At 51.6% G+C, this 755767-nt stretch carries 738 protein-coding genes, 5 tRNA genes, 2 other RNA genes and 1 pseudogene (1 of these 746 running past the window's edge); 388 read left to right on the forward strand and 358 right to left on the reverse strand.

Annotated features, from left to right (window positions below):
• Together ABFZ84_RS02995 and ABFZ84_RS03000 are read right to left on the reverse strand one after the other, a co-directional pair.
• Positions 1-890: the 5' portion of a glycosyltransferase family 4 protein gene (locus ABFZ84_RS02995; protein ID WP_369312429.1), read on the reverse strand. The gene continues 232 nt to the left of window position 1, outside the view; the window shows 890 of its 1122 coding nt (coding positions 1-890); it begins with the start codon at positions 888-890; the stop codon falls past the left edge of the window.
• A 19-nt stretch (positions 891-909) separates the two neighbouring features.
• Positions 910-2277 carry an oligosaccharide flippase family protein gene (locus ABFZ84_RS03000; protein ID WP_369312430.1) on the reverse strand — a complete coding sequence of 456 codons (1368 nt, stop codon included), beginning with the start codon at positions 2275-2277 and terminating at the stop codon, positions 910-912.
• A gap of 181 nt (positions 2278-2458) precedes the next feature.
• Between ABFZ84_RS03000 and ABFZ84_RS03005 the strand changes: the two genes are divergently transcribed.
• The 9 genes from ABFZ84_RS03005 to ABFZ84_RS03045 all read left to right on the forward strand — a co-directional run bounded on the left by ABFZ84_RS03005 (position 2459) and on the right by ABFZ84_RS03045 (position 9325).
• Complete coding sequence (locus ABFZ84_RS03005) at positions 2459-4012, forward strand: O-antigen ligase family protein (protein ID WP_369312431.1); 1554 nt, start codon at positions 2459-2461, stop codon at positions 4010-4012.
• A 97-nt stretch (positions 4013-4109) separates the two neighbouring features.
• Positions 4110-4934, forward strand: a complete 825-nt coding sequence (locus ABFZ84_RS03010) for an enoyl-CoA hydratase/isomerase family protein (protein WP_369312432.1) — start codon at positions 4110-4112, stop codon at positions 4932-4934.
• Positions 4934-5767: a TIGR03084 family metal-binding protein gene (locus ABFZ84_RS03015; RefSeq protein ID WP_369312433.1), complete on the forward strand. Its 834-nt coding sequence runs from the start codon at positions 4934-4936 to the stop codon at positions 5765-5767. Before ABFZ84_RS03010 ends, ABFZ84_RS03015 begins: the two co-directional genes overlap by 1 nt.
• Before the next feature lie 90 nt (positions 5768-5857).
• Positions 5858-6100 carry a hypothetical protein gene (locus ABFZ84_RS03020; protein ID WP_369312434.1) on the forward strand — a complete coding sequence of 81 codons (243 nt, stop codon included), beginning with the start codon at positions 5858-5860 and terminating at the stop codon, positions 6098-6100.
• A gap of 106 nt (positions 6101-6206) precedes the next feature.
• Positions 6207-6752: a hypothetical protein gene (locus tag ABFZ84_RS03025; protein ID WP_369312435.1), complete on the forward strand. Its 546-nt coding sequence runs from the start codon at positions 6207-6209 to the stop codon at positions 6750-6752.
• Positions 6753-6754: 2 nt separating this feature from the next.
• Entirely contained in the window at positions 6755-7528 is a 774-nt protein-coding gene (locus tag ABFZ84_RS03030) for a hypothetical protein (RefSeq protein ID WP_369312436.1), read from the forward strand.
• A complete protein-coding gene (locus tag ABFZ84_RS03035) occupies positions 7525-8274 on the forward strand; it encodes a hypothetical protein (protein WP_369312437.1) in 750 nt (249 codons plus the stop codon). The genes ABFZ84_RS03030 and ABFZ84_RS03035 overlap by 4 nt, the downstream gene beginning before the upstream one ends.
• Positions 8271-8987 carry a hypothetical protein gene (locus ABFZ84_RS03040; protein WP_369312438.1) on the forward strand — a complete coding sequence of 239 codons (717 nt, stop codon included), beginning with the start codon at positions 8271-8273 and terminating at the stop codon, positions 8985-8987. The genes ABFZ84_RS03035 and ABFZ84_RS03040 overlap by 4 nt, the downstream gene beginning before the upstream one ends.
• The gene (locus ABFZ84_RS03045) at positions 8984-9325 is read left to right on the forward strand and encodes a hypothetical protein (RefSeq protein ID WP_369312439.1); all 342 of its coding nucleotides are present in this window, start codon (positions 8984-8986) and stop codon (positions 9323-9325) included. Before ABFZ84_RS03040 ends, ABFZ84_RS03045 begins: the two co-directional genes overlap by 4 nt.
• Here ABFZ84_RS03045 and ABFZ84_RS03050 read toward each other — a convergent pair.
• The 7 genes from ABFZ84_RS03050 to ABFZ84_RS03080 all read right to left on the reverse strand — a co-directional run bounded on the left by ABFZ84_RS03050 (position 9289) and on the right by ABFZ84_RS03080 (position 14954).
• Positions 9289-9365 (reverse strand) — tRNA-His (locus ABFZ84_RS03050). The two genes, ABFZ84_RS03045 and ABFZ84_RS03050, sit on opposite strands and share 37 nt — an antisense overlap.
• Positions 9366-9458: 93 nt before the next feature.
• The gene (locus tag ABFZ84_RS03055; protein ID WP_369312440.1) at positions 9459-10247 is read right to left on the reverse strand and encodes a M48 family metallopeptidase; all 789 of its coding nucleotides are present in this window, start codon (positions 10245-10247) and stop codon (positions 9459-9461) included.
• 103 nt (positions 10248-10350) lie between these two features.
• A complete protein-coding gene (locus tag ABFZ84_RS03060) occupies positions 10351-10917 on the reverse strand; it encodes an HNH endonuclease (RefSeq protein WP_369312441.1) in 567 nt (188 codons plus the stop codon).
• A gap of 173 nt (positions 10918-11090) precedes the next feature.
• Positions 11091-11753 carry a DNA-3-methyladenine glycosylase family protein gene (locus ABFZ84_RS03065; RefSeq protein WP_369312442.1) on the reverse strand — a complete coding sequence of 221 codons (663 nt, stop codon included), beginning with the start codon at positions 11751-11753 and terminating at the stop codon, positions 11091-11093.
• Positions 11734-12609 carry a glutathione-dependent disulfide-bond oxidoreductase gene (gene yghU / locus ABFZ84_RS03070; RefSeq protein ID WP_369312443.1) on the reverse strand — a complete coding sequence of 292 codons (876 nt, stop codon included), beginning with the start codon at positions 12607-12609 and terminating at the stop codon, positions 11734-11736. Before yghU ends, ABFZ84_RS03065 begins: the two co-directional genes overlap by 20 nt.
• A 101-nt stretch (positions 12610-12710) precedes the next feature.
• Positions 12711-14084, reverse strand: a complete 1374-nt coding sequence (locus ABFZ84_RS03075) for a glutamate--cysteine ligase (protein ID WP_407067100.1) — start codon at positions 14082-14084, stop codon at positions 12711-12713.
• Between the two features lie 99 nt (positions 14085-14183).
• Entirely contained in the window at positions 14184-14954 is a 771-nt protein-coding gene (locus ABFZ84_RS03080) for a 16S rRNA (uracil(1498)-N(3))-methyltransferase (RefSeq protein WP_369312445.1), read from the reverse strand.
• A gap of 199 nt (positions 14955-15153) precedes the next feature.
• On the opposite strand from ABFZ84_RS03080, the gene ubiA reads away from it, so the two are divergent.
• Both ubiA and msrB read left to right on the forward strand, forming a co-directional pair.
• Positions 15154-16086: a 4-hydroxybenzoate octaprenyltransferase gene (ubiA, locus tag ABFZ84_RS03085; protein ID WP_369312446.1), complete on the forward strand. Its 933-nt coding sequence runs from the start codon at positions 15154-15156 to the stop codon at positions 16084-16086.
• 136 nt (positions 16087-16222) lie between these two features.
• A complete protein-coding gene (msrB, locus tag ABFZ84_RS03090; RefSeq protein WP_369314533.1) occupies positions 16223-16648 on the forward strand; it encodes a peptide-methionine (R)-S-oxide reductase MsrB in 426 nt (141 codons plus the stop codon).
• Here the strand turns inward: msrB and ABFZ84_RS03095 are convergent.
• Positions 16635-18167, reverse strand: coding sequence for a DUF2793 domain-containing protein (locus ABFZ84_RS03095; RefSeq protein ID WP_369312447.1), 1533 nt, complete (start codon positions 18165-18167; stop codon positions 16635-16637). The two genes, msrB and ABFZ84_RS03095, sit on opposite strands and share 14 nt — an antisense overlap.
• A 200-nt stretch (positions 18168-18367) precedes the next feature.
• Between ABFZ84_RS03095 and ABFZ84_RS03100 the strand changes: the two genes are divergently transcribed.
• The 5 genes from ABFZ84_RS03100 to ABFZ84_RS03120 all read left to right on the forward strand — a co-directional run bounded on the left by ABFZ84_RS03100 (position 18368) and on the right by ABFZ84_RS03120 (position 24463).
• On the forward strand, positions 18368-19231 hold the full coding sequence (locus tag ABFZ84_RS03100) for a mechanosensitive ion channel family protein (protein WP_369312448.1): 864 nt from the start codon (positions 18368-18370) through the stop codon (positions 19229-19231).
• Between the two features lie 264 nt (positions 19232-19495).
• Positions 19496-20761, forward strand: a complete 1266-nt coding sequence (locus ABFZ84_RS03105; RefSeq protein WP_369312449.1) for a collagen-like domain-containing protein — start codon at positions 19496-19498, stop codon at positions 20759-20761.
• Positions 20762-21095: 334 nt separating this feature from the next.
• Entirely contained in the window at positions 21096-22415 is a 1320-nt protein-coding gene (locus tag ABFZ84_RS03110) for a hypothetical protein (protein WP_369312450.1), read from the forward strand.
• Positions 22416-22477: 62 nt separating this feature from the next.
• Positions 22478-24094, forward strand: a complete 1617-nt coding sequence (locus ABFZ84_RS03115; protein ID WP_369312451.1) for a ShlB/FhaC/HecB family hemolysin secretion/activation protein — start codon at positions 22478-22480, stop codon at positions 24092-24094.
• Between the two features lie 87 nt (positions 24095-24181).
• Positions 24182-24463 carry a DUF6460 domain-containing protein gene (locus ABFZ84_RS03120; protein ID WP_369312452.1) on the forward strand — a complete coding sequence of 94 codons (282 nt, stop codon included), beginning with the start codon at positions 24182-24184 and terminating at the stop codon, positions 24461-24463.
• On the opposite strand, the gene ABFZ84_RS03125 is transcribed toward ABFZ84_RS03120, so the two are convergent.
• Complete coding sequence (locus ABFZ84_RS03125; RefSeq protein WP_369312453.1) at positions 24464-24898, reverse strand: hypothetical protein; 435 nt, start codon at positions 24896-24898, stop codon at positions 24464-24466. It lies immediately after the preceding gene.
• Between the two features lie 69 nt (positions 24899-24967).
• Here ABFZ84_RS03125 and ABFZ84_RS03130 point away from each other — a divergent pair, with 69 nt between their 5' ends.
• The gene (locus ABFZ84_RS03130; RefSeq protein WP_369312454.1) at positions 24968-26035 is read left to right on the forward strand and encodes an RluA family pseudouridine synthase; all 1068 of its coding nucleotides are present in this window, start codon (positions 24968-24970) and stop codon (positions 26033-26035) included.
• Between the two features lie 6 nt (positions 26036-26041).
• On the opposite strand, the gene ABFZ84_RS03135 is transcribed toward ABFZ84_RS03130, so the two are convergent.
• The gene (locus ABFZ84_RS03135) at positions 26042-26515 is read right to left on the reverse strand and encodes a hypothetical protein (RefSeq protein ID WP_369312455.1); all 474 of its coding nucleotides are present in this window, start codon (positions 26513-26515) and stop codon (positions 26042-26044) included.
• Positions 26516-26611: 96 nt separating this feature from the next.
• On the opposite strand from ABFZ84_RS03135, the gene ABFZ84_RS03140 reads away from it, so the two are divergent.
• The 4 genes from ABFZ84_RS03140 to rpoH all read left to right on the forward strand — a co-directional run bounded on the left by ABFZ84_RS03140 (position 26612) and on the right by rpoH (position 28985).
• Positions 26612-27052 carry an Rrf2 family transcriptional regulator gene (locus tag ABFZ84_RS03140; protein ID WP_369312456.1) on the forward strand — a complete coding sequence of 147 codons (441 nt, stop codon included), beginning with the start codon at positions 26612-26614 and terminating at the stop codon, positions 27050-27052.
• Complete coding sequence (locus ABFZ84_RS03145) at positions 27049-27510, forward strand: group III truncated hemoglobin (protein ID WP_369312457.1); 462 nt, start codon at positions 27049-27051, stop codon at positions 27508-27510. Before ABFZ84_RS03140 ends, ABFZ84_RS03145 begins: the two co-directional genes overlap by 4 nt.
• Before the next feature lie 3 nt (positions 27511-27513).
• A complete protein-coding gene (locus ABFZ84_RS03150; protein ID WP_369312458.1) occupies positions 27514-27792 on the forward strand; it encodes a DUF1971 domain-containing protein in 279 nt (92 codons plus the stop codon).
• 272 nt (positions 27793-28064) lie between these two features.
• Positions 28065-28985: an RNA polymerase sigma factor RpoH gene (rpoH, locus tag ABFZ84_RS03155; RefSeq protein ID WP_369312459.1), complete on the forward strand. Its 921-nt coding sequence runs from the start codon at positions 28065-28067 to the stop codon at positions 28983-28985.
• A 54-nt stretch (positions 28986-29039) separates the two neighbouring features.
• Here rpoH and ABFZ84_RS03160 read toward each other — a convergent pair whose 3' ends face one another.
• A complete protein-coding gene (locus ABFZ84_RS03160) occupies positions 29040-30203 on the reverse strand; it encodes an efflux RND transporter periplasmic adaptor subunit (protein ID WP_369312460.1) in 1164 nt (387 codons plus the stop codon).
• A 237-nt stretch (positions 30204-30440) separates the two neighbouring features.
• On the opposite strand from ABFZ84_RS03160, the gene ABFZ84_RS03165 reads away from it, so the two are divergent.
• The 3 genes from ABFZ84_RS03165 to ABFZ84_RS03175 all read left to right on the forward strand — a co-directional run bounded on the left by ABFZ84_RS03165 (position 30441) and on the right by ABFZ84_RS03175 (position 33797).
• Positions 30441-31442, forward strand: a complete 1002-nt coding sequence (locus tag ABFZ84_RS03165) for an SDR family oxidoreductase (protein ID WP_369312461.1) — start codon at positions 30441-30443, stop codon at positions 31440-31442.
• A gap of 72 nt (positions 31443-31514) precedes the next feature.
• Positions 31515-32318: an isocitrate lyase/PEP mutase family protein gene (locus ABFZ84_RS03170; protein ID WP_369312462.1), complete on the forward strand. Its 804-nt coding sequence runs from the start codon at positions 31515-31517 to the stop codon at positions 32316-32318.
• A gap of 81 nt (positions 32319-32399) precedes the next feature.
• The gene (locus tag ABFZ84_RS03175) at positions 32400-33797 is read left to right on the forward strand and encodes an MATE family efflux transporter (protein ID WP_369312463.1); all 1398 of its coding nucleotides are present in this window, start codon (positions 32400-32402) and stop codon (positions 33795-33797) included.
• Between the two features lies 1 nt (position 33798).
• Here ABFZ84_RS03175 and ABFZ84_RS03180 read toward each other — a convergent pair whose 3' ends face one another.
• The gene (locus ABFZ84_RS03180) at positions 33799-34098 is read right to left on the reverse strand and encodes a hypothetical protein (RefSeq protein WP_369312464.1); all 300 of its coding nucleotides are present in this window, start codon (positions 34096-34098) and stop codon (positions 33799-33801) included.
• A gap of 166 nt (positions 34099-34264) precedes the next feature.
• On the opposite strand from ABFZ84_RS03180, the gene ABFZ84_RS03185 reads away from it, so the two are divergent.
• Positions 34265-35179: a PAS domain-containing protein gene (locus ABFZ84_RS03185; protein ID WP_369312465.1), complete on the forward strand. Its 915-nt coding sequence runs from the start codon at positions 34265-34267 to the stop codon at positions 35177-35179.
• 72 nt (positions 35180-35251) lie between these two features.
• On the opposite strand, the gene ABFZ84_RS03190 is transcribed toward ABFZ84_RS03185, so the two are convergent.
• Together ABFZ84_RS03190 and ABFZ84_RS03195 are read right to left on the reverse strand one after the other, a co-directional pair.
• Positions 35252-36475: an acyl-CoA dehydrogenase family protein gene (locus tag ABFZ84_RS03190; RefSeq protein WP_369312466.1), complete on the reverse strand. Its 1224-nt coding sequence runs from the start codon at positions 36473-36475 to the stop codon at positions 35252-35254.
• A gap of 63 nt (positions 36476-36538) precedes the next feature.
• The gene (locus ABFZ84_RS03195) at positions 36539-36994 is read right to left on the reverse strand and encodes a nucleoside deaminase (RefSeq protein WP_369312467.1); all 456 of its coding nucleotides are present in this window, start codon (positions 36992-36994) and stop codon (positions 36539-36541) included.
• A 101-nt stretch (positions 36995-37095) separates the two neighbouring features.
• On the opposite strand from ABFZ84_RS03195, the gene ABFZ84_RS03200 reads away from it, so the two are divergent.
• The 4 genes from ABFZ84_RS03200 to ABFZ84_RS03215 all read left to right on the forward strand — a co-directional run bounded on the left by ABFZ84_RS03200 (position 37096) and on the right by ABFZ84_RS03215 (position 39003).
• Positions 37096-37860 (forward strand): pseudouridine synthase, encoded by a 765-nt coding sequence (locus ABFZ84_RS03200; protein ID WP_369312468.1) that lies wholly within the window; start codon positions 37096-37098, stop codon positions 37858-37860.
• On the forward strand, positions 37857-38036 hold the full coding sequence (locus ABFZ84_RS03205) for a DUF4169 family protein (RefSeq protein ID WP_369312469.1): 180 nt from the start codon (positions 37857-37859) through the stop codon (positions 38034-38036). Before ABFZ84_RS03200 ends, ABFZ84_RS03205 begins: the two co-directional genes overlap by 4 nt.
• A complete protein-coding gene (rsmD, locus tag ABFZ84_RS03210; RefSeq protein ID WP_369312470.1) occupies positions 38033-38599 on the forward strand; it encodes a 16S rRNA (guanine(966)-N(2))-methyltransferase RsmD in 567 nt (188 codons plus the stop codon). The genes ABFZ84_RS03205 and rsmD overlap by 4 nt, the downstream gene beginning before the upstream one ends.
• Positions 38600-38715: 116 nt before the next feature.
• Entirely contained in the window at positions 38716-39003 is a 288-nt protein-coding gene (locus tag ABFZ84_RS03215; protein WP_369312471.1) for an XrtV sorting system accessory protein, read from the forward strand.
• A gap of 188 nt (positions 39004-39191) precedes the next feature.
• Here the strand turns inward: ABFZ84_RS03215 and ABFZ84_RS03220 are convergent, their stop codons facing one another.
• The gene (locus ABFZ84_RS03220) at positions 39192-39464 is read right to left on the reverse strand and encodes a hypothetical protein (protein WP_369312472.1); all 273 of its coding nucleotides are present in this window, start codon (positions 39462-39464) and stop codon (positions 39192-39194) included.
• 352 nt (positions 39465-39816) lie between these two features.
• Here ABFZ84_RS03220 and ssrS point away from each other — a divergent pair.
• The 3 genes from ssrS (at position 39817) to ABFZ84_RS03235 (ending at position 41428) form a co-directional block, all read left to right on the forward strand.
• Positions 39817-39974, forward strand: a non-coding RNA gene (ssrS, locus tag ABFZ84_RS03225) — 6S RNA.
• 25 nt (positions 39975-39999) lie between these two features.
• Positions 40000-40584: a 5-formyltetrahydrofolate cyclo-ligase gene (locus ABFZ84_RS03230; protein WP_369312473.1), complete on the forward strand. Its 585-nt coding sequence runs from the start codon at positions 40000-40002 to the stop codon at positions 40582-40584.
• A 25-nt stretch (positions 40585-40609) separates the two neighbouring features.
• Positions 40610-41428 carry a TIGR00282 family metallophosphoesterase gene (locus ABFZ84_RS03235; protein WP_369312474.1) on the forward strand — a complete coding sequence of 273 codons (819 nt, stop codon included), beginning with the start codon at positions 40610-40612 and terminating at the stop codon, positions 41426-41428.
• Here the strand turns inward: ABFZ84_RS03235 and ABFZ84_RS03240 are convergent.
• The 3 genes from ABFZ84_RS03240 to ABFZ84_RS03250 all read right to left on the reverse strand — a co-directional run bounded on the left by ABFZ84_RS03240 (position 41425) and on the right by ABFZ84_RS03250 (position 44700).
• Complete coding sequence (locus tag ABFZ84_RS03240; protein ID WP_369312475.1) at positions 41425-43350, reverse strand: serine hydrolase domain-containing protein; 1926 nt, start codon at positions 43348-43350, stop codon at positions 41425-41427. The genes ABFZ84_RS03235 and ABFZ84_RS03240 overlap by 4 nt on opposite strands.
• A gap of 60 nt (positions 43351-43410) precedes the next feature.
• Positions 43411-43671 carry a YjhX family toxin gene (locus ABFZ84_RS03245; RefSeq protein WP_369312476.1) on the reverse strand — a complete coding sequence of 87 codons (261 nt, stop codon included), beginning with the start codon at positions 43669-43671 and terminating at the stop codon, positions 43411-43413.
• A 180-nt stretch (positions 43672-43851) separates the two neighbouring features.
• Positions 43852-44700 carry an SDR family NAD(P)-dependent oxidoreductase gene (locus tag ABFZ84_RS03250; protein WP_369312477.1) on the reverse strand — a complete coding sequence of 283 codons (849 nt, stop codon included), beginning with the start codon at positions 44698-44700 and terminating at the stop codon, positions 43852-43854.
• A gap of 81 nt (positions 44701-44781) precedes the next feature.
• Between ABFZ84_RS03250 and ABFZ84_RS03255 the strand changes: the two genes are divergently transcribed.
• Both ABFZ84_RS03255 and efp read left to right on the forward strand, forming a co-directional pair.
• On the forward strand, positions 44782-45528 hold the full coding sequence (locus ABFZ84_RS03255) for a YebC/PmpR family DNA-binding transcriptional regulator (RefSeq protein ID WP_369312478.1): 747 nt from the start codon (positions 44782-44784) through the stop codon (positions 45526-45528).
• A gap of 69 nt (positions 45529-45597) precedes the next feature.
• Positions 45598-46161, forward strand: coding sequence for an elongation factor P (efp, locus tag ABFZ84_RS03260; protein WP_369312479.1), 564 nt, complete (start codon positions 45598-45600; stop codon positions 46159-46161).
• On the opposite strand, the gene ABFZ84_RS03265 is transcribed toward efp, so the two are convergent.
• The 5 genes from ABFZ84_RS03265 to mutL form a co-directional block, all read right to left on the reverse strand.
• A complete protein-coding gene (locus ABFZ84_RS03265; protein WP_369312480.1) occupies positions 46158-47894 on the reverse strand; it encodes an amidohydrolase in 1737 nt (578 codons plus the stop codon). The genes efp and ABFZ84_RS03265 overlap by 4 nt on opposite strands.
• A gap of 66 nt (positions 47895-47960) precedes the next feature.
• Positions 47961-49760: a translation elongation factor 4 gene (gene lepA, locus ABFZ84_RS03270; RefSeq protein WP_369312481.1), complete on the reverse strand. Its 1800-nt coding sequence runs from the start codon at positions 49758-49760 to the stop codon at positions 47961-47963.
• 231 nt (positions 49761-49991) lie between these two features.
• Positions 49992-50417, reverse strand: coding sequence for a large conductance mechanosensitive channel protein MscL (gene mscL / locus ABFZ84_RS03275; RefSeq protein ID WP_369312482.1), 426 nt, complete (start codon positions 50415-50417; stop codon positions 49992-49994).
• 180 nt (positions 50418-50597) lie between these two features.
• The gene (locus ABFZ84_RS03280) at positions 50598-51281 is read right to left on the reverse strand and encodes a nitroreductase family protein (protein WP_369312483.1); all 684 of its coding nucleotides are present in this window, start codon (positions 51279-51281) and stop codon (positions 50598-50600) included.
• Between the two features lie 39 nt (positions 51282-51320).
• Positions 51321-53228, reverse strand: coding sequence for a DNA mismatch repair endonuclease MutL (gene mutL, locus ABFZ84_RS03285; RefSeq protein ID WP_369312484.1), 1908 nt, complete (start codon positions 53226-53228; stop codon positions 51321-51323).
• Between the two features lie 227 nt (positions 53229-53455).
• Between mutL and ABFZ84_RS03290 the strand changes: the two genes are divergently transcribed.
• From ABFZ84_RS03290 to ABFZ84_RS03300, 3 genes are all read left to right on the forward strand, one after another.
• On the forward strand, positions 53456-54178 hold the full coding sequence (locus ABFZ84_RS03290) for a helix-turn-helix transcriptional regulator (RefSeq protein WP_369312485.1): 723 nt from the start codon (positions 53456-53458) through the stop codon (positions 54176-54178).
• A gap of 103 nt (positions 54179-54281) precedes the next feature.
• The gene (locus tag ABFZ84_RS03295) at positions 54282-55046 is read left to right on the forward strand and encodes a helix-turn-helix transcriptional regulator (protein WP_369312486.1); all 765 of its coding nucleotides are present in this window, start codon (positions 54282-54284) and stop codon (positions 55044-55046) included.
• Between the two features lie 239 nt (positions 55047-55285).
• Positions 55286-55690, forward strand: a complete 405-nt coding sequence (locus tag ABFZ84_RS03300) for a hypothetical protein (protein ID WP_369312487.1) — start codon at positions 55286-55288, stop codon at positions 55688-55690.
• A 117-nt stretch (positions 55691-55807) separates the two neighbouring features.
• Here the strand turns inward: ABFZ84_RS03300 and ABFZ84_RS03305 are convergent, their stop codons facing one another.
• The 8 genes from ABFZ84_RS03305 to ABFZ84_RS03340 form a co-directional block, all read right to left on the reverse strand.
• Complete coding sequence (locus tag ABFZ84_RS03305; protein WP_369312488.1) at positions 55808-56368, reverse strand: DUF3035 domain-containing protein; 561 nt, start codon at positions 56366-56368, stop codon at positions 55808-55810.
• Between the two features lie 87 nt (positions 56369-56455).
• On the reverse strand, positions 56456-57016 hold the full coding sequence (gene lspA / locus ABFZ84_RS03310) for a signal peptidase II (protein ID WP_369312489.1): 561 nt from the start codon (positions 57014-57016) through the stop codon (positions 56456-56458).
• Positions 57013-59904: an isoleucine--tRNA ligase gene (gene ileS, locus ABFZ84_RS03315; protein ID WP_369312490.1), complete on the reverse strand. Its 2892-nt coding sequence runs from the start codon at positions 59902-59904 to the stop codon at positions 57013-57015. Before ileS ends, lspA begins: the two co-directional genes overlap by 4 nt.
• Positions 59905-60198: 294 nt before the next feature.
• A complete protein-coding gene (locus ABFZ84_RS03320) occupies positions 60199-60942 on the reverse strand; it encodes a hypothetical protein (protein WP_369312491.1) in 744 nt (247 codons plus the stop codon).
• Between the two features lie 110 nt (positions 60943-61052).
• Complete coding sequence (locus tag ABFZ84_RS03325) at positions 61053-61946, reverse strand: bifunctional riboflavin kinase/FAD synthetase (RefSeq protein ID WP_369312492.1); 894 nt, start codon at positions 61944-61946, stop codon at positions 61053-61055.
• Complete coding sequence (locus ABFZ84_RS03330; RefSeq protein ID WP_369312493.1) at positions 61940-62791, reverse strand: TIGR01459 family HAD-type hydrolase; 852 nt, start codon at positions 62789-62791, stop codon at positions 61940-61942. The genes ABFZ84_RS03325 and ABFZ84_RS03330 overlap by 7 nt, the downstream gene beginning before the upstream one ends.
• Positions 62792-62872: 81 nt before the next feature.
• Complete coding sequence (locus tag ABFZ84_RS03335; protein ID WP_369312494.1) at positions 62873-63943, reverse strand: EAL domain-containing protein; 1071 nt, start codon at positions 63941-63943, stop codon at positions 62873-62875.
• A gap of 201 nt (positions 63944-64144) precedes the next feature.
• Positions 64145-64810, reverse strand: coding sequence for an OmpA family protein (locus ABFZ84_RS03340; protein ID WP_369314534.1), 666 nt, complete (start codon positions 64808-64810; stop codon positions 64145-64147).
• 372 nt (positions 64811-65182) lie between these two features.
• Between ABFZ84_RS03340 and ABFZ84_RS03345 the strand changes: the two genes are divergently transcribed.
• Positions 65183-65470 (forward strand): co-chaperone GroES, encoded by a 288-nt coding sequence (locus ABFZ84_RS03345; protein WP_369312495.1) that lies wholly within the window; start codon positions 65183-65185, stop codon positions 65468-65470.
• Between the two features lie 30 nt (positions 65471-65500).
• Positions 65501-67162: a chaperonin GroEL gene (gene groL, locus ABFZ84_RS03350; RefSeq protein ID WP_369312496.1), complete on the forward strand. Its 1662-nt coding sequence runs from the start codon at positions 65501-65503 to the stop codon at positions 67160-67162.
• Positions 67163-67254: 92 nt separating this feature from the next.
• Here groL and ABFZ84_RS03355 read toward each other — a convergent pair whose 3' ends face one another.
• Positions 67255-69162, reverse strand: coding sequence for a LysM peptidoglycan-binding domain-containing protein (locus ABFZ84_RS03355; RefSeq protein WP_369312497.1), 1908 nt, complete (start codon positions 69160-69162; stop codon positions 67255-67257).
• Positions 69163-69309: 147 nt separating this feature from the next.
• Between ABFZ84_RS03355 and ABFZ84_RS03360 the strand changes: the two genes are divergently transcribed.
• On the forward strand, positions 69310-69954 hold the full coding sequence (locus ABFZ84_RS03360; protein WP_369312498.1) for a MarC family protein: 645 nt from the start codon (positions 69310-69312) through the stop codon (positions 69952-69954).
• Here ABFZ84_RS03360 and ABFZ84_RS03365 read toward each other — a convergent pair.
• The 4 genes from ABFZ84_RS03365 to ABFZ84_RS03380 all read right to left on the reverse strand — a co-directional run bounded on the left by ABFZ84_RS03365 (position 69951) and on the right by ABFZ84_RS03380 (position 73485).
• Entirely contained in the window at positions 69951-70427 is a 477-nt protein-coding gene (locus ABFZ84_RS03365) for a hypothetical protein (protein ID WP_369312499.1), read from the reverse strand. The genes ABFZ84_RS03360 and ABFZ84_RS03365 overlap by 4 nt on opposite strands.
• Positions 70428-70489: 62 nt before the next feature.
• Positions 70490-71353: a DUF4908 domain-containing protein gene (locus ABFZ84_RS03370; protein WP_369312500.1), complete on the reverse strand. Its 864-nt coding sequence runs from the start codon at positions 71351-71353 to the stop codon at positions 70490-70492.
• 117 nt (positions 71354-71470) lie between these two features.
• A complete protein-coding gene (gene phbB / locus ABFZ84_RS03375; protein ID WP_369312501.1) occupies positions 71471-72196 on the reverse strand; it encodes an acetoacetyl-CoA reductase in 726 nt (241 codons plus the stop codon).
• 113 nt (positions 72197-72309) lie between these two features.
• Positions 72310-73485, reverse strand: a complete 1176-nt coding sequence (locus tag ABFZ84_RS03380) for an acetyl-CoA C-acetyltransferase (RefSeq protein WP_369312502.1) — start codon at positions 73483-73485, stop codon at positions 72310-72312.
• A gap of 261 nt (positions 73486-73746) precedes the next feature.
• Here ABFZ84_RS03380 and phaR point away from each other — a divergent pair, with 261 nt between their 5' ends.
• Complete coding sequence (gene phaR / locus ABFZ84_RS03385; RefSeq protein ID WP_369312503.1) at positions 73747-74355, forward strand: polyhydroxyalkanoate synthesis repressor PhaR; 609 nt, start codon at positions 73747-73749, stop codon at positions 74353-74355.
• Positions 74356-74364: 9 nt separating this feature from the next.
• On the opposite strand, the gene ABFZ84_RS03390 is transcribed toward phaR, so the two are convergent.
• Positions 74365-76128, reverse strand: a complete 1764-nt coding sequence (locus ABFZ84_RS03390) for an EAL domain-containing protein (protein ID WP_369312504.1) — start codon at positions 76126-76128, stop codon at positions 74365-74367.
• 145 nt (positions 76129-76273) lie between these two features.
• Between ABFZ84_RS03390 and ABFZ84_RS03395 the strand changes: the two genes are divergently transcribed.
• Complete coding sequence (locus ABFZ84_RS03395) at positions 76274-76519, forward strand: hypothetical protein (RefSeq protein ID WP_369312505.1); 246 nt, start codon at positions 76274-76276, stop codon at positions 76517-76519.
• 46 nt (positions 76520-76565) lie between these two features.
• On the opposite strand, the gene ABFZ84_RS03400 is transcribed toward ABFZ84_RS03395, so the two are convergent.
• Positions 76566-76976 (reverse strand): hypothetical protein, encoded by a 411-nt coding sequence (locus ABFZ84_RS03400; RefSeq protein WP_369312506.1) that lies wholly within the window; start codon positions 76974-76976, stop codon positions 76566-76568.
• 115 nt (positions 76977-77091) lie between these two features.
• The gene (locus ABFZ84_RS03405) at positions 77092-77841 is read right to left on the reverse strand and encodes a glycosyltransferase family 2 protein (protein ID WP_407067101.1); all 750 of its coding nucleotides are present in this window, start codon (positions 77839-77841) and stop codon (positions 77092-77094) included.
• A 117-nt stretch (positions 77842-77958) separates the two neighbouring features.
• Here ABFZ84_RS03405 and ABFZ84_RS03410 point away from each other — a divergent pair, with 117 nt between their 5' ends.
• Together ABFZ84_RS03410 and ABFZ84_RS03415 are read left to right on the forward strand one after the other, a co-directional pair.
• The gene (locus tag ABFZ84_RS03410) at positions 77959-79611 is read left to right on the forward strand and encodes an ArnT family glycosyltransferase (protein WP_369312508.1); all 1653 of its coding nucleotides are present in this window, start codon (positions 77959-77961) and stop codon (positions 79609-79611) included.
• 10 nt (positions 79612-79621) lie between these two features.
• Positions 79622-81106 carry an ArnT family glycosyltransferase gene (locus ABFZ84_RS03415; protein WP_369312509.1) on the forward strand — a complete coding sequence of 495 codons (1485 nt, stop codon included), beginning with the start codon at positions 79622-79624 and terminating at the stop codon, positions 81104-81106.
• A gap of 2 nt (positions 81107-81108) precedes the next feature.
• Here the strand turns inward: ABFZ84_RS03415 and ABFZ84_RS03420 are convergent, their stop codons facing one another.
• From ABFZ84_RS03420 to yidD, 4 genes are all read right to left on the reverse strand, one after another.
• Positions 81109-82083, reverse strand: a complete 975-nt coding sequence (locus tag ABFZ84_RS03420; RefSeq protein ID WP_369312510.1) for a glycosyltransferase family 2 protein — start codon at positions 82081-82083, stop codon at positions 81109-81111.
• 12 nt (positions 82084-82095) lie between these two features.
• Positions 82096-83361 carry an O-antigen ligase family protein gene (locus ABFZ84_RS03425; RefSeq protein WP_369312511.1) on the reverse strand — a complete coding sequence of 422 codons (1266 nt, stop codon included), beginning with the start codon at positions 83359-83361 and terminating at the stop codon, positions 82096-82098.
• Positions 83362-83370: 9 nt separating this feature from the next.
• On the reverse strand, positions 83371-85335 hold the full coding sequence (gene thrS, locus ABFZ84_RS03430; protein ID WP_369312512.1) for a threonine--tRNA ligase: 1965 nt from the start codon (positions 85333-85335) through the stop codon (positions 83371-83373).
• 91 nt (positions 85336-85426) lie between these two features.
• The gene (gene yidD / locus ABFZ84_RS03435) at positions 85427-85810 is read right to left on the reverse strand and encodes a membrane protein insertion efficiency factor YidD (protein ID WP_369312513.1); all 384 of its coding nucleotides are present in this window, start codon (positions 85808-85810) and stop codon (positions 85427-85429) included.
• Positions 85811-85933: 123 nt separating this feature from the next.
• Between yidD and trpA the strand changes: the two genes are divergently transcribed.
• From trpA to ABFZ84_RS03450, 3 genes are read left to right on the forward strand one after another with little or no spacing between them, the layout of a single operon-like run.
• Positions 85934-86758: a tryptophan synthase subunit alpha gene (gene trpA / locus ABFZ84_RS03440; RefSeq protein ID WP_369312514.1), complete on the forward strand. Its 825-nt coding sequence runs from the start codon at positions 85934-85936 to the stop codon at positions 86756-86758.
• Between the two features lie 48 nt (positions 86759-86806).
• Positions 86807-87796 (forward strand): acetyl-CoA carboxylase, carboxyltransferase subunit beta, encoded by a 990-nt coding sequence (gene accD, locus ABFZ84_RS03445; RefSeq protein WP_369312515.1) that lies wholly within the window; start codon positions 86807-86809, stop codon positions 87794-87796.
• A gap of 33 nt (positions 87797-87829) precedes the next feature.
• On the forward strand, positions 87830-89131 hold the full coding sequence (locus ABFZ84_RS03450; protein WP_369312516.1) for a bifunctional folylpolyglutamate synthase/dihydrofolate synthase: 1302 nt from the start codon (positions 87830-87832) through the stop codon (positions 89129-89131).
• Here ABFZ84_RS03450 and trxA (ABFZ84_RS03455) read toward each other — a convergent pair.
• From trxA (ABFZ84_RS03455) to tsaE, 6 genes are all read right to left on the reverse strand, one after another.
• Positions 89128-89463: a thioredoxin gene (gene trxA / locus ABFZ84_RS03455; RefSeq protein ID WP_369312517.1), complete on the reverse strand. Its 336-nt coding sequence runs from the start codon at positions 89461-89463 to the stop codon at positions 89128-89130. The genes ABFZ84_RS03450 and trxA (ABFZ84_RS03455) overlap by 4 nt on opposite strands.
• An 80-nt stretch (positions 89464-89543) precedes the next feature.
• A complete protein-coding gene (gene addA / locus ABFZ84_RS03460) occupies positions 89544-93026 on the reverse strand; it encodes a double-strand break repair helicase AddA (protein ID WP_369312518.1) in 3483 nt (1160 codons plus the stop codon).
• Positions 93023-96016, reverse strand: a complete 2994-nt coding sequence (addB, locus tag ABFZ84_RS03465; protein ID WP_369312519.1) for a double-strand break repair protein AddB — start codon at positions 96014-96016, stop codon at positions 93023-93025. The genes addA and addB overlap by 4 nt, the downstream gene beginning before the upstream one ends.
• Positions 96013-96723, reverse strand: a complete 711-nt coding sequence (locus tag ABFZ84_RS03470; RefSeq protein ID WP_369312520.1) for a nucleotidyltransferase family protein — start codon at positions 96721-96723, stop codon at positions 96013-96015. Before ABFZ84_RS03470 ends, addB begins: the two co-directional genes overlap by 4 nt.
• Positions 96724-96731: 8 nt before the next feature.
• Positions 96732-97808, reverse strand: a complete 1077-nt coding sequence (locus ABFZ84_RS03475; protein ID WP_369312521.1) for an aminoglycoside phosphotransferase family protein — start codon at positions 97806-97808, stop codon at positions 96732-96734.
• A gap of 1 nt (position 97809) precedes the next feature.
• Positions 97810-98274 carry a tRNA (adenosine(37)-N6)-threonylcarbamoyltransferase complex ATPase subunit type 1 TsaE gene (tsaE, locus tag ABFZ84_RS03480; RefSeq protein ID WP_369312522.1) on the reverse strand — a complete coding sequence of 155 codons (465 nt, stop codon included), beginning with the start codon at positions 98272-98274 and terminating at the stop codon, positions 97810-97812.
• Positions 98275-98437: 163 nt separating this feature from the next.
• Between tsaE and ABFZ84_RS03485 the strand changes: the two genes are divergently transcribed.
• Together ABFZ84_RS03485 and ABFZ84_RS03490 are read left to right on the forward strand one after the other, a co-directional pair.
• Positions 98438-98758, forward strand: coding sequence for a 2Fe-2S iron-sulfur cluster-binding protein (locus ABFZ84_RS03485; protein ID WP_369312523.1), 321 nt, complete (start codon positions 98438-98440; stop codon positions 98756-98758).
• Between the two features lie 75 nt (positions 98759-98833).
• Entirely contained in the window at positions 98834-99301 is a 468-nt protein-coding gene (locus ABFZ84_RS03490) for an MmcB family DNA repair protein (protein ID WP_369312524.1), read from the forward strand.
• Between the two features lie 3 nt (positions 99302-99304).
• On the opposite strand, the gene ABFZ84_RS03495 is transcribed toward ABFZ84_RS03490, so the two are convergent.
• Positions 99305-100492, reverse strand: coding sequence for a PQQ-dependent sugar dehydrogenase (locus ABFZ84_RS03495; protein ID WP_369312525.1), 1188 nt, complete (start codon positions 100490-100492; stop codon positions 99305-99307).
• A 159-nt stretch (positions 100493-100651) separates the two neighbouring features.
• Between ABFZ84_RS03495 and ABFZ84_RS03500 the strand changes: the two genes are divergently transcribed.
• The 4 genes from ABFZ84_RS03500 (at position 100652) to phoB (ending at position 104179) form a co-directional block, all read left to right on the forward strand.
• Positions 100652-101086 (forward strand): hypothetical protein, encoded by a 435-nt coding sequence (locus tag ABFZ84_RS03500; RefSeq protein ID WP_369312526.1) that lies wholly within the window; start codon positions 100652-100654, stop codon positions 101084-101086.
• A gap of 13 nt (positions 101087-101099) precedes the next feature.
• Positions 101100-102485, forward strand: a complete 1386-nt coding sequence (locus ABFZ84_RS03505; RefSeq protein WP_369312527.1) for an ATP-binding protein — start codon at positions 101100-101102, stop codon at positions 102483-102485.
• 173 nt (positions 102486-102658) lie between these two features.
• Positions 102659-103381: a phosphate signaling complex protein PhoU gene (gene phoU / locus ABFZ84_RS03510; RefSeq protein ID WP_369312528.1), complete on the forward strand. Its 723-nt coding sequence runs from the start codon at positions 102659-102661 to the stop codon at positions 103379-103381.
• A 108-nt stretch (positions 103382-103489) separates the two neighbouring features.
• Positions 103490-104179, forward strand: coding sequence for a phosphate regulon transcriptional regulator PhoB (gene phoB, locus ABFZ84_RS03515; RefSeq protein WP_369312529.1), 690 nt, complete (start codon positions 103490-103492; stop codon positions 104177-104179).
• 50 nt (positions 104180-104229) lie between these two features.
• Here the strand turns inward: phoB and ABFZ84_RS03520 are convergent, their stop codons facing one another.
• Positions 104230-104745: a GcrA family cell cycle regulator gene (locus ABFZ84_RS03520; protein WP_369312530.1), complete on the reverse strand. Its 516-nt coding sequence runs from the start codon at positions 104743-104745 to the stop codon at positions 104230-104232.
• Positions 104746-104990: 245 nt separating this feature from the next.
• Between ABFZ84_RS03520 and ABFZ84_RS03525 the strand changes: the two genes are divergently transcribed.
• The 4 genes from ABFZ84_RS03525 to ABFZ84_RS03540 all read left to right on the forward strand — a co-directional run bounded on the left by ABFZ84_RS03525 (position 104991) and on the right by ABFZ84_RS03540 (position 108133).
• Positions 104991-105851: an ABC transporter permease gene (locus ABFZ84_RS03525; protein ID WP_369312531.1), complete on the forward strand. Its 861-nt coding sequence runs from the start codon at positions 104991-104993 to the stop codon at positions 105849-105851.
• Between the two features lie 8 nt (positions 105852-105859).
• Complete coding sequence (locus ABFZ84_RS03530; protein ID WP_369312532.1) at positions 105860-106777, forward strand: Hsp33 family molecular chaperone; 918 nt, start codon at positions 105860-105862, stop codon at positions 106775-106777.
• Complete coding sequence (gene ppk2, locus ABFZ84_RS03535; protein WP_369312533.1) at positions 106774-107568, forward strand: polyphosphate kinase 2; 795 nt, start codon at positions 106774-106776, stop codon at positions 107566-107568. The genes ABFZ84_RS03530 and ppk2 overlap by 4 nt, the downstream gene beginning before the upstream one ends.
• An 85-nt stretch (positions 107569-107653) precedes the next feature.
• Positions 107654-108133, forward strand: a complete 480-nt coding sequence (locus ABFZ84_RS03540; protein WP_369312534.1) for a CC0125/CC1285 family lipoprotein — start codon at positions 107654-107656, stop codon at positions 108131-108133.
• On the opposite strand, the gene ABFZ84_RS03545 is transcribed toward ABFZ84_RS03540, so the two are convergent.
• The 3 genes from ABFZ84_RS03545 to ABFZ84_RS03555 form a co-directional block, all read right to left on the reverse strand.
• Positions 108130-108927 carry a glycosyltransferase family 2 protein gene (locus ABFZ84_RS03545; protein WP_369312535.1) on the reverse strand — a complete coding sequence of 266 codons (798 nt, stop codon included), beginning with the start codon at positions 108925-108927 and terminating at the stop codon, positions 108130-108132. The two genes, ABFZ84_RS03540 and ABFZ84_RS03545, sit on opposite strands and share 4 nt — an antisense overlap.
• A gap of 64 nt (positions 108928-108991) precedes the next feature.
• Positions 108992-110875: a DUF885 domain-containing protein gene (locus ABFZ84_RS03550; RefSeq protein WP_369312536.1), complete on the reverse strand. Its 1884-nt coding sequence runs from the start codon at positions 110873-110875 to the stop codon at positions 108992-108994.
• A gap of 119 nt (positions 110876-110994) precedes the next feature.
• Positions 110995-112407, reverse strand: a complete 1413-nt coding sequence (locus ABFZ84_RS03555) for a helix-turn-helix domain-containing protein (protein ID WP_369312537.1) — start codon at positions 112405-112407, stop codon at positions 110995-110997.
• Between the two features lie 252 nt (positions 112408-112659).
• Here ABFZ84_RS03555 and aceA point away from each other — a divergent pair, with 252 nt between their 5' ends.
• The gene (gene aceA / locus ABFZ84_RS03560; protein ID WP_369312538.1) at positions 112660-113949 is read left to right on the forward strand and encodes an isocitrate lyase; all 1290 of its coding nucleotides are present in this window, start codon (positions 112660-112662) and stop codon (positions 113947-113949) included.
• 81 nt (positions 113950-114030) lie between these two features.
• Here aceA and ABFZ84_RS03565 read toward each other — a convergent pair whose 3' ends face one another.
• The 6 genes from ABFZ84_RS03565 to ABFZ84_RS03590 form a co-directional block, all read right to left on the reverse strand.
• Complete coding sequence (locus ABFZ84_RS03565) at positions 114031-115143, reverse strand: glycerophosphodiester phosphodiesterase family protein (protein WP_369312539.1); 1113 nt, start codon at positions 115141-115143, stop codon at positions 114031-114033.
• 52 nt (positions 115144-115195) lie between these two features.
• Complete coding sequence (locus ABFZ84_RS03570) at positions 115196-115867, reverse strand: hypothetical protein (RefSeq protein WP_369312540.1); 672 nt, start codon at positions 115865-115867, stop codon at positions 115196-115198.
• A gap of 280 nt (positions 115868-116147) precedes the next feature.
• Positions 116148-116708: a hypothetical protein gene (locus ABFZ84_RS03575; RefSeq protein ID WP_369312541.1), complete on the reverse strand. Its 561-nt coding sequence runs from the start codon at positions 116706-116708 to the stop codon at positions 116148-116150.
• Positions 116709-116800: 92 nt separating this feature from the next.
• Entirely contained in the window at positions 116801-117220 is a 420-nt protein-coding gene (gene arfB / locus ABFZ84_RS03580; RefSeq protein WP_369312542.1) for an alternative ribosome rescue aminoacyl-tRNA hydrolase ArfB, read from the reverse strand.
• 1 nt (position 117221) lies between these two features.
• The gene (gene rlmN, locus ABFZ84_RS03585) at positions 117222-118394 is read right to left on the reverse strand and encodes a 23S rRNA (adenine(2503)-C(2))-methyltransferase RlmN (protein ID WP_407067102.1); all 1173 of its coding nucleotides are present in this window, start codon (positions 118392-118394) and stop codon (positions 117222-117224) included.
• A 36-nt stretch (positions 118395-118430) separates the two neighbouring features.
• Positions 118431-118925 carry a GFA family protein gene (locus tag ABFZ84_RS03590; protein WP_369312544.1) on the reverse strand — a complete coding sequence of 165 codons (495 nt, stop codon included), beginning with the start codon at positions 118923-118925 and terminating at the stop codon, positions 118431-118433.
• Between the two features lie 125 nt (positions 118926-119050).
• Here ABFZ84_RS03590 and ABFZ84_RS03595 point away from each other — a divergent pair, with 125 nt between their 5' ends.
• On the forward strand, positions 119051-120385 hold the full coding sequence (locus tag ABFZ84_RS03595) for an MFS transporter (protein ID WP_369312546.1): 1335 nt from the start codon (positions 119051-119053) through the stop codon (positions 120383-120385).
• Positions 120386-120387: 2 nt separating this feature from the next.
• On the opposite strand, the gene ABFZ84_RS03600 is transcribed toward ABFZ84_RS03595, so the two are convergent.
• The 4 genes from ABFZ84_RS03600 to ABFZ84_RS03615 all read right to left on the reverse strand — a co-directional run bounded on the left by ABFZ84_RS03600 (position 120388) and on the right by ABFZ84_RS03615 (position 122051).
• Positions 120388-120594, reverse strand: a complete 207-nt coding sequence (locus ABFZ84_RS03600) for a helix-turn-helix domain-containing protein (protein ID WP_369312548.1) — start codon at positions 120592-120594, stop codon at positions 120388-120390.
• A complete protein-coding gene (locus ABFZ84_RS03605; protein ID WP_369312549.1) occupies positions 120594-121166 on the reverse strand; it encodes a DUF2975 domain-containing protein in 573 nt (190 codons plus the stop codon). Before ABFZ84_RS03605 ends, ABFZ84_RS03600 begins: the two co-directional genes overlap by 1 nt.
• Positions 121167-121185: 19 nt before the next feature.
• The gene (locus tag ABFZ84_RS03610; protein ID WP_369312550.1) at positions 121186-121713 is read right to left on the reverse strand and encodes a DUF2975 domain-containing protein; all 528 of its coding nucleotides are present in this window, start codon (positions 121711-121713) and stop codon (positions 121186-121188) included.
• A 203-nt stretch (positions 121714-121916) separates the two neighbouring features.
• The gene (locus ABFZ84_RS03615) at positions 121917-122051 is read right to left on the reverse strand and encodes a hypothetical protein (RefSeq protein WP_369312551.1); all 135 of its coding nucleotides are present in this window, start codon (positions 122049-122051) and stop codon (positions 121917-121919) included.
• A gap of 234 nt (positions 122052-122285) precedes the next feature.
• Here ABFZ84_RS03615 and rdgB point away from each other — a divergent pair, with 234 nt between their 5' ends.
• Genes rdgB through ABFZ84_RS03640 form a run of 5 tightly spaced genes read left to right on the forward strand, consistent with a single transcriptional unit; the run spans position 122286 to position 126060 of the window.
• On the forward strand, positions 122286-122894 hold the full coding sequence (rdgB, locus tag ABFZ84_RS03620) for an RdgB/HAM1 family non-canonical purine NTP pyrophosphatase (RefSeq protein ID WP_369312552.1): 609 nt from the start codon (positions 122286-122288) through the stop codon (positions 122892-122894).
• Positions 122894-123682, forward strand: coding sequence for a subclass B1 metallo-beta-lactamase (bla, locus tag ABFZ84_RS03625; RefSeq protein ID WP_369312553.1), 789 nt, complete (start codon positions 122894-122896; stop codon positions 123680-123682). Before rdgB ends, bla begins: the two co-directional genes overlap by 1 nt.
• Positions 123679-124803, forward strand: a complete 1125-nt coding sequence (gene hemW / locus ABFZ84_RS03630; protein WP_369312554.1) for a radical SAM family heme chaperone HemW — start codon at positions 123679-123681, stop codon at positions 124801-124803. Before bla ends, hemW begins: the two co-directional genes overlap by 4 nt.
• Before the next feature lie 15 nt (positions 124804-124818).
• Positions 124819-125265 (forward strand): DUF2721 domain-containing protein, encoded by a 447-nt coding sequence (locus tag ABFZ84_RS03635; protein WP_369312555.1) that lies wholly within the window; start codon positions 124819-124821, stop codon positions 125263-125265.
• Between the two features lie 42 nt (positions 125266-125307).
• The gene (locus tag ABFZ84_RS03640; RefSeq protein WP_369312556.1) at positions 125308-126060 is read left to right on the forward strand and encodes a HesA/MoeB/ThiF family protein; all 753 of its coding nucleotides are present in this window, start codon (positions 125308-125310) and stop codon (positions 126058-126060) included.
• Here the strand turns inward: ABFZ84_RS03640 and ABFZ84_RS03645 are convergent.
• The 3 genes from ABFZ84_RS03645 to ABFZ84_RS03655 all read right to left on the reverse strand — a co-directional run bounded on the left by ABFZ84_RS03645 (position 126057) and on the right by ABFZ84_RS03655 (position 128324).
• Positions 126057-126527 (reverse strand): DUF2141 domain-containing protein, encoded by a 471-nt coding sequence (locus tag ABFZ84_RS03645; protein WP_369312557.1) that lies wholly within the window; start codon positions 126525-126527, stop codon positions 126057-126059. The genes ABFZ84_RS03640 and ABFZ84_RS03645 overlap by 4 nt on opposite strands.
• A 165-nt stretch (positions 126528-126692) precedes the next feature.
• Positions 126693-127310: a class I SAM-dependent methyltransferase gene (locus ABFZ84_RS03650; RefSeq protein ID WP_369312558.1), complete on the reverse strand. Its 618-nt coding sequence runs from the start codon at positions 127308-127310 to the stop codon at positions 126693-126695.
• A 6-nt stretch (positions 127311-127316) separates the two neighbouring features.
• Positions 127317-128324, reverse strand: coding sequence for a 2-hydroxyacid dehydrogenase (locus ABFZ84_RS03655; RefSeq protein WP_369312559.1), 1008 nt, complete (start codon positions 128322-128324; stop codon positions 127317-127319).
• Positions 128325-128444: 120 nt separating this feature from the next.
• Here ABFZ84_RS03655 and ABFZ84_RS03660 point away from each other — a divergent pair, with 120 nt between their 5' ends.
• From ABFZ84_RS03660 to ABFZ84_RS03680, 5 genes are all read left to right on the forward strand, one after another.
• Positions 128445-129044 carry an SH3 domain-containing protein gene (locus ABFZ84_RS03660; protein WP_369312560.1) on the forward strand — a complete coding sequence of 200 codons (600 nt, stop codon included), beginning with the start codon at positions 128445-128447 and terminating at the stop codon, positions 129042-129044.
• Positions 129045-129125: 81 nt separating this feature from the next.
• A complete protein-coding gene (gene fabA / locus ABFZ84_RS03665) occupies positions 129126-129659 on the forward strand; it encodes a bifunctional 3-hydroxydecanoyl-ACP dehydratase/trans-2-decenoyl-ACP isomerase (RefSeq protein WP_369312561.1) in 534 nt (177 codons plus the stop codon).
• Positions 129660-129698: 39 nt separating this feature from the next.
• Positions 129699-130913, forward strand: coding sequence for a beta-ketoacyl-ACP synthase I (gene fabB, locus ABFZ84_RS03670; RefSeq protein WP_369312562.1), 1215 nt, complete (start codon positions 129699-129701; stop codon positions 130911-130913).
• A 3-nt stretch (positions 130914-130916) separates the two neighbouring features.
• Positions 130917-131114 (forward strand): hypothetical protein, encoded by a 198-nt coding sequence (locus ABFZ84_RS03675; RefSeq protein WP_369312564.1) that lies wholly within the window; start codon positions 130917-130919, stop codon positions 131112-131114.
• 57 nt (positions 131115-131171) lie between these two features.
• Positions 131172-131993, forward strand: a complete 822-nt coding sequence (locus ABFZ84_RS03680; protein ID WP_369312565.1) for an enoyl-ACP reductase FabI — start codon at positions 131172-131174, stop codon at positions 131991-131993.
• 52 nt (positions 131994-132045) lie between these two features.
• Here ABFZ84_RS03680 and ABFZ84_RS03685 read toward each other — a convergent pair whose 3' ends face one another.
• From ABFZ84_RS03685 to rimP, 13 genes and pseudogenes are all read right to left on the reverse strand, one after another.
• Entirely contained in the window at positions 132046-133152 is a 1107-nt protein-coding gene (locus tag ABFZ84_RS03685; RefSeq protein ID WP_369312566.1) for a fatty acid desaturase family protein, read from the reverse strand.
• Between the two features lie 87 nt (positions 133153-133239).
• Positions 133240-135138: a DUF885 domain-containing protein gene (locus ABFZ84_RS03690; RefSeq protein ID WP_369312567.1), complete on the reverse strand. Its 1899-nt coding sequence runs from the start codon at positions 135136-135138 to the stop codon at positions 133240-133242.
• Positions 135139-135310: 172 nt separating this feature from the next.
• Positions 135311-137425 carry a polyribonucleotide nucleotidyltransferase gene (gene pnp, locus ABFZ84_RS03695; RefSeq protein ID WP_369312568.1) on the reverse strand — a complete coding sequence of 705 codons (2115 nt, stop codon included), beginning with the start codon at positions 137423-137425 and terminating at the stop codon, positions 135311-135313.
• A 101-nt stretch (positions 137426-137526) separates the two neighbouring features.
• Positions 137527-138288, reverse strand: a complete 762-nt coding sequence (locus ABFZ84_RS03700; protein WP_369312569.1) for a 3-hydroxyacyl-CoA dehydrogenase — start codon at positions 138286-138288, stop codon at positions 137527-137529.
• A 74-nt stretch (positions 138289-138362) separates the two neighbouring features.
• A pseudogene (gene rpsO / locus ABFZ84_RS03705) lies at positions 138363-138692 on the reverse strand (30S ribosomal protein S15); the annotation flags it as partial.
• Positions 138693-139100: 408 nt separating this feature from the next.
• Complete coding sequence (locus tag ABFZ84_RS03710; RefSeq protein ID WP_369312570.1) at positions 139101-141122, reverse strand: alpha/beta hydrolase family protein; 2022 nt, start codon at positions 141120-141122, stop codon at positions 139101-139103.
• Between the two features lie 72 nt (positions 141123-141194).
• On the reverse strand, positions 141195-142127 hold the full coding sequence (gene truB / locus ABFZ84_RS03715) for a tRNA pseudouridine(55) synthase TruB (protein WP_369312571.1): 933 nt from the start codon (positions 142125-142127) through the stop codon (positions 141195-141197).
• A 119-nt stretch (positions 142128-142246) separates the two neighbouring features.
• Positions 142247-143308, reverse strand: a complete 1062-nt coding sequence (locus ABFZ84_RS03720; RefSeq protein ID WP_369312572.1) for a glycosyltransferase 61 family protein — start codon at positions 143306-143308, stop codon at positions 142247-142249.
• A 95-nt stretch (positions 143309-143403) separates the two neighbouring features.
• Positions 143404-143799 carry a 30S ribosome-binding factor RbfA gene (gene rbfA / locus ABFZ84_RS03725; RefSeq protein WP_369312573.1) on the reverse strand — a complete coding sequence of 132 codons (396 nt, stop codon included), beginning with the start codon at positions 143797-143799 and terminating at the stop codon, positions 143404-143406.
• Positions 143800-143875: 76 nt separating this feature from the next.
• Positions 143876-146509, reverse strand: a complete 2634-nt coding sequence (infB, locus tag ABFZ84_RS03730) for a translation initiation factor IF-2 (RefSeq protein ID WP_369312574.1) — start codon at positions 146507-146509, stop codon at positions 143876-143878.
• A 147-nt stretch (positions 146510-146656) separates the two neighbouring features.
• Positions 146657-147295: an RNA-binding protein gene (locus tag ABFZ84_RS03735; RefSeq protein ID WP_369312575.1), complete on the reverse strand. Its 639-nt coding sequence runs from the start codon at positions 147293-147295 to the stop codon at positions 146657-146659.
• On the reverse strand, positions 147252-148862 hold the full coding sequence (gene nusA / locus ABFZ84_RS03740) for a transcription termination factor NusA (RefSeq protein ID WP_369312576.1): 1611 nt from the start codon (positions 148860-148862) through the stop codon (positions 147252-147254). The genes ABFZ84_RS03735 and nusA overlap by 44 nt, the downstream gene beginning before the upstream one ends.
• On the reverse strand, positions 148859-149416 hold the full coding sequence (gene rimP / locus ABFZ84_RS03745) for a ribosome maturation factor RimP (RefSeq protein ID WP_369312577.1): 558 nt from the start codon (positions 149414-149416) through the stop codon (positions 148859-148861). Before rimP ends, nusA begins: the two co-directional genes overlap by 4 nt.
• Before the next feature lie 243 nt (positions 149417-149659).
• On the opposite strand from rimP, the gene ABFZ84_RS03750 reads away from it, so the two are divergent.
• The 3 genes from ABFZ84_RS03750 to ABFZ84_RS03760 all read left to right on the forward strand — a co-directional run bounded on the left by ABFZ84_RS03750 (position 149660) and on the right by ABFZ84_RS03760 (position 151960).
• Entirely contained in the window at positions 149660-150598 is a 939-nt protein-coding gene (locus ABFZ84_RS03750; RefSeq protein WP_369312578.1) for a glycosyltransferase family 2 protein, read from the forward strand.
• 50 nt (positions 150599-150648) lie between these two features.
• Entirely contained in the window at positions 150649-151350 is a 702-nt protein-coding gene (locus ABFZ84_RS03755; protein ID WP_369312579.1) for a hypothetical protein, read from the forward strand.
• Positions 151351-151465: 115 nt separating this feature from the next.
• On the forward strand, positions 151466-151960 hold the full coding sequence (locus tag ABFZ84_RS03760; protein WP_369312581.1) for a DUF2937 family protein: 495 nt from the start codon (positions 151466-151468) through the stop codon (positions 151958-151960).
• Positions 151961-151964: 4 nt separating this feature from the next.
• Here the strand turns inward: ABFZ84_RS03760 and ABFZ84_RS03765 are convergent, their stop codons facing one another.
• Both ABFZ84_RS03765 and trmB read right to left on the reverse strand, forming a co-directional pair.
• Positions 151965-153242, reverse strand: a complete 1278-nt coding sequence (locus ABFZ84_RS03765) for a glucuronyl esterase domain-containing protein (RefSeq protein ID WP_369312582.1) — start codon at positions 153240-153242, stop codon at positions 151965-151967.
• 58 nt (positions 153243-153300) lie between these two features.
• On the reverse strand, positions 153301-153987 hold the full coding sequence (gene trmB / locus ABFZ84_RS03770; RefSeq protein WP_369312583.1) for a tRNA (guanosine(46)-N7)-methyltransferase TrmB: 687 nt from the start codon (positions 153985-153987) through the stop codon (positions 153301-153303).
• Between the two features lie 186 nt (positions 153988-154173).
• Between trmB and ABFZ84_RS03775 the strand changes: the two genes are divergently transcribed.
• Entirely contained in the window at positions 154174-154716 is a 543-nt protein-coding gene (locus ABFZ84_RS03775; protein ID WP_369312584.1) for a PAS domain-containing protein, read from the forward strand.
• A 25-nt stretch (positions 154717-154741) separates the two neighbouring features.
• On the opposite strand, the gene metK is transcribed toward ABFZ84_RS03775, so the two are convergent.
• From metK to miaB, 7 genes are all read right to left on the reverse strand, one after another.
• Positions 154742-155962 carry a methionine adenosyltransferase gene (gene metK, locus ABFZ84_RS03780; RefSeq protein WP_369312585.1) on the reverse strand — a complete coding sequence of 407 codons (1221 nt, stop codon included), beginning with the start codon at positions 155960-155962 and terminating at the stop codon, positions 154742-154744.
• Between the two features lie 131 nt (positions 155963-156093).
• Positions 156094-156537, reverse strand: a complete 444-nt coding sequence (locus tag ABFZ84_RS03785) for a helix-turn-helix domain-containing protein (RefSeq protein WP_369312586.1) — start codon at positions 156535-156537, stop codon at positions 156094-156096.
• Between the two features lie 87 nt (positions 156538-156624).
• On the reverse strand, positions 156625-158220 hold the full coding sequence (gene lnt, locus ABFZ84_RS03790) for an apolipoprotein N-acyltransferase (protein WP_369312587.1): 1596 nt from the start codon (positions 158218-158220) through the stop codon (positions 156625-156627).
• Positions 158221-158228: 8 nt separating this feature from the next.
• A complete protein-coding gene (locus ABFZ84_RS03795; protein WP_369312588.1) occupies positions 158229-159164 on the reverse strand; it encodes a hemolysin family protein in 936 nt (311 codons plus the stop codon).
• Positions 159157-159651 (reverse strand): rRNA maturation RNase YbeY, encoded by a 495-nt coding sequence (gene ybeY / locus ABFZ84_RS03800; RefSeq protein WP_369312589.1) that lies wholly within the window; start codon positions 159649-159651, stop codon positions 159157-159159. Before ybeY ends, ABFZ84_RS03795 begins: the two co-directional genes overlap by 8 nt.
• Positions 159648-160559, reverse strand: a complete 912-nt coding sequence (locus ABFZ84_RS03805) for a PhoH family protein (protein WP_407067103.1) — start codon at positions 160557-160559, stop codon at positions 159648-159650. Before ABFZ84_RS03805 ends, ybeY begins: the two co-directional genes overlap by 4 nt.
• A 62-nt stretch (positions 160560-160621) precedes the next feature.
• Positions 160622-161998, reverse strand: coding sequence for a tRNA (N6-isopentenyl adenosine(37)-C2)-methylthiotransferase MiaB (gene miaB / locus ABFZ84_RS03810; protein WP_369312591.1), 1377 nt, complete (start codon positions 161996-161998; stop codon positions 160622-160624).
• A 193-nt stretch (positions 161999-162191) separates the two neighbouring features.
• Between miaB and ABFZ84_RS03815 the strand changes: the two genes are divergently transcribed.
• Entirely contained in the window at positions 162192-162944 is a 753-nt protein-coding gene (locus ABFZ84_RS03815; protein WP_369312592.1) for a DUF1223 domain-containing protein, read from the forward strand.
• A gap of 12 nt (positions 162945-162956) precedes the next feature.
• Here the strand turns inward: ABFZ84_RS03815 and pip are convergent, their stop codons facing one another.
• Positions 162957-163919, reverse strand: coding sequence for a prolyl aminopeptidase (gene pip / locus ABFZ84_RS03820; RefSeq protein WP_369312593.1), 963 nt, complete (start codon positions 163917-163919; stop codon positions 162957-162959).
• Positions 163920-163996: 77 nt separating this feature from the next.
• Here pip and ABFZ84_RS03825 point away from each other — a divergent pair, with 77 nt between their 5' ends.
• Entirely contained in the window at positions 163997-164653 is a 657-nt protein-coding gene (locus ABFZ84_RS03825) for a hypothetical protein (protein ID WP_369312594.1), read from the forward strand.
• A gap of 18 nt (positions 164654-164671) precedes the next feature.
• On the opposite strand, the gene ABFZ84_RS03830 is transcribed toward ABFZ84_RS03825, so the two are convergent.
• From ABFZ84_RS03830 to tsaB, 4 genes are all read right to left on the reverse strand, one after another.
• Positions 164672-165781, reverse strand: a complete 1110-nt coding sequence (locus ABFZ84_RS03830) for a diiron oxygenase (RefSeq protein ID WP_369312595.1) — start codon at positions 165779-165781, stop codon at positions 164672-164674.
• A 140-nt stretch (positions 165782-165921) separates the two neighbouring features.
• Entirely contained in the window at positions 165922-166338 is a 417-nt protein-coding gene (locus ABFZ84_RS03835) for a Fur family transcriptional regulator (protein WP_369314535.1), read from the reverse strand.
• A gap of 96 nt (positions 166339-166434) precedes the next feature.
• Positions 166435-166887, reverse strand: coding sequence for a GNAT family N-acetyltransferase (locus ABFZ84_RS03840; protein WP_369312596.1), 453 nt, complete (start codon positions 166885-166887; stop codon positions 166435-166437).
• The gene (tsaB, locus tag ABFZ84_RS03845; RefSeq protein WP_369312597.1) at positions 166884-167561 is read right to left on the reverse strand and encodes a tRNA (adenosine(37)-N6)-threonylcarbamoyltransferase complex dimerization subunit type 1 TsaB; all 678 of its coding nucleotides are present in this window, start codon (positions 167559-167561) and stop codon (positions 166884-166886) included. Before tsaB ends, ABFZ84_RS03840 begins: the two co-directional genes overlap by 4 nt.
• 59 nt (positions 167562-167620) lie before the next feature.
• Here tsaB and ABFZ84_RS03850 point away from each other — a divergent pair, with 59 nt between their 5' ends.
• Entirely contained in the window at positions 167621-168208 is a 588-nt protein-coding gene (locus ABFZ84_RS03850; RefSeq protein WP_369312598.1) for an N-acetylmuramoyl-L-alanine amidase, read from the forward strand.
• Here ABFZ84_RS03850 and ABFZ84_RS03855 read toward each other — a convergent pair.
• The 3 genes from ABFZ84_RS03855 to ABFZ84_RS03865 form a co-directional block, all read right to left on the reverse strand.
• Positions 168205-168987, reverse strand: coding sequence for a class I SAM-dependent methyltransferase (locus tag ABFZ84_RS03855; RefSeq protein ID WP_369312599.1), 783 nt, complete (start codon positions 168985-168987; stop codon positions 168205-168207). The two genes, ABFZ84_RS03850 and ABFZ84_RS03855, sit on opposite strands and share 4 nt — an antisense overlap.
• A 20-nt stretch (positions 168988-169007) precedes the next feature.
• Entirely contained in the window at positions 169008-169601 is a 594-nt protein-coding gene (locus tag ABFZ84_RS03860) for a malonic semialdehyde reductase (RefSeq protein ID WP_369312600.1), read from the reverse strand.
• Positions 169602-169705: 104 nt separating this feature from the next.
• Positions 169706-170293 (reverse strand): NifU family protein, encoded by a 588-nt coding sequence (locus ABFZ84_RS03865; RefSeq protein WP_369312601.1) that lies wholly within the window; start codon positions 170291-170293, stop codon positions 169706-169708.
• A gap of 232 nt (positions 170294-170525) precedes the next feature.
• Between ABFZ84_RS03865 and ABFZ84_RS03870 the strand changes: the two genes are divergently transcribed.
• The 4 genes from ABFZ84_RS03870 (at position 170526) to ABFZ84_RS03885 (ending at position 176821) form a co-directional block, all read left to right on the forward strand.
• Positions 170526-172751, forward strand: coding sequence for a TonB-dependent receptor (locus ABFZ84_RS03870; RefSeq protein ID WP_369312602.1), 2226 nt, complete (start codon positions 170526-170528; stop codon positions 172749-172751).
• Positions 172752-172763: 12 nt separating this feature from the next.
• The gene (locus tag ABFZ84_RS03875; protein ID WP_369312603.1) at positions 172764-173447 is read left to right on the forward strand and encodes a Fe2+-dependent dioxygenase; all 684 of its coding nucleotides are present in this window, start codon (positions 172764-172766) and stop codon (positions 173445-173447) included.
• Between the two features lie 118 nt (positions 173448-173565).
• The gene (locus ABFZ84_RS03880) at positions 173566-175860 is read left to right on the forward strand and encodes an NADP-dependent malic enzyme (RefSeq protein WP_369312604.1); all 2295 of its coding nucleotides are present in this window, start codon (positions 173566-173568) and stop codon (positions 175858-175860) included.
• 94 nt (positions 175861-175954) lie between these two features.
• Positions 175955-176821: a DUF2167 domain-containing protein gene (locus tag ABFZ84_RS03885; RefSeq protein ID WP_369312605.1), complete on the forward strand. Its 867-nt coding sequence runs from the start codon at positions 175955-175957 to the stop codon at positions 176819-176821.
• A 6-nt stretch (positions 176822-176827) separates the two neighbouring features.
• On the opposite strand, the gene ABFZ84_RS03890 is transcribed toward ABFZ84_RS03885, so the two are convergent.
• Positions 176828-177640 carry an SDR family NAD(P)-dependent oxidoreductase gene (locus ABFZ84_RS03890; RefSeq protein ID WP_369312606.1) on the reverse strand — a complete coding sequence of 271 codons (813 nt, stop codon included), beginning with the start codon at positions 177638-177640 and terminating at the stop codon, positions 176828-176830.
• Between the two features lie 213 nt (positions 177641-177853).
• Between ABFZ84_RS03890 and ABFZ84_RS03895 the strand changes: the two genes are divergently transcribed.
• Positions 177854-178210: a hypothetical protein gene (locus ABFZ84_RS03895; protein ID WP_369312607.1), complete on the forward strand. Its 357-nt coding sequence runs from the start codon at positions 177854-177856 to the stop codon at positions 178208-178210.
• On the opposite strand, the gene ABFZ84_RS03900 is transcribed toward ABFZ84_RS03895, so the two are convergent.
• Complete coding sequence (locus ABFZ84_RS03900; protein WP_369312608.1) at positions 178184-179182, reverse strand: hypothetical protein; 999 nt, start codon at positions 179180-179182, stop codon at positions 178184-178186. The genes ABFZ84_RS03895 and ABFZ84_RS03900 overlap by 27 nt on opposite strands.
• A 187-nt stretch (positions 179183-179369) precedes the next feature.
• Here ABFZ84_RS03900 and hemH point away from each other — a divergent pair, with 187 nt between their 5' ends.
• Positions 179370-180428, forward strand: coding sequence for a ferrochelatase (gene hemH, locus ABFZ84_RS03905; protein ID WP_369312609.1), 1059 nt, complete (start codon positions 179370-179372; stop codon positions 180426-180428).
• Here the strand turns inward: hemH and ABFZ84_RS03910 are convergent.
• The 4 genes from ABFZ84_RS03910 to ABFZ84_RS03925 all read right to left on the reverse strand — a co-directional run bounded on the left by ABFZ84_RS03910 (position 180425) and on the right by ABFZ84_RS03925 (position 185415).
• Entirely contained in the window at positions 180425-181468 is a 1044-nt protein-coding gene (locus ABFZ84_RS03910; RefSeq protein WP_369312610.1) for a threonine aldolase family protein, read from the reverse strand. The genes hemH and ABFZ84_RS03910 overlap by 4 nt on opposite strands.
• A gap of 4 nt (positions 181469-181472) precedes the next feature.
• The gene (locus tag ABFZ84_RS03915; protein WP_369312611.1) at positions 181473-182171 is read right to left on the reverse strand and encodes an HAD family hydrolase; all 699 of its coding nucleotides are present in this window, start codon (positions 182169-182171) and stop codon (positions 181473-181475) included.
• Between the two features lie 124 nt (positions 182172-182295).
• The gene (locus ABFZ84_RS03920) at positions 182296-184422 is read right to left on the reverse strand and encodes a sodium-translocating pyrophosphatase (protein ID WP_369312612.1); all 2127 of its coding nucleotides are present in this window, start codon (positions 184420-184422) and stop codon (positions 182296-182298) included.
• A gap of 225 nt (positions 184423-184647) precedes the next feature.
• Positions 184648-185415, reverse strand: coding sequence for a sterol desaturase family protein (locus ABFZ84_RS03925; protein WP_369312613.1), 768 nt, complete (start codon positions 185413-185415; stop codon positions 184648-184650).
• Positions 185416-185938: 523 nt separating this feature from the next.
• Between ABFZ84_RS03925 and ABFZ84_RS03930 the strand changes: the two genes are divergently transcribed.
• The 6 genes from ABFZ84_RS03930 to ABFZ84_RS03955 all read left to right on the forward strand — a co-directional run bounded on the left by ABFZ84_RS03930 (position 185939) and on the right by ABFZ84_RS03955 (position 192067).
• On the forward strand, positions 185939-187738 hold the full coding sequence (locus ABFZ84_RS03930; RefSeq protein WP_369312614.1) for a fatty acyl-AMP ligase: 1800 nt from the start codon (positions 185939-185941) through the stop codon (positions 187736-187738).
• Entirely contained in the window at positions 187735-188679 is a 945-nt protein-coding gene (locus ABFZ84_RS03935; RefSeq protein ID WP_369312615.1) for an NAD-dependent epimerase/dehydratase family protein, read from the forward strand. The genes ABFZ84_RS03930 and ABFZ84_RS03935 overlap by 4 nt, the downstream gene beginning before the upstream one ends.
• Before the next feature lie 54 nt (positions 188680-188733).
• On the forward strand, positions 188734-188997 hold the full coding sequence (locus tag ABFZ84_RS03940) for an acyl carrier protein (RefSeq protein ID WP_369312616.1): 264 nt from the start codon (positions 188734-188736) through the stop codon (positions 188995-188997).
• A 2-nt stretch (positions 188998-188999) separates the two neighbouring features.
• Positions 189000-190208, forward strand: a complete 1209-nt coding sequence (spt, locus tag ABFZ84_RS03945; RefSeq protein ID WP_369312617.1) for a serine palmitoyltransferase — start codon at positions 189000-189002, stop codon at positions 190206-190208.
• 114 nt (positions 190209-190322) lie between these two features.
• A complete protein-coding gene (locus ABFZ84_RS03950; protein WP_369312618.1) occupies positions 190323-190832 on the forward strand; it encodes a DUF2141 domain-containing protein in 510 nt (169 codons plus the stop codon).
• An 83-nt stretch (positions 190833-190915) separates the two neighbouring features.
• Positions 190916-192067 (forward strand): hypothetical protein, encoded by a 1152-nt coding sequence (locus ABFZ84_RS03955; protein ID WP_369312619.1) that lies wholly within the window; start codon positions 190916-190918, stop codon positions 192065-192067.
• 121 nt (positions 192068-192188) lie between these two features.
• On the opposite strand, the gene ABFZ84_RS03960 is transcribed toward ABFZ84_RS03955, so the two are convergent.
• The 5 genes from ABFZ84_RS03960 to ABFZ84_RS03980 all read right to left on the reverse strand — a co-directional run bounded on the left by ABFZ84_RS03960 (position 192189) and on the right by ABFZ84_RS03980 (position 196207).
• Complete coding sequence (locus ABFZ84_RS03960) at positions 192189-193667, reverse strand: AMP nucleosidase (RefSeq protein ID WP_369312620.1); 1479 nt, start codon at positions 193665-193667, stop codon at positions 192189-192191.
• Positions 193668-193754: 87 nt separating this feature from the next.
• Positions 193755-193934 carry a Trm112 family protein gene (locus ABFZ84_RS03965; RefSeq protein ID WP_369314536.1) on the reverse strand — a complete coding sequence of 60 codons (180 nt, stop codon included), beginning with the start codon at positions 193932-193934 and terminating at the stop codon, positions 193755-193757.
• Between the two features lie 32 nt (positions 193935-193966).
• Entirely contained in the window at positions 193967-194605 is a 639-nt protein-coding gene (locus tag ABFZ84_RS03970; RefSeq protein ID WP_369312621.1) for an LON peptidase substrate-binding domain-containing protein, read from the reverse strand.
• A 15-nt stretch (positions 194606-194620) separates the two neighbouring features.
• On the reverse strand, positions 194621-195547 hold the full coding sequence (gene trxA, locus ABFZ84_RS03975; protein ID WP_369312622.1) for a thioredoxin: 927 nt from the start codon (positions 195545-195547) through the stop codon (positions 194621-194623).
• A gap of 90 nt (positions 195548-195637) precedes the next feature.
• Positions 195638-196207 (reverse strand): prolyl-tRNA synthetase associated domain-containing protein, encoded by a 570-nt coding sequence (locus tag ABFZ84_RS03980; RefSeq protein ID WP_369312623.1) that lies wholly within the window; start codon positions 196205-196207, stop codon positions 195638-195640.
• A 124-nt stretch (positions 196208-196331) separates the two neighbouring features.
• Between ABFZ84_RS03980 and ABFZ84_RS03985 the strand changes: the two genes are divergently transcribed.
• A tRNA-Gly gene (locus ABFZ84_RS03985) sits at positions 196332-196406 on the forward strand.
• 123 nt (positions 196407-196529) lie between these two features.
• Here the strand turns inward: ABFZ84_RS03985 and ABFZ84_RS03990 are convergent.
• The 3 genes from ABFZ84_RS03990 to ABFZ84_RS04000 all read right to left on the reverse strand — a co-directional run bounded on the left by ABFZ84_RS03990 (position 196530) and on the right by ABFZ84_RS04000 (position 198766).
• Entirely contained in the window at positions 196530-196814 is a 285-nt protein-coding gene (locus ABFZ84_RS03990) for a hypothetical protein (RefSeq protein ID WP_369312624.1), read from the reverse strand.
• Between the two features lie 87 nt (positions 196815-196901).
• Entirely contained in the window at positions 196902-197795 is an 894-nt protein-coding gene (locus ABFZ84_RS03995) for a hypothetical protein (protein ID WP_369312625.1), read from the reverse strand.
• A 116-nt stretch (positions 197796-197911) separates the two neighbouring features.
• A complete protein-coding gene (locus ABFZ84_RS04000; RefSeq protein WP_369312626.1) occupies positions 197912-198766 on the reverse strand; it encodes a fatty acid desaturase in 855 nt (284 codons plus the stop codon).
• 138 nt (positions 198767-198904) lie between these two features.
• Between ABFZ84_RS04000 and ABFZ84_RS04005 the strand changes: the two genes are divergently transcribed.
• On the forward strand, positions 198905-200374 hold the full coding sequence (locus ABFZ84_RS04005) for a sensor histidine kinase (protein ID WP_369312627.1): 1470 nt from the start codon (positions 198905-198907) through the stop codon (positions 200372-200374).
• Between the two features lie 20 nt (positions 200375-200394).
• On the opposite strand, the gene ABFZ84_RS04010 is transcribed toward ABFZ84_RS04005, so the two are convergent.
• The 3 genes from ABFZ84_RS04010 to ABFZ84_RS04020 all read right to left on the reverse strand — a co-directional run bounded on the left by ABFZ84_RS04010 (position 200395) and on the right by ABFZ84_RS04020 (position 205864).
• A complete protein-coding gene (locus tag ABFZ84_RS04010) occupies positions 200395-201843 on the reverse strand; it encodes a class I SAM-dependent methyltransferase (protein ID WP_369312628.1) in 1449 nt (482 codons plus the stop codon).
• 233 nt (positions 201844-202076) lie between these two features.
• Positions 202077-204518, reverse strand: coding sequence for an FtsK/SpoIIIE family DNA translocase (locus ABFZ84_RS04015; RefSeq protein ID WP_369312629.1), 2442 nt, complete (start codon positions 204516-204518; stop codon positions 202077-202079).
• A 77-nt stretch (positions 204519-204595) separates the two neighbouring features.
• Positions 204596-205864, reverse strand: a complete 1269-nt coding sequence (locus ABFZ84_RS04020) for an ammonium transporter family protein (protein WP_369312630.1) — start codon at positions 205862-205864, stop codon at positions 204596-204598.
• Positions 205865-206041: 177 nt separating this feature from the next.
• Between ABFZ84_RS04020 and ABFZ84_RS04025 the strand changes: the two genes are divergently transcribed.
• Complete coding sequence (locus tag ABFZ84_RS04025) at positions 206042-207283, forward strand: UbiH/UbiF/VisC/COQ6 family ubiquinone biosynthesis hydroxylase (protein WP_369312631.1); 1242 nt, start codon at positions 206042-206044, stop codon at positions 207281-207283.
• Between the two features lie 17 nt (positions 207284-207300).
• Positions 207301-208545, forward strand: coding sequence for a M24 family metallopeptidase (locus tag ABFZ84_RS04030; protein ID WP_369312632.1), 1245 nt, complete (start codon positions 207301-207303; stop codon positions 208543-208545).
• 11 nt (positions 208546-208556) lie between these two features.
• On the opposite strand, the gene ABFZ84_RS04035 is transcribed toward ABFZ84_RS04030, so the two are convergent.
• The 4 genes from ABFZ84_RS04035 to ABFZ84_RS04050 all read right to left on the reverse strand — a co-directional run bounded on the left by ABFZ84_RS04035 (position 208557) and on the right by ABFZ84_RS04050 (position 211056).
• Entirely contained in the window at positions 208557-209084 is a 528-nt protein-coding gene (locus ABFZ84_RS04035) for a retropepsin-like aspartic protease family protein (protein WP_369312633.1), read from the reverse strand.
• A gap of 85 nt (positions 209085-209169) precedes the next feature.
• Positions 209170-209979, reverse strand: a complete 810-nt coding sequence (dapB, locus tag ABFZ84_RS04040; RefSeq protein WP_369312635.1) for a 4-hydroxy-tetrahydrodipicolinate reductase — start codon at positions 209977-209979, stop codon at positions 209170-209172.
• 23 nt (positions 209980-210002) lie between these two features.
• Positions 210003-210347 carry a DUF3088 family protein gene (locus ABFZ84_RS04045; RefSeq protein ID WP_369312636.1) on the reverse strand — a complete coding sequence of 115 codons (345 nt, stop codon included), beginning with the start codon at positions 210345-210347 and terminating at the stop codon, positions 210003-210005.
• 1 nt (position 210348) lies between these two features.
• The gene (locus ABFZ84_RS04050; RefSeq protein WP_369312637.1) at positions 210349-211056 is read right to left on the reverse strand and encodes a sulfotransferase family protein; all 708 of its coding nucleotides are present in this window, start codon (positions 211054-211056) and stop codon (positions 210349-210351) included.
• Between the two features lie 94 nt (positions 211057-211150).
• Here ABFZ84_RS04050 and ABFZ84_RS04055 point away from each other — a divergent pair, with 94 nt between their 5' ends.
• Positions 211151-212440 carry an MFS transporter gene (locus ABFZ84_RS04055; RefSeq protein ID WP_369312638.1) on the forward strand — a complete coding sequence of 430 codons (1290 nt, stop codon included), beginning with the start codon at positions 211151-211153 and terminating at the stop codon, positions 212438-212440.
• Positions 212441-212563: 123 nt separating this feature from the next.
• Here the strand turns inward: ABFZ84_RS04055 and dnaJ are convergent, their stop codons facing one another.
• Together dnaJ and dnaK are read right to left on the reverse strand one after the other, a co-directional pair.
• Positions 212564-213718, reverse strand: coding sequence for a molecular chaperone DnaJ (gene dnaJ / locus ABFZ84_RS04060; RefSeq protein ID WP_369312639.1), 1155 nt, complete (start codon positions 213716-213718; stop codon positions 212564-212566).
• A 128-nt stretch (positions 213719-213846) separates the two neighbouring features.
• Positions 213847-215772, reverse strand: coding sequence for a molecular chaperone DnaK (dnaK, locus tag ABFZ84_RS04065; RefSeq protein WP_369312641.1), 1926 nt, complete (start codon positions 215770-215772; stop codon positions 213847-213849).
• A 454-nt stretch (positions 215773-216226) separates the two neighbouring features.
• Here dnaK and ABFZ84_RS04070 point away from each other — a divergent pair, with 454 nt between their 5' ends.
• Positions 216227-216937: an SAM-dependent methyltransferase gene (locus ABFZ84_RS04070; protein ID WP_369312643.1), complete on the forward strand. Its 711-nt coding sequence runs from the start codon at positions 216227-216229 to the stop codon at positions 216935-216937.
• On the opposite strand, the gene ABFZ84_RS04075 is transcribed toward ABFZ84_RS04070, so the two are convergent.
• Together ABFZ84_RS04075 and ABFZ84_RS04080 are read right to left on the reverse strand one after the other, a co-directional pair.
• Entirely contained in the window at positions 216934-218574 is a 1641-nt protein-coding gene (locus tag ABFZ84_RS04075) for a vWA domain-containing protein (protein WP_369312644.1), read from the reverse strand. The two genes, ABFZ84_RS04070 and ABFZ84_RS04075, sit on opposite strands and share 4 nt — an antisense overlap.
• 132 nt (positions 218575-218706) lie before the next feature.
• On the reverse strand, positions 218707-220452 hold the full coding sequence (locus ABFZ84_RS04080) for an SUMF1/EgtB/PvdO family nonheme iron enzyme (RefSeq protein WP_369312645.1): 1746 nt from the start codon (positions 220450-220452) through the stop codon (positions 218707-218709).
• 269 nt (positions 220453-220721) lie between these two features.
• On the opposite strand from ABFZ84_RS04080, the gene ABFZ84_RS04085 reads away from it, so the two are divergent.
• The 3 genes from ABFZ84_RS04085 (at position 220722) to ABFZ84_RS04095 (ending at position 225651) form a co-directional block, all read left to right on the forward strand.
• Positions 220722-222287 carry a YifB family Mg chelatase-like AAA ATPase gene (locus tag ABFZ84_RS04085; protein WP_369312646.1) on the forward strand — a complete coding sequence of 522 codons (1566 nt, stop codon included), beginning with the start codon at positions 220722-220724 and terminating at the stop codon, positions 222285-222287.
• 109 nt (positions 222288-222396) lie between these two features.
• Positions 222397-224262 (forward strand): response regulator, encoded by a 1866-nt coding sequence (locus ABFZ84_RS04090; RefSeq protein WP_369312647.1) that lies wholly within the window; start codon positions 222397-222399, stop codon positions 224260-224262.
• Between the two features lie 69 nt (positions 224263-224331).
• Entirely contained in the window at positions 224332-225651 is a 1320-nt protein-coding gene (locus ABFZ84_RS04095; protein ID WP_369312648.1) for an AmpG family muropeptide MFS transporter, read from the forward strand.
• Here the strand turns inward: ABFZ84_RS04095 and ABFZ84_RS04100 are convergent.
• A complete protein-coding gene (locus ABFZ84_RS04100) occupies positions 225648-226016 on the reverse strand; it encodes a hypothetical protein (protein ID WP_369312649.1) in 369 nt (122 codons plus the stop codon). The genes ABFZ84_RS04095 and ABFZ84_RS04100 overlap by 4 nt on opposite strands.
• Positions 226017-226198: 182 nt before the next feature.
• On the opposite strand from ABFZ84_RS04100, the gene ABFZ84_RS04105 reads away from it, so the two are divergent.
• Entirely contained in the window at positions 226199-227197 is a 999-nt protein-coding gene (locus ABFZ84_RS04105) for an adenosine kinase (protein ID WP_369312650.1), read from the forward strand.
• A gap of 10 nt (positions 227198-227207) precedes the next feature.
• On the forward strand, positions 227208-228062 hold the full coding sequence (locus ABFZ84_RS04110; protein WP_369312651.1) for a dienelactone hydrolase family protein: 855 nt from the start codon (positions 227208-227210) through the stop codon (positions 228060-228062).
• On the opposite strand, the gene coaE is transcribed toward ABFZ84_RS04110, so the two are convergent.
• From coaE to ABFZ84_RS04130, 4 genes are read right to left on the reverse strand one after another with little or no spacing between them, the layout of a single operon-like run.
• Positions 228059-228661, reverse strand: coding sequence for a dephospho-CoA kinase (gene coaE, locus ABFZ84_RS04115; protein WP_369312652.1), 603 nt, complete (start codon positions 228659-228661; stop codon positions 228059-228061). The genes ABFZ84_RS04110 and coaE overlap by 4 nt on opposite strands.
• Positions 228658-229494, reverse strand: coding sequence for a shikimate dehydrogenase (locus ABFZ84_RS04120; RefSeq protein WP_369312654.1), 837 nt, complete (start codon positions 229492-229494; stop codon positions 228658-228660). The genes coaE and ABFZ84_RS04120 overlap by 4 nt, the downstream gene beginning before the upstream one ends.
• Entirely contained in the window at positions 229495-230097 is a 603-nt protein-coding gene (locus ABFZ84_RS04125) for a Maf family protein (protein ID WP_369312655.1), read from the reverse strand.
• Entirely contained in the window at positions 230094-230930 is an 837-nt protein-coding gene (locus ABFZ84_RS04130; protein ID WP_369312656.1) for a pyruvate, water dikinase regulatory protein, read from the reverse strand. Before ABFZ84_RS04130 ends, ABFZ84_RS04125 begins: the two co-directional genes overlap by 4 nt.
• Positions 230931-231395: 465 nt before the next feature.
• Here ABFZ84_RS04130 and hemE point away from each other — a divergent pair, with 465 nt between their 5' ends.
• The 4 genes from hemE (at position 231396) to ABFZ84_RS04150 (ending at position 234809) form a co-directional block, all read left to right on the forward strand.
• Positions 231396-232463, forward strand: a complete 1068-nt coding sequence (gene hemE, locus ABFZ84_RS04135; RefSeq protein ID WP_369312657.1) for a uroporphyrinogen decarboxylase — start codon at positions 231396-231398, stop codon at positions 232461-232463.
• The gene (gene hemJ / locus ABFZ84_RS04140) at positions 232456-232902 is read left to right on the forward strand and encodes a protoporphyrinogen oxidase HemJ (protein ID WP_369312658.1); all 447 of its coding nucleotides are present in this window, start codon (positions 232456-232458) and stop codon (positions 232900-232902) included. The genes hemE and hemJ overlap by 8 nt, the downstream gene beginning before the upstream one ends.
• Before the next feature lie 183 nt (positions 232903-233085).
• A complete protein-coding gene (rho, locus tag ABFZ84_RS04145; protein WP_369314537.1) occupies positions 233086-234342 on the forward strand; it encodes a transcription termination factor Rho in 1257 nt (418 codons plus the stop codon).
• A gap of 92 nt (positions 234343-234434) precedes the next feature.
• Positions 234435-234809, forward strand: coding sequence for a PRC-barrel domain-containing protein (locus tag ABFZ84_RS04150; protein ID WP_369312659.1), 375 nt, complete (start codon positions 234435-234437; stop codon positions 234807-234809).
• Between the two features lie 40 nt (positions 234810-234849).
• On the opposite strand, the gene ABFZ84_RS04155 is transcribed toward ABFZ84_RS04150, so the two are convergent.
• The 3 genes from ABFZ84_RS04155 to ABFZ84_RS04165 are packed head-to-tail and all read right to left on the reverse strand — an operon-like array spanning position 234850 to position 237468.
• Positions 234850-235008: a hypothetical protein gene (locus tag ABFZ84_RS04155; RefSeq protein WP_369312660.1), complete on the reverse strand. Its 159-nt coding sequence runs from the start codon at positions 235006-235008 to the stop codon at positions 234850-234852.
• The gene (gene cydB / locus ABFZ84_RS04160; protein ID WP_369312661.1) at positions 235001-236032 is read right to left on the reverse strand and encodes a cytochrome d ubiquinol oxidase subunit II; all 1032 of its coding nucleotides are present in this window, start codon (positions 236030-236032) and stop codon (positions 235001-235003) included. The genes ABFZ84_RS04155 and cydB overlap by 8 nt, the downstream gene beginning before the upstream one ends.
• 11 nt (positions 236033-236043) lie before the next feature.
• The gene (locus tag ABFZ84_RS04165) at positions 236044-237468 is read right to left on the reverse strand and encodes a cytochrome ubiquinol oxidase subunit I (protein WP_369312662.1); all 1425 of its coding nucleotides are present in this window, start codon (positions 237466-237468) and stop codon (positions 236044-236046) included.
• A 322-nt stretch (positions 237469-237790) separates the two neighbouring features.
• Between ABFZ84_RS04165 and ABFZ84_RS04170 the strand changes: the two genes are divergently transcribed.
• On the forward strand, positions 237791-238183 hold the full coding sequence (locus tag ABFZ84_RS04170; protein ID WP_369312663.1) for a hypothetical protein: 393 nt from the start codon (positions 237791-237793) through the stop codon (positions 238181-238183).
• Positions 238184-238317: 134 nt separating this feature from the next.
• On the forward strand, positions 238318-238935 hold the full coding sequence (locus ABFZ84_RS04175; protein ID WP_369312664.1) for a glutathione S-transferase family protein: 618 nt from the start codon (positions 238318-238320) through the stop codon (positions 238933-238935).
• Between the two features lie 62 nt (positions 238936-238997).
• On the opposite strand, the gene ABFZ84_RS04180 is transcribed toward ABFZ84_RS04175, so the two are convergent.
• The 5 genes from ABFZ84_RS04180 to ABFZ84_RS04200 all read right to left on the reverse strand — a co-directional run bounded on the left by ABFZ84_RS04180 (position 238998) and on the right by ABFZ84_RS04200 (position 242633).
• Positions 238998-239447: a hypothetical protein gene (locus ABFZ84_RS04180; RefSeq protein ID WP_369312665.1), complete on the reverse strand. Its 450-nt coding sequence runs from the start codon at positions 239445-239447 to the stop codon at positions 238998-239000.
• A 115-nt stretch (positions 239448-239562) separates the two neighbouring features.
• Positions 239563-239976, reverse strand: a complete 414-nt coding sequence (locus ABFZ84_RS04185) for a VOC family protein (RefSeq protein ID WP_369312666.1) — start codon at positions 239974-239976, stop codon at positions 239563-239565.
• 27 nt (positions 239977-240003) lie between these two features.
• Positions 240004-240684, reverse strand: a complete 681-nt coding sequence (locus ABFZ84_RS04190; RefSeq protein WP_369312667.1) for a YceI family protein — start codon at positions 240682-240684, stop codon at positions 240004-240006.
• Between the two features lie 3 nt (positions 240685-240687).
• Positions 240688-241647: a glycerophosphodiester phosphodiesterase family protein gene (locus ABFZ84_RS04195; RefSeq protein WP_369312668.1), complete on the reverse strand. Its 960-nt coding sequence runs from the start codon at positions 241645-241647 to the stop codon at positions 240688-240690.
• Between the two features lie 14 nt (positions 241648-241661).
• Positions 241662-242633, reverse strand: a complete 972-nt coding sequence (locus ABFZ84_RS04200) for a quinone oxidoreductase family protein (RefSeq protein ID WP_369312669.1) — start codon at positions 242631-242633, stop codon at positions 241662-241664.
• A 106-nt stretch (positions 242634-242739) separates the two neighbouring features.
• Between ABFZ84_RS04200 and ABFZ84_RS04205 the strand changes: the two genes are divergently transcribed.
• Together ABFZ84_RS04205 and ABFZ84_RS04210 are read left to right on the forward strand one after the other, a co-directional pair.
• Positions 242740-243744 carry a DUF2799 domain-containing protein gene (locus ABFZ84_RS04205; protein ID WP_369312670.1) on the forward strand — a complete coding sequence of 335 codons (1005 nt, stop codon included), beginning with the start codon at positions 242740-242742 and terminating at the stop codon, positions 243742-243744.
• 52 nt (positions 243745-243796) lie between these two features.
• The gene (locus ABFZ84_RS04210; protein WP_369312671.1) at positions 243797-244042 is read left to right on the forward strand and encodes a DUF6489 family protein; all 246 of its coding nucleotides are present in this window, start codon (positions 243797-243799) and stop codon (positions 244040-244042) included.
• A gap of 190 nt (positions 244043-244232) precedes the next feature.
• Here the strand turns inward: ABFZ84_RS04210 and ABFZ84_RS04215 are convergent, their stop codons facing one another.
• On the reverse strand, positions 244233-244874 hold the full coding sequence (locus tag ABFZ84_RS04215) for a VPLPA-CTERM sorting domain-containing protein (protein WP_369312672.1): 642 nt from the start codon (positions 244872-244874) through the stop codon (positions 244233-244235).
• Between the two features lie 130 nt (positions 244875-245004).
• On the opposite strand from ABFZ84_RS04215, the gene mnmE reads away from it, so the two are divergent.
• From mnmE to ABFZ84_RS04240, 5 genes are all read left to right on the forward strand, one after another.
• Entirely contained in the window at positions 245005-246342 is a 1338-nt protein-coding gene (gene mnmE / locus ABFZ84_RS04220) for a tRNA uridine-5-carboxymethylaminomethyl(34) synthesis GTPase MnmE (protein WP_369312673.1), read from the forward strand.
• A gap of 131 nt (positions 246343-246473) precedes the next feature.
• Entirely contained in the window at positions 246474-248378 is a 1905-nt protein-coding gene (gene mnmG / locus ABFZ84_RS04225; protein WP_369312674.1) for a tRNA uridine-5-carboxymethylaminomethyl(34) synthesis enzyme MnmG, read from the forward strand.
• A gap of 123 nt (positions 248379-248501) precedes the next feature.
• On the forward strand, positions 248502-249140 hold the full coding sequence (rsmG, locus tag ABFZ84_RS04230) for a 16S rRNA (guanine(527)-N(7))-methyltransferase RsmG (RefSeq protein WP_369312676.1): 639 nt from the start codon (positions 248502-248504) through the stop codon (positions 249138-249140).
• Positions 249133-249936: a ParA family protein gene (locus ABFZ84_RS04235; protein ID WP_369312677.1), complete on the forward strand. Its 804-nt coding sequence runs from the start codon at positions 249133-249135 to the stop codon at positions 249934-249936. Before rsmG ends, ABFZ84_RS04235 begins: the two co-directional genes overlap by 8 nt.
• A 14-nt stretch (positions 249937-249950) precedes the next feature.
• Positions 249951-250880, forward strand: a complete 930-nt coding sequence (locus tag ABFZ84_RS04240; protein ID WP_369312678.1) for a ParB/RepB/Spo0J family partition protein — start codon at positions 249951-249953, stop codon at positions 250878-250880.
• Here the strand turns inward: ABFZ84_RS04240 and ABFZ84_RS04245 are convergent.
• The 5 genes from ABFZ84_RS04245 to ABFZ84_RS04265 form a co-directional block, all read right to left on the reverse strand.
• Positions 250877-251371 carry a hypothetical protein gene (locus ABFZ84_RS04245; protein WP_369312679.1) on the reverse strand — a complete coding sequence of 165 codons (495 nt, stop codon included), beginning with the start codon at positions 251369-251371 and terminating at the stop codon, positions 250877-250879. The genes ABFZ84_RS04240 and ABFZ84_RS04245 overlap by 4 nt on opposite strands.
• A 101-nt stretch (positions 251372-251472) precedes the next feature.
• On the reverse strand, positions 251473-252528 hold the full coding sequence (holA, locus tag ABFZ84_RS04250) for a DNA polymerase III subunit delta (protein ID WP_369312680.1): 1056 nt from the start codon (positions 252526-252528) through the stop codon (positions 251473-251475).
• A 3-nt stretch (positions 252529-252531) separates the two neighbouring features.
• A complete protein-coding gene (gene lptE / locus ABFZ84_RS04255; RefSeq protein WP_369312681.1) occupies positions 252532-253140 on the reverse strand; it encodes an LPS assembly lipoprotein LptE in 609 nt (202 codons plus the stop codon).
• A 27-nt stretch (positions 253141-253167) separates the two neighbouring features.
• The gene (gene leuS / locus ABFZ84_RS04260) at positions 253168-255747 is read right to left on the reverse strand and encodes a leucine--tRNA ligase (protein ID WP_369312682.1); all 2580 of its coding nucleotides are present in this window, start codon (positions 255745-255747) and stop codon (positions 253168-253170) included.
• 143 nt (positions 255748-255890) lie between these two features.
• The gene (locus ABFZ84_RS04265; RefSeq protein WP_369312683.1) at positions 255891-256358 is read right to left on the reverse strand and encodes a DUF3576 domain-containing protein; all 468 of its coding nucleotides are present in this window, start codon (positions 256356-256358) and stop codon (positions 255891-255893) included.
• A 569-nt stretch (positions 256359-256927) separates the two neighbouring features.
• Here ABFZ84_RS04265 and ABFZ84_RS04270 point away from each other — a divergent pair.
• Together ABFZ84_RS04270 and ABFZ84_RS04275 are read left to right on the forward strand one after the other, a co-directional pair.
• A complete protein-coding gene (locus tag ABFZ84_RS04270) occupies positions 256928-258145 on the forward strand; it encodes a porin (protein ID WP_369312685.1) in 1218 nt (405 codons plus the stop codon).
• 125 nt (positions 258146-258270) lie between these two features.
• Positions 258271-258618, forward strand: a complete 348-nt coding sequence (locus ABFZ84_RS04275) for a VOC family protein (RefSeq protein WP_369312686.1) — start codon at positions 258271-258273, stop codon at positions 258616-258618.
• Here ABFZ84_RS04275 and ABFZ84_RS04280 read toward each other — a convergent pair.
• Entirely contained in the window at positions 258615-259244 is a 630-nt protein-coding gene (locus ABFZ84_RS04280; protein ID WP_369312687.1) for a thiamine phosphate synthase, read from the reverse strand. The two genes, ABFZ84_RS04275 and ABFZ84_RS04280, sit on opposite strands and share 4 nt — an antisense overlap.
• Here ABFZ84_RS04280 and ABFZ84_RS04285 point away from each other — a divergent pair.
• From ABFZ84_RS04285 to arsC, 3 genes are all read left to right on the forward strand, one after another.
• Complete coding sequence (locus tag ABFZ84_RS04285) at positions 259227-259928, forward strand: YggS family pyridoxal phosphate-dependent enzyme (protein WP_369312688.1); 702 nt, start codon at positions 259227-259229, stop codon at positions 259926-259928. The genes ABFZ84_RS04280 and ABFZ84_RS04285 overlap by 18 nt on opposite strands.
• Positions 259929-260064: 136 nt before the next feature.
• A complete protein-coding gene (locus tag ABFZ84_RS04290; protein ID WP_369312689.1) occupies positions 260065-260754 on the forward strand; it encodes a response regulator transcription factor in 690 nt (229 codons plus the stop codon).
• Positions 260755-260762: 8 nt separating this feature from the next.
• On the forward strand, positions 260763-261110 hold the full coding sequence (arsC, locus tag ABFZ84_RS04295) for an arsenate reductase (glutaredoxin) (protein ID WP_369312690.1): 348 nt from the start codon (positions 260763-260765) through the stop codon (positions 261108-261110).
• Here the strand turns inward: arsC and ABFZ84_RS04300 are convergent.
• The gene (locus ABFZ84_RS04300; protein WP_369312691.1) at positions 261107-262033 is read right to left on the reverse strand and encodes a patatin-like phospholipase family protein; all 927 of its coding nucleotides are present in this window, start codon (positions 262031-262033) and stop codon (positions 261107-261109) included. The genes arsC and ABFZ84_RS04300 overlap by 4 nt on opposite strands.
• Positions 262034-262294: 261 nt before the next feature.
• Here ABFZ84_RS04300 and ABFZ84_RS04305 point away from each other — a divergent pair, with 261 nt between their 5' ends.
• Complete coding sequence (locus tag ABFZ84_RS04305) at positions 262295-264961, forward strand: ATP-binding protein (protein ID WP_369312692.1); 2667 nt, start codon at positions 262295-262297, stop codon at positions 264959-264961.
• A gap of 64 nt (positions 264962-265025) precedes the next feature.
• Positions 265026-265751, forward strand: a complete 726-nt coding sequence (gene dnaQ, locus ABFZ84_RS04310) for a DNA polymerase III subunit epsilon (protein ID WP_369312693.1) — start codon at positions 265026-265028, stop codon at positions 265749-265751.
• Here dnaQ and secB read toward each other — a convergent pair.
• Both secB and ABFZ84_RS04320 read right to left on the reverse strand, forming a co-directional pair.
• Positions 265748-266269, reverse strand: coding sequence for a protein-export chaperone SecB (gene secB / locus ABFZ84_RS04315; protein ID WP_369312694.1), 522 nt, complete (start codon positions 266267-266269; stop codon positions 265748-265750). The genes dnaQ and secB overlap by 4 nt on opposite strands.
• 112 nt (positions 266270-266381) lie before the next feature.
• Positions 266382-266768, reverse strand: a complete 387-nt coding sequence (locus ABFZ84_RS04320; protein ID WP_369312695.1) for an FxsA family protein — start codon at positions 266766-266768, stop codon at positions 266382-266384.
• Between the two features lie 84 nt (positions 266769-266852).
• Here ABFZ84_RS04320 and ABFZ84_RS04325 point away from each other — a divergent pair, with 84 nt between their 5' ends.
• The 3 genes from ABFZ84_RS04325 (at position 266853) to ABFZ84_RS04335 (ending at position 269542) form a co-directional block, all read left to right on the forward strand.
• A complete protein-coding gene (locus tag ABFZ84_RS04325) occupies positions 266853-267488 on the forward strand; it encodes a Tim44/TimA family putative adaptor protein (RefSeq protein WP_369312696.1) in 636 nt (211 codons plus the stop codon).
• A gap of 129 nt (positions 267489-267617) precedes the next feature.
• Positions 267618-268967 carry a murein transglycosylase A gene (gene mltA / locus ABFZ84_RS04330; RefSeq protein ID WP_369312697.1) on the forward strand — a complete coding sequence of 450 codons (1350 nt, stop codon included), beginning with the start codon at positions 267618-267620 and terminating at the stop codon, positions 268965-268967.
• Positions 268964-269542 (forward strand): Smr/MutS family protein, encoded by a 579-nt coding sequence (locus ABFZ84_RS04335; protein ID WP_369312698.1) that lies wholly within the window; start codon positions 268964-268966, stop codon positions 269540-269542. Before mltA ends, ABFZ84_RS04335 begins: the two co-directional genes overlap by 4 nt.
• On the opposite strand, the gene ABFZ84_RS04340 is transcribed toward ABFZ84_RS04335, so the two are convergent.
• The 4 genes from ABFZ84_RS04340 to hslV form a co-directional block, all read right to left on the reverse strand.
• Positions 269539-271422, reverse strand: a complete 1884-nt coding sequence (locus ABFZ84_RS04340; protein WP_369312699.1) for a hypothetical protein — start codon at positions 271420-271422, stop codon at positions 269539-269541. The two genes, ABFZ84_RS04335 and ABFZ84_RS04340, sit on opposite strands and share 4 nt — an antisense overlap.
• Before the next feature lie 201 nt (positions 271423-271623).
• The gene (gene hslU / locus ABFZ84_RS04345; RefSeq protein WP_369312701.1) at positions 271624-272931 is read right to left on the reverse strand and encodes an ATP-dependent protease ATPase subunit HslU; all 1308 of its coding nucleotides are present in this window, start codon (positions 272929-272931) and stop codon (positions 271624-271626) included.
• A 129-nt stretch (positions 272932-273060) separates the two neighbouring features.
• Positions 273061-273762 (reverse strand): VPLPA-CTERM sorting domain-containing protein, encoded by a 702-nt coding sequence (locus ABFZ84_RS04350; RefSeq protein ID WP_369312702.1) that lies wholly within the window; start codon positions 273760-273762, stop codon positions 273061-273063.
• A gap of 273 nt (positions 273763-274035) precedes the next feature.
• A complete protein-coding gene (hslV, locus tag ABFZ84_RS04355) occupies positions 274036-274581 on the reverse strand; it encodes an ATP-dependent protease subunit HslV (protein WP_369312704.1) in 546 nt (181 codons plus the stop codon).
• A 183-nt stretch (positions 274582-274764) separates the two neighbouring features.
• Between hslV and hisB the strand changes: the two genes are divergently transcribed.
• Entirely contained in the window at positions 274765-275358 is a 594-nt protein-coding gene (gene hisB, locus ABFZ84_RS04360; protein ID WP_369312705.1) for an imidazoleglycerol-phosphate dehydratase HisB, read from the forward strand.
• Here the strand turns inward: hisB and ABFZ84_RS04365 are convergent.
• A complete protein-coding gene (locus tag ABFZ84_RS04365; protein ID WP_369312706.1) occupies positions 275355-275606 on the reverse strand; it encodes a hypothetical protein in 252 nt (83 codons plus the stop codon). The genes hisB and ABFZ84_RS04365 overlap by 4 nt on opposite strands.
• 214 nt (positions 275607-275820) lie before the next feature.
• Between ABFZ84_RS04365 and ABFZ84_RS04370 the strand changes: the two genes are divergently transcribed.
• The 7 genes from ABFZ84_RS04370 to ABFZ84_RS04400 all read left to right on the forward strand — a co-directional run bounded on the left by ABFZ84_RS04370 (position 275821) and on the right by ABFZ84_RS04400 (position 280559).
• Positions 275821-276087 (forward strand): hypothetical protein, encoded by a 267-nt coding sequence (locus tag ABFZ84_RS04370; RefSeq protein ID WP_369312708.1) that lies wholly within the window; start codon positions 275821-275823, stop codon positions 276085-276087.
• A 15-nt stretch (positions 276088-276102) separates the two neighbouring features.
• Positions 276103-276360, forward strand: a complete 258-nt coding sequence (locus ABFZ84_RS04375) for a hypothetical protein (protein WP_369312709.1) — start codon at positions 276103-276105, stop codon at positions 276358-276360.
• A gap of 107 nt (positions 276361-276467) precedes the next feature.
• A complete protein-coding gene (hisH, locus tag ABFZ84_RS04380) occupies positions 276468-277112 on the forward strand; it encodes an imidazole glycerol phosphate synthase subunit HisH (RefSeq protein WP_369312711.1) in 645 nt (214 codons plus the stop codon).
• Entirely contained in the window at positions 277109-277840 is a 732-nt protein-coding gene (hisA, locus tag ABFZ84_RS04385) for a 1-(5-phosphoribosyl)-5-[(5-phosphoribosylamino)methylideneamino]imidazole-4-carboxamide isomerase (protein ID WP_369312712.1), read from the forward strand. Before hisH ends, hisA begins: the two co-directional genes overlap by 4 nt.
• Positions 277841-277912: 72 nt before the next feature.
• A complete protein-coding gene (locus ABFZ84_RS04390; protein ID WP_369312713.1) occupies positions 277913-279442 on the forward strand; it encodes a CYTH and CHAD domain-containing protein in 1530 nt (509 codons plus the stop codon).
• Positions 279443-279444: 2 nt separating this feature from the next.
• On the forward strand, positions 279445-280212 hold the full coding sequence (gene hisF / locus ABFZ84_RS04395; RefSeq protein WP_369314538.1) for an imidazole glycerol phosphate synthase subunit HisF: 768 nt from the start codon (positions 279445-279447) through the stop codon (positions 280210-280212).
• Between the two features lie 11 nt (positions 280213-280223).
• The gene (locus ABFZ84_RS04400) at positions 280224-280559 is read left to right on the forward strand and encodes a phosphoribosyl-ATP diphosphatase (protein WP_369312714.1); all 336 of its coding nucleotides are present in this window, start codon (positions 280224-280226) and stop codon (positions 280557-280559) included.
• Between the two features lie 58 nt (positions 280560-280617).
• Here the strand turns inward: ABFZ84_RS04400 and ABFZ84_RS04405 are convergent, their stop codons facing one another.
• From ABFZ84_RS04405 to ABFZ84_RS04420, 4 genes are all read right to left on the reverse strand, one after another.
• A complete protein-coding gene (locus ABFZ84_RS04405; RefSeq protein WP_369312715.1) occupies positions 280618-282513 on the reverse strand; it encodes a M2 family metallopeptidase in 1896 nt (631 codons plus the stop codon).
• A gap of 79 nt (positions 282514-282592) precedes the next feature.
• A complete protein-coding gene (locus ABFZ84_RS04410) occupies positions 282593-283141 on the reverse strand; it encodes a demethoxyubiquinone hydroxylase family protein (RefSeq protein WP_369312716.1) in 549 nt (182 codons plus the stop codon).
• 2 nt (positions 283142-283143) lie between these two features.
• Complete coding sequence (locus ABFZ84_RS04415; protein WP_369312717.1) at positions 283144-283683, reverse strand: disulfide bond formation protein B; 540 nt, start codon at positions 283681-283683, stop codon at positions 283144-283146.
• Positions 283684-283743: 60 nt separating this feature from the next.
• Positions 283744-284415, reverse strand: a complete 672-nt coding sequence (locus ABFZ84_RS04420; RefSeq protein WP_369312718.1) for an exopolysaccharide biosynthesis protein — start codon at positions 284413-284415, stop codon at positions 283744-283746.
• A 185-nt stretch (positions 284416-284600) separates the two neighbouring features.
• Between ABFZ84_RS04420 and ABFZ84_RS04425 the strand changes: the two genes are divergently transcribed.
• Positions 284601-284685 (forward strand) — tRNA-Leu (locus tag ABFZ84_RS04425).
• A gap of 65 nt (positions 284686-284750) precedes the next feature.
• Here the strand turns inward: ABFZ84_RS04425 and ABFZ84_RS04430 are convergent.
• The 6 genes from ABFZ84_RS04430 to ABFZ84_RS04455 form a co-directional block, all read right to left on the reverse strand.
• The gene (locus ABFZ84_RS04430) at positions 284751-285347 is read right to left on the reverse strand and encodes a VPLPA-CTERM sorting domain-containing protein (protein WP_369312719.1); all 597 of its coding nucleotides are present in this window, start codon (positions 285345-285347) and stop codon (positions 284751-284753) included.
• Positions 285348-285689: 342 nt separating this feature from the next.
• Entirely contained in the window at positions 285690-286781 is a 1092-nt protein-coding gene (locus ABFZ84_RS04435) for a right-handed parallel beta-helix repeat-containing protein (RefSeq protein WP_369312720.1), read from the reverse strand.
• Positions 286782-286793: 12 nt separating this feature from the next.
• Complete coding sequence (locus ABFZ84_RS04440; protein ID WP_369312721.1) at positions 286794-288101, reverse strand: peptidoglycan-binding protein; 1308 nt, start codon at positions 288099-288101, stop codon at positions 286794-286796.
• 229 nt (positions 288102-288330) lie between these two features.
• Complete coding sequence (locus tag ABFZ84_RS04445) at positions 288331-288594, reverse strand: sulfurtransferase TusA family protein (protein WP_369312722.1); 264 nt, start codon at positions 288592-288594, stop codon at positions 288331-288333.
• Entirely contained in the window at positions 288591-289274 is a 684-nt protein-coding gene (gene bioD / locus ABFZ84_RS04450) for a dethiobiotin synthase (protein ID WP_369312723.1), read from the reverse strand. The genes ABFZ84_RS04445 and bioD overlap by 4 nt, the downstream gene beginning before the upstream one ends.
• Positions 289271-290434 (reverse strand): aminotransferase class I/II-fold pyridoxal phosphate-dependent enzyme, encoded by a 1164-nt coding sequence (locus ABFZ84_RS04455; protein ID WP_369312724.1) that lies wholly within the window; start codon positions 290432-290434, stop codon positions 289271-289273. The genes bioD and ABFZ84_RS04455 overlap by 4 nt, the downstream gene beginning before the upstream one ends.
• A gap of 62 nt (positions 290435-290496) precedes the next feature.
• On the opposite strand from ABFZ84_RS04455, the gene ABFZ84_RS04460 reads away from it, so the two are divergent.
• Positions 290497-291765: an adenosylmethionine--8-amino-7-oxononanoate transaminase gene (locus ABFZ84_RS04460; protein ID WP_369312725.1), complete on the forward strand. Its 1269-nt coding sequence runs from the start codon at positions 290497-290499 to the stop codon at positions 291763-291765.
• Positions 291766-291779: 14 nt separating this feature from the next.
• Here the strand turns inward: ABFZ84_RS04460 and ABFZ84_RS04465 are convergent, their stop codons facing one another.
• The 3 genes from ABFZ84_RS04465 to ABFZ84_RS04475 are packed head-to-tail and all read right to left on the reverse strand — an operon-like array spanning position 291780 to position 294409.
• A complete protein-coding gene (locus ABFZ84_RS04465; RefSeq protein WP_369312726.1) occupies positions 291780-292532 on the reverse strand; it encodes a slipin family protein in 753 nt (250 codons plus the stop codon).
• 44 nt (positions 292533-292576) lie between these two features.
• Positions 292577-292888 carry an NfeD family protein gene (locus ABFZ84_RS04470; protein ID WP_369312727.1) on the reverse strand — a complete coding sequence of 104 codons (312 nt, stop codon included), beginning with the start codon at positions 292886-292888 and terminating at the stop codon, positions 292577-292579.
• A gap of 9 nt (positions 292889-292897) precedes the next feature.
• The gene (locus ABFZ84_RS04475) at positions 292898-294409 is read right to left on the reverse strand and encodes an NfeD family protein (RefSeq protein WP_369312728.1); all 1512 of its coding nucleotides are present in this window, start codon (positions 294407-294409) and stop codon (positions 292898-292900) included.
• A 194-nt stretch (positions 294410-294603) separates the two neighbouring features.
• On the opposite strand from ABFZ84_RS04475, the gene ABFZ84_RS04480 reads away from it, so the two are divergent.
• On the forward strand, positions 294604-294987 hold the full coding sequence (locus ABFZ84_RS04480) for a hypothetical protein (protein WP_369312729.1): 384 nt from the start codon (positions 294604-294606) through the stop codon (positions 294985-294987).
• Here the strand turns inward: ABFZ84_RS04480 and ABFZ84_RS04485 are convergent.
• On the reverse strand, positions 294984-296216 hold the full coding sequence (locus tag ABFZ84_RS04485; protein ID WP_369312730.1) for a threonine ammonia-lyase: 1233 nt from the start codon (positions 296214-296216) through the stop codon (positions 294984-294986). The genes ABFZ84_RS04480 and ABFZ84_RS04485 overlap by 4 nt on opposite strands.
• Before the next feature lie 116 nt (positions 296217-296332).
• On the opposite strand from ABFZ84_RS04485, the gene ABFZ84_RS04490 reads away from it, so the two are divergent.
• Positions 296333-297766 carry a protein adenylyltransferase SelO gene (locus tag ABFZ84_RS04490; protein WP_369312731.1) on the forward strand — a complete coding sequence of 478 codons (1434 nt, stop codon included), beginning with the start codon at positions 296333-296335 and terminating at the stop codon, positions 297764-297766.
• A 4-nt stretch (positions 297767-297770) separates the two neighbouring features.
• On the opposite strand, the gene ABFZ84_RS04495 is transcribed toward ABFZ84_RS04490, so the two are convergent.
• Complete coding sequence (locus ABFZ84_RS04495) at positions 297771-297905, reverse strand: hypothetical protein (RefSeq protein ID WP_369312732.1); 135 nt, start codon at positions 297903-297905, stop codon at positions 297771-297773.
• Between the two features lie 256 nt (positions 297906-298161).
• On the opposite strand from ABFZ84_RS04495, the gene ABFZ84_RS04500 reads away from it, so the two are divergent.
• The 3 genes from ABFZ84_RS04500 to ABFZ84_RS04510 all read left to right on the forward strand — a co-directional run bounded on the left by ABFZ84_RS04500 (position 298162) and on the right by ABFZ84_RS04510 (position 300319).
• On the forward strand, positions 298162-299445 hold the full coding sequence (locus tag ABFZ84_RS04500) for a hypothetical protein (RefSeq protein ID WP_369312733.1): 1284 nt from the start codon (positions 298162-298164) through the stop codon (positions 299443-299445).
• 9 nt (positions 299446-299454) lie between these two features.
• Positions 299455-299898, forward strand: a complete 444-nt coding sequence (locus tag ABFZ84_RS04505) for a hypothetical protein (RefSeq protein WP_369312735.1) — start codon at positions 299455-299457, stop codon at positions 299896-299898.
• 97 nt (positions 299899-299995) lie between these two features.
• On the forward strand, positions 299996-300319 hold the full coding sequence (locus tag ABFZ84_RS04510) for a YbjQ family protein (RefSeq protein ID WP_369312736.1): 324 nt from the start codon (positions 299996-299998) through the stop codon (positions 300317-300319).
• A gap of 43 nt (positions 300320-300362) precedes the next feature.
• Here ABFZ84_RS04510 and ABFZ84_RS04515 read toward each other — a convergent pair whose 3' ends face one another.
• The gene (locus tag ABFZ84_RS04515; RefSeq protein ID WP_369312737.1) at positions 300363-300977 is read right to left on the reverse strand and encodes a c-type cytochrome; all 615 of its coding nucleotides are present in this window, start codon (positions 300975-300977) and stop codon (positions 300363-300365) included.
• A gap of 270 nt (positions 300978-301247) precedes the next feature.
• Between ABFZ84_RS04515 and ABFZ84_RS04520 the strand changes: the two genes are divergently transcribed.
• A complete protein-coding gene (locus ABFZ84_RS04520) occupies positions 301248-302105 on the forward strand; it encodes a prephenate dehydratase (RefSeq protein WP_369312738.1) in 858 nt (285 codons plus the stop codon).
• Between the two features lie 9 nt (positions 302106-302114).
• On the opposite strand, the gene nudC is transcribed toward ABFZ84_RS04520, so the two are convergent.
• Positions 302115-303032 (reverse strand): NAD(+) diphosphatase, encoded by a 918-nt coding sequence (gene nudC, locus ABFZ84_RS04525; protein ID WP_369312739.1) that lies wholly within the window; start codon positions 303030-303032, stop codon positions 302115-302117.
• A 39-nt stretch (positions 303033-303071) separates the two neighbouring features.
• The gene (locus ABFZ84_RS04530; protein ID WP_369312740.1) at positions 303072-303572 is read right to left on the reverse strand and encodes a hypothetical protein; all 501 of its coding nucleotides are present in this window, start codon (positions 303570-303572) and stop codon (positions 303072-303074) included.
• Between the two features lie 133 nt (positions 303573-303705).
• On the opposite strand from ABFZ84_RS04530, the gene ffs reads away from it, so the two are divergent.
• The 4 genes from ffs (at position 303706) to recR (ending at position 306696) form a co-directional block, all read left to right on the forward strand.
• An RNA gene (gene ffs / locus ABFZ84_RS04535) (signal recognition particle sRNA small type) lies at positions 303706-303805 on the forward strand.
• A gap of 141 nt (positions 303806-303946) precedes the next feature.
• Positions 303947-305752, forward strand: a complete 1806-nt coding sequence (locus ABFZ84_RS04540; RefSeq protein WP_369312741.1) for a DNA polymerase III subunit gamma/tau — start codon at positions 303947-303949, stop codon at positions 305750-305752.
• Positions 305752-306072 carry a YbaB/EbfC family nucleoid-associated protein gene (locus ABFZ84_RS04545; protein WP_369312742.1) on the forward strand — a complete coding sequence of 107 codons (321 nt, stop codon included), beginning with the start codon at positions 305752-305754 and terminating at the stop codon, positions 306070-306072. Before ABFZ84_RS04540 ends, ABFZ84_RS04545 begins: the two co-directional genes overlap by 1 nt.
• Before the next feature lie 18 nt (positions 306073-306090).
• A complete protein-coding gene (gene recR, locus ABFZ84_RS04550; protein WP_369312743.1) occupies positions 306091-306696 on the forward strand; it encodes a recombination mediator RecR in 606 nt (201 codons plus the stop codon).
• On the opposite strand, the gene ABFZ84_RS04555 is transcribed toward recR, so the two are convergent.
• On the reverse strand, positions 306671-307870 hold the full coding sequence (locus ABFZ84_RS04555; protein WP_369312745.1) for a glycosyltransferase family 87 protein: 1200 nt from the start codon (positions 307868-307870) through the stop codon (positions 306671-306673). The two genes, recR and ABFZ84_RS04555, sit on opposite strands and share 26 nt — an antisense overlap.
• A gap of 133 nt (positions 307871-308003) precedes the next feature.
• Here ABFZ84_RS04555 and rmuC (ABFZ84_RS04560) point away from each other — a divergent pair, with 133 nt between their 5' ends.
• On the forward strand, positions 308004-309443 hold the full coding sequence (gene rmuC / locus ABFZ84_RS04560; protein WP_369312746.1) for a DNA recombination protein RmuC: 1440 nt from the start codon (positions 308004-308006) through the stop codon (positions 309441-309443).
• Positions 309444-309453: 10 nt separating this feature from the next.
• On the opposite strand, the gene rmuC (ABFZ84_RS04565) is transcribed toward rmuC (ABFZ84_RS04560), so the two are convergent.
• Positions 309454-311214, reverse strand: coding sequence for a DNA recombination protein RmuC (gene rmuC / locus ABFZ84_RS04565; RefSeq protein WP_369312747.1), 1761 nt, complete (start codon positions 311212-311214; stop codon positions 309454-309456).
• 168 nt (positions 311215-311382) lie between these two features.
• On the opposite strand from rmuC (ABFZ84_RS04565), the gene def reads away from it, so the two are divergent.
• Genes def through truA form a run of 3 tightly spaced genes read left to right on the forward strand, consistent with a single transcriptional unit; the run spans position 311383 to position 313631 of the window.
• Positions 311383-311901, forward strand: a complete 519-nt coding sequence (def, locus tag ABFZ84_RS04570; RefSeq protein WP_369312748.1) for a peptide deformylase — start codon at positions 311383-311385, stop codon at positions 311899-311901.
• A gap of 33 nt (positions 311902-311934) precedes the next feature.
• Positions 311935-312855 carry a methionyl-tRNA formyltransferase gene (gene fmt, locus ABFZ84_RS04575; protein WP_369312749.1) on the forward strand — a complete coding sequence of 307 codons (921 nt, stop codon included), beginning with the start codon at positions 311935-311937 and terminating at the stop codon, positions 312853-312855.
• A gap of 20 nt (positions 312856-312875) precedes the next feature.
• Positions 312876-313631 (forward strand): tRNA pseudouridine(38-40) synthase TruA, encoded by a 756-nt coding sequence (gene truA, locus ABFZ84_RS04580; protein WP_369312750.1) that lies wholly within the window; start codon positions 312876-312878, stop codon positions 313629-313631.
• Here the strand turns inward: truA and dapE are convergent.
• Positions 313607-314761, reverse strand: a complete 1155-nt coding sequence (gene dapE / locus ABFZ84_RS04585; protein WP_369312751.1) for a succinyl-diaminopimelate desuccinylase — start codon at positions 314759-314761, stop codon at positions 313607-313609. The two genes, truA and dapE, sit on opposite strands and share 25 nt — an antisense overlap.
• Positions 314762-314805: 44 nt before the next feature.
• On the opposite strand from dapE, the gene ABFZ84_RS04590 reads away from it, so the two are divergent.
• On the forward strand, positions 314806-315276 hold the full coding sequence (locus ABFZ84_RS04590; protein ID WP_369312752.1) for a cupin domain-containing protein: 471 nt from the start codon (positions 314806-314808) through the stop codon (positions 315274-315276).
• 41 nt (positions 315277-315317) lie between these two features.
• On the forward strand, positions 315318-316346 hold the full coding sequence (locus ABFZ84_RS04595; protein WP_369312753.1) for a polysaccharide deacetylase family protein: 1029 nt from the start codon (positions 315318-315320) through the stop codon (positions 316344-316346).
• Here the strand turns inward: ABFZ84_RS04595 and dapD are convergent.
• From dapD to ABFZ84_RS04610, 3 genes are read right to left on the reverse strand one after another with little or no spacing between them, the layout of a single operon-like run.
• The gene (gene dapD, locus ABFZ84_RS04600) at positions 316332-317156 is read right to left on the reverse strand and encodes a 2,3,4,5-tetrahydropyridine-2,6-dicarboxylate N-succinyltransferase (RefSeq protein ID WP_369312754.1); all 825 of its coding nucleotides are present in this window, start codon (positions 317154-317156) and stop codon (positions 316332-316334) included. The genes ABFZ84_RS04595 and dapD overlap by 15 nt on opposite strands.
• A 17-nt stretch (positions 317157-317173) precedes the next feature.
• Positions 317174-317899, reverse strand: a complete 726-nt coding sequence (locus ABFZ84_RS04605) for a pyrimidine 5'-nucleotidase (protein WP_369312755.1) — start codon at positions 317897-317899, stop codon at positions 317174-317176.
• A gap of 11 nt (positions 317900-317910) precedes the next feature.
• Complete coding sequence (locus ABFZ84_RS04610) at positions 317911-318933, reverse strand: DUF1036 domain-containing protein (protein ID WP_369312756.1); 1023 nt, start codon at positions 318931-318933, stop codon at positions 317911-317913.
• Here ABFZ84_RS04610 and ABFZ84_RS04615 point away from each other — a divergent pair.
• The 8 genes from ABFZ84_RS04615 to dut all read left to right on the forward strand — a co-directional run bounded on the left by ABFZ84_RS04615 (position 318933) and on the right by dut (position 327907).
• Positions 318933-321263 (forward strand): primosomal protein N', encoded by a 2331-nt coding sequence (locus tag ABFZ84_RS04615; RefSeq protein ID WP_369312757.1) that lies wholly within the window; start codon positions 318933-318935, stop codon positions 321261-321263. The two genes, ABFZ84_RS04610 and ABFZ84_RS04615, sit on opposite strands and share 1 nt — an antisense overlap.
• Positions 321264-321343: 80 nt before the next feature.
• Complete coding sequence (locus ABFZ84_RS04620; RefSeq protein ID WP_369312758.1) at positions 321344-321901, forward strand: acyloxyacyl hydrolase; 558 nt, start codon at positions 321344-321346, stop codon at positions 321899-321901.
• Positions 321902-322149: 248 nt separating this feature from the next.
• Positions 322150-322707: a F0F1 ATP synthase subunit delta gene (locus tag ABFZ84_RS04625; protein ID WP_369312759.1), complete on the forward strand. Its 558-nt coding sequence runs from the start codon at positions 322150-322152 to the stop codon at positions 322705-322707.
• 5 nt (positions 322708-322712) lie between these two features.
• Positions 322713-324242 (forward strand): F0F1 ATP synthase subunit alpha, encoded by a 1530-nt coding sequence (gene atpA, locus ABFZ84_RS04630; RefSeq protein ID WP_369312760.1) that lies wholly within the window; start codon positions 322713-322715, stop codon positions 324240-324242.
• A gap of 15 nt (positions 324243-324257) precedes the next feature.
• Positions 324258-325139 (forward strand): F0F1 ATP synthase subunit gamma, encoded by an 882-nt coding sequence (locus ABFZ84_RS04635; RefSeq protein ID WP_369312761.1) that lies wholly within the window; start codon positions 324258-324260, stop codon positions 325137-325139.
• Between the two features lie 344 nt (positions 325140-325483).
• Positions 325484-326902 (forward strand): F0F1 ATP synthase subunit beta, encoded by a 1419-nt coding sequence (gene atpD / locus ABFZ84_RS04640; RefSeq protein WP_369312762.1) that lies wholly within the window; start codon positions 325484-325486, stop codon positions 326900-326902.
• Between the two features lie 6 nt (positions 326903-326908).
• Complete coding sequence (locus ABFZ84_RS04645) at positions 326909-327304, forward strand: F0F1 ATP synthase subunit epsilon (RefSeq protein WP_369312763.1); 396 nt, start codon at positions 326909-326911, stop codon at positions 327302-327304.
• Between the two features lie 120 nt (positions 327305-327424).
• Positions 327425-327907: a dUTP diphosphatase gene (dut, locus tag ABFZ84_RS04650; protein ID WP_369312764.1), complete on the forward strand. Its 483-nt coding sequence runs from the start codon at positions 327425-327427 to the stop codon at positions 327905-327907.
• 72 nt (positions 327908-327979) lie between these two features.
• On the opposite strand, the gene ABFZ84_RS04655 is transcribed toward dut, so the two are convergent.
• On the reverse strand, positions 327980-329320 hold the full coding sequence (locus tag ABFZ84_RS04655) for a penicillin-binding protein activator (RefSeq protein ID WP_369312765.1): 1341 nt from the start codon (positions 329318-329320) through the stop codon (positions 327980-327982).
• 147 nt (positions 329321-329467) lie between these two features.
• Here ABFZ84_RS04655 and rsmI point away from each other — a divergent pair, with 147 nt between their 5' ends.
• The 12 genes from rsmI (at position 329468) to ABFZ84_RS04715 (ending at position 341190) form a co-directional block, all read left to right on the forward strand.
• Entirely contained in the window at positions 329468-330325 is an 858-nt protein-coding gene (gene rsmI, locus ABFZ84_RS04660) for a 16S rRNA (cytidine(1402)-2'-O)-methyltransferase (RefSeq protein ID WP_369312766.1), read from the forward strand.
• Complete coding sequence (locus ABFZ84_RS04665; protein ID WP_369312767.1) at positions 330318-330695, forward strand: YraN family protein; 378 nt, start codon at positions 330318-330320, stop codon at positions 330693-330695. Before rsmI ends, ABFZ84_RS04665 begins: the two co-directional genes overlap by 8 nt.
• Before the next feature lie 102 nt (positions 330696-330797).
• On the forward strand, positions 330798-331340 hold the full coding sequence (locus tag ABFZ84_RS04670; RefSeq protein ID WP_369312768.1) for a BON domain-containing protein: 543 nt from the start codon (positions 330798-330800) through the stop codon (positions 331338-331340).
• 43 nt (positions 331341-331383) lie between these two features.
• A complete protein-coding gene (gene gshB / locus ABFZ84_RS04675; protein ID WP_369312769.1) occupies positions 331384-332328 on the forward strand; it encodes a glutathione synthase in 945 nt (314 codons plus the stop codon).
• A 158-nt stretch (positions 332329-332486) separates the two neighbouring features.
• Positions 332487-333704 (forward strand): glycosyltransferase family 4 protein, encoded by a 1218-nt coding sequence (locus ABFZ84_RS04680; protein ID WP_369312771.1) that lies wholly within the window; start codon positions 332487-332489, stop codon positions 333702-333704.
• Between the two features lie 14 nt (positions 333705-333718).
• Positions 333719-334681: a hypothetical protein gene (locus ABFZ84_RS04685; RefSeq protein WP_369312772.1), complete on the forward strand. Its 963-nt coding sequence runs from the start codon at positions 333719-333721 to the stop codon at positions 334679-334681.
• Positions 334682-334805: 124 nt separating this feature from the next.
• Complete coding sequence (locus tag ABFZ84_RS04690; RefSeq protein WP_369312773.1) at positions 334806-335987, forward strand: LptF/LptG family permease; 1182 nt, start codon at positions 334806-334808, stop codon at positions 335985-335987.
• Entirely contained in the window at positions 335984-337075 is a 1092-nt protein-coding gene (locus ABFZ84_RS04695; RefSeq protein WP_369312774.1) for an LptF/LptG family permease, read from the forward strand. The genes ABFZ84_RS04690 and ABFZ84_RS04695 overlap by 4 nt, the downstream gene beginning before the upstream one ends.
• A gap of 164 nt (positions 337076-337239) precedes the next feature.
• Entirely contained in the window at positions 337240-337662 is a 423-nt protein-coding gene (locus ABFZ84_RS04700) for a flagellar biosynthesis repressor FlbT (RefSeq protein ID WP_369312775.1), read from the forward strand.
• Between the two features lie 69 nt (positions 337663-337731).
• Positions 337732-339003 carry a tRNA (N(6)-L-threonylcarbamoyladenosine(37)-C(2))-methylthiotransferase MtaB gene (gene mtaB / locus ABFZ84_RS04705; RefSeq protein WP_369312776.1) on the forward strand — a complete coding sequence of 424 codons (1272 nt, stop codon included), beginning with the start codon at positions 337732-337734 and terminating at the stop codon, positions 339001-339003.
• Between the two features lie 229 nt (positions 339004-339232).
• Positions 339233-340465, forward strand: a complete 1233-nt coding sequence (gene ftsY, locus ABFZ84_RS04710; protein ID WP_407067069.1) for a signal recognition particle-docking protein FtsY — start codon at positions 339233-339235, stop codon at positions 340463-340465.
• Positions 340466-340482: 17 nt separating this feature from the next.
• Complete coding sequence (locus tag ABFZ84_RS04715) at positions 340483-341190, forward strand: inner membrane-spanning protein YciB (protein WP_369312779.1); 708 nt, start codon at positions 340483-340485, stop codon at positions 341188-341190.
• On the opposite strand, the gene ABFZ84_RS04720 is transcribed toward ABFZ84_RS04715, so the two are convergent.
• On the reverse strand, positions 341187-341720 hold the full coding sequence (locus ABFZ84_RS04720; RefSeq protein WP_369312780.1) for an NUDIX hydrolase: 534 nt from the start codon (positions 341718-341720) through the stop codon (positions 341187-341189). The genes ABFZ84_RS04715 and ABFZ84_RS04720 overlap by 4 nt on opposite strands.
• Before the next feature lie 309 nt (positions 341721-342029).
• Here ABFZ84_RS04720 and ABFZ84_RS04725 point away from each other — a divergent pair, with 309 nt between their 5' ends.
• Positions 342030-342626 carry a MarR family winged helix-turn-helix transcriptional regulator gene (locus ABFZ84_RS04725; RefSeq protein WP_369312781.1) on the forward strand — a complete coding sequence of 199 codons (597 nt, stop codon included), beginning with the start codon at positions 342030-342032 and terminating at the stop codon, positions 342624-342626.
• 67 nt (positions 342627-342693) lie between these two features.
• Here ABFZ84_RS04725 and ABFZ84_RS04730 read toward each other — a convergent pair whose 3' ends face one another.
• On the reverse strand, positions 342694-343221 hold the full coding sequence (locus ABFZ84_RS04730) for an RNA methyltransferase (RefSeq protein WP_369312782.1): 528 nt from the start codon (positions 343219-343221) through the stop codon (positions 342694-342696).
• Between the two features lie 98 nt (positions 343222-343319).
• On the opposite strand from ABFZ84_RS04730, the gene ABFZ84_RS04735 reads away from it, so the two are divergent.
• Both ABFZ84_RS04735 and ABFZ84_RS04740 read left to right on the forward strand, forming a co-directional pair.
• Positions 343320-343820, forward strand: a complete 501-nt coding sequence (locus tag ABFZ84_RS04735; RefSeq protein ID WP_369312783.1) for a universal stress protein — start codon at positions 343320-343322, stop codon at positions 343818-343820.
• A 2-nt stretch (positions 343821-343822) separates the two neighbouring features.
• Positions 343823-344932 (forward strand): aminotransferase class V-fold PLP-dependent enzyme, encoded by a 1110-nt coding sequence (locus ABFZ84_RS04740; RefSeq protein ID WP_369312784.1) that lies wholly within the window; start codon positions 343823-343825, stop codon positions 344930-344932.
• Here the strand turns inward: ABFZ84_RS04740 and xth are convergent.
• Positions 344927-345730: an exodeoxyribonuclease III gene (xth, locus tag ABFZ84_RS04745; RefSeq protein ID WP_369312785.1), complete on the reverse strand. Its 804-nt coding sequence runs from the start codon at positions 345728-345730 to the stop codon at positions 344927-344929. The genes ABFZ84_RS04740 and xth overlap by 6 nt on opposite strands.
• On the opposite strand from xth, the gene ABFZ84_RS04750 reads away from it, so the two are divergent.
• The gene (locus tag ABFZ84_RS04750) at positions 345729-346622 is read left to right on the forward strand and encodes a sulfite exporter TauE/SafE family protein (RefSeq protein ID WP_369312786.1); all 894 of its coding nucleotides are present in this window, start codon (positions 345729-345731) and stop codon (positions 346620-346622) included. The two genes, xth and ABFZ84_RS04750, sit on opposite strands and share 2 nt — an antisense overlap.
• On the opposite strand, the gene ABFZ84_RS04755 is transcribed toward ABFZ84_RS04750, so the two are convergent.
• The 4 genes from ABFZ84_RS04755 to ABFZ84_RS04770 form a co-directional block, all read right to left on the reverse strand.
• Entirely contained in the window at positions 346609-347205 is a 597-nt protein-coding gene (locus tag ABFZ84_RS04755) for a hypothetical protein (protein ID WP_369312787.1), read from the reverse strand. The genes ABFZ84_RS04750 and ABFZ84_RS04755 overlap by 14 nt on opposite strands.
• Positions 347206-347552: 347 nt before the next feature.
• Positions 347553-348314, reverse strand: a complete 762-nt coding sequence (locus ABFZ84_RS04760; protein WP_369312788.1) for a LolA family protein — start codon at positions 348312-348314, stop codon at positions 347553-347555.
• 112 nt (positions 348315-348426) lie between these two features.
• The gene (locus ABFZ84_RS04765) at positions 348427-349098 is read right to left on the reverse strand and encodes a glutathione S-transferase family protein (protein ID WP_369312789.1); all 672 of its coding nucleotides are present in this window, start codon (positions 349096-349098) and stop codon (positions 348427-348429) included.
• Between the two features lie 9 nt (positions 349099-349107).
• Positions 349108-350211 carry an NADH:flavin oxidoreductase gene (locus tag ABFZ84_RS04770; protein WP_369312790.1) on the reverse strand — a complete coding sequence of 368 codons (1104 nt, stop codon included), beginning with the start codon at positions 350209-350211 and terminating at the stop codon, positions 349108-349110.
• Between the two features lie 177 nt (positions 350212-350388).
• Between ABFZ84_RS04770 and obgE the strand changes: the two genes are divergently transcribed.
• From obgE to ABFZ84_RS04800, 6 genes are all read left to right on the forward strand, one after another.
• Positions 350389-351447, forward strand: a complete 1059-nt coding sequence (gene obgE, locus ABFZ84_RS04775; RefSeq protein WP_369314539.1) for a GTPase ObgE — start codon at positions 350389-350391, stop codon at positions 351445-351447.
• A 70-nt stretch (positions 351448-351517) separates the two neighbouring features.
• Positions 351518-353113, forward strand: coding sequence for an L-histidine N(alpha)-methyltransferase (gene egtD, locus ABFZ84_RS04780; protein ID WP_369312791.1), 1596 nt, complete (start codon positions 351518-351520; stop codon positions 353111-353113).
• A 251-nt stretch (positions 353114-353364) separates the two neighbouring features.
• On the forward strand, positions 353365-353688 hold the full coding sequence (gene rsfS, locus ABFZ84_RS04785; protein ID WP_369314540.1) for a ribosome silencing factor: 324 nt from the start codon (positions 353365-353367) through the stop codon (positions 353686-353688).
• A gap of 18 nt (positions 353689-353706) precedes the next feature.
• Positions 353707-354189 carry a 23S rRNA (pseudouridine(1915)-N(3))-methyltransferase RlmH gene (gene rlmH, locus ABFZ84_RS04790; RefSeq protein ID WP_369312792.1) on the forward strand — a complete coding sequence of 161 codons (483 nt, stop codon included), beginning with the start codon at positions 353707-353709 and terminating at the stop codon, positions 354187-354189.
• Positions 354186-355409 carry a murein hydrolase activator EnvC family protein gene (locus ABFZ84_RS04795; protein WP_369312793.1) on the forward strand — a complete coding sequence of 408 codons (1224 nt, stop codon included), beginning with the start codon at positions 354186-354188 and terminating at the stop codon, positions 355407-355409. Before rlmH ends, ABFZ84_RS04795 begins: the two co-directional genes overlap by 4 nt.
• Positions 355410-355435: 26 nt before the next feature.
• A complete protein-coding gene (locus ABFZ84_RS04800) occupies positions 355436-356896 on the forward strand; it encodes a S41 family peptidase (protein WP_369312794.1) in 1461 nt (486 codons plus the stop codon).
• A 54-nt stretch (positions 356897-356950) separates the two neighbouring features.
• Here ABFZ84_RS04800 and ABFZ84_RS04805 read toward each other — a convergent pair whose 3' ends face one another.
• Entirely contained in the window at positions 356951-357862 is a 912-nt protein-coding gene (locus ABFZ84_RS04805) for a DMT family transporter (RefSeq protein WP_369314541.1), read from the reverse strand.
• Positions 357863-358070: 208 nt separating this feature from the next.
• Between ABFZ84_RS04805 and ABFZ84_RS04810 the strand changes: the two genes are divergently transcribed.
• From ABFZ84_RS04810 to ABFZ84_RS04820, 3 genes are read left to right on the forward strand one after another with little or no spacing between them, the layout of a single operon-like run.
• The gene (locus ABFZ84_RS04810; protein ID WP_369312795.1) at positions 358071-359438 is read left to right on the forward strand and encodes a divergent polysaccharide deacetylase family protein; all 1368 of its coding nucleotides are present in this window, start codon (positions 358071-358073) and stop codon (positions 359436-359438) included.
• Positions 359439-359493: 55 nt separating this feature from the next.
• Complete coding sequence (locus ABFZ84_RS04815; protein ID WP_369312796.1) at positions 359494-360006, forward strand: RNA pyrophosphohydrolase; 513 nt, start codon at positions 359494-359496, stop codon at positions 360004-360006.
• On the forward strand, positions 360000-360686 hold the full coding sequence (locus ABFZ84_RS04820; RefSeq protein WP_369312797.1) for an RluA family pseudouridine synthase: 687 nt from the start codon (positions 360000-360002) through the stop codon (positions 360684-360686). Before ABFZ84_RS04815 ends, ABFZ84_RS04820 begins: the two co-directional genes overlap by 7 nt.
• A 252-nt stretch (positions 360687-360938) precedes the next feature.
• Here ABFZ84_RS04820 and ABFZ84_RS04825 read toward each other — a convergent pair whose 3' ends face one another.
• The 5 genes from ABFZ84_RS04825 to ABFZ84_RS04845 form a co-directional block, all read right to left on the reverse strand.
• Positions 360939-361364, reverse strand: a complete 426-nt coding sequence (locus tag ABFZ84_RS04825) for a hypothetical protein (protein ID WP_369312798.1) — start codon at positions 361362-361364, stop codon at positions 360939-360941.
• A 45-nt stretch (positions 361365-361409) separates the two neighbouring features.
• Positions 361410-361817 carry a hypothetical protein gene (locus ABFZ84_RS04830; protein WP_369312799.1) on the reverse strand — a complete coding sequence of 136 codons (408 nt, stop codon included), beginning with the start codon at positions 361815-361817 and terminating at the stop codon, positions 361410-361412.
• Positions 361818-362169: 352 nt separating this feature from the next.
• Positions 362170-363405 carry a bifunctional phosphopantothenoylcysteine decarboxylase/phosphopantothenate--cysteine ligase CoaBC gene (coaBC, locus tag ABFZ84_RS04835; protein ID WP_369312800.1) on the reverse strand — a complete coding sequence of 412 codons (1236 nt, stop codon included), beginning with the start codon at positions 363403-363405 and terminating at the stop codon, positions 362170-362172.
• A 90-nt stretch (positions 363406-363495) separates the two neighbouring features.
• The gene (ubiB, locus tag ABFZ84_RS04840; protein ID WP_369312801.1) at positions 363496-365061 is read right to left on the reverse strand and encodes a 2-polyprenylphenol 6-hydroxylase; all 1566 of its coding nucleotides are present in this window, start codon (positions 365059-365061) and stop codon (positions 363496-363498) included.
• Positions 365062-365070: 9 nt separating this feature from the next.
• Complete coding sequence (locus ABFZ84_RS04845; RefSeq protein WP_369312802.1) at positions 365071-365850, reverse strand: class I SAM-dependent methyltransferase; 780 nt, start codon at positions 365848-365850, stop codon at positions 365071-365073.
• 202 nt (positions 365851-366052) lie between these two features.
• Here ABFZ84_RS04845 and ABFZ84_RS04850 point away from each other — a divergent pair, with 202 nt between their 5' ends.
• The 5 genes from ABFZ84_RS04850 (at position 366053) to trpB (ending at position 369492) form a co-directional block, all read left to right on the forward strand.
• The gene (locus ABFZ84_RS04850) at positions 366053-366382 is read left to right on the forward strand and encodes an integration host factor subunit beta (protein ID WP_369312803.1); all 330 of its coding nucleotides are present in this window, start codon (positions 366053-366055) and stop codon (positions 366380-366382) included.
• A 63-nt stretch (positions 366383-366445) separates the two neighbouring features.
• Entirely contained in the window at positions 366446-366817 is a 372-nt protein-coding gene (locus tag ABFZ84_RS04855) for a LapA family protein (protein ID WP_369312804.1), read from the forward strand.
• A 24-nt stretch (positions 366818-366841) separates the two neighbouring features.
• The gene (locus ABFZ84_RS04860) at positions 366842-367519 is read left to right on the forward strand and encodes a phosphoribosylanthranilate isomerase (protein ID WP_369312805.1); all 678 of its coding nucleotides are present in this window, start codon (positions 366842-366844) and stop codon (positions 367517-367519) included.
• Between the two features lie 33 nt (positions 367520-367552).
• Positions 367553-368164 carry a histidine phosphatase family protein gene (locus tag ABFZ84_RS04865; RefSeq protein ID WP_369312806.1) on the forward strand — a complete coding sequence of 204 codons (612 nt, stop codon included), beginning with the start codon at positions 367553-367555 and terminating at the stop codon, positions 368162-368164.
• 71 nt (positions 368165-368235) lie between these two features.
• A complete protein-coding gene (gene trpB / locus ABFZ84_RS04870) occupies positions 368236-369492 on the forward strand; it encodes a tryptophan synthase subunit beta (protein WP_369312807.1) in 1257 nt (418 codons plus the stop codon).
• A gap of 69 nt (positions 369493-369561) precedes the next feature.
• Here trpB and ABFZ84_RS04875 read toward each other — a convergent pair whose 3' ends face one another.
• Together ABFZ84_RS04875 and ABFZ84_RS04880 are read right to left on the reverse strand one after the other, a co-directional pair.
• Positions 369562-371322, reverse strand: a complete 1761-nt coding sequence (locus ABFZ84_RS04875; protein WP_369312808.1) for a HEAT repeat domain-containing protein — start codon at positions 371320-371322, stop codon at positions 369562-369564.
• Positions 371323-371411: 89 nt separating this feature from the next.
• Positions 371412-372515: a hypothetical protein gene (locus tag ABFZ84_RS04880; protein WP_369312809.1), complete on the reverse strand. Its 1104-nt coding sequence runs from the start codon at positions 372513-372515 to the stop codon at positions 371412-371414.
• A 105-nt stretch (positions 372516-372620) separates the two neighbouring features.
• On the opposite strand from ABFZ84_RS04880, the gene ABFZ84_RS04885 reads away from it, so the two are divergent.
• Positions 372621-372968, forward strand: a complete 348-nt coding sequence (locus ABFZ84_RS04885; RefSeq protein ID WP_369312810.1) for a hypothetical protein — start codon at positions 372621-372623, stop codon at positions 372966-372968.
• Between the two features lie 69 nt (positions 372969-373037).
• Positions 373038-375047, forward strand: coding sequence for a TonB-dependent receptor plug domain-containing protein (locus ABFZ84_RS04890; protein WP_369312811.1), 2010 nt, complete (start codon positions 373038-373040; stop codon positions 375045-375047).
• A 155-nt stretch (positions 375048-375202) separates the two neighbouring features.
• On the opposite strand, the gene ABFZ84_RS04895 is transcribed toward ABFZ84_RS04890, so the two are convergent.
• Entirely contained in the window at positions 375203-376843 is a 1641-nt protein-coding gene (locus ABFZ84_RS04895; RefSeq protein ID WP_369312813.1) for a SulP family inorganic anion transporter, read from the reverse strand.
• A 307-nt stretch (positions 376844-377150) separates the two neighbouring features.
• Between ABFZ84_RS04895 and ABFZ84_RS04900 the strand changes: the two genes are divergently transcribed.
• From ABFZ84_RS04900 to ABFZ84_RS04925, 6 genes are all read left to right on the forward strand, one after another.
• On the forward strand, positions 377151-378323 hold the full coding sequence (locus ABFZ84_RS04900; protein WP_369312814.1) for a fatty acid desaturase: 1173 nt from the start codon (positions 377151-377153) through the stop codon (positions 378321-378323).
• A gap of 94 nt (positions 378324-378417) precedes the next feature.
• A complete protein-coding gene (locus tag ABFZ84_RS04905) occupies positions 378418-379725 on the forward strand; it encodes an amidohydrolase (RefSeq protein ID WP_369312815.1) in 1308 nt (435 codons plus the stop codon).
• A gap of 129 nt (positions 379726-379854) precedes the next feature.
• On the forward strand, positions 379855-380229 hold the full coding sequence (locus ABFZ84_RS04910) for a hypothetical protein (RefSeq protein ID WP_369312816.1): 375 nt from the start codon (positions 379855-379857) through the stop codon (positions 380227-380229).
• 128 nt (positions 380230-380357) lie between these two features.
• Entirely contained in the window at positions 380358-381581 is a 1224-nt protein-coding gene (locus tag ABFZ84_RS04915) for an argininosuccinate synthase (RefSeq protein ID WP_369312817.1), read from the forward strand.
• A 3-nt stretch (positions 381582-381584) separates the two neighbouring features.
• Positions 381585-382121 (forward strand): inorganic diphosphatase, encoded by a 537-nt coding sequence (gene ppa, locus ABFZ84_RS04920; RefSeq protein WP_369312818.1) that lies wholly within the window; start codon positions 381585-381587, stop codon positions 382119-382121.
• 169 nt (positions 382122-382290) lie between these two features.
• Positions 382291-382686, forward strand: coding sequence for a hypothetical protein (locus ABFZ84_RS04925; protein WP_369312819.1), 396 nt, complete (start codon positions 382291-382293; stop codon positions 382684-382686).
• On the opposite strand, the gene ABFZ84_RS04930 is transcribed toward ABFZ84_RS04925, so the two are convergent.
• Positions 382683-382979: a YciI family protein gene (locus ABFZ84_RS04930; RefSeq protein WP_369312820.1), complete on the reverse strand. Its 297-nt coding sequence runs from the start codon at positions 382977-382979 to the stop codon at positions 382683-382685. The two genes, ABFZ84_RS04925 and ABFZ84_RS04930, sit on opposite strands and share 4 nt — an antisense overlap.
• Positions 382980-382981: 2 nt before the next feature.
• Positions 382982-383992: an NAD(P)H-dependent glycerol-3-phosphate dehydrogenase gene (locus tag ABFZ84_RS04935; protein ID WP_369312821.1), complete on the reverse strand. Its 1011-nt coding sequence runs from the start codon at positions 383990-383992 to the stop codon at positions 382982-382984.
• 65 nt (positions 383993-384057) lie between these two features.
• Between ABFZ84_RS04935 and ABFZ84_RS04940 the strand changes: the two genes are divergently transcribed.
• Positions 384058-384690, forward strand: a complete 633-nt coding sequence (locus ABFZ84_RS04940) for a TetR/AcrR family transcriptional regulator (RefSeq protein ID WP_369312822.1) — start codon at positions 384058-384060, stop codon at positions 384688-384690.
• A gap of 589 nt (positions 384691-385279) precedes the next feature.
• Positions 385280-385711, forward strand: coding sequence for an Rrf2 family transcriptional regulator (locus ABFZ84_RS04945; protein ID WP_369312823.1), 432 nt, complete (start codon positions 385280-385282; stop codon positions 385709-385711).
• Between the two features lie 52 nt (positions 385712-385763).
• Here ABFZ84_RS04945 and tsaD read toward each other — a convergent pair whose 3' ends face one another.
• Positions 385764-386867 carry a tRNA (adenosine(37)-N6)-threonylcarbamoyltransferase complex transferase subunit TsaD gene (gene tsaD, locus ABFZ84_RS04950; RefSeq protein WP_369312825.1) on the reverse strand — a complete coding sequence of 368 codons (1104 nt, stop codon included), beginning with the start codon at positions 386865-386867 and terminating at the stop codon, positions 385764-385766.
• 124 nt (positions 386868-386991) lie between these two features.
• Between tsaD and hemC the strand changes: the two genes are divergently transcribed.
• From hemC to ABFZ84_RS04970, 4 genes are all read left to right on the forward strand, one after another.
• Positions 386992-387969 (forward strand): hydroxymethylbilane synthase, encoded by a 978-nt coding sequence (hemC, locus tag ABFZ84_RS04955; protein WP_369312826.1) that lies wholly within the window; start codon positions 386992-386994, stop codon positions 387967-387969.
• Positions 387966-388688 (forward strand): uroporphyrinogen-III synthase, encoded by a 723-nt coding sequence (locus ABFZ84_RS04960; protein WP_369312827.1) that lies wholly within the window; start codon positions 387966-387968, stop codon positions 388686-388688. Before hemC ends, ABFZ84_RS04960 begins: the two co-directional genes overlap by 4 nt.
• Before the next feature lie 69 nt (positions 388689-388757).
• Entirely contained in the window at positions 388758-390260 is a 1503-nt protein-coding gene (locus ABFZ84_RS04965) for a COG4223 family protein (RefSeq protein WP_369312828.1), read from the forward strand.
• A gap of 9 nt (positions 390261-390269) precedes the next feature.
• Positions 390270-391829 (forward strand): heme biosynthesis protein HemY, encoded by a 1560-nt coding sequence (locus tag ABFZ84_RS04970; protein ID WP_369312829.1) that lies wholly within the window; start codon positions 390270-390272, stop codon positions 391827-391829.
• A 1-nt stretch (position 391830) separates the two neighbouring features.
• Here the strand turns inward: ABFZ84_RS04970 and ABFZ84_RS04975 are convergent, their stop codons facing one another.
• The 3 genes from ABFZ84_RS04975 to nth all read right to left on the reverse strand — a co-directional run bounded on the left by ABFZ84_RS04975 (position 391831) and on the right by nth (position 395103).
• On the reverse strand, positions 391831-393555 hold the full coding sequence (locus ABFZ84_RS04975) for an AMP-binding protein (protein ID WP_369312830.1): 1725 nt from the start codon (positions 393553-393555) through the stop codon (positions 391831-391833).
• 82 nt (positions 393556-393637) lie between these two features.
• Entirely contained in the window at positions 393638-394333 is a 696-nt protein-coding gene (gene pyrF / locus ABFZ84_RS04980) for an orotidine-5'-phosphate decarboxylase (RefSeq protein ID WP_369312831.1), read from the reverse strand.
• Positions 394330-395103: an endonuclease III gene (gene nth / locus ABFZ84_RS04985; RefSeq protein WP_407067070.1), complete on the reverse strand. Its 774-nt coding sequence runs from the start codon at positions 395101-395103 to the stop codon at positions 394330-394332. Before nth ends, pyrF begins: the two co-directional genes overlap by 4 nt.
• Positions 395104-395211: 108 nt before the next feature.
• Here nth and ABFZ84_RS04990 point away from each other — a divergent pair, with 108 nt between their 5' ends.
• The 5 genes from ABFZ84_RS04990 to ABFZ84_RS05010 are packed head-to-tail and all read left to right on the forward strand — an operon-like array spanning position 395212 to position 399330.
• Positions 395212-395757 (forward strand): DUF2244 domain-containing protein, encoded by a 546-nt coding sequence (locus ABFZ84_RS04990; protein WP_369312832.1) that lies wholly within the window; start codon positions 395212-395214, stop codon positions 395755-395757.
• 40 nt (positions 395758-395797) lie between these two features.
• Entirely contained in the window at positions 395798-396340 is a 543-nt protein-coding gene (locus ABFZ84_RS04995; protein WP_369312833.1) for a hypothetical protein, read from the forward strand.
• A 26-nt stretch (positions 396341-396366) separates the two neighbouring features.
• Positions 396367-396807, forward strand: coding sequence for a VOC family protein (locus ABFZ84_RS05000; protein WP_369312834.1), 441 nt, complete (start codon positions 396367-396369; stop codon positions 396805-396807).
• Positions 396808-396853: 46 nt separating this feature from the next.
• Positions 396854-397813: an ABC transporter ATP-binding protein gene (locus ABFZ84_RS05005; protein ID WP_369312835.1), complete on the forward strand. Its 960-nt coding sequence runs from the start codon at positions 396854-396856 to the stop codon at positions 397811-397813.
• Positions 397810-399330: an ABC transporter permease gene (locus ABFZ84_RS05010; RefSeq protein ID WP_369312836.1), complete on the forward strand. Its 1521-nt coding sequence runs from the start codon at positions 397810-397812 to the stop codon at positions 399328-399330. Before ABFZ84_RS05005 ends, ABFZ84_RS05010 begins: the two co-directional genes overlap by 4 nt.
• Before the next feature lies 1 nt (position 399331).
• Here the strand turns inward: ABFZ84_RS05010 and ABFZ84_RS05015 are convergent, their stop codons facing one another.
• A complete protein-coding gene (locus tag ABFZ84_RS05015) occupies positions 399332-399520 on the reverse strand; it encodes a zinc-finger domain-containing protein (protein ID WP_369312837.1) in 189 nt (62 codons plus the stop codon).
• A 160-nt stretch (positions 399521-399680) separates the two neighbouring features.
• On the opposite strand from ABFZ84_RS05015, the gene ABFZ84_RS05020 reads away from it, so the two are divergent.
• Entirely contained in the window at positions 399681-400628 is a 948-nt protein-coding gene (locus ABFZ84_RS05020) for an ABC transporter ATP-binding protein (RefSeq protein ID WP_369312838.1), read from the forward strand.
• Here the strand turns inward: ABFZ84_RS05020 and ABFZ84_RS05025 are convergent.
• A complete protein-coding gene (locus ABFZ84_RS05025; protein WP_369312839.1) occupies positions 400613-401491 on the reverse strand; it encodes a 1-acyl-sn-glycerol-3-phosphate acyltransferase in 879 nt (292 codons plus the stop codon). The two genes, ABFZ84_RS05020 and ABFZ84_RS05025, sit on opposite strands and share 16 nt — an antisense overlap.
• 70 nt (positions 401492-401561) lie before the next feature.
• Positions 401562-401816: an XrtV sorting system accessory protein gene (locus ABFZ84_RS05030; RefSeq protein ID WP_369312840.1), complete on the reverse strand. Its 255-nt coding sequence runs from the start codon at positions 401814-401816 to the stop codon at positions 401562-401564.
• A 210-nt stretch (positions 401817-402026) separates the two neighbouring features.
• Here ABFZ84_RS05030 and ABFZ84_RS05035 point away from each other — a divergent pair, with 210 nt between their 5' ends.
• The gene (locus tag ABFZ84_RS05035) at positions 402027-403637 is read left to right on the forward strand and encodes a phosphoenolpyruvate carboxykinase (RefSeq protein WP_369312841.1); all 1611 of its coding nucleotides are present in this window, start codon (positions 402027-402029) and stop codon (positions 403635-403637) included.
• A 37-nt stretch (positions 403638-403674) separates the two neighbouring features.
• On the opposite strand, the gene grpE is transcribed toward ABFZ84_RS05035, so the two are convergent.
• On the reverse strand, positions 403675-404328 hold the full coding sequence (gene grpE, locus ABFZ84_RS05040) for a nucleotide exchange factor GrpE (protein WP_369312842.1): 654 nt from the start codon (positions 404326-404328) through the stop codon (positions 403675-403677).
• A 53-nt stretch (positions 404329-404381) separates the two neighbouring features.
• Positions 404382-405407 (reverse strand): heat-inducible transcriptional repressor HrcA, encoded by a 1026-nt coding sequence (gene hrcA, locus ABFZ84_RS05045; RefSeq protein WP_369312844.1) that lies wholly within the window; start codon positions 405405-405407, stop codon positions 404382-404384.
• A 151-nt stretch (positions 405408-405558) separates the two neighbouring features.
• Between hrcA and rph the strand changes: the two genes are divergently transcribed.
• The 3 genes from rph to ABFZ84_RS05060 all read left to right on the forward strand — a co-directional run bounded on the left by rph (position 405559) and on the right by ABFZ84_RS05060 (position 408517).
• Positions 405559-406272, forward strand: a complete 714-nt coding sequence (gene rph / locus ABFZ84_RS05050; protein WP_369312845.1) for a ribonuclease PH — start codon at positions 405559-405561, stop codon at positions 406270-406272.
• Positions 406273-406339: 67 nt separating this feature from the next.
• The gene (locus ABFZ84_RS05055) at positions 406340-407857 is read left to right on the forward strand and encodes a mechanosensitive ion channel family protein (RefSeq protein WP_369312846.1); all 1518 of its coding nucleotides are present in this window, start codon (positions 406340-406342) and stop codon (positions 407855-407857) included.
• Positions 407858-407959: 102 nt separating this feature from the next.
• Positions 407960-408517 (forward strand): CC0125/CC1285 family lipoprotein, encoded by a 558-nt coding sequence (locus ABFZ84_RS05060; RefSeq protein ID WP_369312847.1) that lies wholly within the window; start codon positions 407960-407962, stop codon positions 408515-408517.
• 39 nt (positions 408518-408556) lie between these two features.
• On the opposite strand, the gene ABFZ84_RS05065 is transcribed toward ABFZ84_RS05060, so the two are convergent.
• Positions 408557-409186, reverse strand: a complete 630-nt coding sequence (locus ABFZ84_RS05065) for a PilZ domain-containing protein (RefSeq protein ID WP_369312848.1) — start codon at positions 409184-409186, stop codon at positions 408557-408559.
• A 174-nt stretch (positions 409187-409360) separates the two neighbouring features.
• Between ABFZ84_RS05065 and ABFZ84_RS05070 the strand changes: the two genes are divergently transcribed.
• Positions 409361-411487, forward strand: a complete 2127-nt coding sequence (locus tag ABFZ84_RS05070) for a prolyl oligopeptidase family serine peptidase (protein ID WP_369312849.1) — start codon at positions 409361-409363, stop codon at positions 411485-411487.
• Positions 411488-411569: 82 nt separating this feature from the next.
• Here ABFZ84_RS05070 and ABFZ84_RS05075 read toward each other — a convergent pair whose 3' ends face one another.
• Positions 411570-411764: a CsbD family protein gene (locus ABFZ84_RS05075; protein ID WP_369312850.1), complete on the reverse strand. Its 195-nt coding sequence runs from the start codon at positions 411762-411764 to the stop codon at positions 411570-411572.
• 112 nt (positions 411765-411876) lie between these two features.
• On the opposite strand from ABFZ84_RS05075, the gene ABFZ84_RS05080 reads away from it, so the two are divergent.
• The 10 genes from ABFZ84_RS05080 to ABFZ84_RS05125 all read left to right on the forward strand — a co-directional run bounded on the left by ABFZ84_RS05080 (position 411877) and on the right by ABFZ84_RS05125 (position 421318).
• On the forward strand, positions 411877-413145 hold the full coding sequence (locus ABFZ84_RS05080; protein ID WP_369312851.1) for a dicarboxylate/amino acid:cation symporter: 1269 nt from the start codon (positions 411877-411879) through the stop codon (positions 413143-413145).
• A 329-nt stretch (positions 413146-413474) separates the two neighbouring features.
• Entirely contained in the window at positions 413475-415016 is a 1542-nt protein-coding gene (ffh, locus tag ABFZ84_RS05085) for a signal recognition particle protein (RefSeq protein WP_369312852.1), read from the forward strand.
• 92 nt (positions 415017-415108) lie between these two features.
• Positions 415109-415495, forward strand: a complete 387-nt coding sequence (gene rpsP / locus ABFZ84_RS05090; protein WP_369312853.1) for a 30S ribosomal protein S16 — start codon at positions 415109-415111, stop codon at positions 415493-415495.
• A gap of 277 nt (positions 415496-415772) precedes the next feature.
• Positions 415773-417218: an alanine/glycine:cation symporter family protein gene (locus ABFZ84_RS05095; protein ID WP_369312854.1), complete on the forward strand. Its 1446-nt coding sequence runs from the start codon at positions 415773-415775 to the stop codon at positions 417216-417218.
• Positions 417219-417302: 84 nt separating this feature from the next.
• On the forward strand, positions 417303-418010 hold the full coding sequence (locus tag ABFZ84_RS05100) for an outer membrane protein (protein ID WP_369312855.1): 708 nt from the start codon (positions 417303-417305) through the stop codon (positions 418008-418010).
• Positions 418011-418022: 12 nt separating this feature from the next.
• Positions 418023-418637 carry a LysE family translocator gene (locus tag ABFZ84_RS05105; protein WP_369312856.1) on the forward strand — a complete coding sequence of 205 codons (615 nt, stop codon included), beginning with the start codon at positions 418023-418025 and terminating at the stop codon, positions 418635-418637.
• Between the two features lie 123 nt (positions 418638-418760).
• A complete protein-coding gene (mdh, locus tag ABFZ84_RS05110; RefSeq protein WP_369312857.1) occupies positions 418761-419723 on the forward strand; it encodes a malate dehydrogenase in 963 nt (320 codons plus the stop codon).
• Positions 419724-419952: 229 nt separating this feature from the next.
• Positions 419953-420453, forward strand: coding sequence for a hypothetical protein (locus ABFZ84_RS05115; protein WP_369312858.1), 501 nt, complete (start codon positions 419953-419955; stop codon positions 420451-420453).
• On the forward strand, positions 420438-420824 hold the full coding sequence (locus tag ABFZ84_RS05120; protein ID WP_369312859.1) for a hypothetical protein: 387 nt from the start codon (positions 420438-420440) through the stop codon (positions 420822-420824). Before ABFZ84_RS05115 ends, ABFZ84_RS05120 begins: the two co-directional genes overlap by 16 nt.
• Positions 420788-421318: a hypothetical protein gene (locus ABFZ84_RS05125; RefSeq protein ID WP_369312860.1), complete on the forward strand. Its 531-nt coding sequence runs from the start codon at positions 420788-420790 to the stop codon at positions 421316-421318. Before ABFZ84_RS05120 ends, ABFZ84_RS05125 begins: the two co-directional genes overlap by 37 nt.
• On the opposite strand, the gene ABFZ84_RS05130 is transcribed toward ABFZ84_RS05125, so the two are convergent.
• Complete coding sequence (locus ABFZ84_RS05130; protein WP_369312861.1) at positions 421315-421662, reverse strand: hypothetical protein; 348 nt, start codon at positions 421660-421662, stop codon at positions 421315-421317. The two genes, ABFZ84_RS05125 and ABFZ84_RS05130, sit on opposite strands and share 4 nt — an antisense overlap.
• Positions 421663-421851: 189 nt before the next feature.
• Between ABFZ84_RS05130 and ABFZ84_RS05135 the strand changes: the two genes are divergently transcribed.
• Both ABFZ84_RS05135 and ABFZ84_RS05140 read left to right on the forward strand, forming a co-directional pair.
• Entirely contained in the window at positions 421852-422988 is a 1137-nt protein-coding gene (locus ABFZ84_RS05135) for a glycosyltransferase family 4 protein (RefSeq protein WP_369312862.1), read from the forward strand.
• A gap of 1 nt (position 422989) precedes the next feature.
• Complete coding sequence (locus ABFZ84_RS05140) at positions 422990-423517, forward strand: GNAT family N-acetyltransferase (protein ID WP_369312863.1); 528 nt, start codon at positions 422990-422992, stop codon at positions 423515-423517.
• A 157-nt stretch (positions 423518-423674) separates the two neighbouring features.
• Here ABFZ84_RS05140 and ABFZ84_RS05145 read toward each other — a convergent pair whose 3' ends face one another.
• Complete coding sequence (locus tag ABFZ84_RS05145; protein WP_369312864.1) at positions 423675-424316, reverse strand: helix-turn-helix transcriptional regulator; 642 nt, start codon at positions 424314-424316, stop codon at positions 423675-423677.
• Positions 424317-424504: 188 nt separating this feature from the next.
• On the opposite strand from ABFZ84_RS05145, the gene ABFZ84_RS05150 reads away from it, so the two are divergent.
• The 3 genes from ABFZ84_RS05150 to bioB all read left to right on the forward strand — a co-directional run bounded on the left by ABFZ84_RS05150 (position 424505) and on the right by bioB (position 426408).
• Positions 424505-425032, forward strand: a complete 528-nt coding sequence (locus ABFZ84_RS05150) for a DUF4142 domain-containing protein (protein WP_369312865.1) — start codon at positions 424505-424507, stop codon at positions 425030-425032.
• Positions 425029-425370, forward strand: coding sequence for a plastocyanin/azurin family copper-binding protein (locus tag ABFZ84_RS05155; protein WP_369312866.1), 342 nt, complete (start codon positions 425029-425031; stop codon positions 425368-425370). The genes ABFZ84_RS05150 and ABFZ84_RS05155 overlap by 4 nt, the downstream gene beginning before the upstream one ends.
• A gap of 81 nt (positions 425371-425451) precedes the next feature.
• Complete coding sequence (gene bioB / locus ABFZ84_RS05160; protein WP_369312867.1) at positions 425452-426408, forward strand: biotin synthase BioB; 957 nt, start codon at positions 425452-425454, stop codon at positions 426406-426408.
• Positions 426409-426473: 65 nt separating this feature from the next.
• Here the strand turns inward: bioB and rplS are convergent, their stop codons facing one another.
• From rplS to ABFZ84_RS05180, 4 genes are read right to left on the reverse strand one after another with little or no spacing between them, the layout of a single operon-like run.
• Positions 426474-426863, reverse strand: coding sequence for a 50S ribosomal protein L19 (rplS, locus tag ABFZ84_RS05165; RefSeq protein WP_369312868.1), 390 nt, complete (start codon positions 426861-426863; stop codon positions 426474-426476).
• Positions 426860-427588 carry a tRNA (guanosine(37)-N1)-methyltransferase TrmD gene (gene trmD / locus ABFZ84_RS05170; RefSeq protein WP_369314543.1) on the reverse strand — a complete coding sequence of 243 codons (729 nt, stop codon included), beginning with the start codon at positions 427586-427588 and terminating at the stop codon, positions 426860-426862. Before trmD ends, rplS begins: the two co-directional genes overlap by 4 nt.
• Before the next feature lie 41 nt (positions 427589-427629).
• Positions 427630-428181 (reverse strand): ribosome maturation factor RimM, encoded by a 552-nt coding sequence (gene rimM, locus ABFZ84_RS05175; RefSeq protein ID WP_369312869.1) that lies wholly within the window; start codon positions 428179-428181, stop codon positions 427630-427632.
• Positions 428178-429440 (reverse strand): multidrug effflux MFS transporter, encoded by a 1263-nt coding sequence (locus ABFZ84_RS05180; RefSeq protein WP_369312870.1) that lies wholly within the window; start codon positions 429438-429440, stop codon positions 428178-428180. Before ABFZ84_RS05180 ends, rimM begins: the two co-directional genes overlap by 4 nt.
• A 102-nt stretch (positions 429441-429542) precedes the next feature.
• On the opposite strand from ABFZ84_RS05180, the gene ABFZ84_RS05185 reads away from it, so the two are divergent.
• Complete coding sequence (locus ABFZ84_RS05185; protein WP_369312871.1) at positions 429543-429818, forward strand: DUF4212 domain-containing protein; 276 nt, start codon at positions 429543-429545, stop codon at positions 429816-429818.
• Positions 429819-429826: 8 nt separating this feature from the next.
• Positions 429827-431590, forward strand: a complete 1764-nt coding sequence (locus tag ABFZ84_RS05190) for a sodium:solute symporter family protein (protein ID WP_369312873.1) — start codon at positions 429827-429829, stop codon at positions 431588-431590.
• On the opposite strand, the gene ABFZ84_RS05195 is transcribed toward ABFZ84_RS05190, so the two are convergent.
• The 7 genes from ABFZ84_RS05195 to ABFZ84_RS05225 form a co-directional block, all read right to left on the reverse strand.
• Entirely contained in the window at positions 431587-432867 is a 1281-nt protein-coding gene (locus tag ABFZ84_RS05195) for a hypothetical protein (protein WP_369312874.1), read from the reverse strand. The two genes, ABFZ84_RS05190 and ABFZ84_RS05195, sit on opposite strands and share 4 nt — an antisense overlap.
• Positions 432868-432939: 72 nt before the next feature.
• Positions 432940-434070 carry a cell division protein ZapE gene (gene zapE / locus ABFZ84_RS05200; protein WP_369312875.1) on the reverse strand — a complete coding sequence of 377 codons (1131 nt, stop codon included), beginning with the start codon at positions 434068-434070 and terminating at the stop codon, positions 432940-432942.
• A gap of 449 nt (positions 434071-434519) precedes the next feature.
• Positions 434520-434987, reverse strand: a complete 468-nt coding sequence (locus ABFZ84_RS05205) for an ArsI/CadI family heavy metal resistance metalloenzyme (protein ID WP_369312876.1) — start codon at positions 434985-434987, stop codon at positions 434520-434522.
• Positions 434984-435313 (reverse strand): ArsR/SmtB family transcription factor, encoded by a 330-nt coding sequence (locus ABFZ84_RS05210; RefSeq protein WP_369312877.1) that lies wholly within the window; start codon positions 435311-435313, stop codon positions 434984-434986. The genes ABFZ84_RS05205 and ABFZ84_RS05210 overlap by 4 nt, the downstream gene beginning before the upstream one ends.
• Before the next feature lie 327 nt (positions 435314-435640).
• Positions 435641-436468 carry a succinate dehydrogenase iron-sulfur subunit gene (locus tag ABFZ84_RS05215; RefSeq protein ID WP_369312878.1) on the reverse strand — a complete coding sequence of 276 codons (828 nt, stop codon included), beginning with the start codon at positions 436466-436468 and terminating at the stop codon, positions 435641-435643.
• Positions 436469-436515: 47 nt separating this feature from the next.
• Positions 436516-437883, reverse strand: a complete 1368-nt coding sequence (creD, locus tag ABFZ84_RS05220) for a cell envelope integrity protein CreD (protein ID WP_369312879.1) — start codon at positions 437881-437883, stop codon at positions 436516-436518.
• A 94-nt stretch (positions 437884-437977) separates the two neighbouring features.
• The gene (locus ABFZ84_RS05225; protein WP_369312880.1) at positions 437978-438814 is read right to left on the reverse strand and encodes a crotonase/enoyl-CoA hydratase family protein; all 837 of its coding nucleotides are present in this window, start codon (positions 438812-438814) and stop codon (positions 437978-437980) included.
• A gap of 218 nt (positions 438815-439032) precedes the next feature.
• On the opposite strand from ABFZ84_RS05225, the gene ABFZ84_RS05230 reads away from it, so the two are divergent.
• Positions 439033-440238 carry a TonB family protein gene (locus ABFZ84_RS05230; RefSeq protein ID WP_369312881.1) on the forward strand — a complete coding sequence of 402 codons (1206 nt, stop codon included), beginning with the start codon at positions 439033-439035 and terminating at the stop codon, positions 440236-440238.
• On the opposite strand, the gene ABFZ84_RS05235 is transcribed toward ABFZ84_RS05230, so the two are convergent.
• From ABFZ84_RS05235 to sdhC, 4 genes are all read right to left on the reverse strand, one after another.
• On the reverse strand, positions 440235-441317 hold the full coding sequence (locus ABFZ84_RS05235; RefSeq protein ID WP_369312883.1) for a dipeptidase: 1083 nt from the start codon (positions 441315-441317) through the stop codon (positions 440235-440237). The two genes, ABFZ84_RS05230 and ABFZ84_RS05235, sit on opposite strands and share 4 nt — an antisense overlap.
• A 63-nt stretch (positions 441318-441380) precedes the next feature.
• Positions 441381-443168, reverse strand: a complete 1788-nt coding sequence (gene sdhA / locus ABFZ84_RS05240; RefSeq protein ID WP_369312884.1) for a succinate dehydrogenase flavoprotein subunit — start codon at positions 443166-443168, stop codon at positions 441381-441383.
• A gap of 3 nt (positions 443169-443171) precedes the next feature.
• Positions 443172-443507, reverse strand: a complete 336-nt coding sequence (gene sdhD / locus ABFZ84_RS05245; protein WP_369312885.1) for a succinate dehydrogenase, hydrophobic membrane anchor protein — start codon at positions 443505-443507, stop codon at positions 443172-443174.
• A gap of 1 nt (position 443508) precedes the next feature.
• On the reverse strand, positions 443509-443928 hold the full coding sequence (gene sdhC / locus ABFZ84_RS05250) for a succinate dehydrogenase, cytochrome b556 subunit (RefSeq protein ID WP_369312886.1): 420 nt from the start codon (positions 443926-443928) through the stop codon (positions 443509-443511).
• A gap of 232 nt (positions 443929-444160) precedes the next feature.
• Here sdhC and ABFZ84_RS05255 point away from each other — a divergent pair, with 232 nt between their 5' ends.
• Positions 444161-444661, forward strand: a complete 501-nt coding sequence (locus tag ABFZ84_RS05255) for a type III secretion system chaperone family protein (RefSeq protein WP_369312887.1) — start codon at positions 444161-444163, stop codon at positions 444659-444661.
• Here the strand turns inward: ABFZ84_RS05255 and ABFZ84_RS05260 are convergent.
• The 3 genes from ABFZ84_RS05260 to ABFZ84_RS05270 all read right to left on the reverse strand — a co-directional run bounded on the left by ABFZ84_RS05260 (position 444658) and on the right by ABFZ84_RS05270 (position 447144).
• On the reverse strand, positions 444658-445617 hold the full coding sequence (locus ABFZ84_RS05260; RefSeq protein WP_369312888.1) for a hypothetical protein: 960 nt from the start codon (positions 445615-445617) through the stop codon (positions 444658-444660). The genes ABFZ84_RS05255 and ABFZ84_RS05260 overlap by 4 nt on opposite strands.
• A gap of 143 nt (positions 445618-445760) precedes the next feature.
• On the reverse strand, positions 445761-446813 hold the full coding sequence (locus ABFZ84_RS05265; RefSeq protein ID WP_369312889.1) for a YeiH family protein: 1053 nt from the start codon (positions 446811-446813) through the stop codon (positions 445761-445763).
• An 88-nt stretch (positions 446814-446901) separates the two neighbouring features.
• Positions 446902-447144, reverse strand: coding sequence for a DUF6356 family protein (locus tag ABFZ84_RS05270; RefSeq protein ID WP_369312890.1), 243 nt, complete (start codon positions 447142-447144; stop codon positions 446902-446904).
• 126 nt (positions 447145-447270) lie between these two features.
• Here ABFZ84_RS05270 and ABFZ84_RS05275 point away from each other — a divergent pair, with 126 nt between their 5' ends.
• Positions 447271-447729: an Lrp/AsnC family transcriptional regulator gene (locus ABFZ84_RS05275; RefSeq protein WP_369312891.1), complete on the forward strand. Its 459-nt coding sequence runs from the start codon at positions 447271-447273 to the stop codon at positions 447727-447729.
• A gap of 66 nt (positions 447730-447795) precedes the next feature.
• Here ABFZ84_RS05275 and ABFZ84_RS05280 read toward each other — a convergent pair whose 3' ends face one another.
• Together ABFZ84_RS05280 and ABFZ84_RS05285 are read right to left on the reverse strand one after the other, a co-directional pair.
• Positions 447796-449106, reverse strand: coding sequence for a metal-dependent hydrolase family protein (locus ABFZ84_RS05280; RefSeq protein WP_369312892.1), 1311 nt, complete (start codon positions 449104-449106; stop codon positions 447796-447798).
• Between the two features lie 42 nt (positions 449107-449148).
• Positions 449149-450114 carry an aspartyl protease family protein gene (locus tag ABFZ84_RS05285; RefSeq protein ID WP_369312893.1) on the reverse strand — a complete coding sequence of 322 codons (966 nt, stop codon included), beginning with the start codon at positions 450112-450114 and terminating at the stop codon, positions 449149-449151.
• A 387-nt stretch (positions 450115-450501) separates the two neighbouring features.
• Here ABFZ84_RS05285 and rpmI point away from each other — a divergent pair, with 387 nt between their 5' ends.
• The 14 genes from rpmI (at position 450502) to ABFZ84_RS05355 (ending at position 465349) form a co-directional block, all read left to right on the forward strand.
• Complete coding sequence (rpmI, locus tag ABFZ84_RS05290) at positions 450502-450702, forward strand: 50S ribosomal protein L35 (protein ID WP_369312894.1); 201 nt, start codon at positions 450502-450504, stop codon at positions 450700-450702.
• Positions 450703-450714: 12 nt separating this feature from the next.
• Positions 450715-451071, forward strand: a complete 357-nt coding sequence (gene rplT, locus ABFZ84_RS05295) for a 50S ribosomal protein L20 (protein WP_369312895.1) — start codon at positions 450715-450717, stop codon at positions 451069-451071.
• Between the two features lie 170 nt (positions 451072-451241).
• Positions 451242-452318, forward strand: a complete 1077-nt coding sequence (gene pheS, locus ABFZ84_RS05300; protein WP_369312896.1) for a phenylalanine--tRNA ligase subunit alpha — start codon at positions 451242-451244, stop codon at positions 452316-452318.
• A 7-nt stretch (positions 452319-452325) separates the two neighbouring features.
• Positions 452326-454734 carry a phenylalanine--tRNA ligase subunit beta gene (gene pheT, locus ABFZ84_RS05305; protein WP_369312897.1) on the forward strand — a complete coding sequence of 803 codons (2409 nt, stop codon included), beginning with the start codon at positions 452326-452328 and terminating at the stop codon, positions 454732-454734.
• A gap of 78 nt (positions 454735-454812) precedes the next feature.
• Positions 454813-454888 (forward strand) — tRNA-Thr (locus tag ABFZ84_RS05310).
• Between the two features lie 165 nt (positions 454889-455053).
• Positions 455054-456244: a tyrosine-type recombinase/integrase gene (locus ABFZ84_RS05315; RefSeq protein ID WP_369312898.1), complete on the forward strand. Its 1191-nt coding sequence runs from the start codon at positions 455054-455056 to the stop codon at positions 456242-456244.
• A gap of 51 nt (positions 456245-456295) precedes the next feature.
• Entirely contained in the window at positions 456296-456994 is a 699-nt protein-coding gene (locus ABFZ84_RS05320; protein ID WP_369312899.1) for a hypothetical protein, read from the forward strand.
• Between the two features lie 105 nt (positions 456995-457099).
• Positions 457100-457303 carry a helix-turn-helix transcriptional regulator gene (locus ABFZ84_RS05325; protein WP_369312900.1) on the forward strand — a complete coding sequence of 68 codons (204 nt, stop codon included), beginning with the start codon at positions 457100-457102 and terminating at the stop codon, positions 457301-457303.
• On the forward strand, positions 457303-457785 hold the full coding sequence (locus ABFZ84_RS05330) for a helix-turn-helix domain-containing protein (RefSeq protein WP_369312901.1): 483 nt from the start codon (positions 457303-457305) through the stop codon (positions 457783-457785). The genes ABFZ84_RS05325 and ABFZ84_RS05330 overlap by 1 nt, the downstream gene beginning before the upstream one ends.
• Positions 457782-458804 carry a tyrosine-type recombinase/integrase gene (locus tag ABFZ84_RS05335; RefSeq protein WP_369312902.1) on the forward strand — a complete coding sequence of 341 codons (1023 nt, stop codon included), beginning with the start codon at positions 457782-457784 and terminating at the stop codon, positions 458802-458804. Before ABFZ84_RS05330 ends, ABFZ84_RS05335 begins: the two co-directional genes overlap by 4 nt.
• A gap of 118 nt (positions 458805-458922) precedes the next feature.
• A complete protein-coding gene (locus tag ABFZ84_RS05340) occupies positions 458923-460524 on the forward strand; it encodes a type I restriction-modification system subunit M (protein ID WP_369312903.1) in 1602 nt (533 codons plus the stop codon).
• Entirely contained in the window at positions 460524-461753 is a 1230-nt protein-coding gene (locus ABFZ84_RS05345; RefSeq protein ID WP_369312904.1) for a restriction endonuclease subunit S, read from the forward strand. Before ABFZ84_RS05340 ends, ABFZ84_RS05345 begins: the two co-directional genes overlap by 1 nt.
• Before the next feature lie 38 nt (positions 461754-461791).
• Positions 461792-462460, forward strand: a complete 669-nt coding sequence (locus ABFZ84_RS05350; RefSeq protein WP_369312905.1) for a hypothetical protein — start codon at positions 461792-461794, stop codon at positions 462458-462460.
• A 3-nt stretch (positions 462461-462463) separates the two neighbouring features.
• Positions 462464-465349 (forward strand): type I restriction endonuclease subunit R, encoded by a 2886-nt coding sequence (locus ABFZ84_RS05355; RefSeq protein WP_369312906.1) that lies wholly within the window; start codon positions 462464-462466, stop codon positions 465347-465349.
• Positions 465350-465498: 149 nt separating this feature from the next.
• On the opposite strand, the gene ABFZ84_RS05360 is transcribed toward ABFZ84_RS05355, so the two are convergent.
• From ABFZ84_RS05360 to ABFZ84_RS05375, 4 genes are all read right to left on the reverse strand, one after another.
• A complete protein-coding gene (locus ABFZ84_RS05360; protein ID WP_369312907.1) occupies positions 465499-465927 on the reverse strand; it encodes a hypothetical protein in 429 nt (142 codons plus the stop codon).
• Positions 465928-466126: 199 nt separating this feature from the next.
• The gene (gene rffA / locus ABFZ84_RS05365; RefSeq protein WP_369312908.1) at positions 466127-467257 is read right to left on the reverse strand and encodes a dTDP-4-amino-4,6-dideoxygalactose transaminase; all 1131 of its coding nucleotides are present in this window, start codon (positions 467255-467257) and stop codon (positions 466127-466129) included.
• 46 nt (positions 467258-467303) lie between these two features.
• The gene (locus ABFZ84_RS05370) at positions 467304-468191 is read right to left on the reverse strand and encodes a methionyl-tRNA formyltransferase (RefSeq protein WP_369312909.1); all 888 of its coding nucleotides are present in this window, start codon (positions 468189-468191) and stop codon (positions 467304-467306) included.
• Complete coding sequence (locus tag ABFZ84_RS05375) at positions 468188-469129, reverse strand: glycosyltransferase family 2 protein (RefSeq protein ID WP_369312910.1); 942 nt, start codon at positions 469127-469129, stop codon at positions 468188-468190. The genes ABFZ84_RS05370 and ABFZ84_RS05375 overlap by 4 nt, the downstream gene beginning before the upstream one ends.
• A gap of 96 nt (positions 469130-469225) precedes the next feature.
• Between ABFZ84_RS05375 and ABFZ84_RS05380 the strand changes: the two genes are divergently transcribed.
• Positions 469226-469603: a GtrA family protein gene (locus ABFZ84_RS05380; protein WP_369312911.1), complete on the forward strand. Its 378-nt coding sequence runs from the start codon at positions 469226-469228 to the stop codon at positions 469601-469603.
• Positions 469604-469629: 26 nt separating this feature from the next.
• Here ABFZ84_RS05380 and ABFZ84_RS05385 read toward each other — a convergent pair whose 3' ends face one another.
• Positions 469630-471081 carry a glucosyltransferase domain-containing protein gene (locus ABFZ84_RS05385; protein ID WP_369312912.1) on the reverse strand — a complete coding sequence of 484 codons (1452 nt, stop codon included), beginning with the start codon at positions 471079-471081 and terminating at the stop codon, positions 469630-469632.
• A 478-nt stretch (positions 471082-471559) separates the two neighbouring features.
• Complete coding sequence (locus tag ABFZ84_RS05390; RefSeq protein ID WP_369312913.1) at positions 471560-472666, reverse strand: hypothetical protein; 1107 nt, start codon at positions 472664-472666, stop codon at positions 471560-471562.
• Positions 472667-473169: 503 nt separating this feature from the next.
• Here ABFZ84_RS05390 and ABFZ84_RS05395 point away from each other — a divergent pair.
• Positions 473170-473685, forward strand: coding sequence for a hypothetical protein (locus tag ABFZ84_RS05395; protein ID WP_369312914.1), 516 nt, complete (start codon positions 473170-473172; stop codon positions 473683-473685).
• 26 nt (positions 473686-473711) lie between these two features.
• Here the strand turns inward: ABFZ84_RS05395 and dgcA are convergent, their stop codons facing one another.
• From dgcA to ABFZ84_RS05410, 3 genes are all read right to left on the reverse strand, one after another.
• Positions 473712-474704: an N-acetyl-D-Glu racemase DgcA gene (dgcA, locus tag ABFZ84_RS05400; protein ID WP_369312915.1), complete on the reverse strand. Its 993-nt coding sequence runs from the start codon at positions 474702-474704 to the stop codon at positions 473712-473714.
• Positions 474677-475705: an N-acetyltransferase DgcN gene (gene dgcN, locus ABFZ84_RS05405; protein WP_369312916.1), complete on the reverse strand. Its 1029-nt coding sequence runs from the start codon at positions 475703-475705 to the stop codon at positions 474677-474679. Before dgcN ends, dgcA begins: the two co-directional genes overlap by 28 nt.
• A 124-nt stretch (positions 475706-475829) precedes the next feature.
• On the reverse strand, positions 475830-476720 hold the full coding sequence (locus ABFZ84_RS05410; protein ID WP_369312917.1) for a LysR family transcriptional regulator: 891 nt from the start codon (positions 476718-476720) through the stop codon (positions 475830-475832).
• Between the two features lie 259 nt (positions 476721-476979).
• Here ABFZ84_RS05410 and ABFZ84_RS05415 point away from each other — a divergent pair, with 259 nt between their 5' ends.
• Positions 476980-478602 (forward strand): N-acyl-D-amino-acid deacylase family protein, encoded by a 1623-nt coding sequence (locus tag ABFZ84_RS05415; RefSeq protein WP_369312918.1) that lies wholly within the window; start codon positions 476980-476982, stop codon positions 478600-478602.
• A 108-nt stretch (positions 478603-478710) separates the two neighbouring features.
• The gene (locus ABFZ84_RS05420) at positions 478711-480345 is read left to right on the forward strand and encodes a BCCT family transporter (protein WP_369312919.1); all 1635 of its coding nucleotides are present in this window, start codon (positions 478711-478713) and stop codon (positions 480343-480345) included.
• Here the strand turns inward: ABFZ84_RS05420 and ABFZ84_RS05425 are convergent.
• The 5 genes from ABFZ84_RS05425 to ABFZ84_RS05445 all read right to left on the reverse strand — a co-directional run bounded on the left by ABFZ84_RS05425 (position 480322) and on the right by ABFZ84_RS05445 (position 485003).
• On the reverse strand, positions 480322-481269 hold the full coding sequence (locus tag ABFZ84_RS05425) for a 5-oxoprolinase subunit C family protein (protein ID WP_369312920.1): 948 nt from the start codon (positions 481267-481269) through the stop codon (positions 480322-480324). The genes ABFZ84_RS05420 and ABFZ84_RS05425 overlap by 24 nt on opposite strands.
• Positions 481269-481958, reverse strand: a complete 690-nt coding sequence (pxpB, locus tag ABFZ84_RS05430; RefSeq protein ID WP_369312921.1) for a 5-oxoprolinase subunit PxpB — start codon at positions 481956-481958, stop codon at positions 481269-481271. The genes ABFZ84_RS05425 and pxpB overlap by 1 nt, the downstream gene beginning before the upstream one ends.
• Entirely contained in the window at positions 481955-482701 is a 747-nt protein-coding gene (pxpA, locus tag ABFZ84_RS05435; RefSeq protein WP_369312923.1) for a 5-oxoprolinase subunit PxpA, read from the reverse strand. Before pxpA ends, pxpB begins: the two co-directional genes overlap by 4 nt.
• Complete coding sequence (locus ABFZ84_RS05440; protein ID WP_369312924.1) at positions 482698-483915, reverse strand: Nramp family divalent metal transporter; 1218 nt, start codon at positions 483913-483915, stop codon at positions 482698-482700. The genes pxpA and ABFZ84_RS05440 overlap by 4 nt, the downstream gene beginning before the upstream one ends.
• 95 nt (positions 483916-484010) lie before the next feature.
• Positions 484011-485003, reverse strand: coding sequence for a tetratricopeptide repeat protein (locus tag ABFZ84_RS05445; protein ID WP_369312925.1), 993 nt, complete (start codon positions 485001-485003; stop codon positions 484011-484013).
• A gap of 128 nt (positions 485004-485131) precedes the next feature.
• Here ABFZ84_RS05445 and ABFZ84_RS05450 point away from each other — a divergent pair, with 128 nt between their 5' ends.
• Positions 485132-486502, forward strand: a complete 1371-nt coding sequence (locus ABFZ84_RS05450; RefSeq protein WP_369312926.1) for a leucyl aminopeptidase family protein — start codon at positions 485132-485134, stop codon at positions 486500-486502.
• Positions 486503-486597: 95 nt separating this feature from the next.
• The gene (locus ABFZ84_RS05455; RefSeq protein ID WP_369312927.1) at positions 486598-486951 is read left to right on the forward strand and encodes a MarR family transcriptional regulator; all 354 of its coding nucleotides are present in this window, start codon (positions 486598-486600) and stop codon (positions 486949-486951) included.
• 6 nt (positions 486952-486957) lie between these two features.
• On the opposite strand, the gene ABFZ84_RS05460 is transcribed toward ABFZ84_RS05455, so the two are convergent.
• From ABFZ84_RS05460 to ftsE, 5 genes are all read right to left on the reverse strand, one after another.
• Positions 486958-487947, reverse strand: a complete 990-nt coding sequence (locus tag ABFZ84_RS05460; RefSeq protein ID WP_369312928.1) for a DUF2125 domain-containing protein — start codon at positions 487945-487947, stop codon at positions 486958-486960.
• Positions 487940-488575 carry a lysophospholipid acyltransferase family protein gene (locus ABFZ84_RS05465; RefSeq protein WP_369312929.1) on the reverse strand — a complete coding sequence of 212 codons (636 nt, stop codon included), beginning with the start codon at positions 488573-488575 and terminating at the stop codon, positions 487940-487942. The genes ABFZ84_RS05460 and ABFZ84_RS05465 overlap by 8 nt, the downstream gene beginning before the upstream one ends.
• An 80-nt stretch (positions 488576-488655) precedes the next feature.
• Positions 488656-489240 carry a YdcF family protein gene (locus ABFZ84_RS05470; protein ID WP_369312930.1) on the reverse strand — a complete coding sequence of 195 codons (585 nt, stop codon included), beginning with the start codon at positions 489238-489240 and terminating at the stop codon, positions 488656-488658.
• 82 nt (positions 489241-489322) lie between these two features.
• Positions 489323-490267, reverse strand: a complete 945-nt coding sequence (locus tag ABFZ84_RS05475; RefSeq protein ID WP_369312932.1) for a cell division protein FtsX — start codon at positions 490265-490267, stop codon at positions 489323-489325.
• Positions 490264-490959, reverse strand: coding sequence for a cell division ATP-binding protein FtsE (ftsE, locus tag ABFZ84_RS05480; protein WP_369312933.1), 696 nt, complete (start codon positions 490957-490959; stop codon positions 490264-490266). The genes ABFZ84_RS05475 and ftsE overlap by 4 nt, the downstream gene beginning before the upstream one ends.
• A gap of 80 nt (positions 490960-491039) precedes the next feature.
• On the opposite strand from ftsE, the gene ABFZ84_RS05485 reads away from it, so the two are divergent.
• A complete protein-coding gene (locus tag ABFZ84_RS05485; protein WP_369312934.1) occupies positions 491040-492557 on the forward strand; it encodes a zinc-ribbon domain-containing protein in 1518 nt (505 codons plus the stop codon).
• An 81-nt stretch (positions 492558-492638) separates the two neighbouring features.
• Positions 492639-493151: a phosphoribosyltransferase gene (locus ABFZ84_RS05490; RefSeq protein ID WP_369312935.1), complete on the forward strand. Its 513-nt coding sequence runs from the start codon at positions 492639-492641 to the stop codon at positions 493149-493151.
• A gap of 100 nt (positions 493152-493251) precedes the next feature.
• On the opposite strand, the gene ABFZ84_RS05495 is transcribed toward ABFZ84_RS05490, so the two are convergent.
• Positions 493252-495696 (reverse strand): DUF4175 domain-containing protein, encoded by a 2445-nt coding sequence (locus ABFZ84_RS05495; RefSeq protein WP_369312936.1) that lies wholly within the window; start codon positions 495694-495696, stop codon positions 493252-493254.
• Positions 495697-495847: 151 nt separating this feature from the next.
• On the opposite strand from ABFZ84_RS05495, the gene ABFZ84_RS05500 reads away from it, so the two are divergent.
• Positions 495848-496183 (forward strand): DUF5658 family protein, encoded by a 336-nt coding sequence (locus ABFZ84_RS05500; RefSeq protein WP_369312937.1) that lies wholly within the window; start codon positions 495848-495850, stop codon positions 496181-496183.
• Here ABFZ84_RS05500 and lysA read toward each other — a convergent pair.
• From lysA to argH, 3 genes are read right to left on the reverse strand one after another with little or no spacing between them, the layout of a single operon-like run.
• Positions 496180-497442, reverse strand: coding sequence for a diaminopimelate decarboxylase (gene lysA / locus ABFZ84_RS05505; protein ID WP_369312938.1), 1263 nt, complete (start codon positions 497440-497442; stop codon positions 496180-496182). The genes ABFZ84_RS05500 and lysA overlap by 4 nt on opposite strands.
• 9 nt (positions 497443-497451) lie before the next feature.
• Positions 497452-497562: an LPS translocon maturation chaperone LptM gene (locus ABFZ84_RS14775; RefSeq protein ID WP_455429340.1), complete on the reverse strand. Its 111-nt coding sequence runs from the start codon at positions 497560-497562 to the stop codon at positions 497452-497454.
• Position 497563: 1 nt separating this feature from the next.
• A complete protein-coding gene (gene argH, locus ABFZ84_RS05510; protein WP_369312939.1) occupies positions 497564-498973 on the reverse strand; it encodes an argininosuccinate lyase in 1410 nt (469 codons plus the stop codon).
• 32 nt (positions 498974-499005) lie between these two features.
• Here argH and ABFZ84_RS05515 point away from each other — a divergent pair, with 32 nt between their 5' ends.
• Together ABFZ84_RS05515 and ABFZ84_RS05520 are read left to right on the forward strand one after the other, a co-directional pair.
• Entirely contained in the window at positions 499006-499620 is a 615-nt protein-coding gene (locus ABFZ84_RS05515) for a TlpA disulfide reductase family protein (RefSeq protein ID WP_369312940.1), read from the forward strand.
• Positions 499621-499746: 126 nt separating this feature from the next.
• Complete coding sequence (locus ABFZ84_RS05520; RefSeq protein WP_369312941.1) at positions 499747-501423, forward strand: hypothetical protein; 1677 nt, start codon at positions 499747-499749, stop codon at positions 501421-501423.
• Between the two features lie 85 nt (positions 501424-501508).
• Here the strand turns inward: ABFZ84_RS05520 and ABFZ84_RS05525 are convergent, their stop codons facing one another.
• The 6 genes from ABFZ84_RS05525 to ABFZ84_RS05550 all read right to left on the reverse strand — a co-directional run bounded on the left by ABFZ84_RS05525 (position 501509) and on the right by ABFZ84_RS05550 (position 506900).
• Positions 501509-501712, reverse strand: a complete 204-nt coding sequence (locus ABFZ84_RS05525) for a dodecin family protein (protein ID WP_369312942.1) — start codon at positions 501710-501712, stop codon at positions 501509-501511.
• A gap of 84 nt (positions 501713-501796) precedes the next feature.
• The gene (locus ABFZ84_RS05530) at positions 501797-502675 is read right to left on the reverse strand and encodes a 3-hydroxybutyryl-CoA dehydrogenase (protein ID WP_369312943.1); all 879 of its coding nucleotides are present in this window, start codon (positions 502673-502675) and stop codon (positions 501797-501799) included.
• Positions 502676-502931: 256 nt separating this feature from the next.
• Positions 502932-503861, reverse strand: coding sequence for an electron transfer flavoprotein subunit alpha/FixB family protein (locus ABFZ84_RS05535; protein WP_369312944.1), 930 nt, complete (start codon positions 503859-503861; stop codon positions 502932-502934).
• Positions 503861-504610 carry an electron transfer flavoprotein subunit beta/FixA family protein gene (locus tag ABFZ84_RS05540; RefSeq protein ID WP_369312945.1) on the reverse strand — a complete coding sequence of 250 codons (750 nt, stop codon included), beginning with the start codon at positions 504608-504610 and terminating at the stop codon, positions 503861-503863. The genes ABFZ84_RS05535 and ABFZ84_RS05540 overlap by 1 nt, the downstream gene beginning before the upstream one ends.
• 193 nt (positions 504611-504803) lie before the next feature.
• Complete coding sequence (locus ABFZ84_RS05545; protein WP_369312946.1) at positions 504804-505010, reverse strand: twin transmembrane helix small protein; 207 nt, start codon at positions 505008-505010, stop codon at positions 504804-504806.
• A gap of 141 nt (positions 505011-505151) precedes the next feature.
• Positions 505152-506900, reverse strand: coding sequence for a hypothetical protein (locus ABFZ84_RS05550; RefSeq protein WP_369312947.1), 1749 nt, complete (start codon positions 506898-506900; stop codon positions 505152-505154).
• Positions 506901-507167: 267 nt separating this feature from the next.
• Here ABFZ84_RS05550 and ABFZ84_RS05555 point away from each other — a divergent pair, with 267 nt between their 5' ends.
• A complete protein-coding gene (locus ABFZ84_RS05555; protein ID WP_369312948.1) occupies positions 507168-508118 on the forward strand; it encodes an SPFH domain-containing protein in 951 nt (316 codons plus the stop codon).
• Between the two features lie 64 nt (positions 508119-508182).
• On the forward strand, positions 508183-508656 hold the full coding sequence (locus ABFZ84_RS05560) for an NfeD family protein (protein ID WP_369312949.1): 474 nt from the start codon (positions 508183-508185) through the stop codon (positions 508654-508656).
• A gap of 19 nt (positions 508657-508675) precedes the next feature.
• On the opposite strand, the gene ABFZ84_RS05565 is transcribed toward ABFZ84_RS05560, so the two are convergent.
• Both ABFZ84_RS05565 and ABFZ84_RS05570 read right to left on the reverse strand, forming a co-directional pair.
• Positions 508676-509134 carry a YccF domain-containing protein gene (locus tag ABFZ84_RS05565; protein ID WP_407067071.1) on the reverse strand — a complete coding sequence of 153 codons (459 nt, stop codon included), beginning with the start codon at positions 509132-509134 and terminating at the stop codon, positions 508676-508678.
• A gap of 84 nt (positions 509135-509218) precedes the next feature.
• Positions 509219-509638, reverse strand: a complete 420-nt coding sequence (locus tag ABFZ84_RS05570) for a hypothetical protein (protein ID WP_369312950.1) — start codon at positions 509636-509638, stop codon at positions 509219-509221.
• Between the two features lie 135 nt (positions 509639-509773).
• Here ABFZ84_RS05570 and ABFZ84_RS05575 point away from each other — a divergent pair, with 135 nt between their 5' ends.
• Both ABFZ84_RS05575 and ABFZ84_RS05580 read left to right on the forward strand, forming a co-directional pair.
• Entirely contained in the window at positions 509774-510370 is a 597-nt protein-coding gene (locus ABFZ84_RS05575; protein WP_369312951.1) for a DUF1287 domain-containing protein, read from the forward strand.
• Between the two features lie 96 nt (positions 510371-510466).
• Positions 510467-511459, forward strand: a complete 993-nt coding sequence (locus tag ABFZ84_RS05580; protein ID WP_369312952.1) for an aldo/keto reductase — start codon at positions 510467-510469, stop codon at positions 511457-511459.
• On the opposite strand, the gene gluQRS is transcribed toward ABFZ84_RS05580, so the two are convergent.
• Positions 511442-512308, reverse strand: a complete 867-nt coding sequence (gluQRS, locus tag ABFZ84_RS05585; protein ID WP_369312953.1) for a tRNA glutamyl-Q(34) synthetase GluQRS — start codon at positions 512306-512308, stop codon at positions 511442-511444. The two genes, ABFZ84_RS05580 and gluQRS, sit on opposite strands and share 18 nt — an antisense overlap.
• A gap of 14 nt (positions 512309-512322) precedes the next feature.
• Entirely contained in the window at positions 512323-513741 is a 1419-nt protein-coding gene (tldD, locus tag ABFZ84_RS05590; protein WP_369312954.1) for a metalloprotease TldD, read from the reverse strand.
• 238 nt (positions 513742-513979) lie between these two features.
• Between tldD and ABFZ84_RS05595 the strand changes: the two genes are divergently transcribed.
• From ABFZ84_RS05595 to ABFZ84_RS05645, 11 genes are all read left to right on the forward strand, one after another.
• The gene (locus tag ABFZ84_RS05595; protein WP_369312955.1) at positions 513980-515155 is read left to right on the forward strand and encodes a cytochrome c oxidase subunit II; all 1176 of its coding nucleotides are present in this window, start codon (positions 513980-513982) and stop codon (positions 515153-515155) included.
• A gap of 17 nt (positions 515156-515172) precedes the next feature.
• The gene (gene ctaD / locus ABFZ84_RS05600; protein ID WP_369312956.1) at positions 515173-516837 is read left to right on the forward strand and encodes a cytochrome c oxidase subunit I; all 1665 of its coding nucleotides are present in this window, start codon (positions 515173-515175) and stop codon (positions 516835-516837) included.
• A 160-nt stretch (positions 516838-516997) separates the two neighbouring features.
• The gene (locus ABFZ84_RS05605; protein WP_369312957.1) at positions 516998-517366 is read left to right on the forward strand and encodes a hypothetical protein; all 369 of its coding nucleotides are present in this window, start codon (positions 516998-517000) and stop codon (positions 517364-517366) included.
• Between the two features lie 108 nt (positions 517367-517474).
• Positions 517475-518416 (forward strand): heme o synthase, encoded by a 942-nt coding sequence (locus ABFZ84_RS05610; protein WP_407067072.1) that lies wholly within the window; start codon positions 517475-517477, stop codon positions 518414-518416.
• Positions 518409-518582: a hypothetical protein gene (locus ABFZ84_RS05615; protein WP_369312958.1), complete on the forward strand. Its 174-nt coding sequence runs from the start codon at positions 518409-518411 to the stop codon at positions 518580-518582. Before ABFZ84_RS05610 ends, ABFZ84_RS05615 begins: the two co-directional genes overlap by 8 nt.
• Positions 518583-518594: 12 nt before the next feature.
• Positions 518595-519179, forward strand: coding sequence for a cytochrome c oxidase assembly protein (locus ABFZ84_RS05620; protein WP_369312959.1), 585 nt, complete (start codon positions 518595-518597; stop codon positions 519177-519179).
• A 92-nt stretch (positions 519180-519271) separates the two neighbouring features.
• Complete coding sequence (locus tag ABFZ84_RS05625) at positions 519272-520249, forward strand: cytochrome c oxidase subunit 3 (RefSeq protein ID WP_369312960.1); 978 nt, start codon at positions 519272-519274, stop codon at positions 520247-520249.
• Between the two features lie 29 nt (positions 520250-520278).
• Complete coding sequence (locus ABFZ84_RS05630) at positions 520279-520854, forward strand: hypothetical protein (protein WP_369312961.1); 576 nt, start codon at positions 520279-520281, stop codon at positions 520852-520854.
• 10 nt (positions 520855-520864) lie between these two features.
• A complete protein-coding gene (locus ABFZ84_RS05635) occupies positions 520865-521233 on the forward strand; it encodes a DUF983 domain-containing protein (RefSeq protein ID WP_369312962.1) in 369 nt (122 codons plus the stop codon).
• A 3-nt stretch (positions 521234-521236) separates the two neighbouring features.
• On the forward strand, positions 521237-521953 hold the full coding sequence (locus tag ABFZ84_RS05640; protein ID WP_369312963.1) for an SURF1 family protein: 717 nt from the start codon (positions 521237-521239) through the stop codon (positions 521951-521953).
• A gap of 45 nt (positions 521954-521998) precedes the next feature.
• On the forward strand, positions 521999-522418 hold the full coding sequence (locus ABFZ84_RS05645) for a DUF2306 domain-containing protein (RefSeq protein ID WP_369312964.1): 420 nt from the start codon (positions 521999-522001) through the stop codon (positions 522416-522418).
• Here the strand turns inward: ABFZ84_RS05645 and ABFZ84_RS05650 are convergent.
• From ABFZ84_RS05650 to ABFZ84_RS05665, 4 genes are read right to left on the reverse strand one after another with little or no spacing between them, the layout of a single operon-like run.
• Entirely contained in the window at positions 522415-523290 is an 876-nt protein-coding gene (locus ABFZ84_RS05650; protein ID WP_369312965.1) for a M23 family metallopeptidase, read from the reverse strand. The genes ABFZ84_RS05645 and ABFZ84_RS05650 overlap by 4 nt on opposite strands.
• Entirely contained in the window at positions 523287-524114 is an 828-nt protein-coding gene (locus ABFZ84_RS05655; RefSeq protein WP_369312966.1) for a hypothetical protein, read from the reverse strand. Before ABFZ84_RS05655 ends, ABFZ84_RS05650 begins: the two co-directional genes overlap by 4 nt.
• 23 nt (positions 524115-524137) lie before the next feature.
• Positions 524138-525166: a peptidoglycan -binding protein gene (locus tag ABFZ84_RS05660; protein ID WP_369312967.1), complete on the reverse strand. Its 1029-nt coding sequence runs from the start codon at positions 525164-525166 to the stop codon at positions 524138-524140.
• Between the two features lie 2 nt (positions 525167-525168).
• Entirely contained in the window at positions 525169-526110 is a 942-nt protein-coding gene (locus tag ABFZ84_RS05665) for a hypothetical protein (RefSeq protein WP_369312968.1), read from the reverse strand.
• Positions 526111-526387: 277 nt separating this feature from the next.
• Here ABFZ84_RS05665 and ABFZ84_RS05670 point away from each other — a divergent pair, with 277 nt between their 5' ends.
• Positions 526388-526741 (forward strand): hypothetical protein, encoded by a 354-nt coding sequence (locus ABFZ84_RS05670; RefSeq protein WP_369312969.1) that lies wholly within the window; start codon positions 526388-526390, stop codon positions 526739-526741.
• A gap of 99 nt (positions 526742-526840) precedes the next feature.
• On the opposite strand, the gene ABFZ84_RS05675 is transcribed toward ABFZ84_RS05670, so the two are convergent.
• The 5 genes from ABFZ84_RS05675 to ABFZ84_RS05695 form a co-directional block, all read right to left on the reverse strand.
• Positions 526841-527596 carry an SDR family oxidoreductase gene (locus ABFZ84_RS05675; protein WP_369312970.1) on the reverse strand — a complete coding sequence of 252 codons (756 nt, stop codon included), beginning with the start codon at positions 527594-527596 and terminating at the stop codon, positions 526841-526843.
• Positions 527597-527683: 87 nt separating this feature from the next.
• Entirely contained in the window at positions 527684-528310 is a 627-nt protein-coding gene (locus ABFZ84_RS05680) for a TetR/AcrR family transcriptional regulator (protein WP_369312971.1), read from the reverse strand.
• Positions 528311-528479: 169 nt separating this feature from the next.
• On the reverse strand, positions 528480-531215 hold the full coding sequence (locus ABFZ84_RS05685) for a M16 family metallopeptidase (protein WP_369312972.1): 2736 nt from the start codon (positions 531213-531215) through the stop codon (positions 528480-528482).
• 131 nt (positions 531216-531346) lie between these two features.
• Positions 531347-531916 carry an ActR/PrrA/RegA family redox response regulator transcription factor gene (locus ABFZ84_RS05690; RefSeq protein WP_369312973.1) on the reverse strand — a complete coding sequence of 190 codons (570 nt, stop codon included), beginning with the start codon at positions 531914-531916 and terminating at the stop codon, positions 531347-531349.
• A gap of 55 nt (positions 531917-531971) precedes the next feature.
• Positions 531972-533339, reverse strand: a complete 1368-nt coding sequence (locus ABFZ84_RS05695) for an ActS/PrrB/RegB family redox-sensitive histidine kinase (protein WP_369312974.1) — start codon at positions 533337-533339, stop codon at positions 531972-531974.
• 80 nt (positions 533340-533419) lie between these two features.
• Here ABFZ84_RS05695 and ABFZ84_RS05700 point away from each other — a divergent pair, with 80 nt between their 5' ends.
• Together ABFZ84_RS05700 and ABFZ84_RS05705 are read left to right on the forward strand one after the other, a co-directional pair.
• Entirely contained in the window at positions 533420-534013 is a 594-nt protein-coding gene (locus ABFZ84_RS05700) for an SCO family protein (protein WP_369312975.1), read from the forward strand.
• Positions 534014-534205: 192 nt separating this feature from the next.
• Positions 534206-535492, forward strand: a complete 1287-nt coding sequence (locus ABFZ84_RS05705) for a polyhydroxyalkanoate depolymerase (RefSeq protein WP_369312976.1) — start codon at positions 534206-534208, stop codon at positions 535490-535492.
• A 3-nt stretch (positions 535493-535495) separates the two neighbouring features.
• Here the strand turns inward: ABFZ84_RS05705 and ABFZ84_RS05710 are convergent, their stop codons facing one another.
• Positions 535496-535873, reverse strand: a complete 378-nt coding sequence (locus ABFZ84_RS05710) for a VOC family protein (RefSeq protein WP_369312977.1) — start codon at positions 535871-535873, stop codon at positions 535496-535498.
• A 51-nt stretch (positions 535874-535924) separates the two neighbouring features.
• Here ABFZ84_RS05710 and polA point away from each other — a divergent pair, with 51 nt between their 5' ends.
• Positions 535925-538717: a DNA polymerase I gene (gene polA / locus ABFZ84_RS05715; RefSeq protein ID WP_369312978.1), complete on the forward strand. Its 2793-nt coding sequence runs from the start codon at positions 535925-535927 to the stop codon at positions 538715-538717.
• Positions 538718-538728: 11 nt separating this feature from the next.
• Here polA and ABFZ84_RS05720 read toward each other — a convergent pair whose 3' ends face one another.
• Positions 538729-540750 (reverse strand): alpha/beta hydrolase family protein, encoded by a 2022-nt coding sequence (locus ABFZ84_RS05720; RefSeq protein WP_369312979.1) that lies wholly within the window; start codon positions 540748-540750, stop codon positions 538729-538731.
• A gap of 238 nt (positions 540751-540988) precedes the next feature.
• Between ABFZ84_RS05720 and ABFZ84_RS05725 the strand changes: the two genes are divergently transcribed.
• The gene (locus ABFZ84_RS05725) at positions 540989-542203 is read left to right on the forward strand and encodes a glycosyltransferase family 87 protein (RefSeq protein ID WP_369312980.1); all 1215 of its coding nucleotides are present in this window, start codon (positions 540989-540991) and stop codon (positions 542201-542203) included.
• On the opposite strand, the gene ABFZ84_RS05730 is transcribed toward ABFZ84_RS05725, so the two are convergent.
• From ABFZ84_RS05730 to ABFZ84_RS05745, 4 genes are all read right to left on the reverse strand, one after another.
• Positions 542159-544081: an ArnT family glycosyltransferase gene (locus ABFZ84_RS05730; protein WP_369312981.1), complete on the reverse strand. Its 1923-nt coding sequence runs from the start codon at positions 544079-544081 to the stop codon at positions 542159-542161. The two genes, ABFZ84_RS05725 and ABFZ84_RS05730, sit on opposite strands and share 45 nt — an antisense overlap.
• Positions 544082-544154: 73 nt before the next feature.
• Complete coding sequence (locus tag ABFZ84_RS05735) at positions 544155-545108, reverse strand: lysylphosphatidylglycerol synthase domain-containing protein (protein WP_369312983.1); 954 nt, start codon at positions 545106-545108, stop codon at positions 544155-544157.
• Positions 545057-546001 (reverse strand): hypothetical protein, encoded by a 945-nt coding sequence (locus ABFZ84_RS05740; RefSeq protein WP_369312984.1) that lies wholly within the window; start codon positions 545999-546001, stop codon positions 545057-545059. The genes ABFZ84_RS05735 and ABFZ84_RS05740 overlap by 52 nt, the downstream gene beginning before the upstream one ends.
• A gap of 40 nt (positions 546002-546041) precedes the next feature.
• Positions 546042-547181, reverse strand: coding sequence for a glycosyltransferase (locus ABFZ84_RS05745; RefSeq protein ID WP_369312985.1), 1140 nt, complete (start codon positions 547179-547181; stop codon positions 546042-546044).
• A 104-nt stretch (positions 547182-547285) separates the two neighbouring features.
• On the opposite strand from ABFZ84_RS05745, the gene ABFZ84_RS05750 reads away from it, so the two are divergent.
• Positions 547286-548317, forward strand: coding sequence for a glycosyltransferase family 2 protein (locus ABFZ84_RS05750; protein ID WP_369312986.1), 1032 nt, complete (start codon positions 547286-547288; stop codon positions 548315-548317).
• Here the strand turns inward: ABFZ84_RS05750 and htpX are convergent.
• Positions 548314-549231, reverse strand: a complete 918-nt coding sequence (gene htpX, locus ABFZ84_RS05755) for a zinc metalloprotease HtpX (protein WP_369312987.1) — start codon at positions 549229-549231, stop codon at positions 548314-548316. The genes ABFZ84_RS05750 and htpX overlap by 4 nt on opposite strands.
• 79 nt (positions 549232-549310) lie before the next feature.
• Here htpX and ABFZ84_RS05760 point away from each other — a divergent pair, with 79 nt between their 5' ends.
• From ABFZ84_RS05760 to ABFZ84_RS05775, 4 genes are all read left to right on the forward strand, one after another.
• A complete protein-coding gene (locus tag ABFZ84_RS05760; protein WP_369312988.1) occupies positions 549311-549511 on the forward strand; it encodes a DUF1674 domain-containing protein in 201 nt (66 codons plus the stop codon).
• Positions 549512-549719: 208 nt separating this feature from the next.
• On the forward strand, positions 549720-550148 hold the full coding sequence (locus ABFZ84_RS05765) for a thermonuclease family protein (RefSeq protein ID WP_369312989.1): 429 nt from the start codon (positions 549720-549722) through the stop codon (positions 550146-550148).
• A 276-nt stretch (positions 550149-550424) separates the two neighbouring features.
• Positions 550425-551861, forward strand: a complete 1437-nt coding sequence (locus ABFZ84_RS05770) for a TonB-dependent receptor (protein WP_369312990.1) — start codon at positions 550425-550427, stop codon at positions 551859-551861.
• A 12-nt stretch (positions 551862-551873) separates the two neighbouring features.
• Positions 551874-552851 carry a TonB-dependent receptor domain-containing protein gene (locus ABFZ84_RS05775; RefSeq protein ID WP_369312991.1) on the forward strand — a complete coding sequence of 326 codons (978 nt, stop codon included), beginning with the start codon at positions 551874-551876 and terminating at the stop codon, positions 552849-552851.
• A 106-nt stretch (positions 552852-552957) separates the two neighbouring features.
• Here the strand turns inward: ABFZ84_RS05775 and ABFZ84_RS05780 are convergent, their stop codons facing one another.
• Positions 552958-554304, reverse strand: coding sequence for a hypothetical protein (locus tag ABFZ84_RS05780; RefSeq protein ID WP_369312992.1), 1347 nt, complete (start codon positions 554302-554304; stop codon positions 552958-552960).
• Positions 554305-554451: 147 nt separating this feature from the next.
• On the opposite strand from ABFZ84_RS05780, the gene ypfJ reads away from it, so the two are divergent.
• Complete coding sequence (ypfJ, locus tag ABFZ84_RS05785) at positions 554452-555324, forward strand: KPN_02809 family neutral zinc metallopeptidase (protein WP_369314546.1); 873 nt, start codon at positions 554452-554454, stop codon at positions 555322-555324.
• A 4-nt stretch (positions 555325-555328) separates the two neighbouring features.
• Here the strand turns inward: ypfJ and ABFZ84_RS05790 are convergent, their stop codons facing one another.
• Together ABFZ84_RS05790 and apaG are read right to left on the reverse strand one after the other, a co-directional pair.
• Positions 555329-556804, reverse strand: a complete 1476-nt coding sequence (locus ABFZ84_RS05790; RefSeq protein ID WP_369312993.1) for a TrkH family potassium uptake protein — start codon at positions 556802-556804, stop codon at positions 555329-555331.
• Between the two features lie 70 nt (positions 556805-556874).
• A complete protein-coding gene (gene apaG, locus ABFZ84_RS05795) occupies positions 556875-557315 on the reverse strand; it encodes a Co2+/Mg2+ efflux protein ApaG (protein WP_369312994.1) in 441 nt (146 codons plus the stop codon).
• Positions 557316-557482: 167 nt separating this feature from the next.
• Here apaG and ABFZ84_RS05800 point away from each other — a divergent pair, with 167 nt between their 5' ends.
• Entirely contained in the window at positions 557483-558559 is a 1077-nt protein-coding gene (locus tag ABFZ84_RS05800; protein ID WP_369312996.1) for a 2'-deoxycytidine 5'-triphosphate deaminase, read from the forward strand.
• Positions 558560-558575: 16 nt separating this feature from the next.
• Here ABFZ84_RS05800 and ABFZ84_RS05805 read toward each other — a convergent pair whose 3' ends face one another.
• Positions 558576-559820 (reverse strand): MFS transporter, encoded by a 1245-nt coding sequence (locus tag ABFZ84_RS05805; protein WP_369312997.1) that lies wholly within the window; start codon positions 559818-559820, stop codon positions 558576-558578.
• A gap of 342 nt (positions 559821-560162) precedes the next feature.
• Between ABFZ84_RS05805 and sugE the strand changes: the two genes are divergently transcribed.
• Complete coding sequence (sugE, locus tag ABFZ84_RS05810) at positions 560163-560483, forward strand: quaternary ammonium compound efflux SMR transporter SugE (RefSeq protein WP_369312998.1); 321 nt, start codon at positions 560163-560165, stop codon at positions 560481-560483.
• A gap of 681 nt (positions 560484-561164) precedes the next feature.
• Here the strand turns inward: sugE and ABFZ84_RS05815 are convergent.
• From ABFZ84_RS05815 to ABFZ84_RS05825, 3 genes are all read right to left on the reverse strand, one after another.
• On the reverse strand, positions 561165-561827 hold the full coding sequence (locus ABFZ84_RS05815; RefSeq protein ID WP_369313000.1) for a DUF938 domain-containing protein: 663 nt from the start codon (positions 561825-561827) through the stop codon (positions 561165-561167).
• 8 nt (positions 561828-561835) lie between these two features.
• Complete coding sequence (locus ABFZ84_RS05820) at positions 561836-562771, reverse strand: radical SAM protein (protein ID WP_369313001.1); 936 nt, start codon at positions 562769-562771, stop codon at positions 561836-561838.
• 105 nt (positions 562772-562876) lie between these two features.
• Complete coding sequence (locus ABFZ84_RS05825; protein WP_369313002.1) at positions 562877-563716, reverse strand: lipid-binding SYLF domain-containing protein; 840 nt, start codon at positions 563714-563716, stop codon at positions 562877-562879.
• Positions 563717-563993: 277 nt separating this feature from the next.
• On the opposite strand from ABFZ84_RS05825, the gene ABFZ84_RS05830 reads away from it, so the two are divergent.
• From ABFZ84_RS05830 to ABFZ84_RS05845, 4 genes are all read left to right on the forward strand, one after another.
• A tRNA-Gly gene (locus tag ABFZ84_RS05830) sits at positions 563994-564067 on the forward strand.
• 283 nt (positions 564068-564350) lie between these two features.
• A complete protein-coding gene (locus ABFZ84_RS05835) occupies positions 564351-564794 on the forward strand; it encodes a TadE/TadG family type IV pilus assembly protein (RefSeq protein ID WP_369313004.1) in 444 nt (147 codons plus the stop codon).
• Positions 564791-566506: a TadG family pilus assembly protein gene (locus ABFZ84_RS05840; protein WP_369313005.1), complete on the forward strand. Its 1716-nt coding sequence runs from the start codon at positions 564791-564793 to the stop codon at positions 566504-566506. Before ABFZ84_RS05835 ends, ABFZ84_RS05840 begins: the two co-directional genes overlap by 4 nt.
• Positions 566507-566678: 172 nt before the next feature.
• Positions 566679-567488 carry an IclR family transcriptional regulator gene (locus tag ABFZ84_RS05845; protein WP_369313006.1) on the forward strand — a complete coding sequence of 270 codons (810 nt, stop codon included), beginning with the start codon at positions 566679-566681 and terminating at the stop codon, positions 567486-567488.
• A gap of 5 nt (positions 567489-567493) precedes the next feature.
• On the opposite strand, the gene gloB is transcribed toward ABFZ84_RS05845, so the two are convergent.
• On the reverse strand, positions 567494-568261 hold the full coding sequence (gloB, locus tag ABFZ84_RS05850; protein ID WP_369313007.1) for a hydroxyacylglutathione hydrolase: 768 nt from the start codon (positions 568259-568261) through the stop codon (positions 567494-567496).
• Between the two features lie 117 nt (positions 568262-568378).
• Here gloB and ABFZ84_RS05855 point away from each other — a divergent pair, with 117 nt between their 5' ends.
• Genes ABFZ84_RS05855 through ABFZ84_RS05865 form a run of 3 tightly spaced genes read left to right on the forward strand, consistent with a single transcriptional unit; the run spans position 568379 to position 571232 of the window.
• The gene (locus ABFZ84_RS05855; protein WP_369313008.1) at positions 568379-569131 is read left to right on the forward strand and encodes a class I SAM-dependent methyltransferase; all 753 of its coding nucleotides are present in this window, start codon (positions 568379-568381) and stop codon (positions 569129-569131) included.
• 60 nt (positions 569132-569191) lie between these two features.
• Complete coding sequence (hisC, locus tag ABFZ84_RS05860; protein ID WP_369313010.1) at positions 569192-570289, forward strand: histidinol-phosphate transaminase; 1098 nt, start codon at positions 569192-569194, stop codon at positions 570287-570289.
• Positions 570279-571232 (forward strand): prephenate/arogenate dehydrogenase family protein, encoded by a 954-nt coding sequence (locus ABFZ84_RS05865; protein WP_369313011.1) that lies wholly within the window; start codon positions 570279-570281, stop codon positions 571230-571232. Before hisC ends, ABFZ84_RS05865 begins: the two co-directional genes overlap by 11 nt.
• Positions 571233-571253: 21 nt before the next feature.
• Here ABFZ84_RS05865 and ABFZ84_RS05870 read toward each other — a convergent pair whose 3' ends face one another.
• The 7 genes from ABFZ84_RS05870 to ABFZ84_RS05900 all read right to left on the reverse strand — a co-directional run bounded on the left by ABFZ84_RS05870 (position 571254) and on the right by ABFZ84_RS05900 (position 580692).
• A complete protein-coding gene (locus ABFZ84_RS05870) occupies positions 571254-571931 on the reverse strand; it encodes a hypothetical protein (protein ID WP_369313013.1) in 678 nt (225 codons plus the stop codon).
• Positions 571932-572247: 316 nt separating this feature from the next.
• A complete protein-coding gene (locus ABFZ84_RS05875) occupies positions 572248-573735 on the reverse strand; it encodes a SpoVR family protein (RefSeq protein WP_369313014.1) in 1488 nt (495 codons plus the stop codon).
• The gene (locus tag ABFZ84_RS05880) at positions 573732-575054 is read right to left on the reverse strand and encodes a YeaH/YhbH family protein (RefSeq protein ID WP_369313016.1); all 1323 of its coding nucleotides are present in this window, start codon (positions 575052-575054) and stop codon (positions 573732-573734) included. Before ABFZ84_RS05880 ends, ABFZ84_RS05875 begins: the two co-directional genes overlap by 4 nt.
• 72 nt (positions 575055-575126) lie before the next feature.
• Entirely contained in the window at positions 575127-577076 is a 1950-nt protein-coding gene (locus ABFZ84_RS05885; protein ID WP_369313017.1) for a PrkA family serine protein kinase, read from the reverse strand.
• A gap of 86 nt (positions 577077-577162) precedes the next feature.
• Positions 577163-577318, reverse strand: a complete 156-nt coding sequence (locus ABFZ84_RS05890; protein WP_369313018.1) for a hypothetical protein — start codon at positions 577316-577318, stop codon at positions 577163-577165.
• A gap of 394 nt (positions 577319-577712) precedes the next feature.
• On the reverse strand, positions 577713-579074 hold the full coding sequence (locus ABFZ84_RS05895) for a mechanosensitive ion channel domain-containing protein (RefSeq protein ID WP_369313019.1): 1362 nt from the start codon (positions 579072-579074) through the stop codon (positions 577713-577715).
• 34 nt (positions 579075-579108) lie between these two features.
• Complete coding sequence (locus tag ABFZ84_RS05900; protein ID WP_369313020.1) at positions 579109-580692, reverse strand: lysine--tRNA ligase; 1584 nt, start codon at positions 580690-580692, stop codon at positions 579109-579111.
• 173 nt (positions 580693-580865) lie between these two features.
• Here ABFZ84_RS05900 and ABFZ84_RS05905 point away from each other — a divergent pair, with 173 nt between their 5' ends.
• On the forward strand, positions 580866-581303 hold the full coding sequence (locus ABFZ84_RS05905; protein WP_369313021.1) for a tellurite resistance TerB family protein: 438 nt from the start codon (positions 580866-580868) through the stop codon (positions 581301-581303).
• On the opposite strand, the gene ABFZ84_RS05910 is transcribed toward ABFZ84_RS05905, so the two are convergent.
• Complete coding sequence (locus ABFZ84_RS05910) at positions 581300-582673, reverse strand: SLC13 family permease (protein WP_407067073.1); 1374 nt, start codon at positions 582671-582673, stop codon at positions 581300-581302. The genes ABFZ84_RS05905 and ABFZ84_RS05910 overlap by 4 nt on opposite strands.
• A gap of 142 nt (positions 582674-582815) precedes the next feature.
• Between ABFZ84_RS05910 and ABFZ84_RS05915 the strand changes: the two genes are divergently transcribed.
• Positions 582816-583175 carry a DUF952 domain-containing protein gene (locus ABFZ84_RS05915; RefSeq protein WP_369313024.1) on the forward strand — a complete coding sequence of 120 codons (360 nt, stop codon included), beginning with the start codon at positions 582816-582818 and terminating at the stop codon, positions 583173-583175.
• 38 nt (positions 583176-583213) lie between these two features.
• The gene (locus tag ABFZ84_RS05920; protein ID WP_369313025.1) at positions 583214-584230 is read left to right on the forward strand and encodes a quinone-dependent dihydroorotate dehydrogenase; all 1017 of its coding nucleotides are present in this window, start codon (positions 583214-583216) and stop codon (positions 584228-584230) included.
• Here the strand turns inward: ABFZ84_RS05920 and ABFZ84_RS05925 are convergent.
• Positions 584221-585582, reverse strand: a complete 1362-nt coding sequence (locus ABFZ84_RS05925; protein WP_369313026.1) for an MATE family efflux transporter — start codon at positions 585580-585582, stop codon at positions 584221-584223. The two genes, ABFZ84_RS05920 and ABFZ84_RS05925, sit on opposite strands and share 10 nt — an antisense overlap.
• Before the next feature lie 82 nt (positions 585583-585664).
• Here ABFZ84_RS05925 and ABFZ84_RS05930 point away from each other — a divergent pair, with 82 nt between their 5' ends.
• Positions 585665-586378 carry a DUF2270 domain-containing protein gene (locus ABFZ84_RS05930; RefSeq protein WP_369313028.1) on the forward strand — a complete coding sequence of 238 codons (714 nt, stop codon included), beginning with the start codon at positions 585665-585667 and terminating at the stop codon, positions 586376-586378.
• On the opposite strand, the gene hisI is transcribed toward ABFZ84_RS05930, so the two are convergent.
• Positions 586375-586785: a phosphoribosyl-AMP cyclohydrolase gene (hisI, locus tag ABFZ84_RS05935; RefSeq protein ID WP_369313029.1), complete on the reverse strand. Its 411-nt coding sequence runs from the start codon at positions 586783-586785 to the stop codon at positions 586375-586377. The two genes, ABFZ84_RS05930 and hisI, sit on opposite strands and share 4 nt — an antisense overlap.
• Positions 586786-586900: 115 nt before the next feature.
• On the opposite strand from hisI, the gene cysS reads away from it, so the two are divergent.
• From cysS to ABFZ84_RS05955, 4 genes are all read left to right on the forward strand, one after another.
• Complete coding sequence (gene cysS, locus ABFZ84_RS05940) at positions 586901-588274, forward strand: cysteine--tRNA ligase (protein ID WP_369313030.1); 1374 nt, start codon at positions 586901-586903, stop codon at positions 588272-588274.
• A gap of 3 nt (positions 588275-588277) precedes the next feature.
• A complete protein-coding gene (locus ABFZ84_RS05945; protein WP_369313031.1) occupies positions 588278-589297 on the forward strand; it encodes a TIGR00341 family protein in 1020 nt (339 codons plus the stop codon).
• A gap of 136 nt (positions 589298-589433) precedes the next feature.
• The gene (locus ABFZ84_RS05950) at positions 589434-590132 is read left to right on the forward strand and encodes a pirin family protein (protein ID WP_369313032.1); all 699 of its coding nucleotides are present in this window, start codon (positions 589434-589436) and stop codon (positions 590130-590132) included.
• 20 nt (positions 590133-590152) lie between these two features.
• Positions 590153-590584, forward strand: coding sequence for an iron-sulfur cluster assembly scaffold protein (locus ABFZ84_RS05955; RefSeq protein WP_369313033.1), 432 nt, complete (start codon positions 590153-590155; stop codon positions 590582-590584).
• Between the two features lie 212 nt (positions 590585-590796).
• On the opposite strand, the gene gcvA is transcribed toward ABFZ84_RS05955, so the two are convergent.
• The gene (gene gcvA / locus ABFZ84_RS05960) at positions 590797-591732 is read right to left on the reverse strand and encodes a transcriptional regulator GcvA (protein WP_369313034.1); all 936 of its coding nucleotides are present in this window, start codon (positions 591730-591732) and stop codon (positions 590797-590799) included.
• A 266-nt stretch (positions 591733-591998) separates the two neighbouring features.
• Here gcvA and cysG point away from each other — a divergent pair, with 266 nt between their 5' ends.
• Genes cysG through ABFZ84_RS05985 form a run of 5 tightly spaced genes read left to right on the forward strand, consistent with a single transcriptional unit; the run spans position 591999 to position 596542 of the window.
• The gene (gene cysG, locus ABFZ84_RS05965; RefSeq protein WP_369313035.1) at positions 591999-593402 is read left to right on the forward strand and encodes a siroheme synthase CysG; all 1404 of its coding nucleotides are present in this window, start codon (positions 591999-592001) and stop codon (positions 593400-593402) included.
• Positions 593399-593680: a DUF2849 domain-containing protein gene (locus ABFZ84_RS05970; protein ID WP_369313036.1), complete on the forward strand. Its 282-nt coding sequence runs from the start codon at positions 593399-593401 to the stop codon at positions 593678-593680. Before cysG ends, ABFZ84_RS05970 begins: the two co-directional genes overlap by 4 nt.
• On the forward strand, positions 593680-595335 hold the full coding sequence (locus tag ABFZ84_RS05975) for a nitrite/sulfite reductase (protein ID WP_369313037.1): 1656 nt from the start codon (positions 593680-593682) through the stop codon (positions 595333-595335). The genes ABFZ84_RS05970 and ABFZ84_RS05975 overlap by 1 nt, the downstream gene beginning before the upstream one ends.
• Complete coding sequence (locus ABFZ84_RS05980) at positions 595322-595786, forward strand: DUF934 domain-containing protein (protein ID WP_369313038.1); 465 nt, start codon at positions 595322-595324, stop codon at positions 595784-595786. Before ABFZ84_RS05975 ends, ABFZ84_RS05980 begins: the two co-directional genes overlap by 14 nt.
• Positions 595787-595795: 9 nt before the next feature.
• On the forward strand, positions 595796-596542 hold the full coding sequence (locus tag ABFZ84_RS05985) for a phosphoadenylyl-sulfate reductase (RefSeq protein WP_369313039.1): 747 nt from the start codon (positions 595796-595798) through the stop codon (positions 596540-596542).
• Here the strand turns inward: ABFZ84_RS05985 and ABFZ84_RS05990 are convergent.
• Positions 596539-597408 carry an alpha/beta fold hydrolase gene (locus ABFZ84_RS05990; protein ID WP_369313040.1) on the reverse strand — a complete coding sequence of 290 codons (870 nt, stop codon included), beginning with the start codon at positions 597406-597408 and terminating at the stop codon, positions 596539-596541. The two genes, ABFZ84_RS05985 and ABFZ84_RS05990, sit on opposite strands and share 4 nt — an antisense overlap.
• A 352-nt stretch (positions 597409-597760) precedes the next feature.
• Between ABFZ84_RS05990 and ABFZ84_RS05995 the strand changes: the two genes are divergently transcribed.
• Complete coding sequence (locus ABFZ84_RS05995) at positions 597761-600736, forward strand: TonB-dependent receptor domain-containing protein (RefSeq protein ID WP_369313041.1); 2976 nt, start codon at positions 597761-597763, stop codon at positions 600734-600736.
• 107 nt (positions 600737-600843) lie between these two features.
• On the opposite strand, the gene ABFZ84_RS06000 is transcribed toward ABFZ84_RS05995, so the two are convergent.
• The 3 genes from ABFZ84_RS06000 to ABFZ84_RS06010 form a co-directional block, all read right to left on the reverse strand.
• Positions 600844-601377 (reverse strand): hypothetical protein, encoded by a 534-nt coding sequence (locus ABFZ84_RS06000; protein WP_369313042.1) that lies wholly within the window; start codon positions 601375-601377, stop codon positions 600844-600846.
• Between the two features lie 82 nt (positions 601378-601459).
• Positions 601460-601990 (reverse strand): carboxymuconolactone decarboxylase family protein, encoded by a 531-nt coding sequence (locus ABFZ84_RS06005; protein WP_369313043.1) that lies wholly within the window; start codon positions 601988-601990, stop codon positions 601460-601462.
• A gap of 79 nt (positions 601991-602069) precedes the next feature.
• Entirely contained in the window at positions 602070-602615 is a 546-nt protein-coding gene (locus ABFZ84_RS06010; protein WP_369313044.1) for a peroxiredoxin, read from the reverse strand.
• A gap of 141 nt (positions 602616-602756) precedes the next feature.
• On the opposite strand from ABFZ84_RS06010, the gene ABFZ84_RS06015 reads away from it, so the two are divergent.
• Positions 602757-603656, forward strand: coding sequence for a hydrogen peroxide-inducible genes activator (locus tag ABFZ84_RS06015; protein ID WP_369313045.1), 900 nt, complete (start codon positions 602757-602759; stop codon positions 603654-603656).
• 8 nt (positions 603657-603664) lie between these two features.
• Here ABFZ84_RS06015 and ABFZ84_RS06020 read toward each other — a convergent pair whose 3' ends face one another.
• Positions 603665-604777 (reverse strand): AI-2E family transporter, encoded by a 1113-nt coding sequence (locus ABFZ84_RS06020; RefSeq protein WP_369313046.1) that lies wholly within the window; start codon positions 604775-604777, stop codon positions 603665-603667.
• A gap of 102 nt (positions 604778-604879) precedes the next feature.
• Here ABFZ84_RS06020 and ABFZ84_RS06025 point away from each other — a divergent pair, with 102 nt between their 5' ends.
• Genes ABFZ84_RS06025 through ABFZ84_RS06040 form a run of 4 tightly spaced genes read left to right on the forward strand, consistent with a single transcriptional unit; the run spans position 604880 to position 608803 of the window.
• The gene (locus ABFZ84_RS06025; protein WP_369313047.1) at positions 604880-606217 is read left to right on the forward strand and encodes an anthranilate synthase component I family protein; all 1338 of its coding nucleotides are present in this window, start codon (positions 604880-604882) and stop codon (positions 606215-606217) included.
• Positions 606214-606789, forward strand: coding sequence for an anthranilate synthase component II (locus ABFZ84_RS06030; protein WP_369313048.1), 576 nt, complete (start codon positions 606214-606216; stop codon positions 606787-606789). The genes ABFZ84_RS06025 and ABFZ84_RS06030 overlap by 4 nt, the downstream gene beginning before the upstream one ends.
• A complete protein-coding gene (locus ABFZ84_RS06035; protein ID WP_369313049.1) occupies positions 606789-607652 on the forward strand; it encodes an aminotransferase class IV in 864 nt (287 codons plus the stop codon). The genes ABFZ84_RS06030 and ABFZ84_RS06035 overlap by 1 nt, the downstream gene beginning before the upstream one ends.
• Positions 607649-608803, forward strand: coding sequence for an acyl-CoA synthetase family protein (locus tag ABFZ84_RS06040; protein WP_369313050.1), 1155 nt, complete (start codon positions 607649-607651; stop codon positions 608801-608803). The genes ABFZ84_RS06035 and ABFZ84_RS06040 overlap by 4 nt, the downstream gene beginning before the upstream one ends.
• Positions 608804-608846: 43 nt before the next feature.
• Here ABFZ84_RS06040 and ABFZ84_RS06045 read toward each other — a convergent pair whose 3' ends face one another.
• Positions 608847-609302, reverse strand: coding sequence for a pilus assembly protein N-terminal domain-containing protein (locus ABFZ84_RS06045; protein ID WP_369313051.1), 456 nt, complete (start codon positions 609300-609302; stop codon positions 608847-608849).
• A 173-nt stretch (positions 609303-609475) separates the two neighbouring features.
• Here ABFZ84_RS06045 and ABFZ84_RS06050 point away from each other — a divergent pair, with 173 nt between their 5' ends.
• The 10 genes from ABFZ84_RS06050 to ABFZ84_RS06095 all read left to right on the forward strand — a co-directional run bounded on the left by ABFZ84_RS06050 (position 609476) and on the right by ABFZ84_RS06095 (position 619491).
• A complete protein-coding gene (locus tag ABFZ84_RS06050) occupies positions 609476-610198 on the forward strand; it encodes a Crp/Fnr family transcriptional regulator (protein WP_369313052.1) in 723 nt (240 codons plus the stop codon).
• A 163-nt stretch (positions 610199-610361) separates the two neighbouring features.
• A complete protein-coding gene (locus tag ABFZ84_RS06055; protein ID WP_369313053.1) occupies positions 610362-610532 on the forward strand; it encodes a Flp family type IVb pilin in 171 nt (56 codons plus the stop codon).
• Between the two features lie 147 nt (positions 610533-610679).
• Positions 610680-611186 carry an A24 family peptidase gene (locus ABFZ84_RS06060; RefSeq protein ID WP_369313054.1) on the forward strand — a complete coding sequence of 169 codons (507 nt, stop codon included), beginning with the start codon at positions 610680-610682 and terminating at the stop codon, positions 611184-611186.
• A 90-nt stretch (positions 611187-611276) separates the two neighbouring features.
• Positions 611277-612029 carry a Flp pilus assembly protein CpaB gene (gene cpaB / locus ABFZ84_RS06065; protein WP_369313055.1) on the forward strand — a complete coding sequence of 251 codons (753 nt, stop codon included), beginning with the start codon at positions 611277-611279 and terminating at the stop codon, positions 612027-612029.
• 25 nt (positions 612030-612054) lie between these two features.
• The gene (locus tag ABFZ84_RS06070; RefSeq protein WP_369313056.1) at positions 612055-613542 is read left to right on the forward strand and encodes a type II and III secretion system protein family protein; all 1488 of its coding nucleotides are present in this window, start codon (positions 612055-612057) and stop codon (positions 613540-613542) included.
• A 12-nt stretch (positions 613543-613554) separates the two neighbouring features.
• A complete protein-coding gene (locus tag ABFZ84_RS06075) occupies positions 613555-614238 on the forward strand; it encodes a CpaD family pilus assembly protein (protein WP_369313057.1) in 684 nt (227 codons plus the stop codon).
• Positions 614239-614281: 43 nt separating this feature from the next.
• Complete coding sequence (locus ABFZ84_RS06080) at positions 614282-616021, forward strand: AAA family ATPase (protein WP_369313058.1); 1740 nt, start codon at positions 614282-614284, stop codon at positions 616019-616021.
• Between the two features lie 9 nt (positions 616022-616030).
• Positions 616031-617512, forward strand: a complete 1482-nt coding sequence (locus ABFZ84_RS06085) for a CpaF family protein (RefSeq protein WP_369313059.1) — start codon at positions 616031-616033, stop codon at positions 617510-617512.
• A 4-nt stretch (positions 617513-617516) separates the two neighbouring features.
• Positions 617517-618506 (forward strand): type II secretion system F family protein, encoded by a 990-nt coding sequence (locus ABFZ84_RS06090; protein WP_369313060.1) that lies wholly within the window; start codon positions 617517-617519, stop codon positions 618504-618506.
• A 10-nt stretch (positions 618507-618516) separates the two neighbouring features.
• The gene (locus tag ABFZ84_RS06095; RefSeq protein WP_369313061.1) at positions 618517-619491 is read left to right on the forward strand and encodes a type II secretion system F family protein; all 975 of its coding nucleotides are present in this window, start codon (positions 618517-618519) and stop codon (positions 619489-619491) included.
• Between the two features lie 28 nt (positions 619492-619519).
• Here the strand turns inward: ABFZ84_RS06095 and ABFZ84_RS06100 are convergent, their stop codons facing one another.
• From ABFZ84_RS06100 to ABFZ84_RS06110, 3 genes are all read right to left on the reverse strand, one after another.
• The gene (locus ABFZ84_RS06100; RefSeq protein ID WP_369313062.1) at positions 619520-621283 is read right to left on the reverse strand and encodes a lytic transglycosylase domain-containing protein; all 1764 of its coding nucleotides are present in this window, start codon (positions 621281-621283) and stop codon (positions 619520-619522) included.
• A gap of 141 nt (positions 621284-621424) precedes the next feature.
• Positions 621425-622246, reverse strand: a complete 822-nt coding sequence (locus ABFZ84_RS06105) for a uracil-DNA glycosylase (protein ID WP_369313063.1) — start codon at positions 622244-622246, stop codon at positions 621425-621427.
• A 29-nt stretch (positions 622247-622275) separates the two neighbouring features.
• Entirely contained in the window at positions 622276-622929 is a 654-nt protein-coding gene (locus tag ABFZ84_RS06110; protein ID WP_369313064.1) for a lysoplasmalogenase, read from the reverse strand.
• A gap of 141 nt (positions 622930-623070) precedes the next feature.
• Here ABFZ84_RS06110 and ABFZ84_RS06115 point away from each other — a divergent pair, with 141 nt between their 5' ends.
• From ABFZ84_RS06115 to ABFZ84_RS06130, 4 genes are read left to right on the forward strand one after another with little or no spacing between them, the layout of a single operon-like run.
• The gene (locus ABFZ84_RS06115) at positions 623071-624750 is read left to right on the forward strand and encodes an electron transfer flavoprotein-ubiquinone oxidoreductase (RefSeq protein WP_369313065.1); all 1680 of its coding nucleotides are present in this window, start codon (positions 623071-623073) and stop codon (positions 624748-624750) included.
• A 13-nt stretch (positions 624751-624763) separates the two neighbouring features.
• Positions 624764-626485, forward strand: coding sequence for a tetratricopeptide repeat protein (locus tag ABFZ84_RS06120; protein WP_369313066.1), 1722 nt, complete (start codon positions 624764-624766; stop codon positions 626483-626485).
• The gene (locus tag ABFZ84_RS06125) at positions 626482-627348 is read left to right on the forward strand and encodes a 4-(cytidine 5'-diphospho)-2-C-methyl-D-erythritol kinase (RefSeq protein WP_369313067.1); all 867 of its coding nucleotides are present in this window, start codon (positions 626482-626484) and stop codon (positions 627346-627348) included. Before ABFZ84_RS06120 ends, ABFZ84_RS06125 begins: the two co-directional genes overlap by 4 nt.
• Before the next feature lie 35 nt (positions 627349-627383).
• Complete coding sequence (locus tag ABFZ84_RS06130) at positions 627384-628478, forward strand: MraY family glycosyltransferase (protein WP_369313068.1); 1095 nt, start codon at positions 627384-627386, stop codon at positions 628476-628478.
• A 1-nt stretch (position 628479) separates the two neighbouring features.
• Here the strand turns inward: ABFZ84_RS06130 and ABFZ84_RS06135 are convergent, their stop codons facing one another.
• Positions 628480-629577, reverse strand: coding sequence for a polyprenyl synthetase family protein (locus ABFZ84_RS06135; RefSeq protein ID WP_369313069.1), 1098 nt, complete (start codon positions 629575-629577; stop codon positions 628480-628482).
• A 103-nt stretch (positions 629578-629680) separates the two neighbouring features.
• On the opposite strand from ABFZ84_RS06135, the gene ABFZ84_RS06140 reads away from it, so the two are divergent.
• Positions 629681-630556 (forward strand): S49 family peptidase, encoded by an 876-nt coding sequence (locus tag ABFZ84_RS06140; RefSeq protein WP_369314547.1) that lies wholly within the window; start codon positions 629681-629683, stop codon positions 630554-630556.
• 15 nt (positions 630557-630571) lie between these two features.
• Positions 630572-630784: a hypothetical protein gene (locus ABFZ84_RS06145; RefSeq protein WP_369313071.1), complete on the forward strand. Its 213-nt coding sequence runs from the start codon at positions 630572-630574 to the stop codon at positions 630782-630784.
• Here the strand turns inward: ABFZ84_RS06145 and ABFZ84_RS06150 are convergent.
• Positions 630781-631191 carry a secondary thiamine-phosphate synthase enzyme YjbQ gene (locus ABFZ84_RS06150; RefSeq protein ID WP_369313073.1) on the reverse strand — a complete coding sequence of 137 codons (411 nt, stop codon included), beginning with the start codon at positions 631189-631191 and terminating at the stop codon, positions 630781-630783. The two genes, ABFZ84_RS06145 and ABFZ84_RS06150, sit on opposite strands and share 4 nt — an antisense overlap.
• A 120-nt stretch (positions 631192-631311) precedes the next feature.
• Here ABFZ84_RS06150 and ABFZ84_RS06155 point away from each other — a divergent pair, with 120 nt between their 5' ends.
• The 4 genes from ABFZ84_RS06155 to ABFZ84_RS06170 all read left to right on the forward strand — a co-directional run bounded on the left by ABFZ84_RS06155 (position 631312) and on the right by ABFZ84_RS06170 (position 635903).
• Positions 631312-631803: a hypothetical protein gene (locus ABFZ84_RS06155; protein ID WP_369313074.1), complete on the forward strand. Its 492-nt coding sequence runs from the start codon at positions 631312-631314 to the stop codon at positions 631801-631803.
• Positions 631804-631833: 30 nt separating this feature from the next.
• Complete coding sequence (locus ABFZ84_RS06160; RefSeq protein WP_369313075.1) at positions 631834-632700, forward strand: alpha/beta fold hydrolase; 867 nt, start codon at positions 631834-631836, stop codon at positions 632698-632700.
• 156 nt (positions 632701-632856) lie between these two features.
• Positions 632857-633648: a SapC family protein gene (locus ABFZ84_RS06165; protein WP_369313076.1), complete on the forward strand. Its 792-nt coding sequence runs from the start codon at positions 632857-632859 to the stop codon at positions 633646-633648.
• Positions 633649-633788: 140 nt separating this feature from the next.
• A complete protein-coding gene (locus tag ABFZ84_RS06170; protein ID WP_369313077.1) occupies positions 633789-635903 on the forward strand; it encodes a protein-disulfide reductase DsbD family protein in 2115 nt (704 codons plus the stop codon).
• Here the strand turns inward: ABFZ84_RS06170 and ABFZ84_RS06175 are convergent.
• Positions 635889-636077 carry a hypothetical protein gene (locus tag ABFZ84_RS06175; protein WP_369313078.1) on the reverse strand — a complete coding sequence of 63 codons (189 nt, stop codon included), beginning with the start codon at positions 636075-636077 and terminating at the stop codon, positions 635889-635891. The genes ABFZ84_RS06170 and ABFZ84_RS06175 overlap by 15 nt on opposite strands.
• A 107-nt stretch (positions 636078-636184) precedes the next feature.
• Between ABFZ84_RS06175 and pgi the strand changes: the two genes are divergently transcribed.
• From pgi to hisS, 3 genes are all read left to right on the forward strand, one after another.
• Positions 636185-637846, forward strand: coding sequence for a glucose-6-phosphate isomerase (pgi, locus tag ABFZ84_RS06180; protein ID WP_369313079.1), 1662 nt, complete (start codon positions 636185-636187; stop codon positions 637844-637846).
• Between the two features lie 10 nt (positions 637847-637856).
• The gene (locus tag ABFZ84_RS06185; RefSeq protein ID WP_369313080.1) at positions 637857-638450 is read left to right on the forward strand and encodes a peptidylprolyl isomerase; all 594 of its coding nucleotides are present in this window, start codon (positions 637857-637859) and stop codon (positions 638448-638450) included.
• Positions 638451-638515: 65 nt separating this feature from the next.
• A complete protein-coding gene (gene hisS, locus ABFZ84_RS06190) occupies positions 638516-639988 on the forward strand; it encodes a histidine--tRNA ligase (RefSeq protein ID WP_369313081.1) in 1473 nt (490 codons plus the stop codon).
• On the opposite strand, the gene ABFZ84_RS06195 is transcribed toward hisS, so the two are convergent.
• Positions 639985-640917, reverse strand: a complete 933-nt coding sequence (locus ABFZ84_RS06195; RefSeq protein WP_369313082.1) for an AEC family transporter — start codon at positions 640915-640917, stop codon at positions 639985-639987. The genes hisS and ABFZ84_RS06195 overlap by 4 nt on opposite strands.
• A gap of 280 nt (positions 640918-641197) precedes the next feature.
• Here ABFZ84_RS06195 and ABFZ84_RS06200 point away from each other — a divergent pair, with 280 nt between their 5' ends.
• Positions 641198-641554: a DUF2794 domain-containing protein gene (locus tag ABFZ84_RS06200; RefSeq protein WP_369314548.1), complete on the forward strand. Its 357-nt coding sequence runs from the start codon at positions 641198-641200 to the stop codon at positions 641552-641554.
• Here ABFZ84_RS06200 and ABFZ84_RS06205 read toward each other — a convergent pair.
• The 3 genes from ABFZ84_RS06205 to ABFZ84_RS06215 all read right to left on the reverse strand — a co-directional run bounded on the left by ABFZ84_RS06205 (position 641551) and on the right by ABFZ84_RS06215 (position 645335).
• Complete coding sequence (locus ABFZ84_RS06205) at positions 641551-642774, reverse strand: tetratricopeptide repeat protein (RefSeq protein ID WP_369313083.1); 1224 nt, start codon at positions 642772-642774, stop codon at positions 641551-641553. The genes ABFZ84_RS06200 and ABFZ84_RS06205 overlap by 4 nt on opposite strands.
• A gap of 124 nt (positions 642775-642898) precedes the next feature.
• Positions 642899-643627 (reverse strand): Bax inhibitor-1/YccA family protein, encoded by a 729-nt coding sequence (locus tag ABFZ84_RS06210; RefSeq protein WP_369313084.1) that lies wholly within the window; start codon positions 643625-643627, stop codon positions 642899-642901.
• A 178-nt stretch (positions 643628-643805) separates the two neighbouring features.
• Positions 643806-645335: an RsmB/NOP family class I SAM-dependent RNA methyltransferase gene (locus tag ABFZ84_RS06215; RefSeq protein ID WP_369313085.1), complete on the reverse strand. Its 1530-nt coding sequence runs from the start codon at positions 645333-645335 to the stop codon at positions 643806-643808.
• Positions 645336-645479: 144 nt separating this feature from the next.
• On the opposite strand from ABFZ84_RS06215, the gene ABFZ84_RS06220 reads away from it, so the two are divergent.
• From ABFZ84_RS06220 to ABFZ84_RS06250, 7 genes are all read left to right on the forward strand, one after another.
• Positions 645480-646202, forward strand: a complete 723-nt coding sequence (locus tag ABFZ84_RS06220; RefSeq protein WP_369313086.1) for a YbjN domain-containing protein — start codon at positions 645480-645482, stop codon at positions 646200-646202.
• 179 nt (positions 646203-646381) lie between these two features.
• Positions 646382-646936, forward strand: a complete 555-nt coding sequence (locus tag ABFZ84_RS06225; RefSeq protein ID WP_369313087.1) for a TadE/TadG family type IV pilus assembly protein — start codon at positions 646382-646384, stop codon at positions 646934-646936.
• A 2-nt stretch (positions 646937-646938) separates the two neighbouring features.
• Complete coding sequence (locus ABFZ84_RS06230) at positions 646939-647520, forward strand: TadE/TadG family type IV pilus assembly protein (RefSeq protein ID WP_369313088.1); 582 nt, start codon at positions 646939-646941, stop codon at positions 647518-647520.
• Between the two features lie 96 nt (positions 647521-647616).
• On the forward strand, positions 647617-648666 hold the full coding sequence (locus ABFZ84_RS06235) for an AraC family transcriptional regulator (protein WP_369313089.1): 1050 nt from the start codon (positions 647617-647619) through the stop codon (positions 648664-648666).
• A 141-nt stretch (positions 648667-648807) separates the two neighbouring features.
• Positions 648808-651189, forward strand: a complete 2382-nt coding sequence (locus tag ABFZ84_RS06240; RefSeq protein ID WP_369313090.1) for a TonB-dependent receptor — start codon at positions 648808-648810, stop codon at positions 651187-651189.
• A 74-nt stretch (positions 651190-651263) separates the two neighbouring features.
• Positions 651264-652214: an alpha/beta fold hydrolase gene (locus ABFZ84_RS06245; protein ID WP_369313091.1), complete on the forward strand. Its 951-nt coding sequence runs from the start codon at positions 651264-651266 to the stop codon at positions 652212-652214.
• Positions 652215-653528, forward strand: coding sequence for a spinster family MFS transporter (locus ABFZ84_RS06250; RefSeq protein ID WP_369313092.1), 1314 nt, complete (start codon positions 652215-652217; stop codon positions 653526-653528).
• Positions 653529-653606: 78 nt separating this feature from the next.
• On the opposite strand, the gene ABFZ84_RS06255 is transcribed toward ABFZ84_RS06250, so the two are convergent.
• The 3 genes from ABFZ84_RS06255 to ABFZ84_RS06265 form a co-directional block, all read right to left on the reverse strand.
• Positions 653607-653810, reverse strand: coding sequence for a cold-shock protein (locus ABFZ84_RS06255; protein ID WP_369313093.1), 204 nt, complete (start codon positions 653808-653810; stop codon positions 653607-653609).
• Positions 653811-653999: 189 nt separating this feature from the next.
• Positions 654000-657422, reverse strand: a complete 3423-nt coding sequence (locus ABFZ84_RS06260; RefSeq protein ID WP_369313094.1) for a right-handed parallel beta-helix repeat-containing protein — start codon at positions 657420-657422, stop codon at positions 654000-654002.
• 40 nt (positions 657423-657462) lie between these two features.
• On the reverse strand, positions 657463-658128 hold the full coding sequence (locus ABFZ84_RS06265) for a DsbA family oxidoreductase (protein WP_369313095.1): 666 nt from the start codon (positions 658126-658128) through the stop codon (positions 657463-657465).
• Between the two features lie 164 nt (positions 658129-658292).
• Here ABFZ84_RS06265 and ABFZ84_RS06270 point away from each other — a divergent pair, with 164 nt between their 5' ends.
• Entirely contained in the window at positions 658293-658829 is a 537-nt protein-coding gene (locus tag ABFZ84_RS06270; protein ID WP_369313096.1) for a DsrE family protein, read from the forward strand.
• Here the strand turns inward: ABFZ84_RS06270 and ABFZ84_RS06275 are convergent.
• From ABFZ84_RS06275 to ABFZ84_RS06290, 4 genes are all read right to left on the reverse strand, one after another.
• Complete coding sequence (locus tag ABFZ84_RS06275; RefSeq protein ID WP_369313098.1) at positions 658826-659908, reverse strand: DUF2855 family protein; 1083 nt, start codon at positions 659906-659908, stop codon at positions 658826-658828. The genes ABFZ84_RS06270 and ABFZ84_RS06275 overlap by 4 nt on opposite strands.
• Positions 659909-660056: 148 nt before the next feature.
• A complete protein-coding gene (rpmA, locus tag ABFZ84_RS06280; protein ID WP_369313099.1) occupies positions 660057-660314 on the reverse strand; it encodes a 50S ribosomal protein L27 in 258 nt (85 codons plus the stop codon).
• A 3-nt stretch (positions 660315-660317) separates the two neighbouring features.
• Complete coding sequence (gene rplU / locus ABFZ84_RS06285) at positions 660318-660902, reverse strand: 50S ribosomal protein L21 (protein ID WP_369313100.1); 585 nt, start codon at positions 660900-660902, stop codon at positions 660318-660320.
• Positions 660903-661226: 324 nt separating this feature from the next.
• On the reverse strand, positions 661227-661715 hold the full coding sequence (locus ABFZ84_RS06290; RefSeq protein WP_369313102.1) for a DUF2938 domain-containing protein: 489 nt from the start codon (positions 661713-661715) through the stop codon (positions 661227-661229).
• Between the two features lie 63 nt (positions 661716-661778).
• Here ABFZ84_RS06290 and ABFZ84_RS06295 point away from each other — a divergent pair, with 63 nt between their 5' ends.
• Both ABFZ84_RS06295 and ABFZ84_RS06300 read left to right on the forward strand, forming a co-directional pair.
• A complete protein-coding gene (locus tag ABFZ84_RS06295) occupies positions 661779-662204 on the forward strand; it encodes a helix-turn-helix domain-containing protein (RefSeq protein WP_369313103.1) in 426 nt (141 codons plus the stop codon).
• 76 nt (positions 662205-662280) lie between these two features.
• On the forward strand, positions 662281-662679 hold the full coding sequence (locus tag ABFZ84_RS06300) for a hypothetical protein (protein WP_369313104.1): 399 nt from the start codon (positions 662281-662283) through the stop codon (positions 662677-662679).
• 25 nt (positions 662680-662704) lie between these two features.
• Here ABFZ84_RS06300 and ABFZ84_RS06305 read toward each other — a convergent pair whose 3' ends face one another.
• Positions 662705-662887, reverse strand: a complete 183-nt coding sequence (locus tag ABFZ84_RS06305; protein ID WP_369313105.1) for a DUF3008 family protein — start codon at positions 662885-662887, stop codon at positions 662705-662707.
• A gap of 95 nt (positions 662888-662982) precedes the next feature.
• Here ABFZ84_RS06305 and ABFZ84_RS06310 point away from each other — a divergent pair, with 95 nt between their 5' ends.
• Positions 662983-663552, forward strand: coding sequence for a YqaA family protein (locus tag ABFZ84_RS06310; protein ID WP_369313106.1), 570 nt, complete (start codon positions 662983-662985; stop codon positions 663550-663552).
• A 56-nt stretch (positions 663553-663608) separates the two neighbouring features.
• Here the strand turns inward: ABFZ84_RS06310 and ABFZ84_RS06315 are convergent, their stop codons facing one another.
• Both ABFZ84_RS06315 and ABFZ84_RS06320 read right to left on the reverse strand, forming a co-directional pair.
• On the reverse strand, positions 663609-664676 hold the full coding sequence (locus ABFZ84_RS06315) for a dipeptidase (protein ID WP_369313108.1): 1068 nt from the start codon (positions 664674-664676) through the stop codon (positions 663609-663611).
• Between the two features lie 64 nt (positions 664677-664740).
• The gene (locus tag ABFZ84_RS06320) at positions 664741-665370 is read right to left on the reverse strand and encodes a helix-turn-helix domain-containing protein (RefSeq protein ID WP_369313109.1); all 630 of its coding nucleotides are present in this window, start codon (positions 665368-665370) and stop codon (positions 664741-664743) included.
• Between the two features lie 319 nt (positions 665371-665689).
• Here ABFZ84_RS06320 and ABFZ84_RS06325 point away from each other — a divergent pair, with 319 nt between their 5' ends.
• Together ABFZ84_RS06325 and ABFZ84_RS06330 are read left to right on the forward strand one after the other, a co-directional pair.
• Complete coding sequence (locus ABFZ84_RS06325) at positions 665690-668122, forward strand: TonB-dependent receptor plug domain-containing protein (RefSeq protein WP_369313110.1); 2433 nt, start codon at positions 665690-665692, stop codon at positions 668120-668122.
• 117 nt (positions 668123-668239) lie between these two features.
• A complete protein-coding gene (locus tag ABFZ84_RS06330) occupies positions 668240-669199 on the forward strand; it encodes a tetratricopeptide repeat protein (protein WP_369313111.1) in 960 nt (319 codons plus the stop codon).
• Positions 669200-669278: 79 nt separating this feature from the next.
• Here ABFZ84_RS06330 and ABFZ84_RS06335 read toward each other — a convergent pair whose 3' ends face one another.
• Positions 669279-670241 (reverse strand): tetratricopeptide repeat protein, encoded by a 963-nt coding sequence (locus tag ABFZ84_RS06335; protein WP_369313112.1) that lies wholly within the window; start codon positions 670239-670241, stop codon positions 669279-669281.
• A 22-nt stretch (positions 670242-670263) separates the two neighbouring features.
• A complete protein-coding gene (gene amaB, locus ABFZ84_RS06340; RefSeq protein ID WP_407067104.1) occupies positions 670264-671805 on the reverse strand; it encodes an L-piperidine-6-carboxylate dehydrogenase in 1542 nt (513 codons plus the stop codon).
• 318 nt (positions 671806-672123) lie between these two features.
• Between amaB and ABFZ84_RS06345 the strand changes: the two genes are divergently transcribed.
• The 6 genes from ABFZ84_RS06345 to ABFZ84_RS06370 all read left to right on the forward strand — a co-directional run bounded on the left by ABFZ84_RS06345 (position 672124) and on the right by ABFZ84_RS06370 (position 686442).
• Entirely contained in the window at positions 672124-672870 is a 747-nt protein-coding gene (locus ABFZ84_RS06345; RefSeq protein ID WP_369313114.1) for a 4'-phosphopantetheinyl transferase family protein, read from the forward strand.
• Between the two features lie 96 nt (positions 672871-672966).
• Entirely contained in the window at positions 672967-675045 is a 2079-nt protein-coding gene (locus tag ABFZ84_RS06350) for an HAD-IIIC family phosphatase (RefSeq protein ID WP_369313115.1), read from the forward strand.
• The gene (locus ABFZ84_RS06355; RefSeq protein WP_369313116.1) at positions 675042-677921 is read left to right on the forward strand and encodes a type I polyketide synthase; all 2880 of its coding nucleotides are present in this window, start codon (positions 675042-675044) and stop codon (positions 677919-677921) included. Before ABFZ84_RS06350 ends, ABFZ84_RS06355 begins: the two co-directional genes overlap by 4 nt.
• Before the next feature lie 39 nt (positions 677922-677960).
• Entirely contained in the window at positions 677961-681299 is a 3339-nt protein-coding gene (locus ABFZ84_RS06360) for an aminotransferase class III-fold pyridoxal phosphate-dependent enzyme (protein WP_369313117.1), read from the forward strand.
• 17 nt (positions 681300-681316) lie between these two features.
• A complete protein-coding gene (locus ABFZ84_RS06365; protein ID WP_369313118.1) occupies positions 681317-683104 on the forward strand; it encodes a non-ribosomal peptide synthetase in 1788 nt (595 codons plus the stop codon).
• Positions 683101-686442: a non-ribosomal peptide synthetase gene (locus ABFZ84_RS06370; RefSeq protein ID WP_369313119.1), complete on the forward strand. Its 3342-nt coding sequence runs from the start codon at positions 683101-683103 to the stop codon at positions 686440-686442. Before ABFZ84_RS06365 ends, ABFZ84_RS06370 begins: the two co-directional genes overlap by 4 nt.
• Here ABFZ84_RS06370 and ABFZ84_RS06375 read toward each other — a convergent pair.
• On the reverse strand, positions 686437-687183 hold the full coding sequence (locus ABFZ84_RS06375; RefSeq protein ID WP_369313120.1) for a thioesterase II family protein: 747 nt from the start codon (positions 687181-687183) through the stop codon (positions 686437-686439). The genes ABFZ84_RS06370 and ABFZ84_RS06375 overlap by 6 nt on opposite strands.
• A gap of 191 nt (positions 687184-687374) precedes the next feature.
• Here ABFZ84_RS06375 and ABFZ84_RS06380 point away from each other — a divergent pair, with 191 nt between their 5' ends.
• From ABFZ84_RS06380 to ABFZ84_RS06420, 9 genes are all read left to right on the forward strand, one after another.
• Positions 687375-688193: an alpha/beta fold hydrolase gene (locus ABFZ84_RS06380; RefSeq protein WP_369313121.1), complete on the forward strand. Its 819-nt coding sequence runs from the start codon at positions 687375-687377 to the stop codon at positions 688191-688193.
• Positions 688190-689026 carry an alpha/beta fold hydrolase gene (locus tag ABFZ84_RS06385; protein ID WP_369313122.1) on the forward strand — a complete coding sequence of 279 codons (837 nt, stop codon included), beginning with the start codon at positions 688190-688192 and terminating at the stop codon, positions 689024-689026. The genes ABFZ84_RS06380 and ABFZ84_RS06385 overlap by 4 nt, the downstream gene beginning before the upstream one ends.
• Entirely contained in the window at positions 689026-690531 is a 1506-nt protein-coding gene (locus tag ABFZ84_RS06390) for a lipopolysaccharide biosynthesis protein (protein ID WP_369313123.1), read from the forward strand. Before ABFZ84_RS06385 ends, ABFZ84_RS06390 begins: the two co-directional genes overlap by 1 nt.
• A 188-nt stretch (positions 690532-690719) precedes the next feature.
• Positions 690720-691583 (forward strand): methylenetetrahydrofolate reductase [NAD(P)H], encoded by an 864-nt coding sequence (gene metF / locus ABFZ84_RS06395; RefSeq protein WP_369313124.1) that lies wholly within the window; start codon positions 690720-690722, stop codon positions 691581-691583.
• A complete protein-coding gene (locus ABFZ84_RS06400) occupies positions 691583-692647 on the forward strand; it encodes a homocysteine S-methyltransferase family protein (RefSeq protein ID WP_369313125.1) in 1065 nt (354 codons plus the stop codon). The genes metF and ABFZ84_RS06400 overlap by 1 nt, the downstream gene beginning before the upstream one ends.
• A gap of 10 nt (positions 692648-692657) precedes the next feature.
• Complete coding sequence (gene metH, locus ABFZ84_RS06405; RefSeq protein WP_369313126.1) at positions 692658-695303, forward strand: methionine synthase; 2646 nt, start codon at positions 692658-692660, stop codon at positions 695301-695303.
• Positions 695304-695417: 114 nt separating this feature from the next.
• Positions 695418-696623, forward strand: coding sequence for a dipeptidase (locus tag ABFZ84_RS06410; protein ID WP_369313128.1), 1206 nt, complete (start codon positions 695418-695420; stop codon positions 696621-696623).
• A gap of 190 nt (positions 696624-696813) precedes the next feature.
• Complete coding sequence (locus tag ABFZ84_RS06415; RefSeq protein WP_369313129.1) at positions 696814-697695, forward strand: SDR family oxidoreductase; 882 nt, start codon at positions 696814-696816, stop codon at positions 697693-697695.
• Positions 697696-697700: 5 nt separating this feature from the next.
• Complete coding sequence (locus ABFZ84_RS06420) at positions 697701-698540, forward strand: MOSC domain-containing protein (RefSeq protein WP_369313131.1); 840 nt, start codon at positions 697701-697703, stop codon at positions 698538-698540.
• Here the strand turns inward: ABFZ84_RS06420 and ABFZ84_RS06425 are convergent.
• Entirely contained in the window at positions 698537-698764 is a 228-nt protein-coding gene (locus ABFZ84_RS06425; RefSeq protein ID WP_369313132.1) for a hypothetical protein, read from the reverse strand. The two genes, ABFZ84_RS06420 and ABFZ84_RS06425, sit on opposite strands and share 4 nt — an antisense overlap.
• A 92-nt stretch (positions 698765-698856) precedes the next feature.
• Here ABFZ84_RS06425 and ABFZ84_RS06430 point away from each other — a divergent pair, with 92 nt between their 5' ends.
• The gene (locus ABFZ84_RS06430; RefSeq protein WP_369313133.1) at positions 698857-699786 is read left to right on the forward strand and encodes a histone deacetylase family protein; all 930 of its coding nucleotides are present in this window, start codon (positions 698857-698859) and stop codon (positions 699784-699786) included.
• Positions 699787-699826: 40 nt separating this feature from the next.
• The gene (locus ABFZ84_RS06435; protein WP_369313134.1) at positions 699827-700441 is read left to right on the forward strand and encodes a histidine phosphatase family protein; all 615 of its coding nucleotides are present in this window, start codon (positions 699827-699829) and stop codon (positions 700439-700441) included.
• Between the two features lie 21 nt (positions 700442-700462).
• Here ABFZ84_RS06435 and ABFZ84_RS06440 read toward each other — a convergent pair whose 3' ends face one another.
• Entirely contained in the window at positions 700463-701656 is a 1194-nt protein-coding gene (locus ABFZ84_RS06440) for a BaiN/RdsA family NAD(P)/FAD-dependent oxidoreductase (protein ID WP_369313135.1), read from the reverse strand.
• A 106-nt stretch (positions 701657-701762) separates the two neighbouring features.
• Between ABFZ84_RS06440 and ABFZ84_RS06445 the strand changes: the two genes are divergently transcribed.
• Positions 701763-702008, forward strand: coding sequence for an exodeoxyribonuclease VII small subunit (locus ABFZ84_RS06445; RefSeq protein ID WP_369313136.1), 246 nt, complete (start codon positions 701763-701765; stop codon positions 702006-702008).
• A gap of 2 nt (positions 702009-702010) precedes the next feature.
• Here ABFZ84_RS06445 and ABFZ84_RS06450 read toward each other — a convergent pair whose 3' ends face one another.
• Both ABFZ84_RS06450 and ABFZ84_RS06455 read right to left on the reverse strand, forming a co-directional pair.
• The gene (locus ABFZ84_RS06450) at positions 702011-702613 is read right to left on the reverse strand and encodes a 2-hydroxychromene-2-carboxylate isomerase (protein ID WP_369313137.1); all 603 of its coding nucleotides are present in this window, start codon (positions 702611-702613) and stop codon (positions 702011-702013) included.
• An 8-nt stretch (positions 702614-702621) separates the two neighbouring features.
• Positions 702622-703362: an SDR family oxidoreductase gene (locus ABFZ84_RS06455; protein WP_369313138.1), complete on the reverse strand. Its 741-nt coding sequence runs from the start codon at positions 703360-703362 to the stop codon at positions 702622-702624.
• A 267-nt stretch (positions 703363-703629) separates the two neighbouring features.
• On the opposite strand from ABFZ84_RS06455, the gene dxs reads away from it, so the two are divergent.
• Positions 703630-705543: a 1-deoxy-D-xylulose-5-phosphate synthase gene (gene dxs, locus ABFZ84_RS06460; protein WP_369313139.1), complete on the forward strand. Its 1914-nt coding sequence runs from the start codon at positions 703630-703632 to the stop codon at positions 705541-705543.
• Between the two features lie 41 nt (positions 705544-705584).
• Here dxs and ABFZ84_RS06465 read toward each other — a convergent pair whose 3' ends face one another.
• Positions 705585-706157 (reverse strand): type 1 glutamine amidotransferase domain-containing protein, encoded by a 573-nt coding sequence (locus ABFZ84_RS06465; protein ID WP_369313140.1) that lies wholly within the window; start codon positions 706155-706157, stop codon positions 705585-705587.
• 186 nt (positions 706158-706343) lie between these two features.
• On the opposite strand from ABFZ84_RS06465, the gene ABFZ84_RS06470 reads away from it, so the two are divergent.
• From ABFZ84_RS06470 to ABFZ84_RS06480, 3 genes are read left to right on the forward strand one after another with little or no spacing between them, the layout of a single operon-like run.
• Positions 706344-707072 (forward strand): TlyA family RNA methyltransferase, encoded by a 729-nt coding sequence (locus tag ABFZ84_RS06470; protein ID WP_369313142.1) that lies wholly within the window; start codon positions 706344-706346, stop codon positions 707070-707072.
• A gap of 49 nt (positions 707073-707121) precedes the next feature.
• Complete coding sequence (locus tag ABFZ84_RS06475) at positions 707122-708342, forward strand: class I SAM-dependent RNA methyltransferase (protein ID WP_369313143.1); 1221 nt, start codon at positions 707122-707124, stop codon at positions 708340-708342.
• Positions 708343-708345: 3 nt separating this feature from the next.
• Positions 708346-709419 (forward strand): class I SAM-dependent methyltransferase, encoded by a 1074-nt coding sequence (locus ABFZ84_RS06480; RefSeq protein ID WP_369313144.1) that lies wholly within the window; start codon positions 708346-708348, stop codon positions 709417-709419.
• Here ABFZ84_RS06480 and ABFZ84_RS06485 read toward each other — a convergent pair.
• Positions 709416-710381 (reverse strand): alpha/beta fold hydrolase, encoded by a 966-nt coding sequence (locus ABFZ84_RS06485; RefSeq protein WP_369313145.1) that lies wholly within the window; start codon positions 710379-710381, stop codon positions 709416-709418. The two genes, ABFZ84_RS06480 and ABFZ84_RS06485, sit on opposite strands and share 4 nt — an antisense overlap.
• Before the next feature lie 43 nt (positions 710382-710424).
• Positions 710425-711528, reverse strand: a complete 1104-nt coding sequence (gene aroC / locus ABFZ84_RS06490; RefSeq protein ID WP_369313147.1) for a chorismate synthase — start codon at positions 711526-711528, stop codon at positions 710425-710427.
• A gap of 103 nt (positions 711529-711631) precedes the next feature.
• Here aroC and pdxH point away from each other — a divergent pair, with 103 nt between their 5' ends.
• Positions 711632-712288 (forward strand): pyridoxamine 5'-phosphate oxidase, encoded by a 657-nt coding sequence (pdxH, locus tag ABFZ84_RS06495; RefSeq protein WP_369313148.1) that lies wholly within the window; start codon positions 711632-711634, stop codon positions 712286-712288.
• Between the two features lie 73 nt (positions 712289-712361).
• Positions 712362-712700, forward strand: a complete 339-nt coding sequence (locus ABFZ84_RS06500) for a hypothetical protein (protein ID WP_369313149.1) — start codon at positions 712362-712364, stop codon at positions 712698-712700.
• 2 nt (positions 712701-712702) lie between these two features.
• On the opposite strand, the gene ABFZ84_RS06505 is transcribed toward ABFZ84_RS06500, so the two are convergent.
• Both ABFZ84_RS06505 and ABFZ84_RS06510 read right to left on the reverse strand, forming a co-directional pair.
• The gene (locus ABFZ84_RS06505; protein ID WP_369313150.1) at positions 712703-713611 is read right to left on the reverse strand and encodes an MBL fold metallo-hydrolase; all 909 of its coding nucleotides are present in this window, start codon (positions 713609-713611) and stop codon (positions 712703-712705) included.
• Between the two features lies 1 nt (position 713612).
• Positions 713613-714551, reverse strand: a complete 939-nt coding sequence (locus ABFZ84_RS06510) for a hypothetical protein (RefSeq protein WP_369313151.1) — start codon at positions 714549-714551, stop codon at positions 713613-713615.
• Positions 714552-714684: 133 nt separating this feature from the next.
• Between ABFZ84_RS06510 and ABFZ84_RS06515 the strand changes: the two genes are divergently transcribed.
• Positions 714685-715035: a hypothetical protein gene (locus ABFZ84_RS06515; protein WP_369313152.1), complete on the forward strand. Its 351-nt coding sequence runs from the start codon at positions 714685-714687 to the stop codon at positions 715033-715035.
• Between the two features lie 5 nt (positions 715036-715040).
• Here the strand turns inward: ABFZ84_RS06515 and ABFZ84_RS06520 are convergent, their stop codons facing one another.
• Entirely contained in the window at positions 715041-715412 is a 372-nt protein-coding gene (locus ABFZ84_RS06520) for a hypothetical protein (RefSeq protein ID WP_369313153.1), read from the reverse strand.
• Between the two features lie 6 nt (positions 715413-715418).
• On the reverse strand, positions 715419-715871 hold the full coding sequence (locus ABFZ84_RS06525; protein ID WP_369313154.1) for a TIGR01244 family sulfur transferase: 453 nt from the start codon (positions 715869-715871) through the stop codon (positions 715419-715421).
• Positions 715872-716003: 132 nt separating this feature from the next.
• Here ABFZ84_RS06525 and ABFZ84_RS06530 point away from each other — a divergent pair, with 132 nt between their 5' ends.
• Entirely contained in the window at positions 716004-716447 is a 444-nt protein-coding gene (locus tag ABFZ84_RS06530; protein ID WP_369313155.1) for a VOC family protein, read from the forward strand.
• Positions 716448-716462: 15 nt separating this feature from the next.
• Complete coding sequence (locus tag ABFZ84_RS06535) at positions 716463-716855, forward strand: VOC family protein (RefSeq protein ID WP_369313157.1); 393 nt, start codon at positions 716463-716465, stop codon at positions 716853-716855.
• A 220-nt stretch (positions 716856-717075) separates the two neighbouring features.
• On the opposite strand, the gene ABFZ84_RS06540 is transcribed toward ABFZ84_RS06535, so the two are convergent.
• Positions 717076-718776: an amidohydrolase gene (locus tag ABFZ84_RS06540; RefSeq protein WP_369313158.1), complete on the reverse strand. Its 1701-nt coding sequence runs from the start codon at positions 718774-718776 to the stop codon at positions 717076-717078.
• A gap of 369 nt (positions 718777-719145) precedes the next feature.
• Between ABFZ84_RS06540 and ABFZ84_RS06545 the strand changes: the two genes are divergently transcribed.
• A complete protein-coding gene (locus ABFZ84_RS06545; RefSeq protein ID WP_369313159.1) occupies positions 719146-719829 on the forward strand; it encodes a VPLPA-CTERM sorting domain-containing protein in 684 nt (227 codons plus the stop codon).
• A 112-nt stretch (positions 719830-719941) separates the two neighbouring features.
• Here the strand turns inward: ABFZ84_RS06545 and ABFZ84_RS06550 are convergent, their stop codons facing one another.
• From ABFZ84_RS06550 to purD, 4 genes are read right to left on the reverse strand one after another with little or no spacing between them, the layout of a single operon-like run.
• Positions 719942-721009: a phosphotransferase family protein gene (locus tag ABFZ84_RS06550; RefSeq protein ID WP_369313160.1), complete on the reverse strand. Its 1068-nt coding sequence runs from the start codon at positions 721007-721009 to the stop codon at positions 719942-719944.
• 13 nt (positions 721010-721022) lie between these two features.
• The gene (locus ABFZ84_RS06555; RefSeq protein ID WP_369313161.1) at positions 721023-721301 is read right to left on the reverse strand and encodes a TMEM165/GDT1 family protein; all 279 of its coding nucleotides are present in this window, start codon (positions 721299-721301) and stop codon (positions 721023-721025) included.
• A complete protein-coding gene (locus ABFZ84_RS06560) occupies positions 721298-722212 on the reverse strand; it encodes an alpha/beta fold hydrolase (RefSeq protein WP_369313162.1) in 915 nt (304 codons plus the stop codon). Before ABFZ84_RS06560 ends, ABFZ84_RS06555 begins: the two co-directional genes overlap by 4 nt.
• Entirely contained in the window at positions 722188-723459 is a 1272-nt protein-coding gene (gene purD / locus ABFZ84_RS06565) for a phosphoribosylamine--glycine ligase (RefSeq protein WP_369313163.1), read from the reverse strand. Before purD ends, ABFZ84_RS06560 begins: the two co-directional genes overlap by 25 nt.
• A 155-nt stretch (positions 723460-723614) precedes the next feature.
• On the opposite strand from purD, the gene ABFZ84_RS06570 reads away from it, so the two are divergent.
• Positions 723615-725018, forward strand: coding sequence for a hypothetical protein (locus tag ABFZ84_RS06570; protein WP_369313164.1), 1404 nt, complete (start codon positions 723615-723617; stop codon positions 725016-725018).
• A gap of 86 nt (positions 725019-725104) precedes the next feature.
• Positions 725105-725341: a hypothetical protein gene (locus ABFZ84_RS06575; RefSeq protein ID WP_369313165.1), complete on the forward strand. Its 237-nt coding sequence runs from the start codon at positions 725105-725107 to the stop codon at positions 725339-725341.
• A gap of 135 nt (positions 725342-725476) precedes the next feature.
• On the opposite strand, the gene ABFZ84_RS06580 is transcribed toward ABFZ84_RS06575, so the two are convergent.
• The 3 genes from ABFZ84_RS06580 to ABFZ84_RS06590 all read right to left on the reverse strand — a co-directional run bounded on the left by ABFZ84_RS06580 (position 725477) and on the right by ABFZ84_RS06590 (position 729081).
• Positions 725477-725953: a hypothetical protein gene (locus tag ABFZ84_RS06580; protein ID WP_369313166.1), complete on the reverse strand. Its 477-nt coding sequence runs from the start codon at positions 725951-725953 to the stop codon at positions 725477-725479.
• Between the two features lie 5 nt (positions 725954-725958).
• On the reverse strand, positions 725959-727200 hold the full coding sequence (locus ABFZ84_RS06585; protein WP_369313167.1) for a sulfite oxidase: 1242 nt from the start codon (positions 727198-727200) through the stop codon (positions 725959-725961).
• 84 nt (positions 727201-727284) lie between these two features.
• Positions 727285-729081, reverse strand: coding sequence for a tetratricopeptide repeat protein (locus tag ABFZ84_RS06590; RefSeq protein WP_369313168.1), 1797 nt, complete (start codon positions 729079-729081; stop codon positions 727285-727287).
• Between the two features lie 238 nt (positions 729082-729319).
• Here ABFZ84_RS06590 and xseA point away from each other — a divergent pair, with 238 nt between their 5' ends.
• The 6 genes from xseA (at position 729320) to ABFZ84_RS06620 (ending at position 733350) form a co-directional block, all read left to right on the forward strand.
• Positions 729320-730777, forward strand: a complete 1458-nt coding sequence (gene xseA, locus ABFZ84_RS06595) for an exodeoxyribonuclease VII large subunit (RefSeq protein WP_369313169.1) — start codon at positions 729320-729322, stop codon at positions 730775-730777.
• A gap of 72 nt (positions 730778-730849) precedes the next feature.
• Complete coding sequence (locus ABFZ84_RS06600; RefSeq protein ID WP_369313170.1) at positions 730850-731074, forward strand: DUF2093 domain-containing protein; 225 nt, start codon at positions 730850-730852, stop codon at positions 731072-731074.
• Positions 731067-732107 carry a M23 family metallopeptidase gene (locus ABFZ84_RS06605; protein WP_369313171.1) on the forward strand — a complete coding sequence of 347 codons (1041 nt, stop codon included), beginning with the start codon at positions 731067-731069 and terminating at the stop codon, positions 732105-732107. The genes ABFZ84_RS06600 and ABFZ84_RS06605 overlap by 8 nt, the downstream gene beginning before the upstream one ends.
• 99 nt (positions 732108-732206) lie before the next feature.
• Complete coding sequence (locus ABFZ84_RS06610) at positions 732207-732401, forward strand: (2Fe-2S)-binding protein (RefSeq protein ID WP_369313172.1); 195 nt, start codon at positions 732207-732209, stop codon at positions 732399-732401.
• A 132-nt stretch (positions 732402-732533) separates the two neighbouring features.
• Positions 732534-733010, forward strand: coding sequence for a bacterioferritin (gene bfr, locus ABFZ84_RS06615; RefSeq protein ID WP_369313173.1), 477 nt, complete (start codon positions 732534-732536; stop codon positions 733008-733010).
• A gap of 1 nt (position 733011) precedes the next feature.
• On the forward strand, positions 733012-733350 hold the full coding sequence (locus tag ABFZ84_RS06620; protein WP_369313174.1) for a Kazal-type serine protease inhibitor family protein: 339 nt from the start codon (positions 733012-733014) through the stop codon (positions 733348-733350).
• On the opposite strand, the gene ABFZ84_RS06625 is transcribed toward ABFZ84_RS06620, so the two are convergent.
• The 4 genes from ABFZ84_RS06625 to ABFZ84_RS06640 are packed head-to-tail and all read right to left on the reverse strand — an operon-like array spanning position 733351 to position 737306.
• Complete coding sequence (locus tag ABFZ84_RS06625; protein ID WP_369313175.1) at positions 733351-734286, reverse strand: lysophospholipid acyltransferase family protein; 936 nt, start codon at positions 734284-734286, stop codon at positions 733351-733353. It lies immediately after the preceding gene.
• Positions 734283-735281, reverse strand: a complete 999-nt coding sequence (gene lpxK, locus ABFZ84_RS06630; protein WP_369313176.1) for a tetraacyldisaccharide 4'-kinase — start codon at positions 735279-735281, stop codon at positions 734283-734285. The genes ABFZ84_RS06625 and lpxK overlap by 4 nt, the downstream gene beginning before the upstream one ends.
• Positions 735271-736596, reverse strand: coding sequence for a 3-deoxy-D-manno-octulosonic acid transferase (locus tag ABFZ84_RS06635; RefSeq protein WP_369313178.1), 1326 nt, complete (start codon positions 736594-736596; stop codon positions 735271-735273). The genes lpxK and ABFZ84_RS06635 overlap by 11 nt, the downstream gene beginning before the upstream one ends.
• Positions 736593-737306: a lysophospholipid acyltransferase family protein gene (locus tag ABFZ84_RS06640; RefSeq protein WP_369313180.1), complete on the reverse strand. Its 714-nt coding sequence runs from the start codon at positions 737304-737306 to the stop codon at positions 736593-736595. Before ABFZ84_RS06640 ends, ABFZ84_RS06635 begins: the two co-directional genes overlap by 4 nt.
• Positions 737307-737405: 99 nt before the next feature.
• Here ABFZ84_RS06640 and ABFZ84_RS06645 point away from each other — a divergent pair, with 99 nt between their 5' ends.
• A complete protein-coding gene (locus ABFZ84_RS06645; RefSeq protein WP_369313181.1) occupies positions 737406-739178 on the forward strand; it encodes an ABC transporter ATP-binding protein in 1773 nt (590 codons plus the stop codon).
• 1 nt (position 739179) lies between these two features.
• Here the strand turns inward: ABFZ84_RS06645 and ABFZ84_RS06650 are convergent, their stop codons facing one another.
• Genes ABFZ84_RS06650 through ABFZ84_RS06670 form a run of 5 tightly spaced genes read right to left on the reverse strand, consistent with a single transcriptional unit; the run spans position 739180 to position 742901 of the window.
• Entirely contained in the window at positions 739180-739875 is a 696-nt protein-coding gene (locus ABFZ84_RS06650) for a fused DSP-PTPase phosphatase/NAD kinase-like protein (protein WP_369313182.1), read from the reverse strand.
• An 8-nt stretch (positions 739876-739883) separates the two neighbouring features.
• Positions 739884-740117: a DUF4170 domain-containing protein gene (locus ABFZ84_RS06655; protein ID WP_369313183.1), complete on the reverse strand. Its 234-nt coding sequence runs from the start codon at positions 740115-740117 to the stop codon at positions 739884-739886.
• A 24-nt stretch (positions 740118-740141) separates the two neighbouring features.
• Positions 740142-741485, reverse strand: a complete 1344-nt coding sequence (locus ABFZ84_RS06660) for a TldD/PmbA family protein (protein WP_369313184.1) — start codon at positions 741483-741485, stop codon at positions 740142-740144.
• A gap of 56 nt (positions 741486-741541) precedes the next feature.
• Positions 741542-742183, reverse strand: a complete 642-nt coding sequence (locus ABFZ84_RS06665) for a glutathione S-transferase family protein (RefSeq protein ID WP_369313185.1) — start codon at positions 742181-742183, stop codon at positions 741542-741544.
• A 4-nt stretch (positions 742184-742187) separates the two neighbouring features.
• The gene (locus tag ABFZ84_RS06670; RefSeq protein ID WP_369313186.1) at positions 742188-742901 is read right to left on the reverse strand and encodes a glutamine amidotransferase-related protein; all 714 of its coding nucleotides are present in this window, start codon (positions 742899-742901) and stop codon (positions 742188-742190) included.
• Between the two features lie 89 nt (positions 742902-742990).
• On the opposite strand from ABFZ84_RS06670, the gene ABFZ84_RS06675 reads away from it, so the two are divergent.
• Entirely contained in the window at positions 742991-743770 is a 780-nt protein-coding gene (locus tag ABFZ84_RS06675) for an enoyl-CoA hydratase-related protein (RefSeq protein WP_369313187.1), read from the forward strand.
• 2 nt (positions 743771-743772) lie between these two features.
• On the opposite strand, the gene ABFZ84_RS06680 is transcribed toward ABFZ84_RS06675, so the two are convergent.
• Positions 743773-744033 (reverse strand): PGPGW domain-containing protein, encoded by a 261-nt coding sequence (locus ABFZ84_RS06680; protein WP_369313188.1) that lies wholly within the window; start codon positions 744031-744033, stop codon positions 743773-743775.
• A 200-nt stretch (positions 744034-744233) separates the two neighbouring features.
• On the opposite strand from ABFZ84_RS06680, the gene ABFZ84_RS06685 reads away from it, so the two are divergent.
• Positions 744234-745769, forward strand: a complete 1536-nt coding sequence (locus ABFZ84_RS06685; protein ID WP_369313189.1) for a UbiD family decarboxylase — start codon at positions 744234-744236, stop codon at positions 745767-745769.
• A gap of 2 nt (positions 745770-745771) precedes the next feature.
• A complete protein-coding gene (locus tag ABFZ84_RS06690; RefSeq protein WP_369313190.1) occupies positions 745772-746350 on the forward strand; it encodes a PhnA domain-containing protein in 579 nt (192 codons plus the stop codon).
• Between the two features lies 1 nt (position 746351).
• Here the strand turns inward: ABFZ84_RS06690 and ABFZ84_RS06695 are convergent, their stop codons facing one another.
• The 4 genes from ABFZ84_RS06695 to ABFZ84_RS06710 all read right to left on the reverse strand — a co-directional run bounded on the left by ABFZ84_RS06695 (position 746352) and on the right by ABFZ84_RS06710 (position 752576).
• Positions 746352-747191, reverse strand: coding sequence for an ATPase (locus ABFZ84_RS06695; RefSeq protein ID WP_369313191.1), 840 nt, complete (start codon positions 747189-747191; stop codon positions 746352-746354).
• 84 nt (positions 747192-747275) lie between these two features.
• Complete coding sequence (locus ABFZ84_RS06700) at positions 747276-748625, reverse strand: HlyD family type I secretion periplasmic adaptor subunit (RefSeq protein WP_369313192.1); 1350 nt, start codon at positions 748623-748625, stop codon at positions 747276-747278.
• A gap of 19 nt (positions 748626-748644) precedes the next feature.
• Complete coding sequence (locus ABFZ84_RS06705; protein WP_369313193.1) at positions 748645-750858, reverse strand: peptidase domain-containing ABC transporter; 2214 nt, start codon at positions 750856-750858, stop codon at positions 748645-748647.
• Entirely contained in the window at positions 750855-752576 is a 1722-nt protein-coding gene (locus ABFZ84_RS06710) for an ABC transporter transmembrane domain-containing protein (protein WP_369313194.1), read from the reverse strand. Before ABFZ84_RS06710 ends, ABFZ84_RS06705 begins: the two co-directional genes overlap by 4 nt.
• A 179-nt stretch (positions 752577-752755) precedes the next feature.
• On the opposite strand from ABFZ84_RS06710, the gene ABFZ84_RS06715 reads away from it, so the two are divergent.
• On the forward strand, positions 752756-755767 hold a 3012-nt coding region (locus ABFZ84_RS06715; protein ID WP_369313195.1), incomplete at its 3' end, for a cadherin domain-containing protein.

The raw sequence follows: 755767 nt of genomic DNA on the forward strand, positions 1-755767 counted from the left end.
GCCCCGGCCGGGGTCGCAACAACAGGTGTTCCGCTCGCCATCGCCTCTAAGATCGGCAATCCATATCCTTCGCTGTCGCTCGTAAACAGCCAAACATCACAGCTACCGTAAATTTTCGCGATATCTTTTCCCGTTGGCTTCAGGGTGAATTCTATCCAGTTAGGCATTTTGTGTTCTGGCCTCGGCGCATGGCTTCCAAACGCAATGACGCGCAGATCCGGATATATTTTCTTAAGTTTTCGGCATGTTTCAATTGCGAGTGGAGAGTTTTTTCTCTGCGCGACAGAATAGAGAAATCCCACCACTGGGTGATCCGATTTTTTGCGCGTAGAATTATTAAATTTTTCGTAGTCAATTACATTTTCTACAAAAAATGGCTCTCTAATATTATCATAATTAACCATTTCCTCTCGCAACCAATCCGACACAACAATCTTATAATACGGTAGGTTATAAACTGCTTTCACTCGTTCAATTGGTAGATACGGAAAAATTTCATGATCTTGGATTAAATGGAATTTTTTAAACCTATTGGTCGCGCTAGATATCCACTCGCCAGTTTCCCACCATGTAGCAATAAGTACATCCGCGTCAGGTAAATCAGCCGGGGCCAATTCTCGCACGCCGTTAATTATCTTTATCTCGACATTTCTGTTTTCTAAAAATGGCGGTGACGCGACTGATTTCGGTTTTTGCTTCGATCTGAATAAATTTTTGATCTTACCTTTGAGCGTTCTTGGCTTAGGTGCGCCTCCCTCTGGCGCTATCAACGTAACTTCGTGCCCACGACGCTGAAGATGATCTGCATATCCCGCAACAATTCGAAAGCCGCCGGTTTCACTAAGGGACCCCGCCGCCTGAACAAAAACAATCTTCAACTTCTCTTTCATCCGTCGCACAAATCCGAATTCAGGTTGTAAACATCAACATAGCGGCCAAAATTATCGCCGCTGCGATCATCCGTCCCTCAACCATTGGATCAATTCTCATCAATTTTTTTCCCAAAGCCCAAACTGTTGGCAAGGTGACAATGGCAATAGAGGCGTAAATTATAATTGCGGCTTTCTCATCCAAATATGTCATGGCTAATGGCAAAGCTAAAACCATCACTATTCCACCAATGACTGTTACCGCCGTAAATCCTTTACTGTTTCCGGACGCCAAAACGGCCGTGTTAATAAGGCGGTACGGCAAAAATAATAATGTCGGCGCGAGTAACTTTACGTAATATCCAACCCCGTCAAAGTCATCTGGATAGATCAACGCAAAAATTGGTTCTGCCAGAAAAAATGCCCCGAAGGCCATTGCGATTGCCGAGGCATCTATCAACAGTCGTATTTTTTTGTAGAGTGCCGCAAGGTTTTGCGGTTCATCACGCAAAACCTCACTGAATGCAGGAAAAAACACTCTTCCGATAACGGATTGAATAATGGATACTGCAGCCATAACCCAAATCGCCGCAATTGCATAAAGGCTGAATGAGTCTGCCTTCATCATCCATCCAAAAATTAATTGATCGCCACGATTCAGAATAAATCCGAAAAAAGATGCAATGATCAGCCATTTTCCAAAACTGAAAATCTCATCAAAATGAGTGCGATCAAGCTGGAGTCCCATTCGCGGGCCCGAGAAAATAACATGAGAAAGTATCGTGGCGAACATCGCCCCGGAGAGCGTCCCGATGACCAGTGCCCAAATACCAAATCCCGAATAAGCAAGGCTGATCGTCACGACCATGGCAAAAACTTGCTGCCCAATCTCCAACCCAACAACACGGTTCATTTCTAACCGACGCTCGGCCAGTGATCGATTTGTGGAACCCAAACCGCTGATTGGTAACTGAACCCCAATCACGACCATCAATAAAGGCAGCACCGGGTCTGCGAAAATGCTCTCCGCATTGACCACCCCGCCCTTGGTCAGCAAGTAAACCCCTAGCGCGGCCAACATGATGATGCCCCAAACCAACAAATTTCTTAAGATTTGGGTGGTCCATGCGGTACGCATGAAGGCCGGTTTGTCGCTGTTCTGGCTGCGGATAACGCTGGAACCAATGCCGATATCAGTCAGCATCACTGCCCAGATATTGATGGAAAGCGCCACCGCCATGAGGCCAAAGACCTCTGGCATCAAAAGACGTGTTAGAATCAAATTGGAAAACAAACGAAGTACTTGGCTAATACCAAAACCGCTCATTATGGCACCGCCGCTCGTCAAAATTCGCCGCCGCAACGAATGCGCGGGTAAATTTGATGCTGTCGTTTCGTCGCTGGTCATCTTGTTAACACTATTTTTCGACATCCGCCGTCTGATCATCGCAACTACGATAATAAAGTTGACAAATCTATGACTTCTATGGGGTTTCCCATCTGGTGCGGCTCATGCATTGTCAAACGCCGTTTACATTAACACGCCCGGCCCAGCCCATGGCCAACGATTCGAGCTGAAATAATTTCCTATGTCGACGCATTACAAAGCCTTCATCGTCGTTTTCGTGCTCTCCGTGATCGGGTTCGTCTTCTTCAGAAAGCCCTATGCGGCAGCTATCGGGGCGAAGCGTTTTGATAATTGGCGTAATTTGTGGTTGGCCATAACCGCCTGTCTGTTTTTAATTCCCAGCTTCTGGCCCTATGTCATTATATCAGCGCTTGTTGTCTTGTTCATGTCGAGACCAGACCCGCTGAAGTCAGCCCTTTTTATGTTGTTGCTTTTCGTTTCGCCAAATATTGGTGATGCGATACCGGGGTTTGCTGGGATCAACAAATTCATCATGGTTACGCCACAAGCAGTCTTTACGTTCGTGCTGCTTATTCCGGCGATGATTGCCGCACCGAAAATGAAAAAACTAACGCCTGTCGGATCAGCCGCGGACGTCTGTTTTTTACTTTTTCTGGCGCTGCAGTTAATACTCTGTCTGCGCGGCCCGACGGTAACGCACATTATCCGCACGATGATCGAGCAGTTTCTCGTTATTGCGCCGTTCTATTTTGTTTTCAGTAGAGCACCAAAGTCACTTTCAGATATTAGGATAATTTCAGCAGCTTACACGATGCCGATCCTAATTTTGTCCGTCCTGTCAATCTTAGAGTTAATCCGTACATGGCATTTTTATACCAGTGTCGGCTATAATTGGTTCGGCGCAATGCCCTTTACCTACACTATGCGCGATGGGTTTTTACGCGCATCAGCGTCAGTGATTGACCCAATTGTTTGGGGTTTTATTGCCATGACGGGCATCGGTGTGGGTTTAGCGTTCTTTACTGAGAACTTTTCTAAATTCTATAAAAGCCTTGGGTTCGGTTTACTGACAATAGGCTTATTGATGTCACTCTCACGCGGACCTTGGATGGGTGCCGTCGCGATGATTTTGGCCTTTGTTGCGATCAGTCCAAAAGCTATGACCCGCGCAGTACAGCTAGGTGCAGCCAGCGTATTGGGCGGCTTGATCGCAATGGTGACGCCATTCGGGCAAAAAATCCTGAATCTATTGCCGTTTGTTGGCACAACCGCGGGCGACACAATTTCATATCGCCAACAACTACTTAAGGCCGCACGTGAGGTAATGGCAGAAAATCCATTTTTTGGATCTTCAAATTATCTCGACCACCCGAAACTCGAAGCCTTGCGACAAGGTCAAGGCATTATCGACATCGTCAATAGCTATCTAGAGGTCGGACTCAAAAGCGGGTTTGTCGGAATAGCATTATTCGTCGGTGTCTTTTTGTTCGCACTCATGTCTCTACGCGGTGCTATGAAATCTGCGATCACGTATAACCCAACGCTAGCGCTTTATTGCCGTGCTTATTTTGCGACTATTGTCGGGATTATGATCACGATCTTCACGACAAGTAGCGTCTACCACACGCCGATCGTGTATTGGAGTATACTTGGACTAGCAATTGCGCTCGCACGAATTGAACGACATTGTCGGCTTCACCAAGGCTCCCCCAATATAAATGCGCAGCCACTCGCGCCAGAAGCCGAGGCAACGCCAGAATTCAACTGGAAATAATCACGCCGTAACATTGCAACTGCATTGCACAGTGGGAGGCAATGCCCCCTGATGTTACCTTCAGCAATCATAGTTGAGATTGCTGGAGGCGCGCCGCATGACGTCATTACCTGAAACAGAAACGCTTATTCTTGAAATTCAAGACGGATGGTTGACGATATCTCTCAACCGTCCTGAAAGTCGTAACGCGCTATCCGATGAAATGGCCACCGAATTATTCGCAGCGTTAAGCAGTGTCACCAATGACCGGACCATTCGCGGGATTACTTTGCGTGGCAAGAACGGCATTTTTTGCGCTGGCGGGGACCTAAAAGGTTTCCAAAAAAGCCTGGCGGGCAACTTTTCCTTTGATGACGCTAAAACCATGAGCCAAAAAGCGGGCGAGCTTTTTGCGCTCATTAACAGCATGCCGCAAGTTGTCATTGCTATGGTTGAAGGTGCTGCAATCGCCGGCGGGCTCGGTATGGCGTGCTGCGCCGATTTCGTCGTCGCGGTTGAAGACGCTAAATTCTCGCTAACGGAGACAATGTTAGGAATATCTCCGGCACAGATCGCGCCTTTCGTTATTCAGCGCACCGGGCAAATGGCTGCGCGCCGCCTGATGCTGACGGGTGCACGATTTGATGGCAGCGAAGCCCACAAACTTGGGATCGTCGATATTGTCGTCAAAACCGCTAAAGAGGGTAATGCGGCTGAACAAGACATTCGCAAAAATGTTATCCGGTGCGCACCCGGCGCAAACGCAATTACAAAAGAAATTGTCCGTGCCACGGCCTATATGAATACAGACGCTATGATCGATTTTGCAGCCGACGGTTTCGCTAAATGTATGCTCGGTGATGAAGGCCGGGAAGGCATCCTGTCGTTTATTGAAAAGCGCAAACCAGATTGGGCACAAACAAATAGTTTGGATGAGGAATAATGCATAACGCAGCTAAAGATTTTTTGACTGAATGTGATACCTTGTATGATCTCCTCTGCAACATTGACGAGCAAGATTTGAAATGCGTAACACAGTTCAAAAAATGGACGATCGAAGACATCGTTGCACATCTCCATATGTGGAACGTCACCGCATTATTAACGCTCAAAGACCAAGAACAATTTCGATCCTTTCTTGCCGACATACTGCCCGTGATGGGACAAGAAGGGCACATAAAGGCTCAACGATTCTGGTTAGAAAAGCATAGTAACAACGCACAGGGACGAGCCCTAATAGACACATGGCGGTCGTTTTACCCACAACTCGCAGGCGCATATCGCCAAACATCCCCAGACCAAAGGGTTGCATGGGTCGGCCCGGAGATGACCACAACCGCAAAAATAATCGCGCGACAGATGGAAAGTTGGGCCCACGGCCAAGCAATTTTCGATATTCTTGGTGCTGAGCGCGAGGATAGCGATCGTATCCGTAATATTTGCCACCTTGGTGTCACGACATATAGCTGGACATTCCGCAACCGCCAGATCACGCCGCCACAACCAAAGCCCCATGTCCGTTTAACCGCCCCATCTGGTGCGGAGTGGAGTTGGAATGACGCGCAAACCGACAACTTTGTCCGCGGCAGCGCGGTCGAGTTCGCCCAGGTTGTCACGCAAACCCGCAATATTGCAGACACAAAGCTAGAGACCTTCGGCGATGCAGCAACGCAATGGATGGCGATTGCGCAATGCTTTGCCGGACCGCCCGAAGATCCGCCAGCAATAGGCACTCGTTTCATAAATAAATGGCGCGTACAAATCAAAATCCGTTAGGCCTTACTTATACTTGCCTTTTTGCATAAGCACCCATAGATTTATCGACGGTCCGCAGCGCTATTCCCTACTGCGGCCAAGGGGGGAACTATGCAAATTCAATCTTACATCCGGACCTTTGCGTGTCTGCTTGCGGCACTTGCGTTCACTTCGCACACAAAAGCCGAAGGAATACCGACACCCGCAGAACAGAAAAACGTATTAGGCTACGAAACTGGAAATCCGGATGAATGGCAATCCAACCTTGATGTTGCCATTGCCGCACCAAATAATCACGAAATTCTGCTTGAAAATGAATCCGTTCGACTGATCCGAGTCGAAATTAAAAGTTAACATACTTTGCTTCGCCACCGCACCTTATATTCGGGTCACTCAACAGGCGGGCGTTTATCCTATTGAGCAAAAACACGCCGCAGAGAAACAAGGCACGGGGAAAGAAATGACCGCTAATAATAAGATTGACCGGGTCAACGGTTGGCTGACCCTCGGAGCGAATTTAGGTGTTGTGCTAGGCCTAATCATTCTGATCATTGAGGTTCAACAAAATGCTGCTTTGACTCGTGCGGCACTAGAGGCTGATAAAAACAATCAACTTGCCAATATTGAATTAAGTCTAGCCTCACCAGAAACAGCTGCTGCATGGACAAAATCCGTGCACGCACCTGAATCCATGACTGATACTGAAATTAGAATCGTTGATTCACATCTGGCGGCGGTCACGTTGCAATGGGACAACCTCCTTCAAATGGAGGCCGACGGATTGACGACAATGGCCCGAGTGGAAAGCCATATTCGGAATACTGCACCATTTTATTTTGGGAGCAGGTTCGGCAAGAACTGGTGGAAGAGGCAAATGCCCGGATGGGAGGGTACACCGATGTTTAACATTGCCGATCCCATTATCTTGAGTGTCGATTCCGAGTTCATCGTCACTTATCTAGACGAAACCCGCCTACGTGCGCCGGAAACAACGGGTAAGGAATAATAATGCTTCTCCGCCGCATCACCGAACACGTCAAAGCACAAAACTGGACGGCCGTTGCGCTCGACTTTGTCATTGTCGTTGTCGGGGTCTTCATCGGTATTCAGGTGTCGAACTGGAATGACGCACGAGGGTTCGCTGAGCGCGAGCGCATTTTGATTCAGGAGCTGCGCGAAGAAGTGGTCCACAATGCGGCCATGGCGCATGCGGTTGGCGAAGGCTTGACAGTCGGCGGGGATGCCGCGCGCCGCATTCTTGCACTGATTGAGCGAGAGGAACCGACCTGTACCGGTGACTGTTGGCCGATCATTGTAGATCTCATGCACGCTTCGCAATGGCAGCGCATGCTGGTGAACTGGACAACCTATGACGAATTGCGGCGCGAAGGGCTGCCCAGAGATCGGCGAATCATCGAGGCGGTGGAAACCTATAAAAATATAAGCCATCGAGGCGGTGTCGCCCTCGAGACGCCGCCGCATTACCGGGCACTCGTCCGTAACATGATGCCGATCGCATGGCAGGATGCATATTGGGACGCCTGTTTTGTGCAGTCAGGCGGCATGGAAGAATATCGGCACCCCTGCGCACCGCCACCAGGCGAACTCTATATTGATCCCGAACGGGTCGCGCAGATACTCGCTCATCCGGATATAGCGACGACATTGCGCGAATGGACGAGCGTCGCGCGCGTGGTAGGTAATACACAGACCAGCGCACTACAGGAGGCGGCTTCCGAAACTCTAGCCGCCATCGACCGCCGTGAGGGGATGACGCCATGATCCTGCGCCGCATCACCGAACACGTCAAAGCACAAAACTGGTTTGCGGTTTTTCTCGATTTTATCATCGTCGTTGTCGGCGTCTTCATCGGTATTCAGGTCGCGAATTGGAATGATGCGCAACAAAGCAATGCGCAAGTGGCTGATTTGATGACGCGGATGGTTTCTGAAGCGACCACAACGCGCAGCGAAATGGCGCGTTATAAAGAATTTCATCAAGAGATTTACAATAACGCATTTCAACTCGCCCTTGCACTAAAGGACAAAGAGACCTGCATAGCTATGGGCGACGAATTGACTATCCTAATCATTGGCATATCGGATTTTCCGCCGCCGCGATTTTCGTTGTCCAACGCCGAGCAGGCGATGGAAACAGGCAGTATGGCACACATTCAATCTGCGGGTGTGCGGACTGGCATTCAAACGATTACGGATGAAATGGAGTTTATCGATCGCCAATGGCAACGATATGTAAGCGTGAAACAAAACGCCAATCAGGAAGCGCATAGAGCGGCCGGGGTATCGTTAACAGGCCGCGGTGAAATGGATTGGGGAGCTTCAGTTGGCTACGATGCCAACAGCTATGAGTTGCTGACTCCTGAAAATATTTGCGGAGATACCGAAATAGTGGCTCTCGCGGCCAACGTAGCCGTCTTGCAAAAAATCTATGTCAACTATCTGAGAGAAGTTGAAAAGGCGCTTGATGATTATCTTGCTACACTGAGCGAAGGAATAGAAGAGCAATGATCCTTCGCCGCATCGCTACCGCTTTCCGCAGGCAGGACTGGTTCACGGTCCTGATCGAAATGCTGATCGTCATTTTTGGTGTATATCTGGGCCTTATATTTAATGATGTTCGTGAAACGCGAGATAGAGCGCACGCTGCGCAGGAATCGCTTCTGCTTTTACTGGATGATCTCGAAGGCGATATCAATCGGATCGAACTGGTCAGGTCGCGACAACAAGTGCGGATTGACGCATTTACGGTGGCTATCGCTGAATTGGCCAAACAAACGCCTTCCTATGAGCTGATCGCAGAAAAGCTGGCCGTTGGCGTAGCACACAATCAAACGCTCTACGCTCGCGACACCATCTATGATGTCATGGAAGCAGACGGGTTGCTCGTCGCAATCCCGGATGAACTGAAGGAAATGATCCGCACGATTTACGGTTCCTACCTGCCGATGCTGGCGGAGGCTGGCTTGCAACTCGACCAAAATACCTACGCGATCGATGCACAGTGCTTCGATGTCTATTGGGACCGGGAATTGAAAAGGCCCATCAGTGAGGAACCGACGGACCTACGGCGACTGAGCAACTGTTTCGTGAATATGCGCGACACGTCTCAAATCTATTCACATGGCCCCGACGGCGAACGCTTGGCGAAATTTTATCATTTACGGGATGCGCTTCGCGAAGAGCTGGGTGTCACAACCACAAACGAACAGGTGACGCAATGATCCTTCGCCGCATCGCCACCGCTTTTCGCCGACAGGACTGGTTCACGGTCCTTGTCGAGACCATGATCGTCGTCATGGGCGTGTTTCTCGGCATTCAAGTCGCGAACTGGAACGATGCGCGGGCCGACGCACGCATAGGTGCCGATTACACCGTCCACCTCATCGCTGATCTTGAACAGGATTTGGGAGCGGCTCGCGGGTTGATCAGTTATTACGACGCCGTGACTGAAAGCATAAACGCCACCGACCGCTTGCTCACCAGTCCAGATTTTGACCGCCATCGCATTTTGAAAAAGGGAAATGGTACCGCCTGGTGGTCTCGAACCACCGACCTCTAGATCCACAATCTAGCGCTCTAACCAACTGAGCTAAGGCGGCTTATGAAGGCGCGGAACCTACGCGCGGCCCCCCGCTAATTCAAGCGGGGAAGCGTCAGTTTTCATAAAGTTTCGCCCAGAAAAAGCAAATGCCCTATGAGCCAGCACCCAAGAGGGCGATTTCGCGCTTGAGCTGCGCGATCCGCGTGGCATCATTGGGGTGTGTCGCCAAAAATTCGGGAGTTGAGCCAGATTTCTTAGCGGACATCTTTTCCCAAAAACGCACGGCTTCGTTGGGGTTGTACCCAGCGCGGTGCATATAACGCAGGCCATATTTGTCGGCTTCTAGCTCGTGCTGGCGTGAAAACGGCAAAATCACACCATATTGTGCACCAAGGCCAAGCGCCTGTAGCGCGACCTGTGAGCCCTGACCACCGCCGCCTAGCGCGACCTGGGCAACACCAAGACCGGCTTGGGTCGCCGCCGTGCGGCCATAACGCTGGCCCGAATGGTTGAATTTCACATGAGCGACCTCATGCCCCATGACTGTTGCGATTTGGGCATCATTCTCCATCAGATCGAGAATACCGGTATAAAAACCAATTTTACCGCCGGGCAGCGCAAACGCATTCAATTCGTCAGAGGCGAACACCGCCACCTCCCAGCCGGCGGGACTATCACCGGCTGCCGCGATAATTTTGGGCATAACGCGATTAACGCGGGAGACATAGCGCGGGTCATTGGTCGTGGGTTGTTGTGCCTTGAGGTCGGTCCACGCTGATGAAGCAAGCTGGGCCATTTGCGCACTATCAGGCGTGAATGCCTGCGAGACGGTTTCGCAGCCCGGCGTTAGAACCACGATGCTACCGGCTGCAGCAGCCTGTACAAAGCCGCGCCGCGACATGGTCACTTTGTGATCAAGAACCTGAAATTTGTCGCTCATCAAAATCCCCTTTGTTAAAACTCATGATTAACCATAAGCCAGCAAACGCGCTGGCACAAATTCGATTTGCGGCGAAATGGTTCCGAATGTTGGGGAACTTTCTCTAAGGCTCGAGCTCGCAGTCCCAATAGAGAAAATCCTGCCAGCTTTCATGGAGATAGTGCGGCGGGAAAGCCCGGCCCCGCTCATTCAGCTCGTACATGGAAGGCCGAAGTGGCTCACGCGCCGGGAACATCTTGGCTTCGCGAGGTGTACGGCCCCCTTTGCGAATGTTGCAGGCGCTACAGGCGGCGACAATATTTTCCCATGTGGTCCGCCCCCCCTGAGAGCGCGGCACAACATGATCAAAGGTGAGCGCATCACGCTCAGTCGATGAGCAATATTGGCAGGCAAAACTATCGCGCAAGAAAACATTAAATCGCGTAAACGCCGGCGCGCGGGAATGTTTCACGAAAGTCTTTAGCGACACCACCGATGGTAGTCGCATTTCAAAGTTTTGGCTGTGCACGCTGGTATCATATTGTGCAACAACATCAACACGATCAAGGAATACTGCTTTGAGCGCGTCTTGCCACGACCATAGCGAGAGCGGAAAATAACTAAGCGGCCTAAAGTCCGCATTCAGAACAAGTGCAGGACATGCATCAGGGGAGCGTTGCGCAACGGACATCAGCAACGCCCCTCTGCGATAAGATCACCAAAACAAAAATGCCAACTCGTTACTCTGAAAGCGGGAACTCCCCTGCTGTCGGGAAAGAATAAACCAATCTTGTACAGAACATCTATAGCTGATTCTGCATGACAGAAGTTTGACAGTCTAGGGGATATTTTCGCAACACCCGTTTAAATCGGTGTGCGCCCGCGGATATGGGCGTAATAAGTCCATAAAATATGGGCTGCTACACCGCGATAGGGTGCCCATTTTCCTGCGCGCGCATCAAACTGTTTCATATCGGGGCGTGGCCCACGAAGGCGCGCAGCGTGATAAGCACCCAACAACGCCACATCGCCGCGCGGCCAGACATCAACGCGCCCTTCACAAAACAACAGATATATCGCCGCCGTCCATGGGCCTATTCCTTTAACCTGCTGCAACGCAGTGGCCGCATCTTCGTCGCTCATTTGGCTTAAAGTGCGTTCATCGATTGCGCCACTTACCCACGCCTCAGCGAGCGCCATAACATAGCGTGCCTTTGGCGTTGATAGCCCAAATTTGCGCAACTCACTCTCACCCAAACGAAGTGGCGACGCAGGGTTATGACATTCCATCCCCGCCTGACATCGCGCCCAGATCGCTTGCGCGCTCGGGACCGACACTTGTTGTTCGACGATGATCCGAAACAATGCCCCGAACCCGCCCGGACGACGGCGGATATATGGCGCACCAATCGCATCAAGCGCCCGCGCAAGGGTTTTGTCTTTTCGTGCAAGCACTGCACATGCGGCGCGCGTATCGCCGAAGGCATCAAGCGCTTCAGCAAATGGCTTATTCGGAATCGGGCACACCAATTTTATCTTGCGTGTTGGTGTTAAAATCACGAGCATCGTGACGTTCGTGTAATTGTAATTCCGGTTTGCCGAAGGTTCGATTGACCATCCGCCCACGTTTCACTGCTGGACGTTCCGAAACTTCCGTAGCCCAACGCCGTAGATTTTTATACTCTTCGACCTGTAGAAATTCGGCGGCATCGTACAACAACCCAAGCGCCATCCAACCATACCAAGGGAAAATCGCAATATCTGCGATGGTATAATCATCACCCGTCATATATCGTCGGTCAGCCAGATTCTTTTCAAGTACATCAAGCTGGCGTTTCACTTCCATCGAAAAACGGTTGATTGGATATTCAAATTTCTCTGGGGCATAAGCGTAAAAATGCCCAAAGCCACCACCAAGATAGGGCGCGCTGCCCATTTGCCAAAATAACCATGACAACATCTCTGGTCGTAAAGCAGGATCGCTCGGCAAAAATGCATCAAATTTTTCTGCTAGATAAAGAAGGATTGCACCCGATTCAAAAATGCGTACCGGTTTATCACCGGAATAATCCATCAGTGCAGGGATTTTTGAGTTCGGGTTAATGTCAACAAAATCACTACCGAATTGGTCGCCATTACCGATATTGATCAAATACGCGTCATATTCGGCCCGCGCCTCCCCCTTTTCCAAAAGCTCTTCAAATAGCGTCGTCACCTTGACGCCATTGGGTGTGCCCATGGAATAAAGCTGGAACGGGTGACGCCCCCTCGGCAGTTCTTTTTCATGAGTCGCACCGGAGGTCGGGCGATTTATGTTGGCAAACTGACCACCATTTTCTGAATCCCATGTCCAAATTTTCGGCGGCGTATAAGCATTCGGCATCGACCTCTCCTGTTCTTGCGTTGTCGCTCGTATTTAGGGCGACAAAACCAAGATGAAATTCGCATTTGCGTGAGGACGTAAGTTTTGTTCTGCGCCAGTCCTCAATATTTCTTTTCTTCAAACAACTTTTTTGCGTCTCCACCAAGATCTTCAAGAAAATACTTAGCGGTCGCCTCGCCCATTGTAATTCCGCTTTTTGCGATCTTCACCATTGGGTCTAGGTAAGTTGTCTCGTCTTCTTTAAGGTTGCCCATGCGCGCCCGTGACCGGAGACCCGACCGCGAGATATCCAATATCTCCAAGGCAACATCCTGAACCGAACGGCCATCTATTTCTGCCTTTAGGCCATATTGTGCCGCATCCAGCCGCAATTTTTCACGCATCTCTGTGGTCCAACCCTTGGCCACATCCCACGCGGCCGCTAGCGCCGCATCGTCATAAAGTAGCCCGACCCAAAATGCCGGCAGTGCGCAAATACCAGCCCAAGGAACACCATCTGCGCCGCGCATTTCCAAAAATTTCTTTAGACGGACCTCTGGAAACGCTGTGGACATATGGTCTTCCCAATCATCCATCGTTGGTTTTTCGCCCGGCAGAATCGAAAGCTCGCCTTTGAGGAAATCACGGAACGATAGCCCCGCCGCGTCAAGATATTCTCCATTGCGGCGAATAAAATACATCGGCACATCGAGCATGTAATCAACATAGCGCTCATAACCGAAGCCGTCTTCAAACACGAAGTTCAATAACCCCGTACGATCAGCGTCAGTATCGGTCCATATATGTGCACGATATGATGCGTATTCAGATGACCTTCCTTCATACAAGCCCGAATTCGCAAAAAGCGCTGTCGCTATTGGCTGTAGCGCAAGCGAGGTGCGAAATTTTTTGACCATGTCCGCTTCAGAGGAATAATCCAGATTAACCTGAACTGTGCATGTCCGGTGCATCATATCAAGACCAAGGTCGCCGACCTTTGGCATGTAGCGCCGCATGATGTCATAGCGCGACTTTGGCATTTTCGGAATTTCTGCACGCGTCGCAATGGGCGTGAAGCCCATCCCTAGAAACGCAACACCCAGCGGGTCACAAACTTTTTTCACTGCATCAAGGTGCCGATGCACCTCGTCGCAAGTTTCGTGAATGTTTTCCAGCGGCGCACCAGACAGCTCTAACTGACCGCCTGGTTCCAGTGAAACACTGGCACCATCACCTTTAAGACCAATGGGAAGGCCGCCTTCGGCGATGATTGACCAGCCCGTTTCTTCGCTCAGCTTTTCGAGAATGGCGCGAATACCGTTTTCGCCCTCATAGGGGACATGCTCAAGCGTCGTACGACAGAACACGAATTTTTCATGTTCAGTACCAATACGCCACTGATCCTTTGGCTTTTCGCCGGCTGCAATATATTGCGCCAGTTGCTCCAGCGATTCGATACGCGGCGCGGAGCCGGTTGTTTCCTTGGCGGTTGTCACTTTTCTCTCCAACTCTTCAAGGCGCAATGCCCAGTTCATGCCGCTCTATAGGGCCGAGCGCATCACGCCAAGCCTTGACCTGATCACGCTCTCGCGACGTTAACGTGTTTGCCAATCACCCATCGCCGCTTGCCAAAGGGTTAATGCGGCGATTGCCGCCGTGTCGGCTCTTAAAATTCGGGGGCCTAAAGTGGCCGGGGTTACAAAACTTTGTGCACGCAGCGTTGTACGCTCATCTGATGAAAACCCGCCTTCCGGCCCGGTCAGCACGCCCCATTCATCAGTTTTGCTATCCACTTTCTTTAGCGCTTCTAACATTGGAAGTGCGCGACCTTCGCGGCCACCCCACTCTTCTTGCGGCGTATCGCCAGCTTCGTCACAGAACAATAAGCGCTTGGCCGGCGGCCACCCTTCGATCAATTTGGCGAATTTGACTGGTTCGTCCACAGAAGGAACGCTCATTCGCTCGCATTGTTCAGCCGCCTCTGTGGCGATGGCTTGTAACCGATCAAGGTTGAGCTTCGGGGCGATGGTGCGCTCAGTTAGAACAGGCACAAATCGAGCGACCCCAATTTCTGTTCCCTTTTGTAAAATCATCTCAAGCGGACCACGCTTCACCGGTGCAAAATAAAGCGTCAGATCGGACTCGCTCATTTGCTCGCGCGACTGCTCTGCGGCAATCGCGACACCGCCGCGTTTTTTCAAATCGCCAATTTTTGCGGTAAACTCACCATCGCGCCCATTGAATAAGCACAAAGGATCGCCTTCAGCCCGGCGCAACACATTGCGCAAATAGTGGGCCTGCTCGGCCGTCAGGGGCAGGACAGCACCCGACGTGATTGGCATATCAATATATAACCGCGGAATCATGGAAAACCTTTAGAGAAATTTTGTCGCTGAGAAAATGGCATTTGCGCACAGAATATTTCTTGTATGTGCGCATAGCGGTTAAAAAGCAGACGCATTATCTCTTTCATCATTGCTGGATTCCGGATCGCCTACGAAATGACGAACGCGCAGGATGAACGGAATGCTTTATCACGCCGACATTGAGCGCTAGAGATCGGTCATGACAGATTCCGCCCCCTCGACACCCGACACTGCGCCCAATAACTGGGTCGATCACACCCCCAAAACCATCCGCCCTTATTTGCGGTTGATGCGCGCAGACCGCCCTATCGGCACATGGCTATTGCTGATCCCATGCCTATGGGGGTTGGCGCTGGCCGCCGCGGCCGGTCATGAAGGGAGCAACCTGTTTTGGTATCCGCTCCTTTTTGCCGTCGGCGCATATGTGATGCGCGGCGCGGGCTGTGCCTATAACGATATCGTCGATCGTGACTTTGACGCCAAAGTTGCCCGAACGGCCCTGCGCCCAATCCCCTCGGGGCAAATCAGCGTCAAAAAAGCATGGGCCTTTCTGGCGTTTTTGTGTCTTGTGGGTCTTGCGGTCCTTTTGCAGTTCAACGGCTTTACAGTGCTGCTCGGTCTCGGCTCTTTGGTGTTGGTCGCGGGCTATCCATTCATGAAGCGGATTACCTATTGGCCGCAGGCTTGGCTGGGCCTCACGTTTAATTGGGGCGCATTGGTCGGGTTTGCGGCAGCCGCCGGGACGCTCGCGCCAGAAGCGTTTGCGATTTATGCCGCAGGGGTTTTCTGGACGTTGTTCTACGACACCATATACGCCCATCAGGATACGGAGGATGATGCACTGATCGGTGTCAAATCCACAGCCCTGCGACTTGGCGCAGCAACGCCGAACTGGTTGGTGGGGTTCGCTGGTCTCACCTTGTTGGGTTTTGCGGTTTCGGGCATTTTCATCAATGCGCACCCATTTTATTATGTGGCGCTCTTTCCGGCAGCAGCGCATTTCATCTGGCAAATCAAAACACTCGACATCCACGACAGTCACAATTGCTTGAGATTGTTTAAATCTAACCGCGATACGGGCCTGTTGCTGCTATTCGCACCTATATGTGAACGGATCATACATTTGCTCTGAACGATTTGCGAGGCAAACTGTTGGTTGCGACGAGCGACAAAGGATGCGCACCATGACTCAACTGACCCGACGGCACCTGACACTTGGCCTTTTAGGAACGGCGGCAGGGTGCGGTGTCCAGACAAAGGAACAAGCCATGGCAAAATCACCCGATACTTCGAAGATCCCGGATTATGAAAAATGGCAGCTCTCCAATAGCGAATGGAAAGAGCGCCTGTCGCCAGAGGCCTTTGCCGTGTTGCGCAAAGAAGCGACGGAGCGCCCCCGCACCAGCCCGCTAAATGATGAAAAACGCGACGGCACATACGCCTGTGCTGGATGTGGATATGATTTGTTCAAGTCAGACACCAAGTTTGAAAGCGGCACCGGATGGCCCTCTTTTTGGGATTACATCCCCGACGCCCTTGGCACGAAAACAGACATCAAGCTGATTATCCCGCGTACCGAATATCATTGTGCGCGCTGTGGCGGCCACCAAGGGCATGTGTTCAAGGATGGACCAGAACCGACCGGTTTGCGTTATTGCAGTAATGGCGTTGCCTTAACCTTTAAACCGGCCTGATTATTCCGCTTCTTCCGGGCGAAGCCTCTTCTAGTGCTTTTATCTTTTGATTGAGCGTCTCGATCAAAACTGCGTGGATTTCTGCAGTCTCGATCAGACGCTGAACCCACGCGCCTGCGGGCAAACCCTGCTCGGGGTTAAAATTCGCCTCATCAGGCATAGCCGTTAAATGGCGCTTTTCCTTCCAATGGCGCGCATAACCATCAAGGGTCAGAGGGTCATACTCGCCGCCTATTCGCGCTTTGAATTTGCGCATGGGGTTATGCTGTCGCTTAACCTGCTGCGCCGGTTTTAACTCCGTTTCCAAATCATGTTCGGCAACGCGCATTCGATTTGGGACTTTGGCGTCCCATTTTGCTATATCGATTTGGCCCTCTAAAACTTGGTCAAAAACGTAACAACTCAACAGCACATTGTCATCATAGACGGCCTCGGCATTGATTGTTCCGACCCCTTTGCTCGCCCCGGTGGGGCTGCCTATTGTAATCCCTCCATCAGAAGAAATCCGCATACGTTCGTTTAATCCCGTGACGCCAGTATGAAAACTAAGTGCGACAGGAACACTGCTGCCGCTGACGGTCCCGTCAACGATTCCACTAATCAACCCGCGTTGTTGAAAACCGCCGTCAGCATAGCCGCGAAACGAAAATCCGCCCAACCAATCATCCTCAAGCACCGCTGTCGGAGAGGACCGCGTACCGCGTGCCCGTCGCTGGATCGAAAACGCAGAGCCCGATGGGCTGGCGCTCGAATATTCAGACAAAACAACCAACGCAAATCCGCCGTCCTTTTCCAGATGAATATCGCCATCCGCAGGATTGGTGCCCGCTTCACCTAGAATATGCAGTTTCGTCGATGGAGCGACGCCCAACCCTATATTCGCATTGGCTTTATCGATGATCATGGCATCATCCCATGTTGATCCGTCAGCGGATACTTTAACGTGGAAATCATCATCGCTCGTAAGGCCAAACTCCGCACGGCCCGAAGCGCCCACCTGAAACAAAAGCGATGCCGTGTCGCCGCTCGCATCTTTGTTGATGTTCACGCGGCAATCACCCGAACCGGGGGTCACATCATCATAATTAAAAAGTATCGCATCGGATTTTACGGACAGGCGGTTCACCAGATCCGCCGTTGCATTAACGCCAAACCGCGCGGCACTTTCGGCACCACCCCCTGACAACGCGTTCCACGCGGTCCCATCAAAAATCACAAACACATCTTCATCAGCGACCCAAGCGCGCATCCCCTCAACCGGTATAATCCGCATCCAGGCACCGTCCTGAAACCCGACAAGGTCACCCACATCATAAAGGTCCCAAGCGTCGCCGGTCGCTATTGGCAGAATATAAAAATCTCCATCATTGGGCGATACTGGCTGAACTGATACCATCCGTGAACGAACTGTCATCTGGGTCAAAGCGTCCAGCCTGCGAAAGGTTTCATTCACGGTTACATGCTTTTGCGCCTGATTTGGCTGAACATAAGAAAGCGAAAGACGCGGTGATTGCTCCATTTGAGGCTCCGATTGACGCTAAAAAATATTGTCCGGAACCTTAGAGGCGCTGTGCCGTTGGTGGATATCTATGCACCAAATGCGGAATTGCGGGCGATTTTCATCATATCCGATGTAAAGGCCGTCTGTCATTTCAACCTATTGGTTCAAGGGGCAGTTCGGTTTATGACGCCCGCGATGAGTAAAAGGAGATACTATCTATGCAAGACGGAACTGGCGGAGCGGGTGACCCCTCGGAAAAGCTGAACGTCGCGGTTACATTCATTCATGGCATGGTCGAAAAAGCTGCCGCTTATTTACCAAGCGTTGTTGGCGCATTGATTGTTTTGATCGTCGGGCTATGGCTCGCGGGAAGAATCAAGAAACTCGTGGAAGCGGGCATAACCCGATCGGGTAAAGTCGATCAAACCTTGTCGGGCTTTCTGTCGAGTCTTGTTCATTATGGACTAATTGCGCTGGTCATAATAACGACGCTTGGGGTTTTTGGCGTACCCACAACAAGTTTTGCCGCTGTTATTGGTGCCGCTGGCCTCGCCATTGGTCTGGCATTACAAGGCACGCTCGGTCATGTGGCCTCTGGCGTAATGATGCTCGGGTTTCGGCCTTTTGATGTGGGCGACTTTGTCGAAGCGGCTGGGGTTTCGGGCACAGTCAAACATATCGGCCTTTTCACCACAGAAATGTCGACCACGGACAATAAAAAGTTGATCATCCCCAATGGAATGATTTTTGACGATGTCATCACGAACTATGCCGGGTTTACGACCCGTCGTGTCGATTTTCTATTCGGTGTTTCTTATGATGACGACCTGAATAAAGCTATGGCGTTGATCAAAGAGGAAATCGAAAAAGACGGACGCGGGAAAACCGACCCGGAACCAACCATCGCTGTCGATAGCTTGGGCGATAGTTCGGTTAACATACTTACACGCGTCTGGGTCGATCGCGATGACTATTTCCCCGTAAAATGGGCCCTTACCAAAGCTGTAAAAGAACGCTTTGATGCCGAAGGGGTCTCTATCCCCTATCCTTGCCGTTCAGTTTATATGGAAAAGACCGAATAGAAGTCAGACATAATCCGTCAAAGCGCGACATTGAAAAATGTCGCGCTTTTTTTGTGCAATATTCCCCTATGCGGAAATCGTTTCACAAATCAGAATTCAGCTTCCTGCTTTGCGAAAAACATATCCCAAAGTGGAAAAGTAACGCATAATTCTGTATACGGTTTGACTTTGATTTAATTCGGTCCGTTTATCTAATTCTCTCCATCGTTCAGCAGTTTGACTTGCGGCGTTGCCGCATTTTTTGACGCATTTGGGAGAGTTACAATGCACACGGAATATAAAATAAAAACCCTGCTCGCCGCGTCAGCGGCGCTCGCACTTACCTTACCTGCGTGCACATCGCACAAAACACACCGTGTCGCCACCGTAGGTACACAAGGCATTCAAGGCGAGCCAGGCCCAGCAGGTGCCGACGGCGCACAAGGACCGCAAGGCGAAACCGGTGCAGCTGGCCCGCAAGGCGCACAAGGGCTACAGGGTTCACAGGGACCGCAGGGGCCACAAGGTGCACAGGGCGCTCAAGGACCACAGGGCAAAAACGGCAATGACGGGAATTTCAACCTTGGCGCAGCAGGTGCACTTGCGACGGGTGGACTTGTGGGGCCAAACGGCATCGCAGGCACTGGCCTTTTGGCAAACACCGGCAAAATGGGCTCTGCACCGGTCGTCCTTGCAGGCGTTCAGACCGCAAGCGGCGAAACCGTCAATATGGTTGCGCACAAAGGTATGAAGGTCGCCACTATTGCGGACAACGCTATTCCCGGAAATTTTGCGTTAGTCGGCACAGTCGTCGGCGTTATTGGGGCAACAGGTCAAACCCTTGTTCAATCGGGAAATGGTGAGACTTACCTTGTTGACGGCCTTCTCGCTGCGCCGGGTGAATTCATCACCGCGTCAATCGGCGAGGCCTATCTGGTGGGTAGCCCCGAAGCAACACCATTCCTTGGCGCAAGCATTCTGTCAGCTGATCAATTATCCGGCGATGTACTCACGGTCGGCTTGGCGAGCGGCGGTGAACTCGTGACCCTTGGCGCAAACGAAATGCCATTTTCCGGCGGCGTTGCCCATCTAACCGACGGATTAACCGGCGTTCTTGATCATGCGGGTCCTTCAGGCGGTATCATCTCGGTCAGCGCTGATGCCGAAGGCGCGCTTAGCATATCAAGTGGCGTTCTTGGCGAAGGGCAAACACCCATTCTTGACGGAGATGTCGCTGCGGCACTTGATGCGGTACTTGGCGATGACAGCCTGGTGGGCGGGGACGCTGGCCTGTTAACGGGTGCACCCATAGTTGGCGGCGAAGCCGGACTATTGGCAGACGCACCGATTATTGGTGGTGAAGGCGCGATCCTAGAGGATTTGCCACTTCTTAGCGATGTAACAGGTGATGGCGGGCTTCTTGGTGGCGACCAAAGCCTATTAGGAGACGAAGGCTTAGGCGGCGTTGTGGAGGACACGGTTGACGGACTTCTTGGTGGTGAAGAAGGCGGCTGCAACCTTGTCGGCGGTTTACTTGGTGGTGGCTGCTAAACGTCGCTCACAGTCGGAGGGGCCCATGCCCTACGCCTCTCCGACTGCTGTCTTTACGCAAAAACACTGACCCATTTTCGAGGTGAAATTGTAATCAGCACACCTAATATTTCGCCAAAATCAGCACTCATCAATATTTATAACCACAAAGTAAAGCGTACTAATTCTTTCCAATATTCGCGGATTCCTTGGGGTTTGGCGCAGAATTACCTGATTTTTATAAATAACCACATTGGATATTTTACCTTATATTCATCAGTAGGCCTCATAAATAATACCAACTTCACCGCCGCGACACCGGAGAATTTCTTACCCAAACGTAAAGAGAGCCACCATGTACAAAAACCAACGTTCCTTCATTGGATTAGCGATTACAACATCAATAGCATTGACGTTGCCTGCGTGCATGACGACAACCGGGACCGCGCGTGTTGCCTCTATTGGAATTGACAGCACACCAACAAAAGAAAATCCTGACGCTTCCGACACACCAAAATCACCCGAGCCTGAAAAAACCAATCGAGCAGACCGTAACACACAGTCGCCAGAAACATCGAGCAGTAACGCCACAGCACAAAGCGCTTCAACCACGCAAAGCAGCCGAAGCGGAAGCAGTGATGGCGGCCTCAGCCTTGGGAAGGCTGGCGCATTGGCCACCGGCGGTTTAGTCGGTGAGAACGGTATCGCCGGAATGGGACTTTTACGGAATACCGGCAAGCCTGGCGAAGCGCCCCTTATTCTTGCCAATGTTCAAACATCAAGTGGTAGGACCGTGAATATGGTCGCCAATGAGGGCATGAAAGTCGCTGCGATCGCGGACCAAATTACACCGGCCAGCCTTTCGCTCTCCGGTACGGTCATCGGCGTTATCGCCGAAACCGGACAAACCCTTGTGCAATCGGGGAAAGGCGAAGTCTATTTGATCGATGGGTTGCTCGCGACCCCGGGAACGCTTGCAACCATAACCATTGGCGAGGCCTATTTAATCGGTAGCCCAGAGGCACAGCCTTTCATCGGCGCAAGCATTCTTTCGCCTAAACATACTACCGGGCGTGGCTTGACCGTAAGCGTGCTGAGCGGCGGTAGTTTTGTGACCTTACGTCCGGAAAATGACCTGATGCGCGATAGCATCGAGCAGTCCGGCGGTGGTTTAACGGGCGTTCTAGATCACGCAACCCAAGCGGGCGGCATAATGCCCGTCAACTCCGTTGGGGGTGCCCTTACAGTATCTGAGGATATTTTACACAGCACCGACAGTACTATTCCTTATGAGGATCTTACCAATGCACTAGGCTCTGTTCTGGGCGAACAACCAACCATAAGTGCGCCTTCGCTGCCTGGCGAAAACACACCGCTGACCAATGGCGATGACGGCCTGTTGTCTGGCGCACCGATTGTTGGTGGTGATGGTGGCATCCTCGAAGATGTGCCAATCCTGAACGATGTAAATAACAATGACGGCCTTTTAGGCGGCGGTTTGGTGGGTGATGACAGCCTACTCGGTGACAGCGGCCTTATTGGCGATGATGGCGTAGCCGGCGAAGGCGGCCTGTTGGGTGAGGATGGATTGGTTGACGTCGTGGAAGACACAGCCGATGACCTCCTCGGCGGCAGCTGCTCAGCGGTGGGCGGATTGCTGGGTGGCAACTGCTAAATGCCACATCATGACGGAATTTTTTTTCGACACTATGTCGATTTCCGAAACGGAAATCGACCGTGAAAAAATCCAAAACACTCATTTCAATATTCGTTTTTATGGCAGGCTCCGCCGTCGCTGTTCAACTTCCTTCTGTCGAAGATCGCTTGCGGCCGGGTGAGGTTCGCGAGACGCCAGACCCCAGCCTAGTCAATGCGCCTTCATCAAATGTAACAGTCAGTATTGAAGCGCAGAAAATTCCATCTATATTGATCCGCAGTATCAAATTCGAGGGGACTGCCGTCCCGGCGAATGTCGCGGACGCTGCGCGCCCGTTCATTGCACGGACGATTACCCGGGATGCGCTAAATGAATTAGCTTCTGCGCTGACCAAAGCCTATGAACAGTCTCCTATTGCGCTGTTTACAATCGTCATCCCGGATCAGAATTTCAACGGCGGTATCGTTCGGATTCTTGTTGCTGAAGGCCATGTGGAATCCTTCACGCTAAGCGGCGAAACCGAAGGGCGAAATCATTACCTTATTACCGCCTATGCAGAGCGTTTATCTGCCGAACGCCCGTTAGAGCGCGCTACTCTAGAGCGATCGCTATCGCTCATGAGCGATATTCCGGGCGTTAAAGTAAAGCCAACGCTTTCTTATGGGAATGCGCCGGGCGCAGTCCGTCTCGGCCTTGCGGTTGATTACGGCAAACCCACAGTTTCGTTTGGGTTTAACAACCGTACATCGCGGCTTATCCGAGATGGGCAATTTAGCGCACAAGCGAAGCTGTATCGATTATTGCGCGATGGCGACATGACCAGCGTTCAGCTAACGGCGGCGGCCAACTTGGAAGATTCGCGTTATGCGCGCATCAATCATTCGACACCGATTGGTACAAATGGCGTTCGCGCTGATGTAAGCGCAGCGATTTTACAATCACGCCCAAACGGTAGCGTGATGGAAGGTGACGCACAATTATACTCTGGCGGCGTCAGTATACCGATTATCCGGTCCTACAAGAAAAACCTCAACATGCGCGCATCCCTTGATGCGGTGAACAGCGACAACGCCGCGTTTGGATCACTGATCGCCACAGAACGCACCCGCGCAGCCCGCCTTGGGGCAGAATTTTCCCTCGCAGGGAAGAAACGAATTGTCCGGGTCAATGGCACGCTTAGTCAAGGGATCGACATGATGGGCGCGGAAGTCTCTGCGTTGATTGGTGATGCAGTTTTCACGAAAGCGACGAGCGACCTCTATGTGCTTCAGAAAATCGGCAGTGATGTGCGCCTGACCATGACCGGTACAGGGCATTGGAGCGATGACCGCTTGCCCGCCAATGAACGCTTTTCAATTGGCGGTGCACGCTATGGCCGCGCCTTTTCCTCTGGGCTTATCAATGCGGATCGTGGTTTTGGACTATCGCTTGAACCTGCGTGGCGACCGCTCTCTGGTGATTTCGCCCGGTCAGAATTCTATGGTTTTATTGACTATGCGCAGGCGGATATTTTTTCTCGACTTACAAGCCCATCACAATCCCTAGATCTTGGCTCTTTTGGCGCGGGCGTTCGCGCTGCTTATAAAGACAAGGGCTTCATTGAATTAGAAGTGGCTCGCCCCTACGATCAGCCGGTTCCCGGATTTGATCAAGATTGGCGCTTTTCGGTGAATTGGCGGCTTGATATCCGCCCTTGATGTGGCGCTCCATTGAACCGGCTTTCGATCACGCTTATTATCAGTCGGCGCACGATGCGCATTAAAAAGTGCGTTAGGGGTAGGATCATGGCCGACAATAAATTTCTTGACCGTTTCAAAGGTAGCAGCGGCTCAAAGACGGTGGTTCAACTTGTGGTGGTCAGTATCATTGTTGGTGCCCTGTTCACGCTCATGGGGATTAGTCCACGCGATTTCTGGCGCGGCATTTTTGATAATGTCCAACGGCTTGTTGCTATGCTGGGCGAAAATGTTGGCGAAGTCGCACTGACCTTATTCACCTATCTGGCGATTGGCGCGGCTGTTGTCGTACCGATCTGGCTCATCACGCGCCTCATATCGCGTAAATAATTATTCAGCCGGAAACGGTAGCCGCGCAATTTCTTCGCCTATAGCAAGATCATAGACCACGACGACAAACCCGTCTGGGCCATCCACCCGGACGGCAAGACGATCCCCATCAAGAGCAATCGCGCCATGTCCGCCAGCGAGCGGCATCACAGCATGCGTCGCTGTTTGGTCTCCGGGCTCAGTCCATGGGATGAGCATCTCTTCTTGTTCGGCCGCCAATTTCTCGGCCATTTTTTCCTCTTCGGATTTACCAAAAAACGCGATTATCACCGCCAGCAGGACCAAAAAGAACGCCGGCATCGTCAGGATGATAATCCAGAGGTTTCGCGCGCCGATCTTTTCGGCAACATCGCCGATACCCACCAAAGCCTCACCTTCTCTCGGATTTGGGGCGTTATCTGGCGTGGGCTTCTCGTTGGCGCTGTTATTATTCACGCTAAATCAGTCCTTATTTCTCTTTGGCTCTGGCCGTAGGGCTCGCGCACAGGTAAACCGCCCCTGCTTATGACCGCAGAAAACGAAACCCTCAAGCCCGATGCGCCCCTCACCACCGATGAGGACGGCACCTATGTGTTTGACGTCATCGAAGATGACGCCGGCACCCGCGTCGATAAATGGCTTAGTTTGAAAATCGAAGAACTGACCCGCTCGCGGCTAAAAGCGCTGATCGACGAAGGGGCATTACTGCGCAATGGCGAGGCATTTTCGGATCCGTCATGGAAATTACGCGCCGGAGAACAATATCGCCTGGTTCTGCCGCCAGTGACGGAGCCGGAACCACAGGCCGAACCAATCAAACTTGATGTGATTTTTGAGGATGACGATCTGATTGTCATCAATAAGCGCGCCGGTCTGGTCGTCCATCCGGGCGCAGGAAACTGGACCGGGACACTCGTCAATGCGTTGATCCATCACTGCGGCGACAGCCTATCGGGTATAGGCGGCGTCGCGCGCCCCGGTATTGTCCACCGGATCGACAAAGATACATCTGGCCTGTTGGTCGTTGCTAAAACCGACGCGGCCCATCAAGGGCTAACCAAGGCCTTTGCCGCCCACGATATCGAACGGCTTTATGAATGTATCGCTATCGGTGCGCCCCGCCCCGGTTTTGGCACGATTGATGCCCCGATGGCGCGCAATAGTAACGATCGCAAAAAAATGGCGACAGTCCGCGACGAAGACCATCCCAATGCGCGCCGCGCGGTTACGCATTACAAAGTCGTTGAAGTGTTTGGGCGCGCGCGGGCAAAGCTAAAAGGCGATGCCTTAGCATCTCGGATTGAATGCACGCTGGAGACGGGACGAACCCATCAAATCCGTGTACATCTTTCAACCATTGGACACCCACTTGTTGGTGATCAGACCTATGGCCGTGGTCCCGGCCTTTCTGGTCTCAGACCCGGTGAGGATGTTGCCGACCACGCGATTGAAACCGTCAAGAATTTTCGTCGTCAAGCGCTTCATGCGCGGGTCTTGGGTTTTCGGCACCCAACCACCGGCGAGGATATGCGGTTTGAACAGGCACCACCGCAGGACTTCAACACACTTGCCGAAGCCCTGCGTGCGCTTTAAGTTTGTTTACTGATTTAAGCTAATGATAATGCACATACCGAGAACAGCGATTGTAATGGCTGTTGGTACCATCAAAATTTGAATCATCGCACCGCGTCCAGTGATGGTCTCGGTCCAAGTTTCAAAAGGTTCTGACAAAAATTGCCCAAAACTTTGGGTATCTTTTTGCTTTTCTTTGCCGGTCCTCATCAAAATATATGGCGTGCCCATATAGGCCACCAGATAAACGGCGCTGATGGCAACCATAAACAACGCTTCTTTGTCACCCTGAAACGTCGCCCAAAATGACAACAGAACAAACGCATTTAATCCTGCAAGAATTTTGAAGACATTACTATGGACAACCGTGTTGGGGCGCGGTGCCTTTTGTGGTGTTTCCGTCGTCGTCGCCAAGCGAAGATTTGGCCGCTTGCGGTAGTCCGATGCCAACTCAGCTTCAAGAATTGTTGTATCGAGAGGGGTTGCAGGTAAAGCGCTCATTTTTTGCTCCAATGCTAAATGATGCATTTCATATACATCTTATATGTTGCAAAAGAATTAGAATTGCAATATATAAAATGCATCTTTGGAGAATTTATGCGATTAAACGTTCAATCTGACTATGCTTTGCGGCTTTTGATGCACCTTGCAGTCAATCCAGACAATTTGTGCACCATCGCAGATACGGCCACACGCTATGGCATTTCTAAAAACCACCTGATGAAAGTCGCCCATATTCTCGGGCGCGAAGGTATTATCGAAACCGTTCGCGGCCGATCAGGTGGATTACGGTTAAAACAAACAAGCGGCGACATTCAGGTCGGTGATATTGTCCGCCTGATGGAGGCCGATCTGGCTTTGGTGGAATGTTTTCAAGGCGGTAAGGGGCAATGCCTGATTACGCCCGCATGCAAATTAAAAGGTGTTTTGCACGACGCGATGGATGCCTTTCTTGATGTTCTCGATCAATACACCATCAAAGATCTTGTGACGCGAAATCCAGAATTGAAGCTTCTGCTCGGAGCGAAAGCCGCATGACAAACCCAACCATTGCCAGCGCCGCAGAGCGCCGCGCTGAAATTCAAGCCAAAGCCGCCACAATGGGCATTACGGATGAATATATCTCCCTACTCGTAGATAGCTTTTATGACCGTATTCGCGCAGAACCCGAAATAGGGCCCGTTTTCGACAAAGCGATTGGCGACGAATGGGGGCCGCATTTGGCGAAGATGAAAGACTTTTGGGCATCAGTCGCGTTTAACGCCGGACGATATAATGGCCGCCCCGTACCGGCCCACGCACGACATAAAACCATCCGTCCACACCATTTTTCGATCTGGCTTGGGCTGTTCCGGCAAACCCTAGAGGAAACTGCGCCCTCACCCGCAGTTGTCACCTATTTCATGGAGCGCGCCGAACGGATTGCCCAAAGTTTGCAACTGGCATTATTTGGTGCACCGGAACTGAACGCAGCTTTGCGTCAAACAAAAGAATAGAAAATGCATCAATCCCTGCCCGATCATGTGACACGATATGCTGAGACTCCGGTGTTTACCGAAACCACTACGCCGTCAAAATTGACCGGCGATCACAACACCAAACCCGGCGTTTGGGGCAAGCTCGTCGTGATATCCGGCGTTCTTGATTATGTCGTCCCCGGCCCGCCGGAAGAGCGCAAAACCATCCGAGAGGGCGATTTCGGCATTATTGAGCCAGAGATTTTCCACCATGTGCAGCTTTCAGGCCCCGTCCAGTTTCAAGTGGAATTCTATCGTTAGACATCACAAAATCGTGCCCGAGGGTGAACGCAAGTTCATTGGATTTTTGCCCTAATTTCGTCGAATGTTTGTTCTAAATTATGAGAACAACCACGGTTGGCGGGAAAAATTTGACTAGTTCCTATGGGATTCGGCATTTGCCTACCTATATGCCTCATACAGCGCCCGGGAGAGGCGTTTCTTTGGGGACTTCAGAAAAAAGCCCGTAATCGACCGAACTTTATGCGCCTGTCTGCATTTGGCAAAGGCGTTCTGAAGAAAGAGATATGGCTATGAGCAAAGCACTGACCACAACCGGAACAGCCCTCACACCCGAAGGGAGCCTTTCGCGATACCTCGCGGAAATTCGCAAATTCCCCATGCTTGCAAAAGATGAGGAATATATGCTGGCAAAGCGCTTTGAGGAACACGAAGACCCCGAAGCAGCCCAACGCCTGATCACAAGCCATCTGCGGCTCGTGGCAAAAATCGCCATGGGGTATCGCGGTTATGGCCTGCCGATTGGCGAGGTTATTTCTGAGGGCAATGTAGGCCTCATGCAGGCTGTCAAGAAATTCGACGCTGACAAAGGCTTCCGCCTCGCGACCTATGCGATGTGGTGGATCCGCGCATCTATTCAGGAATATGTGTTGCGGTCATGGAGCCTGGTGAAAATCGGCACCACCGCCGCTCAGAAAAAGTTGTTCTTTAATCTGCGGAAAATCAAAGGCCAGATTGAGGCCGTTGATGATGGCGATCTGCACCCGGATCAGGTGGAACACATCGCGACGAAACTGGGCGTGACCCATGACGACGTTGTGTCTATGAACCGCAGGATGTCTGGTGGCGAAGCGTCACTCAATGCCCCAATGTCAAAAGACGCCGAAGGCGGCGGTGAATGGCAAGACTGGTTGGTCGATGACAATGCGGTCAATCCAGAAGCCAAGCTTGTGGGCGAAGACGAATATGACATGCGCATGGGCCTATTGGAAACGGCGCTTTCGACCCTAAACGAGCGTGAGCAACACATTCTGACCGAGCGTCGGTTGAAAGATAACCCATCAACACTCGAAGAGTTAAGCCAGGTTTATAATGTCAGCCGCGAACGCGTGCGCCAGATCGAAGTTCGTGCGTTTGAAAAGCTTCAAAAAGCTATGACCCGCATGGATCGCGAGTCACGGCAGCAGGCATCCGAAAACGCGGCTATCCAATAAAAAACAAAAAGATCAAATGAAGTGCAGAAAAAGCCGGCAGCAATGTCGGCTTTTTTAGTCGTTACCGGCGAAAGCTCCGGATGCTGAAACACCAGCCGCAGAAACGCCTTTATTGCGGCCCCCAGCGGGTTCTGGCAACGGCATTTGCCCGCGAACACGGTCAGCCCCTTCAGAGACGATATAGTCACCTGCCTTCAACTCGGCCTCGACCAAAACTTGCTCGTCGGTACGCTGAAGAATTGCGACATCGACCCGCTGCGCCATGCCATCCATTCCGCGTCGCCAGACAAATGGCCCGGATCGATCCCACTGAATAGCCAGACCGGGAACAGAGACAGCCTCTTGCCCCTCGCTTGTGGTCGAGACAGAAAAGATTGCGCCGGGTAATAATTGCTTATCACTATTGTCAAAAGTGGCTTCGATCTTGAGCGTGCGTGATTGCGCATCAACACGGCTATCGATTGCGGTAACCTTGCCCTCATGGGGTTTGGCATCTGCTGCCGCCAAACGGGCCGTGACCAACTGATCTAACTCAATCAAATTGGCCGCTTCTTGCGGAATTGAAAATTCGACAATGATTGATGACGTGTCATCAAGTGTGGTGACCATATCGCCCGCGCGGATATAATCACCGGGCTCTGTGGTCGTCAGGCCGATAACGCCATCGAACGGCGCTTTAATCGTCCGTTGCGAAAGTGCAAATTGCGCCGCGCGCAGATCAGCCTCAATCGCTTTATAATTGTTGAACGCTGTTTCCGCCTCTAGCGCAGAGGCCGCTTCGGTTTCTTTGAGTGATGCGTAGCGTTCAGAATTGGCTTTCGCGATTGGGTATTGCGCCCGTGCGCGATCAAGGGCGATCCGTTGTTGTACATCATCAAGCTGTAGCAACACGTCGCCCTCGGATACTCGTTTCCCCGGCGCAATATTGACCACGGTCACAAGGCCCGTCGCCTCAGAGGTGAGTGCCACACTTTTGACCGACCGGCCTTCACCAATAATGTCGAGGGTTTTACCGACGGTCGCCGCTTCCACCGCAGCGAAACTGACTGCTGGCATGAAACCACCGCGCCCACCGCCCGGGCCACCATCAGAACCGCCGCGCGCTTGCGTTTGTTCAGGTGCGGATCCGGCACCAGACGTCAGAACGAAACCGGTCATGGCCGCGCCAAAGATGACGCCTATCGCGGCACCGGCAACTAGCGAACCAGACAATTTCATTTCGTGCTTCTCCACCCAAAATTAGCAAAAACGCCCCGCAAGAATAGGGCTTAAATGATTTATACGTTGCAAGTCCGGCAATCCGTCGAACGTGGGCCATTTTTTTTCTGTCCGGACGCAACCTGAATACTCGGCTGTCATTACTGAATTATTATGACCAGGGTCCAGTCTTTTCGGGATTTTCCTGACTTTCAATCCAATCTAGCTTAAATTCTCCAAATATTAGAGGAGACAGGCATGACCAAATTTTCCCCTTCCCGCCGTCAATGGCTCGCCGCAGGGTCCGCTCTTGCCGCAGCAACCGCAATCCCAGCCCGCGCCCAGGAGATCGCCGCCGCCACGGATTTATCCGGCAAATCAGTGCTGATCACAGGCACGAGTTCAGGCTTTGGCCGGTTGACGGCGCTGCACCTTGCTCGGTTAGGGGCCACGGTTATCGCTTCGATGCGGAATTTTGATAATGGCAACCGCCCTGAAGCGGCATCGCTGTTACAGGTGGCGCGCGATGAAAAACTCGACCTTTCCGCAGTCGAGATTGATGTACTCGACGAGGCTTCGATTGCCAGCGGAACAAGCGCCGCTGAAGACATCGCCGGTGGGTCAATTGATGTGCTGGTCAATAATGCCGGGATTGGTATGGCCGGCCCTGTTGAGATCAACGACATGGAAGCCACGCGGCTGATTTTTGAAACCAATCTTTTTGGCTATTTGCGCATGGCACGTGCGGTTTTACCAAAAATGCGCGCACAAAAATCTGGTCAGATTTTTAATGTGTCATCACAATTAGGGCGCATTATCATTCCCAATCTTGGTATGTATTGCGCCACCAAGTTCGGCGTTGAAGCGATGTTTGAATCCCTCGCTTATGAAGTGTCGCCCTTTGGGGTGGATGTCACCATCATCCAACCCGGCGGTTACCCGACAAAGATATGGGAAAGTGGTACACGGAATGTTGAAACGCTTTTGACCCGCGTCAGCGATGAACGCAAAACGGCTTACGAAACACACCTTGCGTTGACCAATGGCATCATGAGTAGTGGCGGCAACACAGACCCGAACGACATTCCGCGCGCCATCGCCGAGATTATGGGCATGCCCCAAGGCAAACGACCATTGCGCCGCCCCGTGCACCCAAACACACAAGCCACTGATGCCGCCAATGCCGCTATGGCCCAAATCCAATCCGGGGTTCTTGGCGGCGGCGCTTATAAACAATGGCATGATGCGGTGACCGACTAGGATCGCAAGTTTCGGGTGGCCGAATTTGATGCGCCGTGCCCTAAGCAGCGCATGACGCAACAGGAGACGATCATGACCGCCGAGACATTCCGCACGCTCCACAAAACACCGTTCATCATCCCCAACCCATGGGATATCGGCTCAGCGCGAATGTTAGCCGGACTGGGTTTCAAAGCACTCGCGACCACAAGTTCAGGGTATGCCATGACGCTCGGGCGGCGTGATTACGGCATCAGCCGCGATGAGGCGTTGGACCATGCGCGGGTCATATCGAGCGCCGTCGATATTCCCGTTTCGGCGGATCTTGAAAACGGGTTTGGCCTTGCGCCTAGTCATGTGTTCGAAACCATAAAAGGCGCTTGCGAAACAAAACTTGCCGGCGGATCCATAGAGGACAGCACAGGCGAAACGGACACGCCAGTTATCGAAGACGACACACTTGCGACCGAACGTATTCAAGCCGCCCGGGAGGCCATTAACAAAAGCGGTCGAGACTTTGTTTTAACAGCAAGGGCGGAAGCATTTTTATATGGGCGCGGCGAAATCAATAAAATCATTGATCGCCTAAACGCCTTCGCAGATGCCGGGGCTGATGTTTTATACGCACCGGGCTTGCCGGACCTAGCGGCCATTCGCACGGTTTGTGCAAATGTTTCCAAGCCTGTGAATGTTCTGGTTCTTGGTGATCTAGCCCAACACAAGGCCGCAGAATTTTACGAAGCAGGTGCAATGCGATTGTCGATTGGCGGCGGATTGGCTTGGTCTGCCTACGGAATTCTTGCTCAATCGCGCACAATATTAAGTGACGGCTCTTTTGATATTCTGACCGCAAACCGCGATGGTGCCGCGATCATTTCACCCTTTCTTGAAAACTGATTGTCCTAATTCTCTTTCCAATCGGGATTTGCTTAGGTAAAGGACGCCCATAACATCGCATTTGCGATACTGTGAGCGACGATGACAGCGAAGATCGACAACACATCGGAAGCGATTAGGAAATCCGCTTCACCGTGGCGCAAGGAGTTTTTTGCGCTGATGACCATCGGCCTTCCGATGGCAGCGACCCAGCTTGTCCAATTTTCAATCAATATTGTTGATGTGGTGATGATTGGCCAGCTTGGCCCGACGCATCTTGCCGCAGGCGGCCTTGGCCTCGTCTTGTTCTATTTTCTATTTGTCGCGGGCATGGGGCCTGCGGTGGCGACCTCACCCATGGTTTCACAAGCGCTTGGTGCCGATGGTGATGATGTACGTGACGCGCGGCGGTCCGTCCGTATGGGTCTGTGGGTTGTGGGGATCGCCGCACCGATCTGTTCGTTAGTATATTTCTTCGCCGAAGAATTTGCGTTGATGTTGGGCCAACCTGCGGATGTGGCAGCGCTTGCAGAACCTTATGTGATCGCACTCGTGCCGGGGCTTCCGTTTGCACTTGGGGTCATTGTCTTGCGCAACTTCCTAGCAGCGATTGAACGCGCGCGCGCGCCACTGTATTTTATCATCGCGACCACAGCTCTCAATACATTGCTTAACTATCTGCTGATTTACGGGAATTGGGGCCTGCCACGGCTTGAGCTTGTGGGCGCTGGAATCGCGTCATCTATTTCTCATGCAGTCGGTTTTTTTGCGTTGGTAATTTATATCAACTGGGAAGCGCGCGCCAAACGGTTCAACCTGTTCCAACGCTTCTTCAACCCTGACTGGCCGCGCTTTATCGAAGTTGCGCGCCTTGGCTGGCCAATTTCAATCACGATCGGGTTCGAGGCGATGTTGTTTAACGCATCTCTTTTTCTGGTTGGGCGGATTGGTATCGACGAAATGGCCGCCTATCAGGTTGCCCTCAACGTTGCCGCTGCGGCCTTTATGATGCCGTTGGGGCTGTCCATGGCTGGCTCCGTCAGGGTCGGATTGATGGCCGGTGCCAAAGACCTTCAAGGCGTCCGGCGCGCGTCTGTCATGACGCTACTTTGTAGTGTTGGTGCCATTATGGCTGTTGCAATTCCGGTCATGTTGTTTCCAAACAAAATTGCCGGGTTCTATCTCGATGAAAGTTCGCCTTCGAATACAGCGGTGCTTGCCTTGGTTGTTTTGTTCCTTCCGATCGCCGCTGCGTTTGCACTTTTTGACGCCATACAAGTTGCAGCCGCACAAGCATTGCGCGGCCTAAAGGACGTTCGTGTACCGATGATTTTAACGGGCATCAGCTATTGGGTGATTGGTTTCCCAGTCGCTGCATGGCTGGGTTTGGGGACCCCACTTGGCGCTGTTGGGGTTTGGTGGGGGCTGCTTGTTGCCCTGTTGGCCGCATCGATAACATTGGGGTGGCGGTTGTGGTTGGTGACGCGGGATCCAGCCTGAGCTACCGCCCCTTCTGGCGTTGTTCAATCGCCATGCGTGATAGCTTCAGCCCCAATCCTGTTGCTTCGCGTAAGGCTTTTATGGCCGCGATTTTCTTTTTCTCTACGAGAAGCTGATCAATCTCGCCCCATTCCCGGTCGTCAACCTGAGCAATAGCGGCATTGATGTCGTCTTGTTCCGCCATCACCCGATGTGAGCGCGCAGCCGGACTTTCGGCTTTGGTGGCCTGCCCTATACGGAACGACACAAAAGCGACAAAGGCCAAAAGCAGCCAAGGCCCAAACGGGTTAAACATTTCCATATATGTCACCATGAATTAGTGGCTGAATTCATGATCATCCAAAAAAATCCCCAAAGTTTCGTGAATCTACATTAACCCCTAAGAGATTTTTAATAGGACACATGAAACAATTACGCTGAGGCTACGGCTTTTACATTATCGAAACGACGCAGGAACAGCATTTATAATGGTTAACGCAGCAACCGCCCCGAATTTTCAAGCCAGAGTTGACGCCGCGCTGGAAGAAAAATTTTCGCAACAACAACAAGCGAAAGACGCTATTTCTGCACTTTCACTCGCGCTTTCTGGTATTCCTGATAGCGATTTCCTAACCGAATACGCGCTCGCCGTTAGCAAGGTCCTCGACGCAGATTACATGGCGGTTGCGCGCCTCAACCCATATTCCAATCTCGTTCGCAGTTTGCGCTTTGTTGTAAATGGCGAAATTCAGGAAAATATTTCCTATAGCTTGGACGGCACCCCCTGCGCCCGCGCCGTGGAAGGGAATTGCTGCATCATCACCGAAAATGTTGCGCAGCTCTTTCCGCGCGACCAGTTTCTCCAAGACAACGATATCTCCGCCTATTCCGGCGTCGTCCTAAAGGGCCAGGACGGCAATGCCATCGGCGTTGTTGTTGCCATGACAAAACACAAACAGGAAAGAGGTTTTGTCTCCCGTACGGTTCTTGAACATTTCACTCCTCGCCTCGCCTATTGCATCGAGTTTACGGAAAAACTTGACCGCTATAGCTGGGCAATCGCCCACGCGACTGATGGCATTTGGGAATGGGATGTTGTGACCGGCGGTACTGTCGTTTCAGAGGGCATTGAAAAAATACTCGGCTATCCAAAAGGCAAAGCCCCCCATGACCTCGCCGAGATCGAAAAGGCCATGCACAAAGACGATCTGGAGGGGTATAAAACAGCTTTGCGCACTCATTTATGCAAAGATGAACCGTTCGACATACGCGTTCGCATTAAAAATGATAATGGCCAGTATCATTGGTATCTTGCACGGGGGCAGGCGATCCGTGATGCAAACAACAAACCCGTGCGCATGATTGGTTGTTACACCAATATCCACGACGTCGTTGAGCGCTAAAACCCGCACAAAAAAAGAGCGCTCAGACATTTGCCTGAACGCTCTTCTAGATCAGCAATCTATTTTTCGGCGTTATGCTGAATTCGAATGTTTTTTGAATTCAATGCGTGAGATTGCGCGGCAATGAACCTCGTCAGGCCCATCGGCCAAACGCAATGTGCGGATACCTGAATATAATTTAGCAAGACCCGGATCGGTCGTAACACCCGCGCCGCCGAATGCCTGAATGGCATCGTCAATCACGCGCAACGCCATGCGCGGCGCAGCCACTTTGATCATGGCGATTTCGCCCTGCGCAACCTTATTACCCACTGTGTCCATCATCCATGCGGCTTTGAGCGTCAACAAGCGTGACATTTCGATATCAATGCGCGCTTCGGCAACACGTTGTTCCCAAATGGAATGCTTATAAATCGGCTTGCCAAAGGCTTCGCGTGTCAAAATGCGCTTGACCATTTTCTCAAGCGCGACTTCGGCTGTGCCGATCGTGCGCATGCAATGGTGAATACGACCAGGGCCCAGCCGTCCCTGCGCAATTTCAAATCCGCGCCCTTCGCCAAGGATAATATTTTCCTTTGGCACGCGTACATTCTTTAGCTCAACTTCCATATGGCCATGGGGCGCATCGTCAAATCCAAAGACGGGCAAGTGCCGCAGGATTTTCACACCTTCCGCATCAGCAGGGACCAAAATTTGCGACTGCTGTTTGTGGCGGTCCGCATTTTTGTCAGTCTTGCCCATGACGATGAAAATCTTACAACGTGGATCACCCGCACCAGATGACCACCACTTGCGGCCATTGATTACATAATGATCGCCATCAAGCTTGATGTCTGTTTCGATATTGGTCGCGTCCGATGATGCGACTTGTGGCTCAGTCATCAAAAACGCTGAACGGATTTTCCCGTCGAGTAGCGGGTTAAGCCATTGCTCTTGCTGTTCTGGCGTGCCGTATTTCATCAGCACTTCCATATTGCCCGTATCCGGCGCTGCGCAGTTGAAGACCTCTGGCCCGATATGGCTACGCCCCATCTGTTCTGCGAGGGGGGCATAATCTGCGTTAGAAAGGCCGGGACCCCATTTGGGATTGGTGTGGAACAGGTTCCAAAGCCCCTCGGCTTTCGCTTTATCTTTTAGCTCTTCGATAATTGGCGGTACTTTCCAGCGCCCTTCGCCGGGGCCAAATTCCGTATGCTGACGTTCGTATATTTCTTCACCCTCATGGACATGCTTTTCCATAAAATCGGTGACACGTTTAAGATAGTCTTTGCAGCGGTCGGAATACTCGAATTGCATTTTGGGCTCCTTGTTTGGCCGCATGATAGCCAGCCAACGCTATGATGAAAGTCTGAAACGCAGTTAGCGACGTCGCATCTGGAAAAATGAACGGAGGAGTTTACTGGATTCTTCCGCCAGCGGCCCCTCTACGACCTCGGGCCGCCAATGACAGGTCGGCTGTTCGAAATAGCGCGGCCCATGAAAAACCGCGCCGCCTTTTTGGTCTTTTGCCGCGACCACAAGCCGCCCCACCCGCGCTATAGAAATTGCCCCAGCGCACATAGCGCACGGCTCCAGCGTTACAAAAAGCGACGTTCCCGTGAGGCGGTAATTTTGGGTTTTCTCTGCCGCCATACGCAGTGCCCGAATTTCGGCATGGCCCGTTGGATCATGCGTGGCGATCGGCGCATTGCCTGCCTTTGCCAAAACCGCGCCCGCACCATCAACCAATACCGCACCGATTGGCGCTTCCCCGGCCTCAGCCGCAGCGCGCGCCGCATCCATCGCGAGGGTCATATATTTTAAATCATCATTCACGCGGGAATGATTACGCCCTCCGGCACAGAGATCATAGACCGCACTTGATGCATATGCGTATAAGGCGCACCAATAAAGCCCAATTAAAGGACGCCACGACGATGACCGAAGAATCCGCCGCATTGCCCGCCGAAGGCGAACGAATTGCTAAATTTCTTGCCCGTGCCGGCGTGGCGTCGCGCCGGGAAGCGGAAAAGCTGATCGAACAGGGCATTGTCACGGTTAATGGCAAGGTACTTGATACGCCGGCATTTAAAGTCACCCCCGATATGGATATCCGCGTAGACGGCACCCGGATTGGCAAGCCAGATCAACCCCGATTGTGGCGCTATCATAAACCCGACGGCCTAGTGACGACCCACAAAGACCCGCAAGGCCGCCAGACAGTGTTTGACACGCTGGTCGGCCGCCTGCCGCGCGTGATCTCTGTTGGGCGGCTCGACCTGACGACCGAAGGCTTATTGCTGCTCACAAATTCTGGCGATCTCTCGCGACGGCTTGAGCTGCCTTCAACGGGTTGGGCGCGGCGATATCGCGTTCGGGCCCATGGCCGCGTGCGGCAGTCCGCGCTTGACCGCTTGCAAGACGGCGTCGAAATTGACGGTGTTCAATATGGTCCCGTAAAAGCAACCCTTGACCAACAACAAGGCGGCAATGCATGGATCACACTATCAATTAACGAAGGCAAAAACCGCGAAGTCAGAAATCTGATGCGATATCTTGGCCTTGATGTGAACCGGCTGATACGCACCGCCTACGGACCATTCCAGTTGGGCAAGCTGCCAAAGGATGGCATCGAAGAAATCCCCGGTAAACAGTTGAAAGAACAATTAGGCAAAGCTATTTGCCAAGAGATCGGCCTATGAACAATGTGATCAACCTCAACCAGTTTCGTAAAAAGAAAAACCGCGCTGACAAAGAAAAACAGGCGCAGGAAAACCGCGCTAAGTTTGGCCAAGACAAAGCCGAGAAAAACACAGCAAAGGCAGAAAAAAACGAGCTGGAGCGCCATTTGGACCAACACAAAAACGAAGACGAATGATGCGCATCATTGGCGGTGAATATAGCGGGCGGAAAATCATTGCGCCTAAAGGCGATACGTCACGCCCGACCACCGACCGCACACGGGAATCGCTTTTCAATATTATAGGGGCAAGGCCAGATTTTGACATTGAGGGCGCGCGGGTCATCGACCTGTTTGCCGGTTCTGGTGCACTGGGGTTTGAAGCTATGTCGCGCGGCGCGTCATGGTGTTTGTTTGTCGAAACCGATGCGAACGCACGCGGTGCGATCCGCGACAATATCGAAGCCCTATCGCTATTTGGGATCACTCGCCTCCACCGTCGTTCGGCAACGGATTTGGGGCCAAAGCCCGCCGGTGTCGGCCCGGTTTTTAATCTTGCCTTTCTTGACCCACCCTATCGCAAGGATCTTGCAGGTCCGGCGATGGCTGCGCTTCATAAAGATGGCTGGCTTGCACCCAACGCCCTTTGTGTTGTTGAGCAAGCGAAAGCCGAAACCCCGGTGAGCACCCAAGAATTTACCGAGGTTGATCGCCGCACCTATGGCGATACGCAGATCGGCATTTACTTTTACACCCCATAAGTAACGCCGTTTTTTATGGTTAACGGAATTTCAATTCGCCGGACAAATCGAAAACATTCTTTAAGCCGGATTTAACACCGAAGATTTATGCTCGATACCCTGAGAGGGGAGTCTCTATGTTTTCGATCTTCGATCTTTTTTCATTGGCTTTGTTGCTGGCCTCAATGGCGCTGTTCGTCAGTCGCTATATGGTACAGGACCCGCCTGTTTATCCGTATCTGATTATCGCAACGACCTGTCTTGTGGCGAATTGGTTGGGGAATGCTGGCGGCGGAATCTTTGCCATGGTTTTGCTGATCGCGGCTGCGTTTTCGTTCCTTGGGTGCCTGCTCTACCCAAGCTGGCGCACCATGAGTAGCGACGACCAAAACACCGGCACCACACCCCAAAGCGCCGAGAAATAGCCGCCCGCCCACATCGCCCCTTTACGGAGCGCTTTCGGGCACCTATTTACGGTGTTGCTGGCCGGCCAAGAGGTTTTTAAGTCCTTTTCTCGAGCTCAGCTCTTCTTACCGACTCCGCATAAACACATTTACAAAATTTTATGCGATCCCCAAGCGGCCATTCTGTCTTTTGGCGGCATTTAAATAACTTACTTTTTTTCTTTGGCGCGAATGGCAAGCGCTTTCAAATCGGAATATTTGCGAAGTGTCACGCCATCCGGCACCCGGACAATCTGGAATAAATTGGGAATTCGAATAACACTGTCATTTATTAGTTCAATGGCACGAGACTCCGCCTTCTCAATTTCGGCAAATTCCTCATGGGTTTCGCGCGACACAACCACCGGTTTAATTGAGTTTACGTCTCTCCGATTAATTTTTACTTCTGGCGGAATTATTAGTTGATAACTATATTTGGGCACACACTCACTCCTATTGATACCGACAAGTGTAACCTAAATAGAGTTTAAGAGCGAGGTTTCAATCATGAGTTGGAAAGACAAAATACCGGGTTGCTTTAGCGAGAAAGATCAAATTTTCGCCGGGCATCCGATTGATGCGCAACACACGATAAAACTTCGTTTAGAAGCGAAAAAGAGTTGATTTACATAGAGGGTATTGAACAGACGATTCGTGTTCGTCTAACCGAAAATGACGCAAATGGCGCGCACACAGATGAACAAACCTCGAAGGTTCGTGAAAAATTGGGTTCTTGATTCTAACCAAGATAAGCTCGCCCCCCCTTTACGGCACGAATTTGGACACCTATTTACGGTGTTGCTGCCCGGCCCGTCAGGACGACATTCCCCGGGGCCTTAATTCATCCATCGGGAGCTGTCTCTGGCGAGGGCCGTGGTCCTCATCACGCGGTGCCCACCTGTACCTTAGGGTCCAGGGCGAACAACAAGTCCAACGGCCAGGGCGGCACCTGAATTTCGCTGAGATAGCCGAGAGACGATGCTGCCGCCAATTGCCCCTTTCAATAATCCGAAAACCGTTCTGCGTGAGCGGATGAAAGGCGAACGGCGCGCCGCCGCCCGCAAACGCCCCGACGCAGCCGAACACGCCGCCAGTGCATTTATGCGGGCGATTGACCGGCGCGAAGACACGATTGTCTCGCTTTATTACCCCATCAAAGGCGAACTCGACACTGAGCCATTGGTCAGCGCCCTGATTGAGGAAGGTACACGGGTCGTTATGCCTGTGGTCACGAAAAAGAAAGCGCCGCTTATCTTTCGGGCTTATATGCCCGGCGAAGACCTCGTCACCGGCCCTTATGGCGAATTGACCCCAGCGGCAGGTGCCCCCGAAGCGACACCCGACATTCTGGTGATGCCGCTACTGGCATTTACGCGCGAGGGTGGACGGCTTGGTTATGGCGGCGGGTACTATGACCGGACACTCGAAGCATTACGGAAACAAGGCAATCCGCTTGCGGTTGGTTACGCTTATGGCGAACAGGAAGTTGACGCCATCCCCCTCTCACCCCTAGATCAAGCGCTCGATTGGATCGTGACCGAGCGCGGCGCGATCCGGTGTTAGAGCTTAGGTAGAAACGAGGCGCGTTTTGCGGATTGCGGTTTTTGGTGATGTTATGGGACGCAGTGGCCGAACGCTGCTGCTGGAACGCCTTCCCGGCCTTCGCAAAAAGTTCGCGCTCGATTTTATTGTGGTCAATGTCGAAAACGCAGCGGGCGGTTTTGGGGTGACACGCCGCATCGTCGAGGATTTCATCGACGCAGGCGCAGATGTCATGACCACCGGCAACCATGCCTATGATCAGCGTGAAGAACTCGACATCTATGATCGCGAAGACCGCATTTTGCGCCCCGTCAATTTCCCAAGCAGTAATCCCGGTCGCGGTAGCGGCGTGTTTCCCGGCCCCGATGGCACCAGCGTTCTTGTGGCCCATGCCCAAGGGCAACATGGCATGCCGTCATGCGACGACCCCTTTGCGGCGCTTGATCGCGAATTGGGCGGCGCGGTTTTAGGCCAAGACGTAGACGCCGTTATTGTTGATTTTCATGCGGAAGCGACATCAGAAAAAGGTGCGATGGGGCATCACCTTGATGGTCGAGCGAGCCTTGTGGTCGGTACCCACACCCATATTCCGACAGCGGATGATCGGATCTTACCGGGCGGTACGGGCTATATCACCGACCTTGGCATGTGCGGCGACTACGATAGCGTGATCGGCATGGACAAGGCTGAACCTCTGCGGCGGTTCACGACCAAAATGCCGGGTGGCCGTTTCATGCCGGCTTCTGGCGAGGCGACGATTTCTGGTATTATGATCGAGACGGACCCGCGATCCGGTCTTGCACGGACCATTGACCCCATCCGGATTGGTGGGCAATTACGCCGGACAGAACCTTCGCTGGACTAAGCTGTCCCCGTAAAAATCACATTCCAGATAATCAACGCCACAGCCAGCGTGCCCAGCGACAAGGCAAATGCGGAGTGATGAAGTTTGCGCCATATGCTAAACCCTGATTGTCGCCATGTGGGCCACAAGCTGCCAATCGCAATCAAAGCAATCACAAACAGCCCATACCCCAAAACCCGCAACAACGTCACGACCAATGGCGGGTAAGATGACAATATCTCTACGCTACTCAGCGCGATGCCCAATCCTGCGGCGGCACCGACAAATCCAAACACAGTGACAGCTGCCAAAAGATCGAACTTATTAATCAAGCCACCTGTGGCCGCATGGATCACCGGGCGACCCTGCCTGCGCCAGGCACCGAGCCAGGTGGTGAGGCCAAAGAACGCCGCAAGAGAGATCGTCATGTTTAAAAAACCGGGCGATCCGAACAAGCTGACCCGTTCGTTTGAGTGAACGCCGCTTTGATCAACAAAGTGCGTGACCTCTCCGCCCTCATTCCGTGCAAAGACGATGCGGTTACCATTACTGTCTTCAAACGTATCAGCAACTCCCGGCACGGGTGCATATCGCGACACGTCAGGACCGCTCGACACCGTAAGTGCCCCACCGTTAGCCGGGGCCACCACCGAGACATTGGCTGCCGCAAACAGCTTCTCAAACTGTGTAAATGACCGACGGTTTGAAAGGTAAGAACCCGCATAGGCAGCCGCAGCCTCTTCAAAGGCAGGGTCATCACTAGGCGGACGGTCAAAACTGTCACCAACCATATGATCCAGAACAAGATCCGACAGGCCCATCACCAGACCTCGTGCACCGCCGGTATTTTGCGAAACATAAATACCGATGTCTAAATCGGGCACCAACATCATGTTCGTTAAAAACTGCGCCGTCGCGCCAGCATGACCAACCGTTTGGACGCCATGATAGCTTTGGGTCATAAACCCGTTCACCATTGCTGGCTTATCTGGCACCGCTGCGAACATTTTCGCATAGGTTTCAGGTGTCATGAGTTGCACACCATTATGATTGCCGCGCCCCAACAACACCAACATCCATTGCGCCATATCATCTGCGGTCGAGGAAACCCCGCCTGCCGAGGTAAACGGGCCAAGCTCCATATATTCGCCGTTTACATAGGTACCCGCTTCATATCGGTATCCCTTGGCGAGGTTCTCCGCGAGACCCGTATCCATTTTTGACGGGCCATCCAACGTCGTGCGTTGCATCACTAATGGGTCGAAAATTTCCTGTGCGACAAAGTTCTCATACTGCATGCCCGAAACATCTTCGACGATCTTTGCCGCCAATGCTGCCCCCCAATTGGAATAGGAAACCCGCGCGCCGGGGGCGTAAACCCGCTTCGGCATTGTGTTTTTAAGCGCCTCGGTCAGGCTTTCCTCATTTCCATCAGAGAAAGTATAGACGGCAAAAGAATCCTCAAATCCGGCACTATGGGACATCAAATCGTTCAACGTCACGGGGGCGTCAAAAGCCGCCGGAATTTCTATCCCCTTGAGGTACTGATTAACATCCGTATCGAGATCAACCATGCCGCGCTCATGCAATATCATGATCGAAACCCACGTAAATGTTTTTGACACCGACCCGATGCGGAAAAGCGTTTCCTGACCACTGGCGAGTGTTTTTGTATCCTCATCCGTATAGCCATAACCCTTGGCGAACAGGATTTTACCGTCTTTGACAACGCTAAGCGACACTGCCGGAATGTGGTTGTCTCGTCGATAGGCGGCAACAACGCCGTCAATATAGGCCTCAAGGACCGCCTCTTCGCGCGTTGGCTCAAAGGCCATCATCGGCACTTCATCGACCGGCACGGATGGCGCAGCGTCTGGCACTTGCGCACTCGCACCCGCACCAAAAATCAACCATGCCAAAACGCCAAAAACGGAAAGTCGCATTCCCTGTCCTCCGAAACTCTGTCGCGAAGCTAACAGACAATGCGACTTTGCCAAATGGTGTCAGGCCCGGTTATCCAGTTGAGCCCGAACGGATATTCGCCCTAAACGTGTAGCTTGATAAGGCCCGCCATTTTTCGACGCGATAAGCCTGCGCCGTTTGAGCTTTTGAAACACGCCAAATGTACAATCTTCGAGCGTCCACCCTTCGCGGGTGACGCAATTCACACGAAAAATTTTTCCGGCTTCGTTTTTCTCAACCAGAATGCCGCCACCACGGGCGAGCGCATGGAGCGTTCTTTGCTCCGCCTTAGAAATGTTCATGGATAAGTCCGAAATATATCGCTAAATCCGAGCGCGTAAAAACACCCGCGCCATTTTTGGCAGACGGTATTTTTATCGCGCCGTTACAGTCGGCTTAGTTGGATACAATCTCAGACATAAAATTCGCACTTGCTGCGGACGGGCGTTTATACGATCCGCATGCGTATCGTGCAATAGAAATCAACGCACATAGGATGCGCCGTTAATATCAAAGGTAGACCCGGTCGCGGCGGGTACAACCCCCGACAAAAGAAACACGCTCGTGGCCGCAACTTCTTCCGGTGCGGCAACACGGCCAAGCGGTATTTCCTTGACCGCTTGCGCACGCTTTTCGATATCTTCGGGGGCCATGCGTGTTTCCACAAAACCGGGGGCGATAGCATAGAATAAAATTCCTTCACCGGCCAATGACCGGGCAAAGGTTTTGGTCATCGCCAACACAGCACCTTTTGATGCCGCATAGGCCGAATGGTCCGGCCCATCGCCGCGATGCCCGGCGCGGCTTGCAACATTAACGATGATACCGCCAGATTTACGGGCCTGAAAATGGGCAATCGCCGCGCGGCAGATATCGGCCGGGGCCTGAACATTGACTGCCATTGTCGTGGCCCAGAGGTCCTGCCAATCGCCATCATCGCTATCCAATGGCGTGGCGATATAGGCCCCCGCATTATTAAGGACGGCATCAATCTGGCCCGCTTTGGCGATTGCCTTTTCAAACAAAGCCGCACCGGCCCCCGCTTTGGTAAAATCCACGTAGAGGAAATCTTCGGCGGTCTGGCCAATCGCTTCAGCGGCCTTGGCTGAAAATTCGCTCTTTGCACTGGCATGGAGGACCACTTTTGCTCCGGCCTTATGGCAGGCAAGTGCGCTAGCAGCGCCAATCCCGCGCCCAGCACCCGTTATCAAGATGGTTTTGCCTTTTAGATCACCCATGCCTGTCTCCCGTTGATTATCCCGACAATTAGGGCCGCAATAGGCGTGAACACCGCCCAGGGTCAAGGCGCGCCACGCGCTCAACCAGCTCATTTGCCTCCCCCGCTTGAAATTTCGGCTATCCTCGGCATAAACGGGTCCGATCCACGCTAATTGACGAAGGAAGAGGTCCCCATGGCCGGGCATAGTAAATGGGCGAATATCCAGCACCGTAAAGGTCGCCAGGACGCCAAGCGGTCGAAAATGTTTTCGAAGCTGTCTAAAGAAATCACCGTTGCCGCGAAAATGGGCGCACCGGACCCGGAATTTAACCCGCGCCTGCGTCTTGCGATTATGGCCGCCAAAGCCCAATCCATGCCCAAGGACAATATCGACCGCGCCATCAAAAAATCGACCAATGCTGATGAAGCCGCGTTCGAAGAAATCCGTTACGAAGGATTTGGCCCGGCGGGCGTCGGCTTGATCGTCGAAGCGCTGACCGATAACCGCAATCGCGCCGCCAGCGAGGTTCGCACGATTTTTTCGAAAAATGGCGGCAACCTTGGTGAAACCGGATCAGTTTCCTTCATGTTTGATCTCGTGGGCTATATTGAATATGCCGCTGAGGTCGCCTCAGAAGACGGTATGCTTGAAGCAGCGATTGAGGCCGGCGCAGAAGATGTTCAATCGTCCGAAGACACCCACGAAGTCTATTGCGCCTTTGACCAGCTTAATGAAGTCAGCTCGGCGCTCGAGAAAACCTTTGGCGAGGCCAGTTCGGCCAAACCTATATGGAAACCGCAAAACACCATCGATGTTGAAGGTGACAAGGCCGCGACCTTGCTTAAGCTGATGAATGCGCTCGACGATTGTGACGACGTCCAGAACGTCTATGCAAATTTCGAGATTTCCGACGAAGAAATGGAGCGGCTGGCGGACTAAGCGCGCTTGCCACATCTTGGACCGCCTGTTAGAGCGGCAAACCTTTTGAACTCAGATCATGAGAGCCATATGAAAATTAACGGCAATGAAATCCGCCCCGGCAATGTCATCGAACACCAAGGTGGCCTGTGGGCAGCCGTCAAAATCAACGCCGTTAAACCGGGCAAAGGCCCTGCCTACGCACAGGTTGAGCTAAAAAACCTGATTGATGGCCGCAAAATGAACGAACGCTTCCGCGCATCAGAAACGGTCGAGCGGGTTCGCCTAGAGCAAAAGGATCACACCTACCTCTATAAAGAAGGTGACATGCTGGTCTTTATGGATCAGGAAAACTACGAACAAGTCTCAATCCCGACGGACATGATCGGTGATCGCGCAGCATTCCTTCAGGACGGTATGGCCGTCACCATCGAAAGCCATGAAGGCCGCCCGATCGGTGTTGCCCTGCCCGAACATGTGGCGCTTGAGATCACCGAAACCGAACCGACCGTTAAAGGTCAAACGGCTTCATCATCATACAAACCATCGACCGTCGATAATGGCCTTCGGATTATGGTGCCGCCTTATATGAGCGTTGGCGAAAAAATCATCGTCAACACCGAAACCCTAGAATACGTGAAGCGCGCGGATTAATTCTCTGCGTGATCGAGCGGCTTTTTCTTGCCGTCCAACATTACGCCCCAGACCTTGATGTCCGGCCATGCCGCACCCGGCACCTCTAGTGGATTTTCCGACAGGATCGTAAAATCCGCCCGCTTGCCCGGCGCAATCGATCCCAATTCATCCTCTAAACCCAAGGCATAAGCAGCATCAATCGTGATCGCCTCTAATGCTTCGTAGGGGGATAATTTCTCAGATGGCGTCAACACACCCCCTTCACGGGTGGCGCGGGTCATATGAACACTTGCAGCTAAAAGCGGTAATGGCGGCGCAAGCGGCGCATCGGAATGAAGCGTGACCGGAACACCGGCTGCCGATAACGACGCAAGCGGCGAAATCCACTGCCCGCGCTCAGGCCCTAACGGTTCTTGATAGGCTTCGCCAAGATAAAAAACATAGTGACTAGCCGCAGAAACCACAGCATCAAACACACCCGCTTTGGCCACGTGATCCGGCGAGAACAACCCGCCATGCTCGACCACAAATCGCAGATCTTCATCGCGTGTCCGTAATTCCGCCAGCGCATCAAGGGTCGCCGTCTGCGCTTCATCACCATTAGAATGGATCCGCACGCCAAGCCCAGCGTCCCCGTAAGGCGCGATCACAGCAGCCAGATCACCCGGTTTTATCACCCACAACCCTTGCGACCCTTCCGATTGACCCGCGAGATAGCCGGGTTCGGAAACCCGCATGGTTTGGGAATAAAATGCAGCATCTGTGAAAAACTTCACCTGCGGCAACACGGGGGCGGGTGTTCCGCGCGCACCCGTCACCATGTCTGTAATTGTTTCCACGCGCTTGTCGCCAAATTTTTTCTCAAAGGCGCGATGCTCCGGCACCAGATAAAGCCGATAGCCGCTATGTTCCGGCGATTGCCAATTCAGCTTTATATTTAAGTCTTCAAGCCTCAACCCAAACGCGCCGTAGCCCAAATCAGCGACCGTCGTTACGCCGCCTTCGCGCAGTAGATGTGAAAACCCATCAAGACCCTTTTTCACCTTGAATGGATTCATCAGAATACCACCTAACGTCTCCAACAGATGCGGCACCGCGTCTTCAAAAACGCGGCCCGTCGGCAATCCGTCATCGCCAAGTGGAACACCCTCGAATTTTTCATGTAACGATGCATCAATCTTGGCCCACTCGAGCGCCGCAGAGTTCAAGTAAAAATCGTGACTAGAATAATGCCAAACAATCAGTGGCCGGTCAGTCGTCACCGCATCAAGGTCATGACGGTCAAGCGGACCATGAACGAGATCATGAAATCCATAAATCACCAATGGTTCGCCGGCTTTCGCCTCGGCCTCAACTTCGCGCACCCGCGCAAAAAATGCCTCCCGCGTTGGATAGCCCGCTTTTATCCCGTCTGGTGTGGCCATCGGCCATGGCGGCGCTGTCGGCACCGCATATTGAATGGACGACAGAACCATATGGATATGCGGATCGATAAAACCGGGGACAATGAATTGATCCGCAAAACTCTGGTCGAGCTTTGCTTTTGGATGGGCATCCAAAAGTGCTTCGCGACTTCCCACCGCAAGAATGCGCCCGCCCTCTACGACGACCGCTTCGGCCATATGGTCCGTGCCCGTGACCGTCACCACACCCTTAGCGGGATAGAGCACGACTTCATTGCTTTCGGGCAACAACCGCCAGCCCAAGACAACCAGCAAAACAACGATAATAGCGACCGCAATCCGTTTCATGGGCGAGGCTCCTTTGCCTAACCTTAGAACACGAAACCACATTGCCTCAACAAAGCTTCGCAGCGATCAATTATCGATTTTTAGCGCTTTGATGAACGCCTCTTGCGGAATTTCGACCCGGCCAAACTGGCGCATTTTCTTTTTACCCGCTTTTTGCTTGTCGAGTAGTTTTCGCTTACGCGACGCATCACCGCCGTAACATTTCGCCGTCACGTCTTTGCGCATCGCCGAAATGGTTTCCCGCGCAATCACCCGGCCACCGATAGCGGCCTGAATCGGAATTTTAAACATGTGGCGCGGGATCAGGTCTTTTAGCTTTTCACACATCGCCCGGCCACGGTTCTGGGCCTTGTCGCTATGGACAACAATCGACAACGCATCAACCGGCTCGTCATTCACAAGAACCTGCATTTTAACGAGATTTCCGGGGCGATAGTCTGTGATCTGATAATCAAAACTCGCGTAACCCTGCGAGACGGATTTCAGCCGGTCGTAGAAATCAAACACGACCTCGTTGAGCGGCAATTCATAAACCAGCATCGCCCGTGTACCCGCATAGGTCAGGTTTTGCTGAATGCCGCGCCGCTCTTCGCATAGTTTCAAGATACCGCCGAGATATTCGTCGGGGGCCATAATCGTTGCTTTAATCCACGGCTCTTCGATGTGATCAATCCGAACCGGGTCCGGCATGTCCGCCGGATTGTGCAGCTCGACCATTGAACCATCAGTCTGGTGAATATTATAAACAACGCTCGGGGCTGTTGTAATGAGATCGAGATTAAATTCTCGTTCTAACCGCTCGCGGATAATCTCTAGGTGCAAAAGCCCCAAAAAGCCGCAACGGAAACCAAAACCAAGCGCCGCCGAGGTCTCCATCTCGAATTCGAAACTCGCATCATTAAGGCGTAGCTTGCCCATCGCCGCCCGAAGATCTTCGAAATCATTCGCGTCAACCGGGAAGATACCACAAAAAACAACGGGCACAGATGGCTTAAATCCTGAAAGAATTTCCGTTGTCGGTCGACGATCATCGGTAATGGTGTCACCGACGCTGGTATCAGCCACCTCTTTAATCGATGCCGTTAAATAACCGATTTCCCCGGGGCCGAGTTCGGCGACCGGTGTCTTTTTCGGTGTCGATACGCCGACCTGATCAATGGTGTAGACGGCTTCCGCACCCATCATTCGAATGCGCATACCTTTTTTCATCGTGCCGTCGATGACGCGAACCAAAACCACAACACCAAGATAAGCGTCATACCAACTATCAACCAACAACGCTTTAAGCGGTGCCTCCGCATCGCCCGATGGCGCAGGAAGGCGCGTAACAATCGCCTCTAGAACCTCGTCGACGCCGACGCCCGTTTTTGCGGAAATTTCAAGCGCCTCAGATGAATCGATCCCAATCACATCTTCGATTTGCGCCTTAACGCGGTCCACATCTGCCGCCGGCAAGTCGACTTTATTCAGGACAGGAACAATCTCTAGATCCACATCAATCGCCTGATACACATTGGCAAGGGTCTGGGCTTCAACACCTTGGCTGGCATCAACAACCAAAAGCGCGCCTTCGCATGCGGATAGCGAGCGCGAAACCTCATAGGTGAAGTCCACGTGACCGGGCGTGTCGATCAGATTGAGAACATAAGTCTCGCCATCTTTGGCGGTATAGTTGAGCCGCACCGTCTGCGCCTTGATCGTAATCCCGCGCTCGCGCTCAAGCTCCATCGAGTCGAGCACCTGGCTTTTCATCTCGCGCACGGTCAGACCGCCTGTGAACTGGATCAGGCGATCAGCCAAGGTGGATTTACCGTGGTCAATATGAGCAACGATAGAGAAGTTACGGATATTTTTGAGCGGCGTCATAGGACAGGACTTAACAAAGGGCCAAAGAAAACCCCAGCACGAAATGCTGGGCCAGCGAGGCATATAGACGGGGCGGCGCTTGGGGACAATGGCCCGCCGCCGACAATCGCCCTTCCATAGCGCCAGATAGGATTGAATCGAGGTTTTCCCGTGGCTCCGCCCCCAATTACCGTCATAAAAAAACCCGGCCGCATTTAGCAGCCGGGCTTCTTCTCACTGGTAGGGGTCGTTCTATGCGCGAGACTTTAGAGCATCGCGAATTTCTTCGAGCAGAACCTCTTGGCGTGGCGGTGTTGCCGGTTCTGCTGGCGCTTCTTCTTCTTTTTTCTTCAGGCTGTTAATGCCTTTGATCAACAAAAAGACTGCGAATGCAACAATCAGGAATGAAATGACGTTGTTGATAAAGCTACCATAAGCGATGACTGGTGCACCGGCCTCTTGCGCTGCGGCAAGGCTTTCATATTTGATATCCGTCAGATTGACGAAAAGATCCGAGAAATCTACGCCGCCCAGCGCAAGACCAATTGGCGGCATAATAATATCAGCAACCAACGATTTGACGATTGTGCCAAATGCGCCACCGATAATGATACCGACAGCCATGTCGACAACATTGCCCTTAACGGCAAACTCTTTGAATTCTTTAATCATACCCATAACTCAGGTCCCTTCTTTCAACGCGTGCCCATTGCTGCGATTTGCGTCCGTTTTTCGGTCTCCCCCCGCGTTTTCCGCAATCGACCATTGCATTGAACACTGGTCGACCACGAGCAGGCCGAATCATCGGCTAAAAGTGCTAGTCTGATTTGCGGTTGCCGCAAACACAGAAGGCGCACACTAGTACACTTTCATGATGTCTTTTAGCGGTTTCTTGGTCAGCGCATGTTGAGGAACTTTTGCCTCAGCAACTGGATAGCCCGCAACGATAAGAAGAAACGGTTTCTCCGTTGCCGGACGACCCAATTTTTCATTCAAGAAACCCATTGGTTTTGGCGTATGAGTCAAAACGCTTAATCCGGCCTGGTGTAAAGCGGCAATCAAGAAGCCACTGGCGATGCCAACGCTTTCATTGATGTAATAATTCTTTTTATCCATGCCGGATTCTACGCCGCCACGTCGTTGTGCAAACACCGCGATAAGCCACGGCGCTTTTTCGAGAAACGGCTTTTCAGCGTCGGTACCGATTGGCGCAAGGGCATCAAGCCATTCATCGCCCGCGCGCCCACCATAAAATGCGCGCTCTTCTTCCTCGGCTGCCAAGCGGATTTCGCGTTTTACAGCTGGATCACCGACAAGACCAAAAAACCACGGTTGATGGTTCGCCCCTGACGGTGCCAGACCTGCCGCCGCAATACAACTTTCCATAATCTCTCGCGGCACCGGATCGCTTGAAAACTCGCGTACTGTATGGCGGGTTTTCATTTTTTCCAGAAAACGAGCTGCGTGTTTCGACGAAGCCTCGTCCGTAAGCCGATCAAAATGCCCTAGTCCTTTTAGGGTAGTGAATTTCGCGTCAGACATGGGTGTTTTCTCCAGCGTTCTCACGCAATTAAAAGATCCTTATCGGCGACCAAACAGACGTTCAATATCCGCGAGCTTCAACTCGACATAGGTTGGTCGCCCGTGATTACACTGGCCCGAATGGGGCGTCGCCTCCATCTGGCGCAAAAGCGCGTTCATCTCGTCGCCGGTCAAGCGCCGCCCAGACCGAATTGACCCATGGCAGGCCATTGAAGAACAGACTTCTTCGAGACGCTCTTTAAGCGCGAGGCTCTCGCCAATCGTCGTGAGGTCATCACAAAGCGATTGCACCAGCCCTTTTATATTAACCTCGCCCAACATCGCTGGCGTTTCGCGAACCATAACCGCGTCATCGCCAAAGCGCTCCATCACCAAACCCAGCCCAGCGAATTCTTCCAGCCTCGGCCCCAATCTAGTGACTTCATCCGTTGTCAGATCAACAATCTCCGGTAACAACAATCCCTGACTAGCAACGCCGCCGTCGGCCAATGCCGATTTCATCCGCTCGTAGACAAGCCGCTCATGTGCCGCATGCTGATCGACAATGACCAAACCGTCCTGCGTCTGGGCGACGATATAAGTTTCGTGTAATTGCGCCCGCGCTGCCCCCAAAGGCTTATCAGTCAGCGGTGTTCGCGGAATTTCCGGCTCGGTGCGTGCGCTGGGCACGCTTGTCTCGTCAAAGGCCCGCTGTGGGTCGTTCAAGCCAGTGTTCGGCTCGGCGGCCATGGGTGCTTGCCGTTGAAACGGGTTTGGCGCGGAAGAGTACCCCTGTGATTGCGGCATAAAGGGCGCAATATTATCGGATGATTGCGGCGACATACGGCCCAAGGCGTAATTGCTAACCGTTGTCGATGCCCGATGCCCTGCCGCTGCCAGCGCGTGACGCAAAGCGCTTACCAACAGGCCGCGCACGCTGCCGGCGTCGCGAAACCGAACCTCGGTTTTTGCTGGGTGCACATTGACGTCTACAAGCTCAGCCGGAAGGTCGAGGAAAAGCGCCACAGCCGGGTGCCGGTCACGCGCCAGAAAATCTGCATATGCCCCGCGCACCGCCCCAACAATTAACTTATCGCGCACTGGCCGTCCGTTCACGAATAAAAATTGCTTGTCCGGCAAGCCGCGATTAAATGTCGGCAGACCGGCAAACCCCGTCACCCGTGCGCCGTCGCGTTCAGCGTTAATCGCTAACGCATTCTCAGCAAAATCACGTCCCATGATCGCTGACAGTCGCTTCAACCTGCCATCTTCATCGGGTGTCTCTGCTGCGAGGTTCAAAATTTTGCGCCCCGACGATGTCAAAGTGAACGCCACGTCATGACGCGCCATCGCAAGGCGCCGCGCGATTTCACCAATCGCTGTCGTCTCGGCTTGGTCGGACTTCAAAAACTTTAACCGCGCAGGAGTGGCATAAAACAAATCACGCACTTCGATGCGGGTTCCATATCCACCAAACGCCGCAGGCGCTGGCCCGGAAAGCGCACCACCCTCGACAGAAAGGCTCCACGCATCAACCGGCGTTTCGGATTTCGCCCTTGAGGTCATCGACAAGCGCGCCACCGCCCCAATCGATGGCAATGCCTCGCCGCGAAAGCCCATCGTTGCAATGTTCATGAGGTCGTAATCACCATCGGTGCCGGGCCGCAGTTTGGACGTCGCGTGGCGCTCTACGGCAAGCTGTAAATCAGCAGGCGACATTCCACAGCCATCATCCACGACCACAAGACGCGATTTTCCGCCATGCTCAACCTCTATGTCGATCCGACTTGCGCCAGCGTCTAAGGCGTTTTCAACCAGCTCTTTTACCGCTGCGGCCGGGCGTTCAATGACTTCACCAGCCGCAATCCGGTTTACAGCCCCTGGCGGCAAACGGTGTATTGCCCCTGCACGCCCACTATCGCTTGGCGTTGGGGAAGATTCTGAGTTTGAAACTGCGTGATTGGTCATAATCGTTTATGGCAAAGTCGGCGCACACCGCAAACACCCCAGCAGCACCAAAAATCAAAATATTTACACCCATCGGTTCATTATGGATAGCATAACTCGGCTTCGCGCCATAAGATATGTGTGACCCGCGCAGGCTTGCCGTTTTGTGCGGAACCTTTTTTACAAGAATAGTGTAAGAGTTTAAGGTCAATTCAAAAGAAAAAAGAGTTATTCAGGGAGGTGTTTCTTTGCGCGACGACATAGACGCCTTCATTCATGACACACTATACATTACTGATCGCGCGACCCTTAAGCGATACTTTATTCAATTTATGAAGCAATATGGCTTTGACATGATCAGCTATCATTATGTGGCTGACAATTTTCGAAAAATCCCGATTGAGACAGCGTTTCCGATAAATACCCTGCCCTCTTCGTGGAACCAGACCTATATCGAATCTGACTATTTCGAAATTGATCCGGTTGCCGAGGAAGCGCGCAAAAACGCTTTGCCATTTTACATCGCAGAGATCTCCGCGCGCAGCAATTTAACACCAGAGCAGCAGTCATTTTTAGAAGATCTTGATACTGCTGGTATTCATAACAGCATTGGCGTTCCTGTTTATGCTCGCCCCGGTGAAATCGCACATTTTTGCCTAGGCAAAAAAGGAGCAAAGGAGGTAAAACTCTCCCGCGCTGACCTACTTGAATTGCAAGCAATCTGTCAGCATATGCATATTAGATACAATGAAATCACAGAAAAGAAGCCTGCTCAAAAATTGTCCGTGCGGGAAGTTCAGGTCTTAGAGCTGATCGCGCGAGGCAAGAGTAATACAGCGATAAGTACCGTATTGGGCGTTTCCCCCAATACAACCGATACCATTGTCCGTCGATGTTTTGAAAAACTAGGCGTGACGTCCCGTGTCGAAGCGGCGCTCACTGGCGTCGGTCAGGGCTTAATTCTGCCATAGACTGAGGCTTAAACCTGCCAAAGAATGAGGCGTTTAGTCTCAGGCAGATACGGTTTTGTTGCGTGACTCCTCGCTGCGTTTTGCTTAAAAACCGCGGCCCGAAATGATTAACCCGGACTATATGCCAGATATTAAAACCATAAGTGGACTAAGCAGCCTGATCGCGACACGCAGTAGCGTGGCGCAACTCTTGTCCCTGTTTGATGAATTTGTTGCCGATTGCGGTGCCGTCGCGAGCTATGTTTTTGCTTTTGCGTATGGGCAGTATGACGAACCAACCTTATTGACCCCTATTCATTGCACATTTCCAGAAAGTATACTGAACTTCTATAATGAAAATGCGTGCATGGCCGTCGACCCAATTGCCCGAGCGGCCTTAGCTTCGTCTGTACCCGTGACATATAGCCAATATAAAAAGGAATATACCGAGATTCCGGTTATGAAGGAACTCCTTCAACAAATGGCCGATCACGGTATTCCCGACGGTATTTCAATGAAAGTCCTCACACGTCCGGGGCGCATTCTTTATGTTTCGATGGGCTTTCCGCATTCTACTGACCAGATTTCAGACTACGAGTTTCGTCGCATTCGAAGCGCTGTCGAAATGTTTGCACGACATGGCGCATCCCTGCCGGACAACCCGTTGGTGCAGCACATCATCAAACCGCTCTCTACCAAAGAGCTGGAAGTCATCGCCCAAGTGGCCAAGGGTTCTTCTAACAAAGAAATTGCACGGGCGCTGGATCTCTCCGTAAGTTCGATAAATACCTTAGTCAGCCGGGCCTTTGAAAAACTTGGCTCAAACTCTCGCCCCCAGGCCGCAATGTCCGCCTCTCGCCACGGGCTGATTGTCGGGGATAAAAATTAGTGCACTCGTACTAATTTAAAAATTTTTAGCCCTCTAAATATCTGTATATTCGCTGTAAGAAAACAATGAACGGCCATTCATCACAAATACTTCCAAAAAGCCGCCAATTAAGGTAGTGTTATTGTAGGGTGATACATTAGTACACTTGATCTATTTATGTGGGTTATTCACGTGACAGACAGGGGTTATTGCATTTGATAGAGAGCGGATCCCAATAACTTCAAAGTGGGGGAGCCACGATGAACGTCACATGTCTGAACCAAGAGATTGAATCGATCCAAGCCCACGCTGCGCCACTAACCGCAGAGCGGACCGATCACCACCAGCAATTATTTGCTGTGTTCAAAAAAATAGAAAACGCGCTCGCCCAGAATACGAATTCCGATGCGCCAGAAGAAACAAAGCGGATCGAAGGGCTAATTGAAGCGCAAACCGTGGTCATTCGGACTGCAGCCACGTTACCCGCACGAACTGCTAAAGACCTGATGTATAAACTCGCCCTGTGGCGCTGGGATGCGCCGGATTTGGACAAGCCAGTGCAAGACATGCATCGCGCAGACGCTATCGCCTATTCTGCCTTTAGGGATCTCGCCGATATGTTGAGCGACAATTCCACACTAAAGGACATCGACCATAGCAATTAAGAACGTTGAGGAATTATTTCTCCCCCCATTCCGACACGAACTTGATTGTCTTGCGGAGAAACGCGGCTTGAAAGAGCCGCGTTTTTTCTGTTTCAGGAGTGCAGAGAAGTGCGCCGGTTAAAATACGCCCGGAAGCTTAAGCGCTTTAGATTGGTCGATTTCGACCTTACCTTCTTCGCCAATCACTGACTTGATTGCCTTTTCACGCGCAGCCATCCACGCCTCGGGATTATCAACCTGAAGCGGTGCCGCTGAATCATCGACTTTACCGTCAATAAAATTCCAGAACATGATCTGATTTGCGAGGCTGCGATCTTTTTCGCCGCGACCGCCATTCTCAGCATCAAGCACAGTACGGATCGACGGATCTGCACCTAGCGCATTCGCCTTACGAAGCAATAACTGTTCGCCATCGGTTGGCGGTTGCGCATTCGAATCCCCAAGCAGAACCTGCTGGGCGCGTTCCGAAGGAGAAAGCTCTTGCGGGCGCGATTCACCTGGCTTTGGCGGACGCAACGCATAATCAGGCGGAACCACCAGCGGTGCTTTGGTTGCGATAGCAAACTCGTCTGGCGCGTTTTTCCCGCCGCCGACCGCTTTGCCAATTCCGCAACCACTCGTCATTATGGCGATCGCAGCAGCGGCGAATGTCAATTTTAAAACCGAATTAGATGTCATCGAATAAATACTCCACGCCTCAAAGCGCCCCATCTGGACGCGCACTATAACGAAGCGCGCGGCGCACGCAAACGTCCATTCACCGTATTAGGCGTCTTTGCTTTCATCGGATGACGACATATCGCGGGTCTTCCACGCATCAAACAACAAAAGCGCAATACCAATATTGATCGCACTATCGGCGATATTGAAAACCCACGGAAAATACAGTCCAGAAAAATCCAGAAAATCGACGACATAACCATAAGCAATGCGGTCATAGAGATTGCCGAGCGCGCCCCCAATGATAAAGCTAACCCCAACCGCAGCGACGACGCGCTTTAGCTGACCCAGCCAGAACGCCAGCGCGCCCGCCACACCGATAGAGATCAGGGATAGAATTACGCGCATTCCCGACAACATACCAAAGCTTGCGCCACGGTTTTCGACATAGGTCAGGTCAAAAATGCCGGAGATTTCGATTTTGCCAATCTCCGGCAAGCCAACCACATGAACAATCCAGTATTTCGACGCTTGGTCTAAAAGCGCGATGACGACAGCCCCGATCAATCCCCAAAGAAATAATCGGTTATGCCGCGCGACGGACCACCAGTCCGCCATGCGCTTGATCACCCCCGAAAGTCCGGTCGAAAGCTGGCGTTGGCTCATGCGTTTTCCACCACATCATCACAACGCTTGCAAAGATCAACGTCAACTTCGGGCAATATCCGCCAACAGCGCTTACACTTGATACCTGCGGCCTTTTGGGAGACCACCGCAATGTCGATGCTCTCACCCTCCAGACGGAAGGCATTGTCCGGGGCCGGGTCACCACTTAACGTCGCGCCCGAGGTTATAAAAAGCTCCGCAGGATCAAGCCCGTTATAGGCGTTCAACATTTCCGGATCCGCCACATAAGCAACAGGCGCTGCTTCTAGGCTGGCACCGATACGTTTTTCACGTCGCTCGACCTCTAATGCGCCCGTCACAACACGGCGCACATCGCGAATTTTGCGCCACTTGGCAGCCAACGCATCATCGCGCCACTCACCAGGGGTGTCGGGGAATTGCTGAAGATGAACCGAACCATCCTCAGACGGATACCGTTCCAGCCACGCCTCTTCCATGGTGAACACGCAAATCGGCGCAAGCCATGTGGTCAACCGGTCAAAAACCGCTGACATCACCGTTCGTGCTGCGCGCCGGCGTGTTGAATTGGGGCTATCGCAATACAGACTATCTTTGCGAATATCGAGATAGAACGCAGACAGCTCCAGCGAAGCGAAGTCGAGGCATTTGCGCCAAACGCCTTTGAAATCAAGCTTGTCGTAGCCCGCACGGACTTCTTCATCGAGCACAGAAAGCCGGTGTAGGATATAGCGCTCAAGCTCCGGCATTTCTGCCGGCGTTACTTTTTCGTCGTCGCTGAACTCATAAAGTGCACCGATTAGATAACGCATCGTGTTGCGCAATTTGCGATAAGCATCCACGGACGATCCGATGATTTCATCAGACACACGAAGGTCGTCGGTGTAATCAGAACTCGCCATCCATATACGGATGATTTCTGCACCATACTGCTTGATGATCTGGTCTGGAGCCATGACATTGCCGAGAGATTTCGACATTTTTCGGCCATCGCCATCAACCACAAAGCCGTTGGTCACCACATGTCCATAGGGCGCGCGACCGCGCGTACCACAACTTTCCAACAGCGAAGACTGGAACCAACCACGATGCTGATCAGACCCCTCGCAATAAATATCCGCAGGCCAACGAAGATCGGGGCGATCCTCAAGCACAAAAGCATGGGTTGAGCCAGAATCGAACCAAACATCGAGGATGTCGTCGACTTTCTCGTAATCATCGACCGCGTAATCCGCGCCCAGGAAATCGGCTGCGGGCGTATCAAACCACGCGTCCGCACCTTTTTCGGCAATGGCGCTAGTGATGCGGCCATTCACAGCATCATCGACCAAAACCTCGCCAGTCTCTTTATGTGCAAAGATCGTGATGGGCACACCCCATGCGCGCTGGCGTGAAATTAGCCAATCTGGCCGTCCCTCGACCATCGTGCGAATTCGGTTACGCCCTTGCGGCGGTGTGAATTGTGTCTCGTCGATAGCGTTGAGTGCATTCTCGCGCAGGGTTTTGCCGTTCTGTGTTGGTTTATCAAGTGCGATGAACCATTGCGGTGTATTTCGGAAAATGACCGGCGCTTTCGAGCGCCAAGAATGCGGGTAAGAGTGTTTAATCCGTCCGCGCGCCAAAAGCTTTCCGTGGGCGATCAATTGCTCGACCACTGCCTTATTCGCACCGCCGTCTTTGCCCTTTTTCTTGCCTTCGATGACAAGAACCTGCTCGCCAGTGAAGCCCGGCGCTTCATCCGTATAAGCACCGAACTCATCCACGGTGTGCGGAATCTCAACCTGCGTACCGAACGCGCTAACCCAGGCAATATAATCGTCCTGACCATGGCCCGGTGCAGTGTGCACAAACCCCGTACCCGCCTCGTCGGTCACATGATCCCCGGCCAATAACGGCACGTCAAATTCATAACCGCCGCCAAAACCTTTTAGCGGATGCGCACAATGCCGGTCTTTTAAGGCCTCTGCGGGCACATCACCCACACGTTTCCATTCTTCGATCAAGCCCGCTTCGCGTACGCTTTCCGCGAGGGCATCAGAAAGGATCAATCGATCACCCGGCGCGGACCATGGCTCAAACTCTAGGTCGCCCTTCATGGCAACAACTTCGTATAAGCCATAAGACATTTTCGGCCCGTAACAGATCGCCCGATTGCCGGGGATCGTCCACGGTGTCGTCGTCCAAATCACAACCGACGCGCCTTTAAAATCGCCGCTCTCAAGCGGGAATTTAACCCAAATCGTTGTGGATTGATGGTCGTGATATTCGATTTCAGCCTCGGCGAGCGCGGTTTGCTCAACCGGCGACCACATCACGGGTTTTGACCCACGATACAAAAGCCCGGCCTCTGCGAATTTCAGAAGCTCCGATGCGATGCGTGCTTCGGATGCGAACGCCATTGTCGTGTACGGATTATCCCAATCACCCTCACCACCGAGGCGTTTGAATTCATCACGCTGAACATCAAGCCATTTCTGGGCATAGATCCGACATGCCGCCCGGAATTCAGAAGATGGAACATCGCGCTTTGCGCGGCCATTACCCCGGAACTCTTCTTCGACCTTCCATTCGATCGGCAAACCGTGACAGTCCCACCCCGGAACGAAATTGGCATTATATCCGGTCATCTGTTTTGAGCGAATGATCAGGTCTTTAAGAATTTTGGTCAGTGCCGTACCCATATGGATATGCCCGTTGGCATAGGGAGGCCCATCATGAAGTACGAAACCTTTGCGGCCTTTCGCGTCTTCACGAAGGCGCTGATAAAGCCCCATATCCGCCCAGCGTTTTAGCCATTGTGGCTCACGCTTAGGCAAACCAGCCCGCATCGGGAACTCGGTTTTGGGGAGGAACAATGTGTCTTTGTAATCGCGGCCCTTGGTTTCATCGTCGGCCGATGCATCTGGCATCGTTTTTCTCTTCTCTAAACATATCGCCCCCAAAGGGGCCAAAAAAGGTGAGCAAACCCCGGTCCCGGCTACCTAAGCATGAATGCTAGGGCAACGCCGAGCCGGGCAAAGAATTCGCGCCCCAACCTGAATGGGAATGGTCGCGATGGAAAAGTGAAAATGAGCCATCATCACAGCCCTATAACAGGCACGCCCGCCGCCGTCACGGGGGCGGGCGCACTGAACCGCCGTAATTTCTAAAATTATCGCCAGACCAACCAACCGAGTATTGGCCGGGCTTGGGACAGCATAGGGCTAGATCAGCTCCATCCGGTAAACCCGGCTGCCGCTCGCCTCGCAGGACATGGCCCGTGCCCACCGCTCACCGCCACGCTGGGCGGTCACGGTGGCGGTCATCATCCAAGAGTCACCACGATCTTCCACGGTTTCCGGGCGGTAAGGCGCCGTGACCACAAAGCCGCGTTCCGCTAATGCGCCTCGGGCCTGATTAAGACAGGTTTGATAAGCCGCAGCAGACGAACCACCGTAAGCGTTACTGTAACGCGCATTATCACCGCCAGCGAGTTCATCATCATATGGATCATCAACCGGTGCATCGTCATATCGCCGATCCGCATAACGGTCATCATAATAACCGTCGTCATAATACCGGTCATCACGATAGGCATTACGGTGATAACGGTCTTCGTAATAACGATCGCGGGCGCGATCTTCGGCTCTGTTCTCGGCAAGCTCGTTCAAAATGATCGCACCGCCAATTACGCCAAGGGCAATCGCAGCGCCTTTTCCACCACCACCGCCTCGGTGATGACGCCGATGGTGGCGTCGATGATGGCGGTGGCCGCGATAATGACCACGGTTATAATGGCTGTACCCGGCATTGTAATATCCACCGCCACCGTAATAACCGCTTGAATACCCGATGCTGACATTGCTACCCGCCATCGAGGTTGCGCCGGCGCCAAACACCATTGTGACCGCAGCCACCGCCAGCGTTAATTTCCGCGCCTTTTTATTTTTGGATTTGCCAATCGTCATTACACAACCTCCGCCACCCGCGTGCGAAAAGCACGGGGTATTCGTTTGAATTTTCATTTTATCACGAAAATTGTCGAGAATGTGGCGGTACAACGCACATTTGTGCGAGCTTAACGGCTCAAAATTTCTTTAGCCTGCTTACAATCTTGGGCGATTTGCGCACTTAACTCATCAAGACCATTGAACTTTTTCTCTTCACGCAAAAAGGCGATAAATTCGACTTCAATTTCCTTGCCGTAAAGATCACCGTCAAAATCAAAAAAGTTTGTTTCAAGCAAAGGTGACTCTGCCCCAACGGTTGGGCGGCGCCCAAAATTTGAAACTGCTTCATAGGTTTTCCCGCCAACAGATGCGCGGCATGCATAGACACCCTGACGCGGCGCAATGATCTCTCCCAAGCTCATATTCGCCGTCGGAAACCCGATTGTCCGGCCTAGCTTGCGACCTTCCTCAACGGTTGCGACAACCGACCAAGGGCGCCCTAAAATCTCCGCCGCGCGCGCAACGTCACCATCGAGCAATGCCTTGCGCACTGCACTGGATCCAAATTTATCTGTACTCGAATCTTTTGAAATTGTTTCAACCAACTTGACCGCAAGACCGATGTCCTCGCCGCGGTTTTCAAGCATCGCACCATCACCGGCCCGCCCGGCGCCAAACCGAAAATCAGCCCCCGCAACAACGCCCGCGAGCCCTAACTTATCTTTCAATACACCTTCTATGAACTGTTTTGGCGGCATCGCCGCCAACGCTTCGTCAAAAGCCAGAGAATAGATTTCTTTTGCACCATACTGACGTAGCAATGCGTTTCGTTGTTCGGGCAGGGTCAGCAAGAATGGTGGATCATTTGGGCGGAAATATCGACGCGGATGTGGATCGAAACAAACCACGCCTGGTGCCGCATCATGTTCATGGGCGAATTTTGCTGTCTCAGCCAAAAGATATTGGTGCCCACGATGGACACCATCAAAATTCCCAACGGCTGCAATGATCGGTTTTACCACGTTAACGCCTCAGCTGCTGCCACTGCGGTTACACCTGCTACGTCGAGCTGAGCTGCAATCGACGCACTATCGGTCGCGCCATCATGTATGCCGCCGTCACCCGCAATCAACAACACATCTATATCCTGTTTATTTGCACCAAGAATATCTGTTTTAAGGCCATCGCCCACAGCAAGGATACGGTTTTTTGCAGTCTTTTGACCGCGTAATTCATCAACCTTTTCCAACGCCAAATCATAAATTGGCGCATGGGGCTTGCCGCCGAAAATCACCTCGCCACCAAATTCCGCATAGATTTCAGCAAGCGCGCCAGCGCACCAGATCATCCGCCCACCCCAGTTCACGACAATATCCGGGTTAGCGCAAATCATCGGCAAGCGCCGTTGCGCAGCTTTTGAAAGCAACTCCCGATAATCCTCAGGCTGGTCATTTTGGTCGTCGATCATGCCAGTACAGATGACAAACTCGGCTTCTTCAACGGGCCGAAAATCAATATCCAGCCCCTGGAAAAGCGCATCATCCTTTGATGGACCCAACCGAAATGCAGGCGCAGGAAGCCTGGCCACGATGGCCGCGCGCGTCGCGTCGCCAGAGGTCACAATCCCGTCAACCGCCGCTTTCGGCAGGCCCAATCGGGCAAGTTGCGGCGGAATAACCGACGAAGGGCGCGGGGCATTGGTCAGAATGATCACCGGACCGCAATTTTCGTGAAAGCGCGTCAAAGCGTCTGCAACGCCCGGGAAAAGCGTCACCCCATCATGGATAACACCCCACGCGTCACACAGGAGGGCGTCATAGCGCTCAGCGAGCGCGCCGAAGGATGAAATGATCGGTATCTGTTTCACAGGGCATGGGCGATAAGGCCGTAGGCCTCGACGGTCAAGCGTCGGAAGCGGATTGACCGTTGCCCGATTGACGCGCGCGGCCTAGGCCACCGCGCGTACAGGTTCTTTTACCGTAAATTGCGTCGCAATCTGCGGAACACCAAACAGTGTCCCCTGACCATAATCTATGCCGAGTTCAAGAATATGAGGCATTTTTGATTCATATTCGATTTTCTCGACAATCAGGTCGATTCCATTGTCAAAGAGCGCCTGTTTGAACTGATGAACACACTTGCGCCCTTCATCGCCCTTGCTGCTTTCGGCCAGCAACATAGCGCTCGATGCTTTTACATAACGGAAATTCTTTGCGCGCAGCGCCGCCCAGTCGAGATCAAAACGACGAATATGGTCCACAGAAAACGCATAACCACGCTTTGCGATGGCTTCGAGATTCGTGCGTACCCGGTCATGCATCATCTCAACCGCAGGATAGGTAAATTCAAAAACCAACCGATGCGCCAAATCTTCGTTCGCATCGAGATAATCGGTAAAGCGCGTGAAAAAGTCATTGTCGAAAATTGTTGCAGGAGACAGGTTGCAGAAAATCCGATGTTGACTGTTCATTGGGTCGAACTGGCGCAGCGCCTGTACGGCCCGCAATAAAATCATATTGTCGATAACGCCAATGCGGTTCGCCCGCTCCGCCGCATCAATATAATCTGCGGGGCGTAAAACATCTCCGTCGGCTTTGCGAAGACGCGAAAAGGCTTCGTAGTAACGCAGCTTGCGCTGAGGCAGGCTAACGATCGGCTGAAGATATAAATCAATGCGGTCATTTTCGATCGCGTTTTGCACTTCTTTCAGCACATCCGCATCGTTTTCACTGACGTCGCTCGCAGGTTCAAACGCCAAATCCGGTTGCGCCTTGCGCCGCGCTGGTTGGAATTTGTCCACCAACCCCCGCAGCATTTCTAATTCTTGCTGGGCGCGGCTGAGCGCAAATCCGGCACGCGCATGTAGGATGATTGACACGACCAATGCGGTCGCTAACCAAATTTCGATCTCCGGTCGAAACCCGGAGGAAATACTAGCAACAACCAAAATTGCACCGGCGATGCCTGCGGTAAACAGGACGGCCCCGCTATATCGTGAGCTCTTCTGCCGAAAATTCATGTCCGCGCCTCGTTTCTGACGATCCATCTGAACGCGCTCTCCCTTACGCATTTCAACCCGAACATTTTTAAGAAAAGTCTCTTTAAAAGCGCTTAATTCTCCGCAACGAAATCAGCTTCAATTAAAAAAAACGCCGGACACACAATGATGTCCGGCGTTACTAAAATATTAACGCCGCGAAAAGCGGCAAGGCACATCCGATTAGAACTGCGCCTCTATCGGATCGATAATGATTTCCACCCGGCGGTTCGCTGTCCGTCCATAATCAGTGTTGTTATCCGCGATAGGGCGAGATTCACCAAAACCAACCGCGCGCAAGCGCCCGGGCATTACACCCTGCGCCGCCAGATAATTTGAAACCGACAATGCACGACGTTCCGATAGTGTCTGGTTATAGGCTTCAGGCCCCGTTGAATCGGCGTGACCATAAACACTGACGGCGGTCTTGTTGTATTCCTTGAGCACCAACGCCACAGAATTCAACGTCTCATAGAACCCAGGCGTAATATCTGACTGATTAGTCCCGAACGTGATGTCTGAGGGCATGTTTAGGCGGATATTGTCGCCGTCACGGGTCACCGAAACACCTGAATTCGCTAGACGTTCGCGCAATTTGGCCTGTTGACGGTCCTGATAGACGCCAATACCGACGCCCGCTGCTGCACCAACACCCGCGCCGATCAACGCACCTTTTCCGGCATCACCCGCAATCGCACCAATAATTGCGCCCGCCGCTGCGCCCGCTGCGGCACCGCCGGCACCTGAAGTTACTGTACGGCTGGCGCGTTGTTCGCCCGTGTAAGGGTTTGTAGTACAACCAACCGCGAAAACCGCGATGGCTCCGATAATGAGTGCTTTCCGCATAATTCTTCCTTTCGCGCCTTGCGCAGACAAATTCGTAACGCATGTGTCTAGTGAAAGACCCCCACGTCAGCCGAGACCCGGCGAATTACCACCAGGTCGTGTCGGCAATATGGCGTTATTGTCGTTCGGCGAGAATTAAAAACACGTAATTGCGGCAAAAGTTGCACAATCTGACGCTTCCGAGAATTTTCCACCGAGATTAGTCGAAAAATTCTGAAAAAGGACGCCATTAGGGGCCTTGACGGTTGGCCGCTGCCTCCCTAAATCCGCGCTAGCACTCGCCGAAGGTGACTGCTAACAGGCGGCGTCGCCGTTCTGTTTTTTGTTTTTAATCGGTTGTTTTTATTAACATATCAACCTAGGGAGACGTTTGTTATGGCTTTTCGGCCTCTCCATGACCGCGTGCTGGTCCGTCGTATCGAAGAAGACGCGAAAACACCAGGCGGCATCATTATCCCCGACACCGTAAAAGAGAAACCACAGCAAGGCGAAGTCGTTGCTTGTGGCACAGGTGCTCGTGGCGACGATAACGAAATCGTTCCGCTCGACGTTAAAGCTGGGGATAAAATCCTTTTCGGCAAATGGTCGGGTTCTGAAGTCAAAATCGACGGCGAAGACCTGTTGATTATGAAAGAGTCGGACATCCTCGGGATCATCGACTAACCCATTCAATTTAATTTAGGAGACGCATAAATGGCTGCTAAAGAAGTCAAATTCGACGTCGATGCGCGCAACAAAATGCTACGCGGCGTTGATGTCCTCGCAAACGCTGTAAAAGTGACGCTCGGCCCTAAAGGTCGTAACGTCGTCATCGAAAAATCTTTTGGTGCCCCACGCATCACCAAAGACGGTGTATCGGTCGCAAAAGAAATCGAACTTGAAGATAAGTTTGAAAACATGGGCGCACAGATGGTGCGCGAAGTTGCTTCTCGCACGAATGACGAAGCTGGCGACGGTACCACAACTGCGACCGTTCTTGCTCAAGCTATCGTTAAAGAAGGCGCAAAAGCTGTTGCTGCTGGCATGAACCCGATGGACCTTAAGCGCGGTATCGATCTCGCCGTGACTAAAGTTGTCGCAGACATCAAAGCACACGCAACAAAGATTGCTTCATCTGACGAGATTTCTCAGGTCGGTACGATCTCTGCGAATGGCGAAAAAGAAATTGGCGAAATGATTGCCAAAGCCATGGACAAAGTCGGCAATGAAGGCGTCATCACGGTTGAAGAAGCAAAATCGCTTGAAACCGAACTTGAAGTCGTTGAAGGCATGCAGTTCGACCGCGGTTACCTTTCACCATACTTCATCACCAATGCTGACAAGATGGTTGCTGATCTCGAAGATCCGTACATCCTTCTTCACGAGAAAAAACTCAGCAATCTTCAGTCAATGCTTCCGCTTCTCGAAGCTGCTGTTCAGTCAAGCCGTCCACTGCTTATCATTGCAGAAGACGTCGAAGGCGAAGCCCTCGCAACTTTGGTCGTCAACAAACTCCGTGGCGGTCTGAAAATCGCTGCTGTAAAAGCTCCAGGCTTTGGCGATCGTCGTAAAGCAATGCTCGAAGACATTGCTGTTCTTACTGGTGGTCAGGTTATCTCCGAAGACCTCGGCATCAAACTAGAGAACGTAACGCTCGACATGCTCGGCACTGCGAAAAAAGTATCCATCAACAAAGATGATACAACAATCGTTGACGGCGCTGGCAACAAAGCTGACATCGAAGCACGTACCGGTCAAATCCGTCGTCAAATTGAAGAAACAACTTCAGATTACGACCGTGAAAAACTGCAAGAACGTCTAGCAAAACTCGCTGGCGGTGTTGCTGTAATCAAAGTCGGTGGCGCAAGCGAAGTAGAAGTGAAAGAACGCAAAGACCGCGTTGATGACGCTCTAAACGCAACACGCGCTGCTGTTGAAGAAGGCATCGTCCCAGGTGGTGGTTCTGCACTACTGTTCGCTGTTCGCTCACTCGCGGATACAAAAGGCGAAAACCCTGACCAGACTGCTGGTATCAACATCATCCGCAAAGCGCTTGAAGCGCCGATCCGCCAGATCGTTAAAAACGCTGGCGGCGAAGGTTCGATTGTCGTTGGCAAGCTCAACGAGCAAGACAACAACAAGTTCGGCTTCAATGCGCAGACTGACGAATATTGCGATCTCATCGCAGCTGGTATTGTTGATCCAGCCAAAGTTGTTCGTCATGCCCTTCAGGACGCAGCGTCTGTTGCTGGTCTGTTGATCACAACCGAAGCCATGGTTGCTGAAGCGCCGAAGAAAGATGGCGCACCTGCTGGCGGCGGCATGCCTGACATGGGCGGCATGGGCGGAATGGGCGGAATGGGCGGCATGATGTAAGCCACCCGCGCTCTATAAGTTTAGTTGCGTAAAAAGAAACGGCGGCTCTTTTGAGCCGCCGTTTTTTTGTTCGCAAAAACGTGAGGCTATAATTACCAAGGCGCAGATTCTATTGCGAAGACTTGGATAGTTTCGGCCTGGCCACAAATCCGGTCATCTGCCTGAACGGACCCGCGAACCAATATGCGATCACCATCGTCGAAACCTTCCATGTCACCAAGCAGCGTGAACAGGTTTCCTGCATCATCGCGCATCGCCGGACATTTTTTTCCTTCGTCCGTCAAAATTCCAACAACTGCCGCCTGTCCGGCGCTATCAACGCCGCCCGTAGGACTAGGTGTCACGCCGCCAACATAATCATCGTTTCTGGTTTTGCGAAAACGAGAAAACCAATTCCGGTTATTTTCTCGGCCCCGCTCAATTTTTTGAGGAGAATTAGCACGGACATAGCCTGCGTCTTGCGGCTCTATCGCGCGCTGTGAAACACGATTGGCATCACGTGTCACAACGCGTACGCGCTCACTAAATATTGTACGTGGCCCATCTTCGATAGCCGCTACGAATAATGCTGTCTGGCCTGAAACATTGTCCGGAACATCGACATCAGCAACAAACTTTCCGCGCGGGCCACTGCGAACTTCAGACACCTTTTCAAGGCTATTGCGATTGTCGCCCCCATAAATGGTGACCGGTGTACTGGCCGGAAACCCTTCTGCGGCAAGGGTAATTTGATCATCGTAGTAGACGCTGGTCTGAACCGCAGACATCACCGGATCATCGCCACCAAACACGCCGTCATGTGCCGATTGCGGCAAGCGCACCCGTTGGCCTCGACGTAAATCCGCAAAGTTTATGTTGGGGTTTACGTCTCTAAGCTCCCACATACTGACGTCGTAACGCTGCGCCAACCACGCGAGGCTTTCTCCATCACGAACGACATGCGTACGCGCGCGGGCATAATTTTTTCGGCTGTCACTCGCGTCAATGGCGTATGCCTCGGTCATGAAATAACCGTCATAATTATTAGGTCGCAGACCGAAATAGGCTCGTTCATTTTGGTACTCGTCAGGCAGACGAATATATTCGTCTATCCGTCCGTCCCCATCAGATTCCACCATTTTCAGCTTGGTTAGATTGTTCTTGTCCTTACCGAAAAACACGGTGACTTGCTCACCTTGTCGGAAATTCTCACCGATCACCCTGATCTTCCCATCGCGCGGCCCAAGGGCCGGCGAAATTGAGACCAATGGCGGTTCATTTTTATAATGAACGTAGTCACGCCGCTCGCGTTGACGCGGGTCTATTTGGGCATACCGAGGCAGATAAATTCGCTCCCCGACTTGCAACGCATAGGGATCAATATTTCCGTTTAAACGCCGAATCTCGCGTAGAGAAATATCAAACTGGCTCGCAATTTCACCAAGCGTGTCGCCACGGCGAACCACATAATAATTCCGGTCGTCTCGGTCAGTTTCGATCACGCTTGCCTGAATGTAATCGTCTGAATAGCGTATGTTTTGGCGGGACGAGCCTTCGTAAACAGTTCCTCGCACGTTGGGCACCCGAATTAATTCACCCGCTGATACGGCCCGTGGATTCCTAATTTGCGGGTTTACGTCGATTAATGCTGCGACCGGGACGTCACAATATTCAGCAATATCGGAAATCGTCTCGCCGCGCTCAATGTTGACACGGGCTTCACAATCCCCGTCAACGCGTTCCGCGCGCGCATCACCATAAAGCCGGTGGGCGACACGCGCACCATTAATGCCGTTAAAACTTCGCCTATCAGTCCGGTTACTTTCGTCATACCGGACATTTTCATAGCCACTTCCATAAGGCTCATATTGGTCGCTATACCGATAATCGTTACTGCTTGCACACGCGACCGCGCTCATGGCGACTACGCTCGCACCAAAAAATTTAGCACTCAAGGTCAAAACTTTGCGCGGGTCCTTGCCGCACACGAGCGCTTTGGTTGGGTGTTCCATCGTCATCATTCCCTCTCCACAGCGTCAACATGGTTAACTTCTTGATAACCAAACACAGTGGGTTGGCATTTGTTCCGACCTGTGAAACGTCTTAGGCTTCGATTTGCGCTTGCGTCCGGCCATGCCGTTAGGCAAAAGGCCGCTAAGGAAAAGCTTATGATTGCTGAATTATTGCCGACTTTTGTGGCGTCATTCGTCACATTGTTCATCGTGATTGATCCAATCCTCGTGACGCCTATTTTTGCGTCTCTGACGAAGGATGAACTTCCGCGCGAACGGCTTCGCATCGCGTTGATGGCCGCGTTCTATTCAATTCTAATTTTAGTGTTTTTTGGCTTCGCCGGGAATGCGTTACTACATCATCTTGGAGTCTCGCTGGATGCATTTCGCGCCGCTATGGGCATCATCTTGTTTATTATGGGCTTTCGGATGTTCTTTGATCCCGACAGCGAAACCCAAGCCAAAACCCCCGGCCCCAAGGCATCAGCACGGGACAATATCGCCTTCTTCCCTCTTTCCATTCCGATGCTTGCCGGCCCCGGCGCAATCGCAACCATCATGCTGGTCATGGGTCCCGATACAGCAATGATCGAAAAGGGTGCCGCCATGGTGGCCGTTGTAATCGTTTTGGGTATTGCCGTTTTGATGATGTCTTTTGCCAGCCGTATTGGTGACGCACTAGGCCGCACCGGCATGAACGCGATCACCCGATTACTCGGCATGTTGTTGATGGCGTTATCTACACAATATGTATTTGACGGAATTCGGGTTGGTATTCTCGAACAAATCAGCGCCGCTTAGTTCGCGCTATCCAGAACAGCTTTAGTGTCTGAAAACCCGTTGTCGCCGGGGCTTGCGCCATATCGCAACGTACCGCCGCGATAAGAAGCACCGGCACCATCCCCTGCACACACGAACCGACTCACACGCGGGGCATTGCCTTTGCGGCAAGCCGCTTCGAGCGCGCCCAGCGCACCATCACATGAAGACGCGATACTCACACCCTCAGGCCAGTTCGCCGCAGAGCGCCACTCAATCACAGTTTGAAATTTCATACCGCATACGGATTGTGTAAAGGCAGCTTCCCGGTCTAGAGCTTTTTCTTCCTGCTCTTGCTCACGGATCTCGCGCAGAGATTGCGCCTCGGCAACCGAAGACACAGCCAGCACACAACCACCCGACAGAAGGGCCGCCAAAATAGCGGCGGCTGTCCGGGAGGCGAGAAATCGATATGCTACAGCTGATAGTTGCATGAGAAAATAATGTTGCTCCAATGCGGCTCTTTTAAGACATAATCCTGTCTAAATCCTAACCGGCATCGGAATTTTAGGCTACGTCACAAACTTTCTTCGAGGAAATATGCAATTTCTGATGATGACGGCCGCCCATCGATGTCTAAATTTGGGACATAAACGATCACCAACACAGCCCCATCAAGCCGCACATTGGCGGTCTTGCCCGGCGCAAACGCGACTTTCTTGATCCGAGCCGCAATCACTCGCGCACCCGTGGGGTCCTTCGCCACACGCGCGATACCTTTAGCGGCCGTTAGAACCGCATCGGCCAGCACAGCCGAGTTGCTGCCCGACGCTCGCGGTGCGGCGCTAATATCAAACAAAATTGGAGCACCAGTTTTTGCGCTAATATGCGCTGCTGCGCTTTGGGCGCGCATTGTGGCTACTTGTCGATCTTCGAACACAAGTGACAAGGTATGGTCGTCACCAAAAGATTTTGAGGCTGCCGTTCCTTGAATCTCGCCCGGCCAAAACACCGTCGCACCGCCATAAGCTGCGATCCGCAGCAACGTCTCCCCTTGAGCATTTTTATAAATCACATCGCCCCGCGGCCCGCGAATAGCATTGAGCTGATAAATCTCTGGCGAGGGTGCCGTATCATCTAGCGCACAATCGATCCGCTGGTCATCGGCTTCGCAAAGGAATCGCACCCTTGCGGTTGCGCCGCGCTCCTCAAACAGAAAAATTCGACCGTCACCTGCCAACACATAGCGCTCGACCGCACCGGCTTGCTGGCGGCGTTCTTTTGATTTTTCCCGGCGCTTACCCACCAGACTGTTAAACGGATTGTCCGCCTGCGCTAAAAAGGTCGAGCGCTCCGCCGCGCGCGCATCAACACTGATCCCGCCCGCCGTGAGCAGAGCAAGCGATGCGATCAGAAAATGGCGAGGCAACAAAGGGGGCAAATTAGATCCTACGGGTTTATGTTCCAATGGGAATATAGGAGTTGAATTTGGTGAAAAAATGGCTTCGCTCCAGCCTAAACCGGTCACGAAGCCATATAAAATCAGGCTTTTTTGCCGTTAGGCAGCAAAGTACTGGCCACCATTCGCCGTCAAAACCGCGCCCGTAATGAAACCGGCGTTTTCGTCGGCCAAAAAGGCAACGCTCGCCCCGATTTCTTCTGGCGTACCAAGGCGCCCCACAGGAACCTGCGCGACGATGCTCTGAAGAACTTTTTCGTCAAGCGCGGCCACCATTTCAGTGGCGATATAGCCGGGGGCAACGGCGTTCACTGTCACGCCCTTGCGTGCGCCTTCTTGCGCCAAAGCACGGGTAAACCCGAGCATACCTGCTTTTGCCGCAGAGTAATTTGTTTGGCCCATCTGGCCCTTTTGGCCGTTGATCGACGATATGTTGACAATGCGCCCATAACCGCGCTCGCGCATACCGGGAAAAACCTGATGGCTCATATTGAAAACAGAATCGAGGTCTGCGCGGATCACTTCGGACCATTGGCCCGGTGTCATTTTATGAAAAAATCCGTCGCGCGTGATGCCCGCATTATTCACGAGAACATCTGTGTTGCCTTGCGCTGCTTCCACCTCCGCAACACCGGCTTTACACGCCTCGTAATCACCCACATCCCATTTATAAACGCCTATGCCGGTTTCTGCTTTAAACGCTGCAGCGGCATCATCATTGCCTGCATAACTGGCGGCAACTGTGAACCCTTTGTCTTTCAGCGCCAATGAAATTGCGCGCCCAATGCCGCGTGTTCCGCCGGTCACAATAGCTGTCTTACCCATTTGCCTTCTCCCAATGGCTAGCTCTGTTTGAGCCTTTTTATTCCGTATCGAGATCTAATGTTCATCAGATCCTTTAAGGGTGCCGAAGACCAATATCTTCGGCACCAAGATTTTTATCGCTCGACGCAAAGAGCAACACCCATTCCGCCACCGATGCAAAGCGTCGCAAGTCCTTTTGACTTACCGGATCGCTTTAACTCATAGAGCAACGTCGTCAGGATCCGCGCGCCAGAGGCACCAATAGGATGACCGATCGCAATTGCGCCGCCATTCACATTAACCTTAGACGCATCCCAACCAAGCTCTTTCCCAACAGAAAGCGCCTGCGCCGCGAAGGCTTCATTGGCCTCTATTAGGTCAAGATCGTCAAGCGACCAGCCTGCTTTTTCAAGAGCAATACGCGTAGCCGGTGCTGGGCCGATGCCCATAAACGCAGGATCGACGCCGCAATGCGCCCAAGATGCAATCCGCGCTAATGGCTCTAGGCCGCGCTTTTCTGCTTCTTTTTCTGACATAACGATTAATGCTGCGGCGCCGTCATTAAGGCCCGATGCGTTGGCTGCCGTGACCGAACCACCGTCGCGTTTGAACGCTGGCTTTAAGCCAGAGATACCGTCAATGGTGACACCATCACGAATATATTCGTCTTGATCGAAAACAATCTCGCCTTTGCGGGTCTTGATAACCACAGGCGTAATTTCATCTGCGAACTTACCGGCCTTTTTTGCCGCTTCCGCTTTGTTCTGACTACCGACCGCAAAAGCATCCTGATCTTCACGGCTGATTTGGTATTTCTCCGCGAGGTTTTCCGCTGTCTGCCCCATGTGAAAATCGTTAAATGCATCCCAAAGACCATCAACGATCATTGAGTCCACAAAACTTTTCGGACCCATTTTTACGCCATCGCGCAAATGCGCCACATGCGGAGCAAGTGACATATTTTCGTGACCGCCGGCGGCAACAATATTTGCATCACCAAGGCGTACCGCCTGTGCAGCCATAGCCACAGCCCGCAAGCCTGAACCACAAACTTGATTAATCGTGATTGCCGGACGTTCCTGAGCAATACCAGCGTTGACACTCGCCTGCCGTGCCGTGTTCTGACCCTGGCCCGCCTGAAGCACGTGACCCATGATTGTTTCTTCGACATCATTGCCCGCCAGGCCTGCACGTTCCATGGCCGCCGCGATGACGGTTTGACCAAGCTTAGCGGCTGGCACCGTACTTAATCCGCCACCAAAAGAACCGACACCTGTTCGCGCTGCCGAAACGATTACTGCTCCGCTCATAGAGCCTCCTGATTTGATGTTGCGTGCCGCCGAAGGACTTTGGGCCTTAACCATAAATTGCCCCGTCAGCACTAAGGGTAAACTATCTCAATGGCTTACGCAGCCGCAAAAGATATTGCGAACGCGTAGTCAAATCTTAATTTCATGCTATAGCAGTATTAGCAAGCGCACAAAAATCTTTGCGCCGCGGTGCCGCATGAATATTGCAGCGCCGCAGCCCCGGAAGCCGGGGTCGAAAATGGGGCATCGGAGGAAATAACAATGACAGAAAAAAGCAGTAAAGGCCGCTCAAAGGCCGATGGCGATGCAATCGTAATTAAAAAATATGCGAACCGCCGCCTATATAACACCGCCACGTCATCATATGTGACGCTCGATTTTTTGGCTGAGATGGTCAAGGAGGGCGAAGATTTTGTGGTCTATGACGCAAAATCTGGCGAAGACATTACCCGGTCTGTACTGACCCAAATCATTTTCGAAGAAGAGAGCAAAGGCCAAAATTTACTGCCAGTGCAGTTTTTACGGCAACTCATCAAATTCTACGGCGACAGCCTACAGTCCTTTGTGCCGTCCTATCTCGAAATGAGCATGGACAGCTTTACCAAGAACCAAGACGAAATGCGTGACCGTATGCGCGATACTTTTGGTGCGGCGCCGGGTTTTTCAATGTTCGAGGATAGTGTTCGCAAAAACATGGAACTCTACGAGCAAGCCATGAAAATGTTTTCGCCATTAGGGCCAGCCTATACACCACAAAAAAGCCCTGCGCCCACTCCTTCTGCGAAGGAAAACGATTCCGATATCGATGCGTTGAAATCTCAGGTCGAAGCTTTGCAGAAAAAACTCGACCGACTTGAAAACGACGACTAAGCGAACGATTTAACCGCGATCCATACTACGCTGAGGCGCATCATTTGGTGCGCCCTCAGGTAGCCAGTTTGGCGTAATTTCCGGCTTGCCAATCATGAAGCCCTGAAGAAAATCCACGCCAAGCCCTTTTAGCAACATTGCGTCGGCTTCGTTATCGACCCATTCAGCAACTGTTTTCATGCCAAAATTTCTCGCTAGATCGAGAAGTGTACGGACGAAAAGTTGATTCTCCCGAGACGCCGAAACACCCGTCACGAATGATCCGTCGATCTTGAGGATATCAATATCCATCGCTTTCAGATTACGGAATGACGTATAACCAGCGCCGAAATCATCAATCCCAAATGAACACCCAAGGCGTTTAATCTCGGACACGAATTCGATTGTTGCATCAATCGAGTCGATAATCTGTGTTTCTGTCAGTTCAACTGTGATGCGATTTGTAAATTCCTGATGGGCGCGCAAAAGCGCAATATAGCCTTCTGCCCAAACAAAATCTTTTACAGTCTCCATGGAAATATTCACATTGAGATGAATATTAGGACAAATCGCAAGTGTGTTCAGCGCCAATTCCAGAACCCGGCGATCAAGCAAATGCACCAATCCAAGACGTTCCGCAGCAGGAATAAATTCAGGCGCAGGAACCAATTGCCCGTCCTCACCATGCATGCGGATCAGACATTCGAATTTCGTAGGGACCTCGTCAAGGTCATTCACTATTGGCTGGAATGCCAAGCGAATTCGACGCTCATTGAGCGCAGTCAGGATAACATCTGACATATGCGTGTTACGTCGACGCATACTGACGACGTCAGTTTTATCAGTAAATGAAGACCAGCTTGACTTACCAATTCGCTTTGCCGCATCAAGTGCGGCTTCAGCCCGCGTCATGGTTTCATTCGTCGTTGTCGCTTGCTCTGGCAGGCTGACAGCACCCAATGAAACCGAAGCCGCGACAGCACCACTTTTTGTTTCAACGACACTTTCGCGTACAACATTCAACAAACGCACGCATGTCTGACGCAGCTGTTCGTCATCGCAATCATTGATCATGATACCGAATTTCGTACCCGCCACACGGCCAATTCGATCTTTCGGGCCAAGCAACCCTGCAAGGCGCTTTGAGGTTTCTACGATAACCGTATCTGCAGCTTCGAACCCAAAATCAGCGTTGATCGCGCCGACATCATCAATGCCTGCGAGTATATAGGCGCCTGTTTGGCCCTCGCTTGTCAGACGGGCAATGTGTGTTTCGAGCGTTTTGCGCAAATGTGCGCGATTCAAAAGGCCCGTAAGCTCATCATTGAGCGCAAGCCATGAAAGCTGTTCTTCGCGGCGTTTGCGCCCTTCGATGGAGCGAATAACGCTAATCAGGCGCCGGCCAGCACCCGACCCGATCCAACCGCCGCGCTCCTCTACCCAATGCCCTGCGCCATCGGCACGGCGGAGTTGATACTCACATGAATAGCTTGGCTTTTGCCCCAAAAATGCGGCCACCCGTATTTCGTCTTCTTCTTCGATGATACACGCGGAAAATGCATCACCGGTCGCAGCAACCTTTTCCCGCTCAACGCCAAAAATGCGCGAGGCCGCGTCAGCATCCGACCAACTCAAAGTGCCATCACTAGGGTCAAATTCAAACATGGTCTGAAGACCGCGATCACTTGCCCCGTTTGAGGCTTCGGTCGCGGCTACAACATGCTCGTTCGCTCCGGCCCGAGATGGCTGATCACCATCGGGTTTCTGGGCAGAATCATCTTGAATATTGTTCAAAGGGAACGCCTCAGCGTTTTTTACCATTAATCCACTCGCGCTTTTACGTTCGTACTATAATCGCAAAGCCGTAAATAAAATTTGAAGCGATCCACTTCGTTGTTATATTATCTTTCGGCACCGTTTTTGCCTTGTAAGGCACGGTATGAAAGAAATACTTAACCAACCCGCTTCTTGGAGCCGCACACCATCACAACAACGACTTACAAAAGTCGCTGAGCCAGTGCCCGCGCGCGCTTTGACGGTTCATTCCACCCTAATGTTTTATGCAAATTGCCAATCGAGTTGGCAAAAAGCCAAGCCTTTCGACAACAAAGCAGCGCGCGCCTATCAACAAACAGAAACGCGTGCTTCCCAAGTTGGGCCGCACGCGCTTGATGTTTATCTATAATGTGTCTCTTGTTGGGACAGATACGTCAATCAAGACGTGACATCAGCTAAGCACCACCGCCACCCACAGCAAGATCGCGGCGCGCCGTAACGGTGGTCACAATGAATCCGGCCATGAAATCAAGAAATGTCATCGACATAAACAAGAAGAAAATCGAATTTCCGAAGCCTTTGACGATGATGAAAAGCAAAAGCGCCACCACAAAAACAACAACTGAAAGCGCGTGATTCATAATTGAATCTGACCCGGTTTTGGTTGCTCTTAGCAATTCCACAAACAATAGACCCATGCTGCCGAGCAAAAATACGTCACCCCAGCTGACGCTCCATAGCTCCCCCGACACCATCGGCAATTCGATAAAAACAATTTCATACCAAAGTGGTCCGGCCGCTCCTGTTAGCGCCAACACCGCATAAACGATCAGGCTGATCGCTAGTAATGGAAACATTTGATACATCGTCCGAATTCCTTCTCTACCGCCGCTACCCAAACCCGTGGTGTCGGCTTCCCCTCATTCCCTATAGCTTAACATGAGCGCGGGCGCGCGCCAAAAATGGTAAACTGGTCATAAATTACGGCTGTTCGGTAGTTTTTCCGGGCGATTTCGCCCTCGCCCGCAACCACATCACCCCAATCAAGTCACGAAACGCAACCAGTGCACGCCCGATATTGGTGTATTTTGACGCCCCATGCGCGCGGGCGCGATGTGAAACAGGCATAAAAACAATCCCATATCCTTCGCGACGGATCAGTGCCGGCAAGTAACGATGCATGTGGTCGAAATAAGGAAGCCTCAAATAGGCTTCGCGGCGAAATACCTTCAGCCCACAGCCGGTATCCGCTGCCCCATCGTCGAGTAATTTTTGACGAATAGAATTTGCCGCCCGTGAGGCCCATTTTTTCGCGCGGCTGTCTTGGCGGCCTTGGCGCTCGCCGGCCGCCATGGCAGTCATCGGGCTTTTCGCCACCTCATCCATCAGCACACGGTAGAGCGATGGAATATGGGCAGGATCATTCTGACCATCGCCATCAAGCATCGCAATAAATTCAGCACGTGCAGCCAACACACCCGTACGGATGGCGCGGCTCTGCCCTGCGTTATGCTCGTGGCAAAGAATGCGTAATTGTGGATAAACCTTGCGCGCCGCGCGAAGAACCGTGCGAGTTTCGTCCGTTGAGGCATCATCAACGATGATAATTTCGTGATCAATTTCCGATAGCGCCGCCGCAATTTCTTCAACCAGCAAAGCTGCGCCACCCGCTTCATTCAGCATGGGGGCAATGACGCTTAGCGTTGGCTGTTGATTTTCGCGTTGATCCATAAGGCCAATGCTCTTAACTGATCCGGCGCGCCGGGTCACCTATTCTCATTTGTGGAAATACGAGACAAATTCTAGAGGACCACCTAGGATAATAGGCATATTGGGGCCTAAATATCGATGAATTTGAAGCTAAGCCCATCATCTATGCGCGTAATTGTTGTCGCCCTTTTTGCGGCAGCGACTGCGATGGCGGGGCTGTGGTCGTTGCCGCCATTGGACCGGGACGAAGCCCGGTTCGCCCAAGCGACAACACAAATGCTAGAAAGCGGCGATTATATCGCCATTCAATTTCAGGATCGCGAGCGTAACAAAAAGCCTGCCGGTATTTATTGGCTCCAGGCCGCGAGCGTGAACGCCTTTTCCACGGTCGAAGCACGCGAAATATGGGCATATCGAATTCCTTCGATGATTGGGATTATCATTGCAGCGATTTGCACAACCCTTGCCGGTATGAAGCTATATGATGAGCGCACTGGGTTTCTGGCCGGATTGTTTCTGGCGAGTGCGCCGCTTGTTGCCGCCGAAGGAACTATCGCGAAAACCGATGGCGTTCTCCTTGCGCTGACTTGTTTAGCGCAGCTTGCGTTTTTGCATATATACGCGCGCGTTCAAACAAACCAATTTGGTAGTTGGCGCTGGCCATTAGCGTTCTGGATCGCGCAAGGTGCTGCGATTCTCATAAAGGGTCCGATAGCGCCATTAGTCTCTTTATTGACAGGCGTGGGTCTACTGGCTGGCCCAAAGCGCTTTGCGTGGATTTGGCCTATGCGGCCGATTATCGGCACAATAATCCTTTTACTGATGATAGTACCTTGGGCATTAGCAATTTGGCATGCCACCGACGGCCGCTTTTTCACAGAAGCGATTGGCCGGGACATGTTGGGCAAAGTTGGCAGTGTACAGGAGGGCCATGCAGGGCTGCCCGGTTATCATCTATTGCTCTTAAGCTTTTTGTTCTGGCCGGCTGCTGCGTTAATCATCAGCGGAGTGACCCGCACATGGCGGGAGCGCAGGAATTGGCAGGCGCGTTTTCTATTAGCGTGGCTAATCCCCGCATGGGTTGTCTTTGAACTCGCAAGCACGAAGTTACCCCATTACGTCATGCCGCTATACCCGGCCCTAGCAATTATGGCAGCCCATGCAGCAACGAAAATGGGCACGGTCAAATGGCCGGAAAAAATTGGCGCACTTATTTATTGTGCCATCGGGTTAGTGGCGGCGAGCCTCGTTGCTTTATTGCCCATAATTTTTAGCGAAGCTGCGATGACCGGAATTTGTTTTGGTGTAAGCGCAACGATCGCTTTGGCGACGATTTTCGTCACCATGCTCTTTTGGCGCAGTAAAGCCTATCAGGGCAGCATAGCAGCGACAGCGTTAGCATCGCTTTATGCGTGGACATTAATGACCGTCGTTTTACCAAGCCTATCGGATCTTGCTGTATCGCCGCGCATTTCAATCGCGCTTGAATTGGCGGACCGCCACCCAATCCACAATAATACTGCGCCGGTTGCGATCGCCGGATATTCTGAACCGTCAACAGTTTTTTTATTGGGAACCGAAACAGCGTTAACCACCCCAAGTTACGCAGCATCGCTTTTGCGAAATGGTGATGTAAGTGCCGCCATCATTGATCGATCACATGACCAAGAGTTTAAGGTTGCGCTGGGTGAGACAAACGTAAATACCCTTGCTGTTATTGACGGGCTCAACTACTCCAATGGTGATAAAGTTACGCTAACTATTTACGTTCGTAGCCCTGACATTCGCTAATCGGCAGTGCATGACACAAGAAAACACCAGTATCGCAACGACACCACTTTGGCGCAGTTTCTGGGCCTTCGCTGGCGCGCTCACCTTGCTGCGCATTATCACCCTGACGCTATCGTCTGCTGAACTTGGTCCTGACGAGGCTCAATATTGGTATTGGTCGCGCGACATTGATTTTGGCTATTATTCTAAACCGCCACTGATTGCTTGGGCAATCGCCGCGACCACTGATCTTTTTGGAAATGCACCTTGGGCCGTTCGGCTCTCTGCACCGCTTTTACATTTTGGTGCCGCTAGTTTTCTATACTACACCGCGAAAGATTTATTCAGTAAACAAATTGCTTTCTGGGTTGGAATAGGCTGGCTGACCGTTCCGGGCATCATTCTTTCTTCTTTTCTGATCACCACTGATGCACTCTTGTTATTCTTTTGGTCCGGTGCAATTTATTTTCTATCGCAAATTTTTACCGGCGACCAACATAAGACGGCAAATTTTGCTGCGTTGGGCGCGATGATCGGCCTTGGCCTTTTGTCCAAATATGCGATGATTTATTTCCCGGTCGCACTGGGCCTTATGATGATCATTCCATCATTGCGGCAGCGATTTCTGCGGCCACAACTTGCACTTACCGCAGTTGTCGCCTTTGCATTTTTACTGCCCAATATTATTTGGAACGGCCTCCATGAATTTCAAACTCTAAGTCACACGGCAGACAATGCTAATTGGGGCACATCAATGTTTAAGCCATTGAGCCTTTTGGGATTTCTGACGGAACAATTTGCCGTCTTCGGCATCATTCCTTTTGCGGCATTGATTTATATCGCCACCAAAAGATCCGCATGGCGCGATACTGCATCAAGCAACAAAGCACTGATGCTTTTTATTTTGGCGTTAACACCGCTAACTGTTGTGACATTACAGGCATTTCTTTCGCGGGCACATGCAAATTGGGCAGCGTCGGCATATCCGGCCGCAATGTTATTGGTGACTTGGTTTTTGATTTCCCGAAACAAAATTAATCTCATCATGGTCAACCTCGCATTCAATAGTGTGTTGATTGCATGCTTCACCATTGGCGTTCTCAATTTTAGCCTAATAGATCAGCTTGGGCTTTCGCGCACCGCAAAAGATATACGCGGATGGCAATCCCAAACTGATGCGATCATGGCGCGTGCAACAGGGTTCGATGCCATCGTCATCGACGACCGCTACCTAATTGGTGAAATGCTTTATCATCAGCGTACGACCACCATGCCGATTGTTGCACTCGACGCAAACAACAAAATCGACAATCATTTCGAAGCATTTCTCGCATTCGACCCGATACAAACATCACGCGTTTTATTTGTTACCACCCGCGATGACGCGGCCCATGTGGACTATCGCTTTGGTAGCATCACGCCCATGGGAACGATAAACACCGAAATCGCGCCCGACATGTATCGCCGTTATACGCTTTTTGCACTTGAGGATTATTTTGAGCCGGGCAGCCGGTAATTTCAGCGTTTCGACTGCCGTTTTGAAAGCGCACGGGCACGCCGCAAACCACGCTCTCCGTTTCTCATGCGAAATCCAACAAGACGCAGTGCTTTTAATATGGCGCGTTTTATAAACAACATCCCAAAAGATAACCAAAGCGCCCCATCAACAAGCCACAGAAATGGTCGCGGATAAGCCTTTTCGAAATGTTTGTGGAAATACCGAATTATTCCTGCCGTCTTGCGTGCTTCAATCTTTACCGGATTGGCGCGACTTGAACTTTTGAAATGCACCACCGGTACATGCGGGTTGAAATAGACATCACCGCCTGCATCCGCAAACCGCAAACAAAAATCGACATCCTCAACATGCATAAAATAGTGTTCATCCATCCCGCCATTTGCCATATAATCTGTATGCGGTAACAACATCACGGCACCCGATATTGTCGGTACATCAATGACATCATCAGGACAGTCGCTCGTATGAAGGTTAAAACGCTGGAAATAGGGGTGTTGCGGCGCAAGACGATAGAGCTTTGTCGCCTCAACAAAAGCACTGCCGGGCGTCAATACGCGGCGGCGCGAACCTTGCTGTTCAATACCATCCGGCCCCACAAGCTTTGCCCCCATCAACCATGGATGTTCTAACGCGGCAGCATCCGCCAACATTCGTGCGACCCCGCCTTCGGGCATGATTGCATCGGGATTAAAAATCAAAAGATGGTCGGTTTGCGCCATTCGCGCGCCAAGATTACACCCCGCCGCAAAGCCAATATTACCGTGCCCGGAAATAACCCGCACGCGTTCGGCGCTATTACTTTCCTCAATTGCCATCTCGACATCACCGGGAAAGTTGCCGTTATCGACCAGAATAATTTCTGCAATAGGCCTTTGCGTACAAAGACTTTGGAGCGAGCGCGTTAAAACCGGTCCCGTGAAATAACTCACGACTATCGCAGTCACTGTTGGCGTCATGCTTTGGGGTTGGTCCACGCCGCGCACTCCCTATCGCTTTTCAAGCGAGTGAAGAAACGCCACACCACTGGCCGCAAGCGCCATCGCCGCCATGCGCCACACTTGCCACAAGCTACCTTCTACAATAACGGAGGCCAGAACAGCCGCAAATGCGCCAACCGCCGCCGCGCTTACTGCCTTGGAAAGCCCCGCGCGCAGCAACGTTTTAAGACCGTAATAAAAGAACAACAACAACGCAGCGATACCTGGCACCCCTAATTCTAGCCACACTTGAATAAATACATTATGCGGATGGTTAGGACTGACAGAAACCAATGTCGGCATACCCGGAACCGCGACCATAGGCGCAGTTTCTTTCCATATGCGTGCATAATCTGCACCATGACCAAAAGGCATCCCCGAAATACTCTCTATCGCTGTTGCCTTCCAGATCGCCAGGCGGTGCAGCATTGACGCCAAGGCCATTTGCGTCTCGCCCGACACTTGGTCGTTGAAAAAAGCGTAAATCGTTTCGATCGGGATGAACGATGCGGCGATAGGAAACCCAAGCAGCAGAGCGATGGCCCCCCAACCCGCAAACCTCAACGAGAGGCGCGGCGCCATAAGCGCCACCATGGTTGCGCCGAAACCAATCAATATAGCCACAACATTTGCCGTTACATCATTCAGCGCGGCAGCCACCAATCCCAACAATAACACCAGAATTGCGGCCGGTTTCGACCACAGCCGGACGGCGATTGCCGCTGCCGGAAACAGCGCTGGCGTAAGCGCCGTCACGCCGCGCGCCAAAGCAATTGTATCGCGCGTACGATCAGGTTCGTGGGGTGGAAATAATCCGCGCAACGCACCGCCGCTGACGCCCTCTAACGCCAGCACAATCATGCCGCCGACGATCGCCAGCAAAAACGCACGGCCCAATCGCCACGCCCAAACCCGTGAAAGATTGAGCGCATACCAAGTGACACTTCCGCCAACCAATACAGGTGCCAGCACATACAGCGCCAAATCAAATTGATGCTTAGGTGACCAGAAGCCCGAAACAAAAATCCAAAAACAGAAAAACAAAATCGCGGTAAACCCTGCGAACTTCGGATCTTTCAAACTCGGGTTATCAAATAATTTGCCAAACGCAGCCTGCCAAAAGTCGCCGCGCGCAAAAGCCGGAAGACTGGCTAGCAACAACCACGGCGCTAATCCGCGATGTCCAAACACAACCGTTAGCGGTAACAAAAAGAACAAGCCGTAGAACAAACGGCGGCTTGCCTTATCACGTTTATCTCGCCAACTCAGCTCCATGATGAAACGCTAATTGCGTTTCATATCAGGGGCCAGCGCTTCTTCTGACAATGATGCTTTTGCCGCGTCCAACGTCATGGTTTTTTGATCCTTAGACCCGAGACGACGAAGCGAGACTTTTTGTTCTTCGGCCTCGCGCGCGCCCACCACCGCAATCACCGGCACTTTCGCGTGCGAATGTTCGCGGACCTTATAGTTGATCTTTTCGCTGCGGATATCGAGATCAACCCGAAGACCGGTTGCTCGCAACTGATCGGCCACTTCACGGGCATAATCATCAGCAGCCGAGGTGATCGTAGTCACAACGACCTGAACCGGGGACAACCACAAGGGCAGCCGCCCGGCATAATGCTCAATCAACAAACCGATAAATCGCTCAAACGTGCCAAACACAGCGCGGTGCAACATAACCGGGCGCTGACGACCACCGCTTTCGTCCACATAACTCGCATCGAGACGTTCAGGCAGTACATAATCAAGCTGGAATGTACCGGCCTGCCATGTCCGCCCAATCGCGTCGGTCAAATGGAACTCCAGCTTTGGTCCGTAAAATGCGCCTTCCCCTTCGGCAATTTCAAACTCAAGCCCAGCCGCCGTTAATGCATCGGCGAGCGCTTTTTCTGCGCGGTCCCAAGTTGCGTCATCGCCTGCACGCATTTCAGGGCGTGTCGCAAGTTTATAGGCAATCTCGGTCATGCCCATGTCTTTATAAACCCGCGAAAACAATTCGAGGAATCGCTTAGTCTCTTCAGTGATCTGGTCTTCGCGGCAGAAAATATGCGCGTCGTCTTGCGTCATTTGACGCACACGCATCAATCCATGGAGCGCGCCATGGGCTTCGTTACGATGACAGCAGCCAAACTCGGCCATCCGTATCGGCAGGTCTCGATAGGATTTAATCCCCTGCTTAAAAATCTGAACATGCGCCGGACAGTTCATCGGCTTTAGCGCCATCAAGTCGGCTTCGCCGGTCAGCACAGGGCCGTCATCCTCGGTGGACGGAATTTCATCTGGGACCACAAACATATTTTCGCGGAATTTCCCCCAATGGCCCGAAACTTCCCATAATTTCGAATCCAGCAACTGCGGGGTTTTCACTTCGTCATAGCCATCGGCATCTAGGCGACGGCGGATATAAGCTTCGAGCTGACGCCAAACGAGATATCCCTTAGCGTGCCAGAATACAGACCCTTGGGCCTCTTGCTGGAAATGGAAAAGATCCATCTCGCGGCCAAGTTTCCGGTGGTCGCGCTTTTCGGCTTCTTCAAGGCGTGTAAGGTAGGCCTTAAGATCTTTTTCGTTTGTCCACGCAGTGCCGTAAATTCTTTGCAGCATCGCATTGCGATGATCGCCGCGCCAATAAGCACCGGCAAGCTTCATCAACTTAAACGCTTTTCCAATATGCTTCGTAGACGGAAGGTGCGGGCCGCGACAAAGGTCATGCCACTCTCCGTGGAAATAGACCTTGATGTCTTCGCCTTCCGGCAAATCGGAAATGATCTCGGCTTTATAGTGCTCGCCAATTTCCTTGAAGTGCTTGATTGCTTCGTCGCGATCCCAGACCTCTTTGCGGGTCGGGCGATCTTGATCGACAATCTCGCTCATTCGCTTTTCAATGGCGGCAAGGTCATCAGATGAAAAGGGTTCATCGCGCGCGAAATCATAAAAGAAGCCGTCGTCGATGTTCGGACCAATCGTTACCTGCGTGCCGGGAAACAACTCTTGAACCGCCTGCGCCAAAAGATGCGCGGCGTCGTGACGGATCAACTCAAGCGCATCATCATGATCGCGCGTAACGATTTCGACTGATGCGTCACTGGTGATCTCACCCAACAAATCGCGCAACTCACCATCGACCTTTACCGCCAAAGATTTTTTGGCGAGGGATTTTGAAATATTCTCAGCGATTTCGGCACCCGTTACGGCACCATCAAATTGGCGAACGGAACCGTCGGGTAAAGTAATGGCGACCATGGTCATTTTCTCATTTATTGCAGGCGCAAAACAGTCCTGTCACTTCCCAAAGTGCGGGCCATTCGTCAAGCGCATGAGCCATGTTTGGTGGCTATTCGGTTTGATCGGCGTCATGGCGCGTGCTTGCGGCACCATTGCGCGGCGTCCACGACCAATCCCCTAACCGCCAAAACCGCCAGCCCGCCGCAGGCGTTTCCGAAGGAACCGGGTCATATCCGCTGGACCCAAATGGGTGACACCGCAACAACCGCGAGAACGACAGCCAGAAAGCCCGCCCAAGCCGGTGGCGGGCAAACGCCTCACTAGCATATTGCGAGCAACTCGGCTCATGTCGGCATCGCGCCCCGAAAAAATAGAGCACCGGCGATAAAGATCGCCGATAGACCCAAATCACGCTTTGAGCGATTTTTGCGGCTATCCCCCCCGCTGCTCTAGATGGCGGAACATGCTGCTGAGACGATGGCGAAGACGACATGAGGCCGCGCTTTCTTTTATGGCTTGGCCTGAAAATAGTGACGAAATGCCCCGACACTAGGCCAACTGCTTGCAATCTTGCACCAGCACGTTACGCAGTCCGGCACAGTTCAGGTTCATATTCATGTCACGCATCAAAGCCCGTTTCGATCAACTTCGCGAAGAAAACCGCGCCGCCTTCATCCCGTTCATAATGGCGGGCGACCCCGATAGCGCGACATCACTGGAATTGATCAAGAAACTACCGTCAGCAGGGGCGGACCTCATTGAGTTGGGTGTGGCCTTTACCGACCCCATGGCCGACGGCCCTGCCGTCTCCGCCGCTGGCCTGCGGGCACTGAATAGTGGTCAAACCTTGCGCAAAACCATGGAAATGGTTCGGTCATTTCGGAAGGAAGATGATCATACACCGATCATTCTGATGGGCTATTATAATCCGTTTTATTCTTACGGACCCGAAAAATTCGTCCGCGACGCCAAAGAAGCCGGTGTTGATGGATTGATTATTGTCGATTTACCCCCCGAAGAAGATACCGAGCTTTGCCTGCCAGCGCGGGCAGCAGGGCTCGATTTCATCCGTCTGGCGACCCCCACGACCGACGCAGAGCGTCTACCCTCTGTGGTGAAAAATACTTCCGGTTTCGTCTATTACGTCTCTGTGGCTGGGATCACCGGCAAGGCCGCCGGCGAAAAAGCAATCGTCGAGAACGCTTTGAACCGAATTCGGGCCGCATCGGGCCTACCAGCAGCGGTTGGTTTCGGCATCAAAACGGCTGAAAAAGCTAGAGAATTTGCTACATTTGCTGACGCTGTTGTGGTTGGGTCCGCATTAGTCGATGAATTTGCGAATGCCCTTGAAGCCCGCCCCGGTGAGGCCGATAATGCTATTAACGCAGTTTTGAGGCTAGCGGCGGATATTTCGGGGGCGATCCACGCCGCGCGGAAATAGTGGCAAAACTCGCATTTGGAAAAGTAACGTAAGAAAGCGCTGTCGTTTATGAGCTGGCTGTCAAATATTCCTCCGGGCATTAAAAACATCTTTAACCGCAAAGAAGATGGCTCCGACGCGTTGTGGACGAAATGCAACGGCTGCGGCGAGATGGTATTCCAGCGTGATCTCGACGCCGCCAACCAAGTCTGCCCATCTTGTGACCACCATTTCGCAATCGGCCCGACCGAACGCATGGCCATGGTTTTTGATGACAGCAAATTCGAAGATATCGAATTACCCGACCCGGTTACCGACCCACTAAAATTTCGCGACGAAAAAAAATATATTGATCGACTAAAAGAAAATCGGCGCAAAACCGGCCAACAAGATGCTATCCGCGCGGCCTTTGGTAAAATCGACGGTGCCAGCGCGGTTGTTGCTGTTCAGAACTTTAAGTTCATGGGTGGATCAATGGGGATGGCATTGGGCGAAGCGATGCTCAAAGCCGCAGAAACCGCCGTTGAAAAACGTGCACCCTTAATTGTTTTTGCTGCGTCTGGCGGTGCCCGCATGCAAGAGGGCATCCTTTCGTTAATGCAAATGCCGCGCACCACCATCGCCGTGCAAATGGTGAAAGAGGCCGGACTACCCTATATTGTTGTACTGACGAACCCCACGACCGGCGGCGTGACGGCATCATACGCAATGCTCGGCGATATCAACCTGGCTGAACCGGGGGCTCTTATTTGCTTTGCGGGCCCACGTGTTATCGAACAAACCATTCGCGAAAAATTGCCGGAAGGCTTTCAGCGTGCTGAATTTCTCGAAGAGAAAGGCATGGTTGATATGGTTGTCCGCCGTTCGGATATCAAATCAACCCTCGCGCGCTTGATTCGGGTGCTGTTGAAGGACCGTCAAAATACCGGCGCTTCGCAAAGCAAACCAACCAATGTGGTTGCAACCATACCAGCAGAAAAACCCGCGACGGGCACGGCAAAAACAAAAAAACCAGCATCACCAAAAACGCCACAAAAGCTGGATAAAGCCGCAGAATAATATTATGCGCGGTCGAATAAAGGACCCTGTCTGTTGAGCAAGGTTGAAGCTACGCTCGCGAAAATCGCGAGCAGACGCCCCGTTATAATTGATCTTTCGCTTGACCGGGTCCACGCGGCCTTGACGCGATTGGGAGAACCACAGAAAAAATTGCCGCCTGTTTTTCACGTGGCTGGCACAAACGGAAAGGGCTCAACAGTCGCGTTTTTACGCGCGATGCTTGAAGCATCGGGAAAATCCGTACACGTTTATACCTCCCCTCATCTCGTAAGGTTTAACGAGCGCATTGTTGTTGGCGGCAACCAAATCAGCGACGACGCACTCATCGACGCGCTTGAACGAACCGACCAGGCCATGGGATCGGACCTACTCACCTATTTTGAAACCACAACCTGCGCAGCGCTGTTAGCCTTTTCCGAATCTCCGGCTGACTTTGCGATTATCGAGGTCGGCCTAGGCGGACGGTTAGACGCAACAAATGTTCTTGAGACGCCACTCGCCGCCGTTGTCACCCCTGTTGACCTAGATCACCAGTCATTTCTCGGGAACACTATTGATGAAGTTGCAGCGGAGAAGGCCGGGATATTTCGGCGCAGAGCGCCTGCGGTCATCGCCAAGCAATCGCCCGAGGCAATGGCAGTACTTCAACATCATGCACAAAAAACTGGCGCGACTATCCATGCATTTGGCGAGCAATGGAATGTACATTCTGAGCACGGACGACTGATCTATCAAGACGACCATGGTCTTTGTGATCTTGATCTGCCGCGTCTGCCCGGCGGCCACCAAATCGAGAATGCAGGCACCGCCATTGCCGCATTGCGCGCCGCAGGGATTACGCTCGACGAAGCCGCCATTTCAAAGGGTTTGAACAACGCTCATTGGCCGGCGCGGATGCAGCGCCTAACCCGTGGACCGTTGATTGAGCAGGCCCGAGCCGCCCTCGGTGTCGAGCCAGAAATCTGGCTCGATGGTGGTCACAACCCTCATGCTGGCCGCGCTATTTCCGCCGTCATGGCCGATTTCGAGGCCCGAAACCCGCGCCCATTGGTAATGATTTCCGGCATGCAAGCCAACAAAGATGCCGTTGGATATTTTGCGCCCTTCGCCGGATTAGCTCAGGCCGTTTATTGCGTCGCTGCGGAGCATGATGGTGTGATGGGGCCGACGGAAGTCACAGCAGCTGCGCGCGAAGCCGGGCTCAATGCCACGAGCAGCGCATCAATCACCGACGCCATTCATGCCGCTTGTGCTCAAAAAGAAAACGAGCCGCCAAGAATTCTCATCAGCGGCTCGCTTTATTTGGCGGGTGAAATTTTGCGCGAAAACGCTTAGGCCGCTGCCTCTTTCAACACTTCGTCGATCCACGCGGCAATCTGGCTTTTTGGTGCCGCGCCAACGCGAGTTGCAATATGCTCGCCACCAGAGAAAATCATTAATGTAGGAATTCCGCGCACGCCGTATTTTCCGGGTGTTTCCGGGTTTTCATCAATATTCACTTTCGCGATATTGAGCTTGCCTTCATATTCAGATGAAATCTCTTCAAGCGCTGGTGCAATCTGCTTGCATGGTCCACACCATTCCGCCCAGAAATCAATGAGAACGGTTTCACCCGATGTTAGCACGTCATCGGAAAAGCTGGTGTCGGTTACATTTTTAATGGCCATGGCTGAACTACTCCTGAAAGCGCCGTTTGATCCTGTATTTCATATTCGTATTGCGCAAGATAGAGGCTGTTGGCGGGGTTTCAACCCATTGTCACAATACGCGCGAAGGCGTGATCGAGCATTTCGCCCGGAAGCTCCATCAATCGGGCGTCATAGGTCCACAGTAACGCACAGACGATCTCATGCTTGGGATAGATTTCCTGTAGCAGTGCCCGATAGGCCGCCATTTGCGCAACATAAGTTGGATCAACTTTACTGGCCTCAAGCGGGGGTGGACGGTTGGTTTTATAGTCCACAACCAACACTTGCTTTTCCGTCACAACCAATCGGTCGATCTGGCCGCTGATCCGCACATTCTTTGGCGCACTTGCTGGGCGACCGATGATCGGCACCTCCGCACGGGATCCCGGCGCAAAAACCGCCGCAAACTTCTGATCGGTCAGAACGGTCAATATCTCATTGCGCCATTTTGCTCGTTCGTCCTCGTCAATATTTCCCGCGAGCCGCAAAAGTAACTTCTCTGCCGCACTCGCTCGATCACCAGCGGGAACATCAGGCAACAATTCGAGCAATCGGTGTAAAATCCGTCCACGGAAATATCTATCACCGTCAGTTGATGGCCCAACCGGGGAATATGCGGCGGTCGTCGGCTCCGTATCCTCCTCGCCCAATAGTTTCGACGGGGCAAGGCGTGCACCCCTCGTCTCTATTGGTGCGGTTTCGAATAGCCACGACGGAATGGTGAATGCATCAACATCTCTAACATCAGAATGGGTTTGTTTGACATCAGCGGTCTGCGGACATGAAATCCGCATCACAGGCTCTGGTCTATTCGCCCATAATGGTTCATCACTTAGCTTTACTTCCGTGCCCATTCGATCAAAGGCATCACATGAAAGTGCGTGCCAAGATTTTACACCTGTTTCTTTGCTGTTGGGGTCTTTGTTATTACCTTGCTCAATGCCGCAAATATAGAGCCGATCTCGGGCACGTGTGGCGGCCACATAAAACAAACGGCGATATTCCTCATAATCTAATTGCAATTTCTGTTCGCGCGCTTGCTCGCTCAGCGATACATCGTCAGCCTTTGGACCAGTCAACAATTTAAACCCTTCGGGCAGGGCTACGTCTTGAGGTGGCGCTACCAACGGACCAACATTTTTGCTTTGCACCTCTCGGTGCGCGTCGAGTAAAAATACAATATCAGCCTCTAAACCCTTGGCACCGTGAACCGTCATGACACGGACTGAGTTGTTCTCGCGCTCCATTTCGCGTTTAATATCACCCGCAGCATTTTCGAACCAAGCGACGAACGCCCGCAGAGAACGCGGCTTCCCGTTTTCGAAATCAATCGCTTGACGCAATATCTCATCCATCGCATCGCTCGATGCTTCGCCCAATCGTTCATAAAACCGCAAACGACCAGAGGTCTCACCGGTTTCAAGCACATGACTGAAGAATGCGAACGGCCCCTGTTGGCGCGCTATATCGCGAGCCGCAGAAATTTCTCCATAGGCGCGGCTCCAATGCGCATACTCATCCTTGCGCCGCCGCAATTCCGCCCAAAGGCTTTGATCGCGATCAAAAGCAAGCGGGAATAAATCCTTATCGTCATCAAAACCGAAAAGCGGGCTTTTCAGAATTTCAGCCAGCGATAAATCATCCGACTGATTAAGTGCGAACCGCGCATAGGAAAGCAGATCCTCTATTGCGGGATCTTCCATCAACACCAGACGATCCGGCCCCGCAACAGGGACCCCATGAGCCGAAAGACGCTGGATAACCTCGCGGAAAAGCGGGCTGCGGCTCTGGACCAAAATCATGATGTCACCCGGACGAATGGGCTGTCCGTTCGATTCCAAAACCTCACCGCGATCAAGCCAATCTTTGATGGTCAGCGCAATTCGGTCACATAGAACCCGCACAGGATGTTCACCCGCCGGCGCATCGACCGGCGCATCCCATGCCTCGACTTTTTCGGTCTCAGGGCGTGGTGCCAGCGGCCATAGCTCAACCAAACCGGCCACCCCTTCGCGGCAAACGCCGTGGGTCGGGATCGGGTATTCGCCCAAGCCTTCGGCAGCCGCGCGCTCGGAAAATACTTCATCCACAAAAGAGAGTACGGGTGCCGTTGTTCGAAACGACATTTTCAGTTGCAGGTTTTTATAATCAGTCACCGCCGTAAGGCGTTGCCCCAAATCTAATTCTTTGGCTTTGAATAAGCCAACATCGGCACCCTGAAACGAATAGATCGATTGTTTCATATCACCAACAGCAAAAAAACTACGTTGGTCCTGCCGCGCGCCCGCGCCGCTAAAATATTCTTCAAACAGGCTTTCAACCACAGCCCATTGGCTTGGGCTGGTGTCTTGCGCTTCGTCGATTAAAATATGATCGACGCCATAATCGAGCTTATACATGATCCATGCCGAATTCACCCGGCTGAATAATTGTCGTGCGCGGACAATCAAATCATCAAAATCCAATGCTGCACGACTAATTTTTGCCTCAGCATAAAGGTCATTTAACGCCGTACATAGCCGCAAGTGCGCAGCAGTATCATGAAAAAGCGCCAGCGTTTTTATTTGTGTAAGTGTTGCTTCAAAATCCGCGGCAAGTTTATCGAGGAATGGCCCCACCCACGGATCAACCTTGTTTGTCGCCGCCGTTGCAATCTTTTTGCGCATCCCTTTGCGGTCTGCGGTCATCAAGAACCCCGTCAGAATCTCCCATTGTTCACTCGGATCGGTTGCAATGAAATAAGGAGCCAATCGCTTGGCCGCTTCTTGTGGTTGTTTGCCATCCGCGGCCAAACCGTCATGGGCACACTTTAAATCATCGTCTGATAGAAAGCCGATAAACTGGGCTTTTATGCTATCTTCGTTAAGCGTTGGGTCGATCAATAATTGCCGCGCCAGAGCCGCAAGTGTCTGTTCTAAGCTCTCATCTTCAAAAGTTACGCGCCGCCCAAATAGCAACAAATCACGAAGGGTTTGCTCCGCCCGAGACGCAGAAAGTCGTTTAAACGCCGCCGCAATTTCGGGATCTTTCTTCGCGCCAACTGCCAGTTGGTCTAGCGCACGATTTCGAATTGCTAATGCTTGCGCGTCTTCAATCACCGTAAACCCTGGTGGCGCTCCGGCCTCAATCGGAAAACGACGCAACACGCTTTCGCAAAAAGAGTGAATCGTCTGAATTTTCAAACCACCGGGGGTTTCAAGCGCCTTGGCAAAGAGCCGCCGCGCGCCCGCTAGGTCCGCTGCTGATTTTGAGGTTTCGTCCTCGCCTTCAAGTTCGGACAGCGCTTTGACCAAATCCGCATCGCTTGCAAGCGCCCACTCTCCGAGTACGGAGAATAGACGTTCCGCCATCTCTGCGGCCGCCGCTTTCGTAAAAGTAATGCACAAGATTTTTTTCGGATCGGCACCGGACAGCAATAACCGGGCAACACGATTGGTCAACACCCGTGTTTTACCAGACCCAGCGTTTGCCATCACAAAAACTGAGCTTTTCGGATCAGCGGCAAGCCGCTGGTTATTGGTTGTTTCCTCTAGCGGCGTCATTCGTCACCCCCGCCATCGCCCTGTGCGCTTCGCTCACGGCGGCGTGCAAGATGGTCATAGTCACCAAAACTATCAGTATATTGCGGACGCGGTTGAGAGAGATAAGCATTTTCTGGATCCGCAAAATGAAGCAGTAGCGCGACCAATCCATCACGAGTTTCAGCAATGAGCTTGGCGGCGTCATCACCGCTCAGGCCCGCATCACGTTCTTTGGCTTTTCGTCCAACCACTTTGAGGTATTCAAAGCCATCAACCGGGGCTGCGCCCAATTCATCAAAGCCGCCTTTTTCAACAATAAACCCAGTCAGCGGTAATTGCGGACTAAACTTTTGTTGCATCTTCAAACTTGGTGGGTCGCCGGTTTTGTAATCAATCACGAATGCGCCACCCGTGCTTAACAAATCGATCCGATCGGCTCTGGCATTAAGGGTATAGCGAGTACCGTTTAGATCGAAACTATATTCGCCCTTCCCTTCGATCACCGCAGGGGTGCCCAGCGCGCGTCGTTCGGTATCCCAACTCGCGAGCCACACCAGCGCATCCCCAACACGCTCGCGCCAGAAAGCATCGTGGCGGGCCTCATATCCATATTCCGGTGCGTGCGCATCAAAAAGCGCGCGCAATCGGGCTTCACGGTCAGCAACATCCGGTAAGGGACCGTGCGCATATTCCTCCATGATTTTATGAAAGAGGTTGCCCACATGTCGCGCACTGAAATCTTCGCTCAGCGCATCGAGTTTTTTCAACCCTAAAATTCGCCGTGCATAAATAGCATACGGGTCGCGCAACAACTTTTCGATTGCGGTCACAGCAAATTCGGTTGGCCGTGCTTCTGCTGGTGGTAACGGTTTGGGCGCATGAATGTGTTTTATATCTTTAGGTTTATCGAGCAGCCCTGCAATCGCTTCACTTCTTTGCGAGACATCAACAGTCTCAAGAACTTGCGCGCCCTTTAGTATGTTCTTTAAACGAACAATCCAGCGTGAAGGTTTGGTCGGTTTTCCGCCCGCGCGGGTCGAACGCGTGAGCAACACCTCAGGCGAGGCTGACAACTGCGCAAAGTCGTGCGCCGCGAGACCAATTCGGCGTTCGGGCGACGGCAAACCCAACTCTTTACGCATGGGCCGTGACAAAAACGGATCAATCGCCGCATCGCGTGGCCAGACACCCTCGTTCAGGCCTGCCAAAATAATAACATCTGCGGTTTGTAAGCGCGCTTCTAGTGGGCCAAGAATTGAAAGCCGAGGGTGTGCCGGCTCGCGCCGTCGGACAGCACCACCCGCGATCAACCGCGTAAAAATATCCACATACTCAGAAGACTGATCATGCGTGATCAATCCCAAACTATCGCGCATCGTCGCCAATAACGCCGCCCCCTCGTCGCCATCATCACCACGCCACAACCGCTCAGCACCAGCTTCTTCATCGCTACCACAAAGAACCTCGCTTGCGGCCAAATGGGCCTCGAAACGATCAGTAAAACTGGCGTCCGGATTTGGCCAAAGCTTCGCAGCACGTTCAAGTGTTTCAAAAAACGTCGCAAACTCACCCTCTAAGGGGGAATTGAGTTCAAGACGTTTGCGCAACCCTGCGAAACCACCTTGGGGTTTAAGCCCTCGTAAGGCCCGATCCACACGACCGATCGCACGGGCGCGGTCTTTACCACTAACACCGCCACCAAACCGCGAATGATCCAGCAGCGCCATAAGGTGCACCGGGTCCGACACGTCACTGAGCCACGCCGCCGTTAACCGCAGAAAAATACCGCATGGCGTATTAGCGAATGGCGCGCCCGCAGAATCGTCAACAACCACGCCCCACCGCCGCATTTTAATTGCTACCCGGCGCGCGAGATCACGATCTGGCGTCACAAGCATTGCGGTTTGAGCGGGAACACTGACAACCTCACGAAGCCTTGATGCGACGATGCTCGCTTCGCGCTCTTCATCACGCGCCTCTACAAGACTAAACCCTTCAAGCGCCTTTGATATGGCATCTTTGTTAGATTTGACTTCTTCGGCCCATTGGCGCCAATCGTCCGATGCATCCGCTGGCCGTAATGCCATCGTTACTAAATCGGCACGCGGATCACTTTTGTTACCGTCCGCCGTAGGCCACGAATATATCGCCCCGCGCTCTACCTTCAAAGATTCAATCAAAGATTTCAAACCACTTTGGGGGTGTGGTTCGTCAACGGCATCCCAAACATGATCTGGAGAACGTAAATCTAATCCCGGCAGAACAACACAGCCAAAAGGTAATGCCGCAACTGTGCTCATCATTCGCCCAACTGCCGGGGTTGAACCTGTCGTCCCCGCAATAACAATCGGGCGCGAAGGCGGCACCTCTTCCCACCGGCGGGTTTGTTTATCGATCAAAGCAATACGCCGTGCCGCGGGGTCAAAAAGCGATTGTTCCGCCAGATAATTTGGCCACAACTCGGTGACGATTTTCAGAAACTCTAACGATCCCTGCCAATGTTCCGCCAGTCCATCTGGCACAATCCGATCTAAATCAGACGCGTCAATTTCTTCTGTATAAAGAGAGTCAAGCAGTTTCCCAAGCTCGTCCGCCGCCGAAATTGCGCCGGCCCATCGGTGTTGCCCATCAAAGAAAACCCGGTCACGTTCGGCGATAAGGCGCGCCAAAATGAGCCGCCGATTGGCCGAAGAAATTGCCGGTGGCAGCGACAGCTCGTCGTCTAACGTCCCGCCCAAATCGTCGAGGACGAATTCGTCTTCATCGATGTCTCCGAGCGCGCGAATATGGGGCGTTAGGGCGGCATTAGTGCCCGCCGCCTCTAAAAATGCTTCTGATAATGCGCGTGCAGCACGCCGCGTCGGCAGATAGATATGCGCATCGGAAACATCCAAACCCGCTGCCGTCAGTGAGGCAGTAAGCCCGCGTGCAAGATCGGTCAGGAATGGCCTCCCGGAAGCAATCGAAAAATATCGCGGTCCCGGCGCGTTAAAAATCTCTGACGGTGTCAACGGTTTTTTCCTAATCGCTTTTCCGCAAGGGCATGACCATCAGGATCACCCACGTGCAACCAATCGCCGTCATATATGACACCAAAAAGCCGTCCACGACTGGCTGCCAGATCCCACAAAACGCGTGTCGAAAATGCGCCACCCGGCCCCTCAGAAATCAGACCCTGCGCGATTATCTGTAATCCGGTGAACACAAACGGAGCCGTATCGCGTTTCCGTAATTGAATTTGTCCGTCAACAGATCTATTAAAATCCCCCGCCCCATCATATCCGCTGGTGCGCTCAATCGGCACCAACAGCAATAGCGCATCCATCTGTTCTCCATCCCAAACACTTGCCAAGGCCGTACATGCCTCGGGTCCATCACCATCAATCATGATGGCATCAGTATTGGTGCAGAAAACAGGGCCGTCGGCGAACAGCCCCCGCGCTTTTTGTAAGCCGCCGCCGGTTTCTAGCAACTCTTGGCGCTCATCCGAAATGACGATCTCTGGGGAGGTTCGACCAGCCAAATGGTTTTCAACTTGCTCGGCCAAATAATGCACATTGACGACTGCGCGCTCAACGCCAACCCTCGCAAACCGGTCGAGCGCATAATCAATCAATGGCTTTTCTGCCACTTCGATCATGGGCTTGGGCCGATCATTGGTGAGCGGGCGCATACGCGTTCCAAGGCCGGCAGCAAGCACCATGGCGGATCGGGGCATGGCGGCAATCATACAAGCTCCGGGAAATATTTTTCAAAAAACGGCACGAGCGGGGTCATTGCAGGGCGCGCAAGGTCGCGGCGGAAATGCGCCTCAACGCGTGGTAGTAGTTCAAGATACCGTGGCTTGTTATCACGCTTAGCGAGCCGCGCGAAAATACCTAAGATCTTCGCGTTGCGTTGCGTCGCCAAGATCGCATAGTCACGTTCAAATTGAACGCTCTCACAATCGGATTCGTCGAGATAATAGGCAAACATTTTTTCGGCGAGGCCCGGGCTAACGTCGCGACGCGCGTCTTCGAGAAGTGACACAAGATCATAGGCCGCTTGACCGAATAAAGCGTCCTGAAAATCGATGACGCCAACCTTTGCGGCCCCTTCTCGGTCTGGTAACCACAACAAGTTTTCTGCGTGATAATCGCGCAGCGCAAATGTATGTGGTGCCGACAGCCCATCAAGAACGCTTGCCCACCGCGCACGATAATCTGCATAGATATCATCATGCGCGTCAACGCCATGTTTCAATGGCCAATACCATTCCATTAACAAACGCGTCTCGGCATCAAGCGCCAATCCGTCATAATCGAGCATCGCGTATGTTTCATCCGCAGGTCGTGTTAGCGATTTTTTGTGTAAGCTCAGCAACGCGTCAATCGCATGTTGATAAAGGGTTTCTTCATCAACGCGGTCCACCACGCGGGCAAAAAGATCGTCGCCCAGATCCTCGATCAAGGCATAGCCATTCGCAGGATCAGCGGCATAAATCTCGGGCGCAGACAGCCCCGCTGCCCGCAGCGCATTTGCCATCGCTACAAAAGCGTTGAGATTTGGCCCCGCCAAGCGCGCCATGGCATTGTAGCCAAGCGCTTTTCGCGTGACCTCGTCAGCGTCCACCGGGCAAGACGGCGCTTCAGCACTCGGTGGCGCAATCATGAAGATGGCCGACTGGCCGTGGTGATCAAGGCGCTCGTAACGACGCGTCGAGGCATCCCCCGCAAGCGGCACCGCGCGTGCATCGACCCAACCTGCGGCGGCAAGGAAATCTGCTCTGGTGTCGAATTGTTTATCTTGGGTCATCCCGCTCATTCTATGCGATTCCTGCATCATTAAGGCGTTTCGCCCAATCTTCATCTACGTCCAGAATGGCGCGGCGCGCCTTACTTGGGCCCGAGGTTTCTAACCGTAGCCCAAGGCTTTTTTCAGGCAACAACCCGTCGATCCGTTCCGGCCACTCGATTAACACTACCCCGCCTTCAAGCGCTTCTTCTAAGCCAAGTTCCCAAACATCATTTGGGTCTTCAAGCCGGTAAAGATCGAAATGCCAGAGTAAAAACTGATCATTGTCATAGGTTTCAACCAACATATAGGTGGGGCTCGGCGCGTCTTTGACATCGGTGAGTTCCGCAATGACAGCCCGGGCAAAGGTTGTCTTCCCTGCCCCCAAATCACCGGCCAGTCGCACTATATCACCGTCATTCAGCACTCGCGCCATCGTCGCGGCAAACGCTTTGGTCGCGGCCTCATCGGGCAAATTTAGCTCAATCGTCGTCATGTCGTCCTTTAGATTTTCCCGGAAAATACCAGGGCCGAAGCGTGAAAATTAGCCACATCGTCATGTCAATCGCCGCATAGAGACATAAAAGACTTGCCCTCACATGCTAAGGCCTTACATCCACCTATTCGTAAACATGTCCCATTAGCTACAGACGAGCCTCATGCCAAAAATTACTTTTATCGAACAAAATGGAACCGAACATGCCGTCGAGGCTGCCGAAGGCGCGTCCGTAATGGAGGCCGCGGTTAAAAACATGGTTCCCGGCATCGACGCCGATTGCGGCGGGGCCTGTGCCTGCGCCACGTGCCACATCTATGTAGACGACGCTTGGCGTGAAAAAACGGGCAAAGCAGCCACCATGGAAGAGTCGATGCTCGACTTTGCCTATGAGCCAAAAGAAAACTCACGCTTGTCTTGCCAAATCAAAGTCACCCAAGACCTTGATGGTTTGGTTGTACGCCTGCCGGAATTCCAAGGCTAAAGCTCGCATTTTCGTTTCTACCTTGACCTATGCTGGCTCGCATTGTTTCATGAACAAATGCGGAACATTACACCAATGGCGCTTGCTGCCAAGCCCGAAAACCCAACCCGGCCAGATCGCACCGTCGCTTTAACGCGGGGCGTGACACGGCTTTTTATTGACATGGGCCTCAGCCCAATTACGGAATTTCGCCTGCCCATCAAACGGCGGGCCGACATTGCGGCCCTTGATCGGCGCGGAAAATTAGTGATGGCGGAAATAAAGTCCTGTCGCGCGGATTTTGAATCAGATCAGAAATGGCCAGAATATCGCGAATATTGCGATCAGTTTTTCTTTGCGGTCGATCCTGATTTTCCCGCGGATATCCTACCCTATGACCAAGGGCTGATTATCGCTGACGAATATGGCGCGGCCATTAAACGACCCGCACCGGCGCGCCCACTTGTGGCCGCCAGACGCAAAGCAATCACACTACGGTTCGCGCGGCAAGCCGCTTTTCGCGCCCTTGCCGCCCCAGATGTTGCCGATCCAAAATTGGACTAAGCCTTATTGCGGGGTCAACCGAAGTACTTTGCCCGATGCTTCAGGGTCGTTTGTCAGCTCTGTCGCTACATAAATTGCCCCATCTGGACCGACGCGAACATCACGAACGCGCTCGCCGCGATCGAGCAAATACCGCTCTTCACCTGCAGGTGTGTTGCCATCCATCATCACATGATGAAGCGCAGCACCGGCCATCGCGCCGATCAATAGATCACCATCCCAATCGGGGAACATATCGCCGCGATAAACCGCAAGGCCCGACGTTGCAATTGACGGCGTCCAATACTTCACCGGTTGGGTTGTACCTTCATATTCTGTAAACGGTGTAATCTTCGCGCCATTATAATCGATACCGTAGCTCGCGAGCGGCCAACCGTAATTATTGCCTGGCTCAATGATGTTCAATTCGTCCCCGCCGCGTGGACCGTGCTCTGTTTCCCACATCACATCGCGGGCCTGGTCATAGACAAAGCCTTGCGGGTTGCGATGACCTTTTGTCCAAAGCTCAGGACGCGAATCATCGCCAAATACCGGGTTATCTTCGGGGATTGAACCATCTTCGTTCAAACGCACGACGGCACCAAAGCTGGTCTTCATGTCTTGCGCTTTTTCTTTATATTTCGATCCTTCGCCAATCGTCACATACAGCTTGGAATCACCGCCCCAAACCATGCGGCCACCATAATGATGATTTGTGTCTTTGTCAGGCACAGCATCATATAGCACCTCAAGATCGGTGAGTGCTCCATCGGAATATTTTGCGCGAGCAACGCGCGTTGCATTCTTACGGTCAGAGCCATTGGCATAGGCAAGATATAGCCAGCCATTTTCAGAAAAATTTGGGTGCGGAAGAATATCAAAAAGTCCAGCTTGACGACCGGGGTGAATATCCGGCAATCCTGAAACAGGATCGGCAACCAAGGCCCCATCCCGGATGATCCGCAATCGTCCAGCCCGCTCACTCACCAGCATGTCACCGTCCGGCAGGAACGAAATTGACCACGGATTGACCAACCCTTCGGCGAGCACCTCTATGTTTAGCGCAAGCTGACCGTCTGGCGCGGGATCAGCCAAGGTTTCTTGCAACGCAGGGTCGCCACCGCCCTTTGCGGAATTTGCACCGGCGTCATTAGCGCCAGAGCAGGCCGTCATCAGTAAGGCACAGCTCATCATCAGGAAACGCTTGGTCATTTTCGGCCCTTTCGCAAAAATGGATTATACTGTTCTCTTGGGTATGCGCAGGCGGCAATAGAGGTCAATATTCCGGCGCATGAATTGATTTTCGACTATGCTATACTATTTGGGCCTTGGGCAAAATGGGGCGCATAAAATGGCGGCAAAGAGGGCACTATGAAAATTGGACAGACGGCCATCGCCTATATCCTCGCGGTGCTAACCACCTATGTGATCGCAGCAGGTTTCTACACTCAGCAAGTGATCGCCAAACAGACCGCTATCGGCATGGAGTTTACCAGCGGGCAGCAATTTAATAATTACCTGAGCAACATCACTGGTCTTTGGGCCTATGCCGCGATGATCGCCATTGCCCTTTTGATTGCATTCATTGTTGCGGCTGGGGTTAAGCGGATTTTAAAACCACTTGCAGTCATTGCCTATCCGGTCGCCGGAGCCGCGGCCATGTTCGTCATGCTGATATTGATAGAGCGGCAACTTGGTGGCGGTGCCGGTATCATTGGTGGCGCGCGCGATGCCCTCGGAATTTCTTTGCAATGTTTTGCAGGTTTCTTGGGCGGCGGGCTTTTCGCCTTGCTAAGGCCGCGATAGAACCCCCTCCAATATGCAAAACGATTTAGCCTCCTTGATCCGCAATACGGCCGCGCGCGTCCGCGCACGCGATTTCATGTGGGCGATTGGTATTAGTGCCGGGGTCTGTGCCGCACTCATCTTTGCGCAGCTCGCGGATTGGCGATTAGCGCTTTTGGCTTGGGTCGCATTTTTAGCGGCGCTTTCGGTCAGATACCGATTTTCGTCTGGGCGAGTTTGGGCCGCCCCCGTACAGCGCATCATCGAGACCGAACTCAACGCTCAAAAAGCAGAGCTCGCGCGCCTTCGCATGGCCCAAGGGGTCGCGCGGGCATTACCAGAGCCATTATTTATCCTCGAGGCCGATGGCCTGGTAGAACATGCAAACCCCGCAGCCCTAGACCTTGTTGGTATGACCGAAGTCACCGGGCGGCACTTCGCATCGGTATTGCGTGCCCCCAGCGTTTTTGAAGCCGCTGAAAATGTTATCGCCACCAATGAGTCTGTAACCGTCGAATTCACAACGATTGGCGGCGTAGAGCGCACTTGCCGCGCCTATATCACGCCCATTGAGACTGGCGTTGAAGAGTCGAACCGCGCACTGGTATTTATCCGTGATCTGACGAGCGAGTTACGCGTCGAGCAAATGCGTGCAGACTTTATTGCCAGCGCCAGCCATGAACTACGGACGCCATTGGCATCTGTGCTCGGATTTATCGAAACCCTTCGCGGCCCAGCTAAAGACGATCCCGAAGCGCGTGAAAAATTCTTGCTGGTTATGCAAGCGCAAGCCGAACGCATGCAGCGACTTGTGGCTGATTTGATGTCGCTTTCGCGGATCGAGCTGAATGAACATGTGCCGCCACGTCAGAGCCTTGATCTATCGGAGATTACGAAAGACGTTATCGAAAGCCTTTCGCCGTTATTTGAAGCCTCAGAAGCGATTGTCGATTTCACAAAAGAAACCGACGAGCCGACCAACATCCGTGCCGACCATGATGAAGTTTTTCAGGCCATTCAAAATCTCGTGGACAACGGCGTGAAATATGGCGGAGAGCCGCCCATGGTAAAGGTCAAAGTTGGGCGCGGTGCCGCGCCAACACCGTTTAAGGATGGCCCGCCTGCCCATCGCGCTGGCGATAGCGCAGAACAAGTTGCAGCCCGTCTCGGCATTCCCGTTGAAGACCTTGTCTATGTGCAGATCCGTGATTTTGGTGTCGGGATTGAGCGAAGTGACCTGCCGCGTCTGACTGAGCGGTTTTATCGGGTTAATGTAGAACGCAGCCGCAAAAGCGGCGGTACCGGCCTCGGGCTTGCGATCGTCAAACACATCATGAACCGCCACAAAGGTGGGTTTCAGATCGAAAGCCGGCCAGCAAACGGCGCGTCTTTCACTTGTCATTTTCAGTCGGCACCTTAACGCGCGTTTGACGAAATCAAAAAAATTATGCGCAACTGTTGCGCTTTTTCATTTGACCAGACAAGAAATTGTCATAAATAACCCCCATGTATTCGGTCCCCCAGCACAATAATTTGCTATTCAATTGAGTGTGACCGAGTCAAAAATAGAAAAAAGATAAAGAAAACAAATTCATGCCAACGTCAGCCCCGAGCCAATCCTACCCTGCACGTCTCGAACTTGAGACGTCACTGTCGCGCATGGCCGCGCAGGTAGAGAGTCAATTGGCCGGCGCAATTGGTGCGTTTGAGCGGCGGGACATCCCAACCGCAGAAAAAATTATTGCGGCTGACGAACGTATAGACGCCTTCGATCATGCGATCGAAAACAAAGTCATGGAATTACTGCTGCACGGCCCGTTACCCGAAGAGGCCCTGCGCGAGGTCATGACCATCGGCAAAATTGCCGGTGAACTTGAGCGCGTTGGTGATCTTGCAAAAAACGTTGCTAAACGAACTTTAGTGGTCAGCATGGAAGCGCCCGCGCGCCCAACCTCTGGCGTTGCGCGCATGGGCCGCGCGAGCTTGCGACAAATCTCAGACATTCTTACAGCGTACTCAGCGCGCAATCTCAACGCTGCGAAAGCAGTTTGGGTCGGCGATGATGAACTCGACGAGTTGTATAACTCAGTATTCGAAGAAATTTTGGTGGCGATGATGCGCGACCCGGCCAAGGTCAATGCGTGTACGCATCTGGTTTTCACAGCAAAGAATTTTGAGCGCGTCGGTGACCATGCGACCAACATTGCTGAGGCATTGCATTTTCTGCTGACGGGGTCGCGTATTATGGAGTCTCGACCAAAAGGAGACAAGACCTCGACAATCACTGTTTCACCCCCTAAAGCGGGCACGGTTTAGACAGAAACAGGATCCGCATCAGGTTCTGATTATCGAGGACGCCACATTTCATCGGCACCTTGATATCGCGTCACAACCCGATGCGCCTAAGACATGGGACGTGCCGGCATGCCCGAGACAAAGGTCTTGATCGTCGAAGATGAAGACGCTCTTTCGACCCTTCTAGAATACAACCTTACCAAAGAAAAATTTGATGTTGCGATCGCCACTGATGGCGAAGACGGCCTGCTGAAGGTCGAAGAATACGGACCGGACATCATTATCCTTGATTGGATGCTACCGAAGGTATCAGGCATTGAAGTATGCCGCCGCCTTCGCGCGAAACCGGAAACCCGGAACATTCCAATCATTATGCTCACCGCGCGGTCAGAAGAAGCCGACCGCATTCGCGGTTTAGAAACTGGCGCAGATGATTATTTAACCAAGCCATTTTCAACCGCGGAATTGATGGCGCGCCTAAAAGCAATCTTGCGGCGCATCCGACCCGGCCTTGCCGATGATACGGTAGTGTTTGGCGACATCAGCATTGATCGCGTGTCGCACAAGGTCACGCGCGGCGACAAAGAAATTCATCTTGGGCCGACGGAGTTTCGTCTTCTCGACCATTTGATTCAACATCCGGGTCGGGTTTTCTCACGCGAGCAGTTGTTGAATGCCGTTTGGGGTTCTGACGTTTTCGTCGAAGTCCGTACAGTTGATGTGCATATTGGCCGACTACGAAAAGCGCTCAATAAATATAAACAGGGCGATGCTATTCGAACGGTACGATCTGCGGGTTATGCGCTTGATATGAGCTAAAAAAAAGCCCGCCAAATGGCGGGCTTTTTAAATTGCTATAGCTGCTTAGATTAGCTTGCGGCTGCGCGACGCTTTTCGAGCAATGCAGATGCTGGACGACGAACCATCGGACGGTCGCGACGTTGTGGTGGCTGAAATGCGAGACGCGCATGATGCGTGCAATAGGATTTACCCATTGATGCAGGTTGTCCGCAAAAATGGAAATCATCTTTCGCCGGGTCGCCAATAGGCCATTTACACATATTGTTTTTGATCGTCGCGACGGTCGTCATCGCGCCGGTATCAAGAACAACTGGGGTGATCGTATCAACTTCAGGAATAACCGATTTAATCTCAGTCCGTTGCTGCGGTTTAACCGTAACAACTTCTTCGCGAGGCTCCTGCGAAGGACCGCAACCGCGTTGTGGTTTCGCTGGTGTCGCGCGCCCAGAAAGGCCAAGACGGTGCACTTTACCGATCACTGCATTCCGCGTGACGCCACCCATCTTATTTGCTATTTGCGCCGCCGAGAGCCCTTCAGCCCATAGGGTTTTCAAAAGCTCCACCCGCTCATCCGTCCAAGCCATCTCGACTTCTCCTCGCGTTGATTCCGGAAAGCGCTACCGCGCTGGTCTAAATCTCAATATTTAGTGTAGTGAGTTAACGCCACTCCCTGGGCGCCTAAATATAGTATCCTATAGGTTGAAAAACACAACATGGCGCCCCCACAAATTTTTGCCCACCACATGTTGATAAATCGTCATACTTGACGCGAACGCGCCATAGCGCGCACACACAGGTTGCAACGCAATAATCAAAATTGGCACTTTTTATGACCACGACAGACACTTCAAAAGAAACAGAAATTCCCGCATTCGACCTGAGCGCAGGCTTTGGCGCACGTCGCTTTGGGGCCGTCAACTGGCTTGGATTGTGGACGCTTTACCTCAAAGAGGTACGCCGCTTCATGAAGGTGGTTTTTCAGACCGTTATTGCGCCGGTTATTCAAACGCTCCTGTTCCTGATTGTCTTTACACAGGCTTTTGGCGCTGCGCGGCCCGATGTAAATGGTGTTCCATTCATCGAATTTCTGGCCCCCGGCCTTATTATGATGGCAGTGCTAACCAACGCATTCACCAATTCCTCTTCCTCGCTCATTATTGCCAAGGTCCAAGGATCAATCGTCGACGTTCTCATGCCGCCATTGTCCGCGTTCGAACTTACGGTTGCGCTCGTCGCGGGCGCAGCCACACGCGGGATTATGGTTGGTCTGATCACGGCCACCACCTGCGCCGTGTTTATGGCCTTCAATGGCAACCCAATGCGTATCGAAGCCTTCTGGGCTATTCTTTATTTTTCAATGGCTGCGGCGGTCATCTTTGCAAGCCTCGGTGCTATCGGCGGGATCTGGGCCGACAAATTTGATCAGCTCGCCGCCGTCTCGAACTTCGTTATAACGCCGCTGACATTTCTCTCTGGTACGTTTTATTCAATCGAAAACCTGCCTGAGCCATTCCGCACCATAAGCCACTACAACCCGGTCTATTATTTGATTGATGGGTTCCGTGCTGGCTTTACTGGCGTTCACGAAGCCAGCGCCGTAACGGGCGTTTTAGTCACCTTAAGCCTCGCTGGAATTTTCTCTGCGGTTGCTTACATGCTGCTGCGCATTGGATACAAAATCAAAGACTAAGGCTTTTCATGTCACAAACTTCTCCTCAGAACGATTTCATTTTGCCGTTTCAGATCGCTGACACGGCCGTACGTGGCCGCATGGTTCGGCTTTCTGGGTCAATTGATCAAATTTTGAATGCACACGAATTTCCTGACCATTTGAGCGAACTCGTAGGCGAAGCAACAGCGCTTGTGGCGATGATGGGCGCGGCGCTAAAATTCGAAGGAAAGCTTATCTTCCAGGCCCAAGGTGATGGCCCTGCCTCTTTGGTCGTCGCGGACTATTCCGCTGGCGGTGCCTTACGCGCCACCGCCAAGGCTGATCGCCTTGACGATTTGCCAAAGGGGGCGGCTGCCCTATTGGGCAAAGGGTCGATCGTCATGACGATTGATCAGGGGGCTGATATGGAACGCTATCAAGGCGTAACCGCAATCGAGGGCGAAACACTCGCCGAGACCGCAGTCTCTTATTTCGCCCAATCCGAGCAAATCCCAACGGTCATCAAGCTTGCCGTTGGCCGCATTCAAGCCCCCGGAGAAAAAGAGCAATGGCGCGCGGGCGGTATCATGGCGCAGTTTGTACCCGGTGAAGGCGGCACGCGTGAGCGCGGTGAAGCATCACTTTTATCTAGTGACGATCAGGAAATTTGGGACCGTTCGCGCGCTTTTATCGAAACAACACAGGCCGACGAATTACTCGACCCGTCAATCACCGCCGAGACTCTGCTGTACCGGCTTTTCCACGAAGATGGTGTGCGTACGTTTGATTCCATGCCCCTACGTGCTGAATGTAGCTGCGAGATGGAAAAAGTCTCTGCCGTTCTCGCGCGCTATTCAAAAGAAGAGCTAAGCGATATGGTAGAGGGTGATGCTATCAACGTAGCCTGTGAGTTTTGCCGCCAGACATACCGGTTCACACCGGAAGGAACACCTATCACCTCATGAAAAAAAAGCGCTTTGCCAAAGAACTTGAACCACTAGAACTCGAGCTTGCAAAACTGCAAGAAACAGTCGCGCGCAAGGGGATGAAAGTCGCAATCATCTTTGAGGGGCGCGATGCGGCGGGAAAAGGCGGCGCAATCAAAACCATCATGAGACGGATGAATGCGCGAATTTGGCGTATCGCCGCCCTTCCAAAGCCGTCTGCCCGTGAACGTACCCAGTGGTATTTCGAGCGATATGTTAAACACCTGCCTGCTGGCGGCGAAATTGTTCTGTTTGACCGGTCTTGGTATAACCGTGCCGTTGTTGAGCCTGTCATGGGGTTTTGCACCCAAGACGAGCACGAACAATTCATGCGCGAAGTCCCGAACTTTGAAAAAATGCTCGTGGATAGCGGTATGATCGTTATCAAGTTCTGGATTCACGTTTCCGCCGAGGAACAAGAAAAACGTTTTCAGGACCGCGCAAACGATCCGCGCAAGCGCTGGAAGCTTTCACCTATCGACCTCAAGGCACGTGACCTATGGATAGAATTCACCCGGTATCGCGACAAAATGTTTGCGCAAACGCACACAGATCACGCACCTTGGCTAGTGGTCGACGGCAATGACAAAGAAACAGCACGATTAAACATTATTCGCGCGGTGCTGGATCGTGTTCCCTATGAATTTAATAAACAAGCATTCGATCCAATCGAATTGCCGCCGCGCCCGAACATCAAAGACAGTGATTACAACGAGCCATCACTCGATGAGCTAAACCTAGTCAAAGACTATTACGCTGAGGACAAATAGCGCATTGACTTAATTCACTAATTTTTCCATCGGAACTATTCTTAACCTTGCTTGTTGCATTCACGCATACCAAGAGGAGCGCGTGATGAAAAACAAGGGATTTTCTGTAATGGCGCTAGCAGCGCTAATGCTTGCTGGCTGCGCGACCGGATCTTATGGTCCACGATATGAACCGGCGCGGTCCCAAGCGGACGCTGGGTATTCCGACTACAGAATAGATGACAATCGTTACCGCGTACAGTATCGCGTAGACAATGGCGATACACAGTTAGCTCAAGATTGGGCCCTTCGACGCGCTGCCGAAGTCACTCTTGATCAGCGCTATGACTGGTTCCAAATTATAAGTCGGAACCGCTCTTTCCGGGATGATGATTTTGAGCGCTATGATCGGTTTCAAACCTATAATGATCGAAATGACACTCGCCCGCGCTATGATAGCCGCTATGACGACGATGCCATTGTGGTGATTGAAATTATCATGGGCAACAACCCACCACCGCGAAGCGCAAGCGTCTATGACGCACGCCAAGTACTAGATTACACCCGCGGTCGGACCCGTTATTAATCGTTTTTCAAGTTGGAGCGTGCCTCAGCTTTCGCACGCTCCCACATTTTTACGTCCCGCATCCATCGCCCCTGCGCGGACATAAAAGCGATAGCAAATCCATAAATTCCACCACGAAAATATTGCTGCAATAAATATTTTTTTACAAAATAAAATGGCAATCCAAAAATAATGCGCAGAGCGAGATATGGCTTAGGTTTAATCGCCAGTGCCGCCGCACGAACCGATGAATTCCGATTGAGCTTCGCCATAAATTGTTCTGCGCCCGTGAACGCATGGTGATAGATCGGCGCGTCTAAACATCCTACCGCGACGCCCGCCGGAATTTCAAACTGATCCCATGCTTTATGAGCGGGCATTCGAACCGAACGCCGGTCATAAAGCTTATGACGAGATTGCAACCCGAATGTCGTCCAGGGCGCGCCCACCGGAGGCACTAACGCAAGCATAGTTTTGAATATTTTTTCGCTCGGCTCACCATTTGCAAACAATGATCTTATTTCTGCCGCGAGCGCTGGTGTGACAATTTCATCCGCATCAAGATCGAGAAGCCAGTCATGTTGGCAGGCCTCTTCGGCAAGTCGCTTTTGATGCCCATTGCCCAGCCAGCCATGCTCGATCACGCGAGCACCCGCATCGCGCGCCAACGCTATTGTGTCATCCGTGGAGCCAGAGTCGATGACCACCACCTCATCGGCAATCAACAGCGCAGACTGCACGACATCACCAATCATCCGCGCCTCGTTGAGCGTGCGAATATAAGCGGAAATGGGCAATGTTGTTTTTTCGGTCATACCACCGTCGAATAAACGAAAAACCGACGCACCAATGACTTAGCGCGCCGGTTTCTTAGGTTCTTTAGTTCGCTGTAGAAGCCGCAATCCAAGCATCGACTTGCTCTTCAAGGATAGCAAGTGGCAGCGCCCCGTCTTTTAAAACCACATCGTGAAAAGCCCGGACATCAAAATCGTCGCCTAAGGCTGCCTCAGCCCGGCGGCGCAATTCGAGAATTTTGTTCATTCCGATTTTATACGCCGTCGCTTGACCCGGCATGGCGATATATCGCTCGATCGCCATAACTACGTCTCCTTCCGGGTTCGGTGTATTTTCCATCAGATAGTTGATCGCTTCTTCACGAGTCCATTTTTTGTCGTGAATACCAGTATCAACAACAAGCCGCGCAGCACGCCAAAGCTCCATCGCAAGACGTCCAAAATCAGAATAAGGGTCGTCATAGAACCCCATTTCCTTCGGAATATATTCCGAATAAAGCCCCCACCCTTCGGTGTACGCCGTAAATCCGCCAAATCGACGGAAGCTAGGGACGTTCTCCAGCTCCTGCATAATGGCAAGCTGCATATGATGGCCGGGAATACCTTCGTGATAGGCCAGAGCTTCCATCTGATAAATCGGCATATTCGCGGTGTTATAAAGATTGGCGTAATAAATACCGGGACGTGATCCGTCCGGCGCAGGACGCTGATAGAACGCTTTGCCCGCTGACTTTTCACGGAACGGCTCTACTTTCTTCACAACCAAATCAGCTTTTGGTTTGGTATAGAAAAGCTCGTCTAAACGGCCACGCATGACATCAATTATTTCCGTTGCCTTTGCGAGGTAATCTGCCCGCCCCTGTTCCGTATTCGGATAAGTAAATTTTCCATCCGGATCTTCACGCATATAAACAAAGAACTCTTGCAACGTGCCATCAAAGCCGACTTGTTCTTTGATCTCATTCATCTCGCCATGAATGCGATCAATCTCAGATAGACCAAGATCATGAACCTCTTTGGCTGTCATGTTGGTTGTGGTCATTACCTCAAGGCGGTTCGCGTAATACGCTTCGCCATCGGGCAGCTTCCAAGCGCCGTCATCATTATTAACTTGCGCCGCTTGGGTCTGGAACATATCAATCAGCGCCTCATAGGCGGGTTTGACCGAATTGATCATGGCCTGTTCTGCGCGCGATTTAAGAGCTTGTTTTTGCTCGTCTTCAATATCTAACCCATCAATTTTTTTGTTGAAGTCCGCAAACAAAGTCGAAGGCTTTTCGCTATCATCATAGGGTGCCCCGGAAATAATATTCCGCGAGGTTTCTATCATTTTAGCGTATGCCCATTTCGGCGGATAAATTCCGCGTTCAAATTGCGCTTCAGCATTTTTTTGGTTTTGGGCGAGGTATTCCTTCATACCTTCAAGGCGTGCGATATAGGCTTCGGCCTCTTCAACATCATCGACCCTATGCTGATTAATTAGGAATGCCGGAGCAGAGGAATGCGGGCCCCGAAAATTACTAAACACATACCAGTGATCGTCGAATGGCTGATTGCGCTGCTCCTGCTCAGCTTCATATTCAAATAACCGATAAGAAAGTTGGGCAGATGGATCGAGACTTTCGAGAGAGAAAGTTTCACGCATTTCTTTGAGTGCTGCCATTTGCAGCTCAAACGATTCCTGCTCAAACTCTTCAGTAACATTGTCCCATTTATCGTAGTTTGTTTTGCGGCCAAGAAATGTCTGCGTCATCGGCGAACGCGCAACATCCGCTTCAAACTGCGCTTCGAACCACTGATTGATCTTGGCTGTTTGGCCCGCGTCGGGCTTTGCCTGTTCGGAATTGGCCTCTTGCGTCGCCGTTGATGATGTATTCACCGCAGAGGATTCTTCATCGCGGCCACAAGCCGAAACGAGCGCAACACTAGCGGCAGAAATAAGAAGTATATTGCGAAATTGTGCAGTCATTCAGGGACTCCGTTATAAATCTTTGCGCCACAATAGACGCTTGTATAAATCTTTGCGCCACAATAGACGCTTGGATACAAGCTAAGCAATCGATCAATCGGCGACAACCCGACCACAGCTCAATCAAACGCAAAACTGAATGGTGTGGCCAAACGGCGATGTTCATCAATGATGAGGCGCCGTTCCAGCGGCGGGTGCGCTCGTGCCGCGCACGCAGGTCGAGAACACAACCGGCAGGTCACACCAATTTGCGCCCGCGCACCATCACCCAGGTCAGTATTTTTCGCATAAATCAGCTTATCGGCATATTTCAGCTCGCACCCCAATGTGACAGCACGCTCTGCCTTTGGCGCATTAAAGCCGCCTTCGCCACCATGAACCGTTCGCGCAATTGAGAAATAGGTTTCGCCGTCGGGAAGTTGGATCGTCTGTGTATGAATTTTTCGGGGTGTACGGAATGTATCATGTAAATTCCACAATGGGCATGACCCGCCATAGCGTGCAAAAGGAAAGACGCCACCGGAAAAGCGCTTCGAAACATTACCAGCCGCATCAATACGCAAAAAGAAAAATGGAACGCCCTCCGCACCGGGCCTTTGTAGTGTCGTCAGCCGGTGACAGACCTGCTCGAAACTTGCACCAAACCGGCGAGCAATGGATTCGACATCATAGGAAAGCTCCTCTGCGGATTGATGAAACTTCCGATAAGGTAACATGATCGCCCCCGCGAGATAATTCGCTAGCGCTGCACGCGTCAACCGCCGACCCGCATCGCTTTCAAATGCGCCTTGATTGACAACCGCATCGAGCTGCGCTCGCCCTTCGATCAATGCTAATTGTAACGTTAACTGAAACGAGCGACTGGCTAGATCCAACGCTTCAGAGACCATCACCTGCTTGCGGTGCCGGTCATGACGGCGATATGCCCCCACCATAATATCTGCCGGAAGAACGCGTACGGATAAACCATGCCTTGTCTTGAATCGTTTAGATAGCGCATCAAAAAAGTTTCCGCCGTCGTTCGACAACGCAGCAGCAATCTCTTCACCCATCTCATCGAGCACTGGGAAATAGTTTCGCGTAACCGTGATGAAGTCCCGCGCCTCCTCAACCGAGTCGACGCCGCCAGCCTTTCCTGCTGCGCGCGCCTCCATCGCGGAAGTACGACTGGCGCGATAGGCCCCATAGAGCGCCGCAACAGCCTCCCCCATCGCGGGGTTTGCCGACATCAAATCGCGGACATCCTCTTTGGTGATTGATAACTCATGAAAGATCGGATCGACCAGCATACCCTCTAGCTGATTGAAAACATCATCCTCACCCGAGGCAAACGCACTGAGATCCAGCCCATAGGTCTCTGCGATCCGAAGTAGTAGGTCCGCCGGCAAAGGCCGTTGGTTTCGCTCGATCAGGGTCACATATGATGCCGAAACCTCTAGGTCAGCGGCCATCTGTGCTTGTGTTAAACCAAGATCCCGACGAATACGCCGGATGCGAGGCCCCACATATAAGGGCTTGGTTTCTCTGGCCATACCACCCGGATTCCTGTCTTCATTCCAACATCATGTTTGTATAACGACCCGAAACAGCAATATTTCGAATCAGAAACAAACGCTAAATTACTAACTCATACCCAGTTATATGACAAAACTTACAATATAACAAATTTTTGAGAGTCCCCACACACAACTACACCCACGTTTCGTTGTGCAGCGCCATATCGTCAGCTTATCGTCACGGCAAGCAGGGCGGTTAGCGCTCGTTCAAGCCACGAGGAGTTCTTCATGACTGATTTTGACAAACTTGTTCCCAACACACCCAAAGGGCGTTTTGACTACATTGAACGCAACTACTCAGCCTCCGACGTGGAGCGTCTGCGGGGCTCTGTTCCGATCACCCATACGCTCGCTGAACGTGGCTCTAAGAAACTTTGGGAGCTTCTGAAATCAGAAGATTACATCAACGCCCTCGGCGCTTTGTCTGGCAATCAGGCCGTTCAAATGGCGAAGGCCGGCTTGAAAGCGATCTATCTGTCGGGTTGGCAGGTTGCTGGCGATTCAAACGTCGCATCACAGACATACCCAGACCAATCGCTTTACCCAGCGAATTCCGGCCCCGAACTCGCAAAGCGTATCAACAACGCCTTGTCTCGCGCAGACCAAATTGAATTTTCCGAAGGCAACGTAAAACGCGACTACTACCTTCCGATCGTTGCTGACGCCGAGGCCGGATTTGGCGGGCCACTCAACTGCTATGAGCTTATGAAATCCTATATCGAAGCGGGTGCCGCTGGGGTTCACTTCGAAGACCAACTCGCATCCGAGAAAAAATGTGGCCACCTCGGTGGTAAAGTGTTGATCCCGACAAAAGCACACGAACGCAACCTAAACGCAGCTCGCCTTGCTGCTGATGTTGCCGGCGTGCCAACAGTTCTCGTTGCTCGTACTGACGCTGAATCGGCAAAGCTGATTACATCCGACATTGACGAGCGCGACCATGATTTCATCGATTTCGACCAAGGTCGCACACCAGAAGGCTTCTATCGCCTTAAAGAAGGTGTTGGCGTTGATCATTGTATTGCTCGTGGCCTGAACTATGCGAAATGCGCAGACCTAATTTGGTGGGAAACATCGAAACCAAATCTCGACGAAGCTCGCCGCTTCGCTGAGGCCATTCAAAAAGCATATCCCGGTAAAATGATGGCGTATAACTGCTCACCGTCATTCAACTGGGAAGCCAATCTCGACAAAGAAACGATTGCGAAATACCAGCGCGAACTTGGCGCAATGGGCTACAAGTTCCAGTTCGTTACGCTGGCTGGTTTCCACGCCCTCAACCATTCAATGTTCCAGCTCGCGAGCGGATATCGCGACCGCGGCATGGCAGCATATTCAGAACTTCAGCAAGCTGAATTTGATTCAGAAAAAGACGGATACGAAGCAACACGCCACCAACGCGAAGTTGGCACCGGCTATTTCGACCTTGTTGCAAACACACTTTCGGGCGGTCAATCATCAACAACTGCGATGAACGAATCCACAGAGACCGCCCAGTTTAAGCCCGCGGCAGAGTAAGCCCCGGACTTAGGTGCCTCTTTTCAGGGAGGATGCACCACCTAAAGCCGCCGTGATGTAAAAATCGCGGCGGCTTTTTTGTCAGTCCTCACCGTCCGCAAGCGCATCCCTAAGGTCTGCCCCAATATCGGGAAAGTCAGTAAAAACGCCATCGACCCCAGCCGCGAAATATCTGTAAAATTCAACTTCCGCATCGCTTTTCACGACCTTGGCGGCAATCGAGTCAACAGGAAAGCTAATCGTCGCAACCCCTGGGCCCGCGGGCTGGTCTTTACGGAATGTCCACGGATGAACAAGCAATCCAAGCTCATGCGCGCGGGTAACAAAGTCCACGCCACCAAGTATCGGAACGTCCGGCAGCACGATTGCTTTCGCGGGGCCAACACCATCCGCATACGCTGCGATCTCCGCAAGCGGAATATTTGAACCGCTACCGGGACTCTCTTCATGGACAAGTTGAATGAGTTTCGCGTCAGTTTTTCCCGAGATTCGCTTCAAAATACTTGGCCCAAAGGACTGAATATATACTGGCCCCGCATCAAATCCACGTAATGCAGACAGCATCGGATCTTCGAAATCAAGCCCAATGCTTTCAAGATAATCCGGATGCTTCGTTTCGGGATATACGCCCACAGACCGATTTAATGTTTTCGCTTGCTCTGTAGCAAGGGTCAGAATTTCATCAAATGTCGGGATTTCATATTGCCCATCATATTCGGTCGACCTACCAGGGAAAGCCTGTCGAGCACGTAACGATTTTATCTCCGCGAGCGTAAAGTCTTCGGCCCACCAATCCTCCCTCGCCTCACCATTAGGATCAGGGTTTCGCCGCTTTTTGTCAGCGAATTCCGGATGGTCCGCGACGTCCGTGCTTGTCGATAAATAACGGTCATGGCGCGCGACCAAAACGCCATCTTTTGTGAAAACCAAGTCTGGCTCGATCACATCGGCACCTTGTGCAATCGCAAGCTCATACCCGGCCAATGTATGCTCCGGCCGGTATCCGCTCGCCCCGCGATGGGCGATAATAATCGGGGGCGTACCGCTTAACGTGGACCATTTCATCGACGAAACACCTTGTGAAGCATCGCTCGACCCAGCATCAACTGGCCTATCCGTTGGGGCGCAAGATACGCCCAAAACGAACACAACTGACACCAACAATGTCGATCCGACCAACTTTCTAACCATCATTCACACCGCTTTCCGCGCTGTAAATGGCCATGAAATAATCAGTAATTCAACCTTAGCGACGCCTCTGCCGCCTCCCTTGTGGCCGTTGGCCTTCGCCGCGCGAGCCTGCTTGTCCGCGGGCACCTTCTGGCGCCACGAACGAAGCCATTTCGATTTTGCGATATTCCGCCGCGCGCTCGTGAGCGAGGGCCAAGTCTGCGGGTGAAAGCTGGCCGTTGATGTGGTTGATCACAGGGTTTGGAATATCAGGAAGGCTAAAAACATTGCGCGAACCATTACGGTCATAGATTGTGGCCCACATCATTGCTTCTATCGGGTCACTCGCGACTCGTTCATCGGAAAACACCTTCAGGCCACTAAGCACCTCGGCTAATTTTCCCTGCGCGCGTGGATTACCGGCCCATGCAGCGCGCCGCAACCACAATAGCCCTTCAGATCGGAACAGCGCTTCCTCTATGGTGTTTTCTGTTGCGACCTCTAATAGACAAGCCCCAAGTTCGAACTGCGCTACTTCGTAGCCTGCCCCATAAGACGAAACGATTCGATAAGCGGGGATCGCACGCGCACACCCTTGCTGGGCTTGCGTATCTCGGGCCTTTGCAAGCAAAGCCGAAGGCTGATTCACCCCAACAGGCCCGCCACCTTGACGGCCACCCTTCGGTGAAGACGAACAAGCGGCGACCGCAGACAGAAGAACAATAATGGTCAGTGAACGAAGAAACATAATTGGGGCTTTCTAGACAAGGTGATAGAGAAATTTGAACTTCGTAGTTAAACGACACGCCGTGGGCATTCCGTCGAAATAATATTTTCATCTTTTTACGACGGAGATTAGCGCCTCTACCGTTTATGTACTGGGTTCGGTGATTTAATCACCCACTAGCGTTGTCACCCCATCACCATTGGTGCCCCTCCAATGACGACGATAACGCGAACCCTTCCTCGTAAAAAAACCCGGATGAGTTCGCTCATCCGGGTTTTTTTACGCTCAAAAGAAAAAGCTGTTAGCTCTTTTCTTGCGCCTCCATATAGGCGTCAAGCTCAGGTTTTACTGATCTAACCGCCTTGATATCTTCGGCAGGCGCACTCTGCACTGCGTCAATCATCACCATCGCAGCTTCCATTTGCGTTTTCATTTCTGGCGGCATCATATCAAGCATAGAGCGGTCCATCTCTTTTAGGGCCGCCATGGCTTGCGGGTCATCCTCTTGCATTCGCAATGCCAGATACGCGACCATAACGCGGTCGCCAACGCCGCTCCACTCTTCCGCATTAAAACCATGCGGCTTGATCATTTTTGAAAACTTTGCGTGATCAGCAGGATAGTTCGCCTTCAGCGCAGTGAGCGCTTTTGTATAAGGCATAAATTTTTCGCCTGCTTTGGGTTGGGTATCTATCGCTAGCCGTTCCGTTTTACCTGCCGCTTCGAGGTCCGCACCGAACCCATTCACCGTTTCCAAACTTTCGACAAAGCGTTTAGCCTGATCATCCGTAAGCGTATCGCCAGCTATTGCATTTGTGACAAGCACAAACACCAAGCTTAAACTTGTCAATATTCTTTTCATAACGTCTCCCCCGATTTTATTTAGCGCCCGATGGCACGATAAGAATAAACACGTTGTACTTTCTATCACACTTCAGCACCAGCGTTATATGATCAATCGTTAAGGGTAGGCCGTGTTCTGTGCGACTTTTTTTCGCCCTGACGCCGTTTTTCCTCAACCCGTTTACGTTTTTGGTTAAGTGAAACACGGCTTTTTTTACGCGGTTTGGGCGGAATGGACGCCCGCTCGATCATGACCACAAGACGCTCGCGCGCATCTGCACGATTGCGCTCTTGTATGCGGAAGCGGCGAGCATCGATGATCAGTTCGCCGTCTTTCGTCATACGGCGGCCCGCGATGGACGCCAGTCGTCGTTTTACGGCTTCATCAATAGATGGTGAGTTTTTTACGTTAAAACGAAGCTGTACCGCCGTTTCAACTTTATTGACATTTTGCCCCCCAGGGCCGGAAGCCCGAATAAAGCTCTCTATCAATTCCCATTCCTGAATTTCTATTTGATCCGTGACGCGCATCTTAGACCGCGTTCGCCGCTGCCTCGCGCCGGACGTCACTTGCGCGCTTTTTGACGCTTTCTGATTTCAGCTGCCCACAGGCCGCAAAAATATCGCGCCCACGCGGCGTACGAATAGGCGAGGCATACCCCGCGCGTGAGATAATCTCTGCAAAAGCTTCAATCCGTTCCCATGAAGAACATTCATAGGGCGCGCTTGGCCATGGATTAAAAGGAATAAGATTAATTTTTGCAGGAATACCTTTGAGCAACCGGACCAGCGCCCGCGCTTCGGCATCGCTATCATTCACGTCCTTTAGCATCACATATTCAAACGTAATGCGCCGCGCGTTTGAAGCACCAGGATAGTTACGGCAAGCATCAAGCAATTCCGCGATTGGAAATTTGCGATTGATTGGAACCAGCACATCGCGCAACGGATCATTCGTGGCGTGCAACGAGATCGCCAACATCGCAGCAGTTTCTTCACCCAATCGTTTAAAATCAGGAACGACGCCAGACGTTGAAACCGTAATCCGCCGCCGAGAAATCGAAATACCGTCGCCATCAGAAATAACGTCAATCGCTTTTGAGACGTTATCGAGATTATAAAGCGGCTCGCCCATGCCCATAAAGACGATATTGGAAAGCCGCCGCGCATCCGCGTTGGATGGCCATTCTTCTAAGTCGTCTTTTACCGCCAAAACCTGATTAACGATCTCGGCTGCCGTCAGATTACGGACAAGTTTTTGCGTGCCGGTGTGACAGAACGTACAAGCCAGCGTACATCCGACTTGCGAGGAAACACAAAGCGCGCCCGAGCGGCCCACATCAGGAATGTATACACACTCGACCTCGACCCCCGGCCCCAACCGGAGCAAGTATTTGCGCGTACCGTCGACCGAGACAAGGCGCTCGGTGACTTCCGGGCGAGCGACCACAAAATGCTCTGCCAGACCCGCCCGCATGTCCTTAGCGATGTCGGTCATAGCCGCAAAATCGGTCACGCCATGCTGGTAAATCCAGCGCCAGACCTGATTGCTACGCATTTTTGCTTTTTTCTCGTCCAACCCAAAAGCCTCGCCCAATAGCTGGGCGATCTCCGGACGGGTCAGACCCGCGAGATTTTTGGGTGCCGCACAACCCGCATTCAGCGGACCTTCTGGCCGTTTTGATAGATCGAGACTTGTCATAATAGGCCGGATATAGGGCCTCGGGGCCCAATTCGCAATCTATGCTTTTTGCTGTCCTTTTGCGATCCGAGCACGCTCCAAGCTGGCTTCCGGCCAATAGTCCCGCGCGGCATAATACTCTTTCACCACTGGAATTTCATGAGAGAGCGAAACCCACGATTGTTTCGACATTGTATAGATATGAATATCGGGCGGAATATTATCGGGTTCATCCAGCGTTCCCACACGGACAAATGCAATTGCGGTGCCTGCGCCCGCATAATGGCTCCAGAGCGCAATATGACACGCAGGGCATCGGTGAAATTTCTGTCCGCGCCCACTATGCGATGGCGTATCAACCGATTGCGTCGTCCCGCTTAAAAGCTCTATGCATGTGGTTTCGATAAGGGCGTTAAGCGCGAATGCCGCACCAGTCTCTCGTTGGCACGACCGACAATGGCAACAATGTACGAACAATGGCGAATTCGTCAGGCGATAACGAACATTGCCACACGCACATCCACCCTCCACAGAAAAATGCTCTTCCTCCTGCATCGGTGCCTCCAATTCAAAGACACCCAACACTATCGCGTGATCGCGTCTTAGAAAAGCAAAAGACGAACATTATGCTGACAATCTAATTTGCAATCACCCGCGTGTCATGGTGAGACAGTACCAACATGGAAGAGCCACCCGCGATGGACCAACCATCGAACCCCTCGCACCCAACAAACACGGATTACTCGTCCAGTGCGACGAGCCCGCAAGAGCGACGCTTTGCAATTTATATTCTGTTGTTTGGCGCTGTCTGTGCAGGGATGGGCCAGACCATTGTATTTTCAGTTCTTCCGCCATTGGCACGACAAATCGGCCTGACAAACTTTCAGGTTGGATCAATATTTATGTTCTCGGCGATGGCGTGGGTCTTTACGGGCCCGCGATGGGGACGGATGAGCGACACGAAAGGACGAAAACCATTTATTCTGATTGGGATGTTTGGTTTTGCGCTATCGATGGTTCTATTCGGCGCATCGGTGCAGCTTGCGCTAGCAGGCGCGCTTTCGGGATTCCCGCTCTATCTGTTGATGGTCGCTATGCGTAGCCTGTACGGCTTTATCGGATCTGCCGGCCCACCCTCCGCCCAAGCCTATATTGCTGACCGCACCTCGCAATTAGATCGTACCGCAGGCATTGCCGGATTTTCAGCAGCCTTCGGATTCGGTGCAATGCTTGGACCGGGGTTTGGTGCCGCCACATCACTTATCGCGCCGATTGCCCCCTTTTATGCAACTGCGGCTTTAGGCGTCGTCATGCTTCTCGCGGTTTATAAATTTCTGCCGGAACGTACAGGCCCAACACAACGGAAAAATCGCGCCAAAGTCAAAATTTCAGACCGGCGCCTTCTTCCGTTTTTGGTATTTGCGCTTGTTTTCGGGGTTATCAATGCGATCCCCATACAGACGATTGCATTCTATTTTATCGACCGCCTAGGGTACAATCATATTGATGCCACTAGATATGTCAGTATTGGCCTTACTGCTGGGGCGCTTTCATCGCTGTTTGGGCAACTTTTTATCGTTCGGCGACTACGCCTAACGCCAGCGCGGCTCATGCGAATTGCTCCCGCGCTAATGGTCATTGGTCATGTTTTGATTCTCAGCTCCGCCGAATTGTTACCCGTCATTATTGGAATGATGGTTGGGGGCCTTGGGGCCGGCCTCGCGATTCCAGCTTCAACTGCCGCCGCTTCGATGCGGGTTAGCGCAGAAGAACAAGGCGGCGCAATTGGACTGGCTAACTCAGCCGGGGCAACCGGTTTTATTATTTCGCCGATGGTTGCATTTTCGCTTTACGAATGGTCCCCTGCAGCGCCTTACGTTTTATCGTCTAGTCTTGCAGCCGCCCTGCTAATTTTTGCATGGAGCAGCCGTGCGGTTGGCAATGCTGTGCCGCAAAGCGAAGACGGCCCCCCGCCCGAATCCGTTACGGAACCGGCCGCCGCACCCTATCAATAGAATTAATCGTCGTCGAAAAAAAGAATGTCACCGGGCTGGCATTTCAATTCTTTGCAAACCGCTTCGAGTGTAGAAAAACGGATTGCTTTTGCTTTGCCGGTTTTCAAAATGGATAGATTGGCGATCGTCACACCCACACGCTCTGACAATTCCGTCAGGGACATGCCGCGATCAAGCAAGACGCGGTCGAGTTTTACCGAAATCGCCATTATACAGTTAAATCCTGTTCTTCTTTAAGGTCCGTTCCATGACGGAAAATTGTCGCCAAAGAAAACGCGATCAGAACACCAATCCACGGCGCTGTTGAAAGCCCCATCTCGACGCCTTCAACGCTTATTAAGCCCATCCCTTGCAATACCGCTCCGGTGAGCCAAACAAAATAAATCGATAATTGCGCCGCGGCACCGACAAACCCGATCTTCCTCAAGCGCGCACCATTATCACGCGCAAAGGCATTATCATTTTGCACATTGCGCAAAATCGCCAACATCTGCGCGATCACATAGATCCCGAAAGTGACAGAAATCAGCAAAAACAACGATTCAATGACGAGCCCCGATTGGGTCATCCGTTCGTTCACTTCAATACCTAGGTAAAGTGTCGGCCATTTTGCATCCAAGTCTTCGGGATTGGAGCCGATATATTTGGGCCAATTAGAGCCAGCGAAATAATAATATGGAACCGCCAAATAGTTGAGGATCAAAATCGCGCGCGTGTATATCAACAACGTTATCAGCATACTGACTGAACGCAGTGTTGTAGATTTTGATTTGGATTCCATTTTATGCACTGTTTTGAACTTAGACTGTTAAGTCTTGCTCCTCTTTCATTCTCGCACCTTCGTGAAACACCTCGGCAAGCACAAAGACAGCGATGACCGCTAGCCACGAAATAAACGAGCTGTTGACCTCAATATCCACACGAAACACCAGGGATAAAAACCCGAATGCGAATTTAGCGCCTTCGCCGATCAAAAGCGCGTAACCCACGGCGCGAAAGCGGTCAGCATTTTCTTTTACAAAAGGCGAACCAAGTCGCAGCGTTTTCAAAATCTCTAAAAGCCGGTTGACCACAAACAACATGACAGCCGTTGTCGCGAACGCATGCGCGACCGAGAGATAAACACCAAGCTCTACCAAGCGCTCGTCGCCGTCATTCGCCACCTCTAATTCGCCAAAACTGCTCAGGACCACCGCCAGCGATGGTATAAAGGGAATGATCAGCAACATGAGGACAATGCCGATCAGGCTTATCGACAGGATGATACGCGTTACATGCAGCCCCATTGCGAGAATTGAAGCTAGCGATCCCTTGCCAATCGCGCGCATAAGGTCACCCTCCGTCTAGTTGTTAAAGGTAGCCTGAACGCATTAGAAAAAAGCGATCAGGCAGATTTTGGTCTGACACGCTCTCGCAGTGTCGTCAGTGCTCATCTCTACCTTCTGCGGGGCCATGCTGGCCAGAGAGATCAAGCACCCGGCGGCGATAGCAATCAGGCTACCAGCCGCCGTGAGTTGTAGGGCTTTTTGCATTAAGCAACTCCGGCGAATGAGCCGAGCGCTGAAAAATAGCCCGCCCCAATTAATGTGATCGTCACAAGGACCGCCAATCCATTGACAAATCCGCCAAATCTACCGACATTATTCTCAGAGTTTGTGAAGCGCATGGGTTTCTCCTTTTCTTTCCTGTGTTTGCATCTCGTTTGATCTCTTGAGCGGTTTGGGCATTGCCCGGCCGCTCTTTTTTTGGTCTCTAATTTCGGGCTTTTCGCCCTGTTGTTCGTTTAGGCTTTGCGATGGTTGATCCGTCGTCTTGTTGAATAACGATATACACTTATCGAAAAACGATGCAAGCGTTTTTTCCGAAAAACGATAAATTTTTGTTGAAAAGGGATAAAATAATGCGCGAAAATCACCGAAAACTAGCCCCTGGACAGCTCATTATCGCCTCGCACAACGACGGAAAAGTGCGTGAAATCAATGCGTTGGTTAAACCGTTCGCCATCACCGCCGTGTCAGCAAAAAAAATTGGCCTTATCGACCCAGAAGAGACCGGAAAAACCTTTGCGGAGAACGCTGCCCTTAAGGCGCGGACCGCTGCAATGGCCGCAAACCTACCTGCGCTAGCAGATGATTCCGGACTTTGCGTTCATGCGCTAAACGGTGATCCAGGCATTTACTCTGCGCGCTGGGCCGGGGAACCGCGTGACTTTGATCGTGCCATGAAAAAAGTTGAAAATGCCCTGATCGAGGCCGAAACCGAGGACTACACCGCACATTTCGTCTGCGCTCTGGCCCTCGCTTGGCCCGATGGGCATGAGGAAGTTTTTGAAGGCCGCGTAAACGGCAATCTGGTTTTCCCCGGACGCGGCGACAAAGGGTTCGGGTATGATCCGATCTTTGTACCAAATGGTCACGACATTACGTTCGCAGAAATGGACCCTGACCGTAAACATGATATGTCCCACCGCGCAGATGCATTCCGTAAACTGATAAAAGCGAGCTTTTAATGAAAGTCAGGAAAATTTTTCTAACCGCGATTATTCCTCTTCTAAGTGCCTGCACTTTATTGAGTGGCGAAACCGTTTCTGAAGCTGCTGCGGTTCCGGCGCCATCGCTTGAGCAAATAGCACCGGATGTTTGGGTCCATAAATCCTATGCGAATATCGCGTCATATGGATTAGTTCTATCACAAGGTTTAGTTATAAAAACCAAAGAAGGTATTGTTTTAGTCGATACCGCATGGACAAATGACGACACCGAAGAGTTATTAAACCTTGTCGATCAAAAGCTGGGTACTGACCCAGATATGGCGATCGTGACACATGCCCATCAAGATAAAATGGGCGGCGTTCCCGCACTTAACAAACACGGCATTGGTGGTCGCGCGCATCCATTGACCAACCAAGATGCCCCCGCGCGCAGCCTAAGCCCCACAACATATTCGATACTTGAACACCAAGATAAAGAAAACCTGATGGGATGGACTGAGAACGGTATTGATCATGATGGTCCGATTACGGTGTATTATCCGGGGCCGGGCCATACGCACGACAATATTGTGGTTTATCATGCCCCAACAAAGGTCCTTTTTGTTGGTTGCCTGATCAGGCCCGGAAATTCAAATAGCCTGGGCAACACCGAGGACGCGGACCTTAGCCAATGGGCACAGTCCGTTCACAATGTCGCAACGACATTTCCCGAGGCCGAAATTATTGTCCCCAGCCACGCCAGCGCAGGCGAACGAGCATTGCTCGACCATACGATCACCCTTGTTGAAGCGGCGAACGCCCAATGAGTAACGCCCCCTTTGGGGTTTATCTACATTGGCCTTATTGCGCCCGGATTTGCCCCTATTGCGATTTTAACGTCTACAAAAACCGGCAAATCGACGAAGCTGCGTGGATAAAAGCGCTAACCGAAGACATCGACCGATGGGCAAGCCGCACCAATGGGCGAACTTTATCGAGCCTCTATTTCGGGGGCGGCACACCGTCACTTGCGCCCCTGTCTGTGATCGAAGCAGTGATCAATCATTGCGACCACCAATGGGGGTTTTCGGATGATGCGGAAATCACACTCGAAGCCAATCCAACAGATGCTGAGCGCGCAAAATTTTCGGACCTCGCTCAAGTCGGTATCAATCGCCTATCCTTAGGGGTTCAATCGCTACGGGATGATGCGTTGAAATTTCTGGGCCGCGACCATGATGCGGCCGCCGCCCGACGCGCGATTGAAACCGCCAATGATATCTTTTCGCGCACGACGTTCGACCTCATCTATGCGCGGCCCAACCAAAGCCTAGCCGCTTGGGACGAAGAACTGGCCGAAGCTCTGGCGCTGGGGGCCTCGCATTTATCGCTTTACCAACTCACGATTGAGCCGGGCACAGCATTCAGCAAAGCGGTCGCGGCGGGGCGCTGGCAACCCACCACCGAAGATTTATGCGCGGACATGTTTGATCTCGCGCAGGCGCGCACAACTGAAGCGAGTATGCCCGCTTACGAGATTTCAAATCACGCACAGCCCGGCCATGTGTCACGTCACAATATGATATATTGGACGAATGCTGATTATATTGGCATTGGTCCCGGTGCCCACGGGCGCATAACCGAAAACGACATACGGATAGCCACCGAAACGCCACTCAAACCCGCCGATTATCTTGTCGGCGCACCGACAATGGAAACGCCGCTTAGCAAAGACGAAGCACTGACAGAACGCTTTTCAATGGGCTTACGGTTAGCCGAGGGGATACCACTTAGCGCAAACGATCCCTATTTTGAGAAAGAAAAACGGATTGAAACCATTCACCAGCTCTGTTCAGACGGCCTTTTGTCATGGGATCAAAACCAGCTTATCGCCACCGATGATGGTCGGCGTTTGTTAAACCGCCTTCTTTACGAGCTACTCGGATAATGCGACTAAACGCCCATGAATGAAGTTTTAGATGTTAGCCATATCATCCAGCTTGCGGTCGCGCCGGTGTTCTTGCTAGCCGGTATTGGCGCACTGCTTAATGTAGTCACCCACCGCCTTGCGCGGGTCATTGATCGTGCGCGCGTTTTGGAAGCACAGCTCGCCGACCAACCCGACCCCAACAATTTGTCACGGATAAAAGAGGAGTTGGGTGCCCTCGATAAACGGATGCTCTATGCACAGCGCGCCATCTGGCTTTTCTCAACCGCCGCACTGTTGATTTGCGTGGTCGTCGCAACGCTTTTTATTGGTGAATTCATTGCCGCAAATATCGAAGCATTGATTGCGATCATGTTCATCACAACAATGCTGGCCATGATTGTCGGACTAATTCTATTCTTGATGGAAATTTCAGTTGCGACGCGTACCTTGCGTGTGCGCGCGGCATTATTTGCAAAATAAGCGGCGATTGAACCGCTGCCACGCTTGGCCCAGAATACCCCCATGACACCAGAACAAAAACAACGCTATGCGAGGCACATTCTTCTCCGCGAAGTTGGCGGACAAGGGCAAAAAAAGCTGTTAGCCGCGAAGGTTTTGGTTATTGGCGCTGGCGGCCTGGGCGCACCCATCATTTCATACCTTGCGGCAGCGGGGATTGGCACGCTCGGTATTGCTGATGACGACGTCGTGGCATTATCGAATCTGCAACGGCAAATCATCTTTGCGACCGCAGATATTGACCGCCCCAAAACAGATGCCGCCGCCGCATCTGTGGCCCGGCTTAACCCCGGCGTGTCCGTCATTCCGCACCCTCGGATCAATGATGATAACGCACAAATGATCATGGCCGACTATGACCTAGTGATTGAGGGGGTTGATAATTTCGAGACCCGCTACGTCCTTAACCGCGCGGCCATCGCCACCAAAACCACCTTGATCTCTGCGGCTCTTGGCCGGTTCGAGGGACAGTTAGCGACCTTTAAACCGTTTGAGCATCCGGGCGTTCTACCCTGTTATCGCTGTTTGGTGCCCACAGAGCCACCGCGCGAGGAACAAATTAATTGCGCTGAGGAAGGCGTACTTGGGGTGGTTGCAGGCGTCATGGGCACGCTTGCCGCCACCGAAGCGTTAAAAGAAGTTCTAGAAATCGGCGACAGTCTTGCTGGCAAGCTGATGTTATATGATGGGTTGGCCGCACAGTTTCGCACCGTGCAGTTACCCGCAGACCCGAAATGCCCTGACTGCGGCGTTTAATCTTTCAGTGTAATGACAACTACGCTACCGGGAGCGACGGAAACTTTGGTTTCATCATAGCGCGGTTTGCGTAGTTTTGGCACGAAGCCATTTGAAAATGCCACTGGTTCTTTCGGACGACCAAGAACTTTGCCACGGTTGAGAACACCGTCACCATTTTCATCAAGATACGCCGCAAATGAATATTCACCCGGCTCCAAGCCATAAAGGTTCAAAACCGCAACGCCATCTTCGCCAATCGACGCTTGGTGCTTTATTCGCGCAGACTGTAGAAAAGCCTCTTCGCTATCATAGACACTCAAACGGACAGATTGGCCCGGCTGTGCAGTGAACTCGGTGTTTACCGCCGCAACCACACGTGACGGGTCAGCGTATTTCAACGCCATATCAAATTGATCAGGAACAGAATCCGCATGTGCGGCTCCGGCCATTACCCCTAAAACGACGATCCCCAATAGCTTACGCACGATACAAACTTTCAGTTCTATATTTTATAAACGACAGCGGGGCCGGATAAATGGGCAAGAGCGCCCATAAATCAAGCCTTTTAACTCTGGCTTAACTATATGATGCGCCCGGAAAATTGCGATTCAACTAAAATTTGGGAAAATTCGCGCCGAAGTGATGAGCTGTTACCGACCGGCCACGCCCAAGCTCATATATCCGGCAAATTTTGGCGAACCCGCGGCATAATGCTGATCCACGCTTTTAATATCAAACCCAGCATTTCGGATCATCAGGGTGGTGTCTCTGTTGAGGTTACAACCACCAGCAAGCTTGCCCCATACCCCGTTTAAGCGGTTTTGCCATTTAGCGATGCCCGCGTCGGGCGCAAGTCCATGTTCGAGAAAGACCAGTTTGCCGTCAGGTTTTAATACCCGGCGCATACCTGCCAGAGCCTTTTCTACATCCGGTATCGTGCAGAGCGTAAACGTCACCAACACCGTGTCCACGACTTCATCCGCAAGCGGAATTTCTTCCCCAGGCAAATCCAGACACTCCATTGGAATTGCCAAATCTGCGACACGTTTCTGCGCACGCTTACGCATAGCCGCTGACGGTTCAAGCGCATAAAGGTGCTCAATGGCAGACTGGTTATAAAAAGGGGCATTATGGCCAGAGCCAAATCCAATTTCCAAGACACGCCCAGTCGCTTTGGGAACGATCTTTACGCGCTCTTTCGATATAGCCTTCAGGCCACATGCGCAGGAAACAAGAGCCGGTTCAATGTATTCACCGTACCAGCCCACGACGCCTTACCCAACACGCGGCAAGCGGCCGTCATCCAAACCCAAAATAACGCGATCGGGCGGCTTATGTCCGTCTGCGAACATTTTTATATTGATGATCATCCGTTCGCCCATTTCCATACGGCTTTCAACGGTGGCCGATGCCATATGCGGTAACAGCACCACATTCGGTGCTTTCATGAGCTTTTCACTCGGGGCACCGCGTTCATAAACATCAAGCCCTGCCCCCGCGAGACGGCCTTCTTCGATCATGCTTGCAAGCGCTTCTTCATCAATGGTTTCTCCGCGCGAAACATTGACCACATAAGCCTGTGGTTGCAGTAATTCTAAACGGCGACGGGACAACAGGTGAAACGTTGCAGGGGTATGCGGACAATTAATTGAGATTATATCAACCCGCGCTAACATTTGATCGAGACTGTCCCAATAGGTCGCGCCCAATTCTTCTGCGATATGCGGATTGATCGGACTACGATTATGGTAATGAATTGAAAGCCCAAACGCCTTTGCGCGGCGTGCAATAGCCTCGCCCACGCGTCCAAGGCCAATGATACCGAGCTTTTTACCGCGCACCCGTCGACCCAACATCCATGTGGGCGACCATCCTTCAAAATTTCCACTTTCAAGCGAGCGGACACCCTCGACCAGTCGGCGCGGCACTGCAAGGATAAGGGTCATCGCCATATCAGCCGCATCTTCGGCCAAAACCGATGGCGTATTGGTGACGGTTATCCCCCGGGCATTCGCTGCAGCCACATCTATATGATCAGTGCCGGCGCCGAAATTCGCAACCATTCGCAAGCGCGGGCCGACAGCATCAAAAAATGCATTATCTAGACGATCACCCAATGTGGGGGCCAACACATCAACGTCCTGCGCGCGAGACACTAGCCTCTCTGGTGACAGGGGCTCATCGGAATCATGCAAGGTCGTATCAAAGAGATCAGAAAGGCGCGCCTCCACCGGCGAAGGCAATCGTCGCGTAAGCGCCACTTTTAGGTTCTTTGGATTCATGCGTTGTGCCTTGCGTCCTAAAGCTTTTGCGAAAATAACGGTCTGGTTAACCCAAGATTAACGGCTTCGCTGTTGAATAAGGGTTTATTCATCTTTTAACGTTTTTTCGAGCGTCCATTCATGTCGCGTCTCAATATAATCTCAAAAATTTCTTCGGCGACCGTTTTTATTCTCGCCCTCTATATGACCGCGCCTGCCGGTGCTGCGCAAGATCGCACACCTTCGCAAAACGCGGAAATACGGCTCGACACGCCTTCCGGCCTACCCGTGCCACGTCTTGTCTCCCTCAAGGCCCAAAAGACATTTTGCCGATCAGGACCAAGCTTCGCTCACCCTGTCCGCCTAACTTTCATGCGTCAGGGGCTACCCGTTTTGATCATAGCCGAAACCAAAGACTATTGGCGAAAAATTCGTGATCTTGAGGGCGATGAATGTTGGACCCACAAGTCAAAGCTCTCAGGCATTGAAACCGCCCTTGTCCTGGAAGACGGGCTGGCTCTACGCGCACGGCCAGACGCCAGCGCCCCTGCCAGAGCCCGGTTGGGTCGCGGGGTTGTCACCAAGGTCGAAGATGAACGCGACGGCTGGCTTCGGGTGACCGCCAATGGCCGAAAAGGCTGGGCGCGGGCTTCAGCATTTTGGGGGGCTCGGGCCCATATGCCGCTCGGGTCGCGATATTCTTCTACGGAAGCGCTCAATATTGCTGCGACGCATAATTGACCGAACGCGGCGTCCCCTTTACCAAACGGCTAACACACGCGAGGATTAGCCTCGCCTTAACAAAGTTAGCAATCAGAGCGCATGACAGAAAAGAAAAACAGTTTCGGCCGCGAAGAACTACTTGAGTGCGGCTATCACGGCCTACGTGGAAAAGGCTCAGCACAGCTGCCGGTGCCACCCATGTTGATGTTTGACCGCATCACAGAAATTACCAGCGATGGCGGCGAATATGGCAAAGGCCGGGTGGTTGCAGAACTCGATGTGAATCCCGATCTATGGTTCTTCGATTGCCACTTTCCTGGCGATCCTGTGATGCCTGGTTGCCTTGGCCTTGATGCTTTGTGGCAGCTTGTCGGGTTTTTCCTGACATGGTCTGGCCACCCCGGTTCTGGCCGTGCGCTGGGTGCAAAAGATGTGAAATTTTCGGGCATGGTTGTGCCAAGCGCCAAGCTCGTTACTTATGAATTAGACATTCGCCGAATGATGGGGCGCCCGCTAATTCTGGGCATCGCTAATGGTGTAATGAAAGTTGACGGACGCCAGATTTATTCGGCAAACGATTTACGGGTTGGGTTGTTCTCCGAAGAACAGTTAGCCGCTGGCCTGTCACTTTAAGATATCCCCTTTTCTTCGGGCGAACACGAAAGGATTTTTATGCGACGCGTCGTGATCACTGGCATGGGAGTCGTTTCTTCGATTGGCGACAATGTAGAAGACGTAAAACAAGGCCTTTACGAAGGTCGCTCTGGCATTGCGCGCGATGAAAGCTTTGCCGAGCATGGTTTTAAGTGTCAGGTGTCGGCCCGCCCGAAGTTAAACGTCGAAGAAATTCTTGATCGCAGAACCCGCCGTTTCATGGGCGAGGGCGCTGCGTGGAATTACCTTACGATGCGTGAAGCGATTGAAGATTCGGGCCTTACCGAAGATCAAATCAGCCACCCAAGAACCGGCATTGTTATGGGTTCTGGCGGCCCTTCAACCAAAGCAATTGTCGAGGCTGCGGACATTACCCGTAAAAATAACAGCACCAAACGCATCGGCCCAACAGTCGTTCCGAAAGCGATGGCGTCAACCAATTCGGCGACGCTTGCGGTTCCGTTCAAAATTCTTGGCGTGAACTATTCGATTTCATCCGCATGTGCGACCTCAGTTCATTGTGTCGGTGCAGCCGCCGAACAGATCATGTGGGGCAAGCAGGACATTGTTTTTGCTGGTGGCGGCGAAGAACTCGATTGGACCTTAGCCAATATCTTTGACGCTATGGGTGCCATGTCGAACAATTTTAACGACACCCCATCCGTTGCAAGTCGTGCCTACGACAAAGACCGGGATGGTTTTGTTATCTCCGGTGGTGCCGCGACGGTCGTGCTTGAAGAGTATGAACACGCAAAAGCGCGCGGCGCGACGATCTATGGCGAGATCGTTGGTTATTTCGCTAATTCTGATGGCTATGACATGGTTCAGCTTTCTGGCGAAGGCGCAGTGCGTTGCATGCGCGGCGCCCTAGAGACCACGAAACAGCCGATTGATTATCTCAACCCGCATGGCACATCGACACCCGTCGGGGACCAAAAGGAAACCCAAGCGATCCGCGAAGTTTTTGGTGATGCGATTCCGCCATTCTCGTCGACCAAATCGCTGACGGGTCATTCGCTTGGTGCTGTTGGCGCACAAGAGTTGGTTTATGGCTTGATCATGATGCGCGACAAATTCCTGACCGCATCTGCCCATATCGAAAATCTGGACCCAGAATTCGCCGACCTGCCGATCATTCGCGAGCGTGTCGACAACGCCAAGATTGATTGCTTCTTGACCAATAGCTTCGGCTTTGGCGGCACCAACGGCTCACTCGTCGTTGCAAGGGTCTAGACAATGAGCCAACCGGTCATCATGGCCGCAATCGTCGCAACAATTATCGCGACGGTCGGTCTATGGTGGTTCAGATTAATTCTACCGGTTGTTCGAAAACAGCCAAAAACTACGCGTATGGGCGTTTACGCATTGGTCTGGCTCGCCTATTTCATTTTGACAATGATGGTTATTGGACGCAACGCGGCCGGCGCGGCATAACCCGACGGCGCGATATGTCCGGCAATGCGGCGGTAGGCCCAAAAAGGAAATAAAATTATGAGCGGCGACATTTCATTCCCCCAAGGCGATCTGATGAAGGGCAAACGCGGCTTGATCATGGGCGTCGCAAACAAAAATTCGATTGCCTGGTATATTGCGCAGCAGCTCAAAGCCCAAGGTGCGGAACTTGCCTTTACTTATGCCAATGAAGCGCTTGAACGTCGGGTTCGACCACTCGCCGAAAGCGTTGATGCGGAACTCATTCTTGAATGTGATGTGCTGTCGGACGATTCGATGGATGCCGCTTTCAAAACCGTTTCTGACAAGTGGGGCGCGATTGATTTCCTCGTCCACGCTATTGCCTTTACTGACAAAACCGCACTTGAAGGTTCGTTCGTAGAGAACACTACTCGCAAGATATTCAAAGACACAATGGATGTTTCTGCGTTCTCGTTCGTCGATTCAGCAAACCGTGCGTCAAAACTGATGAAACCCGGCGGCGCAATGATCACGCTGACCTATCTTGGGTCTGAGCGGACCGTGCCAAACTATAATGTTATGGGCGTTGCTAAAGCCGCGCTGGAAGCATCCACGCGTTATATCGCACGCGACCTAGGACCAAACGGCATTCGCGTGAACGCGATTTCTGCGGGCCCTATTAAAACGCTTGCTGCTGCGGGCATTTCATCCGGTCGTCACATGTTCTCATTCAATCGCGCCGCGAGCCCACTACGCGATGACACCGACCCGAAGGGCGTTGCGGGCGCAGCGCTTTATCTTTTGTCGGACCTTGGTGCATCATGCACCGGGGAAACTCATCATGTGGATGGTGGGTTCCATATTGTTGGGATGCCAGACGAGGCCGCACTTAAAGGCTAAAATGAATTATATACCGAATGAAAAAGGGGCCATTAGGCCCCTTTTTTGTGTCTTACTCCGCAGCGACAGGAATATTCGCTTTGCGATTTTCCAGTGCGGGGCCTGTTTGCCGTCCTTCAAAATCCGTCCAATGACGGTTCTCAAAATCGTATAATTTACACGCAGCCAAGATCCGCCAATAATCGCGCAGCGTAAATTGATAGGTCGTTACAGCCTCACCATACCGCTCTTTTAAAAGCTTGCTCGCGCGATCAAGGTTATAAATCGGAATTGTAGACATCGCGTGATGGGCTGTGTGTTCCATCACATTAAAATAAAGACCAAGCCATTTCAGTTCTTTGATCTCCATATGCACCGTGCCCTCAATGCATGAATTATAAAAAGACCAATCTTCGGCCTTATCAAACCAATGCGTATCTTCGTGGGCGTGATGCAAAAAGAAACTAAACGAGGCTAAAAAATTCCACACCAACATCGGCAGGAACCAGCCGATGACGAATATCGCCAACAAGCTTCGTTCAGGATGCCACATCTTACCGAGCGTCAAAATCGCGGTGATGATGAATGCCTGCCCCACCACGACAAAAACCGAATCCCAAAAATAGCGACGCCATTGGCCACGGGTTTCAGGGGCTATCGGTAAAATAATTTTGGGAATCCAAATACTGATTGGGTAATTGAAAATCTGCCCCAGCAGACCCCGGTTATGTCGCTCTAAAAATCTTCGAAACGGGCTGGCCGCGCGATATTCAGTGACACTCATCGGTGCCCAGACGTAATCGACACCTTTGTAATTGGTCTTACCGTGGTGAAAGCGGTTATGCCCTGTCTCCCACAGGCTGGCGGAATGACCAGACGGCAGAAAAGTAATCCGGCCCATAATTTGGTTCGCGCGCAAGTTTGGGAAATAGCATTTGTGAACACAATCATGGCCGATGATAAATAAAAGGCCGAGGCAAAACCCGTTCACAACCGAAGCGGCAAAATTGACAAAAAATGGAAACGGACCAAGCGCACCATAGAGCGACCCAAAATATGCCGCAAAATGGATGACCGCTATAATCGCACCTTTGTGCCAGGATGGTGTTTCAACCGACAAACGGTCTTCTTCGCTTAACCATTCATAAGGACGTCCGGTGAGGACTTGGCTTTCCGACATGTCTCGCGCTTTCTAGCTTTCTCACTAGATTAGAGGCAAAGACAGCGCGATCAAGTGCAGCGTGCTGCTGCTCACCCTTTGCCCTGTTCAAGTGCCCTGCTTTTCCTTGATCCAATTATCGATTTTTTTCTCTAGCACGGACAATGGCATCGCGCCCGTCAACAATACCTCGTCATGGAACTCCCGGATATCAAAATCTGGCCCAAGCGCATCTTCTGCGCGCTGACGTAGTTCATTAATTTTCAGCATACCGAGTTTATAGGCCGTCGCCTGCCCCGGCCAGACAGAATAACGTTCGATTTCGCGGGTTACGGATGCCCGCGTATCACCGGTTACCCCTTGCATGTAATCAATGGCTTCTTCGCGGGACCATTGCTTGTGGTGAATACCCGTATCAGTCACAAGGCGCGCAGCACGAAAGAGTTCGGACTGTAAGCGCCCGAGGTCCCCGAGCGGATTATTGGCATAGAGTCCCATTTCCGCTGCCACTTGCTCTGAATAAAGCGCCCAACCTTCGGAAAATTCCGAATAGCCAAGCATGTTTCGAATTAGCGGCAACCCCGCAGCGCGCTCTAGTGATCGCTGAAAGTGGTGACCCGGCACAGCCTCATGATAAGTCAGAGTATTGAGCGCATGCTTCGGCCAATCCGCTGTATTTTTAAGATTGATCCAAAAAATCCCGGGCCGAGAGCCATCAAGTGACGGTGCGCTATAATATCCGCCTGAGGATGAATCCTGCTCGTAAACAGGTATGCGCCGCACCTCGACCGGTTGTGATGGCAGGGTATAAAACCAATCATCCACACGCGTCATGATCTCAGATACTTGAGCGTTCAGGTCGGACAACAAATCCGCACGCCCTTCATCTGTATTCGGATAACGCATATTAGGACGCTCTCCAATCGCGGTGAAGCGCTCAGCGACTGTACCGCTATTCAGGCCTTGTTCTTTTAGGATCGTATCCATCTGTTCATTGATGCGGGCCACTTCGGCCAAACCAAGTTCGTGCACATCCTCTGCCGTCATCCCGCCTGCGCCATAGGCCGCAAGCCGGTGCGCATAGAACGCAGCCCCTTCTTCGCCCATAGTCCAGATACCAGCGTCATCACCAGATTGGACCTTCAGCCCTTCAAGCGCCGCAGCCAAGCGGGCATAGGCCGGATAAACATTTGTCTCAACGGCATCTGCGACACGCGCGATCATTGCATCGCGGTCGTCAGCACTAAGTCCCTCGATGTTCTCTGCTTTTGCTGCGAATGTCGTCGTCAAAGGGTTTTCAGCGGGCGCAACAGTCGTAAATACACTGATGGTACGCAACGCCCCATCTAACGCAAAGCGTGGCGGCGTTACGCCAAGGGCCGCGTCCGAAGACACTGTTTCCACGGTCTCGTCAAATACGCGCCCAAACTCAGAAAGGCGTGAAATATAATCTTCCGCATCCTGTTCATTTTTTAAGGGATGTTGCGTCAACATAATGCGCGGTAAAATTACCTGAGGGCCAGCGCGTTGCGTCACCACATATGGTCCCGCTGAGGCAAAAGGTGTCGCACCACCAAAGGCAAATTGGTTGCGCCGAGCCCCGGTTTGATAGGCATCGCGGAGCACGTCATAAGTAATCAAAGCTTGCCCTTCGAGGGTGGCGCGATCAATGCTCCGGATTTCTTGTAAAAACCGTTCGTTCATGGCTCGCGCAGATTCATTTGCAGCGAAACCATAATTACCGAGCCGGGCCTGAAATCCCTCGCCCGCGATTGCTTCGTCAACGCCAAGAATTGTCGCTAATTCTGGCGATGCCCGGAGTATCTCTTTGGCGTGTCGATCCGCCATCTCCAACAACAACTCAGACGCCGTTTGAGTTTCGGCCTCTTCAACGACTTCGGTTGGGTTTTCTTGTGTTGCGGGGGCCGTTGCCTTTTCTCCGCATCCGGAAAGGCCAATCAGCGCCGCCAGGGCCACACTTGTAAGCACTCTTTGTCTTATCGCCATCGCAAAGGCTCCCCATTTTTTCTGTTGCGTGGATACAGAGCTTACCGCGCTTATGATTTCAGCCAACACTTATCCTGCATCGGAGTGTCGGAAAATAAAAAAGCGGCACCTGCTTACCACAGATGCCGCTTTTTGCCGAATTCGAAAATGAATTCAATGGCTTAAATCAAGCCTACTCTTGCTCGATTTCTTTTCCTGTTTCCTGATCGACGATTTTCATCGACAGGCGGACCTTACCGCGATCATCAAAGCCGAGAAGTTTCACATAAACTTCATCGCCTTCTTTCACGACGTCGGTGGTTTTCTCTGGGCGCCCCTGAGAAAGCTGAGAGATATGCACAAGACCATCACGCGGGCCGAAGAAGTTGACGAATGCGCCAAAATCCATGGCTTTCACCACTTTGCCCTTGTAGATCTCGCCGACTTCAGGCTCAGCAACGATGGAGTGAATCCACTTATACGCAGCGTCGATTTGTGCCTTGTCGCTCGATGCGATTTTGATCAGACCTTCATCATCGATATTGATCTTGGCACCTGTTTCTTCAACGATCTGGCGGATCACTTTACCGCCCGTGCCGATCACTTCGCGAATTTTGTCTTTCGCGATCTGCATGGTTTCAATACGTGGCGCATAGTCGCCAAGATCAGAACGCGCAGAATCGAGCGCTTTGCCCATCTCGCCAAGAATATGCATGCGACCGTCTTTGGCTTGGCCAAGAGCGATATGCATGATTTCTTCCGTAATGCCCGCAATTTTGATGTCCATCTGAAGTGATGTCACACCCTGATCCGTACCAGCAACTTTGAAGTCCATGTCACCAAGATGATCTTCATCACCAAGGATGTCAGAAAGAACGGCAAAGCGTTCACCTTCGAGGATCAAACCCATAGCAATACCAGCCACAGGGCGTTTAATCGGTACACCGCCATCCATCAACGCAAGTGATGCGCCACAGACACTCGCCATTGACGATGATCCGTTAGACTCGGTGATTTCAGATACAAGACGAATAACATAAGGGAATTCTTCTTGTGACGGAATAACCGCTTTCATCGCGCGCCATGCGAGTTTTCCGTGCCCGATTTCGCGCCGTCCGGTAAAGCCCATACGGCCCACTTCACCAACTGAATATGGTGGGAAGTTATAATGAAGCAAGAATTGCTCTTTATAGGTCCCCGCCAATGCGTCGATAAATTGTTCATCTTCGCCAGTGCCGAGCGTCGCAACCACAAGCGCCTGTGTTTCGCCGCGTGTAAACAACGACGAACCGTGCGTCCGCGGAAGAACACCTGCCTCGGCAACGATAGGACGGACAGTTTTCGTGTCTCGACCATCAATACGCTCACCCGTATCAAGAATGCCGCCACGAACAATGTCAGACTCGATCTGCTTGAAAAGACCACCTACAACACTTTTTGAAAGTGCATTTTCATCTTCGTCATCACAGAATGCGTCGATTGCTTTGTTTTTTGCAGCGCCAATTTTTTCTTGGCGGACTTGCTTAACCTGCTCTTTATACGCAGCTTTTACATCATCCTCGACAAGCGCACGTACTTTGCCCGCATGTTCTGAATGGTCTGGTGCTGTAAAGTCCCATGGGTCTTTTGCACATTCTTCAGCAAAGTCGATGATCAGATCAATCGCTTGCTTCGCAGCGTCATGACCAAACTTCACCGCACCGAGCATGACATCTTCAGAAAGCTCTTTTGCTTCTGATTCAACCATCATCACTGCGTCATTCGTACCGGCCATGACAAGATCAAGTTGCGTATCAGCCATCTCGTCGATGGTTGGGTTCAACACATAGCCGCCATTGGTATAACCTACGCGAGACGCCGCGATTGGCCCCATGAATGGCACGCCGGAAACCGTCAGCGCTGCTGAAGCGGCGATCATCGCAATGATATCCGGGTCATTCTCAAGGTCGTGGCTCAATACCTGAGCAACAACCAAAACTTCATTCTTGAAGCCTTTAGCAAACAACGGGCGGATCGGACGGTCGATCAAGCGCGATGTCAATGTCTCTTTTTCTGTTGGGCGGGCTTCACGTTTGAAGTAGCCACCCGGTACGCGGCCAGCCGCGTAGTATTTTTCCTGGTAGTGAACGGTCAGCGGAAAGAAATCGAAATTCGGGTTCGCTTCTTTAGCGGCTGTTACTGCACAGAGAACGGAAGTGTCACCATAAGTGGCGAGCACCGCGCCATCGGCCTGGCGCGCAATACGCCCTGTTTCGAGGGTCAGCGTGCGACCGCCCCATTCGATTGATTTTTTCGTAATGTTAAACATGTTTTCTCTTCTTTCGTACTGCGCCATACGCGGATCGTAAGGCGCCCTTGCTATGAAACCCGGATAGCAAAGCGCCGCCCATAGAGGCGGCGCAATCGAGCTTATCTGGGCTGCATTCGGATGGCCCCGTCTAGTCTAAAGACAGCACCGTTAATCATTGTATTTCGGCAAATCTCTAATGCGAGAGATGCATATTCGTCGGGGCGGCCAAGGCGCTTTGGAAACGGCACCATTGCCGCCAATGCATCCTGAACCTTTTGGTCCATACCCGCCATCATCGGCGTCCAGAAAATTCCCGGTGCGATCGTGTTTACGCGGATGCCAATATTCATCAAATCTCGCGCGACCGGCAATGTCATGCCCGCCACACCGGCCTTGGACGCGCCGTAAGCCGCTTGGCCAATCTGACCTTCAAACGCAGCAACAGAAGCCGTGTTCACGATTACGCCGCGCTCGCCATCATCCTGCGGGTCGTTCTTTTCCATCTCAGCGGAAACAAGACGAATGCAATTGAACGAACCAACCAGATTGACGTCGAGCACTTTTTTGAAGCTCTCAAGACGGTGAGGGCCATTTTTGCCGATGGTTTTCTCGCCTGTCGCAATCCCTGCGCAATTAATTAAAATTGACGGCGTACCATGTGCGGCAACGGATTTCGCCAAAGCCTCAGTAACGCTGTCTTCGCTACTAACGTCTACGGAACAAAAAATTCCCCCAAGGTCCTTTGCGAGCGCTTCCCCTTTTTCGGCATTGAGGTCCCAAAGAGCGACCTTAACACCCACATCATTCAACGCTTCTGCAGTTGCAGCACCAAGCCCCGACGCGCCGCCGGTGATGATTGCTGACGTACCCTCAAGTTTCATAATTGCTCCGAATTATATTTGCCTGTCTGGGATGGTGAGGCCGTTTAGACCTCACCGTCATGCGCCCAATAGCGTTAGCGACGAATGCCAAGGGCTTCGATCAGCGTTTGGTAACGGCTGTGATCGAGACGCTTTACATAATCGAGAAGACTACGGCGCTGAGAAACCATTTTCAAAAGACCACGACGAGAGTGATTGTCTTTTTTGTGCTCTTTGAAATGCTCGGTCAGATTAGTGATACGCTCAGTCAGGATTGCAACCTGCACCTCTGGCGAGCCTGTATCGCCTGCTTTATTCGCAAATTTTTTGATAAGTTCGGCCTTACGGCCAGCCGTAATCGACATGTATTCATCTCCGCGGCGCCGGAAAAAATGACGGCCTCGCCGGGACGCCGTCCAGCAAGGTCATAGAAGCCCGGCTTATGGGGGAAAAATGCTTGCGTTGCAAGGCCCGAAAGCGCCTTGAGCGGCTTCCTAAAACGGCCCAAGGCCTCGCGCTCTAATGAATATTTTGATCGCCCGAACAGAGTAATACGGAACCGAATTTTAGAGGTATCCACCAAAAGCTCTGCCGTTGCGCAATATTACGCTACGCTTCGCTTTCCTGCGCAAATTGCCGATTGCGAAGATCGCGCCTACCGCCAATCCGCGCCTTACGGAGATCGCTAAACCGCAGCCGTTGTTTCATTGGGGTGCCTTGCCGTTTGTGCGGTTTACACAAAAGACATCCCGCGCGAATTGATTTCGGTCCTTTTCGCTTGTGGTGCATGCCAAGCCTCTCTCAAGTTGGTTAGCCCATAGAAGCCGGAACCCCTAAAGCTGGCAATCCGTCCGAAGAAATTCGTCTATGGATTCCAACATGAGTTTTTTCTGCGCCGGCGTCCACGGTAGACTATGCGGCATGTCCTCAATCTCAACCAGTTTGGCTTTCGTCTTATCGGAAACCTTACCGTAAAAACGTTGAGAATGACTGATCGGCACTCGAACATCACGATCCCCATGAAGAATAAGAATGGGCATCGCAATCTCGTCGGCATTCTCCATTGGATTCATACCTTTGACCGTACGCCCCTGAAGATATCGCTGGAGATTATTATCGCTCCATAGGCGGCCAAGCCTCGTCAAATCCGCAACCCCAGCCCCGGCAATCGCGCATTGGAATGGCCCATCCTTACGAACAGAGGCAGCAAAAGCGGCAAAGCCCCCGTAGGAATATCCGAATATCGCCATACGGTCGGCACCAGCATACCCATTGGCAACAAGCCAATCGGCACCATCATCCTTGTCATCCTGCATTTTCTGGCCCCACTCCTTGTCACCAGCGAGCCACAGCTGACGGCCCCAGCCTTCGCTCCCGCGATATTGAGGCTGCAACACGGTGTAACCACGCGAAGTCAAAAACTGTATCCAGCCCGTTGGGTCCCAATCAGCGAAATCACGCGACCATGGCCCGCCATGCGGCATAACAATCGCGGGCGGCGCCGGATCCCCCTTTTCCCACCCAGCAGGAAGGGTCAAAAGCGCCGGGATGCTGAGGCCATCGCGCGCATCATAATAGATAAGTGATGTCTTACCGACCGAAGACGTATCGATCCAAGGCGCGGAGTCACCCAGTTTTTTGATCTGTGAACCATCAGTCAACAGATAATAAGATGGAGCAACATTCGATGCCGATGAACGGACGAGCACTTTTGAGCGGTCGTGAGAGTAGTCAATGATAGAAATATTTGTGTCTGGAAGAATTTTTTCAAACGTCTTTTGAACCGAGTCAAAATACGGGTCGAGCCAATAGGCTCGCGGTACTTCACCACCATACACAAAACCCAATAGCTGGTTAAAATCATTGGGGGAGCGCCCTAAAATCACATCCATAGCTTCATACCGGCCATGAGCAAACGCAGGGTCTTTGTCATATTCGCGCGTCGCGGGGTCGTACATATAGACCGACGCTTTATCGCTAAATTGATCCGTAATTACATAAAGCTTCCCAGTTTCCTCATCGCGACCAACTACAGAAATTTCATTCCGCTGACTTGAGTCCCACGTAAACTTATCATGGACATCGTAATTTCCAGTCGTTGCATCTCTCACAAGAGTTTCAAACTGAAACTCGCCATTATCGAAATAGACCTTGCTGCGAGTCCAAACGGTAGCATCGCGCGGATCAATGAGCCCTGCGGATTCTTCTTCGGAGTCGATGAAAAGTAGCTCTGTCTTTCCCGTACGTAGGTTATATTTTTTATATTTGATACGATACGTACGCGCATCAAATTCTGAAACAACAACATTTTCCGGATCGAGGGGCAGTAGGTCTGAGCGAATACTGCCCCGCACCGCGATCTCGAAACACCGAATTGTCGCCTCACCGCGCCCTTTCAGCGTGCCGCGAATATCGAACGGGTCTTTGAACTTTTTGAGCTTCCGGTCCGCAAAAAAAAGTTTGTAAGTATATGTATGCGTAAGACCGCGCGTGCCTTCGCCATCGCAACCATATGTTTCACCAGAATATGGCTTCCGGGCGACAGTTAGAACCTGCCCCATTTTAAGCGCTGAGGCACCGATGAATTCAACACTAGAGTCCGGTTTAGCAATACGCGGTTTCGCTTGATCATCATTTAAGTCCCAAACCGAAACCGCAGGGCTTTCTGACACCGCGCCATCCGCAGCGACGAGCGCAACCAAATAATTACCGTCCGCAGATAAAGAAACGCTGTCCAACAAAGGCACGCGAGCCAAATCGTCGACAGGAATTGAACCAGCGAGCGCAGTGTTAGCGAAAAAAATGCTCGCCAGCCCCAAGCCAATTCGCGAAACCTTCTTAAGCGAATGAAACATTTTATGCCCCTTCCAGACGATCAGCTTCCCCAATCGGAAAATGATACCAAGAAATCAGGACGAGAAAAGGTTTTAACTGTTAAAAACTCGGTTCGGTTTAAGCTTTAGACCATCGAGTTCGCAGATCGCAACGGCCTCATCATGAAGAACCGCGAGAACCCCCTCGATTGCGCCCGCAACCTCTCCGCGCACCCCCTTTGCAACCGCTGGTGAAATAATGGCCGCTTGACCTCGGCGTAATTTATCCGCCTGCGGTCCGTCGATGTTCGCCTGCGGCATCATATCAAGTGCACTCACTATTGGCAGAAGCGCGGCGTCACGGTCTTCGATATTTTCCATTTCTTCTAGCGCCGCAAGCGTGATCCCATCCTCGGCGCGTAATGCGCCAACCGCCAATCGACGAAGCGCGCTAACATGGCCCTCAGTTCCCAGCGCATGGGCAATATCCCGCACCAAAGCCCGTACATAGGCACCCTTACCGGTATGCGCTTCAAATATTGTTTCATCAGTAGACGGTGTTTCGACAATTTCTAAATTATAGATATTCACGGTACGCGACGCCAACTCAACTTTCTCACCGTCGCGCGCAATATCATAAGCCCGTTCGCCATCGACCTTAATTGCCGAAAACTGTGGCGGAGTCTGTTCAATCTCACCGGTAAATTGCGCCAGCACCGCTTCAATCTCTTCGCGGCTGGGGCGTTTTTCAGAGGTCGCAACCACATCCCCCTCAATATCATCGGTTGATGTTGCCTCGCCCCACTTCGCCGTAAAGCGATAGTGTTTTTGCGCATCCATGACATAGGCCGCAGTTTTTGTGGCCTCACCGAACGCTATCGGCAATACGCCCGTGGCAAGTGGATCTAAGGTTCCGGCATGGCCGGCTTTCTGCGCCTGAAATAACCACTTTGCTTTCGATACGGCTTCGGTTGAACCAAAGTCATATGCCTTATCAATCACCAACCAGCCAGAAATTGGCCGACCTTTTTTGCGCCGTCTGCCCATGGGGGCTCCTTCAATCGATTTTTGAACTCTAATTGCCACAGCGCCGGGTCGAACGGCTTTACGGGGCGCACGCTTTCAAACAGGTCTTACGCTGCCCGTCAATACTCAGCTTTTCATGCTTAGGAGACCGGTTCATCCAACAGGGCGTTCAATCGTGTAGCAACCGCATCATCGTCGCCATAGTCGGTACAAATAATTCCGTAATCATCAACACCGAGGGAATTTGCGAAAAACAAAAATGAATTCATCCACCACGCATCGCTTACAAATTCTATCACGCGCTTTGGCTGCCAATAAACAAGATTGTACCCGGCGGAACCGTGATCAAGCAATACAGTTTCCGCATCTGCGGCAGCGGCAACATACCCTTCGAAGCTTGTTTCGTCTGTACGAAGAACAGTGCCGCCCCGGCTTTTGACAATCTCTTCGATTAAGCGGTTCGGGTGGGTACGCACAGCGACCTCTGAAGGTTCACCATGGCGCGACAAATATATCATAGACCCCGGCTTTGGCGTGACGGGGTCTGCCTTATAGAATTCTCGTAAACGCAAAGCATATTCCGGCAACCAGTAACGAATATACATTTGCTGGCGCACCACACGCGCATCTTTGATTAATACCGGCGCATCGAGAATGGAAAAATCAATGCCCAACCGAGCGGAATCCCTTTTGACATAAGGCTTGTTGGCAAAGGTCGCAGGCAAAAACACCGGCGCGTCTATATTTTCGACGCCCGCCAACGGGTTGAGATATTCCGAAGTCCAATCACCAAACGTATCAATATGTTCTGATTGAATGAAATATCCGCTTTCAACTTCTCGAACCGGTGCTCTTTGCTCAAACAACATCCGTAGACCGGGCTTACACGACGAATAGCGCTCAAACAGCGTACCATTGCACCACCCGCCGCCGCTGGGTGTTACCAACAAGTTCTCAACGTTTTCAACGATTGGCCGCGGTGCCGCGTAGCGCATTCTACGTTGGTGTTTCTTGTCGCCCGCATGTTTCGGAATGTCGCCACGGAAATTTACCGGCTCGCCGGTAACAGGTTTGGTTTCTTCTGGCGACAGGGGTTCATAAAGGCCAGCAATCGAAGATCCATTGCGCCACAACGCGCCAACAGCACTGCGCATATTCGCCATCGGCGCTTTGAATTTTGCATGCTGAAAATATGATGTCATCGACTTTTAAAACTCATTCCCGTCTCTGTGAGTACCTAGAAACAATAAGGTAAAGTTTTTACCCTATCGCGGTCACGAAGATAGTTTCAAAAGTGTCATTTAGTCTCCAGGTCGCGAACCACCTCAGGTCGAGACAAAAGTTCGTCAATTTTCTTTGCTTCAGCAAAGGTCTCATCACTCATGAATTTAATCGCCGGCGTATATTTCATGGTGATTTTCTGCCCGACCAAGCTACGCAGATAAGGCGCGACTTTGTTAAGCGCTTTTACCATTTCGCGTTCATTGCCGCCGCCCAAAGGAGCAACAAAGGCTGAAGCTTGCTTGAGGTCTGGTGAAATGCGAATTTCACTGACGGTAACCGAAACACCGCTCAGTTCAGGTTCGCGTAAATCCTCGCGTTGTAACACCTCGACCAGTGCATGACGCAATAATTCACCCGCGCGCAACTGGCGTTGCGACGGACCTTTTGCACTGGAATAGCGTTTAGACATCGGGGCAACAATCCATTAGCGAATAAGGAGCGGTCAGGCGGGGACCGGAAAAACCAGCCCCAACCTTAAAAGCAGCCTAAAGCGTCCGCGTAATTTTCTCGACTGAGAAGCACTCAATCACATCGCCCGAACGCATATCTTCATAGTTGGCAAAGCTCATGCCGCATTCCTGACCAACAGGAACTTCCTGTACGTCGTCTTTAAAGCGTTTAAGCTGAGACAGTTCGCCTTCATGAATAACGACATTATCGCGGATCAAGCGCACTTTCGCACCACGGCGAACATTGCCTTCGGTTACGCGGCAACCGGCAACCTTGCCGTGCTTCGAAATTGAGAACACTTCAAGAATTTCAGCATTGCCAAGGAATGTTTCACGCAGTTCAGGCTCAAGCATACCCGAAAGAACCGCTTTGATATCATCAATCAAATTATAGATCACCGAATAATAACGGATCTCAACTTTTGAACGATCAGCTTCGTCGCGTGCCTGTTTGTTCGCGCGCACGTTAAAGCCAAAGACAGGCGCATTAGACGCCGCCGCGAGGATAACATCGCTCTCAGAGATACCGCCGACACCGGTATGAAGCACCTTAACACGAACCTCTTCGGTGTTCAGCTTCATCAGTGAACCAACCAATGCTTCAACCGAGCCTTGAACATCACCTTTGATCACCACAGGAAGTTCTTTAACCGCAGAATCCTGAAGCTGCGCCATCATTTGCTCAAGCGATGTACCAGCCGATTGGGCAGCTGCTTTTTCGCGGCGCTGACGAGCACGGAATTCAGCAATTTCCCGCGCCTTTGCCTCACCTTCGACGACGTTGAAGGTATCGCCAGGTTCAGGAACACCATTCAAACCAAGAATTTCGATCGGTAAAGCTGGAACCGCTGCATTCACTTTGCGGCCCTGATCGTCGGTCATCGCGCGGACCTTGCCCCACTCTGAACCAACCACAACAACATCACCGCGTTTTAGCGTTCCGCGTTGTACAAGCAATGTCGCCACCGCGCCACGTCCTTTGTCGAGACGCGCCTCAACAACCGCACCCTCAGCCGGGCGATTCGGGTTCGCTTTCAGTTCCAACAATTCGGCCTGTAGCAAGATCGCATCTTGCAATGCATCAAGATTGGTACGTTTCAACGCAGAAACCTCAACGTCCTGAATATCACCACCCATGCCTTCAACCTGAATTTCGTGTTGAAGAAGGTCCGTACGCACCTTATTGGGATCAGCGTCAGGTTTATCTACCTTATTGATCGCAACGATAATCGGCACACCCGCTGCTTTTGCGTGACTGATGGCCTCTTCCGTTTGCGGCATGATAGAATCGTCAGCCGCAACAACAAGAACGATAATGTCAGTAACCTCTGCACCCCGCGCTCGCATTTGCGTAAACGCAGCGTGGCCCGGCGTATCTAGGAATGTGATCTTACGATCTTCGCCAAGCGTGATCTGATAGGCGCCGATATGCTGTGTAATACCGCCAGCCTCGCCCGCGACCACATCCGTCTGGCGAAGGGCGTCGAGCAATGACGTTTTACCATGGTCAACATGGCCCATGATTGTAACCACTGGTGGGCGCGGCAACAAATCATCGTCCGCATCCGCCGCACCACCAAGACCTTCTTCGACATCAGATTCCGCAACACGCTTGACCGTATGACCAAGATCTTCGGCAATCAGCTGTGCAGTATCCGCATCAAGAATATCATTCGCCGTGACCATCTGATCTTGCGACATCAATTCGCGCACAAGATCGACAGCACGCATCGACATACGGGCCGCCAATTCCTGAACCGTAATCGTTTCAGGAATGATGACCTCGCGCACGACACGATTGGAATCGCCACCACGTTTTTGACGGGCCTGCTTTTCGCGTTCACGGGCGCGCTTAACAGAAGCGAGCGACCGTTGACGCTCTTCGTCATCAAGTGCATTCGCGATGGTCAATTTACCAGAACGACGACGCGGGCTTTCTTTTGCTTTTGCAGGGTCCCGGCGATCATCACCAAGGTTTTGGCGTTTAGATTTCAAGCGGCCACCAAGTTGCGCCAACGGATTACTAGCCTCCGCAGGGTCGGGCACGCGTTCTTTTTCCGCAGCACGGCCCTTGGCGCGCGCATCGGTTTTCGCAGCATTGCGTTTTTTGCGCTCACGCTCTTCTTCTTCGAGAAGGCGTTGCGATTCTTCTTCGGCTTTGCGGCGTTCTTCAGCTTCGCGGGCGCGCTTTTCTTCTTCAAGCGCTGCGCGTTTACGCTCTTCTTCTAGCCTTGTGCGTTCTTCAGCTTCGCGTGCTTCACGCTCTGCGCGCTCTGCCGCTTCGCGTTTCGCCCGCGCCTGTTGCTCACGTCGCGCCACCGCGAGTGCACCAGCACGCGCTTGCTTTTCGTCCTCAGAAAGTGTGCGCAGAACAGAACCTTTGCGGTTGGCCTCTGCCGCTTTTTGCGCTGCCGCTTTCGCCTTCGCTGCACGATCATCGGTTTTGACCGGTGCTGGCTTTTTAGCGGGCGCTTCCTTTTTAGGTGCGACCTCTGCTTTTTGCTCAGTTTCCGTTTTAGGTGTCAAAACGCGCCGCCGTTTTGTCTCTACGACAACGGTTTTAGAGCGCCCATGTGAAAAGCTTTGCTTCACCGCACCAGTCTCTGAACGACGGATCGTTAAAGGTCGCCGTGACGGTTTATCGGTATCTGTTTCGACGTCGTCGCTCATTAAATCTCCAAGTGCGCCCTTCATAAAAGCGCGTTCTTTATGATGGTTTTTGCCCCAACGCCCCTGCGTCTTGGCTCAAACCGCCTTCGACATACAGCCCTAATGGGCCGGGGTCCACACCGGACCCACTTTCTCACGACCCGACACTTAATCGGTTGGGTTCTGAAACCCTTCCAACCGCCGAGCTTCGCGCAAAAATCGTTGCGCACCGGCACCCGATTTGAGCGCCACATGCACCGTCGGTCCTTCACGACCCAAGGCCGCCGCCAACGCTGCTTCGTCAAACAATTCAACGACGGTGATTTCCGACGCCAAATTTGCCAGTTTCCGACGCCCATCAACACCGCCATCAGCCGCATTAACAAGAACGTCAGCACCGTTCTCTCTCAACATGGTCCGGACTTTTTCAAATCCAACCACCGCATCGCCGGTTCGTCGCGCCAACCCAAGCGCCGAAAGCGCCGACTTGGTCAAACCAGCCTCGACCCGATCCACAAGATCGGAAGGCACTTTGGGGCCCGCCTTAAGCGATCGAGCGAACCCGCCTTTTTTCAGCGCCATTTCCAGCGCTTGCCGTGAAGCCGTTACCCAAGCCCCGCGCCCAGGGAGCTTGCCGGTAAAATCCGGTGCCAACTCCCCATCAGGTGACAAAACGAACCGCAAACCCTTCTGGGGTTCAAGGCTCTCGCCCGTCGCAACGCATCGCCGTTCTGGCGATTTGCGATTTTTAGGACGGTCATCTTCAGTCGCGATCGTCAGCGGCTTCCTCCTCAGCTTCAGCAGCACGTTGGGCCGCGAGGTCTTCCTCGGTGATCCAACCTGCCTGTAAACGCGCCCGCATAATTAAATCTTCTGCGGTTTCTGCCGTAATTTTGTACGCTTCAAGCATGCCTTCGTAATGTTTACGCTCGCCATCAACCCGCTCAGTCCAACCGGTCAAATCGTCGGTGGCGCAACCCGCGAGGTCCTCAACGGATTTCACGTCATTCTCGCCAAGGGTAACAATCATCTTAAGGTCAAGCCCTTCAAGGCCGAGAATGTCATCATTAACACCCATCTCGACCCGGCGCTCATCAAGCTTCTTGTTTTCTGCTTCGATGCAGTCACGCGCACGCGCCTGCAATTCTTCAGCAGTGTCCTCGTCAAGGCCGTCAATTTCCATCAGCTCAGTAACGTCAACGAATGCGATTTCTTCGATCTTAGCAAAGCCCTCTGACACCAGAAGACCCGCCATCATGTCATCAACATCAAGACCGCTCATGAACAACTCAGAGCGTATACGGAATTCTTCTTGGCGCTTGGCGCTTTCTTCTTCCTCGGTCATGATGTCGATTTCATAACCAGAAAGTTGCGATGCAAGACGTACGTTTTGCCCGCGACGACCAATAGCCAACGATAATTGTTCGTCAGGAACAACAACTTCGATACGCTTTAGATCTTCATCAAGAACAACTTTTGACACTTCAGCAGGCGCAAGTGCGTTCACGACAAACGTCGCGTCGCTCTCGTTCCACGGTACAATGTCGATTTTCTCACCGCCCAACTCATTCACAACTGCCTGAACCCGGCTACCGCGCATACCGACGCACGCACCGACCGGATCAATACCGTTATCATTAGAGAAAACGCCAATCTTGGCGCGGCTTCCCGGATCGCGCGCAACAGCCTTGATCTCGATAACACCATCATAGACTTCGGGCACTTCTTGTTCGAACAATTTCGCCATGAATTGCGGGTGCGAACGAGAAAGGAAAATTTGTGGGCCGCGCGTCTCACGGCGAACATCCATGATATACGCACGAACGCGATCACCATTACGGTAATTCTCCCGTGGGAGTTGCTGATCGCGACGGATAATCGCCTCGGCCTTGCCTAAGTCGATAATTACGTGGCCATATTCAACACGCTTGATGATGCCGTTGATGATTTCGCCGATACGATCTTTGAAATCTTCGTACTGACGATCGCGCTCTGCTTCGCGAACTTTTTGCGTGATAACCTGCTTTGCGCCCATGGCGGCCTGACGGCCAAAATCCATCGGCGGCAAAGGCTCTGACATAAAGTCACCGACTTCGGCCTCTGGGTTCAGGTGCAGCGCATCTTTTTTTGCGATCTGTGTCAGGTCGCTTTCAACCTCATCGACAACCTCGAGCAAACGCCAAAGTTTGGTTTCGCCGGTTTTCGGATTAATCTCAGCTTTAACCAATGTTTCGTGACCATAACGGGTGCGCGCCGCACGCGCGAGCGCATCTTCCATTGCCTCGATGACAAGTGACTTATCGATAGATTTTTCACGCGCGACTGCGTCGGCGATCTGAATAAGCTCCAGTTTGTTGGCGCTAACCGCGGTCATTGAGAGGTCTCCATCACGTCGTCTCCTTGTTGATCGTCTTGATCAGAAAGATTGTGGCGGTCATCATTATCCGCCTTCATGGTTTTCTTTATTAGCTCGTCAGTCAGGATCAATTGTGCCGTGGCGATCCATTCCAACGGGAATAGTGCGGTCTCTTCTTCGCCCTCGATGTCGAAAGCAACGCGACCTTCGTCCATGCCCGCCAACACACCCTTAAAGCGCTTGCGACCCTCGACCAATTGATTGAGCTCGAGTTTCGCGGGCCAGCCTTGCCAATCGATAAAATCTTTCTCGCGGACCAAAGGTCGATCAATACCGGGCGAAGAGACTTCAAGAGTATACTGGCCCGGCATGGGGTCAGCCTCTTCGAAGACCGGCGATAACGCGCGCGAAAGCTTGGCACAATCGCCAGCGCTCATGGTATGATCTGGGCGCTCAGCCATAATTTGCAAGGTTTTTGTCTGCCCGCCGGTAATCCGAACGCGCACGAGCTCTAACCCCAAATCGTCAACGACCGGGGTAACTAGCTCGGCAATGCGGCTTTCCAACGTCAAAAGCGGGCTCCTTAACTGGGCAAACTGAGGCTCTAGTAACGAAAAAGCGGGCCCCGCGGGGCCCGCTTCCGAAAATCGATAAGCGTTTGATCGGATATATAGGGCGCCAGCAAAGCTTTGTCAGCCCCCGTAATCCATGATTTCTCGAAGGCTTCCATTAATTCGCATTTGTTATACATCCCGGGCTCTATCACTGTCCACAATATCCGACCTGCCACCCCGCCCCATAGGATTTACCCTTCGATGAAACCTGTCTGCGTCATTATTCTCAATTACGGCACACCGGACATGACGATTGCCAGCGCACAAAGCGTTTTGCCGCAAATCGAAAGCCTGGGCGGAGAACTCGTGGTCGTCGATAATTGCTCGCCCGATAACTCCGCCGCACAGCTAAGCCAATGGGCCGAAACCCTCGGGCCTGACCAAGCGGTGACACTGGTGCTTTCCCCCGTAAATGGCGGCTATGCGGCCGGAAATAATCTTGGGATCGAGGCTGGTAACGCGGAATTCTATGTTTTGTTAAACTCCGATACGATCGTGCGACCGGGGGCTATTGCCGCACTTCTCGGGGCGATGCAGCGCGATCCGAACATTGGCCTCGCAGGCCCGCAAATGCTCGACGAACAAGGACAGCCGGCAATCAGTCGTTTTCGGCACCCGAGACCGTTAAGCGAGTTTGTCGAAGCCACCGGCCTCGATTTTTTCTATCGCAAATTTCGTCATGCGGTTGTCCCGGTTATGGCCGATGAAGACGACACCGAAATTGAATGGCTCGGATTTCCTTGCATCATGCTGCGCGGCGCGATGGTCGACGCATTAGGCAAACTCGATGACCGGTACTTCATGTATTTTGAAGACACAGCTTATTGCCGCAAAGCGCACAAAGCCGGGTGGACGCTGAAATATTGCCGTGATGCTGCGGTCGAACATTTTTGCGGCAAATCATCGAACATCGAAGATCATGCGGCTGCGCACCGGCGATTGCCGCCCTATTATTACGCGTCGCGAACGCGGTATTTCAAAAGCCACTACGGCACTGGTGGCTATATCATCGCTAATTTTCTTTGGTATCTGGGACGTATGGTTAATTTCGGCCGGACCTTGGCATTGAGGCCGCCCAAGAAAACCTGTGCGTGGCGGGCCAAAGACATCTGGACGTCACAAGATATTCCAAAACCCTAACAGGGCACGTTTCTTGAAGCCGTTCCTTCGAGTGAAGGAGCGCTCGAGGAATGAACACCCGACTAAAAAAACGCGGCGTAACATCGTTAATCATTTATTACCTGATGATTACGCTCATTTCTGCGTCACTCGCATTTTTTGCGGGGCGGGCTCAGGGCCATACCAATCAACCCTCCGCACCACAATTAATGTCACAAAATGATGCAGATGCCTCAAAACCGGACTATGCGGCGCTTCATCGTGCACAACGCCTCGGTGCCGATTGTGGCGGAGCCAGCGACCCCAGTATTGTCCGCAGTGCCGTGTGGGAAGTGATCTGTCACCCATACACCGACGCGGAACCAGATATTTTCGCAAAGACTGCCGACACGCGCCGTACAAGACGAACGGTTCGACCCGGTGACAGCCCCTTACGGGCGGCAGTACTTTCTTCTCTCTCCACGGGGGCCGTTGATGGCACTGGCAACAATATCGGCACAACAACAACAACCAATGGCGAGCCTATGAGTTTAGCCCTCGCGCCAGAAATTGGTCTAATGGGCAGCATGTCGAATGGTGGTGGCAATTTGGGGTTTAATGGCGGACCCAATGCCCCCGGCGGCCGCGCGAACAACATCATCCCAAGCACACCCAACGCAAACGCCACATTGAGCCCGCCAGTGGTTGTGACCCCAATTCCCGCCGCTCTTCCGCTGATGATTACCGGTTTTGCGGGGCTATGGGCCGCCTCAAAACGCCGGAAGACCGCATAACACCGGCATTTCGTGATCTCCTGCATTCAAGGTTAACAAGCTATAGATTTTGATGGCTCGATAGGTCAAAATCACCTCAAGGGATTTTGGGGTTGCTTAAACAGGGGGGCAGGTTATGGGCCGTTTTCTCGCGATGTTATTGGGTGTTGCAGGTGCCGTTCTCGGATCGCAAGGTCCGGGCTTTACCCTTCAATATATGCAGAACCTTCAAGGCCGCATCGACGAATTACGCCCTATTGTCGAAGAATTTGATGCCAATATTGCCCAATATGATTACACGCGCGAACGCGCCCTTGGCGAATGCCGGACAGCAACGGGCCTCCTTGATGCTCTGTGCACAACCTATGTTTCGACAGTTCAGCGCTATGAAATACTGACAGCGCATATGGCAAAACTCGAAGGCGTAGATGACAATGTCCGCCCACTGATCCTTGCCAAATCGCAAATGCGTGACATCACCGTCTCCGTCTACGAGCAATACAAACCAGCAATTCCAACAACCGTTGATGGCGCGATATACGCCGGTGGCGGCTTTGCTGTTCTTTGGGGCGGCGCGTCATTCCTGTTTGGTTTATTGGGCGCTATGTTCGGCCGAGGCCGTTACGCGTAACGGCCTAATCAAAATGTGCGTCAAGGAATTCCAGAAACGCTGGCCAGTCTTCTTTGACCACGCCATGTGTTCCTGGCCGCAGCCAGAATGCCAACTCAGCCGAAGGCACCCATTCATCTAAGCGTGTCTGCGATAGACCGGACACACCCAATAATTCGTAGGCCGGATCAGCGCCCTGCGCTGCGCGGAACGCGCCGTTAGGGTCCGACCAAACATCCCGGCGTGCGTTTCCCAATAAAACCGGGCGCGGCGCGACCAACGCTAACAACTGATGTTGATCGACGTCCATTTTTTGCTCGCGGCCTGCCATATGCGCATAGGATGATGCGAACCAGTGCGGGTATGTTTTTGTTATCGCTGCAACAGTCTCACCCTTTTTTTCGCGATTAAGCGATGCGCCTCCAGTACCTGATTGGTGCGCAATCACGGCGTCTATCCGTTCATCAAAGGCAGCCGCCACTAACGCCGATTTTCCGTATCGCGAATGTCCCCAGCTTATCACTGACGACGCAGCTGTGGCGGGGTCATTCTCAAGCACATCGACCATGGCTGAAAACCCCCACGCCCAAGCACCAATCGCACCCCAGCGCGCACCATCGCGACCAACAGACAAAGCCTCGAGCGTTTTCAAACCCTCCTCTTTGTTGTCAGCAACAAACTCGCTGGGAAAGGTCGTCGCAACTCCATAGCCGTGACGAAGGATCATCTCGATTGGCGGCGTTGCGATATAACGACCAAAAACATAGCTCATTACCGTCTCGCCAATACCGCCGCTCATGCAGCTATTCAATCCATCGACCCGCGTCACCGCAGAATGTGGTATTGTATCCCACCGAGGGCAAAATGTTTCCATAAGGATGATTGGTGGCTGCTCTACGCCTTTAGGTAGCACAACATCCATATAAAATGGATTAGTTCGGTTCACCACTTCGCCGAACACGACAGTCGCTTGCAATTTATATTCAATAAGCTGACCGCCGAACGCATCATTATCCAGCATCGTGCGGCTCAGAACGGCGACGTCGTAATCGTCAGGCATGTCGCCATAAACTTCGCGCTCAAACGCCGCCCTGAGCGCAGGTACGCGCGTAACCTGCCATTGCGCTGCGGATGTAATTTCCGACTGCCCCATGAATGCGCCAAGCACCGGCGGGCTTGCCACGATGCCGTCAGGTTTTAGATCTGTCCAAGCTAACGTTAATTTTGCGCAACTCGTTATTGCGGCCAATGCGGTCACCAACAACACAATGCGCACGACCATCGAAAACCGAAAAATTCTCATCCGCGCATTAGTGCGAACACTGGCTTTGAGTGCAAGTCAAAATCAGGTCAACAACACTCTAGATGCGTTTAAAAACCAAATAGGCCGGCGTGCGTCCCTCTTTACGGGACTTCAATTCATAGCGGGTTTGTGGCCAATCATCGGGCCTTATCTGCCAATCCGCTGCGCATTCAGCCGTCCATTCAAACTCAGGCGCATTTTGTGCGTGCATCAACGTCCACCGAATATAGTCACGGATATCCGACGCAACCCGCAAAATGCCACCCGGTTTCACAAGACGCGCCGCCTCCTTAAAGAACCAGGGCGAAACCATTCTGCGTTTGTGGTGGCGCTTTTTCGGCCACGGGTCAGGATGAAGAACAAATAACCGATCAAGCGATTTATCCGGCAACGCTTCGAGCAATGGGCGGGCATCGCCATAATGGATTTTAACATTGCTGAGCGCCTTATCCTCCACATGGACAAGCAATTTGGCTACGCCGTTTACAAAGGGTTCTGCCCCGATCATCCCAATATTGGGGTTTTCAGTGGCCTGCCAGGCTAAGTGCTCCCCACCACCAAAGCCAATTTCTAGCCAGATTTCATCTGCCTGCGGAAATAGCGCTTTGGGATCTATGCGCCCATCACGGGGTTCGGGCACCGCAATTTGCGGCAACAATTCTTCCATTAGCTGCGCGGGACGGGCCCTTAGCGGCTTATCTATATGACGTCCATAAAGGCGCGGAATATATTTAGGTTCATCCATAAGCGGGGGCTTAGCGGATCAATCGCCACAGGCCAAGCCGTCATGTGAACACCGCCGGGGGCAGTCCAGAAATAAATGCTTCCCCTTGGCCCGCAGCTAACTTAAGAAAAACAGGTTTTGATGTTCTAAAAACCTGAACCTACTATTTTTCTGTAACCATAATTTGAAGATGAGCCACCCAAGGCAATGCCGAAAAGAACAGAGAAAATCCAAGTCTCGCTATCGCCTGAAGAAATCGAGCAAATTGAAGCGTGGCAATTCAAGCACCGAGTGCCCAGCCGCGCGGCGGCCATTCGTGAGCTGATCGGTCGTTCCATAGATTCAGAACTACCCGTTGTCGAAGACAGACTTCATTCGCGAGATTTTGGGATTCTTGAAACCAAACTCGCCCGCGAAGGGAAGCCGTCATTTACGGTAGCGGACCCAACGATCGACGACATGCCGCTCATATATGCCTCAACCGGGTTTTATGAGCTGACTGAATATGAACCTGAAGAGGTCATCGGTAAAAACTGTCGTTTTTTGCAAGGCCGCAAAACCGAAAAAGAGAACACGGCCCTGATCCGTCGCGCCCTTGAAAAAGGCGAGCTTGTTGCTGTTGATCTCGTCAATTATCGGAAAAACAAAAGCGCTTATCGCGTCCGCGTAAAAATTGAACCCGTGTTCGATCTAGCCGGCGAGAAGCCGATATTATTCATCGGGACCCAGACATTTCTCGGCAATCTTTGATCGATTGCCGGGACTGCGGTCGCGCTTAAAACGCTGCTTTCAACTTGTCCACGAGGTCAGTTCTCTCCCAAGAGAAACCACCATCCGCATCAGGTTCCCGGCCAAAATGGCCATAGGCGGCAGTACGCGCATAAATCGGCTTGTTGAGATCTAAGATGCGGCGGATACCCGATGGAGATAGGTCCATCACTTGACGCAACACATCTTCGAGTTCGTCTTCTTCAACTTTGCCCGTACCGTGCAGGTCCACATAAACAGACAACGGTTTCGCAACGCCAATCGCGTAAGAAAGCTGGATCGTGCAACGATCCGCCAATTCAGCGGCAACCACGTTTTTCGCGAGATAACGCGCCGCATAAGCGGCTGAACGGTCAACTTTGGTCGTGTCTTTACCTGAAAATGCGCCGCCCCCATGAGGAGCCGCACCACCATAAGTATCCACGATAATCTTGCGGCCAGTAAGACCGGCATCGCCATCAGGCCCGCCAATTACAAATTTGCCTGTAGGATTGACATGCCACTCGCAGTTTTCTGCAATCGGCAAACCGTCTGTGGACTTACGGATATATGGCTCAACGACCTGACGAACCTTCGCCGAATCCCATGATGCATCAAGATGCTGGGTGGAAAGCACGATCGACGTGATCTCAACCGGTTCGCCATTGCGATAGCGTACTGTTACTTGGCTTTTCGCATCGGGGCCAAGCTTGCCTACATCACCCTCACCAGTATGGCGTGCGATAGCCAAATCTTCGAGGATTTTATGGCTGTAATAGATTGGCGCTGGCATCAACGACGGTGTTTCGCGGCAAGCATACCCAAACATGATGCCCTGATCGCCCGCGCCTTCGGCATTGGCGTCTGCGGCCTTGTCCACACCCTGAGCAATGTCAGCAGACTGACCATGCAACAAGATTTGAATATCAGCAGTTTCCCAATTAAACCCGTCTTGCTCATAGCCAATGGATTTGATCGCTTCACGTGCCGCTTTGACAAATAAATCAGGCTTGACACCACCCTCGCCATTCATCAACGCTTCAGGCGCACGAACCTCACCGGCGATCACTACTTTATTGGTCGTCGTCAATGTCTCACAGGCGACGCGGACATCCCACGAATTCATACCCGCACTGTCGGCCTCACGATAAATGAGATCTACAATTTCATCAGAGATCCGGTCGCAAACCTTATCAGGGTGGCCTTCGGAAACACTTTCGCTCGTAAAAATAAAAGACTGCCGCGCCATAAAAGAACCAGACCTCGCATATAAAGAAAAGTTTATATGAGGGCCTATAGCGAAACCGCTCGCCCCTGTCCAATCCTTCTGATCAAGATTTTGCGAGAGGCCTACGACAAAATGCGGCAATAGGCGCTGGTTTAGATATTCTCAGTTTCCGCAATCGAGCGAACCAGATCGAGTACGCGCTTTTTGACGTCCGGGTCCTTGATGCCCGCGAAATACCGGCAGAGCTGGACCCCCTCTTGAGAACGGACCATCTCCATCACTGGCTCGGCTTCCTCGGCGAAACCACTGGCAAATGGCTCGGCATCATAATCATCGTAAAAGAACTGAACCGGCACCTGAAGCAGCCGTGCAATCTCATACATGCGGCTAGCACCGATGCGATTGACGCCTTTTTCGTATTTCTGGATTTGCTGGAAAGTTAGCCCAAGTGCACTACCGAGCGCTTCTTGGCTCATGCCTAAAATCATGCGCCGCAGCTTTACGCGCGCGCCCACATGAATATCGATTGGATGCGGCCCCGAAGATTTCGAAGGTGTCGCCGGCTCACGATTCACCGCATTTTGCGGAATATCCATAAGTCTCCCCGAGCTTGGTCGCCCCTTTCTGGAACAACGCAACTGCCGCCTTATAGATGAATGCGGGCCAAGCGCAAAGTCCAAGCCCTAGCGCCGCAAATAGAAACCAAACAGTAAGCAAGTGATTGTCATTAAAAAGAAAATCCAATCACCAAACTTGCTGTAAAGCGTCTGAGGCAAAGGCGGCGGAAGCGGCGCTTCGATTTTTCCTGTCTGATAGAGCGGTACGCGAGCCAACAAACGTCCTTTTCCATCGAATAAGGCTGAAACGCCCGTATTGGCTGATCGTGCCAGTGGTAGGCCCGCTTCGATCGCGCGCAACCGGGCCATATCAAGGTGCTGACGCGGTCCCGAGGTGTCGCCGAACCAAGCATCGTTGGTCACCATCGCAAGCCAGTCAGGCCGCGCATCCTTCGGATAGGATTGCCCTGGGAAGATCGCCTCGTAGCAAATCATCGGCGCGAATGATTGCCCGCCAGCCCGTATCCGGCGCGGGCCGGAACCGGCAGTAAAACCAGAATCGCCATAAGGTGTCAGCTGCGCTAACCCGACTCGTTCCATCAAATCATAAAATGGAAGATATTCTCCATAAGGAACAAGGTGGTGCTTATCGTAATGGTCTGTGACCACGCGACCATTGCCACTGTCTTCAATTACCGCAATCGAATTATAATAGCGCTCTATTCCGTCCGTATCGCGATCACGCCGAACAGCACCCGCCAATAAAACTGTATCGCTGGGCAAATCTCTATCAAGGGCTGCCAGCGCATCCGGCATTTCATCCAAAAGAGGCGCGCCATTTTCTGGCCACAGAACAAAGAGTTTTGCATCAGGCGGAAGTGCCCCACGCGACAACTCAAGTTGGCGTTCGAAATTGCGTTGCCAATAGCTCCAATCGATTTTCTCTTTTTGCGGAATATTCGGCTGAACAATCCGCAGAACAACACGCGCATCACCAACGGGTTCTGGCAAAGAAAGGCGTAGCCCCCCAATGCCAACGATAAGCGCCGCGCCCAACAGAAAAACAACAATGCCGGAAAATCGGGTACGAACCTGGTCGATTGTTGCAGCCGGGGCCGCAACGATAAAAATGGTCACAAGGCTTAATCCGTAAGCCCCATACCATGCGGCGCTTTGCGCGGTCAGCGCGTTCCCGGCCAATGCCTGCCCCGCGAGGTTCCACGGTAGCCCCGTCAGAACATGACCACGGGCATATTCAAAAAGGGTCCAGACCGCCGCAAACAGCAAAACCCGCGCCCACCCCGACCCTTTCAACGAAGCGCAAAGCGCTACTGCCGCACCCGTAAAGAGCCCGAGAAATGCTGGCATCCCCATGACCGCAAAGGGTGCCATCCATGCAAACTGATCCGCTTGGACAAAAAACGAAAAGGCCATCCAGTAAATTCCCACAAGGAAATAACCGAAGCCAAAAAACCAGCCCACAAAGAATGCCGCACGCTTTGCTTTTTGCGCAATCTGCGCGCCGTCGATTAACAAAACCAGCGTGGTAAATGAGACAACCAAAAGCGGAAGGGCATAAACCGGCGCCATCGCAAGCGCGCCGCAAATACCGGCGGCAAAAGCAATCAGCCATCGTTTTTTGCCCGTCGCGCCACGAACAAAGTCCGCATAATTCTTTAATGACTGCGCGAGCCATCCGCTGACGACGCTCAAAAAGCCCATGTTCAGACTTACTCCGCAGCCTGTGTTGAAGATTTCGCCGTCGATGGCCTCACCCGAAGTTTGCGAACCTTACGGGCATCACCTTCGATCACTTCAAAGTCATATCCGTTAAGCCCGGCCAAGACTTCGCCACGCTGCGGTACCCGCCCTGCAAGCGAAACGGCGTATCCGCCAACTGTATCAATCTCATCATCTTCCGTATCGAGATGAAGGCCGGTTTCTTCAGTGAAGTCACTCAACTCAACCCGCGCATCAACTTCCCAACCGCCACCGGCGATGGGTACGATCACCAAGGTATCATCTTCGTCATGCTCGTCATTGATTTCACCGACGATTTCTTCGACCAAATCTTCAATGGTAACAAGCCCATCAGTGCCGCCATATTCATCAATCACAAGCGCCATATGAATGCGCGACGCCTGCATTCGCAGCAATAAATCTGTGACCCGCATCGACGGCGGCACATATAAAACATCACGCTTTAACGATTTCAGTATCGGTCCAGAACTCGGCAAGGGCCGCGCATCGTCAGCAATCATCCCGATTAGGTCTTTGATGTGAACCATGCCCACCGGATCATCAAGATCGCCGCGATAAACCGGTAACCGCGAATGTCCGGCCTCAGAAAATAAGCGGATCAATTCTTGGAGGGGGGTGTCGAGATCCACCGCCGCGATATCCGCGCGCGGGGCCATCACATCAAAAACTTTTTTGTCGTCAAATGCGACAACGCGCTCAATCATCTCTCGGCGCGATTGAGAGATCGATTGCTCGGACCGACCATCTCCATTTATGTAGTCTTCTTCGAAATCGCTTTCGCGATCCGGCTTACCGATCAGGGCGCGAAACCGCGCCATAATACTGTCGCTTCGACCACTATCATCGTCGCTTTCTTCCCCGTTCATCGTCTCCGTCCATCCGTCGTCATCTAGCCTGTCAGTCATTTTGGCTCGCCCCATAGGGATCTGCAATTCCCATGGTTCTCAATATCTCAGTTTCGCGAGCCTCCATCAGGACCGCCTCATCATCCGTCTCATGATCATAACCAATCAAATGCAACATTCCATGAATAATCAGATGTGCCACATGATCACGCAAACTCAACATGCCAAGTGCGGCTTCACGAACACAGGTCTCCCGTGCCAGGGCGATATCACCTAGAAACCCCGTTTCTTCGCCGGAGGGAAAAGACAAAACATTGGTGGCATTATCTTTGCCGCGAAATCGCAAATTCAGTGCTTGAATTGCCTCGTCATCGCAAAGCATCAGCGCTATCTCGCCAGAAATATCCGGCTCAAGGGCGGTTGCAGCCCGATAACATTCGCCTGCGAGGACGTCGACGTCAGCCAAGGCTTCTCGCCATACCTCGTCTTCAATGACACATTCGATCATGGTGGGCGTAATACTGCCAGAGATGTCTGTACCGGTCATGGCCTCGGGCCGGCATGATGCTGGTCGCGCTTATCATAGGCATTGATAATTTTTGAAACCAAAGGATGGCGGACGACATCGGTCGCCACAAAACGAATTTCCGCGATCCCCTGAACCCCCGACAAAACCCCGAGCGCATCGGCGAGGCCAGATGCCTCACCCGCGGGCAAGTCAGTTTGCGAAGGGTCCCCCGTAATTGCCATTTGCGCACCCTCGCCCAGCCGCGTCAGAAACATTTTCATCTGGGCGGGCGTTGCGTTCTGTGCTTCGTCTAGAATAACCGCTGCGCGCGCCAATGTCCGGCCGCGCATAAAGGCTATTGGCGCAATTTCAATCTCGCCTGCTGCAATGCGTCGCTCGACATAATCCGCATGCATCATATCGTGAAGTGCATCATAAAGCGGTCGCAAAAACGGATCGACTTTTTCTTTCATATCACCGGGCAAAAAACCAATGCGTTCACCAGCCTCAAGCGCAGGGCGTGAGAGAATGATGCGCTCGACCTTACCGGCCAGCAACAATCCAACCGCATGGGCCACCGCAAGATAGGTTTTGCCCGTACCCGCAGGGCCGACACCGAACGTCAAATCATGCTCGCCAAGCGCCCGCATATACGCGGCTTGATTAGGTGTTCGCGCAGCAATGAGCCGCTTTGGGGTTTTGATCGTCTGAGGCACAGATTTCAGCTCGGCTGGTTTTTCACTTAATTTTGCCGCGGCCCGCACATCACCGACACCAATATTCTCACCGCGCTCGGCGCGGGCATAAAGCGACGTGAGGGCCGCGATTGTTCGAATTCGTGCACTTTCGGGACCGGTCACCGCAAAATGGTTGCCGCGAGGGTCAATACGAACCCCAAGAGCGTCTTCGAGAATTGAAAGGTGGGCGTCATGTTCGCCGGAAAGCACGGCGACAAATCGGTTGTCGTCAAAATCGACGTGATCGATTGCGTCAGCAGATTTCTGTTCGCTCAAGCGGCGTACTCACCCTCTTTCAAAACACCGGCCAGCGCATTGGGCGTTACGCCCTCAATCGATACCGGCGCTATTGATCCTAGCATAGATTTTGGAGCCGACACATGAACGCTTTGCAAATATGGCGACCGGCCAATGAGCTGGCCGTTTTTGCGGCCTTCTCTTTCAAACAACACCGTCAGCGATTGACCCACCTGCTTTTGGTTAAACTCGACCCGTTGGCGCTCAAGCAATGCCTGCAACTGGGCGAGGTGCTCGCTTTTCTGGTCTTCCGGCACTTGTTTTTGCATCGCAGCGCCGGGCGTTCCCGGACGGCGTGAATATTTGAACGAATAAGCGGAGGCATATCCTACGGCCTCTACGAGGTCCAAAGTCGCTTTGAAATCTTCACTCGTTTCGCCAGGGAAACCAACGATGAAATCCCCAGACAGAGCAATATCAGGACGCTCAGCGCGAATGCGCTCGATCAGCTTTACGTAATGCTCAGCCGTATGACCCCGGTTCATTGCCTTGAGGATTTTGTCCGAACCCGCCTGCACTGGAAGGTGCAAATAGGGCATCAACTTTTCTTCTTCGGCAAGTGCAGCAATCAAGCCGTCATCCATGTCGCGCGGATGCGAGGTGGTGAAGCGAATCCGGTCTAACCCATCGATCTTCGCCAAATGGCGACAAAGCTCGCCAAGGCCCCAGGTATTACCGGCCATACCAGCAGGCGGCGCAGACGCCCATGCATTGACATTCTGGCCCAACAGCGTGACTTCGCGCACGCCCTGTGCTGCTAGTGAACGCGCCTCGGCGACCACCGCGTCAACAGAACGCGAGACTTCTGCGCCGCGCGTGTATGGCACGACGCAGAAAGTGCAAAACTTATCGCAGCCTTCTTGGATGGTCAGAAATGCGGTAGGGCCATCTGCCGTACGCTCGGCGAGGCGATCAAATTTCTCCTCGACAGCAAAGTCCGTATCGAGGACTTCGCCATTTTCGCGGGCAGCACGGGCCAAAAGCTCCGGCAAGCGGTGATAGGCCTGCGGGCCGACCACCATATTCACGTAGGGCGCACGGGCCGTGATCTCTGCCCCTTCGGCCTGCGCCACACAGCCAGCGACGGCAATTTTGAGGTCGTCGCCAGATTTGTTGCGTGATTTTTTGATAACCTTGAGGCGACCAAGATCGGAATAGACCTTTTCGGCGGCTTTTTCCCGAATATGGCAGGTGTTCAATACCACAAGGTCAGCAGAATCCGGCGTTTCCGCCACCCCATAGCCCAGCGGTTTGAGAAGGCCCACAATTCGCTCGGAATCGTAGACATTCATCTGGCACCCGTAAGTGCGGATGAAGACGGATTTACCTTGGTTTTGCCGTGGATCGGTCATTTTTCTCGTATCTTTTCGCGAAGTTGGGTATTTAGTCGCCGTAAAGGGCGGATGCAATCATATTGGCGAAATCAATCTCAGGCGGGTGACAGTTGTTATCTCAGCCTTGTGACCGCAATTGATTTGATAGAGCAACATGTGCGCGTCAAGTTAAGGGACGGGAGAGAGCAGGTATTAGCTTTCTTGAGGATATATGAGCGTAACAACGAAGAACGTCATGAAATCGTGCGGCGCGGTATTGACCGCCCTTGGCGCTGTTTTCACAGCTCCAGCGAACGCCGCCGATAAAACGGCCAATGACATTTCTAAACCTGTGGTCGTCGAGCTATTTTTATCGCAATCTTGTATCCGCTGCCCAAAGGCCGCGGAGCTTTTTCCAAAAACCGCCGCGCGGGACAATGTCGTCGCGTTAAGCTGGCATGTTGACTATTGGAACATGACCAACACACGCCATGGTCGATGGACGGACCCATTTTCAAAAGCCGAATACACCGCGCGTCAAAAAAATTATAACGCCAATATTCGCCACCGCAGCTCAGTTTACACACCCCAGATCGTCGTCAATGGCGCAGCCGAAACCGTTGGTGCAGTCCCCGAAAAAATCTATGCACTCATTGAAAGTGCAGACGCGCAAGTCCCGTCGGTTGTCGCCTCGCGTGAAGACAACATGTTAAACTTTACAGTTGGTCAATCAGACGATGGCGGGAATGCGTACCTCGTCACATTCATACGCCACGCCAATACCGACATTACATCTGGCGGCAACAAAGGCATGACCTTTGATGAAATCAATGTGGTCACCGACATGAAGCCTTTAGGAATTGTGCGGCGCAGAGGCGGCACCCTAAGCATCAATCAAACGCTGGCTGAAAACGAAGGGTGTGCGCTGATCGTGCAGTCACCGCAGCAAGGCGCAATCATCACCGCAGCCTACTGCCCAGCCTGACACGACCGTTTCCTATCGCCGCGCGTATTTGTCGGTCGCTTTTACCAGCGCATCCACAATACCGGCTTCGCTTGCGGCGTGACCCGCATCAAGAATGAGATTGAAATCGGCTTCTGGCCAACCTTTGTGTAACTCCCACGCCGTTTTCATGGGGGTGACGACATCGTAGCGTCCCTGCACGATGACGCCCGGTATATGACGTATACGGTCCAAATTGGCGAGAATCTGATCGTCACGCTCAAAAAATCCGCCATGCTGAAAATAGTGACATTCGATCCGGGCAAAGGCGAGCGCAAACTGATCGCTGGCGAATACCTGCATTCGTTCTGGGGACGGCATCAAGCTGACCGTTCCGCCTTCCCAAAGGCTCCACGCGCGGGCGGCACGGATTTGTTCTTTCTCGTCATCACCCGTCAAGCGTTTGTAATAGGCACCAATCATGTCGCCGCGCTCGGCCTCAGGGATCGGCGCAAGATAATCCTCCCATGCATCAGGGAAAATCCAACTTGCCCCTTCCTGATAAAACCATTCAAGTTCAGCCCGACGTAGCGTGAAAATTCCGCGCAACACCAGTTCCGACACCTTATCCGGGTGGGACTGGGCATAAGCCAGCGCCAAGGTTGAGCCCCACGAGCCCCCAAAGACCTGCCATGTCTCAACCCCAAGACGCGCACGTAGCGCTTCCATGTCGTCAATCAGCGTCCATGTGGTGTTATCCCTCAGTTCCGCATGGGGGCGCGATTTACCACAACCCCGTTGATCGAAAAGGATAATTCGGTATCGCGCGGGGTTGAAATAACGCCGCATCGACGGCGTCGTACCACCGCCCGGTCCACCATGACAGACGACAACGGGCTTACCATCTGGCGCACCGGATACCTCGTAATAAATCTCGTGCAGGTCCGAAACCCGGAGCATTCCGGACTCGGTCGGTTCTATCGGAGGGTATAAAATGCTCAACTCGGACATTTCCATGCTGACAATAACGATTTGTTAGGTTAGCCTTTAGTGGGGAGAGACGTGTGTAACAAGTCTTTCAGTGGAGTCGTGTTTTGTACAAACTGAGTTCCGGACCACATTCCGGGATCGTTGGCGGTTTTGCCGCGGCACTGATGGTGTTAGTCAGTGGCTGTGCCGTTAATCCCATCGCGTCCCATGCAGACCACAAAACTGTTTCAGAGCGCGATTTGCTCGCGGACGCAGCACATGCGGTCGAATCTGCACCATGGCCAAAACCGCAATCCACATCGTTTGTCTCACGCATCACCGGCGCTGATGATGATGATCGTATGACCCGCAGTGAAGCGATTGATATTTATCTTGAAGGCCTTGAGCCTGCGGGCCAGCGCTTCACGAAATTGGCGCAAGACGCCCAGATCAATTTGATTGCCGCCGAACGGTTAGATTTTGTCGCGCAAAATGCATTGTCTGCACCACGCCTTACGATGAGCGACGTCTCGACCGTGGAAACCGCAATCAAAGCGCTACGCGAGAATCGCCAAATCTATATCAATGCCGCAAAACAAATCGAAAAAAGCGGCGAGACCATCGCACCCGAAGAAATTGATGCCATTCGCACCGCTTATAGCACCGCGATCCGCAAGCTTGGCCTTACGGCTGATGCTCTTGCAGACCGAATTGACGATGATCGTAGCGAAACAGTGGCGCAACCCGCACCACGCTACCGGAAAAATTTCTCCGGCGTTTAAGCGCCGCGCGCATTCGTTTTATTCAGCAGCCTCAATACCTTTTTCACCGATTGCAGCGACGCCTTCGACATAGGCCTGGCGCTTTTGCTTGTTGATCTCATCGCACTCTGCAGCGCGCTCAACGTCATTGCGCGAAAGTTCATCATAATCGGTATCAGCAAACCCAATCACGCCCATATCAGTATAGGCTGATTGGATTTTATCAGACCACAAACCAATATCGCGCACGATCGGCACAATGCGCTGGAATAGCATCGAACGGAAATGGCGCTGAAATTCTGAATTTTTCTGGGCTTCGACAACCTCGTCCACGGGCAGGTCGAGCGTTTCGTAGAGCTCTTTTGACTCGAACCGGTCGCGCATATGATAACACGCCTCGACCAAAAATTCTTCGCGCTCGTCGCGTTCTTTTTGTGTGAGCTGCGGATAATATTCCTTGAGCGTAAGTCGTCCAAAGGCCACATGACGCGACTCGTCTTCCATCACATAGGCATTCACCTGTTGCGATAGCTGGTTCTTTGAAATGTCGCGAATATTCCCGAATGCCGCAAGCGCCAACCCTTCGATCACCACCTGCATCGCCAGATAGGTCATATCCCACCGCGAATCCCGTAGCGCTTGATCAACAAGCGTCTGGAGCGGCTTTGTCATCGGATAGGCAACGCCCATGATCCCGAGATATTTTTTGTAGGCTTCCACATGGCGCGCTTCGTCCATGACCTGTGTTGACGCATAGAATTTTGCGTCGAGGTCCGGCACTTGCTGAACAATTTTTGCGGCACAAATAAGCGCGGCTTGTTCACCTTGCATGAATTGCGACATCGTCCATGCTTGGGAATGGCGACGGAACTCGGCCTGTTCCTTTTTGTTCATCTTGGCCCAGACCGGGGTGTGGTAAATCCCGCTTAGCTCGTCGGGCAATTCCATCGGATTATCGGGATCAAGCTCTAACGTCCAATCGATGCGGTTTAGCGCATCCCACTGCATGTCTTTGCCCTTTTGATAAAGGTGCATCATCTGCTTGCGGCCGTCGTCATATTCCCAATCAAACGCAGCCTCAAAATCCTGTGGAACTGTCCAGCAGGGGTCTATATCTGGGATTGGATAAAGTTGGCGCAGGGACGTCATGGGTTTTCCTCCCGTCTCCGTGCGCGGTGCATATTATGTCTGTGCGCACGCCTGTTTCAAATCACAGGCGTACACTACTCAGTTTACTTTTTGAAAGTCAATATACGTACGATCAAATTGATCGCCCTTTACCGCCTAGCTTAATCGTCTTTTTTCTCAAGCGGCACGCCATATAGCTCAAGCCGGTGATCAACCAATTTAAAACCATGTTGCTCTGCAATACGTTTTTGCAGGGCCTCAATTTCTTCGTTCATAAACTCAATGACCTTACCCGATCGTAGGTCGATCAAATGGTCATGGTGATCATCAGTCGCCTCTTCATAGCGCGCACGGCCATCCTGAAAGTCGTGACGCTCGACGACGCCAGCCTCTTCGAACAAGCGCATAGTGCGATAGACAGTCGCGATTGAAATATTTGAATCAATCTCAGTAGAGCGCCGGTGGATTTCTTCAACATCCGGATGATCTTCAGCAACTGACAAAACCCGCGCGATAACGCGGCGTTGCTCTGTCATACGCATGCCTTTTTCAACACAAATTTTTTCGAGCCGGTCCATCATATGTGCTCCTTTTCAGCATAGCCAGTTGCAATTGGTGCCTTTATTGCCGTGGCCGCTCGCGCTTGCAACTCATAACGGAGCGATAATGCGGATTTAGAGATCCAATGCCATCACGGCGGCGTCGCCGCCATCGCGATAATATTGTTTTCGCGCACCGATCGTCGCGAACCCGGCCCGCATATAAAGCGCGAGGGCCGAAGAATTGGCGGCATCAACCTCAAGAAACAGCTTTTGCGCGCCGCCATCACGTGCCGCCTTTATGACCGCATCCAATAACGCTTCGCCCAGTCCGCCACCACGCGCGGTCGGGGCAACCCCGATGGTGAGTATCTCGGCCTGTTCGCCAAGGTCACGCCACAACGCAAAACCCAATGGCGGCGCTTCTACAGATATCTGGCCACCCAATAGGACCGTCACGCCAGACGCAACAAAACTCGCCTTAACGCTGTCTTCACCCCAACTTCTCGCGTCAAACGCGAGGGCTTCCAACGCAACCAATGTGTCAGCATCTTCGGTTTTCGCCGTCCAAATTCGCCATCCACTCATCTGGGCGCAGATCCCGAAAATAAGCCCGGCTTGCCCGGTTTGGCGTCAGGCACCCGAAGATAGAGCGGGGCCGGCGGCAACGCTGAGCGCGGGGCTGCAAGCGCTAATTGGGCAACAATTTTAGCATCAATTTGGCTTTTTGTCGCCTGTCGCTGCCAGTTGTCTGGAAGGTCGCCAAGCAGCGCGGCCCCAGAGCCAACAATCGTGACAGGCTCAGCCCCGGCACTTTGCCTCAATATATTCAAGCTTTGTTCGGGAGTCGAAACAAATGGTGCCGCGATCTCCGCACCATCATTTCCGTACAGTGCCGCAAAAACCTCGCCCCGGCGGGCATCAATGACGGTCGCTGTCAGTGATGTTGGCTCTACGCCTGCAGCGAGCGCCGCGAGGCTTGTCACTCCGATAATATCAATGCCTGTCCCAATACCCAGACCGCGCGCAAACGCTAAGGCGACCCGGACACCAGTAAACCCACCAGGCCCAATCACAACGCCGACCCGGTCAAGGTCGCGGAAAGTAACTCCCGCCTCCTTCACCGCCAACGCCGCCATCGGTGCCAAATGTTCGGCGTGGCCGCGCTCCATATCCACGGACTTATCCGCGAGCACGTCATCACCCCTTAGAATAGCCACCGAGCAGCGTTGCAACGCCGTATCAAGACCCATGATCAACATGGGCACTTCCTAGCCCTGAGCGGGTGGTGTCGCAAAGCGGAAAATCAGTCGAGGACAAAATGAACGCCATCCCCATGAATGACCCACGCCAGTTTCAATTCGACCTGCCGTCAAACAGCATACCCCCTGCCCCCCTAAACGAAGTTATTCATCGCCGCGCCTGGGCCGCGGCCCCGCTATCAACCAGCCCCCGCGAAAACCCGGACATCGAATTGATTGTAATTCACGCCACCGCAGGATCGACCACGGATGGTGCCGTATCGGTCATGGCCGAAGGGCGCGCGAGTTTTCATTGGGCTGTCCCCGGCCCGAGCGAAGCAGAGCATGAGGCATTTGTCTGGGCATGTGCGCCGGAAACCCGCGCCGCATGGCATGTGCGCAATAGCTGCTGCCATTCAGCCATTTGCGCTGGCGCGCGGCGGCTCAATCATCGGTCATTAGGAATTGAAATCGTTAACACCCAGCGCGGCGCACCGTTTACCGAATGGCAAATCACAGCAACGGCAGAAATTATTCGCTATGCCCGCGCAAAATATCCGCACCTTCGCCATGTGGTCAGCCATGCACGCCTTGACCCCGTCCGCCGGACAGATCCGGGTCATTATTTTCCGTGGACAAACTTAATGGAAAGAGCACTATCAATTTAACATGGCTTTCGTGCGATCACTAATGATTGCCCGAAAAGCGCAAATGGTGGCTCGACGATTTCAAACCCTCGTAACAAATTATCCCGGAGATATGCTTCTGGGTGATAGGCGACAAAGGTTCGCGAGCCCTCTTTTACACCGCCTCTTACGACCAACGCGCCTTGATCGAACTGTGCTTGCTCATGGGGCAGTAATTGCTCGCCCGGAAGCTGCATATGAAATGCACCCAGGAAGACGCCGCCCGGTTTTAGGACGCGCTCAATCTCGGTTATCCAGTTTTCATGCCCCTCGGCGGACAAATGCGTGAAGACCGAAAGCGCATAAAGCGCATCAAAACTATCATTTTGTGCCGGCAGCGGTGGACTAAGATCGTTACGCGCAAACTGCGCGCCAGTAATATTATTTGCACACCAATTAATTGCTGCGGCGTTATAGTCAAATCCATATCGCTGATAGCGATTCGGCATATGGCGTAGCACCCGCCCAAGCCCACAGCCCCAGTCGGCAACGCGAGGTTCTTTGGCATCAACATAACCGTCGATTTTTTCTTGAATTGCGGCGGCGGTCGCCTGTCCCGTTTTCCAATAAAGCTCAAACGAGGTGTGGCGATACATATCGTGCATCCACCATAAAGGCGGCTGCACGAATTCAGGGCGACGTTCGAGAAACTTCTGATTGCTGGCGGCACTTTGCCATTTCGACCGAACAAACCGAACAGCATCAAGCGCTGGTAACAGCCCTATCTTCCGCGCGAGCGCGAGAAAAGATTGCTTATTCACAGCGCGGCTACGCAAATGGATCAGAGAATTTCACAAGCATCATTAAAGTCGAGACGCGGCGAACGCGGGAACATATTTTCGTCCGTACCGTAACCAACATTACAAAGGAAATTCGCTTTGATGGTCGTACCTTTGAAAAATTCTTCGTTGACACCAGCTTGGTCAAACCCCGACATCGGCCCACAATCGAGTCCCAATGCCCGCGCCGCAACCATGAAATAAGCGCCCTGTAGCGTACCGTTGCGGATCGCAGTTTCTTCGATCAATGCGTCATTGCCCACAAACCAAGCTTTTGCGTCCGTATGCGGGAACAGATCGGGTAGTTTTTCATAAAACGCCAAGTCATAGCCAATGATGACACAAACCGGCGCAGCCATAGTTTTTGCGGCATTTCCTTCGGCGAGGTGTGGCTTGAGGCGCGCTTTAGCGGCGTCACTTTCAACAAAAACAAACCGCGCCGGAGAGCAATTTGCAGATGTTGGACCAAATTTGGTGAGGTCATAAACGGCCTGCATCAAGGTCGATGTGACCTTGCGGTCTTCCCAACCATTATGGGTGCGGGCATCGCGGAAGATAATGTCTAGGGCTTGGTCATTGATCATTTTATCGGACATGAGATTACTTTCCGGTTTGGGCGGTGCGCCTTACAACTCGACTATAGAGATTCTCGTATAGGATGCCGCGCGGGGGCTCAACCGCTTAAGCGCAATGCCTGAGCCTATGCGACCGCTTCAACGCTGACCACTTCGGGCACATAGTGTTTAAGCATATTCTCAATACCGGATTTCAACGTCATGGTTGAGGATGGACACCCCGCACACGCCCCTTGCATCGCCAAGAATACAACCCCAGTCCGTGGTTCAAAATGCTTGAAAACAATGTCACCGCCATCAGCAGCCACCGCTGGGCGGACACGGGTTTCAATCAATTCAATAATTTGTTCCACGACCTCGCGGTCGTCGCCTTCGTAATCTTCGAGTGGCGTCGCGGGCGCTGATGTGTTTGCCTCTGCACCTTCATGCAACACCGGTATGCCCGCAGTAAGGAAATCCGCGAGCGACCCAAGGAGCGCGGGCTTAATATGAAGCCATTCAACCGCTTCAGCTTTTGTTACGGTCACGAAATCCGCGCCAAGATAAACGCCCATAACGCCATCGGTCTCGAACATCATTTGCGCTAACGGCGAAGCCGCAGCCGATTCAATGGTCGGAAAATCAATACCCATAGCTCCAGCTCCAAGGATAGCGCGTCCGGGCACAAATTTCATTGATTGCGGGTTTGGTGTGTCTTCAGTCTGGATAAACATGGAGCGGCCTTTTCTATTCCTACGGTCTAGCTAGTCACCACAGGCCACTAGCGCAAGGCATCAAAGCCAGTGGTTCTCATCCCTCGCGCAATTCTGATCACGAAAAAACAAACCAGTATTATGGTAGCTTTTGCGAATTATAATAAGAATCATTATCACTTGTGTTGATAATCATTCTCATTTGCGTTACTGCGCTGCAATATTCAACAGTAAATTTGCAGGGGACTTCGCAATGAAAAGCGGTACCAAACAACCAAAAACACTAAGACATCTCGCGCGGGCTAGCACATTGGCTGGACTTGCAGGTGCAAGCATCGCCCCGTCGCTTGCACAGGACATCGAGAAAGACGAAGTCATTGTGGAGGGCGAGCGCCACGGCTCTAACCCTTATGCTGATCCAGAGGCACCATACAAAATTGACCGTTCTTCGTCATCGAAACTCACGGAAAGTCTTTTAAACACGGCGAAATCAATCGCAGTTTTGCCAAAAGAGCTCATCGAAGATTCGGGCGCACGTACCTTCCGCGATGTTGTTCGCACGCAGCCGGGTGTCACGATCGGTACTGGCGAAGGCGGTAACGCATTCGGCGACAGAATTTTCATTCGCGGTTTTGATGCGCGTAACGACGTCTATATCGACGGCGTCCGCGATCCGGGTGTTGTCTCACGCGAGATTTTTGCCGTTGAGCAAATCGAAATTCTAAAAGGTCCATCAGGTGCATTTGCCGGACGCGGTTCCACAGGTGGTGCCGTAAGCCTTGTTTCAAAAGCACCAAAATTCGAAAACTTTGGCGATGTCGAAGCCAGTTATGACACCGAAAACTCTGTACGGCTTACCGGTGACATCAACCATGCGCTGAGTGAGACACTCGCCATCCGTGTCAACGGTCTTTTCCATGATGGCGAAACCGCTGGTCGCGACGAAGTCTATAATGATCGTTGGGGTGCCGCAGCTGCAATCCTCTTTACACCCACAGAAAACCTCGCCTTGAGCCTTGATTATTATCATCTCGAAACTGAGGATATGCCGGATTATGGCGTTCCATACGACGTCGCAAACAACGAACCGTTTCAAGTTGATCGCAACAATTTTTACGGCCTCGTCAATCGTGACTTCCGCGAAACATTTGCAAATGTTTACACCGGAAAAGTCGAATACTCACCGAGTGAAATTGCGACCATTAAAAGCGTCGTTCGTTACGGAAAAACCGGCAATTCCTATGTTGTATCCGCGCCAGAGCGCCCTGACACATCAGATGCGGACCCGGCGAATTGGACTGTTCGCGCCAATCCGAAAAACCGGAATTCGGTCAATGATTACTTTGCCAATCAAACCGATGCGACGGTTGAAATTAATACTGGTAGCCTTGAACATACAATCGTCGCCGGGTTTGAAATCAGCCGGGAAACGATCGAAAACCGCCCATTTGGATTCCTCGATTCCGAAGATCCTTCGACGGGCTTGGACATTTCTCCGTTTACGGTATTTCAAAACCTTTATAACCCTGATCCATTCGTAGCGTGGCCGTTCCAAGTAGAGGAAAGTGGTGCCTATTCCGTCGCTGACATTAAATCCGACGCGTTGTATTTTCTTGATACAATTAAATTCAATGAAGCCTTTAGCGTATTTGGTGGTATGCGATATGACTTCTATCGTATCGACGTTGAATCCGTTGGCGGTCGCGGGGCTGGCGAATTCAGCAATAACAGCAATTTCCTGAACTGGCATTTGGGCGCGGTCTATAAGCCAGCCGAGAATGCATCAATTTATGCGTCCTACGGATCATCATCCAATCCATCGGGCGAACAAGTAGATGGTCTTGGTGATGCGTATGGCGGCATTACGACCTCGACCGAAAACCTAGACCCTGAGCGCAACAAGTCTTTTGAAATTGGCGCAAAATGGAATGTCTTAGACGAACATCTAGCTTTGACGGCCGCAGTCTATCGCACCAACAAAACCGATGCGCGCGTCCAAGGAATCGATGGCGTTTTCACACTTGAGGGCGAACAACGAGTTCAAGGGGTTGAGCTTGGCTTCTCTGGTCAGGTCACAAAACAATGGAGCGTCCATGGCGGGCTTTCACTACTCGAAGCCGAAATCACGGACTCGCCTGACCCAACAGAGATCGGTGCAAGATTGCCCAATATTGCCGAGACAAGTTTTAACCTTTTGACACGTTACCAAGTCACGAGCCGCTTTCATCTTGGTGGACAAGCAACCTATGAGGGCGAACGCGTTGGCGGATCAGTTGCAGATCGCGGAACCGCAATTCCCGGCTATTGGCGTTTCGACGCTTTTGGTGGATATCGCGTTACCGATAATGTCGAAGTTTCATTCAATCTCGTCAACGCAGCGGACAAACTCTATTATGATGCGCTTTACCGCTCCGGTACGCCATTTGCCTATATTGCACCTGGCCGTTCCGCGATGTTTACCGTTGATGTCGATTTTTAAGGCCTAGAAAATATGTTGACCACAATCCCGGATGTTCTATCGGCTGACGAGCTCGCAATGTTTCGCGACAGGCTTGATCGGGCATCCTGGGTTGATGGTCGGCAAACCGCCGGCACACAATCAGCCCTAACAAAACGAAACCAGCAACTGGACGAAGCGTCAGCGACCGCCCAACAGCTTGGTGGCTTGGTCCTCGACGCCCTTGGGCGCAACGGACTTTTCGTGTCAGCCGCGCTTCCCAACAAAATCTTTCCGCCTTTGTTCAATAAATATGAAGGCGGCGAGACTTTCGGTGCCCATGTGGACAATGCGATAAGGGGGGTCAAAGGCACGCCGGTTCGTATTCGAACCGATTTATCTGCGACCCTCTTTATCTCATCGCCCGACGAATATGATGGCGGCGAATTGATCATCGAAACCGGATTTGGCGTTCAGGAAGTCAAGCTCCCTGCTGGGCATCTTGTGCTTTACCCTTCGACCAGCCTTCATTCTGTGACACCGGTCACGCGCGGTGCTCGCATCGCGAGCTTTTTTTGGTTGCAAAGCATGGTCCGATCAAACGAAGACCGCGCCACGCTTTTTGATCTCGACCAATCGATTCAAACTTTGGGATCTGAGCGCGGCATGAATGACCCGGCGGTCCTGACCCTTTCAGGGGTTTATCACAACCTATTGCGTCGCTTTGCCGATACTTAAGCAACGTTCACCAAGTTTATTGTACCGAACCAGCGAAAACCTGCGGTCTCAGGATTGCAGCCCCATGTTGAGCCGCGTATGCCTGAATAGATAACCATCGGGCATTAGACGGATTATCATGGACGACAACACAACAAAATTCACAGATCAGGAAGCACTCGATTTTCACAGCCGGGGCAAGCCGGGGAAATTAGAGATTAACCCTACAAAGCCTATGGCGACCCAACGCGATCTTTCGCTTGCTTATTCGCCAGGTGTTGCTGTGCCTGTTCAGAAGATCGCCGATGACCCCGATAGTGCTTATGACTACACCTCTAAAGGCAATATGGTCGGCGTTATATCAAATGGCACAGCCATCCTTGGTATGGGCGATCTTGGCGCGCTGGCATCAAAGCCGGTCATGGAAGGAAAGTCGGTTCTCTTTAAGCGCTTTGCCGATATCGACTCTGTCGATCTCGAGGTCGATACCAAAGACCCTGATGCTTTTATCAATGCTGTGCGCTATCTCGGCCCGGCCTTTGGCGGGATCAATCTCGAAGACATTGCGGCCCCCGACAGCTTTATTATTGAACAGCGCCTCAAAGAGCTGATGGATATCCCGGTTTTTCATGATGACCAACACGGAACAGCCATCATCGCCGCCGCCGGACTATTGAATGCACTCGATCTAACCGGGCGCTCGATCAAAGACGCAAAAATCGCGGTTTCCGGTGCCGGGTCGGCTGCGCTTTCCGTAATCGGCCTCGTCAAGGCAATGGGTGTGCCCCATGAAAATGCGCTGGTCTGCGATTCCGGTGGTGTTCTTTATAAAGGGCGAAAGCTTGATCAGTGGCACTCGGCCCACGCTGTTGATACAGACAAACGCACCCTCGCCGAAGCGATGGATGGCGCAGATATCTGTATCGGGCTGTCGGTCGCCGGGGCGATCTCTAAAGACATGATCAAGTCCATGGCCAAAAACCCAATCATTTTTGTGATGGCCAATCCAAAGCCTGAGATCCTGCCCGAAGAAATTCGTGAGGTGCGTAGCGATGCGATCATCGCCACTGGTCGCTCTGACTACGCCAATCAGGTCAACAATGTGCTCGGCTTTCCTTACATTTTCCGTGGCGCGCTAGACGTCCGAGCACGGACAATTAATGACGAAATGAAAATTGCATGCGCCCGTGCGCTGGCTAAACTCGCGCGCGAAGATGTTCCCGACGAGGTCGCTGCCGCCTATGGCACGCGCCTACGGTACGGGCCGGGTTATATTATTCCGACACCATTCGACCCACGTTTGATTTCAGAAATTCCACCCGCCGTCGCAAAAGCCGCGATGGACACCGGCGTTGCGCGCAAACCAATCGAAGATTTTTCGACCTATAAAAACTCGCTCGCAGCGCGGCTCGACCCATCAGCATCGTTCCTTCAGAAAATTTATTCCAGCCTGCGCGGCTGCGAAAAACCTAAACGTATTGTTTTTTCCGAAGGTGAAGAAGAGGCTGTGGTCCGCGCAGCCTATGCCTTCCAGCAAGAGGGTTTGGGAACACCCGTTCTAATTGGCCGCGATGATCACATTAAAAATGCGCTCGCTGATGCTGGCTTGCCGGTCAATCATGAATTCGAGACCTACCATTCGCGCACATCGCCCCACAACGAGCTGTATACGAAGTATCTTTATAAGCGGCTTCAGCGCAAAGGACACCTCTATCGCGATGCGCAACGCCTCGTGAATACCGACCGAAATGTCTACGCGGCCTGTATGTTGGCCCACGGCCACGCTGATGGCATGGTCACGGGGGTGACCCGTCACTACGACGTGGCGCTGTCAAATGTTCGGTTGGCCCTTGATCCGCGCCCCGGCGAGCGCATGGTCGGTGTATCTATCATTCTGACCAAAAACCGAACTTTGTTTGTTGCCGATACAAACGTCACGGAATTACCCGGTCCGAAAGACCTTGCCGAAATTGCCATGCAGGTTGCGCACGCCGCACGGCATATGGGCTTTCCGCCAAAGGTGGCTTTCGTCTCCTATTCGAATTTCGGTAATCCTGATACGGAACATTCTCGCCGCGTTGCGGGCGCAGTTGAAATTCTTGATCGGCGCATGGATGTTGACTTCGAATATGAAGGCGAGATGACCCCGCGCATGGCACTGAACGAGAACTTCCGCGAGCTTTACCCGTTCTCCCGCCTCAAAGGCGAAGCCAATGTGTTGATTACGCCCGGCGTTCACTCGGCGGCAATCTCAACCAAGCTATTGGGCGAAATCGGCGGCGCGCTCGTTCTCGGGCCAGTCCTGATCGGGCTTGAACGGCCAGTTCAAATTGCACAGGTCGGTGCCGGCGTGAACGACATCGTCACCCTTGCAGCCATGGCCGCTTATGAGCTGGACGCCGAACACCGTAGCTGGGCCGAGAAAAAGGCCTAAACGGTCTGATTGAATTGTTTCTGTAGAATAAAGTAGAGATAATTTTCTTGTCTACCTTTACTTTATTTAATAATCTCTCTTCTTAGGGGGGAATATGACTTTATTCAATACATTCCGTACGGCATTGGTGTGTTCGGTTTTGGCATCACTTCTGACCAGCGCATCGGCCCAAGATGCTGCTTATGAATACGCGCCTAATCAGTTCACCGACAAGATTGATCTGGCGCGGGGAAGCATTTCACCCATTGGCGATGGCGGATTCTATCTAACTGATAACGATGCTTGCCAACTGGTTGTGGCCGAATGGGGCTGGGAAAAATCTTTATGTGGTGCCGTTGATAAGATCATAATTGTTCCGTCACCGGCAATCGACACACTCCTGATCGAAATGCCGAATTCCGACGGGTATATCACCTATGACGATTGGAATCACAAAGATCGACGTAAGGAGGTCGATGCCATTTGGCAATCGCTTGAGGATAGCGTTGCCGCCCAAGGAGATACACTTGGCATTAAAATCCAAATGGATGGATGGCTCGTTGAACCAACGCTGAATACAGATAAAAATTATCTGTACTACGCAACCCGCATGACTTGGGACGGCAATCCGCAAGTCAACATCAAAGCCGCTACATTTGACCGAAAGGGCTATGTAAATTTCTTGATTATCCCGACCGATCCCGACGTGGCAGCATCCGACATTGTCGCTTTGATTGATCAGAATTTAACTGCATACGAATCGAATATGGGGATCGCCTATGCTGACTTTATCGAAGGCGATAAAGTTGCATCCTATGGCGTCCTTGGCGTATTGGCCGGACTTGTGGGCGTTAAATACAGCAAAGTGCTTGCCGCTGGCTTAGGCGCGATATTGCTAGGTTTCGCGAAGAAATTATGGTTCCTAATTTTCGCTCCGCTCGTCATTCTTTGGAACCGAGTTTTCGGCAAAAAGGGCGAATAGAAATTTCTAATCGCCAGTCTTTCGACGAAACCTTGCGGACTGTTTTTTCATAAGATTTTGCGCCCAACTGCGCGGAACCGTCCGCATCAATCCCGCTGAGAACTTATTCCAACGGCCTGGTACGTAAACGACCGGGCCATTCTCGACCGCGCGGATAGCGCCTTCGACCACTGGTTCGGCTTCCATAAACATATATTTTGGTAGTTGCGAAACGAGGCCGCGCGTAGAGTTCACATCGTGAAACTCCGAATAGGTAAAACCGGGGCATAGCGCAGACGATTTTACGCCAGTGTCTTCATTTTCGGCAGCAAGCGATTGCGCAAAGCTAACCAGAAACGCTTTGACTGGTCCGTAAAGTGTGTGCCCCGCAGAGCCAGGCACAAGGCCCGCGACGGACGCCACCTGGATAATCCGGCCGAATTTTCGCTCGAGCATGCCGGGCAAGACCAACCGCGAAAGCTGCACATAGGAATTGATCATCAATTCGAGGAAACCCCGGTGCGCAGCCCAATCATTTTCCGTGAAATAGCCGGGCATACCAAAACCCGCGTTGTTCACCAGAATATCAACGGGTGTGCCGTCAGCCTGTAGACGATCAAAAATTTCTTGGGGGGCCGACGGTGACGATAAATCCGCAACGATGGTTTTGGTTTTGACGCCGTGATCTTTTTCAAGTTCGGCCCCAAGCGCAGCCATTCGGTCTTCGCGACGCGCCACCAAAATGATATTTGTGCCCTTGGCTGCATATTGGCGCGCAAACATCGCGCCGATACCGGCTGATGCGCCCGTGATAAGCGCCCATTTTCCCTGATATTCCATAAGACCATTTCTAAGATTGCTGGTGGATTACGCCCATCATCGGATTATTGGCCAACTTGGTAAATAGCCCCGAACAGCTTTGGTTAACCGCGCGCGCCCTTTCAGCGCTAGCACAGGCTTTGCACCAGTGCTTGCGGGCGATTTCAATCGGCGCGATATTTCCCTTAACGATACATTAACGTTATACTTTAATGCCGAAATTGCGGAAATAGCATGGATAGTCTGGAATTTTTGTTGATCGTCTCTGTCTTTGGGGTGGTCGTGGTGTGGTATCTGGCGAATGTGAAAGCAGACTCGCCCGGACAGATCGGCTGGCTCGCTTTAGCCGAAGACCCCGAAACCAAAAATGCAGGTCCGCGTCGCGCCTATCGCATGAAAGACCGCCCCACGCGAACAGCCGCCGCATTTCATGACAGCCGCGCCAATAACGACCAACACAAAACCTATCGCGTGTTAGACGACGCCCAAATGCGCATGCGCTTTCGCCGTCAGGATGAAGCCCGTTACAAGGTCAAAGACAAACTACCGAAAGACGGCAAGGGTCTACCCGGCGAGCATCTCGGCGATTAGCGGTAAGCCAACCCCCATCGCAACACTGATGACCAGACCGACAAATGCTTTGCCCGCATCGGCGAACACAATCTTTGCTGTGGCTTGGGGCGACCGGATATTGTCCAGCGTTGCAATAGCGAATTCACGACCGGCGATCAGGCCCAAGAAAACCCAAGTTGTCGACATTGGAATGTCATTGAGTTCTTTGAAATAGAACAAAAGCGATGCGTAGGTGAAATCAATAATGGTCGCCGAGCGAATGTCAGAAACATTGGTTTTTGATTTTAAAATCCGTTGAACCGGGCCGCCCTGATTCCAAAACGTATAGGCCAACAACACTAAAATACCGACGACAGCGATCGACGCCTCCATCGGATTCAATGCCGCTGCACCCGTCGCATCTACGCCGCGCGGCAGGAAAATAAAGATGTTGGCGAAGTCCTGCATCAACCAGACTGCCCACAAATAACCTGTGGTTATCCACTGTAGCAGCACCCAAATCGGCGCATGTTGCTGTTCTGATGTCTTTAGAAACCAGCGCTCAATCGTTGGTGCGAGCACCGCGTAGATCACGCCCCCTGTTAAAAAAGCAACCCCATAACCAATGAGCGACTTGGTCAACATACTCTGCATGCCACCCATGGTCGCGAAAATCGCAAGCACCATAAATGTCGTCGAAACTGGAATACCTAAACGGGTCAGCAACAAAAGCATGAGCGGCGGCAAGGCGTGATACCATTGAGGCTCAAAAATTGGATATTTATCAACATTGCTCAGGCGACCAAAAGACGGGTCACCACCACTACTGATATAGCCATAAGCAAACACGACCACGAGCACGGTCGCAGCAAAAAGGAACAGCGCCCACCATGGCAAGCGCCGATTGGAATTGATGAATGTCCCTAATGTCTGCAATGCATCATTGCCGACAACAGCATAAGCCGCGAACATAAAGCCAATCGCCGCCCATAACCCAATATCAATGTCCATGCTCGACCTTTATCCGATCCGGTTGGCCGCTATAAAACCACCAACACTTAATTGGACACGCGCACGCAGCGCGCGCCCCCCTGACCTCGCGCGCACACTCTATTTTTTATGTTTCACTATTGTGACAGAACACCGATTATTTGCGAAAACCGTCAATGAATTACACCTGCCCAAGGAAGCCCAGCCCATGACCGACGATACAGCACCAAAAAATGCGGGCTCCAGCGACCAACCGCAGCACGCGCCAACAGCACACCCACCTGTGGCAGAGGGTCGCGTCGGGGTGCTTTTGGTCAATCTCGGAACACCGGAGGCACCCACCACGAGCGCTGTACGGACTTATTTGCGTGAATTCCTCAGTGATACGCGGATCGTGGATTTGCCGCGTGCACTGTGGCTGCCGGTGCTCTATGGGTTCATTCTCAACATTCGCCCCGCAGCGACCGCCCAGAATTATAAAAAAATATGGCGTGAAGAGAGCAATGAAAGCCCGCTACGCTATTACACCCGGGCCCAAGCCGAAAATCTAGCAACACATTTTGATGACGTAACCGTCGAATGGGCCATGCGGTATGGTACGCCATCAATTTCCGAAAAACTCAATGCGTTAAAGGCCGCAGGCTGTACACGGATCTTGGTCATACCGCTTTATCCGCAATATTCAGCGACAACCACCGCCAGTGTAACTGACGCTGTGTTCGACGCCGTAAAAGCAATGCGGTGGCAACCTGCCATTCGGATTGCCCCTGCGTTTCATGATGCTGGGGCTTATATATCAGGCCTTGCGGAAACTACGCGCCAGCACTTTACAAAGATCGGCTGGCAACCAGACCGTATCGTGCTTTCATTTCATGGCTTACCACAGCGTTATTTCGAAGCCGGTGATCCCTATTATTGTCACTGCGCAAAGACTGCGCGATTACTGCGTGAAAAAATGGGGTGGTCAGAGGAATTTGCGCCTTTAGCGTTTCAGTCAAAATTCGGGCGCGAGAAATGGCTCGAGCCTGCTGCGGATGAAACCATCAAAGAGCTAGCTGAGAACGGTGCCAAAAATATTGCTGTGATCATGCCCGGCTTTGTCGCTGACTGTATTGAGACGCTAGAAGAAATTGATATCGCTGCGCGAGAAACTTTTCTTTCTGCGGGCGGTGAGAAATTTACCGCCGTTCCCTGTCTCAACGACACACCAGAAATGAATACTCTATTGGCTGATATCGCGCGGCGCGAAACCGCCGGTTGGGTTTAGGCGAACTTTCGGACACACGCCAGAAATGCATCGACCTCAGCCTCTGTTGTTCTGAACGATGTAATCAAACGGCTCATGCGCCCGTTCACGGGGTCACCGGGTGTAATCCACGGGTAAAACCAATAACCTTCCGCCCGTAGCTTGTCCGCAACTCCTTCCGGAAAACAGGCGAAAACCTCGTTGATTTCAGTGGCATACGAAATTTCGACACCATCAATAGCCGCAAGCCCGGTCGAAAGCTTTGACGCCATTTTGTTTGCGTGGCTTGCTAACGCCAACCAAAGCCCATCATGGAAATAGGCATCGAATTGGGCGGCGATAAAACGCATCTTTGACCACAAATGGCCCGCCCGTTTACGGCGCATTTCAAAATCATGCGCCTTGTCTTTATCGAAAAATACTACAGCTTCGGCGGCAATACAGCCGTTTTTTGTCCCGCCAAAACAAAGGACATCGACACCCGATTGCCAACTTAACGCGGCAGGGCTTTCACCAGAGGCCGCAACAGCATTCGAAAAACGCGCACCGTCCATATGGACAAGCAACCCAGCGTCATGGGCCAAACCGGTTAGCGATTTTAATTCGTCAACAGAATATCGCGTGCCGCATTCTGTCCCTTGGGTGAGCGACAAAACGGATGCAGGGGCACCGTGGGGCCGGCGTTCGGGAAATCCGTTTAGTGCTTTTGTAACCGCGTCAGGCGTTAACTTCCCGCCCTTGCCCGAAATCGGTAGCAGTTTTGCACCGCCGGTAAGAAACTCCGGTCCGGCGCATTCATCCATTTGAATGTGGCTTTCTTCGTGACACAAAACCATGCCGTAGGGCGGCGTCATTACTGACAATGCAAGCCCGTTTGCCGCGCCGCCGGTTGCCACGAAATAAACCGCCACGTCGCATTCAAAAATTTCGGCAAAGCGCGCTTCAACGCGTTTCGTCAGACCATCACCACCATAAGCAGGAACAGCCCCCTCGTTCGCGTTCGCGATGGCCGCAATAATTTCAGGGGCGGCACCTGCCCAATTATCAGAAGCAAAGGTCATGACTTTACGCTGGCTCAGTCGAACGTATATCGTCAAGACCTGCGATAAATTCTACAAAACTCGGCATCAAAGCAACCGCTCCGGCTTCTAAAAGGCGATTGCCATGACCGTCGTAACAATGACCACCCCCAAGGAAGCCCCACGCCGTCATCCCAGCCGCAATCGCGGCGCGAACACCGTTTGCGCTATCTTCTAATACCAGACAGCGTGCTGGGTTCACGCCCATTTTTTCGGCCGTATAGAGAAAAATATCGGGTGACGGTTTACCCTCGGCGACGAGATCAGCAGAGTAAACATGTGGCGCGGCAAGATCGTAAAGCGATGTACGCTCTAATTTCGATTTAAGAAAATGCGCCCGCGATGACGACGCGACGCCCAAATGTCCAAAGCGATCACGAACCGCCACAAGCGCTTTATCCGCATTGTCTATCGGTTGCAGAAGATGTCGTTCACGACCACGTCCGGCCAAAATGGTCTCTTCAAAATCCGTAGGCGCATCGCATTGATGCATTGCGTAGTAATCAGCGCGCAATTCTTTGAAAAATGCACCATCATGAAGACCGACAAATTTCTGTACATATTCGGCAGGTGAATATGTCAGACCAAGATCCACCAAAACGCTGCGCTCCCCACGAATTGCAAGAACTTCGGAATCCACCAACACACCATCACAATCAAAAATGACTGCCTCGAACTTTGTCATCACACTCTATACCTTTGGCCATCTGTTGATGCCTTATGGCAGCGCGGCCACATTTTATCCAGTAGGCATTAAGCGACCACAAAAAAGGGCCCCGTAGGGCCCTTTTTCATCCGTAAACCAATAGTTATCCTGCCAATGATGCGAGCAGTAACAATGCCACGATATTGGTAATTTTGATCATTGGGTTCACCGCAGGACCCGCCGTATCTTTGTAAGGGTCGCCAACAGTGTCGCCAGTCACAGCGGCTTTATGGGCTTCTGAGCCCTTTCCGCCATGATTGCCATCTTCGATATATTTCTTGGCGTTGTCCCACGCGCCGCCACCGGCAGTCATCGACACCGCGACGAACAAACCGGTGACGATGACACCGATCAACATCGCACCCACCGCAGAAAGCGCAGCAGATTTATCAGCAACCGCAAGGATGACAAAATAAACAACGATCGGTGAGAAGATCGGCAGCATTGACGGCACCACCATCTCTTTGATCGCCGCTCCGGTCAGCATATCGACCGCGCGCGCATAATCAGGCTTCTCTGTGCCTTGCATGATGCCCGGCTTTTCTTTGAACTGCCGACGGACCTCTTCGACAATCGCACTAGCAGCACGACCAACGGCCTGCATCGCTAACCCGCCAAAGAGATATGGCAACAAACCACCAATCAACAGACCGGCAATCACATAAGGGTCAGACAACGAGAAGTTGACATTCACGTCCGCAAAAAACGGGTATTCCGTTGGGTGTGCAACAAAGTGCTCGATGTCTTTGGTGTAAGCCGCAAAGAGCACCAGTGCCCCAAGCCCGGCTGAGCCAATCGCATAGCCTTTTGTAACCGCTTTGGTTGTGTTCCCAACGGCATCCAACGCATCAGTCGTATCACGGACCGATCCTTCAAGGCCTGACATTTCTGCGATACCACCGGCATTATCCGTAACCGGACCAAAGGCATCAAGAGCAACGATCATACCCGCCAAGGCAAGCATCGTGGTCACAGCCGTTGCAATCCCGAAAAGTCCCGCAAGATTGAATGACGTGATAATCGCAGCAACGATCACAATCGCCGGCAGTGCGGTGGCTTCCATAGAAACAGCAAGCCCCTGAATGACGTTTGTGCCGTGTCCGGATTCAGACGCAAGCGCCACCGATTTCACCGGGCGGTATTCTGTGCCCGTATAATATTCTGTGATCCAAACGATAAGTCCCGTTACAACAAGACCAATTACACCGCAGAGAAATAGGCTAAGCCCGGTGAAAGGAAGCCCGCGGCTGGTTTCGGCAACAGTTTCGGAAAACCCGAACATCTGGAACGTGACGCCGCCCACAGCCACAAGCGACAAGACGCCCGTCACAATCAACCCCTTATAGAGCGCACCCATGATATTCGTAGACCCCTTGGATAGGGTCACGAAATATGTCCCGATGATTGAGGTGATGATACAAACCGCACCAATCGCCAACGGGTAGAACATAAACTGTGCGGCATTTGCCGTGAACAAGATCGACCCAAGCACCATGGTGGCAGCAACAGTCACCACATAGGTTTCAAACAAATCGGCCGCCATACCCGCACAATCACCGACATTGTCGCCAACATTGTCCGCGATTGTCGCCGGGTTTCGGGGGTCATCTTCTGGAATGCCCGCTTCAACCTTGCCGACCATATCGCCGCCAACATCAGCACCCTTGGTGAAGATGCCACCGCCAAGACGCGCAAACACCGAAATCAATGACGCACCAAGCGAGAGCGACACCAAGCCATTCACAACGGCACGGCTTTCCGGCGCGTGGCCAAGCACACCCGTAAGGAACCCATAATATGCAGCAAGCCCCATAAGCGCGAGACCAGCCACCAAAAGCCCGGTGATCGCGCCCGAACGAAACGCAACTGACAGTCCTTTGCCAAGGCTTTCGCTAGCGGCATGAGTCGTTCTGACATTGGCCCGAACAGAAACCAGCATGCCTATAAAGCCCGCAGCACCCGAGAGAACGGCACCGATCGCAAAACCAAATGCCGGAATAAAATCGAGCTTGAAAGCCCCAAGTAGTACCAGAAATACGACACAGCCAACGATCGTAATGGTCTGATATTGTTTCTTTAGATAGGCGCTCGCGCCCTCTTGGATTGCCGCCGCAATTTCACGCATGCGGTCATTTCCAGTTGGCAGTGAAAGTACTGATTTTACGGTAATCGCGCCGTAAAGTATGGCTAAAAGACCGGCCCCTATAACCGCCCAAAGCTCCAAACTCATGATGTTCCCTTCCTCAATCTTATATTTTTTGCTGATTGTTAAGTGGCAGTGCCAGGTATGGCCGCAGCAACGAAGGAAATTCGCGCGCGCTTCAACCCGCCCCTTGTGAAGTCATCGGCGAATCTGACAAAGCAAAAGGTTAAAATCAACAAAAACTTACGCCGACTTGGTATGGCCAAGTCGGCGCAGGTCAGGTCGGAACGTTTTTAAGCGTCGGAAAAGCCGTTATGCAGCGCGTGAACGCATCGAGCGTTTTGTGTCTGGCTCGGCGTCCGTGAGTTCTTTAACCCAAGGGTAACGAACGGCCGTTTCGTCTGTGTAACCAAGGTTACGCGCGGTCGCACTGCGCGGTGCATCCTCTGTCGTTTCATAGAATGTCCGGAAGACACGATCCCAGAAAAATTCTGCAATGCCGTAGTTACCATTTTCATTGTGAAAGTGGTGTGCGAGGTGGCGTGTTTTGATCGTTTTCCAGAATTTTGACTTGGGTTCAAAAGCGAGATGCTGCCCAGCATGCAAAAATTCCGTGTAACAGGTCATGGCAACCGTGCCTAAAATAGCGCCAGCGGCACCAGAAACACCGCTAATCAGATATCCAATCGGACCCGCTACAAAAATAATCGTCGGAAGCGTGGTGTGGAGACCGCCGAACAACACGGAAAGGTCGTTGGGGAAACGATGGTGATCATAGTGAACTCGCTTCCATAACCGCGCGAGATACGGCGTTTTGTACATCCAGCTTCCATGCAGGATGAACCGGTGAACGATATACCATGAAATCGGAAACATCACCGCACCGACGCCAAAAGCCAGCAAAAACATAGGTATAGACGTTATCGTAGCGATGCCAACACCAACTGCGATGACCATAATCAGCGCGTAAATCTGGATCGCCGGATAGGTGATATATGCTTTGACAAGGTCGTCAAATGTCATGCGGTTGAGAAGATATTCCTCTTCTTTCCATGCTTTATAACCGATAAAGAGCCGCATTAGCGCACCTGATGTTGTTTGCTGAGACCGAGGATACATCATCCATATCGGCGGCCATAACAATAGGGTTGCGATCCCGCGAGGCGCGATCACAGCGTGGGGAAAGTAGGCTCACCAAGGCCAGGGTTCAAGCGCCTTTGTCCCATTCTCGATCAATTATCCGCGCCGAATTGTGCGCTAGTTGTAACATCTCGCCGCAAATCTTGATGCAATGCAGTAAGTAAAGGACTTGCCCGTTGACCCAAGGCCTTGTATCGGCTCAAGATTAATGCCGTTAGCCCATATTCTGGTGTGGGCCGAGGGGTTGAAGTCGCTCAACTGCCGGGAAACCTGGAGCAGCATGAGGCTGGAGGCATACGAAAACGTGTGCCAGAAGGTGACAAAACCGGCCTGAGGTCGCAAAGTTAAATATGCCGGCAGATGCTGGTGGCAAATCCGCCGGCGTAAGTCGGTATCATAAACTCCGGGCTAGTACCGGACACCAACGTGCCGGAAACAGCCGGCAGAGTGCGGGGCGTAATAAATGGCCGTGATCCCAGAACTTGGCAAACAAGAACCAGCAAACATGCCTACCCCGACCAGTAATAAATCGCTGGCAACGAAGGCGGGTGGCTTCACGACGATCATCGACGCGCTCGATTACGCCGCCCAAGGTGAAACAGGGTATTCGTTCTTTAACTTACGTGGCGAAGTTTCGACTGCCCTGCCTTATCGGGAGTTGCGCGACAATGCGAAAATACTAGCGCGTCGTCTTGCCGGTCGGTTTGAGCGCGGTGCGCGCCTTGCGGTTGTTGCGGAGACAAGCCCTGAATTTCTGACGACATTTTACGCCTGCCAATATGCCGGCCTGATCCCCGCGCCGATGCCGATGCCGGTTAATCTTGGCGGCAAGGATGGATACATCACCCAAATTCGGCAGATGATTTCTGGTGCCAAGGCTGATGCAGTGGTTGGCCCTGTGAATTTACGGGAGTTCCTGTCCGATGCGGCTGATCAAGCGGGCTGTGATACCGTTCTTGATTTTGATGAACTGAATGCGCTCGAAGATAACGGCGTAGAGGCTGTGCCTTTTGGCCCTGATGATTATTGCTATATCCAATATTCTTCCGGTTCGACTAGCGCGCCCAAAGGCGTCATCGGAATGCAGCGTACTGTTTGTGCGAACCTGACTGCGATTGCACGCCACGGTATGGGCCTGCGCGATGGTGACCGCGCCACGAGCTGGTTGCCGCTTTATCACGACATGGGCCTTATTGGTTTTGTACTGACACCAATGACCTGTCAGGTTGGTGTTGATTTCCTAGCGACATCTGATTTCGTTCGTCGGCCATTATTGTGGTTGCGGATTATCACCGAACATAAATCGACGATTACCTACAGCCCTTCATTCGGGTACGAATTAGCGGCAAAGCGTTCTGCGCGTGCGGAACCGGGCGCGATTGATCTTTCGCGGTTGCGCGTTGCAGGTATTGGCGGCGATATGGTTCGCCCCGAAGCGCTAAACGCCTTTGCCGAGGCTTTTGGACCATTTGGTTTCAACGCAACGGCATTCCTGCCGAGCTACGGCATGGCCGAAGCAACCCTAGCGATCTCGTTCCCGGATCTCGAAGAAGAAGTCATGGTCGATGAGGTCGACATGCGCCATTACACCCGTTCCGGTGTGGCGCAACCCGCATCAGCCGTGACATCTCCCGAACACAAACGTGGTTTCGTATTATGCGGCCGCCCCCTAGAAGGTCACGCCATCGAAGTCCGCGATGAAAACGGCAGCCGGATTGAAGAACGCCAGGTTGGTCGGATCTTCATCAAAGGGCCAAGCCTTACGCCCGGTTATTTTTCCGATCCGGAATCATCAGCCGCAATGTATAATGGCGAATGGCTCGACACTGGCGATATGGGATATTTCCTCGCCGGTCAGATTGTTATCACGGGCCGCGCCAAAGACCTGATCATTATCAATGGTCGGAATATCTGGCCACAAGACATCGAATGGGCCGTTGAAAAAGTCGATGGAGTACGCGGCGGTGGTGTTGCAGCATTTTCCGTTGATGATGGCGGTTCAGAACGGATTGTCGTCGTTGCAGAGCGGCGTGGTCTTGACGCAGAAGCGCTTGCTACATTGAAGCGCGAAGTTTCTTCTGTTGTGCAAAACGCAGTCGGCGCACCAGCAGAAATTGTTCTCGCGCGCCCGCATTCGATGGTGGTTACATCATCCGGTAAGTTATCGCGCGCCAAGGTAAAACAAAAATACCTAGATGGTGCGTTTGGCGAAGACGCGTCACAAGAGAATGCGGTGCGCCCACTCGCAGAGGCCCGCGTTTGAACAAAAGAGCTGCGGTCACCGGCGGCACCGGTTTTGTCGGCACCGCACTGATCGAACACCTAATCAACGATGGCTGGGAAGTTACCGCACTAGCGCGTGATCCCGCACGCCTGAACCCCGAACATTTAAACACGACGCAAAAACTACGCGTGGTCGAAGGCAGCCTTGCTGATCCAAAGGCGCTTGCGAATTTAGCTGATGGTGTTGATGTTTTTTTTCATCTTGCCGGTCTGACACACGCAAAACACCCCGACGACTATCGCAAGGTCAACGTAGACGGTGCGGTCGCCGCCGCAAAAGCCAGTCGCGACGTTGGCGCATTATTCGTTCACACATCATCTATGTCCGCAAGGATGCCGAATACCTCACCCTACGCACAAAGCAAATTTGAAAGCGAAACGGCAGTCGATGCTGTTGGCGGGAGGTGGGTGGCCCTGCGTCTGCCGGCTATTTATGGGCCACGGGATATGGTGACCCTGCCGGTTTTTAAGCTGGTCAAAAGCGGCCTTGCCCTCGAACCGCGCACCGAAACGCCAGCCCGCGCCTCCATCCTTTTTGTAGAAGATGCAGCATCATCGCTTATTGCAGCTGCGCAATCAGCCCCGCCCGGTCATGTTTATGAGGTCGGAGATGAGCGCCGCGACGGTTTTGCATGGTCAGAAATCAACGCCGCTCTGGGCGAAACCCTCGGTACCCAGCCCAAGCCGATACGGGTACCGCGCAGCGTCATCTCGCTCTATCATAGCGGCGTTAGGGGCTTTGAGCGCTTGTTTGATCGTGCCCCCAGCGTGCGTGAGGGTCAGATCAATGAATTTTTTCACCCTGACTGGGTTGCGCGCGAGAACTTGCTGTCCGACGCTTGTGGATGGCAGCCACAAACTTCATTGAAAGAAGGGTTTGCAAAAACCGCCCATTGGTATCAAAAACACGGCCTACTTTAGCGTTAAACATCATTCGCCATCTTTTCGCTAAAAACCGATCAAGGAGATAAGACGATGTCCGGCATTCAGGAAGACGACGATCTCGTGTTCCACAAGATTTGTGCGCTGCTTGAGCCCCTTAATGAGAAGGGCGTCAAGATGACTCGCGATACAGACATTATTGCAGATCTCGAAATCGACTCCGTGTCGTTGCTCGACGTGGTGATGGATATTGAAGATAATTACGACATCTCCATTCCGGTCAATACGATCTCGGAAATCAAAACAATCGGCGAGTTGGTCGATGCCATTCACGAAATCAAGAAAGAGCAGTCCTAGCGATGAGCCTGTTTGACAAATTCGAGCCAACCGCAAAACTTTTGCAAAGCCTTTTAGAGGCATCGCCGCGCGACCCATTCAGCGTCAAGATGGACGAAATGAAAGGCCCGACGCGCGCAATCGTTGAAGGCCAAGAAATCGTCCTTGCAGGAACCAATAATTATCTTGGCCTGACCTACGACGAAGGTGCCGTCGAAGCCGCCGTCGAAGCGGTTAAAGAATCCGGCACAGGCACCACTGGTTCGCGTTTTGCCAATGGTACCTACTCGGCCCACCGCCAACTCGAAGAAGATCTGGCAAAGTTCTTGGGTTATAAATATTGCATGGTTTTTTCGACCGGTTATCAGGCGAACCTTGGTGCTATCTCCGCTCTCGCCACCGCGCCCCATGACGTGATTCTAATCGATGCAGACTGTCACGCCTGTATTTATGATGGGTGTCAACTTTCTGGCGCGGAGACAATCCGTTTCCGTCATAATGATCCTGAGAGCCTCGACAAGCGCTTGTCCCGCCTTGGGCCAGAGGTCAAAGGCAAGCTGGTTTGTCTTGAGGGGATGTATTCGATGTTTGGCGATGTTGCGCCAGTCAAGGAATTTGTCGAAGTCGCCCACAAACATGGCGCTTATGTATTGCTTGATGAAGCGCATTCATTCGGTGTGTTCGGCGAAAACGGACAAGGCGTCTGCGAGGCCGAGGGCGTTCGCGATCAGGTTGATTTTTACACCGGCACCTTCTCGAAAAGCTTGGCCTCCATCGGTGGATTTGTTGCCTCTAACCATCCACAGCTGGAGTATCTGCGCTTTTCAAGCCGCCCATACATGTTCACCGCGTCGCCATCGCCGTCGAATATTGCAGCAGCTTCAGCGGCGCTTAAGCGAATTTCAAGCGACAATTCAATGCGCGAGAATCTTTGGAAGAACGCCAAGCGCATCCACGAGGCATTCACCCAGCTTGGGTTTGAGACTTGCGCGCCCGTTGGCCCGGTCATCGCCGTTAAACTCGCGAATAAAGAACAAGCCTTCATGGCATGGAACGTTCTGATGGAACATGGCGTTTACGTTAATCTGGCTATTCCGCCTGGCACGCCAAATGCAACGTCGATTCTTCGCCTAAGCGTTTCAGCGGCACACACGGATGACGATTTGGACATTGTTGTCAGCGCTTACACAGCGCTGTCGCAAATCTTGTCTAAACAAGCACAAGAAGCCTGAGGGGGGAGCCCGCGCGCCTTCACAATCGCGTCAGGCTCATAAGCGCCACATTTTCGCCGCTCGATTGGCGATTGCGGGGCTTATGTGTCGGGTTAGGAAAAGGATGAAGGACACATGTTAAAGCGTACCAGTCTTTTGGCCAGTTCATTGATTGTAAGCGCGTCTATTCTGACGACGGGCGCAGCATTGGCCAAAAAAACGCCACCGCCGACCGCTGCCGATTACGAGTTCGAGCATGTCAGCTGTAAAGGCGACGAAAACGAAATCCGCATAATTGTCGCTGGCATTAAAACCCCCAGCGGATTGATCACTGCGGATTTGTTCCCGAACAAAGAAGATGGCTTTTTACGCGGGCGTGGACGCTTGCTACAGGTCAAATTTGCGGCCAAGGCACCAATGACCAAGTTTTGTGTCACTGCGCCGGAAAGTGGCCAATTCGCCATGTCGGTCTATCACGACGGCAATGCCAATGGCACATTCGACAAAAATGGGATCGGCCTGCCGGCGGAACCTTGGGGCATCTCTAATAACCCAAAGGTACGGTTTGCGCCCCCACCCGTCGAGAAAGCGCTGTTCACTGTTACCAAAGACACGCCAGCGCAAGTCTATATCGATCTGAACTAGGTCGCACACTTTTCATTTTGGCTAATCCGCTTTAGTCACGACTGATACCGGTCTTCAAGATCGGAGCAGCCGAAGGATTATCCATGCTTGAAACTAATCGCACTGTCGAGATACGGCCGGTCACGACACCGGCAGAACGCAAAGTGTTTATTCGCGTACCCAATGCGATTTATGCAGATGATCCAAACTATGTGGCCCCGCTGGAGTTTGAACTCGCGAGCCGATTAGACGCAGACAAAAACCTGATCCTTAAAGGGCAAAAGCACCAACTTTGGGTTGCCTACAAAGACGGTAACCCGGTTGGACGCATCTCGGCCATTATTAACAACGCGCATCTTGCACGCCACCATGATGGTGCATGCCATTTCGGCTTTTTTGAATGTATCAACGACGAAGACGTTGCAAAAGCACTACTTGATACCGCCGCCCATTGGGCGCGTGAACACGGCATGAAAAAAATTGCCGGACCATTTAATTTTTCGGTCAATGAAGAAGTTGGACTATTGGTCGATGGGTTCGACACGGCCCCTTATGTGATGATGCCACACGGTCGGCGCTATTATCAAAAGCTCGTTGAAGATCTCGGCTTTACCAAAGCCATTGATATGTATGCGCTGAGCTATGTACCGCACGGTGACATGATCCCGCCTAAGCGCAAGCGCTTCCTCGACAAAGCAATGTCTAAAGCGGACGTTACGATCCGCAATATCGATATGTCGGATTTCAAGAATGAAATTGGTCGTTTGGTCGACATCTTCAATGATGCGTGGTTCGAAAATTGGGGCTTTGTTCCGTTTACGGCAGAACAGGTTGAACATATGGCGAAGGAGTTACGCCCAATTATATCGCCGCACAATATTATCTTTTGTGACTACCAAGGCGAGCCAGCAGCGTTCGGCTTAGTATTACCAGACGTGAATTATGTGGCGCGTGATTTTGGCGGCAAGCTGTTGCCTTTTAATTGGGCAAAGCTTTTGTGGCGATTAAAAGTAAAACCAGTGCCGCGCGCGCGAATGCCGCTTATGGGCGTTGTGCGCAAATTACACCGCCGACCAATTGGCACTGCGCTCGCCTATAAAATCATCGAAGTTGCACAAGCGGCCAACGTATCACGCGGCGTCGTACATTCTGAACTATCGTGGATTCTCGAAAGCAATGAATCTATGGTGTCGTTGCTGCTCGATCTGGGGGGTGAAATTTATAAAACCTACCGGATCTATGAAAAGCCGCTTTAGGTCTGCTTTTCAATGGCTTACGCCTAATCGCCCGCACTCAGTGTGGCAAAAGAATTGACCTAACTGCAGTCGTTCTTTGAGAAATCGACAAATCTTAAGCGGTCTGAGTTAATCAGTGCCCTTACCGGAAAAATGGCTCATCAAAGCTACGCAGCTTGCGTGAATGTAGTGTGCCAGCTTGCTCTTCCTGTCGCAAAACTTCAATTGCGCGAACACCAATTTCCAGATGTTGGCTTACGCTTTCCTGATAAAACGCATCAGCCATCCCCGGCAGTTTGACCTCGCCATGAAGCGGCCGATCAGAAACACATAAAAGTGTTCCGTATGGGACACGATAGCGATACCCATTGGCCGCGATTGTCGCCGATTCCATATCAATGGCGATTGCGCGCGCCTGATTAAGACGAACGGCATTGCGCTCAAACCGTAATTCCCAGTTCCGGTCACTCGTCGTAACCACCGTTCCGGTGCGCAAATGCTCTTTTAATTTGCGTCCGACATTACCCGACACTTCTTGTACGGCGCGGGTTAATGCAAGTTGAACCTCTGCGAGCGTCGGCAAGGGAACCGAGGGCGGCAACACATCATCAAGCACATTGTCTTCGCGCAAATAGGCATGCGCCAATACATAATCACCAAGACGTTGTGATCGACGCAGACCGCCACAATGACCAATCATCAACCAAACTTGTGGGCGTAACACGGCCAAATGGTCAGTAATGTTTTTCGCGTTTGACGGGCCAACACCAATATTCACAAGGGTTATTCCCTTATGACCGTCTTGGACCATGTGGTAGGCCGGCATTTGCGGCAGCCGCGGCACCGGCCCGTCGGCGGGCTTTGCGCCTTTTTTAGTGATCCTTTCACCGGGTTCGATCAGCGCATCAGCGCGACCCGCCTCGATCTCACCTTTGGCATACTCCACAAACTCATCAACGTAACGCTGATAGTTTGTAAACAGAATATAGTCCTGAAAATGTTCTGGCCGTGTCGCAGTATAATGTTGAATACGGTGCAACGAGTAATCGATGCGCTCTGCCGTAAACAATGACAACGGCATCGCACCATGGCGTTTCAGAATGAATTCACCATCAACAATATCATCATTGGTCGCCACCAAATTAGGCGTATGGAAATAATGTTGAAGTTTGTTGCGTTTTTCCGGTGTCAGCAGCGCCGTCGCTTTTTCAAGCGCGAATGTAAGCGGGATGGGGGTCAGTGATTTGCCCACATATATCTTTGCGGAAAAGCGCTCAATCGTCCGCGAAATTTGCGCCTTTAGGTAATCTGCGAAAAGTGCAGGCTGGGTGATCGTCGCGCCGTGGACGCTATTTGATGAAATCTGGCCAAGGGCGAGTTTTGAAGTTTGGGGGGCGGCTTCTGCGGGGACCACAGCACACAAATAAGGATAGACCCCAGCTGAACTTGAATCTGTGCTTGGCTCTAATGTCTCGTCACCCTGCAAATAGCGATCAAAACGGTCTTCGATTTGTTTGTGGGCTTGTTCATAAAGCGCGACCAACCGATCGACAGCTTCTTGAGGGGTTTTACAGGCAACGAGTTCAGTAGCGGGTGCGTCAAAGTCCACAGTCGAGGCCATGTTTTCTCCTCCAAAAAATAAAAAAGTCCCGTCCTTTACACCTCTCAGCGCAATTTTGCCAGCTTTTTAAACACCCGCCCGCGCTGATTAACGCGCTTCGTCGTCACTCAGCGCTCTCGCTTCGTCGACCAACATGATCGGGATTCCGTCGCGGATCGGGTAAGCCAGACGGGCTTTTTTACTGGTTAGCTCGTTTTTCTCGCGATTATAAACCAAAGGGCCTTTCGTCTGTGGGCAGACAAGCTCAGCCAGAAGCTTCGGGTCAATTTCGGTCTGATCGTCAGTCATTTCACTTCGCCCTATTGTAGTGGCGTTTCGTCATCTTCTTCGCCGCCGGGAAACGCCATCAATGCTTCAAGGCACTGCGCCTGCTCAGCCAGTGTTTCGGCTTCAAGCAATGCCTGTTTTTCGTTTGACGCGAAAGGACACCCCATGGCCAAGGAAACCACCAACGCTTCGGTCGGAGCGGCGGATGCCTGTTCCCATTCAACCGCCATATTTTCCGCATCAAGATAATGTTTTAACGCGTCCAACAAAACATCGCGGTCAATGTCATCAACGCTATTATCCCGCAACACATCAATTTCATAAGCCGCCCAGTCGGGGCGCCCTAAGCGGTAAGGCGTATCGGCGGCCAATTCTTCGGCGAGCTTGAACCGGCGCGTCCCCGTTAAGTTAATCAGATAGCGGCCATCTTCGGTTTCCGTAAACGATGTAATGCGCCCAGCACAGCCGACATCATAAAGTTCTGGCCGCCCGGTTTCTGACTCGTCCCGCGGTTGAATCATTCCGATAAGCCGTGACCCGGCGAGCGCATCATCAATCATACGAAGATAGCGCGGCTCGAATATATTCAGCGGTAATTGCCCGCCCGGCAGCAACATTGCGCCGTCTAGGGGGAACAGCGGAAGAATTTGTGGTGTCGGCTCTAGCTTCATGGGCGAAGCGAACTCCTAAGAAAACAAGATCGATGACAAACGGCGCCGCCCCGCAGCGGTCGCCGGGTGGGCGTGACCGAGCGCTTCAAAAACTGTCAGTAGTTTTTTACGCGCGGCTTCTTCGTTCCAATCACGGTCACGCTCGATGATATCCAACAAGGTGTCAATCGCCGGCTCCATCGAACCCGCACCAAGATAGCCGCCAACCAACGCAAATTGCGCGTCAAGATCGGCTGGGTTGGCATCAACTTTAGATTTTAGCGTCGCAAGATCTTCGCCGCCTTGATGCCCTTCGGCGATGGAAAGCGCCGCAATGACACTCGACAGCGCCGGATCCTTTTTCTTGTCTTCGGGTACCATCGCGATGGTCTGTTTGGCCTGTTCAGCGTCACCGAGCGCAAGCTGGCATCGCGCAAGCCCCGCGAGTGCGGCTACGTTCTCACCATCCTGTTGCGCGGCATGGGCAAAATACTGGGCAGCTGTCGCAACATCGCCATTGTCGAGCGCCTGTTGACCAACGGCCACGTAATCCTCTTCGGGACCAGTAGCATCCGCACCCCCTGCCGCTGCTTGAACCAAGCGTTCAACAAACTGTTTGATTTCGCTTTCGGGTACCGCGCCCTGAAAGCCATCAACCGGGCGCCCTTGGAAAAAACCGTAAACCGTCGGAATCGATTGGATGCGCATTTGCGAGGCGAGCATCTGGTTCTTATCAATGTCGATTTTGACCATGCGCACCTTGCCTTGAGTGGCATGGACAGCGCGCTCGAGCATCGGGCCGAGCGTTTTGCAGGGACCACACCATTCGGCCCAAAAATCGACAATGACCGGCACGTTCATTGACGCGTTGAGGACTTCCTGTTCGAAAGTCTCGATCGTCACGTCTTTTACCGCGTCGCCACCACTAGGGGCCGATGCGCCCATGCCCAAAATCTCGCTCATGCTTTGTCTCCGTTTTCCGTCCCATTAGATGAGGGTCCGAGGCCCGAAACGCAACCGCTTGTGGCCTTGAGAACCACCAGAAATTGGCGGTTAGCCCTCGTCTAAGTCCAGTGGGTTGGCCAAATCGATGATTTCTGGCGCAAATCCGCATTCTTTGACGAACGATACCAAATCTTTCGCAGAAATTGCGGTCGAAGCATTATTTTCAAGCGGGTGAAACCAGACCGGATCTGCCGCCAATAGCGCCGTATCGAGGATCACCGTCGTAACGGCCTTGGCGCTTTCGTTCATGAGCGTGAAAGGCGTCACGGCACCGGGGATCACCCCCAATGTTTCGGTCATCAAATCAGGCTTACCAAATGACAGCCTTCCCTTGGCGCTCAGGCGCTTTCCGAGCCCCACTAGGTCAACCCGCGTGTCAGACAAGGCAATCGCCAGAAACAGCGTCCCGCGCTTGTCCTTGACGAACAAATTCTTGGAATGACCGCCGGGCCATTGTTTTTTCAGCTCGCGCCCCTCCTCGACCGTAAAAATTGGCGGATGCTCTACGGTTCGATGCGAAATCCCGAGTTTGTCCAGAAACACAAAAAGATCAGCGCGGGTGGCAGCACCGGGAAGCGGTGCTGGCGTTGGGTTTGTACTGTCGTCAGCTGCGGTCATGGGGGTCCTTTTCACAAAATTATTCAACAATGCTCGGATGCCAATGTTTCCGCTTGCCAAGCCATGCTCCCTCGTGCATATAGCGGCCCCTGTCGACCATCAAGTTGGCAGAATACGTCAGTGAGCGGGCGTAGCTCAGGGGTAGAGCGAAACCTTGCCAAGGTTTAGGTCGTGCGTTCGAATCGCATCGCCCGCTCCAGTTTTCTCAAGAAAATAGACGAATAAGTTAGCCGCAGGATATTATTTTGCGACGGAGCCAGTGCTACGCATTAGGCCCCAAATTATGTGCGGCGGCCTATAAACTCTACCGACAAAGTTTTGGCTATTCGGATGGGATTCTTCTGACGTTACCATTAGCTGACGAGCATTGCGTTACACCGTGATGTCTACGCAGGCTTTGCTCGAGGTCTCGCTCGACTTGAGCTGACATTTTCATTCCGGAACAATAATACCCAACAATGTCGGACGTCTCACGCGATTGAAAATAAGCGAGTCGTTGTTCTGTGGTCATGGCTTCTATTGCCGACATTGGTTTTGGCTGCATACGAAACATTGCAAACCCGAAACATGCCGACAAAACAACGCCGAAAAGTAGTATTTTTGACATTCATTTTTCTCTTCGGCTGACAACCCACGGCGATATTACTCACCGAATAGGTTTTCTGACGCAAGACCGTTTTTTTGCAGACCAACCTCAATCCATCAAAGGCAATTCGTAAAAGACCACGCTCCGTCGTGGGCGGCTGATGCCCCAGACTTGGCGAGGGTTTTTCGAATCAAACGCAAAGGCCTGCCCTTCGGTTGGGACGTCGATTGTCGCTACATGCTGAAGAACGGGGCCCATTTTTGGAAATTCCATCACATACATTTCGCGGCGGTCATGGCCCAACAAATAGAGCCGCCCATCATTTCCAATAGCGCCGCCTGACGCGGCCTGAGGTGCCATCCGGTCAAGCACCGCTTTGGGCAACGCGTAACCACCAGTGCGTCGCCATTCGCTGTCATAAGTCACAACAGACGCATAATTATGGTCTTTGAACGGTAGGCCAGTGTCATCGTCGTAATGGGCGAAGCCCGCGATCCAACCATCTTTGTAATGATCAAACCAGACCAGTGATCCCTCATCCATCACACCGAGGCTTTTGCTATCAATGTGGGTCATGGTTTTTGTGTCAAAAACTTCAATCGAGCTCGCCATAGGCAGGTTGGGGTGGTTTGAATTGGCGCAAAGTAATTTCCCGCCCTCTGGGAAACAGCTATTCAAATGACCAATCGGGCCACCGCGTGTGCCGACCCACCGACTGACAAATTCGCCATTGTCGCGCCGGTATTTTCCGATCACGTAATTCACGATGGCATAGAAATATTTGTCATCGGCGGCAGCACCCTGCCCTGCTTCAATCGCTGGAAATTCAGCAATTTTTTTTGCGCTTAATGCTTTGACCGGCTTTGCTTCAAAATCCTGAACGCCAATGGCGGCCCATGCGGCGCGACGGGCCTCGCGTTTTTCGGTTTGCTCGTCGGCTTTGGCCGACGCCACCGCCAAAAGACATAAAACCAATGCCGATAGGTATTTTGAAATACACATGGAGAAAACCCTTTATAAATTGGGCTTTTCTTAGCGCTGCCCCTTTCCGAAAGGGTGACAACCACATGGCGGTTCTATTAATTTTTTTTGGCAAAAGCGCACATAGCGCAGCGCAATCAGATATTACGGATCGCGGCTTTCTTGTGTTCTAGATCTGGGTGCATCTGACGGAAGACTTCACCGTATTTATAGAACGGAATTCGAGGATTAAGATGATGCACAAGGTGATAGTTTTGAAACACAAAAATTGCGGTTAGCAGGGGCTGAAGACGCGGGGTCGTCAGCAACACATTGCTTGCTTGATAGGCTTCGGTATCCGTATGGGGATGATGCACCGCATAGGCAAAGAAATAAGCAAGGAACGGGACCGTCAGAAAACCCGGCAGCACCCAAAGCATCATAATTTCATAACCGTAACCGATCGCAAACGCAGTCGCCACAATCACGATTGCCAACAGGCGCTGGCCATAAATTGAAATCATTGCGCGCCGCGACAATGCGCCGATGCTCGAAAGGCGCCAAATTTGGCGCTCATACCCGACCAATATGCTGGCACAGCAAATAAAAACCACGAATGGATTTTTCCGGGCCACCCACATATCACCATCTTCGACCGGGTTGTTCGGCGCACGGTGGTGGGCAAGATGAATGGCCTTAAACGCCAGAAAGGGCAGAAAAAACCAAAAGCTGCCAAAATGGCCAATCGCTTCGTTCAACCACCGTAATTTTGGTGCCCCGGCGCTAATGTTTCGGTGGATCGCCTCATGGTTTGTGTGCGCAGTAAGGTACAACAGCACCGCATTAACGAGGCACGCAGCCCAATAAGGAATAATGCCGCTGAGTGCGCCCCAAACCGCAAGCGAAATACCAATCCAGAGCGACGCAAAAAAGCCGACCGTGGGCCAGGCGGCACCACGAATGGAAGAGCGTTGTCTTGTTGGCGCAAAGCCGGTTATGGAACTTTCAGACATGACGTTTAGTATTCATTAATAATTTATCCACGGCAAGTGCCGTTTACGGACAGAAAACCTAATCAAACAGCACTTTTCGGACGTTATTTCGTCTCATACGCCAAGTGCTCATTAACTCTCTTGCGCTAGATATTGCTCATGGCATCGCCGACCACGACCGCTGTACGACCCGCAACGAAGCGGCCCAACCCGCTTAGCATGTTCAAAGCATCGCTAGAGCGCGACGGCCTGTCGGCCAAATTAGCGCGTTTCATCGACCCAGAAGTTGAGCGCAAATACACACAACATCTCGTCGAAAAGACGGTCCCGACCGAGCGTATCCTCTGGTATTTGGTGATATTCACCTATTTCAGCTACGCCATTCTCGATGTAACGACGATTACGGAAAAGCTGGAATCGGTACTCATTATCCGTGCGATTTTTGGCACGATCATGATGTTGTTGATCCCGCTATCGTTTATTCCAAAGGTCAAACCGCATTTCGGTCTGCTAAGTGCCAGCGGGCTTTTTGTCTCTGCTATTGGTGTGATTTGGATGATCGCGATCATCCCACCACAGGGTGCGCCGCCCTATATCATCGGGGTGTTGATCGTCTTTATTGCGTCGTCCTGCATTATGCGGATTCCATTCCCCGTGGCGGCGGCGGCCTATCTAACATCATCGCTCGTTTATGTTGCAGTGCTCAATCTGAATCCAAGCTTTTCAAGTGTGGATATTATTTCGGGGCATTTCTTTATGCTGAGTATCGCCTTCGTGGCGGTGATCACCAACTACACCCAAGAGCTACGCTCGCGGACGATCTGGCTTAGAGATGAACAACGCCAACGTGATAGCGAAATGATTGAACGGCTATTGATCGAGGCAACAGCCGCCGACCAGTCAAAAATTAACTTCCTGTCGATGATGAGCCACGAACTGCGAACGCCGTTGCACCAAATCATCGGCTATACGGAAGTGGTGACCAATTCTTGTAAAGCGGCCAATGACGATTCAGATAACGTCCAACACCTGAACGAGATTCACGGCTCGGCGCATATCCTGCTTTCACGCATTCAAAAAATGCTCCGTTTTGCCGACGCAACAGCCGGTAAAATGAAATATGAAATCGGCAATACCGGCGTCGAGGAATTGGTCGATGTCTCACTCGAACAGATGCGCACCGGATTTGATAAAAAAGACATCACTGTCAAACAGGATAACCTTAAAGACGGGACGATTTATATCGACATCGTTCACACCTGTTATGCACTCAACAATCTACTTGAAAATGCGCTCAATGCATCAGCAAAAGGCGGTATCATAGAGATCAGCGGCGGCACAGATGACGACGGTGCGTACGAGCTTGTGATCACCGACCATGGCCGCGGCATGAGCCCCGAGCAAATTGATAAAGCGCTGAAACCGTTCACGCAGGGTGAACACGCCTTGCGTCGTTCGACCGAAGGGTTGGGTCTTGGCCTGACGCTCGCCACCCGAATTTTCCAGGATCAAAACGCAACCATCAAACTTGAATCAGATGGCACCAGCGGAACGTCCGTCACCGTCAGGTTTGAACCACCCGTCAAAGCGAAAGCGCCGTCCGAGGACCAGGAAAGCATTGCGAGTTAAAACAGTGTTCTAAGCCAACTCTAGCTGGCTGGTTTTTCAACCACCAAGAAATAGACAGCTTCCATCGGATCAGAAATAACCGATACTTTCGCATCAGGAATTTCGCGTGCCATTGCCTTCATTTCTTCTTCGTTGCGGAAATACAGCGTCCAATCGGTGATATATTCAAGCGGCCAAATCATGCCGGTCGATAAATTGTTCACATTGCCAACAATCACCTGACCGCCGGGTTTAACAAAATCATATAGCCGTTTGATGAAACGCTGGGCGAGTAGTGGGTTCAAATAGTCAACGAACCCCGACGAATAAATAATATCATTATTCATGAACGCTGCGTTATCCGGTGATGGCCTTAGCATTTCCCGGAAGGAAATGTTGAGCCCAGTGACGTTAAGACGATCACGATCCGGCATGGTCGCAATCCGTTCAAACGCATAATCGAGCGCTGCAGGTTCCTGATCAACCAAATTCATCCGCCAACGAACGTCATCAGGCGTACCTGATAGGATATCTTCCATCTCTCTGGCCGGACCACTGCCGACACTGGTGATCGTAAACTCATCACCGTTACCACTGCGGCGGTCATTGGCGTAATCACAAACAAGACTCGCGACCATTTCCATCCGGGTAATGATCGCCCGTGACGCGCTCATCCCCAAAAGGTGCAGGAATTTTTCTGCGACACCCGCGCCTTCAGGTTTTTGTTCATAGCCGTAATTCATAATCTTGTAGTCACCGGGGTACCCAGCCGGTTTGAAATAACAACGTGCCCACCCGGGGCCCGCCAGCAACATTTGTGTCACCGTGCGTTCCGTATAGGATTTATATCCGATGCGGCGCTGTTTTTCGTTGTGAATATCCCCCACCAAGGCGTTGCCCTCTTGGACAAGATCAAGCCACCCGGTTTCAGCCGAGGCCGCAAGGTCGCGCGCGATGTCATTACGCTCAGCTTCGCTCAGACGGCCTTCAATCGGGCCGACAAATTTTTGAACACGCAACAGATAACTACCCAGAAATGCTGCGGCATCTGCACAAAAGGTTTTGTAAGCGATCGGAGGCTCTAATAACTCGACCGGCGTCCGCGCTTCGCGCGCAAGAATACTGGCATTTTCGCGAATGAGCCAATCAAGATCGAAGCGGTTGGATTCCAGTTCAAACCCGGTCGTTACTATCCCTGAACCACTGTCAGCGCGCGCTTTTCGCGCCGTGCCCAGAAAAAGTTCGCGACCATGTTGCGTTAGACGCAACAATCCGTGCTCACCCGGCGCTTTAGCAGGTTCATCATCGGTGGGCCGACGGTTAAGGCACCCGGCACCACGCGCACTTATATTGTGTAGATCATAAGTTTCGTCTTCAAAGACCAATCTTGGTGGGTTTCCGCCGAAAATCTCCGATGCCTCAAATCGGCTAGGACGGAAAAACCGTGCCTTACCTGCTGCACCGGAAAGATCCTCGTAAGTTTTAGACATACGCCACCCGCGTTCAAAATATTGTCCCCGTGGAAATTAGTATGCCTAATGAAAAATAAAGATCAATCGGTGGAGAGGCTTTGACTGTCAAAAACAAATAGTTAACGCAGACTTTTTTTCTGGATGCGGATCAGTTTCGCCCTTAGGGCGAGCCATTCAGGCGCTCACACATTAGCGTTTATCGTTAACGCCGCAAACAATGCGTGTCTTTCGCAAAACCGTCATCAAAAACTTTATGCCGCGTCATCACCGACAAGAATATCACGTTTACCAGCATGGTTAGCCGAAGAAATAACGCCTTCTTCTTCCATGCGTTCAATCAACGTCGCGGCACGGTTATAGCCAATTTGCAATCGCCGCTGGACATAAGATGTCGAGGCTTTGCGGTCACGAAGCACCACCGCAACAGCGCGATCATAAAGCGCATCGCCGGAATTGGTGTTACCGCCAATGTCAAAGCCGCCATCGCCGTCACCGTCCTCTTTCATCTCGGTGACCTCTTGCACATAGGTCGGCGCGCCTTGTTTCTTGAGATGGTTAACGATCTTTTCGACCTCATCATCGGCGACAAATGCGCCGTGAACGCGGCGTACCCGTCCACCGCCCGCCATATGAAGCATGTCACCCATGCCCAAAAGCTGTTCTGCGCCCTGCTCTCCAAGAATGGTGCGGCTATCGATTTTTGACGTCACCTGGAACGAGATCCGTGTCGGAAAGTTCGCCTTGATCGTACCGGTAATAACATCCACGGAGGGACGCTGGGTCGCCATGATTAAGTGAATACCGGCTGCACGCGCCATTTGGGCAAGGCGCTGGACCATGCCCTCAATGTCTTTACCGGCCACCATCATTAAGTCCGCGACCTCATCGATCACGACCACGATAAATGGCATCGATTCATATTCTAGCTCTTCGGTCTCATAGACCGCCTCGCCGCTTTCTTCGTCATAGCCGGTATGTACCGTACGGCTTAGAACTTCGCCGTTCTCTTCAGCCTCAGCGACGCGTGCATTAAAACCTTCTACGTTCCGCACGCCAACTTTCGACATCCGGCGATAGCGCTCTTCCATTTCGCGCACTGTCCACTTCAGCGCCACCACCGCTTTGCGCGGATCGGTCACAACTGGCGACAGAAGATGCGGGATACCCTCGTAAACGGACAGCTCAAGCATTTTCGGATCGATCAGGATGAGTTTGCACTGCTCTGGCGACAACCGATAAAGTAGCGACAAGATCATCGTATTGATCCCAACCGACTTACCGGAACCTGTTGTACCCGCGATCAACAAATGCGGCATCCGTGCAAGGTCCGCGAATACCGGCTCACCACCAATAGATTTACCGAGTGCAAGCGTTAGGTCGCCGCGTGAGTTTTCATATTCGCCAGCACCCAAAAGCTCGCGCAGGAATACCATTTCACGATCTTGGTTCGGCAATTCAATACCAATAACATTGCGCCCCGGCACTACCGCCACCCGAGCGGCCACCGCGCTCATCGACCGCGCGATGTCGTCGGCCAAGCCGATCACCCGCGAAGATTTAATCCCAGCGGCTGGTTCGAGTTCATAAAGCGTAACCACAGGTCCTGGCCGCACATTGATAATCTCGCCGCGCACACCAAAATCGCTCAGGACGTTTTCCAACATCCGCGCATTCTGTTCGAGCGCTTCGTCGGAAATAACGGCCTTTTTCGCAGGGTTCGGTTTTGCCAAAAGGTTGAGCGCCGGCAATTCGTAATTTCCGGCGGAGAAAACCGGAAGGTTCGGTTGAACCTCGCGACGCTCACGGCGGCTTTCTTTTTCTTTACTGCCCTTACGGATAATTTTCCGCTTACGTGATGGTGCCGCTAAGACAGGTTCTGCGTCTTCGTCCTCGGCGCTTTCTTCATCATCGTCTTCTTCGTATTCTTCCTCATATCCTTCTTCGTCGACGTCTTCTTCATCGGTCTCGCCACCGAAAAAGCGCTCGTGCAATTCGAGAACATAATCACGCGCACCAATCGCTAAGTCTTCGAGCGCCCACCATGCTTCGGCAAGGCGCTCCCGCGTCAGACCACAAAGAACAGAATAAGAAATGAGTGCAATCATTGCGAACACGCCGCCCGCAAGGGCAACAGATAACTTTGAACCAATGAAAAGCGCCGACAGGTTTGTAACACCCTTAAAGAGTGCATCGCCGATCAACCCGCCAGAGCCAACTACATATGGCCAATCCGCAGGTGGCGGCCAAGAGGCAACAAATGCAGCACCGGCACCAATCGCAATCGGAGCCGCAATTAAACGATGCCAGAAATCCGCAGGTGTTTCTTCGGGTGCGCCTTTGACCATGGCGAACGCGCCCCAAATCATGAGCGGCGCAATCAACAAAAAGGCTGAACCACCAATCCATTGCAAGGATAGGTCAGCTGCGATTGCGCCGATGGGTCCGCCCATATTGCGCACATCCGCAGGGGTCGCCGTATTAAAAGAAGGGTCAGAAATGGTGAAGCTCGCCAAGGCAACCAGCAACCATCCGCCGAGCACAATCATAGCAACGCCACCCGCGCGCATCATCACATTGCGCAGAAATGCGCGCATGCGGTCAGCAAACTCAGTAAACGGGTCGCGCTGGCGGCCCCTGAGACGGCCTCCATGGCGGTTTCCGTGGCGGGCGTAGGATCGGGATTCTCTAGACATGTCGAAACGTACTTACCGAACTGCGAAAAACGAACTTTGAGTTTGCCACTTATCATTAACCAAAGGGTTAACGGCTTTTAACCATTGGTTGGGCCACCCAAACCTGGCTCATCAAGCGGGGCACTGCGAACACCGATTGTGTATTTCACTGCAACCCAGATCAAAAGGCTCATAGAAAATGAGAACGCAGCAATCGCCACCACCCCAAGCGCTTGCCCGATGAGCCAGACATCTTCGTTGACCCAGAATGCAATCACAACGCCCCAAAGCCCGCATAATAAATGCGTTGGAATAGATAACCCCGCATCATCAATACGGTAACGATCAAAAAAGGGCGGCGTCACGGTAATAATCACGCCCCCTACCGCGCCAATCATGGCCGCTTGCCACAGTGCCGGGCCAAACGGTTCAGCGGAAATTGAAACAATCCCCGCAATCGCACCGGTCATGGCTGATACCAGTCCTGTGCGTTTATATACGGTTTGCGTCAGCACCATCGCCGCCAAGGAACCACCAGCCATCGCCAGCATCGCATTTGAAAGCATCTTGCCCAAAGAGATCGCGGCCTCGACGCTGGCGAACGAACCTGACAATCCTGCGATGACCAACATCATCCCAACAATCGCAAGCATCACTCCAAATGCCGATAGCGGCAAAGCGGTGGAAACCGCTGGGCGGCCCTGCCCTTGGGCGTAGCGACCATTGCGCGGGCCAACGACCATCACTGCGGCCAGCGCCGCGGCACCCGCGGAGACATGGATTACACCAGCACCGCCGATGTCGTGAAAACTCCATTCGGAGGCGAAATAACCGCCACCCCATGCCCAACTTGCCGCGATTGGGTAGATCAAAATCGACCAAATGAAAGCGAAAAACAAAAACGGCCAAAGCCGGACGCGCTCTGACACCGCCGACGACACAATCATTGTGCCGAAAGCCGCCAAGATCATATGAAAAAACCAGAACGCACCAGAAGAATACCCTAATGCGGCCGGGTCCTCATCTCGCGGGTGCCATATCCCAAATTCCCCGAGCACACCATTTGTCTCGATACCAAAAAGAAGCTGATAACCACTCAGCCAAAACGCAAAAACCGTTAGCGCCAACGCCCCAATGGTCCGAAGGCACACCGCCGGCGCATTCAGGGTTCGCGACAGACCAATATCCCGCAAGGCAAACCCCGCAATCAACAACAGACCAGCCAGCCCGCCTAAAATCAGCAAACCACTATCAAGCAAGTACCGCGTCACATCGCTGGCCGGATCCATGTCACTTGTCACGCCTTGCGCCACCGCCAATGACGGCGCGAGCACCATAAAAGAACCTGTGACAAGAGCTGTGATCATGTTTCGGCACATTATGTTTCGGCACATTGGCCAATCTCCATCTTCCGATGCTTCAATGTCGTAAGAGTGTTTCCAAATCTGTAAAAGCGCTCAAAATCTCAGGCACCTTGATTTTGGGCCATACGCCGCATCCCCCAAAGAGTAGACGCCAGCAACGGGAAAGGCGAAACTGCGCCCATGAGCCAATCTTTCGATATTGCAATCGTCGGCGGCGGATTATCCGGTGGTCTTGCAGCGCTGGCGTTAGCGTCAAAAGGGTTTCGCTGCGCGGTGATCGACGCTGGTGATCCCGCCAAAATGCGCGACGCGGCCTTTGACGGGCGCACGACGGCAATCTCTTATGCTTCAGCACGGGTGTTTCGTCGGCTCGGGCTGTGGGACCAGATCGCACCACATGCCGAACCGATCCGTGACATCTTAGTGACCGATGGGCGCGCAAAAAGTCGTTTTGACCAAGGGACGGTCTCTAGCTTTCATCTGCATTTTGACAGCCGGGAATTGGGTGATGATCAGCCGCTTGGCTGGATCGTCGAAAATCGGGTTTTGCGCAATGTGTTGTTTGACGCCATCGCCACCAAATCCGACATCGCATTATTTGCACCGGCAAAACGAAACGCCGCAAAATTTCAATCGGGCAGCGCGGTGGTGACGCTAGAGGACGAGCGCGAAATTCGCGCCACTCTCGTGGTTGCCGCTGATGGCCGAATGTCATCATTACGCGCCGAGGCGAACATTAAAACCAATCACTGGCGCTATGCCCAGACAGGCATTGTTGCAACCGTTGCCCATGAGCGCCCTCATGAAGGTGTCGCCCAGGAATTCTTTTTACCCGGCGGCCCGTTTGCCATTCTGCCCATGACGGAGAACCGATCATCCCTTGTCTGGACCGAAAAATCTGACGCCGCCCTCGCCTATATGGCATTGGATGAAAATAAGTTCCGTATAGAAATTGAGAACCGCTTTGGTGATTACCTTGGGGCAGTCACCCCGACAGGACCGCGATGGTCATACCCACTAGCTTTTACGCTGGCGCAAAGTTATGTTGCGCCGCGCCTTGCCCTAATCGGTGATGCAGCTCATGCAATCCACCCGATCGCCGGACAAGGGTTTAATCTAGGCGTTAAAGACATTGCGGCCCTTGCCGATGTGCTTGGTGATGGGCGTGACGTTGGCCTCGATATTGGCGCGCTCACCGTATTGCAGAACTATCAGCAATGGCGACGGTTTGATTCAGCAGCGCTTGCCCTTGGGACAGATTTATTAAATCGTCTGTTCTCGAATGATATTGCGCCGCTTCGGATTGCCCGGGATATTGGCATGGGGGCCGTGAACGCGGTCACGCCATTGCGAAAATTCTTTATGCGCCAAGCCGGGGCCGATGTTGGTGCATTGCCGAGCCTGATGGCTCGTGAAAATTAAAAAACGGGGAGAGTTCTATGACCATCACAAAGCGTGACTTGATAAAGGTATCGGGCCTGGCCGGGCTGGCGACGGCTACCGGGATCAGCGCCGCGAAAGCTCAACCCCTTCAAAATATGGCTTCCGATACGCAGCCTATTTCCGCCGATGAGCGCCGCGCCCGCATCGCAAAAGCGCAGAAATTGATGCGAGACCAAGGCATCAGCGCGTTATTGGTCGAAGCCGGGTCGGCGATGGTTTATTTCACCGGCATAAATTGGTGGCGCTCTGAACGATTGACCGGTGTCGTTATTCCTGCCGAAGGCGATATCGCTGTTGTTACGCCTTTTTTTGAAGAGCCCTCGATCCGTGAAAGTCTAGAGGTTGGCGACGATGTTCGCACATGGAACGAACATGAAAGCCCGTTTGCGCTCGTTGCGCAGATCCTAAAAGATCGCGGCTTAAAGCGCGGCAAGTTGGCCATCGAAGAAACTGTTCGACATTTCGTTGTGGATGGTGTCGCCAATGCCGCACCAAATTTCAAAATCGTCCCCGGACAGAATATCACGCGCGGCGTCCGCCTTTATAAATCTCCGGCTGAACTGGCATTAATGCAAAAAGCTAATGACATTACCCTTGCGGCCTATAAACATATTCACCCCATGATCGAAACGGGCATGACCCAACAAGACATTTCATCTTTAATGAGCGCGACCACATCTTCGCTTGGCGGCTCTGTTCAGTTCTCGATGGCGCTTATCGGTGAATCGAGCGCCTATCCACATGGATCGAACAAGCCGCAAACCGTTCAAGAGGGGTCTATTATCCTCATGGATTGTGGTTGTTCCGTACACGATTATGAATCCGATATTTCGCGCACATGGGTTTTTGGCGAGCCAACAACCAAACAACGCAAGGTTTGGAACACTGTCAAACATGGTCAAGAACTCGCGCTAGAAACCGCACAACTAGGCGTTAGCGCGGGCACTGTTGATGACGTGGTGCGCCGATATTACGAGGCCGAAGGCTATGGCCCCGGATACAAAACACCCGGCTTGCCCCATCGGCTCGGCCACGGGATTGGTATGGACGGCCACGAACCAGTGAATTTCGTGCATGGCGAAGAAACGAAGCTTACACCGGGTATGTGTTTTTCAAATGAACCAGGCATTTATATTTTTGGTGAGTTCGGCGTGCGGCTAGAGGATTGTCTTTACATGACCGAAGACGGCCCCAAATTATTTACGGCGCTATCCCCATCAATCGACAAACCGTTTGGTTAGCTGCCCGCTTGTTATCCGCGGAGCACCAGTTCGCCTTTGCGGGCCTCAACGCTTTCAAGTCGTGACAGATAACTCATACCCAAAAGGTTGATGTTAAGCTGATCGTCTTTGAGGATAAACGCTTTGACGCCTTCAATACGCAAACCATCAATATCGATTTCATCAATCGTCACAAAGGCGGCTTTGGTTTCACCATTCGCTGTGTGAACCGGATAGGTATAATCCGTCCACGATGTATAAATCCCTGCGGCGCGTGCATCGCTATCGCGTAGCGCCACATAACTTGCGCCCGTGTCGATCAAAAACTTAGCGGAACGTTGGTTGATGTCAGCATCTACGTAAAACTGACGGTCATGCGCGGCTTGGATGCGGATTTCATCGCCCCAATGAGAAACGCTGTTCGCACTTGGCTGAACGCTTTGCACGTTCGCCAAACGGGATGGAGTTTCTGGTTGGCTTGCTTGTCGTGCCTCAATCATGCGCGGTGCCACAATGGCAAGCGCGATAATTCCGGCAGCAGCAATAATTTCCGTACGCATGATAGTCCCTTTTATTAGGGGACTATCTAAACAGAGCTTGGTTTCAGGTTATTCAGCGCGTTTGTTCAAATTCTATGGTTTTAAATTAACCAAGACCGAGCACATCGCGCATGGAATAAAGCCCCGCAGGCTTCCCGATTGCCCACCGCGCAGCGGCCACCGCGCCCTTGGCAAAAAGCCCCCGATCAATGGCACTATGGGACAGGGTAATGACCTCTTGCATACCCGCAAACGACACTTGATGTTCACCAACAATGCCGCCCCCCCGCATCACCGAAAAGCCGATGTCGCCGGACTTGCGCGCACCAACGCGCGTGCCCTCCACGCCCGCAGAAACATGGTTAAGATCGACCCCGCGACCACGCGCAGCGGCAGCCCCCAACATCAAGGCCGTACCAGACGGGGCGTCGACCTTTGCGCGGTGATGCGCCTCGAATATTTCGATGTCGTAATCATCGCCGAGCGCCTTTGCGCCCGCTTCGACAAGGGCCGTCAAAACATTAACGCCGACGCTCATATTGCCGGATTTCACAATCGGTATGGCCTTGGCCAATTCTGTGAGTTCTGCCTCTTCCGCGTCGGAAAAGCCGGTTGTGCCAATCACATGGGCGACGCCATTTTCAGCGGCGGCACGCGCGTTGGTCACCGAAACCTTAGGCGCAGTAAAATCAATCAGCGCGCCCGCCCGCGATAAGCCCTTTTCTGCCGCGTCTTCGACCGAAAGGCCAATCGCATCAAGCCCCGCAAGAACACCAATATCCTTACCGATATCAGGACCACCCGGTCTTTCGAACCCACCCGCGAGCGAGGCCCCCGGCGTTTTCAGGATCTCAGCGACCACAGAGCGTCCCATGCGCCCACCGGCACCGGCCACTAAAATTGATGATTTCGCCATTGGTCTTCCTAACTCAACTGAATTCACGATCCGCGTGGGAACGCTGTTCCGTAGCGGTGCGCGAAATATTTCGCAATGTCTCGGGCGTTATCAATAAGTCGCGCCCCATTCGCTGTTTTTATGGGAACCTCACCGGCATCAGCATCATCACTCAGCATCAATGTTGGGCAGTTCTGGTGTTCGTCACCAAAGAGCCCCGTCATTTCGAGGCGCGGGCGGTCGATAGGCTGATAGCGTATATCTATCGCCTCTTTGATGGCTGGGTAATAGCTCAGCACACCCCATATTTCTGCGCATTCCGGACAAAACTCACGTCGGTCGTTATCGGAAAAACCCGGCGGTAGCAAAAATAATATGTCGCGGCTCATTTTAGTCCTTTCCAAATATCTTTTTATTCATCGTTGCATCTTCAGTATCACCAAGGCCACCACCGCTCAGTGTTTGTTCTGCCCCTTCGGCCATCAACATTTCAAGCACAGCCTTTGTTTCTTCTTGCGAGTTCACGCGTGGGAATTCCTTATCCGGTTCTGACACGCCTAGAAACTCACAAAGTGGTGCCCAGCCATCCTTAACTTCAAAAACCAGCAATCGCGTTGGCGCGATGGTGTTTTTCACGGCTTTCACATGGCGATCAAAAGCATCCAGCATCTTGCTACGATCATGAACATCACCGCCGAGATAGCGCCAAATCGCCTTTTCAGAAAGTTCACCAAAGGGCGTTGGTCGCGACATATCAACCATACGAGGGCTCAAGATCGTTTCCTGGGTGGAGGCAAACCACTTTTCCGGATCGCGAACCGTCAGAATAATTTTAGCATCGGGGTAATGGTCGGCGAGTTCCCGCCAGAAGCCCGCAATCGGAAAATCACATCCGGAGGGATAACCGCTAAAAATAGTATCCCAATCTGGGGTTTCACCAGCCGCAACCTGATCAGCAGCGCGGATCCATAGATCAATATGTCCCGGCGTCGCAAAGACCTCACTCATGTGATAGCTCGGCCCAAGACCCAATTCCTCTAATGCTACTTTTAGTGACGCCGTGCCCGTGCGGCCAAATCCGACACCGATAATTTTCATGACGGTCCCCTAAGTTTGGTTTCCGCCATTGTACCCACAACGCATAAGTAATTGACAAGTCATATATGCGATTGCCTCTTTAGGCGGGTCAGTTATGGTCGCCATTATTATGTCACTTGTACCGTCCCTCCGCGTATTTCGCCATCAAGGTTATCGTCATTATTGGTTCGCCCGGCAGTTGATTTCTGCTGAGCGCCAGATGGTGGCTGTCGCTATTGGTTGGCAAATCTATGACCTCGCGCGGGAAACGCGTTCGGTGGAAGAGTCGGCTTTCCTGCTTGGGCTTGTTGGTCTTGCCCAATTTCTACCGGTCTTACTGTTGTCGCTTGTGGGCGGTCAGGCCGCCGACCGACTGAATCGCAAAATGATTTTGGTATCCTCTAACCTAATCCGGTTACTGATTATTGGTATTTTGTTTACTGCGAGCTTTTATCCGGCGGCGGTTGCAATCCCCGCGATTTTCATGGCCGCCGTCCTCACGGGTGGGGTCAATGCGTTTACACCGGCGGCGGCGAACTCGCTTTATCCGACATTAATACCGCGCGATGAATTGCCATTAGCTATTGTCTGGAATTCTCTTGGGTTTCAAACCGCTGCGATGTTTGGCCCTGCGATTGGTGGGTTTCTTTATATTGGGGGGCCGCAACTCGTATACGGCACCGGCGCCACCCTGATTGTGATCGCTGTAGCCAGCCTTATGACAGCCCAGACACCGGCCCATGTCCCCAATAAGCAAGTGCGCGGCCTGACAATGGTGTTCGAGGGGCTGCGATATGTGCGTGACAACAAAATCGTACTCGGATCAATATCGCTCGATCTGGTGGTGGTGTTCTTTGGTGGCGTCACGGCGTTGTTGCCGGTTTTCGCCCGTGACGTATTACATATCGGCACTGAGGGGCTGGGGTTCTTGCGCGCCGCGCCCGCCATTGGTGCCGGGTTGGTGGCGCTGACACTAGCGGTCAAACCGTTTAACCGCCGGGTCGGTTTCTGGATGCTAAGCGCGATTGCAGTCTATGGGATGGCCATGTTGGGCTTTGCCCTGTCGCCCTATTTCTGGCTTTCAATGCTGATGCTCGCGATCACCGGTGCAGCCGATATGGTATCGATGTATGTGCGATCATCGGTGATGCAGCTCGCGACACCCGACGGCATGCGTGGGCGTGTTTCATCCGTATCGTTTATTTTTGTTTCTGCATCGAATGAACTTGGCGAATTTGAAAGCGGTGTCGCCGCACGCTTTTTAGGGCCGGTGGGCGCAGTCCTTTTAGGCGGAGTGGTGTCGATCTTTGCCGCTGGCGCGTGGATCAAATTGTTCCCCGCGCTTGCCCGCGCTGACCGGTTTGAAGACGCCGCGAAATTAGGACAAACCTCTTCGACCGTTTAGCTATTTTTGATGTATTTTTCGCGGAGAAGGACAGCGGAAGGCGATACGCCGCCATCCAAAACCGACGATCCCCGCACAGGCAAGGATCCGTCAGAGCAGCAGAAAAAATAAGGTGGATCTGTATTAACGACCGTCGGTGACGTTTTCCCAAAAATTCTTGGCACGGTCGAAAAATCCCCGTGATTGTGGACATGCGGCTTCGCCGCCGCCGGCCTCACAGAATTGACGCAGCAAGTCTTTTTGTTCTGCGTTTAGGCCCGTTGGGGTTTCGACTTGAATCTCGACATAAAGATCGCCACGACCCTTTTGGTTCAAGACCGTCATGCCTTTTGAGCGCACCCGGAAGCGTTTTCCGGTTTGCGACCCTTCGGGTACGGAGATTTTAACCCGCCCACCATCAATAGTTGGGGTTTCAAATTCACCACCCATAGCCGCCGTGGTCATGGGGATCGGCATCATGCAATAAAGATCGGCACCGTCGCGTTCAAACAGATCGCTTCCGCCCACATGAACGAATATATAAAGATCACCCTCTGGACCGCCGCGCGGTCCGGCCTCGCCCTCGCCCGAAAGGCGAATGCGCGTACCGTCTTCGATCCCAGCGGGGATGTCTACGCTAAGGGTGCGCTCACGGCGAACCCGACCTTGGCCACCACAATCTGTACACGGATCGGCAATCACCTGGCCTTCGCCATGGCAATGGGGGCAACTGCGTTCGATCGTAAAGAAGCCTTGCTGAACACGAACCCGGCCAGCGCCCTTACAGGTGCCGCAATGGGTTGGGCCAGAGCCCGGTTTTGCGCCAGAACCTTCGCAGGTTTCACACGAAACTGAACCGGGCACGTGGATTTCAGTTTTCTTGCCCGCAAAAGCGTCTTCGAGGCTGATTTCGAGATTATATTTAAGGTCGGCACCGCGACCGGGGCCACCGCGTCGCCCGCCGCGCTGACCGCCCATGAATTCGCCAAAGATCTCGTCGAAAATATCGCCGAACCCAGCCGCACCGGCACCGCCCCCAAAGCCACCCATACCACCATGGCCACCACCGCCATTTTCAAACGCTGCGTGACCAAACCGATCATATGCCGCGCGTTTTTGTTCGTCGGAGAGAACTTCGTAGGCTTCGCCTAGCTCTTTGAATTTTTTCTCGGCTTCTGGATCACCCTGATTTCGGTCAGGATGGTACTGCATCGCGCGTTTGCGGAATGCCGATTTGATCGACGATCCGTCTGCGCCGCGTTCAATGCCCAGAACTTCGTAATAACATGCTTGCGCCATAGTGATTTCGCGCCTGTCCAACTGGGGTTTTAACGCAACCCCTTTATTCCGGAGCCCCCGCCAGTGTTGGCTTTTCCGGTTGAAAAGATTGCGCCGCGCTTTTTACAAAGCGCGGCGCGTTTTTAAGCTTAGTCTTTTTTGTCGCCGTCAACTTCTTCGAAGTCGGCATCAACAACATCGTCGCTATCGTCTGCGGCGCTATCGGCCGCAGCAGCGGCAGCACCGCCATCATCGTCTTCGGCACCGGCCTGATACATGGCTTCGCCAAGTTTCATGGTCGCGGTTGCGAGTGTGCCCGCTGCTGTATTGATGTCTTCAACGCTAGCATTCTCGTCTTCGAGCTTGGCTTTGAGGGCCGCCAGTGCATCATCAATCGCAGAGCGATCTTCTGGTTCGAGCTTGTCGCCGTGCTCTTCGAGATTTTTCTCGGTCGAATGAACAAGTGCCTCAGCGCGGTTTTTCGACTCGACACTTTCGCGACGGGTTTTATCCGCATCCGCATTGGCTTCAGCTTCTTTGACCATTTTTTCGATGTCATCATCAGACAAACCACCGCTCGCCTGAATTCTGATCGATTGCTCTTTGTTCGTCGCTTTATCTTTCGCTGAGACGTGAACAATACCGTTGGCATCAATATCAAACGTCACTTCGACCTGCGGAACGCCGCGCGGTGCGGGCGGAAGGCCCACAAGATCGAACTGGCCGAGGCTCTTATTATCAGCTGCCATTTCGCGTTCACCCTGGAAGACGCGGATCGTCACGGCGGACTGATTATCTTCAGCCGTCGAGAAGGTCTGTGACTTCTTAGTCGGGATCGTGGTGTTCCGGTCGATCAGGCGCGTAAAGACACCGCCCAATGTTTCGATACCAAGCGACAATGGCGTAACGTCGAGAAGCAGAACGTCTTTGACGTCGCCCTGTAGAACACCCGCCTGAATAGCCGCACCAAGCGCAACCACTTCGTCAGGGTTCACACCTTTATGAGGGTCTTTGCCGAAGAACTGTTTTACAGTTTCCTGAACTTTCGGCATCCGGGTCATACCGCCCACAAGGATGACTTCGTCGATGTCACCAGAGCTAAGGCCCGCGTCTTTAAGCGCTTCTTTACAAGGCGCAACAGTGCGTTTGACCAAATCTTCCACGAGGCTTTCAAGCTTAGCGCGCGAAAGTTTCATGGTGAGGTGTTTCGGGCCAGAAGCATCAGCCGTGATAAAGGGCAGGTTCACTTCATAGCTTGAAGTTGTTGAAAGCTCTTTTTTAGCTTTCTCGGCTTCTTCTTTCAGGCGTTGCAGCGCGAGTTTATCTTTGCGCAGATCAATACCCTGGTCTTTTTTGAATTCAGTTGCGAGATAATCAACGATGCGAAGGTCAAAGTCTTCACCACCAAGGAATGTATCGCCATTGGTTGAAAGAACTTCGAACACGCCGTCGCCGATCTCAAGGATTGAGATATCGAACGTACCACCACCGAGGTCATAAACCGCAATTTTCTGACTGCCGGTTTTTTTATCAAGACCATAAGCCAGCGCCGCCGCTGTTGGCTCGTTAATGATCCGCAAAACTTCGAGGCCCGCAATCTTGCCGGCGTCTTTGGTTGCCTGACGCTGAGCGTCATTAAAATAAGCAGGGACCGTGATGACGGCTTGGGTTACGTCTTGGCCGAGATAACTTTCGGCTGTTTCCTTCATTTTCTGAAGGATGAAGGCTGAAATCTGTGATGGCGCAAATGTTTCACCGCGCGAGTCCACCCACGCGTCACCATTGTCACCTTTGACAATGTTGTAAGGTACCATTTCTTTGTCTTTTTGCGCGGTCGGGTCATCATAAGGACGCCCGATGAGGCGCTTGATGGCGAAAAATGTATTTTCCGGATTGGTTACCGCCTGGCGACGCGCTGGCTGACCGATCAGACGCTCGCTATCTTCGGTGAAGGCCACAACAGACGGGGTCGTCCGCGCGCCTTCGGCGTTTTCAATTACTTTCGGCTCTTTACCTTCCATGACGGCGACACAAGAGTTCGTCGTACCGAGGTCAATGCCAATTACCTTACCCATTTGATCGTTCTCCGTTTTAGCGAGCTGCCCATTTATTCCCGGCCTTTACGTCGGGCCTCAATAGTTGAATGGCGCCGAAAAGCGCCGGAAGCGGACACGCCCCTGATCAGTGACACAAGATGGTTGCAGACACCCGTTTTTCAACCGGCCCCGACTGCAACGTTCGGGCGGGATATAAGTAGGGGTGAAACAGGTCGCAACCCCGTGAGCATAGGCAGTGCGCCAAAATTTTTGCCTATTGGCTGAGAACAACAATGCCAAAGTAAATTAGGCCGGTTTCGCGTCCAAATTTGTCGCAGCGACCATCACGCTCAGAGCGTAACAGAAAGCCCCCGATCAGATGACCAACATCAAACCACGTTATTGTTTTGGCCTTCTCGATTTCCCCTAAGTGGCGCGTCTCAGTATTGTGTTACATTATAACACTTGCTATCACATGCGGGCGGGAGATCACATGACAAACCAACAGAAAATGCCGAGCGGTGCTTTTAATAAAGAACACGCAGCCGAATATGATATTCGGTGGAAACCATTAGCGTCGATAGCAGAGGCCCTTCATCTGCTTAGCCGTAGCGCATTAAACACCCTTCCCGATGATGCCCATATACTATGCGCGGGTGTCGGGACTGGCGCAGATATCCTTGCCTTTGCCGAAACGTATCCCCGATGGCGATTTACGGGGTTCGATCCGTCAGAGGCGATGTTAGAGGTTTGCGATAATAGAATGGTCGAGGCGGGACTCGCCGGGCGATACACCCTTCACCAAGGCTACATTGAGGATCTTCCGCCAACCGAGCCTTTTGATGGTGCCGTCAGTTTTCTGGTTTCGCATTTTATTACCGAAGAGAAAGAGCGTTCGGGTTTTTTCCGCGCGATTGCGGATCGGCTTTCGCCCGGCGCGCTTTATCTGAACGCGGATCTCGCTGTCGATTTCAACAATGCGTCATGTGATGATCTGATGGAGATCTGGTTAAGCACGATCGCGATCACGGGAATGGGCACCGAAGGTCAGGCAAATTATCGCAAGATGTTTGGCAAAGACGTTGCGGCCCATACGCCACAACAGGTCGAAGCAATGATCGCAGCGAGCGGCTTCACAAAACCAGTTCGCTTTTATCAAGCTGCTGTAATCTGCGCATGGCTTGCCCAAAAAACCAAAACCTAATCGTCGATTTTGGCAGCGGCCCTGACGAGATTGATAAACTCGGCACGGTCGCCATGGGGGTCGTCGCCTTTGGTTGAAGTCGCCAACGCAAGCAGTTCTTTATACGAGTATTTATCGGTATACCCCGCCCGCTGAAGCTTTTGACCAAACGCAGCGACAGCAGCAGCAAAGCCTGCGTCGGCTGGTGCGTCAGAAAGTTGTTCAAATATTCCTGCGGTGGGGACGGGCTGTTCAATCAAACGGCTTTCATCTTCGTTTGGTAATTTGTACCGGAGGCGCACAAACGCCAGCTCGTCTTTGTTGCCATCCGCCCCACTGTTATTTCCCGAAGCGGCAGTTTGATAACGAAGGTCATCAATCAACCGCGCGTCAGATCCCGTCAGCGCCAATTCATAAAGCGCTGTCACCGTGTGGCCTGAGCCAATATCACCGGCATCAATTGCATCATTGTTGAAATCTTCGCGGTTCAAAAGCCGTGTTTCATATCCGATCAAACGATATTCAGCGACAATCGCTGGATTGAACTCAACTTGAAATTTAAGATCATTCGCAATCGGGAAAAGCGTCGAGCGAAATTCGCGCACCAAAACTTTTCGCGCTTCATTGAGCGTATCAATATAGGCCGCGTTTCCATTGCCGGCTTGTGCCAATTTTTGGGCGATCACGTCGTTATAATTGTCTTCACCAAACCCAAGAATCGTCAAAAAGACACCGTTCTTGCGCTTGCGGGCAACAAAGTCTTCTAGGCTGTCAGCATCAACGACACCTACATTAAAATCGCCATCCGTCGCCAGAATGATCCTGTTGATTTTATCTTCGGCGAAATTTTCCTCGGCCAACTTATACGCGAGTGACAACCCTTCCCCGCCCGCCGTCGATCCGCCCGCTTCGAGTTTGTTCAAGGCCTCAATGATTTTTGTTTTTTTATTGCCGGGTGTCGGTTCAAGCACCACGCCCGCTGCGCCAGCATAGACCACAATCGACAAGCGATCATCACGCGACATCTCTTCGACCAAAAGTTCAACCGACTTCTTCACCAAAGGCAGCTTGTTGTCGGCGTTCATGGAGCCAGAGACATCAAGCAACAAAACGATGTTCGCATCCGGTGTTGTTTCTGGCTGAAGGTCATAACCCTTAACGCCAATATGCATCAGTCGTGTGCCCGCATTCCACGGGCTAGGCGTTACCCATACTGTCGGCGAAAAAGGCGCATCGGCGCTTTTCGGTTCTGTATACTGATAATCGAAATAATTGACATATTCTTCAATGCGAACCGAATCCGATGGCGGCAAATTGTTATTTTTTGAAATATAGCGCCGCATCACCGAATAAGCCGTTGTGTCAACGTCAGAAGAGAACGTCGAAACAGGTTCTTCTGATGTCAGCTTAACCGGATTAGGGTCAGTTTCTTCATATTGTTCTGTGATTTGCGGATCTGGCATCATCATGGGCGACGGCGCGCCCATAATACCGCTCACTTTTCCCATGGGCGCGAATTGGGTTCGGCCCGCATTGACCACAACCCGGTCTTCTTGCGGCGAGATATTCTCCTCCACGATCTCAGGCTGCGTCGAACAGGCCATAAGCCCCGCGACGATCAAAACACTAACGCCGAGTTTCGCAGAAAGCTTGTTCATGATCTCTCCCCAATACGCTGCCGACGCGGCAGGCTCCCCCTGCTGCGCGGTCGTCTATAAAGTCATGAAACGGCAGAAATAGGGCGGGGACAAGTCAAATCAGTGAAACAACCAATCCAACCATAATCAATCTTACCCAAGATCGCGCGCAACGCGGAAACCATTGTCAAATTCGCGAACCGTTTTGGCTTTACCGATTCTATGGCCCGACCGCAGCCGCCAACCGCCAGAGTTCCACGCGCCCCCTTTTAGGACGCGGCGATTACAGTCGCCATTGCTTCGCGGTGATCCATCGCCCGCGCCACCTGTGTGGGATGGCGACCAGCAATCACTTGTCCACTCCCATGCGTTACCGTGCATATCAAACAATCCAAATGCGTTCGGCGCGAAGCTTGCGACGGGTACAGTCCGTTTACGGAATGTTTCTTTCTTGCCGCCATACGGAAATTGGCCATTAAAATTAGCGCGCGCGATGGTCAACGTTCCGTCAAAGCCAAACGGACTGGTTGTGCCGGCACGCGCGGCATATTCCCATTCGGCCTCGCTTGGCAGACGATAATTCCGCCCGGTCTTGTTCGATAACCATGCAGTATAGGCCTGCGCATCTTCGTAAGAAACGCTCACCACTGGGTGTTTATCGCGGCCCCACCCGTGGTCCGGCGCGCGATAAGATTTGCAACCGCCATCATTCACACATGCGTCCCATTGGGCAAAGGTAACCTCGCGTGAGCTGAGCGCATACCGGCGATCAATCGCGACTTCTAACAACGGTCCTTCAGATTTGTCGGTTGCACCCATCAAAAAGCGGCCCGTCGGGATCATCGCCATATCAGGGCAATCAACACACTCCTTAAAGTAATTGCCTTCGAACGCGCCATCGGTGACGGTGACTGGGAGCGGCGTCACCGCCGTCGCCTCGCCAGTACTTTCAGCACTAACGGCCGTGACTAACGTTTCCATTGCGTCACCGTCGGTGGTTTCCTGATTCGCACTCATATCAGCCGCGGCCAGATCATCAGGCACCGTTGTATCGCTATCGACCAGCTCGCCCATTTCATCCGTAGGCAATGCATCATTCACAGACACCATTGGCAGCGTCAAAATATCTTGCGGTGCGCCCGTACTATTCACGCTTGCGAGATTGCTGGGGATGGTTGGCGAGGGATCGGGCACAATCTCCGGCGCTTGCGGTGTCGCAACCATCTGTTGCGCCTCTGGTACCGGCAAAACGATCGGCACAAGAATGGCTGTGGCCGCCGCCATCAATACCAAACCGATTGTACCGCCCACCGCTACGTCGCGCGCATGAAAACGTACCGGCGGCGCACGACGCGTCAAAAACGGCGGTAGAGTTTCCATTTCATCCGCAGGCGTTCTAACTGCTTCTGGGTAATAATCATCATCGACCGCTGTGCCTTCAAATGATGGCGCAACCTCTTCGGTCATGGGGGTCACGGGTTCTTCGGGCGCGGCCCAAACCAAACCATCTTGTAGTTTCATACGGCTATGGGTGAGCTGTATTTCTTCAAGGATAAACCGAAAGCGCGGATCATCCGCTGCGCCGGACCAACCTGACAAATCCACCGGCGGCAATGCCTCAAACCCGCCGGGCGGTGTCGCACCATTCACAGCTACAGGAATAAGCGCACCCCGCGCCATCGCATCAAATGCCTGTTGGTGTAGCCGCGCTAGCTTCGCGGCGGCATGGGTCCACAAAACAATTGCCGCGCTATCACTTTCTTGGGGTAGGTTACTGTCGTCATTCTCGGTTTCCGAAAAGATCCGTTTTGTGACATGGCCAGCATTACTCAACGCGGCGGCAATTTTCTCGCCCAGCGCTTCATCGCGCGGTGCATGGATAATAGAGATGGCTGACATATTGGATCGTTTCTAAAGCGGTATAATTGGTTCGCCGATAGGCTGCGCAAAATATGGACACCGCTCTTCTAAGGCGAATCGATGCGATCCGCCGATAGGCGTTAACTAAAAGTTTTGCAAGGAAACATTGGGGAAAAGTCTTAGCGCATTGGTAGAATTAACGAAAATTTGTTCTTGATATGTTCTGCTATTTCATTCATGGTCCCATCCATTCAATGCCTTAGGCATCAGATCCCTGCAATGCGGGGGCGACACAGCAGGGGAGAGCCATGGTCGCGCAGATAACTACATTTGCATTTCACGGGGTCGATGCCCAACCGGTTACTGTTCAGGTTCAGCTAACCAATGGGTCAAATGCGTTCACCATTGTGGGGCTACCCGACAAAGCGGTTTCCGAAGCGCGGGAGCGTGTGCGCGCGGCGCTGGCTGCGGTGGGTTTGGGTCTTCCCGTAAAGCGGATCACCGTAAATCTTGCGCCGGCGGACCTCCCGAAAGAGGGCAGCCATTTCGACCTGGCGATTGCGCTTGGGTTGTTAATTGAAATGGGTGCCGCCCCCAATGATGCTGCCCATGGGTTTGCGGTAATGGGCGAATTGGGCCTTGATGGATCGATCTCCGCGTGCGCAGGTGCATTGCCTGCGGCGGTCGCAGCCAATGCCATGGGGCTTGGCTTGATCTGTCCTGAGGCGAGTGGGCCTGAGGCGGCATGGGCCGGTGGCGACGCCACGATTTTGGCACCGAAATCAATTATTCAACTGGTCAATCACTTCAAGGGTACGCAAGTTTTATCGCCGCCAACGCCCGGCACATTAGAAGCCGCCCCGGCTATCCCCGACCTTGTTGACGTTAAGGGGCAGGAAACCGCAAAACGCGCACTCGAAATTGCCGCGGCCGGTGGCCACAATCTTTTAATGGTCGGTCCGCCAGGGGCAGGAAAGTCGATGTTAGCGGCGCGCCTTGCGGGGCTTTTGCCGCCGCTTTCGCCCGCTGAAATGCTTGAGGTTTCAATGGTCCAATCCCTAGCGGGATTATTGGAAGGTGGCCGCCTCACCCGCGCACGCCCCTTCCGTGCGCCACATCATTCCGCGTCTATGGCAGCAATGATTGGTGGCGGTATGCGAGCGAGGCCGGGGGAGGCCTCGCTCGCACATCTCGGCGTTTTGTTTCTAGATGAACTGCCAGAATTCGCGGCAACCGTTTTGGATAGCCTACGGCAGCCCCTTGAAACCGGTGATGTTTTGATCGCACGGGCTAATTACCATGTGCGTTACCCGGCACGTTTCCAATTGATTGCTGCCATGAACCCCTGTCGATGCGGCTACGGTAAAGCCAGTGGTCGGGCCTGTGGACGCGGACCAAATTGTGAAGAAGTTTATCAATCGCGGATTTCTGGGCCCATGCTCGACCGGATGGATTTATCAATCGAACTTCCCGCCGTCACACCGGCTGATCTTGCTGCGCCAGCTAATGGCGAAACCACTGCTGAGGTGGCTGCACGTGTCGCAGCAGCCCGATCTGCGCAATCGGATCGGATGAACACACAACCCACCAATCCAGCGCCATCCCCATCCAATGCGGCCATGAGCGACGCAGATCTCGCAAAATTTGCGACCCCTGACCAAGAAGGCACTGCGCTTTTATCACGCGCGGCAGAAGCCTTGGGGCTTTCCGCGCGGGCATATACGCGAATTTTACGGGTCGCACGAACACTGGCTGATCTTGATTCAAGCGATGGCGTTCGGCGACGGCATGTCGCCGAAGCCGTCAGCTTTCGTCGCCGCAGTGACCCCGGCGCACCGCTTCCGGCCGCAACGACATCGCGAATTGCGTCGTAATTCTAAGATTTAATTGAATTTATTGAGCTAATTAACCAATCCTATCAACCATTTTTCAAGGCCCTGACCCCATGATGAGCCATCAAATTTCGTGGGGGTTCGACCATCAATGCCGCATTCAGGCGCAACAAATTCCAAATCTCAAGAACTCATTCTCGTCTGTGATGCTGGCGGGTTTATTCGGTTTGTATCCCAAAGCTTTGCCCAGCTTTTTGGCGCGCCGGTAGACAGTTGGCACGGGCGTCCATTTGCGCCAGGTGGCGACACGGCAAAAAAAGGCGCGCCCGCACGTTATAAAACCGAAGCCCGGGTCGGTGATCGTGATCTAATTGTAAGTTGGACCGAGACCCTTCTTGATGGCAATGAGCGGCTTTATGTAGGCTCACCAGAATCTCTATCAGACGGTGATATGCCTGAAAAAAGATCCACAGATGTGATCACCACTCAATCGAATGGCGACACTGAAACTGTTGATCCTAAATTGCAGTTACTAGCCACCATGAGCCACGAAATGCGTACGCCGCTCAATGGTATTCTCGGCATGACGTCATTATTACTCGATACCAATCTTGAGCCGAACCAACGCGCTTATGCAGAATCAGTTCGCGAGTCCGGAGTATCACTCCTTGCGCTGATTAATGATTTGTTGGATTTCTCTAAGATCGAAGCGGGTCGGTTAGAAATAGACCACGCGCCCTTCAGCCCACAGAACCTTGTGCAATCCGTTGCGGAATTACTTTCCACCAAAGCCGCCGACAAAGGCGTAGAGCTAACGGCCTATGTTGATAGTGCCGTCCCGAAACAACTTTTCGGTGATGAAGCCCGATTGCGACAGGTCTTGATAAACCTGGCCGGGAACGGCGTAAAATTCACTGACCGCGGCGGTGTTGGCATTGAAGCGCGCCTTATCAATGCCGAAAACGGCACCGCCCATGTTGTCTTTTCTGTTCGTGATACGGGCATTGGCATTCCCGAAGACAAGCAAGCCAGCATATTTGAAGAATTCTCTCAGGCCGAATCCGATCTGGCGCGCCGCCGCGAGGGGACAGGGCTTGGCTTAGCCATCGCGCGTAAAATCGTGCTGGCCATGAATGGTGACATCACATTTGCTTCTACCCCTGATGAAGGCAGCACATTCGCGTTCACAATTGATCTGAATTACGAAGGCGATGCGCCCGCAAAACCCACACAATTTGAACCACCCGTTGTTATTGCCACCCAATCAGATGTGCTTTCGCGCAGCATCGAGCTACAGCTTGGTGCGATTGGGGCCAACAAAATCCACAAAGTGACCAATTCGGCTGACGCGATTTCTGTCATGAAACAATATCCAGACGCGATTCTGCTTTGCGACATCTTAGTTGCGGGTGAAAGCGGTGAACCACTCGCGAAAATGGCCGCGCGGTCTTATGTATTGTTGTCGCCGATGACCCGCGATCGGATCAATGAAATGCGCGATGCCGGATTTAACGGTTATTTTATCAAACCTATTCGGCAATCATCCCTACACCAACAGTTATTTGAGGATGACGTAAAAGCCCCCGCGCCTGTTAAACCAAAGCCGCAAAATCCCGAAGACAAAACTTATCGTGTGTTGCTTGCCGAGGATAACCAGATCAACGCAGTTCTTGCGACCACAATCATCAAACGCGCAGGCCATAGTGTTGATGTTGCGCCAAATGGCGAAGAAGCCGTCAAGATGATCCGGTCTCAGGATTATGATATTGTTCTGATGGACATGCACATGCCCGAAGTTGACGGACTTGAAGCGACCCGGCGCATCCGGAACCTGGATACTGATATGCGGCGTGTGCCAATCATTGCACTTACAGCCAATGCCATGGCCGCCGACCGCCAGAAATGTATCGCTTCGGGGATGGATGACTTTTTGTCAAAACCGTTCGAGCCAAAAGACCTAACCAACCTTTTGGCAAAGTGGGGCGAGAGCGGCAGCAAATACAGCGAAGCATCGTAATAAAAAATCCCGATACCCTAGGGCTGTGGTGCCTTTATTTAACCCAAAAACGCAAGTAGCGTCGCCGTCATGACACAGACATCGCGCGCCGACGACGGCAAGACATCACTTTTGAAATCACTTGCCGCTTATCTACGGGCGCGCAGCGTCGTCATGTTGCTGCTTGGCTTTTCGGCCGGGCTGCCCTTTTACATGATCTATCAAAACCTTTCGCTTTGGCTGGCCGAGGCAGGGGTCGAAAAAAGCGAAATCGGCCTTTTTGCGTGGACGGGTTTTGCATTTTCATTCAAATTTCTTTGGGCACCGATGGTGGATCGAACCCCGATACCGGTCCTTGAAAAAATTGTCGGTCGGCGTCGCGCATGGATGGCCGCCGCGCAAATTGGTATCGCGCTGACGTTATTGGCTATGTCCGCCGCCAATCCAGCTGGGAATCTTTGGGTGGTCGCGCTGATCGCCGTTGCTATGGCTTTCGCGGCTGCGACCCAAGATATAGCGATTGACGCATGGCGCATTGAAGCGGCGACCGACGAAGAACAAGGCGTCATGGCAGCCATGTATCAATATGGCTACCGTGTCGCGATTATGGTCGCGGGTGCGGGCGCATTATTTGTTGCAGATCAAGTAAACTGGCCCGCCGCGTATCAATTCATGGCGCTATTGATGGGGATTGGTCTGTTGACGGTGCTGTTTGCACCCAAGGTCGAGGTCCGGGCCTACGAACCACCACCACGTGCACCATTAGCGCAAACATTTTCGCGTTCGGTCGTCGGCCCCTTCCGTGATTTTTACTCGCGCTTTGGCGTCCACGCGCTAGTGATCTTGTTGTTCATCGCTTTGTTCCGCGTACCCGATTTTCTGATGGGTTATATGGCGGGCCCGCTTTATATCGATCTTGGCTATGACAAAACAACAATTGGCGCGATCCGATCAGGCGCTGGGCTTTTTGCGACGTTGTTCGGGGTTTTTGCTGGCGGCATTTTGGTCGCCCGGTTTGATTTTCGATGGACCCTTTTGATCGGCGTTCTCGCGCAATCGCTCACGAACCTAATCTATAGTTGGTTGGCCCTATCGGACGCCACCACAGGCGGTTTGGCCTTTGCGGTCATCGCCGACAATATCGCTTATGGCGCTGCGGGCACGATACTAATTGCTTATATGTCGAGCCTGACCAACACTGCGTTTACCGCCACACAATATGCGTTGTTTAGCTCGTTTTATGCCCTACCCGGAAAATTCGTCGGCGGGTTTTCTGGCTTTATGGTCGAGGGGGTTGGTTATGCTTGGTTCTTTGCGATCACGGCCATTATCGGCCTACCCGCGGCGATATTGGTGTTCTTTTTAAAACAGTCAGAAAAACGCTTTGAAGCCGAACCGCCAGCCAGTTAACCAGCCGCCAGACAATCATCAAGGTCTGGCTTTTCTTCGCCAGACTCATGGGCTGTTGCATCCACATGTTCTACTTTTGGAATGCCTAGTTCATCAGGATAGAGAATAATGACCAAAGTACAGGTTTTTAGGGCATAACGACGAAATTCGCCTTCGCCCTCGCGTCGGGTCAGTGCCGGTTCGCCGAGCGTCGCGTCGATAGTTTTATCGTTCACGCCCAACAAATCATCGAGCATAAAAACCGGTGCGGCGGGTTTTTTGGGCTTAGCATCGGTTGTAATTTCTGGCTCGGTGTTTGGTGCGGTGCTACAGGCCGCAATCAGGGAAAGGCCTGTGATCATTGCGAAAATACGAAACTGGCTCATTCGATCCCTTAAAATTTAACTCCGTCGCAGACGATAGGCGCGCGGTCGCCCAAGAACAACAGCCCACATTCCACAACGGCCCAACCACCACGAAGACAACTCCATAAGCTGCCTCTGCCTTGCTCTCATGGCATGAGCTACCTATAAGCCGTGCGGGAAAAAGCTGTCCATAAGGAATTTTGATGTCTCAACCTAATCTCGACGTTATTGGCGTCGGCAATGCAATCGTTGACGTTCTCGCCAAAGCCGATGATGCCTTTTTAGCGGCTCACGATATTCCAAAAGGTGGGATGCTGTTGATCGATGAAGAGCACGCCAGCGTTATTTACAAAGATATGGCGGCGGCCGTTGAAATTTCAGGCGGGTCGGCTGCAAACTCTATCGCGTGTATAGCCTCACTCGGCGGACATGGCGGATTTGTTGGCAAAGTCTCAGAAGACACCCTTGGCGATATTTTTCGCCATGACTTGCGGGCGCTCGGTGTTGAGTTTGATACCAAACCACTCACCGAAGGCCCAGGCACTGGTCGGTGTTTGATCAATGTCACCGAGGATGCCCAGCGTTCGATGACGACATTTCTTGGCTCCGCTGGTTATGTTGAACCTGATGATATTGACCCGGCACAAATCAAACGCGCAGCGATTACATTTTTTGAAGGTTATCTATTTGAACAACCGGTCGCCCGTGAAGCCTTTATTCGCGCATGTCAGATCGCCAAAGATGACGGCAAGAAAACCGCATTGACCCTTTCTGATGCAAGCTGCGTTGAGCGCCAATTCGATGTTTTGCATGATTTCATTGGCAAAAATGTTGATATCCTTTTGGCCAATGATGTTGAGGCCGCTGCGCTTTTTGAAACCGATGACATTGAAGCAATCGCAGAAAAAGCCCGCAAGCTTTGTCCGCTTACGGCGGTTACGCGTTCAGAACAGGGGTCAGTCCTGATCCCGCGTGATGGCGATATTGTCTATGTTGATGCGATCCCGCCCACCGCGCTTGTGGATACAACTGGGGCTGGTGATGCCTATGCGGCGGGGCTGCTATTCGGTCTTGCTCGCGGCTTTTCATTGGATAAAGCTGGCAAACTCGGGTCGATTGCCGCTTGTGAAATTATTAGCCACTTCGGTGCGCGGCCATCTGAGAGTCTTAAAGATCTTGCGCAAAAAGCGAGTCTTTTATAGGGGATAACGGATGAAACGCTGGCAGATCGGTTTATTACTTATAACGATACTTGCTGGCGTTTTAATCTGGAAGCGAGAACCCCTCGCCTTTGCGTGGTTTACATCGAAACTTGAAAAAACCACGCTGGCCGAACGCATAAATTTACTTGATGACGCGATTGAAATTCGCCTTCCTGACGGCATTGGCCCGTTTCCGGTTGTTCTACAGTTTCATGGGTGCGCCGGCATTCGCCCGGAATTTCAACATCAGTGGGCGGACATTGCCAACAATAATGGCTATGCGGCAGTAATCATCGATAGCAATTCACCGCGCGGCTATTCCCGCGAGGAATCCATTGCTGTGATTTGCGCCGGTCAAGACCTTTTGGGGTTTGAACGCGCCGGTGATGTTTTTGCTGCGCTTGAATTTGTGGAACAAGATCAACGACTGGATGAAGACCGGATTATCTTAGCCGGTTGGTCCCACGGCGCATGGACCATCATGGATTTTCTAACCATGGACACCAGAAAAGCACCGCCGGGTATTAGCGATAGCGAGGTTTCTGTTCCTGACATTGATGGGGCGATTTTGTTTTATCCCTATTGTGGTTTCGGAACCTTGACCCGGTTCAAGCCGCTAAGCCAATCGCCAAAAATGCTTAGTTTTGTGGCGGGTTCCGATGAGGTCGTGAACGCACAGGAATGTCTGACCTATTTCGAAAAACGAAAACGACGCGATCCCTCATTAGAATTTATTACCTATACGGATGCAAATCATGTATTCGATGACCCGTTTTTAGAGCCGGATTATATTCATTGGTATAATGAAGAATATTTCAAAGATGCTGTTTCGCGCTATGAAAATTTCTTGCAGTCCGCAAATTAGGCCTTGGTCGCGCGCGCAATAATGTCTTCATAGGCGGCTTCAACTTCGGCTCGTGTCCCCTCAAGGGATTGACCGGAATTGATCACATAGTCTGCCCGCTGTCGTTTTTGTTCGTCGGGTAATTGAAGCCGCAAAATTGCTTCAAATTTTTCAACAGTCATACCCGGGCGGGCCAAAACACGGTCGCGCTGAATTTTCTCGCCAGCACTAACGACAACTGTTGCATCGAAAAACTTATCGCTCGCATTTTCAAACAACAGCGGAATATCAAGGACTGCCACAAGCGCGCCAGCATGGGCCGCAGCCGTCATAAAGCGTTCGCGGTCTTCCCCCACAAGGGGGTGCACAATATCCTCAAGCTGTTGTAATGCCTCAGCATTATTCAAAACCAAGGTTGCGAGACGACCACGATCGACCTGACCATCGACTATTGTATCGGGAAATACTTTTTCAATCGCGCGCACAGCCAGACCATCTTTTTCATAAAGACGGTGGACCGCATCATCCGCATTCCAAGTGGCTGCACCCAACCCTGCGAACATTCGTAAAACCGTTGACTTTCCCATGCCGATAGATCCGGTGAGACCAATTTTAATCATGCTGTTTCTCGTCTTTTGATCTCTGTAAGGAGTGTTTGTTTTAACGCCGCATCGACAATGCCGGTACCACCAAACCATTGCTTAAAGCCAGGGACCGCCTGATGCATTAACATCGAAAGCCCGTCAATCGTATGCTGACTGCTGGCGGCTTTTAACAAGGGTGTTTCAAGCGGTGAATATACGATATCAGCAACAATAGATTTAGGTTTAAGTGTGTTTAAATCAATTTCAAGCGACGGTTGACCGGTCATTCCAAGGCTTGTGGTATTGACCAATATGTCTGCCGTATCAAGATTATTGCTACGACGATCCCAATCAACAACATCAAGGGAAAATTCGTCCGCCAATGCTTCGGCTTTTTCACGGGTGCGATTGGTAATCGTAATTTTTTTAAGGCCAAGGCTTTGTAGCGCTAAAATGATGCCGCGCGCGGCACCACCAGCCCCCAGAACCAGCCCATGAATACCCGGATTAGTGCTTTGCTCTTTGACCGCATTTGCAAAACCAACAACATCCGAATTATCAGCATAGATATGGTCTTTTTGGAATGTCAGCATATTCGCTGCACCCGCTTTTTTGGCAATCTCGCTCGCCTCATCCGCCAACCGTAAAGCGTTTTCTTTATGGGGTTTGGTTACATTCACACCCGCGAACCTGACCCGGCGTAGTCCGTTGATAATTTGGCGAAATTCATCTTCGCTCGGCGGAACAGCAACGGGTACATAATAGCCATTAATGCCAGCACGATGCGCCCATGTGGAATGGATTACTGGCGATAAAGAATAGGTGACCGGCCAGCCAACGACACCAGCAAGGATTGGGGGATTGCTCATTTAATAAGCCAAAATATTTTCGCGCCGTAATAGGGCGAGTAATGGAAATAATGACAGCCCTAGCACTGCGTAATGATCGCCAACAATTTGGTCGAACAATCGCGCACCAAGTTTTTCGATTTGATAGGCCCCGACACTATGGAGAATTTCAGGGCCAGCTTCACGAAGATAGATATCGACTTCGTGTTCAGTTAGGGAACGCATATATAATGTTGGCCGGTCGAGATTTCGCCAGACAATTTCGCCATCTCGGGCGACCGCAATCGCGTTGATCAATGTATGTGATGCGCCTTGGGTTTCTAAAATTCGCGATTTTGCTTCGGCCATTGATTTTGGTTTATCATAGGCCCGGCCTTCAAATTCCATGATCTGATCAGAACCAATGACTATTCCGGGTTCACGCGAAGCAACCGCCATACATTTTGCCTCGGCTAAAAGCATCGCTGTTTGTTCGAGATCTATTCCGTCGGCTTGGGCCTGTTGTTTAATTTCATCCTCATCCACATTGGGCTTGATCACACCAAACGGCACCTCGGCCCCGTCTAAAATCGCAGCCCGAATGGAACTACCGGAAGCTAAAATTACGCGCTGAGGAGTTGTCATCGATTTTGTCTGGCTGATAATTTCGTAAGAATGGCGGCGGCTGTTTCTTCAACGGATTTTCGCGTGACATCAATGGTCGGCCAGCGATGTTTTGTATAAAGCCGTTTCGCCGCCAACACTTCTTTTCGGATAGCGTCTAAATCGGAATAATCCTCAACTGCGGCCTCTGCGTTTAATCCGCCAAGCCGACTTTTTCGAATTTGGGTTAAACGCTCTGGTGAAGCCACCAACCCAACAACCATTGGTTTTCGCAGGGCAAATAATTCTTCGGGCGGCGGCGAGGTTGGCACCAACGGAATATTCGCCGCTTTGATCCCGCGATTTGCTAGATACATACAAGTTGGGGTCTTCGAGGTACGGCTGACGCCAACGACCACAACATCCGCAGGCTCAAGGTCCCAGACCATCTGGCCATCATCATGGGCAAGCGTGTAATCGAGCGCGGCAATCCGTTTGAAATAAGCATCATCAAGCTGATATTGCGCACCGGTTTTCATGGTCTGCTCTAACCCGAGATAATCGGTGAAGGCATGACGCAATGGATCGAGCACAGAGATTGCTGGCGTTTGTAATTCGCTGCACCGGATCTCCAGGAGCCGGCGTAACTCCGGATTGATCACCGTATAGAGCACCAAACCAGGAGACGCTTCTATTTCCGCAAGCGCGCGTTCCATTTGTGCCCGTGATCGAATAAGCGCGTAGATATGTTCAAGCGGTTTTGCGGCATTAAACTGCGATGCCGTTGCTTTGAGCATTGCATTTAGCGTTTCACCGGTTGAATCCGATACAAGATGAACATGAAAGTAGGTCGCAAGCGGCTGTTTTTTTCGCACTACTTTTTCCGTGGAAGTCATATTTTCTGCCGTTTTTTCCATTAATTGCGCACTTCTACCCAGTTATGATTCAACCCTGTGGAATTATAGGGGAAAGGTTCGTCAATTCGCGAGTGGCAATTTAGCCCCATGTATAACTGCCCGAGTCATACCAGTGAGGCGCCCAAGGGGATTTGAAAAGTATGACCGGTCATACTTTGCTCCCCCTTTTTGCTAGGTCTACAGGATGAATCAAGGGCGCCAAATATTATCCACATTGTTTTTCAAATACGCTGCGGCGTTTGATCGGCTTTTCAACAGACTTAGGAAGACTTATTCCCACCGGTGAATCTCTGGGGGAATTTACGGTATCTTCAGGGGATTCGACTTTCCGGTGACTTTTTCCCCGGGATTCAGCCTGACTCTTAATATTAATACTTTATTAAGAAATCTTTATAGAAAGTTAAGAGGAAAGAATTGCGTGGTATGACCAAAGACGCAAACGACCCACAATCGGGCGAAGCTCAGTCAAAGTTCATTCGGACATTTGAAGGTGACGTTTCAGCAGTTCCACCAATGTGGTTCATGCGACAAGCAGGTCGCTATTTGCCGGAATACCGAAAGCTAAGAGCGCAAGCCGGTTCGTTTCTCGATCTTTGCTATAATCCCGAGCTTGCCTCCGAGGTCACACTTCAACCGGTAAGGCGGTTTGATCTCGATGCAGCAATTCTCTTTGCGGATATTCTTTTGATCCCGCAGGCTCTTGGTCAGGATTTGCGATTTGTTGAAGGCGAAGGACCGAGGCTTTCACCGACCGTTAGCGAAAAAGACCTCGATCTATTCCGAAAGCGCGATGTTCATGAGACGCTTTCACCAGTTTACGAGACCGTGGCAAAAACCAAAGCCGCTCTCGGTAATGATAAAGCGCTGATCGGTTTTGCCGGTGCGCCATGGACGGTCGCGACCTATATGCTGGCTGGCGGCCCGATGAAGGACCCAGCGGTTTTGCGCCGGCAGTTTTATGAAAATCATGATTTCATCATGGGGCTTATCGACGTGCTTTGCGAAAAGACCGTTGAATATTTGATTGCACAGATTGATGCCGGTGCCGACGCCGTTCAACTTTTTGATACGTGGGCGAGTGGTCTACCTGCGCCAGTGCTGGATGCGGTTTCTGTCCGTCCGCTTGATCATATCGCTGGTCAAATTAAAAAGGCACGACCTGGTGTTCCGGTCATCTTATTTCCAAAAGGTGTCGGCGAAAAACTAAGCGAATATGGTTTGTTGAGAAATTGCGATGGCGTCGGCATTGATTATGCCATGGACCCTAGTTGGGCCAGAACCCATTTGCCGGGCCGTGTGGTCGTCCAGGGTGGGCTTGATCCGCTTTTAGTCGTTGCGGGTGGTGCGCCGATGGAACGGGCCGCAGAGACCTATTTGAAGCTGTTTCATGATGTCCCGTATATTTTTAATCTCGGGCATGGCTTTATCCCGGAGACGCCGCCGGAAAATGTTGCGGCACTGGTGAAGTTTGTCAGGAGCTATCATGGCTGATTTTCTAAGCTCGATTTATCTTTGGATTAAGTCAGTGCACCTGATCATGGTCATCGCTTGGATGGCTGGCATGATGTATCTGCCGCGGTTGTTTGTTTATCAGCATCAATCTGAAAAAGGCGGCGAGGCCGAGGGCTATTTCATTCAGATGCAGCGGCGATTGATGAAGGGGATCATTAATCCGTCGATGGTTCTGGTCTGGGTTCTTGGGATTTTGATGTTGGTGGCTAATCCGGCAATTTTGTCTGCTGGTTGGTTCCACGTAAAACTGACCATTGTTGTAATTATTTCAGGAATTCACGGGTTTTATTCGTCCTCACGCCGGAAATTCGAAGCGGGCGAGCGCCCGCGCACCGAGAAATTCTGGCGGATCATGAACGAAGTCCCCTTTTTGGGCATGATCATCATCGTGATCATGGTGATTGTGAAACCGTTCTAGTTTTGCGAATCACTGATTGACGAAATCGATTGTTAGATTATATCTAGCGCAACTTTCCTTTTTTGTGCCGCCGGAAAACCTTTCTGGGCGCGCCGTTTTTTTCATTGCTGATCTATCCAATGTCTCGCGGGGAAATTCTCGCGCGGTTTTTTCTGATTGAGGAATTCCATGCTGCCTAAAACCATGTCGCTCGAAGAGCTGAAAGAAAAATCACCGGCCGATTTGGTGGCTTTCGCCGAAGAAGTTGAAGTCGAAAATGCTTCAACCATGCGAAAGCAGGATTTGCTTTTCTCGATCCTGAAAGAGCTTGCGGATCGCGATGTTGAAATTAATGGCGGCGGTGTTCTTGAAGTTCTTCCGGATGGGTTTGGTTTCTTGCGGTCACCGGATGCCAGCTATCTGGCTGGGCCAGATGATATTTATGTTTCCCCTACCCAGATCCGGCGCTTTGCGTTGCGCACCGGTGATACGGTTCAAGGCGAAATTCGCAGCCCGAAAGATGGCGAACGTTATTTTGCGCTGTTGAAAGTCCATACGATCAATTTCGAAGATCCGGAAAAAGCGCGCCACAAAGTTCACTTCGATAATTTGACACCGCTCTATCCGAACGAGCGTTTGAAAATGGAAGTTGAAGGCGCAACGTCAAAAGATTTGACAGCTCGGGTGATAGATTTGGTTGCCCCGATGGGGAAAGGCCAACGTGGTTTGATTACCGCGCCGCCACGAACCGGTAAAACCGTCATTCTTCAAAACATCGCGCATGCGATCGCGACGAACCACCCGGAAGCTTATTTGATCGTTTTGTTGATTGATGAACGTCCGGAAGAAGTGACGGACATGCAGCGCTCGGTAAAGGGTGAGGTTGTTTCTTCGACTTTTGACGAACCAGCGACCCGTCACGTTGCGGTCGCCGAGATGGTTATTGAGAAAGCAAAACGACTTGTTGAGCATGGCCGCGATGTGGTGATTTTGCTCGATTCTATCACGCGACTGGGCCGGGCATATAACACTGTGGTGCCATCATCCGGTAAAGTTCTGACCGGTGGTGTTGATGCGAATGCGCTTCAACGTCCAAAACGCTTTTTTGGTGCCGCGCGAAATATCGAAGAAGGTGGCTCATTGACGATTATCGCAACCGCGCTGATCGAGACCGGTTCAAAAATGGACGAAGTCATCTTTGAAGAATTCAAAGGGACGGGTAACTCAGAGCTTATTCTGGATCGTAAAGTCGCCGATAAGCGGACATATCCGGCCATCGACATCGCAAAATCCGGAACCCGGAAAGAAGACCTTATTACGTCGAAAACAGACCTTCAGAAAGTCTTTGTGCTTCGCCGTATTCTTTCACCGATGGGTACATCCGATGCGATTGAATTCTTGATCGATAAGTTGAAACAAACCAAATCGAACAAAGACTTCTTTGATTCAATGAATACGTAACTGTAATCATTAAATCGGATATTCGGGTCGGAACTAATCGCGATTTGTTTCATTGGTTTTTATGCGGGGACGTAAAAACCGGAGAAGCAGTTATGACTGATATTATTGCACGCGATGAAACCGCAAGCTTGATTTCCGCAGATAAAGTCGAAGGCACCGATGTTTTTAACAATGACGGTGAAAAACTCGGCTCCGTTCAAGACGTTATGCTTGATAAGCGACAGGGCAATGTTGCTTTCGCCGTTATGGCATTTGGCGGATTCTTGGGGATGGGTGAAAAACATCACCCATTACCATGGGATACACTGAATTATGACGACGAACGGGATGGCTATGTGGTGAACCTATCAAAGGAAAAACTAGAAGGTGCACCAACCATTGAACGCAACGAGACAAACCGTCTTTATGATCGTTCATATGGCGAAAAAATCTATGGATATTATGGTGTACCGCCATATTGGATGTAATAAAACGCCCGGCCAGACACAAACTGGCCGGGCTTTTTTCTCAGCCAATAAATAACAGCGCCCGCATTAAATAAGCGGTGCCGGCAACGCATGCGACGCCCGCAACAGCGAGGATAACAAACCACAATAACTTTGGGCCGAGGCCCGGTTTTTTATCATCATCAGATGACGGACCAACAGGTTTGAATATATCAGGCATGATACCCCTCACCCGGACGAACCTTTCCCCAGAACAGGGAATACACATAGACGGTGTAAACAAGGATGGTCGGCAGCAATATACCTCCGCCAACGAGCAAGAATTTTAAAGAGGTGTCGTGTGCCGCGGTTTCCCAAATAGTTTTCGAAAAAGGTACGTTGTACGGAAACAAAGATACGGCAAAACCAAGATAACCGGTTAGGAAAATCCCTGCCGCGAGGACAATGGGAAGCCAGTCATTAGATGAGTTTCGGGTCAATTCGCGCCATAAAAACCCAATTAAAACAGCGCCTGCCAGCGGAATTGGTGAAACGAATAAAAATTTCCCGAAATCAATTTCCGTCATAGATATGCCCCAGCGTTCTGTGACGCGGGGATCGATTGATAATGTGGCAAGGCTAATGGCCGCCATAGCAAGACCGACACCAATCAATGTTCGGCGTGCCCATTTGCGTGCACCATCACGTGTTGCACCCTCTGTTTTAAGGATCAACCAACATGATCCGAGCAGAACATAACCGACAACGACCGCAGCACCCACCATCAATGAGAATGGTGTCAGCCAATCATACCCGCCACCAGCATAAGCCCGACCCGATACCTCTATGCCCTGAATAAATGCGCCCAGAATAATTCCTTGGGAAAAGGCGGCCGCGAGCGATCCACCAAAAAATGCGCCATTCCAAAACCGTTTGGTTGTGTTGCGGACGGCTTTATGACGGAATTCAAACGCCACCCCGCGAAAGATCAATGCGGCCAGCATGATCAGTACGGGGATGTAAAATGCCGGTATCAAAATTGAATAGGCAAGCGGAAACGCGGCCAATAAACCGCCACCACCGAGGACCAACCATGTCTCGTTTCCATCCCATACGGGTTCTATGGTGGCTGTCATTAAAGATCGTTCGGCTTCGTCACTGGCAAAAGCGGTGAGAATACCAATGCCGAGGTCAAAACCATCAAGCAAAACATACATCATGACGGCAACGGCAATAAGGATAGCCCAAATTAATGCGTAATCCATGATGCGCTCCCTTATGATGCGGCGGGTGTGGTGCCCGCCTCTTTGTCTTCAAGTGTTTCAGCAGGATCAGCAACGGCACCAAGGGGCGTTCCCGGCGCACGTTTTTCTGCCGCGGGTGGCCCGGCCGGTTGGTCATCAAAGCCGCGGGTTGCAATCCGTGCCATATAGACGATCCCTGCCGTAAAGATGATTGCGTAAATCACCATGAACACCATGAGTGAGAACGCGACCTGACCTGCGGGAACCGGCGAGACGCTATCGGCCGTACGCAATAATCCATAGACCGTGTAGGGTTGGCGGCCGACCTCAGCGACGACCCAGCCAGAGATGACGGCGATGAAACCAAGTGTACCGCCGGGAATGGCAAGAATGTGAAATATGCCCGGCTTGGTTAGTTTTTGTGTGCGCCATAACCACAACCCCCACAACCCAATGCCTAATAGGCCCAATCCTGCACCAACCATGATGCGGAACGACCAGAAGACGATAAAGACGGGCGGGTGTTCGGAATCTGGGAATGCATCGAGGCCTTTGAGCGGTTTTTCACCGCCAACAACCACGTCACCTAAACCAGGGATGCCAATCTCGGCGATGTTGCGTTTATTTTCTTGATCGGGAAGCGCAAACAAAATGGTTGGCTGGCCTTCTTTGGTTTCCCACCAACCTTCCATGGCGGCAACTTTTGCGGGTTGATAGTGATGGGCAATTTCACCCGACCAATGACCGGCCCAAATTTGAAGTGGCATCAATACCGCGAGCGTTCCGGCGGCCATACGCATTTGCCAACGGGTTGGCTCGGTTACGCGACCGCGTAGAACCTGAATAGCGCCTGCCGCCATAATCACCGCCGCCGTCGTAATAAACGCCGCGAGCATCATGTGGACATACCGAGATGGAAAGCTGGGGTTGAAGATAACCTCCATCCAACTCGTTACATAAAACCGGCCATCTGGCCCGATTTCATGGCCTTGGGGGGTCTGCATCCAGCTATTGGCCGAAAGAATCCAGAACGCGGAAATCATCGTTCCGACGGAAACAGCCAACGTAGAGATAAAGTGGAGCCGGTTCCCGACCCGTTTCCAGCCGAACAACATAACGCCAAGGAAAGTCGCTTCAAGGAAGAATGCGGTTAGCACCTCGTACCCTAATAGAGGGCCAAGCACATTGCCGGTTTTGTCAGAGAAAACAGACCAGTTAGAGCCGAATTGGTAACTCATGACGACACCGGTCACGACGCCCATGGCAAACGCCAACGCAAAGATCTTTACCCAGTGAAGGTAGAGACGAAGAAAGACGTCGCGCTTGGTTTTCAACCATAATCCTTCGCATACCGCCAAAAATGCAGCCAGCCCAATCGTGAATGCCGGAAACATAATGTGAAATGCGATAACGAAAGCGAATTGCAAACGCGACAAGATGAGTGCGTCGAGTTCCATAGGGCCCACCGTTTCTATTGCAGGTCAAAACTAGTCAGTTTTGTTCTGTTTACATAGTGAAGCAGATGCCGCGCGGCGGCATGCCGCACAAAGCCGTATACGCTATACATCTTTTAGCACTTTTTTCCCTCTACCGAAACCATCAATTCGGTTCATCGTATCAGGTTGGGATTAATCGTGTTTTTGCTACGGTTTACCGATTGATTGTTGAAAGCATTTTCACAGCGGCATAGGTTTTTAGATAGATTCATCAGTATACAACATTTCTGGCTAGGGCGCACAGAAGGGGGTGAATCTGTGTTGAAACGAAAAGGAGAGTCTGATGAAAAAGCCTATGAATATTTTAATGGTGGCCGCAACGAGTACACTTATCCTGGGTAGCGTTGCCCACGCAGATTATGCCGATGTGCAAGATGGTTACGTTAAAGACGCATTTGAATCAGCCGATAATGACTGGCGCCGTATCACTGTAAACCGTAACGATGTTTGTGGGTCTTACGGCAAAAATGGGACACGCCGTATTGACGTATTGATCAGCGATTATGAAGCGATTGGCACCGCACTTGATGGAGGAAACAGTTCTGACGCAACCAAGGCGGCGAAAGAGCTAGGCAAATCCATCAATAGAAACAGCCGGTTCAAGTCATGCTGGCGCAAAATTTCACGCAAGAATGGTATCTCTACATCGTTCACAAGTGCCGTTAGTTCACTTTAAGCGGTCAATAAATCCGCCGGTAACATGGTCGTTATCGGCGGGTGTCTGCTGTTATTGATGATTGCCGTTAACGGTTTGCGCGCTCATAAAAAAGACAGGGCCCTGTGGGGCGAGAGTAAATGGAGCGCGATTTTATGAGCTTGAAGTTAATTCATTTTCCATTGACGCGAAGCTTGCGTGTAGCATGGGCTATTCATGAGCTTGGCATCGATGCAGAAATTGAGACGCGGCCGTTTGACCGACCGAAACTTAAAGAAGCAGAATACCTTGCGATGAACCCGACCGGTAAAACGCCGGTGCTTTTTGATGGTGATAAGCGGATAATCGAGTCGGTAGCAATTATACAGTATCTATCTAATCGCTATGCTGATGGGCGCTTGTCGCGAAAACCGTCTGATAGTGACTATGCGGACTATCTTCAGTTTATGGAGTTTGGCGAAGCCGGTATGGGCGGCTATGCGGGTATGTTGGTTGCTCAAACCGCTATCTTGCCGGAAGAGCAACGCATTGAAGCCATGAGAATTTGGGCTATCAATGAAACCAAGAATTGCCTCAACTTTTTGGAAGAACACCTGACGGGCCGTGATTATTTGCTCGATGAGTTTTCACTAGCAGACATATCTGTTGGATATATTTTGTTCCTGGTAAAAGTTACGCGCAATGGCAATTTGATGGGTGATGCCATGCGGGCCTATTATGATCGTGTCACCGCGCGGGAGGCATGGGCAAAAGCGTCTGCGCTAGCACCATAAAAAATTGCGGGCTGGCTAAAACGGAAACCAGCCCGCGTGTTCTCCCCCCGAAGAATGTAGAATTATTGTGTAGGCGTTTCGGTTTCGACGGGAGCTGCGTCGCAATTCCGTCCTTCATATAGGCCAACCATGTAAATCCAGCGCTTTTCGGCGACGGCTTTACGCAAGGCCTCTGCTTCTTTTTTCTTTTTCGAAGACCGGCCTAGTAATCCGCCGACTTGGCCCACGGCACCAAGTGCTTTTCCGCCGGCACCGCTTCTGATGATTGCTTGTTGGGCAAGGGATGTGCCCATGCTAGCGAGCTGTTCGCCGTCCATCAGCCCACTTGCGGGTGAGCCGCCAAGCACTGTTTCCATGTTGTTTGCTTCTTGGATGATAGCGTCACAGCTAAGGCGGGCGTCGCCCATTTTCATTGGCTGTGTGATGACGATTTCAGATGCATCATCGCCAGCGAATGCTGAACCGCTCAAGATGGCTGTAAGTGTGACAGTCGCGATCAGTAATTTTTTCATTTTAATCCCCTTCTCAAACACTGAACGCCGAGGTTTTTACCCGGCTGATCTGGGGGATTAATGACGTGCCTGATTTTAGGCAGCATCCCCCCTAGGGGTTATGCCGCCAAAATTCCTAGTTTTGGTTGTCTGAAAAAGGAAGGTTTAACTGCCAGGAAACACCAAACCGGTCGTTGACCCATGCGAATTTTTGAGAAAACCCCCAGTCCCTTAGCGGCATTAATACGGCACCGTCGGTTGAGAGCGCCGAAAACAGGTTTTCTTGTTCGGCCGCATCAGAACAATCAATATAAACTGAAAAAGCGGGCGTGAAGGTAAAATCATGTTTGGCTGGACTATCGAGCGCGATAAAATTTTGTCGGCCAATAGAAAAATCAGCGCGTTTTATGGTGCTTTCGGTGCCTGCTTCACCTTTGGTCCAATAATCAACGTGATTAATTTTGGCGTCATTGAATGTTGCAACATAAAAATTGATCGCTTTTTCAGCGTCTTTTTCGAACATTAAAAAGGGCGTTACCTCTTGGACCATTTTTGGCTCCTATTATGGTTGTGTCGTCTAGGGGTTTTGATCGGACTCCTCGGTTGGTGGGCCGGTGAATTCGCCATCAATGCGAAACGTTACTAAATCGCCGACGCCCATCGTACTGCCCTCTGGGGGTAGGCCAAAGACTAAACCGTAATCGGAACGAGAGAGACTTCCCTCGGCTATAAAACCAATACGGGCATTTGGGTCGTGGGGCGGATAACCGGCATAACCGCCAATGTAAGTGACATCGAGACTAAGCGGCGCGGTTGTGCCCAGCATGGTCATCACGCCATCGACACGGACATTGGCCGGTCCGGTTTTTGTGATCTCTTGAGATTGAAAGCGGATCTCCGGATAGGTTACAGCATTAAACCAATCCGTACCAAGAAGGTCACTGAGAAATCCATCAGGCGGTGACGGCAGCGTTAATGAGCTGACGTCAATGGTTGCTTCCACACTCATTGTTTCAGGTGATTGCGGATCAAAATTCAACGTCGCATCGAACGTCGCAAAGTTAGCGGTATAATGGGAAAAGCCTAAATGATCGATCCTGAACACAAGGCTAGCGTGGGAGGGGTCAAGCTTGTAAAGCCCAGCAGGAGCACTAATCTCGGGCGTAGAAACCTTAGTTTGTTTCGGTTCATTGACTGGCGAGGTGTCGGCGGAACACCCAACCACCGCCAGTGCAATGACATATGGTAACAGGCGCATATATTACTCCGTGATTTTGCTAATACCGCATTGCCCATCGTTTGGCGCGCGACCGGCATCAACAAGCGCATCATGGGCGGCATACGGACGATCGGTGGCGATGATATCTACGCCTTGTTCAGCGATCTCGACATAGCGGTCATCGTCACCGTTTTGGGCAATATCTCGATCAATAGAATTGTGTCCGCCCAATGTACCAAAGATGACCTCGACATCGCGGCCATTTAGAATAGAGAATAACCTTGGGCGCGGATCTTTGGTGCCGGTGAAACCAAGGAGCTTGTCGTCGGGAATACCACTCGCAACCGCGCGGTTTAGATCAGATTGAGAGTTGAGGCTGAGCGAGATCATTGCATCAGGCAATAAACGATGAAGCTTTGCGGCGGATGCCATTGAATAAGCGATTAAAATGACCCGGTTTTCTGCGTCTTGGGCTTTGATTTCATCGGCCACGTCTTCGTAACGGGTGGTGCGTTTGAAATCGACCTGAAGGATTGTGCGTCCGTCGGACCAAGCCAATGCGTCGGCAAAGGTTGAAGGCGCAAACTGCGTGAGCCGGCCATCATTATCTTCGAGTTTTAGTTTTTTGATTTCATTCCACGACAGCGTATTGGCGTTGCCGCTGCCATTGGTGGTTCGTTCTAATGTATCGTCATGCATCAAATAAAGAACGCCGTCGCTTGATGTGGCGACATCAATTTCCATGACGGCGGGTGTTTTGGTCATGACCTCAGCCATGGTTTCGACCGCATTTTCAGGATAGCCAGAACTTGGGCCACCACGGTGAGCCGACACCAGCGTAAGGCCGGCGTCTTCGAGGCAGTCAAAAAAGCTGTTCAAATCATCGCCAGCGGCAATGCGCCAACCGGTATCTGATAGCAGGCCCGGACGATCGGTCGTTGTAGCAGTGTCACCACAGGCGACGAGGGTGAGACTACTGGCGGCAAGCATCCATCTAAGCATCTGAAAAAATTCTCTTATGTTGTTAAAATGATTGAACCATTGGTTTTACCGCTTTCCAAAAGGCTGTGGGCCTTAGCGGCGTCGGCAAGCGGAATGCGATGACTGATTTTGGGTATTACGGCCCCTTGGGAAACCATAGCAAAGAGCGTAGTGGCCATTGCGGGAAGGTGATCAGGTGTGGCGTAGTGAAAAAGCGTAGGCCGCGTCAGTGTTAGTGAGCCGCGCCGCGCAAGGGCCAAGGGCTCAATCGCTGGGGGTGGGCCAGACGCATTGCCAAAGGTGACCATGTGGCCAAGCGGCGCGAGACTATCGAGCGAGGCGTCAAAAGTTGCGGCACCAACCGAGTCATAGGCGACCTGAACACCCGCATCGTTGGTCAGGCGTCTGACCGCTGCGGCGATGTCGGTGGTTGCATCGCGAACGATGATGTCGCTCGCGCCATTAGCTTTTGCGATTGCGGCTTTGTCGTCAGAGCCGACAACGCCAATAATCCGTGCACCAATATTACGGGCCCATTGACAGAGAATCGTACCAACACCGCCCGCAGCCGCGTGAACAAGGCAGGTGTCTTCGGCTTTTAATTGATAGACCTGACGTAAGAGCATTTCCGTGGTCAGTCCTTTTAGAAAGACCGCAGCCGCAATGTCGTAGTCGATACCGTCGGGGATTTTTGCCGCGCTGGAAGCGGCGACATTAGAATACTCCGCATAGGCACTAGTACCTGTAAGGCAGGCAACACGGTCGCCAACAGAAAATCCAGTGACGCCATCACCAACAGCGGCTATGAGGCCCGCGCATTCAGACCCAAGGATCGCCGGCAGGTCAATCGGGTATAGGCCACGGCGTTGATAAATATCGATAAAATTCACACCGATTGCAGCATTTTTGACGCGAATTTGGTTTGCGCCAGGCGGCGGTAAATCATGATCGCGAAAGGTAAGAATGTCAGACGACCCGTGTTGATCGATGAAAATAGCTTTGCTCATAACCATCCCATTCGGCTTTTTGTACAGGCGCTCTGACGCAGCCGGATTGACCGAGCGTTCTTGCGCGCACATCTTAGGACAAGGCTTAACATGGCGGGGCGGGTTTATGCGACACTTTCTAGTTGTTTTGGTATCAGCGTTGGGGCTTTCGGGTTGCGCAACAGAAATTATGAGCGAAAAGGAATGTCTGGCCGGGAATTGGTCAGCCGCCGGGTTTGAGGATGGTGCCAAGGGCCTGCTTGAGCGGACGTTTGACGAGCGCGCAGTGCGGTGTAACGAATTTGGCGCAGCTGCTAATCGGGCAGCTTATAATGAAGGCCGGGAATCAGCGCTTTACCAGCTTTGTACGCGTGATGGGGGGTATGGCTATGGCCAGTCGGGGGCTGCCTATTTGGGTGTTTGTCGTCCTTCGCGCGAAGCTGAGTTCTTGAGCGGATATATTTCTGGGCGGCGGATCTTTACGTTCGAACAAGAACGCAACGGGGCACAGCGCGAATATAACAATGCAATCAACGAGCTTGAACGCCACCGTGAAGAAATTCGCCGTTCGCGTGCGGTGCTTCGGGACGACAGTTTAACAGATGCAGAACATGAAGCCGCACGCAAAAAGCTAAACTATCATCGTGAACAAGTGCGTTATGCGGAGCGGCGGGCCGATAACACTTTATATGAATTGGGTCGCGCTGATGAAGCAATGTCGAGTGCTATTCGAAATAGCGAGGCATGGGAGCGAAGTGATGAGTTTCTGGATGCGCGCGATACGTTGATGGAAGCCCATGATTTTGCGCGTGCGGAACCGGCGATAGATTTCTGTACGGATCAACTGCCATATCATCAACCCACATGTACGCTTAATTTTGGTGCGGGTTTAGTCGATAGCCAAACGAATGCGGTCTGTGCCCAAGGCCCTGGCGAAGCGCGGTTTGTACGGCGTGGAGTGCTACGGGGAAATGGGTCAGTCGGAAACCAAGTTACTGGATTTACACAGTTTTTTGATTTCTATAGGCATGATGACCGAGGTCGCGCGTCGCGGCGACCGACAGGCGCATTTCAGGTCTTTTTTGACGAGCGCGGGACGTATTCGGGGGTTGCCTGTTCGTTTCTAAGATAACCTGTCATCGTCCGGCGTTCTGCGCTATTGAATTGGCCAAAAAGGAGGCCCCATGAAGTTTACTGTAAATATTGATTGCACTCCGGCTGAAGCGCGCGCGTTTTTTGGTATGCCTGACGTGGAACCGATGAACAAAATGATCGTTGACGAAATGACCCGCCGGGCGAAAGACAATCTTGATACGCTCGCTGATCCCGAACGTTTTATGGCACAGTGGATGACCATGTCCGGCAAAGGCATGGAGCAATTTCAAAACATGATGGGCACTGCCATGGGGGCGGGCGCGAAAAAGAAATAGCTCAAACTGTTTTCTAATTCATCGGTAATGCTGTCTCGAGGGCGAGAACAAGCTGCCAATGGCGCGCGGTATTATTCTTTAAACCGCATTCCGTACACAGAGTTCTGTGTGTGGGCTGAATAGAAAAGGGCCACAAAAAAAGGGGTTAGCGGTCGAGCCGCCAACCCCGCGATCAAGAAAAGCAATAAAATTAAGCTTTTTTGCGTTTAAACGCACCAAATCCGGCAAGGCCGGTTAGCATCATTACGAGTGCGCCGGGTAGCGGCACATCGGAAACAGGAATCGAGAGTTGGCCAGTAAAGCCAATATTTTGAAAATCGACTTGTCGATTGCTGCCAGTTAAAAATGCAGTGACGAAACGTACATTCAATGGTGCGGCGAGGAGGTAATCCTGCGCCGTGATGCCAGGGCTTGTTCCGAGATTGGGAAGTACGGTTAAGGAACCAACCTGAGCGTTGCTTTCGTTGAAGAATGTAAAGTCGATCTGATCAACATCGTAGACTTCGGTGAAGTAATTCCAGAAATGAAGCGTTGTGAGGTCATATTCCTGTTGGAAATCGAACAACAATTCGAGCCCGTCACCATCTTCATCTGCTGTAAACCAGATATGGGTGCCTTGGGTGTGGTTCTCCGAAGCGTCAGCAGAGGGTGCATCAATTACTTTGGCGATGGTATTTCCGCCAGAAAACGTGTTGTTAAATGTGCCGTCAGAGGTGTTAGGTCCCACTTCGACGGTGATATTATCTTTGTTTAAGTAGATTTCAGCGGCCGACGCAGCAGAGGCTGACAATCCGGCTGTGGTGATGATAAGAGCGGTCAGAAATTTACGCATTGTTCTCCCCAGAACTAACTAAATATGGGGGATCGATAGTACGATAGTTAACAAGTCTCAACTTCTTTTCGCTTAAGAGAGCATGAAACCTTTTTGGCAAGGGCGTTGGTTTGACTGAGAGTTGGTTGCGATGCACCGAGGCGATACAATCTTTGCGAGAGCATCCGGCGCGGGCAAGGCCGGGGTCGCCGTTTATCGTTTGTCGGGTCCGGAATCCCACAACATTGCCAATCAATTAGTTGGTAAACGGATTATTAATCGCGAGGCGGTTCTGGTCGCATTGCGTGATCCGAAAGATGGCGCAATCATAGATCGCGGATTGGCCATACTTTTTGAAAATCCCAAAAGTTTTACGGGCGAAGATGTCGCTGAATTTCACCTTCATGGTAGCCATGCGGTCGAGATTTCGCTTTATGACGTGCTTTCGCGACTGGGGGCGCGACCCGCTGAGGCCGGGGAGTTCACGCTTAGGGCGCTGAAAAACGGTAAGCTCGATTTAGCCCAAGCAGAGGCGCTTGCAGACCTTATCGATGCCGAAACGACCCTACAAAAAAAGCAGGCTTTGGGCCAGCTTGATGGGCGGCTTTCTGCGGTGGCGGATGGCTGGCGGCATGAGATTTTGGCCGTGATGGCTCCGCTTGAGGCTGACATTGATTTCCCCGATGAGGGGGATGTTCCGGCGGCGATTGCTGAGGCGGCGGGTCCGGCGATTGTGCGCCTTCGAGAGTCACTGACGGCATTTCTTGAAACATCAGGACGTGCACGGACGATTAGAGAAGGCGTGTCGATTGCGATTATTGGTCCGCCGAATGCGGGCAAGTCATCCCTTGTTAATGCCCTCGCCGGTTCAGAAATCGCAATCGTTTCTGACATCGCGGGGACGACCCGAGACATCGTCGAAACGCGTCTCGATCTTGGTGGCGTGGTTGCGTCTATCGCCGATACGGCGGGTTTGCACGGCGCGCATCATGATGCCATTGAAGCCGAAGGTATGCGGCGGGCGCGGGCGCGGGCAGAAGGCGCCGATTTGCGGGTGGCGGTGCTAGACCCAAAAAGCGAATTTGTTTCACGTGAAACACTCGACCTTCTCAAACCCGGTGATTTTTTGGTTTGGTCAAAGGCCGATTTGGGCGCGGCCATACCAACGCAATCTCCCACGGGGACTATCGTTCATCAACTTTCGTCGAAATCCGGTGCGGGATTAAGCGCGTTCGTGACCGACCTGACCAAAGCTGTGGCCGGCGGCGCAAACGCCGATGGCCCCGCCCTCACCCGTGCGCGTCATGTTCGTGCGGTGGAGGATGCCATCAACGCCCTCGCCCGCGCAGAAATTAATATCACCCGCGCGCCAGAATTGGCCGCCGAAGATGCGCGCCTTGCCGCCCGGGCTTTGGGCCAGATTACCGGCGCGGTCGGTGTCGAGGATGTATTAGGCGAGATCTTTTCGAGCTTTTGTATTGGTAAGTAAAAGCCTAGCAATTACAACGCGATAGAAAATTCTATCCACGCCCTTTATATCCCCTATATAATGAGCATCTGGACATAGAGTGGAAGATCGCTAGAACCGCGCTTCCCCTGTGCAAAACCGAAGAAGCGGAAATGAAAGAATACGACGTCATTGTCATTGGTGGTGGGCATGCCGGCTGCGAAGCGGCCGCCGCGTCTGCGCGTGCGGGCGCTAAGACCCTATTGGCGACACACCGGATTGATACGATCGGCGAGATGTCATGCAACCCAGCTATTGGCGGGTTGGGTAAGGGTCATTTGGTGCGCGAGGTTGATGCGCTCGATGGTTTGATGGGCCGAGTGATCGACCAGGCCGGTATCCAGTTCCGTATGCTCAACCGCTCTAAAGGGCCGGCGGTTCGCGGTCCACGGGCACAGGCCGACCGAAAGCGCTATCGGACCACAATGCAGGCGCTGCTTTCGGATTATCCGAACCTCGACATCGCTGAGATGGCAGTCGAAGACCTGATCGTTGATGAGAGTGTTCCACGTGGAACAATCACGGGCATCCGGACAATGGACGGCACCGAAGTGCGCGCCCGCGCGGTGGTTCTCACGACGGGGACGTTCCTCAAAGGGGTTATTCATATTGGTGACCGCCGGATCCCGGCGGGACGGGCCAATGCCCGCGCGAGCGACAAGACATGGGGTGGTGTTGAGCCACCTGCCCTCGGTCTTTCTGATCGGCTGTACGGCTTAGGGCTAGAGATGGGCCGGTTAAAAACCGGAACACCAGCCCGCTTGGATGGGCGGACAATCTACTGGGATAAGTTGGAAACCCAACTCGCCGACCCCTCGCCGGTACCGTTTTCATTTATGACCGATCAGATCGAAGTCCCGCAGATATCCTGTGGGGTTACAGGCACAACACCTGAAACCCACAAGATCATCGAAGAAAATATAAGCAAATCGGCGGTCTATGGCGGGGCGATCTCTGGTCGCGGTCCGCGCTATTGCCCCTCAATCGAGGATAAAGTCGTCCGGTTCGCCGAGCGCGGGACCCACCAGATTTTTCTGGAGCCAGAGGGGCTAGATGATCACACGGTCTACCCGAACGGTATCTCGACCTCGTTACCAGAAGACGTACAAGCCGCCTTCCTTAAGACCATACCGGGTCTCGAAGATGCGGTGGTCATTCGTTATGGCTACGCAATCGAGTATGATTATGTGGACCCCCGGTCGCTGACCCCATCATTAGAAACAAAAGCCCTGCCCGGGCTTTTCCTGGCGGGTCAGATTAATGGCACCACCGGATACGAAGAGGCCGCGGCCCAGGGTCTAATGGCTGGGGTGAACGCCGCGCGCTACGGGACCGAAGTTCCGCCTTTCGTGTTGGATCGCTCGCAAGGCTATATCGGTGTGATGATTGATGACCTTGTAACTCACGGAGTTACAGAACCCTACCGTATGTTTACAAGCCGGGCGGAATACCGGCTAACGCTACGGGCCGATAACGCGGATCAACGTTTAACCCCCTTGGGAATTGCGGCGGGTATTGTTGGTGAAGAGCGCGCCGCGATGTTTCACGTGAAACAATCGGCGCTGGACGCTGCCCGTCTCTGGGCGATTGAGACGACACTGACACCCAATGAAGCGGCGAAACACGGCTTGAAAATCAATCAGGATGGACGCCGCCGTAATATAATGGACCTTTTATCTCTTCCTGATGTTTCGTTGGCGAACCTTGCCGCGATCTGGCCAGCGTTGAGCGCGTTATCGCCCGCTGTGGCTGAGCAGCTAGAGTTTGATGCGCTGTATTCTGGTTACCTCCATCGGCAGGAAGCGGACATCGTCGCATTCAAAAAAGACGAAAGCCTCGCCCTGCCCGCTGATCTCGATTATTCGGCCATCACGGGGCTGTCGAATGAGGTGCGCAACAAACTGGTCGAGGCCCGACCGACAACACTCGGTCAGGCCGGTCGGATTGAAGGCGTTACACCAGCAGCCCTCGCATTGCTATTAGCGTGGGTGAAAAAGAACGCCCGCGCGACCGCCTAAGCAAATAGTTTTCCGCAATCGGCCTTTCTGTCGTGCAACCCGCTATGCGGCACCCAAAAGGTTAGCTATCACCAGACTTTCTGTCCCCTTGCCGCGAGGCAAAGCCCTTATGGTTAAAGGCTTATGACCCCCCAAGAGTTTCAAGACGCCGCGAATGTTCCACGTGAAACAATGGACCGGCTTTCGGTCATGGACGCCGTATTTTTGGACTGGTCCTCGCGTCATAATCTAGTCGCGCGCTCGACCATCGAAAATCGGTGGGAACGGCATTACCTAGATTCCGCCCAATTAGGTCCGCTATTGCCCGCTGGAATTGCTTCGATTGTGGATTTCGGTTCCGGTGCCGGTTTTCCGGGCTTGGTGCTCGCCGCGATGTTTGCGGATCAAAATGTTTCTGTCACGCTGATCGAATCCATCGGAAAGAAAGCTGCGTTTTTAAAAGCTGCTGGTGAAGAGATGGGTCTCCAAAATTTAACGGTCATACCGGGGCGAATCGAATCACAAAAACTGGACAAAAAACCCGATATTATCACCGCACGGGCTCTCGCCCGGGTTGATAAATTACTTGGCTATGGTGTTGGAATTCAAAAGAAAACAACAAAGTATTACCTCTTAAAGGGACAAGATGTAGAGGGTGAATTGACCGAAGCCACTAAATCTTGGCATATGGAGGTCATACGGCATCGCAGTCGAACCAATGCAGATGCGACCATTTTAGAGATTGGAAATGTCGCCCGTGCCCGGAAATCGTCCCATGGCTAATATTCGCATCATCTCTATCGCCAACCAAAAAGGTGGCGTCGGCAAAACCACGACTGCGATCAATCTGGCGACGGCACTTGCCGCTGTGGGCGAAAAAGTTTTGCTTGTTGATCTTGATCCACAAGGGAATGCCTCGACGGGGCTGGGCATCTCTGCGGCGGATCGCGGTGTGACCACTTATGACGTCTTGTCTGGCGAATACCGTATGGAAGCCGCGGTCACTGAAACGGACATTCCCGGTTTGAGGCTTGCGCCCGCTGGCGTTGATCTTGCCGGGGCTGAGATCGAGCTGATTGACGCCGATCGACGGCATTTCAGGTTGAAAGATGCCCTAGAAGAATACGCCACGAGTGAAAATGGCGCTGAGATCACCTATGTACTCATTGATTGCCCCCCCTCGCTCAGCTTGCTGACGATTAATGCCCTCGCGGCGTCGGATGCGGTGATCATTCCGCTTCAATGTGAATTCTTTGCGCTTGAGGGTCTGTCGCAAATTCTACGAACCATTGAAACAGTACGTTCACGGATTAACCCTGACATTGAATTGCAAGGGGTCGTCTTGACCATGCATGACCGCCGCAACAATTTGACCAATCAAGTCGAAGATGATGTGCGCGGACATTTGGGCGATCAGGTCTATCGCACGGTGATCCCGCGCAATGTTCGTATTTCTGAAGCGCCGAGCCACGGGAAGCCGGCGCTTTTGTATGACCTCAAATGCCCAGGCAGCCAGGCCTATATTCAACTGGCGTCCGAGGTTATTCAGCGCGAACGCACCCGCGCGAAAGCTGCATAAAAGGTAGAAAAATCATGGCAGTAGCAGAAAAAAAGAAAAGCAAGGGACTGGGTCGTGGCCTTGATGCGTTGTTGGGCGATGCGCCCTCCGCTCGGCGCGCAACCCCAGAGCCAGAGCGTGCTGGCCCCAAACGCGAATTGCCGATCGAGCAACTAAAACCGAATGCGGACCAGCCGCGCCGAGTGTTTTCAACGGATGCAATCGAAGAGCTTGCGACGTCAATTGCAGACAAAGGCATGTTGCAGCCGATCTTGGTTCGCCCGCTCGGCAAAGACGAGTTTGAAATTGTCGCAGGTGAACGCCGTTGGCGCGCCGCTCAAAAAGCAAAGCTTCATAAAGTGCCGGTTATCATCCGTGAGCTGACGGATGAAGAAACGGCTGAAATTGCACTGATCGAAAATGTGCAACGGGTCGATTTAAATCCTGTCGAAGAAGCCGCCGCTTATCAACGCCTCGCCGATGAATATAAACGCACCCAAGACCAGATTGCCAAAGCCGTCGGCAAATCCCGCAGTCATGTGGCAAACATCATGCGGCTTTTGGCGTTGCCGAAAAAGACACTCGATACGCTTCAGCGCGGTGAAATTTCTATGGGGCATGCCCGTGCATTGCTCGGCTCAGCGACACCCGATGCGTTGTGTGATGCAATCTTGAAAGAGGGTTTTTCTGTTCGCCAGACTGAGGCATTGATCCGGGATTCCGAACGCCCAAAGACTCTAGACAAAAAACCAAACGATGAACAAAAATCTTCAGGTAAATCAAACACTTCGGGTGGGTCGAAAGATGCCGATACCCGCGCTTTAGAGCGTGATCTATCAAACATTCTTGGGCTAGAAGTTGCGATTGATCACTCCAAAAAGGGTGCCGGCTCTTTGAGCGTTAATTATCTGACGCTTGATCAGCTTGATGACCTGTGTCGGCGTTTGATGGGCTCTGGCGTTTAAGGTTGTTCGGGTAATTCCCCGTCTAACAACCACTGTTTTGCGAGTGCTAAATCGGTAAAGGCCCGGATGCGACCATTGGCTAATGATCGGATGGTTCTTGAAGCACTCGCAAAAGTATCGACGCCTTCATTTTCGATAGTAGCGTTTGGAACAACCACGGCTTCGCGCTCCATTCCGGCGCTAAAAATAGCGGGCATAATTTCGTCCATCAGCCAATCTTCGGAATGGGAAAAATCTGAGGTCATGAATCTAAGGTCGGCAAGCCAGAAACGAAATGAACCAGATTGGAATAGTTGCAACACATGCCTAAGCACATGCCGAAACTCCTCAGGGCGATCATAGCGATCAAACCAAACGTCTGATACCACGCCTAATTCTCGGTTGCAGCCAACAATGGCATAGACCTGATTATTCGTGCGGTGAAAAACTTGTTCAGACTTAACTGAAAAAGCGTTGGCAATATCGGGCTGAATCACGGCGGGGGCTTGCATTCCAAATACTCACATTCATGGCTCTCCTCCCCACCTGGTGGGAACATAACAGTTCGGATTTTCGGTTCAAGGTCGCAACGGCTAAGAATTTTTCAAAGTGACTAGCGTTTGCCCATAACAGCGAGACGAAGCGCTGTACGTTCGACTATTTCTCGTTGCGGTGCACCCGTTGTTTTGGCGTCAAGTTCAGCATCAATCAGCATGCGGAGTGCTAGGTCGAGTTTTGCGCCGCGCCATTTATGGAGCCGATTTTCAAACGCGCGTTGTTCCCCGAAAAATACGGGCGGGCGCAATTTTTTCATGGCTGAAGCAGCATTTTCGCCATTTTCCATGAAATCATTCGCGGTTTTTAGGCGCGAGAATTGCCGTTGCAGCGCACGCAACAATCCAATGGGGCTGGCCCCGGCGGTCGCAGCTTTATGCAGGGCTTTCGCCAATCGGGTCGGCGCACCATCGGCGGCCGCGCTGGCGGTGTCGTCCATTGCGTCCCCAAGCCCATCAACAAGTGATGCCTTTACGTCATCAAGTGAAATGGTGTCTGGTCCAGACCTCAGTGATTTTGGCCCTTTATAGAGAATGAGCTTGTCAATTTCACCGCGTGATATCCCGTGATCTTCGCCTAGAATGGCGCCGACCAAATTCAGTGCGTCATCGTCAAAGCGCAAATCTTCTGTGCGCGCCATTTCTGTGGCCATGGCACGCACGTCGCCAGCCCCCTCAACATAACAGGGCAATGCAGCGCCGCATTTTGCTTTTTCAAACGCCTTTCGGAGACCGGACCGAGGGCTTAATTCTCCGGCTTCGATGATGACAATGCCATTGGGCTTTAGGTGCCCGCCATCTAAAGCATCTAGGAGCACGCTGGCGGGTTTCGCTGCGGCCTCGCCGCTTGTCCGTATTCGGATAACCCGCTCACCGCCAGCGAATGAAAGCGCCGCAATCTCATCGGCCAATCTCCCCGGCTCGTCTTTAAGATCGCTGTCGGATAGTTCGAGGTAGTTAAACGGATCTTTGAGATCTTCGACGACGCTACTCGCGAGTTTGACCGCTCGCTCACGCGCTAACCCGGAATCAGGCCCATAAATCAGGATGGCGGCGATATGGGTGTCGCGATCTGATAGAAAGCTTTTAATGGCGCGACCTTTGAGGGCGACCATGGTCTATTCGTCCACAAGCGGTTCGATAACCTCGCCGCGGCGCGGCTCAGACAGAATTTCCGCAGGGCTCAGCTCAGTCTCATAAGACCGGCCTTCATTTTTTGTGCGTTCTTCCGGTGGTTCATCGAACCGGATTAGCAAATCGCGTTCAATTTCTTCGGCCAAAAGGCGGGCAGCCTTTTCGACAGCCGTGCGTTCCGCAAAGAGTGTCGAATATTGTGAACTAACAATGTTGTAGGACGTCACGGCTCGGGCGCTACCGCGAAAGCGTGAACCATTGGTCAAATCGACGACCGCATATTTTGCGCTCAAACGGTAATTATAACGGGTCACCGTCGCATCAATTTGAACCGCTAGACGTTCTGCGGATTCTGATACTTCGACATAGAGTTCGTATTTTGGTTTGATGCCATCGACGGTCGACATTCGTGCGTTTAGCGCATCGGTTACGACGGGTTCCACGGCCGTCGGCCCCGCTACCTGTCGAACCTGAATTTGGCGGAAAACGGGATCGCCCGTCGCACCATCCGTCGTCGCATAAATGGGATGAAACCCGCAGGCGGAGACCGCAAACAACATGCTTGAGGCGACAAGCGCTCTCAGTTTCTTCATGGTATTACCCTCTCCGGCTTTTCCGCGTTAGTTCGCGACGATATTTACGATCCGCCCCGGCACGACAACGACCTTGCGAATGGTCAGGCCATCAATATGCCGCTTAATAGTCTCGTCCGACAAGGCCACTTGTTCCACAGTATCTTTGTCCGCGTCAGCGGCCACAGCGATTTCACCGCGCCGTTTTCCATTGACCTGAACACCAATCATCAGCTCGTCTTTTGCCAAAAGCTCTCTATCTGCGATTGGCCAAGGCGCATCACAGACCAATCCCTTGCCGCCCAAAACGGCCCAACATTCTTCGGCCAAGTGTGGAATGAAGGGTGAAATCAATCGGGCTAACGCGGAAAGTGCTTCGGCTTTGGCCCAATCGCCCGCGCCTTTGTCGGCTTTTTTTAAGGCGTTGAGAAATTCATAAACCCGAGCAATCGCCTTGTTAAAGCGGAAATGTTCGATGTCGTCGGTAATCCCGGCAATCGCACTGTGGGTTGCTTGGCGCAATGGTTTGTCCGCATCCGTCACATTCGGTTTTGAAAGATCGACATTTTGTGCGGCACTGGCCCCGGCTGATACGGTGTCCCAAACGCGGTTGATCAGGCGCCATGCCCCTTCGACACCGGAATCCGTCCATTCCACATCGCGCTCAGGCGGCGAGTCAGAGAGCATGAACCAACGTGCTGCATCAGCCCCATATTGTGCAGCAATGGCCTCAGGTGAAACCACGTTCTTTTTCGACTTCGACATCTTTTCGATGGGACCGATTTTCACCGATGAACCATCGTCTAAACGGCGGGCAGTACCTTTTTCGATGATGACGTCTTCAGGTAGTACCCAATTTCCTTTTTCATCGCGATAGGTTTCGTGAACGACCATGCCTTGGGTGAACAGATTGGCGAATGGTTCGTCCACCGTTAAATAACCGGACTGCTTCATCATTCGTGTGAAATAGCGCGCATACAGAAGATGCAAGATGGCATGCTCGATACCGCCGATATATTGATCAACCGGCAACCAGTAATCTGCGATTTTAGGGTCTACAGGTTTGCTCTCGGGCTGCGATGCAAACCGTGCGAAATACCAAGAGCTATCGACAAAAGTATCGCAAGTGTCGGTTTCTCGCCGCGCTTTTGCGCCACATTCCGGGCAATCAACATGCTTCCACGTAGGATGACGGTCGAGCGGGTTTCCCGGCACTGAAAAATCAGCTTCTTCGGGCAAAATTACCGGCAAGTCTTTTTCCGGGACGGGTACGATGCCGCATTTCTCACAGTGAATAGCGGGGATCGGGCATCCCCAATAGCGTTGTCGTGAAACACCCCAATCACGCAGGCGATATTGGGTGGTGCCTTTGCCGAGGCCCATCTCTTCGATTTTTGCGATCGCTTTCGCAATGGCCTCTTTGGTGTCGAGGCCATTTAAAAAATCGGAATTATAAATTGCGCCCGGCCCCACATAGGATTCGTTTTCAATGGTAAATGTCGTGGGGTCTGCGTCCTGCGGTAGAACCACCGGCGGGACGGGCAAATCATATTTTCGGGCGAAATCGAGATCGCGTTGATCATGAGCTGGACAACCAAACACTGCGCCAGTGCCGTATCCCATCAGAACGAAGTTCGCCACATAGACCGGTAACTTACGGTCATCAAATGGGTGCGCCATTTCCAGCGGTAATTTATAACCGCGCTTTTCTGCCTTTTCGATGGCCTCTTCCGATGTGCCCGTTTTCTGACATTCCGCGATAAAGCCAGCCAGACCCGAATCGTTTTGGGCGAGCGCCGCTGCAATCGGATGGTCGGGCGATATCGCCACAAAGCTCGCGCCATAAAGTGTATCTGGACGCGTGGTGAAGACTTCAATCCCGTCCTTCTGTCCCGTTGGCGCATTAGTTCCGTCTACGAAACGGAACTTCATTTCTAAGCCCTTTGACCGTCCGATCCAATTCTTTTGCATGGTGCGAACATTTTCAGGCCAGCCAGCCAGACGCCCGTCATCAAGCGCTGCCAAAAGGTCGTCTGCTTCATCGGTGATCTTGAAAAACCACTGGGAAAGCGTGCGTCGTTCGACCGGCGCGCCAGAGCGCCATCCCTTGCCGTCGATGACCTGTTCATTGGCCAGAACGGTTTGGTCAACCGGGTCCCAATTAACCATGCTTTCTTTGCGATAGGCGAAACCACGTTTCCAGAAATCAAGGAACATACGTTGTTGGTGGACGTAATATTCCGGATCGCAGGTTGCGAATTCTCGGCTCCAGTCGATGGAAAGGCCCATCTGTTTTAGCTGATCGCGCATGATCTCAATATTGCTGCGAGTCCACTTTGCTGGGTGCGATCCGGTTTGCATTGCCGCGTTTTCCGCCGGCATCCCAAACGCGTCCCACCCCATCGGATGCAGAACGTTAAATCCGCAAGCTTTTTTATAGCGCGCGATTACGTCGCCCATGGCATAATTGCGTACATGTCCAATATGGATACGCCCTGATGGATAAGGGAACATCTCGAGGACGAAATATTTCTTTTGCGCGCTGTCGTCTTTGGTCTCAAAAGCTTTCGCTTCGGACCAGGCCTGTTGCCATTTGGGTTCGACTTCTTTGGGATTATAGCGGGACATCGATTGGTCTTTCAGATCCTAAAAAACAACGCCCATGAAGTTGATCTTGTCGATTTAACCCACGGACCTTGCGCAAATAGCAGCTTTCGAGCCTGTTGGGGAACAGGCTCGGTGCCGCAGCTGTCATTAAAATGAGCGCGGGTTTAGTCGCCGAGGACGTTGAGGCGTAGTTGACGAGCGCGAGTTAGGATTGCGTTCTCGATTTCCCGAGCCGTTGCCGGGTTCACCGAGGCGTCATTCCATGCGCCAGCTTCGTCGCGGGCCTGGCGGAATACTGAAACCCGAAGGGCATCGGCGCGCAACGCACTGTCGAGAATATAAACATTGGTTTTGAAGCGCTCATTCGGGATTTCCGGGTTCACATACCACTCGGTGATGATCAAGCCAGCAATCGGGTCCGCCGAAAAAACGGGCAGAAAATCAAGCGTTTCAAGGGATGCTGCCCAAAGATAGCGGTTAACCGTCGTCGCTTGGGCACCACGGCCAGATTTATAGTCGGCTAATGTTGCATTGCGGTCGGCATCTGCGCGGTTCCCACCGCAAGCCGCAAGGGCAGCGGCTGCGCCGGCCATAGCGAGTAGTTTGATAATAGTGCGTTTTTCCGGCTTCATCGTGCGAAATCCTGTATCCTGGCCGCTGTCTTGACCAATTCCTGTAACCATATCGTTGGAGGGCGGTCGGGCACTCCGTCAAGAGGCCGTGGCTTTGTTACCACAAACCGCCAATTACACAACGGGGAACCATGGAGTTGCTTGAACCGGCGAGCCGGAGGTGCGAACATATTGCTTGGTCATAAAGTCAGAATCTTTATGCCGTTAACCATATTGTGAGTCTTGTTTCGATAGGACTGGCAAGTCAGTTCTTGATTACCGGGGGTGGCCCGGAAATTGAGCGGTCGATGCAACGTCGCATTTTTGCAACGGCATGCGGCGAAAACTGTGTGGTTTAGCGGTCTGGGCTTTGGACTCCCGAAGGTTTTGGGGTACAGGGGCGCTGTGTTGGGAGGGAGCCGGACGTGATTGTCCGGTTTTGTTTGAGTAAGTTGTGGGGACTGGCTCAAGCGAACAAAAGAGACGATAACGCGGCCACTGCCTGTATACTGGGCTGAGGTGAGTTTAGGTGAAGGGTGAAATTGTCGGGAAGTCCTGATTTTTTCACATAACGTGACGGATAGAGACTGATGACCAGTCTTCGGACAGTTATGTTAGGTGTAAGCGCTGCGGCTTTGACCGCTGGCGCTGCCCTTGCTGCTGATCCCGTCGAAATCGACGTCAAAGGCGAGGCAAGCGTTGCAGCGGGTCTTGTGGACGGCGATGCAAAAGCTGATGCAAACGCAGAAGTCTCGGTTAAAGGCTCGACTGTTCTTGATAACGGTATTGAGGTCGGGGCTGTTGTCTCTGGTCGGCTTGATGGCGACCAGCCGGGACAAATGTTTTCCGGGGGTCGGTATTCAAGCCTTTTGAGCGGTGGTCCACGCGGAATCGCACCCACCGATAGCGACGCATATCTTCAGGGTGCTTACGCTTATGCACGCGGTTCGTTTGGTCAGGTTATCGTTGGCCGCGATCAGGGCGTTGCGCGTTTACTTGGTGTGACCTCCCCTACGATTTTCTCATCAGTAAATGTCAATAATTGGCAGACGGATCTTTCCGGCCTTAATGACATTCACACGCTGAATGATTTTACTGGTTACTCGACTAAAATGACCTATATGCCGCCTGCCAATTTCTTAGGCGGTGTTTTGGGTGGTTTACAGCTTGGTGTTTCCTATTCACCGGTATTGCGTAATTGCGGCGATCTGTTGTGCGCACCGGAAGCTGGCTTTGTGGTTTCGCCTGAGGGCATCATGCTTACTGAAACAAGTAAGTGGGACGATGCAATCGAAGCCGCCATGTATTACGAAAAAGGCATCGGTCTGGGTACAGATCGATTGTTTGTTGGCGTTGGTGCCAGCTTTATTCATGCTGACGAAGACACACGCACTGTTTCTTCGGTTTTTGGTGATTACGAAGCTTATTCAGTCGGTCTTAATCTTGCTTATCGTGGCATTACGCTGGGTGGTTCGGTAAAATCGACGAATGCTGGTCTCGCCACGTTTGGTGATGATGGCTACCTCGCTTTTGACGCGGGTGTGACTTACCGCACAGGTGAGGACGCTGGCGATGTTGCCTTCATGATCGGTGTTGGCCAATCAGAGGCAAATGTGATCGGTGCAAATCCGATTGACCCTACTCTTTTCCGAGATACACGCAGTGCGCAAGCAGGCGTGACCTATGTTCTTGGACGCGGCATATCGGTCGGCGCAGCTGCCCAATATGTAGAGTCTAAGAAACCAGTGGCCGCAGGTGGACCAGAAGAAGCCACCACGGTTGTGATCGAAAGCTCGATCAAATTCTAAGAATTCTAAGCGCCTAAAGCTTAGAGGGGATATGGGACGGGGCGGTTCTTTTTTAGAGCCGTCCCGTTTCGCTTTTGTGGTGCTCGCGTTAGGATGCGTGATGTGAAATCTCAAAAGGCACCCAAATGACCCATACCAATAACCACATTGATTATGTTGAATTTGTCGCTGCTGACCTTGGCGCGGTGAAAGCATTTTACGAAAAAGCATTTGGATGGGAATTCGAAATCTGGGGTGAAGAATATATTAGCTTCAAAAGCGCTGGTCTTGAAGGCGGTTTTCACCGCGCTGAAAAGCCCAGCCCTGCGGGCGCACTAATTATTCTTTATGCCGATGATTTAGAAGCAAGCGAAAAGAATGTTGTCGAGGCTGGCGGAGAAATTACGGAGCGGCATGAATTCCCCGGAGGCCGCCGGTTTCATTTCCGTGACCCGGCTGGAAACATTTTAGGGGTTTGGACGATTACGAATTAATCAGCGTTGAATGCGCCAATGGCCGCAATGCCAACGACATTCGGGCTTGCTAATTGATGAGCGTTGATCGGTGTTACGCCGCCTAGGGCCACCACAGGCAATGGCGCTTGTGCCGCGAGGGGTTTGAACGCCGCAGCGCCAATGGCCGCCTTGCCTGTATGGCTATTGGTCGGGAAAGCCGGCGATAACAACGCCATCGTGGCACCACGTTGTTTTGCAGCGATAAGTTCCGTTCCGTCGTGGCAGGCCGCGGTCATGAAAAAACGGTCTGGTAGGTCAGTCCGTTTCAGCTTTGACCATCGTGGGCAATGCACGCCATCGGAATTTACGGCTATCGCTAAATCTGGGTCATTGCCAACAAGTAGAAATACGCCGCGTGCTTTACAGATAACTGAAAGTCTTTTTGCTAATCCCGCCCGCTGCGGTAAGTCATAATCACGCAGAATAACCGCAGCACCGCGCGGAAGGACACGTGCAATAACTTCCGGCTGGGCGATACGTGTCTGGTCGGTGAGAAACGCCAACGAAAAAGGTACGGTTTGTCCCGATTGGTGTTTGAGCGCAGCAGCGGCGGCTGCTAGTTTCCTCGCCCGTAAACGGAGTCCTTGATGACGATCGACGACCATAGTCTTCCTAACAAAACCGACCCAGTTGCGAATCTTGCGGCGATCCGGGAGGAAATCAACCTCGCCCTTGTTGAAGCCGGCAAGCCTGCCGATAGCGTAGCTATTGTTGCGGTCTCGAAACAGCATGATGTGGAGCGTATTTTACCGGCACTAGAGGCAGGGCATCGCATTTTTGGCGAAAACCGGGTTCAAGAAGCTCAGGCCAAATGGCCGGATTTAATATCCCGCTTTTCTGACACAGAGCTTCGGTTGATTGGCCCGTTACAGACTAACAAAGCCAAAGAGGCTGTGGCGCTATTTGACGTGATTGAAAGTTTGGACAGACCGAAACTTGCCGCCGCGCTCGCGAAGGAAATAAAAAAACAAGAGAAAACCCCGGCGTTGTTTGTTCAGGTGAATATTGGCGAAGAAGATCAGAAATCAGGAATAGCACCAAGTGCGGTTCAAGCATTTGTTGATGATTGCCGCGATGAATATGGCCTTTCGATTGAGGGGCTGATGTGTATTCCGCCAGCTGATGCTGACCCCGCGCCACACTTTGCTCTTATGGCAAAACTTGCCAAATCTTGCGGGTTACATTCGCTATCGATGGGAATGAGTGGTGATTACACTATTGCAGCACAGCTCGGTGCCACCCATGTTCGAATTGGTAGCGCAATATTTGGGCAACGACCCCCGAAATGAGCTATCATCACGGCGACATAACAAAAAGTTGTCTCGTCGTGAATTTCATTTGGGGTCAGTTCAGGGCTAAGACGCGATCTCATTCATGTGACTTGTTCAGGGCATATGACTTATTCAGGGAAGAGGCGGGCAAAACATGAACCGTTCAAAGAAGATTTTGCTAGTAGATGATGATGAGCTTTTGCGCGATGCATTGGTTGATCAATTTGGCGTTCATGATGAATTTGCGCTGGAGCCGGTTTTAACGGCGAGTGCCGCTATCGAGCGGGCCAAAGAAGAAGCCCATATCGATTTGGTGCTGCTCGATGTTGGCCTGCCGGATATGGATGGCCGAGAGGCTTGCCGCATCATGCGAAAAAACGGCTTTAAATCTCCGATCATTATGCTGACTGGTGCTGATAGCGAGGCCGATACGATTCTCGGGCTTGATGCCGGGGCAAACGACTATGTCTCTAAGCCTTTCAAATTTGGCGTCTTGTTAGCTCGCGTGCGTGCGCATCTGCGGAGCCATGAACAAAGCGAAGATGCAGTGTTCAAGGTTGGGCCATACGAGTTTCGCCCTGCGGTAAAAATGCTGGTTACGGCCGAAGACAAAAAAATCCGCCTGACTGAGAAAGAAACATCGATCCTAAAGTTTCTTTACCGCGCGGGCGGCAAGCCAGTCACACGTGACGTATTGCTTGATGAAGTCTGGGGTTATAACTCTGGGGTAACAACGCACACGCTGGAAACACATGTTTATCGGTTGCGTCAGAAAATTGAACCGGACCCCTCAAATGCGTCAATCTTGTTAACCGAAAGCGGCGGTTACAGACTATCCCTATAGAGAGTAAAATGACTGTTACGATTTATCATAACCCGCGCTGTTCGAAATCTCGCCAGACTCTTGCCTTGATTGAAGAGCAAGGGATTACACCGACAATCGTTCGTTATCTGGAAAACCCGCCGTCAAAGGCAATGCTTAAGGCTATTGTTACAAAGCTAGGCGTTAAAAGTGCGCGCGAAATTATGCGCGTCAAGGAAGCGCCCTACACGGAATTGGATCTCAGCAATGTTAGCGCGGATAGCGCGCTAATTGATGCCATGGTCGAAAACCCGATTTTGATAGAGCGTCCGATAGTTGTGAGTGGCGATAAAGCCGCGATTGGCCGTCCACCTGAAGCGGTGCTGGAAATTCTCTAAGAAGAAATTAGCGCCTCAATCTCGATGCGTTTTTGCATTAAGGCGCGATAGCCTTCTTCGATAAACTCATCGGCGCGATCAAACGATGTGGGCATTGCGTTTCGCATATCCGGTTTGATAGATATTTCTGGTGCGTCGATTGCTGCTTTTGCACGTGCGAGCTGCATTTGAAAAATATCAGCGGCGGCATAGGCTGTCTCGAATAAATGCGGTTTGGCCCCTGCCCGTGCCTTGGCGTATTCTATCTGTTTTTCAATGGCGGCCTTGGTATCATCGATCAACTTGGTTACAGCCCCCGTCATTGTTTCTGGTGCAGGAACATTTGTGGGTAGTAATGCCGGAACAGAGCTTGGCGGTGCATCAAATCGGTCCAACACCTTCGGAACGGCATTAAGGTCAATCGCGATGACGATATCAGCGCCTAATTCACGCGTAAGCGAAACCGGCACCGGATTGGCAAGCGCACCATCCACAAGCCACCGACCGTTTACATAGACCGAATGAAAAGCAACCGGGATTGCGCTTGATGCGCGTGCCGCATCGATCACCGAGCCGCGCAACATTTTGACCTCTTCACCGGTGGCAAGGTCAGTGGCGACGGCACCAAATTTGATGGGTAGATCTTCGATGTTTTGGTCGAAACTACGAAATGCTTCAAAAGCGGGTGCAGTGTCGATGAACCCGCCGCGATGCACTTTTAATGTAAAGCGTTGCAATGCTGAAAGAGACCCGAGTGATCGGGCCCAATGGGTAAATTCGTCAAGTGCGCCAATGAGATGCGCGCCACCAACCAACGCACCAACAGAACAGCCGGTGATCACCTTTGGGCTTGCGCCGATCTCGTCGAGTGCCTTGAGGACGCCGATATGTGCCCAACCACGCGCCGCGCCCGACCCCAACGCCAAACCTAAAGTTTTCGCCATCACTTCTCTCCGAATAGTGACCTTTAGATGGTCATCGACGCGATATCATTCAATGTCATTTGCCGACGTGGATTGAAACATGAACCTTTGGACACAAAACCAAACCTTCGAATTTATATTCTCGAAGTTGCCAGTTGTTGGGGAAAAAGCACTGCCAATGGAGTCTATATGACGACGAGATAGGACCTTGCCGAAGGTGGCGTGACCAATCGAACCGCGCCATAGTTAACGGTCGAATCATCAAATTTGGAGTGTCCCCCAGTGTCCGGCGCGGAATCCGTAAAAACCTTGCAAGAAGAGCTTTTAGACCAGTCTCCGGGAGAGATGCCACCACGCCCCCCGACTAATGATGATATCATTGCGATGATGGATGAAGCAGCGTCAAAAGCGCAGAAAACGAAGCCTGACAATGGCAGCTTGATCAATGTGGCGACGTTCTGGCTCCTCTGGGCGGGCGTGTTCGTCGCAATCGCGGCAATCGTTTACGTGATTGTAAGTGCGCGGGATTCCGGCGGAACGGGGTTGGTGCTAGCAGGTGGGCTCGCCTTGTTGATCGCCGTGTTTTTAACTGGTGCGGCGCTTAAAATGTTCTCGCCGGTGTTGGCCGCAGGGGTGATGTTGCGGCGTGTGACCGGTAAGCGCCCCGCTGAAGCGGTTGAGTTGGCGGGCGCTGAAATTTTGAGTGCGCTTGGATTAGCGGAACGTGTTCTCGATGCCGATATTGATGCGCGGTTGGTTGCGCGCCGTGACGGTGTGGTGACCTATGCCAACCGCGCTTATTCGCAGCTAGCGAAAGAGGCGGGCGTGATGGGCCCTGCGGGACTTCCACCGCGTATTGACCGGTTGTTTGCTCAACAAGGCGCAGAGGCCACCAAAGTTTTCCGTCTTTGCAAAGCTGCAAAAAGCGCGGAATCCGCTGAAGAAATTATCTATCAAACGATGGGCCTTCAAGGCGGTGGTGACCGTCGTCGCTTTGAGGTCAGTGTACGCCCTATTCGCGGGGCGGACGAACATGTGGTTTGGCGGCTGAGAGAGCTTCCGGTCGAAGAGGCTGAACGCGATAGTTTGGCAGCTGCATATGCAGATTTGCCGCGTCCGGTCTTTGCGCTTGAAAAATCGGGCCAAATTGCATGGGCGAATGCGGTTATGCGGCAAAAGCTGGGCGCAGAACGCGGTGCACTTATTTCGATTGATGATGTTGTGCTGGGGGAGACGAGTGATCTCATTAGCGGACTTTGGCGAATTGATCGGGCGCCCATTATCGCACAAATACGACGCAAGAATGCCGATCCTGCAGAGGCTAGCTTTTGTGCATTTCGGCGCGGCGGCGTTGGCGAAGGGTTCGCCTGTGTTGAGCTTACAATTGACGAAGCAGCGGACGAGGTAGAGGACGTTGCGTTATCTGGTGATATTTCTGAATCGCCTTTCGGGGTTGCAATTATCGAAGGTGAAATTAACCGCGATGGCCGCGTCGTCGAGGCAAATAAAGCATTCACTGATGCGTTTGGCACACAGAAAAAAAATGCACCCCTTTCAAAATCCCTGACTGGTGAAACATTAGAAGAATTGGCCGAAGAGATCCGGCGTAAAACCCGCGCGGGTGGCTCTCCGAAAGCGATTGAAGCAACGGTCGGCACGGGCGTACATGCGCGTACATTTGCGTTGTTTGCGCGGCCAGTGCGGCGGAAGCGTGGTTCATACGGAACGCGCCGTACCCTGCTTTATACTGTGGACGTTACAGACCGTAAGCAGATGGAAGAGGAATACGCACAAGACCAAAAGTTACGCGGTATCGGTGAGCTAGCGAGTAAGGTCGCGCATGATTTCAATAATTATCTTCAAGTGGTTATTGGTCATTGCGAACGGTTGATGTTGAAACACCCGGCTGGCGATCCGGCCTACCAGGACCTTGTTCAAATTAGAGAAAATGCACAACGCGCAGCAAATACGACTAAACAGCTTTTGGCATTTTCGCGTAAGCAAACGCTGAAAAGCGAAGTTCTTTCTATTACCGAACTTCTCCGGGATTTCTCACGTTTTCTTACTCGATCTATTAGCGAGAAAGTCAAACTGGAACTGGTCAATGGTCGCGCCCTGCCATCGATCAAGGTGGATCGCCATCAGCTGGAAACGGCTATCATGAATCTTGCGGTAAATGCCCGTGATGCGATGGGCTCCAATGGTGGGACGTTGACCATTCGTACACAATGTATTTTGGCGGCGGACGTAAAGTCACGCGAAGTTGTGGGGCTTCTTGACCAAGACTATGTCCTGATCGAAATAGCCGACACAGGGCCAGGAATCCCGCAAGAAATCGCGGACAAAGTTTTTGATCCGTTTTTCACCACAAAAGAATCCGGCAAAGGAACGGGCCTTGGGCTTTCGACCGTCTATGGGATTGTGCGTCAACTCGACGGCGTGATTGCGCTGAAAGCTACAGAAAACAAAGGCGCGACATTTGAGATCTATCTTCCGGCCTATGACGCCGAGGAAAATACTGATGAGGTGCAAGCCGCGCCGGTACCGCGCAAGGAACCACAGGACCTAACGGGTGCCGGGCGGATTTTGATTGTAGAAGACGAAGACCCCGTGAGAAACTTTGTTGTCGCGACACTTGGTGACTGCGGCTATGAAATTAGCGAAGCTGAAGATGGTGATGAAGCGCTTGAAATTCTTGAAGAAGATCAGGACTTCGATTTGATTATTTCTGATGTCATGATGCCCGTTCTGGATGGCCCGTCGATGGTGGCGCAAGCGCGTGAAAAACTGGGTATTCAGTCAAAAGTTATTTTCATGTCTGGCTATGCAGAAGCAGCTGTGCGAGAGCAGCTCGATATGATTGATGGTGCGGGTTATATTCAAAAGCCATTCACTCTCAAAGGGATTGCGGTTGCGGTGAAAGAAACGCTCTATCCCGTAGAGGACTGATTTTATATTACGATGTCTGGCGGGCATCACTTTGAAAACGAAAAAGCGTAGATAGGGCGGCTTAATGCGGCAGATAGTATTTGACCTTGAGACAACCGGTTTCAAATTCGCTGAAGGGCACAGAATTGTTGAAATCGGCGCTGTTGAAATGGTCAACGGTGCTGTCACGGGCCAGAATTTCCACACCTATGTGAACCCCGAGCGCGACATGCCCGATGGCGCTTATAAAGTACACGGACTTTCTGCAGCGTTTTTGAGCGATAAAAAAATATTCACAGACAAAGACGTCGCGCCTGCGTTTTTGGAATTTGTTGGCGACTCACAATTGGTTGCTCACAACGGAATTGGTTTTGACCTCCCGTTTTTGAATGCTGAACTTGCGGCGGCGCGCTTACCTGTTCTCAACAAAGACAATATTGTTGATACGCTACATATTGCCCGGCGCAAATTTCCCGGATCGCCGGCCAGTCTTGATGCGTTATGTGCGCGGTTTGGTATTGATACCTCGACCCGTGAACGTGATGGCCATGGGGCGTTGCTCGATTCGAAATTGCTCGCTGCTGTTTATATCGAATTGACGGGTGGCGCGCAGGCAGGCCTCGACTTCAAACGCGATGATAGCGAGAGCGCAAGTAGCAACGGTATGAAAGTAAATCGTGCACCGGCGCGGCAACGGCCAAAGCCGCTCGCGTCATTTGTTACTGAAAATGAAAAATCGGCCCATGACGCTTTCATCGCCGAGATGGGCGAGGAAAGCGTTTGGTGCCGGATCGTTAAAGCAGACGCTTAGTTTACAGGCGTCGCTTGTTCGCCATTACCATTACCTTGTTCAGCGGCACGTCGCTGTTGGTTGGCAATATAGATCCCCATGAAGTCGATTGGCTCGAGCATCAAAGGCGGGAAGTTCCCGTTGCGGGTCGCATCGGCAACAATCTGACGCATGAACGGGAACAATAGGCGCGGACACTCAACCAGCATCACCATTTCAAGTTGTTCACGCGGAACGTTAGTGATTTCGAAAACGCCAGCATATGTCGCTTCGACCACGAACATTGCTTCGCCATCTTCGCGATTGGCGCGGGCGGCGACCGATAGCTCGATCTCGTACTGGTTCGGATTTAAAGCGCGACCCTGAACATCGACATTGACTTCGATTTTTGGCGTGGAATTTGACTGATAAACTGCGGGCGCATGTGGGTTCTCAAAGGACAAATCCTTCAGATATTGCGCAAGAACTGTCAGTGCTGGTGCGGTTTGCTGGCCTTCTGGACCGGCGGCATTATTCGGATTAGCAGGCGTATCGGACATGAGATTGTTCCGTTTTTTGTCATCTTTTGAAAGAGCGCGCTCATTACACGCCCTTAAAGGAAGCTGCAACCCGGGCAACGGCCCAGCGGAAGCAACGGCGAGGTGAGGAGGCTTAACGCATTAAATCATCATGACGAACGACGCGCGCTCTGATCATTCGAAGGGCAATACGCGCGAGTGAACGCCGAATTGGCGGCACCAAAAGCAAAAATCCGGCAGCATCGGTAAGGAAGCCGGGGGTCATCAAGAGTGGGGCTGCCACAATTAATAATGCGCCATCGACCACCGAATCGACAGGTAGTCGCCCGGTCTGAAGGTCATTATGGGCCGCATTTAACGCAGCCAAACCCTGCATTTTAATGAGGAATCCGCCAAGAAAAGCGGTAAAAACACAGGCCAGAAGGACCGGCAAAACCCCAAAAGCATTGCCAGCGGCCAATAAGACCGAAATTTCTGCAATTGGGCCGATAATAAAAAGCGCTAGGAGGATAAACAGCATGATGCTCCGGGTGTATTCTGTTCAATGGCTCCTATATAGAGTGCGCTTTGGTAATATTAAGGTTTGAAGGCGATATTGGACGATATGGATCCAGTTCTTCTCTTTTTCGCCGGTGTGGCGGCGTTTGTAATCTTTCGTTTGATCTCTGTGATGGGCACTCGTACGGGCCACGAACAGAGCCACGATCTTGAGTCTATCCAGCGCGCGTCCCAAAAACGCGCCGATGATGAGCCTCAGGACCATGTGGATGAGGTTGTGGTCCGTAAGCCAGTATCTGAACAGGCTCGGGCTTTGCGCGAAGCTGACCCGACCTTTGACGAGGCGGAGTTTTTGGCAGGTGCACGCAGCGCATATGAAATGATTATTGAGTCATTTGCCTCAGGTGACCTCAAATCAATCCGCAGCTTTCTAAATAGCTCGGTCTATGATGCTTTTAAGGGCGCAGTGGTGGAACGCGACGCTGCGGGATACACATCAGACCTAAAATTTGTCGGTATTGAACGCGCAGCGATCATCGATAGTGCAGTCGAAGGTGACAATTTGGTTGCGATCGTAGAGTTCGCATCAAACCAGGTTCGAGTGACGCGCGACCGTGATGGCGAGGTTGTTGACGGCGACTCCAATCGGATTGATCTTGTCAAAGACCGATGGAAGTTTTCTCGCAAACGCGCCAGCAATGATCCCAACTGGATGTTGGTTGCCACCGGTGGCACTGAATAATTTGAAAATGCATTGCGACAAATTGCGGTCTGGTCGATAAATATCAGACAGCTGCGTTTAGTTTATTGTGACCTGCGGAAGTCACTGTAACCGCTTTGCGCAAATTGATCCTGATAGGGAATGCAGACCGTGATTTCATCGACAGGAACTTTGTTGCGATTGTTTCTGGCTGGGGCGCTGTTGATTGCGGCGGCAGCGGCGGTGTTGGTTTTTACAGGCATTATTCCGGCTTATTATGAACGAGAATTTTCTGATGATGATTTTGGTCCGGCCAGTCTAGAGTTTAGTCTTGCAACCTATGACGACATTGATGGTTGGCGCGGTGACGACCCGACCGAGGCGCTTAGCGCGTTTATGCGTTCGTGCGAAATTTTTGAAAAACTCAGTGCTGAAACTGCGGCAAATCCATTAGAAAATAAGGCATTAACCGGTGTAGCGCTTGGCGGCACAGTCGCTGATTGGCAACGCCCCTGCCATGAAGCGCGTGCCCTGACGGTTAGCGCCTACAGTGATCCTTCGATTCGCCGCGGCGCTATTCGGAAGTTTTTTGAATTTCACTTTCAGCCGATCAAGGTCCATGTAAAGCACGTTCCGTTGCCGGATGGCCCAGCACGGCGTGCGGAGCCAAAAATCGAAGAAATAGGTGTTTTCACAGGATATTACGAACCGGTATATTCGGCCTCTCATTCCCAAACGGAGCGTTTTTCTGCACCACTTCTTCCGCGTCCAGATGATTTGGTAGAAGTCGATTTAGGGAAGTTCCGCGATACCTTAAAAGGAGAGCGAATTGCGGGTCGCCTCATCGGGAATCGTCTTGACCCTTATGATGATCGGCGTGCAATTGAGAAAGGTAACGTGCCTGATGAGCCGATTGCATGGCTCGACCCGAACGATCTTTTCTTTTTGCAAATTCAAGGATCGGGACGTTTGGTTTTTGAAGAAGGTGAGAATATCCGTGTTGGTTATGCCGGCCAGAACGGACACGCATATACCGCGATTGGCCGGGTCATGGTTCAACGAGAAATTATGCCGCTTGAGGCTGTTTCAATGCAGTCGATTCGGCAATGGCTTGATGATGCCTCACCAGAGGATGCCCAGGCCCTTCGCGAAGAAAATGCGTCATATGTGTTTTTCAACCGGCTTGATCAGGTTGCGCCTGAACTGGGCCCGCTGGGCGCGCAAGGCGCGTCTCTGACGCCCGGTCGGTCGTTGGCTGTGGATCGTCGTTATTATCCGCTTGGGATGCCTGTTTGGGTCGATATCGAGCCTCAAGAGGGCAGTAAGCCGTTAAGGCGACTAATGATTGCTCAGGATACTGGCGGTGCCATTCGCGGCCCGATCCGGGGCGATTATTTCTGGGGTTCGGGCGATGAGGCCGCGGCGATGGCGGGCGGCATGAACGCCAAAGGAAAAATGGTCATTTTGCTACCGCGTCGGTTGGCCGAAACACTACAACTTCGTGGGCGGAAACCATCGTGAAGCGTCGTCGTCACCTGTCTGCCGAAGAAGAAGCGCTTTGGCGAAAAGTGACCAAAGAAGTCACCACATATCGACCCCAAAAAGCATCAGAAAAGCCATTGGTTTCGTCACCGCAACGATCAATTTCAAAGCCATCGCGGGGCCATAACCCGCCAGTTCCGCAGGTAACACGGTCACCGGGTCAACAAAGCCCCTTACCCAGTCCGATTGGGGCTGGAGACCCCCGGCTAGATCGTTTGGCCAGCCGCGGACGAATCTCTATTGATGCGGTTTTAGACCTTCATGGTCACAATCAGGTCACTGCACGGATTGTGCTCCATAATTTCATCCGCGAAGGTCATGCGCGCGGCGCGCGGTGTGTTTTGGTGATTACCGGCAAAGGGGGGCCGGTTTCTGGCGGCTTGCTGAAGCCGAGGGATGGCAACGAGTTCGCGGGTGCTGGGCGTGGAATATTGCGCGGACGCTTTCAAGATTGGCTCAGCGAAGACCCAGTGCGGCGGTTGATCTCGCGATCAAGCACAGCCCATCAGCGTCATGGTGGAAGTGGTGCGTTTTACGTCTTCCTCAAACGCTAGCCGTTGAGCAAAACTTTCCAGACGAAAGTGATCACAATGGCGACTGGCAATACGTAGAAAACAAGAATGCGCGGTAGGCGGATCGCGAAATTTGTTTCGATGAAATCGGCCGCCCAATCCGAAACGGCTTCGTTCCACCAGCGACGCGGTTTGTGCGCCGGTAATTGGGCTTGTTGAGGGTCAAACGGCATTGCCGCTAAAACTGTTACACCGCGGTTTTTCCAGCGTTGGAAAGATTTTTTGATTGCACCATTCACGACTGAACCACGCATACGGCGGGTCAGCATTTTCAATGGACCATAGGCAAAATCATTTGGGTCGAACTCGATATCGAGAACGATTGAAGATGGTTTGTCGCGTTCGCTATCTTCGTCCAGTCGAACAATTGAATGGCGGACCCCGAAATTCCGAAGGAAGTTTTCGACATCACCAAGCGAAGCCGCAGTGCTGTCACGGCGAAAACGAAGCATGACACGCACGCCTTGTTCGCCTGTTGCTTGCACAGAAAGCAATATAAATGATGCAAGAGCAATCAGTGTGCCGAATAATATGGCAGATCCTGCTGTTAGGCCAGACAGCCAAGAAAGCTCTCCTGGAAAGCTAAGATTTAGGGGTGTCGCGGTTAGTAACCCAAAAGCACCCAGCCCGATCAGTGCTGTTGCGGCTGTACCGCCGACATATCCCAACATTTTGGAAAAGCCCGAGCCAATATTACCGCGGGGGTTGGAAATAGCTTGCAACCGACGAACCCAGTATGCCGTTTTTGCATCCGTTGTTCGGTAACGGTCCTCAACCAAAGTTTGGTCAGGGTTGTTCTCGACGACCATGAAGCGCGTTTTAGCGGGTGCCGCGTCATCATAATCATGATCAATTATGACATAATCCGACGAACGCATAGCGACTTCATAGGGAAGCACCATCGCGAATAGCGGATTGCTTTGTGCGTCGGCACCCAGGGTTGAAACAAACTGAGTTTTGCCAGAAATCGGATCAAACATTGTATTGGTTTGGCGATTTGTATTTGCTGACGAACGCGCAAGTCGCGCCAATTCACGATGCGGTTCAACCATTTGCGTTGTCTCGCGCACATCAACACCGATAGCCCGCATTCCATCAAGTTTTGATTTGCAGCGGCGTGCTGATTCAGGGCCAGCGAATACAACATCAATTCGGTCACGGATAAGTTTCTGATCCGACATATCGATGGGTAAGCCGGCCCGGGGGCTTTCGTTGGCGTATTCGCCAGAGGGCGCGTTATCGCTGCCAGAGTCTAATAGGCCCCATGATTTTCGGAAACGGCGCTGTAGTGATGAAAAGCCAGTGCCCGGGTGCGATGACTGAATGATGTCATAAAGTTGCGATTCATGAACCGCGAGGCAAAGCTTGTCTGTGGCTTCAACTTGATCAACGCCCAATAACGTGAATTGGCTCGCCATGGCGCGAAGCGCTTCAAAGTCGTAACCCGTATACGGATGATAAAATGGGATAACAGCAAAATCTGCTGTATCCTGTTTGACCGCCATCAAGGACTGTTCCTTGGTCCGCAGCGGCATTGTTTGTGCGACGTTGTAATCGAATTTGTTATTGGTGCTGGCTTTCTCGAATTCGCGCTCAACCCGAGAATTGACTGCGCCTAGCCCGGCGTCCGGAACATTGCCGTATTCGCGTGCCCGACGGAGAAATGAATCCGTCGCTTGATAACCAAACCCCCACTCCTCGCCTGTGAAAGCAATTTTTGGACGCTTTTTGCCATTCTCAAGCGGGCCGCGATTGCCGCTACCAGTTGTTTCTTGAGGTTTGTCCGCAAAACGAGGATCAGCGTCCTCCGCAAAGGACATCATGGATCGTCGCTTCCAGGTACGTGCCGCGCCGTCAGCCATGGTAATTCCCCGCTCTTTACCCTCTCACGAGCGGATAGATTAACCTGTCCTTAACGATCGTGAAAGCCCGGATTTGTGCGTGACCATAGGTCTTTGGGGCTATTTGTGCTGTTTCCGGGGCAAACGGGCAGGAAATACAACACTATTTCCTGCGGGGCCTTAGAGGAGCGGCAAAATTCGTGATGAAAATTTGGGCCGTTTTTATAGGATATACTTTGAAAGATCCGCATTCTTTGTGATCCCGCCGAGGCGGTCATTCACGAAATCGGCGTCAATTTTGATAGTTTCGCCCGTTTTATCGGCAGCTGCGAAAGAAACTTCGTCGAGTACGGTTTCCATAATTGTCGCCAAACGGCGAGCGCCAATATTTTCAACCCCACCATTGACCTCTGCCGCAGCATCGGCGAGCGCATCAATCGCATCTTCGCTAAAGTCGAGCGTCACGCCCTCTGTATTCATCAGCGCCGCATATTGTTTGATCAAGCTGGCTTCTGGCTCGGTTAGGATACGGCGCAAATCGTCCCGTGAGAGCGCGTCTAGTTCAACCCGGATCGGTAAACGCCCTTGCAGTTCAGGCAACAGATCAGATGGTTTGGAAAGGTGGAAAGCGCCAGATGCGATGAACAGCATATGATCCGTTTTCACAGGTCCATATTTGGTGGAAACCGTTGCGCCTTCAATCAACGGCAATAGATCGCGCTGCACGCCCTCGCGTGAGATATCGGCACTCGCTCGTTCTGAACTCCGGGCGATTTTGTCGATTTCATCAAGAAACACGATGCCGTCATTTTGTGCTAGATCAACCGCTTCGCGCCCAATGGTTTCGTCGTCCATCAACTGATCAGCCTCTTCGGCAAGAAGTGGTTCGTATGCGTCTTTGATTTTGATCCGGCGCGTTACTTTGGGTGGCTGAAATGCTTTACCAAGCATGTCGGAAAGATTGATCATACTCATTTGCCCGCCGGGCATACCGGGAATATCAAATGCTGGTGGTGCGCTTTGTGTTTCTCGTAACTCAAGGTCGATTTCACGATCATCAATTTCGCCGTCGCGTAGCTTTCGACGGAAGGCTTCGCGGGTGCTCTCGCTACCGCCCTCGCCTACAAGTGCGTCGATTACGCGGTCTTCGGCTGCGGCTTGGGCGGCAGCTTTTACTTCTTCTCGTTTTTTTTTACGGATCAAGCCCACTGCGATTTCCACAAGATCGCGCACGATCGAGTCCACATCGCGACCGACATAACCAACCTCCGTAAACTTCGTCGCCTCAACTTTCAGGAACGGTGCACCGGCTAAACGGGCAAGGCGTCGCGAAATTTCGGTTTTGCCGACACCTGTTGGGCCAATCATCAAAATGTTTTTGGGTGTGATTTCGTCGCGCAATGGCCCCTCGACCCGGCGGCGGCGCCAACGATTTCGCAGTGCGATTGCGACAGCACGTTTGGCAGCCTTTTGGCCGACAATATAACGATCAAGCTCAGAGACGATTTCGCGGGGAGAAAATTCAGTCATGAATAAACAGGAGTCCAAATCGGTTGATGAAACACCGCCTTCACATAAGCGTCCGCTCAAAAATCGCAATCCCGCACAAAAAAAGAGGCACCGGATCGGTGCCTCTTTGATGTTTGGTTTTGCCTGCTATTAGCGAACTGTTTTTTTCCGGCTCGCAAAGCCGAACCCTGCCATTCCGGCCAAGAAGAGCGGGAATGCGGCTGGTAGCGGTACGTCTGATACTTCCATCACGCTGACAGAGCGTAATTTCCATTCGTCGTTAGAGCCGCTGGCACCAATGCCAAAAAGATTGCTCACCAGATTTAGCCCCACAAGATCAGCTAAGCCACCGCCGGGAATGTCACGTCTGCGGGCAATCCGTTCGAGAATGCCGTCACCGTTGCTGTCCATGAACAAGTCAAAATCGTCGTTGCTTTCTACATAGGTGAACATCGCTGAAGCGAGTTGAACCGCAGTATCAAAGCTTAGGATGAGGACTTCATTGCCGTTGCGGCCGTCAACGCGGTGGTCGCCATCATTTGGCAGGCCGTTGCCGCCATCATGGTCAAGGCCGGTGCCGTTTGAATAAACCCGTGGTTCGGCGTCGCGGGCACCAGGTGTGACGACGGCATTACCGACATTGCTGGTGTCAGTGAACATGCCGGCGCTTACGGTCATAACGACCCCGTCGACAGTGTATTCTTGGAAATCATTTCCGGCACCGACGCCACCACCAGTCCCGTTGGCGGAAAAGCCTGATGTGGTCATGCTAAAAGTGGCAGCATTAGCGCCGGCGAACAGGGCCCCAGTGGCCATGGCTGTGGCAAATAAGGTCGAAAAAATCGGTTTCATGCGAACTCCAGAACAAAAATTTTCGCAAGGCCGCAGTCGCTGAACAAATTGGGGATTACAGCGGGCGTACCATTGCGGTGCAACACGCCCTAAGGGTGCAAAAAATGGGCAACACCAGCCCTGCCCGTGTTGGATTTTTGCCGTTTTCAGAAAAATGTAATGATTTCAGCGGCTTATAAATATAATTGCGCGCTCAGCCTCGCGGTTCATCACAAACTGCGTCGTCGCTGCAAAAAATACACATGGGGTGTTTCACCCTGAGACGCAGTATAATCAGCGCTCCAACGTCTCAACTGTTAGCGACTCGTTGGTATAAATACAGATTGTCGCCGCGATGCCCATTGCTTTGCGTACGACCTGCTCAGCGCTCAGGTCTGTCTCTGTCATCAATGCCAGCGCGGCTGATCGCGCATAGTCGCCGCCCGACCCAATGCCGGTTACACCATGTTGCGGCTCCAAAACGTCCCCTGCCCCAGAAAGGGTTAGCGTCACATCTTTGTCGGCGACAATCATCATGGCTTCGAGACGCCGCAGATAACGGTCTGTCCGCCAGTCTTTGGCGAGCTCCACACACGCGCGTGTCAGTTGGTTGGGGTATTGTTCCAGTTTGGCCTCAAGCCGTTCCAGCAATGTGAAAGCGTCGGCTGTCGCACCAGCAAAACCTGCGATGACCTTACCGCCCGCAAGGCGTCGGACCTTTTTTGCGTCGCCTTTCACCACTGTTGGGCCAAGACTGACCTGCCCGTCCCCGCCCACACAGATCGTGTTGCCTCGGCGAACGGCGAGGATAGTGGTGGCGTGCATAGACGGTTTGCTCATGTTTTTCTCATTTCTCAGGTTCGATGGACGGCGCGACCATAATTCAATAGTAGGAACTTTGGTTTATCGCGCATATGACAGTCTGGCTTGCGATCCGTCGCTTCCTTGCCATCTAGGAGTGCGCAGGTCAAAGACAATGGGCGCGGCGACCCGAGAAGAAATAGTGCCTGAGGAGACAGCGCCATGCGTGCGGCTACGATAGAGCGAAAAACCCGAGAGACGGAGATTTTCGTCGCCATAGAGTTGGACGGTACCGGTGATTATGACATCGAGACTGGCATCGGATTTTTTGATCATATGCTCGAGGCTTTTGCGAAGCACTCTATGATCGACTTAAAAGTGCGCGCCGAAGGCGACTTGCATATCGATATGCACCATACGGTCGAAGATGTAGGCATTGTTATGGGCCAAGCGGCTGCGAAGGCGCTTGGGGATTGCAACGGTATTCGCCGTTTCGGTGCATCCTATATCCCTATGGATGAAACACTATCACGGGCGACGCTTGATATCTCCAAACGTCCTTATCTGATTTGGAAAGTTGATTTTGCTCGGCCAAAAGTTGGCGACATGGATACAGAACTTTTCAAAGAGTGGTTTCATGCTTTTGCGATGAATGCCGGTATCTGCCTGCATGTAGAAAACATCTATGGTGAAAACACACACCACATAATTGAAAGCTGTTTTAAAGCGTTGGCGCGGGCGTTCCGTGATGCGTTAGAGGTTGATCCACGCAGCGATGGTGGTTCACCATCGACAAAAGGGTCGCTTGGCAGTTAGCGCATAAAGAGCAGGTAAACGATAGTAAATACCACAACGATTCCGGCTACGGAATAACCTAGAATATAGCGCAGGTGGTCGCCAGTGTGTCCTTGGCGAACTTCCTCTGTGGTTCGATCAGCCGGAGTGGGTTGGGCGGTTTCGCTATTGGTCACGTGGATTTCATCGCTTGTATTTTCAGCTTCTTCTGACCTGTCGCGTGACGGATTTTCTTCGCGGGTGCGCTCGTTTTGGCGTGCGATATCCATGACGCCCTCCTTTACTCATTTGCCTCTATCTTACTAACAGGTCGCGGCGGTTGGGGTTCCCTCCCTCGCGGTTGTCACGACTGAGATCAAATATTGACGTCGCAGCACGTTTCAGATGAGATCGCGGCTGGGCTGGAGACATAATGCGCCCCTCCCTTGTTGTGTTTTCTTGTTTGTATCGAATGGGCGCGAAAACTCAAAAGGGTTTAAACCAATGAAATTAAATGCATTTTTTGCCGCTGGTCTAGGTGGTGCGGCGATGTTTGGTACCGTATCGGCTGGAGAACTAGCTGATTCTTGTGTTGCGGCGCTTGAGGCCGACGGCCGCGACAGTTCCGGGTGCAGTTGTTTGGAAGAAGAAGTTGTGGCGAATGACCTGGTGGCTGAATTCACTGAATTGGCCGAAATTTCTGACCCTGCATCGCGTTACGATGCGGCCTCTGATGAAGCAAAAGCCGCTATGGATAAGTGCACACGATAAAAACTGGGGATGAAGATGAAAAACATATTTGGAACGCTCGCCGCGGCAGGATTGGTATTGTCCGCCCTACCCGCTTCCGCTTCGGAACTTGAGGCAAATTGCGAATCTTACGCCGAAGCAAATGGTACTGATCCATCAGGATGTAGCTGTCTGGCCGATACCGCTGACGCTGCCGTTGCTGAGGAATTGAGTACTGTGGAAACGGAGGCTGATCTTGAAATGCTGAGTGATACGGCGAAAGCCGCAATTCAGGCCTGCTGGCCAGACGCGTAGCGAAAAACATCTAAACGTGACGAAAAATACCAAGGCGCGCCATCACGGCGCGCCTTTTTTATATATTCGGCACTTGCCTCTCCTCTTTTGCTGGCTACAAGCGCGTCATGGCAGAAACACTGGCAATCATCGATTATGGCTCGGGCAATCTTCGCTCGGTTGAGAAGGCCGTTGAACGTGCGGCCCGCGAGGCGGGTCTGGCTCGACATATCAGTGTAACCGATGATCCTGCGATAATTCTCAGCGCTGACCGATTGTTGCTTCCGGGGGTTGGCGCGTTTGCGGCCTGTATGGCTGGCCTCAAAGCCCGCAAAGGTGTTCTTGAAGCAATCGAACATGTGGCCTTGGTGGAGCACCGCCCATTTCTTGGAATCTGTGTAGGGATGCAGCTTTTGGCCAGCAAAGGCTTGGAGTTCGGCGAAAACGATGGCTTGGGCTGGATTCCGGGTGAAGTTGCACCCTTTGAGCCTTCAACTGAGTTTCGCGCACCTCATATGGGGTGGAACAAAGTCACGACCGTGAGCCATCACTCGGTGTTTGATGGCCTCGACGATGAGGTTTTCTACTTTGCGCATTCGTTCCATTTCGAAGTTGAAAACGATGCTCATAATCTTTGTGTCGCAAGGCACGGAATCGAAATTTCTGCCGTAGTCGGGCGGGACAATATCTTGGGATGTCAGTTTCACCCCGAGAAAAGCCAGCGTGCGGGTCTCGCGTTTTTATCTAATTTTTTGACGTGGTCCCCAGCATGACAAGAGCGCTAACTTTATATCCTGCCATTGACCTGAAAGGTGGCCAATGTGTGCGTCTGTTTCAAGGTCAGATCGATCAATCAAAAGTCTACAATGAAGATCCAGCTAGTCAGGCTGGTGACTTTGCGTGTGCGGGGTTTTCGTGGGTTCATATAGTAGATCTAGATGGTGCATTTGCCGGTGAAGCACGCAATGCAAGTGCGGTCGAAGCCATCATGGCAAAGGTCGGCCTAAAGACCCAACTCGGCGGCGGCGTTAGAGATATGGCGGCGGTTGAGCGGTGGTTATCAACTGGTATGGCCAGAGTGATTCTCGGTACGGCTGCGGTGCACAACCCGGGCTTTGTCGTTGAAGCCTGCAAGGCATTTCCCGGTCAGATCGTATTGGGCGTCGATGCCAAAGATGGCCGCGTAAAAACAGATGGATGGGATGGCGATAGCGCTGTTGATCCGGTTGAACTTGTGAAACAGTATGCAGATCAAGGTGTTGCAGCGGTGGTCTATACTGACATTAGTCGGGACGGTGCGCTTGCGGGGGTGAATGTCGAAGCCACAGCCGCGCTCGCAGATGCGTCGGCCATACCGGTGATCGCCTCAGGCGGTGTGGCGTCATTGGCTGATATTGAGGCGCTAAAAGTCGCCCATGATAATATCGAGGGTGTCATCATTGGTCGGGCCCTCTATGATGGTCGGATTGACCCGAAAGAGGCGTTGGTTTTGGCCGGGTAGGGCCGATTTGTTCACTTATGCCCCAGAGTCTATAGTAGACACTGTAATTGTTGCGTATGGAAAGTGCCGCTCATGGGGACGGGACGCACTGAGTTTGAGCTGAAATTTGTCGGGGCTCCCGGCGATATTGCAAAGCTCCCAAATAGCGACTTCTTCCGAGCGGTGGCTCCGAAGGGTTCATGGGAAAAACTCAGTTCAACATATTACGATACATCCGATGGATCATTGGCTGACGCGGGGCTTAGTCTTCGGCTGCGTGAGGAAGGTGCCAAGCTCGTTCAGGCGGTCAAAGCGCGCGGCGACAATGCCGTGACTCGAGCAGAGTATGAGCGTGAGCTTGAATCTGACCGGGATTTTCCCAAGAAAACCGGCGACGCTAAAATTGACGAATTCATCAAAACGCATAGGTCCGCAATTGAACCAATCGCCCGCATCGCAGTTGACCGGTGGTCTGCGAATATCACCTTCAAAGGTACAGAGATCGAGCTAGCGGTTGATGTTGGCCGCGCTGAGAGTTGGGGCGAAGCTGGAAAACGTTTGACCTGCCCAATAGCAGAGGTTGAGTTGGAGCTTCTGGACGGAAGCCCGGCAGATGTTTTTGGCTTTGCGCGTTTGTTAATAGCGAACGCCAAGTTGCGAATGGGTGCGGGCACAAAGCTCGATACGGCAATGGCGCTTCGACGACCCGCCGCTGAGTTGCTCCCACCTCAAAAGATCTCAGTTACGCCGGATACGATTGCTGTCGACGCCCTAACCATGCTGCTCGACACGACTGGCACTCGGCTCGCGAGCCTTCAGCGCAACGTCGTTGAATACCGGTTGCCGGAAGGCATTCATCAGATGCGGGTGGCGCTTCGCCGTCTTCGGGCGGTTGAACGTGTCTATCGGCCTTATCTCAAATCCAAAAAAATAAAGAAACTGGCACAGCGCGCGAAATTCTATGCCGGCATTTTAGGGTCGGCCAGAGATTGGGACGTGCTTTTGGGAGAGACGATCCCTTCGACACAATCTAGCGACTATGCCCCCTCAGGTATCCGAGCCTTAAAGGCAAATGCAGAAGCGGAACGGGCCATTGCTTGGGGCGTTGTTATCGAGGCCATCGACCACCCCGATTTTACCGAATTCTTGTTGGGGGTCACCGAAGCCTGTGTCGTGACAAGCTGGAGCAACGCTTCCAGAAAACCTATGCGCCAACCAATCAAAACATTTGCCCCAGAGATATTGGATCATGCACTCGGCCGTGTTCTAGGTTTGTCGCAGACGCTTGACGGATCAGAAGCATTGTCAGCGCGTCACCCGATGCGGATTGCACTTAAGAAACTGAGATACCCCGTACAGTTATTTCGTTCTGCCTACCCTAAATCAGAGCGTAAAGACTATATGCGGGGCCTTTCTATGCTACAGGATGCATTCGGTACGATAAATGATGCGGTGGTCGCGCAATCGCTCGTGGATATCGCGGCAGCCAATGCGGGTGACGATGCAATCCGCGCAGCAGGGTTCATCGCAGGGTATAAGGCCGCTGAGGCGAAAATAGCGGCTCAACAAATAGATAAAGCATGGGCAGCTTTTTCGGAGCAGCGCCCATTCTGGCGGGAATAAAAGTGCTCAATATACGGATTATCCCTTGTCTTGATGTGAAAGATGGTCGGGTCGTCAAGGGTGTGAATTTTGTAGACTTGCGTGATGCGGGTGATCCGGCAGCTGCCGCCGAAGCCTATGACGCTGCCGGGGCGGACGAGTTGTGTTTTCTCGATATTTCCGCCAGCCACGAAGGCAGGGGCATTTTGCTGGATATGGTTAGCACGGTGGCTGAGCGTTGCTTTATGCCGCTTACCGTCGGTGGGGGGGTTGCATCGCTCAATGATTTCCGCGCTCTTTTATTGGCCGGGGCCGATAAAGTCGCGATCAATACTGCGGCGGTGAAGAATCCTGATTTGATCGACGCTGCTGCTGCTCGATTTGGAGCGCAATGTGTTGTGGTGGCGATCGACGCCAAACAAGTCGGTGAGGGCTGGGAGATATTTACCCATGGCGGTCGGAATGCCACGGGAATAGATGCTGTCACTTTTGCAAAAGATGTTGTTGACCGCGGTGCTGGCGAGATTTTGCTAACCTCCATGGACCGTGATGGCGTTAAAACGGGTTACGACATCGCGCTTATTCGCGCGATATCTGACGCAGTTGATGTGCCGGTGATCGCATCCGGCGGTGCCGGGGCCGTTGAGCACCTAGTTGAAGCAGCAAAGGATGGTCACGCTTCGGCAGTGTTGGCAGCGTCCATTTTCCATTTTGGCGAGGTCACCATTGACGAGGCGAAAACTGCGATGGTCCAAGCGGGGTTACCAATGCGCCGAACAACACTAGCATAAAGTGAATTGACATGACTCAGTATAAAGAACAATTAGGGACCACTCTTGACCGTTTGGCAGAAACAATAGACGTCCGTAAGGGGGCTGCGCCAGAGAGTTCCTATACGGCCTCTCTTCTTACGGGCGGCGCACAGAAATGCGCAAAGAAATTTGGTGAAGAGTCGTTTGAGTTTGCGTTAGCCGCAGTGACTGGTGATAAACAACATATCGCCGAGGAAGCTGCCGATGTTCTCTATCATTTCATGGTCCTCTTATCGGCATCAGGTGTTTCTACAGATAAGGTTAGCAAAATACTGGCGCACCGCGAGGGAATGTCAGGGCACGAAGAAAAATCATCGAGAACCTAATTCCTGAATAAAAAAAGCCCCGCATATGCGGGGCTTTTTGTTGTCGTTATGCTCGAAATTACCAACCGCAGGAGCGGCCTTCGTTTTGTTCCTGCAGGTAATCCATTAGCGGCGCAAAATATTCGACCATCGCTGATCCATCCATTTCACGTGTGCCGGTAAAGGCTTCAAGTGCTTCAGGCCAAGGTTTTGATTGACCCATTTCGAGCATTGCATTGAATTTTTCGCCAATAGCGTCTGAACCGTAAATCGAACAACGATGTAATGGTCCTTCCCACCCAGCCATTTCGCATGCAGCTTTGTGGAACTGGAATTGCAGGATATGAGCAATGAAGTAGCGAGTGTACGAAACATTGTTCGGAATGTGATATTTCCCACCCGGATCAAAATAGTCAGCCGAGCGTTCCACTGGTGGGCGGATGCCTTGGTATTCCTCACGTAAATCCCACCAACCCTGATTATAGGTTTCAGGTGTCAGTTGGCCTGAAAATACTTGCCAGCGCCATTTGTCCATCAATAATCCAAACGGTTCGAACGCTACTTTTTCGAGTGCTTGCGCCATCAACAGTCCGACATCCTTTGATGCGTCAGGCTCTTGTTCAATTAACCCAAGCTGTTTGAGATAATCTGGCGTAATTGACAATGCGATCATATCGCCAATGGCTTCGTGGAATCCGCCATTCGCACCACCCTGAAAAATCGGTGACTGCTCTTTATACGCACGTTGGTAATAATTGTGCCCGAGTTCGTGGTGGACGGTTTGGAAGTCATCCGAATTGACCTTGGTACACATCTTGATGCGAATATCGTCTTGCCCATCAAGATCCCATGCGGATGCGTGGCATGCGACTTCCCGATCGGCGGGCTTGGTGATTTGCGAGCGCTCCCAGAATGTTTCAGGGAGGGGAGCAAACCCGAGAGAGGAGAAGAATGCCTCACCGGTTTTTACCATTTTCGTGGCATCATAGCCATTGTTCTTGAGAAGTGCGGTTAGGTCATAGCCCGGGTCTGCATCGCCCGGCGCGACGAGATCATACACATTGCCCCAGCTTTGCGCCCACATGTTTCCGAGCAAGTCCGCGCGGATTGGTTGATCAAGGGGGACGACATCATCACCATATTGGTCGTTTAGCTTTGCGCGAACGTGGCAATGTAACTCGTCATAAAGTGGTTTTATCTGCCCCCAAAGGCGATCCGTTTCTTCGGCGAATTCCGCAGGCGGAAGGTCGTAGCGTGCCCGCCACATTGAACCGACATCATCAAACCCTAATTCGCGTGCGCCTTCATTGGCGATTGCGGCCATTGCCGCGTAATCTTCTTTCATTGTCGTGCCGGATGCATTTTCCGTAACCGGAATTTCACGCCACTTTACCCAAATATCCTGAAGTTTTTGTGGGTCGCGAATTGTGCCCATCATTTCTTCAAGATCCACGCGCGAGACTTGTTCGCCGTCAAGTTCGATTTTTCCGGTCGCGTAAGCAGACGCCATCCGCGTGTTAATTTCCGAAAGTTCTTTAGCTGCGCCTGGCCGTTCGGGTGCGGGCAAATTAAGGCCAAGTTTTATCAGCTCAATTTTACGTCGCATGTCGTCTGGTAGTTCCAGATCATTAAAACGCTTTGCTTGATTGGCGAACTTAACCCCGGCTTCAGTCCCCTCGGTTGAGACGCGTGTGTTCAACCAGTCCGTATCGTAATTGATATAGGTCGAATTTACCCATGCGATGCGTGCGGAATATTCACCGAACTCGCGATAAAACGTTTCAACTTCTTTGATGAATTCTTCGGCCTCAGCGACCGTTGGCGCGTCCTTGGTGGTTTGCGTTTCTGCGGGTGAAGCGTCTGAATTTGTGGTCTTTGTTGACGTGGTCTCCTGTTCAGCGCATGCGGCAAGCAAAGCCAAGGTGGAAACAGCAGCGAGCGTAGAAAATTTGTGCCGTAATTGACGGTTTATCATGAAGGCTCCCTCGATAAGTTGTTATGCGCAGCATAGCCGCGCATAGGAGCTGGCGCAAAGGACCGAATGGTTTTGTTTGTTAGACTTTTTCCGCAAGCTTTATTGCAGTGCGACATCCAATTTTGATGGCACCTGACAATAAGCGATAAAACGGTGCTTGATGCGCACCTTCATCTTCGGCTGTATGCTTATGGCCCAGTTCATCTTCGCGAAATTGCTTAACCGTGGCGGCAAGCTCCGGCTCTTTTTCGGCGAGTTCTTCGACCTGTTCGCCATAATGTTTCTCTATGACGTCTTCGACAGCCGCAGTACACGCCATGGCAGACTTTTCGCCCATGAGGGCCGTTACCGCACCGAGGCCAAATCCGGCGGCATTCCATATTGGTGCCAGCAAGGTTGGGCGAACTTTTCGATCGGCTAATAATTGGTCAAAGGTTGACAGGTGATGGGCTTCTCCGTCTTCCATTTCCTGAAGTAGCGCCGCCATCCGTGCTTTGTGCGGGAGTTTATCAAAAACTGCGCGCTGGCCGCGGTAAATGGCCACCGCCCCATATTCTCCGGCGTGATCAACCCGAAGCATATCGGCGAGGCGCTGTGCCTGAGGCCCTGGCTTTTGTGGATTGCTCATTTTTAAGCGCTCCGATGATTTCGTCGCGCAGCCTTGGTCTCCGCTAACGCAGCAAACAGCGTGAGTGCAAATAACCCCGCTGATGCAAGCAAGTTATACCCGGCCATTGAAATTCCGAAAAAGCGCCATTGCACATCTTCGCACGAAGGGCCGCTAGCCGGTTGATCGAGAGACGCGGCAAGATTGGTGACATCAATGTCTACGGCACCGCCAGAACAAATCGCCGGTCCGGGCCAGTAACCATATTCCACACCAGTATGATAAAAAGCGAGCCCCGCGCTTACAGCGTATACAAGGGCGGCTGCTCCGACGGCTGCGGCAGCGCCCATTTTTGATTTGAAAAGCCGTGCGAAAAGCAGCCCCACGAAAGCGACGGCCAGCCCAGTCCAGTGGGCTTCGCGCTGATCGAGACAAAGGATGCAAGGAATGAGGCCGCCAACCCGTTCAAACAGGTGCGCGCCAGCAAGCATTGATGCGCTTGCCACAAGGGCGATCCCAAGGGCGCGTTCAGTCAGTGAAAGGCGGTTCAATAAAGCGAGCATGAAATTCAATATAACCTTGAATTTCGTTACGCTATCTAAGGCGGATCGTCACACTGCCGGTTATGCGCCCATACCTAACCAAGCCTTAATTAATGAGATGGCTTCATGACCAAGAAAGAGCAGCAAAAATACCCATGCGAAGCCAAACAAAAGGCCAAGAATAACCAAAACCCCGTCGCGTTCGATCAAGCCGAGCGATGCAACAGCGACACCAATGCCGGGTGCCGTATTGGTCGACGGGAGAGGCGTTAAGATCGAAAGGATAGGTATCAGCATCAAGAAACCAACTATGCGCGAGCCAATATGGCTGGTCACGAACGGAAGTCGCGGTTTGGAAAAGCGTTCGATCCAGCCAATATATTTTTCGGCTTTTTCGAGTACCCCCTGAAATGCCGGTATCGAAAAACTACGTTGGTTAAGGGATTGCGGAAGCCACGGATGCCGCCCGCCCATTGCTAATTGCCCAGCCAGTGCGAGCATAGGCAGCGCGACAATCTGCGGCAGCAAATAAATAAATGGCAAACAACAGGGCAGCGCGAGCATCAACAGCAAAAAGCCAAAAGCGCGTTCGTCCAGCCGATCGACGACGTCACCCAATTTGGCCGTCTCTTCTTGCTCTTCGGTCACTGGTGGCACCGCGGCCGACAGTTTTAGCTCAGAAAGAATGTCGGTGAGAATCCGGGTTGCCCCACGCGGCTTTCTGTTAGGGATTCCGTCGGCACCGGCGGTCATGTGTCGTTCCTGCTGATTTCTTCGATCGAGGTGATGTAGGCCACTTTGCCCATCATACCTAGAGGGCGCAGATTGAAAATTCGTATCGCCGCTTGGGTAATTAAAATGGGATGAGTGCCGCAACACCGCTTGACCCGGCCATCGCGGTACCTAATATGCGCGCTTCATCGTCGACCGAGACAGAGGCCCCTCTGGCGGAACTGGTAGACGCGCTGGATTCAAAATCCAGTTCCTTCGGGAGTGCCGGTTCGATTCCGGCGGGGGGCACCACAATGCATGTGACAGCGCATGACTTTCAGTCAAAGAAAAAGCCCCCAAATTGGGGTAGGAGCTTTTTAACGGCGGAGTATTTTTGCGTTAAATCGGCGAAATACTCCAATCCCAAACAATGCAGACAAGAATAGTGGGAGTGCGGCGGGAATTGGAACGGCTGTAATTTCTACGCTGCCTGACGCAGTACCATTGAATGCACTCGCTTCAGTACCGGAAAACCCCCAATCGTTTCCAGCAAGATTAAATTGGAAAGGTGCCCCAGTTTTTGCGTCACCCTCAAATATCGTACGGGTGTTGCTATATTGGCCGTCTGCATCACTTCCGACACTTTGTTCGCAGCCACGGTCAAAAACAGGATTGAAAGCAGACAAGCAAAACCCAAATAGTGAAGAACCATTAAAGTATAAGTAGCCGTAATTTTCACTGAATAAACCAAGGGCGTCTTTTCCTAGCGAATTTAAACCCACGCCAAGGTCTGTAATCGAAAAGTCGATACTCTGAACAAGTGATAGTGTAGGGAGCGAACCGCAATTTAGGCTGCAGTGGTCATTGAAATTCACTTCTTCGTCGGCATCCCAAATAAATGAGCCGCTGCCTGAAATTGAAATCGCTTTACCATTCGAGAAGCCTTCACCGTCCAGCAATATCTGATAGGTCATGGGCTTGGCGTGAGCTGACGAGAGACAAAGCAAAACCGCAATTATGAAACTAGTAAAGACTCGCATGGACTTCCCCAATTATAAGTTCTTGTGACTTATACAAATATTTATCGGCCATAAAAGCAATAACGAGAGAAAATAGGTATTCTCAACCATCAGTTGACGGCAACTATCATAGACCACTCTATGGGTGCATAGAGTGCTATTTATTTCATCACGATGAAACACCGCGGTGTCTTTGGGTGGAAATACAATTTTGGATCCGCGCATTCCGGCGCATAACTTTCAGTCAAAGAAAAAGCCCCCAAATTGGGGGCTTTCTTTTTATTATGTGGCAAAGCATTAGCAGCGATTTTTACGACGGTCCTTTTTCGAGCATTTGTCGCCACCGTTGTTTTCAATAAAGTTGTTGGTGACTTTTGGCTCAAGCCCTTCACGAATGAAGATCGAAAGGCCGTCATTGCCGACAATGTCATTGTCTTCGATGACGCCGTTCACACCAAACGGAACAGCAACGCCGTCACCGTTGTTTTGGGCAATCTCGTTATATCGAACGAGTGATAGCTTTGCGTATTTGTCGAGGATGATACCTGAGCCTTTATTGTTTCGGATTTTGTTACCGATTAATTTGGCTGCGCCGTATCCAGATGATTTCACACCGCTGTCGAGATTGTCGAAAATTTCGTTACCCGCGATAACAACGTCTGCGCGGCTGCCGGACGCAATATCAACGCCGACTTTGTTTTGCAGAATTTTGTTATCAATAATGAAGCTTTGCGACAGCGAGTGCTGTTGAACCACAGAGACGCCTTCTGACCCGGCGCTGATGCGGTTCTTCTCTAACATGACGGTGCCGCCATTGATTTTAACGGCAGGGCGAACCCCAGAACCAAGAACGTCACTTTCTTTGAGGGTGAAAACGCCTTGGTCGATATCAATACACGCGGATGCCGCTGAATTGATCTTCGCTGCGAATTGCACATTTGCAACAACTGCGTGAGCTGTTCCGTCTTTTGGCGCGAATTTCAGACAAGACTCGTTCATGGGTGCAGAAATTTCAACACCAGAGCCAGGCCCGCGATCACCTTGGATGAATACTGATTTTTCGAGCGAAATCGATTCATTATAAGTCCCATGCATCACGTAAACGACGCCGCCTTCAGCGACATCCTTGATAGCATGGGAAATTGTTTTGTAAGGACCCGGACCATTGACGTCGACAATGATCTGCATAGGGCCTTTTTTCCGAGATTTTGATCCAGAATCCCCGCCAGAATGCGATTTTCCAGCACCAGGCTCGTTGATAGGGAAACCGCCAAGCGTACCGCCGGACTGTGCTCCAACCTGACCAAACGTCATGCCAATTGCTACGATTGCGACCGTCACGGATTTCGCCGATGTCAGGGCGAAATGGTTCATTTTTGTATGTCTCATCTCATCAACCCCCTACTGAACATCACGAGTATATTCAAAGCTTAGTCTGCGTAGCGCGTCATTGGCTGGCTTATAGCCCAACGCCGATGCGCGGGCTAAGTGATAGGCAGATTTACGCTCATCCGGCGTAATCTCGTTTAGACCCGTTGTGCCGTCGCGATAAACAACGCCGAGCGCATAATGTGCGATGGCAAGATTTTGTTCAGCCGCGGAGTCAAGCCATTTTGCTGCCAACTGACCGTCTTGCTCTACGCCAATACCGCGAACGAACATGATGCCATAGACATATTGCGACATTGGGTGGTTCGCTTTCGCAGCATCTGCAAAGAGTTCCACCGTCTGGCGCGGCGTTAATACGCCAGTGACCACTGCCTGCTTTTCGTCTTCGGACATGCTGTTGTCGCGGGCAACGGTTGAGTATTGGAACCGGCGGATCGCCGCGCGCGATGATGGTCCAAGTTTGTTGTCCACTGTACCCGCGCGCAGTCCAAGTGCGTTGAGCGCCCGCTGGATGAGTTCAACATCAATGTCTGAAACTGCCTCGAGAGCGTCAGCCATTCTAATTTCTTCAAGCTCTTTTTTAAGCCGTTCCAGCTCTTCTTGCTGACGCGTTTTTCCGGTGTGTTCCGGCGGTAATGGCGGCTGCCATTCTGCGGCTTTTTCAAGTGCGGTTTTGATTTCTTTTGGGTTCATCAACCGTTCAAGAACTTCGTAGGCGGCGCTCGCTTCGCCAACGCCACGCTCTTTAGCGAGCGTGTACATCTTAAGGGCTTTCGCGTTGTTTTTCGCGACACCTGCGCCTTTTTGATACATATCGCCGAGACGGTAAAGATCGTAAGCGCTGCCGGCTTCAAAGGTTTGCGCGACCAACCCTTCGGCTTTGTTCACATCACCAGAGCTCATTCGGAAACGAATTTCCGTTAGGCGCTGTTCCGCGAGGATCTGCGCATTTACTTCTTGAGCTGTTGGTTGTTGGTATGCGGAGAAATCATGATACGCCGCGAGTGTGTACCACATCAATGATTGAACATTGTCGACCGGTATAGCTTCTAGCGGTGCCGTTGCTGAATCTGCCGATTCAAGCGGCTTGCCTGAATAGACATCGCCCAGAATTTTTTTAGAGCGAATATCGCCGGCCACAGCAAACCGGCGCCAAGTATCTAGCGCCTGTGAATACTGACCGTTCTTATATGCCTCTAATCCGGCATCATAAGTGGCATGCGCCGGTGACATGGCTGCTATTGCCAAAACCGATGCCGCTGCCATGCCGCCCATTAGACGACGGGCCTTACCGGCCAGCATGATTGGATGTCTTTTCATATCCCCGCTTCCCCTCAACAGTCTCTCCGAACGCGTGTCACTTGACACGATCCATCCGAACCAGCGCACCGAAAGAAAAGAACCATCCCCCGATGTGCTCACCAACCCAGCCATTAAAGCACGGACCGGCGCGTGGCTCTACATTAACCTTACCATTGATCAAAGCAAAAGGGCACACGAAGGCGTTTTTAGGGCGCGCTATCAAAAATTTATGCGGCGGACCCCGAATTTATAAGGAATTGGGGCCGCGCGTGACCATAAAGACGCTAACCGGTCGATCTTTGGTCCCCTCATCGGTCAGCTGAACGACGGTGTGACCGGCCTCATGGCAAAAATGTGGAATATCGATTGCGGCCAGCGGATCGTCAGCACGAATTTTCAAACAATTTCCGGGGGATAGGTCCCTTAGGGCGGCTTCCATGCGGATAACCGGCATGGGGCAGCGATAGCCGGTAGCGTCTAATTCTGCTGGATTATCAACAGGTTGTGTCATTGTCGCCGCTCTAGCGTTGAGAGGACAGCTTCGCCTAGTGCCGTTGCCGGAGCTTCAAATGGTGCAGCAAAAACCGGAATTTCCGCGTGGAGTCGCGCCAATTCAGCGATCAAGCCATCTGGATGGGCAGTTTCGCGGGTCGGTTGTGACACAACAATCGCAGATACATTGATGTTTCTTCGTTCAAGAGATTCCAATGCGGTCAATGTGTGGCTTACAGCGCCCAAGTAATTTGCCGCCACGAGAATGACCGGAAGGTTGAGAGTAGCAATCAGATCGACCTGGAGCAGAGTATCGGTTGCCGGTGAAAGGACGCCGCCAGCCCCTTCGATCAAATGAAAGTCCGCTTTGGTTTCCAATCCGACCCGGCAAAATTCGATTAGGGCCTCATCGTCTATTTCGACACCGATTTGTCGTGCAGCGACATTTGGGGCCAGTGCTGGCGGGAGCGCGTGAAGGCAGGTTTTGGCCAAGGCCGGTTCGTTGATGTCTTCGCCCGCAGCGGTAAGCAATATTCCTGCGTCAGAATGCAGATACTCGTCAGGTGAAAACCCGCTCATTAGTGGTTTTAAGGCGTGTACAGATAAACTGCGTTTTCGAGCCGCCAATAAAGTTGCGGCGCTAACATAGGTTTTGCCAATTTCGGTGCCGATCGCGGTAACAAAAATATTTTGCATCATGTTGTTCTGGCTTCGTTGATACAGCCAACAAGGCGCTTGATGTCTTCTTGGCGATGGTTAGCCGAAAACGTAAAGCGTAACCTGGCCGTACCCGCAGCAACGGTCGGGGGCCTGATGGCTGTAACCAAAAAACCGTTCTCTTCGAGTGCCGCGGAGAACGCCATCGCTGCGTCAGCCTCGCCGATGATAAGCGGAACAATGGTGCTGGTGGGCGGGGGTAGGTTTAACATACGACAAAATAGTTTCGCGTTCTCCATTGCCTTGATGCCTAGTGTTTTTTCCTGTGCAATAATATCGAGTGAGGCGTTGATCGCGCCCAAAACAAAAGGTGGTAGGCCGGTCGTGTAGACAAAACTACGTGCACGGTTTTGTAAAAGTTGAATGAATTCATTCGGTCCGCAAACATAGCCACCATAGACCCCAGCGGCTTTTGAAAGTGTTCCCATCTGTATTGGTGCGGGGTTTTCTTGCGTAAAAACGCCGAGGCCGTGGGCATCGTCTGTCATTAGCCACGCGCCAAATTCGCCACACAGAACGGACAGCGCAGATAGTGGTGCGCTATCACCGTCCATAGAAAAAACTGTCTCTGTAATGACGAGTATGTTTCCGTTGGTGCGCACTTGCTCCAATATCGTGCGGGCGTGGTCTATATCATTGTGCCGAAAAATTTGAATGTCTGCACCAGATAGACGCGCCCCAGCGTGGATGCAGGAATGGACGAGGGCATCAAGAAGTATGACGTCGCCTTTCCTCGCGAGGGTGGGGATGGTGCCTACATTTGCAAGATAGCCTGAGCCAAATAACAGCGCCGCTTCTGTGCCTTTCATGGTGCTGAGTTTTGTTTCGATTTCTAAATTCAGCGGGTTATCCCCCGTCACCAAACGCGAGGCCCCCGAACCGGCACCATATTGTTTGGCGGCACTAATCCCCGCTTCGATCACGCGCGGATCTGTGCTCAGGCCTAAATAGTCATTGTCGCTAAATGAAATCAGGTCGCGGCCTGTCCGGAGGGCCTTACTTTGGCCGGATCGGGCGGTCGGGGTTAGGGTCCGCCGCAACCCTTTGGCAGCAAGTGCTTCCAGTTTTTCGGTTGCAAACGACGCAATCGATTTTGTGCGGCGGTGTTCAGCTGGATTGGCAGGGCGGTTGATTTGGGTCATGGCCGGTGTAGGTACTCCACAGATCGCTGTGACCGCAAGCGTTCATAGAAAGGTAAGTACGAATGAGTGAACCCACATGGCTTGTTGAAGGTCTTGACCACATTTGGTTGCCGTATTCGCAAATGAAAACGGCTCCACGCCCGGCAGCAGCGGTGAAGACCAATGGCGTCACCATTCATATGGGTGATGGTCGAACCTTGATCGACGGAGTTGCGAGTTGGTGGACGTCTGCTCATGGTTATAACCATCCCCATATTCTTGGCGCAGTTCGTGAGCAACTGTCTGTCATGCCCCATGTGATGCTCGGCGGGTTGGCACACGAACAGCCCTATCGGTTGGCGAGTCGCCTAGCGGCCATGACTCCGGGCGATCTAACGCGGGTATTCTTTACAGAGTCAGGCTCGGTCGCCGTGGAAGTCGCGATGAAAATTGCGATGCAATATTGGCGAAATAAAACCGGAGAGTCGCGGAACAAATTCGTCTCGTTCAAAGGTGGGTATCATGGCGATACATTCGCGACCATGGCGGTGTGCGACCCCGAGGAGGGAATGCATAGTTTGTTTGCTGGTGCGGTAGCATCGCAGCACGTAATTGATCTGCCTAAAGATGAAGAAGCGACGTCTGCTCTCGATCAATTATTGGCTGAGCACAAAGATATCGCTGCTATTCTTGTTGAGCCATTGCTGCAAGGTGCAGGGGGGATGCGAATTTATGAGCCGAGTACATTACGGCAGATGCGGAAAATTTGCAGCGCGCATGGTGTGTTGTTGATCTTTGACGAAATTTTCACTGGGTTTGGCCGCACCGGCGCAATGTTTGCGAGTGAAAAAGCCGGGGTGACGCCCGACATTATGACGTTGGGAAAGGCACTCACGGGTGGTGTCGCACCGCTTGCGGTCACTATTACCAGCGAAGAGGTTTATGCTGAATTTCATGATGATGATGCGACAAAAGCATTGATGCATGGCCCCACTTTTTGTGGTCATGCACTCGGGTGCGCGGCGGCCAACGCCTCGCTTGATCTTTTTGAAAACGAGCCGCGAATAGCGCAAGCGTTGGATATTGAAAACCAGTTGCGGACATCGCTGTCTCCGCTTGCCGATTTGTCGGGTGTTGAAGACGTACGTATTCTCGGGGCGATGGGCGCTGTTGAAATGGTGTCGGATTTTGATGTCGATAAGGCCCGTGCGGATTTTATCGACATGGGGCTTTTCGTTCGCCCGTTGGGTCGCGTGATCTATTTAACCCCGGCATTGACTATTGAAGCCAAAGATCTGCGGCGTTTGACCGATGGCGTCATAGAAATGGCGCGCCGTTTAAGCGCGCCATAATGAAAGTCGTCAAATTATTTTTTGAAATGATCGGTTACGTCTTTCATCGAGAATGGAAAGACGATCGTGTTGGTGCGATCACCGGCAATGTCCTGAAGCGAGTTCAAATAACGAAGCTCCATCGCGCCGGGTGAGGTGGCAAGAATGGTCGCCGCTTCCGATAGTTTCGCTGCTGCTTGTTGCTCGCCTTCAGCGAGGATGATTTTTGACCGTCGCTCGCGCTCGGCTTCGGCCTGACGCGCAATGGCGCGGATCATCGACGGGTCAACATCGACGTGCTTAATCTCAACATTGGAAACTTTGATCCCCCAGGCTTCTGTTTGGTGATCTAGAATTGATTGAATGTCTTTGTTGAGCTTGTCGCGTTCTTGCAGCATTTCGTCGAGGTCATGTTTACCCAGCACTGAACGCAACGTGGTCTGTGCGAGTTGGCTGGTCGCAGCCATATAATTCTCGACCTGAACAACGGCGCGGACAGAATCAACCACACGATAATAGATCACTGCATTGACTTTAACAGACACGTTGTCCTGAGAAATCACGTCTTGTGTTGGTACATCATGAACCAAGGTCCGCATATCGACTTTACGCATTTGCTGGATAATCGGTACCAAGATGATAAGGCCAGGGCCAGAGGCTTTGTTGCCAACACGACCAAGCGTAAAAATAACCCCTTTCTCATATTCTTTGAGAATTTTGATGATGTTTGTCGCGAGAAATAGTCCGATCACGATGAAGGGGAGAAGGTATCCAATACCGCCAAACATAGGCCGCTCCTTTATTTAATGCCGATACACGAGATCAATGTGCGTCAGGCGGGTTTCTTTTTTACCTGTAACTTAAGCCCATTTACGGACGCAACCGTGACAGCGTCACCGGGTATTAGGTCATCAGATGAACTCGCGCTCCAAAGCTCACCACCAGCGGAAACAAAACCTTTGCCATTTTCCCACTCGACAACTTCCGCATGTTGAACATTCATGGCATCGCCAAGCCGGAAGGGGGTCTTCCACCGCATAAAAAATAGGCCATAAATTTTTGCAAGGGCGACAATGGCAAAACCCGCAAGGAGGGCGATGCCAACGAATACCATCGGATTAGGGGGCACATGCAAGTTTTCCATGGCTGGACATTAAGCCTCTTTGGGTTGCAATCCGCTTAAGAATCCAGTGGATTTTGCTTGCTTTACGATTAAAACCAGCCCTTCAATTTCCACCACGCGGACCTTGTCGCCCGGAGAAAGCGGTTTATCGGATCGCGCGCGCCAGCGTTCGCCTTCGACGATGACCCAACCTTCGCGGCCGTCCCAATCATCGACAACTCCCTCGCGTTTGCGAATGGCTTCGCCACCGATCATGGGGCCATGGCTGCGAGAGCCTACGATTGCGAAAAGAACCAACGCAAGAAAACCGCCTGCGCATACGAGAATTGTTGCGATAACCGGGGTGGAAACTCGGAATCCTTCGGGGAATACGACGAATAATCCGAAACCAAATAAAATGAGACCTGCAAGCCCTATCAAGCCCAGTGTCGGCGTATAGGCCTCGACCGCCATAAACACCGCACCGACCCCAATAAGCGCCAAGCCAAGGCCGTTATAGGGAAGGACTTGAAACGCATAAAAGCCGAGCAAGAGACATGTAACGCCAACTGCGCCTGGAAAGATTGATCCGGGATTCCACATCTCGATGATGATGCCTGTCGTCGCTAATGACATAAGAATGACAGCTACATTTGGATCAGCGATAAAGCTGAGAATACGCTCGGCTAACGTTGCGACGATCCGTTCGAGTTTTACATTTTCCGTAACAAGCGTTTTGTCACCGGATGCGGTTTTGACCGTTTTGCCGTTCATCTGTGTCAAGAGATCATCAATATCGTCGGCGACAATATCAACAACCCCAAGCTTTAAGGCTTCATTTGCAGTAATAGATACGGCATCTCGTACGGCACTCTCGGCCCAATCGGCATTGCGGTCGCGCTCTTCTGCCAAAGCTCGAATATAGGCAACCGAGTCGTTGATGATCTTGGCGCGGAGCGCATTTGGGGTGGAAAGCGGATCAGAGTCCGCAGGCTCTATTTTTTCTGCTTCTTCATTGGTTGCGGTTTCGTCGGTGCTTTCGCTGGCGTCGATATTGTCCGCTTGTTCAGGGCTATCGGTTTTTTCGTCATCACCGATGCCGGGATCATTTTCATCAAATGGGCTATCTTTCGACGGTGTACCGCCTACTTCGACCGGCGTCGCGGCACCTGTGTTGGTCGCCGGGGCCATTGCGGAAACATGGGCGGAATACATGATGTAGAGGCCGGCACTTGCCGACCGCGCCCCTTGCGGTGAGACATAGGTAGCAACGGGGGTGTCGGATGCGAGAATGGCTTTGATGATGGTTTTCATCGAGTCCATCAATCCGCCGGGCGTATCAATTTCGAGGATGATAATTTCTTTGCCGCTGTCCGACGCTGCTTTGATTTCGCGTGCGAGATATTGGGCAACGGGCGGCGTGACTGCACCATTTAGGGTCAGGATTACGCCTGAACGATTCGTGTCCGGTGCTGGCTGTGCAATAGCCGACAACCCAAACATCAATGCGCTCAGCGCGAGTAGTCCCGCAAAAAACTGTAGCCGAATTTGGTGCGCCATCATGCTCTCGCCCCTCCAGATGCCTCCCTTTAAGATAGAGGCGAATTGGGCGGAATCAACGGACGATTGAGTTTGGGCGCAAAATCACGAGTTTTGACCGGGCAAGGCAAACCCTCTTAATGGGTGGAAATGGCCAAAATCCTCAGCCTGTCTGTCTGAGTTCCAGATCGAGAATGCCGAATAGCACGGAGAAACATATGCGACGGATCATCCAGATATTAGCCGTTATCTATGTGCTCAACAGCCTTTATATGTTGATTATGCCCTTTGATTGGTATGAAAACACGCCCGGCGTTTCCATGCTTGGTCCGTATAACACGCACTTTGTACGCGATGTCGGGCTAGTTTATTTGATTAGCGCAGCGGGTATGTTTTGGGGGGTGCGCCCCCGTCAGGTGAACGTATTAATTTTTGCCAGTATCTGGCCGGCGTTACACGCGATCTATCACTTTTGGATGTGGGTTGGACGCGACTTCGCCCTAGACCAAGTCGCGCTTGTTAATTTGGTCGGTATTCAAATCCCCGCATGGCTAACGCTGTTTATTGCGATGCGCATGCGGCGATCGAATTTGTTACCTTAATAGGCTGCGATCTCAACTTCGTAACCTTCTTTACGCAGATTATCGATGATGCGGTTCAAATGATCTCGGCCTTGGGTGTCAATCGTAACATCCATGCAGGTCATTTTAGCGGGAAGGTCGGAGTAAGTGCGGTGGTGGCCAACATCGATCAGGTTGCCATCCTGATTGGCGATGATCGTTGCCACACGTACAAGTTGACCCGGCATATCAAGTAGCTGAATGCGCAGTCGTGCGAGGCGCCCTGAACGAGCGAGATCACGCATCAGGATCATGGAAAGCAGGCGCGCATCGATATTGCCGCCGCACAACACTAAGCCGACCGTTTTTCCTGCGAACCGCGCTGGGTCATCCATAATCGCGGCAAGTCCCGCAGCGCCAGCGCCTTCTACGAGGACCTTTTGTTCGTTCATTAAAATAGACAGAGATCGCTCAAGCGTGCGTTCGTCCACAAGGACGATGTCATCAACGGAATCTGCGACGATTTGCTGAGTAAGGGCACCAGCTTCTTTAACGGCGATCCCTTCGGCTAATGTGTTGCCGCCGGTGGGGCGATCACCGCCATCCCGTGTGTTTAACATTGATGGAAACAGGGCGGTTTGTACACCGATGACTTCGGTATCAGGGTTTATATCTTTTGTTGCGAGTGCCATACCAGCAATTAATCCGCCACCACCGATCGGCACGATCAGCGCATCAAACCGCGGGCCGTCTTCTATCATTTCAAGTGCGATTGTGCCCTGTCCCGCGATGACATCGGGGTCATCAAACGGATGGACAAAAACAAGACTACGGTCAGTTTGTATTTGTGACGCCGCTTTCTTGGCTTCGTCAAAATCATTCCCCACAAGGACGACCTCGGCACCAAGTTCGCGGGTTTGGCGCACTTTTACGTCGGGCGTGGTGATGGGCATCACGATGGTTGCGGGAATGCCCAATGCTCGTGCGTGGCGCGCTAAACCTTGGGCGTGGTTGCCCGCTGACGCGGCGATGACACCGCGTGTGCGTTCTTCGTCCGACAGTAATAAAAGTTTGTTTAGGGCACCGCGCTCCTTGAACGCGCCGGTATATTGTAGGTTTTCGAGCTTTAACCAAATGTCCGCGCCGGTCATGGCGGACAGTTTTTCCGCGTGAATAATTGGCGTGCGCGTAATCCGTCCTGCGATGCGTGGTGCAGCGGCACGTACGTCATCGGCGGTAGGAGGGGCGACAGGCAATATTTGCGGTTTCATTGTTCTATCCGTATCTAAAGGGCCGTATTCAAGGTTAAAGGGAGTTACAGCCCTGACAGTTTCGCAGCGCAGCAACCCTGCCCATTTGGCGCATATGTTCACAGAGGTCTAGTTTTTTGGCTGAAAATTATCATCCTGATCCCGTTTTTGTCCGTCTTGGCGATGAAAAGGGTGCACCATTTTACGACCTGGTCGCCCCAGCGGACTTCCCAGAACTCAATTTGCGCTATCGCAACCAAAGATGGGCAGAGGCAGTAGGTCTAGGCGAGTTGAGTGAGGCTGATTGGCTCCGCCATTTCGGTCGCTTTGACCCGTTACCCAAAAACCAAATGCAGCCTGTTGCAATCCGGTATCATGGCCATCAATTTCGGTCCTATAATCCCGATATAGGCGACGGTCGCGGCTTTTTGTTTGCGCAGTTACGCGACCATCAAAACCGGTTGCTAGATCTAGGGACAAAGGGGTCGGGGCAAACCCCCTATTCGCGTTCTGGCGATGGGCGTTTAACACTTAAAGGTGGTGTCAGAGAGGTTCTGGCGACCGAAATGCTTGAGGCCCTCGGTGTCTATACGTCAAAAACATTCAGCCTGATTGAGACTGGTGAACAGCTGGCGCGCAATGATGAACCGTCGCCCACCCGTTCAGCGGTGCTCGTTCGGCTGTCGCATTCCCATGTGCGGTTCGGCGCGTTTCAACGATTGGCCTATGAAGAAAACCATGCCGCCGTGCGGGCGCTTGTGGATTATTCAGTTAGCCATTTTTACCCAGAATTGGCGCAGTTTGAGGGGGATACTCGGGTTGTCGAATTTTTCAAAAAAGTTATCGAACGAACCGCAAAAACTGCCGCGCAATGGATGGCAGCAGGCTTTGTTCATGGCGTTCTGAATACGGACAATATGAATATCACGGGCGAAAGTTTTGACTATGGCCCATGGCGTTTTGCGCCGACCGCTGATCCGAATTTTACCGCTGCTTATTTTGATCAAACGGGCCTATACTCGTTTGGTCGACAAGCGGAAGCATGCGCGTGGAATCTTGCCCAGTTGGGCGGTGCGCTGTCGCGCGTAACTGATATTGATGCCTTAAACGACGCACTGCAAACCTATCCACCACATTATGAAACAGCGATGGCTGATGCATTTTTTATGCGCCTTGGCATTCAGCGATCTGATGGTGATGATTTTGGGTTTGTCGCGAATTTATTGCGTTGGTTAAACGAAACCGGCGCGCCTTATGAGCAGGTTTTCTTTGACTGGTTTTGTGGCGCGGCATCGCGTAAGCGCGCAGAGCGTAGCCCCATCGCTGAACTTTACGTGCAAGACAAATTCAAAGATCTCGGCATTGCGCTAACAAGCTACCAGCCAGACCGGCCGGAACGGCTTGACCATGAATATTTTTCAGGATCGCCAACAACCATGTTGATTGATGAAGTTGAGGCAGTTTGGGCCCCCATTTCGGAGGGCGATGATTGGTCCCGCTTCGAGCAGAAAATCGCGAAAATACAGGAAATGCGTGCGGCCTATGAATTCGACGCCTCGCGCTATGGATGACCGGTTATTTCTTGCGGTTTTCCAAGCGCCGAACGCTTCGCTCAAGGACGCAAAGGCCCGCAATCGCTGTGTTTGTTACGATAAATCCCATGATAACCCATTCGACTAAGCTAATAGTCTCAAACGCTATAAATGTCATAATCAAGCTCTCCCTTCTCGATTACGCATAGTCTCGGTCAAGTTTATGAAAATTTTGGCCAATTTTTTTGGGTTGTTGGCTAACGGCTGGTAACCTCAAAAATGGCGGATTTTCGCGGTCTGGCCCTTAATCCGGTTGGTTGTCTTGTTTCCAATTGCAATTTTTATCGTTAACATCTGATCACGGGCCCCCGCGCCATCCCATAGTTGGGGAGGATGGTGGGCGAGGGGTTGTCAGGGGAAGTCGTGAGGGGTCGATGACATCCGAAGTCGTGTTAATGAACCGCCAGGCGGTGGCAATGGCGGCCGATAGCGCCGTTACCATTTCTGGTGACCGCTATCTAAAAACCTATCAATCGGTCGATAAGGTCTTCCCGCTGGTGGATAATCAGCCGGTTGCTGTGATGATTTATAATAACGCTGAGATCATGTCGACGCCGTGGGAGACGGTGATCTCGCTATATCGAGAACAGGCCAGCGGGCGCTCGCTCGATACCGTTGCGGCGTATGCCGAAGATTTTATGGAATTCCTTTCAGGGAATCCTGACCTTTTTCCGGCGGAACATCAGGACACAGAATTCTTTAAAGTTGTTGCCGTTGTCTTTACTGTGCTCGCCGAAGAGTTCGATCATCAAGTTCAGCAATTTTCCCAATCACGTCAAGGTAATGTGCGTGATCATATTTCCGCGATTTTTGAATTCGTGGTGGGTCAGCTGCACACAGACTATATGCGCTGTCCGGACGATAGCCCGCGCGGCGACCTGCCGTGCTTTCCAAAGGGGATGAGCGAGCAGATCCGGCGGCGGTATGGTAATGAGATTGATCAGCTTATCGGTAGCCTGCAAGTGTCATTAAAGAATGAGTATCCGGGTCTCGCGATCTCGGAAGATACGCGCAGCCGTTTGCGAGAGATTGCAGTTCAGGCCGTGGTAAAAGATGCGTTCTTTGAGCATTATACGGGTGTTGTTTTTGCGGGCTTTGGTTCCCGTGAGAAATTTCCGTCCATGCGTTCTTATCTCGCGTCGAGCGTCATTCTCGGGATTTTGAAACGTAAACGTGACCGTCAGGCAGACATTGGCGCTGATTCTGGACCGGTGTTTCAGCCATTTGCACAAGACCGGATGATCCGAACATTCCTAACCGGGATGGATCAATATTTACGGATGTTTGTGTATTCGGAATCGTTAAAGCTTTCGATGGGGCTGGTGTCTGATATCGTCGGTCGCACGCCGAATTTATCGGATGCGCAACGCAACGCAATTTTCCGTGACTACAGCGAGAATAACCTTGGCGTTGCTTTGAACGAATTTTTCCGTTCGATTGATAATTATCAGTATGCGGTTCACACGCGGCCAATATTGCGCGCCATCAATTCATTGCCGAAAAAAGAGCTTGGTGAAACTGCGGCGTCGTTGATTAAACTCAATTCATTCCAGCAAAAAGTGATGCACTCGGTCGAGACTGTCGGCGGCCCTATCGATGTGGCGGTGATCACACGTAATGGCGGGCTGGAATGGAAACGCGAAAAGCCGGATCTTTAGGAGCGGGTTATGAGTGACAGATTAAAACAGATTTGGTCGGGCTTTTCTGGCTCTACAACGCGCCAACTAACGGGGCGCGGGGTTGATAATATCCTCGTTCCCAGCCGTAGCGATTATGCTGCGACGGACGAGAATTTCCTCCCCGAAAATTTTAGTGCGCCGGCTGATGCTGCGTTCTCTGCCCTGCGCGAAAACTTGGCCCATAAAGAAAAAAAGTTTGGTGGGAAGAAAAAACGTATGAGCCATAAGCCGAGCAACATGCCGTCAGAGGCCGAAGACTTTGTGGCGGCTACAGCATTCTCTGCATCGGGCGATGATTTGATCCGTGGGCTCCGTGCGACGGCTTTGCGGGTTGAGCGTCCAGATATTGATTATAGTGCTTATCTTGCATCGGACGAGGGCAAGGCTGTTTTCAAAAAATACAAAAAAAAGAAGCGGTTTGGTTTCTTTTAGTCGCGTTCTTCGCACCGATCATCGTAGGTTTGTTTGCGCTCGCTTGAAGCGGGGCGAGCGTCGCGCCATATCTTTTTAGAAATAATGGGAGATATGCATGATCATAACGACTACCGACGGGGTTCCGGGCCGCGAGATTTCAACCAGTGTTGGTGTGGTGGCCGGCGAGGCGATTTTGGGTGTGAATATTTTTCGTGATCTATTCGCGGGTATCACTGATATTTTGGGTGGCCGCTCTAAGGGGTACCAAAAGGCGTTGCGTGAAGCGCGCGACCACGCGATGCGCGACATGGAAGAAGAAGCCAAACAGCTGGGCGCAGACGCCGTTGTTGGTATCGACATAGACTATGAGGCCGTCGATACCCAAAAGGGGGCAATGCTTTTAGTGTCGTGCAATGGCACTGCGGTGACACTCCGTTGAGTGTCACCCTAAATCGTAATTTTAAGAAATCGATGTGGCTGAATTAGTGCGCTTCGCTGTCAGAAGGCGTTTCTTCAGCTTCAGCTTCGTCGGCAGTTTCATCTGCTGCTGGTGCAGCGGGAAAAGGCACCGGATTAGCTGACAGTGATCCAAGATAAGCCAAAATATCGGCGCGCTGTTCATCCCGTGGGAAGCGCTGAACCATGGCTGTGCCGGGAATGTATTCCTGAGAATTTTTCAAATACGCATCGAGGCGCTCATAGGTCCACTCGCCGCCAGCTTCTTGAAGGGCGCTAGTGTAGCTAAATCCTGCGTGGCTTGCGACCGGGCGATTGACGATATCCCAAAGATTAGGCCCTGTGCTGTTTGCTCCACCTTCTTCAAAGGTGTGACATGATTTGCAAAGGGCTGAACGGCGTTCGCCACCTGCCGCGCTGGCGTTTGCCAATAATTCTCCAAGGCTAACTTGTGGCTTTTCTTCTGCTGGCGCGCTGGTTTCCAGCTCAATATCGCCGCCATAGGCCAAGTGAAGCTCGTCGCCACCACCGTGATGACCACCGCCAAAAAGCGCTGCTGTCAGCTGTGGAAGGCCAAAAATCAGGAGAAGAGCGGCCAAAACAGCCGCCGCAATCTTATTGCCGAAGAGAGGGTCTTTCATGGAACGGTCCCGATAATCTCTTAGATGGTGCATTTCGCGCGCCCACAAGGGGCGTCATGCAGGTAAAAGTCGAAGGGTTCGTACCGGTCTTCTTGATCTAGTGCAATCCTGCGGATGGGTGTCGTGGCGCGGCCTTTTCACGCGGGGGCAGTATTGCCGACCCCCCAGTGGAATTGGCCCAATTGCATCCCCGCAAATCCTTGGGCATAAGCCCGACGACCCTGAATGTGTGCCAGGGGGCGCGTATCGGGTGAAAAGGATACAGATTCCATGAGTGACAAGACAGATTCTTCAGTAAAGTTGATTTCCTATCAAGGCGAGCCAGGTGCGTTTTCTGAACAGGCTTGCAAGGCATATGCGCCGGACTTTACGCCTTTCGCTTGTGGGACTTTTGACGAAGCTGTGGCCGCTGTCACTGATGGGCGGGCTGAGCGGGCGATGTTGCCAATCGAGAATTCACTGGCTGGCCGGGTGGCTGATATCCACCACCTTCTGCCGCGCGCGGGGCTTCATATTATCGCCGAACATTTTTTGCCGGTCGAGCATAATCTGATGGTCAAGCCCGGGGCAAAACTCGAAGACATCAAAGTGGCGCGTTCGCACCCAGTGGCATTGGCGCAAGTTCGTGATTTTTTACAGGCAAACAATATCCGCCCTGAAACCGCAGGCGATACAGCCGGTGCTGCTCGTCGATTGGCCGAGTCTGATCATTTAGACGAAGCGGTTATTGCATCTGAACAAGCTGCCAAACTTTATGGCCTTGAAATTCTCGCGCACAATATTCAAGACGCAAACCATAACACTACTCGCTTTCTTGAAATGGCGAGTGAGCCACAAGATGCTGGGCCTGACGACGGACCAGTCGTCACGAGCTTTATCTTCCAAGTTCGCAATATTCCGGCGGCGCTTTACAAGGCGCTTGGTGGTTTTGCAACGAATGGCGTGAACATGACAAAGCTTGAAAGTTATCAGCTTGAAGGTTCGTTCAGCGCGACAATGTTCTACGCAGATATTGAGGGGCACCCTAGCCACGATCCTGTGCGGCTCGCGCTTGAAGAACTGAGCTTTTTCTCTTCTTCACTCAATATTCTTGGGGTCTATAAGGTTGGTCGCGAACGCACGCTTTAAAGGTCGTGATTAGCGAGCCCAAATTTCTAATAATTGCCGTGCGATCGTAAAACGTGGCGGGACGAAAATACCCTCTGGGGCGTTTTCGTCTTTGTCGAGCAGTAATCGGATATCACTTTTGGCGACCCAACGGGCTTCCTCGATTTCATCAGTGTCCAAATTTAGATCGCGATCCTCAGCATCGGCGATAAAACCCATCATCATAGATGCCGGAAAAGGCCAAGGTTGAGAAAACTGATACCGAACATCTGTTAGCATGATCCCGGCTTCTTCAAATAGTTCTCGCTTAGCTGCTTCTTCGGGGGTCTCGCCAGCCTCGATGAATCCAGCAAGCGCCGATAAAAAACCCGGTGGCCAACTGGGACCGCGGCCCAACAGGCATGCGTCTTTATGCGTTGCCAGAACGATGGCGACGGGGTTCGACCGCGGAAAATGAATAGCTTCGCAATTCGGACACTGACTTTTTGCACCACCGAGCTGTAGGTCGGTTTCGTGCCCGCATGCCGAACAAAATTGATGGGTACGCCGCCATTCGATCAACCATCGTGCGTGGCCAATAACGGCTAAATCATCGCGGTTTAGCTCGCTCGCGGCCATACGCAGCGACATATATTCTCCGATATCTGCAAAGGCTGCGGTCTCGGGTGCTTGGCTTGTGGCGGATGCATCAATCCCAAAATAAGCGCGGTCATTTTTAAGGCCGAGAAAGACCGTCGTCGCGCCTTGGGGGAATTCGCTGCGGGCGGCCGTGGAAAGGAAACCAGCTTTTTTGCCATCGATTACAAGAGGATCACCCTGCCAAAGCGGGATCATCAAACTGTCGGGATCGGCAAGCCGCGCGCGAATGAACGCTGTGCTGTCTTTTTCATTGTTTAGCCGCAGTAGCGGGTTATTTGCGAACCAGTTCGGATTTGCGCCAATTTTCATGGTTGGGTTTCTGCGGCAGCCACTGGATGGGCGCAAGCTTTATGCGCTGCTGCGCATAAATTCTTCGACATTTGAACGGCGGAAAATCATAATTAAAACCGCAAAAACCCAACTCGCACAGGCGGAATAGAATAACGCTGCGGAGTATTTCGTCGGCGAACCGGCATCCCATTCTACTGGGGTTTGGATCCCTAAGGGCGTGAAAAGGTGAAAAAGAATAGCGCCGCTCATAATGCCGAATGCGGCCACTGCGCCGAGAAATTGCGACAGCCCAATCAAGTCTTTCTTGTTCGTCAGTAAGAATATGACCGGTAACCCAATAAGCAGGATCGAAGCTGCTAACTCGCCCAAACCGATGATCCATGGCCCAGCTGGGAAAAACAGCCCAATTCCGGACCATTCCCGCAAGGTTGTAAAAATATGCTCAGGCGTAGGGTGACCAGCGAATTTGAACCGAAGCGAGTCCAGAAAAATAGCAGAAATAAACAATGCCCCGCCCCAAAGGATTGTGGTTTCTATTTTTGATTTCGCTTGGGTCATGGTTTGCCCCTCTTGGTTGATATGGCATGGGCCAATTTCAAAAGTTATCCCCAAAAGCCTAGCACGGGTCCAAAAAACTGCGACAACACAACTCCCCCACTTGCAATCACGAAGCCGAGCGCAGATATTCCGCCATGGAAGGCTGGCGGACGTGCTTCTCGCCAACCCGGTCAGATCCGGAAGGAAGCAGCCGCAACGAGTTTTTGGCACGGGTCGTTCAGTCTTCCACTTTTACCCTGCAAATTGGCTTGGAGTGCACTGTGAACCCGCAGGTAGCCTGATTGTGCGGTATTTTGGGTAAAATGGGTGGTTGAGCCAACTGACGAGCCCGGCATATTAATGCTATGCCTATTGGGGGTATTGGTCGGAGTTTCATGACGGAATCGGATACATCGCCGGAAACGGCTAAGGAAAAGTCCAAAGCCGCCGCCTATCAGGTGTTGGCACGGAAATACCGTCCGCAGAATTTTGATGACCTGATCGGCCACGGGTCGATGGTCAAAACCTTGCGCAATGCATTTGCGTCCGATCGGATCGCCCATGCTTATATTCTGACCGGTGTGCGGGGGGTCGGTAAAACCACCACGGCGCGTATTCTTGCGCGGGCCCTTAATTACGTTGGTCCCGACGGTGCCGATAATGGCCCGCAAATCGACATGCCCGTCGAAGGGCGTCATTGCAAAGCCATCGCGGAGAGCCGGCATCCAGACGTATTAGAGATGGACGCTGCATCACGAACGGGCGTCGGTGATATCCGTGAATTGATCGAAGGGGTGCGATATGCGCCGGTCGAGGCGCGCTACAAAGTTTACATCATCGACGAAGTGCACATGCTCTCGACGGCAGCATTTAATGCGCTGTTAAAAACCCTCGAAGAACCACCAGCCCATGTGAAGTTCATCTTTGCGACAACTGAAATCCGTAAGCTGCCGGTCACGGTGTTGTCGCGGTGTCAGCGTTTTGACCTGCGCCGCATTGAACCAGAAGTGTTAACGGACCACCTCGGGTCAATCGCCGAGAAAGAAAACGTCACCATTGAACGCGATGGCTTATGGATGATTGCTCGTGCGGCCGAAGGGTCGGTTCGCGATGGTCTTTCGATTCTTGATCAAGCTATTGTTCAGCACACGGCGCAAAAAAACGAAGATATTGTAAGTGCGGAAATGATCCGGGATATGCTCGGTCTTGCGGATCGCGGTTCGGTTTGGGCATTGCTTGATGCGTGTTTTAAAGGTGACACAAAATCAGCGCTTGAAAATTTCCGTTCGCAATATGATGCGGGCGCCGAGCCAACGGCGATTTTGCGTGATCTATTAGACCTCACTCATTTGCTCACACGGATCAAAGCCGCCGGGCCCGCAGCGGCCGCACACGGTCCGGCTGGCGAGGCCGATGCCGAGCGCGCGAAAACTATGGCTGACGCACTTGAAATGAACGCGTTAACCCGTGCTTGGTCATTGTTGATGAAGGGCCTCGGCGAGACTCAAATCGCGCCTGATGCAGCGGCATCTGCGGAAATGGGTTTGATCCGGCTGGCCTTTGCGGCGGACCTGCCGACCCCTGATGAAGCCCTAAGGGCCTTAAAAAAAAATAGTTTACGTGGGGCTGTCGGTGCGACGGGCCCCGCGGGTGGCGCGGGAAATGCGCCACAAGCGGCGCAACAATCTGCGCAAGTTTATGATCTCCACCCGACGCGGACGCCCAAAATTGTGGTGCCGCAAGTCAGAACGTTTAAAGACGTCATTCAACTGGCGCGTGAAAAACGTGATGCGGTTTTGCGGGTCGAGCTTGAATCCTATGTGCATATAGTCTCGTTTGCTGCGGGGCGAATTGAATTGCGCCTACATGATGACTCGCCGCCAGATTTGGCCAACCGTTTGGCCCTGCGGTTAAAAGAATGGACCAAAAACCAGTGGGTGATCTCGGTTACGAACGAGGCTCAGGGCGAGGAGACCGTGCGCGGCGCGCGCGAACGCGAAGTGATGGAGCATCCGATGGTGATGCACGCCATGGAACTTTTTCCGGGTGCGGAGGTTACGTCCATTCGTGATGTCGAGGCGGCGATTGCTCCGGTGCCTGATGACGACGAAGACGCGCCGGTGGACCCCGATGAGGATGAGGTCGCTGCTGCGATGTCCGCGAATGCAGGAAAGCAAAGACAGGAAACAGGAAAAGCGTAATGGATATTGGTGAATTGATGAAACAGGCCGGCAAGATGCAGGCCAAAATGCAAGAGATGCAGGAACAAATTGCAGATCTCGAAGCGACCGGTGAAGCGGGCGCTGGGATGGTGAAGGTCGTTCTGAATGGCAAGGGCTATGCAAAAGCCGTCGCCATCGAACGGTCATTGATGAAAGAGGACGACACAGAAATCCTCGAAGATCTGATCGCCGCTGCAATCAATGATGCAAAATCGAAACTTGAAACCGAGTCAGCGGAACACATGAAAAAAATGACAGCCGGCATGCCGATCCCACCCGGCATGAAGCTGCCGTTTTAGACGAGTTGTTGTTGCGTTATGCCCGCATCCCCCATTGGTCCTGAACTACAGCGCCTCATTGACCTTCTGGCAAAAATGCCGGGGTTTGGGCCACGCTCGGCCAAGCGGGCGGCGCTTTATCTTTTGAAAAAGCGTGAGCCGGTCATGCGGCCGCTTGCTTTTGCGCTCGATGATGCGGCCAACAAAGTCAAAGCTTGCAGTGTATGCGGGAATTGGGACTCGATTGATCCGTGTGCAGTATGTGCCGATATTGATCGCGACAATACTGTTCTGTGTGTGGTACAGGACGTGGCTGACCTGTGGGCGCTTGAACGCGCGGGTGCACACAAAGGGCGCTACCATGTTCTGGGTGGGTTACTATCACCGCTAGACGGGGTTGGTCCTGATGATCTCAATATGGGGGCGCTCATCGCCCGTGTCACAGGCGGAGCAATTACCGAAGTGGTGCTCGCCTTGCCAAGTACCGTCGATGGTCAGACCACAGCACATTATTTGACCGAGCACCTTGAAAACGGAACCGTTACCGTTACACGCCTGAGTCAGGGTGTGCCGGTCGGGGGTGAACTTGATTACCTTGATGAGGGAACGCTCGCGGCGGCTATGCGCTCGCGCCGTCCGTTTTAATCCGCCTTAAGATAAAAAACGCGACGAAAGCAATAAGAATAAAACAATAGTTTAAGCCCAACTGACGCGCATCACCGGGCAACAGCATCGGCAGCAAAAACGCCCCAGCCAATAATATATGATCAAACCGATACCAGCCCTTTTGCTGTGCGCTAAGGGTGAGTAATGCCAAGGGAACGGCGACGATGATTAGTTCGTAGTAATAGGCATATGGGGTCACAAAAAAGGCCCCACAACAAACTACCGCCATTTTTAGTGCTTGGCTTTCATGCGTGCGCCAGGTTGTGATTGTTGCGGTGGTTGCTGCGATTGCACCGACGGCATAAACGCCGACGGCCACAATTTTTGGTACACCCAGAAGCGCAAAGAAAGCATAGACTGTCGGCATTTTGAACAGCGGCATTTCACCAGAGCTTACACTCGCGCTTGCGTTGATGATGCTGTCAAAAAAAGCTATCCACGGGCTAATTCCAAATATCAGTATACTGCCAATAGCGAGGGAGAGCGAACCAATGCTTGCGGCAAAGAGCGCTCGCCAATGCCCGCCCGCCATATAGGCAAAGGGAAGCAAGATTCCCAGTTGCGGTTTCATCGTTAAAAGCGCGGCGCAAACACCCGCTAAAATTGGGCGTTTGTCGGGTGCGCATGTTGCCCCTAAAAGCAACGTGGCCGTCAGAAACCCATTTTGTCCGGTAATAGCGGCCTGAAAAGCAACGGGTGAGATGAGCACGAATAATAAGGGCCAGTGGCTGACGCCAGATTTTCTGGCTGCCCCGGCGAACAACGCAAAGCTTCCGCCGGTCCAAATAGCATAACCGAGGCCATAGGGTAATAACGCCAAAAAGCCGATGGCGAAAAAATAGGTTGGCGGATATTGCCAGCTTAACCCCCATTGATCTTGCGGGGGCCCAACCTTGTCGAGCCAGCCATGGAATATCGTCGGATCGTAGATCGCCGCGCTTTCACCCGCCACCATGGCTTTGGCTGCCGTCCAGAACGCGACGAAATCGCCCCCCACCGGCGTGCCCGAAGGCGTCACATAATTGCTGGATAATAAGAGTTGGAAAACAAAAACAGCGGCCATAGAAAGCGCGATGACGCCCGCACCAATTTTGGCGTGACGTGCGGTCAGGCGAATATCCGCGCTCGGTGATCTGGTCAGGCTTGCATCCATGGGCCAATTATAGAGTTAACGCTTAAACAAAGGATTGATTAGCTGAAATCTGGCGCAATGCTTTGTCGTTGGGGCCTTGTCATTGGGGATTAAGAGTGCAAGAGGCATGGCCGAATCGGCCTAGTTTCAGGCCATGATATATGAAACGCTTAATCGAGCGGGATTGCCGCCTGACGCACCAGCTTTTTGGCTGGTTTTGTTTCTTTTGATCGGGGTGGTGTTTTTTATCCGCGCAAATACAAAAGCCAATAGCCGGTCCGGCCAATTACGCGGTGAGTTAGAGCGCGCTCGAATTGACCTTGCTGCCGCTAGCGAACAAGCAAATTCGGCTGAAGGGCTCCGGCAGGAGTTATCCGTTGAGCGAACTGTGCGCGAGCGATTACAGAACGAAGCATCAGCCAATCAGGTAAAACTAGAAGAACGCGAACGCGCCCTTGCGGAATTGAAAACCCGCATGGAAACCGAATTTAAAACGACGACTGCGCAACTGCTTGAAGGGGCGAACGAAACGTTCCTGAAGCGGGCGGGCGAGACTTTCCAGCGTTATAGCGAGAATGCGCAAAACGAAGGTGAGAAACGCCGAAAAGCACTTGATGATTTGTTAAAACCCGTCAGCGAGACGCTTACGCGATATGAAACAGGTCTTGCAGAAATGCGGGCCGAGCAACAAAAATCACGCGGTGCACTGACGAGTCAAATTGGCGAACTAGCGAAATCGACGCAAGATGTTCGTGCGGAAGCGCAGAAACTTGCGACGGCTTTACGGGCAGGACCCAAGACACGCGGTCGCTGGGGCGAAGAACAGCTACGGAATGTGGTCGAAATCGCGGGCATGACAGCCTATGTGGATTTTGTCGAACAGGCCTCCCATGACGACCAGGAACAACGACGCAAACAACCGGATATGGTTGTGCGCCTGCCCGGCGGTCGTGTGGTGGCTGTCGATTCAAAGGTGTCATTGGGGGCTTATCTTGATGCGGTTGAAGCCGAGACTGACGAAGCGCGGGCAACGCATCTTGCGCGGCATGCGGATGATATATGGAAGCACGTAAAGGGCTTATCGGCCAAGGAATATGCAGCATCGTTACGTGACTCGCTTGATTATGTTGTGATGTTCGTGCCGGGCGAGAATTATTTCTCCGCCGCGCTAGAAGCCCGGCCACAGCTTTATCAAGATGCGTTTGACCGGAAAATTCTAATCGCGTCACCAACAATATTGATTGCAATGCTTAAATCGGCTGCCTTGAATTGGCGTCAAGAAAAGATGACTGAAAATGCACAAGCCGTGGCCGCCATGGCAAAGGATCTCTATGATAGCCTGCGTGTCATGAGCACAAACCTTAGCGGGTTGGGAAAGGCGCTATCTGGCGCTTTGAGCAAATATAATTCAACGGTTGGTGGTTTTGAATCTCGCGTGTTGTCGCGTGCGCGGAAATTTGCCGAATATGAGTTGCCGGGCGTTGAGAATAATATCGATCCGATAGATACGGTAGAGGGCACCCCGAGGTTATTACGTGATGCCACCCCAAAACCGAGTGGTGATCGGCTTGCGGATGATGATAGCAGTCGTTAATCGAAACTCACTACCTTAGGGGGAATGGTGGTTTGGATTCAGGCTCTTGCTTGGATGGTTCGGTGGGTTTTGGATCGACACCAAGCCTGTTGTCATAGATATGGGTGTATTCAACGGGACGCTTTGTTGTCTTTGGCGTAGGTGCCGCAGCGGGTGCCGGTGTTTCCGATTGCTGGGTCTCTAGTGCCGCAATTCTGTTGTTTATTGCGGTCAATGCCTCTGTGATTTTTTTGTCGTCGTGAGCCGCTGTAACCGGCGCGCGAGCGGTATTTCCCATGACGGCGCTTATTGTGTGCAACGTAGCCATGAGTGATGTGGGTGCAACCATCCAGATACGGGCGCGATTACCCTCTTGCACGAGATCAGAAAAATGCGCGTGTAGCTCCGATAGAATGTGCTCAGATGGAATAAACATCATTGCACAATCGGCGGTTTCGCCTTTTTCGATGAGTTTCTCAGCGGCATCTGCAATATGGCGAAGAACGATCCGGCGAAGTTCTGTCTCTTTCTCGCCCTGATTGGTTCGCCCGCGCGCCTCTTGCCATGCATCAAACGCTTCGACAGGAAAACGCGCGTCAATCGCGATTGGTGCGACAACACTGGGCATGGTGATACATGCATCTGCGGTGCGGCCTGAATTAAGTTGGTGGCTTAGGACATATCGTTGTGGCGGTAATGCATCGCGAAGCAGGTCGGACAACTGAATCCTTGCCGATGTCACGGCACCGGAAAATGCGGGCATTTGTGCGGCGCTTCCCGTGGAAGGCATTTGCTCAATACGTTTTGAAAGTCGATCGATGGCGGTGTTTACCGCGTTGCGAAGCGCATCAAATTGTTCACCCATTAAATTGGCAAATTCTTCGAAGTGGTCTTCGGAGACCGCCGCCGATGATTGGGCTTCTGCCTGTGCCGCTTCTTCTTGGGCTGCTGTTTGCGCAATGTTGATGCGGTCTTGAAACTCGTCAGATAGCGCAGCCAACCGTTTTTCCATGGCGATCAACGCATCAGCCCGATCAGACATTTCTGCTTCGGTTTTGCGTAAGCCTAATGTCATCACTTGTTCCGCATCCTGATTGGCGCGGCGTAAATCACGGGCGAGGGTTTCGGCGTCTTCCGCACGTTTTAAGGCGGCTTTCGCGGTTTCTTCGATTTGTGCGATGCGGTTTTCACTCTCGGCCAGCGCCATGGCATTCATGACAGGATGACTTTCAGGTTCTGGAGTGGGCTCAAAATTCTCTTCTTTTTGAATTTCGGGCTCTGATGGTTCATGTTCTTCAGGGAAGAATCCTTCATCGACCATATCACCCATATAATCGGCGTTGTTGTCTGTTGTGTCCTGGTCTTGTGGCGAAGGTTTTTTTGCGAAAAGTCCAGAGAACGCAGATTTTTTGGACTTTGTGACGACCGGTTCTGGCTCATTATGTTCAATAACAATTTCTGTCTCGCTATCGCGATCATCGTTCCATTGTTCTGCTGGTTCCGGTTTGGGGTCGCCGTCGAATGTGATGTCTGCATCCTCACCGGCAGGTTCGAAAAACGTGCGTGATTGTGCATCGCTACGAGCGCGGGGCTTTGCGCCAGCGACGCGACCGCGAATAATCAGCATCAAGCCGATCACAAAAACAAGTATGAATGCGCCGAAGCCAGCCCATAAGGCGGGGGCGGGCCCGTCGAATAAAAGTGCTATGCTCGATGGTGCATCGTCGTTCACTTCAACCACACCTTCAAGGCCGTCGGTCTCAGATTGGACCGAAGGTGCCCGCATTTGCATCGTCAAACCCCCACTCGGAACTCTACTAATATACCCACTTTACGCGAAAAGCCTATAAAAAGCGAGGGTTTAGCGTTAACCATGTTTCGCCGCGCGGTTGTGCGTTATCGCAACATCGCGATCAAACGCATCTTGACGACAGCATATCCCGGACATAGGTGAAGACCTATGAGTATCAGACCGATTTTAACCGCTCCCGATCCGCGCCTTCGCGAGGTTTCAAAACCCGTAGACAAGGTGGATGACGAATTACGTGCGCTCATGGATGACATGCTCGACACAATGTATGACGCCCCGGGGATTGGCCTTGCCGCTATTCAGATCGGCGTACCAAAGCGCGTGATCGTTATGGACCTCGCTGGCGAGGACGAAAAACCAGCGCCGTGTTATTTTGTTAATCCGGAAATTCTGGACCCGTCGGATGATACCAACCTCCATGAGGAGGGGTGTTTGTCTGTGCCCGAATTTTTTGATGCGGTAGAGCGCCCTTCGCGGTGCCGTGTGAAATATTTGGATTATGACGGTAAAGAACAAGTTCTCGATGCCGAAGGGTTGCTCGCAACTTGCATTCAGCACGAAATGGACCATCTTGAAGGGGTGTTGTTCATTGATCACCTTTCGCGCCTTAAGCGCGACCGTATTTTAAAGAAACTCAAAAAAGAACAACGCTTCGCAAAAGCTTCGTAAGCGTCAACTTCCCAAAAGAAACGGAGAGCCGCCATGCGTCTCGCATTTATGGGAACGCCGGAATTCTCCGTACCCGTTCTGGCTGAACTTGTTGCTGCGGGCCATGATGTAGCTGCGGTTTATACGCGGCCACCTCAACCGTGTGGGCGCGGCCAAAAACGGCGGCCTTCGCCAGTCGAAGAATTCGCGCGCGGCCTTGGGATAGAGGTGCGAACGCCAAAATCACTAAAGTCAACGGAAGAACATCAGGCGTTCTTGGCGCTTGATCTCGATGTGGCAATTGTCGTGGCCTACGGTCTTATTTTGCCGCAGGCCATTCTCGATGCGCCAACCCATGGATGCCTTAATCTTCATGCGTCGCTTTTGCCGCGATGGCGCGGCGCTGCGCCAATTCAACGCGCGATCATGGCTGGTGATCAGACGACCGGCGTGCAGGTGATGCAAATGGAAGCCGGCCTTGATACCGGACCGGTGCTTTTGTCAGAAACGGTTTTGATCGGGGCAGAGGACACGGCAGGGACGTTGTACAACAAGCTGGCAGCGGTAGCTGCGCAGTTAGGCCCGCGTGCGCTGGCCGCGCTGGCACGCGGTGCATTGGGGGCAGTGTCACAGGCGGAAGACGGCGTGACCTATGCAGAGAAAATTTCATCACAAGAAGCGCGGATTGACTGGCAGCGGTCTGCGAAAGAGGTTGATCAGCATATTCGCGGCTTGGCCCCTTTCCCCGGTGCGTGGTTTGAGGTTGATGGTGCGCGCGTAAAGGTTTTGCTTTCGGGGCTTACGGATGGGGCGGGCACGCCGGGCGATGTTCTTGATTCCGGTGACGTTGTGACGGTCGCATGTGGTGATGGCGCTGTTGCGTTGAAAACATTACAGAAATCTGGAAAGCGCGCGCAAACCGCAGAGGAGTTTTTGCGCGGCTTTAACCTTGAGAAGGGCGCTCGTCTTTCATAGCGCAGATCAACGGGTTCGCCATGCCACGATATAAATTAGAAATTGAATATGACGGAACCGGATTTGTTGGCTGGCAACGCCAAGAGAATGGCCCGTCAGTGCAACAATCCATCGAAGAAGCTGTAGAGAAGTTTTGCGGCACGGTTACGAATGTACCGTCTGCCGGGCGTACAGATTCTGGCGTCCATGCGCGCGCCATGGTTGCTCATGTAGATATTGATGGTGATTATCAGGGGGCTAAGGTCAGAGATGCCATCAATTTTCATCTCAAGCCCCGGCCTATCGCAATATTATCCGCAGAGAGAGTATCGGAAGAGTTTCACGCGCGGTTTTCGTGTGTTCGCCGTGCTTATGAATACCGTATTACCAATCGGCGGATGCCGCTTGCGCTCGATGTCAACCGAACGTGGCGGGTGTGGCCCTCACTCGATGCCGACGCAATGGATGATGCGGCACAGGTGCTTGTGGGGCGGCATGACTTTACGACATTTCGGTCGGTCAAATGCCAGTCAGAATCGGCTGTAAAGTCGTTGGAAGAAATATCTGTTATGCGCGCGGGCGAAGACGTCTTTATCCGCTGTGCTGCTCGGTCGTTTCTACATAATCAAGTGCGTTCATTCGCTGGTACACTCGCTGAGGTCGGTAAAGGGAAATGGACAAAACGGGACCTTAGCGACGCATTAAATGCGGCCGACCGAGCGCGTTGTGGTCCGGTTGCCCCGCCCGAGGGATTATACTTTATTCGGGCTGATTATGCGGCCGGAAATCGCTCATAATATTTCGTGATGAGGGCTTCGTAAATTTCGGTAAGCGTCGTGATATCGCTTACGGCGACATGTTCGTCTGTCTGGTGCATGGTTGCGCCGACTAATCCAAATTCCGCAACTGGTGCGTAGTCTTTAATAAAGCGCGCATCCGAGGTTCCGCCCGATGTCGAAAGCTCCGGTCGTCGGCCGGTTTTGTCTTCGACGCAGTCTGCAATCAGATTCAAAAAATTTGTGTCCGTCGTTAAAAAAGCTTCGCCAGAAACAACGCAGTCAAGTTCGTAAGCAAGTCCAGTTTCATTTGCTAAGTGGTCAAGCTTATCCTTTAGCCATTCTTGAATAGATGCACCGGTCCAAGTGGGGTTAAACCGAATGTTAAACCGCGCTGTTGCTTTCGCGGGAATGACATTGTGGGCGGGGTTGCCGATATGAATATCCGTAACCTGAAGACTTGAGGGCTGGAAACGCTCATAGCCGGCATCCAGTGGTGTTTCGCTCAGGAAGAGCAGCTTTCGCATTAGCGCGGGCACAGGGTTTTGTGCCCGATGAGGATAGGCAACGTGACCCTGTTTCCCTGTAACCGTCAGCCAGCAGTTGATTGATCCGCGGCGTCCAACCTTAACCATGTCGCCCATCGCGTCAGGGTTCGACGGTTCACCGACGATGCAATGGCTGAGGCTGATGTTCTGTTCGCGTAGCCAGTTCAGTGCTTTTTTGGTGCCATGAAGCGCCGGGCCTTCTTCATCGCCTGTTATCAAAAACGATAGCGTGCCTTTTACGGCGCCGGTCTTGATTGCGCGTGATGCGGCTGCGGCAAAGGCCGCAATGGCACCTTTCATGTCCGATGCGCCGCGCCCCCACAACATACCGTCATGGACAATCGCGTCGAAGGGCGGGGCCGACCAATCGCCTTCGTCGCCGGGCGGTACCACATCGGTATGACCCGCAAAGCATAGATGCGGTTCGCCGGTTCCAATTGACGCAAAAAGATTATCGACATCTTCGAATGGCAAGCGCGTACAGGTAAAGCCAAGCGCCGAGAGCGCGCGTTCGAGGACATCAAGCGCCCCAGCATCGGCCGGGGTGACGGAAGGGCAGCGAATAAGATCGCGGGCGAGGGATAACGGGTCGATTTCGGTCATGGCCCTGAGGTAAACTAGCCGGGGGTCTGAAACAAGGAGGCGAAATGCCCAAGATTGATTTTGCGAATGCGCCGGTTCGCACTGCCTGTGCCTATCCTGAGCCTTATGCTGACCATTGTCGGGGACGATCAAAAATCGCGGTTGGTGATCTAGGTGGCCTTGATCAGTTTGGCGTCAATTATACGCGGTTGGCCCCTGGCGCAGCATCAGCCCACAAACATTGGCACGCTAAAGAGGACGAGCTTATTTATCTGATCGAGGGCGAAGCTGTATTGGTCGAAGATGACGGCGAAACAATTTTGCGCGCGGGCGACTTTGCAAGCTTCAAAGCGGGCGTTGCCAATGGGCATATGATGGTGAACCGAAGTCATCGCGATGCGGTGTTTCTCGAAGTCGGGACGCGCTCTTTGGATGATGTTTCTACCTATACCGATCCGTCGGTCGATATGAAAATGGTCAAAAATGGAGGTGCATGGAGGGCGTATCGTAAAAATGATGTGCCTTATGGCGGGTAGTGTTGATGAAATCTCAATAGCTCTCGGGCTAAGATACAAACATGAATCCTATTCCAATACATTTCGGGATTGACCTTGAGCCCGATACACCGCTTCCAGAAATTGGTAATGCGCCGTTTGACAGCATCGGGGCTGCATTTCGAGATATGTTTGCGCGCCGTGCCGAAATTGCGACGTGTACCGGCGCGCCTGTCCATTATGGCTGGTATGTCCGTATGGATAGCCATATTGAAAAACTCTATGGCGACCGTGCCGCGATCGCAGATCGATATAAGCGCGAGTTGGCCCAAGCCGCAGAGGCGGGTGACGAAATCGGCCTGCATATCCACGTTATGGAAAAACCGGATGGGGGCGTCTGGCGTGCGAATTATGCAGATGAGGCGCGGACAGAAGACGAAATAGAAAAATCAGCCGAGTGCTTTACAGAATTTTTTGGTTACAAACCCCGATCAGCCCGTATGGGCGATATGTGGGCACGCCAAAACTGTGTCGCGAAATTTGATGAACTAGGCATCCGTTACGATCTTTCGCTCGAATGTGGTTTGCGCGCGCAAGGGTTTGGTCGGCTTTATCCGGGCACAAACAGCAAGGGTGTACGGAAGTCACTGTTAACGATGCCGGTTACACCGTATCGACCTGCGCGGGCGGAATTCAGGAAAGCGGCTGAAAAAGCCGATGCCTATAATCTCTGGATGATCCCGCTATCTTCGGCGAAACGGCAGGATATCTTTAATCCCGGCTATTGGATAATGTCGGCGGGAAGCGCCATTACATCTGGTTTTCAACGCAACCAAGCGCGCATGGTTTTACGGCCGCAAACACAATACCAACCGGGTGAGATTCATACAGCACTAAGTTCTTTGTTTGCCGAGCTTGATAACCCATGCGCATGTCTGGTGATCCGGAACTTTGGTGTGCCGGATCGCGTTCATCATTTTATTGATGTGTTGTGCGCAATGGCAAAAGAGCGAGCGTTGCAATTTGTCGGGCCAGAAGATTATGTCCGGATGACAATGGGGCAAGTCCATAACGCCCCTGCCCCATCTGAATTACAATCAGTCGCGCAATAGATCGTTTACGGATGTTTTTGCTCGCGTTCCTTCATCAACCTGCTTGACGATGACGGCGCAATAAAGATTTGGCCCGCCCTTGTCTGAGGGCAGCGTTCCCGGAACCACAACAGAAAATGGCGGTACTTCACCGAACGTGATTTCTCCGGTCGTGCGGTTCACGATCTTTGTCGAAGCTGTAATGAATACGCCCATGGCCAAAACGGACCCTTCGCGGACGATGACGCCTTCGACAACTTCCGAGCGCGCGCCAATAAAACAATTATCTTCGATGATTGTTGGGTTCGCTTGCAATGGCTCTAATACACCGCCAATGCCAGTTCCGGCGGAGATGTGGCAGTTCTTGCCGACCTGTGCGCAAGAACCAACTGAGGCCCAAGTGTCGATCATGGTGCCCTCGCCCACATAGGCGCCGATATTTACATAAGACGGCATTAGAACCGCACCGGGCGCGATATATGCACCACGCCGAACAGTCGCGGGCGGAACGGCGCGAAAGCCCGCTTCGCGGAACTCTTTTTCGGTCCAGCCGGTGAATTTGGTTTCGACTTTATCCCACCACGGACCATTCTGGCCCTCGATCAATCGGTTATCGTTGAGGCGGAAAGAAAGCAGGACGGCTTTTTTGAGCCATTGATTGACTGTCCAGTTTTGTCCGTCGGGTTCGGCCACGCGGGCCGCGCCACAATCGAGTAACGCCAATGCTGCAGTCACTGAATCGCGAATTTCGCCATTGGTCGAGGTCGAAACTTCAGCCCGATTTTCCCAAGCGGAATTAATGATGGATTCGAGTGCGGCGTGATTGGTCATTGTTTCTCTTTAATTATCTAAGGTGCGAAACCGTACTGGCTCGCTTTTAAAAAACTGGTTAGGTCGTCGGTGACATAGTGGATATGCGGTGCACTTTCGCCCGGTTTCGCCGGTCTTTTTGCGTGCGGCTCGTCATCCAGCCATGCGGCATCTGAATGGACCAAAACGGTTGTCATGCCAAGGGCATGGGGCGCTTCGAGGTTTTGTATCAAGTCTTCGAACATGGCCGCGCGATGCGGGTCGATATTGTGCTGCGCTAGAAATTGTTCATAGGGTGCGCGTTGCGGTTTAGGGGTATAGCCCGCTGCTTTGATGTCAAAAATTTCGTCAAACAGGTCGAGAATACCCAAAGCACCGGCGACGTTTTCCGCGTGCTTGACCGAACCATTGGTGTAGATGAACCTTCGGCCGGGCAGCGTGCTTAATGCCTCGGCCAGCGCCGGGCTGTTCCCGATGGATGAAAGATCAATGTCGTGAACAAATTCCATGAACTCATCGGGACAGACTGCATGTTCTTTCATTAGGCCGCTCATCGTGGTGCCGAAAGCCACGTAATAGTCTTTCTGCAAACGCCGCGCTTCGGTGAAATCCATTGTTAGTCTTTCTTGGATGAAAGACGTCATGCGCTCATCAATTTGCGCAAAGAGTTGGCACTCAGCGGCATAGAGCGTGTTGTCGAGGTCAAATACCCAATTCTCGATATGCGAAAGGGTTCGGCGGGTGTCGATTGTCTGGTGGGGCACAGTTACTCAATCTACGGGTTTGGAGCCGCTGGGGCTGGCTCTGCAAACATTTCAGGTAAGAAATCAAAAGTCGCGGATTCAACACCGCCGATTTCAAAACGGCGGAACTTTGCTTCGTCCAGTTCCTGATCTCCACAGCTAAGATCAGTTTCTGATGTGAACATGATGGTGTTGACGCAGAATGATTTGTTGCCGCCGGTTAACGTTCGTTCGGCTGTCGGGTCTTCAATCAGGCCATAAACATAATAATGATCTTTATCGAGCGCGCCTTTGAGAATTTTTGAACAATCGCCGGGCTCTAATTTCCACCACCCCTTGGCGCGATAATCCGCATCGTCCAGCGGTTCTGCAATGGCGCTCCAAACCGGATTGTTGGTTTTATTGCAGTAGAAAAATCCAAGCTTCGCTTCGCGGGCATTGGCCTCTTCGATCAGGGCGTCGATGATATCATCATCAATGGTATATCCGTCACTAAGACCCTTTTTACGCCGGAAGTTTGCTAACGCGCGTTGCGTTTCGCGGCCCATTGCGCCGTCGATATTGCCGGCATCATCACCAATATCAGTGAGCAGCCTTTGCACACCCGCAACTTCGGCGGAATAAACCGTATAGGTACTGGCCTCTGTAAAGTCGGTTTGCCAGGCACCGCCCGCCGCCTCGGTCACCTCGACATTGAAAAATTTGCGTTGCCGGAGTGGGTCGTCACGGCAGACGTCTTGATTGCGAAGATTAAAAAATCCGGTGTTCTCGACGCAAAGCGCTGTATCGCCGGACCATGTTCTGAGTGGCCCCTTGTGACCGGGAATGGCTTCGGCATAAACGAAATACCGGCCCGGTTTGGCTTGTTCTGTGAGTACGACCTTGCATTGACCGGGGCGCAGGCGCCACCACCCCCTTGTGGCTAGCCGGTCGCCATCCACATAGCCAATGCTGGCGGAGAGCGCATAGCTCGATTTATTGCAAAAACTGTATTTGGCGGATGCTCCGCCCGCGCTTACAACAAAAACCAAGAGTGAGAGAAAAATGATACGCATTGCGCTTTGCCCACGGGTTACCGGTTGGTCGTGATCGTAATTCAGCCGAAACTGACCTTGGGATCAAGCGTACGTCGATGAATAAGATGCAACAGCTCCTTTATAGTGACGATACGCCCGACGCGCTGGCGACAAAAACTGCGGATGACACGGGTCACCGCGTGAGCGTACTTTTTCCGTTACCGTTGCCAAAAGCCTATGATTATCTTTGTGATAGCGCTGACAAGCCGCCAATCGGTAGTTTTGTGGCTGCGCCTTTCGGCCCGCGAGAGGTGGTCGGCGTGGTCTGGCCTTCTGACGACGGTGAGCGCGCAAAAAAGAAATCCAAAGTCCAAAAATTGAAATCCATCAATCAGGTTTATGACGCGCAACCCCTTGCGGCTGACCTTGTGGATTTCATTGATTGGGCCGCTGAATATACGATGTATCCAAAGGGTGCGATGTTGCGCATGGTGATGCGCGTCAAGGACGCGTTTGAGGGCCCTCGGATGCAAACGGCCTTTGCCGCAACCGGTGAAAAGCCTGCTCGGATGACGCCGCAACGCGAAGCCGTTCTGGCGGCGGCATCGACGGCGCCACAATCTGCCGGACAGTTAGCGAGCGCCGCCGGAGTCAGTGAGGCGGTGGTGCGCGGCTTGGTTGGCGCAGGTGGGCTTTTAAAAGTCGATGTCGATCCCGACCCGCCATTCATAGCGCCAGATTTATTGCGCGCCGGGCCGATGCTTTCCGGCGATCAGCAATATGCCGCCGATTTTGTCGCAACAATTATCGAGCGAGACGAACATAAAGGCATCTTGATCGATGGCGTTACCGGGTCGGGAAAAACGGAAGTTTATTTCGCAGCGGTCGCCGCTGCGTTGTCAAAAGACCCAGACGCACAGGCATTGATTCTACTGCCGGAAATTGCGTTGACCCTGCCATTTCTTGAGCGGGTCGAAGAGCGTTTTGGCGCGGCCCCTGCGCCGTGGCACTCTGAACTTACGGGCGCACAGCGCCGCCGGACGTGGCGCCGAGTGGCCGAAGGCCAAGCAAGATTGGTGGTTGGCGCGCGGTCGGCATTGTTTCTGCCATTCCCCAAACTAAAGCTGATCGTCGTCGATGAAGAACATGACGGTGCGTATAAACAAGAAGAGGGCGTGATCTATCATGCGCGTGACCTTGCGGTGGCGCGTGGCGCACGCGCTGGATTTCCGGTGTTGCTCGCATCAGCCACGCCGTCGTTAGAAACGGTCGTAAATGTCGATGAGGGCCGTTACGAAGCGGTGGGCCTAAGCGGTCGGTTTAATGATGCGCAGATGCCGGACATATCCTTGATTGATATGCGCGACGACACGCCGGATGCGGGAAAATGGCTGTCGCCGAAGCTTGTGGAAGAGGTCGATAAAAACCTATCCGTAAACGAACAAACTTTATTGTTTCTTAATCGGCGCGGTTATGCGCCGCTAACACTTTGCCGCCGGTGTGGCCATAAAATGACGGCACCGGGCTCTGATACGATGTTGGTTGAGCACCGTTTTGAAAATAGGCTTGTGTGTCATCACACTGGGTTTTCAATGCCTAAGCCATCTGTATGCCCCGTATGTAAGGCTGTCGATTCGCTTACCGCCTGTGGGCCGGGGGTTGAACGCGTCGCCGAAGAAGCAAAGGAGCGCTGGCCCAATGCGCGGATCGAGGTTTTGTCGTCCGATACTGCGCCTGGCCCACAAACTATGCGGGCGGTTCTGGATGCGATGAAGGCAGGCGAGATAGATATTCTCATCGCAACGCAAGTCGCGGCAAAAGGTCACCATTTTCCGAATTTGACCTTGGTTGGTGTGGTCGATGCTGATCTCGGGCTGGCCGGCGGTGATTTGCGCGCGGCCGAGCGAACCTATCAACTGTTGTCTCAGGTCACCGGTCGTGCGGGCCGGGCGGAAAAACCCGGTCGTGCAATGATACAGACCTATCAGGCCGATGCGTCCGTTTTAAAGGCGCTTGCGTCGGGCGATCGCGATGCCTTTCTGGCGGCAGAGGCAATGGGCCGGCAGGAACTCGGTTTCCCGCCCTATGGGCGTCTGGCGGCGGTAATGCTGCGCTCCCCGGATGAGGCCGCGCTAGACCGTGCGGCGAATGCCATGCGCGCCGCAGCGCCTTTGGCCGATGGCGTCGAGATTCTGGGGCCAGCCCGAGCGCCGATTTACCGATTGCGCGGGATCGCGCGAATGCGCCTTTTGGTGAAAACCCGTCGAAACGTGAATCTTCAGGCCTATTTGATCGATTGGTTGAAACGGACAAAACCCCAAAGCGGCGTCCGAATTACCCTCGATATCAACCCCTATTCGTTTATGTGACCGATTTTTCGTTGTTCGTAACCGTCGGTTAACCCATTAACCCTCTAAATTACCTCAAGATTTGAGGGGGCCTATCAGGCATGAAAGTCATATCCGCGATTGCGGCATTTTTCACCGTTTTGACATTCGCTGGCGCGAGCCACGCGATTGTGCCTGTGGATGAGGTCCGTGCTGGTGTTTATGCCCAAAGCTGTTGCGGTTTTGGCTCGTCTAAAGAGCAGGGTGCGGCCATTAACGCTGAGGCGCTGTTTGATTCGCCCCGTTTCTTGTCAGTGGTTGGTTCGCCGCGCCCCTTGATCGGTGCGACGTTGGCCACGGATTCAGACGCCACAAGCCAAATTTATTCGGGCCTTGAATGGCAAGTTGATGTGTCGCGATGGTTCGTCTCTGCTGGTGTTGGCGTTGCCGTTCATAATGGTGAGACTGATCGCTACGACCCGGTGGCCGATGCTGCACGTGTTGATCATACGGTTTTTTATGGTTGCCGCGCGCTCTTCCGGCTTGCGGGTGATGTTGGCTACCGCTTGACTGATAATATCAGCGCGTCTGTGCACTGGAACCACATTTCTAATGCAGGGCTTTGCAATGAGAATGAGGGCATGGACCAGCTGGGTCTGCGTCTCGGCTTCCGCCTTTAGGGCTTATTTGCAGGATTAACTGCAACGTTGCCCGGTCTGGGCACAAAAAATTTTCCCCAATTTCAACCCTCGCCAATCTGCCTCAGTCAGCAATTGTTGCGTCACGGCGAGGGCCATGCTATCGCCTCGCCCGTTCTCGCAATGAAGGCGTGCGCATGTTTTCGCGCTGCCTTCTTTTAGTATGTAATTTCATGAGCTTAGGCGCTGCCGAAAAGTGGCGCTGAATTCAGCAGGAGCTAGCAGCGCACGTGTCAGCCAACCTTGCCCCAATTTCCGGTGTTGCCGGTCGTTATGCGAACGCCTTGTTCGATCTCGCCACTGAGGCGGGCGCGGTTGAGGCCGTGGAAAAAGAACTCAACAGTTTGCAGGCAGATATCAACGCCTCTGCTGATCTTGATGCATTCTTGCGCAGTCCGGTTTATGGCGTGGCAGAACAGCTAGATGCAGTGACGGCGCTTACTGAAAAAGCCGGCTATTCGGCGTTAACGGCGAATTTCCTCAAACTAATTGCCAAAAATGGTCGCTTGCCCGCTTTGACTGATATGATCCGCGCTTTTGCAGCGCTCTCAGCCAGTGCGCGCGGCGAAGTCAGTGCAGACGCTGTCACGGCTGCGCCCATGAATGACGAACAAATCAAGGCACTACGCCTTGAAATTGAACGGATGGTCGGTAAGGCCGTCAATCTAGAAACCCGCGTCGATCCAGAGTTGCTGGGCGGTCTTGTCGTCAAGGTTGGCTCACAAATGGTAGACGCATCACTCCGAACCAAACTGAATCGTTTGAAGACCGTTATGAAAGAGGCTTGAGGCATATGGAACTCAATGCGGCGGAAATTTCCTCCATCCTGAAACAGCAAATCAAAGATTTCGGCAAAGACGCCGAGGTCTCTGAAATCGGCCAAGTGCTATCCGTTGGTGACGGTATCGCCCGTGTCTATGGTCTCGACAATGTCCAGGCCGGTGAGATGGTTGAGTTTGCCAATGGCGTTAAAGGCATGGCCCTTAACCTCGAAGCTGACAATGTCGGTGTCGTGATCTTCGGTGAAGACCGCGAAATCGGTGAAGGCGATGTGGTTAAGCGGACAAAGTCAATTGTGGACGTGCCGGTGGGCAAGGGCCTTTTGGGTCGCGTTGTTGACCCGCTTGGTAATCCAATCGATGGCAAAGGCCCGATCGAATCAACTGAGCGCCGCCTCGTTGACGTCAAAGCGCCAGGCATTTTGCCGCGTAAATCTGTGCATGAGCCAATGCAGACCGGCATCAAAGCTGTAGATGCGATGATCCCAATCGGTCGTGGCCAGCGCGAATTGGTGATTGGTGACCGTCAGACAGGTAAAACTGCGATCTGTGTTGATGCGATCCTCAACCAAAAAGACATCAACGCTTCTGGCGACGAGTCGAAAAAGCTTTACTGCGTGTACGTTGCGATTGGCCAAAAACGTTCGACCGTTGCGCAGATCGTTAAGACTCTCGAAGACAACGGCGCGATGGAATATTCTGTCGTTATCGCCGCGACGGCGTCTGAGCCTGCGCCGCTTCAGTTCCTTGCGCCATTTGCCGGTTGTGCGATGGCTGAGTATTTCCGTGACAACGGTATGCACTCGCTGATCATTTATGATGATTTGTCGAAACAGGCTGTTGCGTATCGTCAGATGTCATTGCTGCTTCGTCGTCCACCTGGCCGCGAAGCTTACCCTGGTGATGTGTTCTATCTTCACTCGCGCCTTCTCGAACGTGCTGCGAAATTGAACGAAGATCACGGTTCAGGTTCGATGACCGCGTTGCCAATTATTGAAACTCAGGCAAATGACGTGTCGGCCTATATTCCGACAAACGTTATTTCGATCACCGACGGTCAGATCTTCCTTGAAACTGATTTGTTCTATCAGGGCATTCGTCCTGCGGTGAATGTGGGTCTTTCGGTTTCGCGGGTTGGCTCAGCAGCGCAGATCAAAGCCATGAAACAGGTCGCCGGTAAGATTAAAGGTGAGCTTGCTCAGTATCGTGAGCTTGCTGCGTTTGCGCAGTTTGGTTCTGATCTCGACGCAACGACGCAGCGAATTCTTGCTCGTGGCGATCGATTGACCGAGTTGATGAAGCAAGGCCAGTTCTCGCCGCTACAGGTCGAAGAGCAGGTCGCAGTGATTTTTGCGGGTACGCAAGGCTATCTCGATAAGATCAAAACCAGTCAGGTTGGTCATTTTGAGCGTGAATTCCTTCGCAAGCTTCATGGCGATCACGCCGACATTCTCAAGACAATCCGTGAAAGCGGTAAGCTTGATGATGAGACCCAAACGAAACTCAAAGACGTGCTCGATACGTTTTCAAAGAACTTTGCATAAGGACGCGGTGCCTCCATGCCCTCGTTAAAAGATCTTAAGAACAGGATCTCGTCGGTTAAATCGACGCAGAAGATTACCAAAGCGAAGCAAATGGTCGCCGCAGCAAAGTTGCGTCGTGCCGAAGAGCGCGCCAAGGAATCTCGTCCCTACACTGAGCGCATGGAGTCGGTTCTCGCGAACTTGTCTTCTAGTGCAAAGGAAAACCCAAACGCGCCAGCCTTGCTACGCGGTACCGGCAAAGACGAGACGCATCTTTTGATTGTCGCCACAGCCGACAAAGGTCTTTGTGGTGGTTTTAACTCATCAATCGTGCGCCTCGCGCGCGAGCGCATTGCCAAGCTTCAAGGCGAAGGCAAGAAAGTAAAAATCATCACGGTCGGACGTAAGGGTGATGATCAGCTTAAACGTCTTTATGGTGAGTTGATTGTCTGGAAGACGAATTTCCTCGACATTAAACAGGTCGGCTTTGCGCAAGCACATGAGATTTCGGACAAGGTTTTGGCAATGTTCGAGGCCGGTGAATTTGATGTCGCGACACTTTTCTTTGGCAAGTTCAAAAACGTTGTAACCCAGGTACCGACCGCGCAGCAGATCATTCCTGCTCAGGCCCCAGAGGGCATAACCCCGCCGGACCTTAAGGGTGCGGTCTACGAATATGAGCCAGAGGAAGCTGAAATTCTTCGTGCGCTGTTACCGCGCTACGTTGGCGTTCAGATATTCAGCGCGCTTCTTGAAAATGTTGCCTCAGAGCAAGCCGCCTCCATGTCCGCGATGGACAACGCAACGCGGAACGCTGGCGAGATGATCGACAAGTTGAATTTGAAATATAACCGGGCCCGTCAGGCGCAGATCACGACGGAGCTCATTGAAATTATTGCTGGTGCTGAGGCTTTGTAGGTTCGGCATATGCTAGCGGTTGGTTTGCAGATGCGGCCAGCGTTGAGGAGGATTTAGGATAATATCGCGCGAAGTTTGCGTTTGACAAAATTATAGCTCTAGCATTGCTGCGACGCAGCAATTTTGGCCGAAATTTCGGCGTTTTGGGGCGGTTGAAAGTCAATTCGTGACTAGTTCGATTTGTCCGGGTGGTGACGGGTCTTTTGGAGGGTAAGCGGTTTTATACCGCGCTTCCCGCCCCGAGATCGGAGCCAAATGAGATTAACGACGGGTATTGTTTTGAAGGCAAAACAATCACTACCCGTTACCAGAGTGAAGATCGTTTAAAGGCGAAGGACGAAAATATGAGCAACGAAGGCCGAATTTCCCAGGTGATCGGCGCGGTCGTGGACGTAGAGTTCGATGGCGACTTGCCGGGCATTCTGAATGCGCTGGAAACTGAAAATAACGGGCAACGTCTCGTTCTTGAGGTTGCTCAGCATCTAGGTGAAAACACAGTGCGGACAATCGCGATGGACTCGACCGAAGGTCTGGTTCGTGGTGCTAAAGTCGTTAATACAGGTGACGCGATTTCTGTTCCTGTTGGTGATGGCACTTTGGGCCGCATCATGAACGTTATCGGCGAGCCGATTGATGAATTGGGTCCGATCCCGCACACGGCTAAACGCGGTATTCACCAAGAAGCGCCGCCATTCATCGAACAGTCTACGGAATCGGAGATCCTCGAAACAGGGATCAAGGTCGTCGATCTTCTCTGCCCTTATGTTAAGGGTGGTAAAATTGGTCTTTTCGGTGGTGCCGGTGTTGGCAAAACCGTTTTGATCATGGAGCTGATTAACAACATTGCGAAAGCGCACGGTGGTTATTCTGTGTTTGCCGGTGTTGGCGAGCGTACTCGTGAAGGGAATGACCTTTATCACGAGATGATCGAATCTGGCGTTAACAAAGAGGGCGGCGGCGACGGCTCTAAAGCAGCGCTCGTATATGGCCAGATGAACGAGCCTCCCGGCGCGCGTGCGCGGGTTGCCTTGTCTGGTTTGACTGTTGCTGAACATTTCCGTGACGAAGGCCAGGACGTTCTTTTCTTCGTTGATAACATTTTCCGCTTCACCCAAGCCGGTTCAGAGGTCTCTGCGCTTCTCGGCCGTATTCCTTCTGCGGTTGGCTATCAGCCAACGCTCGCGACGGACATGGGTTCGATGCAAGAGCGGATTACGACAACAACCAAAGGGTCGATTACATCGGTTCAGGCGATTTACGTTCCTGCGGACGATTTGACCGACCCCGCGCCAGCGACGTCGTTTTCGCACCTTGATGCGACGACGGTTTTGAACCGCGCGATTTCTGAAAAAGGTATCTATCCAGCGGTTGACCCGCTCGACTCTACGTCGCGCATTCTCGACCCACGCGTCATTGGCGATGAGCATTACGAAGTCGCGCGTGACGTTCAGGGTATCCTTCAGCGTTATAAATCGCTTCAGGACATCATCGCTATTCTCGGCATGGATGAGCTTTCTGAAGAAGATAAACTTGTTGTTGCGCGTGCTCGTAAGGTTGAGCGCTTCTTGTCACAGCCGTTCTTCGTGGCTGAAATCTTCACAGGCTCGCCGGGTAAACTTGTTCCGCTTGCGGAAACAATCAAAGGCTTTAAAGGCCTTGTGTCCGGTGAGTACGATCACTTGCCAGAAGCAGCGTTCTATATGGTTGGTGACATGAACGAAGCACTCGAAAAAGCCGAACGTCTAGCGGCAGAAGCGGCATAAAAAGCAATGGCTGGAAAACTCCATTTCAACCTCGTGTCTCCGGAAAAAGAACTGATATCGGCTGATGTCGATCAGGTCGATATTCCGAGTACAGAAGGGTGGATCGGTGTTCTGCCGAATCATTCCCCGCTGATGACCACATTGGCACCGGGCATGGTTCGTATTCTCGAAGGCTCGAATGAGAAGCGGGTTTTTGTTCGTGGTGGTTTCGCTGAAATCTCTCCTGCTGGTTTGACGGTTTTAGCCGAAGAAGCGATTGCATCAGAAGATCTTGATGCAGCGGAAATTGCTCAACGGATCAAAGACACCGAAGAAGATCTCGCTGATGCAGACACCGATGCAAAGCGATTAGCGGCGAACCAGTCGCTCGCAAGCCTCAGGGAATTAGAGGCGGCTCTTTAAGATCAAAACGCGGCCTCGGGGCCGCGTTTTTTTTGCGCAATTTGGGAAAAGAAATCCCCAATTTGCGGGCCGAACGGGTGATACTAGACGCATTTCAAATTGATCACTGGAGCGCCTCTTATGTCTGCCACAGCCCTAAAAACAGAAAATGCGCAAAGCAATTTGGTTGTTCAAATCAAACGGTTACCCCATGGCAAAGGCCTTGATCTGCCGCGCTATGAAACCGAACTTGCGGCGGGGTGTGATGTTCGCGCGGCGTTAGACGCGTCGTTGACGCTTAAACCGGGTGAGCGGTTTATGGTTCCCACTGGAATTGCAATCGCGATGTCTCCGGGGTGGGAGGCGCAAATGCGCCCACGTTCAGGTCTTGCGGCAAAGTTCGGCATTTCATGTGTGAATGCGCCGGGTACGATTGATGCGGATTATCGCGGTGAGTTGAAGGTAATTTTGATCAATCACGGCAAGGACGATTTTGTCATTGAGCGTGGTGACCGTATTGGCCAGATGGTGTTTGCGCCCGTTTTTCAAGCCAGCTTTGAAGAAGTGGATGAGCTTGATGAAACCGTGCGTGGTGCTGGCGGTTTTGGTTCAACCGGCGTTTAGGAAAACTATATTTTATTAAAAAAGCGGCCTGACAAGGGCCGCTTTTTGATTTCTCATTTTGCATTTTATTTGCTAAAAGCCCGGCGCGAAACTCCGTTGTGCCGGGTCTATCACTTTGATGCCACCCGGTTGAATTTCTAAAATTGCTAGCCCGCGTTCGACCGTGCCGTCAGGATTTAGTCTAAACAGACCATCTGCGCCGAAATAGCCATTCGGATCGGTGATCGCTTCGTCTGTGAACGGAGAACCACGACGACGCTGCGTGGCGGCGAGACGTGCTGACAACAGCGTTGCGTCATAGGCGAGTGAGGCTAGGCGAGGCGGGGCCGCACCAAAGGCACCGGCAAAATGGTCTTCGAAGTTGCGCGTGATCTCTGGGTCTGGGCCCGCAAACCAGCCCCCCCGAAGCGCTGGCTCGCGGGTTAAGCGCGGATTGTTCCAACCAGAAACACCAAGGATTTTCACCCGGTTAATATCGACGTTGTAGTAGGGTAGCAGCGGTGCCAACGCGCGCAGCAGGGTTCCTTGTTCGGGCATTAAAACCGCTTGATAGCCTTGGGTGTAGCCGGCCTCAGTTGACGCAGGCGCGTCGCTGTTAGGTTGGAATTCATGGCGCATCTCAACCGGAATAATTTCCTTTGAGTACTGAGCAAGCCGTTTTGCTGGCGCTAGCATCGCGTCTGGGTCCTGTTCATAGCGTTCTTCGTGAACAATAACGCCGCCACGGGTAAAGACCTCTTGTGCGAACGCGCCCGATACACGGTCACCATAATTTGTGCGCGGTGCCAGAACACCAAAACGAGTCATTTCTTGCGACATTGCAAACTCGGTGACGCGTGCAATCTCTAGCTCTGGTGGGAAGCTCAGGAGATAGATGCCATTACCAGCTGCGGTCAGGTCGGATGAAAATGCAATCATTGGCGTTCCGGCAGCGCGCGTTACAACTGCGGCGGCCTCAACGGATTCAGAAAACAACGGGCCCAGAATAATTTCGGCACCGTCGGTGAGGGCTGAACGGGCGGCTGCGGCTGCGCCTTCGGCATTCCCGCGGGTGTCCTTTGGCATAAGGAGGAAATTTTCGGTGCCGGCGTCAAAAACAGCGAGCTGGGCCGCGTCAAACATCGCAGAGGCGACACGGCGGGCAGCGTCGCTATCGGCTGAAAATGGTAATAACAATCCGACACGTACTGGCTCTTCGTCGCCCATATGGGGTGGCTGAACAAAAGCCCGGCGGTTATAACGCTCGGCTTCTTGGCGATAGTCGTCCTGAATTTCCGGGCGATCTTCCGGTATTGGGGTCGAAGGTTGTGATATCACCGGACCAGGACGCGACGGCGCGTCCGATGAACAGGCGGCGACCATACCAAACAGAAATATAGCTAAACTTGTTTTTACAACCGTCGTCATTCGCATTCGCTAATTTCCCTCATCGGTGCCATTCGGCCTTGCACCCAATTTTGGATGCCATGATCGGCGACATTAGCGGGCCACGGGGGCTTCGTAAATGTCCGGTATCGTGCTCAAAACAGCTTCGGATTGACGCCACACGCCGCACCGTTCATGCCTAGTGCTATGATCAACAAGGACATATCACCAGAACCCGGCCTTTATGTGACAGCGACGCCCATTGGTAATCTCGCTGATATCACCTATCGCGCAGTGCAAATTCTCAAAGCGGCGGATCTGATCCTGTGTGAAGATACGCGCCAGACTGCCAAGCTCTGTGCTGCCTATGGTATCGATACCCGGCGTGCCCCCTATCATGACCATAATGCCGAGCGGGCGCGCCCCGGTATCATTGCCGATCTGGTCGAAGGCGCGGTAATTTGTTTGGTGTCCGACGCCGGAACGCCACTGATTTCAGATCCGGGCTTTAAGTTAGTGCGGGCGGCGCGTGACGCAGGCATACGCGTTTTTCCGGTTCCCGGCGCATCGGCGGCCATCGCCGCCCTTTGCGCTGCCGGTGTGCCGAGTGATCAGTTTCATTTCGCGGGTTTTTTGCCGCCAAAGCAGGGTGCACGACAGCGCCTATTAGAGCGCCTAGCTAATATTGATGCGACACTTATTTTTTACGAGAGCGCCCCGCGCCTATCGGCGTCGCTTGGGGCAATGGCAGAAGTGTTGGGGCCGCGTCGCGCCGTTGTCGCGCGAGAGCTGACAAAAATGCATGAGGAATTTCGCGAAGATACCCTTGGTGCGCTTTCGAGTGTTTATGAGGAAAAAGCACCGAAAGGTGAGATTGTTATCGTGGTCTTCCCGCCCGAACAATCAGCACCAGAGGCCAGCGATATTGATGCGTTTTTGGTCGATGCCCTTAAGAGTATGAGCGTGAAAGAGGCTGCGAGCGCAGCGGCTGAAATCTTGGGTATTCCCCGCAAAGAGGCCTATGGCCGGGCGCTTGACCTGAAAAATGCCTAAATCCAACGTCACAACTGCCCGCAAACGGGCCGAGCGAAGCGGCCGTTACGCGGAGTTTTGGGCCGCTATGGTTCTACGGTTCAAAGGCTTTTCTATCCTCGCCCAGCGCGTGCGCACGCCGAGCGGGGAGATTGATATCATTGCCCGCCGGGGCGGGCTTTTGGTGTTTGTCGAGGTGAAATCCCGGCGTGACATTGGCACGGCGATTGAGGCCGTGACGCCGCAAAACCGCAGGCGGATTGCGCGCGCTGCCGGGCTTTATCTTTCCCGGCATCAAGGGCTTGCGGCATGTTCAATCCGATATGATATCATCGCTATCGCGCGCTGGCGGTTATGCCATTTGAAAGATGCGTGGCGTGATGAATTCTAAGTGCTGGTCGTGCGGTTTTCTTAAAGCCCGAACCAGCTCAAGCAGTATAGATCGTTTCGGATGCGCCCTGAATGTTCTGGTCGCCTGATAAGGAGCCTTCCCATGATGAAATCCCTCGCCCCTCGAATTTTGGTTGTTCTTGCTGCATTGGCAATGACCGCCTGCGCATCGAGCCGTTCGCTCGATCAGAGCTTTTCCGACCTTTCCGGCAATGCATCGCTAAAGAGCGTTTTGTTCTCTGACCGGACCCATGACTATGGCGATATCGATACGACTCTTTACGAAGGCCGACTTTTGTTGACGGGGACCATGCTGTCTGAAGAAGGCCGCAGTAAGCTAATCGAAAATGCGTGGAAAGCTGACGGTATCAAAGAGGTCATTGACGAAGTCCAGATCGCCGAGAAAACGTCATTTGGGCAGGGCTTTGAAGATGCGCGGATTGATCAGGTCTTGCGTGCGCGGCTCATCGGTGACGGCAATGTCACCAGTAGCGACTACAAAATCGCGGTTTCCGGCGCGGTAGTGTATCTTTTGGGCGCATCGCGTAGCCAGCAAGACCTTGATCAGGCGTTACAGTTGGCGCGAACCGTCGCAGGTGTTGAAAAAGTCGTGAGCCATGTATCGCTGCGCAGCGTGGTGCAGTAAGACCGCGCGATATTACCTTTTTCAATAACCCAAGGCTCGTACGATGTTAAAAATTGCCATTCAGATGGACCCGATTGAGGCAGTCAACGTAGACGCTGACACCTCTTTTGATATGGCGCTGGAGGCATTTGGCCGTGGTCACTCGATCTGGGTTTATCAACCCCAGACGTTGCAACTAAACAGCGGCGTCGTTTCGGCCCGTGCCCAAGCGGTTGAGCATCTTGAGCGCAAACAGGGCGAGCACGTCAAACTAGCGCCACCTGCGTTGATCAATCTTCATGAATTTGACGTGGTGCTCATTCGTCAAGACCCGCCATTTGATATGGCTTACATAACAGCCGCCCAAATTCTTGAACGTCTCGTTCCAGACGTCCTTGTGCTGAATGATCCGCGTTCAATTCGCGATGCCCCTGAAAAACTGTTTGTTACTGAATTCCAAGACCTGACACCGCCGACCTTAATTACAAGCGATGAAACTGCGATCCGGGATTTCCGCAAAGAACATGGCGATGTGATTATCAAGCCGCTTTACGGCAATGGCGGTGCGGGTGTGTTTCGGATGAAACCAGATGACGGGAATTTCAATTCGCTGCTTGAAATGTTTCTTGAAAACTATCGTGAGCCAATCATTGCCCAGAAATTTGTGCCGGCTGTGGTCAAGGGCGACAAGCGTATCATCTTGCTGGATGGTGAAGCTGTGGGGGCGATCAACCGAGTGCCTGCTTCAGGTGAAACTCGTTCAAACATGCATGTGGGTGGCCGCGCTGAAGCCGTTGAAATGTCTGAGCGAGATCAAGAAATTTGTGACCGGATTGGGCCGATATTGGCCGAACGCGGGCTGGTGTTTGTAGGTATCGACGTCATTGGCGAGTTTTTGACAGAAATTAACGTGACCTCGCCGACGGGTGTGCAAGAAGTGCGTAAATTTGGTGGCGCGGATATCTCGGCTTTGTTGTGGGATTGGGTTGAAGGCCAGCGCGAGGGCTGAAATTCCCAAAAGGGGATTTCATGAGTTGATCGCCGCGTCAGTTAGTGCTCTTTTCCATGCCTGTCTGGCGATGTACTAGGGCTAAAATATTGGATGGGTGTGTTGTAACCGCGCCGATTTATGACGTTAAAGCTAGGAAAGCAGTCCCGAGCAAAATCATGAGCGCGCACCAATCGAAACCTGACCGCAAATTGCGAGTGGCCCTTTTTTCGGGTAATTACAATTACGTCATGGACGGACCAGTCCGTGCGCTGAATACGCTCGTGGCTTATCTAGAGGGCAAGGGTCACGAAGTATTGGTGTTCGCGCCCACATGCGGCGAGCCAGCATTTAAACATTCCGGTACGTTGCTTTCGGTGCCGTCACTCGCGTTTCCGGGCAAGCGCAGCGAGTATCGTTTTGGGCTAGGCCCGCGCGGCGCGGCCAAGCGCCGTTTAGAGGCATTCAAACCAGATATCGTTCATATTGCCGCCCCGGATTACACGGGGCTTTTCGCGCTTAATTTTGCGCGTAAGCATCGCATTCCAGCGGTTGCATCCTTTCATACGCGTTTCGACACTTATCCGCGTTATTACAATATGCGTTGGCTAGAGGCGCATCTGACGCGCTATTTACGATACTTCTATAATCGCTGCGAACATGTTTATGCGCCATCTCATTCGATGACAGATGAATTGCGCGAGGATGGCATTGGTCGTGACATTCGCTTATGGACGCGCGGTGTTGATGGTGAGTTATTCAACCCCGACAAGCGTGATATGGCGTGGCGTGAAAGTGTTGGTTTCCAGGCTGATGATATCGTCGTTGCTTTTGTTGGACGGTTGGTTCTTGAAAAGGGTATTGATGTATTTGTTGACGCGTTTAACCGCGCACGAAAACTCAACCCTTCGCTTCGGCCTTTGGTGGTTGGTGAGGGGCCGGAACGACAAAGCTTTTCAAAACAATTGCCGGACGCGCATTTTGCAGGTTATCTTCAAGGCGAGGACCTTGCGCGGGCTTATGCGAGTGCGGATATGTTCTTTAATCCAAGCATTACAGAGACATTTGGCAATGTGACGTTAGAGGCAATGGCATCTGGCCTTCCGTCGATCGGTGCTGCTGCTGCCGGAAGTAAGTCCCTCATTAAAGACGGCGTTACTGGATTCCTTGCTGATCCGAATCCAGAGGGTTTTGCGCAGCAAATTGCAACCTTGGCGAAGGATGCTGGCTTACGAAAACAGTTTGGCGATACGGCACGCGAGAACAGTAAGGGCTTTAGCTGGGACGCTGTTTTGGCTGAACTTGTCAGTCATTATTTTGAAGCGCTTGATAGTTTCGATCCGTCACAATCGACGAGCAAAGAAATGCACGCAGCATCGCGGCAGCACGCGGCGTAAAGACAGCACTTTCAATGATCGCGCAAAAACTAAAAACCTCGGGCCAAAAATTGCGCGACAAATGGCGTTTGCTGCGTGACCGAGAAGATGTCCAAAAAGGTCTGAGGATTACTCAGTACACATTGCTTGGACTGATTGTTCTCTATCTTTTGCATAAGTTGACACAAGTGGGCTGGCTTGAGGTCGCCAATGCATTGCCAGAGTCGCCATGGTTTTATTTCTTTTTTCTGTTGCGGTTTCTCGCGCTGCCGATTTCAGAAATTGCCATTTACGAAATTGTTTGGTCGCAGCCACTGGTTCGGCATTTTTCGGTTTTTATTCGCAAGCGCGTTTATAATTTCGCGGTGATGGGGTATTCGGGTGAGGCCTTTTTGACGCTCTGGGCGCGGCGCTGTTTATCGCTTTCGAACAAGAAAATTCTTGTGGGTGTCAAAGACAACAACCTTCTTTCTGCATTTACGTCGAATGCCGCGACGGTGATCCTCGTTATTTTGTTGGCGGCAACAGGCGGGCTTCAGGCCGGGCTTGAGGCATTTCCAGGGGCGCAATGGCTTTTTGGGCTGGCGTTTCTATCGGCGGGAACGCTTTCTGTTTTGGTGATGATCTTCCGTGATAAATTGATGGCGTTGCCCAAAGGGGTAATGGCAAAGCTGATCGGCGTTCATGGCGGGCGCCAGGCATTGATCATATTACTCCACGCGGCGATGTATGCAGCTGCCTTGCCGGGCGCGCCGGTCATGGCATGGATGACCTTCATTGCGATGCAACTGGTGCTTAGCCGGGTGCCGTTCTTGCCCAATCAGGATATCGTCTATCTCGGGGCGGCGCTCAGCCTGTCGTCGGTGGTCGGCGCGCCAGAAGCGGCGGTAGCAGGAATGTTGGTTGCCGAGGCGGGGTTATCTCAGATATTCAATATCTTCATGTTCTTTGCGACAGCTCATCTGGCGCGGGGCAGTTTACGACCCGCCCAAGCATAATGTGGGGTGTTTTTTTGTCTTTGCCTTCCGGATTGGCCCGGAATTCGCTACAGACGCTTGATCTTAATAACCGCTGGTAAACCAGCAGCCTTTTTCAACTCGCCGGGCAGGTGCTTTCCCACCGATGCATCTTATTGATCGCTACATTCTCCGCGCAGTCGCGACGCCACTTATATTGGCGTTAAGCGTTGCTGGCGCACTCTTGTTGTTAGAGCACATGTTGCGCCTGTTCGACTTTGTTCTGGCCGAACAAGGCCCGGTTGATGTCGTCTGGAAGATGCTTGCGAACCTCATTCCGCATTATTTAGGGCTAGCATTGCCGCTCGGGGCCTTTTTGGGAATTTTGTTGGCTTTCCGCAATTTGTCGATGTCGAGCGAGCTTGATGCGCTTAGCTCCAGCGGGGCATCTTTTGGGCGTTTGTTGCGCCCCATTTATGGCCTGATGTTCGTTCTGATGATCTTCGACTTTTTGTTGGTGTCTTATATTCAGCCATTTGCACGCTATGAGTATCAGCAAATCCGGTTTGACGTGACGAGTGGCGCGTTAGGGATCAAAATTCCAGCCGGTGAATTTATTAAAATCAGCGATGACGTCACGATCCGGCTAGCGGAGATTAACCCCGCGACGCGGGATGCAAATCATGTGTTTCTGGAGCGTCGCAGCAGTGACGGTAGCAAGACGATTATCACCGCGCGGTATGGTGCGATTTCGACCACGCCCGAGATCACATCGCTTTTGTTGAAATTGCAGGACGGGCGACAGGTTATCATCAATGAACTGGGCGACCGGATTCAGACGCTCAACTTTGAAACTTTCGACCTAGAGGTAGACCTTCCAGCGATTGGGGTTTTCCGCGAGCGAGGCGGGGATGAGCGCGAGGCGACTTTTGGCGAGATCGTTCATTTGCTTCGGACTGAAACACCGCAATCATCCGAGCTTTATAATGATTATCGCAGTGGCCTTCATTGGCGGATTCTCCATCCGCTGAGCTTTTTGGTGTTACCGATCCTAGCGATTGCCATGGGGGTTACGGGGCGTCGTCGCGCATCAAACCTCAAGCCGGTGATTGGTGTCGCGATCATGATTGTCTATCACGAAGTTCTCGAAGAGTGGGGCAAGGTCATGGCCGCTGATGGCGAGATGTCGCCATATGTCTCAATGTGGGGCGTATTCTTGGTGTTTACGTTGGTATCATTCTTCTTTTATAGCGGATCGATTGATCAGGCCCGTTCGGCGAAAGTTATGTCGCGGCGCTCTCAAGAAACCATCCGAGTCGCTGGATCTGCGGCGGAGCCAAGTCAATGATCACCATGCAGAATACCTTTATGGTTTATGTGGGGCGAATGTTTGCGCTTCGCTTTATTGGGCTGTTGGTGTTTTTTGTAATTATTTTGCAAATGCTCGATTTGCTGAACCGCTCCGAAGATATCCTTGCAGCAGATGGGGCGGGGATTGATTCTGTTTTGCGATACATATCGCTGCGTGCGCCCCAAATCGTTAGTCAGTTTACGCCTTTTGCGGCGTTGCTTGGGGTGGTTTTAACGTTGGCGGGGCTTAGCCATACCAGCGAGATCACGATTATGCGGGCGGCCGGAATGTCCGTTCATCGGGTTTTATTTCCGCTTGGCTTTGCCTGTGCGATTATCTCGCTTTCGCATTTTACGTTTCACGAGCTGGTAACCGTCAAAACGTCAGAGGCGCTCGACTATTGGGAGGTAAATGACTACGCAGTCGATCTTCCACCCGAAAGTGATACCCGCACGGATCTCCGTATTAGTTATGACGGCGAAATTATTGCGGCCGATAGTGCTGTGCGTATCAATGGTGCCGTATTGCTGTCCGGTGTGACGATTTATGACCTCGATGAAAATGGCGTTATCGGTAGTGCAATTACGGCGCGGGTTGCCCGCTTTGAAGATGGTGCATGGCGTCTATTTGGGGCGCGTGCGCTCGATGCGGAAACACTGGCGGTAACCACGACTGAGTCCGTGATTTGGACAAATAGTCTTGATCCAGAATTGCTGTTTGCGATGACCCTAGAGCCGGACCAGACGACGCTAGGTGAGCTGGCGGCGAAAATCGATCAGCTCAACCAGGACCGGGCGGATACGCGCGCGCCGATGACATCGCTTCTTGGGCGCTTTTCAAAACCAATGGCGACATTGGTGATGCCACTTTTGGGTGCCATTGCTGGGTTCGGTGTTCACCGCCAAGGTGTTTTGTTGATGCGTGCAGTGACGGGTGCGGCACTCGGCTTTGCCTATTTCATCGCTGAAAACCTTGCATTGGCGCTTGGTGCATTGGGTGTCGTGCCCGCGATTATTGGTGCGTTCTTTCCGTTAGCCATTTTCATGGTGGTTGGATTCTCTATTATTCTGGCTATGGAAAACTGACACGTTTACTGTTGTTTACATCAAGATTTGCAACTATCGATAAGTGTAGTTGCGGTTTTCGCAATTTTTAGTTGATTATTAAACGGTTGTGTGTTTATGGTTATACACGCAAGAGTGGTTCTCGTTCTTGCCAAAGGGCATATGTCCTAAAAACGGGGATAACAATGGCTGGTTTAATACTCAAGTTGCGTCCTGGTGAAGAGCTGATGATTAATGGCGTTCTCATCGAAAATGGGGACCGAAATACGCGGCTTCGAGTAAAGACAATCGGTGCGAATATCCTTCGTCTCCGCGATGCATTGAAACCAGAAGAAGCGACGACCCCGCTTAAACGGGCCTATTATATCGCGCAGTTAGCAGTTGCTGGGCAGATCACGAATGTTGAGGCGGCGTCCATTCTCAAATCAGCATTGAACGAGAATACTGAAATGGCCCCTGCTGATACGAACTTGTCTGAGGCGATCGAAAGTTATGACTTTTACGGTATAATGCGCGCCTTGAAGACTTTTGTTCTGGCGGATCGTCAAACTGTTTTACCAACGGTTGAGCAAGATGCTTCAACACGAACCTTAAAGGCCGCCGAATAACGCCCACGACTGTGGAAGTTGCGCCGCTATGCCTTGTGCTTGGGGCGATGATGCCTCACATAGCCCGGCATGGCTAAAACCACAGATTTTATCACGCTCGGATGTCGGCTGAATGCAGCCGAAAGCGAAATGATGCGACGGCTCGCATCTGACGCTGGTTGTGAAGATGCGGTCGTGGTGAACACATGCGCAGTGACCAACGAGGCAGTCCGTACAGCGCGTCAGCGGATCCGCCGCGCCAAACGCGACCGGCCCGATGCGCGGATTATCGTTACTGGTTGCGCCGCGCAGGTCGATCCAAAGGCGTTTGACGCCATGCCCGAAGTGTCCGCCGTCATCGGCAATCAAGAAAAACTCGAAGCCGATCAGTGGCAGCAGTTGGCCAAAGACGCATCGCCGGTCATTCAAGTCAATGACATTATGTCTGCACGAGAAACCGCCGGACAGTTAATCGACGGATACGGGGACCGGGCGCGGGCATTTGTTCAGGTACAGAATGGTTGCGACCATCGTTGTACGTTTTGCATCATTCCTTATGGCCGGGGGAACTCCCGCTCGGCCCCCGTGAAAGATGTGATCGAGCAAACGAAACGCTTGACGGGTGCTGGGCATCGCGAGATCGTTTTGACCGGTGTCGATATTACGTCGTACGGGGCGGATATCGAAGGGCAACCAAGGCTTGGCGATTTGGTTTCCGCATTATTGGATAACGTGCCGGACCTTTATCGGCTTCGGTTGTCGTCCATTGATGGTGCCGAAATTGATGATGCGCTCTTTGAACGGATCACTGAAGATCAACGTGTTGCGCCGCATCTTCATATCTCGCTACAGGCTGGCGATAATTTAATTTTGAAACGGATGAAACGTCGCCACAATCGCGAGCAGGCGATTGAACTGTGTGCTGCGGTGCGAACGAAGCGCCCTGATCTTGCGGTGGGTGCGGATATAATTGTGGGTTTCCCGACCGAAACCGAAGAGATGTTTGGGCGTAGCCTCGACATCGTCGAAGAGGCAGGCCTTCAATATCTTCATGTTTTTCCGTATTCCGCAAAGCAAGGCACGCCAGCGGCGCGGATGCCGCAGGTTGACGGTGGTGTGATTAAAGACCGTGCCGCGCGCCTTCGGGCTGCGGGTTCGGAAAGCCTAAAGCGTTTCCTTGATGGGTTGGTCGGGACGCCCCACACCGCAATTCAAGAAAGTGGCGCGCGTGCGCGGCTAGGCAACTTCGCACCGGTATTGCTGGGCGATAGGGCTGCGCCGGTTGGCGATCTAGTCGATGTCAAAATCACGGGTCGCGAGGGTGAAAGCCTCGTGGGTGAAGCCATAAAGGCAACACCATGAGCGATTTTCACGAAAAAAGCCGCCCTTTAAGGGGGCGGCTCTTTTTCGACATTTGGTTGACGTTACTTGCCCGGTTTACCGGCTGGTTTCGTAGCCGGCTTGCTTGCTGGTTTAGTAACGGCAGGTTTAGCATTTGGTTTGGCGTTTGCCATCGTCGTCTCCATGAATGGGCTGAACAATTTCAGCCACGCATATATAATTACACCGTATAGAAACTTTTCAAGAGGGTATGAGGGCTGTGGCCAATAAATTTTTGTCAGGTTTGTTCGGAAAGAAGAAAAACCAAGATTCCGCTGAGTCGGACACGGCGGAAGAGTCTTCCAAAGAGATTACCCACGACCCACAAGTGGACGAACCGCCAATAGAGCCAGAGGTCGATCAACCGCCGACGACAGAAAACGAGCGGTCGGAAACGACGAGCCTTGAAACCCCAAGCGCACCAGACGAGACCGTTGTGGCACCGGACCCCGGTTCAATGCCAGAGACGCAATCAGAAGACTTACTTTCTGCACAGAGCGATAGCCCTGAACCTGCGAAGAAAAAAGGTTGGCTTTCGCGATTGCGCGCCGGGCTTTCGCGGTCATCGGAAAAGCTTACTGAAGGGGTGACGGCGATTTTCACCAAGCGCAAGCTTGATGATGAAACGCTTGAGGAGTTGACGGACCTTTTGATCACGGCTGACCTGGGGGTGCCCGCAGCAACTCGCGTTACCGAAGGTCTGGCAAAAGATAAGTTCGATAAAGACGTTACCGACGAAGAAGTCCGAACGGCGCTCGCACAAGAAGTGGCGTCGACGCTAAAGCCACTTGAAAAACCACTCACGATCGACAGCGCCCATAAACCCCATATTCTATTAATGGTTGGCGTAAATGGCGCGGGCAAAACCACCACAATCGGCAAATTGGCCCGTAAATTCCGTGATGACGGTTTATCGGTCATGCTTGCAGCAGGTGATACGTTCCGCGCTGCCGCAATCGAGCAGCTCGAAGTTTGGGGCGAGCGTTCGGGCGTTCCTGTGATCTCGCGTAAGGTCGGTGCGGATGCGGCCGGGTTGGTTTTTGACGCCGTCAAAGAAGCCAAGGCCACAGATACTGACGTTTTGATGATCGACACGGCTGGGCGGCTTCAGAATAAAAAGGAACTAATGGAAGAGCTTGCCAAGATCGTCCGGGTCATCAAAAAGCTGGATGAAACCGGTCCACATGATGTGATCCTGACCCTTGACGCGACCGTCGGACAGAACGCGCTTAGTCAGGCCGATGCGTTTTCACAGATTGCCGGGGTTACGGGATTAGTCATGACCAAGCTTGATGGTACTGCGCGCGGCGGTGTTTTGGTGGCGCTTGCGGATAAGTTTGGTTTACCTATCCACTATATTGGAGTCGGCGAAAGTGTTGAGGACCTCGAAGTCTTTGAAGCTGATCAATTTGCAAATGCGCTGGCGGGTATTGTCCGCAATTAACTGACGAAGGAGCTTTCATGACAACGCCCGTAAAAGGACAACGACTAACCGGCGGCCCAAAGCTGGCAGTTGATATGGGACCATTGGCTGTTTTCATGATTGCCTATTTTCTTGGGGGCAAGCTCGCGCCGTTATTTGGCGGTATGATCGGACGAGATTGGGCGATTGCTGAAGGCGAGGAAATGTTTCTCGCGGTAGCGTTGTTCATGCCTGCGTTTTTTGTGGCGTTCGGATATTCTGTATGGAAAGAGCGCCGGGTTGCGCCGATGTTGTTGGTGACGGGTGTCATCGTGGGTGTATTAGGGTCTTTGACCCTGGTGCTCCATAACAAGGCATTCTTTTTTATGAAGCCGACAATTGTTTACGCATTGTTCTCATCCATTCTCGCAGCCGGTATCTATACCAAGCAAAATTTTCTGAAAGTTGTTTTCGATGGTGCGCTCGATTTGCCTGATGATGCATGGCTGACCCTGACAAAACGCTATGCTGTTTTCTTCGCGCTTCTCGCAATTGCGAACGAAGTGGCGTGGCGTTACTTGATGCGTGATTGTGACCTGGCGGGCGCGGCGAATTGTGGCGCGGGCGAAAAGATTTGGGTCAATCTGAAAGTATTCGGCTTTACGATTATCAGTTTAATTTTCACCGGCTTTCAAGCACCCTTAATCGCCAAACACATGTCAGAAGACCCCAAATCTGACGAAGCAAAAACAGATGAGGTGGGCTAAAGCCCTTCGATTGGGTTGGTGAAGGGGGCAAAATTGCTGCGGTCTTTTGTCTCGTTATATTGCCGCAATGCCCAGCCGACACTCGGGAAAGCAAGGTCTTTCCAAGGAATATCGTCCCATGAAAATAGGCCGACTTCCTGGCTTTCCGGCCCTGCCGCAATGTCTGGTGACTTTAGACGCGCCCGGAACATAAGTTGAATCTGTGAAATGCGTTCTATGGAATAGAAGGCGAGCAAGCGGTCTATTTCAATATCCGCACAGGCTTCTTCCTGAGCTTCGCGTCGCGCGCCGTCTTCGGCGGATTCACTTAGTTCTAGGTACCCTGCGGGCAAAGTCCAGAATCCGATACGTGGTTCAATAGCACGCCGACAGAGCAGTATTTTACCCTCCCACTCAACAACCGACCCGACCACAATTTTTGGGTTTTGATAGTCGATAAATCCGCACGCCGCACAAACAGATCGCGTGACATTGTCGCCGTCAGGGACCATTGACTTAAAATTAGGTTTACGCGGTGTTTTGTCACTCATAATCTTGATCCTGACAGAAAATTGATCGCCAGCCTGCGGAATATCCGTTCAGAGCCTATTTGTTTATCGAAATGGTGTTGCTTTTTTAACGATGTCAGACGATATGCATAAGTCTAAGTATCCGCAGACTATAACCGTCCGCATCGGGCACAATTTTGCACAGTATAGAGAATCATGCAAAAAACTGGTTTTTCTTCGCAAACTTCCGGTGCGTCAGCCGTAACAAGACATGTTCTAAGCGTAAAAATTGTCACCTTGCGGGGTTCTAGCGGACAATCGCTTCTTTCGAGCCAAAAAACGGAGAATTAAATGGCTTATTCGCTTAAAAACTCACCTGGCCACCTGCTGCGCCGCGCGCAACAATATGCTCATGACCTGTATTCAACTGAGGTCGGCTCAACTGGTCCAACACCGCGCCAGTATGAAGTTCTTCACGTTGTCGCAAGCAACGAAGGCCTGAGCCAGACTGACCTTGTGCGTCACACAGGTATCGATCGTTCGACACTTGCCGACATGATCGCACGTATGATGAAAAAAGGTCTTCTTTCTCGCAAACGCACCAAAGAAGACGCGCGCGCAAACGCTGTTTCAATCACTGCTGCTGGTAAGCGCATGCTTAAATCAGCTGATGCGAAAGTCGGCAAAGCAGAAACGAAAGCGCTCGCTGTTCTTCCTAAAACACAGCAAGCTGCATTCATGAAAGCTCTTCGCACTTATGCTGAAGCGCTCGACAAAATGGACGAAACAGCAGCTGCACCGAAGAAACGTGCTGCCGCTAAAACGACCAAAAAGAAAACAGCAAAACGCAAGACGACTGCGAAACGCAAAACGACGGCTCGTAAAGCCCCTGCAAAACGCAAGGCACCTGCGAAGCGCAAAGCGAAACGCACAACCAAGCGTCGCTAAGACTAACGGATTATTCCGATTGAAACGCCGTCAGCATCTGCTGGCGGCGTTTTTTTAATGCCTGATTTTATTGTCTGAAACGAACGGATTGCCATTCCTTTTTCGGTGGCAAGGGGTCTGTTGGTCCACCTGCAGAAACTGGACGTGGGCGAAATCCGCCCATGCTAAGTGTTCTGTCATACATAACCAGTGCGGCGGCCACAGAAAGATTGACGCAAAAACGCATAGGAATTTTGATGATATGTGTGCAGAGGGCTTGGGCCTCTGGCGAGAGACTGCCTTTTTCCGGCCCGAGAATATAAGCCGCCTTTAATGGGTGTCGGAAACTTGGCAAATCAATCGCTTCTTCGGTTAGCTCAACCCCCACGATCACGCATCCTTTTGGCAGTCGAATGTCATCAAGGGTGTCCCACTCATAAAGCGGCATGTGGGATGCGCTTTTTGCGGTGTCCGCGAGATTAACCTCACGCGCGCGGTGGTGGGCGTTGACCGAAAATGCGAAACTCGCATTGAATGCATGGGCAGTTCGCAGGACGGCACCCAAATTCATTGGTTTTGAGATGCCTTCTGATCCGATCCCGAAATAACCGCGCATATCTTTTCCTGATTTTGTTAATATGAATAAGGCGGTAGCGTCTGGGTAGTAGGTCGGTCAAGTAGACGTCCCCCCGCAATTCAGGGCAGAGTAGGCGGATGATGAATGAAGCAACTTCGAAACAAGACGACCGGATCAAGTTTTTGGTCATCGCAAACGATTGCCCCGAAGCGCGATTGGCCGCATTTTTTGCGGGACGGCGCGCAAAGCGATCAAATGCGCGGGTGATACTGTTATCGGTGCTCGAACCGCCAGAATTTGGTCATTGGGCGACCGTGGCTGAAACAATGCGCGCTGAGGCAGAGGAAAAAGCCCAAGAACTGCTCAGGGAATTCGCGGCAGAGGTAAAAGCGCAATCGGGCGAGGACCCCGAAGAGGTCATTCGCGAAGGCATTGATGTCGAAGAGATCCGCAAGCTTATTGACGAAGACCCTGCAATTTCAATCCTGTTTCTTGGGGCTTCGACAGAGACAAACGGCCCGGGGCCGTTAGTGTCGTCGCTCGCCCAGAAGCCGGCATATCTCGCGGCGCGGCCGATCCCCGTGACGGTGGTGCCGGGTGCGATGTCGCGCGATGAATTACGCCGGTTGGCAGGCTAACCATGACGAAGCAATATTTTCACCTGCCGGGAAAACACTATTTCCTATCTCATTCGGTTGGCGCACAGCCAAAATCCTATGCGGATATGGTCGCTAAGAGTTATACTCACCCTTGGCGCGAAGAAGGCTTTAACGTCTGGACCCCTTGGTTTGATGCGCTAGAGCATTTCAAAGTGGGCCTTGCGCCAATTATTGGTGCGCAAGCGTCTGATATTTGTCCGTTATCGAATGTATCGAGTGGCATCGCAAAAATCATGATGTCATTGCCCGCGCGAAAAGGTCGCCGGAAAATTGTTCTGACCGAAGATGATTTTCCAACTGTTGGCTTTGCCCTCGCGCAGGGTGAACGACTTGGGTATGAACTTGTTTTCCTGCCGGGCGGCGACGCGCTTGCCGATCCGGACACTTGGGCACCGGCTTTTGCCGATGACGTGCAGATGGTTGTCGCAACACAGGTTTATTCAAACACCAGTGTGCTTGCGCCCATAAGAGAGATTGCGAAACGCGCGCGTGAGGCCGGCGTATTTTCTTTGATTGATGTGGCACAGGCCGCAGGCGCGGTGCCCGTTAGGCTTGATGAGTGGCAACCAGATTTTGCGGTGGGGACGTCGCTTAAATATTTGTGCGGCGGCACCGGTGCGGCATTTTTGTGGGCGTTGGCCGATAGCGCCGCCAAGGTTGCGCCGCTTGATGTAGGTTGGTTCTCTCACCAAGATCCGTTTGAGTTTGACATTCACCATTTTGATTATGCCGAAGGCGCGACACGATTTTTTGGCGGGACGCCCTCAATCGGGCCACTCGCCGGGGCGTGTGCGGGGCATGAAATTCTCAATGCCCAAGGCGTTGAGGCAATCTATGCGCATAATCAAAAACTCCTATCGCGGTTGTTCGATCAATTACCAAAATCGGCATTTTATTCGACAACGCGCGAAGGCGCGCGGGGGTCAGCGGCGCTAATCAAGGTTCGTGACTATGATGCGGCAGCAAAAGCATTAAGTGCATTGGGTGTCGGCCATGACACACGTTTGGGTACGGTTCGTGTTTCTGTTCATCTTTATAATGATGAAAAAGACATCGATGCTTTGGCCACGGCGATTGAACCGTTTCTATAGCGATAGCGTCAGTGACACTGGCGCATGATCGGATGGCCGTTCCCACCCGCGCACATCATCGTGGATTTTATACGCATCACGACCACCCGCTATTGCGGCTTTTTTTAGTGCCGGGCTAACCCAGATATGATCAAGGCGCCGGCCACGGTTCGAGGCCCGCCAATCTTTTGCGCGATACGACCACCATGAATACAGTTTCTCCGTTTCCGGAATAATTTCGCGTGCCACATCAACCCACCCGTGGGAGTAGATAACCTCGCCTAGTTTTTCGACTTCGATGGGTGTGTGCGACACGACTTTAAGGAGTTGTTTGTGGGACCAAACATCATGTTCATGGGGGGCGACGTTCAAATCACCCACCAAGATCGATTTTGATCGCGGTCCTAATTCGCTGAACCACCCTGTCATTTCGTCAAGAAAATCAAGCTTGTGGGCGAATTTTTCATTTTTGACCGGGTCCGGCTCATCACCACCGGCGGGGACATAAAAATTATGAACTCGGATGCCGCCGGGCAGGCTTGCTGCGATATGGCGGCAATCTCCCTTTTGGCAAAATTCGCGTTTTTCGATCTTGCTGAGAGGATGCCTAGAGACGATTGCGACGCCATGATATCCGGCCTGGCCTGATACAGCTTGGTGCTGATAACCAGCCTCAGCCAGTGCTTTGCCGGGAAAATTATCTTCCAGGCATTTGATTTCCTGAAGGCACAAAACATCTGGCGCTTCGGTCGCGAGAAATTTCACGACTTGTTCAATCCGTAGTCGGACTGAGTTGATATTCCAGGTAGTGATTTTCATGCGATCTGCCTATTCGGAATTGATTTTCGTTGATGTCGGATTACGGGGGCAAAGATACCCCGTCAAGGCGACAGATTTACGGCTGATTGCGATTTCGTCAGGTGTAATCTATCACCGCGCTATGGAAAACGTTGCTGCCTTTTTGCCTGATGGACTACCGCTATGGGCGGCGTTGGTCGCGATATTGGCCAGTTTTTTTACCTCTGCCCTGACGGCGGCGTTTGGTCTTGGTGGGGGCCTCGCGCTGTTGGCAGTCATGAGTTCGGTTTTTCCGCCCCTTGCGGTTATCCCCATTCATGGCGTTGCACAGGCCGGGTCAAATGCGGGGCGTTTTTATCTGCAACGCAGGGATGTGGTTTGGCCCATTGTGCTGTGGTTCAGCGCTGGCGGTATTTTGGGAGCAATGCTTGGGGGGCGATTGGCGCTTGAAATGCCGGTTTGGCTTTTGCGGGGCGGGGTGGCGTGTTTTATCCTCTATACGGTCTGGGGGCCAAAACCCGGCAGTTTCGCGCCGGGGCCAAAGACATTTTTCGCAACGGGCGCGATTGCGGCGTTTTTGACGATGTTTTTCGGGGCGACCGGGCCGATTGCGGCGACGATGATAGGTGCTGCCAAACTTGATCGCCTCAAAATCGTTGCGACCCATGCCACTGCGATGGTCATTCAGCACTTGATGAAAATCTTGACCTTTGGTCTGCTTGGCTTTGCCTTTGGCGATTGGATAATGGTGATCCTCGCAATTTTGGTCGCTGGCTTTATTGGAACTTACGCAGGAACGCATTTTCTGCGCCGCATGCCTGATCACCTATTTCGTCGCGGCTTCAAAACGATCCTGACAATTATTGCTCTATACCTGATTGCCGTCGCGCTGATGGATTTTAGAACAGGTTGAACGACGATCCCGTAATACTGACTGGCCAGCGCCCGAACTCAAACAGGCGGAATTTGGCAGCAAAAGGGTGGTTCTCCGCGTCAAAGTCGGTGTCTTCTGCCGCGATCAGCGCAAGTGCTGCGCCATTGGCGGCTTGAACCGCCGCGCCGACGCACAGGGTCTTGATAGCGTCGTCATCAAGATCGCTTAAATAGGCCAACTCTTCGACGGCGTCTTTTGCCGGGTCGGCAACCTTTTCAGCAATGAGGGCCATCCCAATCCGGAGGGCATCTTCGGAAAGCAATTCTAGTGCGCGTCCGGTTAGGTCGGCGCGCAATGATTCTTCTGCTTCCCAAGCGGGGCTTTGCCAATCGAGACTTTCTGCGGCGGCGGCAGCGTCACCCCAATCTAGTAACATAGCGATTTCGGCATCGGGAAAGCCAAGGCCAGACATGTAATCGTCAGCGGCGGCGCGTGCGCCGGGCGTCATCTTGCCGCCGATATTGGCGAACCAGGGAATCCGATCAAGCGAGCGGGCAAAGCGCGATAGTCGCGCAAGGCCGGGCAACTCGCGTTCTAATTCTTCAAGATCAATTTCGTCCATCGCGCGCGCTTTCGTTGTTTCGCTTTATTTAATGATGAGGCCCGGCGGTTACATCAACCACGGTCAACAAATTATACCCGATAAAAATGGTTGGATAAAAAAAGGCGTCCGACCATTTTGATCGGACGCCAAGCTGCGCTGTTGCGCCTACGCCGGGAGGGGATATTCCGGCGACACGAAGACATTCGGGCCTGCAAGCGGGGGGGCAACGCTGGCCCGATCCATTGCCTTTCGTGTACTGTAACATTAACGCATCACAGAGCAGTTTTTCAAGGGAAAAGAGAAAAAAAACTTGCATGTGACACTGTTACAAAACAGAAAGTTTGCCCCCTCGGCCTTGGTAAATTTTATCGGTCGAGGAAGCGACCACCAGCATCGGGTGCCCGGAAAAGGCTGTTCGCCAAGCGCTCACCAGTCTTAACATCGTTAAGCGTAACAACCGTGATCCCGCCTTGGGCATCATGAATGATCCAGCGCCGCAATTCAAAATCGGGTGCCGTGGCGATCAATGTCAGCTCGCCTTCGGTCTCTTCGTCGCTTGATGAAAATGTCACCGCAACATTATCGACGCCGCGATCAACCTGAACAACTTTTGCGTCGTCGCGGTCGATTTTTTTGCTCAGCAAGAATTTTAACGGTGTTTTTCCGGTCGGATAGGAATCCGTTGTCTCGAGCGCTTCGTCGCGGACATAGACCATGCCGCCATTTGCGACGATTAGAAGAGGGGTGGGCGGATCATATTCAAAACGCAAGAAACCGGGGCGGCGCAGGTAAAACCTGCCGTCTGAGATCGCGCCTGATGGTGCAATTTGGGTGAAGCGCCCGCTTAAGGTGTCGAGGCTTTCGATATAATCGATGAGGCGTTGCGCGACAGCTTCATCGGTTTCATTTTCAAAAACCAACGGGTCGTTGAAAACGTCTTCGTCCTCAAAACCATCGGGCTCGGCTTCAGTGGCCACAGGTTCCGTTGTTGGTGTTGCGTTGGTTGTTGTTTCTGTGATGTCGGTTGCGGCCTGAACGGCGATCGCGGTTGTTGCTGCCACGGGTCGTGCAGCGCCGGCAACATCAACGCAGATGATAGATAAAGCGGACAAAATTGCGAGGCTCATAAAACATCTTCCGTGAAAGCGTCAGGTTTCTTCGAGACTCTATTTAGAGTTGCGCCGTGTCTAAAGGAAGCCATGAATATGGCGGCCAAAGGGCACGGCGCACACGAAATTGTTACCGCATCAACGCGTATGGGCCGCCGCGTTCTAGCGCCGCCTTGTAGCCGGGCCGGGCGTGAATACGCTCAAGGAATGCCGCTATATTCGGAAATTGCTTCGCCGAACCTGCGCGTGCAAAGAAGCCCTCCATGGGGAAGCTCATGATCACGTCTGCGGCGGAGAAGTCGCTCCCAGCAAGCCAGGTGGATTTGCCAAGCTCGGCGTCGAGGTAATCAAACAGACCTTTGAGGGTGTGATTGAGATAAGCATCGCGAACACCATTGGTGAGTTTCTTGGCCACAGGCCGAATAATAAATGGCATTGGGGCCGTTTCCATTTTGGTGAGGAACAATGTCATCACCAATGGTGGCATGTAAGAGCCTTCGGCGGCGTGGAGCCAATAACGATAGGCGTCATATTCTTGTGTCCCGAGTGCTGGACGCAACCGGCCATTCCCATGCTGATCAAGGATATAGTCGATCATTGCACCTGTTTCGGCATAGACCCGGCCACCCTCCTCAATAACTGGCGATTTGCCCAAAGGATGAACCTTTTTAAGCGACGCTGGCGCGAGATTGGTTTTCGCGTCTCGCTCATAATGTTTGATGTCGTAATCAAGGCCAAGCTCTTCGAGTAGCCAAAGAATACGCTGTGAACGAGAATTGTTGAGGTGGTGAACGGTGATCATTTTTTTGCCTTAAGAAAGTGACATGAGGGCGTCTTTGGTGAACGGCTCTAGCTCGTCATTGCGGCCATCGCGGACTTTGGTGACCCAGTTTGGATCTTGCAACAATGCGCGGCCAACAGCGATTAAGTCGAACTCCCCGGCTTCCATACGGGTTACCAGTTTATCAAGGCTCGCTGTTTTTGATGTTTCACCAGCGAATGCACCGATAAAGTCGCCCTGAAGGCCGACAGAGCCAACCGATATCGTGGGTTTGCCGGTTAGTTTTTTGGCCCAACCTGCAAAGTTGAGGTCGGAGCCTTCAAATTCAGGCTCCCAAAAACGGCGTTGTGAGCAATGGAAAATATCAATGCCGGCATCAACCATTGGCTGTAGCCATTCCAGCATCTCTTCGGGTGATTTCGTTGCTTGCGCCGAAAAGTCCTGCTGTTTCCATTGCGACAAACGAATGATCAATGGAAAGTCCGCGCCGACCTTTTCGCGTGTCCTGCGGATGACCTCGGTTGCAAAGCGGGTACGGCCATTCCAGTCGCCACCCCATTTGTCAGTACGGACATTAGTTTGATCCCAGAAAAAATTGTCGATCAAATAGCCATGGGCACCGTGGAATTCCGCGCAATCAAAACCAAGCTCTTTGGTCGCGACGGCGGCGTTCACATATTCATTGATCGCGGTTTCGATTTCATCTTCGGTCATCGGCTCCCATAGCGGTTTGCCGGGAATTTTCATGCCGGATGCGGACCAAGAAGGAGTGTCAGGGTGCTTGGTGTTCTTCGGATTGCGGAAGGGGCCTTCGTTCCAGAGTTGCAGACCGATCTTGCCGCCTGCCGCGTGCACCGCATCAGCGACCTTGCGCCAGCCGGCTTTGGCTTTGTCGGTTACGATATGGGGGACGTTTGGTGTGCCAGCGGCGGTGATCTGATTGGTGTGAACCCCTTCCGATAAAATAAGGCCGACACCGCCAGCCGCACGGCGCTGATAATAGCCGACAACATCATCGCTTGGTGCGCCCGTTGGCGAGAAAGAGCGGGTCATCGGGGCCATGGCGATACGGTTGGGAAGCGCAAGTGTACCGAGCTGCGCTGGTTCAAAAAGAATTTTCGTATTCGAGGTCATTTGAAATCCTGTAATGCTACATCCGGGAAGGATACCCGTGCGCGGCAGATAATACACGCCCGCGTAGCAGCAACCGTCGGCGGTGTTTTCCTCTCCGCACGTCTTCGTGAGGGGCGTGGCGAACGTCAGGCCGAGATTGGTGTTGGTGCTTGGGGCCTTAAGGGTGTAGATGGCGCCATGAAATTTCTTGATCGTACAAAAATCTATGTGCAGAGCGGTGCCGGCGGTAATGGCTGCCTGTCGTTTCGCCGTGAAAAGTTTATCGAATTTGGTGGCCCGAATGGCGGCGATGGTGGCGCGGGCGGCCATGTCTGGGCTGAGGCCGTTGAAAACCTCAACACGCTGATCGACTATCGCTACCAACAGCATTTCCGCGCAGAAAACGGTCGCCCCGGCGAAGGGTCAAACCGCACCGGTGCCTCGGGGCAAGATTTGATCATCAAAGTCCCCGTGGGAACGCAAGTTTTCGAAGAGGACGAAGAAACGCTGATTGCTGATCTTGATGTGCCCGGTGATCGGGTCTTGCTGGCCAAGGGCGGCAATGGCGGGTTCGGGAATGCGCGGTTTAAATCATCCACCAATCGTGCGCCGCGCAAGGCTAATCCGGGCCAGCCGGTCGAACAACGCACTGTTTGGTTGCGCCTTAAACTCATTGCGGATATCGGCCTTCTGGGTTTGCCGAATGCGGGTAAGTCAACATTTCTAGCAGCGGTTTCGGCAGCGAAACCAAAAATTGCAGACTATCCTTTCACCACTTTGCATCCCAATCTGGGGGTCGTACGGGTCGGCGAGGGGCAAAGTTTTGTGCTTGCTGATATTCCGGGCCTGATCGAAGGTGCCCACGAGGGCGCGGGGATCGGGGTTCGCTTTCTTGGTCATGTCGAGCGCTGTGCCGCTTTGCTGCATCTTGTAGATGGTACTCAAGAAGACGTGGCCGCGGCTTATCGAACTGTACGCGGCGAGCTTGATGCCTATGGCGAAGGGCTGGCGGATAAACTCGAAATTGTTGCTTTGAACAAGATTGATGCGCTGACGCCCGAAGAGGTTGAAGAGCGCAAAGCGGCACTTTCAAAGGCTGCGAATACCGAGGTTCATGTGATTTCGGGTGCGACGGGCGTCGGGTTGCCGCCGCTTTTGGGTCAGCTCATGACCCTCGCAGCGAAAGCGCGTGCTGTTACATCGGGCGGCGTTGATGACGAAAGCGACGAGCCGACGGAAGAAACCTGGCGGCTGTAGTCGCTGCCGGTTGGAATCGTCACATCAGGCTTCTATGTAGTGAGCCCCATTGCGCAACCGGGATTCATCAGTGCCCATAGCCAAATCAAATGCACGCCGAAAAATCGGCATTTTGGGCGGATCGTTTAATCCTGCCCATGCTGGTCATCGCGAAATTTCCGTAGCGGCGCTGGAACGCCTTGGGCTTGATGCTGTTTGGTGGCTGGTCACACCGGGGAATCCGCTCAAAGACAGTAGCATTTATGCCCCTTATGAGGAGCGCCTGAAACATGCACGTGTCATTAGCGATCACCCCGATATCGTGGTCAGCGATTTCGAAAAGCGTCACGGCCTTACCTATACTGTCGATACGCTTGAGGCGCTTCAGGACGATAACCCCAATAGTAGGTTTGTCTGGTTGATGGGGGCCGATGGGCTTGAGACTTTTCATAAGTGGAAAGACTGGCGCGTCATTGCCGACCGGGCAGTTTTCGCGGTTTTTGCACGTCCCGGATATGGTGAAGGTGCGCTGTCTAGCCCGGCTGCAAAAGATCTCGCGGCATTTCGGGTTGAAATTGATCAGGCCACTGATTTCGCGCTCATTGACGCGCCAAGATGGATCTATTTTCCCGACACAAATAACCCTATTTCATCGACCGAATTGAGGAACAGAAAAATCCAACATTCAAACAAAGATAATCAGCCAGCAGATCTTTCTGTACCACACGGCCATCTGGCTTACTTTCTCGATCTTCATCCAGACTTGGGCGATTTTCGTGCGGACGCCATTGAGGGGTTGGGTAAAAAACAAAAAAGCATTTCGCCAAAGTATTTTTACGATGAGCGCGGATCAAAAATTTTCAATGGTATCACCGAGGTTAAAGAATATTACCCAACCCGCACAGAACGACAGATTTTTCTGGATAATGCTAAAGAGATAACCGGCGAGATTGGCGCTGGGGTTGGTGTTTTTGAATATGGCTCCGGCTCGAGCGAAAAAATTGAATGGCTTGTGAAAGGGCTTAAAAATCCTGCGGCGTATGTGGCAATGGATATCTCGCGCGATCATTTGATTGAGAGCGCAAGCGTCATGGCGGAACAGCTTTCGATTCCAGTGGCAGCGATTTGTGCTGATTTTCACGCGCCGATTAAATTTCCGAAAGGTGTTTTGAAAGATCCGGAACATTGGCTTGGGTATTTCCCCGGTTCGACGATTGGAAACATGTTGCCAGAAACGGCGGTCGGGTTTTTGCGACGCGCGTCCGAAACGCTTGGCACGGGCGCACAGTTTTTGATTGGGGTTGATCAAGTCAAAGACAAATCGGTCCTAGAGGCGGCCTATGATGATGCCGAAGGCGTAACCGCAAAATTCAATATGAATTTGTTGGTGCGGATGCAGCGTGAATTGGGTGCGAAAATCAACATTGATGATTTCGAACATTATGCGTTTTATAATGAGCAGCTGAGCCGCATCGAGATGCACCTTCGGGCTAAGCAAGCGACCAAAATTGTGATTGATGATCACGAGTTCTCGTTTGCCAAAGACGAGACTTTGCACACAGAAAACTCACACAAATTTACCGACGAAAAATTCTCTCAGCTTGTTAACCAAACCCCGTGGCACGTTGAAAAGACATGGACAGACCCCCAAGGCTGGTTTGCGGCGTGCCTTTTGAGCAACAGATAAATTTGGCCTTATGGTTGGAGGGCTGCTAGAACGGCCTTATATTAGTAAAGCGGGAGCGTTTCCCGCGTCATGAATGGAGAAATACGCTGGACGCACAGCACGGCACGGCAGCCACCGGTAAGGCTGCACTTGGGCTCGTTCGAGACTCGGACAGATCAGATCTGAACGGGTCCGACAGTGAAGGTCAAAAGGATGAGGCGGTTTTAGCCAACCTCACCGCTGATCAACGCAGTCAGAAGATTCTCTCCCTCATTTTACAAGAACTCGACGACGACAAAGCGGAAAACGTCGTCACCATCGATTTAGTGGGCAAGACAGACTTGGCCGACGCAATGGTGGTGGCTTCTGGTCGCTCTACTCGCCATGTGGGCGCGATGGCCGATCAGATTGTCAGTCGTCTGAAAGCGGCTGGCCTTGCTAATCCAAAGGTCGAAGGCGCGAGCGCTTGTGACTGGGTGTTGATCGACGCAGAAGATGTCATCGTGCATCTCTTCCGGCCAGAAGTACGCGAGTTTTATAATCTTGAGCGTGTTTGGTCAGAAGCTGCGCATATTGCGGCAACAACGGACGCCTAAAGTAGGCAGTAACGACTTATGCGAATTGTGATCGCCGCCATTGGTAAAAAGCGCGGCGGTCCCGAAACGGCGCTGGTCGATGACTATCTTTCCCGATGCAAATCAATGGGACGGCGGATCGGCTTTGGCGATGTAACCCTCGCCGAAGCGGATGCCCCAAAGGCTTTGTCTGGCGACGCGCTAAAACAGCGCGAAGGCACTTTGTTGTTAAAAGCCATTCCCGATGGGGCGCAAATCATTGTGCTGGATGAGCGCGGGGAAAATATTTCGAGCAAAAAACTGGCGCAACTTTTGGGGCAAATGCGCGATCAAGGCACCGGTGATGTAGCATTTCTGATCGGCGGTGCGGATGGTCACGGGAAAGAAATAAAGGCGCGTGCGGTTCGGTCTATCTCATTTGGGGCCGCAACTTGGCCGCACATGCTTGTCAGGGCGATGCTGACAGAGCAAATATATAGGGCAATGACGATCCTGTCCGGCCACCCTTATCATCGCTCATGAAAAAACACCTTTTTGTTGTGGCACTGTTGCTTTGTCCGCTCTCTGCGGCGGCGCAGGTTGATGCGGGCGAACTTGAAGAGGTCGAGCGCAAACTAAAAGAGCATGCAGGCGAGGAAAAGCGTTTGCGCAACGAAGTCGCCGCTAAACAAAAAGAAGTGGCCGCGCTGCGTACCCGATTGATTGAAACCGCCAACTCACTGCAAGAGGCCGAACGCAAGATTGCGGATCTCGAAGAGTCGATAGCGTCGCTTGAAGAAGAAAAGGCCGAGGCCGAAATTGCCCTACAGGCCGAAAGCAAAAACCTGAGCGAAGTTCTGGCGGCGCTTCAGTCGCTGGAGTTGTCTCGACCCCCCGCCTTGTTGGTGACGCCCGAGGATGCCAACAAAGCGGCGCGGGCGGCGATGTTGCTCTCCGATGCAGCACCAGAGGTTGAGGCGCGCGCCGCACGGTTGCGCGCGGCGGTCGAGCGCCTTTCGGCATTGGCAGAAGAGCTCGACCGCGACCGGGCGAGCCTCGCGATTACGAATAAAGAGCTGGGGGCGCGGCGCGATATCCTCTCGGATTTGATGGCGCAAAAAGAACAGGAGCGGGATGTGGCTGCGGCGCTCGCGGCATCTGCCCAGCGCGAGACCGCCCGTATTGCCGCTCAAGCGACGACATTGCGCGAAATGATTGATCGTTTGACGCGTCTCGCCCACTCGATCACGCCTAGGGTCAAACCGGCACCGCCTAAGAAAAGCCCTGTCGATGACACGCCAAAGCCCATTCCGCCAAGTATTAAACAAGCGTCACCTGAGCCATTTGTGGCCGCAAAAGCGTTTGGTAAGGCAAAAGGGGCGCTGCGGCCCCCAGTCGCAGGCCGGTTAACGGGTCAATATGGGAAACCAAGGCCCGAGGGCGGTGTTTTCGAAGGAATCAGATTTGCAGCGCGCGATCAGGCGATTGTGACCGCACCATTTGAGGGTAGGGTCGTTTTTGCCATGGAATGGCAGCCCGTTGGGAATATGATCGTTCTGGACGTAGGCGAGGGCTACCATATATTGTTAGGTGGCGTTGGGCGTATTTTAGTCGAGGAAGACCAATATATTGCGGCAGGGGAGCCGATCGCCGAAATGACCAGTGGGGGCACAGAATTGGATCTTGAGATCCGAAAAGATGGAGAGCCTGTTAACCCTGTGTTGTGGCTCTCGCGTAAAAGTATGGAAGGTCTGGCACCGTAGCCGGACAAAATAAGGTGTATGAACGGATGAAACAAAGCCCCAAACCAGCCGTCAGGTCATTAAAGTCTCACAAAAGCGGCAAGCGCTATTCCGGCGGCGCGCTTATTATGGCGGCTTGCGGTGGTGCGCTTGTGTTCGGCGCGCTTTCCAGCGCTGTCTTTGCGCGGGCGTCAATTTCGGCGGATACTTTTCGCCAGCTTGATTTGTTCGGCGAAGTCTTTGAGCAGGTTCACGAGAATTACGTCTCTGATCCCGTTGATGCGGATCTGATCAAAGGCGCGATTGATGGGATGCTCGACACGCTCGATCCGCATTCTAATTACCTTTCCGCTGATGATTATAAAACCATGCAGGAACAGACCCGTGGGTCGTTTGCGGGTCTCGGCATTCAGGTCATCATGGAAAATGAAGGCCCTGACAAAGGCTACCTCAAAATTGTAGCGCCGATTGATGATACACCGGCGCAACGTGCAGGCATTATCGCCAAAGACCTTATTGTTAAAATCGACGGCGAAGATGTTATGGGCATGTCGATTGATGAAGCGATTTCCAAACTCAAAGGGAAAAAAGGCACCAAGGTCGATATTGCCGTTGTGCGTGATCGCGAAAAAGAGCCTTTTGACCTGACCATTGTTCGTGACATCGTCACGGTACAGTCAGTTGTGTCGCGCATAGAGGGCGATTTCGGTTATGTCCGTATCGCAACCTTTAGTGAGCAAGCTGATGCCGGGTTGGAAAAAGCGCTTAAAAAGTTTGATAAAGAAATTCCCGGCGGCGCTAAGGGTTTGGTGCTTGATTTGCGTTCAAACCCCGGCGGCTTGCTTGATCAAGCGGTGGCAATTTCTGATCAGTTTTTGAGTGGTGGCGAGATCGTTTCAACACGGGGCCGTCGTGCGCGGGATTCTATGCGCGAAATGGGCACCCCCGGCGACAAGTTTAACGGCAAGCCGATTGTTGTACTGATTAATGGTGGGTCGGCCTCTGCGTCTGAGATTGTGGCGGGTGCGCTTCAAGATCGCAATCGTGCATTGCTTCTCGGTACGCAGTCATTTGGTAAAGGCTCTGTGCAGACGGTCATTCCGCTTCAAAACGGCCTTCAAGGTGCGCTTCGTTTGACCACGTCGAAATATTTCACGCCATCAGGGCGCTCTATTCAGGCGATGGGCATTGATCCAGATATCGAAATGCCAGTGATTTATCCTGGTCAGGAAAAAGTGGCCGAACGGCCATCAGAAAGTGACTTGCCCGGCGCGCTTGCGGCCGAATCCGATGTTTCTGACGCGACGGTTGAAGAGCTAGAGAGCGAAAAATCAGTCGCTGACGCAGATGGAAAAACAGGCCCAGCGGTTGAGCCGGTCATGTGCCCCTTCAAAGAAGATGGCGAGACACCACGCGATTGTCAGCTAGAACGGGCGTTAGAAATACTTGCTGATGCTACGGCGTATAAACAGGCTCTGGCCCATGCCGGTGCAGCGCGTATTGATTAGTCGCTCTGAGCGATAAAATGAAAAGCCGAGGGCACACAAGTGCCCTCGGCTTTTTTATGTAGGGTCGTTCGGAATTTTGATTTTCTTACTGCGCGAGACAATGAAGAGACCAGAGATCACAATCAGCCCAGAGCCGATGAACATCGTAACATTCAGCGTCTCACCAAACAGCAGCACGCCGCAAGCGATACCAAAGAGTAGCCGCGAATACCGGAATGGTGTCACGGCAGAAACTTCGCCCGTGCGCATGGCCTTCATCAAACAAGTATATCCGGTGACCCCGGCGATAATAGAACCCACAAGCACCAATGCGATATTCGTGTCGGGCAAAACAAACGGTTTACGTTCCCAAAACGTGAAAAGCCCACCCGCAATTACCACCGAGATAAACCCATAGAGCCCGAGAATAGCGGTACTTAAAGTTTTCGGTGCGGCGCGGCTCGCAAGGTCCCTGCCCGCGAACCCGATCATGCCGATGACGGCGAGAATAGACAAAAACGAAAAGCTATCGGCACCCGGACGAATAATCACAACAACCCCGATCAGTCCGATAAAAATGGCTGTCCATCGTCGCCAGCCGACTTTTTCACCAAAGATCAGCGCAGCACCGGCGACAACCACGAGCGGCGTTGCCTGTAGAATAACCGTTGCTGCCGATAACGGCGACAGCGAAATCGCGAGCACATAAAATAGCCGTCCACCAATTTCAAAGACTGCGCGCACGCGCATTGGCGGAGAGAATACATCGCGCACAAATAATGGCTCTTTGTTGATCAACGCTGTGCACGCAAAAACAATCGCGCCGCCAAACCCAAAGATCATGAGGATCTGGCTGATGGGCAGTGCTTTTGATGAGGCCTTGACGAATACGTCTTCAAACGCAAAGGCCGCCATGGAGCCGATCATCCACAATCCGCCTATTAAATTCGCCCGGCGGTGGTCGTCGTTTTCACTATTCACATGAATTCCAATATGACTTTTGGCCGGTGGGCCGAATATTTCAGTGTTATTGAGACCCAATCCGGCGCCCAGAGCGAGGGGCCGAATTGACGCGTTGCGCAGTAATTCTTGCCATTAATCCGAAGCTGCCAGCGAATTTCCGGCCTTTGGCCGCGTCCGTTTTCTATTGGTTAACCCTATTTTTCGTAATTTGTCCGAGATTGAGACGTCGCGCATGAACCCCTGGCCATTGTTAGGGGCGCGGCAAATGGGTTGGAACAGAATGCAACGCCGCCGACGATTAAGACGACCGGTCTTTAGCCGCCTGACTTGGGCGTGGCTTGGCGCGTTCATGATTACGGTCACTGTGGCTGGTGTTGTCGCGCGTGACGCGATGAATGGCGGTGGTGTGGCGCGGGTGGCGCTTCCGGTCGAAGAGATCGAGACCTTTGCGCGGGTCGCGCAGGTCCATCGTGAAAACCCGATTCCAACACCCCCCGCATCCAACAATGCAGTATCCAACAATAATGGCCCTGCGCTTCGTGATGGCAGCACGCCAGAAGCCGTTGACATGCTCGGCGGTGATCCTGCCGAAGCCGCTTTCGGTCACGACGAAGACAATTCCCTGACGCTAATTTATCCCGGCGAGAACGAGATGTTCGACGAGGGTTATGACAATAGCGAAGAGCATATTGACGGCGATGAAATCTATTCCGGTGACGGGATCGTCATCACTATTCCGGGCAAAGATAAACCGGCGACCAGCGCCCAGATGGCGTCGCTATCACCGGCCGTACAACCTATCCCCAATGCTGATGATGCGTTGTTACAAACAACAGCGCTTGGACAGATTCCAAAAATCTCACCTGATGGCCGCCGCGCCGTAAAATATTATGCGCGGTCATTCGATGGATCGAGCCGCGAGCCAAAAGTCGCGCTGATTATTGGCGGGCTGGGGCTGAACTCCGCGATCACTGAACGGGCGATAGATGACCTTCCGCCAGAGGTTTCGTTGTCATTTGCGCCTTATGCAAAAGACCTTGAATTCTGGACACAGAAAGCCCGCAATGCTGGTCACGAAGTCTTAATCGAACTCCCCATGGAGGGGTATGGCGGCAATCAACAGGCATTGGGGGCGGCTGCCCTGTTGACCTCGCGCACGCCCCAAGAAAACCTTCAGCGTATGGATTGGTTGATGTCGCGCTTTGGTGGTTATTTCGCGGCGACAAATTATATGGGTGCGAAATTCACTGCCGATAATGCGTCGCTCGCGCCGGTCCTCAAAAAACTCAAAGACGCAGGAGTTGGCTATATTGATGACACCGGTGCTGCGAAACAACACGGCATCGGGCTTGGTCTGCCCATGACGACCGTCTCGCGGATGATCCCGGCTGCGGCCACCGATGATGACCGCGCCAAAGTCAAACGCGAACTGGCCATGCTTGAACACATCGCCGAACAGGATGGCCGCGCCATCGGCAAGACCTATGCTTATGCGACCACGATTGACGAAGTCGTCGAGTGGAGCCGCACCTTGCCGCGCAAGGGAATAACGCCCGCGCCCGCATCGGCCCTATTGCAGACAAGCGCCGTAGCCCGCTAAGGGTGGGCTGACGCGGCGAATGGCTTGCTGCGCAGCAAAGTTTACGAGTGAGCTTGTGAGTCAAAAAGACCTCTTCAAAAAGTTTCGCCCCAATGTGGGTGTGGTTCTGTTTAACCGCGACGGACGCGTCTGGTATGGGCGGCGTGTTGGCGACTTTGCGGATCTTGGCGAAACCCCAGAGAAATTTCGCTGGCAAATGCCCCAAGGTGGTATCGACGCCGACGAAGAAATCGTAGCGGCGGCCTATCGCGAGCTGAAAGAAGAAACCGGTGTTACTTCTGCGCGACTATTGACCGTGACCCCCGGCTGGCTCGCCTATCGTTTCCCGCCTGAGTACAAAAAGAAAAACTGGAAGGGCCAACGTCAAAAATGGGCCGCGATGCTGTTCGAAGGCAGCGATACAGAAGTTGATTTGTGTGCCGATGATGAGCAGGAGTTCGACGATTGGCGTTGGGGCGAACTAGAAGAAGCCCCCGAATTGATCGTCCCGTTCAAACGCCATGTCTATCATGACTTGATCGCGGGCCTTGTCCCCTTGCGCGACTTTATCCGCTCGGCAAAATGGTGATTTACGCCGCCGATTTTTTGCTCGACCGACTGCTTTATCGCGATGGGTTGATACTGATCATCGACAAACCTGCGGGCCTGCCGGTTCATGCTGGGCCATCGGGCGGCGATAACCTCGAGAATTATTTCGACGCCCTGCGTTTTGGACTGCCGCGTCAACCGGCACTGGCCCACCGTCTTGATCGTGATACATCGGGTTGTCTTGTGTTGGGTCGTCACCCAAAAGCCTTGCGCAAATTACACCGGCTTTTTGCCGAAGGTCAGATCGACAAAACCTATTGGGCGCTGACCAAAGGCATCCCCGAAAAACTGTCGGGCACGATCGACAAACCGCTAAAAAAACAAACGAGGGGCAGTGGTTGGCGTGTCGAAATTGCTGATGATGGCCAGCGTGCCGTCACTACCTATCGCGTGGTTGGCCGGGCGGGTGACGTTGCACTGATAGAGGCAAAACCCAAAACTGGCCGCACCCATCAAATCCGTGTGCATCTAAACGCTATTGGCGCGCCCATCATCGGCGATCCGCAATATGGTGATCAGGCCCCGGATCAACGGGCGCAACCGATGATGCTCCACGCTCGAAGAATCATCGTTCCGATCTCAAAGAACAAAGACCCCATCATGGTCGAGGCAACACCTCCCGACGCCATGGCGACAGCACTCGAAAAGCTGGGCTTATAAAAGCGCCGCCGCCACCAAATTTCACAATATCAAAGAGCCGGAACCGGCAGGCAAAAAGCCCCCAATTCTGGCGCCGAAAGAACCTCAAGATTTTCATGCTAGCGCCGCCCGTTATGGGGCCGGCGCGGGGTGTCTTTGGTCACATCTCAACGCAGCACCACCTTAAGCCCACCAGAACGGACGGGGATATCTATCCACCAAATGCGGGATTTAGAGTGAGCGTCGCATAAACAGGAGAATAAAACTGGCAATTTATGTTGTGTTGTTGTTCTTTTTCCATCGAGTGTGACTGCAAGTGTTTAGTGGTGTAACAACGATGTTTTTGCTCCATTTTGCTCTTTTTTCATCGATAAGTCCGCTGAGCGCGAACGTTGTGACGATGGGCTCATCTTGGCTACTCATAAAAACGTGGCGATATTCTATCCTGCCGTGGATTCCGATATTGCCTTGATTATCGAGTAGCGGATCCAGTTTTCCAATGTCGAATTCCATTATGTTCAATTCTCTTGGGTAACTAATTTTACCGCCAACTTCATCAACTTCGAGTTTCTCCGCTTTAAATCGATATACACCGTCCGGCTCCACGTGGTCCTCAAAACAAGCTTCAGCGAAAATAGTAACGTTGGCTGCGGGGGAGTTTCCGGTATTTTGGATATTCATTCGAATAGTGAGATGCATGGGGAGATTTCGATCAAGTTCCGCTTCTCCGCTCGTTACACTGATCTACGCTCGAGACTGCGCCTCACCAATTTCTCGCGTTACCGCGACCGCGTCGTTCGCGGCCCGGGTCGCTTTTTTTGCCTGAGTAACTGCCGCTAGCGTTGCATCAAGTGTTCTTGCAATAAAATAGATACCTACTACCGTTACACCTAAAGCCCCCAACGCAACAATAAACATTGCGTAGTTCCATAAAGCTACATCTTGTTGTGCTTGGAGGAGGTAGTTCGAATAAAGATTATTGGTATCTGTGCTGGGTACTTGGCCAGAATATTCTTTTGCGGCATGAGCGCGTTGATTGGCTTGCCTTTCGCAATAAGCAAAACCACTTATAAGAAAAATAAAAACAAAGCTCACGATTACACCACACAAAAACTCGCGTGTAGTGTTTTCGCTTTTTTGGTCATTGGACATTGTTGACGAAATACCCCTGAGAATTATTCCTTACTGTTTCTATTCTTGAAGTACTCTTGGCAGTATTCAATAGGTAATTTCTATTATGTCTGGTGCCGCGTGTGCAAATGGATTGCGGGTCGGAGCCCGCAATGACGGTGCGGCGAGTTTGGTGCATGGCTTTCAGGGCGCAATGACGGTGTGGCGGGGTGCGCATTGAGCGAGGCTGCAATACGTAGAGTGAAGGAGTTCTCTATTCGCAGGTGTCATCCCGGGCTTGACCCGGGATCCAGCGGTAACGCGAAGTGTTGAACGGGTGGCGGTTGTTCATGGATTGCGGGTCGGGGTCCGCACTTACAGCGGCGGGTTACGTTTACTCGGCGGCTTTGACAATTTTCGGTTTACTGAGGGTTTTGGCGATACGCTCCGCAAGGCCGCGCGCCACGTCGTCTTTCGACATTTCCGGCCATGTCTCGTCGCCCTGATCCGTGATCAAAATCACGGTGTTACGCGATCCGCCCATGGCGCAGCTCGCGCCCGGTGACACATCATTGGCGACGATCCAGTCACAGCCTTTGCGTTTCATCTTGGCTTCGGCGTGACCCAAGACATCATCGGTCTCAGCCGCAAAACCCACTACCAGTTGCGGGCGGCCATCTTTTAGCTGAGCAATAGACTTTAGAATGTCGGGGTTTTCCGTAAGCGGAAGGTCAGTAAGGCCGCCACGTTCTTTTTTGATCTTGTGGGTGGTTTCAATCGCCGGGCGATAATCGGCAACCGCCGCACAGAAAATTGCACAATCAACAGGCAGTGCACTTTGGCTGGCCGTCATCATCTCTCGGGCGGTATCAACCCGACTGGTTTCGATTCCAGCGGGGATATGTTCATGGGTTGGGCCCGTCACCAAAATAACATCCGCGCCCAGATTACGCAGGGCAGCCGCAATCGCATAGCCCTGTTTGCCCGATGATCGGTTGGCGATGTAACGCACCGGGTCAATCGGCTCAACCGTGGGGCCAGCGGTTACCAAAATGCGCTTACCGGCCAGCGGTCCGTCTGCGTCTTTGAGGAAAAAGGCCTCGATCTGGTCGGCGATGGTGACGGGTTCTGCCATGCGGCCGGGGCCAAACTCGCCACAGGCCATCTCGCCCTCGGTCGGGCCAACAATCATGGCACCGTCCTTCTTGAGCGTTTCAAAATTGCGCTGAGTGGCCGCGTGTTCCCACATTTTAACGTTCATGGCGGGCGCAAACATCACTGGCTTGTCCGTCGCCAATAGGGTCGTTGATGCCAGATCATTCGCGAGGCCATTGGCGCATTTCGCCATCAGATCGGCGGTGGCCGGGGCGACCACGACAATATCCGCCGAGCGCGACAATTCGATATGGCCCATCTCTGCTTCGTCGGTCAGGTCAAAAAGCTCCGAGAAACATTTCTCGCCGGTCAGCGATGACACAGACAATGGCGTAATAAATTCGGCCCCCGCGCGGGTCAGGATCGCGCGCGTCGCGATGCCCCGTTTCGAAAGCTCGCGGATCAGCTCCAGACTTTTATACGCGGCAATGCCGCCACCAATAATCAGAAGAACGCTTTTTGTTTTTTTGTCCATAACGTCGCTATAGATAGTCTTTTGAGATAAGAAAGTCACGCACTGGCGGCGCACGCCAAAGTGACGCCTGGCTGATAGTTCTGTGGGTCCTTAAAACCCGAAATATATCGCCGCCGCTAACAGCAACGCCGCGCCACCCACAAACCATAATGCGCTGCGGGTCTTGCGGCCTTGGCGGGTCAGCGTCGTCTCTAGTGCTTTGTTGCGTTCGCCCGAAAATCCGTCGGGGTCGTCCGCGATTTTTTGTGCGGCTTTGCCGATGGCCTCGATATAGCCCGGTAAATGCGGTGCAATTTCCATGGCCTTTGTGGTTGCGGTTTTTAATTTCTCTGCGTGGGCTTTGGGGCCGATAGCGTCTTGAATGCATTGTTTGACGACCGGGGTCGCGGCCGCCCACATGTCAATCTCCGGATCGAGAAGACGCGCAACCCCTTCGACGGTGACCATGGTTCGTTGCAGCAAAACAAGCTCGGGCCGCAGATGCATATCGAACAACGCTGTCACATCAAACAGTTGTTGCAACACGCGGGACATATCAACCTGCGCCGCATTACGCCCCTGAAGCGGCTCACCAACGGCCCGAAGAGCCTGGGCAAAGGCATCAATCGAATGGCCATTGCCCACATAGCCCGCATCGAAGTGAACTTCTGCCGTGCGCTGATAATTTTGGGTGATGAAGCCATAAATTATTTCGGCAAAAACCCGGCGGGTTTCTTCGCTCAGGCGGCCCATAATACCAAAATCAACCAACGCCAATCGGCCTTGTTCATCGACGATCAAATTGCCCTGATGCATATCGGCGTGAAAGAAACCCATCTGAAGGGCTTGTTTCAAAAAGACGTCAATAACTAACAATGCGAGTTTTTTTCGGTCTATGCCGCGCTTATCAAGAGCGGCGATATCGCCTAGCGGCGTGCCCTCGATCCATTCAATGGTCAACACCCGGCGCGCAGACAGTGGCCATTCCACTTCGGGAACCCGAACTCCGCTCTCGGATTTCAAATTCTCCGCCAGCTCTGATGCGGCCCCAGCCTCCATCCGCAAGTCAAGCTCAATGGCGGCGGCGGCCTTTAGGGTCTCGATAAATTTTTCCGGCTCCATCCGGCGGGCCGTTGGCGATATCTTGCGGATGGCCTTTGCCGCTCGTCCAAAGGCGCGAAATTCCTGTTCGGCTTTTCGTTCAATTTGTGGGCGGAGTATTTTAACGGCGACGGTGCGCCCATCGGCCAGTGTTGCTTTGTGGGCTTGGGCGATTGATGCGGCAGCGAGAGGCGCAGAAAAACTGGCGAATAGGTCGTCAGCGGGTTTGCCGAATGCATTTTGAATTTCCGCGCGGGCAGCGGCATCAGAAAATGGCGGCATTTTATCTTGCAGGCGGCCAAGATCGGCGGCTAATTCAAACCCAATAATGTCGGGCCGCGTTGCCATGAACTGCCCGAGCTTCACATAGGCAGGGCCTAAAACCTCTAACGCATTGGCCATGCGCTCGCCGGGGCGCTTGTCTTTGTCTTTTGCGCCGATACGTGAAATTGCGCCCAGCATACGAAATGGCGGTGGCAGAAGGTGGGCGTATTCGCGCGGAATCAGCGCATCGTGGCGGCTGAGCGTCCATCCGGCGCGGGCAAGGCGGGCATAATCTGTCAGTGCCGTGATCATTGAATGCGTTTATACCCGCCAGCCGGAGTGAATGGCGGCAACTCCGCCGGTCAGATTTTCATATTTCACGCGCGAGAAACCGGCGTTTTTAATCTTCGTCGCGAAGGCTTCTTGGCCCGGAAACCGGCGGATCGATTCCACAAGATATTGATAGGACTCGCGGTCATTGGTCACTTTCTCGCCAAGCCACGGAATGACATTGAAGGAATAGGTGTCGTAAATTTTCTGCATCGTCTCGGTGATGGGATGCGAAAATTCAAGACACATGAAACGTCCACCGGGTTTTAAAACCCGATAGGCATCACGTAGCGCCGCATCGATATCAGTGACATTTCGAATGCCAAACGCAATCGTATAAGCGTCCGCAAAGCCATCCGGGAACGGAAGGCTTTGGGCATCGCCAGTCACGCGATGAATTCGGCCGTCAAGCGTGGCCATGTCATCGCGTGTTGTGCCCGCTTTGAGCATTTCAAAATTGATATCACAGAGCGTTGCCGTCGCCGGTGGTTTTCCTGCTGCACCGGGCCGCGTATCGGCGCGGTTCAAAAATCCTGCGGCCACGTCGCCAGTGCCACCCGCGACATCCAAAAGATGCTCGCCGGGGCGCGGCATTAGCCGATCAGTCAACACGGCTTTCCAGATCCGGTGGACGCCCCCTGACATCAGATCGTTCATCAGGTCATATTTTGATGCGACGCTATCAAACACGCCGCGCACCAACCGGGCCTTGTCGCCGGTCTTTACGGTGCGAAAGCCAAAGGATGTTTCTGTGTCGCGATCTTCATTCATAAAAAACGCTTAATGCTTTGATCCGCCATAGAGAAGCGCCTTGACGCCGCATGTCTGTTTTGACAGTGTTAACTGGTTGAATTCAGCGGTGTTTTCGAATCCTTGCCGCCCAAGCCCATTTTCAGATCTCATATGGGGAGGGTGCAGTGCAATAGCGAGGTTTGGCCACCGCGAAAAACGGTGCAAAATATCGGGGCAGCCTATGATTAAGTCGGAATTGGTGCAAAAGCTCGCCGACGAGAACCCAAACCTGTTTCACCGCGATATCGAGCGAATTGTCTCGATCGTGTTTCAGGAAATCTCGGATGCGTTAGCGCGCGGTGATCGTGTTGAATTGCGGGGCTTTGGTGCGTTCTCTGTTAAGCATCGCCCGGCACGTGTGGGGCGCAATCCCCGCAGCGGCGAGGCCGTGCATATCGAAGAAAAATGGGCACCGTTTTTCAAGTCTGGCAAAGAATTGCGTGATCGCTTAAATGGCGAAGGGCGTTTTACGGGTGCCGCAAAGCTCGATAGCGAAGGATTCGGTGATTAAACCTCAATATACGTTCGGCGGTGTAATCGCGAATTCATGCAGCATGATTGAGTGGCTTTGATCATGAAAAAGTGGCTTTTCCGTCTAATTTGGGTGCCGGTGTTGATCGTGGCGGTTCTGTTTCTGGTGGCGAATCGGACGCCCGTGATCATTAGCCTCGATCCGTTTAATCCCGATAATCCGGCTTTATCGACTCCGCCTGTGTTTCTTTGGATCTGGTTGATGTTGATGCTTTTTGTCGGCCTTGGGATCGGTTCGCTAGGGACCTGGCTTTCAGGCCGGGAGCCCCGTGCGCAGGCGCGGGACAACCGACGCGAAATCAAGACCCTAAAAAAAGAATTAGCGGTCATGACCGCGCGGGCCGAGGCGGCCACGAAAACCCCGGATGAAAACGATCCGGATGATCCCCCTAAACTCGAAGCAAAATCACTGTGAACATATGTCTTGTGAGCTGAAATTATGAGCGGCCCTCAAGTTAAGATCTGCGGCGTAAAAGATATTGATACGGCGCTCGCGGCGGCCCGCGCTGGTGCGGACTTTCTGGGCTTTGTTTTCTTCCGAAAAAGCCCGCGTTTCATCCTGCCGGAAAAAGCCGAAGAGGTCATTTTGGACCTCAAAGAGGCCAGTTTTGAAGAGGGTTTTGCCCTGCCTAAATTGGTTGGGTTGTTTGTCGACGCCGGCGAGAAAGAGCTCTCCGAAGCGCCGACGCTTTTGACCCATTTTCAATTTCACGGCCATGAAAGCCCCGAACGATGCAAGGAATTGGGTGATGAATTCGCTGTTGAGATCATCAAAGCGCTGCCGGTATCGGTGGCTGATGATGTCTTAAAGGCGGGCGCGTTTGAGGGCGCGACCGACATCATCCTGTTTGATGCGAAACCACCCCCTGGTGCTGGGCGGCCGGGCGGTCATGGCGTGTCTTTCGATTGGACCGCGATTTCAAGCTATACGGGCGAGACGCCGTTTATGTTGGCCGGTGGGTTGTCGCCGGACAATGTGGCGGACGCTGTCGCGTCGCAAAAAGACCATTCCGGGTTTCTCGGCGTTGATGTATCATCGGGCGTTGAAACCGCACCGGGAAACAAGTCCGCGGATCTGATCGCGTCATTTATTTCGGCTGCAAAAGGGTCTAAATAGAGCAGTCGATACGACTAAGGGGGAGGGTTGTTTATGTTGCGGTTAGTATGTGCAGCATTTTTCGTGCTTGCGGGATGTGTAACCGGTGTTGATCGCGCACCGCGGCCGACGGACACTGTTTTCAATGTGCTTCAAAATGGCGGTTATGTCTTGGTGATGCGTCATGCCAATTCGCCGTCGGGCCAAAAAGCGGCTCTTGGTTTGTCGGCTGGCTGTACGCTGGGTGAGGGGCGCGGGCTTGATGCGCTCGGGTTCTATCAGGCGAGGGGCTTAGGCGAGGTTTTGCGCGATCACGATGTGCCGATCCAAAAGGCCTATACCAGCCCGATGTGCCGGTCATGGGATACCGCAGCCCTGGCGGCCGCTGGCGCACCCGTCGAGATGAGCCACGCTCAGGTTTCGACGGACCCGACCGAGATTGCGGCGTTCAAAGCAAAAGTGACCCAAGAGTTAGATGGCGCAAGCGGCAACATCATCCTCGCGAGCCATTCCAACATTGCACCACTCTATGGGGCGACCAAGCGCGATAGCGAAGATGAAGTGCCGTCGGGGGTGATCTATGTGATCGATCCGTCTGACTGGCGAGTCTATGCGCGGATTGATTTGATCAATGCGCCCGGGCAACCATCGGTCGCAGTAGAATAAATTTCCCTTGGGGGTTATGTGTGGCACGAAATGCGGCCCATCCAATGGGTCAGATAAGTGAGTGCAAACGCGTGACCGATAACCAACAACCCAATTCCTATCGCACAGGCCCCGATGCCGAAGGCCGCTTTGGCAAGTTCGGTGGCCGCTTCGTCGCTGAAACGCTAATGCCGCTCGTGCTGGCCCTCGAAAAAGAGTATGGCCACGCCAAGTCTGACCCCGCGTTTCGGACTGAACTTGACTACTACCTCAAGCATTATGTGGGGCGCCCGTCGCCGCTCTATTATGCGGAACGGTTAACCGAGTATTGCCGCGGTATGGCCGACGAAAAGTCAGGCACTACCGGTAAAAAAGGTGCAAAAATCTATCTCAAGCGCGACGAGCTGAACCACACCGGCGCGCATAAAATCAACAATTGCATGGGCCAGATTTTGCTGGCGCGCCGCATGGGTAAGACTCGGATCATCGCCGAAACCGGGGCCGGTCAACATGGCGTTGCGACGGCGACGGTCTGTGCCCGGTTCGGTCTGCCCTGTGTTGTCTATATGGGCGCAACCGACGTCGAGCGGCAAAAGCCAAATGTCTTTCGGATGAAGCTCTTGGGCGCAGAGATCGTACCTGTGACCTCAGGCCGCGGGACCCTGAAAGACGCCATGAATGACGCTTTGCGCGACTGGGTAACAAATGTGGATTCAACTTTCTACATTATCGGTACGGCCGCCGGGCCGCACCCATACCCTGAACTGGTGCGTGATTTCCAATCGGTAATTGGTTACGAATCCAAAGAGCAAATGGTCGAGGCCGAGGGCAGACTTCCCGACGCGATCATGGCTTGTATCGGTGGCGGCTCAAATGCGATTGGTCTGTTCCACCCCTATCTCGACGACAAGGATGTTGAAATCATCGGCGTCGAAGCGGCGGGCCACGGCGTTGATACCGATCAACATGCGGCGTCCCTCTCTGGCGGGCGTCCGGGCATACTCCACGGAAACCGGACATACCTTCTTCAGGATGAGGATGGCCAGATCCAGGACGCCCATTCAATCTCCGCTGGCCTCGACTATCCGGGAATCGGCCCCGAACATTCATGGCTTCATGAAACAGGCCGGGTGAATTATATCTCCGCCACCGACCAAGAGGCCCTCGACGCGTTTCAGCTCTGTGCGAAGTTGGAAGGGATCATCCCCGCGCTTGAGCCGTCCCATGCGCTGGCCCGCGCCATCGACAAAGCGCAGGAAATGGACCGCGATCAGATTCTGTTGCTGAATATGTGTGGCCGCGGCGACAAAGATATCTTCTCAGTGATGGACGCGCTGGGCGCGGAGTAGGGGGGGGCGGTGCAAAAACTGAGGGCGTTCATTCATGTCTGGCATCGATTTTCGGAATCCAGCCGTAAATCAATTTAATGGGTCGTCCGGACCAGCACTCCAATCGCAATAAGCCATATCTTGGATGCCGTCTTTTGAAAAAATTACCACACGACCTTCGGCTTCGGCCGCAAACATGCCGTCGCTAAGTTGCGCTACACGATAAGCTGCCCCTGGGAACCGGGCGATTTCTTCGGCGCTAAACGATCCGTCGTCCTCGCGTGTTACATATGCGGCATATCCGTAACTAAATGTCATATGGCTGAGGCCGTGGATGGAGATGAGGCCGCCGTCGATTGGGAATATATCAATCGTGTTGTCATTCACTAAAATGACTTCGCTGCCATCGTTTGATTTCCATGTAAGATTGCCGCCGAATTCGCCTTGGTCGGTTCCGACCAGTTCGCCGTCCGCGAATGGAATTACGTTTCGGTTATTTCGATCCCGTTGTTCAAATGTGATGTGCTCGTCCCCATAAACCCATACCTGCCGCTTACATTCATCGCTTACATCGTAAGGTAGGGTGTAGTTTCCAAACGCTTTGTGAAATTGAAAGTGCCTAGGGTCGAACATTGTTTCAGAATATGGATGGTTTTTGATAAGCAATCTGACAGCTTGGATGGCGTAATTGTTTAACTCCGGAAGCCAATGATCGTGCAGGGCCAATTCGATTTTGGGGACAGAGGACTTCGAATTCATCTGAGCCAATGCTCTTACTGATGCATAGGCGAACCGCCAATCCGGTGATTCCAAACGTTTTTCGATTTCGGGAATTGCCGGTTCGTAGCCAATTAATCCTAACGCTTCAATCGCATAGAGTTGTTCAATCTTGTTCGAGACGTTGAGAAAAGGGAGGATTAAATCGCCTGCATCTCTAGCGTTCGAACCGAAATCGGAAAGCTGGCTTAGGCAGTCAAACGATGAAAAAGCAAACTCATCCCACTTATCACTGGATGGCCTGCAAGTCTCTGCGAAACGTCGAGCAACCGTTGGGTCGTAGGTGCTAACAAGCGTTATGTATGTTTGGTTGGCAATTTCTCGATTGCGACTGCGTAATAGGCGACGCAGTGCGGCACCCTTATTACCCAAATACCCATTCATTGCTGCAAGACCGCGTAAAGCCGCTATTCGTTCCGAATTTGTTGCCTTTCTCTTGTTCGCTACAGCAATCCAATCGTCAGCAATGAATGTTGACCGCGAGCCAAAGCTTCCAATTAGACTTGCTACTGCACGCCACCCCTCCGTGTAGGGTGCATCCTCAGGTAAATCGTCATAACTGGGCGCAGAAAGCGCGGGCAAGGCATAGTTGAGCACCTCAGGGCCAAGATTACGCAGAGCAAACCCAGTTTGGTTTGCTCCGCCGGATCGAATGAGGTCATCGAATAACGCTGCTATCGCTTCATCTGATCCGATTTCGGCGAGTACATGCGCAATCGACCCGCCTGGATTCAGCTCTAGGGCTTGTTTCAATATCGGTACATCATCTTCGGACCAGTCGCCCCAATATCTAAGCACTCCCCCTGTAAAATTTCTCCAACCGCCATGGTCGCCGACGGCTCTTTTCAGGAGCTCATCACGGGCTTGTCTGCCAAAGCGCGCCTTCAAAACAGTGGCTATTTGACGTTCATCACCGAAAATCCGGCCGTTGTCTTTTATTGGCAACGTTTGTTCTATTTTCTCGAGACAATCACTTATCGACAGACAATCCTGCATAAGTGTGGCTCGATCTTGTGCCCACGCGTTCGCAGAAATGAGAACCGTGCAAAAGAAAAGACAAAATAACTTTTTCATTCTCCCCCCGATTTAGAATTGATTACGATTTCGCGTATTCGAATGCGCGCAATTCAGTTTTTCGCAAATTGACCAGTCAGTTGATTGAATCACTGTGCTGAAATTTCAGACGATTTATCGTCCACGGGTCCACAGACCTCGCCTGAGTTTATGGGCCAGTCTAATTTTCGAAAGGCGCTAGGGTCAGCGGTGCCAGCCGCTTCTTTTTCTTCAATTTGAATTATGGCATCGCGGCATTCAGCGCTGATTTGGTTTGCAGCATTACCTTCTATTTGGCTGATGTCATGCCACCCTAAACGTTTAGCCCTTCGGGAATAGTAGACTGCATTTATTGCTGCGTCTGCCCCGGCGCTGGTGCTGGCGCGAAGAGCGCAGTTAATTGCCGCTTTAAGAACACGATCAGCATACCAAGTAGGGCATATTGATGTAGGAACTGAGTCTTGTTTAGTGAAGCCGGCAAGGGTGTACGCTTCGTCTGGGATTGACTCTGCGATTAAGTCAATCACAGGACCGAGTTCGGGGGATTGCTCCGCAATAACATAGGCCGTCCAAAGGTACCGAATTATCGATACATATTCTCCCGGAGTCGTTGCTGCGCTTGTAATGATTTCAAGGTCAGCGACAATTTTTTTGGCGCATGCCGCTCTTTGTTTGCTGGCTATAGCGGCGACCGTCTCGTTAGAAACTGTTGGATTGTTGAGGGCAAATTTAAACAACGAGTAGTTGGGAAAACCGTTCGCTATGGGCCTCACCTTATCAGAACAGCTAAGACGTGTACGTATCATTTGCCGTTCATGCTCTATAACAATCTTGTTCGATGGATGTTTTTTGCGCTTATAAACTTGATAAAACTTCCCAAACGGTGATGTGTGAGAGCTGCGCCATACGAAATTTTGGTCATAACGCTTTCCATCAAAATGTCCAAGTGCCTGCGCAATCTTGACCTCTTGTTCCGAAAGGTTTGCGTATTTGCATCTTCCGGCCTTGTGATTGTTGTACGTCTCGGTATGTCCTTCTACGTCCAAGCCGACGATAAATAGTAATTCAACAGCTCGTTCAATAGCTTCGCAATCATCCGATACTATCGCGGCGTTGTAGGAAGTTCTCCAGTCGGGTTTGATGAGGGGACGGGGTAATAAACCGAAAACTGTTAAGGTAACTAACAAAAACAATACTGTAAGAATATTTCGCATTTGCACCCCCTCCGCCAAACTATACAATAGCGCGAGAAAGGCATTGTGAAAACCCGCGATCCCCTAGCGTGCGCGCATCAGTCTAGTTCTCATCGCGGTCCAACCATGCTAGCGACCTGTGATATGTGGGTGGAAACGCTAAAAACGATCAGCGGTATGCTTGTTATTGGTTTGGCCGCATTGGCCATGCTTTTGGCACCGGTTGCCTGTGCGCGGGATTGCGGTTTTGCCAATGATATTGCGCATTCTGCTGGCGCTAGCCAGATGGATCATTCAGCGCTCGACGGTGATGAATTTCTCGCCGCTTGTTGTAGCATTTGCAGCGTCCACGTTTTCTTTCGGGGCTATGAACCCGAATTGTCTCTGGCGTTATTCATAAAGTACCGCCCCGGATTCTTAGGCAGGGTGGCCGCATTGTCGCCTGACGGTCCCTTTCGGCCTCCGCGCGGTTGAATGATTTCGACCGGCGCACCATGCGCCGAACAAACATTCATTCAGACCGTTTTAAGAGGACTATCCAGTATGTCAGGGTTACTGCGCCTATCGGCGATCGGATTCGCCATTTCCAGCGTTAGTTTAAGCAACGCATGGGCAGAAGAAGAGCACCAACTTTCCGACGCCACACGCCAAGATCATCACGCTGATGATGAACACGACGAGCATTCAGAGGCCGCCGATGTGGTCGTCGTCACCGCCACGCGATCGGGGCGGGCCGTTAATAATGAACCCGTTCGGGTTGAAGTGGTAACAGCCGAAGAAATTGAAGAAAAAGCGCTGATGCGACCGGGCAATATCTCTATGTTGGTTGCTGAAATCGGCGGCGTTAGGATACAGACCACATCCCCCGCACTCGGCGCGGCGAATATTAGATTGCAGGGGCTTTATGGCCGTTACACACAGCTGTTGAGCGATGGAATGCCGCTTTATGGTGGCCAAGCAGCTTCTATCGGATTGCTTCAGATTCCGCCAACGGATCTTGGTCAGGTCGAGGTGATCAAAGGCGCGGCCTCTTCATTTTATGGTGGTTCGGCGCTCGGCGGGGTTATCAATCTTGTGTCGCGCCGTCCGGGCGACGAAGCCTCTGGCGATTTGCTCGTGAACTTAACCACCGAGAACGGGCAGGACGTTACTGGATATTTTGAAACACCTGTTACGGACGATTTGTCCGTGTCGCTGACCGCAGGGGCGCACCGCCAATCGGCTCAGGACTTTGACGATGACGGTTGGATCGACATGCCTTTCCACGAGCGTGTAAGCGTCCGTCCGCGCCTGTTCTGGGAAGGGGCAAGCGGGGCCAGCCTCTACACGACCATCGGGTTCATGACCGAACAGCGCGAGGGTGGAACGTTGGCTGGTGCCACTGTTCCGGACGGTACGGCCTTTCCGCAAAATCAAGACACAACCCGAATTGATATTGGTTCAATAGCCAGCGCGCCATTGACGGATACGCTGACCTTGAAATTTCGTGGGTCAGCCATGGTGCAAGATCACGAGCACCTCTTTGGCACGGTGCTCGAAGATGATCGTCATGAAAGTTATCTGGCCGAGGCATCTCTCACGGGTGATTTGTGGGATATCGGTTGGGTAATTGGCGCGGCATACCAGGCAGATGTCTTTTCGTCTGATACATTTTCGGAATTTAATTATACCTATGACGTACCGGGAATATTCGCACAGGCAGATTACGATATCACCGATTTATTGTCCGTCTCACTTAGTGGTCGGGTCGATGATCATAGCGAATTCGGCACGCAGTTTAGCCCGCGTGTATCGGTGCTTTATAAGCCCGGCGATTTTACGATCCGGGGCGCTTATGGGCGTGGGTATTTTGCGCCAACGCCCTTTGTTGAGGACATCGAGGCGGCTGGGCTTTCACGCCTCTCGCCGCTTGAAAACCTTGATGAAGAAGTCGCGGAAACAGCATCTTTTGACGTTGGCTACCGACGCGGGCCGATCGAGGCCAATGTCAGCGTGTTTGGGTCAAATGTTGAAGGTGTGACTGAGCTACAGTCATTCGCATCCATGCCCGGCGGCGAATTGGACCGGGTGCGCCTCGTCAATGCAGAGGGCGAAACCCGCATCCGCGGATCAGAGCTTTTGCTGCGCTATGTGTGGAACGACATTAAGCTTACGGGGAGCTATCTCTTTGTCGATGCCACCGAAGACGACCCGCTTGGTGGGCGACGCGAGATAGAACTTACGCCGAAACACTCAGCGGGGTTCGTCGCGATGTGGGAACAGCATGGCAAAGGTCGTTTGGGGTTTGAAGCCTATTATACTGGCGAGCAGAGCCTTTATGGTAATCCGTATCGGGAGCAAAGTGAGCCCTATTGGCATTTGGGGCTTCTCGGAGAGATCACCATGGGCCGGATGAGTTATTTCATCAATCTGGAGAATTTGCTCAATGTTCGCCAAACAAAAGAAGATCCCTTGGTATTACCGATGCGAGCACCGGATGGGCAATGGACAACAAATATCTGGTCTAGGAATGACGGGTTCGTTGTTAATGGCGGCGCGCGAATACGCTTTTAAGTCTCCAACACAATAGACTGCTATTTCAGCCTAGTGCTGGGATGTAACCATGTGAATAAAGCGCAGGAAATGGACGGAAACCAATTCCTGCGCATGCATCAAATGCGGCGCAACGCCGACAAATGTATATTCTCAGCGACGGCTGCGCCGGACCGTTAATGCCCGCCGCCAAAGATCCCTGTACGGACGTCGTAATCGACGGCCAGTTCATATTCTGGGTCGTCGTTTGAATCGACCACTAGCTGCCCTGCGCGTTTCAACAAATTATGGCAATCACGGGTCAGATGCCGAAGGCGCAAAGTCTTGCCGAGGGTCTCATATTTCGCGGCCATGTCTTCGATGGCTTGCAGCGCCGATTGGTCGACAACGCGTGAGCGCATGAAATCGACGATGACAACATCAGGATCGCTTTCGGGGGTGAATAGCTCGGTGAAGCCATCGGTTGAACCAAAAAACAGCGGCCCTTCAAGTTCATAAACTTTTGCGCCCGCTTCGGTGTGGCTTTCGCGGGTGATGGCATGAATTCGCTTTGCGTTGTTCCACGCATAGGCCAGCGCCGAGACGATAACCCCGACCACAACCGCGACCGCAAGGTCGTGCATCACAGTGACGATCGTGACGAGCACGATGACAAAGGCGTCGGTCAGCGGGATACGCCGCATGATCCGCAAGGACTGCCAAGCAAACGTGCCGATGACGACCATGAACATCACGCCCACAAGCGCCGCCAGCGGGATCTGTTCAATCAGGCTCGACCCCACAAGGATGAATGCCAAAAGGAACAGCGCCGCCGAAAGGCCAGAAAGTCGCGTGCGGCCGCCAGATTTTACGTTGATCATCGACTGACCAATCATCGCGCAACCACCCATGCCGCCGAAAAAGCCAGTCACAACATTGGCCGCACCTTGGGCCAAACATTCCTGTGATGCGCCGCCGCGCTTATTGGTTATTTCGCCCACGAGATTAAGGGTCAAAAGGCTTTCGATCAGGCCGATCGCGGCCAAAATAAATGCATAGGGAATGATGATTTCCAGCGTTTCGAGATTAAGCGGCACCGCCGGAATGTGGAATGGTGGCAGACTGCCCTGGATCGATGCGAGATCGCCAACGCGCGGGACATCCAATCCAAAACCGATGACGATGGCGGCGACAATGCCAATGCCTGCGAGCGGTGCCGGAATGACTTTGGTGATTTTCGGAACGCCCCAGATGATCGCCATGGTCAACGCCACAAGGCCGAGCATCATATAAAGTGGTGCACCGGTCATCCACTCACCAGAGCCGCCAATGCCGTGGCCGCCGCCTTCTGCGGTGCCGGGAACTTGAAACTGACTCAGCTGGGCAAGAAAGATGACGATGGCAAGGCCATTCACAAAGCCGAGCATGACCGGATGCGGTACTAGGCGGATAAATTTGCCGAGGCGGAAAATCCCCGCGAGTAATTGAAGGATGCCCATCAACACCACCGTGGCGAACAAATATTCGACGCCGTGTTGGGCGACCAGCGCCACCATGACCACGGCCAGCGCGCCTGTTGCGCCCGAAATCATGCCGGGCCGACCGCCAAACAGGGCGGTGATCAAGCCAACAATAAAAGCGGCGTATAGCCCGACCAGCGGGTGAACATGGGCCACAAACGCAAACGCAACGGCCTCAGGCACCAAAGCGAGGGCGACGGTCAGGCCAGCCAAAACTTCAATCTTGATGCGGTTTGGGGTGAATTTGGCAAAGCTGGAATTGTTCCAGTCTTGGCGTGTCAGGCGTTCTGCGAACGCGGCGAGGGTTGTTTTCGTCACGAGCAGGCCCGTTTCTTTTTGTGATGATTGTGGAAGCCCCTTCATAGGGCGTTTATGCTGCGACGCAATAAACAAGTCAGGAATTCTCACATTTTGCTTCAGAAACCCCGGAATTTTGTAGGGAAAAGCAGGCAACCGCCCGGAAAAGTGAATATCCAAGCTCACAATAGCGACAGGCGTGCATTTGGTGTTTCTGGGCGGTTGGCCTTTTGCCGCAAATTTGGTTAAGCAGACAAAACCAAAGTGCGAGGAAACCCGCTGCGCCTATTAACTGGCGTTGCGCAAAAAACGAGTATTATCCTGTTTAATGTCTAGTTCTGTTTCGCCCGCCGCGGCCAATCCTTCTGCGAAATCCGAGAATCTACGTGTAAGCGTAGGCTCAGCGCTTCGCGAGTCTTCAACATCGAACAAGTCACCATCAATAGGGGTGAATGGGCAGGCCGCAAATGGCGAGTGCCCGAAAAAAGCGATGTTGCAACGCATATCCGCTCATTGCGCGGCTTTTCAAGGCGCACAACTTCATCGCAGCATAACCCAAGCGTCGCTCAATATCGCGCTTTATGCAGGTGTGATCGCAGCAATGTTTGCGGTTGTATTCGCGGGCTGGTGGCCAGCGCTGTTGGTTCTAGGCCCGCTGGCCGGCGGTTTGTTGGTCAAGCTTTTCACCATTCAGCATGATTGCGGGCATGGCAGCTATTTCAATTCTAAAGCCGCGAACCATGCGCTCGGGTTCTGCATAAGCATTCTTACCTTTACGCCTTATGGATTTTGGCGTGATGCCCATAATCGTCATCACGCAAGCTCTGGCGATCTTGATCGTCGCGGCATTGGTGGCGTGGATACGCTTACTGCCGATGAATATCGCGCGTTGTCGCCAGCCAATAAATTCCTATACAGATTTTATCGCCATCCGATTGTTATGATTGCTTTTGGATCGCCGTTTTATTTCTTTGTTATGCAGCGCTTCCCGCTTGCCGGGCCAATGCCCTTTGCCGAGACCTATCACGGTATGCGCCTTGGTCAGATTTGGAAAAGTGTTGCGGCGTTGAATGTGGCGTTGGTGGTGTTTTACGGGGCTTTGTCGCTGGTCCTTGGGTTTGGTGCGGTGGCGATTGTATTCGGAATTTCAGTGACAATCGCTGCGTGGGCGGGAACATGGTTGTTCTTTGTTCAGCACCAATATGAAGAAACTTATTGGGCCAAGCGCCCACAGTGGAATTATGCGGAAGCGGCGATTTTCGGCTCATCTCATTACAAGTTGCCGACGCCGTTGCGTTGGATTTCAGGCAATATTGGCCTGCATCATATTCATCACCTTGCGAGTTTGATTCCGAATTATCGGTTGATGGAATGTTATCGCGCGAGCGAAGATTTGTTGTCGCTGCCGGTCATGACCATCAAAGACAGCCTTGAATGTGCGCGTCTTGCCCTTTGGTGTACTGCGCAACAAAAGATGGTCAGCATCTCGTCTCTGCGCTAAGCTGTTGCGCATGGGCGGAGCAGCGATTCTGTTCAGCCAAAAAATCAAAGATGCGCAGGGCTTGCGCATCTTTTTATTTATGGAGAGCGGAACAATGAAATTGATCACGTCATTCATGGTCGGGGCGGCGCTATGTGTCGGCAGTACAGCATTGGCACAATCGGACCTTAGAGCAGATATTGCCGCCGATTATGACGCAAATCTCGAAGACCTATTCATTCATTTTCACGAAAACCCCGAACTTTCTCATCGCGAGTTTAAGACGGCGAAACGTCTAGCGACCGAGATTAGTGCGCTCGGCTATGACGTCACCGAAGGCGTCGGCGGCACTGGTGTTGTGGCGGTTTTGAAAAATGGTGACGGCCCGACAATTATGATCCGTGCCGATATGGATGGCTTGCCGGTAAAAGAAAATTCGGGGCTTTCCTATTCATCAGTTGCCACACAAGAAGACATCGATGGTGAAGTGAAACCAGTGATGCATGCTTGCGGTCACGATGTTCATATCACATCGCTGGTGGGCACGGCGCGCCAGATGGCTGCGCGGAAAGACCAATGGTCGGGTACGCTCGTCTTGATCGCTCAGCCTGCGGAGGAACGCATTTCTGGTGCGCGCGAGATGATCAATGACGGGCTTTATAAACGCTTTCCGAAACCGGATTATGCGTTGGCGTTTCATGTATCTGCTGATACGCCACTGAACCGAATCGATGTGCCACTTGGGATCAGTTCTTCAAGTTCTGATAGTGTCGATATTGTTGTTCACGGCGTTGGCGCTCATGGTGCAGCACCGCATAAGGGTATTGATCCTGTGCTCGTAGCATCACAAATTGTCGTTACACTACAATCGGTTGTCTCGCGTACAATAGCGCCGCTTGATGCTGGCGTGATTACGGTTGGCGCGATCCATGGCGGATTTAAGCACAATATCATTGGCGACAAAGTTGAAATGCAGCTGACGGTTCGTTCCGATGATCATGAGGTGCGGGCACAGTTGCTAGACAGTATTGATCGTGTTGCTGCCGGTGTCGCTCAGTCGTTGGGTGTGCCCCAAGATTTAATGCCCGAAGTGATCAGATCAAAGACCGAAACAACGCCGCCGACCATCAACGACGCGGCGTCAGCCCAGAAAGTCCGCGATGCAATCTCCGCTGCAATGGGCGATGACATTTTGATCGACATGCCGCGCGAAGGCATGGGCGCAGAAGATTTTGCCTATTTCGTTACGCCGGAAAGCGGCGTTAAGGGGGTATATTTCAGCGTAGGCGGTACGCCCGCAAAAGACGTGAAAGATGCACCGTCACATCATTCTCCGTTCTTTAAAATTGTGCCTGAGCCAGCAATCAAAACAGGCACTGAAGCGATGACGGCGTCTGCGATTTCGCTTTTTAATCAAGAATAATTCGCCGCCCAATTTTGGCCATTCTGTCGCCCAGAAATGACCCCAGTCCGCTCCGACGGACTGGGGTTTTTTGTGCGTTTTATATTTGTGTTGTTACCGGTCTGGGGGCCACCTTTAGGAGACATTGTAATGAAGAAAAAACTGGTCGTCGGCTTGTTTGGTTTGTGTGTGGCGGGGATGAGCGCCCCGGCACTTGCGGGCGAATGGAAAGTCAATCCACGCGCTTGTCCGGACTTGAGGGAGGATCGAGCCGACCGGCGCGAGGACCGCCGCGATGGGCGATATAATAATGGATATGGCGACCGCGCCGAAGACCGATATGACCGACGTGAAAATCGCCGTGACGAAGCGGTGACGATTTGTCCTATCAGCGCGTTTTATTATGACGGTAACAAGCGCGAGGCCCGCCGTTATGCCAATGCGCGTCCGCCACTATCGTGGGACCGCCGAGCACGCATGTATTACCGCTATGATCGGGGCACTAAAATTTACGTGCGGGCATAATCCGTAACAAGATGGCTTTATAATCGGCTGAGGCGGAGCAATTTTCAGCTCCGCCTTTTTTCTATATTGCACTGGCGAAATGTGGCCTGTCGCGCTATAGGCGCGCCACACAATGAAAAGGAATTATCATGGCCAACGGAAAAGACGTGAAAAAAGTGGTTCTAGCCTATTCTGGCGGGCTCGATACGTCGGTAATTCTGAAATGGCTACAGGTTGAATATGGCTGTGAAGTGGTCACGTTCACGGCAGATCTCGGGCAAGGTGAGGAACTGGAACCAGCGCGCCGCAAGGCTGAGCGCGCCGGCATTAAAGATATTTATATCGAAGATGTCCGCGAAGAATTTGTCCGTGATTTCGTTTTTCCAATGTTTCGCGCCAACGCGGTTTACGAAGGGCTTTACCTTTTAGGCACGTCGATCGCACGCCCGTTGATTGCAAAACGGCTTGTGGAAATTGCTAAAGAAACCGGCGCAGACGCGATTGCCCATGGCGCGACCGGTAAAGGGAATGACCAGGTTCGGTTCGAGCTAAATGCCTATGCCCTGAACCCCGATATTCAGGTCATCGCCCCATGGCGCGATTGGGATTTGAATTCTCGCGAGAAACTGATTGCGTTTGCCGAAGCCCACCAGATTGAAGTCCAAAAAGATAAGCGCGGCGAAGCACCGTTCTCCGTTGACGCAAACCTCCTGCACACGTCGTCAGAAGGAAAAGTGCTCGAAGACCCTGCGGTCGTTGCGCCTGAATATGTCTATCAGCGCACCGTTGATCCAGAGACAGCACCAGACAAACCAGAAATCGTCGAGATCGGATTTGAGCGCGGCGACGCGGTTTCGATCAATGGTGAAAAGTTATCGCCGGCTGAATTGCTAACCAAGCTCAATGAATTGGGCGGGAAGCATGGCGTTGGCCGGTTGGACCTCGTGGAGAACCGTTTTGTCGGTATGAAATCACGCGGCATTTATGAAACACCAGGCGGCACGGTGTTGCTGGCGGCCCATCGCGGCATCGAGCAAATCACCCTTGATCGCGGGGCGGCCCACCTTAAAGACGAATTAATGCCACGTTATGCAGAGCTTATTTATAACGGCTTTTGGTATTCACCGGAGCGCGAGATGCTTCAGGCGGCGATTGATAAAAGTCAGGAACACGTATCGGGCACCGTATCGGTCAAGCTCTATAAAGGGTCAGCCGACGTCATTGCTCGCTCATCAGAAAACACAATTTATTCCGAAGCCCACGTCACGTTCGAAGAAGACATGGTCTATGACCAAAAAGACGCTGAGGGTTTCATCAAACTAAATGCGTTGCGTCTTAAATTATTGGCGCGTCGGAATATGAAAGCGAAGTAAGAAATGGATCTCACGAAGGTGCCAACTGGCGCAGACGCGCCAAAAGACATCAATGTTGTAATCGAAGTGCCGCTCGGCGGTGACCCGATCAAATACGAAATTCACAAGCCTTCAGGCGCGATGTTCGTTGATCGGTTCCTTTATACGGATATGCGTTATCCGTGTAATTACGGCTTTGTGCCGGGGACGCTCGCTGATGATGGTGATGCGGTTGATGTAATGGTCGTTGGCAATCGGCCTTTGGTGCCGGGTTCTGTTGTTGCGGCCCGTCCGGTGGGCGTTCTTCTGATGGAAGATGAAGCTGGCCTGGATGAGAAAATTCTCGCGGTGCCGAGCCCTCGCCTCACGCGCTACTATCAAAAGATCACCACCTATGAAGACTTGCCCGATATTTTGATTGAACGGATCAGGCATTTTTTCGAGCATTACAAAGATCTTGAGCCAAACAAATGGGTCAAAGTTGTTGGCTGGAAAGGCCCCGAAGAGGCTGAAAAACTGATCATGCAGGGTATTGAGGCCGAGAAAAAAGCGGGCAATTAGGCCGATTAGTTTCGCTGCTAGGCAAATTTGCCGATGGGGCGGCACTTTACGCCCTACATTCCTATGGGTTTTCCCTTTTTAAGGCGGGCGCTTCGGGTTATCATCCAAGCGCCCGTTTTGGGATTTGCATGGCCCTTGTGGTCATGCGGGGGAGTGATCGAGGGGTGTTATGAGAAATATCGAAGCCATGTTTGGCGGTGTGTTGGCGCTTGTCGTCCTCGGTATCGCATTTTATGCGGTGATGAACGCGAATATCGGTACGGGCGGTGAAGCAACGGATACGCAGACCTCAAACGTCAGTATTTCCAGCAATGCTTCCGCTGGCGAAATGACTCCAACCCTTACGTCAAACGGCGGCCAAGACCTCGTTTGCGAGTGTTATGACGCTGCATTCTCGCTGGCGGGCAAGGTTGATGTATTATCGCCAGAATATCGCACAGGCTTTCAGCAATGCCGTGCCCGTGGGGGTGTTGATGCGGGCGATGCATGGACCGCAGGTTGGAACGCCCGGCTTTCCGGACGTCCCTATGAGGCCAGTTGCAAATCTTATAAGCGCCGGCGTTAGGCTTTTGGCAGGAGTGAACCAGCCGCAAGTTTCATTGGCTGAATTTCAGTGGATTCAAAAAGCCCGGCTTTGGCGTAGGGGTCATTTTCGGCAAATCTTTGTGCTTCGGCGTGGTCGTCGGCTTCGATGATCAAGATCGAGCCATTTGGCTTGCCGTTATCGTCAAGCATTGGGCCGGCAAGCATGGCGCGGGGACCGTAAGCGGCGAAATAATCAAGATGCGCTGGGCGCGTATCCATGCGCAGGTCGAGTGAATTGGGTTTGTCGCGGCAAATCAGAATAAAATTAGGCATCGTTACGCTTCCGTTGTGAATGGCCGCGCGAGTAACGCGGCGATGATATCGTCTACATTTCTCGATCCGCTCACCAGTTCGGCCACAGCCGCACAGATGGGCGCATCAATTCCGGCTTTCTCCGCGAGGGCATGGATAGCCCCTGCGGTGGCGACGCCTTCGCTGACGCTATTGCGACTTGCGAGCACATCGTCAAGGGATCGCCCTTTGCCAAGTTCAATTCCGAGGGACATGTTGCGCGATTGGGGCGAGGACGCAGTCAGGATCAAATCACCTAACCCCGAAAGGCCCGCCATGGTCTGGGCTTCGGCTCCTAATGCGACCCCAAGGCGTTGGAATTCAGAAAAGCCGCGTGCGATTAACGCGGCGCGGGCGCTCTCGCCCATGCCTTGTCCAGCGACAACCCCAGCGGCAATGGCCAATACATTTTTGACCGCACCGCCGAGTTCGGCCCCCGTGAGATCATCCGATAGGTAGGGCCTGAAATGTGGAGCGCCGATAGTTGCCATCCACCGCTTGCCCAATTCTTCATCCGCGCAGGCAAGGGTCACAGCCGTCGGTAGGCCCATGGCAACATCCCGGGCAAAGCTCGGGCCAGACAACACAGCCGGTAGTGCTTCAGGCCATACCGCTGATAAAACTTCGGTCATTAACAAGCCGGTATCCCGTTCGATCCCTTTTGAACAAAGCGCGACGGGCTGTTGCCGATCACCAGCAGCAGACCGAAGTTCGGCAAAAGCTGTGCGGGCAAATTGGGCCGGCACCACAAAAAGTAGGGCCTCGTTTTCGGCGGCCATACTGAGGGAGCCAACAGCTTTCAATGGTGCCGGTAAGGGAACGTCGGGCAGGTATTCGGTGTTTTCATGGCGATCATTGATGGTACGCACGACTTGTTCTTCGCGGGCCCAAATGGTGGTTGGGATGCCGTTCGCGGCACACAAAGAGGCAAGCGCCGTACCCCACGCGCCGCCACCGATGACACCGATAGATTTGAAAGCTTGAGTTGATTTCATTTGATTCATTGCAGATTGAGGATTGAACGGTTTATAAAGACGTTAACATAAACATGCGGTGATAAATGCCAGCAGAAACACTCGACGATACAGCCAAGCAGATTCTTGATGCCGCGAGTCGGCGCTTTCTTCATTATGGATATGGTAAAACGACCATGTCGGAGATAGCGCAGGACTGCAATATGTCCACCGGCAATCTATATCGATACTTTCCGTCAAAACTCGACATTGCAGAAATGTTCGTGCGGGTCTTGAGGATGGAACAGGTTAGAAAGTTGCGCGAGGTGGCGGATGCTCCCGAAGTCGCTCCAGCTAAAAAGTTGCGGTCTTTCTTTTTGACCAAGTTTACGCTCGCCTATGAGCGGTTTCACGACAAACCAAAATCCTATGAGCTATCAAGCGAGTTGATGTCCTCACGGCCCAAGATCGCGATTGAATGGGAAAATGCCGAGGGACGGGTGCTCGGCGAGATATTGCGACTTGGCATGGAAGACGGAACTTTTGCGATTGATAATAACGCCGAGACCGTGAAAATCCTCCAAGATGCTGCTTACCGTTTCACAAGCCCGTCAGTTTTCCATGAGGGTGAATATGCGGTTCTAGCGCAAGAACTGAATGGCGTGGTGGACCTCATCCTAGATGGTTTTTCGTGGCGAGCGGCCAAACAATCAAGCCACAAGGCGCATGAACCCGCCTGATTTTAGCGATTTAATGCGTGTTTAACTTCACTTCGGTGTGAGGTTGTATTTTTTTTATTGCATCGCAATATGTAATAACCCATTGAAATATATAGAATAAAATAGATAATCAGAAAAAATGATCATTAAACAATGAATAATATTCATTTCGTTCATTGACAACTGTTCAATGCGCGCCTATGTCCCCCTCAACAAGGCGGCACAACAATGACTGCCTTGCCTCGGAGGGATCGCTCTTCGGGGATAAAAAATGGACTTCTAAGAGAGATCAAAATGACAAGCTTTCGTACCTTTGCCGTTCAAGCGGCTGCAACCCTGACCCTAACTGGTGTTCTTGGTGCCCTTCTTTTTAATGTCGCTGACCTCGCGACGCGCGGTGTTATCATCGCCTAAATCGTTTTCCCAGATTCTGCTGAGACCCCGTCCCTCCCCTTAGGACGCACCCTCCCTTATCTCAGCAGAGACTACGGCGCGGCAGCCTGCCCCGGCTTCCGCGCCCTTTTTTTGCGCGTCAGTCTAAAAAACTGTGTAAGTAACGAAGATACAATTTATTCGGCGCATTGTTCTTCTACATTCAAGGGAGAGCACCATGCCAGCATCCAGTCGCTTTGCCGTCGCTGTCCATATTTTGACACTTATGGCTGTTGATCGTTCGGCATCCCAAACATCAGAATGTCTGGCCAAAAGCGCCAACACCAATCCCGCGGTAATTAGGCGATTGTTAGTCGCCCTCTCAAAGGCTGGCTTGACCGTTTCCAAGCTTGGCAAGGGTGGCGGCTCTACGCTGGCGCGCGGCCCAAAGAAAATCACCATGCTCGATATCTATCGGGCGGTCGAAGAACCTGGTCTTGTTGCGCTGCCGCGAACACCGCCAGATGACACCTGCACGGTTGGGCGGCATATCCAAACCAGCCTAATTGCGGTGGCGAACAGCGCGGAGCAAGCGTTCCTTGGGCGTTTGGCCGAGGTCAGTCTCAAACAAATTGTGCGTGAAATTGCTGCAGCAAATGCTGCAACATAAAGTGCAGCATTAATTGGTTTTGAGACACGTAAATAACTATCGAGTTTGGTGTTTAGGCCTTGGGGCCTTTGCGCCCGCTGCCCAGTTTGCCGCCGTCTTTGTGCGGTGCCAATGGCCAACGCGCACGCGGGGCTAAACCCATGACATCATGCGGGTTTGGTACCATTCCCGCAACGATCCGCTCGGCCCCGGCCCAAGCGATCATGGCCCCATTATCGGTGCAATATTTGGGCGGTGGGACCATTAGTTGCCATGAATTTGCTGCGCACAATTTTTGCAGCATATTTTTGACTGAACAGTTCGCTGCAACGCCACCAGCGACGACCAATCGGCGGTTACCAATCGGCGGGTCGAGAATTTCCATCGCCTTTTGTGTGCGTTGCGCAAGATGGCGCGCGGCGGCGTGTTGGAACGATGCTGCAATATCGGCAACGTCTTGACCGGATGGGCTTTCGATGTTGGTCGCGGCTTCGCGAACGGCGGTTTTGAGGCCCGAGAAAGAAAAGTCACAACCGTCGCGTTGGGCCAATGGGCGGGGTAGGTCAAACCGGTCGGCTCTGCCGCCTGTCGCGGCGGCTTCGACCATTGGGCCGCCGGGCGCACCAAGACCTAATAATTTCGCGGTTTTGTCAAAGGACTCGCCAGCGGCATCATCAATCGTTGTGCCGAGCCGAACATAGTCACCCACGGACTTCACATGAATGAGTTGCGTGTGTCCGCCAGAGATCAGCAGTAATAAATAGGGAAAAGCCGCAGGTTCGGTCATCCGGGCGGAAAGCGCATGTCCTTCGAGATGGTTGAGCGGGATGAGCGGTAAATCATGAGCGAGGGCAATCGCCTTTGCGGTGGTAAGCCCGACCATCACGCCACCAACTAAGCCGGGGCCCGCGGTTGCGGCCACAGCTGATAGGCGGTCAAACGCGATGCCCGCAACGGCCACTGCTTTTTCGATGGTGCTATCAAGCCGCTCAACATGACTTCGGGCAGCAATTTCGGGCACGACGCCACCAAAAGCCGCATGGTCTTCATGTTGCGCCCAGACCTCGTTCGATAATATCTGACAGCTTCCATCAGGCCGTCGGCGTATGATCGCAGCGGCAGTATCGTCACAGCTCGTTTCAACACCGAGCACAAAGAGGTCTTGAGCAGTAGTCATAGGTTTGCGCATTCCGATAAGATAATTTAGGCGCTTGGACCGCAAAAGCGCCCCTAAATGCAAGTGCGCATTCGTCTATGCCTTATAATGCCACATAGCCCATAAAGTTTTGAAAGCAAAACGAGTGTCAGAAAAGAACGCCTTTGCCGTCGCTACCCGCCGATCTCCGCTGGCGCTGGCGCAAGCCCGCATGGTTCAGCGGATGATCGCGAAGGCGATTGGCCATGACCCGAACACGGCCAATAATGACGCGCCGATCCGCGATTTTGTCAGCTCTGGCGATCAAAACCTGACAGGTTCGCTCGCGGAAATCGGCGGCAAAGGACTGTTCACTAAGGAAATCGAAGACGCGCTTTTGTCTGGTGAAGCGCGATTTGCCGTCCATTCTATGAAAGACATGCCAGCAGAATCTCCACCGGGGCTGATCACCGCCGCAATTCCGCAACGCGAAGATCCACGCGATGTGTTTATCAGCCCGAATAGCAAGACCCCATGGACCCTCGCTGAAGGTGCTGCCATCGGAACGGCGTCGGTGCGGCGTCTCGCCCAGACATTGTCGCGTCGCCCCGACCTAAAGCCTGTCACGTTGCGGGGGAATGTGGGCACTCGGCTAAAAAAGCTAGAGCGCGGCGAAGCCGATGCGACCTTTCTGGCGCTTGCCGGGTTGCGCCGCTTGGGGCTCGAACAACACGCAACCTACATTCTGCCGCCCGAAGAAATGCTGCCTGCGGTGGGGCAGGGTGCGCTCTGCGTTCAGACTCGCGAAGACGACGAAGAAGCGCGGGCCATCGCGGCGAAGTTTAATTGCGCAGAAACAGAAGGTTGCGTGGCGGTTGAGCGTGCGTTCCTCGCGGGGCTTGATGGTTCGTGCCGTACGCCCATCGCCGGGCTTGCCGTCATTGAAAATGGCGAAGTTTGGTTTCGCGGTGAGTTACTTTCGTTGGATGGTGAAACACAGTTCAAGATCGAACGAAAATTTCCGTATACGGCGAATAATATTAAACAAGCTGTGGAAACTGGTGCAGCCGCCGCGATTGAAATTCGCGAACGCGCAGGGGTTAATTTCTTTGCTGTATTGACCAACGAAGGATCGCGCGGGTGAGGGTGTTGGTCACACGCGCCGAGCCAGACGGCGAGCGATTTGCGGCCTTGTGCCGGGCCAAGGGGCTAACGCCAATATTGTCGCCTGTGATGGAAATTCAGATCACGAGACAGGATATTGACCTTAGGGGCATTGGTGCACTCGCATTTACATCGGTGAATGGTGTTCGAGCATTCGAGGCAAATTGTGATGTGCGCGATCTGCCTGTTTTTGCGGTGGGGCCGGTGACCGGGGACGCGGCACGCGCGGCTGGGTTTATTTCTGTGCGTGATGCAGAGGGCGATGTGCATCGCCTTCATGATTGTATCGTCTCCGAAAGGGGGCAATTCAGTGATGCGGTATTGCATGTCGCTGGTGCTGATCGTGCTGGCGATCTGGTTCGCATGTTAAAGAGCGATAAAATTTCAGCGCGGCGTATGACGCTCTACGATGCTAAGGCAGTGTCTGCGTTGACCGATGAAACGGTCAATGCGCTGCGGGCGTCACCACCCGTCGAATGGGCAAGTTTTTTCTCTCCTCGCACGGCAAAGCTTTTTATGGAACTTGCCGTTCAAGTCGGTGTCGTGGATCAGTTGAAAAACACGCGTGTTGCGTGCCTTAGTGATGCGGTGGCCGAACGAGCAGGATCGGCCAATTGGCATTCATTACACGTGGCCCCGGAATATTCCGCGCAAAGCCTGTTAGAATTGATTGTGCAGAAGAATGCGGGTTGCGCTTGAGCGCGCGCGCTGCGGCGCTTATCTAATATACGCCGAGTTGATAGAGTTCTGACCCAAAGGGAGTACCGCGTGACGCAAGACGACAACAAGCCCGACCAAAAGGACAGCGACGACGCTATACCAGAGGTTGAGGCGGAAGTTGTCAGCGGCGATGAGCCGGTGTCTGCCCCATTTGACGATGAGCCATCAAGTGAGGCCGATCCCGCGAAAGATGCGGAAACAGAACCGGCGACAAAGCGCAAGTCTACGCTGACGCCAGGCGTCATGCTGTTTTTGCTGTTTGCGGTGGTGGCTTTGGCTGCTTTTGGATTTTGGCGTATGCAAATGCGTGCGGATCAGCCTGATGCAGCCAAAGAAAACACTGTGCTGGAAGGTGCCGAACCCATAATTGAGCCAAAGGCCGATGTGGCGACGCCACCAGTCGCGGTTGAGCCTGCACCAGAGCCTGAAAAGACAATCAATGTTCCGGCTGATGATTTAAAATCTGCGCCGGGCAATGCGGTGGGTGATGACGCACCCGGAGATGTAGCAAGCGATGACGGGTTTTTACCGCCGCTTCCGAGTGACGAGAAAAAGCTTGGCAATAGTTTTGATGACGATGTCAAATCCACCCAAGAAATTCCCGCTGAGGTTGGTGAAGAAAGTACTCTTGATACAGAAGAGGTGGTAACTGAGCCATTGGAAGACGCGGTGGATGCAACCGACGAGCACGCGGTAATTGATGAGCCCATCGAGGCACCTCAACCTATCGAAGATAACGAAATGGCAGAGGCGGCCATTGAAAATGAACCGGCAATAATATCGGATGCAGAAGAACCCTCGGTTCCTGCAACAACGGATTATTCGGACGAAATCGCAGCCCTAAAGGCCGAGTTCGATCAGCAAGCACAATCGTTGAGCGCGGCGTTGGCGCAAGAACGCGAGAAAAATGATGCGCTCATCGCAGAAATCGGCGCGCTAAGACAAGACCTTTCTTCTGCGTTGTCGTCGCGCGACGCGCAAATCAATCAAGAATTAAATGCTTTGCGCGCCGCGGTATCAGACCTGAAAGATAGCCAGCCAAAAATCTCGGCGGCACAGATCAAAGCTGGCCTTTCGCTTGATACATTGAAAATCGCGATCGACCAGGGGACGCCTTTTGCCAAAGAATTGGCGGATGTTACTGCGCTTGCCCCAGACCTAACGGCATCACTTAGCACGCATGCCCAAAGCGGTATTCCGACGATTACCACCTTGCGAAATAATTTTGATGCAGCGGCGCGACGTGCGGTTAGCGCTGCGGCGCAAGAAAAAGCAGGTGGCGGTGTTGCTGGGCTTGTGGCACGCGCGAAAAACCTTGTGAGTGTTCGCCCTGCTGCGCCGCGTGCCGGTGATGGTGCGGGGGCTATTCTGTCCCGTGCCGAGGCCGCGCTTGATGATGGTGATGTGGCTTATGCGCTAAGCGAGGTCGAAAATCTTTCGGAAGCCGCGCAGGAAAGCATGGCGAGCTGGATCAATGATGCGCGTGCGCGTGCAAATGCGGCGGCAACAATTAAAGCGCTCGAAGCGCGACTTGCAAATGCGGCGGAGTAGAGGCGTATCATGATCCGTATTCTGATATTTTTGTTGGGTATTCTTCTGTTTGCCTCTGGTGTTACTTATTTCGCTAGTCTGGATAGTCGATTTACGGGCGAGGTGTTTGGCTATCACTTTGATGGACCATCGGGTCTCATCATTGGTGGTGCCTTCGCGCTTTTGTTGATCACGATTTATCTGACCCACAAAATCAAAGACATTATGGGCCTGCCTGCGCGGATCAAGGCACGCGACGCAGAAACCAAAAGAACACGCGGTGTTGCTGCGCTGACCCGTGGGTTAGAGGCTGTTGCGGTTGGTGACGGCGAAGACGCGGCGCATCATGCGCGAGTCGCGCGGCGGCTTCTTGATGATGTGGCTGTGACGCGTTTGTTATCGGCTCAGGCGGCTCAGTTGTCGGGTGATACCAAAGCTGCCCAAGAAGGCTTTTCGGCTATGCTCGAAGCGCCCGAAACTGAATTTTTGGGGCTTCAGGGCTTGTATGCGCAGGCGATGAAGACCGATGACCGAGATGCGGCGCGTGGTTACGCAGAGCGTGCGTTTCGACTGCGCCCTAATGCGGATTGGGCCTATCACTCGGTATTTGAATTGGGGCTTGAGCGTGGTGCCTGGGGTGATACCCGTATAGCGCTGGAGCGCGCTGAAAAGAACAAACTTGTAGAGGGGGCGCACGCGCAACGCGGCAAGGCGGCGTTGTTAACCGCTGATGCGTATGCGGTGCACTCCATCGACCGGCAGGCGGCATTATCGGAATTGGAGACAGCGCTTAAATTTGCGCCGGGCTTTGCGCCCGCAGCTTTGTTGGCTGCGCGTTTATATGCTGATGATAGCAAAATAGGAAAAGCGAGCAAAATTATTGAAACCGCTTTTTCCGAAGCGCCCCATCCGGCGTTAATCAAACAGTATGACCGTCTCTATAAGGATGAAAATAACGAAAAGCGCGCATCGAAGTTACGTAAACTAGCGGACAAGGCACCAATTAGCGACGAGGCCATTTTACTTCAGGCCCGGGCAGAAAACCTCGTGGAGAACTGGGCGGATGCTGTTCAAAAACTGGAGCCGTTATTAAGTAATGCACCGACAGCTGCAGCGTTTTCACTCATGGCAACGGCCATCGCAGGTCTTCATGGTGGGCCGTCTGCGCAGGTCTGGCTTGAACATGCCGCCAATGCGCCGCGTGACCCACGCCCCGGTGCCGATGGTGACTTTAACCTAACCCGCGAAGGTTGGGCCCGTCTGGTTCGTGAATATATGGACTTTGGGCGGTTGGCACCGCCCCCTATCGAGGCGCTAGAAACCGGGCTTTCTATTGATGAAGTCCGGCTGCTCGCTGCGCCGCCGGTTGTCGAGCCGGAAATTTTAGACGAACAACCCGCCGATGAAACGGGCGATACCGAACTTCAGGTTGACGATGCTAACGAAGGAGGTGTCGAAGCAGAAAACGATGTTGTGGCAAGTGGCGGGCCAGAACAGGACGACAACGACGAAGAAAACCAAGAAGAAAACCTAGCCTCTACAGCGGAAGATGCGGAACGTGCAATAAAGGCGTCCCGCGAGGTTTCTTAGATTATTCGGCTGCGTCTTTGGATTCTTTCTTGTCGTCATTCGCCGTTTTCGACGCCGTTTTCATTTCTTTCTTTTCGCGTTTTTGAAGCGCTTTTTCCTGCGCTGTCATTTTTTTCAATTCTTTCTTGGATGGTGGCTCGCTAGATTCATTCTTTGCGGCCTCCATCGCGATCAGCCCTTCTTCGGCGAGGGTGCGAACGGAAAGAAAATCAATTTTGCCAGTGCCTAGGACCGGAATTTCATCAACAATCACAATTTTTTTTGGTACCGCAATTTCAGGCACACCATGAGATTGCGCCCATGTCAGCAATAAGCCTCGAGGCGCATCTTTTCGATCCGTGACCAGTATAACTTGCTCGCCTTTTTTTGGATCAGGCAAAATGGCCGCTGCATGTAAATTGTCGGGCCATACGGCGGATGCGCAGTTTTCAACAACCGCCAGTGACACCATTTCGCCAGCAATTTTCGCGAAGCGCTTAAGCCGTCCACGGATCGACATATATCCGGATTCGTCAATGGAAACGATATCGCCAGTATCGTGCCACCCATCTTGTGGCGGTACGATAACGCCTGGATTGTCTTGGGAAAGATAGCCCTGCATGATGTTTGGCCCACGGACAAATAATCGCCCTGCGGTACTGTCTAGTCCTTCAACCGGGTCAAGACGATATTCAACCGCGGGTAGGAGTTTTCCGACGGTGCCAGAACGAATATCACCCGGTTGGTTTGCGGCCAGAACGGGCGACCCTTCGGTGACGCCATATCCTTCGAGGACTTCAAAACCGAAGCGTTTTTCTGCGGCTTGTCGCGTTTCATCACGGACACGTTCCGCGCCGCAAACGGCGATGCGTAAAGACGACATTCCCCCATCGGCGCTGGCGCGCATATATTGTGATAAGAACGTGTCGGTTGCGAACAGGACGGTCGATCCAGTTTCAAAAATCCGCTTAGGGATAATTTTGGTCTGGAGTGGTGACGGGTGAAAGACAACAGGATAGCCGTTGAGGATTGGCCAAAGCGCCCCCGCCGTCAGCCCATAGCAATGGAATGTCGGCAATGGGTTAAAAAAGACATCGGTCGGCAACAAATCCACATGGGCCGATATTTGTTCAATATTTGCGATGATATTGCGGTGCGAGAGCACAACCCCCTTCGGGGTGCCTTCGGTGCCTGATGTGAACAAAATAACCCCCGGAGAATCCGGATTGGGGGTTGAGGCAAGAATTGTTGGAAATAATGGCCCGGTCAGAGCAAGTGTTTTGTCACGGCCAGTGATCTGTTCACGGACGTCTTCGAGATAGATTATGTCTACGGCTTCGGCCAATTCTTCGATGAGTTTTTCAAGGCCAGCTAACTCAATAAATTTTCTGGCAGTGACGATTTTTGAAACATTCGCGACTTTACACGCGCCCAAAAGGTTTTTTGAACCCGAGGTAAAGTTGAGCATTGCCGGTACACGCCCGCGTGATAGCAACGCGAAAAGCGCGATGATTGCCCCGGCGCTGGTCGGCAACAAAATGCCTACATGTTCGTTGTTTTTTGTGAGTCGTCCGAGCGCGCCACCAAGCGCGAATGAACCGCGTGTAATTTCTTTAAAGGTCAGTTGGCGACCATCACCATCGGTGATCGCAACTCTATTGGATTTTTGGCGCGCTGCATTTTCGAGATATGCCTGAAAAATTGCGCGGCGTGAGCGGCGTTCTATGCGCCGTATCGGATCACCCATAACCCTACCTGTTCGTTTCTCTGCCCCGGTGACAGTGTATGATAGGGGCGCATTAATTGCCAGAAGGTGCCGGAAATTGGCGCTAAAGCGCGCGCGCAATCTCGTCAATAATGGATTGCGTTGCCTTTGCCGGGTTGTCGTTAGCGATAATCGGACGGCCTACAACCAATTGGTCAGCGCCGGCGGCAATAGCGTTGGCCGGGGTTACCACGCGCTTTTGGTCATCCATCGCACTTCCCGCTGGGCGGACGCCGGGCGTGACAATTTTAAGTGCATCGCCAAAACGTGCCTTGATGGCGGCGGCTTCCTTCGCAGACGCAACAACGCCATCGGCACCGGCTTCGGCGGCAAACTCTGCGCGCTTCAAAACGAGGTCTTCAAGCGGGATGTTGATACCCGCTTTGGTCAGGCTGGTTTGGTCGAGACTTGTTAAAACGGTTACGGCAAGAATTTTCAGTCGGGGGTCGTCGGCGCGACCTTGAACGGCACCTTTCAACACGTCGGGTTCCGCATGAACGGTTAGGTAATCCCCACCGAAGGCTGCGACGCTTTTAACGCCGCGTTCGACTGTTGCGCCGATATCGTGAAATTTGAAATCGAGAAAAACTTTTTTGCCTTCGCCGGACAAACGCGCCGCAAGGTCTAGCCCACCAATCGGCATGAGTTGATAACCGATTTTATAAAAAGCGCCTGCGGGTCCGATAGCGTCGATAGCCTTCTGCGCATCTGCAACGGTTGGCAGGTCCAATGCAATGATCAGGCGGTCATTCGGAGTCATGATGCGGAGGCTTTCTTGGTTGAGTGTTTTGGGGTGGCGCGTAGTTTTGGTTTACTGGCTAATTTCTTTTTGGGTGCGGATTTCTTTTTCACGGCTTTTTTCTTTGCCGGTTTTGGTTTGTCCGGTGACATGACTTTGTCCTTAAAGCCGCACAAATCCACAAGGCTGCACCGCCAACATTCGGGTGTCCGCGCCTTACAGATGTAGCGACCATGTAAAATCAGCCAGTGATGGGCGTCATGAAGAAATTCATCGGGGACGATTTTTTCTAAGCCAAGTTCAACATCAAGCGGGGTCTTGCCCGGTGCGATACCAGTACGGTTTCCAATCCGAAATATATGGGTATCGACGGCAATCGTCGGCGCGCCAAAAGCCACATTCATCACAACGTTGGCGGTTTTTCGGCCCACGCCCGGCAGCTTTTCGAGATCTTCGCGGGTTTGGGGGACCGCGCCGCCAAAATCGTCGAGCAGCATTTGCGATAGGGCGATGACGTTCTTGGCCTTGTTACGCCAAAGCCCAATCGTTTTTACATACTCGCCAAGTTTTGCGACGCCCAGCGCCACCATTTTTTCTGGCGTATCGGCAACCTTAAAAAGGTCTTTCGTCGCTTTGTTGACGCCGACATCGGTTGCCTGTGCCGATAGGGCCACGGCGACCACCAATGTGTATGGATTGGTGTAATTCAGCTCGGTTTGGGGCGACGGTTCCGTCGTGGATAGGCGCTCAAACATTTTGCGCGCATTATCGCGCGTCATTTTTCGGGGCATGGTCGGCCTTTTTCGCGGTTTGGTGCGACCATAGCGACCGCCCCGAACAGGTAAAGTTCCCGTTATAGACAATTGCTAGTCGGGTCTGCCTGAGCGTATGTTTTCCCCATGAATCGTATCTCCGCCATTGAAACCATGCCGCCTATTCTGAAGGGGCGCAGTCTAGATGTGCCAAGTCTAGAGCCGTCCGAGGGGCAGGAAAGTGTATTTGACGCCGTTTTGTATCCGAATCGGTCATTGCCCAATAAGGGCTTTGTGATCGTGATGACGATTGTGGCAGTTTCGCTTTTCTCGACCGGGCTACTTTTTACCACATTGGGGGCTTGGCCCGTCTTTGGTTTTTGTGGCCTCGATATAGTGGCGATATGGGTGGCGTTTAAGCTGAGTTATCGTCAGGGGCGGCTGCGGGAGCATGTGCGGATTTCCGGTGATACGATGTGGGTATCTAGGGTGATGCCCTCTGGTCATGAATTACGCTGGCGGTTGCAGCCTTTTTGGACGCGGGTGCATATCGACCGGCCTGTGCGCCATGAAAGCCAGGTCCGGGTGATCAGCAAGGGCGGAACGCTCATATTAGGGGCGTTTCTTTCACCCGAAGAGCGGGAGCGATTTGCCGATGCCCTCACAAGTGCCTTGGGTCGCGCGCGTGGTTGAGCTACACGGTGCCATTGTTGTCTGGCTTGGATAGGAAGTTATGCTCGGCTCGTTCCTGATATTGATGGGATTTTTGGCTGTCTGTGGCGGTCTTTATTGGCACTGGCGTGGAAAAGTCTCGGCAGAGCTTACCGAGGGGGCTGCCTATGAATGGGAGTTTTTCCAAAAAAGAGAACCTGAATTTCTTGGCGATATGTCCGAGCAGGAATTTCACGCAATTTATCGGCGGGTGAACGAACCCCGCTTTCCCGGTTATGCGTTGGCGGCGCTGGCGACGTTTCTCGTCTCCTTGCCAGTGACGCTAGGTCTTTTGGGGTTCTCGCAATGGGTGGGCCAAAAGCTGGGTATCCTCCCTCAGCCAGTGGAAATCGTGCGCTATGTGAATCTGGGTGAAGTTAAAGTCGCGCAATCGTGGCAATGTGGGCCGGAATGTCAGCTTTACATCGCTGAAGCATTCTCTGGTTTTTACTATTTCTTTGGCGTTGTCATCGTCTGGTTGGTGATCGTTTGGTTTTTTATGCGGCGGTTTCATAAACGGCGCCCCGGTTATTTGCGCGATGAAATTATTCGTGCGCGGCAATAGGCCCAAAAGTAGCAGGAGATTGCTTTTTGCAGTATTTACACACAATGGTCCGTGTACGTGACTTAGAAAAGTCACTGGATTTCTATTGTAACAAACTCGGCCTTGAAGAGGTCAATCGGTACGATGTCGAGGCGGGTCGGTTTACGCTCGTTTTTCTTGCGGCCCCCAACGATATCGAACGCGCAAAAGAAAAAGACGGCCCGATGGTCGAGCTGACCTATAATTGGGACCCAGAAGAATATGATGGTGGCCGTAATTTCGGCCATCTCGCATATCTGGTCGATGATATTTATGCGAGCTGTCAAAAACTGATGGATGCAGGCGTGGCCATTAATCGCCCACCGCGTGACGGGCATATGGCGTTTGTGCGCTCTCCTGACGGGATTTCTATCGAGCTTCTCCAGCGCGGCGAGGCGCTTGGGCCGCAGGAACCATGGTCAAGCATGGAGAATACAGGCTCTTGGTAGAAACGCATTTTACGCAAACGGCAATTTCCTAGCTGAAAGTTATTAGATGACCGGCTCGTCCCCATCCGATCCCGTTGTGCTTGACCGGGTCACCAAGCGATATGGCGGCTTTACCGCGGTTGATGGCCTGTCATTTCGCGTGGCGCAAGGCGAGATTTATGGCTTTCTGGGGCCAAATGGCGCGGGTAAAACCACAACACTCCGTATGCTGCTTGATATCGTAAAGCCGAGTGCTGGTTCGATTAGTATATTGGGGTCCTCGTCTGCGATTGATGTGCGCCGGCGCATTGGGTATTTGCCAGAAGAGCGGGGGCTTTATCGAAAGATGAAGGCCATAGATTCCATCGCATATTTTGCGCAGTTGCGGGGGCTATCCGCGGGTGCGGCAAAGCGCCGTGCAAGCGAATTGCTTGAAGAGTTTGGTTTAGAAAAATTTGCGCGCTCAAAAAACGAAGCCTTGTCAAAAGGGATGGCGCAAAAAGTTCAGCTACTGGCAACCATTGCGCATGAACCGGAATTATTGATTTTGGATGAGCCGTTTTCTGGTCTTGATCCAATTAATCAGCAGACATTGGAAACGTTGATTGCAGATCAGCGCCGCAATGGCCGCACGATCATTTTTTCAACGCACGTTATGCAGCACGCGGAGCGGCTGTGTGATCGGTTTCTGATTTTGGCTCATGGCCAAAAGCGGTTTGATGGCACGCTTGAGAATGCGCGGGAGATATACGGACACCGATTACATGTTCGAAGCGCCGCGCCGGCGGCTGCTTTTGAAAGTTTGCCGGGCGTCGTCGCGGTACGGCTGGAAAAGGCTGGCGGCGAAGAAAACCTTTATGAGGTTGAATTGGCAGAAAACGCAGATCCGCAAGCATTTTTACAACAAGTCGTTGGTGCCGGAATAGCGATTAGCCGGTTTGAACAAGCCGGGGCGACGCTCCATGATATTTTTGTTTCGCTTGCTGGTGACGATGCGTCGGAAGCGATCGCGGAGGCTGCGGAATGAAACAGGTTCTGTTGATCGCCTGGCGCGAATATAAGCAATATGTATTCTCGCGCGGTTTTTTGATCTTCCTCGTTATGTTGCCGGTTAGTTTAGTCGCATTCAGTGCGGCGATGGGGCTGGTTGAGCGGAACAAGCCGACGCGCATCTTTGTGGTTTACGATGAAACGGGACAATACACCGACGATATCGACAGGGAGGTCGAGCGGCGCCAATTATTACAAGCATTATCAGCGTGGGATGCATATCTGAATGCTTATGCGGACCTTACGGCGGTTGAGCGTGGTGAAATCGCACCGCCCTTTGCACCGGATGCCGTGAACGATAAACGAGCAGAGGCGTTTATTGCGGCAGGTGGATTTGACGTTGCTCAGCTAGCGGTTGATCCCTATTTAAATGCGAGCGCAATGCCGTTTGAAGTGCCGCGTGTACAGTTCCAGCGTATCATCTCGCCGGTTCCCACCGACGGTTCGCTTGCGCAGATAGAGACTGCGCTTCGTCCATTCTTGTTGGATGATGAACGTATCGAAATGCCTGACGGGACAACCGTTCCATTGTTTGCAGCGATTTTGATTCCGGCTGATTTCGGCGCTGACGACGACGCGTCCGCCGCACAATATTGGAGCCGCAACCTGACCGATAGCGCGCTGGAAAGCGTGGTCAATTCGGCGCTCGATAAGGCGTTAAAACGTCAAACTATTGCTGAGTTTGGTCTGTCCCAAGATACGCTGGATCGTATTGATGCAGTTGATGCGCCATTGCTGTCTTATCGGCCGGATCGCATAGCCGACGAGGCGGAGTTGGGCCTAGAAGACCGAATAGAGACTGCTATGCCTGCGGCGCTAACCTATATGTTGGTGGTGATTATCTTTGGTGTTGGCAACTTGTTACTGACCAACACCATCGAAGAGCGTTCGAATAAAATTGTTGAAATATTGTTGTCGTCGGTCACGGCGGGTCAGTTAATGGCGGGCAAATTGATTGGCATTGCGGCCGTCGGTCTGACGATGCCAGCGATGTTTTTGTTCGGCGGTTTGGCGGGATCGATGGCGCTGACGACGGATCAGAATTTTTTATCGCTCGCGATCAGCTCGCTCTTTTCGTCGCCACTTCTCTTGATTTATCTATTCTACTTTTTCTGTGCTTATGCGATTTTTGCGATGATCTTTTTGGCCATCGGTGCCGTATCGAATTCGCTTCAGGATGCTCAATCATATATGGGGCCGGTCATGATTTTGGTGTTCGCGCCTATGCCGTTCATGGTGATGGTGTTCCAGAATCCTAACGGCTTTGTTGCATCTGTGCTTACATGGATACCGATTTATACGCCCTATGCGGTGATGATGCGCGCGGCTGCGGATCCGCCATTGTGGGAAGTTTTCGGTGCAACGATCTTGATGCTGGCCTTCGCCATTTTCCTGATGCGGATTATGGGGCGGATTTTCCGTAACGCGATTTTACAATCATCGCCGCCAAAAGCGCGTGATGTTTGGCGCTTGGCGCGGAAAGAAAAACACTAACCTAGTGGTCGGCCGTTGTGGGTTTGAAAATGAACTTACGGTCGCAGTAGCCACATTCGGCTTCGCCGTCCTCAAGCGAGTACCAAACGACAGGGTGACCGAGCGCCCCGCCGCCGTCACAAGAGACGCGCAGGCTATCCACATATATGACTTCGGGGTCCGGTGTTGTGGTCGTTTTTGGTTCGCTCATGGTTCTTTTCTTCGTGCGATAGAATGATGTCTGTGATTGCCGCTGATGAGCGCTTTCGTCAAGACCTCCCGGATTTGTGTGGAGCGAATATATCAGGTGTGGTTGACCGGTTCTTTGAGCGGCGCGATAAGCCATCTCAACCAGAACAAGCGAGAAACCAATGGATTTCAACACTAATGCCGAATACGCAATTGCCGCACGCGGGGTCCGTAAGACCTATGGCGGTAGCGGTATGGCCCCGGAGAAAGAGGCCCTAAAAGGCGTAGATATTCTGGTGAAACGCGGTTCGATATTTGGGCTTTTGGGGCCAAATGGCGCGGGCAAGTCAACTTTTATCAATATCCTTGCCGGGCTTGTGAATAAAACGGCCGGTGAGGTTTCTGTTTGGGGTTTTGATATTGACCGCAATCCGCGTCAGGCGCGGGCCTCGCTGGGTGTCGTCCCACAAGAAATCAACATGGATGTGTTTTTTACTCCGCTTGAGGCGCTAGAGATTCAAGCCGGGCTTTATGGCGTGCCCAAAAACAAACGCCGGTCGATGGAGATCCTCAATGCACTTGGTCTTGGCGATAAAGCTAATGCCTATGTGCGGATGCTTTCGGGCGGCATGAAGCGGCGGCTTTTGGTGGCCAAAGCCATGGTGCACTCGCCACCGATCCTGATTCTCGACGAACCAACCGCCGGTGTCGATATCGAGTTGCGCAAACAGCTGTGGGAATATGTCCTCAAGCTTCATGAGATGGGTGTGACAATCGTTTTGACGACCCATTATCTCGAAGAGGCGCAAGAGCTGTGTGAGGAAATTGCGATCATCCACAACGGCAATGTGGTTGCCTGTGAACCGACGGAAAAACTGATTTCTTCGCTCGACCGTAAAACCCTAATGGTCACGCCGAGTGAAGCGGTTGATATCAAACCTGATCTGGGGCCACTTGAATTTGAGATGAAATCAGATGGCAGTCTCGCGATTGCTTATCAGCCAAGTAAAACTCAGGTTGCTGACATTCTTGAGCGTCTTTCGGGTGCAGGAATTGCGGTCAAAGACCTTTCGACGGTCGAGGCCGATCTTGAAGATGTATTCCTTGAGCTGACTTACCGCGCTGAGTAAGCGCCAACGGGCTGCCATCTCGCGCGCTCTTTGGGTAGGTTCATCGCATAGTCTCTTAAAGATGCGGCGACGACTTTTGGATCACCCTGAAGGGCGTGAGGCGCGATCATCGGGCCCATCGTGATCTTATAGGTCTTATTCTTTTTGTTCAGCAGTTCGTGGAACAACGTAATGTCGCGAAGTTCTGTGTTTAGACGCCAGAACCAATAATAGAGCCATGAATTACGCATATCGATATGGACGGGTACCACTGGGCAATCATATTTTCGAGCGAAAATAGCGATAGAGGACAGCCATTCCTGCTCGGTCAGAACTTTTTCTTCGCTCATATAGGCCAGCCTACCTGACGGAAAAAGCACCACACTTTTTTCATTTTGGAAGGCTTTGATCAAACTTTGAAGCGTCTCCCGTGAGCGCTGTGGGTTGCGTTTATCCGCGACCCATTCGACGGGGATGATCATGTCTTCGAGGCCCGGCGCGGCGCGTAGTGCATCGCGGTTTGCAAAAAATGTCATGTCGGGACGCCGGGCTTTGATAGCGTCAAATATCGCAATGCCATCGGGAATACCCGTGGGGTGAGTTGGGGCGATCAGTACACGGCCATATTGGGGAAGGTTTTCAAGCCCTTCAATCTCAATGTTTAAATCGAGAAGCCCGCTGATATAGTCGAAGACACCACGAGCCGAAAGCGGGGCGATGGCATCGGCCATTTTAACGGCGGGTTTGTAGAGTAATAACGGATAAAGCGCGGCTTTATAAAGGGGCCAGAAAACCGATTTTTTTAGTCGCTCAGCGCGTTCTTCGATTAGCACATCGACGATATGTTTCTCTGGCGTTTGTTTTTCTTGGGCTCGGATATTCATTAAGTATTCCGGTATTCGATCACGATTGCCCACCTATTACGCGGGTTCACGCATTCGCAAAATACCAAGCTTAATTTGTATTGTCTTCGATGTCGTCGCGATAAGGTTCGCTGGCGAGATGCAGAATCAGAAATGCCCCGGAAATCAAAAGTACAATGGCAGCCAAATCACTTCCATTATTGTCAAACCAATTTGCCACAACGCAAACCCATGCCACCACCAGATATGGCAATAAAGGTGGGTTCTCATGCCTTGTTCGGCTGATGAATAGCGACAGTGCTGCGATGAACAGCATGATCGAAAAAAGCTGAAATGACGGTGCCATAACTCGGATTCTCCGTGCCCGAGCTTCCAATATTGTCGTTAAAAACCTCTTAGGCCGCGTGGTTAACTAAAAATGACTAGGGATTTTTGAGAATTATGACCTGCATAATCTGGCCAGCGGCAGGTTTAGGTCCTAAAACCGAAGAGCGTTTTTTGGATCAACCAGGCAGGACGCGTACTCATCCACAGGTGAGGCTTCGGGAGGAAGTAAATGAGCCTATCAGTAACGGCGACGCCAGTGGCGCGCCGCTTTGAAGATTGTGCACCTGCACAATATATGAACTTAACAGCAGCAGCACTTTATCAACAAGCGATCGAGCGTGGCGAAGGTAGCGTCGCGAAAGATGGGCCGTTGGTGGTTAAAACCGGCGAGCACACGGGTCGTTCTGCACAAGATAAATTCATCGTTCGGCATCCGGCGATTGAGGATAAAATCTGGTGGGATGCCAATAAATCAATGCGCATCGAAGACTTTGATCAGTTGCATCAAGATATGCTTGCCTATGCGTCCGAGCATGATTTGTTTATGCAGGATTTGGCGGGCGGTGCTGACAAAGAATACGGCATTAAAGTACGCGTATTTACAGAATATGCGTGGCACGGATTATTTATCCAGCACCTGCTTCGTCGCCCGCCGTTATCCGAACGGCCATCAGTCGATGAAAAAAACGGCGAGCCAGATTTCACGATTGTCGATCTTCCAAATTTTGTGGCTGATCCCGATAAGCATGGGTCTGTTTCTAAAACAGTAATCGCCGTGGATTTTGAACGCCGCCTCGTTTTGATTGGTGGGACGTCATATGCTGGCGAGATGAAGAAATCGGTCTTTACGATTTTGAATTACCTTTTGCCTGAACAAAATGTGATGCCAATGCATTGTTCGGTTAATGTCGGAAAAGATGAAGATCCTGCGATCTTTTTTGGCCTTTCCGGAACCGGCAAAACGACCCTGTCCGCGGATCCAGAGCGTACGCTTATTGGTGACGACGAACATGGTTGGGGGCCGAATGGTTTGTTTAACTTTGAAGGCGGCTGTTACGCGAAATTGATCAGGCTATCGCCAACGGCTGAGCCGGAAATTTTTGCGACCACAAAGCGCTTTGGCACGGTGTTGGAAAATGTCGTGATGGACCCCGAGACACGGGAGCTAGATCTTGATGATGCTACACTCGCAGAGAACTCGCGCGGGGCTTATCCGATCAACTATATTCCGAACGCAAGTTTAGACGGTGTCACGACCCATCCGAAAAACATCATTATGCTGACTTGTGATGCTTTTGGGGTAATGCCGCCAATCGCTAAGCTAACCCCTGCCCAGGCAATGTATATGTTCTTGTCGGGTTACACCGCTAAAGTAGCCGGCACAGAAAAGGGCTTGGGGAAAGACCCAGAGGCCACATTCTCAACGTGCTTTGGTGCGCCGTTCATGCCGCGCCACCCGTCGGAATATGGTGCGTTGCTCGGCCGATTGATTGATCAGCATGATGTTAATTGCTGGCTGGTTTCAACTGGTTGGACAGGCGGCCCTCACGGCAAAGGTCGGCGCATGCCCATTAAGGATACGCGGGCATTACTGACCGCTGCGTTAAATGGCTCGCTTCAATCTGCGCCAATGCGATCTGATCCGATTTTTGGGTTCAAGGTTCCAACGGAGGTCGAAAATGTCGATACGCGGATTTTAACGCCGCGAGAAACATGGGCAGATCCGACGGCCTATGACGCACAAGCGAAAAAGCTCGGGGAAATGTTTGTCGAGAATTTCCGCGTTTATGCGCCTTATGTGGATGATGCGGTGAAGGCCGCAGGTCCGACACTCGGCTAGGGCCGAGCATCAGGAAAGTCTGAGACGCAATGGCGTCTTAGACTTTTGTGTCGAGACGCTGACCAGATTCGCCGTCCGCGTTATCGGCGGGGGTTGCGCCACCGGGGCCGCTCGAAACCGTTACCATCGCTGCGCGCAAAACACGCTCGCCAATGGTGAAGCCGGGTTGGGCCACATCGACCACATGACCATTGGGAATGTCCGCGTGGGGAACCTGCGCAACGGCTTGGTGCAGGTTGGGGTCAAACTTTTCGCGCTCAGGGTTAATTTTGCGAACGCCATGACGATCTAGGGCGCTGATCAGTTCCTTCTCTGTCATGCGCAGGCCGTCGATCAGGCTTTTAACACCGTCACTCGTAGAGTCGCCAGAGCTTGTGTCGGCAACGCGTAGCGCACGTTCGAAATTGTCCGTCACACCGATCAGGTCGCGCGCAAAATTAGCGATGGCATATTTACCAGCGTCAATCTTTTCGCGTTCGGCACGACGGCGCGTGTTCTCTAGTTCCGCCGCAATCCGTAGGATTCGGTCATTCAGCGCTTCAACTTCTTTGCGCGCTTCTTCGAGCGGATTTGAATCGGCATCCGCCGCAATGGCCGCCGCAATATCCTCGTCGCTCAACTGCTCGATATTGTCGTCGGTCTGGTCGGTTTTTGATGCGGACTGATCCGCGAAATCTGATTGATCACTCATCTTATTACTTTTTGCAGGAGGAACATGGATGCGCATTTAGCCCTGACGGCAGGTTATTTCAACATGCGAGACAAGACTTCTGCCGTGTAATCGACAATTGGGACCACGCGCGCGTAATTCAACCGTGTTGGGCCAATTACGCCTAAAACCCCGACGATTTTGCGGTTTTCGTCCCGATATGGCGCGGTAATCAGCGAAGAGCCTGAAAGCGAGAACAGCCGATTTTCCGAGCCAATAAAGACTTTTACGCCTTCACCCTCGCGGGCGGCGTTCAAAAGCTCGATCACGTCCCGTTTTCGCTCCAGGTCATCGAGCAGCATCCGAACCCGTTCTATGTCCTGTTCGGACTCGTCCAAAAGGTGCCCGCGTCCGCGAACGATAAGCTGCCAATTATCGTCTCCGGCCTTGTCAGCGACCCCCTCGCGTACGAGTCGCGAGGTTAGTTCATCAAGCTCAGACCGGTTTGATTCGATTTCTTCGATGATGCTGGACCGGGTTTCGCTCATGCTGCGGCCCCGCAAGCGCGTATTGAGATAATTCCCCGCAGACACCAACGATGATGGCGGTAAATCATCAGGCGCGTTGATGACCCGGTTTTCGACCCGACCATCTTCAAACACCATGATCACCAATGCCTTGCCCGGGCTGGTGCGGACGAATTCTATCTGGCGCAACGGCGCATCAGATTTTTGAGTAACGATCAGGCTTGCCGTCTGGGTTAGGCCCGAAAGCCGCGCGGCCGCGATTTCGAGTGGATTGTCAGCGTCATTGGCGCGGGTCTCGGCGTCGATGGCGCGGCGTTCTTCAGGTGAGAGGTCACCAACTTGCATCAGGCCGTCGACAAATAGTCGTAGGCCGAGTTGGGTTGGCAGGCGACCAGCGGAAATATGCGGCGCATGTAATAGGCCCATATCGGTCAAATCGGCCATGACATTGCGCACAGTAGCAGCGGAAACGGCGATTTTGGTATCGTGACTTAGCGTGCGTGAGCCGACCGGCTCGCCGGTCGCCAGATACGTTTCCACAAGACTCCGAAAAATCGAGCGCGAGCGTTCATCAATGTCCGTCAGCGTTGCCATGTGGTTTCTATGACTCAGTTTGTCCTGCTCTTTAAGAAAATAAGTCACTGACGAGAACAAACAAGCCTAACCGGTGTTGCTATGCGCCCAAATGGGTCGACAGCGTTGCTGCCAAAGGGCTAGGAAGGCGGGATAATTCATGGAGAATAATATGAGACCTTCTGGCCGCGCATTCAACGAGCTTCGTTCTGTGTCATTTGAAACTGGCGTTGCCAAACATGCAGAAGGTTCATGTCTTGTCCGCTTTGGCGATACCCACGTGCTGTGTACGGCGAGCTGGGACGAAACAACCCCGCCTTGGCTCAGAGGTGGTGGTCGTGGTTGGGTGACAGCTGAATACGGCATGTTGCCTCGCTCCACTGGTGATCGGATGCGCCGCGAAGCCAAAAAAGGTCAGTCGGGCCGCACGCAGGAAATTCAGCGCCTCATTGGCCGTTCGTTGCGCGCAGTGGTCGATCTCAAGGCATTGGGCGAACGCCAGATATTGATTGATTGCGATGTACTTCAGGCCGATGGCGGTACGCGCACGGCGTCTATCACGGGTGCATGGATCGCTATGAACCAAGCTTGTAAATGGGCGACGGGGCAGGGGATCATTAAATCCAGCCCGATCATTGATCGTGTCGCCGCGATTTCTTGCGGCTTGGTGGCAGGTGCGCCCGCGCTTGACCTTGATTATGACGAAGATTCAACGGCGCAGGCGGACGCGAATTTTGTTATCACTGGTAATGGTGGTTTGGTTGAGATTCAGGCGACGGCTGAGGGTGATCCGTTCACAGATGATCAATTCGCGGCGCTTCTGTCGTTGGCGAAAGAGGGTTGCACAACGCTTTCCGCCCAACAAGCGGAGTTGGCAGCGGCCTAGGTGGCGCTTTGCGTAAGTTGCGGAACCTGATAAACATCAACCATAATTGATTGGATGGTGCCGCTGCATGCAAGATCAAGAAACGGAACAACAAACACCGCCCGCATCAGAGGATGCGGCACCGTCATTAGAACCGGCGCCAGAGCCGGGAACGCCGCCAGATATGCAAAATGATGCGGCTGTTACTGATTCAGTTCCCAGTGGTGACGACTCGATTATAGAGACGCTTTTGGGTGGCGATGCGATTAGAGCCAAGGCCGAAGGGCTTTGGAACACGCTTCAAAGTCAAATGTTGACGATCGGGGTCGCAATCGAGGCGGCAATTTTGTTTGCGGCGATTATGCCCGCAGCATTCTTTGGCCCTCGTTTACGCAAATTTATCCAAACCCAGATCGCGCCGCGTGCGCCGTATGGCATTTTGCGCCGGGCCGCAAACGCGCTTGCCAATCTCGCAACGCCGCTGGCCCTCTACCTCTTTTTGCAGTTGGCTATTTTTATCTTGCGGGCAAGCGGAAGCTCAACGGGCCTCGTTTCCGCTGGTGTCAGCCTTTTGACGGCGTGGATTGTGATCCGGCTGGTTACATTGGTTATTCGGTCGCCGTTTTGGTCGCGTTTTGCGTTTTATGTGGCGTGGCCTATTGCTGCGCTAGATGCGTTCGGCGTCCTTGATGATCTCGTTTTACAACTGCAAAGCTTTTCAGTGCCGATTGGTGTCGATGAGGGGGGCGTTCAGCAAACATTCTCGGCGCTTGACGTGCTTCGCACCCTTGCTGTCTTTGGGGTGCTGTTTTGGGGTGCGCGCTTTCTCAATTCATTAATCACTGGACGGATTAATGCCATCGACGAACTGACCGTTTCGTTCAAAGCGTTGCTGTCCAAAATTCTCGACGTGTTGTTGCCTGTCGTTGCGCTTGTTGTCGCGCTGCAAATCGTTGGTTTTCCCTTTGGGACGCTCGCGATCTTTGGGGGTGCGGTTGGTCTTGGTATCGGTCTTGGAATGCAGAGAACCGTATCTAACTTTTTTGCGGGCTTTACGCTGATTGCCGATAAATCAATAAAGCCCGGCGATGTGATTGAGGTCGGTGGGACCTATGGTTGGGTTACGCAAATGAATGCGCGTTATGTGTCACTGCGTACGCGTGACGGCATGGCGCATCTTGTGCCCAATGATAAGTTTATCGAAGACGGGGTTATCAACTGGTCTCATGATGATCGTGTCGTACGGATGCACGCCCCATTCGGGGTTTCCTATGGGACCAAGGAATTGCGCGGGCTCGCGCGTGCAGCAGAAGAACGTGCCCTTACCATCGACCGGGTGCTGAAAAGCCCGGCCCCGCGGTGTAATTTGATGGAATTCGGCGATAGCTCGATCAATTTTGATTTGCGGTTCTGGATCAATGATCCAGCCAATGGCACGGCTAATGTTCGCAGCGATGTGTTTATGGCGATATGGGATATGCTCGGTGAAATGGGTATTGAAGTGCCGTTCCCGCAGCGCGATTTGCATCTAAAATCGGCACCTGAGGGGATGAAACTTGCCATAGAATCTCGCGAAAATGCACAATCAAACCCGCGTGATCAGTGATTTCGCCCGTATCACGACCGTTGCAGCCAGCGCTGCGCAGTCTATACTCTCCGGGGGACGATGAAATTTGTGTTTGGGCTTAGCTCATTCTGGAGAGGTAGTATGTTCAGGTTATTTACATTAGGCGGCGCTGCACTTTTGCTGGCTGCGTGTGCCACTGCAACGCCTTATGGGCCGGCCACGTCCAGCGGCGGATATGGGTTTTCCGACCAACGGATTGAACAAAACCGGTATCGGATTACGTTCCGCGGAAACTCGCTGACATCGCGTGAGACAGTCGAGAATTCATTGCTTTACCGTTCCGCAGAGCTGACCGTTGAGCTTGGCTACGATTATTTCATTGCGGTTGAAAACGACACCGAGGCGCGGACGTCTTATTCATCGTCTGCACCGCCCGCGTTCTATGGGCGATATGGATATGGTCATCCGTTCCACCGTCCATATTACGGGTTCCCATATTACGCATACGGTTTTGGCTGGGGTGATCCGTATTATGATAATTATACGCGAGAGATCACACGCTATTCAGCGGTGGCCTTTGTCGCGATGTATAAAGGCGGAAAACCAGCGGACAACCCAATGGCATTTGATGCGCGCGAAGTGATGGCTAATCTTGGGCCATTTGTTCTGGGCGATCCGCGAGAAAATGCTGGATATTGATTTGGTGATGGCCGCAGGTGATAAGCGCCGGCGGCTAACCTATACTGCCCGCAGAATTTGTGTGGGATCGGCATCCGCAGACGCAGCGTCTGTTGAGGGTGTTTCATAAACCACCACAAACCCACGCGGCGTATGGCGAACGATAACACCGCGCCGCCGCCCTACGTGAATTGATGCGCCAACAGGTGGCCGGCGTGGGGCATCGATAGATACACCGTTCACAGATGTATCGACGATTTTGACAAACAAAGACGCGCCATCATCAAGTCGGCAAACTGTGCGGCTATTGCCTTCGCGATGGCGCGGCGTGTTTCGTCGATCACCCAACCCATCAGAAAAAGTAGGGTTCGCAAGCATCATCAGTTGTTCGGTCAACAAGGCTCGGCGGCGTTTGGATAATAAAAAGGACCCAGCAAAGCCGTCGGGAAAGACCCGAGCGACCGTACATTCAATTACATCTAACCCCTCGATGGTGATGACAGCCGCATCGCCAACAACAACTTTGGCATCAACGACGATTGCCATGTCACCAGGTGACATGTTTAACAATCGGCCTTCATATTCATCGACAGCATTAATCACAATTCGTACCGGCAGACTTAGGCTGATCCTGCGATACCGTCTTGCGTCGTTCTTAAACATCGTATGGTTGTCCTGAAATGTGTCCATGCGCCAAGTCGTTGCAAACTACTGGCCATCGGCAAAACCTTCTCTAACGAGAATGGTAGAATTTTATTGAACGCGCATTCTGTTCGCCTTGTCGTGTTGCGACTTTTCTTCAATCCTAATGGCTTGTATGGTTAAGCCCCTCGTTTTCCTCAGCTCATGCGGAGTTTCCCCAATATGATCAGACACCTCATCAGTGCCGTGGCGGTACTTGCATTTATGGCTCCTGCGATGTCGGTCGCGCAGCAAGTCGCTGAAGATCCCTATTTATGGCTCGAAAACGTTGAGGGCGACGATGCGCTTGAATGGGTGCGCGAACAAAATACGCGCTCCCTTGCTGAACTTGAGGCCGATCCGCGTTTTGATGAAATGTATCAAGAAGCATTGGCGGTTTTGACGTCTGATGCGCGCTTGCCGCTTGGTGATCTCCATGGCCCGTATGTTTACAACTTCTGGGTCGATGAAACCCATGTGCGCGGCGTATGGCGACGCATCAAAGTCGATGCTTACAAATCTGGCGAGACGAACTGGGAGACGGTACTGGATTTCGACAAGCTTGCCGAAGCGGAGGGCGAGAATTGGATACATGGTGATATTGTTTGTCTGAACCCTGCTTATCGTCACTGCATGGTCGAGATGTCGTATGGCGGCAAAGACGCTGCGGTGTGGCGCGAGTTTGATACGCAAACAAAGACTTTCCCTGAAAATGGCTTCTTTCTTCCCGAAGCGAAAAGCTCTCTGAGTTGGGTCGATAAAGACACGTTGCTTGTGGGCACTGATATGGGCGCGGGGTCGCTAACTGATTCCGGTTATGCACGGACTATTCGTGTTGTGGAGCGGGGCAAAGACCTTTCGGACGCAGAAATTTGGTTTGAAGGTGAGAAAACTGACGTTTGGGTGCAGTCTATTGCCGAGCAGGTGAATGGTGAGACGTATCTCTTCGCCGTTCGCGGGAAAACTTTTTTTGAATCAGAACGATTTGTTGCAACGTCTATTGATGGCGAAAAGAAAAAGATCGGTATGCCGCTCAATGCTGATTTTTATGGCGTCTATAAAGGGCGACAACCATCGCCATTGGCCATTTATCTATTGCGAGAAGATTATGAGGGCGACGAGCGAAAGTTTTTTTCCGGCTCTTTGGTCGGTGTTGATTTAAAATCGGGCGAAGTTTCAGAAATCATGCGCGCGAGCAAAAACCAATCCATTGAAAATGTGGGCATCGGAGAGAACGAAATATTCGTACAATATCTCGATGATGTTTCTGGCAAGGCCGCGCGATTACAGCCACGACGGTCTGTGGGGGGATGGCAGAAAATTCAAATTAAGCTGCCTGAAAATGGCGTGATCAACCTTGTTTCAGTCGGCGAAGATGAGGCTATTCTTTCTTTTGAAAGCATGAACCATCCGAGTACGCTGTATTATGCATCTGGCCGAAACGATCTGGATAAAATTACCCAAATGCCGGCGTTTTATGACGCCCAAAACGTTGTGGTGGAACAACGCTTTGCCACCTCTGCTGATGGTGCCAAGGTCCCATATTATATAATGGGCCTTAAAGATGTTCTCGAACAGGGCGACGCACCAACCATTCAATATGGGTATGGCGGTTTTTTGGTGCCGATCTTGCCGGTTTATTACGAAGATCCATCGCGGCCGCAACATGGTGCATTGGCTGGGTCAATGTGGGTGAAGCGTGGCGGCGTGTTGGTGCTGTCGAATATTCGTGGCGGGTCGGAATATGGCCCTGACTGGCATCAGGCTGCGCTTAAAGAAAACCGCCAACGTGCTTTTGATGATTTCATCGCGGTCGCAGAAGACTTGATTGAGAGCGGTGTTACGAACCCGGAAAAGCTGGGTGCGATTGGACGCTCGAATGGCGGACTTTTGATGGGGGCGATGCTAACGCAGCGGCCTGACCTTTTTGCGGCGATGGATATTGGTGTGCCGCTGTTAGACATGAAGCGTTACAACAAGCTCCTAGCGGGGGCATCGTGGATGGGCGAATATGGTAATCCCGACATCGAAGAGGAATGGTCTTATATTTCTCAGTACTCGCCCTATCAAAAAATTATCGCCGATCAGCCTTATCCGAAGGTGTTGTTCTATACATCGACCAAGGATGATCGCGTGCACCCAGGGCATGCGCGAAAAGCGGCGGCGAAGCTTGATGCGCTGGGATATGATTTTTATTATTACGAAAACATAGAGGGTGGTCATGGCGGTACTGCCAATCAAGATCAACTCGCTCATCGTACCGCGCTTGAATATGTGTACTTTGCAAAGATGCTAATGGGTACACAATAAATAACCAAAGGTTATGCCCTGCAGTAAAAACCGCCCGTCGAACACGGGCGGTTTTTTCATATGGTTTGTTGCGCAGGTTGGTTTAGGCGCTGCGCCATTCGTCTACTTGCTTTTCAGCTTCTTCACGGGCGATGCCGTATTTTTCTTGAATCTTGCCGACCAATTGATCTTTGCTGCCATCAAGTTGGGTGACTTCATCGTCAGTCAATTTTCCCCATTGCTCTTTCACAGAACCTTTCAGTTGATTCCAATTGCCTTTTAACTCGTCGTTATTCATTGACGGCTCCTTTTTTACTTCACCCTTCGAACACCGAGACCTCAATGACCGTTCCCTTTTGCGTCAAATTCGTATTAGTGTTGCGTGTTTTTAAGAATTGAGGGTGATGCGAATGGGATGGTGGTTCGGAATTAAGCTTTGGAAGCGGGTATTCCTCGGATTGATTTTAGGAGTCGCGTTCGGGTTTTTCGTTTCTCAATCTATGGACCCGGTTGCTGGCGAGGCGTTGCTCGCCAAAGTGCGCATCATCGGCGACGTCTTTATTCGGCTGATCCGAATGATTGTTGTGCCGCTTGTGTTCTTTACGCTCGTGGCCGGTATCTACGCTATGGGTGATCCCAAAAAGCTGGGTACCATCGGTGTGAAAGCGTTTGTGCTTTATTTGGCCACCACATTTTTTGCGAATCTGATCGGCCTTGGTATGGGTACCTTATTGCGCCCCGGTGCCGGTGTAGATCTTGGCGGCGCAGAGCCAAAACAAATGGGTGAAATGCAGCCCATCGGCGAGCGCCTTATGGCGATCATTCCCGAAAACCCATTCATGGCGCTTGTTCAGGGCGATATCCTTGCGGTTATCTTTTTTGCGCTTTTACTGGGTGTTGGTCTTTTGATGGCGCGGGAAAATGGCCAACCCGCGGGGCGGTTTTTCGAGGCGATCTCTGAGGGCATCTTAAAAATGACCCACGTCATTATGGAGCTGGCACCGTTCGGCGTGTTTGGTTTGATTGCATACACGGCTGGGACCCAAGGTATCGAGACCTTTCAGGCAATCCTGACATTGACAATCGCGGTTTACGCGGGCTGTGCGCTGCACATGATCATTGTGTATGGTGGATTAGTGCGGATTTTCCTTGGCTTGCCGTTTGTCGGGTTCTTCCGCGGTATTCTTGACCCAATGATGGTTGCCTATTCCACGTCATCATCTTCGGCGACGCTGCCGGTTACAATTCGCGCCGCGACCGAAAACCTAGGCATCAAGAAATCAGTCGCCGGTTCCGTGTTGCCGTTGGGTGCGACCATCAACATGGACGGCACATCACTTTATCTTGGTATTGTTGCTTTGTTCACGGCGCAGGCATTTGGCTATACGCTTGAACCGCAACATTATTTCCTAATTGCGCTGACTTGTGCCTTGGTTTCAATCGGGACGGCGGGTGTTCCATCGGCGTCATTATTCTTGCTGGCCATTGTGCTTGAGGTCTTTGACGTCTCGCCAGAGCATGTGGCGATCGTCATTGGCTTCATCTTCCCGTTTGACCGGATTCTCGACATGATGCGCACCGTCACCAATGTCTCTGGCGATACGGCCGTCGCGACGGCGGTGGCCAAATGGGAAGGTGAGCTTGACGAGGATGTCTTCCGGTCACGGCCCCTAAGTTAGAGCGGGCCCCTAAGTTAGAGCGGGCCCCTAAGTTAGAGCGGGCCCCTAAGTTAGAGCGGGCCCCTAAGTTAGAGCGGGTATGGGCGGGGCGATTGCGCCCCGCTTGCATGCTCGGCGTCTTAGCCCTATAGAACCCCTGAATTTCGGGAAAATCTGCTTTCCCGTATCTACCAGCACGACCTCCGCTTCCTATATCGGCCCAGTGGGCCAATCACAGGCGGAACGGGGCTGGGGATGCACCGCCGCCGGGGTAACGCCCTCGCGGTGGTTAATTTGCTTATGCGGTATTTGCCGCTAAATTTGTTGGTTTTGATACCGAAAGGATATTGATGTTTGATAGTCTTAGCGATCGTTTAGGCGCTATTTTCGAAGGCCTCCGTGGACGCGGTGCCCTAGAGGAAAAAGACGTTAATGAGGCTCTGCGGGAGGTGCGTATTGCGCTTCTTGAGGCCGACGTCGCGCTGCCGGTTGCTAAGGAATTTATCAGCAAGGTTAAAGAACGCGCGATTGGCGCTGAAGTGCTGCGCTCGGTCACGCCGGGTCAACAGGTCGTCAAAATCGTCCACGACGCACTGGTTGAGATGCTCGGCGGCGCGGACAAGACCGACCTTGATTTCGCAACTACGCCGCCCGCCGTCATTATGATGGTCGGTCTTCAGGGGGCTGGTAAAACGACGTCGACGGCAAAAATCGCTCTTCGCTTGCAAAAGCGTGAGAAAAAGAAAGTCCTGATGGCGTCGCTCGACACGCGCCGCCCCGCCGCACAAGAGCAACTCGCTATCTTGGGTGAGCAGGCGGAGGTGAAAACGCTTCCGATCATCGCCGGGCAAAGTCCTCGTGACATCGCCAAGCGCGCCCTGGAGGCCGGACGTTTGGGCGGCTTTGATGTGGTGATGCTCGATACCGCGGGGCGACTTTCGATTGACGAACAGTTGATGGCCGAGATCGCCGATATTCATACAGCATCCGATCCGATCGAGACGCTATTGGTCGTTGATGCGTTGACCGGTCAAGACGCTGTTTCAACGGCTGAGAAATTTAAAGCGCGCGTTCCGGTCTCTGGTGTCGTCATGACACGGATTGATGGCGATGCGCGCGGCGGTGCTGCGCTTTCAATGCGTGCCGTGACGGGTGCGCCCATTAAATTTGTTGGTGTCGGCGAAAAGATTGATGCGCTTGATACGTTTGAGCCAGAACGTATGGCGGGCCGTATTTTGGGCATGGGCGATATTGTTTCGCTCGTTGAAAAAGCCAGCCTCGAAATGGACGAGGCCAAGGCGAAAAAAGCCGCCAAGAAAATGGCAAAAGGCGAGTTCGATATGGACGACCTCGCCGACCAGTTTCGCCAGATGCGCAGCATGGGCGGCATGGGCGCGATTCTTGGTATGATGCCTGGCATGGGCAAAATGAAAAAGATGGTTGATCAAGCTGGTGGTTTGGATGACAAAGAAATTGTTCATCAAGAAGCAATCATCAGCTCAATGACAAAGGCAGAGCGCAAAAAGCCCGCGCTTTTGAATGCGTCACGTAAAAAGCGGATTGCCAAAGGTTCGGGCACCAGTGTTCAGCAGGTGAACAAGCTGATCAAGGCCCATCGTCAAATGGCCGATATGATGAAAAAACTCGGCAAAGGCGGGATGAAAGGCATGGCCAAACAGCTCGCTGGTATGGGCGGCATGGGTGGCGGTCTGGGCGGAATGCTTGGCGGTGGCGGCGGTCCAGATGCGGCGGAAATGCTCAAGGGTCCGAAAGGCGAAAAAGCACCCAATCCAGATGATCTTGATTTTGATGCCATTGAAAAGGCGCTATCCGGCAAGGGGGCAATGCCGCCGGGTCTTGGTGGGCTGCCGGGCATGGGTAAGAAAAAATAATCTTTATGCAAAGCAAAAGGAGATTGGCTTTCGATCAGCCAGTTTCTCAGGAAAATTAAAAACGAAATCGAACAACCTAAAGGAAAACTAAAATGGCTCTAAAAATCAGACTGGCCCGTGGCGGCTCAAAGAAACGTCCGTTCTATTCAATCGTTGTTGCTGACTCGCGTTCTCCGCGTGATGGCCGCTTCATCGAAAAAGTTGGCACCTATAACCCGCTTCTCGCAAAGACCGACGAGAACCGTGTTCAGTATAATGAAGAACGCGTGAAATATTGGCTTGAAAAAGGTGCTAAAGCGACTGACCGTGTAGCGCGTTTCCTCGCCGTCAATGGTCTTGTGAAATGGGAAGCTGGCAAAAATCCGAAAAAAGGTGAGCCAGGCGCAAAAGCAAAAGAGCGTGCCGAAGAGCGCGCAGAAAAAGAAGCGGCGGCGAATGCACCAGCAGAAGCGCCAGCGGAAGAAGCAGCGGCTGAATAAAGTCTACTGTTTTCTGGATCGACATCGCCCCGGTGTGCTTGAATGCGCGCCGGGGCTATTTTGTTCGGATAGCGCGCCGGGTGATCTGGGGCGTTGCCTGAGTTATTATAGGGCTGTCAGCGCTGTTACCCTTAACCGGGCGCGTATTTTTTCCTCTTTTGTGCGCTTATCGCACTTATGTACACACCCTTGCAGATGACTGCCAGTGCCGCGTATGTTGCGCCGTTTAAGGGAAAAAGCGCGCAAATGTGCGTTGCGAAGAAGGGGTCGCGTTTAAGTGCAAGAACACATTGCTTTCGTTAATTCGTTAGTTTGGGGATCAGACAGTATTCCCTATCCGCCCGTATTGCTCCTATTGCTGGGCACCGGGCTTTATTTGATGTTTCGGTTGGGCTTTATGCCCATCAAGAAACTACCTTATGCGATCGGGCAGTTGGTCAAAGGCGGCAAACGCCATGACGCTGAAGAGGGGGACGTTTCTCCTTTTGGCGCCTTGATGACTGCGCTTTCTTCGACAATCGGAACCGGCAACATCGCCGGTGTTGCTGTCGCAATTGCGATTGGTGGTCCGGGTGCCGTGTTTTGGATGTGGGTTACGGCCTTCGTCGGCATGGCGTCGAAATATGCTGAGGGCGTATTGGCGGTAAAATTCCGCGAAGTTGACGCCTCTGGTCGCCATGTCGGTGGGCCGATGTATTACATCAAAAACGGTATGGGCTCGAAATGGGCTTGGTTAGGCGCGCTTTTTGCCCTTTTTGGTATCTTGGCCGCATGGGGGACTGGGGCGTCAATTCAGGCCAATTCAATTGCTGATGCGCTCAATAATACTTACTCGATTTCTCCATTGATTTCTGGTCTCGTGCTTGCTGGGGGTGCGGCTGCCGTTATTCTTGGTGGCATCACTCGGATCGCGTCAGTGGCGAGTAAACTGGTGCCGACGATGGCGGCGGCATATCTCCTCGCGGGCATTGCGGTTTTGATCATTAATGTTGATGCGGTTCCGGCGGCTTTCACGTCCATTATTACGAGCGCGTTCGGGTATGACGCTGCAAAAGGCGGTATTGTGGGCGGTCTTTTGTTGATCGCCATGCAAAAGGGTGTCGCGCGGGGGATATTCTCTAACGAGGCCGGTCAAGGCTCCGCCCCGATTGCGCACGCGGCAGCAAAGAACAAAGACCCGGTCAATCAGGGCGTAATTGCCATGCTTGGTACGTTCATCGACACGATTATTGTTTGCTCGATTACGGCTTTGGTCATTCTTTCCGCGGGGATCATTCCTGATGCCTGTGCGCCGTTCGTGCGTGAATCGCTAACGGTTCTTCCTGCTGGTTGTGAAACCGGCGCGCCGCTGACGGTGAATGCGTTCAATCAGGCGCTGCCGGGAATCGGATCACATATCGTTACGATCGGTCTGGCGTTGTTTGGTTTCACGACCATCCTTGGCTGGAGTTATTATGGCGAGCGATGTTCGGAATTCCTGTTCGGTGAGAAGATTATCACGCCATTCCGTGTCACATGGATATTGGTCACGTTCTTGGGAGCGGCCGTGCTTATGCTCGAAGAGGGCGGTGCGATTACCGATGTGGTCAGTATCTTCTGGCTGATCGCAGATACCCTTACAGGCCTAATGGCCGCGCCAAATTTGGTGGCGCTGTTGGTCTTGTCACCGCTTGTGGCAAAGCTGACACGGGATTATTTCGCGCGGGAAAAAGCGGCGGATTAACACCACACAACAATCCCACTGCAACGCTTGCGAGAGTGTTGCAGTGCGGGCTATCTTGAGCGCGAAACATCAAAGGAGCGTTTCGTGAATCGAGTGAATGCGTTTTCTACAACGCTCTTTGTAGCGGGCATTTTTGTCGCCACATCAACTATTGCGGCGGCGCAAGAGCCAGCCAAAGACGGGATCTATCTGCGTGCTGGCGCGGGCGTAAACTTCGCCAGTGATTGGTCACAAGATTATACCTATAACCCTGACGCAACATTTGTGACGCCGCCTCCAACGGGGCAGGCGGTGAATAATGACAAAGGGTTAGTTGCGGCATTTGCTGTCGGGTTTGATTATGCCGATGGTATCCGAACAGAGCTCGAATATCGTTATGCGACGTCGCAAATTGATGGTGTTTTGATCAATGATGCGGTGGCCGGGCCAACCGTATCGACACCGGTGAATGACGATATTGTGGCGCATTTGCTGATGACGAATTTTTATTTTGATTTCACCAATAAAAGCCCTCTGACGCCCTTTATTGGTGGCGGCGTGGGTGGTGCTTTCGTCGAAGACGAAAGTGCAAACCGTGATGCGACGCTGGCCTATCAAGGGCGCGCAGGTGTGGCCCTGGCGATGGGTGGCGGATTTTCGGCGGATCTTGAGTATATTTATCTGCGCACCAACAAACTCGTGTTTGGTGTTGATGAAGATGACTTTGTGCCCGGTGGGCCGGTTGGTCCCAGTATCAATGACGAGCGCTATAAAGCATCATCGGTCATGCTGTCGTTGCGCAAACAGTTCTGATGATCTGTTGCCATGACAACTGAGCTATATCTGGCTTTTGTCGCGGCTTCGGTTCTTCTTGTTCTGACGCCCGGTCCGATGGTTGCGTTTGTGGTCGCGACCACCTTATCGCGCGGGTTGTCCCACGGGTTTGCTGCGGTTGCCGGATCCCTCATTGCCTCCGCGGTTCAGATTGTGGTTGTCGCTTTTGGGCTAACCGCATTGTTGACCACGGCAGCGTCAGCTTTTTTCTGGCTCAAATGGATTGGTGTTTTCTATCTAGCATATCTTGCAGTCCGTGCTTTTCGGGCTCCGGTCGAAGATTTGACGGCAAAGACCACAGTTAAGAGCGGCGGTTGGTGGCGGAGTTTCTTTGAGGGGCTTGTGGTCAATCTGACCAACCCTAAGGCATTGTTGTTTCACGGGGCTTTTCTGCCGCTCTTTATCACCCCGACCGCGCCCGTTGGTCCGCAATTCTTGGTGCTCGGCATTACGTTCTTGGCGGTTGGGTGCGCCCTTGATAGTCTCTGGGCCCTGACAGCAGCGCGCTCAAGGCCCGTTCTCATGCGGTTGGGCCGTTGGCGGCACCGGATCACGGGCGGCGTCCTTTTGACCGCTGCGGCGGGCTTGGCGCTGGTCCGAAAATAGCGTTTCTGCTGTCTTTGCCAAAATAAATAGCGCTTTCGGTCATTACGACGCCTTCAAAATCGCTTTCCACTGGGTTAGACCGGCGCGAATATTTTTATCATCGCTCCCAAGGAGATTTATTTTATGGCCCGCAAAAAAATTGCGCTTATTGGCGCAGGTATGATTGGCGGCACGCTCGCTCACCTCGCAGCTCAAAAAGAACTCGGCGACGTCGTCCTGTTTGATATTGCCGAAGGCATCCCAGAGGGAAAAGGCCTTGATATTGCGGAAAGCTCACCGGTTGACGGATATGACAGCCGCCTAAAAGGCACCCAAGACTATAAAGATATCGCCGACGCGGATGTCTGCATCGTTACTGCGGGTGTTGCACGCAAGCCGGGCATGAGCCGTGATGACCTTTTGGGCATCAATCTAAAAGTTATGAAGTCCGTTGGCGAAGGCATTAAAGCGCACGCGCCAAACGCATTGGTCATCTGCATTACCAACCCGCTTGATGCGATGGTATGGGCGCTTCAGAAATTCTCTGGTCTGCCGAAAGAAAAAGTTGTCGGTATGGCCGGTATTCTCGATAGCGCACGCTTCCGTTATTTTCTCGCAGAAGAGTTCGACGTTTCCGTTGAGAGTGTAACGGCGTTTGTGCTTGGCGGTCACGGCGACACTATGGTGCCGCTAGAGCGCTATTCTACGGTTGCTGGTATTCCCCTTCCTGATCTGGTCGAGATGGGTTGGACAACGCAAGACAAGATCAACTCAATCATTGACCGGACGCGTAAAGGCGGCGGCGAGATTGTTGCGCTACTTAAAACGGGTTCAGCTTATTATGCGCCTGCGGCGTCAGCTATTCAGATGGCTGAAAGCTATCTTCGCGATAAAAAGCTGGTTGTGCCTTGTGCGGCGTATCTTTCAGGCGAATATGGCCTAAATGATCTTTATGTTGGTGTACCGATTGTTCTTGGCTCTGGTGGTTGCGAACGCATCGTTCAAGTGAATTTCACTGCCGAAGAAAAAGCAATGTTCGAAAATTCCGTCGGCGCGGTCCGTGAGCTTATGGATGCCTGCATCAAGCTTGACCCTAGCCTTGGCTAGTTCTTGACGAATTACGAATTGAAAGGCCGCTCGCAAGTGTTGTGAGCGGCCTTTTTCTTTGAGTGTATGGTTAACGCTTTAGTCACTGCCATGTCTTAGTCTTGGTAATATCTTCACTTGATTTCGCCGATAAGAAATATTCGGCTTCGCACAAATCCGTTGTGCCGCAATAAGCATCATGCTTCCCAATTTGAAATATTAGTCCCGCAACGCCGGGGGGAGTATAAATATGCGTGCGTGTTTCGCCGTAGCCTCAAAATTTGGTTTTGCCGCAGCGGCTTCAGTCATATTAATGCCGGGGCATGTTGCTGCGCAAAGCTCGGGTAATCTTTTATTTGACGGCCTTATTTTGGATGTCTGCATTTTGACAGTGACAGCATCTGGGACGCTTACGCCGAACGCTACTTATACAGAGTTATCAAGCTCTAATGGTGGCGGAGCCCCGGGTGGCGCGACAGCCGTTACAACAAGCTCGAATTTTAATCTGGTCATTGATGCGCCGGTTGGTTTTTCTTCGATGCCATCAGGCGGCGATACGAGTGTGACATATGATTCTTCGGTTACGGCGTCCGGGGTGACAATATTAGGGGGTGTGGGCGCTGGCGTGCTTTCTGGTCTGGGTTTGGGGCTGACGAATTTGTCTATAGGCGCGAGCGCCACAAAAGCGGCGGGGGTTTTTCCGGCTGGATCTTATCAACTTCCGGTGACGGTACGATGCGTCTCATCATAGCTTTTTTAACAATTTTGTTTGCGCCGCACCCCGCGATGTCACAGGCACTTTCACCGATGAACGGCGAGGTAAAGACCTATACGGATGTTTTTGCGCTCCAATTGAAGGCGCTGAACCCTTACGATTCAGCACAACAATTTTCGGTCAGGATTCTTGATGACCAAGGAGCGCCTGTGAAAGATGTTCAAATGGCGCGGTCCATTTTGAATTTGCCGCCAAGCGCCACTAACGCGTTCTACATTTGGGGCAAGGTCGCGGCGGAACGGCGTATCATGGTTTGCCTGACGTCGCCTTATTTCTCCAATGGGGTTGGTGCACAAATTAGGGGAGAGGTATGCGGAAAATATCACATCACGCGTCTGGGGCAGTAATTAGCTTGTTGATGTGTACGCTTCCGGCTTTTGCGCAGGATGCAACCTCACAATACTATCCGCCCTATGTGCCGCCATCGCAAAGCTCGATCTATAATCAGAGCAGTGTTTTTTTACCGACGCCGCCAGTGGCCCATGGCCAAGATAGCGTGCGCGGTGCATCGGGGCTGTCGTGCCAATCGGCGGTTGCCAGTGGCGGACCTTACCTCGATCTCGGTATGATTGGTGCGCAGGATGTTTTTGATCGTGATACAGCAACGGTCTATGGCCGCATTGTTGTGCCGCTGGGCAAGCGTCCTAAACGCCCCGATTGTACCAAGCTCTATGATCTTGAGATCGCGCGCCTTCGGATGGAGCTTGAATTGCTGCGGATGGGCCTGCCTGCTGGTATGATGCCTCAGCAATCTGCGGCCCAGCAGGAGGTATCTGGGGTGCCGGTAATGGTCGATCCGGTAGGGACGCAACCGGTGACAATGATCTCGCGCGAGCCTTAACGGCCAGTGCTGTAAAAACCCTGCGTGTAGTTACGGGATGGATAAGGTTTTCCTGAGTAAAAACCTTGCGTGCGCAACCGGCGAATGGTTCGCCACTGGCGCTGGACTATCACGATTTTCATGTCAGTTTTTTCTGGCGCGGTGGTCACGGCCTCGTCACCTAATAATGCTGTGCTGCCACGAAAGACGTGGACGCCGCCGACCTCTTCATATTGGATACCGCTTGTTGTGGCCGCACGTTCTGCGCCGCCACCGAGCGTAAGGATTTTTTCACCCGGGTGCGCTAGCGCGTTACCGCTGGCAATGCTGAAAGTTACAGATGCAAGAAGAACGAATTTACGCATATCCATCACCGTTTTTGTCGCTGGTTATTGATGGTGATCCGCAACGGCCCGCATCGCAACCGAAATGCGCGTGAAACAATAATTTTTCGGCTCTGTTGCGCCTTCTGGATGTTGGTCCTGATTTGCACTCTCCTCTAAAGAGAGTTTGCCGCTAGAATTCTTTATGCGTATCAGGATAGAAGACCATCAATGAAGTATCTTTATTCGCACCGAACCCGTTCTGCGGATGGTCAGTTTGTCCATATCAGCGCATTGACCGCTGCGCTTCGTGCGCAAGGGGCAGAGATCATTATGGCTGGGCCAGACGATGGCGCTGCGCGTCAGCTCGATGCGGGGGGTGGTCGTGGCGGGCTAAAGGCGCTGTTGCCAGCACCGGTCTATGAATGTGCCGAATACGGATATTCCTACCTTGGGTATCGTCGTCTGGCGCAACTGTTTCACGCTCATAACCCGGATATTCTTTATGAACGGTACAATCTTTTTTATCATGCCGGTGGCTGGCTAAAACGCCGTAAGAACTTGCCCCTTATCCTCGAGGTCAATGCGCCCCTTGCGGCCGAGCGAGCGGCCCATGGCGACCTGTCGCTCAAGGCTTTTGCTCGAAAAAGCGAAGCAGCGATCTGGCGATCCGCCGATATGGTGTTACCGGTTACAAATGTGTTGGGCCGTCAGGTTCTCGCGGCAGGAGTTGATCCTGCGAAAATTATGACCATCCAGAATGGCGTTGATGATGAGTTCTTGCAAACACATGATGCGTCCGTCATTCGTGATCGTTATGGCCTCAGCGATAAATTGGTGCTTGGCTTTACCGGGTTTGTTCGCGAATGGCATGGGGTCGATCAGATCATTCGATTTTTGGCCCAATCTTCGCGCCATGACCTACATCTTTTGGTGGTTGGTGATGGGCCTGCTCGCGCAGACCTTGAGCGGCTTGCCGAAGAGCTTGATGTGTCAACGCGTGTAACATTTACGGGTGTGGTTCAGCGCGATGATATGGCGGTTCATATTGCAGCGTTTGATGTTGCGCTTCAGCCAGCCGTGGTGGATTACGCCTCGCCCTTGAAGCTTTTTGAATATATGGCGCAGGCCAAGCCGGTTATTGCGCCGCGTGTAGCGAATATTCAAGAGGTTGTGACTGATGGGAAGGACGCTTTGTTGTTTGAGAAGGGGCAACTTGGTTCAGTGCTTTCTAATTTGATCGAGGATGAAAGTTTGCGACAGCGCCTTGGTTATGCGGCGCGCGAAACGATTATGCGTGACGATTACACATGGGCCGGAAATGCGCGGCGGGTTGATAGCGTCGCGGAAAAACTTTTAGGGAAGTGAAATGACAGTCCGTATAGAAACCGAACGGTTGATTTTGCGGCCCATCGAGCCGCGTGATTGCGACGATCACATCGCGATGATGTCGGATCCATTGGTGGCGGAAACCCTAGGTGGGGTACAGTCGCGTGATATTCTGTGGCGGCAGTTCGCGTCCTATCTTGGCCATTGGTCGATACGCGGCTTTGGATGGTTCTCCGTCGAGGAACGCAATTCAGGCGCGTGGCTTGGCCGTGTGGGGCCGTGGATGCCAGAAGGCTGGCCCGGCCTCGAATGTGGCTGGACAATCGCGAGTTCCGCTTGGGGCAAGGGGTATGCGCCCGAAGCAGCGATTGGCGCGACCAAGTGGATTTTCGCTCAATTTCCTGACCTGCCGCGTATCATCTCGACTATCGATCCAAGCAACACAAAAAGCCAAGCTGTGGCCAAAAAAATCGGTGAGACGAAAACCGAAGAGACTTTCGATTTTAGCGGATTTAAGCTGGACGTATGGGCGGCAGATCGCGCGTCATGGTTATCCCGGTTCGGATGATTGAATCGTACTAGAAAACGTTGCCAGAATATTTTCTGGATATAGCGATTTGATTTCTCGCCGTCGGTCGCTCGAATGTGCGGGGCTGCCGTCGTTGCTCGCTGCCTTTTCCACTCGCAACGTTCAACCGAATGGACACGCAATGGGCTGACGCTGACTAGTTTTTCTTTTCGGTAAATGAAAACCGGCATGCATTGTCGCCTTTTGCCATGCATGCCGCATGATCCACGACTGCGCCGGAAGCTTCTTCCAATAGCGCTAGGTCTAGGTTGCAAATTTCGGGCTTGGTTCGCGCGAGCTTATGATAGACGCAATTATAGGCCGAAATTGATGGGTTTTTCTCGGGCGTCTTGGGAAGGTGTGCATCGTAACCAAGGGTTTTCAATGTTTCCGTAATTGCTTCAACGCGTTGTGGAAGCGGTTTATCTTTTAAATTTGTACCAAGATCTTTCCCCATCTCCCGCCCAAGTTGTTTGAGAATTGTTTCGGTTTGATCGTCGCCTAAAGTTTCCATCAATGTCGTGAGCATTTGAAGAGAAAAGCCCTCGTAATTTTTCGGAAAAAGATGAAGGCCTTTTTCACTTAAGGTAAAAGCCCGACTTGGGCGGCCACCAGTGGCGATGATTTTGGTCTTGAGGACATACCCGTCACGTTCCAGAACAGCGAGATGTTGGTTCACTGCGGTGCGGGTAACCCCAAGCCCCTTTGCGATTTGGTCAACGGTCAGGCCCGATTTGTTTCGGAGTAGCAATCGCAGGAGTGCGCTTTGCGTCGCACCGAAACCACCTAGCTCACTCATTCTGCCGACCTTTCACATCACCTTTTCGCGATCATGTCCTAAACGCGAATGCTCCCTATTGCCATTAAAACCATTTATGACATAAAAATATGTTATAAATAAGTTCCCGTCTCGACAACAGGCCATTTTGTGTGGCTTCCGGCGATCGGGGGCCGTTGCGTCTCAACCTATGAAAGAGGGAATTAAAGATGAGAAAAACACTATTGGCCGCAGGATCGCTCTTTGTGGCAGCAATATCGATGTCGGCTCATGCGGCGAAAGCCGATGGCCCGAGTGACGTTGAAATTGCCCATATTGCCTATACTGCGGGCCAGATCGATATTCGCTACGCCCATCTTGCGCTATCGCTTTCTGAGAACCCGGATGTGCGGGATTTCGCCCAAACAATGTTGCGGGATCATAAGGCCGTAAATGACGCGGCGCTTGGACTTTTGGATAAATTAGAAGTTGCGCCAAAAGACAATGCGACCAGTCAAAGCCTTGTGAAACAGGCGGCAGCGAAGCGCGCTGAGCTGAAAAGTCTATCGGGCACGGCGTTTGATCGAGCCTATGCCCAGAATGAGCTCGCCTATCACCAGTTCGTCAACAAGACCATTGAAGAGAGCTTCATCCCGGCTGCGGACAATCAGGAATTCAAAGAGCTTCTTGGAGTCGCCCTAAAGACCTTTCAGGCTCATGAGGGCCATGCTGAGCATCTCGTGGAGAGTACGGAATGATAAAGCAAAGAAAGAACCTCAGACGGTTTGTGAAGGGCGTTGTTGGCTTGGCAATCACGATAGCGGCAGCCTGTGGCCCGGTGACCGCCGAGACCCATATCGTATCGATTCAAGGATTAGAATTTGTTCCAGCGACGCTTGATGCGCAGGTTGGCGATACGGTGGTTTGGGTGAACGAGGATGTGCTTGTTCATACCGCCACAGCAGACAATGGGGCCTGGGATTCGGGGACGATGCAAGCCGGTGATGAATGGTCTGTTGTGCTCGAGGCATCGGGAATCGTTGATTATACATGCATCTTTCACCCGACCATGGTCGGGACCATCAACATAGAATAACGCACTAAAGTTCCCCCTAAGTGCGTGACGATCCCTTCGCAACCGTCTATGTGTTTGGCTGTTGCGAAGGGTGTTATTATTATGGACGGCGAAACAAGACCAAAAACGGCTCGGTGGATGCGCGAAGATGTTGAGGCGCTAATGGCGCTTCCGTTTGCGGAATTGGTATTCCGGGCACAAGAAATTCATCGCGAACATTTTAACCCCAACCAAGTGCAGGCCTCACGCCTTTTGTCGATAAAGACCGGCGGTTGCCCCGAGGATTGCGGCTATTGCAGCCAGTCGGCGCATTTCAAAACTGGCCTTAAAGCATCCAAACTGATGGATAAAGAAAAGGTCATGGCGGAGGCCAAGCGCGCTAAAGCCGAAGGCGCATCGCGTTTTTGTATGGGAGCGGCATGGCGGTCGCCAAAAGATCGCGACATGCCAGAACTTTGCGACATGGTTGCCGAAGTTAAGTCACTCGGCCTTGAGACGTGTATGACCCTTGGCATGTTGAGCGAGGGGCAAGCGACATCGCTGAGTGATGCCGGGCTTGATTATTATAACCATAATATAGACACATCGCCTGAATATTACGGGCAAGTTATTTCTACACGGACTTTTGAGGATCGTATCGAAACGCTCGACAAAGTCCGTGATGCAGGGATGAAAGTCTGTTGTGGCGGTATCGTCGGCATGGGTGAAAAGGTCGAAGACCGCGCAGGCTTTTTGCTGGCCCTTGCGAATATGTCGCCGCCACCTGAATCAGTGCCGATCAATTCTCTGATGCCCATTGAGGGCACGCCCCTTGGCGACAGTGAGCCTGTCTCAGCCCTTGATTTTGCAAGGCTTATTGCGGTCGCGCGGATTCTCATGCCGACTTCTTATGTGCGGTTATCGGCAGGCCGGGAGCATATGAGTGACGAAGCGCAGTCGCTTTGTTTCCTTGCTGGTGCAAATTCTATTTTTGTTGGCGATGAATTGCTTACGACCAATAATCCGGGTCAGGACAAAGACACAGCACTCTTTTCGCAACTCGGTATAGAACTGATTTAAACAACAATAGAAGTCACAAAAAACGGGGCCAGACGGCCCCGTTTTTTAATTCCAATAAAGCCGAATTACTTGCTGGCTTTTTTCTTCTTCGCAGATTGGCGACGATCAACCTTCTCGGCGATACGTGCAGATTTACCGCGACGATCACGAAGATAGTAAAGTTTCGCGCGGCGTACTTTACCGCGGCGGATCACTTCGATTGAATCAACCAATGGTGAATAGATCGGGAATACGCGTTCAACGCCTTCGCCGAAAGAAATTTTACGAATGGTGAATGCTTCGTTGAGGCCGCCACCTTTGCGTGCAATGCAAACGCCTTCAAAAGCCTGAATACGTTCGCGCTCGCCTTCTTTGATGCGAACGTTGACTTTGACGGTGTCGCCAGCACCAAATTCAGGGATGGTTTTGCCTAGTTCTTCGATATGCTCTTTTTCGAGCTGTTCGATAATGTTCATGTCTTCGGTTCCTTGTTGTTGCTGCGCCGGATAGGACCGTCAGTGGAAAACCTCTCCCAGAGGTCCGGTCGTCGCGTTCGCGTTATTTCGTTCCGTTGTTCGTCCCGCCATTTGGCAATTCTTTTGTGATCGCCTGATAGCAAAACTTCCGGGATAGCCCGGCCTTCGAATTCTCTTGGGCGCGTATATTGGGGATATTCCAATAACCCACCCTCAAAGCTTTCTTCCCCAAGAGAAGAAGCCGAGCCCAATACCCCGGGGATCAGGCGGACGCAAGCCTCTATAAGGGCCATAGCGGCAATTTCTCCGCCTGCGAGCACGAAATCCCCTAGGGAAACCTCTTCAATTTGGCGGGCGTCGAAAACACGCTCATCAATTCCCTCAAATCGGCCGCAAATGGCGATCAGACCAGGTCCTTGGCTCAGCTCATGGGCGAGGGGCTGGTTAAGGGGCCTTCCGCGTGGCGAAAGGCAGATAATACGGCGATCGTTTCGGGGGACGCTATCAATGGCATTGGCCATAATATCCGCCCGCATCACCAGCCCCGCACCGCCGCCAGCGGGGGTGTCGTCCACGGATCCGTATTTGTTGTCCGAAAAGTCGCGGATATTGACGGTATCGAGCGCCCAATGACCGTCGGCGGCACCGCGCCCCAAAATGGAAGCGCCCAGCGGGCCGGGGAAAAGCTCAGGGTAAAGGGTCAATATCGTTGCGTGCCACATAATGTGGTCAGATGGCATGGCGACGCAGATGGCGCAAGTCGGCGCTAGTGCTCGTCGGTTTTTGGCTTTGGTGCCGGGTCTTCAGGGTCGATGGCGTCCCGAGAGACAACGATACGCCCTTGGGCGATATCGACCTCGGGTACGAGTATTTTGGTGAAGGCCACAAGCCGCACACCTTTGACATCGGGGATGTTGACCAGTTCGATCATGTCATCTGCCCCAAAGTTATAAACTGCCTTTACGATACCTAATGGCTTGCCAGTTTCATCTTCAGCTTTTAGGCCCACAAGATCGTCGAGATAGAATTCATCTTCGTCTGGTGCGGGAAGGGCATCTCGCGCAACGTAAAGACGTTGACCTTTTAGTGTTTCAGCGTCCTCACGAGACTTAATCTCTGGCGCACGAACAAGAACGAAATCGCCTTTGATCTGGCGAACAACGGTCAGGTTAAACTGGCGCGCACCGTCCTCTGTCTCAACACTGCCATAGGCAGCTACGCCGCCGGGGTCGGCGGTGAAGACTTTGACTTTTGCTTCGCCGCGAACACCATGGGCCCCCGCGAATGCCCCCAGGCAAACCCGATTGTCGCGTGTCATGGGGTGTTCTCAATTTGATCATCGCCGACACCAAAGAGCTTTCCGCGTTCTGTCCATAAAACAAACAGCACGGCAGATATGCCAAGGACCGTAAAACCAAAGATAATGGGCATTGTTGTACCGTCATAGAAATGGCCGATGAGGCCGCCCAACAACCCGGCGATGGTTGTTCCGGCAAAACCGTTGGCGGCGGCAGCGGCACCGGCATTGTGGCCCATTGGCTCCATGGCGAGTGCGGTGGCGTTGGGGCCAATTAGCCCCAGCGAGAAGAACGAGACCATCATGAAGCCCATAAATAGCCCAAAGCTTTCGCCAAAGATCAGCGCAAAAAAGAGGTGTAGTGCATTTGAAATGACAAAAGACAACAGCGCTGCATGGGTAAGGCGTCGCATACCGAATTTAGAAACAATCCTCGCGTTGAGAAGTGTTGCCATTCCTAGCCCGCTGGCGATTGCCCCAAAGGCAAAAGCGAAATTGGAGCCGATATCAAAGGTCTCAAGAAATATTTGCTCTGAGGCGCTGATATAACCAAACAGAGCGCCAAAGCACAAAGCAGAGGCCATCGTATAGCCGATCGAAATACGGTTCCGCACGAATTCCAGATAAGATGATGCTATCGGGCCTGCGCGTAATGGTTTGCGATCCTCGGGTGCCATGGTTTCGGGTATCCGGATCCAGGTCCAGATGGCCAACAAAAAACCATAAACCAGTAGCGCGGCGAAAATTCCCCGCCATGGTGCGAAGAATAAAATCACCTGTCCTAAGCCAGGCGCAAGAATGGGAGCGGCCATGAAAATCGTCATCGCGAACGACATCACTTCGGCCATTCTGCGCCCAGAGCATTGATCGCGTACAATAGCAACCGCTGCTACGCGTGTTGCCGCGGTCGCCACGCCCTGAAACGCGCGGGCCGCAAGTAGCAACGTAAAAGTAGAGGCAACAATGCTAAGCAGCGAGCCAACGATATAGCCACCGAGTGAGAACAAGAGGACTTTTTTGCGGCCAAACCGGTCAACGATAGGGCCAAAAAAGAGCTGTGCGATGCCGTTTCCCAGAACGTAGACCACGACGATCAGTTGGCGATCATTATCACGGATGGCACCCAATTCATCGCCGATTTGCCCAAGCGCGGGGAGCATCATATCGATTGCCAGCGCGTTTAGCGCCATTGCCGCGGCTATGAAGGCAACAAGTTCAAGAAATGAGATCGCGGAACGCTGCGATGCTTTGATTTTGGGATTGTTCGGTTGGCTGTCCATTACAGGGAACTACTAGTCACCTACGCATTTGGCAATAACGAAGGATAGGCAGCACTGCTAAACACCACTAGTCTCACTTAAAAACAAAGATGTGGGGTGGTTATGCAAAGCGAAACAAGTCGAGATTCGTCGCGCGCTGAGGCGTACTGGCGTGAGAATGTCAAACTCCTATGCGGGCTTTTAGCGATTTGGTTCGTGGCCTCTTTTGGCGCAGGCATTATTTTCGTGGATGTCCTTAATCGCATTGAAATCGGCGGGTTCAAGCTCGGATTCTGGTTCGCACAGCAAGGGTCGATTATTGTCTTTGTCATTCTAATTTTCGTCTACGCCGCGCGAATGCGCACGATCGAAAAGCGCTTTGGCGTTAGCGACGAATAGGAAAGACCATGGACGCGCAGCTTCTCACCTTTATTTTTGTCGGACTTTCTTTTGCGCTTTATATTGGGATTGCAATCTGGTCTCGGGCCGGCTCGACCGCTGAGTTTTATGTCGCTGGTGGTCATGTGCACCCCATTGCAAATGGTATGGCAACCGCTGCCGATTGGATGAGCGCCGCATCTTTCATTTCGATGGCGGGGATTATTGCTTTCGCCGGATATGATGCCAGCGTTTATCTAATGGGATGGACCGGGGGCTATGTCTTGCTTGCCTTGTTGCTCGCACCTTATTTGCGAAAATTTGGTCAGTTCACGGTGCCTGATTTTATTGGCGAGCGATATTATTCACGTGCCGCGCGTATCGTGGCGGTGGTTTGCCTGATCGTTGTATCGTTTACCTATATCGCCGGACAGATGCGCGGTGTGGGCGTTGTGTTTTCACGTTTTCTTGAAATGCCGATCGAGTGGGGCGTTATTGTCGGCATGGGTGTAGTTTTCTTTTACGCCGTCCTCGGTGGCATGAAGGGGATTACCTATACGCAGGTTGCGCAATATTGCGTGTTGATCTTTGCGTATATGGTGCCAGCAATTTTCATTTCTATACTGATGACAGGAAACCCCATTCCGCAATTAGGGCTTGGTTCTAATGTGGCAGGTGAAACAATATCGGTTCTTAATAAGCTTGATGGGGCGCTCGTCGATCTCGGGTTTTCCGCCTATACCAGCGCCGTTAAATCCAAAATAGATATAGCCGCGATCACCCTGGCGTTGATGGCAGGGACAGCAGGCTTGCCGCATGTGATTGTGCGTTTCTTTACGGTCCCAAAGGTATCTGATGCTCGACGGTCAGCTGGTTATGCACTTGTTTTTATTGCGCTATTATACACAACGGCACCGGCGGTAGGTGCTTTCGCGCGTTTGAACTTTATCGATAGTGTTCACGAAAAACCTTATGCGGAAGCGCCTCAATGGGTAAAAAGTTGGGAGAGTATTGGACTAATCGCGTGGCTAGATAAAAACGAGGATGGTGTCATCCAATATGGCTCTGGCACCCCGTTTGAGGGGCGTGCTGACTTTGTGGATGGACAGGGTCAGAACGGTGAGCGGCTTGTCTCGAATACGCCCACTGACAACGCCAACGAAATTTCTGTTGACCGTGATATTATGGTGCTTGCCAACCCTGAAATTGCGCAACTGCCCGGCTGGGTGATTGCGCTTGTGGCGGCTGGTGGTGTAGCGGCGGCATTGTCAACGGCTGCGGGATTGTTGTTAGTCATATCGACAGCGATTAGTCACGATCTATTGAAAAAAACATTCAGGCCACAGATCACAGAAAAAGCTGAATTGATGGCGGCGCGTGGCGCAGCGACTGTTGCGATCATTATCGCTGGATATCTAGGAATTAATCCGCCGGGCTTCGTTGCGCAAGTTGTGGCCTTAGCTTTTGGTTTGGCCGCAGCATCATTGTTCCCCGCGATATTAATGGGTATTTTCTTTAAAAGCATAAACCGCGAAGGTGCGGTTGCTGGAATGATCAGCGGCTTAGCGTTTACCCTGAGTTATATCATCTATTTCAAATCGCCTTGGTTCGGCGCTGTGAATGATGCAAGCCATTGGTTTTTAGGCGTGTCCCCAGAGGGGATCGGCACGTTAGGGATGGTGTTAAACTTTGTGATCGCGATTGGTGTCTCGCGATTTACCGCTCCGACGCCCGTTGCTGTTCGTGCAATGATTGATGATATTCGAATGCCCGTTAGCAAAACTAGCACTTAATCAGTGTCTTCGGCCTCTATGCCCACGCTTTCCAGCGCCCGTTGCCGGTCGTAATCGCTATCTATGCCTTCTGCTGCGGCTTTGTATGCCTCTAGCAAAATTGGCGTTGACCGTGCTTGCCCTGCAAAATTCTCTAGCGCAAGGCGACGATCATGATCGCTATCAATTTCATTGGTTGAATCAATCAGTGTTCTAACTAAATTTGGAGGGAGGTCGTTGATCTCAGAGGCGTCAGATAGAGCGAGGCGTTTGTCATGATCTGAGTCAATTTCGGCAAAGGCGCTGAACCATGCTTTGGCGACCTCGTTATCGCGGGCCATAAACGGGGCGGCTTCCACCAAAAGTAGGCGCATGTCATGCGCACTATCCATTTGATCGCGAATGATCAGCAAGAGTTTGGTGATGTTATCAGCGTCAAGGTCGGGTTGTTTTAACAATGCCTCTCCGGCTAATCGCAAGTCATGTTCGCTATCGATTGTTTCGAATAACCCAAGACTGAGCGCTATTGCATCGCCGTTCATGGGGTGCTCGCTCACCGTTTCGATCAAGCGCCGCATATCATAATCACTATCGATGTTTGACGCTGCTTTGAGGAAATATGGGATGTCTTCGGTGCGAACAGTTTCCTTACTGAGGATATCACCGAGAATTGTCCGCAAAGTGGTATCAGATTCAATGACTGACAGCGCCTCAAGTAAGCTGCGGAGTTCCGCTGGTGTCAGGTCTGCTTGTTTTATTAATTCTGCGGAATAGCGTTCACGCGCATGATCCCCGTAAAGGGCGTCATATTTATCTAACACCGCGCTAACACCACCTTCTTGTAATAGGGCTGCGACCCGCTCTTCTGCGCGTACGCCGCTGGCACCTAAAAACCCTGTTAACAGCTGGCGCATCGCAGAATCGGTTTCTACGTCTTTCTCTTGTTCTTCTTCGTCGATGAAATACCTGCGTTCAACGTCATCACCGTTACGTTCATAAATCGCTTTTTCGGTGACACCATTTTTCTCACGCGTAATGGCTAGTTTGTGATCGAGGGATTTAATATCATCAGCAGTATCGTTTAAAACGTATTCTCCACGCCATTGTGCTTCCATGCGCAATTCATCGCGGCGGAGCGAGAATGTACCCTTGTCGCCGGTGACCACGAGGTGAACACCTTCGCTATCATCGATGTCAAAGTCGATTGGCGGTTCGTTGTTGCCAACGGTTACGCCGTAAATGATCGATATGATCAGTGATCCACCGACAAGTGCGCCCAATGTCCTAAGGCGGTCCATCGTTCCGCTCCTGCATAATTAAACGAGGTGAGAATATAGTGCCTCTATCTGGAAATCCATCTGGATGAAAGACTATTCTAGATCAACCGAAGCGGTTTTGAGATAGTCTGCGCTTCGCATTTCCATAAGGCGCGAGGCAGTCCGTTCAAATTCAAAGGCACCATGCCCATCGGGGTAAAGGTCGTCTGGTTCGCCTTCGGCAGAACAAACCAGTTTTACTTTGGCATCGTATATGGTGTCGATCAGGGTCGAAAACCGTTTTGCTTCATTGCGCAGTTCCGGTCTCATAATCGGGATATGGTCGATATAAATTGCTCCGTATCGTCGAATGAGGGCTAAATAGTCGGACGCCCCCAAGGGCTTTTCACACAAATCGGCAAAATCAAATCGTGCAGCACCACGCGCGGCACGCGGAACAATCAGTTTACGACCTTTTATTGTGATTTCTTCTTTATGTTCATGCCCGCCGCTAATCATATTTTGCCACGCGGCATCCATCGCTTTATCTGCGTCTGGACCAAGGGGGTGGTAATAAACGGGGGCTTCACTCAGCTTGGCGAGGCGATAATCCTGTGCGGAACGCAGTTCACAAACATCAAGTTTGGATTTCAGAATTTCGATAAACGGCAGAAACAACTGCCGGTTCAGCCCTTCTTTATATAGATCGTCTGGAACCCGGTTAGACGTCGCAACCACCACAACGCCATATTCAAAAAGTGCTGTAAACAAACGCCCCAATATCATCGCATCAGCAATGTCAGTGACGTAAAATTCATCGAAACACAAAAGCCGCGCATCTTGCGCAATGTCATAGGCAACGGGCGGCATAGGGTCATCCGGCGAGGCCCGGTTCATGGCTTTGTGACGGCGTTTTTCAGCAAGGTCTTTTGTGCGCCAGTTGGCAATGCGCTCATGGGTCTCGGCCATGAATTCATGAAAATGGACGCGGCGTTTTTGTTTGTATGCGGTGTTGTTGAAAAAGAGGTCCATCAACAGTGTTTTACCGCGACCGACGCCACCCCAAAGGTAAACGCCACGGGGTGGTGTTTTTCGGAACGAGAAAAATCCGCGCTGTGGGCCGTTATAAGATTTTAATTGATCATGCAAAAGCTGTAGCCGATCGGCTGCCTCTTCCTGGGCCGGATCAGAGTCCAGCGCGCCTGATTGAACAAGCGCATCATATCGTGGCCTCGGCCCTTTCATTGTGTCCGGCTATAACCTGTTGTGCCAGTGTCGGGAAGTCTGTCACTCTGGGAAAGTGCCGGCGCGTTGCATTGGCCACAGCAACGTGCGTTTGAAGAAATTTGACGCTTCAATGAGCGCGTAGGGCGGACCAATTTTTCGGGACGGTCTTGGGCGTCAACGAATGTACGCTGTTAGTACAGCGACGACTAAATTCACTTTTGCAAACTCAAGCGGCATCAGGTCAGGGAGCGGGCTGGGAATACGCTGGCCAAGGGTGATGCCGACAATAATGCTCAACCCAATCCAAAGGCTGGGCTAGCGTTCGAAAATTGACATTTTGATTATCCGCAATCTTTTTCTGCCAGAAAGCGTTTCGATTGCGAAAGAACTTTTCGATCCCGATTGGATATGATCCGCAGAATATGGGTGCCAGTCCTTTTGGGTTGCGTGGTTTATATCGGTCTTGGTTATGGGCTGCTTTGTGTGGGCGTGGTCGTTTGAGGTGCGCAACATGGTGCACTGGCTTGATTGGCGTTTTCATCGGCGACTAATTCTGGGTCTTTTCCGAACACATCGGATGAGCCAAAAGTGTGGAAAAGCTCCCAGATTGCGCCCTGAGGGTCGTGTGACCAATATTTGTCGCTATTGGCATAGCAGCAGGTGGTGTCGTTTTCTGCTGAGAGTGGTGCTTCGATAGCGCGCAGGCGGTTGGCAGTCGATTCCAGTTGTTCTTGATTGTCTAGTGAAATGCCAACGTGATCGACGCCCGTTTTTTCGCTGCGGCTGGAAATGGCAATATTTGCGCTCGGCTCGTCTAACATCCACTTTGCGTAATCTGCCTCGCGTCGTGCTGGTTCGGTACCGAAAAGGGCGTTGTAGTACATGATGGATTGTTCTAAATCTTCGACCTTTAGGTGGATGTGCAAGCGTTTCATGGGCATGTTTCCTTGATGATGTATGGGCCACAGAGGCGTTTGTCGCCTCCACAGCAATCTGCCAATAAAAATTCGATTAGATCGCGCAATCCGCCGTAATCGGCGGCGTAGATAATGCTGCGGCCATCTTTGCGCGCATGGATAAGTTCTGCGCGTTCCAGCTCTTTGAGGTGAAACGATAGTGTTGGAGCGGCAAGGCCAAGCGCGTTCGCGATCGCACCAGCCGCCATGCCGTTTGGCCCGGCCCTCACCAGCAGTTTCAACGTGGAAAGCCGGGTTTCCTGCGCTAACGCAGAGAAGGCGCTGACGGCGTTATCTGTCTCCATGGATTGTCCTTCTTCTGCGATAAATTGTTATATTTCGAAATTTATATAATTCTATAATTATCGAAATATCAAAGCATGTCAAGAATACGCTGCCGAGCTTTCGACAGGTACGCGTGATTATTGTTTTTGTGCACAGAAAAGATGGGTTATGGAAACAAATGAGGGGTCTGCGTAGTCCTAAGTGAAGCGCGTGAGCTTTACTGGCTATGGCTAAAGGCGCAGAAAAATGCGGGATCCGACAAAAGCCGTCCCGCATCAAATGCCTCGAAAAATAAAATTAAACCGACTCGCGCGGTGTAATGGAAGTCCGCGTGATGTTGGGGCGTGCTATTCCGCCGCTTGTGGCACACCTTTAGGGTCGGGCCGGTTCACCATCAGCTTTTTAATCTCGGCGATCGCTTTGGCTGGATTAAGGTGCTTCGGGCAAACCTGCGCGCAATTCATAATCGTATGGCAGCGATAGAGTTTGAATTCATCCTCAAGCTTGTCGAGGCGTTCATTCGTGAGTTGGTCGCGGCTATCCGCGAGCCAGCGATATGACTGAAGAAGCGCAGCCGGCCCAAGATATTCTTCGGACGCATCTTCTTTTTCGCCATTCCACCAATAGGACGGGCAAGACGTTGAGCAACATGCACAGAGGATGCATTCATAAAGTCCATCAAGCTCTGCTCTATCTTCCGGGGATTGCTTCCACTCGGTTGCAGGCTCTTCTGTTTTGGCTTGCAGAAATGGCTCGATATAGGCGTGCTGTTTGTAGAAATTGGTAAGGTCGGTCACCAAGTCACGCACGACAGGTTGGTGTGGCAGCGGATAAACATGAATGTCGCCATCGCCCAGTTCGTCCATGGCTTTGGTGCAGGCAAGGGTGTTTGAGCCATTAATGTTCATAGAGCATGAACCGCAAACCCCTTCGCGGCATGACCGGCGAAACGAAAGCGTTGGATCGATTTCGTTTTTAATTTTGATCAGGCCATCAAGTACCATAGATACGTCCGAGACATCGACTTCATAGCTGTCAACGCTTGGGTTTTCGGGGGTTGATGGATCGTAGCGATATACGCGGAAGGTACGGGTTTTCGTAGCACCGCTCTTTGCCGGATATGTTTTGCCGTTTTTGTTGATCTTAGAATTTTTCGGCAGTGTCAGTTCAACCATGTACCGGAGACCTTGTCTAAATGCTTCGTTCGCTTGTGCGACCGTATCTATGCCTTATCGCGTCCGCCATACCAATCAAGCCGCCGCGTTACGAACATGGTCAATGCGATCGCACCAAAGGCCGTAACAGAGCCGATCAGCAGGGCGTAATCCTCTGATTTCATGAGTAGATATATCAGACCATAGGCTGCTGAAAAGGCGAGAAATGCGATTATGCCGCGCATTTTGCTGTGAAACACCGTCGCAGCATAGGTGCCAGACAGGGCAATCGTTGCCGATGCGGTCAATGCAAACGCCGCGTCAAACCCGATATGCTCAGAAAAGGCGAGGACCATAAGATAAAAGATCACTTGGGTGAGCCCGAGCAAGATATATTGCGCCGGGTGGGCGCGTGCATCGGTGGTGGCCTCGAACAAAAAGAACGTCAGAAAAACCACACCGAGAAACATCAATGAATATTTGAGGGCGCGATTGACGCTTTTATAGGGGCTGGCCGCGGATACGAAGCTGACACCGAAAGACTTGCCCTGATCGAGAAACCCAAGATTGCCTTCGACCGGGAAGCTGCGCGGCAGATTTCGGGCGAGGTAAGGGATATGCCATTGCGCGGTAAACCCTTGGTCAGTGATCTCGCGACTATCTGGCAGATATGCGCCTTGAAAACTCGGGTCGGGCCAATCTGATTGCATGGAGACGCTTGTGTCCTCGCCCGCAGGAGCAAATTGAAGGGCACCACCCCCGGACATCGGCAACGTCAGCTCAAAATCGATGGTTGCTGAAGGGTCGGTGATTGGCAGCATCATGCTAATCCCCGGCAGGGAGATATTGTCGCCGCCACGCCCTGTCTCCAGTACCGTTAAGCTGATGCCCGGTTCAAATGCTGCCTTATATTCGTTGCCATTAATTTTGACCGACAGCTTATCGCGAATGCCCTTAAGGGCTGTGTCATCACGAAATTTGATCGCAAGGACTGCTCGCTGCCAATCAAACGCCGCTTCGCCGTCTGCGATGGCCGGGGGCACCAGAGCGCCGAACTTGCCTTTCATTTCTATATCGGCGTCATAAATCGTCGCGTCATAAATTGACCGGCGTCGTTGCGTTGCCGAGACTTTGGTATCGATGCCTAGGGATTGCGGCGTGAAGGCAAAATATTGCGTACGCTTAACCGGTACCTCAAATCTTTCGAGTTTATCGGTTTCGATCACCGCCGGAACAATAATCAGGGGACCGCTAATCGTTTGCTCCCCACCGGCCAGTTGGTAGATCTCTTGCTTAACGTTTTCCGCGCGGGTCGAGCGTTCGAACACCAACCCATAAACCAGCATAGCCGGTATCCACAAAAGGAAGGCAAGCGCGCCCACCAATATCAGCTTTAGCCCCAGGGACCTGTTTTTGAATGTTGCGTTGATATTCATAATGCTGCCTTTTCGATCTCCCCTATGGCCTTCGTTTCCCTACGGGGCGGAAATGTTCCGCATAAGGCATGATCAAGGAATTTCAAAGGCAAGGTTAAAGCGGTTTTTTAATTGGGGTTAGATCATCAAAAACTGGCTCACGTTTTTCGGATTTCGCGATGTAACTTTCTTTGATGTCATCGGTCCGAAACATTGCGGCATTCCAAAGAGCGATATAATCGAGCGCGTCTTGGGTGTTGTGATCACGGGCATAGGTAATCATTTTTTTGCAACCGGTGATTGCTAAGGGTGAATGGCTGGCAATGCGCGCGGCAATTTTCATGACATTCTCAAGCAACTCTTCGGGCGTTTCATAAACCTCGTTGACGAGTCCGATTTCTTTGGCCTTTTGCGCCGATACGCGTTCGGCGGTGTAGGCCATTTGGCGTGCCCACCCTTCGGAAATGATTTTCGCAAGGCGTGGGAAAGTGCCGACATCGGCCGTCATACCGATTGCTGTTTCCTGAATACAAAAAAATGCGTCACTGCTGGCGTAGCGGCAATCGCATGCACTTACGAGGTCAACACCAGCGCCGACGGCACCCCCTTGGATAGCGGCCAAGATCGGTTGGCGGGCATTTTCAAGCGCCGAAAATGTGTCTTGTAAGGTTTTCACGTTGAAGCGAAAAGCCTCAGCGGCCACTTCGCGGTTGGTCGGGGGCGCATCAAGCGCGCCATCCATAAATACAGAAATGTCCATACCTGCGGTAAAGTGTTTTCCTTCCGCTGACAGAACAATCACGCGGGCTTCCGCATTGTTTGACACCTTATTCACGGCCTCTGGTAGTTCGCTCCAAAATTCTGGGGTGAAAGAGTTGAATTTGTCAGGTCGCGAGAAGCGCAGATGCGCAATGCCATTTTCGATTGTGAGATTAAAGCAGCTATGGCCCATGGTGCGATCTCCTGTCATGTGGATTCTGATTCTGCAGTTTTCCGTGATATAAGGGTTAAAGCCAATAGGCAGGCGCAGTCGCGAGCCGGGGGATGAGGCCCTGGCGAGTGTGTTTTATTTGGCACCGATCATGCTTTGTAAGCTTAAAAAGTCAGTATTTTTGAGCAACCGGGCGAAATTGGTGCCGGAATGATGCGGCAAGGTTAGTAAAGTAGTAGATGGCGCAAGATAAAGCGGCAGATGTCATTAATTTTAAGGCCCCGCGCGAAGCGGCGGCCAATGACGGCGAAACTGTGGGTGTATTCCTCGCCGCGAGCCGAATTGCCGCTGGCATCTCTATTGAAGCACTGAGCGAAGCGATTAAAGTTAAAGTCGCGCATCTCCAATCTATCGAGGCAATGCGACCTGACCTCTTGCCACCTCTTCCCTATGTTATTGGATTTGTAAAATCATATGCGCGACATCTCGGTCTTGATGCGGATGAAATTGCTATGAGGTTTCGTGACGAAGCTGGCGGGGCGGTGCCTGTTTCGCTAAGCGATGCCCGTACCCAACGGACCCCGGATGTCGATGATGATGGCGCACGGTGGGTTTCGATTTTTGCTGTTCTTGCAATTACGCTTTTCGTGGCGTGGGTGTTTTTTCAGATTTTGTTTAACGGTGGACGTGACGAGCGGGGTGCAGCCGTGCCTGAAAAGCGAGTGACGCTAGGCGCACCGATCGCTCAACCCGTTACCCCGCGATCATCGAAGGTGAATGTTCCGACACCCAAAATTCAAGCTGAAAACGAAGTCCTGAACACGGAACCGCCAGAAACGGAAGTCAATGAAGCATTAGAAGTAAACAACGCGATTGATGTTGCAGAGATACCAGAAGAAACAGCGGCTGTTGTGGTTGAGCCCGTGGCGGAAACGCCCCCAGTTGAAACGCCGCCAGTCATGGAGCAAGCGCCAGTCGAGCAAGAGACAGTACAGCAAATTGTATCGCGTGAGCGAGCACCATTGCCGCGTACAGAACCAAGCCAGATCATCAGCTCACCAACGACCTCGACCGGGGCACAAAACGTTGCGCAGCGAAATGGATCTGTGCCTATCAGTGAACGCGTCAAAAGGCCGATGCTACGACGCCCCACACCGGCAGCACCAAAGCCGGTGATTGCCCCTGCGCAGTTAATACGGTCGTCGGCACCTTTTTATCCTAATCGCTGTGCGAGTAGAGCGGTGGCACTTGAAACTGTGACAGTCAATTTTGATGTCAACGCTGAAGGGCGGGCCGTAAACGCGAAAATTTCCTCTTCGACGAATGATTGCTTTGACAGTGAAGCTTTGCGGACGCTCTCACGCTGGCGGTTTGACCCCAAAACCGTTGACGGCAACCCTGCGGTTGAGACCGGAAAGACGGCGACGTTAAACTTCCGCCGCTAGCTGCCGAATACATCCCGGAATAAACGCATCCAGTTGCCGCCAAGAAGATTTTCCAGTTGCCGAGTGCTCCAACCGCGTCGGTCGAGCACTGTGATTACATTGCGAAAACGGTCTGGTGTGTCGAGTTCTGGAATGTAGGGCGGCCACTGAACATCGTAGCTAGGCTTGAAGAATTTTAACCGAGGGTCGTACCATTCTTCTTTTGTGGCCCAACTTTTTAGACCTCGTACAGGAAAATCAGTAGACAGCGCAACATGTTCATACCCAGCCACCTTGACCGCGTGTTCGATATGATCTGCATAAGTCTCAATCGTTGTGTCGGTTCCGGGGTTTTTACCGATAAAGTAACCAAGCGCCGCAATACCCGCGACACCGCCTTTTTCCGCTAGAGCTTTGAATTGTTCGTCAGTTTTTGCGCGCGGGTGATTTGGGCGTAACGCCTCGGCCATTGTGTGGGTATAAGCAATTGGCTTTTCAGAAAATGCGACGGCATCCAAGGTTGTCTGGCGGCCGCTGTGCGAGACATCGACGAGTACGCCGATTTGATTCATTCGTTTGACGACGTCTACGCCAAAATCGGAAAGGCCGACATTGGTGCGTTCGGTCGATCCGTCGCCAACTAAGTTGCGCGAGTTATACGTTAGCTGGAAACACCGCATCCCAATAGCGTGGAGGACGTCGATATTATCGACTTCACCCTCTAGCATGGTCGCGTTTTGGAAATTCATCATCACGGCGAGTTTGTTTTCGCGTTTCGCGCGTTCAAAATCGCTGGCGGAAAGCGCCATCATATATTGATCCGGCATGTCTTTGATGCGCTTTTTCCAGACCATAATTTCGTCAATAGCGGTTTGAAGATCGCTACGATCAAGCGAGGTGATGATACCTGTGTAGCCGGATTGCCGAACGGCGGCGTGCTCTATGTCATCCCACACATGCCCAAAGGATAACGCGTCGATGACAATGGCTTTATCGTACAGGCGTTTCAATTTTTCAGGTGATTGTGCCGCGTTTGCGGTTGAAAAAGTCGCTGCCGCACCGGCAGCAATACGAATGGCATCACGTCGCGTCATGGTCATAAAAAAGCCTTCCCGATTTCTCGGGAAGGCTAAACCGTTTTTTAAATTGGCGCAAAGCGCGGCTTAGTAAACCCGCTTCTTTGGTTCAATGTAGTCGATCTCGTCGGACAAGGTGTAGCTATGAACCGGGCGATAATCGAGCGTCGCTTTACCGTCAGCAAACCACGCTGCAGTGTGCTTCATCCAGTTTGTATCGTCACGATCTGGGAAGTCTTCCCGGGCGTGTGCGCCGCGCGATTCTTTGCGGTTGGCCGCGCCTTCCATCGTCACAACGGCTTGGCCAATCATGTTGTCAAGCTCAAGGGTTTCAACCAGGTCGGTGTTCCAGACGAGCGAGCGGTCAGTCACGCCGATATTCGGCATCGAGTCATAGACTTCTTTGATTTTGACGCGGCCTTCATCGAGAACTTCGCCGGTACGGAATACAGCGCAGTTATTCTGCATGACGCTCTGCATATTGGCGCGGATCGTCGATGTTTGTGTATCGCCCTTGGCGTTACGGAAATGATCGAGGCGCGCCAGCGCTTCGTCTGTGCCGCGTTGCGGCAGGTCGCGATGTGCGCCTTGCGCTTTTACGACTTCGCCGCAACGAAGCCCGGCAGCACGGCCAAACACCACAAGATCGATTAATGAATTTGAGCCAAGACGGTTGGCACCGTGAACAGAAACGCAAGCTGCTTCGCCAATAGCCATAAGGCCGGGAACAACTGCGTCAGCATCCTCACCACGCTTGGTGACGACTTCGCCGTGATAATTGGTCGGAATACCGCCCATATTATAATGGACCGTTGGTAGGACCGGAATTGGTTCTTTGGTAACGTCAACGCCGGCAAAGATTTTCGCTGATTCCGAAATGCCCGGAAGGCGCTGAGCAAGAACTGCTGGGTCGAGGTGGTTTAGGTTCAGATGAATATGGTCTTTATTCGGACCAACACCCCGACCTTCGCGAATCTCAATTGTCATCGAGCGGGAGACAACATCGCGCGATGCTAGGTCCTTTGCGGATGGTGCATAGCGTTCCATGAAGCGCTCGCCCTCTGAATTTGTGAGGTAGCCACCTTCGCCGCGTGAGCCTTCGGTAATCAGAACGCCCGCGCCATAAATGCCAGTTGGGTGGAATTGTACGAATTCCATATCCTGAAGCGGAAGACCCGCGCGAAGGACCATGCCGTTGCCGTCACCGGTACAGGTGTGCGCAGATGTACAAGAGAAGTACGTCCGGCCGTAACCGCCCGTGGCGAGGATCACCATTTTCGCTTTGAAGCGATGAATGCGGCCGGTGTCGAGTTCCCAAGACAATAGGCCAGCGCATTCGCCTTCGTCCGTCATGATAAGATCAAGGGCGAAATGTTCGATAAAGAATTTGGCGTCGTTTTTGACGGCTTGACCATAGAGTGTGTGCAAAATCGCGTGGCCAGTTCGGTCAGCGGCGGCACATGTTCTTTGAACCTGGCCTTCGCCGTAGTTCTTGGTCATGCCGCCGAAAGCGCGCTGATAAATCTTGCCTTCTTCAGTCCGAGAGAACGGCACGCCCCAGTGTTCCAGTTCGTAAACGGCGGCCGGTGCGTGTTTGCAAAGATATTCGATGGCGTCTTGATCGCCGAGCCAGTCCGACCCTTTTACGGTGTCGTACATATGCCAGCGCCAGTCATCTTCGCTCATATTGCCGAGTGAAGCGGAAATGCCGCCTTGGGCTGCAACCGTGTGCGAACGTGTTGGAAATACCTTCGTGACACATGCGGTTTTTAAGCCCGCTTGTGCAGCGCCCAGCGTAGCGCGAAGTCCCGCGCCGCCTGCGCCCACAACAACAACGTCATATTCGTGATCGATAATCTCGTAATTAGAAGTCATTCGTCAGCCTGCAAATGAAATGTTGTAAACAGCAAAGAGTGTGCTGGCGATGATGCCGATAGCAACAAGCCAGTTCAACAGAAGTAGAGTGCTGGTTAATTTGGAATGGATATAGTCGAGGATTATTTCAGCAAGGCCGATCCGCATATGGAGCGCGCCAATGATGATGAAAACCGACAGGAGAATACCGTTGAGCGGCTTTGCGAGCCATGCCCGCGCAACTTCGTAATCAGCGCCAAGGTTTGAAACGACGCTAATCAGAAACCAAATACCAAACGGGATCAGGATAGCTGCGGTGGCGCGTTGTACGATAAAAGTTGAAGTGCCCTTTTGTGACATCTTACGCCGCCCCTCCAGCATTGTAGCCAATAAACAGAATGATCGCTGCGAGCAGGATGGACCCGATATAAATAGCCCACGCTGTTTTGGTCGCGGTCGCAGGGGCAAGGCCGCGCCCGGTGTCCCAATAGAGATGGCGCAAACCGTTCATCATGTGAAAGGACAACGCCCAAACATAACCGGCGACAATGATAAAGCCCAATGGCGAGCCGACAAAATTTGCGACATTCGCAAACAAAGCCGGATCAAAGGCGAGGGCATATGCCCAAACCGTCAGCAGCAAAGAGCCGCCATAAAGAACCATGCCGGTTCCTCGGTGGGTAATAGACGCCGCCATCGTGACGGTGAATTTCCAGATTTGGAGATGTGGCGATAAAGGTCGCGGAGATTGCGGCCGCTCGGGTAGTGCGCTGTTGACCATGAAAGCCCCGTATATTCAGGCGGAAAAAGGTTTTGCGAACATAGGCCGCCCCTTCTTGGTGTCAACGCGGTATGTTGTATTGCGGCACGATAAAAGCGTGAGAGGGCTAAAAGTTGCTGCTATTTTCTAGGTGATTTGCTTGGGATTTGTGTCTGGCCATTGCCAATGATGGGTTTTTTCGGTCATGCTGCCACGATGTAAGGGGTGTTCGGTGATGGGTTGGGGGCGTGAAATGAAAAAACTTTTGACAGCATTTGGTGCGGTCGCGGCGTTATTTTCGCTTAGCGGCGCTGCGGCGCAGTCATTGGGCGCGGTGACGGCTGATCAACTTGAAAGCGTATTGGGCGCTGCGGATTTAAATCCGAATATGATGGCTGATAGCCAGACCGGTGCGCCAGTTGCGGCGGGGCGCGCGGGTGATTTTGGCTTTTATGTACGGGCGCTGAGTTGCTCTGGTGCCCCGGCGTCGTGTGAGACGCTGGTCTTTTTCGCCAATTTCAAATTAGGCCGCTCGGTGACTGAGGGCGATTATCGCATCGTCAATAGCTTTAACGATAGCCAAGTGTTTGGCCGAGCCTATGTGCTCGAAGGCACGGATGAAGTCGGTGTTGATTACGTTATCGAACTCGGCGGCGGCGTGTCCGAGGCGCACCTGTCGCAAAACATCAGCCGATGGGCTGATGTTATTTCTGCGTTTGTTGCGAAATTCCAAAGTGGCGCAACTGGCGTTTAGGCTGCGCGTCCCAGAAGCGCTTTCAGCGTATCCGGTAATTCTTTTTCATGCTGGCGCATACGCTCGATCAGGCGACGCTCGTTTGCATCAAAGGCGCCATCACGACCAATGCGTGTTGCCAGCCATTCGGCTTCACCCTTGGTGACCTGCTCGGCGATTGCCGCTTGTGTATCGCGTTGATCATTGTGCGCGCCTATTACGGTTTCGTTGTCATAAGCGTTTTTGATCGCGCCAATGCCGCCCGAAAGCATGCGCTTGAAAAATCCGCCCACATTGACGGATTGATCGCGAGCCCACGCATTGCGGCGGAAGGCTTCTTCGCGGCTCGGCGCTTTGTATCCAAGATGTGCCATCAGGTGGTTGATAACGCCTTGCACGAAAAGCTCGGTCCAGGCCGGGCTGTTGCGGGCTTTTTCGGTGGCGTCATTGATATCGAACAACAGTTCGGCTTCGGCGCGAGTAACGCCGACATTCCCGTCGCCACCAGCGGCAAATAAATACCGGCGCAACATGATCGCATCATGTTTTTCGACCATCGGGCCGCCGTCTTTTTTCAATATACTCTGTTTGATTTGCTCGCCCGTAAAAGCAGCCATAGCGGACGGTGTAGTTTCCGCCGTTTCCATTAGCTTGACGAGAAGCGCAATTTCCAAACCATTTGCGTGGCCATTTTTCAGGACGCGACTTTGTAGTGACGCAAATTCGTCTTCGGTCAGATATCCTTGCGGCTCTTCTTCGCGCAGATAAAAATCCGCAGCAACTTCGGCAAAGAACTGGAACCACTCTGGTTCGCCGTCCGGTGCTTTGTCGCCCAATGCAAAAAGCGCATCAAGCTCAGTGCTTGAAACGACACCATCTGCAAATACGGTGCGGCGTAAAAACAAAACCTCGTCGGCAGAGACAAAACCATCAGCGCCAATAGCGGTAAGGCGGGTTTCTAGTGACTGGTCAGACATGAAGAGCGCTCCAGAATAATAATCTGGGCGCAGTGTGCGGTAACAGAGTTAAAATCGAGCAAAGGAATTCATTGGATTACCGAAGTTCTCCGATGAAATGTCATCAAACGAATGGCGCGTTTAAGCGCGCATTAACCATATTATCAGTGCGGAAGGACGCGCGCAAAAAGCAGCACGGCGGCGGCGACGAAAACGGCGAGTAATAGAGTTTGAAGTACCAGCGCTGCGATCGGTTTGGGGCCAACCTCAAAAAGATCTTTAAGTGACGTCTTTACGCCGAGGGCAGAGACAGCAACCACAAGCGAAAAGCGTGACATTTCGGAAATTCCGCCGCGCCATGCCTCGGGGACAAATCCAAAACTATTGGCCGCCATGAGCGCTGCAAAACCCAAAAGGAACATTGGGAACGCGCGGCCCGATGCTTGAGCGCCACTGTTTTGCGGGTCGGCTGCTTTACTCTGGCGGGCATACAACATGGCGATAATAAAGACGGCAGGTGCGAGCAACGTGACCCGCATCAGTTTGACCACAGCCGCGACCGCCCCGGCATCATCAGAAACAATGTATCCGGCACCAATGACCTGAGCGACGTCGTGAATTGTTGCGCCAAGGAAAACACCGGCCTGCATATCCGTTAGGCCCATAGCATGGGTCAACATGGGATAAAGCACCATCGCAATCGTCGACAGGCTAGTGACGCCGACAACGGTCAAGATCAGGTTGCGTTCGCTTTCTTTGTTCTGAGGCAACACTGATGCGATCGCCATCGCCGCAGAAGCCCCACAAATTGCAACGGCCCCGGATGATAATGTGGAGTGTGATGAGGAAAGGCCAGCAGAGCGCCCAATCATCCAGCCAAGCGTTAATGTCACCGTGACGGCAGAGGCAACCAGCAATGCAGTCGCCCAACCAAGGCCGGCGATTTCTGTGAACGTCACCGATGCACCCAATAGAATAACGCCGAGCTGGAGAATCCTTTTCGAAGCGAACTGAATGCCGGGCGCGCATTTTTCGTCGGCGGCAAGAAAGTTGAACGCGATACCGAACAGGATCGCATAAAGCATGACTGGCCCGCCATAACGCGACGAGATGAACAGCGATGCCATTGCGACTGTGCCGCTTAACAAAACGCCGGGCGCAAAGCTTCGCGCTCTGTGGTGAAGGCTAGCGGCAGGCTGAAGGTTGGTCGTGCTCACGCAAGAACGGCTTTCTGGTGGTTGCTTGTAGTTGGGGTGTAAGCGTTATTCGTGTCCGCGCTATTCAGCAGCGCGGCGTTGTTCGGCATTAAGCGTGGGCATTGTCATGCGACGGTGCCGTGCGACGGTCACGATGCGTGACCATGCGGTGGTGTAATTCCTCAACGCAGCTCCGGCCCGTCCGAACAAACAGAAACGGAAACAAGCCATGCAGCAAACAGGCAATGCCGGCGACGACCATTTTTGACCCAAAGCCGAATGCTGACCCCATATGTTCCATATAGGATTCGCCGACGCTGGCTGGGTGTTCAGTAAATGACTTCTTGATCATGGTGCCTCGGAACTCCGGTTTGACTTGGCCCAAGGATACGACGAACGGCGTGAAAATTTATCCTATAGATTTAATAAGAAAAACTATTCGTTGCAAGAATTTTCTATAAATGATAGAAAATTTAGTATGGATAGCATCGATAAAGCCATTATTGCGATACTACAGCGCGATTCATCGACACCTGTTAGTGAAATTGCAGATTCGGTCGGCCTTTCGGCTACGCCATGCTGGCGGCGCATAAAAAAGCTGGAAGAAGAAGGGGTTATCACCAAACGGGTTGCGCTGGTGGATCGTCACCGGCTCAATCTTCGGCTGACGGCTTTTATCTCGGTGAGGACAGCACACCATAGCGAAGCTTGGCTGACAAAATTTGCAGAATCTGTCAGGCGAATCCCTGAAATTGTCGAATTACATCGGATGAGTGGTGACACCGACTATCTCATGAAGGTTGTTTGCCCTGACATGGTGCGATTCGACAAAGTCTATAAAAAGCTGATTTCGGTCGCGGAGTTCTCCGACGTAAAATCGAGCTTTTCGATGGAAGATTTGAAATCAACCACTGAGCTGCCATTAGACTATATATAATTGCGCTACAAAAAAGCGGCCCCATGAATATGCGACCGCTAAAATAATAATCCGTCTGGTGGTGGATTATTGCATTTTATAGGCGACGCCTTCTTTCATCACGAAGTCGATATCTTCGAGTTCTTTGATGTCGCTCAACGGGTCACCTTTTACAGCAACTAGATCACCATATTTTCCAGGTTCAACAGTACCAAGAACATCTGATTTGTCTAAGTTGGCGGCCCCATTGACCGTGGCGGCATGGATGGCTTCCATCGGCGTCATGCCGGCATCAACGAGCAAGCCAAATTCGCGCGCGTTGACACCATGCTGAGAAACACCGCTATCCGTACCGAAGGCGATTTTGACGCCGCCTTTGTGGGCCCGTCGCGCCATATCCAACATGGTTGGTCCGACTTCTTTTGCTTTGGCTCGTTGCGGCGGCAAAAGATGAGAGTTCGGATCATTGGCCCATTCTGCAACTGTCACCCCGGCTAGAATTGTTGGTACGAGAAACGCATCATTTTTCTTGAATAGTCGAATGGATTCGTTGTCGAGATAGGTCCCGTGTTCGATAGAATCGACACCGGCGGCAAGTGCGGCATTGATACCTTGGACGCCGTGTGCGTGGGCTGTAACCCGGCGTCCCATCGCGTGGGCGCTGTCCATGATGGCTTCTAATTCATCGTCAAAAAATTGCTGTTCAAGCCCCGCCGCCGTGTTCGACAACACGCCGCCCGTTGCTGTCAGCTTGATGTGATCTGCACCACGGCGAACCTGATCTCGTACTGCTTTGCGGCATTCGCCAGCACCGTCGCACACGCCTTTTGAATGAAGGATGTGGCCGATTTCATCCGTATACCCTTGCGTTCCGTCGCCATGACCACCAGTGACCGATATTGTTGCGCCGGATGCGTAGATACGTGAGCCGACAACATCACCGCGTTTGATGCCTTCGCGCAGGGCGAAAATCGCGTCGCTAGAACCTGCGCCAACGTCACGAACTGTAGTAAAGCCTGCCATGAGCGTTTTGTGGGCAAAGCCAGCACCGGACATAGCCAAATCCGCACCAGACATTTGGACTCGATCAAGCCTGCCATTGGGGTTGTTCTCATGCGTGATGTGAACGTGACCATCAATCAAGCCAGGCATAACGAAATAATCGCTGAGATCATGAACAGTAACATTGTCATTGCTGTTGGCGCCGATGGCCTGAGCGTCCAAAAAACCGGCGGCAACGCGTTCAACCCGTCCGTCTTTAATGACAACCGTTTGATTTTCGGCAACGGCGCTTCCGGGTTTGGCCAGTAGTTGTCCTGCGTGAACAACAGCATAATCTGCTGCATGTGCGCTAGTAAACATTGCACATAAGCCAATAGTGGTGATCAGACGATTCATTTCGTCTCCTCTCTCAAAACAGTGTGTTTATTTTGGTTTTGTTTAACCTGTAGTAGACCCGCGTACGGGACCGATATACAGCTTTTCATCGTCAAAATCGAACATGATGCTGCGATCAGCAAAAAGATCTGCGCCTAAAAGACAAAACGGGCGTGTGCTTTTCTTGAGTTCCGCAAAAATTGGTGCGTCATAAACAAGGAAAATTTTGTTACGCCAGATTGCCTGGCCAATGCGAAGTCGCGTGATTTTAATCGGAAGAACGCGGGCTGTGTTATCAAAGATGTCATTGATCCTCGAACCCGTTGTCATACCACCACCGCGATCGACATTCACACGTAGTCCCGCTGACATTGCACGCAGGGCCGCTTTGTTAAAAATAGTGCCTGATGCACCAAGATCGACGATGCAGGAAATATAAGCACCGCGAACTTGGACCTTTACCGTATGTAATGGCGTGGCGTTCTCGGTAATGCTGATTGGCCTTAGTGCGGTTCGCGACCAGCCCTTTTGATTGGGCCTTACATCACTGTCAGGGGGATAAAGTCGGATAAGGCGATGATTTGCATCAATATGCACTTTGTATCGAACCAAGAAATCGAGGCCGAGCACCCCTTGAGGAGGCACATTGGGCGGCAGCCAATCCGGCAGAATGACCCCGACATGTTCGTCCAGCCGCTCTCCGTTAAAATCGATTGTACCGATTTCATATGCCGGGAGTGCCTGTGCCCCGGAAAGACCGAGAATTCGAATGTCGGCCCGATCGGCAGGGATAAATTCTTGGGTTCGGGAAAGGTTTTCGAAGACCGAAGTGATTGTCGCACCGGAGTCGACTATAAAATGATGGGGGCCTTGGTCGTTGACCGTCCCATCTACCGTAATCCAGCCTTGATACCGAAGGCGGTAGGGGATCTCTGCGATACTTTCCTGATCGGTGACGGATTGCGCAAAAGCGGGGTGTGCAAAGACTAGGCTCGCGACAGCGATGGCTAAGCTCAGTACATGTTTCATCCGCGCCCCATCTCCCCTTTGATGGCCAACCCACTGATTGGCTTTGCGCCCTATCAAAAAGAATATGCTATGTGCGAGGAGCTTGTCACCGTTGTGGCCCTGCCAGAGAGACGATTAGAGCGCTACACTCGGTAAAGTGATTGAGATTGTGTGATTCATATAATTCTCGGTCCGCCACCCAACATTCGGCACGCTTTGATGATTCTGTCGATAATCGCGCTTTTAGTAGGTGTTTTTCTCGCAATCTGGTTGCCAACCCCCTTGCTATCAGCGCTTCGCAGGGTATAACCCCCGCTTTCTCAGACGGTCGTCGGGCCCCGAACTCGGGAATGGCATGCCTTGGCGACCTTGTTGCACGTCCGAAAGGACCCTTTAAGGAATTGCGAAATGCCCAAGATGAAGACTAAATCTGGCGCGAAAAAGCGCTTTAAAATGACAGCAAGCGGCAAAGTAAAAGCCGGTGTTGCAGGCAAGCGCCACGGCATGATCAAGCGTACACCAAAGCAAATCCGCCAAAATCGCGGCATGGATGTGCTTTCGGATGCTGACGCGAAGATCGTCAAAAAATACATGCCCTATAACCGCTAAGGAGACGCTGTCATGTCACGAGTTAAAAGAGGCGTCACCGCCCACGCCCGCCACAAAAAAATCATCGGTAAGGCTAAAGGTTACTACGGCCGCCGTAAAAATACGTTCCGCGTAGCTAATCAGGCCGTCGAAAAGGCTGGCCAATATGCTTATCGCGACCGTCGCGTCCGTAAGCGTAACTTCCGTTCGCTCTGGATCCAGCGCATTAACGCTGCTTGCCGTGAGCTAGACTTTACTTATGGCCGATTTATCAACGGGCTCGATCGCGCAGGCATCGAAGTAGACCGCAAGGTTCTCGCTGATATTGCAGTGCACGAGCCTGAGGCATTCAAGGCCCTCGCGGAAAAGGCAAAAGCGGCACTCGCTTAATGCTTTTACTGGCATCTCGGATCTAATCCGAGGTGGCTGAACAGCAGAAACCGCATTTGGGTCGTCCACCACAGGAACTACCGGGTGACGCCCATCAACAAAATCGCTAAAGCGTCATTCGGAAACGAGTGACGCTTTTTCTTTAGCAGACAAATTGGAGACCGGACCGCATGTCCGAATTGCAGGAACTTGAAACCGACCTGTTGGCAAAGATTGACAGCGCCGAAAACGAATCCGCCCTTGAAGGTTTGCGTGTTGGCGCGCTAGGCAAAAAGGGCGTCATCTCGGAGCGCATGAAAACGCTTGGCAAGATGAGTCCCGAAGAGCGCAAAGAGATGGGCCCGGTATTGAATGGTCTAAAGACCCGTATCGGCGATGCGATCGAGACAAAGAAACAAACCCTAGAAGCAGCAGCGCTGAATGCGCGGCTGGCCTCGGAGAAGGTTGACGTAACGCTGCCGATCCGCCCTGAACCAAAGGGGAAGATACACCCCGTTTCTCAGGTTACCGAAGAGATCGTCGCGATTTTTTCGGCGATGGGTTTCGATGTTGCTGAGGGGCCAGACATTGAAGACGATTTCCATAATTTTACGGCATTGAATTTTCCAGCTGATCACCCGGCGCGTGAAATGCATGATACGTTCTTTTTTGAACCGCGCGAGGACGGCACACGCCAAATGCTCCGTACCCATACATCGCCGGTTCAAATTCGTACGATGAAATCACAAAAGCCACCGATTCGGATCGTCATTCCTGGTCGTACATATCGTTGTGATTCTGATCAGACGCACACGCCGATGTTCCATCAGGTCGAGGGGTTGGTGATCGACAAGAGTGCCCATATGGGCCACCTCAAAGGTACGCTTGAGGCTTTTGTGAAAACTTTTTTCGAGATCGAAGAAGTTAAAACACGCTTTCGTCCGCACTTTTTTCCGTTTACCGAACCGTCCGCCGAAATGGATATTGGGTATGAGCACGTCGGCAAAGAGATACGATTTGGTCAGGGTGCTGACTGGATGGAAATTCTGGGGTGCGGCATGGTGCACCCAAATGTCCTCGTGAATTGCGGGTTGGATCCTGATGAGTATCAGGGTTTTGCCTGGGGGATGGGCGTCGATCGTCTTGCGATGCTGAAATACGGCATTCCGGATTTGCGTGATTTCTTTGCTGCCGATGCACGATGGTTAGAGCACTATGGGTTCGATCCGGTCGATCAACCGAATTTGGCGACAGGTTTGAGCAGGTAACAGGACGATGAAATTTACATTAAGCTGGTTGAAGCAACACCTAGAAACCGATGCAAACCTTGATACGATTGTCGATGCAATGGTCGCTGTCGGTCTTGAGGTTGAAAGCGTTGAAAACCCTGCGGAACGTTTGGCTGCCTTCACGATTGGCGAAGTTCTGCATGCAGAAAAACATCCCGATGCCGACAAACTCAAGGTTTGTAGGGTTGCCACAAAAGATGGTGAGATGCAGATCGTTTGTGGCGCGCCTAATGCGCGCGCCGGCATTAAGGTTGCTTACGCGCCGGTTGGTGCTTATGTGCCCGGTATGGATGTAACACTTTCAAAAGCTAAAATCCGCGGCGTTGAAAGTCACGGTATGATGTGTTCAGTCAGTGAGCTTGAAATGGGCGATGATCATGACGGTATTATCGAGGCCCCGGAAAACGCCTCAGTGGGTGATCCTGTTGCCGAGGTTTACGGACTAAATGATCCGGTTATCGACTTTGAAGTTACGCCAAATCGCCCAGATACGAACGGCGTGAATGGGGTGGCGCGTGACCTCGCGGCTGCGGGGTTAGGTACGTTGATCACGCCAACCCCTGAGCCGGTATCGGGCGAATATCCCTGTCCGCAAAAGGTTGAGCTGCATTTTGATTCGGCTACCAGCGACGCCTGTTCTGCTTTTTCTGGTCGCTTGATTAAGGGTGTGAAAAACGGACCATCGCCCAAGTGGCTTCAAGATCAGCTTCGTGCGATTGGGTTGCGCCCTATCAACGCATTGGTCGATGTAACGAACTTTGTTTCTTATGATCGTGCACGTCCTCTCCATGTTTACGACGCTGACAAATTAAAAGGTGCGATCGTCGCCAGAATGGGTAAGGACGGCGAAAAATTTCTTGCTCTCGACGGAAAAGAATACACCATTGACGAAACTATGTGTGTGATCGCCGATGAGAATGGCGTTCTCGGCCTTGGCGGCATCATGGGTGGCGAAGAAACGGGGTGTACAGAAGAGACGGTGAACGTCTTTGTCGAATGCGCCTATTTTGATCCATTGCGTACAGCGAAAACAGGCCGCAAGACGGGCATAGCGTCTGATGCGCGTTATCGTTTTGAGCGTGGGGTTGATCCGGCATTTGTGGTGCCCGGTCTAGAAATGGCGACCAAGCTCATTCTCGATATGTGCGGTGGTAGCCCAAGTGAAATCGAACTCGCCGGGACAGTGCCGACACCTGAACGGAATGTTTTATTCCCGCCATCAGAGGTGAAACGCCTCACTGGCATGGATGTTCCGCCTGAGGGCGCTGAGAAAATTCTCAATGCGCTTGGGTTTGGTGTTGCAAAAAGTGACCCTTGGCAGGTGGATGTCCCGACCTGGCGACCGGATATAGAGGGCAAGGCCGACATCGTTGAGGAAATTGCACGTGTTGTCGGGTTTGCGCATTTGCCTACGGAAACACTCCCGCTATTGAAGCCAGTCGAAACGCCGAAACTGACAATAGGTCAGAATCGTCGCCGTTTGGCGCGCCGGGCGCTTGCAATGCGCGGAATGCTCGAAGTTGTGACATGGTCATTCATGGATGAGCGTTATGTTGGTTTGTTTGCGGATGAAAAGGAGTTGCGCAAAAAGGGATTGGTATTGGCCAATCCAATTGCGTCAGACCTAAGTGTCATGCGGCCAACAATTTTGCCAAATTTGATAAGCGCTTTGGGTCGCAACGCTGATCGTGGTCGCGATGATTTAGCGTTGTTTGAGGTCGCGCCGGTTTACCATGGTGATCAGCCCGAAGATCAGGTAAGTGTCGCGACGGGCGCGCGCCATTCATCGCCCGCGCGACATTGGCAAGGTGAAAATCCGCCGTCGGATGTTTTTGTGGTTAAGGCTGATGCAATGGCGGCCGCTGAGGCGGCTGGCGCGCCGGTTGCTAGCCTTCAAACGACGACGGATGCGCCAACTTATTTCCACCCCGGCCGATCCGGTGTCCTACGCCTCGGACCAAAAGTCATTGCGCATTTCGGCGAAATCCATCCCGGCGTTCTAAAGGCGATGGATGTCGAGGGGCCGGTCCATGGTTTCGAAGTGTTTCTTGACGCCATCCCGGCATCAAAAAAGAAACCAACTAAAACACGTCCGGCGCTTGATGCGTCAGAACTGTTACCTCTTACTCGTGATTTTGCTTTCGTTGTGGACGACGACATTGTCGCCGAAACCTTGCTTAAGGCGGTACGCGGCGCAGAGAAAAAGCTAATAACCAGCGTTTCGTTATTTGATGTCTACCAAGGCAAAGGTGTAGCTGAGGGTAAGAAATCTTTGGCCGTCGAGGTTACGATTCAGCCTCGTGAAAAAACCCTCACCGACGACGAAATCGACGCTATTTCCGCCAAAATCGTGGCGCAGGTAGAGAAGGCAACTGGCGGATCACTCAGGGGCTAAAATCAACGGGGCAGGGCATCAAAACCAGCTTGCGGAACGCGCGCCGCCAAGTTATGACGCCCTCCCGCCACAAATTGGGCCGCATTAGCTCAGCTGGTAGAGCACATCATTCGTAATGATGGGGTCAGGTGTTCAAGTCACCTATGCGGCACCATATTGAAATTTTTTACCGACCAATTTTACCTAAAAATACAGATAAAACAATGATGTAGGCCGCATTTGCGTCGTTTGTGGTCCGATATGGTCCCTTACGGTTGGGGGTATTTGGGGGTATATGTGGGGGTATCTCCAAACTCTCACCAAAGCGATACCCCCAAACATGCTTTCAGACCTCAAAATTCGCAATGCTGCGCCGAAGTCCAAGCCTTATAAGATCGCTGATGGCGGTGGGCTTCATTTATTGGTCAATCCGAGCGGTTCAAAGCTCTGGCGGTTCAAGTACCGGGTTCTCGGCAAGGAGAAGCTGCTGTCTTTTGGCTGCTATCCAGATTTGACCTTGGCGAAGGCTCGTAAAGAGCGCGATGCGGCGCGGGAGCAGTTGGCGGCGGGGATTGATCCGAGCGAAGCCCGAAAGGCCGAAAAGGAAAAGAGGCTCGAAGAACGAGAGCGCGTCTTTGAGCGCTTGGCGAGCGAATTTCTCGAAAAACAAAAGAACGATGGGCGGGCGGAGTCGACTTTGAAAAAGAACCGCTGGGTGCTGGATATGGCTTGCGCTGAATTTGGTAATGTGCCGGTCACGGAGATCAAAGCCCCAACGATTTTAAAGGCGCTCAAGAAGGTCGAGGCGCGCGGGACGTTTGAGACTGCGCGGCGGCTCAAAGTGATGATCAGTGCTGTTCTACGTTATGGCATGTCGCTTGGCTGGATAGATGCAGATCCTACGCCAGCGCTCCACGGTGTTTTGGCCCGACCACCGCAAAAGCCAAGGGCCGCGATAACCGATGAGCGGGAGCTTGGCGGGTTATTACGGGCGATAGATGGATTTAACACCGGTCAGCCAACGACCCGAATTGGATTGCAATTATTGATTTTGCTCTATCCTCGACCGGGAGAGTTGCGCGGCGCAAAATGGGATGAGTTCGATTTTGATAAAGCGGTCTGGACGATCCCAGCCGAGCGAACAAAATTGCGCCGCGTTCATCGTGTTCCACTGCCCCAGGCGGCGATCAGCTATTTGGACGAGTTGAAAGAGCTTACGGGCTATGGCGAGCTACTTTTGCCGTCCCTACGGTCAAGCAAAAAGCCAATCAGTGACGCAACTTTCAATGCCGTGCTTCGGCGAATGGGATTTACTGGTGACGAGGTAACGGCGCATGGATTTCGCGCAACCTTCTCAACGCTCGCCAATGAATCAGGATTGTGGAATCCAGATGCGATTGAACGGGCGTTAGCTCATATCGATAAAAATTCAGTTCGGGCGGCTTATGCGCGCGGGGAGTTTTGGGACGAACGCGTTCGCATGGCTGAGTGGTGGGCGGAACATTTAAACAGCATAAAACAGTTTCAATAAAAATAAGTAATGAATATGATTTTGATTTTCTCGAAATGAGTGGGAGGATTAATGTCTAAGAGAACTCAAAATAAATCACAAAAAAGCATGGAGTTCCTTGATCTGTATGCTTCGTTGGATGGATGGACCGAGAAGGAGGCTGTTTTACTTTCGCTTTGCATTGATCCGCGAAATCCGTTCGAAGGGCTGGATCAGAAAAAAATATTCAATATCAATGACATCCCTCTATATAAAAATAGACTGTTTATGCTTATGCGCGCGGTGGTTGCCTTCGGGTGGGATGGGTATGTTCTGCCAAAAGACTTTATTGTGTGGGCAGAGTTAAAAAAAATTTCTGTGCCTGAACGTCTAAAAATAGCGGTTAATAAAACGCAGACAGGCGGTTCTTTTGTTTTTAGACAACAAAATGAAAATGCAATCGAGATTAAAGAAAAGTCCTATCTGGAGGAAATTCAGCTTGAAGAAAATGCGAGAGAGCTTGCCGAATATCGAGAACGCAAATGGCAAGAAATCCGAGAAAAACAATTAGAGATTGAAGCTGAAAAAGTTAATCCGAAAGCAAGAACCAGTTTGTTGAAAATGATTTTTGGCATGGCGATCGATAAGTATCGCTACCAGTCAAACGCCAAGATTTGTCATTCAGCTTCAAAGATACAAAGTGCGGTCGAGCGGGCCGGTATGGAGATCGATGTAGATACAGTACGCAATTGGCTGAGAGAATCAGCCGAATTAGCGGCCGAACCGAAATAGGTTGGGGGGAAACTGAAATCAGTTTTACCTCTGCCAGTTTCGGACTCAGGGGTGTTGAGACGATTTAACTATTTCTTGGTCTAACGAATACCAAGGAGGTAGTTTTTGAACGTCCCATTCCCCAAAACTGGTTTTGTCCGTCTAAATCAGATTCTCGCGCCAGCGGGACCGATACCCGTTTCCAAATCAACTTGGTGGGCGGGTGTAAAAGACGGGCGCTTTCCGAAGTCCGAAAAGCTAGGTCCACGAACCACAGTCTGGCGAGCGGAGGATGTTCGCGCCCTTTATGAACCAAAGGACGCGGCCTAATGGCGAAGCGATACAACCTTCGCTCGATCAAGAAAAATCGGAATTACACGTTCGAAGAGGTCGCGGAATTGCTCAATGTTCATGAGCAAACCGTGAGGGGATGGGTGTCGAGCGGGTTGCGATGTTTGCGGGCTAAGAAGCCTTACTTGATCATCGGTGAGGACCTTCTCGTCTTTCATCGCAAACGGACAAAAGAGCGAAAATCACCGCTCGGTGAAAATCAGCTCTATTGTCTAACGTGCCGGGAGCCAAAAGTTCCGTTCGATTCCGAGGTGGAATTCATCCCGAAAGAGAATGGTGCGGGCTTGCTGGTTGGTCTGTGTGCCGATTGCACGAACCTTTGTAACCGGTTCGTTCAGGAGGGGAAGATATCGGCAATCGCGCCGGATCTTGTGGTCACGCGCTCCGCTTGCGTGAACAGCCTAAAGGAACCCACCAATCCCCCCGTAAACACTCAGCAAGCGGAGAAGCAAAGCGAATGAGAAAATTCAACGAAGAAAACGAGCGGATCAAACGAAAATATTTCCGTTATCTGCGCGAAGCCGCAAGGCAAAGCGATGCGTCGATAGACAAATCAGCGGCGGCGATAATTCGGTTCGAGCAATCGACCGATTTCAAGACTTTCAAATCGTTTCACATTAAGCAAGCAATGGAGTTTAAGAAGATGCTGAAAAAATCAAAGAATGAAAAAACCGGACTGCCCCTATCCATCACAACGATCAGTGCCAATACGCGATTGGTCAAGGCGTTCTTTAATTGGCTGCGGTGGCAACCCGGTTTTAAGTCGCGGATTGGTCAATCAGATGCCGAATATTTCAACCTTTCCGCCAAAGAAGAGACTGTCGCCCATGCCCACCGCGAAAAGCCATTCCCATCGATGGAGCAGGCGCTCCACGCATTTCGGCAAATGCCCTATGGATCGGATATTGAGAAGCGCAATCGTGCTTTGTTTGCGTTTTTGCTCGTCACCGGTATCCGTGACGGCGCATTGGCATCGCTCAAGCTCAAGCATGTGGATATGATAGAAGGAAAGGTCTTTCAGGACCCGCGTGAGGTGAACACCAAAGCGTCAAAGACAATTTACACAACCTTTTTTCCTATGAAGACCGAGCTTGTCGAAGCGGTGAAGGAATGGGTGCGATATCTGCGCGAGGACAAGCTGTTCGGTCCTGATGACCCACTATTCCCGAAGACCAAGGTTTCCACTGGTTCCGAGCGGAAATTCCAAGCGGTGGGCTTGGATCGTGCCCATTGGTCAAACGCGGCGGCTATTCGCAAAATTATTGGCGAAGCCTTCGAGGCGGCGGGCATAGAGCGCTTTGGCCCTCATTCTTTCCGCAAGACGCTTGTCCAATATGGCGAGCGCGTTTGCAAAACACCGGAAGAGTTCAAGGCATGGTCGCAAAACCTTGGCCATGAGAATGTGCTGACGACCTTTACAAGCTATGGCGCGGTCAGCCGCCAACGCCAGGCCGAGATCATTAAAAACCTCGCAGCATAATCAAGAGCGCAAGACCCAAAAGCAAATCAGCGCCGGTGGGGCTTCCATTGGCGCTCGATTCGCCGGGCAACGCGGGCTAGTCTGCGGCGAATCACAAAGCTGAGGACAGAATAAGAAAATGACGGACGAACAGAAAAGAAAACTCGAACAGCTTTTGTGGAATATTGCCGACACATTGCGCGGCAAGATGCACGCCGATGAATTCCGCGACTACATTCTCGGCTTTATCTTTTACAAATACCTCTCCGAAAAGATGTATCTCTATGCCAACAAGATCTTGGCGGAAGATGGCATCGATTATCTGAAGATTGATGAAAATTCCAACGAGGGCGAAGAATATCTTACGGCGATTCAGGAAGAGGCCGTCCTGCAACTAGGTTACTTCCTGCGTCCGTCTGAATTGTTCGGCGAGGTCGCACTTAGGGGGCGCGCCAACGCCACCGACGACGGTGAAGACGGTGACCATGCCGAAGGCGCGAGCAAGTTCATCCTTGGCGATCTGGCGCGAATTCTAACTAATATCGAGCGCTCGACCATGGGCACCGAAAGCGAAGACGACTTTGCCTCGCTGTTCGAAGACCTCGACCTTAGCTCGACCAAGCTGGGACGAAGCGAAGCCGACAAAAACAAACTGATCACCAAAATCTTGTTTGAGCTGAACAAGATCGATTTCGAACTCGATAAGATCGACTCCGATGTTCTTGGCGACGCCTATGAATATCTGATTGGTAAATTCGCGGCGGGAGCAGGCAAAAAGGCCGGGGAGTTTTACACCCCCCAATCGGTTTCAACGATCCTCGCCAAGATCGTCACCACCGGTAAATCGAAACTGAAATCCGTTTATGACCCGACCTGCGGTTCCGGTTCGCTTTTGTTGCGCGTCTCAAAAGAGGTCAAAATCGTCTCTGCCTATTACGGGCAGGAAATGAACCGAACCACCTACAACCTCGCGCGGATGAACATGATCTTGCACGATGTCCATTACCGCAATTTTGATCTCCGCCAGGAAGACACCCTAGAGCGCCCCCAACATCTGGAACAGCGGTTCGAAGCGGTGGTCGCCAATCCGCCATTCTCCGCCAAGTGGAGCGCCAGTAAGCTGTTTGAAAGCGATGATCGCTTTTCCCAATATGGCAAGCTTGCCCCATCATCAAAGGCTGATTTCGCCTTCGTGCAACATATGCTGTATCAGCTCGATGATAATGGCCAAATGGCGGTGGTCCTGCCCCATGGGGTGTTGTTCCGTGGCGCGGCTGAGGGGCATATTCGTCGCTTTCTGATCGAAGATCGAAACTGGCTCGACGCGGTGATTGGCCTGCCCGCTAATATTTTTTACGGCACCTCAATCCCCACCTGTATTCTGGTTTTCAAAAAATGCCGCGAAAACCCAGACGATATCTTGTTTGTCGACGCCAGCGCCCACTTCGAGAAACAGAAAAACCAAAACCATCTTCGCCCCCAAGATATAGCCCGCATCGTCGATACCTATCGCGACCGGTCAGTGGTGGAAAAATTCTCTCACCGCGCGTCAATCGATAAAATCAAGGAAAATGATTTCAACCTCAATATCCCGCGCTATGTGGACACATTCGAGGAAGAAGAACCGGTAGACTTGACCGAAGTCGTCCGTGAGCTGAAAGCCATTGAGAAAGGCATGGCCAAAACCGACGACGCCATTCGCACATTCTGTAAAGAGCTTGGTATCGGAGCGCCGGTCTGATGGCGAAATCGGCTAACGAAAAGAGTGTTCCGAAACTGCGCTTTCCTGAGTTTGAGGATTGTTGGAATGTCCGAAGGTTGGATTCTACGGGCAAGTTTAAGTCGGGCAGTGGGTTTCCGGAGATTGAACAAGGTGGGAAAGAAGGCGTTCCGTTTCTTAAGGTATCAGATATGAACCTAATAGGAAATGAGACGGAAATCACAACTGCGAACAACTATCTAACGGCGGATCATATCAAACGGTTAGGATACAGACCGATTTATTCGCGCGCGATAATATTTGCAAAGGTTGGTGCCGCAATTTTTCTTGAGCGAAAACGGAAGGCTGAAAATTTTCTTATTGATAACAATATGATGGCGTTTGTTCCGAGTGATTTAATCGACTATGATTATTTGGCATGCCTGTTTGGTACGATTATATTTTCGAAGTTTGCTCAGATAGGTGCTTTGCCGTCCTACAACGCTGGAGACTTGGGTTCTATTAAGGTTGCTCTTCCGACAATCTCCGAACAAAAGAAAATCGCGGCGTTTTTGGGGGCGGTGGATGACCGGCTGGCGGCGCTGCGCAAAAAGCGTGATCTCCTATCCGACTATAAGCGCGGCGCGATGCAGCAAATCTTTTCCCAAAAAATCCGCTTCACCCGCGACGACGGCACTCCGTACCCTGGTTGGGAAGAAAAGAAGTTGGGGGAGGTTTCCGCAATATACGATGGAACCCATCAGACACCAAAATACGTAAAGTCAGGCGTCCCATTCTATAGTGTCGAGCATGTTACTGCGAATGATTTTTCGAAAACGAAATATATAGCCGAGGAGGTCTATGCGAGCGAATGTAACCGGGTTTCCTTAGAGAGAAATGATATCCTAATGACAAGAATAGGCGATATAGGTACTGCACGTATCATTGATTGGGATGTTCGCGCGTCGTTCTACGTTAGCTTGGCGCTAATCAAATGTACCAGTGACGTTATTCCTTCCTTTCTACTACAATGCATTCGTTCGTCAGAATTTCAGCAAGAATTACACAAAAGAACGATACATGTCGCATTTCCTCGGAAAATTAATCTCGGTGAAATCGGCCATTGCCTGTTAGGTCTTCCTCACCGCGAAGAACAACAAAAAATCGCGGATTTTCTCTCGGCCATCGACGCCAAGATTGATGCTGTGGCGCAACAGATAGACCGCACCGAAACCTTTAAAAAGGGTCTATTGCAACAGATGTTTATTTAAGTATTCTCGACGCTGGGCAATATAGGTGCGGGGGCGGTATGGAGAATCTCACCGATCAGATAAGAAGTATTTTTCACAGTATTTCAGAAATTCCAATAGAATTGTCAGTGGTATTGGTTCTCTCCGGAGTTATCTTTGGGGTGCTAATTGATCCGATAATTAATCAATTTTGTCGATTTTTTCGGCAGCCGCGATTAATGCTGCAGGAAAGCCAGATCTCGGAATTGACTATACACTTAGATGAGAACGTAGATGCTGTTCGGGTTCATCAAAACGTTTTTAAGTGCATGAATATCAAGAAGGGTCAACGGCTGGAAATTTTCAGTCTTGGCCCTCACAAAAAACAAAAATACCCGGTTTTAGGCCGTGATATAGAGGTCATGTGGAGTCGAACAGCAGATAATAAAGAGGACGTAATTGAGCTTCCGCAAGACGTGTTTCGGTCGTTGTTCCCTAAGAACGATTTTGGAGACGGAGACAAAGCTTTGTTCCATTTTAAAAAGTCGAATTTGCGCGGATTCGACCGCTATTGGAACCACGAGAATTCAGCAACGGCGTTTTCAAATAAGTTTGCAGTTTTTCTCGCGCTTGGGCTGATGTTCGTAGAGTTATTTTTTGGATTCATCCCCACACCAATTAAAATAGTGATGCTGGTTGGCGTCTTTATGACTATCGTTTTGTTGTATTTTAAGGCGCGGAGTCGTTAATTCGTGACCACCCAACCCGAACAAGTTCTTGAAGACAACCTTGTCGATCAGTTGACGACGCTTGGTTATGAGCGGGTGACCATCCGCGATGAAGACGCGTTGTTGGCGAACCTCAAAAACCAACTAGAAAAACACAACAAGGTCACGTTTTCCGACGCGGAGTTTGCGCGGGTATTGAACCACCTCGATAAGGGGAACGAGTTTCAGCGCGCCAAGACATTGCGCGATAAATTCAACCTGCGCCGCGATGACGAAACCAATATCTATATTGAATTCCTGAATATGGAACATTGGTGTCGCAACCAATATCAGGTGACGCAACAAGTCAAAGTCAAAGGCAAATACGACAACCGCTATGACGTGACGTTGCTCGTTAATGGTTTGCCGCTTGTGCAGATCGAATTAAAACGGCGCGGGCTGGAATTGAAAGAGGCGTTCAATCAGGTCAATCGCTATCACCGGCATTCATATTGGGCCGGGAATGGTTTGTTTAAATATGTGCAGATTTTTGTGATCTCGAATGGCGTCAATACAAAATATTACGCGAACAACAGACGCCAAACATTCAAGCAAACATTCTATTGGGCAGACCGCGACAACAATTTAATCACGCAGCTTAATCAGTTTGCCGAGGCTTTTCTGGAGAAGTGCCACGTCTCCAAGATGATTTGCAAATATATCGTTTTGCACGAATCCGACAAACTTTTGATGGTGTTGCGCCCCTATCAATATTACGCGGTGGAGGCGTTGGTCGACCGCGTTAAGAACACCGAGAAAAACGGTTATATCTGGCATACGACGGGATCGGGTAAGACCCTGACCAGCTTTAAGGCTGCGCAAATTCTCGATGATCTGCCCACGGTTGAAAAGGTTGTTTTCTGTGTTGATCGGGCGGACCTCGATTATCAAACCGCGCGGGAATTTAATTACTTCTCCGAAGGCAGTGTCGACAGCACCAGCAACACGGCAAAGCTCGTTAATCAGCTAACCGATGATACGCGCCTGATCGTGACGACGATTCAAAAGCTCAATACGGCTATTCATAAAAAACGCTATCGGGACCAGCTGGAGAAACTCGCCAACAAGCGAATTGTTTTTATTTTCGACGAGTGCCACCGCTCGCAATTCGGCGAAACCCACAAGCGGATAAAAGAATTTTTCACCCGCGCGCAAATGTTCGGTTTTACCGGAACGCCTATTCTTGAAAAGAACGCCGTCCGTAATGAGCTAGGAAAGCGTACGACCAAGGACCTGTTCGATTTATGCTTGCATAAATATGTAATCACCAATGCGATCAGCGACGAGAATGTTCTGAAATTCTCCGTTGAATATTGGGGCAAGCTCAAACGAAAAGATGGCGGCTTAATCGACGAAGAAGTCGCGGGCATCAACACAAAAGAGTTTTTTGAAAACGAAGACCGTATAAGCGGAATCGTTGATTGGATTATCGCCAATCATGACCGAAAGACGCATAATCGCGCGTTTTCGGCGATGTTCTGCGTGAGCAGTGTCGAGGCTTTGACCAAATATTATGAGGCGTTCAAAACCAAGAAAGAGGCCGGGCAACATGGGCTTCGTGTGGCGACGATATTCACTTACACGCCGAACGAAGAAGACGCCGACGCGGATGGAAATATTCCGGAACCGGATTTCGATATCCGGACCGAAGAGACCAAAAGCAAGCATTCGCGCGATCTGCTCAATGATTATATTGCCGATTACAACGCCATGTATGGCACCAAGCATTCGGCGAATGATTCAAAGGGCTTTTACGCCTATTACAAAGACATCGCCAAGCGCATCAAAGAGCGTGAGAAAGACAGCTTCGACGATAAAGACCGCGTCGATATTCTGCTCGTTGTGAATATGTATTTGACCGGTTTTGACGCAAAAAAGCTCAATACGCTCTATGTAGACAAGAACCTGAAATATCATGGTTTGGTTCAGGCATTTTCGCGCACGAACCGGATTTTGGGCGATCTCAAATCACACGGCAATATTGTCTGTTTCCGTAACCTCAAGAAGAAAACCGATGAGGCGATTGCGCTGTTCTCTAATCCGAATGCCAGCGAAGTCATCCTCATGGAGCCTTATGGCGACTATGTGGAACAATTCAACGAAGCGCTCGCGCATCTATTTAACATCGCGCCCACAGTGGATAGCGTCAACGAGCTACCGAGCGAAAAAGAGGAACTCGCCTTTGTACAGGCATTCCGCCAGCTAATACGCCTCAAGAATATACTTGGCGGATTTTCCGATTTTACCTTCGAGGACCTCGATATCGAAGAGCAGACCTTCGAAGACTATAAGAGCAAATATCTCGATATATACGACAAAACCCGAAACGACAGCGAAGGCGAGCAATCGTCTATCATCAATGATATCGATTTTGAGTTAGAGCTAATCCAGCGAGACGAGATCAATGTCGCGTATATTCTGGCGCTCTTGGCTGATCTGCATAAGGCGGATCAGAAAACCGATGCGAAGAGCAAGAAAGACGCCAATGAAAAGCGCAAGGCCATTAGCGACCTTCTCGGATCAGAGGCGCAACTGCGTAGCAAGAAAGAGTTGATTGAACGGTTCATCGCGGAACATATGCCGAAGGTGAAGAAGGGCGAGGATGTTGCCGTTGCGTTCAAGGCTTACTGGACCGAAGAGCGTCAAAGCGCTTTGGCGACGCTCTGTGAAGAGGAAGGGCTGCGTCCGGATCAAATCGAGAGCATTATCGAAAGTTATCATTTCACCGGACAGACACCGCTCCGCGATACAGTGGTTGCCGCGCTCGTCGAAAAGCCTAAAGTCTTAGAGCGGAAGAAAATTGTCGAGCGCGTTACCGAGAAGATCATTGCGCTTATCCGTCGATTTGATGACGATATGGGAGCCGTATAAATGCCCTAAACCCACCGCCAAAATGTGGGGGTATCATTGGGGGTATCGCTCAAAATACAATTGAAATAATTATTTAAAAACAATTGTATATAGCAATATTCGCAGTCACCTATGCGCACCATAGGCTGGACGAACACGAGTGTGTTCGTTTATACCTGCGAATATTGCACTGCGCTTAATGTCCGCCTTGCGAAGCCTTCAAATATTGCGTGTTGATGCCGACAAAAAACTCCTTGCGCCACCGCCCATTCGAATAAGGCCCCAGGCAAAAAGAACAGATGCGGCGACGCAACCAATAATGGCGTAGATCCGCATGCGTCATGCTGACAACCAGCGTCGTATAAATTGCGATTGGAAAAGCTGATTTGTGTCGGCGAGACCAGTGCGCGGGTGTAGAACAGAATAGCCGGGCCCAGCAGCCTTCGAATAGAAAATTCTACACCTACAAGATGGGTCGCGAGGTTGTAAGCTCTGGACACGATAATCAATTCACGGAGAATAGGGGCCAGCACGGCGGGCAGCAAAGCCTTGAAGTGAATTATTAGGTCTTTTTGCCCATCCCTTTGGCTGAGCGCCATCGCCAAAAAAATGCTATGATAGCCGCTGCGGCAGAGTAAGAAATCGTCATGAACGGCACCGGGTATCTGACAAGTTTTCCCAATATGTAATCAAAGAGCGATGGCGCAAATAACCACTCCCTTGCGGGCTAAAGTTAGTGAAGCTTTGAAGAGGTGGGTGTGTTGTCTGCGCGATCACCGTGCAGTTCGGTCTGGGCTCCTACAGAACTTTTTCTATGACTTTGATGACATCGTCGATTTCTTGACCGAGCTTATAAAAGATCGGCAATCTGACGAGCCTTTCTGCAATATCATTTGTTACCTTTAGCGGTCCGTGTGCCCGGCCATAATTCATCCCAGCCGGTGCAGAATGCAATGGCACATAATGGAACGGTGTCATGATTCCATTTTCTTTCATTGCACCAATGAAATTAGCGCGATCTTCCTGGTTGGGCATTAATACATAATAGAGATGCCCATTATGCTCGCAGTGATCTGGGATGTGAGGGTAGGTAAAGTCATTTCGCCCGAGGCCACGAAGGAAGTCATTGTACTGATTCCAGAGCCGGAGTCGTTCCGCTGAAATTTTATCGACGTTTTCTAATTGTCCAAAAAGGAAGGCAGCACTCAATTCGCCCGGTAAATAAGAGCTTCCGATATCTACCCACGTATATTTATCGACCTGTCCTCTGAAAAAGCGAGTTCGGTTTGTTCCCTTTTCTCTTATTATCTCCGCGCGCTCCATCAAACGGCTATCATTGATAATCAGTGCACCACCTTCTCCGCAAGTAATGTTCTTGGTTTCGTGAAAAGAGATTGTGCTTAGGTGTCCGATCGATCCGGCCTGGCGACCTTTATATGTTGACCCTAAAGCTTGGGCAGCGTCTTCCACGAGCCACAAGCCATAGTCGTCGGCTATGGCTCTTATTTTGTCGAGCTCGGAGCAAACGCCAGCGTAGTGGACGGTGAAGATTGCCTTTGTGCGTTCAGTAATGGCATCAACGATCAGGTTTTCATCCATGTTTAGTGTGTCAGGTCGCACATCGACAAACACGGGTTTCCCCCCTCTCAGCACAACGGCGTTGGCAGTAGAAACGAAAGTAAAACTCGGCATGATAACTTCATCGCCGGGGCCAATGCCCGTCAATATAGCGGCCATTTCAAGGGCGGCCGTACATGAGTGGGTTAGAAGTGAACCAGCGCAACCAATGCGTTTGTTGATCCAGTTTTGACATTGTTCTGTGTAGTGACCATCACCAGATAATTGCAGGCGTTTGATGGCATCTGTTATATATTCGAGTTCTTTTCCGACCAATGCTGGCCGATTGTAGGGAATATTTGTTGTCCCCATAGTATCACCTATCTATATAAACGAGCATTCAACGCGATGAATTAGACTAGTTGCCAGTAAAACGCTCTCTTAGTTTTGTAAACTTGACGATTTCAGAATTGCTACTCGCGGCCCTTATTATTTTCAGCATCCCAGTACCGCAAACCACCACCGGACATCCGTCTTCAATACTCCAGATTTTACCGGGCTGACGTATAGAAAATGTTAAGTCTGCACATACCACCGCTTCATGAATGACGATGACTTCATTCTGATAATGACACTTTGCCCCTTCATACGGAAACCCGAGAGCATTCACTGTGCGCGCCAATTCGTCTGCAGATAGACTCCAATCGAGGAAGTAATCAGCTTGATCGCGCCATATTGAATAAGTTGCTAAGGATGCATCTTGCTCTTTTCCGACGAGCGCGCCAGCCTCTCGTTTTTTCAGGATGTCAGCCACCAATGTTGACATTATGTCTGCTTGAATTTGCAGCGCGTCATGAATTTTTAACGGGTATGAAATTGTGGCTGTTTGTTGTGCAATTATGGGACCTTCGTCAACTTTGTCGTTAGCAAATAGCGCAGTGACGCCGATTTCTGTATCACCATTAATCAGTGCAGTAACTGTTGGGGCAAAGCCGCGATATTTCGGTAAAAGAGAATCGTGAAAAACGATTAGTTTTGCTTCGCTGTTTTTTATGAGGAATTGCCAGCCAACTGTGAATGTAAGCTCATCCTTTCCCAAAACCGGCCGCGTTGATTTTTCAAACTGGACATTGTTTTCATTAGCTAATTTTTCAATTTTTGAAAACGACCGGGACTGATCTTTGGGCTGATCGTAGCTAACAATTCTATTTGGCAATAAATTTATTGCTTTTAGCTTTTGGAGGAACTCAACGCCTTTTAAGCCGACGACAAGTGCAGTGAAGGGTAGGTGCGCGACAGTCATCATTTTCCTGTTTGATGAGAGGCAATTTCAGAAATAACAAAGCTAGGCCGTTCTTTCGCTTCTCTTAGTACGCGCCCTAAATAAATCCCGATCAGGCCTGCAGCTGCAATGTTGGCTCCCCCGAGGAACCAGATTGAAATCACGATGCTTGGCCACCCCTGAACATCACTTCCGCCGAGAAGCGCCCAAATAAGATAAATTCCGCCAAAGAAAAATGATAGAGCGGCGATTAACCCACCAATCATAGACATGATCCACAATGGGCGGTCTGAAAAAGATAAAACAACATTGGTGCCCAGTTTTAGGAGAGTTTTCAGGTTGTATGATGACTTTCCTGCATGTCGTTCGTTATGTTTGACGCTAATGGTGGTTTGCTTGAAGCCAAGCCATTGAATCATCACAGGGAAATATTTTTGTTCTTCAGACCAGCTATTATATGCGGCAATTACCTTTTCTTGGTACAGGCCAAAATTCGCAATGTCCGCGTCAATTTTCTGGCCTGTGAGATAGCTGAGGACCGCATAATAAGTTTTTGAGAAAGCTCTTCTCAGCCAACTGTCTGTTCGGGCGTCCCGCTTGACTAAAACGACCTCTGCGCCCTCCATTGCCTTTTCCCACATTGCCGGAAGGGCGCTTGGATGGTCTTGTAAGTCGCAATCAAGAACGACGACCCACTGACCACGGACTATGCTTAGCCCTGCTTCAATCGCGGAGTGTTGGCCGTAATTTCTAGACAAATTTATGCCCGTTACCTCGGGTGTAGATTTTGTAAGCTCCTTGATAGCCTCCCATGAATCCTCGGGACACTTGTCGTTTACGAGGATAATCTCGAAATCTACGTCGATAGTTTCACAAGCCTTACGAATTTCTAAAACTAGCTTTTCCAGACAATCTCGGCACTTATAGACGGGTGAAACGAAAGATATAATAGGTTTCAGCATGATCTCACAGAGCATAAAAATTGAGTTTCGGAACTGATTTTAATAACCATAAATCACTATAACCTGCAAACAACTAAAAGGCAGCGATACGATCACATGCAAAAAATGCAAATAGTAAAATACGGTGTTGCCGGGCTTGCAAATACACTTGTCGCATTTCTCACCTTTTCGGCGCTAATTAAATTCACCCCGCTTGTGTTTTGGATAGCAAATCTACTAGCGATTATTGCGTCTCTCATTTCGGGATTTTTACTAAGCCGTTACTTTGTATTTTCAGCGGCCATAGGGTCGGGTAAAGCGCAAGGTTGGAAGTACGGTGTAACATTTGCGATTCAATATGCGGTGAGTACTGCCTTAATCTATGCAGGCATTAGGGCGGGTGCGTCGGAGCAGTTAGCGTACATCCTTATGTTGCCATTTGCCATTTCTGTCTCGTTCTGCCTGCAAAAATTTTGGGTGTTTAAACCTACCTGAGAAAGAGCTTTCCTCAACCGTCGGAGTTACTGTAGATACAGGACGATTTTGTCGTCCTGAATGAAAACCGAATCCGGGCTTGGCCATGGAGCTCGGCCTTCCAGGTGGTTTTTTCGGATGTCTTCCTTCTTCTGGATGAAGTCGGGGTCATAATGGCGGTACTTAAACTTTATCTTCGACCCAAGAAGGATGAAAATATCTTCGTCGGTCCAACTGGCTGATATCTCAGCGTTATCTAAGTGTACATCTCCGGCGATATCCCACCGTTTTCCATTTGACCGAAGGATTTTGCTACGGAAATTGCTTGAGTATTTACCAATCTTGACGAGATCGTAGGTCTTGCTTGCATCAAGGCCGGGCAAACTTTCCATACGTTGTAATAACCGATTGGCTACAGCCATGTCATGTTGCTGACCCCTGAATAATATTTCTTGCCGGATGAGATCGACCTGTACGAATCGAAGAGCAATGAACGAAATCAGAATTAGAAACAGGTTCTGTAAAGCGCGACCGGAAAGGTAATGGAAAATTAGAGCAGCAGCAAAGCAGTAGATGACCACTGTAGCTGTGTTGTATCGATACTCGTAAAACTGATTGTTTGAGCTTAGAAAGTACATGGCTTTGGCTGATACAACCAGGGCAAAAAACAGGCCGAGAAACGAAAGAATTTTCCACATATTTCGGCGAACTGACATTAAGCCAAATACTAGGGCAGAAATGCACACAGCGAGTAACAGGTATTTCAGGCTTTCTGAAAAATCTGGTTGCGAAAGGTAAAGCTGCGCGAAACTCTTTTTGATTACCGTAAAGACGCGGACGGGGAGTTCGGAAAGGTCGTTATATTCTGTGGCGTGACTTTTTGCTCCGGATAACTTCATGCTTACAAAATAAGCAAGCGTCCCGATAACCGCTGAGAAAACCCTGAAAGAGAATATTTTGTATGTTTCTACAATAGTTTTGTTGCGGTCCATGACATGGGCAATGGCGGCGGCGACGCTCGCAACACAGAAAAAGCTGATAGCTGGTTGGTAAGTGGCCATTGCCATTACAATAAGGGCAATGCTGATAAAAAATCTCAGGACACCAATTTTTGATAGAGAGTATACAGCTAATACAGCAAAAAAACCGGATACAATAAAAATTAAAGTGGACCATGTGTAGTAAAAGGGCGCAAGAAATGCCGGATATGCGACGAACAAGACGCCCACTAAAAAGGTTTGCAATCCCGAAAGTTTGAAATTCCAAATTTTCAATAGCGTGAATGCGGTCAAGGTGTTGACTATAACTGCAATGAGTGGCGTCAATACCGGCATATCGGCGTTGTTGATTGCTTTAAAAATATAGACTGAAAACCAGCGCCCGTGATGAACCTGATCTTGGCTATTTATCCAGGGCATCCTAAAGCCGTGATTATGTAGCGGATGATGCGCGATAAATATAAAGAACGCGACGGCTCCAACGATTGTTACATAAAGCATGAGCGTTTTATGTTCTCTGAAAAAATCCAACTCCTCGTTCAGCGATCGAAATTGATTTCGTATGTATGTTGACGAAGAATTTTTGATGTTTGATAGCATTGGACCGTGCCTAATTTTCTCACGCATTTAAAGTCGCGCAATATCCTCTTACCAATTGAATCGCTCCTCGCAACCTTGGAGGTTGTCTGGTTCGGGTTTGGTGGTGATAGCGGTTTCGTTCCGGGCTGCATAGCCGTAGAGCACGACTTCCATGGGGGTCAATGGGATTTCGGCGACGGCGCTAACGCTCATTCTCCTGAAAATAAAATATCCTCATAAGGTCCCCTTAGATTTTTAAGGGGCGCTAATTTCAGATTACCGGCGATAGTGAATTGTAAGGACCCTGATAAGCAAGTCTGAAATTCGGAATTTTCCTTTCAGCCAGATTGCACTTTTTTTCGTTGAGAGGGGTGAAGCGAACACCAACTCGCTCGTCATTTCACTCAGTTACGATATGAAAAAGTTCTTTGCTGCGTAGTTGGCCGTCTTTCCAGAATAGTGTGACGGCCTGCTTTTCGATCCTTTCAAGGATTAATATATCTCCATCGCTATCCGGTAGATCGATTCCAGTATAACCAAATGGTCGCTTACCGTTCGGGGTTATCCAATGCCAAGCTTCAATTTGTCCAACTAGGTCTGCTGGTAAGTCTGTGCCAATCCCGTTTTCGATTCCGATTACGGTAGGGTGGGTACCCGCGCGACATAGTGCAATGCCGCGTTTGCTGTCGGATTTCCGTTGGATTTGCGCCACTTCGTCAATCGCGCCATCACCATCCAGATCACCGCCGAGAATACGGGGGAGGAATGAGGCTTTCAGATCGAGTGAGCTAAGGTCAACGCCACAACCCCCAAAGGTTTCATGTTCTTCAGGCAAGTAATCAAAGCTGCGTGCGTCTTTCCATGCTGTTTTTTCATTGGTGCTGCGTTGCCAAGAGACGCAAGCATCGAATTTCAAATAGTTCATTCGCGCCTGCTGACCAGCCTTTAGGCTGTTTCCCGATAAGCCGTAATCGATTACGTTAAGCCAACCAATTCCGTCATCAGGGTTAGGTGGTGCGTGGCGTGAGGTATTGGGATTTGTCGACGGCCGGAAGCCGCCTGTTCCTTGTAAGGCGGGCGAGATGATAAAAGCACGTAAATTTTGAGGGGCGTTCACGTCGCCTACGTTCGGGCCGGTATTCGCAGCATTGCGGAAATGCCAGCCAAAGATGTCCCGTGGATTAGGCGTATTGCCATGGGGCGGCGTGAGTGACGTCAGGTCAACTGCATTGCCGATGGGCGCATGCTCGTAAAGGCGCACGGACCAGCCATTTTCGCGCCTTTTGAGCGCGAATACCCAACCATTTTCCAATGTGCGATAGAAGTCACGATCGCCATATACTTGCGGAAATTCTTGATCCGTCAAATCACCTGCTGGACCTTCGCCAAGGATTCGGACGGCATGTGTTTCCGCAGTCGGTTCGCAGACAGGCTGGCGCTGCGCTAAGGCGGGGGGCGAGGCGAACATAATACCGAGCAGCACGGGTAGGATGATTGCAGATTTCATATTTTTCCTCGTGGTCGAGCCAAGGGTTGATGATCATAGCGGAGTGCGCAATCCAAGCGGCGGGCGGTCAGGGTCTGAGCCGGATGTGTCAGGGGGGCCAAAGCCTGTCACGACTGTTGATATCTTGGCGACATAATCTGATCACGCCCCTTCGCCTTCGGGCTTAGCACCGAAGGATTTTAACTTAGCAAGTGTTGCATAGATTGCTTTGATCGCCGGATCATATGTTAGCATTGGTTTGCCGTAAAGTATCGCCGCCGGAAACGATTTTACTCGAACAGGTTACCATGCTGATGTTTCTACCTTTTTATTAACAGAAATCGGTTGTGGTTCGAGCCTGGATGGACCATTCGCAGAGAAGCCGCTTGAAAATCATCTTGGCATGAGTGGTGTAGAATTGAGGAAATTTGCCGGGTATATCGTCATGGTAGAATATTCGTGTACGCTGCTAATTGATTTGCGGCATTGCATAGTAAATTACGTCATGAGAGGGAGAATGGCATATGAAAAAAATCTATATAGGACCTATTATCGGAATAACATCGGCGGTCTTTTTAGCTGCGTGCGGCGGGGATGATAGTGCGAATACTAAAGAGAAAAATATCGAAGATGCCGCGAAAGCGCATGGTATTGATCTCGATGCGACTGTGGATGCCAAGGGTGACACTGAAAAACTTGAAATAAAGCAAGGCGCTAGCAGAATCGGTAAAAACCTCGATTTACCACCTGACTTTCCAGCGGATGTTTTTATCTCGTCAGATTGGAATATCATGGGTACGATCCCTGTGCCGACGGGGGGCTATTCGATTCAGTCGATGTCTAGTGATGAGGCTGATGTGATCGTCAAGCTTGTCCGTGAGAGAATGATTGCGGAAGGTTGGGATGAGGTTTCGTCTGATTCACCGATGCCACAGATGTCTCGTATCGGTTTTGAAAAAGATGACCGTATGGCCAGTTTTAACGTTATGGAAAATGGCGCAACGCGGATGGTGCAGATGGTGACAACGACGAAACCATAGTTGATGTCACGATGGTTCGGGCTGGGCTAGTTAGGTCCACCCCAAACAGCGTTTTGCGGTAGGTTCAGTTTTCCGTCTACCATTGTGACGCCGCCATCGCGATCTTTGGCAATCCAGAGCGGACCGTCCAAGTCTGCGTAGTCTGCCATTTGTGCGAGGTGTAGCGCCGGCGCAATTGAAAGAGATGTACACACCATACATCCAACCATGATATCAAAATTCAACTCTCGCGCGCGATTGATTAAGCGTAAGCCCTCGGTAAGGCCGCCCGTCTTATCGAGTTTAATATTGATCATCTGGTAGTGTTCGGCCAAAGCCTCTAGTCCAGCCGTACTGTGACAGGATTCATCCGCGCAATTAGGAACGAGCGGCGCAAAGCCTTTTAGCGTGGCGTCTTGTTCAGAAGGGATGGGCTGTTCAACGAATGTCGTTTGTAGTTCGAGTAATAGCGGCTGTAATTTTTCAAGAAGATCAACATCCCAACTTTCATTTGGGTCTACGATCATCGCAGCGTCGGGGATAATATTACGAACCGCGCGTAAACATGCGGCAGGCATGTTGTTGTCGACCTTCACTTTTATAAGAGCTGAGCCTTTTAATCGTTGAGCTGCGTCTGCCATTTTTTCGGGCGTATCTAGACCAACGGTAAGAGCTGTGGTGATGCTGCGTAATGGCTCGACGTTCAAACTTCTGTTGACCGGCGTGGCGGCGATCTTGGCCTCGAGGTCCCACATTGCGCAATCGACCGCGTTGCGCGCTGCGCCGGGCGGCATCAACGACAAAAGCTCGTCGCGCGTTATCCCGTTGCGGATGGCATCGCCGGCTTTTTCAATTTGGGCCGATACACTTTCGCAAGTCTCGCCATAACGTAAATAAGGAACGCACTCACCGCGCCCAGAAAAATCACCTTGGGTGATTTCAACAAAGACGACATCTGCTGCCGTTTTTACGCCTCGCGAAATGCGAAATGGTGACGAAAGTGGCCAGCTCTCTATGCGGCTGCGGATTTGTCGAAGCATTCAAGCAACCTGTCTGCAATTCGATTGATGCCCATGGCTATAGGATCTTGGCAGGGCAGTCCTAGTTCCCGTTCAATTTCCGCACACGCACTCTTCGCTTGTTCTGGGCTAAGACGGGATGAGTTCACGCAAACGCCAACAGCGATGGCATCGGGGTTGGTGACCCTTGCCGCTTCAAGATTGGATTTTAGGCAGGTTGCAAGATCGGGTAAGGGGCGTCCTGGAATGCCGCGCATATGTGGGCGGTCAAATTCGTGGCATAGGATCAGCGCGTCTGGTTGCGCCCCATGAAGAAGGCCGAGTGAAACACCGGCGTAAGACGGGTGGAACAACGACCCTTGCCCCTCGATCAAATCCCAACCACCATCATCGCGGGCAGGTGAGATCATCTCTACTGAGCCTGAAATGAAATCAGCGATCACAGCGTCAATCGGAATGCCGCTTTGCGCAATCAAAATACCAGTCTGGCCTGTCGCGCGGAAATTTGCGTTCACACCGCGATTCTTCAATTCTTTTTCAAGCGCTAGCGTCGTGTACATTTTTCCGACTGAGCAATCGGTCCCGACGGTCAATAATCGGCGGCCCGCTCGCGGCCTTCCGTTGCCGACAACCAAATTATTGGGAGGCTGACGAATATCAAAAATTTGAAGACCGTTGTTCTTGGCGGCAGCCACGATTTCTAGATGATCGCTTAAGCGATCGTGAAGTCCAGAGGCTAAATTCATACCGGCATTCAACGCATCAATTGCATGCTTTATAATTTGCGGGCTCATTGAACCGCCAGCATTGGCAATGCCGATAATCAATGTCTTGGCGCCTTTGTCCACAGCATCAGTAAAGCTTAGCTGTGGTAAGCCGAGTGAAACTTCACATCCTTCAGCGCTATGCTCACCGACGCATAATGCCGGGCGCCAAGTGGCGACCCCGCGCGAGGTTTTAACCGAAAGGTCGTCTTTGGCATCGCCTAGATACAACAGATACGGAGAGGGAATTGTTTTCATGTGACGCCATCTAGGGTTGAGCGATTGGTATTTGGATCATGCGTAATGTTGACCAAAACCCCGAAGCACAAAAGGTCTATCTGTGACAGTACTCATAGACATTGGCTATAAGCCGCGCAGACAGTTATGTCCGGCTCGATTTTATCTCAGCTTCCAGGACTTTAATAAACTTTTTAGCAGTCCGTGAGAGCGGCCGATCTTCGAGGTGAACGCAGTATACGTTGATCTCGGCTTTATCTGTCAATGGGCGGAACTCGAGATCGGTTCCCCGGCTGGCGCGGGCAGTGAATTCATCGACCACCGCTACACCTGCGCCATGGCGCACAAGCGCAGCCGCGACATAATATGTTTGAACGAAAATCGTGGCTTCACCGAATGCCTCGACGCTGAGTTCATTGCTGAATAAATTGCCAACCATGCCTGCGCCCGTGAGGCGGATGAGATCATGCCCCTTAAAGGCATCGAGCGATATTCTTTCGGGCGAGTCCGGTAAATCATCTTTACGGAACAGGCCCACCAGTTCACCCGTCCCAACGATCCTCTCTCTCAGGCGGGGATGGTGCGGGGCATCAAAGCCAATAGTCAAGTCGGTTTGCCGCTCATAGAGCGAGCGCAACACATCATCATTATGAAGCGTTTGCAACTCGACTGAAACATCGGGGTTCTCGCGCCGAAATTTCGCAATCGCTGAGGGCGCAATCTCAAGCCCGATCGACGGCAAGACACCAAGCCGTAAAAAGCCATCGTCGCCCCGGCGTAAATTCTTTGTTGTCTCGCGCAGCGACTCTACGCGGTTATATAACTCTCGCGCTTCGCGGAATAAAATATGCGCTTCGTTGGTGGGAACTAATCGACCACGGACTGATTGAAAGAGCGAAAACCCGATGCGGGATTCGGCGTGTTTTAGAACTTTGCTCACAGAGGGTTGCGATACGTTCAAGGCGCGGGCTGCGGCGCTGACAGAACCGGTCTCATAGACCGCATGGAATACTTCGATATGGCGTAAATTCATCATAAGTCGATCATCATACTCTGGAATGCCGTGTTGGCGACATTTTGAATAGCGATTATTCTTTGTTCAGTGTGCATTAAAGTGAAGAGAGGTTATGCCCCAAAGCTATGGGTGCGCAAAGCGATGATTGCGAATACCCAGTTGACCATGTGCTAGGGGGCCACGCAGCTTGTTAGGGGCGATAATCGTCTCGCATGGCTTTCGGACCTATTATTGCGCCCGTGGTATTAGAGCTAAGAATAACCGTTAAGGACACTGCTTTATGAAAGATCTGCCATTTTCAGCGTGGATAAAGCGCGCATCCCTGCGCGTCATAACACTTTGTGCTTGTTTTTCTGTGTTGGCTTTAGGTGGTGTTGCGAGCGCAGAAAGGTATGACGTTCTGATCCGGGATGGAAGCGTTATTGATGGCACAGGCGTACCGCGCTTTCACGCGGATATCGCAATCAAGGGTGAGCGGATTGCTGCGATTGGAAAGATCGACGATGGCGTAAAGGCGAAGCGTGTCATCAATGCGAATGGGTTATTTGTTGCGCCGGGTTTTATCGACCCGCATGCCCATGCTGCGCCGGGAATTGAAAAAGCATCACTCGCGCCCGCGGCGCAACTCTTGTTTGAAGGTATCACCACCGTCTTTCTTAACCCCGATGGGGGAGGCCCGCCAACGCTAGACAATCAAATCGCCAATCTGAAAAAGCATAAGCCGGGCGTAAACACAGCGCCGGCGATTGGGCATAATGCTGTACGCAGAGCAATCATGGGCGAAGACGACAGAACGCCAACGCCGGAAGAGCAGGCCAGGATGGAGGCGCTTGTCCGTGATGCGATGGACGCGGGTGCGTTTGGCCTTTCGAGTGGGCCATTTTACACGCCGGGTAAGTATTCAAAAACGGAAGAAATTATAGGTCTTGCGCGCGTGGCTGCCGAATATCCCGGCGCGTTCCACACCAGCCACATCCGCGATGAATCAAATTACAATATTGGTGTTTTAGGCGCTATCGACGAAGTCATCGAAGTGTCGCGCAAAACCGGAATAGTCGGTGTCATTACTCACCTAAAAATGCTTGGCCCGGCGGTGTGGGGCCGGTCTGGTGATGCTATCAAGATGATAAATGACGCTCGGGACGAGGGGCTTTCGGTCTGGGCCGATCAATACCCCTACGCGGCATCCGGCACATCGCTTAAAGCGGCTTTGGTGCCAGGCTGGGCGCGAGACGGCGGCGATCAAAAAATGATCAGCCGACTGAGAGATATGGAGCTACGTCCCAAAATCAGACAAGAAATGGAAAAGAACCTTGAGCGGCGCGCCGGTGCACATGCGATTATGATTCGCAATTATGCGCCCAACCCCGATTATGTTGGGCGGCGGCTTGATGAAGTTGCCCAGGACATGGGTGTGCATCCGTTGGACGCAGCAATTGAGCTTCTGATTAATGATGCGCCTTCCATAATCTCATTCAATATGAATGAATATGATCTTGAAGCCATAATGCGTCAGCCGTGGACGATGACGAGTTCTGACGGCACCCTTTCGGAACCGGGTGTCCGGTTAGAGCATCCGCGATCGTTTGGGGCGTTCCCTCGAAAAATTCGCCGCTATGTGCTTGAGCGTGGAGTGATTACGCTTGAACATGCAATTCATGCAGCGACGGGGCTAACAGCGAAAGTTCACAACGTAAAAGAACGCGGTGAGCTACGGGTTGGTCACTATGCTGATATAATCGTTTTCGACCTCGAAACCATTGACGATACGGCGACCTACGAGGTCCCGGAAGCGATGGCACACGGTATGAAATATGTGTTGGTGAACGGAAAGCTCGCACTAATAGATGGGCAAGTCGCCGACGACCAATATGGCAGAGTGTTGTTGCGCGACAAGCAATAGTTAGTAGAAACAGCCTGACCGGTGCGTGTTTCTTGGTTTGGTCGTCATGCATTACGTATTCGCAAACTGAGTGGGTGTGTTGTATGTTTCCAGCTCTAATGAAGGCGCGTGCCATTTTACGTCAATGGGCCGGTAAATTTTGCGAGCGAGGTAGCAGAGATCTTTCGACAACTCATAAAGACAACCCGTCCACTCGTTTTTTGGCCCCCGGTGATTTTATTAACGGGTGCCTTAGCTTTCAGTCTGATTGATTTTGACGAATTCCATAGCGCAGTTAGTGCGGCGAATGGATGGCTCTTATCGCATTTTGATTGGCTATTTAGTTATGCGTCATTTGCGGCGGTCGGTTTGATTCTGTGGGTAGTGTTTTCTCCGCTCGGATCTGTCCGTATTGGTGGCCCAGAGGCAAAACCTATCCTCAGCCGCTGGAACTGGTTTTCGATCACCTTGTGCACGACGATTGCGATCGGAATTTTGTTTTGGGGTGCGGCGGAGCCGATGTTTCATATGAACAGTCCACCGGCATTTTCGGGTGCGGTGGCCCATTCCGCAGACGCAGAGAGTTTTGCTGTTTCGTCCATGTTTATGCATTGGACGTTTACACCCTACGCCATCTATTCTGTGCCCGCTTTGGCGTTTGCGCTCGCGCATTATAACCTTGGCCGTCCGTACTCTCTCAGCGGGCCATTGTCCTTGGTCTTTGGCCGTGCGGCGTTGGGCAAGTCTGGTTCTGTTATTGATGCGATAGGGCTTTATGCACTGGTCGCGGGCGTTGCCGCTTCGTTAGGGGCCGGGGTGATGACCTTGGCGAGCGGCATTGAAACAGTTTCAGGTCTGCATGACACCACGCTGTTGCGGCTTTTTGTGATGGCGTTGATCGTATCGGTATTTGTTTTGTCGTCGATTAGCGGGGTGCAACGCGGCATAAAAATATTATCCGATCTGAATACCAAATTCTTTTTCGCTCTTGTTATCTTTGTACTGATATTAGGGCCAACCGGTCACATCTTATCGCTCGGGGCGGAAAGCGCTGTTGAATATGTGACTAAATTTATTCCGCGTAGTCTAGCTTTGGGCGAGAGAGCCGGCGACCCTTGGACACGCGATTGGACAGTTTTCTATTTTGCGAATTGGCTGGCGTGGGCACCAATTACAGCGCTATTTTTGGGGCGTATTTCTGTCGGCTATACCGTGCGTGAATTTGTTCTGTTCAATCTTGTTGCGCCGGCAACGTTTGGTGCAATCTGGATGACGGTTTTTGGCGGCGCGGCGATTGGGGCTGATGCGGGTTCCGGGGCATTGTCGGCGGCGCTTGATGAGCGCGGGCCGGAATCGGTGATTTATGCGTTGTTTGAAACTTTTCCTTTCAGCCAGGTTATCATCTCGTTGTTTATCATTCTGACCTTTATTTCCTTCGTCACTGCCATGGATTCCAATACGCACTCAATAACGGGGGTATGTCTTAAGGGCACGCCAAGTAAAGAGCGCCGTGGTGCGGAATATCAGATGAAAATATTTTGGGGCGTTCTTGTTGGTGCCATCGCCTTTATCATGACCTCAACAACCGGAATCGATGGGGTGCGAATGTTGTCAAACCTTGGAGGCTTGCCCGGGCTATTCATTCTGATTTCAATGGGTGCTGTTATTGTGACGATCCGGGTGTTGTGGCTCGATGAGGTACGTTCAGCCGCGCAACCCGCACAACCTGTAACTACGCCATCAACGGAAAAGGCCACCGGGTAGAATATCGGCTATCAATGCGGATTTTTGGGTCGTAATTTCGCGAGCATTCTCGTGGGACGTGTGCGCGATCCAGACTTTGCTGTTCGGTCGCATTTGCCCAAGTAGCGGCAAGTCTGCTGCGATCACTTGGGCAATGCGCGGGTACCCGCCAATCGTCTGGGCATCAACAGAAAGGAGAAAAGGCGATCCATCGGGTGGGCACTGCACTGTGCCGGGGAAAACCGCACTGCTGGCCATTGGCAAAGATTTGTCTAGCGTCATTGATAGCCCCGATAACTGTATTCCCATGCGGTCGGCTCGTCGGCCAACAGTCCACGGTGCATGAAAAAAGCGCTCTTGAGCGTCGTTTGTTAACTGATTGAATTCTGGCCCTTCAACGGCACGAATAAAGAAATCCTGCCCAATTTGAGGGCGATAAGCGGGTGTAATTTCGCGTGGTGATCCAGTCTCCAATTCCGCAAGGCACAGTTTATCTCCGGATGTCAGCGCTCGTCCGTTATGCCCGCCAAATGCAGCCGGTTGGTAAGTTGAAGCGCTACCCAAAAATGATGAAGCGCAAAGCCCGCCAGCGAAGGCGATGTAACAACGTGCACCGATATTTGTCTGGCCGATAGTCAGAGTGTCGCCAGTAGATACATTTATGGCAGTGTAGAATTCGACTGGAACTTTGTTGATGGTTGCGTTCATGGGTGCGCCACCAAGTGCTATTTTTCCTTCAGTGGCGAATTTTAACGTGGGCCCCTTGAGGGTGCATTCTAAGGCCGGGGCGCTGGCTGGGTTCCCCAATGCGATATTGGCAAGGGCGAGCGACAGGGGATCCGCGGACCCTGATAGGGGCACGCCAAGGTGACGATAACCTGGCCGCCCTAAGTCCTGAATTGTTGTCGATAGCCCGGCTTGTACAACGGTTGCGAATGTACCCATCACCGCGCCCCCTCAAGGGTTGAGAATGTTTTTGCGTCAACGGGCTTGAAGTGGACTTCGGTGCCCGGTGTGAAGATAAAGGGTTGATCAGCATCAGGATCGAATAATGTCGCCGGGGTGCGACCTATGATTTGCCATCCGCCCGGTGACTGGAGCGGATAAACACCAGTCATGGAACCTGCGATGCCGACCGAACCGGCGGGAACCTGTGGCCGGGGCGTTTTGTGGCGATTGCAATGAAGGATTTGATCGGTTGGCCCTAAATAGGCAAAACCGGGCGCAAAACCGACCGCGAGTACTCGGTAAGGAGCGTTTGTGTGGCGCTCTATTATTGCCTCTTGGGTAAGGTCCAGTTCGTTACAGAGTGGTTCGAGGTCTGGTCCATATTCGCCACCATAACAAACAGGGATTTCAATTTTAGGGTTCGGCATCGGCGCGGTCATGCCTGCCCCCTCACTCAACTGTTCCAAACGTTTATGTGCGTCGTGTGCCGATAAAATGGATGGGTTGAATTTTATCGTCACGCTGTCAATGCCGGCCACAGCGTCAATAATTCCGTTTACTGATCTGATGTTATCAGCGACAGAGTTAGCAAATAGCGCTTTATCTACAATATTTTGGTTGCCTAGGTATGTTGCTATCCACCCATTCTCGCCGAAGGGCGCAATATGATAATCGTGATTATTCATGAAAACGATCGGATCAGAAAGCTTGCGCTTTCTAGTTTTGTTCGGACGGCTTTGGCCGTTTCAACAGCGCCCTCAGAATCGCTATGAATGCAAAGGGTGTCGGCGGAAATCCGTAATTTGCCATCGCTAGCCATGAATTCGCGCTTTTCAGCGATCGCCAACGCTTGCGTGGCGCGGACATCAATATCAGCAATCACCGCACCGTTTTCGCTGCGCGGGGTTAGTGCGCCAGATGCAAGGTATAACCGATCCACAAACCCTTCCGCAAAAAACTTAATGCCGCGATCTTTAGCCGCTTGTTCGAGTGCCGAGTTAGGTGGCCCTATCAATGGCGTCCCATTTGCTGCGCGAGCGATGATCGCCGCGAGCGCCGGTGTCTTGGCTGCGTCATTATATAACGACCCGTGCGGTTTTATGTGCCGCATTGGAATTTGTTCCCGCGATAGGAGTTCGAAGAGGCCCGTGATCTGTGCGGTGAGGCTTTCAAGCAAATTTTTGTGGCTAATTTCTATGCTGCGCCGACCAAACCCATCTGGGTCTGGGTATGACGGGTGCGCACCAATCTGTACGCCGTACTTTTGGGCGAGGCGGGCTGTAGCGCGCATAGTCTCTGGTGTGCCGGTATGGCCGCCGCACGCAATAGAGCAGGAAGAAACAAGCGGCATGAGCGCAATTTCATTTTGCTGCTCGGCCAGATTTTTATACTCGCCCATGTCAGCATTGAGGTCGATTGATTGCATCATGCGAATCCGATCGCGCGCATGATCCCCCGTATCCCCAACCCAGCGGCGATGAGCACAACAATAATTCCAGCACTATTCGCAAGCCATCCATTGGCGTGTTGACCTAGAAGCTTTTTGTTGTTCGCTGCATATAGCAAGAATACAGCAATGATCGGAAGCAAAGCCCCGTTTGCAATCTGTGCAAAGATGATTATTTCGATGGGCTTGATACCGGTAATCGCGACCAACGTACCGATGAGCAATACTGTTCCAGCAATGGAGCGAAACTTCCAATCTGTAGGGTCGGGCTTAAATCCGAATAACTCAGCGGCAGCAAATCCAGTGGCTAGAGGTGCGGTGATCGCAGATGAAAGGCCGGCTGCAAATAGCCCCGTAGCCAAAAGAAAGGTCGCCCCCGCGCCGAATGCGGGCTCTAATTGCCGCGCCATATCGGCAGCATTCTGAACAATGATGCCTGAGCCAAAAAGACTGGCGGCGGCTGTTGATAATACGAGAATTGAGACGATGCCGCCAACGCCAATCGAAAGTCGGGCATCAAATCGCGCTTCATCCAAGCTTGATGGATCGGGCCATCGTTTCCGGGCGGCAGCGGCGTGAAGAAATAGATTATAAGGAACGATTGTTGTGCCGATGAGGCCGAGAATAATGGGCAACGCACCAATAGGAATATTGGGTATGGCGGCACCGCGAATAAGGGCGCTCCAATTCGGCCCGATAATAATAAGCGCAGTTGCGAAAGAAAGCGTCATCAATAAAACAGCCACGATCAACACTTTTTCGATTATTCGGTAGCCGCCAAATATCAAAATGGTGCCTGCAAGCAATGCGATACACCCGGATAGAGCTGGTCGTGATGCTAGGTCGGGTAAGGCGGCGTCTATCCCAAGCACTGCCCCTGCAATATTGCCGCCTTCATAGGCTGCATTTCCAATAAACAATGCGCTAATGATCAACGCGGCTACGGGCCATTTTAATGCGGGGGTGCCGGTGAATTGTTCCATCACCGCCTCGCCCAGACCACGCTGGGCGACAACCCCAAGACGGACGGCTGTTTCTTGCAAGATGATTGCCGCGATGGTGGCGAATACAAGCGCCCAGACAAGCGCATAACCAAAGGTTGCACCTGCGATGGTTGCTGTTGTGACAGTGCCCGGCCCAATAAAGGCAGCAGCGGTTAAAGCACCAGGGCCGATTGCGCGAAGTCGTTTAAACATCGGCAGACTCTACTGTGATATGCCGGAAAATGCATCCAACAAAAAAGCCGCCTTCGCGAACGAAGACGGCTTTTTGCTAATTCGTGGGGCTGAGTTTAGTTGCCTGCAGGCTTTAACTCTACGCCTGTGTTTTCTTGTACCGACGCTTTAGTGACGGGGGCCGCTTCAATTAATGCGATTGGCGCACCGTCTGGTGTTTTTGGCTGTTCTTTGCGTTCTTCGCGTAATTGGGGTTTTGGTTCTGGCGCAAGCGGGGCTGCTGGCGCAAAGCTAGGCGTTTCCACATCGCCCGAAGCGTACTCATCCCAATAAGCAGGTTGAGTCATCATTTGGCGAAAGACGTCAATATTATTGTCGGCGACGATAGGCGGAAGATCAGAACGTGCGAGGCGTTCGGCTTCGCGCATTTCGCCAGAAAGGGCGAGTACAAGTGCGAGATTTTGACGAATGCGCGAGTCGCCGCCGGCATTCGCCGCTGCGCTGCGCAATGTCGAGTTCGCAAGGCCTAGTTTTCCGTCGAGCGCAAAGGATAAGCCCTTGTTATTGAGAAGCATCACTTCATTTGGTGCCATGGCGAGGGCGCGGTCATAATTTGCGCGCGCTGACGAATGTTCACCGATTTGATCGAGAGCAACGCCATATGCGGAAAGAGCACGCCAATTCGTTGGCATTTTCGCAACCGCAGTTTCGAGATAACGTACAGCTTCAAAAGCCCGGCCACCTTCGACCAAAACCTTGCCATATTCCAAATTTACCGTTGGTTCGTCCGGATGAAGCGCAGATGATTTTTGCATCACCGACACAGCTTCATCATTGGAACCAATCTTCCGCAAAGACTGTGAAAACCGGACAGCCACATTCGGGTCTGATTGATCAGTGTTATACCGAGTGCCCCAAAATGCAGCGGCGGCAATGGGGTCCATGCTTTCTTCCGCTGCGGGGTTGGTATAAACACCAATTGCGTCACGATATTCGTCATTGCTGACGGATTGCGTGCCCGCATTCTGTGTTGTTGCACAGGCGGGCAGCATAATTGCTGCGCCAGTGATGATTGCGTATTTGTATACAAGCCTAGATGCGTTAAGCATGGTCTCGCCTCGATGAATTCCGCTTATTTCTGTCAGGATGATGACGCAAGGACTTCAATAAAGGCTTAACCGTATGGATAATGTACGATCAAAAGATAACTCGGAATTGATAGGTTAACGGATTATTTATGCGTCAAGAATTGTTAAGCGACTATGAACGGGACGCTGCCAATGCAGCGCTTCCTATTTATACTGTAAAAGAGAACGAAATTGATTCCTGTGATGCCCCAGAGGAGTTGATCTCCCTCGCACAATTCAACGGTTTCAACGGCGAGGCTGGCGGCGTATATGCTGATGGAAAAGCTGTGTTGCTTGGCGTCGGTGACGGGAGCGATCCATTCATATCGGCAGCTGCAGCCGAAAAATTACCTAAAGGAACATATGTGTTCGCGACATCAGCGGGCGCGGACGAAGCGAATTTAATAGCCCTTGGTTGGCTATTGGGGACCTATCGGTTTGATCGATACAAACAGCAAAAACCTGCCTCTGCGTGTTTGGTTGCGCCAGAAAACGCAGACATCGGGGGCGTGCGCCGGGCGGCGGGCGCGATTACGATGGTGCGCGATCTTGTTAACACTCCGGCAAGCGATATGGGCCCTTCCGCCATGGAACATACTGCCCGAAACCTCGCTGCGAATGAGGGTGCGCAAATAGAGGTCATTACGGGCGAGGAGCTTTTGGCCCAAAATTTTCCGATGGTTCATGCGGTCGGGCGTGCATCTGTCGATGCCCCACGTTTGATTGATTTGCGTTGGGGGGATGAAAATGCGCCGCGCCTGACGCTTGTGGGTAAGGGGGTGACCTTTGATTCTGGCGGGCTGAACATCAAAGGTGGCGCAGGCATGTCGCTGATGAAAAAGGATATGGGCGGCAGTGCCCATGTTTTGGCGCTGGCGGGCATGATTATGGCGGCGAAATTAAATGTTCGGTTGCGTGTATTGGTCCCGGCAGTTGAGAATGCGATTGCGGGTAATGCCTTCCGCCCTAGTGATGTGCTCCAAAGCCGTAAAGGCCTTACCGTTGAGATTGGCAATACGGATGCCGAAGGCCGCTTGATCCTTGCCGATGCGCTGGCCTATGGCGCAGAAGAGCAGCCGGATTTGATGATTTCTATGGCAACGCTTACGGGGGCTGCCCGCGTGGCTGTTGGGCCAGAGCTTGCGCCGTTTTATTGTGATGATGATGCGCTTGTCAGCGCCCTAGAGGAGGCCGCCGTCAAAAATGCCGACCCTGTTTGGCGGATGCCGCTTTGGCGAAACTATGAGGCGATGCTGTCATCATCCATCGCTGACGTAAATCATATTTCTGGTGGCGGGTTCGCCGGTTCTATCACGGCCGCACTTTTCTTAAAGAAATTTGCCGTGGACGCCGACCGCTGGATGCATTTTGACATCTATGCCTGGCGGCCAAAAGCGGCACCGGGACGACCCACAGGCGGCGAGGCACAGGCGATCCGTGCGCTATTCGACGTTCTGAGCAAGCGTTACCCGGCGGCATAATCTGTCGTTTCTTTGCCGATAATACCCTTGCCCTGAGCGGCCGAACGGTTGCATGGATATAAATTGGTTCATGGGCTTAAGGCGTAAGAAACAACATGGCAGCGACAGATAATCTAACCGTTTGGCGAGAAGTCATGTGCGACGCTGTTCGTGCGGACGGTCCTGATTTGTCGATGCGCCAATGGGCCATTTTGTTGTCCGTTTACTTGAAACCGGGACCACATACGGTTCGGGCATTGGCGCGCGATTTGAACGTGCCGAAGCCGGCGATCTCTCGCGCGTTGGATGCATTGTCGATTTTGGGCTTTATCAAGCGGGTGCGAGACGCCAATGATAAACGCATCGTTATTGTGCAAAAAACGGCTGACGGTGCTATTTACCTCGACAATTTCTCGCGCCTTGTTGATACCTATACGGAAGAACCGCGCTTGAATGCGATGTATGGCTGACAGGCTTTAGTCGAAGCGCGGTAAATCAGCGATTTTTGCCCCTGCGATTTGCGCCTTACCATCGTTCAATATTATTGGCGCTGCTATCTTTCCGCCCCCCGCAATTGCCGTGAGTGTTAATGCGGCGGCAAGCTTTTCCGCCTCTTTTTCGCTCGTTAGGCCAAGCTTCCCGAGCGTTGTTATGAATGGCGCAGGGGCGATGATTTCAGTGTTTAATTGGCCTGTGGGCTGGTTTTTATTGTCGAGTGATAGTTGACCAGCGACGGACAATTTTGATTGTTGTATTTCGGTTTTCAAACCGGAAATTATTAACTGGCCTCCCGCGTGACGCCACAAATCCGCGTCTGCGACAGCTTCGGCTTTTGTTAAGGCAATAACCGTTTGCATATTGCCCAAATCAAGCCGCTCGTTTTTGACTTCGCGATTGAGATCTGTGGTCGCCAGGCTCAGGGTTAGTGTCGATAGGTTGCCAGCCTCGGGGGATAGATCGAGCAATAGCGAGCCAAGATTCACGCGCATATCATCAGCTTGGCGATGTGCATTAAGATGGCCAATAGTGGCTGCGAATTTCCATTCGTGTGTTTTATCATTTGCAATGGAAACGCGAAAATCTTTGGCGCGGATAGCCCAATCACCATACCCATCAACATGAATAAATTGTTCTGTCTGCGTGGAAAAAATCAACTTGTTGAGGTCGTAAGGCAGGGCATCCAGGCTCAATCGTTCCGTATACCAAGAATATCTTTGATCTTGGGTTTCGATACGCGGTGCCTCGACATGCACCCGTAAAAAGAAAGGAAATCCGTCGGACTTGAGCGCATCATACTGAACGTCAATTCCCATTTCACGTTGATCATCCGCCCAAGCGGTAATTGCTTTTTTCATCTCCCCGGCACCGGCCTGCCAGAGAAAGAAATAGGCGATCAGGATAATCCCTGCGACTGCGTAGGGTACATATAGCCAGCGCCGCCGGAGTTGTTGTGCGGTGTCAGTCATGGTTCACGCTTTCTAGGTCGGGGCGTGCGCTCTCCAGTCGGGCGCGGAGTTCGTTGGTGAATTCTTTGCGGTCAAGGCCGGGCGCGATTGCGGGTAAGATGCGCAATGTAATTGTGCCCGGCGTTTTTTTGATACCTGGGTGTCGCCAGAAACGGCCGCTATCATGAGCGACAGGAACGCAGATGGTGTTTACGGCTGCATATAACCCTGCGACGCCCGGTTTAATTGACGCTCGTTCGCCGGGGGAGATGCGGGTTCCCTCAGGGAAAACAATAACTTGTTCACCAGCCGCGATGTGTTCTGCTGCCTTGCGCGTCATCGCGCGAAGGGCTTTTGCCCCGCCTTTTCGGTCCACCGGAATGTTGTCAGCGCCTGTGGCCCACCATCCATAAACGGGAATTTTGAGCAATTCTTTTTTGAGGATCATGACCGGTTTGGGCATGAGCGCATAAAGCGCGATCGTCTCCCACATTGATTGATGGTTGGCCGCAATGATCGCGCCACCTTGTGGAATGTTCTGTGCGTCTTCTATCCGATAGGAGATGCCCGTGATGACACGCAAATTCCAAAGCGTGAGGCGCGCCCATAGTTGAATCGTTTTTCGGGCAGCTTTTTTATTAATAATCATCGGTAGGCAGACAATTCCCATGATTAAAACCATAAGAATCAAAAGCACCGTGAATATAAACGAGCGAAGTTGTATCAGCATTACTTGCCAACGCTGTCGACAAAGCGTTTGGCATGCGCCAATAGAAATTTAGAATACTCACCCGCCAATCGTAGCGCCGATTTAATCGAGGTGGGTTTTCCGTCACTATCGAGATAGCCCGATGATACAGCAAAAGGATTGATTTCTGCGTTTGGCATTTTTGCAGAGGTTTCAAGGATGGCGCGGGGCATATGGTAATCAGACGTAACCAGAACAATTTGCTTGAAAGCATGGGTCGTGGCCCAATTACTTAACTCGCTTGCGTTGCCCTTTGTGCTCATGGCCTCGCGCCCAAGGTCAACGCAACAATCGAAACGTTCTGGGGTGCCGGTCCAAAATTCAGACAGGCGCGCGCGCGATGTGTTGGGATGGACGCCTGAAATCAAAAGCCGCTCGCCTTTGCCCTCTTGAAATATTGACATGGCTGCAACAATGCGTGCACCGCCACCGCCGGTATAAACGACCACACCGTCTGTTTGATCCGGTACGACACTTTCTGTCGTTGGCAATTTGGCGATAAAGATCAACAATCCAATCGCCCAGAGGATGCCTAATCCGGTAAGACTTGAAATCAACTGTCTCACGATTTTATCCGTCCCAAGTCTGCCACATGCTCACGATACCCGATCGTACTATATAGGGTCTAGGGTGGTCGTTGGGCCAATATTAATATTGCTTGGCAAGCGTTTTTAATACGGTCATGCGCGCAGTGATTGCAGTCACGAGGCAAGTCGCAATGGGGGCTATAACTAGCCACAGGATCACCCAACCGCCTAACGAAAAAGCAGGCACAAATGCGTCAGTACCCATTCGCGCACTCATCCCCAGGGCCAAAAACGCCAGAGCGGTCAGAGCCACCACGAGACCAATAACAGCGCCACGCAAGCCGAGAATGAAAAACCGCCGTTGCACTTCGGCGGCAATGAAATTGTCCGTTGCCCCGACCAGATGCAGGACGGAGATAATTTCATGATTAGCCGCGAGTCCAGCGCGGGCGGCAAAAACCGATATCGCGCAGGCGGCCCCCATAACCAGCATGAAAATAGATAATGCCATGGCCTGACCTGAGCGTGCGGCACCAGAAAGTCGGTCATGCCACCTTGTATGATCATCAATCGTTGCGCCCGGTGCGGCGGCAACTAGCCTATTGCGAAGGAGATCTAGATTGTCACGTAAGGTAGGGTCGGCTTTGACTTCGATAATTGCCGGGATGTTCAAAAAGACTTCGGCATTGCCTTCGCCGAGCCAAGGTTCAAGCAGCTTGGTGGTGTCTTCGCGGCTCCGCACGGTCGCCTCAACCACGCCTTCGGTGTCGTTGAGGACGCGTAGCGCCTCGGTGACACTGGCGTCAATTTCGGTGGGGCTTGCCCCTTTGACCTGAACGGTAATTTCCGACCGTAGTGCAGACGTCCATTCACTTGCAGCTCGATTGACCATCAATAGCGACGCCATGGCCAGCACAGCCAAAAACGACATAATGGCAATAACAGCGGTTAGGGGCGCTCCGGCTGCGCCGGCTTCGGGGAGAAGCGGTGCACTTCCCGATCCGAAACGTTTTTTTCGAGGTTGTTCTTCAGTTTGGGGTTCATCGTCATGCGCGGCGGTGGTCATGAAGCTCCCCCAATGCCAGCACTGCGAGACACGCCGCCCTCATTAATTCTTAACACCGGTTTACCAATGGATTGCACAAGGTGCAGATCATGGGTCGCGACAATGACCGCGGCCCCTAATTTATTGAGCTCCACGAATAATTTCATGATCCGTTCGCCCATGGCGGGGTCCACATTGCCGGTCGGTTCATCGGCGAGGATAAGGTCCGGTTTTGAGACTAAAGCGCGCGCCAACGCCACTCTTTGCTTCTCTCCACCGGACAGTGTTGGCGGTTTTGCGTCCATTCGATGACCCAATCCGACCCAATTTAAGAGTTCGCTTACATCTTCGCGGTAATGATTTTGGTTAACACCAGCGACTTTCATGGGGAGCGCGACATTTTCGAAAGCGGTGAGATGATCGAGGAGTCTAAATTCCTGGAAGACGACGCCAATTCGGCGGCGAAGCGCGGGCAATGCCTCGCGGGGCGCTTCCATGGCGTCTTCACCGAACAACGAAAAATGCCCCCTTGTCGGCCGATGCGCGAGGTAAATCATCTTGAGCAGGCTCGTTTTACCTGCCCCGGAAGGCCCCGTCAGGAAGCGAAATTCACCTTCCGACAGCGACATCGAGACGTCGCTAAGGGTTTCGGGCGCTCCTTCATAGGAAAGCCCGGCATTTTCGAATCTGACGATTTCTTTTCCGGTATCCATTTTCCATCCGGTCTGAGTGTGCAGCGGTCAGTTCTACGCGGCTTCACTCTTGGTGAACACATAAATGATTCTGGCGTGTCATGATAATTACCTGTCCCGATTGTACCACTCGTTATGATGTTGATGATGAGCGTTTTTCCCCAAATGGACGCTCCGTGCGGTGTTCGTCATGTGGCGAAAGCTGGTTTGTGCCTGCTCCTGAGTTGATTGACGTAGAGCCCATCAAGGAAAGTAACGTCCGCGCCGATAAAGAAAAGACTGAACGGCCCAACCGACGCGAGAACAGTGATCGTGCAAGAATCCGTGTTGGGGTCCCAAAAGATGATGCCGATCATCAAGGCCGCGATGACAATCGTAAAGATAGAAGCGATATTAAAAATCATCAAGAAAGCGACCACAAACGCCGCAACGAATCCGACGACGATCGCGACTTTCAAGACCGCGAACGCAAAGATCGGAAATCACGTCGTGACAGCCGGGACGAAGAACCACGTCGGAAATCATATGAAGATGACGAAGATGATTCGCTATTTGTGCGCCCTAAGGATCGCGTAGAAAACAAGTCTAAAGGGCGCGGCGATCACAATGACGACAACGCGAATGTGCGTAGCCGAAATGATCGTGACGAATCTCGGCGCTCGCATCGTGACCGCGACGAAGACGACGACGTTCAAGAAAAAGGTTGGCGCAAAGGTCGTCAATTCATCATCGAAGATGAAGATGATGTAGAAAATCGACCATTTTTTGCGCGCAAGAAGAAAAAAGAACGCGATGAGGATCGCCGCGAGCCATTGCGTTTTGGCGATGATGATTACGCAGATGAACGCAGCCAAAATGATACGCGTGAAGAAGAGCGTTTTTCCGATGAGGAAGACGATATAGATTACGACGTTGTCGATGCTGATTGGGAAGATGTTGGCGAAGATGGACCGATTGAACGTGGTTTTGGTCGTCGCATCCGTAGCCAACGCCGGCGCGCAACAGCTTTGGCACGGCTAGAGGATGTACGTCCGCTTGATCCGCAGGCGCTTGATGATGAGTTTTTTGCGGCGCTTAAAGTTACGCCACGGGAACTGGAAACAGCTATCCGTAAGGCGCGCCGCCGCGCCGAAGCGCGTGATAAGAACCGCCTGACACCGTTCAGAGCGTTTGGGTGGGCGATGTGGCTATTCGCGGTTGTTGGTGTGCTTTATGTGGTGGTGACCTATCGTGATGATATCGTAAAGCTTGCTCCGGGTACGGCGGATGCATATGCCGTGATCGGTATTGATGCCAATCCCTATGGACTGGCGATTGATAATGTCCGTCATCGTTTGGCAATGTCGACAGGTGGTCCAACCATTGAGATCACTGGACACCTTCGAAATGAGACTGATGCCGCGATTGATACACCGTTGCTACAGGCCGAAGCGCTGGGCGCACGTGGTGAATTGTTGGCGCGATGGACCTTTGCTGCGAGCGAAGCACAGGTTTCTGAAAGCGGTATCGTGGAATTTGTTACGCGAGCACCAGCGCCAGATGGGGTCACGGAAGTTGCGCTGTCATTTGCACCAGCATCTTCGACGGTTCTCGATAGTTTATTGCCGCTGAACGAATAACAAATGCGCCGATAAACTGGCGCTTTTCATTAAAAGCGATTATGACCGGTCCCTTCATATATCAGAGAGGGGAGCGTTCAAATGCGCACGCTTTATACCGAAGATCAGATCGCCCAACGCATTGATGAGATGGCAAAAGAAATTGCACGTGATCTCCCTGCGGATTTTTTAATGGCACCTGTGTTGACGGGTGCCTTTGTTTTTGCAGCCGATTTGTTGCGGGCGCTCTATCGCCATAACAGCGACCCCTATGTGGATTTTATTCAACTCTCATCCTATGGCGGTTCGCGGTCATCTTCTGGGGTTGTGACCTTGCTCAAAGACTTCTCGATTGACCTTACCGGCAAGACTGTACTGCTAGTGGATGATGTCCTTGATACAGGACGTTCTTTACATTTTGGCAAAGGGATGATTCTTGATCGTGGCGCGGTCGAGGTCAAAACATGTGTGTTCGTCAAGAAACAAACAGGTCATGCGGAGGATATTAGCTGCGATTATATTGGGTTTGATGCGAAGGCTGATGACTTCCTGATTGGGTATGGAATGGATGATGATGGCCGAAAACGGGGTGTTCCGCTATTGGGTGCGGGGTAGACGGACGTTATCGTGGCCTAAAGCCACCATTCCCGTGGACGCGGGTGCGCGCTCAAATTTAATATATATTGTTCCAGCAGGTAGATTCTCTGTTGTTATCTTAAAAACGTTCTAATAGCCGTTCCAGATATTCAACTTCGCTTTCGTCGCGATTGGGTTCACCCAAACGCTTGCGCAGTTCATCAATGACCGCGCGGGTTCTGCCGGCTTCGCTCATGCCCGGCACTTCAACACCTTCGCCTAAGGCCTGACCGGCAGGTCGCCCCAGTGGATCCATCGCAGGGCCGCGCTCGCCATTCTCACCTTGGCCATTTTCGCCTTTAGCTTGGCGCATTTGTTCTCTGGCGAGCTTTTCTGCGCCTTCTCTCAGGCCCGCAATGGCGCGTTCCATTGCATCGCTCGCGGTACCGAAATCATCACTACGCAGAGCGTTTTCAGCCTCACGCATGGCGTTGCGTGCGCCGTTTAGGGCTTGTCTGGCTTCGCCATTCGGATCGGGTTTTCCATCTGCATTCAGTTCATCCATTAATTTGTCGAGATCACTGCCTAGGCCGCCTTCGCGCCCTGCGAGGTCATCACCATTACCGCCACCGGATTGGCCACGTTCAAATGCCTCGTCAGCTAATTCGCGCTGGCGTCCGATCATTTCGCCAGCCTGACCGGCTGCGCCGCCCGCTGCTTCGCCCGATGCGCCTTGTTGCCCTTGTCCGCTTTGGCCCGAACCGCTTTGAGACATCCGAAGATTATTGAGCATGTTTTCAAGCTCGGACAACATTTGACGCGCGGCGTTTGCTGCCCCTTGTTCTGACAGATCGCGAATTGCATCGAGCATTTCATCAAGATCAGAGCGTTCGAGTTGCTGCGCGTTTTGTTGACCATCTCCATCGCTCGGCTGGCCGGATTGCGCCATAGCCATGAGATAGTCGTTCATTGCCTGCCGAAGGTTTTCTACCAATCGCTCAATTTCGCTGTCGCTGGCCCCGTTCTCTAATGCTTGCCGTAGGGCTTCTTGAGCGGCTTCCAGTCGTTGGCGGGCGAGTTCTAGGGATTCGTCTTCTAATTGTAGCGCAAGCGGCCAGAATTTTTCGACAGCGTCATCAAAACCATCATCATTTTGACGCATCACGCGCCAGAATGCCGAGCGTAGCAATAGATAGTTCGTTGGTTTATCCGTGTAGAAAATATCGGGCGCTAATGTCATTGCATCGAAAGACCGTGCGGCGCGTTTCCAATCATCCTCTGCCACTGATAATGTTTGACGTTGTTCAATAACGGCCTTGGCAATCGGGTTATAGAATAACCGCGTCGGCAGAGTGACAATCTCTTCGGTGGATTCGCCATCTTGCTTCGCGCCATCAGTCACCACGGCTTTGGCAATCACTTGTAACCCCGCCCAAGGGTCGGATTGTAAATCTAGACTAACGCCATGCTCGCCTGATCGTCCGGCGACCCCTTCAAGGGGAATGCTGCGTTGTTCATTAAGTGCTTTTTCAGTAAACGCAGGGCTATCGAGTGGCCGCTCCTGTTCGGGATCAAGTCGTAGAACCAATCGGGCTTGCTCAACGCCGTAATCGTCCTCAAGCAGAATGCTAAATTCCAAACGCGCGTCGTCGGTGCGGGCAGGGGGCTCCATAAAGGCCACGAGAGGAGCGCTGTCGCTAATAATACCGATGGGCCAGTTGAATGGTTTTCCGCTGAGTGAAAGTTGCAAAAGACCACTTTCGCCAAGCGCGATTTGCGTGCGGCCCGCGCCATTATCGCGATTAATGTCCGGACGGATTTTCTCATTCGCTGTTTGATAAACAATCTTGGCCCGGCCTGCGCCGTTTATTTGCGCGACAAGAATTGAACCCTCGGGGGCATCAATCTGAACGATTTCATCGGATGGATTTTCCCCGGCGCGTAGCAGATAGATTGGTGCGCGGTTGGCGTAGGCCGGTGGTTCTATCCATACATCGGCCACCAATGCGCCAGAACCCGCATGGGCCGCTGGCGAAAAGCCAAGGGCTAAGCGCGTGGGTGCATCCTTTCCCGCAGCGATCACACCAATGCATAAAAGACCAAGGGCGATATAGCGCAAACCAAATGGGTCACGCTCATAGGCTTTCGTTTCAAAAGACTTTAATCGCGCTTTTCTGGCTTGCGTCCGCATTTCTTCGAGATGCGCCTGCCATAGCGGTGATGGGTTCGCGAAAAATGGTTGGTCGTCTAGTGCCTGTAGCGCGGCATGGTGCACACCACCATCGGACTCAAGCCGTGCTTGGCCTTCGCGCCGGGTTGGGAATTCAATTCCCCGCAAATTTTGAAACAGCAGATATCCAAATCCGCAGACGCCTAGAATTAACCCTAGGGCGTGTGCCCATACGGGGATGTAACGCCACAGGTCACACAGGCTGACAAACGCAAATAAAAATGGAATGGCCAATGTCGGTAGAATGGCAGGCCAGAATTTTTCCCAAAACAAGACAAGCCGTGCTGCGAAAATCGCAGTTCGGCCAGGAATGCGCTTCCGCTTTGCGGAATCATGTGCCAACACGGTCGTCATACTTCTTGCACTTTATCGCGGGAAGGGGCTCGCGTCGACGCCGCTTCACCTCACACTTGCTTCACTCTGGCGGATCGCTGGCGGAAATGGGTTAACAAACAGGAGAACACCCTTGGTCTTCGTGCTCGCTTCGCCAAAACGCCGGCAAAAAATGACCGAAGAGGCGAAGCAATCGCGGGCGTCAGCGTTACACTGGAATCTCGCCTGGCTGTTCGTCATTATCTATAACCTTGTGGGTATCGCTGATATTTGTTCAACGGTGCTTGCCCTACAGATTGGCGCGGGCGAAGAGGCTAATCCCATTGTTCTCGGAATGATGAACCATGCTGGCGATGGATGGATTATCGCAAAACTATTCCTACAAGGTGTGATTAGCTTTATGGTTGTCTGGTTTCCGCATTGGATCGTGTTGACCTTTTTTGCGGTGGCGACGGTTGGCAACGCGCTCATCGTTGCCAACAACTTTGCAATCGCGGGTGTGTTTTAATCGATCCAATCGGGATAGTGCTCAAGCGCCGTCATTTCATCAAAAGTTGGACGCCTACGGATGATTGCGTGCTTATCGCCGTTCACCAGAACTTCGGGAATTAGTGGTCGCGTATTATATTGCGAAGACTGTGACGCACCATATGCCCCGGCTGACATAATCGCCATATATTCGCCGGGTGCCATTTCAGGCAGGTTACGGGCTTTGGCAATATAGTCACTCGATTCACAAACGGGACCAACAACATCATATCGTGCATTGACCGCGTCCATGTCACGCTTGACCGGAATGATGTCATGATGGGCATCGTAAAGCGCTGGGCGGATCAGATCGTTCATGGCCGCATCAACAATTAGGAATTTTCGCGCTTCACCTTCTTTGACGTAAACCAGTTTTGTCACCAAAAGCCCTGCATTCCCGGCGATCATTCTACCTGGTTCGAAAATTAATTGAACATCAAGTGGGGCTGTTACACGCTTGATCAGTTCAGCATAATCATTCGGGTGCGGCGGAATTGTGCCGGCACCGTACGGAATACCTAAGCCGCCACCAAGATCCAGCCTTTCGATTGTGCAGCCGTCTTCGCGAAGATCTTTGATCAGTCCTGCTGCTTTTTCAAAGGCGGTTTCAAATGGTGCAAGGTCAGCAATTTGTGATCCAATATGAAGATCGACGCCTTTGATGCGAATATTCTGCATCTCGCGTGCACGGGCATATAATGCGCGGGCGTTCGTCCATGGTACGCCGAATTTATCTTCCTTGCGGCCGGTCGAAATTTTGTCGTGACCACCTGCGGCGACGTCCGGATTGACCCGGATTGCGACCGGTGCGATTTTGTCGAGATCACCAGCAATGTTGTTTAGGGCTTCTAACTCCGGTGCGGATTCAACATTGAATTGATAGATTTCGGCATTTAGCGCGGCTTCCATCTCTTCAGTAGTTTTGCCGACACCAGAAAAAACAATTTTCTCTGGTGCAATGCCCGCATGCAGCGCGCGTGTTAACTCGCCGGCGGATACGACATCTGCGCCCGCGCCTTCGCTTGCCAGAATGCGCAAAACAGCGAGGTTGGGGTTCGCTTTGACTGAATAGGCAACAAGTGCGTCAGTATCGGCAAACGCTGTCGAAAATACCTTTATATGTCTGCGCAAAGTTGCTTCGGAATATACATAAAATGGCGTGCCGACTTTTTCGGCCAGCGCAGAAATGTCAATGTCTTCCGCATAGAGACGGTCTTGTCGGTAATCAAAGTGATGCACAGTTTTGGCCTATTGAACGATTGTTTTTGCTTCTGGTTCGTCGGGCGCGCGTAAGGGGGCCTTTTTTCCGCATGCAGAAACGGCAACCAAAATAGCGAGCGTCATAAAAAGGGCACGCATATCAATTCTCCTGTTTCAACGCTGAAATCCAGCGCTGTGCTTGCGTCTTTACATTTTCTGGGGCGGTGCCGCCATAGGCTTTGCGCGACGCAACCGAAGCATCGACCGACAGAACATCAAAAATGCCGCTATGGATGCGGGTTTCAACGGCCTGCATTTCGTCGAGGCTTAATTCGTCAAGGCGAACTGATTTCGCCTCAGCGGCAGCAACGATGCGACCGGTAACATGGTGCGCATCACGGAACGGAAGCCCCAATTCGCGCACCAGCCAATCAGCAAGGTCGGTTGCGGTCGAAAATCCGCGAGCGGCGGCGGCCTTCATATTTTCGGGGTGCGGGGTGAAATCACCTATCATGCCCGTCATGGCCGCAACCGCGAGGGCAAGCGCATCCACTGATTCAAAAGTTGCGGCTTTGTCTTCTTGAAGGTCCTTGGCATAGGCAAGCGGTAGAGCCTTCATCACCGTCAGCAACAGATTCAAGGAACCGGTAATGCGTCCAGTTTTCGCACGAACAAGTTCTGCAGCGTCAGGGTTACGTTTTTGGGGCATGATAGAAGAGCCGGTTGAAAACGCGTCCGAAAGGCTTGCAAAGCCAAATTGTGGTGATGTCCACAAAACGAGTTCTTCGGCCAAACGCGACAAATGGGTCGCGGCGATTGCGGCCGCAGAAAGAAGCTCCAACGCGAAATCACGTGATGAAACGCCGTCAAGAGAATTTGCGCACGGATTATCAAACCCAAGTGCATTGGCGGTCGAGTTTCTATCGATCGGAAAGGGCGTCCCGGCGAGTGCGGCTGATCCAAGTGGGCATTCATTCATGCGGTTGCGGGCATCAATAAAGCGCCCCGCATCGCGCGAGAACATTTCAACATATGCCAATAGATGATGACCAAGCGTGACTGGCTGTGCGGTTTGTAAATGGGTAAAACCCGGCATGACGGTGGCGGCGTTTTCTTCAGCGCGTTCCGCCAGTGCTTGCATCAATGCTTTTAGACCTGCGGCTGCTTCGTCACAGGCATTGCGGCACCACAGACGAAAATCCGTTGCCACTTGGTCGTTGCGTGATCGCGCAGTGTGTAGACGGCCCGCCGGCTCGCCAACGATTTCTTTTAGCCGCGCTTCGATATTCATATGAATATCTTCTAGCGCTTGGCTAAATTTAAAGGTGCCGCCCTCAAGTTCTTTTGCGACTTGGTCCAGGCCGCTGAGAATTGCGTCACGATCTTCGCCAGAAATAATTGAAACCTCGGCCAGCATAGTCGCATGGGCGCGCGATCCGGTGATATCTTCGCGCCATAGGCGTTTGTCGATATCGATTGACGAGTTGATCGCTTCCATGATTGCGGCTGGTCCTTGAGAAAAACGACCACCCCACATCTGGTTTTCTGTGCTATCGGGCTTATCTGACATAATTCAATTCAATTCGGTTGGAGTGACGTGACGTGAATATTCTAAAACAACCTCGCTTTTGGCTCCTTGTTTGGGGGGCGGCTGGCGCGGTGTTTCTCCTCTACGTCATCGTGAGCGCGAGTGTAAGCCCACGCGACGCCGCATCCTCCTCTTTACCGTCAGCATTGGATCACGATCGTGCGCTTTTGGTCGGTGAAATGGAGGATTTCACCTATGCCTTCCCGCCGCGCGGCACACCAGAAATTACCTTCCTCCATGAAGGGAATTCCATGTCCCTTAATGACTTTCGCGGTAAAGCCGTGTTGGTCAACCTATGGGCAACGTGGTGTGCCCCATGTCTCAAAGAATTGCCGTCGCTTGACGGGCTGCAAAATGTATTAGGTGATGAAAAATTTGAAGTTGTCGCCATCGCTGCAGATTCGCGTGGGCCAAAAGTCGCGCAAGATTACCTTGATCGGTTGGAGATTAATCACCTCAAACTTTATGCTGACCCGAATTTGCAATTCGCATTTGCAATGGGCGGCGCGGATGTGCTGCCGATTAGTGTTCTTTATGACGCAAAGGGCCAAGAGGTTGGCCGCCTCATCGGCGAGGCGGACTGGCAAAGCCCTGAAGCATTGGCATTGGTGCGGTCGGTATTGCCATAAAACGGTCTCTGACTCGCCCTAGGCTTGTCCGACCATTGCCGATATACCATCGGCACGATTTTCATCCGTGGAAGGGCAGGGCTGCATCGGGCAGGTCGTTTGCTCCACGGCGAGGGAGCTAAATTCGTGAATTATTCCAACATTTTACTAGCGGGCGTTGCGTCGCTCGCGCTGATTTCCTGCGGGAAAAAGGACGATGGCGTCGATGCGCCAAAATCAGAAACCAGCCAACAAGCAGCAAAGACGAATGCGGATTCGCCGCTAAATACGTCGTTCAAGCTCAAAGGCGCTGAACCAGTTGAAATCGATCAGTTTTTTGCGCTGCTGCCAGAAGATGCTCGGCCAACTTATGAAACAGCGACATTTGACAATGCCCTTGGTGCAGATGTTGTAACGGGCCTTCGCTTTTCTGATGCGGATGATGGCGAAGCGCTAACCGTGGCGCGGGCCGAGTTTTTTGGTCTCGACATGGAAGCTATTGATCGCGTCAAAGCGGCGACGGATGTGGGCCCTGATGCGCCGTTCGAGACGATTTTTACTAAAGTCCGTCTTTTTGATTTGGCGACCGAGGGCTTTGAGGGTGATGTCGAGGCCGTTGGTCTTACGATCGGTGGCGTTGAATTTGATCAACTTCAAATACGTCAAGGCGGCACTGAGGGTAATGGCGAGGGCGACGAGGGCGCGCGGGCACTCAATGCAATCAACATTGCTGGTATCTATTATAAAGACATCGCAATGGCCGCCGAGTCCGATGAAACGCCATCATTTGTCGTAAATGTCCCCGATCTTCGTTTTGTTGGCGTAGGCGGCGGAAAAATTGGCGCGATTATCGCCAACGAACTTGGGTATACGGTTGAGCAAACCGATGAATCGCGATTGGCCATGATGCAGGCTTTTGGCCCGCAAGGGGCAATGTTCCTTAATGGACCACTTTCTGGGTTCATCGCGCCAGAGAGCCAAGAGATCAAAGTTGAAAGCTTTGAGTGGCGCAACATTGATTTTTCAGGTTTGCTTTCATGGGGCTTGCGCGATGAGAAGCCACCAATGACGGCTGAAAATCTAATCGACCTTGGTACGCTGAAGGCGCTCGATACCCAATCGTGGGTGAATGGAAAACGCGCAGCGGTGGTTGCAGAAACGACGATGACTGCGGGCGAATTCACTTGGCTAGCGCCTTCAAACATTCGTCTCGAATCCAAGGGCGCGGTATATGACTTTACGGCATATATTCCGGATTCGGAAGAAGATGCGGCGAAGGTCTTAAAAGAGCATGGCCTTGATGATGTGAAAGGTGACGGTTTTGCATCATGGGTTTGGAATTCGAAAAATGGTAATGCCGATCTCGACTATGTTTTTGAAATGCCAACACTTGCTGATTTCAATATGAATATGAGCATTTCCGACCTAAAACTTTCGGAACTCGCCAGTGCCGCAGAAGAAGGTGAAACCAATCTGCTTCGCGAACATGGTGCGTTCAAAGGTTTCACATTAAAATTGAAAGACGAAAAAGCACTTGATGCAGTTTTCGCAATGGCAGCGCTTCAAATGGGTGGTTCCGGTGAAGATCTGCGTGTTTCTGCGCCGGGGCTTATCCGGTTGTCAGGTGCGCAGGCCGCCCAGATGAATCCGCGCATTTCTTCGTATGTGAATGCGTTTGCCGATTTTGTTGCTAAAGGTGGTTCGATAGAAGTGTCGGCACGACCAGCCGAGGCTGTGCCATTTACGACGCTACAGGCGACGGGTATGTCAGCGCCACAAACGATGCCTGATGTACTCGATCTAACTGTAACGCACAAAGAGTAAATTCTTATCCGCTAATCCACCGGGGTTGGCGGGTAGGTATTGAATTTAGAACGGGCCGCGCATTCGATGCGCGGCCCGTTTTTTATCAATCACTAAGGACAAATGTCACTTTCAGTACGACCCGATATTCTTTTATTTTTCCCTTGTCGAGGATCACGGACTGATCTTTCACCCAAGCGCCCTCAACATTTTTCAATGTCTTGTTCGCTCTATCGATACCTTCTTCGATTGCGTCCTGAAAACTTTTCGGAGAGCCGGAAATAATCTCTGTAACTCGTGCAACGGACATAATGCCTCCTATCTGTTTTTCGGCGTGTTAATCACGCCGATGCAGAAAGTAGAACATTTTTAGGGTCAGGCTTGCAATCTGGCCCTAGCGCGTTGGGACGGGTATGTCGCCAGAATAGTCATAGAAACCGCGACCGGTTTTCCGGCCTAACCAGCCTGCTTCAACATATTTCACCAAGAGCGGGCAGGGGCGGTATTTTGAATCGGCCAAGCCTTCATAAAGGACCTGCATAATAGCAAGGCAAATATCGAGTCCGATGAAATCAGCCAGCTCGAGGGGACCCATAGGGTGATTGGCACCGAGTTTCATACCGGTATCAATACCTTCGACGCTGCCGACGCCTTCATACAATGTATAAATAGCCTCGTTGATCATCGGCATCAAAACCCGGTTGACGATAAATGCCGGGAAATCCTCTGATACCGCCATTATTTTTCCGAGCGAGGCGATGACATCTTTTGTGGTTTCAAAGGTTTCTTTTGACGTTGCGATACCGCGGATGACCTCGACCAGTTTCATCACTGGTGCCGGGTTCATAAAGTGGATACCGATAAAATGATCTGGATGTTCGGTAGCTGCCGCAAGGCCGGTGATGGAAATGGACGACGTGTTACTGGCGAGGATCGCGCCCGTTTTTAGGACACCTTTGAGCGCAGCAAAGATTTCTTTTTTTATAGCTTGGCTCTCGCTAGCGGCTTCGATAACGAGGTCGCATTGCCCAATGCCATCAAGTAGATTCGTTGTTTTAATGCGCGTTAACGCGGCACTATCGGCACCCTGATCAATAACGCCCTTGACGGCTTGTCGGGTCAGATTCTTTTCAATGCTTGACATCGCATTTGCAATTTGTTCGTCAGAAATATCGTGCAAGACCACATCGTAACCAGCCTGTGCAAACACATGGGCGATGCCGCTTCCCATTTGGCCCGCGCCAATTACGCCGACTGATTTAACTGATGTCATAGCCCGTTCCACTTCCAAAAAGGTGCGCCACTTGGTTTTGCGGCGCTCAGCCAACTTGATATTAGGCGCGTCGTGCCTGCCAACATGCGCGCCACAATGATATTGCACTGCAATAATGGCGGCGGCAAGGGCTGTTCTTGCCCGGTTGGGCGCTTGTGCATCCTTTCGGTTTTTTTGGAGTGGTTTGGTGATGAGAAGCGCATAAAAAAAGCCCCGCATTAAGCGGGGCTTTTTGTGTGATTGTGCTCGCGGCGCTTTAGAGCGCTGCTTCGAGTTCCGGTAGTGCTTTGAACAGATCAGCAACGAGGCCGTAATCTGCAACCTGGAAGATCGGTGCTTCTTCGTCTTTGTTGATCGCGACGATGATTTTCGAGTCTTTCATCCCTGCGAGATGCTGAATAGCACCAGAGATGCCGACAGCGATGTAAAGCTCTGGGGCTACAACCTTGCCAGTTTGGCCAACCTGATAGTCATTGGGTACATAACCCGCATCAACGGCGGCGCGTGATGCACCAACCGCCGCGCCGAGTTTGTCAGCAATCGGGAAGATATATTTTTCAAAGTTCTCGTAAGAAGCCAACGCGCGGCCACCAGAAATTACGATCTTCGCGCCGCTAAGTTCTGGGCGTTCCGACTTGGTTAGCTCTTCACCAACAAAGTTCGAAAGCCCTTTGTCAGCGGGCGCATCGATTGTTTCGACAGATGCAGCGCCGCCAGTTTCAGCCGCCGCGAAAGACGTTGCGCGCACTGTGATGACTTTTTTTGCATCGTTAGATTTAACCGTCAGCATTGCGTTACCCGCATAGATCGGACGAACGAATGTGTCTGGTGCCTCAACGGCGATGATCTCGGATATCTGCATCACATCAAGAAGTGCGGCTACCCGAGGCATCACGTTTTTGCCGGTGGTCGCAGCAGATTTGAGAATTGCGTCATACCCATCGGCAACGGATACGATCAAATCGGCAAATGGTTCCGCAAGGCGGTTTGCATATTGTGCGGCATCCGCATGAAGAACTTTTCTAACGCCAGCAATTTTAGCAGCTTCCGCTGCGGCGTCTCCAGCACCTGAGCCGGCAACGAGAATATCAACATCGCCGCCGATTGCCTGAGCGGCAGAGACGACTTTTAAAGTTGAATCGTCAATGGAGTTTCCGTGTACGTCTGCAACTACGAGGACAGCCATTAGATTACTCCCGCTTCGTTTTTCAGTTTCTCAACCAACTCAGTTACGCTTTCGACTTTGACGCCGGCTTCGCGTTTAGGTGGCTCGGAGACTTTTACCGTTTGAAGGCGCGGCGCGACATCAACGCTAAAATCACCAATCTCTTTAATGTCGAGCGGTTTTTTCTTGGCTTTCATGATGTTTGGCAGCGACGCATAACGCGGCTCGTTCAACCGAAGGTCGGTTGTCACAATCGCCGGAAGCTTGATTGAAATGGTTTGGAGACCACCATCAATCTCGCGCGTAACATTGATCATACCTTCGGCCGGTTCAACTTTTGAAGCGAAGGTACCTTGTGACCAACCGAGCAGTGCAGCCAACATCTGGCCGGTCTGGTTCGAGTCGTCGTCAATGGCTTGTTTACCGAGAATGATCACCTCGGGTTTTTCCTCTTCGGCAACAGCCTTGAGGAGCTTGGCAACGGCAAGCGGCTCAACCACGTCGTCAGTTTTGATCAGGATCCCACGGTCTGCGCCCATCGCCAGCGCTTGGCGGATCTGGTCCTGCGCTTTTTCCGGACCAATCGAAACGGCGACAACTTCTGTCGCTTTGCCGGCCTCTTTTAGGCGCACGGCTTCTTCGACGGCAATTTCATCGAATGGGTTCATGGACATTTTGACATTGGCGAGATCGACGCCGGTCTCATCCGATTTTACGCGGACTTTGACGTTATAGTCGATCACGCGTTTGACGGGCACGAGGATTTTCATCTTTTGCTCCTGACGGGTGCTGACACGCGGTACCTGCCGAAAATTGGCAAGCGTTCAAATACATTCCGGCGGAACATAGTCGGGGCGCTCAGGGGATTCAACGATTACCGGCAGATGATCGCATATAGCAAACTATCCGGACGAAATTGTCGCACGATTAGCAAGGATCCGAAGCGCTGCGCGGGCTTGAGGCTTATGAGCCGCCGTTGCCAGCCAACCAAAGGAACAACATCATCAGCGCAATGGCGATGGCTTGTGCCGCGACGCGCATCCGCATGAGCTTGTTAGAGTGGTGCTTGGCGAAGCTGCCGCCTTTGGCGAGCGAATAGAGGCCGACACCCAGAATGATCGCAGTGGCCGCAAGGGCAATAGGGATCAAGAAGAAAATAAATCCATTCATGGTATGGCTCCAGCGCCGTTCGTCTGCGGTATGACCAACATATATGCGCTTTTTTGCTCAGTTTATAGTGAGAAAGGATACTGCGCTGCATCCTGGCTGGCTATCGTGAGCCCAATCAAATACGCGCGACTTCGCGCTTTTTCAGGGCTGAACGTTCACGATTTTATTGCGTGTGGCATTATGCCATGCCGGGAAGGCAACCAGTTCTTCGTGATAGGTTACCGGAACGACCCGGCCTTCGCCTTCACTGTTTGCCAAAGTTACACCCTTGAGGCCAAGAAGATATGCCCGGATATCAGCATCGGCAGGTGCCTCAACCCCCAAGCCGCCCTCGCGAGCCGGTGCAACCATGGGCGGCTTTAACTGATCAAGCGTAAAGTCCATACGAACGTCATAGGTACGCTCCGCCTGATAACGAAGAAAGCGTTGTGCGTTGTACCACTGTTCTTTGGTTTTATCGTCTGTGCACGTTTCTAATTCCGCGCCATCCGCGCCCCAACGCCGTTCAGGGCAGTGATAAGGGTCGAAAGAAATATCCCATAAGCGTTCCATTGCGTGCGCTAGGTTAAGGCGCATTCGTGTGGTGTCGGATCGCCAATAGGTAAAGGTACAAGCATCTTTTTCTTCTTCGAATGCTGCAAAGAGATCGCCTGCAAGGTCGTCACCATCATAGGTCACGCCCGGTGCGCCGGTTTTGGCATCTTCGTAGAGATGTTGAATGTTTCGCCGCAATTCGATGAAGCTGACTTTAAGTCGCGCATCACGCGATGGGGTGGAGTATTCTTCCCACTCGCCATAGGTGCCAAAAATGTTTGGCGGAAGAATGCCGGGATGCGGCTTCAAGTGAACCTTTGACATATAGGCATTGTCAACGGCAGCTTTGCGCGCTTTTAGCGACCCACAAATGGTCTGAAGGCCAAAGCGTAGTTCATCGACGGGATTATACGCAAAGTCCGGTGCGGCCAGCGCCCGGCGAACATAATCATAATACTTCAGTGTACGGTTTTTGAAGCGGAATTCACCATAATGCCAAATGCCCGAAGGGTGTGGGTCGGTGCCATGATACTGTTCGAGCGAGTAGTTTTGAATTTCGTCGTTCCTGGCAGCGCGCAGCGTACCCCCCGAAAGTGATCCGTCTTCAGAAAGCCTCGCACCATCCACATAGATCGGGCGCCAGCCTTTCAAGCCCGCACCTAGCGCCGGGCCTGAACGCATAAAGTTGGGGCCATACTCCGTGCGTGTAACGGAATTGTCCGGGTGGGAGGCAACTACCAAAATGCGGCCATCACGCAATATGTCGTAAACAATGCCGACATGGCCATAAATGTCATATGCCAATACGCCCGGTTTGACGGCGTCGTGATTGATCTTTACGGGGTAAAAGTCATCATGGCTTCGTCCGCCGCCTGAAACTGGGTCGGTACGGAACATGGCCGTTGAAACTTCGCCGCCAATTCGCGACAAAAATGCAGGGGCATTACTGACGGAGTTTAATATCTGTCGGCGACCAGAGACTTTATTGCCGCCACTGGAATAGCGAAGATCCTCACGCGATCCATCGGCTGTGCGCATGGCGTTTTGATACGAAAAGGGAAGCCCGTTTTTCCATGCGTAATAAGCGCGAAGGACATAGGCCATATCGGCGCAATCACCCGGAAGCTCTGGATCGACATCAGAGCGATAAGGGTTTGCATTGCTATTAAGGCATGTGGCGAGCGAAGAACAGCTTGAGTGGCCAATCTGTTGTACGAACGCCGAATAACCAGTTTCGTCTTCGGGACTCCAATGGTCTTTATAAACCTCCCAAGCCTTGCCAGTATTTTTTGCAGGCGGAATCAAAGATCTGTCGCCAGCATTCGCCACCCCGCCCAAAAGGCAGGTTGCCGCCATTAATCCCCAACTTAGTTTCCGCGACCACACCATTGTTTCTTTTTAACGTGGCCCGCGCTGACTCGGTAGGGGTAGCGGGGCGGAATTATCTTAGATTTTTTGCAGGCAGTACGAAAATACGGGTTCGATTGCGCAAAGAAAACGCCCAAAAATCGAAAAAAACCGCCTTAATTCAATAGGCTAGTGCAATAAATCGAAATTTCAAGACTGGATCAGTGGGCGAACAATCCCAATCTAGTGAATATAGGTTGGATTAGGGAGGCGATTATGGGTTTTGAATTATTTACGGCTGGTATTGTGGTGCTAGCCGTTTTTTTAATGTTCAACACGGTCAAAATTATTCCGCAAGGGTTTAATTTTACGGTCGAACGATTTGGGAAATACACAAAGACGCTGCCGCCGGGGTTGCATGTTCTGCTGCCATTCATCGACAGAATTGGGCGGCGGATGAATATGATGGAACAAGTGCTTGATATTCCGGCACAGGAAGTCATCACAAGAGATAACGCCCAAGTCAGCACTGATGCGATTGCTTTTATTCAGGTTATGGATGCAGCCGCCGCAGCTTATGAGGTTCATAATCTGACGCGGGCAATTTCAAATTTGGCGATGACAAACGTCCGTACCGTGATTGGGTCGCTTGACCTTGATCAGGTTTTGTCAAACCGAGATGACATCAATGAACGTTTATTAAAAGTCATTGATGCGGCAACTCAACCGTGGGGTGTTAAAGTGACACGTGTTGAGATCAAAGATCTTGAGCCGCCTGCAGACATAACTGAAGCGATGGCACGCCAAATGAAAGCTGAGCGACTGAAGCGTGCGGAAATTTTGACTGCTGAAGGTGAAAAACAGTCCGCCGTTTTAAGGGCTGAAGGTGAAAAGCAGTCTGCCATTCTTGAGGCGGAAGGCCGAAAGGAAGCTGCCTATCGCGATGCAGAAGCACGTGAGCGCGAAGCTGAAGCAGAGGCGAAAGCGACGCAGGTGGTATCCGATGCGATTGGACAAGGTGACGTTCAGGCCATCAATTACTTTGTAGCGCAGGATTACGTTAAAGCGTTTGAAAAACTGGCTATCTCTCCGCAACAGAAAACCGTTATTGTACCAGCAGATATGAGTTCACTCGTCGGTACGATCGCGGGGGTTGGCGCGCTTACGAAAGAAGCATTCGGCAAAACTAGCGAAGGAAACAGTAAAGGCTCTGTGCCAAATAGCTAATTATTATCCGCCCCCGGTATAAATATGTCGGGGGCGGTGCGGATTTCGCGAAAGGGGTCTATTGATGGACAGTCTGATTTCATTTCTTGTACAAATGCCATTCTGGTATTGGTTTGTTTTTGCTATTGCGTTGTTGACCATAGAATTGTTGACCGGCTCCACTTATTTCCTTTGGCCAGCGATTGCTGCGGCCTTTGTGGGGCTATTCGCGTTGCTACCGTTGGGTGATGCTTGGCAAATCCAACTTATTCTTTTCGCTATTATAACAATTGGATTATCAATATTCGCGCCTTCACGCGTGCGGCCGTGGCTACATAATAGTCAATCAGATCATCAAACCCTAAATGATCGTGGGGCCCAGAAAATTGGCCGTCAGGCGAATGTGGATACAGCGTTTCAAAATGGCGCCGGAAAAATTCGGTTGGGCGATACGTTGTGGTTGGCTGAAAGCGAAGCCGGTAGTGATATTGCTGCGGGTGCGCGGGTTGAGATTACACGCGCGGAAGGCACCAAGCTTTATGTAAAGGAAATCGTTTGATCGTCGTGAGTGGGCGGGCTTAAAATGCCCGCCGCCGAAGGTCGCTATGGGCTAGCGTTCGGCCAATTGGCCACAATGCAAACCCGGCGAGTTTCAGGTGGGCCCAGGCAAAGGGTAACCCAATGATTGTGATCGCGAGACCGAGCGCAGCAAGCAAGTGGCCGATAGCAAGCCACCACCCAGCCAGGACAAACCAGATGATATTGCCGAGAAATCCTAGCGGCCCAGTACCTATATCTTCGCCATACAGACGATCGCGCGAAACTGGTTTCGCGCCAAATGGCCAGAGGGTATAAACCCCATTGTCAAATGCGGCGCGTGCCCACGGTAGCCCGATGATGGAGATTGCCATCAGGAAAGCCGCAACAAACCATCCGAGTGCGGCGAATGCGCCGCCAAGAACAAGCCAAATTAAATTTAGAATGAGCGCAATCGGCGAGATTGAACGCTCATCACTGAGTGGGTGGTCGGGATACATTAGCGCCTCCTGTTGTTACTTATATAGGAAGCTTATTGCCCCAGGCTATGGCGTTTGGCGCAGAAATCGAACGGTTTATCCGCTCTAGCGCTTAAATACGCGGTCAAGTGCAAGCGTATCATACTCTTTGAAGGCGAGGATGATCAATGTTGCGACTGCAACTGTTGTTGATGGAAAGAAAAGTATGTTCCGGGTTTCTTCTGTCAAAAGATAAAGGCCCAAAGGGTCTAACAAGTATTTCCAAATCGCAAGTGAACTGATGACCAGAACCGCAGCCTGTAGTGGATACACCACCACGCGAAACAAGCCCAAGATAACGAGAATTCCGAGTGCCATTTGTGCGAGGCCCAATGGCATTTGGAGTGCTTCGACGCTAAGGGATCCGGAATAATATTTATCCGAAATTTTCAGTGAGGTTTCGGGTGAGAATGCGCGAATTGAACCCCAGATGACAAGAAGTAAACCTGTCGTTGTACGTAGTGCTAATAAAAGTGCGGCTTTCATAAGTCCCCTATTAATTTGTTTCGGCGCATTTAACGGACAGTACTTCTGAATGTCATCTCACATCGGCTTCACAATTTGGTCAGTGCGAGCGATTGCCGCCATTTAACCGCCCTATTTGGATGGTTCTCTTTTGAGATGGCTCTATTTCGTATCTTTGTCATTCTCCTGATTCTTGGTGTTTCCTCACCGATATTTGCGCAAGAACCATTCGGTGAGCGCCTGTCCGCAGCGGCTATAGAGCGGACGGCACATCGTATTGTTTATGACCCCGCCTATGTGCGCTTGGACTATCCCATGGGCGATGTTGCTCCTGATCGTGGTGTCTGTGCTGATGTTGTTGTGCGTGCACTCCGCACATTGAATATTGATCTACAGGAAGACATGCATGTGGATATGCGTTCGAACTTTGATGCCTATCCAACGCATTGGGGGCTGACCCGGCCAGACAGAAACATAGATCATCGGCGCGTGCCAAACTTAGAGGTGTATTTTACGCGTCAGGGTGCGCGTTTGCCAAAAACGGATGATGCAAAAAATTACCTGCCCGGTGATATTGTTGCATGGAACCTTCGTGGCGACCGTGGATGGCTTCCGCATATCGGTATTGTTACTGATAAAATCGCCCAAAGTGGCAGGCCAATGATTGTGCACAATATTGGCGCGGGCCCCAAACTTGAAGACGTATTGTTCGACTGGCCGATGACGGGACATTATCGCCTTGACCCGCACTGATTGCATTACGAATTCATTTTTTCGGTATTTCAAGAGTTGATCTAAAAGCGTGTCATGTGCGACTTCGTGTTTGTTTCATCATAATCGGAGGTCATCATGCGCAAAGTTTCCTTAGGACAATCTGGCATAAATGTTTCGCGGCTTGGTTTTGGCTGTATGGGCCTTGCGGAATTTTATGGCGAAGCCGTCTCGAATAACGAGGCTGAAAAGATATTGGAAGCAGCGCTCGACCGTGGCGTAAATTTTCTTGATACGGCTGATATGTATGGTTCTGGCCGCAATGAAGAACAGCTATCTGGATTTTTGAAAAAACATCGCGAAGACGTGGTGCTCGCTACTAAGTTCGCATTTCAGCGCGGCGAAAAGGGCGAGTTGCTGGGTATGTCGAATGATCCGAAATATATCAAAGAGGCTTGCGATGCGTCGTTAAAACGTCTCGGGGTCGATGTTATTGATCTCTATTATATGCACCGCCGTGACCGGAATGTTCCCATTGAGGACTCTGTTGGGGCAATGGCTGACCTCGTAAAGGCAGGCAAGGTACGCGCGTTGGGCCTTTCGGAGGTGAGCGCGGACACGTTGCGAAAGGCGAATGATGTTCACCCTATCGCAGCTTTGCAATCTGAATATTCAATCGTCACCCGCGACATGGAGGCAGAAATGATTCCTGCTTGTCGCGAATTGAATGTTGCGCTTGTTGCCTATTCACCCCTCGGACGTGGTTTGTTGACAGGGGCGTACAGAAACGAAAGTGATTTCGGCAAAGGTGATTACCGCATGATGGGTAATCCGCGTTTTTCCGACGGTGCGCTTGAAAAGAATGTCTCTTTGGTTGATCAGTTAGCGGTGATTGCAGAGGAGAAGGGGGTAAGTCTTGCGCAGATTGCGTTGGCTTGGGTCGTTGCAAAAGGCGACGACATCATTCCGATTCCGGGGACCAAAAAAATTAGTCGACTGGACGAAAATATTGGGGCACTGAATGTAAATTTATCCGCTACCGATATCGCTGCAATCGAAAAAGCCGTGCCACCGGAAGAAGTTGCGGGCGCACGTTATCCGGAATCGCGCTCGTCAACCCTTAACGCCTGATAGGCCAAGGCGAGCGAAAACATCCGTAGGCGTTTCTCCACCTGCGCGCAGGGCGCGCAATGTTATGGATTTATCGCGTTTGGCGAGGCGATTACCAGCATCATCAGTTATAAGCTTGTGGTGCTGGTAAACCGGCTCTGGGTAGTCCAATAATACCTGTAATAGACGGTGAAAATGCGCGGCGCTGGCTAAATCTTCGCCGCGTAAGACGTGGGTGATGCCTTGCAAAGCGTCATCATGGACCGACGCAAGGTGGTAGCTTGTGCCCGCGTCTTTGCGCGCAATGACCGCATCGCCGAAAATATCTGGCGTTGCGGCTATGGTTTTTATCTCCCCACTTGGAAGTTGTTGTTGAAAGCTCAGTGTGTCGAATTTTTCACCTAGCGCGTGCTTTGCCTCGGAAATTGAAAGCCGCCACGCGAAAGCGGCACCAGCCTCGATGAACGCCTGCTCCTCTGATCGAGGAAGCGGCCCGCCAAAAAATTGTGGGCCTTCTGGCGTCTCGTGTGGCGCTCTTGCGATTTCATCCGCGACTTCTTTGCGGGTCTTGAAACAGCGATATGCAAGGCCGCGGTTGCGCAAGGTTTCCAATGCGTTTTCGTAATCGGAAAGGTGATCCGACTGCCGACGAACCGGCAAATCCCAAGTCAAGCCAAGCCATTCAAGGTCTTCAAAAATTGCGGCTTCAAATTCTGGCTTGCATCGGGTTTGGTCGATATCTTCTATGCGTAGAATCATCCGCCCCCCTTGCGCATTGGCTGCGCGAGAGGCAATCAGCGCTGAATAGGCATGGCCGAGATGTAACAGACCCGTCGGCGAAGGCGCAAAGCGTGTGACGAAAGCCGACATGGCACCGCCCCTGACTATGCGCCTGCGCCACCAACAGTGAGCCTGTCAATTTTGATCGTAGGCTGACCAACGCCCACCGGGACACCTTGTCCGGCTTTGCCGCAAACGCCGATCCCGGGGTCGAGGGCGAAGTCATTACCGATCATGGAAACTTTTGTCAGAACGCTGGGGCCATCACCAATGAGCGCTGCATTTTTAATTGGTGCACCCACTTTTCCGTTTTTGACGCGATAGGCTTCGGTGCAATTAAAGACAAACTTGCCCGAGGTAATATCTACCTGACCGCCAGAGAAATTGACCGCATAAATACCATCTTTGACAGTGCTTAAAATTTCTTCCGGGTCGTGGTTACCTGCATTCATAAAAGTATTGGTCATGCGCGGCATGGGTTGATGCGCATAGCTTTCGCGTCGTCCATTACCCGTGGCGGCCATGCCCATCAATCGCGCATTCAGACGATCTTGCAGGTACCCTTTAAGGATGCCGTCTTCAATCAATACTGTGCGTGAGGTTGGCGTGCCTTCGTCATCCACCGTCAGCGAGCCGCGCCGCCCAGCGATGGTACCATCATCAATGACCGTCACCCCGGGGGCCGCGACGCGTTCACCGAGTTTACCTGCAAACGCTGATGTCTGTTTGCGGTTGAAGTCACCTTCAAGGCCATGTCCAACGGCTTCGTGCAAGAGAACACCTGTCCAGCCAGACCCCAGAACCACTTCCATTTCCCCCGCTGGTGCCGATTCGGCCTCAAGATTGATGAGGGCCTGCCGCAAGGCTTCATCAACCTGACCTTGCCATGCGTCGGGCGTTATGAAGCGCGCATAGCCTTCGCGGCCGCCAGCGCCATAGCTGCCCGATTCCTGTCGGTCGCCATCGCCAGCCGTCACAGAAACATTGAGCCGAACTAAGGGCCTGAAATCACGTATTATTTCGCCGCCAGGCCGGATAATTTCAACCGCTTGCCACGAACCGCTGAGCGAGCAGGAAACCTGCCGTACGCGCTTGTCTTTTGTGCGGGCGTAATCGTTGATTTCTTCCAAAAGCTGCGTTTTCGCCTCGAAAGACATATCGCCCAGCGGATTGGCATCTGGATAAAGTTGGGTGTTTGTCCGTGCTGGCCCATCAGCGACCGTGCCGCTTTTTCCTGTTTTAACCGCTTGTACCGCTTCGCCGGCGCGCTTTAGCGCGGCCTCTGACAATTCCGATGCATGGGCGTAACCTGTTGATTCGCCACAGACTGCCCGCAGGCCAAAACCTTGCTGGACATCAAAATTCGCGGTTTTTAGCCGATTGTCATCAAAGACAAAGGCTTCGGATTGGCCATATTCCAGAAATAGCTCACCATCATCCGCGCCCTTAAGGGAAGAATTGAGGATGGATTGTGTGCGTTCACGATCAAGGTCGGTGCGGGAGAAAAAATAAGAGTCTGTCATATGAGTGATTTAGGCGTGCTGGCCCTGATCGGCAATGGTTTGCACGTGTGTAGTTTGAGAGTGTTAGGTGCTGCGACCATTTTACCGCCACTCAGGCAATGACGGAACGCCTACAGGCGGCTTATAAGCGGGCAGAATAGTTTGACCTTGGCGCGCGAGCAGGCGTATCGAAGCGCGCAAAGGCTAGGACAGCTGCCGACGACGTAGGTTAGGTTAGCGAATGACGCGGGATGCGACTATGAAAAGACTACTGAAAGCCGCTTTTGTGGCGATGACTGGAATGAGCGTGTGGGCTGCGTCCGTAGCATATGCCCTCCCCGAGCAAGGCGGTTTGGGCATGGTACCGGCTGGATCGGCGCTCGCGGAAGAAGTGCACTTTTTCCATAATGCGGTTTTACTGCCGATCATCACCGTTATCAGCTTGTTGGTGTTGGCGCTGCTTTTGTGGGTTGTGTTTCGTTACAACGCCAAAGCGAACCCCAATGCGCGTAAATTCTCGCACAACACACTGATTGAGGTTTTGTGGACCGGTATTCCAATCATTATCCTGTTGGTTGTTGCCCTTCCTTCATTTGAGATCCTTTTCAAAGAAGGCATCACACCAGACGGCAAACAGGTTGTTTCGCGCGGCGATGGCCAGACCGTAGATTTCGTTTTCCCAAATGACTTTCCTGAAAGCCGTATGGCTTCTCGTGCTGGTCACCTTCAGGTCATTCTCGATGATGGGGCTTCGCGCACGGTACTTAAGAACAAGCGTGACTATTCGGTCGATGGTTGGGGTGAGCGCGATCTGGTGGTTTCACTCAACGATCCAGCACCAGTGGGCACAAGCGTTATCGTTCGCGGTGGTCGTTCGACCCAGAACGTTTCCGGGTGCCCGACTATTAAACGTTATTTTGACGGGTGCGAAAAAGAGGTGGTTCTCGAGCCGACCATGACGCTTAAGGTCAATGGCTATCAGTGGAACTGGCAGTACGCCTATCCAGATTTCGGCGATTTCGATTTCTTTTCGAATATGATGCCGGAAGATCAAACGACCCCAGAATTATACCGGTTTGAAGTTGATAACCGTGTTGTTGTGCCGGTTGGTGAGACCATCCGCGTAACGGTTACGGCGAATGATGTGATCCACTCATGGGCGCTGCCGAATTTCGCTATTAAGATTGATGCGGTTCCTGGTCGTATTAACGAGACATGGTTCCGCGCTGAACGCGAGGGAATCTATTACGGCCAGTGTTCAGAGATCTGCGGCGTGCGCCATTCCTATATGCCGATTGCGGTTGAGGTTGTTTCGCGCCCGGCATTTGAAGCATGGGTCGATAGCCAGCGTGCGTTGGCTGGTCTTGAGCCAATGTTTGATACTGACGAAGTTAAACTCGCGCAGACGGCTAACGCCGATGCAGCGGCTGAATAAAAGAAGGGCCCAACAAAATGGCTGATGCACACGCGGCACAAGGCGCTCATGAAGAGCACGACCACAAGCCACCATTTTTGGTTCGGTGGTTTTTCTCAACTAACCATAAAGATATCGGAACGCTTTATCTGTTGTTTGCGATCGTTTCGGGCATCATCGGCGGTGCAATGTCGGGCATGATGCGGCTCGAACTTGCCGAGCCGGGTGTGACGTTCCTGACCCAGTGGACCGGCGGCGATCTGACGGCGGCGGCGAATTTTTATAACGTGCTGATCACCTATCACGGTCTGTTCATGATTTTCTTCATGGTGATGCCCGCGATGATTGGCGGCTTTGGGAACTGGTTTGTCCCGATTATGATCGGCTCGCCTGACATGGCCTTCCCGCGGATGAACAACATTTCTTTCTGGTTATACGTTGCGTCCGGGATTGTTATTACGCTTTCGTTGTTTGTGCCCGGTTACGGTTCAAACACGGGCTTCGGTGGTGGCTGGGTTATGTATCCGCCGCTGTCGACAAATACAGGTAATCCCGGACCGGCGATGGACCTTGTGATTCTATCGCTTCACCTTGCTGGTGCCTCTTCTATTCTTGGTGCGATCAATTTTATCACCACGATCTTTAACATGCGCGCACCGGGCATGACGCTGCATAAAATGCCATTGTTTGCTTGGTCAGTGCTCGTGACTGCATTCCTTTTGGTGTTGTCACTTCCTGTTCTTGCTGGCGCTATCACCATGCTGTTGACCGACCGTAATTTCGGCACATCATTCTTTGATGCGGCTGGCGGTGGTGATCCAATTCTTTATCAGCACTTGTTCTGGTTCTTTGGTCACCCAGAGGTGTACATCCTTATCCTGCCGGGATTTGGTATTGTCTCGCACATCGTTTCGACTTTTTCGAAAAAACCAATCTTTGGTTATCTCGGGATGGCCTATGCGATGGTTGCGATTGGCTTTGTTGGCTTTATCGTTTGGGCGCACCACATGTTCACCGTTGGTTTGTCGGTTAACATGAAAGCTTATTTCGTTGCTGCCACAATGGTCATAGCGGTCCCGACGGGGATCAAGATTTTCTCGTGGATTGCAACAATGTGGGGCGGATCGATTTCCTTTAAAACGCCCATGCTTTGGGCTGTCGGATTCATCTTTCTGTTCACCGTTGGTGGTGTGACCGGTGTTGTCCTCGCTAATGCGGGCATCGACCACTACATGCACGATACATATTACGTCGTCGCGCACTTCCATTACGTTCTGTCGCTTGGTGCCGTGTTCGCGATCTTTGCCGGGTGGTACTACTGGTTCGGTAAAATGTTCGGCTACGAATACCGTGAATGGCTGGGTACGTTGCATTTCTGGGTAATGTTTGTTGGCGTGAACCTGATCTTCTTCCCACAACATTTCCTTGGTCTTCAGGGCATGCCGCGTCGTTACATCGACTACCCAGAGGCGTTTGCCTATTGGAACCACGTTTCGACGATCGGGTACTTTGTGATGATCGCGGGGCTGGGTGTCTTTGTGGTTGCGATGATTGACGCATTCTTCATTTACCGTAAAAAAGCAGCAGCAAATCCATGGGGTGAGGGCGCAACAACACTTGAGTGGACGCTTCCTTCTCCGCCGCCTTATCACCAGTTCAATGAACTGCCACGTTTCGATAAAGGCGATGCTAAAGCATTCTAAGTCTATGTGATTGCTACGTTAATCGGAAAACCCCGCCCAGATTGGGCGGGGTTTTTGTTGCAGACATGCCGCTAGCGAGTCGTGCGCGAATGCGTTAATAATGGTTAATAGCCCGTTAGGGCAAAGTGACTGACGAAACTAGGGACTTAGTGGAGGGGCAATGCTGGAAACGGTAATTAACGATGTCACCGGAATTTTTCGGTCGACATTTATGAGTGGCGACTGGATCGCACTAATGATCGCATTTGGATCGGTGCTGGTTGCATCAATCATGATGCGCCGGGGTACGCAAATAGGGTCGATGACGTTGCTGGCGCTGGTGGTGTTTGCCATTGGCGGTTATTTGCGCGGTTATTTTCGGGGAACACCGGTTGAAACGGCAACTTATGGCGACCGTGCGGTTTCCCAACTTGAGGCGAGTTGGACCCACTTTATGAATCTTCAGGCCGGGACGTTATTGGCCTATTTCATCGCTTTTATGGCGTTGATTCTCGTATTGTTTAGCTTGCGCTCAGTTATCTCTCGCTAGTACAAGCTAATTAAATTGGGGCGGCTGCGGCGTTATGCATACGTCGCAGTCGTTCTCTTATGTAGGTGTGCTATTTCCCTTCGCGTGGCTTTGGGGCATAAGCGCGCCATGAGCGATAGTGTAATGACACCACAATCCAATATCAGCGTCGGGGAGACCTACGCAATGGCTGGGCCGGGCGATTACTTTGCCCTGCTAAAACCGCGAGTCATGTCGCTGGTGATTTTTACGGCCCTTGTGGGAATGTTAGTTGCTCCGGGTAAGCTGGATTTTTTTCTGGGTGCGGTTTCATTGTTGGCGATTGCGGTTGGCGCTGGTGCGTCCGGTGCGCTCAATATGTGGTGGGACGCTGATATAGACGCGGTGATGTCGCGGACGATTAAACGACCTATCCCTGCGGGACGGGTTCCGCGTGCTGAGGCTGCGGCTTTTGGCGGGTTTTTGTCGGTGTTGTCGGTTGCCCTTTTGGGACTCGCGTCGAATTACCTCGCTGCCGGACTTCTTGCCTTCACGATCTTTTTCTACGTTGTTATTTATTCCATGTGGCTCAAGCGTGCGACGCCGCAAAATATTGTTATTGGCGGTGCTGCCGGGGCCTTGCCGCCGGTAGTTGGGTGGGCTGCGGCCACAGGCACGGCACCTTTTGAAGCATGGTTGTTATTCACCATTATCTTTTTATGGACGCCGCCGCATTTCTGGGCGCTAGCCCTATATAAGCGCGGAGACTATGAGCGCGCGGGCATTCCCATGATGCCGGTCATAAAAGGTGAGGCATCAACGCGCCGCCAAATATTCGCATACGCCCTAATCCTAGGGGCTGTAGGCGTTACGCCATATTTCATGGGTATGGCTGGATTATTTTACCTAGCGATCAGCGCAATTTTAGGTGTTGGGTTTATCGCCCTTTCGTGGTCAGTGCTGACGGCAAAGCCGGATGATTATGGCCCCGCAAAAAAGCTTTTTGGCTTTTCGATCCTTTATTTGTTTGCGCTTTTCGCCGCACTGTTAGTTGAAACCATAGTCAAAATGGGAGCGGGTCTATATGTCTGATGATAATGTCGAACCGCATGCGCCGCGCGCATTGACGCCCGAAGAAAAGAAACAGCGAAATCGTCGTAATTTGGCTGTTGCTCTCGCCCTTGGGGCATTCATTCTGACCGTGTTCTTGGTCACGATTATGCGCATTGGCGGCGCAGTGGCGGATCGACCCTTTTAAGGGAGCGTATTTGTGTCGTCTTCAATGAACGAATCAAAGGCCAATAACCAAAAGACTGCGATGATCGTTTCGGCAGTTGTGGTGGGTATGATCGGATTGTCGTTTGCGGCAGTTCCGGCCTATCGGGCATTTTGTCAGGTCACCGGCTGGGGCGGCACCACGCAGCGTGCAGAAGCCGAGGCGGTACAAGTCTTAGAGCGTAAAGTCACCGTTCGTTTTGATAGCACCGTCGGCAATGGCCTTCCTTGGCGATTTAAGCCAGAACAGGTCTCTCAGTCGCTTCATATTGGTGAGACGGGCTTGGCTTTTTACGAGGCTGAGAATCTGACCGATCATCCGGTTACAGGCCGGGCGACGTATAACGTTTCGCCCGCTAAAGCCGGGCTTTATTTCCGTAAAATTGAGTGTTTTTGCTTCACTGAGCAAACCCTTCAGCCCGGCGAAAAGGTTTCCATGCCGGTGACCTATTTCGTCGACCCTGAGCTGAATAACGACAAACATCTCGATGATGTGCAGACAATCACCCTGTCCTATACGTTTTTTAGCTGGGACAACGGCGAGGATGCTGACGCCGATACCGACACTGCGGCTGAATAGCGCGGGGGCAGGCGACACAGGCGCTTGGATTTTTGGCCCGTGGCAGTATAGAAAACGTCAAGATTCCGCGAAACGAATAAGAGGGACGAACCATGTCCGGTGCCGAAGTTAAACACGATTATCATCTGGTCAATCCATCGCCTTGGCCGCTAGTGGGTTCACTTAGCGCGGCGGTTATGATGATCGGTGCTGTTGCATGGATGAAATCCGGCGCGGGCGAGGCTGGCATTCAGGTCGGTGGTATCGCCGACGACGGATCAGCCAATCTGATCGGGCTCGGCGGAAACTGGCTTTTCTTGCTCGGCCTTGGCGGCGTTTTGGTGACGATGTTCGGTTGGTGGCGTGACATCATCAAAGAAAGCTTAACCGGCGAGAGTACTGCGCTCGTTATTCGCCTTGGCCTTCGGTATGGAATGCTTCTTTTCATCGCTTCGGAAGTGATGTTCTTTGCTGCCTGGTTCTGGGCATTTTTCGGTGCGGCCTTATTCCCTGGCGCGATGGAGCCTGTCATTCTTGGGGACGGCTCACAAATGATGAATCCTGCTGGTGATCCGGCTTGGATCGGCAATGATGGCCGCGTTCATGCGACCGGGGGTGTTTGGCCACCAGTTGGTGTTGAGCCGCTCAGCGCTTGGGGACTGCCGCTGATCAATACACTGATCTTGTTGCTTTCGGGGACGACCGTGACATGGGCGCACCATGCTGTTCAGCACAATGACCAAAAAGGCCTTATTCAAGGTTTGATCGTAACGGTCATTCTCGGGTTTATCTTTACGTGCTTGCAGGCCGTCGAATATTACGAAGCCCTCCATTTCGGGATGTTCTCATTCTCCGGTGGTGGCATCTATGGCTCCTCGTTCTTTATGGCGACAGGCTTTCATGGGCTTCACGTGGTAATCGGGACAATCTTCCTCTTGGTTTGCTTGTTCCGTGCGATGGCCGGCCACTTCACACCAGAGCGCCACTTCGGATTTGAATGTGCTGCGTGGTATTGGCACTTTGTTGACGTGGTTTGGTTGTTCCTCTTCGCGTTCATCTATGTCCTCGGCAATCAGGGCCTATTGTCCTAGATCGCTGCGGGCAAAAAACAGGAGTGCTTATGCGCTCATTGCCCGAATTGAAGACACGAATTGACGTTAAATTTGTAATCGCCGCGCTTGCGGCGATTGCTTTGTCTGGTTGTCTTGTGTCCGAAGAACCGATCCTCACCGAAAAGAATGGCAAGGCCCGTCCCCTGAAAGCGGGCGGATATCAGTCCTGTGCGATTGCCGATGATGGCAGTTTAGAAGACTGCGAGCTGCTAATCGTCGCGAGAACCGATGATCGTAGCTATCTGGTTGAGAGTGATGAACAAGAGCCAACGACGGGGCTTCGCTTTCGTCGCGTAAAGCGCAAGAGTTACGTTGCGCAAATGCAAGAGAATGATGGCTACGCGTATTATTATGCGGCGGGTGATCGAAACCGCTTGACCCTGACCATGATGGAATGTCCGGATCTGCCGGCGGATTTGCGCGCAACGCTAATCGAAAACGGGGATCTTGCCTCCGATGATGCAGATTACGAATTCTGTACTGTCCTTTCGCTTAAAGGGCTTACCGAAGTGGGACGTGCCTATGCGGACGGGGAAATTGAAAACGACTCGCCATTATCGCTTGTGCTGACGGCCCAAGAGTAAGGGGGCGGTCATGAGTTATTACCCGCCTGTTTCGCCCTACGCTGCCGGGCTTGGGTGCAAATGCCCCCGTTGTGGTCAGGGTGCGCTTTTTGATGGATATCTCAAGCTCAGAGGCGAGTGTGAGGCATGTCATCTCGATTATGCCAAAGCTGATAGCGGCGATGGGCCGGCGGTTTTTGTGATTTTCATTGTTGGGTTTGCGGCCGTAGCAATGGCGTTTATCGCGCGATTTGTGTGGGCCGCACCAATCGGTGTCGCGCTTTTGCTGAGCATTGGTTTTGCGGTTGTTTCAATTCTACTGATCATTCGCCCGCTAAAAGCAACAATGATTGCTTTGCAATATGCAAACAAAGCGGCGGAAGGGCGGTTGAAAGAATAGCTTATGTTGCAAGGTCGAAAATTTCAGTTCCGCCCGACACTAACGATTTTCGTCGCGCTCGCGCTCGGTATTCTAATATGGCTCGGCACATGGCAAGTGCACCGTCTTGAGTGGAAAACCGATTTGATCACCAAGGTTGAGAGCCGATTGGACGCAGCGCCAATCCCCTTCGCAGAGGCTATCGCGCGCGCCGATGCTGGCGAAGATATGGAATATACGCCAGTAAAAATAATGGGTGAACCCCGTAGCGAAGTCGCACCCGTGTTTGGCTCTTTAGATGCAAAGGCCGGGATTTATCTGTTCGTGCCGTATGAAACTGCGGCGATTGGCACGGTCTATGTGAATCTTGGTTTCGTACCACAACAAGTTGAGGTGCCGATTTTACCATCTATGGGAATGTCAGAGGTGACGGGTCTTTTTCGGCGGGCAGAGGTTCCGACACCTCCCGCAAGTTGGTTTAGCCCAAAAGGGAAATCCGTAGACGGATTGTGGTTTGTTCGCGATCCTATGCAATTTGCTGGTGAAGCGAAAATTGAAACGGTACCATATTATATGGATCAGCTTTCGGTACCCGGCCGGGAATGGCCTAAGGGCGGAACAACAAGAATAGAGTTTAATAACCGCCATCTTGAATATGCGCTGACATGGTATGGATTGGCTTTAACGCTAGTCGGGGTGTGGCTTGTATTCTCTTTGCAACCGGCTAAAGGCGACAACTGAACTGATTGCTGGTAGGTTGGTCATTGAGCTGCGTTTGGGGGACCAATGTCATTGCAACCGCTTTTCGATTCGCCGTGGGTGATTCAGGTTCATGCCTTTAGTGCGTTGGCGGCATTTTTTCTTGGGATCATTCAACTCTCTTCACCAAAGGGTACGTTGCCGCACAGAACGCTGGGGGCGATATGGGTGATACTGATGATTGCTGTCACGGTTAGTAGTGTCTTTATTCGCCCTGCACTGGTGCCAGGTTTACCGTTTATGCAATGGTTCAGTTTTATTCATCTGTTTACGGTTTTAACCGCGTTTGGACTATTTGGTGGAATCCGGTTCTTGTTAATGGGTGGCTCCAATATGAAACAACATAAAGGGCCGTTTATTGGCATGTTCGTTGGCGGATTGGTCGTTGCTGGCGCGCTGGCGTTTCTTCCCGGGCGGATCATGAATAAGGTTCTGTTTGGCGGTTAGGGCGTGCGTAACTTTCGTTCATAGGCGCTAACCAATGTCATATACGGATTGACCTGATCAAAAATTGGGTCGGTTTCCGCATCTGGCGCATAGTTTTGGTACATCTCAAAATGCAGGTGATAGGTTGTGGGTACGCGCTCACCTGAGGAGTTAAAAAAGTCATTGGAAACCCGGCCAATGCGTTGCCCTTTTGTTACGAACTCGCCGTCGGAGACAGATAGCGCATCCATTTTTAGATGCAGATAACGATACAACGTTCCATCATCAGTCTGTAGACGGACTGTATATTTTGACGATGCTGGCGCGACTATGCGCCCATCCTCGACAGCGACAGCCCAGTGCTGGCTACCACTTTCCGGAATGCAGGTTGCTGGGCGAATATCGACACCTTCATGACCGCCCGTGGGACACATGATCTGGCTGCGGGAACGCGACTCACAAAATGTATCCTGCCATGGGTAATCATAATTTGATGTCTCGCATTGACCGCCATTCATTCCGTTTAAGCTGCCCTGATACCCGCCATGGCGATAAACTTGACTGTTTAAAAAGGCTGCATCTTCGAGCGGGAACAACATGTCAGGGCGATAGATTGTTGTGTCTTGGTGCCCTGGTTCCGAATTCGGCAATAGGTCACCTGCCGGGACGTAGCTAAATACACGGCCTTCTTCGTCATCCAAAAATTCTTCTTCCGGAATCGGGTCTGGCTCAGTCGGTCCCGGATCAATCGGTTCTGGATCAGTGGGGTCCGGATCCGCCGGGTTGTCGGGCCCCGGGTCCATCGGCGTTGGTGTTTCACCCGGCTGTTCACATGCGGCTAAAGCAAAAATAGCCATGAGGGCAGTAATTGTTTTTCTGGCGTACTCCATCATTCACCTCCGGCGAGTTCGGGGTTTGCGAGGATCATCGATTCGGCGAGACCGGTTACATATTCGTCTGCGGCGCATCGCGGATCGGTCGCGGGATCACCACATTCGATGGTCATGACATATCCGCAACCGAATTTTGAAAAGCTAAGGTCAACACCGAAATCATTTCGACTGATGTGATAGACGGCATCTGTTCCGCGTAGGCGTTTCGGTACGGCGCTTAGTCGTTTGCGTGCGGCAACAATATTTGGGTCGCCACCGATCACTCGATTGCAGGTACCGGAAATCATCAAGCTCGCCTCCGCATCAATTGCTGTTGATGCGGTGTAAACATTTTTCATCCCATAGAGTTTCATTGAGTCGGTAATATTTAGGCTGGCGGGAATAAGGACCGGGACTTGAACATCCGCAATCTCGCGCTGATCAGCACTTTTTAGGCGCTCGGAAGAAACTGCCCTTATCCCGATCTGAGGTGCCGGAGCTGCGGAGAGTGCGCGTGTAACAGACAGGGTTTCCGTTCGACTTGATTGCTCAGTCTCGCGGCTGATTTGAAGTGTCTCGCGTAGCTCTTGGATGTTTGGCGCACGGTTGATTGTTTCTGCGCGGTTTGAACGATCATCTGATCTGGCGCGAAGTGCGGACGCCAGCCCACGACGCGGAATGCGTTTTGCTTTTTCTTTCAGTGTACGTTGAATCTCTTCCGGATTGGGTGGCGTTTGTGGTGCTGCTTGAAACTCCCCATCTTCCGGGGGCGGAGATTGCTGTGCCAGTACGCTTCCACCGGCGATTGCTGCTAGGCAAAATCCCGTAACCAGTGCGTTCTTCATGTCTCCCCCTTAATCGACTAGAATTATCGCTCCGTAAGTTTGAATTCGATGCGCCGGTTTTGTGCCAGCGCAGAGCCTGAAAAGCCAGAAACGATAGGTGCTGCTGATCCTGACCCCGTGGCCAAGAGGCGGCGTTCTGGAACGCCACGGCTTTGAATGAATTCTACTACAGAAATCGCCCGTTGTGCCGATAAATCGAGATTTGAGTCAAATTTCGCACGACAAGACGGTCCCAATGGTGATTGATCGGCGTGACCATCGACCCTAAGGACCCAGTTTACCTCGGTGGGAATGTCGCCCTGAATATCAAGAAGGGCAGTGGCCAGTTTTTCAAGCTCAAGCTTCCCGGCTTCACCGAGGGTGGCTGAGCACGACCCAAACAGGATGTCGCTTTCAAAAATAAACCGATCACCGACGACTTTGATGTCTGTTCGATCACCAAGCGCGGCGCGCAATGCTTCGAAAAAGCGTGAGCGAACTTCCTGTAGTTCCTGGACCTTTCGGGCAAGTGCGGCATTCAGGCGTTGTGAAAGGTTCTCTATCTGTGCTTGCTGCTCTATGTCTTTTGCCTCAGCAGCATCGAGGGCTTCTTGAAGGCTCGCGAGCTGCCTACGCAGTGCTGCGATCTGTGCATTGAGCGTTGCAATTTCGCTCTTTTGTTCATCGGACAATGCTTTTTCCGCTTCAAGCTCTTCTGCCGATGCGGCGACCGCTGACTGGCTCGCGGCGAGCGCGAGGCCGAGCCCCGCAAGTTCGGCGTCTTTCTTCTCGATGGTGTCCTCAAGTGCCAGAACTTGCGCCGCAAGGCGGTCGCGTTCTGAGGTGGCCAATCCTAGCTGATCATTGAGATTGTTGATCTGTGCGATCAATCGCGCCAGTTCGTCGTCCTTGGAGGCCAATTCATTTTTGACCGAGGCCAAGCGATCACCGAGATAAAACTGGGCGACAACGAAAATCGAAAGAATGAACATCAGCACGAGCAGCAACGTCGACAGCGCATCGACAAAGCCTGGCCAGATGTTCGCTTCTGATCTGGAGCGCCTGCGCGCCATGATTATTCTCCGCCGCCGACGCGGATTAATGTGCGGTTTAGCGCTCTGATCTCGTCTTTTAACTCCGACGTCTGACCCGCATGAGCCTTGATCTGGGTGTCGGTGTTGGCTGCAAGCGCGGTTTCAAGAGCGTTGATTGCATCAGCAAGGTCGCCATCGGTAGAATAGCTCGACCCGTCTTTGCTGCCGCTACGCACCGTTTCCGTCATGCCTGCAAGCCAGTCTTCAAGATCTGTATAGAAACGATTTTGTGATTGTCCGGCTTGTAGATCGAGAAAGCCCACAACAAGGCTGCCGCCGAGACCGAACAGGGATGACGAAAATGCGGTGCCCATACCCGAAAGTGGTTTTTCCAAATTTCTGATCAGTTGCGCGACTGCGTCTTCTGCGGGACCTGCGGTGTTGGCAAGGCCGCTGATCGTTGCGCCAACCGCATTGACGGTTTCCAACAGACCCCAAAATGTACCCAATAGGCCGAGAAAGACCAATAAGTTCATGATGTATCGGCCCATCTCACGGCCCTCATCCATCCGCGTACCAATTGAATCGAGGATTGCCCGTGATGACTCTGGTGAAAGACGTCCTGATCGGGAATCGGCATCAAGCAGTAATTTCGACATCGCGTTAATCAGGTTGGGTGCACGCGGTAAGCGTGAGCGCGCGGGATCGACAGACTCGCGGAAGGCTTCGACCCACCGAACTGCGGGGGCGATGACCCCGGCCTGACGAAGATTGTAAATAATGCCGACGGCGAGCACGCCGAGAATAAGGCCATTCAGCGCGGGGTTGGCATTGAATGCATCAATCAAAAGGGACGTGGGCTGCGGACTCCATGGCGAGAGATAATAAACAATCGCCCCCACCACGAGCAAAAAGATGAGCATATTCATGATGTAACGACCGGGCCGGACAAATTTTACCGACCGTTCAAGCGAGCGTGACATTCAATTCCCCTTGCATCAGCTACCCCACTGCATGGTTACATTATTCAATAAATGCGCCGTCGGATACGGCGGATCACTGTTTTTGCGCCTATTTCCTGCCTGTGTGTTTACGCTAAGCCACATTAGTTGGCTGCGGCCCACCTCGCCCAATGCCTAATGCTTAATGATGACACAAGAAATCTGCGCACAATTTGCGCATATTTCTTGACGTGACACTACGATGACGGATATATGACAGATTAGTGACATAAAAATAAAAAACGAACGGAGACAAAAGATGCAGATAAAACAAATCATAATGGCAATCGCGGCCGCTTTTACCCTTAGCGCCAGCGTGCAAGCATCAGACTTTGGAAGCGCCCCAGCCGATTACGAAACCCTTGTGATCGAATATTTTGGCGAGCGTCTCGCTGAACCACGGTCAGCGCGATATGATTTCTCTGGCCAGCCATATCAGGTTTTTGCAGATCTACGTGGTTATGATGGTCTGCCATGTTGGGCAGTCGATGTCCGTGTGAAATCGCGCATGCCAAACGGTAGCCGCGGAAGCTATGTTTCTTACACAGTCCTTTTCCTAGATGGCGAAGCTATCGCGCTTGAGGAAGATGTGTTGCGGATGGTTCGCGCTTAACCATAGACCGTCTTAGGTATTACAAAAAACCTCGGCAATCAGCTTGCCGGGGTTTTTTGTTGCGTGTTGATCGGGTGATGATATCGGGTTGCGTTGAGATCAGAGCAATCGGATTGCCATTCCCCCATCAACGGATAGTGCGGTGCCTGTTACGAAACTGGAGCGATCTGATAATAGATAAAGCGCCGCTTGCGCGATTTCTTTAGGGGCAGCCAAGCGCTTCAGTGGGTGCAGATTTGCAATGAATTCATGCGTGTCCGGATTATTTCCGGCCATTGCTGTTTTTGTTCCTCCAGGAAGCACAGAGTTTATCCGAATACCATCTGCGGCATGTTCAGCGGCAAGGGCTTTTGTTAAACCGATCATGCCAGCCTTTGATGCCGCGTAAGCGGCCATTCCCGGCATTCCGCCGTTGTCATGGCCCACAAATGAACTTGTGAACACGATAGCGCCGCCGTTTTGTCGGACCATCACGGGCAGTTGTGCTTTTGTGGCGTAAAAGGCACTAGTTAAATTCGTTGCGATAACGGCGTTCCAGTTTTCTGTATCCATTGTCGGAACGGTGGTCATATCTCCCATGATGCCCGCATTGTTAAACGCCCCATCCAGCGTTCCATACTTTTCGAGTGCAAATTCTACGAGCGCCTTGGAGTAAGCTTCCTCCGTGACATCTCCAGCAAGGCTGGCCGCAGTCCCATTGCGCCTGTTGATTTGATCAACCAAAGACTCCAGTTCGGTTTTTCGTCTTGCGCCAAGAACCACGTTCGCTCCCTCAGCAGCAAAAAGCAGCGCTGCGGCTTTGCCGATACCGCTGCTCGCACCTGTGACGATGATAGTTTTGTTTTTCAGATCCATGCTCATGCCTTTCGATGTTGCATGATCGTGGTTCTACTGATCAGAAAATGTGGTACGCGACCCGTTTCCTGCGCCTAGGGAATATTTTTAATCGGCAGTAATATTTGCCGAAATGTCCTGCGGGATCCGTAACTGCGCTAGCTCAGCAATCATATCTTCGGCGAGGGCCGCTTGTGCCGCCTCGTTGATGCCGCGGTGTAACTCAATCCTTAGGGCAGTGACGTTTGATTGAAAGCGCTGTCCGAGCCGTGTTGTGTCAGCGTCATGGGGGATTTCACCTAGAGCTTTGGCGCGGTCAAAGGCGGCTATGATGTCTTTCAGGATTTCACTGAGATAGGTTGACGCATCTGCCGAAATTCTTTCGTCTGTGGCGCTCGTATCAAGGATTGTTTTGATCAACATACACGCCCGTCCATGCGGGTCATTAGGGCGGCACGCACCTAATTGGCGCAAATAATTGGCCAGCCCGTCCATCGGAGATTTCGCTGTCTCGAATTCCGCTTTCAGCGCTTTTTGCGATTGTTCGAAATATCGCTTCAAGGTTTCCCGATACAACGTTTCCTTGTTGGTGAACGCCGCATAGATACTGCCGGGTTTCATATTCAACGCGGCCTCAAGGTCTTTGAGTGATGTCGCATGGTACCCCTTTTCCGAAAATAAATTGAGGGCTGCATCAATGGCGACTTCGCGGTTATAGGGGCGAGATTTTTTCATGGGCAACTAGCTCGGGTCGAAAGAGGTTTCACGCATTTTGTTGAGTGTTTACTCAAAATAGGCATGTTTCACCACTAAACAAGTGCCGTTTAAAGGGGTAACCGGCGAAACGAAAAACGCCCGCTGATCATTAATCAGCGGGCGTTTTCTGCGCGCACATTGGCAAAGCTTAGAGTTCGCTTGCCTTTTTAACTTCGATCTCGCCGAGATTGAGTGATTTAATTCCCGGTTCGATTTTTTCCCGGTCCCCGACAATAACCCATATCAGGCTCTCAGGATGGATCACTTCCTCCGCAGCCGATGTAATGTCGCCGATAGAAAGTGCTTCATATTTGTCTTTGACAGTGGCGGGGTAATCCCATGGCCGACCATAACGTTGGCTTGCCGTCAGGCTTCCAAGAACATCGCCAGCAGTTTCGTAAGAGCCGGGCAGTGAACGGACATTGTTCAGGACAGTTCGCCCGAGCTCTGCTTCGGTCGCGGGCTTGGTGTCTTTGTAGGCATTCAGCTCACTGATGAGCTCTTGTAAAGACTCTTTGGTTTTATCAGTTTGTACCGGCGCATAGACTAGATATGGTCGTTGCCCGGCTGCGCCTTGCATGAATGTATAGGCACCATAGGCCCAGCCCTTGTCCTCGCGTAGATTCATGTTTACCCGGGCAGAGAAAACACCACCAATGATATCATTCATTGCACTGATCGCTATTGCGTTTGGTGCATTGGACGGTGGTGCCACATGCGCCGCAAGAATAAGCGACTGTGGCGATCCGGGCTTGTCGACAATGATGACTTTTCCTTTTTGTGGCCGATCAACACTTGTGATGTTTTTTTCTGGCTTGGGTGTGTTCGGTGATGACCAACGACCAAATGCTGATTCGAGCATGGGTTGGATTTCATCGACAGTTGTATCACCTACAACAAAGATTGTGGCGTTATCCGGGCGTAACCATTTGTCATGGAAGCCGGTCAGGTCTTCGCGCGTTAGAGAATTAATCGATTCAACTGTACCCGATCCAGTGAATGGCGTCGCATAGGCGTGTCCGTCGCCATAAATTTCTGGTGGCAGAAGGCGAAGGGCTAATGAAACGGGTGAGGCCTTTTCTTGCTCGATACCGGCGAGCCAGCGCGGCCGTAATTTATCAATTTCACTTTGCTCAAATGACGGATTACGGATCACGTCGGCAAGAAGGTCGAGTGATGGCTTGAGGTTATCTTTCAGTGCTGACATCGACACGCTTGAAGTATCGAGATTGGCACCGGCTGACATATTCGCGCCGAGCGACTCGAGTTGCTCTGCGATTTGCGAAGCTGAACGCTTTCGCGTTCCCTCGTCCAGCATAGATGCAGTGAACGACGATGCGCCCAGTTTACCGCCGGGGGTGCTGTCGGCGGCATAGCCAGCATCAAACTGTACGGCGATCTCGACGAACGGAACAGTGTGGCGTTCTGCAACGATCAATTTCATGCCATTGCTGAGTGTCGTTTCATTGACTTCGGGAAACACCAGATCCGGCGTGGATGTAACCTCGGGAAGTCCGGTTGAGCGGTCCACATTTGAAGAAACAGTCGTGTATTCTGGAAACGGAAGAACGGTAAGTTGGTAATTTCCGGCGGTCATAACGTCTTGTGCCGCGGCTAGAACTTCTTTCGGTGTGGCCGCCTCCAGCCATTCCAACTGCTTTAGAATAAAGCCCGGGTCGTCCGCATAAAGGGCACCTTGGGCGAGTGTTACGGCCTTGCCGCCAAAACCGCCGACTTCTTCCAGGCCACGCAATACGTTCGCTTTGATGCGTGTTTTGGCGCGTTCAAGTTCCGCTGTCGTTGGGCCTTTGGCTAGAAAGGTCGCAATGGTTGCTTCCATCTCGCGTTCGACCAATTCAAGGTCGGCATCCGCTTTCGCGTCAACGGTGACCGAATAAAAGCTCAGCAATTCTTGTGTTTGGTTGTTTGCACTTGCGGAAGTCGCGACTTGAAGTTCGTCAATCAGCTTTTTGTAGAGTCTTGATGTTTTCCCGCCGCCCAAGACTTGTGAAGCAAGGTCAAGCAACACAGCGTCTTTGGTAGTTCTTCCGGGTGCGATCCAGTTACGATCAATCCGTGGTTGGGGGACCCGATCAAACATCACTTCACGTTTGTCGACAGCAAGTTTGGGGGCGTTCGCTCTTGTTTGCGTGACGGGCGGTCCCGCAGGAATATCGCCGAAATATTTCTCGACCATAGTGCGTGCGGTTGCGGTGTCGATGTCACCAGCTAAAACCAGTACCGCGTTAGCGGCCCCATAGTAATCTTTGAACCACTGTTGGGCGGTTTCTAACGATGCTGCCTCAAGGTCCTCCATCGATCCAATGGTGCTGTGGCGATAGGGGTGACCCGCTGGAAGGAGGCCAGCAAGGGTCGAGTATTCCATCATGCCATAGGGTTGATTGTCGCTTTGGCGTTTTTCGTTTTGCACCACACCGCGTTGTTCATCGAGTTTCTCTTGGGTGACCGCGCCCAGTAGGTGTCCCATGCGATCCGATTCCATCCATAGAACTCGGTCGAGGGCGGTTGTCGGAACAGTTTGGAAATAGTTCGTACGGTCAAACCATGTTGTGCCGTTTAGGCCCGTTGCGCCGACATCCTCGAGTGGACCAAACCAATCGTCGTCATAATTTTCGGAACCGTTGAACATGATGTGTTCAAACAGATGCGCAAATCCTGTTTTGCCCTGGGGTTCATCTTTTGACCCCACGTGATACCAGATCGAAACAGCAACCAGTGGTGCTTTGCGATCTTCGTGGACAACAACCTTTAGGCCATTGTCGAGCGTGAATTGTTCATAGGGCAGATCAATATCTGCGGCATTGCCAAGTGCTGGCGCAACGGCCAGCATAACAGCACTGGCAATGGAAAGGCGCAATTTCATATCCAAATCCCTTCAACAAACAAAATGTGTTACTGATAGCATTAACACCAGAGACCTTGGGGTAAAGGTCTCTGGTTGTTCAATCTAACGTTCAGAACAAACGTTTTGTCGATGAAGGGTGGGGTGTGGCCTTATCGTGGGGCGCGTTTGGCCAGAATGCGCTGAAGTGTGCGACGGTGCATCCCGAGACGACGAGCCGTTTCTGAGACATTGTGGTCGCAGAGTTCGTAAACCCGCTGGATATGTTCCCAACGAACCCGGTCAGCTGACATTGGGTTTTCCGGGGGTGGCGGGCGCTCGCCGGGGCGTGCCAACAGCGCTTTTTCTACGTCATCCGCATCGGCGGGTTTAGATAGATAATCAATAGCGCCGGCTTTTACTGCGGCAACGGCGGTCGCAATATTGCCGTATCCGGTCAACATCACAACGCGGCAATCTTCGCGTGTTTGGCGGATTTGTTCGACCACTTGCAAGCCGTCACCATCTTCGAGGCGTAAATCGACAACGGCAAATGCGGGTGCGATGTTTTTGATCATCAAAGCAGCGTCACTCACGCCTGCAGCAAGGATCGGCTGAAAGCCCCGTTTTTCAAGCGCCCGGCCCAATCGAGTGCGAAATGGCTCATCGTCATCAACGATTAGCAATGTCGCATCCGGCGGCAGCGATTGGTCGTCAGCGCGGGCTTCATCTAGGTTGGTCATGTTTCTTCTTTCGGTATCAAAAGGCTTCCCATAAATGCGCTTTTTCGCGCGTAATTCAAGCAATTAGGTTCGAAGAACCGGCCGATATTACCCATGATGCCCCCACCCATGCGCCAGTTTTGGCTTCATCGGGTTCCTGCCAACGCCGATTCTCAAACTCTACGGTTGCGCCGGTGGCTTCGAGTAAGGTTTTAGCGATGAAAAACCCAAGCCCGAGGCCGCTTTTTTCGCTACTCGGCAATGGTTGTCCGCGATGGCCGGCGCGGGTGCTCACATAGGGCTCGCCGAGCCGTAATAATATATCGGGCGTGAAGCCGGGGCCGTCGTCTTGCACCATTACTGTTAATTTTTCGGTGTCCCAGGTGGCGAGTACAAGAACATCTTTGCGGGCAAAGCCAGCGGCGTTTTCGATGAAATTGCGCAATCCGAAAATCATTTCTGGCCGTCGTTTCAGGATCGGTATCGGCAATCCATCAAGGCTTTTTGTTTCGATACGGATGGATGGGCCATTGGGCTGATCAATAAACGGCGCAGCTGCTTCGCGCATTAATGCATCAACAGAAAGCTTGTCGTGAACCGCATCACCCGCATCACCATGCCGCGAGAGGCGCCCCAGAATGTCGCGACATCGTTCCGCCTGACTGACCAAAAGCGCTGCATCGTCAATTAAGTCCTCTTCCTCAGAAAAGGTACGTTCGATTTCGCGCTGCATTTCCTTGGCTGTAAGCTGGATGGTCGCAAGCGGTGTGCCAAGCTCATGTGCGGCGGCGGCGGCGAGGCCACCCAGCGCGGCTAGTCTTTCTTCGCGGGCGAGCACAAGCTGCGTTGCCGCAAGGGCTGATCGCATTTGAACCGACTCAGCTGCGATGCGGTGGGCGTAAACGGCAAAGAAGATCACCGAAAATGAAAGCGCGGCCCAAACGCCAGCTTTGTATATGGTTTCAAACTCCAGGGTTTCGCCGGGATGCCACGGTATCGGCATATGATTGAGCGAAAGAACGCTGACCCCAAAAACCGCAAGCGCAGTGATCGCCGCCGTATAGCGCAACGGCAGAACGCTAGCTGCAATGGTAACGGGCGCAATAATCAGTGCAGAGAATGGGTTATGTAGTCCGCCGGTGAAATATAAAAGCGAGCATAGTTGTATGATGTCAAAAGCGATGAATGCCGCCGCTTCGCGATCACTCAAAAACCGTTGGGGCGAAAATCGCAAAATTGTGAACAGGTTCAGCCACGCGCTGGCCGCGATTGCGCCGAGACACAATCCTAACGGGGTCGGGAAACCGAGGGCGAAATGAACCACCACAATTGCGGCGGTCTGACCCACAACGGCTAACCACCGAAGCGCCGTCAGTGTGCGTAAGCGAACCGGACCGCGCAGCGCATTCATAGCGCCCTGACTATCTGCGAGTGCATGCGACATTGCGCGGTATTAGCCTGACTGTCCTTGCAAAGGGAAGATGTTTAGAAGAAGCAAGGTTTCGATCTTTGAAGGAGAAGGCAATGCGCGCGCTATTGGTGGCTATGATTTCTGTTGGGGTTGTGGCTTGTGGTGGGGCCGAGACCGGAACCACGACCGATATCCCGACGCAAGGCGTGGTCAGCCTTTCCGAGCAATTTACGGGCGATTTTGACCTTATTGACGAGAATGGCGCGCCGGTAACTGACGAAGATTTCGAAGGCAAAGTGATGTTGGTCTATTTTGGCTTTACAAATTGCCCCGATGTCTGCCCCGGTGATGTGGGCGTGATGAGCGCCACGTTGAACGTGCTGGGTGATGAGGCAAGTGAAGTCGCGCCGATCTTTATTTCAGTAGATCCCGAACGTGATAGCCCGGATGCATTGCGTGATTATTTTGGTTTTGATGACCGTATAATTGCGCTTACGGGCTCAATGGAAGCCGCAGCAAAGGCCCGTGAGGGGTTCAAGCTTTATGCACAAAAAGAAGAGCTTCCGGGTAGCGCGCTCGGTTACACCATGAACCATGGTCGCTTTTTTTACCTCACGGACCGAAACGGCCAGCCGAATTATGGTGTGGTCGGTGGTGTCAGCCCCGTAGAGCTAGCTGAATTGGTGCGACGCAACATTTCACAATAATACTGACTCTTTGAAAACTCAATAAAATACAATGGTTTACGCTAATTCGGTGGGTGTTCGGTTTGTTGCGCAGCCGTCATAGATGATTGATTCTGCCCACCGATTAGGCTCATAGTCCACGCTCTTAAATGTTTAGCGCTCTTTTTGTGCTATGCAGCATATATTATCGGTAGCGTAAGGACGTCATATTTCATGTTGTATTCGGCTTATGAGCTTGCCTATAGCGCCTTCACACCAGCCCGCATCGCTGCCGGTGTCGGTGCGAAGTTTTGGCGCTCGCCGCTAAACCCCGCGGCTGAGAGCTGGTTTGGTCGTTCAGCTGCCGCTGCGTTTGATGTTTTTGAAAATGCTACCCGTCGTTATCCGAAGCCGGAATGGGGGTTGGACTCTACGCTCGTGGGCGATGTCGAGGTTCCGATAAGGATTGAGACAGCACTTCGGAAAGATTTCTGTACGTTGCTTCATTTTGCTCGTGATGAGTCCGCTTTAAAAAAAGCCAAAAAATCGAATGAACCTGATCCAACAGTTTTGATTGTTGCACCGCTTTCTGGACACTACGCAACATTGTTGCGCGGTACGGTCGAAGCGATGTTGCCCGGTCATGACGTGTACGTCACAGATTGGACCGACGCCCGCCACATACCGCTAACGGCGGGGCGTTTTGATCTCAATGATTATATTGATTACCTGATCGAGTTTTTACAAACGATCGGTCCGGCGACTCACACCATGGCTGTATGCCAGCCGGGGCCTGCGTTACTTTCTGCGGCTGCGATCATGGCCGAAGACGGTGATGTTTGCCGCCCGGCATCTATGACGATTATGGGAAGCCCTATTGATACACGCCTTTCGCCGACTGTGCCGAATAAACTGTCGGAAGAACGGCCGTATGAATGGTTTGAACAGAACATGATTTATACGGTGCCTGCGCCCTACGCGGGCGTGATGCGCCGCGTGTATCCCGGGTTTGTTCAGCTTGCGTCATTTATGTCGATGAACTCTGATCGGCATATGAATGCGCAATATGAATATTTTCAGCACCTAGTTGAGGGCGACGGAGACGGTGCCGATAAGCACCGCAATTTTTATGACGAATATCTGTCCGTTTTGGATTTGACCGAAGAGTTCTATCTTCAAACAATTCGCGAAGTGTTCCAGGAAAATTCGCTGGCCAGAGGCGTTGCGGTTCATCGTGGCCGGTTAATCAATCCGAAAGCTATCACTGACATCCCGCTGATGACTGTTGAGGGTGAAAAAGACGATATTTCGGGTATTGGTCAAACACAGGCAGCACATGATCTTTGTGCAAACCTTCCCGATGCGATGAAGATTGATTATATTCAGCCAAGCGTCGGCCATTATGGCGTATTCAATGGTTCGCGCTGGCGTAATGAAATTCAGCCCCGTGTTGCAAAATTCATTATCAATGCAGCAGGTGAATTTACCAAACGTCCACCAGCGCAGATTGCTGCTGAATAGGCATCATTTTACTTTAGAGACAAAAGCGATAGGGAAGCCGCCTGCGCCAGCGATGTAGTAAATTCGCTCGCCATGGGCGTCGTCAGGGCCTTTGACATCGACACCCTTTTCTTTGGCACGTTCGGCAAATGCGTCAGAATCGTCAACAACGATCTGAAGCATGGTCATTTCTGGCATGTTTTCGTCGGTGGGCCACAATTCGATCCAGCTACCTTCGCCAAGTGGCGCGTCACCGACGGGAAAGACAGCGCCGTTAAAAACCTCGCTTTGGCCCATATTGGTTGTTTTTAACCCAAGGCCGTTTTCCCCAAGTACCGCTGCAATAGCCTGTGCGTCCTCGGCTTTGGCGACTTTACAGAATCTGATCCCTAGAACTTTCATGCGTCCTCTCCTATGCAAGGGGCGATAGATTGAATCGGGAAGCTACGACACATGGCCACAAAAACCAAAACCGCAAAGCGCCTCTATCTCGTTGATGGTTCGGGATATCTGTTTCGGGCATATTTTGCCATGGCGCGCAGCCGCCAAGGATTGACCCGAAAATCAGACGGATTGCCAGTTGGTGCGGTGCTCGGTTTTTCCAACATGCTCAACAAATTGCTCACGGATATGCAGGACGAGCATGACCCGACGCATCTTGCGGTTATTTTTGATCATTCAGGAAAGACTTTTCGAAATGATATCTATGAAGACTATAAGGGAAATCGCCCTGATGCACCGGAAGATTTGATCCCGCAATTTCCATTGGTGCGCGACGCCACCCGCGCATTTAACGTGCCATGTATTGAAACGCCAGGATTTGAGGCCGACGACATTATTGCGACTTATGCCAGAACCGCTGAAGCCAATGGTGATGAGGTGGTCATCATTTCTTCGGATAAAGATTTGATGCAATTAGTCAGCGATAAAATTTCTATGTTCGATCCGATGAAGAACAAAAAAATTGGTCGTGAAGAAGTAATCGAAAAGTTTGGACTACCGCCAGAAAACGTGACCGATATTCAGGCGTTGGCTGGGGATTCATCAGATAATGTTCCTGGCGTACCGGGTATTGGCATTAAAACAGCAGCGCAATTAATTGAGGAATATGGTGATCTAGAGACGTTACTTGACCGTGCGTCAGAGATTAAACAAAACAAGCGCCGCGAAAATTTGATCGAATTTGCGGAGCAAGCGCGAATATCTAAAAAATTGGTAGAGCTATGCATAGATGTTCCGCTTGAGGACGATGTGGATTCTCTGGCGATCCGATCTATTGATCTTGATCTATTGATGCCATTTCTCGAAGAGATGGAGTTTAATCAACTGATTGAACGCATAAAGCGTGACTTTGGTGATGACCGTAGTGTTGTTGCTGAAGGGAGCACCATGACCGGCGGTGCCGAGACCCCAGAATATGAAACCATTTTCGAAGAGGCAGCATTACAAACTTGGATTGATGCTGCCTATGAGCGTGGTGTTATTGCTGTCGATACGGAAACCGATAGCCTAAATGCCATGCGGGCGAATTTGGTTGGTGTATCAATGTCCGTTGCGCCGGGGCGGGGGTGTTATCTACCTTTGCAGCATGGTGGCGACGGGTTAGCTCTCGATGATGAGGAGGCTAGCAAACAAATACCCATCGCGCGGGCACTCGAATTGTTGAAGCCGATGCTAGAGGACCCGGCAGTTCTGAAGGTCGGGCAAAACATGAAATATGATGCGTTAGTATTATCACGTTACGACGTAAATATTGGCCCCTTCGATGATACGATGTTGATTTCTTATTCGCTTGATTGCGGTCGCGGCGGTCACGGTATGGATGAACTAGCAAAGCGTCATCTTGATTATGATACGATCAAGTTTTCTGACATCGCGGGCACCGGCAAGAAAGCAAAAACCTTTGATCAGATCCAAATTAAAGAAGCCGCGAAATACGCCGCCGAGGATGCTGATATTACTTTGCGGTTGTACCAAGCGTTAAAACCACGCCTTGCCGCTGAGGGGAAAACAACCGTTTACGAAACATTGGAGCGTCCGCTCGCGGCGATCATCGTTGCGATGGAGCGCGAGGGCGTAAAAGTCGATAAATCAGTGTTGGCTGAGCTATCTGCCGACTTCACACAGAGAATGGCGGCGTCTGAGGCTGAGGCGTATCAGTTGGCTGGTGAAGAGTTCAAGCTTGGATCGCCAAAGCAAATCTCTGAAATTCTGTTTGAAAAACTTGGTTTGCTCGGTGGGCGGAAAACGGCGAAAGGCGCGTGGTCGACCAACGCTGACGTACTTGAGGAATTAGCGGCGGCGGGTCATGACTTACCGCGAGTTATTCTTGATTGGCGTAGCCTTTCCAAGTTAAAAAGTACCTATACAGATGCTTTGCCAGAAGATATCCACCCAGAGACGGGGCGGATACATACATCCTATTCGCTGGCATCGACCACGACCGGGCGCCTTTCGTCAAACGATCCGAACTTACAAAACATTCCGATCAGAACGGAAGATGGCCGGAAAATTCGAACAGCGTTTGTTCATGAAAAAGGCAATGTTTTGGTCGCGGCTGATTATAGCCAGATTGAATTGCGGTTATTGGCGCATATTGCTGATCTCAAATCGATGAAACAGGCATTTTCGGATGGCGTTGATATTCACGCAATGACGGCGTCTGAAATGTTTGGTGAACCCGTCGAAGGGATGGATCCGATGGTGCGTCGGCGCGCCAAGGCGATTAATTTCGGGATCATCTATGGGATTTCTGCGTTTGGTTTGGCCAATCAGTTGGGCATTAGCCGCAGTGAAGCAAAGGATTACATCGACGCGTATTTTAAGAAATTCCCCGGCATTCGTCATTACATGGATGAGACAATCGCGTTTGCAAAAGATCATGGCTATGTGGAAACGATTTTCGGGCGGCGCACCTATGTGGGCGGCATTAATGAAAAAAATCCGGCCATGCGTGGTTATTCCGAACGACAGGCGATTAATGCGCCGATCCAAGGCGCGGCAGCGGATGTTATTCGCCGGGCAATGATCCGTATGCCACAGGCATTACTTGATGCCGGGCTGAGTGCAAAAATGCTATTGCAGGTTCATGACGAATTGATTTTTGAATGCCCCAAAAACGAAGCAGAGAAAGTTTGTGACGTTGTTTCAAAAATCATGATTGGCGCACCGCAGCCAGCGATCACGCTAAGTGTGCCGCTTGTCGTTGATGCGCGTCCGGGTAGCAACTGGGGCGAGGCGCATTAACGCCTCGTCCTCTAGCGACCTAAATGAATTTCGAGAAACTTTGATGTTTCGGTCAGATATTGTGTGCGGGTTGATGACGTACTCAACCAATGATCCTCGCCGTCAAGCTCAACGAATGTTACCGGATTGCCTGCACGGTTGAGCGCTGTTTCCATCGCGCGGCTTTGGTCAATATGGACGACCGTGTCATCGCGGCCATGGATCAATAAAACAGGAGCGGCAAAGTTTTCCGCGAGATTGACTGGTGATCGTTGCCGCAATTTCTCGCGGTTTTGATGTGGATTGCCGATAGAGAGGCGCCAATATTGTGCGGTTTCGGAAGTGCGCCCGACACGGTTATCTTGCCACGCAAAAAACTCGTTCAGGCCAGAGATACCGGCGTAAGAGATCACGCATTTGTATAGGTCTGGAGTCATCGCACCACCCGCCAATGCCGCATAGCCGCCATAGCTACCCCCAACAATACAAATACGATCAGGATCTGCGATACCATCTGCGATCAACTTGCGAACGCCCTCGGTGACGTCGTCTTGCATCTTTCCGCCCCATTCGCCGTGGCCGTCATTTTCAAAGGCCGCGCCATAACCATCCGAGCCCCGGAAATTTGGTTGATAGACCGCGTATCCCATCGCTGCGTAATATTGAGCTTCCCAATCAAAATGCATGTCATCCCGCGATGACGGTCCGCCATGAGGTAGCACTATCAGCGGTAGCCCCACGCTCGGCTTACCGGCTGGTTTATGTAGATAACCGGGTATTTTTAGATTATCTGAGGTCACGTAGTCGTAGCGTTCAACGGCACCCAGTTGACCGGGATTGATGTGCGGATAATCGCTCATTACTTCAGTAAGCTGACCAGTCGCCTTATCAAAATGAAAAACTTTGCTGGGGCTGCCAGTAGCGGTAACACGCAATAAAATCTTCGTGTGATCTCTAGACGTGGATTCGATGCTGACTGCTTGGTAGGCAGAAAGAGCGCCTTTCAGTGCCTTGTGAATTGCACCAAGACGGGTGTCCAAGAAGGTTTGTTGGTAAAAGTCATCAGTATGGCCAATCGCGAGAATTTGATGCGAATATTCATCACGAAGGTTACCGCCATATTCGTAATCTGGATTTGACCAAATGATTTCGCCCAAACTACCGGTCTGGAAGTCGTAATTATGAACTTTTGTAAGGTTGTTGTCGCCAACTGAAACCGCATAGCCCTTAGTCGCGGTTTCCCCGAACCCAATAATTGAGTAATCGCCCATGTATGTATCTGTGCGTTCATATGTATCGAGCAGTGAAAAGCGATTTTCACCGGGGGCAAGATAGTGAACCTCTTCTTCATCGTCAGCATCTTTATAATCGATCCGTGCGAGTGTTTGACCGTTCGGACCGGCATGCCATCTGATTGTGTATCGATTGCCTTTTTCGATTGTTGCTACACGACCAGTTCGAATATTTACGCGATATAGGTTTAGGTGCCACTCATCGCCAAAGGCCGTGCCCTTTACGGAAGTTCCGAGGTTAGAGCCGGTCGCATATGGGTCCCACTGCGCCATCAAAACATTGTCGGCGTCATCAGGTAGGGGGTGTACGAAGCGCGGTGCAGAAATAACTGCGTTAAATTTCTTTTCTTTGCTGAACAACCAGACCGGTTCTGTCGCGTTAACATCGATGGACATGATCCGTGAAAACTCAACGGCTTCGTCGCTGCGCCCATATTCGGCGGTTGTGGTGATAGTCAAAATCACTCGGTCATCGGCAACCCATCTTAGATCCCGAACCTTGGCCTTTCCCATGGGGATACGGCTCAGCAGCCCACGAGTGATCGAATAAAATGCTAGGTTGCCGCTATCGGGATCATCGGGATATTGCACATAGGCAATGACATCACCATCCGGCGAAAGCGAAGCGGGGGTTGCGTAAGGTTGGTGGGTGTAGTTCGCGATTTCGGGTCTCGCGTTTTGTGCCCACGCACCGCTAAGTAAAAACAAACCTAGTGCGCAAAAAATTGCCGCTAAAACCAAGCACGCCCGGATCGTACGCATGGAAAAGCCCCCACTAATGCCCCTATTATTGGATAGACCATATCTCGGGCGAGTTCAGAGGCAAGTATAAAACTCAATATATATGAGTATAGATTGGCCGAGCGCAGAGGAATTTTGTCAGAAACCTGTAATTTGAATTTACAGAAAAGCTAAGAAGCGACCTCGACTCAGCGTTTTGCGCCCCTGTTTTCCCTATGGTTAAACGTCGGTTAGCGATCTTGAATGTAAAATTCCGGCTATGACTTCAGTATTCGCAATTTTCGGTATGGACCGTCTTCGTCGAGATTTTGCCCTGTTGACGGGCGGATTGCTGCGTCGCGGCATGATCATCAGTTTGATCACGGCGGTCTTCTTTGTGGTCAATATTGGAACCATCGCCGGGATCGCTGCCACTCGGGATATAGCGCCGGTACAGGACTTTTTTGCTTTTCATGCTGCGGCGAAGGTCGCAGCCGAGAGCGGCACCGTGAGCGTGCCTGGGCTTTATGATGCGGAGACATTTGCGAGTCTGTTTCGTGAAGACAGGGGCATGTTGTGGCTATACCCGCCCACGATGTTGTTGGTCTTGTTTCCGTTTGGGTTGGTTACTTATGGCGCTGCCAAAACAGTTTGGGTCATTGCGAGCTGTGTGTTGTTGGCGATAGCTGCCTACCGGATTTCAAATCGCAATGCTTATTTAACATTGGCGGCAATGATTTCACCGGCTGCTTTTACCGTGTTGTTCACGGGGCAGCTCAGTGTGTTTTTTGCGTGCCTCGCGTTAGCGGGTTTTCTAAATGCGAAAGCTCGGCCAATTCTTGCTGGTATTTGTTTCGGTCTTCTGACGTTAAAGCCACAATTCGGGTTGCTCGTCCCGATTTTTTTGCTTTGTACCGGCTCGTGGCGAGCGATGATGTCGGCGTCTGTATGCGCAATCGTACTTGCGATGATGTCGGTCGCTGCGTTTGGAATGGTTTCGTGGTCAGCCTTTTTCGGATCGCTAACAGCAACCCATACGGATTTTATCGTTTCGTCCGGTCATGCAGGGCGGATAACGCTTGCAGACACTTTCCGTATTCTCGGATGGATGAACGTTTCGACCACATTGACAACCTTGTTTAGCGTAGGGATTGGCGGCGGGCTTATCGTTTGGGCTCAGCGCGCCGGCGTCTCTATACGAATGCTCGCGGCTTTGGCGATGATCCTTACGGCGGTCACCGCACCTTATTTTTGGGTCTATGATTGGGTTTTTGTTGCTTTTGCGGTGTTGTTGTTTTTTGCGGAACGCCAAAACTTGTCATTATGGACACAAGCATTGTTGGTTGCGGTGTGGTTTGTTCCGTTGTCGCCTTATGTTGGGGGGAGCGCCATATTGGTCCCGGTCATCTGGTTGATATTGTTCGGCGCGACGGGCGCAATCGCCTGTAATTTATTGAGGATCACAGGTCGCCCGTTGTCCCGGCAAGCCATATAAATCAAGAATATTCCCTTGATGGGTTGGGACACCAGGTACGGTCAGGGTGATAAAACGCGGGTCATTGATAATGGTCATTGCGGCGGGCGTATGGATATAAACACATCGACCTTCGGCCTCGTAAATTTTCATAGCTTCGCGAATGACCTCCCGCTCTTTTTCCTGTGCGCGGGCCAATACAACACCGTTTAAACTTGCATGTATCAAATGGTCTTCGGCAACGGTTACCACCAAAGAACCGGGTGGGATAGCGCCAGCATAGGCTTTGTCATACGGGGCTTTGACATAGCGCAAGCCCAATTCGCCTGCGGTGTCCGCCGCACTTAATATCCCGGCATACCCAAAAGACATTCCGGCAAGAATGAGTGGCAGGAACGAAGACGTCTTTTTTAGCTGAAAAACGATAAGCCCGATGGCGAGTAAAAGCGATAATATCAGCTGCGGATAGAGCTGAGCAGGCGTTGCCCATGCGACAGAGAAGGCTGGCACCACAAAATAAAACACCATTGCGCTAGTGGCTCCTGCGATGACGCTTCTCAACAACGTATCCCCGGGTTTTTCGATTGTCGCCAACAGCGCGCTTAATGACGTTGCGGAGAGAATTGCAATGAACGGAAGTGCAGGAATGAAATAGCGCATATTAAAGGTCATGCCGCCATGCCATGCATTCATGGAAAAAAATGCGATAACGCCAGCGATCATAAGTAATGAAAAACCGTTCGCTGAAACATTCTTTCCACGGAAGAAGTCAATAATCGGCAAGGTCAATAGCGTCGCAAAGGGTAGGCTCTGTAATAGTGCCTTTTTCGGAATCCCCCAAAATGACCAATAGCCAAATTCATCTTTGATGATGCCGGGCCGAATTTTACTCGGGTCAAACGCCTGCATGTCGACAACGAGATTATAAGTGCCGTGGGCCAGACCCAAAATAAATGCGTCGGCGACAATAAACCCAACAAGAAAAATGCCCGCTACGCCTAATGCTAATGTGGTTGACCGAAGGTTCAGCAACCTCTTCATCCGTTGATGCGAGACATCAATCGCCAGCGCGCCCATAAGCGCGATAGTTCCCGCTATCGCGATGGGAATATATCGGCTTGCCGCCGCTAGCCCGCTTGTTTGGCCATAAAAGAATGGCTGAAACACGCCGAACTTTTCAAAATTCATGAGGGCCGCGAGGAGCAACCCCGGTGCTAACCCTGCCAATAGTGCGATTGCGCTTAACCGATCACTCGGACGTGCAAAAAGCCGTAGCCAAAAGAATGCTGCTATCGCGGGTATAATTCCGTCGATACGAATGTTTACACTGGCACCAAAAAGCAGACCCGCCGCGAGCGCAAACCAAATCCGATGGCGTTCGCCTATAATTTTTAGCGTCAAATAACTCCCGCCAAGCGTAAGCGCGAGAGATGTGACGTGTGGCCAGATTGAAAACACATAACCGGAAAAAAACGTTGCGAACCCAAGGATTAGAACCGCATTTCGCGCAACCGTACGATCGTTGTATAGCCGTATAGCAATAAGATGGGTGAGCCATAACGAAGCCGCGCCAGATAACGCATTCATCAAGATAAGGCCTTTTACGCCAAAGAGCATAAAGAATGGCGCGGCTAATAATGCGTATCCACCTGGGTATTGCGGTACCGCATTGCCATCTATGCGGTGAATGAGATCCGAGGATTCGAGCATTGCTGGCGCGTTCAAAATGGCCAGCGGGTCATTCGAATACAGGCTTCCGCGCTCGGCCATAGCCTCGGCCATGGCTATGTAGATGGTATCGTCAATGGTAAACGGCGTCGTCGGGGCGATCACAACGAAAAGCGCGAAGACCACGAATAGTCCAAGAAAAATCGAATTCCTTGTGTCGATTGTTTTCATGCTTTGCCCCAAATGCGCAGATATCAGGCATACCCGCGATCCCTGAAGGTGTGGTTAACGAGGCGTAAAGACGTTAATATGTTTGTTCATTTTGTTGTCTGCAGAAATGAATTACGCTGTAGATAAGCAAGGATAGCAACAAGGAAATGACCCTATTTAGAGCTGTTGCAACGAACGCTGCGCTTGCCGCAATACCCGAGATTGGTGCTAGCACCGCAGAAGCTAATTCTCGTAACCCGAGACCGGCAGGAACGATTGAGCTGGCGGATCCTAATAATCCACCGATAGCGAAAATAGATAATTGTGCAATGGAGGCTTCAATCCCCACGGCGTACAGACAAAGCCCCATACGAAGAATGATGGTGGCCGTGAGAAATATTTTTAATGCAATACTGTAAATGATGAGTGGCCAGTTTTTATTGGTACGGTGAAGACCAATAACTCCTCCTAGGAGTAGGGTGGTTCCGACAGCTAATGATGCCCCCCCCAGCCAGGATATGATTTGCAATAAATATATTCCGGAAAACAAAAAAGAAACACCAGCCCAAATGGCAATAAGCGTGAGAGTAATCATTATGCTCGTTGTGGTGCTGGCTCCGCTCTTTTTTAGGCTGGATAAACGGACGATGGTAGCGCCTGGTATAGGCAAAGAATTTGAAGCTATTGCGATGATTGTAAGTCGGAGGGATTCTAAAAATCCAAACCTTTTGTTCGCCAGCCTAGCGGTCAACCAGGTTTCACAGCTGTTTAAAAATATACTAACTGGGATTGCAAATGTAATTAAAATAACTACTGGAAGAACATTTAATTTGTTTGCGGATAAGTTAAGATTTTCCCATGAATAAATAATGCCGCCAATGAATATGATTGCGGCAATGCTAAAAACTATATTTTTTAGCGCAGATTTATTCAGTAGTATCCGTAAGAAAAGCGGATTGTTGAGCAACGAATTTATCGTTACAGAAGTCTTCATTTCTAAACCGCAATTTGCATTGGAGAGCTGCTTTGATTGGAGCGTTCGATCCATTGTGGTTCAAGTCCGTAGCCATGTTTTTCCATAATTGGTCCACATAAATTTTTCAAGAATGCAATATCCTCGTCGCTCCAATTTTGCCAAATATTGCTGTTACCTTTGCTGGTATTGTGGCGGGTAGAAAACACGTCTGCTTCGAGGTCATATTTATAAGTTTTATGTCCATGCTCAGTTATAAATTTAAACAGATCTAGCCGTTCTTTTGTGGAGCCAGATTCAAACAAATCTTCGAATTTATAGAGGCTGCACAAAGGATCTGCCTTCGCAAAACTCTCGATGAGTTCGTAAGTAATTTTCCAATCCCAACATAACTTTTGGAACACAGTCATCGAGTTCCATTCGTTCGCGTATTCGTGATCGTTCACCATCGCTGGCGTTAGCCTGGATTGGCCAAGTAGTTTTATCCAGTCACTTTTATCATGTTGCCCACGATAGTTGATCCGCGATTGAACCCAAGTTCGCGGATCGCGGATTACACCGACAACCTTCGCTTGCGGATACACACTTCTTAATACTGGTAGCAGGCCGAACCATTGGAAATAACTTTCAACGATAAGGCTTTCAGATATCGAGGCATGATATTTTTCTCGGTGGGCTCTAATATTTTGTATTAGGATGGAATTATCGTCATTATAATCGCCGTTCAAAAACTGCTGGGCCAAATTTCGGATACCTGATTTTTTTAAAACCCGGTCTATGATCATGTGTCGTACACCAAAGGTTTGAAACTGACTTATTGTCTTCTTCCAACCGAACTTTCGTGGATCGACGAGTGCATCAGGTTCATGAACAGAAAAGCAATCTGTTATGACCTGTCCCAACGTTGTGCCAAAGAAGTTGGTGCCAGTTCGCCCGCCGGAAACAATGAAAACGAAGTTTTTGGTCATGAATTATTTTGTCCTTTAAAAAGGAAGATCTAGAGGTCAATTAAGTGGCTTGATTAATGTTGAAAAATTCAGATTTTGTATTCGAGAATGACATTGCTGCAGCCGCGCCGACGACACGGCGTGCGAATGTGGGCCATGAAAGTGTTTCGCAAGCCGCATCAATTCCGTCCGTCAGGCTATGGGCATCATTATTGGCCGAGCGTGCTTTGATTGCATTGGCGAGTGCGTCGGGGTCGCCCGGCGCTACGCGCCATCCGGTGATGTTTTCGCGCACGAGGTCGCGGAACCCCTCTAGGTCTGAGGCCAAAACGGCTTTCCGGTAATGGAACGCCACGGGCACCACGCCGGACCCGGTGACATTATGGTAAGGAAGAACCACAATGTCAGCGCGATCAAAATATTCTGCGGCCTCATCATCGGCCACATAGCGCGGAATGATTTCGATACGATCTTCTAGGTGGTGCGATTTAATCAAGGCGCGCAATTCACGCTCGCCGGACCAAAATTCACCAACGATTGAGAGATGCAGGTCAACATTCTTACACCGCGCTAAAGCGTCAACGAGAATGTCTGCGCCTTTATAGGGCCGCACTAAGCCGAACATCAAAAGCTCTAAACTCGCGCGGCGCTTTAATGTACCTGAGGCTGGCGGGTAAGTGAACAATGGGTGCGGCGAGACAGCGATCTTAGCTGCGCGATTAAGCTTTCGGCATGCATTCGCGAGGGTGTCTGTGTGGGTGATAATTCCACTTGCTTGCGCAATTTGTTGTTGCAATAGCCATGTTTTCCATGGGGCGCCTTCATGATCAGCCGCATTGTGAACGACTGAAACTATGCGAACGCCGCGACGACGCAGCGCAGCCGCAATTAGGCTGAGGCAGGGCGCGACAAAGAAAGTCCATGCGGGGACAATCGCGATATCCGGCGCATCGCCCATGATCGTTTTGACGGCTTTGTGCCAGCTGAACGGGTTCACCGTGTCGATGCAGTAATCGGCATCGGATGTTGGCGCGCTTGTGTCTTTGTCGCTTTCACCGGGGAATAGAAATTTCGGGTATTGCCGCGCAAATGAATAGACTTTTACGTCGCCATGGGCGCGCAGGGCGTCGGCCAGCGCCGCCGTGTGTCTGGCGATGCCGCTGCGGAAGGGTGGAACAGGGCCAATCACCGCAATTTTCATGGCGTATTTGTGCAATGGGCATGGTTTATGTGCCGTTAAGAATTTCGCCGATTTCGTTTTGAAACGCCGTAAATCCTTAAGTATTTTCGGTCATGGTCGCCGCCATGACACGATTAATTATTCAAATCCCTTGCCTCAATGAGGCAGAGACCATCGCGCAGACGATTGCGGACCTGCCGCAGACCATCGACGGTGTCGATCAAATTGATATCTTGATCATAGATGATGGCTCTACGGATGAAACCGTTGCAGTGGCGAAGGCTGCGGGCGCGACCCACGTGATCTCGAATGGTGTTAATCGCGGACTGGCTCAAAGCTTTGCACGCGGCATTGATGCCTCGTTGCGCTTGGGGGCGGATATCATCGTTAATACTGATGGCGATAATCAGTATAATGGGACTGATGTGGCCGCGTTAGTTAAGCCAATTCTTGAAAACCGTGCTGACATTGTTGTTGGCGACCGACAGACCGAAGCCATCGCCCATTTCTCGCCTGTGAAGAAACACCTTCAGCGTGTAGGCAGCCAATTCGTTAGTAATCTTGCGAATGCGGAAATCGCCGATGCGGTTAGCGGTTTTCGGGCGATCTCACGTGAAGCGGCGCTTGGCCTTACAGTACGGTCAAGCTTTTCATATACAACAGAGACATTGATACAGGCCGGACGGCGGCGTATGCGCATCGCATCAGTACCTGTACGGACAAATAAGGTTGAGCGTCCATCAAGACTGTTTCGGTCTATACCGCATTTTCTTGTGCGTACAGGGCGGACGATGTTGCGCGCCTATGCGATGTTTGAGCCGCTTCGGATTTTTGCGGGGCTTGGCATTGTTTTGATGCTCGCGGGTGCCATCCCCGTTGTGCGGTTTTTAATCCATTATCTTAGCGGTGATGGGGCTGGTATGATTCAGTCGTTGATCATCGGCGGTGTCTTGATGTTAATGGGTGCAATCTCTTCGATGTTTGCACTTGTCGCCGATCTTGTGGCGTATAATCGCCAGCTTTTAGAGCTGACGTTAGAGCGAGTCCGAAAAATCGAATATGCGATTGACGCAGATAAATCGACGGCCAGAAGACGGTTTCCTGCGCAAAAAATTCGCGATGAATTAAGTGCCCTTAAATCCCGCGTTGGCGGTTAGCCCCACGGTCCTTTGCGGGTTGTTTCAAATGGTGACGGCCCGTCAGGGTCGAGTTTGACGCGGTCATACCCGCTGGTCATCGCCATCAATGCATCAATGCGGTTTTGCGTATCGGGATGGGTCGAGAACAGCTTGTCTCGTCCGCCAGTCGTCAACGGATTAATGATCATCAATTGTCCGGTTTCCGGATGTCGTTCTGCGGTGTCGTTCGGAATTTGTGCAGCCCCGGCAGATATTTTTGCCAATGCAGATGCCAGCCATTCGGGGTGTCCACAAATCTCTGCGCCAATACGATCCGCTTCGTATTCGCGTCCGCGACTGATTGCCATTTGAACAAGCGCCGCAGCCATCGGTGCAAAGATCATAATGGCGATTGCCCCGATGATACCGCCAGCATTGTTGCGATTGCCGCCAAAAAATAATGCAAAATTGGCGAGCATGGTAATGGCACCGGCGATCGTAGCGGTCACCGTCATCGTTAGGGTGTCGCGGTTCTTAACATGCGCCAGTTCGTGCGCCATGACGCCTGCTAATTCGCGCTCGTTCAAAATCCGCAATAACCCGGTCGTCGCGGCGACAGCGGCGTTTTGCGGGTTGCGTCCCGTGGCAAAGGCGTTCGGCTGCGGGTTTTCAATGATGTAGACTTTGGGCTGGGGGATTTCGGCGTTCATGGCCAGTTGGCGGACCATTGTGGCGTAACGGCGAACCGCGCCAGAGCCGTGATTCTCATCGACCTCTTGGGCGCGATACATCTTGAGAACCATTTTATCCGAATTCCAGTAGGCAAACAGATTGGTCCCCGCCGCAAAGAGAAATGCGATCACAACCCCGATGCCGCCACCGAGCATATAGCCAAGCCCCATAAAGAGCGCGGTGAGCGCCGCAAGCAGCATGCCGGTCCGAAACGTATTCATTGATGGCAGGTCCTTTTTCCTATGGCTGGATAAATTAGCGGGCGCGACCTATATGTGTTTTGTAAAGATGGCATTCAATATGAACGACGACACAGAAAATGAACCTACGGCTTCGCGACAGGACCTGCCGCCAGCGGCGCAACGTGCGCTTGCTGAGGCTGAAGAACGGCGAAAGACGGCGAAGGCGCAGACGCTTCCAACGGAGATTAATGGCCGCAAAGGCGAAGAGCCGACCCGCTATGGCGATTGGGAAAAGGGCGGGCGCGCGGTCGATTTCTGATTTGTTAGGATGAGGGCATGATGAACGCCGGACGTTCCGTGATTATCCAAAACCCATCGCAACCAAATCAACTAAGCCAAACCAACGCAGCAAAAACGGTATAATCGGGCGAGATGCTATGATCCCGATACGGGGTGCCGTTATTGAATAGTTCAGATTCATACTTAAACTGCTTGAGAACAAATTAGCAACATTGTATAGGTGGTGTATGAAGGTGGTTACACAACTTATAATTGTGTTTGGTTTTGGCTTGGTTATACCGTCCTCTTTGGCGGCTGACTTTGTCGGTTCGGCGCGCGGCACCGTCGATCGTGTCATTGATGGCGACACGGTCAAAATGCGCGTCGCGATTTGGCTGGATCAGGAAGTGCTAATCTCGGTACGTGTCGCGAATATTGATGCACCAGAATTATTCCGCCCAAAATGCGACGCAGAACGGCAGCTTGCGCGGCGGGCAAAAGCGTTCGCTGAAACATTTCTTACAGACGGTGAAGCTGATTTGAGAGATATAGAGCGCGGAAAATATGCGGGCCGAGTTGTGGCACGGATAGAGGTTGGGGGGCTCGATCTTGGAAATGCGATGGTTGATGCGGGCTTCGCTTTCGCGGGCAAAAAGGGCGATTGGTGTTCCGGCTAATGCAGCGCAATTTTCGCCTACACTGAGTATGTTTGAGCAAGCGTATAAACGTCTTTGAACAAACATTCGAAAGTTTGTTGTTGCGTTGCCATATAAATCCGAGCGTTGCGAAAATGATCCAGTTACGGATCAATCGTGTCTGACATTTGAAAAAACTCCCTTTTGCGGTGCGACCTTGGTCAATTTGCGTTAGTGTTAGAAAACTAATGGGTGCACCAAAAGCATCTGGCTAATCGGAAACGCCGTAAATATGGCGTCCACAGGGAGGGTTACCACATGGCGAAGTCGAATTTCGCAAAGCGTCTACTTGTATCCACATCTTTGATCGGCGGTGCAGTTCTGGCGCAAGCCGTTGCGCCGGCAATGGCGCAGCTTGACCAAATTGTTGTTACCGCCCAGTCGCGGGCAAAGGGCCTGCAAGATACGCCAATTTCTATTACTGCTTTGCCGGCTGAAAAGTTGGCTGAAACGGGTATTCAGAAAGCGGAAGACTTGCAGTTCTTGGTGCCAAACTTCACCATGACGGAAACAGGTATTGCAACCAATCTTTTCATTCGCGGTATTGGCTCCGGTATTAATCAGGCATTTGAACAATCCGTTGCGACCTATATTGATGGCGTTCATTATCCGCGTGCGCAACAAACGCGTTCACCATTTCTGGATTTAGAACGCGTCGAAGTGTTGCGCGGCCCGCAGGCAATTTTGTTTGGCAAAAATGCTGTCGCCGGTGCGTTGAATATAACCACAGCCAAGCCAACCGATGAGTTCGAGGGTTATTTCTCTGGCGCTTATGAATTCATGGACGAGGAATACGTGCTCGAAGGGGCGGTTTCTGGTCCGATCACGGATCGTATCCGCGCAAGACTTTCCGGTCGTTATCGCGATGCCAATGGCTATGTCGAAAATTTAACGCTTGGCCGGATGGAACCACAGCGCGAAGACTGGCTTATTCGCGGTCAGGTCGAAATTGATTTGGCGGAAAATTTCCAAGCTCTATTCAAAGCCGAGATCGGCGAGTTTGACGTAACGGGTCGCCATATCGAGGTGATTGGCGAGAAACCTTCTGTTGCGCCGGGACCACTTAACGGCCTTACCTATGGTCAAATCCTCGCAGGTGCATTTGGCGCGTCGCCAACAGTGCTGAACACGACCTTTGATGGTAAGCGCAGCTCGAATGGCGATTTCAGCTTTAATGACACCACAACCTATAGCGCTGCGCTGACATGGGATGCGGGTGGATATGAAATCCGTTCAACGACGGCCTATCAGAATTTTGAATACAACGAATTGTGTGATTGCGATTTCACCGGTGCGGTTGTGTTCGATGCTCTTCTCCAAGAGGAGTATACGCAATGGAGTTCTGAGCTTCGGGTCACATCGCCGGTTTATGACCGGTATGATTTCGTTGCCGGTCTTTATTGGCAAACAAGCGATCACGATTATTTTGACCAAATCGCGGTCCCGGCGAATTCTGTTCTTGTGCCCGCGATCAACGCGGTTTCACCGGGGGCGGGTAATCTTGTTCCCGCAACACAGGCTGCGCGCGAAGCGACGACCGACGGTGATATTTATTCGGCGTTTGCCCAGGTTAACCTTCGCCCGATGGACCGTATCGAGCTTCAGCTTGGTGGCCGGTTAAGCTATGAAAAGAAATCCGGGACACGGACGCTCTCCATCCTCGACCTTGATTTCCAGCCGCTTTCAATGGCGTAATTCGGTGCACCATTGGTCTATGCAAACCTCTTTGGCATTACGTCGACGAACCTTTCTAGTCTCGGGCCAACGGGTGCATTCTTCCTTTCAACACTTGGTGAGCTTCCAGTCGCTGGTTCGTTGAAAGAGACCCGTTTCTCACCTGATGTTAAGCTTGTGTTTGATGCGACCGATGACCTGCTTTTATACGCAAGTTGGGCACGCGGTTATAAGAGTGGTGGTTTTGACTTCCGCGCCAACAACAAACTTGTTTCACCGACATTGAACGATGCGTTCCAGTTCGGTGATGAGCAGGCAACCAACTATGAAATTGGCGGTAAGCTGAGCCTCGGTAGTTCTGCGGAAATAAATTTCGCAGCATTCTATACCAAGTTCCAAGACCTTCAGATTTCAATCTTTGACGGTGTGCTTGGGTTTAATGTCGGAAACGCCGCCGCTGCTGAAATCCTTGGCGTAGAGGTCGATGGCCGCTGGGCCGTGACTGATTTCTTCACGCTTTCTGGTAGTGCTGCGTATACGGACTTTGAATTCACCGACTTCCTGAATGGTCAGTGTTATTTTGGTCGTGTGCCAGACGTGGATTTGACCGGCGACGGCATTCCTGAACTTTGTGACTATACGGGCAATTCAAACCAGCTCGTTTCAGAGTTCCAGGGGGTATTAACGGCTGATCTACACTACCCCGTCTTTAATGGGTACGAGCTGTCATACGTGACCGATATGTTCTATACGAGCGAATATGACGCGTCATCGACCTATGATCCGGCATTGGTACAGGACGCCTATGCGACGCTAAATATGCGTATCGGTATCGGTCCTGAAAATGGTGGTTGGGATCTCGCTTTCCTTGCCAAGAACCTTACGGATAAACAGGTCCTTCAGTATGGCGGTGACCTACCGCTTGCGGGTTCAACCTTTGGCGCAAAGAGTAATTATTCATTCTTTAGTCAAGGGCGTACGCTATGGGTACAAGCACAGGTTAAGTTTTAAGAGGAAACGCTCAATTAAAAGCCGCGCCCTTTGAGGCGTAATTAAAACTAAAACCTGTCAAGGGCGGTGCCGTGAAATGCGCCGCCCTTTTTTGTTGGATGACCTGTTATCGGTAAAAGACAGTCTCGTTACCGGTAAATGACCATGGCTCTTTAAGGTCAATACAAGACGTAACGTCACCGCGCGCTTCGATCTTTAATAGCTCTTGACCGTTTTTGTTTTCCTGCCGCTGCAAGACGATCACGCCATTCATCAGTGGTCCGATAAAGTTTGAACGAACTCGTTGATAGCAATAGGGTGCGGTATCATTGACCTCCGCAAAAGGAATATTGATCCGGCCATCACCCTTGGAAAACGACAAAAAGTCAGTTGGCGTTTTATCGGCCACATCATTACCCATAGATTTGGGCGGATAGAGCAAGTTTGTCGTGAGCGAGGCCAATTTTCCGTGCAACGCAAAAATCAAACGATCCGGGTCAATCGCATCGGGCGAAAGCGCGATCGCGCTAACCTTGGTGGTCGCGGCGTTATGGGCCGCGTCCGTGAACCAAGCCCCTTGGGCGGTGCCGGGGGTGTCCACCAGTGCCGTGCGGCAAGCGTTGTCGCCTTTGGCGCGACGAATGCCCCAGCTATCCCCCAGCTTTTCCGCCCAGCTGTCTTTGGTGTCGCGCGGTAGATAATCAATCGCACAGCGCGCCCGCGATGTGTCCATATTGATCGCGGCCATCAGGTCCGGCGCAGCGTCAAAAACCGCAGCGCGCGCAAAAGCATCGGTGCGATAGCGCTCTGGCCGCGCGAGGGCCACTGGTGTTGCGCTTAGGTCATGCAAGCCAACATCAAATCCATCGCTGGTTCCGATAATGTCGCCGGTGTTTACGCGCGCAATGGTTTTAATCGCCATGTGATCCGGCGTGCCAAATTCCGTGAACGCCCTAAGGCCGCCAACCCGCGCGAGAATGCTGTCATCAATTTGGTCGAGCCGGTCATAATAGAACGAAATCTTTTCGCACGACCGGAAATGTACCGTCCATGACGGCCCCAAAGCGCGGCCATATGGGTCGCGTAAAATGCGCCGCTCAATCGCGACGATATCGGCTTTGGCCGGCGCGAGGGCCTGGGTGCTGCGGCGCTCAAACGCTTTGTCGCCCGACCGTGTGTTGATACGGATATAGGGCGCGGGCAGGACCTCGCCGGGGGCGGTTACACCACCAAGCGGAGAGATACTGAGAACGTCATCGATATTGGCGAACGGGCCAGAAAATGCGGGTTCGCCAATCGCGCATAACCGCTCGGCCATCGGGCCACCATCGGCGCGCGAAAGCGTATCGGCGGCGATCGCCCCGGCGCGCTCAACCACGCGGGTTCCGGCGGTGGGCCAAGCGATGGCCGCGCCAAAAAGGGCGGCGGTCAATACCCCAGCCGCAAGCCTTGTGGCGTCTCCAGAGCCGAACATATGTGATCCCCCGATCAAGTACCCTACGGCCCGAAAGTCCTATGCCGGCCCAACAGAGTCAAGCGGTTGCCCCCTTGGGCCTTCGACCCTCGACAGGACGGGCGTTTTGCGGCTTATTCATGGTTAATCACAGGAGACCGAGACATGGTGAAATGGCAGGGCCGGCGGGAAAGCGCCAATGTAGAGGATCGGCGCGGCGCAGCGGCGGCGGGCGGCGCGGGCGTCATTATCATGTTGCTGCGCTTTATCATTGGCCGGTTCGGCATTCGCGGGGTGATGATCCTCGGGGTGGTTGGCCTTGGGCTTTATATGGTCGGGGTGAACCCGGTTTCGTTGCTTCAGGGGCAATCAGCCAGCACACAACAGGCCGCGCCCGCCGATGACAATACATCCCGTTTTGTCCGCGTGATTTTGGCCGAGACCGAAGACGTGTGGTCAACACTGTTCGGCTCCAATGACTACCCCGAACCAACCTTGGTGATGTTCTCGGGCAGTGTGACATCGGCCTGCGGTTATGCGTCGGCGGCGTCTGGGCCGTTTTACTGCCCTGGCGACAAAAAGCTTTATCTTGATACGTCGTTTTTCAACGAACTGGCCGAACGCTTTGGCGCGCCCGGTGACTTCGCAGCTGCCTATGTGATCGCTCACGAAGTCGGCCACCACATTCAAACCGTAACCGGCATTTCAAACCAGGTCCGTTCGGCCCAACAGCGCGCCGGAAACGAGGTTGAAGCAAACGCCCTTCAGGTGAAAATGGAACTACAGGCCGATTGCTATGCGGGGGTTTGGGCCCATTATGCCGACCGCACCAGCAAGATTCTTGATGCTGGCGACATAGAAGAGGGCCTTCGCGCCGCAAACGCCATTGGCGATGACACCCTTCAGCGCAATGCGGGCCGCCGCGTCACACCCGAAAGCTTTACCCACGGCACATCACAACAACGCCAAGACTGGTTCACCATCGGCTATCGCAATGGCGATGTGAACCGCTGCGATACGTTCAGTGCCGGGAGTTTGTGAGGGGTCAACCCCGCCAAAAGCTGGGGGAGAGTAGGACGAGGACCGTAAAGAATTCGAGGCGGCCCATCAGCATCCCGGCAGAAAGGGCGAGCTTTGCGGCGTCGGGCAGGGTGGCGAAATTGCCCGCCGGGCCGACAATCGACCCAAGACCCGGTCCGACATTGGCGACGGCGGTGCCGGCTGATGAAATCGCCGTCAGGGTATCAAGCCCCAATCCCGCCAGCACCAGTGACAGCGTGGCGAAGATTGCGAAATACACAAAAAAGAAACTAAGGACCGAGACAAAAATATCATCTGTTAACGGACGATGATTGTATCGCGCAACGAAAACGCCATTGGGGTGAGCAAGGCGCCGGGCATAGACTGATAGCGCCGCAAACGCGACTTGAAGACGAAAGACCTTCATTCCGCAGGAGGTTGAACCAGCACAGCCACCAATAAACATAATGCAAAAGAAAAATGCGATGGCGAACGGCCCCCACACATCATAATCGGTCGATGAAAAACCAGTGCCGGTCATGATCGAGGTGACGTTGAAAATGGCGAGACGGAACGCCGTAAACAGACTTAGGTGATCATAGACATTGGTGACGATCAACATCACCGTCAGGGTCAGAACCGTTACCATCACCGCGAAAAACTGGATCTGGCTATCGGTGAAAAGCCGCTTCCATGCGCCTCGCAAGATCGCCGCAAGGAAGATCCCGAATGGTAGCGAGCCAATCAACATGAAGACCGTCACCACCAGATCAAGTGGCGCGCGGCCTTGGGTCAGGAATGCACCCAGCGATGCGTCTTTGGTGGAAAAACCGCCAGTCGAGATGGTGGTCAGAGCGTGATTGATCGCGTCAAACGGGCTCATGCCGAATGCCCACAACATCAAAAAACAAAGCGCAGTGAAGAAAATATAGATCATGGTAAGCGAGATCGAATAGTTCGTCGCATTGGCGATGAATTTTTCAGATGTGTCCCACGCTTCGTTTTTGAAAAGCTGCATCCCGCCGATTTTAAGCGCTGGCATCACTGCAAAGGCCATGATGATAATACCGACACCGCCAAGCCATTGTAGCATCGACCGCCACAACAAAGCGCCGGGCGGGGCATCGTCCAATCCGATCACCACTGTCGATCCGGTGGTGGTGAGGCCCGACATTGCTTCGAAAAAGGCATCCACATAATTCAGCTCAAGTCCGCCCAATGCGAGCGGGATCGCAGAGAACGTCACAAGTGCGACCCATGTTGCGGTGGTCAGCAAAAAACCATCACGTAGGCTCATGGTTTCGATATTGCCCCAACTTGCGGCGGCCGCACCGCCACCGATCATGATGGACGCGACGGCGCCAATGGCAAAAGCCGACCAGTCAGCACGGTGAAGCGGATCTGGCGACAACAGGTCTGCGGTCATGGGGATGAGCATGAACACACCCAGCGCTGCGACCAGCACACCCATAACCAAAAAGATGGGACGGAAATTCAGCATGTATTGCGCTCGTCAGCCTTTGCTATTGCGCGTGGGGGTCAATACCACACGCCGTCTTAGCAAACACCCGTTAATGGATTTGGCGCATTTCATGGGGACTATCGAGGGAGAACGCAGGGATATCCACGTCGAACACCTCACCATCGGTGGTTTCCATGCCGTATGCGCCAACCATCATGCCTGATGGCGTCGTAAGCGGCGCACCCGAGGTGTATTCAAAACCTTCGCCGGGGCGAATCACTGGCTGTTCGCCAACGACGCCGTCGCCTGCCACGATATCGGTGACGCCGCGCGAATCAGTAATACGCCAATAGCGGGTCCGTAGCTGAATTGACTGTTCGGACTCGTTGTTGATTCGTATGGTATAAGCCCAGACATAGCGCGGCTCTTCTGGATCGGATTGATCATCCAGATAGCGTGGGCTTACGCTAACGCGAATGCCCCGCGTTACGCGCTCATAATCTATGCCGCCGCGATCTCCCCTCGCCATTGCGCCACCTTGCAATTCCATTCTCGCAGTCCTCTTTTTTGTTCAATCTAAGCTGCATCGTTTCATTGCGCCAGAGACAGAACGCATATTCAACGCCACGGGGAAAAGCTGTCTTTTGCTACACGTAGCGGCGTCACCTCTTGCCAAGGGGCGCTAGTGCGGGCAAACGAACAATCATGGTGGATGGCATGACCCTTCGTGACGGCGTATTGCCCGCAGAAATGATCGCACAGCTTATGGAAGCGGGCGTGATTACGGGCGGTGACAGTGCGCGGCTTCAACCTGCTAGTCTAGATTTAACGCTGGGTGCACGCGCGTGGCGTGTCCGCGCATCTTTTCTTCCCTCGCGCGTTCGCACGGTAAAGGCGAGAATTGATGATGGCCTCGCCATGCAGGCGATTGACCTTGCGGATGGCGCAGTGTTTGAGCGCGGTTGTGTTTACCTCGTTGAGCTTAATGAACGCCTTGCATTGCCACCAACGGTTGAAGGTGCGGCAAATCCCAAAAGCTCAACCGGGCGAATTGATGTCTTTGTGCGTTTGGTGACGGATTATGGCACAGCGTTCGATGAAATCCCCGTGGGTTATAATGGCCCGCTTTACGCAGAGATCAGCCCACGAACGTTTTCAATCTTAGCACGACAAGGCTCAAGCCTCAATCAGCTACGACTAAAGGTGGGGGATTGTTTGCTTGACGATCAGGCCCTCGCGGATTTGCACAAACAAGCGCCGCTAGTTGATGATGATGCGGATATTATGGATGGGCTTGGTCTGTCGGTCGCACTGAGCGCTGATGACGGTATGATTGGCTGGCGTGCGCGGCGACATTCTGCGTTGATTGATGTGGACAAAGTTGGCGGGCTTGACCCAAACGATTTTTTCGAACCGATTAATCAGCCCTCTTCTGGGTTTATCATTCTTGATCCGGATGAGTTCTATATTCTGGCGTCGAAAGAAGCGCTAGCAATTCCGCCTGATTATGCCGCTGAAATGACGCCCATAAGTCCCGGTCTTGGCGAATTCCGGGTGCACTATGCTGGGTTTTTTGATCCCGGTTTCGGCTGGTCGGAAAAGGGCACCAATGGCTCGCGCGGGGTTTTGGAAGTCCGCAGCCATGATGCACCATTTGTTCTTGAGGATGGTCAGTTGGTTGCGAGACTGGTCTATGAGCGCATGGCCGAGCGTCCACAAAACCTTTATGGTGCGGCGGTGAAGTCGAACTATCAGGGGCAGGGGTTGAAACTATCGAAACATTTTCGGTCATAAATACTTAGTGTAAGTATTATTGACTAGTTTCTTCTTCGTCCTCACCGCGTGGATCAATTTCAAACACCATTGGCGATGTGCGCGGTACTGCGACAAAGTCCTCGCGTTGTTTTCTTGATGGGCGATCGCTAACCAATAGACGGAACAGCCCGAACAAAGCAAGCGCAATGTATATTACCGATGTATGCCCAAACAATGTTTGCGCACCGAATTGACTCATGACAGACGTTGCGATGAGCGGGCCAGCAACGGCACCAACCCCATAAAGCAAAAGTAAGCCAGCGGCGAGCGTGACATATTCATGAGGTTCCGCGCGGTCATTGGCATGGGCGACGGAAAGACCAAAAATTGGCATTCCGCTAAGACCGAAACACATGCCGCCAATGAGTAGTGCCTGCATCGAACTGGTGCCGGTTATGGCTAAAAGAATCCCGCTTGCCGCGCAGGCGATCGAAACTGTGATAATGACAAGGCGTCGGTCAATTTGATCTGATAACAGACCGATTGGCCATTGTGATACGGCACCGGCAATGACGACGGTCGCCATAAAAACCGCAACGGTGTCAACGCTATATCCAATATGCTGAACATAGACGGCACCTACTGCCCAAAACGCACCGTTTGCAGCACCGGCGGATAAGCACCCCGATGCCGCGAGCGGAGATATACGAAAGAGTTTCGGTAAATTGAGTTCTGTATTTGCGATTGGTTTTGGCTGGCTTGTCGTTGTCATCGCGACCGGTACCAGCGCCAGGGAAATTAAGATTGATACCAGTGCAAACAGCGTAAAAGCCGCCGGATCTGCGGCGGCCAAAAGCGCTTGGCCGATCGTTAGTGCCCCGAGGTCAACCATTCGATACACGGCAAGAATGCGCCCGCGATTATCATTTGATGCGGTTTCGTTGATCCAGCTTTCGATGATCATATAAAGCCCGGCCAGCGCACACCCCGTGATGACCCGTAGGCCAATCCAGAAAATAGGTTCTGCGGCCAGTGCATAAGCAATCGCAGCAGCGGACGCGATTGACGCCAACGCGGTAAAGGTTCGGATATGTCCGGCGCGTTTCACCATACGCGGGGCGAAATGGCATCCTGCGATAAAGCCCACATAGTAGGCGGACATCAACATACCAATCAGAAGAAGCGAAAACCCTTCGAGGTCGCCACGTACGGAAAGTAGTGTGCCTTGGAGTCCATTCCCGGCAATCAGAAAGAATGATGCGATCAATAATGCCGAAAGAATACGGATTACCTTGCCCATCGAAAGGCCACCTCGTTGTGTCGCCGCGCGTAACATCGGGGGGCGCGGGCACCCTAAGGCAGTACACATAATTGGCGCAGTTACAACCATTTGCCGGGTGAAAGCGCTTTGGCTGTCTGTCGAATGGGAAAACTATCCACACTCCATACTGTTGGCCTTATCCTCTGGTGTGTTCGAGGAGTAATCAAATGGTCGTAACGTCTCAAAATTCAGAAATCACCAACGATTGTTTTGTCTTGAAAAATCCATGGACGAACGCCATTCTTGGTGTTGTCGGGACGACCCGGCGGTTTTCCAACATTTTGATGGGGACGACCCTATCGCTAACGCAGGAGATAGGGCGTGGCTTGGTTTATTCTAATTTTGGCAGGGTTGTTCGAAGTCGGCTGGGCGGTGGGGCTCAAATATACCGAAGGTTTCACCCGTCTTTGGCCAACAGTCGGCACGGTGACGGCCATGGTGATCAGTATGACTCTGCTCGGGCTTGCAGTGCGCAACTTGCCACTTGGGACCGCATACGCGGTGTGGACCGGGATCGGAACGATCGGGACCGTCATTTTTGGGATCGTGTTTTTTGCGGAGCAAGCCGATATCGCTCGATTGCTTTGTGTCGCGCTCATCGTTGCGGGGATTGTTGGGCTAAAGCTGTTCACGGTGAGTTAGGGTCGCGGCGAAACGTTGCGCTAAAGAGTTCAACGTCAGCCGGTGCCAAGACAGTCGAAGCCAATACGAAAAAGGGCGACGCTTGCGCGACGCCCTTTCTTTCCGCTTTCGCGAAAAAATCTGAAGCACACCCCAATCCAGTGAGAATTCGAATGCTCTCCAGCGCGAGTGTTAAACAAAACCGTTTCCGCTCTCGTCTTCATCCGCTAGACTCTTTGGGCGTAAATCTCGGGTCGTGGCTGCCGACATTCGTGTTTTGCCACGTCCGTAGTTTCACGTCATTGGAGCCAGCGCCACTTCTTCCTCGTATCAGGCTCGCGCCGTCACAAGGCGTTAATGTCGCTCACCGGTTTGCAGCTGGCCCGCTACACACGGTGATATCGGTTCTCTGCTTGCGGAAAATTTTTCAACCCTCCGTGCAGAGACGGACCGCTCAGGCCCGGCTGATGTCACAAAGCTCACCTTTGCTTTGTTGACCGAATTTCAACTGAGCGTAGCATCCGGTCGCGCATCCTTCCGTTCTGTCCGTCCAACCCGCCTCTAGGTAAGCGCTGCGATTTGTCGATAGGACCGCGGAACATATTCAGGATACAAATTTTACAGGTGACGTCGAATCATAATTTTCCACAAAATCCGCACAGGAATTGAGGGGAAAAACTCGGCAGTGGATTCAGTTGCTTGTCAGTTTTTCCTGAGGATCAGAGAGAGGTTATTCGCGGGCATTGATACAATGCGCTCAAGGCTAAGCCCATTTTTTTCGGCCAAGGGCAGTAAATCGGCGTCAATATCGCGAATGCCCCAATGCGGATTGCGCGATTTTAGGCTTCGATCAAACGTTTCATTAGAGGGCGATATATGAATACCGTCTTTAGAAAAAGGCCCATACAGAAAAAGTTTTCCCGCAGGTGCGAGAATTCTCTCTGCACCTGCGAACAGCCCCTGAGCTGCGGCGAAAGGGGCGATGTGGATCATGTTGATGGAAAGCAGGCCATCAAACGGGCCATCGGCCTCGATGCCCCATTCTTCCGTGCTCACATCAATTGCGTGTGGTCCCGAAAGGTTAGGCAAGGCCGCATCGCGCAACCAAGCCATAATAGACGCGCGCGCAGATGGGTCGGGGTCCCCAGTGTGCCACGTTACGTCGGGAAGTGCGCTGGCAATGTGGACGGCGTGTTCACCGGTACCTGCGCCCACTTCGAGAATTTTGCCGGTGTGTGGCATCGTCTCAAGAAAGGTTTTGCGTATTGGGTCCCGGTTTCGGGCGGTCGATGGCGAAAAAAGCTTCGTGCCATCACTGTCACGATTTTCGAGGGCGGTTTCAAAAGGGGTTTGTTTATTCGTCATGATAATCCTTATCCGGAACAGCTTGCATCACCAAGGACGCAAAATTGGGCGCAAAAGGGGTGGTTGAGTTTTACGGGCTTTGCCGCTTCGCCAAGTGTGTCGCCCATTTCAAATTGCCGATCATAGGGCAGCAAAGTGCAAGACAGAACCACGGGCGAAGATGCGCCTTTGCGTTTTACCAGCATCCGCGAAGAAGCGCACATAACCGCCGTGGGGGATTTTTCTAAAATGCCCCAGCAATCAGTGGTGATTTCCGGAACGTCGCTTTCTTCGTCCATTTCCGGGAACAGAATAAGTGATGCGGGATCGTTTGCATCAAGCGCAATCGCATGTTCGCGAAACATGGCGGCGAAACCGGCGCGCAACTGTGTTTCGTCCTCTCTGCTCAACCCGCGTCCAGCGATAGAGATCGAAAAGCCGTGTTTTGTCAGCCATTTGATTCCTATTAGAGCGGCGTCAAAAGAGCCTGTGCCTCGCTCGGTATCGTGGCCTTGGCGCGTGTAATGATCGACACTGACCCGCATAGCAAGAGCGTTTCCAAAGCGCTTTTGCAGCACGGGCAATCGCTCTGTGGTTCGGGGGCGCATCATCGGGCGCATGGCATTGGTCAGAATCAAAACCTGAAACCCGCGTTCCAACGCGATCTCGGTCATCTCGACCATGTGGGGGTTCATGAATGGCTCACCGCCAGTAAACCCAATTTCGTTTGCGCCCATGGCATGAGCTTCGTTGAGAAAGGGTTCGAGTTCAGTAGCCGTGATATAGGTAAGGCGATCATTTTGTGGCGAAGATTCGATATAGCAATGGGCGCATTCGACGTTGCAGAGCGTACCGGTATTGACCCACAAAGTTTCGAGACCGGTGAATGCAACCTGAGCACGCAGTTTTCCATCAGCGGTTTTATCAGGATGCTGAAATTTTTGCTCCGCTTGTGTTGTCATCATTACCTTCAAGGAAAAATAGAACGCCACCATGCGCGAAAACGCCCGCCAGTATCAACTGACGGGCGCTCATTTGCGGATCAATTCGGCGTTAAGGGCCAAACTATTTTAGTTGTCTTCGATTGGGGCCAACGGTGCGCCGTAAATCGCATCGTCTTCATATTGGGGGCTTTCCGGCAATGGTTCGCCTGTCACCGGGTCAACGCGTGCCGGTTGAACTGGTGCCATCATTGTTGGTTGTGCGCCGGGCTGATCGCGATGCGCCAACGCCCAAACGGCGTTCTGCAGAATACGCGAATGGGGCTGAGAAACTTGCTCACGATAGATGATATCGGCCGGGGTGACGTTGGCCTGATAATACTCGCGATTCCAGCTACCGCGCGATTTCAACACAGCACCCTCAAGGCTGATGCCGCCATAAAGGCCGCGCGAGCGGGAGAACGCCAGAACGTCAACGGTCTGTGCTTTTGCGCCGGCACCAATAGGCCCCGCAGCAACGGAAAGGTCAGCCCCGAGCTTTACCGTGGTCGAGAGCAGGTGCTCCATGCCACGCTGGGTCATGACCAAAAGAACAGTTTCGGACCCTTCGACACCGGCCTGAAAACCAAAGGAAAGGGACCCGATGGTAAAGAAAGTTGGTTCCGACCAGCTACCGTCCGGATTGCGCGCCAGCATCACTGCGTTGCCGCCCGAAGCGCCGACGATAAAACCGCCACGAAGCGAGCGGGGGATGATGACCATTGCTTTGGCATCGTCGGCCGCGCCCCAAAGGGGTTCATAGGCGCTGTCATTTGCAAAATAGGTTACCGTATCGGCAGCCTTGACGATAAGCTCTTCGGCTTTTTGTGCCTTTGGTTTGGCGTTTGCCGGGACCAGCGTCACCATAACCGCGGCCATGATCGCGCTAAAAATTCTCAAAACTTGTGCCTTCACCAGCCATGTCGTCATTACTGGCCTCCTTTCATAAGCCAACCAGCGCGCGACGGCGCGCTCGGTCAGAATCCGCTATTGCGGCATATACATAATAGTGTTCGCGCTGACCGAAAGATGGCAATGACGCGATCCGAACATGAATTCTTGGTGAGATTTGCTCGCCACGTCGAGACCCTTTCGGCTCCGTATCGGCCTAAAAAACACTGTCTTGACCTTTTCGGTTCCGAAGGCGACACGTTAGGTGCTCAAAGACCGCATGATTTGGTGGCTTTAGGTCCGGATCTGGCCTTTGGCGGGTGTAGCTCAATGGTAGAGCAGAAGCTTCCCAAGCTTACGACGAGGGTTCGATTCCCTTCACCCGCTCCATCGATAGAAGTTCAGGTCAGCGTTTTTGAACATAGTTCCGATTGGTGTTCCGTTATTCGGAAAACTGTCCAGAAATTGCGGATGATATTTCGCCCAAGTGAACTCAAAAAGATTTTGGGGACGTGCGGCGCTGCGACTATTTTGAAAGCTGAAATCTATTTCGGTTTAGGGAAAGTTATCGGAAAATCGGCGTTTTACATTATTAATCCGCTTACCGATAATCTAAATAAAATCTTCAGTGCCGGATGTTCATGGTCGCGACATGCAGCAGCGGGAGAGTGCTATGTGTTACATCAGGTATATTTGTCAGAAATTTTTTAGATCAAGCGGTGGTGCAGCGGCGGTCGAATTCGCAATCGTTGCACCAGTGTTTTTGATGATGATCCTCGGAATGTTGAGTGGTGGTATTTATCTTGGTGCGGTTCATTCGGTGCGTCAGCTCACATCGGATGTTGCGCGCGCCACCATCGCGGGAGCAGATGAAGCAGAGCGAACGTATATCGCAAAGGCTTATATGAAGGCCAATGTGGGTAGTTATGTTTTTCTCAGGTCGGATAAATTAAAGATTATCGTCAATGATAGTGATGCGGTAGCCAATCAGTTTAATGTAGAGATAATTTTCTATGCGGATGAATTACCTGTTTGGAATATTGCGGGCTTCCTCCCGTTTCCAACGCGGGAGATAAAAGGCCGTGCGTCGATCCAGAATGGAGGATTCGGGGCATGAAAAAAATTCATGGGACGGTAAAGCATTTTTCCAGTGATCGGTCTGGTTCAATCTATTTTATTTTTGCTGCGGTGTTGCCAATTTGCGTGTTCTGCATTGGGTTTGGCGTCGATTTAATGCTGCTATTTACTGAAAAACGCAAAGCGCAAGGTATCGTCGATATTGCTGCGATCATTGCGGCGCAAGACCCAACCAATCCTGAACGGGCGGCTCGTGAAATACTAAGTATCAATGGATATGATACGGTCAGCGAGGTCGAATTAGGCCAGATGGAAGACGATGAGCGCGAAAAAGCCGTAAAAACAAAAACCCAAATTCAAGTTGAGCCAGGGCGTTATGTGCCGAATCCAGATTTGCATTATAAAGCTCGTTTTGTTGTCGGCCAAACACCTTACAACGCAGCGCGCGTTACTATTCGTAAGAAATCGAAATATAATTTTCTGGATAAGGTCGCGACTGCACCAGACATTTCGGTACGTGCGACAGCCAGTCGACGCGCACTTGCAGCGTTCTCTGTCGGCTCTCGGCTAGCATCGATTGATGACGGATTGCTCAATCAATTACTCGGTGGTCTGATCGGTACGAATATCTCGATGACGGCTCTTGATTACAAAAATATGCAAATAGCCGATATTGAAGTGTTCAGTTTTGTGAATGCCCTTGCTCTCGAAATGGACATCGGCACAGGTTCATATGCTGATGTACTGAACAGCGAACCGAGGCTTGATGAAATTATCAATGCGATCATTGCGGTGAATGGTGATAGTGATGCTGCGATGGCGTTGAACACGCTATCCGCATCCGTCGGAAATATTGGTGGAGAAATTGATCTACGCAAAGTGATAGACTTGGGGCCAGCCGGTACAATTTCGCTGGGCGAGCCTGTGGGGCCAGGCTTTCCAGCTTACATTTCAATCTTCGATATGGTGATGGCAAACGCTATCGTTACGAATGGCGACGGCATCATTGAGCTTGATCTATCAGCTTCAGTACCGGGCCTCACGTCGGTTGATGTGACGCTTGACCTTGGGGAGCCGATTCAAAGTTCACCATGGCTTTCTGTTGGTCAAGGTGGTCAGGTCGCATCGAACGTTCAGGCGCGTATGTTTATTGAAGCAGCGATTGGTGGAGAAGGTTTGTTGTCGAGTGCAACCGTGCGGTTGCCACTTTATCTTGAGCTTGCACGGGCTAGTGGGGAATTGGTAGGCGTCGAATGCCCCGGTGGGCGGATCGAAAATGTTACCGTTCGGCTTCGCGGTGCATCATCATTGATTGACGCCTGGATTGGCGATGTTGATGTTTCAAGAAATAAAATGAGCCGTCATGTTGATCGGGCAAAAATTATTAGGACACCGGCGTTAAAGGTCTACGGTAAGGCCCATGTCGGAACCGAGGCCGGGTATGGAAGCGTGCTCGATTTTGGATGGAATGACATTGTGAGTGGGTCAATTAAAACAACGCGCACAGATGATGTGACGGCGCGCATGGTGGAAAATCTGGTTGATGACCTAGAGCTTGATGTGAATGCGCTCGGATTAGGTTTAGGGACAGGGACGCTGACGAGGACCGTTGTACCCAATTCCTTGGGTAAGATCGTGTCGCCTGTCGGCGATATTATTGACCAACTGTTGGAAGCGTTGGGGATCGGTTTGGGCGAGGGTGATTTTCGCGTCAACGGGGCCAAATGCGACCACGCCGTCTTGGTTGAATAGGCTGATACGGACGCGTTAAGAGTTTGTTTAGAGCCGTTTGTTGTAATTTGTGGACCCCCTTTCAGAAGAATGGGCCCCACTCAGAATGTTTGGGCTGTATTTGATGGCGATCCGGAATCATCCGGTTGCATCAATATTTGCCACGAGCATGCATTTTGAGAAAGGGGAACTAATGAATACCGAGACCGCAGATGCCGGATCTTGTATTAAATCAGTCAGTAGCGCGTTTACAATTTTGGATGTCGTTGCCAAGCATGATGGGCCGATTTCGCTAAAGGAAATTGGTGTAAAAGCGGGCGTCAGCCCCAGTAAAGCACATCGCTATCTGCAAAGCCTTTGTCGCTGCGGGCTTTTGAGCCAGGCGTTTAAATCCGGCACTTATGATCTTGGTGTTGCAACCATGAGGCTGGGGCTTGCAGCGGTAAATCGTGTCGATGTTATTAATCGCGCAGGTGATGCGCTTACGGATCTTGTTGAACGGCTTGATGTGGATGCTTTTATAGCGGTTTGGAGTGAATTGGGCCCTACGGTTGTGCGTTGTGAACGTTCCAAAACGCCAGCCATTGCGATGATCGGCCCTGGTGTGTCATTTCCAATATTCGCATCAGCTACGGGTTTGGCATTCGCTTCTTTTGTTAGTGATACGTTGCTCGCGAAGATGATCGCACGGGAGGCCGGTGGGGATGCAAAACGAATCGCTGAATTTTCGCGGCAAGTTCAGCCAAAATTAAAAGAGGTTCGCCGAGACAAGGTAGCATGTTATTCAAGTGCGCTGGTGCAGGATCGTCAAAGCATTGCCGCCCCGATTTTCTCGATAAATGATCAGGTTGTTGCCTGTGTTACTTTGGTTTCAATGGGAGACGAACACTCTTCTATTGGTGGAACAGAAGTCGAAACTCTTTTGCGGTTTTGTAAAAAATTCTCTTTGCCAAAGCGTGGATATTTTGATGCGACTTTGATCGAAGAAAAAATTGCGGTGTGAGCAGATTAAAACGAGTCCTTTAGGGCGCGCGTTTTTGCAAAAACATCAACGGTTGATGCCCCCAATAACCCGATTGTGGCCTGCAGGGCGCCATCGTCGGGGCGCAGAAAAGGATTTGTTGCAAGTTCCTGTCCGACCGTTGTGGGAACGGTGGGAATGTTTTTTTCGCGCATGGCGTCAACTTCGGCCGCACGGTGTTGTAGCGCCGTGTTGTCAGGGTCGACGCTAAGGGCGAAAGCGGCATTGGCCTTGGTATATTCGTGTGCGCAATATAGTTTGGTTTCGGGCGGCATGGTGGAGATTTTCTGAAGTGATGCCCACATCTGATCCGGTGTTCCCTCGAACAAGCGACCACACCCCATCGCGAAAATTGTATCACCAACGAAAGCCACATCATCACCCTTGAAATGATAGATGACATGGCCCGCCGTATGACCCGGTGTGTCGAGAACGGATGCGGTGGTTGGCCCTAGCGCTACGGTGTCGCCATTACCGACAGCACGGTCAATACCCGGAATTTTCTCCTGCTCACCGCGCGGGCCGATAATCTCACAGGACCATTTTTCTTTCAGGGCTAAATTTCCGCCTGCATGGTCATAATGGTGATGTGTGTTGAGAATGTGGGTTAGCTTCCATCCGGCGCTTTCCAGTGCCTGATTAATCGCTTCTGGATCGGGGGTGTCGATTGATGCAACAAGTCCGCTGGTCGCATCGCGTACGAGATAGCCATAATTATCGGAAAGACAGGGGATTTGGCGTATCTCTATCGGCATGGGTAATTTCCTATTAACTAGGTCGGTGTCCATTATGGGCGGCTGATGTCGACACCCAGCATAGCGAACGCCATGGGGCGTTGCAAAGAAGCTAAAAGGCGTACCGATAGGTGTAGAATGCGGACAGATATTCTCGACATTCACGATTTTTACCGCTCGCCGCTTGGGGGCGTTGCGCGGGATTTTATCGTGAACCGCATCGCTGCGGCTTGGGGCAAGGGCACTGGCCTTAAAATCGCAGGTTTTGGCTATACCAACCCTTATCTTGAGGCGTTAGACGAAGCCACAGCGCGGTTTGCACTGGCACCAGGTGGTCAAGGTGTTATTCGCTGGCCGCACGGAAAGGCAAATGCTGCATGTCTTGTCCGCGAATATGAATGGCCAATTGCTGATGCTAGCCTCGACCGGGTCTTGATTGTGCATGGTCTTGAAGAGGCACCAGCACCCCAGCGTTTGATGCGCGAGGTGTGGCGTGTGTTGAAGGATGACGGGCGTGTCATTATCGTGGCTTCACACCGGCGCGGTCTTTGGTCGGTAATTGATACAACGCCATTCGCCGCGGGACGACCTTACCTCAGGCGGCGGTTAGAGGGGTTGTTGCGGGATTCGATTTTGCGGCCGACTGCGTGGGATAGCGCATTGTTTTTCCCGCCCGTAAGCGGAAAGCTATTGGTGCGGGTCGCGAAAACCTGGGAACGGGCAGGCGCTATGCTTTGGCCCGGCCTTGGGGGGGTGGTCATGGTTGAGGCCGAAAAGGATATGCTGACCCCGGTTGGCCTTGCTAGCCGAGCTGGCGTGCGCGCTATTCGACCAGCTATCGCAGCGCCGCAGCCGCTTCGCCACCAATCCCGACGCGATAACCACACATAACTTGCAAGTCAGGGATAGAGGTCGCTATAGACCGGGCACGTAATTTGTAAGGAATTTTCGATGGCTCTTCCGAGGCCCCGCCCAGGCATCCTTGATATTGAAGCTTATGTGCCGGGCGCATCGGCAGCACCGGGCGCGTCTGAGATTTTTAAGATGTCGTCAAACGAGTCTGCGCTCGGCGCTAGCGAAAAGGCTATCGCTGCCTATGGCGATGTTGCGGGATCTCTTTTTCTATATCCAGACGGTGGTTCAACCGCATTGCGCGCAAAAATCGGTGAGGTTCATAATATCGATCCAGCGCGTGTCGTTTGTGGTGCGGGATCTGACGAAATTTTGCAACTTCTGACCAATGCCTATGTGGGTGAGGGCGACAACATTGTTCAGAGTAAGCATGGGTTTTTGGTGTACGCGATTGCCGCTCAAAGTTGTGGCGCGACCGCTCGTTTTGCGGCCGAAGAAAACCTGACGACTAATGTGGATGCGTTGTTGGCTGAAGTGGATGAGCGCACACGGGTTGTGTTTATCGCTAACCCGAACAACCCCACGGGCACTTACATTACTGAAGATGAATTGCGACGTCTTCGCGAGGAATTGAGAGAAGACGTCTTGTTGGTGATTGATTCTGCTTATGCAGAATTTGTTGAAGAACCAGATTATATCGCGGGCGAAGCCTTGGTTGAAGAATTTGACAATGTCGTCATGACGCGGACATTTTCAAAAATTTATGGCTTGGCTGCGGTTCGGCTTGGTTGGGGGTATTGCCCGGAAGCTATTGCCGATGTGCTAAATCGTATTCGTGGCCCATTTAACATCACGATGGCTGCCCAAGCGGCTGGTATAGCCGCGCTTGATGATCAGGCATTTATTCAGCGAAACCGAGATCACAACCGCGAAGAACGAAACTTCTTGGAACAACAATTAGGCGGCATGGGACTTTCTTTTGTTCGAAGTTATGGGAATTTCGTGTTGGTAAAGTTTCCAGACCAGAATGGCCGCCGGGCCGCCGATATTCATACTTATCTAAAGGAAAATGGTGTGATTGTGCGTGAGATGGGAAGCTACCAACTCAGTGAATATTTGCGCATCAGCATCGGCACCAAGGCGGGAAACCGTAAGTTAATTGATTTGCTTTCTGAGAAGTTTGACTGTGAAAAATAGTAATCCACTAAAATTTAAACGCGCCGTAATCGTTGGTGTAGGTCTTATCGGATCATCTATCGCCCGGGCTTTGCGCGAACGAGGCGTTGTTGATCGAATTGTTGGGGTTGATAGTGACCCAGAAATTCTGGCGCGAGCCAGAAAAATTGATGTTATTGATGATGGCTTTTCTGATCTTAAAGCAGGGGTCGAAAACGTTGATCTGATTATTCTCTCAACGCCGGTCGGGGCATTGACTGAGATTTGTACAACGCTCGCTGAGTGCGCGCCCGATGGTGTGCTTATTGTTGATGTAGGGTCGGTCAAGGGGGTCGTGGCTGAAGCGGCAAAATCATTACCGGATAGAATTCATTTTGTGCCGTGTCACCCCGTTGCGGGTACAGAGCAATCGGGCCCTGAAGCTGGCTTTGCGACGTTGTTCGAAAACCGTTGGTGTATTCTAACGCCGCTCGAACGAAGTGACGATGCTTATCTTGATGCAGTGAAGCAAGCGTCTGTGTTATGGACAGCCATTGGTGCGGAGGTCGAGATCATGGATGCGGCGCATCATGACCTCGCGCTAGCTGTCACGAGCCATATTCCGCATTTAATCGCATTCACGCTTGTTGGTGCTGCTGATGATATCGAATCGGTGGCACCGGGCGAAGTGGTCAAGTATTCGGCAGGGGGGTTCCGCGATTTTACGCGAATCGCCGCGTCAGACCCGGTTATGTGGCGCGACGTGTTCCTCAATAATCGTGAAGCGGTTTTGGAGGTTTTAGGGCGGTTCTCAGAGGAACTTGCGGTGATGCAGCGTGCTATTCGTTGGGGAGATGCTGATGTGTTGTTTGAGGCGTTTTCGCGTGGCCGTAGTTTGCGCCGAGCAATTGTCGATGCCGGGCAAGAAACGGATGTTCCGAATTTTGGCCGCGATCAATCAGGCGATACCGGAGAGGAAGACTAACTCCCTCTCCGGATGGTCTGGTTATTCCATATTGGGCGGATTGATAGATGCTTCCGCATTGTATTTGCCATACATGGTTTCGGAACCGGTAGAGATTTTTCGATAGCGATCAAACAACGCTTCGGATTTTTTGTTTCCGTCCATCATTTCACCCATAGCGGCATTTGCTTGGGCAAGTGCCACAGCGTCTTTTGAATAGGAGACGATAGTGACCGAATTTCCCTCCGTACCAATACCGTCCCAACTCACTTGATAAGGATACGGGCTTTCCATTTCGGCCATAAGCGCTTTGTATTCGGATAGAATGGTGCGCATTTCGTCTTTGGCCCCATATTTATAATGGAATGTGTCAATTTCCATAAAAGGCCCCGCCTCGGCACCATCTGGCCAGTAGGATAGTTCTGAATCATTCATAACAAAGAATGTATGCGAGTTTGTCATTGACCCGACGAAATTATCTACGGCCTTTATAAATCGCTTTCCGCCAGCCTCTTCGACAGCATCCCGGGCGGCCATCAGAGAGTCAACATCAGCGAAATTTTTGAGCGGCGTAACCATCCAATGCGTATTACGCCAAGATCCAACCATATCAGTATAGGGATAATCATTCGCTTCGGCTGTGTCGCGAATGGTTTCCCATGCAGCTTTGAACTGCTCCGTCTTTGCCGGTTCGATCTCGAATATTGTGATCATGCTCATTTTTCGCTCGTCCGCATCTTGTGAATGAGCAAAGGAAGTAAAGGTTAGTGTGGAGAATAAACAGAATAGAATCGTTTTAACCGTATTCATGGCGTAACACTCCCATCATTGACTGTATAAGTTTCGGAGATACGCAACTAAAAGGCTTTCAGGCCTTGGTGCATGATGAGGTTTTGGTTGCTTTCTGAAAGAAAGCCCCCGTTTTTGATAGAATAAAGGATCCGACCTCACCCCAGTAAGAGGATAGATTTTCACATTGGATCAATTTTGTAAATATTGCACCGCAAAAGGAACGATAACTATACGGAATATATAGCTAAGCAGGCTGTTCATCCATGATCACATCATAGCCCCACAGGCTTTCTATGTGGGTTAAAACAGACTCGCTAGTATCTTCTTTGAGCAATTTATTGTTGTGAACAGTATGACGTAAATGAAGCGTACGGTCGCCATCTAAATCGGCACCAATCACTTGAATATTTGTCTCGTTCATACCTAGATCATACATTGTTGAAAGTGTTTGTCGCACACGACGAAATCCGTGCTCGTTGTGAATGGCCGCGATTTCAACATGAGAATCTTCTGCGACGTCACCAAGGGCAAACATGCGCATATTACGCATCACAGTCGGCGATAGATATTGCAAAATAAAGCTCTCATCTCGGTAATCTGACCAGGCATCTTTTAGAACGGATCTCCAGTCATTCGAACCTGCAATGTCGGGAAACCATTCGTGGTCCTCGGATTTCGGATCTTCGCAAATTCGTTTGATGTCTTCCATCATAGCGAAACCAAGTGCGTAGGGATTAATGCCTGAATAGCGAGGGTCGTCAAATTCTGGCTGGAATACTACGGATGCATGAGAGTGCAAAAATTCCATGATGGAGCCTTCGTTAATTTGGCCGCGATTATATAGCTCGTTCATGATGTAGTGGTGCACAAAAGTTGCGCAGCCTTCGTTCATTACCTTAGTTTGCTTTTGCGGATAAAAATATTGTGCAATATTTCGAACGATACGCACTAACTCTCGTTGCCACGGCCGCAAAATGGGGCTGGCTTTTTCTATAAAATAGAGAAGGTTTTCTTCAGGTAGCTTGATGTCGCGGATTTCTGCTTGTCGTTCTTCTTTTTCGTTTTCGTTTTCTTCGGTATTCGGAAGAGTACGCCATATGTCATTGAAATTGGTTTCTTCGTGCCTGATCCGCGCTGCTATTTTTTCTATTCTGTCGGCTTCTGATAAACGCGGGGGGCGATTATATCGGAATACCCCTTGATCCATTAATGCATGCGCGGCATCAAGAACCGCCTCCACTTCTTCAAGACCAAACTCATCTTCGCATTTGGCAATGTATTTTTTTGAAAAATCTAAATAGGGCAGAATGGCTTCCGCATCGGTCCACTGCCGGAATAAATAATTGTTCTTGAAGAAATGATTATGACCAAAAGAGGCATGTGCCATGACCAGAGATTGCATGGTCATCGTATTTTCTTCCATCAAATAGGCGATGCATGGATCGGAATTAATTACGATTTCATAGGCAAGGCCCGACCAACCTTTTTGATAGCTCATCTGGTCGCGCGCGAAATGTTTGCCAAATGACCAATGTTTATACATCAGCGGCATGCCATGCGATGAATACGCATCAAGCATTTGTTCAGACGATATAATCTCGATTTGATTAGGATAAACGTTGAGACCAAGGTCATTCAACGCGATATCTTCGATCGCGTCATAGGCCGTCTTCAGCCGATCAAAGTTCCATTCAGAATCTGCATAAAGAAGAGAGGTGGCGGTTTCGTTCACGCAGCCTCCTTGCTGTTCCGAGCGAACAATTCACGGAAGACAGGGAAAATGTCTTGGGGTCGCGCAATGCGGGTTTGGGCAAAATTTGGCCAAGCGGGCGCGAGGTTACGGTAGGCCCGCCAAAGCTCGGCACCGGAATCGGCGTTAGAGAAAACTTCCAACTCTCGCTCGTCGAGAATTTCTATGTACGCATAGTACTGAGAGATCGGCATTACATCATCGTTGAGCATTTCAACGCAACGTTTTGCGTCACCGCTTTGGGTGAATCCATCAGACGCTTGCGCCACATAGATATTCCATTCGTGTGCTGGAAATCTCTCTTTTTGGACTTCCAACATTTTCTCTAGTGCGGTTGAAACGACGGTCCCGCCTGATTGTCGTGAATAGAAAAACGTCTCTTCATCGACCTCCTCAGCATGATGTGTGTGGCGAATGAAAACAACTTCTACGCGTTCATAACGACGTTTGAGAAATAGATAGAGCAACATATAGAATCGTTTAGCGAGGTCTTTTTCGCGTTCACCCATCGATCCTGAAACATCCATCAGGCAAAACATAACCGCCGCTGTTGTCTCGACTGGTGTTGGCTCATAGGAATTAAAACGTAAATCAAGGGGGTCGATGAACGGCGTGAAACGCCGGCGACGTTCCATTTCTTCAAGTTCGGCAATGACGCTTTTCTTTTCAGCTATTTCTTCGTTGGTCGGTTGCGCAATACGCTCAAGTTGAAAAAGTCGCTCTTTTAGCGCGTTCATGGCTTTGGTGGAGGGGCGCTTTAATGCCAACCGTCGCCCATGGGCATTCCGCATCGTACGGACTAGATTCATATTGGTGGGTGCGCCAGAAACCGTGATGCCAGCGCGCTTAAACGCGTAGGCTTTAATCTCTTTGAGGGACCTTTTGACCAAATTTGGTAATTCAAGGTCCTCAAAAAATATGTCGAGAAACTCTTCTTGCGTCAGGGTGAACTGAAATTCATCTTCACCCTCGCCAGAATCACTTGCGTCTTTTCCGCGTCCGCGACCACCGCCTTTCGGTGGCTTTTTGAGGCGGTCGCCGGCGTTAAACTCTTTGTTGCCGGGGTGGACAGCTTCGCGCGCGCCTTTTTCACGGTCATGGGTAAAGCGAGGTTCCGCTGTTGATTTCGAAGGGATTGAAATTTTCTCACCCTTATCGAGTTCTTTGACCGAACGATCCCGCAATGATTTATTCACGGCCTCTTTGATTTGGGTGCGCGCGCGCTTCAAAAAACGCTGACGATTGCCAAGCGATTTGCCCTTTGGGTTTTTACGACGATCGATAAAGTGAAATGAGTCCACTGCATATTCGCGGCGGGCGGCGTTATGAAGGGGGGATACCCGCTCATGACTACGCGTTGCCGCGCCTTTCGTTTAACCCGCTTTGTTTACACGCATATACCATTCGACAAGGCGCCTTACCTGACGCGCGGTGTATCCGCGCTCGGTCATTCGACTGACAAAGTTTTCGTGTTTTTGTTCCGTGTCACTATCTTTTTTGGAATCAAAAGAAATTACTGGCAGCAAATCTTCAACCTGCGAGAACATGCGTTTTTCGATCACATTGCGAAGTTTTTCGTAGGAAGTCCATTTGGGATTCATGCCGTCATTATTAGCGCGTGCCCGTAAGGAAAACTTGACGACTTCATTTCGGAAGTCTTTGGGGTTTGCGATTCCTGCCGGTTTTTCAATTTTTGAAAGTTCTTGATCTAACGTCGCGCGATCAAGCAGTTGTCCGGTGTCGGGGTCTTTGTAGTCTTGGTCTTCAATCCATGCGTCAGCAAAGGATATATAGCGGTCAAAGAGGTTTTGACCGTATTCAGCATAGCTTTCGAGATAGGCTTTTTGAATTTCCTTGCCAATGAAATCGGCATATCGCGCAGAAAGCTCTGATTTGATGAAGTCGAGATACTGTTTCTCGGTTTCATCTGGGTATTGTTCACGCTTTATCGCAGTTTCGAGCACATACATCAGGTGAACTGGATCAGCCGCAACTTCGTCTGTATCAAAATTGAATGTCTCCGAGAGAACCTTATAGGCAAACCGAGTGGAGATCCCGTCCATGCCTTCGTCGATGCCGGCGGCGTCTTTATACTCTTGTTGTGTCTTTGCTTTCGGATCTGTGTCTTTTAGTTTTTCGCCATCATAAACACGAAGTTTGGAATAAAGGTTTGAGTTTTCGTGCTCTCTTAGGCGCGTTAGAACTGAGAACCGTGCCAGGAGGTCTAAAGTTTCGGGCGCGCATGGTGCTGCGGAAAGCTCTGAATGGGCGAGCAACTTTTCGTAAATTTTTTGTTCTTCCGTCACGCGCAGGCAATATGGAACCTTGATAACATTGATGCGGTCAAGGAAAGCTTCATTATTTTTGTTGGCGCGAAACTGTTGCCATTCACTTTCGTTTGAGTGCGCAAGAATAACGCCTTGGAATGGAATCGGGCCAAGCGCTTCCGTGCCAATGTAATTGGATTCCTGCGTTGCGGTCAGCAGCGGGTGCAACACTTTAATTGGGGCTTTGAACATCTCAACAAATTCAAGAAGTCCTTGGTTCGCCCGGCAAAGCCCGCCTGAATAGGAATAAGCGTCCGTATCATCTTGACTAAAGTGTTCAAGCTTTCTGATGTCGACTTTACCGACGAGGGTCGAAATATCTTGATTGTTTTCGTCGCCCGGTTCGGTTTTAGCGAGAGCGGTTTGGCGCATTTTCGAGGGGAAAAGTCGAACCACTTCGAATTTAGAAATGTCACCGCCAAATTCGTCTAATCGCTTTACGGCCCACGGACTCATTAAACCGGAAAGCCGGCGTTTTTCGATTCCGTATTTTTCTTCGAGTAAACTTTTTAATTCGTCGGATTGAAACAATCCAAGCGGGCTTTCAAAGACCGGTGAAATTTCATCGCCAGCTTTGAGGACGTAGATCGGATATGTTTCCATCATGTCTTTTAGACGTTCCGCAAGCGAAGATTTACCGCCGCCGACCGGCCCTAAAAGGTAGAGAATCTGGCGCTTTTCTTCGAGCCCTTGCGCAGCATACCGGAAGAAAGAAACAATCCGTTCGATCGTGTCTTCCATCCCGAAAAAGCCGTCAAAGGCTTTGTAATGGCGTATCGTCCTATTGGAAAAAATTCGCGCTAACCGTGGGTCTTTCGACGTATCGACCAGTTCCGGTTCGCCTATAGCTTTGACCATTCGCTCCGCAGGGGAGGCATAGAGCATTTCATCATCACGAGCGGCAAGAAGATAATCTCTGAGGCTCATCGCCTCTTGTTTCATCTTCGTATAGCCTTCAGAAAACTTGTCAAAGACATCGAGGGATTCGTTGGTCATAATCACACGCTCACTTTTCACTCGTTCGATTGCGGTCCTTCCGCTGTTGGAAACAAAAAAGGCGCTGGTCTAACCAGCGCCCCCACTCATTCTATAAAGCCATCCTGCAATTCATGTCGGAAAACTATTTCTTCGACGATGGTACTTAACTGTTTCATATAAAAGATATGGCGCTTGTTGGTAGCGAAGCAAGGCTGATCAACAATCAGTTTAATCCCTTCTTCGTGAGCAATGCGCATCATATCGATGTTCCTAATCTGCTTTCAGTTTCTTCCTTCGCCCGAATTCGATAAAATCCCACCCCGTATGCGTCGCCATAGGGCGCGCAATTCTAGGTTAACCGAAAGGCTCCTAATAATTCGTTTCGTATTGGTGACTTGTGCTTAAACAATATAACACCATTTCATTCAAAGTGCGATAGTTTAATTACTCCGAACCCGGCCCAAATTTCGCCTCAATTGATTCCTGCCTGAATTGATTCTGGTATGGGGTTGTAATGTTGGATTGGAAGGTTCTGCCAAGAAATGGCCATGAGTATGGTGCGGAATTGTCGTCGTTAGCGCTTTCATTCAGCGGCTGCTAAAAAATTAACCAATCAACAATGAGTGTTTACAACTCGGGAGGTTGGAGAACGCTTTATTCCACCGGTGCGGATTGAGAGAGTAAATCGTCGTCTGCGTTCTCACGACGCTCGTCTTCAATTTTTTCTACAATGTGTTTGTCTGGGGTGACGTCCAGCGCTTCTTGGCGCTGCTCGTGCGATACATGGGTTTTCTTGACGGACGCCGCCGCTGGTACTTCTTCTTTTCTTTCGGCATTTGCGAAAGTAGCAGCGTCAGGGAGAATATTGTCGTCAAATCGTAAGCGGTAAATCGGTTCCGGAAGAGCAAAACCGGCTGATTCCAATGCATTTTTTGCGGACGAAAGCGCGATTGAACGCGACTTTTGAAAATTTGCGGTGCTTTGATCAATCCAAGCTGCAAAGTCGATCACTATATTTGAATCACCCACATTTTGAATAAACGCTATAGGTTTTGGCGCATCCAAAACAAACGCGAGACCTGAAATCGCCGCTAATCCGGTTTCGATCGCTGCTAATGGATCATCGTCGGCATCGATACCAAGTTCAAATTCGAAACGACGTTCGGGGTTTCTTGTGTAGTTCAGAATAACAGCCTTGAATACTGACGCATTTGGAATTCGAAGATGGTTGCCGTCCACTGTCATTAGGATAGTCGCTCGCGACGTTAGTCGAATTACATGGCCTTCGTTTCCATCAATAACTACGTGCTCGTTGGGGCGAAACGGTTGACGCAAAGAAAGCATGATAGATGCAATATAGTTTTCAATCGTGTCCCTTACGGCAAAACCGATCGCTAATCCGAGAACACCGGCCGCGCCTAAGAATGCGCCTAACAGCGCTGTGGCATCAAGAATACTAAGGGCGACAACAAGGGCAATCAAAAAGAAAACGGAACGCGTCGTCGTGGTTACCAATTCGGCAATAAAGCTATTGGGTGTAACGCGATCCCATAACCAGCGCCACCGGCTTAGAATCCACCCAGTGAATGCAATGACGACAAGCGCTAATATGGCAAGTGCAATAAGAGGAGCGGTGCGAATCGAGTCTTGAACAACACTTTCTAACTGAGAGACAGCCGGGGTAATACGTGTAGAAACAGAAACGTCTCGTTCGATTTTGTTTTCGACGGTGACGACGCCGTCGATCCGCGACGCTATTGCCTCTGCGCGTTCTGCGGCGTCACTACTCGCGGTTTGTCCATTTAGGGTAACGACGCCTGCGGAGACGGTCGCCTCTACTTGGCTGAGTGTTTCGATCTGCGCAAAAATTTCTGCGATGCGCTTAGTGATCTCTTTATCACTTGCGTCGGGCGGGGCGGCGTTAATAACGGGATCGGGGTCGATTTCGCTCTGCGCTAACACGAGCGGTTGAAGACAAAAAAGGACCGTAATCAGAGTAAAAATGAGTGTTCGCATTTATAGCAAACACTCAATCTCAGTTTTGGTTCAACTAACGTGCCAGCGCTTCGTCGATGAGTTGTGCGGTCGCTTTCGCACCATATATCTTAGCGAAAGGTCCCATCCGTGGTCCTTGCTCTTGGCCAAATACTACTTCGTAGAGTCCTTTGAACCAGTCACGAATATTCTCGAATCCGTTGGCTTTGCCAGCGTCAAATACCGCCGTTTGGTAATCGCCTTCGGCACCCTCATCGCCGATTTCTTTGAAGCGTGCGGACAGCATTTCGAGTGCCGCACGCTCATTTTCGGTCGGTGCCCGGTATTTTTTGTTGGGCTTGATAAAGGCATCGTAATAACGGCCTGCGAAAGTGATCATAGCATTGGCTGCTGCCAATTCTTTGCCGCTGGCATCGGGGCGGTATTTTTTGATGAAACCGCGCAGCACATCCTCGTCGCCTGCACCAGCCGCATTGACCAAATTGAGAAGCATCGCAAAGTTTACTGGCGGCATAAGGGCGGGCGGTTTGCCTTCATGGATGTGCCAGGCTGGATTATCGAGCGCCTTTGCTCCTTCTAGTTGTCCATATTTCTCAAGATGCGACCAATATTCGTCGGCCACCTTTGGGATGATGTCGAAATAAAGCTTTTTGGCAGATTTCGGGCTTTGGAACATGTAAAGAGAAAGGCTCTCGGGTGATGCGTAAGTCAGCCATTCTTCGATCGAAATACCATTGCCTTTGGTCTTTGAAATTTTCTTACCTTCCTCATCAAGGAAGAGTTGGTAATTGAAACCGGCGGGTGGTTCACCGCCCAATGCTTTGACGACCCGATTTGAGAGGCGGACCGATTCGGTTAGATCTTCGCCCGACATTTCATAGTCAACGCCGAATGCAAACCACCGTCCGGCCCAATCAACTTTCCACTGAAGTTTGGTGTTTCCGCCGCCGACGCTCGTGCGGATTTTTGTGCCGTCCTCGTCCTCGAATACGACTTCTCCCTTTTTGGCATCGATTTCGAGCATAGGGACATAAAGCACGCGGCCAGTGCTCGGGGAAATTGGCAGGATCGGAGAATAGCTCGCGCGACGTTCTTCGCCCAAGGTCGGAAGAATAATGTCCATAACCGCGTCATAGCATTCGAGTACACGGATCAATGTTGAATCGAATTCGCCAGAACGATAGCAATCTGTAGACGACTTAAATTCATAGTCGAAACCGAATTGATCAAGAAAATCACGGAGCTTTGCATTGTTATGATGCGCAAAACTCTGATGTGTACCCCATGGGTCAGGCACATCGGTCAAAGGCTTTTGTAGGAAGTCCGTCAAGAGTTCTTGATTTGGCAGTTGTGGCGGAACTTTGCGCATGCCGTCCATATCATCAGAGATGGAAATCAAACGGGTTTCGCGCCCGGTGAGCAATTCAAAGGCGCGGCGAACCATGGTTGTGCGCGCAACTTCGCCAAAAGTACCAATGTGGGGAGGGCCAGAAGGACCATAACCCGTTTCAAAAACAACAGGACCGTCCTTTTTTAGCTTATCAAGACGCTTTATGAGGTTTCTTGCTTCCTGAAACGGCCATGATTTGGCGCTCAGAGCCTCTTCGGCGGTGAAATTCTTGATGTACTGGGCGGTCATGATTTTACTTTCTAGGTGTTTAAAGCCGGAGGTTTAACGTTCGCTCGCGCTGCGTCAATTCTCCTCCACCCACATTGCGCTCTTCGAGGTTGCCGTTTGCGGGTTCCACGGCTAGCTTCGCGCCAGATCGGCATCAATTGATGCCATAGCCACCGCATTTTAGGAGCGTTTTTATGGCAACAGGCCCTGCAGCCTTAACACCGCAAGAAGCCGTCATCTATCTGATGGTTATGGCTTCCGCCTCAGACGGGATGATTACGGATGTTGAATTACGCACAATCGGTCGTGTGGTTCGGTCATTTCCGCTCTTTTCAGACGAGGATGAGAGCGGTCTGGTCAAGACTGCGGAGGCTTGTGGTGCGCTGATGTCATCAGATGGTGGCCTACATAAGGTGCTTGAAGCCGCGGCGAGCGCATTGCCAAAGCATCTGACCGAAACTGCCTACGCAGCCGCGGTCGAGGTAATTACTGCGGATGAAAATCTCGATCTGACAGAGATTCGCGTGCTCGAGTTGATCCGCAATGCGCTAAAGGTCACTGATGAAGGTGCGCAAGCTATAGACCACGCGGCGCGCGCGCGGCATATGACTGCAAATGACGCTGGAGCCTAGGTTAAGGCGAACCAACAAACACTTGCTACAATAAAGGCTACAATCACATTGAGCATTGCGCCTTCGCGCGCCATGCTCGCAATTGAAATCTTTCCTGTTCCATAAATGATAGCGTTCGGCGCTGTCGCCACTGGAAGCATGAAGGCGCAAGAACAAGATATCGCTGCGGGTATCATCAGCAATTCGGGCCTCATGCCCGACCCCATCGCGACTGCTGCCAAAAGCGGCATCAATAGATTTGCAGTTGCTGTGTTCGACGTGATTTCGGTGAGGAAAGTCACGGCCAAGCATAGACCCAGCATCATAATGAATATGGGAGCATTGGTCAGCCCCGTGAGCTGTTCACCGATCAGTATATCTAGCCCACTGGCACGGAAGCCAGCGGCAATACAAATGCCACCCGCAAATAACAACAACATACCCCAAGGGATATCTACTGCGTATTTCCAGTCGAGTACGGCACCGCCTTTTCCGTTAGGCACCAAAAACATGAGCACGACAGCGAATATCGCAACAGTTGAATCGCCAGCGCCTTCCATCCCCAGAAGACCCGCCCAGCCACCGAAAGGTTCGATGCGCGTTATCCAAAGAAAAATAGCAATCGCAAAAATAATAAGCGTGCGCTTTTCTTCGCTTCGCCAAGGGCCTGGTTCTGTGAGTTCGGGTGTTTTTACACCGCTCATGGAACGGGTCAGCCATAACCCCATGATAGGGACACCAATCACAACAATGGGCACACCGATCTTCATCCAGCTCAGGAATGATAATTCTGTGCCAGTGGCCTTAAAATAGGCATCAGCAAAGATGAGGTTTGGCGGCGTTCCGATTAATGTTGCGGTGCCGCCAAAAGAGGCAGCATAAGCAATGCCCAATAAGAGCGGTGTTGCTAATTTTGGATTGTCAGTCTGAGAGAGGATCGCGAGCGCCATGGTCGCGAGCATTAAAGTGGTCGCCGTATTGGATATCCACATAGACAATAGCGCTGCGGCGATCATGAAGCCCAAAACCAATCTACGGCCTGAGGTACCCACAAATTTGATCATGTATAGCGCCAGACGTTCATGCACGCGTGACTTTTCTAGAGCTTTTGAGAGCATGAATGACGCCATCAGGAGTACAATGACATAACTACCGAGCGATGCTGCGGCTTCGCGTTGATCCATGACGCCCGCCAGCGGGAAGAGGGCAAAAGGCACTAAGGATGTGGCAGGAATCGGTAAAGCTTCGGTCACCCACCAAGCGGCGGTTAACGCGGTGATAGCGATTGTTGCTACCATTTCGCGCGGTAATCCAAAACTGTAAGAAGTAAACCCCGCCGCAAGAGCGATAATCACGCCCAGCAAAATTCTATATGTTCTCATCAAGAACATCTGCCGGAATCGCATAATGCTGTCTAGCTAGAAGAACGACCGAATTGTTTTGGCGATTGCCAGTATTGCAGCTTTTCGCAAATGCACAGCATTGTCTCCGCCCCACTAGACCCGAGGCGCGCTGCGGGGTAGGGGCATGGGCATGGTTCATAATCAAGCAACAGCCCCGGTTTTTCGTCTCGCGACCTTGGATGAGTGGAACAGCGCTCAAGTGAATGGTTTGGTTCCGGAACGCGAAATCGATACGCGGGATGGTTACATGCATTTGTCGACCCGCGATCAGGCGCTTGAGACTGCGAATATCCACTTTAAGGGTGTTAAAGATTTGCTGCTGCTTGAAATTCCCGCGGCACCAATTGCGAAGTTCCTTAAGTATGAGTTAGCACCAAAGCGCGGTGACGCTTTCCCTCATCTCTATAGCTCGCTTCGGGTAACCGACGTTGAGCGCGCCGTTAGGCTGATTGAAACCGGTAACGGATTTGAGTTCGGAGAGCCTTTGTGAAAGTGCCAATGATATTTGCAGGACTAGGTGCGCAGGCAATGAGCCTTCTGGACCCTGAAACGGCTCACCGTCTGACGGTTAAAATGCTCAAAACTGGTCTTGGACCTCGGGCGGCTAAGGAAACGCCGCGTTTGGCCACCGAAATTGCCGGATTGCCTTTTTCAAATCCGTTGGGGTTGGCCGCCGGTTTTGATAAAAATGCTGAAGCACCGGACGCCATGCTCGACTTGGGGTTCGGGTTCGTAGAGGTCGGGGCCGTGACACCGCGCCCGCAGTTAGGGAACGCACGTCCGCGTGTGTTTCGTCTGCGCGAAGATGCGGCTGTTATCAATCGGTATGGTTTCAATAATGACGGCCTCAACGTTATCGGCGACCGTCTGCGCACCAGAGACCGCCATGGTATTGTCGGGATCAATCTTGGTGCAAACAAAGACAGCAACGACCGAACAGAAGATTATGTAAAGGGTGTCCATGCGCTCGCTGGGTGCGTTGATTTCTATACGGTCAATATATCCTCGCCGAACACACCGGGTTTGCGGACATTGCAAGATAAATCTGCGCTGACTGATCTTTTGTCGCGTGTTCTCTCGGCACGTGATCAGTCTGCCGAAAAGACGCCTGTGTTTTTAAAAATTGCCCCCGACCTCGCAGATGAAGACAAGGTCGACATTGCGACGATTGCACAACAATTATCGTTGGATGCGTTGATAATTTCGAATACGACAATTCGGCGCTCGGCATCTTTGCGTAGTCATTCTGCGCCCGAAGCTGGTGGCCTTTCTGGCAGGCCATTATTCGCATCGTCGACTGCGTTACTTCGCGAGTTCTATCAAGAAATTGGTGATGCGATTCCGTTGATCGGCGTTGGCGGCATTTCATCGGCACGGGATGCCTACGAGAAGGTTTTAAGCGGTGCTAGTTTGGTGCAGCTTTATACGGCGTTGATTTATGAAGGTCCGGCGCTGGTTCCACAGATTCTGGATGACTTGATCGGATATCTCGATGCAGACGGGTTTAGGACCATCAAAGAGGCGGTTGGCGCTGGTCACCGCTGAGCTACGAAAGAGCGACCAATTCGCGGAAGCCATACGGCGAGTGTAGCGGCGCGTAATAAGAAATAAACTGAGAAGGCAGCCCAAAGACCATGATTGCCGAATTTTCCGGCGAGCCAGAGCGAAGCGGGTAGAAAAACCAGCGTAGAGATTATCATCGAGTCGCGCATTTCTTTTGACCGCGTTGCGCCAATAAAAATACCGTCTAGTTGAAATCCGGTCACGACGATTAATGGGCTAATTATGACCCACGGCATGAAGAATTGTGTCGCCGTGCGAATTTGTCCTTCTGGGGTCAAAAGCGCGATAATCGCATCTCCACCGACAGCGTAAAAAATAACAAATGCGATTGCGGCCGCGCTCGCTAGAATAAATGTCTTTCGTACAGATACGTAATAACGCCGTTGCGCAGTGGTTTTGTCACGGGCCCCCATGGCTTGGCCAACCAGTGTTTCCGCTGCGATTGCTGTGCCATCTAGCGCCAATCCTGTGAATAAAAACAGTTGTAGCATCACTTGATTGGCCGCGAGAGTGACATCGCCAAATGCGCCACCACGCTGCACAAACCATGCAAATGAAAAAGCGAGCAGCAGTGTACGGATAAAGATGTCGAAATTGATTGCGACCGTACGTTTAAGGCGCACAGGATTCCAGATGTCTTTTTTAGACCAATGGGCTAAAATTCCGCCATGTTCCCTCATGACCATTAGAACCAGCCCGGCGGCAACAAAAAAGCCGGATATTTCCGCGATTAAAGTGCCTGCTGCAACGCCGGATGCCCCCCAATCGAGGCCCACAACGAACCAGTAATCGAGGATGATATTGATTAGCGTCATAAAAACGCTGGCAATCATCAAGAAATCTGTCCGGCCACGGGCGGTGAGCCATCCGAATGCCGCATAGGATGCCAACGCGAAGGGCGCGCCCCAGATGCGGATGTCGAAATATTCTCGCCCGGCATTCAGCGTTGTGCTGCTGGCTTCTGAGCCGGTGCCCAAAAGCGTGAAGGCAAGGTTGCCGATGGGGAATTGTAGAACCGTCAAAATAAGCCCGACGGCACCCCCAACGACACCACCACGGATGAGTGCAGCGCGCGTTTCCGCTTCATCTTCTGCGCCAGCGGCTTGTGCGGTCAACCCGGCGACGCTCATGCGGATGAAGCCGAATGTCCAGTAGGCAAGCGAGAAAATAACCGACCCAAGCCCGACGGCTGCTATGTCAAGCGGCCTTGATGATTGCGCTAACGCCCAGACGTCTACAGCGCCTAAAAGCGGCGTGACGGATGCGGCGACAGATGCAGGCCATGCAAGTCGCAAAATAGTACGATAGGAAATATCAGCGGACATTCGATTCATCGTGCCTCTCTATAGTGTAGATCACGACGTGACCATAACGCTGCTTTGATTTTCCTGGGCCCTTGCTGGCAATGATGAAACCGTGAACAATAGACTGGTGAGAGAAGAATGGGATCAGTGGCAGTCGCCCCCTGGCGGCACCGGCAATGAATTCGACAGTGCGGAGATTGGTGCTCTGGCGCATCTCTATCGTGGCGAAGTTTATCGCTCTACCATTTGGCGTACGCGCCTTGATAATACGACCAATTGGTCGGTGGTTACGCTCGGGATCGCGCTGTCAGTTACCTACGCATCGCCGAATGCTTCGCCTCTACCGCTTTTGTTGGTCGGCATTCTGATTTGCATGTTTCTTATTCTCGAGTCCCGACGCTATCGCTTTTTCAATGTTTGGCGCGCGCGCTGTCGTTGGATAGAAACCAACTTTTATGCGCCAATGTTGTTCAGTTCAACGCGGCCAAAACCGGGCGAATGGCAAGATGTATTGGCGCAAGACTATATGACGCCACAATACCATATCGGGTTTTGGCGGGCGATGGGGCGTCGGTTGCGCAGAAATTACATGTGGATTTTTAGTTTTCAGGCAGTGTCATACTGCGGCAAAATTATCATTCACCCGACGCCGCTAAGTACTTTTTCCGAATTCGTCAATCGAATGGCGATCGGTCCATTTGATGGTGCTATGATTTTTAGCTTCGGGGTAATTTTCCACGGCTCGTGGGTGTTGTTAGCCCTTTGGACGCATATTCAGGATCACAAAAAACATAACCCTCGAGAGGGCGTGGGCGGGATGGGCTAGCTCTCGTCAAAGGCCAGGCGGTATTCGCCGTTTTTCTCAACGATCCTATAAAAGCACGATCGACGATCAGTGTGACACGCGGGTCCAGTCTGTTGGACGATTAATTGAATCACATCTTGATCGCAATCAGTTCGAATTTCGACGACCTGCTGTGTATTCCCAGACGTGGCACCCTTGCGCCAGAACTCTTTGCGCGATCGCGACCAATACCAAGCTTGGCCTGTTTCGATGGTTCTGTGCAGGGCTTCGGCATTCATATAAGCGACCATTAGTAGATCGCCATTGGTAGCGTCGCTGACCACAGCGGGAATAAGGCCAACTTCATCGAATTTTGGAACGAAGCTATGAGATTCTTCGATCTTTTCGGAAAGGTTTTCGCGGGTTTTGAATTTGCTTTTATCGGTCATTTTCGCAGCATAGCGATGTTGACGCCTGCGAAAAGCCATTTTCAGTGCCGGTTAACAATCTTGCGTCGTTGCCGCGCTCCGGCTAGCAAACAAAGAAGACGGAGAGAGCGGGAATATGGCGTTGAAAATATATGATAGCATGACACGGGAGAAACGGGTCTTTGAGCCGGCTGATCCGAACCGGGTTACGCTCTATGTCTGTGGCCCGACAGTCTATAATTATGCTCATATTGGTAACGCGCGGGCCGCGGTTGCTTTTGACCTCTTGTTTCGGGTTTTGCGAAATCGTTACGGCGCTGACCATGTCGTCTATGCGCGCAATATCACCGATATTGATGACAAAATCATCAAAGCCTCACTGAGTACGGGCGAACCGATTGGAGATATCACGCGCAAATTCGCGCAAATCTATCGTGATGATATGGGCGCGTTGGGTGTACTCGCCCCCAATGCTGAGCCCGCGGCCACTGATCACATAGATGGCATGATCGCGATGGTTAAGTCTCTCATTGAGTTGGGGGCGGCATACGCAGCCGATGGGCACGTTCTCTTTTCGATTGATAGTTATGATGCCTACGGAAAGCTTTCTGGTGTAGACAGGGATGAGATGTTAGCCGGCGCTCGTGTTGAGGTGGCACCCTATAAGAAGAATCCTGCGGATTTTGTTTTATGGAAACCGTCCAGCGATGCTGAACCAGGCTGGGAGTCGCCGTGGGGGCGAGGTCGTCCGGGGTGGCATCTGGAATGTTCAGTGATGATCCGTCATGAATTAGCAGAGACTATAGATATTCATGGAGGCGGGCAGGATCTACGTTTTCCGCATCACGAGAATGAAATCGCGCAATCAGTGTGCGCCCATAAAGGAGCGCCCCTAGCCCGTTATTGGATGCATAACGGTTTTCTCCGTATGGGAAGTGACAAAATGTCAAAATCCTTAGGAAACGTTGTTCTGGCTCATGACTTGTTAAAGGATTGGCCGGGCGAGGTCATTCGCTGGGCATTGCTTTCGGCACATTATCGTCAGCCACTAGAATGGACCGAAGAATTACTGCGGCAATCGAAAAAACAGCTCGACCGGTTCTATCGATTGATAGAGGAGGTGGCCTTCACCGAAGATATCGGGGACGCACCTGAAAGTGTTGCGCTTGCACTTGAAGATGACCTTAATACCCCGGAAGCATTTGCGGGTCTGCATGAGCTTCGGGATATTTCAAGTCAGCTAGATGGTGCCGCGCGCGAAAATGCGATTATCCGGTTGCGAAATGCCGGACGATTGATGGGCTTTTTGAATGCCGATCCGGCGCAGTGGTTTAGAGGTGTCGCAACTGATGGACCGTCTGCGGATGAGATCGAAGCATTGTTACAAGAGCGTTTAGAGGCACGTACGTCAAAAAACTTCGCACGAGCCGATGAAATTCGTGATACGCTTGCCGCAAAGGGGATCGTCATTGAGGATGGACCGCAAGGAGCCACTTGGCGAAAAGAATAAATTATGCGTTTGATCGAAGCGACTTTCCCGGCAGAAAAAATCGAAAAGGTAAAGTCAGCTGTCGAAGATTGTGAACCAGCGCATTGGCGGTTTTCGGAAAAAGGTGATGATAATTTAGTCGTGTTGCGTGCCTTTTTCGCTGTGAATGGTGCGCAATCCCTTGTGGACGAATTGCAGGATATTTGCGAAAATGGTGATGATTGGCGCATTTTGGTGCTGCCAGTCGAGGCGACTGCGCCGCAAATTGATGATGACGATGAGCTAAAAGAAGAAAAGCGGAAAAAAGAAAAGCGGGCGCTGCGGGAGGAAATCTACCAAGATGTTTCCTCTGGTGCGTCGCTGAGTTCTGATTTTTTTGTTCTTACATTTGTTTCTACAATTGTGGCGGCATTAGGTCTGTATGCCGATAACGTGGCTGCGGTAATCGGTGCGATGGTTATTGCACCGCTACTTGGGCCAATTCTGGCAGTTACGCTCGCTATTGCACTCGGTGATTTTAAGCTGCTATCGCGCGCAGGGCGAAATGCAATCGTAGGGTTGGCTTTGGGTGTATTTACATCGGGGCTTATGGGGTTATGGCTCGGTGTGAATTACGAAAGCCACGAGCTGATGAGCAGAACTGTTGCAGGGATTGATTCTTTGGTCTTAGCTCTTGCTGCGGGTGTTGCGGCGGCGTTATCCATCGTGACTGGTATTTCTGCGGCGCTCGTCGGGGTGATGGTCGCGGTGGCGCTATTGCCGCCTGCTGCCGCTGCCGGCATTTTCTTTGGTGCCGGTGAATTCGGTTTGTTTGGGCGGTCGATCTTACTGCTCACCGTGAATGTCGTCTGTATTATGATCGCGGCGCAGGGCGTTTATTTTTATAAAGATATTCGGCCTAGAACTTGGCTAGAAAAGAAGCAGGCGGGGCACGCTGCGCGACTCAACATGCTAATCTTGGGTGTGATGCTTGCCGGGCTAGTCGCTATAATCTTACTGGCACCAACCGGATCCATGCCTGATGTGCCAGGTGCAGGCGACTGAGATAGCCTCTCAAACACGTGATCGAGCACATACGACCCATCTATTTAAACCGATAAAACGTGTCCCATATTGACGGCATCACTCGACAATTTGTTGCTTTATGCTGCCGCCAAAAGGTGTGCCGCAAGGAGGTTTTATGATTTTGATCCGTAAAAATGCTGATCGCGGCCATGCAAACCATGGTTGGCTTGATGCTCGTCACACGTTTTCATTCGCCAATTACTATCACCCAGAGCATATGGGATTTAGGTCGTTGCGGGTCATGAACGAAGACCGTGTAAATCCGGGTGCTGGTTTTCCACCGCATCCACACCGCGACATGGAAATCATCACCTATGTCCTTGAAGGTGAGGTTGCTCACAAAGACTCCACAGGCGGCGGTGGCACCATTCGCCCTGGCATGGTTCAATATATGTCAGCAGGTAGTGGTGTTACACATAGCGAATTTAATGCGTCTGATACTGAACCATTGCATCTCTATCAAATTTGGATCGAGCCAAATGAAACTGGTGCAGCGCCACGATATGAGGAGCGGATCATAGGTGATGGTCGTGATGGTTCGTTAAAGCTCATCGCATCCGGTGATGGTCGTGATGGTTCATTTGGGATTAGGCAGGACGCTGATCTCTACGCGTCCGTCGTGGCTGAAGGCGAAGCGTTGTCTCATCGATTTGCTTCGGGCCGATATGGTTGGCTGCAAGTCGCAAAAGGGGGTGTTGAGCTGAGCGACGGTACGATCATGCATGCTGGCGACGGTGCCAAAATCTCAGACGAGTCGAAGATCGAATTTACGGCAATGGCCGATAGTGAAATTCTATTGTTTGATTTGGCATAAAAAGGCGCCACATAAGAGGTATGATTAGTGATCTTTATAGTGGCGGAATTCTTGACGCTGCAGCGGATATTCCGCCGGTGCAGCGTCTCGAAGCACCACAGGCCACATCCACAAAAGTAAGTCGGGTGTGCGGTTCCGAGGTGACTGTCGATCTTTCGGTGAAGGATGGAGTCGTGATCGCATTCGGCATGGAGGCGAAGGCGTGTGCTCTGGGGCAAGCTTCGGCCTCGATTGTCGCGCGCAACATTATAGGGGCGACCGTTCAAGAGCTATATGATCTCCGCGATCAAATGCGCGCAATGTTGAAGGATGACGGCTCTGCCCCTTCATCTGATCGCTGGGACGATCTCGCATTGTTGATGCCGATCCGGGATTATCCACAACGACATGCGTCAACATTGCTCATCTTTGAAGCGGTTTGCGCGTGTTTGGATCAAATATCAGAAAGATAGTGCTGTGCTTTTAACGGCGAAAATAAGTCGTCAGCGTTTTGCGCGCATCCTCACAAGACACTAACGGCTTTGTCATCTTAGGTAATCTTGATTCTTTGGCGCTAAGGCTCATCTTCGAGTTGTATCAGGGCGGCTCCACTTTCTCTCCCCCAACCTGGAGTCGCTTGAAAGGTGCCTGTGTTGTTCCCCCATGACGCAGGCACCAATTTCCATTACGCAGCTGCTTCTTGAGTGTCGCTGGCTTCAGCGCTTTCCAGCGCTTCCTTTAACACCCAAGCCTTAAATGCTTTGACCGCCGGAGAAGACGATTTCGACGGCGGATGCACCACGTAATATGAAAACTCAGATGGTGTCGTCAGGTCGAACGGAATGACCAGTCGCGCCGCCTCTAGATCGGCAAGGGCAAGTGCAGCCTTGGCTAGTGCGACACCTTTGCCGGCGACTGCGGCCTCGATTACGAGACTTGATTGATTGAACTTTAGGCCGCGTTCTCCCTCTTTGTGGGAGACCCCCGCCGCTTTGAGCCACATCGGCCACGTTGGGCAGCCGGGGTCTTTTTCGGTGCTCGAATCGTGAAGCAGCGTGTGGTTGATGAGGTCGCTTGGGTTTTTCAAAGAATTGTCGCCGGTCAACAGCTGTGGGCTGGCGACAGGCACGATTTTTTCCGCCATCAGGTGCTCTGTCACCAAGCCGGTATATCCGCCAGGACCATACCGAATCGCGACGTCCACATCATCTACGGCAAAATCGACCACATTCATGTCGGCAGATACCCAAACGTCGATATCGGGGTGTTCTTCCTGAAAGCGATCAAGACGGGGGACCAACCATTTCGACGCAAAAGATGGGGCGACAGAAACGGTTAGGCGTCCAGCATCGGCTTTCTTCGCAAGGATGTCACCAGCTTCCATGAGCTTGTCAAAGCCTTCACGCAAAATCGGCAGGCTCGCTTGTGCTTCATCGGTAAGAAGCAGGGCGCGTTTATGGCGTCGAAATACCGGGGTTTGTAGAAAATCTTCTAATGCCTTGATTTGCTGGCTCACCGCGCCCGGAGTTACGTGTAACTCTTCTGCAGCTTTAGTGAAACTTAAGTGTCTCGCTGCGGCCTCAAACACTTTTAGTGCGTTTAATGGCGGTAATTGTTTCATGATATAGGCTTTCTTTCCCGATATGGCGGGATATTTCATTAGAAAGACTAATAAATCAAGCGCTAATCTCAACATCACCATGATGTGAGTTTTTCGATAGTTTACCTAAACTCTTAGGGTTTGCGCGGATTGCGGGCACATAACGCAGAATACCTAATGTTTGAGCCAGAAATATTCGATTGAGCTACCATGCTGGTGTGCATAGTTTCCCCTGAAACGGTAGCTCCATGCTGCGCTATACAAAACGCATAGATTAGAAAAACTATATGAATAGATTCCCCGCCTATATCGCCCTCGAAAATCGGCCGGTGCTTATTATCGGTGGTGGCCCCAGCGCGTTGGCAAAGGCGCGGCTAATGACAGCCGCGCAAGCATCGCTCACGGTGATTGCTGAGAAAATAGACTCTGAAACAAGAGCTGCACTCGCTGGCGTGGCCCGGTTAATTGAGCGTGCGCCCGTCGTTGGCGATATCGAGGCTTCGGTTCTTGTTTTCATTGCTGATGGTCGAGACAGCCAGATAGAGCGGTGGGTTGAGATCGCGCAGATGGCCGGCGCGCTGGTTAATGTCGTTGATCGCCCAGAATTTTGCGATTTCATCACGCCTTCGATCATTGACCGGGGGCAGGTAACTGTCGCGATCACTACTAATGGCGCAGCCCCTGTCCTAGGCCGCAAGGTGCGGGCCGACATCGAGGCCTTGTTACCACAAAACGTAGGGTCGCTCGCCGAGTTTGCTGATCGCTATCGCGATGCGGTGAAGGCCAAGTTTTCTGAGCATGACCGGCGCTTATTTTGGGAGCACTTTTTTGATGGGCCGGTAGCAGCGCAAGTGCTTGCAGGCGATGAGGTTCGGGCGCACGAAGCAATGGTGGCGCTGATTAACCGTCCGCGAGAAAAAGAAAAAACTGGGGTTGTCCATATTGTTGGTGCTGGACCAGGTGACCCGGATTTGCTTACGGTCAAGGCATTGCGGCTTTTACAGCATGCTGACGTAATATTGTACGACCGGCTGGTTAGTGATGAAATTCTGTCTCTCGCGAGACGTGATGCGGAACGCTTTTATGTCGGTAAGGCCAAAGCGAACCACGCAGTTCCACAAGATGAAATCGAAGCTAGGTTAGTTGCGTTTGCACGCGACGGAAAAATGGTCGTGCGTCTAAAAGGCGGTGACCCATTCATTTTTGGTCGCGGCGGCGAAGAGCTTGAGACAGTGCGGGCAGCAGGAATTTCCGTTTTTACCACGCCCGGAATTACGGCAGCCGCGGGGTGCGCTGCTTCGGCGAATATGGCTCTCACTCATCGTGGATATTCCCAAGCAGTCACTTTTGTGACTGGACATGCAAAAGACGAGGGCGAGCCTGATCTTGATTGGGCGGCGTTGGCGACGCTTAAAAGTACACTTGTGGTTTACATGGGTGTTTCAAAAGCATCTTCGATCGCAAACCGTCTTATCGGCCATGGACGTGCGCGATCAACGCCCGTTGCAGTAATCGAAAAAGGAACGTGCCCAGATCAAAAAATCATCAAGGGATCGCTCGATGAGCTTGGGCAGTTGATCGAAGCAGGATCAGTCGACGGGCCGGCGCTATTGGTGATCGGTGAAGTGGCGGCGCTTGCCGATGGTGAAACGCTGTTGTCGATCGCTCAGCAAGAAAGGTTAGTGGCGTGAAAATTATCACAGGAAATCGCCTGTCGGACGGATTGGTCGTCTTTCTCGGTAGCGACGGGCAGTGGACACCTGCCCTAGAGCGCGCGGCGAATTTTGCGGATGATGCCGCGAAAACGGCATTTGCAGATGCGCAACTGCGTGTTGAGGAAATCGCTGACCTTTATTTGATTGATGTTGATGATGCGGGTGCTTTGACCGGTCGTGAAACGTTGCGTGAATCTATCCGCAAGGCGGGACCGACTGTCCGTCTCGATCTCGGCTATCAGGCAGGTGCATAATGTATCGTTACGATGAATTTGATGCGACGCTGGTCGCAGAACGGGTCGCGCAATTTCGCGGTCAGGTGAATAGACGCCTGTCTGGTGAATTGACCGAGGACCAATTCAAACCGCTTCGTTTAATGAACGGTGTCTATCTTCAGTTACATGCGTATATGCTGCGCGTCGCCATACCCTATGGAACGTTGACCTCGCAGAAGATGCGCAAACTCGCACATATCGCGCGTAAATACGACAAAGGGTATGGGCATTTAACAACACGGCAGAATATTCAATTTAATTGGCCTGCGTTGGTCGATGTGCCGGACATATTAGATGAGCTTGCAGAAGTTGAAATGCATGCCATTCAAACGTCTGGAAACTGCATCCGTAACACCACGTCTGATCAATATGCGGGTGCCACTGCCGAAGAGGTCGAGGACCCGCGCCCATACGCAGAAATGATCCGTCAGTGGTCGACGTTTCATCCGGAGTTTTCATATCTGCCGCGTAAATTTAAAATTGCAGTGACGGCAGCGGATCGCGATAGAGCGGCCGTGAAATTTCATGATATTGGATTACGCATTCATAAGAATGACGCGGGTGAAGTTGGGTTCGAAGTATATGTAGGTGGAGGCCTTGGGCGAACGCCGTTTGTCGGCCCAACTATCCGCGAGTTTTTGCCAAAAGAATATCTGCTTTCATACCTAGAGGCGATTCTGCGCGTATATAATCAGCAAGGCCGGCGTGACAATAAATTTAAAGCCCGGATAAAAATCCTTGTTAATTCTGAGGGCGTTGATGGCTTTGCGAATTTAGTCGAAACTGAGTGGAATCAAATCAAAAATTCTGGCGTTGATTTACCGCGCGAAGAAATTGACCGTATTCATGCATATTTTGCGTCTCCAAAATTTGAAAACCTTTCAGGAGAAAGCAAAACTCATAAGGCTAAAATTGCTGAGGACAAAGAATTTGCGCGTTGGGCCAGGACCAATTTGGCTGAACACAAAACTTCTGGCTATTCAATCGTCAATATTTCCGTAAAGCCAATCGGCGGCATTCCGGGTGATATCTCTGATATTCAGATGGAGGCGGTGGCGGATATCGCTGAACGTTTTTCGTTTGATGAGATGTGTGTAACCCATGAGCAAAACCTTGTTCTTCCGCACGTTAAAAAAGACGATCTTTTTGCGGTGTGGTCTGCACTCAAAGCGGTCGATCTCGCAACAGCGAATATTGGGCTCGTCAGTGACATCATCGCTTGCCCCGGTCTCGATTATTGCTCGCTTGCGAATACGCGTTCCATTCCAATCGCGCAGCGCATTGCCGAGCGCTTTAGCGATTTTCAAAAACAAGAAGACCTGGGCGAATTAAAGATCAAAATTTCCGGCTGTATAAACGCTTGTGGTCATCACCACGCGGGACATATCGGAATTCTTGGCGTCGATAAAAAGGGCGAAGAGTTTTATCAAATCACGCTTGGTGGATCTGGCGCGGAAGACGCGGCGATCGGTGAAATTGCAGGTCGTGGTTTTTCTTCTGATCAAGTTGTCGACGCTGTCGAGAAGCTTGTGGATTACTATAAAAACAACCGTCAGGATAAAGAGCGATTTCTTGACACATATAGGCGCCTCGGTGCCCAGCCGTTTAAGGAGGCGCTATATGACGCTGCTTAAGTTTTCACATGAACGCCTTTTGCCGACGCTTTCGGAGCCGTTGGAAGAGGTGACATTGACTGATTGGCGGGAAAACCCTTCGGGGAACGCCGGCGCTACCGCATTAGTCGTTGATAACGATATTCCACTTAGTGACATCGCTTCTGATTTAAGCGGGTTTAGTGTTGTCATTCTAAACTTCCCGAAGTTTCAGGATGGTCGTGCGTATAGTCAGGCCCGATTATTGCGTGATCGCTACGGATATACCGGTGAAATTCGCGCGCGTGGTGATGTGCTGCGCGATCAAATTTCATACATGGTCCGGTGCGGCTTTAATGCGTTTGAGTTTTCTGGTGAGGATGTCTCTGGCGCGGATAAGGCGTTGCGAGAGTTCTCATTTGCCTATCAGCCTGGGGCGGATAACGAAGCGCCGGTTTGGCGTAAACGCTTATCGCGTGCCGCGGCAGCATAGGGATTGGTCATGAGTGCAATCGCTTCAAATCTCGATACTGGCTCCCCTGTTGCTGCGCCTTCTGACACAGCGTTAAGTGCTCGGGCGAGACGTCTTGCGATGCAACACTCGAGCGCGGATGCGCTCGAAATCCTCCGTGTTGCCATCAAAGAGGAATTTAGCGGAAAAATCGCGCTCGTATCATCTTTTGGCGCTGAATCCGCGGCGCTCCTTCATCTGGTTGCGCTGATAGATAAAGACATTCCCGTCGTATTTCTTGAAACGGGCAAGCACTTTGCGCAAACAGTGAGCTACCGTAAAAAGCTGGCCGCAAATTTGGGGCTTACGAATGTAAGGGACATTGCACCTGATGCTGCTGTGCTTGGTTCTCGTGATCCGCAAGGCGATCTTTGGAAACGCGATGCAGATGCGTGCTGCACCCTACGCAAAGTTGAACCGCTTGGGGCCGCTTTGGAGGAGTTCGATGCGTGGATTACGGGGCGTAAACAATTTCATGGTGGCGGTCGTATAAACTTGCCGGCATTTGAAGCGTCTGAGACTCATATCAAAGTCAATCCGCTGATCCGTTGGTCGAAAGAAGCGATAGGCGATTATTTCACTGAAAACGATTTGCCGGCGCACCCACTAACGACACAGGGTTATCCATCCATCGGATGCTGGCCTTGCACGCATCCCGCGCGAGCGGATGATGATGTGCGGGCTGGTCGATGGAGGGGGGCGGCAAAGACCGAATGTGGAATTCACGGTATCGGTTAATCAATGCTTGCAAGAAATACCGTGATGGCATTGAGCGCTTCTGGTTCGGTAAGCATTGGCGCATGACCGACGCGAGGAACCTCAGCATATTCAAAATTCGGATGAACGGCGCGCATTTGTTCGACGATTTCCGGCGAAAGCAGGTCGCTAATACCGCCCCGAATGAGAAGTGTCGGCGTATTTTGCAGGCTCTTGAAGGCGGGCCATAAATCGGGTGCAGGGCCGCTCTCAACCAGTGCTTTGGCGATGTTTGGGTCGTAATCGAGTATCCATTCGCCGGTTTCAAGTTGCCGATAGGTACGGCGCGCAAAGGCTTGCCATTCTTCTTTAGTCGCGTCGGGAAAAGCTACTTCGTTTATTGCCTTAATTCTTTTTGCGGCTTCGCTAAGGTCTTTTGCGGGCCCTAAGGACCCACCCACGTAACTGGAAATTCGAGCGATACCCTCTGGTGCTAATTCTGGGCCCACATCATTGATGATGGCGGCTTTTACACGATCAGGGGCCAGCTCATTGGCGAGCATTGTCGTGATTCCGCCAAGCGAGGTTCCGATGAAAGTCGCGGCGTCTAGTTTCAGGCTATCAAGCGTCAACAGAACATCGTCTCGGTATGTCGTCGGAAAATAATTCAAATATTGCGAATCATAGTCTGAGTTTCCGCGCCCCCTCAGAGAAAGCACGTATACGTCTCTACCGGTTTTCGCGATTTCCGGGGCTAGTTCTTCAAAGTCACGCGCATTGCGAGTGAGACCGGGAATACAGATCGCAGCAGGCTTGTCGCCGCCGGAATAGTGCCGACCACGGATAGTAACTTCTGGTGAGATCACAACGGAAAAGCTCCGCCAGTCATTTGTCTCGAATTTGGTCACTGTCTTAGCCTTTTCTGTTTCAAACAAGTGCAATCAAACAGCATTCTGCTGAGTGACGCATATGCGCTAAGTGCTTGTTAAAGCTTTGGTAATAAGTCCTAACAATTTATTGCATGTGCAAATTAAGAGTTGGTTAAGAGATTTTGTGACGAATTTGCCACAACGCGATGTTTACCACTTAACCAGCGGTGTTTGTTTATTGACCAAAATGAGTGTCGAGACTTAGCTTGCCGCCAATGTCTAATTCTTGGACATGATTTGCGCAGGCATTCGGAGAATTGCGCATATCACTGCTGTGACGCCCATAGCTCCCAAAATGGGAATTATGATTGAAAGTTGGAGGGATACCATAATGTTAAAGAAACGTTTGGCAGAGCGCCTGCTCTGCACAACCGTGCTAGCTGGTGCTTTTGCAGCATCTGCAACCGGGGCATTCGCTCAGGATGCTGATGGCGATGATGTTGTCATCGTAACCGGTACGCGCATCCAAGACCCGAATATTGTTGCGGCCAGCCCGGTCAATTCAATCGGTCAGGAAGAGCTATCACGTAAATTCGAACCAAATATCGAACGCGTTTTCCGCGATCTGCCAATCACCATCCCTGGTGACGGCCAGAACGTGAACAACGGTTCTGCTGGTGCAGCGACAATCGACCTTCGCGGCCTCGGCCCAGAACGTTCATTGGTTATGATCGACGGCAAACGCCTCGTTCCTTACAACCAAAGCGGTATTGTTGACGTAAACACCATTCCACTTAACCTGATTGAACGCGTTGACATCATCACAGGTGGTGCTTCTGCTGTTTATGGTTCTGACGCTATGTCAGGTGCGGTTAACTTCGTAACGCGCAAAAACTTTGAAGGCGTTGAAGTAGGGGCGAACTATACCCTCTCTGAAGAAGGTGACGGCGATACATACGATATCAGCGCATTGCTCGGCTCAAATTTTGCTGACGGTCGCGGTAACGTAACAATGAGCCTCAACTATACATCTCGTTCAGGTGTACTTCTTGGTGCCCGTCCATACGGTCTTGTTGGCGTTGATTCTGAATCTGGTGCTGGTGCTGATGGTAACATTGTTCCTGCTCCTGCTGAGTGTGATGCTCCTGGTTCAGTCGCTGTTGGTGGTTCAACGACGGCTATGCCTGGCGCGCTCGACCTTCCTGGCGGCACGCTTCAGTTCCGCAATGACGGTACACTTGGCGACCGTTGTTCGGTGTTTAACTTCAACCCGTTCAACTATTACCAAACTCCTCAAGAGCGTTTTGGTATTACCGCAATCGGTAACTACCAGATCAACGACTCTATTGAGTTTTATGCTCGTGGTACATTCTCTGGCATTAACGTTCGCCAGCAGGTTGCACCATCAGGTGTATTCGGGAACGAGTTTGAAATTCCGCTTCAGAACCCATTCTTGGGTGCGCAAGCACGTCAAGCGATCCTCGATAATGTGAATGGCAACCTTTCACCCGCTTTTGGTGGAACAGGTACGTCGGGCACATTCGCAACGACTGGTGTTCAGGACTTGAACTCTAATGGCGTTTTCGATGTGGACGATTCTATCATCGTTCCAGTTCGTCGCCGTACACTCGAGCTTGGTACACGTTCGGAAGACTTCAACAACAATCTCTTCCAGATTGTAACTGGTTTCCGTGGTTCGTTGGATTGGGTTTCACCAGACTGGAACTACGATCTTTCATTCCAGTATGCTGAAACAGACCGTACAACGGTTCGTGGTGGTTACACTAATGTTGCAAACATCGCGACTGCGTTGAACACCGTTAGCGAAACTCAGTGTGAAACACCTGATGGCTCGGTTACCGCAGGTTGTGTGCCTATCAACATCTTTGGTGGCTTTGGTTCGATTTCACCAGAAGCGGCTGTCTACAACCAAGCGATTGCTTTCCAGACTCAGGAAGCAACTCAGATGGTTGTGCAAGCATCAATTTCTGGTCCAGTTGAAGGCTTCAAATCGCCTTGGGCTGAAACACCGTTGAACCTTGCTCTTGGTTTTGAGCACCGTGAAGAAACTGGCGCGCTTGAGCCAGATGAATGCTTGAAATTGCCGCCAGTGAGCTGCCAAGGTGGTGCAGGTGGTAACTTGCTCCCAATTAAAGCGAGCTATGGCACATGGGAAGGTTTCGTCGAGGGGATTATTCCTGTCGTAGAAGGTCAGCCTTTCTTTGAAAATCTCAGCATTGAAGCTGGTTACCGTTACTCAGACTTCTCTCCAACCGAAGACACAAGTGCATGGAAAGCCGGTGTTAACTGGCAGGTTACTCCAGCACTGCGTTTCCGTTACATGGAGCAGAAAGCTGTTCGTGCACCGAACGTTTCAGAAATCGGTTCACCAATCACGACGGGCCTAGACAACGCTGACTTCGATCCATGTTCAGTCGGTAATCCGAATCCGATCACGCCAGACCTTATCGCGCTTTGCGAATCAACAGGTGTTCCGGCTGGTCAGACAGGTACGATTAATGACATCGTTAGTGGTCAGGTTAACGTCTTTACAGGTACTAACCCTGCGGCGTTGCCAGGTGCTGAGACGGCTCGTACACGTACAGCTGGTATCGTTATCACTCCTGACATGAGCAGTGTTGGTTCTGGTGTTGGTGCGACGACGTTCTCTGTTGATTACTACAGCATCACCATCGATGATTACATCGACACACTTGCTGGTGATGAGGTCTTCGACCTTTGCTACACATTGGGTGATGCTGACACTTGTGCCGGTATCGTTCGTTCCGCGAGTGGTCTCGTGACGACAGCGGGTACAGGTATTCCGGCCTTCATTCAAAACCTAGAGTACTTTAAAGCCTCTGGTTTGGAATTTGGTCTGAACACTGGTTATGACATTGGCAATATGGGCTTCCTATCATTTGCCTTTAACGCCAACTATTACCTGAAGAACGAGTTCCAATCTGCAGCGACGTCTCCGGTTGTTGATTGTAACGGTGGTTACTCAAACGCATGTGATCCTGTTCCAACATGGCGTTCAGTAACGCGTGCAACTTGGGAAAATGGTCCTCTTGAAGCTTCGATCCTATGGCGTCGTATTGGCGGCATGGACTTCCGTGGCGATCCAGGCGACTTGTTCGATGATTTTGAGCAAATTTCTGCTCATAATTACTTCGACCTCTCAGTTGGTTACCAGGTTACAGAAAGCGTCCGTATTGGTGGTCTCGTGAAAAACCTCGCGAACAAAACTCCACCTATTATCGGCAACGATACTGGTACAACGACGTTTAACTCAGGCAACACATTCCCAAGCCTCTATGACGTGCTTGGCCGTGTTTACTCAGTAAGCATCAAAGCGACATTCTAATTATCACTCGATAGTTAGAGAAAACGGCGGCCTTTGGGCCGCCGTTTTTTTTGTTCTCTATTTTTAAAACTCAGTAAGCTGATTGGGTGGGGGCTTGTTAGGCTGGCTTATTTGATGCGTTCAACAAGCATAGAGCGGCGCATCTCTTCAATCTCTAGGCGGTAGCCGCTGAGTGCGCCTTGGGAAACTTTAACTGTGTAATCCCGCTTTTTGGATAAGCGAAAGCGGTTTGAATCGGCAGGCTTTTGTTTCCAGATTTGTCCGTTATCGAGAAAGAAAACATAGGTACCGGATCGGGTAACAGCAAAATCCGTGAGCGATGCTATGACGTCTTTCTCACTGTTTTTGGCGTCTGTTTCGGAGATTGTCTGGTTACGGGCAACGACCTGTTCCGCACCTAGTCCAGTGGGTTGGTCTTTGTTTGGCATCGCGGTGACTTGATCAGAGCTGTCTGCGGTCGCGATCGAGTTAGTGTCCCCGATATATGTACGCAATGCAGCCTCGAGGCACGCGATGCGATCTTTCTTACCGTCAGTATTTTCGCGGCAGTTATCGATCGGGTTCATTTCCTGTGCGAATGTTACGTTCGGGACGAGTAGAGTTAGTGCGACGGCGCTCACACTTAGAAACTGCTTGTTCATTCAAAGCCTCCAACAACAAAATTGTTCAATGGACAGCTTAGCGCTGCCCATTGAAGGACACCAGTCTGGAAGGCTTACTTCATCAAGCCAAGGCTTCTTCGCCGGTTAAAACAGCGGCCGCGGCGTGGATAGTCGCGGCGATGCGTAGCGCTGTTTGGACCTGCTCTGTAGAAAGTCCACCCTCACGCACTACCTTTTCGTGCGAGTCGAGGCACATTCCGCAGCCGTTCACCGCAGATACCGCGAGTGACCACAACTCAAAATCTACCTTTTCGACACCTGGTTTGCCGATGACATTCATCCGCAATTTGGCGGGCATAGTGCCGTAATCTTTCGCAGACATAAGATGGGTAGAACGGTAATAAATATTATTCATTCCCATGATTGCTGCGGCAGCTTTAGTCGCTGTCAGGGCCTCGGGCGAAAGCTTTCCCTCGACCTCTGCGTTGACCGCTTTGATTACAGTGGCGTTGCCTGACGCCAGAGCGGACGCTAAAAACGCACCCCACTTTTGTTGATCCGTCAACGTCGTTTCTGACGCAAGGGTGCCAAGGTTTAAGCGAATGTCTTTCGCGTAATCTGGAATTTGTTCCCGAAGGTTGTCGATGCTCATGGTGTTGTGTCCTTAATTTTTGATAAAAAAAGGGCGCGGCGACGCATGAATTGCTCGCGCGCGCCCTAATTTAAAGTTTTTAAAGTGTGTCGCCACCGATCGGACGGTTACATGGGCAAAGCTCATCTGTCTGCAGCGCATCAAGAACGCGTAATGTATCTTGTGGGTTACGACCGACATTCAGGCCGTTCACATAGACGTGCTGGATGACATTGTGCGGATCGACAACAAACGTTGCGCGAAGAGCAACACCTTCTGGTGCGCGAATGCCAAGGCCATCAATTAGTGAGCCTGTTGTATCGGCAAACTGGTAAGCTGGGTGCTTATCGAGATCCGGGTGGTCGCGACGCCAAGCAAGTTTGCAGAATTCGTTATCAGAGCTACCGCCCATGACAACGGCATCACGGTCTTCGAATTCTTTTGCAAGGCGACCGAATTCAGCAATTTCGGTTGGGCAAATGAATGTGAAATCTTTTGGATAGAAGTAGATGACTTTCCATTTACCAGAAAAGCTGTCTTGCGTGATATCTTCAAACGCAGAGTTTCCATTCTCTTCGTGCGCGTTGAAGCCTGGCTTTACGCCTACAACTTTAAAATCTGGAAGTTTATCACCGACGCCTAACATGTAGGTCTCCTTTATCTTATTAAGTGAATTCCGACGCCCCTGTTGGAGCGATGAAACACACATAGGCCCATTGGATAATTAATCAAATAGATTATATTGCTCTATACAATCGAATTAACCGATAATGAGTGAGGGCCAGTAATGACGCCACTTCCGACCTTAAGGCAGTTGCAATTTTTTATGGCGCTTGTGCGTCGCGCTTCTTTTTCCAAAGCCGCTGAAGATTGTTTGGTGTCACAGTCGACGCTTTCTTCGGCCATAAAAGAAATGGAAGTATTGATGGATCAGCAATTGGTTGATCGATCTACTCGCGCTTTTGCGCTGACTCCGGCGGGCGACGAGGTTGCGTCACGCGCACCGGCATTATTGGCTGGTGCAGAAGATTTGGTCCGCGCAGCCAGCGGTCGGCGGCCCTTGGAAGGGCCCTTCACGTTGGGTGTCATTCCTACCATTGCGCCGTTTATTTTACCCAAAGCCGCCAAGATATTGAAGAAGGCATACCCAAATCTCGATCTGTATCTGCGAGAGGATTTGACGGCGACCTTGGCCGAGCGTTTGTCTGCCGGGTTGATCGACGCAGCGGTTCTCGCGTTCCCTTATGAGCTTCACGGAATGGACGTTATCGAGATCGGGGAAGATCCATTTTGGTTTGCATGTGCAAAGGGGCATCCGCTTGCGGAGAAAAAAACCGTTTCCCAAGACGACCTCAATGGTTGCGAATTGTTGCTGTTAGAAGATGGGCATTGTCTTCGGGATCATGCGATTGACGCATGTGAATTGCGGGACCGTGACGCTGCGGCAGCTTTTGGTGGAACTAGCCTGTTTACATTGGCCCAAATGGCGCGTTCGGGATTGGGCGCGACTTTGCTACCTGAAATGGCTGTGCGGGAAGGTCTAGCGAAGGGAGTTGGTTTGGTTACAATTCCGTTTGCTAAGCCTGCGCCTGTGCGTCGTATTGGTGTTGCGTGGCGGCACGGATCGGGTCGCAAAGAAGAGGCATTGGCGCTCGCAGCAACCTTAAAAGATGCAATTTATTCTTAGGCGCGTTCTTACTCTAGATTGCCATGTTTTATGTCGGCGATTTTTCCATTATCAGAAAGCATGACTGCAATCCCGCGAGTTGAATGAAATTGCGAAAGAACGATCATAACGGTCACGGTGATGGGTACGCTTAAAAGTAAGCCAGCAAACCCCCACAGGGACCCCCACACGCCGAGGGAGAACAAGATCACGAGTGGGCTTAGGTTTAGGGAGCGCCCCACAATCCTCGGTTCAATGCCATTGCTCATGACTTGTTCGGCACCGATAAGGCTCACGGCCGCGATCATTGCCATTCGCACTCCACCTCCGTCTGGCTGAACTAAGGACAATAGGACAGGTAGAGTGATTGCTGATGCGGCACCGAAAATAGGAATGTAATTTAGAACAAAAATCAGTAGAGCCCAAAATCCAGCGAACTGCACCCCAATAATCAGCATAATGATATAACTAATCGTTGCGGTCACGAGGTTCGACAGGGTTTTGACAGTTATATACTGCCGGACCATGACACCTATATCTGATAAAGTTTCATTGATTACGCGTCGTTGCCGATCGTCAGCGCCTAGTAGTTCTATTTTTTTCAGCAAACGCCCCCGTTCTATCAGCATAAAAATAAGATACAGAAAGACGGTGATAAAAGTAAGAAAGTTGGAACTAAGCGAACGCAGGCTGCCTGCGGCTTGGGAGAGCACTGGTTTGATAAGGTCGAGGGCAGATTTTTGAATTTGCTCGACGCCGCCTAATAGGTCTTGAGGTAGGAAATCAACCGTCCGGAAATATGCGATTGCATCTCCTGCCAATCCGCGCAGTCTTTGTTCATAGCTGGGCCAAGTCTCAAGTAGGGTTTCGACATTTGACCGGATAATTTCAACAAAGAGCACCATGCCGCCACCGATGAGAATGAATGCGACCATGTATCCAACCCAATCGGGCATAAACCGACCAATATACGGGGCGCGACGGATATTTTCCTTAAGGGTGTATATTAGAAAACAAAGGAATATGGCGACGACCAGCGGTATGATGACGCCACGCCCGATATAAGCGATAAAGCCAATGAGGACGGCTATGGCGATGCCGTAAAATGTCTTTGCAACGCTTTGTCCGTCGGAATCGGGCATATCAGATCTCCTGTTTTCATAGGAAATAGGACAATTTGCGCGTTGGCCCAAGTCTTTAAAGATCTGCTTTCCCTCTGGGGGCGTTCTCGCTAAACAGCGCTAATGGTCTCGATTGAAATAGAATGGCAAAACCCAATAGATGCCTTTGCGCCGTTCGCGGGCGTTCCGCACGCGCACCTATTACATGCTGGTGATGGGGCGAATGATGCGGAGTGGTCTATATTGGTCGCCGCCCCAGTGGAGGTCATCGAAGGTGCGACTAACAAATCGCTACAGAGGCTAGACGAGATCCTTCAGCAGCGGAGAGGCGCTCCGGTGACCGAAGAAATGGATTTTCCATTCTGTGGTGGTGTTTTGGGGTATATCGGGTATGAGGCCGCATCATTATTCGAGCCCAGTTTGAAAATCCCTGCCTCGCCTTATCTTTTACCGGATATCAGTTTTGGCATTTACGATGCGGCCGCACTTTTTTCGGTTAAGTTAAAAAGAATGTTTGTGGTTGGGCGAACCGAAGTGGCGTGCAAGGCGCTTTGTGACGTGTTAGCCACGAAGCGGGCGGTGACACAATCGCCTCTTCCGTCATTTCAGTTGGGCTCAAACTTTTCTGCTACTGAATATAAAAATGCTGTAAACTCAGCGATAGAAAATATTCTTGATGGGGATTTTTATCAGGTAAATTTTTCACATCGAATAACGGCACAGGCTGAAAGCGAATTGGATGTATATTCGATTGCGCGCAGTGTTCTATCAGAAAACAATTCTAGGTTTGGTGCTTTTTTGCAATTTGCTCAAGGTCAAGTCGTATCTGCGTCCCCCGAGCGCTTCTTTCAGATCGAATGCGATCAGCATGGTAACAGGCGTATTCTTACAGAGCCTATCAAAGGAACTCGACCAAGAGGCAAAGATAATGACGAAGATATTTTATTGGCGGGAGATCTGTTAAGCGATCCAAAAGACCGTGCAGAGAATATTATGATTGCAGATCTTTTGAGAAATGACCTGTCTCGAGTATGTGATGATTTTTCAATTCGTGAAGATGCAATTTGTGAACTGATGACGCTAAAAAATGTGTTTCATCTGGTTTCCAAAATTAGTGGAGCTTTGCGTCAAGACGTAACTTTCTCAGAAATTTTACGTGCGCTGTTTCCTTGTGGCTCGATAACCGGCGCGCCAAAAGTTGAAGCTATGCGTACGATCGCGCGAACCGAGAAAATAGGGCGCGGTCCGTATTGTGGGGCGATTGGGTATTTTTCAGATCACGGACGCGCAGACTTTTCAGTTGCAATTCGTATTATGCTGGTTTCTGAACGATCATTGAGCATACCGGTGGGCGGAGGGATAACGCTTCGGTCTGATCCGGAAAAAGAATACCGTGAGACACTGGACAAAGCGAAAGGTGTTTTGTCGTCTATTGGTATGGCGGCGGCAGATATTCGATGATCCTCGTAATCGATAACTACGATTCTTTCGTTCATAACCTTGCCCGCTATGTCCGTGAGGCGGGGCATGAAACCCTCATTATTAGAAATGACGAGGTGAGTGCGTCTGAATGTATGGCTATGTCTGCCGATGCGATCATTCTCTCTCCCGGACCGGGGCGTCCCTCTAATGCATTGCTTTGCGCTGAATTGCTTGATGTAATTGACCCAAGTTTACCCGTGTTGGGCGTCTGTCTTGGTCATCAATGCCTTGTGGAATTCTGTGGAGGTCGCACGAAGAGGGCCAAACACCCACTTCATGGTGAGGCAAGCGAAATCCTGCATGAAGAGGGCGGTATATTCCAAGATATATCTTCACCGATGAGTGTGGGCCGATATCATTCGTTAGTTTCGAGCTTGGCCGACGAAAACAAAGAGCTGCGTGTGACGGCATGGAGTAGCGAAGGAGAGGTCATGGCTGTAGAGCATGTTGAGCGACCATGGTTTGGCGTTCAATTCCATCCAGAATCGCTGCTAAGCCGGATAGGGCGAAAAGTAATTGAGAATTTTGTTTATAAGTATGTGGGGAGCTAATGGCTGTATATTCGAAGAATGGTGAATACGGGGAAGACCCCGTCTCCGTCGATATCGCAGATCGTGGATTATTGTTGGGCGACGGAATTTTTGAAACCATCTTATTACGTGATGGCGTACCGGTTTTTTTGGGTGCGCATATGGCACGTTTGACTGCCGGTGCCGTCGCACTGGGCATAGATATAAAGTTTGATGAGATTGATATCACCAAGCGAATTTCTGAGCTTGCCGTCAAAAATCGCATCGAAAAGCAAACTGGATCGGCGCGTGTTACGTTAACGCGTGGGGCGGGACGGCGCGGGCTTTCTATTGAAGGTGCGAATGAACCAACACTTCTGATTACAGTAAATGCGTATGACCGTATTTCTCACATTGAACCCGCAAATGTTCTCGTCAGCCGGGCGTGTCGTGCCGAGCGTAGTGTTTCGGCAAAGTATAAAACATTGAACTACATTGATAATGTAATGGCCCGCGAGGAAGCGAGCGCTGCCAAGCTCGAGGACGCGGTGATGCTAAACCATGCCGGACGCGTAGCATGTGCATCCGCGGCGAATGTGTTCATTATTCGTGGCGATGGCGAAGTGGTGACGCCGCCGGTGAGGGAAGGTGCACTTCCCGGTGTGGTTCGAAATATTGTTTTACAATCGGGAAATGAGGCCGGATTGGTTATCGTCGAGGCCGAAATAGAGCGTCACGAGCTGAAAAAATCGGCGATTATATTGACCAACAGCCTTATCGGGTTGCGATTGGCAACATTGAAAAATGGCACTATTTCACAATCTGCATATAGCATCTTCGAAAAACTCAAATCATGTTACGAAAGTGAAATTGAGAAGGATCTAAAGTTGCGAGCAGGTCATTGAAATCGTTTGCCTTCAAAGAAGAGCAAATCTCTCGGGTGATTGGGGCGGCGTCGGCTGATGAATTGGCGCGCCGGTTTAATCGGCATATTGACTTCCTGACAATCGCTTCATGGACGCAAGACACGAAGTTGGAACGTGGCGGCATGGCCTTAACCGCCGCAGAAAAAACAGCGTGTGCTGAGCGGGCGGCAACTATGTTCGGCTTTGCTCCTGATTTTTTAAAACAAGAACCAGCGGACAAAATTTCAGATTGGGCACGATCACTCTCCAATGCATTGGCATCGAAGCTAGTTTCATTTTCTTTTAAGCCAGCCGCGCGTAGCAATCAGGATATCGCTTATCAGCACCGCGCGGACGCAATCTTTCAGGATGCAGCAGCCGCTGCAAATGTATTATATGGTCGCCGCCGTTTGCTGTCTTTTGTGGCACCACATAGTCTTTTGGGGATCGAGCTATCTATTCTGACACCGAATTTATTGGGTGTTGAGTCCGTTGATGCGCGCGGTATGACGCCTGATGTTTTGTCCAAAAGCTTGCTCTTTGGTGATGTGCTCGTCGCAACACCGACCTTGTGGCGTTACATGATGCAAGAAAAATTGAAGGCACCGGATAATACCCTTGCGGTCAGCTTCGGCGAACCGATGACGCCTGAACTCGCTGTCGAGATGCGAAAAAGCGGTTTTGGTGTGTTGCGCGAATTATATGGCTCGACAGAAACAGGCCTGATTGGGTGGCGCGATACGCCCGGCGAAGCGTTTGCGTTGTTTGATCACTGGCGTAAGGCTGGTGATGATTTGATGCGTATTATGCCTGACAGTACTGAAGAGTTGGTCGAACCAATGGACATCTTGCAATGGGACGGTGAGCGGAGTTTTGCCCTTTCGGGACGCCGTGATGGCGCGGTTCAGATTGGTGCAGTAAATGTATTTCCGGACGTTGTGTCGAATGCTCTGCGCTCTCATCCTCACATAAAAGAATGCGAAATCGTTGTGGGTCGCCGAAGCGATGGAGCCAGTCGTCTTGTAGCCCATATTGTGTTGTCTGAAAAAGTTCAGCCAAATGAGCGTACGGCGCGCGATATCGATACATGGTGCCGAGCAAACTTACGTCAGCAAGAGCGACCACAGATTTATAATTTTGAAGCGCCTTGATGCGCTGATTGATTTTGAAACCAGCGCATTCGGAATATGGAAATTAGTTTTCGTTTCCGCCTTTAGAGAGGCTTGATGCCTGGCCGAATTTGCTTTGTACTTGCGCGGCGACGTTGTTAAAGACGGTATCTGAATCTCCGACCGTCACAGTCGCTTCACAATTTGTTGTACAATTATACGTGGTACGTGCAATGCCACGGTGAACTGTCATCATGTCTGCACTAGGCGTCCGTACACGAATAATAAGATTTTTTACAGCCTCACCGTCTTCATTGAAAATATAAATATTTGTCAGGCCGGGGGCCTTGCCGAATAATAATACGTTCGAGTTATCTTGGACGGTGACATCCGCGATGGATGGATTCCCGACAACAATGCTTTGTGCTGGGTTCTCAAGCTTGTAAGGGCGTACCTGATCCATGGTCAGCCATAATTGCTCAGCTGCGGCAACCTGAGTTGTTGCCGTGAGTATAACAAGTGCGGTGAAAATACTGCGCATTGGATCGTCCTCTATAAACCTGACGAGACCTTAGGCCTTATGAGTCAAGGAATGTTTAAAGCGATTATGGGCATTCATTCCAATCTATCGCAGTAGTGCAATGATTTCGTAAGAGAAATTTTACCCGAGCTTAAATTTCCGTTGATACGAAAGGATAGCTGGTGGAGAGCATTATGACTGCAATTATGACTAAACCTATCTCGACTGAGTCTGATGTAGTTGAGATGCTTTCGCGTATATCACCGTTCCATGGTCTTCCTACGGCCGTTCTTTCGCTGGTGTGTGACCAAAGCGAGCGTCGCCGATACGATGCGGGTGAGACTGTTTTTTCAATGGGACAATATGATGGGGCAGAATTTGCCATTGTCCTTTCTGGCGGTCTCCGCGTCTCGGTTGCTGACGCGGCAGCTGGCGGAATGATGATAGAAGATATACTACCGCACGGAGTTTTTGGGCTTGAGATTGCGATTTCAGAGCCCGATCCGACCTTATTTCAGTCTATTTCGGTCACGGCTGAGGCGGATACGGACCTAATTGTTATTGATGCTGCTGAATTCAGAACCCTCGCAGTCGGGCGGCCATCATTGATGCGAAATATTGCGGGGTTCCTCGCAGAGCATCTTATTTCCAAGCGGTTCGGTGCGATGTCTACTCAAATCGCAGAAGAACAACGCATATATGCTGCACTTATAGAATGTGTTGAGCGAGATGCGCTCAGTGGCACATGGCGCATTGAGAGAATGCCGAAGCATCGGGAATTAGCAGAGCGTGCGAAGGTTGAAGAGGCATGTGCGGCGAGTGCCGTGGCGTCTCTTATTCAAGATGGAATTGCGCAGCGAGATTATCCGGGGCTGATTATTAACGATATGTCGCGCTTAAATACCCTTGCGCGCTAGTAAAGCAGTGGTTTTACATTTGGTTAATTACATTTAACCATAATTAGTACACAGATAAAAAATTCTGTTTATAAATTTTTTACTGATGTTGATCATTATGGTCATGTCTGAAGGGGGAGACCTTCTTCAGCGGTGCAAGTAAAGAGTAAGCAGGAGTCGACAAATGAAAACTCTAATTAATCGTTTTAAGAATGACGAATCTGGTGCAACGGCTATCGAATATGGCCTAATTGCTGCCCTAATTGCTGTTGCCATCATTGGTGCGGTTAAAGCTGTTGGTACTTCACTTAGTGGTACATTCGGCGACGTCCAGACTGAATTGGACGCATCTTAGGAATTGGCGCTACTCGGCGTATTGTTGCCGCTGAAGCGTACTGAGACGGAAAAGGAGATCCATTGGATCTCCTTTTTTGTTTATGTCTAACGGAACATTAAGACCAGACGCGTAGATAAATGGTTTGAATTTATCTGGAGACGGACAGTGGTCGCCTATCTTTTACTATCGGTATTTCCTGCGGCGCTCCTAATTGCGGCTGCCAACGATATATACGAATTTAAAATTCCAAACTGGATTTCGATTGTTTTGATAGCCGCCTATCCCGCCGCTGGACTTGCGGTGGGTGCGAGCCCGCAACTGATTGTTGAGGGGCTTTTGATTGGTGCGGCCGCGTTGACCGTTAGTTTCGGGCTTTTTGCATTTAAAATCATAGGTGGCGGGGATGCAAAGCTCTTTGCGGCTACTGCGCCGTGGTTAGGTCTCGGCAGTCTTGGGATGTTTCTATTCTATGTCGGTGTTTCGGGGTTATTTCTCGCGATTGTTATGACGATGTTCCGCAAGCTACCCATTTTGCCGGTTTATGCTCACGCGCCGTGGTTAATGCGGCTTCATGAACGAAAAAAGGATTTGCCCTATGCAGTCGCAATTGGCGCTGGTGCACTCCTTAGTTTTTCACAAACACCATACTTCCAATTAGTCATTGGCGGTTAACAAGGTCAGTTAACAGAGTTTTGAGGAGTTTCGCTCAACATACAAAAACGACGTTCTGTATGGAAAGCGTAAAAGTCAGGCGGAATCGAAATGAACGTAAGTCGAATTGCAATTTTAGGTGTGGCTGTTGTCGCAGGGGCTGGTGCTTTTGTTCTGATGTTGGGTCAGAATAAAACGATTGCGCCAATTCAAATTGTTGAGCCTGTCAAGGAAGAGAGCGTCCGCGTTCTTGTTGCCAGTCAAAACATCCAACGTGGGGAACGCCTAACGTTGGAGGGAACCTCATGGATCGCATGGCCCAAGAAAGCGGTTCGGCCAACTTTTATCACCGATGAAAACCCGGAAGCGCGAGAAAGTCTAGAAAGCGCTGTCGCGCGCTCTCTAATTGTTGCTGGGGAGCCTATCGTGAATGAGAAAGTCGTTCACGCAGAGTCTTCGGGGCTTATGGCTGCGATCATTTCGCCTGGAATGCGTGCCGTCACATTACGTGTATCACCTGAAACGGCTTCTGGCGGTTTTATTCTTCCTGGCGACCGTGTTGATATTCTTTTTACAGGTGGTGGACGCGACAGCCGTGATGGCGGGCTTGCACGCACGATGTTCGAAGATGTTCGTGTTCTTGCGGTGAATACAGTTTTCTCTGAAAACACAGAAGCTGCGCATATCGATAGCGTGAATGTCACGCTCGAACTTGCGCCACTCGATTCTGAAACATTTATTTCTGCACGGTCTTCCGGCTCATTGAGCCTGGTTCTGCGTAGTATCTTTAAACCCGAAGGTGAGCTGCTCGCTACTGAGCGACGGTCATCCAATGTGAGTGTGATTCGTTATGGCCGCTCGTAAGAACAAAAAATCCCAGGGGGTTGATATGGCTGTCCTTAAGGATCCGTTGAAAGCAGTTAGAAAGATTGCTGCGAAATCTGTGATGGGTTTGTCGCTGGCAATACTTGCTGGTGGCGCGGTTCTTTCACCTACCGAAAGCGCATTGGCGCAACGGGGTGCTTACCCTGTGAAAATCGATATGGGCGGTGAAAGTGCAGTTTCAAAAAGTATAATCCTGCCACTGAATAAGGCGGCTATCGTCGAATTGCCTGAAGCAGCAGCGGACGTTTTGGTTTCTCAGCCAGGTGTGGTTGAGGCCGTCGTTCGTTCACCACGGCGTGTTTATTTGCTTGGTCTATCCACGGGCCAGACAAATGCATTTTTCTTTGACTCGCGTGGGCGTCAAATTCTCAACTTGGAGATACAGGTTGAGCGCGATATGGATGCGCTCAGTGAGCTGATTGGCCGCGTGTTGCCGGAAGCCCGCATAGAAGTCGAATCTGTCAATGACAACGTTATCCTGCGAGGGGTGGTTCAGTCAGCGAGTGAGGCGGCCAATGCTTCGGAATTGGCAGGCCGTTTTGTTGGAAATGAAAATAACGTCGTCAATATGTTGCGCGTACGTGACCCAGAGCAGGTCATGCTTAAAGTGCGTATCGTTGAAATGCAGCGGCAGTTATTGAAACAGCTTGGTGTTTCGGTAAGCGGTTCAATTCCTATCTCAAACTCGAATTTCACCTTTGCCGCAGCCAACTCTATTGCGACGAATGGTGGATTGGGTTTGACAGGAAATCGTCCAAATTCCACCGGCACACTACGAGACCTTGATGCTTCTTTTCAGGCCTTCGAGTCGAATGGCCTCGTACGCATCTTGGCTGAACCAAACTTGACGGCAGTATCAGGAGAATCTGCACGCTTCCTTGCTGGTGGTGAGTTCCCGGTCCCTGTGGGGCAGGATGATGGCGTCATCTCCATTGAGTTTAAAGAGTTCGGTGTCGGGCTTGGGTTCACGCCATTGGTGATGAGCAAAGGCCGCATTAATTTGAAAATTTCGACAGAAGTCAGTGAAATCACAACTGAGAATGCGTTCTTTGTTCCTGGTGCCACTACTGTGGATGATGCAGGTAACCTCACGACGACTGCCGGTTTATCTATTCCAGGTTTGTCAGTTCGTCGCGCTAATACTGTGGTCGAAATGCCTTCCGGCGGTAGCTTGGTAATGGCAGGTCTACTTCAGGAAGATATGCGCTCGACAATAGAGGGTGTGCCGGGCGTAAAAGATGTTCCGCTTTTGGGGCAGCTTTTCCGTAGCCGGAATTATGCAAACAATGAAACTGAATTGGTGATCATTGTAACGCCATACCTCGTTAAATCTACGCATGAATCTGCGCTTCTTGACCCTGCTGAAGGTTTTGTGCCGGCAAGTGATGCGCAAACCATATTGCTCGGAAAAATTGTATCAACCTATGGCTTAGCTGGCGCTGGTGTAAATGAGGCCGCGCTACAGGGTCCAATGGGTTTCATCCTCGATTAAGGGAACGTGGTAATGAACGCTAATAAGACAAAAATTGCTCTTCTTTCTGCGGCATCCTTGCTGGTCGTCGGATGCTCTGGTGGTCCGTTTAACGGGCCGCAACATGGCCTCACAGTGGCTGAAACGCATCCTGTTTCTGTTGATAGCCAGGTTGTAACGTTGACGCTAAATGTCGATCCGACAACTTCCGATTTATCAAATGTTGATAAGGCTCGGCTTCGCTCTTTTGCAGATTCGTATCTTACGAATGGCCATGGTGTTGTTACTGTGACTGCTCCATCCGGGGCGGGCAACGATAATGACGGACATGAAGCGGCCGCGGATGTGCGAAAAACACTGAACGATGCGGGCGTTTCATGGTCTGCGATGCATGGTGCAACCTACCGTGCCGGTTCCGGTAATGGCGAGGAAATTGTTCTTTCCTTCACTCGTTATGTCGCGAGTGCGAGCCCGTGCGGGGTTTGGAAGGGGATGCGGGAACGTGAGTACCGAAACCTTCGTACACCGAATATGGGTTGCGCAACTATGAATAATTACGCAGCAATGATTGCCGACCCGCATGACCTTATTGCTCCTGCCGAGGTCGATCCGCGTGATGGTACATCGGTTGTTCGGGCAATGAAGCTATTTCGCGAAGGCCAGGTTACCGCCTCCGCCGTTGACGGCAATATAGATGCTGAGACTTCCGGGAATTAAGATTTGAGTTGCCTCTTAGAAGAGATGCTCGAGGGAGATAAGAATGAAAAACGCTGCTGAAACGACTTACCAGCCGACTGAAGATGAGGAAGGCGTAGCTGAAGGTGCTGCCAGCCTCGGTGCGGACGGTGGTCCAGTTGCGACTGTTCCTGCAGAAGCGGATGATGATGCGTTCGAAAGTGAATTAGAAGCGTTTGACGACGATGACTCGTGGCTTAGTGAAGAGTTGTCAGATGAAGAGCTTGCTGCACTCGGCGAAGAAGATTTTGGTGATGATATCTTCTCCGAGGAGGATTTCACCGCAGAAGACGCTCCAGCCGCGACCGTCAGTGCAGCCTTGAATGCGACCGACCCGGTTGCTGAAGATAATCTTCCTTCCGATGAGGATTTCTCGTTCGATGACGCTTTTGATGACACAGAATTGTCAGAAGAAGTTGCGGAGCCCGATGAAAACGTTTCCGTAGAGACAGAAGAAGAAATTTCGCAAGGTGCATTGGTCGCCGCGACGGCCGCTATCGCTGGCCAAGATATCGAAGAAAGCACGTCGGATATTGATGTAAGTGGTTATGGCGAAGAAGAGATTGATCACCGCCCGGTTCCGCGTATTTCTATCCATGCTTTTTGCGAAGCACCAGATACGACTACGCTGTTAGAAAAAGCATCGGTTGACCGTCGGTTGTCAAAGGCGCACCTCACCATTCATATGGGGGGGATTAATAAGGCCATTGATCATTTCCAGACTGCCTCGACGCCAAATCTGATTATTTTGGAAACGATGGCCGGTGGAGCAGAAATTTTTGCCAAGCTTGCTGAACTGGCGGAAGTATGTGATCCGTCAACGAAAGTGATCATTATTGGCCGGGTAAATGATATTATTCTGTATCGAGAGCTTATTAAGCAAGGGGTCAGCGAATATATCGTTCGTCCGAATTCCCCATTGCAGATTATTAAGACGATTGCTGATCTTTATGTTGACCCTTCTGCACCGCCTATTGGTAAAACGATTGCATTTGTTGGTGCGCGCGGTGGTGTTGGTTCTTCGACATTGGCGCACAATGTGGGGTGGTGTTCCGCCGAGGAATTCCATAGTGACACTGTAATTCTGGATTTGGATTTACCTTTCGGTACCGTAAGTCTCGATTTTGATGAAGAGGCCTCCGCCGGTTTGGTGGAAGCGCTCGCTTCGCCGGAGCGTCTGGACGATGTTTTGCTTGATCGTCTGTTGCAGAAGCATACGGACCGGCTGAGTCTTTTCACTGCACCGAGTATGTTGGACCGTGACTTTGATCTTGATGATCAGGCGTTTGAAACAGTGCTTGATGTTGTTCGTGGTACGGCACCAACGATTGTTGTTGATGTACCGCATTTATGGACATCGTGGTCAAAGCGCATCCTGATGACGGCGGATGAAATTGTCATTACAGCGACACCAGATTTGGCATCATTTAGGAACACGAAAAATCTGATAGATATTTTGGGTGCCGCACGGCCAAATGATTCTTCGCCTACGCTGGTTATAAATCAATTTGATCCAAAAACTTCGGCTGTACAGGCAGCTCAGTTTGCAGAGCATGTAGGTATTAAGCCCGCGCAAGTGATTAATTGGGATCCACAATTATTTGGTGCTGCGGCGACGAACGCGTCACCAGTTACAGAAGTGGGTGGCAAGTCGAAAACGGCACAATCCATTCGTGATCTTGCTGCTCAAATGCTTGGGCGGAATGAAACGAATATCGCGCGGCCGAAGTTCAGCTTGGCTGGGATGTTTAAGAAAAAACGATAGGGTAAATCCATGTTCGGACGGAGAACGGCTCCAGTAGATGCGTCCGCAGCGAAAAAAGCTGCGCCAGCAGAAAAGAAACCGGCTGCGGCTCCGGCGAAGGTAGCGTCAAAGGCGACCAAGCCCGAAAAGGCGGGCGCTAAGGCAGCGCCAGCTGCGCCTCCACGTGTGTCTCCGCCACCGAAAGCGACAACCGAGACGGTTGAAATTGGAAACCGGTCGGATGAATATTTTCGTACAAAGACGACAATCTTTAATGCGCTGATCGATACTATCGATCTTTCGCAGCTCGCTCAGCTTGATACAGAAGCTGCTGCTGAAGAGATTCGTGATATCGTCAATGAAATCATTTCTATCAAGAATGTTCAGATGTCGATCGCGGAGCAAGAAGCGCTTTTGCAAGATATTTGTAATGATGTTCTTGGTTATGGTCCGCTTGAGCCATTGCTCGCCCGTGATGATATCGCCGATATCATGGTCAATGGAGCGAGCCGCGTTTTTATTGAAGTCGGCGGTAAAATCCAACTTACCAATGTTCGCTTCCGCGATAATGCTCAGTTGATGAATATTTGTCAGCGTATTGTGAGCCAGGTTGGCCGCCGAGTTGATGAAGCAAGCCCAATATGTGACGCGCGTCTGCCTGATGGCTCGCGTGTAAACGTCATTGCACCACCGTTGTCGATCGATGGTGCTGCACTGACGATCCGGAAATTTAAAAAAGATAAGCTGCGTATCCAAGATTTGGTCAATTTTGGATCAATCTCCCCAGAAGGCGCAAAAGTTCTCGAAATCATTGGTCATTGCCGGATCAACACGCTGATTTCCGGCGGTACAGGCTCGGGTAAAACGACCCTGCTAAACTGTCTGACGGGTTTTATCGAACATGATGAGCGCGTTATTACCGCGGAAGACGCAGCCGAGCTGCAACTCCAGCAGCCGCACACTGTTCGACTTGAAACACGACCGCCCAACCTTGAGGGGCAAGGTGAGGTCACGATGCGTGATCTCGTGAAAAACTGCCTACGTATGCGCCCTGAGCGGATTATCGTGGGTGAGGTTCGTGGACCAGAAGCGTTTGACCTGTTGCAGGCTATGAACACCGGTCACGACGGATCTATGGGTACGCTACACGCCAATAGTCCTCGCGAAGCGCTTCAGCGTATTGAATCAATGATTACGATGGGTGGTTACAACCTTCCGTCGAAAACGATCAAGGAAATGATTGTTGGCTCTATCGATGTTGTCGTGCAAGCGGCGCGTTTGCGCGATGGCTCGCGTCGTATCACCCATATTACGGAAGTTCTTGGTACTGAGGGTGATACAATCATCACGCAAGACCTCTTTGTCTACGATATGGATGGTGAGGATGTGGACGGGAACATCGTCGGTAAGCATAAGTCGACAGGTATCGCACGCCCAGCATTCTGGGATCGTGCACGCTATTACGGCAAAGAGGCGGAGCTGGCATCCGCATTAGACGCAGCTTCGGAGTAAAACTATGGATCAGCAGATCCTCATTGTTGGCGTATTGGGCATCGTTTGCTTTGCAGCGTTGGCGTTTGTGTTGCTGGCTCCTAGTCAGAAAGACAAAACCAATCAGCGGGTAACCGCGCTAAATGCCGCGAAGACAGTAAAACGTGGGGGCGGTCCCAACGCGGAAGCGCAGAATAAAGAACGTCGGAAGAAACTGTCTGAATCGCTCGCGGCGCTTGAAAATAAAACCAAGGATCTCAAAAAGAAAAAACGTCTGTCTATGGACCAGATGTTAGAACAGGCTGGCCTCACCATTAAGCGCCAGCACTTTTACATCGGTTCCGTTGTATCAGCATTGACGTTTGGTTTGATCGGCGTTGTTTCCGGGCAACAACCATGGATCAGTGGTTTATTGCTTGTTGTCGGGGGGCTTGGCTTTCCACGTTGGTCTTTAAATTTTCTGCGCAAACGCAGACAGAAAAAATTCGTTACTGAATTTTCAAACGCCATTGATGTGATCGTACGAGGTGTAAAATCTGGCCTTCCGGTAAACGAATGCCTGAAGATCATTGGCCGTGAAGCGCCACGCCCCGTTAGCGATGAGTTTCATATGCTTACGGAGGGTATTCGCGTTGGTCTTTCCATGGAGCAGGCGCTGGAACGAATGCAAGAGCGTATGCCCCTTCAGGAAGTCAATTTTTTTAGTATCGTCTTGCTCATCCAGCAAAAAACAGGTGGTAACTTAGCAGAAGCGTTGGGTAACCTCGCAAATGTTTTGCGCTCACGGAAGCTGATGGAAGGAAAAATTAAGGCCCTTTCCTCAGAAGCGAAAGCATCAGCATACATCATTGGTTCATTGCCATTTCTGGTTATGGGCGCGGTGCAACTATCATCACCTGATTATTTGGTTCCGTTGTTCTCCACAAAAGTTGGGAATTTCATTCTCATCGGTGCGGGTGTGTGGATGATGACCGGTATTCTCGTGATGAAAAAAATGACTCAGATCAAGGTTTAGGACGCGCGCAATGGAAGCGATGATCAACGCAGTTACGGATCCTTCAATACAGATTGCAGCGCTTGTCTCGCTTGCGGCGATCGGGGCTGTGTTTACAATTCTTGAACCGCTGCTTGTCAAAGACAAGTTTGAAGAGCGAATGAAAACGGTCGGAAGTTATCGCGACAATCTTCGCAAACAACAGCGTGAAATGTTGGCGAAAAAGACGAATACGTCGCTTCGTAATCGCTCTCCGCAAGGCATGGTCAAAGAATTGGTCGAGAGTTTGAAATTGCTCGAGGTTTTTGACGAAGAGGCAGCACGCAAAAAATTGATGATGGCTGGTTTCCGTGGGCAAGGTCCGGTTTTCACCTTCATGACGGCTCGTCTTACCTTGCCATTCGTTGTTGCGATCATTGTTGGCATTTATGTCTATCTGCTCAATGGTTTTGAGCTTGATCCATTTGGCCGCCTTTTGGCGACTATTGGCGGGTTTTTGAGCGGTTTTTATCTGCCAAATATTTACATCACGAATATCGTGACAAAACGACAGCAAAAAATCCGTGAAGCTTGGCCTGACTCGCTTGACCTTCTTCTAATCTGTGTGGAAGCCGGTATGTCGATTGAAGCTGCCTTTCAAAAGGTTGGTGAAGAAGTTGGTCCGAGTTGTCCTGAGTTGGCTGAGGAATTGGGCCTAACAACCGCAGAACTATCCTATCTGCAAGAGCGCAAACAGGCATATGCGAATCTTGCGGAACGGACGGGCCTAGATTCAGTTCGTGGCGTTGCAACTGCGCTGATACAATCAGAGAAGTATGGTACGCCGCTTGGTCAGTCTTTGCGGGTTATGGCTAAAGAAAGCCGTGATTTGCGCATGCAGGAGGCCGAGAAAAAAGCAGCTGCCTTGCCACCAAAGTTGACTGTTCCAATGATTGGTTTTTTCTTGCCGGTATTGTTCGCTGTAATTCTTGGCCCTGCTATCATGCAGGTCATGAATCTCGACTAATTCAAATCTAAAACCACTAGTGTAGCTTTTATTGCGAAGCAATTTGATCGATTGCTTCGTATAAGGGAAGTTCGCCAGCGGCGACTTTTTCGCGCGATGGCGCGGGTTGCCCTAAGCGTGCGCGGTAGATCCAAAAATTGGTAAGAACCTTCTCAACAAAATCACGACTTTCACGATTTGGAATGCTCTCGATAAAGAGGAGCGGATCGTCAATTGCGACATCTCGTTTCCAACGGCGTAGATTTCCGGGCCCGCCATTATAGGCTGCGGCCAAATGGAATAGATCGCCATCGACGGCTTTGGTCATTAAATGATCAACATAGTTTTGTCCCAGTTCCATGTTGAATGATGGATCGTACAGGCGTTCTCGTCCGCTTTTATAGATTAAACTCCGGTCGCCAGCGATATAGCTGGCAGTGCGGGGCATTAATTGCATGAGGCCGCGGGCACCGACGCGGCTGGTAGCGTCGGTTTTGAACTTTGATTCTTGGCGCATCAGCGCAAATAGAAGCGCGCGATCAACCTTGAAGCCACTTTCGGGGGTAAAATCCGGAATCGGAAACAGTCCCGCTTGTAGCGCTGGATTGTCATCAGATAGCGCAATGTCGATTTGCGCAGCAGGTAGATCAAGTGCAATCGCCACAGCGAGGAGTGTCGGCGCATCTTCGGCCTCGATCGCGCCATTCGCCCAACGAAGTTCGACGTCAGCATCGGAGGTGCGACCGGCTTGGCTGAGTGCAATCGCACGTTTGATGCGCGGTTCTTTCCCCATAAGATCTGAGACATCGTCATTCGCAAGTTCTGGAGCAGACCAGTTATAGCTGTGGTCCCGGCCTAATTGTGCCAACGATAATTGTCCGTAAAACGTAAAAGGGAACGCCGCCCCGATTTCAAGGTTAGGGGTTACGTCAGCGGGGTTACCGCCCGCAAGCGCTGTGCGTGCCGCCCAGAATGCAGCTGCTGCACGTAGGCTATCTTCTTGGTAAGGGACGGCGGCCATTGCTTTGAAATGATTGTGCGCACTCGAAATATTCCCCTCACGGAAGGAGGTTAACCCGGCAATCCATTGCGCCAAAACGGCGCTTTCACCGTTTCGTGCTGCGGCCTCTTCAGCAATCTTCTGGGCTGTATCGACATATCCTTGGTAATAAAGGCTGGCTGCAATCCATGACCGCATACGGTCAAACTGTCGTGTAGAAATAGTGCCGCGGCGATGATGGTTTTCTATTTCTTTTAATGCGTCGAGTGCTCGTTCTTTGTTCGAAAGAAATCGGACGCGCCCTTCAATTTGGCGTAACCGTGACGCGCTCATATTGTCAGCATCAGCAACCAGGTCAGGGTGGAGCTGTTTTGCCGGTGGCTGACGCCATTTGCGAGTTATAGGCCGGAGTGGGGATGATTGACCGCGCGGCTGGCGTTTCCGCGCTAGCGAATAAATTTTGTCAGCCTCCGGATGGTCAGCGTAGTAAGCGAGCCAGCGTTTCAGCTCACTAAACGAAGAGCGATACGCAGTTGGGTGCATATAACGCTGGAACTGGACATAACCCATGAGAACTTTGTTATCGAGTTGATTGATCAACTGATCTGCATCACGCCAATTTCCGCTTTTTTGCAGCGCAAAAATCTGTTGGTACAGCGAAGCGTCTTCCGTGCTTAACACGCTCAGAGGTTGGCTCTCTGGTGACGGGCTGGCCGAAACAACTGCCTCTTCTGTTTTTGCGGCCCAACCGTGTGGGGCAACAATCAATGCTGATACAGAAGCGAAGGCAAAGAGCGTTTGGCGTAGCGGCATATTGGTTTCCCTAATCGCGAAAAGCGCGATGAAATTCACGTCAATCTTGGATCAATGATGAAGTGTTGTCCCCAAGAGCTGGCTCGGACACTCAGTATATACGCGACCGATGCCCAACGGCTAAGACTATCGTAAGGTCGGTTAATGGTCCTTTAACCTCTCGGCGAGGGATTGAAGGTCGGCCCATGCAAGCCGTTTTCCGGCGGGCTGCCGTAATAAAAATGCTGGATGGTAGGTCGGAAGAGTAGGCACTTTGGTGCCATTTGCTGTTTCTATCTCCCGCCAAACGCCGCGAGCACGCATAATACCGGTGATGCCCAACAATGCCTGTAGTGGAGCACCGCCTGCGATTAAGATTACTTTTGGCGTAGAGAGTTCGATTAATCGGTCCACAAAAGGCCGACATACAGCGGTCTCAAGCGGTGTGGGGTTTCGATTTGCCGGAGGGCGCCAGAAAACGATGTTTGAGATTAGCGTATTTTCCGTCCGCGTTCGGCCAATGCTCGCAAGCATACGATCTAGCAATTGCCCCGCGCGACCGATGAAAGGTTTCCCGGCTTGGTCCTCGTCCCGACCCGGTGCCTCGCCAATAACCAACAAATCTGCGCCGACGACACCGTCGGTAAAGACCGTGTTTTTGGCACCAGATTTTAGTGGGCAGCCTTCGAATGATTTTACTGCGGCTTCTAAGGCTTCATAGGTGTCGCATGCCGCAGCGATTTTTTCGGCAGCGGCTATGGCCGCGTCGGTGCTTTGCGTTTCTTCAGTAGTTACTGGCTGCGTTTGGGGCGCTGCCTGGTTTGGGGCTGGCCTGGCTAAAGTTCGTGTTTGTGCGATCGGGGTCGGTTTGGTGGCTGTCCAGCTATAAAGATCAGCCGCTTGCGGGGCGACTGCTTCGTCTACGCCCATCTCCGCATACCAGCGCAGAAGGGCTTGGGCGGCCTGTTCATCGGAAATTTCCATCACGCCGAACTTGTAGCAGAAGCAGCCCCTTAAACAGAAGACGCTAAAAGCAATTGCGCACCAAAATAGAGGGGTAGCCCCCACGATTTATTGAAAAACTGGTGAGTTATGAATTTATCACGTGAAACAGCAATATCTGAGATCGCAAACCCGAGCGCGCCAGCGATAACTACCCAATTTGGTGCGCTAGATTGCCCCGGCGCGGCTAAAAAGCTGGTTGCCACCATTATGGCAATGATCGCGGAATAGACGGTCACAGGCCATTTAAATTCCGCCAGATTTGGCCAAAGCCATCTGAGCGCGAGTATCGCAAAACCAGCCATCCCGGCGCTGCCAATCAAAAACAGCCCGGAAATTTCAGGACCTGTGCTCAGAAATGCTCCTACATAGGCTAAATGTCCTATGGCAAATGCGCCCATGCCGGCGAGAAAAGTACGTGCGCCGGTCGGGATTAGAAATACATCGCCCAATAAACAGAAGACTAACCCAATCAGAATCCAACACCCATAAGTGGTATCGAGCGCACCACCAGTGAGTGCGACCAGCACGAAAGCTAGTGATGCTGCGGGTTTTGCAACCCATTTGAGAAAGCCTGAGTCGAGCCGTTTGGCGGCTCGGTATTCGGCGATGATCAAAAGACCCACAAATATTATACAGACGATGATGAATATATTTTGAGACATGGGTGTTTCACTCCAATATCGAGACTCTGGTGGCCTCTTTAGAATTGCGTGTTTAGCAACATGGCTTTTTCTGATGATTTTTGCCAGAAACACAGATCACAGCTTTTGACATCAAGCGAAGACGCAGAAAGAGACGATGCAATGAATGATCAAGTGCCCGAACGGGAATCTATGGAATTTGACGTTGTGATCGTTGGCGCGGGGCCTGCCGGACTGTCCGCTGCAATACGGTTAAAGCAATGTGCTCAAGAGACTGGTAGAGAAATCAACGTCGTCGTGGTCGAAAAAGGCTCTGAGGTCGGCGCTCATATTCTGTCGGGCGCAGTTCTTGACCCTAGTGGATTGGATGCGTTGCTGCCTGATTGGCGCAATATGGGTGCGCCGATTGACACGCCGGTCCAATCAGAGAGTTTCAAGATTCTTGGGGCGGCAGGATCGTTCCCTCTCCCCGTGTGGGGAATGCCAGAAATGGTCAAAAACCACGGCTGTTATGTGGTTTCTATGGGCAATGTTTGCCGCTGGTTGGCGGAACAGGCTGAAGCGGCGGGGGTTGAAATTTATCCTGGCATGGCGGCGTCTCAGGTGTTGTATCGTGAAGACGGTTCTGTTCGCGGTGTGGTCGTTGGCGAGATGGGTATCGGCAAGGACGGCGAAAAACGGGATAGCTATGAGCCGGGCATGGAATTGGTCGGCAAATATGTGTTGATCGGCGAGGGCGTTCGCGGTTCGCTCGCTAAACAATTGATTGAACGTTTCGGATTGGGTGATGATTGCGACCCACAGAAATTTGGTATTGGCCTCAAAGAACTCTGGGAAATTGCGCCAGAGAAAAGCCGACCGGGGCATGTTCAGCATACATTCGGCTGGCCGTTAAATGACGACACTGGCGGTGGGTCGTTCCTTTATCACTATAGTGACAATACTATTGCGCTGGGGTTTGTCGTTCATCTAAATTACAAAAACCCTTACCTTTATCCGTATGGTGAGTTTCAGAAATTCAAAACCCATCCGGAAATTGCGGAGCTTCTTGAGGGCGGCAAACGCATTGCTTATGGGTCGCGCGCCATCACCGAAGGTGGGTATCAGTCAGTGCCGAAGCTTACTTTTAAGGGTGGTGCTTTGATTGGTTGTTCTGCCGGTTTTGTGAATGTTCCGCGCATCAAAGGCAATCATAATGCGATGCTCACAGGTATTATGGCTGCGAACGCTGCGTTCGACGCGGTAATTGCTGGGCGCGAGGGTGATGAGCTAAGCGCCTATCAGGCCGCGTATGACGAATCGCCAGTGAAGGCTGAGTTGTACAAAGCGCGGAACGTTAAGCCGCTCTGGTCAAAATTCGGCACACGTATTGGGGCGATTGCTCTTGGGGGCATCGATTTATGGACGAACACAGCACTTTCAGGGTTTTCATTTCTGGGCACGCTTCACCACGGTAAGACGGACGCGGCCGCAACGGAACCGGCGTCAAAGCATAAACCAATTGACTATCCTCGGGCTGATGGGGCTTTGACCTTCGATCGTCTGACGAATGTGGCTTTTTCAGCGACTAATCACGAAGAAGACCAGCCCGCGCACTTGTTGCTTAAGGATCCGTCAATACCGATCGACGTTAATCTCCCAAGATATGCCGAACCAGCACAGCGATATTGCCCCGCTGGTGTGTATGAAGTGGTGACAGAAGATGGTGGTGCTGATCCGCGCTTTCAAATCAATGCGCAAAACTGCGTGCACTGTAAAACTTGTGACATCAAAGATCCGTCACAAAATATTGTCTGGACAACGCCTGAAGGCGGTGGTGGACCCAATTATCCGAATATGTAAGGAGCGCTTTGCGTTGCGTTTAAAAAATATTCTGCTTGTCTCAACTCTGTTCGGTCTTGTCGGCGCTTGCGCGACCACACCGCAAAATGATTCTCGTGTCGGGGATTACCTTTCGGGGCGGTTGGCCGCGCGTAGTAATGCGATTGACGCGGCTGCGACAGCTTTTGAAGGGGCGCGATCGGAGACAGGAACCTCGGATGAAGTGGTTCGCAGCGCATTTTTCTATCAAATTGCTGCCGGTGACATTGAAGCCGCGGCCGGGTTTGCGGAAAAAATTCTCGAAAATGATGATCCAGAAGACGACGATCTCGCAGAATTGGCGCTTGCGGCGCGTGATTTAAAGGCGGGCAACTTTACCGGTGCGCGTGAAGCGCTGAAGTCAGGTGCGGAGATCGATTATTTTCGTCCGGTAATGACGATCATCGATGCGTGGGCGTTGGCCGGCCAAGAAGGGCCGGAACCTGCATTACGCGCTTTGGCGTCAAATGATGAGGATACCTTTCGGGGCTTTCATCCTTTGCATCAGGCATTTTTGTTTGAGCGTGCGGGCCTGAATGATGAGGCGCGGACAGCCTATCAGTTAGCGCTGATGACATATGGCGGTGCCGTTGGAAGAGATGCTTACGGATCATTTCTTGAACGGACGGGCGATGTGGACGCCGCACGTGAACATTATGAGTTGCTTTCGCAATACCGTGGACCGGATCGGCAAATTGCGATGCATGGCCTTGCGCGGCTCGATGCAGGAAAAATGGATCGCGTGTGGACGTCTGTGCCCCCCGAAAAAGGAGCGGCTGTCGCGCTCTATTCGTTCGGTGCAACAATTTTGCAGCAATCGTTTGATCAGCGTAGTGCGGCGCAAAAAGCAGGGTTTCGCGTTGGTGACGCAAATTATGATATGCCGCTGGCTTTTGTGCAGATCGCATTATATCTCGCGCCAGATTTTGATCATGCGCAACGTTTAGCCGGCTCGATTTTGAATTCTTATGGCGATAATCAAAGCGCGATCTCAATGTTGCGTGGAATTCCGTCTACATCTGCGTTTTATGAACAGGCGCAAATTGAAATTGCCGGCGGCTTGATCGGTTTGGATCAACGGGATGAGGCGCTATCGGTGTTGCGCAAGGCAGCACGCGCAGATGGTGCCATTGAAGCACAATTTTCGTACGGAAACTTGTTGGCGGGCGAAGAACGTCACCAAGATGCTGTTGCGGCCTATACGAAACTGATCGACGGCCTTTCGGCGGAGCCAACGGAAGATGCGTGGCGGTTTTTCGTCGCGCGCGCAGCGTCTTATATGGCGTTGGATAATTGGCCGGACGCCGAAGCGGATCTTGAACGCGCAGTGGTGATTGCGCCGAATGAAGCGACTGCGCTGAATTATCTTGGATATTCGTGGGCCGAACGAGGTGAAAACCTTGAAGAGGCTTTTGCCCTCATAGAGAAGGCGGTTTCATTAGAACCGAATTCGGGAGCGTTTATCGACAGTCTCGGCTGGGCGCATTATCAGCAGGGAGACTATGAGGATGCTGTCGGTCACCTTGAGCACGCTGCCTCGTTAGAACCAAGCGACCCAACTGTGACGGATCACTTAGGTGATGTTTACTGGATGTTGGGCCGCAAGATTGAGGCGCGCTACCAATGGAAACATGTATTAGAGTTAGAGCCGGATGATAAATTGCGAAACTCTATCGAAGAGAAGTTGAAAAAAGGCCTTCCGGACTCCGCGGAATGATTGTTGAAAACGCACCTGCCAAAATAAATTTGTATCTTCATATAGGGCCGGTTCGGTCTGACGGACTTCACGACCTTGCCAGCCTTTTTGCCTTTACTGAAAAAGGTGATGTGATCCGGGTTGAAAACAGTCGGTCTTTATCGCTTAAAATCTCCGGGCCATTCTCACATCTATTGAAGGATCTACCGCCAGAGAACAACCTGGTGTTGCGTGCGGCACGAGCGCTAGCAGCTCATACGGGGACGGAGCATGGCGCGAAAATTACTCTGGGAAAAAACCTTCCTATTGCGGCAGGTATCGGAGGTGGATCGGCAGACGCAGCGGCAACCCTTCGGGCGCTTGTTAAGTTATGGCATTTAGACATTAGCGATGCGTCGCTTGCTTCTATTGCATTTACGCTTGGTGCGGACATTCCGGCTTGCTTAGCGCGAGCGCCAGTCAATGTTTCTGGGGCCGGCGAGGTGCTAACCAAAGGACCTATGCTGCCGCCCCTGTGGGCTTGTTTAGTCAATCCACGGGTTGAAATGCCCACGGGGCCAATTTTTCAAGCGTTTGACCGTGCCCATAAGAACCCGCCCGCAGCGGATTTGATTCCATTGGCAACGACCAATTACAATTTGTTACACAGCGGATTGAAATCAGCGCGGAACGACCTTGAACCGTTTGCGCAAAAACATGCGCCAGTGATTGGCAATGTCGTGGATATGTTGGCCGGGATGCCCGGCGCGCTAATCTCGCGGATGTCCGGAAGTGGGGCAACTTGTTTTGCTCTTTTCAGTTCGAAAATGAGTGCCGAACGCGCGTCTCAGCGGGCCCATTCATTTGGCTGGTGGGCCTTGGCTTCACGACTCCATGTGCGGTAGGTTCTTTCAGGTTTAAAACCATTTTTCGAGTTCCAATGTTGATCGAACCCTTCATTCTCGCTGTCGCTGCGGCCTTGTCCATTTGCGTTGCCTATTGTGCAAGCCTATTTGCTGCGCGCGTTGGTGGGGTGCTTGATCATCCAAATGAGCGGTCTAGCCATACGGTGGCCACACCGCGCACCGGGGGCATTGCAATCTTTACCGCATGGGTTGCGGGCATTTTTGTCGTTGCTGTTTTTTCCGAAAGCGGCGTATTGGCGAGAGACCTTGGTTTTATGGCTGTTGCTGCGCTTGCGGCGCTTGGCGTCGGTTATGCTGATGATCAAATCGAGTTGGCACCGGTATGGAAATTGGTCGGTCAAATTGCCGTTGCGACAATCTTTGTGGTTCTGTTTGGCCCTCTAAAAGGCTTTCCCTTGCCCTATGTTGGGCAAGTCGAGCTTGCGCCGTTATTAGGGGTCGTAATATCCATTTTTTGGATTGTTGCATTCATGAATATCTACAACTTCATGGATGGAGCGAATGGTTTAGCAGCAGGGACAGCGGTTGTCGGTCTCGCTTGGATTAGCATCATGGCGAGCTTTGCGGGAGCCCCTATTTTAGGCGCAGCCGCGTTGTTGTTAGCGCTTAGTGCGACCGGATTTCTTCCAGAGAATTTACGCCGTGGCAGGCTTTTCATGGGTGACAATGGCAGCCAGGTCGTTGGCTTTTTGATCGCAGCATTCGCAATTCTTGGTGCAAACTGGACTGAGTCCCGGTTAAGTATGTTGTTCGTGCCGATTATTTTCTCGCCGCTTGTTTTTGATGTAGGTTGGACACTGGTATCACGATTGATACGTAAACAGAATATATTGAGAGCGCACCGGGAACATCTGTATCAACTGCTAATTCGTAGCGGTGTCTCTCATGCGAATGTGGCAATTATCTATATGAGCCTCGTAAGCTTGGCCTCTGCGGCAGCAATTCTAATGCTTGCGTTGCCGACATCGCTGCATTGGCTTGTCCCAGCGATGACAGCTATCTGTTTCGCAGTGGGCGCTACGGTTATTTACAAAAAAGCGTATGAACAAGGATTATTGGCGCAACAGCGGTCATTGAATCCCGAAGGCGCAACCCAACCAGCAGAATAGGCTACGCGCCACGCATTGTCGCGGTAATGACAAGATCACTTAAGGCATCTGCGAACTGGTTCTTGGGGGCTTCTTCTAACGCGTCCAGTGCTTTGCGTGTGTATTCATTGGCGCATTCAGTGGTTTTTTCGATGATGCCGTCGCGGGCCATCAATTCGCACGCTCGTTCAAAATCACCTGCTTCTTGATGACCTTTTCCAATGACGCGCTGCCAGAACGCTTTTTCGTCATCGCGCGCTGATGCGATCGCAAAGACCACTGGGGCTGTCATTTTCCCTTCACGAAAATCGTCACCGATGGTTTTGCCGAGAGCATTTTCAAAACCGGCGTAATCAAGCGCATCATCAATAAGCTGATAGGCAACGCCAAAATTATCGCCGAACCGATGCATTGCGGCTTCTTCGTTCGCGCTGCGTTTCGCGATAAGAACACCGACCTCAGAGGCCGCTGCAAAAAGGGCCGCAGTTTTTGCATGGACAACATTGAGATAGGTCTCGAAGGTCGCTGCAATATTTTTTTGTGTTGTAAGCTGTAGAACTTCGCCTTCGGCAATTACGCTAGAGGCATGGGAGAGGACCTTGAGTACTCGCAGATCTTTGGCCTCAACCATCAATTCAAACGCCCTTGAGAAAATAAAATCCCCAACGAGAACGCTTTCCTTATTGCCCCAAATGATATTCGCTGTGCTGGCCCCGCGTCGCAGCGCAGAATCGTCAACAACATCGTCATGCAATAATGTTGCGCCATGGATAAGTTCGACAGCGGCAGCTAGTTTGATATGATCTGTTTCCGAGTATCCAAATAGGCGTGCCGAGGCGAGCGTGAGCATCGGACGAAGCCTTTTTCCGCCTGCTTTGATCAAGTGTCCGGCCAGGTCAGGGATCATCGAAACTGGTGATTGCATTCGGCTGAGGATTTCGACATTGACTGCTTCAAGGTCGTCTTCAGTCAATGCGCGTAGACGATTCACGGCCGATGTGAAATCGGGCTCGCGTTTTGTGGCGATCATTTCGCTTGCTGTTGCGGCCAATCCCACGATGTCGTCTTCCTGACTTCTTGCTTGCGCCCGCAATTTGGTCGTTGGCAGCGGCGCGGTCAAGCGTACCAACCCCCTCAATTCAGCGGCGAATCATCGCTCTTATAGGATGAACTCAACACTTCGTCTCATTGAATTCTCAAAGGACCTACCCTAATTGCCCAACATGACAAGTTTATCTGAGAAATTGAGCAAAATCTGGCGTGCCTTGCCATTTGTAGGTGACGCAAAGCCTCTCGTAAGTGTGATAGAGCTTGAGGGCGTTATCGGCGAGGCTGGCGCGGGGAGAAAAGGTCTTACGCTCAAGCGTCTCGAAAAATCGCTCGAAGCTGCGTTTAAGCCAAGCAGCCTGAAAGCGGTGGCGCTAGCGATTAATTCGCCGGGTGGTTCGCCCGTACAATCGCGACTGATTTTAAGCGCTATTCGCAGGATGGCCACTGAAAAAGAAGTGCCAGTGCTTGCCTTTATCGAAGATGTAGGGGCCTCTGGCGGGTATATTCTGGCGCTTGCCGGTGATGAAATCTATGCTGATGACAGCTCAATCGTTGGGTCTATTGGGGTGATTTCAGGCGGCTTTGGCTTCCATGAAGCGTTAAAACGCGTAGGTGTTGAACGCCGCGTCTATACGGCTGGCGAGAATAAATCGATGTTGGACCCCTTCAAACCGGAAGATCCTGCAGATATTGCCCGGCTTGAGGGAATTCTTTTGGCGCTGCATGAGCAGTTCATTGATTTGGTAAAGGGCCGGCGCGGCGATAAATTGCGCGGAGACGCTGATCTTTTTACTGGTGCCGTTTGGACAGGCCCGCAGGCAGCTGAAAATGGTTTGATCGACGGAACCGCTCAACTCGGCGAATTTCTGCGGACTCGCTTCGGCAAAGATGTTAAGGTCAAGCGTATTGCGCCAGAAAGTGGCTCGCTTATTAAAAAACTGCTTTCCAGCGACACTGCTCAATCGGTCGGTCTGTCATCTTTAATCGACGCAGAAGAGTTGATAGCGGCAGGCGAGCGACGTGCTCTTTGGGCGCGGTACGGATTGTAAACGAAGGGATTGGCCATGAGCGCAGTTGGAACATTGGCGGTTACAGTCGCAGCAGCGGCCGGTGCGGTCGCGCTCTATAAATTTGTTGATAGGCGATCACAGCCACTCCGCGCCGCCTTTTCTGAAATGAAAAAAACAGCGCGCGGCAGTGAGCAAGGTACCGTCCTTGACTATGAACAAGACCCGAATAGCGGCGTTTATAAACCAAAAAACGCGAACCGCGGTTAAGCTTCGTTCATAAGCGTTACGACAATGCGACGTTGATGATCAGCACGGCGATGTTCAAGTACAAATATTCCTTGCCACGTACCTGTCAGTAATTGTCCGTTTGCAAACGGAATTATCAACGATGTATTTGTAATCATCGATTTTATATGTGCGGGCATATCATCTGGCCCCTCAGCGGTGTGGCGATATGGGCCACTTTCGGGCACGGTCTGGTCAAGCCAAGAGATCAAATCATGCGTTACGTCAGGGTCCGCATTCTCTTGAATGGTCAAAGAAGCTGACGTGTGTTGAATGAACAAATGGACGAGGCCCTTGTCCATTCCGGATTTCGCAACTTCATTTTCAACCTGAGGCGTAATTTCAGTTACGGAATGCCCGCGGGTTCGCACTGAGATGATTGATGACATAATATAACGCTTTGATTTAATTTCCCGATTTTCGGCGACATTTATTTTGCAGCGAGGGGTAGAACAAGCCATACTCCGATGAAAGTATTATGCTCCATTCAGATTTAAAGTGCGTTGGTTTTGGAAGAAATTGCATTCATCGACCTTGAGGCTTCTGGGCTGTCCGCTAGGTCATGGCCCATCGAAGTTGGATGGTGTTTTCGAGAAGGCCAACCAAGCGCCAAACTAATTCGTCCCGCTGATGATTGGTCATTGGATGATTGGGATACTGGCGCTGAAGCGTTGCATGGTGTTTCCTATAAAAAGCTGTTGTCCAAAGGCGATAAGTTGAGTGACGTTTGTGACGTCTTGAACGCTGAACTTGCGGGTAAGGCTGTTTATTCTGATGCGCCGGATTGGGATGGGTTTTGGTTATATCGTCTTTTTCAGGCTGCGCGCATTCGTCAGCAATTTGTTTTACGGGACCTGTATTCTTTATTTCAAACGGTTTCTGACGATGAAATGCGCGAATTTATTGGACAGGTAGATAAAGACGCGCCGCGGAAACATCGGGCAATCCCTGATGTGCTCCACATGCGCGCGCTTCATGCGCTGGCTGCATCTGACAATTGATTTTGTGCTCGTCTTCGGCACATTCAGCTCATGAGATTGAATACATCCACTCCGGTACGTTTTCGTATAGCCGTTGAACAAGGGTCGCTTGCCGGGCTGCACTGGGCAAACCCAGCCAAACCGCCACTCCTTTTTTGTCATGCGACAGGTTTTTGCGCATCGACGTATAAACAAATGCTTGGGCAGCTTTCGGATCAATTCGATGTTTATGCGATTGATTTAAGAGGGCACGGAAAGACGGACCTTCCGACGGCACCTAAAAAACTGAAGTCATGGCATATTTATGCAAATGATATTGCGGCTTTCTTAGATAATATAAATACCGTGGGCTGGACCATCGCCGGCCATTCAATGGGGGCCGTTACGGCAGTTATGGCGTCAGAGGGGCGAAGTGATGTGTCTTCGCTGCGGTTGATCGAACCTGTGGCAGTGCCATCAATTATGAATTTAGCGGCACGGACGCCGATCTGGGCGCTGCTTAAAGATCACATGTCTATGGTCCAAAAGGCTGCTAAACGTCGCAGTCATTGGGAAAATCGAGAGGCTGTTCTCTCCTCCTACGAGAGAAAATCATTGTTTCGCGGATGGGCCCCGGGGGTTCTTTCTGATTATCTTGAGGATGGGCTAGAGGAGAGCCCAACGGGTGTCGCCCTCGCATGTTCGCCGGCATGGGAGGCGGCAACATTTGGGGCGCAGGCCAATCGCTTTTGGCCGGCGGTTGCAGCGTTCGCGGACAATATTTCTGTCTTTGCCGCTAGCCATACCACCTCTACGGTTTCACCATTAGCGCGGACGCGGCTTTCACGGCTTGTGGCAAATGTTGAAATTGGCCAAGGCGTTAGTCACCTTGCCCCTATGGAACAACCAGATGAAATGGCCGCTTTTTTGCGCAAATAGTCCGGATTGAGGGAAAATGTTTGCTCGAAATGGCAATTACGGTGGACGAGGGTTGGAGCCTCGCTGGCTTTTTGCTAAGCGTTCGCCCTAAGTTCTCCGTGAGGGGCCGCCAGAGCGTGGGTGCTTCTGGCAAGGTATTGAGAAGAAAGGGATACGATGAGCGAGGCGCAAGCAGCTCCGCAAGTTACCGGGCAGATGTTCCTATATGAACGTCCGGAGCTTTTGACCAAAGAAGAGCATGGCAATCTTAGCCTGAAGCCTGTTGATCGGCCATTTGGATTTGCCGCGAAAGCGCGCGCTGTTCCAGTGACAATGAGCGAAGTGCCTTCGGCAATGAAAGATTATCCGTTGATCTTTATGTCGAAAGAACAGCCGCAATTATTGGCGGTTACAGGTCTATACGATGACGTGAACCTGTATGTCGACGAAGAAGGCAAGTGGGAAGAGCACCGGTATATTCCTGGTTATCTGCGCCGTTACCCATTTGGTCTTGCTTCTGAAACAGGCAGCGACCGCATGGCGATTGTCGTTGATCGTGCATATGATGGTTTGGGTGCAGATGGTGAAGTTCCCCTTTTCAACAATGGTGAGTTAGCTGAACAAACCCAGGCGGCCGTAGATTTTTGCAAGAATTACGAACGCGATCGTCACATGACGGAACAGTTTGCAAAAGTGCTTTCCGATCTTGAGCTTATTCAACCGCAGACTGGTCAGTACACGCCGCAGGGGGCAACTGAACAAGTTTCGTTTGCCCAGTATTTCGGCATTGATGAAACACGCCTGAACGAATTATCAGACGAAAAGGCCACGGAGCTTCGTCGTAATGGCACGCTTCCTTTGGCTTACGCGCTTCTGATGTCCATGGGGAATTGGCGTACGTTGTTGCAGCGTCGTGCTAAACGTTTCAACCTCTCTGAGGCTGACATCTTCAAACCTGCCGTAAATTAAGGCGGCGCAAAACGACTTTTCGATGGCAGGACCCAAGAAGATGGGTCCTGCCATTTTTTTTTGATCACATTTCTACGAGTGCGGCGATCAGGCTTGCGAATTAGTTTGGCACTGGTGATCGGTTTCGCTACCTATGATCCATGATTATCAACCGTTTCATGGGCCTTTTCTCGGCTATTTTTATTGCGTTGGCGACGTTCAGTGCGGCCCACGCCCAAACGTCCATTGTTAATGAATACACCCAATCCGAAATCATTGCGGAAACGGATGCGTTCGTTCCTGGTGAAACCACTTGGTTCGCACTGCGGCAGGAATTACGCGATGGCTGGCATGTGTTTTGGACAAATCCAGGGGACGCCGGGTTACCATTAGAATTAGATTGGACATTGCCCGAAGGGTTTGCGGTTGGTGATATTCTCCAGCCCATACCCGAATACATCCCTGTGGGCCCGCTCGCGAGTTATGCTCATGAGGGTGAACCAGTTTTTCTGGTGCCTGTTCGTGTTCCGGATAATGCAACTATCGGCGATGTAATTGGCGTTACAATAAATGCGTCTTGGCAGACTTGCGAAGAAATTTGTGTTCCTGAAAGCGGACAGTTTTCTTTTGAGTTCCCGGTCAAGCGCACTTCGAAAGTTAATGTTGCGCATGCAGATGTATTTTCGGATGCTCGCTCAAAGCTGCCCGAAAACTATGCTGGCAACGCAAGCTTTGTAGCAGAGGGAGACCGTTACCAGCTTGTCTTGTCAGGTTTTCAGGGCGAAAAGATTAGTGAAGCATTTTTCTTTGCTGAACCTGAAGGCTTGATTGAACCTTCAGCGGAGCAAGCGTTTTCGATTACGGATGATACGTTGCGTCTGTCGTTCAAACCGGGTTGGCTTGAGCGTTTTGAAGAAAAATCCCTCAAGGGGATATTGGTATTTGATAGCACTGCTAGTGGTCCAAAAGGTTTTGCGTTGTCGGCGATGCTCCCCGCGCCCATAGAGCCAGTGACGTTAAGCGCTGACCCGACGGTTCAGCCGGACGGGGCCAATATCGGAATATTACTTTTGTTGGCGCTGCTGGGCGGGGTGATTTTGAATATCATGCCTTGTGTTTTCCCTATCGTTTTCATCAAGGCTGCGTCCTTTATGAAAAGCGCCCAAGACCAGCCAGGCATCGTTCGTCGCCACGGATTGTTATATACGGGCGGTGTCATCACGACATTCCTCGTGATGGGCGGCATTCTTTTGGTGTTGCGCGCTGGTGGTGAACAATTTGGTTGGGGGTTTCATCTTCAGTCTCCAATTGTTGTCGCTTTTTCCGCACTAGTCTTACTTTTGGTTGGTCTCAATTTGGCTGGTCTATTTACGGTCGGACAAAGCGTTGCCGGTGTCGGTGAAGGGCTGGCGCGCAAAGATGGCGCGCTTGGTGCATTTTTCACTGGGGTGTTAGCGGTCATTGTTGCGGCCCCGTGTATTGGTCCGTTACTAAGTGCCCCTATGGGCGCGGCTCTATTACTCCCCCCTAGCGCGGGGATGGCAATTTTTGCGGCGCTCGGTCTTGGGCTTGCTCTGCCATATTTGGCCCTTTCTCTTGCGCCGGGGTTGGGTCGTTTCTTGCCAAAACCTGGGGTTTGGATGGCGACATTTAAGCAGTTGCTAGCTTTCCCGGTGTTCGGTGCAGCTGCTTATTTTCTCTGGGTGCTTGCGCAACAGTCTACTGGTGTTGGGTTGGCCACAGTTTTGGCGAGTGCTGTCGCTATCGCGCTTGCCGCATGGCTATTTGAAAAAAGTAAATCCGAAGATCGGCGCGGCATGGTGTTGCGCGTTCTTTCAGCGGTTGTGACCGTGGCTGCTATTGTGCCGATAACAAACCTTGATGCGAATACAAAGACGCAAGTTGAAGTTGTAGGGGAGGCTTATGGGGCGATGCGTTCAGAACCCTATAGCCGCGAGGCGCTTGATGGTTATCGGGTCGCTGGCGTGCCGGTTTTTATCGATTTTACTGCTGCATGGTGCGTGACTTGCCAATTCAATAAACTGACAGTTTTCTCAGATGAGCAATTGGGCGCTGATTTCGCCGAGGCCGGCGTGATCTTTATGGTCGCCGATTGGACAGTTCGCGATCCGGAGATTACTGCGGCATTGGAATCCTTTGGTGCGAGTGGGGTTCCGCTTTATGTGGCCTATCCGGTGGGAGATGACCCAACAATTGTTCCGCAGCCATTAACCAAGAATGCCGTTAGGGCTGCGGTAGGTCTAGCGCGCCGATGATGGTGCATGAGCGAGACGTGGAGCATCAATAGCCGCGGCTGCGGCCCGTTGCTCTAGTTCATAGGCTTTTGCACCAAAAATAAAAGTAACAGCAGATAAGGCAATGACGCTTGTAAGGGCGCGTTTGAGCAATCGTGTTTTGATGGATAATGTTGAATTGGTCGTGTTTTCCATAAGCGGTTGTTTACCGGGTTTTCCTTAAAACGCGTTGAGGATGACATTTAAAATCCGTATTACTTTCAGAAGTTTACCAAGTCGTTGCTAGAAAGGTGCCGTAGTCGATGGTCGAGGTTACAAAGACACCGGAATGGAAATCGCTTTCGGCGGATGCCGAAGCGCTGGCCAGCACAAATATGCGAACTTTGTTCGCTGACGACCCGGATCGGTTTGAGCGTTATTCGTTGGAAGCGGCGGGATTATTCCTTGATTTTTCAAAAAATAAGATATCTGAAGATGCGTTTGATCATCTTATTGCGTTGGCAAACGCTGTAGATCTCGAAGGAACGCGATCGCGAATGTTCGCGGGCGAGCCGATCAACACAACTGAAAATCGCGCTGTGCTTCATACAGCGCTCCGTGATTTTTCGCTTCGAGATTATCATGTAGATGGCGAAAATGTATCGCCAAAAATTCGCACTGAGTTAAAGCGAATAGCAGCTTTCGCACAATCTATTCATAGCGGTGCCGCAAAAGGTTATTCCGGAAAAACACTCGATACCGTTGTGAATATTGGGATAGGCGGATCTGACCTCGGGCCACAAATGGTGGTCGAAGCCTTGCGTCCGTATTGGCTGGACGGTCGGCGGAGTTTTTTCGTCTCCAACGTCGATGGGCAGCAACTTGCCGATACTCTTGCTCAAATCAACCTGGAAACGACCTTGTTCGTGATTGCGTCAAAGACCTTTACAACACAAGAAACCATGACAAACGCTGAAAGCGCGCGCAAATGGTTTCTTGATCGCGGCGGGAAAGATGTGGCGAAACACTTTGTCGCCCTTTCCACAAACCGTCACGCAGTAGAGGCGTTTGGTATTGATCCCGAAAATATGTTCCAGTTTTGGGACTGGGTCGGTGGACGTTATTCGCTGTGGTCGGCGATTGGTCTTTCAATCGCACTTCAAGTTGGTTTTGCGAATTTTGAAAACCTGCTTAAGGGCGCTCATTTAATGGATGAGCATTTCCGTAGTGCCTCGTTACGCCGAAACATGCCTGTTTTACTTGCCCTTGTTGGGGTTTGGAACCGGAATTTCCTTGGCGCATCGGCGCATGCGGTCTTGCCCTATGATCAACATCTTCACCGGTTGCCGGCCTACCTTCAGCAAGCAGATATGGAGTCAAACGGCAAACGTATTGGCAAAGATGGTGCCGTGTTGGAAAACAAGACTGGCCCTATCATCTTTGGTGAACCGGGTACCAATGGGCAACATGCGTTCTATCAACTTCTACATCAGGGTACTGATTTAATTTCTGCTGACTTCATTGCGCCTGCGATTAGCCATTCGGAATTGGGGGATCACCATCCGAAATTGCTTTCGAATTTTTTGGCGCAGACTGAGGCCCTGATGCGGGGGAAGGCCGACCAGGAAGTTCGTGATGAATTGCGTGCGGACGGTCTGACGAAGCCTGAGATTACAGCTCTTGCGCCACATAAAGCATTTCCTGGTGATCGGCCCAGTAATTCAATTCTTATGGGGAAGTTGACCCCGGAAACGCTGGGCGCGTTGATCGCACTCTATGAGCACAAAATTTTCTGTCAGGGCGTCATTTGGGGCATCAATTCCTTTGACCAGTGGGGGGTCGAGTTAGGGAAAGTGTTGGCAAAATCCATACTTCCGGAATTGTCCAACTTGTCCGAAGAAAAACCTTCGGCGACATCGCACGATGCGTCAACAAATGGCCTAATTGATCGGATAAATGACCTACGGCAGCGCGCGAAACCATAAGAGGTCCAACATGCGAAAAATTATTGCGATCTGCATTGCAGGCTTGACAGTTTTAACGAGCGCGTTCGCTGAGGGCAGTGATCGGCAATACGCAAAAATCCAAACCTCTATGGGCGATGTAATCGTCGAGTTAAATCGTGAAAAAGCACCAGTAACGGTCGAGAACTTTCTGCAATACGCCACCAAAGGCCACTATGACCGCACGCTGATCCATCGCGTCGTTCATGGCTATGTCATTCAAGGGGGCGGGTATTCGCGATTGTTCACTGAGCGAAATACGCGTGACCCAATCGCTTATGAAGGTGAGAATGGCCTTCTCAATGAACGCGGCACTATTGCTATGGCGAGAAGCGACAAACCCGACAGCGCGCAAGCTCAATGGTTTATCAATCTGCGGGATAATGAAAAACTCAATCATCGGGTGACTGATCTTGGCCCGATTTATGGTTATACGGTTTTCGGGCGCGTCGTTGAAGGTATGGACGTTGTGGATGCTATCGGCAGTGTTTCGACCGGCGCTGGCGGCCATTTTGACGCTGAAGTTCCAATTGATCCGATTTTTATCAACCGGATAGACCCGATTGAATGGCCTGAGGCGGATTGAGGCATATTGTTTATGCGCGTCCGTGAACATTGCTCATAAGGGCGTAATCGGATATTCCGCGCATTATGGCGAAAAAACAGAAAACATTCCGACCCAAAGCGCGTGTACCGCGCGGATTCCGTGATCGACTTGGCGCAGAGATCGTTGCTGAGAGGGAAATGCTGGCGCGTATTAGCGCCGTTTATGAATCCCACGGGTTTGATCCGTTGGAAACACCAGCCTTCGAATTCACGGACGCGCTAGGCAAGTTTTTGCCGGATGTGGACCGCCCCAATCAGGGCGTCTTTTCGATCCAAGATGACGATCAGCAATGGATGAGCCTGCGATATGACCTGACCGCACCTTTGGCCCGATATGTGGCTGAAAATTATGATGGTCTGCCTAAACCATTTCGGCGTTATCAAGTTGGCCCCGTTTGGCGGAATGAAAAGCCCGGCCCCGGACGGTTTCGCCAGTTCACACAATGCGATGCCGACACAGTCGGTGCGCCAGCGCCCTATGCAGACGCAGAGATGTGCGCGATGTTTTGTGATGTTATCGAAGCCGCTGGCATCCAAAAGGGCGACTATTTCGTTCGTATCAGTAACCGTAAAATCGTTGATGGCCTTTTTGAAAAGATCGGCCTTGATGGTGACGAAAGCGCAGAGATGCGTATGACGGTGATGCGGTCGATGGATAAGTTTGACCGGCTGGGTGATCAGGGTGTTTCCCTTCTGTTGGGGAAAGGGCGCAAAGACGACTCTGGTGATTTCACCGATGGCGCGAATCTTGATCCCGCTAACATAGAAGCCGTTCTTTCGTTCTTGAATTCCGGACAAGCTGATGACCCGCTGGGGGCGATTGCGCAAATTCTCGGCGATACCAAAAGTGGCGAAGCTGGCTTAGATGAATTGACGGGCATCAAAAACGCTATCCCGGATTTTGATAGCCGATCTATCATTTTCGATTGTTCGGTTATTCGTGGCTTGGAATATTATACTGGCCCAGTATTTGAGGCCGAACTCACTTCAACCATCGAAGACGCAAAAGGCCGCCCGGTTCAGATCGGTTCCGTTGGCGGCGGTGGTCGTTATGACGGGTTGGTGAAGCGGTTCAAGGGCGTAGAGGTTCCTGCAGTTGGTTTTTCAGTTGGCGTTTCGCGATTGCTTGCAGCGCTTGAATTACAACAGGGTGCAAAGGCAAACCCGGCGGGCCCGGTGATTGTATTGGCGCTGGAAAAAGATCAGATGGCGTCCTATCAAACGATGGCCGCAGAACTCCGCATTGCTGGAATTCGTAGTGAAGTCTATCTGGGTGGTTCGAATTTCGCGAAGCAGTTGAAGTATGCGGATAAGCGCACAGCGCCCGTTGCGATCATCCAAGGAGAGGACGAGCGCCAGAAGAACGAAATTACGATTAAAGATTTGGTTCTTGGCTCGGAATTATCAAAAAAGATCGAAGACAATACTGAATGGCGCGAAGAGCAACCAGCACAGTTCTCTGTTCCGCGAGCTAATCTTGTCGAAGCCGTAAAAAGTACATTGGCGCGACGCCGCTAAATAAAGATCAATAGAACTGCTGAAACAGTGACGACCGATAGCAGAGTGGTGAAGCTGACGGCGGCGGCGCTTTCACTTTTGTAATGGCCGTATTGGCTGGCCATGATGAATGATCCAACAGCTGAAGGTACAAATACAAAAAGTGCCAACGCACCGCGATAATGCGGATCGTCCAAGCCTAAAAACTGTGCGGATAATAAGGCAATGAATGGAAGTGCGGCCATTTTTGCCGCTGCAATCATGGTTACGCGGCCCGCCACTGTTTTAAACGGCGGGAAGCTATGGGTCGCAAGAAAAAGACCAAGCGAGAATAACGCTGTTGGTCCAGCGGCGCGGCCGAGCAACCCAAAGAACGTCTCAGCAGGCCCTTCATAGGGAAGACCAATTGCTGAATAAAGAAAACCTGCCACCATCGCGATAACCAACGGATTGCGTAATGGCCCGCGCACATAATTGAACATACGACCAAGGCTCGTGCCGGTGTCGCGGCGTGGTGCCATGAGCGCGCTTGACAATGCAATAATCAGTGTACCTTCGATCAACATCAGCGTAACGAAGGGCCTCGCCCATCCGTTGATTGACAGTGCAATCGGCAAGCCGAGAAAGACTGCATTACCCAAGGTCGAGGTGAGTGCGTGGGCACCAGCTTCTTGCTTAGTGATATGAAAAACCACTCGTGAAAGGTGATAAGTACCGAACAGAACGGCGAGGCTGGCAATTCCATAGGAGAGCCCGAGAGCCAGATCTTCTTGGCTCGGCGGTGTTGTACCCGCAGTTAACCCGAACAATGCCGCAGGCATTGCAAACCGAAAAACAAACTTGTTTAAGGCTGTGCTGTCTTCGGCATTCATCAGCTTGTACCGGCCAGCGATTAAGCCAGCGGCAATAATACCGAAAACGGGAAGGGCGACGGAAAAGACAGGGTTCATTGATTTTGACTTGTGCGGTTAAAGCCGCACGGTCTCACAAGGCTTGAGGCTCGCGTCAAGGTCCACGTCTTTAGAGGTAATATGCCGGGCGGAGAGAAAGCCTGATCTCCCGGGGGCTGGGGGCGATGGTTAAAACCGGAAATTCCGACCCTACCGACCGCCCGGCCTAACTAATATGCGCGGGGATTGGGGCGCAGAAAGGGATCAATTAAGGCCATATTAAGGATGCTGATAGGCTTTGGGGCTTGCTCAACCGGCCCTTACGGGCGAAACTTTGGATATGTCCGGTAAAGTTGCCCAATTCGTTCCAGATTCTGCGCCGTCACCAAAGCGGCCAGAGCCGGTGGCGTTTGATCGGGCAGAGCTAGGCCGGATCTTGACGGTGTATGGCTATTTCGTAGCGGCAGGGGAATGGCGCGATTACGCGATTGATTCCCTGAATGAGATGGCGATTTTTTCTATCTTCCGCCGGGCTTCGGAAATGCCGGTGTATCGAATTGAAAAACGTCCGAAGCTAGCAAAAAAACAGGGTGCCTATTCGGTCGTTTCTATGAGCGGTGAAGTGCTGAAACGTGGCCAAGATTTAGGGCAGGTCCTTAAATGGTTTGACCGTCAGAAATTGAAACTCACCACTTAATTCATGGCTGCTTTACTCGGCGCTTTGCATGCCTCAAATGTCTCAACAAATATGTGCCGCTGAGCGTGGCTGCCGCCGATCCGGTGCAGGTTCTGAAGTACGGGCGCGAGGATTTCAGCGGACATCGGATGATCGTCACGCGTAAAAGCCGTTAGTGCTCGCGCGGTGGGTAAGCAAATTTCGCCCCATATAAGTGCGTCATCACCGGTCGCTCCTGCGGCTTTTTTCTCTAGCGAAGACAAAAGTTCAGCTGCTGCAGCGTCATTGCCGTGTCGCGTGAGTGCGATAAGGTAATGAAGATCGTGAAACGGAAATAGATGTTCGCCAATTCGTTTTTCGGCTTGTTCGGCTATGGGTGCCCAGCGATTACCGACATTCATACCGCGCAGCTCTAATCGCCAGAGCATTGATGCCGCGCCGATTTTTTCTTGCGGGAATTCCGGCCATTCGCCCCATAGGCGGTTGTCAAATATCTCTAAAGCCTCGGTTTCGCGGCCCAAGGAAAGCCGGAACAGCGCAGCATGCCACCAATTATGGATACGGATGAATATGCCTTTGCCATCCCAAGTGTGGGCACAATGATCTAACCAACGGGCGCCGTCTTGTGGCCGGCCTTCGGTTTCCATGACATGGGCGACAGCATGATGTGCCCAGGCATCGTCAAGGGCAATTTCAGTAGCGCGCATACCCTCGTCTTCGGCTTCGCGTATCCGGTGGTTTTGTTCTAACGCAAAGGCGTGCATGCCGTGAACATAGGGCGTATCTTCATGGATGATTGCGGCGCGTTGGCCCAAACGTAACAGCGCTTCCTGATCGCCGAGATTGAATGCGTGATACTGCGCCCATTTTAGCGCGCAAAGGTCTGCGGGCCAGCGCACCGTCAACTCATCAAGTAGCGCCAATGCCTTGCGATACTGCATGCCTGCCCAAGCGTGAACCGCCGCACAAAATAATTGTTCACGTTCTGTGGCTTGGCGTTCTGTCGCGTGCATTCGAGCGAGATAGGGCTTTGCCGCTTGCCAACCTTCGGCACCTTCAAAAGCAAGGTGAACTGCGGCTGCATGGGCGTTTATGAGCGGTGCGTTTGGGGCGTCATCTGCGGCTGCGAAGAGCGCGCGAATATTTGGGCCGTAGGCAAGAAGCTCGCGCGTGAAATGATCATAAGCCCGCACAGTGCTGGCCGACATATTTGTAAGAGGAAGGTCAAAACAATCTCGCATGGACATACCATAAAGGTTGCTGCGCGGCCTCGGCAAATAGCGATTACTGACGTTCGGTCACGGCTTGTTTAGTAACAATAAAAAACCCCGCTCGCGGCGGGGTTTTTAGAAAAATAAAAAGCTGTTAGTCGCGCATGATCCCAAGAATATTGAGGATATGTACAAAGAGCGTCACGAACGAACCATAAAGCGCGAACGCGCCAAAGATGGCAGCGCGGTCATTCATAGAGCTACCTTCGCGATACATGGATTTGATCTGCTGGGTTTCATAGGCAGTGACACCGGCCACAAAAACAACCACCAGCGATGAAATCGCAAGGCTACCCATGGTGCTCTTAAAGATCAGTGCATTGACGACGATTGCGATCAAGAGACCAATGCCGGCCATCCCAAGAAATACCGCCATACCCGAAAGGTCTTTTTTGGTGGTGTAACCCCAAAGACTAAGCGCGCCAAAAACCGAAGCGGTAATGAAGAATGCGCGATAAATTTCAATCGCTGCGCCGGCTTGGGTGAAGGCGTAAAGCATTGGCGCAATCATCAAGCCCCAGAGCGCTGCATAGGTCCAGAACATAGCGTGCGCCGCGACTTTAGAACCAGAGAAGATGATTTTTGGTGCCATCATGCCGATGCCGATGATGCCGATGAATCCTACCCATTTGAGCGGTGTACCAGCGATCAGGCGCATCAATTCGACATTGCTAGAAATCAACATCGAGAAAACGCCGGTCGCGGCGATGCCTAGCGCCATATAGTTATAGACGCCGAGCATGTACTGGCGCAGGCCCTGATCAATCGCGACTCCGCCGGTTTGCGCGACTGAGCCGCCATAATTTCTGCGGGGTTCGTTCATAAAAAGTAGTCCTTTCCATTCGCCAAAAGGCGGGGCGCATTTGGCCCCGCTAGATTTCAGCCTCTAATATCGTTGGCGTGGAGGGCCGGATCAAGAGGTATCGACGCTCCGAATGTCGATTTTTGACGGGCCGCAGGAAAGTTAACGCCTTAAAATCGCAGAATTTTCTCTATTTGGGTTAATCCGCGAGTTTGAACCGGACAGCAAAGAAGCCATCAAGACCGCCTTCAGCCGTTAACATTGACGGCAAGGTCCGCAAATCGCCATCGCGATTAATCAGCGTTTCCATGCCGCCTAGCTCTTCGGCGGTGGCCGGAACGCGGGAAATGGACGGATTACGTTTTAGCGCCGCCTTGGCCTGTGCTTCGCCCTCTTCGCGTTGAAGTGAGCAAACACAGTAAACTAACGTCCCGCCCGGCTTCAGCAGCGAAATCGCATGGTCGATCATTTTTCCTTGCAACTCGGCGAGGGCTGTTAGTGTGGTCTCGCCTTTGTTCCACGGAATATCCGGGTGGCGACGGATGGTGCCTGTGGCGGTGCACGGTGCATCAAGTAAGACCGCGTCAGCTTTTTCATCTGGCCGGAAACGCAGGACGTCTTCTTCCACGAGAAATGCCGTCAATTTTGATCGTGTCAGATTGGTAACAACGCGCTCAAGGCGTGCGCCTGACTTATCGAGCGACGTGACCTTCGCGCCCGCTGCGGCCAGCTGTAGCGTTTTGCCGCCCGGTGCAGAGCAAAGATCGAATACATTTTTGCCGGAAACATCGCCGAGCAATTTTGCGGGCAAGCTGGCAGCTAAATCCTGAATCCACCAAGCGCCGTCATCATATCCGGGTAGCGAGGAAACATCGCTGATCCGCTTCATGCGGATCGTACCATTCGGCATTATCCGGGCTTCGTTACCCTCTTGCGATAGTTTATCGCGCCATGCATCCAAGTCTTCATTCGGCTTGAAGCTCAGATCTAATGCTGCTGTGCGGCGGTGGGCCTCCGCGATAGCTTTTGCGCCATTTGGCCCATAGGCGCGTTCCCAGCCGCGCCACATCCAAGATGGTGTATCTGTCCGTGCAGGGAGCTTTTTCAACATCGCAGGGCCGTCTTTTGCGATTTTCCGAGCGATTGCGTTGATAAGCGAGGCATAACCGCCAGTTTCGCCACGATCATTTGCAAGGTCTACGGATGTCGAAACGGCTGCGTGCGGCGGCGTATCCATTAACAATGACTGCGCCGCAGCAATGCGAAGTATATCCATCACGCGCGCAGATTTTTTTGGCAACGGGCGGTCAAGATAGCCGCCGATAATATGGTCAAGCGAGCCGCGACGCCGCAGTGTTTCACTAGCCAGCGCACGGGCAAAGCCGCGATCTGATCCTTCAAGATTGTCAAAGGGTCGTGTCCGCGCCAACGCGTCTTCAAGGGTTGCTCCTTCGTGGACTCGGTCAAGAATCTCAAGGGCCGCATATCGGCTTTCAAGCCCAGCGGGGAGTGGCTTGCGGGTGACCTCTTCTCGGTCCCGAGGTGGGCGTGTGTCACTATCACGCGCGCGGGGGGCACGGTCGTCCGAGCCTTGCCTAGGCGGTCTTCCCTCGCGGGCCTCCCGAGGTTTGCGGTCGCCAAATTTGGCACCACCATCACGGGGGCCGCGTGGTCTATCGGCGCTAGAACGGGGGCGGTTGGGGCGGTCGGATTTTGATTTTTCGCTCATTCAGAGCGCTAAACCACGCCTGCAACCGAAAGTCACCCGAAAAACGCTTAAAAATATCGCATCTGGCAGTCAAAGCGGTTTTCGCATAGTGTTTTGATCTGGTCGGCGCATTGCCCGACTGAGTATTAGGGGAAGAGAGGGGTCATGAAATCGACTTTTGCTGTAATTAGTACTGCTGCCATTCTGACGTTCGGTGGGCTTACTGGCGCGAATGCGCAAAATCAGATGGGATCAGAGGGCGGCCTACAAAATCCGTCCAACGTGGTCCGGAGTTTTAGTGTCCAGACCGTGGGACCAGTTCTGAATGAACTGGGCATGCCTTGGCAGGTCAAACAATTAGATACTGGAACCCAATACATTCATGCGGCGAGTGGGTCATTGCAGTTCGTGCTGTTTTTCACCGTCTGTAAAGACACCGGCTGTTCCGGGATGCAGGCAGTCACATTTTTCTCAGATTCGAGCGCCAACCCGCAAACGGTACAGGCCTTTAATGTTCGTTATCCATTTGGAACAACCGGCGTTGACGGTGAGGGTGTGGCTTATGTCAGCCGTTACGATATCGCCGATTATGGCATTCCACGCGGAAACATTGCTTCGTCTTTGGTAAATTTCATTGGTCTGACTGAAATGTTCGCCAGCGAATTGGCTGACGCTCATCAAACCGTCAGTCTTGACGGATACGCTGATGACCTGGCGTCGGGTCATCTAAACAGAAAAGCGCTTGAGCATTTCGGCGGCGTTACTGGCGAAGTGAAATCGGGTGCCGAGCGTCATCAGATCGGGTTTGAAGAAGGCGCTGAAATTATCAGCCAACTCTTGAAAGATGAAACCGCTCCGCGGAACAAGATCCAAAACAAACTCGACTAAACTCGCGTTTGGTTTTTATCGTGGAAAGGGCGCTCATTTTGAGTGCCCTTTTTTGTTAACGATGTTTCCTGACCATTCCTTAACCGGGAATTGATAAAACTTTACTCTTAACAATGACGTGTTTCGGTAATTGGCTAGGTATCCCCTTACGTTAGCAACAAGAAATGGTGCGCGGGTATATGATAAGGCGGCTTGGTTTTGTTCGCGCACTGGTTAGGAACCGGAGCGGTTCAACAGCGGTTGAGTTCGCGATGATCGCGCCTATGTTTTTCGCGTTAATATTTTCAATTTTTGAGGCAGGGTGGTTTTATTTTGTATCCACCTCCGTCCAGCAGGCCAACGCAAACGCCGCCCGGTTGATCCGTACGGGGCAAGCCCAATCATCGGCGCTGACCAAAGAAGCGTTTTTCAATGAGATTTGTGGCGTGGTAGATTCGTTTGGATCCTGCGAAGAAAAATTGACGATTGATATCGCAAACTACGACAGTTTCGCTGATCTTTCCGCCGACCTTTCTGACCCTGTGTGCCGTGACAAAGACGATCCGGCGATCGAGGGAGCGCAATTTGGTGCTGGCGATTATGGCGATAGTGAAGAAATTGTCCGTGTGCGTGTGTGTTTTCTCTACAAACCAATAACGCCAGCATTGGGATTAAACCTTGCAAAAACCAAACATGGTGATCGCAAGTTAGTTTCTGTTTCGATTTTTCGTAATGAACCTTTTGCGAGTATGTGAAAATGTTGGGGGCATTCAAGAAATTTCTAAAAGCTAATGGGCAGGCATTTACGGCGTGTCGCTCGGGGATTGCTGCGATTGAGTTTGCGCTTGTTGGTCCGGTGTTACTTGTTTTGTTGTTCGGCGTGATTGAAGGCTCAGATGCATTGTCGCGGAGCCGTCAGGTCTCGCTTGCGGTCAATACGTTGGCAGATTTAGTTTCGCAAGAAAATGAGTTGCTGATTTCCGATGCCGAAGACCTTTTTGACGGCATCGAACAGATTGCTGCGCCAAATGGTGGGGTCGTTTCGATTAAGCTCGTGAGCGTGATTAAAGATAGTCGTGGTAACAATGTTGTTCATTGGAGCCGCGACAATGCGGGCAATATCCCGTACATCCCCGGGACACCGTATACGAAATTATCAACCTCAACATTAATTGATGAAGGTGCATCAGTGATTATTGGTGAGGTTGATTACAAATATACCTCCAAACTAAGTCGGCTAGTCATGCCTTCGATCAAGTTCCACCGGACGGCGACGCGTTGGCCGCGCCGGAGCGTCCGTGTCCAGTTATGTCGCCTCAAGGGCATTTGCACATCCTAACTGCACAATTATGTAGCACCGAGCATGGAAATATTGCTGCGCGCGGTGTACTAGATGGCAGTGAAATGATTCATCTCTTCATGCGGCGAGGTTCGGGTGACCGATCAGATTTCCGTTTCATCAAGTCGCCTTGAGCCGCTAATCGCACAAGCGCGTAGCGCCAATGTTGATGTTTTAGAGTTGCTTTCATCGCTGGACTTATCACCGTCATTGCTAACATTGACGCCGAATGAGCGCGTGTCCCTAGCCGATTATTATCGGCTACAGAACCGGTTGAGTATTCTGTTTGGGGACGAGACTTTGCATTTGTCGACTCGTCAGTTGCTTCCGGGGAGCACCGATTTTGTTTTGCAACATGTTCATGATTGTAAAAACCTATTTGAGGTTATGCGTGTAATCGCTCGTTCGTATAATTTACTTCATGGTGGTCAATACAACTCCGTTGTAAAGCGGCGGTCTTCTGTTGATTATGTCATTGACGATAAAGATTTTCCCTACTCAAATGATCAGTCAAAAGAGTATATATTCTTTTCGATAGAGTGCATTTTGGTTTTTTGGCACTGTATGTTGATGATTGTATCACCCTTGGCAACAAACGCGGTGAAGAACATTCAAGTCCGCCGCCCAACGCCTGGCGGAGATTGCGCGCACCTTGGTTATTGGGAGGCACCAATAAAATTTGGTGCCGATGCCTATCGAATATCGATCGATCCAGAGGTCGCATTTAACCCGATCGTTATTCCGCCAGCAGAATCGCTTAGCTCGAATGCTGTTTATCAAAAAATCACATCCGCAATTTCCCAAAGGGGCGGCGGCGGTAAGGCGATTAAATCCGCTTCATCGTTAGTACGGGACGCTTTGTCACGTGGAGTTGTCGAGCAGACTGACGTGTCAGCGCAGATGAACATCAGTGTTGCGACGTTGCGGAGACGGCTGAGTGAGGAAGGGACAAATTTTCGAGAACTGCGCAGGGAGGTTTTGAACGACACTGCGCAAAGGCTTTTGCTCAGTGGTCGTGCCGTTGCTGACGTATCCGATGCGCTGGGCTTTTCAGAGTTTCGTGCATTCAATCGGGCATTTCGGGATTGGAACGGACTTACCCCTAAGGCGTTTCTCCGCGAATTGGGTGGTCGCATAAGCGATTGAAAAACAAGAAAATTTTGAAAGACCGAAATAAAATTGAGCGAAAATGTACATTTTTGTTGAGCCAAGGCGTCATTACGTGAAGGTATAGGACCGCATAGCGTTGCTGAAAAAATAACACGTAATAACATTGGGAGGCGACCTATGGCTGTTCAAAATCAGTCCAAGATTTTTTCTTATGCGAGCAAAGCAGGGCTCTTTGCTTTTTGTTCGACCTTATCTCTAACCGCAGGTGCTGGTGCCGCTTCGGCACAAGATACTGCGTCGACTGCGGGTGATGATGTCATTGTCGTCTCAGCGCGTCGCCGCGATGAATCATTGCAGGACGTACCGGTTGCGGTATCAGCGTTCTCAGGCGATCAGCTTTCTGCGTTGGGTGTTTCTGATCTAACTGATATCGAAGCGATTACCCCAAACGTAACGCTTGAAACCTCTCGTAGCACCAATTCGACATTGACTGCATTTATTCGTGGTGTCGGACAGCAGGACCCTGTTGCCGGTTTCGAGGCTGGCGTTGGTATTTATCTTGATGATGTTTATCTCAATCGTCCGCAGGCGGCGCTTCTGGACGTTTATGATGTTGAGCGAATTGAGGTTTTGCGTGGGCCGCAAGGCACGCTGTATGGTCGTAACACAATCGGCGGTGCGCTGAAATATGTCACCAAAAAACTAAGCGATGAACCTGAAGCGCGGTTACGTCTAACTGGCGGTACCTTTGGCCAGTTCGAAGGTGTTGGCTCATTTAGCCTGCCGTTGGCGAATGATTCATCGATTGGCGATTTAAGACTTGGGGGCGGTGTTGCCTATCTTCGTCGGAATGGTTTTGGTGATAACCTCAACCTCACAGATCTAGAAAACTACAACAAAGATCTTTTATCGGCGCGTGTGAGCGTTGAATGGGAGCCATCAGACAGCGTTTCATTCCGTATCGCTGGTGACTGGACTGAAGATAATTCAGACCCAAAGCAAGGACATCGCTTGGTCGCAATTCCTGGCGCACCCATTCTTGACAACGTTTTCGATACTCGTGCCGGGTTGAATACGCCAGAACAAAAGGTAACGGCGAAAGGCATTTCGGGCGTTGCAGAATGGGCGATGAACGAAAACTTCACACTAAAAAACATTCTGGCTTATCGTGAAGATGATACATATTCGCCGATCGATTTTGACAGCCTGCCATTGGCGGATCTCGATGTCCCTAGTTTTTATGGAAACTCACAATTCAGCGAAGAGTTTCAAATTCTTTACTCCAGTGATCGCCTGAATGGTTTGGTGGGGTTCTATTATCTTGATGCGGACGCGTTGACACAATTTGATGTGATCCTTGACGAAACTGCCGCACTTCTGCTTTTGCCAGGTATTAATGCGTATACGTCAAGTGATGTCGGCACCAAAACATGGTCAATCTTTGGTGACTTTACCTTTGACGTAACAGATACGATCGCGATTTCCGCTGGTGGTCGCTACACTTCTGACAAACGGTCTATGTCACTTGACCGCGCGCGTTACTTCACGGCTGGTTTCTCGCCGACATTTGGTGGGCCTGATCGAGCACCTACGTTAATTGATGCCGACCTAGACGCGACGGCTGATTTTACAGATTTTAGCCCACGTGCTTCCATTACTTGGCAGCCTACGGATGAACATACCTTCTATGTATCTTATTCGCAGGGCTTTAAAGGCGGCAGTTTCGATCCGCGTTGTGGTGCTAATGCGGCACCGGATCTTGATGGCGACGGCTTATCCGGTGCGGCCGACCCAGATGATCAGATTGAGTTTTGCAGCTTCGATCCAGAAAACATCTCGACCTATGAAGGCGGCTGGAAAAACAACTTATTTGATGGGCGTTTCCGCTCCAGCCTAGCTTTGTTTTATAGTGATTACAGTGATGTTCAGGTGCCAGGTTCTATCGGTATTGACGCTGACGACGATGGGATTGCTGAAACCTTTGCGGGGGTAACCACCAACGCAGCTGAAGCAACTATGTATGGCCTCGAATTCGAAGGGAATGCAATTCTCGCGGAAGATATGTTCCATAACGGTGATTCGTTAGGGTATCAGTTCTCGCTAGGTTACATTCATACCGAGTTCGATAGCTATCAAGGGCGGACGGGTACGGATATTTCGGATCTTGCGAAATTCCAAAATACGCCAAAGGTCACGGCCTTTAGCCAGCTGACCTACACAAAGCCAATGAGCCTATTTGGACGCGGCGGTGATATAAGTGTTTATACTTCCGGTTCATACCGCAGTCTTACTCATCAATTTGGCTATCCTTCACCACAGCTCGATCAGCCAGAATTTGCGTTGTTGAACGCGGGCTTGAATTGGGTCTCCGAAGACGGTCGGTTGAAAATATCAGTCCACGGCACAAACCTGACTGATAAAGAGTACATCGTCGCTGGATATGACTTTGTCACTACATTCCCAGAATTCGGGAACTCGGCGCTAGGTACGACAGGTGTTCTGACATCGTTCTACGGAAACCCACGCCAAGTCTTTGGTACAATCGAAGTGGCGTTCTAATAAAACTTAACGCATTACATTTGACGAAGGCGGTCTTAGGATCGCCTTCGGTGCCATCGATTTAAGGTTTGTATATGAAAAAGCTGATTGTTTTGCTTGTCCTTTTGGCGGCAGGCGCAGGCGGGTATTATTTCTTAGAGAATTTCAACGCAGATGCGGACATCACGACATCCGATACTTACCTGAAGCCGGCTGATCGTATTGTCGAAATAGCTGGCGCGAAAGTTCGGGTTCGTGAAGAGGGGCCGGTTGATGCGCCAGTGATTCTGTTGATTCACGGCTTCACACACAGTCTTGAAACCTGGGATGGCTGGGCGGAAGCACTCAAGCCTGATTTCCGGGTCATCCGCTATGATTTGTTGGGTCACGGACTAACAGGACCAGACCCGCAGGAGCGATATTCACCAGTTGAGCGGGCTTCTTTTATTGGTGATGTTATGGATGCATTGAAAATTGACCATGCATTTATCGCGGGGAACTCCCTTGGCGGGTTAGCGGCTTGGCGTTTCGCGGCCACTCATTCTGAGCGCCTTGACGGTCTCATCCTAATTTCGCCGGGCGCGTATCCGTTTGGTGAGGTCGGCGACGAGCCAGCGCCTATTCCGCCCATGATGAAGGCGTATTTATTGACTGCACCAGAGGCGGGTGTCCGGGCAAGTGCGGAATTGATTTACGCTGACGATTCCAAAATCACGGATGAGCGCGTGAAGGTCATGGGCGATATGATTCGTTTTGGCGAAAATGGATCGGCCATGATCAAATCCTTGGAGGAGTTTACGTTGCCGGATCCGACCGCTGACTTATCGAATGTCCGAACGCCGACGCTAATTATGTGGGGTGAGGGTGACATTCTGATTCCGATTGCACATGGCGCAATGTTGAAAAAAGTGATGCCAAACGCAACGTTGTTGACCTACCCCGGTGTCGGGCATGCGGCGCAAGAAGAGTCGCCAGAGCAGACAGTCGCTGACGCAGCGGAGTTTATAAAATCCCTATTGGACGAAAATCAAACGGAAGCACCTTAAATGAAGGAAGCATCTCCGCTGTATCGTGGCTATGTCCTCTTTATTCTGGTGGTGGTTTACACCTTTAATTTTATCGACCGTCAAATTGTCGGTATTTTGGCGGTGCCGATTAAATCAGAATTGGCCTTAAGCGACACGCAATTGAGCCTAATGGGCGGCCTCGCATTTGCACTCTTCTATACATTTTTAGGTATTCCAATCGCGATGTTGGCGGACCGTTCGTCTCGAACATGGGTGATGACGGCGGCGCTTGCAATTTGGAGTGCAATGACGGCAGCGTGCGGTTTTGCGCAAAACTTTCTGCAATTATTTCTGGCGCGGTTAGGTGTTGGTGTGGGCGAGGCCGGAGGGGTCGCGCCGGCCTATTCGCTTATTTCCGATTATTTTCCGCCGGAAAAACGTGCCCGAGCATTATCAATCTATTCGTTCGGTATTCCTGTTGGGTCCGCACTAGGAATTTTACTGGGTGGTGTTCTGACAAGCTATCTGGGGTGGCGGTCGGCGTTCGTCATTGTTGGGTTGGCAGGTTTGGCGATCGCTCCCATATTTCGGCTGACATTGCGTGAGCCCAAACGTGGTGGTCTAGATGGCGAAGGTGCAGTAACGACCCCGGCAAAATTGAATGAAGTGGTCGCGACACTAGTCCGTAAATCAAGTTTTTGGGGGCTTTCATTTGGTGCTGCCAGTTCCTCAATGATGGGGTATGGCTTGATCTTCTGGCTTCCGTCGTTCTTTGTTCGTAGCTTTGGCGAGGCCTTGCCAGAATTCTTCGCTTGGATGCCAGCATTTTTAATGCCGGATAACGCTACACCACTTTTGTTCGCTTCCTATTTCTACGCGACTATTTTGTTGGTTGGCGGCATTGCGGGCATTTGGCTTGGTGGCGTAATGGCCGACAAATATGGTCCCGAAAAGAAATCAACTTACGCTGTTGTCCCGGCTATTGCGTTTTTAACAACTGTTCCATTTTTCGTCGTTGGTGTAATGGCGACGTCCCTTTGGATTGCCTTTCCGGCATTTTTGGTGTTGCAGGCATTAAGCCTGGTTTGGTTAGGGCCGGTGTTGACCGCATTCCAACAGCTCGTGCAACCGAATATGCGAGCGACTGCTTCGGCTGTGTTTTTGTTCGTCAATAATTTGATTGGTATCGGTCTTGGAAACCTGGCGATCGGTGCGATTTCTGATGGGTTAAAGAACGCCTATGGCGACGAGTCGTTACGTTATGCAATTTTATGTGGAACTGTGTTTTACTTTATCGCGGCGGGTTTGTTCTTGTTGACGGCGCCTCGGTTAAAAAAGGATTGGGCGAGCTAAAAAGTGCCATACTGAGATCTTTTGAAGCAAAAAAACGCCGCCCTTTAGGCGGCGTTTTTATTTACTCTTACATGACTTTTACGCCGGCTTTAGGTTACCAGCCGATGTTTTTCCGCGCTGATCTGTCAACTCATAGGATACCCGTTGACCTTCTTGTAGGTCGGGCATTCCAGCATCCTTCACAGCAGAAATATGTACAAAGACGTCTTTACCGCCATCATCAGGGGCGATAAATCCGTATCCTTTAGTGGCGTTGAACCATTTGACAGCGCCTGTAGCCATATTCGATCTCCTATTCATGGCGTCGTCCGCACATCACTGTACGGTTTGGGTGGGCAACCATGTCTTGGGATCTTATCTTTCGGCCGTAGGCAGGCAGGTAAAGGTCGGGCAAAACAGAGTCGCATGTAATTTAGAATACAGCTATCGGGACTCGTCAAGACTGTGCGCTGTGTGCATCCGTAGTGTTAATTACTGCGCGATCAAGATTTGCCGGGGTGAAATCTCATCTGCAGAAACACCTTTAAGCGTTATCTGGCCAGTGTTTCGAGGCAATTCTATTATGGCCCCATGAGGTCCATTTTGTATGGCTGATTGCAACGCCTTAAAGCTTGGAAATATTTCAGAAGAAAAATGTAAGCGGTCTTCTGAAGAATTAAAATCGGTTATTTCTTTGTTCCCTAGTTGGCTAGAATGCGCTCGATATGCGAATGCAAAAACATCCTCACCGGGCCCGCCAGACAGGTTGTCGTCGCCGCTTCCCACAACCAATCGGTCATTGCCTGCGTTGCCTTCTAGTGTGTCGTCACCGTCCAAGCCAATAATATAGTCGTTACCGTTGCCCCCACTCAGGGAGTCATTTCCGGCTTTTCCAACAATGAAGTTTGATTTTTCGTCGCCATTTTTGCCAAAAGAAATATGGGCGCGATCAATCATCGATTTGTTTTCATCGCTCAGTGTAAAGAAAAAATTATTATATCTTTTTACGCTTCCCGGTGCATATGGCTCCCAAATTCTGGTGTGGCGATTTCTTTTTAGTGAAATTGCCAGTGCTTCAAGGCTGCGTGGAGAGGCGGAGGTAGAAGCGAGCGCCATTAACGCAGCCTGAGCAGATGAAACATATCCATATGCGAGACCCGCATATCCCGCTGTACCTTCGTCATTGGCATCGGGGCCATTCTTTATTTTATCTGCGAGCACTGACCATTGGGTTACCATGGTCTCTCCGTCCGGATCTTTGGCTGGAAAACGATAGGCATTGGCGTAGTCTTCGCGAAACTCGAGATAACGGCCTGTGTGAAAATTCTCGGTCCATGCCATTAATTCTGTAGCAGTTTTATTGTCGCGCCTAGCTTCGAGCCATAATGCGAGAACCACATAATCATTTTGCCAAGGGGAGATCCGCTCTGGTTCACCATAAACGGATTCTTCGAAATAGCCTTCGAGCTCACCCGCGCCAGAAAACTCTCGGCGATCAACGTATTTTTCTTTCATAAGAGTAAGGTTTTGAGTGAGCGCCCGCTCCAGATATTTTTTTGACGGATGTGTATCGGGCAATGCCCAAGCCGCGTTTGAAATATCGCGCAACGACCATGCTGAGGCACGAACCTGTTCAACGTCGATTGCCTTTAGACCGCCCATCCGTAAGGCTGGCCACCGGCCGAAAATTGCCCAGGCCGCTTGCATTGCCAGTTCATCAGCATAGTAATGATCTGCGGAAACTAGATAAGGGATATAGAATAAATCGGGTTTGTGTGAATGGTCAGGCGACCAGCCACCGTCACTTGATGCGAAAATATCGGGGTTTGGTTGATCGGGCCTATAGCGTTCTTCTAATCCGCGTTCATCGGCCCAAAACTTTGGCCGAATTTCGATCGAGATAGGTGCGCCAGTGCGTTCGTCAATGTAATGCCACGGTACTGCGCCGCCCGCGTCGGCATTGGTCATCATAACTCGGCGTGCGGCTTCGCTTTGGGTGATCAAATAATTAGAAACCCAGCGCGGATAAATCCCGATGTCATCACGCCCACCGGTTGACGGAAAATATTTTGTGATTTCGGCTTGTGCCATTGGGGGCAGAGCAGCAAGCTGCCTATCCGCATCTGCAATTGTTTCGGCATTAACGCCCATGGTTGGGTCGAGTGGTAGAACAGCGCTTGCGGCAACTAGATATTCAAGTTCATATATAACGTGAGCGGATGTGTGCGGTGATGACCAAAACACACGGTGCCAATTCGATGAACGGTGATGACCGATTTCGGATGCTGTAAATGCCGGGGATTTCTTGTCGCCGATTACGACATCGTAGACATTGTGCCGAATTCCAGGTGAAAATGTTTTGCTACTGTCAAAGATGACAGCGGTGCGAATATTTCCATTGCGGTAGATGCGTACATCAAATTGCACCCGCAAATGCGCAGCGACTTCCTTCTCGACGCGGAATTCTTGGGCCAATGTCCCTGACAGCCACTCTGGCTGAACATTTTCATCGAGAAGCAAGTCTCTTGCGTTGAGCGATATTTCTTTCGTCGGAGCGGTTTCGGAATAAAGCGATATAGAGACGGGGAAGGAATACTCATCTTCGATAATTTGGCGACCATCAAAAGGCGCATCTTCCGTAGCCTCAATGGGCCAAAGCGAAATGTCTATAATGTCATCAGGGTCAAGCACTGGCGGCTCAATCGTGATTGCTGCATGTCTTATCGTTCCGTCGCGGTGGAACGCCTTCACATCAATCTGTGTCGGGATAGAGGCGTCATGCGTTTTCGCGGTGATCGCTTGGTTGGCCGAGACAGCGCCTTCAGGAAAGACCATACCGAAAGTAAGAGGCGCGTTTGTTCGTTCATTCCAATTGTTTTGTAGTTTAATTTGCGCGATTGCCCCCGCGATTTCGGTGAAATCAACAGCTTTTACGGTGCCTGACTTTTTGATGTTCCGCGGCGCACGTTGTTCGAGCGTAAGGCCATCAGCCGTGGGATAAGTGATTGGTGTTTTTATCGCGGGAGCTGCGGTTTCTTTATACTCAAACGTACCTCCGGTTTCATCACGGACAATATTCTTGGTAACAACCGGAAGAAGGTCGGTTGCGTTCCTAAGCAATTTTCCGTTTTGTTTTCTGTTGGTAATTTGGTTTTCGGTTATGATGAGGGTAGTCGCTTCGCCACCGCGCGATAGATCATAATTGATTAGGGTCGGATTATCCGCATTGGCGGCTTGGATAAACCGGTTTCCTGAAATGGTGACATCTCCGCCCTTAGAGGTATCAATGGCGTAACTCGTTCTTCCGTCGGCGTCGTCGAGTTTGGAATTTTTAATCGAAGTTGTAGCAGCAAGCGATTTAACATGATGCCCGATTTTTGTGCCAATAAAGTCGCTGCTGGTAATTCGAACGCTTTTTGCCCTAACCACATAGATCCCATGTGAATATCCGTCACCAAATCCATTGCCGTTGAAGGTGCTATCGTCAATGGTGATTGCACTATGCTCGTCACCGGTCGCTAATATGCCGTTCTCATTTCCAATGAAACGGCAATTCACAACGGTAAGATCTGCGCCGTCATGCCGAATACCGGCACCATTCTTGTCGGGAGAGTGTGCCCCATCAAATAAAATATTCTCTATACGAATATTCGTATTTGGTTGAGAATTTAAAATACCTTTGGCGACGGGTGATGACGACCAAAGCGTCACTGTGCCATTTCCAATAATTTCTAGATCGTGTCTTAGCTTTAGGTCTGTGATGTTATACCGCCCCGGGGCGATCGTGATTGTCTCACCGCTTGCGGCGCGTTCGACAGCGAGTTTCAACTTCTGGGCGCTATCGACCAAAATATCAGCTGATGCCGATGAGATGGAGATAACGCAAATTATGACCAGGGTAAGAAAATTTCTCATGCGTTGATTATAGCGGAGAAATTGCCAAATTTTACTAAATTCAGGGTTGGCTCGGCGCTTTAAGCGCTTCGCGTAAAGTATCGGCTAGACGCGCCGGCGGCAGCGCCCCGGAAAAGCCAGTGCGTTCATTGACAATAAAAGTCGGCACACCGGTCACGCCGGCTTGCCGAAAAGCGTCGGCTTCAGCCTTTACTTCTTTCGCGCTCGTGGGGTTTTTTAGGTCACGTAGTGCGTTTTCACCGTCTAGACCTGCGTCTATCGCAATTTGCACGAGCGTATCATCATCGCCAATATTCGCGCCGTCGTTCCAATAAGCGCCATAGAGTGCGAGGGCCAGACGTTCCTGCGCACCGTCAAAATGCGCAAGCCGGATAAGCTGATGGGCCTTTAGGGTGTTGGGCAGAAATGTGGGCTTTGACGGATCAAAGGCAAACCCAGCACCGATGGCCGCTGCTTTTAACTGATGCGCCATTTCAGTTCGTTGTTGCTCGTCAGGGAATTTCTTTTCGTAATACGCTTGGCGATCAACGCCCTCAATCGGTGTATCGGGATTGAGTTGATAAGCGCGAACGCGCGGCAGCACGATAAATTCATCCTTTAGGCGTTCACGCGCCATGAAAAATGATTTCAATCCTACATAACACCATGGGCAAACAGGGTCAGAAACGATGTCTACTAAAATACGGGGGCGATCAGTTTCTGACATGCGGTACCTTTATTGTCGCTAATGACGTGCGCGAATTTGGAGCAATTTTGCCTCTGATGTTAGCATATAGGTGTTATATGTGTAAGTTGAGCTGTCGAATTATCAATTTACCGCTAGGTGATTTTTCGATCACTATACGTTGTTTTTAATAGAGGGAGTTTTCAATGCGATTTACAGTGTTTACGGCAATTTTATTGATGTTTCCGATGTTGGCAAATGCTGAAACGCCGGTATTTTCAATGGGGCCTGTTTTTGAAAAATTTGGACAGGTTGCAGATGTGGAAACCGATTTTGAAATTCCAACGGGAACGCAGTTTCGTGTCAGCTTTGATGTGGCAAAGGGGGCTAACGAAGGTGAGCACAACAGAACATTAGTAAGCGCCGCGCGGTTCGTGAACATGCATGCGCGTGCGAGCGCTCCCCTCGATGATATAGACGTTGCAATTGTAGTTCACGGCAAGGCTGTGCTTGATGTGACTAATCCTCTAAAATATGAGGATGAGATAGGCGGTGACAATGTGAACCGTACACTCGTAGCTGCGCTTATCGAACAGGGGGTGCGCATTATCGTTTGTGGTCAAAGCGCTGCGCATCAAAATGTCACCAAAACTGATTTGTTGCCTGGTGTTGAAATGGCTCTATCGGCGATGACTGCACATGCCGTTTTACAGCGCGACGGGTATACCCTTAATCCGTTTTAAAAGCTAACGACCCATGCGGCATTTGGGGGCGTCTTGCCTTGGTAGACGTCCTGCCACGCGGCTTCAACAGCGGTGGGGCCGGTTTCACGTTTAATTGTTAGCCAATTTCGGGTTTTCAGCGCCGCTTCTTTCCAAAAGGCCAGAGCCTTTTGTTCGAATATGCCGGGCCCCCAATCTTTTGTGCGTTTTTGAATATGACCGGGTGCAAAGAACATTTGACTCCGGTCACGAATAAAATCGGGGCCCATTGAATTTTCTTCGTAATGTGTTGCGCCAACATTGGAGGTATATTTCATGTTGTCGCCGAGTGCTTTGTGCAACGCATTTAGAATTGATCCGTTTCCGGACATATCAATAATCACAGATGGCTTATCGCTGTCGATGCTTGCAATATCGTCATAGGTGAGCACGCTGTCATATAAATCCAACGCCTGAACGGTGTTCTTACTTCGCGGGGAAGTTAGGCCCACGAGTTTAGGTGCGTTCGCATCATTGTTGATCGCATATGCAGTGCCAATTGCTGTTTTGCTTGATGCGCTAGGAATGACGACCTGTGATGCGCCAAACCAATTATTGTCTTTTAGAAAGTCATAGAGACAAAACGACGTTGCATAGAGTGGAAATAATACCATTCGATCATCGTCAAATGCGTCATCATAACCGGGCTCCGCCTTGACGCGGCTATAACTGTTGTAAACGGGTGGCAAGTCGGCTCTGTGGGCTGCGCCATCAAACATTCGGTGTTCGCTAATGCGGGTGGGGGCCATCACCAAATGGCTAGCCATGGGCCAATAGCCATAGAGACGATCCCCCACGGGGACCTTGGGGTGGTTCGACTCGATGATATCGGCAAACCCCCAAACCGGAATAATGCCTTCATCATCTTTCTCCACGGGAAAGAATTTCCAATATCCGATACGTTCACCGACAACGCCATAGGTCACGTTGTTTGCGGTTAATGCAAAGCGATCAACCTTTGCCAATACCTCACCATTGTTCAGGCTCGAGACGTTGCGTTCGACTGTGCGGGTTTGGCCAAGGTTTTTCTTATCGACGATGAACTCGGTGATCGTGGTCATAACGCCCTCTCGTTGCTTTCGGTGAGACTAGCACCTCCCTTAGCAAAGGTTGAGCATTCCAACTGCTATTCCCGAAACGAAAAAAGGGAAGGCGCAAAACGCCTTCCCTCTATTCAGTCTATGCCAGCGCGAAAGCGCCGAGAAATTACTATTCGCCCGGAATGATCGAGACGAAATTCTTTTTGCCGCGCTTTTCAGCAAACTTAACCCGACCAGAGATCAAAGCGAAAAGCGTATGATCTTTGCCCATACCGACATTGTCGCCTGGGTGGAATTTGGTGCCGCGCTGACGGACAAGGATGTTGCCTGGAATGACGTCTTCGCCACCAAACTTTTTCACGCCGAGCCGGCGACCAGCCGAGTCGCGCCCGTTGCGGGATGAACCACCTGCTTTTTTATGCGCCATCTCTTACTCCTTTTCGCCTTTAGCGAGTTTTTTAGCTTGCTCAACCCAGCCTTCGCGTTCGATGCGGCCTTTAAAGCTCAGCAATTCGTCATATTTTGCGATGTCTTCAGGGCCCCAAGCGGCGATCTGGGCGAATGTGGTTACGCCAGCATCATGAAGCTTGGTCTCAAGAACCGGACCAACACCTGAAAGTTGTTTAAGATCGTCACCACCAGCGGCTGCTTTTGGTGCTGCCTTCGGGGCTGCCTTTTTCGTCGCAGGTTTCGCCTTTGCGCCACCGGTTAGAATTTCGGTGACACGAAGAACTGTCAAATGCTGACGGTGGCCAGCTTTGCGGCGATAGTTCTGACGACGACGCTTTTTGAAAACGATAATTTTCTTGTCGCGCTTTTGCTCAAGGATCTCTGCGGCGACGGCTGCACCATCTACCATTGGTGCGCCAACAGTGACTTCGCCACCATTGCCAACCATCAGGATCTCGTCGAGCGTCACGACATCACCAGCCTCACCGGGCAGGCGCTCAACCTTTAGGATATCATCTTTGGAAACGCGGTATTGCTTACCGCCAGTCTTAACGACTGCGTACATATTCGACTCCTGTCAGCGTCGCTCTCTGGCGCGCTCAAGTCCTTTTTCACCCCGGTTTCTTGTGCCCGGTTGTTAAATGAGCGCGCTGTCTAGCCCGCACAGCCGGGGGCGTCAAGCGCCCAATGGCCCATTTCATGCGGGTTTTGAGGGCTTATTGCCCATTTTAAGGTCGCCCAGCCGGATTTAGAAGTGATGACGGTGCTTAGAGTGGCTCACAAGGGCGTACCTTTCTTAGTGCCGAAGTGGCAGAATGGCAGTTTAGGTCGGTTACAAAACATTTGAGAGCGCTACACAGCCGCTTCGGTGCGCCTGTATTGCTATGGCTTAAAACTGGGCGACAACGCTTCCGGCACAATAGAGACCCAGGCCAAATACAAAGTGGGAAACGACGCTGCGCTGCCTCGCGGTCCACGGTGCCGGCATTTTCGAGGCTGCAAATCCAAATCCGAATGATGGCTGCATTATAAAGAAGGGCGCAACCACGCCTCCGATACCGACGATTAGCGAAGGAATGACCGTGACTGTTTCAAGCCACCGACCGGGGAACGGCAGTAAGCAGGCAGCGAAGGCGATGCCGATTGCATAGTGGATAGTCCATCCGACGATTGCTTCAAAGCGCATCGCAGGGCTGTCCAAAATTGTCTGGTGTAAAAACTTTCCTTTAGGCATCCAGAGCACCCAGCGCCCCACAAGCGCAAAATTGAGTGACGGTACATTCGCGAATTTTGCTCGCGCCAAATTGAATATATCCAATATTAATGTCGCAATCACCCCAATGGCGGCGACCCGTAATGTCGTTTCTAAGATTGTCATTTTTAGTTCCTGTGTTGGGATTGTTGCGGTAACGTGCCACTTAAAGCCAACTTGAGGTCAAGTATGAAATCGCTGGAAATTTCTGAAGTGGTAAAACGAAGTGGGCTGCCAGCATCAACGTTGCGTTACTATGAAAGTTTGGGGCTCATAGAGTCGTCCGGGCGGCGAGGATTAAAACGGCTTTTTAATCCATCCGTCCTGGAGCGATTGGATATCATCAGCCTGTCTCGATGGGCCGGTTTTACGCTTGACGAAATCGGTGACTGGTTTGGGCGAGATGGGAGGGTTGCTATTGATAAGGCGCAACTCGTTCAAAAGGCTGACGAAGTTGAGGCGCGTGCGACGCAAATGCGGGCGCTTTCAAAAATTATTCGGCATACCTCGCAATGTCCGGAAGAAAATCACCTTGAATGCGACAACTTTCGAAAACTGATGAAGATCGCTCGGCGGCATAGGCCTACAAAAGAGGCCACTACAAAGGTTAGGTAAAATGTTTTGCTGGATCGGCTTCTGGCATAAAAGTTGTTAGGGTGGAGGCAAGCCTAAAAAATAAGGGGTTATTTAGATGTCAATCAAGGAAAAACCACTGTTTAAGGCGGTTGGGCGGCTAGGGGCACTGCCCGATTTTTTGTTTTCGCATCCGGTTTTCACTGGTTTCTTTGCAATGGCGATGTGTGGTGTTTTCGGTGCCGTTTTTGCTCTGTTTAATGTGGCCGGGCGCGGCTTCGTAGCGGCGTCATACCTTTATGAAAAGGCAGTTTCAGGTGCAGTCATCTTCATGGCGATTGCCTCGGTGATTTATATTGGCATCGCAATAAGTACGTTTAAAGAGCCGGATGAAACTGAGGTCAGATTGCAGTTCGTGTTCGGTGGTCTATTGGCTGTGATCGCGACGGCGGGGCTATACTTAGTTTTCAATGGGTGGGTGACGGATTACTTTACGAATGCCGGCCCACTGGTATAGCATTGGATATGAATCTGGGTACGGATTAATTTTTCTTCTCCGGAAGGTTTTCATGCTCGGTTGAAGCTATATCTTCTAGCTCCTCTTCGGTCATTGATTCATACATTTCTTTTGACGCACCTTTCAGATCAGATTTATTTGCCTCGCCGCGTTTTGCGGAAAGGGCGGCACCTGCGGCTTGTTGTTGTGCTTTCGATTGTGCTGGCATCTATTCCTCCTATGTTGTCAATTAGGGAACAACGCTGGCAAAAAATTGTTGCTTGGATTGTTATGTTTTAATGAAAACAGTCAGACTGGGTAATTGTGGCGAAGCTACTGAAATCGTTGAGTGAGAACCGAAAGTGGATGGGGCCGAACGCTGCTATTCTTGGGTTTCTTGAAGGTTCTTTTGTGCCATTTCCCATGGAGCCGCTTTTCATTCCGATGATGGCGGCCGAGCACAAGCGTGCTTGGGTTTTGGCATTGTGGATGGTTATTGGAAATGTTGCTGGCGCTGTTCTTATGTATGGGCTTGGCGCGTTGTTGCTTGAGCCTGTTGTTGAGCCCCTAATGTCTAGTTTGGATATGCAACAAGACTTTGAAAAGGCGAGTGCGTCACTAAAAGAGAATGCGTTTATAGCACTTTTTACGGTCGGAATTACGCCGATTCCATTTCAAGTAGGGGCGGCCGCTGCGGGGGCTGTCGGGGTACTGATTCCGGTGTTTTTATTCGCGGTGTCGTTGTCGCGGGGGATACGTTATTTAGCACTTGCGGGCATTGTGATGTTGATTGGACGACGCGCGAATGCATTGCTGAAAAAGCATGAGCGTATGATTTTTGTGACAGGATTATTGCTTTTTGTCGGGATTGTTGCCTACGCAATGCTAAAATAAAAAATCCGCGACCGTTATTGATCGCGGATTTTTCCATTGGACAAATGGGGGAGAATTTATCCGATGGTTTCTTTGTATAGGCGCTTTAGGTTTGTGCCCATAATTTTCTCGATATCACGGTGGCTGTATTTGCGTTTCTTCAAGCCATCCCAGATGACTTCCATCCGGCGCGGACCATTAAGCGCGTCAATGAATAACGGCCAATCTTCGATATGGAAATTGTCGCCCTCTTCGGCGGCTAGCTCCGCGATGTATTCGTCGGTCATGGTGATAACGCGGTGGTCACGATCACTGCCGATGGACACATGTTCAATACCAATGGTGTTTACCGCATGATTGATGTGATCGAAATAGGCGGGCAGTGCCACATCAGGCCGCGCATCAGTTAGGAATGGGCGCATTTGGCAAATACCGACAACGCCGCCTTTTGCGGCCATCGCCTTTAGGACTTTATCGCTTGTGTTGCGAATATTTTCATAAACAGCCTGACAGCTTGTGTGCGAGATGACGAGCGGTTTTGACGACATTTCGATCGCATCAAGCATTGTCCGTTCGTTTGCATGTGATAAGTCGATCAGCATGCCAATTTCATTCATCTTGGCGATAACTTCTTCGCCGTAGACGGTGACGCCGGATCCACGTAGTTCTTTACAACCCGCGCCGACCCAGTTTTGGTAATTGTAGGTCAGTTGGCTGCTGCGGACACCCGCATCATAGAATTCTTGGATGCGATTGATATCGCGACCGAATTGGGTCGAGGTCTGGAAAAGATAATAAACAGCGATTTTGTTTTCGCGCATGGCGCGATCCAGGTCAGACGTTTTTGTCGCTTTGATCAAAAGATCAGGGTGCTGTGCAATATATTCATCGTGTTCAACAACGGCCGCGCGACCTTCTTCGTAGGCTTGCTCTTCAAAAACTTTTGGATCCGTGAGCGTAACCGTGATGGCGTTCAGGCCGCTCGCGCTCATTTCTTTCAGTAGCGCTACGTCATAGGTGGTGCGTAATTCGCCCATGGCGTCAAAGATCAGTGATCCTTTTGGGGTGCTTTGCGCATGGGCACTTGTGGCGGAAAGAGCAGCGGTCGCAGAGACCCCTGCCAAAAAGTTCCTGCGGTCAATCATAGGGCGTTCCTCAAAATATTTTCCAATAAGCAAAAATTAGCTGATTGGAATAATGATTTCAAGCTTAGCCGGTATTGATCCAAAGAACGCGTGCATCTTTCTTGCTGGTGGAGATACAGGCGTGGCGCATGGCGCTGTCTATATAGACGCCATCACCCGCTTCGAGTTCGGCAGGCTCGTAATGTTCGGTGTAAAACCGGACTGAACCTTCGAGTACAAACATGAATTCTTCGCCGTCATGGCTGCCCCATTCTTTGAACTCGTCGATTGAGCGTGCTTTGACGGTTGTGAGGAAGGGCAAGATTTGTTTGCGCTTTAGTTCAGCCGCTAGCAACTGGTGACTATAGACTTGGGCATCGAGCAAGCGGCCTTGGCCCTGGCGAACAACGCTTCTGCGCGCTTGTGGCGGCGTCGTTGCCGTTGAGGCAAAAAGATCAGTGATATCAATCGAAAAGCCATGGGCGACCTTTTGTACAACGTCAAATGTCGGCGACATTCGGTCATTTTCAATCTTCGAGAGGGTCGAGGCGGCGAGGCCCGTTGCGGCGGCAACATCCTCAAGCGTCCAGCCTTTAGAGCGGCGCAATTCGCGAATTTTCTTGCCAAGTTGAATGGAGGGGCGCGGCTGGCTTTCTTTTGCCGGTCTAACGGCGGATTGCAGGATATCTGTTGGGCTGGCTTTTAATTCCGACATTTAATGGGGTCTCAATCTTGGATAAGTCCGCTGAAAGTGGCGATAGGATACGACATTTATTTGCGCGATCAAAGCGCAACATTTGAAGGGGTAACTTTTGCGCCGGATCACAGTTCATAACCACAATCGCGTAATCGCATGAAATTTCAATGTAAAATTGGGCTTCATTGCGATTGCAAACTGTATTTTCAACACTTCGGCACATGACAGGCTTGTGAAGAAACCCTTTACAAGTGAAAAATATTTATGATAGGAAAAATATTAGCGACCCGTGTATAAGACCGGGGCTACGCGGGTAATAATTTAGGGAGGCGATTTCATGAAGAAACTGCTGGGTATTATGGCGGCTGCGTCGCCACTGGCATTAATGATCGGGGCACCGACAGCGTTTGCGCAAGGCAACGACGCGGCGGAAGCACGCGCTGAATCAACTGACGTAATTGTATCGATTGGTACGCGACGCAAAGGTCGTACAGACACGGAAAGTGTCATTCCAATTGATGTCGTCGGCCCGGAGCTTATTAAAGCTTCTGGTTATGTAGATTTGAACGATAGCTTGCGGACATTGGTGCCTGCGTTTAACGCGCGTCGCTTGCCGCTTAATGACGGTGCGTCATTTGTGCGCCCGATTACACTGCGTAGCTCGCCAGCTGACCACGTATTGCTGTTGTTGAATGGCAAACGTCGTCACCGTTCTGCGACGGTTCAAATCGGTACTGGTCACGCAACGACTTCTGGTTCTCAGGGCCAAGACTTTAACCTAATTCCGCCAATCGCATTTCAATCTGTCGAGGTTCTGCGCGATGGCGCATCCGCGCAATATGGGTCTGACGCCATTGCTGGTGTTGTGAATCTCTCGCTTAAAAATGCCCGCGAAGGCGGATCGATCTCTGCGCATGTTGGCCAATATTACGCAGGCGATGGCGAGACTTATGACATTCAAGCGAATATGGGTTTTGGTCTGACTGATGCCGGTTTCCTCAATGTCAGTGCGCAATATGTCAATGAAGCCGGGACTAACCGCTCTGGCCCTCATGATGGTGCCGTGGCGCTGGCGGAGATGGGAATTACGGGTATTCCAAATCCACCAATCAATACTGGTGACCCACAATACGAGGCAATCAAAACTGTATGGAACAGTGAGCTAGACCTTGGTGGGGGCGCTTCAGCATATTTGTTTGGTAACTATGCGTGGTCAGATTCGTTGATTGGTTTTTCCTATCGCCAATCACAAGATGCCGGCGGCCTAAGCCAACACGCGACCTTCGCCGATTCAATCTATGAAGGCACGGCCACGCACCCGGAAGATTTTGACCTTCAGGCCACGTATCCAGGCGGGTACACACCAAAATTTGGTGGCGAGCAGTCTGATTTCTCATCTGTTGTTGGTGTACGTAGCGATGGCGAGAGCCGATTTGGTTACGACGTTTCATTCCGTTACGGCAATAACTCAGTTGACTATACATTGTCAGAATCAATTAACGCATCACTTGGTGTGAACTCACCGACGACATTCAAGCCTGGTGGTTTGGCGCAACGTGAAATTCAGGTCGATGCGGAGCTGTCTTACAGCTTGCCAACAGAGATGTTTGCTGATGATATCTTCTTCTTCGGTGGTGCATCTTACCGGAACGAATCTTACACCATTACTGCTGGTGACAAGGCGTCCTATGCGATTGGGCCGCTTCTCGACCTGCCTGTTGGTGCAAATGGCTTCCAAGGTTACAGCCCCGATACAGCGGGTACGTTTGTAACCAGTAGTTACGCGGTATATCTTGAGGCTGAAACCAACATCACAGATGCGTGGACGCTTTCTGCGGCTGGTCGATACGAAGACTACGAAGCATTTGGCGATAATTTCAGCTACAAAGTTGCCACGCGTTATGACTTTGCCGAAGCGTTTGCGGTCCGCGGGGCAGTCAGCACGGGCTTCCGTGCTCCGGCTGCGGGCCAGCTTTTTGGACAAAGCCAAACGTCTCAGTTGAATGGTCAGGACTTTATTCTTGACGCTGTTCTGGTTCCTGGTTCGGATGCGGCACAGCTTTTTGGTTCGACACCGCTGGTACCTGAAACTTCATTCAGTCTCTCTGCTGGTGTCGTGTTCACCCCAGCGAGCAATTTCAACGCAACACTCGATTTCTATCAGATCGACGTTGATGACCGTCTCTTGCTGACTGACTCAATTGTGGTGACACCAGCTCAGCAAGCGCAACTTGCGGCGTTGGGATACCCTAATGGTGCGGCAGTTGAAGAGGTTCGCTATTTCCGAAACGCGGTTGATACACGGGTTCGTGGTTTTGACTTTGTTGCTTCCTATGATCTCGATTGGAACAATGGTGCACGGACAAATATCAGCACGTCTGTGGCCTACAATGAGCAGATCCTTCGGGCTAACCCAGGCGGCATCATTCCGGCGAACAAAGTGATTGAGTACGAAGATGGTATTCCCGCTTGGCGCGGAAACTTGACGCTCAACCAATATGTCGGTGATTTCCGCTTTATGGCTCGCGGTGTTCTTTATGGGCCGTGGTTGCGGTCTGGTGGCCTTCAACGTGATACAGCAGTCTTGGCTGACGTTGAAATTGAATATACAGGCTTTGATAACATTACACTTGCAGCCGGTGCACGAAATGTGGGCAACAAATTCCCTCCCGGACGTGGTCTCGATTTCCTCGGTATCATCTATGATAACCACAGCGTCTTTGGTACCAGTGGCGGCTATTACTACGCACGCGCAACCTATAATTTTTAAGCGCAAACGATAATGAAGGGGGGCCGGTGAAACGTAGTTTTGACCGGCCCTTTTTTGTAAGAATTTAGGGCGGATCGGGGCGGAATCAATTTGCTCCCAACTCAAAGGCGAGAAGATATGTTATTCAAATCAGTATACAGATCAGATTGCCAGATTGCGTCGCGATCTTTCCTTTCCGCCGTTGCCTTGTTTTTTGTGGTATCCCTCTCAATGGCACCGGTAACGGCGGAGCCTTTATCTGAGCAAAAAACCCTCCTTGGTGATCCGTTGCGCGCGCCATCTTGGCCCGCCGATTATCGGCAGAAACTGGAACTCGATTTGGAAATTGCGCGCGCAGCATTTGATGTCGCGCCCGACCGTGAAGGTTCTTATATTTGGCTTGGGCGTCGCTATGGATATTTGGGGCGTAATGCGGAGGCCATCGAGATATTCACCCAAGGAATTGATAAATTTCCGCATAGTTACAAACTCCATCGTTTTCGCGGACGCCATCGGGCGAGAAACCGCGACTTCGAAGGGGCAATCGCTGACTATAAGGCCGGTCTAGCCAAAATGGACGGTACGCCCGACTCGTTCGAGCCGGACGGTGCGCCGAATTCTATCGGGCTTACGATTTCGACTTATCGTAGCAATCTGCATTATTACTTTGGCCAAACCAGTTTTGCGCTTGGCGACTACCAGCAAATGATCGACCAACTAGAACGATCAACGCAATCACCCATCGCGCTGCCTATACGCGACCATGACGTGGCGGTTGTGTTTTGGCAGTATATTGCCATGAAAAAACTTGGCCATGATGCCGACGCCGAAGCGCATCTTGCGCAAATTCCTGAGAAACTCGATCTGATCGAGAACCATTTTTACCATAAGGCGGTCAAAGTTCTGCAGGGCCGTATTTCCGCAAAGGAAGCGATAGAAAAGGGTGACAGCCTTTCTAAATTTGCACTGGGAATGAAGCATGAATTTGATGGTGATCGCAAAGCCTCTGAAAAAGTGTTGCGCGCTATCGTAAAAGACAATGCGCTGGGATATTGGCCAGCTGAGGTCGAGTTAATGCGGATGAAGAACGACAAGTAAGGCTGCAATAAATTGAAAATTTGGATATAAAAAAACCTGCTGTTTCCAGCAGGTTTTTTTTCGAATCGTTTTGTCGGGTCTAATTTTTGACCCGCGCGTTCGCTGCGGCGAGGTCTTTCTCAGCGGCGATGTATCCAAACGCTGCCCAGCTTGGGCCATCAACCAGTTGGTTCATGATCGCATAGGCTTTTTCTGGTTCGTCATTGTAGAGGTACCAATTTGCGATACCATATACGATACCTGCGGCACCGATGCTGGCGACTTCGTCGGGCATCGCCTCATCATATGAAAGTTCGCCTTTATAAAACAGGCCAGCACGATGATAGTACGTGTTTTCAATGATTTCCATATCCGCGTCGATTCGTTCAAGCACTTGCGCGGCTTCCTCATCGCGTCCCATGCGGCGCAAAATCATATACAACCAATGACCAGATGCGACGACGCCGTCGTCATTTTCCGCGAGATCAAAATCTTCAGCGTAAACGCGGCGAGCATTTTCCCAATCATGCTTGAGATAGTACGCAAGGCCAAGATGATAGCGAATATTGCCATGAAGTGACGTCAACGGAATATTCATTGCGTTTGGCAGACCATCGGGTTCGATCTGATCGGCTTTGCCGACGATCAAATCAGCAGCTTTACTCAGGTCTGCAATCGCTTTGTCAAACTGTCGTGTCGAGATGTATCGGTGACCACGATGACGAAGCATCCGGGCATCTTCCGGGTGTTTCTCAATGCCGACTGTGAAAATGTCGATGGCTTCTTGGTAACGTCCAAGATAGGCGATGCGGCGACCAAACCAGATCAATGCATCAGCATCGCCTGGGTTGGCGTCATATTCAGCTTTCGCGGCGGCAAGCTTGGCAAGACCGTCGGCTGATGGCTCACCCGCATAAAGTGGTTCACCCAATAGCGACATCGCTTCTGGTTCTTGCTGCACTTTTTGAGCTTTTGTTGCGGTCTCCGCATCTTTATTTTCCGGCGCGGCGCAAGCAGTTATCAAAACCGCTTGGGCAATAGAAATAAGTAATAGTCGTTTCATTCGTTGTTTCCTTCCCGTTATTTTAAGCGCCGAACTCTACGCCTTGGGCGAGTGGCAGTTCTGCGGAATAGTTTATTGTGTTGGTTGCGCGGCGCATGAAATTTTTCCATGTGTCCGATCCAGCGGCGCGGCCGCCACCAGTGTTTTTCTCGCCGCCAAAGGCACCGCCGATTTCAGCGCCGCTGGTACCAATATTTACATTCGCGATGCCGCAATCACTCCCCGCTGCGGAGAGGAAGAATTCGGCTTCGCGCATATTGTTTGTGAAGATCGCAGATGAAAGCCCTTGGGTAACACCATTTTGAAGCGCAATGGCTTCTTCGAGGGTTTCGTAAGTCATCACATATAAGATCGGCGCAAAAGTCTCGTGTTTTACGATATCAGTTTGTGCTGGCATACGGACAATCGCGGGCTTCACGTAATAGGCGTTGGGGAATTGATCTTGCATAACCCGTTCGCCACCTGAAACTGTGCCACCCTCAGATTTGGCAATGTCTAGGCTCTTGGCCATACCAGAATACGCAGCTTGATCGATTAATGGGCCGACGTGAACACCGGCGTCTTGCGGTTGCCCGATGCGTAACTGGCTATAGGCATTCTTTAGGCGCTCGCAGAAATCATCTGCGACGGATTTGTGAATAATCAGACGGCGCATTGACGTACAACGTTGGCCGGTCGTGCCGACAGCGGCGAAAACAACACCGCGAATTGCAAGTTCCATATCGGCTTCTGGTGTAACGATTGCTGCGTTATTACCACCAAGTTCAAGGATAGCGCGGCCAAGGCGCGCACCCACTGTTGCGCTGACTTGCTCACCCATGCGGGTGCTGCCGGTGGCGCTTACAATCTGAATTCGTTTGTTTGACGCTAAAGCCTGCCCAAGGTCGGCACCGCCAATAACAACTTGGGCTAAACCATCCGGAGCCTGATCATATTCGGCAATGGTTTGTGTCAGCAGACCATTTAGTGACAATGCCGTAAGCGGTGTTTTTTCGGACGGTTTCCAGATTACGCTATCGCCGCAAACCAGTGCGATCATTGCGCCCCATGACCAAACAGCGACCGGGAAATTGAAAGCGGTGATTTGACCAAAAACACCAAGAGGGTGCCACGTTTCGGCCATGCGGTGATTTGGGCGTTCCGTCGCAATCGTTAGGCCGTAAAGCTGGCGTGATAGGCCCACGGCGAAATCGCAAATGTCGATGACCTCTTGAACCTCACCGAGCGCCTCTTCGCGGGTCTTGCCGCAATCAAGGGTTACGATCGTCGCAAGCGCTTCTTTGTGCGTGCGCACTTTTTCACAAAAACGCCGGACGAGTTCGCCCCGCAGAGGTGCCGGAACTGTGCGCCACTTCAAAAAAGCGCTTTGTGCTTGATCTACAGTTTTTTCGAATTGATCTTCCGAAGTGGTTGCAAGCGAACAAAGAACATCGCCGTCGCCTGGCGACGTTTTGATCAGATTGTTGCCGAGAAAATCGGTAAGGGGCACATTCAGCTGATCGAAGATCGCGCAAACGTCTTTTCGCGTCTCAATGGCTTTTGTGTTGGCTGGTTGAGCAAGCATTCCGGTGTCCATATGGTTGAAAACAGACATTTTTCTCCGAAAGGTCACTCGGGCCCAGCCCCGCGCCAAGAGATCAATGTGCTGCCTTTAGTTAAAGCAAAGAATTTCTATTAAACTCCAAAAAATTCTTATAGGAAAAATATTTCCTGTCAAGTTTTTGGAAGAATGTACTGATGCTACAAACGAGAAAAAGCGTGTGATTATGGGGCTGTACTCGGAAATACGACCGAATATTACACGCATTATTGCAAACGCTACTGGTTTGACCGTAACAAAAGACAGAGTCCAATGAAATCAACAATATGATTGGGAATACGCGTGGGGACGTTACCGCCAGATTACACCCATTGTGACCTTAACCATGGTGCGCCGACCTTATTGGCGGGCGAGGTTCATTGTTGGTTAGTTCCCGTTTCTGCGGCGGTGGCGGATGAGGAAACCCTCGATGATGAAGAGCGAAACCGAGCGGCGCGATTTCACTTTGAAAAAGACCGAAATCGATTTTGCGCAGGGCGCGTCTGGCAACGCCGAATTCTTGGGGCGTATTTAGGCCAAACCCCTTCGGTGGTAGTTATAGAAAAGAGTGCGGCGGGAAAGCCAAGGCTATCGGATGAGCCTTTTTCCTTCAATTATTCGCGGTCAGGTGATTGGGGGCTGTTGGCTGTTTCCCACAAAGGCATTTTGGGCGCGGATATTGAACAAATCCGTCAGACCGATGATCTACCCTATGTGGCGCGCGCGCATTTTTCGGATGCGGAACGGCGCGCCCTTGATGATCTCAGCGGGGAGCAGTGGTTCAATGGTTTTTTTGCCTGTTGGACCCGAAAAGAGGCTGTGGTCAAAGCCATCGGCGAAGGGCTCTTGATACCGCTTGATTGTTTCGATGTCGCGATTGACCCTGATGCCCCCGCCCGCATATTGGGTGCTCGGGCTGAGGCGGTCGTTGCTGCCGATTGGTCGATGGCGAGTTTTCGCCCTGCGCCGGGCTATTTGGCAGCCATTGCCAGCAATATTCCGGATCCGAAATTATGCTTTTATTTGGCCGAGTCATCGCGGCCCGAATAGTGCATAATTACGTAGGAATTTTAGTCTAATTCCATAGTTGCACATTATTATGATCGAGTATGATCAATTCGAGTTGCCCGATTCATGGGGGAGAGAGTGACGTCAGGCGCGACCGACAGGCTTGTGGTTTCAGCGACTTTTACCGCTGATCTGTTGAATGATGTCGCCAATTTTCTGGCGCATGACGTCGGTGTGCCTGCGGGTTTTACGATTGCACCCTATGGTCAGGTCTTTCAACAACTCCTCGACCCCATGAGCGTTCTTAGGCAGAACAACAAATCCGCGAATGTGGTTTGCATTCGATGGATAGATCTTGTTCAGCACGCATCGACTGAAACTGATTATGTAAACGCGGCCCGTGAAATTGCGGCGGCGTTGACCGGGTTTGCACATACAGTGCCGTGCACAGTGTTGATCTGTCCGCAACATGATATGGCGGCATTCGCTCAGTCGGCAACGGCCCATCTCGAAACTGCTTTGCGCAATGTTAAAAATGTTCAGCTGATTTTTGCTAGCTCAGTTTTTGACGCCTATGGCGTTGACCAGCCATACGATCAACGCGGTGATAAAACTGGACACATTCCGTACACAGCCGAAGCATTCGCAGCAATCGGAACTTGGCTTTTACGTCAGTATCACGCGCACTCTCGAACACCATTGAAAATGGTCGCTGTCGATTGCGACAATACGTTGTGGAGCGGTGTCGTCGGCGAAGATGGCGCAGAAGGCATTGTTATTGATGATGGTGCAATAGCGCTTCAGGCGCGATTGGCTGCGCTCGCAGAAGCGGGCGTGATCATAGCATTGTTGAGCAAAAACCAAGCTGCCGATGTGGACACAGTATTTTCAACGCGCGCCGATATGCGACTAAGACCGGAGCATATTCTTGATCGCACCGTAAACTGGCAGAGCAAAGCCGAAAACCTATCGGCATTGGCGGCGAAGTATGCGGTTGGTCATGACGCGATTGCATTTTTGGATGACAATCCGATTGAATGTGCAGAGATGCGCAGCCGGTTGCCGGCGGTTCAAACCATTGAAATACCGAAAAACCGTGAAAATTTGCCCAGTTTTGTCGATAATCTCTGGGTGCTTGACCATACCGCTACAACGCACGAAGACCGCAAACGGATACAAATGTATCAGGAAAATGTGGCGCGTAATGACTCGCAAAATGCGGCAGTTTCATTTGCGGATTTTCTTGCTGGCCTAGAGTTGGAAATAGATATTCATTGTGTGAACAAGGATAGCATTGACCGTGTTTCACAACTTACGCAGCGTACAAATCAATTCAATATTAATCTAAAGCGATTGAGCGTTGATGACCTACGCCACGCGCCCGAAGAAGTGTATTCTGTTAGTGTCCGAGATAGATTTGGCGATTATGGCATCGTTGGTGCCATGTCTGGCCACGTAGATAACAGTGTCTATAAGGTGGATTTGTTCCTTCTAAGCTGCCGTGCATTGGGTAAGGGTGTGGAACACAAAATGCTGGCGCATCTTGGTGCTCGTGCGCTTGGTTTTGGATGTACTGAACTAATTGTCGATTATACCGAGGGGCCACGAAACCAGCCCGCTAAATACTTTCTTGAAGCTTCGTTTTCGCGGTCTGTGATGTCTGGTCAGTTACCGTCAACGGACCCGTCGGTTCTTGCAGACCTTACGTTTGAACCGACCGAGACGGCGCTTTCGATGCCTGTCCCAAAAAATGTGACCTCTGACAAAAAGAATTTTGCCGACGCCTATCAGTTCATTGCCGATAAGCTAACGACGGGTGCGGCGATTGTGGGGGCTTTTTCTGCGGGGCGGCGTGCGCGCCCAGAACTCGGTATTCCTTTTATGGCCCCCTCTACGAATATCGAGAGAAATTTATCGGCTATATGGGAGGAGGTCTTGAACGTCACACCCATTGGTGTCGGCGATGATTTTCAGGATCTAGGCGGAAAGTCGATTCATCTCGTCCGTATACATAGCCTTATGGCTGAACGCTTTGGATATGCGCTTGATCTTGTGACTCTTTTCGCGGTTTCTACGGTCAAACAATTAGCCGTTCGGATTGGTGACAATGTAGGCGGCACGACAAAAGTTGACGCACGAGCTTCGGATCGTGCTGCGAAAATGAAAACTGCGCGTACTCATAATCGCCGCCGCATGAGTCGGAGAGAAACGGCATGACGACGAACAACCTGCATATCGAGAATATAAGTGATGGTGATGCGTCCCCGACAGAAGGCATTGCTATTGTTGGTATGTCCGGACGCTTTCCCGGCGCAAAGAATGTCGATGCGTTTTGGCGCAATATCAAAAATGGCGTTGAGTCCATCACCCATTTCTCGCCGGACGAACTAGAGATTAGCGATCCATCCGGTCACGACAAAGACGCGGGCGATTATGTCTGCGCGAAGGGTATGTTAGACGATATTGATATGTTTGACGCGCGGTTCTTTGGTTATCTTCCGCGTGAAGCCGAAGTGATGGACCCACAACATCGGATCTTCTTAGAGATATGCTGGGAGGCGATGGAAAATGCGGGCTATGACGCTCATCGTTACTCCGGTTCGGTAGGTGTCTATGGCGGATGTTACATGGATACCTATTTACTATGGAATCTGTGTTCGGATGAAAACTTTCGTGAACGCCTTGTTGAATCAATTCAAGTTGGCTCACTTCAGACTGAATTAGGCAATGATAAAGATTATTTAGCGACGCGCGTGGCCTATAAGCTCGGATTGCGGGGCCCGGCGATGACATTGCAAACCGCATGTTCAACATCGCTGGTTGCGATTGCAACGGCTTGTCAAAGTATTGAAGCCTATCAATGCGATATGGCGCTGGCGGGTGGTGTTACAATTATTCTGCCTCAGAAAAAAGGGTACTTTTATAAAGAGGGCGGAATGCTCTCGCCCGATGGCCATTGCCGTACATTTGATTCAAACGCTGCGGGAACTGTTTTCAGCCATGGCGCAGCCGTTGTTTTATTAAAGCGTGTCGAAGACGCGATCGCCGATGGCGACACGATTTATGGCGTCATTCGCGGGTATGCTACGAATAATGATGGGGGTGACAAAGTCAGTTACACCGCGCCAAGCGTTGAGGGCCAAGCAGAAGTCATTTCTTTGGCCCTGGGGATGGCCGATATTGACGCGCGCAGCATTGGATATGTGGAGGCTCATGGTACCGCGACGCCTTTGGGGGATCCTATCGAAGTGGCGGGTCTCACGACGGCCTACCGTACAATGACGAATGACAATCAGTATTGTGCGATTGGGTCGGTCAAAGCAAATTTGGGTCATCTTGATGTGGCGTCTGGTGCGATTGGGTTGATCAAAACATCATTGTCGTTACAAGAAAAAATTCTGCCGCCAATGATCAATTTTGAAAATCCAAACCCGAAAATTGATTTTGAAAACTCTCCATTTTTCGTCAACACCAAACTGCAACCATGGACCGCGAGCGAATGGCCACGGCGTGCCGGGGTTTCGTCTTTCGGCGTAGGCGGCACTAACGCGCATGTGGTGGTGGAAGAGCCACCGGTATTCACGGCTGACAACAATTTTCGTAAATCCGAATTATTGTTACTTTCCGCCCGCTCAAAAGACGCGTTGACTGCACAAGCGGAACAAATGGCCTCTCATCTCGAAGCCGACACTGAGACTTCGCTTGCTGATATTGCCTATACTTTACAGGTTGGGCGGCGCGAATTTGAGCATCGTCGTGCAATTTCAGTTTCTAGTCGTGACGATGCGATTGTTAAATTGCGCACAGCGGCGGTGCCAGGAACAGCGGGGGTCGCGACTTCTACCAACCCCGAATATGTGTTCATGTTCCCGGGGCAGGGTGCGCAATATCCAGGGATGGGGCGCGCGCTTTATGAGAGCGAGACCGTCTATCGCGATACGATTGATGCGATTGCGACGACGCTTATTGGAATTCCCGAATTTGGTATTGATATACGTCGATATCTTCTTTGGTCTGATGAACAAACTGAAAACCGTGAAACTTTGGCGACTGAGTTAGCGCAAACGAAAATTGCTCAGCCCACGATATTTGCGGTCGAGGTCGCAATGGCACGCCTTCTTCAAAGTTGGGGTATCTCGCCGGCTGCCACCATCGGTCATAGCGTGGGCGAGTTCGCTAGCGCAGTTATTGCCGGGGTTTTCACCCTAGCGGATGCGACGAAACTCGTGGCCGCACGCGGTCGGTTGATGCAGGCCCAACCAACCGGGCGAATGCTTGCGGTGATGGGACCTCGCGATGAGGTTGAACCCTTGTTGCCGAACAATATTTCAATTGCGGCGATCAATGCGCCCGGCGCGACGGTTGTTAGCGGCCCTGCGGCTGAGATCACGGGTTTTCAGACGAAACTTGAGGCCATGGGTATGATGGCCAAACCGCTTCAAACATCTCACGCATTTCATTCGAGGATGATGACTAAGGCTCGTGCCCCGCTAGAGGCGTTGGTCAATGATATGCAGCGGAGCCCCGCGTCAGTAGAAATTATTTCGACCGAACGCGGCGGTGTTGTTGACCCGAATTTGTTTTGCGATCCGATATATTGGGGCGAGCAATTAATGAATCCGGTTTTGTTCGCTGATGCGATAAGCGCGGCGGCTGTGCAAAACGCGCATCGCATTTTTATCGAAGTCGGTCCCGGTCAAACGCTCAGTGCATTGTCGAAGCAAACGCTAACCGGTGATTTGAAACGGGTTGTGACACCGACGCTCGGCCCGGTTAATGCGCCGGGGTGTGATGTCGAAAACGCATTGGCGGCGGTTGGGCGTATATGGGTTGCTGGTGGATTACCGGATTGGTCAGCGTTTACAGTTGGTGCCCGCAGACGTGTTCCGCTACCGACATATCCGTTTGAACGAAAACGGCATTGGGTAGAGCCGATGCGGCGCAAGACGACACAATCTGCGGGCCAATCGGCGGCGCAGGACCAGACATCAACGAACAAGGCACCGATGACGCAGCAAACCGAAGTTGAAGATCTTATTCAACAACAGTTGGGGCTTATCTCGGACCAACTCAATATCTTGAAACAGAACTAAGTGCCCAATTTGGGTGTGAACGACGTGGCGGGGAATATCATGACAGAACAAACAAGTGGAAACAGAGCAGGGCGCATTTTAACGCGCCTGACCGAACTCGCGGCGGAACTTTCTGGGTTTGACGTAACTGACCTTTCGCCGGACCAGACATTTTTGGAACTAGGCTTTGACTCGCTGTTTATGACGCAGCTCGCGACTTCTTTTCAAAAAGAGTTCAACGTCAAAATCACTTTCCGCCAATTGATCAGCGAATACCCCACTTTGAATGCGATCTTAGGTTTTCTTGACCAATCGCTTCCGCAAGAGGCATTGGCGGAAGAACCTGTTGCGCACGTTGCACCGGAACCAGAACCTTCGAGTGTGCCGATTGGGTCGCCTGACGAAATTGCACCAACATTAAATACCGGTCCCCAGAATGTGAACACTGATGGCTTGGCAGCAATCTTTGCTGAACAAGTTTCACTGATGGCAAAGCAGCTAGAATTGTTGCGCGCGTCAAAAACGACGGTGCCAACAATCCCGACTCCGATCACTGATGTTGCCAAAGCGGTCGCAGTGAAACCGACGGCTGACCGAGCTGAAACAAAGCCTTCTGTGCCTACGGGGTTTGGACCAAAAGTTGACGCTGGCGCGAGCGATAAGGACGTACTTACGCTCTCCCAGCAAGCCCATATCGACCGGCTGGTCGCGCGTTATAACAAACGTACCGAGGGATCAAAGGCCCAAACGCAGGCGGATCGGGCGCATCATGCCGACCCGCGTACCGCCGCAGGATTCAACCCACTCTGGAAAGAGATGGTTTACCCCATCGTCGTTAAAAAATCTTTGGGTGCGCATTTATGGGATGTGGATGATAATCAGTATATTGATATTTTAAACGGTTTTGGCCCGAATTTTTTTGGACATCGTGCACCCTTCATCACTGATGCGTTAAAAGCACAACTCGATAGCGGGTATGAAGTCGGGCCACAGACGCCGCGTGCCGGAGACGCGGCAAAGTTGCTTTGTGAGTTAACCGGGATGGACCGAGTTAGTTGGGTTAATACAGGTTCCGAAGCTGTGCAAGCTGCTATCCGAATCTCTCGTACGGTGACGGGGCGCGATAAAATTGTTGTCTTTAAAGGCGATTATCACGGTAATTTTGACGAAGTGTTGGTACGCGGCGTGACCACGGCAAAGGGCGAGGGTCGAACATTGCCGCTGGCACCTGGAATACCATTTCAGTCCGTAGACAATGTTATTGTCGTTGATTATGGCGAGCCGTCTGCGCTTGAGACTATTCAAAAACATGCGTCTGAAATTGCGGCGGTTCTTGTCGAACCTGTACAAAGCCGGCGGCCAGAGTTTCAGCCGCGTGAATTCCTTCATGAACTACGTGCTTTGACCCAAAAAGAAGGCATCGTTCTGGTCTTTGACGAAGTCATTACCGGTTTCAGAATTCGACCCGGCGGGGCGCAAGAGTACTTTGGGATAAAAGCGGACCTTGCCACCTATGGTAAAATTATTGGCGGGGGAATGCCCATTGGTGTTGTTGCGGGTCGTTCAGAATTCATGGACACGTTTGACGGCGGCATGTGGCAATATGGTGATGATAGTATTCCATCTGCGGGGGTTACATTCTTTGCGGGTACTTTTGTCCGTCATCCTATGGCAATCGCTGCGGCCTATGCGTCATTGCAATATTTGCAAAATGCCGGACCTGGTTTGCAGGAGCGCGTCAATAAGCTCGCAACTCGTTTGGCAACTGAACTGAATGAATTTTTTGATGAACGTGGCGTGGATATTTTTGTTGCGCATTTCGCGTCGCAAATGTTCATTCGCGTAAATGAGCAAAGTGATCTTGCGACACTTTTCTTCTATCATATGCGCGATCGTGGGATTCATGTTTTGGAACATTTTCCATCATACATGACTGCGGCGCATACGGACGAAGACGTCGATAGAATTATTGCCGCAGCAAAAGACAGCATCTATGAAATGCAGTCTGATGGCATTTTAGAAAGCCCAGAGAGCGATTCCGGCGTGATCGCTGGGTGGTCAAAAAAAATAGGCCTGACCAACGCCCAAAAGGAGGTGTGGATCGCATCGCAGATGGGCGAGATGGAATCTTGTGCATTTAACGAATCCGATTCGTTTGAGATCGATGGTGATCTTGATCTAAACGCGTTTCGAAGTGCGGTTGAGGATACATTAAACCAAAACGAAGCGTTTCGGTTGAGGTTTGACGCGGGGGGAGAGTTTCAATCGACTGCCGGATCACTACCTATCGAGCTTTCATTGACGGATCTCAGTAGTTTGGGGGCAGATGGCGCGCGTCAACAACTTGCCGCGCAGCTAGAGAAGCTCGCGCTTACGGCATTTGATCTTGAAAAAGGACCGCTGGTTCGGGCGAATTTGTTCTGTCTAGAGGCGTCGAAGCATGTTTTCGTGATCTATTGTCATCATATCATTTTTGACGGTTATTCAGCGGAGTTAATGATCCAAGAAATTACCGATCGGTATGCGGCTAAGGTGAGCGGTGGCGTACGCGAAAATTCTGATCTTATTCCGTTTGGTATATATGCGGAGAGAATGGAAAATGCTGGCAACGAAATTCCAACCTACTGGTTAAAGGTTTTCGCAGAGGATCACCCGGAGCCGTTAGATCTTCCTACCGACCGACCGCGAGGTGCAAAACGTCAGTATAATGGCAATACTGTTCATCGAGAGTTGCCGCAGAAATTGTGTTTAGGTGTAAAAGAAGCCGCTAAGCAGTTGGGCGTTAGCCAGTTTGCGCTTTTGCTCTCCGCCTATTCGGCGTTGCTCTCGCGGTTGACGAGCCAAGAAGATATGGTGATCGGTGTTCCAACGGCTGGGCAAGCGCGCGAAAACATTGATGCAATTGGGTATTGCGTAAACATATTGCCGGTACGGACTAACCCTGGATTTGAGGATGAATTTTCCGATTTTGCCAAGGGGCTTCAAAAAGCAACCTTTGATGCTTTCGACAATCAAAACCTTTCTATAAGCGACCTTATGAATCGGCTCAAAATTCCTCGCGACCCAAGCCGGCTAGCGCTGATAGAAACGGTGTTTAATTTCAGTCGATATTTCTCGGGCGTGTCAATGCCGGGGTGCACACTTACCGCACGCGAGAATCGCCGATTTGCGGTCTATCACGATCTATTTTTCAATATTGTGGATGCCGGCGAGTGTTTGGTTATCGATTGGGATTATGCGGCGGATTTGTTTGATGAGGAAACAATCAGTCGCTGGATTGATCATTATATTGCGTTGCTATCGGATATTGTGCGTCATCCAAAAAAACGAATTGGTGATTTGTCGTTAATCGTTCCCGAGGGCAGCGCAGATATTCTATCCGTAGGGCCAAACGGGTAACGGTTCGGGAACACACGATGACGGTAACGGTCGATATAGAACAGCTGGAAACTTGCGTTGATGTCTTGGTCACTGACCGCGCGCAGAAACGCCCAGATGATGTCGCAGTCATTGTTGACGATAAACCTTATACCTATCGTCAACTCAACTTACGCGTAGAGGCTATTGCGGCGGCGCTTTCTGAACGCGAAGTGGTCGCGGGTAATTTTGTCGGTGTGTTGCTTGAGCGATCATTCGACATGGTGGCTAGCGTTTTGGCAATTATGCATTGTGGGGCGGCCTATGTTCCGCTTGATCCGGAATTCCCTGCGCAACGTTTACAGCATATGATTGATGATTGCGGCACGCGATTGGTCGTTAGCCAATCTTCGATCGCTGATATAGGGCTGAAGGGTTCGTTTGAGTTTTTGTTCGTGGAAGGGGTCACTGATGGTTCTGTGACCCGTGCACCAATCCGGCCAGATGATCTTGCCTATGTTCTTTATACGTCAGGATCAACAGGGTTGCCAAAAGGTGTTGCGGTCGAGCACCGAAATGTCGTCAACTTCCTTCTCAGTATGGCGCAAGAGCCGGGGTTTACAGCCGCGGATAGGCTTTTGGCGGTGACGACGCTTTCATTCGATATTGCTGGGCTTGAGTTATTTTTGCCGCTGATCATGGGCGGTACAGTGATTATTGCTGAGCGCGATGACGTGGTTGATGGCGAACGATTAAAAGACCTGATCTCTCGGCATAAAGTGAGCGTCATACAGGCGACTCCATCGACTTGGCGACTTCTGCTAGAGGCCGACTGGCGCGGAGGTATTGGCTTTAAGGCGTTTTGTGGAGGGGAAGCATTACCGGTTGATTTGGCACAGGCGCTATCCGCACAATGCGATGCACTATGGAACATGTATGGACCAACAGAAACAACAATCTGGTCGTCTTGTTATCATCTACCAAAAGGGGGAACACCCGTATTAATCGGTGTACCTATCGCCAACACTCCAATATACGTTTTAGACAAAGCAGGTAGAAAAACACCACCGGGAATACCAGGTGAAATCTATATCGGCGGGGCCGGCGTCGCGCGCGGATATTTGAATCGTGAAGATTTGACGGCAGAGAAATTTTTGCCCGATCCATTTTCCGGAACAGAAGGCGCGCGAATGTATCGCACCGGTGATTTCGGGCGGTATCTTACCAATGGATTGCTCGAATATCGAGAGCGTGCAGATGCGCAGGTAAAAATTCGCGGATTTAGGGTTGAACTTGGCGACGTTGAAAGCGCGATTACGGGGTTTTCGGATGTCAAACAATCAGTTTGTAAAGTCGTAGAGCCAAAACCGGGTGATACGCGTCTTGTTGCCTATATAAAGGCAAGCGATATTGATGTCGGTGCATTGCGTGCGTTTTTGCGTGATTACCTGCCCAACTATATGATCCCGCAACATTTTGTGGTGGTTGATAATTTCCCCATGACACCGAATGGAAAAATTGACCGCCGCGCATTGCCTGAGCCGGAATATACTGAGGTCGTTTCAGAAAATTACAAAGCGCCGTCAACACCTACCGAAGAATGCATTGCTCAAACTTTTTCAGACGTTTTCGGTATAGAAGAGATTAGCATAAATGCGAATTTTTTTGAACTTGGTGGACATTCAATTTTAGCGATGCGTGTATTGTCTACTTTACGAAAATCGCTTTCGTCAAAAATTAGCTTACGGATGATATTTGAAGCGATAGACATTGCCGCGTTAGCATCGGAAATTGATAATTTAGCACCGAAGAAAAACGATGACGACCGAGAGGAGTTATTGTTTTGATCGCGTCTAGGAAAACCAGTGATAAAATCCACATCTTTATGGACGAATGGGCACGAAAGGGTGTCGAGTTTTCGTTGCATGAAGGCGGCCTAAAAGTATCTGCGCCCAAAGGCATGATTGACGCCGCTGCCGCAGAAAAAATTCGGGCATTAAAGGCTGATATACTTGAAGTGCTCGAGAATGATGGCGGGCCGGGCATTGCAAAAATATCCCGTGTTGAACGTAGCGACCAGCATCAGCTTGGCTATGTGCAGCAACGAATTTGGGCTCATGAGCAGATGCAGCCCGATACGATTTTATATCAACTTCCGGCCGCTTGGCGGTTGGATGGTCCGCTTGAAATAGGCACGTTGAATCGCGCTTTGAACAAGGCTGTTATACGACATGAAATTCTACGTAGCCGGTTTTCGACCATTGATGGATCGCCTGTTCAACAGTTTGTTGACCATGAAGAATTCGCGATTCCGATAACGGATTTGTCAGAAACGGTGGCCGATAAAATCGACGACGAACTACGCCGCCAAGTATTGTCATTACGCGATACACCATTAAATCTTACTGAGGGTCAAAATTTTCGAACACATTTATTCCGTATATCAAGCGATAACCATCTATTTTTCTTTATGCCGCATCATTTGGTTTGGGATGGTTGGTGTTTTGATATTTTCTTGCGTGATCTGTCCGCGCTGTATAATGTCGAGTGCGAGGGTATAGAAGCACCGTTGCCTGCGCTCGAATTCCAATATGTCGATTATGCCCAATGGCATCGAGACTGGTTAGGTACCGCATTTTTAGAGCGCGAGCTAAGCTTTTGGACAGAGAACCTATCGACAGATACGCCGCCGCTTGCGCTGCCGCTCGATAATCCTCGTCCAGCATTGTTTAATCATGCCGGGGATTGCGTTGAATTTGAGTTGGATTCCGCGCTTTGTAAGAAGATAAGGGCTTTTGCAGAAAAACATCATTGTACGCATTTTGCGGTACTTCTAAGTGCATGGCAATGCTTTTTGATGCGGATTACGGGGCAGACGGATATTGTCGTCGGTGTACCAGTCCAGGCGCGACATCAACCAGCGGTCTCAGATGTTATCGGTTGTTTCGTGAATACATTATGTTTGCGCCAAAAAGTGCGGGCTGATGCAAGTTTTGCAGAGATGCTATCGGAGTCGAATGATTTTTTTGTTCGCGCTTATGAATATCAGGATGCCCCCGTAGACATGCTTGCGGAGCATTTGATTGACCAACGTGATCCATCACGTACGCCGATATTTCAGACTATGTTTACGCATCAACATGTGAATAGGCGACCTAAGTCAGTTGGGGCTTTGACGCTTACGCAATATTTTATCAGCCCTGGTGCAACACCAGTCGATTTAGAGCTAGGCATCATGGAGAGCGACGACCAGATTCATGGAGAACTAATTTATTGTACGTCGTTGTTCGAAGAAAGGACCATCAACCATCTTTCGGATTGTTTCCAGGTATTTTTATTATCGGCGTTAGAGAGTTCTGAAAACAGGATTGCTGATTTAGAAATTCTATCGTTAGCGGATAACAATAAAATCAATAAGGAATGGAATAAGACAGAGGCACCATACAATCGTGATGTTCTGGCATGCGATTATTTTGACCGCTGTGCTCACGAGGATCCGGAAAAGACCGCGATACAGTGTGCGGGAAATTCGATAAGTTTTGAGGCGCTACGCGTTCGATCAAATAAAATCGCCAATTACCTTAAGGAAATTGGCATTGGGCCGGGTGATTTTGTTGGTATTTTCCTTGACCGTTCGATTGATATGGTGGCGGTCATGTTGGGTGTATGGAAAAGTGGCGCAGCATACCTTCCGTTGGACCCCTCGTTTCCCGAAACCCGAATAACTTATATGTTGTCTGATGCTGGCGCCAAGGCCGTCGTGACGGCTGGTGACACACAGGCTTTTTATTCAGAAATTGATGTGCGGATAATTGATCTTGAGGTAGATAAAGAAGAGATTAATGCGGTTTCTGGTGATGATGTAGCGCTGACAAATTGGGATACTGAAAATCCGGCCTATATTATCTATACGTCGGGATCTACGGGGAATCCGAAGGGTGTCGTCAATTCACATCGTGCGCTGTGTAACTTTCTGGAAGCTATGGTCAAGACGCCGGGAATTAGTCGCGATGACCGTCTGTTGGCAGTAACAACGATATCTTTCGATATATCAATTTTAGAGATTTTTCTTCCGCTTTCAGTTGGTGCGACGCTGATCGTGGCGACAGCGGATGACGTCGTTGATGGAATCTACCTTAGTGATTTAATTGATCATCAAAATATCACGATCATGCAGGCGACGCCTGCGACATGGCGGTTATTGCTTGATGCTGATTGGCAGGGCGCGCCAAAATTAAAGGCGTTGTGCGGCGGTGAACCATTACCGGCTGTGCTCGCGAGCGCGCTTCTGCCGCGTGTCGCATCGCTTTGGAATATGTATGGCCCGACAGAAACGACAATCTGGTCTACCTGTGAGAAAATCGAATCTGCTGATGATATAAATGTAGGGCGTCCGATTGCGAACACGAAAACCTATGTTCTCGATCAATACAGCAAGCCAGTCCCGATTGGTGTGGTGGGTGATTTATGGATTGGCGGTGATGGTGTCGCCATTGGTTATCATAAGCGCCCTGATATTACGGCAGACAAATTTCAGTTCATAAAAAATTCGTCCACAGATAGAATCTACAATACTGGGGATCGGGCACGTTGGCGACAAGACGGCAAGTTAGAAATACTTGGGCGTGATGATGACCAGGTCAAGCTGAGGGGATACCGGATTGAACTTGGCGAAATTGAAACCGCGCTCTCAAACCACGAAGCCCTAGCGCAGGCCGCCGCAGCGATACATACAGACCCCGATGGCGAGGCGTCTTTGGTTGGGTATGTCGTTTTCAAGGAGGGTGACCGTGCAACGGGAAGTGAGTTGCGGAAATGGCTACGACGCAGTCTGCCGCAATATATGATCCCGCAGTTTTTCACGCCACTTTCTGCGTTACCTTTGACGAACAACAACAAAGTTGATCGCAAAGCGTTGCCAGCGCCTTCCGGTGATGTGGCGCGTGTCGCCCGCGTGGCACCGCGCACAGAAGCCGAACAGGCTATGGCCGCCATTTGGGCCGATCTGCTTAAAGCACCGGATATCTCTGTTACGGATAATTTTTTCGAATTAGGGGGGCAGTCGCTTCAAGTTGCGCAAATGGTGGTGCGAGTGCGCGAGAAAATGGGCCTTTTCATAACCCCCCGGGCAGTTATTTTCGAAACGCTTGAACAACTGGTCGAGGGTGCGGCACCACAGTTATGATTGCGTCAATTTCTGTACCATGTCGTGCAGTAATTCATCGCGGCACGTCTCAAGAAAAAAATGTCCGCCACTGAATGAACGGCTGGTAAAGTTGCTCGTGGTTTCGGACTGCCAATCGTTCAACGGCGCGATTGACGTTATGGGGTCCGCAACGCCCGAATAGACGGTTAAGGGGCTCGGCAGTGGTTGATTTCGATTATAATTGTACGAGTTCAATAGTTTCAAATCTGAACGCAGGCTTGGAAGTGTTAGTTCGCGTATTTCATCAATCTCGAATGACGGATGCAATGTGCCATAACGTTCATTCATGACGCTCAAAAATTCATCATCATCAAGCGAGTCGATGTCGGGTTGCTCTATCGGATATGATTTTCCGGGCCACGGGCGCGCGGCGCAAAAAAGATGTTGCAAGCGCTCTGGGCTTTCAGTTGCGACGGTTCGCGCGAGTTCCAATGCTATAACTGCACCCAGGCTATGACCATAAAATGCAATAGGTAACTTTGGCCAACGTGCCATCGCCGCGTGGCATGAACCGATCATTTCAGTCCAATCAGTAAATGGCGGTGTGTTGATACGGTCTTCACGTCCGGGTAGCTGAAGTGCAAAGACTTCGATATGTGCGGGAAATGCCTTGGCCCAATGCCGGAAAACCGATGCGCCGCCCCCCGCGAATGGAATGAGCATTAACCGCGCTATAGCCATTGGGCGCGGTTCCAGGCATTTTAAAATGATCTCGGACATCAGCAAGCCCTGGTAATTTGTTGCGGCACCTTTATTGCAGTCATTTCGTCTGAACGCATCTATATGGTGCGCGAAAAACTAAACCTTATAAAGATGCGCGAATTAGCATAGGTCGGATTGGTTAATGACCATTAGCGGAATGCGATTCTGCCAGAACGCACTGTTTCGAAAGAAACGTCCGGAGGACGATCATGGCGGTGACGCCGTTTCATTTCGGCGCTAGCGAGCGAACAATGTTCGGCGTGTATCATCATCCTGAACAGCGGACACCGCGCGCGCCGGCAGTGTTGCTTTGTAATCCGTTTGGCGAAGAGGCTATACGGTCGTTCCGCATTTTTCGTGTTTTGGCCGAGCGGCTAGCGCGGGCGGGTTCGCCCGTATTGCGGTTTGATTATTTCGGAACTGGTGACTCTGCCGGTGAATGTTCTGAGTTTTCTGTGGCGGGAATGCGCGAAGATATTTTAACCGCCCATGATGAGTTAATCGACCTTAGTGCCAAGCAACGATGTGTGTGGGCTGGTCTTGGGCTCGGTGCTAGTGCGGCGTATTTAGCTGCGCTAGAGGTGCGTCCCGCGTTAGCTGGACTTGTGATGTGGGACCCGGCGATCAGCGGAACAGATTATTTGGATATGCTGCTCCGCTCGCATGTAAAGATGCGTGCGCAGTTTCTGGAGCAAGATGTCGCAAAAGTGCAAGCCCGAGATTTTGCCAATCCATCTCAGTTGGGCGAGGCGCTTGGTTTTACGCTTAGCCCGGAGCTGAAAACCGAAATCAGCGCAATCGATTTGTTGACGGCATCAATACCGACAGCGCGCAAGCTGTCGATAGTAGGTGCAGGGAGGGACGTGCAAGAAGACTTGGCGTGCCGTATCGGCGATGCGGGCCGTTCAATCGATCTTCATAAAGAAGAAGATGCGAATTCATGGAATTCGGACGAGGCGCTTAATGCCTATATGGTGCCAGTGAAAACGCTCGATAAAATAGTTGCGTCGATAGGCGGAGAACAATGAGCGAGCGCGTAGTTCAATTCGGTGAAGGCAATCGATTGCATGGTATTCTTAACCAAGTAGGAGGAAATGGACCCAACATCATTCTTTTTAATGCCGGAATTGTTCATCGCATTGGCGCACATCGTTTGAACGTAAAAATTGCGCGGCACCTAGCCAGTCACGGATTTAGCAGTTTGCGGTTTGATCTTAGTGGTCTAGGTGACAGCGCCGCCGCCCCAGCAGGGCGCGGGTTTGAAGAGCAAGCCGTTATGGACATCACGCAGGCTATGGATTGTGTGATCAGTGAAATAGGCGGCGATCAGTTCGTTGCTATTGGTATGTGTTCCGGTGCTGATAATTCCTATCGGGCGGCGCTGAGTGACCCTCGGATAAAGGGTATTATCCTGCTTGACCCCTACGCCTATGATAATTCTGCCGCGGCGTTCGAGAGTATGATTTCGCGTGTCACTGATGTTGACCGTTGGGCACGTAAGGCGAAAAAAATGGCTGGGCTTGAAAAACCAAAAGCGGTCCCGGCAACAGCCGATGACGATGACCAAGCAAGGCCCATTCCGCCGTTAGAAGAGTTTGGTGCAGATCTCGAAAAGCTATGCGACGGCGGTACAAAAATTTATATCATTTATACCGGCTTTGTAAAAAACCAGATCACGCGGGCGTCACAGTTTTTTTCAACCTTCAAATCGTTCGATTTCAAACATGCGATTTCGGTCGATGTCTTTCCTGAATTTGATCATACTTACACAGAGCTTGCAGGGCAGGATAAATTATTGTCGTGCCTTTCTGGTTGGTTTAACGAAAAGTTTCCTGTGGCATCCAAAGATCAGGGCACCTGATGAGTTTTGCCCCAGATCCCACAGAACCTGTCCAGCGATCATTGAGCGAGCGTGTGGCCCGTGGCGCGGCGTGGATCGTCTTGGCGCGTTTTGTTATTCGCTCGCTTGGGTTGATCAACACCCTTGTGTTAGCGCGATTACTCGTGCCGGCGGATTTTGGGATTGTGGCCGTTGGTCTTGCGTTGATGCAACTTCTTCAGAATGTATCTGACATTGGTGTTTCGCAAACGGTGGTTAAATTCCGCAATGCTGACCGCGTAACGTTTGATACGCTTTTCACAATGTCGGCGATACGCGGTGCGGTGGTGAGTTCGCTTTTGCTTATCGCTGCGCCTATTGCAGGGCACTTTTATGATGATCCGCGTGCGGTTGTAGTGTTCGTATGCGTTAGTGTGGTGCCGTTGTTTCATGCGCTTCTTAACCCGCGTTACTTTGAATTCGAACGGGATCTCGATTTTTCAAAAGAGTTCATGACCACGGCGTTTAACAAGTTTTTGGGGATCGCATTTTCAATTACAATCGCATTGGTCTTTCGTAGTTATCTGGCAATATTGATGGGGCTTATCGTCAGCGCGTTTACGCAGATGATCCTTTCTTACATTGTTCGGCCATACCTGCCGCGTTTTACACTGGCGTCATTCAAAGAGCTGTTTGGTTTTACCGGGTGGTTGACGGGGGTTAGTTTTATGGCGGCCCTAAACAACAAGCTCGATATGTTGTTTTTGACTAAAATGATTGGGCCAGCGAATGCCGGGGCGTATTATCTTGGCGATAGCGTTGCGGCGCTACCGTCGCAAGAGGTCGCGACGCCAATAGCACGGGCGATTTATCCCGGCCTGTCAGAGTTGCAATCGAAGCCGGAAAATATGCGTGAGGCCTATTTGCGCGGTGTTGAAGTTTTGGGCCTTATCGCTATGCCAGCGGCATTTGGAACATCGTTTGTTGCTGCCGACCTGGTTGCATTGTTGCTAGGTGATCAATGGGATTTGGCTGTGCCGATGGTCAGATACTTCACGCCGGTTGCGGGGTTGATGGTTTTATTCTCCGCGACGCAAGGTTATGCGATGGCGTGTGGGCGCACCCGGTTGATTTTTTTTCGGGAGCTATTCTACTTTATAATTCGTATGCCAATTTTTATCTGGGCCAGCGCAACTTATGGTATGATGGGCGCGGTGCTGTCGACGGCGGGGGGCGGTATGCTTCATATGGTATTAAACCTTTCGCTTTTCAGCCGCATTAGCGGTCGCCCATTTTACGAATTGATTTGGCGAGTCCGGCGCAGTTTTGTCGGCGTTGCTGTAATGGCCGCCTATTTCTTTTGTCTTCGGCCAACGCTACCGGCGATTGACGCGCTACCGTTATTGCCGCGATTTATCACCGACGTCGTTTTGGGGGCTGGGTTCTACTCCACCGGGCTACTTGGTGTTTGGTTTGCGGAGGGGCGGCCCGCCGGCGTCGAAGCAACATTGTGGCGGCAGATTTCGTCACGCCTATTAAAGCGCTGATCGCTCAATCTTAGCTTTGGCCTATTCGCATAGCTATTGGCGGGTCGTACCCATTTGAGCTGCCGTGCCGAATTAACTCTTTTCATTCATATAAGGATATGTTTATATCATTATATTGCGCTTTGGGCGCGGTTTGATGCTGCGCATTTATTACTTATTACGGAATTTCAATATGTTAGGCCTATCTCATGGGTGACCTCTCAATTTCATTTGAAATGTTCCCGCCCAAAAATCCAGAAATGGAAATGCGGTTGTGGGACAGCGTTGAGCGACTATCGGCGCTTGATCCGGCTTTTATTTCGGTGACATACGGCGCAGGTGGTTCCACCAGAGAACGCACGCATGATGTTGTTGAGCGGATAGCAAAGGCGGGTCAGGTTCGGTCGGCGGGCCACATTACTTGTGTCGGTGCATCGCAATCAGAGGTAGACAACGTCCTCCAACATTATTGGAATTCCGGTGTTCGTAGCATTGTTGCGCTTCGTGGTGACCCACTCGAAGGGGTCGGCGCTGCCTATACGCCCCATGAAAATGGGTATGCCTATGCGTCTGATCTGATCGAGGGCGCTCGCAAGATCGGGCCGTTTGATATTTCCGTTGGATGTTATCCGGAATGCCACCCCGAAGCCAAAGACCTTAAGCATGAATTGGAAACACTAAAACGCAAATTTGATGCGGGTGCGGATCGTGCGATCACACAGTTCTTTTTTGAGCCTGAAACGTTTCTGCGGTTTGTGGATGCCGCCCGAGATGCGGGTGTTGAAAAACCGATTGTGCCGGGAATCATGTTGCAATCAAATTTCACTGGTCTTGCGCGGATGGCAAAAATGTGCGGAACCGCTATTCCGCAACGAATAGCTGAACTCTATGACGGGTTGGAAAAAGACCCGCAGACGCGCGAGTTGGTCACAGCGCACCTTGTTGCGGAACTGTGCAATAAGCTTCGCGACGAAGGCGTTTCGAATTTTCATTTCTATACCATGAACCGCGCTAACCTTGCGCTGTCCACATGTCGTTTGTTGGGTGTAAACCCGAATAAAGAGGCCGCGTAATGAGTAGGCTAGAACGAGTAAAAGCCCTAAGGGAAGCCGCGAAAGAACGAATTCTTATTCTTGACGGTGCGTGGGGCGCGATGATCCAACGCAAGGGTCTTGAAGAAGAAGACTTTCGCGGCAGTCGGTTCGCCACGCACAATTCAGCGCTAAAAGGTAATAACGACATTCTTTGCCTGACACGGCCTGATGTTATTCGGGAGCTTCATGGCGAATATTACGCTGCCGGTGCTGATATTTCCGAGACGAATACATTTTCGTCCACAGTGATTGCCCAAGATGATTATTCGCTCGGCGCAAAAGATGTTCAGGACATAAATTTCGAAGGCGCAAAAATCGCGCGGGAAGCCGCAGCCGAGTGGACAAAAAAGACGCCAGAGAAACCGCGCTTTGTTGCCGGGTCTATTGGGCCGCTCAACAAGATGTTGTCGATGTCGTCCGATGTGAATGACCCCGGTGCCAGGTCCGTGACGTTTGACGAAGTTTACGATGCTTATGTGATGCAGATCCGGGCCCTAAACGAAGGCGGTGTTGACCTTTATTTGATTGAAACCATCACGGATACATTAAATTGTAAGGCTGCGTTGAAAGCGATCAGCGATCTTGAAGCCGAAGGTATGGACAAGCTGCCGATTTGGATTTCGGGTACGATCACTGACCGTTCTGGCCGGACTTTGTCGGGGCAAACAGTTGAAGCCTTCTGGAATTCGGTTCGTCATTCAAAACCATTCGCCATCGGGCTTAATTGTGCGCTTGGGGCATCGCTCATGCGGCCACATATTGCTGATCTTGCGCGCGTTTCCGACACGTTGGTTGCGGCGTACCCAAATGCGGGCCTACCCAACGCATTTGGCGAGTATGAAGAAACCCCCGAGCAAACTTCGGCAATGCTAAAAGAGTGGGCCGAATCTGGCCTTGTGAACATGCTTGGTGGATGCTGCGGTACGACACCAGATCATATTTCGGCGATTGCTGCGGCTGCGGATGGCGTCGCTCCGCGCCAAATTTCGGAACGCCCGCGCGCCATGCGATTAGCCGGGCTAGAGCCATTTGAACTTGCATAAGAAAAAAGTAATGACCAACCAAACTGCTAATTTTGTTAATATCGGTGAACGGACGAATATCACCGGTTCTGCCGTTTTTCGTCGCATGATCACCGAGGGACGCTATGCGGATGCGGTCGAGGTCGCACGCCAGCAAGTTGAAAACGGGGCGCAAATAATAGACGTCAATATGGATGAAGGAATGTTGGATGGCGTTGAGGCTATGCAAACATTCCTTAATCTATTAGCCGCGGAACCGGACATCGCGCGGGTGCCAATTATGATTGATTCCTCGAAGTGGGAAGTGATCGAAGCGGGCCTTAAATGTGTGCAGGGAAAAGCCGTCGTAAACTCGATCTCGCTCAAAGAGGGTGAGGAGCCGTTTCTAAAACAGGCGCGTATCGTCCGTAGTTATGGCGCAGCCACCGTAGTTATGGCCTTTGACGAAAAGGGCCAAGCGGAAACGGCTGACGAGAAAGTGCGCATCTGTACGCGGGCATACCGGCTTTTGGTTGATGAGGTTGGCTTTCCGCCCGAAGATATTATTTTTGATCCGAACATCTTCGCTGTGGCAACAGGCATCGAAGAGCATAACGATTATTCGCGCGCTTTTATTGACGCTGTCAAACGTATACGGAAAGAATTGCCCGGTGCGCATGTGTCTGGCGGATTGTCGAATGTTTCGTTCTCGTTTCGCGGGAACGAGCCGGTACGACGTGCCATGCATTCGGTGTTCCTATATCATGCGATTAAAGCGGGCATGGATATGGCAATCGTCAATGCGGGCCAGCTTGATATCTATGACGACATTGAGCCTGACTTACGTGAGCGTGTTGAAGACGTAATTCTCAATCGGCGTGATGACGCGACCGACCGCCTGCTGGATATCGCAGAGAAGTTTCGCGGACAAAAGGGCGCCGTTCAAGAGAAAGATCTTTCATGGCGTGAAGGCGACGTTAAGGAACGGCTATCCCATGCGTTGGTTCACGGCATCACCGAATACATTATCGAAGACACCGAGGAAGCTCGTCTTGCAGCTAACCGACCGCTTCATGTGATCGAAGGCCCATTGATGGACGGCATGGGGATCGTTGGCGACTTATTTGGTGATGGCAAAATGTTCCTGCCGCAGGTCGTGAAATCGGCCCGCGTAATGAAGCAAGCCGTGGCGCATCTTCTTCCGTTTATGGAAGAGGAAAAAGTCCGCCTTGGGACTGCTGACAAGTCAAATGGCAAAATCTTGATGGCGACAGTGAAGGGCGATGTCCACGATATCGGTAAGAATATCGTCGGTGTGGTGCTTCAATGTAATGGCTACGAGGTCATAGATCTAGGTGTGATGGTTCCTGCAGAAACTATTCTGGAAGAAGCCAAAAAGAACGAAGTGGATATTATTGGTCTCTCGGGATTGATTACACCATCGCTTGATGAAATGGTTTTTGTGGGTGCTGAAATGCAGCGCCAGAACATGAACCTTCCTTTGTTGATTGGTGGCGCGACGACATCGCCGGCGCATACGGCAGTGAAAATTGAACCAGGCTATAAGAATGCGCCAACGCTTCACGTCACTGACGCTAGCCGCGCTGTCGGCGTGGTTTCGTCGCTGCTTTCTGATGATGACCGCCCGCGTGTTTGGGAAGAAACAAAGGAAAAGTACGAAAAAATCCGCCAGTCTCGTTCCGGCGGTGCGCGCAAAGAACGATTGGCCATTGCAGACGCGCGTGAGCAGTCATTGAAACTTGATTGGTCACAACCTGCGCCCAAGCCATCATTCATCGGTGTGGAGACTGTTGATGACGTCTCTCTTGAAGACGTATTGCCGTATATGGACTGGACGCCATTCTTCATGAGCTGGGATCTGAAGGGACGGTACCCGCAGATTTTGGACGATGACAAACGGGGAGAGGCCGCACGCGGCCTATGGCGTGATGCGCAAGCTATACTTGAACGCATGGTCGCTGAAAAATGGTTGACCTTAACGGGCAGCGTCGGGTTCTGGCCTGCCAATACAGATGGTGACGACGTCATCGTGTGGTCCGATGAAGGGCGCTCCAGCGAGCGCGCGCGGTTTCATACGATTCGTCAACAGATGAAGAAAGAATTCGAACATACCAATATGGCGCTTTCGGATTTCGTTAGACCCACATCAATAGGCGATGACTGGGTTGGCGGATTCTGTGTAACGGCTGGTCATGGCGAAGCGGAACGGTCGGAAGCATTCCGCAAAGCGAATGACGACTATTCTTCGATAATTGTCAAAGCACTTGCAGACCGTTTTGCGGAAGGGTTCGCAGAATTACTCCACGCCCGGGCGCGCCGCGAATTATGGGGCTATGCGCCAGATGAAAATCTCGATCGGGAAGCACTGATCGAAGAGAAATATGATGGTATTCGTCCTGCGCCAGGCTATCCGTCACAGCCTGACCATACGGAAAAGGAAACTTTATTCCGGTTGTTGGAGGCGGAAAAACGCGCCGGGGTTGAGCTAACGTCGAGCTGTGCCATGACGCCGCCCGCGAGTGTTTCGGGTCTTTATTTCGCCCATCCGCAGTCAGTCTATTTTGCTGTTGGCAAGATCGAAAAAGACCAAGTGGAAGATTATGCCAATCGGAAAGGCTGGCCGTTGAGTAAAGCCGAACGTTGGCTGGGGCCAATTCTTAATTATACCCCTGAATAGACGAAAACGTTGCTCTCTCGCTGTTTTCGGGTTGATTTGATTTCTGCTTCCGGCACAAATTGCACTATCGAATAGTTTTGGCGTGAAACGCCTTTATTTAGGAAAGTGGATTTGATGCGAAACTTGCTGCCTGTTCTTCCCCTGATCATTGCATCTGGCGTTTTGCCGGTGTCGGCGATGGCTGCGCCGTCTGAGCGTGCTATCGAAATCGCCCATAAATATATTACGATTGACGGGCATATTGATGCGCCGATGCATGTGGTCACGAGCGGTGCCGATCTTTCAACCGGTGAGAACACAGCTGAGTTCGACTTTGATCGTGCAAAGACCGGCGGTCTTGATGCGCCTTTTATGTCGATCTATGTAGCCGCAACATATGAAGAATCAGGCGGTGCGAAAGCGCGGGCGGATATTCTTATTGGCCTTATGGAAGGCGTCGCAGCACAATTCCCCGACAAATATGAAATCGCATATTCGCCCAAAGATGTACGCCGCATTTTTAAAGCGGGCAAAGTAGCGCTGCCCATGGGAATGGAAAACGGTTCCCCGATCGAAGGCGACCTCAAAAACCTCAAGCATTTTTATGATCGCGGAATTCGCTACATCACATTGGCACATTCCAAATCAAATCATATCTCAGATTCGTCTTACGATTCGAACAAGCGGTGGGGTGGGCTTTCTCCCTTCGGTTTTCAAATGGTAGAAGCGATGAACGACCTTGGTATTATGGTTGATGTCAGTCATTTGTCCGACGGCGCAATTGAGGATGTACTTGATGTCGTGCGTGTGCCGGTGATTGCTTCGCACTCTTCCATGCGACATTTTACGCCAGGGTTCGAGCGCAACTTATCGGATGAGCTTGCTAAAAAAATCAGTGAAAATGGCGGCGTGATCATGATCAATTACGGCTCGTCATTTCTGACTGAGGAAGCCAATAAATATTCCGATATGCGTACGGCAGCGCAGACCGCCGAAGAAGAAAAGCTCGGTCGCGCTATGACCCGTGACGAGATCGGTGCATTTAGGGAAGTCTGGTCCAAAGATAACCCTTATCCATTTGCTACGCTTGACGATGTTCTTGATCACATTGATCGGGCCGTAGAGGTTGCTGGAATTGATCATGTTGGTCTTGGTACTGACTATGATGGTGTTGGTGACAGTCTTCCAACAGACCTCAAGGACGTGACGTCGTTCCCAGTGTTGGTCGATGGCCTGCTGGAGCGTGACTATGACGAGGCAGCGATTGAAAAGATTCTAGGAGGCAATGCTCTTCGCGTTTGGGAAGAGGTTGAAAAAGGTCGCCGCAAGCGCAAATTCTAATAGCTATTTGTGGGGCTATCATACGATTTGCCTATTGGCGAAGGTTGATAGTCCCGCATATCTAATTCGAATAATGCTCGGGTGGGGCACTGCGCCGCAAAATCGATCCCATAACTGCCAAGAATTCTGGACCCCCAAGCCACAGAGCTCTATTGAGTGATGTAGCAATTCATTCGGGAAGGGTTCAGCTATGGGCGATCTCAAAGGCAAGACATTATTCATTACCGGTGCATCGCGGGGGATTGGACTCGCTATCGCGCTGCGCGCTGCAAAAGATGGCGCGAATATCGCGATTGCGGCAAAATCAGCAGAGCCACACAAGCATCTACCGGGTACGATTTATACGGCTGCGGAAGAAATCGAAGCGGCAGGTGGCAAAGCCTTGCCGCTTGTGTGTGATATTCGGTACGAAGATCAAGTTCAGGCGGCCGTCGATGCAACAGCTGAGAAGTTCGGTGGCATAGATATCTGCGTGAACAACGCTTCGGCAATTTCTCTTACTGGTACAGAAGCAACTGACATGAAGCGTTGGGATTTGATGCACCAAATCAATGCGCGCGGTACGTTTTTAACGTCTAAAACGTGCATTCCTTATCTAAAAAAAGCTGAAAACCCGCATGTTTTGACGTTGTCGCCACCACTCGACATGAGTCCAAAATGGTTTGGCGGGCATGTCGCTTACACTATGGCAAAATTTGGCATGTCGATGTGTGTACTCGGTATGGCGGAAGAATATAGAAACGCGGGCATTGCTTTTAATGCGCTCTGGCCACGTACGGCTATTGCGACGGCGGCGGTAAAGTTTGCCTTGGGCGGAGAGGCAATGATGCAGGCCTCGCGTACGGTCGATATTCTTTCGGATTCTGCTCATCTGATTTTCACCAAACCATCACGTGAATTTAGCGGTAACTTCATCATCGATGACACCTTTCTTTATGAAAATGGTGTCAAAGATTTCGAACAATATCGTGTTGATGCTTCGAAAAAGCTCGCGCCAGATTTCTTTGTTCCGGATGATGCAACCCCGCCACCAGGAGTCGCAGAGACTTTGATGGAGGGTATGCTAGGGTAGCGCTTATGCGCGTTACCTCGCTTCATATTTATCCAGTCAAAAGTGGTCGAAGCATAAGCCTTGATCAGGCTCATCTGCGCCCGCGCGGGCTCGCAAGGGATCGTCGGTGGATTATTACCGACGAGAATAATCGTTTTCTGACCCAAAGAGAGTGCGGCGCGCTAGCACGGATAATCGCGACGCCGACGGACATCGGTGTCACGTTATCGACCGATGGTGGTGACGCTATCGATATTGCGTTTCCGTCAACGAAGGTGCGGGAAGCTGTGGTGGTCTGGAAAGATACTGTGCTTGCCCTACCTGCAGGGACCGTGGCGGATTTGTGGGTGTCCGCTATCGCAGGGCGTCCTGCGCGTTTGTTGTTTATGGATGATGATGCGGATCGCAATACGCCCGGTAAATGGGGTGCGAAAACGCCTGTTAGTTTTGCCGATGGGTTTCCATTGTTGGTTACTTCGACGTCATCACTCAGTGATCTGAATAATGAGATAACAAAAGGCGCTGGCGAATCCGTTGGGATGGAACGTTTTCGGCCTAACATTGTGATTGAAGGTTCTGACCCTTGGGCTGAAGATTACTGGTCCTTGCTTGAAATCGGTGACGTCACAATAGAACTGGTTAAGCCCTGCGCCCGATGTCTTGTGACGACCAAAGATCAACGAACGGGCGAGGTCAAAGGGCGAGCCCCCTTAAGAACGCTCGGGCGGATACGGCGTTCAACGCATCCTGATTTACAAGGCGCGTTATTTGGTTGGAACGCTGCTGTCATTAAACAGGGCCGCATTAATGTTGGTGATTCCGTAAAGGTTTTGGAGCGGCGAGAAAATGGATGGCCGCTGGCTTAGTGGTGGTGCGGTTCGGTATTCACTTTACCGCATTTGCCACATTTAATGACCGCACCATGAGCATCATGGTGATCCACGTTGACGAGCAATTTGGTTTTGCAGCCACCACAACGATAGGTTTCATCGCCTCCGCCTTGGCGCAGTGGTTTGCCTGCTTCATGCGCTTCGATGTTTTGTCCTTTGGCCCGTTTCGGGTCAATGACGATCATGTCAAATTGCGGCATTGTTGAATCCTTGTTTGTTTTCGGTTCGCATTTGAGTGTGTTTTACCGTGTCGCGTTGTGCTATGACAACGATTGCTGATGAGGGGCGCATCATGACAACTTTATTGTACACTCATCCTTCTTTTGGTCGTCACGAAGTTCCGCCCGGCCATGTGGAACACGCGGGGCGCTACAAAGCCGTTGACAAAGCGTTGAATGCTGAAGAGTTCGCAGAACTCGACCGGCGTGAGCCGCCACGCGCCACGCCAGAACAAATTGAACGTGTACATCCACGTGTGTTTCGTGAACGAATTACTGAAAACGTACCCGAGCAGGGACTAACGCAACTGGACGCTGATACTTTTGCGGGACCGTCGTCGTTGGATGCGAGTTTGCGCGCAGCCGGTGGCGCAATCGACGCGATTGATGCGCTTTACAAAGGACACGCGCGTAACGCTTTTATTGCGGCGCGACCGCCGGGTCACCACGCTGAGCCAGACCGGGCAATGGGGTTTTGTCTCTTTAATGGCTCTGCGATTGCCGCGCAGCATGCGCGTGCTGTTCATGGTGCCCGCCGCATCGCCGTCGTTGATTTTGATGTGCACCATGGAAACGGTACCGAGGCCGCTTTTTGGCACGACGAACACGCATTTTATGCGTCGTCCCACGAATGGCCTCAATATCCTGGCACGGGGCGGGCGAGTGATCGCGGTGCATTTGATAATATTGCCAATGCACCTCTGCCCACAGGTGCGGATAGCGAGGCTTTTCGGCGAACCTGGGGAGAAATCCTTTTGCCTGCTCTTTCAGATTTTGCACCGGAAATGATCGTGATTTCAGCGGGTTTTGACGCCCATAGGGCCGATCCATTGGGTGGATTGGCGTTAGTGGAGGAAGATTTCGCTTGGATAACTGCTGAAATTGGGGCAATTGCCAAGGATAAGGCGCAGGGGCGGCTGATTTCTATTCTCGAAGGGGGCTATGATTTGCCTGCACTCGCAGCCAGCGCCTCTGCCCATGTCAAAGCCTTGATGGTAATGTAAAAAACACGCCATAAGAGCTAATCAGTAATTTGAAGGTCTCATGATTGGACGCATAATTACCGCACGCCACGGGCGCCCTGACTTGTCGCGAGACGTTAAGATCACTGCTCGTGAGTATGGGGACTGGTGGGCGCGATATGACGAGAGCGGTCTCGCTCCTGGTGAGGCACCGCCCGAAAGTTTGGTGCGGCTGGCCGCCGGCGCAAAAACGGTCATTTCGTCGACATTGCCGCGCGCTATTGAAACAGCATCTATGGCGACGAAAGGCAGTCGTGACGTCCCTGCAGATTCGATCTATGTTGAGGCACCTTTGCCGCCACCACCTGTGCCTAAATTTCTTCGACTACAACCAAGGCTTTGGGGCGTGCTTTCGCGCATTTTTTGGATGATGGGACATACGCCGGAGGGCGTAGAGAGCAATGGCGCTACGTGGCAACGCGTGGAGAAAATCACCAAAAACCTCGAAGCCCACGCGGAAGATGGCGACGTTCTACTTTGTGCGCATGGTTATCTCAATTGGATGATCGGTCGTCATCTGCGCAAGAATGGTTGGACGTGTACAGAACACCAGGGTGGCCATGATTACTGGTCTTGGCGTATCTACCAACCACCAGGTGTGAAGAACGAGGTGGGAGCGCACGCAGCAGCGGAATAAATTCGTGGTCCGGTGGGCAGGCTAAATTACCTGCCCTGCGGCCCAACCACTAGACCACGCCCATTGAAAATTATATCCGCCCAGCCAGCCAGTGACGTCCACGGCTTCGCCAATGAAATAAAGTCCGCTCACTGATTTTGCCTCCATTGTCTTGGAGGATAGATCGTTGGTGTCGATGCCGCCCAGCGTCACCTCGGCTGTGCGATACCCTTCGCTACCGACGGGCTTAACCCGCCATTGCTGTGCACCTCCCGCTAACGCTTTGAGATGTTTGTCAGATAGGTCGCCAAACTTTTCTGGAACATGGGCGCGTTTTGTGACCCATTCCGCAAGGCGTTTGGGCAGGTGTGTTGCCATCACTGTATGGGGCGCGAGTTTGCCGTTTTTCTGGCGGCCCGCTTTTAAATCCTCATAGAGATTGATGTCTGGTGTCAGGTTTATTTCGATTTCGTCGCCTTCGCGCCAATAGGAGGAAATTTGAAGAATGCTCGGCCCGGAAATGCCGCGATGCGTAAAGAGTAAAGCTTCGCGGAATGAGGTTCCGTTACAGCGGATTTCGGCGTCGGCGCTAATACCGCTGAGGGGTTTGGTTTGCTCCAACAATTCAGTCCCAAATGTGAACGGAACCAAGGCTGGCCGAGTGGTGACGATGTTAAGTCCGAATTGGTCGGCGATGCGATACGCAAAGTCTGTTGCGCCCATTTTGGGGATCGATTTGCCGCCCGTCGCGATCACAAGCGACGAAGTCACAACTGGGCCTTCGCTAGTCAGTAAGCGAAAGCGGTCGTCGGTTTTTTCAACGCGCTCGACAGAGGTCGAAAGGCATGTCTCAACGTTCGCATGCTCGCAGTGTTCAGTCAGCATATTGATGATCTGAATCGAAGGTCCGTCGCAGAATAATTGCCCTAGCGTTTTTTCGTGCCAGGCAATATTTTTGGCATTGACCCATTTTATAAAATCGGTCGGGGTGTATCGCGTTAGGGCCGACTTACAGAAATGCGGATTTTGGGAAATAAAATTGGCATGTGTGGTTCGGGTGTTGGTGAAATTGCAACGTCCACCGCCGGAGATGCGAATTTTCTCGCCCGGCGTGTCGGCATGGTCGATCAAAAGAACGCTGCGCCCTCTGCGGCCAGCCTCAATAGCGGCCATCATGCCTGCGGCACCGGCTCCGATTATCGCGACGTCATATTCTGCTTGGGAAATTTTGCTCATAGCCGTGGGTCTTATTGAGTTATTGAGCCGGGTCAATCTTTGTGGCGCAGGGATCGGGGCAAATTCGGGCTTGCCATTGGTCGGTCGCCGCCGCTAAACCATCTTTATGGCTAAGAAACCCGATGATATCTCGACCCTATCTTTTGAAAATGCCCTCGCGGAGCTTGAATCGATTGTTCAAAAGCTCGAAAGCGGGCAGGCAGCCCTTGAGGATTCAATCGCGCTTTATGAGCGCGGAGCCGCGCTAAAGGCGCATTGTGAGACTACACTTAAGGCTGCTCAGGAAAAAATTGAGAAGATTGTTGTGGGTGCCGACGGCAAGCCAAAAACCGAATCGGCAAGCTTTGAATAGGGTTAGCCCCGACTGACCGCTTCGGCGACCTGATCTAGCCGGTCTTTCCCGTAAAACATCTCCTCGCCCACAAAAAATGTAGGCATTCCAAAAACGCCTCGCTCCACAACGGCTTCGGTCTCGCTGATAAGGGTGGATTTGATCGCGGGGTCTTTTGTTGCGTCAACGATTGCTGCGCCGTCAAAACCCGCCTCGGTCAATGCGGTTTTCACTATTTCGGGGTCGTCCATTTTTCGTGGTTGCTTCCACATCAAATCAAAGACTGCGTCGGTATAGCCGTCGAGAATTCCGTCACGTTTTGCGACCATGGCACCGCGCATAATTAGCAAGGTATTGATTGGAAAGTTCGGATTAAATTCGAAAGGAATGTCGTGTTTTTCTATGAACCGTTTCATTTCTAACTGCTCATAGGCCAACTTTCCTTTGATCGGGGCGTAAGCATAAAAAGGCGATTGGTTGTTGGTGGCTTTGAAAATTCCTCCAAGCAGACACGGATTGAGCGTGACCGCAGCATTTAGGTTGGCTGCAATGTCCGGCAACAATTTGTATGCGAGATAAGCATTTGGACTGCCGAAATCATAGATAAACTCGATTGTCTTTTTCATCTTTATACCTACCATTTTTCTTTCCATGGCCGCAGGTCCAACTCGTGGGTCCATGCGCTGCGCGGTTGATTGTGAAGCCAGACATAATTCTGTGCGATGGCATCGGGCGATAGAATCGTGTCTTCCCTGCGCGCTGTGTCGGGGTCCGGATGCATCTTTCGGATAAAGTCAGAATCAATCGCGCCGTCAATGATTACATGCGCCACGTGAATATTCTTTGGCCCTAACTCCCGCGCCATTGATTGTGCTAGCGCCCTTAGGCCATGTTTCGCCCCGGCAAAAGCGGCATAGCCGATACCACCTCTTATGCTGGCGGTTGCGCCGGTAAAGATAATCGTTCCATGACCGCGCTTCGTCATGACTTTTGCGGCTTCGCGCCCCATGAGGAAACCGGCAAAGCAGGCCATTTCCCAAACCTTTTTATAAACTTGCGTCGTTGTCTCTTCGATCGCGAAGTTCACATTCGCCCCAATATTAAAAACTGCGACCTCGACCGGTGCGATATCGCGCTCAATCTTATCGAAAAGCGCAATCATTGCGCTCTCATCTCGCGCATCCATCGGCAGTGCGTGCGCGTCTCCTCCGTCGGCGCGAATCGATTGCGCCAGTGTCTCTAGCGCTTCTGCGTGACGTGGGCGTCGGCTAAGGCAGGCGCTAAACCCTTCGCGGGCAAATGCCCGCGCGATTGCCGCGCCGGTATCATCGCCAGCACCTATCACGACGCAGGATTTTTCGGGCTTTTGGGTCATTTGAGCGCTCACAGCAAGGGCTAAGAAACTCAAGATGCGTTGTCGTTGCTATGTGGGCAATGGGGAATGGCAGCACCATTTCGACTTGCCGCGACCCTTTGGCAACAATCGCGGTCAAATCACGGTTAGGTCACAGTGGTTTCGGACAAAAAGGGGTAGAGAAATATTGGCAAAGCGCTAGAACGGTCGTCTCATTTTTGACGCCTTCATTGAGTATCGCCCTGAAAGCCGAATTGATGAGAAGAATGATAATAAAGAGGTACGATCATGGCCGTTGAAACGCCGCTTCTAGACACCGTCAAATTCCCGGTGGATTTGCGCAAGCTTGAGAAATCACAATTGCGTCAGCTCGCCGATGAATTGCGCGCGGAAATGATTGATGCGGTCTCCGTGACTGGCGGCCATCTCGGGTCCGGTTTGGGGGTTGTCGAACTGACAACGGCAATTCATTACGTCTTCAATACGCCCGATGACCGTTTGGTCTGGGACGTTGGTCACCAATGCTACCCACATAAGATTTTAACGGGCCGTCGCGACCGTATACGGACATTGCGCCAGCCGGGTGGGCTTTCTGGTTTCACCAAGCGATCTGAAAGCGAGTATGATCCGTTTGGCGCGGCACATGCTGCGACATCGATCTCTGCTGCGACTGGATTTGCCGAAGCGTCGCGACACCTTGAAAAAGAAACGACTTCTATTGCCGTTATCGGCGACGGTTCAATGTCGGGCGGTATGGCCTATGAGGGCCTCAATAACGCTGGACATCTTGGTTCAAAGCTTGTCGTTATCCTCAACGACAATGATATGTCGATTGCGCCGCCTGTTGGTGCCATGAGCGCATATCTCGCACGAGCGTCCTCATCAGGGGTGTATCAGGGGTTCCGCTCATTCGGTAAGCAGCTCGCAAAACGCCTGCCAAAAGCGATCTATAAACAACTTGCCAAAGCTGAAGAATATGGCCGCGGGATGGTGTCTGGCGGCACATTGTTTGAAGAGCTTGGGTTTTATTACGTCGGTCCCATCGATGGGCACAATCTCGATCAACTTGTGCCGGTGCTCGAAAATGTCCGTGATATGAAAGAGGGGCCTGTCCTCGTTCATGTGGTAACGCGTAAAGGTGCGGGTTATCCGCCTGCGGAAGAATCGTACGATAAATATCACGGTGTTGCGAAGTTTGATGTTGTTTCTGGTAAACAACAAAAAGGCACCCCGAACGCACCAGCCTATCAAAAGGTATTTGCAAAGGCGCTGATCAAAGAAGCAGAAACCGACGACAAAATCGTGGGCATTACTGCGGCGATGCCATCGGGCACTAGCCTTGATATGTTCGCTGATGTTTACCCCGACCGTTGTTATGATGTTGGCATCGCCGAGCAACATGCCGTGACGTTCGCGGCCGGGCTCGCAGCCGATGGGATGCGGCCTTTCGCGGCAATTTATTCAACATTCCTTCAGCGCGCTTATGATTCGGTTGTGCATGATGTGGCTATTCAGAACCTACCGGTTCGGTTCCCGATGGACCGGGCGGGCTTGGTTGGTGCTGATGGATCAACCCATGCGGGTTCATTCGACATCGCCTATCTTGGGTGTTTGCCAAATATGGTTTTGATGGCGGCGGGTGACGAAGCCGAGTTAATGCATATGACGGCTACTGCCGCGGCATATGATGAGGGGCCAATCGCATTCCGCTATCCGCGCGGTGAGGGGGTTGGCATTGACCTGCCAGAACGCGGCAAAATCCTTGAAATCGGCAAAGGCCGGATTGTGCGCGAGGGTACCAAAGTCGCGCTTTTGGCACTTGGTGGACGTTTATCCGAGGCGCTAAAAGCGGCTGACACCCTAGAGACTCAGGGCATTTCTACGACTGTGGCGGATGCGCGATTTGCAAAGCCGCTTGATCATGATTTGATCATGCAGCTTGTTCGCAATCATGAAGTGTTGATCACAATCGAAGAAGGCTCGCGCGGTGGTTTTGGTGCGTTTGTCCTTCATTACCTTTCTGATCAGGGTGTTCTCGATACCGGGTTAAAGATCCGTACAATGACATTGCCGGATCTGTTCCAAGATCAAGATAGCCCCGCCAAGATGTATGACTTGGCTCAGTTAAATGCCGCACAAATTGTTGAACGTGCGCGACAGGCGCTTGGTGTTTCGTCAAACGTTGTAAATTTACGCGGTTAAGCTTTTAAAAAAGCCCCGCATTAAGCGGGGCTTTTTTTTGATTACGCTGCGATCGATTTTGCTTGTCGGTCGTGTTTGCCTTCACAAAACTCCTCGACAATCTTTTTGTTAAACGCCTCTAGGTCATCTGGGCTGCGGCTGGTGACCAACCCTTGGTCAACAACAACTTCTTCATCGCTGACGGTGGCACCTGCATTTTCAAGATCTTTTTGTATCGATGGATAGCCGGTCATTTTGCGGCCCGTCACTACGCCTGCGCTGATTAGAACCTGTGGCCCGTGACAGATTGAGGCGACAGGCAATTTGCGCTCAAACGCGCCCCGAACAAATGAAAGAACTCGTTCGTTTTGACGAAGGGCGTCGGGGTTATAGAGGCCGCCGGGGATCAAAATACCGGAGAATTCGCCAATATCGGCGTGTTCAATCTCCTGATCGACCTTCGCGGACTTACCCTTTTCTCCGTGTTCAACGCCCTGAATTTCGCCGGGCTTTAGGGAAATGATATCGACTTTGGCACCGGCTTTTTTCAATGCTTCGAGTGGCGAAAACAATTCGGATTGCTCAAAGCCATCGGTGGCAATAATCGCGATCTTTTTGTTCTCAAGCTTACTCATAAAATCTCCTCTTTCTATCTTTTGTGTCCGGATGACACAAATGCCCAACACAAAGCTAAGAACGTTGTTCCGATCATTCACATGAACGTTATGAAGGGCGAGGACGAGGAATTCATGTGGTGCTCTGTTCGTTTCGGTCTGGGGGCGCTAAACAGGGTTTTTCCGTAGTGACCCGAAAACCAATCAATGCGTCTTGATCATTACCTGACCCAACACGGCCTTTTTGAAAGTCGTGCCCGTGCGCAAGAAGCGGTCACCGCAGGGTTGGTGCGTATAAACGGCATAACCGCGATAAAGCCCGCACAAAAAGTCGCTGATGATGCGAGCGTCACTATTGAGGGCGCAGTCCACCCCTATGTATCGCGCGGCGGGTTAAAGCTCGAAGCGGCGCTCGACCATTTTGGGTTTGATCCGAGCGGACAAATTTGCCTCGATCTTGGTGCGTCTACTGGCGGATTTTGTGATGTGTTGTTGCGACGTGGGGCGACGCGAATTTATGCCGTCGATGTTGGACAAGGGCAGCTGCATGAAAAAATTGTTCGCGACGAACGGGTGATTAATCTTGAAAAAACTCATGCGAAAGATCTGAACGGTACGCTAGTGCCCGAAAAAATTGCGCTAATTGTGTGCGATGTTAGTTTTATTGGGTTAAAAAAGGCGTTGCCGTTCGCGATGTCACTGGCGGCAGTGGACGCAAACATGGTTGCACTGATCAAACCTCAATTCGAAGTCGGCAAAGCTGGATTAGGGAAGGGCGGCATTGTTAAGCCGGGACTTGCCGGACCAGTGGTGGAAGATCTGACTGCATGGATGAACGCTATGGCCGGATGGTCCGTGATTGATGTCATCGATAGCCCGATCGTCGGTGGCGACGGCAATAAGGAATTTTTACTTGGCGCAACGAAATCGAAATAGACGAAAAACGCGTTCTAAAAAAACTGCGCCAGAACGACACGCGACCGTCATGATTGAAAAACTTGGTGCGCGCGGCGATGGACTGGCCATGGTGGATGGAAAACCCATATATATTCCGTACACTGTGCCGAACGACAAAGTCGAAATTAGCTTTCGCGGAGAGCGGGGGACGGTCCGTAGTATTTTGAACGCGGGGCCTGACCGTGTCACAGCGCCATGTAACTATTACGGAACGTGCGGTGGCTGCCTGATGCAGCACGTCAGTGAACAATTATATATGGGGTGGAAACGGGATATTGTGGTGTCGGCTCTGCGCCGAGAAGGTTTCGATGAAGATGTCATTGTGCCATTACAGCACTGCACTCCCGCTTCGAGGCGTCGGGCGCAATTCGCGATCAGAAAAACAAAAGATACTGTTTTGTTTGGGTTTAATGAGCGTGGTTCATCGGCGCTGACAGAAATTTCCGAATGTATTGTTCTGGCACCCGAACTTGATGCGGCTATCCACGGGCTAAAGGCCATAGCGACAGCGACGCCGTCGCAATGGCGAAAATTCGATATGATGGCTACGCTTTGTGATAATGGAATTGACGTTTCGATTACCGGTGGGGATGCAGACGAGGACGATCTTGGCGCGTCTTTGGCAACGTTGGTGGAGGTTGCGCGCGAAAACAATTTCATTCGTCTTTCGATTGATGATGCGCCCGTGGTTGTATTTTCAGAACCGGTTGTACGTTTTGGGGCGGTAGACGTTTCGATACCGCCCGGCGTATTTCTTCAGGCCAGTCGCGAAGGAGAGCAACGATTGATTGACCTTGTTGTTCCGTATTTGGCTGCGGCCAAGCGGGTCGCGGATTTGTTTTCCGGCTGCGGAACATTTTCATTTGCCGTTGACGCGCATGTGGATGCGTTCGACATCGCAGGGCCGGCTATCGAAGCATTAGAGATTGCGGCACGGCGATCAAACCTTCGCCACCCTACAAAAGCGCATCGGCGCAATTTGTTCGACCGCCCGTTGTTACCCGCAGAGCTAAATAGCTATGGCGCAGTGATTTTTGATCCGCCCCGCGCCGGTGCACAGGCGCAGTCGGCACAGCTCGCAAAGAGCAATGTGCCCATAATTATTGGGGTTTCGTGCAATCCAACGAGTTTTGCGCGCGATGCAGCGATTTTGCGTGAGGGCGGCTACGAGCTGTCGCATGTGACGCCCGTTGACCAATTCGTCTATGCTGCCCATGTTGAACTGGTTGGGGTTTTTCGAAAAGGCTGACCCATGGCTCCGTTAAATACGATGATTGCGAATGGCGCGAAGCGAGCGGCATATGGTGCTTCGCAGGCCGCAAGGGTATTATGGTACACTGGGCATTATGCCTATGGTCGGCGTCTTATGGGGCCGCTGACCGAACCCGGAGAAGCACCCTATGCGGAAGAATTTGGGCCGCTTGATCGAGATCGACTAAAATCATCATTCAAAGAATTATTCCATCGCGATTGGAAAAATATCGAAGCGGGCGAATATAAATTGCCGAAAGAATCGCGGCGAATGCCGTCGTTTCGGCGTATGTTGCGTGAGAGTCGGGATTATTTAAGTGATGCACAAAACGTTGCACGTCGAAAGCATACGCGTGGTCATTCTGAGGTCCTGACAGAGGCCCAGCGAGCGAAATATCCGCGTTATTATCTCCAAAATTTTCACTATCAGACAGATGGTTGGCTGACGGAGAGTTCCGCCGAGCGCTATGATATGCAGGTTGAAACATTATTTACGGGGTCCGCCGACGCGATGCGACGCCAGGCATTGCCGAGGATACGGCATGCGCTTTCTGGGCGTGATATGACGGACGCAAGTTTGTTGGACATCGGATGTGGGGTTGGTCGATTTCTGGAGAGCGTCAAGGATAACTGGCCGGTGTTGCCGGTAACGGCACTTGATCTGTCTCCTGCTTATCTAACTAAGGCCCAGACCCGCCTTGGCCGATTTCGTGATGTGACATTTGTTCAAGGGAAAGCCGAGGATACGCAATTAGCCGCGCAATCATATGATGTGATTACTGCTGTATATTTGTTTCATGAGCTACCGCCAGCCATTCGCCAAGACGTAGTTGCCGAATGCGCGCGGTTATTAAAGCCCGGCGGAAAAATGATTATTGTCGATACCATTCAGTATGGCGATGAGTCGGGTTTTGATATTCTGCTAGAAAACTTCCCACGCGGATTTCATGAACCTTATTATGATAGCTATTGCCGGACTGATCTTTCTGCGTTGATGGATGCGGAAGGCCTGACAAAGATAGACGAGACCGTGGCGTTTCTCTCCAAGATTTCAATGTTTGAAAAACTCGTTTAGTTGGGTTTTTCCACGAAAGATTGTTGCAGGAACTTTTCGATATCAGCGGCGGTTTTTGCGGGTGCTTCTTCCATCGGTAAGTGCCCGATGCCGTCATAGACAACGGCTTCGGCGTGGGGGAGTCGTTCTTGGAAGCTTTTAACAGCGCTCACATAAATCAACTGGTCGTCTTCGCCCCAAATAAGCAAGATCGGCATGGTGAGTTCATGAATTTCATCTGCGTAATGTGTTTCCCTGTCCGCTAATGCCCTCAGGGCTGCCGCCCGCCGGTTACCGGGCAGGCGCAGTAACTCCCAGTAGCGATCAACCATTTCATCGGTGATGATTGATTTCACTGAAACAGTTTCCATCGCTGATTTTTTCACGAGGCTTCGTGGGGTGTATTGTTGCATTAGGAACCGGCCAATTGGTGTGCCAAGCAATTTGAAACCGATATTCAGTGGCGGATTTTCTTCGCCTTCGCGTAACGGCATGCCAGATGCATCAAGCAGGATAAGCGCGCTTACTTTGTCGGGATTGGCGAGGGCGTAACGCCACGAAACCCAACCGCCCATGGAATTGCCGCCCAAAACGAATTGGTCAAGGTCAAGTGTCTCGACCAATAGGTCGAGCGCATCAGCCATGCCAGAAAATTGATAGTCATCATCCGGATGCGGACCGGTCAAGCCATGTCCCGGTTGGGTATAGGTGATGACGCGATATTCATCACCCAGCAGCGCCACAAGTGGTTCCCAATTATGAAGTGACGCTGATGTACCGTGGACCAAAACAATCGGGATGCCATCGGGGTTGCCTTGGTCGTGATAATGTACCCGTAGCCCTGCGCCATTATCGGCGAATTGCGATTCGGCATTGGTGTATTTTTCGGCCATCGCAAGCGGGTCGGTATCCGGTGTGCGTAATAAAACCAAAACCCCAAAAATGGCGACGATGGGCAGAACAAATAGCGCGAATTTTCTCATGCGCGGATCGTAGCCGCTATATTATGTGTTGGGAACGAATTTCTCAGCGCCCACACTGCGCGCGGTGGAGGAGGGCGTGATCGGCCAGCACCAGCGCCATCATCGCTGCGCCAACGGGAACGCCGCGAATACCGACACATGGGTCATGACGGCCCTTGGTTTGAACGGTTGTTTCTTCGCCTTGTGAGGTAATTGTATCGCGCGGTGTAAGGATTGATGACGTCGGCTTTACGGCGAAACGGACGACAATATCTTGACCGCTTGAAATACCGCCCAAAATACCGCCTGCTTTGTTTGACTGAAAATCGGGTGCGCCGCTCCGCATACGAATTTCATCTGCGTTTTCTTCACCGGAAAGTGCTGCGGCGTCGAACCCGGCACCAATCTCAACGCCCTTTACGGCATTGATTGACATCATCGCGCTGGCAAGATCTGCGTCCAGTTTTGAATAAACCGGCGCGCCAAGGCCCGCCGGAACGCCGGCGGCAACGACTTCGATCACCGCCCCCATAGAGGAGCCGGATTTCCGCGCCGCATCGAGCTGTTCGGCCCAGCGGGTGGCCGCTTTTGCGTCGGGACACCAGAACGGATTGTTATCGACTTCCATCCAATCGAAATTGTTGCGGTCAATTTTGTCAGCGCCCATTTGCACCATACAGGCACGGATATTGACTGGCGCATCGAGGACTGCGGCGAGAGCTTTTTCGGCGACCACGCCGGCGGCGACACGCGCGGCCGTTTCTCGGGCCGATGATCGACCGCCGCCGCGGTAATCGCGAAAGCCATATTTCGCGTCATAGGTGAAATCAGCGTGGCCGGGACGGTATTTGTCACGGATCTCGGAATAGTCCTTTGACCGTTGATCCATATTTTCGATCATCAGGCTAATTGGTGTTCCGGTCGTGCGCGGGCCGTCGGTTCGGTCGTCTTCAAATACGCCCGACAGAATTTTGACGGCGTCCGGTTCTTTGCGTTGTGTCACAAATTTTGAGGTGCCGGGTTTGCGCTTATCGAGGGCTTCTTGAATATCCTCCGCCCGCAACAGCAGGCCCGGTGGGCATCCATCAATGACGACCCCGAGAGCAGGTCCGTGTGATTCGCCCCATGTTGTGAAGCGAAATGCTTTGCCAAAACTGTTGAAAGACATGCTTGATCCGTATTATGCCGTGGCCCTTGATGGGCGAGTTATAGCCCTAAAGGCATTTTCTTCATAATTCCCTCTCTTATCGGGAGCGGCAAAGGAACCGTCAATGTCCGATCTTATTCCGCCAAGCCCGTCAACCGAAGCCTATAGCGCCGAAGCGGACCAAGGTGACGTCTTCTCGATCAGCGATCCCACGGCATTATTCGCGGAATGGCTGGGCTTGGCGCGCGAAAACGAGATGAACGACCCTAACGCAATGGCGCTGGCCACGGTGGATAAGTCAGGTATGCCAGATGTGCGCATGGTTCTGCTCAAAGATTTTGACGCATGTGGGTTAACTTTTTTTACCAATACGGAAAGTGCGAAGGGTGAGCAGCTTGCGGCAACGCCGAATGCGGCAATTTGCTTTCATTGGAAATCGATTCGTCGGCAGGTTCGTTTTCGCGGCACCGTTTCTCCAGTAACAAAAGTCGAGGCCGATAGCTATTTTGCAAAACGCGCGCGTGGCGCACAGCTTGGGGCACATGCATCTGCGCAATCTCGCATATTAGAAGAACCGAAACGGCTGAAGCGTGATATTGATAAGCTTGATAATGAACTCAAGGGCCGCGACGTGCCGCGCCCGGAGCATTGGTCTGGTTACAGATTGTTACCACTAGAGATTGAATTTTGGGTCAATCGCCCGTTCCGGTTACATGACCGGCTTCGCTACATTCGGCCTGACGGGAAAAGCGACTGGAAAACTGAGCGCCTATATCCGTAGTGTAATTTGCGAAGCTTACAGTTTTTTGTGTAGGGTTTCGTGGTTTGCGAATGTCTTAGGGAAGGAATTATTGATGATGAAAACAATTTTAGGGGCTGTCGCGGCGTTTGTGTTGACCAGCGGTGTGGCTATGGCCGATGATTGTGTGCTTGAGGCTGAAGCGCCTGCGATGCCCGATCCGAAAACTGCCACTGCCGAAGAACGCGCGGCGACCATCGCAGCGATCAAAGAATATCAAGCCGTTCTTGGTGAATATCGCGAATGTGTCACGATGATTTCAGACAATGAAGAACTTGAAATTGATGTTCGCAAGCAAGCGCTAAAAGACTACAACGCGACCGTTGAATCAGAAACTAAAGTTGTCAAAGAGTGGCAGAAATTTAGCAAAGCCTACGACAAGGCGAATAAATAGTATTATTGCGCGGCGGGTCGGTATTCCGATTTCATACCCGGCTCGCCGTCGCACTCTATTGTGCCGATCCGCTCGAGTCGGATCAAATGTGCAAGGACATTTAGCGCCGCCGCGCCATGCAAGCGCTTGTCAACGTCCGCATACATAGCAGAGACAATTTCTTTAATCCCGGTACGACCTTTTTTGATTTGATCAATAATTTGCGCATCGCGCATAAGGCGGTGCGTTCTGACGGCGCGGACAAAGCGCTGCGGCGTTTCGATCGGTGCACCATGGGTCGGGAAATATATTTCGTCGTCGCGCTCCAGCAAAACCGATAAGCTATCAAGATAGGCGGTCATGTCGCCATCGGGCGGTGCAACAACAGTTGTGGCCCAGCCCATTATGTGGTCGCCGGTGAAAAGCGCTTTCTGGGCGGGCATGGAAAAGCACAAATGGTTCGATAAATGGCCGGGTGTATGGATGACCTCAAGCGTCCAATCACGGCCGGTCAGGACCGCCCCATGAGCAATCAACTCGTCGGGCGCGTAATCATAATCAGCGCCTTCATCGAGTGCCGGCGCGTCGATTTTAGCGTCTCGTACCGGATGTGCGCTAAAGCCATAAATAGGTGCACCGGTCGCATCAGCGAATTTACGCGCAAGACCACAATGATCGCAGTGCGTGTGGGTCACGAGAATATGAGTGACCGTTTCACCGGAAAGAACCTCCAACAATGCCGCCAGATGCGCTTCGTCGTCGGGGCCAGGGTCAATGACAGCAACCTCGCCGGTGCCGATGATATAAGTCCCGCTACCAGTATAAGTAAAAGGGCCAGGATTGTCTGCAATCACCCGCCGGACGCCCGGACGCACGAGGTCAGGCACACCGGGGGTGAAGTGGATATCTTTTACAAAGGGAATTGCGGCCAATTTATTCTGCCTTCAATTTTTCATCGACCATAGCGGCAAAGGCTTTGGCCAAGCCGCGCATCGCCGTTAGTTTGTCTTGGGCACGCATGGCCGATGGGGGACCCATATCAGTTTTGTTGGCATCGACGATATAAATACGGCCATCATTGCGATTGCGCAAAACGTCTAAGCCACCAAAATCGAGCCGCATTGATTGAGCGAAAGCGGCAATTTTTTCACACTCGTCTGTAGAGAGCATTACCTCAATCGGCGCGAGATCAACACGATGGTTATCATTGGTAAAACGTAATTCGCACGTTCTACGTTTTAAGAAAACATATGGGGTCGTTTTACCGCCAACGATTGGTGTACGAATGTCTATGTGCTCAATACCATCAAATGTGTTTTCAATGACTTGTTGATATACGTGGCCCGGTTTCGGGGTCGCGATGGGACATTCAATTTTTTTGCCGTCATGCTTACCATTGGCTTCGGACTTTTCGACGGCTGTGCCGACAAAGGTCGTGGGATCAATCGTCAAGCTATATCCAAAGATTTCTTCAAAAGTCCGGGCCACGACGCTTTTGCGGATATCAAAGCAACCGATATTCAATGTTGGTTTTTGGGACGGTGCCCGGCGCGGTGCAGTTAAAAATTCGCGATCTTCAAAATAGAAATGTATGTCCGCCTCAGCGGGGTCATCGACGATCTTGACGTCGGCTAATTGGCAAACGGGCCATATGGCATAATAGGATCGTGGTTTTTTTGGAAAGAACGAAATCCGCGCGCGTGGTTCGCGTCCGCGCATTTTTCGTGTTGCGCGGACAGCGTTTATTACCCACACAAAACTCGCCATTCGCCATGCGTCTAATGCAAAGTCGCGGTTCAACGGAATTTGCGCCCCGGTTTCGGTCGCAACCAGCTGATTATTGTTAATTTTGAAATCGCCAAAAATAGACATGGGGTCTCCGCCGGCCCGTTCGCCGTATCGCAATCAACATGGCTTTTCTGCTCAAGACAAGGAAATAAAGCTTTGGTGAGGCTCTAAATTGTGATGAGTCGATAGTCGGCGCGGATATTGCGACGAGCCGCGCATGTGTACCGAAGCAAAACATTTTAACCGCCGCGCCGTTATATTTTTCACGGTTATCTTAACCTTGGCGCTCTATATCGCACCTGCGTTTGCCGGCACGGCGGGCAGTATTTCTATGGGTGACAGCACCGGCGGCATAACCGACCGCGCCTATGTGGCGGCACCGCCGAATTATCTATATGTGGTCGAAAAAGAGCGCGGTAGCTTTCTCGATTGCGGCGAAGGTCAAGATGGTCGTGCAACCGATGCTGATGGGCGCGACATGGCGGTCCTTCGGTGTGGGGTTACGCTGACCGAAACGATTGTCATTCCTGCGGCAGCATCAAGTGCACGGATCATCATTCATTATTGAGCTCATCAGCGAGTAGTCAAACAGCTATCGGTCTCTAATAGGTCGTCTTCGATGACCCTGACAGAAACAGAATACTTTTTGCCATAGTCAAAAGTGATGCCGCATTTGTCTTCTGTGGTTTCGTGCCATACCCGAGTGCGCCCAATGATGGTTGGGTCGTTGGATGATTTCACATCAAAAATTGTCGCCATTCGATCATTGGTGTTTAGCCCACCTGGCGCGAGGGTCATCTCAGCATCGATCACATAACCCTCAAAGGTAATTGCGCCAGACTCAGCTATTTCGGGGCAAGTACACGATGGAACTTTGCGAATTTCAGGCGGGGCATATGGGTCAATGGCCTGTAGCCCGGTAAGCAACAAAACAAACAAACTCATCGTCTATTATTCGTCCTCTTCAGTGCGCGCGGCGAGGCTCTCAAGTGCCTGTGCGTGCGGGCTGATGTTAAAACCGGCGGCTGCGGCCTCGGCGATGATGTCTTCGCTCGACCGGCCGTCGGTCGCCTCGCTGTAGGAACGCAGGATAACCGACCGCGTACCAGACGCACAAAAGGCCAATGCCTTTCCGTTTTTCACTTCATTTAACGCCGATTTCAAGGCCGAAATATGGCTCATGGAAAGGCCCCGCCCATCAATAGGGATATGCGCGTATTGGATATTGGCCGCTTTCGCGGCGGCTTCCATTTCGGTTGACGGCGGCTGGCCCGGCATTTCGCCATCAGGTCGGTTGCTGACGATCAAGGTAAAGCCTTGATCTGCTGCGATTGCGACATCATCAAGTGATATCTGTGGCGAGACATAATATTGGTCCGTCAGACGGATAAACTTTTCTGGCAACGGCTCACTCCTGAAGAAATACGCATGCTTGGCTCAATTCGGGTGGCTTACCCTAGGCAAACCTCAAGCACTTACATATGGTTTCGCGCGTCAGATTCAATTACGCAAGCTATGACGAGCGAGGAGCGCAAAATGTCAGATAATTCTGGATCACAGCAATCAGGTTCAATTTTTCACCTTGCTATTCCCGTTGATGACCTTGCTGCGGCGGAGGCGTTTTACGGCGACCTGTTTGGTTGTGACCGTGGGCGCCGTTCAGATCGTTGGATAGATTTCAACTTTTTCGGACATCAATTGGTGACGCATTTAGCGCCGGACGAGTGTGGGCGCGCCAGCACTGGCCCTGTTGACGGTAAGAATGTACCGGTGAAACACTTTGGTGTTGTACTCGACCCTAAGGATTGGGAGGCGCTGGCCGCTCGGCTTCAGGCAGCGGGCACTGAGTTTATCATTGAGCCAGGCATTCGGTTTAAGGGCGAGCCGGGCGAGCAAGGGACATTTTTCCTCTTGGACCCTGCGGGCAATGCCCTTGAGTTTAAATGCCTTCAGCAGATTGATCAGCTTTTTGCAGCCTAACAATCAGGGGGTGATATGCATATTCCGGACGGGTTTTCGCAAATCACGCCTTATATTTTTGCGGATGACGCATTGGCTTATATGGACCACCTTGTTCAGGCATTGGATGGCCTAGAGCTTGGCCGTACACTGAATGATGATGGAAAGCTTGCGAATGGTCAGGTCCGGATTGGTTCAGCGTCAATAATGGTGAGTGAAGCGGGGCAGGGCTTTCCACCATCATCCCTTGCGCTTTATCTCTATGTCGAGAACGCAAATACTGCTTTTGAAAAAGCAATCACAGGCGACATGACGAAAATCATGGACGTTGCCGATATGCCGTATGGGGATCGCCAAGGCGGGGTAAAAGATATAGCGGGAAATATTTGGTGGATTTCGCAACGGCTCTCATCCGCGCCATATTACTGAAGCGGTTAAGACATCAACCTTGTTCGTCTTGTTAGCATTCGTCATCCGGATCGCCGATTGAACGAATGGCGACCCACATATTCCAGAGCACGAAGACCACAAGCGCGAAAATTATCAAAAACTGCCAAAAGGTCATCACGGTGATTATATGGGGAGCCGGTTGGCCGTGTGCAATTATCCGCCCCTGTGTTTCGGCAAATTGGGTTTGTGGCCAGTGTGCTTATTTTTTGGCCTGAAAAATGATTTCTCCTGAAACCACAGTCATCACCGGCTTTGCGGTCAAAATGTCATCCTCAGCTATGGTCATGATATCTTTCGAAAACACGGTGAAGTCCGCTCTTTTTCCCGGTTCAATCGTGCCGAGCGCATTTTCTTGGAATGACGCATAGGCTGGCCACAACGTAAGCATTTTTAAGGCTTCGTCGCGGGTGACGGCTTGTTCAGGGTGCCAATATTCATCGCTGTAGCCGTTCAATCCTTTACGCGCCACAGCCGCATAGAATTCTATTAACGGATCGCCGCGTTCAACCGGCGCGTCAGAGCCACCAGCCACAACAGCACCGGCGTCGATGAGTGCACGCCAAGCATATGCCCCTTCGAGACGATCAGCACCAAGGCGATCTTTGGCAAAAAACATATCGCCAATCGCGTGCGATGGTTGCATAGAGGCTATTACCCCTAATTCCGCAAAGCGCGGAATATCTTCTGTATGAAGAATTTGCGCGTGCTCAATCCGCCACCGTATATCAGTCTTGTCGGGATGGCGCGCGAAAGTTTGTTCATACCAATCGAGCAACAGGCTATTGCCGCGATCGCCAATGGCGTGGGTGTTCACCTGTATGTCTGCACTGATGGCGCGTTCCAAGATCGGTCTTGCTTCGTCTGGGGTCATTAAAAGCAGGCCAGCGTTTTCTGGCCGGTCAGAATAAGGCTCGGTCAGAGCCGCGCCGCGCGACCCAAGTGCGCCGTCGATATAAAGTTTAATGGCGCGGGTGATGACGTGATTGTTTTTGTTTGTGCGTGGCGTTGCCTCGGCTAAGGCATCTAGACCTGCGACATCAATCGAGTTGTAAACGCGAATCGCGAAATCCTTCTGGTCTGACATCTCTTCGATGATTGCGATATTCTCTGGCGCGACAGACATATTGTGAAGGCCGGTCCACCCGTGGCTTGAATAAACCTCTGCGGCTTTTGAATATGCCTCGCGTTTTCGCGCCTCGTTTGGCGCGTCCCATAAGGCTTGTACCAGCGTCATTGCATTGTCGATCAGAATTCCGGTAGCGACGCCGTTTTCATCGCGTTCGATTTTGCCGCCAGCAGGGTCTGGGGTGGCGTCGTCAATATTGCTCGCAATCAGGGCCGCAGAATTGGCCACGAGAGCATGACCGTCAGCACGTATGAGCAGCACGGGAATGTCGTCACTGACCGGATCGAGATCGTAACGATTGGGCATTCGGCCTTCGGGCCAGCCTGTTTCAATCCAGCCTACGCCAATAATGCTTTTGGGATTGTCGGCTTGCTTTACGGCTTCGCTGAGCGCTTCGACCAATGCGGCGATCGATTCGGTACCCTCTAGATTGAAGGTAAGCTCTCGCATGCCTATTCCCAATAGATGGGCGTGGGCATCAGTAAAACCGGGATATAAAGCAGCGCCAGCAAGATCGACGATCTTGGGGTCTGGCCCTGCGCTGTCGATAATGATTTCGCGTGTCCCCACAGCAAGGATATTGCCCTCGGATACAGCGACGGCTTCTACTGTTGGTGCGTTCTCGACGCCGGTATAGATCGGCCCGCCCGTAAAGATCGTGACTGCGGGCTGTTGTGTTGTCGAATTCGGCTCAGCATCGTTTGAGCAGGCGGTCGACAAGAGAGCAAAAAAACTGGCGCTAAAAAGTCTGAAATTCTTTGTTGATAGCGCCATTGTCGCCTCCGGTTTTTGGTTGAAATCTAAATATTGTGGTTAGCGATATTGGTTAACGCCAGTAAAGTGAAATAGTTAGCGTTAAGATCACCGAACCCCTTGTGGAAAACAACCATTTCAGTTTACCAATAAAGGCGAAAACTGGGCAAAAATAGGGCTAGGTTTTGGTTAAAATACCCGTTATGCGGGAGTGATATAGGAAACTAATCTGCCCTGTTGCATTGCAGCAGTTTTTTCCGTTTTTAAGCCGAAATTCCGTTGACATTTGGGTCAACAGTTGGGATTTTACGCGCGCTGTTAAAGATTTATTAACGGCGCGACGTCCGGCGTTCCCGGATTCATTTATTAGTTTGAGTGGGGGAATACCACATGAAAACCCTTCGTTACCTAGCCGTAGCAGCGTTTGCAGCTGGCATGATGGCGGCGCCGGCGAGCGCGACAACATTTATCTTCAAATCTGGCGCTGCGTTCAGAGATGATCCAACCAATGCTGCAAATATCGTCAAAGATTGCGGCACAATCGGCACTGACTTCTGTTCTGACAATGACGCAGAGGGCTTTGACTACTCTAAAGACGGTATTGAGTTTACTGCTGTTGCATACGCAAACGGCAACCCAACAACACTGATCCAAGATATCTTCCCAGACAATTCAGGTCTCGGTGCGATTTCTGAAGATGATCAGACTCAAGACCAAATCCAGTTCAGCGCTGCAGAATCAGTTGAATTCACATTCACAGATTCAGTGTTCCTTTCAAACATCGAATTTAACGCTGGTAACGATACAGATTGTTCAAACCCAGGATCAGAAGGTCCATGCGGTGACTTCAATCTTTACATCGACAACGTTTTCTTCGCGACGATCACTGCTGTTGACCTCCTTGCTGACACGTTCTTCGGTTCTGTGTTCCGCTTTGAGCCAATCACAGATGGCGCTGGTTTCACCATCGCTCAGTTCGACGTAAGCGACGTTCCAGTTCCAGCAGCACTTCCGCTTCTGATTTCTGGTCTTGCAGGCCTTGGCTTTGCATCACGCCGTAAGAAATCTGCTTAATTGATTTAGCGTTCACCGAACGCGATCTGAAAAAGCCGGCCTTTTGGCCGGCTTTTTTGCGTTTATAGTTTGATAATTTAGATCAGTTGTTGGACTGGAAGTGAGTCGGCGCTTATGCGCCGGCCTTTTGCGCGTATGACCATGCCAAAGTCGCCAGCATGCGGGCCTGTGTGCCCATGTTCAAAGCTTCGGGGGAAGATGCATTCCCTTGCAGCGCACGTGCATAAACGCCCTGAACAATCGACCCTAGACGGAACATATTATAAGCGAGGCAGAAGTTTAGATCCGTTATCTCGCCGCGCCCTGTGTGATCAGAGTATCGTTTCACTGCATCGTCCATTGATGGAATACCAAGCGCGTCTATATCGAGACCCATCAACCCGCCGCGTACGGTTGGCGGGAAATGCCACAACATCAAAAAATAGGTGAAGTCCGCGAGTGGGTGGCCTAGCGTCGATAGTTCCCAATCAAGCACTGCGAGGACTTTGGGTTCGGTGGGGTGCATAATCGCATTATCGAAGCGAAAATCACCGTGAACGACACTGGTCGCATCATCGCTGGGGAGGGCGGTCGGCAGCCATTTCATCAACGAATTCATTTCGTCTATTTGTTCTGTCTCAGCGGCTTCATATTGTTTTGACCAGCGGCCAATTTGTCGTTCGAAATAGTTGCCGGGCTTGCCGTAATCGCCAAGACCGGCTGCTTTGTAGTCAATATTGTGCAGATCGGCGAGCGTATCCACGAGCGCATGATAAAGTGGTGCGCGTTCTTCTTTTTGGGCTTCTGGCAGGCCCGCATCCCAAAAAATGCGCCCCTCTAGGAAATCCATAACAAAGAATGGCGTGCCGATGATCGAGGCATCTTCGCAAAGAGTATAGGTTTTCGGAACCGGAAAGCCCTGTGCGCCAAGTGCGGTCATCACTTTGTATTCGCGCTCGATCGCGTGGGCAGATGGCAATAGCTTTCCGGGCGGCTTGCGCCGAACTACATATTGCTTTGAAGGGGTAGAAACCAAATAGGTTGGGTTTGACTGCCCACCTTTGAATTTTTGAATATCAACGGGGCCTTCAAAGCCGGAAACATGCGCCGACATATAGCGGGTGAGCGCGGCCTCATCGATCTTCAAATGATCTGGTGTGGCACCAAGGCCGGTAAAGTCTGGGTCCGAATTATCAGCCATGGGTCAGGCTCCTTTATACTGCACGAAAATGTTCGATAACCATCAAGGTGCCAATCAGGATAAAACCGGCACCAGCAATAAGTTTGAGCGGTAGCGCGCTGACAAAGCGGTCGGCAGCAGCACCCGCGAGGACAGCCGCCGCGGTAGACAGAGTAAGCGCAGCGGCGGCCGCAAAGAAGACCATCCATTTTGATTTTCCATCTTCGCTCGCAAAAAGAACGGTCGCGAGTTGGGTTTTATCCCCCAACTCGGCAAGAAAAACGGTAATGAAAACACTTAAAAAGGCGGTCATTGAAATTGGGTTCCTGAATTACGATGAAACGAAAGAAAAGCATCTAGTGTTCGGTCCGAAGATTCCGTCTGCGGATAATGACCGAGATCTTCGAGTAAATAGGCCGTAGCCTTTGGTATTTGTTCGCAAAAATAGTCATAGAGATGTTTTCCAGAAATCGGATCGGCCCCGCCATTGATTAGGCAAAGCGGTAAATGTGTTTCTTTCAATGCTCCCACCCAGCGAGCGCGATTTGCTTTGCGTTGCGGAATATATTGTAAAAGCTTGTGAAAGACTTTTCGACCATTTTGCTCAGTAAGAAACGCCCAATGCGCGTCAATTTCTGTATCATTCGGTTTCGTCTGGGGTCCAAAAATACTGTTAAAGGTATTTTGTAGCTTATCGCGCGTTAACATCGCGCCGAGCAGCGGCCCAAGGGGGGATAAGCCAATTTTTTGAATTGTCAATGCTCGGTGTTGTTCCGGGAATAGCCCGCCATTCAAAAAGCACATAGATTTAATGGCAAAGCTAAGCGTGCCTTCATTGTGGCGGGCCAGCAATTCTTGCCCGACACTATTGCCGTAATCATGAGCGAATATATGGGCCTCACCAACGCCGAGATTTTCAAGAACGGCTTCTTGTAGATCGGCTTGAGACACAATTTTGTAATGTGTGTTTGTTGGCTTATCAGAAAGTCCAAACCCCAACATGTCCATTGCCGCCAGATTGAACTTTTCCGATAGGCGCTCCCATATGCCCGTCCAATCCCAAGAGGATGTAGGGTAACCATGAATCAGCAAAAGCCAGGGTTTGTCGTGAGATTGGTTGGATGATGTCCAATAGGCGATGCGTGCGCCATTAGCCTCGAAACTCTGTGCATCGTTGCGCCAAGTTTCGACATTTTTCATCAACGTTTCTCCAGTGCCCGCCATGCGATATCTTTGCGATAGAAACCTTGCGGCCAATCAATTATGGCGACCCCGGCATAGGCGCGCGATACGGCCTCATCGATATTTTTGCCCGTAGCTGAGATGTTTAATACGCGCCCGCCATTGGCAACAATTTCATTGGCATTAGACTTGGTTCCTGCGTGAAAAACAACGACGCCCGGCAGTGTATTGGCCGTTTCTATACCGCCGATGACCGAACCTTTTTCATAGCTGCCGGGATATCCATCGGCGGCCATCACCACGATTGCGGCGGCTTCGTCGCTCCAATCAAGCGTGGTGTCATTAAGTGCGTTGGTCGCAGCTTTGTAAAGCACGGGCAAAATATCGCTCCGTAGGCGGCGCATTAAAATCTGACACTCCGGATCGCCGAAGCGTGCATTAAACTCAACAAGGCGTGGCCGTTCGTTTTCGATCATTAAACCCGCATAAAGAACGCCAACATAGGGCGTGCCGCGCTTTGCCATTTCGGCAACAACGGGCTCGATGATCTCGCGCATGGTCCGTTCATATACGGCGGATGTGAAAACCGGGGCGGGGCTATATGCGCCCATACCGCCCGTATTCGGTCCTTCGTCACCGTCAAAGGCGCGTTTGTGGTCTTGTGCATCAAGCATCGGCACAATGGTCTTGCCATCCGTGATCGCAAAAAAACTGGCTTCCTCGCCATGCATGAACTCTTCGATCACGATGGATGCGCTGGCTGCGCCGAACTGACCGGCGAGCATGTCATCCACGGCCGCATCTGCATCGGCCAGGGTTTCGGCGATCACAACTCCTTTACCGGCGGCCAAACCGTCAGCTTTGATGACATAAGGGGCTGTTTGCTGGCGTAGGAATTCCTTGGCTGGCGGCGCTTTGGTGAATTTGCCATAAGCGGCTGTCGGCGCACCCGCCGCTTGGGAGACATCTTTCATGAAGCTTTTTGACGCTTCTAACTGCGCGGCCGCGCGATCCGGGCCAAAACATGCTATGCCCTTATCACGAAGTAGATCACCTAATCCTGCTGCCAATGGGGCTTCCGGGCCGACAACAACGAGGTCAACCTTGCTTTCAGCCGCAAAATCCGCAATCGCCTCAATATCACCATCTGCGAGAGGCAAATTTTCACCAAGATGATTGAGCCCGGGGTTCCCAGGCACCAGATATAGCTTTGACAAGGTTGGGCTTTGCGCAATTTTCCATCCGAGCGCATGCTCCCTACCGCCGCCACCAACTAACAGGATTTTCACTTGGGCCGTCTCCCTTTTTCTTTCTCCGCGTTTAAGCGTCTAATGCGCTGCGATCAATGTCGCGCCGCATGACGAATGACGAGACCAAGCCGGATTCTCCGGTCGGAAGCAAAAAAACGTCGCCTAAAAGTGAAAAAGGCGCGCTCAGCAAGGTTGTGTCCGGGATTCCGGGGGCGTGCGCGGCGTCAAATTTTGGCCGCAAGCTTTGGCGGCCTTGGGGGCGGGTAAGCGCGCGTGTCCTTAATTTCGTAACGCAGAACGAAACGCGCCAAGGGCGTTCGGCATTTATTTTGGCGTTATCGATTAATCTGGTTGTGTTGACGTTGATGTCTACATTCGCGCGGGTCCGGATTTGGATCCCGAATGCGCCCAGCGACACGATTAGTGTGACGTTGGTCGAAACGCTTCCGTTCGATTTGCCGTTGCGCGACCCAGAACTGTCGCCCGAACCTGAGCCAGAGCCGGAAGTTGCCGAGCCCGAGCCTGAGCCAGAACCCGAACCGGAGCCCGAAATTGTCGAAGAGCCGGAAATTGAACCTGAACCAGAGCCACTTCCTGATCCAACCCCTGAAGAGCCTGCGACGCCAGAGCCAGAGCCGGAATTGGAAGTTGAACCGGAACCAGAGCCGGAACCAGAGTCAGAATCTGAAATCCCAGAGATTAATCTCGACCTTGATCCGCAGGTGGCACCGCCAGCCGATGCGCCAGAGCCATTGATCCCTGAACCTTCGCCGTCGGTAGAGGACGAACTGGTCTCACCCACGCCAGAGCCCGAGCCGCAAATCCCGACCGAGGAAGCGCCTGAGCCATTAGTATCGGAAGACCCGCAGTCTGATCCCGAAGTCGGCCTTGATGAGATATTGGGTGATGAGGACACGAGTGGCGAGGACGAGGCCACAGACGCTGCTACCAACCCCGATGAACTCGAAGCACCAGTGGTTTCTGAAGCACCTTTGCCAGAAGTTGAGGAGGCTCAGCCATCAGGCGACGACATGTTTGACGAAGAGCCGGTCTTTGGTCGCCGCACATTCATGCGGCCTCGGGTGGCGTTGCCGCAGGTCGATTTCAGTGCGCCATTGCCAGAAGGTGAGGGTGCGATTGCGCCCGGTTCGTCCGGTGTCGTGGCAATATTCTGTCCTGAAGAATTTGAAAATGACGATAAAGCTGAGGAATGCGCAGGGCGGCGGGAAATTCGCTCTGGCTGGCGTCCCGGTGCGAGTGGTGAAGATTGGAGCCGTGCCACCGAACTCTTAAAGCGTGAGCGGGAAGCCGGTAGAACCGGGCCAGATCTCGACAAAGTTGTCGGGCCTGCAACGGCGCGCCAGCTAGAGGCGGATCGGTTGCAGCGAGATCTTGAAGATCTTCGTCGGCCGGGTGGTGATGTGAATGGTTTGGCCGACAGTGCTGATGACAACCTTATGCGCGGTGTCGAAGGCAATCGTCCGGGTATCGGGCCGAAGCCATTTGAACCGTCATGGACATTGCCTGATGATGATGGGCTGACCCAAAAAGAGATTGACGAATTAAAACGCCAGCTTGAAGAAGCAGAAAATAACTAGATTAAATTTTGGGTACATTAAAAAATACGCTTGCGAAGTCAAAATCCAATACCCAAGTCAAGTCTATTCATGTGGAGAGAGTCATTATGTTGGAAAAAATAGGTTTGGCCGCGCTTGTTATTCTGATCGCATCTGAAAGTTTTGCATTTTCCGAGGCTGTGCTTTGGACCATTAGCGCGTTGATGCATTTGGGCAAAATTGCTCTTGAGGGAACGTTTGTTGCCTCCGCCGTAATTGGACTGGCGTGTGGCTATTGGATTTTGCGTAGCGCGCTTGCCAATCGCGAAAACTTGGCAAACGAAGCGCTAGCGCCTAAGGCCTAGGATACCACGGAACGAAAAGGCGGGGATAAATTCTCCGCCAAATATTTTTTATTAAATTTTATCCCCGCCTGTCGGGACGGCCCCATACTGCGTGACGAGATTTAGTCACAAAGGGTTTTCGTGCTGACAGTATTTTTATTCTGGCGCTTGGTCTGTGCCAAATTCACGCGTGAGATAATCGTGGATCAACGCGCGGGCATCTGCGGGTGGCTCGGCCATGCCTTGTTTACTGACCATCCAATTCAAAAGATAATCCCAGCCCTCAGCAGTTTGCTGCTGCTGCATGACGATCTGAAGTGTGTGACACGCGGCGCAGTAGGCTGCGGTTTCTTCGTGTCCCGGCGAGCGGGGCAAGCCCCAATAATCATCACTCGGATCAAATTGTGCGTTCGCGGTTTGCTCTGTTGTGGTTTGATAGGGATTAAGCGCCGCATAAGCAGGCGTGTAATTGATTATCGCATCCGCCGTATCAGCCATAACGGCAACCGGGTTAGTGTGGGTATCGGCGGTGGCGATTTCCACGGGGTCTTGGTGCGATGTCAGGTTTATCAGTATGGATACAATGATAAACATTCCAACAATGACGGCGATCCGGGTCAAATGATCTCGCATATTGATCACACCGCAAACATAGCAATGCGATGCTGAAGGTTGTTCAGATACCCCCGTGGGTTCCATCCCGGTTGGGTGGCGGGCTGCATGATGCCCGCATCATCGGTGGCGCGCGCCCAAACTTCGAAATAGCCCGCTTCGGGCAGGGTCACGTTGGTGCGCCAGTGTTGCCACGCAAAACGGTTGACTGGCGCATCAAGGGTTGCGCGCTGCCAGCTCGCGCCAAAATCGATCGAGATATCCATGGCGCTTACGGCGCGATCGCCCGCCCACGCGTGACCGCGCACCGTAAATGGTACGCCGGGCGCAAAGCGAGAGGCGGTGGTCGGCGCGGTAATTACGGAACGAACCGGCATGGATTCGATAATTTTCATGTCCTCGTCGGCGACTTCGACGCCGGGTGCGACGGGGAATTTCGGTACGCGATAAGACTGCCCGGTCATTTTCGGGCCATCATGGACTTGATCCCGGACCCATATCCGGGTCAGCCATTTTTGCGAACACGATCCCGGCCACCCCGACGCAATCAGGCGAAGCGGATGACCGTTAAGCAGTGGAATGTCCTGACCGTTCATGGCGAACGCAATGATGGTGTGGGGTTCAAGCGCTTTTTGAATCGGCACCCCGCGCGAGATTGGGGTTTTATCCGGGTCGCCAGAAAGATGCGGATCAGCGCCGTAATGGCCGGTGTAAACAGCCGTGTCTTTCAGACCAGCTTTTGCCAGCACATCCGCAAGCCGAACGCCGGTCCATTCGGCGCAGGATATCGCCCCAAACGACCACTGGTTGCCCCGTGCCGCAGGGGTCATGAACCGGCGACCATTGCCGCCACATTCGATTTGCAATTGCAGTGTGACCGGGTCGAAGTCATTGCGGAGGTCGTCAATCGACAGATCAAGCGGTGTTTCAACCTCGCCATCGATAACCAGACGCCAATTAGCGATATTTTCGTCCGAGAAATTCGGCGTCAGGCCGTTATTGCGCACGAACATGTGTTGGGCGCTGGTGACGGCTTCATCGAGAAGTTGCGGCGGCGTTTCCGCGTTGAGAGGACGGTCACTCAAAACCGACAATCCCGACTTACCATCAATCGACGTATCCAATGCTTGCGCCACGGCTTCGGCCGAGAGGATCGGTTTCAATCCGTCCGGCAAATACCGCCCAAAAGGAATGGGCAAACCGAAGGCGGCGCTAAAGGCAGCCGCGCCCGATCCGGTCATCATGGCTCGTCGATTGATAGTGCGCATAGAAAAACTGCTCCTGTTTGTAGAAAATATAGTGGGCGGTTTTTCCATTCTTGCGAAGCGGGCTCGGCAAATTGTGAGTGCGACTTAAAGCTGCGTCAGGGTGGGACGCGATTTCTTGGGACCCGACCATGCTTGCTTAAACAACCGCTCAGCATATTTGGCTGCGTCCTTATCGCCTTGGGCGCGATAAGTTTCGGCCAGACCATAAAGAACCCACGCGTTATTGGGCGACTCGGTCAGCGTTTCGAGGAACAATTGTTCGGCGCGCTCTACCTGTCCGGCCTGCAACACCATCGCCGCCAAGGTCTGTTTGGATGGGTAATACCAATATGCTGGCTCAGTATAAGGCAGAGATTCTTGAAGCGCAGTTGCTTCTTCCATGGCCTCGATCGCGGTTCCAAGGTCACCATCCACCATGGCGGCGCGCCCGGTAACCGTCATTTGTGCGATCCGCATGATATCGAGCGCAGGAAGACTGCCGGTCATGAGTGCGGAAAAGTCTGCGTTGGCAATAAGCGCGCTAATCGCTTCGGCTTCTTTCATGGCCCCTTCCGCATCGCCATTTTGAGCAAGGGCTTCGCCGCGTGCATAATGCCATGCGCCTTTCAGAAACGCCAAATCATCACCCGGGTCTTCCGTAGACAGAATGTCACTGGGGTCAGAGAACTGAACCATTGCAAAAAAAGGTGCCGCTTTGATGGGCTGAACCCACGGCGCGGCGGTCGCCATTTCAGCGGGCAGTTTTGCGTTCAGCTTGTCAGCCATCACAAGCGCCGTTTCACCATCGCCAGCCATTTGGGCCGCAGTCATGGCGAAATGAACATTGTGGGTGAAGTAGCCATATTCATAAATCGGGCTCGCGTCCGCATTGGCAAGATAGGCTTCGTCAATAGCGACAGCGTTAATATTGTGGTCGAGGGCTTGTTGAAAACGACCTATCCGGAAATAGGTATGCGACGGCATGTGGACCAGATGGCCAAGGCCGGGCGTCAATGCGGCCAGCCGATCAGCGTGATCGGCGGCGCGGTAGGGGTTTTGCGATGCCTCGGTGATGTGAATGTAAAGGTGGATCGCCGCCGTATAATTTGGATTGCGACTAAGAACAGCCTCAATCAAAGAAACTGTTCGCGCTGTGCGTCCCTTGGGGGTGCGGGCGTCGTCTTCCCAATAATCCCACGCTTGCGTGTCCATATTGGCTTCAGCGGCCAAAGAGGCGATGAAGTCATCATCCGGATATTTTACGGCAACCGCATCCATCGCATCGGCGAAGGCGTTGTCGAGTTTTGCGCGGTCATCTATTGGTTGGGCTTCGTAACGGTAGCCCAGTGCATTAATCAGCTCACGTTCTTTTGCGTTGGCACCGGGGCGAAGGGCGAGGGCTTTGGTAATCGCTGCCCATGCAGGGGCAACCGCCTCGTCCCCCATTGGTGCGTTAATATTAGGGCCAAGTGCAAATGCCTCGCCCCAGAAACACATGGCGCATTCAGGGTCGATGTCTTGTGCTTGCTTAAACGCTTTTACGGCTTCGCCATGATTGAAGTTATATGTGTGCGCCAGACCTTGATTGAACCAAGCTTGCGCTTCGGGTTTGGCGGTTGTGATAGCATAGCTGATTTCACCAAGATTGCTTTGAAGCATCGCCTCGCTTGGAACATTTTCACCATTGGCAGCGGCATAGGCGGTCGCGGCAGAAACGAAGAACGCGCGGCGTTGGGCCAGTTCATCGGTTTGTTTGCCGCAAACAGCGCGTGCCATCATCAGGGGATGCATAAACGGTACAGCGGTTTCGGCATTTTGTTGGTTGGTGATTGTTGTGGATATGGTGACGCCGCCAAGCACAAGACCGGCCGCAGCCACGCCCATCAAAAATTTGGTTTTCATCTCAATTCTCCCCTAAAACCGGTCTGTTGCAGTGGCCTGAAACAAGACCGTTACCACATGCCAAAAATTCATCTTTTTAGTAAAAACAAAAACGCCACTGATGGTCGTGCAGTTTTTCTTAGATTACACGACGTTAGATTACATAATGTCTGTGCATACAAACCGTATGTGCTCGCAAATTTTGCCCAACCCCCTCAAAGCGGTTATCTGCGCCAGTGAAATATGGTCTAACACGAAAATGACGGAACAAAAAATCGGCAATGTCCACGAATATACAGTCACCGAGCTTTCGGGGGCCGTAAAGCGCACCATCGAAGATACCTTCGGTCTCGTTCGTGTGCGTGGTGAATTGGGTCGGGTGACGCGCGCGGCGTCAGGGCACATGTATCTCGATCTAAAAGACGAGAAATCGGTGATTTCAAGCGTTATGTGGAAAGGCATGGCGGCCCGGCTTTCGATCAACCCTGAACAAGGGATGGAAGTGATTGCCATGGGCCGGATGACGACTTTTCCGGGTCAGTCACGCTATCAGCTGGTGATTGATTCGCTGGAACCGGCGGGTGTTGGCGCGCTGATGGCGCTTTTGGAAGAGCGCAAAAAGAAATTTGCTGCCGAAGGGCTTTTCGCGCCCGAGCGAAAACGCTCGCTGCCGTTCCTGCCCCAGGTGATCGGTGTTGTTACCTCGCCATCGGGCGCGGTCATTCGTGATATCCTTCATCGCTTGCGCGAACGCTTTCCGCGACATGTCATCGTTTGGCCAACATTGGTCCAAGGGCGCGGCGCGGAAGTGAAAATCGCCGACGCAATAAAAGGTTTTAACGCGCTGACACCTAATAGCACTGTTCCGCGACCGGATGTTTTAATCGTCGCGCGGGGCGGTGGATCGCTCGAGGACCTTTGGTGCTTTAATGAAGAGGTCGTCGTTCGTGCTGCTGCTGCAAGTGAGATTCCATTGATCTCTGCTGTGGGGCATGAAACCGATACGACGTTGATTGATTACGTCTCTGATCGTCGTGCGCCGACACCGACTGCGGCGGCAGAGTTTGCGGTTCCTGTACGTTCGGAATTACTGAGTGAAGTCTTAAACAAGGAGCGTCGTTTTGTCGGCGCGGCCACGCGCACTATTGAACAGCGCCGTACGGCCCTCATGTCGGCGGCGCGCGGGTTGGGCCGACCCGAAGATATTCTTGGTGCCGCGACGCAACGGCTCGATCGTGCATCGGACGGACTTCGCTCGGGATTGCGCGCTCGGCTTGATAATGCACTGACGCAGGTTGCACGCGTGGGTGGACGATTGACGCCGAATTTGTTGGCTGGCGGCTTTGCGAAGCGTGAAAATACTATTGCGCAAATGTGGTCGCGCATTTCTGACCGCACGGACCGAATTGTGCGGGACCGTCACTCTCGGCTGACCTCGTCGGCGCGGGTGCTGGCGGCAGTTTCATATCAAAGTGTGCTTGAGCGCGGTTTTGCGCTGGTGCGCGGGACCGACGGGCAATTATTACGCCGCACAGGCGATACGGCTTCAGTGCCGGGCGGGCAGATCCAATTTGTTGATGGGACACGCGATTTTGTGTTCGACGGCAGTACTGTGCCATCGAAAAGCCAAAAAAAGCCTGTAAAAGCAGCACCCAAAACCGATAAAGATGAGAAACGATCCAACGTGAAGCCCAAGCAGCAGGGATTATTTGATTGATTTCGCGCTTTGACTAGCGCCCGTTGGGCGCGGTATTGATGCGAAACAAAGACAAGAGGCAATGCGCATATCATGAACAGCTTTGAAACCCTCGGCAGCGGCGAAGAGGCCGTCATTGAGTATGATGACGGAGATTTTCATATTGTCCGGCCAGGTTCCTATGTGATCTGCGCCGTGACCGGGACAAAAATTCCGCTAAAGGCGTTGCGGTATTGGAGCGTTGACCTGCAGGAGCCATATGTTGATGCCGCTGCGGCGACCAAAGGAATGAACCTTAAAGGGGGCGGGAATGCGTAAATTATCGTTTCGGGCTAAATTTGCTTTTGGCTTTGGCGTTTCAGCCATGTTGGCCGGTGCCGCTATTGCGCAAGATGCTAAGCATACTGATGACATTCCCGTCAGCGATAATGCGTTGATCGAAGCGGGAAAGAAAGTCAAAAACATAAAAACAGAAGGCGAGAAGGTTGACCTCGCTCGTCGTGCGAATTTTGCCGAAGCTATGAACGATGTTTCTGAGCGCCAAGAAGTGTTTACGGGTGCGCCGGAACATTTCACCATTGACGGCAGTTTCGCCCAAGGCGGGATTTTGTTCGGCCAGACTGAACGCGGTGCCACCGTCACCCTTGATGGCGATAGTGTTATGGTTGATGACGATGGACGGTTCTTGGTTGGTTTCGGTCGTGATAGTGCGCTTTCCGCATTGATGGTTGTTGCCTTGCCGGACGGTACGGTCGAGCGTCGCGCCATTGAGATCGAAGATCGCGAATTTCCCGTCGATAGAATTGATGGTCTTGATCAGTCCAAGGTATCTGGCTTCACCGAAGCGCAATTAGCGAAAATCGCAGTGGACCGTAAGAAGAAGTTGGCTGCGCGCAAAGATACGCAGCAACTTGCGGATTGGTCGGTCGGATTTGAATGGCCGGTGACAGGTCGGATCAGTGGCGTTTTCGGTTCTCAGAGAATTTTGAACGGCGAGCCGAAAAACCCGCATTCAGGCGTAGACGTTGCGGCCCCGACCGGCACACCGATTCTGGCCCCAGCGCCGGGGATCGTCCGTCTCGCAGAGGATGACATGTATTTTGAAGGCGGGCTGGTTTTGCTGGATCACGGGCACTGGCTCGAATCAGCGTTCCTGCATATGTCGCGTATTGATGTAGAACCGGGACAGCGCGTCGAAAAAGGTGATGTTATCGGCGCTGTAGGGGCCACGGGCCGCGTGACAGGGCCGCACCTTCATTGGAGCATGAAATGGGCCGGGATGTTGGTGGATCCCCAGCTTACGGTTGGTGCGATGCCGCTGAAGAAAGTATCGACACCCGCCGGCGATTAATTGCTTCCTCGTTAAGCGTTTTGTAATTGACAATCATTATCATTTGCACCATCTTTAGATGTAGGCCCATTTGGGCAGGTCAACAGATGGTAAGCTCACATGTATGTGTGCATTTGCAACGCGCTAAAAGATCGGGAACTCGCTGCTGCGAGTAATGATGCGCGCAATGTTGCTGAGGTTTTTCGTCGCTGTGGGCGCCGTCCACAATGCGGAAAGTGCCTTCCCGATGTTGCAAAGTTGATCGAGAATTCACGCGAACAGCAAAACGGAATTTGTAAACTCGCTGCTGAATAAGCGATTTTACTATTCGTAAATCGGTTTCACAAAACTTTCTGCGCTATTGCTTCTCGCTTGCAAAGATAAAGCTTTGTCTGCGGGAACAAATGAGTACCTTGCGTGTAACCAATGAAAAGGAGAGTTGATTCCGTGAAAGGTGATCAGAAAGTAATTGAATTTCTCAACAAAGCGTTGAGGCTGGAGCTGACAACGGTCAATCAGTATTTCTTGCATGCACGCATGTTCAAAAACTGGGGCTTTGATCGGCTCGCAAAAGTTGAATATGACGAATCTATTGACGAAATGAAGCATGCGGACAAATTGATTGAACGCATTCTATTTCTTGACGGGCTGCCTAATGTGCAGGACCTCGACAAGGTTTATATCGGCGAAAATGTTCGCGAGGCATTGGAATGTGATTTGCGTGCCGAACAACGTGCGCATCCGCTGTACAAAGATGCGATCGCTTACTTCGAGACAGTAAAAGATTATGTTAGCCGTGAATTGTTGGTTGAAATCCTCGAATCCGAAGAAGAGCATATTGACCATCTCGAAACACAGCTTGAATTGATGGACCGTGTTGGCGAGCAAAATTACCTACAGTCGCAGATGTCTGCGGGCGAATAAGGTGATTTGGCTTAAATCATTTGGTGTCGTTGTCGTCGCAATGTTTGCGGCGTCGTGTATGGCAGTGCCCAATGATGAAGGCCCAACATTCGGTGAAACCGGCGGTATGTGCGGTGGTTTTGCTGGTACAGCATGTCAGGCGGATGATGATTATTGCCGCTTTCAAGCCGGCACTTGCCATCAGATCGCCGACGTCGCGGGGAAATGTACGAACAAACCTCAGATTTGCACGATGGAATATCGTCCAGTCTGTGGTTGCGATGGCAACACCTATCCCAGTGCGTGCTCTGCTGCGAGCAAAGGGGTTAGTGTTGCGAGCGAAGGCGTTTGCAAAGAATAGTCAAGCGCCTTTTGGCCAGCGTCGGTGGAACCAAAGCCACTGACCTGGTCGCGCGCGAATGTCTTTTTCTATAGCTAAATTCATCAATGCCGTCAGGTCGTAGATATCTTTATTTAGATCTCCGCTTGGTGTGAACGCTAGTGGGTCGTGGAATTGAATATTGAACCGTGCGCCGTTTAATCGCTCTATACTGACGGGTGCGAGCGGGATTTTATACTTCAATGCCAACCGCGCCGCCGCATTTAGCGTCATGGCAGGGATGCCCATAAATGGTACAGAAATCCCGCTATTTAGTTTTTGATCCGTTAGCATTAAAAGCGAGCGTTTTTTATTGAGGGTGTCAAGCAGCGCGCGACTACCACGTTTCCCTTTCGGGATTTGGTATCGTGACATTACCTTTCCCCGTCGATTGATGATATATTCATCGGTAAGCGGATTGTTGGCAGCGCGATAAACGAAGCTTTGATCAACGCCTAATGATTCGAAAGCTGTTGGAATGACTTCCCAATTTGCAAAATGGCCTGAAAAAAAGATCGCAAAATGGCCATCCGTGACCAGGTCATCAAGCTTGTCTTTCCCTGTGATCGTGACGCGGCCGTTGGGAAGGTTCGGTTTTAGCTGTTCCAGGTGGGTAAACTCGGCGGCTGTTCGACCTAAATTTTCCCAGACTTTTTTTGTTGTGGCATTAATTTGCTTATCCGACCAATCGGGGAAGGCTTTGCGTAGATTATTTTCCGCGCGCATAGAGACAGACCGAATAAGAGGGCCGACGATGCGCAGGAATTTACCCGAAACGAACGATGCGCCATTGAGACCGAGAATTTTAAAAAAACCGCTCAACATCAAGACAAGCCCAAGCTCAATGCGATGCATGACGGTGACCGGCCGATCTGGTCGGCGTTCGGGTAATGGAATATCGTCAGTGTGTTTTTTCATGATGAACTGGCGGCGTGGATATTTTCAATCTTTTTCAACTTTGCCAAAACCTGCTGTTTTAATCCATCCGCATCATTGATGTGCATAGCGACACGTAAAGGCATTACGTGTTTTTTGAAATCTTCCGGCAATCGGACAAAGTCTTTTTCCGTTGTCATTAGCTGGGCGTTTTCTTTGGTCGCATCGCGCAATAAAACGTCAAGTTCGGCCTGTGAAAACTGATGGTGATCTGGAAAGCCAATAGCCTTTTCGACGTCAAAACCTTGTCGGGAAAGAAGGTCAAAAAATTTCTTTGGGCGGCCGATCCCTGCAAAAGCGATAACTTTTTGGGGCGATACCCTTCCTACAGGCTCAAGCCAAGCATGAAAATCTGTGCCCGTGATAGACTGCGCTTCTGCTTGAGTGTCTCCGACAGCAATCACGAGATCAGCACGTTTTTTCGCTGAGGCCAGTGTTTCGCGAAAAGGCCCAGCGGGGAAAGTTAGCGGATTGTCACTGGTGCTTTTTTTGTCGACCAGTAAAATTGAAATGTCCTTGTGAAGCGTCGGATTTTGATAACCATCATCCATTAGAATTGCTTGTGCACCATGCTCAACGGCCAGCGCAGCCCCCGCAGGGCGGAAACGGGATATAATCGTGTTTCCGCGCGCCGCAAGCAAGAGGGCTTCATCACCTACTTGATCAGCGTCGTGATGGTCGCGGTCTACAAGGGTCGGACCAGTGAATGACCCGCCAAAACCACGTGTCAGAAAACAGCTCTTTATACCGTCTTCTAAAAGGAATTCATGAATGCGTAAAGCAAGAGGTGTTTTGCCGACCCCGCCCAAAGTTGCGTTGCCAATACATATCACCGGGACAGACGCATGGTGACTGGCAGTCATCGCGCACCGTAATTTATGGGCGTATTGATATGCGAAGGCTGCGGGCCGAAGCGCCGTTGTTATTGCCTTTGCGGTCATGCTGGGGCTTTGCCAAAACCATGGCTCACGCATCATTGGTTTTTTCCGCGTTGGGCAGGTTTGGTTCTAATACGGCGCATACGTCGTTCAGAATTCGTTCAGCATCGTTTTCTGCGGCCTTGCGGGCTGCATCTGTCATAGCGCTGCGTGTTTTGTCGTCAGCGAATAATCGGCGCACAGCCGAAGCTATTTCGCGATCATTGCGCACTAACGCCGCGCCGCCGCCAATACGCATGCTGGCATAGGTTTCGACAAAATTAAAAATATGTGGGCCATGTAGGATCGCAGCACCGAGGCGGGCTGGCTCAAGCGGGTTATGGCCACCTTTTGCGGTTAGGCTACCACCAACAAAGCTGACATCACAAAGCCGATAAAACACACCAAGTTCGCCCAACGTATCGGCGATATACACATCCGTTTCCGGCGTGATCGGCTGATCTTTCGACCGTTGTGCAAAGCGAAGTCCGTTCTCGGTGCTTAGTTCCGCAACATTGTCCCCGCGCCCGGGATGACGTGGCGTAACGATTGTAAGAAGGTTGGGAAATTCCGCTTTTAGGATCTTGGCCGCAGCGAAAATGCTCTCTTCTTCGCCGGGGTGGGTGCTTGCTGCCAACCACAATGGCCTGTCGCCAATTTCACGTTTGATGTTCTCAAGGGCTTGGTCGTCTCCGGGTAGAGCCGGCGCAGCGTATTTCAGATTTCCGAGCGTTTCTACGTCGCGACCAGAGAGCATTGTCAGGCGTTCGGCGTTTTGTTGGTCTTGTGCCACGATGGTGTCAAACGATGATAGGATAAATTTAATTGCGTTGGGCTGACGTTTCCAATCATCAAATGAACGCGGTGAAATACGCCCATTCACCAGTGCCATGAATTTCGCATGTTGGCGCGCCGCTAGAATAAGGTTTGGCCAAAATTCAGATTCAACGAAAATCGCTGCGTCTGGTCGCCAATGTTCCAAAAAGCTGGAAACATAGTCCGGGTGGTCGAGCGGGATGAACTGATGAAAGGCACCTTCGGGCAACCGAGCTTGCATCAGGTTAGCAGAAGTTACGGTTCCGGTCGTGACAAGGAATTGATAGTCGGGTCGTAGGCGTCGCAACTGTTTAACCAGTGGGATTACCGAAAGTGATTCACCGACACTTGCACCGTGAATCCAGATAAGCGGACCGTTTGGCCGGGCACAGCCAGCCTTGCCTTTACGCTCGTCTATTCGCGACGGATCTTCTTTTCCGGCTTTCAATCGGCGCTGTAAAGCAAAGGATGCGATAGGCTCACCGGCCCGACTGATCGAGCGGTATAATTTTAGGCCTAGCGGTTCTCGCAATTCCGTATTCATATCCAACGGTGTCATTCTTTCTCTGCGTCGCATCGTCCCGCAAGGGCGTCAACTTTATGAGTGACGTCCTTTAACGCGGTTTCAAGATCGAGCCTGAAATTCTCAAGATCCGCTGCGCTTGCGTCATGGGGGACGGTGATCGGCTTTCCGGCAAGGTAATACCCCTTAGAGAACGGAGCTGCCAATAAGAACCTGTCCCAACTGGACATATGCTTACCCCGGGTGACCGAATAGGCAGCGGGAACAATCGGCGCGCCGCTCATCTGCGCTAATTTGATGACGCCAGGCTTGACCGTTTTTGCGGGGCCGCGTGGGCCGTCAGGCGTGAAGCCAACGACGGACCCTTTTTCCAGAGCGGCGATCATTTGGCCAATCGCTGATGCGCCGTGTTTATTTTTACCGGCCTTTTTGGGATTACTCGCTGAGCCGCGGATGAACTCAATACCAAAGCCTTTCACCCCGCGTGCAACGATTTCGCCGTCTCGGTGGGCTGATATTAACATATAGACCGGCAAGCCTGTTTCGCGCCGGATTGCAGCCCCCATTAGCAAACGCCCATGCCAGAAGGTGATGATGACGCCTTTACCGCCGTCAGCGGCAGATTGGAAATGCTCCCGGCCCAGCAAGGTCCAGCGCGTCGTCCTGTAAACCAGACGGATATATGACCCGATCGCAAAACTGGCGAGCGCAAGTATGATTGAGCTTCTGGCGAGGCGTTTCAGCATGTCAAAAGGGGGTTCCCCAATTCCTGCAACGGGTCAATAGCTTGCGTCTGATCGCGGCGCTGGCAACAATACCGCGACTGACTGGATATAGGAGTAAATGTGAGCGCCCAACCCCCAACGTCATTTGCATCCACTTGGTTGCTTGCGCGCCGCCTTTGGCGTGAGCATTTATCGCGCTATTGGCCACGTCTCGCCATGTCATTGGGATTTATGGCGATATATTCAGGTGCAAATGCGGCAATCGCTTTTGGCGTAGAGTGGATATTTTCGGGTCTTTCTGGTGCGTCCGGCGAAGACGTACCGGCACTATCCCAAATTAGCATCTTCGGGCCCGTGGTGATCATTGGGTTGGGGCTTATTTATGCGGGGTCACTTTATGCGATTAATCGGCTGAATGCCGGGGCGTCGTTGTCGGCGCTGCGTGATCTGCAAAACGATATGTTTTCAAAGTTGACGGCGCTCGACTTTGCGCAAACCCGTAAAGAAGCTTCGGGCCAATTTATATCCCGTTTCACGAATGACGTCACTGTTCTGCGGGAGACATTAAATCGCGTGGCTAGCGGTGTTCGTGACCTGCTGACATTTGGCGGACTTTGCGCAGCAATGCTTTGGTTCGATGCAGTTCTGTTTCTGATCGTTATTATTGTTTACGCTGGGGTCGGATTGTTTGTTGGCTATATCGGAAAAATGTTGCGCACTGCGTCTCGTCGTGCCCAGGACCAAGCCGGTGATGTAACATCTTTGATCGGCGAAACTGTAGCCGGCGCAAGGATGGTCAAGACCTATCAAATCGAACCGCTGGAGCGAGCGCGCGCGAATGCGGCGTTTGATGAACGTCTGCGGTTAATGAAAAAGATGGCTTATACCCGCGCAATGAATGAGCCAATCATTTTTGTGGCCGGTTCTATGGCGATTTCTTTGGTGATCGCGGCAGTGGCAATGCGTATTTCATCAGGTGCGATTGAGTTTTCGGAGTTCACCGGGTTTATGACCGCTCTTATGTTGTTATCTGCGCCTGCGCGCGGTTTAGGAACATTAAATGCAGTGGTACAAGAGGGCTTCGGTGCATTTGAGCGCATGCTGTCCTTGGTTGATCAGGTGCCTGAAATCACCACTAAGTCGAACGCTACGGAATTGACGCGTGGCGTGGGAACCGTTCAATTTGAAAATGTTCATTTCGGCTATGGTGATGGCGGCAGTGCGCTTAACGGGATTGATTTAGAGATTGCTGCCGGATCTATGGTTGCGTTGGTTGGGGCCTCAGGTGCCGGCAAGTCCACGCTAATCAATTTATTGCCGCGTTTATATGAACCAACAGACGGGCGCATTCTAGTAGACGGCAATGATATTCGTGATGTGACGTTGCGATCGTTGCGAAGTCAAATGGCGCTCGTCGCGCAAGATGCTGTGCTATTTAACATGTCGGCGCTTGAAAATATTGCATTTGGCCGGCCCGAAGCGGACCGCGGTGATATTATACGCGCAGCAATTGATGCGTCTGCAAATGATTTTATTGCGGCTTTGCCTAACGGATATGATACACCGCTGGGTGAGGGCGGGGCGAATTTGTCCGGTGGTCAGCGGCAACGCATTGCGCTTGCCAGAGCGTTTCTAAAAAACGCTCCAATCCTGTTGTTAGATGAAGCGACATCGGCTCTTGATGCTGAGTCAGAGGCGCAAATCAACGCCGCACTTAAGCGGTTGACCAAAGACCGAACAACTCTGGTGATCGCACACCGCTTAGCGACTGTAAAAGATGCAGACATTATTGTCGTAATGGATGGTGGTCGGATTATTGAAACAGGCACTCATGATGCGTTAATAGAAAAAAACGGTGCCTACGCTAAGCAAGCAGCGCTCCAGTTTTCTTAGGCTATTCTCGTCTAAGAATTATATCCGTTAACAGAGTGCCGATGGGCGTCGGTTGAAACTCTTTTTTCGTTTGCTCCGGATCGTATTCTGTTTCGACCCAATCAAAAAAAGCGTCAACGTCCGAAAGCGAAATATTGTTGTCTTTTGCGTATGCAATGTAGCGATCAAAAGCAAAGTCAATCACGCCGGTTTTACCGTGCTTGACGTGGCCATATTTGAAGGTGAGCTGATCTAGCGCACGATCTAGTGCTTCACCTTCGTGCAGGAACAAAAAAAGCGTGGCCATTAGTCCAGCTCGATCTGCCCCGGATTTGCAGTGCATAATCGCTGGGTATTCTATCTTGGAAAACATTTTCCGCGCGTTGCGGAGTATTTCTTTCGACGGTGCATCACGGGAATAGACGCGAAAATTTATGAGGTTTAACTCCAGCCTTTTACAGGCTTCTTCTTCGAGAAAAAGGATGCCGTTGGGCTTGTCACCGCGAAGGTTGATGACCGTCCGAATACCGCGTTTTTTCCAATCCGCGAGATCGCGCGGAGAGGGCTGGTAAGTCCGCCATAGCTTTTCAGCGGAAACCTCATGGGTATTGTCATAGATTTTGCGCAACACACCGTGATCGCCGAGCATTAACTCCCGCCAAGCGCGCTTGCGCCCTGCGGAAGTTAGAAACTCATCACGGGTGAGTGGCGTTGCCATGGGTCAGCTTAGAATTTCCCGTCGCCGTCTGGATCAAGCAATTTGTGCATGTGAACAATGAAATACCGCATATGAGCGTTATCGACCGTTGATTGGGCTTTTGAACGCCAAGCCTTCGACGCTGATTCATAGTCAGGAAAGACACCCACAATGTCGAGATCATTGAGATCGCGGAAGCTTACCTCTTCGAGATTTTCTAGTTCTCCACCAAAGACGAGATGAAGTAGCTGTTTGTCAGACATGGAATTACTCCGATTAGGATAAAATTAATCGCCAGCGATAGTCATCGCAGGCAGAAGAACGCTTGGTGCGTTGATGGCACCGCGGAATTCAAGGTCATCTGCGGGGATTAACCCGGCATACATTTCGAGAATATTCCCAGCGATTGTGATTTCGCTAACGGGATAGGCAATATTGCCGTCCTCGAACCAAAATCCCGAACACCCAACAGAATAATCACCCGTATTCGGATTAACCTGTGGGCCAAACATGTCTGTAACCAAAAGGCCGTTGTTGGCTTGATTAATTAGGTCGCTGAATGTTGACGATCCGGTTTCTAGGTAGAGATTGGTTGAACCTGATCCGGGGCCACCGCCGACGCCTCGCGTGGCGCGGCCGTTGGTTTCTAGTCCCAACTGGGCGGCTTGTGCGGTATTCATAAACCATGACGTCAGTTCGCCATTTTTAATGAGATCGATTCGTGAGTTCGATATGCCTTCGCCATCGAATGGCCGTGACCCGGCACCGCGACGGATATGCGGATCATCGATGATGTTAATGTTATCACCGAAAACCCTTTCGCCCATTTTGTCTTTAAGAAAACTAACCCCGCGCGAAATCGCGCCGCCGTTTACCGCGCCGACGAGATGCGAAAGCAATGACCGTGATAAGCGATTATCAAAGATGACGGGCGCTGTCTGGCTTTTTATTTTTCGTGGGCTTAGGCGCCGGACGGATCGTTCTCCGGCATTTGTGCCAATGATATTGGCCGTCAGGAGGTCGGCTATATGGGTTTTTGAATCGTAATCATAATCGCGTTCCATACCGTTGTCGTCTTGCGCGAGAACGCTAACAGAAACTGAGTGATTTGATCCGCCGGATTGGCCAAAGAACCCGTGGCTGGTCATCAGCCATTTTTGGCCTTCGCTATAACTTGCGCCGGCGCCGGATGAATTGACGACACCTTCGACAGCGAGCGCTGCGGCTTCACATTCGGCTGCGCGTTCTTTGAGGGCCTCGGTGTTCGGCTCTGCATAATCGCCGAGATCAAGCTCTTTGAATGGTTCGGATGCTAGCCGTTCCTTGGGGGCGAGCCCGCAATATGGATCTTCGGGGGCTGCTTTGGCCATGTCGGTGCAGCGTTGGGCGAGATCCTTGAGTGATTGTCTTGAGTGATCGGTTGTGGAAACCGAGGCCTGCCGCTTGCCGACCATCACCCGAAGCCCTAGATCAGCGCCTTCTGAGCGCTCGACGTCCTCCAAGTTTCCCATGCGCCAGGAAACGCCATGAGAAACCGAATGATATAAGACGGCATCGGCGGCTTCTGCGCCTGCGGCGGTGGCATCGGCGATGAGTGCCGCTAAAATATCTTGTGCTGTTTTACTTTGCATGGCGCGGAGATAAAGGCTTGCGCGGCGCTTCGCAAGTTATGAACTGGGGGGAACGCTTAAGAAATGCCGATTTCTGCTCGCGCGCCATCCTCCCATTCCTTCATGACGGGTAGGTCGATTATCATGTCGCGATATGCGCTTGCTTCAGCAGAAAGTGCTACAGGGCCATAGGTGGTAAGCCGCGAGACAACTGGTGCGTACATGGCGTCTGCGATTGAAAACTGACCAAAGAGAAAGTCGCCGCCCTTTCCATAGTCGCGGCGACACATCGTCCAGAGCGTATTGATTCGGTCGATATCCCGCTGAACACCCCCAGATGTGACGTGTTTCAAGTCGCGGTGGGTGACCTGCATCGGCCAAACGGTTCGTAGTGCGGAAAAGCCAGAATGCATTTCAGCAGAGACTGCCCTGGCTGTGGCGCGTGCTAGCGCAGCCTCTGGCCAAAGGTTTTTCTCGGGGAATTGGTCATTGAGGTATTCTGAAATGGCCAATGAATCCCAAACCGCGGCTTCTCCGTGCTGGAGGAATGGCACAAGGCCTGAGGGAGACTTTTTATTTAATTCAGCCCGGCTTTCCGGGCGGTCTAGTTTGATATTTTCTTCTGTAAACGGAATGCCGGCATACTTCATTAAAAACCACGGGCGTAACGACCAAGAAGAGAGGTTCTTATCACCTATGGTCAATTTAATTTCCGGCATGGTTTTAACTCGCGTTTTGAGTGAAGAAATTCGCGATCCACTGTCCCATGAGATCGCGATCCGTTCTATTTTGATAGCTGTCTACGCCAACACCAAATCGATCTGGTGGTATTCGATCTTCGCGCAGTTTCAAGAGTGATAACCCGTAGTCATGACCAAATTCCGGGTGCTGTTGAAACGAAATTGCTGGTCCTTGCGCATATTCAAGAATGCCCGCCGGGCAAAATTCCGACCCGCCGAGCGTCCGTGCGCCTGAGGGTGCTTCGATCACTTGGTCCTGATGAGAAACTGCGCAAGCAATTTGGTTGGCAGCGGGTACCATCCACGAAGCTTTATTGCTGATGTTATAGCGATGCACGCCGACGCCCCAGCCGCGTTCTGATTTAATCGCTTTTCCACCAAAAGCCTGTGCCATTAATTGGTGTCCAAAACAAATACCCACTTGTGGCTTACCAGCCGTGGCGGTTTCCTTGATTAAAACTTCACACGGGGCGATCCACTTGTGCTCCTCATAGACACCTGCGGGCGAGCCGGTAATCAAGAGTCCATCAAAACTGCTGACAGGCGGGAGCCCCTCGTTAGTGAGCGCGTTTGCCGTCGAAAATGAAAACTGGGGTGCATGTGGGCTAATTAACCGCTCAAACATTGAGGGATAATCACCAAATTGGCCTTTTAGTGGTTCCGGCGGTTCACCCGTCACAAGGATGCAAATGTGCATTTTCTAGCCTCTTATCTGTACCAAGTTCTTGATCCCTAGCCGGTCATCGCGTCAAGTCAGAAATCAAGACTATGATAAAGGAATGGCCCATGAGCGAACATATTTCCGTGAAGCAGGAGGGTGCGATTATGCGCTTGGGATTTAATCGTCCTGAAAAGCGCAATGCGATTACTGCTGAAATGTACGGTGCCTTGGCTGATGGATTAGCCGCAGCTAATCAAGACCCAGCCATTCGTGTCGTGCTTTTTGAATCAACGGGCGATATTTTCACCGCAGGGAACGACATCGCTGATTTCATGTCGGGTAATTCGAACCCAACTGATACTCATGATCTTCCCCCGGTAGTACGATTTTTGGAGGCGGTTGCTTTGGCGGAGAAACCCTTGATCGCCGCGGTGCAGGGCGGTGCAGTTGGGGTTGGGGTGACCATGTTGCTTCACTGCGATCTGGTTTTTGCCGCTGAGAGCGCCACCTTCCATACGCCTTTTGTGGATCTTGGATTAGTGCCGGAGGCCGCATCCAGCCTATTGATGCCCGCAAATATTGGCCATCAATTAGCCGCAGAAATGTTGATAGCAGGCAAAAAAATTGATGCGGTTCGTGCGTGTGAGTTTGGTTTCGTGAACGAGATTGTAGGGGCGGGCGATTTGGCTGCGACGGCCACAAGAGAAGCCGAGGCAATCGCGGCAAAAGCCCCGGCAGCAGTTCGGTTGACTAAGAAATTGATGAAGGGCGATCTCTCACCGGTCCTTGCGCGGATGAAAGAGGAGGGCAGCTTGTTCGCAAGCCAACTTCAATCGGCGGAGTTTCGTGAGGCGGGTATGGCATTTATGCAAAAGCGAAAGCCAGACTTTTCCAATCTTGGTTGATGTTACTCGGCCGGATGGGTCTTATCTATTGTGTTTTTAATCACCGGTGGAAATCGATGTTGATAGCGGCGGAGTTTTTCATCGAGAGCTGGCCACCTGGACCGCATGTGGCGGATTAACCGCTGCACCATGGGCACGTAAGGGGCCAATAAGGCGCATCCCAATGTTATCATGATGAGGCCAAAAGGAAGCGGCAAGGGCAGTACAATGAGCCCCGCAACAATCAAAGTTGCACCAAAAAACTGATGAATGATCGGCAACATGCCGAAAACGCTCCCGCAAAAAAGAAAACTACGGCAAACGCCGTCGAAATAAACTATGCGCCACTATAGCTACCGTAAAGGGGAATGGTGAAATATAGGCTAAATCCGTTCATTCCCATTGTATTCAGAAATCATATAGGAATGGCACCGCGCGTTCGCGACGCATAGGAAGTTTCAAATCGGCAAGGTAATCTCGAAAAATGTCTTATCAATCTCTCCGAGACTTTATCGAAAAGTTGGAAAAAGCGGGTGAATTGATCCGGGTTTCTGAACCCGTATCTGTTGACCTTGAAATGACTGAAATTCAAACACGGTTGCTCGCCGAAGGCGGCCCTGCGGTAATTTTTGAGCGCCCTGTGATGGAAGACGGTTCAGAATCGTCAATGCCAGTTCTGGTCAATTTGTTCGGCACGGTGAAGCGCGTAGCCATGGGGGTGACGCTTGAGGGCAAGGAGCGAACCACAGGCGAAGAGTTGCGGGAGGTCGGGGAGCTTTTGGCTTTCTTACGTCAACCAGAGCCACCGGGTGGATTAAAAGACGCGGTGGCAATGTTGCCATTGGCCAAGACAGTTATGGCAATGAAGCCTGCGAGTCGTGATTGGGGTGCGCCTTGCCAAGAGGTAGTCAAGACCGGCGACGAGATAAACCTAGACGAATTCCCTATTCAAATTTGTTGGCCGGGGGAGCCAGCACCACTGATCACTTGGCCATTAATTGTAACCAAAGGGCCATCAGAAAAGCGGGAGGATGACTATAACCTTGGCATCTACCGTATGCAGAAGATGGGACCAAACAAAACTATTATGCGATGGCTAAAGCATCGCGGTGGCGCCCAGCACCATCAGCGTTGGTCGAAAGTGCATAATGAGCCATTACCAGCGGCGGTGGTGATTGGCGCAGATCCAGGAACGATACTGGCGGCAGTAACGCCAGTCCCCGATACGCTTTCTGAATATCATTTTGCAGGACTGTTGCGCGGGAAAAAAGTTGATCTTGTTGATTGCAAGACGCAGCCACTAAAAGTGCCGGCCCATGCGGAAATAATTCTTGAAGGATATGTTTCGCTTGACGAGTATGCTGATGAAGGTCCGTATGGCGATCATACTGGATATTATAACTCGGTTGAGAGATTCCCAACATTCACAATAACTGGGATCACCCATAGAAAAGATCCTATTTATCTCTCTACATTTACGGGGCGTCCGCCGGATGAGCCGAGTGTATTGGGTGAAGCGTTGAACGAAGTTTTTATCCCTCTAATACAACAGCAATTCCCGGAAATTACAGATTTCTGGTTGCCGCCTGAAGGGTGTTCATATCGAATAGCTGTAATTTCTATGAAGAAAGCGTATCCCGGCCATGCGAAGCGCGTGATGATGGGCGCGTGGTCGTATTTGCGCCAGTTCATGTACACCAAATGGATCATTGTTGTTGATGATGATATCAACGCCCGTGATTGGAAAGACGTCATGTGGGCTGTTTCGACAAAAATGGATCCAGCACGTGATATTACTGTTATCGAAAATACACCCATAGATTACCTTGACTTTGCTAGCTCAGAGCCAAGCCTTGGGTCCAAAATAGGTTTGGATGCGACCGACAAATTGCCGCCCGAATCCAAAAGGGAATGGGGCGAAGAAATCAGAATGTCTGAGGGCGTTATAAATCGCGTTGACAAATTGTGGTCAAAACTCGGCTTGCCAGGCAGTGGCAAAAGAATTTGGAAATCATTTTAGTAATGGCCATCGAAAATATTTTGCGTGAACGAGCCGGTAAAAAGTGCGAACTTTGTGCAAATTCGGAAAATCTATCTGTATACTTCGTACCTCCACATAATGATGGAGCTGTCGATAAATCTATACTTGCCTGCGCAACCTGTACGGGTCAGATCATGGAAAACGCAGATATTGATGTACATCATTGGAGAAATTTGAACGACAGTGCGTGGAGTCAAATCCCTGCAGTTCAAGTGGTGGCGTGGCGGATGTTGTCGCGCCTTCGAGATGAAGCATGGGCCCGGGATTTGTTGGAAATTCTCTATCTTGACGATGCTACAGCGGCTTGGGCGCAATCAGGTATTGAAGCGTCCGACGAGGTCGGAATTCGGCACATAGATTCGAATGGTACGGAGCTCGCTGTTGGCGATTCTGTTGTCCTTATAAAGGATCTGAATGTGAAGGGGGCTGGTTTTACGGCGAAACGAGGGACAGTGGTGCGAAACATCTCGTTATCGCCTAACAACGCGAAGCATATTGAGGGAAGAGTTAATTCACAGCAGATTGTAATTCTGACTGAGTTTGTAAAAAAATCGAATTAGATCAGCTTTCGCTACGAGCAGAATCAACTAAGTCGAGAAAATCTTCAGGTGTTCTTACTTTTTCGATTTTATTCGCAGGGATAGTGATGCCCCACCCATCTGCCATTGCTTGATAGCGTGGGCGTCGCCACTCAATTAATCGCGCAAAACCCCATCGAATAAAATGGTCAGGATCAACATTTTCTTCTGCGCAACCTGTTTCTGAAAGGTAGTCTGCCCAGACATCGCGAAGAAAAGTTTCATTGTAGAACATTGGTTTCGGATTTTTATCAAAACGTGTTTTTAGTGCGCCGGCATGAGAATCATCGCCAGCTATATATACAAGCAGGCAGGTCTGGCTCAGGGTCCGTAATACAGGATCATTTTCATCTTCTGGGTCTACGACCTCGCAGATTGATCCGCCAGTATCGCAAATAAATCGGTCATAGCCGTAGATGCTCCGTGCTTTCTCGACAAAAAGCGGCGTATCCATCAGTGCTCGAATTTCTGCGTCTTGGTGCTCGCGTTGACGTCGAATATATTCGTCAAACGGGATGCCTCCCTTGCTGGGGTCGCCTGGTTTTCCTAAATAGGTCGAGAGTGGGTCGAGATTGTCGAATGTAATATTTGACGAGATGTAAATCGAATCGGTAAGTAGTAGTTCGCGCAGAAGCGGGACTTTTGTTGCTTCTCTTTTAAAGTTATCGACGATTGCTTCATCCATATATCGAGTACCAATCCGGTAATCGATAGAGTAGTGAAACCAGCGATCCTGACTTCGTAGAATCGAAGCAATCCGCGTTTTTCCAACGCCGGACATGCCCATTACGGCAATCGGATCACCCCTTTTATACGTTCTCATCAGTCCTAATTCCGCGAAATAAGTAACTCGTCACTTTGGCTTAACGGGTTAAGCGACTTCTGCCAAATTCTTTTCGACGTGATTTTATCGTTCTGTAAACGCACGATCAACGGACCTAGCAACGGGCTTAAGAATATATCGCATAAAGCTACGCGATTGGGTGACGATTTCTGCTCGTACTTGCATACCCGGCGATATTGGCCGTTGTTGTCGACCTTTGCCGATAATCTGCTGCTCTAACGCGATATAGGCGATGTAATATGGTTCTCCGGAGCGTTCATCGGTAAACGTATCTGCGGATATATGAGATACCGCCCCAGGAATTTTGCCGTATCTATTTGGATCAAAAGTCGTAACCGAAACATCGGTTTTGAGCCCAGCAAAAACATGGCCGATATCTTTTGGGTTCACTCTTACTTCTGCCATAAGTTCAGCGTCCGTTGGGGTGATTTCCGCCACGGTGCCGCCGGGTCGAACGACATCACCTTCGCCAAATACCAATACATCATTTACGATTCCTGCAATTGGTGCCCGTACGGTTAGTCGATTTGATCGGTCCTTAAGTGAAGCCATGGGTTCCTTAAGTTCCGCCAATTCGCCAATAACGTCGGCGCGCTCCTCGGCAATACGGTTATGATATTCAGCTAATGAACGCTCGCGTTCGGCTTTAGCACTGGCATAGGCGCGATGTGCTTGCTCTAATCTTGATCGTGCCGCAGCGCTACTAGCTTTGGCAGACGCTGCCGCTGATTTTGCTTTGAGGTATGACTGTTTTGACGTGTACCCCTCTTCAATCAAGCTTTCTTGAATCTCGAGTTGCTCTGTCGCGTAACCCAAAAGTTCGACCTCAGCATCTCGTTCTGCTTTTGCTCGGTTGACTTCAGATTGCGCGGATTCTTCTTTTGCTTGCAATGTTGCAATAGTTGCGCGGTGCTGCTCGACCGCAGCATCAAAAATCGTTTGTTGCTCGGTGATTGCGTTTTGCCATTCCGTACTCATTGAAGAGAAGTCAGGATTGCGGTTTTCCGCCTGTGCCGACAGACGTTCGGAGCGTATACCCAAGCTCGCATAGCGCGCATTCATCCGGTTAAATTCTCCGCCGCCGCTTTCCGAATTCATCACAATTAGCGCTTGGCCTTTTGCAACGACATCACCCGGAGAAACGAGCACTTCTTCCACGATGCCGCCTTCGAGATGGGCGGCGGCGCGCGACGAACCGTATGCTGCGATTGTGCCCGGAGCCACGGATAGCTCACGCACATGTGCGATGTTAGCCCATACGAGAAGCAAAATTATTAGACCACTGACTACGGCCATAGCTGCGTTAGCGAGGGCGGGAGGGGCTCCCTCTTCTAGTTCTATTGGAAGCGCGAGTCCGTGACGTTCGCCGGCGTGTAAATGTTCTGCGTGTGGTTTTTGTTTAGTATCGGTCATCGTCTTGCTCATTTTTTGATTATGCCGCAATAATTTTCGGTACGATTTGTTCGGGTGATCCAACCTCACGAACGATGCCGCGATCCATCCAGACGACAATGTCAGCGAGACGCATATGGCTTGGGCGCTGAGTGGTCATAATAACTGCACTTTTGCGGCGCTTTTCCTCGAGTATCGAAAGTAATGCACGCTCTCCATATACATCCAAGGTCGCTGCTGGTTCATCGAGAAGATAGATTGGGGCATCTTTAATGAACGCACGCGCGAGCGAAATTTGGCTCAGTAGTGCATCGGGCCAGGTCGAAAGCGCCATCGCCGTGCAACGCGTATCCATACCTTCATCCAGCGCTGATCCAAAATATTTGTCTATGCCCAACTTTGTTGCGACCTCCATGACTTTATCACAGGTCGCATCTGGCCTAGCTAGACGGATATTTTGCGCAACAGTCCCGTGGAACAGATCTGGGGAAGAAAGCCCGACACCAATGGCATGACGCCATTCTCCTTTGTCTAATTGACGAAGGTCGAGCCCGTCGATGAAGATTGATCCGGCCTGTTGTTGATGTAGACCTAGTAACACTCGTAAAGCCGTAGATGTTCCTGATCCGCTCTGTCCGTATAGGCATAGTATTTGGCCGGGGTTTACATCAAAGGATACACCACGGAGGGAGGGTTCTTTTTGACTCGGATAACGAAATGTTACTTTGTCAAAAACAATCCGGCCTTTGAATGTTCTGGGAATGGTTGGCCCTGTGTTTGGTTCACGTTCGAGTGGAATTTGAACCAAACGGTCAACTTGTTGAATGCTCTGAAGTGTTTGGCCAAGTGTTAAGCCACTAAGAAACATGCTGCGAATTGGTCCGAGCACTCGCCATGACAAAGCCATAACGGCGATAAGCGCCCCAGCGCTCAAAGTGCCTTCAATGACTTGGCTCGTACCGATTGCTAGAACCGCGGCACCTGCTACCGCAACCATCGACTGAGAGAATGTTTGAATGATGAAATTCAACTGACGGGATTTCATATTCGCATAGCTCGCTTCAGCCGAAAGCTTGCGTTGGCGTTTTAGCCAAATATGCTCCGCTCCCAAATCATGGATGGCCATTTGAGCGGATACAGCCTCTACCGTCAGGTTGTTTAACTGGGCGCGCTTATCACCGGCTTTGCGGATAAGCTCATTTGTTTTTGGTATCGCATAAGATGCGATAACAGCATAAAGCGCGACCAAGGATATAGGTACCCAAACCAACGGGCCGCCAATAATTGCAATCACAGCTAAGAAAAGTAGAACGAATGGGAGGTCAAAAAGAGCACCAGCAAGAGGACCGGTAAAGGCTTCGCTCAAAGATGTCATTTGACGAAGTCGTGTCAATTGCGACCCAATCGGCGCATCTTCGGTATGCGCTAGCGCTAGATGCAGCAAGTGCCGAAATGCTGTTTCATTCAATTGTTCATCAAGTCGCGCGCCGAGATAAGCCTGCAGTCTTACGCGAACTTGCCGCAGAATAAAATCAGCCGCGATGATCAGGCCAATTCCTATCGTGAGACCGATCAAAACATCTGTCGATTTTGCGCCAACTGCTTTGTCGTAGACGGACATTACATATACGGGCGGCGCAAGGGCCAATAAATTGACGGCAAAACTGATCAGAAAGATTTGAATTATAACGGGACGAAATGCTTTGAAAACGCCACGTGACCATGGGGGTGTCATTCCGGGTGCCGCTTGAGTGCTTTCTATTTGTTCTGGAAAAATTGCTAAAGCATTTAGAGAATTAATTTTACGCTCAGTGGTTTCACCGGTCACGGGATTAAACAACCGAACTGAACCAAGTTCTTCTGCTTGTTCTGCAAGATTAACGCGGCCATCCGAAAACCGGATAAAGCAGGGCAGGAATTCATTACGCAAATTTTTGCTCGAAGCGGGTTCGACGGTAGATGAAAATCCGAGACGGAAAAGCACGGACCGAAACGAAGCGACCGACGTAATGTTATCCGCGTGCGGCATGGATTCAAAAATCCTCCGCTGACCACCAGACCAGCCGATCAGCTTAAAAAAGCGATTGATCGTTGCAATGCAATCGCTATTTGCTGCGCCTTGAAAATTTTTCTTTCCAGAAAATGTCGCACGCAATTTCTGTTGCATTTGATGAACGGGATGCGTTTTGCTTGGGCCAGCGGATTGGCGTGGACTTTCTGCAAAGGGTGTTCTCTGACTAACCTGTTTTATCATGATGCCTGCGCCCGTTGTGGGGCCGCATTTCCGGAAATTGGCGCAATCGAACCGTGTTGAACTTGAAAAGTAGTATCGGCAAGTTTGATTAGTGACGGCCGATGGGTCGAAATAATAATGGTTATTCTTCCTCGTAATCGCATAAGTGCTTCGACCAGACGTTGTTCACCGGAGAGGTCAAGAAGTGTGTTCGCTTCATCAAGTATCAGAACAGAAGGATGCGCCGCGATTGCGCGGGCGATACAAATACGTTGCGCTGTCGGTGAAGGAATGTCGCGTCCAGCGGCACTTTTCAGTAGTGTATCATAGCCGAGGGGCATTCGAACGACTTCGGTATCAAGTCCCACGATCCGTGATGCTGTAAGCGCCGTTTTCGTCGAGTACTCGCCGAACATGGTTAGATTTTCCAGAATGCTGCCGCGAAACAGCGTTGGATTTTGACCGACATATCGAACGGATTTGCGCATATTCTCTGATCCAATATCTGAAGAGATTGAATCGGTTCCGAGGTAGATGGCCCCGCTGGTGATCGGAGTGTCCCCCATGATTGAGCGAAGCAAAGAAGAGCGTCCACTTCCGTCGTCGCCCTTAAGCGCAACAATTTCGCCGGCATTAATTTTAAAACTCAAGTCGGAAAAAATAGGCTTCGAATTTTCGTGCTGAATTGTGGCGAATTCAAAAGTGATACTCTTTGGCGTGATCTTGTTGGGTAGTTTTCTGGGGCGAAGTATTTCGGAGTCACAGCTGGAAAACAGCAACCCTATTCGTTCACGACGGTGGTTCGCCAGCTGGATATCATTTAGACTGGTCAGTGATCGTAACAATGGTTGTAGAAGCTGAGATGATAGCAACATGCAGCACGCTAACGCACCGAGTGTTAAACGCCCGTCTAATACCATTAACGCACCAACGCCAACAATCGCGATGACTGATAGTGAGGCATAAATTGCATTATATGCTTGAGCCGTGCTGCTTAATTGTATGATCTTTTGCGTGATAACGCTCGCCGCTGATTGAAGTCGCTCGAACCGTCTCATCATCAACGGCTCCATTGCTATAGATTTAATGGTTTGCATTGAGCGAAGCACTTCAATCAAAAAGTCCTGTTTCCGTGATTCATGTGCTTCTCGTTCCGCAACCGCTGAATTTAGAGATTGGGTACGACGAGCGGCCAGATATCCAAAGCCTGCAAATAGTGTTAGCACCACGCAAAATACCCACCCGCCTATAAGAACGATGACAGAAGCAAAAATAGGTATGAAAAACACGTCGACTGCTACAACACGGGACTGTCCGCCAATGAACCCTCCTAAACCGGAGATCGCATTGAGGCGTTCGAGATGTTCGCTAGCAGTGGTCCGCTTGAATTTTGATGGACGTGTTGCGAGCATAGATGCTAGCGCTTTTGTGGTTAGTCGATGAGTATAAGATGCGGCTGCCCAGTTGATGACTGACGCGCGAAAGTACTTTAACAGACCATCAATAATCACGACACAGATTAACATCAAGATGAGAGCGGACAAAGTGCTATAGGCGGCATTGGGCAATACACGGTCATAAATTTGTAAGACCGTTAGCGGCAATGCTAGCCCGAGCAGATTGATTATGGCTGATGCAATATATGTGGTTTTATTGAGTGCTGGTTCTGGCAGTCCGCGCACTGCAGGGTCTGGTGCAGGACGAAGCCCGGTTAGCAATGCTCGTGCATTCTGTAACATAGATTAATTTTACTCGTTACGAAATTGTTCAGGCCCTGTTTATGGTTAAATCCTTTCGGAATAATAATTTCAGTCAAAAAAACTGTTCGATTTACGTTTGATTAACTAGCTTGATAAGTTCCTGATTAATTACATTTGGCTAGGGTGCCCTCAGTTGTGTATCAACAGAAGGCATTCAAATGGCTCAAAATTCAAACCCTCGTTCAGGCAATCAGGTTGCTCCGGAATCTGGCAAGCCCGTACACACAAACAGTGATTCAGCAGTTGAACGTGAAGATCTTGAGTTACAATCGGAGCAAGAGGCGCTTAAGAATGCCAGAGAGACGTCGCCTGAAGAAATAACGGGTGGGGATGGCTTTGAGGGCCGAGAGAACTTTCATTACGGGGCACAAAACGCTGAAGATGATTTGGCTGAAGGTTCTAGTTCAGGTAGAACCGACGGTGGCGAATTCTCTGCGGCATCCGACCTCTATGAACTAAATGGAAGCACAGAGGTTTCTTCTGTGCCGGCGCAATCAGCTGGAAAATCTACAGAAACTCGTTTTGTAGATCAGGCCGTATCGCCTGAGGAAGCACAGGTTCATACCGCATCTTTTACGCCTGAGAATTGGCGGATGCCTAGCGCACCAGAATTTTCGTCTGGTGCCGATCCGCAAGTTCAAAATGTTGACATTGGCGAGCAATCGCCGAGCGAAACGGCTTCGGTGTCTACATTAAGGGGGGTGCCAAATAATGCACCGTCAGATCTAGTGCTTTCGTCTCAGGCTGTTGCTGAGAACGCGCCCGGTATTGTTGTTGCTGAACTGAGTGCATTTGATCCTGATAAAAATGATATAGTTTCATTTTCTCTTTCAGAAGATGAATCTGGCCTGTTCGAAGTTGTTGGAAATCAGTTGAAACTTCGAGAGGGGATTTCATTAGATTTCGAAACACAAAATTCGTATGTCGTGACAATTCAGGTTACCGATGAAGATGGTGCCGGTTTTTTTCAAACAGTAACGCTTGATGTAAATGATGTGAATGAAGCGCCGACAGCGCTTACATTATCTGGTAGCGGTGTAAACGAAAATGCAACAGGTGCGATCATAGGTGACGTTTCGGCTTTTGATCCGGATTTTGGCGACGCTTTAAATTATAGTGTATCAGATGAACGTTTCGAGGTGGTTGCCGGGCAGTTGAAACTTAAAAGTGGTATTAGTTTAGATGCCGAAACTGCGAATGCGATCACGTTAGAAATTACAGCGACCGATAGTGAAGGCTTCGAAACTATTGAACGATTTACAGTCAACGTGAACGACGTCAACGAGGCACCTGTTGATATTCAGTTCTCAGAATTGTCAGTGGACGAAAATAACGCAGGGGCGATCATATCAACTTTGACTGCGTTAGATCCGGATGTTGGTGATGTTGCATCTTTCGCTATTGTTTCTGACTTATCTGATAACTTTGAGATTACCGGTAATCGGTTGAAGCTAAAAGATGGGGTTTCATTGGATCATGAAGCGCAACCGAGTTTTGATATAACAATTTCAGTGACAGATCAAAACGGCGCTCAATTTGAAAAGACCGTGACGGTTGATGTCTCAGATATAAACGAAACACCGACCGATCTTTATCTTTCTGATAACAGTGTTAGTGAGAATGAAGCGGGTGCGGTTGTTGCAACGTTAAGTTCATCTGACCCCGATCAAAATGAGAGTCTCACATACACCATAAGCGAAGATAATTCAGGTCAGTTTGAGATTGTCGGGGATCAGTTAAAACTCAAAGATGGCGTTACGCTTGATCGTGAAAGTGAAGCGTCACATGATGTAACGGTTGAAGTGACGGACAGTGCGGGGAATAGCTATCTTGAGACAGTCACGATTGACGTTGCAGATGTCAACGAAGCCCCAGTTGATGTTTCCATTACCCCTAACCAAAGTAATGGTGTGCTGTCACTTAATCAGCGCGGCGGTAACGACGATTACGCTATCGCCTCGAATCTTGAAGGTTTTCCGAATGATGCGCTAACTGTTGAGGTTAGTTTTGCCTCATCTCAAACGGATGTTGGCAATGGTGTTCCGTTGTTCTCATATGCTGCGAGCAATGGTGGGCATAATGAAGCGTTGATCTGGCTGAATGGGTCATCTGGCCGCGTTAGTATTTTTCTTGCTAACAAAAGCTTTGACACTGGAATTTCTAATTCGAGCTTATTGGACGGCGAGCAGCACCAGATTTCATTTAGTTGGGATCAGTCATCGAATGACCTAAAGGTTTACGTTGATGGAGAGCTCAGTTTTTCCCAAAGCATTGAGATACGAGATCTAGTTTCTGATGGTACGTTGGTCTTCGGTCAGGAACAGGACGCCGAGGGTGGGCGCTTCGATACTTCCCAAGTTTTTGAGGGACAAATTTCCGAAGTAAGAATATTCGACTATGCAAGAAGTGAGGATGAAATTTCCGATCATGCCGGTCGTCAAATTGATGACCCTGAAACGGAACCCGGTCTTGTAAATAACTGGATCATGAATGACACAGATGGTGTTGTTGAGGATCTTGTCGGCGTTGATCATTTGCAGCTTAAGAATGGGGCGCAGATTGAGGGTGGAATTGCTTACGGTGTTCCGACCGTTACCGAAAATCAAAATGGCGCAACGGTGGGAACACTGAGCGCTAGCGACCCACAAACAGGCGGAAATGTCACTGAATTCGTGATTTCAGATGACGCGTCGGGAAAATTTGAAATTGTCGGAGATCAGTTGAAGTTAAAACCCGGCGCATCGTTAGATTATGAAAATCAGAGCGAGCATCAGATTACGGTCAAAGCTGTCGGTGCTGATGGGGCCTCTACGGAACAGTTGATTACGGTTAGTGTTGCGGATGTTGACGAGACCAACACAATTACTGGTACGGAAAGGAATGACCGACTTTACGGTGAAGCTGGACAAGACACAATTTACGGCAATGGCGGTAACGATGTTATCAATGGCCGGGGTGGCGCGGACACCCTCTATGGCGGCGATGGGAATGATATAATATACGCCGATTCCCAAGATACTGTATTCGGCGGCGATGGCAGGGATCGCGTGATCACTCAGGGGACAGATGGGATTTCCATCGACATGGCTGCTTCAAGCGTTGAACGTGTTGATGGTGGTGCTGGCAGCGATAAGATTGATGCGAGCGGGATGAAGGAGCGCGTCATTCAG

The sequence above is a fragment of the Hyphococcus lacteus genome (genome assembly GCF_041058985.1).
In the GTDB taxonomy this organism is placed as follows: domain Bacteria; phylum Pseudomonadota; class Alphaproteobacteria; order Caulobacterales; family Parvularculaceae; genus Hyphococcus; species Hyphococcus lacteus.

Coding starts and splice junctions, on each gene's coding strand:
- ABFZ84_RS05680 (WP_369312971.1), bottom strand. CDS start 528,310: ATGAAAAAATCTCGCCCCTATAACCGCGAAGTCGCCATTGATGCAGCC.
- ABFZ84_RS04545 (WP_369312742.1), top strand. CDS start 305,752: ATGGATATTGGTGAATTGATGAAACAGGCCGGCAAGATGCAGGCCAAA.
- ABFZ84_RS06670 (WP_369313186.1), bottom strand. CDS start 742,901: ATGCACATTTGCATCCTTGTGACGGGTGAACCGCCGGAACCACTAAAA.
- ABFZ84_RS04455 (WP_369312724.1), bottom strand. CDS start 290,434: ATGACCCAAATCAACCGCCCTGCCAATCCAGCTGAACACCGCCGCACA.
- trmB (WP_369312583.1), bottom strand. CDS start 153,987: ATGGATGAACCTAAATATATTCCGCGCCTTTATGGACGTCATATAGAT.
- ABFZ84_RS05130 (WP_369312861.1), bottom strand. CDS start 421,662: ATGCGTAAATTCGTTCTTCTTGCATCTGTAACTTTCAGCATTGCCAGC.
- ABFZ84_RS03865 (WP_369312601.1), bottom strand. CDS start 170,293: ATGTTTATCCAGACTGAAGACACACCAAACCCGCAATCAATGAAATTT.
- ABFZ84_RS03875 (WP_369312603.1), top strand. CDS start 172,764: ATGTTGACCACAATCCCGGATGTTCTATCGGCTGACGAGCTCGCAATG.
- ABFZ84_RS04730 (WP_369312782.1), bottom strand. CDS start 343,221: ATGCGCGGTTATTTCGGGATCGGATCAGAAGGCATCTCAAAACCAATG.
- pxpB (WP_369312921.1), bottom strand. CDS start 481,958: ATGAATAATCACGATTATCATATTGCGCCCTTCGGCGAGAATGGGTGG.
- rlmH (WP_369312792.1), top strand. CDS start 353,707: ATGCGAATTGTGATCGCCGCCATTGGTAAAAAGCGCGGCGGTCCCGAA.
- ABFZ84_RS03345 (WP_369312495.1), top strand. CDS start 65,183: ATGGCTTTTCGGCCTCTCCATGACCGCGTGCTGGTCCGTCGTATCGAA.
- ABFZ84_RS04120 (WP_369312654.1), bottom strand. CDS start 229,494: ATGAGCAATCCCCCAATCCTTGCTGGTGTCGTTGGCTGGCCGGTCACC.
- phoU (WP_369312528.1), top strand. CDS start 102,659: ATGCCAACGTCAGCCCCGAGCCAATCCTACCCTGCACGTCTCGAACTT.
- ABFZ84_RS04945 (WP_369312823.1), top strand. CDS start 385,280: ATGCCAGCATCCAGTCGCTTTGCCGTCGCTGTCCATATTTTGACACTT.
- ABFZ84_RS04015 (WP_369312629.1), bottom strand. CDS start 204,518: ATGTCTAGAGAATCCCGATCCTACGCCCGCCACGGAAACCGCCATGGA.
- hisS (WP_369313081.1), top strand. CDS start 638,516: ATGGCGAAAAAACAGAAAACATTCCGACCCAAAGCGCGTGTACCGCGC.
- ABFZ84_RS03930 (WP_369312614.1), top strand. CDS start 185,939: ATGGCCGTGATCCCAGAACTTGGCAAACAAGAACCAGCAAACATGCCT.
- ABFZ84_RS05895 (WP_369313019.1), bottom strand. CDS start 579,074: ATGCGAACACTCATTTTTACTCTGATTACGGTCCTTTTTTGTCTTCAA.
- ABFZ84_RS05105 (WP_369312856.1), top strand. CDS start 418,023: ATGACAACTGAGCTATATCTGGCTTTTGTCGCGGCTTCGGTTCTTCTT.
- ABFZ84_RS03750 (WP_369312578.1), top strand. CDS start 149,660: ATGAAACCTGTCTGCGTCATTATTCTCAATTACGGCACACCGGACATG.
- ABFZ84_RS05565 (WP_407067071.1), bottom strand. CDS start 509,134: ATGTATCCCGACCACCCACTCAGTGATGAGCGTTCAATCTCGCCGATT.
- arfB (WP_369312542.1), bottom strand. CDS start 117,220: ATGCGCGTCACGGATCAAATAGAAATTCAGGAATGGGAATTGATAGAG.
- amaB (WP_407067104.1), bottom strand. CDS start 671,805: ATGCTTGCTCAACCAGCCAACACAAAAGCCATTGAGACGCGAAAAGAC.
- pheS (WP_369312896.1), top strand. CDS start 451,242: ATGTCCGAATTGCAGGAACTTGAAACCGACCTGTTGGCAAAGATTGAC.
- ABFZ84_RS05030 (WP_369312840.1), bottom strand. CDS start 401,816: ATGGCACCGTCATTTCAGCTTTTTTCGATCATGCTGTTCATCGCAGCA.
- ABFZ84_RS06420 (WP_369313131.1), top strand. CDS start 697,701: ATGCGCGTTACCTCGCTTCATATTTATCCAGTCAAAAGTGGTCGAAGC.
- ABFZ84_RS04205 (WP_369312670.1), top strand. CDS start 242,740: ATGCGACACTTTCTAGTTGTTTTGGTATCAGCGTTGGGGCTTTCGGGT.
- ABFZ84_RS04770 (WP_369312790.1), bottom strand. CDS start 350,211: ATGACCTCGAATACGAAAATTCTTTTTGAACCAGCGCAGCTCGGTACA.
- ABFZ84_RS05695 (WP_369312974.1), bottom strand. CDS start 533,339: ATGTCGCATGCACTCGCAGATAGTCAGGGCGCTATGAATGCGCTGCGC.
- ABFZ84_RS03785 (WP_369312586.1), bottom strand. CDS start 156,537: ATGGATATTCCGCAAAATGCGGTGAATCGTGAGCCGGCGACACCTTCG.
- ABFZ84_RS04645 (WP_369312763.1), top strand. CDS start 326,909: ATGGCTGGAAAACTCCATTTCAACCTCGTGTCTCCGGAAAAAGAACTG.
- arsC (WP_369312690.1), top strand. CDS start 260,763: ATGACTGTTACGATTTATCATAACCCGCGCTGTTCGAAATCTCGCCAG.
- ABFZ84_RS04990 (WP_369312832.1), top strand. CDS start 395,212: ATGAATCGTATCTCCGCCATTGAAACCATGCCGCCTATTCTGAAGGGG.
- ABFZ84_RS05500 (WP_369312937.1), top strand. CDS start 495,848: ATGACCGAAGAGGCGAAGCAATCGCGGGCGTCAGCGTTACACTGGAAT.
- ABFZ84_RS05760 (WP_369312988.1), top strand. CDS start 549,311: ATGAACGACGACACAGAAAATGAACCTACGGCTTCGCGACAGGACCTG.
- cysS (WP_369313030.1), top strand. CDS start 586,901: ATGGCGTTGAAAATATATGATAGCATGACACGGGAGAAACGGGTCTTT.
- coaBC (WP_369312800.1), bottom strand. CDS start 363,405: ATGGACAAAAAAACAAAAAGCGTTCTTCTGATTATTGGTGGCGGCATT.
- ABFZ84_RS05495 (WP_369312936.1), bottom strand. CDS start 495,696: ATGACGACCGTGTTGGCACATGATTCCGCAAAGCGGAAGCGCATTCCT.
- dgcA (WP_369312915.1), bottom strand. CDS start 474,704: ATGCTTCGACAAATCCGCAGCCGCATAGAGAGCTGGCCACTTTCGTCA.
- ABFZ84_RS03540 (WP_369312534.1), top strand. CDS start 107,654: ATGAAAAACAAGGGATTTTCTGTAATGGCGCTAGCAGCGCTAATGCTT.
- ABFZ84_RS04050 (WP_369312637.1), bottom strand. CDS start 211,056: ATGAAAATTATCGGTGTCGGATTTGGCCGCACGGGCACGGCGTCACTA.
- coaE (WP_369312652.1), bottom strand. CDS start 228,661: ATGATTAAAATTGGTCTCACCGGATCTATCGGCATGGGAAAGTCAACG.
- ABFZ84_RS06255 (WP_369313093.1), bottom strand. CDS start 653,810: ATGGCTACAGGCGCTGTCAAATGGTTCAACGCCACTAAAGGATACGGA.
- ABFZ84_RS03135 (WP_369312455.1), bottom strand. CDS start 26,515: ATGAGCGCTTTACCTGCAACCCCTCTCGATACAACAATTCTTGAAGCT.
- ABFZ84_RS06375 (WP_369313120.1), bottom strand. CDS start 687,183: ATGTCCGAGATCATTTTAAAATGCCTGGAACCGCGCCCAATGGCTATA.
- ABFZ84_RS03525 (WP_369312531.1), top strand. CDS start 104,991: ATGACCACGACAGACACTTCAAAAGAAACAGAAATTCCCGCATTCGAC.
- hrcA (WP_369312844.1), bottom strand. CDS start 405,407: ATGGCAACGCTGACGGACATTGATGAACGCTCGCGCTCGATTTTTCGG.
- cydB (WP_369312661.1), bottom strand. CDS start 236,032: ATGGATTACGCATTAATTTGGGCTATCCTTATTGCCGTTGCCGTCATG.
- ABFZ84_RS04150 (WP_369312659.1), top strand. CDS start 234,435: ATGACTGATATTATTGCACGCGATGAAACCGCAAGCTTGATTTCCGCA.
- ABFZ84_RS04720 (WP_369312780.1), bottom strand. CDS start 341,720: ATGAGTGACAAAACACCGCGTAAACCTAATTTTAAGTCAATGGTCCCT.
- ABFZ84_RS06425 (WP_369313132.1), bottom strand. CDS start 698,764: ATGCCGCAATTTGACATGATCGTCATTGACCCGAAACGGGCCAAAGGA.
- ABFZ84_RS03995 (WP_369312625.1), bottom strand. CDS start 197,795: ATGTGTATTTCAAAATACCTATCGGCATTGGTTTTATGTCTTTTGGCG.
- accD (WP_369312515.1), top strand. CDS start 86,807: ATGAGCTGGCTGTCAAATATTCCTCCGGGCATTAAAAACATCTTTAAC.
- rpmA (WP_369313099.1), bottom strand. CDS start 660,314: ATGGCGCATAAAAAAGCAGGTGGTTCATCCCGCAACGGGCGCGACTCG.
- ABFZ84_RS06270 (WP_369313096.1), top strand. CDS start 658,293: ATGCGATTTACAGTGTTTACGGCAATTTTATTGATGTTTCCGATGTTG.
- hemW (WP_369312554.1), top strand. CDS start 123,679: ATGAGTAACGCCCCCTTTGGGGTTTATCTACATTGGCCTTATTGCGCC.
- ABFZ84_RS03395 (WP_369312505.1), top strand. CDS start 76,274: ATGAAAGAAATACTTAACCAACCCGCTTCTTGGAGCCGCACACCATCA.
- gluQRS (WP_369312953.1), bottom strand. CDS start 512,308: ATGTCGGCTTTCGTCACACGCTTTGCGCCTTCGCCGACGGGTCTGTTA.
- ABFZ84_RS04875 (WP_369312808.1), bottom strand. CDS start 371,322: ATGAAAAAGTTATTTTGTCTTTTCTTTTGCACGGTTCTCATTTCTGCG.
- ABFZ84_RS06335 (WP_369313112.1), bottom strand. CDS start 670,241: ATGAAACGACTATTACTTATTTCTATTGCCCAAGCGGTTTTGATAACT.
- ubiB (WP_369312801.1), bottom strand. CDS start 365,061: ATGATCACGGCACTGACAGATTATGCCCGCCTTGCCCGCGCCGGATGG.
- ABFZ84_RS04940 (WP_369312822.1), top strand. CDS start 384,058: ATGCCAGCAGAAACACTCGACGATACAGCCAAGCAGATTCTTGATGCC.
- ABFZ84_RS04350 (WP_369312702.1), bottom strand. CDS start 273,762: ATGAAACCGATTTTTTCGACCTTATTTGCCACAGCCATGGCCACTGGG.
- ABFZ84_RS06185 (WP_369313080.1), top strand. CDS start 637,857: ATGCGAAAAATTATTGCGATCTGCATTGCAGGCTTGACAGTTTTAACG.
- ABFZ84_RS05445 (WP_369312925.1), bottom strand. CDS start 485,003: ATGCTTAACGCATCTAGGCTTGTATACAAATACGCAATCATCACTGGC.
- ABFZ84_RS06315 (WP_369313108.1), bottom strand. CDS start 664,676: ATGATTGACCGCAGGAACTTTTTGGCAGGGGTCTCTGCGACCGCTGCT.
- ABFZ84_RS05900 (WP_369313020.1), bottom strand. CDS start 580,692: ATGACCGCCCAGTACATCAAGAATTTCACCGCCGAAGAGGCTCTGAGC.
- ABFZ84_RS05625 (WP_369312960.1), top strand. CDS start 519,272: ATGTCCGGTGCCGAAGTTAAACACGATTATCATCTGGTCAATCCATCG.
- ABFZ84_RS04200 (WP_369312669.1), bottom strand. CDS start 242,633: ATGAGCAAAGCTATTTTCATCGATCAACACGGGTCGTCTGACATTCTT.
- ABFZ84_RS03250 (WP_369312477.1), bottom strand. CDS start 44,700: ATGAGCTGGTTGAGCGCGTGGCGCGCCTTGACCCTGGGCGGTGTTCAC.
- ABFZ84_RS03910 (WP_369312610.1), bottom strand. CDS start 181,468: ATGACCTTTGCTTCTGATAATTGGGCAGGTGCCGCCCCTGAAATTATT.
- ABFZ84_RS03280 (WP_369312483.1), bottom strand. CDS start 51,281: ATGTCTGACGCGAAATTCACTACCCTAAAAGGACTAGGGCATTTTGAT.
- ABFZ84_RS06215 (WP_369313085.1), bottom strand. CDS start 645,335: ATGAGCGAAAAATCAAAATCCGACCGCCCCAACCGCCCCCGTTCTAGC.
- sdhA (WP_369312884.1), bottom strand. CDS start 443,168: ATGACTTCTAATTACGAGATTATCGATCACGAATATGACGTTGTTGTT.
- ABFZ84_RS05115 (WP_369312858.1), top strand. CDS start 419,953: ATGCGTGCGTGTTTCGCCGTAGCCTCAAAATTTGGTTTTGCCGCAGCG.
- ABFZ84_RS05800 (WP_369312996.1), top strand. CDS start 557,483: ATGACCCTTCGTGACGGCGTATTGCCCGCAGAAATGATCGCACAGCTT.
- fabA (WP_369312561.1), top strand. CDS start 129,126: ATGACAGAAAAGAAAAACAGTTTCGGCCGCGAAGAACTACTTGAGTGC.
- ppa (WP_369312818.1), top strand. CDS start 381,585: ATGGATCTCACGAAGGTGCCAACTGGCGCAGACGCGCCAAAAGACATC.
- ABFZ84_RS04010 (WP_369312628.1), bottom strand. CDS start 201,843: ATGTCTAAAACTTACGAGGATCTTTCCGGTGCAGCAGGTAAGGCACGG.
- ABFZ84_RS06050 (WP_369313052.1), top strand. CDS start 609,476: ATGACTGCAATTATGACTAAACCTATCTCGACTGAGTCTGATGTAGTT.
- ABFZ84_RS05270 (WP_369312890.1), bottom strand. CDS start 447,144: ATGATCAAGAAGTCATTTACTGAACACCCAGCCAGCGTCGGCGAATCC.
- ABFZ84_RS05910 (WP_407067073.1), bottom strand. CDS start 582,673: ATGTTCTTGATGAGAACATATAGAATTTTGCTGGGCGTGATTATCGCT.
- ABFZ84_RS04300 (WP_369312691.1), bottom strand. CDS start 262,033: ATGGCGAAAACTTTAGGTTTGGCGTTGGGGTCGGGCGCGGCGCGTGGT.
- ABFZ84_RS05320 (WP_369312899.1), top strand. CDS start 456,296: ATGTCTAAGAGAACTCAAAATAAATCACAAAAAAGCATGGAGTTCCTT.
- atpA (WP_369312760.1), top strand. CDS start 322,713: ATGGAACTCAATGCGGCGGAAATTTCCTCCATCCTGAAACAGCAAATC.
- ABFZ84_RS04435 (WP_369312720.1), bottom strand. CDS start 286,781: ATGAGACATACAAAAATGAACCATTTCGCCCTGACATCGGCGAAATCC.
- ABFZ84_RS05450 (WP_369312926.1), top strand. CDS start 485,132: ATGCGTCAAGAATTGTTAAGCGACTATGAACGGGACGCTGCCAATGCA.
- ABFZ84_RS03035 (WP_369312437.1), top strand. CDS start 7,525: ATGATCCTGCGCCGCATCACCGAACACGTCAAAGCACAAAACTGGTTT.
- ABFZ84_RS03180 (WP_369312464.1), bottom strand. CDS start 34,098: ATGGAAATGTTTAACCCGTTTGGGCCTTGGCTGCTTTTGGCCTTTGTC.
- ABFZ84_RS06275 (WP_369313098.1), bottom strand. CDS start 659,908: ATGACCACGATCACCGAGTTCATCGTCGATAAGAAAAACCTTGGCCAA.
- rffA (WP_369312908.1), bottom strand. CDS start 467,257: ATGGGGACAACAAATATTCCCTACAATCGGCCAGCATTGGTCGGAAAA.
- trpA (WP_369312514.1), top strand. CDS start 85,934: ATGTCACGCATCAAAGCCCGTTTCGATCAACTTCGCGAAGAAAACCGC.
- cpaB (WP_369313055.1), top strand. CDS start 611,277: ATGAACGTAAGTCGAATTGCAATTTTAGGTGTGGCTGTTGTCGCAGGG.
- ABFZ84_RS03400 (WP_369312506.1), bottom strand. CDS start 76,976: ATGTATCAAATGTTTCCATTACTAGCGATCAGCCTGATCGTTTATGCG.
- ABFZ84_RS04245 (WP_369312679.1), bottom strand. CDS start 251,371: ATGCAAGCCCCCGCCGTGATTCAGCCCGATATTGCCAACGCTTTTTCA.
- ABFZ84_RS05835 (WP_369313004.1), top strand. CDS start 564,351: ATGTGTTACATCAGGTATATTTGTCAGAAATTTTTTAGATCAAGCGGT.
- ABFZ84_RS06225 (WP_369313087.1), top strand. CDS start 646,382: ATGATAAGGCGGCTTGGTTTTGTTCGCGCACTGGTTAGGAACCGGAGC.
- ABFZ84_RS06665 (WP_369313185.1), bottom strand. CDS start 742,183: ATGCCGGAAATTAAATTGACCATAGGTGATAAGAACCTCTCTTCTTGG.
- ABFZ84_RS05390 (WP_369312913.1), bottom strand. CDS start 472,666: ATGAAATCTGCAATCATCCTACCCGTGCTGCTCGGTATTATGTTCGCC.
- mutL (WP_369312484.1), bottom strand. CDS start 53,228: ATGACCAATCACGCAGTTTCAAACTCAGAATCTTCCCCAACGCCAAGC.
- ABFZ84_RS05815 (WP_369313000.1), bottom strand. CDS start 561,827: ATGACGAATAAACAAACCCCTTTTGAAACCGCCCTCGAAAATCGTGAC.
- ABFZ84_RS04685 (WP_369312772.1), top strand. CDS start 333,719: ATGATCGCGCAAAAACTAAAAACCTCGGGCCAAAAATTGCGCGACAAA.
- hslU (WP_369312701.1), bottom strand. CDS start 272,931: ATGACTGAATTTTCTCCCCGCGAAATCGTCTCTGAGCTTGATCGTTAT.
- ABFZ84_RS03550 (WP_369312536.1), bottom strand. CDS start 110,875: ATGACTGCACAATTTCGCAATATACTTCTTATTTCTGCCGCTAGTGTT.
- ABFZ84_RS05560 (WP_369312949.1), top strand. CDS start 508,183: ATGGACAGTCTGATTTCATTTCTTGTACAAATGCCATTCTGGTATTGG.
- ABFZ84_RS04340 (WP_369312699.1), bottom strand. CDS start 271,422: ATGGCTGACGGCGCGGCACGTACCTGGAAGCGACGATCCATGATGTCC.
- msrB (WP_369314533.1), top strand. CDS start 16,223: ATGGCAAAATCACCCGATACTTCGAAGATCCCGGATTATGAAAAATGG.
- ABFZ84_RS06660 (WP_369313184.1), bottom strand. CDS start 741,485: ATGCAAAGTAAAACAGCACAAGATATTTTAGCGGCACTCATCGCCGAT.
- ABFZ84_RS05055 (WP_369312846.1), top strand. CDS start 406,340: ATGCAAGATCAAGAAACGGAACAACAAACACCGCCCGCATCAGAGGAT.
- ABFZ84_RS06330 (WP_369313111.1), top strand. CDS start 668,240: ATGTTATTCAAATCAGTATACAGATCAGATTGCCAGATTGCGTCGCGA.
- ABFZ84_RS06400 (WP_369313125.1), top strand. CDS start 691,583: ATGAGTAGGCTAGAACGAGTAAAAGCCCTAAGGGAAGCCGCGAAAGAA.
- ABFZ84_RS05825 (WP_369313002.1), bottom strand. CDS start 563,716: ATGACGACATGGCTGGTGAAGGCACAAGTTTTGAGAATTTTTAGCGCG.
- ABFZ84_RS03185 (WP_369312465.1), top strand. CDS start 34,265: ATGGTTAACGCAGCAACCGCCCCGAATTTTCAAGCCAGAGTTGACGCC.
- ABFZ84_RS03635 (WP_369312555.1), top strand. CDS start 124,819: ATGAATGAAGTTTTAGATGTTAGCCATATCATCCAGCTTGCGGTCGCG.
- ABFZ84_RS05330 (WP_369312901.1), top strand. CDS start 457,303: ATGGCGAAGCGATACAACCTTCGCTCGATCAAGAAAAATCGGAATTAC.
- ABFZ84_RS05005 (WP_369312835.1), top strand. CDS start 396,854: ATGACCGGCTCGTCCCCATCCGATCCCGTTGTGCTTGACCGGGTCACC.
- ABFZ84_RS04555 (WP_369312745.1), bottom strand. CDS start 307,870: ATGGATGCAAGCCTGACCAGATCACCGAGCGCGGATATTCGCCTGACC.
- ABFZ84_RS03040 (WP_369312438.1), top strand. CDS start 8,271: ATGATCCTTCGCCGCATCGCTACCGCTTTCCGCAGGCAGGACTGGTTC.
- sdhC (WP_369312886.1), bottom strand. CDS start 443,928: ATGGTCAACAGCGCACTACCCGAGCGGCCGCAATCTCCGCGACCTTTA.
- ABFZ84_RS03360 (WP_369312498.1), top strand. CDS start 69,310: ATGATTGCTGAATTATTGCCGACTTTTGTGGCGTCATTCGTCACATTG.
- ABFZ84_RS03010 (WP_369312432.1), top strand. CDS start 4,110: ATGACGTCATTACCTGAAACAGAAACGCTTATTCTTGAAATTCAAGAC.
- ABFZ84_RS05950 (WP_369313032.1), top strand. CDS start 589,434: ATGATTTTGATCCGTAAAAATGCTGATCGCGGCCATGCAAACCATGGT.
- ABFZ84_RS04210 (WP_369312671.1), top strand. CDS start 243,797: ATGAAGTTTACTGTAAATATTGATTGCACTCCGGCTGAAGCGCGCGCG.
- ABFZ84_RS06080 (WP_369313058.1), top strand. CDS start 614,282: ATGAAAAACGCTGCTGAAACGACTTACCAGCCGACTGAAGATGAGGAA.
- pxpA (WP_369312923.1), bottom strand. CDS start 482,701: ATGATGCAATCAATCGACCTCAATGCTGACATGGGCGAGTATAAAAAT.
- ABFZ84_RS04885 (WP_369312810.1), top strand. CDS start 372,621: ATGCTAGCGACCTGTGATATGTGGGTGGAAACGCTAAAAACGATCAGC.
- ABFZ84_RS04635 (WP_369312761.1), top strand. CDS start 324,258: ATGCCCTCGTTAAAAGATCTTAAGAACAGGATCTCGTCGGTTAAATCG.
- rsmI (WP_369312766.1), top strand. CDS start 329,468: ATGCCTAGTGCTATGATCAACAAGGACATATCACCAGAACCCGGCCTT.
- ABFZ84_RS03355 (WP_369312497.1), bottom strand. CDS start 69,162: ATGATGACGATGGAACACCCAACCAAAGCGCTCGTGTGCGGCAAGGAC.
- ABFZ84_RS03020 (WP_369312434.1), top strand. CDS start 5,858: ATGCAAATTCAATCTTACATCCGGACCTTTGCGTGTCTGCTTGCGGCA.
- hisA (WP_369312712.1), top strand. CDS start 277,109: ATGACAAGAGCGCTAACTTTATATCCTGCCATTGACCTGAAAGGTGGC.
- ABFZ84_RS06100 (WP_369313062.1), bottom strand. CDS start 621,283: ATGCCGCTACGCCAAACGCTCTTTGCCTTCGCTTCTGTATCAGCATTG.
- ABFZ84_RS03265 (WP_369312480.1), bottom strand. CDS start 47,894: ATGAAACGGATTGCGGTCGCTATTATCGTTGTTTTGCTGGTTGTCTTG.
- ABFZ84_RS06575 (WP_369313165.1), top strand. CDS start 725,105: ATGTTGGAAAAAATAGGTTTGGCCGCGCTTGTTATTCTGATCGCATCT.
- ABFZ84_RS04165 (WP_369312662.1), bottom strand. CDS start 237,468: ATGGAACTCGACGCACTCATCTTGTCGCGTTTGCAATTCGCTTTCGTT.
- ABFZ84_RS05145 (WP_369312864.1), bottom strand. CDS start 424,316: ATGAGTGAGCTAGGTGGTTTCGGTGCGACGCAAAGCGCACTCCTGCGA.
- ABFZ84_RS06055 (WP_369313053.1), top strand. CDS start 610,362: ATGAAAACTCTAATTAATCGTTTTAAGAATGACGAATCTGGTGCAACG.
- ABFZ84_RS03925 (WP_369312613.1), bottom strand. CDS start 185,415: ATGCGGCTCTTTATCGGTTATAAAGCATGGAAAGAAGAGGAATATCTT.
- phoB (WP_369312529.1), top strand. CDS start 103,490: ATGCCCGAGACAAAGGTCTTGATCGTCGAAGATGAAGACGCTCTTTCG.
- ABFZ84_RS06360 (WP_369313117.1), top strand. CDS start 677,961: ATGACAGAACAAACAAGTGGAAACAGAGCAGGGCGCATTTTAACGCGC.
- ABFZ84_RS05605 (WP_369312957.1), top strand. CDS start 516,998: ATGCTGGAAACGGTAATTAACGATGTCACCGGAATTTTTCGGTCGACA.
- ABFZ84_RS05150 (WP_369312865.1), top strand. CDS start 424,505: ATGAGAAAAACACTATTGGCCGCAGGATCGCTCTTTGTGGCAGCAATA.
- yghU (WP_369312443.1), bottom strand. CDS start 12,609: ATGCCGAATGCTTATACGCCGCCGAAAATTTGGACATGGGATTCAGAA.
- ABFZ84_RS06600 (WP_369313170.1), top strand. CDS start 730,850: ATGAACAGCTTTGAAACCCTCGGCAGCGGCGAAGAGGCCGTCATTGAG.
- rplS (WP_369312868.1), bottom strand. CDS start 426,863: ATGAACATTATCGAACAGCTCGAAAAAGAGCATATCGAAGAACTAGGC.
- holA (WP_369312680.1), bottom strand. CDS start 252,528: ATGGTCGCCCTCAAAGGTCGCGCCATTAAAAGCTTTCTATCAGATCGC.
- gshB (WP_369312769.1), top strand. CDS start 331,384: ATGTTAAAAATTGCCATTCAGATGGACCCGATTGAGGCAGTCAACGTA.
- ABFZ84_RS06680 (WP_369313188.1), bottom strand. CDS start 744,033: ATGTTGCCGATCATTCATCAGTTTTTTGGTGCAACTTTGATTGTTGCG.
- ABFZ84_RS03700 (WP_369312569.1), bottom strand. CDS start 138,288: ATGAAACTTGAGGGTACGTCAGCAATCATCACCGGCGGCGCGTCGGGG.
- ABFZ84_RS05010 (WP_369312836.1), top strand. CDS start 397,810: ATGAAACAGGTTCTGTTGATCGCCTGGCGCGAATATAAGCAATATGTA.
- aroC (WP_369313147.1), bottom strand. CDS start 711,528: ATGTCTTTCAACAGTTTTGGCAAAGCATTTCGCTTCACAACATGGGGC.
- ABFZ84_RS05385 (WP_369312912.1), bottom strand. CDS start 471,081: ATGCTTTATGTAACAATCGTTGGAGCCGTCGCGTTCTTTATATTTATC.
- ABFZ84_RS05335 (WP_369312902.1), top strand. CDS start 457,782: ATGAGAAAATTCAACGAAGAAAACGAGCGGATCAAACGAAAATATTTC.
- ABFZ84_RS04320 (WP_369312695.1), bottom strand. CDS start 266,768: ATGCTGTTTATCCTCCTAGCGCTTTTTATTATCGGCCCAATTGCAGAA.
- ABFZ84_RS03655 (WP_369312559.1), bottom strand. CDS start 128,324: ATGAATCCAAAGAACCTAAAAGTGGCGCTTACGCGACGATTGCCTTCG.
- ABFZ84_RS04825 (WP_369312798.1), bottom strand. CDS start 361,364: ATGCATCTCACTATTCGAATGAATATCCAAAATACCGGAAACTCCCCC.
- mtaB (WP_369312776.1), top strand. CDS start 337,732: ATGGCTAAAACCACAGATTTTATCACGCTCGGATGTCGGCTGAATGCA.
- ABFZ84_RS04430 (WP_369312719.1), bottom strand. CDS start 285,347: ATGACCTATCAGATATTGCTGGACGGTGAAGGCTTCTCGAATGGTAAA.
- ABFZ84_RS03145 (WP_369312457.1), top strand. CDS start 27,049: ATGACAAACCCAACCATTGCCAGCGCCGCAGAGCGCCGCGCTGAAATT.
- ABFZ84_RS04445 (WP_369312722.1), bottom strand. CDS start 288,594: ATGACACAACCTGTTGATAATCCAGCAGAATTAGACGCTACCGGCTAT.
- ABFZ84_RS03895 (WP_369312607.1), top strand. CDS start 177,854: ATGGATAGTCTGGAATTTTTGTTGATCGTCTCTGTCTTTGGGGTGGTC.
- ABFZ84_RS04025 (WP_369312631.1), top strand. CDS start 206,042: ATGAGCCAATCTTTCGATATTGCAATCGTCGGCGGCGGATTATCCGGT.
- ABFZ84_RS05535 (WP_369312944.1), bottom strand. CDS start 503,861: ATGGCTGTCCTCGTAGTTGCAGACGTACACGGAAACTCCATTGACGAT.
- trxA (WP_369312622.1), bottom strand. CDS start 195,547: ATGAGCGAGATTTTGGGCATGGGCGCATCGGCCCCTAGTGGTGGCGAC.
- ABFZ84_RS03685 (WP_369312566.1), bottom strand. CDS start 133,152: ATGTCGGAAAGCCAAGTCCTCACCGGACGTCCTTATGAATGGTTAAGC.
- ABFZ84_RS04280 (WP_369312687.1), bottom strand. CDS start 259,244: ATGGTCGTCGATCGTCATCAAGGACTCCGTTTACGGGCGAGGAAACTA.
- ABFZ84_RS06145 (WP_369313071.1), top strand. CDS start 630,572: ATGAGCGCAGTTGGAACATTGGCGGTTACAGTCGCAGCAGCGGCCGGT.
- ABFZ84_RS05395 (WP_369312914.1), top strand. CDS start 473,170: ATGAAAAAAATCTATATAGGACCTATTATCGGAATAACATCGGCGGTC.
- ABFZ84_RS04035 (WP_369312633.1), bottom strand. CDS start 209,084: ATGCGTACGGAAATTATTGCTGCTGCCGGAATTATCGCGCTTGCCATT.
- ABFZ84_RS03505 (WP_369312527.1), top strand. CDS start 101,100: ATGCAAAACGATTTAGCCTCCTTGATCCGCAATACGGCCGCGCGCGTC.
- ABFZ84_RS06260 (WP_369313094.1), bottom strand. CDS start 657,422: ATGAGAAATTTTCTTACCCTGGTCATAATTTGCGTTATCTCCATCTCA.
- rimM (WP_369312869.1), bottom strand. CDS start 428,181: ATGACACGCGACAATCGGGTTTGCCTGGGGGCATTCGCGGGGGCCCAT.
- ABFZ84_RS05675 (WP_369312970.1), bottom strand. CDS start 527,596: ATGGATCTGAAAAACAAAACTATCATCGTCACAGGTGCGAGCAGCGGT.
- ffh (WP_369312852.1), top strand. CDS start 413,475: ATGTTTGATAGTCTTAGCGATCGTTTAGGCGCTATTTTCGAAGGCCTC.
- lepA (WP_369312481.1), bottom strand. CDS start 49,760: ATGACGCCGCTCAAAAATATCCGTAACTTCTCTATCGTTGCTCATATT.
- ABFZ84_RS05370 (WP_369312909.1), bottom strand. CDS start 468,191: ATGATGACTGTCGCGCACCTACCCTTCACTGCACTTGTCGTCGGCTTA.
- ABFZ84_RS03950 (WP_369312618.1), top strand. CDS start 190,323: ATGTTAAAGCGTACCAGTCTTTTGGCCAGTTCATTGATTGTAAGCGCG.
- ABFZ84_RS06655 (WP_369313183.1), bottom strand. CDS start 740,117: ATGTCTGACAAACAGCTACTTCATCTCGTCTTTGGTGGAGAACTAGAA.
- ctaD (WP_369312956.1), top strand. CDS start 515,173: ATGGCTGATGCACACGCGGCACAAGGCGCTCATGAAGAGCACGACCAC.
- dnaQ (WP_369312693.1), top strand. CDS start 265,026: ATGCGGCAGATAGTATTTGACCTTGAGACAACCGGTTTCAAATTCGCT.
- ABFZ84_RS06205 (WP_369313083.1), bottom strand. CDS start 642,774: ATGCGAGATTGTTTTGACCTTCCTCTTACAAATATGTCGGCCAGCACT.
- ABFZ84_RS04795 (WP_369312793.1), top strand. CDS start 354,186: ATGAAAAAACACCTTTTTGTTGTGGCACTGTTGCTTTGTCCGCTCTCT.
- bioD (WP_369312723.1), bottom strand. CDS start 289,274: ATGATGCAAAATATTTTTGTTACCGCGATCGGCACCGAAATTGGCAAA.
- ABFZ84_RS04185 (WP_369312666.1), bottom strand. CDS start 239,976: ATGGTCCAAGAGGTAACGCCCTTTTTAATGTTCGAAAAAGACGCTGAA.
- ABFZ84_RS05545 (WP_369312946.1), bottom strand. CDS start 505,010: ATGAATGGATTTATTTTCTTCTTGATCCCTATTGCCCTTGCGGCCACT.
- ABFZ84_RS05080 (WP_369312851.1), top strand. CDS start 411,877: ATGGGATGGTGGTTCGGAATTAAGCTTTGGAAGCGGGTATTCCTCGGA.
- tsaB (WP_369312597.1), bottom strand. CDS start 167,561: ATGTTGATCATGGGTCTTGATACGGCGTTGCAACGCTGCTCGGTGGCT.
- ABFZ84_RS06170 (WP_369313077.1), top strand. CDS start 633,789: ATGATTATCAACCGTTTCATGGGCCTTTTCTCGGCTATTTTTATTGCG.
- ABFZ84_RS04860 (WP_369312805.1), top strand. CDS start 366,842: ATGAGCGGCCCTCAAGTTAAGATCTGCGGCGTAAAAGATATTGATACG.
- ABFZ84_RS05615 (WP_369312958.1), top strand. CDS start 518,409: ATGTCTGATGATAATGTCGAACCGCATGCGCCGCGCGCATTGACGCCC.
- ABFZ84_RS03045 (WP_369312439.1), top strand. CDS start 8,984: ATGATCCTTCGCCGCATCGCCACCGCTTTTCGCCGACAGGACTGGTTC.
- ABFZ84_RS04595 (WP_369312753.1), top strand. CDS start 315,318: ATGAATCCTATTCCAATACATTTCGGGATTGACCTTGAGCCCGATACA.
- ABFZ84_RS06590 (WP_369313168.1), bottom strand. CDS start 729,081: ATGAAAACCAAATTTTTGATGGGCGTGGCTGCGGCCGGTCTTGTGCTT.
- ABFZ84_RS03755 (WP_369312579.1), top strand. CDS start 150,649: ATGAACACCCGACTAAAAAAACGCGGCGTAACATCGTTAATCATTTAT.
- ABFZ84_RS05525 (WP_369312942.1), bottom strand. CDS start 501,712: ATGTCCGTTGCACGAGTTACAGAGATTATTTCCGGCTCTCCGAAAAGT.
- ABFZ84_RS04925 (WP_369312819.1), top strand. CDS start 382,291: ATGAGAAATATCGAAGCCATGTTTGGCGGTGTGTTGGCGCTTGTCGTC.
- ABFZ84_RS05475 (WP_369312932.1), bottom strand. CDS start 490,267: ATGACCACCGCCGCGCATGACGATGAACCCCAAACTGAAGAACAACCT.
- ABFZ84_RS05360 (WP_369312907.1), bottom strand. CDS start 465,927: ATGGCGCTCAGCCAAAGGGATGGGCAAAAAGACCTAATAATTCACTTC.
- ABFZ84_RS04125 (WP_369312655.1), bottom strand. CDS start 230,097: ATGACAACTCCTCAGCGCGTAATTTTAGCTTCCGGTAGTTCCATTCGG.
- ABFZ84_RS04665 (WP_369312767.1), top strand. CDS start 330,318: ATGCCTAAATCCAACGTCACAACTGCCCGCAAACGGGCCGAGCGAAGC.
- ABFZ84_RS03140 (WP_369312456.1), top strand. CDS start 26,612: ATGCGATTAAACGTTCAATCTGACTATGCTTTGCGGCTTTTGATGCAC.
- ABFZ84_RS03475 (WP_369312521.1), bottom strand. CDS start 97,808: ATGAGCGGGATGACCCAAGATAAACAATTCGACACCAGAGCAGATTTC.
- infB (WP_369312574.1), bottom strand. CDS start 146,509: ATGAGCGACGACGTCGAAACAGATACCGATAAACCGTCACGGCGACCT.
- ABFZ84_RS04510 (WP_369312736.1), top strand. CDS start 299,996: ATGATCATAACGACTACCGACGGGGTTCCGGGCCGCGAGATTTCAACC.
- ABFZ84_RS05955 (WP_369313033.1), top strand. CDS start 590,153: ATGATTAGTGATCTTTATAGTGGCGGAATTCTTGACGCTGCAGCGGAT.
- ABFZ84_RS03900 (WP_369312608.1), bottom strand. CDS start 179,182: ATGGACATTGATATTGGGTTATGGGCGGCGATTGGCTTTATGTTCGCG.
- ABFZ84_RS03615 (WP_369312551.1), bottom strand. CDS start 122,051: ATGCGCTTCACAAACTCTGAGAATAATGTCGGTAGATTTGGCGGATTT.
- ABFZ84_RS05275 (WP_369312891.1), top strand. CDS start 447,271: ATGGATAGCATCGATAAAGCCATTATTGCGATACTACAGCGCGATTCA.
- polA (WP_369312978.1), top strand. CDS start 535,925: ATGGCCACAAAAACCAAAACCGCAAAGCGCCTCTATCTCGTTGATGGT.
- ABFZ84_RS03555 (WP_369312537.1), bottom strand. CDS start 112,407: ATGGCCAGAGAAACCAAGCCCTTATATGTGGGGCCTCGCATCCGGCGT.
- ABFZ84_RS05075 (WP_369312850.1), bottom strand. CDS start 411,764: ATGAATAACGACGAGTTAAAAGGCAATTGGAATCAACTGAAAGGTTCT.
- zapE (WP_369312875.1), bottom strand. CDS start 434,070: ATGAAAGGGCCGAGGCCACGATATGATGCGCTTGTTCAATCAGGCGCG.
- ABFZ84_RS05595 (WP_369312955.1), top strand. CDS start 513,980: ATGAAAAGACTACTGAAAGCCGCTTTTGTGGCGATGACTGGAATGAGC.
- obgE (WP_369314539.1), top strand. CDS start 350,389: ATGAAATTTCTTGATCGTACAAAAATCTATGTGCAGAGCGGTGCCGGC.
- lspA (WP_369312489.1), bottom strand. CDS start 57,016: ATGAGCCAACGCCAGCTTTCGACCGGACTTTCGGGGGTGATCAAGCGC.
- ABFZ84_RS05630 (WP_369312961.1), top strand. CDS start 520,279: ATGCGCTCATTGCCCGAATTGAAGACACGAATTGACGTTAAATTTGTA.
- truA (WP_369312750.1), top strand. CDS start 312,876: ATGCCACGATATAAATTAGAAATTGAATATGACGGAACCGGATTTGTT.
- ftsE (WP_369312933.1), bottom strand. CDS start 490,959: ATGGATACCGGAAAAGAAATCGTCAGATTCGAAAATGCCGGGCTTTCC.
- ABFZ84_RS06210 (WP_369313084.1), bottom strand. CDS start 643,627: ATGAACGAACCCCGCAGAAATTATGGCGGCTCAGTCGCGCAAACCGGC.
- ABFZ84_RS03120 (WP_369312452.1), top strand. CDS start 24,182: ATGGCCGACAATAAATTTCTTGACCGTTTCAAAGGTAGCAGCGGCTCA.
- ABFZ84_RS04415 (WP_369312717.1), bottom strand. CDS start 283,683: ATGCTCGCTTTATTGAACCGCCTTTCACTGACTGAACGCGCCCTTGGG.
- ABFZ84_RS06200 (WP_369314548.1), top strand. CDS start 641,198: ATGTCCGGTAAAGTTGCCCAATTCGTTCCAGATTCTGCGCCGTCACCA.
- hisI (WP_369313029.1), bottom strand. CDS start 586,785: ATGACCGATAAAAGCAAATTCAAAACCCGCGAAAACCTTTCCGAAAAG.
- ABFZ84_RS03600 (WP_369312548.1), bottom strand. CDS start 120,594: ATGGCGATTTCGGTAAAACTCGACCGCGTCTTGCTTGATCGCGGCATG.
- ABFZ84_RS04465 (WP_369312726.1), bottom strand. CDS start 292,532: ATGTTTGGCGGTATTGGATACCTTCTCCCCTTCATCGTGATCGGACTA.
- ABFZ84_RS04005 (WP_369312627.1), top strand. CDS start 198,905: ATGGCATCGCCGACCACGACCGCTGTACGACCCGCAACGAAGCGGCCC.
- ABFZ84_RS04470 (WP_369312727.1), bottom strand. CDS start 292,888: ATGGAAAACTTGCATGTGCCCCCTAATCCGATGGTATTCGTTGGCATC.
- ABFZ84_RS05540 (WP_369312945.1), bottom strand. CDS start 504,610: ATGAAAATCCTCGTGCCCGTCAAACGCGTGATCGACTATAACGTCAAA.
- ABFZ84_RS06085 (WP_369313059.1), top strand. CDS start 616,031: ATGTTCGGACGGAGAACGGCTCCAGTAGATGCGTCCGCAGCGAAAAAA.
- ABFZ84_RS05460 (WP_369312928.1), bottom strand. CDS start 487,947: ATGACTGACACCGCACAACAACTCCGGCGGCGCTGGCTATATGTACCC.
- ABFZ84_RS04810 (WP_369312795.1), top strand. CDS start 358,071: ATGAACCCCTGGCCATTGTTAGGGGCGCGGCAAATGGGTTGGAACAGA.
- ABFZ84_RS06705 (WP_369313193.1), bottom strand. CDS start 750,858: ATGATAAAACAGGTTAGTCAGAGAACACCCTTTGCAGAAAGTCCACGC.
- tsaE (WP_369312522.1), bottom strand. CDS start 98,274: ATGACGACGATTGAGCTAAATTTGCCCGATGAGGCCGCGACCAAAGCG.
- ABFZ84_RS03160 (WP_369312460.1), bottom strand. CDS start 30,203: ATGAAATTGTCTGGTTCGCTAGTTGCCGGTGCCGCGATAGGCGTCATC.
- ABFZ84_RS05035 (WP_369312841.1), top strand. CDS start 402,027: ATGAGCCTATCAGTAACGGCGACGCCAGTGGCGCGCCGCTTTGAAGAT.
- ABFZ84_RS04500 (WP_369312733.1), top strand. CDS start 298,162: ATGACATCCGAAGTCGTGTTAATGAACCGCCAGGCGGTGGCAATGGCG.
- ABFZ84_RS05890 (WP_369313018.1), bottom strand. CDS start 577,318: ATGATGCGCATTGCTCACGAAGAAGGGATTAAACTGATTGTTGATCAG.
- ABFZ84_RS05790 (WP_369312993.1), bottom strand. CDS start 556,804: ATGCTGAATTTCCGTCCCATCTTTTTGGTTATGGGTGTGCTGGTCGCA.
- ABFZ84_RS06445 (WP_369313136.1), top strand. CDS start 701,763: ATGGCTAAGAAACCCGATGATATCTCGACCCTATCTTTTGAAAATGCC.
- argH (WP_369312939.1), bottom strand. CDS start 498,973: ATGTCAGATAAGCCCGATAGCACAGAAAACCAGATGTGGGGTGGTCGT.
- ABFZ84_RS05140 (WP_369312863.1), top strand. CDS start 422,990: ATGACAGTCCGTATAGAAACCGAACGGTTGATTTTGCGGCCCATCGAG.
- ABFZ84_RS04325 (WP_369312696.1), top strand. CDS start 266,853: ATGGATCCAGTTCTTCTCTTTTTCGCCGGTGTGGCGGCGTTTGTAATC.
- ABFZ84_RS04405 (WP_369312715.1), bottom strand. CDS start 282,513: ATGATAAACCGTCAATTACGGCACAAATTTTCTACGCTCGCTGCTGTT.
- ABFZ84_RS06500 (WP_369313149.1), top strand. CDS start 712,362: ATGATGAAAACAATTTTAGGGGCTGTCGCGGCGTTTGTGTTGACCAGC.
- ABFZ84_RS05735 (WP_369312983.1), bottom strand. CDS start 545,108: ATGGATCGAACGCTCCAATCAAAGCAGCTCTCCAATGCAAATTGCGGT.
- ABFZ84_RS04670 (WP_369312768.1), top strand. CDS start 330,798: ATGATGAAATCCCTCGCCCCTCGAATTTTGGTTGTTCTTGCTGCATTG.
- ABFZ84_RS05570 (WP_369312950.1), bottom strand. CDS start 509,638: ATGAAAGCCGCACTTTTATTAGCACTACGTACAACGACAGGTTTACTT.
- ABFZ84_RS05745 (WP_369312985.1), bottom strand. CDS start 547,181: ATGAAAATTGCGGTGATTGGCCCTGTTCCACCCTTCCGCAGCGGCATC.
- leuS (WP_369312682.1), bottom strand. CDS start 255,747: ATGTCCCGCTATAATCCCAAAGAAGTCGAACCCAAATGGCAACAGGCC.
- ABFZ84_RS03000 (WP_369312430.1), bottom strand. CDS start 2,277: ATGACCAGCGACGAAACGACAGCATCAAATTTACCCGCGCATTCGTTG.
- ABFZ84_RS04170 (WP_369312663.1), top strand. CDS start 237,791: ATGAAAAAGCCTATGAATATTTTAATGGTGGCCGCAACGAGTACACTT.
- ABFZ84_RS06245 (WP_369313091.1), top strand. CDS start 651,264: ATGAAAAAGCTGATTGTTTTGCTTGTCCTTTTGGCGGCAGGCGCAGGC.
- ABFZ84_RS03520 (WP_369312530.1), bottom strand. CDS start 104,745: ATGGCTTGGACGGATGAGCGGGTGGAGCTTTTGAAAACCCTATGGGCT.
- ABFZ84_RS05230 (WP_369312881.1), top strand. CDS start 439,033: ATGGCGCAAGATAAAGCGGCAGATGTCATTAATTTTAAGGCCCCGCGC.
- ABFZ84_RS03960 (WP_369312620.1), bottom strand. CDS start 193,667: ATGGCCTCGACTGTGGACTTTGACGCACCCGCTACTGAACTCGTTGCC.
- ABFZ84_RS03835 (WP_369314535.1), bottom strand. CDS start 166,338: ATGGACCGGCTCGAAAAAATTTGTGTTGAAAAAGGCATGCGTATGACA.
- groL (WP_369312496.1), top strand. CDS start 65,501: ATGGCTGCTAAAGAAGTCAAATTCGACGTCGATGCGCGCAACAAAATG.
- ABFZ84_RS06625 (WP_369313175.1), bottom strand. CDS start 734,286: ATGAAAAAACACACTGACGATATTCCATTACCCGAACGCCGACCAGAT.
- ABFZ84_RS03765 (WP_369312582.1), bottom strand. CDS start 153,242: ATGAGAATTTTTCGGTTTTCGATGGTCGTGCGCATTGTGTTGTTGGTG.
- ABFZ84_RS05280 (WP_369312892.1), bottom strand. CDS start 449,106: ATGAATCGTCTGATCACCACTATTGGCTTATGTGCAATGTTTACTAGC.
- ABFZ84_RS06550 (WP_369313160.1), bottom strand. CDS start 721,009: ATGGCTGATAATTCGGACCCAGACTTTACCGGCCTTGGTGCCACACCA.
- ABFZ84_RS04285 (WP_369312688.1), top strand. CDS start 259,227: ATGACGATCGACGACCATAGTCTTCCTAACAAAACCGACCCAGTTGCG.
- thrS (WP_369312512.1), bottom strand. CDS start 85,335: ATGGTCGCCATTACTTTACCCGACGGTTCCGTTCGCCAATTTGATGGT.
- ABFZ84_RS06250 (WP_369313092.1), top strand. CDS start 652,215: ATGAAGGAAGCATCTCCGCTGTATCGTGGCTATGTCCTCTTTATTCTG.
- ubiA (WP_369312446.1), top strand. CDS start 15,154: ATGACAGATTCCGCCCCCTCGACACCCGACACTGCGCCCAATAACTGG.
- ABFZ84_RS03245 (WP_369312476.1), bottom strand. CDS start 43,671: ATGAACATTTCTAAGGCGGAGCAAAGAACGCTCCATGCGCTCGCCCGT.
- pdxH (WP_369313148.1), top strand. CDS start 711,632: ATGTCCGATCTTATTCCGCCAAGCCCGTCAACCGAAGCCTATAGCGCC.
- ABFZ84_RS06070 (WP_369313056.1), top strand. CDS start 612,055: ATGGCTGTCCTTAAGGATCCGTTGAAAGCAGTTAGAAAGATTGCTGCG.
- ABFZ84_RS06125 (WP_369313067.1), top strand. CDS start 626,482: ATGATTGTTGAAAACGCACCTGCCAAAATAAATTTGTATCTTCATATA.
- ABFZ84_RS04905 (WP_369312815.1), top strand. CDS start 378,418: ATGAAATTGATCACGTCATTCATGGTCGGGGCGGCGCTATGTGTCGGC.
- hisH (WP_369312711.1), top strand. CDS start 276,468: ATGGCAGAAACACTGGCAATCATCGATTATGGCTCGGGCAATCTTCGC.
- ABFZ84_RS03410 (WP_369312508.1), top strand. CDS start 77,959: ATGAATTTGAAGCTAAGCCCATCATCTATGCGCGTAATTGTTGTCGCC.
- ABFZ84_RS03380 (WP_369312502.1), bottom strand. CDS start 73,485: ATGAGCGGAGCAGTAATCGTTTCGGCAGCGCGAACAGGTGTCGGTTCT.
- ABFZ84_RS04475 (WP_369312728.1), bottom strand. CDS start 294,409: ATGATGGCGCACCAAATTCGGCTACAGTTTTTTGCGGGACTACTCGCG.
- ABFZ84_RS03850 (WP_369312598.1), top strand. CDS start 167,621: ATGAACGCCATCCCCATGAATGACCCACGCCAGTTTCAATTCGACCTG.
- ABFZ84_RS04690 (WP_369312773.1), top strand. CDS start 334,806: ATGCATCTTATTGATCGCTACATTCTCCGCGCAGTCGCGACGCCACTT.
- ABFZ84_RS05425 (WP_369312920.1), bottom strand. CDS start 481,269: ATGGGTACATTCGCAACCGTTGTACAAGCCGGGCTATCGACAACAATT.
- ABFZ84_RS04390 (WP_369312713.1), top strand. CDS start 277,913: ATGGGGACGGGACGCACTGAGTTTGAGCTGAAATTTGTCGGGGCTCCC.
- ABFZ84_RS04085 (WP_369312646.1), top strand. CDS start 220,722: ATGGTCGCGCAGATAACTACATTTGCATTTCACGGGGTCGATGCCCAA.
- ABFZ84_RS06695 (WP_369313191.1), bottom strand. CDS start 747,191: ATGAGAACGTATAAAAGGGGTGATCCGATTGCCGTAATGGGCATGTCC.
- ABFZ84_RS05805 (WP_369312997.1), bottom strand. CDS start 559,820: ATGGGCAAGGTAATCCGTATTCTTTCGGCATTATTGATCGCATCATTC.
- ABFZ84_RS04400 (WP_369312714.1), top strand. CDS start 280,224: ATGACTCAGTATAAAGAACAATTAGGGACCACTCTTGACCGTTTGGCA.
- ABFZ84_RS06475 (WP_369313143.1), top strand. CDS start 707,122: ATGATTGAAAAACTTGGTGCGCGCGGCGATGGACTGGCCATGGTGGAT.
- ABFZ84_RS05185 (WP_369312871.1), top strand. CDS start 429,543: ATGCAAAGCGAAACAAGTCGAGATTCGTCGCGCGCTGAGGCGTACTGG.
- ABFZ84_RS03830 (WP_369312595.1), bottom strand. CDS start 165,781: ATGACGTCCCTGCGCCAACTTTATCCAATCCCAGATATAGACCCCTGC.
- ABFZ84_RS06025 (WP_369313047.1), top strand. CDS start 604,880: ATGGTCTCGATTGAAATAGAATGGCAAAACCCAATAGATGCCTTTGCG.
- ABFZ84_RS04240 (WP_369312678.1), top strand. CDS start 249,951: ATGGCAGTAGCAGAAAAAAAGAAAAGCAAGGGACTGGGTCGTGGCCTT.
- ABFZ84_RS06455 (WP_369313138.1), bottom strand. CDS start 703,362: ATGACCCAAAAGCCCGAAAAATCCTGCGTCGTGATAGGTGCTGGCGAT.
- ABFZ84_RS04930 (WP_369312820.1), bottom strand. CDS start 382,979: ATGCCTAATTTTATTCTGATTTGCCGCGACAAACCCAATTCACTCGAC.
- ABFZ84_RS05770 (WP_369312990.1), top strand. CDS start 550,425: ATGGCGAAGTCGAATTTCGCAAAGCGTCTACTTGTATCCACATCTTTG.
- ABFZ84_RS03760 (WP_369312581.1), top strand. CDS start 151,466: ATGGGCCGTTTTCTCGCGATGTTATTGGGTGTTGCAGGTGCCGTTCTC.
- ABFZ84_RS05765 (WP_369312989.1), top strand. CDS start 549,720: ATGAAGGTGGTTACACAACTTATAATTGTGTTTGGTTTTGGCTTGGTT.
- ABFZ84_RS04480 (WP_369312729.1), top strand. CDS start 294,604: ATGCGACGGATCATCCAGATATTAGCCGTTATCTATGTGCTCAACAGC.
- def (WP_369312748.1), top strand. CDS start 311,383: ATGAGTATCAGACCGATTTTAACCGCTCCCGATCCGCGCCTTCGCGAG.
- ABFZ84_RS06610 (WP_369313172.1), top strand. CDS start 732,207: ATGTATGTGTGCATTTGCAACGCGCTAAAAGATCGGGAACTCGCTGCT.
- ABFZ84_RS04610 (WP_369312756.1), bottom strand. CDS start 318,933: ATGCGTATCATTTTTCTCTCACTCTTGGTTTTTGTTGTAAGCGCGGGC.
- ABFZ84_RS04520 (WP_369312738.1), top strand. CDS start 301,248: ATGAGTGACAAGACAGATTCTTCAGTAAAGTTGATTTCCTATCAAGGC.
- ABFZ84_RS03150 (WP_369312458.1), top strand. CDS start 27,514: ATGCATCAATCCCTGCCCGATCATGTGACACGATATGCTGAGACTCCG.
- dxs (WP_369313139.1), top strand. CDS start 703,630: ATGGCCGTTGAAACGCCGCTTCTAGACACCGTCAAATTCCCGGTGGAT.
- lnt (WP_369312587.1), bottom strand. CDS start 158,220: ATGGGCTTTTTGAGCGTCGTCAGCGGATGGCTCGCGCAGTCATTAAAG.
- ABFZ84_RS05375 (WP_369312910.1), bottom strand. CDS start 469,129: ATGCTGAAACCTATTATATCTTTCGTTTCACCCGTCTATAAGTGCCGA.
- ABFZ84_RS04095 (WP_369312648.1), top strand. CDS start 224,332: ATGACACAGACATCGCGCGCCGACGACGGCAAGACATCACTTTTGAAA.
- ABFZ84_RS05650 (WP_369312965.1), bottom strand. CDS start 523,290: ATGATGGAGTACGCCAGAAAAACAATTACTGCCCTCATGGCTATTTTT.
- ABFZ84_RS03230 (WP_369312473.1), top strand. CDS start 40,000: ATGCTGCCGCCAATTGCCCCTTTCAATAATCCGAAAACCGTTCTGCGT.
- ABFZ84_RS03605 (WP_369312549.1), bottom strand. CDS start 121,166: ATGGAATCCAAATCAAAATCTACAACACTGCGTTCAGTCAGTATGCTG.
- ABFZ84_RS05725 (WP_369312980.1), top strand. CDS start 540,989: ATGACTTCAGTATTCGCAATTTTCGGTATGGACCGTCTTCGTCGAGAT.
- ftsY (WP_407067069.1), top strand. CDS start 339,233: ATGAGGGCTGTGGCCAATAAATTTTTGTCAGGTTTGTTCGGAAAGAAG.
- ABFZ84_RS04830 (WP_369312799.1), bottom strand. CDS start 361,817: ATGTCCAATGACCAAAAAAGCGAAAACACTACACGCGAGTTTTTGTGT.
- htpX (WP_369312987.1), bottom strand. CDS start 549,231: ATGAATACGTTTCGGACCGGCATGCTGCTTGCGGCGCTCACCGCGCTC.
- ABFZ84_RS06195 (WP_369313082.1), bottom strand. CDS start 640,917: ATGAACCCTGTCTTTTCCGTCGCCCTTCCCGTTTTCGGTATTATTGCC.
- ABFZ84_RS06560 (WP_369313162.1), bottom strand. CDS start 722,212: ATGGCGGGCACTGGAGAAACGTTGATGAAAAATGTCGAAACTTGGCGC.
- ABFZ84_RS06465 (WP_369313140.1), bottom strand. CDS start 706,157: ATGAGTAAGCTTGAGAACAAAAAGATCGCGATTATTGCCACCGATGGC.
- ABFZ84_RS05580 (WP_369312952.1), top strand. CDS start 510,467: ATGCGCAAAGTTTCCTTAGGACAATCTGGCATAAATGTTTCGCGGCTT.
- ABFZ84_RS05730 (WP_369312981.1), bottom strand. CDS start 544,081: ATGAAAACAATCGACACAAGGAATTCGATTTTTCTTGGACTATTCGTG.
- ABFZ84_RS04505 (WP_369312735.1), top strand. CDS start 299,455: ATGAGTGACAGATTAAAACAGATTTGGTCGGGCTTTTCTGGCTCTACA.
- ABFZ84_RS05655 (WP_369312966.1), bottom strand. CDS start 524,114: ATGAAGAACGCACTGGTTACGGGATTTTGCCTAGCAGCAATCGCCGGT.
- ABFZ84_RS03470 (WP_369312520.1), bottom strand. CDS start 96,723: ATGCCCCGATCCGCCATGGTGCTTGCTGCCGGCCTTGGAACGCGTATG.
- ABFZ84_RS05635 (WP_369312962.1), top strand. CDS start 520,865: ATGAGTTATTACCCGCCTGTTTCGCCCTACGCTGCCGGGCTTGGGTGC.
- ABFZ84_RS05410 (WP_369312917.1), bottom strand. CDS start 476,720: ATGATGAATTTACGCCATATCGAAGTATTCCATGCGGTCTATGAGACC.
- mnmE (WP_369312673.1), top strand. CDS start 245,005: ATGCACCGAGGCGATACAATCTTTGCGAGAGCATCCGGCGCGGGCAAG.
- ABFZ84_RS05205 (WP_369312876.1), bottom strand. CDS start 434,987: ATGAAACGCTTGCACATCCACCTAAAGGTCGAAGATTTAGAACAATCC.
- hemE (WP_369312657.1), top strand. CDS start 231,396: ATGACCAAAGACGCAAACGACCCACAATCGGGCGAAGCTCAGTCAAAG.
- ABFZ84_RS04175 (WP_369312664.1), top strand. CDS start 238,318: ATGAGCTTGAAGTTAATTCATTTTCCATTGACGCGAAGCTTGCGTGTA.
- ABFZ84_RS04495 (WP_369312732.1), bottom strand. CDS start 297,905: ATGACATTTATAGCGTTTGAGACTATTAGCTTAGTCGAATGGGTTATC.
- ABFZ84_RS06020 (WP_369313046.1), bottom strand. CDS start 604,777: ATGCCCGATTCCGACGGACAAAGCGTTGCAAAGACATTTTACGGCATC.
- hslV (WP_369312704.1), bottom strand. CDS start 274,581: ATGAGCAAACCGTCTATGCACGCCACCACTATCCTCGCCGTTCGCCGA.
- efp (WP_369312479.1), top strand. CDS start 45,598: ATGAAAATTAACGGCAATGAAATCCGCCCCGGCAATGTCATCGAACAC.
- ABFZ84_RS05225 (WP_369312880.1), bottom strand. CDS start 438,814: ATGGGCCATAGCTGCTTTAATCTCACAATCGAAAATGGCATTGCGCAT.
- ABFZ84_RS04090 (WP_369312647.1), top strand. CDS start 222,397: ATGCCGCATTCAGGCGCAACAAATTCCAAATCTCAAGAACTCATTCTC.
- ABFZ84_RS05260 (WP_369312888.1), bottom strand. CDS start 445,617: ATGTCTGACCAGTCACTAGAAACCCGCCTTACCGCTATTGGCGCTGAT.
- bla (WP_369312553.1), top strand. CDS start 122,894: ATGAAAGTCAGGAAAATTTTTCTAACCGCGATTATTCCTCTTCTAAGT.
- ABFZ84_RS03575 (WP_369312541.1), bottom strand. CDS start 116,708: ATGAAAAGAATATTGACAAGTTTAAGCTTGGTGTTTGTGCTTGTCACA.
- ABFZ84_RS04845 (WP_369312802.1), bottom strand. CDS start 365,850: ATGAATGAAGATCGCGACACAGAAACATCCTTTGGCTTTCGCACCGTA.
- hemH (WP_369312609.1), top strand. CDS start 179,370: ATGACCGACGATACAGCACCAAAAAATGCGGGCTCCAGCGACCAACCG.
- ABFZ84_RS04970 (WP_369312829.1), top strand. CDS start 390,270: ATGATCCGTATTCTGATATTTTTGTTGGGTATTCTTCTGTTTGCCTCT.
- ABFZ84_RS05995 (WP_369313041.1), top strand. CDS start 597,761: ATGTTAAAGAAACGTTTGGCAGAGCGCCTGCTCTGCACAACCGTGCTA.
- ABFZ84_RS05915 (WP_369313024.1), top strand. CDS start 582,816: ATGGTTCATAATCAAGCAACAGCCCCGGTTTTTCGTCTCGCGACCTTG.
- mscL (WP_369312482.1), bottom strand. CDS start 50,417: ATGGGTATGATTAAAGAATTCAAAGAGTTTGCCGTTAAGGGCAATGTT.
- ABFZ84_RS03890 (WP_369312606.1), bottom strand. CDS start 177,640: ATGGAATATCAGGGAAAATGGGCGCTTATCACGGGCGCATCAGCCGGT.
- ABFZ84_RS04880 (WP_369312809.1), bottom strand. CDS start 372,515: ATGCGAAATATTCTTACAGTATTGTTTTTGTTAGTTACCTTAACAGTT.
- ABFZ84_RS06045 (WP_369313051.1), bottom strand. CDS start 609,302: ATGCGCAGTATTTTCACCGCACTTGTTATACTCACGGCAACAACTCAG.
- ABFZ84_RS06390 (WP_369313123.1), top strand. CDS start 689,026: ATGAGTTTTGCCCCAGATCCCACAGAACCTGTCCAGCGATCATTGAGC.
- ABFZ84_RS06140 (WP_369314547.1), top strand. CDS start 629,681: ATGACAAGTTTATCTGAGAAATTGAGCAAAATCTGGCGTGCCTTGCCA.
- rpoH (WP_369312459.1), top strand. CDS start 28,065: ATGAGCAAAGCACTGACCACAACCGGAACAGCCCTCACACCCGAAGGG.
- ABFZ84_RS03165 (WP_369312461.1), top strand. CDS start 30,441: ATGACCAAATTTTCCCCTTCCCGCCGTCAATGGCTCGCCGCAGGGTCC.
- metH (WP_369313126.1), top strand. CDS start 692,658: ATGACCAACCAAACTGCTAATTTTGTTAATATCGGTGAACGGACGAAT.
- ABFZ84_RS03190 (WP_369312466.1), bottom strand. CDS start 36,475: ATGCAATTCGAGTATTCCGACCGCTGCAAAGACTATCTTAAACGTGTC.
- ABFZ84_RS03920 (WP_369312612.1), bottom strand. CDS start 184,422: ATGAGTTTGGAGCTTTGGGCGGTTATAGGGGCCGGTCTTTTAGCCATA.
- ABFZ84_RS05870 (WP_369313013.1), bottom strand. CDS start 571,931: ATGAGCATGATCACAATATTCGAGATCGAACCGGCAAAGACGGAGCAG.
- ABFZ84_RS03415 (WP_369312509.1), top strand. CDS start 79,622: ATGACACAAGAAAACACCAGTATCGCAACGACACCACTTTGGCGCAGT.
- ABFZ84_RS05345 (WP_369312904.1), top strand. CDS start 460,524: ATGGCGAAATCGGCTAACGAAAAGAGTGTTCCGAAACTGCGCTTTCCT.
- ABFZ84_RS05415 (WP_369312918.1), top strand. CDS start 476,980: ATGAAAGATCTGCCATTTTCAGCGTGGATAAAGCGCGCATCCCTGCGC.
- ABFZ84_RS05945 (WP_369313031.1), top strand. CDS start 588,278: ATGCGTTTGATCGAAGCGACTTTCCCGGCAGAAAAAATCGAAAAGGTA.
- ABFZ84_RS05905 (WP_369313021.1), top strand. CDS start 580,866: ATGGCAACAGGCCCTGCAGCCTTAACACCGCAAGAAGCCGTCATCTAT.
- ABFZ84_RS05985 (WP_369313039.1), top strand. CDS start 595,796: ATGAGTGCAATCGCTTCAAATCTCGATACTGGCTCCCCTGTTGCTGCG.
- ABFZ84_RS06030 (WP_369313048.1), top strand. CDS start 606,214: ATGATCCTCGTAATCGATAACTACGATTCTTTCGTTCATAACCTTGCC.
- ABFZ84_RS03500 (WP_369312526.1), top strand. CDS start 100,652: ATGAAAATTGGACAGACGGCCATCGCCTATATCCTCGCGGTGCTAACC.
- ABFZ84_RS04760 (WP_369312788.1), bottom strand. CDS start 348,314: ATGAGCCTCGCAATTTTGTCCGCTTTATCTATCATCTGCGTTGATGTT.
- ABFZ84_RS05575 (WP_369312951.1), top strand. CDS start 509,774: ATGGCTCTATTTCGTATCTTTGTCATTCTCCTGATTCTTGGTGTTTCC.
- rmuC (WP_369312747.1), bottom strand. CDS start 311,214: ATGCAAATGCGGGCACCTTCGGTCCAATCTGAGACCGACGGCCTTGAA.
- lptE (WP_369312681.1), bottom strand. CDS start 253,140: ATGAAGAAACTGAGAGCGCTTGTCGCCTCAAGCATGTTGTTTGCGGTC.
- ABFZ84_RS05180 (WP_369312870.1), bottom strand. CDS start 429,440: ATGGACAGCCAACCGAACAATCCCAAAATCAAAGCATCGCAGCGTTCC.
- ABFZ84_RS03240 (WP_369312475.1), bottom strand. CDS start 43,350: ATGCGACTTTCCGTTTTTGGCGTTTTGGCATGGTTGATTTTTGGTGCG.
- ABFZ84_RS06165 (WP_369313076.1), top strand. CDS start 632,857: ATGAGCGAGGCGCAAGCAGCTCCGCAAGTTACCGGGCAGATGTTCCTA.
- ABFZ84_RS03130 (WP_369312454.1), top strand. CDS start 24,968: ATGACCGCAGAAAACGAAACCCTCAAGCCCGATGCGCCCCTCACCACC.
- ABFZ84_RS06540 (WP_369313158.1), bottom strand. CDS start 718,776: ATGGCGCTATCAACAAAGAATTTCAGACTTTTTAGCGCCAGTTTTTTT.
- ABFZ84_RS03105 (WP_369312449.1), top strand. CDS start 19,496: ATGCACACGGAATATAAAATAAAAACCCTGCTCGCCGCGTCAGCGGCG.
- ABFZ84_RS03335 (WP_369312494.1), bottom strand. CDS start 63,943: ATGAATTTTCGGCAGAAGAGCTCACGATATAGCGGGGCCGTCCTGTTT.
- ABFZ84_RS06110 (WP_369313064.1), bottom strand. CDS start 622,929: ATGTCTCAAAATATATTCATCATCGTCTGTATAATATTTGTGGGTCTT.
- ABFZ84_RS06545 (WP_369313159.1), top strand. CDS start 719,146: ATGAAAACCCTTCGTTACCTAGCCGTAGCAGCGTTTGCAGCTGGCATG.
- ABFZ84_RS04530 (WP_369312740.1), bottom strand. CDS start 303,572: ATGACCCAAGCGAAATCAAAAATAGAAACCACAATCCTTTGGGGCGGG.
- ABFZ84_RS04765 (WP_369312789.1), bottom strand. CDS start 349,098: ATGATCACCGTTCACCACCTCAACAATTCTCGTTCACAGCGTATTCTT.
- ABFZ84_RS06710 (WP_369313194.1), bottom strand. CDS start 752,576: ATGTTACAGAATGCACGAGCATTGCTAACCGGGCTTCGTCCTGCACCA.
- ABFZ84_RS05060 (WP_369312847.1), top strand. CDS start 407,960: ATGTTCAGGTTATTTACATTAGGCGGCGCTGCACTTTTGCTGGCTGCG.
- ABFZ84_RS05660 (WP_369312967.1), bottom strand. CDS start 525,166: ATGGCGCGCAGGCGCTCCAGATCAGAAGCGAACATCTGGCCAGGCTTT.
- yidD (WP_369312513.1), bottom strand. CDS start 85,810: ATGTCGTCTTCGCCATCGTCTCAGCAGCATGTTCCGCCATCTAGAGCA.
- ABFZ84_RS04725 (WP_369312781.1), top strand. CDS start 342,030: ATGGCTTATTCGCTTAAAAACTCACCTGGCCACCTGCTGCGCCGCGCG.
- ABFZ84_RS04910 (WP_369312816.1), top strand. CDS start 379,855: ATGAAGAAAAAACTGGTCGTCGGCTTGTTTGGTTTGTGTGTGGCGGGG.
- ABFZ84_RS03915 (WP_369312611.1), bottom strand. CDS start 182,171: ATGACAAAGTTCGAGGCAGTCATTTTTGATTGTGATGGTGTGTTGGTG.
- ABFZ84_RS03005 (WP_369312431.1), top strand. CDS start 2,459: ATGTCGACGCATTACAAAGCCTTCATCGTCGTTTTCGTGCTCTCCGTG.
- ABFZ84_RS04235 (WP_369312677.1), top strand. CDS start 249,133: ATGGCTAATATTCGCATCATCTCTATCGCCAACCAAAAAGGTGGCGTC.
- ABFZ84_RS03570 (WP_369312540.1), bottom strand. CDS start 115,867: ATGTTTCTTCGTTCACTGACCATTATTGTTCTTCTGTCTGCGGTCGCC.
- ABFZ84_RS04275 (WP_369312686.1), top strand. CDS start 258,271: ATGACCCATACCAATAACCACATTGATTATGTTGAATTTGTCGCTGCT.
- ABFZ84_RS05700 (WP_369312975.1), top strand. CDS start 533,420: ATGCGCGCGCTATTGGTGGCTATGATTTCTGTTGGGGTTGTGGCTTGT.
- rho (WP_369314537.1), top strand. CDS start 233,086: ATGTCGCTCGAAGAGCTGAAAGAAAAATCACCGGCCGATTTGGTGGCT.
- ABFZ84_RS03690 (WP_369312567.1), bottom strand. CDS start 135,138: ATGGCGATAAGACAAAGAGTGCTTACAAGTGTGGCCCTGGCGGCGCTG.
- ABFZ84_RS06440 (WP_369313135.1), bottom strand. CDS start 701,656: ATGAGCAAAATTTCCCAAGCAGAATATGACGTCGCGATAATCGGAGCC.
- ABFZ84_RS04700 (WP_369312775.1), top strand. CDS start 337,240: ATGGCTGGTTTAATACTCAAGTTGCGTCCTGGTGAAGAGCTGATGATT.
- ABFZ84_RS03030 (WP_369312436.1), top strand. CDS start 6,755: ATGCTTCTCCGCCGCATCACCGAACACGTCAAAGCACAAAACTGGACG.
- tldD (WP_369312954.1), bottom strand. CDS start 513,741: ATGACAGACTCTTATTTTTTCTCCCGCACCGACCTTGATCGTGAACGC.
- ABFZ84_RS05780 (WP_369312992.1), bottom strand. CDS start 554,304: ATGTTCGGCTCTGGAGACGCCACAAGGCTTGCGGCTGGGGTATTGACC.
- ABFZ84_RS04695 (WP_369312774.1), top strand. CDS start 335,984: ATGATCACCATGCAGAATACCTTTATGGTTTATGTGGGGCGAATGTTT.
- rmuC (WP_369312746.1), top strand. CDS start 308,004: ATGATATATGAAACGCTTAATCGAGCGGGATTGCCGCCTGACGCACCA.
- ABFZ84_RS03305 (WP_369312488.1), bottom strand. CDS start 56,368: ATGACATCTAATTCGGTTTTAAAATTGACATTCGCCGCTGCTGCGATC.
- ABFZ84_RS03095 (WP_369312447.1), bottom strand. CDS start 18,167: ATGGAGCAATCACCGCGTCTTTCGCTTTCTTATGTTCAGCCAAATCAG.
- aceA (WP_369312538.1), top strand. CDS start 112,660: ATGACTGATTTTGACAAACTTGTTCCCAACACACCCAAAGGGCGTTTT.
- ileS (WP_369312490.1), bottom strand. CDS start 59,904: ATGCCAGATGCATCGGCCGACGATGAAACCAAGGGCCGCGATTACAAA.
- nth (WP_407067070.1), bottom strand. CDS start 395,103: ATGCCCCGAAAAATGACGCGCGATAATGCGCGCAAAATGTTTGAGCGC.
- ABFZ84_RS06430 (WP_369313133.1), top strand. CDS start 698,857: ATGACAACTTTATTGTACACTCATCCTTCTTTTGGTCGTCACGAAGTT.
- ABFZ84_RS03490 (WP_369312524.1), top strand. CDS start 98,834: ATGGCGCTTGCTGCCAAGCCCGAAAACCCAACCCGGCCAGATCGCACC.
- xth (WP_369312785.1), bottom strand. CDS start 345,730: ATGAAAATCACTACCTGGAATATCAACTCAGTCCGACTACGGATTGAA.
- ABFZ84_RS05125 (WP_369312860.1), top strand. CDS start 420,788: ATGCGGAAAATATCACATCACGCGTCTGGGGCAGTAATTAGCTTGTTG.
- ABFZ84_RS06000 (WP_369313042.1), bottom strand. CDS start 601,377: ATGAACAAGCAGTTTCTAAGTGTGAGCGCCGTCGCACTAACTCTACTC.
- ABFZ84_RS04590 (WP_369312752.1), top strand. CDS start 314,806: ATGCCCAAGATTGATTTTGCGAATGCGCCGGTTCGCACTGCCTGTGCC.
- ABFZ84_RS06480 (WP_369313144.1), top strand. CDS start 708,346: ATGGCTCCGTTAAATACGATGATTGCGAATGGCGCGAAGCGAGCGGCA.
- ABFZ84_RS04440 (WP_369312721.1), bottom strand. CDS start 288,101: ATGAAAAGACATCCAATCATGCTGGCCGGTAAGGCCCGTCGTCTAATG.
- ABFZ84_RS06220 (WP_369313086.1), top strand. CDS start 645,480: ATGAAATCGACTTTTGCTGTAATTAGTACTGCTGCCATTCTGACGTTC.
- ABFZ84_RS06090 (WP_369313060.1), top strand. CDS start 617,517: ATGGATCAGCAGATCCTCATTGTTGGCGTATTGGGCATCGTTTGCTTT.
- miaB (WP_369312591.1), bottom strand. CDS start 161,998: ATGACCGATCCACGGCAAAACCAAGGTAAATCCGTCTTCATCCGCACT.
- ABFZ84_RS03530 (WP_369312532.1), top strand. CDS start 105,860: ATGTCACAAACTTCTCCTCAGAACGATTTCATTTTGCCGTTTCAGATC.
- ABFZ84_RS05720 (WP_369312979.1), bottom strand. CDS start 540,750: ATGCGTACGATCCGGGCGTGCTTGGTTTTAGCGGCAATTTTTTGCGCA.
- ABFZ84_RS04020 (WP_369312630.1), bottom strand. CDS start 205,864: ATGATCACAGCTCTTGTCACAGGTTCTTTTATGGTGCTCGCGCCGTCA.
- atpD (WP_369312762.1), top strand. CDS start 325,484: ATGAGCAACGAAGGCCGAATTTCCCAGGTGATCGGCGCGGTCGTGGAC.
- ABFZ84_RS04270 (WP_369312685.1), top strand. CDS start 256,928: ATGACCAGTCTTCGGACAGTTATGTTAGGTGTAAGCGCTGCGGCTTTG.
- recR (WP_369312743.1), top strand. CDS start 306,091: ATGCCCGCATCCCCCATTGGTCCTGAACTACAGCGCCTCATTGACCTT.
- ABFZ84_RS06485 (WP_369313145.1), bottom strand. CDS start 710,381: ATGAGAAAATTCGCGCTATTTGTTCTGCCCATCGTCGCCATTTTTGGG.
- cysG (WP_369313035.1), top strand. CDS start 591,999: ATGAATAGATTCCCCGCCTATATCGCCCTCGAAAATCGGCCGGTGCTT.
- nudC (WP_369312739.1), bottom strand. CDS start 303,032: ATGAAAATTGGCGCAAATCCGAACTGGTTCGCAAATAACCCGCTACTG.
- ABFZ84_RS04620 (WP_369312758.1), top strand. CDS start 321,344: ATGAAAGTCATATCCGCGATTGCGGCATTTTTCACCGTTTTGACATTC.
- ABFZ84_RS04410 (WP_369312716.1), bottom strand. CDS start 283,141: ATGAGCAATCCACAAAAGCCAGGGCCTCAGGCACAGCGCCTCGCCGAT.
- ABFZ84_RS05975 (WP_369313037.1), top strand. CDS start 593,680: ATGTATCGTTACGATGAATTTGATGCGACGCTGGTCGCAGAACGGGTC.
- dapB (WP_369312635.1), bottom strand. CDS start 209,979: ATGGCGAAATCATCAATTTTAGTGGCCGGTGCCGGTGGGCGCATGGGA.
- ABFZ84_RS06035 (WP_369313049.1), top strand. CDS start 606,789: ATGGCTGTATATTCGAAGAATGGTGAATACGGGGAAGACCCCGTCTCC.
- ABFZ84_RS04915 (WP_369312817.1), top strand. CDS start 380,358: ATGGCCAACGGAAAAGACGTGAAAAAAGTGGTTCTAGCCTATTCTGGC.
- ABFZ84_RS03660 (WP_369312560.1), top strand. CDS start 128,445: ATGTCGCGTCTCAATATAATCTCAAAAATTTCTTCGGCGACCGTTTTT.
- ABFZ84_RS03880 (WP_369312604.1), top strand. CDS start 173,566: ATGGACGACAACACAACAAAATTCACAGATCAGGAAGCACTCGATTTT.
- ABFZ84_RS03860 (WP_369312600.1), bottom strand. CDS start 169,601: ATGTCCGATAAAATGATCAATGACCAAGCCCTAGACATTATCTTCCGC.
- ABFZ84_RS05710 (WP_369312977.1), bottom strand. CDS start 535,873: ATGAAAGTTCTAGGGATCAGATTCTGTAAAGTCGCCAAAGCCGAGGAC.
- ABFZ84_RS06010 (WP_369313044.1), bottom strand. CDS start 602,615: ATGTTAGGCGTCGGTGATAAACTTCCAGATTTTAAAGTTGTAGGCGTA.
- ABFZ84_RS06325 (WP_369313110.1), top strand. CDS start 665,690: ATGAAGAAACTGCTGGGTATTATGGCGGCTGCGTCGCCACTGGCATTA.
- ABFZ84_RS06555 (WP_369313161.1), bottom strand. CDS start 721,301: ATGACCGCCTTTTTAAGTGTTTTCATTACCGTTTTTCTTGCCGAGTTG.
- ABFZ84_RS03610 (WP_369312550.1), bottom strand. CDS start 121,713: ATGCGCGCGATTGGCAAGGGATCGCTAGCTTCAATTCTCGCAATGGGG.
- ABFZ84_RS03495 (WP_369312525.1), bottom strand. CDS start 100,492: ATGACCAAGCGTTTCCTGATGATGAGCTGTGCCTTACTGATGACGGCC.
- ABFZ84_RS03710 (WP_369312570.1), bottom strand. CDS start 141,122: ATGTTTCATTCGCTTAAGAAGGTTTCGCGAATTGGCTTGGGGCTGGCG.
- ABFZ84_RS05380 (WP_369312911.1), top strand. CDS start 469,226: ATGCAAAAAATGCAAATAGTAAAATACGGTGTTGCCGGGCTTGCAAAT.
- ABFZ84_RS03545 (WP_369312535.1), bottom strand. CDS start 108,927: ATGACCGAAAAAACAACATTGCCCATTTCCGCTTATATTCGCACGCTC.
- ABFZ84_RS03405 (WP_407067101.1), bottom strand. CDS start 77,841: ATGGATCAACGCGAAAATCAACAGCCAACGCTAAGCGTCATTGCCCCC.
- ABFZ84_RS05855 (WP_369313008.1), top strand. CDS start 568,379: ATGCGGACAGATATTCTCGACATTCACGATTTTTACCGCTCGCCGCTT.
- rplU (WP_369313100.1), bottom strand. CDS start 660,902: ATGTACGCAGTCGTTAAGACTGGCGGTAAGCAATACCGCGTTTCCAAA.
- ABFZ84_RS05555 (WP_369312948.1), top strand. CDS start 507,168: ATGGGTTTTGAATTATTTACGGCTGGTATTGTGGTGCTAGCCGTTTTT.
- ABFZ84_RS05840 (WP_369313005.1), top strand. CDS start 564,791: ATGAAAAAAATTCATGGGACGGTAAAGCATTTTTCCAGTGATCGGTCT.
- ABFZ84_RS06320 (WP_369313109.1), bottom strand. CDS start 665,370: ATGTCGGAATTAAAAGCCAGCCCAACAGATATCCTGCAATCCGCCGTT.
- ABFZ84_RS04740 (WP_369312784.1), top strand. CDS start 343,823: ATGACGAAGCAATATTTTCACCTGCCGGGAAAACACTATTTCCTATCT.
- phbB (WP_369312501.1), bottom strand. CDS start 72,196: ATGGGTAAGACAGCTATTGTGACCGGCGGAACACGCGGCATTGGGCGC.
- ABFZ84_RS05440 (WP_369312924.1), bottom strand. CDS start 483,915: ATGTTTAAACGACTTCGCGCAATCGGCCCTGGTGCTTTAACCGCTGCT.
- ABFZ84_RS03940 (WP_369312616.1), top strand. CDS start 188,734: ATGTCCGGCATTCAGGAAGACGACGATCTCGTGTTCCACAAGATTTGT.
- rplT (WP_369312895.1), top strand. CDS start 450,715: ATGTCACGAGTTAAAAGAGGCGTCACCGCCCACGCCCGCCACAAAAAA.
- ABFZ84_RS05685 (WP_369312972.1), bottom strand. CDS start 531,215: ATGAAATTGCGCCTTTCCATTGCCAGTGCTGTTATGCTGGCCGTTGCG.
- ABFZ84_RS03680 (WP_369312565.1), top strand. CDS start 131,172: ATGAGCGGCGACATTTCATTCCCCCAAGGCGATCTGATGAAGGGCAAA.
- dnaJ (WP_369312639.1), bottom strand. CDS start 213,718: ATGGCGCAAGCATGTTATTACGAAGTTCTGGGCATTGAACGCGGCGCA.
- dut (WP_369312764.1), top strand. CDS start 327,425: ATGTCTGCCACAGCCCTAAAAACAGAAAATGCGCAAAGCAATTTGGTT.
- dgcN (WP_369312916.1), bottom strand. CDS start 475,705: ATGAAAACAATTCCCTCTCCGTATCTGTTGTATCTAGGCGATGCCAAA.
- ABFZ84_RS05705 (WP_369312976.1), top strand. CDS start 534,206: ATGTTGTATTCGGCTTATGAGCTTGCCTATAGCGCCTTCACACCAGCC.
- ABFZ84_RS04365 (WP_369312706.1), bottom strand. CDS start 275,606: ATGGATATCGCACGCCAAAACGAGCGCACCCGCGAAGAAAATCCGTCA.
- ABFZ84_RS04215 (WP_369312672.1), bottom strand. CDS start 244,874: ATGCGTAAATTTCTGACCGCTCTTATCATCACCACAGCCGGATTGTCA.
- ABFZ84_RS04485 (WP_369312730.1), bottom strand. CDS start 296,216: ATGAAACCGCAAATATTGCCTGTCGCCCCTCCTACCGCCGATGACGTA.
- ABFZ84_RS05155 (WP_369312866.1), top strand. CDS start 425,029: ATGATAAAGCAAAGAAAGAACCTCAGACGGTTTGTGAAGGGCGTTGTT.
- ABFZ84_RS05530 (WP_369312943.1), bottom strand. CDS start 502,675: ATGACATCAGTTAAATCAGTCGGCGTAATTGGCGCGGGCCAAATGGGA.
- ABFZ84_RS04855 (WP_369312804.1), top strand. CDS start 366,446: ATGAAAAAGTGGCTTTTCCGTCTAATTTGGGTGCCGGTGTTGATCGTG.
- ABFZ84_RS06520 (WP_369313153.1), bottom strand. CDS start 715,412: ATGAGTTTGTTTGTTTTGTTGCTTACCGGGCTACAGGCCATTGACCCA.
- ABFZ84_RS03870 (WP_369312602.1), top strand. CDS start 170,526: ATGAAAAGCGGTACCAAACAACCAAAAACACTAAGACATCTCGCGCGG.
- ABFZ84_RS04190 (WP_369312667.1), bottom strand. CDS start 240,684: ATGCGCCTGTTACCATATGTCATTGCACTGGCGGTGGTTGGGTGTTCC.
- rbfA (WP_369312573.1), bottom strand. CDS start 143,799: ATGTCTAAACGCTATTCCAGTGCAAAAGGTCCGTCGCAACGCCAGTTG.
- ABFZ84_RS05340 (WP_369312903.1), top strand. CDS start 458,923: ATGACGGACGAACAGAAAAGAAAACTCGAACAGCTTTTGTGGAATATT.
- ABFZ84_RS04975 (WP_369312830.1), bottom strand. CDS start 393,555: ATGGGTGATCCGATACGGCGCATAGAACGCCGCTCACGCCGCGCAATT.
- ABFZ84_RS04680 (WP_369312771.1), top strand. CDS start 332,487: ATGAGCGCGCACCAATCGAAACCTGACCGCAAATTGCGAGTGGCCCTT.
- ABFZ84_RS03675 (WP_369312564.1), top strand. CDS start 130,917: ATGAGCCAACCGGTCATCATGGCCGCAATCGTCGCAACAATTATCGCG.
- ABFZ84_RS04375 (WP_369312709.1), top strand. CDS start 276,103: ATGAAAAACATATTTGGAACGCTCGCCGCGGCAGGATTGGTATTGTCC.
- gloB (WP_369313007.1), bottom strand. CDS start 568,261: ATGCCGATAGAGATACGCCAAATCCCCTGTCTTTCCGATAATTATGGC.
- ABFZ84_RS05690 (WP_369312973.1), bottom strand. CDS start 531,916: ATGACCAACCTAGATGAAGCCCGCGCTGACGACCAATCGCTGCCGCCG.
- ABFZ84_RS05610 (WP_407067072.1), top strand. CDS start 517,475: ATGAGCGATAGTGTAATGACACCACAATCCAATATCAGCGTCGGGGAG.
- ABFZ84_RS05215 (WP_369312878.1), bottom strand. CDS start 436,468: ATGGTTGAACTGACACTGCCGAAAAATTCTAAGATCAACAAAAACGGC.
- dapD (WP_369312754.1), bottom strand. CDS start 317,156: ATGACCAATCACGCCGCACTCGAATCCATCATTAATTCCGCTTGGGAA.
- ABFZ84_RS04995 (WP_369312833.1), top strand. CDS start 395,798: ATGCTCGGCTCGTTCCTGATATTGATGGGATTTTTGGCTGTCTGTGGC.
- hemJ (WP_369312658.1), top strand. CDS start 232,456: ATGGCTGATTTTCTAAGCTCGATTTATCTTTGGATTAAGTCAGTGCAC.
- ABFZ84_RS06005 (WP_369313043.1), bottom strand. CDS start 601,990: ATGAGCATCGACAACCTTCGGGAACAAATTCCAGATTACGCGAAAGAC.
- ABFZ84_RS05750 (WP_369312986.1), top strand. CDS start 547,286: ATGACACGATTAATTATTCAAATCCCTTGCCTCAATGAGGCAGAGACC.
- bioB (WP_369312867.1), top strand. CDS start 425,452: ATGGACGGCGAAACAAGACCAAAAACGGCTCGGTGGATGCGCGAAGAT.
- rph (WP_369312845.1), top strand. CDS start 405,559: ATGAGACCTTCTGGCCGCGCATTCAACGAGCTTCGTTCTGTGTCATTT.
- ABFZ84_RS06015 (WP_369313045.1), top strand. CDS start 602,757: ATGACGCCACTTCCGACCTTAAGGCAGTTGCAATTTTTTATGGCGCTT.
- ABFZ84_RS05645 (WP_369312964.1), top strand. CDS start 521,999: ATGTCATTGCAACCGCTTTTCGATTCGCCGTGGGTGATTCAGGTTCAT.
- ABFZ84_RS03565 (WP_369312539.1), bottom strand. CDS start 115,143: ATGATGGTTAGAAAGTTGGTCGGATCGACATTGTTGGTGTCAGTTGTG.
- ABFZ84_RS05465 (WP_369312929.1), bottom strand. CDS start 488,575: ATGATTATTAATAAAAAAGCTGCCCGAAAAACGATTCAACTATGGGCG.
- ABFZ84_RS06435 (WP_369313134.1), top strand. CDS start 699,827: ATGATTGGACGCATAATTACCGCACGCCACGGGCGCCCTGACTTGTCG.
- ABFZ84_RS05885 (WP_369313017.1), bottom strand. CDS start 577,076: ATGACCAACGAATCCCTCGATGTCTTTGACAAGTTTTCTGAAGGCTAT.
- ABFZ84_RS05020 (WP_369312838.1), top strand. CDS start 399,681: ATGGATTTCAACACTAATGCCGAATACGCAATTGCCGCACGCGGGGTC.
- truB (WP_369312571.1), bottom strand. CDS start 142,127: ATGGGCAGACGGCGCAAAAAAGGTCGGCCAATTTCTGGCTGGTTGGTG.
- ABFZ84_RS04420 (WP_369312718.1), bottom strand. CDS start 284,415: ATGACCGCCGGTGCCGACGGAATCCCTAACAGAAAGCCGCGTGGGGCA.
- ABFZ84_RS05255 (WP_369312887.1), top strand. CDS start 444,161: ATGAAAAAACTTTTGACAGCATTTGGTGCGGTCGCGGCGTTATTTTCG.
- hisC (WP_369313010.1), top strand. CDS start 569,192: ATGGCTCTTCCGAGGCCCCGCCCAGGCATCCTTGATATTGAAGCTTAT.
- ABFZ84_RS06105 (WP_369313063.1), bottom strand. CDS start 622,246: ATGGAAATTTCCGATGAACAGGCCGCCCAAGCCCTTCTGCGCTGGTAT.
- ABFZ84_RS06385 (WP_369313122.1), top strand. CDS start 688,190: ATGAGCGAGCGCGTAGTTCAATTCGGTGAAGGCAATCGATTGCATGGT.
- ABFZ84_RS05190 (WP_369312873.1), top strand. CDS start 429,827: ATGGACGCGCAGCTTCTCACCTTTATTTTTGTCGGACTTTCTTTTGCG.
- ABFZ84_RS06240 (WP_369313090.1), top strand. CDS start 648,808: ATGGCTGTTCAAAATCAGTCCAAGATTTTTTCTTATGCGAGCAAAGCA.
- ABFZ84_RS05210 (WP_369312877.1), bottom strand. CDS start 435,313: ATGGAGACAGATAACGCCGTCAGCGCCTTCTCTGCGTTAGCGCAGGAA.
- mnmG (WP_369312674.1), top strand. CDS start 246,474: ATGAAAGAATACGACGTCATTGTCATTGGTGGTGGGCATGCCGGCTGC.
- ABFZ84_RS06175 (WP_369313078.1), bottom strand. CDS start 636,077: ATGGAAAACACGACCAATTCAACATTATCCATCAAAACACGATTGCTC.
- ABFZ84_RS03100 (WP_369312448.1), top strand. CDS start 18,368: ATGCAAGACGGAACTGGCGGAGCGGGTGACCCCTCGGAAAAGCTGAAC.
- ABFZ84_RS04850 (WP_369312803.1), top strand. CDS start 366,053: ATGATTAAGTCGGAATTGGTGCAAAAGCTCGCCGACGAGAACCCAAAC.
- ABFZ84_RS03320 (WP_369312491.1), bottom strand. CDS start 60,942: ATGACGATTGGCAAATCCAAAAATAAAAAGGCGCGGAAATTAACGCTG.
- ABFZ84_RS03080 (WP_369312445.1), bottom strand. CDS start 14,954: ATGATTCCGCGGTTATATATTGATATGCCAATCACGTCGGGTGCTGTC.
- ABFZ84_RS06700 (WP_369313192.1), bottom strand. CDS start 748,625: ATGACCGATACTAAACAAAAACCACACGCAGAACATTTACACGCCGGC.
- ABFZ84_RS06290 (WP_369313102.1), bottom strand. CDS start 661,715: ATGACAATCTTAGAAACGACATTACGGGTCGCCGCCATTGGGGTGATT.
- ybeY (WP_369312589.1), bottom strand. CDS start 159,651: ATGACCGGTACAGACATCTCTGGCAGTATTACGCCCACCATGATCGAA.
- pyrF (WP_369312831.1), bottom strand. CDS start 394,333: ATGACTCCGAATGACCGCCTGATCATTGCATTGGACCTGCCAACCGTT.
- ABFZ84_RS04540 (WP_369312741.1), top strand. CDS start 303,947: ATGACGGAATCGGATACATCGCCGGAAACGGCTAAGGAAAAGTCCAAA.
- ABFZ84_RS03795 (WP_369312588.1), bottom strand. CDS start 159,164: ATGACTGACAGGCTAGATGACGACGGATGGACGGAGACGATGAACGGG.
- pheT (WP_369312897.1), top strand. CDS start 452,326: ATGAAATTTACATTAAGCTGGTTGAAGCAACACCTAGAAACCGATGCA.
- xseA (WP_369313169.1), top strand. CDS start 729,320: ATGACGGAACAAAAAATCGGCAATGTCCACGAATATACAGTCACCGAG.
- mdh (WP_369312857.1), top strand. CDS start 418,761: ATGGCCCGCAAAAAAATTGCGCTTATTGGCGCAGGTATGATTGGCGGC.
- ABFZ84_RS04370 (WP_369312708.1), top strand. CDS start 275,821: ATGAAATTAAATGCATTTTTTGCCGCTGGTCTAGGTGGTGCGGCGATG.
- ABFZ84_RS05980 (WP_369313038.1), top strand. CDS start 595,322: ATGACGCTGCTTAAGTTTTCACATGAACGCCTTTTGCCGACGCTTTCG.
- ABFZ84_RS06130 (WP_369313068.1), top strand. CDS start 627,384: ATGTTGATCGAACCCTTCATTCTCGCTGTCGCTGCGGCCTTGTCCATT.
- ABFZ84_RS03175 (WP_369312463.1), top strand. CDS start 32,400: ATGACAGCGAAGATCGACAACACATCGGAAGCGATTAGGAAATCCGCT.
- lpxK (WP_369313176.1), bottom strand. CDS start 735,281: ATGATGCGTGAGCCATGGTTTTGGCAAAGCCCCAGCATGACCGCAAAG.
- ABFZ84_RS04195 (WP_369312668.1), bottom strand. CDS start 241,647: ATGCTTAGATGGATGCTTGCCGCCAGTAGTCTCACCCTCGTCGCCTGT.
- ABFZ84_RS04460 (WP_369312725.1), top strand. CDS start 290,497: ATGAGTGAACCCACATGGCTTGTTGAAGGTCTTGACCACATTTGGTTG.
- ABFZ84_RS04820 (WP_369312797.1), top strand. CDS start 360,000: ATGGTGATTTACGCCGCCGATTTTTTGCTCGACCGACTGCTTTATCGC.
- ABFZ84_RS03980 (WP_369312623.1), bottom strand. CDS start 196,207: ATGACCGCAGCTGACGACAGTACAAACCCAACGCCAGCACCGCTTCCC.
- ABFZ84_RS03200 (WP_369312468.1), top strand. CDS start 37,096: ATGACCGAAGAATCCGCCGCATTGCCCGCCGAAGGCGAACGAATTGCT.
- ABFZ84_RS06230 (WP_369313088.1), top strand. CDS start 646,939: ATGTTGGGGGCATTCAAGAAATTTCTAAAAGCTAATGGGCAGGCATTT.
- ABFZ84_RS05285 (WP_369312893.1), bottom strand. CDS start 450,114: ATGAAACATGTACTGAGCTTAGCCATCGCTGTCGCGAGCCTAGTCTTT.
- ABFZ84_RS03885 (WP_369312605.1), top strand. CDS start 175,955: ATGACTTTATTCAATACATTCCGTACGGCATTGGTGTGTTCGGTTTTG.
- ABFZ84_RS05740 (WP_369312984.1), bottom strand. CDS start 546,001: ATGACCAAAAACTTCGTTTTCATTGTTTCCGGCGGGCGAACTGGCACC.
- ABFZ84_RS05550 (WP_369312947.1), bottom strand. CDS start 506,900: ATGGCGGCAACCTGCCTTTTGGGCGGGGTGGCGAATGCTGGCGACAGA.
- ABFZ84_RS04100 (WP_369312649.1), bottom strand. CDS start 226,016: ATGAGCCAGTTTCGTATTTTCGCAATGATCACAGGCCTTTCCCTGATT.
- ABFZ84_RS05015 (WP_369312837.1), bottom strand. CDS start 399,520: ATGAGCGAACCAAAAACGACCACAACACCGGACCCCGAAGTCATATAT.
- ABFZ84_RS04105 (WP_369312650.1), top strand. CDS start 226,199: ATGTCTCAACCTAATCTCGACGTTATTGGCGTCGGCAATGCAATCGTT.
- ABFZ84_RS06530 (WP_369313155.1), top strand. CDS start 716,004: ATGTCAGATAATTCTGGATCACAGCAATCAGGTTCAATTTTTCACCTT.
- ABFZ84_RS06415 (WP_369313129.1), top strand. CDS start 696,814: ATGGGCGATCTCAAAGGCAAGACATTATTCATTACCGGTGCATCGCGG.
- creD (WP_369312879.1), bottom strand. CDS start 437,883: ATGAATATCAACGCAACATTCAAAAACAGGTCCCTGGGGCTAAAGCTG.
- rdgB (WP_369312552.1), top strand. CDS start 122,286: ATGCGCGAAAATCACCGAAAACTAGCCCCTGGACAGCTCATTATCGCC.
- ABFZ84_RS06675 (WP_369313187.1), top strand. CDS start 742,991: ATGAGCGAACATATTTCCGTGAAGCAGGAGGGTGCGATTATGCGCTTG.
- ABFZ84_RS04075 (WP_369312644.1), bottom strand. CDS start 218,574: ATGAACAAGCTTTCTGCGAAACTCGGCGTTAGTGTTTTGATCGTCGCG.
- ABFZ84_RS03720 (WP_369312572.1), bottom strand. CDS start 143,308: ATGACATCATATTTTCAGCATGCAAAATTCAAAGCGCCGATGGCGAAT.
- fabB (WP_369312562.1), top strand. CDS start 129,699: ATGCGACGCGTCGTGATCACTGGCATGGGAGTCGTTTCTTCGATTGGC.
- ABFZ84_RS05455 (WP_369312927.1), top strand. CDS start 486,598: ATGGCAGCGACAGATAATCTAACCGTTTGGCGAGAAGTCATGTGCGAC.
- ABFZ84_RS05820 (WP_369313001.1), bottom strand. CDS start 562,771: ATGATGACAACACAAGCGGAGCAAAAATTTCAGCATCCTGATAAAACC.
- ABFZ84_RS03990 (WP_369312624.1), bottom strand. CDS start 196,814: ATGTCAAAAATACTACTTTTCGGCGTTGTTTTGTCGGCATGTTTCGGG.
- tsaD (WP_369312825.1), bottom strand. CDS start 386,867: ATGACTACTGCTCAAGACCTCTTTGTGCTCGGTGTTGAAACGAGCTGT.
- ABFZ84_RS05845 (WP_369313006.1), top strand. CDS start 566,679: ATGAATACCGAGACCGCAGATGCCGGATCTTGTATTAAATCAGTCAGT.
- ABFZ84_RS03590 (WP_369312544.1), bottom strand. CDS start 118,925: ATGCAGGAGGAAGAGCATTTTTCTGTGGAGGGTGGATGTGCGTGTGGC.
- ABFZ84_RS04290 (WP_369312689.1), top strand. CDS start 260,065: ATGAACCGTTCAAAGAAGATTTTGCTAGTAGATGATGATGAGCTTTTG.
- ABFZ84_RS06300 (WP_369313104.1), top strand. CDS start 662,281: ATGTCAATCAAGGAAAAACCACTGTTTAAGGCGGTTGGGCGGCTAGGG.
- ABFZ84_RS06515 (WP_369313152.1), top strand. CDS start 714,685: ATGTGTACCGAAGCAAAACATTTTAACCGCCGCGCCGTTATATTTTTC.
- pip (WP_369312593.1), bottom strand. CDS start 163,919: ATGGAAATGTCCGAGTTGAGCATTTTATACCCTCCGATAGAACCGACC.
- ABFZ84_RS06580 (WP_369313166.1), bottom strand. CDS start 725,953: ATGCGAGATCATTTGACCCGGATCGCCGTCATTGTTGGAATGTTTATC.
- ABFZ84_RS06150 (WP_369313073.1), bottom strand. CDS start 631,191: ATGTCATCAATCATCTCAGTGCGAACCCGCGGGCATTCCGTAACTGAA.
- ABFZ84_RS03840 (WP_369312596.1), bottom strand. CDS start 166,887: ATGAGTGGATGGCGAATTTGGACGGCGAAAACCGAAGATGCTGACACA.
- ABFZ84_RS05485 (WP_369312934.1), top strand. CDS start 491,040: ATGATAATTACCTGTCCCGATTGTACCACTCGTTATGATGTTGATGAT.
- dapE (WP_369312751.1), bottom strand. CDS start 314,761: ATGACCGAAATCGACCCGTTATCCCTCGCCCGCGATCTTATTCGCTGC.
- ABFZ84_RS04070 (WP_369312643.1), top strand. CDS start 216,227: ATGACAAACCAACAGAAAATGCCGAGCGGTGCTTTTAATAAAGAACAC.
- rsmG (WP_369312676.1), top strand. CDS start 248,502: ATGACCCCCCAAGAGTTTCAAGACGCCGCGAATGTTCCACGTGAAACA.
- ABFZ84_RS06305 (WP_369313105.1), bottom strand. CDS start 662,887: ATGCCAGCACAATCGAAAGCACAACAACAAGCCGCAGGTGCCGCCCTT.
- ABFZ84_RS03640 (WP_369312556.1), top strand. CDS start 125,308: ATGACACCAGAACAAAAACAACGCTATGCGAGGCACATTCTTCTCCGC.
- ABFZ84_RS04735 (WP_369312783.1), top strand. CDS start 343,320: ATGATGAATGAAGCAACTTCGAAACAAGACGACCGGATCAAGTTTTTG.
- ABFZ84_RS04755 (WP_369312787.1), bottom strand. CDS start 347,205: ATGGACGAAATTGATCTTGAAGAATTAGAACGCGAGTTGCCCGGCCTT.
- ABFZ84_RS05925 (WP_369313026.1), bottom strand. CDS start 585,582: ATGAATCGAATGTCCGCTGATATTTCCTATCGTACTATTTTGCGACTT.
- ABFZ84_RS04890 (WP_369312811.1), top strand. CDS start 373,038: ATGTCAGGGTTACTGCGCCTATCGGCGATCGGATTCGCCATTTCCAGC.
- ABFZ84_RS06450 (WP_369313137.1), bottom strand. CDS start 702,613: ATGAAAAAGACAATCGAGTTTATCTATGATTTCGGCAGTCCAAATGCT.
- ABFZ84_RS04030 (WP_369312632.1), top strand. CDS start 207,301: ATGACCATCACAAAGCGTGACTTGATAAAGGTATCGGGCCTGGCCGGG.
- ABFZ84_RS04750 (WP_369312786.1), top strand. CDS start 345,729: ATGCGATCTGCCTATTCGGAATTGATTTTCGTTGATGTCGGATTACGG.
- ABFZ84_RS05135 (WP_369312862.1), top strand. CDS start 421,852: ATGAAGTATCTTTATTCGCACCGAACCCGTTCTGCGGATGGTCAGTTT.
- ABFZ84_RS05640 (WP_369312963.1), top strand. CDS start 521,237: ATGTTGCAAGGTCGAAAATTTCAGTTCCGCCCGACACTAACGATTTTC.
- ABFZ84_RS06635 (WP_369313178.1), bottom strand. CDS start 736,596: ATGACACCGTTGGATATGAATACGGAATTGCGAGAACCGCTAGGCCTA.
- ABFZ84_RS04055 (WP_369312638.1), top strand. CDS start 211,151: ATGGTCGCCATTATTATGTCACTTGTACCGTCCCTCCGCGTATTTCGC.
- ABFZ84_RS03300 (WP_369312487.1), top strand. CDS start 55,286: ATGAACGTCACATGTCTGAACCAAGAGATTGAATCGATCCAAGCCCAC.
- ABFZ84_RS04045 (WP_369312636.1), bottom strand. CDS start 210,347: ATGAGCCGCGACATATTATTTTTGCTACCGCCGGGTTTTTCCGATAAC.
- ABFZ84_RS05490 (WP_369312935.1), top strand. CDS start 492,639: ATGCGCACGCTTTATACCGAAGATCAGATCGCCCAACGCATTGATGAG.
- ABFZ84_RS14775 (WP_455429340.1), bottom strand. CDS start 497,562: ATGCGTGCCCTTTTTATGACGCTCGCTATTTTGGTTGCCGTTTCTGCA.
- ABFZ84_RS05120 (WP_369312859.1), top strand. CDS start 420,438: ATGCGTCTCATCATAGCTTTTTTAACAATTTTGTTTGCGCCGCACCCC.
- ABFZ84_RS06365 (WP_369313118.1), top strand. CDS start 681,317: ATGACGGTAACGGTCGATATAGAACAGCTGGAAACTTGCGTTGATGTC.
- ABFZ84_RS04655 (WP_369312765.1), bottom strand. CDS start 329,320: ATGCGAATGACGACGGTTGTAAAAACAAGTTTAGCTATATTTCTGTTT.
- ABFZ84_RS04180 (WP_369312665.1), bottom strand. CDS start 239,447: ATGAAAAAATTACTGATCGCGACTGTCACACTTACAGCCATCTTGAGC.
- nusA (WP_369312576.1), bottom strand. CDS start 148,862: ATGACCGCGGTTAGCGCCAACAAACTGGAGCTTATTCAGATCGCCGAC.
- ABFZ84_RS06380 (WP_369313121.1), top strand. CDS start 687,375: ATGGCGGTGACGCCGTTTCATTTCGGCGCTAGCGAGCGAACAATGTTC.
- ABFZ84_RS04935 (WP_369312821.1), bottom strand. CDS start 383,992: ATGAAATCAACTCAAGCTTTCAAATCTATCGGTGTCATCGGTGGCGGC.
- metF (WP_369313124.1), top strand. CDS start 690,720: ATGGGTGACCTCTCAATTTCATTTGAAATGTTCCCGCCCAAAAATCCA.
- ABFZ84_RS05350 (WP_369312905.1), top strand. CDS start 461,792: ATGGAGAATCTCACCGATCAGATAAGAAGTATTTTTCACAGTATTTCA.
- ABFZ84_RS03970 (WP_369312621.1), bottom strand. CDS start 194,605: ATGAAGCTAGAGCCGACACCACAAATTCTTCCGCTGTTCCCCCTAGAC.
- spt (WP_369312617.1), top strand. CDS start 189,000: ATGAGCCTGTTTGACAAATTCGAGCCAACCGCAAAACTTTTGCAAAGC.
- ABFZ84_RS03255 (WP_369312478.1), top strand. CDS start 44,782: ATGGCCGGGCATAGTAAATGGGCGAATATCCAGCACCGTAAAGGTCGC.
- ABFZ84_RS03955 (WP_369312619.1), top strand. CDS start 190,916: ATGCTTGAAACTAATCGCACTGTCGAGATACGGCCGGTCACGACACCG.
- pnp (WP_369312568.1), bottom strand. CDS start 137,425: ATGTTTAACATTACGAAAAAATCAATCGAATGGGGCGGTCGCACGCTG.
- ABFZ84_RS03170 (WP_369312462.1), top strand. CDS start 31,515: ATGACCGCCGAGACATTCCGCACGCTCCACAAAACACCGTTCATCATC.
- ABFZ84_RS03055 (WP_369312440.1), bottom strand. CDS start 10,247: ATGAGCGACAAATTTCAGGTTCTTGATCACAAAGTGACCATGTCGCGG.
- ABFZ84_RS03295 (WP_369312486.1), top strand. CDS start 54,282: ATGATTAACCCGGACTATATGCCAGATATTAAAACCATAAGTGGACTA.
- secB (WP_369312694.1), bottom strand. CDS start 266,269: ATGTCCGATACGCCTGCTAATCCGAATAATGCCGCCGGTCCAGAAGGC.
- ABFZ84_RS06535 (WP_369313157.1), top strand. CDS start 716,463: ATGCATATTCCGGACGGGTTTTCGCAAATCACGCCTTATATTTTTGCG.
- ABFZ84_RS06585 (WP_369313167.1), bottom strand. CDS start 727,200: ATGCGCACTATCAATCGACGAGCCATGATGACCGGATCGGGCGCGGCT.
- ABFZ84_RS06690 (WP_369313190.1), top strand. CDS start 745,772: ATGGCCATCGAAAATATTTTGCGTGAACGAGCCGGTAAAAAGTGCGAA.
- ABFZ84_RS06295 (WP_369313103.1), top strand. CDS start 661,779: ATGAAATCGCTGGAAATTTCTGAAGTGGTAAAACGAAGTGGGCTGCCA.
- addA (WP_369312518.1), bottom strand. CDS start 93,026: ATGACGCCGCTAGAGGAAACAACCAATAACCAGCGGCTTGCCGCTGAT.
- ppk2 (WP_369312533.1), top strand. CDS start 106,774: ATGAAAAAAAAGCGCTTTGCCAAAGAACTTGAACCACTAGAACTCGAG.
- ABFZ84_RS06640 (WP_369313180.1), bottom strand. CDS start 737,306: ATGCTGAAACGCCTCGCCAGAAGCTCAATCATACTTGCGCTCGCCAGT.
- ABFZ84_RS03060 (WP_369312441.1), bottom strand. CDS start 10,917: ATGTCCGTTGCGCAACGCTCCCCTGATGCATGTCCTGCACTTGTTCTG.
- ABFZ84_RS04155 (WP_369312660.1), bottom strand. CDS start 235,008: ATGCCTGATATATTCAAACCTGTTGGTCCGTCATCTGATGATGATAAA.
- ABFZ84_RS06650 (WP_369313182.1), bottom strand. CDS start 739,875: ATGGCAACGCCACTCACCCGTGATGAGTTTCTAACTTCCGCAGGGCGC.
- rsmD (WP_369312470.1), top strand. CDS start 38,033: ATGATGCGCATCATTGGCGGTGAATATAGCGGGCGGAAAATCATTGCG.
- ABFZ84_RS03775 (WP_369312584.1), top strand. CDS start 154,174: ATGCCGAAAAGAACAGAGAAAATCCAAGTCTCGCTATCGCCTGAAGAA.
- ABFZ84_RS03025 (WP_369312435.1), top strand. CDS start 6,207: ATGACCGCTAATAATAAGATTGACCGGGTCAACGGTTGGCTGACCCTC.
- ABFZ84_RS04715 (WP_369312779.1), top strand. CDS start 340,483: ATGACAACGCCCGTAAAAGGACAACGACTAACCGGCGGCCCAAAGCTG.
- ABFZ84_RS05065 (WP_369312848.1), bottom strand. CDS start 409,186: ATGGACACATTTCAGGACAACCATACGATGTTTAAGAACGACGCAAGA.
- ABFZ84_RS05070 (WP_369312849.1), top strand. CDS start 409,361: ATGATCAGACACCTCATCAGTGCCGTGGCGGTACTTGCATTTATGGCT.
- rpsP (WP_369312853.1), top strand. CDS start 415,109: ATGGCTCTAAAAATCAGACTGGCCCGTGGCGGCTCAAAGAAACGTCCG.
- ABFZ84_RS05195 (WP_369312874.1), bottom strand. CDS start 432,867: ATGGACCGCCTTAGGACATTGGGCGCACTTGTCGGTGGATCACTGATC.
- ABFZ84_RS04515 (WP_369312737.1), bottom strand. CDS start 300,977: ATGAAAGACCCTCTCTTCGGCAATAAGATTGCGGCGGCTGTTTTGGCC.
- ABFZ84_RS04900 (WP_369312814.1), top strand. CDS start 377,151: ATGTCTAGTTCTGTTTCGCCCGCCGCGGCCAATCCTTCTGCGAAATCC.
- hisB (WP_369312705.1), top strand. CDS start 274,765: ATGCGTGCGGCTACGATAGAGCGAAAAACCCGAGAGACGGAGATTTTC.
- ABFZ84_RS05025 (WP_369312839.1), bottom strand. CDS start 401,491: ATGAATATCCGAGCCCAAGAAAAACAAACGCCAGAGAAACATATCGTC.
- ABFZ84_RS04865 (WP_369312806.1), top strand. CDS start 367,553: ATGTTGCGGTTAGTATGTGCAGCATTTTTCGTGCTTGCGGGATGTGTA.
- ABFZ84_RS06075 (WP_369313057.1), top strand. CDS start 613,555: ATGAACGCTAATAAGACAAAAATTGCTCTTCTTTCTGCGGCATCCTTG.
- ABFZ84_RS03485 (WP_369312523.1), top strand. CDS start 98,438: ATGCCAAAAATTACTTTTATCGAACAAAATGGAACCGAACATGCCGTC.
- ABFZ84_RS03205 (WP_369312469.1), top strand. CDS start 37,857: ATGAACAATGTGATCAACCTCAACCAGTTTCGTAAAAAGAAAAACCGC.
- metK (WP_369312585.1), bottom strand. CDS start 155,962: ATGGCGCGGCAGTCTTTTATTTTTACGAGCGAAAGTGTTTCCGAAGGC.
- ABFZ84_RS03425 (WP_369312511.1), bottom strand. CDS start 83,361: ATGGAGCTGAGTTGGCGAGATAAACGTGATAAGGCAAGCCGCCGTTTG.
- ABFZ84_RS05315 (WP_369312898.1), top strand. CDS start 455,054: ATGCTTTCAGACCTCAAAATTCGCAATGCTGCGCCGAAGTCCAAGCCT.
- ABFZ84_RS03015 (WP_369312433.1), top strand. CDS start 4,934: ATGCATAACGCAGCTAAAGATTTTTTGACTGAATGTGATACCTTGTAT.
- ABFZ84_RS06605 (WP_369313171.1), top strand. CDS start 731,067: ATGCGTAAATTATCGTTTCGGGCTAAATTTGCTTTTGGCTTTGGCGTT.
- ABFZ84_RS03595 (WP_369312546.1), top strand. CDS start 119,051: ATGGAAGAGCCACCCGCGATGGACCAACCATCGAACCCCTCGCACCCA.
- ABFZ84_RS03110 (WP_369312450.1), top strand. CDS start 21,096: ATGTACAAAAACCAACGTTCCTTCATTGGATTAGCGATTACAACATCA.
- phaR (WP_369312503.1), top strand. CDS start 73,747: ATGACAGAAAAAAGCAGTAAAGGCCGCTCAAAGGCCGATGGCGATGCA.
- ABFZ84_RS06510 (WP_369313151.1), bottom strand. CDS start 714,551: ATGTCTATTTTTGGCGATTTCAAAATTAACAATAATCAGCTGGTTGCG.
- apaG (WP_369312994.1), bottom strand. CDS start 557,315: ATGGAATTGCAAGGTGGCGCAATGGCGAGGGGAGATCGCGGCGGCATA.
- ABFZ84_RS06115 (WP_369313065.1), top strand. CDS start 623,071: ATGAATGATCAAGTGCCCGAACGGGAATCTATGGAATTTGACGTTGTG.
- trxA (WP_369312517.1), bottom strand. CDS start 89,463: ATGGCCATTAAAAATGTAACCGACACCAGCTTTTCCGATGACGTGCTA.
- dnaK (WP_369312641.1), bottom strand. CDS start 215,772: ATGGGTAAGGTAATTGGCATTGACCTCGGTACGACGAACTCTTGTGTC.
- rpmI (WP_369312894.1), top strand. CDS start 450,502: ATGCCCAAGATGAAGACTAAATCTGGCGCGAAAAAGCGCTTTAAAATG.
- ABFZ84_RS06095 (WP_369313061.1), top strand. CDS start 618,517: ATGGAAGCGATGATCAACGCAGTTACGGATCCTTCAATACAGATTGCA.
- ABFZ84_RS06160 (WP_369313075.1), top strand. CDS start 631,834: ATGAGATTGAATACATCCACTCCGGTACGTTTTCGTATAGCCGTTGAA.
- ABFZ84_RS04080 (WP_369312645.1), bottom strand. CDS start 220,452: ATGTCAGCCATCTCTATTATCCATGCACCGCGCGATGAAGCGCTGGGC.
- ABFZ84_RS05670 (WP_369312969.1), top strand. CDS start 526,388: ATGCAGATAAAACAAATCATAATGGCAATCGCGGCCGCTTTTACCCTT.
- fmt (WP_369312749.1), top strand. CDS start 311,935: ATGCGTCTCGCATTTATGGGAACGCCGGAATTCTCCGTACCCGTTCTG.
- ABFZ84_RS04265 (WP_369312683.1), bottom strand. CDS start 256,358: ATGAAGCCGGAAAAACGCACTATTATCAAACTACTCGCTATGGCCGGC.
- sdhD (WP_369312885.1), bottom strand. CDS start 443,507: ATGTCACAAAAGGGCACTTCAACTTTTATCGTACAACGCGCCACCGCA.
- ABFZ84_RS05665 (WP_369312968.1), bottom strand. CDS start 526,110: ATGTCACGCTCGCTTGAACGGTCGGTAAAATTTGTCCGGCCCGGTCGT.
- ABFZ84_RS05235 (WP_369312883.1), bottom strand. CDS start 441,317: ATGACCATGACGCGACGTGATGCCATTCGTATTGCTGCCGGTGCGGCA.
- ABFZ84_RS05920 (WP_369313025.1), top strand. CDS start 583,214: ATGAGCCTTCTGGACCCTGAAACGGCTCACCGTCTGACGGTTAAAATG.
- ABFZ84_RS06470 (WP_369313142.1), top strand. CDS start 706,344: ATGCGTCTTGATCATTACCTGACCCAACACGGCCTTTTTGAAAGTCGT.
- ABFZ84_RS03815 (WP_369312592.1), top strand. CDS start 162,192: ATGAGCGTAACAACGAAGAACGTCATGAAATCGTGCGGCGCGGTATTG.
- gcvA (WP_369313034.1), bottom strand. CDS start 591,732: ATGAAACAATTACCGCCATTAAACGCACTAAAAGTGTTTGAGGCCGCA.
- ABFZ84_RS06355 (WP_369313116.1), top strand. CDS start 675,042: ATGACGACGAACAACCTGCATATCGAGAATATAAGTGATGGTGATGCG.
- ABFZ84_RS06685 (WP_369313189.1), top strand. CDS start 744,234: ATGTCTTATCAATCTCTCCGAGACTTTATCGAAAAGTTGGAAAAAGCG.
- ABFZ84_RS06410 (WP_369313128.1), top strand. CDS start 695,418: ATGCGAAACTTGCTGCCTGTTCTTCCCCTGATCATTGCATCTGGCGTT.
- ABFZ84_RS04000 (WP_369312626.1), bottom strand. CDS start 198,766: ATGTCTGAAAGTTCCATAACCGGCTTTGCGCCAACAAGACAACGCTCT.
- pgi (WP_369313079.1), top strand. CDS start 636,185: ATGGTCGAGGTTACAAAGACACCGGAATGGAAATCGCTTTCGGCGGAT.
- grpE (WP_369312842.1), bottom strand. CDS start 404,328: ATGAGTGATCAATCAGATTTCGCGGATCAGTCCGCATCAAAAACCGAC.
- ABFZ84_RS06265 (WP_369313095.1), bottom strand. CDS start 658,128: ATGTCAGAAACTGATCGCCCCCGTATTTTAGTAGACATCGTTTCTGAC.
- ABFZ84_RS04110 (WP_369312651.1), top strand. CDS start 227,208: ATGAAACGCTGGCAGATCGGTTTATTACTTATAACGATACTTGCTGGC.
- ABFZ84_RS04800 (WP_369312794.1), top strand. CDS start 355,436: ATGAAACAAAGCCCCAAACCAGCCGTCAGGTCATTAAAGTCTCACAAA.
- ABFZ84_RS03215 (WP_369312471.1), top strand. CDS start 38,716: ATGTTTTCGATCTTCGATCTTTTTTCATTGGCTTTGTTGCTGGCCTCA.